Origin of the sequence: Asticcacaulis solisilvae, from assembly GCF_052327315.1 — a bacterium.
Taxonomy (GTDB): domain Bacteria; phylum Pseudomonadota; class Alphaproteobacteria; order Caulobacterales; family Caulobacteraceae; genus Asticcacaulis; species Asticcacaulis solisilvae_B.
Window position 1 is genome coordinate 1,877,869 of the sequence record NZ_CP166196.1, and the last position, 906,142, is coordinate 2,784,010.

886 protein-coding genes, 17 tRNA genes, 1 pseudogene and 1 riboswitch (2 of these 905 running past the window's edge) are annotated in these 906,142 nt (G+C 63.5%); of the genes and pseudogenes, 496 read left to right on the top strand and 408 right to left on the bottom strand.

The window, feature by feature from the left end:
* From AB8717_RS08690 to hutG, 4 genes are all read right to left on the bottom strand, one after another.
* Positions 1-142: the beginning of a CoA transferase subunit A gene (locus AB8717_RS08690; protein ID WP_443750632.1), read on the bottom strand. 593 nt of this gene lie to the left of the window's left edge; only the first 142 of its 735 coding nucleotides appear in the window; the start codon lies at positions 140-142; its stop codon lies off the left edge, out of view.
* A gap of 226 nt (positions 143-368) precedes the next feature.
* The gene (locus tag AB8717_RS08695) at positions 369-1,595 is read right to left on the bottom strand and encodes an NAD(P)/FAD-dependent oxidoreductase (RefSeq protein ID WP_443750633.1); all 1,227 of its coding nucleotides are present in this window, start codon (positions 1,593-1,595) and stop codon (positions 369-371) included.
* On the bottom strand, positions 1,592-2,503 hold the full coding sequence (locus tag AB8717_RS08700) for a bifunctional 5,10-methylenetetrahydrofolate dehydrogenase/5,10-methenyltetrahydrofolate cyclohydrolase (RefSeq protein ID WP_443750634.1): 912 nt from the start codon (positions 2,501-2,503) through the stop codon (positions 1,592-1,594). The genes AB8717_RS08695 and AB8717_RS08700 overlap by 4 nt, the downstream gene beginning before the upstream one ends.
* Positions 2,504-2,515: 12 nt before the next feature.
* Positions 2,516-3,337, bottom strand: coding sequence for an N-formylglutamate deformylase (gene hutG, locus AB8717_RS08705; RefSeq protein ID WP_443750635.1), 822 nt, complete (start codon positions 3,335-3,337; stop codon positions 2,516-2,518).
* Between the two features lie 132 nt (positions 3,338-3,469).
* Here hutG and AB8717_RS08710 point away from each other — a divergent pair, with 132 nt between their 5' ends.
* The 3 genes from AB8717_RS08710 to AB8717_RS08720 are packed head-to-tail and all read left to right on the top strand — an operon-like array spanning position 3,470 to position 7,318.
* A complete protein-coding gene (locus AB8717_RS08710) occupies positions 3,470-5,284 on the top strand; it encodes a monovalent cation:proton antiporter-2 (CPA2) family protein (RefSeq protein ID WP_443750636.1) in 1,815 nt (604 codons plus the stop codon).
* A 55-nt stretch (positions 5,285-5,339) separates the two neighbouring features.
* A complete protein-coding gene (locus tag AB8717_RS08715; protein ID WP_443750637.1) occupies positions 5,340-5,909 on the top strand; it encodes a TetR/AcrR family transcriptional regulator in 570 nt (189 codons plus the stop codon).
* An 8-nt stretch (positions 5,910-5,917) separates the two neighbouring features.
* Complete coding sequence (locus AB8717_RS08720) at positions 5,918-7,318, top strand: nitrilase-related carbon-nitrogen hydrolase (RefSeq protein WP_443750638.1); 1,401 nt, start codon at positions 5,918-5,920, stop codon at positions 7,316-7,318.
* A 14-nt stretch (positions 7,319-7,332) separates the two neighbouring features.
* Here AB8717_RS08720 and AB8717_RS08725 read toward each other — a convergent pair.
* The 3 genes from AB8717_RS08725 to AB8717_RS08735 form a co-directional block, all read right to left on the bottom strand.
* Positions 7,333-7,407, bottom strand: a tRNA-Val gene (locus tag AB8717_RS08725).
* A 115-nt stretch (positions 7,408-7,522) separates the two neighbouring features.
* Positions 7,523-8,038 (bottom strand): hypothetical protein, encoded by a 516-nt coding sequence (locus AB8717_RS08730; protein WP_443750639.1) that lies wholly within the window; start codon positions 8,036-8,038, stop codon positions 7,523-7,525.
* A 45-nt stretch (positions 8,039-8,083) separates the two neighbouring features.
* A complete protein-coding gene (locus tag AB8717_RS08735; protein WP_443750640.1) occupies positions 8,084-8,758 on the bottom strand; it encodes an HAD-IA family hydrolase in 675 nt (224 codons plus the stop codon).
* A gap of 85 nt (positions 8,759-8,843) precedes the next feature.
* On the opposite strand from AB8717_RS08735, the gene glmU reads away from it, so the two are divergent.
* The 5 genes from glmU (at position 8,844) to AB8717_RS08760 (ending at position 15,099) form a co-directional block, all read left to right on the top strand.
* Positions 8,844-10,205, top strand: coding sequence for a bifunctional UDP-N-acetylglucosamine diphosphorylase/glucosamine-1-phosphate N-acetyltransferase GlmU (glmU, locus tag AB8717_RS08740; RefSeq protein WP_443750641.1), 1,362 nt, complete (start codon positions 8,844-8,846; stop codon positions 10,203-10,205).
* Entirely contained in the window at positions 10,205-10,897 is a 693-nt protein-coding gene (gene rpiA / locus AB8717_RS08745) for a ribose-5-phosphate isomerase RpiA (protein WP_443750642.1), read from the top strand. Before glmU ends, rpiA begins: the two co-directional genes overlap by 1 nt.
* Positions 10,898-10,906: 9 nt before the next feature.
* Entirely contained in the window at positions 10,907-12,277 is a 1,371-nt protein-coding gene (gene gorA / locus AB8717_RS08750) for a glutathione-disulfide reductase (RefSeq protein ID WP_443750643.1), read from the top strand.
* Positions 12,274-13,635: an O-antigen ligase family protein gene (locus AB8717_RS08755; RefSeq protein ID WP_443750644.1), complete on the top strand. Its 1,362-nt coding sequence runs from the start codon at positions 12,274-12,276 to the stop codon at positions 13,633-13,635. Before gorA ends, AB8717_RS08755 begins: the two co-directional genes overlap by 4 nt.
* Positions 13,636-13,728: 93 nt before the next feature.
* A complete protein-coding gene (locus AB8717_RS08760; RefSeq protein ID WP_443750645.1) occupies positions 13,729-15,099 on the top strand; it encodes a class II 3-deoxy-7-phosphoheptulonate synthase in 1,371 nt (456 codons plus the stop codon).
* Between the two features lie 84 nt (positions 15,100-15,183).
* Here AB8717_RS08760 and AB8717_RS08765 read toward each other — a convergent pair whose 3' ends face one another.
* Entirely contained in the window at positions 15,184-15,831 is a 648-nt protein-coding gene (locus AB8717_RS08765; RefSeq protein ID WP_443750646.1) for a tetratricopeptide repeat protein, read from the bottom strand.
* A 206-nt stretch (positions 15,832-16,037) separates the two neighbouring features.
* Between AB8717_RS08765 and AB8717_RS08770 the strand changes: the two genes are divergently transcribed.
* Complete coding sequence (locus AB8717_RS08770; RefSeq protein WP_443750647.1) at positions 16,038-17,360, top strand: MATE family efflux transporter; 1,323 nt, start codon at positions 16,038-16,040, stop codon at positions 17,358-17,360.
* On the opposite strand, the gene AB8717_RS08775 is transcribed toward AB8717_RS08770, so the two are convergent.
* Both AB8717_RS08775 and AB8717_RS08780 read right to left on the bottom strand, forming a co-directional pair.
* Positions 17,357-17,974: a hypothetical protein gene (locus AB8717_RS08775; RefSeq protein ID WP_443750648.1), complete on the bottom strand. Its 618-nt coding sequence runs from the start codon at positions 17,972-17,974 to the stop codon at positions 17,357-17,359. The genes AB8717_RS08770 and AB8717_RS08775 overlap by 4 nt on opposite strands.
* Before the next feature lie 58 nt (positions 17,975-18,032).
* Positions 18,033-18,935 (bottom strand): cobalamin biosynthesis protein CbiG, encoded by a 903-nt coding sequence (locus AB8717_RS08780; RefSeq protein WP_443750649.1) that lies wholly within the window; start codon positions 18,933-18,935, stop codon positions 18,033-18,035.
* A 214-nt stretch (positions 18,936-19,149) separates the two neighbouring features.
* On the opposite strand from AB8717_RS08780, the gene AB8717_RS08785 reads away from it, so the two are divergent.
* Positions 19,150-20,124 carry a Gfo/Idh/MocA family protein gene (locus AB8717_RS08785; protein ID WP_443750650.1) on the top strand — a complete coding sequence of 325 codons (975 nt, stop codon included), beginning with the start codon at positions 19,150-19,152 and terminating at the stop codon, positions 20,122-20,124.
* Between the two features lie 208 nt (positions 20,125-20,332).
* On the opposite strand, the gene AB8717_RS08790 is transcribed toward AB8717_RS08785, so the two are convergent.
* The 7 genes from AB8717_RS08790 to AB8717_RS08820 form a co-directional block, all read right to left on the bottom strand.
* Positions 20,333-20,530 (bottom strand): hypothetical protein, encoded by a 198-nt coding sequence (locus AB8717_RS08790; protein ID WP_443750651.1) that lies wholly within the window; start codon positions 20,528-20,530, stop codon positions 20,333-20,335.
* Between the two features lie 112 nt (positions 20,531-20,642).
* A complete protein-coding gene (locus AB8717_RS08795; protein WP_443750652.1) occupies positions 20,643-21,335 on the bottom strand; it encodes an NnrU family protein in 693 nt (230 codons plus the stop codon).
* Between the two features lie 18 nt (positions 21,336-21,353).
* Entirely contained in the window at positions 21,354-22,067 is a 714-nt protein-coding gene (locus tag AB8717_RS08800) for a hypothetical protein (RefSeq protein ID WP_443750653.1), read from the bottom strand.
* Between the two features lie 158 nt (positions 22,068-22,225).
* The gene (locus tag AB8717_RS08805; RefSeq protein ID WP_443750654.1) at positions 22,226-22,912 is read right to left on the bottom strand and encodes a hypothetical protein; all 687 of its coding nucleotides are present in this window, start codon (positions 22,910-22,912) and stop codon (positions 22,226-22,228) included.
* A 203-nt stretch (positions 22,913-23,115) separates the two neighbouring features.
* A complete protein-coding gene (locus tag AB8717_RS08810; protein WP_443750655.1) occupies positions 23,116-23,907 on the bottom strand; it encodes an exodeoxyribonuclease III in 792 nt (263 codons plus the stop codon).
* Positions 23,908-24,009: 102 nt separating this feature from the next.
* Complete coding sequence (locus AB8717_RS08815) at positions 24,010-24,249, bottom strand: hypothetical protein (protein WP_443750656.1); 240 nt, start codon at positions 24,247-24,249, stop codon at positions 24,010-24,012.
* A gap of 104 nt (positions 24,250-24,353) precedes the next feature.
* Positions 24,354-24,683, bottom strand: coding sequence for a HesB/IscA family protein (locus AB8717_RS08820; RefSeq protein ID WP_443750657.1), 330 nt, complete (start codon positions 24,681-24,683; stop codon positions 24,354-24,356).
* Between the two features lie 138 nt (positions 24,684-24,821).
* Between AB8717_RS08820 and AB8717_RS08825 the strand changes: the two genes are divergently transcribed.
* Positions 24,822-25,976, top strand: a complete 1,155-nt coding sequence (locus tag AB8717_RS08825) for a deoxyguanosinetriphosphate triphosphohydrolase (RefSeq protein ID WP_443750658.1) — start codon at positions 24,822-24,824, stop codon at positions 25,974-25,976.
* Positions 25,977-26,194: 218 nt separating this feature from the next.
* Positions 26,195-26,911 carry an SGNH/GDSL hydrolase family protein gene (locus tag AB8717_RS08830; RefSeq protein WP_443750659.1) on the top strand — a complete coding sequence of 239 codons (717 nt, stop codon included), beginning with the start codon at positions 26,195-26,197 and terminating at the stop codon, positions 26,909-26,911.
* On the opposite strand, the gene AB8717_RS08835 is transcribed toward AB8717_RS08830, so the two are convergent.
* Positions 26,908-27,927, bottom strand: a complete 1,020-nt coding sequence (locus AB8717_RS08835) for a glycoside hydrolase family 43 protein (protein WP_443750660.1) — start codon at positions 27,925-27,927, stop codon at positions 26,908-26,910. The two genes, AB8717_RS08830 and AB8717_RS08835, sit on opposite strands and share 4 nt — an antisense overlap.
* 288 nt (positions 27,928-28,215) lie before the next feature.
* Between AB8717_RS08835 and AB8717_RS08840 the strand changes: the two genes are divergently transcribed.
* Both AB8717_RS08840 and AB8717_RS08845 read left to right on the top strand, forming a co-directional pair.
* Complete coding sequence (locus tag AB8717_RS08840) at positions 28,216-28,353, top strand: hypothetical protein (protein ID WP_443750661.1); 138 nt, start codon at positions 28,216-28,218, stop codon at positions 28,351-28,353.
* Positions 28,354-28,482: 129 nt separating this feature from the next.
* A complete protein-coding gene (locus AB8717_RS08845) occupies positions 28,483-28,923 on the top strand; it encodes a response regulator (protein WP_443750662.1) in 441 nt (146 codons plus the stop codon).
* Here AB8717_RS08845 and AB8717_RS08850 read toward each other — a convergent pair.
* The 3 genes from AB8717_RS08850 to AB8717_RS08860 are packed head-to-tail and all read right to left on the bottom strand — an operon-like array spanning position 28,920 to position 31,937.
* Positions 28,920-29,243, bottom strand: a complete 324-nt coding sequence (locus tag AB8717_RS08850) for an Hpt domain-containing protein (RefSeq protein ID WP_443750663.1) — start codon at positions 29,241-29,243, stop codon at positions 28,920-28,922. The two genes, AB8717_RS08845 and AB8717_RS08850, sit on opposite strands and share 4 nt — an antisense overlap.
* Complete coding sequence (locus AB8717_RS08855) at positions 29,227-29,625, bottom strand: response regulator (RefSeq protein WP_443750664.1); 399 nt, start codon at positions 29,623-29,625, stop codon at positions 29,227-29,229. The genes AB8717_RS08850 and AB8717_RS08855 overlap by 17 nt, the downstream gene beginning before the upstream one ends.
* Positions 29,622-31,937, bottom strand: coding sequence for a PAS domain S-box protein (locus AB8717_RS08860; protein ID WP_443750665.1), 2,316 nt, complete (start codon positions 31,935-31,937; stop codon positions 29,622-29,624). Before AB8717_RS08860 ends, AB8717_RS08855 begins: the two co-directional genes overlap by 4 nt.
* Positions 31,938-32,387: 450 nt before the next feature.
* Between AB8717_RS08860 and AB8717_RS08865 the strand changes: the two genes are divergently transcribed.
* Complete coding sequence (locus AB8717_RS08865) at positions 32,388-33,110, top strand: response regulator (protein ID WP_443750666.1); 723 nt, start codon at positions 32,388-32,390, stop codon at positions 33,108-33,110.
* A gap of 4 nt (positions 33,111-33,114) precedes the next feature.
* Here AB8717_RS08865 and AB8717_RS08870 read toward each other — a convergent pair whose 3' ends face one another.
* Positions 33,115-33,504, bottom strand: coding sequence for a VOC family protein (locus tag AB8717_RS08870; RefSeq protein ID WP_443750667.1), 390 nt, complete (start codon positions 33,502-33,504; stop codon positions 33,115-33,117).
* Positions 33,501-34,424: a GGDEF domain-containing protein gene (locus AB8717_RS08875; RefSeq protein ID WP_443750668.1), complete on the bottom strand. Its 924-nt coding sequence runs from the start codon at positions 34,422-34,424 to the stop codon at positions 33,501-33,503. The genes AB8717_RS08870 and AB8717_RS08875 overlap by 4 nt, the downstream gene beginning before the upstream one ends.
* 284 nt (positions 34,425-34,708) lie before the next feature.
* Here AB8717_RS08875 and purE point away from each other — a divergent pair, with 284 nt between their 5' ends.
* The 3 genes from purE to AB8717_RS08890 are packed head-to-tail and all read left to right on the top strand — an operon-like array spanning position 34,709 to position 36,548.
* The gene (purE, locus tag AB8717_RS08880; protein ID WP_443750669.1) at positions 34,709-35,197 is read left to right on the top strand and encodes a 5-(carboxyamino)imidazole ribonucleotide mutase; all 489 of its coding nucleotides are present in this window, start codon (positions 34,709-34,711) and stop codon (positions 35,195-35,197) included.
* Positions 35,197-36,267, top strand: a complete 1,071-nt coding sequence (locus AB8717_RS08885; RefSeq protein ID WP_443750670.1) for a 5-(carboxyamino)imidazole ribonucleotide synthase — start codon at positions 35,197-35,199, stop codon at positions 36,265-36,267. Before purE ends, AB8717_RS08885 begins: the two co-directional genes overlap by 1 nt.
* Entirely contained in the window at positions 36,264-36,548 is a 285-nt protein-coding gene (locus tag AB8717_RS08890; protein ID WP_443750671.1) for a YciI family protein, read from the top strand. The genes AB8717_RS08885 and AB8717_RS08890 overlap by 4 nt, the downstream gene beginning before the upstream one ends.
* A 94-nt stretch (positions 36,549-36,642) precedes the next feature.
* Here the strand turns inward: AB8717_RS08890 and AB8717_RS08895 are convergent, their stop codons facing one another.
* Genes AB8717_RS08895 through AB8717_RS08905 form a run of 3 tightly spaced genes read right to left on the bottom strand, consistent with a single transcriptional unit; the run spans position 36,643 to position 38,818 of the window.
* Complete coding sequence (locus AB8717_RS08895; protein WP_443750672.1) at positions 36,643-37,791, bottom strand: hypothetical protein; 1,149 nt, start codon at positions 37,789-37,791, stop codon at positions 36,643-36,645.
* Positions 37,792-37,826: 35 nt separating this feature from the next.
* Positions 37,827-38,129, bottom strand: coding sequence for a hypothetical protein (locus tag AB8717_RS08900; RefSeq protein ID WP_443750673.1), 303 nt, complete (start codon positions 38,127-38,129; stop codon positions 37,827-37,829).
* On the bottom strand, positions 38,126-38,818 hold the full coding sequence (locus AB8717_RS08905; protein ID WP_443750674.1) for a COQ9 family protein: 693 nt from the start codon (positions 38,816-38,818) through the stop codon (positions 38,126-38,128). The genes AB8717_RS08900 and AB8717_RS08905 overlap by 4 nt, the downstream gene beginning before the upstream one ends.
* Before the next feature lie 252 nt (positions 38,819-39,070).
* On the opposite strand from AB8717_RS08905, the gene rpsU reads away from it, so the two are divergent.
* From rpsU to AB8717_RS08920, 3 genes are all read left to right on the top strand, one after another.
* Positions 39,071-39,301 carry a 30S ribosomal protein S21 gene (rpsU, locus tag AB8717_RS08910; protein WP_443750873.1) on the top strand — a complete coding sequence of 77 codons (231 nt, stop codon included), beginning with the start codon at positions 39,071-39,073 and terminating at the stop codon, positions 39,299-39,301.
* A gap of 103 nt (positions 39,302-39,404) precedes the next feature.
* Complete coding sequence (locus AB8717_RS08915) at positions 39,405-39,800, top strand: acyl-CoA thioesterase (protein WP_443750675.1); 396 nt, start codon at positions 39,405-39,407, stop codon at positions 39,798-39,800.
* Positions 39,801-39,925: 125 nt separating this feature from the next.
* Positions 39,926-40,471: a hypothetical protein gene (locus tag AB8717_RS08920; protein ID WP_443750676.1), complete on the top strand. Its 546-nt coding sequence runs from the start codon at positions 39,926-39,928 to the stop codon at positions 40,469-40,471.
* Between the two features lie 3 nt (positions 40,472-40,474).
* Here AB8717_RS08920 and AB8717_RS08925 read toward each other — a convergent pair whose 3' ends face one another.
* Together AB8717_RS08925 and AB8717_RS08930 are read right to left on the bottom strand one after the other, a co-directional pair.
* Positions 40,475-41,170 carry a hypothetical protein gene (locus AB8717_RS08925; protein WP_443750677.1) on the bottom strand — a complete coding sequence of 232 codons (696 nt, stop codon included), beginning with the start codon at positions 41,168-41,170 and terminating at the stop codon, positions 40,475-40,477.
* Positions 41,171-41,179: 9 nt separating this feature from the next.
* On the bottom strand, positions 41,180-41,899 hold the full coding sequence (locus AB8717_RS08930; RefSeq protein ID WP_443750678.1) for a hypothetical protein: 720 nt from the start codon (positions 41,897-41,899) through the stop codon (positions 41,180-41,182).
* Positions 41,900-42,056: 157 nt separating this feature from the next.
* Here AB8717_RS08930 and AB8717_RS08935 point away from each other — a divergent pair, with 157 nt between their 5' ends.
* The gene (locus AB8717_RS08935) at positions 42,057-42,581 is read left to right on the top strand and encodes a hypothetical protein (RefSeq protein ID WP_443750679.1); all 525 of its coding nucleotides are present in this window, start codon (positions 42,057-42,059) and stop codon (positions 42,579-42,581) included.
* Between the two features lie 101 nt (positions 42,582-42,682).
* Here AB8717_RS08935 and AB8717_RS08940 read toward each other — a convergent pair whose 3' ends face one another.
* The 6 genes from AB8717_RS08940 to AB8717_RS08965 form a co-directional block, all read right to left on the bottom strand.
* Positions 42,683-44,104, bottom strand: coding sequence for an NAD(P)(+) transhydrogenase (Re/Si-specific) subunit beta (locus AB8717_RS08940; RefSeq protein ID WP_443750680.1), 1,422 nt, complete (start codon positions 44,102-44,104; stop codon positions 42,683-42,685).
* A gap of 2 nt (positions 44,105-44,106) precedes the next feature.
* The gene (locus AB8717_RS08945) at positions 44,107-44,442 is read right to left on the bottom strand and encodes a proton-translocating transhydrogenase family protein (protein WP_443750681.1); all 336 of its coding nucleotides are present in this window, start codon (positions 44,440-44,442) and stop codon (positions 44,107-44,109) included.
* 13 nt (positions 44,443-44,455) lie between these two features.
* A complete protein-coding gene (locus tag AB8717_RS08950) occupies positions 44,456-45,592 on the bottom strand; it encodes a Re/Si-specific NAD(P)(+) transhydrogenase subunit alpha (protein ID WP_443750682.1) in 1,137 nt (378 codons plus the stop codon).
* Positions 45,593-45,769: 177 nt separating this feature from the next.
* Positions 45,770-46,339 (bottom strand): DUF5655 domain-containing protein, encoded by a 570-nt coding sequence (locus AB8717_RS08955; protein ID WP_443750683.1) that lies wholly within the window; start codon positions 46,337-46,339, stop codon positions 45,770-45,772.
* Between the two features lie 9 nt (positions 46,340-46,348).
* Entirely contained in the window at positions 46,349-46,594 is a 246-nt protein-coding gene (locus tag AB8717_RS08960) for an aa3-type cytochrome c oxidase subunit IV (RefSeq protein WP_443750684.1), read from the bottom strand.
* A gap of 345 nt (positions 46,595-46,939) precedes the next feature.
* A complete protein-coding gene (locus tag AB8717_RS08965) occupies positions 46,940-48,760 on the bottom strand; it encodes a M3 family oligoendopeptidase (protein WP_443750685.1) in 1,821 nt (606 codons plus the stop codon).
* A 151-nt stretch (positions 48,761-48,911) separates the two neighbouring features.
* On the opposite strand from AB8717_RS08965, the gene AB8717_RS08970 reads away from it, so the two are divergent.
* Complete coding sequence (locus tag AB8717_RS08970; protein WP_443750686.1) at positions 48,912-50,381, top strand: sigma-54-dependent transcriptional regulator; 1,470 nt, start codon at positions 48,912-48,914, stop codon at positions 50,379-50,381.
* Between the two features lie 107 nt (positions 50,382-50,488).
* Here AB8717_RS08970 and AB8717_RS08975 read toward each other — a convergent pair whose 3' ends face one another.
* Complete coding sequence (locus tag AB8717_RS08975) at positions 50,489-51,847, bottom strand: MFS transporter (protein WP_443750687.1); 1,359 nt, start codon at positions 51,845-51,847, stop codon at positions 50,489-50,491.
* A 286-nt stretch (positions 51,848-52,133) separates the two neighbouring features.
* Between AB8717_RS08975 and AB8717_RS08980 the strand changes: the two genes are divergently transcribed.
* Positions 52,134-53,252, top strand: a complete 1,119-nt coding sequence (locus AB8717_RS08980; RefSeq protein WP_443750688.1) for a lactonase family protein — start codon at positions 52,134-52,136, stop codon at positions 53,250-53,252.
* Positions 53,253-53,498: 246 nt separating this feature from the next.
* On the opposite strand, the gene AB8717_RS08985 is transcribed toward AB8717_RS08980, so the two are convergent.
* The 4 genes from AB8717_RS08985 to ykgO all read right to left on the bottom strand — a co-directional run bounded on the left by AB8717_RS08985 (position 53,499) and on the right by ykgO (position 55,204).
* Complete coding sequence (locus AB8717_RS08985) at positions 53,499-53,867, bottom strand: hypothetical protein (RefSeq protein WP_443750689.1); 369 nt, start codon at positions 53,865-53,867, stop codon at positions 53,499-53,501.
* A gap of 117 nt (positions 53,868-53,984) precedes the next feature.
* Positions 53,985-54,257, bottom strand: a complete 273-nt coding sequence (locus AB8717_RS08990; protein ID WP_443750690.1) for a DUF2312 domain-containing protein — start codon at positions 54,255-54,257, stop codon at positions 53,985-53,987.
* Between the two features lie 94 nt (positions 54,258-54,351).
* Positions 54,352-54,960 carry an HAD family hydrolase gene (locus tag AB8717_RS08995; protein WP_443750691.1) on the bottom strand — a complete coding sequence of 203 codons (609 nt, stop codon included), beginning with the start codon at positions 54,958-54,960 and terminating at the stop codon, positions 54,352-54,354.
* A gap of 118 nt (positions 54,961-55,078) precedes the next feature.
* A complete protein-coding gene (ykgO, locus tag AB8717_RS09000; RefSeq protein ID WP_090644072.1) occupies positions 55,079-55,204 on the bottom strand; it encodes a type B 50S ribosomal protein L36 in 126 nt (41 codons plus the stop codon).
* 251 nt (positions 55,205-55,455) lie between these two features.
* On the opposite strand from ykgO, the gene AB8717_RS09005 reads away from it, so the two are divergent.
* On the top strand, positions 55,456-56,838 hold the full coding sequence (locus AB8717_RS09005; RefSeq protein WP_443750692.1) for a lytic murein transglycosylase: 1,383 nt from the start codon (positions 55,456-55,458) through the stop codon (positions 56,836-56,838).
* Here AB8717_RS09005 and AB8717_RS09010 read toward each other — a convergent pair.
* Both AB8717_RS09010 and AB8717_RS09015 read right to left on the bottom strand, forming a co-directional pair.
* Complete coding sequence (locus tag AB8717_RS09010) at positions 56,835-57,140, bottom strand: alpha/beta hydrolase (protein WP_443750693.1); 306 nt, start codon at positions 57,138-57,140, stop codon at positions 56,835-56,837. The genes AB8717_RS09005 and AB8717_RS09010 overlap by 4 nt on opposite strands.
* Before the next feature lie 20 nt (positions 57,141-57,160).
* Positions 57,161-57,796 carry an alpha/beta hydrolase gene (locus AB8717_RS09015; protein ID WP_443750694.1) on the bottom strand — a complete coding sequence of 212 codons (636 nt, stop codon included), beginning with the start codon at positions 57,794-57,796 and terminating at the stop codon, positions 57,161-57,163.
* Between the two features lie 111 nt (positions 57,797-57,907).
* Between AB8717_RS09015 and AB8717_RS09020 the strand changes: the two genes are divergently transcribed.
* From AB8717_RS09020 to AB8717_RS09065, 10 genes are all read left to right on the top strand, one after another.
* Positions 57,908-58,786, top strand: a complete 879-nt coding sequence (locus AB8717_RS09020; protein ID WP_443750695.1) for a LysR substrate-binding domain-containing protein — start codon at positions 57,908-57,910, stop codon at positions 58,784-58,786.
* Positions 58,787-58,837: 51 nt separating this feature from the next.
* Entirely contained in the window at positions 58,838-59,707 is an 870-nt protein-coding gene (motA, locus tag AB8717_RS09025; protein ID WP_443750696.1) for a flagellar motor stator protein MotA, read from the top strand.
* A gap of 313 nt (positions 59,708-60,020) precedes the next feature.
* Positions 60,021-60,239, top strand: a complete 219-nt coding sequence (locus AB8717_RS09030) for a hypothetical protein (RefSeq protein ID WP_443750697.1) — start codon at positions 60,021-60,023, stop codon at positions 60,237-60,239.
* Positions 60,240-60,324: 85 nt separating this feature from the next.
* The gene (locus AB8717_RS09035; RefSeq protein WP_443750698.1) at positions 60,325-60,519 is read left to right on the top strand and encodes a hypothetical protein; all 195 of its coding nucleotides are present in this window, start codon (positions 60,325-60,327) and stop codon (positions 60,517-60,519) included.
* An 87-nt stretch (positions 60,520-60,606) separates the two neighbouring features.
* Complete coding sequence (locus tag AB8717_RS09040; protein ID WP_443750699.1) at positions 60,607-60,888, top strand: hypothetical protein; 282 nt, start codon at positions 60,607-60,609, stop codon at positions 60,886-60,888.
* A 3-nt stretch (positions 60,889-60,891) separates the two neighbouring features.
* Entirely contained in the window at positions 60,892-62,649 is a 1,758-nt protein-coding gene (gene mnmD / locus AB8717_RS09045; protein ID WP_443750700.1) for a tRNA (5-methylaminomethyl-2-thiouridine)(34)-methyltransferase MnmD, read from the top strand.
* 86 nt (positions 62,650-62,735) lie between these two features.
* Positions 62,736-63,203, top strand: coding sequence for a DUF6491 family protein (locus AB8717_RS09050; RefSeq protein WP_443750701.1), 468 nt, complete (start codon positions 62,736-62,738; stop codon positions 63,201-63,203).
* Positions 63,204-63,217: 14 nt separating this feature from the next.
* Positions 63,218-63,679 (top strand): DUF6491 family protein, encoded by a 462-nt coding sequence (locus AB8717_RS09055; protein WP_443750702.1) that lies wholly within the window; start codon positions 63,218-63,220, stop codon positions 63,677-63,679.
* Between the two features lie 12 nt (positions 63,680-63,691).
* A complete protein-coding gene (locus AB8717_RS09060; RefSeq protein ID WP_443750703.1) occupies positions 63,692-64,063 on the top strand; it encodes a hypothetical protein in 372 nt (123 codons plus the stop codon).
* A 71-nt stretch (positions 64,064-64,134) separates the two neighbouring features.
* Positions 64,135-66,000 (top strand): hypothetical protein, encoded by a 1,866-nt coding sequence (locus AB8717_RS09065; RefSeq protein ID WP_443750704.1) that lies wholly within the window; start codon positions 64,135-64,137, stop codon positions 65,998-66,000.
* A 78-nt stretch (positions 66,001-66,078) separates the two neighbouring features.
* Here the strand turns inward: AB8717_RS09065 and lepA are convergent, their stop codons facing one another.
* A complete protein-coding gene (lepA, locus tag AB8717_RS09070; protein WP_443750705.1) occupies positions 66,079-67,884 on the bottom strand; it encodes a translation elongation factor 4 in 1,806 nt (601 codons plus the stop codon).
* Positions 67,885-67,965: 81 nt separating this feature from the next.
* Positions 67,966-69,300, bottom strand: coding sequence for a hypothetical protein (locus AB8717_RS09075; RefSeq protein ID WP_443750706.1), 1,335 nt, complete (start codon positions 69,298-69,300; stop codon positions 67,966-67,968).
* A 182-nt stretch (positions 69,301-69,482) separates the two neighbouring features.
* Here AB8717_RS09075 and AB8717_RS09080 point away from each other — a divergent pair, with 182 nt between their 5' ends.
* Positions 69,483-71,009 (top strand): hypothetical protein, encoded by a 1,527-nt coding sequence (locus AB8717_RS09080; protein WP_443750707.1) that lies wholly within the window; start codon positions 69,483-69,485, stop codon positions 71,007-71,009.
* An 85-nt stretch (positions 71,010-71,094) separates the two neighbouring features.
* Here the strand turns inward: AB8717_RS09080 and AB8717_RS09085 are convergent, their stop codons facing one another.
* Positions 71,095-71,661: a fasciclin domain-containing protein gene (locus AB8717_RS09085; RefSeq protein ID WP_443750708.1), complete on the bottom strand. Its 567-nt coding sequence runs from the start codon at positions 71,659-71,661 to the stop codon at positions 71,095-71,097.
* Positions 71,662-72,138: 477 nt separating this feature from the next.
* Here AB8717_RS09085 and AB8717_RS09090 point away from each other — a divergent pair, with 477 nt between their 5' ends.
* The gene (locus tag AB8717_RS09090) at positions 72,139-73,776 is read left to right on the top strand and encodes a M28 family metallopeptidase (RefSeq protein WP_443750709.1); all 1,638 of its coding nucleotides are present in this window, start codon (positions 72,139-72,141) and stop codon (positions 73,774-73,776) included.
* A gap of 6 nt (positions 73,777-73,782) precedes the next feature.
* Here the strand turns inward: AB8717_RS09090 and AB8717_RS09095 are convergent, their stop codons facing one another.
* The 4 genes from AB8717_RS09095 to AB8717_RS09110 all read right to left on the bottom strand — a co-directional run bounded on the left by AB8717_RS09095 (position 73,783) and on the right by AB8717_RS09110 (position 75,302).
* The gene (locus AB8717_RS09095) at positions 73,783-74,133 is read right to left on the bottom strand and encodes a hypothetical protein (RefSeq protein WP_443750710.1); all 351 of its coding nucleotides are present in this window, start codon (positions 74,131-74,133) and stop codon (positions 73,783-73,785) included.
* Between the two features lie 5 nt (positions 74,134-74,138).
* Entirely contained in the window at positions 74,139-74,618 is a 480-nt protein-coding gene (locus AB8717_RS09100; protein WP_443750711.1) for a hypothetical protein, read from the bottom strand.
* A gap of 88 nt (positions 74,619-74,706) precedes the next feature.
* Positions 74,707-74,916 (bottom strand): helix-turn-helix transcriptional regulator, encoded by a 210-nt coding sequence (locus AB8717_RS09105; protein WP_443750712.1) that lies wholly within the window; start codon positions 74,914-74,916, stop codon positions 74,707-74,709.
* On the bottom strand, positions 74,913-75,302 hold the full coding sequence (locus AB8717_RS09110; RefSeq protein ID WP_443750713.1) for a hypothetical protein: 390 nt from the start codon (positions 75,300-75,302) through the stop codon (positions 74,913-74,915). Before AB8717_RS09110 ends, AB8717_RS09105 begins: the two co-directional genes overlap by 4 nt.
* Before the next feature lie 119 nt (positions 75,303-75,421).
* On the opposite strand from AB8717_RS09110, the gene AB8717_RS09115 reads away from it, so the two are divergent.
* Positions 75,422-76,384: a 3'-5' exonuclease gene (locus AB8717_RS09115; RefSeq protein ID WP_443750714.1), complete on the top strand. Its 963-nt coding sequence runs from the start codon at positions 75,422-75,424 to the stop codon at positions 76,382-76,384.
* A gap of 216 nt (positions 76,385-76,600) precedes the next feature.
* Here AB8717_RS09115 and AB8717_RS09120 read toward each other — a convergent pair whose 3' ends face one another.
* Positions 76,601-77,578 carry a family 43 glycosylhydrolase gene (locus AB8717_RS09120; protein ID WP_443750715.1) on the bottom strand — a complete coding sequence of 326 codons (978 nt, stop codon included), beginning with the start codon at positions 77,576-77,578 and terminating at the stop codon, positions 76,601-76,603.
* A 219-nt stretch (positions 77,579-77,797) separates the two neighbouring features.
* Between AB8717_RS09120 and AB8717_RS09125 the strand changes: the two genes are divergently transcribed.
* On the top strand, positions 77,798-78,133 hold the full coding sequence (locus AB8717_RS09125) for an MmcQ/YjbR family DNA-binding protein (RefSeq protein ID WP_443750716.1): 336 nt from the start codon (positions 77,798-77,800) through the stop codon (positions 78,131-78,133).
* On the opposite strand, the gene AB8717_RS09130 is transcribed toward AB8717_RS09125, so the two are convergent.
* Complete coding sequence (locus AB8717_RS09130) at positions 78,130-78,573, bottom strand: hypothetical protein (RefSeq protein ID WP_443750717.1); 444 nt, start codon at positions 78,571-78,573, stop codon at positions 78,130-78,132. The two genes, AB8717_RS09125 and AB8717_RS09130, sit on opposite strands and share 4 nt — an antisense overlap.
* A 184-nt stretch (positions 78,574-78,757) precedes the next feature.
* Here AB8717_RS09130 and AB8717_RS09135 point away from each other — a divergent pair, with 184 nt between their 5' ends.
* The gene (locus AB8717_RS09135) at positions 78,758-79,381 is read left to right on the top strand and encodes a DUF1134 domain-containing protein (protein WP_443750718.1); all 624 of its coding nucleotides are present in this window, start codon (positions 78,758-78,760) and stop codon (positions 79,379-79,381) included.
* Positions 79,382-79,563: 182 nt separating this feature from the next.
* Here AB8717_RS09135 and AB8717_RS09140 read toward each other — a convergent pair whose 3' ends face one another.
* The 5 genes from AB8717_RS09140 to AB8717_RS09160 form a co-directional block, all read right to left on the bottom strand.
* Positions 79,564-80,595 (bottom strand): oxidoreductase, encoded by a 1,032-nt coding sequence (locus tag AB8717_RS09140; RefSeq protein WP_443750719.1) that lies wholly within the window; start codon positions 80,593-80,595, stop codon positions 79,564-79,566.
* Positions 80,592-81,641 (bottom strand): Gfo/Idh/MocA family oxidoreductase, encoded by a 1,050-nt coding sequence (locus AB8717_RS09145; RefSeq protein ID WP_443750720.1) that lies wholly within the window; start codon positions 81,639-81,641, stop codon positions 80,592-80,594. Before AB8717_RS09145 ends, AB8717_RS09140 begins: the two co-directional genes overlap by 4 nt.
* 247 nt (positions 81,642-81,888) lie before the next feature.
* On the bottom strand, positions 81,889-82,494 hold the full coding sequence (locus tag AB8717_RS09150) for a TIGR02466 family protein (protein WP_443750721.1): 606 nt from the start codon (positions 82,492-82,494) through the stop codon (positions 81,889-81,891).
* A gap of 40 nt (positions 82,495-82,534) precedes the next feature.
* The gene (locus AB8717_RS09155; RefSeq protein ID WP_443750722.1) at positions 82,535-83,005 is read right to left on the bottom strand and encodes a DUF805 domain-containing protein; all 471 of its coding nucleotides are present in this window, start codon (positions 83,003-83,005) and stop codon (positions 82,535-82,537) included.
* Between the two features lie 90 nt (positions 83,006-83,095).
* Positions 83,096-83,920, bottom strand: a complete 825-nt coding sequence (locus AB8717_RS09160; protein ID WP_443750723.1) for a flagellin — start codon at positions 83,918-83,920, stop codon at positions 83,096-83,098.
* Positions 83,921-84,280: 360 nt separating this feature from the next.
* Between AB8717_RS09160 and AB8717_RS09165 the strand changes: the two genes are divergently transcribed.
* On the top strand, positions 84,281-85,156 hold the full coding sequence (locus AB8717_RS09165) for a hypothetical protein (RefSeq protein WP_443750724.1): 876 nt from the start codon (positions 84,281-84,283) through the stop codon (positions 85,154-85,156).
* Here the strand turns inward: AB8717_RS09165 and AB8717_RS09170 are convergent, their stop codons facing one another.
* Positions 85,157-86,062, bottom strand: coding sequence for a LysR family transcriptional regulator (locus AB8717_RS09170; RefSeq protein WP_443750725.1), 906 nt, complete (start codon positions 86,060-86,062; stop codon positions 85,157-85,159).
* A 120-nt stretch (positions 86,063-86,182) separates the two neighbouring features.
* Here AB8717_RS09170 and AB8717_RS09175 point away from each other — a divergent pair, with 120 nt between their 5' ends.
* Positions 86,183-87,031 (top strand): pirin family protein, encoded by an 849-nt coding sequence (locus tag AB8717_RS09175; protein WP_443750726.1) that lies wholly within the window; start codon positions 86,183-86,185, stop codon positions 87,029-87,031.
* 81 nt (positions 87,032-87,112) lie between these two features.
* Positions 87,113-87,727, top strand: a complete 615-nt coding sequence (locus AB8717_RS09180) for an FMN-dependent NADH-azoreductase (protein WP_443750727.1) — start codon at positions 87,113-87,115, stop codon at positions 87,725-87,727.
* 73 nt (positions 87,728-87,800) lie between these two features.
* Here AB8717_RS09180 and AB8717_RS09185 read toward each other — a convergent pair whose 3' ends face one another.
* The 4 genes from AB8717_RS09185 to AB8717_RS09200 all read right to left on the bottom strand — a co-directional run bounded on the left by AB8717_RS09185 (position 87,801) and on the right by AB8717_RS09200 (position 91,400).
* A complete protein-coding gene (locus AB8717_RS09185; protein ID WP_443750728.1) occupies positions 87,801-89,087 on the bottom strand; it encodes an SMI1/KNR4 family protein in 1,287 nt (428 codons plus the stop codon).
* A gap of 79 nt (positions 89,088-89,166) precedes the next feature.
* The gene (locus AB8717_RS09190; protein WP_443750729.1) at positions 89,167-89,673 is read right to left on the bottom strand and encodes a DUF805 domain-containing protein; all 507 of its coding nucleotides are present in this window, start codon (positions 89,671-89,673) and stop codon (positions 89,167-89,169) included.
* Positions 89,674-89,682: 9 nt separating this feature from the next.
* Positions 89,683-90,597, bottom strand: coding sequence for a M23 family metallopeptidase (locus AB8717_RS09195; RefSeq protein ID WP_443750730.1), 915 nt, complete (start codon positions 90,595-90,597; stop codon positions 89,683-89,685).
* A 2-nt stretch (positions 90,598-90,599) separates the two neighbouring features.
* Positions 90,600-91,400 carry a hypothetical protein gene (locus tag AB8717_RS09200; RefSeq protein WP_443750731.1) on the bottom strand — a complete coding sequence of 267 codons (801 nt, stop codon included), beginning with the start codon at positions 91,398-91,400 and terminating at the stop codon, positions 90,600-90,602.
* A 126-nt stretch (positions 91,401-91,526) separates the two neighbouring features.
* On the opposite strand from AB8717_RS09200, the gene AB8717_RS09205 reads away from it, so the two are divergent.
* Positions 91,527-91,925, top strand: a complete 399-nt coding sequence (locus tag AB8717_RS09205; RefSeq protein WP_443750732.1) for a hypothetical protein — start codon at positions 91,527-91,529, stop codon at positions 91,923-91,925.
* Positions 91,926-91,957: 32 nt separating this feature from the next.
* Here the strand turns inward: AB8717_RS09205 and AB8717_RS09210 are convergent, their stop codons facing one another.
* Both AB8717_RS09210 and AB8717_RS09215 read right to left on the bottom strand, forming a co-directional pair.
* On the bottom strand, positions 91,958-92,671 hold the full coding sequence (locus AB8717_RS09210; protein ID WP_443750733.1) for a trypsin-like peptidase domain-containing protein: 714 nt from the start codon (positions 92,669-92,671) through the stop codon (positions 91,958-91,960).
* A gap of 116 nt (positions 92,672-92,787) precedes the next feature.
* Positions 92,788-93,525 (bottom strand): SIMPL domain-containing protein, encoded by a 738-nt coding sequence (locus tag AB8717_RS09215; protein ID WP_443750734.1) that lies wholly within the window; start codon positions 93,523-93,525, stop codon positions 92,788-92,790.
* A 666-nt stretch (positions 93,526-94,191) separates the two neighbouring features.
* Here AB8717_RS09215 and AB8717_RS09220 point away from each other — a divergent pair.
* Both AB8717_RS09220 and AB8717_RS09225 read left to right on the top strand, forming a co-directional pair.
* Positions 94,192-96,783, top strand: coding sequence for a calcium-binding protein (locus AB8717_RS09220; protein ID WP_443750735.1), 2,592 nt, complete (start codon positions 94,192-94,194; stop codon positions 96,781-96,783).
* Between the two features lie 378 nt (positions 96,784-97,161).
* The gene (locus tag AB8717_RS09225) at positions 97,162-99,087 is read left to right on the top strand and encodes a response regulator (RefSeq protein WP_443750736.1); all 1,926 of its coding nucleotides are present in this window, start codon (positions 97,162-97,164) and stop codon (positions 99,085-99,087) included.
* A 23-nt stretch (positions 99,088-99,110) separates the two neighbouring features.
* Here the strand turns inward: AB8717_RS09225 and AB8717_RS09230 are convergent, their stop codons facing one another.
* Positions 99,111-100,010: a LysR family transcriptional regulator gene (locus tag AB8717_RS09230; protein ID WP_443750737.1), complete on the bottom strand. Its 900-nt coding sequence runs from the start codon at positions 100,008-100,010 to the stop codon at positions 99,111-99,113.
* Between the two features lie 162 nt (positions 100,011-100,172).
* On the opposite strand from AB8717_RS09230, the gene AB8717_RS09235 reads away from it, so the two are divergent.
* Positions 100,173-101,009 (top strand): aldo/keto reductase, encoded by an 837-nt coding sequence (locus AB8717_RS09235; RefSeq protein ID WP_443750738.1) that lies wholly within the window; start codon positions 100,173-100,175, stop codon positions 101,007-101,009.
* Here the strand turns inward: AB8717_RS09235 and AB8717_RS09240 are convergent.
* From AB8717_RS09240 to AB8717_RS09265, 6 genes are all read right to left on the bottom strand, one after another.
* Positions 101,006-102,700, bottom strand: a complete 1,695-nt coding sequence (locus tag AB8717_RS09240; RefSeq protein WP_443750739.1) for a methyl-accepting chemotaxis protein — start codon at positions 102,698-102,700, stop codon at positions 101,006-101,008. The genes AB8717_RS09235 and AB8717_RS09240 overlap by 4 nt on opposite strands.
* A 150-nt stretch (positions 102,701-102,850) precedes the next feature.
* Positions 102,851-103,483: a protein phosphatase CheZ gene (locus AB8717_RS09245; protein ID WP_443750740.1), complete on the bottom strand. Its 633-nt coding sequence runs from the start codon at positions 103,481-103,483 to the stop codon at positions 102,851-102,853.
* A gap of 20 nt (positions 103,484-103,503) precedes the next feature.
* Complete coding sequence (locus AB8717_RS09250) at positions 103,504-103,917, bottom strand: response regulator (protein ID WP_443750741.1); 414 nt, start codon at positions 103,915-103,917, stop codon at positions 103,504-103,506.
* A gap of 170 nt (positions 103,918-104,087) precedes the next feature.
* On the bottom strand, positions 104,088-104,636 hold the full coding sequence (locus AB8717_RS09255) for an outer membrane beta-barrel protein (RefSeq protein WP_443750742.1): 549 nt from the start codon (positions 104,634-104,636) through the stop codon (positions 104,088-104,090).
* Positions 104,637-104,809: 173 nt separating this feature from the next.
* Positions 104,810-106,192, bottom strand: coding sequence for an SEL1-like repeat protein (locus tag AB8717_RS09260; protein ID WP_443750743.1), 1,383 nt, complete (start codon positions 106,190-106,192; stop codon positions 104,810-104,812).
* 55 nt (positions 106,193-106,247) lie between these two features.
* Positions 106,248-106,829, bottom strand: a complete 582-nt coding sequence (locus tag AB8717_RS09265) for a TIGR00730 family Rossman fold protein (protein ID WP_443750744.1) — start codon at positions 106,827-106,829, stop codon at positions 106,248-106,250.
* Between the two features lie 138 nt (positions 106,830-106,967).
* On the opposite strand from AB8717_RS09265, the gene pelA reads away from it, so the two are divergent.
* The 4 genes from pelA to galA all read left to right on the top strand — a co-directional run bounded on the left by pelA (position 106,968) and on the right by galA (position 112,845).
* Complete coding sequence (gene pelA, locus AB8717_RS09270; RefSeq protein ID WP_443750745.1) at positions 106,968-108,272, top strand: pectate lyase; 1,305 nt, start codon at positions 106,968-106,970, stop codon at positions 108,270-108,272.
* Positions 108,273-108,366: 94 nt separating this feature from the next.
* Positions 108,367-109,407 (top strand): GAF domain-containing protein, encoded by a 1,041-nt coding sequence (locus tag AB8717_RS09275; RefSeq protein ID WP_443750746.1) that lies wholly within the window; start codon positions 108,367-108,369, stop codon positions 109,405-109,407.
* 129 nt (positions 109,408-109,536) lie between these two features.
* Entirely contained in the window at positions 109,537-109,758 is a 222-nt protein-coding gene (locus AB8717_RS09280) for a hypothetical protein (protein WP_443750747.1), read from the top strand.
* A 210-nt stretch (positions 109,759-109,968) separates the two neighbouring features.
* Positions 109,969-112,845, top strand: a complete 2,877-nt coding sequence (gene galA / locus AB8717_RS09285) for a beta-galactosidase GalA (protein WP_443750748.1) — start codon at positions 109,969-109,971, stop codon at positions 112,843-112,845.
* 138 nt (positions 112,846-112,983) lie between these two features.
* Here galA and AB8717_RS09290 read toward each other — a convergent pair whose 3' ends face one another.
* Complete coding sequence (locus AB8717_RS09290; RefSeq protein ID WP_443750749.1) at positions 112,984-113,397, bottom strand: hypothetical protein; 414 nt, start codon at positions 113,395-113,397, stop codon at positions 112,984-112,986.
* A 118-nt stretch (positions 113,398-113,515) separates the two neighbouring features.
* On the opposite strand from AB8717_RS09290, the gene AB8717_RS09295 reads away from it, so the two are divergent.
* Positions 113,516-114,229 (top strand): hypothetical protein, encoded by a 714-nt coding sequence (locus AB8717_RS09295; RefSeq protein WP_443750750.1) that lies wholly within the window; start codon positions 113,516-113,518, stop codon positions 114,227-114,229.
* A gap of 5 nt (positions 114,230-114,234) precedes the next feature.
* Here the strand turns inward: AB8717_RS09295 and AB8717_RS09300 are convergent, their stop codons facing one another.
* Together AB8717_RS09300 and AB8717_RS09305 are read right to left on the bottom strand one after the other, a co-directional pair.
* Positions 114,235-114,597, bottom strand: a complete 363-nt coding sequence (locus AB8717_RS09300) for a VOC family protein (protein WP_443750751.1) — start codon at positions 114,595-114,597, stop codon at positions 114,235-114,237.
* 97 nt (positions 114,598-114,694) lie between these two features.
* A complete protein-coding gene (locus AB8717_RS09305) occupies positions 114,695-116,527 on the bottom strand; it encodes a DUF6345 domain-containing protein (protein ID WP_443750752.1) in 1,833 nt (610 codons plus the stop codon).
* A 381-nt stretch (positions 116,528-116,908) separates the two neighbouring features.
* Here AB8717_RS09305 and AB8717_RS09310 point away from each other — a divergent pair, with 381 nt between their 5' ends.
* From AB8717_RS09310 to AB8717_RS09340, 7 genes are all read left to right on the top strand, one after another.
* Positions 116,909-118,156 carry a M50 family metallopeptidase gene (locus AB8717_RS09310; protein ID WP_443750753.1) on the top strand — a complete coding sequence of 416 codons (1,248 nt, stop codon included), beginning with the start codon at positions 116,909-116,911 and terminating at the stop codon, positions 118,154-118,156.
* Positions 118,157-118,249: 93 nt separating this feature from the next.
* Positions 118,250-118,399, top strand: a complete 150-nt coding sequence (locus AB8717_RS09315; RefSeq protein WP_443750754.1) for a hypothetical protein — start codon at positions 118,250-118,252, stop codon at positions 118,397-118,399.
* A 164-nt stretch (positions 118,400-118,563) separates the two neighbouring features.
* Complete coding sequence (locus AB8717_RS09320; protein WP_443750755.1) at positions 118,564-119,403, top strand: DUF6597 domain-containing transcriptional factor; 840 nt, start codon at positions 118,564-118,566, stop codon at positions 119,401-119,403.
* A gap of 169 nt (positions 119,404-119,572) precedes the next feature.
* The gene (locus tag AB8717_RS09325; RefSeq protein ID WP_443750756.1) at positions 119,573-120,304 is read left to right on the top strand and encodes a DoxX family membrane protein; all 732 of its coding nucleotides are present in this window, start codon (positions 119,573-119,575) and stop codon (positions 120,302-120,304) included.
* The gene (locus AB8717_RS09330; RefSeq protein ID WP_443750757.1) at positions 120,301-120,720 is read left to right on the top strand and encodes a RidA family protein; all 420 of its coding nucleotides are present in this window, start codon (positions 120,301-120,303) and stop codon (positions 120,718-120,720) included. Before AB8717_RS09325 ends, AB8717_RS09330 begins: the two co-directional genes overlap by 4 nt.
* Positions 120,721-120,834: 114 nt before the next feature.
* Positions 120,835-121,146: an autorepressor SdpR family transcription factor gene (locus tag AB8717_RS09335; protein ID WP_443750758.1), complete on the top strand. Its 312-nt coding sequence runs from the start codon at positions 120,835-120,837 to the stop codon at positions 121,144-121,146.
* Complete coding sequence (locus AB8717_RS09340) at positions 121,143-121,751, top strand: hypothetical protein (protein ID WP_443750759.1); 609 nt, start codon at positions 121,143-121,145, stop codon at positions 121,749-121,751. Before AB8717_RS09335 ends, AB8717_RS09340 begins: the two co-directional genes overlap by 4 nt.
* A 3-nt stretch (positions 121,752-121,754) precedes the next feature.
* Here AB8717_RS09340 and AB8717_RS09345 read toward each other — a convergent pair whose 3' ends face one another.
* Positions 121,755-121,880, bottom strand: coding sequence for a hypothetical protein (locus tag AB8717_RS09345; protein ID WP_443750760.1), 126 nt, complete (start codon positions 121,878-121,880; stop codon positions 121,755-121,757).
* Between the two features lie 354 nt (positions 121,881-122,234).
* Positions 122,235-122,978 carry a GH12 family glycosyl hydrolase domain-containing protein gene (locus AB8717_RS09350; protein WP_443750761.1) on the bottom strand — a complete coding sequence of 248 codons (744 nt, stop codon included), beginning with the start codon at positions 122,976-122,978 and terminating at the stop codon, positions 122,235-122,237.
* A gap of 298 nt (positions 122,979-123,276) precedes the next feature.
* Here AB8717_RS09350 and AB8717_RS09355 point away from each other — a divergent pair, with 298 nt between their 5' ends.
* Both AB8717_RS09355 and AB8717_RS09360 read left to right on the top strand, forming a co-directional pair.
* A complete protein-coding gene (locus tag AB8717_RS09355; RefSeq protein ID WP_443750762.1) occupies positions 123,277-124,149 on the top strand; it encodes a hypothetical protein in 873 nt (290 codons plus the stop codon).
* A 149-nt stretch (positions 124,150-124,298) separates the two neighbouring features.
* Positions 124,299-124,580, top strand: a complete 282-nt coding sequence (locus AB8717_RS09360; RefSeq protein WP_443750763.1) for a hypothetical protein — start codon at positions 124,299-124,301, stop codon at positions 124,578-124,580.
* Between the two features lie 88 nt (positions 124,581-124,668).
* Here AB8717_RS09360 and AB8717_RS09365 read toward each other — a convergent pair whose 3' ends face one another.
* Together AB8717_RS09365 and AB8717_RS09370 are read right to left on the bottom strand one after the other, a co-directional pair.
* Positions 124,669-125,886 (bottom strand): anaerobic sulfatase maturase, encoded by a 1,218-nt coding sequence (locus AB8717_RS09365; protein WP_443750764.1) that lies wholly within the window; start codon positions 125,884-125,886, stop codon positions 124,669-124,671.
* Positions 125,887-125,995: 109 nt separating this feature from the next.
* Positions 125,996-128,401, bottom strand: coding sequence for an arylsulfatase (locus AB8717_RS09370; protein ID WP_443750765.1), 2,406 nt, complete (start codon positions 128,399-128,401; stop codon positions 125,996-125,998).
* 325 nt (positions 128,402-128,726) lie between these two features.
* On the opposite strand from AB8717_RS09370, the gene AB8717_RS09375 reads away from it, so the two are divergent.
* Both AB8717_RS09375 and AB8717_RS09380 read left to right on the top strand, forming a co-directional pair.
* The gene (locus tag AB8717_RS09375) at positions 128,727-129,437 is read left to right on the top strand and encodes a hypothetical protein (protein ID WP_443750766.1); all 711 of its coding nucleotides are present in this window, start codon (positions 128,727-128,729) and stop codon (positions 129,435-129,437) included.
* A gap of 20 nt (positions 129,438-129,457) precedes the next feature.
* Positions 129,458-130,015, top strand: coding sequence for a hypothetical protein (locus tag AB8717_RS09380; protein WP_443750767.1), 558 nt, complete (start codon positions 129,458-129,460; stop codon positions 130,013-130,015).
* A gap of 116 nt (positions 130,016-130,131) precedes the next feature.
* Here the strand turns inward: AB8717_RS09380 and AB8717_RS09385 are convergent, their stop codons facing one another.
* Entirely contained in the window at positions 130,132-130,770 is a 639-nt protein-coding gene (locus AB8717_RS09385) for a TIGR02466 family protein (protein ID WP_443750768.1), read from the bottom strand.
* A 400-nt stretch (positions 130,771-131,170) separates the two neighbouring features.
* Entirely contained in the window at positions 131,171-131,884 is a 714-nt protein-coding gene (locus AB8717_RS09390) for a SapC family protein (protein WP_443750769.1), read from the bottom strand.
* 225 nt (positions 131,885-132,109) lie between these two features.
* Here AB8717_RS09390 and AB8717_RS09395 point away from each other — a divergent pair, with 225 nt between their 5' ends.
* Positions 132,110-134,842 (top strand): PAS domain S-box protein, encoded by a 2,733-nt coding sequence (locus AB8717_RS09395; RefSeq protein ID WP_443750770.1) that lies wholly within the window; start codon positions 132,110-132,112, stop codon positions 134,840-134,842.
* Here AB8717_RS09395 and AB8717_RS09400 read toward each other — a convergent pair.
* Positions 134,825-135,268 carry a type II toxin-antitoxin system VapC family toxin gene (locus AB8717_RS09400; RefSeq protein WP_443750771.1) on the bottom strand — a complete coding sequence of 148 codons (444 nt, stop codon included), beginning with the start codon at positions 135,266-135,268 and terminating at the stop codon, positions 134,825-134,827. The two genes, AB8717_RS09395 and AB8717_RS09400, sit on opposite strands and share 18 nt — an antisense overlap.
* Positions 135,268-135,522: a type II toxin-antitoxin system prevent-host-death family antitoxin gene (locus AB8717_RS09405; RefSeq protein ID WP_443750772.1), complete on the bottom strand. Its 255-nt coding sequence runs from the start codon at positions 135,520-135,522 to the stop codon at positions 135,268-135,270. Before AB8717_RS09405 ends, AB8717_RS09400 begins: the two co-directional genes overlap by 1 nt.
* A gap of 454 nt (positions 135,523-135,976) precedes the next feature.
* Here AB8717_RS09405 and AB8717_RS09410 point away from each other — a divergent pair, with 454 nt between their 5' ends.
* Entirely contained in the window at positions 135,977-137,089 is a 1,113-nt protein-coding gene (locus AB8717_RS09410; protein WP_443750773.1) for an RNA ligase RtcB family protein, read from the top strand.
* On the top strand, positions 137,086-137,712 hold the full coding sequence (gene prfH, locus AB8717_RS09415; protein WP_443750774.1) for a peptide chain release factor H: 627 nt from the start codon (positions 137,086-137,088) through the stop codon (positions 137,710-137,712). Before AB8717_RS09410 ends, prfH begins: the two co-directional genes overlap by 4 nt.
* Before the next feature lie 164 nt (positions 137,713-137,876).
* On the opposite strand, the gene AB8717_RS09420 is transcribed toward prfH, so the two are convergent.
* Positions 137,877-141,011 carry a TonB-dependent receptor gene (locus tag AB8717_RS09420; RefSeq protein WP_443750775.1) on the bottom strand — a complete coding sequence of 1,045 codons (3,135 nt, stop codon included), beginning with the start codon at positions 141,009-141,011 and terminating at the stop codon, positions 137,877-137,879.
* A gap of 782 nt (positions 141,012-141,793) precedes the next feature.
* Between AB8717_RS09420 and AB8717_RS09425 the strand changes: the two genes are divergently transcribed.
* Complete coding sequence (locus AB8717_RS09425) at positions 141,794-142,102, top strand: hypothetical protein (protein WP_443750776.1); 309 nt, start codon at positions 141,794-141,796, stop codon at positions 142,100-142,102.
* A 31-nt stretch (positions 142,103-142,133) separates the two neighbouring features.
* Complete coding sequence (locus AB8717_RS09430) at positions 142,134-142,424, top strand: hypothetical protein (protein WP_443750777.1); 291 nt, start codon at positions 142,134-142,136, stop codon at positions 142,422-142,424.
* Between the two features lies 1 nt (position 142,425).
* On the opposite strand, the gene AB8717_RS09435 is transcribed toward AB8717_RS09430, so the two are convergent.
* From AB8717_RS09435 to AB8717_RS09450, 4 genes are all read right to left on the bottom strand, one after another.
* Positions 142,426-142,974, bottom strand: a complete 549-nt coding sequence (locus AB8717_RS09435; protein ID WP_443750778.1) for a hypothetical protein — start codon at positions 142,972-142,974, stop codon at positions 142,426-142,428.
* Positions 142,975-143,174: 200 nt separating this feature from the next.
* On the bottom strand, positions 143,175-146,054 hold the full coding sequence (locus AB8717_RS09440) for a TonB-dependent receptor (protein WP_443750779.1): 2,880 nt from the start codon (positions 146,052-146,054) through the stop codon (positions 143,175-143,177).
* 391 nt (positions 146,055-146,445) lie between these two features.
* Positions 146,446-147,780 (bottom strand): glycoside hydrolase family 27 protein, encoded by a 1,335-nt coding sequence (locus tag AB8717_RS09445; protein WP_443750780.1) that lies wholly within the window; start codon positions 147,778-147,780, stop codon positions 146,446-146,448.
* A gap of 105 nt (positions 147,781-147,885) precedes the next feature.
* A complete protein-coding gene (locus AB8717_RS09450; protein ID WP_443750781.1) occupies positions 147,886-149,064 on the bottom strand; it encodes a TCR/Tet family MFS transporter in 1,179 nt (392 codons plus the stop codon).
* On the opposite strand from AB8717_RS09450, the gene AB8717_RS09455 reads away from it, so the two are divergent.
* A complete protein-coding gene (locus AB8717_RS09455) occupies positions 149,063-149,740 on the top strand; it encodes a TetR/AcrR family transcriptional regulator C-terminal domain-containing protein (RefSeq protein WP_443750782.1) in 678 nt (225 codons plus the stop codon). The two genes, AB8717_RS09450 and AB8717_RS09455, sit on opposite strands and share 2 nt — an antisense overlap.
* Before the next feature lie 31 nt (positions 149,741-149,771).
* Here AB8717_RS09455 and AB8717_RS09460 read toward each other — a convergent pair whose 3' ends face one another.
* Entirely contained in the window at positions 149,772-150,368 is a 597-nt protein-coding gene (locus AB8717_RS09460) for a murein L,D-transpeptidase catalytic domain family protein (protein WP_443750783.1), read from the bottom strand.
* Between the two features lie 58 nt (positions 150,369-150,426).
* On the bottom strand, positions 150,427-150,813 hold the full coding sequence (locus AB8717_RS09465; RefSeq protein ID WP_443750784.1) for an SRPBCC family protein: 387 nt from the start codon (positions 150,811-150,813) through the stop codon (positions 150,427-150,429).
* A 168-nt stretch (positions 150,814-150,981) separates the two neighbouring features.
* Between AB8717_RS09465 and AB8717_RS09470 the strand changes: the two genes are divergently transcribed.
* From AB8717_RS09470 to AB8717_RS09490, 5 genes are all read left to right on the top strand, one after another.
* Positions 150,982-151,419: a hypothetical protein gene (locus AB8717_RS09470; protein ID WP_443750785.1), complete on the top strand. Its 438-nt coding sequence runs from the start codon at positions 150,982-150,984 to the stop codon at positions 151,417-151,419.
* A 148-nt stretch (positions 151,420-151,567) separates the two neighbouring features.
* Positions 151,568-151,975 carry a hypothetical protein gene (locus AB8717_RS09475; RefSeq protein ID WP_443750786.1) on the top strand — a complete coding sequence of 136 codons (408 nt, stop codon included), beginning with the start codon at positions 151,568-151,570 and terminating at the stop codon, positions 151,973-151,975.
* Entirely contained in the window at positions 151,975-152,376 is a 402-nt protein-coding gene (locus AB8717_RS09480) for a hypothetical protein (protein ID WP_443750787.1), read from the top strand. Before AB8717_RS09475 ends, AB8717_RS09480 begins: the two co-directional genes overlap by 1 nt.
* Before the next feature lie 28 nt (positions 152,377-152,404).
* On the top strand, positions 152,405-153,250 hold the full coding sequence (locus AB8717_RS09485) for a hypothetical protein (protein ID WP_443750788.1): 846 nt from the start codon (positions 152,405-152,407) through the stop codon (positions 153,248-153,250).
* Positions 153,251-153,371: 121 nt separating this feature from the next.
* Positions 153,372-154,070 (top strand): peroxiredoxin, encoded by a 699-nt coding sequence (locus AB8717_RS09490; RefSeq protein ID WP_443750789.1) that lies wholly within the window; start codon positions 153,372-153,374, stop codon positions 154,068-154,070.
* A 152-nt stretch (positions 154,071-154,222) separates the two neighbouring features.
* On the opposite strand, the gene AB8717_RS09495 is transcribed toward AB8717_RS09490, so the two are convergent.
* Entirely contained in the window at positions 154,223-155,224 is a 1,002-nt protein-coding gene (locus tag AB8717_RS09495) for a L,D-transpeptidase family protein (RefSeq protein WP_443750790.1), read from the bottom strand.
* 186 nt (positions 155,225-155,410) lie between these two features.
* On the opposite strand from AB8717_RS09495, the gene AB8717_RS09500 reads away from it, so the two are divergent.
* Together AB8717_RS09500 and AB8717_RS09505 are read left to right on the top strand one after the other, a co-directional pair.
* The gene (locus tag AB8717_RS09500) at positions 155,411-156,496 is read left to right on the top strand and encodes a GDSL-type esterase/lipase family protein (RefSeq protein WP_443750791.1); all 1,086 of its coding nucleotides are present in this window, start codon (positions 155,411-155,413) and stop codon (positions 156,494-156,496) included.
* 165 nt (positions 156,497-156,661) lie between these two features.
* Positions 156,662-158,365 (top strand): PAS domain S-box protein, encoded by a 1,704-nt coding sequence (locus AB8717_RS09505; protein WP_443750792.1) that lies wholly within the window; start codon positions 156,662-156,664, stop codon positions 158,363-158,365.
* A 25-nt stretch (positions 158,366-158,390) separates the two neighbouring features.
* Here AB8717_RS09505 and AB8717_RS09510 read toward each other — a convergent pair whose 3' ends face one another.
* On the bottom strand, positions 158,391-159,401 hold the full coding sequence (locus AB8717_RS09510) for an SRPBCC family protein (RefSeq protein ID WP_443750793.1): 1,011 nt from the start codon (positions 159,399-159,401) through the stop codon (positions 158,391-158,393).
* Between the two features lie 237 nt (positions 159,402-159,638).
* Positions 159,639-160,433 carry an ABC transporter ATP-binding protein gene (locus tag AB8717_RS09515; protein WP_443750794.1) on the bottom strand — a complete coding sequence of 265 codons (795 nt, stop codon included), beginning with the start codon at positions 160,431-160,433 and terminating at the stop codon, positions 159,639-159,641.
* A gap of 115 nt (positions 160,434-160,548) precedes the next feature.
* Here AB8717_RS09515 and AB8717_RS09520 point away from each other — a divergent pair, with 115 nt between their 5' ends.
* Complete coding sequence (locus AB8717_RS09520; RefSeq protein WP_443750795.1) at positions 160,549-161,040, top strand: tetratricopeptide repeat protein; 492 nt, start codon at positions 160,549-160,551, stop codon at positions 161,038-161,040.
* 1 nt (position 161,041) lies between these two features.
* Here the strand turns inward: AB8717_RS09520 and AB8717_RS09525 are convergent, their stop codons facing one another.
* Both AB8717_RS09525 and AB8717_RS09530 read right to left on the bottom strand, forming a co-directional pair.
* Complete coding sequence (locus tag AB8717_RS09525) at positions 161,042-161,290, bottom strand: hypothetical protein (protein ID WP_443750796.1); 249 nt, start codon at positions 161,288-161,290, stop codon at positions 161,042-161,044.
* Between the two features lie 4 nt (positions 161,291-161,294).
* A complete protein-coding gene (locus AB8717_RS09530) occupies positions 161,295-161,714 on the bottom strand; it encodes a hypothetical protein (RefSeq protein ID WP_443750797.1) in 420 nt (139 codons plus the stop codon).
* A 282-nt stretch (positions 161,715-161,996) separates the two neighbouring features.
* Between AB8717_RS09530 and AB8717_RS09535 the strand changes: the two genes are divergently transcribed.
* The 4 genes from AB8717_RS09535 (at position 161,997) to AB8717_RS09550 (ending at position 166,270) form a co-directional block, all read left to right on the top strand.
* A complete protein-coding gene (locus tag AB8717_RS09535; RefSeq protein WP_443750798.1) occupies positions 161,997-164,435 on the top strand; it encodes an ATP-binding protein in 2,439 nt (812 codons plus the stop codon).
* 99 nt (positions 164,436-164,534) lie between these two features.
* Positions 164,535-164,816, top strand: a complete 282-nt coding sequence (locus AB8717_RS09540; protein WP_443750799.1) for a metal/formaldehyde-sensitive transcriptional repressor — start codon at positions 164,535-164,537, stop codon at positions 164,814-164,816.
* A 4-nt stretch (positions 164,817-164,820) separates the two neighbouring features.
* Positions 164,821-165,951 carry a nickel/cobalt efflux transporter gene (locus AB8717_RS09545; RefSeq protein ID WP_443750800.1) on the top strand — a complete coding sequence of 377 codons (1,131 nt, stop codon included), beginning with the start codon at positions 164,821-164,823 and terminating at the stop codon, positions 165,949-165,951.
* Between the two features lie 79 nt (positions 165,952-166,030).
* Positions 166,031-166,270 (top strand): hypothetical protein, encoded by a 240-nt coding sequence (locus AB8717_RS09550; RefSeq protein ID WP_443750801.1) that lies wholly within the window; start codon positions 166,031-166,033, stop codon positions 166,268-166,270.
* Here the strand turns inward: AB8717_RS09550 and AB8717_RS09555 are convergent.
* The 4 genes from AB8717_RS09555 to AB8717_RS09570 form a co-directional block, all read right to left on the bottom strand.
* Positions 166,264-166,647 (bottom strand): hypothetical protein, encoded by a 384-nt coding sequence (locus AB8717_RS09555; protein WP_443750802.1) that lies wholly within the window; start codon positions 166,645-166,647, stop codon positions 166,264-166,266. The genes AB8717_RS09550 and AB8717_RS09555 overlap by 7 nt on opposite strands.
* A gap of 5 nt (positions 166,648-166,652) precedes the next feature.
* Entirely contained in the window at positions 166,653-167,117 is a 465-nt protein-coding gene (locus tag AB8717_RS09560; protein WP_443750803.1) for a hypothetical protein, read from the bottom strand.
* Between the two features lie 654 nt (positions 167,118-167,771).
* Complete coding sequence (locus AB8717_RS09565; RefSeq protein ID WP_443750804.1) at positions 167,772-168,413, bottom strand: P-loop NTPase fold protein; 642 nt, start codon at positions 168,411-168,413, stop codon at positions 167,772-167,774.
* Positions 168,414-168,627: 214 nt separating this feature from the next.
* On the bottom strand, positions 168,628-169,104 hold the full coding sequence (locus tag AB8717_RS09570; RefSeq protein WP_443750805.1) for a pyridoxamine 5'-phosphate oxidase family protein: 477 nt from the start codon (positions 169,102-169,104) through the stop codon (positions 168,628-168,630).
* A 177-nt stretch (positions 169,105-169,281) separates the two neighbouring features.
* Here AB8717_RS09570 and AB8717_RS09575 point away from each other — a divergent pair, with 177 nt between their 5' ends.
* The 3 genes from AB8717_RS09575 to AB8717_RS09585 all read left to right on the top strand — a co-directional run bounded on the left by AB8717_RS09575 (position 169,282) and on the right by AB8717_RS09585 (position 171,771).
* Complete coding sequence (locus AB8717_RS09575; protein WP_443750806.1) at positions 169,282-170,604, top strand: hypothetical protein; 1,323 nt, start codon at positions 169,282-169,284, stop codon at positions 170,602-170,604.
* Positions 170,605-170,731: 127 nt separating this feature from the next.
* Complete coding sequence (locus AB8717_RS09580) at positions 170,732-170,920, top strand: hypothetical protein (protein WP_443750807.1); 189 nt, start codon at positions 170,732-170,734, stop codon at positions 170,918-170,920.
* A complete protein-coding gene (locus AB8717_RS09585) occupies positions 170,917-171,771 on the top strand; it encodes a hypothetical protein (protein ID WP_443750808.1) in 855 nt (284 codons plus the stop codon). The genes AB8717_RS09580 and AB8717_RS09585 overlap by 4 nt, the downstream gene beginning before the upstream one ends.
* Before the next feature lie 43 nt (positions 171,772-171,814).
* Here the strand turns inward: AB8717_RS09585 and AB8717_RS09590 are convergent, their stop codons facing one another.
* A complete protein-coding gene (locus tag AB8717_RS09590) occupies positions 171,815-172,333 on the bottom strand; it encodes a hypothetical protein (protein ID WP_443750809.1) in 519 nt (172 codons plus the stop codon).
* A gap of 194 nt (positions 172,334-172,527) precedes the next feature.
* Here AB8717_RS09590 and AB8717_RS09595 point away from each other — a divergent pair, with 194 nt between their 5' ends.
* Together AB8717_RS09595 and AB8717_RS09600 are read left to right on the top strand one after the other, a co-directional pair.
* A complete protein-coding gene (locus AB8717_RS09595) occupies positions 172,528-174,147 on the top strand; it encodes an inorganic phosphate transporter (protein WP_443750810.1) in 1,620 nt (539 codons plus the stop codon).
* A gap of 21 nt (positions 174,148-174,168) precedes the next feature.
* Entirely contained in the window at positions 174,169-174,606 is a 438-nt protein-coding gene (locus AB8717_RS09600) for an NUDIX hydrolase (RefSeq protein WP_443750811.1), read from the top strand.
* A 56-nt stretch (positions 174,607-174,662) separates the two neighbouring features.
* On the opposite strand, the gene AB8717_RS09605 is transcribed toward AB8717_RS09600, so the two are convergent.
* The 4 genes from AB8717_RS09605 to AB8717_RS09620 all read right to left on the bottom strand — a co-directional run bounded on the left by AB8717_RS09605 (position 174,663) and on the right by AB8717_RS09620 (position 178,169).
* Positions 174,663-175,406: a VOC family protein gene (locus AB8717_RS09605; protein ID WP_443750812.1), complete on the bottom strand. Its 744-nt coding sequence runs from the start codon at positions 175,404-175,406 to the stop codon at positions 174,663-174,665.
* Positions 175,407-175,671: 265 nt separating this feature from the next.
* Positions 175,672-176,799 carry a 2OG-Fe(II) oxygenase gene (locus AB8717_RS09610; RefSeq protein ID WP_443750813.1) on the bottom strand — a complete coding sequence of 376 codons (1,128 nt, stop codon included), beginning with the start codon at positions 176,797-176,799 and terminating at the stop codon, positions 175,672-175,674.
* Between the two features lie 64 nt (positions 176,800-176,863).
* Positions 176,864-177,298: a hypothetical protein gene (locus AB8717_RS09615; protein WP_443750814.1), complete on the bottom strand. Its 435-nt coding sequence runs from the start codon at positions 177,296-177,298 to the stop codon at positions 176,864-176,866.
* A 76-nt stretch (positions 177,299-177,374) separates the two neighbouring features.
* Positions 177,375-178,169: a LexA family transcriptional regulator gene (locus AB8717_RS09620; RefSeq protein ID WP_443750815.1), complete on the bottom strand. Its 795-nt coding sequence runs from the start codon at positions 178,167-178,169 to the stop codon at positions 177,375-177,377.
* A gap of 219 nt (positions 178,170-178,388) precedes the next feature.
* Here AB8717_RS09620 and AB8717_RS09625 point away from each other — a divergent pair, with 219 nt between their 5' ends.
* The 5 genes from AB8717_RS09625 to AB8717_RS09645 all read left to right on the top strand — a co-directional run bounded on the left by AB8717_RS09625 (position 178,389) and on the right by AB8717_RS09645 (position 182,443).
* The gene (locus AB8717_RS09625) at positions 178,389-178,694 is read left to right on the top strand and encodes a LexA family protein (protein ID WP_443750816.1); all 306 of its coding nucleotides are present in this window, start codon (positions 178,389-178,391) and stop codon (positions 178,692-178,694) included.
* Positions 178,694-179,620 (top strand): DUF1376 domain-containing protein, encoded by a 927-nt coding sequence (locus AB8717_RS09630; RefSeq protein WP_443750817.1) that lies wholly within the window; start codon positions 178,694-178,696, stop codon positions 179,618-179,620. The genes AB8717_RS09625 and AB8717_RS09630 overlap by 1 nt, the downstream gene beginning before the upstream one ends.
* Positions 179,617-179,892 carry a hypothetical protein gene (locus tag AB8717_RS09635; RefSeq protein WP_443750818.1) on the top strand — a complete coding sequence of 92 codons (276 nt, stop codon included), beginning with the start codon at positions 179,617-179,619 and terminating at the stop codon, positions 179,890-179,892. Before AB8717_RS09630 ends, AB8717_RS09635 begins: the two co-directional genes overlap by 4 nt.
* 220 nt (positions 179,893-180,112) lie before the next feature.
* Positions 180,113-181,627: a hypothetical protein gene (locus AB8717_RS09640; protein WP_443750819.1), complete on the top strand. Its 1,515-nt coding sequence runs from the start codon at positions 180,113-180,115 to the stop codon at positions 181,625-181,627.
* Positions 181,628-181,663: 36 nt separating this feature from the next.
* Positions 181,664-182,443 (top strand): nucleotidyltransferase domain-containing protein, encoded by a 780-nt coding sequence (locus AB8717_RS09645; protein WP_443750820.1) that lies wholly within the window; start codon positions 181,664-181,666, stop codon positions 182,441-182,443.
* Between the two features lie 2 nt (positions 182,444-182,445).
* Here AB8717_RS09645 and AB8717_RS09650 read toward each other — a convergent pair whose 3' ends face one another.
* A complete protein-coding gene (locus AB8717_RS09650; RefSeq protein ID WP_443750821.1) occupies positions 182,446-183,354 on the bottom strand; it encodes a DMT family transporter in 909 nt (302 codons plus the stop codon).
* A gap of 73 nt (positions 183,355-183,427) precedes the next feature.
* Between AB8717_RS09650 and AB8717_RS09655 the strand changes: the two genes are divergently transcribed.
* Positions 183,428-183,862 (top strand): NADAR family protein, encoded by a 435-nt coding sequence (locus tag AB8717_RS09655; RefSeq protein WP_443750822.1) that lies wholly within the window; start codon positions 183,428-183,430, stop codon positions 183,860-183,862.
* Here the strand turns inward: AB8717_RS09655 and AB8717_RS09660 are convergent, their stop codons facing one another.
* Positions 183,863-184,675 carry a hypothetical protein gene (locus tag AB8717_RS09660; RefSeq protein ID WP_443750823.1) on the bottom strand — a complete coding sequence of 271 codons (813 nt, stop codon included), beginning with the start codon at positions 184,673-184,675 and terminating at the stop codon, positions 183,863-183,865. It lies immediately after the preceding gene.
* Between the two features lie 191 nt (positions 184,676-184,866).
* Positions 184,867-185,604 carry a hypothetical protein gene (locus AB8717_RS09665; protein WP_443750824.1) on the bottom strand — a complete coding sequence of 246 codons (738 nt, stop codon included), beginning with the start codon at positions 185,602-185,604 and terminating at the stop codon, positions 184,867-184,869.
* A gap of 125 nt (positions 185,605-185,729) precedes the next feature.
* Between AB8717_RS09665 and AB8717_RS09670 the strand changes: the two genes are divergently transcribed.
* Together AB8717_RS09670 and AB8717_RS09675 are read left to right on the top strand one after the other, a co-directional pair.
* Complete coding sequence (locus AB8717_RS09670; protein ID WP_443750825.1) at positions 185,730-186,275, top strand: hypothetical protein; 546 nt, start codon at positions 185,730-185,732, stop codon at positions 186,273-186,275.
* Between the two features lie 109 nt (positions 186,276-186,384).
* Entirely contained in the window at positions 186,385-187,257 is an 873-nt protein-coding gene (locus AB8717_RS09675) for a hypothetical protein (RefSeq protein ID WP_443750826.1), read from the top strand.
* A gap of 266 nt (positions 187,258-187,523) precedes the next feature.
* Here AB8717_RS09675 and AB8717_RS09680 read toward each other — a convergent pair whose 3' ends face one another.
* The 4 genes from AB8717_RS09680 to AB8717_RS09695 form a co-directional block, all read right to left on the bottom strand.
* A complete protein-coding gene (locus AB8717_RS09680) occupies positions 187,524-188,045 on the bottom strand; it encodes a hypothetical protein (RefSeq protein WP_443750827.1) in 522 nt (173 codons plus the stop codon).
* Between the two features lie 15 nt (positions 188,046-188,060).
* A complete protein-coding gene (locus AB8717_RS09685; protein WP_443750828.1) occupies positions 188,061-188,912 on the bottom strand; it encodes a hypothetical protein in 852 nt (283 codons plus the stop codon).
* Positions 188,913-189,005: 93 nt separating this feature from the next.
* Entirely contained in the window at positions 189,006-189,557 is a 552-nt protein-coding gene (locus tag AB8717_RS09690) for a DUF3617 domain-containing protein (RefSeq protein ID WP_443750829.1), read from the bottom strand.
* A gap of 247 nt (positions 189,558-189,804) precedes the next feature.
* On the bottom strand, positions 189,805-190,794 hold the full coding sequence (locus AB8717_RS09695) for a hypothetical protein (protein ID WP_443750830.1): 990 nt from the start codon (positions 190,792-190,794) through the stop codon (positions 189,805-189,807).
* 164 nt (positions 190,795-190,958) lie between these two features.
* Between AB8717_RS09695 and AB8717_RS09700 the strand changes: the two genes are divergently transcribed.
* Entirely contained in the window at positions 190,959-191,471 is a 513-nt protein-coding gene (locus tag AB8717_RS09700) for a hypothetical protein (protein WP_443750831.1), read from the top strand.
* A gap of 2 nt (positions 191,472-191,473) precedes the next feature.
* On the top strand, positions 191,474-192,229 hold the full coding sequence (locus AB8717_RS09705) for a hypothetical protein (protein ID WP_443747129.1): 756 nt from the start codon (positions 191,474-191,476) through the stop codon (positions 192,227-192,229).
* Between the two features lie 3 nt (positions 192,230-192,232).
* On the opposite strand, the gene AB8717_RS09710 is transcribed toward AB8717_RS09705, so the two are convergent.
* Positions 192,233-193,660, bottom strand: a complete 1,428-nt coding sequence (locus AB8717_RS09710; RefSeq protein WP_443747130.1) for a DUF6880 family protein — start codon at positions 193,658-193,660, stop codon at positions 192,233-192,235.
* A gap of 94 nt (positions 193,661-193,754) precedes the next feature.
* On the opposite strand from AB8717_RS09710, the gene AB8717_RS09715 reads away from it, so the two are divergent.
* Entirely contained in the window at positions 193,755-194,186 is a 432-nt protein-coding gene (locus AB8717_RS09715; protein WP_443747131.1) for a GNAT family N-acetyltransferase, read from the top strand.
* A gap of 73 nt (positions 194,187-194,259) precedes the next feature.
* Here the strand turns inward: AB8717_RS09715 and AB8717_RS09720 are convergent, their stop codons facing one another.
* On the bottom strand, positions 194,260-195,561 hold the full coding sequence (locus AB8717_RS09720; protein ID WP_443747132.1) for a TadE/TadG family type IV pilus assembly protein: 1,302 nt from the start codon (positions 195,559-195,561) through the stop codon (positions 194,260-194,262).
* A 158-nt stretch (positions 195,562-195,719) separates the two neighbouring features.
* On the bottom strand, positions 195,720-196,178 hold the full coding sequence (locus tag AB8717_RS09725; protein ID WP_443747133.1) for a response regulator: 459 nt from the start codon (positions 196,176-196,178) through the stop codon (positions 195,720-195,722).
* 166 nt (positions 196,179-196,344) lie between these two features.
* Here AB8717_RS09725 and AB8717_RS09730 point away from each other — a divergent pair, with 166 nt between their 5' ends.
* The 6 genes from AB8717_RS09730 to AB8717_RS09755 all read left to right on the top strand — a co-directional run bounded on the left by AB8717_RS09730 (position 196,345) and on the right by AB8717_RS09755 (position 204,069).
* Positions 196,345-199,116: a PAS domain S-box protein gene (locus AB8717_RS09730; protein WP_443747134.1), complete on the top strand. Its 2,772-nt coding sequence runs from the start codon at positions 196,345-196,347 to the stop codon at positions 199,114-199,116.
* A 163-nt stretch (positions 199,117-199,279) separates the two neighbouring features.
* Positions 199,280-201,127: a protein kinase domain-containing protein gene (locus AB8717_RS09735; RefSeq protein ID WP_443747135.1), complete on the top strand. Its 1,848-nt coding sequence runs from the start codon at positions 199,280-199,282 to the stop codon at positions 201,125-201,127.
* A gap of 74 nt (positions 201,128-201,201) precedes the next feature.
* The gene (locus AB8717_RS09740; RefSeq protein WP_443747136.1) at positions 201,202-201,588 is read left to right on the top strand and encodes a hypothetical protein; all 387 of its coding nucleotides are present in this window, start codon (positions 201,202-201,204) and stop codon (positions 201,586-201,588) included.
* An 802-nt stretch (positions 201,589-202,390) separates the two neighbouring features.
* On the top strand, positions 202,391-202,741 hold the full coding sequence (locus AB8717_RS09745) for a hypothetical protein (RefSeq protein WP_443747137.1): 351 nt from the start codon (positions 202,391-202,393) through the stop codon (positions 202,739-202,741).
* A 150-nt stretch (positions 202,742-202,891) separates the two neighbouring features.
* Positions 202,892-203,428 (top strand): hypothetical protein, encoded by a 537-nt coding sequence (locus AB8717_RS09750; protein WP_443747138.1) that lies wholly within the window; start codon positions 202,892-202,894, stop codon positions 203,426-203,428.
* A gap of 224 nt (positions 203,429-203,652) precedes the next feature.
* Positions 203,653-204,069, top strand: coding sequence for a hypothetical protein (locus AB8717_RS09755; RefSeq protein WP_443747139.1), 417 nt, complete (start codon positions 203,653-203,655; stop codon positions 204,067-204,069).
* A 51-nt stretch (positions 204,070-204,120) separates the two neighbouring features.
* Here AB8717_RS09755 and AB8717_RS09760 read toward each other — a convergent pair whose 3' ends face one another.
* The 3 genes from AB8717_RS09760 to AB8717_RS09770 all read right to left on the bottom strand — a co-directional run bounded on the left by AB8717_RS09760 (position 204,121) and on the right by AB8717_RS09770 (position 206,649).
* Positions 204,121-204,345 carry a hypothetical protein gene (locus AB8717_RS09760; RefSeq protein WP_443747140.1) on the bottom strand — a complete coding sequence of 75 codons (225 nt, stop codon included), beginning with the start codon at positions 204,343-204,345 and terminating at the stop codon, positions 204,121-204,123.
* Between the two features lie 106 nt (positions 204,346-204,451).
* Entirely contained in the window at positions 204,452-205,549 is a 1,098-nt protein-coding gene (locus tag AB8717_RS09765; RefSeq protein WP_443747141.1) for a phospholipase effector Tle1 domain-containing protein, read from the bottom strand.
* A complete protein-coding gene (locus AB8717_RS09770; protein ID WP_443747142.1) occupies positions 205,546-206,649 on the bottom strand; it encodes a hypothetical protein in 1,104 nt (367 codons plus the stop codon). The genes AB8717_RS09765 and AB8717_RS09770 overlap by 4 nt, the downstream gene beginning before the upstream one ends.
* A 168-nt stretch (positions 206,650-206,817) precedes the next feature.
* Here AB8717_RS09770 and AB8717_RS09775 point away from each other — a divergent pair, with 168 nt between their 5' ends.
* Positions 206,818-207,195, top strand: coding sequence for a lysozyme inhibitor LprI family protein (locus AB8717_RS09775; protein WP_443747143.1), 378 nt, complete (start codon positions 206,818-206,820; stop codon positions 207,193-207,195).
* A 12-nt stretch (positions 207,196-207,207) separates the two neighbouring features.
* Here AB8717_RS09775 and AB8717_RS09780 read toward each other — a convergent pair whose 3' ends face one another.
* Positions 207,208-207,456 (bottom strand): hypothetical protein, encoded by a 249-nt coding sequence (locus tag AB8717_RS09780; RefSeq protein ID WP_443747144.1) that lies wholly within the window; start codon positions 207,454-207,456, stop codon positions 207,208-207,210.
* Positions 207,457-207,581: 125 nt separating this feature from the next.
* On the opposite strand from AB8717_RS09780, the gene AB8717_RS09785 reads away from it, so the two are divergent.
* Positions 207,582-208,145, top strand: coding sequence for a hypothetical protein (locus tag AB8717_RS09785; protein ID WP_443747145.1), 564 nt, complete (start codon positions 207,582-207,584; stop codon positions 208,143-208,145).
* Here the strand turns inward: AB8717_RS09785 and AB8717_RS09790 are convergent.
* The 3 genes from AB8717_RS09790 to AB8717_RS09800 are packed head-to-tail and all read right to left on the bottom strand — an operon-like array spanning position 208,142 to position 210,028.
* Positions 208,142-208,573, bottom strand: coding sequence for a hypothetical protein (locus AB8717_RS09790; protein ID WP_443747146.1), 432 nt, complete (start codon positions 208,571-208,573; stop codon positions 208,142-208,144). The two genes, AB8717_RS09785 and AB8717_RS09790, sit on opposite strands and share 4 nt — an antisense overlap.
* 24 nt (positions 208,574-208,597) lie before the next feature.
* Positions 208,598-209,599, bottom strand: a complete 1,002-nt coding sequence (locus AB8717_RS09795; protein WP_443747147.1) for a nucleoside hydrolase — start codon at positions 209,597-209,599, stop codon at positions 208,598-208,600.
* Positions 209,600-209,611: 12 nt separating this feature from the next.
* On the bottom strand, positions 209,612-210,028 hold the full coding sequence (locus AB8717_RS09800) for a DUF1801 domain-containing protein (protein WP_443747148.1): 417 nt from the start codon (positions 210,026-210,028) through the stop codon (positions 209,612-209,614).
* A gap of 272 nt (positions 210,029-210,300) precedes the next feature.
* Here AB8717_RS09800 and AB8717_RS09805 point away from each other — a divergent pair, with 272 nt between their 5' ends.
* From AB8717_RS09805 to AB8717_RS09820, 4 genes are all read left to right on the top strand, one after another.
* Entirely contained in the window at positions 210,301-210,624 is a 324-nt protein-coding gene (locus AB8717_RS09805; RefSeq protein ID WP_443747149.1) for an ArsR/SmtB family transcription factor, read from the top strand.
* The gene (locus AB8717_RS09810) at positions 210,621-211,043 is read left to right on the top strand and encodes an SRPBCC family protein (RefSeq protein WP_443747150.1); all 423 of its coding nucleotides are present in this window, start codon (positions 210,621-210,623) and stop codon (positions 211,041-211,043) included. The genes AB8717_RS09805 and AB8717_RS09810 overlap by 4 nt, the downstream gene beginning before the upstream one ends.
* Before the next feature lie 211 nt (positions 211,044-211,254).
* A complete protein-coding gene (locus tag AB8717_RS09815) occupies positions 211,255-211,467 on the top strand; it encodes a hypothetical protein (RefSeq protein WP_443747151.1) in 213 nt (70 codons plus the stop codon).
* Positions 211,467-212,057 (top strand): YdeI/OmpD-associated family protein, encoded by a 591-nt coding sequence (locus AB8717_RS09820; RefSeq protein WP_443747152.1) that lies wholly within the window; start codon positions 211,467-211,469, stop codon positions 212,055-212,057. The genes AB8717_RS09815 and AB8717_RS09820 overlap by 1 nt, the downstream gene beginning before the upstream one ends.
* A gap of 3 nt (positions 212,058-212,060) precedes the next feature.
* On the opposite strand, the gene AB8717_RS09825 is transcribed toward AB8717_RS09820, so the two are convergent.
* Genes AB8717_RS09825 through AB8717_RS09835 form a run of 3 tightly spaced genes read right to left on the bottom strand, consistent with a single transcriptional unit; the run spans position 212,061 to position 215,200 of the window.
* On the bottom strand, positions 212,061-213,260 hold the full coding sequence (locus AB8717_RS09825; RefSeq protein WP_443747153.1) for a hypothetical protein: 1,200 nt from the start codon (positions 213,258-213,260) through the stop codon (positions 212,061-212,063).
* A gap of 19 nt (positions 213,261-213,279) precedes the next feature.
* Positions 213,280-214,446, bottom strand: a complete 1,167-nt coding sequence (locus AB8717_RS09830; RefSeq protein WP_443747154.1) for a hypothetical protein — start codon at positions 214,444-214,446, stop codon at positions 213,280-213,282.
* Positions 214,447-214,501: 55 nt separating this feature from the next.
* Positions 214,502-215,200: a glutathione S-transferase family protein gene (locus AB8717_RS09835; protein ID WP_443747155.1), complete on the bottom strand. Its 699-nt coding sequence runs from the start codon at positions 215,198-215,200 to the stop codon at positions 214,502-214,504.
* Positions 215,201-215,375: 175 nt separating this feature from the next.
* Here AB8717_RS09835 and AB8717_RS09840 point away from each other — a divergent pair, with 175 nt between their 5' ends.
* Positions 215,376-215,519, top strand: a complete 144-nt coding sequence (locus AB8717_RS09840) for a hypothetical protein (RefSeq protein ID WP_443747156.1) — start codon at positions 215,376-215,378, stop codon at positions 215,517-215,519.
* Positions 215,516-216,826 (top strand): NADPH cytochrome P450 oxidoreductase family protein, encoded by a 1,311-nt coding sequence (locus tag AB8717_RS09845; RefSeq protein WP_443747157.1) that lies wholly within the window; start codon positions 215,516-215,518, stop codon positions 216,824-216,826. The genes AB8717_RS09840 and AB8717_RS09845 overlap by 4 nt, the downstream gene beginning before the upstream one ends.
* A 205-nt stretch (positions 216,827-217,031) precedes the next feature.
* Here the strand turns inward: AB8717_RS09845 and katG are convergent, their stop codons facing one another.
* From katG to AB8717_RS09870, 5 genes are all read right to left on the bottom strand, one after another.
* Positions 217,032-219,176 carry a catalase/peroxidase HPI gene (katG, locus tag AB8717_RS09850; protein ID WP_443747158.1) on the bottom strand — a complete coding sequence of 715 codons (2,145 nt, stop codon included), beginning with the start codon at positions 219,174-219,176 and terminating at the stop codon, positions 217,032-217,034.
* Positions 219,177-219,383: 207 nt separating this feature from the next.
* Positions 219,384-219,788 (bottom strand): hypothetical protein, encoded by a 405-nt coding sequence (locus tag AB8717_RS09855; protein WP_443747159.1) that lies wholly within the window; start codon positions 219,786-219,788, stop codon positions 219,384-219,386.
* A gap of 22 nt (positions 219,789-219,810) precedes the next feature.
* Positions 219,811-220,143: an endoribonuclease MazF gene (mazF, locus tag AB8717_RS09860; RefSeq protein WP_443747160.1), complete on the bottom strand. Its 333-nt coding sequence runs from the start codon at positions 220,141-220,143 to the stop codon at positions 219,811-219,813.
* Entirely contained in the window at positions 220,143-220,385 is a 243-nt protein-coding gene (locus tag AB8717_RS09865; protein ID WP_443747161.1) for an AbrB/MazE/SpoVT family DNA-binding domain-containing protein, read from the bottom strand. Before AB8717_RS09865 ends, mazF begins: the two co-directional genes overlap by 1 nt.
* Before the next feature lie 73 nt (positions 220,386-220,458).
* On the bottom strand, positions 220,459-222,144 hold the full coding sequence (locus tag AB8717_RS09870; RefSeq protein WP_443747162.1) for a tannase/feruloyl esterase family alpha/beta hydrolase: 1,686 nt from the start codon (positions 222,142-222,144) through the stop codon (positions 220,459-220,461).
* 154 nt (positions 222,145-222,298) lie between these two features.
* Between AB8717_RS09870 and AB8717_RS09875 the strand changes: the two genes are divergently transcribed.
* From AB8717_RS09875 to AB8717_RS09925, 11 genes are all read left to right on the top strand, one after another.
* Positions 222,299-223,291 (top strand): LacI family DNA-binding transcriptional regulator, encoded by a 993-nt coding sequence (locus AB8717_RS09875; protein ID WP_443747163.1) that lies wholly within the window; start codon positions 222,299-222,301, stop codon positions 223,289-223,291.
* Positions 223,292-223,681: 390 nt separating this feature from the next.
* Positions 223,682-225,055: a sugar porter family MFS transporter gene (locus AB8717_RS09880; protein WP_443747164.1), complete on the top strand. Its 1,374-nt coding sequence runs from the start codon at positions 223,682-223,684 to the stop codon at positions 225,053-225,055.
* Positions 225,056-225,066: 11 nt separating this feature from the next.
* Complete coding sequence (locus tag AB8717_RS09885) at positions 225,067-225,903, top strand: phytanoyl-CoA dioxygenase family protein (RefSeq protein ID WP_443747165.1); 837 nt, start codon at positions 225,067-225,069, stop codon at positions 225,901-225,903.
* 2 nt (positions 225,904-225,905) lie between these two features.
* Complete coding sequence (locus tag AB8717_RS09890; RefSeq protein ID WP_443747166.1) at positions 225,906-226,790, top strand: hypothetical protein; 885 nt, start codon at positions 225,906-225,908, stop codon at positions 226,788-226,790.
* Between the two features lie 22 nt (positions 226,791-226,812).
* Entirely contained in the window at positions 226,813-229,137 is a 2,325-nt protein-coding gene (locus AB8717_RS09895; protein WP_443747167.1) for a GH36-type glycosyl hydrolase domain-containing protein, read from the top strand.
* Between the two features lie 121 nt (positions 229,138-229,258).
* Entirely contained in the window at positions 229,259-230,746 is a 1,488-nt protein-coding gene (locus AB8717_RS09900; RefSeq protein WP_443747168.1) for a glycosyl hydrolase family 8, read from the top strand.
* 395 nt (positions 230,747-231,141) lie between these two features.
* On the top strand, positions 231,142-233,178 hold the full coding sequence (gene fusA / locus AB8717_RS09905) for an elongation factor G (RefSeq protein WP_443747169.1): 2,037 nt from the start codon (positions 231,142-231,144) through the stop codon (positions 233,176-233,178).
* Positions 233,179-233,387: 209 nt separating this feature from the next.
* Complete coding sequence (locus AB8717_RS09910) at positions 233,388-234,629, top strand: Hsp70 family protein (RefSeq protein WP_443747170.1); 1,242 nt, start codon at positions 233,388-233,390, stop codon at positions 234,627-234,629.
* A gap of 77 nt (positions 234,630-234,706) precedes the next feature.
* The gene (locus AB8717_RS09915) at positions 234,707-235,369 is read left to right on the top strand and encodes a hypothetical protein (protein ID WP_443747171.1); all 663 of its coding nucleotides are present in this window, start codon (positions 234,707-234,709) and stop codon (positions 235,367-235,369) included.
* Positions 235,369-236,928, top strand: a complete 1,560-nt coding sequence (locus tag AB8717_RS09920; protein ID WP_443747172.1) for a hypothetical protein — start codon at positions 235,369-235,371, stop codon at positions 236,926-236,928. The genes AB8717_RS09915 and AB8717_RS09920 overlap by 1 nt, the downstream gene beginning before the upstream one ends.
* A 51-nt stretch (positions 236,929-236,979) precedes the next feature.
* On the top strand, positions 236,980-237,513 hold the full coding sequence (locus AB8717_RS09925; protein WP_443747173.1) for a hypothetical protein: 534 nt from the start codon (positions 236,980-236,982) through the stop codon (positions 237,511-237,513).
* Here AB8717_RS09925 and AB8717_RS09930 read toward each other — a convergent pair.
* On the bottom strand, positions 237,510-238,268 hold the full coding sequence (locus AB8717_RS09930) for a helix-turn-helix domain-containing protein (protein ID WP_443747174.1): 759 nt from the start codon (positions 238,266-238,268) through the stop codon (positions 237,510-237,512). The genes AB8717_RS09925 and AB8717_RS09930 overlap by 4 nt on opposite strands.
* Positions 238,269-238,635: 367 nt before the next feature.
* Between AB8717_RS09930 and AB8717_RS09935 the strand changes: the two genes are divergently transcribed.
* Together AB8717_RS09935 and AB8717_RS09940 are read left to right on the top strand one after the other, a co-directional pair.
* The gene (locus AB8717_RS09935; protein WP_443747175.1) at positions 238,636-239,388 is read left to right on the top strand and encodes a TonB family protein; all 753 of its coding nucleotides are present in this window, start codon (positions 238,636-238,638) and stop codon (positions 239,386-239,388) included.
* Positions 239,389-239,971: 583 nt separating this feature from the next.
* On the top strand, positions 239,972-241,324 hold the full coding sequence (locus tag AB8717_RS09940) for a hypothetical protein (RefSeq protein ID WP_443747176.1): 1,353 nt from the start codon (positions 239,972-239,974) through the stop codon (positions 241,322-241,324).
* Here AB8717_RS09940 and AB8717_RS09945 read toward each other — a convergent pair whose 3' ends face one another.
* A complete protein-coding gene (locus AB8717_RS09945; RefSeq protein ID WP_443747177.1) occupies positions 241,325-242,056 on the bottom strand; it encodes a peptidase in 732 nt (243 codons plus the stop codon).
* 137 nt (positions 242,057-242,193) lie between these two features.
* Here AB8717_RS09945 and AB8717_RS09950 point away from each other — a divergent pair, with 137 nt between their 5' ends.
* A complete protein-coding gene (locus AB8717_RS09950; protein WP_443747178.1) occupies positions 242,194-242,706 on the top strand; it encodes a hypothetical protein in 513 nt (170 codons plus the stop codon).
* A 48-nt stretch (positions 242,707-242,754) separates the two neighbouring features.
* On the opposite strand, the gene AB8717_RS09955 is transcribed toward AB8717_RS09950, so the two are convergent.
* Together AB8717_RS09955 and acpA are read right to left on the bottom strand one after the other, a co-directional pair.
* Positions 242,755-243,915, bottom strand: a complete 1,161-nt coding sequence (locus tag AB8717_RS09955; RefSeq protein ID WP_443747179.1) for a hypothetical protein — start codon at positions 243,913-243,915, stop codon at positions 242,755-242,757.
* A gap of 134 nt (positions 243,916-244,049) precedes the next feature.
* Entirely contained in the window at positions 244,050-245,699 is a 1,650-nt protein-coding gene (gene acpA, locus AB8717_RS09960; RefSeq protein ID WP_443747180.1) for an acid phosphatase, read from the bottom strand.
* A gap of 155 nt (positions 245,700-245,854) precedes the next feature.
* Here acpA and AB8717_RS09965 point away from each other — a divergent pair, with 155 nt between their 5' ends.
* Entirely contained in the window at positions 245,855-246,121 is a 267-nt protein-coding gene (locus AB8717_RS09965; protein WP_443747181.1) for a type II toxin-antitoxin system Phd/YefM family antitoxin, read from the top strand.
* Entirely contained in the window at positions 246,118-246,507 is a 390-nt protein-coding gene (locus AB8717_RS09970; RefSeq protein WP_443747182.1) for a type II toxin-antitoxin system VapC family toxin, read from the top strand. Before AB8717_RS09965 ends, AB8717_RS09970 begins: the two co-directional genes overlap by 4 nt.
* Before the next feature lie 6 nt (positions 246,508-246,513).
* Here AB8717_RS09970 and AB8717_RS09975 read toward each other — a convergent pair whose 3' ends face one another.
* From AB8717_RS09975 to AB8717_RS09995, 5 genes are all read right to left on the bottom strand, one after another.
* Entirely contained in the window at positions 246,514-247,125 is a 612-nt protein-coding gene (locus AB8717_RS09975) for a hypothetical protein (RefSeq protein WP_443747183.1), read from the bottom strand.
* Positions 247,126-247,175: 50 nt separating this feature from the next.
* The gene (locus tag AB8717_RS09980; RefSeq protein ID WP_443747184.1) at positions 247,176-247,502 is read right to left on the bottom strand and encodes a hypothetical protein; all 327 of its coding nucleotides are present in this window, start codon (positions 247,500-247,502) and stop codon (positions 247,176-247,178) included.
* A gap of 57 nt (positions 247,503-247,559) precedes the next feature.
* Positions 247,560-248,162, bottom strand: a complete 603-nt coding sequence (locus AB8717_RS09985) for a DUF4142 domain-containing protein (RefSeq protein WP_443747185.1) — start codon at positions 248,160-248,162, stop codon at positions 247,560-247,562.
* A gap of 93 nt (positions 248,163-248,255) precedes the next feature.
* Positions 248,256-249,827 carry an ABC-F family ATP-binding cassette domain-containing protein gene (locus AB8717_RS09990; RefSeq protein WP_443747186.1) on the bottom strand — a complete coding sequence of 524 codons (1,572 nt, stop codon included), beginning with the start codon at positions 249,825-249,827 and terminating at the stop codon, positions 248,256-248,258.
* Between the two features lie 86 nt (positions 249,828-249,913).
* Positions 249,914-250,369: a hypothetical protein gene (locus tag AB8717_RS09995; RefSeq protein WP_443747187.1), complete on the bottom strand. Its 456-nt coding sequence runs from the start codon at positions 250,367-250,369 to the stop codon at positions 249,914-249,916.
* Positions 250,370-250,510: 141 nt separating this feature from the next.
* Here AB8717_RS09995 and AB8717_RS10000 point away from each other — a divergent pair, with 141 nt between their 5' ends.
* The gene (locus tag AB8717_RS10000; protein ID WP_443747188.1) at positions 250,511-251,176 is read left to right on the top strand and encodes a hypothetical protein; all 666 of its coding nucleotides are present in this window, start codon (positions 250,511-250,513) and stop codon (positions 251,174-251,176) included.
* A gap of 50 nt (positions 251,177-251,226) precedes the next feature.
* On the opposite strand, the gene AB8717_RS10005 is transcribed toward AB8717_RS10000, so the two are convergent.
* Positions 251,227-252,600, bottom strand: coding sequence for a peptide MFS transporter (locus AB8717_RS10005; RefSeq protein WP_443747189.1), 1,374 nt, complete (start codon positions 252,598-252,600; stop codon positions 251,227-251,229).
* Between the two features lie 228 nt (positions 252,601-252,828).
* Here AB8717_RS10005 and AB8717_RS10010 point away from each other — a divergent pair, with 228 nt between their 5' ends.
* Positions 252,829-253,140, top strand: coding sequence for a hypothetical protein (locus AB8717_RS10010; protein ID WP_443747190.1), 312 nt, complete (start codon positions 252,829-252,831; stop codon positions 253,138-253,140).
* The gene (locus AB8717_RS10015; RefSeq protein ID WP_443747191.1) at positions 253,131-253,421 is read left to right on the top strand and encodes a hypothetical protein; all 291 of its coding nucleotides are present in this window, start codon (positions 253,131-253,133) and stop codon (positions 253,419-253,421) included. The genes AB8717_RS10010 and AB8717_RS10015 overlap by 10 nt, the downstream gene beginning before the upstream one ends.
* Positions 253,422-253,510: 89 nt before the next feature.
* On the opposite strand, the gene AB8717_RS10020 is transcribed toward AB8717_RS10015, so the two are convergent.
* Positions 253,511-254,440, bottom strand: coding sequence for an NAD-dependent epimerase/dehydratase family protein (locus AB8717_RS10020; protein ID WP_443747192.1), 930 nt, complete (start codon positions 254,438-254,440; stop codon positions 253,511-253,513).
* A gap of 79 nt (positions 254,441-254,519) precedes the next feature.
* Here AB8717_RS10020 and AB8717_RS10025 point away from each other — a divergent pair, with 79 nt between their 5' ends.
* The 6 genes from AB8717_RS10025 to AB8717_RS10050 all read left to right on the top strand — a co-directional run bounded on the left by AB8717_RS10025 (position 254,520) and on the right by AB8717_RS10050 (position 262,482).
* On the top strand, positions 254,520-255,434 hold the full coding sequence (locus AB8717_RS10025) for a hypothetical protein (protein ID WP_443747193.1): 915 nt from the start codon (positions 254,520-254,522) through the stop codon (positions 255,432-255,434).
* Positions 255,435-255,487: 53 nt separating this feature from the next.
* Positions 255,488-256,534, top strand: coding sequence for a hypothetical protein (locus tag AB8717_RS10030; protein ID WP_443747194.1), 1,047 nt, complete (start codon positions 255,488-255,490; stop codon positions 256,532-256,534).
* A 65-nt stretch (positions 256,535-256,599) separates the two neighbouring features.
* On the top strand, positions 256,600-257,334 hold the full coding sequence (locus AB8717_RS10035; protein ID WP_443747195.1) for a hypothetical protein: 735 nt from the start codon (positions 256,600-256,602) through the stop codon (positions 257,332-257,334).
* Positions 257,335-257,448: 114 nt separating this feature from the next.
* Positions 257,449-257,823, top strand: coding sequence for a response regulator (locus tag AB8717_RS10040; protein ID WP_443747196.1), 375 nt, complete (start codon positions 257,449-257,451; stop codon positions 257,821-257,823).
* Between the two features lie 13 nt (positions 257,824-257,836).
* A complete protein-coding gene (locus tag AB8717_RS10045; protein WP_443747197.1) occupies positions 257,837-262,300 on the top strand; it encodes an ATP-binding protein in 4,464 nt (1,487 codons plus the stop codon).
* A 29-nt stretch (positions 262,301-262,329) separates the two neighbouring features.
* Positions 262,330-262,482: a hypothetical protein gene (locus AB8717_RS10050; protein ID WP_443747198.1), complete on the top strand. Its 153-nt coding sequence runs from the start codon at positions 262,330-262,332 to the stop codon at positions 262,480-262,482.
* A 133-nt stretch (positions 262,483-262,615) separates the two neighbouring features.
* On the opposite strand, the gene AB8717_RS10055 is transcribed toward AB8717_RS10050, so the two are convergent.
* The 7 genes from AB8717_RS10055 to AB8717_RS10085 all read right to left on the bottom strand — a co-directional run bounded on the left by AB8717_RS10055 (position 262,616) and on the right by AB8717_RS10085 (position 269,611).
* The gene (locus AB8717_RS10055) at positions 262,616-263,407 is read right to left on the bottom strand and encodes a hypothetical protein (RefSeq protein ID WP_443747199.1); all 792 of its coding nucleotides are present in this window, start codon (positions 263,405-263,407) and stop codon (positions 262,616-262,618) included.
* A gap of 5 nt (positions 263,408-263,412) precedes the next feature.
* On the bottom strand, positions 263,413-264,798 hold the full coding sequence (locus tag AB8717_RS10060) for a sensor histidine kinase (protein WP_443747200.1): 1,386 nt from the start codon (positions 264,796-264,798) through the stop codon (positions 263,413-263,415).
* Positions 264,799-264,901: 103 nt separating this feature from the next.
* Positions 264,902-265,228, bottom strand: a complete 327-nt coding sequence (locus AB8717_RS10065; RefSeq protein ID WP_443747201.1) for a hypothetical protein — start codon at positions 265,226-265,228, stop codon at positions 264,902-264,904.
* On the bottom strand, positions 265,225-266,895 hold the full coding sequence (locus AB8717_RS10070; RefSeq protein ID WP_443747202.1) for a S41 family peptidase: 1,671 nt from the start codon (positions 266,893-266,895) through the stop codon (positions 265,225-265,227). The genes AB8717_RS10065 and AB8717_RS10070 overlap by 4 nt, the downstream gene beginning before the upstream one ends.
* Positions 266,896-266,987: 92 nt before the next feature.
* Complete coding sequence (locus tag AB8717_RS10075; RefSeq protein WP_443747203.1) at positions 266,988-267,392, bottom strand: hypothetical protein; 405 nt, start codon at positions 267,390-267,392, stop codon at positions 266,988-266,990.
* 159 nt (positions 267,393-267,551) lie between these two features.
* On the bottom strand, positions 267,552-268,676 hold the full coding sequence (locus tag AB8717_RS10080; protein WP_443750874.1) for a cysteine desulfurase family protein: 1,125 nt from the start codon (positions 268,674-268,676) through the stop codon (positions 267,552-267,554).
* Between the two features lie 2 nt (positions 268,677-268,678).
* On the bottom strand, positions 268,679-269,611 hold the full coding sequence (locus tag AB8717_RS10085; RefSeq protein WP_443747204.1) for a hypothetical protein: 933 nt from the start codon (positions 269,609-269,611) through the stop codon (positions 268,679-268,681).
* Between the two features lie 219 nt (positions 269,612-269,830).
* On the opposite strand from AB8717_RS10085, the gene AB8717_RS10090 reads away from it, so the two are divergent.
* From AB8717_RS10090 to AB8717_RS10100, 3 genes are all read left to right on the top strand, one after another.
* Positions 269,831-272,113, top strand: coding sequence for a hypothetical protein (locus AB8717_RS10090; protein WP_443747205.1), 2,283 nt, complete (start codon positions 269,831-269,833; stop codon positions 272,111-272,113).
* 14 nt (positions 272,114-272,127) lie between these two features.
* Positions 272,128-273,564: a hypothetical protein gene (locus AB8717_RS10095; protein ID WP_443747206.1), complete on the top strand. Its 1,437-nt coding sequence runs from the start codon at positions 272,128-272,130 to the stop codon at positions 273,562-273,564.
* Positions 273,565-273,709: 145 nt separating this feature from the next.
* On the top strand, positions 273,710-274,048 hold the full coding sequence (locus AB8717_RS10100) for a hypothetical protein (RefSeq protein WP_443747207.1): 339 nt from the start codon (positions 273,710-273,712) through the stop codon (positions 274,046-274,048).
* 79 nt (positions 274,049-274,127) lie between these two features.
* Here the strand turns inward: AB8717_RS10100 and AB8717_RS10105 are convergent, their stop codons facing one another.
* Positions 274,128-274,502, bottom strand: coding sequence for a hypothetical protein (locus tag AB8717_RS10105; RefSeq protein ID WP_443747208.1), 375 nt, complete (start codon positions 274,500-274,502; stop codon positions 274,128-274,130).
* A gap of 150 nt (positions 274,503-274,652) precedes the next feature.
* Here AB8717_RS10105 and AB8717_RS10110 point away from each other — a divergent pair, with 150 nt between their 5' ends.
* On the top strand, positions 274,653-275,783 hold the full coding sequence (locus AB8717_RS10110) for an acyltransferase family protein (RefSeq protein WP_443747209.1): 1,131 nt from the start codon (positions 274,653-274,655) through the stop codon (positions 275,781-275,783).
* Here AB8717_RS10110 and AB8717_RS10115 read toward each other — a convergent pair.
* Entirely contained in the window at positions 275,776-276,708 is a 933-nt protein-coding gene (locus tag AB8717_RS10115; RefSeq protein WP_443747210.1) for a glycoside hydrolase family 16 protein, read from the bottom strand. The two genes, AB8717_RS10110 and AB8717_RS10115, sit on opposite strands and share 8 nt — an antisense overlap.
* Before the next feature lie 65 nt (positions 276,709-276,773).
* A complete protein-coding gene (locus AB8717_RS10120) occupies positions 276,774-279,530 on the bottom strand; it encodes a TonB-dependent receptor (protein ID WP_443747211.1) in 2,757 nt (918 codons plus the stop codon).
* A gap of 348 nt (positions 279,531-279,878) precedes the next feature.
* On the opposite strand from AB8717_RS10120, the gene AB8717_RS10125 reads away from it, so the two are divergent.
* Both AB8717_RS10125 and AB8717_RS10130 read left to right on the top strand, forming a co-directional pair.
* The gene (locus tag AB8717_RS10125) at positions 279,879-280,916 is read left to right on the top strand and encodes a LacI family DNA-binding transcriptional regulator (RefSeq protein ID WP_443747212.1); all 1,038 of its coding nucleotides are present in this window, start codon (positions 279,879-279,881) and stop codon (positions 280,914-280,916) included.
* Between the two features lie 194 nt (positions 280,917-281,110).
* Positions 281,111-281,671, top strand: a complete 561-nt coding sequence (locus AB8717_RS10130; RefSeq protein ID WP_443747213.1) for a YbhB/YbcL family Raf kinase inhibitor-like protein — start codon at positions 281,111-281,113, stop codon at positions 281,669-281,671.
* A gap of 2 nt (positions 281,672-281,673) precedes the next feature.
* Here the strand turns inward: AB8717_RS10130 and AB8717_RS10135 are convergent, their stop codons facing one another.
* Complete coding sequence (locus AB8717_RS10135) at positions 281,674-282,726, bottom strand: alginate lyase family protein (protein ID WP_443747214.1); 1,053 nt, start codon at positions 282,724-282,726, stop codon at positions 281,674-281,676.
* Between the two features lie 148 nt (positions 282,727-282,874).
* Here AB8717_RS10135 and AB8717_RS10140 point away from each other — a divergent pair, with 148 nt between their 5' ends.
* From AB8717_RS10140 to AB8717_RS10160, 5 genes are all read left to right on the top strand, one after another.
* Positions 282,875-283,597, top strand: a complete 723-nt coding sequence (locus AB8717_RS10140) for a hypothetical protein (protein ID WP_443747215.1) — start codon at positions 282,875-282,877, stop codon at positions 283,595-283,597.
* A gap of 69 nt (positions 283,598-283,666) precedes the next feature.
* Complete coding sequence (locus tag AB8717_RS10145; RefSeq protein WP_443747216.1) at positions 283,667-285,100, top strand: tetratricopeptide repeat protein; 1,434 nt, start codon at positions 283,667-283,669, stop codon at positions 285,098-285,100.
* Between the two features lie 20 nt (positions 285,101-285,120).
* Positions 285,121-286,578, top strand: coding sequence for a hypothetical protein (locus AB8717_RS10150; RefSeq protein ID WP_443747217.1), 1,458 nt, complete (start codon positions 285,121-285,123; stop codon positions 286,576-286,578).
* A 101-nt stretch (positions 286,579-286,679) separates the two neighbouring features.
* The gene (locus AB8717_RS10155; RefSeq protein WP_443747218.1) at positions 286,680-287,435 is read left to right on the top strand and encodes a DUF1961 family protein; all 756 of its coding nucleotides are present in this window, start codon (positions 286,680-286,682) and stop codon (positions 287,433-287,435) included.
* A gap of 195 nt (positions 287,436-287,630) precedes the next feature.
* Positions 287,631-287,855: a type II toxin-antitoxin system ParD family antitoxin gene (locus AB8717_RS10160; RefSeq protein ID WP_443747219.1), complete on the top strand. Its 225-nt coding sequence runs from the start codon at positions 287,631-287,633 to the stop codon at positions 287,853-287,855.
* Position 287,856: 1 nt separating this feature from the next.
* Here the strand turns inward: AB8717_RS10160 and AB8717_RS10165 are convergent, their stop codons facing one another.
* Together AB8717_RS10165 and AB8717_RS10170 are read right to left on the bottom strand one after the other, a co-directional pair.
* Positions 287,857-288,228: a hypothetical protein gene (locus AB8717_RS10165; RefSeq protein ID WP_443747220.1), complete on the bottom strand. Its 372-nt coding sequence runs from the start codon at positions 288,226-288,228 to the stop codon at positions 287,857-287,859.
* A gap of 84 nt (positions 288,229-288,312) precedes the next feature.
* On the bottom strand, positions 288,313-289,494 hold the full coding sequence (locus AB8717_RS10170; RefSeq protein ID WP_443747221.1) for a hypothetical protein: 1,182 nt from the start codon (positions 289,492-289,494) through the stop codon (positions 288,313-288,315).
* Between the two features lie 158 nt (positions 289,495-289,652).
* Between AB8717_RS10170 and AB8717_RS10175 the strand changes: the two genes are divergently transcribed.
* Complete coding sequence (locus AB8717_RS10175) at positions 289,653-289,871, top strand: superinfection immunity protein (protein WP_443747222.1); 219 nt, start codon at positions 289,653-289,655, stop codon at positions 289,869-289,871.
* On the opposite strand, the gene thpR is transcribed toward AB8717_RS10175, so the two are convergent.
* Positions 289,856-290,371 carry an RNA 2',3'-cyclic phosphodiesterase gene (gene thpR / locus AB8717_RS10180; RefSeq protein WP_443747223.1) on the bottom strand — a complete coding sequence of 172 codons (516 nt, stop codon included), beginning with the start codon at positions 290,369-290,371 and terminating at the stop codon, positions 289,856-289,858. The two genes, AB8717_RS10175 and thpR, sit on opposite strands and share 16 nt — an antisense overlap.
* Positions 290,372-290,469: 98 nt before the next feature.
* On the opposite strand from thpR, the gene AB8717_RS10185 reads away from it, so the two are divergent.
* The 10 genes from AB8717_RS10185 to AB8717_RS10230 all read left to right on the top strand — a co-directional run bounded on the left by AB8717_RS10185 (position 290,470) and on the right by AB8717_RS10230 (position 300,852).
* Positions 290,470-291,132, top strand: coding sequence for a hypothetical protein (locus AB8717_RS10185; RefSeq protein WP_443747224.1), 663 nt, complete (start codon positions 290,470-290,472; stop codon positions 291,130-291,132).
* Positions 291,133-291,281: 149 nt separating this feature from the next.
* Positions 291,282-293,015, top strand: coding sequence for a circadian clock protein KaiC (gene kaiC, locus AB8717_RS10190; RefSeq protein WP_443747225.1), 1,734 nt, complete (start codon positions 291,282-291,284; stop codon positions 293,013-293,015).
* A complete protein-coding gene (locus AB8717_RS10195) occupies positions 293,015-293,344 on the top strand; it encodes a circadian clock KaiB family protein (protein ID WP_443747226.1) in 330 nt (109 codons plus the stop codon). Before kaiC ends, AB8717_RS10195 begins: the two co-directional genes overlap by 1 nt.
* Positions 293,345-293,353: 9 nt before the next feature.
* Complete coding sequence (locus AB8717_RS10200; protein WP_443747227.1) at positions 293,354-295,375, top strand: hybrid sensor histidine kinase/response regulator; 2,022 nt, start codon at positions 293,354-293,356, stop codon at positions 295,373-295,375.
* A 60-nt stretch (positions 295,376-295,435) separates the two neighbouring features.
* Entirely contained in the window at positions 295,436-295,897 is a 462-nt protein-coding gene (locus AB8717_RS10205) for a GNAT family N-acetyltransferase (RefSeq protein WP_443747228.1), read from the top strand.
* Positions 295,897-296,196 carry a hypothetical protein gene (locus tag AB8717_RS10210; protein WP_443747229.1) on the top strand — a complete coding sequence of 100 codons (300 nt, stop codon included), beginning with the start codon at positions 295,897-295,899 and terminating at the stop codon, positions 296,194-296,196. Before AB8717_RS10205 ends, AB8717_RS10210 begins: the two co-directional genes overlap by 1 nt.
* A gap of 1 nt (position 296,197) precedes the next feature.
* Positions 296,198-297,904 carry a portal protein gene (locus tag AB8717_RS10215; protein ID WP_443747230.1) on the top strand — a complete coding sequence of 569 codons (1,707 nt, stop codon included), beginning with the start codon at positions 296,198-296,200 and terminating at the stop codon, positions 297,902-297,904.
* A gap of 13 nt (positions 297,905-297,917) precedes the next feature.
* A complete protein-coding gene (locus tag AB8717_RS10220) occupies positions 297,918-298,187 on the top strand; it encodes a spike base protein, RCAP_Rcc01079 family (protein WP_443747231.1) in 270 nt (89 codons plus the stop codon).
* A gap of 77 nt (positions 298,188-298,264) precedes the next feature.
* Positions 298,265-299,704, top strand: a complete 1,440-nt coding sequence (locus tag AB8717_RS10225; protein ID WP_443747232.1) for a hypothetical protein — start codon at positions 298,265-298,267, stop codon at positions 299,702-299,704.
* 53 nt (positions 299,705-299,757) lie between these two features.
* Positions 299,758-300,852, top strand: coding sequence for an acyltransferase family protein (locus AB8717_RS10230; protein ID WP_443747233.1), 1,095 nt, complete (start codon positions 299,758-299,760; stop codon positions 300,850-300,852).
* 312 nt (positions 300,853-301,164) lie between these two features.
* On the opposite strand, the gene AB8717_RS10235 is transcribed toward AB8717_RS10230, so the two are convergent.
* Positions 301,165-302,334, bottom strand: coding sequence for an acyltransferase family protein (locus tag AB8717_RS10235; RefSeq protein ID WP_443747234.1), 1,170 nt, complete (start codon positions 302,332-302,334; stop codon positions 301,165-301,167).
* A gap of 110 nt (positions 302,335-302,444) precedes the next feature.
* Positions 302,445-303,104: an HD domain-containing protein gene (locus AB8717_RS10240; RefSeq protein WP_443747235.1), complete on the bottom strand. Its 660-nt coding sequence runs from the start codon at positions 303,102-303,104 to the stop codon at positions 302,445-302,447.
* A gap of 112 nt (positions 303,105-303,216) precedes the next feature.
* Between AB8717_RS10240 and AB8717_RS10245 the strand changes: the two genes are divergently transcribed.
* The 9 genes from AB8717_RS10245 (at position 303,217) to AB8717_RS10285 (ending at position 311,415) form a co-directional block, all read left to right on the top strand.
* Complete coding sequence (locus tag AB8717_RS10245) at positions 303,217-303,528, top strand: Bbp19 family protein (protein WP_443747236.1); 312 nt, start codon at positions 303,217-303,219, stop codon at positions 303,526-303,528.
* Positions 303,521-304,108 (top strand): hypothetical protein, encoded by a 588-nt coding sequence (locus AB8717_RS10250; protein WP_443747237.1) that lies wholly within the window; start codon positions 303,521-303,523, stop codon positions 304,106-304,108. Before AB8717_RS10245 ends, AB8717_RS10250 begins: the two co-directional genes overlap by 8 nt.
* Before the next feature lie 139 nt (positions 304,109-304,247).
* The gene (locus tag AB8717_RS10255) at positions 304,248-305,255 is read left to right on the top strand and encodes a major capsid protein (protein WP_443747238.1); all 1,008 of its coding nucleotides are present in this window, start codon (positions 304,248-304,250) and stop codon (positions 305,253-305,255) included.
* A 12-nt stretch (positions 305,256-305,267) separates the two neighbouring features.
* Complete coding sequence (locus AB8717_RS10260) at positions 305,268-305,735, top strand: Bbp16 family capsid cement protein (protein WP_443747239.1); 468 nt, start codon at positions 305,268-305,270, stop codon at positions 305,733-305,735.
* 211 nt (positions 305,736-305,946) lie between these two features.
* Positions 305,947-306,114: a hypothetical protein gene (locus AB8717_RS10265; protein ID WP_443747240.1), complete on the top strand. Its 168-nt coding sequence runs from the start codon at positions 305,947-305,949 to the stop codon at positions 306,112-306,114.
* Between the two features lie 2 nt (positions 306,115-306,116).
* Entirely contained in the window at positions 306,117-306,764 is a 648-nt protein-coding gene (locus AB8717_RS10270) for a hypothetical protein (protein ID WP_443747241.1), read from the top strand.
* Complete coding sequence (locus tag AB8717_RS10275) at positions 306,757-309,201, top strand: hypothetical protein (RefSeq protein ID WP_443747242.1); 2,445 nt, start codon at positions 306,757-306,759, stop codon at positions 309,199-309,201. Before AB8717_RS10270 ends, AB8717_RS10275 begins: the two co-directional genes overlap by 8 nt.
* 23 nt (positions 309,202-309,224) lie before the next feature.
* On the top strand, positions 309,225-309,824 hold the full coding sequence (locus tag AB8717_RS10280; protein ID WP_443747243.1) for a hypothetical protein: 600 nt from the start codon (positions 309,225-309,227) through the stop codon (positions 309,822-309,824).
* A 1-nt stretch (position 309,825) separates the two neighbouring features.
* Positions 309,826-311,415 (top strand): hypothetical protein, encoded by a 1,590-nt coding sequence (locus AB8717_RS10285; RefSeq protein WP_443747244.1) that lies wholly within the window; start codon positions 309,826-309,828, stop codon positions 311,413-311,415.
* 217 nt (positions 311,416-311,632) lie between these two features.
* Here the strand turns inward: AB8717_RS10285 and AB8717_RS10290 are convergent, their stop codons facing one another.
* A complete protein-coding gene (locus AB8717_RS10290) occupies positions 311,633-312,658 on the bottom strand; it encodes an IS110 family transposase (protein ID WP_443747245.1) in 1,026 nt (341 codons plus the stop codon).
* Positions 312,659-312,885: 227 nt separating this feature from the next.
* On the opposite strand from AB8717_RS10290, the gene AB8717_RS10295 reads away from it, so the two are divergent.
* The 9 genes from AB8717_RS10295 (at position 312,886) to AB8717_RS10335 (ending at position 319,804) form a co-directional block, all read left to right on the top strand.
* Positions 312,886-313,854 carry a hypothetical protein gene (locus AB8717_RS10295; RefSeq protein WP_443747246.1) on the top strand — a complete coding sequence of 323 codons (969 nt, stop codon included), beginning with the start codon at positions 312,886-312,888 and terminating at the stop codon, positions 313,852-313,854.
* Positions 313,854-314,237, top strand: coding sequence for a hypothetical protein (locus tag AB8717_RS10300; RefSeq protein ID WP_443747247.1), 384 nt, complete (start codon positions 313,854-313,856; stop codon positions 314,235-314,237). Before AB8717_RS10295 ends, AB8717_RS10300 begins: the two co-directional genes overlap by 1 nt.
* 44 nt (positions 314,238-314,281) lie before the next feature.
* Complete coding sequence (locus tag AB8717_RS10305; RefSeq protein WP_443747248.1) at positions 314,282-314,743, top strand: hypothetical protein; 462 nt, start codon at positions 314,282-314,284, stop codon at positions 314,741-314,743.
* Complete coding sequence (locus AB8717_RS10310) at positions 314,740-315,363, top strand: hypothetical protein (RefSeq protein ID WP_443747249.1); 624 nt, start codon at positions 314,740-314,742, stop codon at positions 315,361-315,363. Before AB8717_RS10305 ends, AB8717_RS10310 begins: the two co-directional genes overlap by 4 nt.
* A 66-nt stretch (positions 315,364-315,429) precedes the next feature.
* The gene (locus AB8717_RS10315) at positions 315,430-318,267 is read left to right on the top strand and encodes a family 16 glycosylhydrolase (protein WP_443747250.1); all 2,838 of its coding nucleotides are present in this window, start codon (positions 315,430-315,432) and stop codon (positions 318,265-318,267) included.
* Between the two features lie 5 nt (positions 318,268-318,272).
* Positions 318,273-318,548, top strand: coding sequence for a DUF7940 domain-containing protein (locus AB8717_RS10320; RefSeq protein ID WP_443747251.1), 276 nt, complete (start codon positions 318,273-318,275; stop codon positions 318,546-318,548).
* Positions 318,541-319,029, top strand: coding sequence for a lysozyme (locus AB8717_RS10325; protein WP_443747252.1), 489 nt, complete (start codon positions 318,541-318,543; stop codon positions 319,027-319,029). Before AB8717_RS10320 ends, AB8717_RS10325 begins: the two co-directional genes overlap by 8 nt.
* Positions 319,026-319,538: a hypothetical protein gene (locus tag AB8717_RS10330; RefSeq protein WP_443747253.1), complete on the top strand. Its 513-nt coding sequence runs from the start codon at positions 319,026-319,028 to the stop codon at positions 319,536-319,538. Before AB8717_RS10325 ends, AB8717_RS10330 begins: the two co-directional genes overlap by 4 nt.
* Positions 319,535-319,804, top strand: a complete 270-nt coding sequence (locus tag AB8717_RS10335) for a hypothetical protein (RefSeq protein ID WP_443747254.1) — start codon at positions 319,535-319,537, stop codon at positions 319,802-319,804. The genes AB8717_RS10330 and AB8717_RS10335 overlap by 4 nt, the downstream gene beginning before the upstream one ends.
* Here AB8717_RS10335 and AB8717_RS10340 read toward each other — a convergent pair.
* On the bottom strand, positions 319,801-320,853 hold the full coding sequence (locus tag AB8717_RS10340; protein ID WP_443747255.1) for an acyltransferase family protein: 1,053 nt from the start codon (positions 320,851-320,853) through the stop codon (positions 319,801-319,803). The two genes, AB8717_RS10335 and AB8717_RS10340, sit on opposite strands and share 4 nt — an antisense overlap.
* A 154-nt stretch (positions 320,854-321,007) precedes the next feature.
* Here AB8717_RS10340 and AB8717_RS10345 point away from each other — a divergent pair, with 154 nt between their 5' ends.
* Positions 321,008-326,704 (top strand): hypothetical protein, encoded by a 5,697-nt coding sequence (locus AB8717_RS10345; RefSeq protein WP_443747256.1) that lies wholly within the window; start codon positions 321,008-321,010, stop codon positions 326,702-326,704.
* A gap of 61 nt (positions 326,705-326,765) precedes the next feature.
* On the opposite strand, the gene AB8717_RS10350 is transcribed toward AB8717_RS10345, so the two are convergent.
* From AB8717_RS10350 to AB8717_RS10360, 3 genes are all read right to left on the bottom strand, one after another.
* Complete coding sequence (locus AB8717_RS10350; protein ID WP_443747257.1) at positions 326,766-326,918, bottom strand: hypothetical protein; 153 nt, start codon at positions 326,916-326,918, stop codon at positions 326,766-326,768.
* An 86-nt stretch (positions 326,919-327,004) separates the two neighbouring features.
* Positions 327,005-327,080, bottom strand: a tRNA-Ile gene (locus tag AB8717_RS10355).
* Positions 327,081-327,159: 79 nt separating this feature from the next.
* The gene (locus AB8717_RS10360) at positions 327,160-328,440 is read right to left on the bottom strand and encodes an MFS transporter (protein WP_443747258.1); all 1,281 of its coding nucleotides are present in this window, start codon (positions 328,438-328,440) and stop codon (positions 327,160-327,162) included.
* 269 nt (positions 328,441-328,709) lie between these two features.
* Between AB8717_RS10360 and AB8717_RS10365 the strand changes: the two genes are divergently transcribed.
* The 10 genes from AB8717_RS10365 to AB8717_RS10410 all read left to right on the top strand — a co-directional run bounded on the left by AB8717_RS10365 (position 328,710) and on the right by AB8717_RS10410 (position 337,559).
* Positions 328,710-329,624: an SPOR domain-containing protein gene (locus tag AB8717_RS10365; RefSeq protein WP_443747259.1), complete on the top strand. Its 915-nt coding sequence runs from the start codon at positions 328,710-328,712 to the stop codon at positions 329,622-329,624.
* Positions 329,625-329,636: 12 nt separating this feature from the next.
* Positions 329,637-330,692, top strand: a complete 1,056-nt coding sequence (gene nagZ / locus AB8717_RS10370) for a beta-N-acetylhexosaminidase (protein ID WP_443747260.1) — start codon at positions 329,637-329,639, stop codon at positions 330,690-330,692.
* A 221-nt stretch (positions 330,693-330,913) separates the two neighbouring features.
* Positions 330,914-331,777, top strand: coding sequence for a segregation and condensation protein A (locus tag AB8717_RS10375; protein ID WP_443747261.1), 864 nt, complete (start codon positions 330,914-330,916; stop codon positions 331,775-331,777).
* Entirely contained in the window at positions 331,774-332,424 is a 651-nt protein-coding gene (gene scpB, locus AB8717_RS10380) for an SMC-Scp complex subunit ScpB (RefSeq protein ID WP_443747262.1), read from the top strand. Before AB8717_RS10375 ends, scpB begins: the two co-directional genes overlap by 4 nt.
* A 146-nt stretch (positions 332,425-332,570) precedes the next feature.
* Positions 332,571-332,762: a twin-arginine translocase TatA/TatE family subunit gene (locus AB8717_RS10385; RefSeq protein WP_443747263.1), complete on the top strand. Its 192-nt coding sequence runs from the start codon at positions 332,571-332,573 to the stop codon at positions 332,760-332,762.
* An 87-nt stretch (positions 332,763-332,849) separates the two neighbouring features.
* Complete coding sequence (gene tatB, locus AB8717_RS10390) at positions 332,850-333,419, top strand: Sec-independent protein translocase protein TatB (RefSeq protein WP_443747264.1); 570 nt, start codon at positions 332,850-332,852, stop codon at positions 333,417-333,419.
* The gene (gene tatC, locus AB8717_RS10395) at positions 333,416-334,345 is read left to right on the top strand and encodes a twin-arginine translocase subunit TatC (RefSeq protein WP_443747265.1); all 930 of its coding nucleotides are present in this window, start codon (positions 333,416-333,418) and stop codon (positions 334,343-334,345) included. The genes tatB and tatC overlap by 4 nt, the downstream gene beginning before the upstream one ends.
* Before the next feature lie 101 nt (positions 334,346-334,446).
* A complete protein-coding gene (serS, locus tag AB8717_RS10400; RefSeq protein WP_443747266.1) occupies positions 334,447-335,730 on the top strand; it encodes a serine--tRNA ligase in 1,284 nt (427 codons plus the stop codon).
* A gap of 372 nt (positions 335,731-336,102) precedes the next feature.
* Positions 336,103-336,903, top strand: a complete 801-nt coding sequence (surE, locus tag AB8717_RS10405; protein ID WP_443747267.1) for a 5'/3'-nucleotidase SurE — start codon at positions 336,103-336,105, stop codon at positions 336,901-336,903.
* The gene (locus AB8717_RS10410) at positions 336,900-337,559 is read left to right on the top strand and encodes a protein-L-isoaspartate(D-aspartate) O-methyltransferase (protein WP_443747268.1); all 660 of its coding nucleotides are present in this window, start codon (positions 336,900-336,902) and stop codon (positions 337,557-337,559) included. The genes surE and AB8717_RS10410 overlap by 4 nt, the downstream gene beginning before the upstream one ends.
* Positions 337,560-337,696: 137 nt before the next feature.
* Here the strand turns inward: AB8717_RS10410 and AB8717_RS10415 are convergent, their stop codons facing one another.
* Genes AB8717_RS10415 through AB8717_RS10430 form a run of 4 tightly spaced genes read right to left on the bottom strand, consistent with a single transcriptional unit; the run spans position 337,697 to position 339,235 of the window.
* Entirely contained in the window at positions 337,697-338,032 is a 336-nt protein-coding gene (locus tag AB8717_RS10415) for a hypothetical protein (RefSeq protein ID WP_443747269.1), read from the bottom strand.
* Positions 338,029-338,565, bottom strand: a complete 537-nt coding sequence (locus tag AB8717_RS10420) for an RNA polymerase sigma factor (protein ID WP_443747270.1) — start codon at positions 338,563-338,565, stop codon at positions 338,029-338,031. Before AB8717_RS10420 ends, AB8717_RS10415 begins: the two co-directional genes overlap by 4 nt.
* A gap of 18 nt (positions 338,566-338,583) precedes the next feature.
* Positions 338,584-339,051: a hypothetical protein gene (locus tag AB8717_RS10425; RefSeq protein ID WP_443747271.1), complete on the bottom strand. Its 468-nt coding sequence runs from the start codon at positions 339,049-339,051 to the stop codon at positions 338,584-338,586.
* Between the two features lie 7 nt (positions 339,052-339,058).
* Complete coding sequence (locus AB8717_RS10430) at positions 339,059-339,235, bottom strand: hypothetical protein (RefSeq protein WP_443747272.1); 177 nt, start codon at positions 339,233-339,235, stop codon at positions 339,059-339,061.
* A gap of 277 nt (positions 339,236-339,512) precedes the next feature.
* Between AB8717_RS10430 and AB8717_RS10435 the strand changes: the two genes are divergently transcribed.
* The 6 genes from AB8717_RS10435 to AB8717_RS10460 all read left to right on the top strand — a co-directional run bounded on the left by AB8717_RS10435 (position 339,513) and on the right by AB8717_RS10460 (position 345,190).
* Complete coding sequence (locus tag AB8717_RS10435) at positions 339,513-340,685, top strand: peptidoglycan DD-metalloendopeptidase family protein (RefSeq protein WP_443747273.1); 1,173 nt, start codon at positions 339,513-339,515, stop codon at positions 340,683-340,685.
* A 266-nt stretch (positions 340,686-340,951) separates the two neighbouring features.
* A complete protein-coding gene (gene yajC / locus AB8717_RS10440) occupies positions 340,952-341,296 on the top strand; it encodes a preprotein translocase subunit YajC (RefSeq protein WP_443747274.1) in 345 nt (114 codons plus the stop codon).
* A gap of 69 nt (positions 341,297-341,365) precedes the next feature.
* On the top strand, positions 341,366-342,964 hold the full coding sequence (gene secD, locus AB8717_RS10445) for a protein translocase subunit SecD (RefSeq protein ID WP_443747275.1): 1,599 nt from the start codon (positions 341,366-341,368) through the stop codon (positions 342,962-342,964).
* 12 nt (positions 342,965-342,976) lie between these two features.
* On the top strand, positions 342,977-343,957 hold the full coding sequence (gene secF, locus AB8717_RS10450; protein WP_443747276.1) for a protein translocase subunit SecF: 981 nt from the start codon (positions 342,977-342,979) through the stop codon (positions 343,955-343,957).
* The gene (locus AB8717_RS10455) at positions 343,957-344,643 is read left to right on the top strand and encodes a squalene/phytoene synthase family protein (protein WP_443747277.1); all 687 of its coding nucleotides are present in this window, start codon (positions 343,957-343,959) and stop codon (positions 344,641-344,643) included. The genes secF and AB8717_RS10455 overlap by 1 nt, the downstream gene beginning before the upstream one ends.
* Before the next feature lie 73 nt (positions 344,644-344,716).
* Complete coding sequence (locus AB8717_RS10460; RefSeq protein ID WP_443747278.1) at positions 344,717-345,190, top strand: nuclear transport factor 2 family protein; 474 nt, start codon at positions 344,717-344,719, stop codon at positions 345,188-345,190.
* 3 nt (positions 345,191-345,193) lie between these two features.
* Here AB8717_RS10460 and AB8717_RS10465 read toward each other — a convergent pair whose 3' ends face one another.
* Positions 345,194-345,916, bottom strand: a complete 723-nt coding sequence (locus AB8717_RS10465; protein ID WP_443747279.1) for a DUF1353 domain-containing protein — start codon at positions 345,914-345,916, stop codon at positions 345,194-345,196.
* 16 nt (positions 345,917-345,932) lie between these two features.
* On the bottom strand, positions 345,933-347,333 hold the full coding sequence (gene trmFO, locus AB8717_RS10470; protein ID WP_443747280.1) for a methylenetetrahydrofolate--tRNA-(uracil(54)-C(5))-methyltransferase (FADH(2)-oxidizing) TrmFO: 1,401 nt from the start codon (positions 347,331-347,333) through the stop codon (positions 345,933-345,935).
* A gap of 241 nt (positions 347,334-347,574) precedes the next feature.
* Here trmFO and AB8717_RS10475 point away from each other — a divergent pair, with 241 nt between their 5' ends.
* The 3 genes from AB8717_RS10475 to AB8717_RS10485 all read left to right on the top strand — a co-directional run bounded on the left by AB8717_RS10475 (position 347,575) and on the right by AB8717_RS10485 (position 350,263).
* Positions 347,575-348,390 carry a hypothetical protein gene (locus tag AB8717_RS10475; protein WP_443747281.1) on the top strand — a complete coding sequence of 272 codons (816 nt, stop codon included), beginning with the start codon at positions 347,575-347,577 and terminating at the stop codon, positions 348,388-348,390.
* Between the two features lie 14 nt (positions 348,391-348,404).
* Complete coding sequence (locus AB8717_RS10480) at positions 348,405-349,331, top strand: hypothetical protein (protein WP_443747282.1); 927 nt, start codon at positions 348,405-348,407, stop codon at positions 349,329-349,331.
* A gap of 65 nt (positions 349,332-349,396) precedes the next feature.
* On the top strand, positions 349,397-350,263 hold the full coding sequence (locus AB8717_RS10485) for a hypothetical protein (RefSeq protein ID WP_443747283.1): 867 nt from the start codon (positions 349,397-349,399) through the stop codon (positions 350,261-350,263).
* A 51-nt stretch (positions 350,264-350,314) separates the two neighbouring features.
* On the opposite strand, the gene AB8717_RS10490 is transcribed toward AB8717_RS10485, so the two are convergent.
* The 5 genes from AB8717_RS10490 to uvrA all read right to left on the bottom strand — a co-directional run bounded on the left by AB8717_RS10490 (position 350,315) and on the right by uvrA (position 356,718).
* Entirely contained in the window at positions 350,315-351,013 is a 699-nt protein-coding gene (locus AB8717_RS10490; RefSeq protein WP_443747284.1) for an alternative oxidase, read from the bottom strand.
* Between the two features lie 153 nt (positions 351,014-351,166).
* On the bottom strand, positions 351,167-351,889 hold the full coding sequence (locus AB8717_RS10495) for a cyclic nucleotide-binding domain-containing protein (RefSeq protein ID WP_443747285.1): 723 nt from the start codon (positions 351,887-351,889) through the stop codon (positions 351,167-351,169).
* 230 nt (positions 351,890-352,119) lie between these two features.
* Complete coding sequence (locus tag AB8717_RS10500) at positions 352,120-352,731, bottom strand: hypothetical protein (protein ID WP_443747286.1); 612 nt, start codon at positions 352,729-352,731, stop codon at positions 352,120-352,122.
* 57 nt (positions 352,732-352,788) lie between these two features.
* Positions 352,789-353,568 carry a carbonic anhydrase gene (locus tag AB8717_RS10505; protein ID WP_443747287.1) on the bottom strand — a complete coding sequence of 260 codons (780 nt, stop codon included), beginning with the start codon at positions 353,566-353,568 and terminating at the stop codon, positions 352,789-352,791.
* Between the two features lie 240 nt (positions 353,569-353,808).
* On the bottom strand, positions 353,809-356,718 hold the full coding sequence (gene uvrA / locus AB8717_RS10510; RefSeq protein ID WP_443747288.1) for an excinuclease ABC subunit UvrA: 2,910 nt from the start codon (positions 356,716-356,718) through the stop codon (positions 353,809-353,811).
* A 270-nt stretch (positions 356,719-356,988) separates the two neighbouring features.
* Here uvrA and AB8717_RS10515 point away from each other — a divergent pair, with 270 nt between their 5' ends.
* Positions 356,989-358,122, top strand: coding sequence for a hypothetical protein (locus AB8717_RS10515; RefSeq protein WP_443747289.1), 1,134 nt, complete (start codon positions 356,989-356,991; stop codon positions 358,120-358,122).
* Positions 358,123-358,127: 5 nt separating this feature from the next.
* Here AB8717_RS10515 and AB8717_RS10520 read toward each other — a convergent pair whose 3' ends face one another.
* The 4 genes from AB8717_RS10520 to AB8717_RS10535 form a co-directional block, all read right to left on the bottom strand.
* Positions 358,128-359,348, bottom strand: a complete 1,221-nt coding sequence (locus AB8717_RS10520) for a Tad domain-containing protein (RefSeq protein WP_443747290.1) — start codon at positions 359,346-359,348, stop codon at positions 358,128-358,130.
* 59 nt (positions 359,349-359,407) lie between these two features.
* Positions 359,408-359,848 (bottom strand): flagellar basal-body protein FlbY, encoded by a 441-nt coding sequence (locus AB8717_RS10525; RefSeq protein WP_443747291.1) that lies wholly within the window; start codon positions 359,846-359,848, stop codon positions 359,408-359,410.
* 160 nt (positions 359,849-360,008) lie between these two features.
* Positions 360,009-360,353 carry a rod-binding protein gene (locus AB8717_RS10530; RefSeq protein ID WP_443747292.1) on the bottom strand — a complete coding sequence of 115 codons (345 nt, stop codon included), beginning with the start codon at positions 360,351-360,353 and terminating at the stop codon, positions 360,009-360,011.
* A complete protein-coding gene (locus AB8717_RS10535) occupies positions 360,353-361,489 on the bottom strand; it encodes a flagellar basal body P-ring protein FlgI (RefSeq protein ID WP_443747293.1) in 1,137 nt (378 codons plus the stop codon). The genes AB8717_RS10530 and AB8717_RS10535 overlap by 1 nt, the downstream gene beginning before the upstream one ends.
* 300 nt (positions 361,490-361,789) lie before the next feature.
* On the opposite strand from AB8717_RS10535, the gene AB8717_RS10540 reads away from it, so the two are divergent.
* From AB8717_RS10540 to AB8717_RS10575, 8 genes are all read left to right on the top strand, one after another.
* Positions 361,790-362,215 carry a flagellar assembly protein FliX gene (locus tag AB8717_RS10540; protein ID WP_443747294.1) on the top strand — a complete coding sequence of 142 codons (426 nt, stop codon included), beginning with the start codon at positions 361,790-361,792 and terminating at the stop codon, positions 362,213-362,215.
* A 255-nt stretch (positions 362,216-362,470) separates the two neighbouring features.
* Positions 362,471-362,899, top strand: coding sequence for an RNA polymerase-binding protein DksA (gene dksA / locus AB8717_RS10545; protein WP_443747295.1), 429 nt, complete (start codon positions 362,471-362,473; stop codon positions 362,897-362,899).
* Positions 362,900-363,027: 128 nt separating this feature from the next.
* Positions 363,028-363,216 carry a hypothetical protein gene (locus tag AB8717_RS10550; RefSeq protein WP_443747296.1) on the top strand — a complete coding sequence of 63 codons (189 nt, stop codon included), beginning with the start codon at positions 363,028-363,030 and terminating at the stop codon, positions 363,214-363,216.
* Entirely contained in the window at positions 363,213-363,422 is a 210-nt protein-coding gene (locus tag AB8717_RS10555) for a nucleotidyl transferase AbiEii/AbiGii toxin family protein (RefSeq protein ID WP_443747297.1), read from the top strand. Before AB8717_RS10550 ends, AB8717_RS10555 begins: the two co-directional genes overlap by 4 nt.
* Before the next feature lie 160 nt (positions 363,423-363,582).
* Positions 363,583-364,923 carry a glutamate--tRNA ligase gene (gltX, locus tag AB8717_RS10560; RefSeq protein WP_443747298.1) on the top strand — a complete coding sequence of 447 codons (1,341 nt, stop codon included), beginning with the start codon at positions 363,583-363,585 and terminating at the stop codon, positions 364,921-364,923.
* Positions 364,924-364,988: 65 nt separating this feature from the next.
* A complete protein-coding gene (locus AB8717_RS10565; protein ID WP_443747299.1) occupies positions 364,989-365,321 on the top strand; it encodes an ArsR/SmtB family transcription factor in 333 nt (110 codons plus the stop codon).
* A complete protein-coding gene (locus AB8717_RS10570; RefSeq protein ID WP_443747300.1) occupies positions 365,315-366,001 on the top strand; it encodes an MIP/aquaporin family protein in 687 nt (228 codons plus the stop codon). The genes AB8717_RS10565 and AB8717_RS10570 overlap by 7 nt, the downstream gene beginning before the upstream one ends.
* A complete protein-coding gene (locus AB8717_RS10575) occupies positions 365,998-366,399 on the top strand; it encodes an arsenate reductase family protein (RefSeq protein ID WP_443747301.1) in 402 nt (133 codons plus the stop codon). Before AB8717_RS10570 ends, AB8717_RS10575 begins: the two co-directional genes overlap by 4 nt.
* On the opposite strand, the gene AB8717_RS10580 is transcribed toward AB8717_RS10575, so the two are convergent.
* Positions 366,396-366,992, bottom strand: a complete 597-nt coding sequence (locus AB8717_RS10580) for a TIGR00730 family Rossman fold protein (protein WP_443747302.1) — start codon at positions 366,990-366,992, stop codon at positions 366,396-366,398. The two genes, AB8717_RS10575 and AB8717_RS10580, sit on opposite strands and share 4 nt — an antisense overlap.
* 84 nt (positions 366,993-367,076) lie before the next feature.
* Between AB8717_RS10580 and AB8717_RS10585 the strand changes: the two genes are divergently transcribed.
* Positions 367,077-367,859 (top strand): hypothetical protein, encoded by a 783-nt coding sequence (locus tag AB8717_RS10585; RefSeq protein ID WP_443747303.1) that lies wholly within the window; start codon positions 367,077-367,079, stop codon positions 367,857-367,859.
* Between the two features lie 77 nt (positions 367,860-367,936).
* On the opposite strand, the gene AB8717_RS10590 is transcribed toward AB8717_RS10585, so the two are convergent.
* Entirely contained in the window at positions 367,937-368,575 is a 639-nt protein-coding gene (locus tag AB8717_RS10590; protein WP_443747304.1) for a 2OG-Fe(II) oxygenase, read from the bottom strand.
* Between the two features lie 70 nt (positions 368,576-368,645).
* Positions 368,646-369,359 carry an aspartate/glutamate racemase family protein gene (locus AB8717_RS10595; RefSeq protein ID WP_443747305.1) on the bottom strand — a complete coding sequence of 238 codons (714 nt, stop codon included), beginning with the start codon at positions 369,357-369,359 and terminating at the stop codon, positions 368,646-368,648.
* 145 nt (positions 369,360-369,504) lie between these two features.
* Here AB8717_RS10595 and AB8717_RS10600 point away from each other — a divergent pair, with 145 nt between their 5' ends.
* A complete protein-coding gene (locus tag AB8717_RS10600; protein WP_443747306.1) occupies positions 369,505-369,966 on the top strand; it encodes an Lrp/AsnC family transcriptional regulator in 462 nt (153 codons plus the stop codon).
* 6 nt (positions 369,967-369,972) lie between these two features.
* Here AB8717_RS10600 and AB8717_RS10605 read toward each other — a convergent pair whose 3' ends face one another.
* From AB8717_RS10605 to AB8717_RS10620, 4 genes are all read right to left on the bottom strand, one after another.
* Positions 369,973-370,206: a hypothetical protein gene (locus tag AB8717_RS10605; protein WP_443747307.1), complete on the bottom strand. Its 234-nt coding sequence runs from the start codon at positions 370,204-370,206 to the stop codon at positions 369,973-369,975.
* 2 nt (positions 370,207-370,208) lie between these two features.
* Complete coding sequence (locus tag AB8717_RS10610) at positions 370,209-370,364, bottom strand: DUF3309 family protein (RefSeq protein WP_443747308.1); 156 nt, start codon at positions 370,362-370,364, stop codon at positions 370,209-370,211.
* Between the two features lie 163 nt (positions 370,365-370,527).
* Positions 370,528-370,603, bottom strand: a tRNA-Asn gene (locus AB8717_RS10615).
* A 336-nt stretch (positions 370,604-370,939) separates the two neighbouring features.
* Positions 370,940-371,013 (bottom strand) — tRNA-Cys (locus AB8717_RS10620).
* 228 nt (positions 371,014-371,241) lie between these two features.
* Between AB8717_RS10620 and AB8717_RS10625 the strand changes: the two genes are divergently transcribed.
* The 5 genes from AB8717_RS10625 (at position 371,242) to AB8717_RS10645 (ending at position 378,094) form a co-directional block, all read left to right on the top strand.
* Positions 371,242-371,871, top strand: a complete 630-nt coding sequence (locus AB8717_RS10625; RefSeq protein WP_443747309.1) for a protein-L-isoaspartate O-methyltransferase family protein — start codon at positions 371,242-371,244, stop codon at positions 371,869-371,871.
* 264 nt (positions 371,872-372,135) lie between these two features.
* Positions 372,136-373,542 (top strand): TolC family outer membrane protein, encoded by a 1,407-nt coding sequence (locus AB8717_RS10630; protein WP_443747310.1) that lies wholly within the window; start codon positions 372,136-372,138, stop codon positions 373,540-373,542.
* Between the two features lie 207 nt (positions 373,543-373,749).
* A complete protein-coding gene (locus tag AB8717_RS10635) occupies positions 373,750-374,286 on the top strand; it encodes a DUF2497 domain-containing protein (RefSeq protein ID WP_443747311.1) in 537 nt (178 codons plus the stop codon).
* Positions 374,287-374,395: 109 nt separating this feature from the next.
* Positions 374,396-377,089, top strand: coding sequence for a valine--tRNA ligase (locus tag AB8717_RS10640; RefSeq protein ID WP_443747312.1), 2,694 nt, complete (start codon positions 374,396-374,398; stop codon positions 377,087-377,089).
* A gap of 261 nt (positions 377,090-377,350) precedes the next feature.
* Positions 377,351-378,094 carry a hypothetical protein gene (locus AB8717_RS10645; protein ID WP_443747313.1) on the top strand — a complete coding sequence of 248 codons (744 nt, stop codon included), beginning with the start codon at positions 377,351-377,353 and terminating at the stop codon, positions 378,092-378,094.
* Here the strand turns inward: AB8717_RS10645 and AB8717_RS10650 are convergent.
* Together AB8717_RS10650 and AB8717_RS10655 are read right to left on the bottom strand one after the other, a co-directional pair.
* Positions 378,048-379,268 carry a hypothetical protein gene (locus AB8717_RS10650; RefSeq protein WP_443747314.1) on the bottom strand — a complete coding sequence of 407 codons (1,221 nt, stop codon included), beginning with the start codon at positions 379,266-379,268 and terminating at the stop codon, positions 378,048-378,050. The genes AB8717_RS10645 and AB8717_RS10650 overlap by 47 nt on opposite strands.
* Positions 379,265-380,494, bottom strand: coding sequence for a hypothetical protein (locus tag AB8717_RS10655; RefSeq protein ID WP_443747315.1), 1,230 nt, complete (start codon positions 380,492-380,494; stop codon positions 379,265-379,267). Before AB8717_RS10655 ends, AB8717_RS10650 begins: the two co-directional genes overlap by 4 nt.
* A gap of 157 nt (positions 380,495-380,651) precedes the next feature.
* Between AB8717_RS10655 and AB8717_RS10660 the strand changes: the two genes are divergently transcribed.
* On the top strand, positions 380,652-381,800 hold the full coding sequence (locus AB8717_RS10660) for a glycosyltransferase (protein ID WP_443747316.1): 1,149 nt from the start codon (positions 380,652-380,654) through the stop codon (positions 381,798-381,800).
* A gap of 75 nt (positions 381,801-381,875) precedes the next feature.
* On the opposite strand, the gene AB8717_RS10665 is transcribed toward AB8717_RS10660, so the two are convergent.
* From AB8717_RS10665 to AB8717_RS10685, 5 genes are all read right to left on the bottom strand, one after another.
* The gene (locus tag AB8717_RS10665) at positions 381,876-382,274 is read right to left on the bottom strand and encodes a glycine zipper 2TM domain-containing protein (protein ID WP_443747317.1); all 399 of its coding nucleotides are present in this window, start codon (positions 382,272-382,274) and stop codon (positions 381,876-381,878) included.
* A 207-nt stretch (positions 382,275-382,481) separates the two neighbouring features.
* Positions 382,482-382,964: a glycine zipper 2TM domain-containing protein gene (locus AB8717_RS10670; RefSeq protein WP_443747318.1), complete on the bottom strand. Its 483-nt coding sequence runs from the start codon at positions 382,962-382,964 to the stop codon at positions 382,482-382,484.
* Positions 382,965-383,147: 183 nt separating this feature from the next.
* Entirely contained in the window at positions 383,148-383,552 is a 405-nt protein-coding gene (locus AB8717_RS10675; RefSeq protein WP_443747319.1) for a hypothetical protein, read from the bottom strand.
* A 161-nt stretch (positions 383,553-383,713) separates the two neighbouring features.
* Positions 383,714-384,085 (bottom strand): hypothetical protein, encoded by a 372-nt coding sequence (locus AB8717_RS10680; RefSeq protein WP_443747320.1) that lies wholly within the window; start codon positions 384,083-384,085, stop codon positions 383,714-383,716.
* 147 nt (positions 384,086-384,232) lie between these two features.
* Positions 384,233-384,574 (bottom strand): glycine zipper 2TM domain-containing protein, encoded by a 342-nt coding sequence (locus tag AB8717_RS10685; RefSeq protein WP_443747321.1) that lies wholly within the window; start codon positions 384,572-384,574, stop codon positions 384,233-384,235.
* Positions 384,575-384,720: 146 nt separating this feature from the next.
* On the opposite strand from AB8717_RS10685, the gene AB8717_RS10690 reads away from it, so the two are divergent.
* Positions 384,721-385,992: a class I SAM-dependent RNA methyltransferase gene (locus AB8717_RS10690; RefSeq protein WP_443747322.1), complete on the top strand. Its 1,272-nt coding sequence runs from the start codon at positions 384,721-384,723 to the stop codon at positions 385,990-385,992.
* Between the two features lie 84 nt (positions 385,993-386,076).
* Positions 386,077-386,751, top strand: a complete 675-nt coding sequence (locus AB8717_RS10695) for a glycosyltransferase (RefSeq protein WP_443747323.1) — start codon at positions 386,077-386,079, stop codon at positions 386,749-386,751.
* A gap of 31 nt (positions 386,752-386,782) precedes the next feature.
* Here the strand turns inward: AB8717_RS10695 and AB8717_RS10700 are convergent, their stop codons facing one another.
* Positions 386,783-389,431: a transglycosylase SLT domain-containing protein gene (locus AB8717_RS10700; protein WP_443747324.1), complete on the bottom strand. Its 2,649-nt coding sequence runs from the start codon at positions 389,429-389,431 to the stop codon at positions 386,783-386,785.
* A gap of 181 nt (positions 389,432-389,612) precedes the next feature.
* A complete protein-coding gene (locus AB8717_RS10705) occupies positions 389,613-390,293 on the bottom strand; it encodes a uracil-DNA glycosylase (RefSeq protein WP_443747325.1) in 681 nt (226 codons plus the stop codon).
* Between the two features lie 311 nt (positions 390,294-390,604).
* Here AB8717_RS10705 and AB8717_RS10710 point away from each other — a divergent pair, with 311 nt between their 5' ends.
* The 3 genes from AB8717_RS10710 to AB8717_RS10720 all read left to right on the top strand — a co-directional run bounded on the left by AB8717_RS10710 (position 390,605) and on the right by AB8717_RS10720 (position 395,016).
* The gene (locus AB8717_RS10710; protein WP_443747326.1) at positions 390,605-392,290 is read left to right on the top strand and encodes an FAD-dependent oxidoreductase; all 1,686 of its coding nucleotides are present in this window, start codon (positions 390,605-390,607) and stop codon (positions 392,288-392,290) included.
* A gap of 69 nt (positions 392,291-392,359) precedes the next feature.
* Entirely contained in the window at positions 392,360-394,159 is a 1,800-nt protein-coding gene (locus tag AB8717_RS10715; protein WP_443747327.1) for a tetratricopeptide repeat protein, read from the top strand.
* Positions 394,156-395,016: a 4-(cytidine 5'-diphospho)-2-C-methyl-D-erythritol kinase gene (locus AB8717_RS10720; protein WP_443747328.1), complete on the top strand. Its 861-nt coding sequence runs from the start codon at positions 394,156-394,158 to the stop codon at positions 395,014-395,016. The genes AB8717_RS10715 and AB8717_RS10720 overlap by 4 nt, the downstream gene beginning before the upstream one ends.
* Here the strand turns inward: AB8717_RS10720 and AB8717_RS10725 are convergent.
* Complete coding sequence (locus AB8717_RS10725; protein ID WP_443747329.1) at positions 394,954-395,415, bottom strand: DUF6157 family protein; 462 nt, start codon at positions 395,413-395,415, stop codon at positions 394,954-394,956. The genes AB8717_RS10720 and AB8717_RS10725 overlap by 63 nt on opposite strands.
* 151 nt (positions 395,416-395,566) lie before the next feature.
* Positions 395,567-395,643: riboswitch (Fluoride riboswitch) on the top strand.
* 22 nt (positions 395,644-395,665) lie between these two features.
* On the opposite strand from AB8717_RS10725, the gene AB8717_RS10730 reads away from it, so the two are divergent.
* Positions 395,666-396,970: a voltage-gated chloride channel family protein gene (locus tag AB8717_RS10730; protein ID WP_443747330.1), complete on the top strand. Its 1,305-nt coding sequence runs from the start codon at positions 395,666-395,668 to the stop codon at positions 396,968-396,970.
* Here the strand turns inward: AB8717_RS10730 and AB8717_RS10735 are convergent.
* Positions 396,936-398,267, bottom strand: coding sequence for an AmpG family muropeptide MFS transporter (locus AB8717_RS10735; protein WP_443747331.1), 1,332 nt, complete (start codon positions 398,265-398,267; stop codon positions 396,936-396,938). The genes AB8717_RS10730 and AB8717_RS10735 overlap by 35 nt on opposite strands.
* Positions 398,268-398,485: 218 nt before the next feature.
* Here AB8717_RS10735 and AB8717_RS10740 point away from each other — a divergent pair, with 218 nt between their 5' ends.
* From AB8717_RS10740 to ppdK, 3 genes are all read left to right on the top strand, one after another.
* Positions 398,486-399,385: a glycine--tRNA ligase subunit alpha gene (locus AB8717_RS10740; protein WP_443747332.1), complete on the top strand. Its 900-nt coding sequence runs from the start codon at positions 398,486-398,488 to the stop codon at positions 399,383-399,385.
* Positions 399,386-399,396: 11 nt separating this feature from the next.
* Complete coding sequence (gene glyS, locus AB8717_RS10745) at positions 399,397-401,472, top strand: glycine--tRNA ligase subunit beta (protein ID WP_443747333.1); 2,076 nt, start codon at positions 399,397-399,399, stop codon at positions 401,470-401,472.
* Between the two features lie 97 nt (positions 401,473-401,569).
* The gene (gene ppdK, locus AB8717_RS10750) at positions 401,570-404,236 is read left to right on the top strand and encodes a pyruvate, phosphate dikinase (RefSeq protein ID WP_443747334.1); all 2,667 of its coding nucleotides are present in this window, start codon (positions 401,570-401,572) and stop codon (positions 404,234-404,236) included.
* A gap of 272 nt (positions 404,237-404,508) precedes the next feature.
* Here the strand turns inward: ppdK and AB8717_RS10755 are convergent, their stop codons facing one another.
* Positions 404,509-405,945, bottom strand: a complete 1,437-nt coding sequence (locus AB8717_RS10755) for an FAD-binding oxidoreductase (protein WP_443747335.1) — start codon at positions 405,943-405,945, stop codon at positions 404,509-404,511.
* Positions 405,946-406,007: 62 nt separating this feature from the next.
* Here AB8717_RS10755 and AB8717_RS10760 point away from each other — a divergent pair, with 62 nt between their 5' ends.
* From AB8717_RS10760 to AB8717_RS10785, 6 genes are all read left to right on the top strand, one after another.
* Entirely contained in the window at positions 406,008-406,430 is a 423-nt protein-coding gene (locus AB8717_RS10760) for an NUDIX hydrolase (RefSeq protein WP_443747336.1), read from the top strand.
* 283 nt (positions 406,431-406,713) lie between these two features.
* Positions 406,714-406,920, top strand: a complete 207-nt coding sequence (locus AB8717_RS10765) for a hypothetical protein (protein WP_443747337.1) — start codon at positions 406,714-406,716, stop codon at positions 406,918-406,920.
* 141 nt (positions 406,921-407,061) lie between these two features.
* Positions 407,062-409,587 carry an ATP-binding protein gene (locus AB8717_RS10770; protein ID WP_443747338.1) on the top strand — a complete coding sequence of 842 codons (2,526 nt, stop codon included), beginning with the start codon at positions 407,062-407,064 and terminating at the stop codon, positions 409,585-409,587.
* A 77-nt stretch (positions 409,588-409,664) separates the two neighbouring features.
* On the top strand, positions 409,665-410,633 hold the full coding sequence (locus AB8717_RS10775; protein WP_443747339.1) for an SPFH domain-containing protein: 969 nt from the start codon (positions 409,665-409,667) through the stop codon (positions 410,631-410,633).
* 12 nt (positions 410,634-410,645) lie between these two features.
* Positions 410,646-411,134: an NfeD family protein gene (locus AB8717_RS10780; protein ID WP_443747340.1), complete on the top strand. Its 489-nt coding sequence runs from the start codon at positions 410,646-410,648 to the stop codon at positions 411,132-411,134.
* An 83-nt stretch (positions 411,135-411,217) separates the two neighbouring features.
* The gene (locus tag AB8717_RS10785; RefSeq protein ID WP_443747341.1) at positions 411,218-412,027 is read left to right on the top strand and encodes a class II aldolase/adducin family protein; all 810 of its coding nucleotides are present in this window, start codon (positions 411,218-411,220) and stop codon (positions 412,025-412,027) included.
* A 116-nt stretch (positions 412,028-412,143) separates the two neighbouring features.
* Here the strand turns inward: AB8717_RS10785 and AB8717_RS10790 are convergent, their stop codons facing one another.
* The 3 genes from AB8717_RS10790 to AB8717_RS10800 are packed head-to-tail and all read right to left on the bottom strand — an operon-like array spanning position 412,144 to position 414,268.
* Positions 412,144-412,674 carry a c-type cytochrome gene (locus AB8717_RS10790; protein WP_443747342.1) on the bottom strand — a complete coding sequence of 177 codons (531 nt, stop codon included), beginning with the start codon at positions 412,672-412,674 and terminating at the stop codon, positions 412,144-412,146.
* A gap of 47 nt (positions 412,675-412,721) precedes the next feature.
* Positions 412,722-413,219 (bottom strand): methylated-DNA--[protein]-cysteine S-methyltransferase, encoded by a 498-nt coding sequence (locus tag AB8717_RS10795; RefSeq protein WP_443747343.1) that lies wholly within the window; start codon positions 413,217-413,219, stop codon positions 412,722-412,724.
* 53 nt (positions 413,220-413,272) lie between these two features.
* Positions 413,273-414,268: a magnesium transporter CorA family protein gene (locus AB8717_RS10800; protein WP_443747344.1), complete on the bottom strand. Its 996-nt coding sequence runs from the start codon at positions 414,266-414,268 to the stop codon at positions 413,273-413,275.
* Between the two features lie 139 nt (positions 414,269-414,407).
* Here AB8717_RS10800 and AB8717_RS10805 point away from each other — a divergent pair, with 139 nt between their 5' ends.
* From AB8717_RS10805 to AB8717_RS10815, 3 genes are all read left to right on the top strand, one after another.
* On the top strand, positions 414,408-415,664 hold the full coding sequence (locus tag AB8717_RS10805; protein WP_443747345.1) for a sensor histidine kinase: 1,257 nt from the start codon (positions 414,408-414,410) through the stop codon (positions 415,662-415,664).
* 91 nt (positions 415,665-415,755) lie between these two features.
* The gene (locus AB8717_RS10810) at positions 415,756-417,063 is read left to right on the top strand and encodes a PQQ-dependent sugar dehydrogenase (RefSeq protein ID WP_443747346.1); all 1,308 of its coding nucleotides are present in this window, start codon (positions 415,756-415,758) and stop codon (positions 417,061-417,063) included.
* A 122-nt stretch (positions 417,064-417,185) separates the two neighbouring features.
* The gene (locus AB8717_RS10815; RefSeq protein WP_443747347.1) at positions 417,186-417,863 is read left to right on the top strand and encodes a class I SAM-dependent DNA methyltransferase; all 678 of its coding nucleotides are present in this window, start codon (positions 417,186-417,188) and stop codon (positions 417,861-417,863) included.
* 3 nt (positions 417,864-417,866) lie between these two features.
* Here the strand turns inward: AB8717_RS10815 and AB8717_RS10820 are convergent, their stop codons facing one another.
* The 5 genes from AB8717_RS10820 to AB8717_RS10840 form a co-directional block, all read right to left on the bottom strand.
* The gene (locus AB8717_RS10820) at positions 417,867-418,847 is read right to left on the bottom strand and encodes a magnesium transporter CorA family protein (RefSeq protein WP_443747348.1); all 981 of its coding nucleotides are present in this window, start codon (positions 418,845-418,847) and stop codon (positions 417,867-417,869) included.
* Positions 418,848-418,923: 76 nt separating this feature from the next.
* The gene (locus AB8717_RS10825; protein ID WP_443747349.1) at positions 418,924-419,190 is read right to left on the bottom strand and encodes a hypothetical protein; all 267 of its coding nucleotides are present in this window, start codon (positions 419,188-419,190) and stop codon (positions 418,924-418,926) included.
* Between the two features lie 57 nt (positions 419,191-419,247).
* The gene (locus AB8717_RS10830; RefSeq protein ID WP_443747350.1) at positions 419,248-420,279 is read right to left on the bottom strand and encodes a hypothetical protein; all 1,032 of its coding nucleotides are present in this window, start codon (positions 420,277-420,279) and stop codon (positions 419,248-419,250) included.
* A gap of 56 nt (positions 420,280-420,335) precedes the next feature.
* Entirely contained in the window at positions 420,336-421,418 is a 1,083-nt protein-coding gene (locus AB8717_RS10835) for a hypothetical protein (protein ID WP_443747351.1), read from the bottom strand.
* Positions 421,419-421,551: 133 nt separating this feature from the next.
* Positions 421,552-421,627, bottom strand: a tRNA-Thr gene (locus AB8717_RS10840).
* 145 nt (positions 421,628-421,772) lie between these two features.
* Between AB8717_RS10840 and metG the strand changes: the two genes are divergently transcribed.
* From metG to AB8717_RS10870, 6 genes are all read left to right on the top strand, one after another.
* The gene (metG, locus tag AB8717_RS10845; RefSeq protein ID WP_443747352.1) at positions 421,773-423,488 is read left to right on the top strand and encodes a methionine--tRNA ligase; all 1,716 of its coding nucleotides are present in this window, start codon (positions 421,773-421,775) and stop codon (positions 423,486-423,488) included.
* Positions 423,488-423,886 (top strand): DUF805 domain-containing protein, encoded by a 399-nt coding sequence (locus tag AB8717_RS10850; RefSeq protein ID WP_443747353.1) that lies wholly within the window; start codon positions 423,488-423,490, stop codon positions 423,884-423,886. Before metG ends, AB8717_RS10850 begins: the two co-directional genes overlap by 1 nt.
* 94 nt (positions 423,887-423,980) lie before the next feature.
* Positions 423,981-424,400: a DUF805 domain-containing protein gene (locus AB8717_RS10855; RefSeq protein WP_443747354.1), complete on the top strand. Its 420-nt coding sequence runs from the start codon at positions 423,981-423,983 to the stop codon at positions 424,398-424,400.
* A gap of 17 nt (positions 424,401-424,417) precedes the next feature.
* A complete protein-coding gene (locus tag AB8717_RS10860) occupies positions 424,418-424,930 on the top strand; it encodes a DUF805 domain-containing protein (RefSeq protein ID WP_443747355.1) in 513 nt (170 codons plus the stop codon).
* A 91-nt stretch (positions 424,931-425,021) separates the two neighbouring features.
* On the top strand, positions 425,022-425,555 hold the full coding sequence (locus AB8717_RS10865) for a DUF805 domain-containing protein (RefSeq protein WP_443747356.1): 534 nt from the start codon (positions 425,022-425,024) through the stop codon (positions 425,553-425,555).
* An 81-nt stretch (positions 425,556-425,636) separates the two neighbouring features.
* Positions 425,637-426,080 carry a DUF805 domain-containing protein gene (locus AB8717_RS10870; protein ID WP_443747357.1) on the top strand — a complete coding sequence of 148 codons (444 nt, stop codon included), beginning with the start codon at positions 425,637-425,639 and terminating at the stop codon, positions 426,078-426,080.
* Between the two features lie 32 nt (positions 426,081-426,112).
* Here AB8717_RS10870 and AB8717_RS10875 read toward each other — a convergent pair whose 3' ends face one another.
* The 4 genes from AB8717_RS10875 to rlmB form a co-directional block, all read right to left on the bottom strand.
* The gene (locus AB8717_RS10875; RefSeq protein ID WP_443747358.1) at positions 426,113-426,433 is read right to left on the bottom strand and encodes a YidB family protein; all 321 of its coding nucleotides are present in this window, start codon (positions 426,431-426,433) and stop codon (positions 426,113-426,115) included.
* Between the two features lie 13 nt (positions 426,434-426,446).
* Positions 426,447-427,136 (bottom strand): YjbE family putative metal transport protein, encoded by a 690-nt coding sequence (locus tag AB8717_RS10880; RefSeq protein WP_443750875.1) that lies wholly within the window; start codon positions 427,134-427,136, stop codon positions 426,447-426,449.
* A 186-nt stretch (positions 427,137-427,322) separates the two neighbouring features.
* Positions 427,323-427,763, bottom strand: a complete 441-nt coding sequence (locus tag AB8717_RS10885) for a DMP19 family protein (RefSeq protein WP_443747359.1) — start codon at positions 427,761-427,763, stop codon at positions 427,323-427,325.
* 84 nt (positions 427,764-427,847) lie between these two features.
* Positions 427,848-428,525, bottom strand: a complete 678-nt coding sequence (gene rlmB / locus AB8717_RS10890) for a 23S rRNA (guanosine(2251)-2'-O)-methyltransferase RlmB (RefSeq protein ID WP_443747360.1) — start codon at positions 428,523-428,525, stop codon at positions 427,848-427,850.
* A 389-nt stretch (positions 428,526-428,914) separates the two neighbouring features.
* Here rlmB and AB8717_RS10895 point away from each other — a divergent pair.
* The 4 genes from AB8717_RS10895 to AB8717_RS10910 all read left to right on the top strand — a co-directional run bounded on the left by AB8717_RS10895 (position 428,915) and on the right by AB8717_RS10910 (position 431,414).
* A tRNA-Tyr gene (locus tag AB8717_RS10895) sits at positions 428,915-428,998 on the top strand.
* A gap of 74 nt (positions 428,999-429,072) precedes the next feature.
* Positions 429,073-429,146, top strand: a tRNA-Gly gene (locus AB8717_RS10900).
* Between the two features lie 82 nt (positions 429,147-429,228).
* The gene (gene tuf / locus AB8717_RS10905) at positions 429,229-430,419 is read left to right on the top strand and encodes an elongation factor Tu (protein ID WP_443747361.1); all 1,191 of its coding nucleotides are present in this window, start codon (positions 429,229-429,231) and stop codon (positions 430,417-430,419) included.
* 461 nt (positions 430,420-430,880) lie between these two features.
* Positions 430,881-431,414 (top strand): MarR family winged helix-turn-helix transcriptional regulator, encoded by a 534-nt coding sequence (locus AB8717_RS10910; RefSeq protein ID WP_443747362.1) that lies wholly within the window; start codon positions 430,881-430,883, stop codon positions 431,412-431,414.
* Here AB8717_RS10910 and AB8717_RS10915 read toward each other — a convergent pair.
* On the bottom strand, positions 431,411-432,127 hold the full coding sequence (locus AB8717_RS10915) for a DUF6445 family protein (protein ID WP_443747363.1): 717 nt from the start codon (positions 432,125-432,127) through the stop codon (positions 431,411-431,413). The genes AB8717_RS10910 and AB8717_RS10915 overlap by 4 nt on opposite strands.
* A gap of 94 nt (positions 432,128-432,221) precedes the next feature.
* Here AB8717_RS10915 and AB8717_RS10920 point away from each other — a divergent pair, with 94 nt between their 5' ends.
* The 7 genes from AB8717_RS10920 (at position 432,222) to AB8717_RS10950 (ending at position 440,190) form a co-directional block, all read left to right on the top strand.
* Positions 432,222-433,328 (top strand): acyltransferase family protein, encoded by a 1,107-nt coding sequence (locus AB8717_RS10920; protein WP_443747364.1) that lies wholly within the window; start codon positions 432,222-432,224, stop codon positions 433,326-433,328.
* Positions 433,329-433,604: 276 nt separating this feature from the next.
* On the top strand, positions 433,605-434,123 hold the full coding sequence (locus tag AB8717_RS10925; RefSeq protein WP_443747365.1) for a DUF3015 family protein: 519 nt from the start codon (positions 433,605-433,607) through the stop codon (positions 434,121-434,123).
* Positions 434,124-434,183: 60 nt separating this feature from the next.
* The gene (locus tag AB8717_RS10930; protein ID WP_443747366.1) at positions 434,184-436,049 is read left to right on the top strand and encodes an Lnb N-terminal periplasmic domain-containing protein; all 1,866 of its coding nucleotides are present in this window, start codon (positions 434,184-434,186) and stop codon (positions 436,047-436,049) included.
* Positions 436,050-436,188: 139 nt separating this feature from the next.
* Positions 436,189-436,740 carry a carboxymuconolactone decarboxylase family protein gene (locus AB8717_RS10935; protein ID WP_443747367.1) on the top strand — a complete coding sequence of 184 codons (552 nt, stop codon included), beginning with the start codon at positions 436,189-436,191 and terminating at the stop codon, positions 436,738-436,740.
* Between the two features lie 51 nt (positions 436,741-436,791).
* Complete coding sequence (locus AB8717_RS10940) at positions 436,792-437,595, top strand: helix-turn-helix domain-containing protein (protein WP_443747368.1); 804 nt, start codon at positions 436,792-436,794, stop codon at positions 437,593-437,595.
* A 39-nt stretch (positions 437,596-437,634) separates the two neighbouring features.
* A complete protein-coding gene (locus AB8717_RS10945) occupies positions 437,635-437,856 on the top strand; it encodes a putative signal transducing protein (RefSeq protein WP_443747369.1) in 222 nt (73 codons plus the stop codon).
* 123 nt (positions 437,857-437,979) lie between these two features.
* The gene (locus AB8717_RS10950; RefSeq protein ID WP_443747370.1) at positions 437,980-440,190 is read left to right on the top strand and encodes a DPP IV N-terminal domain-containing protein; all 2,211 of its coding nucleotides are present in this window, start codon (positions 437,980-437,982) and stop codon (positions 440,188-440,190) included.
* Here the strand turns inward: AB8717_RS10950 and AB8717_RS10955 are convergent, their stop codons facing one another.
* Entirely contained in the window at positions 440,191-441,750 is a 1,560-nt protein-coding gene (locus tag AB8717_RS10955; RefSeq protein ID WP_443747371.1) for a hypothetical protein, read from the bottom strand. It abuts the gene before it with no gap.
* 150 nt (positions 441,751-441,900) lie between these two features.
* Here AB8717_RS10955 and AB8717_RS10960 point away from each other — a divergent pair, with 150 nt between their 5' ends.
* The 9 genes from AB8717_RS10960 to nusG all read left to right on the top strand — a co-directional run bounded on the left by AB8717_RS10960 (position 441,901) and on the right by nusG (position 450,165).
* Positions 441,901-442,860, top strand: a complete 960-nt coding sequence (locus AB8717_RS10960) for a glucokinase (RefSeq protein WP_443747372.1) — start codon at positions 441,901-441,903, stop codon at positions 442,858-442,860.
* 106 nt (positions 442,861-442,966) lie between these two features.
* Positions 442,967-443,797, top strand: a complete 831-nt coding sequence (locus AB8717_RS10965; RefSeq protein WP_443747373.1) for a GIN domain-containing protein — start codon at positions 442,967-442,969, stop codon at positions 443,795-443,797.
* An 89-nt stretch (positions 443,798-443,886) separates the two neighbouring features.
* Positions 443,887-444,363: a hypothetical protein gene (locus tag AB8717_RS10970; RefSeq protein ID WP_443747374.1), complete on the top strand. Its 477-nt coding sequence runs from the start codon at positions 443,887-443,889 to the stop codon at positions 444,361-444,363.
* A 112-nt stretch (positions 444,364-444,475) separates the two neighbouring features.
* Positions 444,476-446,482 (top strand): DUF3857 domain-containing transglutaminase family protein, encoded by a 2,007-nt coding sequence (locus tag AB8717_RS10975; RefSeq protein ID WP_443747375.1) that lies wholly within the window; start codon positions 444,476-444,478, stop codon positions 446,480-446,482.
* Between the two features lie 44 nt (positions 446,483-446,526).
* Positions 446,527-447,624, top strand: a complete 1,098-nt coding sequence (locus AB8717_RS10980) for an endo-1,4-beta-xylanase (RefSeq protein WP_443747376.1) — start codon at positions 446,527-446,529, stop codon at positions 447,622-447,624.
* Positions 447,625-447,729: 105 nt separating this feature from the next.
* Positions 447,730-448,965, top strand: a complete 1,236-nt coding sequence (locus AB8717_RS10985) for an endo-1,4-beta-xylanase (protein WP_443747377.1) — start codon at positions 447,730-447,732, stop codon at positions 448,963-448,965.
* 120 nt (positions 448,966-449,085) lie between these two features.
* A tRNA-Trp gene (locus AB8717_RS10990) sits at positions 449,086-449,161 on the top strand.
* A 102-nt stretch (positions 449,162-449,263) separates the two neighbouring features.
* Complete coding sequence (gene secE, locus AB8717_RS10995; RefSeq protein WP_443747378.1) at positions 449,264-449,578, top strand: preprotein translocase subunit SecE; 315 nt, start codon at positions 449,264-449,266, stop codon at positions 449,576-449,578.
* Positions 449,579-449,589: 11 nt separating this feature from the next.
* On the top strand, positions 449,590-450,165 hold the full coding sequence (nusG, locus tag AB8717_RS11000) for a transcription termination/antitermination protein NusG (RefSeq protein WP_443747379.1): 576 nt from the start codon (positions 449,590-449,592) through the stop codon (positions 450,163-450,165).
* A gap of 51 nt (positions 450,166-450,216) precedes the next feature.
* On the opposite strand, the gene AB8717_RS11005 is transcribed toward nusG, so the two are convergent.
* The gene (locus AB8717_RS11005) at positions 450,217-452,103 is read right to left on the bottom strand and encodes a glycoside hydrolase (RefSeq protein ID WP_443747380.1); all 1,887 of its coding nucleotides are present in this window, start codon (positions 452,101-452,103) and stop codon (positions 450,217-450,219) included.
* An 11-nt stretch (positions 452,104-452,114) separates the two neighbouring features.
* A complete protein-coding gene (locus tag AB8717_RS11010) occupies positions 452,115-453,260 on the bottom strand; it encodes an acyltransferase family protein (protein ID WP_443747381.1) in 1,146 nt (381 codons plus the stop codon).
* Positions 453,261-453,627: 367 nt separating this feature from the next.
* Here AB8717_RS11010 and rplK point away from each other — a divergent pair, with 367 nt between their 5' ends.
* Entirely contained in the window at positions 453,628-454,056 is a 429-nt protein-coding gene (rplK, locus tag AB8717_RS11015; protein ID WP_443747382.1) for a 50S ribosomal protein L11, read from the top strand.
* Complete coding sequence (gene rplA / locus AB8717_RS11020; RefSeq protein WP_443747383.1) at positions 454,056-454,745, top strand: 50S ribosomal protein L1; 690 nt, start codon at positions 454,056-454,058, stop codon at positions 454,743-454,745. Before rplK ends, rplA begins: the two co-directional genes overlap by 1 nt.
* A 103-nt stretch (positions 454,746-454,848) precedes the next feature.
* Here rplA and AB8717_RS11025 read toward each other — a convergent pair whose 3' ends face one another.
* From AB8717_RS11025 to ftrA, 6 genes are all read right to left on the bottom strand, one after another.
* Positions 454,849-455,112, bottom strand: coding sequence for a hypothetical protein (locus AB8717_RS11025; RefSeq protein ID WP_443747384.1), 264 nt, complete (start codon positions 455,110-455,112; stop codon positions 454,849-454,851).
* Positions 455,113-455,143: 31 nt separating this feature from the next.
* On the bottom strand, positions 455,144-455,488 hold the full coding sequence (gene cdiI / locus AB8717_RS11030) for a ribonuclease toxin immunity protein CdiI (RefSeq protein ID WP_443747385.1): 345 nt from the start codon (positions 455,486-455,488) through the stop codon (positions 455,144-455,146).
* Between the two features lies 1 nt (position 455,489).
* Positions 455,490-457,985: an EndoU domain-containing protein gene (locus AB8717_RS11035; protein ID WP_443747386.1), complete on the bottom strand. Its 2,496-nt coding sequence runs from the start codon at positions 457,983-457,985 to the stop codon at positions 455,490-455,492.
* Positions 457,986-458,076: 91 nt separating this feature from the next.
* The gene (locus AB8717_RS11040; RefSeq protein ID WP_443747387.1) at positions 458,077-458,643 is read right to left on the bottom strand and encodes a YdeI/OmpD-associated family protein; all 567 of its coding nucleotides are present in this window, start codon (positions 458,641-458,643) and stop codon (positions 458,077-458,079) included.
* A gap of 76 nt (positions 458,644-458,719) precedes the next feature.
* The gene (locus tag AB8717_RS11045) at positions 458,720-459,319 is read right to left on the bottom strand and encodes a tRNA-(ms[2]io[6]A)-hydroxylase (protein WP_443747388.1); all 600 of its coding nucleotides are present in this window, start codon (positions 459,317-459,319) and stop codon (positions 458,720-458,722) included.
* Between the two features lie 455 nt (positions 459,320-459,774).
* Positions 459,775-460,761 carry a transcriptional regulator FtrA gene (gene ftrA / locus AB8717_RS11050; RefSeq protein ID WP_443747389.1) on the bottom strand — a complete coding sequence of 329 codons (987 nt, stop codon included), beginning with the start codon at positions 460,759-460,761 and terminating at the stop codon, positions 459,775-459,777.
* An 87-nt stretch (positions 460,762-460,848) separates the two neighbouring features.
* Between ftrA and AB8717_RS11055 the strand changes: the two genes are divergently transcribed.
* The 7 genes from AB8717_RS11055 to AB8717_RS11085 all read left to right on the top strand — a co-directional run bounded on the left by AB8717_RS11055 (position 460,849) and on the right by AB8717_RS11085 (position 465,374).
* Positions 460,849-461,256 carry a rhodanese-like domain-containing protein gene (locus AB8717_RS11055; RefSeq protein WP_443747390.1) on the top strand — a complete coding sequence of 136 codons (408 nt, stop codon included), beginning with the start codon at positions 460,849-460,851 and terminating at the stop codon, positions 461,254-461,256.
* A 155-nt stretch (positions 461,257-461,411) separates the two neighbouring features.
* On the top strand, positions 461,412-461,660 hold the full coding sequence (locus AB8717_RS11060; protein ID WP_443747391.1) for a DUF1272 domain-containing protein: 249 nt from the start codon (positions 461,412-461,414) through the stop codon (positions 461,658-461,660).
* Positions 461,661-461,967: 307 nt separating this feature from the next.
* A complete protein-coding gene (gene rplJ / locus AB8717_RS11065) occupies positions 461,968-462,480 on the top strand; it encodes a 50S ribosomal protein L10 (RefSeq protein ID WP_443747392.1) in 513 nt (170 codons plus the stop codon).
* 46 nt (positions 462,481-462,526) lie between these two features.
* A complete protein-coding gene (gene rplL / locus AB8717_RS11070) occupies positions 462,527-462,913 on the top strand; it encodes a 50S ribosomal protein L7/L12 (RefSeq protein WP_443747393.1) in 387 nt (128 codons plus the stop codon).
* Between the two features lie 208 nt (positions 462,914-463,121).
* A complete protein-coding gene (locus tag AB8717_RS11075) occupies positions 463,122-464,180 on the top strand; it encodes a hypothetical protein (RefSeq protein WP_443747394.1) in 1,059 nt (352 codons plus the stop codon).
* 41 nt (positions 464,181-464,221) lie between these two features.
* Complete coding sequence (locus tag AB8717_RS11080; RefSeq protein ID WP_443747395.1) at positions 464,222-464,686, top strand: hypothetical protein; 465 nt, start codon at positions 464,222-464,224, stop codon at positions 464,684-464,686.
* A gap of 82 nt (positions 464,687-464,768) precedes the next feature.
* Positions 464,769-465,374: a hypothetical protein gene (locus AB8717_RS11085; RefSeq protein ID WP_443747396.1), complete on the top strand. Its 606-nt coding sequence runs from the start codon at positions 464,769-464,771 to the stop codon at positions 465,372-465,374.
* Positions 465,375-465,394: 20 nt separating this feature from the next.
* Here the strand turns inward: AB8717_RS11085 and AB8717_RS11090 are convergent, their stop codons facing one another.
* The gene (locus tag AB8717_RS11090) at positions 465,395-466,162 is read right to left on the bottom strand and encodes a sulfotransferase domain-containing protein (RefSeq protein ID WP_443747397.1); all 768 of its coding nucleotides are present in this window, start codon (positions 466,160-466,162) and stop codon (positions 465,395-465,397) included.
* A gap of 450 nt (positions 466,163-466,612) precedes the next feature.
* Between AB8717_RS11090 and rpoB the strand changes: the two genes are divergently transcribed.
* From rpoB to AB8717_RS11130, 8 genes are all read left to right on the top strand, one after another.
* The gene (rpoB, locus tag AB8717_RS11095) at positions 466,613-470,689 is read left to right on the top strand and encodes a DNA-directed RNA polymerase subunit beta (protein WP_443747398.1); all 4,077 of its coding nucleotides are present in this window, start codon (positions 466,613-466,615) and stop codon (positions 470,687-470,689) included.
* Between the two features lie 80 nt (positions 470,690-470,769).
* Positions 470,770-474,957, top strand: coding sequence for a DNA-directed RNA polymerase subunit beta' (gene rpoC / locus AB8717_RS11100; RefSeq protein ID WP_443747399.1), 4,188 nt, complete (start codon positions 470,770-470,772; stop codon positions 474,955-474,957).
* A gap of 314 nt (positions 474,958-475,271) precedes the next feature.
* Positions 475,272-478,538: a calcium-binding protein gene (locus tag AB8717_RS11105; RefSeq protein WP_443747400.1), complete on the top strand. Its 3,267-nt coding sequence runs from the start codon at positions 475,272-475,274 to the stop codon at positions 478,536-478,538.
* Between the two features lie 248 nt (positions 478,539-478,786).
* Complete coding sequence (locus AB8717_RS11110) at positions 478,787-479,914, top strand: catalase family protein (protein WP_443747401.1); 1,128 nt, start codon at positions 478,787-478,789, stop codon at positions 479,912-479,914.
* Between the two features lie 227 nt (positions 479,915-480,141).
* Positions 480,142-483,696, top strand: coding sequence for a beta strand repeat-containing protein (locus tag AB8717_RS11115; RefSeq protein WP_443747402.1), 3,555 nt, complete (start codon positions 480,142-480,144; stop codon positions 483,694-483,696).
* A 116-nt stretch (positions 483,697-483,812) separates the two neighbouring features.
* Complete coding sequence (locus tag AB8717_RS11120) at positions 483,813-484,259, top strand: hypothetical protein (protein WP_443747403.1); 447 nt, start codon at positions 483,813-483,815, stop codon at positions 484,257-484,259.
* A 2-nt stretch (positions 484,260-484,261) separates the two neighbouring features.
* Positions 484,262-484,465 carry a helix-turn-helix transcriptional regulator gene (locus AB8717_RS11125; protein ID WP_443747404.1) on the top strand — a complete coding sequence of 68 codons (204 nt, stop codon included), beginning with the start codon at positions 484,262-484,264 and terminating at the stop codon, positions 484,463-484,465.
* 1 nt (position 484,466) lies between these two features.
* Complete coding sequence (locus AB8717_RS11130; RefSeq protein WP_443747405.1) at positions 484,467-484,613, top strand: hypothetical protein; 147 nt, start codon at positions 484,467-484,469, stop codon at positions 484,611-484,613.
* Here the strand turns inward: AB8717_RS11130 and AB8717_RS11135 are convergent.
* The gene (locus AB8717_RS11135; RefSeq protein WP_443747406.1) at positions 484,610-485,794 is read right to left on the bottom strand and encodes an NAD(P)/FAD-dependent oxidoreductase; all 1,185 of its coding nucleotides are present in this window, start codon (positions 485,792-485,794) and stop codon (positions 484,610-484,612) included. The genes AB8717_RS11130 and AB8717_RS11135 overlap by 4 nt on opposite strands.
* Before the next feature lie 92 nt (positions 485,795-485,886).
* Here AB8717_RS11135 and AB8717_RS11140 point away from each other — a divergent pair, with 92 nt between their 5' ends.
* Complete coding sequence (locus tag AB8717_RS11140) at positions 485,887-486,192, top strand: SCP2 sterol-binding domain-containing protein (protein WP_443747407.1); 306 nt, start codon at positions 485,887-485,889, stop codon at positions 486,190-486,192.
* An 89-nt stretch (positions 486,193-486,281) separates the two neighbouring features.
* Here the strand turns inward: AB8717_RS11140 and AB8717_RS11145 are convergent, their stop codons facing one another.
* Positions 486,282-486,944: an MBL fold metallo-hydrolase gene (locus AB8717_RS11145; RefSeq protein WP_443750876.1), complete on the bottom strand. Its 663-nt coding sequence runs from the start codon at positions 486,942-486,944 to the stop codon at positions 486,282-486,284.
* Positions 486,945-487,145: 201 nt separating this feature from the next.
* On the opposite strand from AB8717_RS11145, the gene AB8717_RS11150 reads away from it, so the two are divergent.
* Genes AB8717_RS11150 through AB8717_RS11160 form a run of 3 tightly spaced genes read left to right on the top strand, consistent with a single transcriptional unit; the run spans position 487,146 to position 491,968 of the window.
* Entirely contained in the window at positions 487,146-488,726 is a 1,581-nt protein-coding gene (locus AB8717_RS11150; RefSeq protein WP_443747408.1) for an amino acid permease, read from the top strand.
* 60 nt (positions 488,727-488,786) lie between these two features.
* On the top strand, positions 488,787-491,249 hold the full coding sequence (gene hrpB, locus AB8717_RS11155; RefSeq protein ID WP_443747409.1) for an ATP-dependent helicase HrpB: 2,463 nt from the start codon (positions 488,787-488,789) through the stop codon (positions 491,247-491,249).
* 56 nt (positions 491,250-491,305) lie between these two features.
* Complete coding sequence (locus tag AB8717_RS11160; RefSeq protein ID WP_443747410.1) at positions 491,306-491,968, top strand: glutathione S-transferase; 663 nt, start codon at positions 491,306-491,308, stop codon at positions 491,966-491,968.
* 303 nt (positions 491,969-492,271) lie between these two features.
* On the opposite strand, the gene AB8717_RS11165 is transcribed toward AB8717_RS11160, so the two are convergent.
* From AB8717_RS11165 to AB8717_RS11180, 4 genes are all read right to left on the bottom strand, one after another.
* Entirely contained in the window at positions 492,272-492,445 is a 174-nt protein-coding gene (locus AB8717_RS11165; protein ID WP_443747411.1) for a hypothetical protein, read from the bottom strand.
* 80 nt (positions 492,446-492,525) lie between these two features.
* Positions 492,526-493,497 carry a bile acid:sodium symporter family protein gene (locus AB8717_RS11170; protein ID WP_443747412.1) on the bottom strand — a complete coding sequence of 324 codons (972 nt, stop codon included), beginning with the start codon at positions 493,495-493,497 and terminating at the stop codon, positions 492,526-492,528.
* Positions 493,494-494,288 carry a TrmH family RNA methyltransferase gene (locus AB8717_RS11175; protein ID WP_443747413.1) on the bottom strand — a complete coding sequence of 265 codons (795 nt, stop codon included), beginning with the start codon at positions 494,286-494,288 and terminating at the stop codon, positions 493,494-493,496. Before AB8717_RS11175 ends, AB8717_RS11170 begins: the two co-directional genes overlap by 4 nt.
* Complete coding sequence (locus AB8717_RS11180; protein ID WP_443747414.1) at positions 494,285-495,202, bottom strand: class I SAM-dependent methyltransferase; 918 nt, start codon at positions 495,200-495,202, stop codon at positions 494,285-494,287. The genes AB8717_RS11175 and AB8717_RS11180 overlap by 4 nt, the downstream gene beginning before the upstream one ends.
* 126 nt (positions 495,203-495,328) lie before the next feature.
* Here AB8717_RS11180 and AB8717_RS11185 point away from each other — a divergent pair, with 126 nt between their 5' ends.
* From AB8717_RS11185 to AB8717_RS11195, 3 genes are read left to right on the top strand one after another with little or no spacing between them, the layout of a single operon-like run.
* Positions 495,329-496,138 carry an ABC transporter substrate-binding protein gene (locus tag AB8717_RS11185; RefSeq protein WP_443750877.1) on the top strand — a complete coding sequence of 270 codons (810 nt, stop codon included), beginning with the start codon at positions 495,329-495,331 and terminating at the stop codon, positions 496,136-496,138.
* Entirely contained in the window at positions 496,138-497,133 is a 996-nt protein-coding gene (locus AB8717_RS11190) for a FecCD family ABC transporter permease (protein ID WP_443747415.1), read from the top strand. Before AB8717_RS11185 ends, AB8717_RS11190 begins: the two co-directional genes overlap by 1 nt.
* Before the next feature lie 4 nt (positions 497,134-497,137).
* On the top strand, positions 497,138-497,893 hold the full coding sequence (locus tag AB8717_RS11195; RefSeq protein WP_443747416.1) for an ABC transporter ATP-binding protein: 756 nt from the start codon (positions 497,138-497,140) through the stop codon (positions 497,891-497,893).
* Between the two features lie 36 nt (positions 497,894-497,929).
* Here AB8717_RS11195 and AB8717_RS11200 read toward each other — a convergent pair whose 3' ends face one another.
* Entirely contained in the window at positions 497,930-500,380 is a 2,451-nt protein-coding gene (locus AB8717_RS11200; protein WP_443747417.1) for a transglycosylase SLT domain-containing protein, read from the bottom strand.
* A gap of 208 nt (positions 500,381-500,588) precedes the next feature.
* Between AB8717_RS11200 and dapA the strand changes: the two genes are divergently transcribed.
* Genes dapA through AB8717_RS11215 form a run of 3 tightly spaced genes read left to right on the top strand, consistent with a single transcriptional unit; the run spans position 500,589 to position 502,557 of the window.
* A complete protein-coding gene (gene dapA / locus AB8717_RS11205) occupies positions 500,589-501,497 on the top strand; it encodes a 4-hydroxy-tetrahydrodipicolinate synthase (protein ID WP_443747418.1) in 909 nt (302 codons plus the stop codon).
* A gap of 1 nt (position 501,498) precedes the next feature.
* Positions 501,499-501,972, top strand: coding sequence for an SsrA-binding protein SmpB (gene smpB, locus AB8717_RS11210; RefSeq protein WP_443747419.1), 474 nt, complete (start codon positions 501,499-501,501; stop codon positions 501,970-501,972).
* Positions 501,973-502,032: 60 nt separating this feature from the next.
* Entirely contained in the window at positions 502,033-502,557 is a 525-nt protein-coding gene (locus AB8717_RS11215) for a cupin domain-containing protein (RefSeq protein ID WP_443747420.1), read from the top strand.
* Here AB8717_RS11215 and AB8717_RS11220 read toward each other — a convergent pair.
* The 4 genes from AB8717_RS11220 to AB8717_RS11235 form a co-directional block, all read right to left on the bottom strand.
* Positions 502,539-503,090: a tetratricopeptide repeat protein gene (locus AB8717_RS11220; RefSeq protein ID WP_443747421.1), complete on the bottom strand. Its 552-nt coding sequence runs from the start codon at positions 503,088-503,090 to the stop codon at positions 502,539-502,541. The genes AB8717_RS11215 and AB8717_RS11220 overlap by 19 nt on opposite strands.
* Before the next feature lie 87 nt (positions 503,091-503,177).
* Positions 503,178-503,813, bottom strand: coding sequence for a uracil-DNA glycosylase (locus AB8717_RS11225; RefSeq protein WP_443747422.1), 636 nt, complete (start codon positions 503,811-503,813; stop codon positions 503,178-503,180).
* Positions 503,803-504,186 carry a VOC family protein gene (locus AB8717_RS11230; RefSeq protein WP_443747423.1) on the bottom strand — a complete coding sequence of 128 codons (384 nt, stop codon included), beginning with the start codon at positions 504,184-504,186 and terminating at the stop codon, positions 503,803-503,805. Before AB8717_RS11230 ends, AB8717_RS11225 begins: the two co-directional genes overlap by 11 nt.
* Before the next feature lie 7 nt (positions 504,187-504,193).
* The gene (locus AB8717_RS11235) at positions 504,194-504,802 is read right to left on the bottom strand and encodes a LabA-like NYN domain-containing protein (RefSeq protein ID WP_443747424.1); all 609 of its coding nucleotides are present in this window, start codon (positions 504,800-504,802) and stop codon (positions 504,194-504,196) included.
* Here AB8717_RS11235 and folK point away from each other — a divergent pair, their 5' ends adjacent.
* The gene (folK, locus tag AB8717_RS11240; RefSeq protein WP_443747425.1) at positions 504,803-505,396 is read left to right on the top strand and encodes a 2-amino-4-hydroxy-6-hydroxymethyldihydropteridine diphosphokinase; all 594 of its coding nucleotides are present in this window, start codon (positions 504,803-504,805) and stop codon (positions 505,394-505,396) included. It abuts the gene before it with no gap.
* On the opposite strand, the gene AB8717_RS11245 is transcribed toward folK, so the two are convergent.
* Positions 505,369-506,364, bottom strand: a complete 996-nt coding sequence (locus AB8717_RS11245; protein WP_443747426.1) for a DMT family transporter — start codon at positions 506,362-506,364, stop codon at positions 505,369-505,371. The genes folK and AB8717_RS11245 overlap by 28 nt on opposite strands.
* A 282-nt stretch (positions 506,365-506,646) precedes the next feature.
* Between AB8717_RS11245 and AB8717_RS11250 the strand changes: the two genes are divergently transcribed.
* Both AB8717_RS11250 and AB8717_RS11255 read left to right on the top strand, forming a co-directional pair.
* Positions 506,647-507,099 carry a thermonuclease family protein gene (locus AB8717_RS11250; protein WP_443747427.1) on the top strand — a complete coding sequence of 151 codons (453 nt, stop codon included), beginning with the start codon at positions 506,647-506,649 and terminating at the stop codon, positions 507,097-507,099.
* Positions 507,096-507,431 carry a PH domain-containing protein gene (locus AB8717_RS11255; RefSeq protein WP_443747428.1) on the top strand — a complete coding sequence of 112 codons (336 nt, stop codon included), beginning with the start codon at positions 507,096-507,098 and terminating at the stop codon, positions 507,429-507,431. The genes AB8717_RS11250 and AB8717_RS11255 overlap by 4 nt, the downstream gene beginning before the upstream one ends.
* A gap of 218 nt (positions 507,432-507,649) precedes the next feature.
* Here the strand turns inward: AB8717_RS11255 and AB8717_RS11260 are convergent, their stop codons facing one another.
* Together AB8717_RS11260 and leuA are read right to left on the bottom strand one after the other, a co-directional pair.
* Positions 507,650-508,135, bottom strand: a complete 486-nt coding sequence (locus AB8717_RS11260) for a hypothetical protein (RefSeq protein WP_443747429.1) — start codon at positions 508,133-508,135, stop codon at positions 507,650-507,652.
* 53 nt (positions 508,136-508,188) lie between these two features.
* Positions 508,189-509,862, bottom strand: coding sequence for a 2-isopropylmalate synthase (gene leuA, locus AB8717_RS11265; RefSeq protein WP_443747430.1), 1,674 nt, complete (start codon positions 509,860-509,862; stop codon positions 508,189-508,191).
* Between the two features lie 217 nt (positions 509,863-510,079).
* Here leuA and rpoZ point away from each other — a divergent pair, with 217 nt between their 5' ends.
* From rpoZ to AB8717_RS11330, 13 genes are all read left to right on the top strand, one after another.
* Positions 510,080-510,439, top strand: coding sequence for a DNA-directed RNA polymerase subunit omega (gene rpoZ / locus AB8717_RS11270; RefSeq protein ID WP_443747431.1), 360 nt, complete (start codon positions 510,080-510,082; stop codon positions 510,437-510,439).
* Between the two features lie 121 nt (positions 510,440-510,560).
* Positions 510,561-512,846, top strand: a complete 2,286-nt coding sequence (locus AB8717_RS11275) for a RelA/SpoT family protein (protein ID WP_443747432.1) — start codon at positions 510,561-510,563, stop codon at positions 512,844-512,846.
* A 67-nt stretch (positions 512,847-512,913) separates the two neighbouring features.
* Complete coding sequence (pyrE, locus tag AB8717_RS11280; RefSeq protein WP_443747433.1) at positions 512,914-513,513, top strand: orotate phosphoribosyltransferase; 600 nt, start codon at positions 512,914-512,916, stop codon at positions 513,511-513,513.
* The gene (locus AB8717_RS11285; RefSeq protein WP_443747434.1) at positions 513,510-514,259 is read left to right on the top strand and encodes a pyridoxine 5'-phosphate synthase; all 750 of its coding nucleotides are present in this window, start codon (positions 513,510-513,512) and stop codon (positions 514,257-514,259) included. The genes pyrE and AB8717_RS11285 overlap by 4 nt, the downstream gene beginning before the upstream one ends.
* Positions 514,256-514,645: a holo-ACP synthase gene (acpS, locus tag AB8717_RS11290; RefSeq protein WP_443747435.1), complete on the top strand. Its 390-nt coding sequence runs from the start codon at positions 514,256-514,258 to the stop codon at positions 514,643-514,645. The genes AB8717_RS11285 and acpS overlap by 4 nt, the downstream gene beginning before the upstream one ends.
* A 235-nt stretch (positions 514,646-514,880) precedes the next feature.
* Positions 514,881-515,744, top strand: a complete 864-nt coding sequence (gene lepB / locus AB8717_RS11295; protein WP_443747436.1) for a signal peptidase I — start codon at positions 514,881-514,883, stop codon at positions 515,742-515,744.
* Between the two features lie 76 nt (positions 515,745-515,820).
* Positions 515,821-516,531 carry a ribonuclease III gene (rnc, locus tag AB8717_RS11300; protein WP_443747437.1) on the top strand — a complete coding sequence of 237 codons (711 nt, stop codon included), beginning with the start codon at positions 515,821-515,823 and terminating at the stop codon, positions 516,529-516,531.
* Positions 516,528-517,490 carry a GTPase Era gene (gene era / locus AB8717_RS11305; protein ID WP_443747438.1) on the top strand — a complete coding sequence of 321 codons (963 nt, stop codon included), beginning with the start codon at positions 516,528-516,530 and terminating at the stop codon, positions 517,488-517,490. Before rnc ends, era begins: the two co-directional genes overlap by 4 nt.
* Positions 517,491-517,546: 56 nt before the next feature.
* Entirely contained in the window at positions 517,547-517,924 is a 378-nt protein-coding gene (locus AB8717_RS11310) for a GxxExxY protein (protein WP_443747439.1), read from the top strand.
* A 43-nt stretch (positions 517,925-517,967) separates the two neighbouring features.
* Positions 517,968-518,696: a DNA repair protein RecO gene (recO, locus tag AB8717_RS11315; protein WP_443747440.1), complete on the top strand. Its 729-nt coding sequence runs from the start codon at positions 517,968-517,970 to the stop codon at positions 518,694-518,696.
* 81 nt (positions 518,697-518,777) lie between these two features.
* Positions 518,778-519,236 (top strand): hypothetical protein, encoded by a 459-nt coding sequence (locus AB8717_RS11320; protein ID WP_443747441.1) that lies wholly within the window; start codon positions 518,778-518,780, stop codon positions 519,234-519,236.
* Between the two features lie 76 nt (positions 519,237-519,312).
* On the top strand, positions 519,313-521,541 hold the full coding sequence (gene parC, locus AB8717_RS11325; RefSeq protein ID WP_443747442.1) for a DNA topoisomerase IV subunit A: 2,229 nt from the start codon (positions 519,313-519,315) through the stop codon (positions 521,539-521,541).
* A 46-nt stretch (positions 521,542-521,587) separates the two neighbouring features.
* Complete coding sequence (locus tag AB8717_RS11330) at positions 521,588-522,772, top strand: hypothetical protein (protein ID WP_443747443.1); 1,185 nt, start codon at positions 521,588-521,590, stop codon at positions 522,770-522,772.
* A gap of 32 nt (positions 522,773-522,804) precedes the next feature.
* Here the strand turns inward: AB8717_RS11330 and AB8717_RS11335 are convergent, their stop codons facing one another.
* From AB8717_RS11335 to AB8717_RS11345, 3 genes are all read right to left on the bottom strand, one after another.
* Complete coding sequence (locus AB8717_RS11335) at positions 522,805-525,306, bottom strand: TonB-dependent receptor (RefSeq protein WP_443747444.1); 2,502 nt, start codon at positions 525,304-525,306, stop codon at positions 522,805-522,807.
* A 163-nt stretch (positions 525,307-525,469) separates the two neighbouring features.
* Positions 525,470-526,201: an arginyltransferase gene (locus AB8717_RS11340; protein WP_443747445.1), complete on the bottom strand. Its 732-nt coding sequence runs from the start codon at positions 526,199-526,201 to the stop codon at positions 525,470-525,472.
* Between the two features lie 142 nt (positions 526,202-526,343).
* The gene (locus tag AB8717_RS11345; RefSeq protein ID WP_443747446.1) at positions 526,344-527,243 is read right to left on the bottom strand and encodes a flagellar motor protein MotB; all 900 of its coding nucleotides are present in this window, start codon (positions 527,241-527,243) and stop codon (positions 526,344-526,346) included.
* A gap of 134 nt (positions 527,244-527,377) precedes the next feature.
* Here AB8717_RS11345 and AB8717_RS11350 point away from each other — a divergent pair, with 134 nt between their 5' ends.
* Positions 527,378-527,863, top strand: a complete 486-nt coding sequence (locus AB8717_RS11350; protein WP_443747447.1) for a flavin reductase family protein — start codon at positions 527,378-527,380, stop codon at positions 527,861-527,863.
* On the top strand, positions 527,860-528,726 hold the full coding sequence (locus tag AB8717_RS11355) for an NAD(P)-dependent oxidoreductase (protein ID WP_443747448.1): 867 nt from the start codon (positions 527,860-527,862) through the stop codon (positions 528,724-528,726). The genes AB8717_RS11350 and AB8717_RS11355 overlap by 4 nt, the downstream gene beginning before the upstream one ends.
* Here the strand turns inward: AB8717_RS11355 and AB8717_RS11360 are convergent.
* The 6 genes from AB8717_RS11360 to AB8717_RS11385 form a co-directional block, all read right to left on the bottom strand.
* Positions 528,723-530,264 carry a hypothetical protein gene (locus AB8717_RS11360; RefSeq protein ID WP_443747449.1) on the bottom strand — a complete coding sequence of 514 codons (1,542 nt, stop codon included), beginning with the start codon at positions 530,262-530,264 and terminating at the stop codon, positions 528,723-528,725. The two genes, AB8717_RS11355 and AB8717_RS11360, sit on opposite strands and share 4 nt — an antisense overlap.
* A gap of 59 nt (positions 530,265-530,323) precedes the next feature.
* Positions 530,324-530,683: a hypothetical protein gene (locus tag AB8717_RS11365; protein WP_443747450.1), complete on the bottom strand. Its 360-nt coding sequence runs from the start codon at positions 530,681-530,683 to the stop codon at positions 530,324-530,326.
* A gap of 79 nt (positions 530,684-530,762) precedes the next feature.
* A complete protein-coding gene (locus AB8717_RS11370; protein ID WP_443747451.1) occupies positions 530,763-531,293 on the bottom strand; it encodes a hypothetical protein in 531 nt (176 codons plus the stop codon).
* A complete protein-coding gene (gene hemB, locus AB8717_RS11375; RefSeq protein WP_443747452.1) occupies positions 531,290-532,297 on the bottom strand; it encodes a porphobilinogen synthase in 1,008 nt (335 codons plus the stop codon). Before hemB ends, AB8717_RS11370 begins: the two co-directional genes overlap by 4 nt.
* Before the next feature lie 136 nt (positions 532,298-532,433).
* Positions 532,434-533,315: a tetratricopeptide repeat protein gene (locus AB8717_RS11380; RefSeq protein WP_443747453.1), complete on the bottom strand. Its 882-nt coding sequence runs from the start codon at positions 533,313-533,315 to the stop codon at positions 532,434-532,436.
* Positions 533,316-533,375: 60 nt separating this feature from the next.
* The gene (locus AB8717_RS11385; RefSeq protein WP_443747454.1) at positions 533,376-533,918 is read right to left on the bottom strand and encodes a DUF1697 domain-containing protein; all 543 of its coding nucleotides are present in this window, start codon (positions 533,916-533,918) and stop codon (positions 533,376-533,378) included.
* A 240-nt stretch (positions 533,919-534,158) separates the two neighbouring features.
* Here AB8717_RS11385 and hemA point away from each other — a divergent pair, with 240 nt between their 5' ends.
* The 16 genes from hemA (at position 534,159) to AB8717_RS11465 (ending at position 547,990) form a co-directional block, all read left to right on the top strand.
* Positions 534,159-535,382, top strand: coding sequence for a 5-aminolevulinate synthase (gene hemA, locus AB8717_RS11390; RefSeq protein ID WP_443747455.1), 1,224 nt, complete (start codon positions 534,159-534,161; stop codon positions 535,380-535,382).
* A gap of 14 nt (positions 535,383-535,396) precedes the next feature.
* Positions 535,397-535,726 carry a VOC family protein gene (locus tag AB8717_RS11395; protein WP_443747456.1) on the top strand — a complete coding sequence of 110 codons (330 nt, stop codon included), beginning with the start codon at positions 535,397-535,399 and terminating at the stop codon, positions 535,724-535,726.
* A 201-nt stretch (positions 535,727-535,927) separates the two neighbouring features.
* A complete protein-coding gene (locus AB8717_RS11400; protein ID WP_443747457.1) occupies positions 535,928-536,134 on the top strand; it encodes a DUF6898 family protein in 207 nt (68 codons plus the stop codon).
* A 63-nt stretch (positions 536,135-536,197) separates the two neighbouring features.
* The gene (locus tag AB8717_RS11405; protein ID WP_443747458.1) at positions 536,198-536,662 is read left to right on the top strand and encodes a hypothetical protein; all 465 of its coding nucleotides are present in this window, start codon (positions 536,198-536,200) and stop codon (positions 536,660-536,662) included.
* 86 nt (positions 536,663-536,748) lie between these two features.
* Positions 536,749-538,053, top strand: coding sequence for a serine hydroxymethyltransferase (gene glyA / locus AB8717_RS11410; protein ID WP_443747459.1), 1,305 nt, complete (start codon positions 536,749-536,751; stop codon positions 538,051-538,053).
* A gap of 382 nt (positions 538,054-538,435) precedes the next feature.
* Positions 538,436-538,903 (top strand): transcriptional regulator NrdR, encoded by a 468-nt coding sequence (gene nrdR / locus AB8717_RS11415; protein WP_443747460.1) that lies wholly within the window; start codon positions 538,436-538,438, stop codon positions 538,901-538,903.
* Between the two features lie 2 nt (positions 538,904-538,905).
* On the top strand, positions 538,906-539,556 hold the full coding sequence (locus tag AB8717_RS11420) for a RibD family protein (RefSeq protein ID WP_443747461.1): 651 nt from the start codon (positions 538,906-538,908) through the stop codon (positions 539,554-539,556).
* 38 nt (positions 539,557-539,594) lie between these two features.
* A complete protein-coding gene (locus AB8717_RS11425) occupies positions 539,595-540,212 on the top strand; it encodes a riboflavin synthase (RefSeq protein ID WP_443747462.1) in 618 nt (205 codons plus the stop codon).
* A 3-nt stretch (positions 540,213-540,215) separates the two neighbouring features.
* The gene (ribB, locus tag AB8717_RS11430; protein WP_443747463.1) at positions 540,216-541,358 is read left to right on the top strand and encodes a 3,4-dihydroxy-2-butanone-4-phosphate synthase; all 1,143 of its coding nucleotides are present in this window, start codon (positions 540,216-540,218) and stop codon (positions 541,356-541,358) included.
* Positions 541,359-541,436: 78 nt separating this feature from the next.
* Complete coding sequence (locus AB8717_RS11435; protein WP_443747464.1) at positions 541,437-541,907, top strand: 6,7-dimethyl-8-ribityllumazine synthase; 471 nt, start codon at positions 541,437-541,439, stop codon at positions 541,905-541,907.
* Positions 541,900-542,433, top strand: a complete 534-nt coding sequence (gene nusB / locus AB8717_RS11440) for a transcription antitermination factor NusB (protein ID WP_443747465.1) — start codon at positions 541,900-541,902, stop codon at positions 542,431-542,433. Before AB8717_RS11435 ends, nusB begins: the two co-directional genes overlap by 8 nt.
* Before the next feature lie 263 nt (positions 542,434-542,696).
* Positions 542,697-543,671, top strand: coding sequence for a thiamine-phosphate kinase (thiL, locus tag AB8717_RS11445; protein ID WP_443747466.1), 975 nt, complete (start codon positions 542,697-542,699; stop codon positions 543,669-543,671).
* Between the two features lie 144 nt (positions 543,672-543,815).
* Entirely contained in the window at positions 543,816-544,370 is a 555-nt protein-coding gene (locus AB8717_RS11450) for a glycine zipper 2TM domain-containing protein (RefSeq protein WP_443747467.1), read from the top strand.
* 206 nt (positions 544,371-544,576) lie between these two features.
* Positions 544,577-545,020, top strand: coding sequence for a hypothetical protein (locus AB8717_RS11455; protein WP_443747468.1), 444 nt, complete (start codon positions 544,577-544,579; stop codon positions 545,018-545,020).
* A 74-nt stretch (positions 545,021-545,094) separates the two neighbouring features.
* Complete coding sequence (locus AB8717_RS11460; RefSeq protein WP_443747469.1) at positions 545,095-545,496, top strand: hypothetical protein; 402 nt, start codon at positions 545,095-545,097, stop codon at positions 545,494-545,496.
* Positions 545,497-545,842: 346 nt separating this feature from the next.
* Positions 545,843-547,990 (top strand): sodium-translocating pyrophosphatase, encoded by a 2,148-nt coding sequence (locus AB8717_RS11465; protein ID WP_443747470.1) that lies wholly within the window; start codon positions 545,843-545,845, stop codon positions 547,988-547,990.
* A gap of 240 nt (positions 547,991-548,230) precedes the next feature.
* Here the strand turns inward: AB8717_RS11465 and bamE are convergent, their stop codons facing one another.
* Positions 548,231-548,728, bottom strand: a complete 498-nt coding sequence (gene bamE / locus AB8717_RS11470; RefSeq protein WP_443747471.1) for an outer membrane protein assembly factor BamE domain-containing protein — start codon at positions 548,726-548,728, stop codon at positions 548,231-548,233.
* A gap of 103 nt (positions 548,729-548,831) precedes the next feature.
* Between bamE and AB8717_RS11475 the strand changes: the two genes are divergently transcribed.
* From AB8717_RS11475 to AB8717_RS11505, 7 genes are all read left to right on the top strand, one after another.
* Positions 548,832-549,464, top strand: coding sequence for a ubiquinol-cytochrome C chaperone family protein (locus tag AB8717_RS11475; RefSeq protein ID WP_443747472.1), 633 nt, complete (start codon positions 548,832-548,834; stop codon positions 549,462-549,464).
* Positions 549,465-549,476: 12 nt separating this feature from the next.
* Positions 549,477-550,013: a YceD family protein gene (locus AB8717_RS11480; protein ID WP_443747473.1), complete on the top strand. Its 537-nt coding sequence runs from the start codon at positions 549,477-549,479 to the stop codon at positions 550,011-550,013.
* Between the two features lie 172 nt (positions 550,014-550,185).
* Positions 550,186-551,259: a phosphate acyltransferase PlsX gene (gene plsX / locus AB8717_RS11485; RefSeq protein WP_443750878.1), complete on the top strand. Its 1,074-nt coding sequence runs from the start codon at positions 550,186-550,188 to the stop codon at positions 551,257-551,259.
* Positions 551,259-552,239 (top strand): beta-ketoacyl-ACP synthase III, encoded by a 981-nt coding sequence (locus tag AB8717_RS11490; protein WP_443747474.1) that lies wholly within the window; start codon positions 551,259-551,261, stop codon positions 552,237-552,239. The genes plsX and AB8717_RS11490 overlap by 1 nt, the downstream gene beginning before the upstream one ends.
* Positions 552,240-552,447: 208 nt before the next feature.
* A complete protein-coding gene (locus tag AB8717_RS11495) occupies positions 552,448-552,750 on the top strand; it encodes an integration host factor subunit alpha (protein ID WP_443747475.1) in 303 nt (100 codons plus the stop codon).
* Between the two features lie 47 nt (positions 552,751-552,797).
* Positions 552,798-553,289, top strand: coding sequence for a MerR family transcriptional regulator (locus AB8717_RS11500; RefSeq protein WP_443747476.1), 492 nt, complete (start codon positions 552,798-552,800; stop codon positions 553,287-553,289).
* A 575-nt stretch (positions 553,290-553,864) separates the two neighbouring features.
* Positions 553,865-553,941 (top strand) — tRNA-Pro (locus AB8717_RS11505).
* A gap of 120 nt (positions 553,942-554,061) precedes the next feature.
* On the opposite strand, the gene AB8717_RS11510 is transcribed toward AB8717_RS11505, so the two are convergent.
* A complete protein-coding gene (locus tag AB8717_RS11510; protein ID WP_443747477.1) occupies positions 554,062-555,033 on the bottom strand; it encodes a hypothetical protein in 972 nt (323 codons plus the stop codon).
* A 180-nt stretch (positions 555,034-555,213) separates the two neighbouring features.
* On the opposite strand from AB8717_RS11510, the gene AB8717_RS11515 reads away from it, so the two are divergent.
* From AB8717_RS11515 to AB8717_RS11530, 4 genes are all read left to right on the top strand, one after another.
* Positions 555,214-556,542, top strand: coding sequence for a hypothetical protein (locus tag AB8717_RS11515; RefSeq protein WP_443747478.1), 1,329 nt, complete (start codon positions 555,214-555,216; stop codon positions 556,540-556,542).
* A gap of 82 nt (positions 556,543-556,624) precedes the next feature.
* Positions 556,625-557,227, top strand: coding sequence for a hypothetical protein (locus tag AB8717_RS11520; RefSeq protein ID WP_443747479.1), 603 nt, complete (start codon positions 556,625-556,627; stop codon positions 557,225-557,227).
* Between the two features lie 14 nt (positions 557,228-557,241).
* Positions 557,242-557,379 carry a hypothetical protein gene (locus AB8717_RS11525; RefSeq protein ID WP_443747480.1) on the top strand — a complete coding sequence of 46 codons (138 nt, stop codon included), beginning with the start codon at positions 557,242-557,244 and terminating at the stop codon, positions 557,377-557,379.
* Positions 557,380-557,439: 60 nt separating this feature from the next.
* On the top strand, positions 557,440-558,633 hold the full coding sequence (locus AB8717_RS11530) for a DUF418 domain-containing protein (protein ID WP_443747481.1): 1,194 nt from the start codon (positions 557,440-557,442) through the stop codon (positions 558,631-558,633).
* Positions 558,634-558,636: 3 nt separating this feature from the next.
* On the opposite strand, the gene AB8717_RS11535 is transcribed toward AB8717_RS11530, so the two are convergent.
* The 3 genes from AB8717_RS11535 to AB8717_RS11545 are packed head-to-tail and all read right to left on the bottom strand — an operon-like array spanning position 558,637 to position 559,724.
* Positions 558,637-559,239, bottom strand: coding sequence for a TMEM175 family protein (locus AB8717_RS11535; protein WP_443747482.1), 603 nt, complete (start codon positions 559,237-559,239; stop codon positions 558,637-558,639).
* The gene (locus AB8717_RS11540) at positions 559,236-559,463 is read right to left on the bottom strand and encodes a DUF2842 domain-containing protein (protein ID WP_443747483.1); all 228 of its coding nucleotides are present in this window, start codon (positions 559,461-559,463) and stop codon (positions 559,236-559,238) included. The genes AB8717_RS11535 and AB8717_RS11540 overlap by 4 nt, the downstream gene beginning before the upstream one ends.
* A gap of 3 nt (positions 559,464-559,466) precedes the next feature.
* A complete protein-coding gene (locus tag AB8717_RS11545; protein WP_443747484.1) occupies positions 559,467-559,724 on the bottom strand; it encodes a GlsB/YeaQ/YmgE family stress response membrane protein in 258 nt (85 codons plus the stop codon).
* 158 nt (positions 559,725-559,882) lie between these two features.
* Here AB8717_RS11545 and AB8717_RS11550 point away from each other — a divergent pair, with 158 nt between their 5' ends.
* The 25 genes from AB8717_RS11550 (at position 559,883) to AB8717_RS11670 (ending at position 587,784) form a co-directional block, all read left to right on the top strand.
* The gene (locus AB8717_RS11550) at positions 559,883-561,001 is read left to right on the top strand and encodes a COX15/CtaA family protein (RefSeq protein WP_443747485.1); all 1,119 of its coding nucleotides are present in this window, start codon (positions 559,883-559,885) and stop codon (positions 560,999-561,001) included.
* A gap of 158 nt (positions 561,002-561,159) precedes the next feature.
* On the top strand, positions 561,160-561,636 hold the full coding sequence (gene rplM, locus AB8717_RS11555) for a 50S ribosomal protein L13 (protein ID WP_443747486.1): 477 nt from the start codon (positions 561,160-561,162) through the stop codon (positions 561,634-561,636).
* A 2-nt stretch (positions 561,637-561,638) separates the two neighbouring features.
* Entirely contained in the window at positions 561,639-562,136 is a 498-nt protein-coding gene (gene rpsI, locus AB8717_RS11560) for a 30S ribosomal protein S9 (RefSeq protein WP_443747487.1), read from the top strand.
* A 150-nt stretch (positions 562,137-562,286) separates the two neighbouring features.
* On the top strand, positions 562,287-563,219 hold the full coding sequence (gene argC, locus AB8717_RS11565; protein WP_443747488.1) for an N-acetyl-gamma-glutamyl-phosphate reductase: 933 nt from the start codon (positions 562,287-562,289) through the stop codon (positions 563,217-563,219).
* Positions 563,220-563,323: 104 nt separating this feature from the next.
* Entirely contained in the window at positions 563,324-563,587 is a 264-nt protein-coding gene (locus AB8717_RS11570) for a DUF1467 family protein (protein WP_443747489.1), read from the top strand.
* Between the two features lie 106 nt (positions 563,588-563,693).
* A complete protein-coding gene (gene proS, locus AB8717_RS11575) occupies positions 563,694-565,010 on the top strand; it encodes a proline--tRNA ligase (protein ID WP_443747490.1) in 1,317 nt (438 codons plus the stop codon).
* Between the two features lies 1 nt (position 565,011).
* On the top strand, positions 565,012-566,304 hold the full coding sequence (locus tag AB8717_RS11580; RefSeq protein WP_443747491.1) for a lipoprotein-releasing ABC transporter permease subunit: 1,293 nt from the start codon (positions 565,012-565,014) through the stop codon (positions 566,302-566,304).
* Complete coding sequence (locus tag AB8717_RS11585) at positions 566,297-566,998, top strand: ABC transporter ATP-binding protein (protein ID WP_443747492.1); 702 nt, start codon at positions 566,297-566,299, stop codon at positions 566,996-566,998. The genes AB8717_RS11580 and AB8717_RS11585 overlap by 8 nt, the downstream gene beginning before the upstream one ends.
* A 327-nt stretch (positions 566,999-567,325) precedes the next feature.
* Positions 567,326-570,757, top strand: a complete 3,432-nt coding sequence (gene dnaE, locus AB8717_RS11590; RefSeq protein ID WP_443747493.1) for a DNA polymerase III subunit alpha — start codon at positions 567,326-567,328, stop codon at positions 570,755-570,757.
* Positions 570,758-571,010: 253 nt separating this feature from the next.
* The gene (gene rpsB, locus AB8717_RS11595; protein WP_443747494.1) at positions 571,011-571,784 is read left to right on the top strand and encodes a 30S ribosomal protein S2; all 774 of its coding nucleotides are present in this window, start codon (positions 571,011-571,013) and stop codon (positions 571,782-571,784) included.
* Between the two features lie 138 nt (positions 571,785-571,922).
* Complete coding sequence (gene tsf, locus AB8717_RS11600; RefSeq protein ID WP_443747495.1) at positions 571,923-572,837, top strand: translation elongation factor Ts; 915 nt, start codon at positions 571,923-571,925, stop codon at positions 572,835-572,837.
* A 152-nt stretch (positions 572,838-572,989) separates the two neighbouring features.
* On the top strand, positions 572,990-573,715 hold the full coding sequence (gene pyrH / locus AB8717_RS11605; protein ID WP_443747496.1) for a UMP kinase: 726 nt from the start codon (positions 572,990-572,992) through the stop codon (positions 573,713-573,715).
* A 22-nt stretch (positions 573,716-573,737) separates the two neighbouring features.
* Entirely contained in the window at positions 573,738-574,292 is a 555-nt protein-coding gene (frr, locus tag AB8717_RS11610) for a ribosome recycling factor (RefSeq protein WP_443747497.1), read from the top strand.
* Positions 574,293-574,481: 189 nt separating this feature from the next.
* On the top strand, positions 574,482-575,177 hold the full coding sequence (uppS, locus tag AB8717_RS11615) for a polyprenyl diphosphate synthase (protein ID WP_443750879.1): 696 nt from the start codon (positions 574,482-574,484) through the stop codon (positions 575,175-575,177).
* The gene (locus tag AB8717_RS11620; RefSeq protein ID WP_443747498.1) at positions 575,158-576,069 is read left to right on the top strand and encodes a phosphatidate cytidylyltransferase; all 912 of its coding nucleotides are present in this window, start codon (positions 575,158-575,160) and stop codon (positions 576,067-576,069) included. The genes uppS and AB8717_RS11620 overlap by 20 nt, the downstream gene beginning before the upstream one ends.
* Positions 576,066-577,277 carry a 1-deoxy-D-xylulose-5-phosphate reductoisomerase gene (dxr, locus tag AB8717_RS11625; RefSeq protein WP_443747499.1) on the top strand — a complete coding sequence of 404 codons (1,212 nt, stop codon included), beginning with the start codon at positions 576,066-576,068 and terminating at the stop codon, positions 577,275-577,277. Before AB8717_RS11620 ends, dxr begins: the two co-directional genes overlap by 4 nt.
* Positions 577,278-577,314: 37 nt before the next feature.
* Positions 577,315-578,496 carry a M50 family metallopeptidase gene (locus AB8717_RS11630; RefSeq protein WP_443747500.1) on the top strand — a complete coding sequence of 394 codons (1,182 nt, stop codon included), beginning with the start codon at positions 577,315-577,317 and terminating at the stop codon, positions 578,494-578,496.
* Between the two features lie 98 nt (positions 578,497-578,594).
* Entirely contained in the window at positions 578,595-581,021 is a 2,427-nt protein-coding gene (bamA, locus tag AB8717_RS11635; protein WP_443747501.1) for an outer membrane protein assembly factor BamA, read from the top strand.
* Between the two features lie 54 nt (positions 581,022-581,075).
* Complete coding sequence (locus tag AB8717_RS11640) at positions 581,076-581,786, top strand: OmpH family outer membrane protein (protein WP_443747502.1); 711 nt, start codon at positions 581,076-581,078, stop codon at positions 581,784-581,786.
* 14 nt (positions 581,787-581,800) lie between these two features.
* Positions 581,801-582,862, top strand: a complete 1,062-nt coding sequence (gene lpxD, locus AB8717_RS11645) for a UDP-3-O-(3-hydroxymyristoyl)glucosamine N-acyltransferase (RefSeq protein ID WP_443747503.1) — start codon at positions 581,801-581,803, stop codon at positions 582,860-582,862.
* A gap of 45 nt (positions 582,863-582,907) precedes the next feature.
* Positions 582,908-583,414 (top strand): 3-hydroxyacyl-ACP dehydratase FabZ, encoded by a 507-nt coding sequence (fabZ, locus tag AB8717_RS11650; RefSeq protein WP_443750880.1) that lies wholly within the window; start codon positions 582,908-582,910, stop codon positions 583,412-583,414.
* Between the two features lie 12 nt (positions 583,415-583,426).
* Positions 583,427-584,221 (top strand): acyl-ACP--UDP-N-acetylglucosamine O-acyltransferase, encoded by a 795-nt coding sequence (lpxA, locus tag AB8717_RS11655; RefSeq protein ID WP_443747504.1) that lies wholly within the window; start codon positions 583,427-583,429, stop codon positions 584,219-584,221.
* 4 nt (positions 584,222-584,225) lie between these two features.
* The gene (locus AB8717_RS11660) at positions 584,226-585,068 is read left to right on the top strand and encodes an LpxI family protein (RefSeq protein ID WP_443747505.1); all 843 of its coding nucleotides are present in this window, start codon (positions 584,226-584,228) and stop codon (positions 585,066-585,068) included.
* The gene (lpxB, locus tag AB8717_RS11665) at positions 585,049-586,239 is read left to right on the top strand and encodes a lipid-A-disaccharide synthase (protein ID WP_443747506.1); all 1,191 of its coding nucleotides are present in this window, start codon (positions 585,049-585,051) and stop codon (positions 586,237-586,239) included. Before AB8717_RS11660 ends, lpxB begins: the two co-directional genes overlap by 20 nt.
* A 51-nt stretch (positions 586,240-586,290) precedes the next feature.
* Positions 586,291-587,784: a glycosyl hydrolase family 18 protein gene (locus AB8717_RS11670; protein WP_443747507.1), complete on the top strand. Its 1,494-nt coding sequence runs from the start codon at positions 586,291-586,293 to the stop codon at positions 587,782-587,784.
* 128 nt (positions 587,785-587,912) lie between these two features.
* Here the strand turns inward: AB8717_RS11670 and gltA are convergent, their stop codons facing one another.
* Positions 587,913-589,205, bottom strand: coding sequence for a citrate synthase (gene gltA, locus AB8717_RS11675; RefSeq protein ID WP_443747508.1), 1,293 nt, complete (start codon positions 589,203-589,205; stop codon positions 587,913-587,915).
* Positions 589,206-589,299: 94 nt separating this feature from the next.
* Positions 589,300-590,715: a glutamate--tRNA ligase gene (gene gltX, locus AB8717_RS11680; RefSeq protein ID WP_443747509.1), complete on the bottom strand. Its 1,416-nt coding sequence runs from the start codon at positions 590,713-590,715 to the stop codon at positions 589,300-589,302.
* A 287-nt stretch (positions 590,716-591,002) separates the two neighbouring features.
* Between gltX (AB8717_RS11680) and AB8717_RS11685 the strand changes: the two genes are divergently transcribed.
* Positions 591,003-592,952, top strand: a complete 1,950-nt coding sequence (locus tag AB8717_RS11685; protein WP_443750881.1) for a ComEC/Rec2 family competence protein — start codon at positions 591,003-591,005, stop codon at positions 592,950-592,952.
* Here the strand turns inward: AB8717_RS11685 and lexA are convergent.
* From lexA to AB8717_RS11705, 4 genes are all read right to left on the bottom strand, one after another.
* Positions 592,946-593,641, bottom strand: coding sequence for a transcriptional repressor LexA (lexA, locus tag AB8717_RS11690; RefSeq protein ID WP_443747510.1), 696 nt, complete (start codon positions 593,639-593,641; stop codon positions 592,946-592,948). The two genes, AB8717_RS11685 and lexA, sit on opposite strands and share 7 nt — an antisense overlap.
* Before the next feature lie 164 nt (positions 593,642-593,805).
* The gene (trpC, locus tag AB8717_RS11695; protein WP_443747511.1) at positions 593,806-594,597 is read right to left on the bottom strand and encodes an indole-3-glycerol phosphate synthase TrpC; all 792 of its coding nucleotides are present in this window, start codon (positions 594,595-594,597) and stop codon (positions 593,806-593,808) included.
* A 197-nt stretch (positions 594,598-594,794) separates the two neighbouring features.
* Complete coding sequence (gene trpD / locus AB8717_RS11700) at positions 594,795-595,808, bottom strand: anthranilate phosphoribosyltransferase (protein ID WP_443747512.1); 1,014 nt, start codon at positions 595,806-595,808, stop codon at positions 594,795-594,797.
* Entirely contained in the window at positions 595,801-596,394 is a 594-nt protein-coding gene (locus tag AB8717_RS11705; RefSeq protein ID WP_443747513.1) for an anthranilate synthase component II, read from the bottom strand. Before AB8717_RS11705 ends, trpD begins: the two co-directional genes overlap by 8 nt.
* Before the next feature lie 136 nt (positions 596,395-596,530).
* Here AB8717_RS11705 and AB8717_RS11710 point away from each other — a divergent pair, with 136 nt between their 5' ends.
* Complete coding sequence (locus AB8717_RS11710; protein ID WP_443747514.1) at positions 596,531-596,836, top strand: hypothetical protein; 306 nt, start codon at positions 596,531-596,533, stop codon at positions 596,834-596,836.
* On the opposite strand, the gene trpE is transcribed toward AB8717_RS11710, so the two are convergent.
* Together trpE and AB8717_RS11720 are read right to left on the bottom strand one after the other, a co-directional pair.
* A complete protein-coding gene (trpE, locus tag AB8717_RS11715; RefSeq protein ID WP_443747515.1) occupies positions 596,837-598,366 on the bottom strand; it encodes an anthranilate synthase component I in 1,530 nt (509 codons plus the stop codon).
* Positions 598,363-600,306, bottom strand: a complete 1,944-nt coding sequence (locus AB8717_RS11720; protein ID WP_443747516.1) for a peptidyl-prolyl cis-trans isomerase — start codon at positions 600,304-600,306, stop codon at positions 598,363-598,365. The genes trpE and AB8717_RS11720 overlap by 4 nt, the downstream gene beginning before the upstream one ends.
* Positions 600,307-600,592: 286 nt before the next feature.
* Here AB8717_RS11720 and tpiA point away from each other — a divergent pair, with 286 nt between their 5' ends.
* The 17 genes from tpiA (at position 600,593) to lpdA (ending at position 616,851) form a co-directional block, all read left to right on the top strand.
* Complete coding sequence (gene tpiA / locus AB8717_RS11725) at positions 600,593-601,345, top strand: triose-phosphate isomerase (protein WP_443747517.1); 753 nt, start codon at positions 600,593-600,595, stop codon at positions 601,343-601,345.
* Positions 601,346-601,529: 184 nt separating this feature from the next.
* A complete protein-coding gene (gene secG / locus AB8717_RS11730; RefSeq protein WP_443747518.1) occupies positions 601,530-602,216 on the top strand; it encodes a preprotein translocase subunit SecG in 687 nt (228 codons plus the stop codon).
* Between the two features lie 120 nt (positions 602,217-602,336).
* Positions 602,337-603,971, top strand: coding sequence for a CTP synthase (locus AB8717_RS11735; RefSeq protein ID WP_443747519.1), 1,635 nt, complete (start codon positions 602,337-602,339; stop codon positions 603,969-603,971).
* 25 nt (positions 603,972-603,996) lie between these two features.
* Entirely contained in the window at positions 603,997-604,371 is a 375-nt protein-coding gene (locus tag AB8717_RS11740) for a RidA family protein (protein WP_443747520.1), read from the top strand.
* A 368-nt stretch (positions 604,372-604,739) separates the two neighbouring features.
* Positions 604,740-605,225, top strand: coding sequence for a hypothetical protein (locus tag AB8717_RS11745; protein WP_443747521.1), 486 nt, complete (start codon positions 604,740-604,742; stop codon positions 605,223-605,225).
* A 143-nt stretch (positions 605,226-605,368) separates the two neighbouring features.
* The gene (rpmF, locus tag AB8717_RS11750; protein ID WP_443747522.1) at positions 605,369-605,551 is read left to right on the top strand and encodes a 50S ribosomal protein L32; all 183 of its coding nucleotides are present in this window, start codon (positions 605,369-605,371) and stop codon (positions 605,549-605,551) included.
* Positions 605,552-605,622: 71 nt separating this feature from the next.
* On the top strand, positions 605,623-606,249 hold the full coding sequence (locus AB8717_RS11755; RefSeq protein WP_443747523.1) for an HAD hydrolase-like protein: 627 nt from the start codon (positions 605,623-605,625) through the stop codon (positions 606,247-606,249).
* Between the two features lie 51 nt (positions 606,250-606,300).
* Complete coding sequence (locus AB8717_RS11760; RefSeq protein WP_443747524.1) at positions 606,301-606,672, top strand: BlaI/MecI/CopY family transcriptional regulator; 372 nt, start codon at positions 606,301-606,303, stop codon at positions 606,670-606,672.
* A 1-nt stretch (position 606,673) separates the two neighbouring features.
* Positions 606,674-608,098, top strand: coding sequence for a M23/M56 family metallopeptidase (locus tag AB8717_RS11765; protein WP_443747525.1), 1,425 nt, complete (start codon positions 606,674-606,676; stop codon positions 608,096-608,098).
* Between the two features lie 162 nt (positions 608,099-608,260).
* Positions 608,261-608,767 (top strand): hypothetical protein, encoded by a 507-nt coding sequence (locus AB8717_RS11770; protein WP_443747526.1) that lies wholly within the window; start codon positions 608,261-608,263, stop codon positions 608,765-608,767.
* 84 nt (positions 608,768-608,851) lie between these two features.
* Positions 608,852-610,129: a phosphopyruvate hydratase gene (gene eno, locus AB8717_RS11775; RefSeq protein ID WP_443747527.1), complete on the top strand. Its 1,278-nt coding sequence runs from the start codon at positions 608,852-608,854 to the stop codon at positions 610,127-610,129.
* Positions 610,130-610,205: 76 nt separating this feature from the next.
* Positions 610,206-610,703 carry a hypothetical protein gene (locus AB8717_RS11780; RefSeq protein ID WP_443747528.1) on the top strand — a complete coding sequence of 166 codons (498 nt, stop codon included), beginning with the start codon at positions 610,206-610,208 and terminating at the stop codon, positions 610,701-610,703.
* A gap of 570 nt (positions 610,704-611,273) precedes the next feature.
* A complete protein-coding gene (locus AB8717_RS11785; RefSeq protein ID WP_443747529.1) occupies positions 611,274-611,588 on the top strand; it encodes an FtsB family cell division protein in 315 nt (104 codons plus the stop codon).
* Positions 611,589-611,763: 175 nt separating this feature from the next.
* Positions 611,764-612,786, top strand: coding sequence for a pyruvate dehydrogenase (acetyl-transferring) E1 component subunit alpha (pdhA, locus tag AB8717_RS11790; protein WP_443747530.1), 1,023 nt, complete (start codon positions 611,764-611,766; stop codon positions 612,784-612,786).
* A gap of 6 nt (positions 612,787-612,792) precedes the next feature.
* Entirely contained in the window at positions 612,793-614,145 is a 1,353-nt protein-coding gene (locus AB8717_RS11795) for a pyruvate dehydrogenase complex E1 component subunit beta (RefSeq protein WP_443747531.1), read from the top strand.
* A gap of 22 nt (positions 614,146-614,167) precedes the next feature.
* Entirely contained in the window at positions 614,168-615,436 is a 1,269-nt protein-coding gene (locus AB8717_RS11800) for a pyruvate dehydrogenase complex dihydrolipoamide acetyltransferase (RefSeq protein WP_443747532.1), read from the top strand.
* Positions 615,437-615,450: 14 nt separating this feature from the next.
* Positions 615,451-616,851 carry a dihydrolipoyl dehydrogenase gene (lpdA, locus tag AB8717_RS11805; RefSeq protein WP_443747533.1) on the top strand — a complete coding sequence of 467 codons (1,401 nt, stop codon included), beginning with the start codon at positions 615,451-615,453 and terminating at the stop codon, positions 616,849-616,851.
* Between the two features lie 362 nt (positions 616,852-617,213).
* Here lpdA and AB8717_RS11810 read toward each other — a convergent pair whose 3' ends face one another.
* From AB8717_RS11810 to AB8717_RS11830, 5 genes are all read right to left on the bottom strand, one after another.
* Positions 617,214-619,397, bottom strand: a complete 2,184-nt coding sequence (locus tag AB8717_RS11810; protein ID WP_443747534.1) for a TonB-dependent receptor — start codon at positions 619,395-619,397, stop codon at positions 617,214-617,216.
* A 54-nt stretch (positions 619,398-619,451) separates the two neighbouring features.
* A complete protein-coding gene (locus tag AB8717_RS11815; protein WP_443747535.1) occupies positions 619,452-619,826 on the bottom strand; it encodes a hypothetical protein in 375 nt (124 codons plus the stop codon).
* Between the two features lie 103 nt (positions 619,827-619,929).
* The gene (locus AB8717_RS11820) at positions 619,930-621,504 is read right to left on the bottom strand and encodes an AMP-binding protein (RefSeq protein WP_443747536.1); all 1,575 of its coding nucleotides are present in this window, start codon (positions 621,502-621,504) and stop codon (positions 619,930-619,932) included.
* 192 nt (positions 621,505-621,696) lie between these two features.
* Entirely contained in the window at positions 621,697-623,007 is a 1,311-nt protein-coding gene (locus tag AB8717_RS11825; RefSeq protein ID WP_443747537.1) for a TadE/TadG family type IV pilus assembly protein, read from the bottom strand.
* Between the two features lie 64 nt (positions 623,008-623,071).
* Positions 623,072-623,983 (bottom strand): serine aminopeptidase domain-containing protein, encoded by a 912-nt coding sequence (locus tag AB8717_RS11830; RefSeq protein ID WP_443747538.1) that lies wholly within the window; start codon positions 623,981-623,983, stop codon positions 623,072-623,074.
* Between the two features lie 225 nt (positions 623,984-624,208).
* Between AB8717_RS11830 and lipA the strand changes: the two genes are divergently transcribed.
* From lipA to AB8717_RS11845, 3 genes are read left to right on the top strand one after another with little or no spacing between them, the layout of a single operon-like run.
* Positions 624,209-625,168, top strand: a complete 960-nt coding sequence (gene lipA, locus AB8717_RS11835) for a lipoyl synthase (protein WP_443747539.1) — start codon at positions 624,209-624,211, stop codon at positions 625,166-625,168.
* A gap of 2 nt (positions 625,169-625,170) precedes the next feature.
* On the top strand, positions 625,171-625,641 hold the full coding sequence (locus AB8717_RS11840; RefSeq protein WP_443747540.1) for a type II toxin-antitoxin system RatA family toxin: 471 nt from the start codon (positions 625,171-625,173) through the stop codon (positions 625,639-625,641).
* Positions 625,642-625,659: 18 nt separating this feature from the next.
* Positions 625,660-626,049: a hypothetical protein gene (locus tag AB8717_RS11845; RefSeq protein ID WP_443747541.1), complete on the top strand. Its 390-nt coding sequence runs from the start codon at positions 625,660-625,662 to the stop codon at positions 626,047-626,049.
* On the opposite strand, the gene AB8717_RS11850 is transcribed toward AB8717_RS11845, so the two are convergent.
* The 3 genes from AB8717_RS11850 to AB8717_RS11860 are packed head-to-tail and all read right to left on the bottom strand — an operon-like array spanning position 626,015 to position 627,450.
* Complete coding sequence (locus tag AB8717_RS11850; RefSeq protein ID WP_443747542.1) at positions 626,015-626,509, bottom strand: CinA family protein; 495 nt, start codon at positions 626,507-626,509, stop codon at positions 626,015-626,017. The genes AB8717_RS11845 and AB8717_RS11850 overlap by 35 nt on opposite strands.
* A 50-nt stretch (positions 626,510-626,559) precedes the next feature.
* Positions 626,560-627,171 (bottom strand): superoxide dismutase, encoded by a 612-nt coding sequence (locus tag AB8717_RS11855; protein ID WP_443747543.1) that lies wholly within the window; start codon positions 627,169-627,171, stop codon positions 626,560-626,562.
* A 24-nt stretch (positions 627,172-627,195) separates the two neighbouring features.
* Positions 627,196-627,450: a hypothetical protein gene (locus AB8717_RS11860; protein ID WP_443747544.1), complete on the bottom strand. Its 255-nt coding sequence runs from the start codon at positions 627,448-627,450 to the stop codon at positions 627,196-627,198.
* On the opposite strand from AB8717_RS11860, the gene AB8717_RS11865 reads away from it, so the two are divergent.
* A complete protein-coding gene (locus AB8717_RS11865; protein WP_443747545.1) occupies positions 627,431-629,581 on the top strand; it encodes a prolyl oligopeptidase family serine peptidase in 2,151 nt (716 codons plus the stop codon). The genes AB8717_RS11860 and AB8717_RS11865 overlap by 20 nt on opposite strands.
* Here AB8717_RS11865 and AB8717_RS11870 read toward each other — a convergent pair.
* The gene (locus AB8717_RS11870; protein ID WP_443747546.1) at positions 629,567-630,715 is read right to left on the bottom strand and encodes a bifunctional 2-C-methyl-D-erythritol 4-phosphate cytidylyltransferase/2-C-methyl-D-erythritol 2,4-cyclodiphosphate synthase; all 1,149 of its coding nucleotides are present in this window, start codon (positions 630,713-630,715) and stop codon (positions 629,567-629,569) included. The two genes, AB8717_RS11865 and AB8717_RS11870, sit on opposite strands and share 15 nt — an antisense overlap.
* 278 nt (positions 630,716-630,993) lie before the next feature.
* On the opposite strand from AB8717_RS11870, the gene dusB reads away from it, so the two are divergent.
* The 9 genes from dusB to AB8717_RS11915 all read left to right on the top strand — a co-directional run bounded on the left by dusB (position 630,994) and on the right by AB8717_RS11915 (position 641,318).
* Positions 630,994-631,983: a tRNA dihydrouridine synthase DusB gene (dusB, locus tag AB8717_RS11875; RefSeq protein ID WP_443747547.1), complete on the top strand. Its 990-nt coding sequence runs from the start codon at positions 630,994-630,996 to the stop codon at positions 631,981-631,983.
* A 152-nt stretch (positions 631,984-632,135) separates the two neighbouring features.
* Positions 632,136-634,382, top strand: a complete 2,247-nt coding sequence (locus tag AB8717_RS11880) for an ATP-binding protein (protein WP_443747548.1) — start codon at positions 632,136-632,138, stop codon at positions 634,380-634,382.
* Entirely contained in the window at positions 634,382-635,782 is a 1,401-nt protein-coding gene (gene ntrX / locus AB8717_RS11885; RefSeq protein ID WP_443747549.1) for a nitrogen assimilation response regulator NtrX, read from the top strand. Before AB8717_RS11880 ends, ntrX begins: the two co-directional genes overlap by 1 nt.
* 273 nt (positions 635,783-636,055) lie before the next feature.
* The gene (locus AB8717_RS11890) at positions 636,056-636,919 is read left to right on the top strand and encodes a D-amino-acid transaminase (protein WP_443747550.1); all 864 of its coding nucleotides are present in this window, start codon (positions 636,056-636,058) and stop codon (positions 636,917-636,919) included.
* A gap of 179 nt (positions 636,920-637,098) precedes the next feature.
* Positions 637,099-637,347 (top strand): RNA chaperone Hfq, encoded by a 249-nt coding sequence (gene hfq, locus AB8717_RS11895; RefSeq protein ID WP_443747551.1) that lies wholly within the window; start codon positions 637,099-637,101, stop codon positions 637,345-637,347.
* Between the two features lie 23 nt (positions 637,348-637,370).
* The gene (hflX, locus tag AB8717_RS11900) at positions 637,371-638,687 is read left to right on the top strand and encodes a GTPase HflX (protein WP_443747552.1); all 1,317 of its coding nucleotides are present in this window, start codon (positions 637,371-637,373) and stop codon (positions 638,685-638,687) included.
* A 72-nt stretch (positions 638,688-638,759) separates the two neighbouring features.
* A complete protein-coding gene (locus tag AB8717_RS11905; protein ID WP_443747553.1) occupies positions 638,760-639,191 on the top strand; it encodes a MarR family winged helix-turn-helix transcriptional regulator in 432 nt (143 codons plus the stop codon).
* Entirely contained in the window at positions 639,188-640,723 is a 1,536-nt protein-coding gene (locus tag AB8717_RS11910) for an MDR family MFS transporter (RefSeq protein WP_443747554.1), read from the top strand. The genes AB8717_RS11905 and AB8717_RS11910 overlap by 4 nt, the downstream gene beginning before the upstream one ends.
* Positions 640,724-640,760: 37 nt before the next feature.
* Positions 640,761-641,318: a sugar O-acetyltransferase gene (locus AB8717_RS11915; RefSeq protein ID WP_443747555.1), complete on the top strand. Its 558-nt coding sequence runs from the start codon at positions 640,761-640,763 to the stop codon at positions 641,316-641,318.
* On the opposite strand, the gene AB8717_RS11920 is transcribed toward AB8717_RS11915, so the two are convergent.
* From AB8717_RS11920 to chrA, 5 genes are all read right to left on the bottom strand, one after another.
* A complete protein-coding gene (locus AB8717_RS11920) occupies positions 641,319-641,897 on the bottom strand; it encodes a winged helix-turn-helix transcriptional regulator (RefSeq protein ID WP_443747556.1) in 579 nt (192 codons plus the stop codon).
* A gap of 135 nt (positions 641,898-642,032) precedes the next feature.
* On the bottom strand, positions 642,033-642,473 hold the full coding sequence (locus AB8717_RS11925; protein ID WP_443747557.1) for a hypothetical protein: 441 nt from the start codon (positions 642,471-642,473) through the stop codon (positions 642,033-642,035).
* The gene (mazG, locus tag AB8717_RS11930) at positions 642,473-643,231 is read right to left on the bottom strand and encodes a nucleoside triphosphate pyrophosphohydrolase (RefSeq protein WP_443750882.1); all 759 of its coding nucleotides are present in this window, start codon (positions 643,229-643,231) and stop codon (positions 642,473-642,475) included. The genes AB8717_RS11925 and mazG overlap by 1 nt, the downstream gene beginning before the upstream one ends.
* 29 nt (positions 643,232-643,260) lie before the next feature.
* Entirely contained in the window at positions 643,261-644,601 is a 1,341-nt protein-coding gene (locus AB8717_RS11935; RefSeq protein WP_443747558.1) for an MFS transporter, read from the bottom strand.
* Between the two features lie 62 nt (positions 644,602-644,663).
* Complete coding sequence (chrA, locus tag AB8717_RS11940; RefSeq protein ID WP_443747559.1) at positions 644,664-646,001, bottom strand: chromate efflux transporter; 1,338 nt, start codon at positions 645,999-646,001, stop codon at positions 644,664-644,666.
* 210 nt (positions 646,002-646,211) lie between these two features.
* On the opposite strand from chrA, the pseudogene AB8717_RS11945 reads away from it, so the two are divergent.
* Positions 646,212-646,585: pseudogene (locus AB8717_RS11945) on the top strand (DUF1203 domain-containing protein).
* On the opposite strand, the gene AB8717_RS11950 reads toward AB8717_RS11945, so the two are convergent.
* The gene (locus AB8717_RS11950) at positions 646,582-647,493 is read right to left on the bottom strand and encodes a LysR family transcriptional regulator (protein WP_443747560.1); all 912 of its coding nucleotides are present in this window, start codon (positions 647,491-647,493) and stop codon (positions 646,582-646,584) included. The pseudogene AB8717_RS11945 and the gene AB8717_RS11950 overlap by 4 nt on opposite strands.
* Positions 647,494-647,692: 199 nt before the next feature.
* On the opposite strand from AB8717_RS11950, the gene AB8717_RS11955 reads away from it, so the two are divergent.
* Positions 647,693-649,375 (top strand): methyl-accepting chemotaxis protein, encoded by a 1,683-nt coding sequence (locus AB8717_RS11955; RefSeq protein ID WP_443747561.1) that lies wholly within the window; start codon positions 647,693-647,695, stop codon positions 649,373-649,375.
* A gap of 130 nt (positions 649,376-649,505) precedes the next feature.
* Positions 649,506-649,901 carry a hypothetical protein gene (locus AB8717_RS11960; protein WP_443747562.1) on the top strand — a complete coding sequence of 132 codons (396 nt, stop codon included), beginning with the start codon at positions 649,506-649,508 and terminating at the stop codon, positions 649,899-649,901.
* A gap of 106 nt (positions 649,902-650,007) precedes the next feature.
* Here the strand turns inward: AB8717_RS11960 and tuf (AB8717_RS11965) are convergent, their stop codons facing one another.
* From tuf (AB8717_RS11965) to AB8717_RS11975, 3 genes are all read right to left on the bottom strand, one after another.
* Positions 650,008-651,192, bottom strand: a complete 1,185-nt coding sequence (gene tuf, locus AB8717_RS11965; RefSeq protein ID WP_443747563.1) for an elongation factor Tu — start codon at positions 651,190-651,192, stop codon at positions 650,008-650,010.
* A gap of 598 nt (positions 651,193-651,790) precedes the next feature.
* Positions 651,791-653,809 (bottom strand): alpha-L-arabinofuranosidase C-terminal domain-containing protein, encoded by a 2,019-nt coding sequence (locus AB8717_RS11970; RefSeq protein ID WP_443747564.1) that lies wholly within the window; start codon positions 653,807-653,809, stop codon positions 651,791-651,793.
* 84 nt (positions 653,810-653,893) lie between these two features.
* Positions 653,894-654,898 (bottom strand): YeiH family protein, encoded by a 1,005-nt coding sequence (locus AB8717_RS11975; RefSeq protein ID WP_443747565.1) that lies wholly within the window; start codon positions 654,896-654,898, stop codon positions 653,894-653,896.
* Positions 654,899-654,994: 96 nt separating this feature from the next.
* Here AB8717_RS11975 and AB8717_RS11980 point away from each other — a divergent pair, with 96 nt between their 5' ends.
* Positions 654,995-655,897, top strand: a complete 903-nt coding sequence (locus AB8717_RS11980; protein WP_443747566.1) for a LysR family transcriptional regulator — start codon at positions 654,995-654,997, stop codon at positions 655,895-655,897.
* A 231-nt stretch (positions 655,898-656,128) separates the two neighbouring features.
* Complete coding sequence (locus tag AB8717_RS11985) at positions 656,129-656,392, top strand: hypothetical protein (protein WP_443747567.1); 264 nt, start codon at positions 656,129-656,131, stop codon at positions 656,390-656,392.
* A gap of 138 nt (positions 656,393-656,530) precedes the next feature.
* Here the strand turns inward: AB8717_RS11985 and AB8717_RS11990 are convergent, their stop codons facing one another.
* The 10 genes from AB8717_RS11990 to AB8717_RS12035 form a co-directional block, all read right to left on the bottom strand.
* Entirely contained in the window at positions 656,531-657,343 is an 813-nt protein-coding gene (locus AB8717_RS11990; protein ID WP_443747568.1) for an MBL fold metallo-hydrolase, read from the bottom strand.
* On the bottom strand, positions 657,340-658,146 hold the full coding sequence (locus AB8717_RS11995) for a TatD family hydrolase (protein ID WP_443747569.1): 807 nt from the start codon (positions 658,144-658,146) through the stop codon (positions 657,340-657,342). The genes AB8717_RS11990 and AB8717_RS11995 overlap by 4 nt, the downstream gene beginning before the upstream one ends.
* An 18-nt stretch (positions 658,147-658,164) precedes the next feature.
* Complete coding sequence (locus AB8717_RS12000) at positions 658,165-659,163, bottom strand: DNA polymerase III subunit delta' (RefSeq protein WP_443747570.1); 999 nt, start codon at positions 659,161-659,163, stop codon at positions 658,165-658,167.
* A complete protein-coding gene (gene tmk, locus AB8717_RS12005; RefSeq protein WP_443747571.1) occupies positions 659,153-659,815 on the bottom strand; it encodes a dTMP kinase in 663 nt (220 codons plus the stop codon). Before tmk ends, AB8717_RS12000 begins: the two co-directional genes overlap by 11 nt.
* A gap of 38 nt (positions 659,816-659,853) precedes the next feature.
* Positions 659,854-660,603, bottom strand: coding sequence for a septal ring lytic transglycosylase RlpA family protein (locus AB8717_RS12010; protein WP_443750883.1), 750 nt, complete (start codon positions 660,601-660,603; stop codon positions 659,854-659,856).
* Between the two features lie 169 nt (positions 660,604-660,772).
* Positions 660,773-661,447, bottom strand: a complete 675-nt coding sequence (locus AB8717_RS12015; RefSeq protein WP_443747572.1) for a hypothetical protein — start codon at positions 661,445-661,447, stop codon at positions 660,773-660,775.
* A gap of 95 nt (positions 661,448-661,542) precedes the next feature.
* Positions 661,543-661,632, bottom strand: a tRNA-Ser gene (locus tag AB8717_RS12020).
* 459 nt (positions 661,633-662,091) lie between these two features.
* Positions 662,092-662,685: a 3'-5' exonuclease gene (locus AB8717_RS12025; RefSeq protein ID WP_443747573.1), complete on the bottom strand. Its 594-nt coding sequence runs from the start codon at positions 662,683-662,685 to the stop codon at positions 662,092-662,094.
* A gap of 27 nt (positions 662,686-662,712) precedes the next feature.
* Positions 662,713-663,114 (bottom strand): SMI1/KNR4 family protein, encoded by a 402-nt coding sequence (locus tag AB8717_RS12030; protein ID WP_443747574.1) that lies wholly within the window; start codon positions 663,112-663,114, stop codon positions 662,713-662,715.
* The gene (locus tag AB8717_RS12035) at positions 663,115-664,218 is read right to left on the bottom strand and encodes a GDSL-type esterase/lipase family protein (RefSeq protein WP_443747575.1); all 1,104 of its coding nucleotides are present in this window, start codon (positions 664,216-664,218) and stop codon (positions 663,115-663,117) included.
* A 147-nt stretch (positions 664,219-664,365) separates the two neighbouring features.
* Here AB8717_RS12035 and AB8717_RS12040 point away from each other — a divergent pair, with 147 nt between their 5' ends.
* The 10 genes from AB8717_RS12040 (at position 664,366) to AB8717_RS12085 (ending at position 675,214) form a co-directional block, all read left to right on the top strand.
* Positions 664,366-665,937: a GH39 family glycosyl hydrolase gene (locus AB8717_RS12040; protein ID WP_443747576.1), complete on the top strand. Its 1,572-nt coding sequence runs from the start codon at positions 664,366-664,368 to the stop codon at positions 665,935-665,937.
* 79 nt (positions 665,938-666,016) lie between these two features.
* On the top strand, positions 666,017-667,618 hold the full coding sequence (locus AB8717_RS12045) for a cation:proton antiporter (protein WP_443747577.1): 1,602 nt from the start codon (positions 666,017-666,019) through the stop codon (positions 667,616-667,618).
* Between the two features lie 131 nt (positions 667,619-667,749).
* The gene (locus tag AB8717_RS12050) at positions 667,750-668,892 is read left to right on the top strand and encodes a hypothetical protein (RefSeq protein ID WP_443747578.1); all 1,143 of its coding nucleotides are present in this window, start codon (positions 667,750-667,752) and stop codon (positions 668,890-668,892) included.
* Between the two features lie 103 nt (positions 668,893-668,995).
* Positions 668,996-670,069: an NAD(P)H-dependent flavin oxidoreductase gene (locus AB8717_RS12055; protein WP_443747579.1), complete on the top strand. Its 1,074-nt coding sequence runs from the start codon at positions 668,996-668,998 to the stop codon at positions 670,067-670,069.
* Positions 670,070-670,104: 35 nt separating this feature from the next.
* Positions 670,105-670,992: a class I SAM-dependent methyltransferase gene (locus AB8717_RS12060; protein WP_443747580.1), complete on the top strand. Its 888-nt coding sequence runs from the start codon at positions 670,105-670,107 to the stop codon at positions 670,990-670,992.
* Between the two features lie 55 nt (positions 670,993-671,047).
* On the top strand, positions 671,048-671,389 hold the full coding sequence (locus tag AB8717_RS12065) for a TfoX/Sxy family protein (protein ID WP_443747581.1): 342 nt from the start codon (positions 671,048-671,050) through the stop codon (positions 671,387-671,389).
* A gap of 17 nt (positions 671,390-671,406) precedes the next feature.
* The gene (locus tag AB8717_RS12070; RefSeq protein WP_443747582.1) at positions 671,407-671,661 is read left to right on the top strand and encodes a TfoX/Sxy family DNA transformation protein; all 255 of its coding nucleotides are present in this window, start codon (positions 671,407-671,409) and stop codon (positions 671,659-671,661) included.
* A 178-nt stretch (positions 671,662-671,839) separates the two neighbouring features.
* On the top strand, positions 671,840-673,225 hold the full coding sequence (locus AB8717_RS12075; RefSeq protein ID WP_443747583.1) for a glycoside hydrolase 5 family protein: 1,386 nt from the start codon (positions 671,840-671,842) through the stop codon (positions 673,223-673,225).
* 303 nt (positions 673,226-673,528) lie between these two features.
* Positions 673,529-673,756 (top strand): sulfurtransferase TusA family protein, encoded by a 228-nt coding sequence (locus AB8717_RS12080; protein ID WP_443747584.1) that lies wholly within the window; start codon positions 673,529-673,531, stop codon positions 673,754-673,756.
* Between the two features lie 129 nt (positions 673,757-673,885).
* Entirely contained in the window at positions 673,886-675,214 is a 1,329-nt protein-coding gene (locus tag AB8717_RS12085) for a GGDEF domain-containing protein (protein WP_443747585.1), read from the top strand.
* Positions 675,215-675,314: 100 nt separating this feature from the next.
* Here AB8717_RS12085 and AB8717_RS12090 read toward each other — a convergent pair whose 3' ends face one another.
* The 3 genes from AB8717_RS12090 to AB8717_RS12100 all read right to left on the bottom strand — a co-directional run bounded on the left by AB8717_RS12090 (position 675,315) and on the right by AB8717_RS12100 (position 679,511).
* Positions 675,315-675,647 carry a putative quinol monooxygenase gene (locus AB8717_RS12090; RefSeq protein ID WP_443747586.1) on the bottom strand — a complete coding sequence of 111 codons (333 nt, stop codon included), beginning with the start codon at positions 675,645-675,647 and terminating at the stop codon, positions 675,315-675,317.
* A gap of 95 nt (positions 675,648-675,742) precedes the next feature.
* On the bottom strand, positions 675,743-679,225 hold the full coding sequence (mfd, locus tag AB8717_RS12095) for a transcription-repair coupling factor (RefSeq protein WP_443747587.1): 3,483 nt from the start codon (positions 679,223-679,225) through the stop codon (positions 675,743-675,745).
* A 1-nt stretch (position 679,226) separates the two neighbouring features.
* The gene (locus AB8717_RS12100; RefSeq protein WP_443747588.1) at positions 679,227-679,511 is read right to left on the bottom strand and encodes an FAD assembly factor SdhE; all 285 of its coding nucleotides are present in this window, start codon (positions 679,509-679,511) and stop codon (positions 679,227-679,229) included.
* A 66-nt stretch (positions 679,512-679,577) separates the two neighbouring features.
* On the opposite strand from AB8717_RS12100, the gene recG reads away from it, so the two are divergent.
* Entirely contained in the window at positions 679,578-681,644 is a 2,067-nt protein-coding gene (recG, locus tag AB8717_RS12105) for an ATP-dependent DNA helicase RecG (RefSeq protein WP_443747589.1), read from the top strand.
* On the opposite strand, the gene AB8717_RS12110 is transcribed toward recG, so the two are convergent.
* The 3 genes from AB8717_RS12110 to AB8717_RS12120 all read right to left on the bottom strand — a co-directional run bounded on the left by AB8717_RS12110 (position 681,641) and on the right by AB8717_RS12120 (position 684,564).
* A complete protein-coding gene (locus AB8717_RS12110) occupies positions 681,641-682,765 on the bottom strand; it encodes a DUF3089 domain-containing protein (RefSeq protein ID WP_443747590.1) in 1,125 nt (374 codons plus the stop codon). The two genes, recG and AB8717_RS12110, sit on opposite strands and share 4 nt — an antisense overlap.
* 105 nt (positions 682,766-682,870) lie before the next feature.
* Positions 682,871-683,779, bottom strand: coding sequence for a lysophospholipid acyltransferase family protein (locus AB8717_RS12115; protein WP_443747591.1), 909 nt, complete (start codon positions 683,777-683,779; stop codon positions 682,871-682,873).
* Complete coding sequence (locus AB8717_RS12120) at positions 683,779-684,564, bottom strand: glycosyltransferase family 2 protein (protein WP_443747592.1); 786 nt, start codon at positions 684,562-684,564, stop codon at positions 683,779-683,781. Before AB8717_RS12120 ends, AB8717_RS12115 begins: the two co-directional genes overlap by 1 nt.
* A gap of 111 nt (positions 684,565-684,675) precedes the next feature.
* Between AB8717_RS12120 and AB8717_RS12125 the strand changes: the two genes are divergently transcribed.
* Together AB8717_RS12125 and AB8717_RS12130 are read left to right on the top strand one after the other, a co-directional pair.
* A complete protein-coding gene (locus AB8717_RS12125) occupies positions 684,676-686,085 on the top strand; it encodes a cryptochrome/photolyase family protein (RefSeq protein ID WP_443747593.1) in 1,410 nt (469 codons plus the stop codon).
* Entirely contained in the window at positions 686,069-686,890 is an 822-nt protein-coding gene (locus AB8717_RS12130) for a sulfurtransferase (RefSeq protein WP_443747594.1), read from the top strand. The genes AB8717_RS12125 and AB8717_RS12130 overlap by 17 nt, the downstream gene beginning before the upstream one ends.
* Positions 686,891-686,919: 29 nt before the next feature.
* On the opposite strand, the gene AB8717_RS12135 is transcribed toward AB8717_RS12130, so the two are convergent.
* From AB8717_RS12135 to AB8717_RS12180, 10 genes are all read right to left on the bottom strand, one after another.
* Positions 686,920-686,996, bottom strand: a tRNA-Arg gene (locus AB8717_RS12135).
* 7 nt (positions 686,997-687,003) lie between these two features.
* A complete protein-coding gene (locus AB8717_RS12140; RefSeq protein WP_443747595.1) occupies positions 687,004-687,309 on the bottom strand; it encodes an ETC complex I subunit in 306 nt (101 codons plus the stop codon).
* A 269-nt stretch (positions 687,310-687,578) separates the two neighbouring features.
* Positions 687,579-687,655 (bottom strand) — tRNA-Pro (locus tag AB8717_RS12145).
* A gap of 28 nt (positions 687,656-687,683) precedes the next feature.
* Positions 687,684-687,760 (bottom strand) — tRNA-Pro (locus tag AB8717_RS12150).
* 101 nt (positions 687,761-687,861) lie between these two features.
* Positions 687,862-688,395 carry a DUF192 domain-containing protein gene (locus AB8717_RS12155; RefSeq protein ID WP_443747596.1) on the bottom strand — a complete coding sequence of 178 codons (534 nt, stop codon included), beginning with the start codon at positions 688,393-688,395 and terminating at the stop codon, positions 687,862-687,864.
* A 112-nt stretch (positions 688,396-688,507) separates the two neighbouring features.
* Positions 688,508-689,074, bottom strand: coding sequence for a cold-shock protein (locus tag AB8717_RS12160; RefSeq protein ID WP_443747597.1), 567 nt, complete (start codon positions 689,072-689,074; stop codon positions 688,508-688,510).
* 256 nt (positions 689,075-689,330) lie between these two features.
* Positions 689,331-689,405, bottom strand: a tRNA-Glu gene (locus AB8717_RS12165).
* Positions 689,406-689,506: 101 nt separating this feature from the next.
* Positions 689,507-691,357, bottom strand: a complete 1,851-nt coding sequence (gene recJ, locus AB8717_RS12170; RefSeq protein WP_443747598.1) for a single-stranded-DNA-specific exonuclease RecJ — start codon at positions 691,355-691,357, stop codon at positions 689,507-689,509.
* A gap of 6 nt (positions 691,358-691,363) precedes the next feature.
* Positions 691,364-692,356: a class II fructose-bisphosphatase gene (gene glpX, locus AB8717_RS12175; RefSeq protein ID WP_443747599.1), complete on the bottom strand. Its 993-nt coding sequence runs from the start codon at positions 692,354-692,356 to the stop codon at positions 691,364-691,366.
* A gap of 180 nt (positions 692,357-692,536) precedes the next feature.
* Positions 692,537-692,974 carry a hypothetical protein gene (locus AB8717_RS12180; protein WP_443747600.1) on the bottom strand — a complete coding sequence of 146 codons (438 nt, stop codon included), beginning with the start codon at positions 692,972-692,974 and terminating at the stop codon, positions 692,537-692,539.
* 134 nt (positions 692,975-693,108) lie between these two features.
* Between AB8717_RS12180 and phaC the strand changes: the two genes are divergently transcribed.
* Complete coding sequence (gene phaC / locus AB8717_RS12185) at positions 693,109-695,178, top strand: class I poly(R)-hydroxyalkanoic acid synthase (protein ID WP_443747601.1); 2,070 nt, start codon at positions 693,109-693,111, stop codon at positions 695,176-695,178.
* A gap of 284 nt (positions 695,179-695,462) precedes the next feature.
* On the opposite strand, the gene AB8717_RS12190 is transcribed toward phaC, so the two are convergent.
* From AB8717_RS12190 to AB8717_RS12290, 21 genes are all read right to left on the bottom strand, one after another.
* Entirely contained in the window at positions 695,463-697,124 is a 1,662-nt protein-coding gene (locus AB8717_RS12190; RefSeq protein ID WP_443747602.1) for a ribonuclease J, read from the bottom strand.
* Positions 697,125-697,265: 141 nt separating this feature from the next.
* Positions 697,266-698,039 carry a type III pantothenate kinase gene (locus AB8717_RS12195; RefSeq protein ID WP_443747603.1) on the bottom strand — a complete coding sequence of 258 codons (774 nt, stop codon included), beginning with the start codon at positions 698,037-698,039 and terminating at the stop codon, positions 697,266-697,268.
* A 162-nt stretch (positions 698,040-698,201) separates the two neighbouring features.
* Complete coding sequence (locus tag AB8717_RS12200) at positions 698,202-698,954, bottom strand: biotin--[acetyl-CoA-carboxylase] ligase (protein ID WP_443747604.1); 753 nt, start codon at positions 698,952-698,954, stop codon at positions 698,202-698,204.
* Positions 698,955-698,960: 6 nt separating this feature from the next.
* Positions 698,961-700,388, bottom strand: a complete 1,428-nt coding sequence (gene nuoN, locus AB8717_RS12205; protein WP_443747605.1) for an NADH-quinone oxidoreductase subunit NuoN — start codon at positions 700,386-700,388, stop codon at positions 698,961-698,963.
* 9 nt (positions 700,389-700,397) lie between these two features.
* Positions 700,398-701,900: an NADH-quinone oxidoreductase subunit M gene (locus AB8717_RS12210; protein ID WP_443747606.1), complete on the bottom strand. Its 1,503-nt coding sequence runs from the start codon at positions 701,898-701,900 to the stop codon at positions 700,398-700,400.
* A gap of 18 nt (positions 701,901-701,918) precedes the next feature.
* The gene (nuoL, locus tag AB8717_RS12215; RefSeq protein ID WP_443747607.1) at positions 701,919-703,994 is read right to left on the bottom strand and encodes an NADH-quinone oxidoreductase subunit L; all 2,076 of its coding nucleotides are present in this window, start codon (positions 703,992-703,994) and stop codon (positions 701,919-701,921) included.
* Positions 703,995-704,012: 18 nt separating this feature from the next.
* Positions 704,013-704,321: an NADH-quinone oxidoreductase subunit NuoK gene (gene nuoK / locus AB8717_RS12220; protein WP_443747608.1), complete on the bottom strand. Its 309-nt coding sequence runs from the start codon at positions 704,319-704,321 to the stop codon at positions 704,013-704,015.
* A complete protein-coding gene (locus AB8717_RS12225) occupies positions 704,318-704,932 on the bottom strand; it encodes an NADH-quinone oxidoreductase subunit J (RefSeq protein WP_443747609.1) in 615 nt (204 codons plus the stop codon). The genes nuoK and AB8717_RS12225 overlap by 4 nt, the downstream gene beginning before the upstream one ends.
* 11 nt (positions 704,933-704,943) lie before the next feature.
* Entirely contained in the window at positions 704,944-705,435 is a 492-nt protein-coding gene (gene nuoI / locus AB8717_RS12230; protein WP_443747610.1) for an NADH-quinone oxidoreductase subunit NuoI, read from the bottom strand.
* The gene (gene nuoH / locus AB8717_RS12235) at positions 705,432-706,490 is read right to left on the bottom strand and encodes an NADH-quinone oxidoreductase subunit NuoH (protein ID WP_443747611.1); all 1,059 of its coding nucleotides are present in this window, start codon (positions 706,488-706,490) and stop codon (positions 705,432-705,434) included. The genes nuoI and nuoH overlap by 4 nt, the downstream gene beginning before the upstream one ends.
* A 12-nt stretch (positions 706,491-706,502) precedes the next feature.
* On the bottom strand, positions 706,503-708,563 hold the full coding sequence (gene nuoG / locus AB8717_RS12240) for an NADH-quinone oxidoreductase subunit NuoG (RefSeq protein ID WP_443747612.1): 2,061 nt from the start codon (positions 708,561-708,563) through the stop codon (positions 706,503-706,505).
* A gap of 63 nt (positions 708,564-708,626) precedes the next feature.
* The gene (locus tag AB8717_RS12245; RefSeq protein ID WP_443747613.1) at positions 708,627-709,061 is read right to left on the bottom strand and encodes a TM2 domain-containing protein; all 435 of its coding nucleotides are present in this window, start codon (positions 709,059-709,061) and stop codon (positions 708,627-708,629) included.
* A 9-nt stretch (positions 709,062-709,070) separates the two neighbouring features.
* A complete protein-coding gene (nuoF, locus tag AB8717_RS12250) occupies positions 709,071-710,384 on the bottom strand; it encodes an NADH-quinone oxidoreductase subunit NuoF (protein WP_443747614.1) in 1,314 nt (437 codons plus the stop codon).
* Complete coding sequence (gene nuoE, locus AB8717_RS12255) at positions 710,384-711,049, bottom strand: NADH-quinone oxidoreductase subunit NuoE (protein WP_443747615.1); 666 nt, start codon at positions 711,047-711,049, stop codon at positions 710,384-710,386. The genes nuoF and nuoE overlap by 1 nt, the downstream gene beginning before the upstream one ends.
* Positions 711,050-711,161: 112 nt before the next feature.
* Entirely contained in the window at positions 711,162-711,599 is a 438-nt protein-coding gene (locus AB8717_RS12260; protein WP_443747616.1) for a hypothetical protein, read from the bottom strand.
* Positions 711,599-712,813 (bottom strand): NADH-quinone oxidoreductase subunit D, encoded by a 1,215-nt coding sequence (locus AB8717_RS12265; protein WP_443747617.1) that lies wholly within the window; start codon positions 712,811-712,813, stop codon positions 711,599-711,601. The genes AB8717_RS12260 and AB8717_RS12265 overlap by 1 nt, the downstream gene beginning before the upstream one ends.
* A gap of 53 nt (positions 712,814-712,866) precedes the next feature.
* On the bottom strand, positions 712,867-713,217 hold the full coding sequence (locus AB8717_RS12270; RefSeq protein WP_443747618.1) for a hypothetical protein: 351 nt from the start codon (positions 713,215-713,217) through the stop codon (positions 712,867-712,869).
* A 71-nt stretch (positions 713,218-713,288) separates the two neighbouring features.
* Positions 713,289-713,918, bottom strand: coding sequence for an NADH-quinone oxidoreductase subunit C (locus tag AB8717_RS12275; RefSeq protein ID WP_443747619.1), 630 nt, complete (start codon positions 713,916-713,918; stop codon positions 713,289-713,291).
* A 15-nt stretch (positions 713,919-713,933) separates the two neighbouring features.
* The gene (locus tag AB8717_RS12280; protein WP_443747620.1) at positions 713,934-714,530 is read right to left on the bottom strand and encodes a NuoB/complex I 20 kDa subunit family protein; all 597 of its coding nucleotides are present in this window, start codon (positions 714,528-714,530) and stop codon (positions 713,934-713,936) included.
* Positions 714,500-714,877 carry an NADH-quinone oxidoreductase subunit A gene (gene ndhC, locus AB8717_RS12285; RefSeq protein WP_443750884.1) on the bottom strand — a complete coding sequence of 126 codons (378 nt, stop codon included), beginning with the start codon at positions 714,875-714,877 and terminating at the stop codon, positions 714,500-714,502. Before ndhC ends, AB8717_RS12280 begins: the two co-directional genes overlap by 31 nt.
* A gap of 80 nt (positions 714,878-714,957) precedes the next feature.
* Positions 714,958-715,101 carry a hypothetical protein gene (locus AB8717_RS12290; protein WP_443747621.1) on the bottom strand — a complete coding sequence of 48 codons (144 nt, stop codon included), beginning with the start codon at positions 715,099-715,101 and terminating at the stop codon, positions 714,958-714,960.
* A gap of 279 nt (positions 715,102-715,380) precedes the next feature.
* Here AB8717_RS12290 and AB8717_RS12295 point away from each other — a divergent pair.
* The 5 genes from AB8717_RS12295 to AB8717_RS12315 all read left to right on the top strand — a co-directional run bounded on the left by AB8717_RS12295 (position 715,381) and on the right by AB8717_RS12315 (position 720,472).
* Positions 715,381-715,457, top strand: a tRNA-Asp gene (locus tag AB8717_RS12295).
* Positions 715,458-715,791: 334 nt separating this feature from the next.
* Positions 715,792-719,010 carry an autotransporter domain-containing protein gene (locus tag AB8717_RS12300; protein WP_443747622.1) on the top strand — a complete coding sequence of 1,073 codons (3,219 nt, stop codon included), beginning with the start codon at positions 715,792-715,794 and terminating at the stop codon, positions 719,008-719,010.
* A gap of 169 nt (positions 719,011-719,179) precedes the next feature.
* On the top strand, positions 719,180-719,935 hold the full coding sequence (locus AB8717_RS12305) for an endonuclease/exonuclease/phosphatase family protein (protein ID WP_443747623.1): 756 nt from the start codon (positions 719,180-719,182) through the stop codon (positions 719,933-719,935).
* A complete protein-coding gene (locus AB8717_RS12310; protein ID WP_443747624.1) occupies positions 719,889-720,080 on the top strand; it encodes a hypothetical protein in 192 nt (63 codons plus the stop codon). The genes AB8717_RS12305 and AB8717_RS12310 overlap by 47 nt, the downstream gene beginning before the upstream one ends.
* Positions 720,077-720,472: a DUF1801 domain-containing protein gene (locus AB8717_RS12315; protein WP_443747625.1), complete on the top strand. Its 396-nt coding sequence runs from the start codon at positions 720,077-720,079 to the stop codon at positions 720,470-720,472. The genes AB8717_RS12310 and AB8717_RS12315 overlap by 4 nt, the downstream gene beginning before the upstream one ends.
* An 82-nt stretch (positions 720,473-720,554) precedes the next feature.
* On the opposite strand, the gene AB8717_RS12320 is transcribed toward AB8717_RS12315, so the two are convergent.
* From AB8717_RS12320 to clpX, 4 genes are all read right to left on the bottom strand, one after another.
* A tRNA-Val gene (locus AB8717_RS12320) sits at positions 720,555-720,630 on the bottom strand.
* A gap of 109 nt (positions 720,631-720,739) precedes the next feature.
* Positions 720,740-721,012: an HU family DNA-binding protein gene (locus tag AB8717_RS12325; RefSeq protein ID WP_443747626.1), complete on the bottom strand. Its 273-nt coding sequence runs from the start codon at positions 721,010-721,012 to the stop codon at positions 720,740-720,742.
* A gap of 378 nt (positions 721,013-721,390) precedes the next feature.
* Positions 721,391-723,796 carry an endopeptidase La gene (lon, locus tag AB8717_RS12330; protein ID WP_443747627.1) on the bottom strand — a complete coding sequence of 802 codons (2,406 nt, stop codon included), beginning with the start codon at positions 723,794-723,796 and terminating at the stop codon, positions 721,391-721,393.
* Between the two features lie 291 nt (positions 723,797-724,087).
* Entirely contained in the window at positions 724,088-725,347 is a 1,260-nt protein-coding gene (gene clpX / locus AB8717_RS12335; protein WP_443747628.1) for an ATP-dependent Clp protease ATP-binding subunit ClpX, read from the bottom strand.
* Positions 725,348-725,561: 214 nt separating this feature from the next.
* Between clpX and AB8717_RS12340 the strand changes: the two genes are divergently transcribed.
* The gene (locus tag AB8717_RS12340) at positions 725,562-726,224 is read left to right on the top strand and encodes an HAD-IB family hydrolase (RefSeq protein ID WP_443747629.1); all 663 of its coding nucleotides are present in this window, start codon (positions 725,562-725,564) and stop codon (positions 726,222-726,224) included.
* A 480-nt stretch (positions 726,225-726,704) separates the two neighbouring features.
* On the opposite strand, the gene AB8717_RS12345 is transcribed toward AB8717_RS12340, so the two are convergent.
* Both AB8717_RS12345 and AB8717_RS12350 read right to left on the bottom strand, forming a co-directional pair.
* Positions 726,705-727,154 (bottom strand): hypothetical protein, encoded by a 450-nt coding sequence (locus tag AB8717_RS12345; protein WP_443747630.1) that lies wholly within the window; start codon positions 727,152-727,154, stop codon positions 726,705-726,707.
* 84 nt (positions 727,155-727,238) lie between these two features.
* Positions 727,239-727,868: an ATP-dependent Clp protease proteolytic subunit gene (locus tag AB8717_RS12350; protein WP_443747631.1), complete on the bottom strand. Its 630-nt coding sequence runs from the start codon at positions 727,866-727,868 to the stop codon at positions 727,239-727,241.
* A 222-nt stretch (positions 727,869-728,090) separates the two neighbouring features.
* Between AB8717_RS12350 and AB8717_RS12355 the strand changes: the two genes are divergently transcribed.
* From AB8717_RS12355 to AB8717_RS12370, 4 genes are read left to right on the top strand one after another with little or no spacing between them, the layout of a single operon-like run.
* Entirely contained in the window at positions 728,091-728,441 is a 351-nt protein-coding gene (locus tag AB8717_RS12355; RefSeq protein ID WP_443747632.1) for an ArsR/SmtB family transcription factor, read from the top strand.
* An 11-nt stretch (positions 728,442-728,452) separates the two neighbouring features.
* A complete protein-coding gene (locus AB8717_RS12360) occupies positions 728,453-728,932 on the top strand; it encodes an SRPBCC family protein (protein WP_443747633.1) in 480 nt (159 codons plus the stop codon).
* Positions 728,929-729,393, top strand: a complete 465-nt coding sequence (locus tag AB8717_RS12365; RefSeq protein ID WP_443747634.1) for a GyrI-like domain-containing protein — start codon at positions 728,929-728,931, stop codon at positions 729,391-729,393. The genes AB8717_RS12360 and AB8717_RS12365 overlap by 4 nt, the downstream gene beginning before the upstream one ends.
* An 11-nt stretch (positions 729,394-729,404) precedes the next feature.
* Complete coding sequence (locus AB8717_RS12370; RefSeq protein ID WP_443747635.1) at positions 729,405-729,905, top strand: SRPBCC domain-containing protein; 501 nt, start codon at positions 729,405-729,407, stop codon at positions 729,903-729,905.
* A 462-nt stretch (positions 729,906-730,367) separates the two neighbouring features.
* Here AB8717_RS12370 and tig read toward each other — a convergent pair whose 3' ends face one another.
* Positions 730,368-731,711 (bottom strand): trigger factor, encoded by a 1,344-nt coding sequence (tig, locus tag AB8717_RS12375; protein ID WP_443747636.1) that lies wholly within the window; start codon positions 731,709-731,711, stop codon positions 730,368-730,370.
* A 234-nt stretch (positions 731,712-731,945) separates the two neighbouring features.
* On the opposite strand from tig, the gene AB8717_RS12380 reads away from it, so the two are divergent.
* The gene (locus tag AB8717_RS12380) at positions 731,946-732,737 is read left to right on the top strand and encodes a hypothetical protein (RefSeq protein WP_443747637.1); all 792 of its coding nucleotides are present in this window, start codon (positions 731,946-731,948) and stop codon (positions 732,735-732,737) included.
* 47 nt (positions 732,738-732,784) lie between these two features.
* On the top strand, positions 732,785-733,258 hold the full coding sequence (locus tag AB8717_RS12385) for a hypothetical protein (protein WP_443747638.1): 474 nt from the start codon (positions 732,785-732,787) through the stop codon (positions 733,256-733,258).
* On the opposite strand, the gene AB8717_RS12390 is transcribed toward AB8717_RS12385, so the two are convergent.
* The 8 genes from AB8717_RS12390 to AB8717_RS12425 all read right to left on the bottom strand — a co-directional run bounded on the left by AB8717_RS12390 (position 733,259) and on the right by AB8717_RS12425 (position 741,402).
* Positions 733,259-734,488: a dicarboxylate/amino acid:cation symporter gene (locus AB8717_RS12390; protein WP_443747639.1), complete on the bottom strand. Its 1,230-nt coding sequence runs from the start codon at positions 734,486-734,488 to the stop codon at positions 733,259-733,261.
* A 248-nt stretch (positions 734,489-734,736) separates the two neighbouring features.
* Positions 734,737-735,339: a hypothetical protein gene (locus tag AB8717_RS12395; RefSeq protein ID WP_443747640.1), complete on the bottom strand. Its 603-nt coding sequence runs from the start codon at positions 735,337-735,339 to the stop codon at positions 734,737-734,739.
* A 137-nt stretch (positions 735,340-735,476) separates the two neighbouring features.
* On the bottom strand, positions 735,477-736,115 hold the full coding sequence (locus tag AB8717_RS12400; protein WP_443747641.1) for a YMGG-like glycine zipper-containing protein: 639 nt from the start codon (positions 736,113-736,115) through the stop codon (positions 735,477-735,479).
* A 931-nt stretch (positions 736,116-737,046) separates the two neighbouring features.
* Positions 737,047-738,765 (bottom strand): ATP-binding protein, encoded by a 1,719-nt coding sequence (locus AB8717_RS12405; protein WP_443747642.1) that lies wholly within the window; start codon positions 738,763-738,765, stop codon positions 737,047-737,049.
* 2 nt (positions 738,766-738,767) lie between these two features.
* Positions 738,768-739,757: a SpoIIE family protein phosphatase gene (locus tag AB8717_RS12410; RefSeq protein ID WP_443747643.1), complete on the bottom strand. Its 990-nt coding sequence runs from the start codon at positions 739,755-739,757 to the stop codon at positions 738,768-738,770.
* Positions 739,748-740,152 (bottom strand): anti-sigma regulatory factor, encoded by a 405-nt coding sequence (locus AB8717_RS12415; RefSeq protein WP_443747644.1) that lies wholly within the window; start codon positions 740,150-740,152, stop codon positions 739,748-739,750. Before AB8717_RS12415 ends, AB8717_RS12410 begins: the two co-directional genes overlap by 10 nt.
* Positions 740,133-740,528 (bottom strand): STAS domain-containing protein, encoded by a 396-nt coding sequence (locus tag AB8717_RS12420; protein ID WP_443747645.1) that lies wholly within the window; start codon positions 740,526-740,528, stop codon positions 740,133-740,135. Before AB8717_RS12420 ends, AB8717_RS12415 begins: the two co-directional genes overlap by 20 nt.
* Before the next feature lie 4 nt (positions 740,529-740,532).
* Complete coding sequence (locus AB8717_RS12425) at positions 740,533-741,402, bottom strand: STAS domain-containing protein (protein WP_443747646.1); 870 nt, start codon at positions 741,400-741,402, stop codon at positions 740,533-740,535.
* Between the two features lie 680 nt (positions 741,403-742,082).
* On the opposite strand from AB8717_RS12425, the gene AB8717_RS12430 reads away from it, so the two are divergent.
* From AB8717_RS12430 to AB8717_RS12480, 11 genes are all read left to right on the top strand, one after another.
* Positions 742,083-742,167, top strand: a tRNA-Leu gene (locus AB8717_RS12430).
* Positions 742,168-742,510: 343 nt separating this feature from the next.
* Positions 742,511-742,849, top strand: a complete 339-nt coding sequence (locus AB8717_RS12435) for a P-II family nitrogen regulator (protein ID WP_006274230.1) — start codon at positions 742,511-742,513, stop codon at positions 742,847-742,849.
* A gap of 54 nt (positions 742,850-742,903) precedes the next feature.
* On the top strand, positions 742,904-744,310 hold the full coding sequence (gene glnA, locus AB8717_RS12440) for a type I glutamate--ammonia ligase (protein WP_443747647.1): 1,407 nt from the start codon (positions 742,904-742,906) through the stop codon (positions 744,308-744,310).
* A gap of 414 nt (positions 744,311-744,724) precedes the next feature.
* Positions 744,725-746,146 (top strand): ammonium transporter, encoded by a 1,422-nt coding sequence (locus AB8717_RS12445; protein WP_443747648.1) that lies wholly within the window; start codon positions 744,725-744,727, stop codon positions 746,144-746,146.
* Positions 746,147-746,361: 215 nt separating this feature from the next.
* Positions 746,362-747,006, top strand: coding sequence for a TorF family putative porin (locus tag AB8717_RS12450; RefSeq protein ID WP_443747649.1), 645 nt, complete (start codon positions 746,362-746,364; stop codon positions 747,004-747,006).
* Between the two features lie 335 nt (positions 747,007-747,341).
* The gene (locus tag AB8717_RS12455; RefSeq protein WP_443747650.1) at positions 747,342-747,992 is read left to right on the top strand and encodes a TorF family putative porin; all 651 of its coding nucleotides are present in this window, start codon (positions 747,342-747,344) and stop codon (positions 747,990-747,992) included.
* Between the two features lie 145 nt (positions 747,993-748,137).
* On the top strand, positions 748,138-750,204 hold the full coding sequence (gene parE / locus AB8717_RS12460) for a DNA topoisomerase IV subunit B (RefSeq protein WP_443747651.1): 2,067 nt from the start codon (positions 748,138-748,140) through the stop codon (positions 750,202-750,204).
* Positions 750,205-750,392: 188 nt separating this feature from the next.
* A complete protein-coding gene (locus tag AB8717_RS12465) occupies positions 750,393-751,862 on the top strand; it encodes a DEAD/DEAH box helicase (RefSeq protein WP_443747652.1) in 1,470 nt (489 codons plus the stop codon).
* A gap of 96 nt (positions 751,863-751,958) precedes the next feature.
* Positions 751,959-753,020 carry a GGDEF domain-containing protein gene (locus AB8717_RS12470; RefSeq protein WP_443747653.1) on the top strand — a complete coding sequence of 354 codons (1,062 nt, stop codon included), beginning with the start codon at positions 751,959-751,961 and terminating at the stop codon, positions 753,018-753,020.
* A 119-nt stretch (positions 753,021-753,139) separates the two neighbouring features.
* Positions 753,140-753,883 (top strand): lysophospholipid acyltransferase family protein, encoded by a 744-nt coding sequence (locus tag AB8717_RS12475; RefSeq protein ID WP_443747654.1) that lies wholly within the window; start codon positions 753,140-753,142, stop codon positions 753,881-753,883.
* A gap of 60 nt (positions 753,884-753,943) precedes the next feature.
* Positions 753,944-754,345, top strand: a complete 402-nt coding sequence (locus AB8717_RS12480) for a hypothetical protein (protein WP_443747655.1) — start codon at positions 753,944-753,946, stop codon at positions 754,343-754,345.
* Here the strand turns inward: AB8717_RS12480 and AB8717_RS12485 are convergent.
* The 8 genes from AB8717_RS12485 to AB8717_RS12520 all read right to left on the bottom strand — a co-directional run bounded on the left by AB8717_RS12485 (position 754,326) and on the right by AB8717_RS12520 (position 761,367).
* Positions 754,326-754,715 (bottom strand): HesB/IscA family protein, encoded by a 390-nt coding sequence (locus AB8717_RS12485; protein WP_443747656.1) that lies wholly within the window; start codon positions 754,713-754,715, stop codon positions 754,326-754,328. The genes AB8717_RS12480 and AB8717_RS12485 overlap by 20 nt on opposite strands.
* 3 nt (positions 754,716-754,718) lie before the next feature.
* A complete protein-coding gene (locus AB8717_RS12490) occupies positions 754,719-755,063 on the bottom strand; it encodes an SUF system Fe-S cluster assembly protein (RefSeq protein WP_443750885.1) in 345 nt (114 codons plus the stop codon).
* 82 nt (positions 755,064-755,145) lie between these two features.
* Complete coding sequence (locus tag AB8717_RS12495) at positions 755,146-756,360, bottom strand: aminotransferase class V-fold PLP-dependent enzyme (RefSeq protein WP_443747657.1); 1,215 nt, start codon at positions 756,358-756,360, stop codon at positions 755,146-755,148.
* Entirely contained in the window at positions 756,350-757,312 is a 963-nt protein-coding gene (gene sufD / locus AB8717_RS12500) for a Fe-S cluster assembly protein SufD (protein WP_443747658.1), read from the bottom strand. Before sufD ends, AB8717_RS12495 begins: the two co-directional genes overlap by 11 nt.
* Positions 757,309-758,058 carry a Fe-S cluster assembly ATPase SufC gene (gene sufC, locus AB8717_RS12505; RefSeq protein ID WP_443747659.1) on the bottom strand — a complete coding sequence of 250 codons (750 nt, stop codon included), beginning with the start codon at positions 758,056-758,058 and terminating at the stop codon, positions 757,309-757,311. The genes sufD and sufC overlap by 4 nt, the downstream gene beginning before the upstream one ends.
* Positions 758,059-758,245: 187 nt before the next feature.
* Positions 758,246-759,712, bottom strand: coding sequence for a Fe-S cluster assembly protein SufB (gene sufB / locus AB8717_RS12510; RefSeq protein ID WP_443747660.1), 1,467 nt, complete (start codon positions 759,710-759,712; stop codon positions 758,246-758,248).
* On the bottom strand, positions 759,712-760,842 hold the full coding sequence (locus tag AB8717_RS12515; protein WP_443747661.1) for a cysteine desulfurase family protein: 1,131 nt from the start codon (positions 760,840-760,842) through the stop codon (positions 759,712-759,714). The genes sufB and AB8717_RS12515 overlap by 1 nt, the downstream gene beginning before the upstream one ends.
* Positions 760,843-761,367, bottom strand: coding sequence for an Rrf2 family transcriptional regulator (locus tag AB8717_RS12520; protein WP_443747662.1), 525 nt, complete (start codon positions 761,365-761,367; stop codon positions 760,843-760,845). It abuts the gene before it with no gap.
* 190 nt (positions 761,368-761,557) lie between these two features.
* Here AB8717_RS12520 and AB8717_RS12525 point away from each other — a divergent pair, with 190 nt between their 5' ends.
* Positions 761,558-762,208, top strand: coding sequence for an alpha/beta hydrolase (locus tag AB8717_RS12525; RefSeq protein ID WP_443747663.1), 651 nt, complete (start codon positions 761,558-761,560; stop codon positions 762,206-762,208).
* 7 nt (positions 762,209-762,215) lie between these two features.
* The gene (locus AB8717_RS12530; RefSeq protein ID WP_443747664.1) at positions 762,216-762,815 is read left to right on the top strand and encodes an alpha/beta fold hydrolase; all 600 of its coding nucleotides are present in this window, start codon (positions 762,216-762,218) and stop codon (positions 762,813-762,815) included.
* Here the strand turns inward: AB8717_RS12530 and AB8717_RS12535 are convergent.
* Positions 762,807-763,958 (bottom strand): anhydro-N-acetylmuramic acid kinase, encoded by a 1,152-nt coding sequence (locus AB8717_RS12535; RefSeq protein ID WP_443747665.1) that lies wholly within the window; start codon positions 763,956-763,958, stop codon positions 762,807-762,809. The genes AB8717_RS12530 and AB8717_RS12535 overlap by 9 nt on opposite strands.
* Positions 763,959-764,039: 81 nt before the next feature.
* Between AB8717_RS12535 and tyrS the strand changes: the two genes are divergently transcribed.
* Positions 764,040-765,311, top strand: coding sequence for a tyrosine--tRNA ligase (tyrS, locus tag AB8717_RS12540; RefSeq protein WP_443747666.1), 1,272 nt, complete (start codon positions 764,040-764,042; stop codon positions 765,309-765,311).
* Between the two features lie 167 nt (positions 765,312-765,478).
* On the opposite strand, the gene AB8717_RS12545 is transcribed toward tyrS, so the two are convergent.
* Together AB8717_RS12545 and AB8717_RS12550 are read right to left on the bottom strand one after the other, a co-directional pair.
* Positions 765,479-765,931 (bottom strand): hypothetical protein, encoded by a 453-nt coding sequence (locus tag AB8717_RS12545; protein WP_443747667.1) that lies wholly within the window; start codon positions 765,929-765,931, stop codon positions 765,479-765,481.
* 57 nt (positions 765,932-765,988) lie between these two features.
* Positions 765,989-770,098: a hypothetical protein gene (locus tag AB8717_RS12550; protein ID WP_443747668.1), complete on the bottom strand. Its 4,110-nt coding sequence runs from the start codon at positions 770,096-770,098 to the stop codon at positions 765,989-765,991.
* Between the two features lie 327 nt (positions 770,099-770,425).
* Here AB8717_RS12550 and AB8717_RS12555 point away from each other — a divergent pair, with 327 nt between their 5' ends.
* From AB8717_RS12555 to AB8717_RS12570, 4 genes are all read left to right on the top strand, one after another.
* On the top strand, positions 770,426-770,914 hold the full coding sequence (locus AB8717_RS12555) for a peroxiredoxin (protein ID WP_443747669.1): 489 nt from the start codon (positions 770,426-770,428) through the stop codon (positions 770,912-770,914).
* A gap of 276 nt (positions 770,915-771,190) precedes the next feature.
* A complete protein-coding gene (locus AB8717_RS12560; RefSeq protein WP_443747670.1) occupies positions 771,191-772,330 on the top strand; it encodes a peptidoglycan DD-metalloendopeptidase family protein in 1,140 nt (379 codons plus the stop codon).
* Positions 772,314-772,877 (top strand): bactofilin family protein, encoded by a 564-nt coding sequence (locus AB8717_RS12565; protein ID WP_443747671.1) that lies wholly within the window; start codon positions 772,314-772,316, stop codon positions 772,875-772,877. Before AB8717_RS12560 ends, AB8717_RS12565 begins: the two co-directional genes overlap by 17 nt.
* 117 nt (positions 772,878-772,994) lie before the next feature.
* A complete protein-coding gene (locus tag AB8717_RS12570; RefSeq protein WP_443747672.1) occupies positions 772,995-773,972 on the top strand; it encodes a YihY/virulence factor BrkB family protein in 978 nt (325 codons plus the stop codon).
* A 158-nt stretch (positions 773,973-774,130) separates the two neighbouring features.
* Here AB8717_RS12570 and prfB read toward each other — a convergent pair.
* Both prfB and AB8717_RS12580 read right to left on the bottom strand, forming a co-directional pair.
* A protein-coding gene (gene prfB / locus AB8717_RS12575) for a peptide chain release factor 2 (protein WP_443747673.1) occupies positions 774,131-775,253 on the bottom strand; the annotation gives its coding sequence in 2 pieces (ribosomal slippage) (positions 774,131-775,183 and positions 775,185-775,253; 1,122 coding nt in all).
* A 48-nt stretch (positions 775,254-775,301) separates the two neighbouring features.
* Positions 775,302-776,774 (bottom strand): leucyl aminopeptidase, encoded by a 1,473-nt coding sequence (locus AB8717_RS12580; RefSeq protein ID WP_443747674.1) that lies wholly within the window; start codon positions 776,772-776,774, stop codon positions 775,302-775,304.
* A gap of 250 nt (positions 776,775-777,024) precedes the next feature.
* Between AB8717_RS12580 and AB8717_RS12585 the strand changes: the two genes are divergently transcribed.
* The 6 genes from AB8717_RS12585 (at position 777,025) to rsmA (ending at position 785,331) form a co-directional block, all read left to right on the top strand.
* On the top strand, positions 777,025-778,170 hold the full coding sequence (locus AB8717_RS12585) for an LptF/LptG family permease (protein WP_443747675.1): 1,146 nt from the start codon (positions 777,025-777,027) through the stop codon (positions 778,168-778,170).
* A gap of 11 nt (positions 778,171-778,181) precedes the next feature.
* Positions 778,182-779,309: an LptF/LptG family permease gene (locus AB8717_RS12590; protein ID WP_443747676.1), complete on the top strand. Its 1,128-nt coding sequence runs from the start codon at positions 778,182-778,184 to the stop codon at positions 779,307-779,309.
* A gap of 72 nt (positions 779,310-779,381) precedes the next feature.
* Positions 779,382-781,970 (top strand): LPS-assembly protein LptD, encoded by a 2,589-nt coding sequence (locus AB8717_RS12595; protein ID WP_443747677.1) that lies wholly within the window; start codon positions 779,382-779,384, stop codon positions 781,968-781,970.
* A 169-nt stretch (positions 781,971-782,139) separates the two neighbouring features.
* A complete protein-coding gene (locus AB8717_RS12600; protein ID WP_443747678.1) occupies positions 782,140-783,402 on the top strand; it encodes a foldase protein PrsA in 1,263 nt (420 codons plus the stop codon).
* 61 nt (positions 783,403-783,463) lie between these two features.
* Positions 783,464-784,480: a 4-hydroxythreonine-4-phosphate dehydrogenase PdxA gene (gene pdxA, locus AB8717_RS12605; protein WP_443747679.1), complete on the top strand. Its 1,017-nt coding sequence runs from the start codon at positions 783,464-783,466 to the stop codon at positions 784,478-784,480.
* Complete coding sequence (gene rsmA / locus AB8717_RS12610; RefSeq protein ID WP_443747680.1) at positions 784,477-785,331, top strand: 16S rRNA (adenine(1518)-N(6)/adenine(1519)-N(6))-dimethyltransferase RsmA; 855 nt, start codon at positions 784,477-784,479, stop codon at positions 785,329-785,331. The genes pdxA and rsmA overlap by 4 nt, the downstream gene beginning before the upstream one ends.
* On the opposite strand, the gene AB8717_RS12615 is transcribed toward rsmA, so the two are convergent.
* The 8 genes from AB8717_RS12615 to fabD form a co-directional block, all read right to left on the bottom strand.
* A complete protein-coding gene (locus tag AB8717_RS12615) occupies positions 785,324-786,124 on the bottom strand; it encodes a lipid II flippase Amj family protein (protein WP_443747681.1) in 801 nt (266 codons plus the stop codon). The genes rsmA and AB8717_RS12615 overlap by 8 nt on opposite strands.
* 1 nt (position 786,125) lies before the next feature.
* The gene (gene gmk / locus AB8717_RS12620; protein WP_443747682.1) at positions 786,126-786,785 is read right to left on the bottom strand and encodes a guanylate kinase; all 660 of its coding nucleotides are present in this window, start codon (positions 786,783-786,785) and stop codon (positions 786,126-786,128) included.
* Between the two features lie 3 nt (positions 786,786-786,788).
* Positions 786,789-787,676, bottom strand: a complete 888-nt coding sequence (locus AB8717_RS12625) for a YicC/YloC family endoribonuclease (RefSeq protein WP_443747683.1) — start codon at positions 787,674-787,676, stop codon at positions 786,789-786,791.
* A gap of 25 nt (positions 787,677-787,701) precedes the next feature.
* The gene (gene mltG, locus AB8717_RS12630) at positions 787,702-788,820 is read right to left on the bottom strand and encodes an endolytic transglycosylase MltG (RefSeq protein WP_443747684.1); all 1,119 of its coding nucleotides are present in this window, start codon (positions 788,818-788,820) and stop codon (positions 787,702-787,704) included.
* Between the two features lie 4 nt (positions 788,821-788,824).
* Positions 788,825-790,111 (bottom strand): beta-ketoacyl-ACP synthase II, encoded by a 1,287-nt coding sequence (gene fabF, locus AB8717_RS12635; protein WP_443747685.1) that lies wholly within the window; start codon positions 790,109-790,111, stop codon positions 788,825-788,827.
* Between the two features lie 150 nt (positions 790,112-790,261).
* Positions 790,262-790,501 carry an acyl carrier protein gene (locus tag AB8717_RS12640; protein ID WP_443747686.1) on the bottom strand — a complete coding sequence of 80 codons (240 nt, stop codon included), beginning with the start codon at positions 790,499-790,501 and terminating at the stop codon, positions 790,262-790,264.
* Positions 790,502-790,767: 266 nt separating this feature from the next.
* Positions 790,768-791,508 (bottom strand): 3-oxoacyl-[acyl-carrier-protein] reductase, encoded by a 741-nt coding sequence (fabG, locus tag AB8717_RS12645; RefSeq protein ID WP_443747687.1) that lies wholly within the window; start codon positions 791,506-791,508, stop codon positions 790,768-790,770.
* An 81-nt stretch (positions 791,509-791,589) separates the two neighbouring features.
* Entirely contained in the window at positions 791,590-792,534 is a 945-nt protein-coding gene (fabD, locus tag AB8717_RS12650) for an ACP S-malonyltransferase (RefSeq protein WP_443747688.1), read from the bottom strand.
* 225 nt (positions 792,535-792,759) lie between these two features.
* On the opposite strand from fabD, the gene AB8717_RS12655 reads away from it, so the two are divergent.
* The 14 genes from AB8717_RS12655 to AB8717_RS12720 all read left to right on the top strand — a co-directional run bounded on the left by AB8717_RS12655 (position 792,760) and on the right by AB8717_RS12720 (position 808,543).
* Positions 792,760-794,640, top strand: a complete 1,881-nt coding sequence (locus AB8717_RS12655; protein ID WP_443747689.1) for an alpha/beta hydrolase family protein — start codon at positions 792,760-792,762, stop codon at positions 794,638-794,640.
* A gap of 73 nt (positions 794,641-794,713) precedes the next feature.
* Entirely contained in the window at positions 794,714-795,235 is a 522-nt protein-coding gene (locus AB8717_RS12660) for a peroxiredoxin (RefSeq protein WP_443747690.1), read from the top strand.
* A gap of 264 nt (positions 795,236-795,499) precedes the next feature.
* Positions 795,500-795,883 carry a 30S ribosomal protein S6 gene (rpsF, locus tag AB8717_RS12665; RefSeq protein WP_443747691.1) on the top strand — a complete coding sequence of 128 codons (384 nt, stop codon included), beginning with the start codon at positions 795,500-795,502 and terminating at the stop codon, positions 795,881-795,883.
* Between the two features lie 11 nt (positions 795,884-795,894).
* Positions 795,895-796,173, top strand: coding sequence for a 30S ribosomal protein S18 (rpsR, locus tag AB8717_RS12670; protein WP_443747692.1), 279 nt, complete (start codon positions 795,895-795,897; stop codon positions 796,171-796,173).
* 12 nt (positions 796,174-796,185) lie between these two features.
* Positions 796,186-796,773, top strand: a complete 588-nt coding sequence (gene rplI / locus AB8717_RS12675) for a 50S ribosomal protein L9 (RefSeq protein ID WP_443747693.1) — start codon at positions 796,186-796,188, stop codon at positions 796,771-796,773.
* A 396-nt stretch (positions 796,774-797,169) separates the two neighbouring features.
* Positions 797,170-799,590, top strand: coding sequence for a TonB-dependent receptor plug domain-containing protein (locus AB8717_RS12680; RefSeq protein WP_443747694.1), 2,421 nt, complete (start codon positions 797,170-797,172; stop codon positions 799,588-799,590).
* A gap of 179 nt (positions 799,591-799,769) precedes the next feature.
* Positions 799,770-801,275, top strand: a complete 1,506-nt coding sequence (locus AB8717_RS12685; RefSeq protein WP_443747695.1) for a replicative DNA helicase — start codon at positions 799,770-799,772, stop codon at positions 801,273-801,275.
* Complete coding sequence (locus AB8717_RS12690; protein ID WP_443747696.1) at positions 801,275-801,595, top strand: hypothetical protein; 321 nt, start codon at positions 801,275-801,277, stop codon at positions 801,593-801,595. Before AB8717_RS12685 ends, AB8717_RS12690 begins: the two co-directional genes overlap by 1 nt.
* A gap of 66 nt (positions 801,596-801,661) precedes the next feature.
* A complete protein-coding gene (gene alr, locus AB8717_RS12695; protein ID WP_443747697.1) occupies positions 801,662-802,729 on the top strand; it encodes an alanine racemase in 1,068 nt (355 codons plus the stop codon).
* A 60-nt stretch (positions 802,730-802,789) separates the two neighbouring features.
* Entirely contained in the window at positions 802,790-804,160 is a 1,371-nt protein-coding gene (gene radA, locus AB8717_RS12700) for a DNA repair protein RadA (protein WP_443747698.1), read from the top strand.
* Between the two features lie 82 nt (positions 804,161-804,242).
* Positions 804,243-804,740, top strand: a complete 498-nt coding sequence (locus AB8717_RS12705) for a CvpA family protein (RefSeq protein ID WP_443747699.1) — start codon at positions 804,243-804,245, stop codon at positions 804,738-804,740.
* A 62-nt stretch (positions 804,741-804,802) separates the two neighbouring features.
* Positions 804,803-806,314: an amidophosphoribosyltransferase gene (purF, locus tag AB8717_RS12710; RefSeq protein WP_443747700.1), complete on the top strand. Its 1,512-nt coding sequence runs from the start codon at positions 804,803-804,805 to the stop codon at positions 806,312-806,314.
* A gap of 88 nt (positions 806,315-806,402) precedes the next feature.
* Entirely contained in the window at positions 806,403-807,158 is a 756-nt protein-coding gene (locus tag AB8717_RS12715; protein WP_443747701.1) for an SDR family NAD(P)-dependent oxidoreductase, read from the top strand.
* Between the two features lie 62 nt (positions 807,159-807,220).
* Positions 807,221-808,543, top strand: a complete 1,323-nt coding sequence (locus tag AB8717_RS12720) for an aminotransferase class III-fold pyridoxal phosphate-dependent enzyme (RefSeq protein WP_443747702.1) — start codon at positions 807,221-807,223, stop codon at positions 808,541-808,543.
* Here AB8717_RS12720 and AB8717_RS12725 read toward each other — a convergent pair.
* From AB8717_RS12725 to AB8717_RS12745, 5 genes are all read right to left on the bottom strand, one after another.
* Entirely contained in the window at positions 808,540-809,016 is a 477-nt protein-coding gene (locus AB8717_RS12725; RefSeq protein WP_443747703.1) for a GNAT family N-acetyltransferase, read from the bottom strand. The two genes, AB8717_RS12720 and AB8717_RS12725, sit on opposite strands and share 4 nt — an antisense overlap.
* Positions 809,009-809,491, bottom strand: a complete 483-nt coding sequence (locus AB8717_RS12730; RefSeq protein WP_443747704.1) for a hypothetical protein — start codon at positions 809,489-809,491, stop codon at positions 809,009-809,011. The genes AB8717_RS12725 and AB8717_RS12730 overlap by 8 nt, the downstream gene beginning before the upstream one ends.
* 36 nt (positions 809,492-809,527) lie before the next feature.
* Positions 809,528-811,144 (bottom strand): ribosome biogenesis GTPase Der, encoded by a 1,617-nt coding sequence (der, locus tag AB8717_RS12735; protein WP_443747705.1) that lies wholly within the window; start codon positions 811,142-811,144, stop codon positions 809,528-809,530.
* Positions 811,145-811,185: 41 nt separating this feature from the next.
* Positions 811,186-813,564: a penicillin-binding protein 1A gene (locus AB8717_RS12740; protein WP_443750886.1), complete on the bottom strand. Its 2,379-nt coding sequence runs from the start codon at positions 813,562-813,564 to the stop codon at positions 811,186-811,188.
* Between the two features lie 394 nt (positions 813,565-813,958).
* Complete coding sequence (locus AB8717_RS12745; RefSeq protein ID WP_443747706.1) at positions 813,959-815,173, bottom strand: N-acetylmuramoyl-L-alanine amidase family protein; 1,215 nt, start codon at positions 815,171-815,173, stop codon at positions 813,959-813,961.
* Between the two features lie 927 nt (positions 815,174-816,100).
* On the opposite strand from AB8717_RS12745, the gene AB8717_RS12750 reads away from it, so the two are divergent.
* The 12 genes from AB8717_RS12750 (at position 816,101) to AB8717_RS12805 (ending at position 827,935) form a co-directional block, all read left to right on the top strand.
* The gene (locus AB8717_RS12750; RefSeq protein WP_443747707.1) at positions 816,101-818,797 is read left to right on the top strand and encodes an Rne/Rng family ribonuclease; all 2,697 of its coding nucleotides are present in this window, start codon (positions 816,101-816,103) and stop codon (positions 818,795-818,797) included.
* Between the two features lie 218 nt (positions 818,798-819,015).
* The gene (locus tag AB8717_RS12755; RefSeq protein WP_443747708.1) at positions 819,016-820,431 is read left to right on the top strand and encodes a M48 family metalloprotease; all 1,416 of its coding nucleotides are present in this window, start codon (positions 819,016-819,018) and stop codon (positions 820,429-820,431) included.
* A gap of 21 nt (positions 820,432-820,452) precedes the next feature.
* A complete protein-coding gene (locus AB8717_RS12760) occupies positions 820,453-821,223 on the top strand; it encodes a DsbA family protein (protein ID WP_443747709.1) in 771 nt (256 codons plus the stop codon).
* A gap of 115 nt (positions 821,224-821,338) precedes the next feature.
* Positions 821,339-823,597 (top strand): alpha/beta hydrolase family protein, encoded by a 2,259-nt coding sequence (locus AB8717_RS12765; RefSeq protein WP_443747710.1) that lies wholly within the window; start codon positions 821,339-821,341, stop codon positions 823,595-823,597.
* 273 nt (positions 823,598-823,870) lie between these two features.
* Positions 823,871-824,236, top strand: coding sequence for a hypothetical protein (locus tag AB8717_RS12770; protein ID WP_443747711.1), 366 nt, complete (start codon positions 823,871-823,873; stop codon positions 824,234-824,236).
* 108 nt (positions 824,237-824,344) lie between these two features.
* Positions 824,345-824,770 carry a hypothetical protein gene (locus tag AB8717_RS12775; RefSeq protein WP_443747712.1) on the top strand — a complete coding sequence of 142 codons (426 nt, stop codon included), beginning with the start codon at positions 824,345-824,347 and terminating at the stop codon, positions 824,768-824,770.
* A gap of 246 nt (positions 824,771-825,016) precedes the next feature.
* Entirely contained in the window at positions 825,017-825,502 is a 486-nt protein-coding gene (locus AB8717_RS12780) for a hypothetical protein (RefSeq protein WP_443747713.1), read from the top strand.
* Positions 825,499-825,963: a hypothetical protein gene (locus AB8717_RS12785; RefSeq protein ID WP_443747714.1), complete on the top strand. Its 465-nt coding sequence runs from the start codon at positions 825,499-825,501 to the stop codon at positions 825,961-825,963. The genes AB8717_RS12780 and AB8717_RS12785 overlap by 4 nt, the downstream gene beginning before the upstream one ends.
* A gap of 1 nt (position 825,964) precedes the next feature.
* Positions 825,965-826,453 (top strand): hypothetical protein, encoded by a 489-nt coding sequence (locus tag AB8717_RS12790; protein ID WP_443747715.1) that lies wholly within the window; start codon positions 825,965-825,967, stop codon positions 826,451-826,453.
* 6 nt (positions 826,454-826,459) lie between these two features.
* On the top strand, positions 826,460-826,930 hold the full coding sequence (locus AB8717_RS12795) for a hypothetical protein (protein WP_443747716.1): 471 nt from the start codon (positions 826,460-826,462) through the stop codon (positions 826,928-826,930).
* Between the two features lie 23 nt (positions 826,931-826,953).
* Entirely contained in the window at positions 826,954-827,424 is a 471-nt protein-coding gene (locus AB8717_RS12800; RefSeq protein WP_443747717.1) for a hypothetical protein, read from the top strand.
* 25 nt (positions 827,425-827,449) lie between these two features.
* On the top strand, positions 827,450-827,935 hold the full coding sequence (locus AB8717_RS12805; protein ID WP_443747718.1) for a hypothetical protein: 486 nt from the start codon (positions 827,450-827,452) through the stop codon (positions 827,933-827,935).
* Here the strand turns inward: AB8717_RS12805 and AB8717_RS12810 are convergent.
* Both AB8717_RS12810 and thiS read right to left on the bottom strand, forming a co-directional pair.
* On the bottom strand, positions 827,896-828,696 hold the full coding sequence (locus AB8717_RS12810) for a thiazole synthase (RefSeq protein WP_443750887.1): 801 nt from the start codon (positions 828,694-828,696) through the stop codon (positions 827,896-827,898). The two genes, AB8717_RS12805 and AB8717_RS12810, sit on opposite strands and share 40 nt — an antisense overlap.
* Positions 828,697-828,754: 58 nt before the next feature.
* A complete protein-coding gene (thiS, locus tag AB8717_RS12815) occupies positions 828,755-828,955 on the bottom strand; it encodes a sulfur carrier protein ThiS (RefSeq protein WP_443747719.1) in 201 nt (66 codons plus the stop codon).
* A gap of 108 nt (positions 828,956-829,063) precedes the next feature.
* On the opposite strand from thiS, the gene aroQ reads away from it, so the two are divergent.
* From aroQ to accC, 3 genes are read left to right on the top strand one after another with little or no spacing between them, the layout of a single operon-like run.
* Positions 829,064-829,507, top strand: a complete 444-nt coding sequence (gene aroQ / locus AB8717_RS12820) for a type II 3-dehydroquinate dehydratase (protein ID WP_443750888.1) — start codon at positions 829,064-829,066, stop codon at positions 829,505-829,507.
* A gap of 43 nt (positions 829,508-829,550) precedes the next feature.
* On the top strand, positions 829,551-830,051 hold the full coding sequence (gene accB, locus AB8717_RS12825; RefSeq protein ID WP_443747720.1) for an acetyl-CoA carboxylase biotin carboxyl carrier protein: 501 nt from the start codon (positions 829,551-829,553) through the stop codon (positions 830,049-830,051).
* A 9-nt stretch (positions 830,052-830,060) separates the two neighbouring features.
* Positions 830,061-831,419 (top strand): acetyl-CoA carboxylase biotin carboxylase subunit, encoded by a 1,359-nt coding sequence (gene accC / locus AB8717_RS12830; RefSeq protein ID WP_443747721.1) that lies wholly within the window; start codon positions 830,061-830,063, stop codon positions 831,417-831,419.
* Positions 831,420-831,600: 181 nt separating this feature from the next.
* On the opposite strand, the gene AB8717_RS12835 is transcribed toward accC, so the two are convergent.
* A complete protein-coding gene (locus tag AB8717_RS12835; RefSeq protein WP_443747722.1) occupies positions 831,601-832,251 on the bottom strand; it encodes a glutathione S-transferase family protein in 651 nt (216 codons plus the stop codon).
* 108 nt (positions 832,252-832,359) lie between these two features.
* Here AB8717_RS12835 and AB8717_RS12840 point away from each other — a divergent pair, with 108 nt between their 5' ends.
* Both AB8717_RS12840 and aat read left to right on the top strand, forming a co-directional pair.
* Positions 832,360-832,944, top strand: a complete 585-nt coding sequence (locus AB8717_RS12840; protein ID WP_443747723.1) for a TetR/AcrR family transcriptional regulator — start codon at positions 832,360-832,362, stop codon at positions 832,942-832,944.
* Positions 832,945-833,055: 111 nt separating this feature from the next.
* The gene (gene aat / locus AB8717_RS12845; RefSeq protein WP_443750889.1) at positions 833,056-833,646 is read left to right on the top strand and encodes a leucyl/phenylalanyl-tRNA--protein transferase; all 591 of its coding nucleotides are present in this window, start codon (positions 833,056-833,058) and stop codon (positions 833,644-833,646) included.
* On the opposite strand, the gene AB8717_RS12850 is transcribed toward aat, so the two are convergent.
* Together AB8717_RS12850 and AB8717_RS12855 are read right to left on the bottom strand one after the other, a co-directional pair.
* Positions 833,643-834,446 carry a DUF2155 domain-containing protein gene (locus AB8717_RS12850; RefSeq protein ID WP_443747724.1) on the bottom strand — a complete coding sequence of 268 codons (804 nt, stop codon included), beginning with the start codon at positions 834,444-834,446 and terminating at the stop codon, positions 833,643-833,645. The genes aat and AB8717_RS12850 overlap by 4 nt on opposite strands.
* A 25-nt stretch (positions 834,447-834,471) precedes the next feature.
* Entirely contained in the window at positions 834,472-834,876 is a 405-nt protein-coding gene (locus tag AB8717_RS12855; protein WP_443747725.1) for an NADH:ubiquinone oxidoreductase subunit NDUFA12, read from the bottom strand.
* A 238-nt stretch (positions 834,877-835,114) separates the two neighbouring features.
* Here AB8717_RS12855 and AB8717_RS12860 point away from each other — a divergent pair, with 238 nt between their 5' ends.
* Together AB8717_RS12860 and AB8717_RS12865 are read left to right on the top strand one after the other, a co-directional pair.
* The gene (locus AB8717_RS12860) at positions 835,115-837,874 is read left to right on the top strand and encodes a TSCPD domain-containing protein (protein WP_443747726.1); all 2,760 of its coding nucleotides are present in this window, start codon (positions 835,115-835,117) and stop codon (positions 837,872-837,874) included.
* Positions 837,875-838,125: 251 nt separating this feature from the next.
* Positions 838,126-838,620 (top strand): pentapeptide repeat-containing protein, encoded by a 495-nt coding sequence (locus AB8717_RS12865; RefSeq protein WP_443747727.1) that lies wholly within the window; start codon positions 838,126-838,128, stop codon positions 838,618-838,620.
* Positions 838,621-838,813: 193 nt separating this feature from the next.
* Here AB8717_RS12865 and AB8717_RS12870 read toward each other — a convergent pair whose 3' ends face one another.
* Both AB8717_RS12870 and aspS read right to left on the bottom strand, forming a co-directional pair.
* The gene (locus AB8717_RS12870) at positions 838,814-840,367 is read right to left on the bottom strand and encodes a family 43 glycosylhydrolase (RefSeq protein ID WP_443747728.1); all 1,554 of its coding nucleotides are present in this window, start codon (positions 840,365-840,367) and stop codon (positions 838,814-838,816) included.
* A 190-nt stretch (positions 840,368-840,557) separates the two neighbouring features.
* Complete coding sequence (aspS, locus tag AB8717_RS12875; RefSeq protein WP_443747729.1) at positions 840,558-842,336, bottom strand: aspartate--tRNA ligase; 1,779 nt, start codon at positions 842,334-842,336, stop codon at positions 840,558-840,560.
* A 183-nt stretch (positions 842,337-842,519) separates the two neighbouring features.
* Between aspS and AB8717_RS12880 the strand changes: the two genes are divergently transcribed.
* The 3 genes from AB8717_RS12880 (at position 842,520) to AB8717_RS12890 (ending at position 847,202) form a co-directional block, all read left to right on the top strand.
* Entirely contained in the window at positions 842,520-843,197 is a 678-nt protein-coding gene (locus AB8717_RS12880; protein ID WP_443747730.1) for a chromosomal replication initiator DnaA, read from the top strand.
* Between the two features lie 103 nt (positions 843,198-843,300).
* Entirely contained in the window at positions 843,301-845,571 is a 2,271-nt protein-coding gene (locus tag AB8717_RS12885; RefSeq protein ID WP_443747731.1) for an RNA degradosome polyphosphate kinase, read from the top strand.
* Positions 845,572-845,657: 86 nt separating this feature from the next.
* Positions 845,658-847,202 (top strand): Ppx/GppA phosphatase family protein, encoded by a 1,545-nt coding sequence (locus AB8717_RS12890; RefSeq protein WP_443747732.1) that lies wholly within the window; start codon positions 845,658-845,660, stop codon positions 847,200-847,202.
* Here the strand turns inward: AB8717_RS12890 and AB8717_RS12895 are convergent.
* Complete coding sequence (locus AB8717_RS12895) at positions 847,199-847,708, bottom strand: hypothetical protein (protein ID WP_443747733.1); 510 nt, start codon at positions 847,706-847,708, stop codon at positions 847,199-847,201. The genes AB8717_RS12890 and AB8717_RS12895 overlap by 4 nt on opposite strands.
* A gap of 69 nt (positions 847,709-847,777) precedes the next feature.
* Entirely contained in the window at positions 847,778-848,926 is a 1,149-nt protein-coding gene (gene rnd, locus AB8717_RS12900) for a ribonuclease D (protein WP_443747734.1), read from the bottom strand.
* A gap of 71 nt (positions 848,927-848,997) precedes the next feature.
* On the opposite strand from rnd, the gene purM reads away from it, so the two are divergent.
* On the top strand, positions 848,998-850,023 hold the full coding sequence (gene purM / locus AB8717_RS12905) for a phosphoribosylformylglycinamidine cyclo-ligase (RefSeq protein ID WP_443747735.1): 1,026 nt from the start codon (positions 848,998-849,000) through the stop codon (positions 850,021-850,023).
* 1 nt (position 850,024) lies between these two features.
* Entirely contained in the window at positions 850,025-850,627 is a 603-nt protein-coding gene (purN, locus tag AB8717_RS12910) for a phosphoribosylglycinamide formyltransferase (RefSeq protein ID WP_443747736.1), read from the top strand.
* On the opposite strand, the gene AB8717_RS12915 is transcribed toward purN, so the two are convergent.
* The 9 genes from AB8717_RS12915 to AB8717_RS12955 all read right to left on the bottom strand — a co-directional run bounded on the left by AB8717_RS12915 (position 850,597) and on the right by AB8717_RS12955 (position 857,314).
* A complete protein-coding gene (locus tag AB8717_RS12915) occupies positions 850,597-850,896 on the bottom strand; it encodes a type II toxin-antitoxin system RelE/ParE family toxin (RefSeq protein ID WP_443747737.1) in 300 nt (99 codons plus the stop codon). The two genes, purN and AB8717_RS12915, sit on opposite strands and share 31 nt — an antisense overlap.
* Complete coding sequence (locus tag AB8717_RS12920) at positions 850,893-851,159, bottom strand: type II toxin-antitoxin system ParD family antitoxin (RefSeq protein WP_443747738.1); 267 nt, start codon at positions 851,157-851,159, stop codon at positions 850,893-850,895. The genes AB8717_RS12915 and AB8717_RS12920 overlap by 4 nt, the downstream gene beginning before the upstream one ends.
* Positions 851,160-851,257: 98 nt before the next feature.
* Complete coding sequence (locus tag AB8717_RS12925) at positions 851,258-852,262, bottom strand: aspartate-semialdehyde dehydrogenase (RefSeq protein ID WP_443747739.1); 1,005 nt, start codon at positions 852,260-852,262, stop codon at positions 851,258-851,260.
* A 349-nt stretch (positions 852,263-852,611) separates the two neighbouring features.
* A complete protein-coding gene (locus AB8717_RS12930; protein ID WP_443747740.1) occupies positions 852,612-854,036 on the bottom strand; it encodes an outer membrane protein assembly factor BamB family protein in 1,425 nt (474 codons plus the stop codon).
* A gap of 31 nt (positions 854,037-854,067) precedes the next feature.
* Positions 854,068-854,802, bottom strand: coding sequence for a tetratricopeptide repeat protein (locus tag AB8717_RS12935; RefSeq protein WP_443747741.1), 735 nt, complete (start codon positions 854,800-854,802; stop codon positions 854,068-854,070).
* A 146-nt stretch (positions 854,803-854,948) separates the two neighbouring features.
* Entirely contained in the window at positions 854,949-855,767 is an 819-nt protein-coding gene (gene panB / locus AB8717_RS12940; RefSeq protein ID WP_443747742.1) for a 3-methyl-2-oxobutanoate hydroxymethyltransferase, read from the bottom strand.
* 62 nt (positions 855,768-855,829) lie between these two features.
* The gene (locus AB8717_RS12945; protein ID WP_443747743.1) at positions 855,830-856,288 is read right to left on the bottom strand and encodes a hypothetical protein; all 459 of its coding nucleotides are present in this window, start codon (positions 856,286-856,288) and stop codon (positions 855,830-855,832) included.
* Entirely contained in the window at positions 856,285-856,893 is a 609-nt protein-coding gene (locus AB8717_RS12950) for an RNA polymerase sigma factor (protein ID WP_443747744.1), read from the bottom strand. Before AB8717_RS12950 ends, AB8717_RS12945 begins: the two co-directional genes overlap by 4 nt.
* 31 nt (positions 856,894-856,924) lie before the next feature.
* On the bottom strand, positions 856,925-857,314 hold the full coding sequence (locus AB8717_RS12955) for a DUF6249 domain-containing protein (RefSeq protein ID WP_443747745.1): 390 nt from the start codon (positions 857,312-857,314) through the stop codon (positions 856,925-856,927).
* 231 nt (positions 857,315-857,545) lie between these two features.
* Here AB8717_RS12955 and AB8717_RS12960 point away from each other — a divergent pair, with 231 nt between their 5' ends.
* Both AB8717_RS12960 and AB8717_RS12965 read left to right on the top strand, forming a co-directional pair.
* Positions 857,546-858,157, top strand: coding sequence for a PadR family transcriptional regulator (locus AB8717_RS12960; protein ID WP_443747746.1), 612 nt, complete (start codon positions 857,546-857,548; stop codon positions 858,155-858,157).
* Between the two features lies 1 nt (position 858,158).
* Positions 858,159-858,509, top strand: coding sequence for a siderophore-interacting protein (locus AB8717_RS12965; RefSeq protein ID WP_443747747.1), 351 nt, complete (start codon positions 858,159-858,161; stop codon positions 858,507-858,509).
* Between the two features lie 3 nt (positions 858,510-858,512).
* Here AB8717_RS12965 and AB8717_RS12970 read toward each other — a convergent pair whose 3' ends face one another.
* The gene (locus AB8717_RS12970; RefSeq protein ID WP_443747748.1) at positions 858,513-858,881 is read right to left on the bottom strand and encodes an arsenate reductase; all 369 of its coding nucleotides are present in this window, start codon (positions 858,879-858,881) and stop codon (positions 858,513-858,515) included.
* Positions 858,882-858,990: 109 nt separating this feature from the next.
* On the opposite strand from AB8717_RS12970, the gene AB8717_RS12975 reads away from it, so the two are divergent.
* Together AB8717_RS12975 and AB8717_RS12980 are read left to right on the top strand one after the other, a co-directional pair.
* A complete protein-coding gene (locus AB8717_RS12975) occupies positions 858,991-859,608 on the top strand; it encodes a DNA-3-methyladenine glycosylase I (protein ID WP_443747749.1) in 618 nt (205 codons plus the stop codon).
* Between the two features lie 19 nt (positions 859,609-859,627).
* On the top strand, positions 859,628-860,038 hold the full coding sequence (locus tag AB8717_RS12980) for a DUF1801 domain-containing protein (RefSeq protein WP_443747750.1): 411 nt from the start codon (positions 859,628-859,630) through the stop codon (positions 860,036-860,038).
* 8 nt (positions 860,039-860,046) lie between these two features.
* On the opposite strand, the gene AB8717_RS12985 is transcribed toward AB8717_RS12980, so the two are convergent.
* Together AB8717_RS12985 and AB8717_RS12990 are read right to left on the bottom strand one after the other, a co-directional pair.
* Positions 860,047-860,271: a toxin-antitoxin system HicB family antitoxin gene (locus AB8717_RS12985; protein WP_443747751.1), complete on the bottom strand. Its 225-nt coding sequence runs from the start codon at positions 860,269-860,271 to the stop codon at positions 860,047-860,049.
* The gene (locus AB8717_RS12990; RefSeq protein WP_443747752.1) at positions 860,272-860,697 is read right to left on the bottom strand and encodes a putative toxin-antitoxin system toxin component, PIN family; all 426 of its coding nucleotides are present in this window, start codon (positions 860,695-860,697) and stop codon (positions 860,272-860,274) included.
* 180 nt (positions 860,698-860,877) lie between these two features.
* On the opposite strand from AB8717_RS12990, the gene AB8717_RS12995 reads away from it, so the two are divergent.
* Positions 860,878-861,411, top strand: coding sequence for a hypothetical protein (locus AB8717_RS12995; protein WP_443747753.1), 534 nt, complete (start codon positions 860,878-860,880; stop codon positions 861,409-861,411).
* A gap of 236 nt (positions 861,412-861,647) precedes the next feature.
* On the opposite strand, the gene AB8717_RS13000 is transcribed toward AB8717_RS12995, so the two are convergent.
* The 7 genes from AB8717_RS13000 to AB8717_RS13030 form a co-directional block, all read right to left on the bottom strand.
* Positions 861,648-863,276 carry an ABC-F family ATP-binding cassette domain-containing protein gene (locus AB8717_RS13000; RefSeq protein WP_443747754.1) on the bottom strand — a complete coding sequence of 543 codons (1,629 nt, stop codon included), beginning with the start codon at positions 863,274-863,276 and terminating at the stop codon, positions 861,648-861,650.
* Positions 863,277-863,351: 75 nt separating this feature from the next.
* Positions 863,352-864,893 carry a glutamine-hydrolyzing GMP synthase gene (guaA, locus tag AB8717_RS13005; RefSeq protein ID WP_443747755.1) on the bottom strand — a complete coding sequence of 514 codons (1,542 nt, stop codon included), beginning with the start codon at positions 864,891-864,893 and terminating at the stop codon, positions 863,352-863,354.
* 12 nt (positions 864,894-864,905) lie between these two features.
* On the bottom strand, positions 864,906-866,213 hold the full coding sequence (locus tag AB8717_RS13010; RefSeq protein WP_443747756.1) for an RsmB/NOP family class I SAM-dependent RNA methyltransferase: 1,308 nt from the start codon (positions 866,211-866,213) through the stop codon (positions 864,906-864,908).
* A 10-nt stretch (positions 866,214-866,223) separates the two neighbouring features.
* Positions 866,224-866,616 (bottom strand): MAPEG family protein, encoded by a 393-nt coding sequence (locus AB8717_RS13015; RefSeq protein ID WP_443747757.1) that lies wholly within the window; start codon positions 866,614-866,616, stop codon positions 866,224-866,226.
* 8 nt (positions 866,617-866,624) lie between these two features.
* Positions 866,625-868,082 (bottom strand): IMP dehydrogenase, encoded by a 1,458-nt coding sequence (guaB, locus tag AB8717_RS13020; protein WP_443747758.1) that lies wholly within the window; start codon positions 868,080-868,082, stop codon positions 866,625-866,627.
* Between the two features lie 115 nt (positions 868,083-868,197).
* Positions 868,198-868,518, bottom strand: coding sequence for a DMT family transporter (locus AB8717_RS13025; RefSeq protein ID WP_443750890.1), 321 nt, complete (start codon positions 868,516-868,518; stop codon positions 868,198-868,200).
* Positions 868,519-868,522: 4 nt separating this feature from the next.
* Positions 868,523-869,239, bottom strand: a complete 717-nt coding sequence (locus AB8717_RS13030) for an RlmE family RNA methyltransferase (protein WP_443747759.1) — start codon at positions 869,237-869,239, stop codon at positions 868,523-868,525.
* 83 nt (positions 869,240-869,322) lie between these two features.
* Here AB8717_RS13030 and AB8717_RS13035 point away from each other — a divergent pair, with 83 nt between their 5' ends.
* The 5 genes from AB8717_RS13035 (at position 869,323) to tgt (ending at position 873,282) form a co-directional block, all read left to right on the top strand.
* Complete coding sequence (locus tag AB8717_RS13035) at positions 869,323-869,718, top strand: hypothetical protein (RefSeq protein WP_443747760.1); 396 nt, start codon at positions 869,323-869,325, stop codon at positions 869,716-869,718.
* Between the two features lie 72 nt (positions 869,719-869,790).
* Positions 869,791-870,261: a peptidylprolyl isomerase gene (locus tag AB8717_RS13040; RefSeq protein WP_443747761.1), complete on the top strand. Its 471-nt coding sequence runs from the start codon at positions 869,791-869,793 to the stop codon at positions 870,259-870,261.
* Positions 870,262-870,365: 104 nt separating this feature from the next.
* Entirely contained in the window at positions 870,366-870,770 is a 405-nt protein-coding gene (locus AB8717_RS13045; protein ID WP_443747762.1) for a hypothetical protein, read from the top strand.
* 60 nt (positions 870,771-870,830) lie between these two features.
* Positions 870,831-871,901 (top strand): tRNA preQ1(34) S-adenosylmethionine ribosyltransferase-isomerase QueA, encoded by a 1,071-nt coding sequence (gene queA / locus AB8717_RS13050; protein WP_443747763.1) that lies wholly within the window; start codon positions 870,831-870,833, stop codon positions 871,899-871,901.
* A 265-nt stretch (positions 871,902-872,166) separates the two neighbouring features.
* Positions 872,167-873,282 (top strand): tRNA guanosine(34) transglycosylase Tgt, encoded by a 1,116-nt coding sequence (gene tgt / locus AB8717_RS13055; protein WP_443747764.1) that lies wholly within the window; start codon positions 872,167-872,169, stop codon positions 873,280-873,282.
* On the opposite strand, the gene AB8717_RS13060 is transcribed toward tgt, so the two are convergent.
* Positions 873,260-874,546: a dicarboxylate/amino acid:cation symporter gene (locus AB8717_RS13060; RefSeq protein ID WP_443747765.1), complete on the bottom strand. Its 1,287-nt coding sequence runs from the start codon at positions 874,544-874,546 to the stop codon at positions 873,260-873,262. The genes tgt and AB8717_RS13060 overlap by 23 nt on opposite strands.
* Before the next feature lie 137 nt (positions 874,547-874,683).
* Here AB8717_RS13060 and AB8717_RS13065 point away from each other — a divergent pair, with 137 nt between their 5' ends.
* Complete coding sequence (locus AB8717_RS13065) at positions 874,684-875,673, top strand: glycoside hydrolase family 43 (RefSeq protein WP_443747766.1); 990 nt, start codon at positions 874,684-874,686, stop codon at positions 875,671-875,673.
* Positions 875,674-876,048: 375 nt separating this feature from the next.
* Positions 876,049-877,152 carry a chorismate synthase gene (gene aroC / locus AB8717_RS13070; protein ID WP_443747767.1) on the top strand — a complete coding sequence of 368 codons (1,104 nt, stop codon included), beginning with the start codon at positions 876,049-876,051 and terminating at the stop codon, positions 877,150-877,152.
* A 7-nt stretch (positions 877,153-877,159) separates the two neighbouring features.
* Here aroC and AB8717_RS13075 read toward each other — a convergent pair whose 3' ends face one another.
* Together AB8717_RS13075 and AB8717_RS13080 are read right to left on the bottom strand one after the other, a co-directional pair.
* Complete coding sequence (locus AB8717_RS13075) at positions 877,160-877,846, bottom strand: hypothetical protein (RefSeq protein ID WP_443747768.1); 687 nt, start codon at positions 877,844-877,846, stop codon at positions 877,160-877,162.
* Between the two features lie 200 nt (positions 877,847-878,046).
* Positions 878,047-878,445: a hypothetical protein gene (locus AB8717_RS13080; RefSeq protein ID WP_443747769.1), complete on the bottom strand. Its 399-nt coding sequence runs from the start codon at positions 878,443-878,445 to the stop codon at positions 878,047-878,049.
* A gap of 138 nt (positions 878,446-878,583) precedes the next feature.
* On the opposite strand from AB8717_RS13080, the gene AB8717_RS13085 reads away from it, so the two are divergent.
* Positions 878,584-879,261, top strand: a complete 678-nt coding sequence (locus AB8717_RS13085; protein ID WP_443747770.1) for a hypothetical protein — start codon at positions 878,584-878,586, stop codon at positions 879,259-879,261.
* Between the two features lie 83 nt (positions 879,262-879,344).
* Entirely contained in the window at positions 879,345-880,058 is a 714-nt protein-coding gene (locus tag AB8717_RS13090; RefSeq protein ID WP_443747771.1) for a pirin family protein, read from the top strand.
* A 27-nt stretch (positions 880,059-880,085) separates the two neighbouring features.
* Here the strand turns inward: AB8717_RS13090 and AB8717_RS13095 are convergent, their stop codons facing one another.
* The 16 genes from AB8717_RS13095 to flbT all read right to left on the bottom strand — a co-directional run bounded on the left by AB8717_RS13095 (position 880,086) and on the right by flbT (position 898,939).
* Positions 880,086-880,937: a polysaccharide deacetylase family protein gene (locus AB8717_RS13095; protein WP_443747772.1), complete on the bottom strand. Its 852-nt coding sequence runs from the start codon at positions 880,935-880,937 to the stop codon at positions 880,086-880,088.
* A gap of 121 nt (positions 880,938-881,058) precedes the next feature.
* Positions 881,059-881,514: a YaiI/YqxD family protein gene (locus AB8717_RS13100; RefSeq protein ID WP_443747773.1), complete on the bottom strand. Its 456-nt coding sequence runs from the start codon at positions 881,512-881,514 to the stop codon at positions 881,059-881,061.
* 100 nt (positions 881,515-881,614) lie between these two features.
* Positions 881,615-882,262, bottom strand: coding sequence for a 7-carboxy-7-deazaguanine synthase (queE, locus tag AB8717_RS13105; protein ID WP_443750891.1), 648 nt, complete (start codon positions 882,260-882,262; stop codon positions 881,615-881,617).
* Positions 882,263-882,336: 74 nt separating this feature from the next.
* Positions 882,337-885,093, bottom strand: a complete 2,757-nt coding sequence (gene gyrA, locus AB8717_RS13110; RefSeq protein WP_443750892.1) for a DNA gyrase subunit A — start codon at positions 885,091-885,093, stop codon at positions 882,337-882,339.
* Between the two features lie 60 nt (positions 885,094-885,153).
* Positions 885,154-885,348, bottom strand: a complete 195-nt coding sequence (locus AB8717_RS13115) for a hypothetical protein (RefSeq protein WP_443747774.1) — start codon at positions 885,346-885,348, stop codon at positions 885,154-885,156.
* Positions 885,349-885,528: 180 nt separating this feature from the next.
* Positions 885,529-888,693 (bottom strand): TonB-dependent receptor, encoded by a 3,165-nt coding sequence (locus AB8717_RS13120; RefSeq protein ID WP_443747775.1) that lies wholly within the window; start codon positions 888,691-888,693, stop codon positions 885,529-885,531.
* A 278-nt stretch (positions 888,694-888,971) separates the two neighbouring features.
* A complete protein-coding gene (ssb, locus tag AB8717_RS13125) occupies positions 888,972-889,475 on the bottom strand; it encodes a single-stranded DNA-binding protein (protein WP_443747776.1) in 504 nt (167 codons plus the stop codon).
* 247 nt (positions 889,476-889,722) lie between these two features.
* The gene (locus AB8717_RS13130; protein ID WP_443747777.1) at positions 889,723-890,205 is read right to left on the bottom strand and encodes a hypothetical protein; all 483 of its coding nucleotides are present in this window, start codon (positions 890,203-890,205) and stop codon (positions 889,723-889,725) included.
* A 66-nt stretch (positions 890,206-890,271) separates the two neighbouring features.
* Positions 890,272-890,946 (bottom strand): hypothetical protein, encoded by a 675-nt coding sequence (locus AB8717_RS13135; protein ID WP_443747778.1) that lies wholly within the window; start codon positions 890,944-890,946, stop codon positions 890,272-890,274.
* Positions 890,947-891,079: 133 nt separating this feature from the next.
* Positions 891,080-894,115 (bottom strand): transcriptional regulator, encoded by a 3,036-nt coding sequence (locus tag AB8717_RS13140; protein ID WP_443747779.1) that lies wholly within the window; start codon positions 894,113-894,115, stop codon positions 891,080-891,082.
* A 157-nt stretch (positions 894,116-894,272) separates the two neighbouring features.
* Positions 894,273-895,103 carry a flagellin gene (locus tag AB8717_RS13145; RefSeq protein WP_443747780.1) on the bottom strand — a complete coding sequence of 277 codons (831 nt, stop codon included), beginning with the start codon at positions 895,101-895,103 and terminating at the stop codon, positions 894,273-894,275.
* 142 nt (positions 895,104-895,245) lie between these two features.
* Entirely contained in the window at positions 895,246-895,596 is a 351-nt protein-coding gene (locus tag AB8717_RS13150) for a flagellar protein FlaG (protein ID WP_443747781.1), read from the bottom strand.
* A 96-nt stretch (positions 895,597-895,692) separates the two neighbouring features.
* Positions 895,693-896,520: a flagellin gene (locus tag AB8717_RS13155; RefSeq protein ID WP_443747782.1), complete on the bottom strand. Its 828-nt coding sequence runs from the start codon at positions 896,518-896,520 to the stop codon at positions 895,693-895,695.
* A 422-nt stretch (positions 896,521-896,942) separates the two neighbouring features.
* A complete protein-coding gene (locus AB8717_RS13160) occupies positions 896,943-897,773 on the bottom strand; it encodes a flagellin (RefSeq protein WP_443747783.1) in 831 nt (276 codons plus the stop codon).
* 357 nt (positions 897,774-898,130) lie between these two features.
* The gene (gene flaF / locus AB8717_RS13165; protein WP_443747784.1) at positions 898,131-898,538 is read right to left on the bottom strand and encodes a flagellar biosynthesis regulator FlaF; all 408 of its coding nucleotides are present in this window, start codon (positions 898,536-898,538) and stop codon (positions 898,131-898,133) included.
* Positions 898,539-898,540: 2 nt separating this feature from the next.
* The gene (gene flbT, locus AB8717_RS13170; RefSeq protein ID WP_443747785.1) at positions 898,541-898,939 is read right to left on the bottom strand and encodes a flagellar biosynthesis repressor FlbT; all 399 of its coding nucleotides are present in this window, start codon (positions 898,937-898,939) and stop codon (positions 898,541-898,543) included.
* Positions 898,940-899,184: 245 nt separating this feature from the next.
* On the opposite strand from flbT, the gene AB8717_RS13175 reads away from it, so the two are divergent.
* Positions 899,185-900,843: a tetratricopeptide repeat protein gene (locus tag AB8717_RS13175; RefSeq protein ID WP_443747786.1), complete on the top strand. Its 1,659-nt coding sequence runs from the start codon at positions 899,185-899,187 to the stop codon at positions 900,841-900,843.
* A 176-nt stretch (positions 900,844-901,019) separates the two neighbouring features.
* On the opposite strand, the gene AB8717_RS13180 is transcribed toward AB8717_RS13175, so the two are convergent.
* Positions 901,020-901,841, bottom strand: coding sequence for a universal stress protein (locus AB8717_RS13180; protein ID WP_443747787.1), 822 nt, complete (start codon positions 901,839-901,841; stop codon positions 901,020-901,022).
* Between the two features lie 211 nt (positions 901,842-902,052).
* On the opposite strand from AB8717_RS13180, the gene AB8717_RS13185 reads away from it, so the two are divergent.
* Both AB8717_RS13185 and AB8717_RS13190 read left to right on the top strand, forming a co-directional pair.
* Positions 902,053-902,616: a YfbR-like 5'-deoxynucleotidase gene (locus AB8717_RS13185; protein ID WP_443747788.1), complete on the top strand. Its 564-nt coding sequence runs from the start codon at positions 902,053-902,055 to the stop codon at positions 902,614-902,616.
* Positions 902,617-902,618: 2 nt separating this feature from the next.
* Positions 902,619-903,551: an NUDIX hydrolase gene (locus tag AB8717_RS13190; protein WP_443747789.1), complete on the top strand. Its 933-nt coding sequence runs from the start codon at positions 902,619-902,621 to the stop codon at positions 903,549-903,551.
* 2 nt (positions 903,552-903,553) lie between these two features.
* Here AB8717_RS13190 and AB8717_RS13195 read toward each other — a convergent pair whose 3' ends face one another.
* From AB8717_RS13195 to AB8717_RS13205, 3 genes are all read right to left on the bottom strand, one after another.
* On the bottom strand, positions 903,554-904,243 hold the full coding sequence (locus AB8717_RS13195; RefSeq protein ID WP_443747790.1) for a hypothetical protein: 690 nt from the start codon (positions 904,241-904,243) through the stop codon (positions 903,554-903,556).
* Between the two features lie 113 nt (positions 904,244-904,356).
* On the bottom strand, positions 904,357-905,214 hold the full coding sequence (locus tag AB8717_RS13200) for an OmpA family protein (protein ID WP_443747791.1): 858 nt from the start codon (positions 905,212-905,214) through the stop codon (positions 904,357-904,359).
* A gap of 215 nt (positions 905,215-905,429) precedes the next feature.
* A protein-coding gene (locus tag AB8717_RS13205) for a response regulator (protein WP_443747792.1) crosses the window boundary here: on the bottom strand, positions 905,430-906,142 show its 3' portion. 88 nt of this gene lie beyond the right edge of the window; 713 of the gene's 801 nt are visible here — the last part of the coding sequence; its start codon lies beyond the right edge, outside the window; its stop codon occupies positions 905,430-905,432.

Sequence of the window (906,142 nt, forward strand, 5' to 3'; positions counted from 1 at the left end):
GGGCGGCGATCAGGTTTTCGGGGATGCCGCACAGGCCGAAGCCGCCGGACATGACGACCATATTGTCGAAGAGCAGGCCGTCGAGGGCCGTTTTGATATCGGGCCAGACCTTGGAACCGGGCTTGGAATCGCCTGCGGGCATGGTGTCCTCCAGTAGGTAATTTGTTGGCACCTAAGCCCAATTGGTTACGCCTGTCACGCGATAATTGTGCGTTGCAAACGAGATGTGAAGAAGAAGGGAAGGGCCCCCTCCACCGCTTCGCGGTCCCCCTCCCCATCTGCGATGGGGCGGAGCGTTCGAGCCGATTTCTCCTCCCTACGCGAAGCGTGGGGAGGGGGACCGCGAAGCGGTGGAGGGGTATCTTTCTTTACGCCAGCAGCGGCTTCAACGGTGCGTCCGCATCCGCCAACACAGCCACGTCGAGACCCTTCTTACCCCTGGCGATCAAGAGCTTGCCGGCCATGAAATCAGCCGGGCGGCTGACGCACTCGGCAGCACGGATCCGGCCTTCTCCGTCAACGTGGAAGACGCTGAAAGCGCCGCTGTCGGGATCGCCGCGCACGATCGGCGTCGTGCCGGCGCATAACAGCCCCGCGATCTGGAGCTTGTGATCGTACTGATCCGACCAGAACCACGGTGTTTCAATCACCGGGGGCTTGAAACCGGTGATGGCGGCGGCGGCCTGCTTGGCCTGTTCCAGCGCATTCGGCACGCTCTCAAGCCGGAAGCGGCCGTCGTAAAAGGGCAGGGTGCGCGAGGTTACGTCACCGATGGCGAAGACGGCGGGATCGCTGGTGCGGGCGTGTTCATCGACCACGATGCCGTTGCCCGTTTCAAGGCCTGCCGCGGCCGCCAGGTCGTCGGCCGGGAGCGCGCCGATGCCGACCAGCAGCAGATCGAAATCGTGAATACTGCTGTCGCTTAAGTGCACACGCTTTACGTCGCCGTCGCCCAGGGACAGCTCGGTGACACCGGCATTGACGGCGATCCTGACGCCATGCGCCGTATGCGTCGCCGTGAAAAAATCCGACAGGGCGTGGGACGCCACGCGCGCGAGAATCCGGCTTTCGCGCTCGAACACCGTGACCTCGCAACCGAGGTGGCGCGCCGAGGCCGCGACTTCCAACCCGACATAGCCTGCGCCGATCAGGCCAATACGATGGCCGGGGGCAATGGCGCCCTTCAGCCGTTCGGCGTCATCGATTGAGCGCAGCACATGGTGCGGCAAGCGGTCGGCGCCCTTGACCGGGAATGGCCGCGCCTTCGATCCTGTGGCGATGATCAGGTGCTCATAGGCGACCGTGCCGCCGTCCGACAGCGTCACCGTCCTGCCGTCGCGATTTATGGCGCCAACCCGCGTATTCAGATGCGTTGTGACGTTCTGATCGTCGTAGAAGGTGTCGCCACGCAGGTACAGGTCATCAAGCGACGCTTCGCCCTTCAGCCACGCCTTGGACAGAGGCGGACGCTGATAGGGCAGGTAGGGCTCTTCGCCGATCAGGGTGATGTCGCCCTTAAAGCCGTACTGGCGCAGGAACCCCGCCGCCGAGCCGCCGGCGTGACCGGCGCCGATGATGACGACGCCTGTCATCAAACGCCGTCCGGAACCGGCAGGCTATTCTGCAGGCAGAAGGCCTTGAGCGTATTGTTGAGCAGGCAGGCGATGGTCATCGGGCCGACGCCTTTCGGCACCGGCGTGATGGCGCGGGCGTGATCTTTCGCCGCGTCGAAATCGACGTCGCCGACGACCTTCGACTTGGGGCCTTCCGGCGTATCGATCTGGATGCGGTTGATGCCGACGTCGATGACGTAGGCGCCGTCCTTGACCCAATCGCCTTGCACGAAGCGCGGGCGGCCGACGGCGGCCACAAGAATGTCGGCTTCGCGGCACACCTCGGCCAGGTTCCTGGTTTTCGAATGGGCGATGGTGACGGTGCAGTCCTGGTTGAGCAGCAGTTGCGCCATCGGCTTGCCGACGATGTTCGACCGCCCGACGATGACGGCGTGCTTGCCGGCCAGGGTGTCGTTGTTTTTCGCCACGGCGTCCTTCAGCAGCATCAGCGAGCCCAGCGGCGTGCATGGCACGATGCCTTCCAGGCCCACGGCCAGGCGCCCGGCATTGACGACGTGGAAGCCGTCGACGTCCTTGTCGGCGCTGATGGCGTCGATGACCTTGAGCGACGACATGTGCTTGGGCAGCGGCAATTGCACCAGGATGCCGTTGACGGCCGTGTCGCGGTTCAGTTCGTCGACCAGGTGCAGCAATTCAGCTTCGGAGGTCGTGTCCGGCAGGCGGATGGTGCGCGATTCCATGCCGATGGCGCGGGTCTGTTCGCCCTTGCTCTTGACGTAGATCTGGCTGGCCGGGTCCTCGCCGACGATGACGACCACCAGGCAGGGCACCAGGCCGTGGGCGGCGGTCAGGTCCGAGACGTGCTGCGCCAGGCGCTGGCGTAACTGTTCGGCATAGGCTGCGCCGTCGATGATTTGGCCGTTGGACATGTGCACTCTCCGCTAGATACGCGGCAATGCTTCGACCAGGGCCTCAATAAGCGTGGAGAGACGATGAGAGAGCGGCGCCGCCAGGGCTGCGTCATACAGGTGCGGGGCCGTCATATTCAAGTAGCAATCCTGCACCACCTCGATCTGGATGGCGTGGATGCCCTTTTCCGGCTGGCCGTAGTGGCGGGTCGTATAGCCGCCCTTGAAGCGCCCGTCGATGACGGTGGTGTTTTCGGATTGCGCCGCCGACCACTCAGCAATGATGTCTTTAAGCACGGGCGACGCCGAACGGCCGTCATTAAGCCCGAAATTCAGGTCGGGCAGGCGGCCTTCGAACAGGTCGGGGATGGCGGGACGGATCGAATGGGCGTCGATCAAAAGGGCGTAGCCGTGGCGCGCCCTGGCGGCATCCAGCAGGGCGCGCAACCGGTCGTGATAGGGCTTCCAGTAGACGAGGCGGCGCAGTTCGGTCTCGGCTGCGTCCGGACCTTCACCGTCATAGATGGCGTGACGGTCGAAATCGCTCAGCGGGCACATCGGCGTCTCGAAGCGTCCGGGATAGAGGTGGCTGCCCGCCGGATCGCGGTTGAGATCGACGACGTAGCGCGAATGGGTGGCAAAAAGCGTCGAGGCGCCGAGGCCGCGCGCAAAATCGTACAGCCGGTGGACGTGGAAGTCGGTCTCGCCCACCGCTCGGCCGGTGGCGTTGAGCTTCGCGGAAATATCGAACGGCAGGTGCGTGCCGACATGGGGCGCCGCGACCACCAGCGGGCCGGTCCCTTCGACGGCGTCGTAGAGCGGAATTTCGTCCGTAAGCTGAAGGTTGGGCTGCATCGCAATATTGAGCCCCGGCGCGTGACCGAAGTCAAGCAAGGCAAGGCAATTTGATAAGGGAGGTCATCGGCGCTTGCCATGACGGGCATGGTGGTTATGGTCCGGGTATTCCCTTCGAATCATAAGACCGCCATGGATTTCAAGCTTCTCATCGTCGTCCTGATGTTTCTGCTGGCTGCCTGCGCCGTGGTGCCGCTGGCGCAGCGCTTCAAGCTGGGCTCGGTGCTGGGTTACCTGCTGGCCGGGATCGCCATCGCGCCGGTCGCCAAGATGCTGTTGGGCCGTACCGAAGGCGTCATGGCGTTCGCCGAATACGGCGTCGTCATGATGATGTTCCTGATCGGCATGGAGCTGGAACCGGCCATCCTGTGGCGGCTCAGGCGCTCTATCGTCGGGCTTGGCGGCTTGCAGGTGACGGTGACCTCGCTTGTGCTGATGGGATTGGGAATCGTTCTCGGTCATGGCTGGCAGGCGTCTCTGGCCGTCGGCATGGCGCTGGCCATGTCGTCGACCGCGCTCGTCCTTCAGATGCTGGGCGAACGCAACCTGACGCATACCCTGGTCGGTGAAACCGCCTTTTCGGTCCTGCTGTTCCAGGACATGGCGGTCATCCCCGTGCTGATCATCATCCCCTTGCTGGCGACCAGCGGGGTCGAGGTGAACCTGGCCGAACACAGCCTGATTGCGTCGTGGCCGACCTGGACCCAGCCGCTGGCGGTCGTGGCCGTCATTGCCGGCGTCATTGCGGCGGGACGGCTTTTGTCGCGCCACGTCTTCATCATCATCGCGCGCACCAATCTGCGTGAGGTCTTTACAGCGACTTCGCTGGCCGTCGTCATCGGTGTCACCGTGCTGATGGAGCTGGTCGGCATGTCGCCGGCGCTGGGCGCCTTTATCGCGGGCGTCGTTCTGGCCAATTCGGAATACCGCCGCACGATCGAGACCGATATAGAGCCGTTCAAGGGGCTGCTGCTGGGACTGTTCTTCATGTCGGTCGGCATGGGCATGGATTTCGGCGTGCTGCTGGCGCATCCGCTGGGCATGCTCGCCGCCGTGGTTGGGCTGATCGCGGTGAAGGGCCTGATCCTGTATCTGCTGGCCAATCGTTTCGGCGTCACGGGCGCGCAAGGCCTGGGCCTGGCGGTCGGCCTGGCGCAGGGTGGCGAATTCGCCTTCGTGCTGCTGCAACTGATCGGCGGGCTGCACATTATCGACGCCGACACGCAGAAATTCCTCGTCTTCCTGGTGGCGCTGTCGATCGCGGCGACGCCGCCTTTGACGACGCTCTATGGCCGCTTCATCGTGCCGCGCTTCATGAGCACCCTGCCGGAACGCGAATACGACACGATCAACGAACAGAACCCGGTGATCATTGCGGGTTTCGGCCGCGTCGGCCAGATCGTCGGCCGGTTTTTAAGCGGGCAGGGCGTGGCGATCACCATCCTGGAAAAGAACCCGGACCAGGTCGAGCTGGTGCGCAAGTTCGGTCAGAAGAGCTATTTCGGCGACGCCACGCGGCTGGACCTGCTGCGCAGCGCGGGCGCGGAAACGGCGCGTATGCTGGTGGTGGCGGTGGATGACGCCGAGGCGGCAGTCGACATCGTGCGGCTGTCGAAACAGCATTTCCCGAAGCTCAAGATCTTCGCTCGGGCGCGTAACCGCCGCCATGCCTACGATCTGCACAAGGCGGGCGTCGACTATTATCACCGCGAAACGCTCGACAGCTCCCTGGCCATTGCGCGCGAAGCGATGGTGGCGCTCGGCCGCGACCGCAAGGACGTGGAAGACAAGGCGCAGCGCTTCCTGGCGCACGATATCCGGACGCTCAAGGCCTCGTTCGCCTTCTTCGAGAACGAGCCCGAGATGCTCAACTTCTCAAAGTTGAGTCGCGAAGAACTGGAAGGCATCCTGCGCGAAGACCGCCAGGACGGCGAAGCGGCGGAATAGGCGGCGGCTCAAAATTTATGTATACAGCGTACACATATGTGTGTACGCTGTATACATGACACGTGACCGTATTATCGATGCCGCCCGGCTGATCCTTGAAACCGAAGGCCTTGACGGCCTGACCATCCGAAAGGTGGCGACGCGCTGCGGGCTGTCGCCCATGGCCATCTATCGCCACTTCGCCGACAAGGATGCCTTGATCAACGCCCTGACCGCCGACGGCTTCGTCGCGTGGGAAGCGCGCGTCCGCGCCATTACCGAGGCCGATCCCATGGCCTGGCTGCGCGCGCTGACCGACGCCTTCCTTGACTTCGCCCTGGCCGAGCCGCATCGCTTTGACGCGGCCTTTTTCCTGCCGGCGTCGCAGGCGCGGCAATATCCCGACGATTTTGTCGCGGGCCGGTCGCCCGCCGTGGCTTTGATCATGGTCCGCATCGATGAGGCGCGCGCGCTCGGCCGTCTCGACGCCACCTCATCGCTCGATATCACCCTGTCGCTGACCGCGACGGCGCAGGGCCTGGTGTCGATGCACCGCGCCCGCCGCTTTTCCAGCGACGCCCAATTCGCAGACCTGTTCCGCGCGACCATGGCCCGGGGCCTGGCCGCCTTCACCTTGAAAGCTTGAGGACCGCCATGATCACCGTCATCGCCGCGCTGCTGAGCGCCATCCTGTTCTACCTGTCGCACGGCCTGGACGATGTCTGGCTGACCGCCTGGATCGCGCCGGCGCCCATCCTGTGGCTGGCCTATGGCAGGACACCGCTGTGGCAGGTCATCGCTGCCGCCGTCTTCGCCTTCCTGTGCGGCCAGATCTACGCCGTGCAATGCTATGGCGACCTGCCGCCCATGCTGATCCTGTCGGTCCTGGCGCCGATAACGGTCATGTTCGCGGCGGCGATCGCCTTCGCGCGCTGGGTCAGCCGCGCGACCGGCCCCTGGGCGACGTGGCTGGCCTTTCCGGTGGCGTGGACGGCCATGGAGTTCCTGTACGAGTCCTCGGCGCCGAACGGCACGTTCGGCGCCATGGCCTACAGCCAGATGTCGGCGCCGCTGCTGATCCAGAGCGCGTCGCTGTTCGGCCTGTCGGCCATAACCTTCCTGCTGTGCCTGTTCGCCAATACCATGGCTATGGCGGGCCGGCGTGAACTGCGCAATCCCGCTGTCCTGGCCGCCGGCGTGGCGATCGCCGTGGCCAATGCCGGTTTCGGCTGGGCGCGGCTGGCGGCCCCGGCGGGCGAAAGCGTCACCGTCGCCGCGCTCGATGACGAAGACAAGGCGCACCTGGCCTTCACGCCCGGCGCGGTCCCGGCCTCTGTCGCGGTGGCGGAAACCTATGCCGAGGCCGCCCGCGCGGCGGCGGGGAAGGGCGCGCGTCTCATCGTCACGTCCGAAGCCAGTATCGGCACGGCACGCGCCGACCGGGCCGTCGTCCTCAAGCCGCTGCTGGCCGTGGCGCACGATACCGGGGCTGATATCGTCGTCGGTATCTACGACCCGGTTCAGCCCGGCGACCTGGCCCTGCTGCTGCGCCCCGACGGCAGCGTCACACAGTACGACAAGCGCCATCTGGTGCCCTTCCTGGAAGACGCCTTTACGCCTGGGCGCGGGTCGGGCTGGACCGGCAACGGGCGCGCCATGGAGATCTGCAAGGACATGGACTTCCCGGCGACTATTCGCGCCGACGCGGCGCGCGGTGTGCGCCTGGCCGCCGTACCCGCCGGAGATTTCGGCGCCGATGCCTGGCTGCACGCCCGCATGGCGGTGCTGCGCGGGGTGGAAAACGGCTTTGCCATGGTGCGTGCGGCGCATCGCGGCCTGCTGACGGTCAACGACGCCCAAGGGCGCTTGATCGCGCGGCGCACCGTATCGCCCTCGGGCATGAGCATGGTGGTTGCCACCGTGCCGCTGGGGTCCGGACCGACCCTCTATACACGGATCGGCGACGTCTTCGCTTACCTGACGGTGGTCGTGGCCCTGGCCATCGGAGGCCTGGCGGCGCTTCGCCGCAAACCCAAGACTGTACAAGAGTCTTGATTGGGAGAGGCTGGTGGTGGACGCGACAGGGATTGAACCTGTGACCCTTCGCGTGTGAAGCGAATGCTCTCCCGCTGAGCTACGCGTCCGTTACCAGAAGTGCGAGGAGCGCGCGTCTTAGCTTGCCGTGTTCGATGTGGCAAGGGGCAAAACGCAGCAAGTTGGGGATGGGTTAGAAACGAAAAGTCAATCACCTGCTCGCTCTTAGTCGAGATGGCTCAATATCCGATGCAGAACCTCGATCACGGGCTTTTGCAGCCGATTGAGTTCGGAAGATGCGCCCGCCTTGATCTCGGCACGGCGGAGCAATTCAATGATCGTAGAGTGCACTTTCGATAGCCGTACCCGGCAATTTTTCAAGTCGTGGTGAAGCTCCGAAATATGTAAGTCCAGTTGCTTTACCCGCTTAGCATAATCTTCGAGATCGTAAGGCTGCCACTTCACGCGCGATTGCGCGGAGGGGAGATCAAGGGTTTGACCGGCGAATACATCATGAATTCGGGCCGTCTCGGAAAGTCGCGAAAATTCTACCTCCTGATCCAGAAAGGGCTCGACGTCTCCACGGCCAAATGAGGGGCTATCAAAGGTAACCTCGTACACAGGTGCGTTATTGCTATCACCATCAAATACGAACCCATGGAACTGCAAAACGGCACGGTCTTCTTCGAAGCGTGCTCGTACAAGAACGCCATAGTATTCGTCTGGTGGGGAGGCTGTCATAGGGCATTGATCTCATCATGCAGCAAGCATTTCAAGCCGGGTGCGTTACCTCGCGACCTTATCGACCGCCGCGATAAAGTCGTCGTAGTGGTCGATCAGGACGTCGCAGTCGAGTTCCTGGATCGGGCGTTCCGAATAGCCGAAGCTGACCAGGATGCAGGGCACGCCGGCGTTTTTCGCCGTCATGAAGTCGGTTTCCGAATCGCCGACCATGATCGTCTTGCTCAAATCCCCGCCCATGTCGTCGACGCAGGCGATAAGATGCCCCGAATCCGGCTTCTTGTTGGGCACCGAGTCAGCGCCACGGATCGTGCCGAAGCGGTCGAACAGCTTCAGTTTCTTCAACAGCTCGACCGACAGATAGGTGTGTTTGTTGGTGCAAACCGCGAAGCGCGCACCGCGCCGTTCCAGCGCGTCGAGCGCCGGGATCAGCCCGTCGAAGATCGTCGAGAACGCGTCGATATGTGCCTCGTAGTGCTTCAAAAGCCGGTCGAGCAGCGGCTGTTCCTGTTCGGGCGCCAGCGGATGACCCGCCAGGTCAAAGCCGCGACGCAGCAACTCCATGGCCCCGCGCCCGATCAGTGGCCGGGCTTCGTCGAGGTGATACGGCTTGATGCCTTCTTCGCGCAGCACCTGGTTCAGGGCGCCAATAATGTCCGGCGCGGTGTCGACCAGGGTTCCGTCGAGGTCGAAGGCGAGGATGTAGCCGCTCAGGTCCATGAATTTCTCTCCGCAACGCGATTGTCGTTTCACCGGCGGTCCGTTTGGGCTAAATCCACCAGAATCTCAATCGAAGAGTGCGGATATGAGTGAAAATACGGCGCGCGCCGCGGTGATCCTGGCGGCAGGGCAAGGCACCCGGATGAAGTCCCCCTTGCCGAAGGTATTGCACAAGGTCGGCGGACGCTCGATGCTCGACCGCGCCATCGACGCGGCCTTCGAGCTCGGCTGCGACCGCGTCGTGGTCGTGGTCGGCAATCACAGCCCGGAAGTGCGCCGCGCGGCCGCCGAACGCGTGGGCGAAGACAATATCGCCATCCAGGACCCGCCGATGGGCACCGGCCACGCCGTCAACGCCGCGCGCGAGGTGCTGAAGGATTTCGACGGCAGCGTCATCGTTTCCTATGCCGACTGCCCGCTCTTGTCGGCGCGCGTGTTGGGCCCTGTCTTCGACCTGGCCGCCGAAGCGGATGTCGCCGTGCTGGGCTTCGAAGCCGCCGATCCCGCCGCCTATGGCCGCCTGATCCTCGACGGCGACAAGCTCGACGCCATCGTCGAGGCGCGCGAGGCGACGCCGGAACAACTCCTCGTCACCGCTTGCAATTCGGGCGTGCTGGCCTGCGACCGGGAACGCCTGTTCTCGCTGCTCAGCGACGTCAAGAACGAGAATTCCAAGGGCGAATACTATCTGACCGACATCGTCGGCCTGGCCAGGGGCAGGGGGCTTCAGCCCCGCGTCGTCATGGCGCGCGAGGACGATACGCTCGGCGCCAACAGCCAGGCCGAGCTGGCCGTGGCCGAGCGCGTCTGGCAGGACGGCGTGCGCAAGGGTTTCATGGACAACGGCGTCCACATGCCGGCGCCGGAAACCGTCTTCTTCTGCTACGATACCGAGGTCGAGCCGGGTGTTGTGATCGAGCCCAATGTCGTCTTCGGTGAGGGCGTCAGCATCTCGTCGGGCGCCGTCATCCGCGCCTTTTCGCACCTGGAAGGCGCGCGTGTCGGTCCGGGCGCGCTGATCGGCCCCTATGCCCGCCTGCGCCCCGGCGCCGACATCGGCAAGGACGTGCACATCGGCAACTTCGTCGAGGTCAAGAACGTCACGATCGGCGAGGGCGCCAAGGCCAACCACCTGTCCTACCTGGGCGACGGCAGTGTTGGCGCGGGCTCGAACATCGGCGCCGGCACCATCTTCTGTAACTATGACGGCTTCTTCAAATATCGCACGGTCATCGGCGAACGCGCCTTTATCGGCTCCAACTCGTCGCTGGTGGCGCCGGTGACGGTCGGCGACGGCGCCATGACGGGATCGGGTTCGGTCATCACGCAGGACGTGCCGGCCGACGCCCTGGCCTTCGAACGCAACACCCAGACCGAAAAGCCTGGCTGGGCGAAAGCCTTCCGCACGCGCAAGGCGGCCGAAAAGGCGGAGGCGAAGAAGAAGTGATGACGGCCGACGAACAGAAGCAGGCGGTTGGTGAAGCGGCCCTGCAATACGTCAAGGACGGGATGAAGGTGGGCCTCGGCACCGGCTCGACGGCGGCGTGGTTCGTGCACGCGATCGCGCGCGAAGTCAAGGCCGGCAAGCGGTTGACGCTGGTTTCAACATCCGTGCAAACGACGCAACTGGCGGAAAGCCTGGGCCTGACGATCCGCGACATCAACGATATCGGCCAGCTTGACCTGTGCGTCGACGGCGCCGACGAGATCGGCGAAGGCCTGGCCCTGATCAAGGGCGGCGGCGGGGCGCTGTTGCGTGAAAAGCTGATCTGGGAGCAGGCGAAGACGTGTGTCGTCATCGCCGATGCCGGTAAGCACGTAGCGACGCTGGGCAAGTTCCCATTGCCGATCGAGGTCGAGCCCTTCGCGTTCAAGGGCACGGTCAACCGCATCTGCGACGTTCTGCTCGAATACGATATCGAAAAGGTGCCCGTGCAGCGCAAGCGCGACGGCCAGCCCTTCATTACCGACGGCGGCAATCTTATCTTCGACGTCGCCTGCGGTGCGATCCACGACCCGGCGGGGCTGGCCCATGAGCTGAAGTCGCTGACCGGCGTCGTTGACCATGGCCTGTTCCTCGACCTGGCCGAAGTCGCGCTGCTGGGCACCGATACGGGTGTCCGCACCGTTTACCCTTAAGGGATTTGCATGTCCGAATTCGATTTCGATCTGTTTGTCATCGGCGCCGGTTCCGGCGGCGTGCGCGCTGCCCGTCTGGCGGCCAATCTGGGGCTCAAGGTCGGCGTCGCCGAGGAGGACCGCCCGGGCGGCACCTGCGTCCTGCGCGGCTGCGTGCCGAAAAAGTTCATGGTCTTCGCCTCGGAAGTCCCCGAACAGATCGATGCCGCCAGGGGCTTCGGCTGGGACGTCAGCCTGGGCAAGTTCGACTGGCACCACTTCAAGGCCAAGCAGGACGCGGAACTGACGCGCCTGTCGGGTATCTACGGCTCCAACCTGGCGCGTGCCGGCGCCGAGGTCATTGCCGCGCACGCCGCCTTCAAGGACGAACACACGCTGGTCCTGACCTCTCAGGGCAGCACGCGTGAGGTGACGGCCAAAACGATCCTGGTCGCCACCGGCGGCTGGCCCTTCCTGCCGCAGCACTGCCCGGGCGTGCTGGAACACGCGCTGACGTCCAACGACATGTTCAAGCTGGAAAAGCTCCCCAGCCGCATGGTCATCGTCGGCGGCGGTTATATCGCCGTCGAATTCGCCGGCGTCATGAAGGGCCTCGGTGTCGATGTCACGCTGATGTACCGCGGCGAAAAGATCCTGCGCGGTTTCGATACCGAGGTGCGCGACCACCTGAACGCGGAAATGAAGCTGCGTGGTATCCACATCATGACCGGTGTCGATCCGGTCAAGCTGCACAAGGAAGGCGACATCGTCACCCTGCACCTTAACGACGGCACGACGTTCGACACCGACGCGGTCCTCTATGCGTCGGGCCGCAAGCCCAAGACCGAAGGGTTGGGGCTGGACGCCATCGGCATCACGCCCGACATGCACGGCGCCATCCCGGTCGACCAATATTCGCGCACGTCGCACCCGCACATCTACGCCATCGGCGACGTCACCAACCGGCTGAACCTGACGCCGGTGGCGATCCGCGAGGCCGTGGCCTTCGTCGAGACCGCCTTCAAGAACAATCCGACCGCCTATGACTACGAAAACGTGCCGACGGCCGTATTCTCGCAGCCGCAGATCGGCACAGTGGGGCTGAGCGAAGACGAAGCGACCGCCAAGGGCATCAAGGTCGACATTTATTCGACAAAATTCCGCATGATGAAGGCGGCTTTCAACGGGTTTGAAAGCCGGATTTTCATGAAGCTGGTGGTCGACGCGGCAAGCGATGTCGTGCTGGGGGCGCACATTGTCGGCGGTGACGCCGGCGAAGTCATCCAGCTGGCGGGCATCGCCGTGAAGGCCAGGCTCACCAAGGCGCAGTGGGATGCGACCTGCGCCGTCCATCCGACCGCCGCCGAGGAAATCGTCACCATCAAGGACAAGCGCCCATGATCATCAAAGGGGGGGCGCCGGCCATCCTGACGCGTATCCGCGAGCACTATGGCGAAGGCGTCATGATGCTCTTCTTCGCGACACTGCTGGCCACCGTTTATTTCGGCGCGACGACCATCCTGCCGCCTGTCATGTTCCTGGGCGGGCTTTTGCTGCTGGGTTACCTCGATCCGCGCAAGGGCCGGCCGATCCGCCATTTCCTGCCGGCCGTGGCCTTGAGCGGGGGCATATTGCTGCTGGCCTTCTTCCGGTCTGACTTTGTCGAGATGATCGCGCTCGGCATGCCGGTCGGCAAGGCCTACGCCGCCTCAACGCGGTATTTCCAGGCGCCGATCTTCATGTGGTTCACGACGTGGGCCATGGTGTGCGCCGCCTGGGGGCTGAAGGAAGACAACAGCCGCCGGGTCATCATCCTGGTCAGCTGGGGGCTGATCGCGCTGACCTGCGTGATGCTGGCCGACGCGGTCAGCACCGACGGCATGCGCAACGCCATGAACCGCGCCTATTTCGGCGGCCACCGGCCGGAAATGGTCGTGGTCGACGCGTCCAACCTCAACGGTGTTTTGCTGATGCTGTTCTGGCCGCTCAGCTTCTGGCTGGTCTACAAACGCTGGTTCGCTGCTGTCGGCCTGCTGGCGGTGACGATCCTTTGGACCTCGGTGACGGTCGACACCAACGCCCATATGCTGTGCCTGATCGCTGGCGGCGTGGTCTTCGCCATTGCGCGTTACTGGCCGAACGGCTGGACGCGGCGCGGATTTTTGCCTGAGCACGAACTGGCCGGACTGGCCGTTCTGTGGATACTGGCCTTTCCCATCATCATTCTCATCCTGATGCGGGCGGGGGAAGCTGTACCGCTGGCCAGGGAACTGCCGCCGTCGTGGGGCGCGCGCATCGATATCTGGAGCACCGCCGTCGGCCATAGTCTGGAAAAGCCGTTCTGGGGCTGGGGCTATGAGGCGTCGCGCCGCTTTGCGCCGGCTATTCCGCTGCACACGCACGACATGTCGCTGCAGGCCTGGCTGGAGCTTGGCATTCCAGGCCTGCTGCTGCTGGCGGGCTTCTGGTTCTGCGTCTTCTGGTTCATAGCGCCCAGGGATTCGCGCTACCACGCGCGGCGGGCGGATAACGAAATGGTCGAGATCGGGCAGGCGGTGGAAGTCCTGCCTGAACTGCCTGTCGAACAGCTGGCGCGGCCCTACATGCTGGCCGGCGCGGCCTGCTATTTCCTGCTCAACGCGCTCAGCTACGGTATGTGGCGCGCCTGGCTGTACTGCCTGGGCGGGCTGATGGTTGTTGTCGCCGTGATGGCGGTCAAAGCTGTCAAGGCTGACAAGAAGTTGCAGATATTACAATAAAACGTGGTTTTTACGACGCTTTTACCATGAAACGCGCGGTATTCTGTTGAAAACCCCGTTGAGTTTGGCAGGTCAAACGATTACATACGGTCCATGAACAAGTCATGGTCCCCCAAAGACTGGCGCGCACTGCCAGCCCTGCACATCCCGAACGACTATCCGGATGTCCAGGCCCTCAACGCTGTTGAAGCCGAACTGTCCCACCTGCCGCCGCTGGTGTTTGCCGGCGAAGCCCGCCGCCTGACCTCGGCGCTCGGCGAAGTCGCCAAGGGCAATGCGTTTCTGCTGCAGGGCGGGGATTGCGCCGAAAGCTTCAAGGAGTTCTCGGCCGACAATATCCGCGACACCTTCCGTCTGATTTTGCAGATGGCGGTCATACTGACTTTTGCCGGCGGCCGTCCGGTGGTCAAGGTCGGCCGCATCGCCGGCCAGTTCGGCAAGCCGCGCTCGTCCGCCGTCGAAACCATCGGCGACGTGACCCTGCCCAGCTATCGCGGCGACAATATCAACGGCATGGAATTCACGCCCGAAGCGCGCATTCCGGACCCGCAGCGCCTCCTCAAGGCCTACCATCAGTCGTCGGCGACGCTGAACCTGCTGCGCGCGTTTGCGAACGGCGGCTATGCCGACCTGTACAACATCCACAAGTGGACCCTGGGCTTCGTATCGTCGCCGCAGGGCGAGCGTTACCGCGCCCTGGCCGAAAAGATCTCCGAGACGCTCAGCTTCATGTCGGCGATTGGCGTGACGCCGGAAAGCCACCCGCAGATCCGCCAGGTCGACGTCTTCACCAGCCACGAAGCGCTGCTGCTCAACTTCGAACAGGCCATGACGCGCGTCGATTCGACGTCGGGCGACTGGTACGACACGTCGGCGCACATGCTGTGGATCGGCGAGCGCACGCGTCAGCTCGACGGCGCCCACGTCAACTACATGAAGGGCATCAAGAACCCGATCGGCGTCAAGTGCGGCCCGACGCTTGAGCCCGACGACCTGCTGCGCCTGATCGACACCCTGAATCCGGAAGCCATTCCGGGCCGCCTGACCCTGATCGGCCGCTTCGGCTCGGACAAGGTGGCGGAACGCCTGCCGCGACTGATGGCCGCCACGCGCAAGCACGGCGTGCCGGTGGTGTGGTCGATCGATCCTATGCACGGCAATGTCGTCAAGGCGTCGAACGGCTACAAGACGCGTCCGTTCGACCGCATCCTGTCGGAAGTCCGTTCGTTCGTCGATATCGCCGCCAGCGAAAACGTCCATCCGGGCGGCATGCACCTGGAAATGACCGGCCAGAACGTCACCGAATGCACCGGCGGCGCCTTCGCCCTGTCGGACGAGGACCTGCAGGACCGCTACCACACGCACTGCGACCCGCGCCTCAATGCCGACCAGGCGCTGGAACTGAGCTTCCTGGTGGCCGAGCGCCTGCATACGCTTAAGGACAAGGCGCAACAGGCGGCGTGAGCCTGCTGCTATTGTTGTTGAAATGAGAATGCGCCGGGCTGCGAGTCCGGCGCATTTTTTTGGTTTTGGATCTGGACCGTAGGCTTAGTGCGGATATCGCTTATCTTCCGCCTGCTGGACGGCGCTTCGAGGTTCGGCGTGCCATGCCTCCGCCTGCGTGCGGGCCTTGGCGATCTGAGCGGGCGTCATTTTTGCGGAGATTTCATCTTCCCGACGGGCAAGGTAGTTTCCGTTGTACGTCGCCATGTTTGTCTTAGCCGCCAAAAGTGTCCATTTGTAAGCCTGAACCAGGTCGCGGCGCACTCCGGTTCCGTCTTCGTACATCTGTCCCAGGGCGGCCTGGGCTTCACCATCTCCGTAATCCGCGGCTTTTTGTAACCAGCTGACTGCCGTGACGTCGTCCGGAGCGCCCCCTTCGCCGAGATAGTTCATATTGGCGAGGTTTTCCATGGCAGCCAAATATCCCTGGTCGGCAGCCTTGCCGTACCAGAGGCGCGCCTTGGCGTAGTCTTTGGGAAGGCCATTGCCGTAGTGATAGATGTCACCAAGTTCCGTCTGATCTCTGGCCGAGCCGGTTTCCGCCCTTCGGGCGACGACGGCGGCTTGATCTGCATCCAGGACGGCAAGGGGTGGCGGAATGATCAAAGCTTCACGCGTCTCGGCCAAGGCCGGCGTTGTCGCCAGAAGGCCCAGGGCAAAAAGCCCGGATATCAGTCTCGATGGTTGCCGCATGATTTCCCCCAGTCGTTCAGGTCCAGACAGTGGATGGAACGATCGCCGGAAAATTACCCGGAAATCTGCAGGGATGGCAAACAAATTTGGCGGCAGACGGTCCAACCCGTTCCGCGTTGCGGGTTGGAAATGATCTTGCGTAAATTTCACTTACGCTTTGGCGCGGTTCGGAGTACCTACCGCGCATGTTGCAATTGAGATCACAATTGACACCCGATGTGAGGGCGGCGTTTGCCGCCCTTTACCGTCTGTCGTGGCCGGTTGCGGCTTCGCGCGTCGGCGTCATGCTGATGGCGTTTCTCGATACGGTGATCGTCGGGCGTTATTCCTCGGCCGAACTCAGCTTTCTCATGTTGTCGCAGGCCCTGTTCTGGGTGCCGGCCGTGGCCAGCATGGGTCTGCTGATGGGTATCCAGGTCAAGACGGCGCATTTCCTTGGGGCAGGGGACCTGCACCGCATCGGCGCGGTCTTCCAGCGCGGCATGATCTACGCCGTGGTGATGGGTTTCGGGCTTATGGTGTTGCTGCTCGTGGCGGGGATTGGCTTCCTTAGCCTGATCGTCAGGCCCGAACTGGCCGCCGGGGCGCGGATGCCGCTGATCGTGTTCGCGGCGTCGATGCCGATGTTCCTGGTGCTGACCGGGTGTTCGCAGTTCCTCGAGGCGCTCAGCCGGACCCGCGATGTCATGATCACAACCCTGATCGCCAATGCCCTTAATGTCGTGCTGCTGCTGGTATTGGTACCGGGACACGTGGCGGGCATCCATGGCGCCATGGGCGCGGCCGTGGCGACGCTGGTTGCACGCTCGCTTCAAGCCGTCGCCCTGTTCGTCCATATCCTGCGGCTGAAGGAAACGAAGCCGTACGACCTTCTCGGCCATCAGGCGCCCGACCACGAGGCTGCCGTCGAGCAGCGCCATATCGGTTACGCGGCGGGAGCGTCCTACTTCATCGAGGCGGCGGCGTTTGCCGGCATGACGATGTTCGCCGGCCGCATCAGCGAGGAGGCGGTGGCGGCGTGGTCGATCATCCTCAACTTCGCCAGCATTGTCTTCATGGTGCCGATGGGCCTGTCGGCGGGGTGTTCGGTGCTGGTCGGCAAGGCCTATGGTGCGCATGACCGCGAAGGGCTGAAGCTGATGGGGCGCGTCAGCTTCGTTTCGGCGGCTGCGTTCATGACATCGGTCGTGGTGCTGATGCTGGTCTTCGCCGGGCCGTTGACGCATTTGTACACGACCGATCCAGACTTGCAGCCGCTGGTGCACCAGGGGCTTTTGCTGTCGTGCCTGTTCTATATCCCCGACGGCCTGCAGGTCGTGGCGGCCCAGGCCCTGCGCGCGCGCAAGGACGTGCTGGCGCCGACCGTCATCCATTACCTGTCTTACGGAGCGATCATGTTGCCGCTGGGGTTTGTGTTCGCGCTGACGCTCGGCTGGGGCACGGCGGGGCTGGTCGGCGCGGTCGTGGTGGCGTCGGCGGTATCGGGAACCTTTCAGACCGGCCGGTTCCTGTGGCTGGACAAAGCCTAGAACAGCACCGGCGCGCAATGGCTTGACTTGGGATCGGCGTCGGATGCCGTCTTCATGTCAGGGGCATTGGCATAAAACGTATCGCGCTCGATCTTCCAGCGTTGCCAGGGAATGCCGCTCAGGTCGAAGCGATAGGTTTGTACGTCCTTGCCGTCGGCTTCGACGATCAGATCCACGGGGACGGCCGTAAGCCGGTCGGCCAGTTCGGTGGCCAGGTCGGCGACCATAACGCTGTCGGTTGCCGTGGGCGGGATAATGCGAAAACGGCCAAGATCGGCGCCGTCCGGGGTCCGGACCTTCAGGAAAAGGGTCTGCGCCGAGCGATCAGGCAATTGCGACGTGCTGAACACGATATGCTCGCTTGTGCTTCCCGGCGTCAGGACCAACCTGGCGTCTTTCGCCGGACCGCTTATCGCTGCGGCTACGAGCGTGACTGTCGCCGAGCCCGGGGTCGCCACCAGCCGATCGCCGACAATATCGAAGATGGCGTGGTAATGCATTTGATAGGCAGGCGTGGTCGTCCACGCAGCACATTCAGCCTGTTTGGCGTGCGCCGACGCCGCTGACAGGCCGACAATTGCTGCGGTCACGATCGCAAGGCAGGCAGGTTTCATCGCAATATCCCCCGTAATGTACCAACGCCTAACATATGGGGCGGAATGAGGACAGGGTTTAGACGCCCAGCATCCAGCCTTCTTCGCCCGCCGCTATCGCCAGGTCCGCCTCGCTCACGCCCTTGGGGGCAGCGAACAGGGCGCCGAGTTCACCACGGTCGTCCATCTCGGCGAAGGCTGTGGCGGTCAGGCGCACGCCCGCAGCATCCTTGACCTCGCCGGCTTCGGCCGGGCCGTCGAACAGGGGCGGGAAGACCTCGGCGATCACCGTGTTGACCTCGCCGAAGCCGTCGGCCTCAAGCGCGCCGAAGCCCGTTTGCAGCGGCCAGACCTTCGCCTTGCCGGCCATCGAGTCCACCAGCGTCTTGATCGCGACGATGCCCAGCATGGCCTGGCCGCCGACCACGCCGGCGCCGTGCATCTGCCACAGGCTCTTGGGAGCCTGGGTTTTCTTGACGCGGTCGCGCGCCGCGTCCTCGGTCAGGCGATATTCCGGAAAGCCGCCGAAGGTCTCGGGTTTCAGCGTCGACAGCCACTTCTGCGCGGCGCTTTTCGGCCCGCCCCAGAACGGCCAGGCCTCGTCCGTGGTCAGGCGGTTGATCTTTGCGGCGACCTGGAAACGGTTGTTCGTGTTGTCCGGCTTGTCGACGACGTTCTTGTTGAGAAACTCCCACATGGCGCTCCAGTCGGCGAGGCCAAGTTTCGCGTTCAGGCCGCGCGGAAAGCCCAGCGCGAAGTTGACACCGATCAGGACGCGGTCGCCGCGCTTGTGCAGGTCGGCCAGGACAGAGCGCAGTTGCGTCATGGCGGCGGCGCGCGTCGCAGGGTTGTACGCTTCATAACTCAGGCGGAAGCGGACATCGCGCTTCATGACGCCGATCCATACGGACGACTCGCCGGTCTTCTTGCCTTCGGCGGCGCTGAAATCGACGATCACATAGGCCCCGAATAGACGGTTCACGGCGGTCTCCCTGACATCAAAATGGGGTCGCTTGTAACGCGCCTGCCGCGCCTGCGAAAGGGGGATGTGGGATCATCACGCCCCTGTGCACATGTTTCCGGCCTTGCCTGCGTCCATACAAACGCAAAGTGGTAACCTTATCCATTTTGTAATTTCCGTTTTGTGGGAAAACTGCTTAACTCGCGCCGATTCCGGGTTGGAGCATAGAACGGTCATGACGAAGACTTTGCGTGTGGGGGTTGCGGGGGCAGGCGTTTTTGGCGGCTATCACGCCAACAAATACAGGCAGGCGCCCGAAGCCGGGATCGCCATCGACTTTGTCGGCATCTACGACCTCGACCGTTCCCGCGCCCAGGCGCTTGCGGCGCAGCACGGCGTCAAGGCGTTCGCCGGCGACGAACTGGGAGAATTCCTGGCGCAGCTCGACGCCGTGACGATCGCCACGCCGGCCTTCGCGCACGCTGAGGTCGCATTGAAGGCCCTGAAAGCCGGTGTTCACGTCTATAGCGAAAAGCCCCTGGCGACCAGCGACGACGATGGCGACGCCATGGTCGACCTGGCCGAGGCCAAGAGCCTGGTGCTGGCGGTCGGCCACCAGGAGCGCGCCGTTTTCGAAGCCATCGGCCTGTACGATGTCACTGAGCGGCCGACGCGGCTGGAAGCCGTGCGCAACGGCACCGCATCGGCGCGCAATCTCGATGTCTCGGTGGTGCTGGACCTGATGATCCACGACCTCGACCTGGCCCTGACCCTGGCGGGTGGTGAGGCCGGCGGGCTGGAAGCCAATGCGCGCCGCCGCATGGACGAGGGCTATCATGCCGTCGGCGCCGATGAGGTGTCGGCCGACGTCACCTTCGAGACCGGCATGATGGCATCGTTCAAGGCGTCGCGCATGGCGGCGGCGCGTGAGCGCACCATGCGCATCATCTATCCGTCGGGCGAGGTCGAGATCGACTTCCTGGCGCGCACCTTCCGCAATACGACGCCGTTTCCGCTGAATCCCGATTTCGCGGATGCGGCAATCGCCAAGGATCCGCTGGGCACCAGCGTGTTCCGTTTCCTTGAGACCGTGCGTGGCCGGCTTGACCGGCCCCTGTGCATGGGCGTCGAAGCCCTGGCGGCTTTGGGCCTGGCACTGGCGATCGACGAAGCGGTGGCCGAAGCCGAGGTCGAGGCCCATCCGTCCTAAGGGCGGGGCTATCCACAGATTACACAGATTTCACAGATTATTCCGTGTCTTAAACGACGGACAGCGCGAGGGCATGCCTGTATAGCGCTTCGCGCGAAGCGCAATTATCCAGCCGGGCAACAAGCGCGGGACTGCGCTATCGCACGGAATAATCTGTGAAATCTGTGTAATCTGTGGATCACTTCCTGCTTAAGGAAGCCGTCACGCCCTAATGCGACTGGCCTTTGAACACGATCCCCAGGACCATGACGCCATACCCGCCCAGGGCAAGCCAGTAGCGGTATTCCGTTAAATAGGGAACATCGCGGAAGTAGCCGAGCACGCTGGCCATGACCAGGGCGGCGGACACAAAAAAGAGCAATAAGCCAAAAGCCGACAACTTCATGACGGACGAAAACCCACCCACCTGACTATCCGTTATTGTATTATAAGGCCGCTACGCGAATTTTTTTATGGCACTGCACACGAATATCACCGGCAGTTTTGCCGCCGTCAAGGCTTGGTTGGCAATATCTTAATTAAAGCGCGCGGGTGGCGAAAAGCAGCTCGTGCAATACCGCCAGAACGGAGAAAACCGAGGCCGCCAGGAACATGCGCGCATAGCCCAGTTCATCGGGGATGAAGGCCGTGCGGCCTTCGATGATGGCAACGAACGGAATGATCGAGGTCCGCTTCTTGATCGAGCCGTACAGTTCGCCCATGCGCGCCATGCGTTTGCGGTCGATATTGTTGGCGCCGATGGCGCACACGGCCAGCAGCGAGCCGAAGAACATCCAGCTGGCCAGGTTGCCGTTGCAGATCAGGTGGATCAGCGCCCACAGGCCGATGCCCGCCAGGACGGGATGGCGCGAAATGCGGATGATGCCGTAGACGGTCTTGTCGGGCGGGCGGCGCAGGGACAGGAGATTGGTCGGCGACGGCGTCAGCAATCCCAGCACGACCAGCAGGATGGCGATGAAGTTGCCGACCAGGGCGATGATGCGCAGGAACAGCGGCGCGGACCAGAAGGCGTGGTACAGGCCGTCCTGGTTACTGGTGGCGATGAAGAAGGCGACACCCATCCACACCAGGCCGACGATCGAAAACAGGCCGAACAGGATGTAGTAGGCTGTCGCGCCGATGCCGCCGATGATCTGCTCCTTGAGCGTCGTACCGGGCACCATCAGATGGATGCAGAGAAAGAAGGCGCAGGCCAGCGCTAAGGTCCACATTAAATCGGGTCCGCGGCGTTATATGTATGGGATGAGGGGGGCGTTGAGCACGTCACCCTCGGATTTTTTTGGCGGTGCCGCCGGCGTGTGGGCCGGCGCGGGCAGGGCCGCATCGGGCGCCGGCAAAGGCGCGGGGGCCGCGACCTTGGTTGGCTCGGGCACGGGCGTGATCGGCGGCGGCGCCTTGATGTCGCGCATCGGGGGCCGGCGGATGATCGCTTCGACGTGGTAGAACCAGCGCCGGGCCGTTTCCAGCGCCGCGCGCGGACCTTCGGCGCGGGCGGTCAGGGCATCGTTCGGATCCCACAAGACCAGTTCATAGTCGGGATGCGCCGGATCGTCGAAGATCAGGCGGATGGTGACGCGCGTCACGGCCGGGGCGATGTCGTCCAGCATCTTGTGCGGGCCGTTGCGGATGACGCGGGCCACCAGCTTGTTGTCGACGAAGACCTCGATGCCGATCAGGTCGGCAATGCCGTACATGCGGCGCGGCTTCTTGCCGAAGTCGCGCACGATGACGATCTTGTTGACATTGTAGGCGATGGCGACGGCGGCCTTGCGCACGGGCTCGATCGAGGCGACGTCGGGTTTCACGCCACCCAGCGCCTCGCTGATCTCGTCTTCCAGTTTCTTCGGTTCCTCGACACGCGTTTCGTAGATCCTGTACAGAATGAACAGGATCGCCAGCCCCGCGGCGGACAGGATAACGAGCATGGGCAGGAAGGTCGGCAAGGTCGGACTCAGGCTGCGGTGGTCAAATCGAACCGGATATTAACCACGAAACAAGCCAGAGGGTAAGGGGGCGTCGCCGCAAAAGCGCACCGATCGCGCGCGTCAGGCGAAAAACATCAGTTTTGACATGACCTTGTGGCCTGTTTGTCGCAGCTTGCCTATTCGGCGACGTAGACTTCCTGTTCGGCCATGGCGTCGATTTCCCACGGCGGCAGGACCTCGTCTTCAGGTTCGGCGGGACGGGGAGAGCCGTGCTGGACGGCCGGCGCCGCAAAGGCTTCGCCGGCATAGGGCGCGGCCTGCGGCACGGCAGGGTTCTGCGGCATGCGCTTGATGACCGCATCGACATGGCTCAACCACTTACGGCCGAGGCGGACGGCTTCGGCGGGGCTCTTGGCCTGGACCTGAGCCTGGCCGATATCGCCGAACAGGCTGAGCTCGAACTCGGGCATCTCGACATCGTCGAACATCAGGCGCAGCACGACGCGCGAGGCGTTGGAATGGGTTTCGTTGAGCAGCCGGCGCGGTTCGCCCTTCTGCGCGCGGGCGACGACGCGTTCGTCGACGATCAGTTCGGCCCCTTCGATCTCGTCGAACGCGAAGACCAGGCCATGGGAACCGGTGTCCCACAGAATCGCCAGGTCACCGGCGGTGAAGTCGAGCCCGGCGGCCTTCTTGCCGCTGAGGTCGAAGACCATGGCGTCGGCGGCCTTGCCGAGCGCTGAATGGAGCGCGCGCGCAAGGCGGCGCGAGGCTTCGAACCACCACATCAGCCCGGAGGCAATGAGGGTCAGTCCGATCCCGGCGAACAGGAAGTAGAGGAGGATTCGAGCGATGTGGGCCATGGTCGTCTGCGAGCCGTTCTGCGCACATATGGCTAATAAAGTCTTTAGGATCGCAAACGAGCGTTAAAATAGGCTTTACGCGGCTCAATCGCCGCATGGCTCGCCGCGGCGAAGCGTGGTCCTAACGCTTCGTTCTTTGAGGACAAGCGCGGCAGCGCGCAGTCGCGCTTGCCGGCTTCTCGCGAAGCCGGAGGACCGCAGCGTTAGTCCGCCAACTCGACAACCACCGGTACGTGGTCGGACGGTTTGGCTTCGTCGTGCGTGCGGCCGCGCGCATCCTTATGGATGGTCAGCCCGACCAGCCGGTCGGCGGCTTGCGGCGACAGCAGGTGATGGTCGATGCGGATGCCTTCGTTCTTCTGCCAGGCGCCGGCCTGGTAGTCCCAGAAGGTGTAGCGGTTGCCTTCGGGCGTGGCGGCCTCGAAGGCGTCGGTATAGCCAAGATTCTTCAGGCCCTGATAGGCCTGGCGGACGGCGGGTTGATAAAGCGCGTCGTCCAGCCAGACGCTTTCCTTCCACAGGTCGTCCTTTGTCGGGATGATATTGTAGTCCCCGGTGACGACCGTGATGTCCTCGAACTCGAGCACCTCGGCCATGCGTGCATGCAGGCGTTCCAGCCAGCGCAGCTTGTAGGCATACTTATCGGTGCCGAGCGGGTTGCCGTTGGGCAGATAGATGCCGATGAAGCGGACCGGGCGAGGGGCCTCGATCAGGGCTTCGATATAGCGCGATTGCTCGTCGGCCTCGTCGCCGCCCAAGCCGCGGGTGATGTCGCTCAGCGGATGCTTCGAAACGATGGCGACACCGTTATAGGTCTTCTGGCCGTGGACCGCGCAGTTATAGCCCAGCGATTCAAAGGCTTCGTAGGGGAATTTCTCGTCGATGCACTTGATTTCCTGTAGCGCGCAGACGTCCGGCTGCGCTTCCGCGAACCATTCGAGGACCAGCGGCAGGCGGGCATTGACGGAATTGACGTTCCAGGTCGCGAGTTTCATGCCCGAGGTTTTAGGCCGTGGGGCGGATTCGAGCAAGCGGGAAGGGGAGTCTAAAAGATCGCGCAGATCGAAAGCGAAGTCGTGAAATGCAGCGGGCTGCCTCTATCGTTTCCTCGCTTGGGAAAGGGATTGGTAGTTGTCGAAAATCTCTACTTGCGCCAACGCTTTTCCTTCGTTCCAGATTGAAATCCAGTTGTCCGGGTGGATATCAATCGAATGCGGCTTACCGTCTTCCAATGTGATGACCGCCTCTCCGCCAAACGCCACCTCGTATTGATCGCAGTGAGGTTCAATAAAAATGGTCAGTGGTGTCGAAAGACGATTTCGAAACGGCAGCTTCATATCTTCCCCTTTTCAGGTATCGTTCGTGGAATGTGAGTTATGCGCGGCGATGAGATGGATTTGTCTGACGGATCCATCTTTAGTACGCGACCGGTCCACCTTGCCTACAACGAGAAGCTGACCCCGCAGCCACAGGAAGACACCGCCAGCGGGTTCAGGATTTTGAACTGCGAGCCCACCAGTTCCTCGACATAGTCGATCATCGCGCCGGCCATCAGGGGCGCGGAGATCTCATCGACCAGAGCCGTGGCGCCGTCGAGCGTGATCTCGCTCTCGTCGGGCAGCCGGTCCTCGACCAGGTCGAGCTTGTACTGGAAGCCTGAACACCCGCCGCCTTCGACCGTGACGCGCAGCAGGACGGGATGGCCGGCATCCTGGCTCAGGCGGTTGATATGGCGCGCGGCGGCGGCGGTCAGCGAGATATTATGGCTCATGGACGCTATATGGAGGCAATACCGGTTAAAATCAGCCCCAAACCGCTGATTTCCATTGGAAAGACAGCGATTTTTTAGGTGATCGTTACAGAATATAGTATAGACCCGCAGCCGAGACCACTGCGAGACGGTAAAAGCATGACCCTGGCCCCTTACGCTGAAGACGTGACCAAGAGCCTGGGGCGCCTGCATCCGGAATCGGACAGCGCCACGCGCACCGCATTCGCCCGCGACCGTGACCGCATCATCCATTCGACCGCCTTCCGCCGCCTCAAGGGCAAGACCCAGGTTTTTGTGGCCAACGAAGGCGACTATTTCCGCACGCGCCTGACGCACAGCCTGGAAGTGTCGCAGATTGCACGCTCGCTGGCGCACTCGATGAATCTCGACGTCGACCTGGCCGAAACCATCGCCTTGTCGCACGACCTGGGCCACCCGCCGTTCGGCCATGCCGGCGAGGACGAACTGCACAAGTGCATGGAGCCGTGGGGCGGCTTCGACCACAACGTCCAGACCTTCCGCGTCATCGTCAAGCTGGAAGAGCGCTATCCGGCGTGGGACGGGCTGAACCTGACCTGGGAAACCCTGGAAGGCATCATCAAGCACAACGGTCCCGTCACGCATCACATGGCCGAACCGTCGTGGAAGTCGATCAACGATTTCAACGCGCAATGGGACCTGCGTCCCGATACTTTCGCTTCGATGGAAGCGCAGGTGGCGGCGATTTCGGACGACATCGCCTATAACAATCACGATGTCGACGACGGTCTGCGCGCCGGGCTGTTCACCATCGCCGACCTGCTCGACGTGCCGATGATCGGCCCGGTGCTGCAAGGGGTACAGAAGGACTGGCCGGCGCTCAATGACCGCATGGTCCGGCTGGAAGCCGTGCGCCGCATGATCGGCATCATGATCGCCGACGTCCAGGCCGAGACCGAAAAGCGTCTGAAGGAAGACGGGATCGAGACGCCCGAGGACGTGCGCATGGCCAAGCGCCAGATGGTGCAGTTTTCCAAGCCTGTCTATGACGACCTGTCGCGGCTGCGCGGCTTCCTGTTCCAGCGCATGTACAAGCATTACAGGCTGAACCGGACGCGGTCCTACGCCAAGCGGACGCTGAACGAGATGTTCCACCTGTTCCTGGCCGAGCCCGATACGCTGCCGACCGACTGGTTTGAGCTGGTGTGCGCCAAGGATACCGAAACGGCGCGGGCGCGGGTCATCTGCGACTATATCGCGGGCATGACGGACGCCTATGCCATCGAAGAGCATAAGCGCTTGTTTTCGTTCTAAGCGGAAATCCTGCTACTTGCGGGCGCTGACGGAATGCCCCTTCCGTCATGTTCGCTTCGCTCCATGTGGCTGGATCGGCGTCAAGCCGAGCCAGACGGAAGGGGCAACCTGGTCAGATGATCAAGCACGCCAAGTCCGGGTTGACGGCGGCCGAAACGCATCGCATTTTCATTCGCAGAAAATATTTCACGACGGGCAGAGGCCCGCTGGAGGCAGGGATGAAGACGGTGTGGATGCTGGCGGCCGTTGCGGCGCTGGTGGCGGGATCGGCCGAGGCGCGTGTCAGCGAAAAGCTGGCGGTGCTGAAACCCGGCGCGGTCGTGCTGATGCAGGGCGACTCGATTACCGACGGCGGGCGCTGGCCTGGCGACGACTTCAACCACATCATGGGCCAGGACTATGCCTACATATTGGCGGGCGAAATCGGGCTGACCTATCCGGAACGCAACCTGGCCTTCATCAACCGAGGCGTCAGCGGCAATACGGCGACCGATTTGGCGGCGCGCTGGCAGGCCGATACGATCGCGCTCCATCCGGATGTGTTGAGTATCATGGTCGGCGTCAATGACACCTTTTACGGCAAGGGCGAGACGCTGGAAGCCTATGAGGCCACCTACGACAAGCTGCTGGCCGACACGATCCAGGCCTTCCCGAACATCAAAATCGTGCTGGGCGAGCCCTTCCTGATGCCGGTCAAAAGCTATGCCGAAGACTATCCGGCCAAGCGTGCCGAACTGGAAAAGCGCCAGGCGGTGGTGAAGAAACTCGGCGCCAAGTATCATTTGCCGGTCGTGCTGTACCAGGAGGCGTTCGACGCGGCCTTGTCGCGCGGACCGGCCAATACCTGGTCGTGGGACGGTGTGCACCCGACCTATGCCGGCCATGCCCTGATGGCCGAGACCTGGCTGAAGACGGTGGACGCTTTCTGGCGTTAAACCAGCGGCCCGATCTTCACCGGCACGCCGAAATCGGGCGTGCCGTCCTTGCGGTAGTGGATGTACTGCAAACGCGTGTGGCGGTTGGGATCGTAGAGCGGGTCGCCGACGATCTCCTTGTAGTCGCGGGCGTGATAGACCAGCAGGTCGCGGCCCTTTTCGTCGACCGTGAAGCCGTTGTGGCCCGGGCCCCAGATATTATTCTCGGGCGAACTCTGGAAGACGGGCTCGGGCGACTTGGTCCACGCCGCCGGGTCCATGAGGTCGGCGTCGTCGGACGCGGTCAGCATGCCCATGCAGTAGTGGTAGTCGGTGGCGCTGGCCGAATAGGTCAGGAAAATCTTGCCGTTGCGCGCCAGGATCGCCGGGCCTTCATTGACCTTGAAGCCGATGATTTCCCACGGCAGGGTCGGCACGGTCAGGCGCGTGGGCTTGGCCGCAAGCGTCGTCGACGTGGCCAGGGGCGCGATATAGAGATTGCTGTTGGTGTCGATGCCCGGCTCGTGCTGGGCCCACAACAGGTAGCGCTGGCCCTTGTGCACGAACGAGGTGGCGTCGAGATTGAAGGTGTCCCACGGCATCTCGACCTGGCCCGTAACGGTCCAGGTCCCGGTCATCGGGTTTTCATCCGGACATGACAGAACGTAGGTGCGGACGTGAAACACCTCGCCGTGGTCGCCGGCGCCGAAATACATGTGCCATTGGCCATCGAAGCGATGGATTTCCGGCGCCCAGATATGGCCGCCCATCTTGCCCGTTTCGGGGCGGCGCCAGACGACGACTTCCTCGGCGGTCGCCAAGCCGGCAAGCGTCTTCGAACGGCGCAGCACCAGCCGGTCGTATTCGGGCACCGAGCCCGTAAAATAGTACCAGCCCCCGTCCTGATAGATCTGGCCGTCGGCGCGGTTCCTGATGAACGGGTTCTCGATGGTCATGCGATGGCGGCTTCCGGCTTGAGCGAAGGCGGGCAGGGCCAGTCCCGCGCCGGCTGAGGCGATCAGATGGCGGCGGGACATGGCGGGGTAGGGGTGTGGCATTATGAAGGACTGGCCTTGTGTCGGATCTGTTTATTATGTCTGACAAATAGTCTTTAGGGGGATGCCGCCGATTTGTCAAACGGCTGAACCCTGTTCCATGCGGATTTCGCGGACTGACGCTTTTTATGGCTTCCTTATGGGTGGCCGCCATTCAGCAGCGACAAGTTTATTTTCCGCCGCCCATTGTCGCGCGGCGGGCGAGGCCGGATTCACCGGTTGCGCGGCGCAAAGCGAAGCTGTCTTCCCCACCCCACAAAGGAGCCTGATATGCGTAAGCGTGTGATTGCCGCCATCGCCGGCCTTATGACCCTTGCTGTTTCCATGTCCGCCTGTTCGAGCTGGATGCACCACGACAAGATGTCGGGGAGCGCGGCGTCCTCGTCGTCGAGCAGTTCGTCGATGTAATACCTTGAGCCGGCGCGCTGGCAGCCCTGTCCGGCGCGCCGCTTTTGCAAAACAACTATATTTATTATTTCTTAGTGCGAACGATTGCATACTAACCTGAGATTGAACTGAACCGCCGGAGAAACGGCCGTGTCACGTACGCTCAGTGTCAACAAGCTCGACAAGGTCATCATGCTGGTCGACGACGATCCGCATGTCACCGCTATCGTCGAAATTTATCTCGGCCGGCTTGGGTATAAGTCCTGCACCTACCATTCCGGCATGATCGCCATGGCCAAGGCCTGCAAGGCGCAGCCCTCGTGTATCCTGCTCGATCTGGCCATGCCGGAGTTCGATGGTTTCACCTTCCTGCGGCTGCGCCAGAAGATGCAGGAGATCCGCGACATTCCGATCGTCGTGCTGTCGGCCAACCAGGACCGCGAGGACGTCAAGAGGGCTATCGACCTGGGCGCGGCGGGCTATGTCACCAAGCCCGTCGAGTTCGACAAGCTGGCCGGGCGGCTGGAGCGGATCGTCCCCAGTCCGTATTTCCAGAAGGCGGACACCAGCGAAGTGTCCTGGCGGGGCTAACCCAGCGCCTCGTCGATCGCCGAAAGAAGCTCCGCCGCCGCGCGGCCGATGGCGTCCGTCACACCCGTCTGCGTCCGCAGAAGGGAATCGAGCGCCTTGCCGGTTTCGCTGAGCCGCGCAAAGCCATACGACGCCCCCGATCCGCCCAGCTTGTGCGCATGATGTCTCAGCGTGGCATAGTCGTCGCTGTCGGCGGTGCGCGCCGCCGCCCGGGCGATCGCGGGCGCGATCTGCGCGCGCGTTTCGGCAAGGTGGCCACGATAGGTCCTTTGCAGGCGGTCGAGCAGGTCGGGCGGCAAGTGGTCAGTGGCGGCCGGCATGGAATGTCTCCCATATGGTGCGGATTTCCGACGGCAGGGTCATGGGGTCGAAAGGCTTTGAAATGACGCCGTCGGCGCCCATGTCGAGATAGTCGCGCACTTCCTGTTCCTGGATACGCGCCGTCATGAAGGCGACCGGCACGGCGGCCAGGCCCGGCTGGGCGCGCAGGGCCTTCAAGACGCCGGGACCGTCCATCCCGGGCATCATCACATCGATCAGGATGAAGTCTGGACTGAGCCCCGCGGCGCTTTCGACGGCGGCTTCGCCATTGCTCATGCAGGTGACCTGCAACTGTCCGACATCCTCGAGCGCCATCTGGGCGATTTCCAGGATATCGCTGTCGTCGTCGATGCACAGGACGTGATGCAGGCCGGCCGTCATGTCGCCACGCGCCGGGCCTGTGCGCCGTCGAGCACGGTGCAGATGGTCTCGATCATCCGGGCCTCGGGATCGCGCGACTTGATCAGCGTGGCTTCGACCGGGCTTTTGAGATCGCGCGGCAGGTCGCGCCCCGACAGGACCACGACCGGCGGCAGTTTGACGCCGGCCCTGGCCAGCGTGTCGAGCCACTTCAGTCCGTTGCCGTCCGGCATGGAGACATCGAGCAGGATCATGTCGAAGGCGCCGGTGCCGGCCAGGGTCCGCGCGGCCTTCAGCGTCGCCGCCGGCGTGACCGTGGCGCGGCCGCTGAGCGCGCTGGCGATGAACTGCGACAGGTGGCCGTCGTCCTCGACGTGCAGGATGTGGGGCAGGGTGCCCGGCGCCGGCATGGAGAACGGCGCGCCCGCGTCGCCACTGTCGCTGTCGCGTCGCTGGACCGCGCCGGCGCGCGGGAAGGTGACCCAGAAGACCGTGCCGACGCCCAGGGTCGATTCGAAACCGATCTGGCCGCCCATGTGCTCGACGATCTGCTGGCTGATGTGCAGGCCCAGCCCGGTGCCGGCGGCCTGGCGCGTGGCCGAGGAATCGGCCTGCGAGAACTTGCCGAAGACGCGCGCGCGGAATTCTTCCGGGATGCCGGCGCCGCGGTCGACGACCGACAGGGTCACGTCCGCGCCGATCGACGAAACGGCCAGTGTAACGGTCTCGCCCGGCGGCGAGAACTTGATGGCATTGGAGATCAGGTTGTTGAGAACCTGGTGGAAGCGCGCCGCGTCCACCGTCAGACGCAGGTGCGGCGGCACCGGCGCGGAGACCAGGAAGACGTTGAACTTGGCGGCATAGGGCTGGTTGGCTTCGACGGCGTTGCGCACCAGCAGGCTCAGATCCTGTTCCTGCATGTCGAAGCGCATGTGGCCCGAGCTGATCTTGTCGATGTCGAGGATGTCGTTGATCAGCAGGATCAGGCGGTCGCTATTGTCGTAGGCCAGTTGCACCAGCCTGCGCGCCTTGTCCGTCAGGGCGTCGGCATGGGCGCCGTTGAGCAGGCCCAGCGAACCCCGGATCGAGGTCAGGGGCGTGCGCAGCTCATGGCTGACGACCGAGATGAATTCGGTCTTCATGCGCTCGACCTCGCGGCGCTCCGTCACGTCCTCGAACTGGGCGACGACGAAGTTCGGCCGGCCGTCGGGGTGGCGCACCAGCGACAGGCTGACATGGGCCCAGATGACGCGGCAATCCCAGCGGTGATAGCGGTTCTCGCTCTGCACGCTTTCGGTCTCGCCGCCGGCGACCCTTGCCCACAGGGCCATGACAGTGTCGCGGTCTTCCGGGTGCAGGATCGACGGAAAGTCGTTGGCCAGCATGACGATCTCGGAATAGCCGAACAGGCGGCAAAGCGCCGGGTTGACGCGCAGCCAGCGGCCGGTGGCCGAGATGATGCCCATGCCGATGGTGGCGTATTCCATCACGGCGCGGAAGGTCTCCTCGCTGACCTTGAGCGCGGCTTCGTGCGCCTTGATGTCGCTGATGTCGCGGATGATGGTGGCCAGGCCGCACGGCGCGCCCTTGTCGTCGCGCTGCAGGGTCAGTACCTGCGAGACCGCGATCTCCTCCCCGTCGCCCCGGATGAAGGTGCCTTCACCTTTCCACTGCCCGCGGGCGCGCAGCGTAGGCAGGGCCTCGGTCGTGATGCGCCGCGCCACCGTCCCCTGGAACAGGCCCGACAGGGTGGTGTCGAGCGCGTCGTCCGGACCGATGCCCAGCATTTCGCGCGCGCTGGCATTGACGTGGATCAGCCGGCCCTTGAGGTCGGCCATGGCGATGAAGTCGGGCGACTGTTCGATGACGGCGCTCAGCCGGTCGCGGTCGCGGCGCATGGCTTCGCCGTCGCGGCGGATGCGGCAGTGTTCGACGGCGGCCTGGATATGCCGGCGCAGGATGTCGCCGGTCAGCTGCGACTTGACCAGATAGTCCTGGGCTCCGTCCTTGATCGCCTGCACGGCGATGGTTTCGTTGCCGTTGTCGGTCATCATGACGATCGGCAGGAAGGGATAGCGGTTGAGCAGGCTGCGCAGCACGTCGAGCCCGTTCAGGCCCGGCATGGCATAGTCGAGCAGCACGCAGTCCGGTTCACGCGCCGCGATCGCCGTCAGCGCCGTTTCGAAACCGGAGGCATGGGTGCAGGCGGCCGTGGCGTTCAGCAGGCGGGTTACATGCTCGCGATCGTCGGGACAGTCGTCGACGACGAGAACCAGGGGCAGGGGCGTTTCCGCGACCGCGCGCGTCTCCGCCAGTTGGGTCTGACCGTGCATCGGCCGCTCCGTACGTCGCGCAAGGCATCACGGCCTTGTGCTCAAAACACCCCCCCCGAGGGATGTTCCGGCGGCGCCCGAACGCGGCTGCCACCGATAGGTACAAAATATATATTGCAGGCCAGGGTTGCGCCTCGGAACGGAGCCCACCGTTCCGGAAAAGCTTTATATTACCGCTGCTCCCGCTTTTATGGCTTTCGAAAATCCGGATCTGGCCGGTGGTTTCGAGCGATATCGGGATGCGAACGTTTCCTGCCCTACGCGAACTCTACGCTCACTTACACACGTTATACGATAATATCCAGCGAAATACTTAAATTCCAATTTACGAAATGGTGAACACGATCTTTTTGAAAAACTATATCGTGTTCATACCTTTAAGAGATGATTTAGCGTGTCCGTATAGTGTAACGGGCACGATGGCCTGAGGGGGCCTTCGCCGGGGTTGCCATGAAAGACCTGCGCGCGCGCTACGTCGACACATTGAAGCAGTCGCGCGACGACCTGCACCACGCGCACGAAATGGCGCTGCTGTGGAGCTGCGACAAGACCTATGGCCTGATCCACCTGGCGTTGAACCGGCTGATGGGCTCGGCGGGAAGCCACGGCTTTACCCGCATTTCGAAGATTTCCCGAGAACTGCACGACCTGATGGGCGACGCCGGCCGCGACAGCCTGTGGAAGGTCGACGCCCTGGTGGGGCACCTGATCCGGGCGTGCGACGAGGCGATCGCCGACACGGGGCCGCAGGTTTCCGGCGGCTTCGGCAAGCGGAAAAGCGAAGCGCCGCCGTCGGCGTCCGTGGAGCGCGACACGCGGCCGCTGATGCTGGTGGCCGATGACGACGTCACCATCCGCGACCTGTTTTCGGAACTGTTCGCCGAGGACGCGCGCGTCATCACCGCGGTCGATGCCGCCGAGGCGCATGGCATGATCGAGCGGCACAGCCCCGACCTGGTGCTGCTCGACGACATCATGCCGGGGTCGATCACCGGCCTGACCCTGTTGGAACGGCTGAAAGCGTCGGCCCGCGTCATCATGATCACCGCCAGCGACGGCGAGGCCGACCGGGCCAGGGGCTATGCGGCGGGGGCCCTGGACTACATCACCAAGCCGTTCGACATCGGGGATGTCTACGGCCGGGTGCTCAGGCATCTTGCGGTCGGAGTCTGAGGCCTCACGTCGGCTGCAGCAAATCCCACAGATTGCCGAAGCGGTCGCGGAAGACGCAGACCGTGCCATAGGGCTCCTCGCGCGGGGCTTCGATAAAGACCGCGCCCGCCGCCGAAAAGCGGGCATGATCGCGCGCGAAGTCGTCCGTATGCAGGATCAGGAACACCCGGCCGCCGGTCTGGTCGCCGATGCGCGCAACCTGTTCGGGCTTCGAAGCCTTGCCCAGCAGCAGGCGCGTTCCGGACGCGCCCGGCGGCGCGATCAGCACCCAGCGCTTGCCATTGCCGAGGTCGCTATCCTCGACCAGATCGAAGCCCAGGCCATTGCAATAATGGGCGATGGCCTCGTCATAGTCCGGCACGACCAGCGTGACGGCGGCGATATGCGAGGTCACCGGGCGGCCTTCTTGACCAGGAACATGGCGGCGTCGGCTTCGGCCAGCCACAGCTCGGCGGTCGGCTGGTCGGCATAGACGCGGACGCCGAAGCTGCCGCCGGTCTTGAGATACAGGCCCTTGTATTCGAAGGTGCCGAGCGCCAGTTCGGCCTCGAGCTTCATGGCCTTGACGCGGGTCGAATTGATGTCGGCGTGGCGCAGCAGGATGGCGAATTCGTCGCCGCCGATGCGGCCGACGCTGTCGCCTTCGCGCACGCTGGCCTTCAGCGTTTCGGCGACATAGACCAGGGCGGCGTCGCCCGCCGCGTGGCCATAGGAATCATTGATCGCCTTGAAGCCGTCCATGTCGAGATAGATCAGGCAGGCGTGTTCGCCGTAGCGGCGGCAATCGGCCATGGCGCGCTGCATTTCGCGCAAGAAGGCGCGGCGGTTCAGCGTCGGCGTCAGCACGTCGCTGTCGGCCTGGGCCTCGGCGATGCGGCGGGCGTCGTGCTCGGCCTTGAGTTCGTGGCGCAGGCGCTCGTTTTCGGCGACCAGCGTGTCGATCATCGCCTTGGCGGATACGGCCCAGCCGTCGTCCGGCACCATCGGCGCGATATCGTTGGCGACGTGAGGCGTCGACGGCACGGGCGGCATCGGGGCAGGGGGCGTGGGCTCAGGCGCCGGAGGCGTCGGCGCGGGCACGTCGGCGCGCGGCGTCGGAATGCGCGCGCTGGGCGCCAGGGCTTCGAGTTGCGGCAGGATGGCTTCGAGCTGTTCCGTCAACGTCAGGGCAGGGGCGGCCTCGGGCGCCGGGGCCGGAGCGGCTTGCGGTTGCGGCGCCTGCATGCGGATGGCGACGGCGGCCGCTTCGTCCGGCTCCATTTCGAAATATTGCGCCAGCAGGCTCTGCATCGAGGCGGTCGTCGCCGGACGCACGGCTTCGGGGCCGCCGTGTGGCTCTGGCTGAATGGCAAGCGAGTGTAATGTCTTGTCAGGACCCATTGTCACGAAAAAGCTGGAAAGGAGTGGGGCCCCCGGCCCTTGATCCCGCCATGAAAGCACAGCCGCCGTTCTTGCGCAATGTGCTGAGAGGCGCGTTAACCTTCAATATTGGTGAGAACTGATGGTTAAATGACTGCTTGCAGTTGCGGGGCCTGTGCTGTACTTCGCGCAGCTTGATTTTTCACGCCCGCGCGCGCGGGTATCAAGGGGAAAACGGCATGTCAGCGCCCAAGGTAGCGATCATCATGGGGTCGCGGTCGGACTGGCCGGTCATGAAGGCGGCAGCCGCCATGCTGGAGCAACTGGGTGTGGCCTATGAGGCCAGGGTCGTGTCGGCTCACCGTACGCCCGACCGCATGTACGACTTCGCCAAGGGCGCCAGGGCCGCAGGCATCCAGGTCATCATCGCCGGCGCCGGCGGCGCCGCGCATCTGCCAGGCATGACCGCGTCGATGACGACCCTGCCGGTGCTGGGCGTGCCCGTGCCTGTCAAGGGCGGGCTGAAGGGCCTCGATTCGCTGTTGTCGATCGTGCAGATGCCGGGCGGCATCCCCGTCGGCACCCTGGCGGTCGGCGAAGCCGGCGCCAAGAATGCCGGGCTTCTGGCGGCGCAGATCGTGGCGCTGAACGATCCCGAACTGGCCGACCGCGTCGCGGCCTTGCGCCAGGCGCAGACGGACAGCGTCCCCGAAACGGTGGAAGACTGATGGGGCCGCTTCCGCTCGGCGCGACGATCGGCATCCTGGGCGATGGCCAGCTGGGCCGCATGCTGAGCCAGGCCGCGTCGCGGCTGGGGTTCCGTGTGGCGATCTTCGGTCCCGAAGCGGAGTCGCCGGCGGCGGCGGTTTCGGCCGTATCGGTTGTGGGCGGCTATCGCGACGAGGCAGCGCTGAAGGCCTTTGCCGGCCAATGCGACGTCATCACGCTGGAATTCGAGAACATTCCGGTCGAGACGGTCGATTTCCTGACGGGCCTTGGCAAGGTCGTGGCGCCGTCGTCGCGCGCGCTGGGCATCACCCAGGATCGCGTCAACGAAAAGACCTTCGCCCGTTCGAACGGCGTCGATACGGTCGATTTCGCGACGATCGATGCTGAAACCGATATCGCGCCGGCCCTGGAGCGTCTGGGCGCGCCGGCCCTGTTGAAAACGCGCCGCGAAGGCTATGACGGCAAGGGCCAGGTCTGGGTGAAAAGCGCCGATGAGGCGGCTTCGGCCTGGGCCGCGATCGGTGGCAAGCCGGCCATCCTGGAAGCCCGCGCCGATTTCGTGCGTGAGATTTCGGTGGTGGCGGCGCGCGGTCATGACGGCGCGGTCAAGGCGTTTCCGATCGGCGAAAACCACCATGTCGGCGGGATTTTATCGACCACGACGGCGCCGGCCGATGTGCCCGACGCGTTGCATGCCGAGGCGCATGACATCGCGCGCAAGGTGCTGAACGGGCTCGACTATGTCGGCGTGCTGGCGGTCGAGCTGTTCGTGCTCAAATCGGGCGGCCTGCTGCTCAACGAGATCGCGCCGCGGGTGCATAATTCCGGCCATTGGACGCAGGAAGGCTGTGTCTGCGACCAGTTCGAGCAGCACATGCGCGCGGTGGCCGGCTGGCCGCTGGGCGATGTCACGGCGCGTTGCCGCATCGAGATGACCAACCTGCTGGGCGACGACATTCTGAGCTGGCCGGCGCTGGCCGCTGAGCCCAATGCGCGCCTGCACGTCTACGGCAAGGCCGAGCCGCGTCCCGGCCGCAAGATGGGCCACATCAACCGGATACTGTCATGATCATCGTGCTTTTGAACTATACCGCGCCGCTCGAAGCGCTCGACGCCCAACTTGTGGCGCACCGCGACTGGCTGAAGGCCGCCGCCGACAACGGCGTGCTGATGGCGGCCGGCCGCAAGGTGCCGCGCACCGGTGGCATGTTCATGGCGCGCGGGACGCTTGAGTCCGTGAAAGCGTGGGCGGCAACCGATCCGTTCGCCGTGCATGGCCTGTCGGATTATGAGTTCGTCGAAGTCGACGTGACCATGGCGGCGGAAGGTTTTGAGGGCCTGAAGGGGTAGAAGGAAGATACCCCCCTCCACCCCTTCAGGGTGAGCGCAGCCGACGTGTAGCGTCGGCAAGCGCAAGGAAGGGGTGGAGGGGTCACCTCCGGCGTTACATCTTCATCCGGTGAAACTTCAGCGTCACGAACGCCACCGTGCCGTCGGGATGCCTGCCATAGGCCGGTTTCAGCGCGTCGGGCACCGTGTTGAACTGCCGTATCAGGCCGAGATTGACGCTGGTCATGTCGTCGATCGCGAACGTGCGGTAGCCCCCGATCTCGGTCTTGGCCACCCAATAGGGCGTCGCCGCCAGCTCGTCGTTGTAGACGCGCTCATACCGCCCCAATGCCGACCATTTATCCGTAACGTGCCAGCGCGCCTCGGCCAGCCATGCGTCGGCGGGCTTTTCCGTGCCGTGTTCAGCCTGTTTGCACGCCCAGGCGATCGTCGCATTGACCGGGCCGTGGCCGTATTCGACGCTCAGCGATTGCTTGCGCAGGTTCACATCGGGCTCGAGCTGTTCCGGGCTGACCTGCCGCGCCCATGAGGCCTGGGCCTTCAGGTCCGGCGTCACCTGCCACCACAGCCGCACCGCCGTCGAATCGAGCCTGACCGGATCGAGATCGAAGCGGTTCTGGTCGGGTTCGCGGCCGGTGAACTGCGCCACTTCCAGCGTCACAGGGCCTTTGGAAAAGCCGCCTGTGACGACGCCCATGGTGATATGGCCGCTGTCGAGCCAGTGGTGCGAGATCGGCGCGGTCGGAAAGTCCTCGCCCGAGGCGCGATGCATGAAGGCGGTCGGACCGAACGGCGTTTCGCCCGGATAGCCGACGCTGCCGAAGACGCTCGATCCGTCTTCGAAGCGATGCGTCAGCCTGGCCGAAAGCCCCATGATCAGGTCGTGCGGGTGCTGGCGGTCGACGAGGTGCGTCGTGCCGTCGGCGGTTTCGCCCGTCTGTAAAAGCAGGGGATAGCCGGCCCTGCCCATGAAGGGATCGGGCGACAGCATGGCCTGAAGCTCAAGGCGGTTATTGCCGAAATCGCGATTGGCCATGGCCATGATCATGCCGGCGAAGAAGGTCTTGTCGCCGCCGCGCGGGCCGGACTGGCCATCGGCGATAAGGCTTAAGCTGCCATGGACGTGCCATTGCCATGGCGATTGCGACGGCATGTCCATGCCGGGCATGCTGGATTGCGCGAAGGCGGGGACGGCGGTGCATGCCGTCATCACCGCCAGCGCGGACGCTGTACGGAAAAGCATTGGGAGCTCCTTGAAAAGATTGACGGGAAGAGGCGTCAACCGTTCTGCGGAGGCCGGGGATCCTGCGGGGTAAAGATGCCGGTCAGGGTCGCGATCGCTCGCGGTTCATGGCGCAGCGGCGACACGCTGAGGGCGGGAAGGATGAAAGCCAAAGCGGGCAGGGCGGCCGGCTGGCTGCAACACGGCATCAGGCTTGCGTCGGGCTGGGGGGCGGGCGTCTTGCCGTTATGATGCATGGCCATATGGCAAGACGGTTCGCCTTGCGGCACGGCATGCGCCGTCGCCGTCAGCCCGAACAAAAGCCACACGACCGCCAGCAGGGCCGAGATCGCCTTCACGAGGCCTGGTCCGTATCCATGCGGCCAAAACGCAGCTTGCCGAGGCTGGCGGCCAGGCTTTCCAGTGCCGATTCGGGGCGGAAGGGGATCTTCGCCTTGAACTTCTCGTATTCCATAACGCCGTCGATATTGCGGCGGACCTGTTCGGCCTGGGCCTCAGGCCCGCGTGCAAGGCGGGTCAGCATGGCGGCCGCCAGGATGGCCGAGACGATGGTGCGCTTGGAATAGTGGTTTTCGTCCAGCGCCTTGTCGCCGGTCAGCCGCCAGATCAGATCGGCCGAGTCCCACATCAGCCGGCGGTGCAGGTCGAGATTGGGCGGCAGCATCAGGAAGCCTTCGACGCGGTGCGCCAGCTTTTCGTCGCGCGCGAAGGCATCGATCCTGAGATTGAGCAGGTAGCCGATGCGCTCGCGGATCTTCATGCCGGGCAGGGAAGCGACGACATCGGACCGTTGCAGTTCAGCGTCATGGCCGCGCCACAGGATGGCGGCGATATCGGCGGCGCCGTTCGGAGCGATCAGGTCGCGTTCGCCGTCAGACAGGCCCGCGGCCTTGGCGCCGGCCTGGAAACTCATGCGGTTCAGCCCCAGCTCGGGCACGAATCCGGCGACAGCCTTGGCCAGCCGGGCTTCGGCGGCCTTGAGGTCGGACATGGGGGCGGACTGGCTCATAAGATCGAGTCTAGTCATTTGCAGCCGCGAATCCAAGGCCCGCAAGCGTCACAAAGTGTCGCGGGAATACGAAAAAAGCGTGTTCCGCTTCGCTTTTCACAGGTTCCGTGGCTGGACAGATGCGCGCGTCTGATGTAATCAGGCGCCCGATCGTCCCGCAGACAGTCGTTTGCGGGACAACTTGTTTTCATCATTGGCGGAGAGAGAACCGGCTTAGGCTCGGGCGGTCTCCGGTTACAACCGCCATAAGCACCGAATGGAGAGAGACCTCTGGTACAGATTTTCGTCCGTGACAACAACGTCGACCAGGCCCTCAAGGCCCTGAAGAAGAAGATGCAACGTGAAGGTTCGTTCCGCGAAATGAAGCGTCACGTGCATTACGAAAAGCCCTCCGAAAAGCGCGCTCGCCAGCAGGCTGAAGCCGTGCGTCGCGCCCGCAAGCTGGCCCGCAAGCGCATCCAGCGCGAAGGCGGCGTGACCGGCGGCCGTTCGAAGAGCTAAGTCACGGTTCGAATACTGACAGAGTTTTTGTTGCGTCGCAGCAGAGACGGTCTATAAAACGCCGGAGCCGATGCTCCGGCGTTTTTCTTTTTAAGGTGAACAGATGGCCAGTGGAGCCACACCCGACCTGCCCGACCCGCATGACCTGGCGGTCCTGACGACCGCCATGCCGGCCGACACCAACCCGTCGGGCGATATTTTCGGCGGCTGGCTGATGTCGCAGATGGACCTTGCCGCGGGCAATATCGCGGCGCGCGTATCGCGCGGCCGCGTGGCGACGATCGCTGTCGACGGCATGCTGTTCCTGACACCGGTCCAGGTCGGCGACGAGGTCAGCGTCTACGCCAAGCTGATGTCGGTCGGGCGCACATCGATGAAGATCAAGGTCGATGCCTACCGCCGGCCGCGCGAAAGCCTTGAAAAGACAAGGGTTACCGAAGGCACCTTTACCTTCGTCGCCATCGACCTGAACGGCCGGCCGCGCGCGGTGTACGCGTAAGGCCCCTGAGGGCGGTTAACCCTTAAGCGCTTCCTTCTTATTAAAATTATGTTAAGAATGGGGCGTGGTGCGAGTCAGGTTACCCGCCAGTGCGCCATCCGGGAAAAACAAAAAAGGGCCGACCGATGCGTAATTCGTCTTTTATGGGCCGTTTTCAGGACTGGCTCAGCGACTGGAGTGAAGGCAAGACCCGCATTTCGCTGGTGCTTGTGCTCGCGGTGCTGATGGGCCTGCTGCTCGGCATGGTCGGCTATACGATTATCAAGCAGATCTTCTACGACCTGTTCCCGCGCCCGCCGATCATCGACTATCACGATCCGGTCCAGGCGGCTGAGCTGCTCAAGACCGACCCGGTCGGCGCCTACTGGGTGATCGCCGTGTCGTGGTTCCTGGGCACGATCGCCGGCGCCTATGTCGCGGCGCGTGTCGCCAAGATGGGGCAGTTCGCGGGCTGGCTTGCCGGCGTGCTGCTGGCGGCTTTCTACCTGTGCGACCTGTTCTTCCAGCCCAATACGCTGCTGATCTTCGTGCTGTGCCCGGTCCTGGTCGGCCTGGCGGCATGGGCCGGCAGCTGGCTCGGCATGTACGTCAATGTGCGCAAGCAGATTCGCGCAGAGCAACGGTCGGCGCCGGTCATCGTGCCGGAAGTCAGCGACACCGTCGTCGAGTAAACGTCAGCTTTTCGGTTTCGGCTGGATGTAGATCACGCGCGGCGCGCGATCGAGTGCGATCGTGCGCGCGTCGGGCAGGGCCGACGGGGTGAAGCACGGCGTGCCGGCGGGAACATCGCCGGCTTGTTTAATGCCGGGCAGGGCCACCGTTTTTCCGTTGGCCAGGGTTGCTGTCCCCGACAGTGTCCCGGCAAAGCATACCGTCTGGAAGTCCGGCACGGCCACGGCCAGGAGGCCGGCGGCCTTTTTCGCGCCGGACCGCGCCTGTTCGATGCTGGCCTTCAGCGGCGTGGCGTCATAGGTCTTCGCCATCTCGATCGTCGCGGCGACGCGTAAGGACATGCCGAAGCGCGAACCGTCCGGCGCCTGGATCGTCACGGGCGTCTTGTCCTTTAGGTCGGCCAGGGTCGGCAGGGGCAGGATTTCACCGTCCGGCGCGATCGACAGCGCCACATCGCCCGACGGGCGGTTGAGCGTCATGTGAAAGTCCGATTTCTGGCCGCCCTGGGTGCCGACGACATAGCTGAGGTGATAGCGGTCGCGCGTATTGGCTGGCAGGTTCAGATAGGTGTCCAGATACGGAAAAAGCGAAGGCGAGGGGATCGCCTTCGACTTTTCGGCGCCCGCCGCGCCGGTGGCCAATGCAAGAAGACTGGCACCCAAAAGACAGGGAAGCGCGGCGGCAAGAGCAAAACGCATGCGGGGCCTTTATTTCGGCGGATTGTCGAAGAGCGCGATCGACGGCGCAGTGCTGAGCGTGATCTTTGTCGCGCCCGGGAAGGCCGAGGGCTGGAAGTAGGGCGTGCCGGCCGGGTATTCGCCGGTCGCGTCGGTACGCGGCAGCGGACGCTCCTGGCCGTCGACCAGGACCGTGCCAGAGCCGCCGCCGACGAAGTAGACGCGGTCGAGCTTTTTCAGTAGCAGCGACAGGGCGCCGGCGATCTTGCCCATGGCGGCATTGCCCTGGCGGACGCCGGTGGCCAGGCCGGCAGCGTCATAGGTGCGGCCGGCGCTTTGCGTCGAATAGACGTGGATGCGCATGGCGTAGGTGCCGGTCGCCGGACCGCTGATGGTGACGCGGGCGCCGTTGTTCAGCTGGTCGCGCGTCGGCAGGGGCGTGATGCGGCCGTCGCGGGCCACGCTCAGGTCCTGGCTGCGGCCGCCGTCGGTAAGGGTGATGCGCACCTTCGACGGATCGGCATTCTTGATGCGCGCCGTGTAATAGACGTTGATCTGCGACCGGTCGGCGGCCGACAGGTTCAGGAAGCCCTTGAGCCCCGGAAAGGCGTCGGCAGCCGTGGCGGATTGGGTCGACACGCCGTTTTCGGTCGTGACCGGCGGCAGCTTCTGTCCTGCCATGGCTGGAGCGACAGAGGCCATCAGGCCGAGGACAAGCATGCCCGCGGCAAAATTATGCTTCGTTTTCATCGGTTGTCTCACCTTCGCTCATCGCCCCCTTTAGCGAAGCGATGCCTATCATATGTATGTCATGGTGCCAAATTATGGCTGAACCCGGCATGAATAAGACGTGTGTAAGTAGCGTCAGGAATAGGGTAGGTTTGCGCAGGCGCGGGGGGAGGGGACAGTGGCGTTCACGTTCACACATGACGAAGACAGTGTCACGGTGATTGAAACCGAGGCATGGTATGGAGCGGCATTGCTGCTGCTCCTGCATGTTGCATTCGGCTTGTTCTTTATTCCCGGCCACATCGATACGGCACTGGCCGAATTGCAGGAGAACCGGGATATAGTAGATAGTGTATCGACGCTTTTCCTCGCGGCGTGGGCGGTGGCGGGAACGCTTTACGGTCTTTTCGGTGTGATCGCCACTCACCGCAAATCCTGGATATTCACCTCAGGACGCATCGAATACATCGTCACGGGCGCCTTGGGCGACCGCCGCCGCGTCTGGAACGAGCGTGCGGTGAAGGCGATTGTCTTCCGGCACTATGACGACGAAGGGACTCTTTTCTTTAGTCTGAACGTACGCCTAAGCGGCGGAAAGGTTTTGAAGCTGCCTCAGACCCGCGACCGCGACGAGCGCAATGACGTGGCGAAGCTGCTGGAGGCGATGTTCCCCGACGCGAAGATCAACTGGTTCAAGGCGTAGGGGGGCGTCTTCTTTCTTTAGCTTCGCCCCCTCCACCGCTTCGCGGTCCGGCACGGGCCGCCCCGCCCTCCCCATCGAAGATGGGGAGGAGCTAAGCGCGCCTACAGTCCCTTGACGATGCCTTCGACCATCTTCTTGGCGTCGGCGAACAGCATCATCGTATTGTCCTTGAAGAACAGCTCGTTTTCGACGCCGGCATAGCCGGCCGCCATGCCGCGCTTGACGAACAGCACGGTGCGCGCCTTTTCGACGTCGAGGATCGGCATGCCGAAGATCGGCGACTGCGGATCGGTCTTGGCGGCCGGGTTAGTGACGTCGTTGGCGCCGATGACGAAGGCGACGTCCGCTGTGGCGAATTCGCTGTTGATGTCTTCAAGCTCGAAGACCTCGTCGTAGGGCACATTGGCTTCAGCCAGCAGGACGTTCATGTGGCCCGGCATCCGGCCCGCGACGGGGTGGATGGCGTACTTCACCTCGACGCCTTCTTCCTTCAGCTTGTCGGCCATTTCGCGCAGGGCATGCTGGGCCTGGGCGACGGCCATGCCGTAGCCCGGAACGATGATCACCTTGGACGCGTTCTTCATGATGAACGCGGCGTCGTCGGCCGAGCCCTGTTTGACGGGGCGCGTCTCGACGCGGCCACCGCCGGCCGCAGCCGCCGTATCGCCGCCGAAGCCGCCGAGGATGACCGAGATAAAGCTGCGGTTCATCGCCTTGCACATGATGTAGCTGAGGATGGCGCCCGAAGAGCCGACCAGGGCGCCGGTAATGATCAGCGCGATGTTTTCCAGCGTGAAGCCCAGCGCCGCGGCCGCCCAGCCCGAATACGAGTTCAGCATCGACACGACGACCGGCATGTCGGCGCCGCCGATCGGGATGATCAGGGTGATGCCGAGTACCAGCGACAGGCCGAAGATCAGCCAGAAGGCCCACTTGGCGTCGCCATGCGTGGCGATCAGCACACCGATCAGAGCAACGATCGCCACACCCAGCGCGATGTTGAGCAGGTGACGCGCCGGCAGGATGATCGGCGCGCCCGACATATTGCCGTTGAGCTTGGCAAAGGCGATGACCGAGCCGGTAAAGGTGATGGCGCCGATGGCGCAGCCCAAGCTGAGTTCGATCAGCGACTGGGTGCGGATAGCGCCCGCGCCATCGTCGATATGGAAGGCCATGGGCGAGAACAGGGCGCCCAGCGCCACCATGCAGGCGGCCATGCCGACGAGGCTGTGGAAGGCGGCGACCAGTTGCGGCATCTGCGTCATGGCGACCTTCTGCGCGATCAGCGTACCGGCGATGCCGCCGACGGCGATGCCGCACAGGATGATGACGATGGTCACCGGATCGAGCGCGCCCTTGGTCAGCAGGTTCAACAGCGTGATGCCGACGGCGATCGCCATGCCGACCATGCCGTAGAGATTGCCTTGACGCGAGGTTTCGGGTGACGACAGGCCACGCAGGGCCAGGATGAACAGGACGCCCGAGACGAGATAGGCGAGAGCAGAGATATTCGCGATGCCCATGGTTATGCGCCTTCCTTCTTCACGGCCGGCTTCTCTTTCTTTTTATACATGGCCAGCATCCGGCGGGTGACCATGAAGCCGCCGAAGATGTTGACGGCGGCCAGCGCCGAGGCGATGCCGCCCGCGCCCTTGGACAGCCAGGCCGAGACATCGGTGCCTTGGGCGGTCGCGGCGGCGGCGATCAGCGCGCCGACGATGATGACCGACGAAATGGCGTTGGTGACGGCCATCAACGGCGTGTGCAGGGCCGGTGTGACGCTCCACACGACGTAGTAGCCGACGAAGATGGCCAGCACGAAGATGGCCAGGCGGAAAATGGTCGGATCGACGAGTTCCATGGATGCGTCCTTTTTACTTGGGCTGCAGCGCGGGGTGGACGACGGCGCCGCCGTGCGTCACCAAGGCTGCCTTGAGGATCTCGTCCTCGTTATCGGGGTTCAACACGCCGTCCTTGTCGACCAGCAGGCCGACGAAAGCCAGCAGGTTCTTGGCGTAGAGCGCCGAGGCGTCGGACGCGATGCGCGTGACGATGTTCGAGAAGCCGATGATGCGGACGCCATTCGAATCGACGATCTCGTCGGCCTTGCAGCCTTCGACATTGCCGCCTTGCGGGGCCGCCAGGTCGATCAGGACCGAGCCGGGTTTCATGCTGGCGACCTGGTCGCGCGTCACCAGGATCGGTGCGGCGCGGCCGGGGATCAGCGCCGTGGTGATGACGATGTCCTGCTTGGCGATGTGCGCGGTGACCAGAGCGGCCTGCTTGGCCTTGTATTCGGCCGACATTTCCTTGGCGTAGCCGCCGGACGTCTCGGCCTGCTTGAATTCCTCGTCCTCGACGGCGACGAACTTGGCGCCGAGGCTTTCGACCTGTTCCTTGGTCGCCGGGCGGACGTCGGTGGCGGTGACGACCGCGCCCAGACGCCGGGCCGTGGCGATGGCCTGGAGGCCGGCGACGCCGACGCCCATGATGAAGACCTTGGCGGGCGCGACCGTGCCGGCGGCGGTCATCATCATCGGGAAGGCCTTGCCATAGGCCGAAGCCGCTTCGATGACGGCGCGGTAGCCGGCCAGGTTCGCCTGCGACGACAGAGCGTCCATGACCTGGGCGCGCGTGATGCGGGGGACGAATTCCATGGCGTAGGCGGTGGCGCCCTTGGCGGCCAGTGCCTGGACAGTGTCCTTTTCGCGGTGGGCGTCGAGCAGGGCGACGACGATGGCGCCCGTTTTCAGCGCGGCGATCTCGTCAGCCGACGGACCGCGCACCTTGAGCACGATATCGGCATTCGACAGCGCCGAAGCGGCATTCGGCGCGATCGTGGCGCCGGCGGCGAGATACGCGTCGTCGGTGATGGCTGCGGCTATACCCGCGCCTGTTTCGATCGCCACTGTCAGGCCTGCGCCTGTCCATTTCTTCACGGTTTCCGTAGATGCCGCGACACGGGCTTCGCCCGGCCAGGTTTCCTTGAGAATGGCGATAGAGACGGCCAAGTTCATACCCTTTGACTAAAACGTGACACCGGTTACCCGGGTATCAGGTTTGTTTGCGCCAAGCCATGATAATTGCGCGTGCAACCAGATATCACGGCGTTATGCGTTTGGCGTCCTGTATGGGGAAATGCGCCCAAAGTCAAAGCGGTATTAACGATTTCAAGTGGACGAAAGCCTTCAGGCCTTGTCCCACGCCAAGCGCACAAGGGCGACAAGGCTGTCATCGATATCGGCGGGAGCGCAGAGGGGTAAGACCGATTTCAGCCGTTCGGACCATGACTCGTTTTTCGGAGGCGTGAGGCGCGAATCGGAGTCGGGCGGCACGGCGATGCCGAGGCGCACGGTGCCGCCCTTGATGGGTTTGAGCGCCGCGAACTGCACATTGCGCGACCAGGCGGTGTAGCTTTTGCGCTGGGTCATGAGCACGTCGGGGATGCCGGCGATCCTGGCTTCAAAGGTTTCGAGCAAGGCTTTGGATTGCGGATCGGTCCACAGCAGCGCACGCGCCTGGACGGGGTCTTCCCACGGATCGATTTCGGGCCAGGCGGCGTTGACGATCTGGCCGGCGCGGATCATCGACATGCCGAAGGTATCTTTTAGCCACGCCTCGCGCTTGCGCCGCTCGGTTTCGGGGCAATCGCGCATGACGATCTGCACCCATTCATCGAGCGGCTTGCCGGTATCACGTTCCAGACTGGCCTTGACCGAGGCGAACCACTTCTCCTGACGGGGCGTGAGGTTCACCATCGGTTTGTCTCAGTGCGCGTCCGGCTTCTTCTTGAGCAGCAGCCAGCCGACGACGGCGACGACGATCGCCACGATCAGGGCGGTCAGGAAGCCCGCCTTGGTGCAGGTCAGCAGGATAACGAAGGTCAGGACCACGGCCAGATGGTAGCTGCACCACTTGGTGAGCGTCACGAACAGCTCGAAGCTGTGGCGGTGCTGGTTGATATCCATTTCGCCGTGAACGTAGTCGCTGTGCGAAGAATGGTGATCGGCCATGGGATGCGTTTCCTGAAAACTGTGTTCTTGCGTTCGGTCTTACAAAGCCGCGGTGATTTGGTCAATCCTGCGCGAGATACGAAGATTTCGCAGATTTTCGTTGTGGCGGCGTTAAGACGTGAGCGGAAACATCGGGGCTGTGGATACCGGGATTGAAGGGGTCCACAGATTACACAGATTTCACAGATTATTCCGAGTGTTGGGCGGCTTCCGGAGCGCAATGAACCTCTATGATTGCGCTTCGCGCGAAGCGCCTTGAAAGGCCAAGGCACGCGACTGGTCAGATAAGGCGCGGAATAATCTGTGAAATCTGTGTAATCTGTGGACCCACTTCCTCTCCTGAAGTCAGACCAGCGCTTCGAACTGGTCGATCAGGCTCTCAAGCCTGTGGCAGCCCAAAGCCCAGAACTGCTTTTCGCGCGGATTGAGGCCGAAGGGCTGCAGCGCCTCGACATAGGTCTTCGTGCCACCCGCCGCCAGCATGCCGCGATAGACCGGCGTAAAGGCTGCCGGGTCCTGGCGGCGCTTTTCCATCAAAGCCGACACCAGCAGGTCGCCGAAGGCATAGGCGTAGACGTAGAAGGGCGCGTGGACGAAGTGGCCGACATAGGCCCACCACACTTCGTAGCCGTCGTTCAGGGTAATCGCGGGCCCAAGCGACTCGCCCATGACCTCCAGCCAGATGGCGTTGATCTGGTCGAGTGCGACTTCGCCCGACTGCCGCGCCGCGTGGAACTTTTCCTCGAAACGGTGGAAGGCGATCTGACGGATGACCGAATTCAGACCGTCCTCGATCTTGCCGGCCAGCAGCGCCTTCTTGTCTTCCTTGGACGCATCGGCGACCAGATGCTCGAACACCAGCCCCTCGGCGAAGATCGACGCGGTTTCGGCGAGCGTCAACGGCGTGTCGGCCAGGATCGAGCCCAGCGGCTGGCACAGCGTCTGGTGGACGGCGTGCCCGAGCTCGTGCGCCAGGGTCAGGACTTCGCGGCGATCGCCGGTGAAGTTCAGCATGACATAGGGGTGGCGCGGCGCGGTGACCGGGTGGGCATAGGCGCCCGAGGACTTGCCCGGACGGGGGGCAGCGTCGATCCACGGCTTGTCGAAGAAGGTGCGGGCGCGTTCCTCGAACTCAGGGCCCATCTGGGCGAAGCTGTCGAGCACGATCTTTTTGGCGTCTTCCCAGGAATAGTGCTTCTGCGGCGCTTCGCTGAGCGGCGCGTTGCGGTCCCAGAAGTCGAGCTTCGACTTGCCCATGATGCGCGCCTTGAGCGCGTAATAGCGGTGCGACAGGGCGGAATAGGATTCGCGCACGGCCTCGGCCATGGCGTCGACGGCGTCCTTGTCGACCTCGTTGGCCAGGTGGCGCGAGGCCGCCGGGTCTTCGTACTTGCGCCAGCGGTCCTCGACCTGCTTCTCAAAGGCCAGGGTGTTCAGCGCCAGCGCCAGCACGGGCGCGTTTTCGCGCAGGGCCTCGGTCAGGGCCTGCGCGGACTCTTTACGAACCTTGCCTTCGGGAGCGGACAGGCGGGTGAGGGCATCGTTGAGCGTCAGTTCCTCCTTGCCGGCATGCGCGCGCAGGCGGGCCAGGGTCTCGTCGAACAGGCGCGTCCACTGGCTGACAGCCGGGGCGCGCTCCAGCATCAGGCGCTCAAGTTCCGCCGACAGTTCATGCGGACGCGAGGCGCGGATGCGGCGCAGCCAGGGACGCCAGCGCTGCGCCTTGTCGGTCATCTTCAGGGCCTGCTCGATTTCCCAGTCCTCGAGCTTGTTGAGCTCAAGGCTTAGGAACAGGCTGTCGGCCGAGATCATGGCGGCCTGCGTGCGCAGGTCGCTTTCCAGCTTGCCGATATGGGTGTTGTCGCGGTCGATCGTCGAGGCCAGGGTGGCATAGGCCAGCGCGCCACCCATGTCGTCCATCGCCTTTTCGTAGAGCGATGCCGCCTGGTCGATCAGCAGGCCCAGCCGTTCCGGATTGGCACGCGCCGACAAGAATTGCCCCTGAAGCTTTGCCAGTTCCTTGATGTGATTGGCGCCGGACTGGAAGTCGGCGGCGATGCGCGGGTCTTCCGGGCCCGAATAGAGATCGGAAAGGTCCCAGATCGGCAAACCGGTGCCGGAATGGAGCGGAATCGCGGCTGAGGCGAGTGTCGTCGTGTCGGTCATGGGGCCGACATAAGCACGAGTCCCGAAAAAATCGAGACACAATCCCGGTTGTAAACCGGTTTTTCACCCCGTTCGCGTAGGGTCTGTCCCAAAATAAGCCGAACCGCAAAAACGCAGGTCCGGTAATCGTGATGATGAATGGGTGTAGAAGATGGCCAAAACGATCCTGATTTGTGACGACGATCCGACGCAGCGCCGGCTGATCCAGGCCGTGCTCGAGCGCGAAGGCTTCGCCGTCCTGCACGCCGAAAACGGCGCCCAGGCGATCGACCGCCTCACCACGACGACGGGTATCGACGCGCTGATCCTGGACCTGGTGATGCCGGGGCAGTCGGGGATCGACACGCTGAAGGAGATCCGCGCCGCCGGTATCCGCACGCCGGCCATCGTGCTGACGGCGTCGGGCGGGATCGACACGGTCGTCAAGGCCATGCAGGCCGGCGCCCAGGACTTCTTCATCAAGCCGGCCTCGCCCGAACGTATACTGGTCAGCGTGCGTAACGCTCTCCAGATGGGCGATTTGTCGGCCGAGGTCGCGCGTCTGAAGAAACACGCCACCAACCGCACCAGCTTCGACGACCTGATCGGCGCGTCGCCCGCCATGCAGATGGTCAAGCGCCTGGGCGAACGGGCGGCCAAGTCGTCCATCCCCGTGCTGATCCTCGGTGAAAGCGGCGTGGGTAAGGAACTCATCGCGCGCGCTATCCAGGGCTCCTCGGAGCGGGCCGGCAAGCCGTTCGTCGCGGTCAACTGCGGCGCCCTGCCGGAAAATCTGGTGGAATCGATCCTGTTCGGCCACGAAAAGGGCTCGTTCACCGGCGCGTCCGACAAGCATCTCGGCAAGTTTCAGGAAGCCAACGGCGGCACCTTGTTCCTCGACGAGGTCGGGGAACTGCCGCTCGACATGCAGGTCAAGCTGCTGCGCGCCCTGCAGGAGGGCGAAATCGACCCCGTGGGCTCGAAACGTCCGGTCAAGGTCGATGTCCGCATCATTTCGGCGACCAACCGCAATCTCGCCGACCAGGTCAAGGCCGGCGCCTTCCGCGAAGACCTGTTCTATCGACTGAACGTCTTCCCGGTCGAAGCGCCGAGCTTGCGCGAACGCCGCGAGGACATCCCGGCCCTGGTCGAGCATTTCGTCCGCCGCTTCAATGTCGAGGAAGGCAAGCGCGTCACCGGCGTGTCGGCCGAGGCCATGCAGTTGCTGGCCGGCTACGAGTGGCCGGGCAATGTGCGCCAGCTCGAAAACACCGTCTATCGCGCCATCGTCCTGGCCGACAGCCCGTACCTTCAGCCCTTCGACTTCCCGGCTATCAGCGGCCAGGCCATGCCGCTGCCTGTGGCCGCCCAGGCGCTGCCTGTGCCGTCCGCCGGCGCCCGCGCGGTCCAGGAGCATATCGAGGCCATGAGCGCCATGCCTGACGCCCCGGTGCGCATCCTCGACGAGGCTGGCCACCTGCGCAAGCTGGAAGACATCGAACGCGACCTGATCGAGCACGCCATCAGCGTCTATGCCGGCCATATGTCGGAAGTGGCGCGCCGCCTTGGCATCGGCCGCTCGACCCTGTACCGAAAGGTCCGCGACTGCGGCCTTGAAGGCCTGGTCAAGGAAGTCGGCTAAGCTACCTGATCAAGTGTTGATTTCAACGCCCGCCGGAGTTCCCGGCGGGCGTTTTTATTTAAGGGATGTGATCACCAGGAAGCTCCACCTGCGAAGCCAGCCGCTTTTTACAACGACCCGACCTGTTCGCGGGCCAGGGTCTCGGCATTCAAGCCATAGAACTGCGCCACAAGGGCGCCGGCAACGGCCAGCACCGCGGGCGCCAGGCCGATCATCAGCCGGACATTGGTCAACAGTTGAGGGGAGGCCTCGGCGCCGGCCGTTCCGTGCGTGGCGAACGCCCAGGCGACGACCAGCGCCACCAGCGCCATCGCGATCTTCTTGCCGACATTGATCATCGAATAGGTCATCGCCGTTGCGCGGTGGCCGTTGCGCCAGGCATTGTGGTCGGCCGTATCGGCGGTCATGGCGAAGGTGATGGTCGATACGACGCCAAGCACCGTGCCGGTCATGACCTGGAGGGCGAAGGCCAGTTGCACCTGGTTGTCCGGCAGGGCGTAGAAGCCCAGGCTGGTCAGGGCGAATACACCCAGCATGACCGAGATCAGCAGGCGGCGTTCGACGTGCCGGGTCAGGGTGGAGGTGAGGGCGGACCCTGCCGCCAGCCCCAGGATGAAGACCATGGACAGCGGCATGCCGACGTCTGGACGGCCCAGCACGTAGCGGGCGAAGAAAGGCACCGACGCCGTGTGCAGGGTGAAGCCGGTCATCACGATGACGCCGAGGACGAACAGCACAAGCCAGGGGGGACATTCGAACAGGTCGGCGATGTCGCGCAGCGGGTTCTTGCGCGGATCGGCCGACAGCGAAAAGCGTTCGCGCGTATTCAGGAACAGGTTGATGAAGATGCCGATGGCGATGACGCCGAAGATGGTCATGGCGAACTGCCACCCCAATGCTACCTCGTTGGGGCCGGTGAAGGCCACCAGTTTCGGCGTCAGCCAGGTGATAAGCACGGCGGTCAGGAAGGCGATGCCGTAGCGCGCCGACAGCAGCACCTCTCGCTGGCGCGAGTCGAAGGTGATGACGCCCGACAGGGCGTTATAGGGCACGTTGATCGCCGTATAGACCAGGTTCATCAGGATCAGGCCGACATAGGCGGCGGCCAGGTGCACCTCATGCGGGGCATTGGCGGTCGAAAAGAGCAGCAAGCCGGACGCCGCCAGCGGAATGGCCAGCCACAGGAACCACGGGCGATAACGGCCGTAATCGGTGCGCGTGCGGTCGGCCAGCGCCGCGAACAGCGGCTCGGCAAAGGCGCTGACCGTGCGCATCACGGCCAGCAGCGTGCCGGCTTCGACGACGCTCAGGCCCACCACGTCGGTCAGGTAGCTCATCAAAAAGACGGCCAGCGGCGCCCAGTAGAGGTTCACGCCGACATCGCCCAGGCTGTAGCTGATGACCTCGCGCAGGCGCAGGGGCTCGTAAGCCTGCAGGGCTTTCGTCCTGTCCGGTGCCTGTTCCATCTGCCCTCCGCGCCGTGCCGTACGGTTCGCTCTCGGCGGGAATTCTGGACTACAGGAGGTTATGAAACGGTAAAGTTGCGGATTTGGTTAAAATGTCTGCGTTATAACAAAAATATACCATTTAAATTCAAAATCTTATTTCGTTAAAACGGATGTATCACTATGGGGTATGGGGATGCGGTGTATCCGTTTTCATATTCGCAAAAGGCTCTGGTCAGGGCGCTTTGGATTGGGTAGGTTGAGGCCGCTTCGAAACGCAGATTGCATACAAGAAGGGGATACCTCCATGTCAGGGACTTCCAAGGGCGTCGATCGCCGCCTATTCCTCGCCGCCGGTGCGGCTACCTTGGCCATGCCGATGGCCGCGCGCGCCGCGCTGGGCGACCTCGTCTACTATGTCGGCACCATGGGCGCGACCGGCGTCGCCGCCCTCAGCTATTCGCCGGCCTACGACAAGTGGACGCTCGGCAAGGCCGATCCGTCGGTGCCCAACGCGTCGTTCGGCGTCTATAGCCCCAGGTTGAAGCGCCACTACATCCTGAACGAAAACGATGCCGGCACGGTCGGCGTCTACCAGGCCAATAGCAGCGGCAAGTTCTCGAAGAAGGGCGAAGCCTCCACGCAGGGCAAGGGCCCGTGCTATGTATCGCTCGACGCAACGGAATCGTACCTGGCCGTCGCCAACTACGGTTCGGGCAATATCGCCGTCTATCCGCTCGACAAGTCGGGCATGCCCGGCACCCCGGTCGTCAAGCAGAATTCCGGCACCGGCAAGGATCCGGAGCGCCAGGAAGGTCCGCACGCCCACTGCGTCAAGTGGTCGGCCGACGGCAAGTTCATCTACAGCGTCGACCTCGGCACGGATGAAGTCATCGCCTGGCCGTTCGATGCCGCCACCGGCGCGGTCGGCGACAAGGTCGTGGCCTTCAAGTGCGAAGCCGGCTTCGGTCCGCGCCACCTGGTGCTGCACCCGTCCGGGCAGGTCGCCTACCTGGTCGGCGAACTGGCCAATGCGGTCGTGACGCTGCGTCCGAACGCCGACGGCACCTTCATGGGCACGCAATGGACCTCGACCCTGCCGGATGGCTACACCGACCACAGCCAGGCCGCCCATATCGCGCTGAACCGCGAAGGCAACCTGCTGTACGTGTCGAATCGCGGCCATAACAGCATCGCCACCTTCTATCTCGACGGCACGGGCCGCCTGGGCGCTTCGCAGATCACGCCGTGCGGCGGCGACTGGCCGCGCTTCTTCGCCGTTATCCCCGGTTTCGACCGCATCATCATCGGCAACCAGAAGAGCGGCGACGTGACCATCATGAAGCTGCACAGCGACGGTACGCTGAGCAGCACGGTCACCAGCCTCAAGATCGACCAGCCGGTCTTTATCGGCGCCACGGCCTGATCCTCATCGTCGAGACGGTGTTTTTCGACAAGCCCCGGGACGAACGTCTCCGGGGCTTTTTGATGCCGGCCGCACAGCTTATTATCAATCATTGATTTCAATGTTCGAGCCACAGGTTTGATAATTTTTTATAGAATAATCAATGCGTTGAACTTTTCCAGAGATGGCCGTCTGACGACGGTTGGAAAGGTCTGATCCCGGGAAAATTAACCAAATCAATTGTTGATTAATGTTGAAGCGGCGATCTCAGTTCGTTTCGCCGTCCCCGGGTTCCGATGGCTGAGCAGTCCTGGCTTTCTTGCGAATTTCCTTCAGCTTGACGCCCTGGCGAAGGCTGAGCGTGCCGCCGGACGCGCCCTTGTCGGGATCGGCAAAGGCCCGGCCATAGGTCTTCACGCGCTGCGATACGCTGTCGAGGAATTCGCTCTCCCATTCGGACAGGTCGACGCCGTGCTCCGCGGCTTCGCGCCGCGCTTTTTCGAGCAGGCGCAGGGTCGATGCCTGCAGCGCCTTCTTTTGGGCGGCGCGCTGTTCGGCCGGCGAGGGCGGCTTGGCGGGCGCCGGGTTCGTGTCCCGCATCGGTGCGCGTGTCTTCAGCCCGGTCCTGCGCGTCATCCCCTTGCCGGGGGCTTTCGACTTAAATGCCATGGGAAGAGGACGCATATGAAAAAGCCCGCCCCGGCATGCATCCATGCCGAAACGGGCCGTAAAAGATCAATGGCGCGAAGCGGCTCAGCCTTCGAGCGCCGACATGTAGAGGTCGATCATCGCCTCTTCTTCCGACATCTTGGCCTTGTCCTGCTTGCGGATGCGGACGACCTTGCGCAGGATCTTGACGTCGAAGCCTTCGCCCTTGGCCTCGGCATAGACTTCCTTGAGGTCGTTGCTGACCACGGCCTTATCTTCTTCAAGTCTTTCAATGCGTTCGATAAAAGACTTGAGGCGGCCTTGCGCGGCGCCGGTGATCACGTCATCGGAGGAAAAGGACGGGGCGTCGTCGGCCATGGCGAATGTATCCTGAAAGCTGAAAAACTGTTTGGCGGACACAATAGACAAGTGATTCGCCTGTCTCAACTCGGCACACAAGATTGCTTGTGGATTATTTCAACACGCCGGCGGCGACCAGGGCCGGCCGCAGGGTTTCCGGGCGGTCGAACAGGTGGGTGACGAAGCCCAGAGCGTTCGCCGCCTCGATATTGGCGGCGCTGTCATCGGTGAAGAAGACCTCGGGCGCTGTCAGGCTCATGCGTCGAAGCGCCAGGCGATAGATGGCGGGATCGGGCTTGATCAGCTTTTCGACGCCGGAAACGACGACGTCCTTCATATGGCGGAAGGCCGGGATGTGGTCGAAGACCATCTGCGCCTTTTCGGCCGGCATGTTGGTCAGGGCGTATTGCGGCACGCCCTGCGCCTGCAATTCCTCGATGACCGCCATGGTTTCGGGGATGGGCTGGCCCAGCATTTCGTCGAAGCGGGTATCGAAGGCCAGGATCTCGTCGCTGTATTCCGGAAAGCGCTCAACGCGGCTTATGCGGTTGTCGGCGAAGGAGACGCCGGCATCGTGATGGACGTGCCAGTCCATGGGCACGACGGTCTCCAGGAAGAAGGCACGGCGGCCGGGATCGGTTATCACCTTGCGGAACAGGTTTTCCGGATGCCAGGTGATCATGACGTTGCCGATATCGAACAGGACGGCTTTGATAGTCATGATCTCTTCCTTCATTCAGACACGAAAAAACGCCTAAAGCGCAACCGCTTTAAGCGTTTTCCTGTGACAGTATCAAGACCGGCCATCCTGCATCAGGCATGGGCCGGTCACGACGGTGTTAGCCTTGCTTCGCCTTGAAGCGCGGGTCGGTCTTGTTGATGACGTAGACGATGCCCTTGCGACGCACGATCTTGCAATCGCGGTGACGGCCCTTGAGCGACTTGAGCGAGCTACGGACTTTCATTTGGTTTTCACCTGGTCTTTAAGAGTAGGGTGTTGATAACGAAACCGAGGCGCATCGCCAGCCGTCCGGGCCGCGCTGCACCTCGATGGAGCCGCGGTTTCTATGGCGTGAGTCCCGATTTGTCAACGCGTTTTGATGAACGGGCCGGCGTTTTTCCCGCAACAGAACGCATCAGTGTCGTATTTGCGCTCTAAACTGTTGGAATTGCCAATAGAAACAGCCTAAGATTCGGGGCTGGAGGGACCCCTGTCATGCGTTTTCGCTATCTGAGCCTGTTCGTTGTCTTGACTGCCTGCGCCAGCACCGGCCAGCACGGGAGCGAAGTCGCGACGGCGCCCAAGGCCAGCATGCCGGTTCCGCAACAGACGCCGGCCCAGCCGGAAACCCCGCCCGCAGCCCCCGCCGCCACGCCGGCGCCCCAGGCCGCCAATCCGGTGCCGATCACCGCCTACGCGACCTTCGACGACTGGAAGCAGGCCTTCATTCAAAAAGCCGTGGCGCGCGGTTTCGATCCGGTCTTCGTCGCGCAGGTCTTCGACGGCGTGCAGCCGCTGCCCAGCGTCACCGCGTCCGATTCGCAGCAGCCCGAATTCTCCAAGCCCGCCAGTTCCTACATGCGCCAGGCCGTGTCGGCGGCGCGTTCGGCGGCAGCCGCCGCCAAGCTTGCCGCCAATCCCAATGTCTCCGAGATCGAGCAGACCTTCCGGGTGCCGAAGTGCATCGCCGGCGGCATCTGGAGCATGGAAAGCGATTTGGGCCGCGTCCAGGGCAATACCGACGTCATCGCCGCCCTGTCGACGCTTGCCTATAACGGCCGCCGCCGTACCTGGGCCGAGGACGAGCTGGTGGCTGCCCTGACCATCCTGCGCGACCACGGCATCGCCCGCACGACACTCAAAGGCTCGTGGGCCGGCGCCATGGGCCAGACCCAGTTCGAGCCCGACAGCTACCTGTCGCTGGGCGTCGACGGCGACCATGACGGCCGCGTCGATATCTGGAATTCCGATTCGGATGCCCTGGCCTCGACGGCCAACCTGCTGGCCAAGGCCGGCTGGAAGCCGGATGAGGAATGGGCGGTGGAGGTCATCCTGCCCGCCGGCTTCGACTACTATCTGGCGGAAACCGCCAGGAAGAAGCCTGCCGACTGGCAGGCGCTCGGCGTCAAGCGGGCCGATGGCGGCTATTATACCCCGGCCGAGGTCGATGAAGACGCGACCCTGCTTCTGCCGTCCGGCGCGAAGGGCCCGGCCTTCCTGGCCCTGCCGAACCACTACATCATCCGCAAGTACAACAATTCGACCAACTATGCGCTGGCGGTGGGGTTGCTGGCCGACGGCATCTGCGGCAAGCCCGCGCTTACCGCCGCATGGCCGGTCGAGCCGCCGCTGAGCCTCGACCAGCGCATGAAGTCGCAGCAGGCGCTGAAGGCCGCCGGTTTCGATCCCGGCTCGCTCGACGGCGTCATCGGGCCGGCGACGCGCATGGCGATCCGCAACTGGCAGCGCGCCAACAACCTGCCGGCGGACGGTTATCTCAGCTTCGAACTGGCCAACCGCTTCGTCGGCATGATGGGCGTTGCGCCCGCCACGCCGCCGTCGTCGCTGACCGGCACGCCGATCCCGGCCGGGTCCTAATTTCCGTCCGGCAGGATGCGGATAGTGTGCAGCCAGGTTTCGACCAGGTTCGGCCACTTGACGATCGGATTGGGCGAGGGCCTCAGCCCGAAGGCATGGCCGCCACGGGCGTAGATGTGCATCTCCGTCGGCACCTTGGCCTCGCGCAGGGCCATGAAGTAGGTCAGCGAATGGCGCACATCGTCGACGGGGTCGTCTTCGGCCTGGACGATGAAGGTCGGCGGCGTGTCCTTGGCCACCTTGATATCGGATGACAGGGTCAGGCCGGGCTCGTTCCACAGGTGCCCCGGATAAAGCGCCACGACGAAGTCGGGGATACTGCTCAGCCGGTCGGCGGCGTCGATTGGGGTATAGGCGCGCTGGGTATGCGTGCTGACCGAGGCGACCAGGTGCCGCCGGCGGAAAAGCCGAGCACGCCGATCCTGTCCGGATCGATATGGTATTGCTTCGCGTGCTGGCGCAGCAGGCCGATGGTGCGCTGCGCGTCCTGCAGCGCCAGGTTCACCGGCGGCATGACGGCGCAGTTGCAGGCCTTGTCCCAGTGCGGACCGGAATCGGGCACGCGGTATTTCAGCACGACGCAGGTAATGCCCTTTTGCGTCGCCCAGTCGCACACATCCGTGCCTTCCAGGTCGATCGCCAGGATCTGGTAGCCGCCGCCCGGGAAGACAACGATGGTCGCGCCGGTATTCTTTCCCTTGGGCGGATAAATGCTCATGGTCGGGCGCGTCACATTCTGAACGGCGGTGACCTTGCCCAGTTTCGGGGAGGTGCTGACGCTGACGGTTTCCGGGCCGGTGGCGTCGGGCGTCTTTATATCGGTGCCCGCTGGCCATATTTCGATTTGCTTGTATCCGGCGGGCGCGGCCCACGGCTCGGCCATGGCCGGTGCGGTGAGGGCAGGGGCGAACAGGCACAGGCTGGCCATGACTGCGCGGGCAGTCCTTTGATACGGCATAAGAATTTCCTAGGATGTAAGGGCGGGGCCATTTTGGATACCGCGCCTTCCGCCAACCCGCAAACGATGATAAGTCGGACCAGCTATTAGAAAAATTTGGGTTGTTAACACATGCCGCGCCCCAGTCTTCCGCTCAATGCGCTCAGGGCCTTCGAGGCGTCGGCCCGGCACTTAAGCTTCACCCGCGCCGCCATCGAGCTGTGCGTCACCCAGGCCGCCGTCAGCCACCAGGTCAAGTCGCTGGAAGAGCGGCTTGAGGTGACCTTGTTCCGCCGCCTGCCGCGTGGTCTCGGCCTGACAGCGGAAGGCGAGGCCCTGCTGCCCGTGGTCAGCGAATCGTTCGACCGGATGAGCGACCTGCTGGAACGCTTCGGCGACGGCCGGGTTCGTGAGGTGCTGACGCTCGGGGCGGTCGGCACCTTTGCGGTCGGCTGGCTGTTGCCGCGTTTGCCGGGCTTAAGGGAAGCGCATCCGCATCTCGATGTGCGGCTGTCGACCAACAACAATCGCGTCGATATCGCCGCCGAAGGGCTGGACTATGCGATTCGCTTCGGCAACGGCGCCTGGCACGACACCCACGCCGTGCAACTGTTCGAGGCGCCGTTGACGGCGCTATGTCTGCCCGAGATCGCCGCGCAGCTGCGCACGCCCGACGACCTGCGCGGCCAGGTGCTGCTGCGCTCGTACCGCAGCGACGAATGGGACGGCTGGTTCCGCGCGGCCGCCGTGGAAAAAAGCCCGGTGCCCACCGGCATGGTGTTCGATTCGTCGCTGGCCATGGTCGAGGCCGCCTTGCAGGGGGCCGGGGTGGCGCTGGCCCCGCCTTTGATGTTCGAGCGCCTGCTGCGGTCGGGACAGATCGCGCAGCCTTTCGAAACCTATGTTTCCCGCGGCAGCTACTGGCTGACGCGGTTGAATTCGCGGGCGCCGACCGACGCCATGATCCGCTTCCGCGACTGGATTGTGAGCGCCGTGGAAACCGCCTCTTAATGATTAACGGCGATAGTGCACCCGAAGTTTATACCCGGGTGTACTGCCTCCATGTTTCAAATCATCGGTCTCGTCCTGCTGTTCGGCCTCGTCTTCGGCAGCTACCTCATGTCGGGCGGCAATATGGCGCCGATCATCGAGGCGGCCCCGCACGAACTGATGTGTATCGGCGGAGCGGCCGTGGCGCAGACCCTGATCGGCAACAGCATGACCACGCTGAAGGGCATGGGCGGCGGCATGGGCAAGGTGTTTTCGGGCGCCAAGTGGAAGGCCAGCGACTACAAGGACCTGCTGGCCCTGTTGTTCCTGCTCACCAAGACGATGAAGTCCAAGGGCGTCATCGCCCTGGAAAGCCACATCGAAAAGCCGCACGATTCGACGATCTTCAACCGCTTCCCCAAGATCATGAAGGACCACTTCGCCATCGACTTCATCTGCGACACCCTGCGCATGATGACGATGAACCTCGAAGACCCGCACCAGGTCGAGGACGCGATGGAAAAGCAGCTGGAAAAGCACCACCACGAGGCCCACGCGCCAGCCCACGCCCTGCAGAACATGGCCGACGCCCTGCCGGCGCTGGGCATCGTCGCCGCCGTTCTGGGCGTTATCAAGACCATGGGCTCGATCACCGAGCCGCCGGAAATCCTGGGCGCCATGATCGGCGGCGCGCTCGTCGGCACCTTCATGGGCGTGTTCCTGGCCTACGGCATGGTCGCGCCGTTCGCGGTCCGCATGGGCGGGATCGTCGACGAGGAGGGCGCCTTCTACAAGATCATCCAGGCCGTCCTGGTCGCCCACCTGCACGGTAACGCCGCCCAGATATCGGTCGAAATCGGCCGCGGCAATATTCCGTCCGAATCACAGCCCAGCTTCCTGCAGATGGAAGAGGCGCTGAACAATATTCCGGAAGCCGCCTGACCGGGCGGCACCGCCTTATGGTTTGGTTGTTTTAAGCTACGCGTGTCGGGCGAACCGTGTTATGTTTCGCCTCCTGCCTGTGTCCGAATCGCTTTACAGGTTCGGCTTTTCGCGGGTGCGGCGGCATGCCGGAGCCTTATCCGGCCTTAATTCCCCCTTTATGATGAAAAAAGTCTGTGTGCAGCGCACACGCGATCACAGTTTTGTGAAATATCCCCTTGCGAGACTCGCCCGAAACCGGTATGAGTGTGGTCGTGGGCCAAGGTTTTACAGCTCCTTGCCCTCTAACCTGAGAAACAAGGATCTGGATCCAATGACCTCCAAAATCGTTCGTTCGGCCCTGGTTGCCGCCGTTGCTGTTGCTGCTCTTTCGGTCGCCGCTTGCCACAAGCCCGCCGCTACCGAAGAGACCGCTGCCTCGGAAGCCGCTCCGGCCGAAATGGCCCCGGCTGACGCTTCGGCTTCGGCCATGGCTCCCGCCGCTGAAACCTCGGCCTCTCCGGCTGCCGCTACGGCTGCTTCGGCCGGCTAAGGCTTATCCGGCCGGTACGGTTTTCCGCATCGGCCACGCTTCTCAACCTTCAACCCACGCATACATATATAAAAGGAACTGGATCATGACCTCCAAGATCGTTCGTTCGGCCCTCATCGTTGCCGCCGCCGCCGCCGCCCTGTCGGTTGCCGCTTGCCAAAAGCCCGCTTCGTCGGACGCCGCTGCTTCGTCGGAAGCCGCTCCGGCTGACACCTCGGCTGACGCTTCGGCCATGGCTCCGGCTGAATCGGCTTCGGCCTCGGCTGCCTCGATCGGCTAAGCCATTCGCCCTTTCGGGTGAAATCGAAGGGCTGCGCGGTATCGCGCAGCCCTTTTTGCATGCGCCGGAATCGGCTATGACGGGGTCATGAAGCCGATCCGCATCTGTCTTGCCGCCGTGGCGATCCTCAGCCTGTCCGCCTGTTCCAAGCCGGCGGCCGATGCCGGCGACGCCAGTTCCGAATCCGCCGCGCCGGGCGACATTCCCGATGGCGGCGACGCTACCGCCAGCGCCGATGCCGCCGCCGCGGTCGCCGCCGCCATGGCCGCGTCGCCCACGGCCACTGACATGCCGTCGGGCAGCGCGTCGTCGCAGGCCGCGTCGCAATCCGGGTCTGCCAGCGTACCGCCGCCCGTGACATCTCACTGAGGCATGCCCGGCGATCCCGAGCTTTATTTCGCCGAGGACGGCGCGCCACGGTCCGCCCGGTTCGGCGACATCTACTATTCCTTGCAGGACGGTCTGGCCGAGTCGCGCGCGGTCTTTCTCGACGGTTGCCGCCTGCCTGGGGCCTGGACCGGAGGCGGCGTCTTCTCGGTGCTGGAACTCGGCTTCGGCACCGGCCTGAACATCGTCGCCCTGATGGAGCGCTGGGCCGCCAACCGTCCCGCCGGCGGTTATCTCCATGTCTTCACTATCGAAGGCTTCCTGATGACGCGCGCCGCCGCCGCGCAGGCCCTGGACGCCTGGCCGGAACTGGCGGTGTTTTCCGGGGCGCTGCTGGCGCAATGGCCCGGGGCGCGCACGGGCTTTCACTATATGGACTTCCCCGAATGGGGCGTCAGCGTGACCCTGGCTCTGACGGACGTCCGCAGCGCGCTCGACCTGTGGCAGGGCAGGGCGGACGCCATCTTCCTCGACGGCTTTTCGCCGGCGCTGAACCCCGACATGTGGGCCGAAGACGTGCTTATGCGCGTGGCTGCCCACGCGGCGCCGGGAGCGGTTGCGGCCACCTTCACCGTGGCGGGCTTCGTGCGGCGGGGATTGCAGGCGGCGGGCTTTGCCGTCGACAAGCGCCCGGGATTCGGCCGCAAGCGCGAGCGGCTGGAGGCGATCTTCCCGGGGGGCCGTGCTGAGCCGCCACGCAAACGGCGGGTGGCCGTCGTCGGCGCCGGAATCGCCGGGGCAGCGCTTTGCCACCATGCACGGCTTTTCAATATTGACGCCGACCTGTTCGACGCAAACGGGCCGGCTTCCGGAACCTCGGGCAATGCGGCGGGGCTGGTGACGCCCCGCCTCGACGCCGGTAACGACGCCGTAACGGGCCTGTTCGCCGATGCCCTCTACTATGCCCACGCGCTTTACGCCGCCGTCGCGCCCGACGCCATCCTGCACGAAGGCACGTATTTGTGCGAGGGGCCGCGCGATGCCCAGCGCTTCGACCGGCTGGCGACTGTGCCGCAGCATGCCGAGGGTGACATTGTGCGCGTCTCCGAGGTGCCGGATGTTGCCGGGCGTGGCGGGCTGCATTTCAAGGCGGCGCTGGCCGTGCGTCCGCCCGATCTTGTCGCGGCGCTGATCGGCAACCAGGCGGTACGGCGCGAATCCATCATTGATTGGCGACGTGAGGCCGATGGAACCGTCACGCTGAAGACGGATGCGGGTGAGGCGAGGGGCTATGACGCCGTCGTCCTGGCCTGTGGCGCAGGTATCTTCCCCTTCGCACCGGGTCTCTCGTTGCAGGCGGTGCGCGGCCAGATCGAACAAATGAAAAGCGACGACCGTCCGTCCGCGCCGGTCAGCTGGGGCGGTTATATCGTGCCGCTCAATGATGGATTTGTCTTCGGGGCCACGCACGACCGTGACGATGCGGGGACCGAAGTGCGCGACGAAGACCGGGTGCGAAACCTGGGTCTGCTGGGAAAGGCCATGCCCGGTTTGGCCGAGGCCGTGGCCGGTCTGCCGTCGCGTTCGCGCGCCGGCGTCCGCGTGGCCAGCCGCGATCACCTGCCCAGGATCGGTGAAATCGCACCCGGCGTCCATGTCCTGACGGGACTTGGCGGCCGGGGCCTGAGCCTGGCGCCGCTGATGGCGCGGGCGGTCATGGCGGACATTGCCGGCCTGCCGCCGCAGCTGCCGGCGGCGGCGAAAAATTTATTATGTCCCGACCAGCCACAGGACGCCGTATAATCGTATAAACAGTGTGCCGAGAGAGTTAATGTTCATCCGCCGTTCATGTCGAACGGCGTAGCCGAGTCCATCATCGAGGTGTGCACATGAAAAAGGCGCTTCTGGTTTCGCTTCTTATTGCCGGTATCGGGTTAGGGAGCCTCGGTGTGGCGTCAGCCATGTCGGGCCGTCCGTCCACGGGTGTAAAACCCGGGCATGATCCCCACGCCTGCTTCGATCCCACCTTTGTCGACGGCTTCCAGACACCCGACGATCACACCATGATCGTCACCCAGGGCCATGAGGCCTACAAGCTGTCGCTGACCGGCGTCTGCATCGGGCTCGACACCAGCTTCGTGGTCGGCATCCGTTCGCGCTATCCCATGGCCGATGTCTGCGGTCCGTTCGACGCCGAAATCCTTTACCGCGACGGCGACCGCCGCCAGAGCTGCCAGATCACCGAGGTCAGGCATTTGTCGCCGGAAGAGGCGGCGGAATATACCGGGCGCAAGCCGGCCGCCGGCCAGTCCGCGGTTTCGGGTTCGTCGTCCGCCTCGTCAAAGTCCAACTGGTAAACACGGAGGTCTCAATGAACAGCGTGCAGAAAAAGATCGCGGCCGTCGCCGCCACGGTGCTGGCCGGAGGCGCGATCGTCGCCGGCGCGGCCCTGCTGACCTCCGCCCAGGCGCGCCCCGCCGAAGGCAACGACTGGGGCAAGCCCGCCGCGCAGGGCGTCTCCCAGGCCAGCAGCGATCACAAGGCGCCGGCCTGCCTCGACATCCGCGAAACCGGCCGCTTCCATGTCGTCAACGACCATACGCTGCTGGTCTACAACACCTGGCAGGATCCGTACCTGCTCGATGTCGGCGGACCGTGTCGCAGCATGGACGACCTGTCGCATTTCGGTTTCGAGGTCAACGGCACCACCGAGCTGTGCCGTGCGCACGACGCCTTCCTGCTGTTCTCGCACGACACCGAACGTCCCGTGCGCTGTATCATCAACGGCGTCAAGGTGATCAGCCGGGCGGAAGCCGCCAAGCTCGACGAATAGCGGGAGGGTGTCATGCTGAAAACCCTTGCCGTCGTGGCAGCAGTAGCCGGCGCCGGTATCGTCGTGACGGCCTGTGCCTCCATGGGCCCGCAGGCCGACGGGACGCCGCGCCGGCAGTGCCTGTCGTCGCCGCTCGACACCACCAGGGTGATCGATGAAAAGACCCTGTTCATCCAGGACCGCATGGGCAATGCGGCGGTGCTGCACATGAGCAACCAGTGCCTGTCGAACTTCGACCCGACCATGTTCAAGTTCCGCGGCACCAGCGAAATCTGCGGCAAGAACGATGCCGAGATTTCCGGGCTGGACGGCCATATCCCGACGCCGTGCTTCGTCGACAGTATCCAGTGGCTGAACAAGGACGAGGCCGCGAAATACCGCTGAAAAACGCTTCCCGCCATGTCCGGCTCGCGATACAGATAGCGTTGTATCCGGCGGACAAGGGGGGAAGGCGTATGCGGCGGACATGGAAGGCCCTGGGCGTGGCCATCGTAGCGGCGGCCTGCGGGCTCGGCACGGCGGCGCAAGCCCAGCAGGCCAATCTCATTCTCGACAGTCACTGGACGCCGCCGCCGGGCGCCGATCAGGCGACGGTTTCCGCGCGCAAGCCCTGGATCGAGGCGACCGCAAGGGGACTGGTGCTCCATATCGACCTTCCCGTCGCGCCCGGCCAGTCCTATACGCCGCAGCAGTGGGGGGAGGTCGTCAACGCTACCGAGCAGTTGCTCTACCTTCCGGAATATGAGACCGCCAGTCTGGACAACCTGGCGCACGATGTCGGCGCGGTCGTGCCGAACGCGCAGGTGGCCGGCGAGTTGACGCTGAAGCGCGACCATATCGCGCCCGGCGACACCATTGTCAGCGTGCCGTTGCAGTTCAAGACGGTCCGGCGCCTCGACCAGGACCTCAAGCTCAATATCGGCGGCTTTCATACCCTGCCGGCGGGGACGATGTTCGCCGCGTTCGAATTCAAGGCGTCGGGGCGCGACGTGTCCGACAAGCTCAGCCTGTGGTGCGCCGAAACGCGCGAGAGCGAAATCCTGGGTATTTCCTATCCCGCGGTCGTGTGCCTGGGCGGTGACGATGCCGCCGGCTATTCGGTGTTTTCCGGCGGGACCTATACCAACGAAAGCGGCATTCCGTACCTGACCAACGGCGTGTTCCAGCAGAAGACCGACGCGAAGCCCGTCTGGCACGACGCCGACCCGAAGGACCTGGCCTTTACCTACAGCCTGACCTATGAGAGCGCGGACGACAAGGGCGTGGTCTTTCACACCCATCTCAGCCGCGTCGCCGACGGCAAGACCCTGGTCAACAACAATATCGACGACCAGGTCTATCCCAACGGCAAGTACCACGACAAGCCGCACGCCCAGCGCGGCGACGGGCTCTATCTCTTCGCCTATCCGTCGGCGCGCCTCTATTTCCGCCGCGACCCCGCGGCCAATACGCTCGACCTGGCGGTGCTGAAGAACCACGACGTCCGGCCGGAATACAGGGACGCCCTCTATCATCAGCAGGCCGAGGCGCCGGCGCAGGCCGTAAAGACCAATCCCTGGCGCATGGGCGTGCTCCAACTGACGCCCGGCACTCTGACGCGCGAAGGCGCCGACGCGGGCCACGTGACGTTTTCGGTCAAGGGGCGGCTGGCCGAGGCGGTCGAACTGACGGAAGGGCGGGAGGAGGCCGAGCCGTTCGGCCAGCACATGCCGGCCTTCATCAAGGGCGCGGTCTTTTATCGGTCCGAGGAAACGGTCGTCGAGCCCAGCGGCGTCCGCGCGCACCTTAAGGGCTGGTGCGGCCCCATCCAGACCGACGCCAAAACGCCGCCGACGGTCGTCACCACCTGTTTCCGAGACGGCCAGATGTACGGCAACGCGGCCGATTATTCCGGCGCCTGGGAGACCCTGTCGCTGATGGTCCCGCAGGACAGCAATCTCGGCAAGAGCATCACGCCGAAACTGCCGGCAAGCCAGCCTCACGCCCTGGGCAACGCCGCCGACCACACGGTCTATATCACCGTCCTGCACGACGATACCCTGCCGGGCTGGGTCAAGGCGCCGGCCAGGACTTACGCCATGGTCAGCCACCGCGATTTCCGCGCCGGTTGGGTGGAGACGATGAAGGCGGTCAAGGCCGAGGAGGGCCGGGTGGCGCTCGATAGCTATTTCGGCCGCGTCTATCCGCTGAATCCGGACGCGAACGGCCGCGCGGTCCTGAACCTGTGGGACAAGCGCCTGGTCGTGACGGTGAAGCCGGACGCGATCGACGGCGTAGTCGAAGAGGGCGGCGACGGTTACGGCATCCACCCCGCGCAGTAGTCGGAGAAAGCGCCTCGGTCAGGGCGCCTGTCAATTCGCAGGGCTTGTCCGCAAAGCGTGGGGAGGCGCGTTCGCGCGTCAGTCGTTGTCCATCTTAAGCGCGGCGATGAAGGCCTCCTGCGGGATTTCGACCTTGCCGAACTGCCGCATCTTCTTCTTGCCTTCCTTCTGCTTTTCCAGAAGCTTCTTCTTGCGCGTGGCGTCGCCGCCGTAGCACTTGGCCGTCACGTCCTTGCGTAGCGCCCGCACGGTTTCGCGCGCGATGATGCGCCCGCCGATCGCGGCCTGGATCGGAATGACGAACAGGTGCTGCGGGATCAGGTCCTTCATCTTCTCGCACATGCCGCGGCCGCGCATTTCGGCGCGGTCGCGGTGGACCAGCATCGACAGGGCGTCGACCGGCTCGGCATTGACCAGGATCGACATTTTGACCAGGTCGCCTTCGCGGTAGTTCTCGATCGTGTAGTCGAAGCTGGCATAGCCCTTGGATACCGACTTCAGCCGGTCATAGAAGTCGAAGACGACTTCGTTGAGCGGCAAGGCGTAGACGACCATGGCGCGGGTGCCGACATAGCTAAGGTCCAGCTGTTCGCCGCGGCGGTCCTGGCACAGCTTGATGATGGCGCCGAGATAGTCGTCGGGGCAGAAGATGGTGGCCTTGATCCACGGCTCTTCGATATGGTCGATCTTCACCGGGTCGGGCATGTCGGCCGGATTGTGCAGGTCGATCACGTCGCCATTGTTCATGTAGATCTTGTAGACGACCGACGGCGCCGTCGCGATCAGGTCCAGGTTGAACTCGCGCGACAGCCGCTCCTGGATGATTTCCAGATGCAGCAGGCCGAGGAAGCCGCAGCGGAAGCCGAAGCCCAGCGCGGCGGAGGTTTCCATTTCGAAGGTGAAGCTGGCGTCGTTCAGGCGCAGGCGGCCCATGGCGGCGCGCAGGTCTTCGAAGTCGGCGGCGTCGACCGGGAAGATGCCGCAGAACACGACCGGCTGGACTTCCTTAAAGCCCGTCAGGGCGCTAGCGGTCGGCTTACGTTCGTCGGTAATGGTGTCGCCGACGGCGGCGTCGGAGACTTCCTTGATCTGGGCGGTCAGGAAGCCGACTTCGCCCGGCCCGAGTTCGTCGACATCGGTGGCCTTGGGCATGAAGACGCCCAGCTTGTCGACCTTGTAGGTCGCCCCGGCGTTCATCAGCTTGACCTGCTGGCCGGGCTTCAGCACGCCGTCGAAGACGCGGACCAGAACGACGACGCCGAGATAGGGGTCGTACCAGGCGTCGACCAGCAGCGCCTTCAGCGGCGCCGAACGGTCGCCCTTGGGGGCGGGCAGGCGGGTGACGACGGCTTCCAGCACGTCCTCGATGCCGAGGCCGGACTTGGCCGAGGCCAGGACCGCGTCGGACGCGTCGATACCGATGACGTCTTCGATCTGGGCGCGCACGCGGTCGGGCTCGGCCGCCGGCAGGTCGATCTTGTTGAGGACGGGGACGATTTCGTGGTTGTTGTCGATGGCCTGGTAGACATTGGCCAGGGTCTGGGCCTCGACGCCCTGGCTCGCATCGACCACCAGGATCGAGCCTTCGCAGGCGGCAAGCGACCGCGACACTTCGTAGGCAAAGTCGACGTGGCCGGGCGTGTCCATCAGGTTCAGGACGTAAGTCTTGCCGTCGTGAGCCTTGTAGTTGAGGCGGACGGTCTGGGCCTTGATGGTGATGCCGCGTTCGCGCTCGATGTCCATATTGTCGAGCACCTGCTCCTTCATTTCACGCGCGGTCAGGCCGCCGGTGAACTGGATAAGGCGGTCGGACAGGGTGCTCTTGCCGTGGTCGATGTGGGCGACGATGGAGAAGTTGCGGATCAGGGACAAATCGGTGCTCATGCGCCGGGCGATAGCATGATGCGCCGTAATAAGCAAAGGGTTGGAGGGAAGGGCTTTGAGTTACGGTCACTGCGGGCTGCGCTAGTCATCCAGCGCGGCTTTGCCCAGCTTCTTTAGTCCGCCCTTATTAAGTTCAAATTCCGGGCCCTGAGGACCAAATTTTGCGTTGGCTGAGAAGTTGAACAGAGATGCAAGAATTTCCATCGCCTTATCACCTTCTTGCTTTTCTTCGCTTTTTGCGAAAAGTCCGTGCGTAACGCCAGATATCCATTCAGACGGAATTTCGGCTTGCTTTCCATCTTCGCTTTCTTTGGATCGTGCTTCCAGCACTGTTTCAATAATCCAACTCGAACGGTCCACGTCGTAGAGGTATCTCTCCAAGTCGCGTTCTGTCCGCAGATCGTCGTTGTGGGTCTGCCGAAGCCAGCCCAAAAAATAAAAACCCATTCCTGCAAAGGCAAAGAATGACAATGCAAGTCTTATTGATACAGTAATAATTACGTTAGTATTTTGAGATCCAATAGATGTTACGTTGTAAAATTCGATTGCCGAAACGACAAATGAAGCAAAAAAAACTGCTATCATTATTAAGCAGGTAGTCGAAAATTTGTTTCTGTGTGACTTTATTTCCTCTGAAACGCTTGGTTTTTGCAATCTTAACCGCAATTCCGAAGTGATATTGTTTCTCATATCGCGCCTTGCATGCATATGAGATCTGTTGTCGAGGGATTTTTGTAATTCTGAAAGTCTTCTATCTTCTGCCTTATTTTTATTTTTCTCTGTTTCCAGTTCAGATAACATCTTCCTTTTTTGCTTTTCTATGTCGGATTCCAATTCCGCTCTGCGGAGAGAAATGGCTTTTTCATTCGAAATGCGAAGCTCGTCAGTTTCCCTCAGCATTTTCTTTTGCAGATCTGAAAGTGATCTTATTTGCTCCGCAAAAAGTTTTGATAAGGTTGCTTCCGTGGTCGTTCTGGGTAGTAGAGAAGTCGCATTTTCTCGAAATTTTTCGACTCTGTGTACTAATTCTATTATTATGTTGATATTTTCTTGAATGTGGTTGTTTGAATAAATGTATATTTCATTTTGAAATCCAGATAGATCGTATGTAATTCCGTTTTTTCCAAATATTGTTGCTCTTCGATAAAAATTTATTATTACGGATCCGATCTCCATAGATAAGCCAAAAATAATTTTCGATGTTGATAGGTCGATACTATTTGCTTTTTTTACCTGCTCTATAGACGTAAAATGTCCGATGGTAACGCCACCTATGACGACGTTAAAAGGTGCGGAACTATAATTTTTACTTATGCTGGCGAAAAAGCGAACAATTTCTTCATCGCTCGGTGCAGGCAGCCGGTATGTATTTTCTTGAGATTGCGACATTTTTTGCCCCCGCAAAAAATCTATCATGCATGGATTCTTGTTGCAGGTATAGGTGGTAATTTGGCTTTGTGGCGCGAATACGCTATTAGGGAGGGGATGTAAGGCTTGGTGAGCACAACTGCCGCAAGTAGCGTATTAATACGCGTCAAACCGTGCCATAATTCCCCTGTGGGCTGGCATAAGTCCGCCCGCATCACGGGAGGCTGACCATGTATTCCAACAAGGCTAAGCTGTTGCTTTCTGTTGCGTTTTCGGTTGTGTGTTTCGCGCCCAATGTCTCGATCGCCCAGGTCCGCGTCTTGCCGAAGACCGCTGAAGTCCTGCGCATGAACACCAACGCCGCCGGGCCCCAGCGCCAGGGCGGCTTTTTCGTCTACAGCGACGGCACCCAGGTGCGCGCCAGCGATCCGTCGGGCCATGACGGAAAGGTCAATCCCGACCACTCGATTTCGTTCAGCGACGGCACCCGCGTCAGCCACGATACCAAAACCGGCGTCACCATCGTCGACCATCCCGACGGCACGCGCACCGTCACCGATCCCAATACGCCCAAGGCGACGCCGGACGGCAATATCACCTGGTCCGACGGCTACCGCGTGCGCGGCAGCGACCCCAACGGCAATGCCGGCCACGTCAATGGCGACGGCTCGGTCTCCTATGCCGACGGCACGCGCGTCAGCCACGACGTCAATTCCGGCGAGACCAAGATCGTCGGCGCCGACGGCACGGTCACCGTCACCGACAAGACCTCGCCGGCGCTGGGCGGGGGCGCCTATACCTACAGCGACGGTTATCGCGTGCCGAGCAGCGACCCGAACGGCGAGGCGGGGCATCTCAATCGCGACAACTCGATCACCTATGCCGACGGCACACGCGTCAGCCACGACCCGGTATCGACCGACACCAAGATCTTCCATCCGGACGGTACGGTGACCGTGTTGCCGGGCGGAACGGGCGGCGGCCACACCAGCGGCGCCACCGGCGTCGATGGTGACGGCAATCTGATGTGGAGCGACGGTTTCGGCGTACCCGCGCACGATCCCAATGGCGGCGCGGGCCACGAAATCGGCAACGGCTGGATCGGCTATCCCGACGGCACCATGGTCAGCCATGACACCAACAGCGGCGACACCAAGATCGTCCATCCCGACGGCAGCGTCACCTTCAACAATGCCCGCACCGGCGAGCATTCGGAAACCAGCGCCGGCCAGAACGGCAAGCCCGCCGCCAATAATAACAACAACGCCAACACCAATACGAACAACAATAATAACAATAACAACGGCGGCAACACCGACAAGACCAAGGACAAGCCGGCTTCGGATTCCGACAAACCCGACAAAGGTGAAAAGCCGGACAAGGGCGACAAGCCCGACAAGGGCGGCAAGGGGCTGGTCGTCAACGACGACGGCCCCGGCGGCAACGGCGGCACGGCGTCTTCGACGGGCCTGTACAATCCCTGGGGCGGAAGGGCAGGCGGGTCTGCCGGGCATGTCACCAAGCCCGGCGGGCTGGACGACAGCCCGACCAAGGGCAGCCAGCCGACGTCTCCGCCGAAACAGATCGCAAGGGGCGCGGGGCCCGGCGGGCGGCCATTCAATCAGAGCAATGCCCGGCAAGGGAACGGGCCGCGCGTGCAGATCAATCCGGGCAGCCTGGTCATCAATCCCGATCCCAACGCCCTGGCGGGCGGAGGCGGGGCCAGGGTGATCGATCCCTACGGCGGCCGGCGCTGATCGCTACCCCTGGAGTGCCGATCCGATTGCATCGGGTCGGCACTCCAGGTTTCGCTTCTTCGCGTTCTAAAGACGCGCCGCACTTTTAGGAATGGGCTCTCGGCGTAAACACCGTATCGACCTTGTAGATCATGGCGTTGCCACGGCGGACGTGGCCGTGGGTAAGCGTCGAAGACACGCCGTTCTGGTCGGTCAGCGTCACTACATTATGCACCTGGGTCGCCGTCAGCACGCAGCCGCCCTGCGTCGTGATCGGCAGGGAGCCGCCGTTCTGCTTGATGACGCCCGACAGGGTGCCCGGCGACAGGTCCGCCGGCAGGACGTGGCAACCGACCAGCTGGGCCAGTTGTGCCCGGTCGTTCATGACATTGCTGGTATTGGCCAGCCTTTGCAGCGCGGCATTGGTGGGGGCGAACACGGTCACCGGTCCGTCACCCTGCAGTTCGCCCGACACGCCCGAGGCCTGGGCCGCGCCGGCGAAGCGGCTGACCGACTTGTCGGACGCCAGGGTCACGGCGACCGGGGCGTGCTGGGGCCACAGACGGACCGACGTCGTGATATTGCTGGCCTGCGGTTTTGTCGCTCCGGACGCGCAGGCAGACAGCAGAATGGCCGCAAGGGCCGGGGTCGTGAAGCGAAGCAGGGTCCGCATGACCGATCCTCCTTTTCGCACGAACAGCCACCGACAAGTGTAGCCGCGCGCACCGGCAGGGGGAATTCGCAAGTGCATGCGCAGGGCTAAGGATCCTGTTAGCGCGCAAAAAAAGGACCCCGGCGTCTGGGCTAGGAGACGGCCGGGGTCAAGTTAACCGATGAGCTTGGAGCCATAGGCCAGAAGTCGCATAGATGAGAGGGCACAGCGGCTTCTGTAATAAGAAATATGGTTTGGAGAATTAACTAATCAAGACTTTGGGAAATAAAATTTTTCGACTTGATTTCAACACGCACACGTCATGTTTTCGCGGCACTGCTGACATGTTTTTGACATTATATAACTTTGAAAAATGCCAGGATTCGCCTGACGACAACTTAAGTTCGGTCGATGGTATAATCAAGGGGGCGGGGTGTCAGGACCGCTTGACAGACGGGCAGGCGCCCTTAGTGTCCGGTGAAACCTCCGGAGATCCCCATGCTGAAACGCGCCCTTATCGCCTCCGCCGCCATGGTGCTTTTGGCTTCACCCGGGCTGGCCGCGCCGGCAAGGCCGGTGATCAGCGCGGCGCGGATTTCCCAGGACGTGAAAGTGATTTCGGGCGACGACTATGAAGGCCGCGGTATCGCCACGCCGGCTGAGCCCAAGGTCATCGACTATATGTCTAAGGGCTTTGCGGCGGCGGGTTTGCAGCCGGGCGGCGAGGACGGCGGCTGGACCCAGGCCGTGCATCTGCGCCGCTTCAGCGTGTCGGGCGCCCGGTTGTCGCTGGAAACTCCGGCGGGACCGATGGCCCTGCGCCAGGGCGACGACATCGTGACCTCGACGCGCGGCGCCACGGGAGACGTTGCCTTCGACCATGCGCCCCTGGTCTTCGTCGGCTATGGCGTCGTTGCGCCCGAGCGGAACTGGGACGACTTCAAGGGCATGGACGTGAAGGGCAAGATCCTGGTCGAACTGGTCAACGACCCGGACTTCGCCGAGCCGCAGTTGATGACCTTCAACGGCAAGGCCATGACCTATTATGGCCGCTGGACGTACAAGTACGAGGAGGCGGCGCGCCACGGCGCGGCGGGCGTGCTGATTATCCACGACGCCGACGCCGCCTCATATGGCTGGGACACGGTCAGGAATTCGTGGACAGGCGACCAGTTCGATATCGTCCGTCCCGATCCGTCCGCCGTCAGTCCCAGGCTGGAGAGCTGGATCACCCACGAGACCGCCAACAAGCTGTTCAAGGCGGCGGGGCTGGACCTCGGCGAACTGCGAAAGAAGGCGCGGTCGCGCGACTTCCAGCCGGTGGCGATGAATGTGAGCTTAAGCGGCGGGTACAAGGTCGAGTCGTCCGAGATCGTGACGCACAACATCATCGGCCGGCTGCCGGGCACGGGCCATCCCGACGAGACCATCCTCTACACGGCGCACTGGGATCATCTGGGCATTTGCGCACCCGAGGCGAAGGACAGGATCTGCAACGGTGCCGTCGACAACGGCACGGGCGTCGGCACCCTGATGGAGCTGGCGCGGGCGTTCGGGAAAACGCATAATGACCGCTCGGTGGTGTTCATCGCCTTTACCGCCGAGGAAAGCGGGCTGCTGGGCTCGGAATATTATGCGTCCAACCCGCTCTATCCGCTGGCCAGGACGGTCGCGGGCATCAATATGGACGCGCTGAACGTCAACGGCGCCACGCGCGACATCGAGGTCATCGGCTCCGGGCAGTCGTCGCTGGAAGACCTGCTGGCCAAATACGCCAAAAAGCAGGGCAGGGTGCTCGAGCCCGACCAGATGCCCGAGGCCGGCAGCTTCTTCCGGTCCGATCACTTCACCCTGGTCAAGCGCGGCGTACCGATGCTGAACGCCGGCTCGGGCCAGGACCTTGTCAAGGGCGGCTTGCGCGCCGGCAGGGCGGCGGCGGACGATTATATCCGCAACCGTTACCACCAGCCGGGCGACGAATGGTCGGCAAAATGGGACTTGTCGGGCCTGGTGCAGGATGCGACGCTCTATTACGAGATCGGCCGCGACCTGGCCAATTCACGCCAATGGCCGGCCTGGCGGGATACCTCGGAATTCAAGGCCGCGCGCGACGCGACGGCGGCGGATCGCAAGTAAGGCCGATCAGAACGGCTTGCCGTGATAGCTCAGGCGGCGGGTGGCGGTGATGCGCACGTGCTGCATGTGGCCGGGACGGCTCTTTTCCAGGGCACAGACCTGGAAGTCGCCGTAGAGGCCGTCGCCACCCCAGGCATTCACCGTTTCATAGCGGCGTATCGTCTCCGGGCGCACCTCGTCGTCATCGTACTGATGGACGACGCGATGCGTGCCGATGATCCAGATGCGCCGGATGCCTGAGCCGTTGGCGACGACATAACGCCCATGCACCCAGGCGCAGTCGCCGGTATGGGCGGGCGGCGACTGCAACGCGGCGAAGGTGGGGGCGGCGGCGGCCAGGACGGCCAGCGGCAGCACGGGGCCTACTTCTTTCCGGGCGCGGGCAGCATGGCCTGAACGATCTTGTTCATGTCGACATACTTGATGAAGTTCTGGGCGGTCGCCATGACGGCCGGATCGTCCGTCAGCTTGCTGAACGCCTTTTCGAACAGGACGCCGAACGCATCCGGAATGGCTTCGTTATTGGTGTCCTCGGCCATGGCGGCGCGGGTTTCCTCGGCGCAGTCCTTGGCCAGGAGGCGTTCGAAGACCGCGCCCATCTGGCGGTCGACCTGGTCCTGCTTTTCGGGTGACACCGTGCCCAGGTCGGCGACGCCCGGATGCTTGCCGATCATGACGAAGACCCAGCGCACCAGGACGATGTCGTCCGCCGGCGTGGTCGACTTGGACATGCACTGGCCCAGCGCCTGCGAGGCGGAACCGGCGGCCAGCGACGGCATGGCCATGGTGAGGCCGGACGCCAGGACGGCGGCAGCGGCGAGCGATTTTACGGACAGTTTCATGGAAATTCCCCCGGCATGGATTGCGACATCGTATCGGCGACCCGCCGGTCGGTCAACGCAGGCCTTTGCGAAAAAACGCATGCCGAGACTATGCCTCTGCCTTGAGGTAAGGGTTCACGAAAACCGCGTCGACGGGCACGCCGAACCGGGCGGCGATGCGGAAGGCGAGGTCGAGCGACGGATCGTGGCGGCCGGTTTCGAGCGCATTGATCGCATAGCGCGACACGCCGATCGCGGCCGCCAGATCTTCCTGCGTCATGTCGCGTTCGGCGCGCAGGACCTTCAGGCGGCTCTTCACGGGCGCGAATCCCGGATAACCGGCGTCACCATGCCGAACAGGCCCCAGAAGACGGGATAGACCAGCCACAGGGGAAAGGCGGGCAGGCCGGCATAGGCCTGGGTCACGCTTGCCGCCACCACCAGCGCGATGGCCAGGCCCGAGGCCGCCAGGATGCGCTTGGCGGTCAGGGCGCGGGTGAATTCGTCCTGGCGGGCGATCAGGCGGTAAGCCAGCAGGAACTGCACGATGACGATCAGCGCCGGCACAAGGCTCAGGGCGATGATGGCGGGCTGGGACCAGCCATGCGACCTTGCGCCTTCCAGCGCATAGATGCAGGCCAGGAAGCCGGCCCACATCAACAGGGCGGTGGTTGTATAGGTCGCGCTCTTCGGCCACGTAAACATGTATGTTTCTCCCCACAAAATGTTGTGTATGCCTAACATTAAGTTGGGTGTACGTCAAGCGCGCGCCCGTTCACGCAAACCTTGCTTTGCGCAGGGCCCGGCCCGGCATATCATCGGGCATGATCTCGCAACTCGACATGTTCGATTCGCCTCCTCCGGCAGGGCCGGTCGTGAAGGCGCGCCCCAAGGCCCCCAAAAGCCTGGGCAAGTCCGGCGCTTCCAATGAGGAAATGGCGGCCAGGCTGACCGCCACGGGCGACTATCGCATTCTGCGCCGGCTGCCGGTGCGCGACGTCGTGGCCAATCCGCGCCCGGGTTTTCCGCGCATCGGAATGCTGGTCGATACCGAAACCACGGGCCTGGACCATCGGGTGGCCGAGGTCATCGAAATCGGGATGGTGGCTTTTACCTATAATGACGATGGCGTGTTCGGCGACGTCATCGGCATCTTCGGCGGCATGCAGCAGCCGTCGAAGCCGATCCCGCCCGAGATCACCGAACTGACGGGCATTACCGACGACATGGTGGCCGGGCAGGCGATCGACATCCGTCGGATGGAAGAGATGCTTCAGCCGGCCGACCTGGTGATCGCGCACAATGCCGGCTTCGACCGGACCTTCTGCGAAAAGCTGTCGGATGTGTTCCGCGCCAAGGCCTGGGCGTGTTCGCACGCCGAGGTCGACTGGAAGAACCGGGGGTTCGAGGGCTCGAAGCTGGGATATCTGCTCGGGCAGTGCGGCTATTTTCACGACGGCCACCGGGCGGTCGACGACTGCCTGGCCTTGCTTGAGGTCCTGTTGTACGGGCCGGATGCCGCCTTGCCGGGACTGATCCGGTCGAGCCAGCGCACCATGGCGCGCATCTGGGCGGAATATGCGCCGTTCGACCAGAAGGACCGGCTGAAGGGCAGGGGCTATCGCTGGGCGGACGGGACGAACGGTACGACCAAGGCCTGGTGGGCCGAGGTCGCCGCCGACGATCTTGAGGCCGAGCTCACCTGGTTGCGGACGCAGGTCTATCTGCGGGCCGAGGCCGACCCGCCGGTGCAGATGATCTCGGCCGTGGACCGGTACCGGAAGTAAGGGCTATCCACAGATTACACAGATTTCACAGATTTTTCAGTGCCTTAACGAAGCAGAGCTGTGTGTGCAAACCCACGTGAATAGCGCTTCGCGCGAAGCGCATTCGCGACTGCGTTGTCGTTTTCCGTAATGCACTGAAAAATCTGTGAAATCTGTGTAATCTGTGGATCTCTTAAACAAGCGTCCGGCGCACATAGGCGCCGGACGCCTGAGTGACTACCACAAGGCCGCCGGCCAGCCGTCGGAGCCCCAGCTCAGATTGTTTATGAACAGGATCGGGTTCAGGCTGGCCTGGTTGTCGAGCGCGTACCACGCCATGATGGTGTCGCTGATCGCCGACTCGCCGCCCGGGGCGATGAAGCGCGAGCCCGACGAAGCGATCGTCGTGCCCGAGCCGTTGTTCATCATCGACGTGCCGTTCTTGTCGTAATACGGCCCGGTGATCGAGGTCGAGCGCCCGACCACGATATGGTAGGTGCTGGACGATCCGTTGCAGCACGAGCCTTTCGACGCGAACAGGTAGTAGTAGGTCGTGCCGCTGTAGGTATGCTTGAGGATGAACGAGTTCTCGACACCGGCCGAGGTGTCCTTGGCGATATTGGTCCACGACCCGGTCGGCTTGAACGTGCTCTTGTCGACCTTGGTGATGTAGATGCCGTTCCAGAACGAGCCGAACGACAGGTACAAATTGCCCGACGCGTCGGTCACCGGCTGCGGGTCGATGGCATTATAGGTGTTGCCCGATGCCGAGGTGATGACGGCGCCGTTGTCGACCCATTTTCCGGCCGCGATGCCGCCGGCCGAGGTCGTCAGACCGATCGCCGACTTCTGCGAACCGAAGGACGACACCGCGTAATAGCAGGCGGCCGTTGAGCTGATCTCGATGCAGCCCGGCGCCCAGACCTGGGCGGGCGTGCTCGACGGATTGTACGTCTTCCACCACGACAGGCCGCTGCCGAAGATGGCGACGCCCTGCGTCCAGGCGTGGCCGTCGCCGGAATATTTGACACCGATGCCGGCATTGCCGGTGGTCTCGAAGATCCAGTAGGTCGAACCCGACTTGACGATGTCCGGATCGTGGGTGAGCAGCGAGCCCGACAGCGACCACGGCGCAGCGTGGGCCGAGCCCGTAACCAGGGCAAGGGCGAGCGCGCAGGCCGAAACGGCCCGCTTGAGGGGGGATATATGGGGCATGATTTCCTCTGCTGGCGCCCATGATTACTCAGACAAGGGCGCTGATTTTGTCAGGGTTATTGTTGGTAAAAACCGGAATTTTCCCGGTAAACAGCAGTTTTGCGACTCGAAGCGGCACGCAACAGGGAGGAACGCTGTTATATTGTATGAGTATATTGTCGGTGTCAACCGCTTTGCGCGGCGGCGCGATTTGCGGTAGCCTCGGCCCGGAGGCCTGACATGCTGACAGCGGAACGTTTGCAGGATATCGCCCTGGAATTGCCGGGGACCGAGCGCGGCACGGCGTGGGGCCAGCCCGTGGTCAAGGTCGGCAAGACGTCGCTCTATTTCTGGAACCCGAAATGGGGTCCGGTCTTCGGCATGGACTTCGACACGCGCGACTTCTGGATCGAGGCCGACCCGGAAACCTTCTTTACCACCGACCACCATCGCAACTATCCATGCGTGCTGGCCCGGCCCGAGCGCGTTGCGGAGGACTGGGTGCGTCAGCGCCTGCGCGACAACTGGCTCAGGCTGGCGCCGAAAAAGCTGTTGAAGGCGGTGAGGGGGATTTAGGGCTGACGCCTGACCTCGTAGTGATTGACTGCATGAACCCGGATGCTCTGGCCGGGATCGCCGAGATAAATCGGCTTTGACTTTGTCAGCGAGCGACTGCCGTCGAGGACGACCGTCATGTAGACCAGCCCGTCAGGGCTATGTTTGCTCTGCTCAAGGCCGTTAAATAGCGCGTCGCAGGCTCCCGGAGCGCAGTCAAGACTGTAGGCTTCACCTTCGCCCCAGTCCGCGCAGGCCGTATCCGAAGACTTACATACGAAAAAGACGAGGTTTTCCCAGTTTGAAAAAAGCACGCCCGACAGATGTTCCTGTGGCCCGAAGCCTGGCGCATCGGCGTCCTGCGCACGGCTGGTTTGCGCGGAGATCATGAACAGCGCTGCCAGTCCGGTCAGGCCGATAGCCATCCAATTGCGCGTCCGGCCGATCTTCATTGAAATCATGGCGTCCTTCCCCGTTCACCCTCATGTAACCAATAAGGCGAAATGGGGCCAAAATCAGCCTCATTCGCGACACAGGCGCACTGCACGGTGAAAGTGACGCGGGGAGGCTGCAACGGGTTCGTTCAGGTCCTGTTAACCACACCCTCCCTAAAACGAACGCATTGTGCCACAAGGAGTTGCCCCTATGGAGCGCCGGACCTTCATTCTGTCGAGCCTTGCCACCACCGCCGCGGTGGCGGTTCCCGGACTTGCCTCCGCCCGGCAATCGGGCGGGTCGGGGGCTTCCGCCTCTACTTCGGCGTCCGCCGCGCCCGGCCGCAACTACTACGACCGTGACGAGGTCATCGCCGCCGGCTCGAACTTCCTGGGCGTGACGGTCGAGGCCCTGGGCGGTGCCCTGGAAAAGATCTTCGCCGACTATGGCGACCATCCGACCGCCTACATCGCCGGCGAGGAAGCGTCGGGCGCGGTCGGCGTCGGCGTGCGCTACGGCAAGGGCAACCTGTTCATGAAGACGGAAGCCGAACCCACCCACATCTTCTGGCAAGGGCCGTCGATCGGTTTCGACACCGGCGCCAATGCATCGCGTATCTTCAGCCTGGTCTATAACCTTAAGGAACCCGACCTTATCTACCGCCGCTATCCCGGCGTCGAAGGCTCGGCCTACTTCGTCGGCGGCCTGGGCGTGACCTATCAGCGCGCCGAAGGCATCGTGCTGACGCCGGTGCGCGCAGGTGTCGGCCTGCGCCTGGGCGCCAATGTCGGCTATATGAACATCTCGAAGAAGCGTCGGATTTTGCCGCTTTAATGAACTCTCCTCCCCATTGAAAATGGGGAGGGCGGGGCGGCCCGTGCCGGACAGCGAAGCGGTGGAGGGGGCGAAGCTAAAGAAAGCAAGAAACCCCTCCACCCCTTCCTTGCGCTTGCCGAAACTATACTTCGGCTACGCTCACCCTCCCCACGCTTTGCGTGGGGAGGAGATAAGCGCTTCTACATCCGGCAGGGCAACCGATGGCCTTTCATGGCGCTTTCGAAGCCGAGCGCCAGGATACGCATGACCTTCAATGCATCCTCGGCCGGCACGGGGTTCTCGCCGCCGTCGGCGATGGCGCGGGCCAGCTGCTCGTAATAGCCGAGGTAGTTGCCGGGCGTGGCCGTGACCTGTTCGATCGCGCCCACCGTGTCGCCATCGGTCGGGGTAAAGGTCGCCGCGACAGGGTCGGCGCCCCAGCCATCCGAACCGGGCACGATCAGCGCCTTCAGCTGGTCTTCCTGCGGATCTATGCCGTATTTGACGAAGCTGCCGGTTGTGCCTTGCGCCTCGATGCAGGCGCCGGGCTGCGACGTCATCATCGACGAGTGCAGGATGACGCGCAACGGCCCGTAGCCCAGCACGACGTGGAAATAGTCGTCGGTCTGCGCGCCCGGACGCTGGCCGGCGATATCGGCGCTGATCCAGTCGGGCCAGCCGAACTGCGACAGGGACTGGTCGACCAGATGCGAGCCGAGATCGAACCAGATGCCGGAGCCGGGGCCCTTGCGCTCGCGCCAGCGGTCGCGCACGGTCGGCCGCCAGCGGTCGTAGCGTAGTCCTACCTGATAAAGCGTGCCCAGGCGCGGCCGCAGCGCCGACAGGGTCAGGTTGTTGCTGTCCCAGCGCCGCGAATGGAAGACCGACAGCAGGCGGTCGTTGCGTTTGGCATGGCGGATCAGGTCTTCAGCCTCAGGCACATTGAGCGCGAACGGCTTGTCGATGACGACATGCTTTCCCGCCTCCAGCGCCGCATGGGCCTGGGGGGCGTGCAGGTCGTTGGGCGTGGCGATGACGACGGCGTCGATGCTTGCGTCCTCCAGCACCGCGTCGAAGTCCGTCACCTTGACCGTGGGGATGTCGGCATGGACGTCCTGCGGGCGGCTCGACACGATGGCCGCAAGCTCGAGGCCTTCGGCGGCGCGGATCAGCGGGGCGTGGATAACGCGGCCGGCATAGCCGTAGCCGATAAGGGCGGTTTTAACGGTCATGGGTTCAGGTCCAGGCGGCGGCCGGTGGCGGCGCTTTCGATAGCGAGGTCGAGAAGCTTCATGACGGTGAGCGTTTCGTCAAGCGGCACGGGCGGCGGCGCGCCTGTCGCGATGGCGGCGGCCAGGCCTGAATAGAAGGCCGGATAGTCGCCGGGGACGCTGTCGGCCGTTTGGGGCGTGCCGCGCGTTTCGCCGTCCGCCGGGGTGAAGATGCCGGGGTTGGTATCGGCGCCCCAGCCTGGGCCGCCGGGCACGGCGCGGACCTTCAGGCCGTCCTCCTGGCTGTCCTCGCCCCATTTGACGAAAGCGCCCGCCGGCCCCTGGATTTCGATGACGGGGCCGGGCGCCGGGCTGATGACGCAGGAATGCAGGACGACGCGGAAACGGCCGTAGCCCAGGATGACGTTGAAATAGTCGATCGTCTTCGCGCCCGGACGCTGGGCCTGGAAGTCGGCATAGACGGTCCGGGGCGTCCCGAACAGGTGGACGGCCTGGTCCGCAACGTGCGAGCCAAGGTTGAACCAAAGGCCGGAACCGGGACGATCCTCGTCACTCCAGCGGCCCGGCACGATGGCGCGCAAGCGGTCGTAGCGCAGCGTCACGTCCGAGATGTCGCCGAAGCTTTTCTTTTGCAAGAGATGGCGCGCCGTCAGGATATGCGTGTCCCAGCGCCGGTTTTGAAACGCCTGGACAAGGCGGTTATTGGCCCTGGCGGCATCGGCAATGGCGATGGCTTGCGAAAACGAAGTGGCGAACGGCTTGTCGATGACGACATGCTTGCCGGCGTTCAGCGCGGCGATCGCCTGGCCGCCGTGGTGCTCGTTGGGCGTGGCGATGACGACGGCGTCGATCGTCGGGTCCTCGAGCGTCGTGTCGATATCGGGGATGACCGTCATGCCGGGCCAGTCGGCGTGCACGGCGTCAGGCCGCGTCGAGACGATACCGGCCAGTTCGAGATCGGGGCAGGCCTGGATCAGGGGCGCATGGATGATCCGCCCGGCCATGCCGTAACCGATTACAACGATGCGGGGTTTAGAAGAGGGCATGGGAGTCCTTGTTTTTGTATTTGCTTCTTCTTGCATCTCCCCGTGCGAAGCATGGGGAGGGGGACCGCACGACTGAGCCGCAGGCGAAGGAGATGTGGTGGTGGGGTTTCTTGCTTGCTTTTCAGCCAAGGCGTTTCCAGAGCAAGCAAGAAACCCCACCACCATCCCACTACGCTAAAGCTTCGCGGGACGGTCCCCCTCCCCATTCGTTCCGAACGGGGAGGTACAAGACGGGGAGGTACAAGCGTTACGCGTAATTGAAACTGACCGAAATACGCACGTCCTCCGCAAGGTTGATCGGCACCTCGTGCCTGAGCCAGCTTTCCCACAGCAGCAGCGTGCCGGCGGCCGGCGCGACGGAGGCGAAACTCTGGTGATCGGCGCGCGCATTGGGCTTGCGGCCCGGCGCATTCATCATCAGCCCCAGCCTTGGATCTTCGAACCGCAGGGCGCTGGCGCCGTCGGGCACCGAAACGTAGAAGGTGCCGGAAATGACGCTGTGCGGATGGATATGGCCGGAATGCGTGCCGAGGTTTTCCAGCACGTTGATCCACATATTGTCGAGCTTGGGCTTATGGTCGTAATCGAGCGCGTTGGTGAAGGCCGACACGTGGCCGTCGATAAAGCTTTTGAGATCGGCGAAGACCGGCGCGCGTTGCGGCAGGTCGTTCAACGACGCATAGGAAGTGTAGCCGAGATAGGCCTTCTGTTGCGACCAGTTTTGCCCGGCCTCGTCCTCATCGGCGATGGCGCGGCAGGTATCGTCGAGCTCCTCCAGGAAACTGTCGGCGTCCGGCATTTCGGCGCGGTAGATTTCGGTGACGAAGAGGGGAGTGATCTGGCCGGTTTTCATGCCGCCTGATTAAGCTGTGCCGCCGTGCGCGGCAAGCGGTTTAGAAGACGTCGGCCGCTGGCGTCTGCGGTCCGCGCGGCGGCGCGCCGTACCGGTTGTCGTCCTTGCCGCCCGGGATCACGCACAGGGCGATGGATGTGATGGCAATCGACAGGTTGGCGACGGAATAGCCGAAATGCGGCAGGACGTCGTATCCGAGGTGATTGGATATCCGTAACGTGACTTCGGTGACGACATGCCAGGCGTAAATCAACGCCGGCCACATGGGCAGATTGATATCGTGGCAGCGCCGGGCGGCGGCGCAGACCAGCGGCCATGCCAAAAGGGCGAGCCCCAGATTGGCAGTCTCGAATTGCCAGGCGAAAACGGTGACGCCGCGCGCCAGCAGATGCGTGACGACAAGTTCGGGAACTTGCCACAGTACATATATGCCGAGCAGGACCGGCAGGAAACCAAGCCGCGAAGCGCGTCCCTTAGGTAGCAAAAAATGCCGGAATGAAAGTTTCGCCATGGACTTCCCCTCGATCGCCACCATAGGCAAACGAAAGCGGGGCGGCAATCGCTTGCCGCCCCTTGGGGAGTGTTTCGATTTGCCCCGCGGTTAGCGGAACAGGCTGAGCACAGTGCCCGTCGACTGGTTGGCGATGGACAGAGCCTGGACACCGAGCTGCTGCTTGGTTTGCAGAGCCTGGAGCTTGGCGCTTTCCTTGGCCATGTCGGCGTCGACCAGGTTGCCGATACCGGCCGTGATCGAGTCCTGGAGCTTGCCCACGAACGAAGCGTGGTTGTCCAGGGCCTTCGAGGAAGTACCCAGGCTGGCGAGCGACGACGACACGTTGTTGATGGACGTATCGATCGTGGTCAGCAGGTTCGCCGCCGAAGTGGCCGTCGAGAAGCTGGCAGTAGCCGCCAGGGTCACGACCGAGCCGCCCAGGGACATGTCCTGGCCCGCGACGGTGATCTTGCCCGTGCCATCGGCATTGGCCAGCGCCGTAATATTGGCGTTGGTGCCGTTGACCAGGTTGATGCCGTTGAAGGTGGCGTTCGACAGGGTCTTGGTGATCTGGTCGCGGATCGAGGTGAAGTCGTTGTTCAACGCGGTACGCGACGTGGTGTCGAGCGACGTGTCCGAAGCGGCGAGAGCCTTTTCCTTCAGCTGCGTCAGCATGTCGGAGACCGAAGAGCCGGCCGACATGGCAACATCGACCACCGACGAACCGCGCGAGAGCGAGTCCTTGACGGCGTCGAGCGACGAAACGGTCGCACGTTGCGTTTGAGCGATAGCGTAGGCAGCACCGTCGTCCTTGGCGCTGGCGACCTTCAGGCCCGTGGAAATACGGGTTTGGGTCGACATCAATTCAGACGAGGTAGCGTTCAGGTTCTGCAGCGCGACCATGGCGCCGACATTGGTGTTAACGGAAGACATTCTTCTTCATCCTTCATTTTGAAGTTAGCTTCCGGCATTTTGCTGGAAGCACAAAAACCACATTACAGACCCGGTTTGCTCATTGTGAGCGGTGGGAAACTGTATTGCTGTCCACCAGATTGGCAAAGGTCGCTAAATAAAATTCAAATAATAGTGGATAATGAAAATGGTAAACGTATTTTTACTATAAATTGTACCGGTATTGCGGAATTTTATTGAAAAATTTCAACGATGTGTCGATCGCGTAAGAATCTGGAATTTTTGAAATGAAGCGCGAATCTTCACGGTACGCCGGATGTGGATGGACTTTCGCGGTAGCCGGGTGCACCCTGCCGGCCAAACCCGTTCCGGACCCTCGCCATGTTTGCCTCGCCGGCCTGCCGTCTTTTCGTCATCATGGCGCGCCAGGGCCGCGTCGCCGCCATTTTCCGTCATGACGTCAAAAACCTTACCCGCATGATCCGCTGGGACCTTGAGTCCGACAGCTTTCAGCCCGGGCAATGGTTCAAAGGCACGGTTTTCGACCGGTTCGCCGACCTTTCGCCCCAGGGCGACTATCTGATCTATTATGCCGCAAAGCCGGGGCGGGAGCTGACGCCGCCGGCATGGACCGCCGTCAGCCGCCCACCGTATTTCACGGCGCTGGCCATGTGGCCGCAAACGCGGGTCGGTGCCGGCGGTGGACTGTTCGACGCGGACCGTGCGATCCGATTGAATCATCGTGCGGATGAGATGGACCTGGCGAAGGGGTTTAGGTTGCGGAACGGAATGACTGTCTTGCGGCGGGCCTGGGACGGTTCGGCCGGGCAGGACATGTATCACGAACGCCTGCTGCGCGACGGATGGGGCCTGTCAGATCCGGCGGCGCGCTACAACGCCAATGACAAGATGTCGCCGCTGTACGAAAAGCGGTCGATGGCCGGTGCGGCCTTGCTGATGCAGACGACCCGCGAGGCCGGTCCTCCCGGAAACCGCGACCGGGCGGATTACGAGGTCCTGTCGGCTGATGGTTCGGTCTGGCTGCGGCTGGACAGGACCGACTGGGCCGACTGGGATCAAAACGGCGATCTGCTGGTGTCGCAGAACGGCTGCCTGTTCCGTGCGGCGGCCGCCGACGTGGGGGCGCCGCAGGGGGCCGCGGTGATGCGCTGCGTCGCCGATTTCCGCGACATGGTGTTCGAACCGGTCAAGCCGCCGCCCGCCGCGAAGCATTGGCACTACGAGCAGGCTCCGTGACTACAGCACCTCGGCCCGGAACTTCAGCGTCAGGAAATCGACAAGCGCCCGGATGCGCGCCGTCGCCGACAGGGCCGGGGGCATGACGGCATGGATTTCCGACTGGCCGACCTCGTAATCGGTCAGCACGGCCTCGACCAGACCGGCCTGGACGGCCTCGGCCGCGATGAAGGTCGGCAGGCGCGCCACGCCCAGGCCCGCGATCGCCGCTTTCAGCAGCATGTCGCCATTGTCGGCGCGCAAACGCTGCGGCACCCGGATCGACTTTTCCCGGCCATCGACGACATAGCTCCATACGGCTGTCGGGTTGGCGTTGGCGTAGTAGAGGCCATGATGGTGCGCCAGATCGTCGGGCGTCTTCGGCCGGCCCATTTGTTCGAGATAGGCCGTGGAGGCGACCGTGATGGCGTGGACGCGGCCGAGCCTGCGCGCGATCAGCGCCGAATCCTGAAGCTTGCCGATGCGTATCGCCACATCGAAGCCTTCACGCACCAGGTCGATGCGCTTGTCGGAAAAGCTGATGTCGAAATCGATCTTCGGATGGCTGGCCGCGAATTCCGACAAGGCGCCGGCCAGGTGGCTGACGCCGAAACTCAACGGACCCGTCAGCCGGATCGGTCCGGCGATGTCGGAGACCGAGGCCGCCACCGCTTCGCCGGCGGCTTCCAGATCGGACATGGCGGCCTTGGCGCGCTGATAATAGAGATGGCCGGCGTCGGTCAGTTGCGCGCCGCGCACGTTGCGCGTCAGCAGCCGGGCATTCAAAGCCTCTTCCAGCCGCGACACTTGGCGGCTGACCTTGGATTTGGAGATGCCGAGCCGCTCGGCGGCACGCACGACACTGCCCGTGTCGGCCACGAGAAAGAAGGCCTGGACGTCGGAGAAGTCTACGGCGGGGCGATCCATGGGTAAGCCTATCGTTTCAATTTCTGCAACATAAATGCTCATATTCCGTGGCTTTTTGCAACGATTGGCCTGAGCTATATACAGGTCATCCCGGGGCCACCCCGGCAAGGAGACATCGTCATGACGACGCAAACCGCAACGAAAACCCGCACTGTTGCCCGCCTTGTGCGCGGCCTGCCGACTTCGGACGGCGCGGGCGTCAGGCTCAACCGCGTCATCGGCACCCAGGCGCTGCCGGACGTCGATCCCTTCCTGATGCTCGACGAATTTCGCTCGGACGACCCCAATTCCTATATTGCGGGGTTTCCCGAGCATCCGCACCGCGGCTTCGAGACCATCACCTATATGTTGGCGGGCCGCATGCGCCACAAAGACACGCGCGGCAATGAAGGCCTGCTTGGCCCCGGCGCCGTGCAGTGGATGACGACGGCGCGCGGCCTGCAGCATTCGGAAATGCCCGAGCAGCAAGACGGCCTGATGCAGGGCTTCCAGCTGTGGCTGAACCTGCCGGCAAAGGAAAAGATGCTGGACCCGGTCTATAAGGATATTCCGGCAGCCACCATTCCGGTGATCGCCGGGGCCGGCCACACGATCAAGCTGATCGCCGGCGGGCAATCCGGCATCACCGGTCCGATCGCCTCGCCGACGACGAAGCCCTATATCGCCGACGTGGTTCTGCAGCCGGGCGCCGAGGTCACGCTCGATATCCCCGACAGCCACGCTGGTTTCGCCTACGTCTATGACGGCGCGGCCGATATTGCCGGGACACACGTCGAGAAGACCCAGGCCGCCGTGCTGGCGGGCGAGGGGACCTTGACGCTGACAGCCCAGGCCGCCGAGGCCCGGGTGCTGGTAGTGGCCGGTGCTCCGATCAAGGAACCCATCGTCCGCCACGGCCCGTTCGTCATGAACACCGTCGCCGAAATCCACGAAGCCATCCGCGACTACCAGCGCGGTCTCTTCGACTAGTTTCTTGCGGCTTAATCGCCGCGCACGTCAACGTTTTCATACTGCCAGAATGCCCGCAGCAAACGGGCAAAGGAGACTGTCATGTCTAAAGTCCTGATCATCAAGTCGTCGGCCGCCGGTAACGGCTCGGTTTCCAACCAGCTGATCGACCAGTTCCGCAACTCCTACGCCGCCGGCCACCTCGACGCGACCTTTACCGAGCACGACCTTGGCCGCCATCCGCTGCCGGCCCTGTCGGCCCTGAACCTGGCAGGCTTTGCCGGTACGGCGGCCGAAAGCGCCGATGAGGTGGCCCTGGCCGAGACCTCGGAAAAGCTGGTTTCGGAACTCGAAGCCGCCGACCTGGTCGTCATCGGCGCGCCCATGTACAATTTCGGTGTGACGGCGCTGCTCAAGACCTGGTTCGACTATGTGCTGCGCGCCGGGCGGACCTTCCGCTATACGGAAAACGGCCCGGTAGGGTTGCTCAAGGGCAAGAAGGCCATCGTCATCGAGTCGCGTGGCGGCCTCTATTCCGAAGGCCCGGCCGCCGTCATGGACAGCCAGGAGCCGCACATCCGCACAATGCTGGGCTTCGCAGGCATCACCGACGTGACCTTCGTCCGCGCTGAAAAGCTGGCCTTCGGGGCCGACGCGCGCGACGCGGCGATCCTGGCGGCGGGCAATGACCTGGGCCAACTGGCCGCAGCGGCGTAAGTCTTATACACGTCCTCGTTCAAAGCGCATTCCGGTCGTCCGATCGGGATGCGCTTTTTGCTTTTTGACAGACCTACTTGCCGAATATCTTGCCCAATATCCCGGAGAGCCATTGTGCGGAGCGACCCGGTGACGTGTTGGACGGTGCCTCGGATTCGGGGGTCTGATGACTCTCGGTCGCCGTGCCTTCGTCGTATTCCCAGGCCTCCTCGTCTTCGAGGTCTTGTCCGTACCATTTCTCCACGAACGCACGCAGGCTGTCAGCATAGGGCAGGCGTTCGTCGGTCTCATGATCCCAGATATAGACCGCGTCACTTACAATCCGCCCCTCCGGTGAGATCGGGAAGAAGGCAAGGTCGCCACCCCCCAACTCGCCGAAGATTATCATGGCATCGAAAGACGCATACAGATCGGCGAAACCTTCTGTGCCGCGCATTTCCTGATTGATTGTTCTTATCCGGTCCACCGGACGGATGCCGTCATGGTAGGCGTCCCCGATACCGTCGCTTTCTCGCAGCAGCGACCACAACTCCGCTGGAATGGTGATCCCGAACTCGGCTTCCAGAGCTGCGATCGACGCCTCCGTTGCGCCGTCGGCGAACTTGCAGTCGGGACATACACTTTCGACCAGGTCTCGCCACGAGATAGGCTGAGCATCATCGGGAGCGGCGGAGGACAAGACCTTCAGCGACGAGATATGACCGCCGGGTGTCCGGAGCAACTGTTCGACGAGCTTGTCGCGGGCCTCAAGTCCGCCGGAAACCAGCGACGCCGTCTGCTCGGGCGTCAGAAGCTTGACACAATAGATGTCGAGGCGGCCGAAGGGCATGCCTTCGACGCGCGCAGGGCGTCCTGCCACCGGCGCATTGATCAGGCAGCCGATCGTTCCATCCGGGGTCGCCCATTCAGGGGGAAGCGCGTCTTCAAGAGGCAGTTCCATCGACAGGATACCGTAGCGATCGATACGGGCGGAAAGACCGCCGGCATTGGCGACGTTTTGCGCCAGCATTTCGATCAGCTCAAAGGCCCAGCTCTCGCGTAGGGTGTCGAAGTCCGCGCCGGCCAGTTCGGGCGCTTCGATATAGACCTCGCAGCCGAAACCCTGCTGGTCGGTGATGTCCGTGCCGACGAACGGATCGGACAAGCCGTCCGACGCGATGATCAGGCTGCCTTCCGGGCGCACCACGCGATAGGCTTGCCGCGTGTTCGGCCATTCGGGGGCGCCCATGAACTGCGGGTTGACCAGGTAGGTAATGACGTCGCTGTCGCTGGGACCGATGGCGTCCCAGTAGCCCCTAAGCGTCGCATATCCTGCTTCGATACGCGGATCGTCTTCCGCAATGATCCCGTCGTCGGCCATGTGTATTCCCCCTGCAAATTATTGTTTCCGGCAGTCCGGCATGGATAAGGCCCCCGCCGGGCAGGCGGGGTTGCTTTGATCAGAAAAGGTCGGCGGGTTTCGGCGGCTTCGCCCCCGGCGGCGGGCCGAAGCGGTTCGGTCCCTTGTTGCCAGGGATGATCATCAGGGCAAGCTCTTCCAGCAGCACGACGGCCAGGATGATCAGAATCCCGAATACCCCGTTCGTCATGCCATGATAGGCGATGGGCGAGGGCTGGTTGAAGATGGCGGGCGGATCGAGATTGAGAAACGAGGCGGTGTTCCCGACGATCCCGGCGCCCAGGACCAGGGCCACGGGCGCGGCCAGGTATGCGGTCACGCCGATATCGTGCAGCCGCCGGGTGGCCCAGTGCAGGCGCAGGGCGAACAGGAACATGAAAAGGGTCCGCAGCAGGGTGTCCAGCCAGTCCGGAGGTGTTTCCGGCTCCAGCCGGAAATCCAGGAACAGGTAGATATTCACCAGCATGACGAACAGGAGATACAGCCGCCGCGACATGCGGCGCGGCGATATCAGCAGGCTGAGAAACGCGTTGACACTCTCGGGCACGGTGACGGCTTACTCCACCACCTTGCAGTCTTCGCCGTTGAGGTGCCGCGAATAGGCGTCGACCAGCGCCGTATACGGCGGCACGAAGCTCGACGCCGCCAGAACCGTACCGTCGGAGAGGGTTTCCGACTGGGCGACGCGGATTTCGAAATGCAGATGGATGGTCGTGTGCTGCGGCACGCCGTTCGATGTGCCGAAATTGTCCGAGACCAGCCCAATCTTCTGGCCGCGCACCACGTGATCGCCGACCTTGACCTTCAGCGTGCCGGCATCGAGGTGCAGGTAGCGGAAGATGCGGTGCGGCGTGTCGGTGCCGGTCAGGGCGACCGTGTACGACCCGACCTGGGTGATGGTGCCGTCTTCGACCGCGATCGCCCAATAGGTCTTGGCCTTGCAGGTCTGCGGACGGATGTCCTGGCCCTGGTGGCCCTGGCCGGACTTGCACATGACGTTCGACCACGAGCGCGCCTCGCAGAAATTGTCGTGCCACGGATACGAATAGTTCTTGCTGTCGCACTGGCTGCCGGAGGCGTGGCCGTACGACGGATAGTGGTCGCCGCCGGGGCTGTAGACCTGGCTGTTGGCATAGGCGGCCGTGGCGGCGATCGGGAAGCAGATGCCCGGCGCCCAGTTCGACGTGTCCGTATAGCCCTGGCCGGAACCCGAAACGAGTTGCGTCGCCGGATCATGCGGGAAGTCGATCGCCGCGACGGAGGATGAGGATTCCGCCGACGAGGACGTTTCCGCCGAGGCGGAGGCGCTGTCCGAAACGCTTTCGGACGCGGTCTCCGATGCGGCCTCCGACGCCGGGGCGGCCACGCTGCTGGTGTCATTGCCGGACGGCGGCATCAACTGGTCGCAACCGGAAAGCGCCGCCAGAAGGGGGGCGAGGGCGAAGAGGGGGATAAGGACCGGTTTGCGCATGATCAGCCTCCCTTTTTCGCCGAGAAGGTCTTGCCGAGCTGGTCGAACAGGCTTGGGGAAACCTGGACCTTGGCGGGCGCCTTGGCCTCGGTCTGCGCCTGGGCGCCGACCGAGACGTCCGTGAACTCGGCGATGGCCTTGCGCAGGTATGTGTCCGACGTGCAGTCGGCGCTGGCTGTGTCGTCGCACGACAGGTCGATGCTGTAGACGACGCCGTAGCGCGTGAAGGTCGCCGTCCAGCCGTCCTCGGTCTGCGAAATGCGGATGTCTTCGGGCACGCCGGCCAGCCGGACGACGGGGCGCGACGAGATGGCGCCCTTGTCGGCCTGGACGAAGGAGCGGTTGCCGTACATGGTCAGCTGCGTGCCCTTGGGTTGCGGCATGTTGAGCGCATAGGCGTCGCCGAAGCTCAGGAGTTTGGCCTTGGCGGTGTTGATCAGGCCGGAGCGCGGCAGGACGACCGGCAGGCGGATCTGGTCGAGCTGCGCCTTGGGCAGTTTCAGCGCCAGGCTGTCGGGGCGGCGGATCTGGGCATTGCGCGCCTGGCTTTGCAGGGCGGCCTGCCATTGCACAGGCGCGGGCGGCAGGGCGCGGCGCAGCAGGATGGGCGCCGGTTTCGCGGCTGCCGCCTGCGAGGGTGCCGTCGAGGCCGCGATCGGCCGGGCGCCGGTGGCGGCTGTATTTGCCGTCTGGCTCTGGCCATGGCTTTTTTGCGCGGACACAACCGCGATAACGGCTGCGAGCGCACAGGCGACGACGGCGAACTGCGCCAGCCGGTCCGGCTTCTTTCGGTGCTGCGTCATGCCGCCCCCCTTTGATCCCGGCGCGACATTAACCTATGATAACCATGTTCGCAACGCGGGACGGGGTGACTGTTTTGACATTTTGGGCCCCTGGACTTAGGTTCCGGTGTGGAAAATGGGGGCAAGATGAAAAGAGGGATAGGCCTGTTTCTGGCTATTGCCGTTTTGGCGGCAATAGGCGGCTTTGCAGCCTTACGGCTGGCGCCGCAGAAGGCGCAGCCCGCGGCGGATAAGACTTTGAAGCTGGAATATATGGAATATGTTTCGGCCCGAAAGGTCATCCTCGGCTACGGCTGGAAACCTGTATCCGGCCCGTGCATGCAGGTGGATGACAAGACCTGCGCGGCTTTCCCGGAAATCGGGTCATGTGCGGCGGTCGATCCGGGCGAGTGCGGCATGGTGTTTGTCAGACAGGACCGGTGCCTGTACCTGACGACGACCGGAGGGCAGCCCGATCCCAGCGGACCGGGTGACACGCAGGTCGAAGACGTAAGTTTCCGCTCGGGACCGTGCTCTAAGACCTGACGGTTCGAGTGCGACCGATAGGACCACTCCGGCTAGTTCAGGATGTCCTTGTCGAACCCGGCCAGGCTATACAAGACATAGTCGCCCTTGTACGTGCCTTCGCCGATCGCGCCGCGGCCGAGCGCGACCGCCTGGCCTTCGGCATCGACGACCGGCGCGCCTGAAAAGCCCGAAAAATCGGCAATCACATCGATCGGCTTGACGACCATATAGCCGTTGTCGCTGCCGAGATAGGTGACGCGATAGGTCGTCTGGTGGCAGGCCTCGTCGGAATAGAGGCAGCCCATGATGAAGAGCGTATCGCCGACCTTCGGCGCGCTGTCGGCCAGCTTAAGGACCGATATGCCGGGCGACATTGTTCCGGCCTCGAGTGAGAGCGCGACGCGGTCTATATCGAGATTGTCGTTCGGCGTCACAAGCTGGCGGGCGCGGGCCACGACCGAGCGCGTGCCGGGGACGAAGAACAGCCATTCCTTGAGCTGGGTATTGACCGCGCTCGGCTTGACAGGCGGCACAACGCCCATGTCTTCGCCCAGCATGTGCTTGACGGTCACGGCATAGGTCCGGCCCCGGACGTCAAGCATGAAGGCCGAAGCGCCGGCGGCTTCCTGGCCGGTCCTGAAGCGAATGATGTTGCGCAGCAGGACCTGGGTCCGGGTGACGGTGGGGGCGGGGGGCGTCACGGCGACGGCCGGTGATGCGGACATCAAAAGCAGGGCCGCGGCCGTCAGGCTTTTCAGCTTCATCGATCGGCTCCCCGGAAATCGCCTCCTCCGCCTATAGCCGGTTTCCGGAGGCGCGCATAGGATTGATGCGTGTGCATAGGTCTCCTCCCCATTTTAATGGGGAGGAGACTCTGGCCTTATTGCAGTTCGAACGTCGCCGAGACGGTCACGCTTTCCTGCAGGTCGCCTGTAGCGACGGGGGTCGATTCATCCGCCGCCTTGAAGCGCGCGGCCATCATCGGCATCGGCGGACGCACGACGTTCGGGCTGCCTTCCTCGATATTGAGGATGCGCTTGACCTTCAGGCCGGCCGCCGCCGCGTAAAGTTGCGCCCGCTGCTGCAAGGTCGCCACGGCTTGCTGGCGCGCCTGGTCGAGCACGGCGTCGTCGTTCTTCAGGCCGAAATTGATCTGGTCGATCTGGTTGATGCCGGCCTTGATGACGGCGTCGATCACCGGGCCGGTCTGGTTAAGGTCGTTGACGCGCACCGTAATCTGGTCGCGCGCCTCATAGCCCGTCAACTGCGGCGGCTGGTTGTTGTTGTAGACGTACTGCGGATTGAGGTTGAGGCTGGACGTCCGGATATCCTTGGCGGCAATGCCGGCGGTCTTCAGAGCGGCCAGCACGGCATTCATGCGGGCATTGTTGGCCTTCATGGCGTCGGACGCCGTCTTGCCCTGCGTCACCACGGCAAAACCGATGGTCGCCATGTCGGGCGTGGCGCTGACCTGGCCGGTGGCGCTGAGACTGAGCGTCGTCGGCATCATCATCGGCGGCGAGGGCAGGGTGTCGGCGGCGAACGCCATCGGTGCGGCGAACAGGGACGCGGCGACAGCCAGGGCGGTGGTGGCTTTCAGCAGGCGCGGGGTCGTCATGATAATCTCTCTCCGTATGTCGGCGCGGTTCCGGTTTCGGAACCGTCGCGATCTGCCACCCTTAATGGCGCTTCGCGGCTGAACGGCGGCTGAATGGCGGTATTGGCGTCCCGTTTATAAAATTCAGGGGGTGGCCACATGGCTTTTTTATACGCCGGACGGTGAATTGGTGGTCCCATACTTTTCAAGAGACCGTCCTTCCTCCGGCGGTCTCTTTTTTTGTGCCCGGCCGGGCGGGAGGAGAGCGCGGCCTGGGGATAAATCAGGTCCGGGACTGCGAACCACATCGCCTTTTTATTTCTCGCCGGGCTAACCTGTGCTTGCGTCGGTCACCGGCGCAAAGATGCCCGGGCGCCATTCATCGCCCCCCCCTAGCCTTGGCGTCCGGGCTTCTTTCCTCCTGCTGCAATCCGGCCGAAAGGCCGGTTTTTTTATGCCTTTGCGGCGATTTCAGTGGGTCGGCTGTTACCAAGTGTTATCGGGGGTGCGATTGACAGATGTCAGCCGTGAAATATGCTTTGGCGCACCAATAGGTGTAGTGCGTTCCCGGCGGGCACCCCGGCGTCTATCGCAATATCGACAAGCGTTCGCGGGCTGCGAAGCCGCACAGGACCGTCGGCCTGCAAATTCCGTTTACAACGATAATCAGCACACTGGGGTGAGGACATGGCAGTCAATTATACAGGGACCAACGGCCAGGCCGGCCAGAATGGCGCGAACGGCGCCGACGCCGCCTCAGCGACGCTTGCGGCCGGAACAGGCCAGCCCGGCGGCGCCGGCGGAAACGGTCAGGATATCGATCATGCCCTGACGCCGGGCGACCTGACCGGATCGAATATCGCCATCACGGCACACGGCGGCTCGGGCGGTTCCGGCGGCAAGGCCGGGGCGGCCGGCAACGAAGTCAGCGAATCCACCACGACCCTGGTCGATCCGCCGGTCGATGGCGGCGACAAGCCGGAATATACCACCACGACTGTGTGGAGCCCGGCGGCCGACGGCCAGCCCGGCGGCGTGGGCGGCATGGGCGGCGATGGGCAGCTCAGCCTCGACGGCCTGCACGCCACGGCTTCGTACCTGACGCTGAGCGCGGTCAGCGGCAACGGCGGCAATGGCGGCAGTGGCGGTACGGGATCGCCCGGCCACCCCAGTTCCTTCTATTATGACTCGGCCGTCGGCACCGGCGCGCCGGACTACAATCCGCGTATCATCGACGACCAGGGCGGATATGGCGGCAATGGCGGCGCTGGCGGCAACGGCGCGGCCGCGGGCCTGGCCGAAGTCGCGATCGATGGCGCGAACCTGACGGTCGGCACGGTCACACTGACCGCGACGGGCGGTAACGGCGGCAATGGCGGAAACGGCCGCGACGGCGCAAACGGTGGCGCGGGCCACAATGGCGACGGCGCTGGCGATGGCGGAGCCGGCGGCAACGGCGGGGCAGGCGGCGACGCCACGGTCAGCGTGACCGACACGGCCTTCAGCCATATCGGCAATTTCCACGTCCAGGCGACGTCCGGCAATGGCGGCGACGGCGCATCGGGCGGCGGCAGCGGCTACGGGGTCGACTACGTGACCCTCAGCTATCCCGACAAGTTCGCCGACCCCACCTTTGTCAATCTCGGCACGGCGGGCGCGGCCGGCAATGGCGGCGCGGCCGGTAATGTCGACATCGATATTTCCAACGATACCTTCACGGGTGCGGCCGGTGACAACACCGCCTTCCATTTCGGCGTTTCGGTCCAGGCCGGCAGCGGCGGCACGGGCGGGGAGGGCGGATTCCAGTATACGGACTGGGATTTCGACGGCGACGGCAACCCGATCCTTTCCGGCCACGACCTGGCCGACGGGGCGCAAGGGGCTGACGGCGCGGTCCATATCGTCATCGCGGGCAATACCTTCGACGGTGGCGCGGGTGTGGGCAACACCTTCGTCGTCGACGGCGGCCTGGCGGCGACGGTCGACCTGGGGGCGCATACGCTCAGCTTCGGCTACGGCGACAACACCATCACCGGCTTCGAGAACGTCACCGGCGGCGACGCGGCTGACCACATCACCGGTGACGGCGGCGCCAATGTGCTCGTTGGCGGGGCGGGCGCGGACCTGATTTCCGGCGGCGCGGGCAATGATACGCTCGACGGCGGCACGGGCAGCGACACGATGTATGGCGGGGCGGGCAACGACTTCTACTATGTCGACTCCGCCAGCGACGTGGCGTCCGAAGAATCGACCGGCGCGGGTGTCGATGATGGCGGCGGGGTCGACCGCGTGCTGTCGAGCGTCAGCTATACGCTGGGCAATTTCATCGAGAACCTGAACCTGCTGGGCGTCGGCTATCTCGACGGCACCGGCAACGGCATCAACAATTCGCTGAACGGCAATGCCGGCAACAACCACCTGTGGGGCATGGCCGGCACCGACCTGCTGAACGGTAATGCGGGCGATGACAGCCTCTATGGCGGCGACGGCGACGACACGCTGAACGGCGGCGCGGACACCGACCGGCTCAGCGGCGACGCCGGGGCCGATTCGCTGAACGGCGGCGACGGTTCGGATACGCTTTACGGTGGCCAGGGCTACGACACGCTCGACGGCGGCACGGGCGCGGATACGATGTATGGCGGGGCCGGCAACGACACCTACTATGTCGACAATATCGGCGACGTGGTGTCGGAAGAATCGACCGGGGCCGGCATCAATGACGGCGGCGGCGACCGGGTCATGTCGACCATCAGCTATACACTGGGCAACTTCATCGAGAACCTGAACCTGCTGGGCAGCGCCGATATCAACGGCACGGGCAATAACAGCATCGGCAACGGGCTGAACGGCAACAGCGGCAACAATGTGCTGTCGGGCCTGGGCGGGAATGATACGCTCAATGGCGCAGACAGCAACGATACGCTGATCGGCGGGCAGGGCAATGATGTGCTCAACGGCGGCAATGGCGCCGACACCTTCGTCTTCGCCGCGGCCAACTTCGCCAACGGCCTCGATACCGTCCAGGACTTCGTCCACGGCACCGATGTCCTGCGGTTCACCGGCGACGACTACGGCTTCACGGCGGGCCATGTCCTGAGCGCATCCGAATTCACCGCCGGCAGCGCCGCCGTCGGCACCTCGGCCCAGTTCATCTGGGATGCGGTGACCCACACGCTTTACTGGGACGACGACGGCACGGGCGTCGATGCTGCTGTTGCCATCGCCACCTTCAATACCGGAGCGACGGTGACCGCGAGCGACCTGACCTTCGTCTAGCCGCTTGGTGCGCGGCGCATCTATGCAATGCCCCTTCCGTCATCTTCGGCCGCGAGCGGCCTTGATGCCACCTTCCCCGCTTCGCAGGGAAGGAACTATATGATATTATTTGCTTAATTCCTTCCCCGTTTACGGGGAAGGTGGCTGCGAAGCGTAGCGAAGCAGACGGAAGGGGGAAGCCGAATGAAGCAAAAGGCCTTTATGCTTCCACCATATTTCATCCCGATCTGGATACTTCCTTCCCCGTTTACGGGGTGGCTGCAAAGCAGACGGAAGGGGGAGCGAACGACGAACACTCGTGCTTCAGCGATATGTCATGTCGCTTACGATGATCGAAGTCGCGTTTACGGCGACTGATTTTCGCCGTACAACGGCGTCATGAATGCTGGCCGCCAACTGCTGACCTTGCGACGCCATCCGGCGTTTCCTTACGGGCTGGCTGCGGGTCTGGCCCTGCTGGCCCTGGCCGTGCGGATACCGTTCGGCCAGGCCCTGCTGCCGTTTCCGTTCCTGACCTTCTATCCGGCGGTCCTGCTGGCCGCGGTTCTCAACGGACGCAGGGCAGGCGTAGCCTGTGCCGTGCTGTCGGGCATCCTGGCCTGGCTGTTCGTCCTGCCGCCCGAGCAACAGCATTTCCGCGCCCTGTTCCCCACGGGCGGGGTCGGTTTCACCGGCTTTGCCGTGACGACGGGGCTCAGCATCTGGCTGCTGGGGCGGTTGCGCTCGCGCGAAGGGCTGCTCAAGGAAACCGCCTCGGGCCTCGACGCCCTGATCGAGAACGCCCCCATCGGCTTTGCCTTTATCGGCCGCGACGGCCGTTATGTCCGCGTCAACATGGTCATGGCGCGGGTGGCGGGCCTGTCCATGGCCGAGCACATCGGCCGGACGCCGGAAGAAGCCGCGCCCGACATGGCTGCCCCGATTCGCGCGGCGGTCGACCGCGTGCTGACGAGCGGCGAGGCCGAAGCGGGTATCGAGCTTGAGGGGCGCAGCGCGGCCTTCGGTGGCGAGACGCGCACCTGGCTGGCCAGCGTCTTCCCGGTGCGCGGGGCCGAAGGGCAGGTCGCCATGGCCGGCATCAGCGCCATCGACATCACCGACCGCAAGCGCGGCGAGACCGCCGTGCGCCAGACCAACGCCGCGCTGGAGGGCGCCATCCGCGACGCCCAGGCGGCCCTGACCCAGGCGCAGAAGATGGAGGCGGTCGGCCAGCTGACCGGCGGCATCGCCCACGATTTCAACAATCTGCTGGGTACGATGGTCGGCAGTTTCGACCTGATCCGGCGCAAGTCCGATAACCCGGCCATGGTCACGCGCTTTGCCGACATGGGCCTGCAGGCGGCCGAGCGCGGCACGCGGCTGACGGCGCAGTTGCTGGCCTTTTCGCGCGTGCAGAAGCTTGAGGTCCGGCCCGTGGCGGTGTCGTCTGTCCTGCGCGACGCCCAGGCCCTGCTGGAACGGACCCTGGGGCCGATGATCCGGCTTCAGATGGACATCGATCCGGAAGAGCTGCGGGTCCTGTCGGACGCCACCCAGCTCGAGATGGCCGTGCTCAACCTGGCGATCAACGCCCGTGACGCCATGCCGGACGGCGGCGGGCTGACTCTGTCAGCGCGGCGGCTGAAGATCGGACACGATGCCGAGCTGGCGCCCGGCGATTACGCTGAAATCACGGTGGCCGACACGGGCGAGGGCATGTCCGAGGCGGTGGCCAGCCGCGCCTTCGACCCCTTCTTCACCACCAAGGCGGTCGGCAAGGGCACGGGCCTGGGGCTTAGCCAGGTCTACGGCATCGCGCGCCAGGGCGGCGGCACGGCGCGTATCGAGTCGGCGCCCGGCCAGGGTACGAAGGTGCGGCTGTTGCTGCCGCTGGTGGCGCCTGAAGCGGTTGTTCCGGGCGCGGGGGATGCGGGCGCGGGCGAGGACACGGGCGCCCGGCGCGCGGCCAGGGTGCTGGTTATCGACGACGACGCCCTGATGCGCGAAACCCTGGCCGAGGCCTTGCAGACGCTGGGGCACGAGGTGACCGTGGCGTCGGAGGGCGAGGAGGGGCTGAACTGGCTGAAGCGCGAGGCGCCGGACGTCATCATTCTCGACTTCGCCATGCCGGGCATGAACGGCGCCGAGGTGGCCAGCGCGGCGGCCGGGATTTGCCCCGGCGTGCCGATCGTCTTTTCGACCGGCTATTCCAATACGACGGCGATCGAGGCGGCGGCGGGGCGGGATGCGATCGTCCTGCGCAAGCCGTTCATGATCGAGACGCTCGACCGCACGATCGGGGCCGTGCTGGGGATGAGGGCGTAGGGACGTTCGGACGGCGCCGTCCCTCATGCAACACGATAGCGAAGGGCTGTGACGAGGGCTGAAAAGGCCGGCGACGGGTTGCGCCGGCTTGGATAATAGAGGTGGTAGCCGGGGAATGGCTCACACCAGTCTTCCAACACGCGACATAGCCGACCGGCCTTTACATGCGTAAGCACCTGATCTTCGGGCATGTATGCGAGCCCAAGACCAGCCAAAGCCGAGTTCACCCTGAGCGCCAGATTGTTATAGACGAGCTGGCCGCCGACACGAACATTCACTTCGCGCCCGTCTTTTTCGAACTCCCAGGGGAACAGGCCGCCATAGGTGGGCAGGCGCATATTGATGCAGTTGTGCGCAGTGAGGTCGTGTGGCGTGGTTGGTTTCGGATGCCGTTGGAAATAGCCGGGCGAACCGACGACGGCCATCCGCATGTCGGGACCGATCCTGACAGCCACCATGTCCTTTGCGACCTGCTCGCCCAGGCGGACGCCGGCATCGAAACGCTCGGCGACGATATCCGTCAGGCCATAGTCTACGATGATCTCAACCGTAATATCCGGATAGTGATTGAGGAAGCTGTTCATGGAAGGCTCGAGCACCGAGACGGCTGCGTGCTCGCCTGCCGTTATACGGATCGTTCCCGCCGGACGGTCGCGAAGTGCCGTCAGGGCCGCAAGTTCGCTTTCGATGTCCTCGAACCGGGGCGCCAGCGTCTGGAGCAGGCGCTCCCCGGCCTCGGTTGGGGATACGCTGCGCGTTGTCCGGGTTAAAAGCCGCAACCCCAGCCGTTCTTCCAGCGCGCGGACCGTCTGGCTGAGCGCCGATTGCGACACGCCCAGCCTGGCTGCCGCGCGCGTGAAGCTCCTCGCCTTGGCGACATGGACGAAGGCGGAGAGGTCGTCGAAACTCGGGCGCGTATTCATAAGCAGACCTTATAACGGCATGGCGATTATAGCGCCTAATCGCGGTCATGCGCACGGATTAAACTTCCGGCATCGAATTGTTTTCCGACGGTCAAAACGGCCCTTCCCGCAAGGCAGCCGTGACCACCTTCCGATGTGGAGCATCCCATGCAAAATGTGACTTTGAACAACGGCCTGTCGATGCCGGCCCTTGGATTTGGCGTCTTTCAAATTCCCGACGCAAAGGAATGCGAGCGCTGCGTCATCGATGCGATCGACACCGGGTACCGGCTTATCGACACGGCGGCGTCGTACATGAATGAAGCGGCCGTCGGCGCCGGCATCAAAAACAGCGGCCTTGCCCGGAGCGACCTGTTCGTCACCACGAAGCTGTGGGTGCAGGACACCGGATATGAAAAGACGACACGCGCCATCGACGGCTCGTTGCAGCGCCTGAATCTCGACTACCTCGACCTGTACCTCATCCATCAACCCTTCGGCGATGTGCATGGATCGTGGCGCGCCATGGAGGCGGCTTACAAGACGGGCAAGCTTCGGGCCATCGGCGTCAGCAACTTCCAGCCCGATCGGTTGATGGATATCAAGGCGTTCAACGAGATAACGCCTGCCGTCAACCAGGTCGAAGTGAACCCTTTTCAGCAGCAGGCGCAAGGCGCGGAATTCATGAAGAGCATCGGCGTTCAGGCGGAGGCGTGGGCGCCGTTCGCCGAGGGCCGCAACGGGCTCTTCCAAAATGCGCTACTCGTGAACATCGCGGAAAAGTACGGCAAGTCCGTCGGTCAGGTCGTGCTGCGCTGGTTGGTCCAACGCGGCATCGTTGCGCTGGCGAAATCCGTCCGAAAGGACCGGATGGCGGAAAATCTGGCGGTCTTCGACTTTCAACTCAGCGACGACGACATGGCGCGCATTGCCACGCTGGATACGGACACCAGCAGCTTCTTTTCTCACCGCGATCCTGAAATCGTCAAATGGATGAGCGAGCGCAGGCTCGACCTCTAGGCCGCCCTTAGCCGTGATACGAAGGCGGTGACTTCGGTCTGGAGCTGGTCGGCCTGGTGCGACAGGTCGCCGGCCAGGGACATCAGCTGGGTCGAGGCCGCCCCTGTCATCTCAGCGGCGCGGCCGACGCCGAAGATGTTCTGCGTCACCTCGTGCGTGCCTTGCGACGCCCGGGCCGTGTTGGCGGCGATTTCCTGTGTCGCCGCGCCCTGTTGCTCGACCGCCGAGGCGATCGTCGCCGAGATCGAGCGGATATCGCCGATGGTCGACACGATCTTGCCGATCGAAGACACGCTGCGTGTCGTCGCCGCCTGGATCTCCTCGATCTTGTCCGAGATGTCCTTCGTGGCGCGCGAGGTCTGGGTCGCCAGTTGCTTGACCTCGGACGCCACGACCGCGAAGCCCTTGCCGGCTTCGCCCGCGCGGGCGGCTTCGATGGTCGCGTTGAGCGCCAGGAGATTGGTCTGTGAGGCGATATCGCTGATCAGCTGGACGACCTCGCCGATGCCCGAGGCGGCCAGGGTCAGCGACTGGATTTCGCCTTCGGTGCCCGCGACGTCGTGCACGGCGGCCTTAGCGATGTCGGCGGCATGGTGGACCTGGGTGTTGATCTCGTGGACCGAGGCCGTCATTTCCTCGGTGGCCGCCGCCGCCGTCGAGACATTGACGGCAGCGTCTTCGGCGGCGCCGGTGACGATCTGGGCCTGGCGCGAGGTTTCCTCAGCCGTGGCGGCCAGGCTCTGGGCGGCGTCCGACACCTCGCCCGACGAGCGCACGAAGCTGGAGGCCAGCTTGCCCATGCTGGCCTCGAAGGCGTCGGCAATGGCCAGGCGTTCGTCGCGGATGCGGATATTGGTCAGACGTTCCTGCTCGGCGGCCTGCTGCCTGAGGGCTTCGGCTTCCTGGAGACCCAGGCGGAAGCGCTCGACCGTGCGCGCCATGCCGCCGAGTTCGTCGCGGCGGTCCTGGCCCGGCACGGTCGCGTCGAGGCGGCCGTTGGAGATATCGGCCATGGTGCCGTCCAGCCGGCGCATCGGCAGGGAAAGCCCCGAGCGCGTCAGCCAGAAGGCCAGCCCGGACACCAGGATCAGGCCGCCGATGACGGCGACCAGCGTGTCGGTGCGCGCCGTCGCGGCCTTTTGCGTCAACTGTTCCGCCAGGTGGTCGTTGGCCTCGACATTGGCGTCGATATGCTTGTTCATCGTGTCGCTGACGGCCAGCAATGCCGGGCTGCAACTGGTGTTCATTTCATGAATGGCGGCATCGCGCTGGCCCGCCTTGCCGAGGCGCACGGCTTCGGCGCAGGCCTGGGACATGGCCGTGCGATAGGCGCCGCGCACGTCTTCCAGCCTGTCCTTCTGCTCGGGCATGGCGTCGATGGCCGAGGCCAGCTCGGCCTCGAAGATCTGGCCGCTCTTTTCGATCTCGTCGGTGGCGGTTGCGATGTCCGCCGGCCCTTCGGCGATGATCAGGCGGAAGATCGAGCGCGCCGTCCAGCCCGTATGGGCCGTGGCGCGGGCCAGCGCCGTGGTGCCGCTGGCCGAGCCCATCATGGCGTCGTCATAGTCATGGCTGATGCGCGTCATCTGGCTGGTGGCGAAGATGACGGCGAAGATCGATACGGCGCCCAGCGCGCTCAAAAGGATCAGGACCTTGGATACGACAGGCAGGTGTTTGTACGACAGGCGCACGGCGGTTTCCCCGGAGACTATGCAACAATGGCGTTAACCATCGGATGCGCCGGTTAATAACCGCATAAGATTTGTTATAAAACGCAACGCGGGGATGAGCGTTTCGATACAATTACCCCTCCCTGCGCCTTGCATGGGGAGGGGCGAAATCTAGTCGAACAGGGCGTCGATAGCGGCCTGGTTGGTTTCCGGGCCGCCGACGGCCGGGCCGTTGAGCAGCAGGTCGCGGCGGCGCTGTTCTTCCGCCGACACAGGCTCATGATCCTCGCCGTCGTGGACGCCGAGCGTGTCGACCAGCTTGGTGATGCGGCCTTCGATCTGCGACAGCAGACCGACGATCTTGCTGACGCGCTGGCCGGTCAGGTCCTGGAATGTGCAGGCCTCGAAGATCTTCATGATCTCGTCGTCGACGGCGGCCTTGGTGGCGGCGTCGGTCGAGGACAGGCCCATGATGGTCTCGGCCGAGGCCAGGATGGTATGGGTGGCCAGTTCGGTGTCGACCGTGATCGCGTCCATCTCGGAGGTCGCCGTGGGCAGGCGGTGCGTCGCCATTTCCAGCGGGCGGATCGAGCGGATTTCGGCCTTGGCTTCGCCGATGGCGTCGTAGATGCTGCGGAACTGGGTGATCCAGCGCGCGTCGATGCGGCGGAACACGTCCGACATGGTGTCGACCAGGGCTTCGGACTGCTTCGCCAGCACGAACAGGCGCGGATCGATGCCCGCTTCCTTGAACACGTCCTGCCAGCCGTCATCGGCGGCGGAAGCACCGTTTGAATTCGTCATGAAAATCGTCTCGGGCTGGATTACGAGGCGAGGGCCGTGTCTTCGCGGCGGGCCCAGTAGCCGCCGACGTCTTCGCAGATCTGCTTGACGTCGTCGAAATAGAAGGGCTTGGGCAGCAGGAACATGACGCGCTGGCGGCGCGCCTTGTTGAGCGCGTCTGCGCCCGACTCCGGATTGGCCATGTGGCCGGCCGTCATGATGGCGATGGGCACGCCCGCCGCCAGCTCACGGTACAGGGCCAGGTCGTCCAGCGTATTGTGACCATCGACGAAGACGTCCAGCACCAGCAGGTGGAAGGTGTGCGATTTGAGAAGGGCGAGGGCTTCTTCCTCGGTCGGGACGCAGGTGGCGGCAAAGCCGGCCTTCTCGAACATCTTGGAAATAATCGTCGCCTGGGTCTTACTGTCTTCCAGGATCAGGACGCTGTGGGCCATGGTTCACTCTGGCAAAATGGACACTTCCCGCCAGCATAACCAAAATGGATTGAGATAAGATTACGCAATTGTGGCAGGCCGCCGGTGCGCCCCGCGCCGGCTTGCCCGTATTAAAACGAAAGCCCCCGGAGCGGACTCCGGGGGCGGAAAGCCTCTGCTTACACAGATGTTTAGAAGCGGCGGATGTACGAGACCTGGTACAGGTCGCCGTTCAGGCCGTTGCTCAGGTCGAAGTGCGTGATGTCGGCGCGGACGCCGGCATTGCCGCCGTTCGGGAAGTAGCGGAGGCCGATGCCGTAGGCCGGACCGGTTTCCGAATCCGTGGCCGCCGCGCCGCCGCTGGAGGCCTTGACCTGGGCGGTCATGTAGCCGACGCGGCCGATCAGGTCGACGTTCGCCGACACGGGCAGGGTGCCGACGGCGTAGCCGGCCAGGGCATGGTCGACCTTAAGCTTCACGGTGTAGCCGCCGTAGGTGTAGCTCTTGCTGGTGACGCCGACCTGGGTTTCCAGTTCCACGGCGAACGAACGGTTGATCGTCTTGCCGATGGTGAAGTTGGCGGTTCCGAAGTTTTCACCGCTGACGCGGGCCGCGGCGCCGCCGACTTCGATATAGGCGTCGGTCGACTTGGCGGCCGGCTTGGCGGTTTCGGCGTTGGCCGAAACGGCGAAAGCGAGAGCCGAAACGGCAATGGCGGAAAGAATCAAAGACTTAGGCATGTAAACCCCCTCTTGTGCTAATGGAGCGGGCGATTGACCAGCATTCGGGACCGGTGTCAACGCACCGCTATCATCTTATTATGCGTACACCACAAGGTGTGATATTTTTGCAAAGCTGCAATAATCGGACAATCACGCCCGCGCTTGCCGGCCCGGCGACCCGGGCGCGGCCGTCACATGCATCCCTGGACCACGGGAAGCGGCATCATTTCATTTGGGCCGGGCGGGAGGTGCTCGCGTTTCAGTTCGTTGCGGACAGCCAGGCGCTGCGACTTCGTCAGCCGCGCATAGAGCGCGGTCTGGTCCGCCTCCATTTCCGGCAGGCGCCTGCTGCGGTCCGCCTCGGCATCGCCGGGGCTGCACGACGGCACCACCCGCATCCGGATCGCCGCGATGGCGCGGGTCATCAGGATATAGGCGCGGATGGGGTCGTGCGCGATCGTGCGGCTGTCGCGATAGATCAGGCTCATTTCGTAGAGGGCATCGGGTTCGTAGATCGTATTGCGCGCCCGGTTCAGCATGATCATGGCGCGATTGTCGTCGCGCGGTACGCCCTGGCCGCGATGGAGCATCTGGCCGAGATAGAACGCCGTTTCCGGATGTCCGGGCCGGGCGCTGCCGTAGCAGGCATAAGCCGCCGCGTAATCCGGCCGGCTGTCGACCGCGATCATCGAGACCGGATCGGCATTGGCGTCGACTCCTGTCGTCATCAGGCGCAGCCTGCCCGTAAAGTCGAGTACGCACGCCGTCAGCGGCAGGCTAGGCTGAGCCGCCAGGGCGCGATGCAGCCACAGGCCGGCCTTCGTCACGTCCTGCGTCGGGCCCCTGGCGGCGTAGGCGATGCCGAGATTGTACTGCGCCTGGACGTCGCCGGCGCCCGCGGCCTTGCCCAGCCAAAGGATGGCGTTCGGCATGTCGTGCTCGGGCGTTTCGTCGTCGAAGCCGATGGGTTCGCCGCCATAGGCGCGGTCCGTGGCGCTGTACGGGTAGGGCTCGTACTGACGCGTCGCGGCGACCTCGTCATGGGCGTTGCTCTGGCGCACATAGGCGGCGCGGAAATAGAGCGTGCCGATCCTGAGTTGCGCGCCTGTGTGGCCCGCTTCGGCGGCCTTTAGCATCCAGTGCGGCATGGGGGCGTCACCGTCCAGTCCCGTGGCGCCGTGCGGAAGATGCAGGGCAAAGGCGTAGAGGTGCTGGCCGTCGCCGTCCTGCGCCTGGCCGTACAGCCTTTTGTGCTCGGCGATGAAGGCTTCGAGACGGGCGATCTGGGCCCTGGCGCCATCGTGCAGGGACGATTTTTCCCCGATCATGCGGTACCATTTGATCGCCTCGGCATAGTCGGGGGCCTGGCCGTACCAGTCGGAATAGAGCAGGCCCATATCCATCTGGGCGTCGGGGTCGCCGGCTTCGGCCCGGGCGCGCAACTGTGCCTTTGCCTCGGCGGACATGGGTACCTGGTTGCGCAGCGCCGGCACGACGGCCGAAGCCGGTCCGGCGCTCAAGCCGGCAATGACAATCAGCGCGGCCGCCGCGCTTGTCAGTATATTGGATCGCATGAATTCCCCCCTCGATCGTCCGGCGAGGATGCGCCCGGGCGCGCGAAAGTCAAGCTCAGCGCTCCGAGGCCGTGATCCATTTGGACTGGGCCGGCGGCCGGTAGGCGCAGAGGCGGTCGAGCAGGGCGGGGGCCTGGTCTGCGACGATCAGCATGTCGCGGTGAAGCGGCTTCATGAAACCCTTGTCCACCACGCTGTCGAGAAAAGCCGTCAGCCCGTCGTAAAAGCCGGCGACATTATAAAGCGCGCACGGCTTCAGGATGTCGCCGAGCTGGGCCCAGGTCCAGACCTCGAAAAGCTCCTCGAAGGTGCCGATGCCGCCCGGCAGGGCGACAAAACCGTCTGCGAGATCGGCCATCAGCGCCTTGCGTTCGTGCATCGAGCCGACGATGCGCAGATCCTTCAGCCCGTGGTGCGCCACCTCCTTGTCGACCAAGGCCTGGGGGATGACGCCGGTGACGTCGCCGCCCTTCGCCATGACCGCGTCGGCGACGGCGCCCATCAGCCCGACCGAGGCGCCGCCATAGACCAGGCCGATGCCGTTCCGGGCCAGAGCTTCGCCGAACGCCGTGGCGGCGGCCATGAAGCGCGGATCGTAGCCGGGGCTGGAGCCGCAAAAGACGCAAATGCGTTGCATGGTGATCTCCGTTACCGTGTGTCGTAGCGCTTTTCGGCGTCCGTGCAAAGTCTTTGCTACCGGTGTCATTTTTCATTGCCTGCGGCGGCGGCTCGTGGCATGGTCCGGCAAAAATAAAGCCCAACCCCAGGAAGCGTCATGAAGTTCAGGTCTTTTGCGTCCACCGCCGCCATCGCGATGCTGTTGTTGTCCGCCTCGGCGGAGGCCGCTGTCGTCGGGCAGAACGTGCCGGTTGAAAAGCTGTCGCCGGAACGCATCCAGCACTATGCCGGCGCGCAGGCCGGGGCCTGGGCCGACTATATCAAGGCGTCCGAGGCCACAAAGGCGGCGGACCATGCCGCGCTCGATGCCGAACGCCAGGGCCTGGGCGTCGTTCCGGCGCCGGTGCCGGAAGGCAATGCCGGGCGCTCCATGCCGCTCGACCGCGACGCCGCCTGGTACGCCACACCCGAAGCGCGCCATGTCGCCGACGTCATCGTCAGCTTCCAGACGCCGGCCGGCGGCTGGGGCAAGAACGCGCCGCGCGACGGGCAGGTCCGCCAGAAGGGCCAGGCCTATGTGGCCCAGACCTCGGCGGCGCATGGAGGACCGTCGGATTTCGATTTCGCCGACATGAGCTGGCACTATGTCGGCACCTTCGACAACGACGCCACGATTACCGAGCTGCGCTTTCTGGCGCGCGTCCAGGCGGCTGTTCCCGGCCCGGAAGGTGACGTGTACCGCCAGAGCCTGCTGCGCGGCATCCGCTATACGCTGGCGGCGCAGTTTCCGAACGGCGGCTGGCCTCAGGTCTATCCGCTGGAAGGCGGCTATCACGACGCCATCACCTATAATGACGATGCGCTCGACAATATCGTCTCCTTCCTGAAGGACGTGGCCAGGGGCGAGGGCGATTACGCCTTCGCGCCGGACGGTGTGCGCACGGCGGCGGCGAAGGCTGACGCGAAGGCCCTGGATGTCGTACTGAAGACCCAGGTGCGTATCGGCGGCAAGCTGACCGTCTGGGGGCAGCAGCACGACGCCCTGACGCTGGAGCCCGTGTCGGCGCGCAATTTCGAGCCGCCGTCGCTGTCCGCCGCCGAAAGCGCCACCCTGCTGGTTTACCTGATGCGCATCGACAGCCCGTCGCCCGAGGTGAAGGCCTCGATCCGCGCCGGCGTGCAATGGCTGAAGGACAATGCGCTGCACGATGTGGCGCTGGTGCGCGACGCGTCCGGCCGCCATCTCCAGGCCCAGCCCGGCGCGCCGCTTCTGTGGTCGCGCTATTACGATCTCAAGACCGGCAAGCCGATCTTCGGCGACCGCGACAAGTCGATCCACGACGACATGATGGAGATCAGCGCCGAACGCCGTAACGGCTATTCCTGGTACAACACCACGCCGCAAAAGGCGCTGAACGCCTATGCGAAGTGGGAAAAGGCCTTTCCGGGCGACGGCGGCTGAAGCTTGTTTCCGTCGCACAAGGGTTAATTTTCAACTGGCGCGCGTAATTATTAAAGGTTAATGTCGTCACAAAAGCGTCAATCAGGGGGCGGCTTTGCAGAACGACAACCCATCGAGCGCGGGCCAGGGCGACCCGGGTAACGATATAGCCATGAAGAAACTAAGCGACCGCATCGTGACGTCGATGCGGGAGTACGGACGGGCTTTGGCTTTTGCCAGCAAGTTTACAAAAGGGTTGCTGGTCGTCGTAGGCGCCGGTCTGGCCGGCGGAGGGCAGTTCATCCAGTACGGCGCCTTGGGCCCTATTGTCGGCTGGATCGGCGTCGGCCTGGCGCTGGTCGGCGGCTTCTGGGCGCTTGCGGTCGATGATTCCGCACCCGACATGCTGGTTGAGGCTCACGAAGCGGTCGAACGCGCCCGTACGGCCTACGCCAACTCAATTGCCAAGGACCAGTTCATAGAAGACTTACGGGCACGACTGGTAACTACGGCCGACGTGTATATCTGCAGCCAGCAATTGCGGGAGTTCGTCGAGACGCAGATCGCGGCCGGAAGATCTGACGTCGAGCGTTCGGTCCGGGACATGATCTCGCTGATATCCCGGCAATTGCGTGCGCTTATGAAGGTGATCAGCGGCGAATACTGGACGCTGTCCGTCTATCGCCACGTCGAAGCGGCCAATGGCCAGTCGGAGGGGCTGGTCTATATCGCCGGCGACCGTACCGAACGGCAGGGCGAAGCCGCAAATCATCGGGTCTGGGGGATGGGAGAAGGCGTTGCGGGCCATTGCCTGCGCATCGGCAGGGAGCTGATCGTGGAAAATGCCAACGATCCCGACCAGGTGAGTTGGCTGCATATTCCCGAAGCCTTGCATCGCGATCATGATCCGAACAAGTACAGGTCTTTTGCCGCTTTGCCGATCGTCATATCGGGGCGCCCGGTCCCCTGGGGCGTTATCGTGGCCACCAGCGACCGCGCCAATTGCTTCGCGACCGATGGAACCGGACGCGGCAGTGTCGAAATAGAACCCTTGCGCATGTTCCGCGGAGCGGTAGCCTTGCTGGCAGTCCTGTCGCATCTCACAGATCGTTTGCCTCCCGAGGGCGGCGGTGATATATCTGGCAGTGCAACATGACCTGCCGGTTCCCGTGTACGTGTATTTTGCCGCTGCTTTGCGGAAAAATTAGTGGCGTCGGGATAAACGTATTCTAAATCTTATGGACTCATTGTTAGGATGCTGACGTTGGCAGTAGTAGAGTGTAATATGAGCAAGGACATGGCCCCAGAGTCCAAGGCTTCGGAACTCGACCGGAAGACCGAGGCACTTGTCTCGAACTTCGCGCAGTCTCCCAGCATCAAGACAGCAGACCAGCTTTACTATATCGCGCGCGAACGCGCCGACCTGGTCAGCGGTGGCGCACGGTTCTCGGGTCAGATGAGAAAAAGCAAGAAGAGCGTTTCGTTCTTTGGCTTTGGAAATTCCTGATCTTCCAGGCTTTTTTGCGTAGGGTCCACCGCCTGGCTCTCCGCCGGCGATAACAGGCTGTTGGGGGCGTAACGTCGTCTCCGGCGACGCATACCTTGCGCCGCCGACAGTGCCATCCCGCTTCGCCTGAATTATATTATAAACGATTGCCTTTTACGGGAATCGGTCGCTCTAATTCCCCAAAATGAAATCATAAATGGGGAGAGCGCCATGGACAGGCGTCAGGTATTGAGGCTGGGGGCCGCGACCGGCGCGGCGACGCTGTTGCCGGCATGGATCGGGGCCCGTGCCGCCGAAACCGGGCCCAGCGTTCGCGCCCGCATCAATATCGACAAGGGCTGGCGCTTTGCCTACGGCCACGCCACCGACCCCGATAAGGATTTCGGCTATGGCTTGCGGCCCTTCTTCTTCGCCAAGGCGGGCTACGGCGACGGCCCGGCCAATCCCGATTTCAACGACGCGCCGTGGCGCAAGGTCGACCTGCCGCACGATTGGGCGGTGGAATTGCCCTTCGACGCGCGCGGCAATACCAATCATGGCTCGAAGGCGATCGGTCACGGCTTCCCGGAAAACAGTGTCGGATGGTACCGCCGCGCGCTCGACGTGCCCGCGGACTGGCAGGGCCGGCGCGTCGTCCTCAGCTTCGACGGCGTCTATCGCGACAGCGTCGTCTGGGTGAACGGCCACTATATCGGCACCGAGCCCAGCGGCTATTCCGGCTTCGCCTACGATATCAGCGACTATCTCAGCTATGGCGGGCACAACACCGTCGCCGTCCGCGCCGACGCCACGGTCGAGGAAGGCTGGTTCTACGAAGGCGCCGGCATCTATCGCCATGTCTGGCTGAACGTTACAGACCCGCTGCACGTCGGGCAGTGGGGGACCTTCGTGCGCACGACGGTCGACAGGGAGACGGCGCGCGTCGATATCGACGCCACGATCGACAATGACGGCGACGCCGATGCGGCCTTTACGCTCAGGCACGAGATCTTCGGGCCGGACGGCGGCAGGGTGGCGTCGGGCGAGGTCCAGGGTGCGACACAGGCCGCCGCCAACGCCACGGTCACCGCCGCGTTGAGCGTGGATAAGCCGCATCTCTGGTCGATCGACGACCCGGCGCTCTACCGGTTGCGCACAACCGTACTGCGCGGCGGTAAGGCGGCCGATCATTACGACACCCCCTTCGGCATCCGCACCGTCGTTTTCGACAAGGACAAGGGCTTCCTGCTCAACGGCCACAATCTCAAGCTGAAGGGCACCGACAATCACCAGGACCATGCCGGGGTCGGCGTCGCCTTGCCGGACGGATTGCAGACCTGGCGGCTGAAGCAATTGAAATCGTTCGGTGTCAATGCCTATCGCTGCTCGCACCATCCGCCGACGCCGGAACTGCTCGACGCCGCCGACCGGCTGGGGATCGTGGTGATCGATGAGCATCGCATGATGGGCACCAGCCCTGAGATACGCGGCCAGCTTGAGCGCATGGTCAGGCGCGACCGCAACCATCCCAGCGTGGTCCTGTGGTCGGTCGGCAATGAGGAATGGTCGTTGGAATGGACCGATCTTGGCACGCACCTCGCGACCGAGATGCAGACCGTCGTGCATCGCCTCGACCCGACGCGGCGCACCACGGTGGCGACCAGCGGATCCGGGCGCGGCGTGTCGCTGGCAGCCGATGTCATCGGCTTCAACTACGCGGCGCAGCACGATGTCGACGGCTTCCACCGCGACCATCCGGAAAAGCCCGCCGTCATGACGGAGGAAGGGTCGACCACCACGACGCGCGGCGTCTATGTCGACGACCGGGCGGCGTGCCATCTCAGCGCCTATGACCGCGAGGCGCGCCCCGGCAATTCGCTGAGCATCGAGGAAGGCTGGAAGCACGTCCAGGCAAGGCCGTGGATGGCCGGCATGTGCGTATGGACGGGCTTCGACTATCGCGGCGAGACGACGCCCTTCGGCTGGCCGGCCATCTCGTCGCAGTTCGGCATGCTGGATACGACCGGCGTGTTCAAGGACAGCGCCTGGTACCTGAAATCCGTGTGGACCGACGCCCCCATGGTCCATCTCTTGCCGCACTGGACGTGGCCCGGCCGCGAAGGCCAGCCGATCGACGTGCGGGCCTACAGCAATGCGGGGGCGGTCGAGCTGTTCCTCGATGGCAAGTCGCTGGGACGGCGCACGATCGAAAAGGACGGCCACGCGCAGTGGTCGGTGCCCTATAAACCGGGACGGCTGGTGGCAAAGGCCATGACCGGCGGCAAGGTCGTCGCCACCGCGACGGCCGAAACCACCGGCGCGGCGGCCAAGGTCAGCCTGTCGGGCGACGTGTCGCGCCTCAAGGCCGACGGCTGCGACATCGCCATGGTCTGGGTCAATGTCATGGACGCTCAGGGCCGGATCGCGCCGACATCGGGCAATGCGGTCCGTTTCGAAACCACCGGGCCGATCCGCATCATCGGCGTCGGCAACGGCGATCCGGCCTCGCACGAAGCCGACCGGCCGGCCGACCGTCACGACTTCCAGGGCGTGACGGGGTGGCGCAGCCTGGCGGTCGACGGCACGGGCGACCGGCCGGAAACCGGGGCGGGGGTCGATACATCGGCCTGGCGCGATCCGTCGCAATGGCTGCCGCCCGAAAAGCAGCCGGCGGTGACCCGGGGCCTGGTGCTGCGCGGAGGCTTCGCGCGCCCGGCCATGGCGGCGGGCGACAAGGTGACGCTGTTCGTCGGCGCGCTGGGCGATAGCCAGACCGTCTATGTCAACGGCACGCGCGTCACGCCCAGGACGCAGGACGGCGCCATGGTCGTCGAACTCGATCCGGCGGTTTTGGCCGAGCAGAACAGCCTGACCTATGTCTTCGAGACGCCGAAGGGCGGGGTGCAGGGCCTGTTCGACCGCTCGGTCAATGGCAGCCTGTGGGGCACGGTGCGCGTGACGCATCCGGCGCAGCCGTGGGCGCGCAGCGTGTTCAACGGCTGGGCGCAGGTCATCGTGCAGTCGGACGGCAGCGGGACCGGCAAGGCAATGCTTAAAGCCACGGCCGACGGGCTCGCGCCGGCGTCGCTTGGTTTCGATGTGGCCTGAAATCCGTGTTTGACGGCGGCAAATCAGCTTCGCATCAGCTTGGGCATTTAATCAGGTGGTGTTCGCGCAAGTGGACACCCCTGGGCGGGGTCGCCTTAATATTAACCCGGCAGTGGGCGGCCCCGTTCAGAGGCATAATTATTGCCGCGTCTGGCCTTCGGTCGCGATCAGGGTCAGGACGTGCTGCAGGTCGCGCACCATGTCGCGCGCCGTTTCCGGTTCCATGACATAGGCCATCTGAACGCCGGGCGCGCTTTCCAGGGTCAGCACGGGCAGGCCGGTATCGGACACGGCCATGCCGTAGCCACCGACACGGACGGCGGGCACGCTGACATTGTCGGGGTTTTGCAGGACGCGGGCGCGGGTTTCGCTGGTCATCAGGGCCTGGGCCACGGTCAGGGCGGATTCGCGGGGCAGGGCGAAGAAGGCCTGTTCGCCGCCGATAAACAGCTTAAGCACGATATGCTCGCCGTTTTCCGCCGCTACGGCGCCTTCGAAGCTGTCGATGGTTTCGGCCTTGATGGCCCGGCGTGAAGGGCTGGTCTCGTCCATGGCGTATCCGTCCGCTTGCGGCTGCAAAACCAAGCGGATAGCGTGACGGGATGATGCGAAACTGATTGGTGGATTATTTCACTTTTCTTATGACTGTTTATTTCATCAAGGTGAGTTCATGGAACCGGAACAGGAATGGCGAGTAAATATTGAAGAGGCTTACAAGGTCTTTGCCCATTACACCTGTCCGGAGACCATGAAGGCGGCGCCCAAACACAATGTGCCGGAGGTCTTGATGCAGCTTCGCGCCTCTTCGTTGAAAACCTTGTCTGCTGACAATCTGGGCGCCTATGCGGGGTCGGCGATTTATACCATCGGCACAGTCGATGATTACAAGCATTTTCTGCCCCGCATTCTGGAGTTGGGCCGGGGCGAACATCCATGGCTCGGATTGTCGCCCGAAGTGATCGCGGGCAAGTTAGTTTATTCTGAATGGACGCAATGGCCGAAAGTTGAACAGGCAGTCGTCCGAGATGTTTTCGCATCTGCCTTGCGAATGTCACGCGGTGCGGATCCGGACGTTCTCGACGCGTCTCACCTCTTGTGCGCCAACGCCATTTTAGGCACCGATCTCAACAGCTTGTTGTCGGACTGGCTGCCCCCCCAAAACGGCGCTGTCGTCGTCCAGTTGGCCAGAATCGTACAGGCGGCGATGCGCGATGGCGAGGACGCAGCCTACTGGGAGAGCGTGTCGGCTGAAGATCGTAGATGGCTTAGGGAATGGTCGCAACAGAAGGCGGTGTGGGACGCGTTCAATGCGCCTTTTGACCTGCCGGACGATAGCCATGCGTGGGACGTCAAGCAGGCCCGCAAAACGGTCATGCGCCACTGACGGCGTCACGCCTTGCGAAACGCCCGGCTGGAGACGCTGACGGTGTTGCCGTTCGGGTCCCTGGCATTGGCGAATTGATAGCCGGGGACTTCGTGGATCGGGCCGAAATCGAGGCCCCTTGCGGCGCAGTCGCGGCAGAAGCCCGCGACATCCTCGACATCGAAAACCAGCTTGACGGCGGTCTGTCCGCCTTTCTGGGATTTGGCGGCCTGGTGGAGCGCGATCAGCACGCCGTTGCCGGGCGGGATCAGCTCGACCAGGCGATCGCCGGGCTCCTGCGTGGCGCGGTAACCGAAGTGCGTTTCGTAGAAGGCGGCGGTTGCCGCCATGTCGCGCACGTAGAGCAGGATACGGTTGAGTTCGGGCATGGAGGGTCCTGAATCTTGCACCTCGCCATTTTTTACGGAAAACGAGGGAAGCGCAAGGAAGAGAGCAGGGCGGCCGATTGACCGCCTCGCCGTCAGCCTAGTTCCCCATCCAGAAGCTCCACAGGGTCGACGACGCGCTCTGCGCCGTGACGTGGAAGATCGAGTGGCCCAGGTCGCGGCCGTCGATCATGGTCGAGGCGCGGTCGTAATGGACCTGCGGGGCGCCGGCCAGGTGCTGGCTGGCATAGGTGCCGACGCCGCCTTCATGCGCCGCCACTTCCTGGAACCAGGCCGTGTTGATGTCGGCGCCGGTTGCCGCGTGCTGGCCGAAGCCGTAGTTCAGCGCGTCGTCCGGATAGAACATGATGGTGCGGAAGCCGATGACGTTGTGCAGGCCCTGGAAGACCGGCCACCAGGCGTCGAAGGCCGTATAGCCGTTGCCCGAACCGCCGGCTTCGTGCAGGCGGTCATAGTAGCTGGGGATGACTTCGCACGACATGATGACCCACGTCGCCAGCACGCCGCCGGCCGCGTGGCCGAAGCCCGGATTGCCGCCGGTGCCGATGTTGGGCACATACCAGTCCTCGCAGCAGTTGCGGTCGGTCGAGTTGATCAGCCAGTCGCCGTGCGGCACCGTGTAGGCGACGTTGACCGCGTTCATGTAGTATTTCGACGACGGGCCGACGACTTCCCAGTTATGGGCGACGTACCACTGCGTGCGGTTGACCTGGCTGGTCTTGTCCTTCAGGCCGTTGAGGAAGGCGTACGACATGTCGACATAGCCGCTGTCGTTCTGCCAGTCCTGGTTGGCGTATTCGCCCAGCGTAAAGTCGTCGGGCGTGCCGGCGCCGCCGATTTCGGCGCGCAGCTTGGCTTCGTCGGAGGCGCTGATCGAGGCCAGACCGGCGGCCTTGGGCTGCTTGGCTTCGCCGGGACCGTCGCCTGCCGGCGGACCGGCCAGATCCGGGACCGTGTCGCCCGCCTTGACGACCGGCACGAAGCCTTCCAGGCGGATCGGCGAGTGCTTGCCGTCGCGCGGGGTGATGACGGCCTCGAAGCGGATGGCCGGCGTCAGGGCATTTTCATTGCGGTCGTAGTAGCTGAGCTCGGCCTTGTCGACCACGGCGGAGGAGCCTTCCGGCACCTTGCCCTTGAGCTGGCGCAGGATGTCGGCCTTGACCTGTTCGGCGCTCAGTTCGGTCTTGACGCTTGCGCCGCCGTCGGCCGTGCGCCAGCGGCGCAGGACCCCGGCCACGGTGCCGTCGCCGGCCACGGTGACGACGGCGGCTGAGCCGCGGCCATAGACCGGCAGGCCGGCGGCGAAGCGCTGCGCCGGGACCAGCACCATGATGGTGCGCGGTTCGGTGGTGCGGATCAGCCGTGTGGCGCCGGGCGCCAGCTTGGTGGTGGCTGCAAGCTTGGCCGTGGTGGCGGTCAGGCGCGGATTGGTCGCCACGGGCCGGGTGGTCGAGCCGCCCGACACGACGATCGGCGCGATGATCTTCAGCTGGGTGCCGTCCTTCGGGATGAAGGCTTCATTGTCGAAGGTCTTGCGCGCCGCCACCAGGGCGGTGTCTTCGGTCAGGCCGCGCCCGGTCTGCGCCACCAGGTCGGCCGTCGACGGCGTGATATAGGTGTCGCCGCTCTGGGTATCAACATAGGCGCGCACCAGGTCCGGGTCGTCCTTGACGCGGGCGTCCTTCGACACCAGCGCCTTGTTGCCCTGGGTCAGGGCCGGCAGTTTGGACAGGCGCAGGGTCTCGTTGACGAAGGCGACCGGCGGCTTGCTGGCCGTCAGTTTGAAGACCTTGATCTCGGCAGGGACTTGCGGGATGTCGGTCTTGAAGTCGATGTTTTGCGCCAGCGCGGGGCCGGCGATCGCCCCGGTGGCAATCAGCGCCACGAAGGACAGGTTCCTAACGAAAGGCATGAGTGTTTTCTCCCAGCTATAAACTTTTGGGTGCATAGATAAACACACGCGCGCGGCCGAATATGCGGTATCGGCGCGTGAATAGGATTTAATTGGAATGCTGACGGATACGGTTCTTAAGCAACTACGGTAAGCAGGTAAGTAACCATACGCTTATATAGGGTGCACGCACCGGACTCATGGTCTTCGCGCCCGGTGAAAAACCGGGGACGTGCACGGAAGATGTGCAAATATATCAAAAAATATTGAAATATCGCCCTTCCTGATTTCGACATTACACGGATGTAATGCTTTTGGCAAACCGTTTCCGCTGGGGAATGCCACCTTAGCGGGTTTTGACTTTGGGAATGCCCGGGCTATGAAGGACGGGTAGCCGGGGGAATGGTATTGCGCTGTAGCGAGTGTGGTTTCAAAAGCGGTTTCGCGGCGTTTTTCCGCCGCGAGCGCGGCGGATTGTTCGGCCGGAACAAGACGGTGTGCGAAGCGTGTTTGCCGTATAACCCGACGCCGTTCGAGCAGAAGACTACGCTGCATATGCTGATGTCGCCGCTGAGCTTCCTGTTCGCGATTCCGCTTGTCGCATTGCATGAACCTGTGCATGCGGGCTTCATTTGTATCATGGCGGTGACGGCGCTGCTCAGCTTGCCGCTTCGCGTGTTCGTTCACGAGGCCGGGCACGCCTATGCGGCGCGGCTTTGCGGTCATGTCGTATGGACGGCCCATGTTGGCAGCGGCCCGATCCGGCGCAGGCTGCGACTGCCCGGCGTGAACTTCGATATCCTGCGCTATCCCTGGGTCGGCGGATTGGTCTTGCATATCGATCCCAAGGGCTCTGCCGGCAGGGTGCGCAATGCCTTCATCGCCGCAGCAGGGCCGGGCGCGAACTTTCTGGCGGCGGCAGTGGCCTTTGTCGGCAGCCGGCTTGTGGCAGATGCCGGCGTCCTGTCGGCGATCCTTGGCGGCTTTGGCCTTTTCAATCTCGTAATGGGCGTCTTCAATCTGATCCCGCGGAAGACGGGCGATCATGCGGGCACGGTCTCCGACGGGCAGCACATAGTGAATGCATTCGGGACCAGGAAGACGCCCGTATCGGCGGCGGTCGTCGATGTGTATCGGGTGCAGGCCCATCAGCACCAAGGCCAGTTCGAGATGGCCGTGGCGGTGGCTTCCGAAGCCTGGGAAAACTCTCCCTACAGGATGTTCCTGGCCAACAGCATAATGCACAACCTGTCGCGGGCGCGCGGCGACCGCGCCGTCATAGACTTCTATCAAGAGCATCGGGAGATGATGCGCCCCGAGACCGAAGGCGCGAGCGAACACCTTCCTTGGATCCAGGCCAATGTGGCGTGGAGCGCTATCAAGCTGGGCGATCCGGACTTCATGGCGCTGGCCGGGGAGACCGCAAGGGCAGCTCTTCAGGCCTTACCTGGCAGGCCTGAAATGCAGGGCACATGGGGCGCCTGGCTAGTTGTTACCGGCAGGGCGGAGGAGGGCATTCCGTTTCTGACCCGCGCCGCGCGCGCAATCGTCGACCCGCATGACAAGGCCGACTTCTGCCGGTTCCTCAGTGACGGCTGGAGGCAGCGTGGCGATTTTGCCCGCGCGGAAGCCTTCGATACCTTGCGGTGACCGCAAAACGCGTTCGTGATCGAACGGCGGGCTTGCGCATAACGCCGCTCTTTCCATATGCGGAGGGCATGGGTGGGCCAGTAGGCGTAGAGTATGGCTTTATTGGTATGCGTGTTGGCGGCTGTCGTCGTGACGGCCGGATTTGCCTTTGTGGGCATGATGTGGATCTCGGTGGCGCTCAGGCAGTTGCTGCGGGATGGCGGCCGTAAGCGGGAAAGAGAAGCCGTCGAGCCGGCGGAATAGGCAAGCGTCCGGTCCAGGGCGGCGGCAATCCGGGTTTCAGCCGATCAAAACATGCGTGAGCGGATACGGTAACGCTATCCACTGTCACATTTTGGAAAAAACCGGGTTATGGTACCGCAAGGATAAGGCCGGACATAAGGTCCGCGCCATCCGGAAGACGCCTGATGAGTTTCCTGGTTCATTACCCGGCGCCGCCTTTGTCGGCCTTCGTCGAATACTTCTACAGCCCGGCCGGGCCGATGCCGTATGCGATCGAAAAGGTCATGCCCATGCCGTGCGCCGACCTGAAGATCAATTTCGGCGACCCTTTCCATGCCCGGCGCGCCGGTGAGGGCGCCGCCACCGAAGCCCTGCGCGACAGCTGGTGCATGGGGCTGTGGGACGAATACCATACGGTGACCTGGCCCACGAACCCCGACTATATCGGCGTGCGCTTCCGCCCCGGCGGCGGCTTCGCCGTGCTGGGCGTCGAGGCCGACGAACTGGCGAACCAGGTGGTGGCGCTCGACGCCGTGCTCGGGCGCTTTGCCGGCGAGGTGCGCGAGCGCCTTTACGAGGCAGGCGGCGCGCAGGCGCGGTTCCAGGTCCTTGAGACCCTGCTGACCCGGGCGATCCGGCGCTGGCCCGACAGCGGCCGCATCGCGCCGGCCCTGACCGCGCTGGCGGAAAGTCACGGCCACGTCCAGGTCGGCGACCTCGCGCAATCGGCCGGGGTCAGCCAGAAGCACCTGATCACCCTGTTCAACCGTATTATCGGTGTGCCGCCCAAGACCCTGGCGCGCCTGTATCGCCTGCAATACCTGCTCGACACGGTCGATATCGCCCGGCCGGTGGTGTGGACCGAGGTCGCCCAGGACCATCTCTATTTCGACCAGGCGCATTTCAACAAGGACTTCAAGCGCTTCACCGGCCATACGCCCGGCGAGTACCTGGCGCTGCGCCGCCGCGTCGCCGCCGAGACACCGGACCATGCCGGCCACACCCGGCTTTTGCGCGCAGGTTAAATTTTTACAAGCGCGGGGGCGCGCCCGGCCCTAGGACTGAACGGCTGCTTCCCTGGCAGCGTTAATCGTAAGGGGACGGGAAATGCACGCGAGTCATGCTGATCGGTATCTGTTTGCGGCCGGGCTTCTTTTGTTCGGTGTCCTGAACATCGCGTTCGGCGCATTCAGCATGCCATGGCAGCCGATCGTGGGTATCCCCTTGCAGCCCGAACTGGCGCGGGGGGCGGGAGCGCTATTGTCCGTATGCGCCCTGATCCTTTTTGTCCCGCGCACGGCGGCATGGGCGGCGGTGTTGGCAACCGCCGCCTTCATGCTGCTCTTCTGGATTCCGCAGGTCGTGTTCCTCGGTCAACTGGCCCTCAGTCACAAGGGCTTAAGCGTCGGGGCATGCCTGCCGCTGTCCGAGGATACGGCCATGCTGTGCGGAGCCGTCACCCTCACGGCCTTGACGGCGAGGGGGACCGCGCTCGAGCGGTCCTGGCTGGGTTCCCCGGGTCTGGTCATGACGGCGCGCATCGGCTTTGGCCTGGCCTGCGTGGTTTTCGGATTGTCGCACTTCGTCTATGCCGATTTCACGGCGCAGATGATCCCGGGCTTCCTGCCCTTCCGTCTGGCACTGGCCTATATCACGGGCGCCGGGCACCTGCTGGCCGGGCTGGCCATCCTGTCGGGCGTCATGGCCCGGCTGGCGGCCGTGCTCGAAGCCGTGATGATGAGCAGCTTCGTCGTGCTGGTGCACATTCCCATGCTTGTCGCCGGGCCGAAGCCCGAGGCGATGCAGATCGACTGGACCATGCTGGCAGCGGCCATGACCCTGTCGGGCTCGGCCTGGATCGTCGCGCGCTCGCTGGCCGACAAGCCGTGGGCGTTCAAGGCCCCGGCGGTGTGGCAATCGGCGTGAATGTTTTGAGTGTTGCCGCCATGTATATGGACATAGAGAAGATCAATCCCGCCAGCGTGCATTACAATCCGGCCTCGGCGCACGGCGTGCTGGTGACGGGGGCAGGGCGGCTGCTGTTCCTGGGCGGGCAAAACGGCGTCGATATCGCCGGCAATGTCGTGGTCGGCCTGCGGGCGCAGACCGACCAGGCGCTGCGGAACCTGCTGTCGGTGCTGGGCGCCGGCGGCGGTACGCCCGAAAACGTCGTCAAGATGACCGTATACCTGGTCGAGGGCTCGGACCCCGAGGAGGCGTTTGCCGCGGCGTCCCGGGTCTGGGGGCGGCGCCCGACGGCCATGACGGTGGTCATGGTGTCGGGGCTGGCCAATCCGGATTTCATGATCGAGATCGACGCCATCGCCGCCATGCCGGCGTAGGGCTAAGGACGCGCTCAAATCAGAACCGCCTCCTGAAATCGGGGGAGGTTTTGTTTTGTTTTGTGGCCACCACCTCGCTTGACTCTATTTCGATGTTTAGCTAAATACAAATTCATGAGCCTGATCTTCAAAGCCCTGTCCGATCCGACCCGCCGCCGCGTGCTGGAACTGCTGCGCCAGCGCCCCATGTCGGCGGGCGAGCTGGCCGACCAGTTCACCGTGTCCAAGCCCACCATGTCGGCGCATTTCGCCGTCCTGCGCGAAGCCGGCCTGATCGTGCCGGAAAAGCAGGCGCAGACCGTGACCTACCATCTTCAGCTGTCCGTTCTCGAAGAAGCGATGCTGGGTTTCGCCCAGGCCTTCGGCTGGGAGTTGCGCAGCGCCGAAACATCGAAATCCGCAGCCAAAACGGAGACTTCCGAATGACATCGTCCCCCCGATCCCCGGCGCTGCCGGCGCTTTATGTGGCCGTCGGCGGCCTGCTTGTCCTGGCCGCCGGCCTGGGCGTCGCGACCCTGACCGGCCGCTTCGATCCCGCCGCCGCCATCCGCTACTTCGGCATATTGATGGGGCTTCTGATGCTGGTGTCCGGCAATGCCCTGCCCAAGCTGGTGCAGCCCCGGGCCGCCGGCGCCAGGGCGGCGCGCGTGGCGGGCTGGCTTCTGGTGCTGGGTGGTCTGGGTATCGTCGGGCTATGGATATGGACGCCGCAGGCCAGCCGAATCCTGGTCACCTCCGTTACCGGCCTTGTTGTTTTCGTCCTGGTGCTGGTGATCGCGCTGATCATGACGGCCGGCATGGGACGTGCGGATAAGGACGCCGCCGGTTCGCCCGAAATGCGCCGGGCCGCGGTCCACCGCAGCCTTCTGTTTCACATCCTGCACGGCGTCATGTGGGCTTTCGCCTTCCTGCTGGCGGGCGCGCTGGGCTACGGGCGCGACGTGCCCTGGCTTGTCGCCATCTTCACCGCGTCGATGGGTGTGCTGGACCTGTGCGTTGCCACGCGCCGGCGCAAGGCGCGCACCGCGTAGGGGCTACATCAGCCCGTGCAGGCCGCCGACCACGCCTATGGCAAGCATGAAGCCTGCGGCGATACAGGCCACGAAGGTGACCATCAGGGGAACCGGCTTTTGCGGCTCGGGGCGGGGGTCGTAATTCATGTGACACACCTGAAGAGCAATTCTCGCTCAGGGCGTAATTATTACATCTTCGTTAACGTAACACGAGAGGGCTGTGATTCGCACGTGTGGATAAATCGCGTGCGGCCGGGGATGATTTCCGGCCCCTCCGCTCAGACCGTCGAGCGCGACATCGGCCATCAGGGGGCGTCGCTTGCAGCACACCGATGGCGTTTTCGGCCCGCGCGGACAGCATATGCCGGCGATGAAGCGCGATCGTCATGGAAATCCCCCTCCGTGTTTCGTCATCACGACCATGTCGCCGGGCGGGCGCGGAAACGAAAAACGGCCTCCCGGAGGCGTCCGGGAGGCCGTTCCTGGTAATGGCGGCGCCTTTTACTTGGAGGTCACCGTGTAGTTGCTCATCGTCCAGGTGCTGCTGGCGCTGTTGGTCGAGGTGACCTCGACGCCGTATTGCAGCTGGCCGACCGTGATATTGCCGAAATAGCCGATGCCCTTGATCCAGTTCAGGATCGCCTTGATATCGGTCGTGGCGTTGTTGGTCTTGGTGGTGCGCAGGAACGAAATGACGTTGTTCGAGCCGTTCGAACCTTCATAGACGTTCCAGGTGGATCCGCCGACGCTGACATTGGTATAGACCGGGACGGCATTGCCGGCGCTCGACCAGTTGTACGAGATCGGCTTGACGTTGCCGCCGCCCGTGGACGTGCCGGTATAGTTCATCCAGATCATGATTTCGTACTTGTTGGTGCTGTCCCACACATCGTAGGCCGCGTCCCAGGCGCCGCCCGACGGCGTCGATTCCGACAGGGTCGAGCTGAGGGTGGTCAGGCTCGACAGCGACTTGCCGACATAATAGCTGGCATTGCCGTAAGCCTTGATGCCGCTGGTATTGGGCTGGTTGGAGGTGATCGACCAGTTGCTGGCCGAATTGGCGCAGATGGTCTGGGTGTTGGCGCCCGAACCCCACATGTCGTTGTAGAAGGTGAAGCTGCCGACGGTGAAGCTGCCGTACTGCGCCGAAGTGCAGGTGGCGGCGTCGGCCGAAGCCGCGCCAAATACGGCGCCCGAAAGCGCGCAGGTAATCGCGAGCGGCGCGAGCCACTTTGAGGTCTTCATGTGTTGCATTCCCTGTTTAAAAGCTGGTCTTTGTACTTGTTGCGTACTTATTTTCGCCTGACCGGTCTGGCCAGCGTTGTCATACAATTGATAATTTGCTTAAGGAGTCAATACGATTTTTTACAAGTCAATGAAATTTCAGATGTAAATTGCCGTAAGGTGAGTTTTTTCAAATGTGAATATTTGCCGCGCCGTGTATGCGGTAGCCGAATACATAGCCGGCGCGTGGCCTGGATTTGCAATCGGGGCGGGTGCATGCTATCGGAAAAGCGGCTGCAAGGGCTTTGCGGGGGGAACAATGAAGAGCGCGATCACGGTGGCCGGCCTGATGGCCGCAACGCTTCTGACGGCACAGGTTTCGCTGGCGGCGGACGCCATGGCGTCCGATCCCGAGATGAAGCAGATCTATGACGCCGACCAGGCCGACCGGCAGGGCGACGTTCTGGACTGGTCGAAGCTGACTGTGCGCGACACCGGGCGGCGCGATCGTACGGGCCAGCTGTTGGCCGCCGGCCGCCTGCATACCGGCGCGGACTATGTCGAGGCCGCCTATATCTTCCAGCACGGCGCCACGCCCGGCGATTTCCTGATGGCGCACACCCTGGCGGTCATCGCGGTAAAAAAGGGCGATTCCGGCGGGCCGTGGATCGCGGCGGCGTCGCTGGACCGTTATCTGCAAAGCGTCGGCCAGAAGCAGATCTACGGTACCCAGTCGCACGCTTCCGCCGGCGGCAAGAGCCGCGAGCCCTTCGACCGCGACCTGGTCAGCGACGCCCTGCGCCGCGAACTGAAGGTGGCGGACCTGGCGACCCAGGACGCGCAGTTCCCGTCCGCCCAGGCGGGCGCGGCGCAGGCCGGTGCGGCTTCGGCGTCGCCCGCCCCGTTCACGGGTCACATCCAGTGCGACGCCGGACCGGTGGACAAGGTTTTCCTCAAGGGGACCTGGCACGTCTATGCCTGCGACAACGGCGCCCTGGTCGCGTGGAATGACGCAGCCTCCAAGGGGATCATCATGGTCTCGGTTCTTGGAAACAAGGTCGCGGCGGCGGTCGTGCAGGCCGGTGACGACGCGGCCGAAGACAGCGCCGCAAAGGCGGCCTTCGAAGCGATGACTCCGGCGCAGGTCGCGGACCTGGTCGCGCAGGCCCGGGCGGTCAAGCCGAAATCGTAAGGCCGATACCACCGGGCGTGATGCTGCGTAAATCTTAAAGTATAGTAGGACTTATAACAGTTTATTTACTGTATTTTAGAAAAAAATATCCCACGAAATCAAATCGTAACCAGTGTTCTGTATTCTGGCCTTCAGAGAAGGAGGCTAGGATGCAATTATCTGCCTGTTTGGTTATTTCCGCCTACTCAACGTTTTTGTCCATGGGGCTGTGCTTCATCGGCTGGCTGTTCGTCCGTTACGATATGCTGGCGGCGAAGATACCGGCGTCCGAGATCGAGGCTTCGGCGCGTGAGGCCATGTCGCTTTACGGAGCCACGGCGCTGCACAAGGTGCAGGACCGCGAGTTCCAGGCGTTCCGCGATCGCGATTTCGGCGCGCAAAGCCGCTGGAAGCGTATTGAGCAGGTTATCGCCCGCGCCATGCGCAAATAGGGTACGCGGCGGGCGGCTACGCCTGACGTTGACGGCCGCGCGACACCTTGCCCCCCAGGTGTCACGCGGCCTTTCTTTTGCGCGGCAGTCAGTTGCCCGGCCCTAGCCGGCGCACAAGCCGGGGATAGTCCGACGTCGCCTTGCCGTAGAAGGTCTTCAGTCCGCCGCACAGGTAGTTGAGTCCGGCTTCGCCGTCCGCCGTGGCGATGAAGCGGTTCTTGGGGCATTCCCCCCAGCACAGTTCCAGAAAGCGGCACGATCGGCAGGCCTGTGGCAGGGCGTCGAGCTTGGCATTGCCGAACGCCGTCTGGGCCGCGCTTGCCGCCAGCACGCCTTCGTCGCTGTCCGAGATATTGCCGAGCCTGTGCTGAGGATAGACGAAGTGGTCGCAGCTGTAGAGGTCGCCGTTGAACTCGATGGCCAGGCCACGGCCGCACCTTGGCGCGGTGACGCACATCTGCGAGCCCTTGCGCAGCATCATCGAGACGACATTCTCGAACTGGTCGACGAAGACGTCGCCGAAATCCCGGGTGAACCATTCGTCCCACACCGCCGACAGGAAACGGCCCCAGTCGTCGCCATCGACCGACCACGGCTCGACCACCGCGTCCGGCTGGTCCGGGCGGGTGCGGGCATCACCCTGGCGCGGGCGGTCGGACAGCGAATAGCCGGAATCGGACGGGCCGTGGCCGGGTTTAGGCACGACGCCGGGGATGAACTGGATGACGCGCGGGCGGACCTCGTCGCGCAGGAAGCGGTAGGTTTCCAGCGGCTGGCGGGCATTGGCGTTGTTGACCACGCACAGGACGTTGAACGGAATCTGCCAGTCGCGCAGCAACTTCGCCGCCGCCATGACGCGGTCGAAGGTCGGCTGGCCGCCCTTGGCGCGGCGGTAGAGGTCGTGCAGGGCGCGGGGGCCGTCGATCGACAGCCCGACCAGGAAGTTGTTGGCTTTCAGGAATTCCGCCCAGCGCGCGTCGAGCAGAACGCCGTTGGTCTGCAGGTCGTTGTCGACGCGTTGACCGGGTTGTTTGTAGCGGGCTTGCAGGGCGACGGCGCGCTGGAAGAAGTCCAGCCCCATCAGGGTCGGCTCGCCGCCCTGCCAGGTGAAGACGACGTCCTGGCCGGGCTGGCTTTCGATATATTGCCGGATATGGGCCTCCAGCACGTCGTCGGGCATGCGCGGCGCCCTGGGCTGCGACAGCAGGCCTTCCTTGCTGAGATAGAAGCAGTAGGTGCAGTCGAGATTGCACTGGGCGCCCGACGGCTTGATGATGGTGTGGTACGACTGGGTGGTGGCTGTCATACGGGCCTTCTAAAAATGAAACCTTCCCCGCGCTGACGCTGACGTCCCCTTCCGTCTGGATTAGCTTGACGGAAGGGGCGATACGGCGGCGCGGAAACCTCGGTTCCGGTTAGTTGAGATCGATGTTGACCTTGTCGACCGTGCCCTTGAAGGGATTGGGACCGTCATAGTCGTGGCTGACCGCCGAGCCCGTATCCTTGCCGAGATCGAAGGTCTCGGTGATCGAGCTGGCGAAGCCGCCAAACGCCTGGAACCGGCCTTCGCCGACCTTCCTGTCGCCGATATAGATCTCGGCGGTGCCGGGCGCGGGTGCGCCGCCGGTCAGGCGGGCCAGGAAGCTTTTGGGCGCTTCGGCGGGCGCCGCCGTGAACACGGTGCGGACGCTGACCTGGCCCTCGGGCAGGGTGTCGGACGACACGACCTTTTCGTGAAGCTGCCCGAGCGCATTCTCTTCGTAGACGACGTGGCCGTCCTTGACGTAGATCGAGAAGCCGCCGTAGCGGCCGCCGTCGGCCAGGATGACGCCGTCGGCGCCGCCCTTCGGCACGGTCAGCTCCGCCGTGATGGTGTGCGAGCGTCCGCCCAGCACAGGGACATTGGCCTGGGTCAGGCGCTCGACGCCCGACAGGTAGGTGTAGTGAGTCTTGCCTTTCGGCACTGTGGTCGGCGCGCCCTGGGGCAGGGGCACCAGCGGGTAGACGCCGTTGCGCACGGCCTCCTTGTCGAACTCGGCCTTGAGTTCCGCCAGCTTGGCGGGGTCCTTGTCGGCCAGGTCGTGGGCTTCGGAATAGTCCTCGGACACGTGGTAGAGTTCCCACTTGTCGTTTTCGAAATCGCCGCCGAACACCTTGGCCGGATTGGTGAACAGCTCCCACGGCGCATAGCGCCGCGTGCCGGCGACCCAGCCGTCCTTGTAGATGGCGCGGTTGCCGAAGATTTCGAAATATTGCTCGGTGTGCGTTTCCGGCGCCTTCGGGTCGGTAAAGGTCTGGACCAGGCTCTTGCCTTCCAGCGGCAGCTGTCTGGCGCCGTTGACCGTGTCGGGGAAGGTGATGCCGGCGGCTTCGTAGATGGTCGGGGCGATGTCGTTGACGTGGCCGAACTGGCAGCGGACGATTTCGGGGTGCGCCGTGTGGTTGGCCCACGACACCACCAGCCCGTTGCGCGTGCCGCCGAAGTGCGACGCCACCTGCTTCATCCACTGGAAGGGCGTGGTGGTGGCCCACGACCAGCCCGAGGCATAGTGGTTGTCGTAGAGCGGGCTGCCCAGGTCGCTGTAATGGGCCAGCTGTTCGTTCTGGTCGTTGTTGGCGCCCAGCATCAGGCCGAAGTTCGAGTCCGAGCCGGCCAGCCCGCCTTCCGCGCTGGCGCCGTTGTCGCCGACGACATAGATGATCAGGGTATTGTCGGCCAGGCCGTCGTCATTGACCGACTTCAGCAGCCGGCCGATTTCGGCGTCGGTCTGCGACAGATAGGCGGCGTAGACCTCCATCTGGTGAGCATAGAGCTTCTTCTGGTCGGGCGTCAGGCTGTCCCAGGCGGGAAGCTCCTTCGGGCGCGGGGTCAGCTCGGCATTGGCCGGGATGATGCCGGCGGCCTTTTGCCGGGCGAAGGTTTCCTCGCGAAGCTTGTCCCAGCCCTGGTCAAACTTGCCCTTGTACTTGTCGATCCAGTCCTGCGGCACGTGGACCGGGGCGTGGGTCGCGCCGGTGGCCAGATAGAGGAAGAAGGGTTTGTCCGACGCCACGGCCTCATGCTGGTGGATCCACTTGATCGACTCGTTCACCAGGTCGGTGGTGAGGTGGTAGCCGTCTTTCGGTTTTGCGGGTGCGTCGACGGGCGACGTATTGCGGTAGAGCTGGGGCTCCCACTCGCTGCTTTCGCCGAACATGAAGCCGTAGAAGTATTCGAAGCCGAGGCCGGTCGGCCAGTGGTTGAAGGGGCCCGCGGGTGTGATTTCCCAGTTCGGCGTGTTGTGCCACTTGCCGATGGCGGCGGTGGAATAGCCGTTGTCTTTCAAAATCTCGGCGACCGAAGCCGTATTGGGCGACCAGACGCCGTCATAGGCCGGAAAGCCGGTCGAAACGTCGGTCAGGTTGCCGAAGCCGACCTGATGGTGGTTGCGGCCCGTCAGCAGGGCGGCGCGGGTCGGCGACGAAATGGCGGTGGTGTTGAAGTCGTTATAGCGCACGCCGTGGCTGGCCAGGGCCTGCAGGTTGGGTGTGGCCGCCGGACCGCCGAAGGTCGATGAAGCGCCGAAACCCACGTCATCCAGCAGGATTAGAATGACGTTGGGCGCGCCCTTCGGGGCCTTGGGCTGTTCGGGCCAGGCCTGGACCGAGTCCTCGCGCGTGCGGGCGATCTTGCCGGCGAACGGCTTGTCGGGTTTCGGCAGGACGGTGTCCTGGGCGCAGGCGGCGCCGGCCAGCAGGGCCAGGGCAGCCGCCGCGCCAAACAAGGAAAGGCGCTGGCGCTTGCGCCGCGACCGGGTAGGCTCCGGGATCGGAGTATTCATGATAAACCTTTTGATGGAACGCAGTCGGTCGCGCATGCGGTGCCGATGCCCCCGCGGCCGCGGGCTGCGAATGTGCCGATGTCATGGAATGGCGAAGGATCCGGAAGTGCGTTCCAGGTACGGCTTCAGCGCTAAATCCAGATAAATTCGGTCGGGTTTAAGATCAATCGATGAAATCTAACCGGTCGCGCCAGAGGCGCTAACCGGCGGCAAAATCAACGTTTCGGGGTGGGTGGATTGCAAACGTCACAAACTGCGGTTATCAATTGCACAACAATGCCGGGTGGCTTCCACCCCGAGGCATAAGGGCGGGGACAATTTAATCATGCGAAACCTGGTGTGTGCCGGTGCAGCCGTGGCTGTGCTGTGCCTTGTGAGTTCGGCCGTTCAGGCCCAGGACGCGGCTCAGGCGTCATCTTCTTCTTCTTCGTCATCGTCATTGGCGGCGGCCCCCGAGGCCCAGCCCGCGACGCCTCCGGCCGCCCCGGCGCCCGCGCCCGCCGCCGCTGTGGTGCCGAACGGCACGCCGATCGTCGTCGAAATCACGCAGGCGATCTCCAGCCAGACCGCCAAGCGTGACGATATGTTCGACCTGAAGCTTGCCGAGCCGGTCAAGCTGGGCGACGCGGTCGTCATCCCCGAAGGCACGCCCGGCAAGGGCCAGGTGATCGACGCGATGCGCCCGGGCATGGGCGGCAAGCCCGGCAAGCTGGTCCTGGCGGCGCGCTATCTGCTGGTCGACGGCAAGCAGGTGCCTATCCGCGGCCTGAAGCTGGGCCTGACGGCGGACGACAATTCCACCCAGTCCGCCATGCTGGGCGCCGTTGGCGGCCTTGTCGGCCTGGCGGTCGAAGGCGGCGACATGATCGTCAAGCCGGGCACCAAGGCGCGCGCCAAGCTGGGCGCCGATTTCGCGCCGGGCGCCGTGCCGCCGGCAGCGCCCGCCGCCGATCCGGCGCCCAAGCCGCAGGATGCGCCGCCGGTGACCCAGACATCGGCCACCCAGACCACCACTCCGCAGACGACCAACCCGTAAGACCTACAAGGGGGAACCTCATGAACCGCACTCTCGCAACATCCGCAGCCGCGCTCAGCCTGACGCTGGCCCTCACGGCCCTGGGCGCGCACGCCCAGACCGCGCCCGCCGACGGTGCTCAGGCCTCCAGCTCGGCCGCCGCACTGGCCGCCGCGGCTTCGTCGTCCTCCGCTGCGGCGGCTTCCCCGGTCGCGCCGGCCGCCGCCAAGCTCAACGACGTTCCGCCGCCGCCCGCCGGCAAGGGCCAGATCGTCTTCTTTCGTCCGGAAAAGTACGTCGGCTGGGCGCTCAGCTTCTCGGTGCACGAAGGCGACAAGGGCGTGATCAAGCTGACCAACGGCTCCTATGGCGTTCTGGTCGCCGACCCGGGCGTGCACGAATACAGCATGTCGTGGGAAACCAAGGACACGCTGCGTCTGGAAGTCGAAGAGGGCGAAACCTATTACGTCGTCCAGTCGATCGCCATGGGCATCATCGGCGCCCGTCCGAACATCACGCCGTCGACGGAAGACGCCTTCCAGGCCAAGAAGCTGAACCTGACCAAGGCGGTGGCGACGGACGTGCGTCCGTCGAACTGACCGATTTCTGGCTATTCATGACAGGCCATGGACCCTGCGGTCCATGGCCTGTTTTGTTTTGAAAAAGAACCGAACCTCCGCTGATTGATTCCGTTCGAGCGCGATGTGAGGCCCGTTCAACCCTGCGCGTAGTTGAAGCTGATCGAGATGCGCGGTTCACCCGACAGGTTCACCGGCACTTCGTGGCGCAGCCAGCTTTCCCACAGCAGCAACGTGCCGGGGGCGGGCACGACCGAGGCGGAATTCTGCCGGTCGAAACGCGCCCCGTCCTTGCGCGACGGCGCGTTCATCATGAAGGGCAGGCGCGGGTCTTCGAACAGCAGTCCGCCGGCATTGGGCGGCATGGTGACGTAGAAGGTGCCGGAAATGACGCTGTGCGGGTGCATGTGTCCCGAATGGCCGCCCAGATGGTCGAGGATGTTGACCCAGAAGCCGTTCGGCTTCAATCCCCGCCCGCCGAGGTTCAGTTCGACCTGCTGGGCATATTGCGCGACGTGGAAGTCCAGCATGGCCTTCAGGTCTGCGAAGGGCGTGGCCGTGGCGGCCAGGTCCTTGACCGAGCCGTAGGAGGTGTAGCCCAGATAACGGTTCCGCGCCGACCAGTCGCGCCCGGCGGCGTCGCGCCCGGCCAGGGCGCGGCATTCCGTTTCCAGCGCTTTGATAAGGGCGTCTCCGGTCGGCGAACCGGCGATATTGACGGCGTAGACCTCGGTGACGAAGAGGCGTTGCAGTGTGCTGGGGAGGGGGGGGGCCATGAGTACTCAGAAAACGAAAAGCCTGTTTGCCGGCCCCGGCCGCCGGCGTTCGAGGTTGAACGGCTAATATCTTACCGTCCGTCGCTGGCGGACGATCCGGTGTGGTATTTATTCCGAGGTGATTGCAATGATAGCGGGCGGAACTGTGGCGGGTTGGTTGCGGAACTGACAGGCGTGCCGGTAAAGGTCAGCGGCAGGGGAAAATGCGGGCAAGACGATTCTTGATAATGGCAGGGTCGATGGCGGCCTGTTGGGCGGCGTCGGAAATCTTTCGCGACGGACGTATTGCCTTCGCAGGGCCATTTGTCGGCGGTTTGCTGATTTTACTGTTTGGCTTCAGTGGGAGCCGACGCAAATAAGGGGCAGTCCCTATTGTGGAAGACGGTGGACGCCGCAGGCCTTACGCCCCCGCCTTCGCGTTCTTCATGTCGATAAGGCGGCGCAGATTGCCGAGCGAATTGACCGCCATGAAGGCCAGCGACAGGAAGCCTGCGTCGTTCAGCCGCTTCAGCGCCGCGCCGTCGAGCCTGGCCAGGGCCTGGCCGCTGACGGCGAAGACATCGCTGATGCGGTAGCCGCCGACGCCGTCCGAGGTGATGTTGATGTCGGCCGGCGCGATCAGGCCTTCGGTCGCGAAGGCGTTGAAGACGCGCGGGCTGAGGTCCGCGCCTTGCTGGATGGTGCGGAGCGTCCCGGCGATGCGGTCGAGCACGGGTGCGTTGCCGCCGTGCGGCCTGAACAGGGGCTGGCCGCCGTCGCGGCCGATGCGGGCGTCGTCCAGGTCCACGTGGATCATGGCGTCGGGCCCGTCCGGGCCTTGCGACAGGCCGATCGAGAACGGGCCGCGCGCCTGCATGGCCGGGACGTAGTCGGCCGCCCAGCGCTCGCCGTCGAGATAGAGGTTTTCCCCGCGGTCGAAGCCGAGGATGGCGACGGCATAGAAGCTGCCGTCGTCGCGGCGGCGCAGCAGGATGGGATATTCGCGCTGCACCTCCGCGAACTCGGTGGGCAGGACCAGGGTCTGGTTGACCGCGTCGCCGAAGGCCGCGCCGTGGCGGATAGCGTATTTCAAGTCGTGGTGGTCGATATTGTCGAGGCGTACGGCGTTGGGCATGAAGCGGTTATAACACCCCGTCCGGGGCTTGGAAGGCCATTGCGCGCCGTTTCGCGATTTCCTGCCCGGGCGGCGGCCTGCCCGGGATAAAATTCCTGTAAAGGACGAGGCCGCCGTGCCATGTTAGCAAGGACGGGCATCCGACCTCACCGGGTTGGCGCACCAGGCTGGGCGCGACTTCAGGCATGGCAGGGTGGAAACCGTTCACCCTCTGCGTAAACAAGAATGAACCCCGATCCATCGCACGTCTCGCCCGCCGAACGGCTGGCCGCCATTATCGAATCCTCGGACGACGCCATTGTCGGCAAGACGCTGGACGGGACGATCACGTCCTGGAACCGCTCGGCCGAGCGCATCTTCGGTTTCACGGCCGATGAGGCCGTCGGCCAGAGCATCCTGCTGATTATCCCGCCGGAGCGGCATCACGAAGAGGCCGAGATCATCCGCAAGATCATGGCGGGCGAACGCATCGAACACTTCGAGACCGTGCGCCGGCACAAGTCCGGGCGGCCGTTGGATATATCCGTCACCATATCGCCCATCCGCGACCAGGACGGGGTAGTGGTCGGGGCATCGAAGATCGCCCGCGACGTGACGGACCAGAAGCGCCTCGAAGCGCTGCTGCGCCTGGCCGGCGACGCAGCGGAAATCGGCCTGTGGGACGTCGATCTCGTCAACGACACCCTGTTCTGGGATGCGCGCTGCAAGGCGATGTTCGGCATTTCCCCCGACGTGCCGGTGTCCATGCAGGACTTTTACGACGGCGTGCACCCCGACGACCGTGACGCCACTGTGCAGGCCTATCTGGCTGCCCAGGATTCCGAGCGGCGGCCATCCTACGACGTCGAATACCGCACGATCGGCAAGGAGGACGGCGTCGTGCGCTGGGTGGCGGCGAAGGGGCGCGGCATATTCGACCATGCCGGCCGCTGCGTGCGCATCCTCGGCACGACCCTCGACATCACGACGCGCAAGGAACACGAAGCCGCGCTGGCGGCCAGCGAGGCCCAGTTCCGCACCCTGGCCCAGGCCGTGCCGAACCACGTCTGGGCGGCCGATGCGTCCGGGGCCTCCTATTGGTATAACGACAGCGCCTATGCCTATACGGGCGCGGAGGCGGGGACCTTGTCGGGTGCCATCTGGCGGGGGCTTGTCCATCCGGACGACTGGATAAATGTCCGTGAAGCCTGGATGGCGGCGGTAACGGCGCGTGGCCTTTACGAAGCCGAGATGCGCATCCGCCGCGCCGACGGCGTCTGGCGCTGGCACCTGGTCCGGGCCATTCCCGTGCGCGGTGCGGACGGTGGCATCGAGCGCTGGATCGGCACCAATACGGATATTCATGACCAGAGGGCGGCGCTTGAGGCCTTTGCCGAACTCAACGCCAATCTGGAGCAGCGCGTGGCCGAGGCGCTGGCTGAACGCAAGCTGCTGGCGGACATCGTCGAAAGCACCGATGCCTTCGTTCAGATTTCCGACCTCGACTACAACTGGCTCGGCATCAACAAGGCCAGCGCCGACGAGTTCGAGCGGATATTCGGCATCCGGCCTTCGGTCGGTGACAATATGCTGGACGTGATGAAGCACATACCGGAGCACCAGGCTGAGGTGAAGGCCGTATGGAGCCGGGCATTGGCCGGAGAGGAATTCACCGCCATCGATGGATTCGGCGACCCCAGTCTTGACCGCCGCTATTACGAAATGAAGTTCAATTCCTTGCGCGACGGTGACGGAAAGCTGATCGGCGCCTATCAGTTCGTGTACGACGTCACAGACCGGCTGCGCGACCAGGCGCGGCTGAAGCAGGCGGAAGAACAGCTGAGGCAATCGCAGAAGATGGAAGCCGTCGGTCAGCTGACGGGCGGAATCGCGCATGATTTCAATAATATGCTGGCTGTCGTTATGGGTTCTCTTGAGCTTTTGAATCGCCGGGCCAGCGACGATGCCCGGTCGCGGCACTATATCACCGCGGCGCTGGAGGCGTCGAAGCGCGCCGCCATGCTGACCCAGCGCCTGCTGGCGTTTTCGCGTCAACAGCCGCTCAGACCCGAGCCGGTCAACGCCAACCGCCTGGTCGCCGGCATGTCGGAACTGCTGGCCCATGCGCTGGGTGGGGCGATCCGCGTCGAAACCGTGCTGGCGGCGGGGCTGTGGACGATCAATGTCGACCAGAACCAGCTGGAAAACGTCATCGTCAACCTGTGCGTCAACGCCCGCGACGCCATGCCGGACGGCGGCAAGGTGACGGTCGAGTGCCAGAATACGGTGCTGGACACGCGTTATGTCTTGTCGGAGCTGGGCGTGCCGGCCGGTCAGTACGTCATGATCGCGGTGACCGACACCGGCACCGGCATGCCGCCGGACGTTGTGGCGAAGGCCTTCGATCCCTTCTTCACCACCAAGGCGGTCGGCAAGGGCACCGGTCTGGGGCTCAGCCAGGTCTACGGCTTCGTCAAGCAGTCCGGCGGCCATATCAAGATCTATTCCGAGACGGGCCAGGGTACGACCGTGAAGATCTACCTGCCGCGCCACTACACCGAAGCGGCCGCCGAAGCCGAAAAGACCGGCGACGGCCTGGTCTTGCGCGGCGACGACCAGGAACTTGTCCTGATCGTCGACGACGAGCCGGTCGTGCGCCAGTTCAGCGTCGATGCCGTAGCCGAGCTGGGCTATCGCGTGCTGGCGGCCGGAAATGCCGAGGCGGCGTTGAAACTGATTGACGAAAATCCAGATATTTCATTGCTTTTTACGGATATCGTCATGCCGGATGTCAACGGCCGCAAGCTGGGTTTGGAGGCGCAGCGCCGCCGGCCCGGGCTGAGGGTCCTGTACACCACCGGCTATACGCGCAACGCCATCGTGCATAACGGCATCGTCGATCCGGGCGTCGAGATGATCGGCAAGCCCTTCACGCTGGAAGAGCTGGCGGCGAGGCTGCGGTCATTGCTGGACGGGTAGAGGGGCGGACGAGTCCCAGGGATTGAGCAGTTTGACTCCGGTCCGCTGAAAGTCGGCAATATTGCGTGTAACGACGGTAAGTCCGTGCTGAAGCGCGGTCGCGGCGATCCAGGCGTCCCTGTCGCTGGCCGGATCAGGCACATGCAGGGCGGCGCACCGCCGGGCCACTTCCACATCAGGGTCCAGGATGCGCCCGGCGAAGCCCGGAAGGATGACGGCTTCCAGCCAGCGACGCAATGCCGCGCCTTGGGCTGCGTCCTGGCGTTCTTTCAGGCGGATGCCCAGTTCGAGCTCGAAAACCGTGAACACCGAAATAAAGGTCCGGACCGGTGACGTCGATTGCAGCCAGCGGGTCACATTCGCGTCGGCCTTTCCGGAATGGAGTTTGCGGCTCTCGGAAATGACGTTGGTGTCGAGAAGGAACATCAGTCGAGATCGGCGGCCTTGAAGCCGGGCATGGCCCTTGCCGCATCGAATTCGAAATCGAGGTCTTCCGGCGCCGTCAGCACATCGGCCAGCGAGCGGTTTTGTCCAGCCAGCTTTTCATAGTCCTCGATGCTCAAAACGACGAGAGACGGCTTGCTGCGTTCGGTGACGAAGACAGGGCCGTTCTTCGCCGCGCGCTTCGCGCGGGCGGGATCGCGATTGAAATCGCGGGAGGAAAGAAAGGACGTCGTCATCAATGATCCCATTTGTCGGTACGATACGACATAGCATGGTTCCAGCGAAATGTCACGCGGCGCCTTAAGGCAGGTTCGTTCGCAAACCGGTTGATTTGTGCGGTTCAATCCGGTATCAACTGAAACCGCCAGTCCCGGCATGTCCCTGAAGCAGGAAAGGAGAACATCATGCGAGCCATTGTCCAACGTCTCGAAACCGATTTCCCGATCCAAACTCTTCAGGACCAGATTGCATGGGCAATTTCCTGTCAGGCGCAAACGCACGCCTGATCCTTGATGGCAGCGCGATGGCCGCTGCCTGTTTCTTCACTTCCGGCGTCCAGCCTGTGAACCCCGATGCCGCTCCCCTGGGGCGCATGCGGCCGGTCATGCCTGCCGCCGGACACCCCTTATCCCGATCCACAAGGACCAACGGCTACACGACAAACCGAACAGACGTCACGGGAGGGCCGGCATGAGCAGATGTTGCTGTGAACTCACCCTGATCGGGCGCGAGCCCTCGCGCTTCGATCCGGTGGCGCTCGACCAACTCGACGCCACGGGCCGCCTCGAAGGCATGGGCCGGGTCGTCGGCCTGCCCGACCTCCATGCGGGCAACGGCATCGCGGTCGGCGCGGCCTTCTGGTCGCCCGACCGCATCTGGCCGCACCTTGTCGGCAGCGATATCGGCTGCGGCATGGCCCTGTGGCAAACCAGCCTGGCGGTGCGCAAGTTCCGGGTCGGCCAGGTCGACCGCAGGCTGCAAGGCCTCGATGAGCCATGGGATGGACCGGCCGCGGACGCGCTGGCCGAGGCCGGCCTGCCGGCGAGTCTTGCCAGCCCGTCGCTCGGCACGATCGGCGGCGGCAACCATTTCGTCGAGTTTCAGAAAGTCGAGGAAATCGTTGATCCCGTTCGATTTTCGGCGCTGAACCTCACGGAGGACCGCGTCTGGATGATGGTGCACAGCGGCTCGCGCGGGCTGGGCCAGGTCATCCTCCACGACCAGACGGCGCTGACCGGCAAGGCGGGGCTTCTGGCCGGCAGCCCGGAGGCCAGGGCCTATCTGTCGCGTCACGACCAGGCCGTGGCGTGGGCCGTCGTCAACCGCCGGGTCATCGCCCGGCGGTTCCTCGACGCGGCCGGTGTTTCCGGAACGTGCGTGCTCGATATCGTGCACAACAGCGTCACGGGACATGACGGAGGCTGGCTGCACCGCAAGGGCGCGGCGCCCGCCGATCGCGGCCCGGTCGTCATTCCGGGATCGCGGGGGGATTTCAGCTATCTGGCTGAGCCCGTCCCGGACCGGGCGGACGAGGCGCTGTGGTCCCTGGCCCACGGCGCCGGGCGCAAATGGAGCCGCAACGACGCCCATGCGCGCCTGTCGCGGCGCTACCGTGTTGCCGATTTGCAGAGGACGAAGCTGTCCAGCCACGTCATTTGCGAGGACCGCCGCCTGATCTACGAGGAAGCGCCCGAGGCTTACAAGGATATCGGCGCTGTCATCGCCGATCTCGAGGCCGCCGGTCTTATCCGCGTGATCGCGCGGCTGCGTCCCCTGCTGAGCTACAAGACGAGGGCGTCATGACCGGGGTCGTCCTGCATCTGACAGCCGGCAAGGGGCCGGACGAATGCCGCTGGGTGGTGGCGCAACTGGCGCGGGCCTTCGTAAAGGAAGGCGCGCGGCTGGGCGTGACCTGCGACGTGCTGGACGGGGAGGAGGTGCTTCCGGCGTCGCTCCTGCTTCAGGTCAGCGGCGAGGGGGCCGAGGCGTTTGCCCGTGAACGGACCGGCTCCGTCCTCTGGGTCGGCGACAGCCCGTTCCGGCCCGGGCACAGGCGGCGCAACTGGTTCGTCGGGGTGGGGCCGGCGCCGTCCCCCGACAGCGTGCCGGACCTCCGCGACGAGGATATCGACTTCCAGGCCATGCGCGCCAGCGGGCCGGGCGGGCAACACGTCAACAAGACCGACAGCGCGGTCAGGGCGACCCACCGGCCGACCGGGCTGGTCACGACGGCGCAGGCGCAGCGCTCCCAGCATGCCAATCGCCGGCTGGCCAGGCTGAAACTGGCGGTCATGCTGGAGGCGCGCCGTTCGGGAGCGGAGGAGGCGTCGCGCCGCGAGGCCTGGTTCGCCCACCAGGCCCTGGAGCGCGGCAATCCGGTGCGGACCTATACGGGGCCGTCGTTCACGCTGAAGGCGGGGACGTAGGCCTGTCGAAAAAGCCCTGCCGGGAAGCGCCGCTTAATAATCGGGAGCCCCCCGTAAAAAACCCCGCCCTGTCGCCAGGGCGGGGTTCTTGATTTGAGAAGGGCCGCGATTTCCGCGCGGCCCTTCCACTTCGACGCAGCAATGCGGGTGTTGGGAAACCCGTATCAGAACTTGTAGCGCAGGCCCAGTTGGTACCGCGTGTCCAGTTCCTGGTCGAAGAAGACTTCGATATTGGTCCGGCCGTATTGGCGCAGGTGCTCCTTGTTCAGGTTGGAGCCTTCGAAGCTCAGCGTCAGGGCCGGGGTGATCGAATAGTCGATCGCCAGGTCGAGCTGCCCGAACGGCGCGACATAGGTCGGGTTGCGGTAGCCATCGCCACGGTTCACGCTGGCGAGGTACTTGTCACGCCAGTTGTAGGTCAGGCGGCCGGACCAGCCGTATTTGTCGTAGATCGCCGTCACATTGTAGGTGTTCGACAGGCCGACCAGGGCGAACTGGTCCTGCGACGGATCGGCGCCGTTGTCGAAGCCGACATTGCCGTTGACCGTCGTCAGCGAGTAGGCCGCGCCGAAGCCGGTGTCGCCGAAGAAGTGCTGGCCCGAGAACTCGAAGCCATAGATCTCGGCCTGACGGTTGTTGATCGGCTGCGTGATCGTGAAGTTGAACAGCGGATCGTCCGAATTGCCCGTCAGGTCGTAGGCGTTTTCAACCGAGACGTAGTAGTTGTTGTCCAGGTCGCCGCCCACCAGGTGCGCCGAGAAGTCGTTCTTGGCCGACTGGATGGCCGCGGCTTCCGCCTGGCCCGACTGCTCGTAGTGGTCGATCAGGGCGGTCATGGCGAACAGGTTCGAGTCCGACATGGTCGCGCCCAGCGCCGTTACCGCCGCCTTGGCGTCGCCCGAGCGGGTGCCCGCCTGGCCCGACGACGGGTCGCGCAGGCCGAACAGCGAGCCGTTCGTCTGGCCGACGCCGATGAAGTTGTTGACCGTCTTGTGGTAGAAACCGCCGGCAATGTAGCTGTTCTTGCCGTAGTACCATTCCACCGTCAGGTCGGCGTTCTGCGAGGTCAGGGGCAGCAGGCCGGCATTGCCGGTCGAGCCCGTGGCGATGGCGCCGAGCGCGGTCGGGTCGTTCGGCGTGTTGTACGACGTCGCCGACAGCAGGTTGCCCAGGCTGGGGCGGGCGATCGTCGTCGAGAACGAGGCGCGCGCGATCAGTTCGTCCGAGAAGTGGACGGCGAGGTCCAGGTTCGGAAGGACGTTGTCGTACTTGCCCTTGGCGGCGACCGAAGCCAGCGTCGAGCCGGTCAGGATCTTCCAGTCGTTATTGCCCTGCCAGACGAAGTCCGTCGGCACGGCCTGGAGGGTCCGCGAGTCGACCTTGGTCGATTCGAAGCGCAGGCCGGCGTTCAGGTCGGCCGGATAGCTCATGAATTCGAACTTGGTCGAGTACTGGATGAAGGCCGAGGCCACGTCTTCCTGCACGGTGTTGACCGAGGCGGAGCCGGCGGTCGCGGGGGCGCCGGCGGCCGTGTAGTGGGCCGACAGGGCGTTGTACAGGTCGATGGCGTTGCCGCGGAAGGCGATGTCCGCATTGTTGCCGACGTCGAAGGTCTTGAACAGGCAGCCCAGGCAGTATTCGTGGACGACGCCCGGCGCATATTGCTCGATGTCGCCGACATTGGTCAGGCCCCAGTCGCCCAGCGCCTGGTAGGTCGAGCTGTTGGCCTGGCCCATCAGGTTGCGGCGGTAGCCGACGCCGAAGTCGAAGTGGCTGCCGTTGTCCATGTGCCAGCTGCCGTAGAAGCGGGCTTCGTCGATCTTGTCGGACTGGTTGACCGTCGTGGTACGGCCGGGTTGCGAACCCAGGTCGCCGAGGTCGAGCACGCCGTCATTATTGCCCAGCGTCGAGTCGTTGATGGTCGCGGTCTGGACAGGAACGCCGCTGGTCCAGTCGACGCCGTGCGAGGTGGCGACGGGGGCGCCGAACGACACCTGGGTCGAGGACGTGCCGTTGGGGTTGTCCGGCAGGCTTTCGGCCTTCGACGAGTGGGCGTCGAAGTTCAGGGTCAGCTTGTCGTTGACGTTCCACTTGGCATTGAAGCCGATCGAGGTCAGCTTGTCCTCGGTGGCGCGCTGCTGTTGTTCCCAGTCGAAGTCGTGCGGCGCGGTTTCGGTTTCGTGCATGGCGGCGACCGTGTCGATCACCGAATTGCCGTCGAAGGTGACGCTGTCCAGCGGCTTGTTGAACCACAGGGTCTGGTCGGAACGGGCTTCGGACGAATGGTTGTCGACGTAGAGGCCGTCGAGCGTCAGGGTCCAGTTCTCGGCCGGCTTCCATTGCACCGTGCCGGCCAGGTTGGTGCGCTCACGATGGTCTTCGGCATAGTGCAGGCGGCTGTCGTTCGGCACGGCGATCAGCTGGCTGCCGTTGGACGGAGCGTTGTTGATCTGGGTGGTGCCGGTGACATAGCCGCTGCCCGACGCGATGAAGGTGTCGTACGACATGATCTTCCAGTCGTTCGACGTCACCGAGCGGTTGGCCGTGTCTTCCTCGGAGTGCGAACCGAAGATCGCCACGCCGAAGTTGTTGGAGTCGTTGGTCCATTGCCAGGCGCCCGAGATTTCCGGGGTAACCTTCTTGCCTTCATGGACGCCGTCGTCGGCCAGGCCCTTGACGCTGAACGAGCCGCGCGAGCCGCTCTTGCCCAGCGGACGCAGGGTCTGGATGTTCAGCGTGGCGCCGATGCCGCCCGACTGCATGGCGGCGTTGCCGGTCTTGTAGACCTCGAAGCCGCTGATGCCGTCCGACGCGATGTTCGAGAAGTCGAACGAACGGCCGTCGGACTGGTTGCCGTCGGTGTTGTCGTCGCCCGACACGACCTGGGTCTTGGCGGTCGGCATGACGCGGCCGTTCAGCGTCGTCAGGTTGAAGCCCGGGCCGAAGCCGCGGACGGTGACCATCGAGCCTTCGCCGTTGACGCGGCTGATCGACACGCCCGGAATGCGCTGGATCGACTCGGCCAGGTTGGTGTCCGGATACTTGCCGATGTCTTCGGCCGAGATGGCGTCGACGACGCCGGTGCCGTTCTTCTTGATGTTCATCGCGCGCTGCAGCGAGCCGCGGATGCCGGTGACGACGACGACGTCGGTGTCGGACTTGGCGGCCGGGGCAGGGGCGTCCTGGGCGAAGGCGACCGTGGTCATGGCGCACAGGGCGAGTGTTGAAGCGCTTCCAATAAAGGCGGCCTTCAGCAGCCGGCTTTTGGCTGCGGTCTTCGTGTTCCGTGTTGTGATCATTACGATCCTCCCAACATTAGTTGAAATAAGCATACTGTTGGCATTGACGCCGGCTTATGCGCGCGGTCGTTATGGCAATACTGGTCCATCACCCCGGCCGTCAGTGCCGGAGTCCTGGTATCTCTGGTTTTGCTTTGGTTGGACTTGTCCCCTTCACTGTCCGACGGCAGGCGCTGACGCCCGACGGCAGGTGGGGATGCGTTTCCCGGACAGGCATCCCGCTTATGATTGTGAACCGGCCGGCCCATTGGGGCTGGACGGCACGCTGTACTCAAGATGCGGCTGTCTTCGCCGCAGTGAAATATAAGCACAACGCGAAATCAGGTGGAATAGGGGGTTTTGTATCGGTATTGAAACAGTTGTCTGGCGCTGTCATTGCCAGATTGTGGCGGTTTCTTGATTGTATTTCTAATTTGAAATATAATTAAGTTTCATCTTTGAAAAGATAAACACTTGCCGATGCGCGCCATTATAGACGATTACATGTGTGATGCAATGTTTAAGCTTTGAAACATAACGCGCGTTATATCGTGATCGGAATGTCGGAATAATTATACAAATGAGGGGCGAAATTTGCGTCGGGAAAATTGCAGCTGTCGCAACAGTGCGACATGTTTGCATCAGAAATCGGGCGGTTTTGGCGTCGAATCGCGGCCGTAAGCGGGGGAAGTCCCGATTGTGTCCAACTTTGGGCGCGGGTTTTCCGCCCGGTAACGGTTGTCTGGCGGCCCTTGCATGTCGGCGGCAATGCGGCCATCCTGCGGGGCAGCCGGGAGGGGATGATGGATTTCGAAACCTTGAGCGCATGGTGGCGCGGCCTGACAGCCGTGCAATGTCTTGAGCTTTATCTGGGCGTGGCGGGCGTATTCGCCTTTGCCAGCTTCGTGTCCCGGCTAAGGCGGGGCAAGGGGTTCTGGAACGCGCTGTTCTGGGGAATCTGCCTGGGCGCAACCCTGTTCCTGCCGCCGTTCAATCTTGTCGGCGGCATCGTCAGGAGCCTGATGATGGGCGCCAGGGACCAGGAAGACCGCGAGGACGCGCTGAAGGCGCGCGCCAACCGCCGTCCGGGCAGCCTTACGGACGAGTTTTGAAGATCGCGGTGTGTCGCTGAAAGGAGACTGGATGTTTCAGCAGGATAAAAACATAAGGAACATTCGCGGTTACGCGCTGGCGGCGACGCCGTTTATCGCCTTTTTCGCTTACCAGGTCCTGGTCGCGCTGCCGCGCCGGCCGGAAGTGGCCGACCCCGTGCACGGTTTCACCGTCCCGTTGGGTTTGGATGACGGGCGCATGACGCGCTACATTTCGACGCTCGACTGCGTCCTGACCTTCGGGCCTTTCCTGATCGCGTTTGTTATCGTGGCGATCGGGCTGTGGCGTTCGGGGGCCTTTACGCCGAAAAACACCCGGTAATCTACCGGTCCGGGGCGCGGCTGCCGGCGCTGCCGGAAGGGCTGCCGGAGGCGCCGGCGCTGCTACCGGGCAGGGGGCAGGCGGGCTGGGTCGCGGTCGCGCCGGTGCGGGGCGCGCAATAGGGATCGGGATAGGGCTGGCCGGGCGTTACCGGATTGGTCATCGGGTCCGGTTGTTCGGGAAACATCCTGCCGCCGCCCGTGCCGTTGGCGTCGCGGCTGTAGAAGTCGGCCGGACGCAGGGTCGGCGGGATCGTCACCTTGGGGTAGTGTGTCGTGGATGCGGCCGAGGCATCGGTCATCGATGAACTGGTGCTGGCGGATGAACTTGCGGATTGCTCTTCGCCGTTGGCGCGCCAGCCGGCGGGCCTTTGTCCGGACCGCATCCTGATTTGGCTCTTGCGATGCGTTTTGGACGCGCTGCTCTGGCTGGACGTATACTCGCCGGTGCGGTTGTTCGAGCCGGTCGACTGGGCCTGCGACAGGACCGGCGCGACGGCCAGGGCGGTCACCACCGCCGCCACGGACGCCATGGACAGGATGGGCTTCATTGTCGTGCTCCTGCGGGATTGCACAGAGTCGCCGATCATACGCGCCCGGGCATAAGTTTCGACGGCTGCAATCCGGGAGCAAGATAAGAGGTCTGCAAAGAGGCGGCTCATGACGGCCCCCATGAAAAACGCCTGCCGGACGGACCGGCAGGCGCAAAGTTGGGAGAACGCTTGTACTGAACTTCCAGCCCGGGAAAGAGCTAGAACTTGTAACCGATCGAGGCGGTGTAGGTGGCGCCGTACTTTTCGTACTTGATCACGCGCGACGGATCGGACTTGGTGTCGTAGAGCACGAAGGGCTCGTTGGTCAGGTTGCTGCCCGAGATGTTGACGCTCATGCCCTTCAGCGCGCCTTCGCGGAACTCATAGCCGACCTGCGCGTCGACCAGGTTTTCCGACTTGACGTAGTGGGCGCCGAGCGAACTGTCGAAGTTCGGCACTTCGCCCAGCCAGGTGCCGCGGTAGCGGTTGCTGACCCGGGCTGAGAAGCCGTGCTTTTCATAGTAGAGCGTCGTGTTGACGACGTTGGGCGACAGGCCGGGCAGGGGGATTTTCGTGCCCTGCGGGCTGACTTCCGAGTCGTTGTGCGCGGCACTGAAGATCACGCCGAAGCCGTCGAGCGCCGGGGTGACGATGTCGCCGGGGACCGAAACCGAGAATTCCACGCCTTCGACATGGCCGCCGTGGCCATTGGCCTGGACGGTCAGCACGCCGACGGTGTTGGCGCGGGCCTTGACGTAGCACGAATTGGTGCAGCCTGCCGGATCGACCGGCGCCGAGTAGTTCGACAGGGTTGAGAAGTCGAACAGGGTCTCGTTGTTGTAGATGTAGCTGACGAGGTCCTTGTAGTAGACCGCGACCGACACGTAGCCCTTGCGGCCGAAGTACTTCTCCAGCGACAGGTCGACCGCGTTGGCCTTCCACGGATGCAGGTCCGGATTGCCGCCGCCGCCCGACCAGTAGCGCTGCGTGCCCGAGCTGGTGTCCGGATTGGAGTCGGTGCGCGCCGAGAAGGTCACGCCGCCGGCCATGTCGTCGAGGCGCGGGCGCGCTTCGGTGACCGCCGCCGCGACGCGCAGATTGGTGTCGTCCGCCAGCTGGAAGTTGAAGTTCATGCTGGGCAGCAGGTCGCCATACGTCGTGCCGAGGTGCTGGATCGACACGGGCAGGCTCTGCTGGGCGGTCAGGCCGGCCGTGTGGTCGACGCCCGGCGAATAGCCCTGGGTCACCTGCTGATCGGCGCCTTGCCATTGCAGGCCGATATTGCCGGTAACGGGCAGGCCGCCGAAATTGCTGTCGATATCGGCCTTGACGTAGGCGGTGGTCAGCTTTTCGCGCACCGTCCACGACTGGGTGATGTCGAACAGGCGGTCGCCGTCGCCGGCATTGGTGTCCAGGCGCGAGTCGACCGTGGTCCAGAAGCCGCTGCGGTAGAGGCCCAACGCATCATAGCTGATGATGCCGTTGGCGTTGTTGAAGAAGCTGCTGTCGGTCAGGCCGGTGCGGTAGGCGGCCGGCACCACCGCCGCCGACGTGCCGGCGGGCAGGTACAGGATGCTTTGCCATTGCAGCTTGGACTTGGTGCGTTCGGCATAGTTCACGCCGAAGACGACGTCGCTGAAGGCGCCGCCGTTCAGCTTGCGCGTCGCTGCCAGGCGGATGGCCTTGATCTCGTCGTCGACCGTCGGATTGCCGACGAAGCCCGAACGGCGCGAGCCGCCGCCCCACCCGCCCGGATCGGTCAGGAAGACCTTGGAGAAGTCGCCGTAATTGCCGGCGGTCGAGTTCAGCGTCACGCCGTCCGAATTGGTGGTGAACTTGACCGTATCGGTGACCACCGCGCCGGACGGACCGGTGCCGCCGGTCGATTCCAGGCGCAGGTCGGTGCGGTGGACCTTGGACCAGCTGATGTCGCTGTTCAGGTCCCACGAATCGCCTATGCGATAGTCGGTGTTCCAGCCGAACGAGTCGACCTTGGCGTCGCGCTGATTGTTGTAGTTTTCGACGATGACCGTTGCGCCTGTGTAGGTGCCGCTGACGACGCGGCCGTTATCGACCGTATAGCTGCCGGGAACCAGCGCGCCCGAGCCCCACTGCGTGCCGAATTCGAGGCGGCGGATGGTCTGCAGTTCCTTGAAGTCCGAATGGTAGCCATCGAACACCATGTGCAGGCTGTCGTTCGGCTTGTATTCGACGACGCCGAGATAGCCGGTACGCTCATAGTAGGACGCCTGGACGCCGTCCTTTTCGCCGCCGTTGACGATGGTGCCCGCGGCGATGCCGGGGTAGGAGGCGCCGGTCGGCGCATCGGCATAGCCCCAGGATTCGCGGGTCTGGGCCTGGTACGGCGTCTTGTTGTGCGCCACGCCGAAGGCGACGCCGAGCGTCTTGTTGGCGAACTGGTTGATGTAGGTGAAGGAATAGCGGTCGCCGGCGGTGTCGAAACCGGGGACGGGCGACTTTTCGCTGTTTTCCTCGTGGCGGAAGTTGAGCGCGATGGCGCGCTTGCCGTAGGCCAGCGGATGGACGGTTTCGATGTCGGCGGTGCCGGCAATGCCCTGGTAGGACATGGACGCGTCCGGCGTCTTGTAGATCTTGACCTGGCTGACCAGTTCGGACGGGTACTGGTCGTATTCGACGGTGCGGTTGTCGTTGGTCGATGCCTGTTCGCGGCCGTTGAAGGTGGTGACCGTGTAGTCGGGGCCGAGGCCGCGGATCGACAGGGTCTGGGCGCGGCCGTTGGTGCGCTGGGCCGCGACGCCCGGCAGGCGGGCGATCGATTCCGCGATCGAATTGTCGGGCAGCTTGCCGATGTCCTCGGCCGATACGGCCTCGATGATCGACGACGACTTCTTCTTGGCGGTGATGGCGTCCTGGATGCCGCGGCGGATGCCGGTCACCACGACTTCGGTGGTGTCGGCCTTGGCCGCCGCCGGGGCGGTGGGGGCGGGGGTGTCCTGCGCCAGGGCCGGGGCGGTGAGGCCTGCGGCGGTGGTCAGGGCGAAAGCGGTGGTACAGGTCAGCAGAACCGTCTTGAAACGGCGCGCGGAAACAGGCTGCGGGTTGGCTCGCAGAGACATGCGCATTCCTCCAGATTGCGTTTTTTCATGTCTGCCCGGCTTCCCGATGCCTCAGGTTCGTTTTTGTCATTACCAGTGGACGAGCGACGGGGCGGACACTGATCACGTCCGGAAAAATTTGCAATACGATGAAAAGAAAGAGTCGAGTAATACCGCAATTTGAGTCCGGAACGTTGCAATTTCATCACGAGAATCACGGATTCACGTTATTTTTGTAACGAAATTAATGTGTTATCGCTAACATTTGTAATGGGTTACATTAAAGAACGCGTTTTGCAATTTTTGCAAAAATATGTAAAATGTTGCAAAAAACTGAAAGCGGGATGGACGCGGCCGAACGCGGGCGCTGCCGGTCGGACAGCGCCGGAGGTCGCTTCGGTGGCTGAGGCGGTTACTGCGTCTTGCCGACGCGCAGCAGCTTGGTTTCGTGCGCGGCCAGCGACACCGTGATGCCGTCATAGACCGGCGTCGCGTCCGAATGCGCCCAGACGTCGCGTACGGTGACGGCGCCGTCGAAGCCCAGTTGCTTGAGCGTGACCGAGGCGGTGACCGCGCCGGATCCACGGTTGATCAGCGCCACGGCGCGCGACCCGTCGGCCAGCGGCTTGGCTACGACCTCTGTGTCACCGGCCCTGGACACGATCTTTCCGGGATGGCCGGCGGGATCCTGGTCGATGGCGATGACTTCGCGGTTGCCGGCGATGTCGATCAGGCTTTGCGGCCATTTCGTCACGTCCGAACCCAGCAGCAGCGGCGCGGCGATAACGGCCCACATCGACATATGGGCGCGGGCCTCGGTCAGATGATCGGCGTCGAAGTCGCCATTGCCGATTTCCAGCATGTCGGGATCGTTCCAGTGTCCCGGCCCGACCGTTTCCGGATGGCCGGCGGCGCTGTCGAAATTATCAAGCATGGATTTCCAGTGGGCGTTGATGTCCTCGCTGGTCCGCCACAGATTGCCGCGCTTGTAGCCCCAGGCCTGCACCCCGGCTTCGCCCCACGAACAGATCGAGAAGACATAGTCCCGCCTGGGCCGTACGGCGGCGATGGCGGCGTCGAGGCTGGCATAGAGGTTTTCGATACGGGCGTTGTCCCTTGCGTTCGGCTTGCCGCGCACGATCCAGGGACCGAGCGCGCGATAGGTGCCGTCCTTCACGAAAGCCTTGGCCGGCTGGAAGTCCGCCGGGCCGCAGGCATCGACCTTGATATAGTCGAACCGCCACTCGCCGAAGATCAGCTTCATGTCCTGGGCCTGGTGGCCGTAAGATCCGATCTCGCGTTCCGCCGTGCTGCCTTCCGGCAGGTTGGCGGCCGTCTTGCCACCCCAGGCTTGTGAACAGGCGTTGCGGCCGATATCCGTATAGAGGCCGGCCTTCAGGCCCATGGCGTGCAGGTGATCGGTGAACGGCCTGAGGCTGGTATTGCCGTCAGGCGTCGCGGCGCTGGGGAAGATGCTGGTGCGCACGACGATGCGGCCGTCCGCCCGGCGCTTGAGCCACCAGCCGTCGTCCATATTGACATAACGGTAGCCGGCGTCGGCCAGGCCGCTCTTTTTCAACGTGTCGGCCACCGCCAGGATGCGCTCTTCCGTGACGCCGGTGCCGAAGGCGTTCCAGGGGTTCCAACCCATGGGGGGAACAGGGGCCGTGCCCGCTGCCAGGACCGGCGAGGCGAACATGAGCGCAAGGGCCGCAGCGCCCAGGGACAAGGTGACCTTTTTCAGCATGACGTCCTGCCTGTTGTTATTTGTAAGACAGTTGGCACAGGCCGCCGTTGCGGTACAGGGTTTTATGCGTGGGCCGAGTGAATTCGGCCCGGGAAGGCGGGCGGGTCAGTCGGCGTAGGCCGAACGCCTCAGCAGCACGAACAGGCACGGCAGGTAGAGCCCGGCGCCCAGCAGCCAGACCAGGCCCGGCATGAAGCCGCGCGTGGCGAAGTAGAGCATCAGGAAGACGCTGGGGCCGACGATGGCGGCCAGGCTGGCCAGCGACGCGGCGACGCCCTGCAACTGGCCCTGGCGGTCTTCGGAGACGCGGCGGCTGGTCAGGCCGGCCAGCACGGACGGCCCCATGCCGCCAAGGCACAGAAACGGCGTAAGCGCGAAGATCATCCAGCCGTACGGCACCACCGCCAGCAGGCAATAACTTAAGGCGTCGCACGCCATGGCCAGCAGCAACGTGCCGCGTTCGCCTAATCTTTTGGTTGCGGGACCGACGATAAAGGCCTGAACCAATGCGTGAAACAGGCCGAAGCAGGCGAGGCTGAGGCCTACGCTCATACCCTGCCAGTGGAACCGGTCGTGGACGTAGAAGACCCAGACACTGCCGCCGACCTCGCCGATAAGGGCGAACAGGGTTCCGCACATCAACAGGCCCGACAAATGTTTAAAGGCGCCGATCTCACGCAGGCCCTTAAAAGGATCGGGCGCTTCGTCGTGGACCTCGCCCGGCCGGGTTTCGGGAAGGACGAAGACGCAGAGCAGCAGGTTCAGGCCCGCCGCCAGGCCGGCCACGATGAACGGCCAGGCCAGCCCGAAGTCGCGCAGCAGGCCCCCGGCTGCCGGCCCCAGGATAAAGCCGACGCCCATGGCCGCCGACAGCTGGCCGAAGCGCGCGGCGCGGGCTTCGGGCTCGGAAATGTCGGCCAGGTAAGCCATGGCGACCGACATGTTGGCGCCGGTCATGCCGGCGATGGCGCGCGCCACGAACAGCACCCACAGCGGCGGCAGGCACGCCATGGCGGCGTAGTTCAGCGTCGTGCCGACCAGCGACACGGTCAGCACCGGCTTGCGGCCGATGCGGTCGCTCAAAGATCCCAGGATCGGGGCGCACAGGAACTGCATGAGCGCATAGAGCGACAGGAACAGGCCGTAGGCCGTGCCGTCGGCGGCATGCCCCGACCGCGCGAACAGGTCGGGCATGACCGGCAGCACGAGGCCGATGCCGGCCGCGTCGAGGATCACGGTCGCGAAGATGGCGGCAAGGGCGAGGCGGCTGGACGGTCTGGACATGAAATTTATCATCGATAAAGGATTTATCGGTGATAAGGATGTTGGACAAAGGAGTCAAGGCTTGAAGCTCGACCGGGATGTCATCATCGATGCGGCGTTGACGCTGCTCAACGAAGTGGGCATCGACGCGCTGTCGACCCGCGCCCTGGCGCAGCGGCTGGGGGTGCAGCAGCCCGCGCTCTACTGGCATTTCAAGAACAAGCGGGCCTTGCTCGACGCCATGAATACGGCGCTGCTCAGGCGTTATGACAGCTGCGACGCGCCCTTGCCCGGCGAGACGTGGCAGGCCTTTTTCCGGCGCAACACCTGTGAATTCCGCAAGGCGCTGTTGAGCGTGCGCGACGGGGCGAGGCTTCATGCCGGCACAGAGGCCGAGCCGGAAGACGTGGAAAAGATCGCGGTCATGATGGACTTCATGACGGGACAGGGGCTGAGGCCTGCCGACATCATGACGTTGGGCATGGCCGCCAGCCGTTATACGATCGGCTGCGTGATGGAGGAACAGGCCGAGGCGCCGGACACCGGACGGGTGGAGGCGCTGGATTCACACGCGCAAGCCTATCCGGCGATCGCCGAGGCCATCGCCCACTATCGCCTGACCGCGGCGGAGGTGCATTTTCTCGCCGGGCTGGATTTGCTGATCGCGGGGTTTGCGGCGAAGCACACCCGGCCCTGAACCTCCGCTGATACAGGGCGGGTTCTGATGATCAGCTCTTGATCGCCAGCAGCAGCCGGTCGGGACCCAGGAGGTTCAGCACCGTGTCATGATCGGCCTGCGACACGGCGAAACAGCCCTGGCTGCGGCCGAGCGTGCCGGACCGCGCGATGGCGTCGCTGACATAAGCCGCGCTGTGGACGACGATGCCGCGCGGCAGGGCGTTGCAGTTGCCGGCGTCGAGCCCGATCAGTCGGCGCGACACGCCGTGCTTGCCGTTATAGACGTCGGCGGTGAGATAGGCGCCTTCGGACGTCGCCTCGGAGCCTTCGTCGTTGGAGAAGCTTTTCAACCAGCCCGTATGCGCCGGATCGGAACCCTTGCCGTGGGCGACCAGGAAGCTTTGGACCTTGCCCGATTGCAGGTCGTAGACGTGCAGACGCGGCTTCGACGAATGGGCGCTGAAGTCGGCTATACCTATGCGGTCGAGATTGCGGATCCTGTCCTTATGCCGGCTGAGCGCGGCCCGGGCCGAGGCCAGGAGGGACGGGGAAACGGCGAGTGAAGAGGCGGGGGCATCGGCAAGGGCCGGGACGGCCGTGGCGGCAAGGATCGCGCTGGCAGCGCCGATCAGCTGGCGTCGGTTCACTATGGGGTACTCCTGATACTGAATGCCCTTATGGTTTATAAAAATGGCATCAGGATGGCTATGCCTCACACGCGCTTTTGAACGCGGCGGCGCCCTTTGTCATCAGACCGGCCACGCGCTCGATCGCCGCGTCGGGCAGGACGTCGCTGACCCATTGAAAGCGGCACTGGCCGGGATTGACCGGGATAATCTCCATGATTGACGCGTGGTGCTCGAAGCGATCGAGCACGCCATAGGCCAGGCGCATGGCGGCGGCGTCCACGGTGACGATGCGTTCCCTGATCACCGTCCCGTCGGCGAAGGTCACGGTGCGGACATTGCCGTCGAACGCGCAGGCCGTCAGCACGCCCGGAAAGGCAAGGTGGCTGTTGCCGAGGTCGCCGAGACGCGCCCAGGCGGCGGGGGCGGGACGATCAATAATGGATTCAATACGGAATGTCGCCATGGCCGGCTCCTTCGGTGCGCTCCGCCGGTACCATGGCGCGGGCCGGCGCGGGCGTCTTGTAAAAATCTTACGCGGCGATCGCGAAAATATTTCGCGGGCGCACATCCAGCGGGCAGGGCGGCAGACATACAGGAGCAGGACCACTCCTGACCCTTTTGAGGTTTCATCATGACGCCCGCCGAACACCAAGCCGCCTCCCTTGCCTGGCAGCATTCCCATCCGCTGATGATGGTCATGTTCTCGACCATCGGCACCATCGTCGTCATCAGCCTGATCGTGCTGGTCCGCTGGCTGATGAGCGCATCGGCCTGGCGCTATCACCCCGGCGGGGCCGGCGGCTTCTTCAAGGATGAGGCGGCGCGCTGGGGCGCGATCCTGGTGCCGTACCTGGCCCTGTCGATCGGCTTCAAGCTCTTCATCTACGACGTGCATCCCGAACTGAGCAACAAGCCCGAAATCTGGATACCGTTCATCATCGCCGCCATCGCCTTCCGTTTCGCGCTGCGCCGGCTGCCGTTCATCAAAGCCATGGGACGCCACATCGACGCCGCCCGCGCCGAAGCGAAGGCGGCGAGAAAAGGGAGGGCGGGACGCATCACAGCGTAGTGGCGTGAAGCGGCGGCGCGGGGCAGGGCTCCGCGCCGCTTCGCTGTGCGCTCAAATATTTCAATCCTGCAAATATATGTAAGGTCTGATTTACATTTCGTCCCGGCATGTGGTACGTCGGGAAAAACGACCCGCCGGGAGGGGAACCATGTTTACCGCTATTCTTATGGCCGCCGCGCTGTCGGCGGCTGAGCCGTCCGCGCCCGTGACATCGGCCGCTCCGGTCGGTGTCGATATCGCCGCGATGAAGGCGGGACAGCTGCCGGCGGCAGGCACGCGCGAGGAAGCGGATTCCTGCGCCGCCGAAACCACCTTCATGCTGATCGTCATGGTCCAGTCGGGCAAGCTGAAGAGCGGCGATGTCGCTAAACTGGCCGATCCGATGGACAAGTGGGCGGCGCGCGCCGCCGCTTTTCGCCCCATGGACCCCAAGGCCTATTCCGGCGACAAGGCGGTCGCCGACGCGGCCATGGCGCTGGTCAATATCGACCTTGGCACCAATGCCGCGCTCGAGACGGCCTGCGTGCAGCGCCTTGCCAAACCTGATGCGAAATAATGATGATGATCAAAGGTTTATTTTCAGGACTTGCCGCCGTTGTTGCGGCGGGCGCGGCGACGGGGGCGGGTGACAATCCGATGCTCGGGCGCTGGGACTGGAATCCGGTCAAGGGCCAGTGCCATGAGGTTCATACCTATTCGGCCGACGGCACCGCCAGGAGCGAGAGCGGTACGGAAGTGCTGATCCAAAGCTATGTGGTAACGAAAATGCCGGGCGGCTGGATCCGTGTCGACACCACGGTTGTGTCCGGCAATGGCGGCAAGGATTGCACGGGCTCGCCGACACCGGTCGGTGCGAAGTCGACCGTCTATGTCATGTTCCAGAACTATGGCGGCTACCTGACCTGCGGGGCTCAGGACGGCATGTCCTGCTACGGCAGTGCCGCGCCGAAAAAATAACAAAAACAATATCTACCGGGAGATTTCCATGACCAGACCTTTACACCGCGCCACCGCGTGTTTCGCCGGGCTCGCCATCCTTGCCGGTGGCCATGCCATGGCCGCGCCGCGCACGATCCAGCTTCTGCCCGATGCGCCGCCGCCGGAGACGGCGCGGATCGTCGAGCGCCCGATCAAGGACAACGACGTCTTCTACATGGGCACGCTGGTCGACGGCACCCATACCACGGTTGCCGGCGGGCGCGGGTCGCTGGCCGTGGGCCTGATGTTCGGGCCGCTGGGCGTGGCGGCCAATGCGGCCCATGCCCACGAGGTCAATGTCGAGCGCAGCAAGACGATCGACGGCCTGGTGCATAACGATACGATCGCCGCCTTCAAGGCGATCCGCCAGGCGTCGCAGCCCGCGCCCGCGGATACGCGCGCCTATGAGCTGGTGCCGATCGTGCAGGTCATGTTCGAGGACGACAAGACGTTCCGCATGGGCTGCATGGTTACGGTCACGCTGGCCAATCCGGGCAAGCGCGACTGGCGCGCCCGCTATTCGGTGCAGTTGCCGGGCCGTTACGACAATTCGTCCTCGGCCTCGCTGGACGCCGCCGCCCAGACCGTCGCGCCGTGCCTGGCCGAAGCCAACCGCCTGTTCGAAGTCCAGGCCCGGGGCGGGCTGGTGCTGGGGACCCGGACGCAGCCGGTCGAGATAAACGGCAAGACGGTGCAGATGCTGGTGGCCGACGCCGAATATCCGGCGCACGCCGTCATTCCGGATATGCTGGGCGCCGCGGAATGGCCCCTGCCTGTCGTCGACAAGCCTGTGCCGCCCTGTGCCTGCAATGGAGCGCCTAAGCCGGAAACGGGGGCGGCCGCCGGAGGATGATATGAGGGGGGCGGCGCCCGATATGGGTTCCGCCTTGACCGCTTACCCGCGAAGGTGCAGAGGACTCCCCGAAAACCCCGCGTGGCTGGGGTTGGCCGACGCCATGACGCAGGCCGCGTAAATGTCCCGTACAGTCCATCCATTCCAGGCCGCAGGTACCATCATGCCCTTGCAAATCAACGACGTCGCCCCGAATTTCACCGCCGAGACCACCGAAGGCACCATCGATTTTTACGACTGGGCGGGCGATTCCTGGGTCGTGCTGTTCTCGCACCCCAAGGACTTCACGCCGGTCTGCACGACCGAACTGGGCGCCGTGGCGCGCCTGAAGCCGGAATTCGACAAGCGCGGCGTCAAGGTCATCGGCCTCAGCGTCGATCCGGTCGACAACCATGCCAAATGGGCTCAGGACATTGCCGAAACCCAAGGCACCGCGCCCAACTATCCGATGATCGGCGACACCGAGCTGAAGGTGGCCAAGCTGTACGGCATGCTGCCGGCCGACACGGCGGGCACGTCGGAAGGCCGCACGCCCGCCAACAACGCCACCGTGCGCAACGTCTTCATCATCGGCCCGGACAAGCTGATCAAGCTGTTGATCGTCTATCCGATGACCACCGGCCGCAACTTCCAGGAAATCCTGCGCGTGATCGATTCCATGCAGTTGACCGCCAGGCACAAGGTGGCGACGCCGTCCGACTGGAAGCAGGGCGAGGACGTCATCATCACCGGCGCCGTGTCGAACGAGGAAGCCGATACCCTGTTCCCCGGCTACAAGACGCACAAGCCCTATCTGCGCACCACGAAACAACCGGCGTAGGACGGGCGCACAAAGGTGCGTTAATACAGATATTTGTGAAATATAGCTGAGACGGCGGATCGGGTTTCCCGGTCCGCCGTTTTTGTTTGCCGATGGCCCATATTATCCTGTTATAAAGAGGCCATTATAGGGGTATATGACTGCCGGGGCCCTCAATTGCCGCCAAGCATGGTCCAGGCGTCGTGCGCCATGTCCGAAGCCTGGTCCAGCCAGCTTTTCGGCTGCGCTTGCGGCTGGGGCGCGGCCTGGGCAGTCTGGGCGACCGGCATCTTGCCGATGGCCACGGGAATGCCGTCGTGACGCGAAATGGCGGCATCGACCGCGTTTTCATCGACCTGCGCGCCTTGGGCGGTCAACTGGTCGAGACGCTGTTTCAACGCCTGGACCGCCGGATCGGCCTCGGTGAGGGCGGGCGCCTGGGCGAAGCTGACGATCTGCGTCGCCTGCTGGCGCGTCGGCGTGACCTGGATATAGAGGGCGCCGTTCTGCTGGCCGAGCGTGATCGGCGAATCCACCACGGTCACGGTTTCGCCGACGGGCGTGGCGGCGAACAGGGCGGCGATGTCCTCAGGATAAAGGCGGATACAGCCGTGGCTGGACGGCTTGCCGACGCTGGCAGGGTTGTTGGTGCCGTGGATCAGGTAGCCCGGCCAGCCGAGATTCATCGCATATTTGCCGAGCGGGTTTTCCGGTCCGGGCTGCATCTTGTCGGGCAGCTTCGGGTTTTCGGCGCGGATCGAGGCGGGGACGGTCCAGACCGGATTTGCGCGCTTCTGGACGACCCTGGTCGTGCCGGCGGGCGTGTCCCAGCCTTCGCGGCCGACGCTGATCGGAGCGCTGAAGACGCGGCCGTCGCCCATGAAGCGATAGAGGCGCAGTTCGGCCAGGTTGACCACGATGCCCGTGCGCGTACCCATGGGCAGCATATGGCGGCCGGGAATGGTCAGAGTGATGCCGGGATGGATGGTGGCGGAGGTGACGCTGGGGTTGGCGGCCAGAAGCTCGGTCAGGCCGACCTGGGTCTTGCGCGCGATGGCCGACAGGTTGTCGCCGGCGGCCACCGTATAGGTGGTTTCGGTCCCGAGAAGATCGCCGTCGGGACGCGACTGGGCCAGGGCCGGCGGAGCGAAGGCAAGAAGGAAGGTCGTTGCCATAAGAAACTGAAAACGCGGAGACATTTTTGAAAACCCAATCATACTGCCGATGATCCGAGGGTAGGCAGATGAGCGGTGCGGCGCGACGGGGATAGGCACGCCGGAAAGTCAAAATACGATGCGACAGAGGTCATTGACGCGGCGGCCGCGCAGAGGCACCTTGGGCGAAGATACCGGGAGGGGACCATGCCGATATTTGCCGCCGCCGCCATGATGGCGATGCTGGCTTCGCAGCCGAAGGCCGCCGAATACGGCTACCGGACGGTCGGCCGCGTGCAGCGGTACGAAGAGGTCGAAACCGAAAACGCTATCGTCATACCGCATGAGCGGCACCAGTGGCCGGGCATCTACTGGGAAGCCGGGTTCAGCGGCCGCACGCTCTGGATCGATTTCTACGACACTTACAACCGCTTCCGGCTGATCGTCGACGGGAAGCCTTTTGCCATTATCGACAAGCCGGCCGGGCCTTACAGGATTTCCCTCAACACGGCCGGCAAGCATACGGTCCGGCTGGAAAAGATGACCGAAAGCCAGGACTATGCCGGCACGTTCAGCGGGTTTGCGGCGCCGCGCGCCAAGGTGTGGCCGACGCCCGCCCGGGCGCGCCAGATCGAGTTCGTCGGCGATTCCGGCGTAGTCGGTTATGGCGACATGTCGGAGACGCGCGATTGCACGGACGAGGAGCACCGCGTGCGCACCGACGTCCACGCCGCCTGGGGCCCCTTGACGGCGAAGCATTTCAACGCCGATTACGAGGTCAACGCCTTTTCCGGCTTCGGCGTGGTGCGCGCCTATGGCGGCAATTTCCCCAAGGCGCCGCCGCTGCCGGAGCTTTACAAGTACGCCCTGTTCGAAGGCGATCCGCGCCCGCCGGTCGACGATTCCCAGTGGCACCCGCAAATCATCGTCATCGAACTGGGCGGCAACGACTTTTCCGCGCCGGTCAAGCCGGGCGAGAGATGGGCGACGGACGATGCGCTGAAGGCCGATTTCGAGGCATCCTATGTCGCCTTCGTCAAGCGCCTGCAAGCCGCCGATCCCGGCGTCTTCGTCCTGCTGGCCGAGGTCCAGGGGCCGAAGGTGCGCGAGGAGGTCGAAAAGGTCGCGGGCCTGCTCAGGGCTGAAGGCAATACGCGCGTCGATACCTTCCACGTGCAGGATTTCGAGCTCAAGGGCTGCGACTGGCATTTCGATGCCGCCGATCACCAGCGGATTTCACAGGCCCTGATCGGCTATATCGATGCTCATCCGGAACTGTGGCAGGGACGATAACGGCGGCTCACATAGGTTGCATGTTACGCGGTTGTATACAACCATTGATACATTTTTAACCACACGGAAAGACAATGGCTGCGGTTCCAAAAAGGGACCATAGACATGTAGCAAGTTGCGTATAGGACCTGACGGGGGCCGCTGTACGCCATCGCGGAGGTTCCGATGGCTCTTTCATTTCCATTTCTTTCGCAGTCCAACGGCGCCGAGGCCAATGAGGCCCGCGCCATCGCAAGCGCGATGAACACCACCCAGGCGGTCATCAGCTTCGACCTGAAGGGCACTATCCTCCACGCCAACGAGAACTTCCTCAAGGCGACCGGTTATGCCCTGGACGAAATCGTCGGTAAGCCGCACAGCATCTTCCTCAACCCGCGTTGCCTGTCGACGGCGACCTATCGTGAATTCTGGGAAGACCTGCGCGCCGGCACGCCGCGCACCGGCCAGTTCCGCCGCAGGAACAAGCAGGGCCAGGACATCTATATCGAGGCCGCCTACACGCCCGTGCTCGACAACCAGGGCCGCGTCGTCAAGATCATGAAGTTCGCCTACGACATCACCGAGCGCAAGCTGCGCGAACTGGACACACGCGGCAAGATAAACGCCCTGTCGCGCGCCCAGGCGGTCATCGAGTTCGACCTCAAGGGCAATATCCTGACGGCAAACGACAACTTTCTCGGCGCCATGGGTTACGGCCTGGACGAGATCGTCGGCCGCCACCACAGCCTGTTCGTCGATCCGGCGGAGAAGGACAGCGCCGGCTATCGCGACTTCTGGAAGCGCCTCAACGACGGTGAATTCTTTTCGGCGCAGTTCAAGCGCATCGCCAAGGGCGGGCGCGAGATATTCATCCAGGCGACCTACAACCCCATCCTCGACAATGACGGCAATCCGCTGAAGATCGTCAAGTTCGCCACCGACGTCACCGAGCGTGCGCTGAGGGACGCCGACTATTCCGGCCAGATCCAGGCCATTTCCAAGGCGCAGGCGGTCATCGAATTCGACCTGGACGGCCGCGTGCTGCGCGCCAACGACAACTTCCTCGGCGTCATGGGCTATAACGAAGCCGATATCGTCGGCCGCCACCATTCGATGTTCCTGCGCGCCGAAGACCGCGACAGCCCGGCCTATGCCGAATTCTGGGAGCGTCTGCGCAGCGGCGACTATGTGGCCGGCGAATTCCGCCGCGTGGCCAGAAACGGCGGCGACGTCTTTATCCAGGCGTCGTACAACGCCATCCTCGGCCTCAACGGCAAGCCGTACAAGGTCGTGAAATACGCCAGCGACGTGACGGCGCGCCGCAATGCGCTGAACCGCACCACCGAACTGTCGCATTCGCTGCAGGAACTGTCGGCGGCGGTCGAGGAGATGGCGGTGACCGGCCGTTCGATCGCCGACACCGTGTCGCAGACCAAGGGCTCGATTACCGAAGCCACGATGGGCCTGGCGCGCGCCAACACCAATGCCCGCGACCTGGCCAACGCCACCGTGGCGATGAACGGCATCGTCGACATGATCACCAACATCACCGGCCAGATCAATCTGCTGGCGCTCAACGCCACGATCGAGTCGGCGCGGGCGGGCGAGGCAGGCCGTGGCTTCGCCGTCGTCGCCACAGAGGTCAAGAACCTGGCCAACCAGGCGCGCAAGGCGACCGAACAGATCGCCGCCGAGATCAGCGCCGTGCGCTCCAGCTCGGAAAACGTCGTGTCGGCGCTGGACGCCATCGGCCAGACGGTCGAAAGCGTCGAACACCAGATCGTCTTCGCCGCCTCGGCCGTCGAGCAGCAGAGCGCCACGTCGCAGGACATGGCCAGGAACATGCAGGTGGCGTCGAGCGAGGCCGAGACCATCGTGCGAGCGGCGTAAGCGTCCGCAACAAAGGGGCGGGGCGTCAGGACGCCTTGCCCTTCGCGGCCCTGTAATCGCGTTCGGCCAGGGTCTTCATGTAGCCGAGCACCCGGACGTGGATGCGGCGGGTGACGTCTTCGGCCCACAGGTTGAAATAGCCGGCCGGGCGGACATGCAGCCTGTACCAGCTGGTGGCGACGATGGTGGTCGTGCCGTCGGCATTGGGCAGCAGGTCGATTTCCCCGCGATCCACGGTCATATGACCAATGATTTCAGGATTTTGCGGCTGTTTCGTGATGTCGAAGACGAGGCGCTTGCCGGGCTCGAGCACGGCGATGCGTTCCTCGAAGGCCTGGCCGCCCGAGAACTTGCAGTCGCGGCGGGCCCCGACCGCCTGCACCGGCGCCACCGAATGGGTGGGATAGGGCAGGCCGATCGACCAAAGCCAGTATTTCGGCGGCGTGGGATTGTCGGGATAGTCGACGACATAGCGCCAGACATAGTCCCGCGGCGCGGCCACCACCACGCTGTCGGAAACGGCGTAGGCCGCGTTGGGGGCGGGTCCGGACGCTTCGGCGAAGGCCGCCAGGGCCAGCAGCGGCATCAGGCTGACCGAGGCCTTGCCCGCGCCGGCGATGCGCACGATCACCCGGCCGATGACATAGCCCACGGCCAGGATGGCCCACAGCAGGGGCGCGGCCATGATCACGCACAGGACGCCTTCGCGCAGGATGATGGCCGCGGCCAGGACGTCGAGCACCCACAGGAAGAAGACGGCGGTGATGCCGTCGATCCAGGATCGCTTTGCCGCACCGTATTTCAGCGCGCTGACAAAGGCCTGCACCGCCGGCATCAGCAGGATCAGGCCGACCGTATAGCTCCATACAGGGTTTCCGTAGGTCAGGACGCTCAGGTCGCCACGGTGCAGGGCCAGGGCGGCCAGGTACGGGATGAAGATCAGCAGCCAGCCGCTGACCGCGCCCCACAGGATGGGCCTGCCGGCGAAGATGCGCCATTTGCGTGGCGGCGTTTGCGGCTGTTCGGACTCGGTCATGCTGTTCCCCCGGATTGCCCGTCCCCGTTTTCGCGAAAAATGGGGAGGGGACCGCCCGGAGCGATAGCGAAGGGTGGTGATGGGGTTTCTTGTGTTCTTTGCCTCGCCGGTGCTTCGAAAAGGAAGCAAGAAACCCCACCACCACATCTCACCGTATTCGCGGCTCGTGCGGTCCCCCTCTCCATGCTTCGCATGGGGAGGTGCGGGAGTATCGATGCAAATCGATGAGTCCGCAACCTATCGCCGTGTCATCGTCCGGATTCCGCCTTCGGAAATCCGCATGGTCACGGGGACGTCGAACAGGGCCGTCAGGGTTTGGTCGGTGAGCAGGGTGTCCGCCTCGCCGAAAGCGAAGATGCGGCCGTCCTTGATCATGGCCATCGTGTTCATGCCCGGCAGGATTTCCTCGAGGTGATGCGTCACCATGACCACGGTCGCCGTCTTCATCACATGCGTCAGATAGTCGAGGAATTCGCCCTGGGCGGCGATGTCAAGGCCCAGCGACGGCTCATCGAGCAGGATCAGCGCCGGTTTCAGCACCATGGCGCGGGCGATCAGAACCTTGCGCATCTGGCCGGTCGACAGGCGCTGCAACGGTTGATCGGCGACGGCGTCGAGGTGCATCAGCGCCAGCGCATGACCGGTCGCGTCGCGCTGTTCGTTCGTCATGCCGTCGCGCGGAAAGAAGCCGTAGGTGCCGAAGACGCTCGACGCCACCGCGTCGAACGCGGTCAGGGTGCCGACATCGAGCAGGTGTTCGGCGAACTTCATCGAGACCAGCGAGATCGCCTGGCGCAGCTCGGTCTGCGTCCAGCTGTCGCGCCCCATGAAGCGGTTGACCGGCGCTTCGCCCTGGCCGCGCGACGGGTAGAGTTCGCGCATCAGGAGCCGGATCAGGGTCGACTTTCCCGAACCGTTGGGGCCGATGATCGCCGTGTGCTGGAACGGCGCGATCTTCAGCGTCACCCGGTCGAGGATGGTGCGGTTGCGGAAGACGCTGCAGTTTTCGAGGTCGATCAGCCAGTCTGTCATGGGGTAGCGCCATGCCGGGCGCGGACGGCGCCGTCAAGGCTGAATCGGGCCTGGCACGGCGCTTGCTTCGGAGAGGACAAGGTTAAGCCATCGTCTCCAAACTGGATTAACGGCCATGCACCACGATCGTCTGCTTGTTCGCCTGTCGAAGCTCATGCCCGCGGCGTCCGCCGCCGCGCCGGAGGCTGACGGCGCGCCGTCGCTGTACGACCAGCTTCGCGCCGAAGCCGATGCCGGCAGCATCGACGCCTGCGTGCGCCTGGGCCGCATTCACGAAGGCGGCTGGCTGGGGCGGCGCGCCGAACCGGCCACCGCCTATCGCTACTATTTAAGGGCGGCGCTGACCGAACACGCCGAGGCGCAGTACCGGCTGGGCGTCATGGCCTGGCACGGCCTGGTCGAGCTGCCCGATCCCGTGGGCGCCTGGATGTGGCTGGACCTGGCGGCGCGCAACGGCAGCGCCGAGGCGGGGGCTGCCCGCGACACCGCCGCGGCGGGCTTTTCGCAGCGCGACTGGCGGACCGCCGAGGCCCTGATCGCGCATTGGCCGCGCATCAAGGCTTCGGACGGCCGGCTGCTGCACTTCTATCGCGGCCTTTTGCAATAGTTCAGGCCGCGCGCAACGGACCGATGATGTCGGTCGGGCTGCGGCTGTCGTCGTGATACCAGTGGCGGCCGGTTTCGGCGTCCCATTCCATCGCGCCCAGTATGGCGCCGTCGCGGCCCGAATGGGTGCAGCCGACGGCGATGTCGCGGCCTTCGTAATTGGTGCGGATGGCCAGGACTTCGGCGCGGGCGCCTTCGCGGGTCATGTAGAAGCCGGGTTGCAGCGGCTGGCGGGGGTGATGGTGGGCCATGTGTCTATCTTTCAACAGGTAAGCGGTAGGCGGAGATCAGGGTTTCGCGGAAGGCCGGCGTCAGCCACATCTCGGCGGCGGCGCGGCATCGGCGGACGGTGAACATCCGCGCGCGGGGATCGTCGATGCCGTCGCCTTCGGTCAGGACGGCCATCAGCCAGTGGTCGCGGTCCATCAGGACCAGCAGGTCGCCCGGGACGGCGGCTTCAAGCCCGATGGCGACGAAGGGCAGGCGGCCGCCGTGCCGTACCCAGTCCGCCGGGATGTCCTGGCCGGTCAGGGCGGTGACCAGGGTGACGCAGTCGAAGCAGGCCGCGCGGTCGGGCGACGAGATGAAAGGGTGTCCGGCAAAGGCCCTGGCGGCGTCTACGATACGGAGGCCGGGCGGGACGGGGGTTCTGAAACGGAATGTAAGGGCGTTCATGGCTACGGGTCTCCATGAACAAAACGGGTACATTATGTGTCGAACTTAGTCAATGCAAAATGTACCCATTTGGGTGGGTACGGAGAATGCGGCATTATTCTCCGCGGAATGTGCGGAGAATGGCCGCGCCGTCCCCGGCGTCGCTTGACAGCCCGTGCACAATCATAATCAAATCTTTATACGGGTTGGGCCTATGGCTTGTGTCATCCATATGCAGCCGCTCGCAGACTTTCCGGGGACCTGCGCCAATCATGACCTTCAAGGCTTCGACAAGGCGTTACCGTGCCGTACTCTGACCCGTCGCCGGCCGCCGGCCCGTTTGCCGCCGCCATAGCGCAGTCGGGCGGAGACTGCGGACGGTTGATTGCCGCGCGCGACTGGTCCGGCACGCCGATGGGCGACCTGGCCGCCTGGCCGCAGAGCCTCAAGACCATATTGAGCTTCCTGCTGTCGTCGCACGTGCCCATGGTGGTGCTGTGGGGCGAGGCCGGTTTCCTGCTGTACAACGACGGCTATGCCGCCATCGCGGACGCGCGCCATCCCGAAATCCTGGGCATGCCGGTGCGCGAGGCCTGGCCCGAGGTCGCCGAATTCAACAGCCATGTGCTGAAGACCGGGCTCGACGGCGGCCGGCTGACCTACAAGGACCAGCCGCTGTCGCTGAACCGCACCGGGCAGCTCGAGGCCCTGTGGTTCGACATCGACTATTCGCCGGTATGGACCGACGACGGGCGCCCGGGCGGCGTGCTGGCCATCGTCACCGAAACGACGCTGCGCATGCGCGCCGAGCGGCGGGCGGAGGCGGAACGCGGGCGGCTCCAGGCCATGCTGCACCAGATGCCGGGCTTTGTCGCCATGCTGGACGGGCCGAACCACGTCTTCATCTATGCCAACCAGGCCTATGAAACGCTGGCCGGCGACCGGCCGCTGATGGGCCTGAGCGTGCGCGAGGCTTTTCCGGACCTGGTCGGGCAGGGTTTCTACGAGCTGCTCGACCAGGTCTATGCCTCGGGCGAGCCCTATGTGGCCTATGGCGTGCCGGTCGAGCTGGCGGCGGGTCTGCGCCATATCGACCTGCTGTACGCACCCATCCGCGACGCCGCCGGCGCGGTCACCGGTATTTTTGTCGGCGGCTACGACGTCACCGAGCGCAAGCAGGCCGAGGTCGAGTTGCGCTACGCCAAGGAACAGCTGGAACTGGCGCAGACGGCCGGCGGCATCGGCATGTTCTCGATCGCGCCCGGCAGCAACGACATCATGGTGACGGATGAGTTCTGCCGCATCTTCGGCGTTGCCCCCCGGCCGGTCTGGTCGGCCGACGACATCGCGCCGCTGATCCTGGCCGAAGACCGCCATATCCACGCCGATCGCGGCCGCCGCGCCACCGGCGATACGCCACGCGACGTCGTCTACCGCGTCCGCCGGGCCAGCGACGGCGCCGTGCGCTGGATCGCGCGCCGGGCGCAGTTCGTGCCGGACGGCAGGAGCAAGGGGCCCGGCCAGATGATCGGCATCGTGCAGGACGTGACCGAGCGCCGCCACGCCGAGATCGACCTGACCGCCGCCCGCGACGCCGCCGAGGTCGCCAACGTCGCCAAGAGTGAGTTCCTGGCCAATATGAGCCACGAAATCCGCACGCCGATGAACGCCATTGTCGGTCTGTCGGCGCTGCTGGCGCAAAGCGAGCTGAACCCGAAGCAGCGCCAGTTCGTCGCCACCCTGCAATCCAGCGCCGACGCCATGCTGTCCCTGATCAACGACCTGCTGGATATCTCCAAGATCGAGGCGCGCTCGGTCGAGCTGGAGCGCATCCCGTTCAACCTGGCGGCCCTGGTGCGCGAGGTCGCCGAGATGACGGCGGTGCGGGTGCGTGAAAAGGGCCTGAGCTTCACGGGGGAGGGCGACGGCGTCGAGTTCCGGACCTTTGTCGGCGACCCGTCGCGCATCCGCCAGATCGTGCTCAACCTGTGCACCAATGCGGTCAAGTTCACCGAAACCGGCGGGGTGCATATCTCGATCGCCTCGGGCCCCGGCGACAGGGTGCGGATGTCCGTGACCGATACCGGTATCGGTATTCCGGCAGCCAAGCTCGACACCATCTTCCATAAGTTCACCCAGGCCGATTCCAGCGTGAACCGCCGCTTCGGCGGCACCGGGCTGGGCCTGGCGATTTCGAAGACCCTGGCCGAGCTGATGGGCGGGACGATCACCGTGGTCAGCCGCGAGGGCCGGGGCTCGACCTTCACGCTCAGCCTGCCGCTCACCGCCGCGCCGCCGGGCCTGGCCCTGGCGCCCGCCGGGGCGGTCGATGCCGTCATCGCCGGCGCGGTCGGCCGCCGGAAAGCCCAGGCCGTGCTGCTGGTCGAGGACCATGAGCCCAATGTGCTGGTGGCGAAGTCATTCCTGGAAAGCTTCGGCTACACGGTCGACAGCGCCGCCGATGGACGCGAGGCGCTTGAGCGGATCCGGGCGGGCGCCTATGCCGCCGTGCTGATGGACGTGCAGATGCCGGGCATCAACGGGCTTGAGGCGACGCGCCTGGTGCGGGCGCTGGAGCGCGAAACCGGCCGCCGCCGGCTGCCCATAGTCGGCATGACGGCGCATGCCATGACCGGCGACCGGGAACGCTGCCTGGCGGCCGGCATGGACGACTATATCGCCAAGCCGTTCAATCCCGAACAACTGGAAACCGTGCTGCGCCGGCTGCTCAGCGACGCGTGACCATGGCGCCGGAAGGCTGGCGCCGGAAAACTGGCGCCGGAAAACTGGTGATCGCATTGCGCATTGACATAGGGTAGGGGGGTATCCTATTTTCGGGCCATGTCACACGCCGAATCCGAAAAACAGAAGATGCTGGCGCGCGTCCGGCGCATCAGGGGCCAGGTCGACGCCATAGAGCGCGCCTTCGAGGCCGAGGCCGACAGCGAAAAGATCATGCACCTGATCGCCGGGGCGCGCGGCGCCATTTCCGGCCTGATGGGCGAAGTGGTCGAACACCACATCCGCCATCATCTGGTCGATCACCTCAAGCATCCGGGCGCGCTCGACGCCGACGCCCAGGAAGCCCTGATCGACGTCATCCATACCTATGTGAAGAAATAAGCCGATGAACGACTTCGCGCACCTCCTTCAACAGGGCGCCGGCAACGCCTGGCTGTTCATTCCGTCGGCGATCCTGCTTGGGGCGCTGCACGGGCTGGAACCCGGCCACTCCAAGACCATGATGGCGGCCTTCATCGTCGCCGTGCGCGGCACGATATGGCAGGCGGTGCTGCTGGGCTTGTCGGCGACCGTGTCGCATACGGCCATCGTCTGGCTGATCGCGCTGGGCGGGCTCTATATGGGGCAGACCTGGAACAGCGAGGCCATCGAGCCCTATTTCCAGGTGGTGTCGGCCGTGATCATGCTGGGCGTGGCGCTGTGGATGATGTGGCGGACCTGGTCGTACGCCCGCGGCGGCCACGGGCATCATCATCACGGGCACGATCATGGCCACGATCACGGTCATGATCATGGCCACGACGAAACCCGCCGCATCGACACCGGCCACGGCTGGGTGCGTCTTGAGATTTTCGAGGACGGTCAACCTCCGCACTTCCGGCTGTATCGCGAAAGCGGTGCGGACTGGGCGTCGAACGACGTGACCGTGGAAACCGTCCGCGAGGGCGGCAAGCGCCAGGTCTTCCATTTCGTGCAGAAGGACGGCTTCCTCGAGTCGGGTCTTCCGATCCCCGAACCGCATGACTTCAAGGCGACCCTGGTCCTTGGCCACGGCAATCACAGCCACAGCTATGCGCTGACCTATGCCGAACACCATCATCACCACGAACCCGAGGCGGGCTTTGCCGGTGCCGAGCCCTATGCCGACGCCCACGAACGCGCCCATGCCGAGGATATCGAGCGCCGTTTCGCCGGACGGGCGGTGACCACGCCGCAGATCGTCATGTTCGGCCTGACCGGCGGGCTGATCCCGTGTCCGGCCTCGATCACCGTGCTGCTGTTGTGTTTGCAGCTCAAGCGCATCGCGCTGGGAGCGACGCTGGTCCTGTGCTTCAGCATCGGCCTGGCCCTGACCATGGTGGCGTCGGGCGTGCTGGCGGCGGTCAGCGTCCGTCATATGTCTAAGCGCTTCAAGGGTTTCGGGCAACTGGCCAACCGCGCGCCCTATCTGTCGGGCGGCCTGATCGCCCTGGTCGCCCTCTATGTCGGATGGACGGGGCTCAAGGCCTTGCTGTGACGGCGGGCCAGGATACGGCCTTCCGCCGCTTGACTCTCTTTTGCGACGAGAACAAAATAAGAACAAAGAGAGGTGTCGCATGGACAGAATGTGCCTGAACACGCCGGCGGAAATTCCGGCGCGCAAATCCGAGACCCGGCTGAGCGACCTTGAGCCCGACCGGCCGATCGTCATCGAACTGGACGGCGCCGCGCCGCTGTTCACCACGCCGCGCGAACTGATGCGCGTCGGGCGGCTGCCGGGGCATCTCTATCTCGACGAGGTCGAAGGCATCTTCGCGTCCATCGACTATGAACGCAACGGCCGCCGCTGTCAGTGAGGCGGACCTTCAGGATCGGTCCTGAGATGGCGCGCCGACCGGATGATCGCATAATGCAGCCAGGGTTTGAACGGTACGGTCTCGCGCAGGCGGCAGACGGTAAAGGTTCCGCGCACCCAGGCTTCCAGCGAGCCTGTATCCGCCTGGGCCTTGTCCATGGCGCGATAGACGTTGCCGGGCCAGTCGCCGTAGGTCGCGACCGAGATGTCATGGCCGGCGCGAAAGATGAAGCCGGCATCGGCCGAAAGGTTGAGCACGCCGTCGGCCGTATAGCAGCGCTCGATGTGGACGGCATAATGCGGGCGGGCCAGGGCAGGGCCGGCCGAAACCGCCACGGCGGCGACAAAGCCCATGATATGCAGGCTGTGCCGGTGCATGACGTCTATGCCCTGGCGCGCCAGGTTTCGATCTGTTCGGCGATTTCGTCGCTGCGGCCCTGGCGCTTGTAGGCCGGCAGCTTCAGGCGCTTGCCGGAAGCCAGTTTCAGCTCGACGCGATAGGTCTCGGCCCATTCGTCCTTCTCGATCCTGCGGATGCGGACGCGGACAACCTCGGCCATGGGCCACGACAGGGTGCGCTTGCCGAAGACCGTGCCGCGCCAGACCGCGATCGTGTCTTCGTCGATGGTCCATTGCAGGTCGGGGTGGAAGGCGGCGTGCCAGAGCACGATCAGGGCGATGAAGCCGCAGGCCGGGCACAGGCTGCCCATGATCCCCATCAGGGTCGGGTCGCCGATCTGGCCGATGGCGAAGACGCCGCAGAACATCATGGCGAGCAGGCCGGCGCCCGCCAGCCAGGTCAGCCGGTCACGGGTGGTGACCCTGCGGCGCAATACGATCGGTGTCATGGTGAAGCCCCCCGGAATGGCCGCAATCTATCGCGGTTGCGGCCGGGGAGCAATGGCCGGATGCGCCTCGCAATCACAGGCTGCCCATGATTCTCGTCAGGGTCGGGGCGCCGATCTGGACGATGGCGAAGATGCCGCAGAACATCATGGCGAGCAGGCTGGCGTCCGCCAACCAGGTCAGTCGGTCACGGGGGGGGACCCTGCAGCGCAATACGATCGGCGTCATGATGAAGCCACCCGGAACCAGCTATAAGACCGGCATCTGGATACCAGATAAGGACATCTTATGAAAAGCGACCGACGGATTCTAAGACGCCGTGATAATCTGAAAGGCGCAGAATTTCGGCATCTCTATAATCTACGCGCCGGTAAAGTTGAGACAGCAACTGAAAATGTCCGTCACCATTAGGCGAGTTTCTAGCAGCTTCATCCGATCCCCAAGTTGATATCCCACGTAAAGCACTTGCAAGAGTGATATGGTCTGTAGGTCCTGACGGCTTCGGGAAATAATATGAGATATTAGGAGGTAGAGTGTTTATCCGCCCTTTCGGAAGTTTGAAGTCCCAAGATGAATGACCAGAGACCTTTTGCATAAGCGTTGGGAAAAGGTATGGTACAATAAAAAATTGCGAACTCGATATTGCCATGAATGTTCTAAGAGTATCGACGACCAATGGGGCGTCCCTCGACAGCAGCCTTTCCGGACTGAAATTTTTCAATCCGTTCGGCCATTAGCGCTCCTCCTCGCGCGAGATTCAAGGCCTCTATGGCTCCGTCAGGCGCGTCTTTGCCAAGGTCTTCCAGGGAATCTTCAAGTGACTCCTTAATGGTCTCGGACGCGATGAGTTCCTCATGGATTAAATCCGCGGCCATTGCGCCGATGAACATGCCGACTCCGCGCTTAACGGCGCCAACAGCGGCGATTTTGGCTAAATGCCCCGCCGTATTGAGGAATTTCTGCCATTTCTTTTCAACGTTGGCGTTGTTTAGATAGGGCTTGAGTGCAGTTTTCAGTGTTGCTGCAAGCGCGGTGAGCGGTTCATCGAGCAGATCGTCGGCCCAGGCGTCAACGAATGCGGTCGGATGATTAAGCTCTAGTTGCTTGGCGAGGCATTTGAGGAAAAAGGTTTTTCCAACGCCGTAAGGCGCGTCGATGGCAATGACGTACGCGCGGCCATTAACGCGTGTCATTTCCTGTTGGGCGATGCTTTCAATATAGGCCTCGAGTTGCGCAGCTTCTTGTCGGCGCCCGAATAGGTCCTCGCTCCAAATTCGCTCAATGTGGCTGTCGCCCATAATCTACCCCAAGAGTGGTAAAGCGGGCATATTAGACGCATGCGGCTATGGAGCAAGATATGCGACCAAAACCAAAAGTTAGCCGTAAACCCACCAAGCTAAAGAAAAGACCGGAGATGCCTTGCGATTCGCAAAACATGTCCGGCCTGATATCAAGGTGCAAGTTGCAAGCGGTTTTGAATTGCGTATCGCAATTAAAATGGGCGCTTTCGATTCACAAGTGAACCTCTGCGACCTTGTCCTTGTAATCCTTCTTGGGATCGGCCCCGAGCAGGATCTTGACGCCCGCCAGGAGACTCGACGCGTCGGCCCAGATCTTGGCGTCTTCGACATCGAAGCGCAGCAGGGCCAGTTCCGGGTCTTCCTTGCCGCCCTTGTACCAGGCGGCGACGAACGGGTTCCACAGGCGGTCGATGACGGCGCGGTCATTGTCCTCGCAGATACGGCCCAGCAGGCTGGCGAACAGCTCGTGGCCCTTCGAGGCGAAGGTCAGCGCGCCCGGCTGGCCGGGGCTGAGCTGGCGGACCAGGTCGGTCTCCTTGGACGTGAAGATCCACAGCGGGCTCTTGTCCTGGTCGGTCAGCACGGTCATGGGCTGTGCGCCCTGAACGCCGTCGAGGCTCAGCATCGCCGTGCGGTCGGACTTCAGCGCCTTCCAGAACTTCTTTTCGATATCTTGGGTGTCGGTCATGACAGGACTCCTTGTTGCCTCCCGGCGACTGCGCGAAGGGTCTGCGATCCTGCGTCAATATTCCATGCGGCTATGGCGCGCGGCGCATTGGAAAAGAGGAGGGGCGCCGGTGTCCGGTTGCAGTCTCCCCGTGGTCGTGGTAGCCAAAAGTCGGAGTTTATGCCTTGGGGGGACATCATGCGTGCGTTGAAGACCGGACGAATACTGACCGTGGCGGCCGCGGCCGCGGCCACGGTGCTTTCGAGCTGCGGCGGCGGCGGTGGGGGAGGCGCGCCGGGTGGTTCGTCGTCCTCCTCTTCGTCCTCGTCGTCATCGACGGCGGCCGCCTCCTATTCGGCGCAGGCCACGATCGGGTTGTCCAGCCTGTCGACATCGGAATCGGCCCCGACCATATCGGCGCCGGTCGTGCTTGCCGACGGCACCCTGATGGTTCCCACCATGGTCAAGAGCGGTGCCCAGTGGAACCTGCAGGTCCAGGCCTATGACGACCACAGTGCACCGGTAGGGACGCCCATATCCTTGCAGACGGCGAACACCTCGACCTTCTACATGGGGACGCGCACCCTTGTTCCGCTGTCCGGCGGCGGGCTGGTCGCGGTCCAGAGCTCGATGTCGTCCGCCTATCTCGTTTTCCGCACGGTGCCCTATGGCGGCAGCGCCGGCAGCACCGATTTCAATATCGCGATCCAGGGCGGCAGGCAGACCTTCGCCACCCTGCGCAACAACACCTTCCTGACTGTTTTCAACGACGCCCTGTCGCCGTCCGGATCGCACTTTTCGCCTTACGGCCAGGTCTTCAATACGCTGACCGGCGCCGGCGGCAGCTATTTCGCCATTCCCGCCACCTCGACGACCGATCATACGGACGGGTCTGCCGCGCCCCTGGCCAATGGCGGCTTTGTCGTGTCGTGGTGCGACCAGTGCTACAGCTCCTCGTCGACCGCACCCTTCACCCTGTACGTCCAGACCTATGACGAAACCGGTGTGGCGCGCATCGCTCCCGTTTCGGTGGCCACCGGCTCGCAAGCCAATCCCATGAGCGACGGCCAGGTCTTCGGCCTGCCGGGCGGCGGGTTCGGGGTGATCTGGAACGAAAACACCACCACGTCGGGTACGAACATGTCGACCAAGGTCCGGCTGCGCCTTTACGCCGCCGACGGGACGCCTTCGACGTCGCTGCTGACGCTGGGCGGAGCCTCGGAAACGCGCCAGTTCAGGAGCGTGGCCGTGCTGACGTCCGGCCGTATCGCCGTGCTGTGGTCGACGGTGACGGTGTCGCCGCTGGGCCGGCAGCTGCCGGATTACCGGATCGATGTGCTGGACGCCTCCGGCAATCCGGTCGGCGCCAGCATCGGCGTGGCGGCGCCTACCGATACCTCGGTGTCGGAAGGCAGCCTGGTCGCCCGGGCCAATGGCGGCATGGCGGTCATGTGGAGCGAAACCGTGCTGGGCTTCTGCTTGCCGTGCCGGCAGAATCTGAGGCTCGTCGATCCGCGCTAGGGCAGGGTAGGGCAACCCTGTTTCCGCGCCAGGGCTGGACACCATAGCGGGAACGCAAAGACCCTGCGGGCCGTCCACCTTGCTTTTTACGGGAGTCTGCCTTACCTTTCGGGACAGGAGTACCGTCATGAAGGTCAATACCGCCGAGTCGATCCGGACCGCGAACAATGTCTACAGCCACTACGGTAGCTGGGAAGCGGTGCGTCAGTCCTCGGTGCTCACCGACGGAAAATATGTCATCCAGCCCAAGGCGGACGACGCCGCCGCGCATGAGGCGCCCAAGGCTGCCGGACGCAAAGTCCGCAAGGCGGGATGAATTTCAGCTATACGCTTTTCCTGGTCCTGTTGCTGATTTCACCAGGACTGGCGGTTTGGGCCGGATTCCGCATCGGAGAAAAGAACGATCTCCTGGCCCAGGCGCCCGAGAAGCCGCAATCCACCCTCAGCCTGATCGTCATCGTGTTCGGCGCCCTGGCGGGGCACATACTGATGGCCGGCCTCTATGTCGCGCAGGCCTGGTTTTGCGCGATCTCCAGGATGTGCTGGACGCCCGGTTTCGACCCGGACGTCTACCGCGTGATCCTGGTCGGCAAGGCGCCCGCCGGGATAAGCGACTTTGCGATCGGCTCGTGGCTGGTGGTCCTGCTTCTGCCGCCCGTATTGATGTTCGTGATTTCGCTGGGCGTAAGCCAGTTGAAGCGGGTCCGGAATTTCCGGGAAGCCTCGACCTTCGGCTGGCTCAAGGCGGTCGTTGACAGGCGACAGGGCAAGGAAGGCTTCATCCTGGCCTATGTCGTCACCTCCATGGAAAAGGACGGCGCTTTCGTCGCGTTCGAGGGCATCCTGGAAAACTTCGCCTTCGACGACAACAAGGCCATCGCCATGGTGGTCCTGAGCCAGTGCGAGCGGTTCGTCGTCAGGATCGAGGATGGCCGCTTTTACCGGACGGCGCCCAGCCAGGACCAGAACAAGATACAGCTCATCCAGATCGAAGCGAAGAATTTCAAGAATATAGCGCTTGAGGTTTTCGACGCGGGCCTGCTGCCGCAGGACGTCACGGAGGTTCAGGCGCCGCCCGCCTCCGTGGCGGCAATCCCGGCCGGCCCTGCGCCCAGGCCCGCGCGCCGGTCCCGCAAGACCGCGCCGGCCGCGGACAACCCGATTTAAAAGACACCCTGCGGCCGGCGACACCTTCCGGGGCGCTTGCAGGCTATTGTCCGCCTGGCGCCGGACAGCCTGCCGGATCGAGGGCATAGACGCGGAAATAGGCGGTGCCCTTGCCGTGTCCGGTCGAATAATTGTCGGCGGTGCAGTAGGTGTAGCCGTGCGACGCCATGTAGCGGTCGATCGCCTTGCCGCCGAAGGCGATGTCCAGGACAAAGGCGCCGCCCATGATGACCAGGGCGATAAACAGCCCGCCCACGCGCGTATCCATGTTCACCCTGAGCGCCCAGCCCGCCACGCATCCGATCAAGCCGGTCAGGCATACGAGCGGGAACAGCAGGCTCATCTCGTCGACGTCCACGCGCGGCGTCCTGGAGCCGGCCGCGCCGACAGCGTGAACCATCGAGAACAGCCCGCCGTGGTTTATCGAACGGAGCGGACCTTCGATGATCAACATGACCGCGAGGATGCCGGCATACATGAATATCCAGGCCCGCGCGCTCGAAGCCCGGGCTTTTTCGCCTGCCGCCATGATGCCCCCTGTCAGGTTCGCGCGCTTGTGCATGGGCGGCGCGCGACGTTCCCCAAAAGCCGGCCTGCAGAAGGCCAGAGGACGGCGTCACGGTCAAGTTCGGGCCTGGGCGCGCCGCCGCACCTTCATAAAAGTGTCACAAACGGATCGACTCTTGCCGCCGGACCTGTCAAAGAGGCGCACCTTTCGCCCCTCGTCGCGTATTATGCGATCTCGATGAGACTGCCATGTTTGACGCCTCCGCGGAACATACGACCTCGCGTGCGGTCGGTCCGTCCCCGAAACCCGTAAAGTCCCGTGGCTGGGTGCCGGCCGTGCTGTTCGGCGCGCCCATCCTCATGGGGCTGTTCTATGTCGGGTTCAACGTCCATCGCGACGCGCTGGCGGCGGGTGAGCCGATCGCGGCGGGAGCCTTCCTGTTCCTCGGCCTGGCCTTGCTGATCGCCTTCGGGTTCGAGTTCGTCAACGGCTTTCACGACACGGCCAATGCGGTGGCGACCGTCATCTACACCCACTCCATGAAACCGCTGACGGCGGTGGTGTGGTCGGGCCTGTTCAACTTCCTGGGCGTCATGGCCTCGACCGGGGCGGTCGCCTACGGTCTGGTGATGCTGCTGCCGGTCGAGCTGATCCTGGCGGTCGGCACGGCGGCGGGATACGCCATGATCTTCGCGCTTTTGATCTCGGCCATCATCTGGAACCTCGGCACCTGGGCGCTGGGCATTCCCAACTCGTCGTCGCACGCCCTGATCGGCTCGATCATGGGCGTCGGCATCGCCAACCAGCTGATGAGCTCTGTCGTCAACGCCACCTCGGGCATCGACTGGAGCCAGGCGGCCAAGATCGGCCAGGCCCTGGTGTTTTCGCCGCTGCTCGGTTTCGTGGCGGCGGGCCTGCTGCTGCTGGCCATGAAGGGGCTGGTCCGCAATCCGAAACTGTACGAAGCGCCGGCGGGCGCCGCGCCGCCGCCCTTGCTGATCCGCGCCACCCTGATCGCCGCCTGCACGGGCGTGTCGTTCGCCCACGGCGGCAATGACGGCCAGAAGGGGATGGGGCTGATCATGATCATCCTGATCGGCGTCGCGCCGGCGACCTACGCCCTGAACCGCACGCTGCCCGATAGCCGCCAGGCCGCCTATGCCGCGACGCTCGACGCCGGCCAGGCGGCTTTTGCCGCCCACGCCCGGGGCGTCACGGTTGCGGACGCCGATGCCGCCCGCGCCACGGTCAACGCCGCCGTGCGCGCCCGCCGCATCGATACGCCGCAACAATTCGCCAGCCTGGCCGCCATGACCGGCGGGATCAAGGCCGACCTGCGCGAACACGGCTCGCTCGGACGCGTCCCGGCCGCCGGCATGCCGCGCCTGCGCAACGACATGTACCTGGTCGACACGGCCCTGGGCATCCTCAAGCCCGCAAAGGGCTACTCCGCCGCCGAGATCAAGGCGCTGGGCGGCCTGCAAGGGACCCTCAACGACATGACGCGCTACATTCCCGACTGGGTCAAGGTCGCCACGGCGCTGGCGCTGGGCCTGGGGACTATGGTCGGCTGGCGGCGCATCGTCGTGACGGTCGGCGAAAAGATCGGCAATTCCAGGATGACCTACGACCAGGGCGCCGCCGCCGGCATCGTGTCCGCCGTGACCATCTTCGCCGCCGAGCGCCTGGGCCTGCCGGTGTCGACCACGCATATCCTGTCGGGCAGCATAGCGGGCACCATGACGGCCAATCGCGCCGGCCTGCAATGGGGAACGATTCGTGGTATAGCCCTGGCATGGGTGCTGACCCTGCCCGCGACCGTCGTCATCTCCGGGACACTGTACTTCGTGTTCCGGCACCTGTTCTGACCCGTCGCCCGGATCGAAGACGTGGAACCTGGAGCGGATACCTCATATGTGCAGGTCGGCGCCTTGCCGTACCGCCTGTCGCGCGCCGGCGAGCCGGAAGTGTTGCTGGTCACCTCGCGCGGCACCCGGCAGTGGATCATCCCCAAGGGCTGGCCGATCGAGGGCAAGACCAACGCCGAATCCGCGGCGCGCGAAGCCTATGAGGAGGCCGGGCTGCTGGGCGAGGTCGGCGAGACCCTGGCCGGCCATTTCACCTACGAGAAGGCGCGCAAGGGCGAGGAGACGCTGTCGCCGTTTTCGGTCGAGGTCTACTGGCTGCGCGTCGAACGGCAGCTGACCCTGTGGCCCGAAGCCAGCCAGCGCGACCTGGTCTGGGTGTCGCCCGCCCAGGCCGTATCGATGATCACCAATAAAAGCCTGGCGGACCTTATCGCGACGATAAAATTTCCGGTGCGATAAGACGGCGTGCTGGTCCTGCTGATCCTGGCCGGACCAAGCTCCCGGCGGTGAAAAATCTAGGCCCGCGTCCCCAGCAGCCCGAACATGGCGCCCTGCGGATCGCGCGCCACCAGCGCCCAGCGGCCGCCGGGAACCTGCATGGGCGGCAGCTGGATGACGCCGCCGTTGCCGGTGATGCGGTCCGACGCCTGGTCGATGTCGGTGGTGTTGAAGTAGAACAGCCAGGCGGGCTGCGGGAGGGGATTGTTCATCATGCCGCCGGTCTGGACGCCGTCGGCGGTGAAGACCTGATAGGTGCCCATGGGGCCCATATCCATGGCCACGTCCTTTTCCCACCCCAGGCGCCCGGCATAGAAGGCGAAGGCCGCTTCCCAGTCGCGGGCGTGATATTCGTTCCAGCCGCAATGGCCCCCGGCATTGCTGAAGGCGTCGCTTTGGCCTCCCATGGCGGGCGTCATGACGTAGATGAGCGCGCCCTGCGGATCGGCGACCATGGCCATGCGGCCGACGCCCTCCAGCGTGTTGGCCGGCCAGCAGACCTTGCCGCCGGCGGCTTCGAAGGCGGCGACCTCGGCGTCCGTGTCGGCGACATTGACATAGCCGGTCCAGGCCGAAGGCATGCCCGCATCCGGCGCGGCCATCATGCCGCCGACGGCGGTCTCGCCCGCATGGATCATGCGATAGTCCATGCCGGGATTGTCGCCCCGCCGGACGTCCCAGCCGACGACGTGGCTGTAGAAGGCGATGGCGGCGTCGAGGTCGCCGGTCATCAGTTCGTACCAGATGAAGTGGCTGGCCATGGTGGTCTCCCTTGCGGTTTCGGGCAGCCTATCCCGGAAACGAGACAGGCGTAATACGGACAAATGCGTAAAGCGGGGCCTGTCCGGGGCCGGACTTTACGGGACTATACGCTGAGCAGTGTCAGCAGAGTGGCCTAGATTGGCGATGTCAAAAAGGAGATCGCCATGTCCAGCGTTGCTTATCGCGTTCCGTTCATCGCCGGCCTCGGTCTGGCCGTCCTGGTCATGCTGTCGGCCGTGGCCGCGCACGTCTAGGCTTGCCGCGTCATCGCAGGTCTAGCGGTTCGTCGCGCGACAGCTTGCCCAGATTGGCTTCGCGCAGGGCCGCCGCCTTGTCGTCGTAGAGGAACGGCAGGAAGGCGAAGCGCCGTCCGCGCGTGACAGGCGAGACGGCGTGCAGCAGCGAGCACGAAAACACGACCGCGCCGCCGGGGGGCGGCTTGAACTGGCGCGGGCCGTATTCCGGAAAATACAGGGTGCCGCCGTCGAAGTCGTCATTGAGATTGATCGTCACGGCAAAGCGCCGGTGCGCCGTCGCCGAGGTCGTGTTGTCGCGGTGCGGGCGGAAATGTCCGCCGTCGTCCGCCGTATAGCAGCCGACCAGGTAGCGCTCCATGCGCGTCACTTCGAACTGGTGGACCTTGAGGATTTCCGGGATGATCCGGCGTACGACGGCCGCCTGGGTGCGGCGGATCAGGTCGTCCTCGCTCAGCATGTAGTCGAAGCGGCTCTTCATCGACGGGTCGCGCACGCCGACCGTCATGCCGTCGCGTTCGCGCATGAAGCCGCTGAATTCGCCGCCATTGCGTTCGTAGGTGGCGATCAGATCCTGGCACAGGGCGGGCTCGAAGACATTGGAGAGATAGAGGACGGGGGCCTGGAGCTCGACACCGGCGTGCAGCTCCGGCGCGGGCAGGCCGGCCAGCCAGTCGAGCGCCACGGCCGACGGGGCGGCGGCATCGAGCGGCGCGACGGCCAGGACGCGCATCGTCGGGTCGAGTACGACCCACTGGCTGCGCAGGCGCGGTCCGGCGCGCACGTCGCGGGGCAGGGCGCCGTAAAGCCGGCCGATCTTGCCGTCGGCGTCCCAGAAATACCGGATGCCGGGCAGGGCGTCGCGCAGGCGGGCTTCGTCGGCGGGGTCGTTGGTGACGCCGAAGACGCAGGCCCTGCGGTCGTCGAACTGGGCGCGGTGGGCGCGGATCTGGGCAGCCATGGCGCGGCCGTCCTCGGCCTCGGACGAACTGAAGAAGGCCAGGACGACATAGCGCCCGGCGACGGTGTCGAAGACGAAGTTCGGGTTGGTCGAGGCGCGTTGCACGAAGCGTGGCGCCGGATCGCCCGGCAGCAGGTTGGCGTAGATCAGGCTTTTCGCCGCTTTTGTCCCGGTCATGCCGTCCTCTTTCGTGGCGGCACTATGCATGGCGGGGCGGCATTGGGCAATGGGGACGGCAGGCTCACTTCACGCGGTCGAGGTCGAGGCCGGCATAGCTGAAACGATAGACCTGGCGCGTCGTGTCGCCCATGAAATCGACCTGAATCGCACCGGACTTCCGGAAACCGTCCAGGATCGGCTGGGTCATGACCGGCGCGGCGACATAGGCGGTGGCGCCGTCGCCGCCGGCGGTTTCGTCGAGCGCGACCAGCGTGACGCTGTCGGCGCTCCAGCGTATCCGTGCGAAACATTGCGGATGACAGAAGGTCAGCGGCGTGGCCGACACAAGGGCAACCGTACGGCTTTCGCCACCCGAAATCCTGAGGGTCAGCGGCGCCTGTCCCTCTTTCGGCGCGGAGGTCTGAACGGCGGACGCGCCTTGCGGCGCGGTCCCGTCCGAATAGGTCCACGGTGAAACGGCAGCGGCCAGCATGGCGGCGATGACGATGGATTGCATTATGTCCCCCCTTGTATTGCCAGCGACATTGATCCCGAACCGGCAGCGCCGCAACAGGTTTCTGTTCGTGCCGTCCCTACATCGCCCGCGTCACCGACTTGATGCGGCCGATGATCTTGATCTCGTCGATCAGCACCTCGTACGGCGGGTAGACCGCGTTTTCCGATACAAGCAGCACCTTGTTCGTACCGTGGATGCGCTGGACGTGCTTGACCACCAGGCCGAAACCGTCCCACAGGGCGAAGATGCCCGGCGGCGTCGGATTGGTGTCGGAGTGGTCGACCGCGATGCGGTCGCCGGGCAGAAGCTTGGGCTCCATGCTGTCGCCGATGACCTCGACAATGCTCAGCCCCCGGGCATGGGCGCGCAGCTCACGCGCCACATAGTCGTTGGGGAAGCGCCAGGTGCCCCGGCGCCGGTCGCCTTCGACCAGGGCGCCGCCGCCGGCCGACAGGCGCACATCGTATTCCGGGATTTCGACCCAGCCGTCGACCGTCTCGCTGGTCGGCAGGTCGAAATCCTCGGGCCGGAGGTCGTGCCGCACCAGGCGGAGATGGCTTGTCTTCACGGTTTCACTCGCTTCTGCGGTTGCGTCCGGGCCAGGGACAGGAGAGGGCGGTTTCGCACCGGGACGGTCGACCATGGCCAGCCAGTCGGCCGGCACCTGGAAGGCGCGGGCATATTTTCTCAGCACGTCGAGCTTCAGCCCGGCATTGCCGCGGATACCGCCTTCGTGGCTCTTGTAGGTATTCTCGTTCCAGCCGTGCTGGCGCGCCGCCTCGCGCGGGGACTTGAAAAAGCGTTCGCGCGCCCATTTCAGCCGGTCGGCCTGGGTCGGAAGCGGGGGCGGGGCGGAATCGTCTGTGTTCATGGTCCGATATGTACCCACATTTATGGGTACGTTTGGTGTTGACATTAATGGGTACTTCGTGTACCCATTATTAACGGCCCGAGTCAATCTCCCTGACCGGCCGTTTTCCTGAAAAGGCAGGCAGGGCCGCGATTTCGCGCGGGTCTTCCAGGCCTTTCTTTTTTGACTTCAAAGAGAACAAAACGTGAATATTTGTGAGTCGTCAAGGGGAATCCGCCGATGACCCCCGTCGAACGCCGGTGCCTGGATGCCGTGCTGGATCTCAGCCGCGGCGACATCGCCCCCAGCTATGCCGAGATCGCCGCCGCCATGGGCGTGGGCAAGACCTCGATCCACCGGGCGGTGCACGCCCTGGTGCGGCTGGGCTTTATCGAGAGGGTGCCGGGCAAGGCGCGGTCGGTGCGCGTGGTGCGATCGACCGGCATCGGCCAGCACGTTCAGGCCCTGATCCGGCAATATGGCGGCCTGGCCGTCGTGGCCGAGATCGCCCGCCAGACGGCTCCCCAAACGACGGGAGCCGCCTGATGGCCAAGGGGGCGATCCGCGTCGACTGGTTTCCCACCGACGCGCTGAACGGCATGAAGTTCCTGACCGTGGCGGAGGAGCTGGCCTACCGCCGCATCATCGACCTTCTGTACATCAGCGGCGGCGAGCTGCCCGACGACGACGACGCGATGGCCGAGCAGACGCGGACCTTCGCGGACTGGCCGGCGGTCAGGGCCGGACTGGCGCGCAAGGGCAAGATCAGGATTGAAAACGGGGCGATCACCAATGCCCGCTGTACGGAAATCCTGACGGCCATTGCCGGGAAGAGCGACAAGGCGCGGGCGTCGGGGCTGGCCTCGGCGCGGCGGCGTCAACTGTTGCCGCAACGAACGCTCAACGATCGTTCGACGGACGTTGTAGCGAATGGGGCAACGAACGGCGAACTGAGTCAGGTAGTCAAAGAGTCAGTTCGGGAGACTGACGTCTCCCTCACGGCGCGCGAGGGCTTCGCGGCATTCGTCAAGGCCTATCCCAAGTCCGACGGCGTCATGGCGGCGCGGCCGGTGTGGGACCGCGCTGTCGCGTCCGGGGCCGATCCCGGCGTCATCCTGGCCGGGCTCGAGCGCTGGAAGGCGCATTGGCGGGCGCGTGTCCGCGACCCCGCCGACAGCTTCAAGCCCAGGCATGTCCGCAACGCCGCGCGCTGGCTGGAAGAGGCCGGCTGGCTGGATCCCGACCCCGGCGGCGCCGTGCCCGTGGCGCTGAAAGCCTGGACGGGACCGCCGGACCTGCGCCGCGCCGTCGTCGCCGAAGCGGGCGAGGACTTTGCCCGGTCCTATCTCGACCCCGCCCGGTGGGACGGCGGCGGCCTTGTCGCCGCCACGGCCTATGCCGCCGGCAAGCTGACGCCGCTGAAGGCGCTTGCATCCATTTCCATCCGAACAGCCAGGGAGGCCCGGCCATGACGACCGAAAAGCCGAAACAGAGACTTCGCCGCGAATACGTGTTCTTCCGCATCGAGGGCAAGGACGGCAAGACTTACAGGAAGCGGTGCGGCGAGGACCACGTCGTGTCGGGCGCGTGTACGCGGCCGTCGCTGGCCAACGACCTGGTGGAAGAGATCCGCCGCGCCTATGAGGACGGCGAGGGCGGCTACCGCAAGCTGGCGCGGCGCTTCAACCTGCATCCGACGACCGTGCGCGACATCGTCACCTTCCGGCGCCGATTAAGAGGATAGGTATAAATACAGGCATGTTAATTGGTTAATGCCAGAAGCTGAGATTACGAATGAGGCGTGCCCCGCCGCTCCGGGCCGTTTTGCGATGACAGCGTTATTCGACGGCTTGACTCCACTCGCAAACATGGCACTTTCGCGTTGAAATCAATCTTCAGTAGCAGGTGTTCAACCGGATTTTCGGGGCGAGACCGCCGTGTGGCGGGCAAAAGGGGCGATACAAATGGGGTTTTCCAACATCCTGGACGTGGCGATCGGGCTCGTCTTCATCTACGTCGTGCTCAGCCTTCTGGCGACCACGGTTTCCGAGGTCATCGAAGGGCAGCTGAAATCGCGGGGCCGCTATTGTCTCAAGGCCTTGCAGGAAATGTTCGGGGCTGTGCTTGCTGACAAGATGGCCGACCCGCAGGACCAGACGAAGCAACTATCGAACCGGCAGATGGACAGCGCGGGCAAGGCCGTGCTTCCGGCCGCGCTGAAGCCGGCGCCAGCGCAAGGTGCCGCCGCCGCGCCCCAGTCCCCGAAGTCCGCCGCTACCTTGCTATACGCCTTTTTCGATCATCCGTTCGTTTACGCCCTGTATCGCGGAAACAATCCCGTGCCGGTTTCGGCGGACGGGCAAAGCCTCGTCCGCAAGGCCAGGAACTACATCACCATGGTGTTCGATCTTTTAAGCGGGGAAAAAACCGACGATCTGAAATTCCTCCGGGGCCAAAAGGCAAGCTTGCCGTCCTATATTCCAGCCTCCACCTTCGCGCAGACCATAGTCGTTATGTTGCGGGAGCTGGTGAAGGGAAACGCCACGGCCACGATCGACGACATGGTTTCCGGCGTGGAAGCGAATTGGCCCAACGGCAAATTCAGGGACGCCGTCGTCGCCTGCCTGAGGCAGGCACAGGCGGACACGAAGGCTGCCGAGGCCGATATCCAGAAAGTCCAGGCCTTGCTTGAAGACTGGTACAACGCCGTCATGGACCGCGCCACGGGCTGGTACAAGCGTCACAAGCAGGGGATCCTGTTCTGGTGCGGGCTTGCCGCCTGCGCGGTGTTCAACGTCAATTCGGTCCACATCGCGCAGACGCTATATAACGACGCCACCCTGCGGGCGGTGGTCGTTTCTGAAGCCGAGAGCGCCGCGAAAAGCGATATCGGCAAGCTCAAGACCGGGTGCGCGAGCGACAATGGTGCGGGCGCGAAGTCCGATACGAAGACGGACGTCAAGCCCGTGCCAAAGGATGGGCAGAAGCCACAGGACAAACCCACGCCCGGTGACGGCGCCACGGCGGATTCGGCATCGGCCCAGTCCGGCGACGATAGTGGCGTGGCGAAGGACGTCGCCAACATCCAGTGTTACAACGCAAAGCTGGTCGACATGAAGTTGCCGATCGGCTGGACGCGTGAGGGCGTCGAGCCGCGGGTGGCGAATATCCTTCTGCCCGTATGGGACAAGATCAAGGCGGTTCCCGGGAGAATTTCTGACTTTTTCACAAATAAAAAGACCGCGGCTGAACCGAACACGGTGAAGCCGTCGATCCATCCCAGCAAGACCAAGGCTGGCATCGCCTTCATCTCGATGTTCGCCGGCTGGCTGATCACCGCTTATGCGATTACGCTGGGCGCGCCGTTCTGGTTCGATCTGTTGAACCAGCTCGTCAACATCCGCGCCACCTTCAAGCCCGAAGAGGTCAAGGCGGCTGCCGGACAGTCGTCGAAGAAAGTTGCCGCCGCACCACGGTAGCCGTAAAGTTCGGGCTCCGATCCGGAGCCTCACGCCATGACCGCCGTCCTGCCCGCATACCATCAGGCCTTTGTCGACCGCCTGTGCGCCGCCATACCGGCGGACGGGCGGATCGACGCCCTGCTGGCCGGCGGCAGCCTGGTTCACGGCGGCGTCGACGAACAGTCCGACATCGATATCGTCGTGGTCGTACGCGACGACGCCTATGCCGGCCTGATGGAGGCGCGCGAGGCCTTCGCCGCGAAGCATGGGGTTTTGCTGTCGGCCTTTACGGGCGAACATGTGGGCGAGCCGCGCCTGCTGATCTGCCTGTACGGCCCGCCGCTGCTCCACGTCGATTTCAAGTTCGTCGTGGCCGGCGACCTGGCGTCAATGGTTGAACGGCCCCTGGTCCTGTGGGCGCGCGATGAGACCGCCATCACGGCGCGGCTGGACGCGGCGCGGATTGCATGGCCGGACCGTGACGCCGACTGGTTCGAGGCGCGCGCGTGGGTGTGGCTGCATTACGGTGCGGCGAAAGTGCTGCGCGGCGAGTTGCATGAGGCGCTGTCCCTCCTGAGCTTTTTCCAGATGCAGGTCCTGGGGCCGATGCTGCACCGGCGGGCCGGGCGCTCGCAGCGGGGGACGCGGCGGATCGAAGCCTATGGGCTCGATCCGGAGGGGCTGCTGCAATCAACCATTGCCGGGCATGATGCGCGGGCGATCCGGGCGGCGCTGCTGGCCTCGGCGGACGTCTATCTCTTACTCAGGGCCGACGCCCCGCCGTCGCGGTCGGTGGCGTCGATGCCTGAGGCTTTGCGGGCTTATCTGGCGTAGCGTCAGTTCGCCGGACGGGTGAACGCCCTGACCGCGTAGGGATACAACTCTACCAGCAGCAGGGCGGCGAAGATCAGCCCGCAACCCAGCCAGTTGATCGCGCCCAGCCGCTCATGCAGCAGGACGGCGCCCGACAGGGCTGCGAACAGGGCCTCGCCCGACATGATGATGGCGGCGTCGGCCGACGGCGTGTGCTGCTGCGCGAAGGCCTGGAGCGCGAAGCCGATGCCGCCCGACACGATGCCGGCGTAGAGGATCGGGACAAGGCTGGACTGGATGCCGGCCACGGTGATGTGCTCGTGCAGGCCCGCGAGCGCCAGCGCCGCCACGGCGGTGACGGCGTTCTGCGCCACGCAGATGGTGAAGGGGCGGGCGGACTGCCGCACCACGATGCCCATCAGATTGATCTGGAGCCCGAAGGCGGCGGCGCAGCCGATGACGAGGGCGTCGCCCATCGACAGGTGGTCGAGCCGCCCGCCATTGAGCAGCCACACCCCGGCGATCGCAATGGCGCAGGCCGGCCAGACAATGATTGACTGGCGGTGGCGGAAGACGAACAGTCCGATGACGGGCACGAAGACGACATAGAGGGCGGTGAGGAAGCCGGCATTGGTGACGCTGGCCGTGACCATGCCGGCCTGCTGCAGATAGGCGCCGGCGAAGAAGGCCAGGGACAGCAGGCCCATCAGGCCCCAGTCCTTTGGCGTCATGGCGGGGAGGCCGGCGCGGCCCTTCCATTCGCGCCAGGCCAGCGGCAGGACGACAATCGTTGACAGCAGGAAGCGCGCGCCGACGAAGCCGAACGGTCCCATGCCGTCGAGGCCCGATTTCTGGGCGACGAAGGCGAGGCCCCAGATGGCGGCGGTCAGAAGCAGGAGAAGGTCGGCCTGAAGGCGGGAAACGGTACGCATGGGATGCCGATACCGTGTCGGGCGGCGGCTGGCAACCGCTTGCCGGCCTGTGTTCAATCAGGCAAAAGACGCCATGACCGTCTACTTCTATTCGCAGACCGACGCCTTTGCCGAGTTTTCCAATTTCGCGCCCTTCGGCATCGAGATGGACGGCGTGTGGTGGAAGACAGTCGAGCACTATTTCCAGGCGCAGAAGTTCGACGACGCGGCGTGGCGCGAGCGGATCCGTAAAGCGTCGACGCCAAAGGACGCCAAAGCCCTGGGCCGGACGCGGGACGTGCCGATCCGCGCGGGTTGGGACGATATCCGCAATGATGTCATGCTGGCCGCAGTGCGGAAAAAATTCAGCACGCACAAGGTCTTGGCGGAGTTGTTGCTTGGAACGGGTGAGGAAGACCTGGCCGAGGCCGCGCCCGGCGACTATTATTGGGGCATCGGCGCTGACGGCAGCGGTGAAAACCGGCTGGGACGGATGCTCGAGCAGGTGCGGGCAGAATTGAAGGCCTGATCAGCCTGCCTTTACCGGCGCCTTGCCCTTGCCGGTCGCCCAGAACAGGATCGCGCCCAGGGGCAGGCTGAGATAGACGGTGGCGGGCTCGAACAGGGCCTGGTAGACGCCGCCCGCGCCCCAATGGATGTAGATTGGCGTAAAAACATAGGCTTGCGTCATCCAGTTGAAGCGAAGGCTGCAGACGCCCGCCATGATGAAGATGAACCACAACCATTTGAAGCGTATGCCCGGCAGGCTGAGGCAGCGATAAAGCGTAACCAGCGTAAAGGCGATCAGGGCAAGGGCGGCGGCCAGCAACCCGGCCTGCGCCGCGTTGGCGTGCAGCGGATCGAAGCGCAGGGCGTGCACGTCGGCGGGCGACAGCGAGCGGAACTGGAAGCCTTCGATCCTGTTGTTCACCAGGTTGAAGACAACGGTGGTGAAGACGACTCCGCCGTTCGGATAGACGTGGTTGATCGTCAGCACGGCCGTGCGTCGGCCGTCCGAGGCGGCGGTGACATTGTACTGGATGGCGCCGGTCGATACCGGACGAACCGCCGGCAGGTAGGCGGCGATCTTTGGTACGGAGGCGTAGAAGTCGGCGTTCAGGACGGCGGGGTCGCTCATCGCCTTCAGTGTCGCAAGGTCCTGGCGCTGCATGGCGGCGACATAGGCTTCGGCGCGGTCGTGCTGGTCTTTCGGCACGAAGTGGCCGACAAGGGCGTAGATGGGCTGGCGGGTGTCGTAATTGTCGCCCAGCCCGGCGAAACCCGCCAGGGCCATGATGGCTGCGATGAAGACGGCGATGGCCGCCCAGGTCTTGCGTGTCATGGTTCCCCCCGATGATCGCGTGACTGTACTGCGGCGATGGCCTTCTGTCGACCCGGTGGACTGCGGGCACGGAAAAGGGAGACGCGGGGCGCCGTACAAAAAACCCGGCACGGCGGTTTAGCCCGCCAGCGGCGCGCCGAGGCTTACGGCTACCGCCATGGGCACCGTCAGTTTTCGCGCACGTCCCGGGATCATGACGACGGACGCGATTTGCGCTGGTGCAACTGCGGAACCCAGCATGAGGCTGGCTGGCGAATGCAGCTGTCGTCGGCGCCTTTCAACTCCTGACCGATCGACGAACCAAACAGTCGCTTGGTCGTAAGCTGATCGTAGCTTCGGACGACCTTCATGCGATCGAGGTCGACGATATAGGCCCTGAACGTCCCCATGTTGTCGCAGTTGCTGTGCGGCGGGATTTCGGCTGCGACCAGCACGCGGCGCGGGCCAAGCCAGCGGATGCCGCCAACATTGGGATCTTCCGGGCTGAAGCAGCGTACGGGGTGACCGAAGGCTTTGCGGACCAGCGGCGACAGGTCGGTTTCGGTCAGACGGCCGTTGCGCCGGCGGATGACATGGAGGTTGAATTGTCCGACGGCGCCGCCTTCGCTGCCGGTGAAGAAGGCGCCGGAGCTGTCGGGCGCCCACACCAGTTCGGCGTCGACGAAGTCGGCCGTGGCGATATCCAGCCGCCCAAGCCGGCCCCTGACGCGGACATTCACCGCGTCCGTGTCGGCGCCGCTGAGGGCTACGGTCCAGGTCTTGTCGGGACTGGTAAAGGTGGCCGTTCGGTTCGTGCCGGCGACGGAGGACCACATGTCAACGGCGCCATGGCTGAAGGTGCCGTAATGGCGCTCGGCGGCATGGAGCGGGCCGGCCACGGCGGCCAGCATCGCAAGGATCAAGGCGGTACGAAAGATGGCGGATGTCATGAAGGCCCCCCGGCGTGGTCCGGCGATGGTACCTGCGGAGGCGTGGGGGCGCAATGCCCACAAGACCGTTGCGGCGGCCGTCCGATCGGCGCTATGAATGGCCAGTGTCTACGGGGGACTTTTTCATGAAACGCCTGCTTGCAGCCTTCGTGCTGTGCCTTTTGCCGCAGGTCGCCTTCGCGGGCGACGGCGCGAAAACCTTGAGTGACGCGGACGCGAAGGCCTTTGCCGAAGCGTCGCGGCAGAAGCAGTTCGACGAACAGGCGGTGGTCGCGGCTATGTCCGACGCCGATGTCCGCGCGGCCCTGACCGCCAACGTGGCCGACAAGACCAAGATCTTCTACCAGGCGGGATACGGCGTCTTCGTCGAATATTCGGCGGCCGACGGCAGCGACCGCATGTGGTTCCCCAAGAACCACGCCGTGGTCAAGGGCATATGGGGCATCCGCGTCATGGACGGCAAGACCAAGGCCTGCTTCCACTATTTCAACGCCCGCAACACCGTGACCGGCGAGTTCGAGGGGACGGAGTGCATAAGCCCGGCGCAGACCCTGTCCGGCGCCGACGTGCTGGAGATGCGCAGCGGCGACGTGTTCGGGTTGATGAAGGACAAACTGCCCTATGTGAAGTCCGCCATGGATGTGCCGCTGTGGCCGGGGGACGGCAAATAAAACAACCCGCGGTGACATTGACCGGGCGAATTTCGACCGCGATACAGCCTTAAATCGGTCTTGTTCCCGTTCGTATAACGCTGTGCTTCCAGCGAACAGGGGACTTATCATGAAATTCATCACGGCGATTTCGGCGCTTGCGCTGGCGTTTGCGACACCGGTGGCAGCGGCCGACCCGTCCGGTGCCTGGGTGCTCAAATCCGGCGAGGGCACGCCCATCTACCGCTTCGTCATCGGCAGGACGGCGAAGGGGTGGGAGGCCATCTGGGTGCGCCCTGAAACCCTGCGCACGGATGGCGCCAACTTTTTCAAGATGAAGGATGCCGTCGTCCGACGGCCAGCCATGACGGTCGTCGAAAAGGGCGGCGGGCTTGAACTGACCTTCGACGACCCTGAGCCGCATTCCCGCCCCGACGTCTTCGACATCACGCCCGTCGATGCCGGCCACGCCACGGAAAGCTATGTCAATTTCAATGTCGGCGCGGTGACGCTGGTGCGCGAAGCGGAAGGCACGGCGGCCGACCACTGGGACCCGGCCAAGACCTATGCGGCGCAGACCATCCGGTCGGACAATGCCGAGATGTCGGCCATCTTCAAGGCCGACCAGGACGCGCGCAAGAACGGCATGGCGGGCGACTGGGCGAAGATCGGCGCCGACGACGCCCAGCGCCGGCAGCAGACCGCCGAACTGTTGAAGGCCGGGGCGCTGCAAAGCGGCGACGACTTCCTGCACGCTGCCTTTGTCTTCCAGCATGGGAGCACCCCCGAAGACTACATGCTGGCCCACGTGCTGGCGACGGTGGCGGTGGCGCGGGGGCAGGGTGAGGCGACGTGGATCGCGGCGGCGACGCTCGACCGCTACCTGATGGCGGAAAAGCAGCCGCAGATTTTCGGCACCCAATTCGGCAAGCAGAACGGCCAGGACTGGACCCAGGAGCCGTACAACCGGACGCCCTGCGCCAGGACCTGGGCGTTCCGGTGATGGACAAGCAGGCGCAGCGGCTGAAGGACATGCAGGATAAGGACAAGACCGACGCCAAGGCCAAGGCGGCGGCGACTCCGGACAAGCCGAAGCCGTGAGTTGCTAGGCCCGGCATTCGGGCTAAGCGCCGAAATCTTCAATCCTTTCGGCGTGTTGAACCCTGTTCGCGTATATACAATGCGTTATTGCAAATAATAAGGCCCTCGAACATGTGTCGAGGGCCTTATTGCTTTTCACTAACCGATAGCGGTTACGATCGTGGAGACTTAGGCCGCGCGTGAGCGCATTTCTTCGCCGACAGGCGACAGGACTTCATCTTTTCGCCCTGGCCTGGCTGCAAACGGATAGACCGGCGCCGAGAGTGTCGGCTTTAAAGTCAGCTTCAGCTCAGACAAATATTCGGTCAGATGCAAGAACGTGTTGTGCGGGTCAAAGCTCGACACGTCGACAGAAGCCCGTTCCCGCGTGAAATGCATGGCACTGTAGGCGGGATATGATTCCGCTATGACGTCGGTGCCGAGTTCGGTTTTTTCTCCGGCCTGCCAACACTGATCGAACAGCCGGCGCATGAAAACCTCGGGCTCTTTAAGTTCCGGCCATGTATCGTAATTGATACAATCGGTCTCCAGCGGGTATAAATCCCGTCTGAAGGCCAGTCCCAGCCACCGCGCCTCGTGCGCGGGCCAGGCTGCCTCATAAAGCACACCGAGAGAAATAAGCGGCGAGTCTGCCAATCTCATGTCGGCGCGATATTCTATCCGCCATTGCGTACCGAAAAAATTCATCATCGTCGCATCTCCGGCCTATGCCGCCCATGCCGGCAGTAATTCTAGCCTGCCTTCAAGTATTCCCATAATACGTATTTGCGCCTCGGGGGTTAAGATAGTATCAAGCCTGTGAACAACCAGGTCCGCATACCGCATTCCGGCGTCCAAAATAAGTTTGGCTGCGCAGGCTCGTGCTTCAGCTGCCCCTTCCAGTTCGGCGGTGGCGTACCCCATGCACATCCCCACACGATCCGGATTATACTGGTCGCAGCTATGACACATAGAGCGAGCATGGTCTATAGCAATCACCCTACACGTGCTTCCGGTCCGTTCGTAAAGAAGATTGCCGCGATTACCGTTGTGATCGACATCTCCGATCCACGACCAGAATATTCTGAGTCTTTCCAAATCCGCCACGGCCATTTTTGCCAAATCAGCATCGTCGGGATTCCACGGCCTCGGCGACTGAAGGCACGACAGGGACAGCGCCATGGGGTGATTCCACCGGTCGCCGGTCGGCATGCGTATAACGACAGGCGCAACAGGAAACCCAAGAGCATGCGCGAGATCGGCGGCAATTTTTTCCCGCGCTACGAGTAGATTTCGCGAATCTCCCGATTGCGTATTGGGCTTTATGTAACCGATATTGTTTTCGCCAAACGACACCCGGCACGAACCCGTGGCGGTATTCGAAAATAATCCGATTGTCGTAAAACCAAATTTCTGCAGAGGGTTGTCAAACCAATCTTGAGCTAAGGTTTTGATGCGCGAATGAAAATTATCGGCTGACACAATTTTAAGGCCCCAAGGAAACGCGGAACCTGCAATAATTTTTCCGTTGATGCAAGCATGAGTGTTTTGGTGAATATTTCTGCGGGAACGCTGCACGTCACGCCCGCGCGGGACATCCTGAAGTTGCCATTGTGCGGGGTTACGGAAACGGCCGGCCCGGGGTCGCAACAGCCCGGGCCGGCGTTGCGTCTATTGGCCGCTCAGCATGTCGGCGTCGACGCCGGGCGGAAGCTGGGAGCAGTCCGAACCGATGAACTTGCTGACGGTCGTCGCCTTGTAGGTCATGGGCGCGCCGCTGATCGTCCCCGTCATGTTCAGCACGTAGGTGACCTGGGCGCTGCCGATGCCGGAGACCTCGACCGTGCCGGTGCCGGTGGTCGGGCCCGACGCGCACGTCACCTTGCCGGTGATGCGGCTGCCGGAGTTGGAGGTGACTTCCGGCGTGCAGCCCTCGGCCTTCATCTGGCCGAGGATGGTTTGCAGGTCGATCCTGGTCGCGGTCTCACAGGTCAGCGACGGGTTCCAGCCGGCGGGCAGGCCGGCTTGCGCCATGGCCTGGCGCAACTGGGTTTTCTTCGCTTCGGGAACACCGTGGATGTCGAAAATGGTCGGCAGGGTCTTGCCGTTGAGCACGGCCTGGCTGGCCGAGGCCCACAGGCCGGGTTTGGCTGGCACCGTCTGGGCGTGGGCCAGGACCGGCGCCAGGACGATAGCAAGGCAGGCGAGGGCGGGGAAGGTCATGCGGCGTCGCATTTCGAATCCTTTAGAAATAAATATGAAAATCATACGCTTGGGAAAAACTTTTAAAGCCCGGCGTAAGGCTTTGACCCGGGCGGAATACGCGCCCGCGCCATCATGGCCCACAATCGTGTCAGCGGGTTGACGGTTACCGTTGACCACGGTTCGGCGGCGGTTTCAAGGCGGTAATATGCGGCTGCGGCGCGGCCGGATGTGCAAAAGGACGATATCGTCGCGACCGTCTTCCGGCCTAGATAGCGGTATCGGGATGTTCGAACAGCAGCCGGCGCAGGCGCGCCTCGCGGGCTGGCGGCGCCTGGTTGAGCAGGTCCCTGACGCAGGCCCGGCCGGCCGGATCGAGATCCGGCAGGCTGATGCGGTTGACCGGCACATGGTGGGCGCGCAGCCAGCTGTCCACCGGCATCAGGCGGTCCAGCACGGCGTCGGGGGTCGTCAGGTGGTTGACCACGTCGTGCTGCACCATCAGGTCGATCGGCCCCTTGCCGATATAGAGGTTGTAGTTGATATGCGGCGTGCCGTTGCCGAATTCCGCGTCGCGGGCGTAGGTGCAGGCGACATTGACCCGGGTGGCCTGTGAGAGGTCGTAGACCGAGGGCGTGCCCAGGCTCATCATCGTGAGGCGCGTACCGTCGAGCGACCAGTAGTCATAGCGCGCCAGGCCCAGCAGGAGCAGGGTGACAGGGATGCCGATATCGGCCCATCGCACGACGGCGCGCCCCCTGGACGGCGGAATCAGGGCGTCGAGATAGGCCTCGGCGCTTTCCGCGCCGCCACGGGCCGCGATGCGCGGCCGGGTCATGCGCGGATGGCCGGGCATGCCGTCCGCCAGCAGCATCTCGGCGACGAAGGCGCGGCGCGAGCGGGCTTCGGCGGCCCTGGGCGTAAGCGCGGCCACGAGGCGGCCCGCCAGCAGCGGGAGGAAGATGACGGTAAGGACCAGGCTCCACATCGCCATGGGGAAGACAAGGGCTGTGCCGAACAGGGTGCTTTTGTCCACCAAACCCCGGTAGAGGCGGGCATAGACAAAGTCGCAGCTGCCGAAGAGCGACAGGAAGCCGATCGTCAGGGCCGCCACGTAATACAGCACGCCGAAGAGCAGGCTGCCGACGGGCAGGGGCTCCAGCCGCCAATGAGCCAGCGCCTCGACAAAGGCTTCGGGCACGCCTTTTTCGCGCAGGCGCCGTCGCCTCAGATCCAGTATCGCCGCCTTGTCCTTCAATCCTGCCCCCGGGGAAAATGGCCGCGTCAGTGTGTCAGGCTTTCGTGACGGTCTTGTAACGCGCGGGCACGGCGGCGGCTATCGGATACAGTCGGTGCGTGTCCAAAGCGTTGATTGCAAACCGGGACAAGGATATGCTGCGGCCCGAACGGGGGGCGACAGTCATGGTCCGCAGCTTATGGATTGCATGCGCCGCCGCTTACGGCCTTGCCGCCGGACCGGGCCTTGCCGCCGCGCCCCCGCGGCATCCGACCCTGTATCTGGCGTCGATTACCGGGCTGACGATCGGAAAAAACGAATTCGTCGACGGGTTTTCGATCGATACCTGGGGCGTGCGCATGGTGGCGGTCTGCCACTTTCCGCCGGGCTGGTCGATCGATGCCGGCAGCAGCGCCGATCCCAGCGGCCTTATCAAGGGCGAAGGAAGCCTGGGCGTCACCTGGCTTGACCGCACGCGGCTGGATGAACTCGACGGGCTGGTCCTGCTCGACACCGAAGGCGGCATCCGGCGCGCGGACGAGGGCCATGAGGGCGCCAGCGTCTATGTGCCAGCCACCTTCAAAGGCAAGGTCAGCATTGGAACCTATGGTACGGACAAGGTTCGGAAAATGAAAATCGGCTGGCGCAATATCCGGCTGACGCCCGCTGTCCGGTGTCCGCCCCCGAAACAGGAGTGACCATGATCGCGATCGTTCTTATGGCCGCGCTGACGGCGGCGGCGCAGGTTTCGTCCCTCGACCTGTCGGGGCCGTTTCATACCCGTTCGCCCTGGACGCTGACGGCGTCGCAGGGGCCCGAGGTCGCCGATCCCGCCGGGCTGGACGAAAAGGTGCCGGGTACGGTGACCCTCTGCCTCAGCCGCGACCGGGGCCGGCACTGCGATCCGGACGTGACGGGCAGGTTCCGCGACACGACGGCCGACGATATCTACGCCCAGGCGCATTTCGCGGCCTCGGCCATCCAGCACCTGCCGGGCGCCACGGCGCGGCCGGTCCTGCAGGTGCGGACGGCCACGACCTACAGCATCGACGGCAACCAGGGCATCCGGTTCCAGTTCCTGCTGTACGATGCGGCCAGGGACGCCTTCGTCACGGCCTACGACCACGTCACCGGCCACAACAACAACGAGGACATCCGGTTCGTGGCCTCGGGGCCGCTTCAGGGCGACATCATCGTGGCCGAGCCCACGCAGGACAAGCCCTACGCCTTCTGGGTGGTGGTCAACCGGCTGTCCGGCGCGGGCGTCTATGCGCCGGTCCTGCGCTATCGCAGCGCCACGGCCTATGGCGACGGCAACCCTTTGGCAGTCATCGATTCCGAAATGCCCAACATCCAGAAGCGTCTGGGGATGTGGAAGCCCGGCCAGTCCCTGCCGCTGCCGGAAAAGACGTGCCTCCGGCCGCATCTGGTGCGCACCGAACTGTGGTGCCAATAGGGTTCAGGCCGCCGCCGCTTCCCAGAAGTCGATCTTGCGCGGGTGGGCGGCGCGTAAGGCGCCTTCGTATTCGGCGTGGTCCGGGAAGCCCTGCCAGTCGGTGACGAAGGCGGACAGGCGGCGGCATTCCGACAGGGCCTGGGCCGCCTGCTCGTAAGCCACCGAGCGCGAATTGATGAGCGTCGCGTCGATCAGCTTGCGCAGGAGCAGGGTGGCGGCCAGCGGATACTTGGCCAGCAGCTTTTCGGCGGCCTCGGGCAGCAGGTCCTCGTCATTGCCGTCCAGGCTGTTGATGCGCGTCGTGACGAGCCGCGCGGCGCGGTCGAGCGACGGCCAGGACACCAGGAAATCCAGGGCCTTATGCGCATCTGTGAAGGTGACGGCGTAATCGAGCGCGGCGTCTTCGGCCTCGATGTCGTCGAAGTCGGGCAGGCGCTTCAGATAGGCGCGCAAGGGCTCGGGGTCGAGCGTGTCGTGGAAGGCCTTGAGCCGGAAGGCCTGCGCGTCGCCGCCGCGCCCCAGGGCTTCGAGCGTGCGGATGTGCGCCGCTTGCCAGTTTTCCGGGCGCAGCTCGCGCGCCGAGGGACGGACGCGGTCGAGCAGGGCCAGGGCCTCTTCGGCGCGGTTGGCGGCGACCAGGCGATCCGCCGCGCCGGCGGCGACATCGGGGTGGCGCAGGTCCGATTGCAGCGCCATCCAGGCGTCGGGGTCGTTAAGGGCGTCGGCGATCTCCATCAGGGCGGCCGAGATGGTTTCGGCGCGCGACCGCCTCCGCGCGACGGCGCGTTCGAGCTTGCGTTTCCGCCAGCGCGAGACACGGCGGGTCGCGGGTGCGGCCGTGCGTTCGGGCGTCTTGCCGGACAGCAGGGCGTCCTGGAGCTGCATCAGGCCAGACGGCCCAAGGCGCGGAGCCAGCGCCGTGATCAGGCCGTCGTTCTGGCCGTAGCCGTTGAACGACACGGCGTCGAGCACGCGTCTGGTGACGGCCTCGGGCGCGGGATTGGCGGCTTCGGCGATGGCGGCCATGTCGAGCGCGGCGCGGTGAAAGACCGCGATCAGCTCACCCGACATGTCGGTGGCGCGGGCAAGGGTCGCGTCGCCCATGGCGGCCAGTTGCGCGATCAGCTCCCACGCCTCGGCCGGGGCGGCGGGGGCGACGCGGGTGGCGATCAGGCTGCGCTGCGTTTCTAGGTCGGCGATGAAGGCCTTGAGCGTGCGCCAGCCTATGCCGGTCGAGGCATTGTTGATGGACGTCAGGCGCTTCTGGATCTCGACGACCAGCTTGTCGGGGCTTTCCGCCGCCGCCAGCTCCATGCGCAGGCGGCGTTTGGCATTGGCATTGCCGGTCGAGATGTCGATCAGCAGTTCCGCCAGCCGTTCGGCGCCCAGCGCTTCGAGGTTCTTGTGATTCAGGGTGGTCTTGGACGCCATGGCGAAAACCTGAACGATTTCCGGTAAGAAGGAAATATATTTCTGATGTAACCGGACCGGTTTCGCGGGCGTAGTGCCTGGAAAAGAGGCATCCATGACCGACATCACGATAGCATACGAGCCGTTCGCCGACGCGGACACGCGACGCTTTATCACCGAAGGCGTCGACATGTTCAACGTCGCGGCGACGGGGCTTGGGGACTACGCGCCGGTGAATGTCGTCCTGCGGAGCGCGCATGGCGATATCCACGGTGGCGCCCTCGGGTTCGTATGGGGACGCTGGTTGCAGGTCACCGCGCTGTGGGTGTCGTCTTCGCTGCGGGGGCAGGGACATGGTCGCGGGCTTGTGGCGGCTATCGAAGCGCATGCGCTGCGGCACGGCGCGGTGGGTGTGGCCCTCGAGACCTACAGCTTCCAGGCGCGGGACTTCTATGAAAAGCAGGGCTATGGCGTCTGCGGGCAGATCGAAGACTATCCGCCCGGCCACATAAAGTATTTTCTGAAGAAGCCGCTGGCGGCGGGGTAAGGCCTCCGGGCCGTGGGGAGACGACACCCGCCGCCGGGCGAGGAAGTATAAGAAAATTTATAAAGACAATCGCTTACGCGTTAATCCTCACAACCGACACGATGCGCTTGAACAGGGCGGTCATGGCGGTCGAGATGCCCTGGCTGGGGCTGACCTCGAAGTAGAGGCCGGGGCTGGCGCACGACTGCATCTGCGAGGCGATCTGCGAGCTGGGCGAGACGTACTTGGCGACCCAGGAATTGTAGAAGCTGTTGGTCGGCAGGGGCAGGTAGGTGGTGTAGAGCACGGCGATGCGTACGCCGCGCGCCTTCAGCGCCGTGCAGGTCGTAATGTCGATCGGCGTGATGCGGCGGCACGAATTGCCGTTGGTGTAGCCGCAGTCATAGCCGTCATTGGTGCCGTCCGACACGAAGAAGAGGACCTTTTGCGGGTTGGCCGACGACGCGCCGTCGCCCGAGGCCGAGATATTGGTGTTCATGCTGCTGAGCATGGAGATGAAATTCGACTGCCGGTCGGAATTGTAGTTCTGGTACGGGATGGTCATCAGGTCGATGGTCCCGGCGTCGCTCGACGACTGGCTGAGATTGGCGGTCAGGCTGGACACCTTGTAGGCCGTGGGCGCGGTCTGGTTGATGGCGTCCGCCGCCGCGCCGAAGTCGTAGATCGCCATGCGGTACTGGTTCGACAGGGTTTCCGTCGAGGTGGCGGTGGTCATCAGGTCCTGCGTCGCCTTGCGCACCACGTCGATGCGCGTCGTCACGCCCAGGGACTTGGCCTTGGCGTAGTAGTCGGTGCCCGGCTTGTCGCCTTCGTGGCAGGCAAAGGCGCACTGGTCGGGCGTGTTGGAGACCATGGTGTTGATGTCGGCCGTGGTGGCGCCCACGCCCATGGACGGCGTGTTGTCGAGCAGAAGGTAGAAGTCGATATAGGGCGGCACGGTCGCGGTTGAGGTCGAAGTCACGGTGATCGGCACGGTGTCGATGCCGATCAGGCCCAGTATGTAGGTCTTGTAGGTCGCCTTGATCGTCATGTTCGCGGTCATGACGGTTCCGGTCTTGGTGACCGTCGCCGTCGTGGTCACGTTCGAGACGTCGCCCGGCGGCGTATAGCCGGCGGTGAAGCCCGTCACGGCCTTGGTCGATCCGCCCGATATGGTCCCGTCGGCGTTCATGCTGACGCCGGCCTTGTAGGCGGCGGAATTGACCGCGATCGTGGACAGGGTGGCGTCGTCCGCCGCGTCCTGGATCTGGTCGTGGAGCTGGACGACACGGCCGAAGTCTATGGCCCCGCCGGTGGCGGTCACCGCGCCGGGAAGAGACAGCGCCGAGATAACGGCAACGCCCGCGCGCTGGCTGCGGAAGAAGTTCCTGAACATGGCCCACCCGCTAAGTCTTAACAGTGCGTAGGGTTTACAGGAACGTGTTTAAGGATTCGTTCATACGTGTAAATTTTCTCCGGACCGGCGAATCCGCTCACGGCGGGGCATCCGCTGATTCGCGGGAAGGACCGGATTCCGAGCGGATCCGGAGCCGGTTACCCCGCCGGCGGGGCCACCACGATGCCGCGATAGTCGTCGGCGTCGTCCAGGATGTCGCCGTTCCACGTGTTGATCAGGAAACGCACCAGGCGGTCGTAGCCCTGGGGATCGAACGGCTTGACCAGGTAGCCGTCGGCGCCGCTGGCATAGCCCGTCTTCACGTCGAAAGGCGCCTCCGACGTGGTCAGCAGCAGCATGGGCGTGTTGGAAAGCCACGACTCGGACTTCAGCCGCCGCAAAAGCTCGATGCCGCTCATGCGCGGAAGGTTGATGTCGAGCAGCAGCAGGCCGAACGTGCCGTGCGGGGCTTCGGCCAGTTCGTGGACGGCGGCTTCGGCATCGCGGGCGACCGTGATTTCCGCGTCCGGCGCGATACGGCGAAACGAACGCTGGAGCGACATGACGTCGCCCGGATTGTCTTCCACCAGCAAAATGCGCAGAACGTCGTCAGCCAAGGCGAACTCCTGAAATCATAGCGGTTACCCTAAGGGCAGGGTGTTGAAGAATGCTTGCCCTTGTTCGCGGCGTGACGCATTGTTTTCTTATAATTTTGACAGGAAAAAACGTTCCGTCCGGATCATGGCAGCATTCATCAAAAAAATTCTTGGGGCAATGGTTTAAATGCGTGCCGCGCCTTCCGGGCCCGCGTCTGCGGCAAGCCTTGCCGCCATCGTCGAGTCGTCGGACGACGCCATCGTCGGCAAGACGCTGGACGGCATCATCACGTCGTGGAACGCCGCCGCCGAGCGCATCTTCGGCTATACGGCCGACGAAGCCATCGGCAAGCACATCACCCTGATCATCCCTGACGACCGCCTCCACGAGGAGACGGAGATTATCAGCCGCATCCGCTCAGGCCTGCGCGTCGAGCATTTCGAGACCGTCCGCCGCCACAAGTCGGGCCGGCCCTTGCAGATATCGGTGACCGTGTCGCCGATCCACGACACCGACGGCACCATCGTCGGCGCCTCCAAGATCGCCCGCGACATTACCGAACAGCGCCGTAACGAGGAGCACCTGCGGCTGGCGCGCGACGTTGCCGATATCGGCCTTTGGGATGTCGACCTGATCAGTGGCGCGGTGCATTGCGACCCGCGCTGCCTGGCCATGTTCGGGGTAACGCCGGGCGCGCCCCTGGCCATGGACGGGTTCTTCGACGGGCTGCATCCCGACGACCGCGATGCGACCGCGGCTGCCTGGGCCGCGGCGGCCGACCCGGCCGTGCGCGCGCCTTATGATGTCCAATATCGTGTCTTAGGGTACGAAGACGGCGTCATGCGCTGGATCAAGGCGAGGGGCCGCGGCATTTTCGACGCTACCGGCCGTTGCGTGCGCATGCTGGGCAACACCATGGACGTCACCGAGCGCAAGACGACCGAGGCGCGCCAGGCCATGATGCTTGAGCTGTCGGACCTGATGCGGGGGGCGGACACCCATACGGCCCTGCACGAGGCGTGCGCCCTGATGGGCCGCTATTTCGGCGTGTCGCGTGTCGGCTACGGGCTGCTCGATCCGGTCGAGGACTTTTTCCGCTACGACGTGTGCTGGACCGACGGCCAGGTGCCGCCGCTGATCGGGGAATACCCGGCCCATGTCTTCGGCGAGAAGATCGTCGCGATGCTGAGCGCCGGCCAGACCGTGGTGGTCGGCGACCTGTTCGCGGACGCCGTGTCGGACGAGGCGCGCACCCGCCAGACCGCCTCCGAGGTCGACACCCGCGCCATCCTGGTCGTGCCCTTCCTGCGCGGCGGGCGCCTGCGCACCATCGTCTACCTCAATGCGCGCGAGGCGCGGCACTGGCAGCCGGATGAGGTCAGGTTCATGCAGGACGTGGCCGAGCGCACGCGCCAGCTGATCGACCGCGCCGAGACCGAAGCGGCCCTGGCCCAGCGCGAAGCCGAATTCCGCAGCATGGCCGATTCCATCGACCAGTTGCTTTGGGTTTCGCGCGGCAGCGGCGGGCTGGAATACTGCAATCGGCGCTGGTACGAGTTCACGGGGCTGAAGCCCGGCCATACGGGCGCCGACGTATGGAACGCCATCATCCATCCCGATGACCGCGAGCGCGCCAGGACGCGCTGGGATTCGGCGCGCGAAACCGGCGATCCGTTCGAGATCCAGTACCGGCTTAAGCGCGCGGACGGCGTGTACCGCTGGACGCTCGGGCGGGCGACCGCTGTCCGGGAGCGCGGGCGCATCGTGCGCTGGTACGGCACCTGCACGGACATCCAGGACCTGGTCGACGCCCGCCAGAAGGCCGAGGAAGCCAATATCGCCAAGAGCGAATTCCTGGCCAATATGAGCCATGAAATCCGCACGCCGATGAACGCCATCGTCGGCATCGCCAACCTCATGGCGCTGTCGAAGCCGCTGACGCCGCGCCAGGAGGATTTCGTGCGCACGCTGAATGTCAGCGCGAAGAGCCTGCTCGAGCTGATCAACGACCTGCTCGACGTGGCGCGCATCGAGGCGCAGACGATCGAGTTCGAGGCTGTGCCGTTCAATCTCGATGCCCTGATCCGCGAAGTTTCCAGCATGATGAATGTGCGCGTGCGCGAAAAGGGGCTCGATTTCCGTGTCGAGGACGACTGCGCCCAGGGGCGGCAGTTCGTCGGCGACCCGACGCGCATCCGCCAGATCGTCCTGAACCTGTGCTCCAACGCGGTGAAGTTCACCGAAAAGGGCCACGTGGCGATCATCGTCGGGTGCGAGGCCGGCGACGAAGCCGATGTAGAGCGGGTGTCCTTGCGCGTCGAGGATACGGGGATCGGCATCGCGGCGGACAAGCTTTCTTCGATTTTCGACAAGTTCGTCCAGGCGGACAGCTCGATCACCCGGCGTTATGGCGGCACGGGGCTTGGACTGGCGATTACGCAGACCCTCGCCGAGGCTTTGGGTGGCGAGATCCGCGTCGAAAGCGTCGAAGGCCAGGGGTCTGCCTTTACGGTGGTCCTGCCGCTGCGCGTGGCCGAGGCGCCGGTGGCCGTGGCCGCCGAGCCCCTGGCCGTACGGACGCCGGGCGGCGTGCGCCGCGCGGCCTTGCTGGTCGAGGATCATGATCCGAATGTGCTGGTGGCGACCAGTTTCCTCGATGCGTTCGGGTTCGACACTGACGTGGCCGGCAACGGCTTGCAGGCGTACGAGATGGCGAAGGCGCGGGCCTATGACGTCGTGCTGATGGACGTGCAGATGCCGGGGATGAACGGTTTCGACGCCACGCAACTGATCCGCCAGTACGAGCGGCAGAGGGGCCGGGCAAGGATGCGTATCATCGGCATGACGGCGCACGCCATGGCAGGGGACCGGGAACGCTGCCTGGCGGCGGGCATGGACGACTATATCGCCAAGCCGTTCGATCCGAAGACGCTGGAGGCGTTGCTGGCGGGGGAATGATAGGATTGTACCTCCCCATCCCCCTTCGCTAAAGCTACGGGGCACGGGGAGGTGCAAGAATGGGAGGTTCGGGTTTGGAGTCTGCGTTGCAAAGCGGCAACGCAGGCGCGCAAAGGTTAACCGCGTTATGGACGTACGCGCATTCCTCAGGCAATCCTGAAGAATGACTCCGCCGCACGCCAATATGCGCCTCAATATCGCCACCGGCTTTGCCAGCGATATCGGCCGCCGCGACGAGAACCAGGACTTCGCCGCCCTGTGTCTCGACGAGGCGCGCGGCCATCATGGCGCGGTCGCCGCCATCGCCGACGGCGTCGGCGGCATGAAGGGCGGACGCGTCGCCGCCGAGCTGGCCGTGCGCACCTTCATCGACGACTATCTGGGGCAGTCCGACCTGCTGTCGCCGCGCAAGACGGCGGCCCGCGCGCTGGAATCGATCAACCACTGGCTCTATCGCGAAGGCACGAAGAACGAAGCGCTCAAGGGGATGAGCTGCGCCTTTACCGGCATCGTGGTCAAGGGCCGCAGGCTGCACGTCTTCCATATCGGCGATACGCGGCTATGGCGCTTACGCGACGGCGTGCTGAGCCAACTGACGCGCGACCACAAGCCCGAGGGCGCCGAGCAGACCAACTTCATCACCCGCGCCGTCGGGCGCGAGGAAGCGGTGCGCATCGACTACCAGGTCTTCGATGTCGCCCCGCACGACCGGCTTCTGCTGACGACCGACGGCGTGCACCAGCACCTGGCGCCGGCGCAGATCGGCGCCGTGCTGGAGCAGCGCGCCTCGCCGCAGGAGACGGCGCAGCGGCTGGTGTCCGGCGCCTTGGCCAACCATGCCGACGACAATACGACCGCGCTGCTGATCGACATTATCGACCTGGCGCCGGCGACCGTCGACGACCTGACGGCGGCGATCGCCGAGCTGCCTTTGATCGTGCCGCCCAAGGTGGGCGACATTGTCGACGGCTTCCGCATGGAACGCATGCTGGCCGATGGCCTCTATTCGCGCGTCTTCCGCGCCCGGGATATCCGGGAAAACCGGCCGGGGCTGCAAAGCGTCCTGCTGAAATTCCCCAAGCCCGACACGATCGGGGCCGAGGCGGCGGCGCGCTCGGCCTTCATGCGCGAGGCCTGGGTGGCGCAGCGCGTGGCGCACGTCTGGATCGGCTCGGTGCTGACCCTGGCGCCCGGGCGGCAGACCTGCCTGTACGTCGCCCAGCCCTTCTATGTCGGCGAGACGCTGGAGCGCCGGCTGAAGCGCGCGCCGAAGATCGGCCTGGAGGAGGGCGTGTCGATCGCGACGCGGCTGGCCAAGGCGATCGGGTCGCTGCATCGCGCCGGCATCATCCACCGCGATATCAAGCCGGAAAATATCATCCTGTTGTCCGACGACGGGCTGAAGCTGGTCGACCTGGGCGTGGCGCGTATTCCGGGGATGCAGAAGGACGCTGTCTTCGTGCCCGGTACGCCGTCCTACAAGGCGCCGGAGCTGTTCGAAGGGCGCAACCGTTCAGCCGCGCCGGGCGACGAGCGGTCCGACATCTTCGCGTTGGGCGTCACGCTGTACCGCATGTTCACCGGCGGGGCCTATCCTTACGGCGAGGTCGAGCCCGGCCAGACGCCCCGGTTCAACCGCCCGGAACGCCTGCTGTCGCGCAGGCGGGATTTGCCGGCATGGCTGGAAAGCCTGATCCTGCAAGCCATCGCGCCCGAGCCCGCCGACCGTTTCCATGACGGTTTCGAGATGGCGTTCAAGCTGGAAACCGGCGCGTTCGGCGCGGAGCCGGATTTCGCGCGCAAGCATTCCTTTGTCGGCCGCAACCAGACCGGCATCTGGCGCGGCGTGTCGGCGGCGCTGTTCGTGATCGCGGCAGGGGTGCTGGCGGCGGAAGCCTGCGGCTATCCGGTGTGGCCGGTGATCAGGGCGTGGGGCGGAGCGGTCGCGGCGTCCGCGGCCCGTGTGACGACGCCCGCCAAGGCTCCGCCGAGGCGGCTGCCGCAGGGGTAGGGCGGCGGCGGGCTTGACACCTCGGCCAAATCGGTTCGGCCTGAGGTTTATTTTCCGCACGATCGGAGACGGTAATGCTCACCATTCTTGGTCTTCTGGCGTCCGGCGTGGTCGTCGCCCCGGGCCCGCACTACGTGGTCGAGCTGACCGCATCGCAGGACAACCGCTTGCTGGCCGTCAGCCACATGATGGCGCAGCCCGGCCAGACCAGCCAGCTTATCCAGGAAGACAGCGGCCAGCGCCTGAGTGTCAAGGTGACGCCGAAGCTCGGTGACGGCGATGCGGTCAAGCTGGACCTTGCCATCGAGATGTCGGCCGAAGGCGGGACGGTCACGCGAAAGACGGCGATGGACGTGTCCCTGGACGGTAATCACCATTTCTCGGTGGACGTGCCGCAAGAGAGCGACCAGCCCGCCGCGCACTTCGAATTCACCGTGGAAGAAGAGGCCCCGGGCGTCTAGTTAGCGGATTTTTATAGCTTTATCATGTGGTCTCGGGCGTGATGGCGGAGGCCGCAATAGATTTGTGGAAACGTTTTCCAAGTTGTTAGCACGTTAGTTCGCGCTGGTAAGATTTTGGTTTTGTTGAATTTGCCTTTTCATCTGGCCGAGAAGGATGGCGCTCCAATTTTGGCAGGCGCTGCTATACCGATTCGCTAAATAATGAGCCATCACAATTGTGTTATGCGTTGTATTTTTAGAGTCATTTTCGGGGACCGTCGTGGTCGGCGCAAAGGGGTTAATAATTGGTTAACGGGCCATTTAGTGGGCGGTTCATGAAGTATTTTTGCAAATATGTGCGGTGAGTTGCTTTTTTTCTTTTGATATCGTGGATTCAATATTTGAAATTCTGCGCCCAAAAATTAAAATTTTTAGTAACGGGCGAGCGGTTCTCATTTTTCTTAAGCAATAATTATTCATGTGCGAACGACCAGCAGTATTGATTTTCCGGCAAAAGCACGTCGGGAATTGAGGGAGCAAGTCTCGCTTCGCGGGCGATTATGCGAAGAAAGCTAATATAACATATTGAATTTGAATGAAATTCTCTCGCCGACGGCGTGCTCGACGCCTGTCTTGACTATTGTCTTGGGAGCGTATGTCGTGATGGCGCGGCCTTTGCCGCAAAGTAGACATCCCCACGAGGTGGTGCTCGTGAGGATGTCTGAGACGCATCGACAAGGACTTGCCAAGCGGCCCATGCAACTGGAAGATTCTAGGAATGTTCCATCGCCTGTCAAGTCCGCATCCAGAACAGGACGGGACAATGACTTCGCTTTCGCTTCAACTCACGGCTCTGGTGGTGCTGGCGACGGCACATGCGGGCATTTCGCCGGCTTCGGCCGTCGAAACCGGACTTGCGGCCGGTTTTAGCCAACCTCACGACCTCGTTTTTACGCTGAGCCTTCATCTGTTGGCGTTCTATATGGCCGCCGCTACCATCCTGGTTGTCGGTACGGCCTATATTCTCTTCTTCGTCGTGTGGGCGTGGCACATGGTCGCGCCTTCCGGTATTATCTGGCTTACTGAGAAGCGATTGAAGGACCTCCACGACCTGCTTTCAGGCAAGGCGGTGGCTGACGTCGTCGGGCGCCTGCTCCGCAAGCTTGTGGGCTGACGCCGGCGCAATGCGCCGAAAAGAAAAGGCTCCGGACTCCGGCCGGATAAGCGGGCGCGGAGTCCGGAGCTTTTTGTCGTTTGACAATGAGCGGCGTGCGGCCGAAAATTCCGGGACCGGGTCTCGATCGGTGGACAGGCAGGGGGTGTCGTGAGCGTTCGGAAAATCATTGCGGGTATGGCTGCCGTCCTGAGCCTTGCGGCGCCCGCGGCGATGGCCGGGCAATACGAATTCGACGACCAGATCCCTATCGCCAGGTTCGCGAAGGGCTTGAAATTCAGCGACTACCCCGTGGCCGTCTACAAGGGCCCGCGAAAGCTGCCCCGGTTTTCCGGCGACCAGAGGCAATATGCCTTCTTCGAGACGCGCATCCGCAACTCGGTGAAGGAAGGGCCGGCCTTTGCCGGCGACATGGGCGTGGCCTATTTCGGCTGCGGCACGGACTGCACCATGGGCTACATAACCAATGTCAGGACCGGACGCATTTATGAGCTGCCGGGCGGCGGAGACGACAATCCGGACTTCCGCATCGACTTCAGGGCCGGCAGCCGCTTGATGAAGACCTTGTGGCGCAAGGGATATTCCGACAACCCGACCTGCGTGCAGGAATTCTATGAATGGACGGGAGCGCGATTCCGGCGACTACGCACGCGCCAGGCCAGGGGCCGGTGTCCGGACATGGACTGAAGCCGCGCGGCCCGGGGCTTGTGTCCGCCGCCTCTGTGTGGCGCCGGCGCGCCTCGGGACACCGAACCGGGCCTGCGCTTCGAACGGCAGGGGCCCTGGCGCCACTTCATGTGGTCGCCGGGCCTGTTCATCCACTTTGGCAGCGGCCTCCTGTCGCATGGATAACGCCGTTGTCGCGGCTTTTCGGCGGTGGTATTTGATACAGGCCGATTGGGGAAGTTCAGATGTATCGTCGCGTCCTCGTTATTGCTGTGTCTCTTGCCTTTGCCGGAGCCGCCATAGCGGCGCCCCGTGACAAGCCACCCGTGCCGGTTAAGCTGTCGCCCGGCGGCTGCTGGAAGTACAGCGGTACGGCCGACGCCTTCGCACTCACGGCCAGGGCGGGCGACCGCCTGGTGATTACGGCGGCCGGCGAAGCGGATTTCATGGGCGGCGGCGTAAGCTGGGCGACCGTTCAGGCGCGTGACATCACCGTTGCCCGAAAAGATAAGCCGGATGTGGTGGTGCTGCCGGAATACGGCGACGGTGCCTATCAATTCCACAAGGGCGGCGACTACAGCATCACCCTGTGGCCGCACGCCATCCACGGGCTGCCCGGCATGGTTATCGTCTGCCGCGCCGGACCGAATACGGCGAAATAGCTTTCAACTGGCAAGCTGAAAGGCGCCGGTCGTCCCGGCGCCTTCATGACCTCAGTTGCCCGTCGTGCTGGTCGAGGTGCTCGACGACACGGCGGTGGTGCCGTCGGGGGCGACGGAACTGGACGTAGTGGTGGTCGACTGGCCGGTGACGACGCCGTTAGTGGCCGTCGTCGTCGTCGTGGTCGTGCTGGTCGACTGGCCCATGTCGGAGCAGGCGGCAAGCGAAGCGGCCACGGCGCAGGCGGCAGCGGCCAGGGGGAGGATACGCGAACCCATTCTCGGACTCCTTGGTCGGTGGATACACGACGCGAAGTATGGCGCGGGTCGGCGTAAACTTGCCCGCCGGATACGGGGGCTCATTCATAAAAACGATGTTCTGCGATCAGACCAGGGGAACGCCGCCGGCATAGGTGCCGGCCGGCTTGTACGGTCCGGGCAGCGCGGGGGTGATCCTGTTGACCTTGTTCAGGCGCTCCTTCAGAGCCTGGTGCGGCCGGGCGTCCGCCGGGAAGGCCCGGCCCCGGCAGAAGACGCCGAAGAAGGGCGGCCGGCGGCCGTCGTCCTGGATCAGGCCCAGCGCGTTCGGGTCGATCCCTTCGGTGATAAGGCCGCGGTCGAGCGCTATGCCTATGCCGCCCAGGCTATCCAGCATCCAGGTGAGCGCCACGTCCGACAGCTGCTTGTCCGGAAAGCCGCCGCCGACATTGGAGTGGCAGCCGGGGAAGACCAGCTGGGTGACCTTGTCGCGCGGCGCCCAGAAGGTCGGGCTGAAGATGTCGCGCATCTCGTCGGCCGAAAGGGCGTGGAAGCCGTACTCGACCTTGTCGCTGAGGGTGGTGTTGCAGATCGAGAAGTCGAAGCGCACCGTGCCGTTGTGGAAGTTGGGCAGGCCCAGGGAGCTGACCGTATCGAAGACGGCCACCGCCTTGACGCCCGCCGGCGGCTGGAAGGCGGCATCGGTCAATTTGGGCAGCGGCTTGCCCAGCATCATCTTCATGACGCCGAGCCGCGCCTGGTCGGCCAGCGAGGCGTCGGCGCTGCGGTAGAGATACCAGGCCGCGACGGCGCGCCGGTAGGCGGCTTCCTTGTCGGTCGCGTCGTAGGCCGCCTGGTCGAGCAGGCCGCGCCCGGTGATCAGTCCGGCCAGGGCGCGCGCCGCCGTGGCCCCGCGGCTGAAGCCGGTCAGCACGATCTCGTCGCCGGGCTGCCATTGCCGCGACAGGTAGGTGTAGCCGCGCACGATCAGTTCCGCGATGCCGTCGCCGAACAGGCCGCCCAGCGCCTTGAGGACGTCCGAGCCCTGGGTGCCGACGCCCGGCAGGTATTTGCCGGAAATACCGCCGTGGCTGCATTCGAACGAGCCATAGTCGGCGTCGGCCGCCTGGCCGCCGATGCTGTCGAATATCTTGGCGATATTGGTCGGGTACTTCTGGGTCTTTTCCTGGTCGGTTCCGTCGAGGCACACTACGTGAATGGTCATGGCGATGTCCGTGTATGGGGAGAAGAGGCGGGCGGCGTGCAGCTGAACAGGCTGACATACCAGTCGCTGGGTTTCTGGTCGGGCGGATTGGGGGTCAGCGCGAAGGTGCGGGGGGGCGCGACGGCTTTTGCCGCGTCGGCGGCGACGGCCGCCAGTCCGGTGGCGAATTTGAGTTCGGACGGGTCGTAGACCAGCGCGTTGGACCGGATGCCCTTGTCGGTGATGGCGCGCAGGCGGATCAGCCCGAGGGTTTCGCCGGCTCTTTTTGTCTTGCTGTCGGCGGCGGCGGCCAGTTGCGTCGCGACAGCCCGGGCGGCCTGGTAGTCCGGGCCGGCGTCAGTGTCGGGGCCGCAATAATAGACATCGACCTGCCAGCCCTTGGCGATGTTGGGCGCCTTCTGGTTCACCATACCGCGGATGTCGTTGGACGTAAGGCCTTCAGCGAGCGCGTCGATACGGGCCTGTTCGGATGCCGGCATGGAAGGTTGCGGGGGCTGGCCGGCGGGCGTTTGCGCCTGAGTCTGACCCTGAGCCTGAGCCTGAGCGGGCGCCGCCGCCGCCGCGTCGCGGAACTGGTCCTGGGCCTTCTGGTCGCGGGCCTTCGTAATGGCCGGACATTGCTGGGTGAACAGGGCGATCGGCGACCGCACGGCGACCTGCGCTTCGGCTTCGATGTCCTGAAGCGCCTTTTGCTGGGCGTCGTCCGAAATGGAATAGTAGATGGACACTGCCGTCTGGCGCGCGATGCACACACGGCTCAGCCCGTCCTCGGTCGTATCGGGGAAGAAGGTCTGGTCGTATTTCGGCAGGGGGCGTGCGATCATCGCCCGGTAGGATTGTTCGACCACCCGCGCGCCGGCGCCGACGGGGCCGGGCGCCGACGCAGCCTTGACGGCGCGGTCCGCCGCGTTCTGATAGAACTGCTCTTCGCTGCTGATCTGGTCGCGCAGGTCCTTTTTGGCGGCGGACACGCTGTCGATGACCGCCTTGCTGATCGTCGACGCCGCCAGGATTCCGCTGATGACGACGCCTATGATCTGGAAGCGCTGCAAGGTTTCCAGAAGGGTCGTCGCCGTGGCGGCCGACTTGGCTTTCAGCATGACGAAGCCCCCCGATGGCCCGTATATCGGTGTTACGTTAACCGTTCGGCGTCTATCGGTCAAGTTGTATGAAAATGCTTTCTGGTAGATTTGGGGCCGGTGAATTTTTCGGGCAGGCGAGGGCCGCGATTTTTGCTACGCTTGGGGGCGGACACTTCGGAGGGCGGCATGACAAGGATCGGTTTCAAGGAAATAGCGTGCGTGGCGTTTGTGCTGGCCGTGCCGGCGGCGGCGCTGGCGGCGGGACCGGGCTTCAACTGCGCGAAGGCGAGGGCCGCCGACGAAAAGGCGGTGTGCAAGAGCGCGGCTTTGAGCCGTCTCGACCGCCAGATGCAGTCCATGTACCGCGAGATCCAGGGCTGTGCGCTGATGGGGGCGCGCGGCGCCAATTACGACGACCAGACGGACTGGCTTGCCAAACGCAAGCAGTGCGGCGCGAACACCCGCTGCATCAAGGCGCTGTACGACAAGCGGCTGGCCGAGCTGAAGCCGGATGTCAAATGGGCGCGGTCAGAGCGCAAGGCCGGGCGCTGCCCGGACCAGTAAAGGGGGCGGCCGTCACCGCGGAACGTCGGTGACGGGCCTGACGCGCATGCGAAGGCATATCAAGCCCGCGCAGATCAGGACAAGACCCGCGCCCAGAAAGCCCTGCGTCAGGGCCAGGCTGCGCAGATAGTCGGCGCGGCCGGCAAGAGCGGCAGCCTGGGTCGCAGCCGAAGTGGCGGCGCCGTAGGCCGTCAGCAGGGCGTTGATCGCCAGCAGGCCGCTGATCAGTATGCCGACGGCCAGATAGACGCGTTTGAACATGACTTTTTCCCCTCCGACGTCCGGCGGACGGTCTCACGGTTCGGACGGGCTGTCCATCCAGGCAAGGCATTGCAATTGCGGGAGGTTGTGGCAGACTGGTTAACGGGCAGGCACAGGGGGATATCATGAAATACTGGCGATGGATGCTGGCGTTCGGCCTGGCGGTAGCGGCCGGTGCCGGCGGCGCGCAGGCCGAGATCGAGAAGACCGGCACGCTCGATTGCGGCGCCAACAAGATCTGCTTCCACTGGTGGCCAAAGGTGACGCCGCCCGCCGGATGGCGGCAGGACCTGCCGACCAGCAACCACGCCAATATCAATTTCATGGTGCCGGAAGCGGCGCGGACCTCGGCGGTGTTCATATACGCCACCGCCATCGACGCCCGCGGCCAGGCCGACACGCTGGCGGGCTTCATCGCCGATGACCGCAAGACCTTCCTGACGCATAATCCGGGGTTGTCGATCACCGATCTTCCGGACGCGACGACGGCGGACGGCCAGGTGCTGAAGGTGCTGCGCTTCGATCCGAAGGGCGGCAGCGGGCGCTGGGAAATCACCGCCTATGGCGAGGAAAGCGATGAGCAGGGCAACCACTACTACCTGACCTTCGTGCTGAGCGCGGTCAGTGAAAAGCTGCGCGACGACAACCTGGATGTCTACAAGGCCGTGCTGGCAGGATACCGGACCTAATCGGCCGGATTGATCGTCAGGATGCGATAGCGGCCGTGTCGGTCGGCATCGAACCAGATTTCGCCGTTCCCGATCATCACGCCTTGGTCATTGGCGAACATGCAGTGGTCGGGTTGTGTGTAGACGACCTGTTTGAAGCGTTCGGTGAAAATGGCGTGGTAGTGCCTGATAAACTTAGTGCGCGTGGTGATCTTTACTGTGTGGCCTCGCTCGCTGGCCGAGATGGGGTAGCGGACAAGGGCTGCTACGCCCGGCGCGTCGTCGGCCCGCAGGCGTGTTCGCAAAAGATTGAGGAAAGCGATTGCATGGACCTCGTCCGACTTGCCGCGCTGGTCAAAGACTGTGGTGTCGTCGCAGGTGGCGGCCTGGGCGGTGGGCGCGGCGAGGGCGAGGGTGAGAAGGCAAGCGGCTGATTTAACCCAGGGCATCGTCGTGGTCTTTCGTATGGCGAGTCAGGCCGAGGCCGCCGCGAACTTGGCGAACATGTCGTCGAAGGTCAGGCGCGTGTCGATCGTCGTATAGACTCGCATGGGGCGGCCGGACGGATTGTTCTGGTAGCGGCCGTCGGCATCGAGGCGCGGCGTCGGGCGCTCGACGTAGGCCGAGCTGGCGCTGTCGGGCTCGAAAGGCGTCTGCAGCGCGGTCAGGGTCACCAGCGGGCTGTCGCCCAGGATATAGGTTTCGCCGAGCGTCGGGAGCAATGATTTGACGCGCGAGACCTGGGCCAGCAGGAAGTCGCCCAGCGCCCCGGTCGGTTTCAGCCGGGTCTTCAGCTCGGCGTCGCTGACGATCATCTGGCGGTAGACATTGCGCGGGACCTGCCAGATGGGGACGCGGGCGTCGTTGAACACGGTCTGCGCGGCGGCCAAATCGATGGTCAGGTTGTATTCGCGGTCATGGCGTTCGGGTACGCCGGACAGGAGGTCGCGGTATTCCATGCCACCGATCCAGGCGAGGGTCAGGCGGTCGGAGATGCGCGGCTCGAGCCGAAGCGCCTGGGCCAGCTCGGTCAGGCCGGCGCCCGCGCAATAGAACAGCGGTAATTTGGTGTCGTCGCGCATGGCTTCGGCGACGATACGGCGGGCTGCGGGTGTCGCTTCGGGTGCTGTGCCCGGTTCCGGTGCGGAATTGCGTCCGGCGATGACGTCGGGGCGGCGGGTGCCGGGCAGGGTCGCCATCAGCGCCTGCACGCGCTCGACCGCATTGTCGGCCTGGGTCGTCGAGCCGTCGAGGAAGTCGTGGACGTGGATGTGCGAGCCGACGATGAACGGTATTTCGACCGACGGCGACAGCAGGTGGTGCGCGAGCTGGAACAGGCCGTCGGGATCACCGGAAAAGTCGTTGTCGAGGATGACGCGCTGGCGCGGACGGGTTTCGCCGCGGGCCGTCCCGGCCAGCAGCAGGGCGGCCAGGCTGCCGGCAAGTGCCGAACGGCGGGAGGGCAGGGTGCGCATGATGTCTTCCTTCTACACCTTGCCCCAGCCGGGCAGGAAGCTGGCCTGGACGATCCAGTCCGCCAGCTGGTCTTCATCGAACAGGTCCTGTTCGCGCGTGTCCAGCGCCTGATTGGGCTTTTTCGCCATCTCGACCGGCGGCGGGGGATCGAGGTGCACGCCGTCGAAGAAGTTCAGCTTGATGTGCGCCTTGAAGGGCGCCATCGCCATGATCCAGCCGCCGCCAGACTTGCCGTAGAAGGCGACGTGCCATTTGATCGCCTTTTGCACCTCGGGGAAGGTCTCGGTGACGATACGGTCGACAAGGCGCGCGCGGTCCTGTTTCCAGCCGGCGGGCAGGAGATCGATCCACGCCTGGACGGCGGCATCGCCGTCGGATTTCGGCACGGCATAGTGGGCGGGCCTGGGTGTCTTGCCGGGGGCTTTCATGCGGATCTCCTTGCGCCTCCCTGTCGCCAGGCGATGGAGAGGGCGATCGCGAGCGAAGCGCGTGGTGGTGGGGTTCCTGCTCGCTTTAAAACACAGGTGCGGGAAAGTAAGCAAGAAACCCCACCACCACATCTCACCGCTTCGCGGCTCGTGCGGTCCCCCTTGCTTCGCACGGGGAGGTGCAAGACGGAAGTGGTGATGGAAATTCGCGCTTGCCAATCCATAGTCGTTAAGCTATACGTTAATTCATAGCCAAATGGGTATGAATTGCGATGCCTGAAACACACGATGCCATTTTCCGCTCGCTGGCCGATCCGACGCGAAGGGCGATTTTCGAACGCCTGTGCCGTGACGGCGAGACGACCGTGGGCGTCCTCACCGCCGGGGCAGGGGTGTCGCAGCCCGTCGTGTCCAAGCACCTGTCCGTGCTGAAACAGGCGGGGCTGGTGGCGGACAGGCACGAAGGCCGCAACACGCACTATTCCGCCCGGCCGGCGGCGCTGACGCCGCTGACCGAATGGGCGAAGACCATGACGGGCTTCTGGGAAGCGCGTTTCGACGACCTGGGTAACTTGCTGAACAGGATGGACCAATGACCGATACCGTATCCGTGGTGGTGGAGCGCGAATTCCCGCATCCGCCGGAAAAGCTGTGGCGCGCGCTGACCCAGCCGCACCTGATGGCCGAATGGCTGATGAAGAACGACTTCGCGCCCAAGGTCGGGCACAAATTCCACCTCAGTGGCGACTGGGGCGGGGTGCTGGACTGCGAGGTCCTTGAGGTCGATCCGGTCGAGACCCTGGCCTACAGCTGGGATTTTCCCAATGACGACCCGCAGTTCAACCTGAAGAGCGTCGTAACCTTTACGCTGACGCCGACGGGGGCGGGCACGCATCTGCGCATGGAGCAGGCGGGCTTCCGGCCCGAACAAGGCCGGGCGTCGGGCGGGGCGCGGTTCGGCTGGCAGCAGATGCTGGGCAAGCTGGACGAGGTTTTGAACCGGGAAGCGGTTTGAGTTTCATGGGGCTGATGACGGGGCGTGTTGAGACTGTGGTTTGCCCCTTCCGTCTCCCCTTCGCTCACGCTTCGGGGCGCCACCTTCCCCGTAAACAGGGAAGGAATTAGGTACTTAAACTCCCTTTCTTCCCGCGAGAACGGGCAGGTGGCCGGGTCGGCGTCAAGCCGATCCAGGCGGAAGGGGCAAACACAATCAGAGGAGACATCTTATGAACAAAGGCATTCGCACCTTTCACCGCTGGGCGGGGTTCGTCCTCAGCGTGGCGGTCATTATCAATATCGTGGCGCTGGTCATGAAGGTGCAGTCGTTCGCGATCGGGCTGCTAGCGCTGATCCCGCTGCTGGCCATGATGGGCACGGGGCTGTACATGTTCGCCGAGCCCTATATCATCAAGGGCAAACGGACGGAGGCCGCCGAGTAATGGATTGCAAGCCCCACCCCTCGGTCGATGCGTTCCTGGAAGAGCAGGACCGCTGGCGGCCGGAATTCGAAGCCCTGCGTGAGATCATCCTGCCGTCCGGCCTGGACGAGGACGTGAAGTGGGGCAAGCCGACCTATTCGCTGGACGGGCAGAACGTCGTGCTGATGCACGGTTTCAAGGACTATGCAGCGCTTCTGTTCATGAAGGGCGCGCTGATGAAGGACGAGGAAAAGGTCCTGATCCAGCAGACCGAAAACGTGCAGTCGGCGCGCCAGATCCGCTTCACCAGCGTCGACGAGATCAGGCGCATGGACAACATGCTCAAGGCCTATGTCGACGAGGCCATCCAGATCGAAAAGTCCGGCGCCAAGGTCGTCAAGAAGACGACGGCCGACTTCGCCGTGGCCGAGGAGTTCCAGGCGCGGCTGGACGGCGACGCCGCTTTGAAGGCAGCGTTCGAAAAGCTGACGCCCGGCCGGCAGCGCGGTTATCTGCTGTTCTTTTCCGGGGCCAAGCAGGCCAAGACGCGCGAGGCCCGCATCGACAAGTGCGCGCCGCAGATCATGGCCGGCAAGGGGCTGGACGACTAGGGTCTATTTGCGGGCCTTGATCTCGGCTTCGAGGGCGGCGACCAGCGCCTTGCCATTGTCCGTCAGATAGGGTGCAAAGTCATCGAACGGAATGACCGCGTCGTTTTCGGTGCAAGGATCATAGAGGCTGGATGTGGCGGGCATGGTGAACGCCATGCCTTTGGGCGTAAGGCGTACATCCCAGGCGGTGTCGTCCATTTCGTCCACGGCCTTCGGGCAGTCGTCGCCCGTTTTCGGATAGGCGGCCAGGACGACCGCCCTTAGCCGCGGCGTAAAGGTCACGGCGGTGTACTCGGTTTTGGCGCCCTTGTCGCTGACGGTCCGGATTACGGCGGCCTGGTTGAAGTCGTCGTAGAGGTCTATGGCCGTGCCCGTGCGCAAATCCCAGGTCTGGTGGGTCACGCCGTAATTGGGGTGGATGCCGCCGCAGGCGTCTCCTTCGGTAATGACTTCGACCATGAAGCTTTTCGTCAGCATCTCGGGGCGCGATTCCGAACCCTGGCCGCCGTCCCAGTGTCCCTGGGCCATTTCGGTCATGGAGCACTGAAAATAGTCGGCATGCTGCGGATCCGTCGGGACGACCTTGTAAAGCTCGGCATTGACGCGGCGGATGGCGGGTGTGTCGCCGGCCAGCTGGAAGGTCTCAATGGTCCAGTCCGGGAATTGCTTGCCGATATCGACGGTCATCCTGGTATAGGCGATGCCGTCGAGCGTGGCCGGTCCGGTTTTCACCACGGGTTTGGTGAAGCGTGGCAGGCTGAAAGCGAGGGAACCGCAGGGTTCGCCGTCGCTGTCCTTTTCAACGGGCACCGCGGTCAAGGCGATGGGGAGGGACTTGCCCTTGTCCGTCCAGACGCCATCCAGATGCCCGTTTTTGATCGCGGTGATGTGCCAGACGGGCCCCTTCGCGGACGGGTTCGCATCGTCGGTGCGCTCGGTCCAGGTGATCATGTCCTTGCCGGCGGCATGGGCGGGTGGATCGAGGCTGATGACCTGCAGGTGGCGCAGGTAATAATAGCCGCCGAAACTGTCGTCGTCGCCGTGCTGGAGACAGACCTGGACGGCGGAGTTTCCCACCGTTCCGCGCCACACGCCCTGCCAGGGCAGCGCGCCCGGATCGGCGGCGGCGGTCTTGGCCATCTGGCAGCCGAGCAAGGGTAAGGCGAGGGCGAGGATCGCCCTGAGGTTTGCGCGCATGGTCATTCCCCCCTTTGCCGCGACTCTATTTCCGCCCCTTGATCTCGGCCGCGAAGGCCGCGACCAGGGTCTTGCCGGCTGGTGTCAGGTAGGGCTGAAGTTTCGCGAACGGAATGACGGCGTCGTCGGTACAGGCCATCGCCACATGCGGCAGGAGGGGCGTGAACGCCATGCCGGCCTTTGTCAGGCGCATCGACCAGAAGTCGGCCGAATCCAGCGCCTCCTTGCAATCCGGGTCGGGCGTCGGAAAGTCGTGAAGGATCATGGCTTTGAAGGGCGCGGTATAGGCCGTTTCGACGTACTGGTTCTTTGTGCCCTTGCCGTGGACCGTCCGCGTCAGCGCCGCCGGGGTCAGCATCGTGTCGAGATCGATCCTGGTTCCCTTGCTCAGGTCCCAGGTGGAATAGGTTGTGCCGCTGTCCGGATGCGCGCCGCCGCAGTACTCGTCTTCCGAATAGGATTCGACCATGAAGCCGGGCGTCAGGGTTTCCGGGGTGATGGTCGTGGACAGGTTGCCATCCATGCCGTTCTGGGCAAGCGCGCCCTGGACGCATGCAAAATAGCCGGCGTGCCCGGCGTCCGTCGGAACGTCCTTGTAGAGTTCGGCATTGATGCGCCGGATGGCCGGGGTTGTGCCGGCCAGCTGGAAGGTCTCGAAGCCGGAATCGGGGAACTGCTTGCCGATATCGACCAGGATGCGCGAATAGGCGATGCCGTCGACCCTGGCGGGCTTGATCGTCACGACGGGCTTGGTGAAGCGCGGCAGGGTAAAGGCGTCGGAGCCGCACGGCTGGCCTGCGTCGTCGTCCTTTTTCAACGGCACGGCCGTCAACGCGATGGGCAGGGACTTGCCCTTCTCCGTCCAGGTTCCGGTGAGGTGCCCGCCCTGGACCGATGCGATGTGCCACAGCGGGCCGTCGGCGGCCTTGTCCGAATTGGCGGCTTCGCTCATGACAAGGCCCGGGCCGGTCTTGCCGTCAAGCGTGCCGAGCGTGATGATCGTCAGGTGACGCATATAGTAATAGGCGCCGAAGTCCTCGTAGTCGGTGTGCTGGAAGCAGGCCTGGACGGGAATGTCGCCGATCGTGCCGCGCCAGACGCCGTGGGCGGCCTTGATGTCGGGTGTGGCGGCATGGGCCGCCGTGCCGCCGAACGCCGTAAGCGTCAGGGCCAGGAAAACAGGTGCGCGCATAAGGAAAAATCCCCCGGTCGGAAGCAGGCGCACATCGCATCCGATGCGTCCCGCGTTAGAGCCCCTGCGCGGACACTAGCCCCGCCGTCGGGCGCGGGCAAGGGGGCGAATCCGCCGGACGGGTATTGACCGCCAGTTGCGCGGCAAAGGCGCGCTGGTAGGCGGGGCGGGCTTCGCCGCGCGCCACATAGGCGGCCAGTTTCGGGAGGGTGGCGAGGAAGCCTGACGGCTTCAGCCTGAGCAGGACCGACACCATGATCAGGTCGCCGGCGCTGAAGGCGCCGTCCAGCCATTCGGCGTCGCCGAGCCGGGCGGTCAGCTGGTCGAGACGGTTGCGGATGCGTGCCTCGACCAGGGGCAGGCGGTCGTCGCGCCACGGCTTGTCGCCCTCGACGATCTTGGTGGTCACCAGCTCGAGGATCGGCGGCTCCACGGTGCTGAGGGCGGCGAAGATCCAGGTGATGGCGCGGGCGCGCGCATCGGCGTCGGCCGGCAGCAGGCCGGGATGGCGTTCGGCGATATGGAAGACGATCGAGCCGGTTTCGAACAGGGTGAGGCCGTCCTCCTCATAGGTCGGGATCTGGCCGAAGGGATTGCGCGCCAGGTGTTCGGGCTGCTTCATCTCGGCCCACGGCACCAGGCGGACCTCGTAGGGCTGGCCGACCTCTTCAAGCGCCCACCGGACGCGCGTATCGCGCGCAAGGCCCTTGCCGCCGTCGGGCGAACGGTCGAAGGCGGTAATGGTGACGGTCATGAGAGGCTCCTGGCGAAATCGGGTGCGGGGAACTCATGCCCCGGTGGTGGACCCGATTCAGGCAGTAGTGCTGGTAAGATGGCAATCACATTTTTTGACCGGCGGAGGCGTGATTATATATTGCGAATGGTTCGCAATTGGACTATCCAGTCCCCGAATACGGAGCCCGAAAGCCGTGAAGGGACGCGAATTGACCTTGGAAGAGATGCTGGCCGATCCGATCGTGGCGCAACTGATGGCGCGCGACGGCGTTGCGCCCGACGTGGTGCGCGACCTGATGCGCCGGGTCTGGCGGCGCCGCGGTGGAGGCGCGGCATGAACGGGCTTGCTGATACGGTGCTGGGCGCCGGTGTCGAGCGCCTGTGGCAAGCGGCCGGTGTGGCGGCGGCCTTTGTCGCCGTGTGTGTGGCCTCGGCGCTTTCGGGCCGTCCGAAGACGCAGGAGGGCGCCGCCGTGCTGGTGCTGTTCGCGTCGCAGACCGGTCAGGCCGAGGAGATCGCGAAGAACGCCCATGCCCGGCTGGTGGCCGGCGGGCTGGCGGCGCGGGTGGCGGCGCTCGGCACGGTCACCCCCGAACAGTTGCGGGTGGCCGAGCGTATCCTGTGCGTCGTATCGACGACCGGCGACGGCGAAGCGCCTGACAACGGGGCGCGCTTCGAAGCGGTGATGGACGGAACGCTCGACCTGGCCGGCAAGAGCTTTGCCGTGCTGGCCCTGGGCGACCGGAACTATGAACGGTTCTGCGGTTTCGGGCGGCGGGTGTTCGACTGGTTCCGGCGCTGCGGCGCGGTGGCGCTGACGCCTTGTCTTGAGGCCGACGATCTCGATGCGGCGGTGCTGGCGCAATGGCAGGCCGGCTTGACGCAGTGGGGCGCGGGGGCTGTCGCGGCGTCGGCGGCGTTTCCGAAATGGAAGCTTGTCGAACGCAAGCGATTGAATCCGCGCGGCAGCGGGGCGATCTGGCGCATCGGCTTCGTTCCGGACGGCGATAGGCTGATGTGGCGCGCCGGGGACCTGGCCGAGATCGAGACGCTGGATGGCCATCGCCGCGACTACTCGATCGCCTCCCTGCCGTCCGAAGGGCAACTGAACCTGCTGGTGCGCGAAGTGCGCACGGCCGATGGCGCGTATGGCAAGGGTTCGGGGCTGTTGATCCGTGGGCTGGAGCCCGGCGGGACGATCGGGCTTAGGGTGAAGACGCACGACGGTTTCCATGCGGCGGAAGGCAAGGGGCCGGTATTGCTGGTGGGGGCGGGGTCCGGGCTGGCGGGGTTGCGGCCGCATATCCTTGAGGCGCTGGCCGCCGGGCGAAGCGTCCGGGTGGTCTATGGCGAGCGCCATCCGGTGAATGACGCGGGCTTGTGCGAAGAGCTTGTCCGCTGGCGGGACGAGGGCAGGATCGCGCTCGACCTGGCGTTTTCGCGGCCGGACGACGGGCAGGGGCGCTATGTCCAGGCTGTGGTCGGGGCGGATGTGGCGGCGTGGCTGGGGGATGATGGCGCGGTGATGGTGTGCGGCGGGCTGGACATGGGCAAGGGCGTTGAAGCGGCCTTGCGGTCTGTTTGTGGTGGGGCGTGGGTGGATCAGGCGTTCGCCGACGGGCGGTACAGGCGGGATTTGTATTAGATTGCACCTCCCCGTCGCGCAGCGATGGGGAGGGGGACCGCACGAGCGAACCCTTGTGAAACAAGGGTGAGAGAGATGTGGTGGTGGGGTTTCTTGCTTTCTTTGAAAGGCCGCTGCCCGAAAAAGTAAGCAAGAATCCCCTCCACCATCCTTCGCTAGCGCTACGGGCGGTCCCCCTCCCCATGCTTCGCACGGGGAGATGCAGCTATTTCAAATCGTACCGGTCGAGCTCCATCACCTTGGTCCAGGCTTTGGCGAAGTCGTTGGCGAATTTCTGGCCGGAATCCGACTGGGCGTAGACCTCGGCGATGGCGCGCAACTGGGCGTGCGAACCGAAGATCAGGTCGACACGCGTGGCGGTCCATTTCGGCGCTTTGGTTTTGCGGTCATGGCCTCCATAGGCGTTGTCGCCGGTCGCCTTCCATTCGGTGCCCATGTCGAGCAGGTTGACGAAGAAGTCGGTGGTCAACACGCCGGGCCTTGAGGTGAAGGCTCCGTCACCCGGTGCGCCGAGCACGCGCAGGCCGCCCACCAGCACCGTCATTTCCGGCGCCGTCAGGCGCAGCAGTTGCGCCTTGTCGATCAACGCTTCTTCGGGCTTGAAGACGGAGCGCCCGGAGTAATAGTTGCGGAAGCCGTCGGCGCGGGGTTCGAGCGGCGCGAAGGAATGTGCGTCGGTCTGGGCGTCCGTCGCGTCGGTGCGGCCGGGGGTAAAGCCGACGGTGACTGCGAAGCCAGCGTCCCTGGCGGCCTTTTCAACGGCTGCCGTCCCGCCCAGCACGATCAGGTCGGCCAGGGAGACCGGTTTTCCGAAGGCTTTGCGGACCTCTTCAAGTTTCGACAGCACGGTTTGCAGCTCAGCAGGCTGGTTGACCGCCCAGTCCTTTTGAGGGCTGAGGCGGATGCGCGCACCGTTGGCGCCGCCGCGCTTGTCCGAGCCGCGGAAGGTAGAGGCCGACGCCCAGGCGGTCGCGACCAGTTGCGATACCGTCAGGCCTGAATCGAGGACGGCGGCTTTCAGCGCCGCGATGTCGCCTGCGTCGATCGTGGCGACGGCGGCTGGCAAGCGGTCTTGCCAGATCAGCTCTTCTTTCGGCACCAGCGGTCCGAGGTAGCGCTGGATCGGGCCCATGTCGCGGTGCGTCAGCTTGAACCAGGCGAGGGCAAAGGCGTCGGCGAACTGATCGGGGTTTTCCAGGAAGCGGCGCGATATCTTTTCGTATTCGGGGTCGAAGCGCAGGGCCAGGTCCGAAGTCAGCATGGTCGGCAGCTTCTTTTTCGAAGCGTCGAACGCGTCGGGGATATCTGCCGTGGCATTCTTGGCCTGCCATTGCTGGGCGCCGGCCGGGCTTTTGGTCAGCTCCCATTCGAAACCGAACAGGTTCTCGAAGAAATGGTTCGACCATCTTGTAGGTGTCTGGCTCCAAGTGACTTCCGGGCCGCCGGTGATGGCGTCCGCGCCGAAACCGGTGCCGTGCGTGCTTTTCCAGCCCAGGCCCTGGTCCTCGATGGCGCTGGCTTCGGGTTCGGCGCCGACGAAGGACGGGTCGCCCGCGCCGTGCGTCTTGCCGAAGGTGTGGCCGCCGGCGATCAGGGCAACGGTTTCCTCGTCGTTCATCGCCATGCGGGCGAAGGTGTCGCGGATGTCGCGCGCCGACAGCTTCGGATCGGGGACGCCGTTCGGGCCTTCCGGATTGACGTAGATCAGGCCCATCTGGACGGCGCCCAGGGTCTCATGCAACTGGCGTTCGCCGCTGTAGCGTTCGTCGCCCAGCCACGAGCCTTCCGGGCCCCAGTAGAGTTCTTCCGGCTCCCAGGTGTCGGCGCGGCCGCCGGCGAAACCGAACGTCTTGAAGCCCATGGATTCGAGCGCGACATTGCCCGACAGAACGTAGAGGTCGGCCCAGGACAGGGCGTTGCCGTATTTCTGCTTGATCGGCCACAGCAGGCGGCGGGCCTTGTCGAGATTGGCGTTGTCGGGCCAGGAGTTGAGCGGAGCGAAGCGCTGCTGGCCGCCGCCCGCGCCGCCGCGTCCGTCAGAAATGCGGTACGTGCCGGCGCTGTGCCAGGCCAGGCGGATGAACAGACCGCCATAGTGGCCGAAGTCGGCCGGCCACCAGTCCTGGCTGTCGGTCATCAGGGCGGTCAGGTCTTTGATCACCGCGTCGAGATCGAGGGTTTTGAAGGCCCTGGCGTAGTTGAAATCCGCGCCCAGCGGATCGGACAGTTTCGAATTGGCGTGGAGCCGGGAAATGTCGAGCTGGTCGGGCCACCAGTCACGGTTCGCCGGGCCGCGCGCGGCGCCGTGCGGGAAGGGGCATTTGCCGGCTTTGGGGGTGTTGTCGTCCATGGCTTCGGTCCTCGTGAATCTGGGAGTACGCGGGCAATATCGGCGCGGACGGCACATAAGGGAAATCGATTTGTCTTTTAAATTTCGAAAGAGAAATTTATGCGGCGCCGCCGCGCAGGGATTGTTTAATCGTGTCGCAAACGGACGGGAATGCGAAAGTCGCGCGCTCCCGAAAAGGTGTGGGGAGCGTGATGGAATCCCGCGGCCCTAGCTCAAAAACCGTAGTCTCTCGATTTCGACCGCACTTTCGACGACCGCCCATATGCGGGTCGTGATCTGCCGCAGTACCGCAAGGTCTTCTTGTTCCGCTTGATCATCGGGGACGAATTCGTCCAAAACCGCCGTCAAGCGACAGTACCATTCACGAAGCCTGACGCGTAATTGGTCGGGATTTTCCACGTCGTGGAAATACACGTCGTCGCGCGAATATACATAGGCGCAGTTACCATACTTAACGATGTTGTAGACTGGCCCGGCCAGTGCGTCTTTCCATATTTGCAGGTCGATCCAGTAGTCCCGGCCACGTTCGCTTTTCCAACGACGGGTCGTATGAGGAAAAACAAAGGCCGCGTCGAAGTCTGCCTTGAGTGTGCCTGATATATTGGCGCTCATTCCAGGGTACCGATTTCGCCACTTAAATTTGCAGCAGTGCCTTGAGCTTTGCCTGGACGTCCGCCAGGACATCGGGTGTGACCTTGCCTTTGTGAGTGGCCGAGCGTGCCCGCCAGTCGAGGTTCTTGATCTGGTCGGCGAGCACGGCGCTTGGCGGATTATCGGAGACGACGACTTCGAACGCGTACCCCTTGATCCGCGAGGTCATGGGGCAGCACAGCATCATGCCGCGCAACCCATTGTATTTTGCTGGGGACAGCACTAGCGCAGGGCGATGGCCGGCCTGTTCGTGCCCGGCCTGAGGGTCGAATTGCAGCCAGACGATATCGCCGGTGTCGGGAATCCAGGCGGCCACTACCAGGCCTCGCGGCCGACAGGCGGGCCGAAATCGACATCGTCCGGGAATGTATCGGGCGTCATGTTCGCGAGTAGATCGTCCAGGTCGTACGAAGGTGCGGTGACCGGTTCGATAATTATCCGTCCGCCTTCTTCGCGAACCTCGACGGATTGGTCGAGTTGTACTGACGCCGCCGCCATGACAGAGGCCGGAATTCTGACCGAGGCGCTATTGCCCCATTTCTTGATCTGGACGCGCATGACGTGACCTCCGTAGTGGCAGCAAGTCTACGCCTATCTCATTGTGTGTCAACATATGTATCGACATTGGGCTTCACGTCTTGCAGGTGAAGCTTTCGGCCCGCTCGATATCGCCCGAGCCGTTATAACGCGCGACCAGCGGGTAGGGGCAGAGCGGCCGGGTGCGGCCGGGCCACGGCGTGTTCGCAGGAGCCGTCGCGAGGATAGTGTCCGGCGCGCTGTCGTGCTCTACCCAGGCGACGAGGGCAGAAAACGCGTCGTATTGGCTGGTGGCGAGGCCACCGCCGCAATGGCACATGCCGGGAACCGGGAAGAGGCGGACGAAGGTGGAGGCATCCGTGAAGCGTTTGGTGACATCGTCGTACCAGGCTTCGGTGTCCTTCAGCGAAAAGACCGGGTCGGATTCGCCGTGGACGACGATCATCTTCGCGCCGTGGGCGTGAAGGGCGGCGAGATCGGAAGACCGGGCCGATATGTCTTCCCACGACGAGTGGGTGAAGGGCGCTGCTGTTGTGTAGATCCGCGGGGCGTCGCGGTCGAAGTCGAAAGCCAACTGGTAGTCGAGCAGGGATTGCGGGTCTCCGCCGAGCACTACGGGCGGCGTCATGAAGACGGACGCCAGGGCCGGGCCTCCGAGGAAGACGTTGAGCGCCGGGACGCGGCCGTCGGGCGTGCCGGTCTTCCACATGGCCCAGTCGGGCGCGGCGATACCTGAGGGCCACGCCCAGTCGGAATACAATACCTTGCCTTTGCTGTCGCGCGGGCCGTGGACGACGCGGGTCAGCGCCGTGACCTGCGTGGCCGACAGGCAGGTGTCGGTCTTGTCGCCCGCGCAGGTTTTCGCCGTCAGTTGCGGCAGGACGCGGGCGTCGGTGCAGCGCGCGGCGTCGGCGGCAATGCCGTCCTTCAGGCCATCAAGATCGTCACAGGCGTCGAGGATGGCGGTGCGCGTCAGCGCGAAATCGGCCGCGCTGAACACTTTTGAAAGGCCAGTGAATGGCGCCTGTCCGGTGTCGGTCCGGGCCAGGGCGGCGAAGCTTTGCGTGTCCCAGGCTTCGGCGATCGCGGCGCGCGGCAGGGAGAAGCCGGGCGCGGTGACCAGAATGCCGTCGAATGTGTCGGGGTAGCGCTGGGCGAAGGCCATGCCTTCCTGTCCGCCTTTCGAGCAGCCGACATAGTAGCTGCGCGTCGGCCCCTTGCCGTAATAGGTGCGGATGATGGTTTTCGCCGCGTCGGCGGTGATCTTGAGCGCGGCGTGGCCGTAGTTTTCTCGCGCGACCGGATCGAAGCCGAAGGCGGCCGGGCCGTTGTGCGCCGGATCGGAATTGGTCGCGTTGCTGTGGCCGGAATCGCCGCTGACGACGGCAAAACCTTGGGCCACGGCGCTCAGGCCGGCGGCATTGACCGGGCCGGTCGCATTGCCGACGTCGCCGTCGAGACCGCCGCCGCCTTCGAAGACGAAGCGGGCGGCCCAGGCGTCCGGCAGACGCAGGTGGAAGCGGATGGCGTAGTGCTGGCCGTTCAGGCCGTCGCGTTCCTGCGCTACGCCGACGATCTCGCAATGGGCGGGCAGGGCGTCCGTTGCGGGGTGGTAATCCGCCGAGGCAATGCGGGTGGACGGTCCCGGGAAGGCGATGGCGGCGTGGGCCAGGGCTTCGCAGGCGGTTTGCCCTGGCGTGGCTGCGTGGGCCAGCGATGCGGAGAAGAGGCAGAGCAAGGCGCCCGAGGCTGCGTATCCTGCCGCTGTTGATCGCTTCATGACTCTCTCCCCCGAAGTCTTCGTTACCACTCGTAAAACGCGCCGTCGCACGAAACCCTTACCTCTTTGCCATAGCATGTTTCGCGCGGGCCTGTGGTCAAGTGCGTCACATCGCGTATAATGATGGATGTGATGTAATTGATGATGGTTTGTGATGGTCACCATATCCGATATCGCCAAGGCGACGCGGCATTCGACGGCGACGGTGGATCGCGTGTTAAACAACCGCCCCGGTGTGCGTGAAGATACGCGGGCGGTCATCCTCAAGGCCGCTGCCGATCTGAAATATGCGCGCGCGCCGGCGGGGGGAAGCCTGGACTTCATCCTGCCGCGGGCGGGCGGTTTCATGCGCGTTCTGGCCGGGCATATCGAGGCGATGGCGGCGCAGGGCGAGCCGCGGCGGCCGGTCAATGTCCACTTCGTCGACTATGACGCGCCCGACCGCATCGCGGCCCTGCTGGAATCGTTGCGCGACCGGTCGGCGGGCGTGGGGCTGGTGGCCCTGGACCACGTTCTTATCCGCGAGGCGCTGAAGGGGCTGATCCGGCGGAACCTGCCGGTCGTGACCCTGCTGACCGACATATCGAGCCTGCCGCACCAGGGCTATATCGGCATCGACAACCGCCTGGCCGGGCGGCTGGCGGGGCATCTGACCGGCCGCTTTTTGGCGGTGGCGCCGGCCCGCGTCGCGCTGTTTACCGGTTCGCGCGCCTATCGCGGCCACGAGGAGCGCGAGATGGGCTTCCGCAGCATCGTGCGCGAGGCCTTTCCGCACCTCCAGATCCCGGAGGCCCTCGAGATATCCGAGAACGAGCAGGCGGGCTTTGAGGCCGCCCGGGCGCTGCTGGCCGAGGCTCCGGACGTGGCGGCCATCTATAATGTCGGTGCGGGCACCGCCGGAATCGCCCGGGCGCTGGAGGCCGTTCCGCCCGCGCGCAAGCCGGTCTTCGTGGCGCACGACCTCAGCCACGATACGCGTCCTCACCTGTTGTCGGGGACGCTGGACGTTGTCATCGACCAGAATGCGGAACTGACGGTCGAACGGGCCCTGGCTCGCCTGCGCAGCGCCATCGGCCAGCAGATGCTGGGCGTCTGTCCCGTGATGGATGCGCGAATAATTTTCCGCGACAATATCCCCGGCAGCTAAGGCCTTTCATTGTCGTATTTGATGCGATTGTTCGCAAAATGATGGCCTGTCTGATGGATCGGTCAGAAGTGAGGCTTGTCAATTTTTCGGCCTGATCTAGCCTTTGGGTGTCCCCGCTTGTTCGGCGCGGTCCATGCGCGCAAAGGCCACTGACCCCTTCCGCGCATCGCGCCCGAGGACTCCCGACTTGAAGCGGGACGGGCCGGTAAACGCCCGGCCTGTCCCGCTTCCATTTTCTGTTGGGTGTGAGGACAATTCCAACCGCAGTCACATTGGAGGTGACAGCGGTTGGCAAGGGCGACCGCCCGCCGCCGCTGATGCGGCGAGCCATGCGGCGTTTGAGCTACATTAAAGACCGGGGCGTGACCCCGGCGGGATCACAGGGGCATCATGCCGAGCGACGCCATAAGAACAGCGGCCACCGCCGCGCCCCGGATCAATCTGGGCTATATCGTACTTGTTGCTGTCGCGGCCGCCCTGGGCGGGCTGATGTTCGGCTTCGACGTGGCCATCATCACGGGCGCGGGGCCCTTCATCGAGGCGCGGTTCGGCCTCGATGCGCTGGGCCTGGGCGTGGCCTTCAGCGCGCTTCTGTTCGGTTGCGGGCTTGGGGCGGCGGCGTCCGGCCTGCTGGTCGACCGGATCGGCCGCAAGGCGCTGATGATCGCCGTTGCCGTGGCGTTCGGCGTTACCACCGTGCTGACCGGACTGGCGCCTGGTTTTGCCGCCTTCGTTGCCGCGCGCTTCCTGGGCGGGCTGGCGGTGGGTGCGGTATCGCTGGTCGCGCCGATGTACGTGTCGGAAATCACGCCGGCGCGTTTGCGCGGCCGGATGGGGGCGCTGTACCAGATGGCCATCGTCACCGGCATCCTGGTGTCGTACCTGATCAATTACGCCCTTCGCGACTTCGGGCCGGACGCGTGGCGCTACATGTTCTTCACCGGCGCGGTGCCGGCCCTGCTGTACCTGCTGCTGGTCATGACGGTGCCGGAAAGCCCGCGTTTCCTTGTACAGAAGGGCCGCGACACCGAGGCGGCGTTTATCCTGGACCGCATCGGCGGGGCGGACGGCGCGTCGGCGGTCACCGAAATCCGGGCTTCCCTTGCACAGGGCAAGGGATCGTGGCTGGACCTGTTCCACCGCGATGTGCGCGCGCCGCTGGCCATCGGCTTCGTGCTGGCCATCCTGATCCACCTGAGTGGAATCAACACCGTGATCGACTATGCGCCGACCATTTTCAAATCGGCCGGGTTCACGCTGGATGCGGCGCTGTTTTCGACCTTCATCGTCGGGGGCGCCAATTTCGTCTTCACCCTGCTGTCGTTCTGGATCATCGACCGCGTCGGGCGGCGGGGCCTTTACATCTGGGGATCGCTGGGCATGGCGGCGGCGCTGCTGGGTCTGGTGGCGGCGGTTCTGACCGGGCACTTCTACGGTGTGACTGTGCTGGGGCTGATCGTCCTGTACCTGCTGTTCTTCGCCGCCTGTATCGGGCCGGTCTTCTGGACGCTGCTGCCGGAAATCTTTCCCAACGGCGTGCGCGGCCGGGCGATGACCGTGCCGGTGCTGACGCAGTGGGTGGCCAATGCCGTCGTCGTGCTGCTGTTCCCCGGCGTCTTTCATGCCGTAGGCCAGGCGGCGACCTTCGGACTGCTGGCGGCGGCGTGCCTGGCCCAGGCCGTCTTCGCGCTGGTCTTCGTGCCGGAGACGCGCAACCGCTCGCTTGAAGAGATTGCCGCCCGCTGGGCCGGCCCCCGTCAATAAGGAATACGACCATGTCCGTTACCCGCCTTCACCCCGAACAGATCGACGCCTATCGCGAAGACGGTTTCCTGCTGCTGCCGGGCTTTTTCGACGCGGAGCTGATCGAAGCCCTGCGCGCCATGGCGACCGCCGACCGCGTGCTGGACCAGGCGGCGTTCGGCCGGGCGGACGGCGAGGGCGGCACGGTGCGGCTGTCGCTGTGGAACCATCCGACCGATACGCTGTACGGCGCGATCGCGCGCAGCGCCTCGATGGTCGGGATCATCGAACAGCTGCTGGGTGACGAGGCCTATCACTACCATTCGAAGATGGTGATGAAGGACGCCCTGACCGGCGGGGCGTGGGCGTGGCACCAGGACTACGGCTACTGGTACCAGAACGGCGTGCTCAGGCCCGACCTGTGCAGCGCCTTTATCGCCATCGACCCGTGCACGCGCGAAAACGGCTGTCTGCAGGTGATCAAGGGGTCGCATCAGCTGGGGCGGCTGGACCACCAGGTCACGGGCGCGCAGGCCGGGATCGACCCGGAACGGCTGGCGGCGATCGAGGCGCGGCTGGAGACGGTCCACGTCGTCATGGCGCCGGGTGACCTGCTGCTGTTCCATCCCAATACGCTGCACCGTTCGGACCAGAACCGGTCTGAGCATCCGCGCTGGTCGCTGATCTGCTGCTACAACGCGGCGGCGAACAGCCCGTACAAGGAGAGCCATCATCCGGCCTATACCAAGCTCGGCAAGATCGACGATGCCGACATCATGAGCTTTGCCGGCAAGCGCTTTTCCGAGGCGGACCGCGGGGCGCTGATGGACGGCGGCGACGATCGCTCCGTGCAGGCGCTGGAGGTTTAGGCGTGGCGGACGGCGTATCGCGGCTGCGGCTGGTGCTCAATACCTGGACGATTTGCAATCTGCCGGATTTTTCGGCTGGGCCGCTTGGGCTGGATGGCGACGCGACGGTCGAGGCCGTGCGGGCGGCGGGGTACGAAGGCCTTCAGATGGAGGCGGACGATCCTCTGCTGAAGCCCGGTCTCAGGGCGGGCCTGCACATGTCGGCAACCGGGCGGGTGCTGGCGCCGGTCGATGCGCGGGCCATCTGTGCGCACCACGCCGACCTGGGCTTTGCGATGACGACGCTGCATGTGGGAACGGGGTTCGAAGATCAAGTGTCCGGCATGCGGTTGATGGCTGCTGTGGTCGAGGCCTCGGCGAAAACGGGCTATCCGCTGATCGTCGAGACGCACCGCGCCACGTTGACGCAGGACCCGCGCCGGACGCTCGATTTCGTCGCGGCCCTGCCGGGGCTGCGGCTCAATGCCGATTTTTCGCATTGGTACTGCGGTGTCGAGATGCCGTACGGCGATTTCGACGCCAAGCTGGATTGGCTTTCGCCGGTCTTCGGGCGCACGGCCTATGTGCACGGCCGCATGGCGGATTCGAGTTGCATGCAGGTGCCGGTGGCTGGGCCCGATGCGACGAATACAAGGCATTTCCATGAGATGTGGCGGCGGGCCTTTCGCGGGTTTCTGGACGCTGCCGGACCTAATGAGCGCCTGTGTTTCGCGCCGGAGCTGCTGCCCAATGCCGCGGTGTTGAAGGGGCAGCGCGTCGAAATCAATTATGCGCGGATGAAGGCCGGGCCGAACGGCTGTATCGAGGACAGCGACCGGTGGCTGGAGGGCTTGGCCCTGTGCCGGCTGGCGCAGGACGCGTTCGCGGCGGCAGAAACCGAAAACTAAAAAAGGGAGACGGGCTATGGGTATGAACGGGATTTCGCGGCGGTCGCTGATGGCTGCAATGGGCGCTATGGCGGTGGCGGGGCCGGCCCTGGCGGCGAAGGGCGACGGCGGGCTGGCGTCTGCGTCGGCGCTGGGCGGGTGGATCGAGGACGGCCGGGGATTGCCGGCCTATCGTTTCACGGCGGGCCTGCCGGTGAAGACGCTCGACGCAGGCGGACAGCCTTACCCGCTCGATCCCGATCCGTTTTTCATCCTGGGCAATTACCGGCTGACCGTCTTTCCGAAGGCCAGCGGGCTTTACCGGCTGGTCAGCGGCGAGCGCGGCTGGACGCGGCTGAACGAGCCGTTTGGTGAGGCGGCGCAGAACGCCGCGCGGCTTGAGATCACGCGCGGCGGGCAGACGCGGTCGCACGACCTTGTCGGGCTCGACGGCGTGTGCGCCGACGCCATACGCGCGCGGCGCGACTTCGGCTGCGGCTATGCGCGCTACGCCCTTACGCCCGAAGACGGCATTGCCGTAGTGCGCACGCTTAGCGTCAAGCCGTCGGGCGACTCAGGGATGGGCGATACCGAGATGGGCGATCCGGCGATGGCGATCGTGGTCACCGTGACCAATACCGGGCGGTCGGCGTGTGATTTTCGCTATACCGAAAGCGTCCTGTCGCACGTGGCGCTGGGGATCGAACTGGGGCAGCCGGAAGGCGCGCGGACGGTGCGGTTCGTCAACCGCATAGACAGCGACGCGGCGCGTGGTCTTGTCGTTTCGCACGCCACGGCGCAATCGGACGAGCCGGGTGTCCTGCGCGGGCGCGGCGACGCCAATCGCTACAACCTTTTTCCGGCGTCGCTGGCCCTGATCGGGCGCGGGGCGGTGCCGGGCAGCCGGGCGCTGTCGCCGGGCGCGGCGTGGCTGGACACCACGGTGACGGGGCGGCTGAAGGCGGGCGAAAGCCGGACGATGACATTCGTGGTGGGCCTGTGTCCCGACCAGGATACGGCGGCGTTGCAGGCCTTTTCCGCCGGGTTGGGCGCGGGGGAGGACGGCGTTCATTTCGGTGGCGAGTGGCAGGCGGCGCTGGTTAAGTTCCGCACGCTGGCCGATCCCGTCCTCCGCCGCGAGCTGACCTGGAACAGCCATGCCCTGCTGGCCATGGCGACCTATAACAGCTTCTACGGCGAGACCTTTATTCCGCAGGGCATGACCTACGATTATCAGATGGACCTGACGGCGGCGCCGCGCGACCATCTGCAGCACGCCATGGCGGCGGCGTGCTTCCGGCCAGCGCTGGCCAAGTCGACCATCCGCTATGTGTTGAGCAAGATGACGGTCGATGGCGAGATCAAGTACACGGATTTCGGTTTCGGCATGACGTCTAACAGCGCGTGGAACACGTCTGACCAGCAATTGTACCTGTTCCAGGGCGTCGGCGAATATCTGCGGCTGACGGGTGACCACGCGTTTCTCGACGAGGCGACGCATTACCTGCCGCATCAGGCGGGGCTGAAGGGCACGGTGCTGGAGAAGCTGGAGCGCGCCATGACGTACCTACGCGAGGAGGTCTCGACGGGGCCGCACGGCCTGGTGCGGCTGATGAATTCCGACTGGAGCGACATGGTGTTCGCCGACCGTTCGGTGCTCCGGTACTTCTGGACGGCGGAATCGCACATGAACAGCGCCATGGTGCTGGCGGTCGTGCCAGAGCTGAAGCGGCAGGTCGCGGCCTATGGCGGGGCGCAGGCGGAAACAGCAAAGCGGCTGGGGAGCAGCCTTCAGCGCTATCACGACCGCATCGAAAAAGCGTTTTATGCCGACCTGGGGACGCGGACCTTTTCGCGGCGTCTCTATTTCGACGGCGCGACGCCGTTCGGCGACGACAATATGCATATCGAGCCGCAATCCCTGCTGCTGCAGGCGGCGTCGTTTCCGGTCGAGCGTAAGCGCGTCCTGTGGGCTGAGGTCCAGGCGCGGATACTCAAGGGCGAAGTGGTCGGGCCGCGCCAGCGCCAGACGCCGGTTACCGGCGGGCTGGTCGATCCCTTTGTCAGCGAAAACGGCGGGTTCTGGTTCTCGCTGGCCGGCCAGATGATTTCGGGGCTTTCGACCTTCGACCGCGACGCGGGGCTGGCCATGCTGCGCATGATGACCTTCGATAATTTCGCGAAGCATTATCCGGGCTACTGGACGGGACTGTGGTCGGGACCGGATACGATCAATGCCGTGCCGTCGGGCGCGATCGCGGGATTGCCGCGGCCGGACAATGGCGGCACGTGGACGACGTTTGCGTCGTACTGCGCGCACGCCCATGCCTGGCCGATCTATGCCTGGACGCGGCTGAGCGAAGGGTAGGCGGGAGGGCCCTTTTCCTGATACCGATTACATGGCATGAACGGCGCACGGGAGTCGTTCCGGCGCCGCGACAGAGGGATAAGTCTCCGGCCGCGCCAGTATCAGGAAAAGGGAATACGTCATGTCGAAGCGTTTTTTGCCGTCGCTATGTGTTAGCGCTATCATGCTGGCGGGCGGGGCGCAGGCCGAGGTTCCCAAGGCATCGACCGTGCCGCCGGCCACCACAGGCGAAGGCCATGCCGACGCGCCGCTGTGGGCCGTGACCCCGCATCCCGGCAACGGCAAGGGCGCCTTTGCGACCGGGCATTACCGCAACCTGTTCGCAGAGCGGCTGGGTCACAGCTCAGCCGAGGTCCACGCCAAGGTCGAGGCGGCCTTCCAGCAGTTGTTCCACGGCGACGGCCAGGAGCAGCGCGTTTATTTCGAGACCGGCGCCAACGCCAATGGCGAACTGGGCTACGTCACCGACTGGGCCAATAACGACGTGCGCACCGAAGGCATGAGCTACGGCATGATGATCGCCGTGCAGCTTGGCAAGAAACGCGAGTTCGACGCCCTGTGGAACTGGTCGAAGACCTATATGCAGACGACCGACCCGAAGAGCCCGGAATACGGCTATTTCGCCTGGTCGATGAATACGGACGGCACGCCACGCGCCACGGGGGCCGCGCCCGACGGCGAGGAATATTACGTCATGGCGCTGATGTTCGCGGCGCACCGCTGGGGCAACGGCAAGGGGATCTATAACTACCAGGCCGAGGCCGACAAGATCCTGAAGGGCATGCGCCATCGCGCCGTGATGACGGCTACGACGCCGTTGCGTATCCATCCGGGCGATGCGCCGTTTGTCTACCCCGACACGCCTTGGCCGAGCCCGAACAGCCGGGCCCAGGAGGCCGCTGCAAAGGCGGCCGGCAAGCCGTGGCCGCCCTATCATTTCGACAATAAGCCGCGGTCTGTGACGGTCGGTCCGATGGTCGACGACGCGCATTACATGATCCGCTTCGTGCCGGAAACCGAGGTGCCGGGGACGGACGCGTCGTATCATCTGCCGGGCTTTTACGAGCTGTGGGCGCGCTGGGGCCCCCGCGAGGACCGGGCCTTCTGGGCCAGGGCCGCCGATGTCAGCCGCGACTTTTTCCCGAAGGTGGTGGGGCCGAAGACCGGCCTGTCGCCCGACCGCAGCCATTTCGACGCCTCGACCATGATGACGCGCGACGGTCAGCCCGACCCGTTCGGCTATGACAGCTGGCGCACGGTGTCGAACTGGTCTGTCGATTTCAACTGGTGGGGCAAGGACCCGCGTGAGACCGAGCTGGCCGATCGGGTGCAGGGTTTCCTGTACGGGCAGGGGATCGATACATTCGCCGATCGCTATACGCTGGATGGGCAGCCGCTTTCGGACCGGCATTCGGCGGGCATGGTGGCCGCGGCCGCGGTCGGCAGCCTGGCCGCGACGCCCGGGCCGGTGTCGGACGCCTTCGTCAAGGCGCTGTGGGACATGCCGGTGCCGTCGGGCGAGCAGCGCTATTTCGACGGCATGCTGTACCTGTTCAGCCTGATGCATGTCAGCGGCGAGTACCGGGTGATCGAGGCGAAGAGGAAGTAGGTTTTCCGATCTTGCTTGTTTATCGCAAGTTTATGTGGCCCGTGGGCAATGTGCCACTTTGGCGGTGAGCCTGCGCGCCCGGGTTGACGGGAGAACGCGGTTCTGCCTATAAGCCGCGTTCCACCATTTGGTTGAGGTTGTAACATGACGGACGATAGCCAGTTTCGGGAGCGCTGCTAGCTTCGCGTCCGCATAGACGCGGGGTTCACGCGTCTCCCTCATCAGCGCGGTGTCGCCGGACCGTTCCGGAGACCGCGTCCTTTTTCCTTAAAACCGGTCGATAGCCACGCCCATCGCCGCGTTTCCGCGCGTTCGGTGGGTGTTTAAGCCTGCGCAGTGCTGCGTCAGGCTGCGCTGTCGGCTGCCCGAAAACTCCCGAATAGAGCGAGGCCCATATGACCCGCAAACTCAGAAACATAGGCATCATCGCCCACGTCGACGCCGGCAAGACCACCTTGACCGAACGTATCCTGTTCAACACCGGCCGGATTCACCGCGTGGGCGACGTCCATGACGGCAATACCGAGACCGACCACCACGCTTTGGAGAAGAAGCACGGCATCACCATTTCGTCGGCGGCGGTGTCTTGCGAATGGCAAGGGATCGAGATCACCATCATCGATACGCCGGGCCACGTCGATTTCACCATCGAGGTCGAGCGGTCTTTGCGCGTACTCGACGGTGCGGTCGCGGCTTTTTCCGCCGTGGCGGGCGTCGAGCCGCAATCCGAAACCGTATGGCGCCAGGCGGACCGTTTCCACGTGCCGCGCATCGCGTTCATCAACAAGATGGACCAGATGGGCGCCGACTTCGGACGCACGGTGGCGATGATCGGCGAACGGCTGGGCGCCAGGCCGCTGGTGCTCCAGCTGCCGCTGGGCGCCGAGGGAGCGTTCCAAGGCGTGGTCGATCTGGTCGCCATGCAGGCGCTTGTGTGGGACGGCCCGGTACCGGTCGTCTCGGCCGTGCCCGAGGCGATGCTGGACGAAGCCGTCATGGCGCGGGCGCGGCTGGTCGAGGCGCTTGCCGAGGACGACGAGGCGGTGCTTGAGGCCTGGGCCGGCGGGGGCGAGGTGGAGGCGGCGCTTTTACGCGCCGCCATCCGCCGCGGCTGCGTGGCCGGGCGTTTCACGCCCGTGCTGTGCGGCTCGGCCTACCGCAATGCTGGCGTCCAGCCGCTGCTCGACGCAATCTGCGCCTATGCGCCCGCCCCGGAAGACCGGCCGGCGGTCGAAGGCACCGATCCGGGGAGCGGCGCGTCTCAGACGCGGCAGCCGTCGGCCGATGCGCCGTTTTCGGCCCTGGTGTCGAAGGTGGTGGCGTCGCGCTACGGCGCGCTGGCGATCGTCCGCGTCTATTCGGGGCGGATCGCGCCGGGCGACGCGGTCTGCCTGTCCGATACTGGGCGGAGCGAGCGCGTCGGCCGGGCCTTACGCGTCCAGGCCGGGTCGGAAACCGAGGTGGCCGAAGCGGTGGCGGGCGATGTCGTTGCCCTGGTGGGCCTGAAGTCCGCCCGGGCAGGCATGACGCTGAGCGACCCGAGGCATCCGATCGTGCTCAGCGGCTTTGTCGTGCCGGATCCCGTGATCTCGGTGGCGATCGAGCCGAAGGCACGCGGCGATCAGGACCGCTTCCGCCGGGCGCTCGACACCCTGGCGCGCAGCGATCCGTCTCTGCGCGTCTCGACCGAGGCGGAGACGGGGCGCACCGTCGTCGCCGGCATGGGTGAACTGCACCTGCAGATCTGCGTCGAGACGCTGAAGGAGGATTTCGGCGTCGAGGCGGTGATCGGGGCGCCGCAGGTCGCCTATCGCGCGGTGGCGTCGCGGCGGGCGGAGGTCGACCATACCCTGCGCAAGCAGAATGGCGGCACCGGCCTGTTCGCCCGGGTGAAGCTGGCGGTCGCACCGCGGGCCGGTGACGAGGCGGGGCTTTTGTTCCGCGATGCCACGGTCGGCGGCGCCGTGCCGAAGGACTTCGTGCCTTCGGTGGAGCGCGGTATCGCCGCGGCGATGACGGACGGCGGGCCTTATGGCTGGCCGGTTCTCGGTTTGGAAGCCACGCTGCTCGACGGCGCCTTCCACGCCAAGGACAGCTCTGGCCCGGCCTTCGAGATGGCGGCGCGCGAGGCTTTCCGCATCGCTTTTGCGGATAGCGAGCCCGTGCTGCTGGAGCCGCTGATGCGCGTCACCGTGACGGTGCCCGCCGACTATCTGGGCGCGGTCATCGGCGATCTGCAAAGGCGGCGCGGCCTGGTGGCCGAGACAGTGGCCGGGGCTGCGGCGCATGAGGTCGTGGCCATGGTGCCGCTCGGTGAGCTGTTCGGCTATGTCGGCGCCTTGCGGTCGATGTCGCAGGGGCGGGGCAGTTTCCATATGGTTTTCGAGCGGTATGCGCCGTTGCCGAAGGCCCTGTGGGACCGGGCGGGTTAAACCCGTGAGAGGGGCGGGAGGTCGAAAGGCTTTCCGTCCTTCTTTTTGAGTTTGCGGCTTCGACGGAAAGAGCCCCGCCCACCGCCTGACGGCGGTCCTCCATCCCCGCAAGCAGGGAGGGCGAAGGCAATGCAAATGAGGTAGACTGACCTTGAAACGCGCAACAAGGAAGGCTAAACACCGCGCCCCTCTCCAGACACGCGGTTCCCATGTCCCAGGCCTATTGCGGTATCGATTTCGGCACGTCCAATTCGGCGGTGTGCGCAGGCCTGGGCGACGAGGTGCGGCTGGTGCCGGTCGAAGGCCAGGCGGTGACGATGCCGTCAGCCATCTTCTTCAACGAGGAAACGCATGGCGTCGCGTTCGGGCGGCAGGCGATCGCCGAATATCTCGACCATTATGATGGCCGCCTGATGCGCGCGCTGAAGTCGATCCTGGGGTCGAGCCTGATCGGCGAAACGACGCAGGTCGGATCGAAGCGCAAGGATTTCCGCGCCATCATCGGCATCTATATCGCCGAGCTGAAGCGCCGGGCCGAAGGCTTCATGGGGCAAAAGGTAGAGCGCGTGGTGCTGGGGCGGCCGGTGCGCTTCGTCGACGGCGACGACGTGGCCGATGCGCGCGCCGAAAACGAACTGCGCGCCATCGCCGAAGCGCAAGGCTTCCGCGAGATCGCTTTCGAATACGAACCGTTGGCGGCGGCGCGCGACTACCGCGCCGGGCTGAATACGGCCGAGACCGTGCTGGTCGTCGATATCGGCGGCGGTACGTCCGACTTTTCGGTCGTGGAGTTGCGGCCGGGCCAGGACGACAGGATTCTGGGCAATGGCGGCTGCCATATCGGAGGGACCGACTTCGATACGCGGCTGAGCCTGGCCACGGTCATGCGCGATTTGGGTTTCCGCAGCCGATACAAGAGCGGGCTGGAAATGCCGGGGCTCTATTATCATCAGCTGTCGACCTGGCACCTGATCAACTTCCTTTATACGCAAAAGACGATCATCGGTGTGCGTCAGATGCACCATATGGCCGAGGACCGCAGCCTGACGGAGCGGCTTTTGACGGTGATCGAGACGAGGGCCGGGCACCAGATCGCCGCCGCCGTCGAAGGCGCCAAGATCGCCCTGTCGGATGCTGAAACGGCGCGCATCGACCTGACCGGCGTCGAGGCCGGCTGGGTGCACGAGGTCGCGCGCCCGACCCTGATCGAGGCTGTGGCGGCCGATGTGCAGCGCGTGGCCGATACGGCGCTTGACACGGTACAAAGGGCGGGGCTTGAGCCGGATGCCGTGGGGACGCTGTTCCTGACGGGCGGATCGACCGCGCTGCCGGGCTTCGAGGCGGCCATACGGGCGGTCTTCCCCAAGGCGCGGGTGCATTACGGTGATCGGTTTTCCTCGGTGGCCAGCGGTTTGGGCATCGCGGCGAAGGCGGCGTACGGCGCCACCTAAATCGCAAGCGCTCTTGCGCATCTCCAAAATTGCCGTAAAGGTTGAGAGGGCGATTTTGTTGCACGGGCGCAGGGAATATGCTGGGGCCAAGACCTAGGCACAGACTTTTCGGTATCCGCACCGAAAAGCTTTTCGAATGGTTCGTTATCCTGGCCGTCGTCGCGGGGATCGTGTTTACCGGCGTGTCGGCGCTGCGGCTGGTCACCACGCGGCTGACCTCGGTCGACGACTCGGTGCAACTGCTGCGGGCGCGCGGGCCGTGCCAGTACCCGCAGACGGACCACGGTCCCGCCGATCGCGCGGAGGCCCTGGTCTGCCTTGAGCAGGAAACGGTCTATCGCCGCTATGTCGGCCTGGAGTTGGCGATCCAGAGCCGGCTGTGGACGCGCTACTATGCCTGCGTCGCGGGCTTCATGCTCATATCCGTGGGCGCTGTCTTCATTATCATGAAGGTCCGCGAAAAGCCGTTCAACGTCTCGGCGGGGGGGCAGGTGGCTTCGGTGTCCCTACAGAGCGCGTCGCCGGGGCTGGGCTTGAGCCTGTTGGGGACGCTCCTGCTGGTGGTGTCGGTGTCGATACCAGGAGAGGCCGCGACGTCGGACGAGCCCGCATATCTTTCCGAGAAGTTCCAGGCGCCCGACGCCGACGGCGCCGCGCGCAGCAGCATGGCCGCCTCCGTCGCGGCACTTACCGGGGATCTCCCGCCTTTGAAGCCGCACGCGAAGAAAGAACACCATTGATGAAGCCCGCCATATTTTTCACGACGGTTTCGCTGTTGGCGGTGTTGGGGCTGGTTTCGCCCGTGCACGCCGGGACCCCGTTCGATCGCGCGCGCGCCGAATGGGAGAACGGGCGTTTCGACGCCGCCTACACGCAGTTCCGCGACATCCGCAATAGCAGGAGCGCCTTCGCCCTGACGCTGGATACCGGCTATTATCTTCTGACCTCGGGCTGCCATACTTCGGACCCCGCGGTCGTGCAAAACACGCAGCAGCGTATCGCCATCGTCGCCAGGGATGAGCAGAGCAAGACACCGGGCGCGGTGATGTGGACGCAGGCCTTCGAGCGCGAGCTGGCCAACTGCGTCGCTGGCAGAAGACCCGGCCCGCCGCCCCCGGACATAGTCCTGTCCGGCGGGGCGCACGTCCGCCCCAGCTATACCGGACCGGGCCTGATGGCGATCTACAAGTCTCCGGGCGGCGAGCCGCTGGACTACGGCATGCCGGGACTGGGCACGGCGCCGCAGGAGATAGGGGCTGGCCTGCCGGACGAGGTGCTGAAGCTGAAGCGATCGGACCGCACGCTGGCGCAGCAGACTCTGGACCGCGTTTTCCCCGGCAAAACCCGGATCGGAAAGCACGTGGTCCTGATCCGCGCCTCCGATACGGTCAGCGACTACGACCTGGACGGCGCGGGGCAGGAGATCGACCGCTTCACCGCCCAGCTGGTGTCGAGTTTCGGCCTGCCGGAGCCGGACACCTACTTCTTCGTCATCGTCTATCCCGCTGCCAATTACGAGACGCCGGACCCCGACGGGCCCCTGCCGGGCTTCCCCGCGAGCGACCGGGTGCTGGGCGTGTCCGATACCCGGACCGGCACCGCCTTCGTGCTGGAAAGAGGCAAGCTGACGGGAACGGCCTTTCATGAGGTCACCCACCTTTTCCTCGACGCCGCCATGGGACCGGAGATTCCGGAGTGGCTGTCCGAAGGGGTCGCCAGCCTGTACGAGCAAACGCGGTTGGTGGACGGGCAGTATCGTGGCGATCCCAATTATCGCGGCATCTGGCTCAAGTGCCGGCCGGCCAGGGCCGACAGCGTCCGGACCCTGGTGACGGCTGGATGGTATCTCGACGGCGCCCTGGCGGACGGCGAGGCCGGTGGCGTGCAGGCCGAGGCCGAGGCGGCGGGCATCCGCAATGCCGGCGAGCGCTACCTGGCGCGCTATCTGCAGGAACGTGGTTTGCTGGAGCAGGTCGTCCGCTACTATGTGAACCTGCGCGAAGCTCCGGACGGGACGTGGCCACTGGACACGGCGGCGGGCCGCATCAAGGCGTTCGAAGCGGCGAGCGGGCGCAGCATGGCCGACCTCGACACCGACTACCTGGCGTGGTGGCAGGCCGACGTCAAAAAGGGGACCGGGACGCTGCCCGCCCTTTTCAAAACGGGCTTTGCGCCGAAGTATGGCTGCCTGGCGCCGTTCGATCCCTACTTCCACCCGGACATCAAAAAGTCTGGCAAGGCTGCCAGGAGCGGCGGCAGTCACCGGCGGTCCGCGCGGAATAGGCGGCACGCGCATTGACGAAGGCGGCCGGCCAGCGCAGTGTTACCCGAAACAAGGGAGCAGGGCGTCATGCCGGGTGGAATTTTCGGCCTTTTGCGAATGGGCATTCTGGGCTTTGGCGCATTGATGGCGGTCATCATGGCGGGCGCCGGTGTGGTGCAATATCCGAAGGCTGCCAGCGAGTTGTCGGAATTCCGTAAGGACCCCGGCTGCGCGGCGGGTTTTGCGGCCACCGTCGCCGGGCGATGCCGGGTCGTCGATGCCGTGGCGCTGACGGTCACGCCGGCGATCAATTCGAGCAAGAGCGCCGGGCAGTCGCGCGCCAATGTGCGGTTCCCCGACCAGCATAACGAAATCGTCTACCTTGACGGGCCGTCGGCCGACGACTTCGCGCACGCCGTCTATCCCGGCGATCCCGTCAAGGTCCAGATGTTCGGCGGGCAGGCGGTGGCGATCGAGGGCCGCGATATCGTCGCCGGCACCACCTTGTCGCCCTCGGTCCGGGAGGCTTCGGCGCGCACGATGCCGATCGTCGGCGCCGTCATGCTGGTGGTCATCGGCGTGGTTTGGTGGGTTTTCGGCCGGCGGCGCTTCATCCGCTAGGGCATAGGGAACTTGGCGAAGCCGCGTTCGGTGATGCGGCCCAGGTGCGCGCGATAGGCGTCGTAGGCGCCGTCGCCCGGCAGGATGCGGCCGAAGACGCCGGGCGTGCTGGCCACCGGGATCAGGGCGATGGGCACCGACACCGGCATCAGCTGCGTGCCCATGCCTGCGTGCAGCGTGGCCAGAAGCCCGTACATTTCCCCGCCGATCAAAGGCCGGCCGAGGATGGCCAGGCGCAACTGACCGTCCGTATTGGTGTGCAGGTAGACGTGGCCCGACTTGTTGGGCACCGACACGACGCCGCGCTGCGAGAAGGGCGCGTCCTGGCGTTCGGCCTCGCGGAAGGCCAGGCAGCCTTGCGGGCCGTCCCAGGTGATCAGGGTGCGGTAGGCGAAAATGGCGTCGGCGATCTCGAACGACGGGCGCAGCGTCAGGTAGTCGCCTTCCAGCCATTTGACGGCTTCGGACGTGTAGGCGCCGAGGCTGACCGCCAGCGACGGCGCAGGTGCGGCGGGGTGCGCATCGGCATCGTCGCCGCGCAGGCGCTGATCCAGCGCCGATTCCAGGCGGACGACGGTGGCCAGCGTAAAGGGACGGCTGCCGTTCAGCGCCTTTTCCAGGGTCGACAGGCTGATGCGGGCAAGGTCGGCCAGGCCCTGGCGCGACAGGCGGCGGCGCGCCAGTTCTTCGCGTACGCGCACGGCGATGGCGGCGCTTACCTCGGGCGAAAGATCCGCTGATTTCAGGTCCGTCATATCCCCTCGCATACCGGTGCGTACATTTGCGCACATTACCCGGTTGCGGCCGGACAATAAAGACCGATCCATACGCTAACGCCCGGAATCTGCGAAAGATATCCTTGGACCTGTCGGACGTTCCGGGGGGAACGGCCGGCTTGCATCCCAAGTGCAAAAACCCGATTGGGGAGCGCGGTCCGGGGTGGGTCATAGACAGGATTTGGACGTTTCGAAAGCCCCGGGCGTCCTTACCCTTATGTCCTTGAGGACCGCGCTTACTTTTTGCCTTGGTGGATGGCCATTGCCGCTGGTATCGTGAAATCGTCGCCCATGCACCCGATGTCATAATCGGGTGGTAAGCTCAGGCCGCGGCGAGGGGGATTTCATGCGCGCTTTTACATATCTTTGCGGTCTGGCGGCCGGTCTTGCCATGGCTTTTCCGGTGATGGCACAGGATGCATCCAAGCCTGAACCGGATGTGGCGCATACGCCCCAGGCCGTGATCGCCAGCAACGGCCTTGCCGGCAACGAACGCCTTGATTTCGGAATCTCCGTCGGCGACGCCCTGAGTCTGGGCGCCTATTACCCGCGTCCGGCGCTGCTGGCGCGGCATGGCGGCACGGTTCGGCTGACGTGCGACTGGGACGACAAGGGCGCCGTCACCGCATGCAAAATTAAGGAAGAGACGCCGGCGGGCGAGGGTTTCGGCGATGCAGCCCTGGCCCTGGCCAGGGCAAAGGCTCATGTGTATGCGCGCAAGGTCATGGCGGCGGGGAGCGGCATTCGCCTGACATTGAATTTCCAGGCGGCGCCGTCGCCGTGCGACTATGCCGACGCGCTGATCAAGGATGCTCCGGTCAAATGCGCCAGTTTCGTGACGCTTTGGGCAATGCAGTCCTTCTATCCGGCGCGGGCGCAGGAAAATGAAGTCGAAGGCAGCGGTGTCGTCGACTGCACCGTCACGGGTGAAGACGGCCATGTCGCTTGCGTGGCCGCCAGCGAAACGCCCGTCGGCTATGGCTTCGGCGAGATGTCGGCCAAGACGATGACGCGTTATTTGCGTGTCACGGCGCGCCAGCCGGGGACGGCCATTGCCGGAACGACGCTGCGCCTGACCGTGACGTACCGGCTGAGCTAGGCGCTGCCCGCACGGGCTCCGGACAAATGCGCACGCGTCTGGCCGTGACGGACAGATTTGACCGATCTGTACGCTAACGCATGGAAAATATTAAATATATTCATTGTGTGCCGGCCGCTGAGGGGCGGCCGGCTTGCACATAGAGTGCAAAGCGGTCCGGGGAAGCCGCAACGATGACGCAAGTGTCCGAGGCCCCGGACATCGTCGCCGGTGCGGTGGGGATCGTCAGTACCTTTCCTGCGTAGCCGTCATACTGCGTACGATTTTCAGCACTTGGGATTTTGAAAGACTTTTAAGGGCGGCTGGGGTCCGTTTCGCCAAGGCGGAACGGGCCCCATGTTATTTTCAGATGTCATTTCAGAGCTTTTGCGCGGGCGCTGGATCCGAGGCGGCTTCGTCGAGCAGGTTGTGCCCGGCCCGGCGGGGAATTCCACGGCCAGGTGTCCCGCCGGTTGTCACGTCAATCCTACATTTCCATGACATCCTGAGGCGTGTGCCGTTAGCGCGTGTAAGCACAAATCTGGAGAAATTTGCGACCCTGGGTGATCGATAATATCCAGGGTACAACAAAGGGGCGACAGAAATGGCTGGGAATTCAAAGGGCTCTTCGGGAGGACGCCTGTCTCTGATCGGGGGCATAATCGCCTTCATAGGCACGGTGATCAGCAACCGGCTGAACGGGATCTATTACGAGACCTTCCTGAAACGGAGCACGTTCGAGGCGGAATACAAGAAGCTTGTCGAACACAAGTATCACCACTTCATCGAGATCCGCAGCCAGCAGCCGACGACGCGCAACATCAAGCAGTACGTCGACCTGCTGAAGGACGAGGACAAGTGGCGCGAGTTCGAGACCGCCAAGATGAACAAGTATTTCGAGGACAAGATCGAGCTGTTTCCGTTCGGCGGCGGAACCGGCGACGCGGTCGGCCTGGACAAGCCCGAGGACTTCTTCCTGATCCAGATGGAGATGGTGCGGCGCCGCTTTCCGGGCGGGGATGTCGAAGGCGATATCGGGGACAACGATATCCGCAAGCTGATCAGCTGCCTGCGCTACGTTTTCCGGCACAACTATTTCGCATTGATCTGGGCACGCCGCGGCTGGGCGCTGTCGGGGGTCGCCGGCGCCGTGGTGTTGTCCGCGGCGTTGCTGGGTTTCATGATCTGGTTGCGGAGCCAGCCGGCGGCCAGTGTCGGTGAGCCGGTCCTGACCGGGTTCTGCGTCGTCCTTGGGGGATTGGGCCTGTGCTTTGGTTTCCTGACCTATACGATCGCCCGCAAGTTCAAGGAGCTTACGGACGAATATACGGAGACGGTACGGCACTCGTGCAACGTGCTGGCGCGGGCGCTGGAGATGCGCATCCAGAATATCGCGGCGACCATTCCGCTGATCTTCAACGAAATCGACAAGGCGCGCTTCGACTACGACAACAAGGAGGTGCGCGATCTGTGGCCGGAAGAGGTCAAGAAGTGGTCGAAACTGGCTTTCTGGATGGCGGCGCGCGTCGAGCATATCGAGCTGTTCCTGCAGGCGCAGATGTGGCGCATCCGGCGCATCCACTATGGCGCCAAGTCGGTCGCCGTCCTGGTGTCGTGGTTGCTGCTGCTGTTGTCGGCGCCGGCGCTTGTGCTCATTTTTGCAGCGATGGTCTGGTCGATGCCGATGCCGGATGTCCATGCCCTTGGCCGGGTGGACATTATCGGGCTGCTGTCGGCGGCGAGCGTGGCGATCCTGACCCTGGCCTCGGTGCTTTTGTCCATCCAGTCGTACAAGGCGCGGACGCCGGATATCGACCTGATCGAAAAGACCATCCAGACCAACAAGATGCCGCGCAATCACGATGTTAAGCTGTACGACGAGGTCGCGCGTTTCCTTTATCGCGAGAAGAAGGCGCTGCTCAACGAAGAGGACAAGCTGAGCGGCAAGAAGCCGTAGTCAGAAATTGAAGTCGGGCAGGAGCGAGAGGGCCTCGTTAAGTGCCTTGCTCCATTCGCGCGAGACACGGTTGAAATAGGGATCGTCGCGTTCGAAGCGGCGCTTTTCGCTGATGCGGTGTTCGTTGGCCGGGATGACGCGCAGGTCGATCGGCAGGTCGACGCCGGCATTGGCGCGGATGGTCGAGTCGAACGAGACGCACAGAAGCTTTACGGCGGCTTCGAACGTCATGGCGCGGTCGAGCGCGCGCACCAGCATGGGGCGGCCGTACTTGGTCTCGCCAGACTGGAAGAAGGGGTTGTCGTCGCCGGCCTCGATGAAGTTGCCTTCGGGGTAGATGAGGAAGAGGCGGGGGGCCTCGGTCCCGACCTGGCCGCCGAGAATGAAGGTGGCGCCGAAAGGCGAGGCTGAGGGCGGGATAAGCGGCGAGATGCTGGTGACGACTTCCCGCAGCGTATTGCCGACGACGGTGGCGGCCTGGAACATCGAGTGGGCGGTCAGGATCGAGGGTGACAGCGGATCGGCGGCGTGGGCGCGTTCGTCGAGCAGGCTTGCGACCGTCTGCGTGGTGGCGAGGTTGCCGGCGGACAGGAGCACGATGGCGCGGTCGCCGGGAACTTCCCAGGAATTGACCTTGAGCACCTGGGAGATGTCGTCGACCCCGGCGTTCGATCGTGTGTCCGACATGAAGACGAGGCCGCGGTCGAGTTTCAGCGCTACGCAGTAGGTCATGGGAGGTCCTTGCCGTATGGATTCGCAACCTACCGCGCAAAGGTTGGCAATTCATGACGCGGTTGCGGTAAATGCCATGCTGGACCGCGGGCGGGAAGACGGCTATCGTAGGCCGAAGACGCCAGTGCGAGGTTGCCATGCCGGTCGAGAACGAGCGCAAGTACGTGCTGTCCCCTGGTTTCGATGCCGGCCGGTTGAAGGGCTGGCAGGCCCTGGAAATCCGCCAGTGCTACATGGACGACGGCCCGCGCATCCGTCAGATCGGCGCCGACTTCATCTTCACCTACAAGAAATGGGCGCCGCACGCCGGCGAGCTGGTCGAGATCGAGACGCCGATTTCGCGCGATGATTTCGAGCTGTTGTGGCCGCTGCGCGTCCAGTCGGTGCAGAAGACCCGCCACGTCAAGGTGATCGGCGACGAGGAATGGGTGGTCGATTTCCTGCGCGACGATGCGGGTGACGTCTATTTCGTGCTGGCCGAGGTCGAGCTGCCGCGCTTCCAGGCCCAGCCCGAGGCGGTGCCGGACGAGATCGCGGCCTATGTGCTGCACGCGGTCGCCGCCGACGACAATCGTTTCACCAACAAGAAGCTGTCGGATCGTGAGTATGCGCTGCGGCTGCTGGCCAGCGTGCCGGCGGCGGTGGGGTAGTTTTTGTATCTCCCCATGCTTTGCACGGGGAGGTGCAAGGCGCAGAGCTTAGAGGTTCAGGAAAAGGCCTTCCTGTGACTCTTCCGGGATTTCGACGATCGACAGGCTTTCCTCGAAGTCGGTCAGCAGGTCGGCGAATTCCTCGGCCGTCATGGCGTTCATGCGGTTGACCTGGCCCATGCGGTAGCGCCAGAACGAGCCGATGTGGCTGAGGATGCCCAGGTTTTCACCGAGCTCGAAGAAGTGCGCCGGGCCCGCCAGCAGGAAGTTGCGGAACGGCACCGGATTGCGGTCCATGACCAGGGCGTTGTAGGCCGTGTCGTAGATCGACAGGCAGGCCGTCAGGTTCGAAATGGCGGCGAAGATCCGTTTGACCAGGCGCGGGCGCAATTCGGCCAGGTACTTCTGGATATCCTTGTCGAGCGTGAAGGCCGTGCGGTATTTCATGATACCGTCCATGACCGCGCTCAGTTCGTCCTGGAGCTCGAGGTGGCGCCACTTGAAATACAGGAAGCCGCGCCACGAAAAGATGCCGTCGGAAAACTCGGTTTCCGACAGGCGAAGCACCATGCGCAGGGGATCGAGTTCGGCGTCGAGTTCGTCCGACAGGATCTTGCCGGTCAGCTTCATCGCGCCGTGCTTCACGGCGGTGCCGAAGGCCGTGGCCACAAGGCTTTCGATCTCGGTATTGGCAAACCCGATCATCCGGGCGATGTCGGCGGGTGTGATGTGCAGGTAGCAGGCCGCCGGCTTATGGCCCCGGCGCGCCAGGTGTTCGCGCACCAGGAAGGGATCGAGCGAAGGCAGTTCGTCGAGCGCTTCCAGCACCTCGATATCCGTATGCGACGACAGGTTGTCGGAATTGTAGAGGTGGCGCAGGAAGGTCCGGTACCCGGTCTGGCCGATCATGATCGACTGGCCGCCCAGCTTGAGGTCGGACGGGTCGAAGGGCAGGATGATCTTGGTGACGGTGCGGCGCGCCCGGGTGAACAGCATCCGTTCGTTGGCGCGCACGGTGTGCTTCAGGATGATGGCCTTGTTCATCTGCCGGTTCTGGAAGAACGGCTTGGAATTGTACTCGGCTTCGTGGCCGCTGGTCCGGTAGACATGGCCCAGGTTAAGGACGCGCGAGGTCGCGGCGCTGTCGCTCAGGTTGGCCAGGCTTCGCACCTCTTTCGGTGATGGCGCCCTTTCGTTTCCGGTTTGCATTTTGCCCCTTCCCCAAGCAGCACGTTCTGCGTGTATGAGGAATAGGCAATCCCGATTAAAAACGCATTAACGCTGTTACGCGAAGACGCATGATCTGCGGTTTTATGACACCGTATCCACAGAAACCATGTGGATTAGCCGAAGGTCAGCGTTTCCGTCAGGTCGCCGGGTTTGAAGCCCATGGCCCTTTGCATGGCGTCTTCGCGCTCGGTGAGGCCCGGCAGGGTCTCGAGATCGAAGCGGCGGCGCAGGAAGCGCGCGATCGAGCCGGTGTCGTAGACCGTGTGTTCGACGTGGTTCTTTTTGGCGAAAGGCGACACGACGATGGCCGGCACGCGCGTGCCCGGGCCCCAGCGGTCGCCCCTGGGCGGCGCGACGTGGTCCCACCACCCGCCGTTTTCGTCGAAGGTGACGATGACCACCATATTGTCCCACTGCGGGCCGGCCTTCAGGGCTTCGATCACCGTGGCGATATGGCGGTCGCCCGAGTCGATGTCGGAATAGCCGGCGTGCATGTTGAGATTGCCCTGCGGCTTGTAATAGCTGACGGCGGGCAGCTTGCCGGCGGCGATATCGGCCATGAAGCGGTTGGTGCGCGGCGTTTCGTCCGTTCCGGCGTCGCGCAGATGCATTTCGCGGTCCTCCGTGCCCGGGGCGAAGCGCTTGAAATAGTTGAGCGGCTGATGGTGGTCCTGGAAGTTGGGGCGCGCAGGGAACTGGTCGGATGAGGCCGGCGGCGAAAGCGCAAGGTCCCAGCCGCCGGCATACCAGGCCCAGTCGATGCCCTTGTCGCTCAGGCGATCGACGATGGTGGCGTGGGTCTGCGGCGGCAGGGTGCCGGCGTTGTTGCGGTCGCCGTAAAGCGGATTGGCGGCGTCGCGTGTCGAGGTCGGCGCATAGGGCGGGCGCATGGTGTTGACGGCGCGGAAATCGGGCGACAGGGCCGAGGCGCCGAAGCGCGCGGGGCCGTCCATGGCGCTGGGCTTCATGTCGGCCACAGGGTTCAGGCGATAGCCTTTGGGGTCGCCGTCGAGGTCGGCGATCAGGCTTCTGGCCGGGCTCTTGTCCGCGTCGGGATAGGTCGGCGGGGTGCAGGCGACGAGGTATTGGTGGTTGAGGAACGAGCCGCCGAACGCGCCCATGAAGAAGTTGTCGCACAGCGTATAGTCGCGGGCGATCCGCCACAGGCGAAGATTGACATTGTTGTCGCCGTAATGGCCCATGACCATGGCGCCGGTATCGCCCCAGGCGACGAAACCGTCGTTTTTCCCGCCATTGATCTGCATCTGGTTCTGGTAGAAGGCGTGGACCAGGTCGCGGGTGACGACGCCCTGGGGCAGGGGATCGCCTTCAGGCGTTTTCAGGGCGAACGGCGCGTTGGGCAGGCCGGTGACGGCGTCTTCGGCGACATGATAGGTCTGGTGGTTGACGACCTGCTCGTCCTTGACCAGTCCGCCCCAGATCTTCGGCAGGGTGTCGAGGATGCGGCCGTCGCGATCGCGTTGCCGGAAGCGGTCCGCCGGGACTTTGTCGAGCGGCTGCTGAAGCCCCGGGAAGCCCGCGAACAGGTTGTTGAAGCTGCGGTTCTCGGCGAAGATGACGACGACGGTTTTGACGTGCTGGCGCAGGGCCGCGTCGAAGGCGGGCGCTTGCGGTCGGTGAAGGCGCGGTTTCGCTTCGGAGGCCGTGGGCACGGCGGCGAACAGGCCGGCCAGGCCGAGGCCTTCCAGCAGTTCGCGGCGGCTGGCGGAGGCTTTCGGGGTCTCTTCGGAATCGTCGGTCATGCGGCTTCAGGAAGGCTGGAGAGGGCCACCCCTTAAAGCGCGTTTGGTATCAAATGTGAAGGTTTTTTGACAATCCTGAGAACGAGTGTGCGTCGGTTCGCTTGCCGTCGGGTGAAAAATTGTGTACACATTGGTGATCATTCTGGGAGGATGTCATGGCGGACGGAAATCGAAATTCCAGCGCGCCGGATCGTGTTGGGATTCGGGAATTTCGCGGCAATCTCAACGCGTTTTTGCAGGAAGTGCAGGCCGGAAAGTCCTTCGTCCTGACTTCGCACGACCGCCCCATTGCCGAGATACATCCGGTCAAGGCGGCGAATTCGGATCGAAAGCCGGGGGCCCTGCGTGGACGAATCAAGATGGCTGACGACTTCGACGCCCTGCCGGATGACGATCTGAAAGCCATGGAGGCGGGCGATTGAGGCTGCTGCTCGACACGCACGCGCTGTTGTGGTGGTTGAACGACGATCCGAAACTGAGCGACGACATTCGAAACCTGATTGGCGACCCGGCCAACGCTGTGCTGTTCAGTGTGGTTTCGCTGTGGGAGGTTGCCGTAAAGGTTCGCATCGGCAAGCTTGATATCGATATGGATGCTTTCCTCGCCGTTTTACCCGAGCAAGGGTTTGAACGGATAGGAGTCGAGGACAGTCATCTCGAGGCGCTGGTCGGACTCCCGTCGCATCATCGCGATCCGTTCGATCATCTTTTGATGGCGCAGGCCATGGTGGAACAGGCGGTCTTCGTCTCCCAGGATGCCAATGTGCCGCTGTATGGCGTCCCGTTTTTGTCTTGCGCGGGTGGCTGACCTTGGTCAGCCGCGGCGTTGCTGGCGCATGATCAGGTCTTCGGCCCAGGCCTGTTCGGCGCGGGCGATGACGAACATCAGGACCTGCGACGCGTCCGCCTTGTCGGCCGGGGCCGCAAGATCGAGTCCGAAGCGCTTCGGGAACCAGACCATGACATGCAGGTCGTCGCACTGCGCCTTCTGGCCGGTATAGACCACCAGGGCGCGGGTCAGGGCGCAGCGGCGGGCGTCGTCGGGCGCGTCCTTCCAGGCCTGGTCGAGCTGTTCGCGCGTAATGTGGCGCGATGCCGCCAGTTCACCGGCGGCGCCGAACTGGATGGCTTCGGCCGCGATCAGGCCGTCGCGCAGGGTTTCGGAAATGCCGGCCGTGGGATTGCAGGCGAAGAAGGCCTTTTGCAGGACGGCGTCGTGCGATTGCAGATACTGCATCGGCGCCTTCATGTCCGTCGCGGTGGGCGAGGCGGTGTAGACGGCTTTGAATCCGTCCTTTTCCGTCTGGCCGACGTTCTGCCAGACGCAGGTGCCGAGATTTTCGTAAGTGTGCGTTTCCGCCCGGGCGCCCGTGGCGGCCAGGATCGCGAAAGCCGCAAGGGCGGCTGGGACGGACTGCCGGATCATCGATTTTCTCCCCTTCGATGCCCCGGGTCTATACTGGTTTTGAACGTTGTTCAAGATTTATTTGCGCTGTCCACGATGCGGTAATGGGCGACGTGTTCGGGGCGCTCCAGGAGAAAGCGATCGTCTTCGGGATAGTAGCGGGCGATCGAGATGTCATTGCCCGCGAAGGCGCGGATGGCGTCGAGCGACACCCACAGGCTTTCGGTCACCACCTCGGTCGTTCCGTCGTCCAGGGCGCGCATCAGCATGCGGTAGCCGAGATTGCCCGGCGTGCCGGTATAGTCCGATCCGCCGGTGCCGGCGATATAGTCGCGATAGGCGTCGGCATCGGTTGTGCGGATACGGCCCGCCCAGCGGCGCAGGATTGTCTCAGGCATGGAAAAGCCTCCGGTTTCCCGGAGGCTTTAAAGTGCGGACGCGTCCGAACCTGTCAGTTACATCTTGTCGATCATGTCCTTGTGCGACTGAAGCGTCGGCAGGGTATCGGCGGCGAAGGCCTTGAGCGTCTCGTCCGTGCCGTTCTTGGCGTAGTTGCCGAACAGCGAGACGGCGTCCGAATGGGCGTCCTTCTGCAGGCTGATATAGGCCTTGTCGAAGTCGTCGCCCGTCTTGGTCTTCAGGTCGTCGACCTTTTTCTGGTCGGCGTCGTCGAGCGCGGCAGGGGCGGTCACGTCCTTGACCTTGGCCACGGCGGTCTTGAAGGCGGTGCCGGCCTTGGTGTGGTCGGCCACCATCTTCTTGGCGAAGGCCAGGACGTCCTTGTTCTTCGACGTCTTGAGCGCCAGCTTGCTCGACTCGATTTCGAGGGCATTGGCGTTGGCAGCCTTGGTGACGAAGTCCTGCGGGGTATCCGGGTTGACGGCGTCGGACACCGCCGAACCCGCCTGGGACATGGCGCTGCCGGCATCGGCGGCCAGGCTTTGCGTGGTATCGCTGGCTTCCGTCTGCTGTGTCTTGTTGCAGGCGGAAAGCCCGCCCAGCAGCAGGACGCTGAGAACCGAAGCGGCGGCGAACTGAGTTTTGCCCATCTTGACCATGACGTTTTCCTGAGAGAGTTGTGAAGTGCCGTGATGCTAGGGGCGTCGTCATAAATATGCGCGGCGGGCCCGGCGGAGATTTGCAAAAAACCGCTAGTTTGCGAGATCGAGCCTCCGTGTCAGGTGAAGCGCATCGAGAAAACGTTCGTCGTGGCTGACCACGATCAGGGCGCCGTCATAGGCTTTCAGGCCGGCTTCGACGACCTCGATGGACTCGATATCGAGGTGGTTGGTCGGCTCGTCCAGGATCAGCAGTTGCGGCGGGTTGGGGCCGCCCAGCGTGCAGGCCAGGCCGGCGCGCAGGCGCTGGCCGCCGCTTAAGCGGCCGACGGTCTGCAGGGCAGCATCGGCGCGGAAAGCGAAACGGGCCAAGGCGGCGCGGGTGGTGTTTTCGTCCGCGTCGCCATGCAGGCGGCGGTAGTTGTCGCGGATGCTGAGCGCGGGGTCGAGCAGGCTGACGGACTGATCCAGCCGGGCAAAGGGCACGCGAATGTCCGCCGTGCCGGACCATGGTTTCAGCGTGCCGTCGATCACGGCCAGCAGGGTCGATTTGCCGGACCCGTTTGCGCCAAGGATGGCTAGCCGCTCGGGACCTGTCAGGGCCAGGGACAGGCCGCGGATGACGGGCAGGCCGGGATCATAGCCGGCGGTTACGGCGTCGAGCACCAGCACCGTCTTGCCGGCGGCCAGGCGCGAGGGCGGCAGCGCCGTCGACATGGGGGTGACGATTTCGATGCGGTCGCGGGCGGTATCGAGCGCGGCTTCGGCATCGCTGCGCTGGCGTTCGGCCAGGCGGGCGGCGGCGCCCGACGTGTTTTCGCTGCGGTTCTTCATCATGCCCAGGATGATTTTCGGCGCGTCGCCCTTGGCGGCCTTCTTGCGGCCGCCGCTGTCCTTGCGCGCCTTGCGCTCGATGGCGGTCTGGGCGTCGTGGCTCGTTTGGTTGAGGCGCTTTTCGGCGTCGGCCAGGGTGGCTTCGGCGGCGGCGGTGTCTTCCGCTTTACGCTGGCGGTAGTGCGTCCAGTTGCCGCCGTAGCGCGTGGCGCCTTTCGGCGTCAGTTCGACGATGCTGTCCATGGTGTCGAGCAGTTCGCGGTCGTGGCTGACGACGATGGCGCCGCCCTTCCAGCCGGCCAGCAGGTCGTGCACCGCCTGGCGGCCGTCGCGGTCGAGATGGTTGGTGGGTTCATCGAGCAGCAGCCAGTCGGGCTCGGCGAAGACCAGCGCCGCCAGGGCCGCACGGGTGCGTTGTCCGCCGGACAACTGCGTAAGTGGCGTATCGGGGGCTGCATCGAGGCGGAGGCTGCTTAGCGCGGTGTCGAAGCGTGACGGCAGCAGCCAGTCGGCGTCCGCCAGGTCGGCTTCGGACGCCTGGCCGGCTTCGGCGCGGTCGAGAATGGCCAGGGCGGCGCGGATGCCGAACAGGTCTGCCAGGGTTTCGGCATCGGGCGTTTGATCGAGCACGCCGACCGTGCCGGCGATGGCGATGCTGCCTTCGCGCGGCGTGAGGTCTCCTGCGATCAGGCGCAACAGGGTTGTCTTGCCGGCGCCGTTGCGGCCGACGAGGCCGGTGCGTTCGGGGCCGAAGGTGAGGTCGAGATTGGGGAACAGGTCACGGCCGTCGGGCGTCTGCCACGACAGGCCGCTGAGCGTAATAGCGGGCATGGGATGTGTTTTCCGGTTGAGACGGGATGGTCAGGCGGTCTCGGAAACAGGAAATCACATGGGGCGTGCTGGCTCTCTTGCCGTGGTTATGCCGCCGACATAAGCGCCATGGCCGGTATTTGCAAGGCCGGGTCGCTGTCGGATGTATCGGTGCGCGGCGGGCGGGCACGGCGGATGCGGGCTGAACGCGGGTTGGCGCGGAAGGGCGCGGTGGCTACGCGGATCGTCTTGTGCGCCAGGACGCGGGCGCGTTTAAGACCGACCTGGGCGGCCGCGACCGACAGGGCCAGGGTCAGGTCGACAAGCAGTTGCACGTCAAGACCGGCGGCGATCATGGTGAGTTCCGGCGCTGCGACGACGACAAGCGCGAGGACGGTTACGGCGATGGCGCAGGGAATGGCGTGCGACAGGCGCGGGCGGGCCAGCCACTGCGCCGGACCTTCGACAAGAGCCTTGAGGATGCTGCGGCTCAGCGGCGCATCGGGACAGAATTTCGCGACGATGGTCAGCGCCAGCAGCGCGATAAGGATGATTGGTAACATGGTGCCCTCCTGGCGCAGGAGGTGGGGAGACGGGCTCGTGGCGTCAAGGCGGCGGCTGGTTATGGCTGAACGGTAACGAAATCAAATTGACGGGCAGGAGGGACGGCGGCACATTTGGGCCGGATTGGGGAAGCCGATAAGATGCGTGAGGACCAGATCGTTGTCTTTTGGAGGTTCGTGCGCGGCGACATGCCCGCCGACCGGTTCGAAACCTGGCTGTACGCGCAGGATAATCTGGAAGCCGCCTTCGGTGCCGACCTTTGGCTCGACCTGATATCGGCGGATTATCGCAACCCGGCGGCTGTTTTCGACATGGCGGAAAGGCTGAAGGCGATCCTGCCGCGGACGCAGTCGTGCGAATGCGTGATCTTGCCTGACCTGGCTGTCGTCCCCATGGGCGGAGACGGTTTGGATCAGCGGTTCTTCGCGACCATGAAGACCTTCGCCAGGCACGGACCGGACCTTTGGTGGCTTTATGCGGACCGGTGCAAGGCTTGCGGCCAGGCGTGGATGGTCGCCCAGGAAGAGCGGATTTACGACGACTATTTCATCCGGCGCCTGACCGACGAAGAGGTCGTTTCGATCGCCAAGCGTGTGTGGCCTGTTGACTTCCTGACCTATGAGAAGATTCTGGTTGTGGGGCGGAGGCTTAGCAAGGCGTGCAGGTTTGTCGACCCCCTGTCATATTCGTTGGTGGACACGGCCCGCAGACTTCTGGCGGACCGGCCGGACATGACGGTCGCGGACCTTGCGGGGTTGCTGGGCGTGAGCGAAGATCACGCGCACGCTGTCGTGGCCGTGATCTGAGGGCAAACAGCGCTGCCGCTGGTTATCTTTTGAAGCCGGTCGGTTCGGCCTTATGCCTTCGCCGTGCCGAGAAGCCTGCCGAAGACGCGCCAGAAGACGAAGAGCAGGACGGCCGCGCCGCCGACAATCGCGAAATGGAGCCACCAGAAGTTGGTGGCGCCCAGAACCTGCATGAACGGCCCAATGACGCTGCCGGCCACCAGGTCGGCAAGGAACAGCGATCCCATGAAGACGCCGACCATGGTGCCGTTGACCTGGGCCGGGGCGACACGCGCGAACAGGGCCAGGCCGACCGGCAGGAGATTGGCAAAGCCGATCGAGTTCACCAGCTCGAAGCCGACGCCCCACCACAGGGATGCCTTGTGCGTCGGCGTCACGGTCATGGACGCCGCCACCAGCATCAGCGGGGCGAGCGCGGCGACGGCGGCCGAGAAAGCCATCTTGGTCAGTTCGTCCGGTTCCTTCCATTTCATCGCCCACAGCTTCCACAGGACGATCGAGGCCGCGAGGAAGGTCATCGACACCGTGGCGTCGAGCGAGACCAGCCAGGTCGAGGGCACGTCATAGCCGAGGATATGCAGGTTGTAAGCGTCGTTGCCCCAGGTGATGTAGTTGATGAAGACCTGTTCGTTCATCACCAGGGCGCCGCCGAGAATGGGCAGGAGAAGCAGCAGGGCGCCTGTTTTCCGCCAGTCGGCCTTCGTCATTTTCGGCGTCTCGACATGGGCCGCCTTCACGCGCTCCGGCTCGAGCGGCAGCCATTTGCGGCCGCTGAGATAGACCGCCAGGCCGAACGCCATGCTGATGCCGGCGGCGGCGAAGCCCCAGTGCCAGGCGACTTTCTGCCCCAGCGTGCCGCAGACGATGGGGGCGACGATGACGGCGATGTTGAAGACCAGGTAGAAGATCTGGAAGGCGGCGCCCGCGCGCACGTCGTCGGGACCGTAGAGCTTTCCGACCTGGCTCGAGATATTGCCCTTGAAGCAGCCGACGCCGGCCAGGATCAGCACCAGCGCGACCAGGAAGGTCTGTTCGAAGGCCGTGAGAAAATGGCCGAAGACCATGACGACGGCGCCCAGCGTCACCGTGTTGCGGCGGCCGAGCCACCGGTCGGCGATCAGTCCGCCCAGCATCGGGGTCAGGTAGGTGAAGCCGTAGAGGCTGGGGATGATCGAGGCCAGGGCCAGCGGCTGCAGCGGGCCGTAGATGTGTTCGAGGAAGGCCTTGAACGGTCCGAAGCCCAGGATGTTTTCGACATGACCGGGCTGGAGCAGCCAGAGCGACAGGTAAAGCGGCAAGAGCGCCTTCATGCCGTAGTAGGAGAAACGCTCGAACGCCTCGGCGAACACCAGGTAGATCAGGCCGAAGGGATGGCCGAGAAAGCTCTTTTCACCCTTTGGCGGGTGGGCGTCGTCGATGGTCATGTGCGTTCCCTGTTTCAGATGAAACTGAAGCGTGGGGCGCGGCTTGTCAATCGGGGCGGTATGCCGAACCGAGGTGCGTTGGAAAACAGTGGCGGGACATTTGGCGTCCGCTAGATGCCTGTTGTTCCCGGTACTCAGAACTATTGGTCATGCCGTCAGTGTCGTCCTGCGTAATTTGTGATATTGGCCGTCGGTATGAGTATTTGAATCGTAATTCAGGGGGAATTCGTGACAAGGACATTATTTTTCGCCGTCATCGCCATTGGATGGATGGGGGCCTGCTCATGCGTGGCGCAGGAAGACTTTTTTCAGGAAGCAAAGAAAAGATGTCTGGATAGTGGTGGAAGCGTGGATCAGATCAACGCCTCTGCTAAGGCCGATGGTTGGAAAAATCAGTTTACAGACGAAGAACTAGAGATGCTTTCGGAAATGGACATGCATCCTACGGTCGATTCTTTCGTTAAAAATTTCGGTAAAAAAACTATAACCCTTGTCACTCGCCAAAAGAGCAATCAAACCTCAGGGGTCAGATGGCTATGACCAGCTGTGAATTGGTGAGTGAGGCTTTTGATATTTTACCGGCTGTAAATTCTGCAAAGGAATACTTTGGCGTTTCGCCATTGAAGGATTCTTCGGAAGACGTTGAGTGGATTTACCAAATGGATGGCGGGAAGATGGTTTTGTTACCTGACGTAAGTCCAGAAACTTCGGTGAAATACATGGCTAATGGTCCTGTATATATTTTTGGAATTGTTTCGACGGGTGGATATAGCGGGATCGTATATAGAAAATTGACGCTAAGTGGCGAGCAAAGCCATTAGTATTTTGCATTTGACCGGTCGCCCGTCGCGCGCCGGTATGAAGTACCGGGAACTTTGACAGCAGGCGTTGACGTGACGGGCAATCGGGCTCAGGCCTTCACGTATTTGCGCCAGTCGTGGTCTTCCCTGAAGCCCAGCAGGTCACGGATCTTGCGGTTGCTGATCGGGGCGTCGAAGCCGTCGATCTGGCCGGTGATCGGGGTGTCGGGCGCCCAGCGCGCCAGGAAGTCACGCGTGGGCTCGGTCGCCGTAATGGTGTCGTTGACGGCGTTGAACACCTGGAAGCCCAGGCCGTCTTTTGCCACGCAAAGATCGACGATCTGGCCGAGGTCGCGGGCGTCGATATAGCTCCAGGCATTGCGTTTGCGCGACGGCGGCTCGGCCAGGTAGCCGGGGAAGTTGGCATAGTCTTCCGGTGACACGACATTGCCGATCCTGAGCGCATAGACGTCGATGCCGAAGCGCATGGCGAAGGCGCGCGCCGTCTTTTCGTTGACGACCTTGGACAGGCCGTAGCTGTCCATCGGGTCGATGTCGTAGTCTTCGGTCAGCGGGAATTCGTGATAGTCCTGGTCGCCTTCCGCGAAGCAGACGCCGTACGTCGTCTCGGACGAGGCGATGACCACCTTCCTGATGCCGAGCTTGGCGGCGGCTTCGATGACATTGTAGGTCGAGACCGCGTTGGCGGCGAAGGTGACATTGTCCGGGCGAATGAGAATACGCGCCGTCGCCGCGAAGTGCACCACCGCGTCGACCGGGGCGGGGCCCTTGCCGGTGTCGAGGCCTTCGAAGCCGAAGTGCTGGGACAGGGCGTTGAACACCTGGCCCGAGTCGGTCAGGTCGGTCAGCAGGGTGTTGACGCCGTCGCCGAACGGCGTGAGGTCGAGGTTGACGACCGCATGGCCTTTATCGAGCAGGTAGGGGATGACATGGCGTCCCGCCTTGCCGCTGCCGCCGGTAAAAACGATGCGCTTGCCCATGGTCGTGTCCCTGTATTCGATTTCAATGGTATCGGTCACATAGCGGGGACGGGCACGGGAGGCAAGATTGCCCGTTTCTTGTGTATCGGATATGATCGGGGATCAGCGGGGGCGCGAAATGAAAACAATCCTTATGGCAATGGCGCTGGCCGCCGGACTGGCTTCGCCGGTCATGGCGCAGGACGCGCCGCGACTGTGCGGCGGTTCGGACTATAACCTGCCGGTTCCCGATGACGAGCCGGCGGATCACCGGCAATTCACCGTTCAGCCGCTGGTCTATGTCGAAGGCCATAAGACGCCCGGTGTCTACGGCATCGATATTGACCTGGTCGTAGACGAAAGCGGGCAGGTGGTGTGCGCCAGCCCGAAGACGCTCGACGGCACCGATACGGCGCAGCGGCGGACGCTGTACCGGCAGGTCGCCGGCTGGCGGTACACGCCGTTCCTGATCGACGGCCGGGCCGCGCGCGTCATGGTGATGGAGCGGACCGAGGAAGAGGTGCGGCCGGCGCGGCATGTCGCCATGCCGACGGCGGCGCTGTCACGCATCTCCGTCCGCCTGTCTTTTCCCGGGAACACGGCGGTCATTCGCGGCGACGGTACGGCGGAATTTGCAGCGATCGACATCACGACGGGCAAGACGATCCGGAACCGCTATGCGATCGATCCGGGCGAATTCGCCGCGTTCGTGGAACGCCTGCGCGGGGCCGACGCCTGGTCGCTGGCGCCGAACTACGTCCGGAGCCTGCCGGATGACATGGGAATGAATGAAATCAGGATCGATATCGGCGGGCAGGTCAAGACGATCGTCTGGCGGCATGCGGACCTGGCCGGCATGCCCGGGGCCATGATTACCGCGATCGAGGAGGGACGCCGGGTGGCGCGTTTCGACGACTGGCAGCGGTCGATTATCCCGATGCCGTCCATCCCGGTGCCACCGCAGATCGAGCCAACCGTCCCGGTACGGCAGAGCGACCCGCCCATTCCCGCGCCGCAGCCGTCACCGGCGCCGGCAAGGACGCCGGGGCGCTGACACATGTCCGTCGCGCGCGGTGTGTAATGCAGGATCGGATCAGGGAGGGGACGATGTTGAGACTCATGATGGCGGCCCTGGCCGCGTGGGCGATCGCGGGAACGGCGCAGGCCGGCGATGCGCTGACGTCTGAAAAGACCTACACCACGCACTGTTTTCCGTGGGACAGCTCGTACCGGCTCGACGATCACTATCTCTATCGAAGCTCGGGGGACGGCGCACCCTTCCTGTGGCGCCTGGACCTGCTGAGCGGGCAGTGCGACCACCTGGTCAGGCTGCCGACCAATACCTTCACGCCGGTGGCCGTATCCGGGACATATGTCGTCGCCAATGACGGCATCTATAACCGTCTGTCCGTCTATACCAAGGCCGACTGGCAGCGACACGGTTCGCTGCGGCTGGCGGAGGCGGCGGGGCCGGGCGTCATTCGTGGCGACAGGCTCTATCTCTTCCAGGACAAGATCGTGTCTCCGAGCCGCGACCACAGGCTGGTGCTGACCGTTTTCAGCCTGCCCGACCTCAAGCGGATCGAGACGCGGGACTATCCGGACCTGCTCGAGGATGTGGGCCTGACGGCCGACGGCTTCACCACCTGGCATGGCGGCAAGCTGACCTATCGCCGCTTCGACGGCGGACCCGAGCGCACGCTCGACCTGCCCTATATCCAGGGCGAGGGCGTGTCGATAGACGAGGAGGGGCGGGAATTCACCGACCCGGGCTGCCCGGTGGGGTCGCAGGTGCTGAACGACGACGTCGCCCTGGTGACGCGGTCGTGCACCAGCTATTACGTCGTCGACCTGAAGGCGATGGCCGTGCGCAGCCAGGTCAATCTGCCGAAGCACGTGCTGTACGGCGAAGGCGTGGCCGAGGGATCGCGTCTCTACCTGATCGAAAAGATTCCGGGGCAGCCGCCCTATTACAAGGCGCGGCAGAAGATGCAGGTCCAGGTGTTCAACCTGGCCGACGGCAGCGAGGCGGGATCCGGCCCGGTGCTGGAATGGAGCAACAGCTATGGCCGCTACCATGTCGGCCACCGGCTGGTCTGGGTCGACGAAGATATCGGCAAGACGAATGTGACGATCTACGGGTTTCAGCCATAGGACGGCTTGCGCGGAAAAGGTTAACAGGGCATCGTGCGGTCAGCACGTATTCAGGGGAGGGTATCATGCGTACATTCACCACTATTGTGGCCGTTTCGGCATTGGTCGCGCCGCTGGCGTTCGCGACGGGCGCGTTCGCCGACGACACCGGGCTGTCCCAGGGGCTCCAGGCCGCCGGCCAGACCCTTGCGGGGCAGAGCGCCTCGGCCCTGTCCGGCAAGGCGCGCGACAGCGACGGCGTCGTGTCCGGCCTGAGCAGCAACGCGCCGGCGGCCGCCGCGTCGAAGGACGCCGCCGCCGCCGTGGGCGGATATGGCGACGACGCCGAGCGCACCCAGGTCCTCAGCCAGATCTTCGACGCCCTGCCGATCGAACGCCTGTTCGAGATCGGCGCGGAAAAGGGGCTGATGAACAATGATAGCGTCAAGGCGCTGGCGCCGTCCGAGCAGCAGCGGCTGATCGGCATCGCCCGCGAAGAGGTCAGGCTGCGCCAGGACGTCTATACGCACGACCTGGCGGTCAGCAACGGCCTAGACCTGACGCTGGATCAGCTGAAGGAAATCCTGACGGTGGCGCGCGTGCCGCTGGTCGGCCAGGCCATGCTGGCCGGCGCGACGGGCGATACCGGCAAGATCGGCATGCCGTCGGCCGCCGACCAGGCGGTGCTGGCGCGCGCGAACGGCGAGCCCTATGTCATGACTTTCATCAAGACCATCAATGTCAATGTTGCGGGCTACGACCTGCGCGCCTCGTCGCAAGTCGCCTTCTCGCGCTTCACCGGGAACATGGCCGGCCAGTAGCGGCAAGGGCGCGGGACAACCCCGCGCCACATTGTGTTTTTATTTTTAAGTTGCGAATTCAGGTCACTTTCAGCGGCTCCCGGACATCGGGGCGGCGTTTGAACAGAGAGTGAGATGGGGCCTGTAACCGAACCGAAGCGTGTCCTGCTGGTCGAAGACGACACTCTTGTCGCCATGCTGGTCGAGGACATGCTGGATGAGATCGGCTATGCCCTGCACAGCAATCCGGCGACGGTCCCGGCTGCGTTGAAGGCCGTGGCCGATGGCGGGTTCGACATCGCCATACTGGACGTCAACCTGGCGGGCCAGCCGGTCTTTCCGGTCGCCGAGGCGCTGGATGCCGCGGGCATTCCCTTCGTCTTCGCCAGCGGTTACGGCGCCGGTGGCGTACCCGCCGCCTGGGCGGCGCACCCGATAGCGGCCAAACCGTTCCGCATCGACGACCTGGACGCCATCCTGGCCGCCGCCGGCGCGCGCCAGTCTTTGTAGGCAGGGGCGCCGAATGACGTCGCAGGATCCTTCCGCCCATCCCCTGTTTGTCGGCAATGGCGAAATGGCCGCCGAAATGCGCAAGGTCGACTGGACGCGGACGCCGCTGGGCGATCCGGACGGCTGGTCGATGAGCCTGCGCTCGACGGTCCGGACGCTTCTGACCTCACGCTACGCCATGTGGATGGGGTGGGGGCCGGACCTGACCTTCTTCTATAACGATGCCTATGCGCCGACCCTGGGCGTCAAGCATCCGTGGGCGCTGACCCAGCCGGCGCACGAGGTGTGGAAGGAAATCTGGGGCAGTATCGGGCCTATGGCCGGCCAGGTCATGACGACCGGCGAGGCCGTGTTCAACAACGGCCTGCTCTTGTTTCTCGAACGTAGCGGCTTTCCGGAAGAAACCTATCATACCTTTTCGTACAGCCCCCTGTTCGACGATGCCGGCCGGGTCGCGGGCATGCTGTGCGTCGTGGTCGAGGAGACCGACCGGGTGCTTAACGAGCGCCGGCTGGGAACCTTGCGCGAATCCGCCACGACGGCCGCGGCGGCATCGTCCGAGGAGGCCCTGTTCCGGGCGGTCGACGAGACGCTGGGGCACAATCTCAAGGACCTGCCGTTTACCCTGACCTACCTGGCCGATGACGACGGCGCGGCCCGCCGGGTGGCCCGCACCGGCATCGCGGCGGATCACGAGGCCGCGCCGGAAACGGTCAGGCCTGGCGACGGACGCTGGCCGTTCGATGCTGTCGCGGGCGGGCAGCCGTTCGTTGTCGAGGACGTGGAGGCGCGGTTTGGCGCCGTGCCGTCGGGCGACTGGGACAAGCCGCCATCGCGCGCCGTCATCGTGCCCATATCTCAGGGGCAGGACAAGACGGCGGGCTGGTTCGTCGTCGGGCTAAATCCCTACCGGCGCGACGACGAGAACCTGGAGGGTTTCATCACGCTTCTGGCCAGCCAGGTCGCGTCTGCCCTGTCGGGCGTGCGAGCCTATGAGGAGGAGCGCAAGCGCGCCCAGGCCCTGGCCGAGATCGACCGCGCCAAGACCACCTTCTTTTCCAATGTCAGCCATGAATTCCGCACGCCGCTTACCCTGATGCTGGGGCCGCTGGAAGAGGTGCTGGCCAATCCCGCCGGCGCGGAGACCGAAACCCAGGTCGGGCTGGCCCACCGCAACGGCATGCGGTTGCTGCGCCTGGTCAACAGCCTGCTCGATTTCTCACGCATCGAGGCCGGGCGCATGCAGGCGGCCTATGAACCGACGGACCTTGCGGCCTTTACGCGCGACATCGCTTCGACCTTCCGCTCGGCCATCGAAAAGGCCGAGCTGAAGCTGGTCATCGAGACCGGGCCCCTGGCCGGGCCGGTATGGGTCGACCGGGAAATGTGGGAAAAGATCCTGCTGAACCTGCTGTCGAACGCCTTCAAGTTCACTTTCGACGGCGAAATCGCCGTGCGCGTGCGCAGCGACGACGGCCAGGCCGTGGTCGAGGTGGCCGACAGCGGCATCGGCGTGGCGGAGGCCGAGCTGCCGCGCCTGTTCGACCGTTTCCACCGTGTCGAGGGCGCGCAGGGACGCAGTTTCGAGGGCACGGGCATCGGCCTGGCGCTCGTGCAGGAGCTGGTGCGGCTGCACGGCGGCGAGATTTCGGTCGCAAGCCAGGCGGGCAAAGGCACGACCTTCTCGGTCCGTCTGCCGCTGGGCCGGGCGCACCTGCCGCAGGACCGCGTGCGCGAGGACGCAAAGGCGCAGGCGGTGACGCGCGCCAATCCCTATATCGAAGAGGCGATGCGCTGGATCCGCGAGACGCCTGGTGAGCGCGGCCATGCCGAGGCCGGGCTGGGCGGCGATACGCTGTCGAGCGTCGACGCCGGCCTGGGCGAGGGGCGGACGGTGATCCTGGCCGACGACAATGCTGACATGCGCGACTATGTCGGCCGGCTGCTGGAGGCGCGCAGCTATCGCGTAATGGCCTTCGACAATGGCGAGGACGCCGTGACGGCGGCGCGCAAGGTGCGGCCGGACCTGATCCTGTCGGATGTGATGATGCCCAGGCTGGACGGTTTCGGGGTGCTGGCGGCGATCCGCGGCGACCCGCAACTGGCCGACGTGCCGGTCATTCTGCTGTCGGCGCGGGCCGGTGAGGAGGCCAAGGTCGAGGGGCTGGACGCCGGGGCCGACGATTATCTGACCAAACCGTTCGCGGCGCGGGAGCTGCTGGCCCGCGTCAACGCCAACATCCAGATGGCGGCGGTGCGCCGCGACGCCGAACGCCGCATCATCGCCAGCGAGCGCCGGGCTGTCATGTCGCAGGAACGGCTGTCGATGGCGCTGTCGACCGGGCGCGTGTCGGTCTTCCAGTGGGATGCCGGCACGGATCGCGCTGTCGTGCAGGGACCGCTGGTCGCGCTTTATGGTGTCGATGCAAGGGACGCCGAGCGCGGCCTGCCGTTGACGGCCTTCTTCGAGGGTATCGAGCCGGAGGACCACGCACGGGTACGGGCCGCGCTGGACGCATCGGTAGCGACGGGCGCGCCCTTTGAAGCGGAATACCGCACGCACGGCGTTGGAGAGGTCCACACGGTGCTGGCGCGCGGCCAGATCGATCAGGCCAGGCGCATGTCGGGCGTCATTATCGACCTGACCGAGGAAAAGGCCGCGGAGGCGACCCTGCGCAAGCAGCAGGCCGAGCTGGAAGAGCGGTCGCGTGCGCTGGGCATCCTCAATGACGCGTCCGGCGCCATCAACGGCAACCTGGATGTCGAGACCGTGGTCCAGGCCATTACCGACGCAGGTGTGGCCCTGTCGGGCGCTGAGTTCGGGGCCTTCTTCTACAACGTCATGGACGACCAGGGGGAATGGTACACCCTCTATACCCTGTCCGGCGCGCCGCGCTCGGCGTTCGAAAAGTTCCCGATGCCGCGCAATACGCAGGTATTCGCGCCGACCTTCAATGGCGACGGCATCGTGCGGTCGGACGACATCACCAAGGACCCACGCTACGGACACAATGCGCCGCGCAAGGGCATGCCGGAAGGACATCTTCCGGTCTGTTCCTATCTGGCGGTGCCGGTCAAGGCGCGGTCGGGGACGGTGCTGGGCGGGCTGTTCTTCGGGCATTCGAAGCCCGCTGTGTTCGGTGACAGTGTCGAGGCGCAGGTCGAGACCCTGGCCAACCAGGCGGCCGTCGCCATCGATAATGCCCAGCTGTTCCAGGCGGCGCAGCGCGAGATTGCCCAGCGCCGCAAGGCGGAGGACGAATTGCAAGCGTTGAACGCCGGCCTCGAGGAACGCGTGGCCGTCGAGGTCGAGGAGCGTACCCAGGTCGAGGAGGCCTTGCGCCAGGCGCAGAAGATGGAAGCGGTCGGGCAGCTGACCGGCGGCGTGGCGCACGATTTCAACAATCTGCTCACCGTAATCATCGGCGGGCTCGACACCATCAAGCGCGCCCGGCCCGAGGATACGGCGCGCATTTCGCGGGCGACCGACATGGCCCTGCAAGGGGCGCAGCGCGCCGCCAGCCTGACCGGGCGGCTGCTGGCCTTTTCGCGGCGGCAGCCGCTGGCGCCGAAGCCTCTGGACCTGAACCTGCTGGTCCGCGACATGACCGAGCTGTTGCACCGGACGCTGGGCGAAACGATCGAGCTGGAGGGGATACTCGCGCCGCGCCTGTGGACGGTCGAGGCCGACCAGAACCAGCTGGAAAGCGCGGTCATAAACCTGGCGGTCAATGCGCGCGACGCCATGCCGGACGGCGGCAAGCTGACCATCGAGACCGCCAATACGGCTTTGGACGAAGCCTATGCCGCCGTCGACAGCGAGGTCATTCCCGGACAGTACGTGGTCATCGCCGTCAGCGATACCGGCCACGGCATGGACAAGGATACGGTGAAGCGCGTCTTCGAGCCCTTCTTCACCACCAAGGAGGTCGGGCGCGGCACGGGGCTGGGGCTTTCCCAGGTCTACGGCTTCGTCAAGCAGTCCGGCGGCCACGTCACCATCTACAGCGAGTCCGGGCAAGGCACGACGGTCAAGATGTACTTCCCGCGCTATCGCGGCGGCACTGAGGACGTGGCCGAGGAAACCCACGCCGTGCCGGCGGGCAGCGCGGGCGAGGTCGTGCTGCTGGTCGAGGATAATGAGGAGGTGCGCGCCTATAGCGCCATGATCCTGAACGAGCTGGGCTATGAGGTGCTGGAGGCGGCGGACGCCGACGCGGCGCTGGCCATCGTCCGGAGCGCGGCGCGGATCGACCTTCTGTTCACCGACGTCGTGCTGCCGGGCAAGAGCGGGCGGGTGCTGGCCGACATGGCGGCCGAGGTCCGGCCGGGACTGAAGGTTCTGTTCACCACCGGCTATTCGCGCAACGCCATCGTGCACCATGGTCGGCTGGACCCGGGGGTGCAGTTGATCACCAAGCCGTTCACCTTCGAACAGCTGGCGACGCGGATTCGGGACATTCTGGATCAGGGCTGAACGGCGGCCTTGTCGAAATCGGCGTAGATGTGATCCGGATCGGCGGGATCGATGCGCAGTTTAAGGATGCCGTCACCCAGGTCGAGGCGCAGGACGTTGTCATCGTCCGCCGCAAGGACGTTTTCCGCGATGATATAGTCGGCGGCGAGCGTTACCGGCTTGTTGCAGGCGAACGGAATTGACGCGATCAGCGCCTGTTTGTCGATCCTGCCGGTATTGACGGTGTCCGGCTCCGGCAGACGATGGATGATGGGGGCCCAGGCCGGATTGATGACGCTAACATCGCCCCACGGAACAATCCAAAAGGGCGGGGCGTCATGACGAAGGGCCGATGGCTGTAAAAAGGGACTCGATATGGCCGTTTCCCTGGAAGCATTTCGGCTGGTCGTGCAGACCGCGATCGGCGACCGAATAGAGGACGGCGCGGGCCACCACTTCCTCGGGGCCCCGGCGGATTTCCTCGACACGTTCGCCGACCCCTTCGCCGAGCGACCGCGTGTAGTGATAGGCGATGAACTGGCCGGCCGGAATCGCGGCGAGGTCGAACGGGCCGGCATAGCGGTAGGCCGTGCAGGTCTTTGGCGTAAATGCCGGGTCCAGATGATTGGCGGCGCGGAACATGCGTTTCCAGTAGCGCTTGTATTGGGCGCAATCCGGCACATCGGCTGGCAGGACGGTATAGCGGTAGACGCCCAGGGGCGCGCCGGTGACCGGCCAGAATGTGCGGTCCGGATCGTCCGGAACGCCCGGCTCGAGCATGTCCACCACCATGTCGACCGTCGTGACGCCCGGCCGGGCAAACCACAGGGACGCGTCGCCGGACGCCGCATAGCCGTCGGTGTGGCCGGCGGGGACAAGCCTTCCGCCGGTCGTGGCGGGGTCTGCGACGGTGCGGAGGTCGAGCAGGCCGGAAATGCGCAGGCCCGGTTTGAGCCATTGCGGATGGCCGTCGATTTCGCACTGTGTTTCCGCGGCGGCCAGCGCCTTATCGTCCACCGTCACGACACGGTAGGTGCTCTCATCCGATATGCAGGACGACAGCAAGGCCGCCGAAGCGGCGGCCAGCACCCCGTACAAAAGGCGTTTTGCCTGTCCCCCCTTTGGCATGTGCGTCACGCCGCTTCGGTCTTCGGCGTGGCCAGCAGCGGCGGGTGCGGCAGGGTGAAGTGGACGCGCGTGCCGGGGCCGGGTTTGGGCTCGACCCAGATGCGGCCGCCGTGGCGTTCGGCGATCTTGCGGCAGATGCTGAGGCCCAGGCCCGTGCCGGGATATTCCTCCCACGAATGCAGGCGGCGGAAGGGCTCGAAAACCTTCTCGGTGAATTCGGGATCGATGCCGATGCCGTTGTCCTCGACCGTGATGTCCCAGCGGTCGCCGGCCTCGACGGCCGAGACGTGGATGACCGCCGTCTGGCCGGGCGGCTGGTACTTGATGCCGTTGCCGATCAGGTTTTCCAGCAGGCGCTGGATCTGTACCGGATTGCCGCCGGCCAGGGGCAGCATGCCGGCTTCGATGCGCGCGCCGGTCTCGTCGAGCAGGCGGGCCAGGTTGCCGCGCGCCTGGCGCACGGCGTCGCCCAGGTCGACGGCGCTGAATTCCTCATGGTCGTTGCGCATGCGCGAATAGGCCAGCAGGTCGAGGATCATGGCCTGCATCCGCGTCGCCGCCGCCGATATGGTGCGCAGGTATTTGCGGCCGCGTTCGTCGACCGCGTCCTGATAGTCTTCGAGCACCATCTGGCTGTAGATGTTGACCATGCGCACCGGCTCCTGCATGTCGTGCGAAGCGACATAGGCGAAGCGTTCCAGTTCGGTGTTGGATTGCGTCAGTTCCTTGAGCAGCTTTTCGCGGGCCTCGGCTTCGCGGCGCGCCGTGTCGATTTCGCGCGTGATGAAGTGCGAGACCAGCCATAGCGCCAGGCCCGCCGTCACGGCGATCCAGACCAGGGTCACGACGGCGAAGCTGATGCCGCGTTCGCGCCGGTAGGTGTCGGCATGGGCCCGGGTCTTGAGCATCTCGGTGCGGGTGTCGGCGACGACGCGCTCGATATCGGCCTGGAAGGTCATGCGCGACTGGCGCGTGCGGTCGCCGATGGCGATGGCGTCCTTGATCGATCCGGCGCGGGCCACTTTGGACAGGTCGCGGCGGACGGCGACGAAATCCCGGGTCTTGGCTTCGAGGGCGGTCAGGTCGGCCATGCTCTCGCCGTGCCACTGCGGGATTTCGGCTTCGATGCGGTCGAGGTCGCGGTCGAGACGGCCGGCATAGGTGTCGGTTTCGGTCGGATTGCGCGAGGCGTAGATGCCGCGCGACTCCATGACCGCGCTGCTGATCAGGTAGTTGAGGCGTTCGCCGCGATAGGCGTTTTCGGCCGCGCGGTCGTATTCCGCCATCATGCCGTTGTAGTCGGAGATGGTGGACAGGCCGAACAGCATGACGACCAGCGTCATGGCTACGAAACCCCCGACAAGGGTCAGGATGCGCGCGCGCAGGGACATGAATGTGAGTGCCAGATTCCCGGAAAAAGCGAGCGCATGATGCCTGTGCGGGAAGCGCGGGGCAAGCGCAAATCGCGGACGAAGCCCGTGGCGTACCTTCGGCTCAGCAGCTCACGCCCGGCAGGGCATAGGCCTTGCCGGTATCGTGGCGGACGGCGACGCATTCGCCGCCGCGCCGCTGGATATCGAAGCGGATCGGCATGGCGGGCGAATTGCCCTCATAGGGTCCGGGCGGCTGGGGCAGGACCGTGACCACCGTGCCGTCGCTGGGTCCAAGCTCGACATGGGCGCGGCCTGTGGCCTGGGCCAGGGCTTCGGAGACCTGGGCGCGGGTGCGGGCGTCGCTCATGTCGATGGCGGCCCGCCCGTCGGCCGCCATGGTCTGGCACGCCGACAGGCCGAGCGCCGCGAGGAGGAGGGCGCGTTTCATCGCCCGCGCTGCCTTACGTCCATATTGCTGTCCATGATCGAGCGCTGGGGCTTGATCAGGGCCGGGCCGGTGGGCGTCGTGGACCGCGCCGCGCTGATGCGGGCCGATACCGCCGAAACGGCCGGACATGTGCCCGCCGTGGCGTAGGACAGGGCGCTCTTCAGCAGGGCTTCGTTGCCGTCGCCCAGGTCGTGGCTGAAGTCATCATTGACCGCGCAGCCAGCGATCTTCACGCCCGTGGTGTCGCTGGAATTGGTTGGCGTGAAGCCGTCGGCATAGTCGCCGAAGCCGGCGTCGTTGGTGCCCTGGAACTGGATCGAGTAGTAGGTCGTGCCGCAATTGTCCTGCGGGTAGAAGCCGTAGGGCTTACCGCAGGTCTTGCCGCCGACCTGGATGACGTTGACGCCGATGCCGCGCAGGCCGTTGATCACGCTTTCCGAAGCCGAGCAGGTCTCGTCCGTCGTCAGCACGAAGACGCGGTTGAGGTTGAGCGCGGGCAGGGCGGTGCCGCTGGTCACCGAGAAACCCAGCGCGGTGTTGTAGAAGGGGATCGGATTGTTGACCGCGCCGGTGACGGGATCGTTGTTGCCGGCGGCGGCGTTGAAGCGCAGCTTGTCGAACGTCTTGCCCGTGCTGGCGCTGCCCGAGACCATGTAGCTGAGTTCCGAGGCCACGGCCAGCAGGCCGCCGCCGTTGTAGCGCAGGTCGAGCACGAGGTCCTTCACGCCCTGGGTCTGCATCGAGGTCATGGCGTTGACGATATCGCTTTCGCTCGAATAGGGGCTGAAGGTGTTGAACAGGATATAGCCGACCTTGTTGCCGTTGCTGTCGTTGAGGACGCGCGTGCGGTTGACCGGCTTGGGCGAGATGTTCTGCGAGGTCAGGCTGATCGAGCGCGTGGTCGAGGCGCCCGGGTCCTGGACGACGAGGTTGACGGTGACGCCCGCCGATGACGGGAAGACGGCGGCGTTGAGCGCGTCGACCTGCGCCTGGGTGTTGGCGCCGTTGACGGCGTCGACGCCGTTGACCGTCAGGATCTTGGTGCCGCGGACGAGCGCGGGGACGCCGTTCTGCAGGGCTGCCGCGGGCGAGCCGGGTTCGGTATACATGACGCGGACGTCGCGCGGCGGCGTGGCCTGGATGACGATGAATTCGGCGCCGTAGCTGCCCGACGCGGCCGATGTCAGGCGCGACAGGTAGTCGGCGGTCGACTCGCTGAAGTGGAACTGGTCCTTGGCGATGCCCGACGCGGTGACGGCCGTGGTCTTGAGCACGTTGAAATAACTGACCGGCGTGGAGTAGCCGGCGGGATCGGCATCGGCGACCTCGGTGTTCCACAGGTAGGTTTCGTGGGTCCACGAGCGCAGCCACATCTTTTCGTCCTGCGACGTGCCGGCCCGGTCGGGATAGGTGTTGCCCTGGATGTCGGTGCCGGTGCGGACGGTGGCGCACTTGTCCTTGAAGGTGCTGGCGGCGGCGAACACGCCCGAGACCCAGGCATTGGCCGCGGTGCTGCTGCTGCTGGAACTGCTGCTGCTCGAACTGCTGCTGGATGACGAGCCGCCCGACGGGCTGCTGAAAGAACTTCCGCCGCCGCCTCCGCCGCCGCAGGCGGACAGGCAGGCCATGGCCGTGATGGCGATACAGAGATGCTGGATTCTGAACATGTTTTCCCCTCGTCAGGCCTATAGCCGTACACCTTTAACGCGCTTCCGCAAAGAGGCTGTCGCAAACGTGAATTCGACGCGGGGAAGAGGGGTTACTGGGCCCTGCGATTGAAGAGCTTCGCCAGCTCGTCGTCGCTGAGGCGCGACACGTCGAGGACCTCGCCCAGTTCGAGCTTGCGCGGGAACTGGCCGGCCCACAGCGCCTTGACCAGGTCGATGCCGAAGACCTCCTGGAAGAGGGCCGGATCGACGCGGACGGCGTCGCTGCCGGGATGGCCGCAGAGCCAGGCGGCTTCGTACTGGCCGGGGGATTCGCTTATCGTATCGATGCAGGCCAGGAAGGTCTGGCGGATCTCGTTGTCGGTAATGGGCAGGATCAGACCGGTGCCGAGCGCATGGACGATGTTGGGCAGGGCCTCGAGGCCGGTGCGAAAGGCGTCGAAATCACGGACGAAGGCCGGCCGGACGATTTCGGGCGAGGAAAGCGTTGTGGTCACGTCGACGATCCCGTTTCTTTAACCTATGGGCACTTAGCGCCGAAAGGATTTACTCAGAGTTAAAGCGGGGAAGCGTTTACCCTGTTATTGTGACAACTATTTGTAATAACGGCATTTTACAAATATTGCGACGCGGTGACAATGCCTGGTCGGACGGCGTCAGGTCAGGTCGGCGACCACGGTGCGGACGATATCCGCCGCCGTTTCGATTTCGTCGGCCGTCGTGTCCCGGCTCAGGCTGAAGCGAACCGATCCCGAGACCGTTTCGGGCGGGAGGCTGAGGGCGCGCAGGGCGCGGGCGAAGCCTTCGGTGGCCGACGAGCAGGCGCTGCCGGCCGAGGCGCAGATGCCGTGGCGGTCCAGCATGGCCAGCAGTTCGGTATTGGCCAGGCCGGGCCAGGCCAGCATGGCTGTGTTGGCGGCGCGCGGCGCCTGCTCGCCGATGACGACGCAGCCGGTTTCGGCCTTGAGCCGGGCTTCGAAGCGGTCGCGCAGCGCGCGCATCGGAGCGATGAAATCGTGGCCGGGGCGGGTCAGCGCCATGGCCGCGGCGGCAAAGCCGACGATCGCCGGCACGTTCTCGGTACCGCCCCGGCGCCGGCCTTCCTGGGTGCCGCCGGTCCACAGCGGTTCCAGTCCGGCGCCGTCGCGCACCATCAGAAGGCCGGTGCCCTTGGGACCGTGGATCTTGTGCGACGAATAGGTCGCGTAGTCGGCCCTGAACCGGATCAGGTCGGGGGCGGTCCGTCCCGGGGCCTGGGACGCATCGACATGGACGGCGGCGCCCCGGTTCCGCGCCATGGCGATGACGGCTTCGACATCGTTGACGATCCCGGTTTCCCCGCCCATCAGCGCCACCGAGATCAGGTCGTCCGGCCCGGGATCGAGCGCCTCGAAATTGTCGGCGGTGACGGCGCCGTTTTCCCGGGGCGCCGCAAAGGCGATGGCGCCCTGGCCGGCGGCCTGCACGGCGGCGGCGATGACCGAGACGTGTTCTGTCCGCGCGATCAGGATGCGGCGGGGCGGCTGCCCGTTCAGGCGCGCGCCGCGCATGACCAGGGCGTTGGCCTCGGTGGCGCCGCTGGTGAAGACGATCTCGTCCGGCCGGCAATGGAGGGTCTCGGCCAGGCTTTCGCGCGCGCCTTCGACGGCGCGGCGGGCCTGGCGGCCGGGCTGGTGGCGGATGCTCGACGGATTGGCCCAGTTGTCGCGCAGCCAGGGGAGCATGGCCTCGAAGGCCTCGTCGCAAAGCCGCGTGGACGCATTGTTGTCCAGGTAGATCATCGTCAACGGCCGCTTTTCACGTCGGACAGGGGCAGGATGAGCGACTCGCCGGTGAGCCAGTCCGGATCGAAGGCCGCCATCCGCCGCCGGGTCTCGCGGTAGAGGTCGGCCGCGCTGCTGAGCCGCCCGGGCGCCGCTATGGCCGCCAGGTCGAAGCGCTCCTCGGGCAGCGGATGGCCGTCGCTGTACAGGCGCAGGACGACAGTCATCGGCACGCCCGGCACGGCCAGCGCGGCCAGCACCACGGCTTCGAACAGCTTGCGGTGGATCTGGGCGTCGTCGGCGATGTCGTAGAAGAAGTCGTAATGGCCGAAGCCGCGGACCGCCGCGTCGGCCATGCTGCCGGCAAGGGTCGTCGCGCAGGTCGGCTGGCCGTTTTCATGCGTAACGCGGATTGCCGCGCCATAACGGCCGAGATGGCCGAGCAGGGGATCGGCCGCGATGAACAGGCCATGGCCTTCGCCTCCGGTGTCGCGCAGCAGGCACAGGCCCGCCTGGCCGTAGAGTTCGGCCTCGTCCGGCGCCTGGGCGAGCATGCGCTTGAGGGCCTTGGCGATGCGCTTGGTCCCGGCGGTACGGTAGCGCGACTGGCCGACGACTTCGACATTGCGGATGCCGAAGGTGTCGAGGCTTTGACGGTAGGTGTCGGGGACCGTGTCGGGACCGTAGTCGCGGTCATTGGGCTGCAGGCGCAGGTCGCCGACCGGAATGCGCAGGGTCGCCTCACGGCCGCTTTTGCCGAGATCGGCGACGGTGCGGGCGGCGGCGGCCAGGGTCGAGATTTCGGTGTCGGACGGACGGAGCGCCCGAATGGCGTCGGACGTGGCGCCGCTGCGGGCGACGACGCCGGGCGACAGGGTGAAGTGCCCGCCCTCGACCAGCGATTTCACCGTGGGCGCCGGAGCGGTACCATGTTGCGGAGATATCTGGCTCACCGTGAGCTGTCCCCCAGAAAATACAAAGGGCCGGATATGCAAATCCGGCCAGATGCAACGACGCTAACATACGGGTGTTCGAAGCGGACTTACATCGGCTTACAAGGTGCCGGCTTACACGCGCTGACATGGGATTCTGCCGCCGGTTGCAATTGTCCGTATGCGATGCAATGAATGGGGGAAGGCCTGTTGTTTTTGACCACGAACCGGGGGTTGGGCGTGTTGATTTCCACGAATATGGGCGCTGCCGGCGCCAAGCGGTCAGGCGTGCCGACGTCCCTCTGTACCGGCAATACAAAGCAGTCGGCGTGTCATTGCTTCACCCAGGCCGAGATGGACAAGTTCTCGGCGCGCAACGACATCTTTTCGCGGATTCGCGGAGCTTTCGCGCTCTCTACGGAACAAGACGGATCGGCCTTCCATTTCGTGGTCATCGACGGCCGTCATTCCTGTATCACCAGCCTGGGCTTCCAGCCCGAACGCGCCGGCGCGCCGGAAGCACAGGAGCATCGCAAGCCCGTCATGCCGCTGTCCGAGCGAAAGGCCGCGGAAGGTGACGTTATCGGCATCCTGGAAGATTGCCTGGAAGCCAATCCGGACCTCGACAAGGTGGCGGCCTGGGCGCGCTATTACCTGGCCAATCGTGAACAACCCCTGTCGGCCAGTCCGTCGCGTCTCGAGCAGGCCCTGGCCGTGACCATGGCGCGCCGCGGCAACGTGATCACCCTGACCAGGGATGACCGGGACTACGCCAGGGAAAAAGGCCTGATCGTTCTCGACAACTACCTGTCCGACCTGCCGCGGTGGGGCGCCCTGTGGCGGCGGGCGATCAGTGTGCTGGGCGGCGTGCCCGACGACGTGGCCCGCAACAGCGCCGCGCCGGTCGATGCGGAGACCCTGCCTTTCCTGCTGGCCGAGTTCATGCAGTTCAGGCGTCCGGGCGAGCCGCGCAAGGACTTCATGGCCCGCATGCGGACATCGCCGCCCGGCATCGCCTTCCTGCCGATCCGCATACTGGGGCAGTACCGCGCCGCCGCCGCCTGGTTCTACTGCGGCGCTTACAATGACAACAAGGAGCTTTCGGAGCATGTCGGCCACCACCTGGCCTACGGCGGCGACGGCCGGATGGACTGGCTGGCGGAAACGGTGGAAAGCGCCGTCCTGGACAATGCGACCTTCGATCTGCTGGCGGCGGTCCATTATTTCGAGGCGCCCGCCGGCTGCACGATGAAAAGCTGCCGCAATCTCTGGGAGGCGCTGAAGGGATTCTGGTGCAGCCGGTCGATCGCCCTTGAAAACGGCCGGCAGACGACGAACTCCGCCGAGACTGAATTGCCCGGCCTGCTTTCGCGGCTGCCGACGGAGGTTGTGACCATCGACCTGCATCACGAGCCGGACGTGGTCGATCTGCTGGGTTTCGAACGCATGCATTTCCGGTGTCCTCTGATGGACCCGCACTATGTGGCGGAGGCGAAGCGCGACGTCGAGGGGATGATCCGCGCCGTAATCCATCCGGCGGCCAAGCGTCTGGCCATGACCATTCGCGTCCGGGCGGAGCGCGACCGGCGGGAGGCGGAACAGGACCGGCAGGAGGCCGAGGGCCGCCTGGTGAAGGAGGCGGCGGCGCGCAAGCAGGCCAGCGAGGCGGCGGCGCGCGAGACCCTGACCAAGATCGGGGTGACCGGCCACGACTTCGCCAATTCGCTCAAGGACCTGATGGCGCTGTCTTCGATCGACGATGTCGATCCGGAGGCGGCCTATGTGCGGCTGGTCATGGTCAACAATCGCGCCCGGCAGCTCGAATGCCATGCCTCGCTCCTGCGCAGCATCGTGCGCGACGAGGGCAAGGCGGTGGACGCCAACTGGTCCGACCCCGACACGCATCCCGTCGAGGAAGACCGCCTGTTCTGGCGCGACTACGTGCATTCCGTCACCCTGTGCACTGTCTTCGCCGAGCGCTGGATTCTGCTCGGGTCGCGGCGGAACGAGGCGCGCTCGATCGCACTGAACTACAGCCTGCGCTTCGAAGGGCCGGGCGGCGAGACGCTGGAGCATCGGCCCGGGACCACGATGATAACGGCCGATTCCGCCGTCCTGGCGTCCTTTCCCGAACTGACGACCCGCGACGTGCCGCCGTGGCCCATCCGGCGCCTTATCCGCGGCGAGCGCGACCGGCTGAGCGAGAACGGCAAGCTGATGACCCTGATGTGGGGACCGTTCGAGCTTTTGCGCAATGCCGGCCGGGCGTCGGCGGCGCTCCTGTGCGACCTGGAGCAGACGACCCGTGACATCGACATGCACTTTTCCATCGGCCGTGAGGGCGGACGCTGGTGTTTCCGGGCGGCGGTCGACAACGACATCCAGGACTGGGCGTCGGCCGGGGAGCCGCATGATATCGCGTCCCTGCGCCGCGTGATGGACTGCGTGCCGGACTCGATCTTCCGCCGGGAAGTCGTGAGCCGGCGCCGGGTCCGCTATTCCTATCAAGGCTTTCTTTCCTGACCGGAGGACCTGGCATGCGTATCCGTAATCTTGCGATGTTTTTTCCGGACGACACGCCCATATCGGAGCGGGCCCACTTCATCGACGTGAACGACACGCCCATGCGCTGGGAAGGCCACTGCCGCGAGATATTCCGCCAGAACCTGCTGGAGTTCGACTTCCTGTCCAGCGACATCAATTTCCGCGAGGACAAGTCCGACCCCTGCGCCGGCAACACGCTGGAACAGAATTCCGCCGGGCTGGTCCACGCCCTGGCCGGACTGGCCCGGCGCCAGGCCCTGGACGGGCACGGCAACCAGTTGCCCCTGGCCTGGGAGATGCGGTCCATGACGCCGCACTTCTTCAGGAAGGAACCCGACGCCATCCGGGTTTACGGACTGCTCAGGTCCCTGGCGGCGCGGCCCCGGAAAGACGAGACGCTGGAAGACTGCATCTGGCGGGAATACGAGGAGATGCATGACGACTTCCTGCCGCATGACCGCGAAGACTGGAAGGACCAGCCGCTGAGCGTGATCATGGCGGGAGACCTGGCGGCCCAGAAGCAGCGCACCAGCAATCTGTCCCATGCGGTTGGCCGCCTGTTGCCGCGCTGGCGCGTCATGTTGCTCGACAGCATCGTCCATGGGCAGTGCGTCGTTCATCATTCGACGGCGCTGCAGCAGGTGCGGCGCCTGGCCGATGCCTGCAAGGGCGGCGCCCAGTCCATACCGCGCCAGGACCCGCCCATCTTCCTGCCGATAGGGGACAGGTTCGGCAATGCCTGCTACGGAATCGACCTGTTTTCGATATTTTCCGACCGGGTGACCTATGACCCGATGCAGCGCACCTGGTCGTTGAATGTCGCCGAGCGGCCGACATCGAACCCCCGCCTGCGCGGGCCGGGTGACTGGCGCGAGACCAGTACGGTGCTGGACTGGTTCACGATCGTCACCGAACTGGCCGGCAGCACGAAACTGCCGCCGCGCAAGGTGCTGGCCAAGACGTGTGATGAGGTCATCCGGATGCTGGACGCCAGGGATCCGGACGACCGGGCGCGCGGCGGCGAGGACGCGCTGAGCTGTTTCGTCAGGGACAGCGACGGGGAAGTCCGGGCCATGGTCTACTGTTTCATGGTGGCCCACAGCATTATCGTGCACGACAACTGCAATTTCGGTCAAAAGCACCTGGACAGCCTGTACAAGCTCGACTTTACCAATCCCCAGACCTGGGGGCGTAACGGCCTGAAGCAGAACCCCAAGCTCTTCCCGTCCAATCCCGCCACCAGGCTGACGATCACCCCGGAGAAGTTCGGCAAGATGCTGTACGGCGCCATGAAGGGGAACGGGCACGACCTGCTGGGCAAGCACTGGGACTGGATGCGCGAAGGCCTGGTCGACTGGCTGGAACGGCCGGCCAATGCCGCGCTGCTGGGCCGGGCAAGGAAGCGCGCGCCGGGCCTGTTCGAGGTCTGACCCGGGCGCCTGGCACCCTCGCAGGGAGAGGTAAGCAGACGTTACTCCCTCATCGCGTGTTTACGGCATATTAGCCTTGTCCAAGGGAGCGATGACCGCTCCCGCGGCATGGTCCGGTAAGCATCCGATACAGGAGGGAACAAACATGCATATCTTGTCCATTCTCGCCGATCATGGCCTTCTGGTCGCCCTCGAGTTCATCGTCGGGACCCTCGTCGCCGCCGTCACCTTCGCTATACGGCGCAGCAGCGGGTTCCGGACCTGGGCAGGGCAGGCCGTCACGGCGGCGGTTACCCAGTGGTTCGCCAACATCGCCAGCGGCGGTCACCTGCCGTTTCCCATCCAGCCCGACGTGTCGGCGATAAGCTTTCCGGCGGTCGTGGCCGCCGGGGTGATCGGCTTCTTCGTCGGCCTGTTGGTCCAGATGCTTATCGGGCGGCCGCTCCTGGCCCGAAAACCCGGCCGGACGGTCGAAGACGACTGAGACCGGAGGGCTCCTCGACATCGAGGAGCCCTTTTTCGTCATGCGGGCGGGGCGTCGTCGACGGGCTAATACCAGGGTTTCAGTGCGGGGCCACACCGTCGCAGGTGGTGTCGAGCCGCCACATTTCGCTGGACGTGCCGCCGGAATAGTAGCCCAGGTGCTGGACGCTGCGGCGGTCGCCGCCGGTACAGACCAGGGTGAAGTCGCCGTCCCCGCCGGTGTGCAGGAAGACATAGATGTCTTCGCCGGCCCAGAGGTGGAGGCCGCTTGTCGTGGGGCAGCCGTATCGGCTGTCGTCACCGTCCGGCACGACGGTGCTTTTCTGAAGGCAGACCGTCGAATAACCGGCGGCGATATCGGCCCTGTTGAAGTGGATGACGGTGACGCCGACCAGACCAACATAGGCGGCGGCGATCGCGGCAGCGGCCAGTCCCAGCCAGATTTTCCAACGCATGATCGTCCCTCCCTGGGTTCAGGATAACAGTCGGGTGTGACAGGCTCAATGCGGCGGGCATTCGTATTCCCGGCTTTGCGAATACGTATTCTGATTGCGGTCGGTGCCGGTATCCCCGTAACTCGGGGAAAAATCCGGGAACAGGGGCAAATGGCTGGAAAATATATCGGATCGCTGACCGCCATGCGCGGGGTGGCGGCGCTTTGGGTCATGCTGTTTCACATCGATGTCAGCCTGTTCTATCGCGACATGGGGGCGCTCATTTCACGCGACGCCACGGGGATTTTGTCGAAAGGCTATCTGTGGGTCGACTTCTTCTTCATCCTCAGCGGCTTCATCATCGCGCACGTCTATGCCGAGGGCATGACGCGGGCAGGCAAGGGCCGGGCGGTCGCCGACTATCTGTGGGCGCGGGTGGCCAGGGTCTATCCGCTGCATCTTTTTTGTCTGGGGCTGGTGGTCTTGATCGCGCTGACATATCCGCTGTTTCTGCCCGGCGTGCAGGACGGGTCGTGGAAGACCTTCATGGCGTGGAAGGCCATTCCGTCGAACCTGTTGATGACGCACGCCATGAACCAGCACGTCTATCTGTCCTGGGACATCGTGTCGTGGTCGATCGGCGCGGAATGGTGGACCTATGTCGCGACCCTGCCGTTGTTATTGTTTTGGGTGCGGATGCCGGGCTGGAGTGCGGGATTGACGGTGGTCGTCACGTTCGCCTGTCTGGCCGGGCTGGTGGCGGCGCTGCCGGACAAGAACCTCGATATCACCTTTAACTGGGGCTTCTTCCGCTGTCTGTCCGGCTTCGTTATCGGCATGGCGGTGTGGAAGACGTGGAAGGCCGGGGCGCTGAAGTGGGCCGGGCACGATCTGGTGCTGGTTGTCCTGCTGGCGGGCCTGGCGGCGGCCTTTCACTTCAAGACCTTCGGGCCGTATGGCGATCTGATGGTGGTGCCGGCGTTCGCGCTGCTGGTCGTCGGGCTGGCGCACAACAGCGGAGCGGTGCAGGCCGTACTGAATACGAAGCCTCTGCAGTACCTCGGGCGGATTTCCTATTCGCTGTACCTGGTGCACGGCGTGGCGTTCAGCGCCTTCTGGTTCCTGATGCCGTGGGCGAAGGCGCATCTTGGCGTGCCGACCGAGGCCGGGCGCTGGCTGTATGCGGCAGGGTTTATCGCGATCGTCGTGGTGGTGTCGCACCTGACCTATGCTTTCGTCGAGCGGCCGGCGCGGCTGTTCCTGCTGGGCTTGCGGCGCGAACGCCCACACGGGGCTATTTGACGCAGGCCCGCGCCGTCGCGTCGCCGTCGCAGCTATAGACGTGGACCCAGTCGACCTGCATCGACTTGGGGAAGCCGCCGAGCGTCACGCCGCCTTCGTCGTGGCTTTCCGGCCAGAGCCCGCCGACCGCCAGGTCGAGGATCAGGTAGAAGGGCTTGTCGAACGGCGGCAGGCCGGGGCCCGAAGGTTTGGCGTGCGCCCAGTTGGCCAGTTTGGCCGAGCCGTAGGGCTTGTCGTCGAGCAGCCAGGTGATGCGGTCGGCGGACCACTCGACCGAATAGGTGTGCCAGTCGCCGAGCGCCGCGGCGGGCAGGCGGGCGATGGCCTGGGACTGTTCCCAGGGCTGGTCGTAATGGAGGGTGCCGTAGAGGTCGTTTTCCACCGGGCCGACGCAAGACGAGCATTTGGCGCCGAGATTGACCGCTTCCAGGATGTCGAGCTCGCCGGACTTCGGCCACGGACCGTAGGTGTCGGTCTCAGGCAGCATCCAGATGGCTGGCCACACGCCCTGGCCCTGGGGCAGGCGAGCGCGGACATCGACGCGGCCGTAGGTGAAGCTGAAGGCGCCGCGCGTCATGATCTTGCCCGAAGAAAAGGGCTTGGTGGCGCGGGCGATCTCTTTCGCCGGATCGCGCTGGTCGGCGGGCAGGGCGGGGCCGGTCACCTCTTCGAGGCGCGCGGTCAGTTCCAGCATGCCGTCGTGGACGGCGACGTTTTCAGGGCGGCGCGTGTAGCACTGGCGTTCCTGGTTGCCGCCGCCCCAGCAATCCTGGGCCGGGGTCCAGTGTGTGGCATCCAGCGTCGTGCCGTCGAATTCGTCGGCGAAGACCAGATGCCACTGAGAGGGCTGGGCGGTTTGGGCGGCGGCGCCGTGCGCGCCGAGCAGGCACAGGGCCGACAGGAGGGCGAGGGCGGCAGTCCGCATGGGGGCTCCATGAAAGGAAAAAGGGCCGGAGGCGGGGGCTACCGTCTCCGGCCAGGGTCAGCAGCCTAGTAGCTTAAACGCAGGCGCATGCCGTAGGTGGCCGGCCGTGTGAAGAAGCGGGTATTGTTGAACTGGGTGATCAGGATACCCGCCGTGTGCACGCCGTTGGTGACGTTGTTGCCGTAGGCTTCGACGCGCACCTTGCCCGACGGCGAGGTCCAGCCGGCGCCCAGGTCGACGGTCCAGTAGGCCGGAAGCGTGTCGTCGAGGCGCATGCGGTAGGTCGTCGTGTTGGGGGCGACCGGAACGCCGTAGGGATGGGCGTTGTCGATCGTCGAGCCCGCCACCAGGGTGCCGGCCTTGTAGGCTTCGTAGACATAGTCTTCACCGTTGAAGATGGTGAAATAGCTCTTCGAACGGTAGCCCGGCGCGATGATCCAGTCGGCCTGGCCGCCCCAGAGGCTGAACTTCTGGGTGAAGCTGGCGTTGAACTGGAGCTCGGCGGTGCGCGGCAGACGCTTGCCCTTGATGTCGCGCATGCCGGCGCCGACGCTGTCGACGTCCGACTGGAAGCGGAAGTCCTCGATCATCTGCGAATGCATGACCTTGGCGATCGGCAGCCACAGCAGGTTGAAATTGGCCGTCATGCGGTGTTCGGGGAACTGCAGGCCGCCTTCGATCTGGGTGCCGCCGATGGCCGAGTTGGCGGCGTTGTAATTGTAGTTGACCACGATGGCGCCGGCGGCGAAGCCGGTCGGCGGCACGATGGTGTGGCCCTGGGCCGTGTTGAAGGCCGCCACCGCATTGAGGCTGAGCAGCGAGCTTAACACCTGGTCCTTGTAGTCCTCATAGAAGACCGTGGCGTTCAGCTTGGCCGGCAGGCCCGCGAAGGTAAAGCGGTTCTTGGAGCCCAGCTCATAGTTGGTCAGGTGTTCCGGGCGGTAGGTCGGCGCGATGCCGCCGGTGCCGATATTGTCGTTGAAGCCGCCCGACTTGTTGCCCGTGGCGACCAGGGCATAGGCCAGGTTGTCGGGCGTCAGGTCGGTTTCATAGCGCAGGCGCCAGTCGACGAAGTGCTGCTTCATCGAGGCGTCTTCGTTCCAGAACTCGCCGGCGTCGATCGTCTCGTAGCGGTAGAGGCCGTCGGCGGCGCAGACCAGGTAGGGCGTGGCCGGGTTGGGCACGCACGGGCCGGTGCGGCCCGTCGGGATCTGGCCGTTCGGGAAGATCGACGGCACGGTGTCGTTGATGCCGAACGACTTGATGCCGCCGAGGTAGAAGTTGAGACCGACCTGGGCAGCGTTGGGATCGGTCGGGTTGGGAATGGTCCAGACCTTGCGGTCGATGCCCATGAATTCGAAACCGGGCGTGCCGATGACCGGGCCCATGCAGCAGTTGTAGTCGTCGGCGCCGAGCGCCATCAGGTAGCGGGCGGCGACACCCACGCGTTCCTTGGCGTCCTCGGTATAGCGCACGCCGAAGGTAAAGCGGTTGCGGTCGTTCATATGCCAGGTGTTGTCGGTGTACAGCGCCCAGGATTTGCCGTCGACGTGCGGCATGTTGAACTCGATGCCCTGGTAGTAGGCGTTCTGGTCGGACACGCCTTCCAGGAAGGCCTTCTGCTTCTCAAGGAAGTTGAAGGCGCCGACCGTCCAGTCGAAGGCCGCGCCCTTGGGGGCGGTGAAACGCAGTTCCTGGGTCTGCGAGTTCGACATGGTCTGGGTTTCGAAGTGCGTCCAGTCGGTCGCAAGGCTGCCGGTGGAATCGCCGGCATTGAGGCTGGCGAGCGTGCCGGTACCCCAGTCAGGGTGGCCCGGCGGCGTGCCGTTCCATTGGCTGAACAGGTGGCGGGAGCTGAGGATCAGCTCGGCGTTGAAGGCGTCGCCGTGGTAGTTCAGGTCGCCCTTCAGGCCGTTGTGCACCGTGTCGACGTGCGGCGAATAGGCGTAGGTATAGACCTTGCGCGGATCCTTGATGGTGTCGGGATCGACGCCCGCGCCGAGGACGCCGGCATAGTTGGTGCCGGTAACGCCCGTGCCGCGTTCATGGATGCCGTCGGCCGAGACCAGCAGGTCCCAGTGGTCGTTCGGCTTGAACAGGAGCTGGGCGCGGCCGGCCGTGTTGTCCTCGATTTCAGGCAGCTTGGCGTTGGTCGCCCCGCCGATGCTTTTCGTGTAGGAGCCGTGGCCCGACTGCATGCCGGACAGGCGCACGGCGACCTTGTCGCCGAACGGGATGTTGATCATGGCTTCGGCGTTTTCCTGGCCGTAATTGCCGGCGCCGACTTCCAGGCTGCCCTGGTAGATGTTGAGGCCCGGGTGCCAGGGGATGATGTTGACCGTCCCGGCGGTGGCGTTGCGGCCGCGCAGCGTGCCCTGGGGCCCTATGTTCACTTCGACGCGGTCGATGTCGAAGAAGGCCGAGCCGAAGCCGGCGGGGCGCGGGATATAGACGCCGTCGAGGTGGGTGCCGGCGGCGGGGTCGCCCAGTTCGGTGTTGTTGGACGAGCCGACGCCGCGAATCCACACTTCGATATTGTTGCTGTTGGGCAGGATCTGCACGCCCGGAATCTTGCCTTCCAGGTCGGTGATGTTCTGGACGCCGGTTTCCTTGAGCGTCTTGCCGTCGATGCTGACCGCGGTGCCGCCGTACTTTTGCAGGCTTTGCGTCTTGCGTTCGACGGTGACGATGACGGCGTCGTCATCCTTGGCGGACGTCTTGTCCTTGGTCTGGGTCTGGGTCTGGGTTTGGGCCTGCGCCGCACCGGCCAGCAGGCCGGCGAGCATGGCGATGGACGCCCCGGCCATCAGGGTCGCTTTCATTCTTCGGTTCCTCCGGACTCTTGTGTCTTGTTCCCCCACCCGGGCCGGCTTTGGCCGGAAAATCCGCAGCGGTAGGGTGTTGGTAGGGTCCGTGTGGCCGTTTTGTAAATCTTTTCTGACAACGTTATCTTAATCATTTCATATTGTGGAATTCCAATAATTATTTGTAATTAAATGAAAATGCAAAAATGACACACCAAAAAAACTTTAATGATCGTTTCAGTTGTGTCCTATCTGTCCGGAGTGGACAAGACATTGTCTGTCCGTTATGCCATAAGGCAGACAGACAGTTTTAGCCCGTAGCCGGAACCCTGCCGGGTTCTGCGGGCCAGTGGCATAAAGGCGGGCATGGACCGGAAACCCACCATCATCGACGTGGCGCAGGCCGCGGGCGTATCCATCAAGACCGTATCGAGGGTCATCAACAACGAGCGTTACGTTTCGGACGACACGCGCGTCCGTGTCCGCCAGGCGATCGCGGAGCTGGGGTTCGAGGCGAACGTGGCGGCGCGCGACATGCGCGGCCAGGTGCAGCGCACGCATCTGATCGCGCAGCTGTATGGCGATCCGGGCGGCGTCTATACCAGCGACATCCAGGTCGGATTGCTCGAGCGCTGCCGGTATTTCGGCTACCACCTGCTGGTCGAGGAGCTGGACTACCAGAGCCCGGACGTCGAGCGGCGGCTAAGCAACCTCTTGCGGCGCTACCGCTTCGACGGGGCGGTGCTGACGGCGCCGCTGACCGACAACGCGGCCGTGCTGGCGGCGCTCGACGCGGCGGGCATTCCGTTCGTCTGCGTGACGCCGGTGCACGCGCGGGCCGATACGCCGTCGGTCAGCACGGACGAGCGCAAGGCCGCCTATCAGCTGACGCAGCATCTCCTGTCCTATGGCCACCGCCGCATAGGTTTCCTGCGCGGGCTGCCCAACCACGCGGCGACGCAACTGCGCATGGCCGGGTTCGCCCAGGCCATGGCCGAGGCGGGCGCCCCGGTCGATCCCGGGCTGATCGAGGACGGCAATTTCCGTTATTTCACGGCGCTGCCGTGTGCTCAGCGTCTGCTGTCGCGGCCGGACCGGCCGACGGCGATCTTCGCCAGCAATGACGAGATGGCCGCGGCGGTACTGAAGGTCGCGCACGAGATGGAGTTCAGCTTGCCGGGCGACCTGTCCGTCGTGGGCTTCGACGATGTGCCGGCGTCCGAAATGCTGTGGCCGCCCCTGACCACCGTGCGTCAGCCCGTCCAGAAGCTGGGCGCGGCGGCGGCGGACCTTTTGTTCGCGCGTCTTTCGCCGCTGGGAACGGGCACGTGGCCAAGTCCCGTGCCACGTCTGATCCTGCAGCACGATGTAGTGTTGCGCGGATCGACGGCTGCGGCGCGCTGAGGCGAGGATAAGACGAAGGATACAACGAACGGTTTTAACCCTATCCTTATGGGGTTAACGCGGTCGGTCCTCGATTTTTTAGACGTTACGGCGGCATATGGGACCAATAATGCCGGCAATGCCGGCGGAGACCGCTTCCCGGCGTTCGATATCACATCCCTGGAGGCGGGACTCTTTTGCCCCAGGGAGGCACCATGACACTCGCACTTTCCGTTTCCGGCATCGGTGATGGCCGGTTGATCCCGGAGCGCCACGCCCTGTGCGCGCCGCATGGCCGGCCCGCCGGCAATGTCAGTCCGGCCTTGAGCTGGGCGCACGCGCCGGAAGGCACGCGGTCCTTCGCGCTGGTCGTCGTCGATCATGACGCGGCGATCGAGCGGTCCAATGTCAACAAGCTGGGCCGCACCGTGGCCGAGGACATGCCGCGGCGCGATTTCCACCACTGGCTGCTGATCGATATTCCAGCGGACCTGACAGGGCTGGAAGAGGGCGAAAGCGGCGGCGGCGTGCGCGGCCGCAACGATTTCGGCCCGAAGAGCCATTCGGTCAACGGCTATGACGGGCCGTGCCCGCCGTGGAACGACGAACGCGCCCACCGCTATGAGTTCATCCTGCACGCGGTCGACACGCCGTCGCTGCGTCTGGAAGAGGGCTTTACCTGGGAGGACCTTCGGCCGCTGCTCGACAAGCACAGCCTGGGCAGCACGTCCGTTATGGGAACCTATTCGACAAACCGGATGCTGGTGCCGGGTTAGGATCAGTTGCCGCACATGGCGATGAACAGGGGCGCTTCGGGTTTCAGCCTTTGCGCCAGCGGCAGGTACGACGGCTCAAAGGCCGATGCGAACCAGAAGACATTGCCGGCGCGGGCGGGCTCGAACGCGCCGGAATATTCCTTTTCACCGGCCGCTGCGCGCTGTGCGTCGAAGGCGACCTTCGAGTGCTTGAATTCCTCATGCGGCGTGTCGCCGTTGGCGTAGGGGTAGAGCCAGGCGAAGCCCTTGGCCACCGAACTGCCGGTCGGCGAGGTGTAGTGGAACCAGTCTTCGCCGCGCATGCGCGCCGCCAGGGCTGCCTGGGTGAAGGGTTCCAGATCGTAGATCACATAGTGCAGGGCGTCGCGCTCGGCGAAGTCGATCACTTCGCCGTCCGGTTTGATATTGGCGGCGACCTGGGCCTGGAAGAGGCGGCGGGCGTCGTTGAACAGGGCGTCGTCCCCCGTGGCGGCCGCAATCATGGTGATGATCTTTACGCGGTGGCTCTGCCAGTTGTTGTCCCAGGTGTGGGCCTGGGGGCTTTGGCTTACGACGTTGTGGGCGTCGACCGAGGCGACGATGTCACGGCCCCACTTGCGGAGGAAGGCGTCGGCTTTCGTCCGGTCGGCGGGGTCGAGCCGCGGGGCGATGACGGCGTAGGTGTCGAAAAAGGCGTCGAAATTGGTTTCGTCGATCGGGTTGAGATTGGGCTGGTAGACGGCGGCCCAGGCGTTGAAATACCGGATTGACAATGTCAGGTAGGCGTCGCCTGCGCCGGCGCGCCAGGCGTAAGCGGCATCGCGCATGATCGGGAGTTGCTTGCGCGCCTCTATGCTTTGGTCGCGGATGCCCTGGTGCGGCAGGGTGCCTTCGGTATGCATGACCGCCATGGGCCTGGGCTGGCTGTCGAGCAGGGGCTGAAGGCGTTTGGTCACGGCTGGAAGGGACTGTGCGGCTTCGGCCGGGGATACGGAACACCAGTCGCCGGCGTGCGCGGACCGGGCGGCCGCCAGGGGCAGGGCGAGGGCCATCACGGCCAGAAGGGCTGAGCGCATGTTTCCACTCCGTTATTATTGGTCAGGTGACTTGACCTCTTTTGTCGGCGACCATAGGCGGGTTCGACTGGAAGCGCAACCCGTTCCGGTCGCCTTGCATCCTGCCGAAAACGGCGACATGGTGCCAGATATATTCGGGGGGAATACCATGTGGCCTTTCAAGCGGCAGCCGTTGCTGGACGAAGACACGGCGCAGTGGCACATCGACAATGCCTGCTGGTTCCTGCGGCATTTCGGGCGGACGCCCATGGTGGCCGATGCGCGGCTGGTCCTGCCGGGGCGGGGCTATTTCCGGCTTCGCGGCGATCTTGCGGGCATCGATCTGGCGCGCGAAATCCTGAAGCAGATGAAGGCCTTTATCGGCCGGTCCGACTGGTCCCTGGATGTCGCCGAAGAGGGCGAGGCCGACGAAAACACGATCATCGTGTCCTGGGAAACCGGTGACGATCCCTACAGGCTGGTCTGTCTGCTGGGCTATGAGATGGCGTGGCGGGTGCTGGCCTCCGTGGAGGAAGATCCGCCGTGCGACGAGGACAACTGGCCGGAACTGGCCAATGCCGCGAGCTGTTTCATGGGCTTCGGCGTCATTATCGCCGACCAGGTAATGGCGCCCGACCCGCAGGCGATCGAACGATTCCGGAAGACGAAGGTCTGGGACGCGGCGCCCGCGCGGTGGACCTGGCTGCCGGAGGCCGAGATCGTGTTCGACCTGGCGATTTTCCTGACCTTCAAGGACCTGGACGCCGGCAGGGCGATTGACTTTTTGAAACCGTTGGTCGGTGAGACGCTGAAAGCGGCCATGGCCGATGTTGCCCCGTACCGGAAGCTGTTGCTGGATGCGAGGGACGGGTTCTGGAGCCCGGCTTCGTAGGACCCCGGGGGGCGGGTTGTACGCCGCCGGATTCAGGTCTATTCTGATGCGATAAAATGGGGGGATATCATGGGCTTGCGGCCGGACCTGGGCCACGCCTTGGGGGCGGGGTTGGTTTTCATCCTGGCGGGTGCGGCGTGCCTGCCGGCTCGTGCCCAGCCTCTGGTTTTTCCCGTCTATCGGTCCGAACCCGTGCGGTGCGGTGACCGGCAGTCCGCGAAGCCGGCCTATGCGCTGGCCCTGGGGACGTGGAATAGCGGGCGTCCGGCGTCCGGCGATGAAGAAAACATGGTCATTTGCGCCGTGAGCGCCGCGCTGGCCGGATATGCTCCGGCCGAAACGCTGCTGGGCCGTATTCTCAGCCATTCGCGCGAAACCGGCTGGGGCGCCATCATACCGGCGCAGCTTGTCGATTTCGAGGACGCGCTCTACTGGTACGGGCAAGGCGCCGACGGGGGCGACGGGCAGGGGGCGGCCGAAGCCGGGCGGATGTACGAGCAGGGTGCCGGAACGACGCAAAGCGACGAGAAGGCTTTGGCGCTCTATCGCCGGGCCGTGGCGTTGGGCTACAGGCCGGCGGCGGGCATGCTGGCCAGCCTGGAGCAGCGGCCGGCGCGGGTGGCGGCGTTCGAGGCGAAGGTGCTGGTAAAGGCGCAGGCTGGGGACGCGGTCGCCATGCGGGATGTCGCCAGAGCCTATATCGATGGAGACCCGTATCCTTTCGACATGGTGAAGGGGTTCGAATGGATGCGTCGGGCGGCTGAGGCCGGCAATACCGAAGCCATGGTCGTGCTGGCGCGAATGTACCGCGCGGGATCGGGCACGGAGCGCGACGACAACGCCGCCGCCGACTGGCTGATGAAGGCCTGGACGGCCGGAGCGCGCGGTTTTGCCGGTGATATCAACATGGTCTATTTCACCGGCAAGCTGGATGAGGCGCACAAGCGCCGCATGGAGGCGTTCAGCGCTGAATTCCACAAGAGCAAAAAAGGCGCGGCTACGGCTGCGCCCGGGGCGCCGGAAGCCGACGCGGCCAAGGCGGATATTCCGGCCCTTGAAAAGGCGGCCAGGGGCGGGGCTCCGGACGCCGTGTTCGACCTGGCCGTGGCATTGCTGGACGGCCGGTCGGGAACAGCCGATCCGTCGCGCGCACGGGACCTGCTCCTGCGTATTGCCGACCGGCTTCCGGCGGCGGACATGAACCTCGGCGACCTTTATTATACGGGCAAGCTGGGCAAGCCCGACATGGCCGAGGCGGCAAAATGGTACGCTGCTGCCGGGGCGATGGGAGACGGCCTGGGCGCGAAGAACGCGGCCCTGATATATCGCGACGGCGCCGAGGGCGTGCCGGCCGACAAGGTCATGGCCTATGCGCTGGCCTTGTTGATATTCGACGACGAAACCGGGATGCGCGCCGGACTGCGCGGGCAGCTGACACCACAGCAGCGGGCTGCCGCGGTGGCGCAGGCCTGCCGGCTGAAGCTGGAGCACTATCCGACATGAGGCGACGCAGAGACTGCAAAATGTTGAAACACCTGTCCTGTCTTGGTCTGCTGGCCTGCCTGGGAGGGCTGCCCGCGCACGCACAGGTCATGGCGGGGGCGTCCTTTCCGGTAAAGCCCTGGTACGTTACGATGAAGCCCGCCTGTGCGAAGTCCGGCGAGACGGCGGAACAGCAGTTTCGCGAAGCCGACCGCCTGTGGGAGCGGATGCCGGAACTGGGCGACACAGAGGCGCTTTATGTCTGCACGCTGGAGGCCGCTCTGGGCGGTTATGCGGCCGCGGAGACGCGGCTCGGCGAACTTTACGTCTATGATCGTGAGATGGCCATCGGCCACATTCCGCCGGTTCACAGGGATGAAGACGCCGCGCTCCACTGGTTCCGCAAGGCGGCGGACGACGGCGATGCACGCGGGGCGTTCATGGCTGGTCAGCTCTATGCCATAGGCGAGGGCGCGCCGCAGGACGACACCCAGGCGGCGGTCTATTATGCCCGGGCCATTGCCGGGGGCTATAAGCCCGCGTCGGCGGCGCTGGAAAAACTGAAGACGCGTGACGCACGTATCGCGGCGTTCGAGGCACGCTATGCGGCGAAAGCGGCGGGCGGGGATGCCACGGCGATGATGGCCTATGCCAATGCCTGCCTGGCCGGAGAGCCCCTGCGCTATGATCCCGCCAGGGGCGCGGACTGGGCGCGCAAGGCGGCGGAGACGGGCTCGGCCGATGCGCAGTCGCTCATGGGCGAGTTGTCCGTGCGGGGGCTGGGCGTATCCCATGACCTCGACGCAGCGGTGGCGTGGCTGATCAAGGCCGCGGACGGCAATGTCCACCGGCGGGACTACTACCTCACCTGGCTGCATGACGAGGCGGACGTCAGCGCCGGAAGCCGGGCGGCGATCGAGGCCGCCAGTGCGCGCGGCGTCCTGCGTGAGCTGATGAGGCCGTCCGAGAGGTTGAAGATCGTGGCGGCAACCGCGCCGGACGCCAGTGGCCGCGTAACGGTCGACATGTCCGGCCTGAGCGTTGCCGACGTGACGCGGCTGGCCGACAGCGGTGTGGTGGATGCCGATGTCAACCTGGGCCTGCGGTATCTGGACGGCAATGGCGTGCCGGCGGATCGGGCGGCGGCAAAACGGTGGTTCGAGCGCGCGGCTTTCCAGAACGCCGACGCCGACATGAACCTGGGGGACATGGCCTATACAGATACGCCGCCGGATGTACGCGGGGCGGCCGAAGCCTACGCGGTCGCCGGTTTGATGGGGGATGCGGTGGGCGCGCGCAACGCCGTAAAGCTGTATCGTCAGCTCGGGGAGCAGGTGAAGGCGTATGCGGCGGCGTTATCGGTCGACCAGCTGGACATGCTGCCGGCGACGGCTGACGTGAAGGCGCTGGACGCGGTCATGTCGTTCGAGGACCGGGCGCGGGGACTGCTTTATCTCAACGAGCAGAAGCGGATACACTACAAGTCCTTCAAATATTAGGGCGGCCGGGGTGTGATCGGACTTGCGCAAACGCGCATAATCGATCAACGGTTTGGCGGAGCGGACGCGTGTAAAGCGTCCGACCGCCAGAGGAGAGGCCCATGGACCGCCGTCAGTTAATCGCTTCGGGCGCCGCTTTCGCTGCCCTGGCCGGCGGCGCGTCCGCGCAGCCGGTGCAGGCGCCGGCCGCGCCGAAGCTGGAGCGCATCTATTACAACCCGCTGAAGTCGGCGGGGGATGTGAAGGACTGGGTCATGGAAGGCCAGGTCGGGCTCGATTTCGATACCGGCGCCATGCGAATGCATAACCTGGCTTCGGCAGACAAGGGGCAGGAGGCCAATTTCGTCTTCTGGTGTCCCGAGGTGTTCCCGGACGATATCGAGATCCGCTGGAATTTCACCGCGCTGGAAGAGCCGGGATTGTGCATCCTGTTCTTCGCGGCTCGGGGGATATTGCCGGGTGGCGGGGATTGCCACGTGCTGGACAAGCGTCTGAAGCCACGCGCCGGCGTGTACGACCAATATACCAAGTCGGATGTGTCGGCCTTGCAGATCGCCTATTTCCGTCGGCGCTGGCCCGAGGAGCGGGCGTTTCACCTGAGCAATCTGAGGCGGGCGCCCGGGTTTGAACTGCTGGCGCAGGGGGCCGATCCGCTGCCGGACGTCAAGGATGCGACGCCGCCGTACCGCATTCGTATGCGCAAGAGCCGGGCGGGGGTTCAGTTCTTCATAAATGACCTGAAGGTGGTCGAATGGGCGGCTTCGGGAGCGAATGTGCCGGGGCAGGGAAGCATCGGGTTCCGGCAGATGGCGCCGCTGGTGGCGAAGTATTCGGAGTTTGAGGTGTTTAAGCTGTAGATTTTCCTTCGCCTCGCTCACCCCACAAATGGGGAGGGCGAAGAAGATTTCTCCGTCCGGAACGGGCGTTAGGGTTACTTTTCTATGAATAAGCGGTGCGGGTTTGTGACGGTTCGTGTCACAATATAATCGCTTTGCGTGTGTTTCGGTCCGTACGCTATTACCGCTTCCGGGGGCGCATCTTCGGGGGAAGCCGTGAGACCGCTAAATCTTGGAATACACTACGAGAGCTTCATCCGCGACCAGCTGGCCGCGGGGCATTTCGACACGGTGTCGCAACTGATGTGCGAAGCCTTGCGTTTGCTGGAAGAGCGCCAGACCGGCGCGCCGACCCTGGCCGTGCCCGAGATGCGGTACGACGATGTAGAGACGCGGTCGGTGTTCGACCGCGTCCGTAGTCAGTTAAGGCTTCAGCCTTAGGTCAGGCCGAGCGGGCGCACCGGTCCTGGAGTTCGGTCTGGATATCGCTGCGGCGGTCGACGATGCTTTGCAGGCGCGACTGCATGACGACGACGGTCTCGTGGCGTTCGAGGGGTTCGCCGTACTGGTTGGCGCGCTCGATCATATGGATGCTGATGTCGATGCTCCTGTCGAGCTCATGGGCGGCGCCGAGCAAGGCTTTGCAGCCCTGGCGGGTGTCGCCGGCCTGGAAGGCGGTGTCGGCCGTTGCCACCTTGGCGTCGGCGGCCGCGACGCGGTCTTCGACAGCGCGAGAATCGTCCGGACGGATTTCAGCCGTGGCTGTGGACGCGGCGAAAACAGCGGCCGCGGACAGGAAAAGAATCGCTTTCATGGGTACCTCCCTCTTGTTGCCCCGAGGAGACGATAACCCTGTTCTGTCAATAAGGACAGGTGCATTTTTCGCGTAATGCGGAAATCAGGCGAGCAGCGGCGCGTCTTCCTCGGCGCAGATGGACGACAGGCTTTCGTCGAAATCCGCCAGAAGTTCTGCGTATTCGACGCCGTCGAGGCGGGGGGCCGATTTGCCTGCCGCCATGCGGTAGTTCCAGAACGAGCTGATGTGGTCGAGCACGGCCAGGCCTTCGCCCAGCTCGAAGAAGAGGGCGGGGCCGTCGAGCAGGAACTGGCGGAACAGCGAGGCGTCCTCGCAGCGCACCAGGGCGTCGTAGGCGTCGTCGTAGACGCGCAGGGTCTTGCCGAGGTCGGTGACGGCGCGGAAGATCTTGTCGATCATGCGCAGGCGGATATTGGTCAGGTATTCCGCCAGGGCCGGTTCGACGAAGCCGTGCGGGCGGAAGTCCATCAGGCCGCGCGTGACGCTGATCAGGTCCTTGTGGAGCTGGAGGTGGCGCCATTTGAAATATAGGAAGCCGCGCCACGAGAAGATGCCGTCGGAAAATTCGGCGTCCGACAGCTTGAGCGTCATCTTCAGCGGGTCGAGTTCGCGGTCGAGGTCGTGCGACAGGATTTTCGAGGCCAGCTTGACAGAGGCGTCGTTGACCTCCGCGCCGAAGGCCATCTTGACCAGCTTGGCGATTTCCTCGTTGGCGAAGGCGACCATGCGTTCGACGTCGGCGGGCGCGATCTTGAGGTAGCAGGGCGCGGGCTTGAAGCCCTGGCGGCCGATATATTCGCGCAGCAGGAAGGGGTCGAGCGACGGGATTTCGTCGAGCTGGTTGAGCAGGCGGATGTCGGCGTCCGAGCCTTCCGAGCCGCTGGAGAAGAATTCCCGGCAGAATTCGCGAAAGCCGCGCTGGCCGATGAAGATGGTGCTGCCGCCGAGCCTGAGGTCGTTGGCGTCGAAGGGCAGGATGATCTTGGTCGCTGTGCGGCGCTCGCGGTCGAACAGGTCGTTTTCGTTCGAGCGCAGGGTGTGCTTGACGATGATCGCCTTGTTGAGCTGCGGATTACGAAAGAAGGGCTGTTCGTTATAGCCGTCCTCGCCGCTGGACACGGCGGCGACGCGGGCCAGGTTGAGGATGCGGCTGGTCGAGGCCGTCTCGCCGAGATTGGCCAGGTTCCGGAATTCGCGCGGGACCTTGTTGCGCCCCTTGCTGGAGGCGTGAGGGTTGCGCGCGGCGGCAGCGACACGGGACATATACAGGCAATCCGTAGGCAGTAACGACAGCGCCGCGGGGCCGGAACCGGCTGTACGGCATAAGGCTACAGTACACCTGCGGTGGTTAAGTCTGATCTAAGGGATTGCGACCCCCGTGAAAAAAACTTACCGTCGGCCCGTCAAACGGGAGGGACGCCATGGGCGGGTTTTCGATTTTCCATTTGCTGTTCATATCGCCGATCCTTCTGGCGATGTATTTCGTGCCATCGATCGTGGCGCTGGCCCGCCGGCACAGGTCTACGGGTCTGGTGATCGTGCTGAACCTGTTGCTCGGCTGGTCGGGGATCGGCTGGATCGGCACCTTGATCTGGGCGATCGTGGGACAGACGAAAAGCGCCCGTCAATATAACGGGTAGCCCCCGATAATCGTGTAGACGCTGCCGTCTGGCGTCAGCTGGCTGTCGTAGAGGCAAAATTCGGTCACGGCGAAAGGCGGGCAGGCGAGGTCGCGTGTCCGATCGAGGAAGGTCTGGCAGTCGGCGCCACGGTTGAGGCGCGCCAGGGTGATATGTGGAATGTAGGCACGGGCCTCGGGGGCGAGGCCGGCCATGACCATGGCCGCCTCGATCTTGGCCTGCAGGCCCGAGAGGGCAGGGTTGGGCGCGAGCGCGGCCCACAGGGCGTTTTCGAAGGCGCCGCTGCCGGAGACGGTCAAGTCAAAGCGCGGATGGTCAATGGCCGCCAGGGCCTGGGCGATCCGGCCCGCCGTCTCGTCGCTGATATCGCCGATGAAACGCAGGGTCAGGTGCAGTTGCGCGGCCGTCTGCCAGCGCGCACCGGCAACGCCGTCCATGGCAGCGATGAGGCGCGTCTTGATGTCGGCGGGCGGATCGATGGCGACGAAGAGGCGGGGCATGCCGTCATCTATGCGTTTTCGTATGGCTGTAGTCCAGTCCCGGCGGATTTCCCCAAGGCAGCCAGCCCGATAGCCTGTCAAAAAGCAGGGAGGCTATCATGTTCGTAGGACATTACGGGGTTTCGTTTGCGGCCAAGCCCGCAACGGGGCAGGTGCCGTTGTGGGTGCTGTTCATCGCCGTGCAGTGGCTGGATTTCTGGTGGTCGGTCTTTATTCTCACCGGGGTCGAGCACGCACGAATCACGCCAGGCTTCACCGAGGCCAGTCCGCTCGATCTTTACGATATGCCGTGGTCGCACGGGCTGTTGGGATCGGTCCTGTTGTCGGTGTTGCTGGGCGCGATCGCGGCGATGGCGTTCAAGGGGCAGAGGTGGCGGACCTTCGTGGTCGTGGCGTTGGCGGCGTTTTCGCACTGGGTGCTCGACTTCGTGTCGCATCCGCCCGATCTGCCGCTGATCGGAGAGCATATGAAGGTCGGGCTGGGCTTGCGCGAGCATCGGTTGCTCAACCTCGGCGTGGAGATCGCGGTCCTGGTGGCGGGGGGAGTCGTCTGGACGCTCGGGGTGCGGCTGAGCGCCTGGCGTAAGGCGGCGATGTGGGGACTTATTGCCGGCCTGTCCGCGCTGGAGGTGGCGGGTGAGTTCGGTGTGTCGCCGGCAACCGCGCGTGACGAAGCCGTCGTGGCCCTGATTTCCTATATGGTCATTGCCGTCCTGGTGCGGCTGGTCGAGGGTAAAAGCAGACCGCAAGTATCCAATTGAAACTTATGGGGGATTTTTTAGGCTCCGACAAACATATGGTTTTTTTATTACGACAAACCCTAGCTAAGCCATTGGGGGCGCGATGCGCCAAACCCTGGCGGCGAGTCTCTGTCAGGGTGTGACGGTAAGGCTGGGTTTGAAAGGGTTACATGGCTGACAGTTCTCGGGATTTGACCGCTCGCAGGACGCTTCCCAAAGCGCCGACGGGTATCGACGGCCTTGACGAGATTACCGAGGGCGGTTTTCCACGCGGGCGGCCGACCCTGATCTGCGGCAGCGCGGGCTGCGGCAAGACCCTTTTGTCCATGGAATTCCTGGTGCTGGGCGCGACGCGCTACGACGAGCCGGGCGTCTTTTTCGCCTTCGAGGAAAGCAGCGAAGAGCTGAAGCAGAACGTGGCGTCTCTGGGTTTCGATCTGGAAGCGCTGGAGGCGGAGGGCAAGCTGGTCGTCGACCACGTCCATGTCGACCCGCAGGAGATCGAGGAAACGGGCGAATACGACCTGGAAGGGTTGTTCATCCGGCTGGGCTACCTGATCGATTCGATCGGCGCCAAGCGCGTGGTGCTCGACACGCTGGAGACGCTGTTCGGCGGCTTGCAGAACGAGGCCATCCTGCGCGCGGAATTGCGCCGCCTGTTCCGCTGGCTGAAGGACAAGGGCGTGACGGCCGTCATCACCGCCGAGCGCGGCGACGGCACGCTGACGCGGCAAGGGCTTGAGGAATATGTTTCGGACTGCGTGATCCTGCTGGATCACCGCGTCATCGAGCAGACTTCGACGCGGCGTCTGCGCATCGTCAAATATCGCGGCACGTCGCACGGCACCAACGAATATCCGTTCCTGATCGACGAGGACGGCTTCTCGGTCCTGCCGGTGACGTCGCTGGGCCTGGTTCACCAGGTGTCGGACGAGCGCGTGTCGACGGGCGTCGAACGGCTGGATACGATGCTGGACGGCGGCATCTATCGCGGATCGTCGGTGCTGATTTCGGGGACGGCGGGGTCGGGGAAGTCGAGCCTGTCGGCGCATTTCGCGCACGCGACCTGTGCGCGTAACGAGCGATGCCTGTACCTGGCGTTCGAAGAGGCGCCGGCCCAGATCAAACGCAATATGCGGTCGATCGGGCTGGACATGCAGCCGTGGGAGGACAAGGGTTTGTTGCGGTTCGTGGCGACGCGGCCGAGCTTCCATGGGCTGGAACTGCACCTGACCGAGATTCACAAGCAGGTGAAGGCGTTCAAGCCTTCGACGGTGATCGTCGATCCGATCAGCAACTTCGTAGCGGCGGGCAGCGAGAAGGAAGCGGCGTCGATGCTGCTGCGGCTGGTCGATTTCCTGAAGATGCAGGGCATCACGGCGGTTTTCGTCAATCTGACGAGTGGCAACGGTACGGTCAGCGCGGCGGCCGCGGCCGCCGAAGCGACCGACATGGGGATTTCGTCGCTGATCGACACGTGGATCCTGCTGCGCGACATCGAACTGGGCGGGGAGCGCAACCGCGGCATGTATGTGCTGAAGTCGCGCGGGACCAAGCACTCCAACCAGATCCGCGAGTTCGTCATTTCGGAACACGGCATCGACCTGAGGGATGTCTATGTCGGCCCCGAAGGCGTGCTGACCGGATCGGCGCGTATCCAGCAGGAAGCCCGGGAAATGGCGCAGCGGCGGACGCGTGAGCTGGAAAGCGAAAGCCGCGGCCGGACGCTGGAACGCAAGCGCAAGGCGTTGCAGGCGCAGATCCTGGCGCTGCAGGCGGCGTTCGAAGCCGATGCCGAGGAGGCTGCGCGGCTTGACGACGAGTTCCAGGAAAGCGAGCGCATTTTCGAGGCGCAGCGTGATGACATGGCGGCCCGGCGGGGCACGGACAAGGAGACTATCTGATGACCGACCTTTCCCGTCCCTTCGAAGACACCCTGCACATGGAAGGCGATGCCAACGAGCATTTCCAGCTCAGGCTCTACGTCGCCGGGCAGACGCCGAAGTCGGTGCGCGCCTATGAGAACCTGAAGAAGATTTGTGAAGAGCACCTGGCAGGGCGCTACACGATCGAGATCATAGACCTGATGAAGAACCCGCAACTGGCCAAGGGGGACGAGATCGTCGCGATCCCGACCCTGGTGCGCCAGCTGCCCCACCCCATCCGCAAGATCATCGGCGATCTCAGCAATACCGAGCGCGCCCTGGTGGGATTGCAGATCAAGCCCGCGTAAGAGTCTGCGATGCCAGATACCCGTGCGCCCTCCGACATGGAGGCGCTTACAGTCGAGATCGGCCGGCTTCGCCAGGAGCTGGAGGAGAGCCGGGAGACGCTGCGCGCCATCCGCAGCGGCGAGATCGACGCGGTCGTCGTCGAGGGCGACGACCAGACGACGATCCTGACGCTGGGGCCGGCCGAGCAGACCTATCAGTTGATCGTCGACCAGGTGCGGCACCCCACGGCGCTGTTGACGCGCGACGGGACCATTTTGCAGAGCAATGCCCAGTTTGCCGAGCTGGTGCAGCGTCCGGACAATTCGCTGACAGGCCAGCCGGTTCAGGACATGGTGGCGCCGGCCAGCCTGCATGCGATGGAAGTCCTGCTGCGTGACGGCCAGATGCGCGAGATCGAACGCGACCTGATCGTGCGCACGGCCGACGGGCGGAATGTCGCCGCTTCGTTTTCGGTCCGGCCGCTGAAGGACAATCCGACCGGACTGTGCCTGATGCTGACCGACCGGACAGCCGAGCGCGAGCGCGAGCGCCTGGTATCCGAGGAAATTCTGGCGCAATCGATCCTGGAGCAGGTCGGCGACGCCGTTGTCGTCTGCGACCGGGAAGGCCGCGTGGCGCGCTTTTCCCGGGCCGCGGCCCGGCTGGCCGGAGCGGACCTGAGCAACCGCACCGTCGATGACGGCCTGCCGTTGCGGGCACCGGTGGACGGGGAGCTGAGGCCGCTGACCTTCGCGATGATCGTCGCGGCGCCGGAGACCAAGAGCTGGGAAGTCGTGCATACGGGCGTGGACGGGCGCGACAATCACCTGATCCTGTCGGCCGGTTTTCTGTTCGCCAAGGGCGGAGCGGTGCGCGGCGTCGTGCTGACCTTTACCGACATTACGGCGCGCAAGAAGGCCGAGCGGGCGCTGGAAGTCGCCGACCGGCGCAAGACGGAGTTCCTGGCGATCCTGGCGCACGAGCTGCGCAATCCGCTGGCGCCGATCAGCAACGGCATCCGGCTGCTGGCGGCCGAGGGGGTCAGCGTCGAGGTGCAGGACAAGGCCTTGGCGCTGATGGACCGGCAGGTGCGCAACATGGTGCGGCTGGTGGACGACCTGATGGACGTGTCGCGCATCACGCGCGGGACGATCGAGCTGAAGCGCGAGCGTGTGCGGCTGGCCGACGTGCTGCGGGTGGCGGCGGAGACGTCGGAGCCGCTGGTCGCGCAGTTCGGCCATACGTTGCGACGGGATCCGGTCGATGAAAATATCTGGCTGGAAGGCGATTTTACGCGGTTGACGCAGATTTTCTCCAATCTGCTCAACAATGCCTGCAAATACAGCGAGCGCAATCGCACTATCGAGATCCTGGTGGCGCGTGAAGCCGGACGGGTTGCGGTGCGCATTACCGACCAGGGTATTGGCATCCGGCCGGATATGCTGGAACGCATTTTCGACATGTTCACCCAGGTCGACGACTCGCTGGAGCGGGCCCACGGGGGGCTGGGCGTTGGCCTGACCCTGGTGCGCAACCTGGTCGACATGCATGGCGGCACGGTTTCAGCCGAAAGCGCGGGATCGGGGAAGGGAAGCATTTTCACGGTTTCCCTGCCGGTCGCGGACGGAGCCGCGACGGATGCGTCGATTGAGGGAGAGGGCGCCCGCGAAGCCGGCAGTCTTCGCATTCTGATCGTCGAGGACAATCCGGCGCTGGCGCAGACCTCGGGCTGGCTGGTCGAAACCATGGGGCACGATTACCGGCTGGCGCATAACGGCGGCGATGCCGTGACCCTGGCGGCCGAATACCGGCCGGACGTGGTGCTGCTGGATATCGGGCTGCCGGGGATGAACGGGTACGATATCTGCCGGCTGATGCGGCAAAAGCCGGAATTGCAGGACACGCTGTTCGTCGCCCAGACAGGCTGGGGGCAGTCCGAGCACCGCCAGATGGCATCGGATGCGGGGTTCCATCACCACATGGTCAAGCCGGTCGACTACGACAAGTTGCAGGCCGTTCTGGACGGGTTCGTGAAGGACCGGCAGGCGTAGGGCGCAGCGGCCGGCCGGGGGGTATGCGGAACTGGTGCAGGCGGGCCGATAACCGGCGTCATGACACACGCCGTTCTCAAAATCCGGTCCATCAAGGCCTCCGAGTGGATCGACAAGGCCTGGACGCTGCTCCAGGCGCACCGCCGCGAATTGGCGACCAATCCCGACATCATGGAGTTGAAACCGCGCCGCGACCGCTATGACGCGCTGGAAGCGGCCGGCATGATGGTGTCGCTGGGGCTTTTCGACGGTGACAGCCTGATCGGTTATTCCGTCAATATTGTCGACGCCAATATGCATTACGGCGATCTGGTCGTCGGGCAGAACGATCTTCTGTTCGTTCACCCGCGCTATCGCAGGACCCAGGACGGATTGGCGCTGATCCATGCCACGGAAGACGCGGTGCGGGCGCGTGGCGCGCGCATGATGCTGTGGCACGCCAAGGACGGTACCGCGCTGCAGGCCATGATGCCGCAGCTTGGCTATCGCATTCAGGACATCATTTTCTCAAAGGTGCTGTGATGGGTATCGCCCCCACTCTGTCCGCCATCATCGGCGGCGCGACGGCCGTCGGCCAGACCGTAAACGCTTTCCAGCAGGCCGGACACATGAAGCGCGCGGCCGCCAGCGCCGCCAAGGCGGCGCAGGACCAGGCAGCCGAACAGCAGCGCGCCGTCAACAAGGCCAATGCCCGCAAGCCCGATATCGCCAACATCATGTTCGGCAACCAGCAGGGTGTTTCCAATACCAACCTGACCGGTTCGGCCGGTGCTCCGGTCGGTGCATCGAGCATCGGCAGCAACACGCTTTTGGGGCAATGAGATGAGCGAAACTTCCGACACGGGATGCCGGGACGGGTTGAGCGGCAAGGCGCGGATCGTGCGCCGGCTGAACCTGCTGAAGTCCGAGCGGGCAGGGTGGCTGCCCATGTACCAGGATCTCAGCGACTACATCCAGCCCTATGCGGGCCGGTTCTATGTGGGTGACCGCAACCGGGGCGAACTGCACCAGTTCAACAACATCATCGACGACTGCGCCACCGAGGCGCTGGATATCCTGGCGGCGGGTTTGATGGGTGGGCTGACCAGTCCGGCACGGCCCTGGTTCCGGCTGGGCGTCGGCGACCCGAAACTGCGCGATGACCACGACGTAAAGGTGTGGCTTGCGGAATGTCAGCGGCTGCTTTTGGATATTTTCGCCAAGTCGAATACCTATCTGGCGCTGCATAATGTCTATTATGAGCTGGGTCTGTTCGGGACGGCGTGTTCGGTCGTCATGGACGATTTCGATACGGTAATCCACCATTACACGTCGCCGGTCGGCGAGTTCTGCCTGGCATCGGATTTCCGGGGGCGGGTCAATACGCTGTACCGCGAATTCCAGAAGACGGTCGGCGAGGTGGTGCGCGAGTTCGGCTACGATAACTGTTCGCCGGCGACGCGGGCCTTGTACGATCGCAATTCGCTGGATGCCTGGGTAACGGTCTGTCATGCGGTGGAACCGCGCGAGGATCGCGATCCGGATCGCAAGGATGCGCGTCACAAGGCCTGGCGGTCGACCTATTTCGAGATGCGCGGCGACGACAAGACGCTGCTGCGCGACAGCGGGTTCGAGAGCTTGCGCGTTCTGGCGCCGCGCTGGCACAAGACGGGCGGGGATATTTACGGGCGGTCGCCGGGTATGCGGGCCCTGGGCGCGGTCAAGCAGTTGCAGCACGAGCAGTTGCGCAAGGCGCAGGGCATCGACCAGCTGACGCGGCCGGCGCTGCAGGTGCCGATGGCGCTGAAGGGGGGCGAGGTCGATATGCTGCCCGGCGGCGTGACCTATGTCGATGCGGGCGGTCCACAGGCCGCCGTGCGTAACCTGATGGAGGTCAGCATCGACCTCAACCACCTGTTGGCCGACATCGAGGACACGCGCCGGCGCATCCGGGCGGCGTTTTACAGCGACCTGTTCCTGATGATTTCGGGCGCTTCGGATGTCCAGAAGACGGCGGCCGAGATCGCAGAGCGGCATGAAGAAAAGATGCTGGTGCTGGGGCCGGTGCTGGAGCGGCTGGAGTCGGAGCTGTTGCGGCCGCTGATCGACATCACGTTCGAGCGCTGCGCCAAGGCCGGGATTCTACCGGAGCCGCCTGAGGTGCTGCACGGCCTGCCGCTGGAGATTGAGTACATTTCGGTGCTGGCTCAGGCGCAGCGCATGATTGCGACCAATGGGATCGATCGCTGGGTCGGCGGGCTGGGATCGGTGGCGCAGTTCAAGCCGGAAGTGCTGGACAAGTTCAATGCCGATCGCTGGGCGGATGAGTACGGCGATCTGCTGGGTGTGCCGCCGGACCTGATCAACAGCGACGACGATGTTGCGCAGGCACGGCAACAGCGCGCCCAAGCCCAGGCGCAACAAACCCAGATGCAGCATGCCGGCATGATGGTCGATGCGGCTTCGAAGCTCGGCAAGGTGCCGACGACCGGCGGCAATGTCGCGTCGGATGTGATGAACCAACTGACGGGCTACGGCTCGAATTCTTAGATGGAGACTTGATATGCCTCTTTCCCTAGCTGTTGAAAAACTCGATGCGGGAATGACCCAGCCGATTACGGGTGCGGCGCCTGTAACACCTAGTGATAATACTGATCTGGCGAATGGCCCTTGTCGCGCAATCTGGGTCGAGGGTGCTGGCGTAGTCAAAATGACATTGGCTGCTGGTGACGTCGTAACTTTAACGCTCGGCGCTGGCTTTGCTCATCCGTTCGTTGCCACTCGTATTTGGTCGACTGGTACCACTGCCACTGGCGTTGTGGTGCTTTACTGATGCCTGGGATCGGTGTGGGAATAGGAATTTCCAGTAACCCGAGGCGGTGGACGCCACGCTGGTTAGGGGCATCTACTTTGGTTGCCGATTGGGACGCATTGACACCTTCCAGTCTTGGCCAATCATCAAACGCCGTATCAATCTGGCGGGATTTAAGTGGAAACGTTCGCGACCTTAGTCAGGCAACTTCCAATAAACAGCCTACGTTCGTGGCGCAGTCAAAATCTGGAGGAAGTGCTGGCTATGCACGAATTACGTGCCCAGATCTCCCTTATTCCGTAAGTGGAAAGGGTTTTACCTGTACAGGACTGGCACGCGGCCGCGACGGAACATGGTGGGTGGGAAATGGCGGGCGAAACCTGGATACCGATACAACGTATTATTCTGGGGTGGTGCAGTTGAGCGCCGATTTCAGCACCGTACTGAGGACGGTTTATATGTCGTCGTTCAGCCCTTCTACATTAACGGACATACAGGGGGTGGCCGTTGATTCCGTTGGTCGCGTCGCGATGGCCCACAGAGGCGACAATACGATCTATATAGTTGACCCGGTGAGCGGTTCACTATTGGAAAAATTTACGCCAGCGCCGGCAATGAATATCAATGGACTAGCATATGATCCGACACAAAATGCTTGGGTTATAATTGTTGAAGACGACGGCGGAGCGTCTCCACAGAATATCCGATGGTACAAGGTTTCGGATCAATCCCTAATATCTAGCAAAAACATTGCCGTTCCTGGCTCATATTCGGACCATCTGTTTGTAGACATTTATGGAAACGTATATGTCTCTTCCGGCCCAAATCTTTCCAAAGGTTTGATCACGAAATTTGATCAGAACGCCAACAACTTCTTGAATCAGTGGGTAACTGACGCGGACTGCATTGAAGGAATATATACAGATGATGGGCGGACTTTTTGGATATGCAATGATGCCTATCGGCATGGTGGCGTGCACGGTCTGAATGAATTTATGAAGGCTGACTTGGTCGTCGTGCCAGGTATTCGATCGAATGTTGCCGCAGACACCAATATGACGTTCAATATGTGGGCTGCTGGAGTAAACGCGATGTTTACCTCAGCGAGTACGACTGTTGGTACAAATCATATCGGAGCGACCGGCACAACCAGATCATCAGGTGCCGTATATGATCTCACGGTTCCGACATTAGTAGGCTATCTCTGGACATCAACTGGTTATACTTTTTACAGTAACGGAGTTCCGGTCGCGAATGGATCGGGGACAATGCTAAGCAGCGGAGCTATCTTCGCCATGATTTGCGCTACGAGTTCGGGTGAAAACGGAGGCGGACGGCTGTTCGACAACGGTGTTCTCCTTAACAATGCCGCCCTAAACCGAGCGGTAGACCTTGATCTAAGCAGCTTGCAGGTACTTACGGGAACCGTCTCGGCGGATTTGAGGCAGCGTATGGAGGGATATGTAGCGCATAGGTACAATCATAATATGACTCTGCCTGATGGGCATCCATATAAACTGACGCCACCAATGCTCTGAGGCCTACCGCAGTTGCACAATATGTGCTTATGTGCGGTGGGACGGAGTGGGATATGTCAAAACAGGTCAATGTGCCCTTACAGGGTTTGCGTGGTATCGCGGCGCTTCTGGTTGTGATTGACCATTCTATCCTTCGCTTTTGCGATCACGCGCCGGCTTATAAGTGGCTGGTCCCATTCGCCGGAGACATGGGCGCTTTCGGCGTCCAGGTCTTTTTCGCAATATCCGGCTACATCATGGTCGCAACGACCTGGGAGCGATTTGCTCAACCAAGATCGCCAGGCAAGTTCGCCGAAGCACGCATAAAGCGCATTGTGCCAACTTATTACATTGCCACGTTAATTGCGCTTCCCGTTCTTATATTTTTGGCCGGGCAAAGCTTTACCCCGGCAAATTTTGTCCGAACATTTCTCTTCCTGCCCGATCCCTCCTCGAAGGGCGGAGATAGCATGAACCCGATTTTGCAAGTCGGCTGGTCCCTTAATTGCGAAATGTTCTTCTACGTAATTTTTACCATCGGCCTCTTTTTCCGCCGCTGGCTAGGGCTGACAATCACCTTTGGAGGAGTCTTAGCAGTTTTTTTGGCAGGTATGGTGTGTGAAAAGGTCATGGGCGAGCGAGCGCCACAAGAACTACTTTTTTATGCTCAACGAGTAATGCTCATGTTCCCTCTGGGGATGGCCTTGGCCGTTGCGGAAAGAAAGAAGTGGCTTCCCGAAGCTGCACAACACGTTCCTTCTGAAGTCGTCATGATCTTGGGATTACTGCTCGTCGTTATATTTAACGTCATTATGCCGAACAAGTATCCGATTTGGCGAGCAGGCATCTCCTTTCTCGTAAGCGCAGGAGCTGTCTTGTCATGTATCAATGCTAAACGTCCCGCTTGGCTGATGAAATGGGAGCTTTTTCTTGATGGCGTAGGAGACAGATCGTATTCGATTTACTTATTCCATCTTATCGCCCTTACCGTAGCCGTGTCAGCTTTCAGAGGTGTGTTCGGCGATGGTAGCTTGTGGCAAATCCCTGTAACGGGACTTATCGCAGGCGTTATAGGCTACTGGTCTTATTCCCTATTTGAAGCTCCCATTCGCAAGGTATTAGCATCGAAACCGGTGAAATCGAAGCCACTTAAAGCGGTTGCGGAATAGCACCATCCATGTCAGCGAACAGGTATTTGGGGGCTTGGAACTACCGTGTTCAAGAGTAATCCTTTGAGTATAATTTCTTCCGGTAAGTTTGCTCGGTTGTGGGTCAAATTACTGTAGTTGTATTCTCTTCCCGCCGACGGCAATGCAATTTTTACGCATACCACTACTTAGGTATCAGTGTGCTAAAGTAGATCAGAGTCGTCCGGTAACTATGCTATCTGATCGATTTAGTATGCCTTTTGGCAAATCGACATTTAAGCGGGCGGAACAGTTTGCCTAACAGGCGCCCAACTGCAGCATGACTTCGGTAGGTCACTCAATGTGAGTTGCGGGCCTTCGATGCCCACCTTTATCCCACAATTTTTTGACATCGAATTTGTAGAAATTTTTTCGTGCCGATTCTTCAATCACACGATAGGTCACGCCGCTCAGCAGGATCACGATAGCGACGAAGATCAAGGCCACACCGTCCATCAGCAGTCGAGGGCCGAACCAGATCACTGTCGTGTCACCGGCGAGTTTGAATATAGGCACGTGAAATTTGCCTGAAATCACCCGCAGCCCGCTCATAACAAATTCTATCAGCACGAAGTGCAGCAGATAGATCGAGTACGAGGTCTTTCCGAGGTATTGCGGAAATCGCATCATGGCCATTTTCGAGATCGCGCCGGATTGTCGCGAAAAGACAAGGATCACGATAGCGAAAGCCAGCGGAGCAACAACTGCCTGCAGCGGGATGGACAGAAAGAACATCGAAAAAAGCATCGTTACAGCCAACACCTCGGCAGTCGTGTTGGACCGCGCGACAAGGCCTTTGCGAAAAGCCAGAAAAGCGAGGGAACCAACCATGAAATCGAAGATGCAACTGATAAAACCATAGCCTTCGATAATCCGGAGCTTGTGCGGAGGCAGGCCGAACCAGACCATGGCCGCGCCCGAAGCGGCAACAACAGCGATGGCCACCCAGGCGTAGATCTTGTCGCGGGCGGCACAGAAATAGAAGATCAGGTACGTGTAGAACTCCGCGCTGATCGACCAGCTGGGAATGTTCCATGTGAAGTCTTTGAAAAAGCCCACACCGTTCAGCATAAAGACACCGGCAATGAGCGACGGTATGTCATTGGCTCCTGAGAAAGGGGGCTGGCCGCTGTTAAGATGGGCAAACCTGAGCGTCAAAAGCTTGGCAAACTCAAGACCCACTAACAAAGCGAGCATTACGATATGGAGCGGCCATATGCGCCCGAAGCGCCGGACAACGAATTCTGGAAAATCAGGATTTTGCCGCACCTTGTCCAGGTAGGCGCTGGTGATCACAAAGCCGGAAAGCACAAAAAAGAAGTCGACTCCGTAGCTCGCATTTCTGACCAGGGGCAGATCGTAAAAATAGCCGTAGGTTGAAAAATGATAGAGAACGATGACGACGGCGAAAAAGCCGCGAAAAGCGTCAAGGGCTTCGAATCGGTGCTTTGTCGCCGATGCCATGGACCGTACCCTTTGCTGAGATATGCTGGTACGGTATTGCCGGAAATATTGCGTTGCAATATTTTCTTGCGCGTCTGACGTTAATGTTACTGCGCCGCAACACGGCGCGGCTATACGAACAGATTGCCTGCCCTCCATAGGCTAAGCTCTAGGTCAAGGTTTTCTCGCGCCGCGCTTTCCAGGCGGGCAAACGCCTGGGTCAGGAATATCCGGTCCTTCGCCAGCGTCGGTTCCAGGAAGAGTTTGGCGCGGCCGGCAGCGTAGGCCTCGGCGCCGTAGATGGGTTCGTATTCGGCGCGTACGCCCTGCGCGTACGCCAGGTAGTCCGGCCATGGCGCGCCCAGAACCGACATGTCGATATCGAGCAACAGGTTTGCATCCAGATCCTCGGTGGCGTTGTGGTGTCTGGTCGCCTCAATATGCCCAGCAGCGCGAGCGAGGCGCGCTTCCGGCAAATATCCTGAAAGACGGTCGAGCAGCCGTGCGGCGCTTTGGGTTTCGTTGTCCTGGCGCGCCGGGTCGTAGACCAGGTCGTGGTAGACCAGCGCCAGTTCAGCAACCTGGGCATCGTCGAACTGGCCGCGATGGCTGTCGAGCGCCGAGAGGACGGCCTCGATATGCGTCAGCGTGTGATAGTGGCGGTGTGGTTCGCTGTAGGCTGTTTCGAGTTCCGACCACGCGGCGCTCATGACCGCAGCCGGTAGCTGCAGGTCGTTTGCCAGATGCATCCAGCGGGTTTTGACGGCTTCAGCGGGCGAGGGCGAGGGCATGAATGCCGTTTTAGGCCGAATCTCAGCGGCTAGAAAGAGCGCCTCTGCATCAGGATGGGCAGGCGGGTAGGGTGGTATGCGGAGCTGAATTGCGCGCCAGTAGGTTGGCCGCATGGATCACAAGAACACCATTGACATACGGGCCCAGGAACGGGCCGCCAGGGAAAAGGCCGAGCGGGATCGCACCGCGAGCCTCAATGAACGTGAAGACTGGCGATGGCTGCTCAGCGATGCCCGCGGGCGCAGGATCGTCCGCCGGCTTCTCGATACGTGCGGGGTCTACCGCACCAGCTTCACCGGCAATTCCCACACCTTCTTCAACGAGGGCCAGCGCAATGTCGGCCTTGTCCTGATCGACAAGGTCCATCGCCATGCGCCCGAGCAATACACGGTCATGATGCAGGAGAGCACCGAGAATGACTGATACCGAGACCACCCCTGGCGCCCAGGACGACACCCAAGGCGCAGGGGCTGAAGGCGCCGCCGAAATTCTGATCGGCGGCGAGCATGCAACCGGGACCGGCGCGCCCGACGGCGCGCCGGAAACCTATGCCGATTTCGCCTTGCCGGATGGCATCGCGATCGATCCGGCCGTGGCCGGCGACCTCAAGGACCTGGCGCGGGCGCTCAATCTTCCGCAGGACCAGGCGCAGAAGATCGCCGACCTCGGCGCCCGGCAGGCACAGCGGTGGGCCGACGCTCAAGCCAAGGCGCTCAATGACGCATCGGAGGCATGGGTTCATGCCACGAAATCCGATGCGGAGCTGGGCGGCGACAAGCTGAACGAAGCGCTTGCCGCGGGAAGCCGGGCCATGGATGCCTTCGGAACGCCGCAGCTGAAAAGCCTGCTGAACGAAACCCGTCTCGGCAATCACCCCGAGCTGGTCCGGTTTATCGCCCGGGTCGGCAAGGCGATTTCCGACGACACCTTCGTTTCGGGCGACCGGAGCGCGGGCACGCGCGGCGCCGATATGGCGTCGCGGCTTTATCCCGGGGCGGGGTGACGCAGGGGCCTGGTGCCCATGACTCGCCCCTTCCGTCTGGATCGGCTTGGCGCCGACCCAGCCACCTTCCCCGTAAACGGGGAAGGAGAAAGCAAATTCAACCCCTTAGATCTTTTCTTATCCATGAAGGAGCCACTGCATGGCTACTCTTTCCACCGGTCAACTGACTCTCGCCGACTGGGCCAAGCGCCAGGATCCCGGCGGCCGCATCCCGGCCGTCGCCGAGCTTCTGTCGCAGTCCAATGAAATCCTCGAAGACGCCGTGTTCAAGGAAGGCAATCTGCCGACCGGGCACCGCGTCATCATCCGTACGGGCCTGCCGACCGTCTACTGGCGCTCGATCAACCAGGGCATTCCGCCGTCGAAGTCCACCACGGCGCAGGTCGACGAGACCTGCGGCATGCTGGAGGCGCGCAGCCATATCGACGTCAAGCTGGCCGAGCTGAACGGCAATACCGCCGGCTTCCGCCTGTCGGAAGACACCGCCTTCCTGGAGGCGATGAACCAGACCCAGGCCTCGACCCTGTTCTACGGCAACCCGGCCAACGATCCGCACCAGTATCTGGGCCTCGCGCCCCGCTACGGTACGATTTCGGGCGCCGGCAATGCGCAGAACATCATCGACGCCGGCGGCAGCTCGACCAACAACACCTCGATCTGGCTGGTGGTGTGGGGCGAGGAGACGGTCTTCTGTCCCTTCCCCAAGGGCTCGAAAGCCGGCCTGAACCACCAGGACCTGGGCGAGGGCGACGTGCAGGATTCCAGCGGCAACTACTTCCGCGCCCTGCGTTCGCTCTACAACTGGGACAACGGCCTGGTGGTCAAGGACTGGCGCTATGTCGTCCGCGTCTGCAACATCAATACGGCCAACCTGGTGGCCGACGCAGGCGCCCAGGCCGACCTGATCAAGCTGATGACCAAGGCGGTCGCCCGCATCCCAAACCTGCGCATGGGCCGCGCGGCCTTCTACATGAACCGCACCGTCTACGAGATGCTGCGCATCCAGGCGCTGAACAAATCGAACGCCGCCCTGTCCGTGCAGCAGGCGCTGGACCAGTTCGGCAACCAGATGAACTGGACGACGTTCGACGGCATTCCGCTGCGCAAGTGCGACCTGATCCTCAATACCGAAGCCCGCGTGGTTTAAGGAGTCTGGCTTATGATCATCGACAACAATCTTATCGTTTCGGGCACGTCCGCCGCCAATGTCATCACCGGCCAGACCGTTACCGGGTCGTCCGCCGTCCTGTCGGCGAATACGATTGACCTGGGGCAGAACCGCGACATCGGCCAGGGCAACGACCTGCTGAAAGGCAGGGTAGAGGTCGTCACGGCCTTTGCCGGCCTGACCGCCCTGACGGTCGAGGCCATTCAGGCCGACGACGCCGCCCTGTCGTCCAATGTCACCGTCATCGGTTCGTCTGGCGCCATTCCGGTGGCGTCGCTGACCGCTGGCGCGCGGTTCGTCATCGAACTCAATCCGCGCATCGGTAGCGTCGGCCAGCGGTATCTGGGGCTGCGGTATACGCCGACGGGGACGGGGACGGCGGGTGCTGTCTTTGGTGACTTCGGCGCCGAGTACCAGGGTGGGCAGAAGACCTATCCGGGTGGGTTCAGTGTTCTGTAGCGGGTAGCGGCTTCTGTCGCGTCCGGGGCTGACAACCCCTCAGGCTCGCCGCCCCGCGCCTAACCCTCTCCCCTTAAGGGGAGAGGGGATTGCCCCGCCCACCGCCTGACGGCGGTCCCTTCGCGGGCGAAAGCTATACTTTTGCCTCGCTCACCCCAAAAATGGGGAGGGCGAAGAAACGATGCCAATCGGATCGTTGAGGAGGCCTTTCATGCCGAAATTTATTGTTACGCAACGCAGTTTTATCAATAACGCGCTTCAGGAGCCGGGCGCCGAGGTCGAGTATGATCCGGGCAAGGGCTGCGAAGTCGCCGACAATCTTGAACCCGTGAAATCGTCCTCCAAGGCTGCCGATACCGGCGCCGGCAAGGAGGACTGACCGTGGCCACCGTCGTCGATATCTGTAATCTGGCGCTGTCACATCTGGGCGACAAGGCGACGGTGGCCAGTATCGAGCCCCCGGAGGGCTCGCCCCAGGCCTCGCATTGCTCGCGCTTTTACCCCGTGGCGCGGGACTTCATGCTCGAAGCCTACGACTGGGGCTTCAACACCGCGCGCGCCGTGCTGGCCGACCAGTCGGTTGCCACGCCGCCGGCGTCGCCCTGGGCCTATACCTATGCCTTGCCGGCCAATTGTCTGCGGTTGCTGGCGGTCCTGCCGCCGGACGCCGACAGCGAAGAACTGCAGCAGGCCTTCGTCCGCGAAACGGCGGGCGGCGCTGACATCATCTACTGCAACCAGCAGAACGCGGTGGCACGCTACACTTGGCGGGTGCTGGACCCTACGCGGTTTTCGCCCCTGTTCGTCGACGCCGTGGCGCGGTTGCTGGCCTCGTACCTGGCCGGGCCGATAATGAAGGGCGACGAAGGCGCGCGCATGGCCGACGCCCAGTTCAAGGCGGCGTTGAGCGTCGTCGAACGGGCCAAGCTGTCGGACAGCCGCCAGGCGCGCAGCGACATCTGGCGCGACGATACGCGCGGCCGTCCGCCCTGGCTCAAGGACCGGCTGATCGGGGTGCGCCATGACTAAGGTCCGCACCAATGCCCGCAGCTTCGCCGGCGGCGAGGTGTCGGGCGAGTTCTATGGCCGTGTCGACCAGGTGAAGTACGCCACCGGTCTGGCGGCGTGCCGCAACTTCATCCCGCTGCCGCACGGTCCGGTAATGAACCGGCCGGGCACGCGCTATGTCAATGCGTGCCGGTATGCCGACAAGGCGGCGCGGCTGATCCCCTTCACCTATTCCGACAGCCAGACCATGGCGATCGAGCTGGGCGCCGGCTATGCGCGCTTTCATACCCAGGGGGGCACGCTGCTGGCCGGGGCTGCGCCCTGGTCGGCGGCGACATCCTATACGGTCGGCGATGCGGTGACGCAGTCGGGCGTCACCTATTACTGCAAGACCGACAATACGAACCATAATCCAGCGACCAGCGCTTTTTGGGTAGCGATGGGCGGGCCGTGGTACGAGCTGCCGCTGCCCTATACCGAGGCCGATCTGTTCGACATCCGTTATGTGCAGTCAGCCGATGTGCTGACCCTGACGCATGAGAACTACCCGCCGGCTGAAGTCCGCCGCTACGGGCCGGCGAAATGGGTCTATTCGGTCATCAGTTTCGGGGCGACGGTCGCTGCGCCCGCGGGCGTCAGGGCGGATGCCACACCGGCGACGACCGATCCGGGCGCGCCGCTGACCCAGAGCTATGTCGTCACGGCCCTGGGGGCGGACGGCGCGGAGTCGCTGGCATCGGCGCCTGCACAGGGCGCCAGCTATACCTTCGCGGACGTCACCTGGAGCGAAGGCAAGATCCTGCTTGCCGGCGACAAGCGGCCGAACTGGTCTGTCGGCGATCCGGCGCGTCTGTCGGGCTCCGATCACGACGGTGACTATGTCGTGGATTCCGTGACCCACGACACGATCTTCGGACTGGAGCTGACGACGATCACCTTGCGTGTATCCGGCGGCGATGTGGCCAGTTTTTCGAGCGGCGGTACGAGCGGCAGCATCATCCAGATGGGCGTGCGTAACAATCTGTTCGACACAGGCGCCTACAATATCGTGCGCTGGTCGCCCGTGGCAGGCGCCACTCGATATTATGTCTACAAGGAGTCGAACGGGCTTTACGGACTGATCGGCCAGACGAAGGAGACGTTGTTTCAGGACGACGACATCACGGCCGATATTTCGCGCACGCCGCCCAGCAACGCGAACCCGTTTTCCGGGGCCGGCAACTATCCGCGCGCCGTCAGCTATTACGAGCAGCGCCGGTCGTTCGCCGGCACGGTCAACAAGCCGCAGAACTTCTGGCTGACCAAGTCGGCGACCGAGTCGAACCTCAACCAGTCGATCCCGACGCGCGACGACGACGCCATCGCCTACCGGCTGGCGGCGCAGAAGATCAACACCATCCAGCACCTGGTGCCGCTGCAGGCCCTGGTGCTGCTGACCAGTTCGGCGGTGTGGCGGATCACCTCGGTCAATACCGACGCGCTGACGCCGGCTTCGACCAGCGTCAAGCAGCAGTCCAATGTCGGCGCGTCGAATGTGCAGCCGGTGCTGGCCAGCGAGAACATGATCTACGTGGCCTCGCGCGGCGGGCACCTGCGCGAGGTCAGCTATTCCTGGCAATCGTCGGGCTATGTCTCGGCGGATTTGTCGCGCTTCAATCCGGACCTGTTCGACGGCAAGGATGTGGTCGACATGGCCTTTGCGCAAGCGCCATACCCCATCGTGTGGTGTGTGTCTTCCGACGGCCGGTTGTTGAGCCTGACCTATGTGCCGGAGGAGCAGGTCACCGGTATGGCGCGGCACGATACGGACGGCGCCTTTGAAAGCGTCACCGTGGTGCCTGAGGACAGCGTGGACGCAGTCTATGTCGTCGTCCGCCGCGTGGTGGCCGGGCAGACCGTGCGCTATGTCGAGCGGTTCGAAAGCCGCCAGACCGAGGACCCGGCCCAGGCCTACATCGTCGATTGCGGGGCGCGCTATGACGGCGCGCCGGTGACGGCCGTCACGTCGGGGCTTTCACATCTGGAAGGCAAGACGGTGTCCATCCTGGCCGATGGCGCGGTCCATCCGCCCCGCATCGTTACGGACGGCGCCGTGACGCTGGACCACGAAGCTTCGGTTATCGCTATCGGGCTGCCGATCGAGGCGGACCTAAAGACCCTGCCCGTCGTGCTGGAAATCGACGGCATGGGGCAGGGGCGCGCCAAGAGCGTCAACAAGGTGTGGCTGCGGGTCAGCGAGGCATCGGGCGTCTTCGCCGGGCCCGGTTTCGACGACCTGACCCAGTACAAGCAGCGAATGGATGAACCATACGGCACGCCGCCGGCGCCTTTGACGGGTGAGCTGGAGATCACGCTCGACGGCGGCTGGTCGGACGGCGGGCAGATATGCATCCGCCAGTCCGACCCCTTGCCGGTGACCGTCGTGTCGCTGACCGCGGAAGTGCAGATCGGCGGCTAGGCCGCCATTTAAAGAGGAAAGTCATGGGTTTAACATCGGCAATCGCCACGACGGCCGGGGCCGCCAGCAATGCCATTGGGGCATGGTCTCAGGCTCAGGGCCAAAGGACGCAACTGGGGCTGGATGCGACGCTGGCCGATCTCAATGGGCAGATGAAAGAGCAACAGGCGCGGGGCGCGGTCATGGCCGGTCAGCGTCAGAGCCAGGGGATTATGCTGCAGACGGCGCGGACCAAAAGCAGCCAGCGCGCGGCCATGGCGGCCAATGGCGTGGCGCTGGATTCTGACAGCGCGGTGAACCAGCTGTCTTCGACCGACTATATGGGGCAGGTGGACAGCAATGCGGTCGAAGGCGATGCGGCGCGCCAGGCCATGGGCCTGCGCATGGACGCCGTCACCTACCGCAATCAGGCGCTGATGGACCGGGCAACGCGCAAGAGCATTTCACCGACCATGTCGGCGGTGACCAGCCTTATCGGCAGTTCCAGCCAGGTGGCGAACAGTTGGTCCAACCCGGCGGCCCAGAAGGGATGGCAGTCGTTCCAGATGAGTCTCGGCAAGCTGTGGAGCGGCGGCAAGAAGGACGCTCTGGCGGAAGCCGCAAAGACGCAAATGTGGACCTGACATGCCTACCGTTCCAACCAGACAAAACGCTTCGACTTCACCGTCCCTCGGCCTTGGCGGCAATCCTCCGAGCGATAGTCCCGCCGATACCTATGCCCAAGGGGTAAGGGACCGGGCTGAAACGACGGTGGCGCTCGATGCGACGAACCAGTTGCAGGGCCTGCGGTTTGGATTGTCCAACCCCGATACAGGGTACAGGTCGCTGCTCGGCGGCGATGCGGTCAAGGGCATCGGCGGCCAGGCGTTGACAGGCTACTACCTGTCCCTGTTCGACCAGGGCTGGAAGGATATCTCTTCGAAGCTGATGCCGGGGCCGCAAGGCATGTTCGATGCCGCCGCGCTCAACATGCGCGACGATTTCGCCCGTGACCTGGTCAAGCACGAAGCGGAACAGGGCCGGGTGTGGCGTTCGCAGGTGCTGAACCAGACGGTCAGCAATGCCACGGGCGCCCTGATCGCGGGAACGGACGGCAAGGACGATGGTTATACCGCCAAGGCGAGGGCAGCGCTTGTCGCCGATGGCCTGGGACAGGGCCTGTCGGGCGAGGACCTCGACAAACAGACCAACTTCGCCTTCGGTCGGCAGGTGGTTGAGCCGGTAGTGACTGCGCGCTTAAGCCAGGGCGACGTGGAGGGAGCGAAAGCCTTTTTCGACGTTCATCGCGACGGCATGGCGGCAGACGATGCCGATATCCTTGACAAGCGGCTGGCTGAAGCCGGAAAGGCCTGGGACGCAAAGACAGCGATCGATGGCCTATGGAACCGGTTGGGCCCGAAGTCCTTCAACGATCCGATCGACCTAGACGCCATCGAGAACGATCTGGTCGATCGTCATGGCGGCGACGCGCAGGCTTTGATGCGGGAGCGCGACGAAGTCCTGCATCGCATTCTGGGCTTCACCCAGGCCCGTGACGACGCCCATGCCGGCTACGCCAATTTCCTCATCAACCAGGTCAAGGACGGCGCTTCGCCATCCCAAGTCGTGGCCCTGCCGCAGTTCCTGGCCCTGCCCAAGGACCAGCAACAGCAGCTCAGCGACTGGCACCGCGAGCAACTGGCCGACAAGCTGACGGGCCTGACACCAGATCAAAAGCTTGACCGTCAGCTTGGACAGTTCGCCGCCTATCACGACCTGTCCAGCGATGATGCGCTGTCCAACCTGTCGGTCCCGCAGGTCCAGGCGACGGTCCCCGTGGTTGGCGACGATCTCAACACGCAATTGCAGGCGCAGAAACAGGCGGCGGATGCCGGCCAGCCGCCGCGTCTCGACGACACCACCTTCCGGGGTATCGCCGCAGGCCTCGGCCTCGACCCCAATCCCGGTCCGTTCGATGTCGAAGGCAAGGCGAGATTGGGTGTGCTCCGGTCCAGGGCGGAAGCGGCCATCGCCGCAGCCGAAGCCGGCGGCAAGGTGCTGACGCCCGACGAACGCCGGCAGGTCGCCATAGGCGAAGGCGCGGCGCTCGTACGCGACCATCCGTTCTTCGATATGCCGCAGGATGTGCAGGATGTGCTGGAGACGAAGCCAGTCGACTCGGTTGATGCACCAGACCTTCCATCCGAGCGCGCTTCAAACGTAACCGTTGTCTAATTGATTTGCTCATTTGCCGTTAGCTATGGTTGTCTACGGGGTCACAAACAAGCGTCGGAGCTTTAAGTGATGTTCGTGCCGGCAAGGTCGCGGTCAGGCGGTTGAGCAAATGGCTCGGAAGACTGGGTGTCCCTATGTCACCGACGAGGTTTTTGTCCTCTCAGGTTACGTCGGGATCACCCTTTTGGCGTCGGGCGTTTTGACTGGGTGTGTGCGCTCAGGCAGCTTCCCAGTCGAAACGCTCACCCGACAGCCAAAGCTTGTGCAGAAGGGCGGCGAGTTTTCGGGCGACAGCGACGCGGGCGCGTTTTCCGCCCTTGGCTAGCGCCAGCGCCTTGCCCCAGGTTTGAAGCGCGAACGGCCTTTTGACGCGGCACAGCAGGTTGTTTGCAGCTTCGTACAGGGCATGGCGCAAGGTCCGGTCTCCGGCTTTTGAGATATGGCCTTTGGTATCGCGCTCCCCCGACTGGAATCGTCGCGGCGCCAGACCTGCATAGGCGCCGGCGTCGCAACCATGCGCGAACCGTTTCGGATCTTCGATGCTACAGATGTAGGTCATAGCAGTGATCGGCCCGACGCCGGGGACCGTCATCAGGCGCTCACACACCGCATCGGATTGGGCTCGCCGTTTGATGGTCGCGGAGATCGCCTTGATCTGGGCTTCGAGCGCCGTCAGGCTGGTTATCATGGGTGCGAAGATGTCCCGCAGCTCGGGCTTCTGGCGGAACAGGAAGTCAAGACGCTTGTTACGCATGCCGGGCGTGGTCGATCCGCCCAGCCGCAAGCCAAAGAGTTTCAGCAAGCCGCGCATCTGGTTGACCATGGTGTTGTGAGCCCGGACCATTTGCTCGCGCATCTTGAGCCGCGCCCGATCGAGGTGGGTCTGGCTATCCTTCATATGCACGGCCTTGAACCAGCCGGTCCGCGCCATCTGCGCCAGGCCCTCGGCGTCATGGACATCGCTCTTGTTCACCTGGACCGACAGGACGCCCTTGGCATGGCGGGCGCAGATGCAGACGACCGGAAGACCGCGCTCCAGAAGGCCGTGATAAAGGAACGACGACAAGGTGCCGGTCTCAAGAACGACGCGGACGAGGTCAGGGCAACGCGCGTTCAACTGCGTCGCGATGATCTCGGGATCAGTAACGCATACCCCCCGCCAAGCCACTTTACCGTCAGTGTCGACAGCGCAGATATGGGTTGTCTTGTCGGAAACATCCAAACCGGCATAAAACTCGGTCATGACCATTCTCCTTCATCAGGCGGCGTCAAAAACGACGTCACCTCAAAAATGGCACGATAAAGCAATTACGCCATGTCACCGCAGTCGCCAGTCCGGTTGATCCGAAAATACCGATCGACCCGACCGACCTCGACCGCGTTGGAGATTTAGGACTCGGACAATATCTGGCTGTCGAAGGCGACCGGGTCGGGGACGTAGTGAAGCCGACGGACAGAAAGACAGGCACGTTGGTGACCATCGTCTCGGCAAATCCTGATGGCCTGGTCCATCAAGCCTTTGTCGACAAGAACGGGCATTCGATCACCCGATACTTGGATGCCAAAACAGGTCAGCCCCTCGGCGATGTCGACCTGACCACCGGCGGAAGCTGGCGTCTGAACGACGGCGCAACCCGCATCCGTGTGGATATTCTGCCTGCCGGTACCAATCCCAGCGGCGTACAGATCATGACCGGCGCAGATGTGCTGGCTTACCTTTCAGATAAGGAGTCCTACGATTGGGGCAAGACCCTACATAACGGTAAAGCTTTGGACCGCGTTGCAGCCAGGTCTGACTTCATGCAACTAAACCAATGGGTCGACTACTTGAGCGGCATTCCCGATCAGCCTGGCTATGATTTTGCCGCCAGACAGCGGGTGACTGGGACTGGCGGGAGACTTTATCAAAACGCCGTCGGCGCAGGACTTATCGGGCCTGACAGGATGACGCAATCATTCGTTGATTTCGGCGTTGGTGCCCAGCAGTACGACAGTGGCGGTCATCCAATCATGGGCCGTACGTCCATGGGATTCGGTCCCTTGCCTGAAACACCGATCCCCGTATCTCGGCCTTCTTACCTTCGAGGACCGTACTTGTTTGCCAATCAGTCGCCCGGCGACCTACCTCGCTCACCGGAGATAATTCCCACCAATCGTTTGACGGCAATGGAAGGACGTAAATTGATATATGTTATCAAGAAGGACGGAACTTTACTTGTAGCCAGAAACAGGGGGGCAACGGGCCACATCGATTTGGCTGATGGCAAGCCCGTTTTGTCCGCCGGACAATTTCGGATGCGACGTGGCGACATAGAGTATATCGATAATGATTCAGGTCACTATCGCCCCTACGGACCTTCCGCCGGAGACATCGCTGAAGCCGCTTTCAGGAAGCTTGGATACGATGCTGAAGGCAAGTACATTGAAAGGAAATTTTGATGTCTGATAAGTCGACGATTATTGAGAAGTTCCTCGCTTTGGCCCGGGAAGCGGAGCGTATAGATATGGAGGAGTTTGAACAGCCATTAGATCCTTCGTTCGATGCTGTTCTCAATTTCGTCTTGGCTCATCCTGAGGATAAGTCCCTGAATACGGTTTATACTAAGCTCGTTGCCAAACTGGAGCCCGAGCGGCTTGAAGCGCTTCGGAAATCGGAACGGCTAAACGGGCAAAAGTCTGCGATTATTTTGATTTTGATAACCTGTCCTCAAAAGCCCTTTACGAGGTCTGTGCCCAGACAGAGCACAAGAAGAAACCATAGAAAAGACACATTTTTGCCGCTTTTTGATCGCGTATTGTTCCTAAGTTGCGGGGCGGCATGATTTCCGATCGACATATGCGAATATTCACGAAGAGGGCGCTGGCCTTGGCCGGCGTCCTGACTTTGTTTGGGCTGACGGGGTGCAATGCGCACACGCCGCATGACAGCGATATTGTCGGCACCTGGACATATGATGGCCGCAGCGACGGCAAGGCCGATCCGAAAGAAGCGTCGGCAGGGACCATCACATTCTTTTCCGACGGAAGTTTCGAGGCCCGGCATGTCTCGGACGTGGTGCTGCAGATTGATAAGGAAGGCGTCTATGACGGCTCGGGCACGTGGTTTGTCAACCGGAGCAATTATCTCTTATCCAGACTTCTGGATCCCCCGTCGTTGACCCTTGTCGAGGACGAATCCTTCACGCATTACGACGTGCTTTACTCGGTCAGGAAGGGGCACGGCATTCTGAAGTTTGTCCGGTATGGAGAAACCTGGCATTGGGTCAAGTACAGGAAGAAGACGGGGGCGTCCGCCGACAGACAGGCGGACTCCAGGGGAGCAGGATGAGTCTATACACAAAAGCGACGATTGCGGTTTTTGCCATGGCGGCGATGGGGCTGGGCGGATGCCAGAAGCCCAAGCCCCAGGCCCTGTCGGATCAATACGCGCAGGAAATTGCCATTCCAGTTCAGGCGATTGCCGCACCCGAGGGCGAAAGTTTCGAGGACTGGGCGCAAAACACGGCCGCCGAGGTTTTTCCGCGCTCCGGCTACACGCTGTGCGTCACGCAAGACTATGTTTACCTGATGTACGCAACGCCGAAGGGCGCGGAGGCCATCGGCCATGCCCTTGGCGCCGATGGCCGCTATTCGGTACGGATGGTATCGCGCAGTGACTTCGTCGCGCAGTGCCAGAAGGCCCGCGAGACCTATGCCGGGGATGTACGGACAATCGAAATTGCCCCCGACGTAAAGCTCGACGACAATTTCTTCGAGAAATATCTGCTGCGGCATTTCCATCTGTCTTTGTCGGAAACCTATGGCACCAGCCGTGACGGCAACACGACAATTCTCATCAACTATCCCTGGGCATACAAGGAAAAGGATCGGGATTTCGCTTCGGTACTGGCGGCCATGAAAGCGCAATACGGCGCGAATTGCTGCAAGGTCCTGTCCCGCCCGAAATAGAAGCCAGGCGGTATGCGGAACTGAAGTCTGAAAGGAAATAGTGGCGGCGAATAAGGAGCGCACGCCTTGGCTATTTCATCCTCGATCCGCAAGTCCGGCCCCTATGCCGGCAACGGCCAGACCACCAGCTTTCCCTTCGGCTTCAAGATCTTCGACACCGGCGATGTTCATGTCGTGCGGACGGGCAGCGACGGAAGCGAAAGCGCCCTGGTGCCGGGCACCGACTTCACCGTCACCGTCAACGGCGACCAGGATTCGGCGCCGGGCGGCAGCATCGTCCTCAGCGCTCCGCTGGCTTCGGGAAGCCTTCTGACGCTGACCAGCAATCTCGATGAACTTCAGCCGACCGTGCTGACCAATTCCGGCGGCTTCTATCCCGATGTGCTCAACGACAGCCTCGACCGGCTGACCATCCTGACGCAGCAACTGCGTGAAAAGGTCGACCGCGCGGTCGTGGCGCCGATCACCGAAAGCGGCGGCAGCACCATTCCGACGGCGGCGGCGCGGGCGGGCAAGATCGCCTGGTTCGATACCGACGGGCAGTTGTCCGGCTGGACGGACGCCGCCACGCTGGGGTCGAGCTTCGACGCCGTGCTTCAAGGTACCCAGCCGTTGCGCGACCTGATCGGGGACCTCGGTTCCGAAACCCTGGCCCAGGCCATGGCCGATATCGGCGCCAATGCAGACCTCTACAATTTCGGCCGCTTCGGCGTCGACCTGGCCTTTACGGTCACGGCGGGCGGGCCGCTTTACCGCATGGCCGGCGACCAGCGCGCCGTCGTCACCGACCTGGCCGCCTATCAGTTCGCCCGCACCACGACCGCCTATGCGTTGAACGCCGACGGATCGGTCGCAACGTTTTCGGCATCCGTGCCGCGGCTGACGGCAGCGGGGCAGGTCCTGGGCTTCGGCGGCCGAAACAAGGTGCGCGTGTACGGTGACACGCCCATCGGCCTGGTGGGACTGGACCAGAGCGGCGACAATGCCGCCGTGGTGTCGCTGGTCGACGACAGCGCGGCCCTGGCGGCCGCCAAGCTGCAGGGTCTCGTGCCGTCCGGCAAGGTCGTCATGATCGACAATACACACGGCACCGGTTCGGCAACCATCGCTTTCAGCCTGGCCTCGCCGCTAACGGCGGGCGACACGGTCTATCGCGCCTATGTGCGGGCGCAGGCCGGCACCATGACGGCACGGGTCGGCATCGAAAACCTGCCGGGCAATGCCAGCGCCGAGGGCAGCACGGCCTCCACCAGCTATGTCGTGGTCGGCAGCAATGTCACCATCACCAACACGACCAGCCGCGTCTACGTCAAGGCGTCGGCGGGCTCCGTCATCTATGCCTGTCTGCCGTTCATCGGCAGCGGCGTCATTCCGCCGACCGTGCCCGTAACGCCGGTGAATCCCGGCACCTTTACCGGCGTGTCGGGCGACAGCCTGGCGCAGACGGTCCTCGATCCGGTCGCGACAACACATCTGACCAAGACCGGAGACGCCGCCGCGGTGCTGTCCTTGCTGGACGACGCGGCGGCCCCTTCGATCCAGTCCATCCTTCCGTCGAAGACGACGGCAAAGGTCTATCAGCTCGACAACAGCGCCGGCACAGGGAATGCCGTGGCGACGGCCGATTGCGGCGCCACGGCCGCATCCATTGCCTATCAGGTCTACACCTTCATGCGGGTCGTCGGCGCGGGCACGGCCTATGTGCAGTTTGAAGGCGTGGATATCGCCTCGTGGTCGGACGGCTTCTGGAACCTGATCGGCGCCACGGCGACCGCCGGGACCACGGCCGGCAAGATCGGCGTGCGCGCGCCGGCAGGCGTCGTCGTGCAGTTCGTCGATCTGCTGGTCGTGCCGGGCTCCAGCCTGCCGGCTGTGCTGGCGCCGTGGGCGCTGTCCGACACCCCGGCCAATAATGACGACAATCTGAGCCTGGCGCTGCCGTCCGCCTACAACGACCTGGTGGTCACCTGGGGCGGCGGCTTCCAGACGCGCGTGCCGGCGTCGGCGGGCTATGCCGACATGGGCGCGACGGGCCGCCGGCCGTGGATGGGCTATCCCATCGACACCATCCGTTCGATCCGCAAGTCGGAAAGCCTGAACGTCTATACGCCGCCGGAGGCCCTGCCGTCGTGGAGCTATACGCGGCGCTACAGCGGCACAGCCTACGATCCGTCGGATTTTCCGACGCTGGCCTTCAGCGACGATTTCACCAGCTACAGCCTGGCCGACAGCGATACGGGGCTGCCGGGCGGATCGGCGAAATGGTTCGGCACCGGACACACGACCTTCGGCTTCGCCACCTTCGTCAAGCCCTCGGACGCGCCGCATGACACCTATACAGTGGATGCCGGCAAACTTCGCATCCGCATGCAGTTGCAGGACGGCGCCTGGACCAGCGGCTGCCTGTCGTCGATCAACGCGGCGGGGGACGGTTTCACCTTCACCAAGGCCTATGTCGAATACAGGATGCTGGTGCCGATGGCGGCAGGCACCTGGGCCGGCGCATGGGCGACCAACGAAATGCCGGGCCTGGCGCAACCCCACGCCGAAATCGACTTCGTGGAGCTTTACGGCACCAATCCGGGCAATTTCCACGCCACGCTTCATATCTGGCCGATGTCCTGGCCGAACCCGAAGGGGCCGTCGGGCCACGTCCAGATCGGGCGGACGCCGACCGTCACCGTGCTCGACGGCAACTATCACACCTATGGCTGCGCCATCCACGACGACTGGATCATCCACTATCTCGACCGGGTAGAGGTCTGCCGCGCGCCCTTCTTCGGCGAAGTCAGGCTGGCGCCCATGCACCTCCTGCTGAACTTGGCGGGGCTGCCGGACGAGGTGGATGCCGCCGTGTCGCCGATCGACATGTATGTCGATTACGTCAAGGTCTGGACGGAGTAGGGACCATGTTCGATTTCAAAACCCCGCTGCGCCACTGGTCGCTGTGGCTGTCGGGCGCGGGCACGGCGGCGCTGGGCCTGGGTCTGCTGCTGCCGGAGACGGCCTTGCAGCTGTGGAACCTGTGGGTTCCGGCCGAGCTGAAAGCGCTGTTGCCGCCCGAAGCCGGACTGGACATCAGCTTCGGCCTGCTGGTGGCGTCCATCGCCGCCAAATTCGTGCGCCAGAAGGCCGTGATCGATGCCGTCCACGCCTGGCTGTTGAAAGGATGCGGCCATGACTGAGTCCGTGAAACCAGGCCGTGGCGCCCTGGCCGTCGCCGTCGGTGCGCCGGCCGCCGCCTTGCTGCTCAGCATCGTTCCGGCGTTCGAGGGCATGCGCAACGACCCCTATCTCGATATCGTCCGCGTGAAGACGGTTTGTTTCGGCCATACCGGCGCAGATATCCAGAATCGCCACTACAGCGATGCCGAATGCCGGGCCATGCTGGAAAAGGACCTGGCCCGCCATGCCGCACCCGTGCTGGCCTGCACGCCGCAGCTGAAAGGCAGGCCGTACCAGACCGCGGCGGTCGTATCTTTTGCCTACAATGCCGGTACGACGGCCTTTTGCCGGTCGGGCATGGCGCGCGACTTCCGCCGGGGCCATGACCGCGAAGCCTGCGCCGGGCTGTCCAGGTGGATCTACGCCGGCGGGCGCCGCGTCGAAGGCCTGGTCCGCCGCCGCGCCGCCGAACGCGCCCTGTGCGAACGGGGGCTGACATGAGCGATGAACTGAAGGTCGGCGGCGTCTGTCTGCTGACCGGGCTGGTGGCGGGCATGATGCTGACGGTCATGATCACGCCGCATCCTCGCGAGCAGGCGCTCAAAATCGACCTCAAGGCCTCCGAACAGGCGCGCGCCGTCGAGGCCGAGGGGGCCGCCATTACCGCGGCGTCCGGCCAAAAGGCCGAGGCGCGCGCTGTCCATATCCGCACCGTAACCCGGGAGATTGTCCGCCGTGTTCCCCAGATCCTTCCGCCCGATGTGGCCGCTCGTTATCCTCTGCCTGCCGGCTTTGTCCGCCTGCACGACGCCGCCGCGCGCGGCGACCTGCCCGCGACTGGCGGCCCCGCCGCCCAACCTGATGACGCGCCCTCAGCCGTTACAGCCGCTGACGCCGCCGCCGTCATCACCGGCAACTACGGAAGCTGCAGCGAAACCGCCGCGCGGTTGAGCGCGTTGCAGGACTGGGTGCGCGCCCAGCAGGCGCTGATGAACGGAGATACCCGATGACGGAAGAGCCCGATAGTGGCGGCTACTATCTGAGCAACGCCAAGCTGATCAGCCTGCTGATCGCCATGGTCGGCGCCGGTATAATGGCGTTCTGCGCGGTGATCTATGGCGACGAGCAGAAGACGGCGGCGGCGCTGAACCAGCATATCGTCGACGCCGCCACCAAGGCCCAGGCCTATGTGCGCAAGGACGACCTGGACGAAATCAACCAGCGGCTCCAGCGCATCGAGGACAAGCTGGACAGCAAGGTGGACAAGGTGCGCTAACCCGCAAACCGTTTCGTCAGCCAGCGCCGCACCGGAATATCGAAGCCGAAGGTCAGGACATGCGCCGCCGCCACGGCCAGCGGCAGGGTGATCAGGACGGCCGGAAAGGGCAGGGGGTTGTGCCCCCCTGCCACCGGCACGCCAAGATAATACGACAGGCCGTCGCTGTCGCCGAGCAGGCCCAGCAGCAGAAGATGCAGGGGCACGTGGATGACATAGAGGGCGTAGGAAATGGCGCCCAGCCAGGTCATGACAGGCTCGAACTTTCCAGGGCGGCTGCCGGCGCCGGCCCAGATCAGCAGGGGTTGTACGAGGACGACGAGCAGGGCGTCATAATGTGCGGCCTTATGTGGCCTGGCGGCATATATGACGACCATGGCGGCAAAGAGCAGTCCCCACGGCACATTCCACGGCAGACGCTTTCCCGCTGACCACAGGCGGTACGCCACGACGCCCGCGAAGAAAGAGAACAGGACGCGCGCGAAACCGCCGGGAAATTCTTCCAGTGTCGATCCGCCGCCGCCTTCCCAGTGCTTGATCGCCAGCACGACCAGGGGCAGGGACAGGGCGGTGATGGCGGCGGTCAGGCGCGGCCGCGATCCGGTAAAGGCAAAGACGAAATTGCCGACGGCTTCGAAGAAGAGCGACCAGGCCGGCCCGTCGAGCGGGAAGATACCCAGCGCGACATTGCTGAGGACCGGCAGGAACAGCGGCGCCAGGGCGACGGCGGTGCCGTAAAGCGGCCATGTCCAGCCGGTGAGCCGGCCGACCATGAGGCCCGCCGAAACGAGCCCGATTAATGTGCCCACGGCGTAGAGCGGATAGAGCCGGATGACGCGCTTCAACAGGAAGGCCAGGCCGTTGCCGCCGCTGCTCAGCTCTTCGCCATGACGATGCGCCAGAACAAATCCGCTCAGCACGAAGAACAGGTCGACCGCGGCATAGCCCATCGGAAAGACGTGCGAAGTACCATGGTAAATGACGACGACCATGGCCGCCAGGCCACGCATGGCGTCGAGAACAACGAAACGGTCTGTACTACGCGGCACGGTCTATCCGAAGACAAGGAAACCCTATTTGTGACAGGAAAATGTCAGCAGGACAATCACTGTCGTCAAGGTAAATGACAACCGTGAAATTCCATGCCATAAGGGTTAACGGCTGCGGGGGCAGGACAGAAACACTCTGTGAGAGGGGGATGTGATGGCTGACTATCCAGGGACTCCGGATAACGACACGCTGATCGGTGGCGCGGGTGACGACACGATCCATGGCGGCGATGGCAACGACACCATCACCGATCAGGTCAATCTCGATCAGCTGAATGACGACGAACACATCCTGCCCAGCACCGGCGGCGGCTACAACACGGTCTTCGGCGACGGCGGAGACGATGTGATCAACATCGTCGGCGTGGCGCATGGCGGCGACGGCAACGACACCATCACACTCCAGTCCATTCTGGAACTCGATCTGTTGAGCGCTCCCGACGACGCGGCCTATGGCGATGCGGGCGACGATTCGATCATCGCCCTGGCTGCGGCCAACCATACGCTCGACGGCGGCGCCGGCGACGACACCATTCTGAGCGGTGCCGGCGATGATTTCATCACCGGCGGCGCGGGTTACGACAGCATTTCAGCCGGAGCCGGCATCGACACGGTCTCGTTCAGCGGGCCGCGGAGCCACTACGTCATTACCCAGTCGAACGGCACGTGGGTATTCCAGGACACCGTGGGCGGTGACGGCGCCGACACGCTGACCGGTGTCGAATATGCCGCGTTTTCCGACCAGACCATGGAGCTGCACAACACCATCATCCTTGGAATGGGGGCCGACACCTACCAGGCATCGACGTTCGGCGAGACCGTCTTCGGCATGGGCGGTGACGACAGCATCCGGGGCAATACCAGCGGCCGCATGGCCGACAGCCTCGATGGCGGCGACGGCAACGACTACATTTTTGAGGAATACGGGCCCAACACCATACAGGGTGGCGCGGGCAACGATACCATCTACGACTGGGACGATCCATCAACCGTTTATGGCGGTGCGGACGACGACTATATCATGGCCGGCGGCTATATCGACGGTGGCGCAGGAAACGACAGCATCATCGGCGCTCTGGTCTCACTTGATCAGACGACATTTTTGCCCGGAACGGTCTTGGGCGGCGACGGAAATGATACGATCGACATGTCGCTCGATCCGGCCAGCAGCGCCCTGCTTAGTGGCGTCGGCGTCATCGACGGCGGCGCGGGCGACGATTCCCTGACCGGGTCCGTGGTGGCCGACAGCATCACCGGCGGTGACGGCAACGATACCGTCCACGGCGGCGACGGCAACGATACCCTCCAGGCGGGCCTCGGCGACGACAAGCTCTACGGCGAAGGCGGCGACGACCACATCTCCATGTTCTGGGGCAATGACTCGGCCTATGGCGGACTGGGCAACGATTCCGTCGACGCCTCGATGCTCAGCAGCGGCTATGTCGACCTGGGCGACGGCAACGATACCTTCCGCTATAGCGGCGACATCACCGATCCGGGCGCGGCGGCGCTGACCATCCTCGGCGGCGTGGGCAACGACTACATTTTCGACAGCTATCACGGCGACTCGTTGACTGGCGATGCCGGCGCCGACACTATTTTCGGCAATGACGGCAACGACACCATCTCAGGCGGCGACGATAACGACACCCTGTCGGGCGGCACCGGAAACGACAGCATCGACGCCGGCGCCGGCAATGACAGCGTCGACGGCGGCACAGGCAACGACACCATTCTGGGCGGCGCCGGCGACGACAGCATCACCAGCGGCGACGGCAGCGACAGTGTCGACGGCGGCGCTGGCAATGACATCGCATATTTCGCCTATAACCGTTCCAACTATTCGATCTCGATCTCAGGCTCGACTTTTGTCGTTGTCGATCACCATTCCAGCGTCGTTACGACAGACACCCTGTCGGGCATCGAGATCCTGCATTTCGCGGACGGCAACTTTGTCCCGACACCCGACAATACCGATGTCGTCCTGACGGGTACCTCCGGTCCCGACACGCTGACCGGCGGTGCGCACAACGACTATATCGACGGCAAGGCCGGTGACGACAGCCTGTCGGGCCTGGGCGGCAACGACACCATCGTGGGCGGTGGCGGCAACGACGCCATCGACGGCGGCGACGGCAACGACTCCCTGAGCGGCACCGGCACGATCCATGGCGGCGCGGGCAATGACACGATTTCCGGCGGCGGCGCCTTGTTCGGCGACGCAGGCGGTGACAGCATCACCGGCGGCAGCGGCGCCGACACCATTTCCGGCGGGGACGACGCCGACTTCGTCTACGGCGGCTCCGGCAATGACAGCATCGACGGCGGAGGCGGTGACGATACCCTTAATGGCGACGCCAACCTCTTTTTCGACAGCGGTTCTACCGGTTCGGATACGCTGAACGGCGGCGACGGTAACGACAGTCTGGACGGCGGCAACGGCAATGACAGCCTGACGGGCGGCCTCGGCACCGACCGGCTGGCGGACACCCGGGGCTACAATACCCTGGACGGCGGCGACGGCAACGATACGCTGGACGGCACCGGCGTGCTCGACGGCGGCCTCGGCGACGATGTGCTCAGCGACGCGCGCAGCAGTGACTACGACAAGGCCTATTACGACTATGCGTCCAGCCACTATCGCGCCGGGAGTTTAAGCGGCGGCGACGGCAACGACACGATCACGGCGTCCGGCCCCAGTGCCAGCTTCGACGGTGCGGCGACAACGCTCGACGGCGGCATCGGGAACGACTCGCTCAAGGCCACGGGCGGCGCAGTGGTCATGCTGGGCGGCGACGGAACCGACACCATTGTCGGCGCCAACGGCAACGATACGATCGACGGCGGCGCGGGCGACGACTGGATCCGCGGCTATTACGGCAACGACAGCATCGACGGCGGCCTGGGCCAGGACACGGCCTATTACAGCGGCAACCGCAGCAACTATACGATCGCCTTCAACGGCACGACCCTGGTGGTCACCGACCATCGCCATTACGATCCGCTCACCGACCAGGGCGATCCGACCGACGGCAGCGATACGCTGACCGGCATCGAAGTGCTGCATTTCGCCGACGGCGACTTCATACCGACGTCCAGCAACACGGCCTTCCTGATCGACGGCACCGGCAGCAATGAAACGCTGACCGGCGGCGCGCTCGGCGATGTCATCAACGGCCATGGCGGCGACGACAGCATCAGCGGCCTTGCCGGCAATGACAGCCTGACGGGCGAGGATGGCAACGACACCGTACTGGGCGGAGACGGCGCCGATACGATCTCCGGCGGCGACGGCGCGGACAGCCTGTCGGGCGGCAACGACAATGACAGCATCGACGGCGGAGCGGGCGACGATACGATCGACGGCGGCGCAGGGGCCGACTACATCACCGACGACACGGGTACCAGCAGCATCACCGGCGGAGACGGCGACGACACCATCTATGCCTATGATTTCGTCACCAGCAGCTACATCGACGCCGGAGATGGCGCCGATGTCGTCGTGGCTCACGGCACGGTGCTCGGCGGTACCGGCGACGACCAGTTGGAGGGTTATGGCGGCCATGACAGCATCGATGGCGGAGACGGCAATGACACGCTCAACGCCGACGCCTTCGATACGCTGACGGGCGGAGCCGGCAACGATTATCTGCAAGGGGCGAGCGCCGGAACCGACACGCTGGACGGCGGTACCGGCGACGACTCCATTGTGGGCGGGGATGCGTCCGGCCTGGTCTTCGGCGGCGACGGCAACGATACGATTACCGGCGGCCGCGGCAACGAGTCTATCCATGGCGGTGCCGGCAACGACTCCATCGATGGTGGCTACGGCACCGACCTTGCCTATTACACCGGCAATCGCGCCGACTATACGGTCCTGGCCGACAGTTCGGGCGCCTACATCATTACCGATACCCGCTCGGGCTCACCCGACGGCACCGACACGGTCACGGGCGTCGAAAGCTTCGTCTTCGCCGACCTGACGGTTTCGGCCGCGGATCTTCCCGGCAATGTGGTCGGCGGCACCCCGGGAAGCGACACGCTCAACGGCACCTTCAGCAACGATACCCTCTATGGCAACGACGGCAACGACACCATCCATGGCCAGGGCGGCAATGACAAGCTCGACGGCGGCAGCGGGGCGGACTCGCTCGACGGCGGGGACGGCAGCGACACCTTGTACGGCGGAACCGGCGACGATGTCCTCGACGGCAATTCGGGCGCGGATACGCTGTACGGCGGGGCCGGCAACGACTGGTACTATGTCGACAATGCCGGCGACGTGGCCTCCGAAGAGTCGACGGGCGCGGGTATCGACGACGGTGGCGGGGTCGACCGCGTCTATGCCGATGTCAGCTATACGCTCGGTAATTTCATCGAGAACCTGAACCTGACGGGCAGCTTCGATCTCAACGGTACCGGCAACGGTCTCAACAACGGGATGAACGGCAATTCGGGCAACAACCACCTGTGGGGGCTGGGCGGCAACGACGTGATGAACGGCGGAGCCGGGGCCGATACGATGTACGGCGGCTCGGGCGACGACCTCTATATCGTCGACAATACCGGCGACGTGGCGTCCGAAGAGTCGGCGGGCGCTGGCCTCGACGACAGCGGCAACGACACCGTCCAGGCGTCGGTCACCTACACGATCGGCAACTTCATCGAAACCCTGATCCTGACGGGCACCGGCAATATCGACGGCACCGGCAACGGACTTGCCAATCTCATCAACGGTAATGCCGGCAACAACCACCTGTGGGGCGGAGACGGCAGCGACCGCCTGAACGGCAACGGCGGCAGCGATACGCTGTACGGCGGGGCCGGAAATGATACGCTGACCGGCGGAGACGGCATCGACACCCTCTATGGCGGGGCCAACAACGATACCTACTACATCGACAATAGCGGCGATGTGGCGTCCGAACAGTCCACGCCGGGCATCGACGACGGCGGCACCGAAGATCGTGTCTATGCCAGCGTCAGCTATACGATCGGCGCCTATATCGAACAGCTGACCCTGACCGGCACGGCCAATCTCAGCGGCGGAGGCAATGACGGCGACAACACGATCACCGGCAATGCGGGCAACAACCTGCTGTCGGGCCTGGGCGGCGCCGATTGGGTCCTCGGCGGCGACGGTTCGGACACGCTTTACGGTGGCCAGGGCTACGACACGCTCGACGGCGGCACGGGCGCGGATACGATGTATGGCGGGGCCGGCAACGACACCTACTATGTCGACAATATCGGCGACGTGGTGTCGGAAGAATCGACCGGGGCCGGCATCAATGACGGCGGCGGCGACCGGGTCATGTCGACCATCAGCTATACGCTGGGCAACTTCATCGAAAACCTGAACCTGCTGGGCAGCGCCGACATCAACGGCACGGGCAATAACAGCATCGGCAACGGGCTGAACGGCAACAGCGGCAACAATGTGCTGTCGGGCCTGGGCGGGAATGACACGCTCAATGGCGCCGACGGCAACGATACGCTGATCGGCGGGCAGGGCAACGACGTGCTCAACGGCGGCAATGGCGCCGACACCTTTGTCTTCGCCGCGGCCAATTTCGCCAACGGCCTCGATACCGTCCAGGACTTCGTCCACGGCACCGATGTCCTGCGGTTCACCGGGGACGACTACGGCTTCACGGCGGGCCATGTCCTGAGCGCATCCGAATTCACCGCCGGCAGCGCCGCCGTCGGCACCTCGGCCCAGTTCATCTGGGATGCGGCCACGCACACGCTTTACTGGGACGACGACGGCACGGGCAGCGATGCCGCTGTTGTCATCGCCACCTTCAACGGCGGCGCGACGGTCACCGCTTCAGACCTGCACTTCGGATAAAAAAACAGGGCCTTCGGAGACGATCCGGAGGCCCTTCTTTCATTCAGCGATCGGTCAAAACCTAGCCCAGCAGGACATCCTTGGCGTGGCCGGCGAACTTGTGCATCTGGTGCGCCGCGTGCATGGCCAGATGGATGACGTGCGGATGCGCCACGGCGACCGGCGTCAGAATCGCGCACCACATCACCGCGGCGGGGAGGGCCGCGAACGCCATGCCTCTGTAGAGGGCGAGGGGAACAGGAAGCCGTTTCATTTCGTCACCATGCGCTGCAATTGTGATGGCATTAGGGCAGGCAAGATTGGTAGGCCCGGAGGGACTCGAACCCCCAACCAGACCGTTATGAGCGGTCGGCTCTAACCATTGAGCTACAGGCCCCCAAAACGCGGAACGCGACAAGAGGTGGCGGCGTGGGTACCACGCGACTCCACGAATTTAAAGCCTTGATTTGCCTTTATCAACCGGCGGCGGCAGCCGGAACCGCCTGGGCGCGCGGACGGATGATCAGCAGCACGGCGAAGGCCGCGATCAGGCACAGGCTGCCGCCGATCAGGAAAGCCGGAATGTAGCTGCCGGTCGTGGTCCGGATCAGCCCCGCCGTATAGGCGATGCCGGCCGCGCCCAACTGGTGGCCGCAGAAGATCCAGCCGAACACGACGCTGGCGCGCTCGCGACCGAACTTTTCGGCGGTCAGCTTGATCGTCGGCGGAACGGTGGCGATCCAGTCGAGGCCGTAGAATACCGCGAACGGCGACAGGCCGAACACCGTGAAGGTCAGGTGCGGCAGGTACAGCAGGGACAGGCCGCGCAGGCCGTAATACCAGAACAGAAGCCAGCGCGCGTCGAAGCGGTCCGACAGCCAGCCCGAGCCGATCGTGCCGACGAAGTCGAACAGGCCCATCATGGCCAGCACGCTGGCCGCGGCCACCGCCGCCAGGCCGAAGTCGCCGCACATCGACACGAAATGCGTCTGGATCAGTCCATTGGTCGAGGCGCCGCAAATGAAGAAGGTGCCGAACAGGATCCAGAAGGTCCGTGTCTTCGCCGCATCGCGCAGGATTTCAACGGGGCGCGCCATGGCGGGCGGGGCCGCGACCATGCCTTCGCGCTCGCCAAACGGCAGCAATCCGAGATCGGCCGGCCGCTCGCGCACCAAAAGCAGAACCAGCGTCAGGGCCACGGCCAACAGGCCGCACACCATGACCAGGGCCGTCCGCCAACCCGCGCTTTCCGACAGCTGGGCGATAATCGGCAGGAAGGCCAGTTGGCCGGTGGCGTTGCTGGCCGTCAGGATGCCGATGACCAGGCCGCGCTTTTCCGTGAACCAGCGGTTGGCGACCGTCGCGCCCAGGACGATGGCGGTCATGCCGGCGCCGCAGCCGACCATGATCCCCCAGAACAGCACGAGCTGCCACACCTGCCCGACAAACAGGGACGCGATCAGGCCTGAAGCGATAAAGGCCAGGGCCAGGGACACGACGCGGCGAATGCCGTAGCGGATCATCAGCGAAGCGGCGAAGGGCGCGATCACCCCGAACAGCAGCAGTCGGATGGCCAGGGCGCCCGAAATCTCGGCCGCCGTCCAGTGGAACTCCTTTTCCAGCGCCGGCATCAGCACGCCAGGGGCGCCCAACGCACATGCCGTCGTCAGCATGGTGAAGAAGGTGACGCCCAGCATCACCCAGCCATAATGGATGTTGTTTCGGGCGAGGCGGGCGGAGATTGCATTTGAAAACATACCGGCAAAATGCCCGGCGCAGAGAGATTCCACAAGAAAACGGACTGCCAAAGACGTGCGGGTCTTCCGCCATTCGGTTATTGCAGCCATATTGTCGTCACCGGCAGGCGGTATGAAATGCCACAGGGGTGTGGCATTCACGACTTTTTGGCCACAGGGCTGTCAAAATCGCTTGCCAACCTTTATTGTCTCAGGCGCCTGAACGGGAATCAGGCGCTTAACTGCTTTTGGGGTCGTCCCGGCCCACGGTTAATACCAGGATCAAAGTCATGACGGACAGGGATCGCGGCACATATTCGCCGCCGACCGAGGACAATCTGAGCTATGAGGCGCGCCGCCCGGCCGGCCGCGACCAGGCTCCCATCACGCTGATCATCAGCGGCATCTTCCTGGTGCTGCTGCTTCTGGCCGTCGTGATGTTCTACAATTCCGGCCTCAACAGCCATGGCCACGCAGCGCCGGAAGTCGGCGACGCCGTCGGCGACATCAAGGACGCCCAGGTCCAGGACGCCAAGCCGATGACGGACCAGGACCTGAATACGACGCAGGGCGAAGACCAGGCCAGCGCCCATTTCGCGCCGGGCACCGAAGCGCCGCTGCGCGACAGCTCGGCCTCGCAGGCCGCCGTTACTAACGAGGCGCCGCCGCCGGCCAAGCCGATCACCGGTCCGCTGCCGTCGCAGAGCGATAACGCCGCCATCACGGGCCAGGCCAGCCCGGCCGCCACGCCGGCCCCGTTGAAGCCCGCCGTACAGACCGTGACGCCGGCGGCATCCGGCACCACGGCCTCGAAAGCCCCGGCCGCTGAAAAGCCGGCCGAAAAGCCCGTCGCCAAGGCGGATACCTCTAAGGCGGATGCGTCGAAGAGCGCTGTCGCCAAGGCCGACACGGCCCAGAAAACCGAAAAGACCAAGACCGCCGACGCCACGACCGCCCCGACAAAGGGCGGCGTCATGGTCCAGATCGGCGCCTTCGATTCCACTGAGACCGCCAACAAGCAGTATGCCAGCGTCGCCTCGTCCTACGGCTTGTTCCTGTCGGGCACGTCGAAGCACATCGAAAAGGTCGAAACCCCCAAGGGCACCTTCTACCGCACGGCTTTCGCCGGCTTTTCGTCAGCCGACAAGGCGAAGTCCTTCTGTTCGGCGCTGAAGGCGGCCGGCCACGACTGCATCGTGAAATAAGGACGTTCGGACTTGGCCACACGCGCCTGCATCTTCGGCCTTTCCGGCCTTGAATTGACGACCGAGGAAAAGGATTTCTTCGCCGACGCCCAACCGGCGGGCTTCATCCTCTTCCGCCGCAATGTCGAAACCCCCGAACAGGTCAAGGCGCTGACGGACGCATTGCGCGTCACGGTGAAGCACGAGCCGATGATCCTGATCGACCAGGAAGGCGGGCGTGTGCGCCGCCTGCGGCCGCCGCACTGGCCCGACTATCCGCCTGCCGCCCAGTTCGCCGCCGTCGCCAATGATCGCGACGAAGAACGTTCGCTGGTCCGCATGGGTGCGCGCCTGATGGCCAACGACCTGTTCGCCCTGGGCATCAATGTCGACTGTGCGCCGGTGCTCGACGTGCCGCAACCCGGCGCCCACGACATCATCGGCGACCGCGCCTATGGCCTGACGCCTGAAGACGTCGCCGTCATGGGCCGCGCCGCCTGCGAAGGCCTGCTGGCCGGCGGCGTCCTGCCGGTCATCAAGCACATTCCCGGCCATGGCCGCGCCGGCGCGGACAGCCATGCCGCGCTGCCCATCGTCGAAACGCCGCTGGAAGAGCTGGTCAAGGTCGATTTCCTGCCGTTCCAGGCCAATGCCGACATGCCCCTGGCGATGACCGCGCACGTGCTTTACACGGCCATCGACAAGAAGCATCCGGCGACGACCTCGAAGAAGTGTATCCGCGTCATCCGCGACACGATCGGCTTCGACGGCCTGATCATGTGCGACGACCTGTCGATGAACGCCCTGTCGGGTGAGTTGAAGACACGCGCAAAGGCCTCGATCAAGGCCGGTTGCGACATGCTGCTCCACTGCAACGGCGAACTCGACCAGATGCGCGAAGTGCTGGACGAGACGCCCAAGCTCAAGGGCAGGGCGCACGACCGGTTCATTGCCGCCATGAAGCGCCTGCTGCGCACGCCGGAGCCGCTTGACGTGGCCGAGGCCCGCAAGCGTTTCGACGCCGCGCTCAGCCGCGCCGGCAAAACCGAGAGCCGCGCCGACCCGACCGAGTTCCAGGCGGCGACGTAAGATGGTATGCGGGTCGCATGCGCTCTTTTTTGCACCTCCCCGTGCGAAGCATGGGGAGGGGGACCGCACGACTGAGCCCTTGCGAAGGAAATGTGGTGGTGGGGTTTCTTACGTCCTTCCCCACGGCGTCGACCTAAAAGTAAGCAAGAAGCCCCACCACCACTTCGCTTTGCTCGCGGTCCCGCTTCCCATTTTCTGCGAAAACGGGGAGGTGCGGAACCATGGCCTCTAACCGCCAGATCACCGGTCTTGAACACGACGTCCAGCAGCGCCGGCTCGATTTCGACGGCGCGGCGCCCTCGACGCCTGAGGAAATCGCCCCCGACGACCTGCTGGTCCTCGATCTTGACGGTTACGAAGGCCCGTTGCACGTCCTGCTGGCCCTGGCGCGGTCGCAAAAGGTCGACCTGCTCAAGATTTCGATCACCCGCCTGGCCGAACAATACCTGGCCTTCATCCAGGAAGCCCGCCGCCTGCGCTTCTCGCTGGCCGCCGACTATCTCGTCATGGCGTCGTGGCTGGCCTACCTGAAATCCCGCCTGCTGCTGCCGCGCACCGAGCGCAAGGCCGGTGACGAGCCCGCCCCGGAAGAGCTGGCCCTGGCGCTGGCCTATCGCCTGAAGAAACTCGAAGCCATGCGCAAGGCGGTCGAGGCTCTGACCTCGCGGCCCCAGCTCAAGCGCGACGTCTTCGCGCGCGGCGACCCCGAAGCCCGCCTGATCATCCCGTCGGCCAAGATCGACGCCAATGTCTTCGACCTGATGAGCGCCTACGTCACCCAGCGCCGCCGCGAGGCCGAGCGCCATTACGATCCGACCCGCCGCATCGAGGCCTATTCGCTGGAAGACGCCCGCGACAACCTGCGCGCCCAGCTGCCGAAACTCAGCAACTGGACGGCGCTCGAAGACGTGGCGCCGGAACCGGTAGGCGAGGGCGGCCCCAAGCGCATTTCGTATCTCGCCTCGACCCTGTCGGCGTCGCTCGAACTGTGCAAGGAAGGCCAGTTGCAACTTCAACAACTGGCGACCTTCGACACCCTCTACATGCGTAAACGTCCCAAGCTGATCGGGGAGGCGCAGTCGTGACGCCCGAAGACGCCGAACGCGCCGTCGAGGCGCTGCTTTTTGCCGCCGCCGGGCCCCTGTCGGCCGCCGAACTGGCCTATCGCCTGCCGGAAGGCATCGATATCGGCAAGGCGCTGGCCGGGCTGAAAGGCCGCTATGCCGGGCGCGGCGTGGTGCTTGAGGTCATCAACGACCGCTGGCAGTTCCGCACGGCGCCCGACCTGGGCTACCTGATGGTCGAGGAGCGCGAGGAGCCGCGCCGGCTCTCCAAGGCCGCGCTCGAAACCCTGGCCATCATCGCCTATCACCAGCCGGTGACGCGCGCCGAAATCGAAGTCATCCGCGGCGTCGGCCTGTCGCGCGGCACGCTGGACGTGCTGCACGAAATGAACCTGATCAAGCTGCGCGGCCGCAGAAAGACGCCTGGACGCCCCGTGACCTACGGCACGACCGAATCGTTCCTCGAACAATTTTCGCTGCCCAGCCTGGCCGACCTGCCGGGTGTCGCGGAAATGCGGGCTGCCGGCCTGCTCGACATCAACGTCCCGGCCGATTTCATGGTCCCCGACCCGTCTTCGGCGCAGGCCGGGGAAGAGGAGGCGCCGCTCGACGATCTCGACGCGGTCGAATTCGCCCAGGACTTCCTGGAAGAACCGTCGGATACGTAATCTATAATTAAGCTTACGCGGATTTGTATAAAAGCGCTTTGAAGTCGCCGCAATTCGCGACTATATGAAGTGGAACGGCCATATCGGGCCATGGTTTTGTATCGGGCGCGCCGCGTATTCTGGTTTACGCCCCTGAGGAGACGATTATGGGTGCTTTAAGTATCTGGCACATTCTGGGCATCGCGATCGTTGCCCTGTTGCTGTTCGGCGGCGGCGGAAAGCTTTCCGGGATCATGGGCGATGCCGCCAAGGGCATCAAGGCGTTCAAGGACGGCCTGAAGGATGAGCCCGAAGACACGAAGAAGGCCAAGAAGGTCGAGGAAGAGCCGAAGGCGTAAGCCTTCGCCATAAGCGATATTTAAAGCGGCGCGCTGGGCGGTCCCGGCGCGCTGTCCTTTATTACCCAAGAGAGAAAGCGTCAGCGCATGTTGCCCGGTATCGGGGGCGGTGAAATCGTCGTAATCGCGGTGGTCGCCCTTGTCGTGGTCGGCCCCAAGGACCTGCCCAAGCTGCTGCGCCAGCTCGGCCGTTTTGTCGGCCGCATGCGCGCCATGGCGGATGATTTCCGCACTTCTTTCGAAGATATGGCGCGGCAAAGCGAGCTTGATGACCTGCGCAAGGAGGTCGAGGCCCTGCGCAATTCGCAAAGCCTGCCCGGCATTGCCGATATGAAGACCGAAATGACGTCGATCGAAAGCGACATCCATCAGTCGCTGAACGCCGTGCCGGTGCAGCCGGTCTCGGTCGAGCCGCTGGAGGCGCCGGTCGAGACCGCACACACCGATTCTAAGGTGGCCGATCCTCAACTTGAAGGCCTGCCGCCGCGCCGCGCGCTCGATGAAGGCGCCAAGACGCCACTGAAAAAACCGCAGCCGCCGCGCGCCAAAAAGGCGCCGGCCATTACCTCGGCCTCATCCGACGAAACGGCGCCGGTAAAACCGAAGCGGACCCGCGCGCCCAAGGCCAAGGCTGAAACCACGGACAGCGCATCATGAGCGAGGACATTGGCGGGCTTCCGCAAACTGTCGAAGACCCGACGAAGCGCGGCCTCGTGACTCAGGCCGACGCCGACCAGGCGGAAATCGAAGCCTCGCGCGCCCCCCTTATGGAGCACCTGATCGAGCTGCGCATGCGCCTGATCTGGATGGTCGCCGCCTTTGTCGTCTCCGTCATCGGCTGCTACTGCTTCCACGCCCATATCATGGGCTTCCTGGTGCACCCGCTGGCGGTCGCCTCGTCGCTGTACCAGGAGCAACAGAACCACGGCAAGGCCGGCCCGTTCGATCTGGCCTTCATCCTGCTCGGCATGAAGGCGATTTCCAACGTCAAGGACATCCCGCTGATCGCCACGGCGCCCATGGAGGTGTTTTTCACCAACCTGCGCATCGCCATGTTCGGCGGCATTATCGTCAGCTTTCCCGTCCTGGCCTTCCAGCTCTATCGCTTTATCGCGCCGGGTCTGTACCGTCGCGAACGCAACGCCTTCCTGCCCTTCCTGTTCGCCGCGCCCGTCCTGTTCCTCATGGGTATGGCGCTGGTGTACTACGCCATCATGCCGATGGTGCTGTGGTTCTCGCTGAACCAGCAGATCATCGGCGCCAACGGCGTCACCGTGCAATTCATGCCCAAAGTGTCGGAATACCTGCAGCTGGTCGAAACCCTGATGATCGCTTTTGGCTGTTGCTTCCAGCTGCCGATCGTCATCACGCTGCTGGGCCTGGCGGGGATTGTCAATTCCAAGATGCTGGGGCAGTTCCGCCGCTACGCCATCCTGGCGATCGTCGTCGTCGCGGCCATCGTGACGCCGCCGGATCCGATCTCGCAGTGCCTGCTGTCGGTCCCGATCATCCTGCTCTACGAAATCTCGATCCTGTGCGTGCGCATGATCGAATTCCGCCGGCCCAAGGCCACGGTTTCCTGACAGAATCGCTTTGACCTTACGGGCCCCAGCCCGTAAACGATGCGCTCTATCCCGGGCACGGACACGTCTTGTCTGCGCCATCTGAAACCGGAGCCGTCATCATGCACGATATCAAGGCCTTACGCGAAAATCCTGACATCTTCGTTCGGGGCTGGTCGTCGCGTGGCCGCGAATCGGCCCAGAAGGACGTGCATCTCCTGCAAAGCCTCGACGGCGAACTGCGCGCCGCCCAGACCGCCTTCCAGTCGGCCCAGTCGGAGCGCAACGACCTGTCGAAGCAGATCGGCCAGGCCAAGGCGCAGAAGGACGAAGCCCGCGCTGCCACGCTCATGGCCGCCGTCGAAGGCCTGAAGGGCAAGATCAACGAGGAAACCGAAAAGGAACGCGTCAAGGGCGAAGAACTGCGCGACCTGCTGGCCTCGCTCCCCAACCTGCCTTTCGATGATGTGCCCATCGGCACGGACGAACACGGTAATGTCGAGCAGCGCCGCTGGGGCACGCCCGTAGCGCTTTCCTTCCAGCCCAAGGACCATGCGGACCTCGGTGAAGCGCTCGGCCTTATGGACTTCGAAGCCGCCGCGAAAATCGCGGGGGCGCGTTTCGTCGTACTCAAGGGCCAGCTCGCGCGCCTTGAACGCGCCATCGGCCAGTTCATGCTCGACCTGCAAACCAGCGAGCACGGCTATACCGAGGTCAATCCGCCCGTCCTGGTGCGCGGCAATGCGCTTTTCGGCACCAACCAGTTGCCGAAGTTCGAGGAAGACCTTTTCAAGACGACCGACGACCGCTACCTGATCCCGACCGCCGAGGTCTCGCTGACCAACCTGGTGCGCGAAGCCATCACAGCCGAGGAAGAACTGCCCCTGCGCCTGACCGCGCTGACGGCGTGCTTCCGCGCCGAAGCGGGCTCGGCCGGGCGCGATACGCGCGGCATGATCCGCCAGCACCAGTTCCACAAGGTCGAGCTGGTGTCGATCACCACGCCGGAAACCTCGGGCGACGAACACGACCGCATGACGGACTGCGCTGAAACGGTGCTCAAGAAACTCGACCTGCCGTTCCGCACCATGCTGCTGTGCACGGGCGACATGGGCTTTGGCGCGCGCAAGACCTACGATCTCGAAGTCTGGCTGCCGTCGCAGGACACCTATCGTGAAATCTCGTCGTGCTCGAACTGCGGCGACTTCCAGGCCCGCCGCATGGACGCCCGCTGCCGCAAGGCGGGCGAAAAAGGCACGCGCTTCGTCCATACGCTGAACGGCTCGGGCCTGGCCGTCGGCCGCACGCTGGTCGCCATCATGGAAAACTACCAGGACGAGGGTGGCCGCATCAACATTCCGGCCGTGCTCCAGCCCTATATGGGCGGCCTGACGCATATCGGGTAAGAAAGGGTTTTGCCACGGATAAGCGGGGCGAAGCGCACCTTCTGTATTCCGGAGGCGCGGTCTACGCTCGTGGCTCGGACCATCCGTGGCCAAGTCTTACCGTCCGTAGCTTCGAACTGCGAACGTGAAAGTGATCCACAGATTACACAGATTTCACAGATTATTCCGAGACTTACGACGGCCCCCTGCGCGCACACGGTCGAAGATTGCGCTTCGCGCGTTTCAACGGGTAAAATCTAATCTGTGAAATCTGTGTAATCTGTGGATCACTTCCTTTTCCAACCTGCAGTCAGCTCCATAATTTTCCCGTGAGCCCGCTTGCGCGTGTTCACCAAATGGTCCTAAAACCGGCCTTCGTTAACGAAGGTTCCGATGCGTATTCTGCTTACCAATGACGATGGTTTCGAAGCCTACGGGCTCTCGCTTCTCCACGACATCGCGACAAGTCTGTCCGACGACGTCTGGGTCTGCGCGCCCATCGTCGAACAGTCGGGCAAGGGCAGGGGTGTCACGCTGCACGATCCGCTCCGCGTCAAACGCATCGACGCCAAGCGCTTCGCCGTTTCCGGCACGCCGACCGACTGCGTGCAGATCGCCGTCAACGACCTTCTGCCGTCGCCGCCGGACCTGGTGCTCAGCGGCATCAATCGTGGATTCAATCTCGCCCAGGACGTGACCCTGTCCGGCACGGTGGCCGGCGCCTTCCAGGGCATGACGCTGGGCATTCCGTCGATCGCCCTGTCGCAGTGCCTCGATTTCGATCACAACAGCGAAGACCAGTGGGACTCAGCCACGGGCCATGGCGCCGGCGTGCTGTCGGCGCTTATCGAACGTGGCTGGCCGACGGACGTCGTGCTCAATATCAACTTCCCGGACTGTCCGGCCGACGCCGTCACGGGCATCGAGGTCACGAAACAGGGTCTGCGCGACCTGCACGAAATGCACGCCGTCAAGCGTTGCGACCCGCGCGGCCGCCACTATTACTGGATGGACTTCCACAACTATCAGCAGACTCTGGTCGACGGTACCGACCTCAAGGCCGTCGCCGAGAACCGCATCTCGGTGACGCCGCTGCACCTGGACCTTACGCATTACGCGACGATGCACGAGCTGAAAAAGACGCTGGGCGGAACGGTCCCCAAGGCCGTTCGCCAGCCGGAGGCCGCGAAATGAGCGACGTGGAAATTCCCCCGGAAGAGACCCGGCTGCACCGGCTGCTGCGCGCGCTCAAGGACCAGGGCATCGAGGACCGCAAGCTGCTCCACGCCATGGAATATACGCCGCGCGACCTGTTCGTGCCTGAGCTGTTCCTCGACCGGTCGTGGGAAGATTCCGCCATCCCGATCAACTGTGGACAGACCATCTCCCAGCCCTTCATCGTCGGCCTGATGACCCAGGCGCTGAAGATCGAGGGCCGCCACCGCGTGCTCGAAATCGGCACGGGCTCTGGTTACCAGACGGCGATCCTGGCCCGGCTGGCGCGCTATGTGTACACCATTGAGCGTTACCGGTCGCTGATGCTGGAGGCCGAGATCCGCCATAAGCGGCTGATGTTGGAAAATATCATCTACCGTTTCGGCGACGGCTGGATCGGCTGGCCGGAACAGGCGCCTTTCGACCGCATCCTGGTCACGGCCGCCCTGCCGGAAGAACCGGTGGAACTGCTGGCCCAGCTCAAGCCCCGCGGCGGCATCATGGTCGGTCCGCAAGGCAAGGGCTCGACCCAGCGCCTTCTGCGTTACACGCGCACCGGCGACACCTACGAGACCGAGGACCTGGGCGAAGTCCGCTTCGTCCCCTTGATCGCGGGCGTGGCGAAGGAAAATTGAAAATTTTCGTATCTCCCTGTCGCGAAGCGACGGAGAGGGGCGGCCCGTGCCGACCGCACGACTGAGCGTTGCGAAGCACGGCGAAGGAGATGCGGTGGTGGGGTTTCTTACTTAAGCCGCAGGCTCCGGCAGAACCGCTAAACCGGCAGCCCCATCATCCTCAGACCCGGGCGCATCCATTGCACGGCGATCGCCATGGCGCCCAGCGCCGACAGGACCAGCACGGCCGGGATCAGCGCCTGGCCGGCATCGACGATCAGCGGCGTGACATAAGGCATGACGATGGCCAGGATGGCCGACACGGCCACGAACAGCACGCCGATCAACACCAGGTTTTCACGCAACTGTTGACGCTCGATGCGCGCCATGACTTCGACGGTGAAGGCGAGGTCGCGCTGGGGCAAGATGACCGAGGTTTCCTCGTCGGCCAACAGCAGGGCTTTCAAGGGATCTGGCAACGAATCCGCAGTCATGACTCTACTCCAAGCAACCGGTTGAGCGCCTCGCGCCCTTTCTGAATATGCGTCTTCACGGTGCCGAGCGGAAGCCCCAAAATCTCGGCGGCCTCGCTGTGGCTGTAATCGCCCGCCACACACAGCGACACGGCAGCGCGCACATCCAATGGCAAAACCTGCAGCGCCGCCTGGACCGACAGCTTCGTATCAACGGTTGACGATGCCGTCTGCGGCGTCAGGTCGTGCCATTGCGTGTCGCGCGCCGCCGCGCGGTTGAACCGCCGGCGGTCATTGCGCGCCTTGGCGAAGACGATGCCGCAGACGAAGGTGCGGAAACTGGCGTCCGGCCGCAGATGGTCGATCTTCTTCCACGCGGTCACGAAAGCCTCCTGCGCCAGGTCGTCGGCATCAGCCGGATTGGCCGCCAGCCGCCGCGCGAAGGCGCGCACGGCCGCCTGGTTTTCCGACACCAGCCTTGAGAAGGCGGTGTCGGATCCCCGGCGCGCGCGCTCGACAAGCGCGGCGTGGCTGCTGTCCCCCGGCTGTTCCATCTCGCGGCCAACCGGTCCTTAGTCCCGATACTCGTCGCGGTCGCGGTCTTTGGGATCGAGCCGCGGCGCGGTCAGGGCCTGGATCAGGCCGATGACGCCCAGCGCCAGCGCCGCGACACCGAACGCCATGGCCAGCGCGCTGAACACGGCCGGCCCGCCGCCATACTGGCCGAAATAACCGAAACCGGCCGCCAGCGAAGCGAAGACCACGACCTGCCACCACCAGCCATGGCGGCGGCGCCGCCAGCGGCGGCCGTAATGACGCCCTTCATAATCATATGCGCGCTGTTCGTCCGACTTGAGCGCGTCGAGCAGGGCGGCCGGCGGCTCCTGGCCCTTTTCCGCGTAGGTCTTGATCAGGTTCAGCATGTCGCTCTTGTGGCGATAGTGGAACAGGCTGCCGAAGACGCCCGCAACCATCCAGCCGAGCGGAAAGATGAGCCACCAGTAGCTGGTGAAGAGATGCACGAAGGTGTTCTGGTCCATAATAGCCTCACAGGTCGCGATAGAGGGCCGGGGGCACGTCCTTGCCCTTGTCGATATAGGCCTTCAGTACGTCGAGTCGTTTCCGTTCATATGCGCTGTAAAGGAACATGTGAACGATTCGGGACAGCAGGAAGCCGATCGGGAAAATCAGCCACCAGTACATCCAGACGATATGCACGGTCATAATCCAAAGCTCCGTTCGGCAGCGTCAATCGCCGCCTTTGATCCTGTATGTCCGCGGAGGCCGTGATCGGATGTGGCGCGGCGAAATTTTTTCAAAATAATTTCATCCCCGGCAAATTTTCCCGGCGATCCGCCATTTTGCCAGAATCGTGCGCAATTTGACGAAGTTGCTAACGAATCGTTATCCTTAATTTCGTCATAACGAACGGGCGCCGACGCCCGCAAGAATGACGGGCAGGGCGCGCATGCCGCCATATCCGTTCGAGGGAGCCAGGACGATGACCTCCGATGACCGCCGCAATCGCCTGAAGGGTGTAATCCGACTGTGCGCCATGGGCGCGCTGGGTGTGGGCATGCTGATGCTCCAGGCCTGTTCGACGGCCATGCCCGAGCCGAAATATCCCATCTATATGCAGGACAAGCCGGCCGAGGCGACCCAGACGCCCGCCCAGGCCGGCGACGACAAGCCGACCGTCCCGGCCATAACGGCCCAGGGCTCCAAGGGCGGCATCTCGTCCAGCGATCTTCCGCCGCCACCACCTCCGCCCCCGCCGCCGTCCGATACGGCGTCGTCCTCATCTTCCTCGTCGTCGCAGACCTCGGCGCCGGTCAAGGACACGCGCGCGGCCTTCGTCTATATCCTTCAGGCGCACGACACGCTCTACGGCGTTTCGCGCCGCTTCGGCGTGCCGGTGAAGGTGCTGTACGACCTGAACGGCCTCGAGCCGAATTCAGGCCTGCGCATCGGCCAGAAGATCCTGCTGCCCGCCAATGCCGTCGACAAGGGCTCGGAAGAGCACGCCGGCGGCCCGACCATGGTCAGGTTGCAAGCCGCGCTGGCCAAGCCTTCGGCACCGGCGCCGGCGCCGGCGTCCACGCCTGCAAAGCCGGTGGTGGCCGCCAGGCCGGCCACGCCCGCGCCGAAGGAAGCCGCAACCAAGGACGTGCCGGCGCCTGCCGCGACCAAGCCCGCCGTCACGCCGCCGTCGAAGCCGGTCGCGGTGACCCAGCCGCCCGCGCCCAACGGCTTCCCCAGCAATGCGCAACTGGCGCAGATGGGCAAGGGCCTGTTCGTCTGGCCGGTCCGCGGCAAGATCCTGGTGCCGTTCGGCCAGCTGGCGCCGAACGTGCGCAATGACGGAATCAATATTGCCGCCGACGAAGGCACCGACGTCCATGCCGCGTCCGACGGCGTCGTCGTCTACGAGGGCGACCAGGTCAAGGAACTGGGCAACACGGTCTACATCAAGCACCCGAACGGCTGGTACACTGGCTATTCGCACCTGTCGTCCATGACCGTGAAGAACAACCAGAAGATCACTAAAGGCGAGGTCATCGGCCATGTCGGCCAGTCGGGCGTCATCGACCGTCCGCAATTGCATTTCGAAGTGCGCTATACCCCGTCAACCGACATCGCCCGCCCGATCGACCCGACGCTGGTGCTGCCGTAAACAAAAAGAATCTCCTCCCTATGCGAAGCATTGGGAGGGGTATCTTCCTTTAGCTTCGCCCCCTCCGTCTCCCCCTTCGCCAAGGCTTCGGGTGACCCACCTCCCCATCTTGCGATGGGGAGGAGTAATAATAGCGGCTCCGCCGTCTCTATAAACAAAGTTGACCTTCTTTTTTTTGTGCCTATGTATGGCACACGTTTTTTGAGGGCAGGGGTGCCGGGAACATTGCGTCCTTACCTGTCCGGACCTTTTCGGGAGACTCGTTCGTGTTCGCTACCCCCGCCTTCGCCCAGACAGCCGGCGCCGCCGCCCCCGGTGGTGACTTCCTCAACATGCTGCCGCTGCTGATCGGCTTCGTCGCCATCATGTACTTCTTCATGATCCGGCCGCAGCAGGCCCAGGCCAAGAAGCACAAGGCCATGCTGGCCGCCATCAAGCGCAACGACACGGTGGTGCTGACCTCGGGCATGATGGGCAAGGTGACGCGCGTCGAAGAGACTGAAGTCATGGTTGAAATCGCCACCGGCGTGAACGTCCGCGTGGTCAAGGCAATGATCACCGATGTCCGCGCCAAGGGCGAACCCGCCCCGGCCAACGACAAGGTGGCATAAACAAGAGTATTCCGGCCCGGTGTCGTGGACGACGCCGGGCCGTTTCCTATCCGTATCGGGCTGATTGACATGATAAACTTGTCCCGCTGGAAGGTTGGGGTGGTCGCCGCCGCCGCACTTCTCGGCATTCTTTTCTCCGCCGCCAACTTCATGCCTCCGGCCATGCGGGACAGCATCAAGGGCTTCTTCCCGACGCAGACGCTGAACCTCGGCCTTGACCTGCAGGGCGGTTCTTACCTCCTGCTCGAAGTCGACACCGACGGGCTGATGCGCGACAAGGCGGCCAAGCTGCTCGATGACGTCAGCGCGCGCCTGAAGGATGAGAATATCCTGTTCAGCAACCTGGCCGTCCAGGGCACGACCGTCAGCGTCCGCATCAACGACGCAGGAAATGTCGACAAGGCCTTTGGCATCCTGTCCAAGCTGGCCACGCCGCTGCCGCGCAATCCGGGCACCAAGGACCTGAACGTGTCGCGCGGGTCGGACCAGACAATCACCCTGGCCCAGAACCCCGACGCCCAGAAGGAAACGGCCGCCAGCGCCGTCGACACCTCGATCGAAGTCATCCGCAAGCGCGTCGACTCGCTCGGCACCAAGGAACCGTCGATCGTCCGCCAGGGTGCCAACCGTATCGTCGTCGAAGCGCCGGGCGAAAGCGACCCCGAGCAGCTGAAGCGCGTCATCGGCCGTACCGCCAAGCTGACCTTCCAGATGGTCGATTCGACCGTCACGCCGGCCGACATCGCCGCCGGCCGCATCCCGCCGGGTTCCGAACTGCTCCCCGATTCCGAGCAGGGTCCGGGCGGCAAGCTGGCCGTGCGTTCGCGCGTCCTCGTCACCGGCGGCAACCTGACCAATGCCAGCATGGGTACCGACCAGTACCAGCGCCCGGCCATCGAATTCCGCTTCGACGGCCCCGGCACCAAGGCCTTCGGTGACGCCACGACCCGCTATACCGGCCAGCGCTTCGCCATCATCCTCGACGGCGTCGTCATGTCCGCTCCGAACATCCAGGAGCCGATCGTCACCGGCAGCGGCCAGATCACCGGCCACTTCAGCCCGCAGGAGGCGTCGGAACTGGTCAACGTGCTGAAGAGCGGCGCGCTGCCCGCCCAGCTCAACATCGTCCAGCAACGCACGGTCGGCGCCGAACTCGGCAAGGACGCCGTGCAGGCCGGCATCAATTCGACCATCATCGGCTTCCTGGTCATCGTCGCCTTCATGGTGCTTGCCTATGGCTTCATCTTCGGCGGCGCCGCCGTCGTGGCCCTGGTGGTCAACCTGTTGCTGATCATGGCCGCCATGACGGTCTTCCAGGCCACCCTGACGCTGCCTGGCGTCGCGGGCCTGATCCTCAGCCTGGCCGTGGCCGTCGACGCCAACGTTCTGATCTACGAACGGATCCGCGACGAAGAACGCCTGGGCCACAAGGTCGTCGCCGCCATGGACATGGGCTTCAACCGCGCCATCGTGTCCATCCTCGACGCCAACATCACCTCGCTGATCTCGGCGCTGATCATGTTCGCCTTCGGTGCCGGCCCGGTCAAGGGCTTCGCCTGGACGCTGGCCATCGGCGTGTTCACCTCGGTCTTCACGGCCATCCTGGTCAGCCAGGTCCTGCTCGGCTGGTGGTACAAGGCCACCAAGCCGAAGACCCTTCCGATTTAAGAGTACACGCCCATGCAATGGCCTCTCATTAAAAACCTGCCGACCGAGTTCCACTTCCGCTTCACCAAGTACGCACCGGTGGCAGCGATTGTTTCCGGCCTGGCCGTGCTCGGCACCGTCATCGTGCTCTTCACCATGGGCCTGAACCTCGGAACCGATTTCGCGGGCGGCAACGTCCTCGAAGTCCAGACGCCGGGCCCGATGCCGACCGCGCAGCTGCGCGCCAGCATGAAGACCTTCGGCGCCGAGGACGCCACCGTCCAGCCCTTCGGCAGCGACCGCGACGCGGTCGTCAAGTTCAAGCTCCCCGAAGTCAAAGGCGACAACGACAACGAGCGCGTCGAAGGCATCAAGGCCAAGCTCGGCCAGACCTTCCCGGGCATGACCTTCAAGCGCACCGAAGTCGTCGGCCCCAAGGTGTCGGGCGAACTGATGCGTTCGGGCCTGTTCGCGCTCGGCGGCGCGCTCGCGCTCATGCTGCTCTACATCTGGTTCCGCTTCCCGTCGGGCCTGCAATTCGGCGCCGGCGCCGTCATCGCCGTGCTGCACGACGTGGTGCTGACCATCGGCATCATGGGCCTGTTGCAGATCGAATTCTCCATGACCTCGATCGCCGCGCTGCTGACCGTCATCGGTTATTCGATGAACGAAAAGGTCATCACCTTCGACCGGCTTCGTGAAAACCTGCGCAAGTTCAAGAAGACGCCGCTGGCCGACATCATCAACCTGTCGGAAAACGAACGGTTGTCGCGGACGATCATCACCGGTTCGACCGCCATCCTGGCCCTGGCCGGCATGCTGTTCCTCGGTGGTCCGGCCCTGTTCCCGCTGGTTTTCGCCATGGTCTTCGGTATCTTCGTCGGCACCTATTCGTCGATCTACGTCGCCCTGCCGATCATCCTGATCTGGGGTGTCAACCGTAACGACGAAGACGCCGAGATTATCGACATGGGCGGCTTCAAGGGCAGCAAGAAGCAAAAGCCGCTGCCGTAATGACGTCTGACGCGACAAATGAATGCGAGCCGCGGTCGGAAGACCTGCGGCTCGCTTCCGTTTTTATCGGCGATGCGCAAAAGCGCGCCGACGTGCTGGCCCTGTATGCCCTGCTCGAAACCCTGCAGGATATTCCCGGCCGCGTCAGCGAGCCCATGCTGGGCGAGATCCGCATGCGTTGGTGGTATGAGGCCGTCGAGGAAATCCGCGATCGCCGGACGCCACGCTATCATCCCCTGAGCGAAGCCCTGCAGCGCATCGTCGGCCAGTATGCTTTGCCGGCCGAAGACCTGCTGACCCTGATCGAAGGCCAGTTGCCGCTGCTCGACGCCGGTCCGCTCGACATGCGTGCCGCGCTCGTCATCGTCGACAAGGGGGAGGGGATGGCGGCGAAGCTGGCCGCCCGCATTCTTGATCCGTCGGCTGATGCCTCGGCCCTGGCTGATCCGGCGCGTTTTGCCGGAATGGCGCGGCTTAAACGCGCCGGCCGTGTGCCCGAGGCGGGCGAAGCCGAGGCCGCACACCTGTACCGCGATGCCGCCAAGGCCGCCAAGACCCTGCCGGCCAGCCTGATGCCCCTGGCCCTGCCGGCGGCGCTGGCGGGCGATACATGGACCGGACGGGCGCGGGGACCTTTGTCGAAACGCCTGAAACTGTTTTGGGCCTTTGTGGCGGGAAATATCTGAAATTCGGCAGCCCGGCCCGTTGCTGCCAGGTGCGGAACGGCCTACCTCAGGCGCCACAGCCTGAGGAGCCGCCATGAGCCGTCCGCCCTTTCCGCCCTTCGATCCGCAAACCGCCGCGCAGAAGATCCGCATGGCCGAAGACGCGTGGAACAGCCGCGATCCGGCGCGTGTGGCCCAGGCCTACACGCCCGACAGCCAGTGGCGCAACCGCGACCGGTTCATCACCGGCCGCGCCGAAATCGAAGCCTTCCTGACAGCCAAGTGGCAAAAGGAAAACGACTATCGCCTGATCAAGGAGCTGTGGGCCTTCACCGGCGACCGTATCGCCGTGCGCTTCGCCTACGAATATCACGACGCCGCCGGCCAGTGGTTCCGCGCCTATGGCAATGAGAACTGGGAATTCGATGGCGAAGGCCTGATGCGCCGCCGTCTGGCCAGCATCAACGACCTGGCCATCGCCGAAGCCGACCGTCTGTTCCACTGGGAGCGCGGCGACGCGGGGCGGCGGCCGGACACCCACCCGGGCCTGAGCGACCTCGGGCTCTGACCGTTACTTCTTCTTCCAGGGAAACTTCTTCACCAGGTCATCATACGGCATCTTGGTCGTCGTCACCGGCGGCGGGGCGGCGGGCAGCACCACCTTGTCCGGATAGGCCTTCCAGCCGCTCAGGATAAGCTCCCTGAACCCGCGGCAGCCCGGCATGACCCGCACCGCGCCCGAGATCGGCTTGACGAAGGGGGCGGGCTGGCTGACGTCCGGGCGGGCCGGATCGATGAACAGCCAGTCGCCCTTCAACCCATAGCCGCCTTCGCCGCCGGCGCGCACGGCGTTATAGGCGATGCCCGTATGGAACTGGTCGACGCCGAAGGCGATCATGGCGCGATAGAAGATGTCGTCGGCCTGCAACCGCATGTTCGGCTGGCCGATCGTATAGAGCCAGTCGTGGATGATGGCGGCGCGCGCCGTCGGCCCCTGCGGATCGATCACGCCCTGGCCGTACCACGGCACCGAGGCAAAGTCCGTCACATACCACTTCGGCACCACGATGACGTAGCCCGTCACCGGATCGCAGTAGGGGAATTCCTCGTTGAGCGTGAAGAGCTTGCGCCCTTCCTTGGAGCGGTTGAACAGGATCACCGGCTGCGGCGTCAGCGAGCTTGGCACCACCTTGGGCGCTACCGGCACATAGACCGTCGTCGTCTTTTCCGCGCAGCCCGCCAGGGCCATCATCGCCCCGGCCAAAACAAGAGCCGCCCCCCGGCGCCAAGTCATCGCACGCATCCTTCGTCTATTCCGCTGGAATCACATTCGACTGAGGCTCTAGCCACGAATTAAGGTCATTTAATGCCCTCAGGCTCATCAGCCGCTTCTTGGCGCGGCCGCGTTCCTTCAACGGAATTTTCACGCCGTCATCATCCTTTTTCGGTGCTTCCATCGGCGGCAGCAGACCATAATTGATGTTCATCGGCTGGAAGGCGCCGCCCTCGAGGTGGCCGACCGTGATGTGGTTGATCAAGGCCCCCAAAGCCGTCGTCTCCGGCGGTTCGGACAACACAACGCCCTTTGCTTCGGCGGCGGCGAACCGCCCGGCCAGCAGGCCGATGGCGGCGCTTTCGACATAGCCTTCGACGCCGGTGATCTGCCCGGCGAAACGGATTGATTTGTCGGGATAAGCCGCCTTCATCCTCAGCTGGCGGTCGAGCAGCTTGGGCGACTGGATAAAGGTATTGCGATGCAGGCCGCCCAGCCGCGCGAACTGGGCGTTTTCCAGCCCCGGGATCATGCGGAAGACATCCGCCTGGGCGCCGTGCTTCAGCTTGGTCTGGAAGCCGACCATGTTGTAGAGCGTGCCCAGCGCATTGTCCTGGCGCAGCTGGATGATGGCGTGCGCCTTGACGGTCGGATTGTGCGGGTTGGTCAGGCCGACCGGCTTCATCGGGCCGTAGCGCAGGGTCTCGCGCCCGCGCTCGGCCATGACCTCGATCGGCAGGCAGCCGTCGAAATAGGGGACGTGCTCCCAGTCCTTGAACTCGGCCTTGGGGCCGTCGAGCAGGGCGTCGATGAAGGCCTCGTACTGCTCACGGTCCATCGGGCAGTTGATATAGGCGGCAGCATCCCCGCCCGGGCCTTCCTTGTCATAGCGCGACTGTTTCCACGCCTTCGACATGTCGATCGATTCGGCGTGGATGATCGGCGCGATGGCGTCGAAGAAGGAGAGGTGGCCTTCGCCGCCCAGCTCCAGCACGACCTTCGACAGCGCTTCCGACGTCAGCGGCCCGGTGGCGCAAACGATATTGGACCACGGCTTGTCCATGAGCGAGGTCACTTCCTCACGCACGATGGTGACCAGCGGATGGGCCTCAAGCGCGGCGGTTACGGCCTGCGAAAATCCCTCGCGGTCGACGGCCAGGGCGCCGCCCGCCGGCACCTGGTGCTTGTCGGCGCAGGCCAGGATCAGCGAACCCGACCGGCGCATCTCTTCGTGCAGCAGGCCCACGGCATTGAACTGCCAGTCGTCCGAACGGAACGAATTCGAGCATACCAGCTCGGCCAGTCCGTCGGTCTGGTGCGCGTCGGTGCCTTTGACACCGCGCATTTCGTGCATCACGACGGGCACGCCCGCCTGGGCCAGCTGCCACGCAGCTTCCGAACCGGCCAATCCGCCGCCGATGACATGTACGGGTGTCACGAAACCGTCTCTCCAGATGTGTACGCCAATCATTTACACCCGGCGGTGAGCGTTTCGCCGCCGGACTGTGGCCCTATAGCAAGAGCCGGGTGCAAATGTGAAGGGTGCGACAAAATAAGCGTTTAAAGGGAAAGAAATTGTTTCTAAAAGGTGAATGGCCCGAAATGTGTGTGATCGGGCAGACAGATTGGGTGGGCATTTTTCAATGAGTTCGAAGCCGTCTTTCTCCCTCGGACGTGCCGTGCCGGCTGCGTTTGCCTTCCTGCCCGCGGGCGTGGGCGGGGCGTTCGCGCCGCTGCTGGTGCTGTGGGGCTTGCTCAGCTTCGGCCACGCGATCCTCTTTCACCTTGTCCATGCCGGCGGTTTCCTTATTGGCGGCAACTGCAACCCGCTGGTCTGTCTCGGTTTCGTCCTGCTCATCGTCGCCTTCAAGCTCATGGCCCACGGCGCGCTTTACCGCTCCGCCACCTTCGGAAAAGACGCGCGCAAGGAAGGCCTCGGTCCGCTCGGCCTGCAATTCGGCGCGCCGGAACTGCGCCTTCTGGCCACCAGCATTCTGGTCGGCCTGTTCTATCTGGTCATCGCCGGCGCCATCTTCATCGTCTTCGCCGTGATCTTCAACCTGTCCGGCCTGGCGGGCGACGAGCGCAATACGCTGAAAGCGCTGCAAACGGTCTTCTGCCGTCACCAGGGCGCCGACTGGATCTTCATCGCCTACGCCGTCGCGGCCCATGTCTTCCTGTTCTTCCTTGTCGTCCGTTTCTCGCTGGCCCATGTCGCCACGGTGGCGCAAAAGAAGATCGTCGCGCTGAATGCGCTGGGGCTCAGCTCGGGCAACGTCTTCAAGCTGTTCTGCGGCCTGGTCCTGTTTTCGGCGCCGCTGGTCCTGGTGATGATCGCGGTCGTCCACCACCTGATGCCGTCCCTGCCGCACGGCGCGCCGCGCCTGATGGCCCATGCCGGCCTTCTGGCCTTCACGATCTTCATTATTTTCCCGCTGATCGCAGGATTTCTGTCGTCGGCCTATAGGCAAATCGTCGATCTACGGGCAAAATAGACGGAGAAACCGTCATGACCATGCCTTCACCCGATCGCCCCGCCAAACTGCCGCTCGATTTCGCATTCGAAGGCTTCCGCATCATCCGACAATCGCCGGCCGTCATCCCGTTCTGGGGTGTCGTGTCGCTTGCCGGCTACCTGGCCAACAAGGCCATCATGCAGGCCATGGCCGGCAACGCCATGCAGGAGCTGCAGGCCGCTTCGCACGGCCGTGACATGGCGGTGATGATGGCGGCGGTGGCTAAGCTGCTGCCGGCCCTGGGCGTCCTTATTCCCCTCGGTATCGTGCTGAACGCCTTCCTGACCTGCGCCGTGTTCCGGGCGATCGGCGGCAAGGCCGGCGCTTTCGGCGGCCTGCGCCTCGGCCTCGACGAGGTCCGCCAGTTCGGCGTCGCGATTCTCTTCTTCCTGATCATGTTCGCCCTCTATGTGGTGGTGATCATCGCGGGCTCGATCGTCGGCGGCATCCTGTCCCTCGGCCTGGGCGCCTTCGGCATGGTCCTGTCCATCATCGCCGCCATCGCCGTCTTCTTCTGGTTCGGCGCGCGCCTCAGCCTGGCGCCCGCCCAAAGCTTCGCCGAAGGCCGCATCGTCATGTTCGGCTCGTGGAAGCTGACCGAAGGCAACAGCCTGGCCCTGGTGGCCGGCTATGTCATCGCCCTGGTCATGGCGGCCCTGGTCGGCTTCCTGTGCTTCGGCATCTTCCTGGCCGGCCTGGCCATCCTCAAAAGCGGCAACGCCCTGGCGGTCGGCAGCGTGATGAACGCCGTGCAGGACGCCGATATCGCCGCCATGGTCCGCGATCCGGCCGTGCTGGTCTATGTCCTGCTGTGGAACATCATCGTCGCGCCCTTGCTGATGGCCATCACCTTCGGCGCTCCGGCGGCCGCCTACCGCTTGCTGTCGGGCCGCTCCGTCAGCGCCGAGTCGGTCTTCTGATATAAAGTCCGTTGCCCGCTGTGGCGTTCCGGCCTAAGCTCCGGGACTCGCACAGGGTGCCGCCTATGGGTCTTCAACTCGACTTTGCCTTCGAAGGGTTCCGCCTGATACGGGCGCGTCCGAAGCGGGTCGTGTTGTGGGGCATCGTCACGCTTTTCGGCTACGGCCTGGCCGCCCTGGTGCTGGTGGCTATCGCCGGCCCAGTCCTGCCGCTGCTCTCCACCGCGGGGCTGCGTGGCCCGGATTCGATCACCGAGGCGGTGGCCCAACAGGGCCTGACGGGCATGATGTCGGCCGCGCCGATCTGGCTCATGACCCAGGCCGTCATTGCCTGCGCGATCTGCCGGGCCGGGCTGGACGGCGGCGACGACCCGTTCGGCCACCTCCGCTTCGGCATCCGGGAAATGCAGGTCCTGGCCGTCATGGCCGTAACCTCGCTTTTGACCCTGGTGGTGATGGTCTCCGTAATCAGCGCCCTGGAAATGCTGCGGCTGGGCGCGGCCTTTTCCGGCGTGGCCTTCGTCCTGAGTTCACTGACCGGCTACCTGATCCAGGTCCGCATGTCGCTCAATGTGCCGCAAAGCTTCGTCCTGCGCCGCATCGACCTGTTCGGCAGCGTGTCCCTGACGCGCGGTTATTTCTGGCCGCTGGCCGGCGGTTACCTCATGGCGTTCGCCCTGGCCTGCATCGTCGACTATCTCGGCGACCAGGTCATCCGCGCCGTCGTCGCCGTCTTTTTCGGCGAAAACGCGCCCGGCACCATTCCCGATGTCTCCAGCCTGGCCGCCTTCCTGACGCCTGCCCGCACCCTGCAGATGGCTATCCTGTTCGGGCTGATCATGCCGCAGACCTCGGCCATAATGCTGGCCGCGCCCCTCGGCGCCTGGAAGACGCTCAGCCCCGCCCCACGTCCCGCCGTGGCGGCCCAATAAAAATCACGGGCGGCAGGTGCCACCCGTGATCCTTCCGGCCTGTTGTTTCGCTTACGCCGCGTGGTTACGGATACAGACGCTTTCGTCATGCACGGGGTAGGGAGCCAGGGCCTCCGCATCGACCGCCACGCCCTGCAACTCGTTCGAAAAGGCGTGATTGACGTCGCGGTGGTGGGCTTCGTCCGCCCGCACGACAAGCACGACATCGCGCAGGGTCGCGGTCGCCGGCAGCTTCCAGTAGCGCAGGGCAATGGCCGGGGCCGGGACGTTGGCGCTGCGGCCTTCATCGATCTCGGCCAGGTAATGGGTATAGCTGATGACCGCCTCTTCCTCGAAATAACCGACGACGCGGTGCGCGGTCTTGGGCGAGATCAGGTACAGCACGAAAAAGCCGATGTAGAAGACCCACTGCACGGCGATGATGACGAAGCGCTCGAACGCCGTCGGCTTGGCGATCTCGATGAAGGTCATCAGGTGCATGCGCTCGTTTTCGGCCTCCTCCATCAGGGTGCGGATCCAGCCACGATCGTCCTTCATGCGGCGCAGGCACTTCAAATGGTTCAACGTGGCGCCGACCATGCCCGGCACGGCGGCGACCGTTTCCAGCACGATGGCGCGGTGGCCGTAGCGCTTGGCGAAGAAGGTGTCGGCGCAGAAACGCAACAGCTTGGTGAAGCCGAAGGCGAAGCGGTCCGAAAACGAAGTCGGCTTATGGTGGACGGTAAGGTCGATGGCGGGTTCGATAAACATTGTCTGAGCCTTTGTACGCGACGCCCGGGGCGACCCCGGTGTGCACCTCTTATAGGCTCGCCCAGGCCCGTCCGCCTTAAAGCCGGGTAACCGGACCATTGATCGATCTGAAGGCTTGAATTGACTTTTGATAAGGCTGTGGAGCCGGCGTTCCTAGTCGGCCTCGGAGCTGCAACTGCGTTCCAGGGGCCAAAGCTCCTTGTCCGCCTTGCCCGACGCCGTGTTCCTCGGCGGCTTGTGGTTGTCAATCAGCGGACTGGGCCGCGCCAGCCGCCGCAATCCTGACGCATTGCCGATCGTCACGGCCCCGCCATGAACCTCGACACCATACTTGCCAAGCCCCGCGAAGGCCCGCGACAGACTTTCCGGCGTCAAGCCCAGCAACGACGCCAGGATGCGCTTTTCGTGCGGGAGCTCGACCGTGTCGCCGCCCCCCTGGCGAATCTGTTGTGTAAGCAGATAGTTCGCCAGCCGTTCGGTGCCCGAACGCAGCTTCTGGCTCTTGATCGTCCGGACCAGTCCGCGATAGCAGCCCGACAACTCCTGGGCGACCGCAAACGAGACACCGGCATCGGTCTTCATGGTGTCCCGCAAGGCATCGGCCGGCACCATGATGATCTCCGAGCGTTCCAGGGTCCGCGCCGACATCAGCACGGGTGCGTCCAGCACCACGGCCGCCAGGATAAAGGTCGAAATCGGCCGTAGCACCGCCATGGTGCTTTCCTTGTCGTGCCAGGTGCCTTGCAGTTCGACCACGCCGTCGAGCAGGATGTGGAGGAAATCCGCCCGGTCGCCTTCGTACAGCAGCGTTGTCGCGGCCGGAAATTTTTGCAACAGGGCGCCCCGCGTCGCCGTCGCGAATGTGTCGGAAGACATGCCTGCGAACAGCTGAAGCGCGCGGATTCGGTTTAGGTCGCTGTCTCTCATGCCCCAAGTCTGCGCCGGGCCACCGGCCGATGCAAGGGGCATCGCATCTCCTGCGACACAAGGTTACAAGCGACAAAAGGCAGAAGGGTGACGGACTACGGCCGTCCCACAAAATATCCGACTGGCCGCGGCAACGTCCAGGCTTCCAGACCTACGGTCCCGGCTCCGCCTGATGGTCCTTACGGTTGGTCGGGAATAACCTGGACCGTCTTCTGGGCCATGACGTCCGCCGAGACCGTGCCGCCGCGCGTATTGGCCAGGGTCACGGTGACGTCGTACTGGCCCGGTTGCAGCACCTGCGTCACGGACTGGAAAGTGCCGGCGGTCGCGAATCCCGATGTGGGCGTCAGCTTTCCGTCTTCGTCGTCCGGACGTACGCTTTTGAACACCTGGCTCAACTCTCCGCCGACCGAACCGGGGTTGTCGGCGAAGACGTCGTCAGGACGGCCGGCGTGCTTGACGGCCAGGTGGGGCGATATCCAGATGCCATGGCCGCACGCCGTCGGCGTGGCGCACAGCTTCACCTCGGCGGCCACGGTCGTCAGGATCAGCAGGCGCGACGGCACCGATACGGTTACGGTCAACGGCCGGGGATCATTCGAATAGATGGCCGGGCTGTTCGCCGAAGCCGCCGGCACGGTGACCCCTGTCCGTTCCGCGGTGTAGAGTCTTACAGCCGTCGATGGCGCGGTGAAGGCCGCCGGGGCCGGCCGGAGATCGGGCTTGACCGGCAGTTTGTCAGGCAGAACCGGCGTCATCTGAAGCGCCAGCATCATGGCAGCCGTAAGCATCGCACCCTCCATTTCCTGTTGGAACGGGGGCGACCTTAGTCCTGAATAACGACGATATCAACTTCCGGCGATATGCAGGAAATCGCGGTCATGGCGGGGCTGCATCGGACGGGCATTGGGGCCCACGAGGCGCTCGAAGGCGTCGGCCTGCTCGGCGCTGATGCTGAGCGGCGAGGAATAGACCAGCCAGGTGACGCCCTCGGTGCAGGGCGGCGTGGTCAGCGAGCCGGAATAGGCATAGAAGTCCTCGGTCGGCGGCTGAAGATCCTGGGCGTTGATCAGAAGGTCGGGCAAGGCGACCGGCTTGCCGGGATCGGTCGGCAGGTAGGTCCACAGCGACCCCAGCATCGGATCGGCCACGCCGACATCGTACAGCACCGACACGATAACCGTTTCGCCCTTGGCGTTCTCGTGCACGAACTGGCTTTCCAGCGTCGCGCGGTGGCCGTTGATGGCGTGCTCGCTGGGGCTATGGAAATCAATATATTGCAGGGTGTACTTCACGTCGTCCAGCACCAGGTCGCCGGCGCCCTGCGGCGTGATGCGGATGGTCTTGCCGGTATTCTGGATCGTCGCCGGCACCGAATTATAGCTCAACAGGATCTTCGAGGTCTGGGGCTTCGTTACGCCATTGATGTCTATCGGCGACTGGCGTGTGCCCGTGCCGCAGGCCACTGCCTTGCCGCCCAGTTGCGCCCAGTGATCCGGGCCGGTGTCGCTGGCATAGGTCCATTTTGTGATGACCGGGCCGCTGACGGCCGCCTGCTCGTGTTCGCCATGCTTGGGCGAACACGCGGCCATCAAAACCAGAAAGGGCAGGGCGAAGGCGATTCTCATGCCCTCACACTGCCCCGGAATGGTTAAGGTTTGTTAAGCGTGTTTTGGCTTGGAAAGCCAATGCAAGCTTCTTCTCCTCTCCCCGCTTGAGGGGAGAGGAAAGGCGCGAAGCGCCAAGGTGAGGGGTAACGCCTCAGTGGATACGCGCGCAGATTCTACCGATTTATCTCTCAGGCTCGCCGCCCTCTGCGCTTCATCCAGGGAGAAGAAAAAGACAATCGATATCCGCGGACTCTTTGCCTACTGCGCCGGCTCCAGATGCCGCTTTTTATGCCGCGCCAGCATCGGTTTCAGATACTTGCCCGTCCACGACTTGCTGTTTTCCGCCACATCCTCCGGCGTGCCGAAGGCCACGATCTCGCCGCCGCCGTCGCCGCCTTCCGGCCCGAAGTCGAGCAGCCAGTCCGCCGTCTTGATGACGTCGAGATTGTGCTCGATGACGATCACCGTATTGCCGCTGTCGGTCAGTTCATGCAGCACTTCAAGCAGCTTGCGCGTATCCTCGAAGTGCAGGCCGGTCGTCGGTTCGTCGAGGATATAGAGGGTCTTGCCGGTGGCGCGCTTCGACAACTCCTTCGACAGCTTGACGCGCTGCGCCTCGCCGCCGGAAAGCGTCGTCGCCTGCTGGCCGATCTTGATATAGCCCAGGCCCACGCGCTTGAGCGTATTGAGCTTGTCGCGGATCGTCGGCACGGCCTTGAAGACCTCGGCGCCTTCTTCCACACTCATGTCCAGCACGTCGGCGATCGAATAGCCCTTGAACGAGATATCGAGCGTCTCGCGGTTATACCGCTTGCCCTTGCACACGTCACACGTGACGTAGACGTCCGGCAGGAAGTGCATCTCGATCTTGATGACGCCGTCGCCCTGGCACGCCTCGCAGCGCCCGCCCTTGACGTTGAACGAGAAACGCCCCGGGCCATAACCGCGCGCCTTGGCTTCCGGCAGGCCGGCGAACCAGTCGCGGATCGGGCCGAAGGCCCCTGTATAGGTCGCGGGGTTCGAGCGCGGCGTGCGGCCGATCGGCGACTGGTCGATCTCGACGATCTTGTCGAAATATTCCAGCCCTTCGATCTTGTCGTGCGGCGCCGGATGTTCCGACGCGTTGTTCAGTCGCCGCGCCGCCGCCTTGTACAGCGTCTCCAGGGTAAAGGTCGACTTGCCGCCGCCCGACACGCCGGTGATGCAGGTCATGACGCCGACCGGGATTTCAGCCGTGACGTTCTTCAAATTGTTGCCGCGTGCCCCGATGACCTTCAGCATCTTCTTCTTGTTGATCGGGCGGCGCTCGTTGTCGGTGTCCTGCGAATAGAAGAGGGGGATTTCGCGCTTGCCGGTCAGGTACTGGCCGGTGATCGACTTCGGATTAGCCCGGATAGCCTCGGGCACGCCCTGCGCGATGATCTCTCCGCCATGGATGCCGGCAGCTGGCCCCATGTCGATGACGTAGTCGGCATTGAGGATAGCGTCCTCGTCGTGCTCGACCACCAGGACCGAATTGCCGAGGTCGCGCAGGCCCTTGAGACTGACCAGCAGACGGTCGTTGTCACGCTGGTGCAGGCCGATCGACGGCTCATCCAGCACGTAGAGCACACCCGTCAGGCCCGACCCGATCTGCGACGCCAGCCGGATGCGCTGGCTTTCGCCGCCCGACAGGGTGCCGGAATTGCGCGACAGGTTGAGATAGTTCAAACCCACATCATTAAGAAAGCGCAGCCGGTCTTTGATTTCCTTAAGAATTCGACGCGCGATATCGAGCTGCTTTTCACTCAGCTTCGACTCGATATTGCTGAACCACAGGTGCGCCTGTTCGATCGACAGGCGCGATATTTCCGAGATGTTCTTCGCGTCGATCTTGACGGCCAGGGCTTCGGGTTTCAACCGCGCACCGTTGCACGCTTCGCACGGCGTTTCCGACTGATAGCGCGCCAGGTCTTCGCGCACCCACGACGAATCGGTCTCGCGCCAGCGCCGGTCCATATTGGGCACGACGCCCTCGAACGGCTTGGTAACGTCGTAGCGGCGCGATCCGTCCTGGTAGGTGAACTTGATCTTTTCGGCGCCGGAGCCCTGCAGGATGATTTCTTGGATTTCGGGCTTCAGCTTGTCCCACCTGGTGTCGAGCTTGAATCCATAATGGATTCCCAGCGACTGCAGGGTCTGGGCATAGAGCGGCGACGGCCCCTTCGACCACGGCAGCACCGCGCCGTCCTCCAGCGTCTTCTTGGCGTCGATGATCAGGTTGCGGTCGAAGGCCAGCTTGACGCCCAGCCCGTCGCACACCGGACAGGCACCGAACGGATTGTTGAACGAAAACAGGCGCGGTTCGATCTCGGCGATGGTGAAGCCCGACACGGGGCAGGCGAACTTTTCCGAAAACAGGATGCGGCGCGGTTCGGTTTCGCCTTCGGCCACGTCGGCGAACTCGGCCACCGCCAGCCCGTCGGCGAGGCGCAGCGCCGTCTCCAGCGAATCCGCCAGGCGCGCCATGATTCCGTCCTTGACGATGACGCGGTCGACCACGACGTCGATATCGTGCTTGAAGTTCTTTTCCAGCTTCGGCGCGTCCTCGATGGCATAGTACTGGCCGTCGATCTTCAGGCGTTGGAAGCCCTGGCGCTGCAGGTCGGCGATTTCCTTCTTGTACTCGCCCTTGCGCCCGCGAATGTAGGGCGCCAGCAGCAACAGGCGCGTGCCTTCGGGCAGGGTGACGATCTTGTCGACCATTTGCGAGATGGTCTGGCTTTCGATCGGCAGGCCGGTGGCGGGGGAATAGGGGACGCCGACGCGCGCCCACAACAGGCGCATATAGTCATGGATTTCGGTGACCGTTCCGACGGTCGAGCGCGGATTTTTCGATGTCGTCTTCTGCTCGATCGAAATGGCCGGCGACAGGCCTTCGATCAGGTCGACGTCGGGCTTGGACATCAGCTCCAGGAACTGGCGCGCATAGGCCGACAGCGATTCGACATAACGGCGCTGCCCTTCGGCATAGATGGTATCGAAGGCCAGCGACGACTTGCCCGAGCCCGAAAGGCCGGTCAGCACGACCAGCTGGCCGCGCGGAATGTCGACATCCACGCCCTTGAGATTGTGTTCCCTGGCGCCCCGAACCTTGATGAAGTCCTGATCGTGGTGGGAACTGGCCATGCGCCGCATATCCTTTAAAGCTACAAACCCGTCATATAGGGACCTATGCCGCGATTGCCAGCAAGGTTCAAGAACATTTTGGCAACATCGGTATAATTCCAGCAGCGACCGCTTGGTCGCCGCTGGCAAGGGCGACCGCCCGCCGGGCACGTTTGCCCGAGCCATGCGGCGATTGAGCGAAAGAATCTACAGCAGCATTTGCCAAATCGAACAATGCACGACACAGTGGAGCCTGAATTATGGGGCAGGGTCGGGGCAGGAGGGGCAACCATGCAGGTTACACTCGGCCACAGGGTGATCAGGGTTACCGTCGCAGGCCGCCAGTTCGACATCGGCGAACGCGGCCGGCTGACCGGCGCCACCACGGCTGCGCTGCTGATGCATCTGCTGGTCCTGTGGGTCCTGATCGCCAACGCGCCGCACCCCATGGACCTGCCCGCGCCGGACGCCATCAATGCCGAGCTGTACCGCGTCGAGCCGCTTCCGGAGCCGCAACCCGACCAGCCGCAACCGCAGCCCAGCGAGCGCGTGACACCGCGCCAGACGCCGCCCGAACCCGTGCCGCAGCCCGCGCAGCAGGCCCAGGTCCAGACACCTCAGCCGCAGACGGCGGCATCCCCGCAGCCGGTACCCGCGCCGCAACCGGCCCCCGTGCCCGACAAATCCCTGCAAACCGCGCCGCGCGACACCGAGGCCTTCCAGGCGGTAAAGCCTACCACACTAAGCAACCGCACCGATCGCGCCCTGCAGAACAATGACCGCTCCATGCCGACGGTCGCGGCCGATGAACCTCAGCGCAATCCCGACGCCACCAAAAAGAAGAAGCGCGAGGAAGAAGTCCTGGACGCCAATCCGAAACTCGCCCAGCAACACGATGTCAGCGATCTCAAGGTCCACGAAACGCCGCTGCCCAGCGTCGACGCCGCCCCGCCGGCGCCTTCGGGTCTCAGCCCCGACGCCTCACGCCAGGCCTCCGCGCCACCCGCCGGCGGCCAGTCGGGTGCGGCCGGGGCGAGGGGGTCAGCCGGCGCGGCGGCGCTGGGGCAACTGAAAGGCGGACGCAACGGCGTAACCCAGGCCCTGCAAAACCACGAGTCCTGCGTCGATATCCAGAAGAAGGGCAAGACGCCGCCGAAGGACTGCGACATGCTGGCCCTGGGACAGATGAACGGCCTCGGCCTCAAGCCCGACGCCCACCTTCAGGCCGCGGCGGCCGCGCGTGACGCAGACCTGCGTTACAAGACGCAGCCTGGCAATACGGACTACTGGAAGCGCGTCAATGACGGCCCGCAATCGCGTTATCAGCCCGACGATACGGTAAAGCCCGGCCAGTATTCCAACGACAAGGACGACCGCACCCGCAACGGCACGAACAACGATCCCAAGGCCAGGGTGTCGTACTAAATTGTCTACTTGATCAACCGGATATTGGTGACACTTCCACCACTGCTTCCGGTCATCTGCGTCAGGTTCCAGGTCGTGTTGTTCAGGATCAGCTGCCACACAACCATGGTCAGGCTGTCGCTCTGGATGCCCGACTTGGCGTTGAGGGTCAGCTGGCGCGAGGGCAGCCAGATCAGCCCGCTCAGCTGGTTGCTGACCGAATCGTTGAGCACGAACTGGGTCTTGGACAGGCCCGCCGCCTCATACATCAGGATGTTCTTGTAGGTGCCCGAAGTCGGCGCTGACAGGTTGGCTGAAATGCCGCTGTTGAACTGGATCTTGGACGTGTCGGCGTAATAGATGGTGACGCCGCTGCCCGTCCAGGTGCCGCCGTTGACGTTCCAGCCGCCGCCCTTGATGACATAGACGCCCGGCGCCATGGTCACCGTCGCCGAGGAATTGTTGAAGTTGAACCAGCCGCAATAGACGCCAGGCTGCAAGGCCACGGTCGCGCCGTTATAGTTCAGGTTCGAATAGGTGCAGCTCGATGACGACGGGGTGGGCAGGGTCCCGGCGTAAGGGTCATCCTGGGCGGCGCAGCTGAGCGACAGGTTCGGCACGGTCACCGAATTGCGGATGACATTGGCGCCGGCGATACAGATTTTCTTGAAGTTCAGCGAGCTGCCGGAATTGAAGATCGCCGCCGGATTGCCCGTCGACTTGACGTGGATTTCACAATTGGGCGCCGTCACGCTGGCGCCGCTGTTGACCAGCAGCGACTGGGTGCTCGACGGATCCAGCACATAGATGCACGGATTGGACGAGGCCTTGTCGGCGACCGCGGTGGCGCTGGCCGACAGCGAGAAGGCATTGATCCCGACCAGGCCCAGCATGAAGGTCGGCTTCTGCACGGTCGCCAGTCCGGTCATGGTGACCTGGTTGACCGTACCCGAGGAATTCGAGGACGACGACGTGCCGCTGGAATAGCTCTGGCTGGCCGACGCGGCGATCGAGGATGCGACATTGGCGCTGAAGGCCGAACTGGCGCTGGCGGCATTGTTGGACGAGGCGCGCACGCCGGTCAGTACGGCGGCGTCGACCGCGTCCTGCAACTGGGCATGGCCCGAGACGGCGCTGTTGAAGTCGATACCGCCGCCGACGACGACCACCAGAGCCGTCAGGGAGAGGGCGAACACCATCGTAGCGTTACCGCCGACCTGCGAAAACCACTTGAACCAGGACTTCATACGCTCAGTCTTCCCAAATACTTTTCGGGATAGTCTATAATACGAACCTGAAGCAGGGGTTAAGCGACGCGGCCGCTGCCCAGGGACTGCGGGCCGGTCGGCCGGGTATGGCCGCGCGCCCCGTAGGTCATGGTCCCGGCGCGGCGGGTATTCATGTCGTCGGCAATGGCCGAGACGATGCCTTCGGTGACCGTCTTGGCGGCATTGACCGCGCGCTCATAATGGGCCAGCGTGTCGTTGAAGGTTTCCGTCGCCTTGACCAGGGCCTGTTTCTCCTGGGCGGTAATGCCCTTGAGCAGGCCGGGGTCGGCCTTCACGCGCATCGATTCGATGCGGTACAGATTCGACAGGTTGCGCGTTTCCTCGATGCCCTCGAACAGGTCCTGCGGACGATGGGCTTCCAGCTTGCCGATTTCGTCGGTCAGCCGGCCGGTCAAGCGCTCGGTCAGCGCCAGCAATTGCCGGGCCCGGTCGGACGAATTTTGTGCGGATAAGGGCATGGCCGGGGTCCGTATTCGGTTAGGGTTTTAGGCGTGACGCCAGTGGATTTGTTTTCCGGCCAGAAGAAAAGGCCGAAGTGGTGCCTTACACCATGAGGGCTTTTCGACGCCGCCGGGGAGCAAATCCGCGGCGCCCCGAAGGGGGTATCACGTCAAAACCCTAGCTGGATGCGGGCACCGATTGTGCTCCCTGTAGCTTAAGGAGTTCTTTCTGCATCATGGCGGAAATGCCGACGCCGCCGTGCTTCGTCATCTCCTTGCCGATGGCGTCGATATAGAAGGACTTCATCGCTTCCTCACCTTCGCCGCCGCCGAAAGGACCGTCGCTCGACAGTCCCTCGAACATGGGCGAGATCATCTGCGACAGGACCATCGACTCGAAATCCGCGCCCAGCTTCTTGGGATCCCGGGCCTTGTCCGACAAGGCCGACGTCACTGAGCTCTGCGCGCCGATGCCCGCGCTGGTCTGGGCCGATTGCAGGGTGAGGAGGGAGGAACTGTCCATTACATCACCTGGATTTCGGCTTGCAGGGCGCCCGCGGCCTTGATGGCCTGGAGGATCGAGATCATGTCGCGCGGCGTGACCTTCAGCGCGTTGAGGCCGGCCACCAGGTCCGACAACGAAGCGCCGCCGCCGAGTTGCAGCAACTGCTTGCCCTTTTCCTCGTCGACCTTGACATTGCTGTTGGGGACGGTGGCCGTCTGGCCCTGGCTGAACGGCAGGGGCTGGCTGACATCGGGCGTTTCGTCGACCCGGATGGTCAGGTTGCCCTGGGCGATGGCGACGCGCGACAGCCGGACATTCTCGCCCATGACGATGACGCCGTTGACCTCGTCGATAACCACCTTGGCGGGCTCGTCGACATCGACCGGCAGGACTTCGACCTGGGTGATGAAGTCGCTCATGCGCATGCCGGCCGGCGGTTTGATCGCCACGACCGTGGGGTTCATCGCCACGGCCGTGCCGGCAAAGGTGGCATTGATCGAATTGGCGATGCGCTTGGATGTCGTGAAATCGGGATTACGCAGCGACAGCCGCAGCACCTCCATGCTGTTGATGTCGAATTCGCGGTCGTGTTCTATCGTGCCGCCGGACGAGATGCGGCCCGAGGTCGGCACGCCCTTGGTGACCGACGACCCCGACGCGCCGCCGGCCGAAACCGAACCGGTCTGCACCGTGCCCTGGCCAACCGCATAGGCCTCGCCGTCGGCGCCGAGCAGGGGCGTGACCATCAGCGTCCCGCCCAGCAGGCTCTTGGAATCGCACATGGCCGACACCGACACATCGACCTTGGCGCCGGGGGCGGCGAACGGCGGCAGCTCGGCCGTGACCATGACGGCGGCGGCGTTCTTGGAATTGAGGTTGCCGTCGCGGATATTGACCTGCAAGCGCTCCATCATGCTTTCCATCGACTGCATCAGCATGGGGCAGTTGCGGACCGTGTCGCCGGTCCCGTTCAGGCCGACCACGATGCCGTAGCCGACCAGCTGGTTCGAGCGCACGCCTTCGATATCGACAATGTCCTTGATGCGCGAGGCAGCGTGCGCTTCGCCCGACAGCAGGGCGCAGACAAGCGCGCCCGCGGCGATTGCGGCCGTGCCGAAAAGCGGCGTAAGATAGGTCAGTTTGCGAGCACGCATCGGTCACATCGTCCGTTAACCATAACTGACCTTGCGAATGCGAGTTTCGTGCCAGCCCGCCTTGGAAAATTTCCATAATGAAATCAATTGGATGATTTTCAGGCCTATAGGAGAAGACGGGCAGGGGCAAATTATGCCGGGCCGTTAAGGCTTCACTTACCCTGACCCGGCAATATTGACCGATCGACGCGCACGGCCAGGATGGCCTCAGACGATGAAATCGCATGCGCCGACCTTTCACTGTGATGTGGCCGCTGGACGAGTGCACCCGAAGGCGGCCGGGAAACGTGGGTTGCTTTCATGACGATGAAGATCAATTCGACGAGTGGCGTGGGAATGACATCGGCTGCCGGCGGCGTTCGTCGTGCCGGCGGAGATTTCAGTCTCGGCAAATCCGGCGACTCGCAAAAGTCGGCCGCACCGGCGCAGGCCTCGGCGGCCTTCGGCGCGCTCGGCATCGATGCGTTGCTGGCGGTTCAGGCTCCGGAAGACGCCCTGACCGGCCGCCGCCGCCGCCAGATCAAGCGGTCCAACGACATTCTCGACGCGCTTGACGACATCAAGGTCGGCGTCCTGTCGGGCGATATCGACGACGAAGCCCTGCTGCGCCTGCAGGGGCTGATAGCCCAGCATCGTGAAGATACTGAGGACCAGCGCCTGCAGGGCGTGCTCAACGAGATCGAGACCCGCGCCTATGTCGAGCTGGCCAAGCGCCGGCTGATGTAGACAAAGCCTGGCCTGACATATCTAATTCCAAAGGCCGTCCGCGCGGCGGCGTTTGTGCTGAAGATGTAACCTTCACAATTATTCCCTTCCCACCGGTCATCAGCCGATTTATAAGCCGCCAATTCGTGCAGACGGGGCGTTCAGGGTCTGTGCGGCGTGGTACCGATCTTGCTGGCAACGCTTTCAGGCGTGCCGCCACGGGACCGGTACGGCAAGTAGAAAAGTCGGCGTCATGATCAGGGGTATAGAGACCTAATGTCACTCGCAAATGCGCCCGAAATGCCGGGCGGGTACCGTCCCTCCGAGGACGAGGAATACATGAACTCCAGCCAGCTGGCCTATTTCCGGGCCAAGCTGAACGCGTGGAAGGACGAGATCCTCCGCGGCGCCAAGGAAACCGTCAACATCATGCAGAAGGAGACGGAGAACCACCCCGACCTGGTGGACCGCGCCTCCTCCGAAAGCGATCGTGCGCTGGAACTGCGTACCCGCGACCGCCAGCGCAAGCTGATCTCCAAGATCGACGAAGCCATTTCGCGAATCGACGACGGTTCGTACGGCTTCTGTGAAGAAACCGGTGAGCCCATCGGCCTCGGCCGCCTCGAAGCCCGTCCGACCGCGACGCTGAGCATCGAAGCCCAGGAACGCCACGAGCGTTCCGAACGCGTCCACCGCGACGATTGATCCCTTACCATACAGGCGTATAAGAGCAGACATGGATGATCTGCTCTTGTCGCCCGCGGCCAAGTACATCTGGTGGAAGACACCGGAAGACGCCTTGCGTCACCCCCGGGCACGTCATCGCTCAGGTCATGAATATCGGCGACTATGACGACGTCCGTAAAATGATGCGGTCACTGGGCGAAGCGCCTCTTCGTGACGCTCTGCAAAACGCCGATTCCGGGCAGTTCAGCCCGCGATCCTGGCATTACTGGCACTACAAGCTGGACCTTGCCGAGCTGGATCAGGTGCCGCCTCTGCCCCAGCGAAAACTGGCATGACGACCTTTGCACCGCGAACGGATATCCTTCCGGAAGCCCAGCGCCAACTGCGGCCATATCTGGCGGAAGTTACCCGTCAAGGGTTTGTTCTATACGGCGGAACCGCCATCGCGCTTCGGCTCGGCCATCGTGTGTCCGTGGACTTCGACTTTTTCCACCATCTTCCCCTCGATCGCAACCGCCTTTACAAAGCCTGCAGACCTTGACCCAGGCGGCCCGCACCGTCGGCGATCTGCCCGAAGTGGCTATCATCGATCGCCACCTCTCATCGGAAGCCTGGTAGGACCGGCCACATTTAGCCTTTGAAAAAAGGCGCATGGCGGCGTATGGGGTGTGTCCTTTTAAGCCGCCAGAGTCTTCATAGCCATGACCGTCAAGGTTCGTTTCGCCCCGTCGCCCACCGGCCGCATCCACGCCGGCAATGTCCGCGCCGCGCTTGTCAACTGGCTGTTCGCGAAGAAGAACCAGGGCAAGTTCGTGCTGCGCATCGACGACACCGACCTGGAACGCTCGACCAAGGAAAACGAGGCCCTGATCGAGACCGACCTGACCTGGCTTGGCCTCACCTGGGACGAACGCTACAACCAGTCCCTGCGCTTCGATCTCTATCAGAAGGCCGCCGATTATCTCAAGGAAATCGGCCGCTTGTACCCGGCATATGAGACGGCGGAAGAGCTGGTGCGCCGCCGCAAGGTCCAGCTGTCGCGCGATCTGCCGCCGGTCTACGACCGCGCCGCACTTAACCTGACGGATGAAGAGCGTACAGCCCTCGAAGCCGAGGGCCGCAAACCGCACTGGCGCTTCAAGCTCGACGGCAAGCGTGTCGCCTGGGAAGACCTGGTGCGCGGCCATTGCGAAGTCGACACGACCTCGATGTCCGACCCGGTCCTGATCCGCGAGGACGGTGCCTTCCTCTATACGCTGCCGTCGGTGGTCGACGATCTCGACATGGCCATCAGCCACGTCATCCGCGGCGAGGACCACGTCGCCAACACCGGCACGCAGCTCGAAATCTTCGAAGCCCTGTCGCCCATGTTCGCCGATGCCGACCTGCCGACCTTCGCCCACATGCCGCTGCTGGTCGGCGCCGACGGCGAAGGCCTGTCCAAGCGGCTGGGCTCCATGTCGATCAGCCAGATGCGCGAAGACGGCATCGAGCCGCTGGCCATCACCTCGCACTTGGCGAAGATCGGCACGTCCGATCCGCTCGAAGCCGCGCCCTCGCTCGATTCGCTGGCCGAACTTCAGGACTTCGACAAGATGGGCCGCGCCCCGGCGCGCTACGATTTCGATGACCTGATGCGCCTCAACGCGCAAATCCTGCAAGGCACACCCTATGCCGATATCAAGCCGCGCCTCGAGGCCGCCGGCGCCGATCTCGGCGAACTCTTCTGGGACACGGTTCGCATGAACCTGCACAAGTTCGCCGAGGTCACGGATTGGGCGGCCATTGTGTCGGGCGACATCACACCGCGCGTCGACGACAAGGCCTTCGCCTTGAAGGCGCTGGAACTGCTGCCGGCCGAATACGACCGCGACAGCTGGAAGGCGTGGACCGAAGCGATCAAGACGGAGACCGGCGCCAAGGGCAAGGCGCTGTTCATGCCGTTGCGCCAGGCCTTGACCGGCCTCGACCACGGCCCGGACATGGGTGCGCTGTCCTTCCTGATCGGCCGCGACCGCATCGCACAGCGCCTCGGCGCCTAAGCCTCAAATACCATCCTGCGCGGAACGGTGTTGACGGCCGTTATTATATCGATTAATCGCGATGTATGGATAAGAATGACGCCCTGACCTGTTTCGACGCGCTCAGCCAGGAAACCCGGCTGGATGTCGTACGGCTGCTTATACGGTCGGCGCCCGAGGGCTTGCCCGCCGGTGAAATCGGCGAGCGCCTCGGCATTCGCCAGAACACGATGTCGAGCCACCTGAAGGTGCTTGCGCAGGCCCGGCTAATCACCGCCGTCCGCGAAGGCCGTATCATTCGCTATCATGCGGATTTTTCCGCGGTCCGCGGACTGATCGTGTTCCTGATGGAAGATTGCTGTGGCGGAAATCCCGAGCTTTGTCAGCCTGTCCTGGACAAGGTGAAATGCGGGTGTTGAGGTCCAGCGCACGGCCGCTTTTTGCCGAATTCCTGGGCACCGCCCTTCTGTTGGCCATCGTCATCGGTTCCGGCATCATGGGACGGGCCCTGGCCGGCGGAAACATCGCCATCGCCCTGCTTGGCAACACGCTGGCAACGGGAGCGGGGCTTGTCGTGCTGATCACGGTCTTCGGTCCGATCTCGGGCGCGCACTTCAATCCCGCCGTTACATTGGTCTTCGCCGCGCGGCGCGACGTGCCCGCGGGCCGCGCCGTGGCCTACATCGCCGCCCAGATTGCAGGCGCGGTATCCGGCGTCTGGATAGCCCACGCCATGTTCGGTGAACCGCTTATCCAGGTCTCCGCCAGGCTCAGGGACGGCCCTGGTCTGGCTTTTTCGGAAGGCGTCGCGACCTTCGGCCTTATCGCCACCATCTTGGGCAGCTCACGCTTTCGGCCGGACTTCACGCCCATGGCTGTCGGCCTCTACATCACCTCGGCCTACTGGTTCACCGCTTCGACGTCGTTCGCCAATCCAGCCGTAACCCTGGCGCGCAGCCTGTCCGACACGTTCGCCGGCATCGCGCCATCCTCCGTTCCGGCCTTTGTCGCGGCGCAGCTTATCGGCGCGGCCGCGGCCGTCATTGTTTTCAACTGGCTGCTCAGGACGCAGCCCGCAGCAGAGGTTTTCCGCCCATGACCGCCGTCATCTATCACAATCCCGACTGCGGCACGTCGCGCAATGTGCTGGCGGCGTTGCAAGCGTGCGGCCTTGAACCGGTGGTGATCGACTATCTGAGCGAAGGCTGGACGCGCGCGCAGCTGCTGGGCCTGTTCGCCGCGGCCGATGTCACGCCGCGCGGCGCCTTACGCGAAACGAAATCGCCGGCGGCCGAGCTAGGTCTCCTGGAAAACGGTGTGTCCGACGATGCGCTGCTGGAGGCCATGACAAGACACCCCGTCCTGGTCAACCGGCCTTTCGTGTGTACGCCGAAGGGTGTCCGCCTGTGCCGGCCGTCGGAAGTCCTGCTCGACCTCATCGACGTGCCGCAAGGTGTTGTTCTGGCGAAGGAAGACGGGTCGCCGATAATCCGTTAGACGACGCGGCGTGTATCGATCTGGCGCTCGACCGAGGCCATTTCGGCGATGGCCGGCAGGACCTGCTCGACGCGGTCGACGCTGACATAGGTGTACTTGAACGCCGGCGGGGTGAACTGCGCCTTCAGCGTATAGTCGATCAGGTCGAAGAAGGGCTGCCAGAAATTATTGATATTCAGGAAGACAACCGGCTTGTTATGCAGGTCGAGGCGCCGCCACGACAGCAGTTCGATGACCTCTTCCAGCGTGCCGACGCCGCCCGGCAGGACCACGAAGGCGTCCGATTCCTCGAACATCATCATCTTGCGTTCGTGCATCGAGGTGACGACGCGCGTTTCGACATCGTCGAACAGGATTTCACGGCCGCGCAGGAACTGCGGCATGATCCCGAGCACCTTGCCGCCGGCCTCATAGGCCGAGCGCGCGGTTTCGCCCATCAGCCCGACGCCGCCGCCGCCATAGACAAGACGCAGGGCTGCACCGGCGAGAATCTGGCCCAGGTCGGCCGCCGCCGTCTTGAAGGCTTCGTCGTTTCCGAAGGAGGAGCCGCAGTAGACACACACAGACTTAATTTCAGTCTTGGACAAAGGCATAGGATGGAATCCGAAACGCGTTGTTTTTGGAAGTGAAGTGTAAGCCTCTATTCGTAAGGGTGAAAAGTGGATATTGCTTTACGAGTGAAAAAGATTGCTCTGAAAACCCTGCCGCTGCTGTGTTTGACGCTGGCCGCCCTGAGCGCCTGCGACAAGCCGAAGGTGGCGCCGCGCCCCGACCACGCCGCCGAACTGCGCGCCGCCGGCTATACCGGCGCGCCGGTGATCACCGCTGTTTCGCAGCCGTCGCCCGGCACGGTGGTCGTCACGGGCAAGGCCTTGCCGGACGGCCGCGTACGCTTTCTGTACGGCCAGGATCGCGCGGTCGGCGTGACGGCCGACAGCCAGGGGCGTTTCTCCGCCGAATTGCCGATTTCCGGCGCAGGCGGGCTTTACGACCTGTCTATGGAAGATTCCGGCGCGCTTCTGCATGCCGAAGGCCGGCTGTTCGTTCCGGCCGGCCAACCGGCCAAGGCCGTCCTGCTGCGCCCGGGTTCGCCGGCTGCGCCGCTCACGCCGCCCGGCCTCGGCATCGTCGTGGTCGATTATGATTCGGCGGGCGCCCTCGGCGTGGTCGGCCGCGTCGCACCGCGCGCCGGCATCAATCTCGTGGTCGACTCGGAGGTCCGCGCCCAGCCGATCAGCGATCCGAACGGCATGTATTCGGCGGTGACCCAGATCGCGCCGCCCACCGACAATAAGGCAATGGTCACCGTATCGGCCGAAGCCGCCGGCGCGGAATGGAAACGAGCCGTACCCGTATCGAAGCCCGCCGCCGACCAGGACGCCGTCACGGCCATCGATGGCGGGTGGCGCGTCGACTGGCGCATGCCGGGCGGCGGCGTGCAGACGACGCTGGTGTTCTAAACCTCCGTGCCACCCGGCGCTTCAGCGTAGGGCGATTTGGCGGGGTGTCCTGCCTGAGTCCAGACTCCCCGACGCACCTACATCATCTCGTCCTGCTTCTGCTTGGTCGACGAGAACAGCTTCTTCAGGAATTCGGTGATGCCGTGACGCTTGGCCTTGCGGGCGACGGCGTCTTCGCTGACCAGCCAGGCGATCTGGATGACGCGGCGCTCGCCCTCGAACGGCGAATGGCCGTGCCAGGAATTGTCGAGACGCGGAAAGGCGATGAAGTGGCCATAGCCCGGATTGACCTCGTCGGTACCGGGACCGGCCTGGTCCGGGCCTTCCAGGAAGCGCAGATTGCCGCCGCTGGAGCCCTCGCGGTTGAGATAGATCAGAGCCGAGGCCAGCTTGTCGGCGCCGTCCGTATGCGGACGGCCGTCCTTCAACGCCGACCACTTGCGCACCGTCACCCAGGTCGGCTTGCCCGTCAGCTGGACGCCCAGCTTGTCGCCGATCGCCCTGGCAAATTCAGGGCTGCGCACTTCGTCCAGCAGGGTGCGGAACGCCGGGCCCATGGCAAAGTCCTCGGGACGCATGAAGCCGGTCTTGTCGATCTGCGGGAAGTCGCGCTCGATGGCGTCCTGCTGCTCGGGCGGCATGACGCCTTCGCCGATCAGGTTGCGGAACGGATAGTCCGAGGCAGGGGTGGCGGCAATGGCTTCGTAGCGGAGCATGGCGGTCTCAGAACGGAATACAGAACAGTCTTTTCTATATAGCACGCATGCACGCCGCCGCTACCCCACCTTATGACGCCAATTGCCGCAGATCCTCGGTAAGGGCGAAATCGACAGCCGCTTCGGCATGGATGACGGTCGAGTCGAAGCCGGGCAGGGGCAGGGCGTCCGGCGCGATCGACAGCCCCAGTTCCGTACAGCCGAGGATCACGCTGTCGGCGCCGCGCTCGCGGCCTCGCAAAGCCATGTCGTACAGGGCCTGGCGGCTGCGTGGCGTGACAATGCCCTGGCACAGTTCGTCGAAGATGACGCCATGACAGACAGCGCGGTCGGCGGCGTCGGGTACATGGACCTCGATGCCGTGACGGCGCATACGCTCGGCATAAAAGCCGTGCTCCATCGTATAGCGCGTCGCCAGCAGCAGCGGCCTGCGGCGGGAGGCGCTCCGGATCACTTGCGCCGTGGCATCGATGATATCGATCAGTGGCAGATCGCAAGCCGTTACGACATGCGGCGCGACGATATGCATGGTGTTGGTGCAGATCAGCAAGCAATCCGATCCGGACGATTTCAGATCGCAAGCCGTATCGGACAGAAGTTTTCCGGCATCGGCCCACCGGTCGGCCTTTTGCAAGGCCACGACATCGCGGAAGTCGAGCGACCGCAGGGCGATATCAGCCGAGGCCAGGCCGCCCAGGCGCGCCCGCACACCCTCATTGATCAGCTTGTAATAGACCGCCGTGCTTTCCCAGCTCATGCCGCCGATAAGGCCGATTCTGCGCATTGCCGCTCTCCTGCAAAGAGGGCCAGTTTACGGCGGATCGGGCGCAAATGGCGCGCGATCTTACCTGCACAGCGATCATGACGTGCATGTGAGTTGCGTAATATAAAATATATGCGCAAGTCTTCGCCAAAAAAGGAGACCGCCCGTGCTCGATGACCGCGACCGCCGAATCCTCGCCTGGCTGCAACGCGACGCCAATATGCCGCTGGCGGACCTCGCGGAACGCGTCAATCTGTCGGCGTCCGCCTGTTCCAGACGCGTCACCCGGCTGAAGGAGGAGGGCTATATCCAGCGCAGCGTGGCTGTACTCGACCGCCACAGGATGCGCGTAGCGGCGACCGTTTTCGTGATGGTCAAGACGGCGCATCACACGGCGGACTGGCTGGACCGCTTTCGCGACGCATTGTCCGACATCGCCGAGATCGTCGAAGCCCACCGGCTGGCGGGCAATGTCGACTATATCCTGAAAGTGGTGGTGCACGACATCGCGCACTATGACGCCATCTACAAGCGCCTGGTCGGCCGCGTCGACCTGTTCGACGTCTCCGCCTATATCTCGATGGAGACGCTCAAGGACGATCCCGCCATCCCGACGGGGCTCGCCTGAAAGCCTCTAATTGCCGGCGTCGCGGACGACATGGGCATCGACCACGGGCGCGTCCGCCGGCGGACTTGCCGTATAGTCGCCGTCGACATTGGCGTCCGGATCATAGGTCGCGGCCGCGGACCGTTCCGGCGGCATGTTAAGGAAGAGTGCCGCGCAGACCGCCAGCAGGACCAGGCCCATGAAGGCGAAGAAACTGTGGCGGGCCAGCGGCCGGGCATAGGTGGAAACGGCTGCGCTCATCGTCACACCCGTCCGATCAGCATCAGGATGATCAGGACCAGCAGGATGGCGCCAAGGCCGCCCGACGGCGCATAGCCCCAGTTGTTGCTGTAGCGCCAGTTGGGCAGGGCGCCGACGACGGCAATGACAAGAACGACCAGAAGGATGGTACCGAGCATGACAAAGTCCTCCATGTGATGGGGAAAGCATGCCTCCGCGCCCGGTAAGAACGATATGTCCGCCCGAAGCGCGATTTATAAAAACGGCGCAGTCGCTTCGACAGACGGCGGAATGGAGTGGGAAGGGGCGGCGAAATACTCAAGCCGCTCAACTTCGCAACGGTGGCTCCCCGGACAGGACTCGAACCTGTGACCATTCGATTAACAGTCGAACGCTCTACCAACTGAGCTACCGAGGAACAGCAGCACCGTGCGAAGGCGCGCCCTATAGCAAGGCTTTCGGGAGGAGCGCAAGCCAAAAGGCGCGGATTGTACACAGGAAAGACGATTTTTCTGGAGTTGCGCGCAATGCCCGTGCCCAAAACGAAAAAAAGCCCGAAAGAAAACCTTTCGGGCTTTGAGAAGTTTGGTGATGGTGGGTGTCTTCAAAAAAGCAAAGACATATTGTTAATGAATGATTTGCCTTAACGAGGGGTTAATTTCACAAAACGTCGATATTTCCCTGTGCATGAAAACGCACATGGCCGGGGCAGGGCAGGCCAACCCGTTGAAAGTCTTGATTTTCGGGAAGCTGCTGGAGGCCTGACCCGGAGTCGAACCGGGCTACACGGATTTGCAATCCGCTGCGTAACCGCTCCGCCATCAGGCCTCACTGGAGCAAGGTGCGTTGAGCTATCAGATCGAAAGCGGCACGGCAATTGGTCTTAGACGGATTTTTTTAAAATCCTGTCAATAGGTGCGATTTACCCTACAAAACGATACGGGTGCGGAAAAAAGCAAGGGGGCGCTTGCCTTGGACCGGCCTAGACTTTTATTATGCACTGCAAACCCGCCTGTGTTCGACTCGCGGGACAGTTTCAGGTTTCGGGGTTCCTTCATGGATTTTCACGCCGCGCGGCAGAACATGGTCGAGTCGCAGGTTCGCACCAACGATGTCACCGACATGGCGCTTCAGCTGGCCATGCGCCATGTGGCGCGCGAGCGGCTGTGCGCGCCGTCGCAGGCCTTCGCCGCCTATGGCGAGATCGAGGCCCAGATCGCACCGGGGCGCGTATTGATGCGCCCGCGCGACATCTCCAAGCTTTTGCAGACGATCGAGCCCGCGGCCGGTGAAAAGATCCTGGCTATCGCCGCACCCTACGCCGCCGCCGTCCTGGCCAAGGCCGGGGCGACCGTGACCTTGCAGGAAGGCGATCCGCGCACCATGGCGGTCGTCGAGCCCTATCTCAAGGAACTGGGCGTCGCCACTGCCGTCGCGGACCTGAGGGTCCCGGTGGGCGCCGCCTATGACGCCATCATCGTCGAAGGCGCCGTCGCCGAACTGCCGGCGGCGTGGCTGAAGGCGTTGAAGCCGGGCGGACGTCTGGGCGTGGTGCTCAAGGACGGTCCGGTCGGCCGCGCCCGTCTATATATCCGCCTCGAAAACGGTTTCTCGGAACGCGACGCCTTCGATTCGGCGCCGTCGACCCTGCCGGGCTTCGAGCGCAGCCCGAGTTTCGAGTTCTAATTGCGCTGATTGGTATTTGCCCCGCCGGCTGTTGCCGCTTTCTGGCAGCAGGTGCATTACTCTACCGGCGCAACATGAAAAAAGCTTAACGTGCCAGCGGTTACGGCCTCTGGCATGTTGTCGCAAGTTTAACGAATTCCGTTTTACGGATCTATGCGCGTTGAGTTTAGGGGCGGCCGCGGCATCCGGCGATTCAGTCGGGTTAGGCGCACATGGGGTGCGTTGCGGGGGTTGCGTCGGGCAGCGGCTATCTAGGGGTATGACATGACCAAAGGAATTTCGCGTTTCGCTCTGGTGGCCGGCATAGGCATCGCCGCCCTGGGATTCGCGGCTGAGGCCGGAGCCGAATCGCTGTCGGACGCCATCGCCATGGCTTACAACCAGAACCCGGGCCTGGGCCGGGCGAGGGCGCAACAGCGCGCCACCGACGAAACCTACGTCCAGACGCGCGCCAATATGGGCCCCAGCCTGTCGCTCGGCGCCACGCAATCCTACGCCGACCGCGGCCAGGACCTGGCCGGCGACCGCTCCTTCCAGTCGGTGTCGCTGTCGGCCAGCCAGACCCTGTTCGCCTCGGGCGGCCTCAGCGCCCAGCTCGATGCCTCGAAAGCGACCGTAAAGTCGGGCCAGCAAACCCTGCGCTCGACCGAATCGACCCTGCTGCTCAATGTCATCAGCGTCTACACGGCGGTGCGCCGCGACCAGGAAGCGCTGAAGATCAGCCAGGACAACTACGACATCCTCAAGGCCCAGCTCGACCAGACCCAGGCGCAGTTCGAAGCCGGCCAGCTGACGCGCACCGACGTGGCGCAGAGCCAGGCGCGCCTCTCGGCTTCGGCCGCCGCCCTGGCTTCGGCCCAGGCCCAGCTCGACAGCGACCGCGCCTCCTATACCGCCATCGTCGGACAGGCGCCCGTCGCGCTCGATCCGGTGCCCGACCTGCCGGGCCTGCCCGCCGACTTCAACACCGCCCTGTCGACCGCCGAAAGCAACAACCCGGACCTGGCCGCCGCCAAGTACGCCGATGATGCCGCCGCGGCGCGCGTCAAGGCCGAGCGCTCGGCCTTCGGCCCGGCTGTCGGCCTGTCGGTCAGCTCGGGCAAGACCGGCGTCGCCGGCCAGCTCGGCAGCACCCAGGAAGACACGTCGGCGACGCTGCGCGTTTCCGTGCCGCTGTTCAGCTCGGGCCTCAACGGCTCGCGCGTCCGCCAGGCGCTCGAAACCGAAACCGCCAGCCGCCTGGCCGTCGAGGAAACCCGCCGCACCGTCGATTCGACCGTGTCGCAGTCGTGGTCGAACATGATCGCCGCTCGCTCGGCCGTCACCTCGAACCAGGAACAGGTCAAGGCTGCCCAGATCGCCGCCGAGGGCGTGAAGACCGAGCAGCAGGTCGGCCTGCGCACCAATATCGAAGTGCTGAACGCCGAGCAGGAACTGAAGAGCGCACAGCTCGACCTGATCAATGCCCAGCGCAGCCAGTATGTCGCCGCAGCCCAGCTGCTCAGCGTCACCGGCAACCTGACGGCCCAGGCCTTCGTGCCCAATCTGCAGGCCTACGATCCGCAGAAGAACTTCAACAAGGTTCAGGCCAAGGGCTGGACGCCGATCGTGCCGGTCGTCCATGCGGTCGACGGCGCCGCCGAAGGCCTGCTCGGCAACGGCCGCAAGTAATTCCGCATTGCGGATTTATTCCGCTTCCGGCAATTCGCGCGGAGTCTGAAAAGACTCCGCGTAAAGTCGTGTACCCACAGAAAAATTAGCGTCCGCGACGAATTTTCCAAGGCCGTTTCGGCTGACGGGAGTTGCCAAAAGGGGCGAATACGTGTCCACTGCGGCAAGCTTCTTTTTCCGCATCCGATTCGCAGCAGTTACAAAACAATGGCAGAACAGTCCGCACACGAACCGACAATGGAGGAAATCCTCGCCTCGATTCGCCGCATCATCTCGGAAGATGACGCGCCGGAAGACGGCGGGGCGCAGGCTGCACCGGAACCGGCCGCCGCTGCCGCACCGGCGCCTGCACCCGAACCCGAAATGGAAGACGAGGACGGCGAAGACGTCCTCGAACTGACCGAAACCTGGGAAGCCCCCAAGTCGGACGTGGTCGGCGATATCGAAGCCTATGAACCGGAGCCAGAGCCGGAACCCGAACCGGCCCCTGCGCCGCGTCCGGCACCCGTGGCGGCCGCCCCGTCGGCCGGTCTGGTCAGCGAGCGCACCGCCGCTTCGGCGTCGTCGGCCTTCGGCGCGCTCACCGGCGCGATCCGCGTCCCGAAAAGCGACCGTACGCTGGAAGACGTCACCAGCGACCTGCTGCGCCCGCTTCTGCAAGCCTGGCTCGACGAGAACCTGCCGCGCATCGTCGAGGAGCAGGTCCGCATCGAGGTCGAGCGCCTGTCGCGCCAGGGTCGGTAAGAAGGCGGAGACGGCTGTCTCCGCTATGGATTTCCTAGCCTGCAACGGCTAAAGAGCGGCTGCTTCCATGCACCGCTCTTTTTTCTTTTTGTCATTCGTCGTCAGAACCATGCTTGAAAAGACTTTCGATCCATCCGTCGTTGAACCGCGTCTTTACGCCATGTGGGAAAAGTCGGGGGCCTTCGCGCCGACCGGTGACGGCGAGGGCTTCTCGATCGTCATCCCCCCGCCCAACGTCACGGGCAGCCTGCATATGGGCCACGCGCTCAACAACACGCTTCAGGACGTGCTGGCGCGGTTCGAGCGCATGCGCGGCAAGGCGGTCCTGTGGCTGCCCGGCACCGACCACGCCGGCATCGCCACCCAGATGGTGGTGGAGCGCCAGCTGGCCGCCGCCGGCAATGTCGGCCGCCGCGACATGGGCCGCGAAAAGTTCATTGAAAAGGTCTGGGCCTGGAAGGCGGAATCGGGTGGCACCATTGTCGGCCAGCTGCGCCGCATGGGCGCGTCGTGCGACTGGTCGCGCGAACGCTTTACGCTCGACGAAGGCCTGTCCGACGCCGTGCGCAAGGTCTTCGTGACGCTGCACAAGCAAGGCCTGATGTACCGCGACAAGCGCTTGGTCAACTGGGACCCGCACTTCCAGACGGCGATCTCGGACCTCGAGGTCGAGCAGAAGGAAGTCGACGGCGCCTATTACCACTTCGCCTATCCGCTGGCCGACGGTATTACCTATCAGCATCCAGTCAAGGACGAGGAGGGCAACGAGACCTTCGAGACTCGCGACTATATCGTCGTGGCGACGACGCGCCCCGAAACCATGCTGGGCGACACCGGCGTCGCCGTCCATCCCGACGACGAACGCTACAAGGGCCTGGTCGGGAAATTCGTGACGCTGCCGATCGTCGGCCGCCGCATCCCCATCGTCGCCGACGAATACGCCGATCCCGAAAAGGGCTCGGGCGCGGTCAAGATCACTCCGGCCCACGATTTCAACGACTTCCAGGTCGGCAAGCGCCAGAACCTGGAAGCCATCAACATCATGGACGTTTACGGCGCGCTCAACGACGTCGTGCCCGAAGCCTATCGCGGCCAGGACCGTTTCGCCGCGCGCAAGGCGATCATCGCCGAAATGGAAGGCCTCGGCCTGCTCAAGCAGATCGAAAAGACCAAGCACATGGTGCCGCACGGCGACCGTTCCGGCGTCGTCATCGAACCGTATCTGACCGACCAGTGGTACGTGAACGCCGGTGAACTGGCGAAAGAAGCGATCAAGGCCGTCGAGGACGGCCGCACCGTCTTCGAGCCGCGCAACTGGGAAAAGACCTATTTCGAGTGGATGCGCAATATCGAGCCGTGGTGTGTGTCGCGCCAGCTGTGGTGGGGTCACCGCATTCCGGCATGGTACGCCGAGGACGGCAAGGTCTTCGTCGCCGACAACGAAGCCGAAGCGCTGGCGGAAGCCGAAACGCACTATGGCAAACGCGTCGCCCTGCGCCAGGACGAAGACGTGCTCGACACCTGGTTCTCGTCGGCGCTCTGGCCGTTCTCGACCATGGGCTGGCCGGAGGACTCCGACGATCTGCGCCGCTTCTACCCGACGCATACGCTCGTCACTGGCTTCGACATCATCTTCTTCTGGGTCGCCCGGATGATGATGATGGGCCTGCACTTCACGGGCAAGGCGCCGTTCCAGCGCGTCTTCATCAACGCCCTGGTCCGCGACGAGAAGGGCCAGAAGATGTCGAAGTCTAAGGGCAATGTCATCGACCCGCTGACCATCGTCGATGAATTCGGCGCCGACGCCCTGCGCTTTACGCTGACCGCCATGTCGGGGCAGGGACGCGACATCAAGTTGGCGAAACAACGCATTGAAGGTTATCGCAATTTCGGCACCAAGCTGTGGAATGCCACGCGCTTCTGCGGCATGAACGAATGCCAGCGCGTCGCCGGCTTCGATCCGGCCAGCGTCAAGCTGACCCTCTCGCGCTGGATTCGCGGCGAGGTGCAGAAGGTCAACGCGGCCGTGACGCAAGCCATCGAGGCCTGCGCCTTCGACGTGGCAGCCAACGCGCTTTACAAGTTCATCTGGAACGTCTTCTGCGACTGGTACCTGGAACTGGCCAAGCCGATCCTCAACGGGTCGGACGAAGCCGCCAAGACCGAGATCCGCGCCATGACGGCCTGGGTGCTCGACCAGGCGATGATCCTGCTCCATCCGGTCATGCCCTTCATCACCGAAGAGCTGTGGCAACAGACGGGCGGGGAGGGCATGTTGATGTCGGCGCAATGGCCGCGCTTCGATGCATCGGCCATCGACGCCGAGGCCGATGAAGAGATCAACTGGCTGATCGACCTGGTCGGCGAAATCCGTTCGATCCGTTCCGAAATGAACGTGCCGGGCTCGGCGCGCGTGCCGCTGACCCTGACCGGTGCGGGCGACGTGTCGTCGGCGCGCCTGACGCGCCACAACGACCTGATCACCTTCCTCGGCCGCGTGTCCGAGGTGAAGGCAGGCGAGACGGCTCCGGCTGGCGCGGTGCCGTTCGTGGCCGGCGAAGCGACCGCGCACCTGGCGATCGCCGAATTCATCGACATCAAGGCCGAAGAGGCGCGCCTGCGCAAGGAGCTGACCGTGTTCGACAAGGACATCGACGCCGTGCGCAAGAAGCTCGACAACCCGGCCTTCGTGTCACGCGCCCCGGAAGAGGTCATCGAGGAAAACCGCGAACGCCTCCGCGACGCCGAAGCCGGCAAAGCCAAGCTTTCGGCGGCGCTCAATCGACTTACGGCAGCGATGTAGTTGCACCTCCCCGTCGCGTAGCGATGGGGAGGGGGACCGCCCGGAGCGTTAGCGCAGGGTGGTGGTGGGGTTTCTTGCTTTCTTACCGTCGTTGTCAAAAGGGAAAGCAAGAAACCCCACCACCCCTCGCTTCGCTCGCGGTCCGGCACGGGCCGCCCCGCTCTCCCCATTTTCTTCGAAAACGGGGAGGTGCAAGATCGCTTGAGCCCCCGCCATCCACCGTGCTAACCACATAACGAACCCCTTCGGAGACAGCGCAAGATGGCGGCAAAGCCCATTCCGGACTCGGTCACGGTCACCATCACGTCGTGCGGACGGCTCGACCTGCTCGACCAGACGCTGAAGGCCTTCCAGAGCTTCAACAGCGGCGGCCGCTACCTGATCAACGAAGATTCCGGTGATGAAGCCGTCATTGAGGCCGTCAGAAAGCGCATGCCCGAAGCGACCATCCTGACGGGAGAGGGCCGCACCGGCCTGATGGCCTCGCTCGACCGCCTCTATAGCGCCGTCGAAACCCCCTACATCTTCCACCTCGAAGACGACTGGGTGACCGACGCGCCCGTCGACTGGGACACCGCCATGAAGGCGCTGGAAGAGCCAGGCGTCGCCCAGGTCTGCGTCCGCGCCTTCGATGAAATTCGCGGCAAGTGGCGCCGCCATTCCGACCCGATGACCGTCAACGGCCACGACCTGGCGCACATGCGCGCCAACGCCCATGTCGAATTCTTCGGCTGGTCGCCCAATCCCGGCCTGTTCAAGACCGAGCTGTATCACCGCTTCAAGCCGTTCGCCCGCGTCATGCCCGACCAGATGTCGGCCATCATCAAGAAGGACAGCGGGCAGACCATGGCCTTCCTGCTGCCGGGGATCGCCCGTCACATCGGCGGCGGCCGCAACGTCACCGACCCGACCATGCCGGCACGCCCCAAGGCCCGCCTGGCCAAGTGGTCGCGCCGCATCAAGAAGCAGCTCTACTACTGGGGCTTAAGGAAACAGCCTTACTGACAAAGGCCTGGATCGTGGCGCGGTGCCGACGCAACGTCAGCAACGCCAAAGCCACCGTCATGCCGCAATAGACGAAGACCGTGACCGGCGCGCGGTGCAGCAGCGGCAACTCGACGATATTGGTCGCGACGCAGCCGATCAGCGTTCCGGCAAAGACCCAGCTCATCCAGCTATAGGCGCGGGATCCATGGTCCTTCGCCAGCATGACCAGCAGGGCGACGAACGGCGCCAGGGTCAACATGTCGTAGTCCATCAGGCGCGGATTGAGCAGTTGCGCCATGCCGATGCCGAGTACGATGCGCTCATCCCGCGACAGGCCGGCGCCTTCGGCCAGGACGAGGCCGCTTAGGGCCAGCACACCCATGAACAGGGCCAGCAGGACCAGGGTCAGCGGTGAACCGGGATCGAGCCCGATCAGGTTCGAGTACGAGAAGAAGGCGACCCCCGGCTGTTCGTGCAGGATCGTGCCCAGGAGCGCATGCCATTGCGGCGTCAACGGTCCGGCGGTCGTCATCATCCAGCCGACGATCGCCAGCCCCGCCACGGCGGCCACGGCGGTCGCGGCAATCCGCGACAGCCAGCGCCGATCGTCGACCATCAGCACGAACAGCCATGTCAGCATGGCGGGCTTTATCATAGCGGCCAAAAGCACAGCAATGATAAAGGGATATTGCGATCTTTTCAGATTCAACGCGCACAACACGATCAGGCCGTTGAGCACGAATCCGGCATTGCCGCAGGTGACCATCGACCCGGCGATCGCCGCCAGCGACATCAGCCGCAATGCGTACGGCGCGCGCGGCATGGCCTTGAACAGGGCATACCATATAAGTACGCCCATCATCGGAACCAGCGGAATCAGCCACACCAGGCGCGATCCCTCAAGCCCGAACGCCTCGATAAAGGGCCGGAAAGCCAGCCCGACCTGCGGCGCGTAGACATAGGCCGCCGGATCGAGGCCCGGGCACACCGGATGGCGGGCATAGGGCGAAAGCCCGCGGGCCAGCGACCACGCGCCACAGGCCAGCGCGTCGTAATCGTTGAGCAGATGGCGGTGCTTGCCCAGCCGGCTGAGGACCGCACCGAGGATCGGAAACAGGAAGATCAGGTGAAAGACCAACTGGCCCTTCCAGGTCCGCGTCCGGTTCCCGATAAAGCTGAGGGCGTCCTTCATTCCGCCGCCTCCGTAAGCTTCGCGGGGACAAGCTGTGGCAGGACCGCCGCCGCCCATTGCCGCGCGGCGACCTGGCCGGCGAACAGCAGGTAAAGGCTGAAACCCAGCAGGGCCAACGGCACGGCGACATCGCCCAGGCCCGTCAGGCCGCCGAGCAGCGCGATCCCGCACAGGCCATGCAGGATGCCGGAACCGCTCCGCAGGACCCGCGCCTCAAAGGCCGTCGAAGCGGGCAACAGACGCCGGGCATTGCGCGCCACCGCCAGCAGGCCGGGGCCGACCAGGAAGACGTCCTCGGCCATGATGCGCGGAACGAGCAGGGTGGCGACGGCCAGGCCCAGCCAGATGCGCTCGGCCGAGGTCAACCGCAACGCCCTGGGCAACAACAGCCCGCAGGCCAGCAGGGCCGCGGCGAATACCACCCACGCGCCTTGCGCGAGCGGCGAACGGCCGTTGATCCCCGCCCATTGCAGCCACCCGAGCAGCCCCTTGCCGGGCGTCACGTCGCACACGAAATAGCTCAGCAGGTCCAGCCACTGCCGGGCCAGTCCGCCGCCGGTGGCGGCGAACACAGCGGTCGGCAAAAGCCCCAGGACCGCGCCCGCGCCGATCATCATGATCTTCCGGCGCCACGGCATATCCATGATCAGGGGAATCACCAGGGCCGTCAGGAAGACCGGCTTGATCCATGCGGCCAGGACGACCGCGCCGATCAGCAGCCACGGCGCCGTTTCGAAGAGCAGCGCGGCCATCAGGATGGCGCCATGGAGGATGACCGCGATATTGCCGACCAGGACGGCGCCGCCGGCCACCAGGGCCCCGAAAGGCAGGCGATCCTGCCAACGGCCGGGCACCAGGGCCGAGAACAGCGGCACGCTGATCAGGGCCGCCACGCTCAGAATGGTCAGGCACAGATAGACGAGCAGGAAACCCGGCTCCCCGATCGCCGCGATGATGCGGCCGGCGATGCGGGCAATATCGGGCAGGTAGACGAAGGAGGGGACATGTTCGCCCGCGCAGGTCAGGGTGCGGCTGTAGAAACCATCCCCGGCATTGGCGTGAATCCCGGCGCAGGCGACCGTGCGATATTCGCTGAACAGGCCGTCCGGATGTTTGAGCTTGGCCAGGACGCCGAAGGCCAGGGGTAAGAGGCAGGCAAAACGCGCCTGTCCGCTGGCCCACCAACCCCGGGTGATGGGCCATGATGAGCGGCTTTCGACCCCCATCAGTTTCTCCATTGTAAAGTCGAAGCGTACAGATTATGGAGCAGGATTGTTGTCCCGATCCGCCGTGAGAAGCCTTTTCGGGGTAGAAGGGCCGGTAGGCCTTAGTTTGTCCCGCGTGTTACAGGATTGAATTAGGAGTTCTTTTTTGAACGATCCCGTGTCTGATCAACCCAAAGGTGGCGTACGGACAACACCCGATCTCAGCCTCATCGTCTGCACCCTTAACGAAGGCGCGGCCATCCGCAGCGTCATCGACGAGATCTGTACGACCCTGGCCGACATCAACCACGAGATCGTCGTGGTCGACGACAATTCCCAGGACAACACCCAGGCCGAAGTGCTCGACTTGGCGAAGACCCGGCCGAATGTGCGCCTTCATGTGCGCTATGACGAACGCGGCCTGTCGTCTGCCGCGATCAAGGGCTGGGACATCGCCCAGGGCCGCTACCTCGGCGTCATGGACGGCGACGGCCAGCACGATCCCCAGGCCATCCGCGCCCTGGCGCTGATGATCATGAAGGGCGACAAGGACCTGGTCTGCGCGTCGCGTTACATCGGTGAGGTCAACACCGGCCTGTCGTGGTTCCGCGACCTTGGGTCCAAGGCCGCCACCGCCGCGACCGGCCTGGTGCTGAAGGTGCCGCTGACCGATCCCCTGTCGGGCTGCTTCATGATGACGCGCGAATATTACGAATCGGCGCGGCCGCGCCTGGCCGGCGTGGGCTTCAAGATCCTGGTGGATGTCGCGGCTTCCGCGAAAACCAAGCCGCGATTCGGTGAGGTGAAGGCGTCCCTGCGCCAGCGCCAGGGTGGCGAATCGAAACTCGATATCCGCGTCGTGCTCGACCTCGGTGCCCTGCTGGTCGAAAAGGCCACGGGCGGCCTGCTGCCGGCACGTTTCGTCCTGTTCGCCGGCGTCGGCGTTACGGGCGTCTTCGTCTATCTGGCGGTGCTGATTGCCGGCCACCACATCTTCCGCGGACAAGCCTCGCCGTTGTACCGCTATCGCTGGCTGCCGGACGACGCGCTCAGCTACGGCCTGGCGATCTGGATTTCGATGACGACGAACTTCTTCGTCAACAACTTCATTACCTTCCGCGACAAGCGCCTGAAGGGCCTGGCGGTGCTGGGCGGCCTGCTGGCCTTCTATGTCGCCTGTTCGCTGGGCGCGGTTATCAGCTTCTTCCTGGCCCTGTTCCTCAAGCAGTACCTGGACTATCGCGTGGCCGGCGTCATCGCCGTCCTGGCCAGCAGCGTATGGAACTACTACGCCTCTACGGTCCTGGCCTGGCGAAAAAAGAAATAGGCGGACCCTTATCGCAAAAAAGCAAAACGCCCGGAGATATCTCCGGGCGTTTTTTCATGTAACGGATGAAGCGGCTTACCAGTTATGGTCGCGGTCGTAACGGTCATCATGGCGATCGTCCCGGCGGTCCCAGCGATCATCGCGGCGGTCGTCGCGGCGATCCCAGCGATCGTCGTGGCGATCGTACCGGTCATCATAGCGATCATAGTCGTAATGGCACTTGGTGCCGTTCTTGCCGACAGAGGCACCGACCGCCGCGCCGACGACGGCGCCCAGCACGGTGCCCGTGCCCTTGCTATGGCGGCCCGACGTGGCATTGCCGATGGCGCCGCCGGCGACCGCGCCGACCACGGCGCCCGTCGCCTGGTTGTCCTTCTTGCGGTCATAGCAGCTTTCGGCATTGGCGATGGCCGGCAGCAGCATTGCCATGGTCAGCCCGGCCACGGCGGCGATCTTGAACGTCATCTTGGGCATTGTCAGTCCTCTCATCCTGTTCCCGGCCGGGCATGTCGTCCTGCCTTTGATGAGTCCACGTATAGATAATCGAACATGAACGGAGTTTGATAACTTCGTTCATCTTCGTTCATCTGGGGAAACCGCGTTCTCCCAACGGGCGAAAAAAAAGAGCACCCTCTGGAAGAGAGGGTGCCCAGTTAGCTTCCCAGGAGGGGGATTTCAGGTCTACCAGTGACGGTAGTGACGATAGTGGTAATAGCGGGGCTCGACATAGACCCGGCGCGAATAGCCGTAGGACGGGTAGGGCTCGACATAGACGCGCTCACGATAGACCGGGCGCGGCGCCACGTAGACGTCTTCGCCGTAGGAATAGCCCGGATCGTCGTAATAGCTGTCGTTGTTGTAGCTGTAGCGGTCGTCGTAGCGGCGGCCGTCGTCGTAATAGCCGTAGTCGCAGTGCGTGTTGCCGCGGGCGATCGACGAGCCGACGGCGGCACCGAGCAGGGCGCCGGCTACGGTGCCGGTGCCGCGGGAATGGCGGCCGGACGTGCCGTTACCGATGGCCGCGCCGGCCAGGGCGCCGACGACAGCACCGTTTGCGCCGGCATCGCTGCGGCGGACGCAGTCGGCCGAGGCTACGGCAGGAATGGCCACGGCGGCAGCGCCGGCGGCCAGCAGGGACAGGGTGAGGACTTTGTACTTCATCATGACGGGTCTCCTAAATCCAGGAGCGGCCGGACGGGGCCGCTATCTTGAAAACAATGGTAACCCCCGCAACATGAACGGCATTTGAGCGTTCCATTCATGTTCATTCATATGTCCGATCCTAGGCCCGCCGGCGCAAGAATGACATCCGCATGGCCTTCCCAGCCGTAAGGCAGGGATAAGCCGTCACCAGTCGCGATGCGGCCAGCGGTATTCGTATTGGGTGCGATGATCGAGTTCGACGCGGTTGAACGTCCGCTCGCCATAGTCATAGAGCGGCGGCCGGTCATACCAGCGCCCGTGCCAGTAGCCTCTGGAGCCGCAGCCGCAACGGCTCCACCATCCGCGCGGCGGCGTGTGCAGCGTGCCCTCGCGCCAACCTTCCTGTTCCCCGACGCGCGGGTCCCGGGGCGGCGTGCCTTCGTAGTCGTAGTAATAGTTGCGCAGATAGTCGTGCGAAATGTCTGCGCCGGCCAGGGGCGGGCGGTAATTGTCGTCATCGTCGTCATAGATGCCTTGCGCCAGGACGGGCGAGGCGGCCATCAGAACGGCCGCAGCCAGGCCGGCCATAACGGAAATACGTGCGGACATGGTCGTCTCCGGAAAATGGCCGCTTTCGGCAGGCGGCCCGGCAGGTGGAAACGCAAAACTGTGGTTAACGCAGCGACATTCCGGTTATTCGCGAGGGCGCGAAATGTCGAAGGCCCCGGGCAGCGCCAAAATTTTCATAAAGGACGCTGCCCGCTAAGACCTCAATAGGGGCCGTCGTCATGCCAGTCATAATGCCGCCAGTGATGACGGTAGCCGTAGTAATCATGACGGACATAGTCGTGGCCGTAGCGCGTATAGACGACGGGCGCGGCGCGGACATAGGTCACGGGACGGTAGATGGGCCGCGGATGCGTGCGATAGACCACCACGGTGCGCACGGGCGGAGCAACGTACCGGACGACGGTGCGGGTGCGGACGGTCCTGACGGGACGGACGGCGACCCGGTGTACGGCCTTGACCTTGTGGACGGTCCTGGCAGGCGCGCAGGTCCCGTTGGCGAGCGCCGCCACGGGTACGGCGGCAGCGAGAAGGGCGGTCGCGGCCAGGGCGGGCTTTAGAATGGACGGACTCATGACTGTTCCTCCGATCCAGGGCACGGCCCGATGCCGCGCCTTCCATATCGCGAGGCTAGGACTTGGTTAATGAACCGGACATGAAAACGCCGCCCCGGCGATGCGGAGCGGCGTAAGGAAGCGATAGGGTTTTTTATTTAACCCAAATCAGCACTTCACCTTGTCCTTGCCCATCTTGGCGCCGACAACGCCGCCGACGACCGCGCCGGCGATGGTACCCATGCCCTTGCTCTTCTTGCCGGAAATGACGTTGCCGCCGACCGCGCCGGCCACGGCGCCGATGACGGCGCCCTTGTTCTTGCTGTCCTTCTTTTCCTGCTCGCAGGCGGCCTTGGCCTCTTCCTCGCGACGCAGGCGGGCGTCCTTTTCGGCCTGGATCTGGGCGGCGGTCTTGTGCTTGGCCAGCGCCACCGACGGCACGGAGCCTGCGACCAGGCTGGTCACGGCAATGGCGGCCACAACGGCACTCAGAACGGTTTTCTTGGACATATGATATCTCCCTAGCTCTCTCCGGCGTAGCCGACCCGGCTCCGAATCGTACGCCCCACGGTTACGCTTATAAAGCCATTGCGGCGAAAATGGGTTGATTTTCGCGGGACTTGGCGTAAGCGAACCGCTCCTTATACCACGGAAAAATGCGCGTGACCGAATTCGAAGCCGATATCGACAAGGTAGGATTCCAAGGCGACGGCCTGACAGCGGACGGCCGCGTCGTGCCCCTGGCCCTGCCGGGCGAACGCGTCCGCGCCGCAACCACCCGCGACAAGGACGGCAAGGAGCGCGTCGAGGTCCTTGAGGTCCTCCGACAGAGCCCCGAGCGCGTCACCCCGCCGTGCCGCCACTTTTCGACATGCGGCGGCTGCGCGCTCCAGCACTGGGACATGGATGCCTATGGCGCGTGGAAGCGTGAAGTCGTCGAGGTCCAGCTGAAGCGCGCCGGTATCGAGACGGACGTCGCTCCGATTCTGACGACGCCCCCTGCCTCACGCCGCCGCGTCGGCCTGCACGCGCGCAAGGTGAGCGCCAAAAAGGATGCCGCCGTTGAGATCGGTTACAAGATGCGCCGCTCATGGTCGCTGGTGCCGATCGTCGAATGTCCGATCGCCGACCCCGCCATCGTCCGCGCCCTGCCGCAGCTGAAGGAAATGGCGCGCGGCCTGTTCGAGCATCCGAAGTCCGCGCCGATCCTGCACGTCACCGCCTCGCAGACCGGGCTCGATATCGACATTTCCGGCGTCGAACGTTTGAAAAGCGGAGGCCTGTCGGCCGACGCCTGCATGCAGATCGCCATGATCGCCGGTGAGGCCGACTTCGCCCGGGTCACCATGGGCGACGACATCCTTTATGAAGTGCGCAAGCCCCGCGTCACCTTCGGCCGCGCCCAGGTCGCCCTGCCGCCGGGCTCGTTCCTCCAGGCCTCGGCCAAATCCGAAGCCGACATGGTCCGGCTTGTGGTCGAGGCGGTGAGGGGAGCAAGGTCGGTCGCCGATCTGTTCTGCGGCGCAGGCACCTTTACCTTTCCCCTTGCCGAGGTCGCTTCGGTCAAGGCGGCGGACGGCGCTGCCGGGGCCGTCGGTGCTTTGAAATCCGCCATCGCCACGGCGCCGGGCCTGAAAGCGATCGTACCCGAAGTCCGCGACCTGTTCCGCCGCCCCTTGCTGGCCCCGGAAATGAAGGGCCTGGACGCGGTGGTATTCGACCCGCCGCGCGCCGGTGCCGAAGCCCAGGCCACGGAAATCGCCCAGTCCGGCGTGTCGCGCGTGGTCGGCGTCAGCTGCAATCCGACAACCTTCATCCGTGACGCAAAAATCCTGACCGCCGCCGGATTTTCGCTGGACAGGGTCACCCCGATCGATCAGTTCTTGTGGTCCTCCCACGTCGAACTGGTGGCGATTTTTTCGCGGTAGATTCCCGTGTCCGGGGACTCGTGTTATAGCGGGAACCAGAGGCCAAAAGGCCGAGCTTCAAGAATTGAAAAGAAAGTAGCGTCCGTGATTTCCGTCGTCATCCCGACCCTCAATGCCGAAGACCATCTGGTCCGTACCCTGACCGCCCTGATGCCGGGCGTTGTCGAAGGGCTGATCAAGGAGGTGGTGATCGTCGACGGCGGATCGACCGATGCAACCCTCGAAATCGCCGAATCCACCGGCTGCCGCGTCGTCCAGGCGGACGCGGCGCGCGGCCTGCAACTCTGGCAGGGCTGCCGCGAAGCGCGCGGCGAATGGCTGATGATCCTGCATTCGGATTCGCAGCTCGGCGACGGCTGGCTCGATCCTGTCGACAGCCATGTGCGCAACTTCCCTGCCCAGGCCGGCTATTTCCATATCCGTTTCGAAGAGCCGTCGCTTCTGGCCAAGCTGTGGGGCGAATTCGTCGCGCTGCGCGCCCGTTTCCTGGCCCTGCCCAGCGGCGACCACGGCATGCTGATCTCGCGCGCCCTGTACGACTGCGTCGGCGGCTATAAGGACCAGACGGCGTTTGAGGAGGTCGCGCTCTCGATGAGCCTCGGCCGCGCGCGCCTGCGGCCCATTCCGGTGTCGCTCGGCACCTCGGCCACGCGCTTCAAGGCGCGCGGCTGGGCGATCGGCACGGCCGGCCGCGCCCTGCAATTCGGCCTGTACCTGCTGGGCATCCCCCCAAAGCCGCCGGTCAAGCGGCTGGCTTAGGACTTCCCTCTAAAGCTTTGATCATCAAGACCTATTGGTCGTCCGTGTCGGCCATCGCCACGTCGCGCGGATCGGCGTCGACGGTCGGATCGATGATCCTGGCGTCGCCGGCCGCCTGGTTCAGGCTGGGCGTCTCCTTGCCCATCAGCTGACGATAGATCCAGTAGTTGGCGGCGACTTCCTCGACATATTGCCGGGTTTCGGCCACAGGGATCGATTCCATGACCAGCAGGGCGTCGGCATCGGGACCCAGCGAATTGACCGCGTCTTTCACGACACCCGGGCCGCCGTTATAGGCGGCGATGGTGCGCAGCAGGTCGCCACCGACCGGCTTCGAATCCATCAGGCGCTGGATGTACTTCTGGCCGACGCGCAGGTTGGTCGCGGGCTTGAGCAGCTTCGACGGCTTCGAATTGAAGCTCGGATCGTTCTCGACCAGGGCCGCCGTCGACGGCATCAGCTGCAGCAGGCCATAGGCACCGGCATAGCTGCGGGCATTGGCGTTGAACTTCGATTCCTTGCGGGCGAAGGCATAGACCAGGGCGCTGTCGACGCCGCCGTCATCACGCAGCTTGTAGGCCGGGATGGGGTAGAGCGAGGCGTTGAACAGGCGGTCCGAGCTGGTCAGCTGGCTGACGGGGATATTGTTGTAGGCGGCCAGCGCCATCCAGTGGTCGCGCGCCGTATCGTCGCTGGCCTTCTGCATGGCGGTCTGCAACTCGACCTGGGCGTCGCCGGTACGGCCTATCTGGACAAGGGCATTGAGACGGCGAGCCTGCGTATTATCCTTGGCCCAGGCGAAGTCGTCGTCCAGGCTGGCGGTCAGGGCGTCGCGGGCCGTGCCCTGGAAGGTCGGCGGCAGGCCCTTCTTGGCCAGGGCCACAGCCGGCGTCACGCCCAGGCGCGCCTCGGCCAGCAGGCCGTAGAAGGTGAAGGGGAAGCTGGCGGCGATCTTGAAATAGGTGTCGGCGCCGGCGCTGTCGTTCAGCTTGAGCGCGCAGCGGCCCGCCCAATAGGCGCCGCTCGACTGGCTCCAGGCATTGCGGCTGGGGTCGGTGGCGACGAACTTGAACTCGGCCATGGCCTGGTCGTAGCGCTTCAGGCGCCAGTCGGCGAGGCCGGCCACCCAGTGGTCGCCGATCTTGCGCGCCAGCGTGACCGCCTGTTCCATCTGGCCGTTATTATAGGCGGACCGCGCCGACTTCGGCGTCAGGTCGGAATCGGCAGTGTCGAGCTGCGGCGCACCGGGATTGTAGTCCGCCTTCATCGAAGGCGTCAGGCTGCCCGTGCCGGACAGTTGCACGGCCGCCGGTGCGATAACATTGGCGGCGGCCACGGCCTGGTTGCCGACAAGCGACGGGAAGGCGGGATCGGGGGCACCGGCCGGCTTCTTGCGCTTGGCCAGGGTCCACACCTTCATGGCGACGGGCTGGTCGCCGTACTGCGAAAGCCAGGCCGTCAGTTCTTCGTAGGTGGCGGAATAACCGCCGCTGAACAGCTTGTGATATTCGGCATAACCGACCAGCGAGCGATCGTTGACCTGGGCCAGGGTCGCCTCGGCGCCGTCATAGTCGCTGCCGTCGATCTGGGCGAAGGCCGCCTGGTACAGCTGCGCGTCGGTCTGAGTCAGAACACCGGTCGTGTTGACATTCTGGGTGCGGATACGCGCATAAGGCACGGGCGCAGTGTTCATTTTTACCGGCACAGGCGCGACGGCGACCGTCTGCTGGCCGGGCTGGTTGAACAGGGATTGCGGCAGGCGCTGCAACGAGGTCGCCAGCGACGCCAGCGAAATCGGGAAGGTCGAGGCCTTCTGCGCCGGCACGGTCCTGACCGCGACCTTCACCACGGCCGCCTTGACCGGGGCAGGGGCGGCAGGCGCAGCCTTGGCTTTCGGCGCGTCGTCGTCATCCGACGCGACTTCGGTCTTCTTAGACCCCTTCTTTGCCGGCCTGGCGTCGTCATCGGCAAGCTCGGTAGTCTTGCCGTGCTTTCCTTTTTCGGCCGCCTCGGCCTTTTTCGAGCCCTTCTTTACGGGCGCGTCGTCATCGTCGGACGCCAGCTCGGTCTTGCCGTGCTTGCCCTTTACGGTCTTCTGAGCCTTTGCTTCCAGCTCGGCGGCCTTTGAACCCTTTTTGGCGGGACGGGCATCGTCGTCCGAGGCAATCTCGGTTGTCTTGCCACGCTTGCCCTTAGCCTTGGGGGCGTCGTCGTCATCGGACGCGACGTCGCTCGACTTGCCGTGCTTGCCTTTGGCCTTGGGGGAATCTTCGTCGGCCAGGTCAGTCTTCGACTTGCCCTTCTTCGACGATTTGGCGGCTTCGGCCTCGGCCAGCTTGCCGCCCTTCTTGCCCTTGCCGCTGTCCTCTTCGTCCGCAGCCTTTGCCGTTCCGGACTTGCGGGTCTTTTTCGAAGTGTCGTCGTCATCGGACGCGGCCAGCTTCGTCGTCTTCTTGCCCGAGGCTTTAGACGACTTTTCCTCGCCGGCGTCGGCGGTCTTCGTGCTTTTGTGCGTCTTGCTCGCGGCCTTTTCGGCCTCGGCCTTGTGCGTTTCCTTCGCGCAGACTGGCGAAGCCGCAAGGGCGAGGGCGAAAAGGCTGGCGCCGAACAGCGACGCTACGCCGATACGTCCCTGTCGGACGCCGGGTGAGCCGGAAAGCAGGCGGTGGGCTACAGTCAAAACAGTACCTCAGGGCCGTGGAAAACCGAAACCTAACACAAGGACTTTATCAAAGATTAACGCCGAGGCAATGCCGCAAGGATTGCATTACCATCCGTCCTTATCGGAAATTTATGTGTGCATTGCATCACAGGCAACTCAAAATGCCCTGACGGTTGTATCACAAGCGCTTGAGGACAGCCTAAAGCTCAGCCAGTTCAAGGACTTGCAGCAGGTCGCGCCACAGATGCGCCTTGCATCCCGGCTGCCGCAACACGAAGGCCGGGGAATAGGTTGCGACCGTGGGCAGCGAATTTCCACCCTCGGTATAGCTAACGGGGCGGCCACGCAGCTTCGACAGGCTTTGGTCCAGGTTGAGCACGCTGATCACGGCCGAGGCGCCGAGCAGCAGAATGGCCTGCGGCGCCGCCAGCCGGATAAAGGCATGCAGGAAGGGCGCGTTGAGACTGGTGTCTTCCGATGTCAGCGGCCGGCCGCCGGCCGGCCGCCAGAAGACGCATGGCGCCAGCATCGTCACGTCGAACACGCCCGCCGCCGTCAGCGCCCGGTCGATCAGCGCGCCGGGCTTGCCGGCAAAGGCGACACCGGTCGCGTCCTCGTCCGCATCGGGAATTTCGCCCACGACCAGCAGCTTCGGCGCGTCGGCCCCGCGGAAACGCACCAGCGATCTGGCACCCTCATGCCGCATCGGCATGGCCTGGAAGGCGTCGACTTCGGTATAAAGCTCGTCGAACGAGCGCACATGGGCGACGCGTTGCTTCGCCTCGTGAATCGCTGCCCCGAGGTCAAGATTGGCAAGGCTTTGCGGCCTCAGGCCGTTGAGCGGCACAACGGTCTGCGGCGCCGCGGCCACACCTGTCACAGGGATTTGCGATCCTGCCGCCACGGCACGCGGGAAATGCGGTTTATTTTCCGCGAGAGTCCGATTAAGAGGCTCAGCTTCGTAAACCTCATCCAGGTCATGGTCGGCCAGGAAGGCGAGGTAGCTTTCAAGCTCTCGGATCGCGTCGCTTGAAGCTGTTTCGTCGGTCGGGACCATGGGCGGGACGGGGTGACTCACAATATTCGGTGCCGGGATGTCATAGGCATTCCGGCGGCAAAGTTCAAAACAAAAGAGGCCAGGGGCCTCGCCATAACAAGAAGCCGGGCGCGCCCGGTCAGGAGAATGACCCTATGGCGGATACGGGTGCTGAGACACGCGAGTCGATGGAATACGACGTTGTCATCGTCGGCGGCGGCCCGGCCGGGCTGTCGACCGCCATCCGGCTGAAGCAGCAGGCCGCGAAGGCCGGCGCCGAGATCACGGTGGCGGTGCTGGAAAAAGGCTCCGAAATCGGCGCGCACATCCTGTCGGGCGCCGTCATCGATCCGTCCGGCCTGTCGAAGCTGTTCCCGGACTGGAAAGAACGCGGCGCGCCCCTCGATACGCCCGTCACCGCCGACCGGTTCATCTATCTCGGGCCGCAAGGGTCGATGGACATCTCGTGGCTGCCCAAGCCCGGCTATATGGACAACCACGGCTGCTATGTCGGCAGCCTCGGCAACCTCGCCCGCTGGCTGGCCGAGCAGGCCGAAGGACTGGGCGTCGAAATCTATCCCGGCATGGCGTGCTCGGAAGTGCTCTACGACGCCGACGGGGCGGTCAAGGGCGTGGTCGCCGGTGTCTTCGGCGTCTCGAAGGACGGTCACCACAAGCCCGACTACCAGCCCGGGCTGGAACTGCACGCCAGATACACCTTCTTCGCCGAGGGCGCGCGCGGCTCCCTGTCCGGCGAAGTCATCCGCAAGTTCAACCTTGACGCCGACTGCGACGTGCAGAAATACGGCCTCGGCATCAAGGAGCTGTGGAAGGTCGCGCCCGGCAAGTTCAAGCCGGGCCTGGTCCAGCACACGCTCGGCTGGCCGCTCGACGACAAGACCGGCGGCGGATCGTTCCTCTATCACTTCGGCGACCACTATGTGACGATCGGCTTTGTCGTTCACCTGAACTACCAGAACCCGTACCTGTCGCCTTACGACGAGTTCCAGCGCTTCAAGCTGCACCCCATGATCCGCGACACGCTCGAAGGCGGCCAGCGCGTCGCCTATGGCGCGCGCGCCATCAACGAAGGCGGCTATCAGTCCGTGCCCAAACTGGCCTTCCCGGGCGGGGTATTGATCGGCTGCTCGGCCGGCTTCGTCAACGTGCCGCGCATCAAGGGCAGCCACAACGCGATCAAGAGCGGCATCCTGGCCGCCGACGCCGCTTTCAAGGCGATTCATTCCGGGAATGCGCCGCGCGTGCTCGAAGGCTACCAGACCGCCTACGACCATTCGGACATAAAGAAGGAGCTCAAGCTCGTCCGCAACGTCAAGCCGATCCTGTCGAAGTTCGGCACCACGCTGGGCACGCTGATCGGCGGCGTCGAAATGACCTTCACCAACCTGCTCGGCGGCTTCAGCCTTCTGACGGGGCAGGGGTCGCTGAAGCACGGCAAGAGCGACGCCCATTCGATCCGTCCGGCGGCCGAATGCAAGCCCATCGCCTATCCGAAATATGACGGCGTGCTGACCTTCGACAAGCTGTCCTCGGTCTTCATCTCCTCGACCAACCACGAGGAAGACCAGCCGGTTCATTTGAAATTGAAAGATCCGCGCATCCCGATCGACATCAATCTCGCCAAATACGCCGAGCCCGCGCAACGCTACTGCCCGGCGGGGGTGTACGAGATCGTCGGCCTGGAAACGCGTGAACCGCGCCTGCAGATCAACGCCCAGAACTGCGTCCACTGCAAGACCTGCGACATCAAGGATCCGACCAACAACATCGTGTGGACGACACCCGAAGGCGGCGGCGGTCCCAACTATCCAAACATGTAAAGATGGGTTAAGACTTTTGCTGTTGGGTGGTGCTTACCTCTTTTTGAAGGCAGGTCTTTCACTGTGAAAATGCGTTTGGTAAGTCTGGCGGCCCTGGCCGTCGCCCTCGGCCTGGCCGTCCAGCCCGCCGCCGCTTCGACCTCGACCGCCCGTGCCGCCCCGGTGCTGCATGTCGCCGCGCGCCCCGTCAGCCCCTATGCGCAATTCCTGGTCGGCCGGTTCGCCATGAACATGGGCGATGTCAAGACGGCCTCGCAGTCGCTGACGGCAGCTTCCGACGCCGATCCGGACGATTCCGACCTGCGTGAAAAGGCTTTCCTGGTCGCCATCCTCAACGGCGACATCGACACGGCCCAGCGCCTGATACCGAAAGGCCCGGCGGCTGCATCGGTCAGCCCCACCGGCAAGCTGATGACGACGCTGGTCACCGTGACGACCGCGGTGCGCGACGACCATGCACCGGCCGCCATGGCCGCCCTCGACACCTACATCAAGGCCGGCGGCGACGAACGCACCGCCGCCCTGATGCGGCCCTACGTCCAAGCCATGGCCGGCAAGTGGACCGAAGCGCTCGATTCGTCGGGCGACGCCACCCTGGCCGCCTCGGAACGCGGAGCGCTCCTCGTCTTTCTGCTGAAGGCCGAACGCGCGCGCATCTATGAAATCCGCAAGCAGCCTGACGAAGCCGACGCGCTATACAAGGCCCTGTATCAACCCGGTGCCGCCAGCCTCGTCTTCGGCCCCGACTATGCCGGATTCCTGGAACGCCAGGGCCGCAAGGACGACGCCCGCGCCGTCTGGAAGACCCTGGTCGACACCTCCGGCGATCCGCTGGCGCGTGCGGCGCTCGCCCGCCTCGACGGCCCCGGCTACAAGCCCGTGCCGCTGCCGGACCTGAAGACCAGCATCGCCCAGGCGCTGCTGATGTCCGCGACGCTCTATTCCGGCGACCGCGACACCGAGATGGCGCTGGCCGACCTGCGCCTGACGCTTTACCTCGATCCGTCAAACGACCGGGCCCGCCTGTTCCTCGGCCAGACCGAGCAGGACATGAAGGCGCCCGAACTGGCCGAAGCCGCCTGGGCCGAAGTTCCCGCCAGTTCGCCGTATGGCCCCGAAGCGGGCCTGCGCCGTATCTGGTCGCTGCGCGCTCGCGGCGAGAACGACACGGCGCTGACCCTGATCGAAGATGGCCTTACGGCCAACCCCGCCGACCTGACCCTGACCGTCGAAAAGGCCGACGTGCTGCACGACCAGGGCAAGGACCAGGACGCGCTCAAGGTGATCAACGACCGCATCGCCGCGAAAGGCGAGGCCGACATGACCTGGCAGGCCTGGTTTATAACGGCCATCGCCTACGACGCCACCGACAACTGGGACAAGGCCGAGGCCGCGATCCAGAAGGCCAGGACGCTCAATCCGCAGCGCCCGGAAATCCTGAACTTCCTGGGCTACGGCTGGATCGACCGCGGCCTGCACGTCAAGGAAGGCATGGACCTGGTGCGCCAGGCCATGTCGCTCAGCCCGCGTTCGGGCGCCATCGTCGATTCGCTCGGCTGGGGCTACTATAAGCTCGGCGACTATGAACAGGCGCTGGGCTATGTCGAACAGGCCGCGCAGCTCGAGCCCGCCGACCCTGAAGTGAACGAGCACCTGGGCGATGTCTACAAGGCCTTGGGCCGCACCGCCGAGGCGCGTTACGAATGGCAGCGCGTCCTGTCGCTGCAAAACGTCACGCCCAAGACGCTGGCGGCCGTAAAGGCCAAGCTCGACGCCTCGGCCGCCGTCGCCAAGGCGGCGGAAGCCCCGAAGCCCGAAACGACCGCCTATAACGACAAGGCGCCGGCCAAGGCGAAACCGAGCGAGTGATCGCCCCGGCGAAGGTCAACCTTTACCTCCATGTCGCTGCACCGGATGACAAGGGCTATCATCCGTTGCAGAGCCTCGTCGTCTTCGCCGATATCGGTGACGAAATCGCTTTGGAACCAAAGCCTTCGGGCCATGAGCTTAAGGTTCACATCGACGGATCGTTTGCCCCGGGGCTTGACGCCGGCGAAAGCAATCTGGTCGTCAAGGCCATCCGCCGCTTCGAGCAGGCGACGGGCTTGACGGTGTCCGCCGATATCCGTCTGACCAAGGTTCTGCCGGTGGCTTCCGGCATCGGCGGCGGCAGCGCCGACGCCGGCGCCATCCTGCTTTTGCTTCGCCAGGCCTATGCGCCCGATATGCCGGATAGCGATCTTGAAGCCTTGGCCGCCGCCGTCGGCGCCGACGGCGTCATGTGTCTTTGGGCCAGGGCGTCGATAGCCGAAGGCTATGGCGAGCGTCTGACCTCCGTGTCTGTTCCCGCGATGCCCGCCGTACTGGTCAATCCCGGCATCGAATGCCCGACCCCTGCCGTTTTCCGCCAATACGACGCGCAAGGCATCTTCGAAAACATCGAAGCAAAACAGCTATTTTCTTCTATATCCTCCACCAATGCCTTGATCGCGGCGCTTGAAAATACGCGCAACGATCTCGAAGCCCCGGCGATCGCGCTCAGGCCAGAAATCAACGACGTGCTGTCGATGCTGAAAGCCCAACCGGAAACCGCGTTCGCCCGCATGTCGGGCTCCGGAGCGACGTGCTTTGCGCTCTGCCACAGCGACGAAGACGCGGAAACCCTAAGCCGCCGGCTTGACGAACTGATGCCCGGTGCCTGGGTCCGCGCCTGCCGTCTGGGCTGAGGCGCGCCTGGACCGCATCGCCGGTTCTTTCCGGACGTTGGCATCGCTCAGGAACCTGGCATAGGCCCTTGAATCGACCGGATAAATGGCGATACGGCCCGCGCCGTCATAGTGCGCCCCGAAGCCATAGGTCTTGGTGAGCGGCGAGGCGCGCATGCACGGATGGCCTTTAGCGAAGAATTCGGCACGGTGGGCGTCACGGTGCTGGGGGGCGATATGGTTTTTCAGGCAGTAGACCTCGAAATTGAAGCTATCGAGATCGAATTCATAAGGGTGATCGCTCAAAAGATCGTAGTGCAGACGGGCGATCGTGCGCTCTGCATCGCGCGCCGGCGGCACCCGGCCCATGACGGCGCCCGAGTCGTCGGCGACAGTTATGAAAGTATCGGTAATCTTCACCGGAGTTTCCCCAGCAATACAGGCACTTGTTTTCAGGACGGTAAAGCGGCGCGGCGTAAAAATACGATAGGAGAATACGCCGTTTCAACACGCTCGCAACGGCCCCAAGCCTTCAAAATCACTTGACCGCAAAGCCCACCTTTGGCAGGTATTGCCTTAAGGTAATGGATTTCTGCCTGGCGTCATGCCGAACCGCCCACGGGATGGGCTGATGATTCCTACTCGAATGCTATTTGCAGGGAGCAGGAACGTGCGCGCCAATTTTTCACTTGTCACCGAACGTTTTCGTCACGCCGTCATCGTCGTGCGCTGGGCGGCCATCATCGCGCCCATGGCGGCGGTGGTCGGCGCCGCCTGCGCGCTCTTCCTGTGGGCGCTCGACGAAGCCACGGCCTTGCGTTTCCAATATCCATGGCTGCTCTTCCTTTTGCCCATCGGCGGTTTGCTGATCGGCCTCGTCTATCTTTGGAAGGGCGGCCCGACCGAAGCAGGCAACAACCTCCTTATCGACCAGATACATACGCCCGGCGGCGGCGTGCCGTTCCGCATGGCGCCGCTGATCCTCGTCTCGACCGTGCTGACCCACCTCTTCGGCGGTTCGGCCGGCCGCGAAGGCACCGCCGTGCAGATGGGCGGCAGCCTGGCCAGCGCGTTCGGCAAGCTGTGGCGGCTCGACGCCGACGGCACGCCGGTCATCCTCATGGCGGGCGTTGCCGCCGGCTTCGGCGCGGTCTTCGGCACACCGGTCGCCGGCGCGATCTTCGCCATGGAGGTGCTGGCCGTCGGCCGCGTGCAGTACCGCGCCATGATCCCGTGCCTCGGCGCGGCGCTGCTGGCCGACTGGACCTGCCAGAGCCTGGGCATCCACCACACGGAATACCACGTGGCGGGCCCCGCCACCCACTTGCTGGTCGATCCGCTCCTTCTGCTGAAGGTGACCGCAGCAGCCGTGCTGTTCGGCCTGGCCAGCCTGGTCTTTTCCGAAGCCAATCACCGCCTCGGCGCGTGGGTGAAAAAGACGATCGCCTATGCGCCGCTCCGGCCACTGATCGGCGGACTGATCGTGATCGCGCTCGTCTATCTAACCGGCACGCGCGACTATCTCGGCCTCGGCGTCTGGTCGGCCGACCCGCACGCCGTGACCATTCCGGGCCTGTTCGGGCCTGACATCCACGACTGGAGCTGGGCCCTGAAGATCCTGTTCACCGTGGTGACCTTAAGCTTCGGGTTCAAGGGCGGAGAGGTGACGCCGCTCTTCTTCATCGGCGCAGCCATCGGCAATGCGCTCAGTCCCTGGCTGGGCGTGCCCCCCGACCTTCTGGCGGCGCTTGGCTTCGTTGCCGTCTTCGCGGGCGCCGCCAATACGCCGCTGGCCTGCACCGTCATGGGCATCGAGTTGTTCGGTTCGACCTGGGGCATCTATATCGCCGCTGCCTGCTTCGTCGCCTATCTGTGCAGCGGCCATTCCGGCATCTATCTGTCGCAGCGCATCGCCGTTCCCAAGCGCGAGACCGCCGACCTTACGCCGGACTCGACCCTGCGGGATTTGCGCTGAACACGCCCTTTTTCCGCGCCAGCCAGATCAGCAGCAAGGCGGGGACACCGATGGCCGCCGATCCGACAAAAAACAGCTGATACGCGCCGAAAAGGCCATGTCCCGGCGTCAGGCCGTCGACGATCTGTCCCGCGAACAGCTTCAAAAACTTGCCGGTGAACGCCATGACGCTGTAGGTGAGGGCATAGTGGGTCAGGGTGTGGTCGCGCCCGGCCAGCGAGGTCATGAAAGCGATCATCGCCGTTTCGGCAATGCCGTTCGACAGGTCGTCGGCGATCAGCACCCCGGTAAACACGCCGATATCGCCGTGCGCCACCGACATCCAGGCGAAGCCCAGCTTGGTCAGCGGGCAGGTGATCGCCCCCAGCCACAGGGCGCGCTCGAGGCCGAGCGTCAGCACGCAGCCGCCGCCCACGATGACACCGATATAGGAGGCCGTCAGCCCGATCGTGCCCCGGATGGCGGCAATCGTCGTCGCGCTCAAGCCCGTGTCCTGGTACATGGTGCCGACCACGGGCCCAATGACGTAGTCGGGCAGGCGGTAGAGCGCCAGCAACAACAGAACGATGCCCGCTGCCCTGCCATGCTGGCGAACGAAGCTGATAAACGGCTCTACGATCAGGTCCTTGGCCGATCTGGCCTCGTTCGTATGGCGCAGCTCGTTGGCGGTGCGTGGCGCAAGCAAGGTCGATACCACCCCGACGCCCAAGGTCGCGGCAATCACCAGATACGAATTCGCCCAACCGATCCGGTCCGACAGGGCCAGCACGATCGAATTGGTAACGAGCGACCCCGTTCTGTAACCAAAACTGTAAAAGCTTGGATTAAGCGCCTGATCGGACCGAGAATTGGTCTCTTCCACCCGCCACGCATCAATGGCGATTTCCTGCGACGCGGCGGCAAAGGCAACGACCGTCGCCGCGATCATGAAGCCGATCAGGTGTGCCTTCGGCCCCAGCACCGCCATGGCCGCCAGCCCCGCCGCCAGCACCACCTGGGTCAGCAGCATGTAGGACCGCCGCTGCCCCAGCCAGCGATAGAGCAGGGGCAGGTGCACCCGGTCCATCCACGGCGCCCACAGCACCTTGAGCCCATACATCAGGCTGATCCCGGTCAGATAGCTGATCAGCGTGAGGGTGATTCCCTCGCTGCGCATCCAGAAGCCGAGCGTCTGGCCGACCAGCAAGAACGGCAATGACGCCGAGAAGCCGAGCCCCAGCAAAAGCCATGACACCGGGCGCTTCAATGCAGCCGCAACCCCATTGATTTTGCTCTTGAGATTTTGCGTCTCGATCATGTTGCAAAGGCAACCGCGATTCTATCGCAAACCCCAGCTTTCTTTTGATTTTCAAGTCTTTTGGCTTGCGGTGCACAACGCCCCTAAGTATGTTCCGGCCCAACTTCGTTGGGCCTTTTCAGCTCAATCGCCGCATGGCTCCTCGCATTAGCTCGGGCGCGCAGTCGCGCTTGCCAAAGTGCTTTGAGCTGTGCTCACGCACTTTGGAATAACGTTCTATGGCTGCCGAACCGCTTTCGTTTCAGGACCTGATCCTGACGCTCCACCATTACTGGTCGCAACAGGGCTGCGTCATCCTCCAGCCCTATGACGTCGAGGTGGGCGCGGGTACCCTGCATCCGGCAACCGTCCTGCGCGCGCTCGGCCGTAAGCCGTGGAAGTGCGCCTACGTCCAGCCGTCGCGCCGGCCGGTCGACGGCCGCTATGGCGAGAACCCCAACCGTCTCCAGCACTACTACCAGTACCAGGTCATCCTGAAGCCCAATCCCGAAAACCTCCAGGACCTGTACCTCGGCTCGCTCAAGGCGATCGGGCTCGACACCAGCCTGCATGATATCCGCTTCGTCGAGGACGACTGGGAAAACCCGACGGTCGGCGCCTGGGGCCTCGGCTGGGAAGTGTGGTGCGACGGCATGGAAGTGACGCAATACACCTACTTCCAGGGCGTCGGCGGCATCGAGGTCGACGTCGTGTCGGGCGAACTGACCTATGGCCTGGAACGCCTCTGCATGTACCTGCAGAACGTCGACAACGTCTACGACCTGAAATTCAACAATGACGGCGTCAAGTACGGCGACGTCTTCAAGGAACAGGAACGCCAGTTCTCGGCCTTCAACTTCGAAGCCTCGGACGTCGCCACGCTCAAGCGCCAGTTCGAAGACATGGAAGCCAACGTCACGCGCATCCTGAACACCGAAAACTCGCTGGGCTACAAGCTGGTCCTGCCGGCCTACGACCACGTGCTCAAGGCCTCGCACCTGTTCAACCTGATGGACGCCCGGGGCGCCATCGCCGTGGCCGAACGCCAAAGCTACATCGGCCGTATCCGCGACCTCTGCAAGGCCTGCGCCCAGGAATGGGCGCGCCAAGAGGAAACGCGTGACGGGCAGACGGCGTAAGGGGAATAAAAATGGCTGAATTGCTGATCGAACTCTTCTCGGAAGAAATCCCCGCGCGCATGCAACTGGGCGCCGCCCGCGACTTCGAACGCCTGATGGGCGGAAAGCTCGCCGCCGCCGGCCTGGAACCCGCCTCCATCAAGGCCTATGTCAGCCCGCGCCGTCTGGCCCTGGTGGTTGACGGCCTGCCGGTCGACCAGCCCGCCACCAGCGAAGAGGTCAAGGGGCCCAAGGACGGCGCGCCCGAACAGGCCATGGCCGGCTTCCTGCGCAAGGTCGGTCTGACGCAGGATCAACTGACGCTGGAAAACGGCGTCTGGATGGCGCGCATCGAAAAGCCGGGCCGAAAGACCGTCGATGTGCTGGCGCTGATGCTCAACGACGTGATCCTCGGCTTCCCGTGGCCGAAGTCGATGCGGTCGGGCACCTCGACCTTCCGCTGGGTGCGCCCGTTGAAGCGCATCCTCTTCCTGTTCGACGGCAATGTCGTGCCGTTCGAACTCGAAGGCCTGACAGCATCCAACTGCACAGAGGGCCACCGTTTCCTGGGTTCGGGCAAGCCGTTCCAGGTCAAGGACTTCGCCGGCTATAAGCAGGGTCTGCTGGAAAACTCGGTCATCCTCGATCACTCGGATCGTCAAGCTGTCATCCTTGAAAAGGCGAGGGCGGCCTGCGCCGCCGCCGGCTGCGAGCTGATGGACGACCAGGGCCTGCTGGAAGAGGTCGCCGGCCTTAACGAATGGCCGGTACCCGTGCTGGGCGACATGGATCCGCAGTTCCTCACGCTTCCGCCCGAAGTCATCAAGACCTCGATGCGCACGCACCAGAAGTACTTCGCCGTGCGCGACGCAAAATCGGGCAAGATGGCCCCGCACTTCGTCATCGTCGCCAACATGGTCGCGACCGACGGCGGCACCGAAATCAAGCGCGGCAACGCTAAGGTCCTGTCGGCGCGCCTGTCCGACGGCATCTTCTTCTGGACCGAGGACAACAAGCCCGGAAAAGGCTTGGACAACTTCGACAACTGGCTGAAGCGCCTGGAAGGCACGACCTTTCACATCAAGCTCGGCACCATGGCGCAGCGCGTCGAACGCATCGTAGCGCTCAGCCGTCATATCGCCCCCTTCGTCAATGCGCCGGCTGAGGTCGCCGCCGAGGCCGCGCGCCTGGCCAAGGCCGACCTGGCGTCGAAGATGGTCGGCGAATTCCCGGAACTGCAAGGCATCATGGGCGGCTATTATGCCGACGCGGCCGGGCTTGATCCGGTCGTCGCCAACGCCGTCCGCGAGCATTACAAGCCGCAGGGCCCGTCCGATTCGGTCCCGGAAAGCCCGGTCAGCGCCGCTGTCGCCCTGGCCGACAAGATCGATACCCTCGTCGGCTTCTTCGCCATCGACGAAAAGCCGACAGGCTCCAAGGACCCGTATGCTCTGCGCCGCGCCGCGCTCGGAACCTTACGCATCCTTCGCGAGCACAATGCGCGCGTCTCGATCGGCGAACTGGTCCAGGCCTGGTACGCCCATCTCGGTGGCGTGCCCGAACACTTCAAGCCGTACGAGACCGTGCGCACGGAAATCCTCGACTTCTTCGTCGACCGCATCAAGGTCCAGTTGAAGGATGAAGGCCAACGCTTTGATATCATTGATGCTGTCCTGGCCAATTCGGACGACGACGTGGTGCGTGTCACGCTGAAATGCGCCGCCCTGGACACCGCGCTTCTGCTCAATCCGGAAGGCGAAGACATGATGGCGGGCTATAAGCGCGCCTCGAACATCCTTGCCGCCGAAGCGAAAAAGGGCGCCCTGCCGTCAGGCGAGCCGGTGGCGCAACCCGACGCTCCGGGCGTCGAAAGCGACCTGATCGCCGAGTTGCGTGTCCAGAAGGCTGCGGCCAATGCGGCACTGGCGCAGGAAAATTATCTTGAGGCCTTGAAATGTCTTGCTGCATTGCGGCAAAATGTAGATGCCTTCCTCGATGGGGTGCTGGTCAATGCGGAGGACCCGGATGTGCGGGCCAACCGTTTGCGCATTCTCGCCGAGGTAGCTGCCCTGGCCGCGCCCGTCGCGGATCTGGGTAAAGTCGTCTGATGCCACAGGCGGCAGTAATCGAAAACTTATAATCATAGAAGCTAGTTTTCGACCGCGTACCGATAACAATAACGGCTTGAATGAAGAGGGAAAGTTCATGAGCAAGCATTGGGTTTACGCGTTCCGTGCCGGACAGGCCGACGGCGACGCGACCATGAAGGAACTGCTGGGCGGCAAGGGCGCGAACCTCGCCGAAATGTCGTCGCTCAACCTTCCGGTGCCCCCGGGCTTCACGATTACGACGGAAGCCTGCGTCCACTATTACAAGAACAATTCCGAATTGCCGGAAGGCCTGGTCGCCGAGGTCGAGCGCGCGCTCGCCGAGCTCGAAAGCACGACGGCCAAGGGTTTCGGCAATGTCGACAATCCGCTGCTGGTCAGCGTCCGCTCCGGCGCCCGCGCCTCGATGCCGGGCATGATGGACACGGTTCTGAACCTCGGCCTCAACGATGCGACCGTCGACGGCCTGGCCAAGCTGACCGGCGACGAACGCTTCGCGCTCGACTGCTACCGCCGCTTCATCACCATGTACTCGAACGTCGTGCTGGGCGTCAGCCACCACAGCTTCGAAGACATTCTCGACGACCACAAGGACCGCCTGGGGGTCAGCGTCGACACCGACATCACGGCGAAAGACTGGCGCCGGGTCGTCAGCGACTACAAGGACATGGTCAAGTCGGAACTGGGCCACGACTTCCCGCAGGATCCCAAGGACCAGCTGTGGGGCGCCGTCAAGGCCGTCTTCGGTTCGTGGATGAACGACCGCGCCAAGTTCTATCGCAAGATGCACGACATCCCCGAGGACTGGGGCACGGCCGTCAATGTCCAGTCGATGGTCTTCGGCAATATGGGTGAAACCTCGGCCACCGGCGTTGCGTTCACGCGCAACCCGTCGACGGGCGAGGGCGTGCTCTACGGTGAATTCCTGCTCAACGCCCAGGGCGAAGACGTGGTCGCCGGCATCCGCACGCCGCAAGCCCTGACGCGCCGCGCCCGTGAGGAGATGGGCGAAAAGTCGCCGTCGATGGAAGAATCGCTGCCCGACGTCTTCGCGCAGTTCAAGTCGACCGTCGATATCCTGGAGCGCCACTACCGCGACGTTCAGGACGTCGAGTTCACGGTCGAGCAGGGCAAGCTGTTCATGCTGCAGACGCGCAACGCCAAGCGCACGTCCAAGGCCGCCCTCAAGATCGCCGTCGATATGGCCAAGGAAGGCCTGATTACGTCTCAGGAAGCCCTGATGCGCGTCGATCCGGGCAGCCTGGACCAGCTTCTTCACCCGATGCTTGATCCGAAGGCAGAAAAAGTTATCATCGCCAAGGGCTTGCCGGCGTCACCGGGCGCCGCCTCGGGCAAGATCGTCTTCACCGCCGACGACGCCGTCCGCCTGTCGGCCGCCGGCGAAGACGTCATCCTGGTGCGCGACGAAACCAGCCCGGAAGACATCCACGGCATGCATGCCGCCAAGGCCATCGTCACGGCGCGCGGCGGCATGACCAGCCACGCGGCGGTCGTCGCCCGCGGCATGGGTCGTCCGTGTGTCTCCGGCGCGGGCGAGATGCAGATCTATTCCGACCGCGGCGAGTTCGTCGCGCGCGGCCAAACCTTCCGCCACGGCGAAGTGATCACGCTCGACGGCTCGACCGGCGAAATCATCAAGGGCGCCGTCCGCATGATCGAGCCGGACTTCTCCGAGGACTTCCACCAGATCATGGCCTGGGCGGACGAATTCAAGCGCCTTGAGGTCCGTACCAACGCCGAAACGCCGGCCGATGCGCGCACCGCGCTGGGCTTCGGCGCCAAGGGTATCGGGCTTTGCCGCACAGAGCACATGTTCTTCGACGACGAACGCATCGCCGCCGTCCGCGAAATGATCCTGGCCGACGACGAAGCCGGCCGCCGCAAGGCGCTGGCCAAGATTCAGCCCATGCAGCAGAACGACTTCGCCGAGCTGTTCCGCATCATGGACGGCCTGCCGGTGACCGTGCGCCTGCTCGACCCGCCGTTGCACGAATTCCTGCCGCATACCGAGGAAGACGTGCGAATCGTGGCGGAGGCTTCAGGCGTCGGCGCCGAGAAGTTGTACAAGCGCACCAAGGAGCTGTCGGAAACCAACCCGATGCTCGGCTGGCGCGGATGCCGCCTGGGGATCACCTTCCCGGAAATCTACGAATCGCAGCTGCGCGCCATCTTCCACGCGGCGGTCGAGGTGCAGAAGGCCGGCGGTACGCCCGTTCCGGAAATCATGCACCCGCTGGTCGCCACCTCGCAGGAAATGGTCAACCTGACCGACATGACGCACCGCATCGCCGCGGAAGTCTTCACGGAAACGGGCACCAAGGTCGCCTACAAGACCGGCACTATGATCGAGCTGCCGCGCGCCGCGCTTCTGGCCGACAAGCTGGCGCAGTCGGCCGAATTCTTCTCGTTCGGCACCAACGACCTGACCCAGACGACCTACGGCATCAGCCGCGACGACTCGGGCCGGTTCCTGAACCCCTATATCGAAAAGGGTATCTTCGATAAGGACCCGTTCGTCAGCCTCGACCAGGAAGGCGTCGGCGCCCTGATCTCGATCGCCTCGCAAAAGGGCAAGACGACGCGCCCCGACATCAAGATGGGCATCTGCGGCGAACATGGCGGCGATCCCGCCTCGATCGCCTTCTGCCACGCCATTGGCCTGGCCTACGTCTCGTGCTCCCCTTACCGCGTCCCCGTGGCACGCCTGGCCGCCGCGCAAGCCGCCATCGGCTCCGCCAAGTAGGGCAGGGCGACACCGCAAAAACAAAACGCGGCCGGATCCCTCCGGCCGCGTTTTTTGTTACCTTGCACCTCCCCGTCGCGAAGCGATGGGGAGGGGGACCGCACGACGGAACCGTTGCGAAGCAAGGGTGAAGGAGATGTGGTGGTGGGGTTTCTTGCTTACTTTTCCAAACGCCGGTGTTCCCAAAGAAAGCAAGAAACCCCACCACCACCCTTCGCTAACGCTCCGGGCGGTCCCCCTCCCCATGCTTCGCACGGGGAGGTGCAAGATGATCAAAATAACACGTGCGGATTCATGATCCGCTTGGGGTCCAGCGACGCACGCACCGCCTGCATCGCCGCCACGGCCGTCGGGTCTTTGTACAACAAAGCCTCCGCCGTCTTCATGCGGCCCAGGCCGTGCTCGGCCGAGATCGAGCCCTCGTACTTGTGCACCAGGTCGTGGACGACCTTCGATCCAGCATCGCGCAGGGCGTTGAACTCGCCTGCATCCATGCCTTCCGGCAGGATGACGTTGAAGTGGACATTACCATCGCCGACGTGACCGAACGCCACCAGGCGCGCGCCCGGCAGGAAGTCCTGCACGGCCTTGTCGCCCTCGACGATGTACTCGGCCATGCGCGACAGCGGCACCGAGATATCGTGCTTCCAAGCCGCCCCCTCGGCCTTTTCCGCCGCCGAGTGATCTTCGCGCAGCCGCCAGAACTCCGCCGCCTGCGTCTCGTTCTGCGCGATCGTCGCATCGACGATCAGCTCTTCCTCGAACGCCGCTTCCAGCAGGCGCTCCATGCTCGACGCCGCGCCCTCAGGATCGCCCGACGCGATCTCGATCAGGGCGTACCACGGATATTCGCCGGCCAGCGGCTCACGCGTGTCGGGGATGTGCTTCAGCACCAGCGACAGGCCGTAACGGCCCATCAGCTCGAAGGCCTCGACCTGGCCGCCGGTCTCCTGCTTGGCGCGAACCAGCAGATCGATGGCCTTCTGCGCCGTCTCGAAACCGACGATGGCGGTCGAGCGCGAATTCATGATCGGGAACAGCTTCAGCGACGCCGCCGTGATGATGCCCAGCGTGCCTTCGGCGCCGATGAACAGCTGCTTCAGGTCATAGCCGGTATTGTCCTTGCGCAGCCGCTTCAGGCCATGGAAGATCTCGCCGTTGGGCAGCACGACCTCAAGGCCCGACACCAGGTCGCGGGTAACGCCGTAGCGCAGCACGGCGGTGCCCCCGGCGTTGGTGCTGATAACACCGCCGACCGTTGCCGTGCCTTCGGCCGCCAGCGACAACGGGAAATAACGCCCGGCCTTTTCGGCGATCTGCTGAGCATCCAGCAGCGACAAACCCGCTTCCAGCACCATCGTGTCGTCGGTCGGCGCCACGTCGCGGATCTGCTTCATGCGTTCCAGCGAGATCAGGATTTCGCCGAACGGGATCTGGCCGCCCACCAGGCCCGTATTGCCGCCCTGCGGCGTGATCGCGACGCCGGCTTCGTTACAGATACGCACGACGGCGGCGACTTCTTCCGTCGTCTTCGGCAGGACGAGGAGGGGGGTGTTGCCCTTCCACTTGCCGCGCCATTCGGTCAGCTTGGCGTCCAGGCGCCCGGCGTCCTCGCTCCAGCCGGCGTCGCCGACGACGGCCTTGATGCGGGCGATGACTTCCGGAGCGACGACAGGCGTGTCAGTGAGGGCGAGGGTGGCGGTGGACATCGTCTTGGCCTTGAGTAAAGTTCGGCGGGATTCGCCGATGCGTTAAGCGAGAGCCCCCGTCATTGCAAGCCACAAAACCTAATGCTTCAAAACAGTATCCCGTCCCGGCTGTCGGCGTCTGCTGCTGGCGCGGCGACGAAATCCTGCTGATCAGGCGGGGCAGGGAGCCGCGCAAGGGCGAATGGTCGATCCCCGGCGGCAAGGTCGACCGTGGAGAAAGCCTTCTCGACGCCTGCGCGCGCGAACTCCTGGAAGAGACCGGGGTCACCGCGGACATCGGGAACCTGATCGCCGTCTACGAGATCATAGTACCGGATTTTCACTACGTCTTGATCGACTATAAAGCGAAATGGCTGTCCGGACAGCCCGTGGCTGCCGACGACGCCGACGAGGCGAGATTCGTTAACGCCGAAGAGGCTTTGCGCCTCGTTTCCCGTGACGATCTGCGCGACGTCATAAAAAAATCATACAGCATGATACCTTGACGATTTCCCTTGCACAGCAAGGACTCAATCGATTCCACAACCGACGCACGGCATAAACCCCCAATTATTTCGCCTTGTGGTAGGCATAAAAATATGGTTAATTTTTCCCTAACGAGTGAGTGTTGGTGCAGCATAGATTTTACCATGCTTTCTCGTTGTGGCCTCGAGCGGCGACAACGAAGACAACTCCTTGGGTTGTGAGGGGGGGAGTACGCTTCTTGAGGCTTCAATCCGGCAAAAAGCCGGAGAAACAAAGTGTTGTGGTCTTCAAGGAGTACTGAGTATGAAAAAGTTGCTTATCGTTGCCGCCGCCCTGGCTGCGGTCGCGGGTCAAGCCTATGCAAAGCCGCCAATCGATGCGGTTACGTCCGCCAAGCCGCCGATTGACGCGGTGACGGCTGCGAAACCTCCGATCGATGCCGTGGTTTCCGCCAAGCCGCCGATCGACGCGGTGGTTTCGGCCAAGCCGCCCATCGACGCCGTGCGTTAAACTAAAAAAGGCGGGCGGGTTTTTCTCGCCCGCTAGCTGTCTTTCAGGGGCGCTGTTTAAAGAATAATAATAGGTTTGTGATTTAACGGTCCCACGGTCTTGGGAGACGGCATGGGTCGTTGGATTTCGATAGGAACGCATATGGCAAGAGCCATTGCGCTTGTCGCCTTGCTCCTTTTTGCGGCTTCCCCCGCTATTGCGGACAGCCAGTCCGAACTGATCCGCCACCGTAAGCTGGCAGATGTCTATCAGACGATATCCTCTACATCCCTTGTCTACAGCCGCGACGAAGTCGACAGCTTCGGTGAAAAAGCGCTGGCCCTCTCAGGTGACGATCGCATCTACGCGCTGTGGCGGGTGCTGTACGCCTACAAGATCGACCAGAACGACGCCAAATTGGCGGCGTGGAGCGCAAAGATCAAGGCGGTTGCCCACAGCCAGCGTGACAGCAATCTGGATATGCTGGCCCGCTTCATGCCTCAGGCCTACGACAACGAGGCGAACGTCTACAAGAATATGAGTGCCGACGACTGGGCCGGTTACCTGGCCGTTTCAGACAAGGCTATTCATAATATCGTCCTGTTGGAACGCCAGCGTCAGGTTCAGTTCCGGAAGGAGTGGGCCCAGGCGATCGACATAGGCGAAGACCTCATCGTCAGACTTCAGACCGAAGGCCCGGCTGCGCAGGGGCTGCTCGCCATCGCCCATCAGACCATGGCCTATAACATGCTTCGGGTGGGCGATCTGAACAGCTACGCGGACCGCATGCAGGCCGCAGCCAGCGTGTCCAAGGGGAACGCCTTCTTCCTGCAGACGATGGATATGGTCTACGACCTGTCTTATTTCGCTGCAGAAAATCACGATGTTTCGCTCGCCCGTGAATTCCAGCAATTGCATTCAAAATATGTCCGCCAATATGGGGTCGAGTCGCTCAAATCCTGGGATCAGGAGCTTTGCGCCTTCGTAGCCTACAAGGCAGAAGCCTATGAGGAAGTTGTCCGCTGCCTCGATGACTCCCCTGTTGCCGCCGGCATAATCAAGAACGGCCATGACGCCTACAAACTGCGTTTCCTGACCCTGGCTTACGCACGGCTCAATAATGTTGGCAAGGCCAGATACTACCTGAATCTGCTCGACAACACGCCCGACACCCTGATCCCGCCCAGTCCACTGATCCACGATGAGGCCGAGGCCTATATCGCTGCGGGACAGGGCAAGCATGTCGAAGCGTTTCAAAGGTTCGGCGACCTGGTTACGGAAACCAAGCGGATCGACGACGACAAACGCATTGGTGCGATCCAGGATATGTACAAGACCCTGCGCACGGAGCTTGACCGCAAGACCGCCGAAGCCAAGTTGCTGAACCAGCAGGTCCAGCTGCGCAACTGGCTGCTGGGGACGGCCGTTGCCATCGTCCTGCTGCTGGTCGCGATCGCTGCCGGCGCTGCCCTGTGGGTCCTGCGCATGCGGCGCATGCAGTGGCGCCTGAAGGAAGTCAGCGATCACGCCGAAGCCGCCAATGCCGCCAAGTCGCGCTTCCTGGCGGTGATGAGCCACGAACTGCGCACGCCGCTCAACGGCGTGCTCGGCATGGCGCACGCCCTGCAACGGGAAAAGCTGACCGACGACCAGCGCTCCAAGGTGGAGATGCTGGCCGAGTCGGGAGAAACCTTGCTGATGCTGCTCAATGACGTGCTCGACATGTCGCGAATCGAGGCCGGCAAGGTCGAACTGTCGCCGACGCCGTCGTCGATGAAGGACACGATCGAACGCGTCTTCAATACCTTCGCGCCGACCATCAGCGACAAGCCGGTGGCCTTGCGTTATGATCTGGACCCCAGCGCCGCCGGCACGATGTCGTTCGACGTGTTGCGGGTCTATCAGTGCCTGTCGAACCTGGTGTCGAATGCGGTCAAGTTCACCAATGAAGGCGTCATCCGCGTCGTCGCCTCGGCGGAAAAGCATCTCGACCGGCCGGGCTATACGGTCCGCATCGAGGTCCGCGACACCGGCATCGGCATTTCAAAACTATCCTTGAGCAAGCTGTTCGAGGCCTATAGCCAGGCCGATGCATCGACAGCGAGAAAATACGGCGGGTCCGGCCTGGGTCTTTCCATTACCCGGCGCCTGACCGAGCTGATGGGAGGTAGCGTGAGCGTAACGAGTGAAGAAGGCGCCGGGTCGGTCTTTGTCATGACCTTCGAAGCCGGCGAAGTCGCCCCGGCGGCAGCCGATGCCGCCGAAGACACCGCGCCAGAGGATCTTCTGCCGCATGGCATCCGGATCCTGCTGGTCGACGACCATCCGGTCAACCGCAAGGTCGCCCGCCTGTTCCTGGAACCGTTCGGCTTCGACATCACCGAAGCCGTCGACGGCCAGGAGGCATTGGACGCCGGCATGGAAGACTACGACCTGGTGCTGATGGACGTGAACATGCCCCGGCTCGGCGGCATCGACGCTACCCGCCAGTTCCGCTCGGCCGAGGAGCCCGGCAAGCATGTCTCGATCATCGCCCTGACCGCCGACGCCCTGCCCGAACAGATCGAAGCGTGCCTGGCCGCAGGCATGGACGCCCACGTTTCCAAGCCGATCGTCATGGACAAGCTGATCGACACGGTCGTGTCGCTGCTGGGCGAGGACGTGATCCAGGCCGCCCAAAGCGCCTAGGACCTGTGACAATGCCGTGATAGCCCTTTGGCGCACGACAATTCCGGCATATAATCCCGCCAACACAGGGGGTTAGCATGCCGACTATATTCGGGACTTTCACGATCGCCGTCTTCGCGCTGGCGATCTTTATCGTCTTTTCCATCGTCAAGATCGTGCCGCAGGGCTACGAATTCACGGTCGAGCGCTTCGGCCGCTACATGCGCACGCTCAAGCCCGGCATCAGCTTCCTGACGCCGTTCGTCGAATCGGTCGGCCGCCGCGTCAACATGATGGAGCGCGTCTTCGACGTGCCGCAGCAGGACGTGATCACCAAGGACAATGTCAATGTCCGCGTCGACGGCATTGTTTTCACTCAGGTCATGGACGCCGCCCAGGCTGCCTACCGCGTCGATAATCTCGACAACGCCATCACCCAGCTGGCCATGACCAACCTGCGCACCGTCGTGGGCTCGATGGAGCTCGACGAGGTGCTGTCGCAGCGCGATTCGATCAATTCGAGGCTGCTGAACGTCATCGACCACGCGACCTCGCCCTGGGGCATCAAGGTCAACCGCATCGAAATCAAGGACCTGAAGCCGCCGGCGGACATTACCGATTCAATGGCCCGCCAGATGAAGGCCGAACGCGAACGCCGCGCCCTGATCATCGAGGCCGACGGCGAAAAGCAGGCCGCCATCGCCCGCGCCGAAGGCCAGAAGCAAGCCACCGTGCTCGAGGCCGAAGGCCGCCGCGAAGCCGCCTATCGCGACGCCGAAGCGCGCGAACGCTCGGCCGAGGCCGAAGCCAAGGCAACCGACATGGTGTCGCAGGCCATCGCCAAGGGCGACGTGCAGGCCATCAACTACTTCGTGGCGCAGAAATATGTCGAAGCCTTCGGCCGCTTCGCCGAGTCGAACAACACCAAGACACTGATCGTCCCGGCCGACCTGGCCTCGATCGGGGGCGCCATCGGCGGCATCGCCGAACTTATCCGTTCCGCCCAGGGCGACGCCCCGACGCCGCCACGTACACCGGCCAAAAAGACAACCGGATCAAACGGGTAGGGGAGACGGCTGATGTTCGACATCGACTCGGTCATCCTTGTCGGCCCGATGGGGGCGCAGGCCTTCTGGATCTGGCTGACCCTGGGCATCCTGATCCTCGGCGCCGAAATCTTCCTCGGCACGCAATGGCTTTTGTGGTCCGCCGCCGCCGCCGGCCTGGTCGCGGTCATCTGCCTGACCGGCCTGCCGTTCGGCTTCGTGCTGCAGGTCACGACCTTCGCGGTCCTCAGCCTGGTCATGGCGCTGCTGACCCGGCGCCTGCTCAAGGTCCCGAAAGCCCTCACCGACATCAACGAACCGCACACACGACTCCTGGGCAAGCAGGCCCAGGTGCTGAGCGGCTTCGATGTCGTCACGGGCGGCGAACGCACGGGCCGCGTCATGTTCGACGGGGTCGAATGGCCGGCCGTGCTGACGGCCGGTGACGCGCAGGTGGCAGCGTCCGACCGCGTGGTCATCGAAGCCGTCACCGAAGGACGGCTTTACGTGACACCCGCCTGATTTCCCTTACGGCAATAGGGAAATTTGCGATTGCCAGGCCCCGGAAACCGCGCGCATAGTCGTGGAAAATCACGGAGGACACCATGGCCCATGACGATCCGGGAGCTGTGCGCGCCCATATCAGCGATGCCGAATGGGCAATCCGGCGCGACCTGGCGGCGCTGTACCGCGCGGTTGCGCTGTACGGCTGGGACGACCTGATCTTCACCCACATTTCGGCGCGGGTGCCGGCAAGGGATTCGCTGGTCAAACAGGCCGACGGATCCTATGCCCCCTCCGGCCACGACCACTTCCTGATCAACCCCTATGGCGTCTTCTTTCCGGAGATGACGGCATCGGCCCTGGTCAAGATCGACATCGACGGCAATACGGTGGGTCCGAACACGTCCATGGTCAATCCGGCGGGCTTCACCATTCACAGCGCCATCCATGGATCGATCCCCGACGCACACTTCGTCATCCACCTGCACACGGACGCCATGACCGGCGTGTCGGCGCAGACCGAGGGCCTGCTGCCCCTGACGCAGAACGCACTGCTGATTCGGCCGCAACTGGCCTATCACGACTATGAAGGCGTGGCGCTGGAGCTCGATGAACGCGAACGCCTGATCCGCGACATCGGCACAAAACGCTTCCTGATGCTGAGAAACCACGGCGCGCTGACCTGGGGCACGACGGCAGGCGAGGCCTTCACCGAGATCTATTTCCTGGAACAGGCCTGCCGCCAGCAGATCGCGGCCCTGTCTGCCGGCCGCGCGGGCGTGCTTGAGGTCGATCAATCGGTGCAGGACAAGGTCGCGCCCCTGTCGGGCGGCGTGGGCTTCGTCGGCATCCTGGTGTGGCCGGGCGTGATACGCCGCCTGGACCGTGAAATGCCGGGGTACGACTCCTAAGCAGAACCTCCCCCTGGACTCAGGGGAGGAGACCGCACGACTGGGCAAAGCGAAGGCGATGTGGCGGGAGGTCTAACCACAAGCTCGGTCGCTGCAGCCGAACCGCGCGCTCCGACCTACTTCGACGGCGCCGAAGCGCTTTCGCTCGCCGCCTCATGTGCCTGCGTCTCCAGGGCCAGATAGGCGATCAGATTGCGCCGGTCTGCATCGTTGGGAATGCCCATAAAGCCCATCTTGGTGCCTCTGACGACTTCCTGCGGTGCTTTTAGATAAACGTCCAACGTGTTGAAATCCCACGTGACATTATGCTTCATCATGGCGTCCGAATAGGTGTAGTCCTTCGCCGTCGCCGAATGCCGCCCGAAGACACCGTAGAGATGCGGGCCCGTCATGTTCATGCCATCGGGCGTGATGGTGTGACAGGCCCGGCATTTGTTGAACTGCTTCTCGCCGGCCGCCAGGTCCGCCGTGTTGAACGGCGCCGGGAAGGTCGCCTGGATCGCCGTCTTTTCCGCCGCCGTATAGTCCCTCGGCTCGGCCATTACCATGTCCTGGCCGTCCTGGGCCTTACTGTCACTGTGATTGCAGCCCCACAGCCCGCCGGCGACGGCGAGTACGACAAGAGCGGAAACGGCGAACCTGGTCATGGTGAACCCCTGAAATTGAACGCCCCGTTTTTAGGGCGGGAAATCCGTCAAAGCAATCGCGGCGTCTCGAAGTCGAGCAGGGCGCGCTTGAGGGGCAGCCCGCCGCCATATCCGGTCAGCGAACCGTCCTTGCCGATGACGCGATGACACGGAATGATCAGCCAGATCGGGTTGGCACCATTGGCCGTGCCGACGGCGCGCACCGCCTTGATATCGCCGATCGAAACAGCCAGCTGCTGATAGGAAATCGTCCGGCCGAACGGAATGTCGCACAAGGCGCGCCATACCTTCTGCTGAAACGGCGTGCCGCGCGGCCTGAGCGCCAGGTCGAAAGTCTCGCGCTTGCGGGCAAAGAACTCGTCGCTCTGCCGCCGGACGATGTCGAGCCGCCCCGGGGCGTGCTCGGCCACCTCGGGCCGCGCCAGCTTCGGCGGCGACTTATATCCGCCCATGAAGTGGAATTCGACCAGCGCGCCGTCGGGATCGACCGCGGCGGTCACATCGCCCAGGGGCGTCGAGACGATATCGTAGAAAACGGCATCCATGGCGCCTTATGCCACGAGTCGCCGCCCCGAAACCGTCAGCATCGGCGTGGCGCCTAGAGCCACTTCTTGTAGCGGAAATACACCCAGGGCAGGATGGCGAAGACCAGCATGACGATGATGGCGAACAGGTAGCCGTATTTCCAGTGCAGTTCCGGCATGTCGGCGAAGTTCATGCCGTAAAAGCCCACGACCAGCGACGGCGGCAGGAAGATCAGCGCCACGATCGACAGGATCTTGGCGATCAGGTTCTGTTCGACATTGATCATGCCCAGCGCGCTTTCCAGGTGGAAGTTGAACTTCTCGTTGAGGAAGGCCGACTGGTCGGTCAGGCTGCGCGCATCCTTGATCAGCCGTTCGGCATCGCGGCCGATGACGGCGTTGTCCGGGTCGTGGTCATCCTTGAAATAGGTCAACAGCCGCAACAGGCTGTGCGTGCTTTCGTGAATCTTGGAATTAAGGTCGGCTGTAAAGCCAAGGTCCTTGAGCACCCCGCGCATGACCAGCGACGGATTGCCCTTCTGGCTGTCGAAGGCCTTGTCGGCGAAGATGCGGCGGGACAGGTCGTCCAGCCCCTTGATCACCCGGTCGTGGTCGCCGGCGACGCGGGTGATGACCTCCTCCATCAGCCCCTCCATCACATCGGCGCTGGTCGGATAGCGCCTGGGCCTGAGCAGCAGGTCCTCCTGAAATTTCAGGAAAGGTTTCGGGTCTATGTCACGGATCGTAATCAGGAAATCCGGCGTCAGGATAAAGGTGACCGGGCTGGTCTGCGGGACGCAGCCGTCCACCACATCGTCCAGCACCGACGCCGTCATGTACGAGGTTCCGTCACGCGTATACATGCGGTTGAGCGCATGGTTGCGCCAGATTTCCTCGCGGCTGGGCAGGGCCAGGTTGAGCGTCTGCGGCAACAGCCGCAGTTCGTCGGGCGTCGGCTGGTAAAGATCGATCCAGACGGGTTCGTCCGGCACATTATGCGTGGGGTCGAGCTGGATTTCGGCGATCTTCTGCGCGCCGGGCGTCCCCGTGAGGTAAAATACGCTGATCATGGCGGCTCCCGTCTCGATTCTCGACGAAGATTATGCAGCGGCCATAACCAAAGGTTTAAACTTTCCGGCTGTTTTCTACATTTGCAATTGCACAAATAGGTGTAGGCTCGCGTCTCAGACCCAAAAACCGGCCTTTTTCATGTCCGTTCCGCCATCGACCTCGCCCGCTGAAGGGGAAGCGCCGCGAAGCGCCTGGTACGCAGCCGCCATGGAACAGCTGGTGCCGGTGGTCGAAGTCCTGTCCCATGCCCGCACCATCGACGCCGTGGCCGGCGTCGTCACGGATTTCGCGCGCAGGATCGCCGAATCGGACGGCGCCACCTTCATCCTGCGCGAAGACGGCGACATGGGGCATTGCGTGGCCGAAAGCGCCGAGACGCCGCAGTTCACCGGCCGGCGCTTTCCGCTCGAAAGCGGCATGACGGGCCGGGTCATCCTTAGTGGTGAACCCGTCATCATCGGCGACATCAACAACCATCCCTGGGTCAAGCCCGGGACCTACGATCCCGAAGTGCTGACCAGCCTGGCCATCGTGCCGATCCGGCGTACGGCGCCGATCGGCGCCGTGTGCATCTACTGGCGCGGACGGTCGCATGTGCCCACCACTGAGGCGTTGGGCGTCCTTCAGGCCCTTGCCGACGTCACGTCGGTCGCGTGGGAAAATGTCCGGCTGGTCGGCGACCTGGAAGACAAGATCCGGCGGCTCGAAAGCCAGCAGGCGCACATCAACGAGCAGCGCGAGACCCTTGAGGTCTTCACGCACGCCCTGGCGCACGACCTGCGCGAGCCGGTCCGGACGGTACGAGCCTTTACCGACATGATCGTCGAGGACGGCGGCCTTCCGGAAAGCGCCGTGACCTATTTCGACTTCGTCCGCCGCGGCGCCGTCCGCATGGGCATGATGATCGACACGGTTTATGCCTACACCCAGCTGCACGACCCCAGCCGCGTCCGGAAAGAGGCCTGCGCCATGGACACGGCCCTGTCGGCGGCGCGGGAAAACCTCCATCGCCTGATCGAGGAAAGCGGCGCGACGATCAAATGCGACGCCCTTCCGGCGGTCGAGGCCAATCCCGGCCAGATGATGCAACTGTTCCAGAACCTGCTCGGCAACGCGATCCGGCACTGCCGGCGCCCGGTCACCGTCACGGTCAACGCCCTGGACCAGGACGGGCAGTGGCTGTTCCGCGTCTGCGACGACGGCGACGGCATATCCGAACATGACATCGGCCGCATCTTCCAGCCGTTCAAGCGCCTGAATCTCAACGAAGAGGGCACCGGCCTGGGACTGGCCATCTGCACCAAGATAATCGGCATCCATGGCGGCCGCATCTGGTGCGAGTCGAAGGAAGGCGAGGGCGCCTGCTTCTGTTTTACCTTGCCCAGGGCTGCCTGATTTTACGGGATATTTGTCCCGCCCCGGCACTTCCACAGCGCAATTTTCGCATCTCCGGCGCCTGACTGACCGCAAAGAGAGGACGCCCGACATGAAGACGCACGCCTTCGCCGCCCTGGCCGCGATACTGACCCTGAGCGCCTGCGGGGAAACCGCGCAGCTCAAGCCCGAGGACGGCATGGGCCCGGCGCCCAAGCTGCCGCCCCCGCACCAGACCCTGTTCCCGACTGTCAAGGTTTCGAAAGCGGAGGGCTGGCCGATCGACAAAGCCCCCTTGCCGGCGCCGGGATTCGCCGTTCACCCCTTTGCCCGTAACCTCGAACATCCGCGCTGGCTCTATGTGCTGCCGAACGGCGACGTCCTCGTGGCCGAGACCGACGCCCCGCCCAAGCCCGACGATGCCAAGGGCATCAAGGGCTTCTTCATGAAAATGATCATGAAGGACGTGGGCTCCGGCAAGGGCAGCCCGAACCGCATCGTGCTGCTGCGCGACACCAATGCCGATGGCGCCGCTGATCAGGAAATTCCGTTCATCACAGGGCTGAACTCGCCGTTCGGCATGGCGCTGGTCGGCAACGACCTCTATGTCGCCGATACCGACGCCTTGTTGAAATTTCCCTACCACGAAGGCGATACGGCGATCACCGCCAGGCCCGTCAAGGTCGCGGGCCTGCCGGCCGGCCCGATCAACCACCACTGGACCAAGAACGTCATTGCCACGCCTGACGGCAAGCTGCTCTATGTGACGGTCGGCTCCAATTCCAATGCCGGCGAAAACGGCCTGGCGGTCGAAGACGGCCGGGCGCGGATTATCGAGATCGACCCCTTCACCGGCACCAGGCGCGACTTTGCCACGGGCCTGCGCAACCCTAACGGCATGGCGTGGCAGCCCCAGTCCGGCCAGCTATGGACCGTGGTCAACGAGCGCGACGAACTGGGCAGCGACCTTGTTCCCGACTACCTGACCTCGGTGAAGCAGGGCGCCTTCTACGGCTGGCCCTTCAGCTATTACGGCCAGCACGTCGACGCGCGAGTCAAACCGCAGGACCCGCAGAAGGTGGCCTCGGCCATCGCCCCCGACTATGCGCTCGGACCGCACGTGGCGGCGCTGGGCCTGGCCTTCTATACCGGCAACCTGTTGCAGCCGCAGTATCACAACGGGGCCTTCATCGGCATGCACGGTTCCTGGAACCGCAATCCGCAAAGCGGTTACAAGGTCGCCTTCGTGCCCTTCACCAACGGTATGCCGTCCGGCCCGGCCCAGGATATCCTGACCGGCTTCCTCAGCCCGGACGGCAAGGCCTATGGCCGCCCTGTCGGCATCGCGGTCGACAACCTGGGCGCCGTGCTGGTGGCAGACGACGTCGGCGGGATGGTTTGGCGCGTGACGCCGGAGTAGACATGATCGCCGCATGGCGGTAAAAGCCCCGCGTGCAGTGGCGCTGCGGCCGGGCTTTCCGGTACAAAATCTACGCTCCTTACCCGCGGAAAGGCTGTTCCGCGCCATGGGAGCCTGTCGCCATGACGATACCCGACCCCTCGAATGAAAACCGCGCCGGCTACGACCGCTGGGCCGCCATCTACGACTCTTACGCCAACTCGACCGTCGCCATCGACGACATGACCTTTCCGGCGCTCTATGCCCACCTGAAAGACAAACGCGTGCTGGAAATCGGCTGCGGTACCGGCCGGCACACGATCCGGCTGGCCCGCGACAACGACGTGACCGGTATCGACCTTTCACCCGGCATGCTCGATGTCGCCCGTCAAAAACTTTCGGGTTGCAAGGCGCAACTGATTGAGGCCGACATCATGGCGGGCCCGCTGAACCTCGGGCTTTTCGATGCCGTCGTGACCGCCCTGGTGCTGGAGCATATCGGCGATCTTGCCACCTTCTTCCGGCGCGCCGGCGAAGCCTTGGCCGATAGCAGTGAGCTGTTGCTGTCGGAAATCCACCCGGACCGCATCGCCAAAGGCACCCAGGCCAATTTTACCGACCCCGGGACTGGCGAAACCGTCCGGCTGAAAAGCTTTGCGCACAGCGAGGCCGATATCCAGTCGGCCGCGCGTGACGCCGACCTGCGGCTATTGTCGCATATGGACGTATTCGGCGGTAACGCCCTGGTCCGGCGCAATTCGGCCTGGGAGAAACATCTGGGCAAGCCTTTGATCCGCATCTGGACTTTCGAAAAAGCCTAAGACCTAAAGCCAGCCCTTATTCCTGAAGCCGACAAAGGTTCCGGCCGCCGCCAGGACCATCAGCGTCAGGGCCAGCGGATAGCCGAAAAACCAGTGCAGTTCCGGCATGTGCTCGAAATTCATGCCGTAGATGCTGGAGATCAGGGTCGGCGGCAGGAAGAAGACGGCTGCGATGGTGAAGATCTTGCTGATCAGGTTTTGCTCGACGCTGATCATGCCCAGCGACACGTCGAGCTGGAAGCTGATCTGGCTCGACAGGAAGTTCGACTGGTCGGCCAGGGTCTGGGTCTCATGCAGCAGCACGACCAGCCGCCGGCGCACGTCCGGATGGCGGCCCCCCAGCTCGTCGCGGTGAAAGGTCTGGAGCCTGAGCAGCGAATTCAGGCTTTCGAAGATCTTGGCGTTGAGCTGGTTCAGGTTACCGAGCTTCTGCAGGAGCTGGCGCAGGATAATCGACGGGTTGCCCTGCTTGTTCTCAAACGTGTGGTTGTCGAATATCCGATAGGCCAGGTCGCTGAGGCCTTCGTCCAGCAGGTCGGCGTGGTAGGCGACGCGCGCCACCATCTCTTCCAGCAGCCCGGTCAGCACATGGTCGGGTGTTGGACAGGCGCCGGGATTGGCGGTCAGCCGGCGCTGGAAGTGCTCGAAGGACGTGGGATAGATGTAGCGGATGGTCACCAGGCAGGACCTGGCCACGATAAAGGTGATGGCGCTGGTCCTGGGATGGCTTGAATCGGTCTTGTGGATGACGGCGGCGTTCATATAGGCCACGCCGCCCTGGGCATACATGTGGTTGGTGACGTGGTTGCGCCAGATTTCCTCGCGGTTCGGAATGGCGATGCCCAGCAGGGCCTTCACCCGCTTTTCCTCGTCGAAGGACGGATTGTTCAGGTCGATCCAGACGGGATTTTCGGGGACGGCGTTCTGCGGCCGCACGAAGACCTGCTCGATCCGCTCGTCGACGCGGTGAAACACGGTCATCATGGCGGCGCGCATCCTTGTTGAGCCGCCGAACCATAGGAAGGTTACTTGACGCTTTTACGACAGGCCGATGTTCGCCCTAGCTCCGGCGGTAGTTCTCGTCCGTAAGGTCGCCGCTGACGACCTCCTCGACGGCGTCGATATAGACGCTGACCTCGATCGTGCCGTCGGCGCCTTCGGACTCCTCGACGCGGTCGACGATAGCCGGCCCGCCGTAGCGCGCCATTATTTCAGGGTCGTGGATACGATGTTCGGGAACGGGCGGCGCGGCGAAGGCAAAGCCGTCGGAGGGATAGACCTCCTCGCCCGTATTGTTGTCGACGAGACGGTAGGTATAGCGCGGCATGGGCATCTCCCTTGGATCGGGACATCCATGCCGCGCCAGGCCGTAAGAAGTCGATGCCTAGTTGACGACCACGCTGTCGACGACGACATGGCCGCTTTGCGTCATCGTGATGACCTGAAGCTTCTGCGCCAGTTCCGGCTTGGCCTTCAGGTCGTCTTCGGTGAACATCTTGCGCAAGTCCATGGTCATGTCCGAACGCGTCGTGCAGTCACCGTGGCTGTTGGCCGTATCGACCAGGTCGACATCGACATCGCAGGTCGAGGTCATGTGCACCTTCATGCCATCCAGCATGCGGTCCATCATGTCCTTGACCTTGGCGTCCTGGCCGGCCGCCATCTGGTTGACGACATTTTTCACGATGGCGACGACGAAATTATGCATGTCCTCGTCGGTCGGCGCGATCGAGTAGGTGAGGCGGGCGGACTTGCCCTCGGTCCACGACACCAGCTTCGCCGTGCCAGTCATACGGAAAGTCGCGCCCATCATGGTCATGGGATCGCCGGTCACCGGCGTGTCGACGCCCACGACCAGCGGCCGGTTGAACACCATGCTGGACTGCTTCATCTGCTTCAGGAACTGCGCCGCGGATTCCGGTGTCAGGTTGGCGAACATCATGTTGTAGACGGCTTCGCCCGCGGCCTTCTTCTGGGGATCCGTATCGGCGGTCATCAAGGCTTTGACCTTGGTCTTGATGTCGTCGAGGTTGTCGATACGAACCGGCATCATGTCCTTGTCGTAGGTTGCCTCGACGTGGCCGACGGTGGTCAGCAGCGACGACATCTTGGCCGCCATAGCCGCCTGCGGCGTTCCGTCGGCGCCGTCCATCTTGCTGTCCGCCGACTCGACGGTCAGCGTCGCATGATAGCCGTCCGCCGTCTTGCGCATATCGGTCAGCATGACGATCTTCGAATGCGTGGCGACCGGCTTGCCCTGCATGGTCTGGTCGTTGTCGCTGACGATGGTCGTCCGCGTCTTGAAATTGTCGGGAAAGTGCGGAACCAGCGTATGCGTTTCCTGCGCCTGGACACCGGATGCCGCCGCCAGGATTGCAGCCATCGAGCCGGCCGCCAGAACGTGTTTCAAAGCCATGATAATCTCTCCTGCCTGCAAAAAAGAAGCTGCCGTGCGGCAGCTTCCGGAAATACTCAGTTCACCAGGACCGCGTCCGACACCGCATGACCGGCTATCCTGAAGGTCATGACCTTCAGACTTGCGGCGGCATTGGGGTTGGCCTTGAGCTGCTCGTCCGTCAACAGCTTGCGCATATCGATCGTGACGTCGACATTATTGGTGCAGTCGCGGTGCTGCAGCGCCGTGTCGGTCAGGTCCACGTCCACCTTGCAGGTCGCCACGATCTTCATCGACATGTTGTCGACGATGCGGGTGATCATCGCCTTGGCCTGGTCCATCTGGGGCTGCTCCTTGGCCGTTCCCATCGATGCGAACGCCTTGCTGAGGAACGTGTTGACGGCGACGCCAACGAAGCGGCGCATGTCGGCTTCGTCGGGCTGCACAACATAGGTCAGGTGCGCGGCCTTGCCATCTTCCCAACCGGTCAAGGTGGCCGTCCCGCCCATATTCAGCGTCGCCCCGAAGAGTTGCAGGCTGGAATCGTCGAGCGGCACCGCGGTATTGAGCGGCAGCGGCGTGTCGTAGGGCGTACGCGCCTGCGTCGACTGGCGGAGCAGGGCAGCGGCCGACTGCGGCGTGATGTCCGCGAACAACATATCGAAGACCATAGTCATCTTCGATGCGTCCTGCGTGGGCGCGCTCAGGCTCAGCAGGTTCTTGAAGTTGCCGCGCATGGTGTCGAGATTGTCGACGCTGACGGCCCGCATGCGGCTGTCATAGGTTACTTCCGCATTGCCCAGCAGCTTGAACAACGCCGTCATCTTCTGCTGCATGTCGGCCGGACTCATGCCGCCCGGCGTCGCGGGCGCCGCGCCGGCCGCAGCGTCCGGGGCGCTGCTTTCCATCGACTCGACAGCGACCGTGCCGTGATAGCCGCCGGCGGTCTTATGCGCGTCGGTCGTCCAGACCATGGTCGAATGCGAGGCCGTATGCTTGTCCTCCATGACCATGTCGCCGTCGCTGACCGTGGTGGTGCGGACTTTGAAGGTATCCGGAAACCGCGGCGTCAGGGTGTGAACCTCCTGCGCGCGCACGGCGAACGGAAGCGTCATGGCCGCAGCGAAAGCCACGACCGGTACGAAAGTTCTGAAATGCATGATATCCCCCAATGGCGCCGGAACACCGCCATCCTCAATATAACCGATGATTGTGGGGCTTGCAAAGCCTCCTGGCAACCGTGCAACGGCGCGGGGCTCATGATTCACAGGTTTTAAGGCGAGAACGTTCCGCTGGTGCCGGCTACAGGATTCGAACCCGTGACCTGATGTTTACAAAACAACTGCTCTACCAACTGAGCTAAGCCGGCATCCAAACGGGCTGCCCTTATGCCGACGCCGAAACGCCTTGTCCATACGGCGCCGGTCTTTTTTCCACGATGGCGCAATCCCATCTGTATTTTCCGAACGAAATCGGTTTAAACCGGCGGCTTCTCATCATCAGAGAGCATTTTCATGTCCCGCATCCTCATCACGTCCGCGCTCCCTTACATCAACGGCATCAAGCACCTGGGCAACCTGGCCGGCTCGATGCTGCCGGCCGATGTCTATGCGCGGTTCATGCGGGCACAGGGCCATGAGGTGCTCTACATCTGCGCCACCGACGAGCACGGCACGCCAGCCGAACTGGCCGCCGCCAAGGCCGGCCAGGACGTGCGCACCTATTGCGACGAACAGCACGACATCCAGCGCCGCGCCGGCGAGCAGTTCGGCTTAAGCTACGACTGGTTCGGGCGGTCTTCGTCGCGGCAGAACCGCGAGCTGACGCAGGCCTTCTGCGAGGCCCTCGACCAAAACGGCCTCATCGAGGAACGCACCGACAAGATGGTCTATTCCATCGACGACGGCCGCTTCCTGCCTGACCGCTATGTGGAAGGCACGTGCCCGCACTGCGGCTACGACAAGGCGCGCGGCGACCAATGCGACAATTGCGGCCGGCTGCTCGACCCGACCGACCTGATCAACCCATATTCGGCCGTCTCGGGTTCACGTAATCTCGAAGTTCGCGACACCAAGCATCTATATTTATTGCAAACCAAGGTCGAGCCGCAGCTGCGCGAATGGATCGCCAGCCACGACAACTGGCCGCATCTGGCCAAGTCGATCGCCAACAAACACCTGGAAGAGGGCCTGATCGACCGCGGCATTACCCGCGACCTTGCGTGGGGCGTGCCGGTGACGAAGGACGGCCAGCCACGCCCGGGCTTTGAAAACAAGGTCTTCTACGTCTGGTTCGACGCGCCGATCGAATATATCGGCGCCACGCGCGAAATGTTCGATGCGAAAGGCGATGCGGACGGCTGGAAAAAGTGGTGGCGTCTCGACCAGGGCGCCGACGACGTCACCTATGTCGAATTCATGGGCAAGGACAATGTCGCCTTCCACACGGTCAGCTTCCCGGCAACCATCCTCGGCTCGGGCGAGCCGTGGAAGATGGTCGACACGCTCAAGGCCTTCAACTGGCTGAACTGGTACGGCGGCAAGTTCTCGACTTCGATGAGCCGCGGCGTCTTCATGGACCAGGCGCTTGACCTTTTGCCCGCCGACTACTGGCGCTGGTACCTGATCGCCAATTCGCCCGAAAGCTCGGACAGCTCGTTTACCTGGGAGCAGTTCCAGGCAACGATCAACAAGGACCTGGCCGATGTGCTGGGCAATTTCGTCAACCGCATCGTCAAGTTCACCGAGTCGAAGTTCGAGGCGAAAGTCCCCGAAGGCGGCGAGGCCGGACCGCTGGAAGAGAAGCTCTATGCCGACCTTTCAACATTGATCGCCGAAGCCACCCAGGCCTTCGACGAAATGGAGATGCGCAAGGCCGCCCAGGCCATCCGCCGTATCTGGGTGCTGGGCAACGAGTACCTTCAGGAAGCCGCGCCGTGGACGGCCTTCAAGACCGACACCACGCGCGCCGCCGTCATCGTCCGCCATGGCCTGAACCTTGTCCGCCTCTATGCATCGCTGGCGCAACCGTTGATTCCGTCAACGGCCGAAAAGATCGCGGCAAGCGTCGGTGAGACCCTGCCTATGGCGTGGCCGGCCGACGACGCCCGGGCCGAACTGTCGCACCTGCCGGCAGGGCAGGGCGTGGCGGCGGCCGAGGTCCTGTTCAGGAAGATCGAGGACACGCAGATCGCCGAGTGGGCCGAGCGGTTCGGCGGCAGCGAGGGCTGATGCCGCTGTTTCAGATGCTGTTCGGGCTGAACGGGCGGATCCGGCGGCGGGACTTCTGGCTTTATTCGGGCCTTAACGGTCTCGTCGCCCTTATCGTCGTCGTTGTCTGTTTGGGTATCACGGTCGCGCGGACGATCGGCAATGACAACCTTCAGGCGGTCAGTCAGACCGTCATGATTCTGCCCTGGCTTATGGTTCCGTTCGTCTGGATCGCCGTCGCTCTCAATATCAAGCGGCTGCACGACCTGGGGCGGTCCTACCGCTGGTGGCGCATGAACCTGATTCCGGTCGCCGGCTGGATATGGACCTTTGTCGAATGCGGCCTGCGCGACGGCATGCCCGGCCCAAATCCCTATGGGCCGTCTCCCAAACCCGTGCGCAGCGAAGACGTTTTCTGAACCTTTCCAAAGATTCACAAAGTTACGAGGAATTCAGTAGGACGGCGGCGGCATGCGCCTATAATCCGGTTATCGCAAACCCGGAGACTCGCTCATGTCGATTGTCCAGTTCCTTTTCAGCTTCGAAGGCCGCATCCGCCGCCTGCATTTCTGGCTGTTCTTCCTGGTGCTCGGCTTCGTCTACGGCGGCCTGTTCTGGCAGCTCGGCCACTGGCATGTCGACCACGGCATGCGCTACAGCGGCCCGTTCGGCCCGGCAGACGCCTGGGGCATCACCGGCTACGTCACCAATCCGATCTTCGATGTCTTCGCGATCGTCGCCATCTGGATGAAGCTGGCGGTCCTGGTCAAACGCTGGCACGATCGCGACAAGTCGGGCTGGTTCGTCCTGGTCGTCCTTATTCCGTTCATCGGATGGCTGTGGCAGTTCATCGAATGCGGCTTCGTCGACGGCACGCCGGGATCCAACCGTTACGGCCCGTCGCCGAAGCAGAACCTGGCGGCGGCATTCTAGGCAGGTTCGGAGGGGGCATGTCGTTTTTTCAAATTCTGTTCAGCCCGGCGGGGCGTATCCGCCGCCGGGACTACTGGGTTTATTCGATCGGTCTTTGGGTCACCCTGATGGCTGCGCAAATGATTGTTCACGGGGTGATACTAGGGCGTCCCGGAAAGTCGTTCTTCAGCGATGGAGCGTGGTACCAGGGCAAGACGACGCCTTACGCCCTTTTCGCAGCGGCAATCTACTTCGCCCGCCAATGGCCGCACTTTTGTATCGCCGCAAAGCGCTGGCACGACCGCGGGCGTCCGGCGTGGATCGCCGCCGCCTATATCGCCGCATCCGTGACCTCCATATGGGCGCAGGCGACATTCGGTATCCAGGCTGCGCACATAAACCTGCTGCTGCAATATCTGATATCAGCACCGCTGATCGGTCTCATGCTTTGGCAGTTCATCGAATGCGGTTGCCTTGACGGCACGCCCGGCCCCAACCGCTACGGCCGGTCACCGAAGGGCAGGGGCGCCGACCCTTCCGCCGTGTTCTGACGGTCCCATGACGGCCTGACCCAGTGTTTCTTATCGCGATTTTACCCGCCTTCGTGTCAACGCTGGATGGTTAATCGCGGAGTTGGGTGCCATGGGTTCGCTATCCGAAATGCTGTTCAGCGCCGAAGGCCGCATCGGCCGGCGCGACTACTGGACCTGGTCGATCCTGGTCAATCTGCTGACCCTCCTGCTTCAGCACTATGTCTTCGGACACTGGAGCGCCGTGCCGGCCTTTCTCGACGCGCTGTTCTATGACGATCCATGGCGGCCCGACGAAACCACGGTCATCTATGGCGTCTGCGTCGCCCTGACCCTCTGGCCGATCGTCTGCCTCAACGCCAAGCGCTGGCACGACCGCGGCAAGTCCGGCTTCATCGCCGGCATCGTCATGGCGCTGGGCCTGGCCTGCTATGCCCTGCGTTGGTTGTACGGAGATGTAAGTTTTTACGGCGATCCGTACAGCTACGGCAGTGACGTCTCCGTGCTGATGCGCGTCGTGCCGACCCTCTATACGATCTTCCTGGTCTGGACCTTTGTCGAATGCGGCCTGATGGCGGGGCAACCGCGCGCCAACCGCTACGGCCCGCCGTGCGACGGCTATCGCTACTACGAGAGCGAAGCGTGATCGCAACAATGTGAGCGCCGTTATGTTTAACGGATGATACCCTTTGTCATCGGCCGCGAGAGTCGAACAGGGGAGATATCCATGCGCTTCACCGATGCCTTGCTCAATCCCAATGGCCGCCTGAGCCGTGGCGGCTTCTGGATGGGCAGCCTGACCCTGGCCGCCATGACCGGCCTTGCCGTCTTCGGCCTTCAGTCGCTCGGCGAGCGATTGACACCCCAGATTACCGCCTACGGCCCGTCCTTAAGCGATACCGGCGCGCGCCCAGTGTTGATCGGCCTGCTCCTGGCCATTCCGGTGGCCTGGATGAGCTTCTGCCTGCTGGTCAAGCGCTGGCACGACCGCGGCCGTTCGGGCTGGTGGGTCGTCATCGGCCTGGTGCCGGTGATCGGAAATCTGTGGGCCCTGGTCGAATGCGCCCTGCTGCCCGGCAGCATCAGCGGCAACAAGTACGGCCCGGCGCCCCTGAAAGGCCCGGCCATCCGTCATTGGGACGGCGACGAAATACCGGAAGACATGGCGTAAGCAAAAAGGCCGGGGATGCCCGGCCTTCAATCTTAATGCCCGAAGTGAGACTTGGCAGCGCCCGGCAGGTGGTCACTGAGATATTTCAGCGTGTCGTCGACCGACAGGCCCGTGCGGCTGGCGATCGCCTGGATCTTGTCCTGGCCCAGGATATCGCCCAGCGCCGAGGCGTCGATGCTGTGATGCTGCCCCTCCTGCCACTTGTCGACGACGTCCTTCATGCCGTTCGACACCAGATGGGCCAGCAGGGCGCTGACCCCGCCGATCAGCGCGCCCTCGATCATCATGTGGATGATGCCGTGGCTGTGGTGATGGTCGCCGGACTGCGCCAGCTTGTTATGAAGTTCGGACATAAATTCCCCAGTCCTATGCGTGAGAATATTGTGAAACCAGCTGCGCCAACCCTTTGACCCAGCTTACGAAACGCGACCCCAGTTCGGGCAGGCACTTCAGCGTCGTGTCGCAGTGACCGACCTCCCAGACCTCGCTGCCGCCTTCCCAGATCATCTTGCAGGCCACGCCCAGCACGACCAGCACGCCGATATAGCCGATCCAGTGATAGCGGTGCAGCACATTGGCGATGACGTGGGCCGCCGCGCCCATGGCGGCGATCGAGAACAGCAGCCCGAAGGCCAGCACCCAGACATGGTTTTCAGCCGCGCCCGTCACTGCCAGCACATTGTCGAGCGACATGGAAACGTCCGCGACCAGAATGGAGACCACGGCCGAGGCCAGGCTGCGGCGCCGACCCGTCCGATTGACGGCATCGGGATGATCCGGTTCGACGGGCTTGCGCATATCGCGCCACATCTTCCAGCACACCCAGAGCAGCAACAGGCCGCCGGCCAGCAACAGGCCGACGACTTTCAGCAGTTGCACGGTGATCAGCACGAAGCCGATGCGCGTGATGACCGCGCCGATCAGGCCGTACATGATGGCCTTCTTACGCCGGTCGGCGGGCAGGCCGGCGGCCGCGATGCCGACGGCGACAGCATTGTCGCCGGCCATGACGATGTCGATGAAAACCACCTGCAGGAAGGCGAGGGCAGGGCCCAGTACGTCGTGGTGAGCCTTATAGAACGGAAGCCATGCGTTCAGAAACGACAGGTCGAAATGCACGTCATGGCTCCCTTGGTCTCGGCCGTCCCGTTAAGCAATTAAGGATGACGGCGCGCTTGTCAACGGACCATTTCCAGATCAAACGGGCGCCATTGGAACAGGAGGAATGCCGTGACGCAAGCTTCAGCCTTCCGCAAAACGGTCGGCCGCAGCAACGAAGCCGCCATTTTCACGATCCGCCACTTCATAATAGAGATCGTCCAGCGCGGCGAACGGATCCCAATCCTCCCTTTGCGCATCGGGAATACGCAGCTCGATCGCCGCTCGATGCGAAGTCAGTTTTTCAATCCTGACTTCCCGGACCGGAAGCTCTTCTTGCGAAAACCAAAGCAATGCCTTCTCGATCAAAGCCGCTGTCTCGGGCATTCCCAATACGATAAAGGCCTGCTGACCTGACTTGGCAAATATGCCCGTGCTGTTGAAGAAGAGCTGATAAAATCCACCATTGCATATTTCTGCGTCGCAGAAATGCGCAGGCACCAAGACCTGTGCCGCGGGCGCAAGGTTGCCGAACGACGCCCAAAAGGCCGGAGAGTTATCCCAACTCATGTCGAGTGTTTGCAAGGCCTCGTCTACAACCGGCCAATATCTCTTCCCCGCACCTGCCATCTCGCTTGTCGTCCTCAATCCGCTTCGAAATAAAAGCGCTTAGCGCCTTCCCAGCGCCTCATACAGCGATATGGACGCCGCGTGGCTGACGTTCAGGCTCTCGAAGCCGCCCGGCATGGGGATGCGCGCCAGGTGATCGCAGTGTTCGGCCACCAGCCGGCGGATGCCTTCGCCTTCGGCGCCCAGGACCAGCACCAGTTTGCGTAAGCTGTCGCCCCAGCCCTGGGCGCCCAGCAGCTCATGCAGGTTGCTTTCGCCTTCGCCGGCCAGCCCGACGCTGACATAGCCGTTTTCCGCCAGGGTCTCGAGCGCGCGCGACAGGTTGGTCACACGGGCGAAGGGCACCATGTCGGCCGCGCCGACCGCCGTCTTGGCCAGCACGCCCTGGATCGGCGGCGAATGACGGTCCTGCATGACCATGCCGGTGACACCGAACGCCGCCGCCGAACGGAAGATCGCGCCGATATTCTGCGGATCGGTTACCTGGTCGAGCATCAGTATGACATCGCGCTCACGGCCCGCACCGGCTTCCATCAAGTCGTCCAGCGATTCGCCTTCCATAGCGGGGCCGTGCACGGCCATACCCTGATGCACCGCGCCCTGCGGCAGGAATCGCCCGATCTCGGCCATCGGCTGCACGGTAACGCGGATATCCGAGCGTTTATAGGCGCCCGGATTGAAGCTTTTCGCCCGATCCTCGCTTAAAATCAGCTTCAAAGGCCCATTCCGGCGTGGATTTTTCAGCGCCGCCTCGACCGCGTGCGCCCCCCACAGCCAGCCGTCGTCATTGACCTTAGATCTTTGAATATTTTGTGGTTTCCGCGCACCGTCGTCACTGCCGCGCGCCTGTTGCGCACCCGGTTTCTGGGGCTTCGCGAAATTTTGTGCACGGTTTTTCGATTTCTGCCGCTTGGGGTCGTTGCGTTCGTGAAAAGACGACACTATAAGACGCGCTCCGATTTGAGGCCTCGGTGAGGACTTTTGCCTTCAAGGGCTGCGTCTTACGACTAAACCTTGGGCCAGCAAAAGTTTTTTTCGTTTTCGGACTTGAGCTTTTTTTAAAGGTCAAGTTTAAGGCGTCCGGTTGAATGTGACCACGTGCGTTTGGGGGAATGTCCCGAGCGGCAAAGGGGGCGGACTGTAAATCCGCTGCGTAAGCTTCGCAGGTTCGAGTCCTGCTTCCCCCACCATCGCACGTCACATCCCGGCAGGCCTCCGATCAATCTGAATAAGAAGCGGCGCTCACGTCCGTGGCGGCTCTTCGGCGGGTATAGCACAACGGTAGTGCAGCAGCCTTCCAAGCTGAGGATGCCGGTTCGATTCCGACTACCCGCTCCAATTATATCCGCCTGACGCACAAGCAAACGTGCTTGTCCGTCCGTTTAACCCTTAGCCCTGATGGGCACACGGAGCCTGACCTATGGCCAAGGAAAAATTCAACCGTAATAAGCCTCACTGCAACATCGGCACGATCGGCCACGTTGACCACGGCAAGACGACGCTGACGGCGGCGATCACGATGGTCCTGGCGAAGACCGGCGGCGCGACGGCGAAGAAGTACGACGAAATCGACGCGGCTCCGGAAGAAAAGGCCCGCGGCATCACGATCAACACGGCGCACGTCGAATATGAGACGCAGAACCGTCACTACGCGCACGTCGACTGCCCGGGTCACGCGGACTACGTGAAGAACATGATCACCGGCGCCGCCCAGATGGACGGCGGTATCCTGGTGGTTTCGGCCGCTGACGGCCCGATGCCGCAAACGCGCGAACACATCCTGCTGGCCCGCCAGGTCGGCGTTCCGGCGCTCGTCGTGTTCATGAACAAGGTCGACATGGTCGACGACGAAGAACTGCTCGAACTCGTCGAGATGGAAGTCCGTGAACTCCTGTCGTCGTACCAGTTCCCGGGCGACGATATCCCCATCGTCAAGGGCTCGGCCCTGGCCGCCGTCGAAGGCCGCGACGCCGCCATCGGCGAAGACCGTATCCTCGAGCTGATGACCCAGGTCGACGCCTACATCCCGCAACCGCAGCGTCCGATCGACCTGCCGTTCCTGATGCCGGTCGAAGACGTGTTCTCGATCTCGGGCCGCGGCACCGTCGTGACCGGCCGTGTCGAACGCGGCGTGGTCAAGGTGGGTGAAGAAGTCGAAATCGTCGGCATCCGCCCGGTCCAGAAGACGACCTGCACGGGCGTCGAAATGTTCCGCAAGCTGCTCGACCAGGGTGAAGCCGGCGACAACGTGGGCGTGCTGCTGCGCGGCACCAAGCGTGAAGACGTCGAGCGCGGCCAGGTCCTCTGCAAGCCCGGCTCGATCACCCCGCACACCAAGTTCGTGGCCGAAGCCTACATCCTGACCAAGGAAGAAGGCGGCCGTCACACCCCGTTCTTCACCAACTACCGTCCGCAGTTCTACTTCCGTACGACCGACGTGACGGGCATCATCCGTCTGCGCGAAGGCGTGGAAATGATCATGCCGGGCGATAACGCCGAGCTGGACGTCGAACTGATCACCCCGATCGCCATGGAAGAAAAGCTCCGCTTCGCTATCCGTGAAGGCGGCCGCACCGTCGGCGCCGGCGTCGTCGCCAAGATCGTCGAGTAACCAGGGGCACGGCCCCTGGACCCGGACGTTCGACACGTTGCGAGCTCAGACCGGACATAGGGTGCCTGACGCATCTGACTAAGACTACCAGAGCCCTTCCGGTCCGCCGGGAGGGCTTTTTGTTTTGCTCCTCCCCATGCTTCGCATGGGGAGGGGGACCCCGAAGGGGTGGAGGGGGCGTAGCCGGCCAAAGCCGGCGAAGCTAAAGGAAGAGGCCACAATTTACGCCGACCCACAAAGCCCGACTGCCTGGCAAGCAAGATACCCCTCCACCCCTTCTACACTTGCCGAGGCTATACCTCGGCCACGCTCACCGTCCCCACGCTGCGCGTAGGGAGGAGCGTTCGCGCTCGTTTCTTCTCCCTGCGCGAAGCGGTGAGGGCGGAGCTAAAGGACAGGGGTCATAGGGCCCCCACACCATCCCTTGCCATCCCCACCAAACTATGTCATAATTTACGTAAATGATTACATATCCAGCACCGGATTTCATTGCCGCCTTGGGCCAGCCCTTCCTGGCAAGACGCTTTCAGCGCCTTGTAGAAACCTTTGTCGACGATATCGAAAAATTCCTGCTGGATTCCGGCCTGACGGCGCCGGCGCGCAGCCTCTCGACCCTGCTGCTCATCGACGATATGCCGGGCCTGGCCATCATGCAGGTTGCCAAGCAGGTGCAGATGTCGCACCCCCTGATGATCAACCTGCTGTCCCAGCTCGAACAGCTGAAACTCGTCCACTTCACGCCGGACGAAAACGACAAGCGCCGCCGCCTGATCTTCCTCACCCAGGACGGCCAGACGGCTGTCGCCCGCCTGCGGACATTGCTGCCGGTGATCAACGCCGCCTATGCGGAGCTGGCCCGTGAAATCAACATTGATTTAACCATGGTCGTCAACCGCATCGATGAAGCCCTGGCGCGCCGCGGCTTCCGCCAACGTCTCGACAGTATCGCCGAGATCCGCGCCGACCTCACGCCACAACCCGGCCAGGAACCCTAGCCGAAAGCATAGAAGGTGTTGGCCGTCAGCCGGCCCGTCCGCGGATCGTCGCTTAAAACCGCCCCGTCGAACAAGGCGCAGTGCAGGATATTGCTCTGATACAGAACGATACGATTGAAGCGCATTTCGACACGATCCACCATCTCATAGTTCGGCGTGTCAGGCCCGGCAAAGTTAATCAATAGTTGATTATCGCGCTCGATCTCGTCGGCCACCGTCAGCATATAGCCCTCGCGCCGAACGGCATCGATCGACTCGTAGCCTGTCGCGTGATGGCGGAAGAAGGCCGTCCCGCCGCCCTGGCCTTTGCAGAGATAATGCACCATGGCAAGGCTCTTCGGGTTCGGCTGGTCGTAATGCGGAATGCGTTGCAACGGCCCGAAGCGTTCCAGCCCCCAGGTCGCCAGGGCGAAGAAGCCGTAGGCGTTCAGCCGGGCATCGACAGGCAGCCCGAAACCCCGCGCGAAGGTCGGCCGCAACACCGGCGCCAGGGTCTGAAGATAGGCGGGGGGAAGGGCGGCATTGACACCCGGATAATAGGTCGTCTCCGGTGGCGCCCAATCGGCCGCGGCGGCATGGTCCGCCAGCGCCTCGGCGTCGCTGTCGACGAACACGTCGTCGATGACGATCACCGGGTTCAATTCCCTGCCGATCCGCCTCAGATTGACGCGCGCGGCCGGATTAAGTCTCAAGTCCAGGGTTCCCGTTTCCATGCGCAACCCTAACACGGCGACCGCAAAATAAAATTGGTCTTCTTGCTCTTGCCCTCGATGTGTCGGAAGCTTCCCTAAAACAGGGAGTGGCATAATGGACCGCGTACGTTTTACCTCGCTCGACGTCTTTCGCGGACTGGCGATCTGCCTGATGATCGTCGTCAATACGCAAGGGGCGGGCGCAAAGCCCTATCCGCTGCTCGAACACGCCGACTGGTTCGGTTTTACCGCCGCCGACATCGTCTTTCCGTCCTTCCTGTTCGCCACCGGCAACGCCATGGCCTTCGGCGGCAGGCTTTCCGAAAGCGGCTTCTGGATAAAGACCCTGCGCCGTACGGCCATCATCTTCGCGCTGGGCGTCTTCCTCTACTGGTTCCCCTTCGTTCAGCATACCGACGCCGGTTGGGTCCTGAAGCCGTTCTCCGACACGCGCCTGATGGGCGTCCTGCAACGCATCGCGCTCTGTTACGGCCTGACGGCGATCGCCGCCCGCTATCTCGGCGTACGCGGGCTTATCGTCCTGTCGCTGGTCCTGCTCTTCGGCTACTGGGGCATCCTGATGTACGCCGGACCGGCGGGGGAGCAACTCTCGAAGGCCCAAAATATAGGCAATGTCATCGACCTGGCCGTCCTCGGCAAGGCGCACCTTTATAAGTGGGACGACGGCTTCGAGCCCGAAGGCCTGCTGGGCACCTTGCCCGCCTGTGTCAACGTCATCTGGGGTTATCTGGCCGGTCTCTATATTCGCAAACATACCCCCAGCCGTTATGTCGCCATGCGCTTCCTGACAGCCGGCATCATACTGATCGTCCTGGCGCTCGGCTGGAACACGGTCCTTCCGGTCGGCAAGAAACTGTGGACCTCGAGCTTCGTTCTTCTGACCGTGGGCATCGACCTGGTCGTGCTGACCGTCCTGATCTCGCTGCTCGACCTGGCGGGCAGGGGAAGGGCCGTGGCCCGGTTCTTCGAGATTTTCGGCCGCAATCCGCTGATCATCTACCTGTTTTCGGAGCTTCTGGTCGTCGTCCTGTGGATGATTCCCATAGGCAAGGACGATTCCTGGACCTGGATCGGCAAATCGGTGTTCCAGGCCATCGCCCCCGGCGCGCTTGGCGCGCTCCTGTGCGCCATGGCCTACGCCCTGGTCTGCTGGCTGGTGGCGTGGATATTGGACACGCGCAGAATCATCATCAAGGTCTAAGGTTCGTATTGTATACGGACCCGGAAGCCACACATCCGCAGATTTTGCAGCGCCGCGCCAATTCCATCGGTGTCATAATGTAATATGATGGAAAATTCTTTATATAATCAGTAACTTGAATATTTCAAATTTGAAACAAATATCGCAACGCAACATGAAATGACCGTTGTCATCTCACACATGCGTGTTATGGTTGCTCGTTCCTGGGGGAAGACGGGGGGCAAAGCCCGGATTTTTTTGGGAATGTTTCGTCAACGGAAACATCAAGGGGTTCCAATGAAATTCAAGTCGATCATCGGTGCTTGCGCCGCTGTTGCGCTCGCTTCGGCCGCTCTGTCCACGACGGCTCACGCCGAAGACGCCAAGCCGCAACCGAACGCCTATACCGAGTGCGGTATCGGCGCCGCCATCTTCAACAACAACCACGTCGCGGCCGCGATCTCGAACGTGATCTGGGACTGGGGCACGACCGCCCTGTCGTCGGCCGTTTCGTCGCCGGATCAGTGCTCGGGCACCCATGCCAAGACCGCCATGCTGGTCGGCAGCTCGTACGCCGCCCTTGAAACCGACATCGCCGTCGGCCAAGGCAAGTACCTGACGGCTCTGGCCGATGTCATGAACTGCCAGCAAAGCGCCCGCACCGCGCTGTACAACGACATCCGCGTCAGCTTCGCCGACGTCGCCACCAAGCCGGAATTCGTCAACATGACGAAGGACCAGAAGGCCGCCGCCCTGTACAACGTCGTCGACACGACCGTCGCGACCAAGTATTCGGCCACCTGCGCCGCCGTCTAAATATCAGTTTGCGTTCAGCGGGGGTCCGGCATCGGGCCCCCGTTTCAGTTCGGGGGCGTTGTGCTGAAATCCCTTATCCTGGCCGCCACGGTCTCGGGGCTTATGGTCTCGGGCACGGCTCATGCTACCGGCAGTGCCAGCCTGGCGTCGGATCCGACCTGGCGCGGCCTCCTCGGTTATCACGGCAAGGACACGCACAGCGACGTCATCTCGGAAGGCTTCTTCCTGTCTCCGCAAGGCGCGCACGATCCGCAGGCAGAACTTGACGCCACGCTCGTCGCCATGGCCGCACCGGCTGGCGACAATCCAGACCAACATGCCCAATGCCGGTTCCGCGGCCGTTATGTCTGGCTGCAATCGCGCCACGCCCTGCCTGCGGACATCCCGGCGGTGCATTGCGAAGTATTCGAAAAATGGCGCGGGCCCAAACCCGTCACCGGCGCCAGCATCATCTTCGCCTCCGGCGACCTCAGCAACCCGGCGACCTTCTACGGCCATATGCTGCTGCGCCTGACGACCGACAGCGCCAGTCCCGGCGACGCCCTGCTGGAAAACACCATCAGCAACGGCGCCTATTTTCCCCCGAGCGAAAACGGCTTCGTCTACGTCGTGCGGGGCCTCAGCGGCCAGTACCGCGCCACCTATTCCAACATGACCTTCTTCATGCACCTGCATCGCTACAACGAAAAGCAGATGCGCGACGTATGGGAATACAAGCTGTCGCTGACCCAAGATCAGGCCGACCTCCTGGCCGCCCACGCCTTCGAGCTGCAGGGCGTCTATAACCGCTACTATTTCCTGCGTCAGAACTGCGCCTACCGCATCGTCGACCTGATCGATGTCGCCACCGGGCAGGACCTGATGCCGGACAAGCCCTGGATCATGCCGGTCGACACGCTGGACGGCCTGTCCAGGGCGCGGAACGGCGACCGCCCGCTGGTCGCCAGCGTCGAGCGCCTGGATTCGCGCAAGACGCGGCTCAAGACCAAGTACGTCGCCCTGACCTCGGCCGAAAAGGGGAGGGTGACCGCCTATCTGCGCACGCCCAAGGCCGGCGCCGAAGCCGATGTCGCGGGACTGGACACCCGCTCCCAGGGGCGGGTTATCGAAACCCTGCTCGACTACTATTCGGCCGAAAGCTTCGAGGCCAACACCATTCAGCCGGCCGACGAGGCCGCGCGCCGCGACCTACTGGTCGCCCGCCTGCGCCGGCCTGCCGGCGGCGCCGATTTCGGCAATCCGGCTCCGCCGCTGAAACCCCATGAGGGCCAGAAGTCGAGCATGACCCAGTTCGGCCTGATGGGAAATTCGGCGCTGGGCACCGGCATGGATGCCCGCATCCGCTTCGCCTATGACGATTTCCTGTCGATTACGCCGGGGGCGCTGCCGTATTCGGAACTTTCCTTCGGCGACATCCGGCTGGAAAGCGACGGACGCAAGGTGACCCTGCGCGCGCTCGATGCCGTGCGCATCACCACGCTCAACCTGTCGCAGACCGGCCTGCCGGGGCAGGGCGGCTTCGCCTGGCGCCTGCGCCTGGCCGCCGACCAGGAGCGTCTGTCGTGCAACGACTGCCTTGCCGGCGTCGCCGAAGCCAATGTCGGTAAAAGCGCCTGGCTCGGCCGTTCTCTGGTCGGCTACGCCATGGTCGGCGGGCGGCTGGTCGGGCCCAATGCGAAATACGGCGCGGTGCAGACCGGCGTGACCCTGGGCCTGGTCCACAACGCCACCCAGCCCTGGCGCACCATGGCCGAGTTCGCCGCCTGGCAAGACCTGTCGCAGGCCGGTCATCCGCTGGTCCAGGCCAGGGTCGAGACGCGCTATGCCGTCGCTCAGGATGTCGACGTCTACGGCGAACTGCGCGCCGAATACGACGGCCACCGCACCGACCGGCAGTGGCGCACGGGACTGGCGCTTTACTGGTGACCTGAAAGCGATATGCAATACCCGGTTTCGGGCTGCAAGCGGGTGTCTATTACCTGCCATGTAATTGCGGCCATACCGGCTTTCTCCGACCATGGACCGGCGCATCGGCTGCGCGAACCCAGCCCCCGGAGACACGACCATGACCGATTTTCCCGTCCACACGCTTGAAACCGCCCCGCAAGCCGCCCGGCCGGCCCTCAGCGGCCTGAAGGCCGCCTTCGGCTTTATCCCGAACATCGCCGGCGCCATGTCGACCTCGCCCGTGCTGGTCAGCAGCCTGGCCGCGCTGTTCCAGAACGTCCACGGCGGCAGCTTTTCCGAACGCCAGATCCAGGTTTTGCTGCTGACCAATGCGGTGACAAATGCCTCCGAATGGCCGGTCGCCTTCCATTCCTACCTGGCCTTGCAACAGGGCCTTTCGCAGGCCGATGTCGACGCCGTCCGCGATGGCCGCCTGCCGTCCGAGCCCGGATTGGCGGCCCTGTCGCACCTGGCGCGGACGCTGATCGAGACGCGCGGCCGGCTGGCCCAGGCGGATATCGACGGCTTCCTCGGCGCGGGCTTCAGCCGCGAACATCTGCTCGAAGTCATCGCCGTCACGGCGGCTTCGACGATCACCAACTATACGGGCAGCGTCACGCGGCCCCCGCTCGAGGCGCCCTTCGACGCCTATGCCTGGTCCAGACCTTGATCCTTTATGGGCCCGGCCGATAAGGTCGGGCCTATCTTTGCGCGGTGCCCCATGCCTCTTTCCAATCCCACGACCGCCGGCCAGTTGCTCCGCCAATGGCGCGATCTGCGCGGCAAGTCGCAGCTCGACCTGGCGCTCGACACCGGCATTTCGCAAAAGCACGTCAGCTTCGTCGAAACCGGCCGCTCGACGCCCAGCCGGCAGATGATCGTCGACCTCAGCGACGCCCTCGACGTGCCCTTGCGGGAGCGCAACATCATCATGACCGCGGCAGGCCATGCGCCTGTCTACGGTGATGAGCCGCTGACCGCGCCGGCCATGCAGGCCATTGCCGGCGCGGTCCGGCGGATGCTGAAACACCAGGACCCGTTTCCCGCCGTCGTCATGGACCGCTATTGGAACGTCATCGACAGCAACGACGCCGCGCCGGCCTTTTTCGGCCGCTTCATCGACCTGGGCAGCCGGCCGAAACCGCGCAACCTGCTGCATCTGATGTTCGATCCGGCAGGCCTGCGGCCCTGTCTCACCGGTTTCGAAGATACGGCGCGCAGCCTGTTGTCGCGCATCCGCCGCGAAGCAACCGGCGGCGTGCCCGATGCAAAGACCCATGCCCTGATCGCGGATCTGATGAGCTATCCCGATGTGCCGCAAGAGATCGAGCCTGCGCCACAGGACATCATGCCGATGATTCCGCTCGGCTTCCGGACCGGAGAGGGCGTCATAAACCTCTTTTCCATGATCACCACCGTCGGCACGCCCCAGACCATAACCGCCCAGGAAATCCGCATCGAAACGATGTTTCCGGCGGACGACGATGCCGAGCGCGCCTATTTGCACTTCATGCGCGATGCCTGACGCTTCACAAGCGGAGAATTGCGCTCTACATCTTGAGGCATGAAAGAGTTGATGCGCATCACCGATCCCGTCCTCATCAGTTACGTGGAGTCTCTGCTGAAAAGCATGAATATCCGCTACTTCGTCGCCGACCAGGCGATCGGCGCCGCCGAGGGCTCCATCGGCGCCTTTCCGCGGCGCATCCAGATCGCACCCGAGCATTTCGAAAAGGCCAAGGCCCTTATGGTCGATGCCGGGCTTGAAAACGAGTTGCGCCCGTAACTTCGTTACCAATGCAACAGGCTTGACTTCGCCGCACCACCGTTTAGCGTTCCGACATAACCCGTGGGGACCGCGCCTTCCATGAAAACCAGATTGTCTCTGATCCTGTTGGGATCCGTTCTTATGGCCACAACCAGCCTGACCTCGCCAAGCCTGGCCGCGCCCGCAGCCGCCGCAAACGCCCTGCCGCTGACGCCCGAACGCATCTTTGCCGACCCCGACCTGTCGGGCCCCAAGGCGGTCGGCGTCAAGCTGTCACCCGACGGCGAGCTTCTGACCTATCTCCAGCCGAAAAAGACGAACGCCCAGGTCCAGGACCTGTGGGCCGTACCGGTCAAGGGCGGCGATCCCTTCATCCTGATCGACGCCGATACGCTGTCCGACAGCGGCAAGGCCCTGTCCGAGGCGGAAAAATCGCGGCGCGAGCGCATGCGCGTCTCGGCGCGCGGCGTCGTCGATTACGACTGGTCCGAAGATTCCAAATCGATCCTGGTCCCCCTCGACGGCGACGTCTACATGGTCGACCGCGCCACGAAGGCGATCAGGCGTCTGACCAACACGCCGGGCGACGAGATCGACGCCCACCTTTCGCCCGACAACACGTCGGTATCCTATGTGCGCGACCAGACCCTGTTCGTCCGCGACCTGAAGACCGATGGTGAAACACAAGTGACGCCAAAGGGCGAGGGCACGACCACCTACGCCACCGCCGAATTCATCGCCCAGGAAGAGCTCGACCGCCACAGCGGATACTGGTGGTCCCCCACGGCGAAGCAGATCGCCTACCAGAAGACGGATGAGGCGGGCGTCAAGATCGCCGAGCGCGTCGAGATCGGCGGCGAGGGCGTCAATATCGTCCAGCAGCGCTATCCCTTCGCCGGCACGCCGAACGCCGTCGTCGAGCTTTACGTCAAGATTCTGGGCGGGTCCGAAGTCAAGGTCGATCTCGGTTCGAACCCGGACGTCTATCTGGCGCGCGTCAACTGGTCGGCGGACGGCAAGACGCTCTACGTCCAGCGTCTGTCGCGCGACCAGAAGACGCTCGACCTGCTGGCGGTCGACCCCAATACTGGCAAGTCGCAAGTCACCCTGTCCGAAACGTCGGACAGCTGGGTCGAGCTCAATGACGACTTCAAGCTTTTAAAGTCCGGCGGTTTCCTGTGGGCGTCCGAACGCGACGGTAACAAGCACATCTATCTCTACGATACATCGGGCAAGCTCGTGCGCCAGGTGACGCACGGCGACTGGCCGGTCGATCACATCAGCGACGTCAACGAAAAGACCGGCGAGGTCTTCTTCGAGGCGTCGAAGGACACGCCGATCGAGCACCGCCTGTACAAGGTCAGCTACAAGAAACCGACCGAGCCCGTCGCCCTGACGCCGGCCGGCGGCTGGTGGACCGCCACCGTCAGCGGCGGCGGCGCAGCCTTTATCGGCGGCTATTCCGATCCTGAGACCCCGCCGCAGTCGGCACTTTACGACGGCACGGGCAAGCGCCTGCGCTGGATCGAGGAAAACAGGCTCGACGCCTCGCATCCGTACGCGCCCTATAAGGACGAATATGCGCCGCCGGAATTCGGCACGCTGAACGCTGCGGACGGCCAGACGCTGCACTGGTCGATGCTTAAGCCCAAGGGGTTCGATCCGGCGAAGAAATATCCCGTCATCGTCTCGATCTACGGTGGCCCGGCCTCGGCCCTTGTGAAAAAGACCTGGGTGGCGCCGTCGGCACGCCTGTTCCAGGAGGCGGGTTTCATCGTCTTCACGCTCGACAACCGCGGCACCCCCGGCCGCAGCGTGAAATTCGGCCGCGCCATCTACAAACAGTTCGGCGGTCCCGATATCGATGACCAGATCGCGGGTGCGCACTGGCTTCAGACCCAACCCTATGTCGACGGCAAGCATATCGGCATCATGGGCTGGTCGCAGGGCGGCTTTGTCACCCTGATGGCGATGACGGCGAAGGACACGCCGTTTGCCGCCGGCGCGGCCGGCGCGCCGCCGACGCAATGGGCGCTGTACGATACGGCCTATACCGAGCGCTACATGTCGACGCCGGCCGCCAATCCGGACGGTTACAGGAATTCCGATGTGCTGAACCGGCTCGACAACCTGAAGCCGGGTTCGCTGCTGCTTATGCAGGGCATGGCCGACGACAATGTCCAGTTCTCGAACTCGACGCGCGTCATGCTGGCCCTGCAACAGAAGGGCGTGCCGTTCGAACTGATGCTGTATCCCGGCGAACGTCACGGCGTGCATGGCAATCCCAAGAACCTGCAGCGCTATCGGCTCTATCTCGACTTCTTCACGCGCAAGCTGAAGCCCGAAAGCTGATTACTGGCGACTTGCAATCAAGGCCGATGCCTTGATCGTGGCGTGGCTGGCGCCGGCCAGCCTGGCAACCGCCATCTGGTGCAGGTTGTCCAGTCCCTGGATCAGGCACGCTCCGGTCGCCGCCCGCGCGGCCGTGATCAGCCCCGCCAGATATGTCGTCAGCGCAGCGTCGTCCCGGCGCGCCCCGTCGGAATCGATGCTGACGCCCGACAGGCCGCAGCCCTTAAGCGCCGCGATGGCGCGCACATCGGCGGGCGCGTGCCCCATGGTGGTCATGCAATACGGTCTCAGCAAAGCCGCGACTTCCGACACCCGGCCGGGCGGCACGCCTTGCAGATGACGGATTTCGAACAGCACCTTCAGGCCCATCTCCTGCGCGGCCTGGGCGACCATGGGCGCCAGGCGCGACCGCGCCTTGGCCGAGGCGAAGGTCGAAAAGGCCGCCGGCACGAACATCACCATCCTGCGGTTTTCCGGCGCGCGCATCTGCAAAAGCCGAATGCCCTGCTCGACATTGGCGATGTCGATCATTTCGCGGTCGGCCCAGTCGAGCGCCGCCAGCGCCTTGCCGTCGACCGGAAACCCGGTCCCCGCCTCGGTCACCACCGGATCGAAGCGGTGGCCGATCATGGCCAGCTTCTTCATTTCGAACAGGGGCTGCATGGCGCAGGCCACGCGCAGCTGCCGGCTGCCGGCGGTCAGCACCGCCGCCGACCCGGCGGCGCGCTGGATCGGACGCAGGGTATTGGCTTCTCCCGGGCCGCTACTGGTCATGGCGGTCATGGCCGGGGCAGGGGCAGGAGCCGGCGCCTCGATGGTGCGCATGACGCCGGGCGCCAATCCGGCGCCGCTTCCATGGATGGCGTGCGACGCCCCCGCGTTCAGTCCGGCGCCGCTGCCTTGCAGGGCCTGCGCCGTGCCCGCCGCGCCCGTGCCCGATCCGGTAAGCGCATGCGCGACCCCCGGCGCGCCGGTGCCCGCCCCCTGGATCTGGTGCATGACGCCTACAGGCGCGGCGCGGCGTTGCGCTTCACCGCTACCGGCCGGCACGGCGGCGCTCGCTTCACGAAAAGGCCGGGCGTCGGCGCGGTCGAAATATTTGGCCAGGTCGATCGGCACAATACGCATCACGTCGACATCGTGCGCGATTGCTTCGTAAAGCGGCGGCGCCAGCCCCGACACGTCGCCGATAAAGAAGTGCGCCGTCGTGTACCACAGCTCCGCGACGCTCAGGGCACCCTTGTATTCGCCCAGGGTCAGGATGACCACCAGGAAGCAGTCGTCATTGATGCGGATGCACCAGTCGGGTTCCTGGAACTTGCGCTCGAAGCCGGCCTTGAGGTGCTCGAAAACAAGCTCGCGCTTCTGATCCCACTTGCCGCCCAATCGCTCCACCAGGAACTCGAGGCGCAACAGGTAGGCGCGGCCCAGCGCATCCGCGTGGGTTTCCCTCAGCCTCTCGATGACTTCGGCAGCGTCGTCCTGTTCAAGCGTCAGGAAAAGCCGCCCGGACGCGTCCTCGACGATTGTGGAAACGCGGCCTTCGCTGGTCTCGGGCATGGTCGGCACTCTACCTTTAGTTCAGGCTGCGCCTTCTTGGTTGAAAATGACTTAACCGTCTGTTTTGAGGACGAAGACATATCGCGGCAATACTCTTTTAACCTCCACGGCGGACTCTTCGGACAAGCGAAGGCAAAACGGGGTAAGCGCATGTCCGGCAAGGTCCTGCTCGGCGAACTCAGCAGCGGATCGTACGTCCAGTTGGCGCTGGCGGATGCCGGTCAAAGGCCCGACGTCGTCCAGACCTATGCCTGCGCCAGTCTCGACGATTTCGAAGGCGCCATAGGCGACTTCCTGGCCGAACAAGGCCAGCCGCAGTTGATGGCCGGCGCCTTTTCGACCTCGGGCTGGGACATGGACGGTCAGATCGACCTGGTGCATTTCGGCTTTACGCTGAAACGGTCGCGTCTGACGCAACTGCTGAACGTGGCGGGCGTCAAGCTGGTCAACAACTTCGTCGCCGAAGCCCTGGCCCTGCCCATCCTGGAGGCGCACGAGCGCCAGCATATCTGCGGAGAAGAAGGCCCGCCGGGCCACGTCGTCGCCGTCATCGGGCCGATGACGGGTCTGGGCGGCGCCTTCCTGTCGCCAAACGGCCACGGCGGCTGGGTCGCCAGCCATTGCGAAGGCGGCCACGCCGACTTCGCCCCGCGCACCGAACTGGAAATCGAGATCCTGCGCGTGCTGATGCGCAAATACGGCCACGTGTCGCGCGAGCACGCCGTATCGGCCAAGGGCCTAAGGGAATTGTGGTCATGCCTGGCCGCGATCGAAGGCGACGCGACCGAGACGCCGTCCATCGAGGAAATCCTGGCCCTGGCCTGCGTCAGCGACGCCCGCGCGGCCCAGGCCGTTCGCTTGCAAACCGAAATCTATGCCGGAACCGCCAGCGACTTCGCGCTGATGACCGGGGCCAGGGGCGGGGTCTATCTCAGCGGCAGCTTCCTCGAAGAGCTGGGCCCTCTGTTCGATCCGGCCGTTTTCGCCGCGCGCTTCTACGACAAGGGCCGGGTATCGAGCTACGTACGCGACATTCCGGTCTACCGCATCACCGTGCCCGACAGCGAAATTCTCGGTATCAGCACCCTGTTCGACGCGGCCGGCGCGTAATTTATTACAACCGTTTCATGACAAGCTTTTAAGTTGTCGCGCGTGCAACGAAAGTCCATTGTCCCGCCATCGCCCGCCAAAGGGCATCAGCAGGGACCTGTTCGCAATGAAGACATTCGTTCTGGCTTCGGCCGTTTCCATCCTGGCTTTGGGCGTGGCCGGGGCTGCCATGGCCTCGACCGAGGTCGAACTGAAGGACGTGGCGGCGCGCGTCGTCGTGACCCCGGAAAACCGCGCCGATGTCGATCTCAAGGTCGCCTACGGCAAGTCGCAACTGCCTCAGATCATGCTCCACACGGTCGGCAACAAGCTGGTGGCCGACGGCAAGCTCAAGGGCAAGCACCTGCAATGCAAGGGCAACAATGCCGTGTCGGTGGACGGACAGGGCACGCTCGCTTCCACCGACCTGCCGACCATCTATATCAAGGTGCCGCTGAACGCGTCGGTGGCCGCCGGCGGCGCCACCTTCGGCCAGCTGGGGCCGTCGCAGTCGCTGGAATTCAGCCAGGGCGGCTGCGGCAACTGGACCGTCGGCGACGTGGCGGGCAAGGCCGAGATCAATATCGGCGGTTCGGGCGACGTGACCGCCGGAAGCACGAAGGACCTGGAAATCAATATCGGTGGCTCGGGCAATTTCCGCGGCGCCAATGTCCAGGCGATGGAAGCCAATATCGGCGGCAACGGCGACATCGCGGTGACGCGCATCAACGGTACGGCCGAGGTCAATATCGGCGGCTCGGGCAATGTCATCGTCACCGACGGCGCGATGCCGAGGCTCGAAGTCAATATCGCCGGTTCGGGCGACGTGCGCTTCGGCGGCGAGGTCAAGGATGTCGAGGTCAATATCGTCGGCTCCGGCGACGTCCGCCTGAAGCGCGTCACCGGCAATGTCTCGAAATCCATCATGGGCTCGGGCAATGTAGTGATCGGGCAGTAACCTGCCGTCGCTACGACCTTCGAAGGCGGCGCTCGACAGGGCGCCGCTTCTTTGTTTCAGAGTACTCGATCAACTGATGGAGGAGCCTGATGGACGATAAGGCGGCGCTTTCGGCGCTTTTCGCAAAATTGGGAGCGCCAAACCCTGAAAATTGGGCCAACTCACAGATTCAGGAAGACATTCCGCAGTTGCACCGTTTTCTGTTTCTGCGCCAGGCGTGGAAAAATATCGTGCATAATGGCGACACTGCATGGATGTCACGCGCGTTGACCACGCCTCCGCACGGCCCGGGCGGTGCGATCGCCCCGGCATTGCGGCGCCTGCTCGATCTCGGGTGCGATGCGGGCGACCTGACGACTGTCGTCCGCACCTTGCAATGGCAGCTTCTTTTCAGGCTATGCTATCTGCTGGACGACCCGGACCTGGAGGGCGAAGACAAATCTGTCGATGATCTGGCCTGGGGCTTGTTCGAGGTCGATGCCGATGGGCGCCCCGGCCGAGCGGTAAATGGCCTGCACGAATCCGTTCTCGAGACTGATCCCGAAGGCAAAGAGATGTGCGGGTGACAGGCTGGCTAACTCTGTCGGTTCCACTCAACCTGTTGCGGTTTAGCCCTTTTTCGCCGCACGGCCCTGTGTTAACGATTATCACAAGGGTTGACGAAAAAGAGGGTGGGACGTGTTCGAGGAAGATGTCAGGCGGCGCATTCAGTTCGCTCCAGCGCCTTCGTGGGTCAAGGAACTCGATTTCAAGCGCCCGGCAAAACTCGACCAGGGCAAGGCGCCGTGGGGCATGTACACCTGGCTCGTCGACGACCAGAGCCGCCTCGACGTCCGCCCGCAACGCTACAACCGCACCATCGAGGAAGTCGTCAACCTGTCGTCGCTGGATTACCTGGCCAACGTCATGTTGCCGTTCAATCCCTATTACGACGACCTGACCATACACCATATCCGCATCCTGCGCGGCGACGAGATCATCCCGGTCGATGTCGAAAAGCGCTACTTCGTCATGCGCCGCGAACGCAGTTTCGAGCGCCTTGTGCTCGACGGCCGCTGGACCATGGCGATCAACCTGCCGGACGTCCGCGTGGGCGACATCATCGACACGGCCATGACCCTGGCCGGCGACCCGGCCTGCTTCCAGGGCGAAATCTCCATGCCCGTGCCGCTGCAAAGCGGCATGTACTGGGAGCGCCGCCACGTCCGCATGATCGTGCCGCCGACGCGCAAGCTGATCCTGAAACCGTTCGCCGCCGGCTGGTTCGAGCCCAAGAAGGCCGCCATGCCCGACGGCTCGACCGAGCTGACCTGGGACGACGAACAGGTCCCGCCCTGCGACTACGAGCAGGACATGCCGGGCTGGGTCATCCCGTCGCGCGGCTTCTTCACCACCAGCATCGACAGCTGGGAACGCGTCGCCGACCTGATGCGCGCGGGCTTCGAAGGCGACACGGACTATCCCGCTGGCCTTTTGCAAGTGATTGCGGACATAGAGACGGCGCACAAGGATCCCAAGGACCGCATCGTCGCCGCCGTACGCTGGGTGCAGGAAAACATCCGCTACTTCGCCTTCTCGTTCGGCGAAGGCGGCTTCGTGCCGCGCACCCTGCAACAGATCTACCAGGACCGGATCGGCGACTGCAAGGACGTGTCCAAGACGATCGCCGCTATGCTGACGCGCATGGGCATCGAATCCTACCCGGCGCTGGTCGACACCCGCCGCGGCCACGACCTGAAGAACCAGCCGCCACGCCTGGGCGCCTTCAACCACTGCATTTCCATGTGCTACCATGAAGGCAGGACCTACTGGTTCGAAGGCACGTCCGACGTGCCGCAGGGCGGCGACCTCGACCACCTGGCGCAGAACGATCTGGGCCACGCTCTGATCCTCAAGCCCGGCGCCGACCTGATCCGCATGATGGATAAGCGCCCCAGCCTCGATTACGAGGTGCGCGAGACCATCCATCTGCCGAAGCTTGCAAATGGCAAGGATCATCGCGAGACGATGATCGAGATCGACTACATCTATCGCGGCGCCCGCGCCGACGGCGTCCGCCGCGCGCTGCAATACCAGAGTCTGAGCAGTTATATCGAGGACCGCTGCGCCCTGTTCAGCTACATCTACGGCATGAACATGTGCGCCATTCCGCAGATGGTCGACGACCGCAAGACCAACGAGATCACCATCAATACGCTGGTGACGACGCCGAACCCGTGGCACCGCACGGGCGCCCAGTTCGAGCGCATCTTCTTCAGCCCCGAATCCGGCTTCGACTATGTGGCCGAGGAGCCAGGCGGCCGCCGCTACTATCCGTTCGACATGGGCGACGTGCGCGAAGGCCGCATCACGACCATCATCAAGACCGATTACGACCTAGATCTGCCGCTGAAAGGCAAGACCTGGGATTTCGGCGGCGTGACCCTCAGCTTCGCGCCCCGCAAGACGGCCGAGGGCTATGAGGCCGTGCGCGACTACGCGGTCAACCGGCCGTGGCTGACGCCGCAGGAAAAGACCGCGCTCGACCAGGCCTATCACGAGCTGACCAGCTTCGACCGCCTGGCCGTCCGCGTGCAGGAGAACCGTGTCGTCACCTGGCTGCCGGGCTTCCTGATGCGCGCCGCCATCTGGGCCGCTATCCCGGCGATCGCCGTGGCTGCGCTGGCAGCCTTCGGAAAGTTGTGATCGCACCCCGTCGAGGCTTAAGCCGGCGCGCGGCGCTGACGACGTTGGCCGCCGCCTTTCTGGCACCGGCGGTGGCGCGCGCCGGCACAAGCGATATCCCCGCGCTGAAGGACGTCTTCAGGGATCATTTCAAAATCGGCATGGCGGTCGATCCCTGGGTGGCCGTGGAACCTCCGGCGCGCGACATCCTGATCAAACACGCCAGCAGCATCACCGCCTGCGAAGTGATGAAGCCCGATCCGATGGGCGTCGCCGCCGATATCTACAGTTTCGGCGATGCCGACGCCCTGGTCGATTTCGCCCGCAGCCACGGCATTGCCGTGCGCGGCCATACCCTGTGCTGGCACAAACGAGCGTCGGACTGGTTCTTTGCCGGCGATCCCGCCGACGCCGCGTACGCGTCGCGCGTCCAGGCCCGGCTCGAAACCTACGTCGTCAATGTCGTGTCGCATTTCCGCGGCAAGGTCTATGCCTGGGATGTCGTCAACGAAGCGGCCGCCGACTCTGGCGCCGACGTGGGCGGGGGCGCCTACCGGGACTCGCGCTGGCACCAGGTCCTCGGCCCTGACTATATAGACATCGCCTTCCGCGCCGCCCGGGCCGCCGACCCGGCGGTGCAGCTTTTCCTGAACGACTACGGCCTGGAAAAGCCCGACAAGCGTCAGCGCTTCATGACCATACTCGACGAAAAGCTGAAGCGCGGCGTGCCTGTAGATGGTGTCGGCCACCAGCTTCATCTCAGCATCGGCTCTACGACCGCCGCCGACATCGAACCGGCCCTGGCCGCCGTGGAGGCGAGGGGGCTGGTCAGCCACGTCACCGAGCTCGACATCTCGGTCTACGGCGATCCCGCCTCGTGCTGGGATACGCCGCCGGCAGGCTGCCAGCCGGAGATCCTGCCCGGCAGCGCGGCCTACGACGCCGCCCTCAAGGCCCAGGCCGACATGTACCGCTCCCTGTTCGACCTGTTCACGGCCCACAAGAGCGTGACCTCGGTGACCACCTGGGGTGTGGCTGACGACCAGACCTGGCTCGATGCCTATCCGATAATGCGCAAAAACTACCCTCTGCTGTTCGACGCCCAGGGTAAGCCCAAACCGGCCTTCCGGGCCGTGGCCGATACGACGCACCCCGCCGAATAGCGCGTGGAAGCGCTGCCACGGCAGCTTGACGGCGAAAGGCCCGCCGCGCTAAGCTTTTGCCACATAAAGATAATTATACAAATACTACGGAACAGGGAGCGAGTTATGACCAAGGCAGCCAGCCGGCGTGCCGTGCTTTTCGGTGCGGGTGCAGCGTCCATTCTTTCAGCCTGCGGCGGCGGTGGCGGAGGCGGCGGTTTTTCCAGCGGCGGCGGTTCGTCGTCGAGCTCAAGCTCCAGTTCGTCTTCCTCGTCGTCGTCTTCATCGTCCTCGTCGTCCGCGACCGGCGGGCTGCCCGATCCCGCGACCGCGCCGGCATTGAAGACGACCTTCGCCTCGAACTTCAAGATCGGCATGGCGGTCGATCCGGGCCTGACCTCGCAGACCATCACCAATGCCGTCCTGGTCAAGCACGCTTCCAGCATTACCGCCGAAAGCGTCATGAAGGCCAGTCCGATCGGGGTATCGGCCGGTGTCTACGACTACAGCCAGGCCGATTTGCTGATCGCCTACGCCCAGGCCAACGGCATCGCCGTGCGCGGCCACAACCTTGTCTGGCACCAGACATCCCCGTCCTGGTTCTTTGCGGGCGATCCGACCGACGCCGGCTACAAGGCGCTGGTGCGTTCGCGGCTTGAAACCTACATCACCGACGTGGTCACGCACTTCAAGGGCAAGGTCTATTGCTGGGACGTGGTCAACGAGGTCACCAGCGACGACGGCTCGAGCACCTACCGCAATTCGCAATGGTACCAGATCTTCGGCGACGCCTATATCGAATACGCCTTCCGCGCCGCCCGCGCCGCCGATCCGACCGTCCAGCTGTTCATCAACGAATATTCGACGGAGGATTCGGCCAAGCTCGGCCGGCTGATGACCATCGTCGACACCATGCTGGGGCGCGGCGTGCCGATCGACGGCGTCGGCCACCAGCTCCATATCAACACCAGCTATCCGCCGGTTGCCAATGTCGGGGCGGCCCTGACGGCGGTCGAGAACCGCAGCCTGATCAACCACATCACCGAGCTCGACATCTCGCTCTACAATGATCCGGGCAGTTGCTATTCGTCACCGGCTTCGGGCTGCCAGGCGCAGATCACGGCGGGAACGGCGGCCTATACGACGGCCATGCACGACCAGGCGGTCCAGTACCGCGCCATGTTCAACCTGTTCACCAGCCATTCCAGCGTCAAGTCGGTGACCATGTGGGGCGTGGCCGACAACCACACCTGGCTGAGTTCGTTCCCGATCGTGCGCAACAACTATCCGCTGCTGTTCGACACGTCCGGCAATCCCAAGGCGGCCTTCTGGGCGGTCAGCGATCCGACGTTTACGCCATAGGCCGTAGGCCGTGCCCGCAACAGATGTGCAAAATCGCAACAAGCCTGTTGCCCTTTGGCGCGAGCGCTGATACATCGCTGCCCTCCTGCTTCGCACCGGCTTCGATGCGAGGCTGACAATAGGGGTATAGCTCAGCTGGTAGAGCGCCGGTCTCCAAAACCGGAAGTCGTGGGTTCGAGTCCCTCTGCCCCTGCCACTCTTCGAATTGACGAGGCTTGAAAAACCGTTTTCGAGCCTCATTTCTGTTGTTTGAAAGCCGCGCCAGTCGCGGCGGGTCGAACAGGATAGGCGTTAGACGGTGAAGAAACCAACTGCCAAGCCGCAAGGCAACAAGGTGCAGGTCGCCCCGCAAGGCGGCACGGCGATCGGCAAGATCGAACCGGTGAAGGCCGCGGCGGTCGCCGCCGAGCCCAAGAAGCCGTTCAATCCGGGCCGCTTCATCGCCGAAGTCCGTCAGGAAGCGCGCAAGATCACCTGGACCTCGCGCAAGGAAACCTGGATCACGACGGTCATGGTGCTTATCATGGTCGTGGTCGCGGGCCTGTTCTTCTTCGTCGTCGATGGCGCCCTCGGCTTCCTTACGACGCTTCTCACCAAAATCGGCCAAGGCTAAAGGCAAAAGACATGGCTTCTCCTGCTGTCGACGTAACGGCTCCGGTCTCGAATCCGAACCACAAGTGGTACATCGTCCACGCCTATTCCAACTTCGAAAAGAAGGTGGCGGAATCGTTGCGCGAACAGGCCAAGTCGCAAGGCCTGGAAGACAAGTTCTCGGAAATCCTGGTTCCGACCGAAGAGGTCGTGGAAATCCGCCGCGGCCGCAAGTTCAACTCGGAACGCAAGTTCTTCCCGGGCTACGTCCTGGTGAAGATGGAACTGTCGGACGAGGCCTATCACCTGGTCAAGAACACGCCCAAGGTCACGGGCTTCCTCGGTTCGGGCTCCAAGCCCATGCCGGTCAGTGAAAAGGAAGTCCAGGCGATCCTGGGCAACCAGACCGCCGCGGTCGAGCGTCCCAAGCCCGCCATGTCGTTCGAGATCGGCGAAAAGGTCAAGATCGTCGGCGGCCACTTTGCTTCGTTCGACGGCGTCGTCGAAAGCGTCGACCAGGAACATGCCCGTCTGCGCGTCTCGGTGTCGATCTTCGGCCGCGCCACGCCGGTCGACCTGGAATACGGCCAGGTCGAGAAAACGGCTTAATCACACCTCATATGGAATTCGAAAAGCGCTCCGGGCAACCGGGGCGCTTTTTCATTTGAACGGCGGCAGATCTGCCGGCGGACAAAGGTCCGTGCTCTTGCCGCGCCTGACGACGCGTACGCAATCCGGTCCAAGTCCCTGCCAGGCGACGGCGCCGAAATTGGCGGTCAGGACGTGGCCATCGGCATAGCGTATTTCCTGGACCTGGCGGTCGTCACTCAGCCAGCGGAACCCGGTCAGGGCCACGGGTGTGCCGTCGCCATGCGCGATGCGGAAATCGTCGCGCGCCGCCTTCAGCCACGGCGCGACGCGGGCCAATTCCTTGCGGTCAAGGTTCCACATTGTCGGCGTGCCATAGAGCAGGGCACGGGCGAAACGCAGCCGCTCGACGCCCGCCACCTTGGCCATTCCGAATTCCCAGCGGTCGGCCGCTACGACAGAATCGTGGAAGGCGGCTTCGAACAGCGGCAAACGGTCGGCCGAGCCGAACAGGCTGCGCGCCTCATCCGGCGTCGGCGTGAATGGCTTGAAGAACCGGCCGGGACGCTCGGGCGGCCAGTAGCCGCCGAAGCGCTTGTCGTTCGACAAGGGCCAGATGGCGCTGGCGTGGGTCTGGGCCGTGCCGTGGGAATAGTGAGCGACGCCGCTGCTCCATGCCGTCACATTCTCCGAGCCCAGAACCAGCTTATATTTGCGGATCGCAAGTCCCAGCCGCGCCAGCCGGTTGGCGCGATCTCGATCCAGCGTCATGGGATGGTCGGGACTGAAGTCTTCCTTGAAGTCGCCGAAGGCGTCCACATCGACAAAGAGCTGGCTGGCGCCGTCGGCGACATGGCGGGCATAACGCGACCCCGGACTGGGCGCGCCCGGGTGCCTGGCGATGGCCTCGCTGGACATCTCGCAGCCCCGGTTGGCGAACCCGGTCATCACCTGGCCGTCGGCCTTGATGATGCAGCCCGACGGATAGAGGTCGTACCACATGGCTGACGGCATATCGGCCGTGCCCAGGGGCTGGCCGTTGTCGAAGGATTCGTACGGCCCGGCCAGGTAGCCCATCGCCTTCGCCCTGACCAGGTAGGCGTTACCGACCAGAGCCTTGCTCGAACCCGGGTCCTGGTCGTAGCTGATGGTAATGCGATCGATGCCCAGCGCCTTCAGGTCGTCGAGGAAGCCCAGGTCGCGGCCGTCGCCCCAGACATAGGCCTGGGGTGCGCCGAACAGGCGCGGCAGGCCCGGCACGGCCTTCGCCTTGAACGGCACGAATTGTCCGTGCGCCTTCATGTATTGCCGATAGAAGAGGGCCGGCGCCAGCGGATCGGGCGCGCCGACGTCGACCATCAAATCGACCGTCTCGGCGCCGCGCGTGAAGCTGTGTGACAGGCGTCCCTGCAAGCCGTCCTGGTCATGCAGGCACAGCCTGGACTCCAAACCGTCCGCCAAGGCATAGGTGACGGCCTGTCCGTCATTGAGATGGCTCCAGGCCGGCATGGAGAGCGAGGCGGTCGCACCCATGCAATGCTCGTGCGCGTACTGCGTGCGCCAGAAGGTGTCGCCGACCGCATAGGCCATACCTTCGCCGTCCGGCACCAACCAGGTCCCTTCGGTTGCCTGGGGCAGGGGCCAGCTGAGATCGGCGCCCGGCACGGCGGTGATCGTCAGGCGCAGGGCAGGGCCGTCCGTTCCCAGAGTCAGCGTCCGCCCCTCGGCATCGCTCCACCGCCAGCCGGCGCCGTTACGCGTCACCGCTGCGGCTTCGGCCGCATGCAGGGCCGGCATGATAGCGACCGCCGCCCCCTTGTCCGGCACGGCGTCGATTTTCAGTGTCTCCGGATCGACCGTGTATGTCACCGCGCCCGCGCGGACGGTGAGGGGAGACGCCTGAACCGCCGGCGCCGCCAGGCCCGACAGGAGGATGATAAGGAGGGGCAATCTGGGCATGGGAATATCCATCATAAGACCTGGCCTTGACGCATGACCTTCGACGCGCCGACGCCATTTCGCGTGACCATCGGCAATACGCGCTTACGCATCATCAGGAACGGCCTTTCCACCGCCAGCCACAGCAGGGTGGCGACCGCGATGACGCTGAGATAAAAGACCGCGACCGCGCTCCAGCCTTGCACCCAACCCGCCGGCAGCCAGCGGATATCCGCCGCATAGACCAGTTTCTGACAGAGATAGAGGCTGTAGGAAATCCCGGCGATAAAGCCGATGCCCGTCCAGCGCACGGGCTGCAAACGAACTTCAAGTTCGATCAGCGCTGCAAGAAGCAGCATGACGCCGAACGAAAACAGCGGATAGACAAGCACGCTGCTGGCCGCATCGAGGATCTGGCCCGTCGCGAATGTCATCGTCACCGCCGTGCCGATGCAGGCCAGTGACACGGGCAGCAGCCACAGCGGCCGGGCCAGGCGCGCCCACAGGCCGCCATGGAACAGGCGCAAGGCCGCCAGGGCGACGCCCGCCGTCAGGCCATCGAGGCGGCACCAGCTGGGATAATAGACCAGGCGCAGGAAATCGACCGGATGCCCGCCGGCCGACTGCGCGGCGTGCCAGGACACGTAACGCACGACCATACCGCCGATAACCAGGCCAGCGACGGTGGCCAGGGGCAGCCACCTGATCTTCAGCTTGTGAAACAAAAGGATCAGCCAAGGCAGGACGAGATAGAAATGCTCCTCCACGCACAGCGACCAGGCGTGCGAAAAGGATCGCGCCACATTGATATCCAGGCCGAAATTGACGGTGAAGGTCGCGAAACGCCAGGCGGACGCCATGGTCGGGCCTTCGCGCAGGGACGGGAAGAGGACATAGACCGCCAATACGAGCCAGAAGACCGGCAGGATGCGGAAGACCCGCTTGGTATAGAAGACCAGCAGGTTGGGCGTATCCCCCGCCTGGACCGGCCGCAACAGCTCGCTGCCGATCAGGTATCCCGAAAGGACAAAGAAGATATCGACGCCGTACCAGCCATTACGGCTTACCCAGGTCGAGAACGATTCCGGCAAGTGGCCATAGGGCATGTGCGCCGTGGCGACCAGCAGGACGGCCAGCCCCCGCAGGATATCGGGCCCGATCGAACGACGGCTTTCCATTGTAATCCCCCTGAATTACGCAACGTTTCCACCCCACGGAAACCGGTCCCGGCTGGTTGGCCATCGCTGCCGCCCTCATCGAAACGCGATGAGCGGCACGCAGCAGAGGTCGCCAAAAGGCTGTCTGTTTTATGGGAGCGCAGCGATCATGATCCGCTATTTTACCGTGCGCAAGGGGCTGAAAAACAAATATTTCGGGATGAACCCACACCATGCCGGCAAAGGCCTTGCCATGGCGGATCATACAGGCTATAGCCCCCGCTCTTCGTTCGGGGGCGACCCCGCGCGAGGTTAAATCCGTGGGAGAAGCACCACTTCGCACCACGGCTCACAATGTTCCAGTCTTTCGGAACTCTAGGAGATATAAATGGCTAAGAAAATCCTGGGCTATATCAAGCTCCAGGTGAAGGCGGGCTCTGCCACGCCTTCGCCCCCCATCGGCCCGGCCCTGGGTCAACGCGGCGTCAACATCATGGGTTTCTGTAAGGAATTCAACGCCCGTACGGAAAACGTCGAAAAGGGCACCCCGCTGCCCACGATCATCACTGTCTATCAGGACAAGTCGTTCACCTTTGTCACGAAGACGCCGCCGGCGACCTTCTTCATCAAGCAGGCCCTGGGCCTGAAGTCGGGCTCCAAACTGCCCGGCCGCGACGTCGTCGGTCAGATCACGCGCCAGCAACTGCGCGACATCGCCGAAAAGAAGATGAAGGATTTGAGCGCCATTGATATCGAAGCCGCCGCCAAGATCATCGAAGGCTCGGCGCGCTCGATGGGCCTGAGGATTGTCGACTAATGACCAAGATCGCAAAACGTATCAAGGCGTGGAACACCGACGCCGCCAAGCTCTATCCGCTGACGGAAGCCCTGACCGTGGTCAAGGCGAACGCCAAGGCGAAGTTCGATGAAAGCATCGAAATCGCCGTGAACCTGGGCGTCGACCCGCGTCACGCCGACCAACAGGTCCGTGGCGTCGTCAACCTGCCGTCGGGCACGGGTAAGGACGTCCGCGTCGCCGTGTTCGCCAAGGACAAGAAGGCCGAAGAAGCCCTCGCCGCCGGCGCCGAAGTCGTCGGTGCCGAAGACCTGGTCGAAAAGATCCAGGGCGGCTTCATGGACTTCGACCGCGTCATCGCGTCTCCGGACATGATGGCCCTGGTCGGCCGTCTCGGTAAGGTGCTGGGCCCGCGCGGCCTGATGCCGAACCCGAAGGTCGGCACCGTGACCCCGAACGTCGCCCAGGCCGTCAAGGACGCCAAGGGCGGTGCGGTCGAGTTCCGCGTCGAAAAGGCCGGCATCGTCCACGTCGGCGTCGGCAAGGCCTCGTTCACGACCGAAGCGCTTGAAATCAACGTCAAGGCTTTGGTCGACGCGCTGGTCAAGGCCCGTCCGTCGGGCGCCAAGGGTCTGTACGTCAAGAAGATCTCGCTGTCTTCGACGATGGGCCCGGGCGTGAAGGTCGACACGGCCACCACGAACCTCTAAAACGTCGGTTCGCTTTCGAACCAAAAGCGAAAAGCCGCTCCGGAAAGGAGCGGCTTTTTTGTTATCGAATAGTAGTGTCAAAGGCCGATCTCACGGAGAGCATCTACACAGGACTCCCCCTAAGCCGCCCGGGCTTCAGCATCAGGTTATCGTCGTTGAGCCTGGCCCGGCATTTTTCAACGATTTTCCGCAAGTCTTCGACGTTTCCGGGACAGTTCCGATAATCCGCGTCATCGATTTTATAATACTCCTCGTATTCGACATACGGGTTGGCCACGGGTATCGAAATGTAATGCCGTCCGGGAAACGTCTCGGTTCCGATGAAAAACCGGTCCTCGCGGAAGACAAATTCATCGACAAATTTCATCGGTGTTTCCTACGGATAATATCCGTCCCCGTCAGCTCCATATCCGCGCAGCTTTTTGTAACAGGCTCGTCCCCCGCTCTTTGTCCTGCGGGTGGGTCGCCAGATACGCTTCAACGGCGGCATCGAAATGCTTCAGAACCCGTTCATCAGGAAGCCATTTTTCCTCGCTGCCCACATAGAACAGAATGCCGTTCTCCGGTGCAGACTCGTCATCTTCCCCGGGTAGCACGCAACCGACTCCGTTGTAGTCTATGCCGATGCCATCCAGCATGCCGTCCAATAGATGCAAAAATCTATCGTCCGGAAGGGCGTTGAAAAAAGCCTGAACGGGAAGAAGGTCGTCTGCCAAGACGACGCGAAATTGAAGATGATTCATGTCAAAAATCCGGGAAGTAGGTGCGAACGGCACCTGTTGAATCGAGATAACCGCGGAAAACCAGCCCGTTCGGAGCTTTGCCTACCCATTCACGGTTCAGGTTTCCGGCAGCCTGAGCCTCTGCTGCCGCCTGTCTGCCCCATGCGAGAATATCGGTATCGGATACGAGCGATGGATCATATACGGTCTTGACGTGTCGACGTTGCTGAAGCGTGCCGGTCTGGTTACCGGCGGCGTCCTTTGCATAAAGCTGATACTCAATCTTGCTTACCCCGGGCATGTCAGCGTGCGGCATGGATGAAACCACTTCAAACTCTTTCGCGTGCCTCATAAACTCCTGAAAGTTGTGTGCCCCGCCGATCCCGTTGCGCCTAGGTACAGCCACGTCCCGATATATTATATGTGGCTCAACGTCGTTGGAGAATCTTAAAAAGTGAGGACCTGCGACTTCAGGAAACTGAGGACCAGCGAGAATGCCTGTTTCGACAGGGTCGGGTTCAGCGCCTGACGCGTTTGATACGTCTGGTGATTGGGATGCATTCATTTCAGGCCAATGCGGAACCTGGCTGTTTCGCGCGGTAGAAACCGTCAGTTCACCGGCTGTCGCCTTCGCCTCCCCGTCTCGGAGAGATTGAGTCGCGCCACCCTTTTCAGATGGCTCCATACTTTGTACCATCTGGTCCGGCCTGACCGCGGCCAAAGGAGGGCTTTCGACACTAACCTGCTGCGCTGGAGCTTCGACATCCGGAGGCGGAACGGGCGTTTGCCGATATAAGTTCTCCGGCGCCTTGCCTTCGCGAGACGCCTGCACGGCGTAGATCTGCCCAGCCAGATCCGCCCTTGCGGCATTGTCCCCGCCCGCGAACGGATTGGCGGCATCGAGCTGCCCGCGCACCGCATCCGCGACCGCCTGCGTTGAGCGGGCGAAGTCCTCCGGATCGCCTGCAGCCGCCTGCGCATTCGCATATTCCGTCCCGACCGCCTCGGCCGAGGTCCGGGCGTCGTCGTGCACCTCGGCCAGGCTCATATGGTCGGGCGACAGCGTGAGGTGATCCGCCAGACCGTCCCACGCGTCGCTCGGCGCGATATGCGTCGCCAGATCCTCGACGGGGATGGCGATATGACTGTCGCTGGCCAGCGCCTCACGCGTCTTGTCCGCCAGCTCGGGCATGGCCGCCAGAACACTGTCGCCCTTCGGCGTCTGCATGGCTTCGACGAAAGGCTTCGGGCGGACATAGACGGTTTTCGCCGGCCCATTCCCGGCCGCCACCTGAACGACGCGCTTGAACACCTCCGGCGCGCGCGTCCGCAGGGCCGATGCACGGGCGTTCTCCGCGACCGTGCCCAGGCGGGCCCGCGTGCCGGCCGCCACTTTCGCGACCGGCGCGGCTGACCCGTGCGCGAGATGCGCCAGCAGAGCCAGGAAGGCCATGGTGCCGGCATTGTCGCCTTCACCTTCAAGCAGGTCCTGCTTCGGATCGATCATCGTCTTGACCAGGCCGTTCTGGCCCGTCGTCATCGCGGTGGCCTGCGCCGTCGCCAACCCGGTCTTGACGGCGCCTGCCGCCAGCCATTGCTTGATCGGACCGCCCATCGCCGGGATCAACGGGCCCGCGAGGCGTTCGAGGGGAAGCGCCGACAATCCCGCCTGGAACACCGCATTGGCGCCCATCGCCGTGTCGGCCCCAGGCGTGCCATAGGTCCCGGCCTGACGCGCCTTGTCGGCGACCGCATGCGCGCCTTGGCCGGCGAAATAGGCGGCGGCGACCGGCTGGCCGCCCGGTACCAGCGCCACCACCCCCGGCGCAGCAGTGCCTGCCACGCCGCTGGCCTGGGTGACCACGGTCGGCTTCGACACCTTCCCATCCAGGGCGTCGCCACGCGCGATCAACGCATCGGCCAAAGGCGACACCAAGCGCCTGAGGCCGTTCGGGTCGTACAGACGCGCGCTGTCGGGCGAAACGAACGGCACTTTTCCGGCGGCGATGTCCGCACGCTTGCGCCGCGTATCGGCGTCGGCCAGTTCGGCCAGCCCGTAAATGGAATTGCCGAAGCCTCTGGCCAGCGACGCCGAATAGCTGTTCTGGGCGTCGCCCGGCCGGTTGCCCGCCAGATGTTGCACCCCGCCAACCAGGCCGTTGATTACGTTGAGATGGCCGGCCTTGTTCCACCAGGTGTCGTCGTCATAGGCGGGAAAGGCCAGGCTGACCGCTTTCTCGATGCCGGTCAGCGGTTTGACATCGTCATGCGCCACCTTGGCGAAGTTGGGATCGGCCATGGCGCGGCGGACCACCGGATGGTCGCGCGTCGCCGTCTCGATCGCGGCGGCCCGCTCCCACTTCGGGCCGCCGGGATGCGGCAAGCCGACGGACGGCACCGACGGACCGGCAACGGGAAAAGGCAGCTGGGCGATATTCGCCCTGATTTTCGCCGTCAGCAGGCTTTCCAGCGACCGCGCGGCATCGGTGATGACATTTTGACCGAGGGATACAGGCAAGACAGGCGCTCCTAGTGCGCTGTCACTGTTTCCCGGCCGCCTTCAGTTCCGCATACCGGGCGTCACACCCAGGCCCCAGGCAGGACTTGCCCTATATCTTCTCCCGTCGTCCCAACTTGCCAAGAATGTCGTCCATGCGCTTCTGCCGTGTCTCGGGACGCTTGGCCGTCTGTAGACGGTGGTAGATCGAAAACAGGCTCGTCCGGCCCAGCGTGTCGTAGAATGCCTGTGCACCCGCGTCCTTCGCCAGTTCAGCCAGAAAGTCCTGTGGAATGACCATGGTCGACGATGCGGCATAAGCATTCTCCCACCGGCCATCGGCCCTTGCCGCCTCGACATGCGCCAGCCCGGCAGGCTGCATCAGCCCTTCGGCGATCAGGCGTTCGGCATGCTCGCAATTCTTCTTCGACCAGTTCGATCCCGACCGGCGCGGCGTAAGGCGCTGAAGGGATGACACGTCGTCAAGCGCCTGTTTCTGACTGTCTATCCATCCCCAGGCCAGCGCCGCCACGACGCAGTCCTCCCAGGTCACCGAAGGCGTGCCCGACGCCTTCTTGTACATCCGCACCCATAGCTCGCGCTCCGTTGCATGGTGCGTCCGCAGCCACGACGACAGGTCGTCCGGGGTTGCAAAGGCCTGGTAGTCGGTGGGCATCATGCTTCAAGCCTTCAAAAACGAATTGTCTTCCCGACCATACTGCCGGCCTGATGACAAAACACGGCAGCTTGTTTTCCTACTGCGGCGGCCCGGAGTGAAACCGGAAATCCGTGTCCGGATCCGAAACCAGCGCCTGTTCGACGGGCCGGATCGCCTCGATACGTTCGGCAATATCGTCGGCATCGCCGTAGAGATGCGCCAGCTTCAGATAGCCTTGAAAATGCCGCGCCTCGCTGGCCAATAGCCCCGAATAGAATTTCGACAGCTCGGCATCGAGGCGAGGGGCCACGGCGCCGAAACGCTCGCACGACCGCGCCTCGATAAAGGCGCTGATCACCAGGATATCCGTCATCATGCCGCGCTCGTCGCGCCGGACCAGGGTGCGCAGGCTTGCCGCGTAACGCGACGCCGAGATCGGCCTAAGTTCGATGCCGCGTGCCTTGATGATCTTCAGCACCTGTTCGTAGTGCACCAGTTCCTCACGCGCCAGGCGCGACATGGCGTTGATCAGCTCGATCCGCTCCTGGTACTTGGCCATCAGGTTGATGGCGTTGCTGGCCGCCTTGTATTCGCAATTCTTGTGGTCGAGCAGCAGAAGATCGATGTTTTCACAGGCAGCATCGACCCAGGCGGCGGGTGTTTCGCTGCCCAGAAAAGCGTGGATGTCAGTCAGCATAAGGCACTCCGTAACGCCCACCGCAGTGCCAAGGATCGGGCCCGAAATCAAGCGGAAAGACGACAGCTTTTCGCGCTCCGGATGCACCTGAAATCCGTTTCACACACCACAAAATTACTTTGTTTCGACTGTTATCGTCGCACCAAGAAACCGCTTTTACTGAATTTGCAGCGTTTTGCAAAATGAACCTGTCCGAACATTACTTATTATTCATTCGACAGGGCCCGGGAAATGCGTAAATGTTGACGTAACGGGAGTCTCCGGTTCAGACCCCAGCGCAATCGAGATTATCTGAGTAAACTTCCTTCTCCGGGTTGCCGCAGCTCGGGTAATAAAGAGGGAGGATGTAGGCGCATCCTCCCTCGCGTTCCTTGCAAACCGATTGCGCCAAAAACCGTATCACGGTCAAATTTTTGCCGTGTCGCACCGTAAGGGCGCGCACCTTCACCGTAAATCTAGGCCGTCGCGCGCGAAAAGGTCGCCCGGTAGGCGGTTGGCGTGGTGTTCAGATGCTCACGAAAGTGGTGGCGCAGATTGGTCGTGGTGCCGAACCCCGTGCGCGCCGCCACCTCTTCGACGCTGAGGTCGCTGGCCTCGAGGTGGTCGCGCGCCTGGCCAAGCCGGGCCATCAAAAGCCAGCGCGCCGGCGTGGTGCCGGTGGCTTCCGAGAACCGGCGCAGGAAGGTGCGTTCGCTCATGCCGGCGCGGCGCGCCAGGTCGCCGATACGGTGTTCATGATCGAGATGCGCGCGCATATAGTCGAGCAGGGGCCCCAGCCGGCTGCTTTCATAGACGATCGGCACGGCGCGCTCGATATATTGCGCCTGGCCGCCGTCGCGGTGCGGCGGCACGACCAGGCGCCGCGCCACCACATTGGCGGCTTCGGGCCCATAATCGCGGCGCACCAGATGCAGGCACAAATCGATGCCGGCGGCGCTGCCGGCCGAGGTCAGTATCTGGCCTTCGTCGACATAGAGGACGTCCGGCACGAGTTCGACCTCAGGATAGGTCGTGCGCATATAGTCGGTATATTTCCAGTGGGTCGTCGCGCGCTTGCCCTTCAACAATCCGGCAGCCGCCAGGACGAAGGCGCCCGAGCAGATGGTGACGATGCGCGCGCCGCGCAGGCAGGCGCGCCTGAGGATGTCGATCAGGATCTGCGGAACCGGAATGGAGGGGGGCCAGCCCGGAATGACGATGGTGCCGGCGTCGTCCAGCTCTTCCAGCCCGCCGTCGGCCGTCACGGTCAGGCCCGCCGTCGTGCGCGCCGGATGGCCATCCAGGCTGACCACTTTGAACGTGTACCAGTCCGGCCCCATTTCCGGCCGGTCGAGCCCGAAAAACTCGACGGCGATGCTGAATTCGAACAGGGGCATGCGGTCGTACGCCAGGGCGCAGACCTTGCGGTTAAGAGGCGGGGAGGGCAATGACGCGTTTGGCATGATATTTATTATATGTGTCAATACCGCCAGCTACAAGGGGTAACGCGGTTCTGGCAGGATGAAAACCGTCAGAAGGGGACCATCGTCATGCAAACCACCGCCTCGTATGTCACTGCCTATCCGTGCGCCGCGCCGGAAGATGTCATCAGCGTCTATTCCGCCAAACTTTCGATGGAGACGGACTGCGCCGACGTCCACGCCGTGCTGGCCGACGGCGATCCCGATTTCGTCCTGCTGCACGCGGTGGGATCGCCCGAAGCCTTTGCCCGGCGCCACATCCCGTTCGCCGTACACCTGCCGCACCGCCAGATTTCGGAAGGAACCATGAGCCGCTGGCCGCGCGACACGATCTTCGTCGTCTACTGCGCCGGGCCGCACTGCAACGGCGCCGACCAGGCCGCGCTGAAGCTGGCGCGCCTGGGGCGGAAGGTGAAGGTGCTGATCGGCGGCATGACGGGCTGGGCCGACGAAGGTTTTGCCTTCGCCGAAGGCTGATGCGCGTTTGTTCGGTTAAGGCTTTCCTCTCCGGGTTGCCGCGCACCGAACGAAACCGGGGGCGGTGTTGGCGCACTGCCCCCAACTATTGCAAGGCAAATCTCCGTCTCCCCATTTATGGGGAGGGCGAAAACCGGCCCGCTGGAATCAAAGCCATGCTCCAACTGCGCCCCAATTGCGAATGCTGCGACACTGACCTGCCGCCGCAGGCCGAGGCGCGGATCTGCAGCTTCGAATGCACCTTCTGCCCCGCTTGCGCTTCGCAACTGAATTCCATATGCCCGAACTGCGCGGGCGAACTGGTCAAACGGCCGGTCCGCCCGGCGGCCAAACTGGCCGCCAATCCGGCGTCCGGCAAACGCACGCACCGCGCCAGCCCATGTTTTTCCAACAGCGGGGCTTGATTTCGAAGGCCTTTGCGTATAGAGACCGCGCTCCGGCGTGAAGACCGCATGGTTTTCACCCGTTCTGTCCGAGACCTTCGGGGATCAGGGGCCACCTGATCCATAATCTGCGGGAGCCCCCGCAGGCCGAATTGAGACGGGACGCGAAACGCCTCCGCAATCTCATGTTTCCTTAAACGCGGAAACGTGGCCGCGTGGTGATCAGCATCTCATCTGGACAGTTCCCCCCTTGGTTCCGGTTCGCCGGAAGCAGAGGGAATTCCGTTGTTTCGGGTTCGCCCGGAACGTCACCCCATGGAGGCCACTTATGGACCGCGCAAAAAAGGCCGAGTCGATCGAAGAGCTGAAGAGCGTCTTCGCCAACTCCGGCACCGTGGTTGTCACCCAATATACGGGTATGACCTTTGTGGAAATGTCTGAACTTCGCAACCGCCTCCGCAAGGAAGGCGCCGTTGTGAGGGTGTTCAAGAACCGTCTGGCTCAAAAGGCCCTGGACGGCAAGGTCGGCGAAAAGGGCGATGCCCTTTTCAAGGGTCCTGTCGCCCTGGTCTATTCGGCCGATCCGGTTACCGCTGCGAAGATTTCCGTCCAGTACGCCAAAGAGAATGACAAGCTCAAGATCATTGGCGGCATCATGGACACGGACGTCCTCAGCGAAGCCGGCGTCAAGTCCCTGGCTACGCTGCCGTCGCTCGACGAACTGCGCGGCAAGCTCATCGGCCTTCTGCAAGCCCCGGCGACCAAGATCGCTGGCGTCCTGCAGGCCCCGGCCGGTCAACTGGCTCGGGTCGTTCAGGCCTATGCCGACAAGAACGCCTAATCTCAGACCCTTTCACTCAACACTTTTATCGTTTTAAGGAAATCACATGTCCAAGCTGGAACAACTGGTCGCTGACCTGTCCGCTCTCTCGGTTCTCGAAGCCGCTGAACTCTCGAAGCTCCTCGAAGAAAAGTGGGGCGTCTCGGCTGCCGCTCCGGTCGCCGTTGCCGCCGTTGCTGGCGGTGGCGCTGCTGCCCCGGCCGAAGCCGTCGAAGAGCAAACCGAATTCAACGTCATCCTGACGGACGGCGGCGACAAGAAGATCAACGTGATCAAGGAAATCCGCGCCATCCGTACGGACCTCGGCCTGAAGGAAGCCAAGGACCTGGTCGAAGGCGCTCCGCAGACCGTCAAGGAAAACGTGTCGAAGCAAGAAGCCGCCGACATCAAGAAGAAGCTGGAAGACGCCGGCGCCAAGGTCGACGTTAAGTAAGCCTTGCGTTAAGCAATCTACTTCGACGGGCCGGGAGCAATCCCGGCCCGTTTTGATTCCGGATGCGGTTTGACAGTGCCCCGGCCGTTGCGATACCGTCGTTATGTTCGCGTATCGTAAAGCGTGCCGCCAGGGCGTATCGCGATCCGTATGTCCTCGCGCCGCCGTTGCGGTCCCCATGAAACAACAGGGAACGAGGAACAACACCATGAAAAGACTGGTTATTGCCGCGATACTGGCCGCCCTTGCCGGGTCCGCCGCCGCCCAGACGCCCAGGATCCGGAATCCCGGCGTCATCCACCTGCCGTCGCAGCCGCTCGACCTCGGCCCCAAGCCGTTCACCCCGCTGGTCGCCGGCGCCAGCTCCATGACCAATTCAGGCACGCCCGCGCCATCGGCGCCGTTTTCCGATCACGCCATCCTCAGCTCGTTCGAATTCGGCTTCAACAACGGCGACCACAAGCTGCGCGAGATCGCCGTCCTGCAAAGTAATGGCGCGCCCACTTTCACCTTCCAGGACGCCGACGGCAACGACCCCTTCCAGGCGCGCGCCGAATGGCTGGTCTCGCCGTCGGTGACGCCCGGCCAGATCGCCAAGGTCGGCGGCGGCGACTTCGACATCGACATCCCCGCCGGTCCGGCCAACACGACCCTGGTGCTGCGCGGCTTCGGCTTCGAACGCGTGCCGGGCACCGACGCCAATGTACGCATCATCGGCATCACGCTCGACGGCGCCAATCACCGCATCCGCGTGGCGCTGCTCGACGACCAGGGCCCGGACTACAGCCAGGTCGCCAAGGACGTCGCGACCCACGCCTTCTTCGGCAATATCCCGCTCGGCGAATTCATCGGCGGCGGCCAGAGCCTGGTCGACGTCAACAACCAACTCAAAACCAATGCCGGCTCGATCATCCGTGGCGGCTTCCGCCACTATGCCATCCAGGTTCAATATGCCTGGGTGCCCAACGCCCTGATCCGCGGGCAGGGGACGGTCTCAAGCTCAAGCCGTGTCATCGAATCCGGCAGGCGCCCATCCGGCAAGTTCGCCCTGACCGGCTTCCGCTTCGCCTACGGTAATTCGGACCACTACCTGCTGGGCCTGGGCGTCGAACTGGCCAATGCCGTCCCGGGCGGCTATGCCGACTATCGCACGGCCACCGGCCACGATGTCTTCGCGCCCATGCCGGCGGGCGAGGTCGTGGTCTTTCAGGACACCAACCGCGACGATCCGATCACCTGGGACGCCAGCTATGTCGAGGTGAAATAGCGCGTGACTTGAGCGGCCCGGAGCCTTATCTCCGGGCCATCATGACGCTTTCAGATGACTTGCAATCGGCAATCGACTTCGTTTCGGCCGTGATGCCCGCGGAGTCCGAGTGGTGGATCATCGGCAGCACGGCCGTTGCGCTGCTGGGGATCGATGTCGCGGTCGCCGATGTCGATATCGTGGCGTCGCCCGACATCATTGCCGACGTGCTGGCCCGGATCGGCCTCGCCCCCCTGCCGCCCAAGGCCGACAGCCGCTTCCGCTCGGCGCCGTTCGCGCGCCTGGACCGGCCGGGCATGCTGCCGGTCGAGCTCATGGGCGGGCTGCATGTCAACGGTGCCGATGGCTGGCAGCCGCTGGTCGTCACGACGCGCCAGGCGGTGAGGGCAGGGGGCGCCACAGTCTTCATCCCGTCGCCTGCCGAGCAGATCGAAATCTTCCACAGGTTCGGCCGTCCCAAGGACCTGGTCCGCGCCGGCCTGGTATCACGGTTTACGAGCGGTTAAGGAGATTTGACCGAAATAAGGCCCCGTGATACCTTTCGTCTTCGGCCGCGGGAAAGGCCGGAGCTGTTCGAGACTTATATCAATGGCCCAAGCGAAACTGCGCCACGACAGCGCGTCCGGGAAGCTAAGAGAATACTGGCCCTGGGCCATTGTGCTCATGCTTTACCTTGGCCTGAGCCTCCTGCCGCGCAGCCTCGGCGAAACCGTCATCGTGCAGAATCTCCGTTTCATCGGCGCCGACCGCGCCTGGCTGCTCGGCGTCTTCTACGCCGCCATGCCGGCTTCGGGCCACGCCTGTTCGTTCCGCGAAGTCATGGCCAATCTCGGCCGCCTTGCCTTCGGCGTCGCCCTGATCGTCACGGGTGTGACACTGTTCCCGGCGCTCATTCCGACCTTCTACCTCGTCCCAGCCCTGGCCATCGCCGGGGCCGGTGCGTTTTTGGGCGCCGTTTCCGGTCCGCGCGGCCTGAACAAGGCTGTCCATCACGCGCTGGATCCGCAGGTGTCGGACGCCCGCCGCCTGTTCCGCTGCGTCGTGCTGGCTACGGCTGGCCTGCTGACCGGCATCCTGGTCCTGGCCTGGGGCTGGCTGGTCTTCGCCCACCGCGACTGGACGGCGCTGGCCTATGGCCTGTGCGGCCTGTGGGGAATCCTGATCGCCCGCCCGGCCTTCTGCCAGAAGGGCTGACAAGCCTCGAAAAGTTTCGGCTAAGCGGTAATCTCGCGGTCGTCGCAATAGCCCATGGCTTCCAGCGTGTCGCGATAGCCCGCGCGAAAACGGGCGATCTGTTGTGCGCTCAGCAAGGTCCGATGCGTATAGGCGGTCTTTTGAAGGCTGAGAAACTGCGAACTCTGTGCCTCGGCCCCGCGTCTTATCAGGCCCGCGTCGCAATCGCCGCCTCCCGTGACGAACCTGTACAGGTCCAGTATCTTCCCGTCAGGCGCCGCGAACATGTCTTCATACACGATCTCGAACGCGGTACGGGTTTCGCAAAACTGCTTCAGGTCACGATGATAGCCCGAATAGGTCCCGCAGCCCCTGGAGAATTGCGAAATGCCGTCTTCGGCACAGAACTTGTCGATATAGTAGTCGATGTCCCCGGCCGCCAGAATATCGTTCACCGACATGCAGATCCCGTCGCGGAAGAAGGCCGCCTGGCCGCGGGCATTCAGAAAATTCAGCGCAGACAACAGCACATCGAGCGGATGCCGGTGAACGGTTATGACGGCGGCGGCGTCTATGCTTTGGGAAATCTCCTCCGTCCGGCCATGGGTCTTGTAGACAGGGCAGGGCCGGCCGCGAAACTCGACCGTTTCGCCGGGCGTCGTATCGCCGAGATTGCGGATGGACAAAAAGCCTTCGTCCCCCCCGAAAAAGGCGTGCCCCATGATTGCCCGTATCCAGTTGGACCCGCTGCGCGGATAGGAGGCCAGGACAAGGCCGCGGGGCAGGTTGCTGTCGTGGTCGACCGGCATTGAACACCTTGAATCGCATGTCACGCTTACCGGCGGCGATGGCCGGAAACGCCCCCGTCCCAACATATAACAAATTCCGTCGCCCCGTGTGTCAACGACGCGTTATCGGCCGAATATCGCCGCCGCCAAACGCGCCTCTTGACAAAAGCGAAATTCTTTCCATTTACCCCCTTTACGAACCCCCGGAAGTGCGCTAATGCGCGCAGTTCAATTGTCCGGGGAACTTTTGTTCCATTGGAAAATTGACCCGCAGGCCGATCTTATGCTCTTTCCATCGGCGAGGGCGAGCTTGAATAAAGCTCACAAAAACAGCGTCTTTGGCGGCAACGTCATAAAAGAGCAGGCGCGCGAAACCTTCAGGTCCCGGAGGGACCAAAGACCTTTAGCGCGCAGAATTTTCTGCATTCCTACATAGCCTTTTCGCGTCACCAAAAAACGCAAGGATAAACGATGCCCCTGTCGTTCACCCAGAAGAAGCGGATCCGCAAGTCGTTCGGCCGCATTCCCGAAGCCATCCGCATGCCCAACCTCATCGAGGTGCAGCGCTCGTCGTACGAGCAGTTCCTGCAACGCGATGTGCGCCCCAGCCAGCGCGCCGATGACGGCCTGGAAGCGGTCTTCAAATCGGTCTTCCCGATCAAGGACTTCAACGAACGCGCCACGCTGGAATACGTCTCGTACGAGTTCGAAGAGCCCAAGTACGACGTCGAGGAATGCATCCAGCGCGACATCACCTATGCCGCGCCGCTTAAGGTGAAACTCCGCCTCATCGTGTTCGAAAGCGACGAGGAAACGGGCGCCCGCTCCGTCAAGGACATCAAGGAGCAGGACGTCTATATGGGCGACATCCCGCTGATGACCGACAAGGGGACCTTCGTCGTCAACGGCACCGAGCGCGTCATCGTCAGCCAGATGCACCGTTCGCCGGGCGTCTTCTTCGACCACGACAAGGGCAAGACCCACTCGTCGGGCAAGCTGCTTTTCGGCGCGCGCATCATCCCGTACCGCGGTTCGTGGCTCGACTTCGAATTCGACGCCAAGGACATCGTCTATGTCCGTATCGACCGCCGCCGCAAGCTGCCGGCGACCTCGTTCCTGTTCGCGCTGGGCATGGACGGCGAAGAAATCCTGACGACCTTCTACGACGTTGTCCCTTATGAAAAGCGCGAAAGCGGCTGGGTCACGCCTTACAAGCCCGAGCGCTGGCGCGGCGTGAAGCCGGAATTCGACCTGGTCGACGCCGACACGGGCGAAGTCGTGGCGCAAGCGGGCACCAAGATCTCGGCGCGTACCGCCAAGAAGCTGGGCGACACCGTGAAGGCGCTGCTGCTGTCGCCGGACGCCCTGATCGGCCGTTACCTGGCGCGCGACGAAGTCAACTTCCAGACCGGTGAAATCTACGCCGAAGCCGGCGACGAGCTCGACGGTCCGGCCGTGAAGCTGCTGGAAGACAACGGCTTCACCAAGGTCGACGTCCTCGACATCGACCACGTCACCGTCGGCCCGTACATGCGCTCGACCCTGCGCATCGACAAAAATTCGAGCCGCGAAGACGCCCTGTTCGACATCTACCGCGTCATGCGTCCGGGCGAGCCGCCCACGATCGAAGCGGCCGAAGCCATGTTCAACTCGCTGTTCTTCGAGCTGGAGCGCTACGACCTGTCGAGCGTCGGCCGCGTCAAGATGAACATGCGTCTGGAACAGGACGTCGCCGATACCGAGCGCACCCTGCGCAAGGACGACATTCTGAAGATCCTCAAGATCCTGGTCGGCCTGCGCGACGGCCGCGGCGAAATCGACGACATCGACAACCTGGGCAACCGCCGGGTCCGCTCGGTCGGCGAACTGCTGGAAAACCAGTACCGCGTCGGTCTGCTGCGCATGGAACGCGCCATCAAGGAACGCATGTCGTCGGTCGATATCGACACGGTCATGCCGCACGACCTGATCAACGCCAAGCCGGCGGCTGCCGCCGTGCGTGAATTCTTCGGCTCGTCGCAGCTGTCGCAGTTCATGGACCAGACGAACCCGCTGTCGGAAATCACCCACAAGCGCCGCCTGTCGGCCCTTGGACCGGGCGGTCTGACGCGCGAACGCGCGGGCTTCGAAGTCCGCGACGTGCACCCGACGCACTACGGCCGTATCTGCCCCATTGAGACGCCGGAAGGCCCGAACATCGGCCTTATCAACTCGCTCGCCACCCACGCCCGCGTCAACAAGTACGGCTTTATTGAGAGCCCGTACCGCAAGGTCATCGACGGCCAGGCGCAGGAAGAGGTCGTCTATATGTCGGCCATGGAAGAGTCGAAGCACGTGATCGCCCAGGCGAACATCGCGCTCGACAATGGCAAGATCGTCGAAGACCTGGTCCAGGGCCGCGTCAACGGCGAACCGGGCCTGCAGCAATCGACGACCGTCGACTATATGGACGTGTCGCCCAAGCAGGTCGTTTCGGTCGCCGCCGCGCTGATCCCCTTCCTTGAAAACGACGACGCCAACCGCGCCCTCATGGGCTCGAACATGCAGCGTCAGGCCGTTCCGCTGGTCAAGGCCGATGCGCCGCTGGTCGGCACCGGCATGGAAGAAGTCGTCGCCCGCGATTCCGGCGCCACGGTCGCCGCCCGCCGCACCGGCGTGGTGGAACAGATCGACGGCACCCGTATCGTCGTGCGCGCCACGGAAGAAAACGACCCCACCAAGCCGGGCGTCGACATCTACCGCCTGTCGAAGTTCCAGCGTTCCAACCAGAACACCTGCATCAACCAGCGTCCGCTGGTCCGCGTGGGCGACAAGGTTGCGGCCGGCGACATCATCGCCGACGGCCCGTCGACCGACCTGGGCGATCTGGCACTCGGCCGCAACGTGCTGGTCGCCTTCATGCCGTGGAACGGTTACAACTTCGAAGACTCGATCCTGATCTCGGAACGCATCGTGCGCGACGACATCTTCACCTCGATCCACATCGAGGAGTTCGAAGTCATGGCCCGCGACACCAAGCTTGGCCCCGAAGAAATCACCCGCGACATCCCGAACGTCGGTGAAGAAGCCCTGCGCAACCTCGACGAGGCCGGCATCGTGGCCATCGGCGCCGAAGTCCAGCCGGGTGACATCCTGGTCGGCAAGGTGACGCCGAAGGGTGAAAGCCCGATGACACCGGAAGAAAAGCTGCTGCGCGCCATCTTCGGCGAAAAGGCGTCGGACGTGCGCGACACGTCGCTGCGCCTGCCGCCCGGCGTCGCCGGCACGGTCGTCGAAGTCCGCGTCTTCAACCGTCACGGCGTCGAAAAGGACGAACGCGCTCAGGCTATCGAGCGCGCCGAAATCGAACGCCTGGGTAAGGACCGCGACGACGAACTGTCGATCCTGGAACGCAACATCTACGGCCGCCTCAAGGAAATCCTGGTCGGCAAGGTCGCCGTCTCGGGTCCGAAGGGCCTGGGCCGCGGCGAGATCACCGAAGACAAGCTGGGCGAAATCTCGCGCGGCCTGTGGTGGCAGATCGCGCTCGAAGACGAAAAGATCATGGGCGAGCTCGAGGCCATGAACCGTCAGTTCCAGGACGCCCGCAAACGTCTGGACCGCCGTTTCGAGGACAAGGTCGAGAAGCTGCAACGCGGCGACGAACTGCCGCCGGGCGTCATGAAGATGGTCAAGGTCTTCGTCGCGGTGAAGCGCAAGCTGCAGCCGGGCGACAAGATGGCCGGCCGTCACGGCAACAAGGGGGTTATCTCCAAGATCCTCCCGGTCGAGGACATGCCCTTCCTGGCCGACGGCACGCACGTCGACATCGTTCTGAACCCGCTGGGCGTGCCTTCGCGCATGAACGTCGGTCAGATCTTCGAGACCCACCTGGGCTGGGCCTGTGCCGGCATCGGCCGCCAGATCGCCAACATGCTGGAAGACTGGCAGTACGGCGGCGGTCAGCGTCAAGCGCTGGTCGACCACCTGCAAAAGGTCTACGGCCCGGATCAGGAACTGCCGGACTCGGACGCGGACCTGATCGAACTGGCGCAGAACCTGTCCAAGGGCGTGCCCATCGCGACTCCGGTCTTCGACGGCGCCCACATCAACGACATCGAAGACATGCTGGAATCGGCCGGTCTCGACCGTTCGGGCCAGTCGATCCTGTACGATGGCCTCACCGGTGAACAGTTCAAGCGTCCGGTCACGGTCGGCTACATCTACATGCTGAAGCTGCACCACCTGGTCGACGACAAGATCCACGCCCGCTCGATCGGACCTTACTCGCTCGTTACCCAGCAGCCGCTGGGCGGCAAGGCGCAGTTCGGCGGACAGCGCTTCGGGGAAATGGAGGTCTGGGCCCTCGAAGCCTACGGCGCCGCCTACACCCTCCAGGAAATGCTTACCGTCAAGTCGGACGACGTGGCGGGCCGCACCAAGGTCTACGAAGCGATCGTCCGCGGCGACGACAGCTTCGAAGCCGGTATCCCGGAAAGCTTCAACGTTCTGATCAAGGAAATGCGTTCCCTGGGTCTCAACGTCGAGCTCGAGAACGGCCAGGGCTGATAGCCCTACCTTTTGAAAAAGCGTGCGGAGGGCAGGCGCCTTCCGCACATCCTAAAGTTTTTTGACGACTGGAAGACCCCATGAACCAGGAAGTCCTGAATATCTTCAATCCGGTCCAGGTTGCTCCGACCTTCGACCAGATCCGTATCACCCTTGCTTCACCCGAAAAGATCCTGTCGTGGTCGTTCGGCGAGATCAAGAAGCCCGAGACCATCAACTACCGGACCTTCAAGCCGGAACGCGATGGCCTGTTCTGCGCCCGTATCTTCGGTCCGACGAAGGACTACGAATGCCTGTGCGGCAAGTACAAGCGCATGAAGTACAAGGGCATCATCTGCGAAAAGTGCGGCGTCGAAGTGACGCTGTCGCGCGTGCGCCGCGAGCGCATGGGCCATATCGAGCTGGCCAGCCCCGTCGCCCACATCTGGTTCCTGAAGTCGCTGCCGTCGCGGATCGCCATGATCCTCGACATGGCGCTGAAGGACGTGGAGCGCGTGCTCTACTTCGAAAACTACATCGTCACCGAGCCCGGCCTGACGCCGCTGAAGCTGAACCAGCTTCTGTCGGAAGACGAGTACTACCGTTACCAGGAAGAATTCGGCGACGACAGCTTCACCGCTGAAATCGGCGCCGAAGCCGTGCGCAACATGCTGATGAGCATGGAGCTGGCCGAAATCGCCGACAAGCTGCGTTCGGAACTGGTCGACAACACGTCGGAAATGAAGGGCAAGAAGCTTTCGAAGCGTCTGAAGCTCATCGAATCCTTCATGGAGTCGGGCAACCGTCCCGAATGGATGATCCTGACCGTCGTGCCGGTCATTCCGCCGGAACTGCGCCCGCTGGTCCCGCTCGACGGCGGCCGCTTTGCCACGTCGGACCTGAACGACCTGTACCGCCGCGTCATCAACCGTAACAACCGCCTGAAGCGCCTGATGGAACTGCGCGCGCCGGACATCATCATCCGCAACGAAAAGCGGATGCTGCAGGAATCGGTCGACGCCCTGTTCGACAACGGCCGCCGCGGCCGCGTCATCACCGGCGCCAACAAGCGCCCGCTGAAGTCGCTGGCCGACATGCTGAAGGGCAAGCAGGGCCGCTTCCGCCAGAACCTGCTCGGCAAGCGCGTCGACTATTCGGGCCGTTCGGTCATCACCGTCGGTCCGGACCTGAAGCTGCACGAGTGCGGCATCCCGAAGAAGATGGCGCTGGAACTGTTCAAGCCGTTCATCTACGCGCGCCTCGACGCCAAGGGCCTGTCGGGCACCGTCAAGCAATCGAAGCGCATGGTCGAGCGTGAACAGCCGCAAGTTTGGGATATCCTCGAAGAGGTCATCCGCGAACACCCGGTCATGCTGAACCGCGCGCCGACGCTTCACCGTCTGGGCATCCAGGCGTTCGAGCCCAAGCTGATCGAAGGCAAGGCCATCCAGCTCCACCCGCTGGTCTGCTCGGCCTTCAACGCCGACTTCGACGGCGACCAGATGGCCGTTCACGTGCCGCTCTCGCTCGAAGCCCAGCTCGAAGCCCGCGTCCTGATGATGTCGACGAACAACATCCTGTCGCCGGCCAACGGCCGCCCGATCATCGTGCCGTCGCAGGACATCGTGCTCGGCCTCTACTACCTGTCGCTGGTCAAGGACAACGAACCCGGCCAGGGCATGATCTTCGGTGACCTCAACGAAATTCAGCAGGCGCTGGATTCCGGCGCCGTCACCATGCACGCCAAGATCAAGTGCCGCTTCACGCAAAAGGACAGCGACGGTGTCGTTCGTACCCGCGTCGTCGACACGACGCCGGGCCGCATGAAGATCGCCGCCGTCCTGCCGCAGAACGAAAACATCGGCCTCAAGGTCCTGGAAAAGACCCTGACCAAGAAGGAAATCGGCAACCTGATCGACATCGTCTACCGCCACTGCGGCCAGAAGGCGACGGTGATCTTTGCCGACCAGATGATGGCTCTGGGCTTCAAGGAAGCCGCGCGCGCCGGTATCTCGTTCGGCAAGGACGACATCGTGATCCCCGACACCAAGAAGGGCATCATCGAGGAAACCCGCCACCTGGCCGAAGAGTACGAGCAACAGTACGCCGACGGCCTGATCACCAAGGGCGAGAAGTACAACAAGGTCATCGACGCCTGGTCGAAGGCCACGGACCGCGTCTCCGACGAAATGATGAAGGAGATCTCGCGCAAGCACATGACCGCAGACGGCCGCGAAAAGGAGATCAACTCGATCTACATGATGGCCAACTCCGGCGCCCGTGGTTCGCAGGCGCAGATGAAGCAGCTCGGCGGCATGCGCGGCCTGATGGCCAAGCCCGACGGCTCGATCATCGAAACGCCGATTATCTCGAACTTCAAGGAAGGCCTGTCGGTTCTCGAATACTTCAACTCGACCCACGGCGCCCGTAAGGGTCTGGCCGACACCGCGCTGAAGACCGCCAACTCCGGTTACCTGACCCGCCGTCTCGTCGACGTGGCGCAGGACTGTATCATCATGGAAGAAGACTGCGGCACGACCAAGGGCATCACGCTCCGCGCCGTCGTCGAAGGCGGTGACGTCCTCGTCTCGCTGGGTCTCCGTGTTCTGGGCCGCACCACGGCCGAGGACATCAAGGACACGGCGTCGGGCGAAGTCGTTGTCGAAGCCGACACCTATATCGACGAAAACGTCGTGGAGCAGATCGAGGCTTCGGGCGTCCAGTCGGTCAAGGTCCGTTCGGTCCTGACCTGCGAAGCCGATCTCGGCACCTGCGCCGCCTGCTACGGCCGTGACCTGGCTCGCGGCACCCGTGTCAACATGGGTGAAGCGGTCGGCGTCATCGCCGCCCAGTCGATCGGCGAGCCGGGCACCCAGCTGACCATGCGGACCTTCCACATCGGCGGTACCGCCACGGTCGCCGAGCAGTCCTTCTACGAAACGATCTCGGACGGCGTGGTCAAGATCTCGGGCGGCAACACCGTCCGCGGCACCCACGGCGACCTGATCTCCATGTCGCGTAACCTGATCATCACCATCAACCACGACGGCAAGGACCGCGAGACCTACAAGGTCGGCTACGGTTCGCGCCTGCGCGTGGAAGAAGGCACCCAGGTCAAAAAGGGCCAGCGCCTGGCCGAGTGGGACCCGTACACCACGCCGATCATCACCGAAGTCGGCGGCAAGGTGCGCTACGAAGACCTGACCGACGGCCAGTCCGTCCGCGAAGAAACCGACGAAGCCACCGGCATCACCAACCGCGTGGTCGTCGACTGGCGCGGCTCGTCCAAGTCGGCGGACGTCCGTCCGGCCATGGGCATCACCGACGACGCCGGCGCGTACCGCAAGCTGACCAACGGCGGCGACAGCCGCTACATGCTGCCGGTCGGGGCCATTCTGTCGGTGGGCAACGGCGATGAAGTCCGTCCGGGCGACATCCTGGCTCGTATCCCGACCGAAGGCGCCAAGACCCGCGACATCACCGGCGGTCTGCCGCGCGTCGCCGAACTGTTCGAAGCCCGCCGTCCGAAGGACTGCGCCGTCATCGCCGAAATGGATGGCCGCGTCGAATTCGGCCGCGACTACAAGAACAAGCGCCGCATCAAGATCACGCCGGAAGACGGTTCGGATCCGGTCGAGTTCCTGATCCCGAAGGGCAAGCATATCTCCGTCCACGACGGCGATATCATCCAGAAGGGCGACTACATCATCGACGGCAACCCGGATCCGCACGATATCCTGCGCATCCAGGGCGTCGAGGCGCTGGCCGAATACCTGGTCAACGAGATCCAGGAAGTCTACCGCCTGCAAGGCGTGCCGATCAACGACAAGCATATCGAAGTGATCGTGCGCCAGATGCTGCAGAAGGTGGAAATCCTCGAGCCGGGCGACACCGGTCTGATCAAGGGCGACCACCTCGACCGCACCGAAGTCGAAGCCGAGAACGTCAAGGCGGAAAAGCGCGGCGGCCGCACGGCCATCATGCAGGCCGTCCTGCTGGGCATCACCAAGGCGTCGCTGCAAACGCGCAGCTTCATCTCGGCCGCCTCGTTCCAGGAAACGACGCGCGTCCTGACGGAAGCCTCGGTCCAGGGCAAGATCGACACGCTCGACGGCCTGAAGGAAAACGTCATCGTCGGCCGTCTGATCCCGGCCGGTACCGGCGCCTACCTGCGCTCGCTGCAACGCATCGCGCTCAAGCGCGACGAACAGCTGACGCACCAGCGCGAAGAGACGATGGAGCCGCTGCCGGCGGAAATCCTGCTCGAAGGCCCTGTTGCCGGCGAATAAGGCGTCCGGAAGCAAGTTCCCTTTCAAACGACAAGACACCCCGGATGATCCTTTCATCCGGGGTTTTTGCTTGCGCGTCCCATGCCTTTTGTATCGCAAGGGACAGACCGAAGGGGGCAGGGGGACATTGGCTAATATTTAACGATAATACCGTATTATCCCTCTCAACAGCTTCCCACGATTGCGGAGCCAGGAGGATTTGAGCCTCCGGTAACCGGTGCACGCCAAGCTGCGTCATGTGACGCGGCCTCGGCGCGGCCGCGACCGGAAAGGCTTGTCCGCCCCGGCGTCCAGCCCTTTGAGTCAAGAGTATCATGCCGAATATCTACAACGGAACCGACGCCGCGGACGACATCCTGAACTCCGGGACCAATCTGATTATCTACGGGATGGGCGGGGACGACACCATTCAGGCGTCGCAGTCGAACAACACGATTTTCGGCGGTGACGGGAACGACTTCATCGCCGACTATGCCAGCACGGGCTACCTTCATGGCGACGCCGGCAACGACACCATCTTCGGCACGGCGGACGGCGCCTTCCTGATAGACGGCGGCGACGGCGACGATAACATTGTCGCCTTCCTGCAATCCGATTCCGCGGCCATGACGATCACGGGCGGCGCCGGCGACGACCGTTTCGACATCTACGACTTCGGGCAGGGCAACGCGCAGGTCACCGGCGGCGCCGGCCACGATACCTACCTGACCGAGTCCCGCGGCACGGCGGACACCCATGTCACGGTGACCGACTTCACCGCCGGAAACGGCGGCGACATCGTCGATTTGTCCCAGGACATCACCAACAACTTCGTCGGCTATACCGGCAGCACGCCCTTCGCCTCGGGCAATGTCCGCCTGGTCCAGAGCGGCACCGACACCCTGGTGCAGACCGACCTCGACGGCAGCGCCGGCAGCGCTTACGGCTACACCACGGTGCTTGTCCTCAAGAACACAACCGCCACCAGCCTGACGGCCTATAATTTCGGCGGTTACACGCCGGCCGTCTCCAATTTCCACGCCGGCGACGGCGGCGACATTTTCAACCTGGCCAGCCTGCTTTCCGGCCTCAGCGGCTACACCACCGGCCACAATCCGTTCGCGGAAGGTTATCTGCGCGTGACGCAGTCCGGAAGCGACACGCTGATCCAGATCGACGCCGACGGGGCCGCCAACGGCGCCAGCTTCACGACCTGCCTGATCCTGCAGAATGTGACGGCGTCCAGCCTGACGGCCTACAATTTCTCGGGCTTCGCGCCGGACGGTTCCGGGGCTTACTCCCTGCGCCTGGAAGGCGGAGCCGGTAACGACACCCTGGTCGGCGACAACGGCAAGGACCTGATCCTGGGCGGGGCCGGTTCCGACGTCCTGGTGGGCGGCACGGGCGACGACACCCTGTATGGCCAGGACGGCAACGATACCCTGATCGGCGCCGCCGGCCACGACGTGATCTTCGGCGGTACGGGCGACGATATTCTGTACGGCCAGGACGGCAACGATACCCTGTACGGCGATGACGGCAATGACGTCCTTCTCGGCGGCGCGGGCCAGGACAGCCTGACGGGCGGCATCGGCAACGACACCCTGTATGGCGACGACGGCAACGATACCCTGGTCGGCGAAGACGGCAACGACCTGCTCCAGGGCGGTACCGGCGCCGACGTCCTCATGGGCGGAACAGGCGACGATGTCCTCCACGGCCAGGACGACAACGACACCCTGATCGGCGATACCGGCAATGACCTGGCGTCCGGCGGGGCAGGTGACGACGTGCTTTACGGCCAGGACGGCAACGATACCCTGTACGGCGACGACGGCAATGACGTCCTTCTCGGCGGCGCGGGCCAGGACAGCCTGATGGGCGGAACCGGCAACGACACCCTGTATGGCGACGACGGCGATGACACCCTTTCGGGCGATGACGGCAACGACCTGTTGCAGGGCGGTGCGGGTCAGGACAGCCTGACCGGCGGCACCGGCAACGACACCCTGTACGGCGACGACGGCAACGATACCCTGTCCGGCGACGACGGCAACGACAAGCTGATCGGCGGGACCGGCGCGGACGTCCTGCTGGGCGGAACAGGCGACGATGCGCTTTACGGCCAGGACGACAATGACACCCTGATCGGCGAAGCCGGCAACGACTTCGTGTCGGGCGGGGCGGGCAACGACGTGCTCTATGGCCAGGACGGCGACGATACCCTGTCCGGCGATGACGGCAATGACATCATCCTGGGGGGCGCCGGCCAGGACAGCCTGACGGGCGGTACCGGCGACGACACCCTGTACGGCGACGACGGCAACGATACCCTGTCGGGCGATGACGGCAACGACCTGTTGCAGGGCGGGACCGGCGCCGATGTCCTGCTGGGCGGTCTGGGCAATGATGTGCTCTACGGCCAGGACGACAACGATACCCTGATCGGCGACGCCGGCAATGACCTGATCTTCGGCGGCCTGGGCAACGACGTGCTCTACGGCCAGGACGACAACGATACCCTGTACGGCGAGGACGGCAACGATGCGCTTCTCGGCGGGGCCGGCTTCGACCTCCTGTCGGGCGGTACGGGCGACGATACCCTGTATGGCGACGACGGCAACGATACCCTGTCGGGCGACGACGGCAACGACCTGCTCTTCGGGGGCGCGGGCCTCGACAGCCTGATGGGCGGTACCGGCAATGACACCCTGTACGGCGACGACGGCAACGATACCCTGTACGGCAATGACGGCAACGACCTGTTGTTCGGCGGAACGGGTGACGATGTCCTGATGGGTGGGATCGGCGACGATGTGCTCTACGGCCAGGACGGCAACGACACGCTGATCGGCGAAGACGGCCACGATGTCATCTTCGGCGGGCTGGGCGACGATGTGCTCTATGGCCAGGACGGCAACGACACCCTCTACGGCGACGACGGCAATGACGTTCTTCTCGGCGGCACCGGCCTCGATGTGCTGAATGGCGGCGCCGGCAATGACACCCTTTACGGCGACGACGGCAACGATACCCTGTACGGCAACGACGGCAACGACCTGCTGCAAGGCGGCATCGGCGACGACGTCCTGATGGGCGGCACGGGCGACGACGCCCTGTACGGCCAGGACGGCAACGACACCCTGATCGGCGAAGCCGGCAATGACGTCCTGTTCGGTGGCGCGGGCAATGATGCCCTGTACGGCCAGGACGGCGACGACACCTTGTCCGGCGACGACGGCAACGATGTGCTGATCGGCGGCGCGGGCAATGACGTGCTGACCGGTGGGGCAGGGGCCGACATCTTCGTTTTCAATGCGGCGGCCACAAACGGTCTCGACACCATCCAGGACTTCGTCCACGGCGTCGACCAGCTCTTTTTCAAGGGCGTGGACTACGGCTTCACGGCCGGGCACGTCCTGACCGGAGCCGAATTCACCGCCGGATCGGCGGCCGTCGGCACCTCGGCGCAATTCGTCTGGGACGCGTCCACCCATACGCTTTACTGGGACCACGACGGCGCCGGCGGCGACGCGGCCGTTGCGATCGCCACCTTTACAGGCAATGTGACCGTAACCGCGTCCGACCTGCACTTCTCCTAGAGCGCGATCCAAAAAGTGTGACGCACTTTTTGGACACATTGCGCGACAAAACAAAAACCTGGAGCATGGATTTGAGCGAAGCTAAAATCATCATGCCCTGGTATACCGGCAAGGACAGTCCCCGATGCGCGGCATCGGGGATTTTCCCTTGCCGCTTATGCTTTCCGCCTCGATACGCATGGAGCCCTTACGGGCGGAGCCTTAAGCCATGGCAGCGCCGGATCCGGCGACTATGTCGAGGTATCATCATGCTGAAGGCCCCCGTTCCCTATACGTCTTCGGTCGAGGAGATCGAGGATGACGAAGCGCAACTGGCCGCCGACCTGGCGAAAACCATGCTGGCGATCAGCCGCAAGACCTATGAGGACACGCACGAGGGCCTGCGCAGCGTTCACGCCAAGAGCCACGCGCTGCTGACCGGTCGCCTGAGCGTTAAACCCGATCTGCCGCCGGACCTGGCGCAAGGCCTGTTCGCCGCGCCCGGCGACTATCCGGTCATCATGCGCTTCTCGACCACGCCCGGCGACATCCTGCCCGACGCGGTCTCCACGCCCCGTGGCCTCGCGCTCAAGGTCATCGGCGTCAAGGGGCCGCGGCTGCCGGGCACGCAGGACGCCACCACCCAGGACTTCGTCATGGTCAACGGCCCCGCCTTCCAGGCACCGAACGCCAGGGCCTTCCTGGCCAATCTCAAACTGCTGGCCATGACCACCGACAGGGGCGGGAGCGCCAAGGTCGCCCTGTCGAAGGTACTGCGCGCCACCGAAGGCGCCATCGAGAGCATGGGCGGCAAGAGCACGACGCTGCGGGCGCTCGGCGGTCATCCGGCGACCCATCCCTTGAGCGAGACCTACTATTCCGCGACACCCTATCTCCATGGTCCCTATATCGCCAAGTTCAGTGTCGCGCCGGTCTCGGAGGACCTGACCGTCCACGGCCACGACCACCTCGACATCGATGAAAACCCAACCGCCATCCGCGAAGCCATGCAGGACCACTTCGCCATCATGGGCGGGGAATGGGAACTGCGGGTGCAATTGTGCACCGACCTTGAGGCCATGCCGGTCGAGAACGCCGCCAGGGTCTGGCCGGAAAACGAAAGCCCCTATGTCGCCGTCGCCACTGTGAAGGTCGAACCGCAGACCGCGTGGAGCGAAGCGCGTTCGGCCGCCATCGATGACGGCATGTCGTTCAGCCCCTGGCACGGCCTGGAGGCGCACCGGCCGCTGGGGTCGGTCAACCGCTTGCGCAAGTCGGTGTACGAAGCCTCCGCCCGGGCGCGCGGTGAGCGCGAGCACAAGGCGATGACCGAACCCACCGATACCCGGAACCTGTTCACCGACGAGCCGGAAGAGGCGCAGGTCTACTACCCCTGACACTGCTTTTGCATTGCAAGCTGCAATCCAGCCCATCGCTGCGTTTCGGCAGGCAATTTTACGCCTGGCGATTGCGAAATCTTGTCTCTCATATTACAGTCTTGAAATAGAGGTTCGGGGGAGCCTCCGGGGGAAACATGCAGCCTTACATTTTTGCCGCCACATAGCTTCGGCAGAGTTTTGCCAGGCCTTTTCCATTTGCCTATCCGGTCCCTAGGGGGGATTTCATGGTCAGCGTCACAAGCAGCATCAACATCATCAACGGCACCGGCGACGCCGACTATATTCCGGATACGTCGGCCAACGACAGCATCAGCGGCCTGGGCGGCGACGATACCATTCAGGGCTTCGGCGGCGGCGGCGACACGATTGATGGTGGCGACGGTAACGACAGCATCTGGGATACCGTCGGCAACAACAGTATTTCCGGCGGCGAAGGCAACGATACGATCGTCTCGTACGGCGGCGCCGAAACGCTTTCGGGCGGGGCGGGCGACGACTCGATCGCGTCGTCCGCCTACGGTGAGGCCCGGAGCACGACCATTGATGGCGGCGAAGGCAACGACATCCTTTCGATCTACAGCCAGGACGGCGCGCCGCTGCTGGCCACCGGCGGCCACGGAAGCGACGTCTATGTGATCGAGACACCGTACACCGCCGACGGCAATGCGACGGTGACGGATTTTACCGCCGGAGCGGGCGGCGACGTCATCGACCTTTCATCGGTCGTCACCAACCTGTCGAACTATGATGGCGGCGACCCGCTGGCCTCAGGCCATGTCCGCATCGTCCAGAGCGGCAGCGATACCCTTATCCAGGTGGATGCCGACGCCAGCGGCGTTATCTACAATTTCCACACCGCCCTGGTCCTGCAGAACGTCAATGCGGCCTCGCTGACGGCCGACAATTTCCGCGGCTATACCTTCGATGGCTCTGCCCTGGCCGGCAGCCTCTTCACGGGCACAGGGGATGCGGAAACCCTCAACGGAAGCCATGGCGACGACACGCTGCTTGGCCTTGCCGGTGACGACAGCCTGTTCGGCGACGGCGGAAACGACAGCCTCAACGGAGGCGACGGCAACGACACGCTGGATGGGTATCTCGGCTCGGACAGAATCGACGGCGGCGCCGGCGACGACGTCATTTCCGACCACTATGGCCAGAACACTATCCACGGCGGCGACGGCAACGACCTGATCTGGCTTGGCGGCCAGGGGACAAGCTATCTCTACGGGGATGCCGGTAACGACACCTTCCAGGGCTCCTTCTCCACCGCGTTCATGTCTTCGTCCGCGAACATCCTGACCGGTGGTGACGGTTCGGACACCTATTACCTCTCTCCCGGCAACACACCCGTTACGATCACGGACTTCGCCCCCGGCGCAGGCGGAGACATTTTCGATCTCACGCCGACCCTGTTGAACGCCTTCCATTACACCACCGGCGCCAATCCGTTTGCCGACGGCCACGTCAAGCTGGTGCAGTCGGGCGCCGACGTCCTGATCCAGTTCGATCCGGACGGATCGGCAAACCCGGGGTGGGACTATCGCACAATCGCGATCCTGAAAAATGTCGACGCGGCAACCCTGACGTCCGAGAATTTCGGGGGATTCTCCCCGGCCGATACACCCCACAACGAAACCATCACTGGTACCGCCGGCAATGACGGGCTCACCGGACACGGTGGCGACGATATCCTCTGGGGCCTGGCCGGCAACGATACGCTGAATGGCGGTCCCGGCGCCGATACGTTGCACGGCGGAGCCGGAAACGATACCTATATCGTCGACAATGCCGACGATGTCGTTTCGGAAACCGAGGCCGGCGGCGCGGATTCCGGCGGCATTGATACCGTCCTGTCGTCGACCTGGACCTATACGCTGACCGACCACGTCGAAAACCTCATCCTGGCCGACGGCACCGGCTTTGGTTTCGGTAATGCGCTGAATAACGTCATAACCGGCAATGCGGCGAACAACTTCCTCGAGGGCTACGACGGCAATGACACGCTCAACGGCAATGACGGCGACGATACCCTGTTCGGAGATGGCGGCGCGAACCTGCTGAACGGAGGCGCCGGTAATGACTATCTGTATGGCTCGACCGGAAACGAAACCCTCGACGGTGGCGCGGGCGATGACTCCATGTACGGCGGCGAAGGCAACGACATCTATTATGTCGACAGCGCGGGAGATCAGGTTTTCGAATTCGCATCGTCGGGTGGCGCGGACCGGGTCTATGCGTCGATCGACTATACGTTGGGCGATTATGTCGAAAATCTCAACCTGACAGGCAGCGCCGGCCTCAGCGGCACCGGCAACAGCCTCAACAACGGCATGAACGGCAATTCGGGCAACAATCACCTGTGGGGGCTGGGCGGCAACGACGTGATGAACGGCGGGGCCGGAGCGGATACGATGTATGGCGGGTCAGGCGACGATACCTACATCGTCGACAATACCGGCGACATCGCGTCCGAAGAATCGGCCGGCGCCGGCACCAATGACGGCGGCACCGACCTTGTGCAGGCCTCGGTGAGCTTCACACTGGGCAACTTCATCGAAAACCTGACCCTGACCGGCGCCGGAAATATCGCTGGCACAGGCAACGGCCTTGCCAATCTGATCAATGGCAACGCGGGCAACAACACCCTGTATGGCTTCGACGGCAACGACAAGCTCTATGGCAACGACGGCAATGACATGCTCTATGGCGGCGCCGGCAACGATACGCTCGACGGCGGCGCGGGCTTCGATATCATGCAGGGCGGCGCGGGAAGCGACGTCTACTATGTCAGCGACGCCGGTGACTTCGTGTCCGAAAACGCAGGCGACGTCGGTACAGACCTTGTCGTCAGCACGGTATCGTACAGCCTTGGCAACTTCATCGAGAACCTGAACCTTGCCGGCACTGCCGACATCTTCGGCAACGGCAACGCTCTTGACAATGTCATCAATGGCAATGCCGGCGCCAACGCGCTGTTGGGACTGGACGGAAACGACCAGTTGAACGGCAATGCCGGCGCCGACACCATCAACGGTGGCGACGGCAATGACACTGTCAACGGCGGCGCGGACAACGACCTGCTTTATGGCAATGCCGGATACGACACGCTCGACGGCGGCACCGGTGCGGACACCATGTATGGCGGGGCTGGCAACGATATCTACTATGTCGACAATATCGGCGATGTCGTGTTGGAAGAATCGACCGGCGCCGGCGTCAACGACGGTGGCGGCGACCGGGTCATGTCGACAATCAGCTATACGCTGGGCAACTTCATCGAAAACCTGAACCTGCTTGGCACGGCCGATCTCAATGGCACGGGCAACAGCCTGGCCAACGGGCTGAACGGCAACACCGGCAACAACGTGCTGTCGGGGCTGGGCGGGAATGACACCCTCAATGGCAGCGACGGCGCAGACACGTTGATCGGCGGGCAGGGCAACGACGTGCTCAACGGCGGCAATGGAGCCGACACCTTCGTCTTCGCCGCCGCCGGGACCGCCAACGGCCTCGATACCGTCCAGGACTTCGTCCACGGCGCCGATGTCCTGCGGTTCACCGGTGCTGACTACGGCTTCAGCAGCGGCCACCTATTGACCGCATCCGAATTCACCGCCGGCAGCGCCGCCGTCGGCGCCTCGGCCCAGTTCATCTGGAACGCCGCCACCCACACGCTCTACTGGGACCATGACGGGGCCGGCGGAGATGCAGCCGTCGCCATCGCCACGTTCAACGGCGGTGCGACGGTAACAGCCTCCGATTTCCACTTCGGGTAAAAAAAGGGCCTTCGGAAATTTCCGGAGGCCCTTTTCGTTACGCCGCCGGCGCGCCGCTTGACTCTTTGTCACCTACAGGTTACATGTAACCCATAGGTGACTTTGAGGAGGCTACCATGAGCGATACCGAAAAACTGCTGAAGCGTGCGGAAGGCATGGCCGGACTGCGCCGCGGCCTGATGGTCGTAAACGCCCTGACCTATGTCATGTGGATCGGCTCGACCGGCCTGCAGCACGTCGACACCGGCCTGGCGCCGCAAACCCTGAACCTGATCGGCTTGGCGGCATGGCCGGTCTGGCTGGCAAGCCTGCTCGGCATCCTGTGGACCATGAGGCATCTCGCGAAACACCGCGATATCGCCGGCCTGGTCGACGACGAACGCACGGTGGGCCTGACAAAACGGTCCTTCCAGGCCGGGTATTGGGTACTGCTGCTGGCGGTGGCCGGGCTCTATACCGCAAGTTTCTTCGTGCCGATCGACGTCCGCATGGCCGCCCCCATCCTGCTGGCGCTTGGCGTCGCGGCGCCGTCGCTGACCTACGCCTTGCTTTACCGGAGCTGAGTTTGGAGTCGCTTAAGAACCGCCTGAAGGATTATCGGACCGCGCGCGGCCTGACCCAGGCCGACCTGGCCGTCCAGGCCCAGGTGTCGCGCAAGACCATCAATACGATCGAAAACGCGGTCTTCGTGCCATCGACCACCCTGGCGCTGAAACTGGCGCGCGTTTTGGAAACCCGCGTGGAAGACCTCTTTTATCTCGAGGACTAGGATGTATCGCTATCGTCCGTACATGAAACCCGGCCAGGCGGAAAAGCAGAAGACCGCTTTCAAACTGGCCGTGCAGGTCGCCCTGTGGGGTGGCGTGCCCGGCGTGTCGGTAATGCTGGCGGCCTTGGCGGTCACCAGCCTCCATTAGACGGCCTGTCCGGCCGCCCAGCCCGACGCCCAGGCCCATTGGAAGTTATAGCCGCCCAGCCACCCCGTAACATCGACGCATTCGCCGATGAAATAGAGGCCGGGGCAGAAACGGCTCTCCATCGTCTGCGACGACAGGCCGGTGGTGTCGATGCCGCCGGCCGTGACCTCGGCCGTGCGGTAGCCTTCGGTGCCCATGGGTGTCAGGCTCCAGCGGTTGATCGCCGCAGCCATCTTCACCAAGGCGGCATTCGGCAAATCCGCTACATGAGCATCTGCCGGCAAGCCATTGATTTCGATCCAGCGCTCGGCGAATCGTCGCGGCAAGAGCTCGGAGATGGCCGTCACCAGGGCTTGCTTGCCGCGGCTCTGCTTGCGGTCCAGCAGCCATTTCTCCGCGGCGACCGTCGGGCATAGATCGATGGTCACAGCCTCGCCAGGCCGCCAATAGCTGGAAATTTGCAGGACCGACGGTCCCGACAGCCCCCTGTGTGTCACCAGGAAACCGTCGCTGAACGCCGTCTTGCCCGCGCTGACCCTGGCTTCGACCGAAAGGCCTGACAGGCCCTGGAGGTTTTCCTGCCAGTCCGGCCCCAGGGTGAAGGGCACGAGGGCAGGGCGCGTCTCGACGATGTCGTGGCCGAACTGCCGCGCCAGCTCGTAGGCAAAGCCCGTCGCGCCCATCTTGGGGATCGACAGGCCTCCGGTCGCCACCACCAGCTTTTCGCAAACGATCGGGCCGCCCGACGTATTCAGTTGAAAGCCGTCGTAGGTCTGTTCGACCGCACCGACCGAAGTCCTGAGGCGCAGCTGCCCTCCGGCGGCCTTGAGGTCGTCGAGCAGCATCCTGATGATATCCATGGCCGAGTCTTCGCAGAACAGCTGGCCTTCGCTCTTCTCAAAGTAGGGAATGCCGCGTTTGACGACGCGATCGAGGAAGTCCCACGGCGTGAAGCGCTTCAGCGCCGAGATGCAGAAATGCGGGTTGGCCGAGATATAGTTTTTCGGCGTCGCCTTCAGGTGCGTGAAGTTGCACTTGCCGCCGCCCGAGATGCGAATCTTCTCGGCGGGCTTGTCGGCATGGTCGATCACCAGCACCGAGCGGCCGCGCCTGGCGGCTTCGATGGCGCACATCAGGCCGGCGGCGCCGGCGCCCAGGACCACACAATCCAGTCTTTGCACGAAATCTCCAAAGCTTGACCTTACGACCATCTTGCCTGCGGCAGAATCTGGGCTAAGGTCCGCGTCACCTAACACATCTGGAGGAAACGGCCATGTCCGATCTGGAAACCCTGACACAAAAGATCACCGCGGCTGTCGGTGAAAATTCGGGCCTGGGCAAGGTCATCAAGTTCGACTTCGGCGACGCCGGCAAGATCCTGATCGACGCCGCCACTGTACCAAACGTCGTCAGCAACGAAGACAAGCCCGCCGACACCACCATCCAGATCTCGATCGACGACCTGGTCGCCATGGGCAAGGGCACGCTCGATCCGATGATGGCCTTCATGATGGGCAAGATGAAGATCCAGGGCGACATGGGCGTGGCGCAAAAGCTGGCCCCGCTGCTCAAGGGCTGAGTGCAAGCGAATCCTATTCGACTTTCTTCGCCCTCCCCATTTATGGAGGAGGGCGAAATCGTTATTTTTCCTTATTATACACCCGAGTCCTAACCCGGCCCGGAAACATTGGGCCGGGACTGTCCGACGACGCGGTCGGCGACGTACGGGTTGCTTCGGCGCTCGATCGCGAAGCTCGACATCTGGCCGTGGCCTGGAACGAAGCGCACATCGCCCAGCGGCCAAAGCCGCGTGGTGATGGCGTTGATCAGGTCGGCGTGGTTGCCACGCGGAAAGTCGGTGCGTCCGATCGAACCCTGGAACAGCACGTCACCGACCTGGGCGAACTGCGCCTCAGGCTGATAGAAGACGACGTGGCCCGGCGTGTGGCCCGGGCAGTGGATAACCTGCCAGACGGTCTCTCCCAGCGTCACGGTATCGCCATTCTCCAGCCAGCGGTCCGGAACGAAACTCTGGGCGTCATAGATGCCCCACCGTTTCGCGTCCTCGGGGATACGTTCGATCCAGAATTCGTCATCCACGTGTGGCCCTTCGACCGGCGCCCCGGTCAGTTCCCGCAGCCTTTGTGTTCCGCCGGCATGATCGGCATGTCCATGAGTAACCCAAATCTTTTCGATAGTTAGGCCACGCCGTTGAAGTTCCATGACAATGGGCTCGACATCGCCGCCGGGATCGATGATCGCCGCCTTGCTGGTCTTCGTGCACCAGACAACCGTACAATTCTGCTGCAACGGCGTGACGGGCGCGATCATGACGCCGATGGGGGACTGTTCGGGCACGGCAAACTCCGGGAATCGGGAAAATCAAACGCATATGAGCACGCACGGGCCGCGGTTCAATGGCGTAACAAAGGGTATTTGCAGATTTTACTATTCCATTATAGGCTCGAACCAACGGCCTGCGGGGACCAACAAAAATCCCGCGCCTGACACCTTTGCGAAAAAGAGAAAACCATGAGTTTTTGGCGGATCAAGCCACTCGACGCTATCCTTGCGACAGCGGAAAAAAAATCGCTCCACCGCTCGCTGGGCCCGGTCCAGTTGACCCTTCTGGGCATCGGCGCCGTCATCGGCACCGGCATCTTCGTCCTCACCGCCGCCGCCGCCCAAAAGGCCGGCCCGGGCATGGTGGTCTCCTTCATCATCGCCGGCGCGGTCTGCGCCGTGGCAGCCCTTTGCTACTCGGAACTGGCCTCGATGGTGCCGGTCGCCGGCTCGGCCTACACCTATTCCTACGCCGTCATGGGCGAACTGATGGCATGGCTCGTCGGCTGGGCGCTGATCCTGGAATATGCGCTCGGCGCGTCCGCCGTGGCAGTCGGCTGGTCCGGCCATATCGTCGGCTTCCTCGACAATGTGGGGATACATCTGCCACACGCGCTAACCGTCGGCCCGCCGATCAACCTCGGCTTCATCCACGGCGGTGAAGTCGGCGGCATCATCAACCTGCCGGCCGTGCTGATCACCGTCTTCGTCACCACGCTGCTGATCATCGGCACCAAGGAAAGCGCGACCTTCAACGCCGTCCTGGTCGCCATCAAGATCGCAGCGCTGACGCTGTTCATCATCATCACCCTGCCGCTGGCGACCGGCCATCTGCACAACTTCAATCCGTTTACGCCGCGCGGCTGGGGCAATCCGCTCGACGGCTCCGGCGTCGGCGTACTCGGCGCGGCGGCCTCGATCTTCTTCGCCTATGTCGGCTTCGACGCCGTGTCGACCGCCGCGGAGGAAACGAAGGACCCGCAACGCAACGTGCCGATCGGCCTGATCGCCTCGCTGCTCATCTGCACCGTCTTCTACCTGCTGGTGGCCAGCGGCGTCATCGGGTCGTTCGGCGCCCAGCCGCTCACCGATCCGGCGACGGGCAAGTTCTTCGCCGACGGTTCGACCGCCCTTTACGGCAGCGCCGCCTGTTCGGCCGAGCATCATCCGCTCGTCTGCTCGAAGGAAGCGCTGGCCTATGTCGCACGCGAAGTGGGCTCCAACCCGCTCTTCGGCAACCTGATCGGCCTGGCGGCCACGTTCGCCCTGCCGTCGGTCGTGCTGCTGATGATGTACGGCCAGACCCGCGTCTTCTTCGTTATGGCGCGCGACGGCCTGCTGCCCAAAGGCCTCAGCGCCGTTCACTCCAAGTTCAGGACACCGTGGGTTATCACGCTTGTCACCGGCGCGTTCGTCGCCGTCGCGGCGGCCTTCCTGCCCGTGGGCTCGCTGGCCGATTACTCCAACGCCGGCACGCTGTTCGCCTTTGCCGCAGCGTCGGCGGGCGTCATGATCCTGCGCTTCACCGACAAGAGCCGCCCGCGTCCGTTCAAGACGCCGCTGCTTTTCATCGTCGCGCCGCTGTCCATCTTCGGCTGCCTGCTGCTGTTCTTCAGCCTCGACAAGACGTCGTGGATGGTCTTCTTCACGTGGGCCGTCATCGGCCTGGTCTTCTACTTCGCCTATGGCTTCTGGAATTCCAACGTCCGCAAGGGCATCGTCGATTCCCACGAGGACGAGTTGCCGCCGCCTCCGGGCAGCACGAACTAACGGAAAAGGCGCTCGCAAGGGCGCCTTTTTTATTTGAGCGGGCTCTGCTAAGCCGGGACGATGCTTCCCGTCGAAGAGATTTTCCCCGAGCTCAGGGCCTGGCTGGCCGAAAACACCACGGCGCTGATCATCGCGCCGCCGGGCGCTGGCAAGACGACCGGCGTCCCGCTGGCCCTGTTGGACGCACCGTGGCTCGAACGCCAGTCGATCGTGCTGCTCGAACCGCGCAGGCTGGCGGCGCGCGCCGCCGCCGCGCGCATGGCCGAGACCTTGAGCGAAGCCGTCGGCCAGACCGTGGGCTTTCGGGTGCGCGGCGAAAGCAAGGTATCAGGCAAGACGCGGATCACGGTCGTCACCGAAGGCATCTTTTCACGCATGATCCTCGACGATCCGTCGCTTGACGGCATCGGCTGCGTTATCTTCGACGAATTCCACGAACGCAGCCTCGATGCCGACCTGGGTTTGGCGTTTGCGCGCGACGTCCAAACCGTTTTGCGCGACGACCTGCGGCTGCTCGTCATGTCGGCGACGCTCGACGCGGAAGGCGTGCTGGCACTGCTGCCCGACGCGAAGGGTTTCACGTCGCTTGGCCGGACCTTCCCGATCACCACGCACTACCTTGGCCGCAACCAGACCCTGCCGATGGAAACCGACGTCGCGCGCCACACGGCGCGGCTGTCGGCGAAACTGAAGCCGGAGGCCGCCGAAACCATGCTGGTCTTCCTGCCCGGCCAGGGCGAGATCCACCGCACGGCGCAACGTATCGAAGAGGCGGGCATCGGCGCGCATATCGAGTTGCATAAACTCTACGGCGCCATGGATTTCCGCGACCAGGCGCGCGTGCTGGCGAAGAATGCCCCGGGTCACCCCAAGATCGTGCTGGCCACGGCCATCGCCGAAACCTCGCTGACGCTCGACAAGGTGGCGATGGTGCTCGACTGCGGCCTGTCGCGGCTCGGCCGCTTCGATCCGGCGCGCGGCGTCACCCAGTTCGTCACCGAGCGTGTGTCGCGCGCCTCTGCAGACCAGCGCCGCGGCCGGGCCGGCCGGACGCAGGCGGGCGACGCCTACCGCCTGTGGGACGCCGAACAGGACCGCTCGCTGATCCCGTTCGCCAAGCCGGAAATTCTCGAGACCGACCTGTCGCAACTGGCCCTGTCCCTCCGTCTTTGGGGCGCAAAATCGACCGAAGGCCTGGCGCTGCTCGACCACCCGCCGAAGGCCGCCATGGACGAGGCCGTGAAGCTTTTGAAGGCCTTGGGCGCGCTCGACACGCACGGCGACCTGACACCGCACGGTAAGCTGATGGCGCAACTGCCGATGTCGCCGCGCCTGGCGCATATGCTGTTGAAGGCCGCGGAACTGGGTGCGGCGGGGCAGGGAGCACAACTGGCCGTCCTGTTGTCGGAAAACGGCATCGGCGGCAAGGCGACCGACCTCGACCTGCGCCTGGAAGCCTTAAGCCGCGACCGTTCGCCCAAGGTCACTCAGGCGCGGCAACTGGCCGACACCTGGGCGCGCCAGGCCGAAGCTTTGGTCAAGGGCGGCAAGACGGCGGGCGGACACGTGCTGTCGCATCATCTGCTGGCCGAATGTTTCCCCGAACGCGTGGCACGCGCACGCGGCAAGCCCGGCGAATTCGTCATGGCCAATGGCCGCGGCGTCTATGTTGACGAACACGACGCCCTGGCCCGCGCCGATTTCGTGGCGGTCGGCGACCTCGGCGGCGGCGCGAACCGCGACCGCATCCTTTTGGGCGCGGCCCTGACCGAGGCGGAGATCACCGCGCTGTTCAGCGATCGCCTCGAACGCGGCCCGGTCCTGGAAAAGCAGAATGGCCGTTTCCGCGCCTTCGAACAGATACGATTGGGCGCGCTGGTCCTGTCATCGAAGCCGATGGCGCAGATTCCGCCCGAACTGCTTCTTCATGCCGAAGCTCAGGAAATTCAGCAAAAGGGTTTGAAAGCGCTCAAGACTTCCGACGCATTCGGCAGCTTACGCGCCCGCGTGACCTTCCTGCGCGGCCAGGACGAAGCGTGGCCGGACCTGAGCGACGACGCACTTCTGGGCACGCTCGAAACCTGGCTTGGCCCCTACGCCGCCGGCAAGTCCCTGCTGTCGCTCAATATCCAGGATACCTACAACGCCTTGCGCGACATCCTGACCTACGACCAGCAACGCGAACTCGACAAGCTGGCGCCCGAGACACTGAAAATGCCGACGGGTTCGAACGTGCGTATCGATTACGAGGCCGAAGGCGGCCCGCGCGTCGATGTCCGCGTGCAGGAACTTTACGGCACCACGGTCCATCCTACCTTGGGGCCGAAGCGCATTCCCGTGGTGCTGGCCCTGACCTCGCCGGCGCACCGCCCGATCCAGATCACGCGCGACCTGCCGGCCTTCTGGGACGGATCGTGGGCCGAAGTGCGCAGCGAAATGAAAGGCCGCTATCCGCGCCACGTCTGGCCGGAGAACCCGCGCGAAGCCGATCCGACGACGCGCGCCAAGCCGCGCGGAACATAATTGCATCCATATGGAACGGTACGCGTATAAGGAACAGTTCGTGAGAGAGGCGCCCTATGATCACCGTCCACCATCTGGAAAACTCCCGTTCGCAACGCGTCTTGTGGCTGCTTGAAGAGCTGCGCGTTCCGTATGACATCAAGGTCTACAAGCGCGACGCCAACCTTTTGGCGCCCGCGGAGCTGAAAAAAATTCACCCGCTCGGCAAGGCGCCGATCCTCGTCACCGAGGACGGCCAGGCGATCGCCGAAACCGGCGCCATCATGGATTATGTCATCAATGCGTATGAAGGGCTGGGGCTGGTGCCAAATCCCAAGACCCGGGCCAAGACCCAGTTCACCTATTGGATGTTCTATGCTGAAGGCTCAGCCATGACGCCTTTGCTGCTGAAACTTGTTTCGGACCGCATTCGCGCCAAGGCGCCGTGGTTCGCCAGTCCGGTGGCAAGCAAGATCGCCGACACGCTTGAGTCGACCCTCGTTCGGCCCAACCTGACGGCCAATATCGATTTCTGGGAACAATCGCTGGCTCAGACCGGCTGGTTCGCGGGCGACCACTTCACCGCCGCCGATATCATGATGAGCTTTCCGGTCGAAACGGCGGCGCACCGCGCGGGCGCGGGCGAAAAGCCGCATATCCGGCAGTGGCTCGACCGCATCCACGCCCGCCCGGCCTATCAAAGGGCCCTGGAGCGGGGTGGACCGTATATTTACGCGTAATCAGATGGTTATGCAGCCGGCAAAGGCGGTGGCGATCAGACCCATGACGGCAACGGTAATCAGGCGTTTCATGTGACGCTCCTCGGAAGTTTGCCCCATGAGCATGAAACAGCAACCGCTAAAGGCACAATGCGGACGGCTGCCCTCTGCCATCAGGTTTCAGGCAGCCGTGCGGCCCGTCAACGGTACTGGCTGGAATGGCTTTCGCCGCTGCGGTCGATGATGATGCAGCCCGACAGGGCCGAGGCGGCGAGGGCGACGATGATCAGGCGGGTAACGAGCGTCTTCATTGGATTTCCCCTTTTATGCTGGTGTTTTTTCAGTGGTCGGCGCTGGCTTTTCATCGCTTGCCGGCCCGTCCTTGGTGTGATGGATGTAAAAATGGTCGTGCTTGTCGGGCGACACATAGATGATACAGCCGGACAGGGACGACGCCAGGACGGCGGCGACGCAGAGTTTCAGAACGATGGATTTCATAAGCCCCTCCAGAGGTTACCCTGGCAGCCTAGGGGTCGCTAAATGAACGCAGTATGAACCGCGTCCAACCTTAATTCTTTTTAATTTTCAGCCGCTTTCGCCCAGCGATTGGCCAGCGGCGTACAGATGAGAAGCTGCAGCGGGTGGTATACCATTATAGGCAGCAGGATCAGGCCAAGGGCAGGGTTACCGGCAAAGATCAGGTGCGCCATGGGCACGCCGGTCGCCAAACTCTTCTTGGTGCCGCAGAAGACGACGGCCGCGCGGAATTCCGGCGCGATACCGAAGCGGTCGCACACCGTCCACAACAACCTCAGCACCAGGAAGAAGAGCCCGAGCGTGGCGGCGACGGTCAGGACCAGGGTCGCGGGCGCATTGCCAGTCCAGATGTGCCTGGCGAAGCTGTCGCAGAAGGACGTATAGACCAGCAGCAATATGGTGCCACGGTCGGCGATCTGGGTCAGTCTCTTGTGCTTGTGGATCCAGCCGCCGATGACCGGCCGCATCGCCTGGCCGATCACAAGCGGCAGGACCAGCCACAGGCAAAGATCGATAAAGACCTTCGCAATATCCATATGTTGCCCTGATGTGTTGAGGATCAGACTCATCCACAGAGGCGTTATGACGACCCCGATTAGCGACGACAGGGTGGCGTTAAACACGGCGACCGGCACGTTGCCGCGCGCCGCACTCGTCATGGCCACCGACGACGACACGGTCGATGGCATGGCGCACAGATAGAACAGTCCCATGCGCAGATCGGGCGAAATCCAATGCCCGGCCATCAGCAGGAACAGCCCGCCGATCAGCGGGAACAACAGGAAGGTCGAACCCTGGATCAGCAGGTGCAGCCGCCAGCGAAAGATACCGTCTTTCAAGGCCTTGAACGACAATCCTGCACCATTGAGGAAGAAGAGCAGCGCCACGCCCGCCTTGGTCAGCAGTTCTGGATGCATCCATCCGCCTTCGGCGCCGGGGGCCGGGAAGGCAGCCGCCAGCAGGATGGCCAGGACCATGCCGGTCAGGAACCAGTCCGGGACAAATTTTTTCACAGGCCGCTGGCCGCGTAGATCATGATGCCGGTGGCGACCGACAGGTTCAGGCTGTCGGCCCGGCCGCGCATGGGGATCTTGACATTGAGGTCGCAGGCGCCGGCGATCTCCGGCGTCAGGCCCGACTGTTCCGTGCCCATGACGATCAGGGTCGGGCGGCTGTAAGGCGCCGTGCGGTGGTTATGCGTCGCGGTCAGGAGCGTGCCGACGACCGAGCCGGTCCAGCGCCCGCGATCGGCCAGGAATTCGTCGTGCGTACAGCGCACCACGGCCACGGCGAAGACCGACCCCATAGTGGCGCGCACGGTTTCGACCGAAAAGGGATCGACGCAGTCGCCGATCAGGATGACGCCGCCGGCGCCCGCCGCATCCGCCGTACGGATGATGGTGCCAAGATTGCCGGGGTCGCGGACCTGTTCCAGCGCAACCCATACCTCGTGTGTATTCGGGTCGATCTCGCCCAGCCGCTTGACGCGTTGGGCGAAGACCGCCACCACCATCTGCGGATTGTCCTTTCGCGAAATCTTTTCAAGAATTTCGCGGGTTACTTCCAGAACTTCACCCTGCGCGGAAAGGGTGGCGTCGATGGCGCGCTTGAGCAGCGGATGGTGGTCGGCGTCCTTGCCGTAGACCAGGATGACAGGCGCGATGCCCTGGTCGAGCGCGTCGATGATGATTTTGAGGCCCTCGGCCAGGAACTGGCCCGTGGCCTCGCGTTCCTTGCGCATGTGCAGCGCCCGGATGTCCTTGACCGTCTGGTTGGTCAGCGAGGTGATCTGCTTGACCGTCATGCCTGCCATCTCGCGAAGAAGGACAGGCCGATCTCGCGCGGCTGGACCTCGGACGCCTTCTGGCCCTTGGGCGGCTTGCGGTCCTCGATCAGGGTCAGCTCACCATGGTCGACCGTGCCGCCGCGGCCTACGCCAACCGCCTCGCCGACCAGGTGCGCCAGGGCCGGGCCCGAGACGCGCGCCGCATAGGCATTAAGCAGCAGGAAGGCAGCATCGTCCGACAGCAGTTGGGCACACAGGCCGATCATTTCCGGCAGGTCCTCGAACAGGCGCCAGATTTCGCCCGTCGGGCCGCGGCCGTATTTCGGCGGGTCGAGAATGATGCCTTCGTATTTCGAGCCGCGCTTGACCTCGCGCTGAACGTATTTCTTCGCGTCCTCGCAGATCCAGCGCACCGGCGCCTCGGCCAGGCCCGACAGCACCGCATTGTCGCGCGCCCAGCCGATGGCCTTTTTCGACGCATCGACGTGGGTGACACGCGCACCGGCAGCCGCGGCCACCAGGCTGGCCACGCCCGTGTAGCCGAACAGGTTCAGCACGCGCATACCGGGACGCTTTTGCACCACGGCCTTTTGCCATTCCCAGTTGGCGGCCTGTTCGGGGAAGAAGGCGAGGTGGCGGAAGCTGGTGAAGCGCCCGTAGAACTGCACATCGCCCCACGACAGCGGCCATTGCTCGGGGGGTTTACGCGAAAACGTCCAGCGGCCTTCGTCCTCGTCGCCGGCCGGATCGAAGACAGCGTCGGCCTTGTCCCACAGGGCGGGGTACTTGGGCTGCCACCAGCACTGCGGTTCGGGGCGGATGACGAGATAGTCGCCATAGCGCTCCAGCTTCTTGCCGTTGCCCGAATCGACCAGGGCATAGTCGGCCCAGGGCCTGGTGCGCAGGGTGGTGGCGGAATCCGTGATAATCATGGGTCTGGCAATAATCCCCGCCCGCGCCCCCGTAAAGCGCTTTGTGAAACCGCGCGAGTCGCATAACCTCGCGCCAGGCCATGGCTCGGGAGGCCGGCCCCAAGAGGGCGGAACAGTATAGTGCGTATGAGACCAACGGCGGTTGCGGGGCTGACAGCCCTGATCCTCCTGCTGTCCGGATTATGTCCGGTCACGGCCGCGCCACGTATTGTCTCGCTCGATGAATGCGCCGACCAGTACGTGCTGGGCCTGGTGCCGCGCCAGCAGATCGCCGCCGTCTCCAACAAGGCCGCCTTGCCCGACTCCTATTACCGCGATCGCGTCAAGGGCCTCACCCAGGTGCGGCCCAATGCCGAAAGCGTGCTGGCCCTGAAGCCCGACATGGTGGTGCGGACCTGGGGCGGCGACGCGCGCCTGCTCCAGATGCTGGCCAGGAACGGCATCCAGGTGGTGACGATCAACGATGTCAGCACCTTCGACCAGGCCCGGACGGAGCTCCACCGCGCCGGCGACGCCATGGGCGTCGATGCCGCGGCGCAGGCCGAAGCCGAACGCTTCCAGGCCGCGCTCGATGATGTCCGCCCGATCGGGCTGAACCGCACCGTGCTCTACTACACGCCCGGCGGCTACAGCGCCGGCCCCGACACCATGGTCGGCGAGATGCTGCGCAAGCTCGGCTTCCGGCTGGAGAGCCAGGACAAGGGCTTCTTCGCCCTGTCGCCCGAGGTGATCCTGAGCCTCCATCCCGACGTTTTCGCGCTCGGCTTCTACGACGATGTCTATGAGATGCGCCGCTCGCCCGGCCGCAACCCGCTGGTGCAGCGGCTGATCGCCGCCACGCCGCACTTCACATTGCCGCGCCGCGCCGTGTCGTGCGGCGGCTGGTATTCCGTCTACGACCTGCGGGTCCTGTCGCATTCGACCGAGGTCAAGTAATGTATCTGTCGAGCCTAACCCTGAATATCTGCCTCGGGATCGTTACCCTGGCCCTGGTGATCGTGTTGATGCTGTTCGGCGACGTCGCCATGAGCGGGACCATGTGGCTCGACGCCGTTCTCCATCCGCAGGGCATTGCCGGCCAGATCGCCTGGGGCATCCGCTTGCCGCGCGACATCGTCGCCGCCGGTGTCGGCGCCATGCTGGGCCTGGCCGGCGCGGTCATGCAAGGCCTGCTGCGCAACCCGCTGGCCGATCCGGGCCTGCTGGGCGTATCGGCGGGGGCGGGGCTCGGCGCCTCGATCGCCATCGTGCTGGGCATCGGCCTGATCCCGTTTGCTGTCGAAGGCTTCGCCCTGGCGGGCGCCCTGGCCGTCGCGCTTATCCTGCTCGTCTTCGTCTCGCGCTTCCCGCAACGGCAATCATTGATCCTGCTGGGCGTCGCCATCAGCGCCCTGTGCGGCGCGCTTATGGCGCTGGTCTTCAACCTGGCGCCGTCACCGGTGACCCTGTCGGAAATCATCGGCTGGACCATGGGCTCGGTCGAGAACCGGACCTGGTCGGACGCGGGTTTCTGCGTCGGCGGCCTCGCTCTCGGCGGCCTTCTGGTGTGGCAGGCCGGGAAAGGCCTGCGCCTTCTTACGCTGGGCGAGGAAACCGCCCGGTCCATGGGCGTGGACATGGTGCGCCTGACCCAGGCGCTGGTCGTGGCCTCGAGCCTGCTGGCCGGGCTGGCGGTCGCCGTGTCGGGCATTATCGGCTTTGTCGGGCTGGCGGCGCCGCACTTCGTCCGCGCCATGGGCATCAAGGATCCGTACCGCCTGATCCTGCCGTCAACCTTGACAGGCGCGGTCATGGTGCTGGCGGCGGACGGCCTGTTGCGCGTTCTGCCGGGCACCGGCGACCTGAAACTCGGCGTCCTGACATCGCTGGTCGGTGCGCCTCTGTTCGCCATACTGGCCTTCCGCAGCGCACGCTCATGGATGCAGGATTGACGCCATGGTGACCCTCGATACCGTCAGCATTTCCTTGGGCGGCCGCACCGTGGTCGATGCCGTCGCCGCCGAGTTGAAACCCGGCCGGCTGCATGTCGTCGCCGGGCCCAACGGCGCCGGCAAATCAACATTGCTTAAAGCAACGGCGGGACTGCTGCCGGTGGCCAAGGGCCATATCCGGCTCGACGACGCCGACGTCGGGCGCCTGAACGCCCGTCAGCGCGCCGACCGCCTGGCCTATCTCCCGCAGGACCGCACCGTCGCCTGGGACCTGCCGGCGGTCGATGTCGCGGCGCTTGGCGCCCAGCACCTGGCGCCGGAGGCAGCGCGGCAGAAGGCTTTCGCGGAACTGGAAGCCCTGGGCCTGAAGGAAGAGGCGACGCGCGGGGTCTTCCGGCTATCGGGCGGTCAAAGGGCGCGGGTCCTGCTGGCGCGCGTGCTGTTGAGTCCGGTGCGTATCTTCGTGCTCGACGAACCCCTGACGGCGCTCGATCCGGCCTGGCAGCGCCATGTCCTGACGCGCCTGAAGCAGAAGGCTGAGGAGGGGCACACAGTCGTCATCAGCCTGCACGACCTGCATCTCACGGCGCAGTTCGCCGACGAGGTCCTGCTGATGCAGGCCGGCAAGCTGGTCACGGCGGGCCCGCCGGAAAAAGCTTTTACGTCCTATAACTTGCGGGAAGTTTTTAAACTGAAGGGCGATCTGGTCCGCGACGAAGGCACGCGGATGCTGCGGATCGACCCGGCGCCGTTGCTGTAGAAGCGGTTCGGCCCTCCGGTGAGGGAGGGCCGATGTTCAGCGCCTGTGCTTCTTGCCGTGTGCGGCGGCGTGGCTCTTGCCGCCCGAGGATTTCGACGACTTAGTGCTCTTCTTGCCCCGGCTGGCCTTGGTCGTCTTGCCGGCCTTGCCGTGGGCTGTCGATTTTGGGCGGACGGGTTCCTTCACCGTCGCCTGGGAGAGGCTGTTGGCCAGGGCCGCGTTCTGGGCTTCGGCCTTCTGGTATTCCAGATAGTTGATCGCCGTGTCGGGCGTATCGGCCGAGCCATCGCCCGAGTCGTCGAGGTCGGTATTGCTGCCGATCGGCGCGGGGATGCCGCGCTGCACGTCGGCCATGGCGGTCAGCGGCGCCGTGCCGCCGGCCAGGCGGGCGCGATAGATGCGCATGTTTTCGGTGACGCGCATCATGTAGTCGCGCGTTTCCCGCAAGGGCATGCATTCGATGAAGCTGAGCGGGTCGGCATTGGGGCCGCGCGGATCGCCGCAGTCGCCGACCCAGGTGCTCATCCGGCTCGGCCCCGCATTATAGCCGGCCGCCGCCATGATGTACGAGCCGTCGAAGCGCGTCACCAGCTCGCCCAGGTGATAGGCGCCCAGGGACATGTTGAAGTCCGGCTCATAAAGCCTTGATTCCGAATAGGAAGCTCCAAGGCGCCGCGCCACGACGCGGGCGGTCGACGGGATCAGCTGCATCATACCGCGCGCATTGGCGCGTGACCGCACCATCGGATCGAAACCCGATTCCTGGCGCGTGATGGCCAGCACGAAGGCCTTTTCCGGCGCCGGCACGTCGGGCACGGCGCGCATCGGATAGGCGCGTTCGGGAAGGTAGAAGCCGCGCTGCATCGACATGCGGGCCACCTTCATGGCGATGACCTGGCTGTCGTAGCGCTGCGTCAGGTCGACCAGCAACGCCTCTTCCTCGGCGTTCGGCAGGACCGTGTCGAGATTCAGCACGATGGCGCGGAACAGGTCGATTTCGTTCATCGACCCCAGGATGCGCGCCGCCTTGACAAGGTCGCGATTGTCGAAGCGCACGCGGTCGGCGTCGGACGGGACGGGGTCGTGACCCAGGGTGATCGTGGTGACCCCGGCCTTTTCCGCCGCCATCTGGCCGTAGAAGGCGTAGATGTACTGGCTGCCCTTGACGTAATAGTCGTGCGCGGACTGGACGTCGTTCTGGGCCGTATCGTTGCGCGCCTCATAGGCGCGGCCGAGCCAGTAGTTGGCGCGGCCCTGGGTGATCGGCGAGGTGCCGGCCGACGACAGGGCCTGGAAGTGCTGGATGGCCGCCGCATTGTCCTTCAGCTTGACCATGGCGACCCAGCCGGCGAAGAACTCGGCCTCGGCCTTGGCTTCGCCGTTGTCGAAGCCGCCATTGTTCATGGCCTGGTAGGCGGCATGATAGTCGTGCGCCTTGAGCGCCGCGCGGAAATAGCCGAGCCGCAGCGTGTAGAGCTGGCTGGCGGCCTCCGGCGACAGGGTGGCCGGCGGCAGGTCGGCGAGCAGGGGGAAACCGAGCGGCTCAAGCCCCTTGCCCGACAGGTAACGCGCACGGGCGAAAGCCAGGGCCGGATTGTGCGGATCACCCGCCACCGCCTGGGTGTACAGAGCGTCGCCCGAGGCCGAATTCGAACGCATGGCCAGCACGGCATTGGCGACGTCGCGGTGATGGTCGTCGACATAGGCGTTGAGGTCGCGCACCGCCTGCGCGGACCCGTCCTGGACGTTGATCATCAGGCAGGTCTGCCGCGCCGCGCTGTCTTCCGGCGTCAGGTAGCGGCTGAAGGCCGAATAGAAGTTCGCCTGGGCGATCGAATCGAAGACGCGCGTGCGCCACCAGGTCTTGGCCAGTTGCGAGGCGGCGTCGATCTGGTTGAGGCTCTGATAAGCGCTGATCAGTGCGGTGGCGCCTTCGACCGTCTGCGGCGGCGAGCCGTTGAACCAATCGACGACCTGCTGGGGCGCCATGCCCGACATGCCGATCAGCTTTTCGGCCGAAATCTGGCGCCTGGTCTCACGCGGCCAGCCCCACAGGTCGCGGCGCGCGGCATCGAGGCCGGCGAAGCCATAGATGTCGCCGCCGTCGGCATTGAGGATCGCCCAGGTCACGATCTTGCGCGCCACGGGATCGGAAAGGCTCTGCTTGTACGAATCGGCGGCGGCATAGCTGCGTGACTTCACGGCCTGCAGGGCTGCAGCCAGGGTCTGCTGGTCCGATGACGACAGGATGGACGACTGATAGGGCTGGGCGGTCGCCGCGGGCTGCACGCCCTGGACCGACTGATAGGGCACGGGCGCCGACGGCAGGCCGGCAGTCTGGTCATCCTGCGCCAAAGCCCCAAGCCCGACCAGGGCCGCACCGCTGACGGTCACGGCCAGCAGGGCCTTGCGCCAGTGACGGCGCCACACGGGCACGGGTTTGCCATCGGCCTGCGAATGCGAGCGGTCGGAGCGAGAGAACGGCATGGTACGCTAAAATCCCTTCAGCCTTGTCCTTGCGACTATAGGCCATAGTTTCTTTTTATAAAGACATTGCAGCCTAAGCGCGGCGGGCTTAAGGCTAGTTTTGATATTATGGCTGGTCAGAGATGACCATAAAGACACACCTTTCGCCTGGCCGTTCACGTTTCGGTTGGCGGCCTGAGGCGAAGTGTGTGCGCAGGACTGGTTAAGGATGAGTAACGCAGATACCACACCGGCTTTCCGTGGCGTCATTACGGCCCTGGTTACGCCCTTCCGCAATGGCGAGGTTGACTTCGCCGCCCTGGAACGCCTGATCGAATACCAGATCGCCGGCGGCGTCCACGGCATCGTGCCGGTGGGCACGACGGGTGAAACCTCGACCCTGTCCGTCGAGGAACACAAGGAAGTGGTCCGTTTCTGCGTGGAAAAAGTCGCCGGGCGTATCAAGGTGATCGCCGGCGCGGGCTCGAACAACACCGCCGAAGCCGTTGAGCTGTCAGAACACGCCAAGGCCGTCGGCGCGGACGCCGTCCTGGTTGTCGCGCCCTATTACAACAAGCCGTCTCAAGAAGGTTTGTATCAGCATTTCAAGGCGATAAACGATTCCGTTGAGATTCCGGTGATGCTGTACAACGTCCCCGGCCGCACGGTCGTGGACCTGTCGAACGACACCATCGTGCGCCTGTCCAAGCTGCCGAACATCGTCGGCATCAAGGACGCCACGGGCGACCTGGAGCGCATGAGCCAGTTGCGCATCGCGGTCCAGAAGCCGTTCGCCTTTATCTCGGGCGACGATCCGACCTTCCTTGGCTACATGGCCCATGGCGGCTATGGCGTCATTTCGGTCAGTTCGAATATCGCGCCGGCCGCCTGCGTTGCCTTGTACAATGCGGCCGCCCAGGGCGCCTTCGACACGGCGTTGCAGTGGCAGGACAAGCTGATCACGCTCGACAAGGTGCTGTTCGCCGATTCGTCGCCGTCGCCGACCAAGTACGGCCTCAGCCGCCTGGGTCTGTGCACCGATGAGGTGCGCCTGCCGATCACGCCCTGTTCGCAGGCCGTCCGCCCGCTGGTCGACGCCGCCATGGCGCTGGCCGGGCTGGAGATGGAGCCCGCCTGACGTGGCCGAACAACCGTCCAATTTCAAGGTGATCGCCGACAACCGGCGGGCACGCTTCGACTATTTCCTCGAAAATCCCATCGAGGCCGGCATCATGCTGACCGGGACCGAGGTCAAGTCGCTGCGCGCCGGCCGCGCCAATATCGCCGAATCCTACGTATCGATCGAGAACGGCGACGAACTGGCCCTGGTCAATGCCGACATCCCGATCTACGGTCAGGGCAACCGCTTCAATCACGAGCCGCGCCGTGTCCGCAAGCTGCTGCTGCATCGCCGCGAGATCGACCGCATGATGGTGTCCGTTCAGCGCGAAGGCCTTACCATCATTGCGACCAAGATGTACTTCAATGACAAGGGCACGGTGAAGCTCGAGATCGCGCTGGCCAAGGGCAAGAAGATCCACGACAAGCGCGAGACCGAGGCCAAGCGCGACTGGCAGCGTGACAAGGCCCGCCTGCTGCGCGACCGCGGATAACTACTGACATTTTATGCCTGATCAGGGTCCATGCTCTCCGCTAAAACAGCGGAGGCGCCCATGGACCGGCCGAAAAACATCGTCAATATTCACGATCTCGAACTCCAGCCGCGCCCGCCGCAGTTCGCACCGACCGGGCCGGCCGCCGACCGCTACGAAGCCCGCGCGGCGCTGGTCTCGCGCACCATGGGGGCCAAGAAACTCGGTTTCAACGTTACGGCCATCCCGCCCGGCAAGCGCGCCTTTCCCATGCATAACCACCAGACGACCGAAGAGATGTTCTTCATCCTGGAAGGCGAGGGCCAGCTTCGCCTCGGCCATGAGACATATGCCGTTCGCGCCGGCGATCTTGTGTCATGTCCACCGGGCGGTAAGGACACCGCGCACCAGTTCGTCAACACCGGCACGGCGGAGCTGAAATTCCTGGCGGTCAGCACGCGCGAACCGGTCGACCTGTGCGACTACCCCGATACGGGCAAGTTCGCCGTGCTGGCGGAAATGGCGCCGGAAAACGGCCAACCGCGCATGTTGTCCTTTGTCGGTCGCGAAGGCGAGGGCGGCGTCGGTTACTGGGACGGCGAATGAGGCGCCGCCAGCGCGGTCAGGTGCGTGCCGCACTCCTGCACGCCCGCATCGATGCCGGCGGCGTCGTACAGGTCGAAAGCCTCGCGCCATAACGGCAGGGCGATACCATTCGAGCCCTGTGCTTCATGCAGCAAGGCCATGGGCCGGAGTGCACTGGCCAGCGCAAGGGCCGGCGGATCGTCGACCGCGCGATAGATGGCCAGGGCTTCGTCGTAACACGGCATGGCCTCGTCGAAATCGCCGCGTTCCGAATGCGTGTCGCCAAGATGACGCACCGCGCACGCCAGGACCAGGGGGTCGTCCAACTGGCGATACAGGCGCACGGCTTCTTCGTAGAGCGGCACGGCGGAATTGGGTCGGCCACGGTCGCGCTCGACCCGGGCCTGGTGCATCAGGGCCTTGGCCAGAACGGCTCCATCTCCGGCCGTCCGGCTCATGATGATGGCCTTGTCGAGATCGGCATGGGCAGTATCCAAATGCCGGTCCCGGCGGGCTCGCCACGCCTTTTCGAGCAGATGCTCGGCCTTGTCCATCGCCTGCCTCCGTCATCGCCCCTCGGGGGAGCACCAGACACCTTGGAGGCGAAAAGGTAAACGCACGAATGCGTGACGAAAGCGCTGTCAAAACGAAGTTGTTTTCAGGAGTGCTCTCACGCGAATGAATATGTCCGACAACATGTCACGCGTGACACGTCCAGTATTCATGTTCAGCCGCGAGCAATGGTAGGCGTTTATTAACCGGTAACCTGGCGCGGATGCTTCCGAACCGTGCCCGGCGGACATGAAGGCTGGCGATAACCCAAGGGCTTTCAGGACATTGTGCCGGGCGACGTCGCCCAGGGTCACGATGACTTCGAGGTGCGGCATGGCACCGATCGTGGCCTTGAGAAAGGGCCGGCACGCTGCCTGTTCCTCCGGCAGGGGCCGGTTGCCCGGCGGCGCGCACAGGACGGCGTTGGAAATCCGGCAATCGGCGAGACGCAGATCGTCCTGTCCGTCGTCGCTGTAATGGCCCGACGCCCAGCCTGTAGCCAGCAGAACATCGAACAGGATGCGGCCCGACGCGTCGCCGGTAAAGACGCGCCCGGTGCGGTTGGCGCCCGCCCGTCCCGGCGCCAGGCCGACGATCAGCAGGCGCGCCTTATCCGGCCCGAACGCCAGAGCCGGGGCATTGTGCCAGCCGGGCTCGGCCTCACGATTTGCGATACGGTAGGCGGCAAGCCGCGGACATAGCCCGCAGTCGTGCTCAGGTCCCATGCTGCGACAACGACAGCAGATTACCGTCGGGATCGCGGAACCAGGCGACCCGGGCCCCGCCGGGCGACGACCAGATGCCGTCCGGCCCCTGCGCGTCACCGAAGAAGGGATAGCGCTCGAACGCGACGCCTGCGGCGGCCAACGCCGCCACATCGCCCCCGATATCCGCAACTTGCCAGCCGAAGACGGTATGGTCGGCCGCCTTGAAAGCTTCGACCGTCGTCAGGCGAACATGGATCGGCCCCGTGCACAGCACCAGGGCAAAATCGTCCTCGTCGACGAAGCCCAAGCCCAGAAGGCCTTCATAAAAAGCGCGTGCCCGCGCCCGGTCGGTAACCAGCAGAAAGCCCATCGGGGTGGCGGAAGACAGCATGTTTGCCTCACACGGCGTCGTCGAAATCGTCCTTGTTCGGGAACTTGGCCGCCTGGGCGTTCTGGTTCTGGCCCTGACCCTGGCCTTGACGCGGGCGGCCGATGACCGAGGCCAGATCGGCCAGGTCGACGAAGGTATCGGCCTGGCGGCGCAGTTCGTCGGACGTCATGGGCGGCGACGACTTGACGGTCGACACAACGGTCACGCGCGAGCCCTTGCGCTGCACGGATTCGAGGAGGCGGCGGAAGTCGCCATCGCCCGAGAACAGCACCAGATGGTCGGCGTGCTCGGCCATTTCCATCATGTCGCAGGCGATTTCGATATCCATATCGCCGCGCCAGCGCTTGCGGCCCTGGCTGTCGACATATTCGCGGGCGGTCTTGGTGATCAGGGCGAAGCCGTTATAGTCGAGCCAGTCGACCAGCGGACGGATCGGGGAATAGTCGTCGCCCTCGACCAGGGCGGTATAGTAGTAGGCCCGGATCAGGATGCCGCGCTTGCGGAATTCGTCGAGCAGCTTGCGGTAATCGATGTCGAAATTGAGAGCCTTGGCGGCGGAATAGAGATTGGCGCCATCGATAAAAAGCGCGATACGGTCCGTCGGGTAAAAGCTCATTTGAAATATCTCTTTCTAAAAATGCATCTCAAAAATAAAATTGTCCGGTCGAAGGCGGAAGACCTGAACCTCGACGCGATCCTGATCGCGTACGGCTCCAACCTGCCAGCTTCGTTCCCGTCCGAACAACTGTCTGCATCGCAAGCTTTCGCCACGGTTGTCAAGGGTTTGCGCGGCCGCGGGCTGCTCGTTACGAAAATTTCACGTCTGTGGTGCTCGAAAGCCTGGCCGGACCCGACCGATCCGCCTTACGTCAACGCTGTCATTGCCGTTGCGACCGATTTGCAACCTATTGAACTTATGAAAGCTTTGCATGATTCCGAGCGCGAGGCCGGGCGAATTCGCGACGGCCGCGCCAACGCGCCACGCGTGCTGGACCTCGACCTTATCGCCTACGGCCGCCAGGTCACCAGTGGCGAAAACGGCCTTATTTTACCGCATCCGCGCGCTGTGGACAGGGCCTTCGTCATGGGTCCGATCTGCGATATCTTACCGCAGTGGCTCCATCCCGTGCGCAACGAAACAGCCGAAGGTCTTTATAGGCAATGCACCGTCGGCACGGACGCCTACCCCTTGGACGGGGAAGACGCCTGAACCGGGGCGGGCGCGGGACCGCCGCGTTTGTCGAGCCAGGTGTAGAGGCCGACGCCGGTAATCACCAGCCCGGTGCCGATGATATCCGCCACGCTGATCGCCTGGCGCAGCACGACCGCGCTGAGGATCAGGGTGAAGATGGGGTTGATGAAGCTGATGATGGCGTTGGCCTGCGACGAAATGCGGCCGAGCGCGAAATTGGTCAGGTAGCTCGGCAGGACGGTGGCGCCGATGGCTAGCCCGACACAGAGGACCAGCAGGTCCTTCGACATATGGATGTCGCTGAGGCGGTGGACGCAAAAGAAATGGACGCCCATGGCAATGGCCGCGCCGGTCATGGCCCACGAGGTGAAGAGCGATGCACCCAGCCGTGCGATCATCGGCTTGGCCAGCAGGAGATAGCTGGCAAAGGCGACAGACGACACCGTGCACCACAGGGCGCCCACGGCGATGGCCGAGCCATGCGCCTTCAGGTCGGTCAGAAAGACGAAGCCCAGGCCGACATAGGCGATCAGAAACGCCCACAATGCCGTCGGCCGCATGGCCTGCTGGAAGAAGACAGCGCCCAGCAGGATAACGAATAGCGGATAGGTGAACAGGATCAGGCGCTCGAACTGCGGAGACAGGGTCTCCAGGCTGGCGAAATCGGTATAGGCGGCCAGCCAGTAGCCGAGGATGCCGACGCCCAGCGCCTTGAGATACAGGCCGGGCCGATCGACAAGGCGCGGCAGGTCATCGCGGCCGGTGCGGCGGCGATGCCACCAGGTCAGAAGGCCAAAAACGATAAAGAAGGGCGTCGCCAGGGTCAGGCGCACCGCCATCAAGGCCGCGGCATCGATATGGTAGTTGTAGGCCAGCTTTATCCAGATGCCCTTGCTGGCGAACAGGAAGGCGCCGCCCATGGCCAGCAGATAGCCGCTCCACGCGGACACAAACGTCAGGAATGATGGACGGGCAGGGGCGGACATGTCAGGGCCTGGAGATAACGGGCGCCTGAACGGTCGCATGCGCCCCTTTTAAGGAAGGGCGCGGGTCATCGGTGAAACGATTATCGGCCCTGTTTGGTGCGGATTGTCACGCGCACCGGCTTGCGCATCCGGTTCTTGTTGAACAGGATGGCGAGTTGCGTCAGACCGAGGGTGAGGGCGATTGAGATCAACATGAATAAGGTTTTAGCAAATTTGTTGCGTCGCGGCAATATCGAGGCCTGGAAGGCGTGGTCACTTCAGGTTTCGATCTGTGTAACTTTTATGGCAATGGCCGCGAGCGCCGGCGCCACGACATTGTCCGGCAAGGCCGAGGCGATCGACGGGGATTCCCTGGTCATCAACGGGCATCAGATCCGTTTGTTCGGTGCCGACGCCTTCGAATACCACCAGACCTGCGGCCACATGAAGTGCGGTGCGATCGCCGCCGATACGATGCGGCAACTGGTCGAGGGCCGGACGGTCACATGCGAAAAGCAGGACACCGACCGTTACGGCCGCACGGTCGCGATCTGCAAGACGAAGTGCAGCCCGACGCTTACCTGCGACCTGGCGCAGGAAATGGTGCGGCGTGGGCTGGCGGTGGCCTTCCGCCACTATTCGATGGTCTATGTGCCGGATGAAACGGCGGCGAAGCGCGCTCACGCCGGCGCCTGGGCGCATGGTTTCGACGCGCCGCAGACCTGGCGGCAACAGCATCCGAGGACGACGTCATGACGACAGAAGTTCGGATTCAGGCCGGCGGCTTTATCCTGCGCGAAGGATGGTGGCGCCACAAGACCGTGAAATGGTCGTCCGTGGTGGCGATCCACGCCCGGCGGGTGGACCGGGTTACCTATGACGAGATATTTCTGATGCTGGAACTGGCGGACGGCAGAAGCGTAAGCATCGGCGAACTCGACAAAGGTTTTGCCGCGTTCCGCGAGGCGCTGCCCGACACTTTCCCAAATATGGAAACGAACTGGTATTCACTGGCCGAAAGGCATGACGGGAAACCCGTTCGGGTATGGCATGCCGATCAACATAACCCGCCCATACCTCGAGCTTGATGTCACTAGCTCCCCCCTTTCCGTCTGGCTCGGCTTGACGCCGCACCAGCCATCTTCCCCGGCCTTGACGGTAGCAAAAACGGGAAAGAAGAGAGTTTAATTGTCTAATTCCTTCCCTGCGAAGCGGGGAAGGTGGCTCCCCGGAGCCTTGGCGAAGGGGAGACGGAAGGGGCATTGCAACCTTTTCAGCATGAGCTAAACCTGACGCCCTCGCGCAGCTATTTCAGCTTGCGGACCGCCGCGCGCCAGATGTGGCCCGGCACCGCCGGCGTGGTTTCGCCGAGGCGCAGCAGTTCGTCGAGAATGCCGTTAAGCTCCGGCGCGCTGCCCGGCAGGTTCAACCGCAGGATTTCCAGCTTCCGCCTGAGCGACGAATAGGCATTGGCGGCACTGAGGTGGTTTTGCGACCGCTCGCCCCAGCGCTGGACGGCCTGCAGGATCGACACCACCGACACGAAGCCGCCGAGCACGAACAGGCTGGCATTCACGACCGTCGCATGGGGCGCGTAAAGCGTCTGGTACATGACCGGCAGGGCGGCCAGCAGCGACACGGCAAAGCCGCCGACCAGATTGGCGATCGTGGCGAAATCGTTGATGGCGTCCATGCGGTTGGTCGCGGCCCAGTGCGCATGAGCGGAATGACGCACGCGCGTCTCCGTTTCCGCGAGAATACGCAGGAAATCTTCGGAAACTTCGCCTGTCATGAGAACCCCTCCCGCCATTAACCTTTTACGTCAGGCGGAAGGGTTGGGCAAGCTTACAACGCGTTGGCGGCGGACAGGACCGCCTTGACGCTGGCCGTGGCGATATCGTCGTCGATGCCGATGCCGAAGACATTACGGCCTTCAGCCGTACGGCATTCGATATAGGCGACCGCCTGGCTGAGCGCGCCCTTGGTCAGGGCGTGCTGGCCGTAATCGAGGACTTCCAGCGCCAGGCCGTACTGATCGTTGAGCGCTTCGATGGCGCTCGATATCAGGCCGTTGCCGTGGCCGATGACCGAGGCTTCGACGCCGTCCTTGACGATCCGTCCGGCAAAGGTGCGCTGCGTGCCGGAATGGACGGCGGCGGCCTGTTCGTAGGCGACCAGGCCGTAGCGGCCGCCGCCCAGGTGATAGGCGTCCTGGAAGGTCTTCCAGATTTCGTCGGACGACAACTCACGCGCGCTGGCGTCGGTGATTTCCTGCACGCGGCGCGAAAAATCGATCTGCAGCTGGCGCGGCAGCTTAAGCCCCTGCGTCTGCTCCAGGATCCAGGCGATGCCGCCCTTGCCCGACTGCGAATTGACGCGGATCACCGCCTCATAGCTTTCGCCGACATCGGCCGGGTCGATCGGCAGGTAGGGCATTTCCCAGATGCCGTCGTTGCGCTTTTCGTGCGCCGCGAAGCCCTTCTTGATGGCGTCCTGGTGCGAGCCCGAAAACGCCGTGAAGACCAGTTCGCCGGCATAGGGATGGCGCGGATGGACGGGGATATTGTTGCAGTGCTCGACCGTGCTGACGACTTCTTTCATGTTCGAGAAGTCGAGCTTCGGCGACACGCCCTGGGTGTAGAGGTTGAGACCCAGGGTCACCAGGTCGACATTGCCCGTGCGCTCGCCATTGCCGAACAGGCAGCCTTCGATGCGGTCGGCGCCGGCCAGCAGGCCCAGCTCGGCGGCGGCGATGCCAGAGCCGCGATCGTTATGCGGATGGAGCGAGATGCAGACGCTGTCACGGCGCGACACGTGGCGGCCGAACCATTCGATCTGGTCGGCATAAGTGTGCGGGCCGGCCACTTCGACCGTCGCCGGCAGGTTCAGGATCAGCGGGTTTTCCGGCGTGGGCTGGATGACGTTGATCACGGCCTCGCAGACTTCCAGCGCGAATTCCGGCTCGGTCGCGGTGAAGGTCTCGGGACTGTATTCGAAACCCCAGTGCGTGTCGGGCTGCTTCAGCGCTTCGTCGCGCAGCAGGGTCGCGCCCTTGACGGCCAGGGCCAGCACATCGGCCTTTTCCATGCCGAACACGACGCGGCGGAACAGCGGCGAGGTGGCATTATAAAGGTGCACGATGGCGCGCTTGGCCCCGCGCAGAGATTCGAACGAGCGCTTGATCAGGTCTTCGCGCGACTGTGTCAGCACCTGGATGGTGACGTCGTCGGGAATCAGGTTTTCCTCGATCAGCTTGCGCACGAAGTCGAATTCGGTCTGCGACGCCGACGGGAAGCCCACCTCGATCTCTTTCAGGCCGACCTTAAGGAGCAGGTTGAAGAAGATCATCTTCTTCTCGACGTCCATGGGGTCGGCAAGCGCCTGGTTGCCGTCGCGCAGATCGGTCGACAGCCACCTGGGGGCCTTGGTCACGACTTTCGACGGCCACGTCCGGTCGGACATGTCGACGCCGAGCGAAAACGGCACGTATTTGGTTTCGGGGTTGGGCAGCATAGGCATGATGGCGATGGCATTAGGGGCACCTTGCCCGCAAGTCAATCGGTTGGGACGGGGAGACGGCGATACGTGAACGCCCAAGGGGCGGGCAGGGCTGCTTTTATCTTGTATTTGGCGAGCCGAAGGTCTAGATAGGCGCCAACATATTGCTTTGCGCCGGAACTGCGGATTACGAATCGCGCGGTTGCGGCGTATTTTACGTTCAAGCGAAGAGGTGCCTATGGCTCGCGTCACCGTCGAGGATTGCGTCGAGAAGATCGACAACCGTTTCAACCTGGTGCTGCTGGCGGCTCATCGTGCCCGCGCCATCAGCTCGGGCTCGCAGATCCTGGTCGACCGCGACAACGACAAGAACCCGGTCGTGGCCCTGCGCGAAATCGCCGACGGCGCGGTGCAGCCGAACTCGCTGACCGAGAACCTGATCGCCTCGCTGCAACGCGTCGATGAACACACCGAAGCCGAGGAAGAAGCCGAAACCCTGGCCCTGCTGGCCGATCCCCAGCACCAGCAGATGTCGGAAGGCGACCTCATCCGCGCCCTGCAATCCGACCGCGACGGCGGCCAGGAAGAACGCTACTAAGACGACCGGCTCCGGCCACCCGTATAAAAAAGACCCGGACAGCGCTGTCCGGGTCTTTTTCTTTTTGCCTTGGCGGACAAGGCATGAGACACTTTTCATTCAGTAGGTGAAAGAGGATTGGATGTCGTCAGAAGGCGAGCACGTCAAGGTCAGAACCGAGGTTCAGAATGAAACGCCCCCGGTCATACCTGCCGCTGCGCCCGAAACCGCCCAGACCGCCAAGGTCATGGCCTCGAACCGGCCGAAATTCCTCCGCCAGGTCGAACTGATCGAGCGCGTCGCCGCCTACGATCCGACCGTCGACGAAGCCCTTCTCAACCGCGCCTATGTCTACGCCATGCGCATGCACGGCGCCCAGCTTCGTGCATCCGGAGATCCGTATTTCGCCCACCCGATCGAGGTGGCCGGCATCCTTACCGACTACAAGCTCGATGCCGCGGCCATCGCCACGGCCCTGCTGCACGATACGATCGAGGACACACCGGCGACGCGCGAGGAGATCGCCCACCTGTTCGGCGACGACATCGCGGGCCTGGTCGAGGGCGTCACCAAGCTGACACGGCTTGAGCTGCAATCGGAATACACCAAGCAGTCTGAGAACCTGCGCAAGTTCATCCTGGCGGTGTCCAAGGATATCCGCGTCCTGCTGGTCAAGCTGGCCGACCGCCTGCACAATATGCGCACCCTGCAATACGTGGCGCCGGAAAAGCGTGAGCGCATCTCCAGAGAAACGCTGGAAGTCTATGCCCCGCTGGCGCGTTCGATCGGCTGCAACCGCTTCGCCACCGAGCTCGAGGACCTAGCGTTTTCGCACATCAATCCGTTGGCCCACCAGGCGATCATCCTGCGCCTCAAGGAACTGCGCGAGGAAAAGGGCGACGCCATCCGCGACATCGCGCGCGACATCGCCGGCAAGCTGGAAAAGGGCGGCATCTTCGCCCGGGTGTCCGGCCGTGAAAAGTCGCCCTATTCGATCTGGAAGAAGCTGCAACGCAAGTCGGTCGGCTTCAACCAGCTGTCCGACATCTACGCCTTCCGCGTCGTCGTGAACTCGGTCGAGGAATGCTACCGCGCACTGGGCATCAGCCACCGCGCCTGGCCGTGCGTACAAGAGCGCTTCAAGGACTTCATCTCGACGCCCAAGAGCAACAATTACAAGTCCCTGCACACGACCGTGGTCGGCCACAAGGGCACGCGCATCGAGATGCAGATCCGCACCGAGGAGATGGACCGCGTCGCCGAAGAAGGCGTCGCCGCGCACTGGGGCTATAAAAATCAGGCCTACGGCTTCGACGAAGAAGCGGCGATGGCGGACGGCGGCCGCAACCCGCTCAATTCGCTGCGCAACATCATCTCGATTGCCGAAAGCGGCGGCGACTCGGAAGACTGGGTCGAACACGCCAAGATGGAGATGTACCTCGACCAGGTCTTCGTCTTCTCGCCCAAGGGCCGCCTGATCTCGCTGCCGCGCGGCGCCATGCCGCTCGACTTCGCCTTCGCCGTCCACACGGTCGTCGGCGAAAACGCCATCGGCTGCCTGATCAACGGCGAACACCGCCCGCTGCGCACCGTGCTGCAGAACGGCGACCAGGTCGAAATCCTGACCGGGCTCGAATCGAGGGTGAACCAGGACTGGTTTTCGCTGACCGTGACCGGCAAGGCGCGGTCGGCCATCCGCCGCCATATCCGCCAGCGCGAGCGCGAGGACTTTATCACCGTCGGCCGCACGGCGCTCGACCGCGCCGCCGCCCAGGTCGAAAAGAAGCTTACCGACATCAGCTGGCGCCCGGCGCTCGACCGCTTCCACGTCCACAGCGACGACGAGTTGTTCGAACTGGTCGGCCGCAACAAGATCCTGCCCGCGAAAGTCCTTGAGGCCATCTTCCCCGGTCTCAAGATGCCGATGCGTCTGGATACGACGACGCTGACGCGCATCCGCGACGGCGAGGGCGGCCAGGCCTTCGTGCGCGGCTCGGCCCTGCACGCCGACCACCGCCTGATCTTCTCGCGCTGCTGCTGGCCGGTGCCGGGCGACCGCATCGTCGGCATCGTCGAAGGCGACGGCGTCCACGTCCATTCGATCGAGTGCGAGACGCTGGAGGCGCTCGACGAGGAAAAGGACCGCTGGATCGACCTGCAATGGACGCTCAACGCCGAGAAGAACACGCTCAGCGTGGCGCGCATCCGGGTGACCATGGTCAACAAGCCGGGCGTGCTTGGCCAGGCCTGTACCCTGATCGGCGAAGCGCGCGGCAATATAATCGACATCCATATCGCGCCCAAGCAACTCGACTATCTCGAGATCGACTTCGATATCGAGGTCATGGACGCCCGCCACATCAACAATATCTCGGCGGGCCTGCGGACGTCGCCGCTCATCGAAAGCGTCGAGCGGGTTCGCGGCTGAGCCAAATTTCCGGTTTCCCTGCCTGCCGGCTTGTTTTAGACAGACCGGCAGACAAAGGACTCACCCCATGACCAATGACGACGTCATCGACGAATTCCGTGCCGCCAACGCGCTGCGCACGGGCCATTTCGTGCTTTCCAGCGGCCTGCATTCGCCCATGTTCCTGCAAAAGAACCTGGTGTTCATGAATGCCGAGCGCTGCGAGCGCCTGTGCAAGGCGCTGGCCGAAAAGATCACGGCGGCGGTCGGACAGGTCGATGTAGTAATTTCGCCGGCCGTCGGCGGCATCATCCCCGGCTATGAAACCGCGCGCCACCTGAAGGTGCCGTCGATGTATGTCGAGCGCGAAGGCGGCCAGTTCAAGCTGCGCCGCGGCTTCCATGTCGAGCCCGGTCAGCGCGTCGTCATGGTCGAGGACATCGTCACCACGGGCCTGTCGTCGCGCGAATGCATCGAATCGATCCGCCAGGCCGGCGGCGACGTCGTGGCTGCGGCCTGCATCGTCGACCGTTCGGGCGGCAAGGCCGATGTCGGCGTGCAACTGATCGCGCTCGCCAGCCTCGAAGTCCCCGCCTATCCCGCCGACAACCTGCCGCCGGAACTGGCGGCCATCCCGGTCGAGGATCCCGGCAGCCGCAGACTGGCCCAAAGTCAAGGCAAGTCATGACGCGCATCCGCCTCGGTCTCAATATCGATCACGTCGCCACCGTGCGCAATGCGCGCGGCGGCGCGGCTCCCGATCCGGTGCGCGCGGCCAGCATGGCCCTGGCGGCTGGCGTCGACGGCATCACGGCGCATCTGCGCGAAGACCGCCGGCATATCATCGACAAGGACATCACGGCGCTGAAGGCGGTATGCGACGCAGGCGACAAGCCGCTCAATTTCGAAATGGCGGTGACGGCCGAGATGGTCGCCATCGCGCTCAAGCTCAAGCCCCACGCCGCCTGCCTGGTGCCGGAACGCCGCCAGGAGCGTACGACCGAAGGCGGGCTTGAGGTCGCCGGCCAGGCCGACACGGTGGGTGAAGCGGTGCGTCTGCTGACGCGCGCCGGCATCCGCGCCTCCTTGTTCATCGCCACCGATCCTAAGCAGATCGAGGCCGCCGCCAGGATGAAGGCGCCCGTCGTCGAATTCCACACCGGCGCCCTGTGCGACGCCTGGCGCGAGCAGGACCGCGGGCTGTTCGATGCCGAACTGCACAAGTTGCGCGTCGCCGCCGAACTGGCCGACGAGCTCGGCATCGAGGTCCATGCCGGTCACGGCATCGACTACGACACCGTGCCCTTCATCGCGAAGCTGCCGCAGATCAAGGAACTGAATATCGGTCACTTCCTGATCGGCGAAGCCATCTTCGCCGGTCTCGACACCGCCATTCATCGCATGCGCGCGCTGATGGACGAAGCCCGCAAATGATCATCGGCATCGGCACCGATCTGTGCGACGCGCGGCGCATCAAGGCCTCGCACGACCGCTTCGGCGCCCGTTTCCTCGATCGCATCTATACGACCGACGAGCAGGCCCATGCGTTGGGCGCCGCCGTGCCGCACCTGAGCCTCGCCAAGCGCTTCGCCGCCAAGGAGGCCGTCGCCAAGGCAATGGGTACGGGGGTGAGGGGCTTTCAATTCATCGATATCGAAGTGGTGTCGGGGCTTTTGGGCAAGCCGCACATCATCCTCCACGGCGCCGCCGCCGAGACGCTGAGGCGCGTCGTCCCCGACGGCATGACCGGCTTCATCCATTTGTCGATGAGCGACGAAGATCCTTATGCAACAGCTTACGCGGTAATCGAAGCGCTGTAGTCTTTAGAGCTCAGGCGCCGCGTGGCTCCTCGCAACAGTTCGGGCGGGCTGTCGCCCCTTCCGACGGCGAGGACCGCCGTTAGAAAAGCTAAACAAAAAGCAATCCACCAAGGCGGCAAGTGTCAAAAATCCGACTTGCCCTTGCCATAATGTGGCTTTACGTGCTGAATGGAGCCTTAAAGGGGGTGCCCCACAGGCACGCGTTATAACAGTCAAAACGGGGCTTGAACTTAATATGACGATACCGAGCAACGAAACGAACGACGCCATCGCGTCCGCCGCCCGCGCGGAAGCCGCGCCTTCGGTCGATACCGTCGCCAGCGAAGAGACGGTTGAAACGCCGGTCGACGCCCGCCAGGCCGCCGTCAACGAAGCCAAGGAAATCATCGGCGTCGTCGCCATCGCCCTGGCTCTGGTCCTGATCCTGCGCACAGTCCTGTTCCAGCCCTTCACGATCCCGTCGGCCTCGATGGAGCCCAACTTCTACCAGGGCGACTACATCATCGTGTCGAAGTGGAACTACGGCATCTCCAAGTACTCGCTGCCGATCGCCATGCCGATCATCAAGGGCCGCCTGTTCAACCATCAGGCCACGCGCGGCGACGTCGTCGTCTTCAAGCTGCCGTCGAACCCGAAGGTCGACTATATCAAGCGCGTCATCGGCCTGCCGGGCGACCGCATCCAGGTCCGCCACGACCAGCTTTATGTCAACGACCAGGCCGTGCCGTTCACCGTCATGGGCAACGTCGCGGCCGAGGACGGCCCGGGCGGCCAGGCGACCCTGCAACGCGAGTTCCTGCCGGACGGCCGCGCCCACCTGATGCAGGACATGGTCCAGGACGGCCAGGCCGACGACACCCAGGAATTCACCGTTCCCATGGGCAACTATTTCGTCATGGGCGACAACCGCGACAATTCGCTCGACAGCCGCTTCTCGCCGGATGATCCCCGCGATCCGGGCGTCGGCTTCGTGCCGGAAGAAAACCTGGAAGGCCGCGCCGTCTTCATCCTGATGTCGTGGAAGGAAGGCTCCTCGATCTGGAAGCCCTGGACCTGGCTGAACTTCAAGTGGGACCGCTTCTTCAAGGGCGTCCAATAGGCACCTCCATCCGCGAACGGACGGTCGCAACACAATTGCCCTTTTCGTTACGGGGTACGTGCTGTAAACGCACGCCATGACGATCCGTGTCACGAATCCCCGGCAAAAGGCGATCGAAGCGCTCGAAACGCGCCTCGGCTACCGCTTCAAGGACCCTGCGCTGCTCGAACTGGCCCTGACCCACGCCAGTGTCGCCGAAGGTGCGCGCCGCATGGCCGACAACGAACGCCTTGAATTCCTGGGCGACCGCGTGCTGGGCCTGATGGTGGCCGAAGCGCTGATGGAGGCGTTTCCCGACGCGGAGGAGGGCGAGCTGTCGCGCCGTTTCCACGGCATGGTCAGCCGCGACGCCTGCGCCAAGATAGCCACCGATATCGGCCTGGGGCCCGCGCTCAGGCTGGCCGCCGGCGAAACCAAGAGCGGCGGCCGTAACAACCCGACCATCCTCGGCGACGCCATGGAGGCCCTGATGGCCGCAGTCTACAAGGACGGCGGCTATGCGACGGTGCTGGCCTGCTTCCAGCCCCTGTGGCAGGATGCCATGAAAAATTCCGGCGACGCCCTGCACACCAACCCCAAGTCCTTCCTGCAGGAATGGGCAGCGGCCAACGGCAAGAGCGCGCCCTGCTATACCATTATCAATCGCCAGGGGCCCGATCACGCCCCGATATTCACCATCGAAGCGCGCGTAGGCCAGCTTGCGCCCGAGACGGCCACGGGCCGCTCGCGCCAGGAAGCCGAAAAGGCCGCCGCGCTCCGCCTCATCGAACGGGAAAACCTCAAGTGACAGACAGCGTACCCCACACCCGTTGCGGCTTCGTCGCCATCATCGGCGCGCCGAACGCCGGCAAATCGACCCTGGTCAACCGCCTGGTCGGCACCAAGGTGTCGATCGTCACGCAGAAGGTGCAGACGACGCGCTTTCCGGTGCGCGGCATCGCCATGGACGGCGACTGCCAGATGGTGCTGGTCGACACGCCGGGCATATTCAAGCCGCGCCGGCGCCTCGACCGCGCCATGGTCGCCTCTGCCTGGGGCGGCGCCCACGATGCCGACTGCATCGTGCTGCTGATCGACGCAGCCGCCCAGCTGGCGGTGCGCCATCCGGGCACGGACGTGAAGGCCACGGCCGCCGACCACAAGGCGGTCGAAGACGTCGAGATGATTATCGAAGGCCTCAAGGCCAACGACACCAAGGCCATTCTCGCGCTCAACAAGATCGACCTGATGAAGCGCGATAACCTGCTGGCGGTCACCGACGAACTGTTCAAGACCGGCGTGTTCGAAGACGTGTTGATGATCTCGGCCGAAAAAGGCTCTGGTGTCGCCGATCTCAAGACCCTTCTGGGCAAGCGCATGCCGGAAGGTCCGTGGCTCTATCCGGAAGACCAGGCGGCCGACGCGCCGGTGCGCATCCTGGCCGCCGAAATCACCCGCGAAAAGCTGTTCCTGCGCGTGCATGAGGAACTGCCGTACGCGGCCGCCGTCGTGACGACCGAGTTCAAGGACCTGCCGGACGGCTCGGCGCGCATCGAACAGACGATCTTCGTCGAACGCGACGGTCAGCGCGCCATCGTGCTGGGCAAGAGCGGCCAGACGCTGAAGTGGATCGGCCAGAAGTCGCGCGAGGACCTGGCCAAGCTGCTCGACCGTCCCGTCCACCTGTTCCTGCACGTCCAGGTCTCGGAAAAATGGAGCGACGACCGCTCGCTCTATACGCAGTTCGGTCTGGAATACGACAGCTGAGTTTCGTGGAATCTGATGTAAGAGGGGATCCACAGATTACACAGATTTCACAGATTATGAGCTCAGACACGCGCGATCCGGAGACCTACGCCGTCATTGGTGCGGCGATCGAAGTACATAAGGAACTGGGCTGCGGCTTTCTCGAACCTGTATATCACGAAGCCCTGGCAATCGAGCTTGAGGCACGCAACATCCGACACCGCCGCGAAGCGGCCTTGCCTGTCTTCTACAAAGGCAATCAGCTTGCCTGTGGCTATCGCGTAGACTTCATCTGCTTCGATACCATTTTGATTGAATTGAAAGCCATTGCGGCCCTAACAGGCCGCGAAGAGGCCCAGACAATCAACTATCTGAAAGCCGCTCAGGGCCTCAAGAAAGCGCTGCTGATCAACTTCGGCGCACCGAGCCTGCAATGCAAACGCCTGGCCCTGTAACGCATAATCTGTGAAATCTGTGTAATCTGTGGATAGCCTTTAAATGTCAGAGTTCGAAGACGAAGCGATCGTTCTTGGCGCGCGATTACACGGCGAGACCGGCGCGATCGTCCATGTCCTGACCGAACAGCACGGCGTCTATGCCGCCCATATCGCGGGTGGGGCGTCCAGGCGCCTGAAGGCCATGCTGCAGCCCGGCTCGCCCGTTGTCTTTACCTACCGCGCGCGCAATACCGACCAACTCGGTTCGGCTAGACTGGAAGCGAGCGGGCAGGGGCCCGACCTGCTCGACGATCCCACAGGCCTGCTCGGCCTGCAATGCGCCGCCGCCATGACGCGCGAAGTCCTGCCCGAGCGCGAGCGCCACGACGGCGCCTTCCATGCGCTCAATGCCCTGCTGCGGGCCTTCGCCATTCCGGACATCTGGCCGGCCATCTATGTGCGCTACGAAACCGGCCTGCTCGAAGCGGTAGGCTACGGCCTCGACCTCAGCAGCTGCGCGGTGACGGGCAGCCACGACGACCTGGTCTATGTCAGCCCGAAGTCGGCCCGTGCCGTCAGCCGCGCAAGCGGCGAGCCGTACCACGACAAGTTACTGCGCCTGCCGCAGTTCCTTTTGTCGTCTCAGGGGGGCTTAAGTGCCGGCGATATCGAAGACGGCCTGAAACTGACGGGCTTTTTTCTTGAAAGACATGTCTTTCATCCGCATAACCGGCCACTGCCCGAGATTCGCCAGCGGTTGTCCGAGGCGCTCGCCGACCGTCCCGCATAGTGGAACGTTACCGCGATGCGAGAATCGAGTTATTTATCATTTAAGCATTTGGCCTTACTCTGAGGGGAGGAAGCGAGTCCAATGGTGTACAGCGAACAGGAATTACTGGCGGCCAACGTCAATCCCGTGACGGGTCTGGCGACCGACTACCTGAACCTGTTCAACGAAGCGATCATGCTGTTCGAAATGGGCCTCGACATGCCGGACATGGCCGAGGAACTGGCCGACTGGAAGCCGCGCGACTATGTCGAGCACTTCGACAAGTCGGGCTTCGAAATGCGCGACATCGTCATTTCCGCCTACCATCACGCCCCGGCCGATACGCGCTGCGCCTTCGACGAAACCTGCGAAACCGCGCTCGCGGCCTTCGACTCGTCGATCAATATTCTTCTCAGCTCGAATCTCGAAGACCCCGAAGCCCTGGCCGACCTGCGCAACCGCCTGGAAGAGATGAAGGGCCTGGTCATCGAGATGGACTCGCACATCCACGGCCGCATCGAAAGCAACGACCTGCAGGATCAGGTCGACGCGCTGTTCTAGCGCGCTCCAAAATTTCCACTGAAACCTGGCCCCCGCGGCGCTTGTTTTCCTTACGTTCTCATTCTACAGAGGGCGTATGAGTGATGTCTTGATTCCCCCCGGCGGTGCCGACGATTCCGGCGGACGCCTGATCGACGAACCGATGAGCGACGCGCTGTCGCGCCGCTACCTTGCCTACGCCCTGTCGACCATCATGCACCGCGCGCTGCCCGATGTGCGCGACGGCCTGAAGCCCGTGCACCGCCGCGTCATGTACGCCATGAGCAATATGCGCCTGACGCCCGAAGCGGCGGCGCGCAAGTGCGCCAAGGTGGTCGGCGAGGTCATGGGTAATTTCCACCCGCACGGCGACGCCGCCATCTACGACGCCCTGGTGCGCATGGCGCAGGACTTCGCGCAGCGTTATCCGCTGGTCGAAGGCCAGGGTAATTTCGGCAATATCGACGGCGATAACGCCGCCGCCATGCGGTACACCGAATGCAAGCTGACGATCGCCGCGACGCTTTTGCTGGACGGCATCAACGAAGACGCCGTCGATTTCCGGCCGACCTATGACGACCAGGACGAGGAACCCGTCATTCTGCCGGCGGCCTTCCCGAACCTGCTGGCCAACGGCGCCGTCGGCATCGCCGTCGGCATGGCGACCTCGATCCCGCCGCACAATGCCGCCGAACTGATCGACGCCTGCCGCAAGCTGCTGACCAAACCCGAAACGACGACCGCCGAACTGATGGAATTCATCCCGGGTCCGGACTTTCCGACCGGCGGCATCTGCGTCGAGACCCGCGCCTCCATCCAGGACGCCTATGAGACCGGCCGCGGCGGCGTGCGCGTGCGTGCGCGCTACGAGGTCGAGGACCTCGGCCGCGGGCAGTGGCGCATCGTCGTGCGCGAAATCCCGTACCAGGTCCAGAAGTCACGCCTGATCGAACAGCTGGCCGACCTGATCGAGGCCAAGAAGGCGCCGTTGCTGGGCGACGTGCGCGACGAGTCGGACGAGGAAATCCGCCTGGTCCTCGAGCCGAAGACGCGCAATATCGAACCCGAAGTCCTGATGGAAAGCCTGTTCAAGATCTCGGATCTCGAAACGCGCTTCCCGATCAACATGAACGTGCTCGACGCCACGGGCACGCCGCGCGTGCTGGGTCTGCGCGCCTGCCTGATCGCCTTCCTCGATCACCGCCGCGTCGTGCTGATCCGCATGTCGAACTGGCGGCTGGAGCGCATCGAAAAGCGCCTGCACCTGCTGGACGGCCTGCGTATCGCCTTCCTCAACCTCGACGAGGTCATCCGCATCATCCGCGAGGAGGCAAAGCCGCGCGACGTGTTGATGGAACGCTTCAAGCTGACCGAGCTCCAGGCCGACTACATCCTCGACACCCGCCTGCGCCAGCTGGCGCGGCTCGAGGAAATGACGATCGACGAAGAGCACAAGAAGCTGACCGAGGAACGCGACGGCCTGAACGCGCTCCTGGGCTCCGAAAAGCTGCAGTGGAAGCGCATCGACCAGCAACTGGTCGAGGTGCGCAAGAAGCTGATGTCGGCGCGCCGGACGACCTTTGCCGAGGCGCCCGCCAACCTGGAAGTCGCCGCGCTCGAAAGCTACCTGCCCAAGGAACCGGTCACGGTCATCCTGTCGAAGCGCGGCTGGATCCGCGCCGCCAAGGGCCGCGTCGAGGATCCGTCCGAACTGAAGTTCAAGGAAGGCGACGAACTCGGTTACCTGGTGCCGTGCATGACGACCGACAAGCTGGTCATCCTGACGTCGGACGGCCGTTTCCTGACGGTGGCGTGTGACAAACTGCCGTCGGCGCGCGGCCACGGCGAACCGCTGCGCCTGATGGTCGATTTCGAGGACACGGCCAAGATCATCACGGTCTTCGCGGCCACGACCGGCCAGAAGCGCGTCATGGTGTCGAAGAACGGCTACGGCTTCGTCATGAACGAAGAAGACGCCATCGCCAACAAGCGCGCCGGCAAGCAGACGCTCAATGTCGACGGCACCGAGGCCCTGGCCGCCCTTCCGGTGGTGGGTGACCAGGTCATGGTGCTGGGCGAGAACAACAAGCTGCTGATCTTCCCGGTGGCCGAACTGCCGGAAATGGCGCGCGGCAAGGGCGTCAAGCTCCAGGCCTATAAGGACGGCGGCGTCCGCGACATCACCGTGTTCGACTCGAACACCGTGCCGCAGTGGTACGACGGCTCGAACAAGGCGCGCGACTTCAAGGATTTCAAGGACTTCGTGGGCAAGCGCGCCGCCGCCGGCAAGATGGCGCCGCGCGGCCTGCGCAAACTGAGGGTTTAACGGTGGGGCCGGCCGCTCCATCGCAGACAGGCGAAAGGGGCGGACGGTGGGGATAGACACAAGGCGGCTAAGGATCGTTTCGGCGCTGGGCCTGGGGCAGTTGATCGCCTTCGGCACCTCGCTCTATCTCCTGACCTCGCTGGCCCGGCCGATCGCGCGCGATACGCACTGGGACCTGGCCTGGATCGTCGGCGGCTATTCCATCGGCACGCTGGTGTCGGCCACGGTCTCGGCCCAGTCCGGACGCTTTGTCGGGGCCGGGCAGGGGCGGTTGGTCCTGTGCCTCAGTGCCCTGCTGTTCGCCGCCGGGCTCGGCCTGGTTGCAATCTCTCCAAATCTTCCGATCTATTGCCTGGCCTGGGCCGTCATCGGCACAGCCATGGGCACGGGCCTTTACGACGTCGCCTTCGGCACCGCCGGGCGTCTGTTCGGCGCGACGGCACGCGCCGCCATCATCCAGATTGCCCTGTGGGGCGGCTTCGCCAGCACGGTCTTCTGGCCGCTGTCCCACGCACTGGAAGGCGTCATCGGCTGGCGCGCCACCTGTCTGGTTTTCGCGGCCCTGCACCTGGCCGTCTGCCTGCCGCTCTACGCTTTTGCCGTGTCGGTTCCGCCTGATGCGGCTCCAGTCAGAGGCGCGCCCCTGCCCAGGGCGCAGGTCGCTGTCGGCGAAGGCTGGCTCTATGCGGTGATGGGCGGCGTGGTGACACTGGAAATGGCCATTGTCGCCGTCATGTCCGTGCACATGCAGGCGCTGCTGACCGGGCGCGGCCTGACCCTGGCCACTGCCGTATCCCTCAGCGCCCTGGTCGGCCCCAGCCAGGTCGGCGCACGCCTGCTTGAACTGACGGTCGGGCGGCGCTGGCCGGCCTATCTGTCGCTGGTATCGGGCGTCGTCGCCGTCACCGCTGGCATCGTGCTGATCAGCCTGGTGCCGGCCATGGCCCTTCCGGCGCTGATGCTCTACGGCGCGGGCCTCGGCGTCGTCTCGATCACGTCGGGGACGGTACCGCTGCTGGTCTTCGGCCCTGAGCGCTATCCGCCGTTGATGGGGCGCATCCGCCGCATCGGCTCGGTCGTCCAGGCCTTCGCGCCGTTCCTGGCGGCGGCCCTGCTGACGCGTTTCGGCGTGCCGGCGCTGCTTGGCATATTGCTGGCCATGGCCGCCATCTGCCTTGCCGCCAGTCTCATCCTGGCGCGCCTGTGCCGCAAACGCCTGTCGCAGGTATGAAAAAGGCGGCCTCCGCAAAGGCCGCCTTTTGATCAGAAGCTGCCGCCCGGAGGACCACCGGCACCGCCGCCACCAGGTCCGCCGTAGCCGCCCGGACCGCCCTGGCCACCGCGTCCGCCGCCCTGGCCGCCACGCCAGTTGCCGCGGTCGCCGTTATTGCCGTTGCGCACCTGGCCGAACGTGTAGCGCAGGCTGGCCATGAAGCTGGCGCCCGAGTTGAACGTATAACCGACGTCGCGCACCGTGCTGCTGTTGGTGTAGCGCTTTGAGGTCGGGCCAACCAGGAAGTTGCTGGCATTGACGGTCAGGACGAATTTGTTCGGGATGAACTGGTGTGAATAGGACAGGTTCAGGCGCGCCACGCCGGTGGTGTAGCTCTGCAACTGGGTCTGTTTGCCGCTATAGTTCCCGCCCACCGTGATCGTGTCGACCGTCGTCGGCCTGTAGGTCAGGCGTCCCTGGACCAGCGAATACGGCCCCTTGGTGTGAATAGGCAAACCAGTCGCCAGATCGATGCCGTTGGAGACGGTGTAATTGTACGACGTGTTGAGGTTATAGCGGAACTTCTTGTCCTGCGTCTGGCCGTTGATGCCGAAATCGGCCCCGGTCTGCTGGCGCGAGCCCGAGTTCTGATAAGTGGTCAACAGCACGTCCGGCGAACTGGTCAGGAAGGTCGTGACCTGGTTGATCGATCCGGTCGTCGCATTGTAATAGACCGACGCGTTGAAATTGATGCCCGCGCGGTTGTCGCGGTTATAGCGCAGCTCGTACTTGTCGGTTTGCTCGGGTTTGAGGTTGGCATTACCCGAGCGCGCAGTCAGGCCGTCGTCGCTGACGATGACCAGCGGATTGAGCTGGTTGCCGCTGGGACGTTGCAGCTTGCGGCTATAGCTGAAATTCAGGCGCTGCTGTTCGGTGATGTCATAGGTGACGATGAAGTTCGGTGCGTAAAACAGGTTGTCGTAGGTCGCGGTTGCCGCGGCCGTGCCCGTCAGCGGCGTGGCCGACATCAGCTTTTGATGCATGTCCTCGACGCGCAGGCCCACCTGGAAGCCTATCTTGCCCGTCTTCTGCTCGTAGATGAAATAGGCGGCGCTCAGGATCTGGTCGACATCGAACTGGGTGACGGCCGACGCCCGGGGCGATTCCGGCGACTGCACCGGAGTGGGCAGGGTCAGCGAGCGATAATTATACTGGTCGCTGACTGTCTTTTGCAGGTCCCAGCCCATCTTGATCTGATGGGACGACTTGTCGGTTTCGCCGAAGGGATGGACCCAGTCGCCCGAAAATTCGTCAACGAAGTCCTTGAACTTGCCCGCCTGCGCGCTGTAGGTGTCCCCCGTCGCCGGATAATGGTTGACATTGTGCGTGTCCGAGCCGGTGTCGCGCAGGGCCTGGCTATGCGTGACCTGCATCTTGAAGTCTTCGGCCGAGCCGATCTGGCCGCGATGGTCGAAGCCCAGGGCGAGCGATAGGTTCTCGCCGTTATTGTACGAGTCACGCAAGGAGGCGCGGTCGCCGATCAGCGTGCCGCTGCCGTCGTAACTGACGATCTCGCTGGCGTTGTGGCCCAGGCGCTGGTTGCGCGAATAGTCGAAATTGCCTTCGAGCTGGTCGCTGTCCGACAGGTTGTAGATGCCGTTGACATTACCCGACAAGTTCGAATTGTCGCTCTTGCTTACCGAGTTCGTCTTGTCTTCACGCAGCACTGCGCCCGTTAACGGATCGAGGCGGACGCGGTCGTCATAGCCCTTGCTCTTGGGTCCGAAGCCGCCGCCGCGGCCCATACGTCCGCCGCCGCCGCTACCATCGCCACCATTGCCATGGTTGACGGTCAGGCGCGTATTGAGCGTCAGCTTGGAGCCGAACTGCTTGCCGGTGTTGAACGACACCATGCCACGGCCCTGATCGCCAACCACGGCGTTGATCGAGGTCTGCGGCTTGATGGCGCGGCCGCGTTTCAGCACGATATTGATGATCCCCCCGGCCGAGTCGGCGCCGAATTCCGCCGTCGGATTGGTGATGACCTCGACGCTGTCGATATCGTCGCCGCTCATGCTTTGCAACGTAAAGCCGCGGTTGTCGCCCGACATCTGCGGCGACTTCTTGCCGTTGACATAGACCTGGACGTTGCTGTTGCCGCGCAGTCCGACCGTACCGTCGGGATCGACGGTGACCGACGGCACGTTGTTCAGCACGTCGGCGGCGCTGCCGGTCGACGAAGTCGGGTCCTGCTTGACATCATAGACGTCGCGATCGGCCTTGTGCGTGACCTCGGGCTTGTCGGCCGTAATGGTGACGACGTCGGGATTGGCCTGGGCCTCGCCTTGCGCCCCGCCGGTGGTCTTGGCTGGTGCTTGGGCCGGCGCCTGAGTTGCCGGAGCCTGAGTTGCCGGAGCCTGGGCGCTTTGCGAAGCCTGGGCGTCCTGGGCACGGGCGGCGCCGGTGGTGGCGCACAGGGCCATGGCGATCAGGCTTGCGCCGGCAAGGCGGGCTTTTCCCTTGAGGACGGCTCGGGGCGAGGGGAGGGACATGGAGGTCGATCTGCCTTGGGTCGTTATTATGAATGTCCGGGATGATACGCGCCTGCCACGGTCTCCCGTCGAAGGCGAGGCAAAAAATTGTCAGACAAACTTGAAATACAACAGCTTAGCCCCGAAAATTCCCGTATGGTGGGATTTCGGGAACAGGCGACACTCAGGCGGTCGGCTTGGGATGGATATCCTGCCAGCCGAAGTCGGTCAGGCCTTCCAGCGGCTGGTAGCGCGCCTTGTAGTCCATCTTGGGACTGTCCTTCACCCAATAGCCGAGATAGACGTAGTCGTAGCCGGCACGCAGGGCCTGGTCGATATGGTCGAGAATGATGTAGCGGCCGAGGCTGCGCGGCATCAGGTCCGGATCGTAGAAGCTGTAGACCAGCGACAGGCCGTCATTCAGGGCGTCGACCAGCACGCAGGCGACCAGCTTGCCATCCTGGCGGTATTCGATCAGGTGCGTGCGTACCAGGGTGTCCTCGATCATGGCCACCAGGTCGGGCCACGTCATGTCCATCATGCCGCCGTCGGGATGGCGCGCCTTGAGGTAGCGCTGCAACAGCTCGAACTGCTCGCGGCTGGCCTCGGCGTCGACAAAGGCCTTGGTCAGGTCGCCATTGGCCTTCATGACGCGCTTGTCGGACTTGGACAGGACGTAGCGCTTGACGGGGATGCGCACCGACTGGCAGGCACGGCAATTCTGGCAGGCGGGGCGATAGGCGATGTTCTGCGAGCGGCGGAAACCGATGGCCGAAAGCTGGTCGTTGACGCTGATCGCTTCGAGCGGCGGCAGGTGCACGAAGACCTTCCGTTCCTCCTGGCCCGGCAAGTACGGGCAGGGGCCGGGGATGGTCAGGTAATAGCGTAATTTCCTGCCAGGAAAATGCTCACTCATTCAAGCCAGCTCACTCAAAATCCGGACTCGCCGCATAGCCTTAGTTTGGCGGTGCGAATGCCAGGCCGTCAAGTGTCTCAGGCCCTGTATCCGCATAAGCAGACAATAAACGCAGACGCGCGGATTTCAAAGCCCGCGTTTGTCAAACCGCTGGATTCGACGGCAGGACCGGCGCTTCGCGCAACAGCACGATGGCAATACGGCGGTTGCCGGCCAGGGACGGGTCATCCGGATAGAGCGGTTCCTTGGCGGCCTTGCCCGAAACCTGCGCGATGCGGTCCTCGTCGACGCCCGACGATTGCAATACGGCGCGCGCCGCGTCGGCGCGGTTGGACGACAGGGCCCAGTCCTTGGGGTTCTGGCCCGACTGGCCGGCGACGCCCGAGGTGTGGCCGGTGATCGAGATGCGGTTCGGCAACTGGTTGACGACCTTGGCGACAGCCCGCAGCAACAGCTTGCAGCGGTCGTTGGGCTGGGCCGAGTTCGAGTCGAACATCGAGCGGCCTTCCTGGTCGATCAGCTGAATGCGCAAGCCTTCCGGCGTCTGGTCGACCAGGATGTTCTTGGACAGCTCGGCCAGTTCCGGCATGTCCTGCAGAGCCTGGCGCAGGCTTTCCGCCGCGCTCTGGAAGGCCTGCTGTTCCTTTTTCTGGGCATCGGTCTCGTCGGTGGCGGTAGCCCCCTTCAGCGCTGCGTCGGTCGACTTGCCGTCGCGGTCCTGGGTGTCGGGGGGCTTGGGCGCCATCTGCTCGATGAAGGACATGGTGCCTTCATTCTTGTTGCCGTCCTCGCCGAGGGCATTGCCACCGAGAATCCCGCCTGAGCCCGAGGTCGACTGCGATACGTTGGCCGGCGCGAAATAGTCGGCGACACCGCGCTTCTGTTCGGGGGAGGTGGTGTTGATCAGCCACATCAGCAGGAAGAAGGCCATCATGGCCGTCACGAAGTCGGCATAGGCGACCTTCCAGGCGCCACCGTGGTGACCGCCGCCGCCGCCCTTCTTGATCTTCTTGATGATGACGGGGGCGTCGCGGCCTGCCATGCTTCTGCAACCTGAAACGAGGAAATCTCCCCGTTTTCGCCCATTAACATTAACAGGGCATTGAAACCCCGCGCGGCTTCGGTTTTTTTGTGCAGGCCATTGCAATTCCGGGCAAAACCGACGAAATCGGGGACATGGATTCAAAAGCGCTGAGACACACCCTGGGCAGTTTCGCCACCGGCGTCTGCGTCATCACCGTGCCCGATCCCGACCATGTCAACGGCCACGTGCTGGGCATGACCGCCAACTCCTTCAGCTCGATCTCGCTCGATCCGCCGCTGGTGCAGTGGTGCGTCGACAACCGCGCCCATCGCTACGCCGTCTATGCCGAAGCGAAGACCTTCGGCATCAACATCCTGAGCGGCCGCCAGCGCGAGCTGTCGAAGCGCTTTGCCCGCTACAACGCCCATATCACGCCCGAAGAAGGTCTGCTGACCGCCGGCAATACGTTGCGCCTGGCGGATGTGGCGGGCTTCCTGGCGTGCGAAACCTATGAGACGCGCACGCTCGGCGACCATCTTGCCATCGTCGGCCGCGTCACCCACTTCGAAAACGTCACGGACAAGACGGGCCTGACCTTCTTCCGCGGCCGCTACGGCCACATCGGGAAAAAGACATGAAACTCGCATTCGCAGGGCTGGGCGTCATGGGCGGCCCGATGGCCGGACACCTTATCCGCGCCGGCCACGTCGTCACCGGTTTCAACCGCACGCATGCCAAGGCCGTCGAATGGGCCGCTGGCAACAACGGGACGGCCGCTGCGTCGATCACCGAGGCGGTGGCGGACGTCGACGCGCTGCTGCTGTGCGTCGGGCGCGACGCCGACGTGCACGACGCCGTCATGGCCGCGCTGCCGAATCTTAAGCCCGGCGCGCTGATCATCGACCACACGACGATTTCAGCGAAACTGACGCGTGAACTGGCAGCCATAACCCACGACAAGGGCTTCGATTTTTACGATGCCCCGGTATCGGGCGGGCAGGCGGGGGCCGTCAACGGCCAGCTGGCCATCATGGTCGGCGGCGAACAGGACCGGTTCGCCGAGGTCGCCGAAATCGTCAAGCCCTACACAAAATCAATCACCCATATCGGCCCGGCCGGCGCAGGCCAGACCGCCAAGATGGCCAACCAGATCGCCATCGCCGGCGTCGTCCAGGGTGTCGCCGAGGCGCTGCATTTCACCAAATGCGCCGGTCTCGATCCGGCCCTGGTCCTGGCCGCCATTTCCGGGGGCGCTGCCGGTTCGTGGCAGATGAACAACCGCTGGCCGACCATGGACGAAGGCAAGTACGATTTCGGGTTCGCCGTCGACTGGATGCGCAAGGACCTGGGCATCGCGCTCGACGAAGCCCGCGACAACGGCGCGCACCTGGCCCTGACCGCCCTGGTCGACCAGTTCTATTCCGAGGTCCAGGCCATGGGCGGGAGCCGCTGGGACACGTCCAGCCTGCACGCCCGCCTCGAGGCCCGCCGCAAGACTTAGTCGCTGGTGAACACCGGATAGCTGCGGATAAAGCCGTACTTTTCGATCGCCGCCCTGACGTCCGGGCGCTTCAGCATGGCCGCGTAACGATCGGACATCGTCTTTTCCCAGTCCGTCATATGCTCGGGGACAAGATAGGTCTGGGCGTCCACCAGCGCCTGGTTGCGCTGGTCCGGATCGTCAAGCCGGACGATCATGTGGCTGGCCAGCCCGTCGAGATCGCCGGCGCACTGCATGGCGCTTTCCAGGGGCCCCTGGCCGTCGTCGGCGTGGGCCTTCAGATAGTCCATGTCGTCCTTGAGATGCGCCGCATCGCCGACCTGGGCGTAGGCGCACGCCCGGACGCCTATTCCCGCCATGACGCCGTACGGGCTGGCATGCGTGGGATCGAAGTCCTTGATGGTCTCCAGCGCCTCCTTGCCCCGCCCGGCGTTGTTCAGCGCTTCGGTCATGTTGATCTTCTGGCTGACATCGTCCCTGCCGGCCGCTTCGGCCGTTTTCTGAGCCGTTTTCAGAACGGCCAGCGAGTCATCGAAGCGTCCCATCTTCGCCAGCACGCGGGCGCGGGTGTCGTAGAGCCAGTTGAGATGCTCATCGAGATCGTCGAACGCCGGCTTGTCCTTCGGCGCCGCGTCGACCTTCGCCAGGGCGGCGTCGAGCAACTGCAAGGCTTCGGGCAGCCGGTTCATCGACATCAGCTCAAAGGCCAGCATCTGCACGCCCTCCGCCTTCTCCGGATGGGCATCGGCCAGGGCCTTCAGACGCGCGATCTCCTTTTGCTGGGCCGCGACGTAGACGGCGTCTCCCGACGCGACAAAGCGGCTGTAGCGTTTATCGACCTGCGCACTCTCGATCATGGCCGGATCGGTCAGAAGCGCCGCCATCTTCCTGGCCTGCGCCTCATCGCCCTTTTCGACATAGATTTCCATCAGGTCGAATTGCAGCCATTCCCCCTTCCAGAAGATGTTGGACGGCTTGTAATGAGCGTCGCGCAGGGTTTCCAGCAGGGCCTGCAGGCGCGCACGGCCGTCCTTGAGGTCACGGACCTTTTTTACGACCTGGCGGACATAGGAGTCGTCGATATCCTTGAGCGTGCCGGGATAGTCCGTCACGACGCGAACGAAGGCGTCCGCCAGCGCTTCCGGTTTGTCAGCCTTCATCGTCACGTCGCACAGGGTGAGCCAATAATCCTCGTCCCGCTCGTCCGGCGCCACCGTGCCGGCGTCGATCATGTGCTGATAGGCCTTGTCCGCGTCGCCGCTGTGCATTTCGGCGACGGCGGTCATAAGGTACACGTGGTATTTGAGGCCTTCCGGCAGGCGGTCGAAGACAGGATGGTCAATCGCCGCCTCGAAGCTTTCCTTCGCGCCCTGCCACTTGCCGGCCTTCATCTGGTCGAAGCCTTGCGTCAGGATGGCCTGGAAGCCGGCGGCCTCGCTGCCGGTGATTTCCGGCTTGCCGCCGGCCTGGACGGATGCCGCCATCGGCGCGGCCGACAGGAAAACAGCCGCGACCGCGGCCATGGTGATAAACTTCATGAATGCCCTCCCTCGAATATCCCGAGGATATTGGAGGGAGGTAATATTGTCACGCCGATTTACGAGGCGGAGCGCGGCCAGGCCACGACACGGTCATTGCCGGCGTGCGCGCCGGCCAGTTGCGCCAGGCGGTCGCGTTCGGCATCGACGCGCCATTCGCCGACCGTATGGCACTCGACGTGCTTGGCCTCGACCGGAATATGGAACTGGGCGTGGATCGCGGCCGAAAAGTCGCCGAGATAGGCGTTCGGATCGCTGTTTCCGCCAGCGCTGGCGAAGACCTTCGAGCTGTACTGGACCTCGTGGTTGAAGTCGTAATAGGTGCAGGCGAAATGCTGGGACGCCGGTTGCGCCATGGCGGGCCCGACAGTCAAAAGCCCGGCCGCCATAAGGCCAAGGGCAGATTTCAACACGATCATATCATCCTCCAGTGCCAGACACGGAAAAGCATCCCGTTATCCGTGGAAGACCCGCAAAATATCAATGCGGCTGGGACGGTCAGTTCGTAACCGGAGCGCGCTCCACATAGCGCTGCAGCACGCGGCTGTAATTGTCGTCGAACTCGACCATGGTGATCTCTTCGAACGCACACTCGACAACGTCCTCGATCCAGTTGCCGCCGGGATCGACGACTTTCAGATCGACACTGTCGCTATTGACCGCGTAGACCTGTCCGACCTCAGCCTCGTCGCCGAAGGACAGCACGGCGAACCGGCCCTTCGGCGTCAGCGAGCGGAACAGTTCGGCCCAACTGTTGAGACGCACCCAGCCATAGCTCTTCGTGCGCTTGACGCTGTTGAACTGAAGAATCTTCATCTGGTCGTCGGCAAGATCCGGGACTTCACAGCTTTCGACAGCGGCGATCGGCACGACCAGCGCGCCGGCATTGTGCCAGTCGTGGACGGCCTGCAGCAGGACCAGTTCCGGCCCCACGGCAATGACAAACCCCTGGCGGCTTTCGTCACCGAAGTGGAGTTGAATCACCGTTTCCTGCGTCAGGGCGGCCTTCAATTGCTCGGTAATGTTCATCGTCCGCCTTCCAGCAGGGTTTCGGCCACATGGCGCGCGAAATAGGTAAGGATGCCGGTGGCGCCGGCGCGCTTGAAGGCCAGCAGCGTCTCCATGACGGCGCGGTCGTGATCGACCCAGCCGCGTTCGGCCGCCGCCTTGATCATCGCGTATTCGCCGCTGATCTGGTAGACGAAGGTCGGCACCTGGAAAGTCTCGGACACGCGCTGCACGATGTCGAGATAGGGCAGGCCGGGCTTGACCATGACCATGTCGGCGCCTTCCTGGATGTCCATGGCGACTTCGCGCAGGGCCTCGTCGCTGTTCGACGAATCCATCTGGTAGGTCTTCTTGTCGCCCTTCAAAGCCTTGACGCCGATGGCGTCGCGATAGGGGCCGTAAAAGGCGGACGCGTACTTGGCGGCGTACGACATGATCAGGGTGTCGTGGTGGCCGTTGGCCTCCAGCGCCTGGCGGATGCGCAGGATTCGGCCGTCCATCATGTCCGACGGCGCGACGATATCGGCGCCGGCCTCGACCTGGACTCGCGCCTGTTCGACCAGCATCTCGACGGTCGCGTCGTTGACGATTCGGCCTTCGCGCAGCAGGCCGTCGTGCCCGTGGTCGGTATAGGGGTCGAGGGCCACGTCAACCAGCAGGCCGATGTCGGGCGCCTCGGCCTTGATGGCGCGGCAGACCGTGGGGATCAGGCCATTGGGGTCAATGGCGGCAGTGGCATCGGCGTTACGAATGTCTTCGCGGAGGTGAGGAAACAGCGCCAGAACCTTGATTCCAAGATTCTTTGCCAGCTTGGCTTCCTTGACGGCCTCAGCAACGCTCAGGCGATCGACGCCAACCAGCGAACCGATCGGTTCGCGCGCCACGTCGCGGTCGTGGATAAAGATCGGCCAGATCAGGTCGGAGACGTGCAGACGGTTTTCGGCGACCAGTTCACGCACCCAGGGCGACTGGCGCAAGCGGCGCGGACGGGCAAGGGGAAAAGGCGCGGGCAGGGGCGAGGACATCGGCAGTCACCATGGTCAAACATTCGACAAAGGGCTGTGCGCGAACTCTCGTCAAATTGCAAGACTCAGGGCAGGGGCGGTCACGCCGACGGTTCGACGCCTTTGACGCGCGTGGACGCCCCGTCCGCCGCTAAATCTACCTCGGGCATCCCGTGGTCAGCGGCGTTGCCGGAGGCGGAAGCACGTCTGCTTTGGGGAACTTCGTGTCAGCGACCCGTTTCTTCACCTCGGCAAGCTGGGCGGGCGTCAACTTGGCCGCCATCCGGTTGCGAACGGCAGCCGGGGCCTTGACCAGACTGTACCAGTAGTAGGCCTCGGTGAAACCCTGCTGCTTTTCGTAATATTCGGCGACCTTGAACTGGGCGTTGGTAAGGCCGCCGTTCGCTGCCTTCAGGTACCAGTAGATCGCCTTCTCTTCGTTTGGAGGAACATCTTTTCCGTCACTGTAGATATTGCCCAAGTCGTAGGCCAGAAAGATAGAGACGGGCCGCGGATGCGCCGCCGCTTTTTCAAGCCAGTAGATCGCCTTGACGTGGTCCCGTGGGACGCCCTCTCCATTCCAATATTTCTGGGACAGGATTACCTGCGACGCGGCGTCGTCCAACTCGGCTGCTTTCTGGTACCATGCCACAGCCTTGTCGGGATCGTGCCGGGGACTGTTGTAAGAGTCGTAAACCTCGCCGAGGCTGCGATAGGCGTCTATGGAACCCTGGTCCGCAGCTCGGGTCAGCCACTCCACGGCTCTGGCATCATCTCGGCAAACGCCGGAACTGCCCTGGTGGTACATGTTGCCAAGATGTACTTGGGCATCCGGCACGCCTTGTTCCGCCAGTTGCACCCATAGGGGAATCGACTGGTCGAAACGAAGGGCGTCTTCGGCAGCCTGGGCGGCCGCGATCCGCGCCGTAATATCCGGGGCCGGTGCCACGGCGGGTGCAGACTCCTGAGCGCGCGCCGGAACACCGGCCAACATCCCCCACGCAAGAGCGCCCGAAATCACTACCAAGTTGATACGCATGGATTTCCCCCTCCAGAATGACGATCAACCTATCTCATGGCCGGTGCGGCGATGCAATCGCTAGCCTTCCTTCGCCATATCCCTCAGCGTCTCGACCGTGTTGAGATTGCGCGCCGTCATATCGGCCTTGAGGTATTTTCCCATCTTCTCGACCAGCTTGGAGCGCCCGACGCCTTCGGGGGCATAAAGGAAAAACGCTTCGTCGGTCAGGGTGAAATCCTCGCCATTGTCCTTCAGCGCCGCCAGTCCGTCGAGGTCGGCCAGTTTCACAGGTCCCTTGATGAAAAAGATGTGCTGGCCTTTGCCCTGCGCCTCCCGGTCGCGGTAGGGATTCGTTGCCAGCAGCTTTTCAAGGTGGTCGTATGTCACCAGGAACAGCGATGGCCGGAAGCCGAACTTTCCTTCGACCGCATCGCCGATTTTTTTGTCGAGCGCCTCAATCCCAAGCGCCGAGCGGAACAGGATATTGCCGCTGGCGATATAGGTGCGGACGTCCTCCAAACCTTCGGCTGTGAGGAGCGCGGCCAGTTCCTTCATCGGCAGCTTGTTGTTACCACCGACATTGATGCCGCGGAACAGGCCGACCCACAGAGGCTTTGACATGAATTCCCTTTCGAATTTGATCTGGCGCAAAGCCTTCTGGTTCGGTCCAAAGCAGTATCACGACGCTCGCATTTCGGGGTGCGTCAAATGGCGCGGACCGAATATGCAAAAGACACTGGAAATTAAGCCTCAGATAGCACAAATTGGGCAGGTGCGGGGCCGCATCCGGGTTGTGTCGTACGCGATACCGGAGTATTTGCCCACCATGCCGAAAGATCGGCCGGAGTTATAAGAGCTACCATGGACTACAACGCCGCGTTCGAGGCCGCCATCTCCCAAGTCCGCGAAGAGGGCCGGTATCGGGTCTTCGCCAATCTCAAGCGCCATCGCGGCCAGTTCCCGTGCGCCACCTGGATCAAGGACGACGGCTCGGAACAGGACGTCACCGTCTGGTGCTCGAACGACTATCTCGGCCAGGGCCAGAATCCGGTTGTGCTCGACGCCATGCACGAAGCCATCGACGCTGTCGGTTCCGGCTCGGGCGGCACGCGCAATATCTCGGGCACGACCTGGTACCACAATGCACTTGAGGCCGAACTGGCCGACCTGCACGGCAAGGAAGCGGCGCTGGTCTTCACCTCGGGCTACGTCGCCAACGAAGCGACCCTGACCACGCTCTACAAGATCCTGCCCGGCCTGATCATCTTTTCGGACGAGCTGAACCACGCCTCAATGATCGCCGGCATCCGCAACGGCCGCGGCGATCGCCACGTCTATCGTCACAACGACCTCGACCACCTCGAATCGCTGCTGCGCGCAGCGCCGGCCAATGCGCCGAAGCTGATCGCGTTTGAGTCGGTCTATTCGATGGACGGCGACATCGCCGATATCCGCGCCACGGTCGCCCTGGCGAAGAAATACAATGCCCTGACCTATATCGACGAAGTCCACGCCGTCGGCATGTACGGCGCGCGCGGCGCCGGTGTCGCCGAACGCGACGGCATCATGGGTGACATCGACATCGTCGAAGGCACGCTGGGCAAGGCGTTCGGCATGATGGGCGGCTATATCGCCGGCAATGCCAACATCATCGACGCCGTGCGCCTGTGGGCGTCGGGCTTCATTTTCACGACCTCGCTGCCGCCGGCGGTGATGGCCGGCGCTGCGGCGTCCGTCCGCTGGTTGAAGGACCACAATGAAAAGCGCGACAAGCACCAGGAACGCGCCAAGACCCTGATGGCCCGTTTCAAGGCGGTAGGCATTCCCGTCCTGCCGTCGGTGTCGCACATCGTGCCCGTGCTGGTCGGCAATGCGAAACACTGCAAGATGATCTCGGACATCCTGCTCAACGACTACGGCGTCTACGTCCAGCCGATCAACTATCCGACCGTGCCCAAGGGCACCGAGCGCCTGCGCTTCACGCCGTCGCCCGACCACACGGACGAGATGATGGACCACCTGGTCGAGGCCATGGACAAGCTGTGGACGCACTGTAACGTCGCGCGCCTGCCGGGCGTGGCGTAAGGACGGCGCGCCATATGGACCTGGCGCGCATCATCTATTTCACCGATGCCGTCGACGAGATGGTCGCGTTCTACCGCGACGTGATGGGCTGTGTGCTGATCACTGACGAGCCCGGCTGGAAGGAATTGCAAGCCGGACAGGGCATCATCGCCATCCACGGCGGGCAAAAAGGCACGCCCAATGCGTATTCGCCCAAGATCGCCTTTAAATGTGACGACGTCCGCGCCATGCGCGCCGATCTGATCGCCAAAGGCATTGCGATGGGGCCGCTTTGGGAAGGCGAGATTTCCTTCTGCGACGGCGTCGATCCCGGCGGCTACGCCTTTTCGATTTCAAACCGGTAGAGCAGACGTCTCCCCCCTTCCGTCCGCTTCGCGGCCACCTTCCCCGTAAACGGGGAAGGAAGTAAGCAACATAATTCATTCCTTTTTCCTTCCCTGCGAAGCGGGGAAAGTGGCTGGATCGGCGTCAAGCCGAGGCAGACGGAAGGGGCGAGGCCTCACGCTCCGCATTGCATTTCGAAGCGAATTTGGCAAAATCCGGCCATGTCCGAAATCTTTCTCGAACTCCAGCGCAACGGCAACTTCCTGAAATGCACCGCTGTCGACGCCGACACAGGCGAAGAAGCCGTCGCCATCGGGCCGTATAACGACCCCGCCAGCGTCAAGCGCCTGGCCGTGCAAAAGCTGCGCCTGAAACTCGAAGGCAAAAAGCCCGGCGATCCGCCGAGGAAACCGGGTATCTCCGTTTAGGCGATACGCTCTTCTGTCCGTCGCGGTTCTTGGTTATGCTCGCCCAAAAGCCGGGCAGGGGACATGTCGGAAAACTTCCATATCGCCGAGTACAATTCGCTGAAGGCCGAGATCTTGCTTAAGATGAAGCAGATCGACGATTCGTTCCGCTTCATGCTGATCGCGGTGGCGGCATCGATGTCGTGGACGCTGAGCAACTACCGGAACTTTTCGGATGGCGTCTATGTGCTGCTGTTCTTCATCCCGCTCTTCATCTCGATCTCCTTCACCATCTATGTGGTGCGGCTGAACAAGTCGATGCTGTGGCGCACCGACTATATCCGCGAGGTCGAGCGCCGTTATGCCGACGAGGGCGCCGGCTGGGAAAACAGCCCGTTGCACAAGGCGATGGTGAAGAAGCGGACCAGCTTCGCGACGGCGCTGAGCCTGATCATCGCGGTCGACCTGATCACCGCGGCCTTCGCGGCCTACATGACGTTTGAAAACACCAGCGCGTTCCAGGCAGTACAGGGCCTCGTTCATATTTGACCGGGCTTAACCTTGCGCAAAAAGGGGAAGGGGCGTAAAGCCTGCGGCATTCTTCGTCCCCTCCCACTGTACAAGGACCGCCAGACGTGAACGCACCCGCGAACGCTTCTTCCTTCCGTCCCGAAGGCTTCTTCAACAACGATCTCGCCACCGCCGACACCGAGGTGCTGAAGGCCATCACCGGCGAACTGCACCGCCAGCAGGAGCAGATCGAGCTGATCGCTTCGGAAAACATCGTGTCGAAGGCCGTGCTGGAAGCGCAAGGCTCGGTCCTGACCAACAAGTACGCCGAAGGTTACCCCGGCCGCCGCTACTATGGCGGTTGCGAATATGTCGACGAGGCCGAGAAGCTGGCCATCGAGCGCGCCAAGCAACTGTTCAACTGCGCCTTCGCCAACGTCCAGCCGCACTCGGGCGCCCAGGCCAACCAGGCGGTCTTCTTCTCGTTGCTGCAACCCGGCGACACCTATATGGGCATGGACCTCGCCTGCGGCGGTCACCTGACGCACGGCTCGCCCGCCAACCAGTCGGGCAAGTGGTTCAAGGTCGTGCCGTACGGTGTCACCGAAGGCGACAACCTGATCGACTACGACCAGGTCGCCAAGCTGGCCGAGCAGAACAAGCCCAAGCTGATCATCGCCGGCGCCTCCAACTATCCGCGCCACATCGATTTCAAGCGCTTCCGTGAAATCGCCGACAGCGTCGGCGCCTACCTGTTCGTCGACATGGCCCACTATGCCGGCCTGGTCGCGGCGGGCGTCTATCCCGACCCGCTGCCGCACGCTCACGTCGTCACCACGACGACGCACAAGACGCTGCGCGGCCCGCGCGGCGGCATGATCCTGTCGAACGACGTCGATCTGGGCAAGAAGATCAACTCGGCCGTCTTCCCGGGCCTGCAGGGCGGACCGCTGATGCACGTCATCGCCGCCAAGGCCGTCGCCTTCGGTGAAGCGCTGCAACCGTCGTTCAAGGCCTATGGCAAGCAGGTCGTCCTGAACGCGCAAGCGCTGGCCGATACGCTGATCGAACGCGGCCTGGCCATCGTCACCGGCGGCACCGACAGCCACGTCATGTCGGTCGACCTGCGCTCCAAGGGCCAGACCGGCAAGGCGACCGAGGCTGCCCTGGAAGCCGCCTTCATCACCTGCAACAAGAACGGCATCCCGTTCGACCCGCAGCCCTTCACCATCACGTCGGGCGTGCGTCTCGGCACGCCGGCCGGCACGACGCGCGGCTTCACCGAGGCTGAATTCCGCATCATCGGCAACCTGATCGCGGATGTGGTCGACGGCATGGCTTCGAACAGCGGCGAGCCGGATCTTGAAGTTCAGGAAAAGGTCCGCCAACAAGTGCGCGAACTGACCGCGCGCTTCCCGATTTATGGGTAAAATCGAAGGCTCGCCCTCCCCATTTATGGGGAGGGGGGACCACGCGAAGCGTGGTGGGCGGGGCTCTTTCTTGGCGCCCGTCTCCAACCTTTCCAAATAAGGCAATAAAAACAGCCGATTGAGATCGGCACTGTAAGTTAGCGCTCGTCGCTTCTGCAGCAAGAGCCCCGCCCACCGCCTTCGGCGGTCCCCCCTCCCCATAAATGGGGAGGGCGAAAGCTTCATCTTCTCCTTGGCCATCACAATCTCTTGCAAACCTTCGTTCTCCTCCCGGAGAGCGGGGGTTTTGCTTGTCCTTGCGCCAAACTGTTGCTAGGTATGCCGCCCCGGATATGGTGTCTCGCAAGCCTTCGACCACAAGATGTCCGGGCCAAGGACAAAGATGCGCTGCCCGTTCTGCGGAAACCTCGAAACCCAGGTCAAAGACTCCCGTCCCAGCGAAGATGGCGCCGCCATCCGGCGCCGGCGGTCGTGCCAGGAATGCAACGGCCGTTTCACGACGTTCGAGCGCGTGCAACTGCGTGAACTGATGATCGTCAAGCGCTCGGGCCGCCGTACGCCGTTCGATCGTACGAAGCTCGAACGCTCGATCGCCATTGCCACGCGCAAGCGCCCCGTCGACCAGGAACAGGTCGACCGCATGGTCTCCGGCATCGTGCGCGAACTGGAAAGCATGGGCGAGACCGACATCCAGTCAGAGGTCGTCGGCGAACTGGTCATGAAGGCCTTGCGCAGCCTCGATGTCGTGGCCTATGTGCGCTACGCCTCGGTCTATCGCGACTTCCGCGAAACCTCCGACTTCGCCAAGTTCCTCGGCGACGAAGGCCTGAGCGACAACGAAGACACCTGAAGGTGGCCCGCCCGTCCATCACCCTGAAACTGGCCACCACGCTCGACGGCCGCATCGCCACGGCCGGCGGCGTCAGCCGCTGGATCACGTGCGAGGAGTCGCGCCGCGTCGTCCACGAACTCCGCGGCATGCACGACGCGGTCCTGGTCGGCATCGAAACCGCGCTGAAGGACGATCCCGAGTTGACCGTGCGCCTGCCGGATTACGAGGGCGGCCAACCGCGCCGCATCGTGCTCGATTCGCGCGCCCGCCTGCCGTTGTCGTCGAAACTGGTGCAGACGGCACGCGTCATCCCGACCTGGGTCGTGACCACCACCGACCTGCCGCAGGAAATGCTGGCGGCACAGGTTCGGCAGATCAAGGTGCCGTCCAAGCATCAGCGTGTCGATCTCGACGCCGCGCTCGACGCGCTGGCCACGGCCGGCATAGATTCGCTATTCGTCGAAGGCGGCGGGGTTATCGCAACCGCCTTCCTGCGCGCCGGCTATGTCGACCGCCTTGAATGGTTCCGCGCGCCTACCATCTTGGGCGGGGACGCGCGTCCGGTCATCGGCCATCTCAATATCGAGGACCTGTCGCAGATGTTCCGCTTCACGCGCCTGGCCGTCCAGGCCGTGGGCGACGATCTATGGGAAAGCTACGAACTGAGTTAGGGGCTATAATTCAAGTGTTTACCGGCATTATTTCAAGCATGGCGACAATTGCCGAACTCGACCGTTCGAATGCGGGCGTGCACCTGACCATGCGCGCCGCCTTCGACCTTTCGGACGTCGATCTCGGCGCCTCGATCTGCCACGCCGGAGTCTGCCTGACCGTCGTTTCCAAGGACGGCGATACCTATCGCCTGGATGTGTCGAACGAGACGCTGGATGTCACCACGCTCGGCGCCTGGCAAAAGGGCGACCGCGTCAATATCGAGCGCGCGCTGAAGATCGGCGACGAACTGGGCGGTCATATCGTGTCGGGTCATGTCGACGGAGTCGCAAAGCTTTTGAGCGTCACGCCGGACGGGGACTCCTTCCGCCTGAAGTTCGAGACGCCCGCGCCGCTGCATCGCTTCATCGCCCCCAAAGGTTCGATCGCCATCGACGGCATTTCGCTGACGATCAACGAGGTCGAGGGCCAGACCTTCGGCGTCAACATCATCCCCCACACCTGGACGCACACCACCCTGTCCCAGGTGCCCGTCGGCGGTCTTGTTAATCTTGAAGTCGACCGCCTCGCGCGCTATGCCGCGCGCTGGTATGAGACCGCGCCCTCAAGCAGCGAAGCGGTAGGGCAAGCAAAAAGCCCGGCAATCCAAGGCTAAGTCATGAGCGCAATTCCCATCGACAACTCTCTCCCCAATAATTTTGGCGAGTCGCCGATCTCCGCGATCGAGGACATCCTGGAAGACGCGCGCAACGGCCGTCCCTACATCCTGGTTGACGCCGAGGACCGCGAGAACGAGGGCGACGTCGTCATCCCGGCCCAGATGGCCACGCCCGACGTCATCAACTTCATGGCCAAGCACGCGCGCGGCCTGATCTGCCTGTCGATCACCAGCGACCGCGCCAAGACCCTGCGCCTGCCGCCGATGGTTCACGACAACGGCGCACGCAACGGCACGGCCTTCACCGTGTCGATCGAAGCGCGGGACGGCATATCGACCGGTATTTCGCCCAAGGACCGCGCCCATACCATCGCGGTCGCCATCGATCCGACCAAGGATTCGCGCGACATCGTCTCACCGGGCCACGTCTTTCCGCTGGTGGCTCGCGAAGGCGGCGTGCTGGTCCGCGCCGGCCACACAGAAGCCGCTGTCGATATCTCGCGCATGGCCGGCCTCTATCCCGCCGGCGTCATCTGCGAAATCATCAATGATGACGGCACCATGGCGCGGCTGCCCGACCTGGTCGTCTTCGCCCAGCGCCACGGCATGAAGATCGGCACCATCGCCGACCTGATCGCCTATCGCCGCCGCACCGAACGTTTCGTCGAACGCGTGCTCGACCGCCCGTTCGACAGTAAATGGGGCGGCACCTTCCGTCTCCATGTCTACCGCAACACGCTCGACGACAGCGAACACCTGGCCCTGGTCAAGCAATCGCCACAGCCGAACCGGCCGACCCTGGTGCGCATGCATCAGCTCGACATCGCGTCGGACGTGCTGGCGGGCGAGGGCGGAGCCCTGCGTTCGGGCCTGGTCGAAAAGGCGATGACGGCGCTGGCCGAACACGACGGCCCCGCGGTCATGGTGCTGCTGCGCGACCCCAGTCCCAAGGTGCTGTCGACGCGCTTCGGCGACGACGAAGCCGCCGCCAGCCCGGCGCGCGGCTTGCGCGACTACGGCGTCGGCGCCCAGATCCTGCTCGATCTCGGCGTCCGCGACATGATTGCCTTGTCGAGCACGCGGCCCAAGCCCGCTGCGCTCGAAGGTTATGGTTTATCAATCATTGACTGGAAGAGTCTGTAAGGCTCTTGCCAGATTTGTCTTTTGTCCGCCTGTATAAGGCGCTATTGAGCCAGCCTTTATAGCTTAAGGAGACTCACCTTGTCCCAGGAAGCCCCGCTGCGCATCCTCATCGTCGAAAGCCGTTTCTACGACGACATTTCCGACGAACTTCTGGCAGGCGCCAAGGATGCGCTCGAGGCCCACGGCGTCGATTTCGATGTCGTCACCGTCCCGGGCGCCTTTGAGCTGCCGGCCGCCATCTCCATGGCCGAATACGCCTCGCAGCACGGCGGACGGTCGTATGACGGCTACGTCGCGCTGGGCTGCGTCATCCGCGGCGAGACGACGCACTACGACTATGTGTGCATCGAATCGGCGCGCGGCCTGATGGACCTGTCGTTCAAGGATCGCCTGGCCATCGGCTACGGCGTGCTCACGGTCGAGGACGAAGAGCAGGCCTGGGCGCGCGCGCGCCGTTCGGAAGGCGACAAGGGCGGCACGGTCGCCAAGGTGGCGCTGAGCATGATTGCCCTGCGCAAGTCGCTGCTGGAAGGGTCCGTCAATGATTGATTCACCAAAGCCCACCAGCCTCAAGGCCGTCATGGAGACGCTGAACGCCCAGGAGGCGGCCAAGCCGTCGTCGGGCCTGACCTCCAAGGAAAAGCGCGCCCGCACCGTGGCGCGGCTTGTCCTGGTCCAGGCGCTCTACCAGATGGAGCTGACCGGCACCGGCGTCGAAACCGTTATCCGTGAGTTTTCCGACCATCGTTTCGAAGGCGATCTCGAAGGCGAAAAGCTTGCCGATGCCGATGAAGCCTTCTTCGGCGAAGGCGCACGCGCCATCGTCAAGGAACAGGCAACCATTGACCGCCTGATCACCGATCGCCTGGCGGCCGGCTGGCGCATCGAGCGTCTCGATACCACCGTCCGTGCCATCCTGCGTTCGGGCGCCTGGGAACTCAAATTCCGCCCCGACGTCGCGGTTGAAGTCGTGATCAACGAATATGTCGAGATCGCGCGCGCCTTCTACGGCGAAACCGAAGCGCGGTTCGTCAACGGCGCGCTTGATGGGATTGCCAAGGATACGCGGGGATAGGGTTTCCCCCTTCCGTCTGGCTCGGCTTGACGCCGACCCAGCCCCTCCCTCGCGAAAGCTATACTTCCGCTTCGCTCGATCCGCCGTAAACGGGGAGGAAGGGAGCCTAATCACCTAATTCCTTCCCCGTTTACGGGGAAGGTGGCGCGAGCGTAGCGAGTGACGGAAGGGGCGAGTCACACGCTCCGTCAGAAACAGCTTAAACAACCGTTGATTTTTCGCGCGTTTGGCGAAATAAGCTCCCAAACAAAGAGGGACAGCCAATGGCCGAGCACGATGAATTCTCCATTCTCGATGCGCTGTTCAAGCCGCTGGCCGGCCTGACCAAAGAATCGCGCGGGCTGATGGACGACGTTGCCGTCATTCCCGCGCAGGCCGACTACGACCTGGTCGTCACCACCGACGCCCTGGTCGCCGGCGTGCACTTCTTCGAACACGATCCGCTGGATCTCGTGGCGCGCAAGCTGATGCGTGTCAACCTGTCGGACATCGTCGCCAAGGGCGCGACACCCTATGGCTATCAGCTGGTGACGGCGTGGCCGCGCGGCACGACCTTCGCCGAGAAGCAGGACTTCGTACGCGGCCTCAAGACCGAACAGGACCGGTTCCATGTCGAGCTGTTCGGCGGTGACACGGTCTCGACCTTCGGGCCGCTGCACGTGTCGATGACCATGTTCGGCAAGGGCCAGCCGGGCAGGGTGCTGTCGCGTCTCGGCGCGCGCCCAGGCGACCGTATCCTGGTCAGCGGCTATATCGGCCAGGCTTATCTGGGCCTGAAGGCGTTGCAGGGTCAGCTCCAGGGCGTCCACCCTGGCGACGTCAACGAACTGGTCGGCGCCTATCACCTGCCGGAAATCCGTTGCGACCTGGCGAAATGCGTCCGCGACCACGCCCGCGCCTCGATGGACATTTCCGACGGCCTGCTGGCCGACGCCGACCATATGGCGCGCGCCAACGGGTTGATGATCCGCATCGACCTGAACCGTGTGCCGACCTCCCTGGCCGCGCGCGCCGCTATCGCCGCCGGGTTGAGCCCGGTAGAGCTGGTGACCGGCGGCGACGACTACCAAGTCCTGTGCGCAGCCGACGACGCCGGCGCAAAGGCCCTTGTCATGTCTGGCTTCCACGATATCGGCGAATGCATTGGGGCGTCGGGCGACACGCCCGCGGGCGCCGGACTGTGGGCTGACGGGCGGCATATTCCGGTTAAGCGCAAGGGCTTCAGCCACCCGTTATAACGTAATGAGTTTGTTGATTTTTTACAAAAACGCGCCTAGTCTCCACGCGTGATCCGATTGCTGTTGCGTAAAGCGTACCTAGTCTGCCGGGAACGATATTACGGGCCTTCGAAACAAGGCCGTCAAACAGAGAGGCAAGAACACATGACACCGACAATGAAATGGTTGACGGGCTTGGGCCTCGTCGCCAGCCTGACCCTTCCGGGCCTCGCCATGGCCCAGGACGTCCGCAGCTACGACGGCTATTGCTACGTCAAGCAAAAGGACGCCAAGCGCAACGGCCTGATCATCGGCGCCGTTGCCGGCGGTCTGCTGGGCAGCCAGGTCTCCAAGCACGAACGCGGCCTCGGCGCCGTGATCGGCGCAGTCGCTGGCGGCGCCATCGGCCAGAATATCGGCAAGAGCAGCGTCAAGTGCTACAACGGCGAGTACTACGCCTATCAGGGCCACTATTACGATCCGCCCTCGGGCCCGTCGGGCTATGTGCCGGTCTTCTACCAGCAGCGTCCGTCGTCGGGCATGTATTCCAACGTCTATTACGATCGCGACCACCATCAGGGACCGCCGCCGTACAGCTATAACGACTATCGCGACCGTCAGAACAACGGCTGGCGCGACCGTCACGGCGACTGGCACGAGGGCAAGCCGCCGCGCGGCTGGCGCCAGGACCGCGACGGGAACTGGTATCACGGCCGGTAAACCGGGCACCCATCCGAAAATAAGAAACCCTCCGGTCTCCCGGAGGGTTTTTTGTTTGAGTTCTGTAAGCGTGGAAGTTTGCGTCGTTCTTACGGTTCCGCATTCCAATCCATCCGTTAACGAAATTGCCGGAAACACGGAAAATCCTCACAATCGCGTCATTAGGCACCAGCCGGGGGATGTCTTTTGTGTAGGAGATTGTTCAAATGTCTGCGCGTATTTCCACCCTTCTCAAATCCGTAGCCGCCGCGGCCGTCCTGGGCGCTGTCCTGCTGCCCGTCGCCGCCTCGGCGCATGATTACGATGACGATGACGACGGCTATGTCGTCGTCCACGACCGCCATCACTACAACGACCGCTGCTCGGGCAATACCGCTGGCGGCGTCGTCAGCGGCGCTATCATCGGCGGCGCGGCCGGCGCCGTTCCGGGTGCCGTGGTCGGCGCCATGATCGGCGGCGCCATCGGGTCGGACACCAATGCCTGCCGCTACGACCGCCACTATGCCTATGACGACGACTACGAATACCAGAGCCGCGGCTACGACGAAAATGCCTACGACCGCAGCTATCACAGGCGCGACGACTATTCGCGCGGCAGCTACGGCTATCGCGACCCGTACTACGGCCGCCGCTACCGCAACGACTGGTAAGATCTGAAGGGCCCCTGGAAACCGGGGCCCTCTTATTTCAGGCGTTGGTAAGGAATATCAGGCACAGTCCGGGCATGAAAAAGCTGTCCGCCCTGATCTTCGCCGGCCTGATGGCCATGTCCGTGCCTGCCTTCGCCGAAGAGAAGAAGGCCGATGCCGCCGATCCTTCGGTCAAGCTGGCCTCGGTCGGCATTCCTGTCTTCCACGGCATGACGGTCACCAACTATCTGTTCCTCAGCATCAAGATCAACCTGACGCCCAAGGCGGACGAAACCAAGCTGCGCGACATGGAACCGTACTTCCGTGATGCCCTTGTCCGCGCCGCGCACAAGACCTCGTTTGCCCAGCCCGACCATGACGACCGACTCGATATTCCGCGGTTCCAGAGCGTCATGGTGGGCGAATTTACCAAGATCGCCGGACCGGGAACCATTCAATCGGTCGAAATCGTCTCGCAAAGCCCCAAGAAGCACTGACGGTCCGCGCTTTTTCCGCTGCATTGCAGTATTCGGCAAGCCTCTGCTTTAATTGAAGACTGAGACCTTTGAAATCGCAGCGCAGCACGGCGTTTGCGGTAAGTCTTCACTATGTTCGTGAACGCCGCACATCTCGCCTTGAACTTGGTTACGAGTTTTGGCACTCTCGCAGCAGTCAAAAATAAGGACCTGTTTTTCAAGCGTGATTTGCGTATGCGGACCGATCTTGAAGTGGTCTGGCGGCATTTGACGTTTTCCGGTCCCCGGTTTTTGATCCCGAAACAATAAATGCAGGGCAGGCCGCGACAGCGACCTTTCCCATCGCTGTAAATGCAGGGGTTGCCAAATGAACTATGCTTTGATGCTGGCTATCGTGGCCGGCATAGTGGGGTTGTTGTACGGCGTGGTCCAGGCCATGTCGCTCATGAAGGAAAACGCCGGAAACGAGCGGATGCGCGAAATCGCCGCCGCCATCCAGGAAGGGGCCAGCGCCTATCTCAAGCGCCAGTATACGACGATCGGCATCGTCGGCGTCGTCATCTTCGTCGCCGCCTTCGTCTTCCTCGGCCAGTGGTCGGCGATCGGCTTCGCCATCGGCGCCATCCTGTCGGGGGCTGCCGGTTTTGCCGGCATGCTGATCTCGGTCCGCGCCAATGTCCGCACGGCCCAGGCCGCTTCGGAAAGCCTGGCCAAGGGGCTTAAGCTGGCCTTCGGCGCCGGCGCCGTCACCGGCCTCTTCGTCGCCGGCGGCGCGCTTCTGGGCGTTTCGGGCTACTACGCCGTCCTGACCCAGGTCCTGGGCATGGATCCCGCCAGCCGCGACGTCGTCAACGCCCTGGTGGCCCTCGGCTTCGGCGCCTCGCTGATCTCGATCTTCGCCCGTCTCGGCGGCGGCATCTTCACCAAGGGTGCGGACGTCGGCGGCGACATGGTCGGCAAGGTCGAAGCCGGCATCCCCGAAGACGACCCCCGCAACCCCGCCACCATCGCCGACAACGTCGGCGACAATGTCGGCGATTGCGCCGGCATGGCCGCCGACCTGTTCGAAACCTATGCGGTGACCACGGTCGCCACCATGGTGCTGGCCACCATCTTCTTCGGCGGCAGCCCCTTGCTGCAACCGATGATGCTGCTGCCGCTGGCCATCGGGGGCGTCTGCGTCTTCACCTCGATCATCGGCACCTTCTTCGTCAGCCTCGGCAAGAGCCAGGACATCATGGGCGCCCTCTACAAGGGCCTGATCGCCACCGGCGTCCTGTCGATCATCGCGCTGGCCGCCGTCATCTATGGCTTCGTCGGCTTCGACACGACCATCAACTACGACGGCGCGCCCCATGCCTTCACCGGTATGACGCTGTTCTACTGCGGCCTGGTCGGCCTGGCCGTCACCGCGGCCTTCGTCGTCGTCACCGAGTACTATACCGGCACCGGCAAGCGTCCGGTGGTGTCGATCGCCCAGGCTTCGGTCACCGGCCACGGCACCAACGTCATCCAGGGCCTGGCCGTCTCGATGGAATCGACCGCGATCCCGGCGCTGATCATCGTCGCCGGCATCATCGGCTGCTACCTGCTGGCCGGCCTGTTCGGCATCGCCATCGCCACCACCACCATGCTGGCCCTGGCCGGCATGATCGTCGCGCTCGACGCCTTCGGGCCGGTCACGGACAATGCCGGCGGCATCGCCGAAATGGCGGGCCTGCCCAGCGAAGTGCGCCACACCACCGACGCGCTCGACGCCGTTGGCAACACGACCAAGGCCGTCACCAAGGGCTATGCCATCGGTTCGGCCGGCCTCGGCGCGCTGGTGCTGTTCGCGGCCTATACCTCGGACCTGAAGTACTTCGCGTCCACGGCCACCTCGGGCATCTTCGAAGGCCTGGGCAACCTGACCTTCTCGTTGTCCTCGCCGTGGGTCGTCATCGGTCTGCTGATCGGCGGCCTCTTGCCCTACCTGTTCGGCGGCATGGGCATGACCGCCGTCGGCCGCGCCGCCCAGGCTGTCGTCGAGGAGGTGCGCAAGCAGTTCCGCGAAGACAAGGGCATCATGGCCGGCACGTCAAAGCCGAACTATGGCCGCGCCGTCGACATGCTGACCAAGGCAGCCATCCGGGAAATGATCATCCCGTCGCTGCTGCCTGTCCTGTCGCCGATCGTACTGTTCACCATCGTCTACTTTATCGGCGGGAAGGTCCCGGCCTTCGAATCGGTCGGCGCCATGCTGCTGGGCGTGATCGTCACCGGCCTGTTCGTCGCCATCTCGATGACGTCGGGCGGCGGCGCCTGGGACAACGCCAAGAAGTCGTTCGAAGACGGCTTCGTCGACAAGGACGGCGTCAAGCACCTTAAGGGCTCGGACGCGCACAAGGCTTCGGTCACGGGCGACACGGTCGGCGATCCCTACAAGGATACGGCGGGGCCGGCCGTCAATCCGATGATCAAGATCACCAACATCGTGGCCCTGCTGCTGCTGGCCGTTCTGGCGGCGCACCACTAAACCAATGGCGACAGCGTCGCCGTTGGCAAGCGCGACTGCGCGCCCGAGCTTGTGCGAGGAGCCATGCGGCGTTTGAGCTGAAAAAATGCGAGTACCAACGGTCATTCTTCATGACCGTTGGTGCGAAGCAAAGGGCAGGGGACACAGTCCCCTGCACCCCGAAACCGGGCGCTCAACGTCCAAAATAAAAAAGCCGGGCCCAGATGGGTCCGGCTTTTTTGTTATGAAAGTAGGTCGACGTCAGTCTCTGCGGTGCTGGTTGCCCGGATCCTGATCCTTGCTGTTGTCGATGCGCTGGCGGCCGACCGTACCCAGCATCTGCTCCAGCGCCGTCAGCGAACGGCCGCGGGTCGGCGTCGTGTTCGGATTCGGCTTCAGGTCGCGGCCGTCGGCCAGGCTGAGCGTGCGCACGGTCTTGACCGTATCCGTGCCCTTGTCGAAATCGACCACGGTGACGCTGCGCGACGTCACGCGCGGCATCTTGTAGGTCATCTTCATCGACACCTGGTCGATATAGTACCACTCGGTCGGATCGTAGACCGAGGTCTGCGACGGCTGGCCCAGGCGATCCAGCACGCTTTCCTTGGTATCGCCGACCTTGATATCGGTCTGCGGCTTGGCTTCGTACGCCAGGTAGCCGTGGTGCGACAGCGTCGGCGCACAGGCCGACAGCGAAAGCGCGAGGGCGGCGCCGCAGAGGGCAAGTCCAACCGGAGTGAAGTGCGGGCGCGTGGTCATGGATATCCTGTGCGAAACGCGAAACGTGTTTGACGTACAATGAAATAGGGCTTACGGCAAGCATAAGGCCGAAACAAGGCCTAACGCACCGGTCAATAATGCGATGCCGTCACCCCTTGAAAAACTCAAGCGCCTGTTCCAGCCGCGCCCCATCCGGTACACGGGCCACGCCCTGTATTCGTCTTGCGTCGAACAGAGCCGCCAACCCATATTCTACAAGGATTACGGCATCGAAGACGCTATCGGCGCGCGCTTCGAGCTGCTGACCTTTCATGTCGGTCTTGTCATCCACGCGCTGAAGGCCCTGCCGGCCGGAGACGCCCGCCGCGCCCAGGCCCAGGAGACCGCCCAGGTCCTGTTCGACACCTTCATCGATGCCCTCGACCACACCCTGCGCGAACAGGGCACCGGCGACCTGACCGTGCCCAAGAAGATGAAAAAACTCGGCGAAGTCATCTATACGCGCATGAAGCGCTGGGATGATCTGTGGGCGACGGGTACCGACACCGACCGTGCCGACTACGCCGCGCGTACGATCTTTGCCGGCTCGGCTTTCGACGGCGACGCCGAACAGGGCGGTGACGCACCGCAATCCGTACCATTGAATACCGCCCAACCGTTCGCCACATATGCCGATGAGGCCCGCAAGGCCCTTGATGTCGACGCCATCTTGAACGGACGGCTCGACTGGTGTGCAATACCGGACCTCGACGCCGAATCTGCCGGCGCCGCGTAACGGGAGTAGAGTATGACCGAATCCGATGAAAGCCTGTGGACGCACCGCGTCCGTTTCGATTCCGCCCGCCAGGGCCTGACCCTCGACCTGGTGGCCGACGAAGACCGGCGGAAGATCATCGCCGAAGGCTTCGGCATGGTCTCGCTCGATGCGCTCATCGCCCATATCGTCACCCGCGACACCAAGGGCGTGAAACCGCTGGTCCACCTTCACATCGCGCTGCGCGGCGAGGTCACCCAGGAATGCGGCGTCAGCCTTGAGCCCTTTACCCATGCCATTTCGGCCGACCTCGATCTCGACCTGATCGAATCACGCGACGTGACCGACGAAATCGCGGCTGTCGGCGAAAACGAACTGGGCCTCGACGACCTCGACGAACCCGATGTCGTCCAGAACGGCCAGATCGATCTCGGCCAATATATCATCGAGGCCCTGGGCGAGGCCTACGACCCCTTCGCCCGCAAGCCGGGCGTCGTCTTCGAGGAACCCGAGCCCGAGCGCGAGCCGTCGCCGTTCGCCGTGCTGGCCAAACTAAAACGTGACGAGTGACGCAACGTCACCCGCCCCGGGCTGAAACGATAAGACTTGCGCCTTGCCAAAGTCGCGCTATTTTCCGCTTTCGGCGTGCCTGTCACGGCGAGTGTACTTAAGTTCTGGAGCCAGACCGGCCTTGACGATACAAGCGAACTCTCCGGACCGTCTGGTCATCGCCATCGACGCCATGGGCGGCGACCATGGCCCGGCCGTGACGGTAGCGGGTGCCGCACGCGCGCTTTCCCTGCGCGATAACCTCTTCTTCCAGCTCCATGGCGATGGCCCCGGGATCGAGGCCGAGCTGGCAAAATATCCGGCGCTGAAAGCCCGCGCCACCGTCCATCATACCGATCAGTTCATCACCATGGACGAAAAGCCGGCCAGCGCCATCCGCCGGCGCAACACCAGCCTGGCCAACGCCATCAACGCCGTAAAGGCGGGTGAGGCGAGGGCCGTCGTGTCGGCCGGCAATACCGGCGCGCTGATGGCGCTGTCGAAGATGATCCTGAAGATGCTGACCGACGACCTGGAACGCCCGGCCATCGGTTGTTCCTGGCCCAATCCCAACGGTTTCGCCACCGTGCTCGACGTCGGCGCCAACGTGACGTCCGACGCCCGCCAGCTGATCGAATTCGCCCTGATGGGCGCGGCCTTCCATAAGGCGATCTGGGGCAAGGACCGCCCGTCGATCGGCCTGCTCAATGTCGGCTCCGAGGACGTGAAGGGCCATGACGAGGTCAAGGAAGCGCACCGCCTGTTCAAGGAAACGGTATTGGGCCTCAACTATTACGGCTTTGTCGAAGGCACCGACCTGTGCGAAGGCACGACCGACGTCGTGGTCACCGACGGCTTCACCGGTAACATCGCACTGAAGACCGCCGAAGGCGCCGCGCGTTTCATGCAGACCATGCTCAAGCGGGGCTTCATGTCGTCCCTGCCGGCGATGATCGGCGCCTGGCTGTCGAAAGGTGCGCTGAAAAAGACGCTGCGCCCGCTCGATCCGGCCGAATCCAACGGCGGGCCCTTGCTTGGCCTCAAAGGCATCGTTATCAAGAGCCATGGCGGCGCCGACGCCCGCAGTTTCGCCAACGCCATCAAGGTCGGTGTCTCGCTGGCGGCCAGCGGCTATGAACGGGAACTGGCGGCTTCGCTGGCCCAGATGACGCACAGCCTGGCGGAATCGCAAGCAGCCCTTGCGCCGGACGCTGTTCAGACAGATATGAAGGACCTGGCCGTCGCGTCAGGCAGCAAGGCAAATTAATGCGTGTGTTACGATCCGCCGTCACGGGCGTCGGCGGTTACCTTCCCCAAAACGTCATGACCAATGACGACCTGGCGAAAATGGTCGACACGTCCGACGAATGGATCGTCGAGCGCACGGGCATCCGTCAGCGTCACGTCATCGCCAAGGACCAGAAGACCTCGGACCTGGCCGCCGAAGCCGCGCGTATCGCGCTGGAACGCGCGGGCAAGACCGCGGCGGATGTCGACCTGATCATCGTCGCCACCACCACGCCCGACATGCCGTTTCCGGCCACGGCGTCGATCGTGCAGCGCAAGCTGGGCATCGCGCCCGGACCGGCCTTCGACGTCCAGGCCGTCTGCTCGGGCTTCGTCTATGCCTTAAGCGTCGCCGACGGCTTCGTAGCGCGCGGCATGGCGAAATGCGCGCTGATCATCGGCGCCGAAGCCATGACGCAACTGCTCGACTATACCGACCGCGGCACCTGCATCCTGTTCGGCGACGGCGCCGGCGCCGTGGTGCTCGAGCCTGTCGAAGGGCAGGGCGACAATAGCGACACCGGCATACTGGGCTTCGACCTGCAGTGCGACGGCACCAAGACCGAGCTGCTTTACGTCGACGGCGGAACGTTCGGTGAGGGCAACCGCATCGGCAAGGTCCGCATGCAGGGCAACCAGGTCTTCAAGCACGCCGTGCACAAGATTTCTCAAGCCATTGAATCGGCAGTTGAAAAGGCCGACCTGACGATCGGCGACATCGACTGGTTCATTCCGCACCAGGCCAACCAGCGCATCCTCAACGGCGTAGCCGAGCGCCTGGGCCTGGAAGAGCACAAGGTCGTCTCGACCGTGGCCTTCCACGCCAATACGTCGGCGGCCTCCATCCCGCTTGCCTGGTTCACGGCTGTCGAGGACGGCCGCATCAAGCCGGGCGACGTGGTGCTGATCGAGGCGCTTGGCGGCGGCCTGACCTGGGGCGCGGCCGCCATACGGCTCTAAACGGTTACAGTTGGGCCTAACCTTCTGAATTAAGAACGGTTTCGGTGAATACGGGGAACAGCCTTCCCCCGTACGATGTTTTTTGTGACCTGTTGCCGATAAGCCTTTGACGATTGGCGGAATTTGCGCCATGCTCGTTTTCAGGGGCGCAATCCGACTCAGGGTTTCGCGCCCGCATGCCAATCTTAAAACAGGATCGGGCTGACCCATGAAATCGCAGACCTTGACGCGAGCCGAACTTTTCGAAGACGTGCACAATGAGCTGGGTTTGCCCCGGCAGGAATGCGCCGCCATCGTCGAACGCACCCTCGACCTGGTGGTCGAAGCGCTGGAACGGGGTGAAATGGTCAAGCTGTCCGGCTTCGGCGTCTTCCAGGTCCGCGACAAGAACGCCCGGGTCGGCCGCAATCCCAAGACCGGAAAACCCGCCGCCATCGATCCCCGCAAGGTCATCAGCTTCCGCGCCTCGCAGATCATGAAGGCCCGCGTCGACGCCGGCAAGCACGACTGACCTTATAACCCGCTCTTTGAGTAAAACGCTCACCGAAGGAAAGTCCCATGAACAAGGGGCCCTTAGCCTTACGGACCATCTCCGAAACCGCCGAAATGCTGGGCGTGCAACAGCACGTCCTGCGGTTCTGGGAGACCAAGTTCCCGTTTATCCGCCCGACCAAGCGCGCCGGCGGCCGTCGTTTCTATCGCCCGCAGGACATCGACATGCTGATGGGGGTGAAAACCCTGCTGTACGATCGCGGCTATACGATCCGCGGCGTGCAGAAGCTGTTCAAGGACGAGGGCCAGAAGGCCATCCTCAAGGTCAATGGTGAGAAGCTGATCGCCACCGAGGGCGGCCTGATCGAGGCCGACGACGTGCCGGACGCCGTCGCCGAAGCCGGTTCGCTCGACACGGAGTTCGACCTCGCCGCCGCCCAGCGCCTGTCGCAGGCGACGCGGGAGAAGTTCCTGGATATCGCCCGGTCGCTGGAAGAAGCCCAGGCGACGCTGGGGCGTCAGCTGGGACGCAATACCGGGTCGGGGAAGTACGGGTAAGCCGGTAAACGTCCAACAACGGTGGAAAATTGTCTCCACGGGAATTGCGGCTGTCGTTTTTCGTCTCTATAAGCCGCGTCTCTCCTTACGGAGACAATGACGGAGCGTGGCGCAGCCTGGTAGCGCACTTGACTGGGGGTCAAGGGGTCGCAGGTTCGAAACGAGCAGATTGCCATGGCAATCCGCGAGTTCGGCGGAGCGAAGCGCAGCCAATCTTGTCGCGGTCAGCGGCGCTCATCCAACACAGTGGAAAAATTGGCGGAATTGCAGCCACGGGGATTGCGGCTGTCGTTTTTCGTCTCTATAAGCCGCGTCTCTCCTCACGGAGACAATGACGGAGCGTGGCGCAGCCTGGTAGCGCACTTGACTGGGGGTCAAGGGGTCGCAGGTTCGAAACGAGCAGATTGCCATGGCAATCCGCGAGTTCGGCGGAGCGGAGCGAAGCGCAGCCAATCCTGTCGCGGTCAGCGGCGCTCATCCAACACAGTGGAAAAATTGGCGGAATTGCAGCCACAGGGATTGCGGCTGTCGTTTTTCGTCTCTATAAGCCGCGTCTCTCCTCACGGAGACAATGACGGAGCGTGGCGCAGCCTGGTAGCGCACTTGACTGGGGGTCAAGGGGTCGCAGGTTCGAATCCTGTCGCTCCGACCATTAAAAAAGACGGACGGTCCTTCAGGGCCGTCCGTCTTTTTTATGTCTGACGTCATGCATTCGAACCTGCATGCGAGTTCGAGGAGCGACGCGACCCAATCCTGTCGCGGTCAGCTAACCCTACTTCTTCGCCGCTGCCGCCTTCATCTGGTCGAGTTGGTCCAGCAGCTTGGCGACCTCGTCCGTGTAATGATACTTCTGCGCGACGCCCAGCGAATCGATCGCCGGATCGAGCGCGCCCATCATCAGCAGGGCGACGCCGCGGCCTTCGAACATCTTGGCGCGCTCTTCATCAGTGAGATCGTAGGTCGTCCCCAATACGCCGTCGATGAAGCTCAGCGCCTGCGCCCCCTGGTGAAGCTGGAATAGCGCCGCCACATATTCCTGTTGCAGCATGTGCTGGTGCGGAAACATGGCCAGGCCCTTGCCATAGGCCGCAGCCGCACCGTCGAAGTCGCCCAGTTCGTACTTCGTCCAGCCGACGGCATAGGCCAGGGCCTGCTGATTGAGGTCCGGCTGCTTGACGATCGGCAGGTTGGCGGGGAAGCCTCCACCCGCATTGTACTGCCGCGCCAGGTTCAGTTCGAAGAACTGGTAGCTGGTGTAGGCGTTGATATGGTTGCCGTCGCAGACTTCGGCCTTCATTTCATAGGGCAGGATGTCGTCCAGCTGCTTTTGCATGGTCGGCAGCAGCACCTGCAGCGACGCCTTGTCGCCCGCGGCCATGCCCTTGAACGCCGCCGCCAGCGAAGCCGTCAGCGACTGCGACTGCGCGAAATAGGCCTCGCAGACGCCGGCGGTGGTCGCCACCACGTCCTGCCCCTTGTCCTCGGCGGCCCGATGGGCGCCGTCGACCGGGAAATCCATGGCCGTTGCGTCGGATGCCGAGGCCAGGCCGTCGATCGCCTTCAGCGGCGCCGCGACGGCGCCATGGCCGCCCAGGGCGTCCTCGAAAGCGGGCACGAAGCTGTGCGGCTGGGCCGTGACCGGCACGGGCCCGGCGTTGGCGACGACATCCTGCGCCGCGAAAGCCGGAACGGCCGCCAGCAGGCCGATGACCGCGACAATAGCGGCGGAAGAAACGGACGACATGATATTCCCCCAGATGAATCTCGTTAACCTTTGCACTCAACCACGGATCGGGCAGGGCGGCAACCTCGGGACGCTCAGTGACGGCGGACATGTGCCCAAAAGGTCTCAGGCAGAAATACCGGTTCAATAATGCCACGCCACATGCTACGCCTCAGCCCAGGGCTATTTCGGGGGAAATCCATGCACGTTTTTAAATCGCGTCTGTCCGTCCACGTCATGTGCGCGGCCGCTGCCGTCATGACGCTTGCCGCGCCGGCCATGTCCCAGGCTGCCGACGTGATTGGCATGGGCAACATGACCAAGGGCTATACATATTACAATCTGCCGGGTACGAGCGCCACCGACCATACGGACGCGGTCAAGGCCTGCGCGGCCGAGGCTTATAAGGTCCGCTCCCGCGATGCGGAAATTCAGTATGGCCAGACCTACATCTACACGTACGTCGACCCCAAAGGCTTTACCATGCGGGGCGAGACAGCGAATATTGTCGGCGGCGTGATCGGCAATATCATCGTCGCCCAAATGGTCGCCGGCTGGAGCCGTGGCGTCTACGCGGCGGCCTTCGAAAACTGCATGGTCGTCCGCGGCTGGCGTGTTGTTCGACTGCCGCAAGACGAGGGCCTGAGCCTGGCGCAATTGGCCCCTGCAGACCTGGCGGTTCACCTTGCGCCGTGGACAGGGGCCGACCAGCCGCATGGCGAAATCGTCCGCACTTTCAAGAACGACGCGGCTTCGGCAAGCACCCGTTACCTCTACTTCCGCCCTGCGCACAATAATGATGGTCTGTTAAGCCTGACGGCCGTCACCGGCACCTCACTCGACAAGGTCGATATGTCGCTGGAAGCGCGACCGACCGCCATCCAGATCGACAAGAAGTGGCCCCAAAAAGGCCTGACGCCCGATCAGATCGCCACGACCCTGCCCGAGGCCGGCGTCATTGTCATGCGGGTCACGGGCACCAGCAACAATAACGGCGTCCGTCTGACCCTGGCGCGCATGGGAACGGACCCGAACGTCCGGCCGGCGCTCGATGACCACATGCCCGACCTCATAACCGTCGGCCAGCTCAAGGATGCGGGCAGGGACGGGTCGTTCGCCGCTTTTGCCGTGCCCCCCGGCCGCTGGCGCATCGCCGCGGTCGCCGGCATGGTGGCCGATATCGGCTTCTGCATGGGCTCGCCGTCCTTCCCTGTAGAGGCCGGCCAGGTCGTGTATGCCGGCAGCTTCGACCTGTCGGCCGCCGATCTCGGCCCCGACCTGTCGCTGGAGGCGCCGAAAGCATGGCTGGCGGGCAAGTCGGCAGCCGACACCATCCGCCCGGCCGTCTATATGAACGGCAGCCAGGCCGCATGCGGCTATAACGGCATCTACGCCCTTGAATTGAAGGGCGTGCCCAATGATCCGGACTACCATTGGGGCAGCGCCGCCGCTGTTGCCCACCCGGCGGCGCCTGAAGCGGTACCTGCGACAAACACCCCGACCTCGGCTACGGATGCGCCGAAGCCGTAGACTGCGCACGATGCCAGCTTATAAAACTGCGCATGGCACAGACGGCTGTGCTATGATTGCCGGACGAGTGGGAGGGATGGACATGCGCGCGATTCTGACGGCCTTGGGACTTATGGCTTTTGCCGGAAGCGCGCTGGCGGCCGGACCGCGCTTTTCGCCGCCGTCGCCGCTGATCGATGCGGACGCAGCCAAGCCCGGCCAGACCGCCTTCGCCAGAACCTTCAGTATCGGCACCTGGTCCGGTCAGTTCGAGCAGACGCGCCTGACGGATGTCCAGAAGCGCTTCGGCGGCCAGATCGAGCGCGAAGGCGATGCCGGCAGCGCGATGCAGTGGCTGTGCTACGACCTACCGGCGCAACATCAGCGCGTCTGGCTGAGCTCCTATGAGATCAATGGCGGCGCGGTGGCCGACGTCACCATGTGGGGCGTGGCCGCGCCCGCCAATTCCCCGTCGTGCGCGCCGCTCAAGGATACCGTGTCCGTCGACGGTTTCATGGCCCTCGGCGCAGCCCAGACCGACATTACCGGGCGCCTGGGCGCGCCCGGCCTGCAAGCGGCCAACTGGTCCGCCTGGCGCCGCGAAGCCAAACTCAGCGGCAACTGCACCGAAGAAGACACGCTCACGGTGCGGACCGACAAGGGCAAGGTCGTGTATATAAGCGCCTACAGAACCAGCTCTTGCTGAGCGGCGCAAACGCTATGACGATCTTCTGGTCCATCGCCTTGGTCTTCGTCATCGGCGGCGCCATCGCCTGCTTCGTTTCGATCTTCATAACCGGCTATAAATCGCCACCGGACGATCCGCCGCCGGACCTCCCCAGCGACTACACCCCGTAATTGACAGCCTTGTCATTTGCCCTTAGCGTGAAAGTAATCACACTAAAGCGAGGCAGGGGAATGACACAGCCGGCAGTGCGCTTCACGGAGCGTATGGAAGTCGTCGACGTCCTGCGCGGCTATGCCATCATGGGGCTGTTCATGGCCCATGCCGTCGAGTTTTTCGGGCTGTACTGGTCGCACCCGACGCCCAGCGTGGTCCACGACGTCGTGTTCGGCCTGTTCGAAGGCAAGTCGTTCTCGTTGCTGGCCCTGTGTTTCGGCCTCAGCTTCTTCATCATCATGGACCGCGCCAGCCGGCGCGGCATCGACTTTTCAGCGCGCTTCGTCTGGCGGCTGTTCATCCTGTTCGCCTTCGGCTGGCTTTACGGTCTGATCTATAACGGCGAAGTCCTGCAACTGCTGGCGCCGCTGGGCCTGATCCTCGTTCCGCTCGATCGCATCAGGAACAACACCATCCTCGCCGTGTGCGGCGTCGTCTGCCTGTTACAGCCGCAGATGCTGTGGCGAAGCTTCCAGGCGTCGCAGGGCGCCGAGTGGGCCAACCGGCCGCCGCACTATTACACCGCCGGCCACAACGATGTGTACATCCACGGCACCTTCCTTGAGATGATCCGGCTCAACATGTTCGAGGGCCAGAAGGTCAAGTGGTGGTACTACATCGAGTCCGGCCGCATGATGCAGATCGTCGGGCTGTACATGGTCGGCCTCGTCCTCGGCCGCATCGGCTTCTTTGCCCGCCCCGAAGCCTTCACGACCGCGCGCCGTATCACCCTGGCCATAGCGGCGATCGTCGGGCTGACGCTGCACTTCGCCCATCCGGCGCTGACCGGCCTTATCCCGCACCAGCCCAACCAGTACGCGGCGCCTGGCGTCTTCGGCGATGTCCTCGACAGCCTGGTCAACCTGTCGCAGATGGTCTTCGCCGTCATGCTGATGGTCGAGCTTTATCTCGGCATCGGCCGGCCGGTCCTGCGTCTGCTGGCGCCCGCCGGACGCATGACGCTGACCCTCTACATCATGCAGGGCGTGGTCTTCGTACCGCTCTATTACGGCTTCGGGCTGGGCTGGCACGCCAAACTCACCCAGATCCAGGCCCTGGGCCTGGGCATTGCCTTTTTCGCCGTTCAGCTCGTCTTCGCGCACCTGTGGTTCCGCGTCTTCGTCTACGGGCCGCTGGAATGGATCTGGCGGGCGGCGACCTACCTGACGGTGAAGGTGCCGTTCCTCAGGCGCGCAGAAACCCCGGCCTGACGTTCAGGTCCGCTCTATGCGCCGGTCCGGCACCAGCCAGACCAGGGCCACCGTGACATAACAGGCCAGCCCCGCCAGCGGCTGCCAGAAGGAGAGGGCGATCCCCAGGGCATAGATGACCAGGGAGACAATCCCCTTGACGTCGCCGCCGATCGCCCGGCCCAGTTCGCTGTCGCGGCCGTTGACCGCGATCAGCCGCCGCACCAGGATGGTATAGGCGATCGCCGGCATGAACAGCGACGCGCCGTAGACAGCCACCGGCCAGGTGGCGAAATGGCTTTCCCCCATCCAGCGCGTGGTGAAGGGCACCAGGGACAGCCAGAACAGCAGGTGCAAATTGGCCCACATCACGCCGCCGCTGACTCGGTGGGCGGCGTGCAGCATGTGGTGATGGTTGTTCCAGTAGATGCCGACATAGACAAAGCTCAGGACATACATCGAGAATGTCGGCCAAAGCGTTGAAAGCGCTTGCAGATCGAAGCCTTCGGGCGTCTTCAGTTCCAGCACCATGATGGTGATGATAATGGCGATGACGCCGTCGCTGAAGGCCTCGATGCGGCCCTTGCCCAGCGGCTTCGGCGTGGTATCGGGGCTGCGGTCGCTCATTTCCTGCGCCGGTAGGCTTCGGACCACGAGATCAGCGGGATGACCGGCACGCCCCACAGCGTCCCCGCCAGGGCGTAGAACAGAAGCTGGATCAGCGGATTGCCAGGCAGGTGACGGCCGATGTCGCTGGCCACCATGATGTAGACGATGACGAAGACCAGGATGCCGGCGCAGGCGATGGCGCGGCGGACGGGCAGACTCAGGCCTTTACGCGGGGCGTCCATGACTCAGCGGCGCTCGAATCGGCGCGTCAGGTGGAAGAGCAGCAAAAGCACGCTCGAACCGGCCAGCGACACCCACAGCACCGAGAAAAAGCGGTTGTCGATCTTCTCGGCCGAGCGCAGGAAAAAGTTCAGCAGAATGGCGCCGAAGATGCCGACGAACAGGTTGATAGGAAAGCTGAAACGGCTTTTGGACATCAGGTTGGCGATCCAGCCGGCGATCAGGCCGGCCACGATGGCCAGGATGTAGTTTTCCGCAGTCATTCTGCTTTGCCTCGTCTTTTTGTTCGTGCCGGCTTGAAATCGCCAGGGCTGTATGGGCAACATCGCCCCGGTCGCGCACCGCCGTTTTCATCAAACCTATCGTTTCCCGGCGAAGACGGCAAGCCGCAGACAGGGCTTTCGTATCAAGAGGCGTCATAGTGCGGTCCCCCTTCAAGTCATCCAACTCCGCCATCGCCCAGGCCGGGCGCAAGCACCGCCGCACCGCGCGGCTGCCGCTGCGCTCGCCGACCGTCGCCGCCTGGCTGTTCGCCGCGGTCTTCACCATCCTGGTCCTGCTGGTCGTCGGCGGCGCCACGCGCCTGACGACGTCCGGCCTGTCGATCACCGAATGGAAGCCCATCTCGGGCATCATCCCGCCGGGCTCCGACGCCGCCTGGGCCATGGAATTCGCCAACTACAAGAAGATCCCGCAATACACCCAGCTCAATCCGCATATGACGGTCGCGCAGTTCAAGAGCATCTACTGGTGGGAATGGTCGCACCGGCTGATCGCGCGCCTGCTGGGCGTCGTCTACCTGCTGCCCTTCGTCTTTTTCTGGCTGATGTCGGAAATCCCGGCGCGCATCTTCTGGCGCAGCTGGGTGGCCATCGGCCTTGTCGCCTTCCAGGGCCTGGTCGGCTGGCTGATGGTGGCGTCCGGCCTGTCCAAGCGCGTCTTCGTGGCGCCGGAAATGCTGATGTTCCACCTCGGCATGGCCTTCCTGCTACTCGGCTGGACCCTGTGGACGGGCCTCGAGGCGGGCGAGGGCGAGGCGAGGCACCGCGGCGCTCCGTTCAAATGGCGCCTGGCGGCCGGCATCATCGCCGGTCTTGTCTACCTGCAATGCCTGCTGGGCGCGCTGGTCGCCGGCAACCAGGCGGGCCTGGTCTATAACGACTGGCCGATGATGAACGGCAGCTTCGTGCCCTATACCGACTGGGGCCAAGGTATCGGCATGGTGCTGTTCCACGATCAGGGCGTCGTGCAGTTCATGCACCGCATGAACGCTTACCTCCTGTGGACGCTGGCCGTCTTCTTTGCCTTCCTGGTGTCGCGCCGCGCCCAGGACAGCGGCCTGCAACTGCTGGCCTGGGCCGTGGCGGGCACGGCGACGCTTCAAGCCACGCTGGGTATCGCGACCCTGTATACGCAGGTGAACTTCTGGCTGGCCCTGGCGCACCAGTTGACGGCGGGGTTGCTGCTGACGCTCAGCCTGATCCTGGCCTGGAGCATATTCCGTGCCGAACGCGCCTTCCGCCGCAGCGGATTTTCATAAGGTAATTTAATACCTATTAAAAATTCTCGAACAAAATCAGATAGATTTAGGGAATTTTGCGAAAAATAATGCGTTGACAGGAAAAGGGTGTTCCCGTATACGACGCGCCTCTTCGCCGCACAGGCTTTGTGTCCGTGCGACCCAAAAGGATTTTTCTTATGTTGACGTCCACAACCGCGGCCCGCAAGCCCGCCGATGTCGAGAAGAAGTGGATCGTGATCGACGCCGAGGACGCCGTTGTCGGCCGTCTCGCCGCTTTCATCGCCATGCGTCTTCGCGGCAAGCACAAGCCCGACTATACGCCGAACGTAGACACCGGCGAAAATGTCATCATCATCAATGCCGACAAGGTGCACTTCACCGGCAAGAAGCTGACGGACAAGGTGTTCCACTGGCACACCGGCCACCCCGGCGGCGTCAAGACCCGCACCATGGGCCAACTGCTCGGCGGCCGTTACCCCGAGCGCGTGCTGACCAAGGCGGTCGAGCGCATGCTGCCCAAGGAAAGCCCGCTGGCCCGCAAGCAGATGACGCAACTGCGCATCTATGCCGGCGCCACCCATCCCCACGAAGCCCAGAACCCGGAAGTCGTCGACTTCAAGGCCCTGAGCCGCAAGAACGTCCGGAGCGTCTGATAATGGCCGAAGTTCAAGAACAAACCGCCCCGGCCCAAGGCCTCGACGCCCTGGCTGCCCTGTCGTCCAACCCGGTCGCCGCTCCGGTCGAGCGCGTCCAGCAACTGGACAAGTACGGCCGCGCCTATGCCACCGGCAAGCGCAAGAACGCCGTCGCCCGCGTCTGGATCAAGCCGGGCTCCGGCAAGTGGATCATCAACGGCCGCGAACAGGAAGTCTACTTCGCCCGTCCGGTCCTGCGCATGATGATCGCCCAGCCGCTGAACCTGACCGACCGCGCGTCGCAATTCGACGTCATCGTTTCGGTCCACGGTTCGGGTCTGTCGGGCCAGGCCGGCGCCATCCGCCACGGCCTGTCGAAGGCCCTGACCTATTTCGAACCGGGCCTGCGCCCGACGCTGAAGGCCGCCGGCTTCCTGACCCGCGACTCGCGCGTCGTCGAGCGTAAGAAGTACGGCCGCGCCAAGGCTCGCCGTTCGTTCCAGTTCTCGAAGCGTTAATCGCAGCGCAATTCGTTGCATTAAAAGGCGCTTCGGTTTCCGAAGCGCCTTTTTTATTGGCTTCTCCTCCCTATGCGAAGCATGGGGAGGGGGACCGCGAAGCGGTGGAGGGGTCTTCACCGTAGAAATTCTTGCCCGCAGGAGCCCACCATGCCCCACAAAATCTTCATCGACGGCGAAGCCGGCACGACGGGCCTGCAAATCCGCGAGCGCCTGCAAAAGCGCGACGACATCCAGCTGATCCAGTTGTCCGACGCCAACCGCAAGGACACGAACGCCCGCAAGGATGCGATCAATTCGGCGGACGCTGTCATCCTGTGCCTGCCGGACGACGCCGCGCGCGAAGCCGCCGCCCTGTGCGAAAATCCCGACACCTGCATCATCGATGCCTCGACCGCGTTCCGCGTGGCCGAAGGCTGGACCTACGGCTTCCCGGAAATGACGGACGGCCAGCGCGAAGCCATTGCCGCATCGAAACGCATTACCAATCCCGGCTGTCACGCCACGGGCTTCATCGCGCTTGTCCGGCCGCTGGCCGAACTCGGCATCATCCCACCGTTTTTCCCGATCACCGCGACCTCGCTGTCGGGCTATACCGGCGGCGGCAAGTCGATGATCGCCGAGTTTGAAAGCGGGCAGGGCCATGAGCGCGTCTACGCAACCGCGCTGGCGCACAAGCACCTGCCGGAAATGCAGCTCTATTCGGGCCTTGAAAACCCGCCGATCTTCTCGCCGACCGTGGCGAAGTTCCCACAAGGCCTGATCGTCGAAGTGCCGCTGCACCTGTGGGCGCTGCCGGACGAGCCGGACGTGGAGGCGATCCGTAGCCTGCTCCAGGCCCACTATGCCGATGAACGCTTCGTGCGCGTCGCCACGGCCGAGGAATCGGCTGCCGCCAAGGCGGTCGATGCCGACCAGTTCCGCGACACCAACCAGCTTCTGATCCACGTTTTCGGCGACGACGACATGCAGACGGCCAACCTGGTCGCGGTCTTCGACAACCTGGGCAAGGGCGCGTCGGGCGCGGCTGTACAAAACCTCAATCTGGTATTAGGGGTGGATGAAAGCCTCGGCCTGATCTGAGGCTGTTTTTCAGCTCAAGCGCCGCATGGCTCCTCACACAAGCTCGGGCGCGCAGTCGCGCTTGCCAACGGCGATAGAGCGCCGTTGGAAAGGGAACCGTCACGATGTTCACCAAAATCATCTCCTGGCTTGCCATCTACCTGATGATCTGGTGGGTCACCTTCTTCGCCGTGTTGCCGATCGGCGGCAATGTCAGCCAGCACGAGGCCGGGATCACGCCTGGAAAGGGTGAAGATCCCGGAGCGCCGGCCGTGCATAATCTCGGCAAGAAGGTCAGGCTGAATACGCTGGTGGCGCTGGTCATATGGCTGATCGCGGTGATCGTGATCAACGTCGTTCACATTCCGTTGCCGCAAATTCCGGTCTGAACCGGAACCGGCTGACATTTCGCCCTATTTTTGTCGCTTCGGCGCTTCACACCGGCGGTCCGCCTTATTAGGCTGCGCCGACTTTTCTAATTGACGGATTCTCCCCATGCGCCTGTCGCGCTACTTCCTGCCGCTGCTCAAAGAAAACCCTTCCGAAGCCCAGATCGTTTCGCACCGCCTGATGCTCCGCTGCGGCATGATCCGCCAGGAGGCCGCCGGCATCTATGCCTGGCTGCCGCTGGGCCTGCGCGTCCTGCGCAAGGTCGAGCGCATCGTCGAGGAAGAAATGCTGAAGGCCGGCGCCGTCCAGCTGCTTATGCCGACCCTGCAACTGGCCGACCTGTGGCGCGAAAGCGGCCGATACGACGACTACGGCCAGGAGATGCTGCGCATCAAGGACCGCCACGAGCGCGACCTGCTGTACGGGCCCACGGCCGAGGAAATGGTCACCGACATCTTCCGCGCCAGCGTCCGCTCATACAAGGACCTGCCGCTCAACCTCTACCAGATCTCGTGGAAGTTCCGCGACGAGCAGCGCCCGCGCTTCGGCGTCATGCGCGGCCGCGAATTCCTGATGAAGGACGCCTACAGCTTCGATATCGACGAACCGTCGGCACGCCAGGCCTATAACCGCATGTTCGTGGCCTATCTCAACACCTTCTCGCGCATGGGCCTGAAGGCCGTGCCGATGCGCGCCGACACCGGCCCGATCGGCGGCGACCTGTCGCACGAATTCATCATCCTGGCCGATACGGGCGAAAGCGCTGTCTTCTGCCACAAGGACCTGGTCGACATGCCGGCGCCCGGCGACGACGTCGACTGGGACAACCTGCAAGGCCATGTCGACCAGCGCACCGCGCTCTACGCCGCCACCGAGGAAATGCACGACGAAGCCGCGTTCAACGCCGTGCCGTCGGACAAGCAATTGTCCGCGCGGGGCATCGAGGTCGGCCATATCTTCTATTTCGGCGAAAAATATTCCAAGCCGATGAAGGCTGCCGTGTCCGGCCCCGACGGCAAGGACATCAACGTCCACATGGGCAGCTACGGCATCGGCGTGTCGCGCCTGCTGGGCGCCATCATCGAAGCCAGCCACGACGACAACGGCATCATCTGGCCGGAAAGCGTCGCGCCGTTCGATGTCGCCGTGATCAGCCTCCGCGCCGGCGACGAAGCCGTCGACGCGGCGTGCGAACAGGCCTACAAGGCCCTGCAAAAGGCCGGTGTCGATGTGCTTTATAACGACAGCGACGACCGTCCGGGCGCCAAGTTCGCCTCCATGGACCTGATCGGCATCCCGAAACAGCTGATCATCGGCCCCAAGGGCCTGGCCGAAGGCAATGTCGAACTGAAAGACCGCGCCACCGGCGAACGCCAGGTCCTGCCGCTCGAAGCCGCGCTGGCGCAACTGACGAAAGCATAAGATGGACTGGCTGCGCACGCTGTTCGGGTTCAAGGGCTGGGAAGTCAGCCTGGCCATGCGCTACCTGCGCACGCGGCGCAAGGATGGCGGCATCGCCGTCATCGCCATCATTTCCTATGTCGGCATCACGCTCGCGGTCACCGCGCTGATCTCGACCCTGTCGATCATGAACGGCTTCCAGACCGAGATGGTGACGCGGCTGCTGGCCTTCGGCGGCGACGCGGTCATCTACGGCCGGCCGCTCAACGATTTCGCGCACCGCGACCAGATGCTTGACCGCGTCCGCGCGGTGCCGGGCGTCACCCAGGTCACGCCCTACCTGACCGCCGCCGCGCTTATCCAGAGCGGCACCGGCGACATCGACGGCGCCTATGTGCGCGGCGTCTCTCCGGACTCGCTTCGCAACACCCCGATCATCGCGAAAACGATCGAAAAGGGTGGTTCCCTCGACAGCTTCGGCCAGGGCGATTACGGCGGCGACGGCATTGCGGTCGGCGACGGCCTGGCGACGCGCCTGGGGCTCAATGCCGGTGACAGCGTGACCCTGGTGTCGTCCGGCGGCTCGACAGCCTTCGGCTCGACACCACGCCGCAAGAGCTACACCATCATCGGCATCTTCCATTCGGGCGTCAGCGATTTCGACAAGGCGACCATCTACATGCCGATTCAACAGGCCCAGCTCTTCTTCGACCGCGAGGACGAATGGGACATGGTCGAGGTCAAGGTAAAGCCCGAACTGGCCTACGACATCGCGCAGATGCGCCAGCCCATCGTTCATGCCGCAGGGGAGGGCGCCATGTACCAGGACTGGACCGAGCAGTTCTCGTCACTGTGGGGCGCGCTCAAGGTCGAACGCGTCGCCATGCGCTTCATCCTGTTCTTCATCGTGATCATCGCCGCGCTCAACATCATCTCGGGCGTCGTCATGCTGGTGAAGAACAAGACCCGCGACATCGCCATCCTCAGGACCATGGGCGCCGACCGCTCGTCAGTGTCGCGCATCTTCTTCCTGACGGGCAGCTCGATCGGCGCGGCGGGAACCTTGTCGGGGCTGGTGCTGGGCGCGCTGTTCTGCACCTATATCAAGCAGATCCAGCAAGTTCTGGAATGGGTCTTCCATACCAAGCTGTTCCCGCCCGATATCTATTATCTCGACCACGTGCCGGCCCGGATGGAGCCGGGCGAGGTCGCCTTCGTGGTCATCGGCTCACTGCTGGCCGCCTGCATCTCGACGCTCTTCCCGTCGCTGTGGGCCGCCAAGCTCGAGCCCGTGGAGGCGCTTCGATATGAATAAGCCGGTCCTCAGTTTACGTGACCTGCATCGCGATTACGCGCTGGGCGACGGTAAGTCGCTGGCCGTGTTGAAAGGTGCCAACCTTGATATCGGCTCGGGTGAATTCGTCGGTCTTGTCGGGCCGTCGGGCTCGGGCAAGTCGTCGCTGCTCCATGCCGTGGGCTTGCTCGAAGCAGCGCCCAATGCAGGCCTCGTCATCGACGGTGAGGACTTCGCCCGTGCCGACGAACGCCGCCGCACCCGCGCGCGCCTGGAAAAGATCGGTTTCGTCTACCAGTTCCACCATCTGCTGCCGGAATATACGGCGCTGGGCAATGTCGCCCTGCCGATGCGCATTCTTGGCCGGTCGCAAAAAGACGCGGAGGCGAGGGCGCGCGACCTGTTGACGGAACTGGGCCTGGCCGAACGTCTCGACCACCAGCCGGCCCAACTGTCGGGCGGCGAACAGCAGCGCGTGGCCATCGCCCGGGCTCTGGCCAACAGGCCGCGCCTGCTCCTGGCCGACGAACCGACCGGCAATCTCGATCCGGCGACCTCCAGGGCCGTGTTCGATGCCTTGAAAGCGACCGTGAAGGCCGAAGGCGTAGGGGCGCTGATCGCCACGCACAACCTGGACCTGGCCCGGCATATGGACCGTGTGGTCAAACTGGAGAACGGAGTGCTTGTACCGTTCGTTCCTGAAGCAGCCCAATAAGTCGCTGATTCAAAATACATTTCTCATTTTGTTCTCATAGTTCACAGAATCCCCTTGCGGTGAGAACAAACAGCGAATATAGAACATAACGTGAATTGCTCACAGGCGAACAGAACGCTTCGCCAATGACGCTGCAAAATCAGGAGTGTGGAAAAATGGTCGCGACCCTGCATCACGTGTTGTCTTTCACCGCGGTTGCCGCTTTTGTCTTCGTTGTGTGTCACGCGGTGTCGATGGTCTGATTCCATCACGCTTATTTTTGTCGCGCAATTTGTCCGAAAAGTGCGTCACACTTTGTCGGATTGCGCTTAAGGTCGGAGGGCTGTCATGAGTGGAGACTTTATCCATCTCAGGGTCCGTTCGGCCTATTCGCTGCTCGAAGGCGCCATCAAGGCGTCGGACGCAGCCAAGCTGGCGGCCAAGAACGGCATGCCGGCCGTCGCCATCACCGACCGCTGTAACTTCTACGGCGCCCTCGAATTTTCGCAGTACTGCAAGGACGCCGGCGTCCAGCCCCTCATTGCCTGCGCCCTCCCGGTCAAGGGGATCGGCGGAACCCCGCCGGAACGCTGGGCGCGCATCCCGACCATTGTCGTCTATGTGCAGAACGAGCAGGGCTATCTCAACGCCACCAAGCTGTCCTCGATCGCCTTCGTCGATAATGACGGCTTCACCGAACCGCACGTCACCTGGGAGCAGGTGTGCGCACACAGCGAGGGCCTGATCCTGCTGTCGGGCGGTTTCGACGGTCCCGTGGACGTCTCCTTCCGCCAGAACAAGCCCGATGAGGCCAATGCGGCGCTGAAGATGATGCAGGACGCCTTCGCAGACCGCTTCTATATCGAACTGCAACGCCACGACGGCAGCCCGAACGGCGGCATCAAGGGCAGCGCGACCGAAGCCGGTCTTGTCGCATACGCCTACGCCAACGACGTGCCTCTGGTCGCCACCAACGACGCCTTCTTCGCCACGCCGGATCTCTACAAGGCGCACGAGGCGCTGCTCTGCATTTCGGACAGCACCTTCCTGGGCGTCGAGGACCGGCGCCGCGTCACGCCCGAACACTGGTTCAAGCCGGCGGACAAGATGCGCGCGCTGTTCGCCGACCTGCCGGAAGCGTGCGACAACACGATCGAAATCGCCAAACGCTGCGCCTTCCTGGTCGCCAAACGCGATCCCATCTTGCCGCGCTTCGATACGGGGCAGGGCCGCAACGAAGACGAGGAACTGGCCTTCCAGGCGCGCGAGGGCCTGAAGGAACGCCTGAAGCAGGTCAAGCTGGCCGTGCCGGAGGAAGACTACTGGGCGCGTCTCGACCGCGAGGTCGGCGTCATCCAGAAGATGGGTTTCCCGGGTTACTTCCTGATCGTTGCGGACTTCATCAAGTGGGGCAAGTCGCACGGCGTGCCTGTCGGGCCGGGCCGGGGGTCCGGCGCCGGCTCGCTGGTCGCCTGGGCGCTGACCATCACCGACCTCGACCCCTTGCGCTTCGGTCTGCTGTTCGAACGCTTTCTCAATCCCGAGCGGGTTTCGATGCCCGACTTCGACGTCGACTTCTGCCAGGAGCGCCGCGAAGAGGTCATCACCTACGTCCAGGACAAGTACGGCCGCGACCGCGTGGCACAGATCATCACCTTCGGTACCCTGCAGGCGCGCGCCGTGTTGCGCGACACCGGCCGGGTGATGCAACTGCCGCTGGGCCAGGTCGACCGCCTGTGCAAGATGGTGCCGAACAACCCGGCCAATCCGACGACGCTGGCCCAGGCGATCGAGATCGAGCCACGCCTCAAGCAGGCGCGCGACGAGGAAGACACCGTCCGCAACCTTCTCGATACGGCGCTGCGCCTCGAAGGCCTGTTCCGCAACGCCTCGACCCACGCCGCCGGCATTGTTATCGGCGACCGGCCGTTGACCGAACTGGTGCCGCTGTACCGCGATCCACGCTCCGACATCCCTGCCACCCAGTTCAACATGAAGTGGGTCGAAAGCGCCGGCCTGGTCAAGTTCGACTTCCTGGGCCTCAAGACCCTGACCGTGCTCGACCGCGCGCAGAAATACCTGAAGAAGCGCGGCATCGACATCAACTATTCGACGCTGGCGCTCGACGACAAGGCAACCTACGAGCTCCTGGCGTCGGGCCAGTCGATCGGCGTGTTCCAGCTTGAAAGCCAGGGCATGCGCGACACCCTGCGCAAGATGCGCTGCGGCTCGCTGGAAGAGATCACCGCCCTGATCTCGCTCTACCGTCCGGGCCCCATGGACAATATCGACACCTATGTCGACCGCAAGTTCGGCCGCATAGAGATCGACATGCTGCACCCGACGCTCGAGCCGGTGCTGAAGGAAACCTACGGCGTTATCATCTACCAGGAACAGGTGATGCAGATCGCCCAGGTCCTGTCGGGCTACAGCCTCGGCGAAGCCGACCTGCTGCGCCGCGCCATGGGCAAGAAGAAGAAAGAGGAAATGGACCTGCAGAAGGTCCGCTTCATCTCGGGCGCCAAGGAGAAGGGCGTCGATGAAAAGCAGGCCGACGAAATCTTCGAACTGGTGAACAAGTTCGCCGGCTACGGTTTCAACAAGTCGCACGCCGCCGCCTACGCCTTCATTTCGTACCAGACGGGCTATCTCAAGGCCAACCATCCGGTCGAGTTCTTCGCCGCGACCATGAGCCTCGATATCACCAATACCGACAAGCTGGCGGTCTTCTACCAGGACGCCCGCCGCTTCGGCATCACCATCGTCCCGCCCGATATCAACCGCTCCATGGCCGATTTCGACGTCGAAAACGGCGAAATCCTCTATGCGCTGGGCGCCATCCGCAATGTCGGCTTCGAAGCCATGCTCAGCGTCGTCCAGACGCGTGAGGAGGGCGGCCGTTTCACCGATATCTTCGACTTCCTTGAGCGCATCGATCCCAAGGCGGTCAACAAACGCGCCATCGAAAACCTGGCCAAGGCCGGCGCCTTCGATTCGATCCATCCCAACCGCGCCCAGATCGTCAAATGCGCCGACCAGTACATCGCCTATGCCCAGAGCATGGCGGCCGAGCGCGCCTCGTCGCAGGTCAGCCTGTTCGGCTCCAGCCAGGCGTCGCGGCCGCGCATCGTCAATGTCCAGGCGACGTCCGGGCCTGAGCGCCTCGACGAGGAACTGGCGGCGATCGGCTTTTACCTGTCGGGCCACCCGCTCCAGGATATGCTCGACGTCTTCAAGCGCCGCAACGTCACACTTTACGCCGAAGCGCTGGCCCTGGCGCAGGAAGGCCGCGAAGCCTTCCGTATGGCCGGCGTGGTGCGTCGCCGCCAGGAACGCGCCGCGGCGGGTTCCGGTGAAAAGTTCGCTTTCGTCACCCTGTCGGACCCGACCGGCGAATACGAGGTTCTGTTCCCGCCCGAATCGCTGCGCAAGAACCGCGACCATCTCGAGCCTGGCGGCTCTATCGTGCTCAAGGTGCGCTCGAAGGGCAGGGACGGCGAGGTGCGCTTCTTCGGCGACGACGCCATGCCCATGGCCAATTCGCTCAATACGTCCGACATGGGCCTGCGCGTGCACCTGGGCCAGGTCGTCGACCTGGCCCAGCTTCGCACCTATCTCGAAGAGTCGAAGTCGCCGCAGGGCGGTGAGATCAGCCTGTTCGGCGAGGTCGGCGCAGAGGGCGAGATCGAGCTCAAGCTGCCGCAGCGTTACCGTCTCGACGCACAACTGCGCGGGCGGCTGAAAAGCATGCCGGGCGTCCTGTACTTCGAGGATGTCTGATAGCATTTTTCAGCTCAACGCCGCGTGGTTCCCATCGCCACCGCGCTTCAAATCGTTTCAATCCCTCCATTTTTTGTACTGTTGAGGGTTGCTTTTTCCCAGATTTGTGACTAGGTGCGCGTCATCTCACACGCAGACGTACGCCGCTCCTTGCCTTGCCAATCCCGGCAGCCCGGGAGGGACGTTCCGAGGCGGTACAGTTCGTATCGCTTTTTAGTCTGCGGAGGATTATCGGAAGAAGGAAGATCTATCCATGGCTATGCCTGACGTCTCTATGCGCCTCCTGCTCGAAGCCGGCGCTCACTTCGGTCACCAGACGCACCGCTGGAACCCGAAAATGGAACGCTACCTGTTCGGTTCGCGCTCCAACATCCACATCATCGACCTGTCGCAGTCGCTGCCGCTGTTCCACCAGGCCCTGCTGAAGGCGCGCGAAGTCGCCGCCGCCGGTGGCCGCGTCCTGTTCGTCGGCACCAAGCGCCAGGCCCAGGCCCCGATCGCAACGGCCGCCAAGCGTTCGGCCCAGTACTATGTCAACCACCGCTGGCTCGGCGGCACGCTGACCAACTGGCGCACCATTTCGGGTTCGATCGCGCGTCTGCGTGAACTGGAGCAGGTGCTCGACACCAACCCGGCCGGCCGCTCCAAGAAGGAACTGCTGACCCTGACGCGCGAGCGTGAAAAGCTGGAACTGAGCCTCGGCGGCATCAAGGACATGGGCGGCGTGCCCGACCTGATGTTCGTGATCGACACCAACAAGGAATCGATCGCCATCCAGGAAGCCCGCAAGCTGAACATCCCGGTCATCGGCATCCTCGACTCGAACTCGGATCCCGACGGCATCACCTATCCGGTCCCGGGTAACGACGACGCGGCCCGCGCGCTGCAACTGTACTGCGACCTGCTGGCCGACGCGATCCTCGACGGTCTGGCCGCCGGCCAGGTCGCCTCGGGCGTCGACCTCGGCGCCGCCGTCGCTCCGGTCGAGCCGGCCCTGGCCGCCGAAGACCCTTCGGCCGAAGGCTAACCTTATCGGTGGCCTTGGTTTTCAAGGCACCACAAACCATTTAACAGCTTAAAGCCGGAAGGCTTTAAGCTGTTGCTGAATTGACATGGACTCCCGCTACGACGCGGGTATCCGAAATTTCCGATCCAGGAGGATTTTATGGCTGAGATCACTGCCGCCCTCGTCAAGGACCTGCGCGAAAAGTCCGGCGTGGGCATGATGGACTGCAAGAAGGCCCTGACCGAAAACAACGGCGACATCGACGCCGCCATGGACTGGCTGCGCACCAAGGGCCTGTCCAAGGCCGCCAAGAAGGCCGACCGTATCGCCGCCGAAGGCCTGGTGGTCGTCGCGACCCGCGTCGATGGCGCGGGCATGACCGCCGCTGCCGTCGAAGTGAACGCCGAAACCGACTTCGTCGCCCGTAACGACCTGTTCCAGGCCCTGGCCCGCAACGCCGGCCAGGCCGCCCTGTCGAACGAAACGGTCGAAGGCGTCACCGCCGCCGTCCAGGACGAGCTGACCAACCTGGTCGCCACCATCGGTGAAAACATGGTCGTGCGCCGCATGGCCCGTCACTCGGTGTCGCAAGGCGTCGTCGCCACCTACATCCACAACGCGGTTGCGCCCGACCTCGGCCGCATCGCCGTGCTGGTCGCCATCGAATCGGCCGGCGATCCGGACGCGCTGAAGGACGTGGGCCGCAAGGTCGCCATGCACGTGGCCGCCACCCAGCCGCTGTCGCTGTCGACCGACGATCTCGACCCGGCCGCGGTCGAGCGCGAAAAGGCGATCTTCACCGAACAGGCCCTGGAATCGGGCAAGCCCGCCCAGGTCGTCGAAAAGATGGTCGAAGGCCGTATCCGCAAGTTCTTCGAAGAAGTCGTGCTGCTTAAGCAAGCCTTCGTCATGAACCCCGACCAGACGATCGAACAACTGATCGCCGACACCGCCAAGACGCTCGGCACCCCCGTCGCGATCAAGGCTTTCACCCGCCTGGCGCTGGGTGAAGGCGTCGAAAAGAAGCAGGACGACTTCGCCGCCGAAGTCGCCTCGATGACCGGCGCGGTTTAAGCACACCGTTACCTCGGAATTGGAGAGCGCGGTCCGCATGGGCCGCGCTCTTTTCATATCCAACGGGCAATTCGCGCGAACCCCTTGCTTATAACGAACACCCGAACTATTCAGGGCGCGACTTTTCATCATTTATATTTCCGGAGATTCTCATGACCTCGACGTCCGAGCTGAAATACAAACGTATCCTGCTCAAGGTGTCGGGCGAGGTCCTGATGGGAGACCAGGGCTTCGGCATCGACATGAAGACCGTCCAGGCGGTCGCCGAGGAAATCGCCGAAGTCGCGCGCACGGGCGTCGAGCTGTGCCTGGTCATCGGCGGCGGCAACATCTTCCGCGGCCTGTCCAAGGCCGCTGCCGGCATGGAACGGTCCTCCGCCGACTATATGGGCATGCTGGCGACCGTCATGAACGCCCTGGCCATGCAAAACGCCCTTGAGCAACTCGGCATCGACACCCGCGTGCAGTCGGCCATCCAGATGAACGCGGTCTGCGAGCCCTTCATCCGCCGCCGCGCCATCCGCCACCTCGAAAAGGGCCGCGTCGTGATCTTCGCCGCCGGCACCGGCGCGCCGTACTTCACGACGGACACCGCCGCCGCCCTGCGCGCCGCCGAAATGGACTGCGACGCCCTGTTCAAGGGCACGTCGGTCGACGGCGTCTATTCCGCCGACCCCAAGAAGGACAAGTCGGCCCAGCGCTACGACAGCCTGAACTACATGGATGTTCTGTCGCGCGACCTCAAGGTCATGGACGCTTCGGCCGTGTCGCTGATGCGCGAGAACGACATCCCGATCGTCGTCTTCTCGATCCGCACCGAGGGTGAACTGGACAAGGTCATCCACGGCGGCGGCACCCACACCGTCATCTCCAACTAAAGAACAGAAGCGAGAAACAGCCATGAAGCCCGATCTCAATCGCTACAAGGACCGCATGGACAAGGCCGTATCGGCCCTGAAAGAGGAATTCGGCAGCCTGCGCACCGGCCGCGCCTCGGCGTCGTTGCTCGACCAGGTCGTGGTCGACGCCTACGGCTCGTCGATGCAACTGACGGCCTGCGCCGCCGTCTCGGTGCCAGAGCCGCGCATGATCAGCGTCAGCGTGTGGGACAAGGGCCTGGTGGTCTCGGTCGAAAAGGCCATCCGCAACGCCGGCCTCGGTCTCAATCCGATCACCGACGGCCAGACCCTGCGCATCCCGATCCCGCCGCTGACCGAAGAGCGCCGCAAGGAACTGGCCAAGATCGCCGGCAAGTATGCCGAAACCCAGCGCATCGCCGTGCGCAACGTCCGCCGCGACGCCAATGACGACCTTAAAAAGGCCGAAAAGGCGTCCGACATCAGCCAGGACGAGGAAAAGAAGGGGCAGACCGAAATCCAGAATTTCACCGACGCGGCGATCAAGCGCATCGACGAAATGCTGAAAACCAAGGAAGTCGAAATCATGCAGGTGTAAACCTGCCCTTGATTTTTTCCACCCATCTATAGGGCAGGGCCGCAACCTGATCTAGGATGGCCCCCGTCCTTCAGTTGTGTTCGACCCGAAAGCCCGCTCATGCCCCTTGGCACGCCGCCCGCAACCCCGCCAAAGCCCGAACCCGGGCAACCGTGTGCGGACGGCAAGCCCCTGCATGTCGCCATCATCATGGATGGCAACGGCCGTTGGGCCAAAGGAAAAGGGCAGGTCCGGACGCTGGGCCACCGCGCCGGCGTCGAGGCGCTGAAACGCACCATTACCGCCGCCGTCGACCTCGGCGTCACGCACATGACGGTGTTTGCGTTCTCGACCGAGAACTGGCGCCGTCCGGCCCAGGAGGTCAGCGACCTGATGGGCCTCCTGCGCGCCTTCATCAAGGCCGACCTCGAGCGCCTGCGCCGTGAAGGCGTCTGCGTACGCATCATCGGCCAGCGCGAAGGCCTGCCGCCCGACATCGTCACCATGGTCGACGACGCCCGCGCCCGGACGAAAGACAATTCGCGTTTCTTCCTGCAGGTCGCGCTCAACTACGGCGCCCAGGCTGACATCGTCGAGGCGGCGAAGCGCCTGGCGGAAGAGGCGAGGGCGGGCACGCTCGATCCGGCCGCCATCACGCCCGACCTGCTCGAATCGCGCCTGTCGACCCACGACCTGCCACCGCTCGACCTGCTTATCCGCACCAGCGGCGAGCACCGCCTGTCGAACTTCCTGCTGTGGGAAGCGGCCTATGCCGAATTCGTCTTCCAGGACATCCTGTGGCCCGACTACGGCCGCGACGCGCTGAAGGCCGCGCTCGACATCTTTGCCCGCCGCAGCCGGCGCTATGGTGGACTGGAGGCGGACCATGCCGTCCAATCCGCGTAAGACGCGGACGGCCGAGGCCCGGACTGAAACGTCTCAGCCGGCGGCAGCCGCCCGGCCCAAAGGCAATGCCAGGCTCCAGGAACTGTTGATCCGCATCGCGTCGGCCATCGTGCTGATTCCGGTCGTGCTTATCGTCATCGCCATGCCGCTCGACTGGATGCCGTTCTCGCGGCCCTGGCCGTTCCTGGTCATGCTCAGCATCGGCGTGGCGCTCCTGTGCATCGAATGGGGCCTGATGTCGGCGCCGGCGACGTCGGGGCGCATGGCCATCGCTGTCGGGGCCGCAACGCTCAGCGGCGTCTTCGTCGCCTATATGAGCCATCCCGTCCTGGCCTTCCTGATCCTGATCTTCGGTGCCCTGTGCGCCGGCCTCTATGCCTACCGCCTGAAAAGCAACTGGCTCGATGCCGCCTACGGTGCCCTCTATATCGGCGTGCCGGCCATCGTGCTGATCTGGCTGCGCGACACCCACAACGGCCGCGACTGGGTCTTCTTCGCCTTCCTGATTGCCTGGGCCTCGGACAGCGCCGCCTATATCGTCGGCAAACTGGTCGGCGGGCCCAAGCTGTGGCGGCGCTATTCGCCCAACAAGACTTGGTCGGGCTTCGCCGGCGGCATGATCGCCGGCATGCTGACGGCCGCAACGCTTGCCGACGTAACGCATTTGCTTTCCCACGATACCTCTGCCATCGTGGTCGGGTTGATCGTGGCCCTGTCGACCATGGCCGGCGACCTGTGGGAATCGGCGTTGAAACGGCGCTTCGGCGTCAAGGATTCCGGCTCGCTCATCCCCGGCCACGGCGGCCTGATGGACCGCGTCGACGGGCTGATGTTCGCCATCCTGGCGCTGGGCATCGTCCGGATGCTTATCTTCCTGGGGACGGAAATATGAGACGTATCTCCATTCTCGGATCGACAGGCTCGATCGGGGTATCCACGCTCAGACTGCTCGAAGAGACCGGCCGGCCAGGCGAAGACTACGTTATCGAAGCCCTGGTCGGCGGCCGCAATGTCGAGTTGCTGGCCGAACAGGCGCTGAAATTCCGCCCAGCCATGACCGTGCTGGCCGACGTCACCCAGTGGCAGGCCTTCCGCGACCTGACCGGCAATTCGGGTCTTGCCATCGCCTGCGGCGACGAAGCGGTGATCGCGGCCGCCGCGCGCCCCGCCGACTGGGTGATGGCGGCCATCGTCGGGATTGCGGGCCTGAAACCCGTCTGGGCGGCGGCAGGGACGGGGGCGACGGTCGCCCTGGCCAACAAGGAAAGCCTGGTCTGCTGCGGCCGCGCCCTGATCGACCGGGCGGTGGAGAGCGGCGGGCGAATCCTGCCGGTCGATTCCGAGCACAATGCCATTTTCCAGGTCCTGGACGCCCGCCAGGCCGACAAGGTTTCAAAGCTGACACTGACGGCGTCGGGCGGTCCTTTCCATGGGCGCACGCGCGACGCGTTGAAGGGCGTGACGGTCGAACAGGCGCTGAAGCATCCCAACTGGGCCATGGGCGCCAAGATCACCATCGATTCCGCGACCCTGGCCAACAAGGGCCTGGAACTGATCGAAGCCAGCTATCTGTTTGATATGCCTTCGGAAAAAATCGACGTTGTGGTCCACCCGCAGTCGGTGATCCACTCCCTGGTCGAATATGCCGACGGCTCCAGCCTGGCGCAGTTGGGCACGCCCGACATGCGCGTGCCGATATCCTATTGCCTAGGTTTTCCCGATCGCGTGGCGTGGAATGCGCCCAGGCTCGACCTTGTCGCCAAGGGCAGCATGACCTTTCACGCGCCGGACCTGGAAGCCTTTCCGATGCTCAGGCTGGCCAGGCAGGCGCTGGAGGCGGGCAACGGCCTGCCGATCGTCTTCAACGCCGCCAACGAGGTCTGCGTCCAGGCTTTCCTGGATCGCCGCATCGGCTTTTTACAAATCGCCGAATATGTAGAAACTGCCATGATGCGGGCTCAATTACCGTCTAAGCCTTCCCCGCTTCACGCAAGTCGTGATAGTAGGGAAGACCTGCATATGGTTCTGGCGCTCGAAACCGATTCTGCCGTCCGGACCCTGATGCAAGACCTTTTCACCACGACCCGCGTCGGTGCATAAGGGAACCATAAGGACTTAGGGAAAGGGAGACCGGCTTTTGCTGCATTTTCTGGCGGGCGTTTTACCGATCCTGCTGATCATCTCGGTGATCGTGACCTTCCATGAGTATGGTCACTACAGTGTCGCACGCCTGTTTAAAACGCGCATCGAGCGGTTTTCCGTCGGCTTCGGCAAGCCGCTGCTGTCGGTACGGGACAAGCGCGGCGTCGAATGGTGCCTCAGCGCGCTTCCCCTGGGCGGCTACGTCAAGTTCGCCGGCGACGAAAACATCGCCTCCATGTCGCCCTCGGCCGAAGAACTGGACGCTGCCCGTGAATCGATCACGGCGCGCGAAGGGGCTGCGGCCGTCAAGGACTATTTCCATTTCAAGCCCCTGTGGCAGCGTTTCCTGATTATCCTGGCCGGGCCGATGTTCAACTTCGTGCTGGCCATTCTGATCTACACCGTCATGGGCATGGCCGTGGGCGAAGCCTACGCGCCAGCCGACATCGCCAAGGTTCAGGCCGGCGGCCCCGCAGCCACCGCGGGCTTTCAGCCGGGCGACCATATCGTCAGCGTCGACGGGCATTCGGTGCACAGCTTCGACGACGTCGCCGAACTGGTCATGCTGCGCGCCGATACACGCACCCCGTTCGTCATCGAGCGCAAGGGCCAGCGCCTGACGCTGTACGCCACGCCGGTGCGCAGGATCATGGTTTCGCAGGACGGCTCCAAGGTCGAGGTCGGCCAGATCGGCCTGCAGCGCACCGACCGGATCATCACGCGTTCGCTCAATCCGCTCGAAGCCCTGCAACAGGGCGTGCACAAGACCTGGCAGACGCTCGACGGCAGCGTGACCTATATTTCGCGTATCTTTACCGGCAAGGAAAATGGTTCGCAGATTTCCAGCATCGTCGGCATGACCAAGGTGACGGGCGACCTCACCGTGGCGGTTGCCACGGCCAAGGCGACGCCGATGCAGCAGGCGCGCGCCTATTTCTTCCTCTATCTCGAAATGACGGCCGTCATTTCCATCGGCGTCGGCTTCCTGAACCTGCTGCCGGTGCCGATCCTCGACGGCGGCCACCTGGCCTTCTACCTCTACCAGGGTGTGACCAAAAAGCCCGTTTCGGCAGGATTCCAGAATGTAGCCTTCCGCGTCGCCGTCGTCCTGATATTAGGATTGATGTTGTTCGCCTTCTGGAATGATATTAACAACCACTTCGGTTTGGGCCGGTGATCCGCTCCGTCCGCACCACGGCAAAAGGTAATTCCATGTCAGGCCTGAACAAGACCGGCGCAAACCATACCCAGACTGAGACCCCGACAAGAGGCCGCATGACCCGTTCCCGAAGCCTGTCCTTCAGCGTCAGCCTGTTCGCCATCGTGGCGGCCGGCGCATCCGGCGCCGAAGCCCGCACCTGGATTCTCCAGGATGTGCCGCCGCCGCCTCCGGCCCCCGATGCCGCCGCCCAGGGCCAGGCGCCCGCCGACGCGCAGGCCCAGGCTCCCGCGCCCCAGGCGCCGCAAACGGCCGTGGTCACGCACATCACCGTCTCGGGCAACGAGCGCATCGACAACCAGACCATCATCTCGTACCTGCCGTTCCAGACGGGTGCGACGGTCGACGACCAGATGATCGATTTGGCCGTCAAGACGCTGTACCGTACCGACCTGTTCTCCGACGTGCAGATCGTGATGAACGGCAACGAAATGGTCATCACGGTGGTCGAAAGCCCGATCATCAACCAGGTCGTGTTCGAAGGTAACCACGCCCAGACCAAGGACAAGCTGCGCGACGAAGTGCAGATCCGTCCGCGCGGCGTGTTCACCAAGGCCAAGGTCCAGGAAGACGTCCAGCGCATCATCGAACTGTACCGCAAGTCGGGCCGGATCGCCGCGACCGTGACGCCGAAGATCGTCGAACTGCCGCAAAAGCGCGTCGACCTGATCTTCGAAATCAACGAAGGCCCCAAGACGGGCGTATCGTCGGTCAACTTCATCGGCAACAAGGCTTTCGCCGACAGCGAACTGGCCAGCACGGTCGTGACGCGCAAGTCGTACTGGTGGAAGTTCTTCGCCTCGCAGGACAACTACGATCCCGACCGGATGGATTATGACCGCGAGCAGCTGCGCAAGTTCTATACGAACCGCGGCTATTACGACTTCCGCGTCATCTCGGCCGTGGCCGAACTGACGCCCGACCGCAAGAACTTCGCGATCTCGTATACCCTGGACGAGGGCCAGAAGTACAATTTCGGCCGCATCACCATCAAGACGGACAACGACAAGCTCAAGTCCGAAGACCTGCTGCGCGCCATCTCGATCAAGCCGGGCCAGCTCTATGAAAGCGACCGCGTGCAGAAGGCGGTCGACGACCTGACCTTCGCCGCCGGCGCCAACGGCTTCGCCTTCGTTGACATCCGCCCGGACGAAGAGCCCGATCCCAACAATCACAAGGTCGACCTGGTCTTCAACGTCCATGAAGGCGCGCGCGTCTACATCGACAAGATCAACATCGTCGGCAACACCCAGACGCTGGACCGCGTCATCCGCCGCCAGATGCTGGTGTCGGAAGGCGACGCCTACAACAAGGCGCTGCTCGAACGCTCCAAGATCTATATTGCCGGCCTTGGCTTCTTCAAGAACGCCGAAGACGGCGTGAAGATCACCGAAAAGCCGTCAACCAGCCCCGGCAAGACCAATCTGGAAGTAGCCGTCCAGGAACAGCCGACCGGCGAACTCAGCTTCGGCGCCGGTTTCTCGTCGATCCAGAAGTTCATCCTGGACATCGGCATCAGCCAGTCGAACTTCCGCGGCACCGGCCAGGACGTCCGCGCGCGCATCCAGACCGGCTCGATCCAGAAGGACATCGATTTCTCCTTCACCGAGCCGCACTTCATGAACCGCGACGTGTCGGCCGGCTTCGACCTGTTCGAGAGCTCGTACAACTATTCGGGCGTCGACTATTCGTCGGACTCGACCGGTATCGGCCTGCGCCTCGGCTATAACCTGAACGGCTGGGCCGTCTTCCGTCCGCGCTACAACCTGCGCCGCGACAAGATTTCGTACACCAGCGCCTCGGCCTGTGACGGCCTGCTGTACAACTGCGGCACCGGCATCACCTCGTCCGTCGGCTATACCCTTCAGTTCGACCTGCGCAACGACTTCATCAACCCGACGCGCGGCTGGAACGCCATCCTGCGCCAGGACTTCGCCGGCCTCGGCGGCGACGTGAAGTACGTCCGCTCGGAACTGGAAGGCAACTGGTTCCATGGCTTCAAGAAGGACATGGTGCTGCGCCTGACCGGCGACGCCGGCTCCATCATTCCGTGGAACGGCGACGCCGTCCGCATCAACGACCGCTACTTCAAGGGCGGCGATACGATGCGCGGCTTCCAGTACGCCGGTATCGGTCCCCGCGACACCTCGACCGGTTACGCGCTGGGCGGCCAGACCTATGCCATCGGCACCGTGGAGCTGGGCATCCCCAACCACCTGCCGGACCAATACGGCCTTAAAACGGCTTTATTTATGGATGTAGGTACGCTCGGGGGCATCGATAAGCGCCTGAAGATCAACACGTCGACGGGGGTAAAACTGGACAACATCGTCGATGACTTGTCCTTGCGCGCATCCGCGGGTATCACTATCCGCTGGAAGTCGCCCATGGGCCCGATCCAGTTCGACTTGAGCCAGGTCCTGGCCAAGTCCAAGTATGACAAGGTTGAAACCTTCCGCTTCTCGCAGTCCACCCAGTTCTAAGACAAACCCTTCTCAATCAAGACAAAAGTGCCCGGAAACATGAAACACACGAAGATGCTTCTTCTCGTTGGCGTCGCCGCTCTCGTAGCCGGCGCCGCCCATGCGCAAACCGCCGCGACCCCGCCGGCGCCGCCGACCTTCGGTGCGCCGATCCAGGGCCAGTGCGTGATCGACGTCCAGCAAGCCATGGTCGATTCCACCATGGGCAAGGCTGCCCAAGACCGTCTCGGCCAGCTGAAGGCCGTCGTTGACAGCGAACTGCAGCAACAGGCTCAGGCGCTGGAAACCGAAATGAAGTCGCTGCAGGCGCAGCAAAAGACCGTCACGCCGGCGACCAAGGCCGCCCTGGAGTCCAAGGCCCAGGCCTGGGGCCAGAAGCGCGACGCCTTCCAGGCGAAGGTCCAGCAGCGCCAGCAGGAAATGCAGTACACGCAACAGGAAGCCATGGCCGTCCTGTTCCAGAAGATGGTTCCGCACATCAACTCGGTCGTCACGGCCAAGGGCTGCGCCACCGTCGTTCAGGCCGACAGCCTGTTGCATTACGACGCCCCGGGCGCTAACAATGGCCCTTCGTCGACCTTCGTCTACGCAAACCCGGCCATGAACATCACGGCCGCGGTTGTCCAGAAGATGGATGCGTCGGGCGAAACGCTGCCGCAAATCGACCGCGTCAGCCTCGACCAACAACAAGGTCAAGCCGGTGCCGCCGCTCCGGCCGCCCCGCGCGCCGCGGCTCCCGCCGCCGGGACCGCGCCCAAGAAGTAAGAGCTACAAGGCCGATGCCTGATCTGCGTTTTTTTGAAGTCGGTTCAAAAATCGACGTGGATCAGGCGACGGTACTGACGTCCGCACGGCTGGCCGTGCCGGAAAAGAAGGGGAGCGGCTTCATCGAGGCCTGCGCCCCTTTGTCGTTTTCGGGGTCCGGCGGAGATTTGTCGGGAAGGGACGGACGCGGTGTCGCGGCCTTCTTCTCGGACCGCCGTTATCTGGCGCAATTGAAATCGACGCGCGCCGAATTCGTCTTCGTGACGCAGGCCTTTGCCGACCAGGTCCCTGAGACCAGTGTGGCGCTGGTGTGCGCGTCGCCCCAGGCCGCGTGGTCGCGGCTGGCCTCCATCCTCTATACCCCGCGCGCGCATGACGGTTCATCGGCCGTCCATCCGACCGCCAGGCTGGAAGACGGCGTGATCCTCGGAGTCGGCGCCGTCGTGGGCCAGGACGCGGAGATCGGCGCCGGCACGCGTATCGATGCGTATGCCATTATCGGCCCGGGCTGCCGCATCGGCCGTAATGCCCGCATCGGCGCCCACTCCACCGTCTATTGCGCACTCCTCGGCGACCGGGTGAAGCTGGCGTCGGGCGTACATGTCGGCGAAGCGGGCTTCGGCGTCGCCGGTGACGCAAAGGGCCTGGTCGACGTGCCGCAACTCGGTCGTGTCATCCTTCAGGACGACGTATCCATCGGGGCTGGAACCTGCGTGGACCGCGGCGCTTTCGAGGATACGATCGTCGGAGAGGCGACAAAGATCGACAATCTCGTTCAGATTGCCCATAACGTTAGAATCGGTCGTAACTGTATTGTTGCGGCGCACGCAGGCCTTTCCGGGTCGGTGCGGGTCGGCGACGGCGCCATGTTCGGGGGCCGAGCGGGAATCGTCGACCATATCGAGATCGGTGACGGCGCCAAGATCGGCGCCGGATCGGCGGTCTTCAAGGATGTGGCCGGCGGCCAGATGGTCTCTGGCTATCCGGCGCGGCCGTCGCGTCAGTTTCTGCGTGAGACGGTGTGGCTGGAGAAAAATGCCGCGGGTGCGGCATCGAGCCGGGATAAAGAGGGCTGAAGAAGCCCGGCAAGCATTATAAGGACGTGAATTTTCATGGGTGATATGGGTCAAGACATTCAGCCGGCCGAAGCGGTCGATACCCCGACTGACGTTACGGAAACCGCTGTTTCGGTCGATTACGCCGAAATCCTGAAGCGGATTCCCCACCGCTATCCCTTCCTGCTGATCGATCGCGGTGAAAACTGGGTCAAGAACAAGTCGATGGTCGGCATCAAGAATGTCACCTTCAACGAACCCTTCTTCAACGGCCACTTCCCGGAAAACCCGGTCATGCCGGGCGTGCTGCTGATCGAAGCCATGGGGCAGACCGGCGCCGTTCTGATGTCGAAATCTTTGGACGTAGAAGTTGAAGGCAAGACCATCTTCTTTATGTCCGTCGATGGTGTACGCTTCCGCAGTCCTGTACGTCCCGGCGACGTCGTTCGCATGCCGGTCGAAGTCGTCCGTCATCGCGGCGACGTCTTCAAGTTCCGCGGCGAAGCCTATGTGGGCGACAGGATCGTGTGTGAAGCCGAATTCGCGGCCATGGTCGTCGAAAGCCCTAAATAGAAAAGCTGCCAAATGCCTGTCACCATTCATCCGACCGCGATCATCCATGACGGCGCGGTCCTGGGCGAGGACGTGTCCATCGGACCGTATTCGATCGTCGGCCGCCACGCGACCATCGGTGACAGGGTCAATCTGGTGTCGCACGTCGTCGTCGACGGTGTCACCGAGATCGGCGAAGACAGCGTCGTCCATCCCTTTACCTGCCTCGGCGGTCCGCCGCAGCACCTGGCGCACAAGGGTGAGCCGACGCGCCTGACGGTCGGCAAGCGCAACCAGATCCGCGAACACGTGATCATGCATACCGGCACCGAAAAAGGCGGCGGGGTCACGCGTGTCGGCGACGACTGCATGTTCATGGCCGGATCGGGCGTGGCGCACGACTGCATCCTGGGCAACAATGTCATCATGGCCAACCAGGCGTCGATCGGCGGTCATGTCCAGGTCGGCGACTTCGTGTTCCTGGGCGGGTCCTGCGCCGTGCACCAGTTCGCGCGACTTGGCCGCTACTGTTTCATCGGCGGCGGCGCTGTCGTCACCAAGGACGTCATCCCTTACGGTTCGGTGTGGGGCAACCATGCGCGCCTCGAAGGCCTGAACCTGGTCGGGTTGAAGCGCCGCGGCTTCTCGCGTGAGCTGATCCTGTCGCTGCGTACGGCTTACCGCATGATGTTCGCCGAGGAAGGCACCTTCCAGGAGCGCCTCGACGACGTGCTGGAAAACTTCTCCGACGTCGACCAAGTGGTCGAGATCATCCGCTTCATCCGCGAGGATTCGACGCGGCCGATCTGCCTGCCATCGGACGTCTGATCCCATGACGGCTGACACCAAGATCGCGCTGATCTCGGGCGGCGGCGCGCTGCCCGTGGAAGTGGCGGCGTATCTTCGCCGGAGTGCGCGGCCCTATACGGTCGTGCGCATCGCCGGGCTTTCGGACGTCGCATTGGACGATCATCCCGGTCATACACTGGGCCTCGGCGATTTCGCGAAGCTGTTCGAAATCCTGGCGGGTGAAGGCTGCAAGGCCGTCACCATGTGCGGCTATGTCCATCGCCCCGACTTCGACACGATGAAACGTGATGCCGGCGGCGCCGCGGTCCTGCCGACCATCCAGGCGGCGGGGCGGGGCGGGGACGACTCGCTGCTGCGCCAGGTCGCCATGGTCATCACCGCCCAGGGCTATCACATCGAAGGCGCGCACGAAGCGAACCCCGAACTGCTGATCGGCCCCGGGCTTCAGGCCGGGCCCGATCCGTCACCCGCCGCCATGGAGGACGCGCAAGAAGCGTTGCGCGTCGCTGCCGCCATCGGCAATCTCGACATCGGCCAGGCCGTCGTCGTCGCCGGCCGCATCACACTGGCGGTCGAAGCGCAGGAGGGCACGCAGGCCATGCTTCGCCGCATTCCGCAGCTGGCGCCCAATGTCCGGGGATCGGTTGCAAACCGCAAGGGCGTTCTGGCCAAGCTTGCAAAGCCGATCCAGGACCTGCGCCTCGACATGCCGACCATCGGCGTGTCGACCGTCGAAGACGCCGCGGCAGTCGGCCTGTGCGGTATCGTCGCGCGCGCCCATCACCTCTTGATCGTCGACAAGCCGGCGGTATTCTCCCGCGCCCATGAGCTTGGACTTTTCATCTATGGCCATGAGCCCGCCTGACGCCCCACTTGTGAAACGCAAGCTGATGCTTGTCGCCGCCGAAGCCTCCGGCGATGCCCTGGGCGCCGGCCTGATGGCGCAGTTGCGCGTGCAGGCGCCCGACATCGACTGGAGCTTTGTCGGCATCGGCGGGGCCCGCATGAGCGAGCAAGGGGTCAAGAGCCCCTTCGACATCGCGCAGCTGTCGATCCTGGGCCTGGTCGAGGGGCTTAAGGCCCTGCCGCGCGTCAAGGCGCGCGTGCGCGACACTGTCGCCCTGACGGTAAGCGAAAAGCCCGACGCTGTCGTGCTGATCGACTCGTGGGGCTTCACGTTGCGGGCGGCCGTCGCCATCCGCAAGGCGCTGCCCGGCGTGCCCTTGATCAAATATGTCGGCCCGCAGGTCTGGGCGGCGCGCCCGGGGCGGGCAAAGACCCTGGCCGGCGCGGTCGACTTCCTCATCGCGCTCCACCCCATGGACCCTCCGTTCTTCGAGGCGCAGGGCCTGAAGACGATCGTTGTCGGCAATCCGGCCCTGCATACGAATTTCGGCGACGCCGACCCGCTTGCCTTCCGCAAGTCGATCGGTCTCAGCGCCGACGCCCCCATGCTGCTGGTTTTGCCAGGCAGCCGGCCGGCGGAGATCAAGCACATGATGCCGGTCTTCGCCGAAGTCCTGGCGCGGCTGCACCGCGAGCGCCCGGACCTCACCTTCGTCATGCCCGTCGCCGACACGGTGCGCGCCCGCGTCGAAGCGGCCGTCAAGGCGATCCCCGTGCCGATCCGGCTGGTGGAAAACGAGGCCGGCAAGTTTTCAGCCATGCGCGCGGCAACGCTTGCACTCGCCTGTTCCGGGACGGTATCGACCGAACTGGCCCTGGCCGGCTGCCCCATGGTCATCGCCTATAAGCTCGAGCCACTGACCTACTGGATCTACAAGCGCATCTCGACGCTGAAGCACGCCACCATGTTCAACATCATGGCGGACAGGCGCATCGCGCCGGAATTCCTGCAAAACGAGTGTACCGCCGATAACTTGCTGAACGCCATCGATCAGCGCCTGGACGACAAGGCCTTGCGCGAAGAGCAGGTGAGGGAGCAGTTCGAGGCTCTGGATATCATGGGCCGAGGGTCGGCTCCGACCGCCGAACGCGCGGCCCGTGCGGTGCTGGACTTCCTCGATCTGAGATAGCCGTGCCCGCCGAAGCGGTATAGACATATCCACGCCCGAAAGGATGCCGATATGATGATTGCCCGCACCGCCTTGATCAGCCTTCTTTTGGGCACCGCTTTCGGGGCGCAGGCCGCCCAGGCGCCAAGACCGGTCGCCCAGGCCTATGTCCTCACGCTGCGCGGCGCGAACGACACGCTGAAGGCCGCCGACCTTACGCCTTACACGGACATCGTCCTGTCCTTTGCCCATCCCGATGCGAACGGCCAGCTGGTGAGCGGCGACACCTTGACCTGCATGGCCGGTCCGAACCACACCATGGTCACGACAGCCGACTTGCAAAGCGCCATCGATCTCATTCACGCCGGTGGCCGGCGCGCCATCGTCTCGCTGGGCGGCGCCTTGATTCCGGCCTGTGCCGGCGACTGGGCCGACCTGGTCGGCCCGGCCAGGCGGGACGCGACAGTACAGGCCTTGAGCGAGTTTGCCGACCGCTTCAAGATCGACGGACTGGATGTCGATCTCGAAAGCGACCTCCTGACCAAGACGGTAGACGCCGGCAACTACACGCCCTTCGTCAAGGTCCTGTCGGCGGTGCTGCACGCTCGTGGCAAGACGCTGAGCGTGGCGACAGCCTCCTATGCCGGCGGCATGATCCCGATCGATTCCATCCCGGCTTTCGACCGCGTCGGCGTCATGGCCTACGACAACAACGCGCCGGGCGAAGAGCATGCGTCACCGGCCGACTTCAAGAACGAGATGTACCAGTGGCTGGGGCGCGGCGTGGCGCCGGACAGGCTGGTCGTCGGCCTGCCTTTCTATGGCCACGGCTATGGCGATTACGCCGTGCCGCAGCCCTATCGCGACATCGTCACGGCCCATACGCCGGGACCGCAGGCGGACGTCGTCGGCCAGCTGTGCGTAGGCTGCAGCTACATCACTTTCAATTCACCATCGACCATTACCGCAAAGACATCGCTTGCGGTCCGCAAGGTAAGCGGCGTGATGGTCTGGGAGCTTTGGCAGGACACACCGGATCATGGTCTGACACAGGCCCTGGCAGCCGGTGAAAAGGCCGTCGTGCCCTATCCCAAATTGCCGGCCACGCCCGCTGTCCAGGGCACGGCACTGACCCGCTTCAAGGTTTCCCAATGGGATGTTCAGGGCGCCGCGCCGGTCGCAGCGACGGACAAGGCCGTGCCCGGCGGGCGGACCGTCCGGATCGTCGCGCCGATTACCGAAAACCCCTGGGACGTCAGCGCCGGCTTGCCGATCGCAAGCCACCTGAAAAAAGGCCAGCGGATCGCAATCGAGTTATGGGTGCGGGTGAAGGCGGACGATCCCGATACGCAGTTCGAAGTGCCTGTGACCATCGAGGGCGCCGCCGAGCCCTATCCGACGCTGTTGACCGGCAAGGTGACCGTGACAACGGCGTGGCGCAAGGTGGTCGTCACGGGTGTTTTGTCGGCTGATGTGACGCCGGGAAGCGCCAATGTCGAGGTCCTGCTGGGTGCAGCGGCGAAGACGGTGGAGATTGGACCTGTGACGCTGGTCCAGCCTCGGTAAACGAATGGGGTGTGGGGTCCGTGACCCCACAAAACCTATCCTGCAATAAAGAAGCCCCCTGCCTTAAAGACGGGGGGCTTCTTCATTGTAAGGAAGTCTTGGGGCCACGGGCCCCAAACCCCATTTGCTTAACCGCGGTTGGCCATCGCCACGAAGTCCCGCTGCGTCGCGCCCGTGTACAGCTGACGCGGACGGCCGATCTTCTGCGACGGATCCTCGATCATTTCCTTCCATTGCGCGATCCAGCCCACGGTGCGCGCCAGGGCGAACAGCACGGTGAACATGGTCGTTGGGAAGCCCATCGCCGACAGCGTGATACCCGAATAGAAGTCGACGTTCGGGAACAGCTTGCGCTCGATGAAATACTCGTCGTTCAGCGCGATGTGCTCCAGTTCCTTGGCGACCTGGAACAACGGATCGTTCGGATCCCCAACCGCCGCCAGGACCTCGTCGGCCGATTGCTTCATCACGGTCGCGCGCGGATCGTAGTTCTTGTACACCCGGTGGCCGAAGCCCATCAGGCGGTACTTCTTGGACTTCACGCCCTCGACATATTCCTTGATGTTCTCGGGCTTGCCGATTTCCTTCAGCATGTTCAGCGCTTCTTCATTCGCGCCGCCATGGCTCGGGCCCCACAGGCAGGCGATGCCGGCCGCGATACAGGCAAACGGGTTGGCGCCCGACGAACCGGCCAGACGGACAGTCGAGGTCGACGCGTTCTGCTCGTGGTCGGCGTGCAGGATGAAGATGCGGTCCATGGCGCGCGCCAGGGCCGGATTGACGACATAGTCCTCGGCCGGAACGGCGAAGCACATGCGCAGGAAGTTTTCCGAGTAGGACAACGAATTGCGCGGATGCACGAACGGCTGGCCGACGCTGTACTTGAAGGCGCGGGCGGCAATCGTCGGCATCTTGGCGATCAGGCGGTGCGCCGAAATCTCGCGCTGCTTAAGGTCCTGGATGTCCAGGCTGTCGTGATAGAAGGCCGACAGGGCGCCGACCGCGCCGGTCATGACCGCCATCGGGTGCGCGTCGCGGCGGAACCCGTCGAAGAAGCGGTCGAACTGCGCGTGCAGCATGGTGTGACGCGTGATGTTGGTCTCGAACTCTTCGAACTCGGCGGCCTTCGGCAGCTCGCCGTGCAGCAGCAGATAGCAGACTTCGAGGAAGCTCGAATTTTCGGCCAGTTGACCGATCGGATAGCCGCGATGCAGCAGAACGCCCTTGTCGCCGTCGATAAAGGTGATCTTGCTCTCGCACGAGGCGGTCGAGGTAAAGCCCGGATCGTAGGTGAAGGCGTCAGTCTCGCCGTACAGCTTGCGGATATCGACGACGTCGGGACCAAGCGTGCCCTTCAGCACGGGCATTTCGACGGTCTTGTCGCCAATCGTCAGCTTGGCGGAGTTTGTGGTCTGGGTCATCTACGCTCACCCTTCGTTGTTTGTGTGCGACGCACCTTAAAATGTTGCGCTGCCCTGCTATATAAACTCCTGAACCTTCACGCAACTGGTACCCTTAAAGGAAAACCGCGGTATCCAGACGCGCCAGCGTCTCGGCCTGGCCCAGGCTGGTGAAAACCTTGGAAATATCAGGGGCCGGATGACCGCCGGACAGGATTCCGCGCAACACGGGGCCAACCTTCCCCATGCCAATCCCTTCATTTTCAAGGAAATTTTTCAGAACCATATCAGAGCCTTCCATGCTCCAGTCCCCCCAGGCCGAAAGCGTTTCATGCAGGCGCTTCAACCGCGCCACCGTCTCCTCGGTCATCAGCCCCTTCGTCTTTTCATCGAGTCCGAAAGGCCGTTCGATCAAGGCGAATTGAACGAGATCAGCCAGTTGCACCAGGGTCTGGGCCCGTTCCTTGACAAGGGGCAGGGTGCGGCGCAGCACTTCCTGGGTCTCAGGCGCATCGACATGTGTCTGGCCACGATGGCGCAGGGCACCCGTTACCAGACCCAGCAGGCGCTCCGACTCGCATTCGCGAATCCAGTGCGCATTCACCGACCCCAGCTTGGCGAAGTCCAGCCGCGACGGCGCGCGATTGATGTCGGCGACGTCGAACCAGCCGATGGCCTGTTCGTCGCTGAAGATTTCGTCGTCGCCGTGCGACCAGCCCAGCCGCGCCAGGTAGTTGCGCATGGCTTCGGGCAGATAGCCCAGCTCGGCATAGTCGCCGACCGCCTGGGCGCCATGGCGCTTCGACAGCTTGGCGCCGTCCGGACCGTGAATCAGCGGGATATGGGCGAACTTCGGCACGTCCCAGCCCAGCGCCGTATAGATAAGGCTCTGGCGCGCGGCGTTGTTGAGGTGATCGTCGCCCCGGATGATGTGGGTGACGCCCATGTCGTGGTCATCGACGACCACGGCCAGGTTATATGTGGGTGTGCCGTCCGAGCGCAGCAGGACCAGGTCGTCGAGATCCTTGGTATTGAACCGGACCTCACCCTGGACGGCGTCGCCGATCAGCAGCGGCTCATCGAGCGGCCCCTTGAAACGGACGACGTGCGGCTGCTGCAGTTGTTCGGCGGTCGGCGTGCGATCGCGCCACGAAGACCGCAGGGCGTGGCCGGCGGCGCGGGCTTCTTCGCGCGCGGCGTCGGTTTCTTCGGCCGTCATGAAACAGGCATAGGCCCGGCCGGCTTTCAGCAGGGCGGTGACCGCGTCCTTGTGGTTCTGCTCACGGCTGTGCTGGAAAACCACCTCGCCGTCACCCTTGAGCCCAAGCCAGTCCAGGCCTTCGAAAATGGCGTCGACAGCCGCAGGCGTGGAGCGTTCGCGGTCGGTATCCTCGATCCGGATCAGGAATTTGCCACCGGTGTGACGGGCATACAGCCAGTTGAACAGCGCCGTGCGCGCCCCGCCGATATGCAGATAGCCGGTGGGCGAGGGGGCAAAACGGGTAACGACTTGCGTGGTCTTGTCGGTCATGATCAGGTATCGAATATTCAGGAAGCGATTTTGGCGCTCCTTATAGCCGTCTTTGCCGGCAACCCAAGTTAAATCAGTCAGCGCGGGGGATGGTGGCGGCAATTCCGGTTCTGGATACGGTCAGGCGACGGCTTTCGGATGCGATCGAAGCGCAGACCGGTCGCGCCTTCCTGTGGCTGCCCGTCGCCTTCGGCGCCGGCGCCGCCACGTGGCTCTACCTGCCATTCGAGCCTGCATCATGGACAGTGCTCCTGCCGGCACTCGCCCTCGCCGGGGCATGCCTTCTCATGCGACGCTTTCATATTTTCTCGTATTCTATTATTTTTCTGAATATTTTATGTGCATTCTCGGTCGGCATGAGCGTCTGCGCCCTGCGATCCGACCACGTTCGCGCGCCGGTCCTGTCGTCCGATCGCACGACCTACAGTCTCGACGCCTTCGTCATCGACGACCTGTCGTCATCGTCCGACCACCCGCGGCTGTTGCTGGCGCCGATTCGCATGGATGGCGTGGCGGCGGACAAGACGCCGCTCCGCATACGGGTCAGCCTGAGGCCAGGAAGCAATGCCGATATCCGGCCGGGCGACGCCGTGTCGCTGTTCGCGATTCTCAACCCGCCGCCATCGCCGCTCATTCCCGGCGGCTACGACTCGGCGCGCACCGCCTGGTTCCAGGGGATAGGCGGGGTCGGTTTCGTGCCCGGTGAAATTCGAAAAATCGACGAAAAACCAGTATCATGGAGATTAAAGCTCGTCCTCGGCATAAACCAGCTGCGGGGACACCTGACCGGCATCATTCATGACGCCATCGCGCCGGTATTCCTGGACGGGGACACGCTCGGCGGATTCGCCGCGGCCCTGGTAACCGGGCAGCAGCGCTATATCCCCGACGTCTTCGTTGGCACCATGCGCGATTCGGGCCTGGCCCATATCCTGTCGATTTCCGGCGTGCACATGGCGATTGTCGGCGGCGCCGTCTTCTTTGCCCTGCGTTACGTCATGGCGCTATGGCCCTGGCTGGCCTTACGCGTGTCGATCAAGAAGCTGGCGGCGGCCTTGAGTATCGTCGCCATCCTCATCTATCTTGCCCTGTCGGGCGCACCGGCGCCCGCCGTACGCTCGGCCGTGGTCGCCATCGTCGCATTCCTGGCCATCCTGTGCGACCGCAAGGCCCTCAGCCTTCATTCACTGGCCATCGCGGCCCTCGTGGTCATGCTGCTGACCCCCGAAGCTGTCATCCAGCCGGGCTTCCAGATGTCGTTCGCGGCTACCGCCGCCTTGCTGGCCCTGGCCGAGGTCCATCACGCGCCGATCCGCGAAATCCACGTGCCCTGGTGGGTCAGGACCGTCCAGTCATCGATTGAAGGACTGTGGCTGTCGCTAAAGGTCAGTATTGTCGCCACGGCAGCGACGACGCCGTTCGCCATCGCTTATTTCAACCGCTTTTCGGTTTACGGGCTTGTGTCGAACCTGTTCGAAGCCCCGATCACCGCCGTCGTCATGCCGGCCCTGGCCATCGGTACCATCCTGTCGGCTACGCCCGTCGGCGTTTTTGCCTTGCGCATCGCCGCGTGCGGATTGTGGCTGATCGGCAAGGTCGCCGCCATCGTCTCAGGCATTCCCGGCGCGGTTCTCAACTGGCCGGCGGCGCCCGATTACGTCCTGGCTATTTCGTTCCTGGGCGTGGTGTGGGCCTGCCTTGTCCGCGGGCGAATGCGATGGCTGGGCCTGGTTCCGGCGCTGAGCATCCTGTGGTGGCCGCGCCTGCCGGCAACGGACGTCTGGATCGATCCCACCGGCGGCAATGCCGCCATTCGCACCGGCGCACAGGCCTATGTGCTGCGGCCCAAGGTCAAGCGCTACGGCTTTGAACAATGGTCGCAGCGCTATGGCCTGAAGCCGGCCGATATCGCGGCGCGCGACTATGACTGTTCGGGGTATGCCTGCACGCCGTTGCCGGACGCGAAACTGCGCATCGGCTTCTGGTTTTCCAACAGGCCGCCATCGGCGATTGCCCTGGATACCCTTTGCCTCAACAGCGACCTCGTGGTGTTGCGAAGCCCGCTGGCCGACTGGCCGGACACATGCCATGGCGTGAACCACATTTCGTCGGGCGATTTCCGCCGGCTGGGCGCGATGGAACTGACACGCGCCGGTGCGTCATGGACGATAAAGGCCGCGCAGCCCCTGCGCGGCCATAGACCCTGGTCAGAACCTTCCGAAGCCGAAGATCAGTGATAGCGGCGCATCAGGCCGACCAGACGGCCCTGAACGCTGACCTCGTCGGCATTGTAGATACGCGTTTTGTAAGCCGGGTTGGCGGCCTCCAACGCGATCGACGCACCCTTCTTGCGCAGGCGCTTGAGCGTCGCCGTGTCGCCGTCGACCAGGGCCACGACGATCTCGCCCGACTGGGCGGTATCGGTCTTCTTGATGATGACGAAGTCACCGTCGAGAATGCCGGCATTGATCATCGAATCGCCTTCGATCTCGAGCAGATAGTGCTCACCGGCCCCCAGCATGACTTCGGGAACCTTCAGACGATCGCGTTCCTGGCCCATGGCCTCGATCGGCACGCCAGCGGCGATCTTGCCAAGCAGCGGCAGTTCGCGCGTATCGTCGTTGACCGGGCGGACAGCGTCCGGGCGCTTGCCTTCGACGACCTGCGGCACAAAGGCCTGGCGGCCGCGCGGCGGCGCCGAGGTCGTCGCCTGGTCGGGCAGCTTGATGACCTCCAGCGCGCGAGCGCGGTGGGCGAGGCGGCGGATGAAGCCGCGTTCCTCAAGGGCGGTGATCAGCCGGTGGATGCCCGACTTCGACGCCAGATCCAGCGCCTCCTTCATTTCGTCGAAGGACGGCGACACGCCGCTCTCCTTGATGCGCTCGTGAATGAACATCAGGAGTTCGCGTTGTTTGGTCGTCAGCATGATGGACACCTGTCTTGATCTTGCCTGTTCTTACCGCATACCGGTGAACAAGCCATGAACATATGGCAAGTGTTCTGTGTGTGTTCTAATCGATTGTCAAGGGGGCAAATGGTTAACGCCCGCGCTGAAGGCGCGAAGCGTTAGCGCAAGCCAAAAGCTACAGTTCAGCCGCCCAGCAACGCCTTCGTTGCCGCTGTAACGTCGCCTTGACGCATAAGGCTTTCACCGACCAGCATCGCCGTGGCGCCTGTGTTGGAGAGGCGCTTGACGTCGTCATGCGTGAAGATACCGCTTTCGGCGACCAGGACGTGGTCCTTGGTGACCATGCCGGCCAGGTCTTCGGTGACCTTCAGGTCGACGTGGAAATCCCTGAGATTGCGGTTATTTATGCCGATCAGCTTGGACTCGAGCTTAAGCGCGCGCTCCATTTCGGCGGCGTCGTGAACCTCGACCAGGGCGTCCATGCCGTAGTGCTTCGCAGCCGCGATCAGGTCTTCGGCCAGTTCGTCGTCGATCATCGCCATGATGACCAGGATCGCATCGGCACCGATGGCGCGCGATTCGGTCACCTGCCAGGTATCGACCAGGAATTCCTTGCGGATGCAGGGCAGGGATACGGCCTGGCGCGCCGACTGGAAGTGGCTTTCATGCCCCATGAAGCTGGGATTGTCGGTCAGGATCGACAGGCACGACGCGCCGCCCTTTTCATAGGCCTGCGCCAGGAAGGGCGGATCGAAGTCCTCGCGAATCAGACCCTTGGACGGCGATGCCTTCTTGATCTCGGCGATCAGCGACAGGCCATTGTCAGGTTTGTTGCGCACCAGGGCCTTCATGAAGCCGCGCGTCGGGCCGATATGCTCGATCTGCGATTCGAGGTCGTCGAGCGTCGTCGACGTCCGGCGATTGGCCACGTCTTCGCGCTTGTAGGTCGCGATTTTTTCCAGGATATCCAGCATTGCGCCCTCCAAGCCGTGCTGTGCGATCACGGTCGCGACGCTAACACGCTTCACAAATTACACTACTCACACTTTCCGTTATGGCGAACGGCGGCGTGAGCGTTACCATTTTCATCTTTTGAAATCAAATCAGGGACTTTTATGGCATCTCTGATGATTGACTTTACGGGTAGCGCTTCACTTTTCTCGCAGCCGCGTCACGCGGTCACGGCAATCAGCGTGTCCAGAGCCTTGCGGGCGCGCCCGTCGTCGATCACGGCCGCTGCCAGTTCGATTCCGTCCTTCAGGGTTTCAACCTTGTCGCCGACTAAAAAGGCGGCGGCCGAATTGAGCAGCACGATATCGCGATAGGCGTCCTTTTGGCCGTCGAGCAAGGCGGCCAGGCGCTCGGCATTATGAGCCGGCGCACCGCCGGTGATGTCGGCCAGCGCCGCACGCGGCAGGCCCACGGCTTCCGGCGTAATGTGAAACAGGCGGACATGCCCGTCGCGCCATTCGGCGATCTCGGTCTCGCCCGTCGTCGTCAGCTCATCGAGGCCCGAACCGTGCACCGACCAGGCGCGCGTGGCGCCAAGCGCGCCCAGCGCCTGGGCGATCGGCTCTACGAAGCGCACAGACGGCACGCCGACGACCTGGCGTCTGGCGCCGGCCGGGTTGCTGAGCGGGCCCAGCAGGTTGAAGATCGTGCGGAACCCCAGTTGCTGGCGGATCGGCGAAACGTGCCGCATGGCGCCGTGGTGCGCCTGGGCGAACAGGAAACAGATGCCGGCCTCGTCGAGCGCGCGGCGCTGCTGCGTCAATGTCGCCTCGATATTGACGCCCAGCGCCGCCAGCACGTCGGCCGTGCCGGACTTGGACGTAATGGCGCGGTTGCCGTGCTTGGCGACCTTGAGGCCGCCGCCGGCCGCCACAAAGCCCACGGCCGTCGAGATATTGAGCGTATGCAGGCCGTCGCCGCCCGTGCCGCAGACGTCGACCACGTCGTAGGGATGATCGAGCTGGATGGCGGCCTTGCGCATGGCGCGCGCGCAGGCGGCGATTTCGCCGACCGTTTCGCCGCGCAGACGGATGGCTGTCACGGCCGCGGCGACCTGGGCCGGGGTCGGTTCGCCGCGCAAACAGGCCGAGAAGAAGGTTTCGGCATCCTCTTCGGACAGGGTGGCGCCGTCGGCGAGGCGCGACAAGAGCGGCTTGAATTCGGCGTCAGACATAGAGGGTATGGCTTCCGATTCCGGCCAGTTCGAGGAAGTTGCTGAGCAGCTGGTGGCCGCCTTCGGTGGCGATCGACTCGGGATGGAACTGCACGCCGTGGATCGGGCGGACTTTATGCTGCACGCCCATGATCTCGCCGTCCTCGGTCCAGGCCGTGACCTCAAGGTCCTCGGGCAGGGTCTCACGCTTCACCGCCAGCGAATGGTAGCGCGTGGCGGTGAAAGGGTTCGGCAGGCCGCGGAAGATGCCCTTGTCGGCGTGGTGGATCTGGCTGGTCTTGCCGTGCATCAACGTCTTGGCGCGGATGACATCCCCGCCGTACGCCTGTCCGATCGCCTGGTGGCCGAGGCAGACGCCCAGGACCGGCATGTCGTCGGGGGCAGCGCGCAGCAGCGGCAGACAGATGCCGGCCTGGTCGGGGGCGCACGGGCCGGGCGACAGCAGGATGGCCTTGGGGCCAAGCGCCAGGGCGTCCTGAACGCTCAGCGCGTCGTTGCGATAGACCTTCGTTTCCGCCCCAAGCTCGGCCAGGTAATGGACGAGGTTGTAGGTGAAGCTGTCGTAATTATCGATAACGAGGATCATTTGGGCGTGCCCCTGAAAACTTATGCGTATGTAAGCAAACCGCCAATCTTTTCCAAGTGATAAGATCGCCGTTAACCATATGTAAGGCAGCGCGCACCACGATGACGCCGCAAACTGCCTTTATAGAAGTCCCGATATGCCGATTGTGAACGATACCGCCACCTCGGACCGCCGCCTGGACAAGGCGCGCGACCTGCTGGACGGCCAGCATCATCGCGCACGCAATGGCATCGTGTCCCTGCTGGCCCTGGTGGCGGCCGGCGTGTCGGCGACCCTGCTGTTCACCCTGGTCTTCGGCGCCGAAGAGGCGCCCGCCCACGCCGAGGTCAAGGCCCAGGCCGTCGCGTCGCCCGCGGCCTTCGAGCTGTCGTCCAGCAGCGCATCCGCGCCCGAGGCTGCCCCGAAGCCGGCGCAGCCCGTGCTGGTCGGAACCGAAAAATAATCAGTTCTGCTGATAAACGTAACGCCAGGCGTCCTGGGCGGCCTTGATCAGCGCGCCGGCCTTGTGGCAGGTCTCGTCGTATTCGCTTTGCGGCACACTGTCGGCCACCACACCCGCGCCCGCCTGGACATAGATGTTGCGGTCCTTGAACAGGGCCGTACGCAGGACGATACAGACATCGACCGCGCCCGACGACGAGATATAGCCCGCGCCGCCGCCGTAGCCGACGCCGCGCTTGACGTCTTCCAGCTCGTCGATGATCTCCATGGCGCGCACCTTGGGCGCGCCCGAAAGCGTGCCGGCGGGCAGGGCGGCCAGAAGCGCATCGATCGGGTCGAGGTCGGCCGGCGCATCGCCCTCGACGTTCGACACGATGTGCATGACGTGGCTGTAGCGCTCGATGATGAACTTCTCGGTGACGCGCACGCTGGCAGGCTTGGCGACCCGGCCGACATCGTTGCGGCCGAGGTCGAGCAGCATCAGGTGTTCCGACAGCTCCTTCGGATCGGCCAGCAGTTCGGTTTCCAACGCCTTGTCGGCGTCGGGCGTCTTGCCGCGCGGCCGCGTGCCGGCGATCGGGCGGATGGTCAGTTTGCCGTCGCGGATACGCACCAGGATTTCCGGGCTGGACCCGGCAAGCTGGAAATCGCCGAAGTTCAGGTAATAGAGGTAGGGCGACGGGTTGTGACGGCGCAGCGACCGGTAGAAGGCGAACGGATCGAGCGGGTAGGGCGCTTCGAAGCGGTGGCTCAGCACGACCTGGAAGATGTCGCCGGCAGCGATATATTCCTTGGCCTTGCCCACCATCTCCTTGTAGTCGATCGGCGAGGTCGGCGAGGCCAGCGGCTCCTGGCTGTACTGCCGTGGCGCGGGCTGGGCGCTGAGCGGCACGCGCAGGTCGGCCTCGACCGCGTCCAGACGGTCGCAGGCGGCGCTATAGGCGTCCTGCGCCGATTGTGCCTTGTCCGGCCACACGGGCGAGGCCAGCAGGATTTCGTGCGCGACGTTGTCGAAGACGCAGATGACGCTGGGGCGGACCAGAACGGCGTCCGGCAGCGACAGCGGATCGGGATTGGCCTCGCCCAGCGGCTCGAACAGGCGGATCATGTCGTAGCCGAAGACGCCGAAGATACCCGATACCATGGGCGGCAGCCCTTCGGGGATCTCCATGCGGTTGGCGGCGACGAAGGCGCGAAGGCTGTCGAGCGTCGGCAGGCTTTCGGCGGTGTACGTGCCCGCGGCGATATCCGCGCCGCAGGCCAGTTCGGCACGTTCGCCGAAACAGCGCCACACCTGATCGGGTTCCAGGGACAGGATCGAATAGCGGCCCGACAGGGCGCCGCCTTCGACCGACTCGAACAGGAAGCTGAACGGCCGCTGGCGGCCCAGCTTGAGGTAGGCCGAAACCGGCGTCTCGACATCGTCTATCAGCGTGCGCCAGATCACATAGGGCAGGCCCGCATTGTACTGCTTTTCAAAGGCGCTCTGCGTGGATTGCGAACTTAACTTCTGGGACGCGGCTGCGGTCACGGCTTCTTCGGCGTATCGCCGTCCTTGGTGTCATCGGTGGAGCTGACGCCCAGCGCCTGAAGCGCCAGTTTCGGATAGACCTTCGGCTTGATGGTGCTGCGCGCCGTCGCCTGGGTCAGGCTGAACAGGTCGCCGGCGAAGGAGCGGGCCATCTGCGGACGGATCATGGCCGCCTGGGTGTTGATGGTGGCGGCGTCCGGCTGGTGCGTGGCGTCGACGCGGCCGACCAGGTAGGCGGCTTGCCCCACCTGCATCTGGAAGGCTTCACCGGGCTTGGCGTAGAAGATGCGGCCGGCCAGCTGGCCCATGGCCTGCTGGGCCTTCTGGCGGTCGAGGCCGGCTTCCGTCTTGACGGGCAGGAGCTTCATGTCGGCGGCCACCTTGGCCAGCGGCTCGCCCTTGTTGACGCGGTCGGCGGCCTTCTGGGCGAGATCGCCCAGCGACGCCTGCAATTTCTCGACCTGCCATTGCTGGACCAGCACGTCGTGCAGGGTGGCGATCGGCGGGGCGGCGGCCGGCTTCACGCTGACCAGCTTGAGGGCGAAGTACTGGCCCTGGCCGAATTCCTCGACCTCGGACACGGCGCCGGGCTGCAGGGCGTAAATCGCCTTGACGACCTGCGGGAAGCGTTCCTGATAGCTGCTGTCCCACCCCTGGCGGCCGTTCTGCACGGCGATGAAGCGGCCGTCCTGGGTCAGGTCGGGCAGCGGATTGATCTTCAGGCCCAGCTTCTGCGCCGTGGCCTCGAAGTCCTGGCCGGCGTTGAGGGCGTCGGCCAGCTGGTGCGAGACCTTGTTGAGCTGGTCCTTGGCGCGGTCGGTGCGGAGATCGGCCGTAAGCTTCGGCTTGACGCTTTCGAAGGACGGCGTCGAGCCGATATTGATGTTGCCCATGCGGACGACGGCGATGCCGAGGTCGCCCTGGATCGGTCCCGATACCTGGCCGGACTGCAGCTTGAAGATGGCGTCGGCCAGCTTGCCGTCGGACACGGCCGACTGCGGCTTGTTGTCATAGGTGATGACGGTGCCCTTGTTCGCCTTGGCGACGACGTCCGGCGACTGGCCTGCCTTCAGGGCCGTGGAAATGGCGTTGGCCGAAGCCATGTCGGGTGCGGTGATTTCGACGAAGGTACGCGTTTCGGCGACGCGCAAGGTCGGCAGTTGCGCCTCATAGGCCTTGTGCAGTTCGTCGTCGCTGACCGGAATGGCGGCGGCGAACTGTTCCGGCGACAGCACGATCATTTCGGCCTTGCGGGTTTCCGGTACGGTCAGGATATCAAGGTGTGCCTTGTAAAAAGCCGCGATGTCGGCCTCGGTCGGCTGGGGCAGGGCGTTCCTGTCGGGCTGGACGATGGTGTAGCTGAAGTCGCGCGTCTGCGCGCCCAGGGCGGCTTCGGCCAGGGCGTAGATACGCGGAGATTTCAGGCCGGCGACGGCGGCGTGGCCGAACTGCTGCGTCACGATCTCGTCGGCGATCTGCCCCTCGACCATTTTCGAATCGAGCTGCCGCTCCATCAGGACCTGATGGTAGGTGTTCTTGTCGAAACGGCCCGTGGCCGGATTGACGAAGGCCTGGATCTGGCTCAGCTGGTCGACGACCAGCTTGGCGGAAGCAATGACGCCCTGCTTGTCGAACCAGGCGGCCAGCGATTCCTGCCCGGCCAGCTGGTCCAGCATCTGGAGGTGCTGCTTCTGGGCGACGAACTCCTCGTTGGAGAGAGCCTGGCCGTTGTGTTCCTGCGGGTATTGCTGCTTGTAGCGGTCGAACATGGTCTTGAATTCGGCCGTCGAGATGCCGCGGCTGCCGGCCGTCACGACATTGTTGTCGCCGACGCCGTTGAACACATCGCGCAGCCCGAAGACCGCGAACGAAGCGATCAAGAGGCCCATCAGGAGGGTGAACACCTTCGATTTGGTGAACTCGCGGAAGATGCTGATCATGCGCTCAGGTCCAGGTCCTTGCAAGGCGGCAGGCTTTTACGCCCGCTCGATTTCACATTATGGCATAATGCCGAATTCAGAGTAGCGTCTCTTACGGCACGATCGTCATCGTTTCAAAGAGAATTTGTAGCGGAAGACCGAAATCTATTCTCGTCATTAAGGTTTTTTCTTGGCCCCGAGACCATTCCCGGTCTATGTTTTGCAGTGCGGCATGACGGACACTGACGGGCCGAGCCACCGGCCGTCCGGGCATGCGCACTCAAAAACACAAAACAACACGAGCCCAATGCCACATCGACACCTGATCGCGGCCAACTGGAAAATGAATGGTCTCAAAGACCACATTCCGGTCGCCCGCGCCATTGCGGAAGGGAGCCGCGACTTTCACGCGCGCGTCGCCCTCTTTCCGCCCGCGACCCTTTTGCCCCGCCTTGCCGACGCCCTTGCCGGCACCCAGGTCATCCTGGGTGGCCAGGACTGCCACCATGCCGATTCCGGTCCTTTTACGGGCGACATCTCGGCCGCCATGCTGAAGGACGCCGGCGCCAGCATGATCCTGCTTGGCCACAGCGAACGCCGCCACGGCCACCTCGAGCCCTGCGCCCTGGTGGCGAAAAAGGCCGTCGCCGCGCTGAAGGCGGGGCTGGAGCCCATCATCTGCATCGGCGAGACCCTCGACCAGCGCCAGCAGGGCCTGACGCGCCAGGTGCTGACGCGGCAATTGACCGACAGCCTGCCCGACGATCTCAACGGCGCGCGCTTCCACGTCAGTTACGAACCCGTCTGGGCCATCGGAACCGGCCTGATCGCAACGGATGCACAAATCCTTGAAGCCTTTGCGTTAATTCGCGAGTTCCTCAACCGTCGCTTCAGGATCCAGCACGAGCCGCAGCTGTTGTACGGCGGCTCGGTCAATGGAAGCAACGCCGCCACGCTCCTGGCGCTGGAAGGCGTGTCGGGCGCACTGGTCGGCGGGGCTTCGCTGAAGGCGGAAACCTTTCTGCCGATCATCGCCGCGGCGCATACGGCGCCCGTTTAAAATACGGCGGGGCCTTGCAATCGGCCCCGCCGTTACAAATCTGTTGTCAATGCGGAAATCCGCTCTGGCCATTTGTCACCGGCGGTGCTAAGGCCCAGCGGAATTTCGTTGCCGGCGGTCCGATGGATTCGGAGCGCACGGTATTCTTTTGGTTTCGCCCCAAGCGCGCTGTAGAAGAGGCCCGATGTTATTTTACATCCTGCTGACCATCCAAATCCTGATCTGCCTCTCGCTTGCCGGGCTGGTTTTGATCCAGCGCTCCGAAGGCGGCGCCCTCGGCATGGGCGGCGGTCCGTCGGGCTTCATGTCGGCGCGCGGCGCGGGTAACCTGCTGACGCGGCTGACGGCCATCTTCGGCATCCTGTTCTTCGCCAACTCGATCGGGCTGACCATCGTCGGCAACCTGACCAGCAAGCAGACCTCGGCTGCCGATCAGGTCGACGCGTCCAAGCTGCCGGTCAATCCGCTGGCGCCGCAAAGCGCCCAGCCTCCCGCCGCCACCGCCCCGGCAGCGCCGGCTTCGGCCGCTCCGTCGCTGAACAACCTGCCGCTGGCGGGCGCTGAGGCGCCTTCGTCTTCGTCGTCCGCCGCAACCAAGTCCGTCGCCCCGGCCATGAAGTCTAATCTGGCTCCGGCGGGTTCGCTCGGCCCGTCGCTCAACCTGTCGATGCCCAAGCAGACGACAACCGATGCCGTCAATCTTTCGAAGACCTCGTCTTCGTCGGCTTCGGACACGCCCAAGCCGGCAGCGCCCAAGCCCGCCCACAAGGCGTCGGCGTCCAGCGCGTCTTCGGTCCACAGTACTTCGGCGGCGCCGTCTTCCTCGGCGTCGACCACACCGGCGGCCACGTCGCCCGCCTCGTCGCAGTAAGCAGCGACTACACGATGTCCCAGCGGCTCCCAGGATTTCGGGGGCCGCTTTCTTATGATAGTTATGCGCGAACCCGGTACTGCCGATTCGCGCGACATTGAATTCAGGATTCTGCCGGCCATGGCCCGTTATGTATTCATCACCGGTGGGGTGGTCTCTTCGCTTGGCAAGGGGCTCGCCTCGGCGGCCCTCGGTGCATTGCTCCAGGCGCGCGGCTTCAAGGTCCGCCTGCGCAAGCTCGACCCCTATCTCAACGTCGACCCGGGCACGATGAGCCCGTATCAGCACGGCGAAGTCTTCGTCACCGACGACGGCGCCGAAACCGATCTCGACCTCGGTCACTACGAACGCTTCACCGGTGTTTCCGCCACCAAGATGGACAACATCACGACGGGGCGCATCTATTCGAACATCATCGAAAAGGAGCGCCGCGGCGACTATCTCGGCGCCACCGTCCAGGTCGTCCCGCACGTCACCGACCAGATCAAGCAGTTCGTCCTGGCCGATGCCGGCGACGCCGACTTCGTGCTGGTCGAAATCGGCGGCACGGTCGGCGACATCGAGGGCCTGCCGTTCTTCGAAGCCATCCGCCAGCTCGGCCAGGAACTGCCGCGCCGCATGACCTGCTTCGTCCACCTGACGCTGTTGCCCTTCGTCAAGACGGCCGGCGAGATGAAGACCAAGCCGACCCAGCACTCGGTCAAGGAACTGCGCGGCATCGGCATCCAGCCCGACATCCTGCTGTGCCGCTGCGAGCAGGAAATCCCGGTGGAAGAGCGCCGCAAGATCGGCCTGTTCTGTAACGTGCGCCCGTCGGCCGTCATCCAGGCGATGGATTCGCCCAATATCTACGCCGTGCCGATCGACTATCACCGCCAGGGCCTGGATACCGAAGTGCTCGACGTCTTCGGCGTCGAAGAACGCGGCGAGATCGACCTGAAGCTTTGGGAAAACCTGTCGAACCTGTACCAGCACCCGGACGGTGAAGTGCAGATCGCCGTCGTCGGCAAGTACACCGTGCTTAAGGACGCCTACAAGTCGCTGATCGAAGCCATCTATCACGGCGGCATGGCCAACAATGTCCGCGTCTCGATCGACTGGGTCGAGGCCTCGGAATTCGAAGGCGATCCGCACGTCGTGCGCCAGCGCCTGGAAAACACCCACGCCATCCTGGTGCCGGGCGGCTTCGGCGAACGCGGCGCCATGGGCAAGATCGCGGCGGCGAAATTCGCGCGCGAAAACGACATTCCGTATTTCGGCATCTGTTTCGGCATGCAGATGGCGGTGCTGGAAACGGCGCGCCACCTGGCGGGCATCGGCAAGGCATCGTCGACCGAGTTCGGCCAGACGGAAGAACCCGTCGTCGGCCTGATGACGGAATGGCTGAACGGCAATGAGCTGGAAACGCGCCGCAACGGCGGCAACCTGGGCGGCACCATGCGCCTGGGCGCCTTCGACGCGGCCCTGTCGGAAGGCTCGAAGGTCGCCGAAATCTACGGCGGCAAGCACATCTCGGAACGCCACCGTCACCGCTACGAAGTCAACCGCGACTACATCCCCAGGCTCGAGGCCTGCGGGCTGAAATTCTCGGGCATGTCGCCGGACGGCCTGCTGCCGGAAATCGTCGAGCGCGACGACCATCCGTGGTTCATCGGCGTCCAGTATCACCCCGAGCTCAAGTCGCGGCCCTTCCAGCCGCATCCGCTGTTCAAGAGCTTCATCGCCGCCGCCGTCGACCGCAGCCGGCTGGTATAATCCGCCCCAAATCCAAGAGGACATTATGCGTCAACTGATCTCCTCCGGCTCGCCTTTCGAAGGCGAGATCGGCTTTTCCCGCGCCGTGCGTCACGGCGACCGTATCGAAGTGTCGGGCACGGCGCCGATCAAGGACGGCAAGGTCGCGGGCAGCGATGCCTACACCCAAACGAAAGCCGCGCTGGAAATCATCATCAAGGCGGTCGAGGACGCCGGCGGCACGGCCGCCAGCATCATCCGCACGCGTATCTTCCTGACCGACATGTCGACCTGGAAGGACGCTGCCCGCGCCCACGGCGAACTGTTCGGCGACATCCGTCCGGCGTGCAGCTTCATCGGCACCTCGGCCCTGATCAATCCGGAGTGGCTGGTCGAGATCGAGGCTTCGGCGCAACTGTAAAGTATGAGAGCTAAAGCGGAATCGCCAGCACTTGCTGAATGCGGCCGCTTCCCCCTTCCGTCTGGATCGGCTTGACGCCGACCCAGCCACCTTCCCCTTAAAAGGGGAAGGAAGGGCGTTTTAACGGCTTAATTCCTTCCCTGCGGAGCGGGGAAGGTGGCAGACGCCGCTGTCCAAGCGGCGGATGACGGAAGGGGCAACCTGTCGCTGCACAAGGCGCCGCGGCTTCAATCCGAACAAGGAGCTGTTTCCCAAGCGCAACGGTTCATAACCATTTGCACGGCCCGGTCTGGTCAGACCGGGCCGTCGCTTTTATCATCCTGTCACACTGTGTCCGGTTCGACACCCGAATCAAAAGGGGTAACGGCATGAAACTGAAGGATGACCTGGGCGCCACCGTACGGACGCTCTATTTCCTGGTAGGGGTGGTCCTGGCGGCAGCGACGATCGCCAGCGCCTGGAGCGAATGGCCGGGCGTATCGTCGGGCAAGGAATCACCGCTCGGCTTCGGGCTTCTGATGATCGTCGCCATGCCCCTGTCGCTGTTCGTCATCGTCTGGGCCTGCGTCGGCCGGCACCGCGAATGGAAGATCGGCGACGACGGCGTGCGTATCCGGCTGCTCAGCCTGACCTCGTGGCAGAAGGACCTGCGCGTCCGGGCCGGCGAGATCGAGACCTTGACGCGCGAGCAGTACAATTATGACGACAATGGCGGCCGCGTCGCCTATGGCGTCACCATGACCCTGCTCGACGGCAAGACCTATCGCAGTCCGCGGACCTTTGACGCAGGGCAGGCGGAACAGGCCTGGCAACGGCTGGAACGCCTTAAAGCCGCGACGCCGGTCCAGGCCTGAAAAAGCCAATAAAGGCCTTGATCCCAAGCCCGACTTGGGGCATAAGGCGCGCCTTCCGGCCCGACGATTTGGGCCGACCCATATTTGTGTGCCTTGATGCTCCGGTCGAGCGTTGGGCCTTCGACCAGAAAAGAGAGACGGACATGGCCGTACCCAAGCGCAAAACCTCGCCCTCGCGTCGCAACATGCGCCGCTCGCATGACGCCCTGGGCGCCAATGCCTACACCGAAGACAAGGACACCGGCGAACTGCGCCGTCCGCACCACATCGACCTGAAGACCGGCATGTACAAGGGCCGCCAGGTCCTGACGCCGAAGAACGACTGATCTCTTCGGCATCCGATACGTATAAGGACGCGGGCCCGCAAAGGCCCGCGTTTTTCGTTTCAGGGGCAGGCATGGCGATAAGGTTGGTCATCTTCGATTTCGACGGGACGCTGGCCGATTCCTTCCCGTGGTTTCTCGACGTCTTCGACGCAGTGGCCGAACGTTTCGATTTCCGAAAGCTCGACCGCTCGAATATCGAGGCCCTGCGTCATCTCGACGCGCGCGAGCTGATGCGCCGCCATGGCGTGCCGTTGTGGAAGGTGCCGATGATCGCCGCCCATGCGCGGACGCTGCAGGGCAAGGACCTTCACCGCATAAAGCTGTTCGACGGCATGGCCGCGGTGCTGGACCATCTGGCGGGGCAGGGCGTGGAGATCGCCGTCGTTACCTCCAACGCACGCACCAATGTCGAAGCCGTTCTGGGGCCGAGCGCACAGCGTGTCGGCCACCTTGCCTGCGGTTCTTCCTTGTTCGGCAAGGTGGCGAAGTTCCGGACGGTGATGAAGGCCGCCGGGGTAAGGCCGGAAGAAACCCTGGCGATCGGAGACGAGGTCCGCGACATCGATGCGGCGGGCGCCTGCGGGATTGTCGCCGGCGCCGTAACCTGGGGCTACGCCGCGCCGGCCCGTCTGGCCACCGAGCGACCCGACCACCTGTTCAGGACACCGGCGGAGATCAGCGCGCTTTTCGGCGATTGACTCCCCGTCGCACGTATGCGACACATGTCGCACAGACACCAGGGGAATAGAATGATCCGACCCAGCGACTATGAGCTGAAGCTGCTGCATCATCTGTGGCGCGAGGGCCGGATGAGCGCCCGGGAGCTTCAGGACGCCAGCGAAGCCGAAACCGGCTGGTCCTATTCCGCCACGCGCAAGACGCTGGACCGCATGCAGGAAAAGGGCCTGGTGCGCGTCGAGGCGGTCCACGGCCTCAAGACCTATGTGGCGGGGCAGGGCAAGCTCGAAACCCTCGCCGCGCTCAGCACGGCCTTTGCCCGCGACGTGCTGGGCATGGACGCGCCGCTGCCGGCCGCGGCCTTCGCCGGCAGCAAGCTGATCTCACCCGAGGAGATCGACGAACTCGAAGACCTGCTGAAGCGCCTGCAAGAGGGGGAATGAGATGTATACGGGGGTTCTCGTCATCCTGGTCGTGCCGTTCCTGTGGTCGGCCGCCGTGGCTGTGCTCAAGCGTATTCCGGCCCTGAGGAACGGCCCGCAATATCTTGATGACAAAACAGAAAAGCGCCACCTGGCCTTGATGCTCCTGCCGGTTTTCGTCGGCCTGGCGATGGCCGTGGCGGCACGCTTCATATCCTTCAGCCTGCCCGTGCAGGCCCTGCCCATCACAAAGATCGGCGAAGCCGTGGTCGCGCCCATTGCGCCGGTCGCCGTAACCGGTGTGGTGAAGCCGCACATCGACTGGATGCCGTGGGCCGTCATGGCCGGCCTGACACTCTACGGCGCGGGACTGGCGCTCCACGCCGCGCGCCTGGCCCTGGGCCTGGTCCGGCTGGGCCGCCTGGCGTCGAAATCGCGCCCGGCCGCCGACTGGGGCAAGGGCGTGCGGCTGACGCCCGTCAAGACGACTCCGCTGGCCTTCGGCCGCGCCACCATCCTCATGCCCGAGAGCCTGATCGATTGCCTGTCGCACGCGCAGGTGCAGATGATCCTGCGCCACGAACGCGAACACCTGAAGCGCGGGGACGCGCGCTGGTTCGTGACGCTGGCGGCCATCGACGCGGTCTTCTGGTTCAATCCCTTCGTTCGCCGCCAGACGCAGACCTGCCGCCTGGCCGCCGAACTCGCCTGCGACGCCGCGGTCGTCGCAACCGCGCCCGAAATGCGCAGGACCTATGCCGAAGCCTTGGTCAGGGTCCTGAAGCATGCCGCCGGAGACGTACGGCAATACGCTCCGACGGCCTTCTCACCCGAAAAATCTGGAGATTACCGCATGAGAATTAGTGAAATTATGCAACCGCCCGGCAAAACGCGCAAGCCGCGTCTGCTCGTGGCCGCGGTGGCGGCCGCCCTGGTCTTGCCGCTCGGCCTGGCGCAGTTCGCCTGGTCGCAGGTGCAGGAACCAGCCGCGGCGCCCGTGGCCGCGCCCACGGCAAGCGCCGCACCGGCCAAACCGGCGCCGGTCGTCGGCAAGCTGACCGCCCGGCCGATCGACTTGCCCATGACCAATGCCTTTGGTCCGCGCAAGGATCCGTTCACCGGCAAACCCGGCTACCACAACGGCGTCGACTTCAAGGCACCGGTCGGCACCGCCGTCAAAGCCGCCGGCGACGGCATTGTCAGCGCCGTCTACGACCACGAACACTACGGCAAGGTGGTGGAAATCGACCACGGCAACACACTGATGACGCGCTACGCCCACCTCGACACCCAGACCGTGAAAGTCGGTGACACCGTCGTTGCCGGCCAGCCGATCGCGACATCCGGCAATACCGGCACATCGACAGGCCCGCACCTCCATGTCGAGGTCTGGAAAAACCACAAGCCCGTCAATCCGGCAACGGAATTGGCCGAACTGGCGCATTGATTAAGGGAAGGGCGCGGGCTCCGGTCCGCGTCCTTTTTCATTCCGGCCATCGTGTCGCCACAAGATGATCGTCACTAAGCGCATCCCGAAACGTGTGACGCACTTTTCGGGATGCGCGACAAAGCGAAAAAGCGCAAAACCTGAACACACGCGGAGACGACGATGATTCTGCTTGCCCTGGCCGCCGCAAGCGCCGCCTATGCCTCGCCCCTGACCCCGGCCGCCAGCGGCCAGATCCAGTGCTATGCGCCCGACACGGCGCGAAAAGTCTGTGCATCCGTGGCGTACTATGTGGCGCGCGACGACGGCGGCTTCGACAACAAGGCCGTGGTTCTGATCAACAAGGTGCCGGCGGTGACGCTGGAGACGACCACGCGCGTCACCATCAAGGACAATGCGGTGTGTGGCGCGATCCGTGCCGAGGACATCGCCGCCGGCAAGGTGACGGTCGGCGACCACGTCATGACACCGGACGAGGCCGGCCCCGTGCTCAATTCGATCACCCAGGCGCTGACACCGGTCATCGGCCATGAAATCTGCACGGTCTACACCCCCGACGCTTCGGGCAAGCTGACGGCCCAGGCCAGCATGGACGGCAAGCGCCAGCCCGAACAGGACCAGCCCGTGATCTGGGTTTCGCCGTCGGACGGCTATACTGTCGCCCCTTAGGGTTGCCCCAAGGGTTGCTTAGGGGGGCCAGCCTTGCTAAGGGGGCGCGGATATTCCCGACTCTCATATAGCAGGACGCCCTACATGCCCGAAATCATCGATATCGCCGCCCGTGAAATCCTCGACTCGCGTGGCAATCCCACGGTCGAAGTCGATGTGACGCTCGATGACGGCAGCTTCGGCCGCGCTGCCGTGCCGTCGGGCGCCTCGACGGGCGCGCACGAAGCCGTGGAAAAGCGCGACAACGATCCCAAGCGCTACGGCGGCAAGGGCGTGCGCCAGGCAGTCGACGCGGTCAACGGTGAAATCCTCGATGCCCTGTCGGGCTTCGAAGCGCTGGATCAGCGCCGCCTCGACCAAACCCTGATCAATCTCGACGGCACGCCGAACAAGGCGCGCCTGGGCGCCAACGCCATCCTGGGCGTCTCGCTGGCCACGGCGCGCGCCGCCGCCCTGTCGAGCGGCCTGCCGCTGTACAAGTATGTCGGCGGCCTGTCGGCCCGCGTTCTGCCCGTGCCGCTGATGAACATCATCAACGGCGGCGCCCACGCCGACAACCCCATCGACATCCAGGAATTCATGATCGTCCCGGCGGGCGCCGAGTCGTTCTCCGAAGCACTGCGCATGGGCGCCGAAATCTTCCACTCGCTGAAGAAGGGCCTGAAGCAAGCCGGCCACAACACCAATGTCGGCGACGAAGGCGGCTTCGCCCCGAACCTGGCCTCGGCCGAAGAAGCCCTGACCTTCATCATGAAGGCGGGCGAGCAGGCGGGCTACAAGGCCGGCTCCGACTTCTGGCTGGCCATGGACGTCGCCTCGACCGAGTTCTTCAAGGACGGCAAGTACAACATGACGGGCGAGGGCAAGATCCTCGACCAGGCCGGCATGGTCGACTACCTGGTCAAGCTGGCCGACGGCTTCCCGATCTGCTCGATCGAAGACGGCTGCGCCGAAGACGACTATGAAGGCTGGAAGCTGCTGACCGAGCACCTCGGCGACCGCATCCAGCTGGTCGGCGACGATCTGTTCGTCACCAATCCGGACCGCCTGGAAACCGGCATCGTCGAAGGCATGGCCAACTCGATCCTGGTCAAGGTCAACCAGATCGGCACCCTGTCGGAAACCATGGACGCCGTCGATATGGCGCACCGCGCCGGCTACACCAGCGTGATGTCGCACCGTTCGGGCGAGACCGAGGATTCGACGATCGCCGACCTGGCGGTCGCCATGAACTGCGGTCAGATCAAGACCGGCTCGCTGGCCCGTTCGGACCGGCTGGCCAAGTACAACCAGCTCCTGCGCATCGAATCGATGCTCGACGACGAAGCCGTCTATGCCGGCGTCGGCGTCATCCGCTGCTAAGCGGGCGACGGGACGATATGATGATGGAGGGCGTGAAGTTCCGGCTTCACGCCCTCGTTTTATTTGGGGGAACGCTATGCCGCACATGATCAACGGAATCATCGGGACTGTAGAGGTCGTTCAGGAAATCGCGACCCTCACATGGGAGGCGCCGCTCATACAGCTCCATCACGGAATGGCGATCATCGGTGTCGCCGAGCCTGAAACCCTGCGGCGGGCCCGCGACTACCTTGCTCTTCCCGATGTCAGAGAAGGCTTCCTGTACATAAGGCCCGAACTTGAAGGTATCTTCGCGGAACTGGGCCGGCGGCTGGCCTTCGCCTACATCGAGACGCTTTACCACGGCGGCACGGGCGTCCAGACGGCGGCCATCTACATACCGGGCCACGAACCGGTCTTCATGGCGGAGCCTGAATTCGCCGAAGAGGTCGGGCACTGCAGCCCGATTAATACGGCGATCCGTGCGTTGGGCATCACGGCCGATCCGGGACTCGACGAATTCGATACCCTGGGCCTGTCGCACATCCGCAGTCTAGGTGGTCTTGGGTTGCTTGAAGTCGACGACGACGATTAGATCGGCGTCATATACGTTGGAAGCGCAAGCGCTTCTTGCCACGCCAGCATCCCCCCTTCCGTCACTCGCTCCGCTCGCGCCACCTTCCCCGTAAACGGGGAAGGAGAAGTTATTCAAGCTCCCTCCTGCCCCGTTTACGGGGAAGGTGGCTGGATCGGCGTCAAGCCGAGCCAGACGGAAGGGGGGACCGTCGTTGCAGCGGGAAATCCTGCATCAAGCAAAGGTCATGGCGATTTTAACCGCAAAGGTGAGGGCGCTAAACTTGCGCTATACCTCGAACGCTACCGAATAAGCCTATCGGATACGTTTATTGGAATCGGGGCTTTACACATTAGTTTTCAGTTAACCTTTGAATCGGCCCATATTCCGGGACGAAAGCCGCAGTTGTGGGCCGCCTCGAGTCGCTATTTGACAGTTTTGATAAAAACGCCGTGATGAATCCGTGGGCGCAACTCTCGGATTTCGATAAATTTTTCTCATTTCTCCGACATGTTTCGCAACAGTTTGTTAACCAGAAAGGCGGAAAAAGGTTTCATCCGTCGCCTACCTGTGTCCAGAAGGACGTAAGTCATGCTGTTCAGATTGCGCCCATATTTGCCGACTATAGCTATTGCGCTGGTCCTCATCTATGTATGCTCGCAATATCTGACGGGCGAGAAGGGTTTCTTTTCTCAGGAATCGCGCGACAAAGACCTGGTCGTGAAGGAAAAGCAGCTGGCTCAACTTAAAGTCCAGCGTGCCGACCTGGAGGCCCGTGCCAAATACTTACGTTCGGACAATCTTTCCAAGGATTTGCTGGAAGAACGTGCGCGCCTGCTGCTCGGCCTGACCGAGCCGAATGCCTACGTCATTCGTTACGACACGACCAGCAACGTCGCGTCCTGATCTTTTAATACCACTTTACGCCGGGGCACGGTTCTCCTAAAGGGAGGTGCCCGAGAGACGACGACGCGAATAAGGCGTGGCTTTCCGGCCCCTTCGCGCGGCATTTTCACGCGCTGAGATGACTTCTGGAGGCCGAGCGTTCTTTCCGGCCAGTTCATATATTGAGGAGGTGTCCATGGCGCGTGCCGCCCAGACCAGCACCAAAGGCAACGACGGCGCAAGCCCGGCCTTGCGTAACACGTCGAAGGACGAACTGCTGAAATTCTACCGGGAAATGGTCCTGATCCGCCGCTTCGAAGAGCGCGCAGGCCAGCTCTACGGGATGGGTCTGATCGGGGGCTTCTGCCACCTCTATATCGGCCAGGAAGCCGTCGCGGTCGGCATGTACGCCGCGGCCAACAAGGGCGACCAGGTCATCACGGGCTATCGCGACCACGGCCACATGCTGGCCGCCGGCATGGACCCCAAGGCCGTCATGGCCGAACTGACCGGCCGTTCGGGCGGGACGTCCAAGGGCAAGGGCGGGTCGATGCACATGTTCGACATCGAAGCCGGCTTCTTCGGCGGCCACGGCATCGTCGGCGCCCAGGTCAGCCTGGGTACGGGTCTGGCCTTCGCCGACTGGTACAAGAACAACGGCAATGTCTCGTTCACCTACTTCGGTGACGGCGCCGCCAACCAGGGCCAGGTGTATGAGAGCTTCAACATGGCCCAGCTGTGGAAGCTGCCGGTCGTGTACGTCATCGAAAACAACGAATACGCCATGGGCACCTCGCTTGCCCGCGCCTCGGCCACCGTCAACCTGTCGCAACGCGGCGCCAGCTTCGGCATCCCGGGTGAGACGGTCGACGGCATGGATGTCTTCGCCGTCCGCGAAGCCGCCCAGCGCGCTGCCGAGCACGCCCGTTCGGGCAAGGGCCCGTACATCCTGGAAATGAAGACCTACCGTTACCGCGGCCACTCGATGTCCGACCCGGCCAAGTACCGTTCCAAGGAAGAGGTCGATACCGTCAAGTCGACGCGCGACCCGATCGACCACATCAAGCAGATGCTGGAACAGCAGGGCGTTGCCGAGGACGAACTGAAGGCCATCGACGGCGAAGTGAAGGCGATCGTGATGGAAGCGGTCGAATTCGCCCAGACCTCGCCCGAACCCGACCCGTCCGAAATTTATACCGAAGTTTATCTCGAGGCATAATTCTCCATGACTGACATTCTTATGCCCGCCCTGTCTCCGACGATGGAGGAGGGCACGCTCGCCAAGTGGCTGATCAAGGCTGGCGACGAAATCACGGCCGGTCAGGTGATCGCCGAAATCGAAACCGACAAGGCGACGATGGAAGTCGAAGCCGTCGACGAAGGCAAGGTCGAGGCCATCCTGGTCGAGGCCGGCACCGAAGGCGTCAAGGTCAATACGCCGATCGCCCGCCTGGAAGGCGGCGCCTCGGCCAGCCCCGCGCCCGCTACTGCCGCCCCGGCCGCTGAGGCCCCGAAGGCTGAAGAGGCCGCGCCGGCCGCTACCCCGGTTGCCCCCAAGGCCGAAGCCCGCGATCCGGAAATCCCGGAAGGCACGCCGATGGTCAAGATCACCGTCCGCGACGCGCTCCGCGACGCCATGGCCGAGGAAATGCGCCGCGACGAAGCGGTCTTCCTGATGGGCGAGGAAGTCGCCCAGTACCAGGGCGCCTACAAGGTCTCGCGCGACCTCCTGCAGGAGTTCGGCGAGCGCCGCGTCATCGACACCCCGATCACCGAAATGGGCTTTGCCGGTATCGGTTCGGGCGCCGCCATGGCGGGCCTGAAGCCGATCGTCGAGTTCATGACGTTCAACTTCGCCATGCAGGCCATCGACCACATCATCAACTCGTCCGCCAAGACGCTGTATATGTCCGGCGGCCAGATCAAGTCGTCGATCGTCTTCCGCGGCCCGAACGGCGCCGCCGCCCGCGTGGCCGCCCAGCACAGCCAGGACTATTCGGCCTGGTACGCCAACGTGCCCGGCCTGAAGGTCGTCGCGCCGTATGATGCGGCCGACGCCAAGGGTCTGCTCAAGGCCGCCATCCGCGATCCGAACCCGATCGTCTTCCTCGAACACGAGATGATGTACGGCAACGAGTTCGAAATCCCGCAGATGGACGACTTCGTCCTGCCGATCGGCAAGGCCAAGATCCAGCGCGAAGGCAAGGACGTCACGATCACCGCGCACTCGCGCATGGTCGGTTTCGCGCTCAAGGCCGCCGAACAACTGGCCGCCGAAGGCATCGACGTCGAAGTCGTCAACCTGCGCACCCTGCGTCCGCTCGACACCGAAACCATCCTGACGTCGGTCCGCAAGACCAACCGTCTGGTCACGGTCGAAGAAGGCTGGGGCCCGTGCGGTATCGGCGCCGAAGTCGCCGCCCGCGTCGTCGAACACGCTTTCGACGATCTCGATGCGCCGCCGCTGCGCGTGCACCAGGAAGACGTGCCCATGCCTTACGCCGCCAACCTCGAAGCGCTTGTCGTGCCGTCGGTCGAAAAGATCGTCAAGGCCGTCAAGGCCGTGTGTTACCGTTAAGTCTTACAGGGAATAATTTGAAATGACTGACATTTTGATGCCAGCCCTGTCGCCGACTATGGAAGAGGGCATCCTCGCCAAGTGGCACGTCAAGGTGGGCGACACGATCAATGCCGGCGACGTCATCGCCGAAATCGAGACCGACAAGGCGACCATGGAGGTCGAAGCCGTCGATGAGGGCGTGGTCGAGGAAATCCTCGTCGCCGCCGGCACCGAAGGCGTGAAGGTCAACACCCCGATCGCCCGTCTGAAGGGCGAGGGCGGGGCCGCTCCGGCACCGAAGGCTGCGCCTGCCGCGGCCCCGGCTGTTGCGGAAGCCCCGAAAACGGCTGCCGCGCCTGCTGCTGCTCCGGCCGCGGCGTCGGCACCCGCCGCCGCTTCGGGCACCAGAGTCGCGGCGTCGCCTTTGGCCCGCCGCCTGGCGCAGATGGCCAATCTCGACCTCAAGGCCATCAAGGGCACGGGCCCGCGCGGCCGCATCATCAAGCGCGACGTCGAGGAAGCGCAACGCACCGGTGGCGGCAAGGCGGCTCCGGCTGCTGCCGCGTCCGGCGCCGAACCGCGCAAGGTCCAGTCGCTCGAGCAGATGGGCATCCCCGCCGGCTCCTACGACCTGCTTCCGCTCGACGGCATGCGCAAGGTCATCGCCCGCCGCATGACCGAGTCGTTCCGCGACATCCCGCACTTCCCGCTGACCGTCGATATCGAGCTCGACAGCCTGCTGGCCGCGCGCGCCAAGATCAACACGGCGCTGGAATCGCGCGGCGTCAAGGTCTCGGTCAACGACATGATCATCAAGGCCGTGGCCCTGGCGCTGAAGCAGGTGCCGGAAGCCAATGCGTCCTACACGCCCGAAGGCATCGCGCTGCACCACAATGCGGACATCGCGGTGGCCGTGGCGATCGACGGCGGCCTGATCACCCCGATCGTGCGCAAGGCGGAAACGAAGAGCCTGGCCGAAATCTCGACCGAGATGAAGGACCTGGCCCAGCGCGCCCGCGACCGCAAGCTGAAGCCGGAAGAATTCCAGGGCGGCACCTTCTCGGTGTCCAACCTGGGCATGTTCGGCATCAAGACCTTCACCTCGATCCTGAACGAGCCGCAGGGCTGCATCATGTCGGTCGGCGCCGGCGAACAACGCGCCGTCGTCAAGAACGGTCAACTGGCCGTGGCGACCGTCATGTCGGTGACGCTCACCTGCGACCACCGCGTCGTCGACGGTTCGATCGGCGCGAAATTCATCAGCGCCTTCAAGCCGCTGATCGAAGATCCCATCAAGATGCTGGCGTAAGGGGCTGAAGAACCATGACTTATGATCTCGTAGTGATCGGTTCGGGCCCCGGCGGTTACGAAGGCGCCATCCGCGCCTCGCAAAACGGCCTCAAGGTCGCCATCGTCGAGCGCGAATTGCTGGGCGGCATCTGCCTCAACTGGGGCTGCATCCCGACCAAGGCGCTGCTCAAGTCGGCCGAAGTCTTTGACAAGATCAACCATCTGTCGGACTACGGCCTGACCGGCGAAAAGCCGGGCTTCGACTTCGAAAAGGTCGTCGGACGCTCGCGTGCGGTCGCCAAGCAGCTCAACGGCGGCGTCGGCTACCTGATGAAGAAGAACAAGATCGATGTGATCGAAGGCTTCGCCACGCTGGAACCCGGCAAGGACGCCCCCAAGGTCGTCGTCAAGCTCAATGCTGGCGGCACGCAGACGGTCGAAGCCAAGAACGTCATGCTGGCGGTCGGCGCCCGCGCCCGGGAAATCCCTGCCATCGGCGCCGTTTCGGACGGCGATCGCATCTGGACGTATCGTAACGCTTTGACGCCCAAGAGCATGCCGAAGTCGCTGGTCGTCATCGGCTCGGGCGCCATCGGCATCGAGTTCGCCAGCTTCTACCGTTCGCTCGGCGCCGACGTCACGGTGATCGAGGCGCTCGACCGCATCCTGCCGGTCGAGGACAAGGAAGTGTCCGCCGAAGCCCACAAGGCGTTCGAAAAGCGCGGCATCAAGTTCCGCGTCGGCGCCAAGGTGACCAAGGTCGAAAAGACCAAGGACGCCGTCGCCGTAACCGTCGAAGTCGCCGGCAAGTCCGAAGTCCTGAACGCCGAAGGCTGCATCGTCGCGGTCGGCATCGTCGCCAATACCGACGGTATCGGCCTCGACAAGCTGGGCGTCGAGATGGACCGCGGCCACGTCAAGAACGACAGCCACGGCAAGACCAACGTCAAGGGCCTGTTCGCCATCGGCGACTGCGCGGGCCCGCCCTGGCTGGCGCACAAGGCCAGCCACGAAGCGGTCCACGCCGCCGACTACATGGCCGGCAAGAAGCTGTCGAACCTCAACCCGCCGATCCCGGGCTGCACCTACGCGACCCCGGAAGTGGCCAGCGTCGGCCTGACCGAGCAGGGCGCCAAGGAGAAGGGCATCGACGTCAAGATCGGCCGCTTCCCGTTCAAGGCCAACGGCAAGGCGATCGCGGCCGGTGAACCCGGCGGCTTCGTCAAGGTGCTGTTCGACAAGAAGACCGGCGCGCTTCTGGGCGCGCACCTGATCGGCGCCAACGTCACCGAAATGATCCAGGGCTTCTGCCTGGCGATCACCATGGAAGCGACCGAAGAGGATCTGCAAGGCACCGTCTTCCCGCACCCGACCATGTCGGAAGCGATCCTCGAAGCCTCGCTCGACGCCGACGGCCGGATGATCAACCTTTAAGCCTGCTGACAGGCTGAAATGATAAACCCGCTCCGGGACACCGGAGCGGGTTTTTCGCTTTTGTACCTCCCCGTGCGCAGCATGGGGAGGGCGGGGTGGCCCGTGCCAGACCGCCCGTAGCGTTAGCGAAGGGTGGTGGTGGGGAATCTTGCTTTCTTCGGAAACGCCGGCGCTTAGAAAGTAAGCAAGAAACCCCACCACCACATCTCTCTCACCCTTGTTTCACAAGGGTTCGCTCGTGCGGTCCCCCTCCCCATTTTCTGCGAAAACGGGGAGGTACAAGAAAGGAAGGATTGCTTGCAATTTGCAAATCAAACAAATTCGCAAGCTTCATAAACATTAGCTTTCAAAACACAACCAAATCAGAAGCTGTACTTCAGCCCAACCACCACAGTCCGCTGCGGAAACGGATGAAACAGGAAATAGCTGCGGTTGTTGAGGTTCGTCACGCCGCCGTCGAGCGTCCAGTGGCGATCGATTTTATACCGCACGTGGGCATCCATCACGAAGTAGCCGCTGAAGCCCTGGTACGTGTTGGCATAGACATCGACATTGTCGATGGTCGCGAAACTACGGTCACTGTAACGCGCCGCCAGGCTGAGATCGAGCCTGGGCGTCGCCCGCCACGTCGCGACCACTGCGCCCCGCAGGCGCGGGATTTGCGGCAGGCGCTTGCCCTCGGCGGCCGGGTAGGCTGCATCGCGATCGGTGCGCGCATCGACGTATGTCACCCAACCCGACAGGTCGAAGCCCGGCAGGACGTCCTGGCGATCCGCGACCAGCTCGATGCCCGAGGCGCGTGTACGGTCGATATTCTGCACGAAGCTGACAGCAGAGCCGTTCAACGTCCCCGTCTGCGACAGCAGGGTATGGGCGATATGCTCGTCGAACAGCGAGACACGCACACTGGCCTTGGGCCAGGTGCGTTCGGCCGACAGCTCGGTCGACACGGCGCGTTCCGGCTGCAGGCTGGGATCTGGCGTCGACAATTGCACGCCGGTCGTCACCGCCTGATAGAGCTCGGTCACCGTCGGGAAGCGATAGGCGACGCCGGCCGAGGCCTTGAACGTCCAGGCGTCGCTAGGCGCCCAGGCCACTACCGCCTTGGGCGACACGGCGGTGGCGTGGCGTTCGGGCTGGGCCTTATCGAGTGCCGGCGTAAGCGAATAGTTCCGCCCATGGCTGGCGCGCCAGTCGTCGAAGCGCAGCCCCAAAGTCGCCTTGACCTGCGGCGTCAGGCGCCAGGCATCCTGCACCCAGGCGCCGAGCGTTTGCGTCTGCCCCTGGCTGAGCGTCTGGAGCGCGCCGTCGTCGCCGGTCTGCCAGTTGGCCAGGGCGTATTTCGGATTGTCGAGGACAAAGCGATCGCCGTGCACGCCGAAACTCACCACATGCGCGCCGCTCACGCCTTGCGGCCGCCAAATGCCCTTGGCGTCGAGCGTCGTCCAGCCCGTGCCGTCGAGTTCGACGGCGGAGCCCGCACCGCCGTCCTGCCAGCCGGCGACGAAGGCCGTCGGCGTGCGCTGGCGGCTTTTCAGCGTGTCGAAGTCCGTCACCACCAGCTCATAATCGAAAACGCCGCTGGTATGCGAGGCCAGGGACAGCGCTTGCGCCAGTTGCGTTTCCTCAAGGCGATAGACACCGCTGAGGAAGCCCGACGTGTAGGTGCCGTCGTGCAGGTAGGTGTTGGCGCGGGCGCTGTCACGGTTTGCGAACAGGCCAAAGGTATAGGCTGCCGTTGTGGCGTTGCCGAGATCGTAGGTCAAACGGCCGGACAGGGTATCCTGGATCTGATGCTCAAGCCCGGACGAACCCAGAACCTTAATCGCCTGCCCCAAACGATTGAAATCACTGAAACTCCCAGCGCTTCCGGACGACGCCACAACATAGGACAGGGGCTGTGACTGGCTGTCGAGGTGGTTGAGGCTCAGGCGCCAGGCGAAGCGGCCGATACGGTCGCCGATCGACCCGGCAAGGTGGGTGGTGCCGTAAGAGTCGTCGTCGCCGTATTTCTTGAAGTTTTGCGACGCGCCTTCGACCTCAAGACTGCCTTCAAGGGTTTCGGGCATGCGCGTCGTCACCTCGATGACGGCGCCCATGGAATTGCCGGGATAGGCGGCAGAAAACGGGCCGTACATGACGTCGACGCGCGATATGGCTTCCGGCGCGATCATCCCCCATTTCGGCGAGGCGCTGCCGTTATTGTTGCCGATCAGCGCCGAGATCAGGATGCCGTCGACATAGATCAGGCTGCGCGCGGATGCGCCGACGCCGGACGTCCGCGTCGTCACGGGCGATTGCGTATCGCCGAGGTGGCGCTGGCGCACCGTCAGGTTCGGCAGGTAACGCAGCGTGTCTTCGGGCGTGACGAGGTTGGTGGTGCGCGACAAGGTCTCGGCCGTCGTGCCTTCGGTCGTCGTGGGCGGTTTTTCGGGCCGGACGCCGGTGACGACGATTTCGGTGGCGTCGCTTTCGGCGTGGGCGACGGAAGACAGGGCCGTGGTGGCCAAAAGCGCCGTCATGAGGCGCAGGGAGAGCTTTTTCAAAGGAAGGAACCGTTCGGAGAGCTTGGTGTACGGGCGCGCGAACGCGCCGGCGGATCAGGCTGCGACGGTTTCGGGAGGTCCACAGGAGAAGGGCCGCGGCGGTGCGCGAGCGCGAACGGGAGACGCCGGCTTTGCAGCCTGGAAGGCGATGCGTTCCGACGTATAGGCAATGGGCGTCGAGACCGGCGCGGGAACGGGCAGGGCGGTGATCGAGGCCAGGACGCAATTGGCGCACTTCAGCCCCATGAAGCCGGGCTTGGCCTTACCGAACAGCTTCTGCGACACCGTATCCGCGGCAGGCGCACCGCCTTCGGTACAGAGCACGAAGCTTGTGTTCCCGGACAGGGCCATGGCCTGCATCGGGAACAGTGCCTGGGACAGCAGGGCGAAGACCACGGCGAAGCAAGCCCAGAACCGAAGTTCGGGCACCGGCTTCACCGATGTCTTTTGCCTTGCCATGCTCGCGCCTTAGAATGCGGGCCGTGACGTGTCAATACGGCGTTATGCCGATGTGGTTCTATGCCGCAGGCCTTTAGGCCGCCCGGGCTTCCACTTCGGCCAGCTTCTGCAGGGTGACGTAATCCGTCTTGCCCGACCCCAGCACCGGCACCGCATCCACTTTCAGGATTTTCTTCGGGATGGCCAGGGCGGGCGTGCCGTTTTCCTTGGCCCAGTTGGTCAGGCGCGCGATATCGGCGTCGCCGCGATCGGTGATCAGCACCAGGCGCTCGCCCTTCTTGTCGTCGGACACGGCGACCACGGCGTGGCGGTTGTCGGGCCAGACCTCTTCGGCGATGCGCTCGACCGCGGTCAGCGAGACCATTTCGCCCGCGATCTTGGCGAAGCGTTTGGCACGGCCCAGAATCTTGATGAAGCCGTCGGCGTCGAAGGTAACGATGTCGCCCGTATCGTGCCAGCCGTCCTTAGGGGCATCGACAACCTCCGGAGATTCCGGATTAAGATACCCGGCCATCACGTTGGGACCTTTGACATAAAGGCGTCCGCCTTCCTTGATGCCGTCAACGGCGTCGAGGCGCGTCTCCATGCCCGGCAGCGGCTTTCCGACCGTGCCATAGTGGTTGTTGTCAGGGAAGTTGACGGCCACCACCGGCGAGCATTCCGTGACGCCGTAGCCTTCCAGGATCGGCAGGCCGCCGAACTGCGTCTTGAACAGGGTATGCGTCTCCTCGCGCACTTTTTCGGCGCCGCAGACGACGAATTGCAGCGTCTTGAAGTCTTCAGGCTCGCCCTGACGCGCATACTGGTTGACGAAGGTGTCGGTCGAAAACAGCAGCGAGGCATGGCTGTCGCGCAGCAGACCCGGGATCTGCTTGACGTGCAGCGGGGACGGATACTGGAAGCTGCGCAAGCCGGCCAGCAGCGGCAGGATAATCCCGCCCGTCAAGCCCAGCGAATGGAAGATCGGCATGGGGTTGAAGGCGACCCAGTCCGGATCGAGCGCGATATGCGCCTGGATCTGGCGCGTATTGGCCACCAGGTTGCGCTGGCTGAGCACGACACCACGCGGCGTGCCGAAGCTGCCGGAGGTGAACAGAATCACGCCCATGTCGTCGGCCGTGGTCTTCCTGGCGAACATCAGCGGCAGCTTCGACGCGACGAAGGCCCAGGCCTTGTCAGCGACGGTCAGTTCCTTGCGGATATCATCGAGATAGATGAAGCGCACATAGGCCGACATAGCCTCGACCAGGTCTTCCAGCTTGGCGCTGGCGACAAAGCGGCGGGCGGTGACCACCGTTTTGATCTGCGACACGCCCGCGGCCGCGCGGATATTGGCCTGGCCGGCCGTGAAGTTGATCATGACCGGCACGCGGCCCAGGCTGTGCAGCCCCCAGAAACAGAGCGCGCCGCCCAGCGAGGTCGGCAGCATCAGGCCGATGCGCTGTTCGTCGCCGATATGCCGTTTCAAAAGCCGCGAAATGGCGAAGGTTCCGGCCAGGAACATGTCGTAGGACAAGGGCTTGCGCTCCTGATCCTCGATAATGATCTTTTTGCCGCCCCAGGCCGATCTGGCTTCGACCAGCGCCTCGAATAGCGACTGGTTCAGGTCCTTCTCGGTGAAGTCCCGCTTGGTCCCGCTGCGCGTCATGCGCCTTATGCTCCCCTCCGGCACAGGGCCGCCAGCCATCACCGGCGATCATCCGTGCAGATGAACACGGCCGTCCCTCAGGCCCGGCCGCAACAATCCCTCATCATAGCCGCGACGAAGGGAGAAGGGAACCGACATTACATCGATGGCTCGCCGCGCACGTTTGCTCAAGCCACGCGGAATTTGAGCGGATCAGGAGTTGATCCGCACCACCGACACGACCCGCTGGAACAGCGCGGTCATGGCCGAGGAGATGCCCTGGCTTGGGCTGACCTCGAAATAGAGGCCGTCGCTGGCGCAGGCCTGCATCTGCGACGCCAGTTGCGAAGGCGCCGACACATATTTGGCGACCCACGAGGTATAGAAGCTGTTGGTCGGCAAGGGCAGGTAGGTGGTGTACAGCACCGCGATACGCACCCCGCGCGCCTTCAGCGCCGTGCAGGTCGTGGTGTCGAGCGGGGTGATGCGCCGACACCCGCTGCCGTTGGAATAGGCGCAGTCATAGCCGTCATTGGTGCCATCCGAGACAAAGAACAAGACCTTCTGCGGATTGGCCGACGATACGCCGTCACCCGAAGCCGGAATGATGGTGCCCATATTGGCAAGCACCGAAACCAGATTGGTCGCGCGGTCGGAATTGTAGTTCTGGTAGGGAACGGTCATCAGGTCGATGACAGCAGCGTCGCTGGCCGACTTGCCGAGGTCCGACGTCAGGCTGGACACCTTGTAGGCGCCCGGCGCCTGGGCGTCGATCGAATTGGACGACAGGCCGAAATCATAGATGGCGACGCGATATTGGTTGGCTATGGTTTCCGTCGACCTGGCCGTGGTCATCAGGTTCTGCGTCGCCTGGCGGACGACGTCGATGCGGGTCGTCACCCCCAGCGTCTTGGCCTTGGCGTAATAATCGGCGCCGGGCTTGTCGTCTTCGTGACAGGCGAAGGCGCACTTGTCCGAGGTATTGGCGACCATGGTGGCGATATCGGCCGTGGTGGCGCCGACGCCCATGGACGGACTGTTGTCGAGCAGCAGATAGAAGTCGATATAAGGCGGGACGGTCGCGGTCGAGGTCGAATTGACCACGATCGGAATTTCGCCGGCGCCGATAAGCCCCAGGATATAGGACTTGTAGTTCGCACTGACCGACACCTTGGCGGTCATGACCGAATTGCTCTTGGTGACGAGCGCGGATGGGCTGACGCCCACCAGTTCCGGCGAAGTGCGATAATTGCTGTTGAAGATGCTGAGCGCCTGTTCCGCACCGCCGGTCAGGGTGCCGTTGCCGTTCATCGACACGCCCAGCTTATAGGCGACCGAATTGACGGCGATGGCCCCGACGCTGGCGACGTCGGCGGCGTCCTGAAGGTTCGAACGCAACTGTACGGCACGGCCGAAATCGATGGCGCCGCCCACGGCGGAAATGATAACGACCAGACTGATGGCGACGACCATGACGGTGGCGCCCTGTGTATTCCGCGCGAAGCGTTGAAGAATTTGCCGCAAGCCTGTCCCCATTTCTTTGGGAAACTATGGCATGGCCAGCTTAAAAGCCGGTTTACAGGTGTGCCTAATGCACGCCCTCAAGATGTGTCCGCACAAAGCCCGCAACGGTTTCGCCGAGGGTTTGCGGGCCGCTGGTCACGTCGGTCTTGCAGGCCGACAGCCGGTTGCACAGGGTCTTCGCCGCGTCCGCCGCGCCGTTCGCATCGCGCGGCTCGACGATCAGCACGGGCGGGGCCTTGGCCGTCAGGGACACGACGGGCAGGTGCAGGCTGTTGAACTCGGTAAAGGCCTTCTTCGTCTGGTCACGCCAGGTGTCGCTCTTGACGCGGGTCCGAAGGTCCGGATTGGCCATCTGCCACGACTGGGCGATGCCGCCCCAGTAGGTCGCCACCGCGTCGTCACGATGCCAGACCGTGCCGCGCGCGATATCGCCGCCGGAATAGGGCTGGTAGGCAATGAAGCCCGCGATGGCGCCGTCGCGCGTATTGGCCGCCAACGAAAGCGCGGACAGGGCGCTGTAGCCGGTGCCGACGATGAACAGGGGCTTGTCCTTCGTCGGATGGACGATATCGTGGATAAAGGAGAGGGCGGACAGTTGTCCGTCATGATAGCTTCGTGTGAAAACACTCTGATTTTGCAGCAGATAATGCCCGGCGCCGCCCTGGCCCGGCACTTCGAACAGCCAGACGCCGTAACCCTGATCGAGAAGCTGGTTGGTCAGCTCGAAATAGGCCTCGGCCGGATAATCGGCATCGGCCAGGATCATGACCTGGGCGCGCGGATTGATCGGCGGTGACGCGACGCCGTAGCGTGCTTCGGGCAGGCCCTTGGCGCGGTAACCGCCCCACACGAAACCCTGCGGCGGGAAATACTGCGGCGACAGGCCGGGCGGGATCTGGCTGTCGAGAAAGGCCTTGCCCGGCTGCATGTCCTTGGCGGCCTGCTCGACCTTCGAGCACGCGCCGAATGACAGCATGGCGGCCAGCGGCAGACAACAGGCAAGACGGGTGAGGGCGGATCGCATGGGCGCGATAATAAACCATATTCGGCCGCCTTGCCACGACCGCCGTGTGACTTGGTAAAATTTCAATATGGCTCACGGAAACCGTAACGGTTGCTTGACCGATTTGACTTGATATTCAAGGCCAACGGGGCCAATTAGAGGCAACGCACGTACGCTTGTAAGCCCGAAGTAGAGCACATGGTCACCGTCATCAATCGAGTCGAACCCGCCACTGCCCGCGAACTGCGTCACCCCGAAAAACAAAACCGCCCCGATTCGCCGATCCTTAAGAAGCCCGACTGGCTGCGCGTGCGCGCGCCCGGTTCGGCGCAGTATATGGAAACGCAGAAGATCGTGCGCGAAGCCAAGCTGCACACGGTCTGCGAAGAAGCGGCCTGTCCGAACATGGGGGAATGCTGGTCGAAGAACCACGCCACCATCATGATCATGGGCGACACCTGCACGCGCGCTTGCGCCTTCTGCAACGTCAAGACCGGCCTGCCGCAGCCGCTCGATACCGACGAACCGCGCCGCGTCGGCGAAACCGTCGCCCTGATGAAGCTGTCGCACGTCGTCATCACCTCGGTCGACCGCGACGACCTGGCCGATGGCGGCGCCCGCCACTTTGCCGAGGTCGTGCATCAGATCCGCGCGCAATCGCCCGGCACCACGATCGAAATCCTGACGCCCGACTTCCTGCGCAAGGACGGCGCGGCCGAAATCGTCATCGACGCCAGGCCCGACGTGTTCAACCACAATCTCGAAACCGTCCCGCGCAACTATCTGAAGATCCGTCCGGGCGCGCGCTACTATCACAGCCTTCGCCTGCTGGAGCGCGTCAAGGAACGCGATCCGCAGCAGTTCACCAAGTCGGGCATCATGGTCGGCCTGGGTGAGACGCGCGAAGAGGTCATGCAGGTCATGGACGACATGCGTTCGGCCGGCATCGACTTCATCACCATCGGCCAGTACCTGCAGCCGACACGCAAGCACGCCGCCATCGACTGCTTCGTCACGCCGGACGAATTCAAGGCCTATGAGTCGATCGCGCGCGCCAAGGGCTTCCTGATGGTGTCGTCGTCGCCACTGACCCGGTCGTCGCACCACGCCGGTGAGGATTTCGAACGCCTGCGCGCCGCCCGCGCGGCGAAAGGCTGAAAATGACGAAGGTCAATTTCGAGCGCGTCCTTCCGTTCGAGGCCACCAAACTGTTCGAAATGGTCGGCGACGTCGAAAAATACCCGGACTACATCCCGTGGATCACGTCTATGCGGGTGTTCAACCGCGGCGAAGTGGCCGATGGCGTGACGCGTTTCGACGCCGAGGCCGGTGTAGGCTTCAAATTCCTGTCGGAACGCTTTTCGACCCGTGTCACGCGCAATGCGGCGGCACGCACCATCGACATCCATCTGTTAAAAGGTCCATTCAAGACCCTGATCTGTCAGTGGAAATTTGAAGACGCCGACTGGCTGGGCAAGCCGGGCGGCTGCCGCGCCATCCTGGTTATGGATTTCGAATTCAAGAACCCGTTCCTCACGGGTTTCCTCAAGGCGAATTTCGACAAGGCCGTCGCCAAGCTGATGGCGTGCTTCGAAGGCCGCGCCGCGACGCTGTATCCCAAGACGGTCTGACGGGAGGCCGGAAAACACATGCTGACCTATCTTGCCATTGCCTTGCTCGCGGCCACGCCTCACGTCTCCGATACGGCGACCTTTTCCAAAGCCCTGGCGGACGCGACGAAAGAAATCGGAACCGCCAACGAAGCGCAGAAAGCAAGCACGGCGGCCTTCGGCTCCGGGGATAAGGAAAAGGGCTGCGCGACCGGTCAGGTTGCCTATGACCATTACACCGCGGCTCGCGTTGTTTTCGAAAAGACGCTCGACCACTACCAGCACAAGGTCGCCAACAGCGAAGAGATCCAGGGTTGGCTGAAGGAAGACCTGGAACACACGAAACACATGCGCCTGCCTTCAGAACTGTTCCTGACGACCTATTGCGGCGGCATCAAAACGCCTGAGCTGTCTCCAGCGCCCAACTGAGCGCAAACTCCACGGCCGCCGCGCGGACCTCGTCACGGCCGATGGCGCCGAACTGCCGGACCCGCGTTTCGGTGACGACGCGGTTGCGATTGGAAAAACTCAAACCGAAACAAACCATTCCTACGGGCTTTTCAGCCGATCCACCCGTGGGACCAGCGATGCCTGTAATGCTGAGCGCGATATCGGCGCCGGCCTTGATGCGCCCGCCTTCGGCCATGGCGCGCGCCACGGGCTCACTGACCGCGCCGTGCGCCGTCAGAATATCCTGATGCACCCCGACCATAGCGCTCTTGGCGGCGTTGGAATAGGTGACGAAGCCGTAGTCGAACACCGCCGAAGAGCCCGACACCGAGGTGATGGCCCCGGCCACCAGGCCGCCGGTACAGCTTTCGACCGTGGTGATGCGCTTGCCCGCGGCAAGGAGCTTCGAAACCAGTTGTTCGGCCAGCGGATGCGGCATGACGCCTCAAAAGAAAAGGCCCTCTTTTGCAAGAGGGCCGGTGTTTGGTCTTAGACGCCCGGATGAAGCGGGGCTGCGAGGTTCTGGTTTGCGAAGTCCCAGTTGACGAGGTTGTTCAGGTAGACCTCGATGAACTTGGGACGCAGGTTCTGGTAGTCCAGATAATAGGCGTGTTCCCAGACGTCGATCGTGACCAGCGGCTTGTCGCCCTTGGTGAACGGCGTTTCGGCGTTGCCGGTCTTGACGACCTTCAGCTTGCCGTCCGAACCGAGGACCAGCCAGGCCCAGCCCGAGCCGAACTGCGTGGCGCCGGCCGTCTTGAAGGCTTCGGCGAAGGCGTCGTACGAGCCGAAATCGGCATTGATGCGCTGGGCGATTTCACCGGTCGGGGCACCGCCGCCGTTCGGCTTCATCGAATTCCAGAAGAAGGTGTGGTTCCACACCTGGGCGGCGTTGTTGAACACGCCCGGGTTCTTGCCTTCCGACGCCTTGACGATCTCGACCAGGCTCTGGCCTTCGAACTCCGTGCCGGCGATCAGTTTGTTCAGGTTGTCGACATAGGCCTTGTGGTGCTTGGCGTGGTGGTAACTGAAGGTGTTGGCCGACATGTGCGGCTCGAGAGCGTCCGAAGGATACGGCAGGGCGGGGAGTTCAAAGGGCATGACAGACCTCTCATCTGTTATGTTTTACGGGAAACGCTTAACCTCAAAGCATATATTCGGGCGAATCCCCCATTTCAAGCGGCAAACCACTGAGAATGCTTCGCAATAAACCATAGATATTACAGGGTTTTCCGCATACGGATGTCCTGGCGCATCTTCGGTATTGACCCTTTTGAAAACGCAGGCGAAGGTCGGCGAAATGGCTGAAATAAAGGGGTTTGCGATGAAGCGGATGGCATGGGGACTGGCAAGCGCGGCGATGCTGGCTTCAGCAGGCATGACGGCTGCCGGCGTCCAGGCGGCGGCGCCCGTGGCAAAACGTGTTCCCGTAACCGATACGGTCTACGGCACGACGATTTCCGACCCGTATCGCTGGATGGAAGGCCCGAACAACGCGGCTTTCGCGGCTTGGCTGAAGGCGCAGGGACAGGAAGGCCGGGCGCGACTCAATGCGTCGCCGTCGCTCAATCAATGGCAACAGAGGCTCAATGGCGCCTCCAGCGCCTCGGTCACCAACCGTCTGCAGCACCGCATCAACGGCCGCATCTTCTTCCTGCGCCTGGATGCCGGCAAGCAGGGCGCGCTGATGGTGCGCATGACCGACGGCAAGGAAAAGGTGTTGTTCGATCCCAACACGGTCGGTGGCGCCCACGCCTCGATCACCAACTATGGCGTCTCGCCTGACGGCAGGACCGTGGCGGTCAATGTCGACCGCGGCGGCAACGAAATCACCACGGTGGAATTCTACAATGTCGACACCGGCCAGAAACTGCCGGACGAATTGACCGACATCTGGGGTGAGTTCGTGGTAGCTTGGCAGGGCAATGACGGCGTCTTCTATACGCAAATGGCGCCCGACGACGGCAAGACCGACCGTATGCTCAATATGCGGACCCGCTATCACAAGCTGGGCCAGTCGGCGGGGCAGGACCCCACCGTCATACCGGCCGGCGGCGCTTCGGGCTTTGCGCTGGCGCCCGAGGAATTCCCGTTTATCGCGACCGACGCGTCTTCACCCTACGCCATGGTCGTCGCCTCCGGCGCCCGCGCCGAGGCACGCATCTGTGTCGCCAGGGCCGCCGACCTGACGGCGCCCGGCGCCAAAATCCAGTGTCCGATTGCCTATGACGACGAGGTCCAGGCCGGCGCACTGGTCGGATCGACACTCTATCTGCAATCCGCGAAGAACGCGCCCAACGGCCAGGTTCTGGCGATGAACCTCGACGCGCCGACGCTGAAACTGTCCGACGCAAAGGTCGTGGTGGCCGAAGACCGCGAAGCCGTGGTCACCAATTTCGCGCCGGCACATGACGCGCTCTACGTCAAGCGCATGCGGCTGGGCATCGACAGCTTCGTGCGCCTGCCATATTCGGGCAAGGCGGAATTCATCAGCGCGCCCTATGACGGCCAGGCCGCACTGATCGACGCCACCACCGATGCCGATGGCCTCATATTCACCCTGCAAGGCTGGACCAAGCCGCGAGCACTCTATTCTTACGACCCCGCACGCCGCGCCCTGACCGACCTGAAGCTCGGCGCCACTTCCTTGCGCGACTATAGCGGCCTGGTCGACAGCGAGACCGCCCAGGCCCGCAGCCTGGACGGCACCATGGTGCCCGTTACTATCCTGAAACCCAAGGGCTACAAGCCGAATGGCCACGCCAAGGCGATCGTCTTCGCCTATGGCGCCTACGGCGCGACCACGACCCAGCCGGCCTTCGACGTGATGAGCCTGGAATGGGTGGCCGACGGCAATCTCTACGTCCTGGCCGGCATCCGTGGCGGCGGCGAGAAGGGCGACGCCTGGCGGCTGGCCGGCAAGGGCGCGAACAAGGCGCGTGGCGTCGAGGACATCGTCGCTGCCGCCGACCTGCTGCGCCAGCGCGGCTACAGCGACAAGAAGCATATCGTCCTGTACAGCGCCAGCGCCGGCGGCATCATCGTCGGCAACGCCGTAGACCGCTTCCCCGACCATTTCGGCGCGGCCATCATCCATGCCGGCATGCTCAATCCGACGCGCCTGGCCGCCGACAGCAACGGCGCCAACCAGTATTCCGAATTCGGTGATCCCAATGTGCCGCAAGGCTTCAAAGACCTGAAGGCCATGGACGCCTACCTGAACCTGAAGCCGGGCCAGCGCTATCCCGACGTCATGCTCGATGTCGGGCTGAACGACAATCGCGTGGCCCCCTGGAACAGCGGCAAGTACGGCGCGCAGTTAAAGTATTACGCGAAGGGACAAAGCCTGGTGCTGTTCCGCACCGACGCCGACGCCGGCCATTTCGGCACCTCGCTCAGCCAGGCTGCTGCCGAAGCCGCCGACCATTACGCCTTTGTCGACATGGTGACGGCGGCGCCCGCGGCCAAGGCGCCCGCGGTCAAGCGGCACAGGCGATCAAAGCGGCATTGAGACGGCGCAGACGGCCTGGGCAGCCAGGCCTTCTTCACGGCCCGTAAAGCCCATCTTTTCGGTGGTCGTCGCCTTGACGGACACACGGTCAAGGTCGATGCCGAGGATATCGGCGACGCGGGCGCGCATGGCTTCGCGGTGCGGCTTCACCTTCGGGCGCTCGCAGATCAGCGTCACGTCGACATTGACGATCTCGCCGCCCTTTTCCGCGATCAGCTCCACGGCATGGCGCAGGAAACGATCCGATGAGGCGCCTTTCCACTGCGGATCGGTCGGCGGGAAGTGATCGCCGATATCGCCCAGCCCCACCGCGCCCAGCAGGGCGTCGGTCAGGGCGTGCAGCCCGGCATCGGCGTCGGAATGACCGATCAGCGTCTTGTCGTGGGCGATTTCGACGCCGCACAGCCACACGCTCTGGCCGTCGCCCCAGCGATGGGCGTCGAAGCCCTGGCCGATGCGGATCTGGGTCATGGACTTTTCCTGTGCGATGAAGGCTTCGAGAAGGGCGAAGTCGTCGGGATAGGTCAGCTTGTGAAGGCGCATGTCGCCTTCGGCCAGGGCGACCTCGATGCCGGCGGCCGCAGCCGCCGTCGCCTCGTCGGTGGGGGCAGGGCCGTCCCAGGTCGAATAGGCCTCGGCGATGTCGCCCAGCCGGAAGGCCTGCGGCGTCTGGGCGCGCCACAGACCCTCGCGCGACGGGGCATCGACGATACGGCCATCCTCGCCGCGCTTCAGCGAATCCGTCAGCGGCAAGGCCAGGACGGCTGCCCGCGACACTTCAAGTACGGCATTCAACGTTTTGATATGATGCGGTTTTAACAGAGGGCGAGCTGCGTCATGGATCATCACCACGTCGTCGAGCGCCGCCATGGTCATCAGGGCGTCGATGCCGTTGCCGACAGAGGCCGCGCGGTCGGCTCCGCCTGTCACGACTCGCGCCATGGTGCTGTAACGTGCCCGCGCGCGGTCGAGATCGTCTTCCGGCACGACGACGACGATATGCGCAGCCCCGGCTTCGGCAAAGGCCTCGACCGACCAGTCGAGCACGGGCTTGCCGCCCAGCGGCATCCACTGCTTGCGGCCGCCGGTGCGGGTGCCGGACCCGCCGGCGACGATGATGGCGTGAAAGGTCATGTCCGGTGTTTAGCGAGAATTGGCGGCGGCGCAAGAGCGCGTGGGCCTTACCGGCACGGAAGGGGGCCGCAGATTACACAGATTTCACGGATTATCTGCGCGCACCGCGCCTTCCTTCGCTTGGAAGAGTGTGAAGGTATCGGCCTAAGGCACTGATAATCCGTGAAATCTGTGTAATCTGCGGATAGCCCTGCATAGCACTTCGCGCGCACAAACGAGGCGGGTAATGCGGCAAACCTGTCCTTTCTAAATCTCGCCTTTTCCTGTATCAGCACCCGATGTCCAGTAAGCTCAGCATCGGTGGTATCGAAATTCCCGGCCGCGTCCTGATCGCGCCGATGACCGGCGTGTCCGACCTGCCGTTTCGCGCGATGGCCCACGCCCTGGGCGCGACCTACGCCGCGACCGAGATGGTGGCCTGCGCCGAGTTCGAGACCGGGCGGCCCGACGTCGTACGCAAGGCGCAACTGGGCGACCATTCGGGTCTCAAGATCGTGCAACTGGTGGGGCGCGACCCCGCCCATATCGCGCGCGGCGCCGAACTGGCGGAACAGTCCGGCGCCGATATCGTCGACCTGAACTTCGGCTGCCCGGCCAAGGAGGTCACGGGCGTGTTGTGCGGTTCGGCGCTGATGCGTGACCTCGACCATGCCGAACGCATCATTTCCGCCGCGCGCACAGCGACGTCGCGTCCCGTCACCGTCAAGATGCGCCTGGGGTGGGATGACTCCCAGCGCAATGCGCCCGAACTGGCGAAACGCGCCCAGTCCCTCGGCGTCGCCGCGCTTACCGTGCATGGCCGGACGCGCCAGCAGTTCTACAAGGGCGAGGCCGACTGGCGCGCCGTTGCCGCCGTCAAGGCCGCCGTGTCGATCCCGGTCATCGTCAACGGCGATATTACCGGGGTCGAGACAGCGCGTACGGCGCTGGATCAATCCGGTGCCGACGCGGTGATGATCGGCCGGGGCATCTACGGCCGCCCGTGGCTGGCCCGAGACCTCGACCGCGCACTCAACGACAATGCGCCGATGGCCGAAATCGCGCTCGGACAAAGGGCCGAAATCCTGATCGAGCACATGGCCGCATCCCTTCGCTTTTATGGGGAATCGCTGGGGCTACGCATGTTCAAAAAACACCTGGCAGCGTATATCGAACATTCGACACACGACGACGACGCCATCGTCCGCCGCCAGGACCGCGCACGCCTGTGCCGCATGGAGGACGCCCGCGAGATCGAAATGGCCGTGCGCGAGCTTATGTCCGCGTAGCTCTTGCCGGGTGTGTCTTGAAAAATTGACGCACCGCCGCAACATTTCTGTTGATATTCGGCCACACTAGTGCGCAAATGCAACGGCTTTTCCAATAGGTCGTTTGCGTCTTGAAGGACACAGTTTCCCGACGCCACTCGTGGCAAGCGCTGATGCGCAGCCTGCGTAATGTCCGGTCGACGGGCACGCAGCGACTGCTGCTGGGCACGGGTTATGGCGCGTCTCTGCTGACCACGGCCTTTATTATCTGGCTGATAGTGGCGACGCCCGGCACGGCGCCGATCGGGCAGGCCAGCCAATACCTGCTGATCCTCGTCGCGCTCAACCTGGTCCTGCTATTGGGCCTGATCTGGTTCGTCATCCGGCGCGTCATCGCCATCGCCCGCAGCCGGGGCGCCGACGCCGGCGCCCGGCTGCACTTGCGTTTCGTATTCCTGTTCTCGATCGCCGCCGTGCTGCCGGCCATCGTTGTCGCCCTGGCCTTCATGTTCCTCAATCGCGGCCTCGACACCTGGTTCTCGGACCGGGTGCGCGGCTCGGTCGAAAACGGCGCCGAGATCGCCAAGATCGTGCTCAACGATAACAGCGAAGCCGGCGGCGCGACCATGACCTACATTCATTCGGCCCTGGGCAGCGAACGCGCCAAGGCCCTGTTCCCCGACCGCCTGGCCTTTGCCATCGCACTCAAGAACACGCTGGAAAGCAAGCCCAACCTGTCGGCCGTCTATATCATCGACAAGACCGGCCAGATTCTGGTCCGAGCCGAAGAGCCGGGCTCTCCGCCCTTCGCCGTGCCGCCGCCGTCGGCACTCGACGACGTGACCAATGGTGGACTGAAGGGCTGGATACCGTCGTCGGACGCCATGCGCTTCCTGCAGCCGCTGGAAAACTACAACGGCACCAACGGCGCCTTCCTTTATGGGATCCGTCCCCTGCCGGAGGGCCTGTACGAGCGGATGAAACAGGCCAACGACGCCATCAACGCCTATCGCGACTCCGCCAACCGTAAGGCCCGCGTCCAGGGCGTCTTCTTCATGGCCTATCTCGAAGCCGTCCTGCTGGTGCTGATCGGCGCCATCTGGGGTGGGACCTCGGCCGCCGAAAGCATCGCCGTGCCCGTGGCCCGACTTGTGCAGGCGGCCGACAAGGTGGCATCCGGGGACCTAAACGCACGCGTCATGACCCACAAGCAGTCTGAAGACATTGCCGTGCTGTCGCGCGCCTTCAACCGCATGACCTCGGACCTGCAGAGCCAGCAGCTGGCGCTGAAGTCCGCAGGCGAGGAGGCCGAGAGCCGCCGCCGCTTCATCGAAACCGTCCTGTCCGAAATCAGCGCCGGCATCGTCGGCATCGACGTGCTGGAGCATGTTTCGGCGATCAACCGCCACGCCGCCAGCTTCCTCGGTATCTCGGCGGAAGACGCGATCGGCGGCAAGATTCGCGACCTTGCCCCTGAAATCGTTGACCTTTTGAATAATGTTTCGGTGCAGCGCGTCGAGGAGCAGGAAGTCGACCTGGTGCGCAAGGGCGAGACCCGCCGCGTGCGCGTCCGGATCTCGGGCCTGGAAACAGGCGGCGCCGTCCTGACCTTCGACGACATCACCCGCCTGATTGCCGCGCAACGCAATGCGGCCTGGAAGGACGTGGCGCGCCGTATCGCCCACGAGATCAAGAACCCGCTGACGCCGATCCAGCTGTCGGCCGAGCGCCTGCGCAAGAAGTACCGGGGTCAAATCGAGACGGACGGCGAAACCTTCGACCGCCTGACCGATACCATTGTGAGACAGGTCGGTGATATCGGCCGCATGGTCGACGAGTTTTCGTCCTTCGCCCGCATGCCCGCGCCCAATTTCGCCGAGGAAGAGGCCGCTGAGCTTGTCCGTTCCTCGGTCTTCGCCCAGCGCGTGGCGCGTCCCGACATAGTCATCGAGATCGCCGAGCCACTGCCAGAGCTGAAGGTCGTGTGCGACGGCCGCATGCTGGGCCAGGCGCTGGGCAATGTGCTGAAGAACGGCGGCGAAGCCATCTCGTCGCGCCTGCTGCGCGACCAGGGCCAGGAAACCGGTACCGGCGAAGGTCCGATCGGACACCTGCGCGTCGAAATGGCCTATGACGACGATTTCGTTACCATCGCGGTCGAGGACGACGGCATCGGCCTGCCGGAAAAGGATCGCGACCGGCTGACCGAACCCTATGTGACGACGCGGGAAAAGGGCACGGGCCTGGGCCTGGCCATCGTTAAACGCATTCTGGAAGATCATGGTGGCGACTTCGCGCTCAGCGACGCCGTCCATTTAAGCGGTGCGCGCGCGACCTTGCGCCTGCCGCGGCTACAAGCGGGACGCGGCAGCGCGCCCCAGGATGGCGCCGTTCTGGGCGCCAAGCTGATGAGGGTATGATGAAAGTATCGTCTGGCGTTGATATCCTGGTCGTTGACGACGAAGCGGATATCCGGGAACTGATCGCCGGCATCCTCGAGGATGAAGGCTATGCCGTCCGTACGGCCGCCGACGCAAATACGGCGCTCAGGGCCATCAAGGCGCGCAAGCCCAGCCTGTGCGTCCTCGATATCTGGATGCAGGGCGGCGGCATGGACGGCCTTGAGCTGCTGGGCGTGATCCAGGAGCTGGATCCCGACATTCCCTGCATCATGATTTCGGGCCACGGCACGATCGAAACGGCGGTTTCGGCAATCAAGAAGGGCGCCTTCGATTTCATCGAAAAGCCCTTTAAAACCGAGCGCTTGATTATGGTTGTTCAGCGTGCGCTTGAAATTACCAGTCTGCGCCGCGAAAACCGCCGCCTGCGCAACCAGGCGGTCGTGCCGGACGGGCTGATCGGCAATTCGCCGGCGGCGCAGCTGCTGCGCTCCACCATCGCCAAGGTGGCGCCGGCCAATTCGCGCATCATGATCTCGGGCCCCGCCGGTTCCGGCAAGGAACTGGTGGCGCGTATGATCCACGAAGCCAGTCCCCGCACGCGCTGCGAATTCGTGCCGATCTCGGCCGCCGGCATGACGCCGGAACGCCTTGATGTCGAGCTGTTCGGCGAGGAAGGCGAGGGCGGCAAGCCGCGCAAGATCGGCGTGTTCGAACGCGCCCACGGCGGCACCCTGTTCCTCGACGAAGTGGCCGACATGCCACCGGAAAGCCAGAGCCGCATCCTGCGTGTGCTGGTCGAACAGCGCTTCCAGCGCGTCGGCGGCAACCAGGACGTCCAGGTCGATGTCCGCGTCATCTCGTCAACCTCCAAGGACCTGCAGTCCGAAATCGCCGCCGGCCGTTTCCGGGAGGACCTGTTCCATCGCCTCAACGTCGTGCCGGTGCGCGTACCGGGCCTGTCGGAGCGCCGCGGCGATATCGCGGAACTGGTCACCTACTTCATCGAACGCATCAGTGCTGCCCAGGGCCTGCCGCGCCGCATCCTGTCGGAAGACGCCATGGCGACGCTGCAAGTCCACGAATGGCCGGGCAATGTCCGCCAGTTGCGCAACAATATCGAGCGCCTGCTGATCCTGGCGTCGGGCAACCCGTCGGAACCGATCACGGCGCACATGCTGCCGTCGGAAGTGGTGGAATCGGCGGTCGCCGGCGCCATCCGTCCGGAGCGCATCATCGCCCTGCCGCTGCGCGACGCCCGCGAGGTCTTCGAGCGCGAATACCTGTCGTCGCAGATCGTCCGCTTCGGCGGCAATATCTCGCGCACGGCCAACTTCATCGGCATGGAACGTTCGGCCCTGCACCGCAAGCTGAAGTCGCTCGGCCTGGCGCATATCCGTTCCGAGGAAGAGGACGCCTAAACGCAAGAAATCCGCAGATTACACAGATTATTCAGGCGTTTCCGGCGGTTAGCCGGGAACGCCTTTTTCTTAAATTTCCACACTTCGCGAAGTCAGACGGCATCCGCGCCAAGCGCCGTCTTCAACCGAAATTCGCACGAAGATAGCAGCCCAATCCTCTGATTAATCTGTGAAATCTGTGGATAGCCTTCAGGTATAGCCTCTCACGCACGCCACCCTTGCCAAAGCGGGTACCCGCATGCGATTGGAGCACACAGCCTAAAGGACAAACCCATGCCCCGCACAGCCTATGTCAACGGCGCTTACGTGCCGCTTCGCGACGCTGCCGTCTCGATCGAGGACCGCGGGCTTTTGTTCGCGGATGCGGTCTATGAGGTCTGGTCGGTATTCGGCGGGCAACTGGCCGATCTCGACGGCCACCTCAACCGGCTTGAGCGATCCTTGCGCGAACTGAAAATGGCCATGCCGATGCCGCGCGCCTCGCTGCTGACCGTCCTCAACGAAGTCGTTCGCCGCAACCGTATCCTCGAAGGCATGGTCTATCTGCAGGTCAGCCGCGGCGCCGCCCCCCGCGACCACGTCTTCCCGGTGGACGTGAAACCCGGCGTCATCATCACCGCACGTCCTGTCGACCGTGAAGCCGCTGCGCTTAAGGCCGAACATGGCATCAAGGCCATGAGCGCCCCCGATATCCGATGGGGCCGTTGCGATATCAAGACCACGGGCCTGTTGCCCAACGTCCTGGCCAAACAGGCGGCGAAAGAGCAGGGCGCGGGCGAAGTCATCTTCGTCGATGCGGACGGTTTCGTCACCGAAGGCGGATCGACCAATGTCTACATGGTCGGCGACGACGGCGTCATTCGTACACGCAGCCTCAACGCCAACATCCTGGCGGGGGTCACGCGGCTCAACCTGCTGTCAGTCATCGCCGAATCGGGCCTCGACATCCGCGAAGAGGCCTTCACGCTCGAAGACGCGAAAAAGGCCCGCGAAGTCTTCATTTCCGCGGCCACCAGCCTGGTCATGCCGATCGTGGCGATCGACGGCCAGCCGATCGGTAACGGAGCGCCGGGCCTTGTCGCGACAGCGTTACGCGAAGCCTATATCGACCGGGCACACCGTACCGCGGGCGTCTGAACGCCACCCCATCGCTTTTTTTCGCGGGCGCGGTTGATAAACCGCGAAAGTTTCGCCTAATATGACTTTGCGCACCTTAGGGTGAGCATACACTTTCACGACCGGCAAAGACCGGCGTGTACCTGATGTCTGTGTCGGGGGCGCGGTGCCCCCAATTCTAGAAACGAGAAGGGCCACCAATGTCCCACGATAAAAAGCAAAACCTGCAGGATACGTTCCTCAACAGTGTCCGCAAAACCAAAACCCCGCTCACCATTTTCCTGATCAACGGCGTCAAGCTGCAGGGCATTGTCAGCTGGTTCGACAACTTCTGCGTGTTGCTGCGCCGCGACGGTCAGTCGCAGCTGGTGTATAAGCACGCGATCTCGACCATCATGCCTGCTGCCCCCGTCCAGCTCTACGAGCAGGAAGAAGACTCCGATGATTAAGTCCCTGAAAGGGGCTGCTTTCATTGTCTGACCGTTATCATGACCACGCTCCCCCGGTGGAGCGTGCTGTCGTGGTCGACCCGGATCTGGGCCACCATGCCACCGGCACTGAACGCCGGTACGAAGAGTCGCGTCTGGAAGAAGCCTGCGGGCTGGCCCTGGCGCTCGACCTCGAGATCGTCGGCGAGACCACAGCGCGTGTCCGCAAGATCAATCCCGCCACCCTGTTCGGTCAGGGGAAGGTCGAGGAAATCAAGGCTTTGAGCGATTCCGTTGATGCGACCCTGGTCGTCGTCAACGGCGTGCTGACGCCGATCCAGCAGCGCAATCTCGAAAAGGACCTTGGCCGCAAGGTCGTCGACCGCACAGGCCTGATCCTCGAAATCTTCGGCCGGCGCGCCCGCACGCGCGAAGGCAAGCTGCAGGTCGAGCTGGCGCGTCTGGAATACGAGCGCTCACGCCTGGTGCGCACCTGGACCCACCTTGAGCGCCAGCGCGCCTCCGGCACCACCGGCGGCCCCGGCGAAACCCAGATCGAACTCGACCGGCGCATGATCGCCGACCGCATCAAGCTTCTCAAAGAGGAGCTTGACGAGGTCCGGCGCACGCGGGCGCTGCACCGTTCGGCGCGCAAAAAGGTGCCGTATCCGATCGTCGCCCTGGTCGGCTACACCAATGCCGGCAAGTCGACCCTGTTCAACCGCCTGACGCGCGCCGAGGTCTTCGCCAAGGACCTTTTGTTCGCCACGCTCGACACGACCCTGCGCACGCTGAAACTGCCCAATGGCCGCTCAGCCATCCTGTCGGACACGGTGGGCTTCATCTCGGACCTGCCGCACGAACTGGTCGCTGCCTTCCGCGCCACGCTGGAAGAGGTGGTCGAGGCCGACCTGATCCTGCACGTACGCGACGTCGCCAACCCCGAGACCGAGGCCCAGAAGGCCGACGTCGAAGAGGTGCTGAAGACCATCCTGCCCGAACTCGACCAGGGCCGGATGATCGAGGTGTGGAACAAGATCGACCTGATGGACGAAGAGGCGAAGGACGTTCTCTACGCCCGCGCCACCACCGCCCGCGAAGCCAACCGGCCATTGCCGGTGTCGGCAGTGAGCGGCGAGGGGCTGGACGCGCTGCTGAGCCAGGTGGCGCAACTGGTCGACGCCGCCGGCGAGGAGATGGACATCGTGCTGGATCCGCACCGCGGCGACGTGCTGGCGTTTTTGTATCAGAACGGTCGGGTGCTCGACCGCCACGACGACGAGACCGGCCGCGTCCATCTGCGCGTCAAACTGTCCGACCAGGCGTATGGGCGCTACGAGAAGCTGGTTTCGCATAGCTGAAATACGAAGTGTCTTGCCTTGTCGATGAGTCAGGCGTAAATAGTTAGATATCTAATTATTAGCCGGCGAACCATGACACCCGAAGAACGCTTTTCCCGCGCCCTGCACAGCACCGCCCGCCAGTGGCGCGTCGCCCTCGATGCGCGCCTGAAAGACCTTGGCGTTTCCCAGGCCGGCTGGATGACCATCGCCATGGTCGCAAAGGCCGACAAGCCGCCGTCGCAGGGCGAACTGGCAACGCAGTTGTCGGTCGAGCCGGCCACCATGGTCGCGATGATCGACCGGCTGGTGAAGGCCGGCTTGGTCGAACGCGTCGCCTGCACCACCGACCGCCGCATCAAACATATCCACCTGACCGCCGCAGGCGAGGCGATTTCCGACGAAGTCCATACCACCGCCGAAACTTTCCGTATGGATATCCTGCACGGGATCAGTCCAGACAAGCTGGATCAGTTTTCCGAATTACTGGAGCAAATCCAGAAGCGTATCGAGACATCTTCATGAGCGACGCCAATTCCGCATCCCCGCCGATCAACCGGACCATGATCACGATATCGATCATGCTGGCGACGATCATCGTCGCCATCGACGGCACCATCGCCAATGTCGCCCTGCCGCACATGCAGGGCTCGCTGAATGCGTCTTCGGACCAGATCACCTGGGTCCTGACCTCGTTCATCGTCGCGACCGCCATCGCCACGCCGCTGACCGGCTGGGTGTCGGACCGCATCGGCACCAAGATGCTGTTCCTGGTGTCGATCGCCGGCTTTACCCTGGCCTCGATCTTCTGCGGCGTTGCCGGATCGTTGACCGAAATGGTCGTTGCGCGCCTGTTGCAGGGTGTGTTCGGCGCCGCCCTGGTGCCGCTGTCGCAATCGACCCTGCTCGATATCAACCCGCGCGAAAAGCACGGTTCGGCCATGGCCGTCTGGGGCATGGGCGTCATGGTCGGCCCGATCCTGGGACCGACCCTGGGCGGCTGGCTGACCGACACCTATGACTGGCGCTGGTGCTTCTTCATCAACGTGCCGATCGGCGCGGCGGCCCTGTTCGGCATCTGGAACTTCATTCCCGACAACGGCGTGCGCAAGCCGACGAAGTTCGACATCTTCGGCTTTGCGATGCTGAGCCTGTTCATCGGCTCGCTGCAGATGCTGCTTGACCGCGGCCAGCAAAACGACTGGTTCTCGTCGTTCGAAACCTGGATAGAAGGCGTCCTGGCTTTCGTGTCGCTGGGCTTCTTCATCATCCATACGGCGACCAAGCCGGCGGGCCAGACCTTTTTCAACTACCGCCTGCTGATGAACCGCAACTTCACGACGGGCCTGCTGTTCATCTTCATCGTCGGCCTGGTCCTGTTCGCCACGCGGGCGCTGATGCCGTCGATGCTGCAAGGCCTGATGGGCTATACGCCCTACTATGCCGGCATCATTACGGCGCCCGGCGGCCTCGGCACCATGCTGGCCATGATGATCGTCGGCCGCATGGTGGGCAAGGTCGACCTGCGGCTGATCCTGGGCGTCGGCTTCTTCCTGACGGGCCTAACCCTGTGGATGATGACCAAGTACACGGTCGAGACCTCGCAGATGGCGATCATCATTCCGGGCGTCATCCAGGGCTTCGGCCTGGGCCTGGTCTTCGTGCCCCTGTCGGCGGCGACGTTTGCGACCCTGTCGGGCGACCTGCGTCCCGACGGCACCTCGATCTACAGCCTGGTGCGCAATATCGGCTCGTCGATCGGCATCGCCACCGTCCAGGCCCTGCTGGTCGGCAACACCCAGACCATCCACGAAAGCCTGGTGGCCAATGTCACGGCCCAGCACCCCGAGATGCTGGCCGACGCGCATACGGCCCTGTCGCTCAATGGCGAAATCACGCGCCAGGCCAGCATGGTCGCCTATATCGACGACTTCTGGCTGATGATGATCATGTGCTTCCTGGCCATGCCGCTGCTGCTGCTGATCAAGCAGCCCAAGCGCGCCGCCAAGCCGACCCGGGAAGAAGAAGAACATATCGAACTGGCGGCGCTGGAATAGGAATCGCGATAGGCATGGACGTTCCTAAGGAGCGCCCATGCCGAACGACGATCGCAGCACCCTTATCGCCCGCCGGACGCCGGAGTCGGCCGCCATGGTCGCCGCAGTCCAGCGCGCCATGGCGATCACGCCGGTCCTCAACCGCCTCACCATGGCCGAAGCCGGGCAAGTCCGCGCGGTATTCAGCGATCTGATCGGCGCCGAGGTCGATGAGGGCTTTTCGCTGATCCCGCCGTTTTACACCACCGGCGGCGAAAATATCCGCCTGGGCCGGCGTGTCTTCATCAACCAGAATTGCACGATGTATGACCTGGGCGGGATCGACATCGGCGACGACGTCATGATCGGGCCGAATGTCAGCCTCATCACCTCCGGCCATCCGGTTGCGCCGTCAAAGCGCCGCGACGGCGTGACCGCCAGTCCGATCGTCATCGGGAAAAACGTCTGGATCGCCGCCAATGTGACCATCATCGGCGGCGTGACGATAGGCGACAATTCGGTGGTGGCGGCAGGTTCGGTCGTCACCAGGGATGTGCCGCCGGACACCCTGGCCGCCGGCAATCCGGCGCGCGTCTTGCGGTCTATAGCCGAATAGTCAGAACAGGCTCAGCGTCTCGTCGGCCGGATCGACCTCGGCCTCGCGCACCGATTTCGCCTTGGTTCTCGGCGTAAAGTTGCGCACCAGCTTGCCGGCAAAGCCCTGCTTGTTCTTCTGCATTTCCGCCACGATCTCCTTCGGCATGTCGATGCGCTGCTCGTGCTTGAGGCTGAACAGGGTCATTTCGACAAGGAGAGGGGCCAGGTCAGCGCCCTTGGACGTCAGGGCGTAGATATATTTGCGCGCGTCGGCCGGGTCGGCCGCCTTGCTGATCAGGCCGTTCTGCTCAAGCTTCTGCAGGCGGTCGGCCAGGATATTGGTGGCGATGCGCTCATCCGACCGCAGGAAGGCCTGATAGCTGGTATGGCCGCGCAGCATCAGGTCGCGCACGATCAGCATCGACCAGCTGTCCCCGACGGCTTCCAGCACCAGGTTGATCGGGCACAGGGACCGGTTCTTCTGCGCGCGCGGCGGCAGCGGCTTTACCGCCTTGGCCTTGGGGGCGTCGCCGCGGATCAGGCGCGAACGCGGCGGCGGCGGAGCAGGGGGCGTGGTCGATTTCTTCTGACGCGGCATGACAAAACTCAGTGGCGATTTACAAGTCTTAACGTCAGGACCCCACGATTCGCAATCCACCACGGCGACTTACTTGTGGAGCGAAAGCGAAAAGAGAAGACAGCTTGCGCACAAGCATAGAAGGCAAACTGCAAGCTATTTCAAAGCCTGCCGGATGACACCCAAAGGCCTTGTGACAACAGGGGATCTGTCGCCGCAGGCGTAACGGATCGAGACCTTGCGATGGTCCTGCGTCAGGCCCAGCAGACAGACATCGGCGGCGCCGTTCGTCCGCCATTTGGCGACGTCTTGGTCGAGAAAATGCACGCTGCGAAAGGTGATCAGAATATTGCGCAGGGCGTAGGCCGAGACGGTGCGCTGCGTCTTGTGGCCGGCCTCCGTGATCTCCGTCCGGCCATCGGCGGCAATGACGACGCGCTCTATCGCGCAGGCTCCGCCGCAGCCCGATTTCGCGAAGACGATTTCGGTATCGGACGGCACCGGGCTGGACGACACCGTGACATAATAGGCGCCGATCAGGCCGGCGCACAGGCCGAGGCTGATCAGGGTATTGCGCAGGCCCTTCGGGAGCGCCATCAGCCCGCCTGATGCTCCGCCTGCTTGATGCGGTTCCAGATGGCGTCCATCTCTTCCAGCGTCGCTTCGTCGGGCGTACGGCCCTGCGCCTTCAGCTCGGCCTCGATAGCCGAGAAGCGGCGGACGAATTTGCGATTGGTGCCGCGCAGGGCGTCCTCGGGCTCGACATCGAGCTTGCGTGCCAGGTTGGCCATGACGAACAGCAGGTCACCCAGTTCCTCGCGCGCCTTGGGCAGGTCGCCGGCCGCGATCTCGGCCTTGAGCTCGAGCGTCTCCTCGTCGAGCTTGTCGACCACCTCATTGAGCGTCGGCCAGTCGAAGCCGACCCGCGCCGCACGCTTGGTCAGTTTGGCGGCGCGCGTCAGGGCCGGCAGCCCCACGGGCACGTCGTCCAAAATACCGCCCTTGTCCTTGGCCTTGCGCTCCTCGGCCTTGACGACCTCCCAGGCAACAGTCTGCTCTTCCGCCGTGCGGTGGCTGACATCGCCGAAGACGTGCGGATGACGGCGGATCAGCTTTTCCGCCATGCCGTGGGCCACGTCGTTGAAATCGAACAGGCCCTGCTCCTCGGCCATGCGCGCGTGAAAAACGACCTGGAACAACAGGTCGCCCAGTTCTTCCTTGAGGTCGCGCATGTCGTTGCGCTCGATAGCGTCGGAGACCTCGTACGATTCCTCGATCGTATAGGGGGCGATGGAGGCGAAGGTCTGCTCGCGGTCCCAGGGGCAGCCGGTTTCCGGGTCGCGCAGCCGGCGCATGACCTCAAGCAGCGCTTCGATAGGATGGGTCACGTCAGGTCCTTGGCTTTCAGGCGCGCCATGATGTCGGCATGGCGCTTTGCGGAAAGATCATAGTCTTTCATGGCCAGCGCGCCAAGCAGCAGGAACAGCACAGGCAAACCAATGAACAGGATTTGCAGCCAGACCAGGGCTTCGGGCGGGCTCGCCGCCGGCGCCTTGACGTTGAAGTGCAGCCAGCCGACCACCGTGATGGTAAAGGCCGACAGGGCATAGCCGATCTTGGTGGTGGCCGACAGGATGGCCATCAGCGTGCCCTTGTGGTCATGGCCGGTGTCCAGCCTGACCTCGTCGCCGATATCGGCCATGCAGGCGCGCGTCAGCAGCAGCGACGCGGCATAAGGGATGCCGTTGAGGAAGGTCATCAGGGCACAGACCGGAAAGTTGCCCTTGGGCGCAAAATACATGGCGGCGTATAGCGCGGCGAAGATGATGCTGGAAACGATCAGGGTTGCGTGCTTGCCGATCGCCTTCGACACCAGCACCCAGATCGGCGCCCCGACGATCCCCGCCAGGAAATAGAGCAGCATGGCGATGCTGGTCTGCATCCGGTCCAGCCCCTTGGTCTCTTCGAAGAAGTAGAAGAAGAGCGCGCCCATAACGCCCGGCGCCAGCCCCATGAACAGGTCGCACCACAGAATGGCGCGGACATTGCGGTACTTCCACATATCGAAATAGTGGCTAAGCTTGATGTCGTGCGTTGCCGCGTCCGATACCTTTTCCGGCACGATCCACAAGGCGACGCCGATAGTGATGGGCAGACTGATCATGATGAACAGGCCCATGGCCTGCACGCCTTGGATATAGGTGTAGTGCAGCGACTGCGCGATCACCGGGATCAGCGCCACACACAGGATGCCGAAGATGTTGCCGACCTGCCACCAGGCGAAGATGCGCGAGCGCTCATTATAGTCCGACGACAGGACGGTGCCCCAGCTGGCCTGACTGAGCGCCGCGATCGAGAAGCCGACATAGAGTACGAACAGCCAGATCCCGAGATAGGGCGCGCCAACGCCCTTGTGCGCCAGGAAGATAAAGCCCGTCGACACGAACAGGATCGGCAGGCAGATCAGCATCCACAGCTTGAATCGGCCGAGTTTCGTGCGGGTACGGTCCATCCAGAAACCGAGCGGCGGATCGACGAGGATGTCGAAACAGCGCACGATCAGGAAGACCAGGCCGACAATGCCGCCGACCTGAAGCTGCGTGCCATAATATTCCGGCAGGGTCACCGCCAACGGCAAACCCAGGGCGGCAAAGGGAATGCAGGGGCCGATAAAGGCCAGCAGGTGGCCCAGAGATACCTTGTCCGATGATGCGGTGCCCGACATGATTCCCCCGTTTGCTGCAGTCTTCAAGAATTACGCGAGGTAACCGCCTTTGCCAACCGGCATCACAGGAAATGGATGGCCAGGCCGGCGACGGCGCACAGGGCGATGACCAGCATGACATTGGCCTTGAAGCGGATCAGGGCCGCCGCCGCCACAACGGCGATGGCTGCTGATATCCAGTCGAAGGCGCCGCCGAAGCCTTGCGGCCACAGGACGTGGTAGCCGAAGAAGAGGGCCAGGTTCAGGATGACGCCGACAACCGCGGCCGTGACGGCGGTCAGCGGCGCCGTGAACTTCACATTACCATGCGTCGTTTCGATCAGCGGCCCGCCGGCGAAGATGAAGAGGAAGGACGGCACAAAGGTCACCCAGGTCACGACCAGCGCTGCCGCCGCGCCCGCCGCGAACTGCGCCTCAGGCCCCAGGAAGGCCTTGGTCCAGCCGCCGACAAAGGCGACAAAGGTCACGACCATGATCAGCGGGCCGGGCGTGGTTTCACCCAATGCCAGGCCATCTATCATCTGCGTGCCGGTCAGCCAGCCATACTGCGTCACGGCGCCCTGGTAGACATAGGGCAGGACGGCATAGGCGCCGCCGAAGGTCAGAAGGGCCGCCTTGGAAAAGAAGACGCCCATTTGGGTCAGCGGATGGGCCCGGCCGAGCAGCAGTCCGATAGCCACTACCGGCAACACCCATAATACCGCGCCGACGACAACAACGCATGTCAGCCGCGCCCAGCTGAACCGGGCATGGGCGGGCGTCGGCGTATCGTCATCAACCAACGCCGCGCCATAGGATTTGTCCGCCCCGCCATGACCACCGCCAACGCTGAAGGTCGCGGGTGACGCCTTGCCGCCGACGGCGCCGACCAGTCCGGCCACCAGCACGATCAAAGGGAAGGGTGCGTGGAAGGCAAATATGGCGACAAAGGCTGTGGCGGCGATCGCCCACAGCACCGGGTTCTTCAGCACCCGGCCACCAATGCGGTAAACGGCCTGCACGACGATGGCGGTTACCGCCGGCTTGATGCCGTAGAACAGCGCCATCACCACCGGCACATGGCCGAAGGTGACATAGACAAACGACAGTCCCGTAAGGATGAAGAGCGACGGCAGGACGAACAAGCCACCGGCAACGATCCCGCCCTTCGTGCGATGCATGAGCCAGCCCATGTATGTCGCCAGCTGCTGGGCTTCCGGTCCCGGCAGCATCATGCAGTAGTTGAGGGCGTGGAGAAACCTGCGCTCCGATATCCAGCGCTTCTGCTCGACCAGTTCCTGGTGCATGACGGCAATCTGCCCGGCGGGCCCGCCGAACGAAATAAAGCCGAGCTTGAGCCAGAACAAGAAAGCCTGGGCGAAGCTCACCGGCTCAGGCGGCTTTGATGTGTCGTCCGTCATGGGGCCTCCGACGCCGGTCATCGCCGACATTACGCAGACTGAATTCCACGGCAAGAAGCGAAGCGAAGGGCGCGCCGGCTTTATTCATAGTGGCCGGGTCGTCTACAGGAGTTTTCCATGTCCTTCCGCATTACCGGCCTCGATCCGCAGCCCTTTAGCCATCTCTACGGCCTGGGCGACGCCGCCCTGTTCGCGCGCGGCGTCCGCCGCATGGTGGCCGACAAAAGTCCGGGCTTTCCCGACCGCATTGAACTGCGTGATCTGGAAATCGGTGAAAAGGTTTTACTTTTGAATTACATGCACCAACCAGCTGATTCGCCGTATCGCTCAAGCCACGCCGTCTTCGTGCGCGAAGGCGCCGACCGTCCCCTTGATGTAAGGGATGAAGTTCCTGATGTCATCCGCCGGCGTCTGATATCGCTGCGGGCCTTCGACTGGGACGGCAACATGCTTGATGCAGATGTTATGGATGGAATGGAAATAGAAAATACTATCAAACTCTTTTCCAAAATCCTGACGTATCGTATCTGCACGCCCACTATGCCAAACGCGGCTGTTATGCCGCGCGCATCACGCGCGACTAAACCGTCCGCGAATTGAAACGCAGAACCAGGAAGTCCAGCAGGGTGCGAACCCGGCGGACCGAATTGCGCCCCGGCGGAGTCAGCAAGGTGATGGGGGAAACGCCCCAGTTGACCTCAGGCAGCACTTCGACGGCCTGGCCACCGGCAACGGCCGTATGCGTCACATAGGATGGCAGGACGGTCAGTCCCTGTCCCGCCGTCACCGCCGCCATCAGGGTCGTGGCGCTGTTCGAGCGTAGCTGCGGCGTAACGCGCAGGGGGACGATTTCGTCCCCGGCATGGTACCGCCACAGCTCCTGTGGATAGAGGCTGCTGTAGTGCAGGATACGGTGGTTGCAGAGATCTTCCGGTCGCTCGATACGGGAACTGCGTTCCAGATAGGCGGGGCTGGCCACCAGGGTCCGGCGCGAGTGGCAGAGCAGGCGGCCGATCAGCGCGGAATCGCCGAGATGGCCTGTCCGGACCGCGATATCGAAACCTTCGCGCACGACATCGACCTTGTCGTCCGAGATGTTGATGTCGAGTTCGACGCTGGGATGCATCTCCATGAACTCGGCGAACAGCGAAGCCAGATAGTTGACGCCGAAATAGATCGGGATAGTGACGCGTATCCGCCCGGAAACGTCCTGCAACGCCCCACCGACCGACTCCGCCGCGCTGTCGAGTTGCCCCATGGCCGCACGCGCCAGCTCGTAATAGACTTGGCCTTCCTCGGTCAGCAGGGCGCCGGACGAGGTTCGCTGCAGCAATGCGACCGACAGGGCCTGTTCCAGGCGCGCCACCCGGCGCGACACGATCGACTTCGCCGCCTCCAGCCGGTGCGCCGCGCGTGTGAAGCTCCCGGTCTCGGCCACCACGAAAAACGCCCGCAGATCGGCGAATTCCAGCGCGTTCAGGTCGCTGCGCATGCCCGTCTTCCCCAGTCGGCCGGCATTCGCGCCGGTCTTGTGCCCTGTAACCCTGTTACGCCGATTCGCGGCCGCAAGGCGGAAAGTGTTCCGGTTTGGCGAACACCGCGTTCCGCATGAAGACTGTCTGCCTTAAGATAATCGAAAGCCAGGATTAACGATAAGGACGATCAGTTTTTGCTTTCGGTAGAGGGTTCCCGTGTTCAGGCATTTCACCATTCGCGCGCGCGTCATTGCGGCATTCGTCATCGTTCTGTTGGCCACCCTGGGCCTGGGCCTGTTCGCCGAACAGCGCCTGTCGGCGGTCAATGCCGCGGCCGACGACGTCGCCTCAAACTGGCTGCCGGCTTCGAACACGCTCGGAGACCTGGCGCAGAGCTTCGAGCTCTACCGGTCGCTGCAAGGCCAGGTGCTGCTGCTGTCGGGCGCCGACCGGGACGCCAAGCTGACCAAGATGCGCAAAACCCGCCAGGCGATGGAAGCCGCCTACAAGGCCTATCTACCGACGGTGAACACGCCCGAGGAACAGGTCATGTCCGACGCCATCGGCCAGGCCATGACCGCCTACCTGGCCGCCGAGGCCGACTACATGACCGCCGTTGAAAGCGGCGACACGGCCAAGGCGACACAGGAATTTTCCTTCACCATGCAGCCGCTGGTCGACGCCATGCGCTCGGCCGTGGTCAAGGATCGCGCCTACCAGTTGACCGAGGGCCGCAAGGCCGCCGCCGCCGGCATCAAGCTGGGCGAAAGCGCGCGCGTTCTGATCATGGTCGCCCTGACCCTCACGGCCGGGTTCTGCGTGCTGATCGGCTTCGTCATGATCCGCACCATCTCGATGCCGATCTCGCGCATGGCCGCCGTCATGGGCGTGCTGTCGAAGGGCGATACCTCGGTCTCAATTCCGAATGTTGGAGAACGCAATGAAATCGGGGACATGGCCAAGGCAGTTGATGTCTTCCGCGAAGGCATGATCCGCAATCTCGCGCTGGAAGCCGAGGCCGCCGAAGCGCGCGAAATGGCCGAGACCGAGCGCAAGCAGACCATGGTCAGCCTGGCCGACCAGTTCGAAGGCGCTGTCGGCGGCATTGTCGGCATGGTGTCGTCGGCCGCCACCGAAATGCAGGCCACGGCCTCGCAGCTGACGGCCTCGGCCCAGGAATCCGCTGCCCAGGCGACGTCGGTTTCGGCCGCCGCCGAACAGGCCGGCACCAATGTCACCTCGGTCGCCGGCGCCGCCGAAGAGCTGGGCGCCTCGGTCGACGAAATCGCGCGCCAGGTCGAACATTCGCTGCAAAAGGCGCGCGAAGCCGTGACCGAAGCCGACGCCACCGCCGGGATCGTCGAACAGCTGAGTGAAGCCGCGGGCCGCATCAGCGGCATTGTCGAGATGATTTCAGGCATAGCCTCGCAGACCAACCTTTTGGCGCTCAATGCCACCATCGAGTCGGCCCGCGCCGGCGAAGCGGGCAAGGGCTTCGCCGTCGTGGCGTCCGAGGTCAAGGCGCTGGCCACCCAGACCTCGCGCGCCACCGCCGACATCAACGCCCAGGTCGAAGGCATCCAGACCACGACCCGCCAGGCTGTCGTCGCCATCCGCGCCATTACCGGCACCATCCGGGACATCAACGACAGCTCGGCCACCATCGCCGCCGCCGTCGAACAGCAGGGCGCCGCCACGCGCGAAATCGTCCAGGCTGTCAACCAGGCCTCGATCGGCACCACCGAAGTCACATCGAACATCACCGGTGTCGCCCGCATGGCGGAAGAGACCGGAGCCGGAGCTTCGCAGGTCCTGTCGGCATCCGCCGAACTGGCGGGCCAGGCCGAGCACCTGCGCGCTCAGGTCGACGCCTTCCTCAACCAGGTCCGCGCGGCCTGATACTGCCGGGTCCGTCGCTTAAGACAATCGAAAGGCGGACGTAGCAGACTGGGGACAATTATATGTTGCGGGAGAGTACTATGTTCAGCCAGTTCATTATCGGCGGACGCCGGATCGGGGCGGCCTGAACATGCGGTCACGTCTTGTTTTTCAAGTCCTGCCGGATGAACGTATCGCCATCGCCCGCTATATCGGCGACATCGGCGGCGACCGCATCGTTCCGGAATTGCAGGCTCACCTCGAGACATTGGACCAACCCTGGACGTGGGACATGATCATCGACCTGCGTCGCCACGAAGGCATAGTCGGCGTAGCGGATTACGAAGCCATGGCGGCCCATTGGAAGGGCCTCGCCAAGGGGCTGGATATCGGCCGGCGCTCGGCCGCCATTTCGTCCGACCCGCTGGTCGGCGCCCGCCTGACCGTGATGGACGCCCTGTTTCCAGGACGGATCATGGGCGCGTTCATGACCATGGAAGACGCGCGCGACTGGCTGCGTCAAGGCCGGGCTTCTGCCGCAGCATAGGCTGAGATTTCCTGCGGCCGGACCTTATGATCCGGCGATAAGATACGGTCATATATAAAAAAACGCCCGGCGCCGGGATAAACCCGGCGCCGGGCGTTTTGGCTTTTCAGGCCAGGACTTCGGTCACCAGGCCCGCGCCGACGGTCTTGCCGCCTTCGCGAATGGCGAACCGCATGCCCTTTTCGATGCCGACCGGCTTGCGCAGGTCGAAGCTGATCTCCGCTTGGTCGCCGGGCGACACGGCACCGTCGTCGGCGACATGGATCACGCCGGTGACGTCGGTGACGCCGAAGAAGAACTGCGGCTGGTAACCACCGCCGAACGCCGTGTGGCGGCCGCCTTCTTCCTTCGTCAGGACGAAGATCTGCGCCTTGCCACGGGTATGGGCCTTGATGGCGCCCGGCGCGGACAGGACCTGCCCGCGTTCGACGCCGTCACGCTTGAGACCGCGCAGCAACAGACCGACATTCATCCCGGCCCGGGCCTCCGGAATGTCCTTCCGGAAGGCCTGGGTGCCGGTGACCACGACTTCCTTGCCGTCGTTGTCGAGACCGACGATCTCGACCTTGTCGCCGACGCGGATCACGCCGCGTTCGACACGGCCGGAGACCACGGTGCCGCGGCCTTCGATCGTGTGCACGCCTTCGATCGGCATCAGGAACGGGCTGTCGAAGTCCCGCACCGGATCGGGGATCGCGCTGTCGAGCGCCGCCACCAGGTCGACGATGCCCTGGACGTCGGGATCGTTGAGATCGCCACGCGCCACGGCTTCGAGCGCCTTGAGCGCGCTGCCGAAGACGAAGGGCGTATTCTCATACCCCTGCGTGTCCAGAAGCGCCGCGGTCTCCAGCTGGATCAGCGCCATCATGTCTTCGCGCTCGTCTTCGGCCAGGGCGTCCAGCTTGTTGACGAACACGATCATGTGGCGAACCCCGACCTGCCTGGCCAGCAGGATGTGCTCGATCGTCTGCCTGGCGGCGCCCTTGGTGGCATCGACCAGCAGGATCGCGCCATCCATCTGCGAGGCGCCGGTGATCATGTTCTTGACGTAGTCGGCGTGACCCGGGCAGTCGATATGCGCGTAATGGCGCATCTCGGACTCGTACTCGACGTGGGCCGTGTTGATGGTGATGCCGCGGGCCTTTTCTTCCGGCGCGCGGTCGATTTCATCGAACAGGAGGCCCTTGCCGCCCAGGCGCGCCGCCTGCACCTGCGTGACCGCAGCCGTCAGGGTGGTCTTGCCGTGGTCGACGTGGCCGATGGTACCGACATTGACATGGATCTTGCTCATGTCTTCACACTTACATCCTTTGTTTGAACACCGCCAAACCCGGGTGATCAGTCCGGACCCAGCGGCCATTGGTATTTGGCGCGCCAAATTGGGGGAGGGCCGGCCTTGCGGGCGGCCCGAAAACGAAAAACCCGCCGGGCGGACCCGGCGGGTTGATAAGGATCAAACCCGGAGTCCGTCAGCGGCTCCGGGGCAGGGAAACGGAGCCTAGGTTGCGATTGCCCATGCGGCGTCGGCCGCGCGCAGTGCCTCTGCGCGTGCGGTTTCCGAGACGCCGGTGACCGTCGTGCTGGTCAGCATGGTTCAACCCTTTTGTGCGGGCGCAGCCTGACGACCGCGCATGAAAAAACCCTGGGAGGAGAAGCCTGCCAGGGTCCGAAACGAACGCGTGAGAGGCTTCGCCTCTCGTTCAACGAGAGACGCTATGAGGTGTAATAATACGATTCACAAGCTGTCTTTGTCATGGGGCGGCAGATATCACCGGGTTATCGGGAATTCAAGCCCATCCGCGAAAATAGTTCACATCGCAACGAAATTCGGCCCGGACGCGATACACGCATCCGGGCCAAATTCTATGAGAAATTTGAAATAGCAGGCTCTATTTCAAGGGAATTTCCAGAACTGTGATCGACAGCGGCGGGAAGTCATGGGTGAAGTCGTTGCTCAGGCCCGACACCGCTTCCTCGACCGGTACAACCTTGCGCGGATCGGCAATCGAGTTGGTGTCGTCCGCGCTGCTGGCCTTCAGCACCACCGCCTTGCCGGTGGCGGCGACCGTAGCCGCGCCCTGCAGCACGATGTGCACCGGCTGCGGCGTCGCGTTGCGGTTCACGACCTTGACGATCAGCGTCTTCGATACGCTGTCCCGCGTCACGTCGTAGAACAGCGACGGCACCTGCTGCGCCGGCTTGGCCGGTTCCGTAACGCCGTTGCGCGTACGCGCCTCGGGCTGCCAGGTCCATGTCGGGATGTCCTTGTCCTCGGCTGCCAGGATTTCATCGCCGTGATGCGCGCTGAACATGGCTTGCGCGTAGTAGGACGGCGAGCCGTAGCTCGACTGCGCGTCATAGCCGATCAGGTCTGACGGCCATTGCATCGAGGTGTTCGGATCCCGGCCGCCCTTCGGATTGCTGACATTGGTGAACAGGGGCGCATAGGACTGCATGACGACGATGTCGGCGTTGCGTTCCATGCCGGTCATGTAGGCGGCGTCGGCCAGGGCCGCAGCCATGTTTGTCGTCGGGCTGCCTATGCGCGTTGCCCATTCGCCGACGAAAATCTTCGGCCCAGTACGGGGCAGAGCGTCGAATTCGTGGGCGCGCGCCTCCATTTCGCCTTCGGAGCGCGGATAGAGGTGCTGGTCGACGACGTCGGGCGTGCGGCTGTGGACGTGCTTCTCGGCCGGCTGCTCGGGCGAGATCGTCGAAATCAGCTGGAGCTGCGGGTATTTGGCCTTGATGGCGTCGTAAAACTGCGTGAAACGCGCGTCGTAGGTGCTTTCCTTGTCGAACCAGTCCTCGTTGCCGATCTCGACATAGCGCAGCGGGAAGGGGGCGGGGTGGCCGTCCTGCGCGCGCTTCCTGCCCCATTCGGTCGTTTTGGCGTCGCCGGTCACGTATTCGATTTCGTCGAGCGCATCCTGGACGTAGGGCTTCATCGGCTCGCCGGCGGCGACGCGGTCCTGGTGCAGAGAATAGCCGGCATAGATGGCCAGGACCGGCTCCATCTTCAGGTCCTCGCACCATTGCAGATATTCGATCAGGCCGAAGCCGTCGGTCGACCAGTACTTCCACGGCGACATATGGCCCGGGCGTTTGGCGGTGTCGCCGAGCGTCTTTTTCCAGTCGAAACGCTCCGGGATGGTGTCGCCTTCGAGATAGTTGCCGCCCGGCATGCGCAGGAAGCTCGGCTTCATATCGGCCATCAACTGCATGATATCCGAACGGTTGCCGTTGGCGTGGCCCTTATAGGTCGGCGGGAAAAGCGACACCTGCTGCAGCCACACCGTGCCGGGCTGCGTCGTGGTGATAACGAAGCGATTGTCCTTGGACGGCTTGATCGCGCCGGTGGTCAGCGTCGCCTCGTACTGTTTCCACTGGCCGCCGGCCGCCTTCACGGTGGCTTGCGCCAGCGTCGTGGCGCCATCCGCGCTCTGCAGGGCAAGCGTCAGCGGACCTTTGAGCCCCTTGGCGTAGAAGGAGGCGCGATAGGTCGTGTTGGGCGTGACATTGATACCCCAGTAGCCTGGATTGGCGATACCCGCCGGCGCGGAGGCCGAAGCCGTCGTCGCGTCGAGCTTCAGGCTGGTGTTCAGCGCGTCGTTGAGCGGCGTTGCGGGATCGAGCGTCAGCTTGGCGGCGCCGACCGGCGACCACCAGGCGGGCGCCTTGGCATCGGCCTTGAAGCTGCGGTTGCGGATCAGTTCGCCGTAAAGCCCGCCTTCGTAGGAGAAGTTGATCTCTTCGGTCATCAGGCCATAGAGGGTCGGACTGACCTTGGCGGCGACCGTGTCCGTCTTGATGGTGATGGTCGGAACCGGCGCGGTCTGCGCCAGGGCGGGCGCGGAAAGGGCAGCAAGGCATAGGGGGGCGAGCGTCAGAAGACGGCGAATAGACATAGAATCCTCCACGTGTGGCGTGTCCGTTACCCGGGCTTTGCAAATATGTCTGACAATTTAACCCGGACTTGTCCAGCGGATTCGTCACCGCGCAAGCAGGCTCACCAGGAGAAGGCTCAGACCCGCCAAGACCATAAGCGACAAGGCGCCCGCAGCCAGGGTCCGGCCACCACGGCGGCCGAGGTCCTGCAGATCGACACTGAGACCTAACCCGGCCATGGCGACCAGCGTCAGGGCATGGGCAAGGCCGCCCAGGACCTGGCCGGCAGCCGGCGCGATCAGGCCCAGCGAACGCAATCCGACCATGACGGCGAAGCCCGCGATAAACCACGGAAAGGCCGGGAGAGCGCCACGTTCGGCGTGCCTTTCCCCGAACAGCGGCGCCACCGCCGCCGTCACCGGCCCGAGCATCAGGATACGCACAAGCTTGACCAGGGTGCCGATGTGGACGCTTTGCGCCGAATAGGGCAGGGTCGCCGCCAGAACCTGCGGCACGGCATAGACGGTCAGACCCGACAGGATGCCGTAGGCCTGGGGCGTCAGGTTGAGGGCATGGCCGAGCAGGGGCAGGGCCAGGACTTCGGCGATACCGAGCAGGGCGGTGAAGGCGATCGAGGCCGAGACATCGCCGGCCTTGGCGCCGATGACGGGCGCGACCGCGCTGATCGCCGAATTGCCGCAGATCGAATTGCCGCAGGCCACCAGCAGGGCGCGGTGGTTGCTGAGCTTGAGCAAGCGGCCGATCAGGTAGGACAGGGCGATGCTTGCGGCAACGATGCCGGCAATGCCCACCAGCAACCACGGGCTCAGGACCTTCAATGCCTGGAGGCTGAGACCGGCGCCAAGGCAAACGACCGCGAGCTCGAGCAGCGCCTTGGTGGAAAGCGAAATACCCGGAAGGCAGTTGGATTTCAGCGGCCGAAACAGCGACCACGCGCTGCCCAGCACGATCGACAGGACGATGGCATCAACATAGGCATGGCCGAAGCTGATGCGTTGCATCAGGTCGATGCCATAGGCGGCAAGGGCGACGGCGCTGCTCAAGCCCAATCCGGGCCAATAGTCCTTGAGACGATGAAGCAGCGGCATAACGGATATCCTTGTAGAGCTGATCTCCGTATGCGCCTTGATTTTGTGAAATAATATCACATAATATCATATGTTTTATTCGAGAAAATCGAACATATGACGTTTGAGCAGCTTCAGATTTTCATCGCCGTGGCCGAGCGCGAGCACCTGACGCAGGCTGCTGAAGCCGTGCGCCTGACGCCGTCGGCGGTCAGCTCGTCGATCCGCGGCCTGGAAGGGTTTTACGGCGTCGAGCTGTTTCATCGTGTCGGCCGGCGGATCGAACTGACCCAGGCGGGACGGCTGTTCCTGCCGGAAGCGAAAGCGGTGGTGGCGCGGGCCCATGCCGCGGCGGGAATGCTCAACGATATCGGTCACTTGCGCCGAGGTTCTCTCGATATCCATGCCAGCCAGACCGTCGCCAGCTACTGGCTGCCGCCATATCTGGCGCAGTTCCGCGCGGCATATCCGGGTGTCGACCTGGAAATGGTCACAGCCAATACGCAGGCCGTGGCCGACGCCGTGCTCGATGGCCGGGCGGACCTGGGGCTGGTCGAGGGCCGCATCGACCATGGCGCGCTTGAGATGACGTCCGTAGCGCGCGACACGCTGGTGATCGTGGCCGCGCCATCGCACGATCTGGCCGATGGGCGCGCGTTAACGAATGCGGATCTGGCGGGACTGTCGTGGATTTTGCGCGAACGGGGATCGGGCACGCGATCGGAATTCGAAGCGGCGCTCAAGGCAACGGGCCTGGCGCCGGACGCATTGACCGTGGCGCTGACCTTGCCGTCGAACGAGGCGGTGCTGAGCGCCGTGCGCCACGGCAATGCGGTGACCGTGGTGTCTGCGATCGCGGCCGAGCCGCTGCTGAGCCTGAGGGCAGTGGTCCGGCTGAACTACGATCTGCCGCAGCGTCATTTCTATCTGCTGCGCCACAAGGAACGCCATCGCACGCGCACCGCCGCGGCGTTCTGCGATCTGTTGGCCAGGGATACACGAGAGGCGCAAAAGGGCTGATTTCAGGCCCCATAGGTTTATCGCATAATAAACATTATGGGAAATAAAATGCCCATTCTGGCGCATATCCGGCGCCGAACCGTATCCGTGGCCGATTTGCGACACCAGACGCCGCTTATGGCTTCTTTAGCGCGCCAGGATTTTTGCCGCACATATCTCTTATCGGCGTTTGGATTAGCGTTTGTCTCAGGCGGAATTTTCCGCAGCGTAATTTCGTCAAGGACGCTCTCCATGGCCACGCCCGCGCAGTTCAAACCCTATACCGACAATTTCGGCAGCCTGACGCTGCACGCCACGATCCTCGGCGACGGCGCCGTCATGACGCCCGAAGATCATCGCAAGCACATCAACATGCTGGTCGTGATTGCCGCGATCCTGAGCCTGATCGTTGCCGTGGTCGCCGCGTATGGCCTCGACAAAATGGTGTTCGCCGGTCACGACCGCACGGGTCAGCCGGCCTTAGCCTATAACGGCATGGCAGTCGATACGGATTGAGCCCAGGTCAAAATGCTGCGCCGTTAACGAATAGGGGGCTGGCTGAGATTTCATCACCAGCCCCGTTAACTTTTGCGCGTTAACACATTGGCGCCGTTAACGAATCCGCCCTGTTAACCTTTGGGTGCGTTTCGTTCTCTAAAGTGGCACTTCAACCGACATCAGGTCATAAGCAGGCTCGACATTAGCCGGCAATTGCGACTTCAGCGTCTCGTAATCCATATCCTGGTGCAGATTGGTCAGGATCGCGCGTTCGGGACGGATGCGTTCGATCCACGATAGCGTCTTTTCCAGGTGCGAATGCGTCGGATGCGGCTTATAGCGCAGGCAATCGACCACCCAGAGCTTCAGCCCCTCAAGCGCCGCGAAACTGTCCTCCGGAATATCCGACACATCACTCGAATAGGCGATGTCGCCGATACGATAGCCGACGCTATGGATCGGGCCGTGCACCTGGTCGAAGGTCGAAACGGCGACCCCTCCCCCCTCCCCGGTTATCATCCAGGCCTCGCCGTGCGGCGGGATCAGGTGATCCTTGTAAACCGGCGGATAGCCGAGATTGCCCCGGAAAACATAGCCGAAACGGTCGATCAGCGTCCTGTGCGTCGGCTCATCCATCCAGGCGTCGATCGGCGCTTCGCGGTGGAAGATAAAGGCGCGCAGATCGTCGATGCCGTGCGTCTGATCGGCGTGATCGTGCGTCCATAGAACCGCATCGACGTGCGGAATGCCAGCCGCAATCACCTGCTGGTGCAGGTCGGGCGACGTGTCGATGATCAGGCTGGTCTGCTGCTCAGGGGTGTCGTTATGCCAGGCCGACACCCAGGCGCAGCAACGCCGGCGCCGGTTTTTCGGGTTTTCAGGATCGCACGCCCCCCAATAACCATCGACACGCGGCACGCCGGTCGAACAGCCTGTTCCCAGAAGCACGATACGCAGCGTTTTCGTCATGCGGCCAAACTCCCGGCGCGCGGAATACGGTCGAACAGCGCGAAGAAGGCGTCGTGCGTCCGTGCGCGCGTCTCATCGAGGTCCCAACCGCGGATCTCAGCCAATTTCCCATAAACATGCGGCACGAAGGCGGGTTCGTTGCGCCGCCCGCGCATCGGGATCGGCGCCAGGTACGGGCAATCGGTCTCTATGATGATGCGGTCGGCCGGCATGTCGCGGATCAGGCCGCGCACATCCTCGGCCGCCTTGAAGGTGGCAATGCCCGACACCGAGAAGTACGCCCCCAGTTCGGCCCCGACCTTGGCCAGTTCGGGGCCGCTGGTATAGCAGTGCAGGAGGAAGCGGAAAGCCCCCTTCCCCATCTCGTCCTTCAGGATGTCGGCCATGACGTCGTCGGCTTCGCGCGTATGGACGACCAGCGGCAGGCCGCTTTCGCGCGCCGCGGCGACGTGGGTGCGGAAAACTTGCGCCTGCACGTCGCGCGGGCTCCAGTCGTAATGAAAATCGAGCCCGCATTCGCCGATACCCACCACCCGCTTGCGTTCGGCCAGGGCCAGCAGGTCCCGGACAGTCAAATCCGGGTTTTCCTTGGCCTCGTGCGGGTGCGTGCCCACCGTCGCCCAGATGTCGGGGTTCTGGTCGGCGATGGCGTAGACGGCATCGAAGTTCGAGACGCGATCGCAGATATTGATCATCAGGCCGACGCCAGCTTCACGTGCGCGGACAATGACCGCGTCACGGTCTTCGTCGAACTGCGGCGCATGCAGGTTGACGTGGGAATCAATATAAGCGCAATCAACCATCGGAAATAACGTTCTGCTTTATTTTAATTGATTTAAGTCATTGAAGATCGACCAGAAATAGTCTCCGCGATCAAGATTGACAGCCTCGACCTCGCTCACACTCTGACTTAGGCGCGACCACAGTAACGCAAGCGATTGACCGATTTGCGGCGTTTCCGCGCTTAAGGACCGTTCGTGGACGCGGTCGCTGAGGCAGGCCACGAAGGTCGCGAACTTGCGCGCCCCGTCATTCTTGGCCGAGGACGATTTGAACTGCGTGGCCATGGCCTGGAGTTGCGAACGCGGCGGCTTTTCGACCGAAAGGAGCTGGCCGGCAAAGGCATCTAGCTCCAGCGCGCCTTCGTCCGCCAGCGCCAGCGCCTTGCCCGGCGCCCCATGGGCCAGGCGCACCAGACGGCTCAATGGCTCTTCGTCGACATCGAGCCGGCTTGTGACGAATTCGCGCACCTCCGCGTCGGTCCACGGCGGGAAGTTCAGCCTGCGGCAGCGCGAACGGATCGTCGCCAGCAGCCGGCCGGGATTGTGCGAGATCAGGAACAGGATGCCCTTGTGCGGCGGCTCCTCCAGGACCTTCAGCAAGGCGTTGGCCGAGTTGATGTTCAGGTCGTCGACACTGTCGATGATGCAGACGCGGTAGGGCGAGCGCGACGGCGCCTTGGAAAAGAACTCGCCGATATCGCGCACGGCGTCGACAGCGATGTTCTTCTTCAGCTTGGTGTCGCCCATTTCGCGTTCCAGCACCAAAAGGTCCGGATGCGATTGTGCCGAGATCAGGCGCACATCGGCGTCGTCGGGCGACATGCCGAGCGCGCCGTACTGGCTGTCGCGCTGATGCCCCAGCAGGAAGCGCGCACAGCGAAAGGCGAAGCTGGCCTTGCCCAGCCCCTGAGGCCCCGTCAGCAGCCAGGCGTGGTGCAGGCGGTTGCGGTCATAGGCCGTAATGAAGGCGCGGTCCATCTCTTCGCCATGCTCGAAGGCAAAGCTGTCGCGGGGATGGACAAGGCCTTCATCCGCCATGGCTGAGCTCCGGGAACGCCTCGGCCAGGGCCGTCCAGATGTCGGCAGCGATGGCTTCTATCGTCCGGTCGGCATCGATGACACGATAGCGCCCGGGCACGGCGGCGGCGCGCCTCAGAAAGCCGTCGCGCAGGCGCTCATGAAAGGCCGCACCCTTGGATTCAAAACGGTTTTCGGTGTCCCCGCGCGAGGCGGCGCGCTTCAGGCCCGCTTCGACCGGCATGTCCATGACGACGACCAAATCGGGCTGGGTATCGGCGACGACGGCCGCGTCGACCGCCTCGATGAAATACGGTCCGACGCCGCCGCCGGCGCCCTGATAGGCGCGCGACGAGTCGGCGAAGCGGTCGCAGACCACCCAGGCGCCACGGTCCAGCGCGGGACGGATAATTTTTTCAAGATGGTCGCTACGCGCCGCGTACATCATCAGCAGTTCCGACATGGGCGACCAGCGCCCGGCGTCACCGGTCACCAGCAGGTTGCGCAGCGCCTCGGCGCCCGGCGACCCGCCAGGCTCGCGCGTCTGGACGACTTCGAGGCCACGGTCGCGCAGGCGCGAGACGATCGTCCGCACCTGAGTCGACTTGCCGGCGCCTTCACCGCCTTCGAAGGCGATAAAGCGGCCGCGGGAATGATGGAATGACGTGCTCACCCGTCCGAGATAGACGGGCAAAGGCTTGCGCTCAAGGCCTAATTTTCGCGCTTCAGGATCGCATCGCGGAAGCCGGCGGTGATGGCGTCCTGGCGGTGGCTTTCAGCCGCTCCGGCCCCCTCATAAGGGCCGAGATAGACGAGGTACAGGCCGTTGCGCTGGCGTATCTTGGCGCCGTCCACCCGGTCGCGCGCCGCCTGGGCATTATCGGACTGCGAAAAGGCCCCGATCTGCACGATATAGCTCAAGGCGTCGTCGGACGGCTGGGCGGGTGTGGGCGGCGGGTCGTCGCGGCGGGCATATTGAACGCCCGGGTCGACGGCTTCGGCTGGCCCCAGGAAGGTTACGCGCACGCGGGCGGTGCCGGCATTGTAGACGCCCAGCGCCTGGGCCGAGGCGCGCGACAGGTCGATGATGCGGCCGTCGACGAATGGCCCGCGGTCGTTGACGCGGATGCGCGCGGTCTTGCCGTTATCGAGGTTCTCGACCTCGACGATGCACGGCAAAGGCAGGGTCTTGTGCGCGGCGGTCAGCTGGTCGGTGTCGAAGGGCTCGCCATTGGCCGTGGTGCGGTTGGGCGATTCATAGGCGTACCACGAGGCCAGCCCCGTCTGCGACCAGCCCGCATCGGGAATGGCCGGGTAATAGGTCTGGCCGTGAACGTCGTAGGGCCGGAGCGTGCTCGAACGATAATGGCTGTCGGACGCGACGCGCGGGCTCGACGGCGCCCGCGTCATGTCCTGCGACGAATAGCGCGGCTGAACCGAGCCGCAAGCGCTCAAAACCACAGGCAAAACAATGCCCAAGGCTGCAGCATTTAAAGTGCGGAATACGCGCGACTTCATCGCCTTTACTTACCCCTGTTTATGGGATTTTTATCACGAGACAGCGAAGCCGTCAGTATGGCGGCAGACCACAAACACATGGTTAAGGGACAAGAAAGCGTGATGGGCGACGCTATTCGGTGGTCCAGCGTTGCTTGCTCCAGGTCGACCAGGTCACATAATCGATGTCGCCGCCGCGAATTTCGCCCGACGTCATCACTTCCAGAATTCGCCCATCAGGAGCCCGCCAGAACATTTCGCAGACTGCGATGTCCGATGCACATATGCCTTCGCGAATTACAAGCGTGCGGTTGCATTCCTCATTCGCGCAAGTACGCCCAGGGCTTCCCACCGCCCGAATGGGCATGTATCCCAGCTTCCGCAATTTTTGGCGAGCCGCGCCATATGACCCTCGAAGCTTTGGCACGTCCGGCGGCTCCGGAGGAGGAATCGCCTCGTGGCCCTCCCCTCGCCACGCAAAATGAATATCGTTGACCTTTCCGCTGCGCACGTCCACCGGCACCAGGACATAGAAACGCCAACCATCTTCTTCTTTGTGTAAAAACAGCGCCTGACAGTCTGTCGATCCTGGCGGGTCGCAATCCAGTTCGCGATTGTGCGGATCGGGGTGCACTGGTTTGTCCGGCGCCAGCTTCAACCCCTGGCGAAGCAAACTGGCCTTTGCCTGAGCATAGGGCGTGCCGTTGGGCGGAAAATCCGGCTCCTTGGCGAAAACCGCCGTTGCCACAATACCGCAAAGCACCCCGGCGCTGATAAGCCAACCGCACCCCTTCCGAACGCCCCACATTCCCCACCTCCGCCTATCGGCCGGACACGAGCGTAATCGCGGCGAGGAGGCTCCGCAAGGAACCGGGCTTCGTCTAACGATTCAATTTGAAGTGATGGCGGACAAGGTGGGATTCGAACCCACGGTAGGCTTCCACCTACGGCGGTTTTCAAGACCGCTGCCTTAAACCACTCGGCCACCTGTCCGTGCTCTGAGGGAAGGCGCTTGTAGCCCGATGCTATCGCCGTGCCAAGCGGGAAGGAAGAAAATTTCGACGGAGGTCTACGGCGGTTTTGACGCGCCGCGCTTTACGCGGCTTGCCCTTCGGGCGCCTTCGGCGTCGCTCGCCCTTTCGGGTCTCGCCAAGACCGCTGCCTTAAACCACTCGGCCACCTGTCCGTGCTCTGAGGGAAGGCGCTTGTAGCCCGATGCTATCGCCGTGCCAAGCGGGAAGGAAGAAAATTTCGACGGAGGTCTACGGCGGCTTTGACGCGCCGCGCTTTACGCGGCTTGCCCTTCGGGCGCCTTCGGCGTCGCTCGCCCTTTCGGGTCTCGCCAAGACCGCTGCCTTAAACCACTCGGCCACCTGTCCGTGCTCTGAGGGAAGGCGCTTGTAGCCCGATGCTATCGCCGTGCCAAGCCGTCTAGTAGGAAATTTCCTACTATTACTCCGGCAGCTTCACGCCGTGGAGGTCAGCTATGTGTAGAAGGGCTTCGACATTGCCTCGGGCGTCATCGACCGGATCATGTGTGTGATGCGTACGGCGGAATTTTTTCCATTCACTGGCCGCGCCGAACTTTTTCTCCAGCCCGGCATAAAAGTCACCCAGCCGACGGCCGGAATGGCCGAACGGATTGCGCCCGACAAAACGATGGAAATAGTAGTTGGTAAACGACCAGTCGAAGGCCAGATTGTCGGATATGAAAACCGGACGGCCTTTCGAATTCCCATCGAGGAAAGCCGCGAACGCCGCCATGCCCTCGGCCGGATCGGGATAGGCCTCGTGCGTGGCCCGGTCGATATTCGATATCGCCAGGGCATCGGGATTGAAGCGGTCGGAAACAGGCGCGAAAATCGCCTTGAAGGTGGTGGTCATCTGCCGGTCGACACGAACGCAACCCAGCGAGACCATGGAGAAGAGACCGGGCGCCGGGCCGTCGGTCTCGACATCAACCATAAACAAAGTCATGCGCGGCTTAACGCCTGACCAGACGCCGGATGTCAATTCAACGCTCGCGTTTCCGGCGAATTTTCGCAACGGAGTCACATTTTTAGCGCTGGATTTTCAGAAAACATCTGATGGATTTACGGTATATAATTGCAGGAAATCACGGAAGGAACCAGCGACAAACCGATCTGCACTTCCGTCGATAATCGCAATCTTCCCTCGATGCTCGTCGTCTCCACAATTTATCGCCCAAGCCCAGCACCAGACCATATAATCCGCAAAAACGAGATACTTGTCGACGGCCAGCCGAGCCAGTTCCCCCGCCGCCGCGTACGGATGTGCGTCAGGCAGCGAACCAATCTGATCCAGTCCCCACCAGGTCGTGTTCTCTGCATCGTGGCGTTCTTGTTCCGGGCAATCGCCGCCCAGATAGCTACGGAAATCCTCTGGCAAGGTTACCGCGTATCGCGCCTCAATCGCCGCGATACGGGCCTCGCGCCCAGCTACTGCCGCCGTCACCTACTTCCCCTGCCACAGGTCCGGATGCGCGTCGATAAAGCCGACCAACGCCTTGGAAATCGTCTGATCGTCGCCGGCCGACGGATGCCAGTGACAGCCCGTCATCTGCAAACCGCTGAACGGAATGAAGGTGATGCGATTGTCGTTTGACGCCTTGAACTGGTCGGCAACCTTCTTTTCCTCGGCCGCGATTTCTCCGTCCGCCATGTCGGTCGCCCACAGGATGAAGAAAGCCTTGGGGTTGCGGGCGCGCAGGTCCTTCAGGAACTGGCCGTACGTTGCCTCATAGTCGGCATGGAGTTCATCGCGCGTCTTCCATTTTTCGCCGGCATTGAGCGGGGTCGAAAAGTCGTTGGTGCCCAGCGCGATGACGATGATCTGCGGCTGCCAGGCGGCGTCCTGGTACTGCGTATCGTGGCTCAGCAGGACGTAGGGATAGGCCACCGGCACGGGATCGCCGGCAAAGCCGTTGTAGTTGCGCACGATGCCGTGGCCGGAAATGGCGTTGATCTGATAGTCGGCGTCGTAATGGCGCGCCGTCACCGGTCCGAAGGCGACCGAATTGTCGGTCGTCTTCCACACATCGTCGGTCGTGCAGTCACGCGTCGTCGAGATGTTGCCGTAGCCGACCGTATGCGAGTCGCCGATGAATTCGATCTGGCGGGCGCGGGCCTTCAACGCCACCGGTTTTGCATCGGCGGCCACCGAGAAGCCGCCGAAAGTATCGGGCGCCGCCTGGCTTTCGGTCACCACTTCGATGCGCACCGTGTGCTTGCCCTTGGACAGGCCTTCGACGCCGTACAGGCCAGGCGCGGGCTTGACCATCGGCGCGGACGCCTGGCCATCGACGGTGACATGGAGGATTTCGTCGCCCTTGCCGACCTTGAAATAGACCGCCTGGCCCTCGAAAGCCGTATCGAAATAGGTGCCCGGCCATTGGTAGGTGTAATCGCCGTCCTTCTGCTGGACACGCCCGCCGATCGTCATCGCCAGCGGCTTCAGGCCAGCCGGTGCGGTTGCTATGGGCGCCACCACGGGCGCGGCCGCCATTGCGGAACCGGCGGCAAGCGCCACGGCCAGGGCGGCAATCGATACGAGCTTCATAAATGTCTCTCCCCAGGATTGTTATGGTTGGCGGCTTGCGCCGGGTGACGGCCGCAATGCTTGCCTTCATACCGCAGCCCCGGTATTCAATAAATTAATTTATTAAATAGCCGGACAAAACGGCGGTATGCGGGAAGGAGAACACTCATGAAATCTCGTAAAACATGGCTTTTAAGCTTTGTTTCCCTTGGCCTTTTGGCTGCGTCCCAGGCCTTGGCCGCACCCGCTGCGCGCCGGATCGACATCGACGTCGCCAAGGCCACGCAGCCGGTCGACCGATTCTACGACCTGTCGGTCGGTTCCGACTATCCCGGCACACTGATCCGCGACGACAGCCAAGCGCAGTTGAAGACCGCGACCGATGAACTCGGCTTCCGCTATATCCGCTTCCACGCCATTTTCCACGACGTGCTGGGCACGGTCAAAACCGGCGCCGACGGCCAGGTCACCTATGACTGGACGAAGATCGACCAGCTCTACGACGACCTGCTGGCGCGTCACATCAAGCCTTTCGTCGAACTGGGCTTCACGCCGCAGGCGCTGAAAACGTCGGACAACAAGATCTTCTACTGGCAGGGCAATACGTCGCATCCCAAGCCCGACGGCTGGAAGGCCCTGGTCGACGCGTTCGTGCGCCATATCGAGGCGCGCTACGGCAAGGACGAGGTCCGCAGCTGGTTCTTCGAGGTGTGGAACGAGCCCAATCTCGACGGCTTCTGGGAAAAGGCCGACCAGGCCGCCTATTTCGACCTGTTCGACCTGACCTCCAACACCATCAAGGCGATCGATCCCGATCTTCGCGTCGGCGGACCGTCGACGGCGGGCGCCGGCTGGGTGCCGGAATTCCTCGACCATGTCAGCAAGAGCGGCGCCAAGGTCGATTTCGTCTCGACGCACACCTATGGCGTCAACGGCGGCTTCCTCGATGAAAACGGCCAGGGCGACACCAAGCTCGATCCCTCACCCGAAGCCATTGTCGGCGATGTCAAGCGCGTGCGCCAGCAGATCTCGGCGTCGAAATTCCCCAACCTGCCGCTCTATTTCACCGAATGGAGCACCAGCTACACGCCGCGCGACCTGGTGCACGACTCCTATGTTTCGGCGCCCTACATCCTGACCAAGCTGAAAACGGTCAAGGGTATCGCCCAGGGCATGAGCTACTGGACCTATAGCGACCTGTTCGAGGAGCCCGGCCCGCAGGGCAAGCCGTTCGAGGGCGGCTTCGGCCTGATGAACCCGCAGGGCATCCGCAAGCCGGCCTGGTTTGCCTACAAATACCTGCACGCTCTCAAGGGCAACGACTTGCCCGTGGCCGACGCGCAAACCTGGGCCTCGGCGGACGGGTCTTCGGTTTCCGCCGTGGTGTGGGACTTCGAACAGCCGGCGCAGACGGTCAGCAACCGGCCGTTCTATAAGCGACTGGTGCCGAACACGGACGCGCCCGCCGCCGATGTCGGCGTCAGCCACCTCAAGCCCGGCAAATACACGGTGACAATCCACCGCACCGGCTATCGTCACAACGACGCCTATTCGGCCTATATCGACCTGGGCGCGCCGGCCAGCCTGACGCCCGCCCAGCTCGACCAGATGCAGGCCCTGACCCGCGATGCCGCCGAAAGCGAAAAGACCGTCACGGTCGGCAAGAGCGGCAAGGCGTCGGTCAGCATCCCCATGCACAGCAACGATGTCGTGCTGCTGACCCTGACACCCGCAAAATAGACCGCTTACAAGCGCTTTGCAGCCTAACGCCCTGAACGCCATGCGAAAAATTCCGCATGGCGTCTAGGCTCCGTTTCGCATGGAAATCTGGCAGATCCTGGCCGTCATGATCGCCGCCATCGGGCTGACGATCGTGGCCGACAAGCGCAATATTCCGGCGCCGGTGCTGCTGGCTGCCGTCGGCATGGCCGCGTCCTTCCTGCCCGGCGCGCCGCGCAGCCAGATTCCGCCTGAGACCCTGCTGGGCATCGTGCTGCCGCCCCTGCTCTATTCGGCCGCGGCGGACTTTTCGGTCGTCAGCTTCCTGCGGCATATCCGCTCGATCCTCAATCTCGGCGTGGCCATGGTCCTGGCGGGCGCCTTTGCGGTTGCCCTGCTCATTCACATGCTGATCCCCGGCGTGCCGTTCGCCGTGGCCCTGATGCTCGGGGCCGTCGTGGCGCCGCCGGATGCGGTCAGTGCGGTCGCCATCGGTACCCGGCTGGGTCTTCCGCAGCGGGTGATGACCATCCTCAAGGGCGAAAGCCTGATCAACGACGCGGCGGCCCTGACCCTGTTCAGCGTCGCGGCCGCGTGGGCGGCGCAGACCCACACCTTTATCGACAACGGCTTTCTGTACTTTCTCTACGCTGCGGGCATCGGCCTGGGGGTCGGGATCGGTCTCGGCCTGACCGTCCATTTGATCCGCCGCAAGCTCAGCCAGTCGGCGCTGACGACCGCACTGGCCTTTATCACGCCGTTTGCCGCCTATAGCCTGGCCGACACAGCCCATGGGTCGGGCGTCATCGCCGTGGTCTTTGCCGGCTTTACCCTGGGCCACAAGGCTGGCGAGATCGACTTTTCCGGCCGTATCCAGGAACGCGAGGTCTGGCGCGCCGCCGATACCCTGCTCGAAGCCTTCGTCTTCGCCTATATCGGCCTGCGCTTCCGTATCGTGGTCGAAGACGCCTTCCACAGCGGCTTCCACGCCGGCGTATTGCTGGCGGCGGGCCTTGCGGTGATCGGCCTGCTGATCGCCGTGCGCTTCGCCTGGATCTTCCTCAGCGGCGCGCTGGCCGGACACACCGCGCGCCTGACCCTGCGCAAGGACGACGACCGCCGCGTGCTGAACGCCAAGGAGAACATGGTGCTGTCCTGGGCCGGCATGCGCGGCGTGCTGACCCTGGCGGCCGCGGCCGGCGCGCCCATGCTGACGGCGGCAGGCGATGCGGTACCGGGCCGCAGCGTGCTGGTGCCGATCGCCTTCGGGGTCGCGTTGGGCACGCTCCTGCTGCACGGCGTCACCATGCCATGGCTGGTCCGCCGGCTCGATCTCGACACGGGCGACGAAACACGCGCACGGCGGGACGAGATCGTTCGCGCCCGCCGCATCATCCAGGAAACGACAGCCCGCGCCATCGAGGACCTGCGTGGCGACGTCATCGACGATATCGAGGCCAAACGCGTCGCCAAATGGCTGAAGGCCGTCCAGAAGCAGACCGACCCGCATATCGACGATCCCGAACAGCTGGGCCGGCTGGTCGAAGCCGCCAACAAGGTCGTCGCCGCCCAGCGCGAAGCCCTGATCGAGCAGCGCGACGCCGAGGCGCTTAACGACGAGGTCCTACGTGAAGTCCTGGAGGATCTCGACGCCGAACAGGCGGTAATCACGGCGCGAGACGAGAAAGGCAATGAGCCTTGATCGCGTCCTTATACGCGGGCCGCACCTATGCCATGCCAACCTTATGGGCCGGATCTTAGACTTGGGATCACGCGGGCGCAGGCTGGGATTTCCGCACAGTGTCGGCCCGTCCGCTTTCGAAAGGATTCCCCATGGCCCAGACCAAACAGCCCGAAACCGAAACGCCGCAAAGCGACACCGCTCAGGCCACAGGCAATGTCCAGGACGCTGATGCGGCTGGCGGCAACAACACCGCGCCGGCCAAACCGCCCGCGCCGACACCCGGCGAAACCGCCGATGTGCAGGCCAGGGCCGGCGAAAAGCCCCGGCAAAAAGCCGCTGCCGGCAGGGCCGAAGACGAAACCATCGACAGATCGCGCAAGCGCAACGGCAGCGCCGCGACGAACGGCAACGGCCATCACGACGATTACGAGCCCGTCCGCCGCGACCGCCAGATCGCGCAGGGCCGTCACCAGGACGACGATCCGGGCTATGGCCGCCAGGTCCGCGGCACGGACGACGATTATCGCCGGCGCGACACTGAGCAACGCAGCCTGTTTGGCGAACCCGACGATACCTATTACGACCGCCGGCCACACCGCCAAGACCGCGACGCCGGCTACGATCGCGGCCGTCAGGCGTCCCAGGGCCATGGCCACACATCGGCGCGCGGCGAGGACGAACGGCTGAGCCGCGAATACGGCAACGATTACCGCCGCTATTCCGATGCCGGCTATGACGACCGCAATCCATACCGCAGCGGCCAGCGGGCCTTTGACCAGAGCCCCTACGGCGACCGCGACCGCTATTACAGCGAAGGCGGACAATATCGCCCGCGCCCGCAGAGCTATCGTCCCAACGACAATGGCCGCGATTTCGAACGCGAAGCCCGCGAACAGCCCCGCAACCGCTGGCGGGAAGCGACGGCCGATCCGCGCTATGACGACGCCTACGATCAGCATCGCAATCAAGAAAGTGGCAATCGCGCCTGGTCGTCGCAGGGCAGCCAGGATCGTCATCGCGACTGGGACCGCGACAACCAGGGCCGCTACAGCAACGAACGCCATCGCGACGAGGACCGGTATCGCGGCCAGGACCGTGGCTACGACCAGCCGTCCGATCGCTTTGACAGCCGCGGCTACGGCGATCGCTCCGACCGTCCCGTCGCCCGCGAAGACGATCGCGGCAATCCGGACCGGCGGCAGGACGACCACCGCAACTATCGCCAAAGTCACCCCGACGACCGATACGAATATGACCGTGGCGGTTGGCAGGGGCCCGGGCGCCGACGGTAATCCAGGCTGAAGCCAGAAAAAGCTCCCGTCGTCCTGGCGGGAGCTTTTGTTTTGCCGGCAATGGGCCCATGTTGGGTCTCGGGGAAAGCAGAACGAGGCCGACATGGCGTGGACCGGTAACCGCATTTGCCAAAGGCTGGGCATCCGGCTTCCGATCGTCCAGGCGCCGATGGCCGGATCGGATTCTCCCGACATGACGGTGGCGGTATCCGAGGCCGGCGGGCTGGGATCGCTGGCCTGCGGCATGCTTTCGCCCGACCGCGTGCTCGAGGCCGCAGCATTCATCCGCAGCAAAACAAAAAAAACCATAAATCTCAACTTCTACTGCCACAAAGCTCCAACTCTGGATGCTGAACGCGACCGGCGCTGGCGCGAGGAAATCTCAGCCTATTTTGCGGAATTCGGCGTCGCGAACGACGCGGAAGCCGCCTTCGTCTATCGCACGCCTTTCAACGACGCCCTGTGCGCTGTAGCCGAAGACGTCAGGCCCGAGGTCATCAGCTTCCATTTCGGCCTGCCGGAAAAAAGCCTGTTCGACCGCGCCAAGGCGACGGGCGCGGTGATCATGTCGTCGGCGACCACCGTGGCGGAAGCCGTATGGCTTGAGAAAAACGGCTGCGACATCGTGATCGCGCAAGGCGTGGAAGCCGGTGGCCATAACGGCATGTTCCTCGATCGCGACGTGGCGACGCGGTCGGGCACCCTGGCGCTCGTGCCGCAAATCGTCGACGCGGTCGGCGTGCCGGTCATCGCCGCCGGCGGCATCGGCGATGCGCGCGGCATCGCCGCCGCCTTCATGTTGGGCGCCGACGGCGTGCAGTTGGGCACGGCCTACCTGAAATGCCCGGAAGCCAGGCTCAACCCGCTGCACGCCCGCGCCCTGGCGTCCGCGCGCGACGATAATACGGCGCTGACCAATGTCTTCAGCGGCCGACCCGCGCGCGGTATCGTCAACCGGCTGGTGCGCGACCTGGGCCCGATGTCTGCGACAGCGCCCGACTTCCCGATGGCCGGCAAAGCCCTTGCGGCGCTGAGAGCCAGGGCCGAAAGCGAAGGCCACGACGACTTTACAAACTTGTGGGCCGGACAGTCCGCGCACCTGTCACCGGCGCTTCCCGCGGCGGATCTGACCGAGATGCTGATGGCGCAGGCCTGGGCGCGGTTGAAAAGCTTTTAGGCGACAGCGCCCGTTTGGTGTAACAGTGTCACCTTATGAGCGAGTCCATCGAACATGTGTCGGATACGGCCTTCTGGGTCGCCTATTATCGCTGGCTTGAAACCAAGCGGAAGGACGCTCTGTTTCACGACCCGCTGGCCAAGGTGCTGGTGGGCGACCGCGGCGCGAAATTGGCCCGCCACATGGGCATTGTCCGCGCCATGCAGTGGTCGATGTCGATCCGCACCTGGATCATCGACCGCTATATCGCCGAAGCCATCGCCGACGGCGTCGACACCATCGTCAATCTCGGCGCGGGGCTGGACACCCGCCCCTATCGCCTCGACCTGCCGCACAGTCTGCAATGGGTCGAGGTCGATTTCGAGCACGTCATCGACTACAAGACCGAAAAGCTGAAGGAACACGCCCCGGTCTGCCACCTGTTGCGCATCGCCTGCAACCTGGCGGACGAGGACGAACGGCGCGCCCTGCTCGATCGCCTGAACGGATCGAGCGGCCGCATCCTGGTCCTGACCGAGGGCGTCATCCCCTACCTGTCGAACGCCGCCGTCGCCTCGCTGGCCGACGCCCTGGCGGCCGAACCAAACTTCGTCTACTGGCTGACCGACTATTTTTCACCGTTTTTCAAGACGGTCAGCGGACGCGGCAAGATCCAGAAGCGCCTGGCGAAAAACGCCCCCTTTATCTTCGACCCAGGCAACGATCCGCTCGACTGGCCGCGCTTCTTCGCGCACAACGGCTGGGAGGTCGCAGAGATGCGCTATACCGGCGAGGAAGGCATAAAGATCGGACGCGACCTGCCGGCGCCGGCCATCGTCCGGGTCCTGATGCGCTGGACGCCCGAAGCGCGCCTGCGCCCCTATCGCCGCATGAATGGCTATGCCTTGCTGCGTAAGGGAAATGCCGTCGTCGACATCGCCTGAATTTACCATTCGTTAAGACTTTCAACCGACGCTTTGACTCCGTTCAGGAATCGTCATGGCGTCCGCACCTCACCACTATCTGGCCGACTGCCTCGCCCCGTGGGGTGAAATCCGCCTGAAGCGGATGTTCGGCGGCATGGGCGTTTACCGCGACGGCCTGTTCTTTGCGCTGATCGACAACGGCGTCGTCTATTTCAAGGTCGACGATACGACCCGGCCCGATTTCGAGGCCGCGAGTTCCGAGCCTTTCAGCTACCCCCACAAGGACGGCCAGATCGTGGCCATGAACGGCTCTGGCGGCTGCCGGACGAGATCATCGAGGATCGCGACGCCCTGTTCGCCTGGGCCGACAAAGCCCTCGGCGTTGCGCGGCGCAGCGCCAAGACCAAACCGGTAAAACAAACGTCAGACCTATTGCCCGGGCTAGGCCCGCAGTCCAGAAAATGGCTTAAAGATATCGGCATAACCACCCGGAAAGACTTGGAAAAAACGGGCGCAGTCGATGCGTATGCACGCCTGAAGCACCTATATCCGGACAGAGTAAGCCTGAACCTGTTGTGGGGCCTGTACGCTGCCCTCAACGGCATGGAGGCCAAGGCCGTGACGCCTGACATCAAGCATCACCTGCAAACGCTCCTGGCCGGCCATACCACCGGCACTACCCGGTAGTACCGGCTTTTTGCTTTGGTGCGCTCTTATGCGAACACCGTCCGGCGCAGCCAAAAAACCGCCGGCACTTTTTCGCATAGCCCTCCGGATCACGAGATTTAGTATTTCATCTTTCATTATCCTTCGGTACATCAAGGACAAGACTCGCATCCAAGCGGGAAAGAAACGGGAGACGAACATGAAGCCGAATTCCAAAGCCCCCCTGTCACGCCGCGGCGTCCTCGGCGGCGCCCTCGCCAGCACCATGACCGCCCTGGCCCTGACGGCCGCCGGCGCCGATGCCAAAAGCAAACACAAGGGTAAGACGGGCTCGGGCTTCGTCACCCGCGACGGCACCCATTTCAAGCTCAACGGCGACACCTATCGCTATGTCGGCGCCAATATCTGGTACGGCGCCTACCTCGGCGCACCGGCCGCCTTCGGCAACCGCGCCCGTCTGGTCAGGGAGCTCGACGATCTGAAGGCGCTGGGCGTGACCAATCTGCGCGTCCTGGGCTCGGGCGAACTGTCGCCGCTCAAGAATTCGCTCGATCCCGCCATCACGATCAAGCCCGGCACCTACAACAAGGACCTGCTGGCCGGCCTCGACTTCCTGCTCGCCGAAATGAAGAAGCGCGACATGAAGGCGGTCCTGTACCTGACCAACTTCTGGGAATGGTCGGGCGGCATGGTGACGCTGCAGTACTATACCAACGGCGGCAACTACATCAACATGAACGACCCGGCGCATCCGTGGCCGGAATTCGCCGATTTCTCGGCGCAGTTCTACGGCAACGCGCCTGCCAAGGCCGTCTATTACGACTACGTGAAAATGCTGGTGACCCGCACCAACAGCATCACAAAGACCAGCTACCGCAACGATCCGACCATCATGGCGTGGCAGCTGTCGAACGAGCCGCGCCCGGGCGGCAGCGACGCCGCCATCGCGAAGAACGCCGACGCCTATTGCGGCTGGATCGCCGACACGTGCAGCCTGATCCGCTCGCTCGACAAGAACCACCTGATCTCGCTCGGCCACGAAGGCCTGATGGGCGCCAACAACAACCGCGACCTGGTCATGCGCGCGCACGAGCATATCGACTACCTGACGGCGCATATCTGGCCGCTGAACTGGAGCTGGGTCAGCGACAAGGATCTGGCCGGCACGTTCGACGCCGGCGCGGCCAAGGTCCAGGCCTATATCGACGCCCACATCCAGATGGCCAAGGAGCTCAACAAGCCGCTGGTCTTCGAGGAATTCGGCTTCCCGCGCGACGGCGGCAAGTACGCCCCCGACGTGCCGACGACCTACAAGGACAAGTTCTACGGCCTGATCTATGCGGCGGTCGAGGACGCGATCCGCAGCGATACGCCGGTCGCCGGTTCGAACTTCTGGGCCTGGGGCGGCGCCGGCCGCGCGCTGCACACCGACACCTATCACATGTTGCGTGGGGAAACCGCCTATGTCGGAGATCCGCCGCACGAGCCGCAAGGCTGGTACAGCGTGTTCAACACCGACACGTCGACCCAGGCGCTGATCAAGGCGCACGCCGGCCGACTGAAAACGCTGAAGACCGCGGCTTAAGATACTGATGAAGGGGCGAAATCCAGTTTTGCCCCTTTTTCTTTTTTTGGAGCCTCGTGGCATTACCTGAAGCGCTATTGCGCGATGAATCTATGCAATGCCCCTTCCGTCTCCCCTTCGCCCAGGCTTCGGGGAGCCACCTTCCCCGCTTCGCAAGGAAGGAATTAGACGTATGGAACTCCCTTCCTTCCCCTTTTAAGGGGAAGGTGGCTGGGTCGGCGTCAAGCCGATTCAGACGGAAGGGGGAACCGCACGAAGCAACAACCTCCCACGCTTCCATTATATATCGTACCGCCTTAGACTATGCCGATGAGCCTGTTGATCGATGCCCGCGGCCACCGCTGCCCTGTTCCGACGCTGAAACTGCGCCGCGCGCTGGAAACGCAAGGCCACGTTACGCTTCTGGCCGACGATCCCATGGCGCAGATCGACGTTCCGCATTTCTGCAATCAGAACAATCACGTGCTGGAACGCGCCGAGGCGGACGGCGCCCATTGGATTTTCGAGGTGCGGACCGGACGGTCCGCATGACTCTGTTTACTGTTACCCTGTAAGACTGATATCCAGTGAGTCGGGCCAGAGCATTTCCAGGCCAAGTGGCCGCCGCTTGGCCGCAGGAAATGCGACAAAGATTGAAGCGTTAGTACGGAGCCGAAAAGAGTGGCCATAAATGCGCGCCTGTTGCTGCTCGGCCGTGACGATGGCTGCATGCCGGGTCTGAGCGAAGCGCTGGACCGTCTGGGCATGCGGACCATAACCGCCCATTCGCCCGACGCCGCCTATGCCGCCATTTCGGACCTCGGCATCGAAGCCGTGCTGGTCGACGAGAGCTCCCAGGCCGACTGGCCGCATCTCAATGAAAAGCTTCGCGCCTCGGCCTGGCCGCGCCGCATCCCCGTCATCCTGTCGCGCGACGATGCGCGCTTTTCCGTGCCCGAAGGCTGGGACCTGGTCTTCACGCGCGACGCCCATCCGCAGCAGATCGCCCTGTGCGTCGAGCATATGATCCGCGCCTGCGTGGCCGAAGAAGAATACGATATCCGCTGCCAGACCTTCGACATCCCGCTCGACCAGGCCGACCATCTGACCAACGACCCGACACCTTTGTCGCTGCTGTCGATCGGCCAGCCGGATCCGGAATACCTGGCCCTGACCCATTCCCTGCGCGACCAGGGCGTCGATATCGTGGCGGCCCTGTCGAGCTACAGCGCTTTCGACTATCTCCACGACCGCAGCTTTGATGCCGTGCTGCTGTGGGGCGGCGAACAGCCGTCCGAAGCGCTGGCCGTCGCCTCGGGCATGCGCCGCAATACGCGGCTCTATCACACGCCCGTCCTGCTGCGGCTGAACAGCACGATGGAGCTCGACCTGGGCGACGCCTATATGCGCGGTGTCAACGACGTCGCCAATCCCAAGGCATCCGTCGCCGAGATCAGCGACCGCCTGCTGCGCCTGGCAAAGCTCCACCGCCGCCAGCAGACCATCCGCAAGACGCTGGAAAGCATGCGGCGTAACCCCGAAATGGACAAGGGCACCGGCCTGTTCGGCCGCGACCTGTTCGCCGCACACCTGGCGCGCCTGTCGAAGGCGGCCGAACAACGCAACCGCCCCCTGAGCATCTGCGTGCTTAAGATCGCCGAAACGCCCGATGTCGCCCGCGCGCGCCAGAAGAAGATGCTCGACCGCGCCGTGCCGCAGGTCGGCTCGATGATCGCGCGCCTGGTCCGCGCCGAGGATTCGGGCGGGCGGCTGTCGAACGAAGTCTTTGCCCTGGCCCTGCCCGCCACGCCGCGCGCCGCCGCGCTCAACGTCGCCGAACGCATCGCCGCCGTGATCGGATGCACCGCTTTCGACGCCGGCAGCGGTAAGGCGCCCTACGTCGTCGAATTCGAAGTGGGCGCGGCGCAGATCCAGCGCGGCGAAGCGCCGGCCCACGCCCTGATGCGGGCCGCCGAAGCCGCCGGCAACCGCGACCGGCAGGCCGGCTAGATGAGATCCAAAAAGTGTGACGCACTTTTTGGACAAATTGCTCGAAAAAACAAAAGCCTAAAGCCTGGATTTGAGCGAAGCTAAAATCACATGGCCCAGGCTATTTGGACGCGAGAACCTCGCACTTATGGATCTGCGGCGCGTGCGTCAGCAGGTCCGGCGCTTTTTGCATCAGCATTTTCGCCACCTGGCCGCCCAGATGCACTTCACGGTCGCTTTCATTGGCGAAGGTGTCGAAGATGGCGAAACGGCTGTCGCCGATACGCAGGGCGTACCAACCGAGCGTGCCGGTTTCCGACCTGACCAGGCTCTCCGCGCTTTTCAGGAACGCAGCGACCTCGTCGATCTTGTCCTGGCGGGCGTCGAGCTCGACATAAAGCCCAAGTTTCTCGTCGGTGCGCGAAGGCGTGTCGATATCTGCGGTGGTGGCCATGACTTAGCTCCTGTGGGATCGAGCCACATGGTCATGCCCGGCGCGGTGAAAGCAATCAGCCGCCGCCCGCCGAAAGACAAAAAGCCGTAAACCTCTTATTCTCCGGCGATCCGCGCCAGTTCCTTGACGATTTTCTCGGCGGCATTCAACCGCCCTGCGGCATCCGGCCATTCGCCCTTGACCAGCAGCTTCTGGTCGGGACGCAGCTTCCAGTCGGGACGCGTCGGCAGGAATTTCACCAGGCCCAGGGGGTTGGCGAAGCTGTCATTGCGGAAGGTCACGACCGCCCCCTTCGGCCCGACGTCGATCTTGGCGACATTGGACTGCCGGCACAGGCCCTTGATACCCACGACCTTGAGCAGTTGTTCGGCCTCTTCAGGGATCGGGCCGAAGCGGTCGATCAGTTCCGACGCCAGGGCCTCGCGGTCCTCGAGCTTTTCGGCCTCCGACACCCGGCGATAGAGGGCCAGGCGGATGTTGAGGTCAGGGATATAGGTTTCCGGGATCATGACGGCGGCGCCGGCATTGATCTGCGGCGACCACGACCGATGGTCGGTCAGGCTTTCGTCCGACCTGGAACGCAGTTCGGCGACGGCGTCTTCCAGCATCTGCTGATAAAGCTCGACGCCGATTTCGCGGATATGGCCCGACTGCTCGTGGCCCAGCAGGTTGCCGCCGCCGCGAATGTCGAGGTCGTGGCTGGCCAGCTGGAAGCCCGCGCCGAGATTATCCAGCGATTGCAAGACCTTGAGCCGCTTTTCTGAAGCGAGACTCAGCGTCTTGTGCGCCGGAGTGGTCAGGTAGGCATAGGCGCGCTGCTTCGACCGGCCGACGCGGCCGCGGATCTGGTAGAGCTGCGCCAGGCCGAACATGTCGGCGCGGTGGACGATCAGCGTATTGGCCGTCGGCACGTCGAGGCCGGATTCGACGATCGTCGTCGACAGCAGCACATCGTACTGCCCGTCGTAGAAGGCCGTCATCACGTCTTCCAGCTGGGTCGGCGATAACTGGCCGTGGCCTATGATGAACTTGATCTCGGGCACCTGGGCGCGCAGGAAGTCGGCGACATCCGGCAGGTCGCTGAGGCGCGGCACGACGTAATAGGCCTGGCCGCCGCGATACTTTTCCCGCAGCAGCGCCTCGCGCAGGGCCACGGGGTCGTAGGGCAGCACATAGGTGCGCACGGCGATGCGGTCGACCGGCGGCGTGGCGATGATCGACATGTCGCGGATGCCCGACAGCGCCATCTGCAGGGTGCGCGGGATCGGCGTGGCGGAAAGCGCCAGCATGTGGACGTCGGCGCGGAAGGTCTTGAGCTTTTCCTTGTGCTTGACGCCGAAATGCTGCTCCTCGTCGACGATGACTAGGCCCAGGTCCTTGAACCCGACCTGTTCCGACAGCAGGGCGTGGGTGCCGATAACGACCTCGATCTCGCCGTTCTTCAGGCCCAGGCGCGTCTCGTCCGCCTCCTTGCGACCGACCAGGCGCGACAGCTGACGCACGTGGATCGGCCAGCCCTGAAAGCGCTGGCTGAACGTCTTGAAATGCTGGCGCGCCAGCAGCGTCGTCGGGCAGACGATGGCGACCTGCTGACCGGACATGGCGACCACGAAGGCGGCGCGCAGCGCCACCTCGGTCTTGCCGAAGCCGACGTCGCCGCAGATCAGGCGGTCCATCGGCTGGCCCTTGGCCAGGTCTTCCAGCACGTCCGAAATGGCGTTCAACTGGTCGTCGGTTTCCTCATACGGGAACTGGGCGCAGAACTCGTCGTACAGTCCCTGTGGCGGATCGATCTGCGCGCCTTCGCGAAGCGCACGCGCCGCCGCCAGCTGGATAAGCCCGTCGGCCATGACACGCAGGCGTTCCTTCGCCTTGGCCTTGCGCGCCTGCCAGCTGGCTGAACCCAGGCGGTCGAGTTGGGCGTCGTCGGCCTCGGCGCCGTAGCGCGTCAGCAGGTCGATGTTTTCGACCGGCAGGTACAGCTTGGCGTCATTGGCGTATTGCAGGTCCAGGCAGTCGTGCGGCGCGCCGGCCACATCCAGCGTCTTCAGCCCTTCATAACGGCCGATGCCGTGTTCGATATGGACGACCAGGTCGCCGGGCGTCAGGGCCGAGGCTTCAGCCAGGAAGTTCTGCGCCCGGCGGCGCTTGCGCGGCCGCGCCAGGCGGTCGCCCAGGATGTCGGTTTCCGAAATGACCGCCATGGATTCGGTTTCGAACCCGTGGTCGAGCGGCAGGACGGCGCGCTGCACCGGCTTGGCCTTGGTGCCTTCGACGCCGAAGCTCTGGGCATCCGCCCATGAACCGGCCAGCCTCAGCTTGCCCATGCCGTGGTCGTCGAGCATCTGGCCCAGGCGATCGGAAGACCCCTCGGTCCACGAGGCGAACAGCACGCGCTTGCCCTGTTTCGACAGGGCCTTGGCGTGGTCGGCAACGGAGGTGAAGAGGTTGGTGGCGTCGAGCAGGCGCTCCTGCGAGAAGTTGCGCCCAGGACGTCCGCCCAGATCGACGACGTCGCTGCCCTCCTTTTCGAACGGTTCGAAACGGCGGATACGATGGTTCGACAATGCCGCCTTCCATGCGGCGGCATCGAGATACAAACGTTCAGGCGGCAGGGCGCGATAACCGCCACCGCCCTTTTCCTTGGCGGCCTCCGCGCGCAGTTCGTAGGCGTCCCGGATCGTTTCGGCGCGCTCGGCAAAGGCGTTTTCGGCGAGCGCATCGAGCATGATCAGGGTACGCTCGTCGAACACGGCGAAGGCGCTGTCGAGGCGATCGTAGAACAGCGGCAGCAGGTGCTCGATCCCCTGGCGGCGGATGCCGGCCGATAGCGCGCTATAGAGCGGATCGTCGCCCGCCGCACCGAAGGTTTCGAGATACTGCTGGCGGAACCGGCTGATCGAGCCCTCATCCATGCGGATTTCCGACACGGACGTGAAGTCGATGGCCTGGACCTGCTTCAGCGAGCGCTGCGTTTCCGGGTCGAAGGTGCGGATCGATTCCAGGCTGTCACCGAAGAAGTCGAGGCGCACCGGCTCTTCCGACGACGGCGGGAAGACGTCGAGCAGGCCGCCGCGCACGGCGAATTCGCCGCGTTCGGCCACGGTCGACACGCGCGCATAGCCCTGGTGCTGGAAATAGGCCTCCAGCTTGTCGATATCCTGGCTCTGTCCCGGCTTCAGGCTCAGGCGCCCTTCAGAGACCACGGCGCGCGGCGGAATCTTCTGCGCCATGGCGTTGACCGTTGTCATCAGCAGCAGGGGCTTTTCCGGCTTCTTGCCTTGCAGCGCGGTCAGCCGCGACAGGGCGTACATGCGCTGCGCCACGATGCCGGGCGTGGGGCTCATGCGGTCGTACGGCAGGCAGTCCCAGGCGGGGAACTGCAGGATCTCAAGGTCGGGCGCGAAGAAGCCGAGCGCGCTGATCACCGCGTTCATGCGGGCATAGTCGCGGGCGATGAAGACGCTTAAGGACTCGCGGCGCGCCAGGTCGGACGCCACCAGCGCGTCGAAGCCTTCCGGGCAGCCGCTGAGCGTCAGGTCCGACGACGACGATGAGATATGCGAAAAAACGGTCATCTCAGAGGTGTTTGTAAGCTGTCTTGTAGAAGATGTTGAGGCGACGCATGATTTCCGATTGGAATTCCGCAGGCGTCGGATCGCGCTCGATTATCCAGCCATATAGGTCCTGGTCCGGAACTTCCAAGAGCACTTCGAAGATGTCGAGTTCGGCATCGCTCATCGTCGGCAGGGCTTCGTCGGAAAAATGCCCAAGGATGATATCGGCTTCCTTGAAACCGCGGCGCCAGGCCCGGAAAGACAGCTTGCGGATGCGCGCATTCCGCGCCTCGGTATCGTCGTCCATGACCAGACTCGTGGAAGGCTTGTGAAACTGGCTTCTCATAAACCATTTTTGGTGCTTGATAAGCCCATGCGCCCGGAAATTTTATTCCCTTATTTTGCCGGTGTGACGTCCGTGAAGGGCGTCGGGCCCAAGATCGCTCCGATCCTGGAAAACCATGTCGGCAGCCATGTCCGCGACCTCGTCTTTTCCTTGCCGGCCGGCATAATCCGCAGGCCCCTGACCAATCTCGGCAACCCGCGCATCGGTGAAGTCCAGACGATCGAGGTGACGATCGCCGGTTACCCGCCGTCGCCGCCCAAGGGGCCGCACCGTATCGACGTCTTTGATTCGGCCGGACGGATGTCGCTCGTCTATTTCCACCGTATCCGCGGCATGGAAGACCAGCATCCGGTCGGCGCAAAGCGGCTGGTCAGCGGCAAGGTCGAACGATTCGGCCACAATCTTCAGATGACGCACCCCGACTATCTTGTCGATGTTTCGCGAAGTGATGAAATCCCGGTCTGCGAACCCGTTTATCCGGCGACCTACGATCTGTCGTCGCGCGTGTTGCGCAAGCTGATCCAGACGGCCTTATCGACCTTGCCCGAGCTGCCTGAGTGGCAGGATATCACCATACGAAACAAAAACTTGTGGCCGACCTTTCATCAGGCTTTGGAGGCAAGCCATACCCCGCAATCCGACCTCGACCTGTCGCCCGACGCGCTCCCCAGGCAACGTCTGGCCTATGACGAGGCCCTGGCGCACCAACTGGCGCTGAAGGCCCGCAAATCGCACCGTCAGGCCCAGCCCGCCCGCGTCATCGCCCGCCACGAATGGGCCGATGAGGCGACGGCTGCCCTGCCCTTCGCGCTCACCGGAGCCCAGGTGCGGGCGCTCGACGACATTCGCGGCGACCTGCGCTCGGGCCACCGCATGAACCGCCTGATCCAGGGCGATGTCGGCGCCGGCAAGACGCTGGTCGCGTTGATGGCCATGATCGACCTGGCCGAGGCCGGCTTCCAGAGCGTGATGATGGCGCCGACCGAAATCCTGGCGCGCCAGCACTATGAGAAATCACTGCCGATCCTCGACGCCCTGTCGATCCCGTCGCTGATCATGACGGGCCGCGACAAGGGCAAGGAACGCGAGGCCAAGCGCGCCGCCGTCGCGTCGGGCGAGGCGCGGATCATATTCGGCACCCATGCCGTCTTCCAGGAAGGCGTCAATTTCGACGCCCTGCAACTGGCCGTCATCGACGAACAGCACCGTTTCGGTGTCGGCCAGCGCCAGCGGCTGTTTTCCAAGGGCGACGCCGTCCATTATCTGTCGATGTCGGCGACGCCGATCCCGCGCACCCTGGCGCTGACGCAGTACGGCGAAGCCGACCTGTCGATCCTCGATGAGAAGCCCGCCGGCCGCCAGCCGATCCAGACCGCCGTCGTGCCCCGCGCCCGCATCGCCGACGTCATGATGCGACTGCGTACCGCGCTCGACGCCGGCCATCAGGCCTACTGGATCTGTCCGCTGGTCGAGGAAAGCGAAGAATCGGACCTGATCGCCGTCCAGGCGCGCCACCGCGACCTGACCGAACACCTGGGCACCGAGATCGGCCTGGTCCACGGCAAGATGCCGTCGGAAGACAAGGATGCCGTCGTCAGCCGCTTCGCCGCCGGCAAGGTCAGCGTCCTGTGCGCCACGACGGTGGTCGAGGTCGGCATCGACGTGCCGCAGGCCTCGATCATCATCATCGAACAGGCCGAGCGCTTCGGCCTGGCGCAGCTTCATCAGTTGCGCGGCCGCGTCGGGCGCGGCGCCGACAAGAGTTCGTGCATCCTGCTCTACGATACGCCGTTGTCGAACAACGCCCGTGCCCGGCTGGAACTGCTGCGCGATACCGAAGACGGCTTTAGAATTGCCGAAATGGACTGGAAGCTGCGCGGCGAAGGCGACATCCTGGGGGCGCGCCAGTCGGGCTTCCCCGACTATCGCTTCGTCGATCCGGTAGCGCATTCGGACCTGATCGCCACGGCGGCGCGCGAAGCGACCTATATCCTGGAGTACGGCGACGCGGTACCCGAACCCCGGCGCAAGGCCATCGAGGTCCTCAAACAACTGTTCGACTGGAGGCCGGACGTGGCCGACAAGCAGGATTAGTTATCCTGGAAGGCCTGCCAGCGTGACTGCAGGTCAGCCTGAAGATCACCGTAGAACAGATTGTAAGGGTTGACCTTTCTTTGATCAACCCAGGCCGGCCCGTCGCGGAAGGTCGGGGAATCCGGCTTGTCGACGATCAAAAGCCCGCTCAGGCACCTGGCCGCGACCTTGTGCAGGATCAGCGCCGGTTCGGTACCCCATTCAAGGCCGGTGGCGTTCGTCGCGCCTTGCGAGCGATGCGCATCGACCTCTTCATTCGTCGCCGCACCGGTCAGCGGATTGACACAGACCGCCTTGTCCGACCCCAGAGTGACCAGTTCGTTATTACCTTCCCAGGCGACGGCGCGTTTCAGCACCTGCAAGGCCTGGTCCGGCCGGCCGGCATCGACGCTGAGATAGGCCACCACGCAGCCGGTGCCGTCGCGGCGCTGGCAGACCGGAATACTGCCCGGGCTCATGAACAGGGCCTGGGGCGCCAGGGTCTCGAGCAGATAAGCCGCGACCAGTTGGCCGCGCAGTTCCGGATTGGGCGCGACTTCGTCGCGTAAGATGCGTTCGGCCAGAAGCCCGCCCTGCTCGACCCCGACAATGACGAAGCCCCGGCCACCCTTGCGCTGCTTCAGGAAGGCGCGGAAAGCCGCCTCAGCGTCGGTATAGGCGAAGCGCCGGGCTTCACGCGCATCATCACGGCCGGTCAGCTGCGTGTAGAGACTGGCTTGCCGGTATTTGGGCGCATAGACATTGCCCATGACCGAGAACGGCCCGGCATAGTTCGGGACCTGGATGCGTGTGACATCGTTCGTCGCTTGAGGATTGTCGACGCCCCCCACCCAATCCTTGCCGCCGTCGAAAGTGGTGCCGTGCAGGAAGAAGACGTCGACCTTGCGCGGATCGGCGTAATAGCGGGCCAGGGCCGGATTGAGATACCAGTCCGCCGCCTTGCGATAATCCGGCGTCCGGGGCATGCGCGTCGTCTGGTAGATCTGGAACGGAACCTTGGGGTCCAGCACATTGCGGTGCCAGTCGTTCTGCAGGTAGAAACCGGCCATGGCAAGGATGGTGCCGCCAGCGGCGCCGACCAGGATTGCTTTCCACCGCTTACGAAAAACCTGCGCCCACATCACCGGCCAAATCACCCCCGAAAACCGGAGCTTAGCGGGCAGTTGGTAAACAGATCAAGCAATCCCGCCGTCACTTTTTGTGACCCTATCTATCAAGACGCGCGCTTACGCACTTTTGTAGAGCGCGTTCGGCCAGCGCTTGTGCGTCCAGAAATATTCTTCCGGATTGGCGCGGACGGCCTCCTCGATAAAGGCCGTGATTCGGTTGACCGTGGTGTCTATGTCCTGGCCCTTGTGGCCCGTATCGTCGACATGAATCGGATCGTGCACCGTGACGTGGAAGCGCGCCTTATGCCTGCGGCGGATGGTCAGGGGTTGCAGCACCGTGCCATAGCGCTGCGCAAGGCGTGTCGGCGCCGGCGCCGTCTCACAGATATGGCCGAAGAAGGGCGTCGGCACGCCGCGATTGAACTTCTGGTCGTTCATCAGGCCGACCGACTGGCCGGCATTGAGCGCCACCAGCAGTTCCTTGGCGCCGTCGCTGCCCTTGGGCGCAAAGCTGCGCACGCCGTAGGCATAGCGCCATTCCTTCAGCCGCTCGTTGACATAGGGGTTGTTGAGCGAGCGATAGGTGATCATGTACGGCACGCCCGACCACAGGATGGCGATATTCATCACCTCCCAGTTCGAAATATGGCCCGAGATGAAGATGACGGGCTTGCCCGAGTCGCGGATGGCATGAAGCTTTTCCATGCCCTCGATCTCGATGCGGTCGGGTTCGCGGATCATCTTGCCCATGACCGGCACTTCGAAAAAGGACCGGCCGGTGTTTTCCCAGTGGACGTCGGACAGGCGCTTGCGGTCGGCGTCGCTCATGTCCGGAAATGCCAGCTGCAAGTTCCGCCACACCGTTTTTTGAACGGGTGTCAGCGGCCCGAACGTCCGCGCCATCCAGGCGCCGAGGTCCGAAACCGTATCGACCGGCAGGGCGCGCATCGACGCGACGAATATATCGACGCACAAAGCTTCGAAGCGCCACATGACCTCCTGCCAGAACGGCGAGCGTTTCGCCATCAGCCGCGCCCTCCGGTCTTCTGCATCTTCTTGGCTTCGAGAAATTTGAACAGACGTTTGATACGCGCTTCGGCCGCGAGATGGCTGCTGTAGAGGCCGTCCCAGCCGCCGGTGAAGTGACGGCGCACGATGAAGTAGCGGATGAAGACCAGCGGATATTCGAACGGCACGCGCGCCCACAGCGTCCACGAGGGCTTTTTCAGCACCTTGGCCTGCAAGTCGGTATAGGAGTCGAGCTTGGCGCGGATATGGGCATAGGACCGCGCCGAATAGTGCGCCACCGCGCCATTCAGTTGCCCGACGCGCTCGCTTTTGGTGTCGACCGTATCGTGCACCTTGCTTTCGCGGAAACGCACCTTGGTACGATCGTACAGGCGGACATAGTTGTGATAGTCCGCCCACAGGCGCGGCTTGTCCTGGCCCGGATAGACGTTACGGATGCGCATGCGGTAACAGTCGAGCTCCGGGCGCGACGCCATCAGCGCCTTGATCTCTTCGTAAAGTTCCGGCAGGACCAGTTCGTCGGCATCGAGATTGAGGATCCAGTCGTTCTTCGCCATGTCTTCGGCGTAGCGCTTCTGGGGCCCATAGCCCGGCCAGTCGTGATAGATAACGCGCGCGCCCAGGCTTTCGGCGATTTTTACCGTATCGTCTGTCGAACCGCTATCGATGACGACGACCTCGTCGACCAGTCCCTGAACAGCGCGGATGCAGTCGCCGATACGGTCGACTTCGTTCTTGGTGATGATGGTGCAGCTGATCGGCACGGGAGCGTTGGCGGTCATGGCGCTTCTTGTGCCCAAGGCCGCGTTTTCAGGCAAGGTCCACAGGCAACAAATTTTCGTATAAGGGCGGCTGCGGGGGCCGTTTGTGCCGATTTTTTCGAAAGCAGGATCATGCCAGGAGCTTATGTTGATTCCGATGCCCCGCTCGTTTTGTGGTTCCGCACCGACCTGCGCCTGCGGGACCATCCCGGGGTCACGGACGCCATTGCATCGGGCCGGCCGATCATCCCCCTCTTCATCTGGGACCAGGCCTTGTATTCTAGGCCTTTGGGCGCCGCATCGCGCTGGTGGCTGCATCGCTCACTTAAGGCACTGGGTGAGGATTTGCACAGGCATGGATCAAGATTGATAATTCAATCGGGCGGCAGCCGGGATATCCTGGACCACTTTACCAAGCATAATGACGTAAAAACAGTTGTTTACAGTAACACATTTGATCCAAAAACAGAGCAATTCGATACGACGCTCGACCTCGGCACATATGTTGATTTTCAGCGCGGGAACAGCGCGCTGATCGTGCCCCCCGGAACGGTCAAGACCAAAGGCGGCACGCCGTTTCGCGTCTTCACACCATTTTACCGGGCCGCGGTCGATTCCGGGCTGTTCCATCCCCATGATCCCGGCGGATTACCGCGTGGAAAATGGCGCGCTCCCGCACACTGGCCGGAAAGTCTGACACTAGACGATCTTGGACTGGACGACACAAAGACGAAATCAGGCAAGGACTGGGCCTCAGGCTTCGATCGCTTCACGCCCGGCGAGGGCGGCGCCCGCGAGGCGCTGGACGCCTTCATCGAAGATCATTTGACGGGATATGCGAATGATCGCGATCGCCCGGATCTCGACGCCACCTCGCACCTTTCACCGCACCTGCGTTTCGGCGAGATCAGCCCGCACCGCATCCTTTATGAGCTCGACCAGGCCGTCCGTCACAAACGCGCTCTCGTCTCGCCGGCCGAAAAGTTCCGTTCCGAGCTGGCCTGGCGCGAATTTTCCTACGGTCTGCTCGACCAGGTGCCCGATCTCTACAAGACCAATGTCCGCCGCGAGTTCGACGCCTTTCCATGGCTCGACGACGACAAGGGCTTTCGCGCCTGGTGCCGTGGCGAAACCGGTTACGACCTCGTTGACGCCGGCATGCAGGAGCTTTGGCAGACCGGCTATATGCACAACCGCGTCCGCATGATCTGCGCTTCGTTCCTGACCAAGCACCTGCTCATAGACTGGCGGCGCGGAGAGCAATGGTTCTGGGACTGCCTGGTCGATGCCGATCCGGCCAACAACCCCGCCTCATGGCAATGGGTCGCCGGCTGCGGCGCCGACGCCGCGCCGTACTTCCGGATATTCAATCCCATCACCCAGGCGGAAAAGTTCGATCCCGCCGGACGTTACCGCGCACGATGGCTTGATGTGCGCAATCGTCCGAAACCCATTATCGATCATGGCCATGCCCGCATTCGCGCGCTACAAGCGTATTCCACGATACGCAGTAAGGACACCCGCCATGACGACTCAGATTGAACCCCGCGATCTTAACCGGCTGATCGAAGCCGGCGCGGTCAAGGTCGTCGACGGCAGCTGGGCGCTCGACGGTACCGATATGCGCGCCCTCCATGCCAAGGAGCATATTCCCGGCGCCGTCTTCTTCGATATCGACGCGATCAGCGACAAGTCGGTGCCGCTGCCGCATATGGCGCCGTCGCCGGACGCCTTTGCCGACGCCGTCGGCAAGATGGGCATCTCGCGGACCGACCCTGTGGTGATCTATGACCGTCAGGGCCTGTTTTCGGCCGCGCGCGTCTGGTGGACCTTCCGCCTGATGGGGCATGACAAGGTCCAGGTGCTGAAGGGTGGCCTGCCCGCCTGGAAGGACGCGGGCCTGCCCGTGACCGATGCGCTTCCTACAGTCGTTGGCACAACCTATGCGCCTCAGTTTCACAGCGATATGGTCATGGATTTGAACGGCTTAAAGGCCGGACTTCAATCGGCTGTCGTCCTCGATGCCCGTCCCGCGGCGCGGTTTTATGGCCAGACGCCTGAGCCGCGCGCCGGCCTGCGTTCGGGTCACATGCCGGGCGCGCAAAGCCTGCCGGCGGCAGCGCTGATCCGCGATGGTGCATTGAAACCGGCATCCGAATTGCGCGAAATTTTCGATGGGCGTGGCGTCGGCGCGGGCAATCTGGTCGTGACCACCTGCGGTTCGGGTGTGACGGCGGCGATCATCAGCATGGCCCTGGAAGAGACCGGCCATACAAGAACGAAACTCTATGACGGATCGTGGGCCGAATGGGGTCAGGCGGCGTTGGATACGCCGGTTGTTGCCTAAAGGGGCTTTGTCACCGCCACACGGAGGCGTGGCGACTCCGACAGGGCTCGAACCTGTAACCGTCCGCTTAGAAGGCGGATGCTCTATCCAGTTGAGCTACGGAGCCTAGGGGATCAGTGCGTCCAGGGCTGCTTGCGGCCGAACGCGAAATTGTCGGCATAGGCCTTGATGATCTTCGGCGCGGCTTCGGGCTCGACCAGACGGAACGGAATGCCGTGATGTTCGGCGAACGCCATGGCCTGGTCCTTGGTCTCGAAGGTCAGGCGCACCTGCGCGTCGGTGTCCGCCGATGAGATCCAGCCCATCAGAGGATCGGGTGTGCGCGCCGACTTCGGCTCGAATTCCAGGGTCCAGTTGGCGGTCTTGGCACGGCCGGACTGCATGGCGGTTTTCGAAGGCTTGTAGATGCGCGCGAACATATGGGTCTCCTGTGGACACGGCGGACTCAAAGCCGCGTCCCGACACTTTGTCTGTTACTATAAAGGTATGCGTTGGCAAAGGGAAAGATGGAGGATTTTATATGGTCCGCCGCAGGCGGCGGGCTTTATAAGTGGGGGCGAGAGGATTGGCTGCGCTTCGCTCCGCCGAACTCGCGATTGCCGAAGGCAATCACTCGTTACGAACCTATAGGTTCGAACCTCGAGCCGGGACCATTAAAAAAGCGGCCCGAAGAGGGCCGCTTTTTTAATGGTCGGGGCGAGAGGATTCGAACCTCCGGCCTTCTGCTCCCGAAGCAGACGCGCTACCAGGCTGCGCTACGCCCCGACTTTAAAATTTGCTCTTGTCTCCGGACTGGTCGGGGCGAGAGGATTCGAACCTCCGACCTGCTGCACCCAAAACAGCTGCGCTACCAGGCTGCGCTACACCCCGTCGCCCAGCTACCGAAAGCTAAGAGGCGCGCTTATTGCCATTTTCGATCCGGCATAGCAAGCCCAAAGCAACGGAATTTTGCCGATTTTTACGCGGATGCGTTATGGCTTGTGGAAAAACGGATGGTCGACCATATCGCCGGGCGCCAGGCCCAGTTTGTCGCTCAGACCGGCGTTGATTTCCAATACACCGCTGGCATCGCCGTATGACGGCAGGGGCGTCCGGTCCAGCGGCTTGGCATATTTCTGGATCGAAACGATGCGGCCGTCGGGCGCGATATAGATAATGTCGAGCGCCGACAGGGTGTTTTCCATCCAGAAGGTACGCTCAGCCGAATCTCCGAATTCGAACAACATGCCGTAGTCGTCCGACAGCCCGGTACGGCACATCAGCCCCTGCTCGCGCTGGCTGGCCGTCCTGGCAATTTCGACCTTGAAATGCAACGTCTTCGCATCGCCCTTGATGTCGAGCGGCTGCCGCACCGAATACGGTTTCAGGTTCATGCTCAGACAGTCGGCCGGCATGTCGCTGGCCGACGGCGACAGGTTGGCCTGCATGGCAAAGGCCGCACCGCCCGCGATCGCAATCGCGGCAACGCCGGCAATGATCAGTCCCCGCTTGCCCGAAATCTTCATGGCCATCTCCCAAACGCGATGCGGCCACTCTTATCGGGCGCGGCGGCGTTTTCAAGGCAAAAAAAGAGCCGGCGACCTTACGGTGCCGGCGCCTTTTCAACGAGCGATGAGTTTACGCCATCGCCCGGGGTTGAACCTCGGTGACCACCAGCCCCTTGGGGCCTTCACCGAAACGCACCATGATCGTATCACCCTGCTGCACATCCTCGAGGCCGTAGCGGCGAAGGGTTTCGATGTGAATGAAGATGTCGGTCGGATCCGAACCGCGCACCACGAAGCCGTAGCCCTTGGTGCGGTTGAACCACTTGATCGTCGCGGCTTCCAGGTCGCCGACCCGCACATCGCTGTGCAGATTGCGGCTGGCGCGCGAACTGTGCTCGCTGCGGTCGTGACGCACGGGCGCCTCCGCAGCACTGTCCAGGTGCTCGATTTCGATAACCTGCCACCCCTTGGCACGCTTCGCGATCTTACACGTAATGCGTGCACCCTCATGCGCACTGTCACGCCCCATATCCCGCAGGCTGGAGATGTGGAGGAGAACGTCGCGCATACTGGTAAGCGTGGCATCCTGCGGCACGATGAACCCGTAACCCTTGGCGGCATCGAACCATTTTACGTGGCCGGACATGGACACCAGGTCGTCGGCCTCTGCTTTATTATTATAATCAAACAAACTCATATATCCTCACCATGTCGCAAAAAAATCTGTGACACCACGCATCATAACACGGATATCTCAATTTGGGAGAGCAAAATAGAGACAGTTTCGCATTTGTCGCGAATTTTATGGCAAAAAGCCGCCCAAGGCGAGCAAAATCATCCACAGGCTTAATGTGAGATCGATAACACTGGGGAAAAAGTGTGGATGATACCTGAACTTGGCGGCGTGTAACCGTTCCCAGGCTTGTCATCACGATTTCGGGAGGAAGTCTCGCTGGCAGTCCCTAGGGGAGTCGAACCCCTCTCTTCAGGTTGAAAACCTGACGTCCTAACCGATAGACGAAGGGACCGCGGCGAAGAGGTGCGCTTGATAGCGGCATCGGTTTTGCGGCGCAAGACAAATTTCAAAAAAATTCACAGGTAAGGTGATTTCCAGCACCAAGGCCAGGAATTACAAGGCTTGCGCGATGTCTTCGATCTCGAATTGCACCCCGTTGCGGCCCATGTAGTCATCCGCCTTCAGACGGCCGATCACATGCACGCGCCCCGCCGGCCGCAACAAGGCATCGCCCAGGCTGGTGCCTTCGGCGCGCCAGATAATGCCTTTCAGCTTGTGACCAGACGAATCGGCCAGTTCACAGCGAATGTGTCCGCCCTTCATGACCTGGGCATAGGCGACCGCCACGTCGGCGAAGGCGAGCAGCGGTTCGGGGTTTCCCTGCCCGTACGGCGCCAGCAGGTCAAATCGGTCGAAGAGCGCGCGCGACGCCGCCTTCAGCGACAGGATGGCATCGATCTCGACCGTCTCGACCTGTTCCTCTTCGGAGACCCGGGCGCGGACGTGGTCGTTGAGAAAGCGGCGCAGCTCGCCGATACGATCGCACTCGACGCTCAGGCCCGCCGCCATGGCGTGGCCGCCGCCGGACAGCAGGACACCCGCCTCATAGGCGGCGCCCACGGCCTCCCCCAGATTGATACCGGTCTGCGAGCGACCTGATCCCTTGCCCATGCCGCTGACCGGATCGATGCCGATGACCACGACCGGCTTGTGCCAACGTTCGCGCAGGCGTCCGGCCACGATGCCGATGACGCCCGGATGCCAATCGTCGCGGGCAACCACGATGACGGGATCGTCGGAGGGATAAAGGCCTTGCGCCTCGGCGACCGCGATCGCCTCATCCAGCACCTGGGTTTCTATGTCGCGGCGGGTGCGGTTAAGCTCGTCCAGTTCCTGGGCCAGCAGCGACGCCTCGTCGGCGTCGTCTGTGGCCAGAAGGCGTACGCCCAGGTCCGAACGCCCGACCCGGCCGCCGGCATTGATGCGCGGACCGATGACAAAGCCGGAATGGAAGGTTTTCATCACGCTGTCGGTATCGCCGCCCGCCACCGTCATCAGGGCCTTGATGCCCGGGTTCTGGCGCTTCGACATGACCTTGAGGCCCTGCGCCGCCAGCGCCCGGTTGAAGCCGGTCAGCGCGGTGACGTCGCAAATGGCGCCCAGGGCCGAAAGATCGAGCCACTGCATCAGGTCGGGTTTCAGGCGGTCCTTGAACAGGCCACGGCGTTCGGCTTCACGATTGAGCGCGACCAGCGCCACGAAGACGACGCCCGCCGCCGCCAGGTTGCCCTGGTCGGACGAGCAGCCCGGCCGGTTGGGATTGACGACAGCACGGGCGCGCGGCGGATCCTCGCGCATCAGGTGGTGATCGATGACCACGACATCGAGGCCGATCGAGGCAGCGTGATCGAGCGCATGGTGGGCCATGGCGCCGCAATCGACCGTGATCACCAGCTCGAAGCCCTTGGCCTTCAGGGAATCGAAAGCGGCCTTCGACGGGCCGTAGCCTTCGGTGATGCGGTCGGGAACGTAGACGGCCAGGTCGTGGCCCATGGCGCGGAACCAGCGCACCAGTTGCGCGGCACTGGTGGCGCCGTCGACATCATAGTCGGCAAAGACGCAGATCTTCGATTTGGCTTCCAGGGCATCGAGCATGGCGTCGACCGCCTTGTCCATGTCGAGAAAACAGCTGGGGTCGGGAAACAGCCCCTTCAGGGTCGGGCGCATGAAACTGTCGAGGGTATCGGGTAAGACACCTCGGCCGGCGACGAAGCGCGCCAAGGGTTCGACGAACTCGGGCTCGACAACCTGCATCAGGCCCATGCGGTGCAGGATTTCGCGCAAAGTTTCAGGGCCGACGCCGCGTACGGCCAGCCTTTCCTTCCATACGCGTCCGGTCAGGGACCGCGCCACCCCCAGATAGGGGGGCGCGGCAACCAGCGAGGCCTCGAGACCGGCGGACATTCTTCCCTAGACGCGGACGGGGCGGCGCATCGACAGCTTGCGCACCGTATGGGTCTTGGAGATCATGACCAGGCTTTCGGTCGTCATGAAGGTGGCGCCCGAATTGGTCGTCTCCTTCTGCACGCCGCGCAGCAGCGCACCATGCGTCACGCCGGTGGCGATGAAGACGGCGTCGCTGGAGACCAGGTCGTTGAGATCGTACTTGCGGTCGAAATCGGTCAGGCCGAGACGCTCGGCGCGGGCGCGTTCGTCGTCGTTGCGGAACACAAGACGGCCCTGGAACTGACCGCCGACGCACTTCAGCGCGGCGCAGGCCAGCACGCCTTCCGGCGCCCCGCCCTGCCCGATATAGATGTCGATGCCGGTTTCCGGCTGGGCGGTGTGGATCACGCCGGCGACGTCGCCGTCCGTGATCAGGTGGACGCGGGCGCCGGCCTTGCGCAGCGACTGGATGATCTTGTCATGGCGCGGACGGTCGAGCACGCAGGCGACGATTTCCGATACGGCTACGCCCTTCGCCTTGGCGAGAGAGCGCACATTCTCTTCCGGCGTGGCGTCGAGATCGATGACGCCCGGCGCATAGCCCGGACCGATGGCGATCTTGTCCATATAGGTGTCGGGCGCGTGCAGCATGCCGCCGCGCGGCGCGAACGCGATGACGGCCAGCGAATTGGCCATGGCCTTGGCCGCGAGGGTCGTGCCTTCCAGCGGATCGAGCGCGATATCGATGGCCGGCCCTTTCCCGGTGCCGACCTTTTCGCCGATATACAGCATGGGCGCTTCGTCGCGCTCGCCTTCGCCGATAACGATACGGCCGTCCATATCGATGGTGTTGAGCGCGGTACGCATGGCGTCGACGGCGGCCTGGTCGGCGGCCTTCTCATCGCCGCCGCCGATCTGCGCGTAACAGGCGATCGCGGCCTCTTCGGCGACGCGGACGATATCCAGGCTCAGGTCGAAATCGCGAGCTGCGCCTGCGGTACGTGTTTCGTGTGTCATATCAATTGTTTCTGGCATTATCTTCAACTTCTGGCTTTTCGGACTCAAGTTGGGCGCCCGCCGTTTTTATAAACGCTTCGGCTTTGGCGCGTACCCGCAACCGGGCACACCTATGGTGTTAGCAGACTATAACTGCGGTGGATACCGCCGCCGTCGAAAAACCTTGCGGAAAAAGCCGGTTTACTGGGCGACCGGTGGCGGCGTGGCCTTGGCGCGCAACGACGCCGCGAAGGCGTCGATCTGTTGCGGCGTCATCGGCGCATCGACCGGCTGAAGATAGGCCGGGTCGAGATGCCCCCTGGCCTCGGCAGCGATGGCGTCGGGCTCGTGCTTGTCCCAGACCAGGGCCGCGACCGCGGTATCGAGTTCCTGGCGCTTGGCCAGTTGCGCGTTGACGCGAAGACGGATTTCAGCGGGCGTGGGAACCGCTTCGGGCGGGCCGGGAAATTCTGCCCAGCGCGGCATGGTGTCCAGCGGAGCGGACGGCGCGGGCGTATCGGATGCCTGGACATCGGCCGTCTTGACATCGGCCGTCTTGACATCGGCCATCTGGGCCCGCGCCGGGAGGGCGGCGAAAGCCAGAAGGACAGCGATGCTGACAGGCCGTAACGAAGCCATGAACGTCTCCCGAAAACGCCGGCACCCTACTCCCGCAGCACGAAGAAAAACAAGAAAAATATCGATCCGGTTGATTTTCCTGATATGAGGGCGCATCCCCGTTCCGCTGCCTCCCAAGGGTTCAAGACACCGCGATGACCAAGCCGCCCGTACCGACTGCCCGCAAGAAAACCGCCACGACCAAAACAGCTGAAACCAAGGCGGCATCCGCCAAGGCTGAACCGGTGACGGCCAAGACGCCCGCAAAGCCCGCTGCCAAGGTCTCCGTGACGAAAGCGGCAGCCAAGCCGGTGGCAAAGGCCACGGCGAAACCGGCGGCAAAGCCGGCCGCCCCGAAATCCATGCCGCATCCGGAAAAGCCCGCCCAGCCAGCACAGCCCCAGGCCGAAGCGCCCAGGCCGCGCACGGCCGCCCCCGAAGCCGAGGCCGGCTTCGATGCCGAGGCCATGCGCAAGCTCGAAACCCTGTCGATCAACCTGGCCAAGGCGGCCATGACGGCGCAAAGCGCCCTGGCCAAGACCGTGTTGAAACAGCCCGAAGGCGGTGGCGTGTCCATGGATCCGTTCCAGGTAGGCCCGGCCATGACCGAGGTCATGGGCTCGCTGGCGCAGAAGCCCGACAAGCTGATCGAGGCGCAAAGCGACCTGATGAACGGCTATCTCAAGCTGTGGGCCGACGTCTCGCGCCGCACGCTCGGCGCCGAGCCGGCGCAGGCCGGGGGCAAGCCGGCCGACAAGCGCTTCGCCGATCCGCGCTGGGAACAGAACCTGGTGTTCGACGTCATGAAGCAGTCCTACCTGCTGTCGTCCAACTGGATCAACAACCTTATATCATCGGCGGAAGGCATTGATCCTAAAGTCAAAAGACGGGCCGAATTTTTCACCAAGCTGATGACCGACGCCATGTCGCCGTCGAACTTCCTGCTGTCGAACCCGGCCGCACTCGAGACGCTGGTGCAGACCAGCGGCGAAAGCCTGGTCAAGGGCATGGAGCGCTTTGCCGAAGATATCGAACGCGGCGATGGCAAGCTGATGATCACCCAGGCCGACTACAGCCATTTCAAGGTCGGCGAAAGCGTCGCCACGACGCCGGGCAAGGTCGTCTATCGCGGCCCCTATTTCGAGCTGCTGCAATATGCGCCGACGACCGAACAGGTGCGTGAGATCCCGCTGCTCATCTTCCCGCCGTGGATCAACAAATTCTACATCCTGGACCTGCAGGCCAAGAATTCGCTGATCCGCTGGCTGACCGACCAGGGCTTTACCGTCTTCCTGACGTCGTGGGTCAATCCGGACGTGTCGATGAAGGACACGACCTTCGAAGACTATATGTTCGGCGGCGTGCTGGATGCAGTCGAACAGGTCAAGACGCAGGCGGGCGTGTCGTCGGTCAATACGGTCGGCTATTGCATCGGCGGCACGCTGCTGGGCTGCGCCCTCGCCTACCTGGCCGAAAAGAGAGACAAATCAATCGCTTCGGCGACCTTCTTTACGGCCCAGCACGACTTTACCGATGCCGGCGACCTGCTGCTGTTCACCAGCGAATCGTGGCTGAAGGAACTGGAGCGTCAGATGGATGCCGCCGGCGGCGTGCTGCCCGGGTCGGCCATGGCCGACACGTTCAACAGCTTGCGCGCCAACGACCTGATCTGGTCCTTCTTCGTCAACAACTACCTGATGGGCAAGGAGCCGACGCCGTTCGACCTGCTGTGCTGGAATTCCGACCAGACGCGGATGCCGAAGGCGCTGCACATGTTCTATCTGCGCAAGTTCTACGGCGAAAACGCCCTGTCGAGCGGCAAGCTGACCCTGGCCGGCGTCAATATCGACCTCAAGAAAGTGACCATTCCCATCTACGAACAGGCTGGCCGCGAAGACCATATCGCGCCCGCCACCTCGGTCTACAAGGGCTCGAAACTGTTCGGCGGTCCGGTCACCTACGTGCTGGCGGGGTCCGGCCATATCGCGGGCGTCGTCAATCCACCCGCCGCCCGCAAATACATGCACTGGCTGAACGATGCGCACCCCGACACCTTTGAGCAATGGTTCGCCGGCGCCGAAGAGCACGCCGGCTCCTGGTGGCCGCACTGGGCCGGTTGGCTGGGCGACCGCTCGGGCAAGATGGTTCCGGCACGCGATCCGGCCAAGGGCAAGCTGAAGCCCATCATGGACGCGCCCGGCGCGTACGTACTGGTCAAGAGTTAGAAAAATTCATCAAATTCAATGAATTCATGCGCTGCCTTCGGGCAGCGCATTCTTTTTGGGGTAATGGATCCTTTTCGATCAATATTGACGCACGGCCTGTGGATAATCAAAAAGCCTTGAATTTCAAATTAATAACACATTAACGATACTCAACCCATGAGCCGGCCGCCACAACCGGAATACATGAAATTCAATATTGATTCATATCGCCTTTATTCAAGCGCACAAACGCAGGCAGGCGAGTCCGCTGGACTCGCCTGCATAGGGCAAAAACGCCAGGAAAATCAGGTGCGCAGGATGATGGTCTCGACGATGGGGCGGCGATCCCATATCGACTGGGCGGCCTTCTTGACGACGCGCGCCACGGCGGCTTCGACGATCTCGTCCTCGTCGCGCTGCTCGGACGACAGGTTCTGCACAGTCTTCTCGACCATGTTGCACATGGCTTCGAGCTGGTCCGAAATCGTGTCCTCGTTCTCGAAGGCCAGGCCGAGCCCGCGCACATCGACGATCGAGGCCAGGCGATTGCGGCTGTCGAGAGCGAAGGCAACGAAGATCATGCCGTTGTGGGCGGCGTGGCGGCGTTCGCGCAGGGCGTCGGACGCTTCCGGCACCAGCATGCCGCCATCGACGAACAGGCGTCCCGACGGCACTTCGTCGGTAATTTCCGGCAGGCCCGGCGCCAGGCGGACCAGTTCGCCGTTATGCGGTGTGACCTGGTAGCGGATGCCGATTTCGTCGGCCAGGGCAGCGTGCTTCAGCAAGTGGCGGCGCTCGCCATGCGTGGGGACGGCGATCGTCGGCCGCACCCAGGCATACATCTGCTTGAGTTCATCGCGGCACGGGTGGCCGGACACATGGATGCCGGGATGATCGCGCTCGGTGTGGATCTCTACCCCTAAGTCCGACAGGCGGTTCTGCAGGCTGCGGATAGGAATTTCGTTGCCGGGAATGACGCGGGACGAGAAGACGCAGGCATCGCCCGCGGCCAGCTTGACCTGCGGATGGTTGCCGTCGGCGATGCGCGACAGGGCCGCGCGCGGCTCGCCCTGCGATCCGGTACACAGATAGAGGACCTGGTTCGGCTTGAGTCCGGCCGCCTCGCCTTCGCTGATCGGATCGGGGATGCCGTCGAGCAGGCCGACGTGGCGGGCAGCGGCGGTGATGCGGTGCATCGAGCGCCCGACCAGGCATACCTGCCGGCCGCAGGCGGCGGCGGCGCGCATGACCGAATCGACACGCGCCACGTTCGACGCGAAGCACGCCACGGCGACGCGGCGCTTCAGCGTAGCGATCAGCTTGGTCAGTTCGTCGCGCACCATGGCTTCAGAACCGGCCGAGCCTTCGACAAAGACATTGGTCGAATCGCAGACCATGGCCAGGACGCCCTTGTCGCCCAGCGCCGTGATGCGGTCGACATCGGTCGGTGCGCCGGTAATGGGGTCTTCGTCGATCTTCCAGTCGCCGGTGTGGAAGACGGTGCCGAGCGGCGTGGTGATGAACAGGCCGTTGGGCTCGGCGATCGAGTGCGTCAGCGTGACATATTCGATATCGAACGGCCCGAGCTTGACGTGGCCGCCAAGCGGAACTTCGGTCAGGTCACAATCGTCGACCCCGGCTTCGCGCAGCTTTTCGCGCACCAGGAAAGCGGTAAACGGCGTGGCGTAGACGGGCGCCTTGATGCGGTCCCACAACCAGCCTATGGCGCCGATATGGTCTTCGTGGGCGTGCGTCAGAATGATGCCCAGGATGGTCTCGCCCTTGAGGAACTCAGGGTCGGGAACGATGACCTCGATACCCGGCGTCGTCAGGTCGCCGAAGGTCACGCCGACATCGGCGATGATCCATTGGCGGTCGTCCGCCGGGCCGAACCCGTACAGGTTCAGGTTCATGCCGATTTCGTTGGAGCCGCCGAGCGGCAAAAACACGAGTTCGTTGGTGCTCATCTTGTCTTTCGTTCGCGCGCTGGTTTTTGCGCCGCGTTATTCATCCGCGGTATTGAAGCATCGCCATAAAAGCGCAAGCGGAAAGTCGGCTGAAGCCGTTTTTCCGGCGCTGAAAAACAATTGCCGATAAAGAGGCGTGACCTAATTGCGACTGAGGGTGCGGCGATAGATTTCGAGCAGGCCGCGCAGGGTCAGGTCGTGGTCGAAATGATCGATGCGATCGGTGGCGCCTTCAAACAAAGACGCGACGCCGCCGGTGGCGACAACAGTCATGTCGTGGCCGTATTCGGCCTTGATCTGCGCGATCAGGTACTCGATCAGCCCGACATAGCCCCAGAAGATGCCGGACTGCATCGCCGTCACCGTGTCCTTGCCGATGATGCGCGCCGGCTTTTCGATCGCCACGCGCGGCAGCTTAGCCGCGGCCTGGTGCAGGGCCTGCATGGACAGGTTGATGCCGGGGGCAATGGCGCCCCCTTCCCAGCCGCCGTCGGCCGCCACGACGTCGAAGGTCGTCGCTGTGCCGGAATCGATGATGATCAGTGGACCCTTATAGGCCATATGACCGCCGACCGCATTGACCAGGCGGTCCGCGCCGGCTTCCGACGGCTTTTCGATACGGACCTCGATGCCGAGAAACGTATTGTCACCAACGACATAGGGCGTTTTCTGAAAGTAACGCTGCGCCAGCTTACGCAGGTTGAACAGCGATTGCGGCACGACCGACGAAATGATGCAGTCGTCGATCGCCTTGAAATCGAAGCCGTGCATGGTCAGCAGCTGATAGAGCCACACAGCGTATTCATCGGCCGTTCGCGTCGTCTCGGTCGCCGTGCGCCACTGCGCCACCCAGTCCTTGCCGTCATGAATGGCGAAAAGCGTATTGGTATTGCCCTGTTCAATGGCCAGAAGCATGGATGCCAGTCCCTACGTAGTTATCCTGCTGCGAATATATTCGCAGTGAGCAAGGGCGCCATTTTTCCGTTACAGGCCCGCCCGAGCTGATGCGAGGAGCCATGCGGCGCTTGAGCTGAAAAAAGGTCTGATACCAATGGCCATTCTTCACGGCCGTTGGTATCAGACCGGAATCTTGTCGCCGTAGATCACGTCGCCGCCGGTGATCGTATAGAGCTTGCCGTCGTCGCCGGTGATCTGCAGCGCACCGAAATCGTCGAGGCCCTTGAGACGGCCGGAAATGGTGACGCCGTCATTCTCGACCGACAGGGTGCGGTCGCGGCCGTAGGCGCGCTTCAGCCACGCCGCCGCCATGTCGCTCCACGCCTTTTCGCGCCACAGGTTGAGCACGCCGTCAAGATGGCCGTTCAGCTTGTGCAGCATGGCCTCGGCGTTCAGCCCCTTGGCCTGGGCGCTGATGTCGCGCAACGAACAGGTCAGGTAGTCGTCGAAGATCGGCGCGGCCGCCATGTTCAGGCCGATGCCGATGACGACGCCGAGCTTTTCCGGATCCGGCAGGGTTTCGGTCTGGACCAGGATGCCACACAGCTTGCGGCCGCGATGCAGGATATCGTTCGGCCACTTGATGCGCATGAACTGGTCCGTGTCGGGAACCAGCGGCCGCAGCATCTCGTAGACGGCCAGGGCCGTTACGAAGCTCAACTGCGGAACGCTGCGCACATCGACAGCCATGACCTCATAGCGCGAGGCCATGAAATTGCCCTTGGTGCCGATCCAGGTCTTGCCGTGGCGGCCGATCCCCTTGGTCTGCTCGCGGGCCATGATCCAGCCCGCCTCCGACGGCCCCAGCCGCACCCGGGCAAGCGCCAGGGACTGGGTCGAAGGCAGGGTGTCGAAGATCTCGATCTTCGCCACGGCGGTTTAGCCGCCGAAACCGATGGCCGCCGCCTGGGCCAGCGGATAGGCCAGCCACAGGAAGACGATGATGCCCGGGAAGGCGAAGGCTGCCGCCAGGTAGGTAATCCACTTGGCTTCGGCCGGCGAAGCATCGAGATCGGCCGGCGGGGCGTCGAACCACATCAGCTTGAGGATGCGCAGATAGTAGAAGGCGGCGATGACCGAAGCGACGAGGCCGGCGGCGGCGAAACCCCACAGGCCGGCATGGATGGCTGCCCCGAAGACAAAGAACTTGGACCAGAAGCCGGCGAAAGGCGGCATGCCCAGGACCGACAGGGCCAGCATGGTGATGGCGATGGTCAGCGGCATGTTGAGCTTGGCCAGGCCCGCCAGCTGGTCGATCTGGGTGATCGGCTGGCCGTTGCGCTTGAGCGCCATCTGGCCGGAGAACAGGCCCAGCGTGTCGACCATATACATGACGAAGAACATGAGCAGCGCCGAGACGCCCGTGCCGCCGGCGGCGATGGCCAGCAGGGCATAGCCCATATTGGCGATCGACGAATAGGCCAGCAGGCGCTTGAAGTCCTTCTGCATCAGGCCGCCGAGGCCGCCGATGACGAAGGACAGGACCGACAGCACCAGGATGACCTGCTGCCATTGGAAGGTTTCATGACCGAAGCCGGTTTGCAGGACGCGGGCCAGCAGGACCATGGCGGCGAACTTGGGGGCGCCGGCGGCAAACGCCACGACCGGGGTCGGCGCGCCTTCGTAGACGTCTGGCGTCCACATATGGAAGGGCGCGGCCGAGACCTTGAACGCCATGCCCGAGATCAGGAAGACCAGGCCGAAGATCAGGCCCGTGTTCGGGTTCTTCACGGTGGCGGCGGCGATGTCGTGGAAGTTCATCGAGCCGGCGAAGCCGTAGACCAGCGAAGCGCCGTAGAGCAGCAGGCCCGAGGCCAGGGCACCCAGCACGAAGTACTTGAGGCCGGCTTCCGACGACTTGGCGTCGTCGCGGCGGAAGGCCGCCAGGACGTACATGGCAAGCGACTGCAGTTCGAGGCCGATATAGAGCGCGATCAGGTCGCCTGCCGACACCATGACGCTCATGCCGAGCGTCGCCAGCAGGATCAGGATCGGGAATTCGAAGCGGCGATTGCCCAGGCGGTCGAAATAGCCCTGCCCCAGGACGATGATGAACAGGGCGGCGATATAGATGGCGACCTTCACGAACAGGCCGACGCGGTCGATGACGAACGAGCCGCTGTAGGCGACGCCGTAGTCCGAGGTGGCAGCGGCAAACGCCGCCGCCAGCAGGCACAGGCCCGACAGGGCGCTGACCGAGGTCATGCCCTTGTCTCCGCGGAAGGCGCCGAAGACGAGGATGACGATGGCGCCGATGCCGAGGATCAGCTCCGGTGTCGACAAATGGAGTGCGAAGTTCAAATCCATCTCAGGTCCTCATCCGCCGAAGGCGGCGCGATAACCGGCAACGACGGCGTCGATGCTGGTGGTCGTAAAGTCGAAAACAAACGCCGGATAGATACCCAGCAGCAGGGTCCCGGCGATCAGCGGGGCGAAGATCACGATCTCGCGCACGGTGAGGTCGGGGTACTTTTTCAGTTCGTCATTGGTCACCACGCCGAACATCACGCGCTTGTAGAGGTTGAGCGCGTAGACAGCCGAGAAGATGACGCCCGAGGCCGCGACGAAGGCGACCCACGTGCCCCACTGGTAGGCGCCGGTCATGGTGGTGATTTCACCGATGAAGCCCGACGTGCCCGGCAGGCCGACATTGGCCATGGTGAACAGCAGGAAGACGAAGGCGTAATGCGGCAGAAGCTTGGTCAGACCGCCGTAGAAGGCGATCTCACGCGTGTGCCAGCGGTCGTAGACGACGCCGACGCAGAGGAAGAGCGCGCCCGAGATCACGCCGTGGCTGATCATCTGGTAGACGGCGCCCTGGATACCCAGCGCGTTGCCGGCGAAGATGCCCATGGTGACGAAGCCCATGTGCGCCACCGACGAATAGGCGATCAGCTTCTTGATATCGGTCTGGCGGAAGGCGACCAGCGACGTATAGACAACGGCGATGACCGACAGCCCCATGACCAGCGGCGCGAACATGTGCGACGCATAAGGGAACATGGGCAGGTTGAAACGAATGAAACCGTAGCCGCCGAGCTTCAGCAGGATACCGGCCAGCATGACCGAACCCGCCGTCGGCGCCTCGACGTGCGCGTCGGGCAGCCAGGTGTGGACCGGCCACATCGGCATCTTGACGGCGAAGGAGGCGAAGAAGGCGAACCACAGCCAGGGCTGGGCCTCACGCGCGAAGGCGAACTTCGACAGGGTCGGGATGTCGGCGGTGCCGGCGACATTGACCATGTACAGCATGGCGGCCAGCATCAGCACGGAGCCGAGCAGCGTGTACAGGAAGAACTTGTAGGCCGCATAGGTCCGGTTCTTGCCGCCCCAGATGCCGATGATCAGGAACATCGGAACCAGGCCGCCTTCGAAGAAGATGTAGAACAGGAACAGGTCGAGCGAGGTGAAGACGCCGATGACCAGAGTTTCCAGCAGCAGGAAGGCGATCATGTACTCGGTGATGCGGGTCTTGATCGAGTCCCACGACGCCGCGATACACAGCGGCATCAGGAAGGCCGTCAGCAGGACGAACAGGATCGAGATGCCGTCGACGCCCATATGGTACGAGATCGGGCCGAACCATTCGAAGCGCTCTTCGAACTGGTAGCCGGGCTTGGCATGGTCGAACTGCAGGACCAGGACGACGCTGACAAGCAGGGTGAGCAGCGTGGTCCACAGGGCGACCCACTTGGCATTGCCTGCGATGACGGCGCTGTCGTCCTTGCGCGCCATGGCGCGCATGACGAGGATCACCAGCGCGCCGAACAGCGGCAGGAAGGTGACGACGCTCAGAATATTGGGGATAGCCGGTAGCATAGGTAAATTGGTCTCCCCTTAGTGCGCCATTCCGAACACGACCCAGGTCAGGAGACCCGCGACGCCAAGGAACATGAAGAATGCGTAGTGGTAAACATAGCCGGTCTGGGTCTTGACCAGGCGCTTGGCCGAGGCCAGCGCGGTCCAGGCCGCCCCGTTGGGGCCGAGACCGTCGATGATCTTGATGTCGCCGATCTTCCAGAAGACGTCACCGAGGATCTTGGTGAGCTTGACGAAGGTGGCCTGATAGATCTCGTCGAAGAACCACTTGTTGTACAGGAAGGTGTAGATGGGGCCCTTGTTGGCCGCCATCGCCTTCGGAAGCTTGGGATTGGCGACGTAGAAGTACCACGCCAGCGCCATGCCCAGCAGCGTCACGATCAGCGGCGCGAAGTGCACCCAGGTTTCGGTGATATGCTCGGCCTTTTCCATGACCTCGTTGGTCGGCGCCAGGAAGATGGCGTGGCCCCAGAAGGCTTCGTGGTGCTCGCCGATGAAGTACGGCGCGAACGCGAAGCCGGCGAAGACCGCGCCGAAGGCCAGCACGACCAGCGGCGTCAGCATGACCCACGGGCTTTCGTGCGGCTTATGATCGTGGCCGTGGCCGTGATCGTCGTGGCCATGCGCATGGTCATCGTGATGATGATCGTCGTGCGCATGGGCGTGATCGTCATGACCGTGGGCGTGCGCGTCGTCGTGGCCATGTTCCCAGTGCTTCTTGCCGTGGAAGGTCATGAAGACCAGGCGCCACGAGTAGAACGAGGTCAGCAGCGCGGCCGAAATGCCCATGACGAACGCGAACATGCCCTGCGGGGTGCCGTGCGCCGCCCAGGCGGCTTCGATGATGGCGTCCTTCGAGAAGAAGCCCGCGAAACCGAACTTGGTGAAGGGGATGCCGAGGCCGGTGATGGCGATCGTGCCGATCGTCATGACGGCGTAGGTGACCGGCAGGTACTTCCACAGGCCGCCCATCTTCCGCATGTCCTGTTCGTGGTGCATGCCGTGGATCACCGAACCGGCGCCCAGGAACAGCAGGGCCTTGAAGAAGGCGTGCGTGAACAGGTGGAACATGGCCATCGGATAGGCGCCGACGCCCGCCGCGAAGAACATGTAGCCGAGCTGCGAACAGGTCGAATAGGCGATGACGCGCTTGATGTCGTTCTGCGTGAAGCCGATCGAGGCGGCGAAGATGGCCGTGATGGCGCCGACATAGGCGACGATTTCCTTGGCCACCGGCGCGTATTCGAACAGCGGCGACAAAAGGCAGACCATGTAGACGCCGGCGGTGACCATGGTGGCGGCGTGGATCAGCGCCGAAACGGGTGTCGGGCCTTCCATGGCGTCGGGCAGCCAGGTGTGCAGGAAGAACTGCGCGGACTTGCCCATGGCGCCGATGAACAGCAGGAAGGCTGCGATGTCGAGCGCGGAGAAGTGAAGGCCCACGAATTCCCAGCCCTTGCCCTGCCACGCCGCGATGACGCCGGGCTGGAACAGCTCGTGGAAATTGATGGTGTGGAACTGCCAGAAGATCGTCATGATGCCGAGCGCGAAGCCGAAGTCGCCGACGCGGTTGACGACGAAGGCCTTGATGGCGGCCGATGAGGCGCTGTCCTTGTAGTACCAGAAGCCGATCAGCAGGTACGAGGCCAGGCCCACCCCTTCCCAGCCGAAGAACAGCTGCATGAAGTCGGCGGCGGTCACCAGCATCAGCATGGCGAAGGTGAAGAGCGACAGGTAGGCGAAGAAGCGCGGACGGCTGTCGTCCTCGGCCATATAGCCCCAGGAGTACAGGTGGACCAGCGACGACACCGAGGTGACGACGATCAGCATGGTCGACGACAGGCCGTCGATACGCACCGACCAGGCCGAGTGGAAGTCGCCGATATTGATGAACGGCAGCAATTGCACCGTGAAGTCGGCCATGCCGCCCCAGGTGTGCTGGATGAAGGTGAACCAGCTCAGTGCACAGGAAAGGAACAGGAGGCCGGTGGTAACCGCCTGCGACGGTATATTGCCGATGCGGCGGCCGAACAGGCCGGCGATGAAGGCGCCGACGATGGGCGCCATAACCGCAACGGTGACAACCGAAGACATATCAGAGAGCACGACGATCTAGCCTTTCATCATGCTGGCGTCATCGACCTTGATGTCGCCACGGTTACGGAAGAAGGTCACCAGGATCGCCAGGCCGACCGCGGCCTCGGCGGCCGCGACCGTCAGGACGAACATGGCCATGATCTGTCCCTGGACGTTGTGCAGGTAGGACGAGAAGGCCACGAAGTTGATATTGACCGCCAGAAGGATCAGTTCGATCGACATCAGGATGATGATGACGTTCCTGCGGTTCACGAAGATGCCGAAGACGCCGATGGTGAACAGGATCGCCGAAACGATAAGGAAGTGGGCAAGCGAAAGGGTCATTCCTTGATTCCTTCTCCGGTCGGGGCCTTGACGATGGCCACGGCGTCCTTGCGGCGGCGGGTTACCTGGCTGAAAATGTCCTGGCGCTTGACGTAGGCGCGGTGGCGCAGGGTCAGGACGATGGCGCCGATCATGGCGACCAGCAGGACGAAGCCCGCCATTTCGAACAGGTAGGTATATTGCGTGTAAAGGACGTGGCCGATCGCCTTGATATTGGTCTCCTGGCCGGTGAAGGCCTGGGGTTGGTTACCGGCCGCGGCGCCCTTGTTGGCGACGGCGATATTGACGAAGATCAGCTCGAACAGGATCAGCAGGGCCAGCGCGCCGCCGATCGGCAGGTAGTTGGCGAAGCCCTGGCGCAGCTTGAGGAAATCGACGTCGAGCATCATGACGACGAACAGGAACAGCACCGCCACGGCGCCGACATAGACGACGATCAGCAGCATGGCCAGGAATTCGGCGCCCACCAGGACGAACAGGCCCGAAGCCGAGAAGAAGGCCAGGATCAGGAACAGCACGGCGTGTACCGGGTTCTTGACGGTGACGACCATCAGACCTGCCCCGCAGGTGATGATCGCCATGATGTAAAAGGCAATTGCCATCAGGGTCATGGGTTGCTCCTTTACCGGTACGCTGCGTCGAGTTCGAGGCTGCGGGCGATTTCGCGCTCCCAGCGGTCGCCGTTGGCCAGCAGCCGCGACTTGTCGTACAGCAGCTCTTCACGCGTATCGGTCGAAAATTCGAAGTTCGGCCCCTCGACGATGGCGTCGACCGGGCAGGCCTCCTGGCAGAAACCGCAATAGATGCACTTCACCATGTCGATGTCGTAGCGCGTCGTGCGGCGCGATCCGTCGACGCGCGGTTCGGCCTCGATGGTGATGGCCTGGGCCGGGCAAATGGCTTCGCACAGCTTGCAGGCGATGCAGCGCTCTTCGCCGTTGGGATAGCGGCGCAGCGCGTGCTCACCACGGAAACGAGGGCTGATCGGTCCCTTCTCGAAGGGATAGTTGATCGTGGCCTTGTGCTTGAACATGTATTTCGTGGCGAGCAGCGTCGCCTTGACGAAATCCATCAGGAACAGGCTTTTGATGCCGAGGACAATACGGGAAATCATTGGGCGCCTCCAAAGACGCGGAACGCGGCGACGATGAAGACAGCCACCAGCGACAGGGGCAGGAAGACCTTCCAGCCCAGGCGCATCAACTGGTCGTAGCGGTAGCGCGGGACGATGGCCTTGGCCATGGCGAACATGACGAACCAGAAGACGACCTTGACGATAAAGGTGAACAGGCCGATCAGGACGAACCAGATGCTGTCGTGCGGGATCGGCAGCGGCACCGGGAAATCCCAGCCGCCGAAGAACAGGATCGAGATCATGGCGCACATCAGCACGATGTTGGCGTATTCACCGATCATGAACAACAGGTAGGGCGTGGAGCTGTATTCGACCTGATAGCCGGCCACCAGTTCCGATTCTGCGTCCGGCAGGTCGAACGGCGGACGGTTGGTTTCGGCCAGGGCCGAGATGTAGAACATGACCATCACGAACGGCATGATCAGCAACAGCTGCCAATGCCCGCCGCCGACGACGTTCCAGTTCCAGACGCCGCCCTGCTGATGCGTGACGATGTCCGAGAGGTTCATCGAGCCGGTCAGCAGGATGACCGTGACCAGGATGAAGCCGATCGAGACTTCATAGGACACCATCTGCGCGGCCGAGCGCAGGCCGCCGAGGAAGGGATATTTCGAGTTCGACGCCCAGCCGCCCATGATGATGCCGTAGACACCGAGGGACGAAATGCCGAGCAGGTACAGGATGCCGACATTGCTGTTGGACACGACCCAGCCAGGGGCGAACGGAATGACCGCCCAGGCGACGAAGGCCAGGACGAAGCTGATCAGCGGCGCCAGCAGGAAGACGGGCTTGTCGGCGCCGGCGGGGATGATGACTTCCTTCAGCACGAACTTGAAGAAGTCGGCGAAGGACTGCATCAGGCCGAAGGGCCCGACGACGTTGGGCCCCTTGCGCATCTGCACGCCGGCCCAGACCTTGCGGTCGCCCCACAGCAGGAAGGCCAGCGAGACCATGACGCCGACGATGACGGCGAGCGTTTCACCGACACAGATCAGCAGCCACAGCCACCAGGGGGATGACGAAAAGCTATCCATTCTCGCTTACCTCTATTCCGCCGCCGCGGGGACATTGCCCCGGCGCGACGCCGAACATTCCGCCATGGCGACGGAGGCCCGGGCAATCGGGTTGGTCATGTAGAAATCGACGATCGGCGACGTGAAGACGCGGTCACGGACCTCGCCCTTCTGGCCCACGCTGCGCAGATCGAAGGCCTTGGGCGCCGGACGTACGTCGATTCGGCCGAAGACCGGATGGTCGGTGATCAGTTTCTCACGCAATTGCGACAGGCTGTCGTACGGCAGGGTCTTGTCGACCAGCGCCGACAGGGCGCGCAGGATCGCCCAGTCTTCCTTGGCCTGGCCCTTGGGGAACACGCAGCGCTCGGCGATCTGCACCCGGCCTTCCAGGTTGGTGTAGATGCCCGACTTTTCCGTGTAGGCGGCGCCCGGCAGGATGATGTCGGCGGCGGACGCGCCGGCGTCGCCGTGGCTGCCGATATAGACGACGAAGGTCTTGCCGAGATCCTTGGGGTTGAACTCGTCGGCACCCAGCAGGAACAACAGGTCGACCCCGCCCTTGATCATCTGGCTGGCGTCGAGCGCCTCGCCCACCGGCACGAAGCCAAGATCGAGACCCGCGACGCGCGAGGCGGCGGTGTGAACGATGTTGAAGCCGTTCCAGCCGTCCTTGAGGACGCCGTAGGTATCGGCGATGTCGGCGATGTCGCGCAGCACGGCCGCGCCGTCTTCACCGTTGATCGCTGAGGAACCGACCAGCACGGCCGGGCGCTTGGCGGTCTTGAGCACGTCGCGGAAGGCGTGCTTCTTGAAATCCTTGACGGCCTTGGGGCCGGCGCCGATGTGCGTATAGTCGTAGGTCAGGTCGACGGGTTCGCCGATCAGGCCGACCTGCACGCCGCCCTTCAGCCAGGCCTTGCGGATGCGCGCATTGATCAGCGACGCTTCGTGGCGCAGGTCCGTGCCGACCAGCAGGATGGCGTCGGCGTCCTCGATGCCGGCGATGCCGCTGTTGAACAACCAGGATTCACGCGGCGTCGACTGGGTCACCGGACCGACGGCGGCGCCGTCCTGGCGGCAGTCGAGATTCGTCACGCCCAGGCTGTAGAACAGGTCGCGCGCGGCCTTCATGGTCTCGGCGTCGGTCAGGTCGCCGGCGATGACGCCCATCTTCGAGGCGTGCGTGCCCTTGACCTTGCCGGCGACGGCGGCCAGCGCCTCGTCCCAGGTCGCCGGTTGCAGCTTGCCCGCCTTGCGGACATAGGGCTGGTCGATGCGGCGGCGCGACAGGCCGTCGACGGCGTAGCGCGACTTGTCGGTCAGCCACTCCTCGTTGATGTCTTCCTTGGTGCGCGGCAGACAGCGCATCACGGCCGGGCCGCGGCTGTCGATGCGGATGTGCGCGCCGAGCGCGTCGTGGACGTCGATGGTCTCGGTCTTCGACAGTTCCCACGGACGGTAGTTGAAGGTCCACGGCTTGTGCGTCAGCGCACCGACCGGGCACAGGTCGTTGACATTGCCCGACAGTTCGGACGTCACGGCCTGTTCGAGATAGCTGGTGATCTCGACGCTTTCGCCGCGCGAGATCAGGCCCATTTCGGTGACGCCGGCGACTTCGGTCGAGAAACGGACGCAGCGCGTGCACTGGATACAGCGCGTCATCGCCGTCTTGATCGTCGGCCCAAGGTACTTTTCTTCGACGGCGCGCTTGTTTTCCTCGTAGCGCGAACCGCCGCGGCCGTAGCCGACCGACTGGTCCTGCAGGTCGCATTCGCCGCCCTGGTCGCAGATCGGGCAATCGAGCGGGTGGTTGATGAGCAGGAACTCCATCACCCCTTCGCGCGCCTTCTTGACCATCGGCGTGTTGGTGAAGATTTCCTGGCCCTCGGCGGCCGGCAGGGCGCACGAGGCCTGCGGCTTCGGCGGTCCCGGCTTCACCTCGACAAGGCACATGCGGCAGTTGCCGGCGATCGACAGGCGCTCATGGTAGCAGAAGCGCGGGATTTCCTCCCCCGCCAGCTCAGCCACCTGGAGCACCGTCATGCCGGGGTCGAACTCGACCTCCACACCATTGACTTTAGCCTTGGCCATTTAACTTATACCTCAACGTGTTCGCACAATCGCCTGAAACTTATCCCGATTTCGATCGCTAGATCAGAACCAGGATTTATTTCCTGCGATGTAGTCCTCGTAGAAACTCTGGTCGGACTTGACCAGATAAATGATGGTCTCGATGAACGAGATGCAGTAGCAGGCCAATCCCGGAAGGACCAGGAGCCACCCGGCTGTTCCCGAGATAAGCATGATGATCCCCGCAGTCGTCTTGCCGAGATAGAATTTGTGAATGCCCAGACAGCCGGTAAAAAAGGCCAGCAGGGCCGCCACGTACTTGTTCTTGTCACCCATCGCCATCGAGATGACGTAGATGCTGGTCGCCACCGAACCTTCCGGCTCGAAATCGACCGTCGTGCCTTGCGGCACGTAAGCGCTGTCGCCCTGGAGGTCGCTGGCGGAAAAAGTGTATCGTACGCCGTCGTCCCCGCTGATGAGGCCGGTCGAACCGTTGAACGATAATACCTTGCCGCGCATCCGCCCTCCCTACTCCGCCGCCACAGAGTGGCCGGCGAAATTCCCCTTGGAAGAGCGGTACTGAGCGATACGGTCCTCGATCTCGTGACGGAAGTGACGGATCAGGCCCTGGATCGGCCAGGCCGCCGCGTCGCCGAGCGCGCAGATGGTGTGGCCTTCGACCTGGGTCGTGACTTCCAGCAGGGTGTCGATTTCCGACGGATCGGCGTCACCCTTGACCATGCGTTCCATGACGCGCCACATCCAGCCGGTGCCTTCGCGGCACGGCGTGCACTGGCCGCAGCTCTCGTGCTTGTAGAAGTAGCTGAGGCGCGCGATGGCGCGGACCAGGTCGGTCGACTTGTCCATGACGATAACCGCCGCCGTGCCCAGGCCCGACTTGAGGTTACGCAGGGTGTCGAAATCCATGGCCAGGTTTTCGCATTGTTCGGCCGGAATCATCGGCACGGACGACCCGCCGGGGATGACGGCCTTCAGGTTGCCCCAGCCGCCGCGGATACCGCCGCAGTGATCCTCGATCAGCTGGCGGAACGGGATCGACATGGCTTCTTCGACATTGCACGGACGCTCGACATGGCCCGAAACGCAGAACAGCTTGGTGCCGGCGTTGTTGGGCGCGCCGAAACCGGCGAACCAGGACGCGCCGCGGCGCAGGATGGTGCCGACGACGGCGATCGATTCGACGTTGTTGACCGTGGTCGGGCAGCCGTAGAGGCCCGAACCCGCCGGGAACGGCGGCTTCAGGCGCGGCTGGCCCTTCTTGCCTTCCAGCGATTCCAGCAGGGCGGTCTCTTCCCCGCAGATATAGGCGCCGGCGCCGTGGTGGACGTAGACGTCGAAATCCCAGCCGTGGATGTTGTTCTTGCCGATCAGCCTGGCCTCATAGGCCTGCTTGACCGCCGCCTCCAGGCGCTCGCGCTCCTGGATGTATTCGCCGCGCAGATAGATGTAGCAGGCGTGGGCCTGCATCGAGAACGAGGCGATCAGGCAGCCTTCGATCAGCAGGTGCGGATCGTGGCGCATGATTTCCCGGTCCTTGCAGGTGCCGGGTTCGGATTCGTCGGCGTTGACCACCAGGTAATGCGGACGGTCCTTGACCTCCTTGGGCATGAAGGACCACTTCATGCCGGTCGAGAAGCCGGCGCCGCCACGGCCGCGCAGACCGGAATTCTTGACGTTGGTGATGATCCAGTCGCGGCCGCAGGAAAGAATGTCCTTCGTGCCGTTCCACGCGCCGCGCTGCTTCGCACCGTCCAGGCCCCAGTCGTGGAAGCCGTAGAGGTTGGTGAAGATGCGGTCCTTGTCTTCGAGAATACCGACCATCAGGCTTGCACCTCCGTGCCGGGCGCGTTGGGGATCTTGATCGGCTTGGCGGCCGAACCGTCATAGAGCGAAGCATCGGTCAGGGACGTGGCGCCGCCCTGCGGCTCCGACGTGTGGCGACCGTTATACGGGCCGGGCTTCGGCGACTTGCCCGCGGCGAAGTCGTCGATGATCTGCGCCAGGTTTTCCGGCGTCAGGTCTTCATAATAGTAGTCGTTGATCTGCGCCATCGGGGCGTTGCAGCACGCGCCCAGGCATTCCACTTCCTGCCAGGTGAACAGGCCGTCCTTGGACAGCTTGTCCTTCGGGCCGATCTTGTCCTTGCACACCTGGATCAGGCCATCGGATCCGCGCAGCATGCACGGCGTCGTGCCGCACACCTGGATCAGGGCTGCCGAACCGACCGGCTCGAGCATGAACATGGTGTAGAAGGTCGCGACCTCGTAGACGCGAATCTGCGCCATGCCCAACAGCTTGGCGATGGCGGTGATGGCGGGCTCGCTGACCCAGCCTTCCTGCTTCTGAACCAGCCACAGGACCGGGATGACCGCGCTTTGCCGGCGCGATTCCGGGTATTTGGCGATCCACCAGTTCACCTTCTCCATCGTTTCGGGAGAAAAGGCGAAGCTGGCCGGTTGTTCCTTGGCGAGACGACGAACGCTCATCGGGCCTCTCTACTTACATGTCTGCCAGAACTGGCAAAGTCAGGCCGGGCTTTACACCGAACGGCCGCGAAAAACAGTCGAAAAGATCGGGGCTTCACAGATTTCCGTACCATCAGCCCCTCCCCTCCGCTTTTGCCGCCCGGGCCTCGGCCTTGGCAGCGTCGATATGGCGGGCGACCGCCTTGACGTACGGCATGCGGCGCACGACGATCCGGATGGCGATCATGCATACCCCGTAGATCATCCAGGTGTTCGGCGTATCGAGGTCCTGGCGGTACAGGTAGATGTACGCCTTGAGGAACATGCCGATCAGCAGGATCGGCCCGATCGCGACGCCCCAGCGCGCGAACTCGTCCTTCAGGAACCCCATCGCCTTGCCGGGATGGTATTTCCACGCCGACATGCTGACAAGCCAGCGCACGGCGACGAAAAGCGAGATGATCAGCAGCGAAATAACGGTCGAGATCGCCAGGAGCGTCAGCGGATGCGCACGTTTCCAGGCCGCGGCGGCGGCCTGTTGCGCGGCTGAGTCGGCGATCAGTGCGATCATCACCGGTCGATCTCCCCGAACACGATGTCGAGCGAGCCCAGGATGGCGGACACGTCGGCCAGCAGGTGGCCGCGGTTCATCCAGTCCATGGCCTGCAGGTGCGGGAAGCCCGGCGCGCGAATCTTGCAGCGGTACGGCTTGTTGGTGCCGTCGGACACCAGGTAGACGCCGAACTCACCCTTGGGCGCCTCGACGCAGGCATAGACCTCGCCTTCCGGCGTCTTGAAACCTTCGGTGTAGAGCTTGAAGTGATGGATGAGGGCTTCCATCGAATTCTTCATCTCGGCGCGGCGCGGCGGCGCCACCTTGTTGTCGGTCGACAGAACCGGGCCCGGCGTCGTCTTCAGCCTGGCCAGACACTGTTCCATGATCTTCACCGACTGGCGCATCTCCTCGACGCGGCAGAGATAACGGTCCCAGCAGTCGCCGTTCTTGCCCAGCACGATGTCGAAGTCGAGCTCGGCATAACATTCATAGGGCTGGGCCTTGCGCAGGTCCCACGGAATGTTCGAGCCGCGAATCATGACGCCGGTGAAGCCCCAGTCGTAAGCCTGGTCCTTCGACACGACGCCGATATCGACGTTGCGCTGCTTGAAGATGCGGTTCTCGGTGACCAGGGTCTCGATGTCGGCCAGCTTCTTCGGATATTCGCGGCACCATTCGATCAGGTCGTCGATCAGTTCCGGCGTCAGGTCCTGGTGGACGCCACCCGGGCGGAAATAGTTGGCGTGCAGGCGCGCCCCCGAGGCGCGCTCATAGAACACCATCAGCTTTTCGCGCTCTTCAAAGCCCCACAGCGGCGGCGTCAGGGCGCCGACGTCCATGGCCTGGGTCGTGACGTTGAGGATGTGCGACAGGATGCGGCCGATTTCCGAGAAGATGACGCGGATATATTGCGCGCGCTTGGGCACTTCGATGCCCAGCAGCTTCTCGATCGCCAGGCAGTAGGCGTGCTCCTGGTTCATCGGCGCCACATAGTCGAGGCGGTCGAAATAGGGCACGTTCTGCAGGTAGGTGCGGTACTCCATCAGCTTTTCGGTGCCGCGATGAAGCAGGCCGATATGCGGATCGACGCGCTCGACGATCTCGCCGTCGAGGTCGAGCACAAGGCGCAGAACGCCGTGCGCGGCCGGGTGTTGCGGACCGAAGTTGATCGTGAACTTACGATCGTCGTCGCCCTTGTGCCCGGCTTCAATCTTCACATCATCAGCCATGGATAAAACCCTTATCCGTCAGTCACTTTACAGAGCCACCGAGGTGGCCAAATTCATTCGTCGGCGTTCGACTCGGCTTTTCGCACCAGGGCGATCAGCAGGCCGAAGCCCAGCGTCAGGAAACCGAAGGCCGAGACCACCACCGTGGAAAAGGTCCAGGTGTTGCTCAGCACGGCGGTCGCCACCGGGGTTGCCAGAAGCACGGCGGCAGCGCCCAGAAGCGCCGACTGCATCTCCGCGGCCGTCAGGCGCCGGATGCCCGCCCCGACAATCAGCACGGCCACGCCGATGATGATCGACAGGCCGACCGATTGCAGGCCTTCCGGCGGTACCTCGGGAGCCCGGGTAAACCCGCCGGTCAGCCTTACCCCGATCGTGAAGAGGTAGGCGGTAGAAAAAGTCATCAGGAAAAACGCTATCGCCGAACGTACCGCTTTAATGTCCTTTTTCATCGCCTACCCCCAGGTCTGGATGATCAGGTCTTGGGCGCTGCGGGCGCCGGAGCCTGAACCGCTTTTTCGTCCCCGGGGAGGACGTATTCAGCCCCCTCCCACGGCGACAGGAAATCGAACCGCCGGAATTCCTGCGTCAGCTTGACCGGCTCGTAGACGACCCGCTTCTGCTCTTCGTCGTAACGGACCTCGACATGGCCCGTCATCGGGAAGTCCTTGCGCAGCGGATAGCCTTCGAAACCGTAGTCCGTCAGCAGACGGCGCAGGTCCGGATGGTTGGAAAACAGGATGCCGTACATGTCGAACGCTTCGCGCTCATACCAGTCGGCATTGGGATAGACGGTCCGGATCGACGGCACCGGCACGACCTCGTCGGTCTGGACCTTGACGCGCAGACGGATGTTCTGGGTCAGGGACAGCAGGTGATAGACGACGTCGAAACGGCGCGCGCGCTTCGGGTAATCGGCGCCGCAAACGTCGATCAACTGGTGGAACCGGTACGGTTCCTGGCGAAGCTTCGCCATGATCTCGACGATGCGCTCGCGCTCGACCGTCAGGGTCAGTTCGCCGAATTCCAGTTTGGTCTCAAGGATGCCTTCCTTGAAGTCGCCCTTCGCGCGTTCGGCCAGGGCCTGGAGCTTTTCGATAGACATGTGCCCGCCCTCCCCTTAGCGCCGGATGCCGCCGGTACGGCGGATCTTCTTCTGGAGTTGCAGCAGGCCGTAGAGCAAGGCCTCGGCCGACGGCGGGCAGCCCGGAACGTAGACGTCGACGGGAACCACGCGGTCGCAGCCGCGCACGACACTATAGCTATAGTGATAATAGCCGCCGCCGTTGGCGCACGAGCCCATCGACAGGACGTAGCGCGGATCCGGCATCTGGTCGTAGACCTTGCGCAGGGCCGGCGCCATCTTGTTCGTCAGCGTGCCCGCGACGATCATCAGGTCCGACTGGCGCGGGCTGGCGCGCGGGGCCATGCCGAAGCGCTCCATGTCGTAGCGCGGCATCGAGGCCTGCATCATTTCGACGGCGCAGCACGCCAGGCCGAAGGTCATCCACATCAGAGAGCCGGTACGGGCCCAGGTGATGACGTCGTCGACCGACGACACCAGGAAGCCTTTTTCGTCGAGCTCGGCCGAGACGGCCTCGAAGAACTTGTCATGGACGTCGGGGTTGTAGCCTTCGACGGTGCTACGGCCGGCGAGGCCGTAAGCCTTGGATTCGGGCGGCATGATCACTCCCATTCCAGGGCTCCCTTCTTCCACACATATACATAGCCAAGTCCCAGTTCGACCAGGAAGATGACCATCGACCAGAAGGCCTGATACATGGCCGACTTGGGCAGGTCGAACATCGAGACCGCCCACGGGAACAGGAACGAGGCTTCCAGGTCGAAGACGATGAACAGGATCGACACCAGATAGAAGCGCACGTCGAACTTCTGGCGGGCGCTGTCGAACGCGTTGAAGCCGCATTCGTAGGCCGACAGCTTTTCGGTATCCGGCGCCTTGGGCGCCAGCACCAGCGCGGCGATCATGAAGCCAAGCCCCAGCACGGTGGCGATGGCGATAAAGATGATGACCGGCAGGTAGGTGAGCAGCAACCGGGTCAGGTCGGCATTCATTGAGACATCCTCGAACGCAGAGGCGGCCAGGCACATTAACCCTGTCCGCGGACTTGAGGACTCAGCTTCTAGACCAGTCCGACGCGCGCTTCAAACATTTGCAGTGCAAAAAAATGAAGTTTTTTTCCAGAATGTTGGATTTTCGGGCGCCCGGCGGCGGCATAACGCAATGCTATATTGAGTATGCAAATCGTTCGCAGATCGATGGCCATGGAATGACCCTCGATCTGCTTTTTTCGAGCTCAAGTGCCACCGGGTGGCCGGCCCCGACGGTTCCTCGCATAAGCTCAGGCGCGCGAAGACCGCAAAGATCGGCGTGCCTGGCAACGGCGATCACCTCTTAAGTCCGGGATCGCCATTGAAATCCCTCAAAATCCCGCAATTGCAAAATTACTCACAGGTTTCGGCACATGGCGCTTGACACCCGGCGCGCCCCGCATTACTCAGCGCACCTCTCGACGACGGCGCCGCCGCCGAAGAGACAAGGGAATGCGGGTGTAGCTCAGTTGGTTAGAGTGTCGGCCTGTCACGCCGAAGGTCGCGGGTTCGAGCCCCGTCACTCGCGCCACCCCTGCCGGAAACGGCTTTCGGGTGGCCTCGCATTTCCCTCCTCCTTTTCTTCGACATTGTTATGACACGGAAAAGCGCGCAAGCCCTTGAGGGCTATGCGCTTAATGTCGTTTTTGGCTTCATGCCGACATAATTACGCCCTCTTTGTTTTCGAGTTTGGCGCCCGACGCCACAAATGCCTGTTTGTGACGTGCGCTCTTTCGCACGCCAGCAAATGCGGTTAAGAGGTGGCAGACCTGACATAATACCGCGGACGCCGGACGGGACCGGTGCGTCCGATTTTCAAGCGTCGCGTACCGAAAATTCCGCAAGACACGGGGAAACCGAACAGCATGCGTAAACACCACCTCCTGACCGCCACCGCCGTCGGCCTGGCCCTGTCGGCCTTTGCCGGAACGGCATCCGCGGCCACGACCATCTCGACGGCGACGACGAGCGCGGTGTCCACGTCAACGACCGGCGACCTGAACGTCGATACCGGCGGTTCCATCACCCTGACCAGCGGCAACGCGATCACGGTCGATTCGGATAATACCGTGGTGGTCAACGGCAGCATCAACATGTCGGCGTCGTCCGACAATTCGACGGCCATCCTGATCAATGGCGGCCACACGTCAGGCCTGGCGACGGCGGGCAGCATCATCGTCACCGACAACTATACCGCCAGCGACACCGTCAACACCGACGCGGTGGCCGACGGACCGTTCGCCCAGGGCACCGGCCGCTACGGCATCCATTCCACGGGCGCGACGCCCTTCATCGGCAATGTCAGCCTCAATACGGGCACGACCATCCAGGTCGAGGGCAACCAGTCCTACGGCGTGGTCTTCGACAACAGCATTACCGGCAATTTCACCACCAAGGCCGCCATTACGCAGCAGGGCGACGATACGGTCGGCATCTGGCTGAAGAACGGCGTCACCGGCAACACCTATCTCAGCGGCTCTATCGCCGGGCACGGCAGCAATGCCCGCGCCGTGGTGCTGAACGGCGCCTATACCGGCCTCGTCAATATCGACGGCAGCTATTCGACGTCCGGCTACGCCACGACGTCGCCCACCGGCCTGACCGCCGACCAGGTCACGGCGATTCTGGCGACGCCGGCCGACATGTATCAGTCGGGCGCCACCGTGACCCTGGCCGGCACGTTTGCGCAGGGCGTGCGGTTCAGCACGTCGGTGACCGACAGCGACACGACCAATACCGATGAAGATGGCAACGGCATTGTCGATACCGACCAGCAGTCGTCCTCGATCGCGGCATACGGCACGGCGCCGGGCCTGCTGATCGGTTCGTCGACCACCGCGACGACGCTCAGCCCCCTCACCTACACCACGACCGGCATCCAGGCCCCGACCGTAAAGTACGGCCTGTTGCTCCAGGGTTCGATCACGGCTGCCGGGGTCTATTCGGGCTTCACGTCGAAGGCCCTCCAGGTCGGCGATCTCGGCCAGGCGGTGACCATTTCGAACGGCATGGGCATTACGGGCACGGTGTCGTCCTCGTCGTCGGCAGCCGACACGATCTCGGTATCGATCGGTAACCAGGCGACCGTTCCGGCGATCGACATCCTGGGCGGATCGATCACGGCAAGCACCGGGTCGGTCACCACGTCGACCACCACCAACAGCGTGACGACCTACGCGACGGTCGGCCAGGGCGCGAAGGCCACGGCGATCGACATCGGGGCCGGCGCCACGGTCAACGCCATCAACATCACCAAGTCGTCGGGCGGCGTCTACGCCAACGCCACCGGATCGACGACCAAGGCGGTCGCCATCGCCGACCATTCGGGCACGCTGAACACCATCGTCAACGACAACGTCATCAGCGCGGTGATCACGGCCAGCGACGACAACGGCGACGGTGTTGCCGACACGCTGGTGAACCGCCCTGTCGCCATCGACGTCAGCGCCAACACCAGCGGCGTCAGCATCACACAGAACGACCTGGCGCCGACCGACGACACGATCGCCGCTCCGCTGATCTACGGTGACATCCTGCTGGGATCCGGCAACGATTCGATCACCGTCAACGGCGGCTCGGTCACGGGCAATATCGACTTCGGCGCGGGCGCGAACAGCTTCACCATGACCGGCAGTTCGGCCTATATAGGCAAGATGACCGGTACGGGCACGGTGGCCCTCGATATCGGCACGGGCACCGCGGCGCTGTTGGCGGGCAGCAAGCTGAACCTGACGACGCTCCATGTCGGCAGCACCGGCACGCTGGGCATCGTGCTCGACACGACCAATCCGACCCAACCGGTCTTTACAGGCACCGGCCCCGCCACCTTCGACAATGGCGCAACCTTCAAGCTGGCGCTCAACGACATCGTCCTGACGCCGCAGACCTATACGGTCCTGACCGCATCGAGCATCAATCTCGGCAACATCTCCACCTCGCTGGAAGGCGAAGTGCCGTATCTTTATGCCGCGACGCTCAGCACCGGCAGCGGCAATACGGTGCTGTCGGCCAGCTTCCGGCTGAAGACCCAGGCCGAAGGCAAGTTCTCGAACAACGAATACGCCGCACTGCTTCCCGTGCTGACGGCCGCGCGCCAGGATGCCGGCGCCACCACCTCCCTGATGGCGGCGACCGACAAGCCGACCTTCGACGGCGTCTACAACCAGTACCTGCCCAACTATTCGGGTGAAAGCCTGCTGACCCTGTCGCGCGGCACCGAAGCCCTGACCCAGGAGCTGGGCGCGCTGACCCTGGTGCCGGACAACAATGGCGGCCAGTACTGGCTGCAGGAATACGGCTTCAAGACCACGCGCAAGTACGGTGAAACCGCCGGCTTCGATGCGACCGGCTTCGCCTTCTCCGGCGGCCGCGAAACGGCCATGGGCCCGCACAACATGCTGGGCGTCTATATCTCCTATACCACGGCGTCGCCGGCGGATTCCTTCGCCATAGCCCGCGAACAGCTGGTCAATTCCGACCTGACGATCGGCGGCTACTGGCGGATGAATACCGGCGCCTTCAAGGGCTGGGCCCACGCGGGCGCGGGTTACGCCCAGTTCGATTCGACGCGGGAACTGCTGACGGCATATGTCAGCCACGTCGCGACGGCCAAGTGGAACGGCTTCTCGTATAGCGCCGGTGCCGGCGCCTCCTACGACTACAAGGCCGGCGCCTTCGCCATGACGCCGCAGATCTCGGCCAGCCTCTACGGCCTGAAGGAACAGAAGTACGCCGAAGCCGGCGGCACCGACTATTTCGACCTGAACGTCGCCGACCGCGATTCCAATATCGCAACGGCTTCGGCGCTGCTGAACTTCAGCTACCGCCGCTGGTTCGTCATTCCGGAAGTGTGGGTCGGCTACAAGCAGAACGTCTCGGCCAAGATCGCCGACACGGTCGCCAACTTCGCCGGCGGCACGGCGTTTACGCTCAACGGCGGCGACGTGACGGGCGGCGGCCCGACCGCCGGCTTCCGCATTTCCAGCGACAACCAGTACAGCTACTTCGCACTGGAAGGCGACTATGCCAAGCTGAACGGCTATACCGACTATTCGGTCAGCCTGCGTACGCGGTTCCAGTTCTAGAGCGCAATCCAAAAAGTGTGACGCACTTTTTGGGCATATTGCGCGACAAACAAAAATTTGGAGCATGGATTTGAGCAAAGCTAAAATCATCATGCTCCAAGGCATGAAAAGCGTATAAGCTCTTGAACCGCCAGCCTTAACCGGCTGGCGGTTTTGTTTTGAGGGGAAGATGGCCTTTTTCCGTGTCCTGGCCGCCACCGGCCTGGTGATATCCCTCGCCGCAGGGCTTGCCAGCTGCTTCAGCGGCTGGCCGGGCGACATGATCACACCGTTCCGCGTCCAGTTGCTGGTTGCCGGCGTCGCCGGGCTCGGGGTGGCCGCCGTCGTGCGGCAGCGGTGGATCCTGATGCTGGCCGCGGCGGCACTGGCCGTCAATGCCCTCCCGATGGCCGTGCGCGGACTCGATCGCCCTGTCCTGCCCGCCACGGCGTCCCACAGCCATGCCGTCAGCCTCGTCTTCTCCAAAGTGCTGTGCGACAACCGCGATTTCGACCGGGTGACGGCAATGGCCGCGGCCCAGGACGCCGACATCTTCGCCGCCGCCGAGACGACGCCGGAATGGACGCGCCATCTCGAGGTGTTGAAGGCCCGCTATCCCTACAGCTTTACCCCCAGCATGGGCATCTTCGGCGTGTCGCTTTATGCCAAGCGTCCCTTCACGCCGGCGCTATATCGCCTGGGCCGGCATCGCATGCCGCTGATCCGGGCCGATTTCGGCGACATGGTGGTCTATGTGGCGCACCCGATGCCGCCGGCTAATGCGCGGCTGACCTTTGACAATGAAGACTATATCCGCGACCTGGCGGGCCTTGTCGGCCACGAGACGCGGCCGGTGATCGTGGCGGGCGATCTCATGGTCGCACAGCCTGGCGCCGCTGATGAAACAGAAGATGCAGTGGCCGCAAGGCTCAGGCATGGCCTATAGCTGGCCTGTGGCGAAGCCCTGGCTGCGCATCCAGATCGACCACATACTGACAAAAGGCGCCATGGCGGGTCGCTCCAGGACGCTTGGGGATGTCGGTTCCGACCACTATCCTGTGCGTGCCGATCTTATGCTGGTGAAACCATGAACGACCTGATGCTGTTTCCAGGCGCTATGGCGTACGATCCGTCGATCGATGCCTGGTTCACGGGCGCTCCGCTGCGGCTGATGATGCAGCCGTGGTACGAGCGGATACGGGCCTGCGGTAGAGATGTCCGCGAATTGATGCACGACGTCTGCCCCACGGCCTGCGTCGGTGAAGCCGCGTTCGCCTACGTCAACGCCTTCAGCAAACATGCCAGCATCGGCTTTTACCAGGGCGCGTCGCTTCCCGATCCGTCGGGCCTTCTTGAGGGTACGGGCAAGCGGATGCGCCATATCAAGCTGCACTGGGGGCAGCCCGTCGACGAGGCTGCTGTCACGGCCCTGATCTTCGCCGCCTATAACGATATGCAGGCGCGCTTGCGATCCACGCCATAATCCATCGATTGTCACGAAATATAAACGCCGGCTGACGCCTCACGCCCCGTAGCGTATCCGGGTCCAGGGGCCGTGCCCCTGGTGGTGGGCGATGACGGGATCGAACCGCCGACCTACTCGGTGTAAACGAGCCGCTCTGCCAGCTGAGCTAATCGCCCCTGATCCAGGGTGTTCAAGGAGGCCGAGGCTTTGCCCATCCGGCCCGTAAAAGTCAAGAGGCGTTTCCGGCCGGACCGGAAACGCCCCTTGATCAGTATCAGGCAAACCTTAGTTCAGGGCGCCCTTGAGGCCTTCGCCGACGCGGAAACGCGCCGTGACGCTGGCCGGACGCTGCACCGTTTCGCCGGTGCGCGGATTGCGGGCGGTGCCGGCTTCGCGCTTCACAGCCAGGAAGGTGCCGAAGCCAACGAGACGGACGTCGTCACCCTTTTTCAGGGCAGCCACGACGCTGTCGGTGAAAGCGTCGAGCGCCTTCTTGGCTTGATCCTTGGTCAGTCCGGCCGAGTCCGCCATGGCGGCGACGAGTTCAGCTTTGGTCATATCTGTCTCTCTCCCTTACCCGGTACCCGGGCGGTTGCTAAGCGACCTGTTTTCTGGACTCCGCCTGGCCCGGTTCCGGGCCCGCCGAGTCGCCGACAGGTGAAGCCGATAGAGACAACAAAAATTAATTCAGGTCAAAACAGAAATGGCAATTGCTGCACCGCAAACCGTGTTTTTTTAAGGGTTTGCGGGGTTTTTACCCTGTTTTTGCAACTTTATAACACTTGCGGGAGCCGAATTGACACCTCCGTCGCCTTTCAGGCGCAAACCGTTGCCGCGCAAGGAAGTGATTCGATTCGGCTTGATCCGGGTGCGGAAGACACGAAAAAGCCCGCCGCCGGGACCGGCAGCGGGCTGATTTATCGGTGCACAGACCGTTTAGTGAGCGGTCGCGCCGTCGCCTTCGTCGACATCGACCGCCGGGCTGACGGCAGCGCCCGCGGTGATGATCGGCTCGATCCATTCGATCGGCGTCAGCGGCTTGACCAGGGCGTGACGAAGGACTTCGTCGGCCTGGCTGACGGGGATGATCTCAAGGCCCGACTTCACGTTGGCCGGGATATCGACCAGGTCCTTTTCGTTCTCCTTGGGGATCAGCACGGTCTTGATGCCGGAGCGCAGGGCCGCCAGCAGCTTCTCCTTGAGCCCGCCGATCGGCAGGACACGGCCGCGCAGGGTGATTTCGCCGGTCATGGCGATATCCTTGCGCACCGGAATGCCGGTCAGGACCGACACCATGGCGGTGACCATGGCGACGCCGGCCGACGGACCGTCCTTGGGCGTGGCGCCTTCGGGGACGTGGACGTGGACGTCGGTCTTGTCGAAGACCGGCGGCAGGATGCCGAACTTGGGCGCCAGGGCCTTGACGTAGGAATTGGCGGCGGACACCGACTCCTTCATCACTTCCTTGAGGTTGCCGGTGACCTTCATTCCGCCCTTGCCGGGCATCTTGATGGCTTCGATCGTCAGGATGTCGCCGCCGAATTCGGTCCACGCCAGGCCGGTGACGATACCGACCTGGTCGGTTTCGTCGGTGGCGCCGTAGTGGTACTTCTTGACGCCGGCGTACTTGGCCAGGCGCGCCTCGTCGATCTCGATCGACTTGACGTTCTCGCGCACCAGGTCGCGGATCGTCTTGCGCGCCAGGTTGCCCAGTTCGCGTTCCAGCGACCGCACGCCCGCCTCACGGGTATAGTAGCGGATGATGTCGCGGATGGCCGCTTCCGGCACCACGAATTCGTCCGCCGTCAGGCCGTGTTCCTTCATCAGGTTCGGCAGGACGTGGCGCTTGGCGATCTCGACCTTTTCGTCCTCGGTGTAGCCGGGGATGCGGATGATCTCCATGCGGTCGAGCAGAGGCTGCGGCATGTTGAGCGAATTGGCCGTCGTGACGAACATGATCTTCGACAGGTCGTAGTCGACCTCAAGGTAATGGTCGCCGAAGGTCGAGTTCTGCGCCGGGTCGAGCACTTCGAGCAGGGCAGACGCGGGATCGCCGCGCCAGTCCGAGCCCATCTTGTCGATTTCGTCGAGCAGGAAGAAGGCGTTGGTCGACTTCACCTTCTTCATCGACTGGATGATCTTGCCGGGCATGGAGCCGATATAGGTGCGGCGGTGGCCGCGGATTTCCGATTCGTCGCGCACGCCGCCCAGGCTGATGCGGATGAATTCACGGCCTGTCGCCTTGGCGATCGACTTGCCGAGGCTGGTCTTGCCGACGCCCGGAGGACCGACCAGGCACAGGATCGGGCCTTTCAGGCTGCCGGTGCGCGCCTGCACGGCCAGGTGCTCGAGGATGCGCTCCTTGACCTTGTCGAGGCCGTAGTGGTCGGCTTCGAGGATGTTTTCGGCCTTGTTGAGATCGATCGGCTTGGGCTTGACGGCGCCCCAGGGGATCGACAGCAGCCAGTCGAGATAGTTGCGCACGACGGTGCTTTCGGCCGACATGGGCGACATGTGGCGCAGCTTGTTGAGCTCGGCCATCGCCTTGGTGCGGGCCTCCTTCGACAGCTTGGTGCCCTTGATCTTCTTTTCGAGCTCGGCCAGTTCGTCCTTGCCGTCGTCGTGCTCACCCAGCTCGCGCTGGATCGCCTTCATCTGCTCGTTGAGGTAATATTCGCGCTGGGTCTTTTCCATCTGGCGCTTGACGCGCGAGCGGATCTTCTTTTCGACCTGGAGGACGGAAATCTCACCCTCCATCAGGGCGTAGATCTTCTCCAGCCGCTTGGTGACCGACAGCTGTTCCAGCAGGGCCTGCTTGTCGGAAATCTTGACGACCAGGTGCGCGGCGATCGAGTCGGCCAGCACGTCGGGATCGGAGATTTCCGCGATGGCGTTGAGGCTTTCCGGCGGAATCTTCTTGTTGAGCTTGATGTAGTTTTCGAACTGCTCGGAGACGGCGCGGACCAGCGCTTCGGTGTCCGGGCCTTCGGCCTGGCCGGCGTCGAGCACATAGGCTTCGGCTTCGTAATAGCGTTCGGTCGCCACAAAGCGCTTGATGCGCGCGCGCGACTTGCCTTCGACCAGGACCTTGACGGTGCCGTCGGGCAGTTTCAGCAGTTGCAGGACGTTGGCCAGGACGCCGATCTCATAGATGGCGTCGGCGGCGGGATCGTCGTCGGACGAATTCTTCTGGGTGGCCAGCAGAATCTGTTTGTCGCCCTTCATCACCTCGTCGAGCGCCTGTACCGACTTTTCACGGCCGACAAACAGCGGCACGACCATGTGCGGAAAGACCACAATGTCGCGCAAGGGCAGGACGGGGATGGTAACGAGGTCTAACATGGATACTCCTATGCGGTTTCCCGCGTCACGGACTCTGCCTTCGCCCTCTGTTCAGTAAAGTGTGAGCCGGAGGTCTGAAGCGAGTCTTAATACGAATAGCACGCGGCGACGGGTCAATGACATCACGAATCCATCGCCTTGCCTTCACTTCGAAATGTGGGGAAATTTCATCGTACTTCAAGATGGAGCGGTAAACCCTGGCCATGTGACTGGGGACAACCGTGTTCGGAAATACAAAACGCGGCCCGGAAAGACCGGACCGCGCTTGATTTTTCGCTTCAATGAAAAGGCTTAAGCCGCGCCACCTGAACGCTTTTCCGAGTAGATCATCAGCGGCGTACCGCGCTCTTCGACGACTTCGCCATTGATCACCACTTCCTCGACACCCTGCATGTTGGGCAGTTCGTACATGGTGTCGAGCAGGATGGCTTCCAGGATCGAGCGCAGGCCGCGCGCGCCGGTCTTGCGGACGATGGCCTTGCGGGCGACCGCCAGCAGGGCTTCGTCGGTGAAGGTCAGCGATACGTTTTCCATCTCGAACAGGCGCTGATACTGCTTGATCAGGGCGTTCTTCGGCTCGGTCAGGATCTTGACCAGGGTCAGTTCATCGAGGTCTTCCAGCGTCGCCAGGACCGGCAGACGGCCGATGAATTCCGGGATCAGGCCGAACTTCATCAGGTCGTCGGGCTCGACTTCGCGCAGGACTTCGCCGGTGCGGCGGTCTTCCGGGTCCTTGACCACGGCGCCGAAGCCGATCGAGGTGCCCTTGCCGCGGCCCGAAATGATCTTTTCGAGGCCGGCGAAGGCGCCGCCGCAGATGAACAGGATGTTCGTCGTATCGACTTGCAGGAATTCCTGCTGCGGGTGCTTGCGGCCGCCCTGGGGCGGAACGCTGGCGACCGTGCCTTCCATGATCTTGAGCAGGGCCTGCTGCACGCCCTCGCCCGACACGTCGCGGGTGATCGAGGGGTTGTCGGACTTGCGCGAGATCTTGTCGACTTCGTCGATATAGACGATGCCGCGCTGGGCGCGTTCGACATTATAGTCGGCGGCCTGGAGCAGCTTGAGAATGATGTTTTCGACGTCTTCACCGACGTAACCGGCTTCGGTCAGGGTCGTGGCGTCGGCCATGGTGAAGGGCACGTCGATGATGCGGGCCAGGGTCTGGGCCAGCAGGGTCTTACCCGAACCGGTCGGACCGATCAGCAGGATGTTCGACTTGGCCAGTTCGACGTCATTGCCTTTTTGCGCATGGTTCAGGCGCTTGTAGTGGTTGTGCACGGCCACCGACAGGACCTTCTTGGCCTGGGACTGACCGATCACGTAGTCGTCGAGGACCTCACGGATTTCCTTCGGGGTCGGCACGCCGTCCTTCGACTTGACGAAGGCGATCTTGTGCTCCTCGCGGATGATGTCCATGCAAAGCTCGACACATTCATCGCAGATGAAAACGGTCGGCCCGGCGATGAGTTTGCGCACTTCGTGCTGGCTCTTTCCGCAGAAGGAGCAGTAGAGGGTGCTTTTGCTGTCGCCTGTCGCGGCTTTGGTCATTTCTGTCTTTCACCTTCACGTGCGGGCCAGGGAACGCGTTTTCGATCGCGACCCTATCCGCTCACCAATCGGCAGGATAGCCCGGCAAGCCTTAACAAAGCCTGATTCCGGCGCCGATTACGATTTACAATGCGCCCACCAGCGCGCATTTATGCACAGTTTCGGGGCCGTCTCAACCCGCCCCAGTCGCTTAATATGGGATAAAAAACGCGGAATGAAAGTCACAAATCCGCTTCGCCACGGCCGGTCACCGAAAACGACGCCGGCGGCCGAGCCAGAGGCCCCACGCAAGGTCGTGGCCTTCGATTTCGACGGTACGCTGACCGATCGCGACAGCTTTCTCGCCTTCCTCGATTTCGCCAAGGGCAGGGCCGGAATGGCGCGGGCCTTCCTGACACAACCGTCACTGCTGGCGCATTATCTTGCGACCAAGGATCGAGGAGCTTTAAAATCGCGCCTTTTATACAAGCTCTTGGGACCGATTTCTCAGGAAGATCTTGAAATCCTGATCAAGGCCTTTTCGACGACGACCGCCATGGACCTGTTTCGCATGGACGCGCTCGACGCCTGGGATCGACATAATCTGCCCGACCGCACGCGCGTCATCGTCACTGCTTCGCCGCAGCTCCTGGTGGCGCCGTTCGGCCGCATGATTGGCGCCGACCGCGTGATCGGCACCAAGCTGGGCTTCGACGCGCAAGGACGGTTGACACCGGAGCTAGATGGCAAGAACTGCCGGGGCGAGGAAAAGATGTGCCGCCTGCGCGAAATCTTCGGCGACGCGCTCGATCTCGAAGCCGCCTACGGCGACACCGCCGGCGACCGCGAGATGCTGGCGGCGGCCAGGCATGGCCACTATCGCGTCTTCAAAGGCTGAAAAGGGTTTTGCCACGGATGACACGGATACGCGCTTCGCGGCGACACGGGTAAGGCGCGAGCGCCTGTCTTTCGCGGTGTCGTCGCGGTAGCGGCGCCTCACCATAGCCCGTCACAATCACGGACAAAAATCTGTGGATCCCTTCCATTCCCTTTGCACTGCGTCATCGGGCACCGGCATCTTCCGTTGCACACCGGACAACGAACCAGCGTTGCAGTGCCTTAAGAGGAAGAATTAAGTGATCCACAGATTACACAGATTTCACAGATTATTTTCGAGCATGCTTTAGTGCCTTGTGAAGCACCGCTACCGCGGCGCGCCCCAGCACTGGCGCTTACGTGACCGGTGGGCGCGCTTCGCGCAGTGCCTGCCTCCGACGGCGTCCGTCAACTCAGGCCATCCGTATCGCCGCGAAGCGGCATATCCGTACCATTCGTGGCAAAAATCCTTTGAAGGCGGGGCCCGCAGACCGAAGACGCTCTACAAATCGCTCAAGCCGAAACGGCCGTCGCGCCGCCCAGTCCACGATTTGATATCTATGATATCCGGCGAATATGGGTCCGTCAGATAGTCGGCAAGCGCGTCGGGCTCAGTCAGGTCCATCCACCGGCCATGGCCGGGGTGTTCGCCGCCAACGTCATAGACCACTACCCATTCGTCGGCGAATATCTTGCAAAGCCCGGCAACAATCTCGGCGTATCCCTGGGTATCCGCCGCCTCATGGCAATGGGACGGCCCGAACGCGAGGCTGGGGCTGGGATACTCATCCACCCAGACCCCAAGCCGCAGGGCTTTGTCACCTGTCAGCGGCAAGAGGTCCAGGATGGTATAATCCGCCTCGCCCCCTTGCGACAGGCCGGGGAAAGCCTCCGCCACAGCCGCGGACAGCGCAGCAAAAATCTCGTTCCGGTCTCTGATGCCCTGCTCCATGCACCACCCTATCACACCCGCACACAAACAAAAACGCGGCCCGGAGAACCGGGCCGCGTTCATGTCTTGCTTTGGGAAAAGCGCTTACGCCGCGACTTCGGCGTCGGCGCGCTTTTCATAAACGTGGTCGATCAGGCCGAAATCCTTGGCTTCGTCCGCCGTCATGTAACGGTCGCGGTCAAGCGTCTTTTCGATGACTTCGTAAGGCTGGCCGGTGTGCTTGACATAGATCTCGTTGAGCAGGCGCTTGGTCTTGCGCATGTCCTCGACCTGGATTTCCATGTCGGACGCCATGCCGCGCGCGCCGCCGGACGGCTGGTGCACCATGATCTTGGAGTTCGGCAGCGAAATGCGCTGGCCCTTTTCACCGGCCTGCAGGATCAGCGAGCCGGCCGAAGCCGCCATGCCCATGCACACGGTCGAAACCGGCGAACGGATGTATTGCATGGTGTCGTAGATCGCCAGCGCCGAGGTCACCTGACCGCCGGGGCTGTTGATGTACATCGCGATTTCCTTCTTCGGGTTTTCCGATTCCAGGAACAGCAGCTGGGCGCAGATCGACGTCGCCATGCTGTCCTCGAACGGACCGGTCAGGAAGATGATGCGCTCCTTGAGCATACGCGAATAGATGTCGTATGCCCGCTCACCGCGGCTGGTCTGCTCGATGACCGTGGGGATGAGGTAGCTGGTCAGGGTGTCAACGGGGTCGCGCATTCACGAATCCTCTTTGTGTGTCGAACGTCGGGCGTCAGCTGCATCTAAGGCAAAAAAAGCTTAACCTTAAGTGAGTGGATGCGCCCCTCGTCCGCAACTTGGCAATTTGCGCACATCTTTTCAAGGCCCCCGGATATTTCACCGGTTGCGCGTGTCCGTGGCGTCGCGCTTGACATCGCCGATTTCATAACTTATGAGTTATATAACTTTAAGGTTATGCAAATGAACGCCACCGAAATCGACCACACCCTGATCGCCCTGGCCGACCCGACGCGCCGCGCCATCCTGTCGCGCCTGGCGCGTGGCGACGCCTCGGTCATGGAACTGGCCGCCCCGTTCGAGATCAGCCAGCCGGCGATCTCCAAGCACCTGAACGTGCTGGAAAAGGCCGGCCTGATCAGCCGGGGCCGCGACGGCACGCGCCGCCCCTGCCGGCTGGAGCCGGAACCGCTGAAACAGGCGGTCGGCTGGCTGGAAACCTATCGCCAGACGCTGGAGACCAATTTCCGGCGCCTCGACGCCCTGTTGGCCGAATTGCAGGCGCCGCCGGGCGACGACGACAACATCAATTGAGGAGGACCGCCATGAACGCCGAATTGAAGGCCAGCACGCCTTCGGACACCGAGATCCGCCTGGAGCGTTTCTTCAACGCCCCGCGCCCCCTGGTCTATGACGCCTTTACCCAGCCGCATCTGCTGAAGCGGTGGTTCGGGCCGCAAGGCTGGACGCTGACGACCTGCGAGATCGACCTGCGCGTCGGTGGGGCCTGGCGTTTTATCCTGACTGGCCCGGACGGCGCCACCATGGGCATGTCGGGTACGTGGCAGGCGCTGAACCCACCGTTCGGCTCGACGCATATCGAGCGCTTCGACGACTATCCCGGCGAGTCGGTCGTCACCTCGGTCCTGACCGATGTCGATGGCGGCACGCTGATGACAGCGACCATTCAATACCCGTCGCAGATGGTCCGCGACATCGTGCTGCAATCCGGCATGACCAAAGGCGCCGGCGAAAGCTACGACCGCCTGCAACAGACACTTTCCACCGAGGACACCCGAGCATGATCTCCCCCATCGAAATCGTCACCCTGCCCGCACAGCCGACCGCCACCGTCGCCTTGCAGATCCCGGCGTCGGACATCCGCACCGCCATGGGCGCGGGCCTCAATGAACTGCACGCGGCGCTGAAGGCGCAGCGCATCGCGCAGACCGGACCGTGGTTCACCCACCACCTGCGCGCACCCGGCGCGACATTCGACTTCGAAATTCACTTGCCAATCGCAAGCTCAGTCGCCGAAGCCGGCCGCGTTCGCCCTGGCCAGCGCCCCGGACTCAAGGTCGCGCGCGCCGTCTACAGCGGCGGGTACGAGACCCTGGGCAACGCCTGGGGGCAGTTTCTGGAGGCGCTTTCCGCACAAGGGATCAAGACGACTGAAGACCTTTGGGAAGTCTACGCCGTCGGCCCTGAATCCGGGCCGGACGCATCGGCCTACCGGACCGAGCTGATCAAGCCGATTGCAGAGTGAAAGGAAATCCCATGCTGAGCGAAACCCGCCGCGTAGGCGCACTTGAACTCACCACGCCGTCGCCGACCGAAATCCGCTTTGTCCGCGCCTTCAAGGCCCCTGTCCAGCTGGTGTTCGACGCCTACACGATCCCGGCCATGATCCGGCGCTGGTTGCTGGGTCCCGAAGGCTGGACCATGCCGGTATGCGAGGTCGACCTGCGCCCCGGCGGCCGCTTCCGCTACGTGTGGAAGCAGGCCGCCAGCGGCATGGAGATGGCCATGGGCGGCACCTATGCCGATATCGACGCGCCACGCCTGATCACGCATACCGAGCGGTTCGACGAGGACTGGACGGGCGGGGAAACCGAGGTCCGCCAGGACTTCAGCGAAACGGACGGCGTCACCACCGTCACCCAGGTCGTGCGCTACGCCTCCGAAGCCGCCCGTGACGGCGCCCTGAGGACGCCGATGGCCGAAGGCATGGAGGCGGGCTTCGCACGGCTGGAAGCATTACTTGCAAATCAGAAGTGATGAAATTTGCAAGCAACCCGCACATTCAATTGCCAAACACAACCAGGCCCTCAGCTCCGCTGCACGAAGACCTGTCGCCAGGGCAATGAAGGCATCTCGGCCTTCCCTGTTTACGGAGAGGGCAATGGGCGCCGATGTGCTGACGCGCAATAACTCCACCCGTCACGCGGCGACTGGCAGCTCAGATTGTCGGGAAATAAGGGAAGATGACGCCGACTGCCGGGATTAGCCGGCGTCATCTTCTTGACCTGGCCGAGGCCAGATCGACTCGGGGCCTCGCGAGGTTCGCGAAGCACGCGCCCTCAATGCCACGGATGCGCGGACGTGAAAATAGTTAGATGTCTAAATAATAGCGTTATGGCATCACAATAAATTGTAATCGATACCGCACACATAAACGACGGAAAAAGAAAAAGGGCCCCGGAACACCGGAGCCCTTTAATTCTTTAGGAAAACCGAAGCTTAGGCCTCGTCTTCTTCCTTCAGCAGCTCGTCCTTGCTGACGGCCTGGTCGGTAACCTTGGCCTGGGTGAAGATCAGGTCGCAGACCTTTTCTTCGTAGATCGGCGCGCGGATCTGCGCGGCGGCCGCCGGGTTGTTGCGATAGAAGTCGAACACCTGGCGCTCCTGGCCCGGATAGTTGCGGGCTTCCTGCAGGATGGCCTGGGTCACTTCCTGGTCGGTGACCTGGACGTTCTGGCGGGTGCCGATTTCGGCGAGCACCAGACCCAGGCGCACGCGGCGCTCGGCGATCTTCATGTACTCGTCCTTCAGCTCCTGCTCGGACTTGTTCTTGTCTTCGTCGGCCAGCTGGCCGGCGGCGCGGTCCTGTTCGACCTGCTGCCAGATGCCCTGGAATTCTGCGTCGAGCATGCGTTTGGGCAGTTCGAAATCGTGCTTCTCATCCAGGATGTCGAGCAGCTGACGCTTCATCTTGAAGCGCGAGGCCTGGCCGTACTGCTGGGCGACCTGGCTCTTGATGATGCCCTTCAGGGCTTCCAGGCTTTCCAGGCCGAGGCTCTTAGCCAGCTCGTCGTCGGCTTCGCCTTCCTTGGGCGACAGGACGTCCTGGACGGTCGTCTCGAAGGTCGCGGCCTTGCCGGCCAGTTCCTTGGCGCCGTAGTCTTCCGGGAAGGTGACTTCAAGCGTCTTGACGTCGCCCTTCTTGGCGCCGATCAGCTGCTCTTCGAAGCCCGGGATGAACATGCCCGAACCGATGACCAGTTCGGCGCCTTCCGCGGTACCGCCAGCAAAGGCTTCGTCGCCGATCTTGCCGACGAAGTCGATGATCAGCTTGTCGCCGTCGGCGGCCTTGGGCGACTTGCCCTTCTTGGCTTCGTATTGCTTGTTGCCGGCGACGATCTGCTTCAGCTGCTCGTCGATGTCTTCTTCCGACGGCTCGTAGACCGGGCGGGTCAGCTCGACGCTGCCCGGCTCGATCGGCGTGAACACCGGCATCATTTCGACGGCGATCTGGTAGGCCAGGTCGGCATCACCCGTCATGACCTTTTCGAAGTCGCCGACCGGCGTCAGTTCCGGCTGGCTGGCCGGACGGATCGAGGCCTGTTCCATGGCCTTCTGCGTCGTGTCGTTGAGGGTTTCCTGAATGATCTCGCCCATCAGGTCCTTGCCGTACATCTTGCGGACGTGGGCCTGCGGCACCTTGCCCGGACGGAAGCCCTTGATGTTCATCTTGGGGGCGATTTCCGCGATCTTGGCATCCAGCTTTTGCGTCAACTGGTCGCGCGTCACGGTCACTTCCAGGACGCGGCTGAGGCCTTCATTCACTTTTTCAACGACTTGCATCGGATAGTTATCCTTGTCGATGCGATGTCCGGTCCCTGACCGGGCGCGCATCGGCGGCTATGAAACGAAAGTAAGCGCGTCCCGCTTAAGGGCAGGCGCGCCAAAGAGGCGCCCCTTATGGCACGATTGCGCGGCAGGTCAACGGCAAACGCGCCTTTGCCGGTAAAAAGACGCGCATCGCTTTTTTACGGTGCCCTGCCCTATCCCAATCGCGGGAATGTTCAGGATCGAGGCATGCGTTTCACCCCCCTGCTTTTGACCGTCGCGCTGGTCGCAACGGCTTACGCCTGTACCAAGCCGAAGGATCCGGCGCCGCCGGTCGCCCACAGCGACATCACGCCCAACAGCTTTATCGGCACGCCCCGCGAAGCCGCCGCCAAGCTCAACGAAAGCCTGGTGCTGCGCGACCATCCCGAGCTGGCGGCGCGCCACGGCGACGCCATCGTCATCCGCTACGCCGGCCAGGACGTCGTCACCTATACCGACGATCCGAAGGGCTGCATGCGCTATGTCATCGAACGCGCGGTCATGGTCTATGATCCCAAGACCGGCCGGCGCGAACCGATCGCCCTGGTGGCCTGCCATTTCGGCGTCACCACCAACCGTTACCTGGTCATGCCCGACAGCGGCAAGTACGCCGTGACCGACGATGTCGCCGCCTCACCCGACGGCCGCTTCCTGGCCACCAGCGATTCGACCGTCACACCGTCGCGCGGCGCCTTCATCATCATCGACTGGCCGACGGTAGAGACCCGGGCGGAATTCCCGGCCGGCTGCACGCACCTGACATGGCAGGACGACCGCAACCTGACGGCGGACTGCTGGCACGCCGACACGCCCAATCCGCTCAATCCCAATGAAAGCGAAGCGCGCTTCTTCCACGCGAAGGTATGGCGCGACGGCGGGGTGTGGCGGATGCAGGCGCTGCAATGGGTCCATCCCGAAACCTTCGCGCCGCGGGCCTCGGCCGAGCCCCTGCCGAAATTCACCGCGGTCAACAAGACGGGCGTCGACGCGCCGGTCTGACTTGTTCGGCAGGTGGAACGCGGGTAGGGTTCCGTGGCGAGGGGACCATGCTCATAAAATATATCGTTCCACTGGACAGATACGCCGTGAACAGCGCGCTGTCCGCCGACGTGGTGCGGCAGCGGCTTCAGGCGGCGAGCCAGGCCGATATGCCGCTGGTTTCGATGCCCGAAGATGCCGCGCCTTGGCAGGGCGAGGTTACAGGAAGCACCTTCAAGCTTCGCAATGCCATCAGAACGACATCGCGCGGCCGCACCTATTCCGCCATCGTCAGCCTCGGACGGATACAGTCCAAAGGGAACGGCAGCCGGATCGTCGCCTGGCAAAGGTTTTCGCTGGTTCATATGGCGATGATGTTCGTCGCTTTCGGATTCGCGCTTGCCCTTACCGGCCTGGATTTCAGCAGCCCCGTGACCTTCCTGCCCGCGGCCGTTCTGTGGCTGCTGTTCGTCGTTGCTTTTCAAATAAGTTCCGCCCGGCAAAGGCGCGCGCTGATCGCCCTGGCGACCGCTGCCGGCTAATCAGGCCTCCGGCTCGTCCAGCTTGCCTTCCCAGCGCGCCACCACGGCCGAGGCGACCGAGTTGCCGACGACATTGGTCGCCGACCGGCCCATGTCGAGCAGGTGGTCGACGCCCAGCACCAGGGCGATCCACGAATCCGGCAGGCCGAAATAGGTCAGGGTGGCCATGATGACGACCAGCGAGGCGCGCGGCACGCCGGCTATGCCCTTGGACGTAATCACCAGCAGGAACAGCATCATCACCTTCTGTGCCACGGTAAAGTGCACGCCGTAGGCCTGGGCGATGAACAGGGTCGCGAAGGTGCAATAGATCATCGAGCCGTCGAGGTTGAACGAATAGCCCAGCGGCAGGACGAAGCTGACGATCTTGCGCGGAATGCCGACCGTCGGCAGCCCGGCCAGCAGCTTGGGATAGGCGGCCTCGGAGCTGGCGGTCGAAAAGGCCAGCAGCGCCGGTTCGCGGATCACGCCCAGCAGCTTCAGCATCCGCCCGCCCAGGAACAGGAAGCCCAGGCCGATCAGCAGCCCCCACAAAATCCCCATGGCGGCATAGAATTCGCCCATGAACTTCGCGTAGGTGACGAGGATCGGCAGGCCCTGCTTGGCGACGGTCGAGGCCAGCGCGCCGAAGATGGCGAACGGCGCGAAGGTCATGACGATCGAGGTGACCTTCAGCATGATGGCCGCCCCCTCCTCCGCCAGCTCCATGACGCGCGGCGACTTCTTTTCCAGCATGGCGATGGCCGTGCCGACAAAGACGGCGAAGACGACGATCTGCAGAATCTCGTTGTCGGCCATGGCCTTGATGATCGAGGTCGGGATGACATGGGCGACGAAACTGTCGAGCGTGAAGCCCTCGGTCGACGGTACGGTCGAGGCGTCACCCGCCACGTGGAGATTCATGCCGACGCCCGGCTGCAGCCATTCGACCATCACCATGCCGATCAGCAGCGACGCCACCGACATCAGCAGGAACCAGCCCAGCGCCTTCAACCCGACCCGCCCGACGGAGGCCGCGTCTTCCATGTGGCCGATCCCGGCGATCAGGGTGAACAGCACCAGAGGCGCGATGATCATCTTGATCAGCATGATGAATATCTTGGTCAGCAGGCTGAAGATGGTGACCGCCAGGCCCAGATTGGCCGCATCGAGATATTGGTGGCTGGCCCATCCGGCGGCGACGCCGGCGATCATGGCGAAGATGATAAAGAGCGCGAAGCGGCCTTTCATGCAGGTCCCCTGATTTTGTTCCAGCCGTGACTATCGGCTGGCGGGCGGCCGGACGCAACGGATATCTTGTATATGCCCCGGTTCCGCATAACGGGGGGCCTTGAAGACATATATAGTCTTAAATTGAGGGTTAAGTGGGGGTTCTGCTGTCCGGTTTGGCGCACATTGTCTGCCGGTTTGGCGCACATAGGCCTGTGCGTTTAACGCACAGATGTGTGCGTTTCGGTCACATGGCGGCTTGGCGGCCTTCAGCCGTGGCGTTTTTCGACGACTTCTTTTGATTCAATCAATTTTTCAAGGAACTCCCTCGCGCTATTCAGCGCGAGACCCCATTCAATTACTGGGACCAATCCCCTGTACCGGCTCCGGCGCAGTGCATCGAGCAAGGGTTCTTTGATCTTGTCGATTGCCTTTTCCGTCAGAACATATGAGCCCCAAATCCTGGCCAATTCATATATCTTGTCCAAATCTTCGTCGATTTGCCGGTTTTCTGCGTTCGCGTGTTCCTTCGCATCGATAAGGACGCGTGTTACCTTCTGCCCTTCCTGGGTTTGCGGCAGGCGCGGCAAAGGCGCCGTGACGACCCGGCTATTGGCTTCTCTCAATCGGCGGAGATAGTCCTGGACGTCAGCAAGGCATGCCTGAGCCCGATCATCCGCGCCGGTCAATTGCGCCACACGGCTTTCCAACCTATCCTCGGTGGCCTGGAGTTCGGCCGTGCGCACTCGCGTTTCAGCGATGTCTTGCTCCAGCTCGGATACCTGAGCTTCCAGTTCCCGATGCCTTTCGGCTTCGGCGCGATAATCGTCTTCGGCAGACTCACGCCGTCTCTCTAAATCGGCCTGGCGCACCCCATACTGGCTCTGGCAGGGAAAGAAGTCCGAGACGCCCCCTGTATGCGGGTCGCATTCCTCCGGTGACCGGGACGCGCATCCCGTCGCCGCAATAGAAACGGACCCCAGAAGAAATAACCGGCGGTACATCGGCGCTACACCTGCATCGACAGAATGGTTTCCAGGTTCTGCCTCGCCTTCAAAAGCTCGGCTCTCTTGTCGTTGAGCGCGTTATACCTGGGAACGTAGTCGGACGCGTTCCTGTCAAGTTGCGCTATCCGCTGCGCTACATTGTCCAGGGATTTATCGACCTCAACCAGCTCGTTCCTTGCATTCTGCTGCGCGGAGGCCACTTCGTCACGCGCCTTGGCCATCCTCTCGGCCTCTGCGGCTTGATCCCGGCGCGCCTGATCCAGCTCCGCGTTAAGGTCCGCGATCTTGCGTTCCAGATCTGCGTTTTCGGCGCGAATTTCGGCCGTGTTTTGCTGAATGTCCGCGATATCGGCGTTCAGGGCATCTTCACGGGATGCGGCGATGGCTTCCTGGTGCGCCGTCCAGCACCCCGTTGCGGCGCCTATGGCGCCCCCGATCACGGCGCCCGCCACGGCGTTACGCCCCTTGTGGTGCGAACGGGATGAACCGCCAACCAGCGCGCCGATCATCGCGCCAACGACGGCGCCCTTTGCGGTGCTCTTTCCGCCGCGGCCGGACGTGCAGCTGTCGGCTTGCGCCTGGCCGGCCAAGGCCAGCACCGCCAGACTCAGGGCGATAACGCCCACATTCATTTTTTTCATTGTCGCCCCACCCTTTGAACGGCGGCCAGCCCGTGAACGCCAAGGCCCCCAGGGCCGGCAAAAAACGGGAGACCTCACCCCTTCGTTAAGGATAGGTTACTTTCCGGAAGGGCTCAATCGCGACGGCCAAGGGTGAAGTCGCTTTCTCTCCATCCGTGGCTTTTAAGCACTGATTGCATATGCCTGATTTAGCATCCCTTGACGACCAGCCCCCTCGTCGCTGGCATTTGGCGCCGAATGCAGAGCGGACAGACTTCGGTCCTGGAGAGGAAAGAGTCTGAGAGTTAATACTGGGGTTATGCTGTAACTCTGAGTTTCACTGGATTTGCACGCATAGTTGCGTAGCCAGGAGTTACAAAGGCTCAAGAGATCCGACACCCGCTTTCACGCCTTGGGTCACTCATCGCCGAACTCCTGAAATCCACTGACCGGCAGCAAAGCGATAACGGCGCATTACTCATCGCAACGAAGGCCGCGCCATGACATCGGGATTCCGGGACGCGATATCAAATGCACAATTGTTTCCACCGGCTCCCCTTCCTGCATACCCCTTGACCCCGCGCCGCAATTCGGCCAAACACCGCCCCGGACCTTGCGGATGTGGCGGAACTGGTAGACGCACTGGGTTTAGGTTCCAGCGCCGCAGTTAAAAAATATCATAAAATCAACTATTTGCAAGAAATCTTTTCAAGGCCGTGTCCAAAACCGTGTCTAAAAATCGTGGCCAGGGCATAACTTTCGCAAGTCGGTCCGAGCCGGTCGGCTTCCTGCTGCGTCTCAAGCGCAGCGGTAGGGGGATCACCCGGCCTGCACAAGCGAAGCGCGGAAGGCTGGGGATACGGCCGGCGGGCGTTCATCGAAGCCCTTGCGGGCGCGAGGGGCGACTGCCCCTTAGACTGACCGCCGACATCAATCGGCGATCTCACGGAACCTATACGAAAACGGCGTTCCAGGCTGCTTCCAGGTCGGCGATCGTCAAGGGCTTATTCAGGGCACCGTTCATACCGGCTTCAAGATAAACCGAGTCATTCTGTGGTGACCGTTGCGCCGTAAGGGCAATCACGGGAATAGCGGAACGCCCGGTTTCCCGCTCGATAAGCCGTAACCGCCGGGTGGTATCGAAGCCGTCCACATCTTCCATGTGGATGTCCATCAGGACGAGATCGAATTGATCATTCTCAAACAGCGCGATTGCTTCGACGCCGCTACCGGCACACACGACCTGATGGCCCAATTCTCCAAGCAACGTGGATGCGATCATGCGTGCGGAAAGATGGTCATCGACTACGAGGATACGCAGATTGCCGGGCATGGCTGGATGCGTTAGCCCTTTGGCATGATTGCTTTCCTTCACGACTCCCATCGGCACGGCGACGGAAAACGTCGATCCCTGACCGACATTGCTCATGACGGTTAGACGCCCGCCCATCAGTTCCGTCAGATTCTTGGCGATCGCCAGCCCAAGTCCGCTGCCGCCGAACCGGCGGGTGGTCGAGGCATCCGCCTGGACGAACTTGTCGAACACCTGGGCAAGCTTATCTTCGGCAATGCCGATCCCCGTATCCCTGACATGCAGGTGCAGCATCACCGTGTCGGCGGCATAGGGTTCCTCATCGACCATCACGGTCACACTGCCTTCGCTGGTGAACTTCACCGCGTTGCTGACCAGATTTAGGAGAACCTGGTGCAAGCGCTGCGGATCGCCGATATATCGATCCGCCAACACCGGAGCATAGGCGGCTTTTAGTTCGACGCCTTTCTTACCGATGGCGACGGCGCTCATTTCTACGACGCGATCGACAGCCTCGGTCACGCTGAACGGGATATCCTCCAGAACGATCTTGCCGTCTTCGATCTTGCTGATATCCAGCAGGTCGTTGACGAGCACGGTCATCGACTCCGAACTTTGCTGGAGCGTGGACAAGAATTGGCGTTGCTGGTCAGTCAATTGTGTTTTCGAGAGCAATGTCGAGAGGCCAGAGATGGCCGTCATCGGCGTTCGGATTTCATGACTGATATTGGCGAGGAATTCGGTCTTGGCGCGGTTGGCGGCATCGGCCTGCTTAGCGACAATATCCAACGCCGCGTTCAATTGCTCAAGCTCGTGGCGTTGTCGCTCCACCTCGGTCAAGGCGGTGATGAGTTCCTGGTTCTGACCCTGCATTTCCTCGAAAGCGCTTTGGGGCGCCTCCTTGGCGAGCGCGTCGATCATTTTGGTGACTTGCGCTCCGGAAATCGCCGGAGCCTTTCCCGGCAAGTATTTTACCAGCTCGATACGGGTACCGTCATTGGCGTTCGAAGTGATGGAGAATTCATCGACCAGGCTTTTGGCGCCACGCAGTCCTAAGCCCATGCCCGTGTCCGAACGATAACCTCCCCCAAGAATTTGGTCGAGCTTCTGAATGCCCGGGCCGCGATCCGACACCGTGATGATGAAACGATCGGGCGTACCGGAAGCCGCCGCATACACGATACGGCCGGAACCAGCATATTCAAAGACATTGCGTGCCAGCTCCGACACGGCCGTGGCGATACGTATCTGATCCTGGTTGTCGAATTGCAGCAGCCTGGCCAATTGAAGCGCGCGGCGGCGGGCCAAAACAACATCCTGTTCGAACCGAATTTCGACGGTGAGAAGGCTGAAAGGCATGATCAGCTCCTTCGGAAAGCAACAATGGTGGCGTCGTCCTTCGGCCGACGGAAATCACGAAAAAGGGTGCCGGCAATCACTTCGGGAGCGCGGTAGGCCAGGCCGGGATAGTCTTCGATCTTCCATCGCCCGTTCAGGCCGTCGGAATACAGGATCAGCATGTCGCCCGGCCGATAGTCGTAATCGAAGGTCTTCACCTTTGGCATCTGATGGCCGACGATCCCGTTCATCGACGCCAGGCCCTGCGACCTAACACCCGACAGAAGATAGGCGCCGATATTGCCAATACCGGCATAGGTCAGCTTAGTCGGTGTGATTTCGGCAATGGCGATCGCCGCCCCACGGCTTTGTTTCATAGCGCTATGAAGCAGGTGAACCAGTTCCGCCGGCGCTTGCATGGTGGCGTTGCGTAAAGTTGCGATGGCGGTATCTGTAGCCTGCGCAGCCAGGGGACCGTGCCCAAGGCCGTCGCACAACATAACAATGTCGGTGCCGGGTCGCGAGAGGATTGCCCAGCCGTCGCCGCACAGCGTTTCCCCCTCAACCGGCAGGCAAAGAGCCCCGACAGCGGGCTCGGTCGCGGCATTACGATCGGGCCAGACGGACGCGACCAGGACGCTACCCTTCTGCGGCAGCGAGTAGACGCTGAACCGCGTTGCCAACCGACCGATGGCGCCGAGCCCCGTTCCCGGACTACCCGAAGTCGAAAAGCCGTCGCGCGCCGCCATGTCCATATCGAAACCGGGCCCACTATCGACCGACATCAACTCAAGTCCGCCGCCGGTCAGTCCGCGCATATAGACATGCCCGCCGCCGGCATGTTTGACCAGGTTGGTGGCAAATTCGGTGGCGATCAGCGCGACCTTGCTACTGAGGCTTTCATCAAAACCAACACGGACGGCGAGCGTCACGGCATGGCGGCGGCAGTTGCCGACATCATGCGTGTGCTTGACCGCAAAGCACCAAGTCTGGCGAAAAGGATCTATTTCCATCGCGCCACCGTGACCTTGGTGCCGGCGCCAGGCGCGGTAACGATGTCGAACTCATTGCACAAGCGCCGCGCGCCGGTTAGCCCAAGCCCCATGCCGCCGCCGGACGTATAGCCATCGGTAAGCGCCAGATCGAGGTCGGCGATGCCGGGGCCATGGTCTTCAAAAATCAAGCGCAGTCCTTTTCGGGGAGGAACGTCCAACGCCTCCATGATCATCGTACCGCCACCGCCATAGACGATGGTGTTGCGTGCCAGTTCACTGCACGCCGTCACCAGCTTGGTCTGATCGACGAGGCCGAAACCAAGTTGCGCCGCCCAGATCTTGGCTTCGCGGCGCACCACGACGATGTCGGCTTCGGTAACGAGCGGATAGGTCTCAGTACGACTCACTGTCATCGGCGTCACCTTCCTCAGCAGAGGGGACTAGGTGCGCAAGCAGGGCCATACCTTTCTCCACATCGAGCGCGGTAAGAACGCCGGGTAAGGTCAGGCCCAATTCGACAAGGGTGATGGCGACAGCCGGCTGCATACCTACGATGACGGTATGCGCGTCCAGGACGCGCGACATGCTCGAAATATTCGAGATCATGCGGCCGATGAAAGAATCGACAATCTCCAATGCGGAGATGTCAATGAGGACGCCTTTCGCCTCGGTTTTGGCAATCCGGGTGGTCAGATCGTCCTGTAATGTCATCGCGAGACGGTCGTGCATATCGACCTGGATCGTCACAAGCAGGTACGCGCCCATACGAAGAATTGGAATGCGTTCCATGGCCTTACGTCTTCGGCTTCACGCGCGTGATTGCCATGTTCAGCCGGTCGAGGGCCAGTGCGAATGCCGAAGCCAGAGTGGCCTTGGTCGCGACGTTGCCGAGTTCGACACCGAGATGAACGATTGTCTGGGCGATTTGCGGCCGGATGCCGGAAATGATGCAATCGGCGCCCATCAGGCGTGCCGCCGTCACTGTCTTTAGGAGATGCTGCGCCACCAGCGTGTCAACGGTTGGCACGCCAGTGATATCGATGATGGCCATGGTCGAGCCGGTGGCAACGATCCGCTCCAGCAGCGATTCCATCACGACTTGCGTGCGGGCGCTGTCGAGCGTGCCGATCAACGGCAACGCCAGAATTCCATCGGCCAGGCTGACGACCGGCGTCGAAAGTTCTAGCATATCTTCCTGCTGACGCAGGATGATGGCCTCGCGGGTCTTGATGTAGACTTCGACCGTGTAAAGCCCCAGTTTGTCGAGCAGGACCGTTGCATCCCAGACGGCGGCGGCGAGATCGGCCGCATTCCCTTCGTTCGCCTTGGCCAGCGCAGCGAACAAGGGCTTCTTGAAGGAGAGGACAAACGTCGCCGTGTCGCTCGGCGTCATGCCCAGTTCGCTACGCGACTTGGAAACGTCTTCCAGAACCTTGTAGACCGACTGCCATTCCGGCGTCGCCAGATCGGCTAGGTTGCCGTCCCGGCTTGCCGCGATGAAGTGCTGAAGGAAGAGATTGCACTGATCGGTGAGCGTCTTTTCGTTGAGCGAACCATGGCCGCTCAAAGCGCCCTTCTGTTCTTGTACCCATTCGCTCAGGATACGAGCACGATCCGTCTCAATGGTCTGGTAAAGGGATTGGGAATTTTGATTGGTGTCCATGCCGCCGCTTGGTGACTGTTCGCATTGTAAATTCGCAAGGAGTGTCCAAGCCGAAGCAAGCGGGCCGCAGGAGGGAGACCGAGTGAGAACTCGTAAATGTCGAAGCTTAATTGTTAACGGGAAACAGATGCTCGCCTTTTGGAAGAAACGTCAATACTGATTCCCCGCGGCGGAGCCGTTATTTGCGCTGAAGAAGAGATGTGGATTGCGTTATAAAACTCAACTTCTACAGAAAAATTAGTTTCGATAGGCAACTCTATACCCAGCAGTTTCGCCTTAAATTAAGCAGCGATGCAGCGACAAGTCGTCGCCATGTCGCTCTTAATGAAAAGACAGCTAGGCGGTACGCGCCAAGATCGATGTCTGGTTAGATGTCTTGCGATGGTGGCGGAATATCCATCCCGCTTTTCACCGCCGGTTGGCCCATTCGGAAAACCTTCGCATTTTGGGGCAGGCCGACCTGTCCTATGTCCCTCGACGCGGAATTTCGGTGACGCCATCCCAAATCCCTCCTGGTTTCGCCCTCACCTGGCCTCCAACACTTCCCTCAGCACCAAACATCCCTCGCGGCCCGGGATTCCGGGACGCGATATCAAATGCACAATTGTTTCCACCGGCTCCCCTCCCTGCATGCCCCTTGACCCCGCGCCGCAATTCCGCCAAACACCGCCTCGGACCTTGCGGATGTGGCGGAACTGGTAGACGCACTGGGTTTAGGTTCCAGCGCCGCGAGGCGTGGAGGTTCGAGTCCTCTCATCCGCACCACTCCCCCGGCACACCCCAAAATGTTGACGCGGCGCACAAGGCCGTGCCCCGGCGCGACCGCACCTGCGAAATAAGTTGCGCGCGAAACGGGATCGCGGCTCCACGGCCACAGACGCCTGCCGAATCGGGTTAATTTTTCCTTTATGCACGCCGAATCTGCGCTACAACGCATTTTCCCTTTGTAATACGCACCCCTTTGAGTCTAAACGCAGCCCCAGTCGACCTTCACGCATCGTAAGCGATTTTTACAGCCATGTGAGCCGCGCACTTTCGAAACGACTTGCATTTGTGCGCAATGCAAACATTTTACGACGCTGAACGGTCTAAGTTTTATGGATTGCTCATGAAAAAAATTGAAGCCGTCATCAAACCCTTCAAGCTCGACGAAGTGAAGGAAGCCCTTCAGGAAATCGGGGTTCAAGGCATGACCGTGCTGGAGGCCAAGGGCTACGGCCGCCAAAAAGGACATTCCGAGCTGTACCGCGGCGCGGAATACGTTGTTGATTTTCTCCCGAAAATCAAAATCGAGCTGGTCGTGGCCGACGATCTCGCGCCCGCTGCCCTGGAAGCCATCCAGACGGCCGCGCGCACGGGCAAGATCGGTGACGGCAAGATCTTCGTGAGCGATGTCCAGGACGTCGTTCGCATCCGAACCGGTGAGTCGGGGCCGCAGGCCGTCTAAGGCCAAAAGCTCCCTCCCCCAACATTAATATAATCGGCTCATGGGGCGTCTTAAATGACTGCAAACGATATTCTCAAACTCATCAAGGAAAAGGACGTCAAGTATGTCGACGTCCGTTTCTCGGACGTGCGCGGCAAGCTGCAGCACGTGACCTTCGACATCGACCTGGTCGACGACGAATTCCTGAACGACGGCACGATGTTCGACGGTTCGTCGATCGCCGGCTGGAAGGCGATCAACGAGTCGGACATGAAGCTGCGTCCCGACCTGAAGACGGCCTATATCGACCCGTTCTATCAGCAAACGACCCTGTTCCTGTTCTGCGACGTCATCAATCCGGACACGAACGAGCCCTATAACCGCGACCCGCGCTCGATCTCGAAGAAGGCCCTGGCCTATCTGCAATCGGCCGGCGTCGGCGACATCGCCTATTTCGGCCCGGAAGCCGAATTCTTCATCTTCGACGACGTCCGCTGGTCGATCTCGCCGGACAACACCGGCTACGCCTTCGACTCGACCGAACTGCCGCACAACTCGGCCAAGGTCTATCCGGAAGGCAATATGGGTCACCGTCCGGGTCCGAAGGGCGGCTACTTCCCCGTCAACCCGATTGATTCGTGCCAGGACCTGCGCGGCGAAATGCTGGCCGTCATGGGCGAACTGGGCATGGAACCGGAAAAGCACCACCACGAAGTGGCGCCGGCCCAACACGAACTGGGCCTGAAGTTCTCGGACCTGCTGACCATGGCCGACCGCCTGCAGCTCTACAAGTACGTCGTCCAGAACGTCGCCCACGCCTACGGCAAGACGGCCACCTTCATGGCCAAGCCGATGTTCGGCGACAACGGCTCGGGCATGCACGTGCACCAGTCGATCTGGAAGAACGGCAAGCCGCTGTTCGCCGGCGACAAGTACGCCGGCCTGTCGGACCTGTGCCTGTGGTACATCGGCGGCATCATCAAGCACGCCAAGGCCATCAACGCCTTCGCCAACTCGACGACCAACAGCTACAAGCGCCTGGTCCCGGGCTACGAAGCCCCGGTGAAGCTGGCCTACTCGGCCCGCAACCGTTCGGCCTCGATCCGTATTCCGTGGGTGTCGTCGCCGAAGGCCAAGCGCCTGGAAGCCCGCTTCCCGGATCCGATGGGCAACCCGTACCTGACCTTCACCGCCCTGCTGATGGCCGGCCTCGACGGTATCGAGAACCGCATCGATCCGGGCGCGCCCGCCGACAAGAACCTCTACGACCTGCCGCCGCAAGAGCAGAAGCTGGTCCCGGAAGTCTGCGGCTCGCTTCGTGAAGCCCTCGACAACCTCGACAAGGACCGCGCCTTCCTCAAGAAGGGCGGCGTCATGGACGACGATTTCATCGATGCCTATATCGAGCTGAAGATGGAAGAAGTCATGAACCTGGAACTGCGTCCGCACCCGGTCGAGTTCGAAATGTACTACAAGTGCTAATTCAACCGTGAGACGCCCCGAAATCGGGTCGTTTCAGGCTGAACGACATACGGGCCGCCCTTTGCAGGGCGGCCCGTTTTGCGTTGTGCGCCGCCACATCACGCCACTGCGGCGCAATATATCCATTACGATCAATACCTTAGGTATATTGAAATTAGTTTCAAAAGACACAAATATGGTTTCATTGGAAACCGACGAAAAAGCCCAAGGTTTCCGGTAATTTAGTCCGTTTTTGACACATAAATGACGCAAGGCGCCCTCGCCACCCCCTGCACAAGCCCCCCGGGTCATTATTAGGTTGCGCCGATTTTCAGTCACGGCACTGTGAGCAAGTGCAACATCCGCTCCCAAAGGGGGATTACTTTGAAAACGTGGATAAAACTCTCCAGAGTCGTGGCTGCGGCCGCCGCTCTTATGCTGACGGCCCCCGCCGCCAGCCTTGCTGTCGCCCAGGAGGCCGCGCCCGCGTCCGCCTCGGCGGAAGCTCCGGCGTCCGTCGCGGCGTCGGATCAGGCTTCGGCCTCCGAAGCCGCCCCTGCGGCGGCTCCGGCCGAAGCCCATGTGCTGGCCTCCCAAAAGGAATTGACGGACGCGAACGTCAATAACGCCAACACCACCTACCTGATCTTCTGCACCGCCATGGTGCTGATGATGACCCTTCCGGGCCTGGCGCTGTTCTACGGCGGCATGGTGCGCAAGAAGAACCTGGTCGCCACCGTCACCCAGTCGGTTGCCGTGACCTGCGTCGTGGCGGTCGTCTGGTGGGCCATCTCCTACTCGATGGCCTTCGGTACGGCGGCTTCGCCCTTCCTCGGCCTGGCTGCCGACAAGGTCAACCTGTTCATGGGCGGGTTCGACAATATCTTCCTGAAGGCCGTGACGCCGTCGACCGCCTATTCGGCGACGCCGACGATCCCGGAATACACCTGGATCTCGTACCAGCTGACCTTCGCTATCATCACGCCCGCCCTGATCACCGGCGCCTTCGCCGAACGCGTCAAGTTCTCGGGCCTGCTGCTGTTCATGGTCCTGTGGTCGATCCTGGTCTACGCGCCGATCTGTCACATGGTCTGGGGCGGCGGTTACCTGGCCCAGAAGGGCGTGCTCGACTTCGCCGGCGGCGCCGTCGTTCACTGCAACTCCGGTGTCGCGGGTCTCGTCTCGGCTCTGTTCCTCGGCCGCCGCAAGGGTTACGGCACCGAAGCCATGGCGCCTAACAACGTGATCTTCATCATGATCGGCGCCTCGCTGCTGTTCGTCGGCTGGATCGGCTTCAACGCCGGTTCGGAATGGGCGGGCGACAAGATCGCTTCGGCGGCCCTGCTCAACACCATGCTCTGCACCTGCCTGGCCGGTGTTTCGTGGAAGGTCGTCGAGTGGGTGTTCCGCGGCAAGCCGTCGCTGGTCGGCATCCTGTCCGGCATGGTCGCCGGCCTGGTCGTCATCACCCCGGCCTGCGGCTTCGTGAACCCCATGGGCGCCATGATCTGCGGTCTGCTGGCCGGTCCGGTGTGCTACATCTCGGCCACCTGGGTCAAAAAGCTCCTGGGCTACGACGACTCGCTGGACGCCTTCGGCATCCACGGCGCCGGCGGCTTCCTGGGCGCGGTTCTCACCGGCTTCCTGGCGGACCCCGCGGTCAACTCGCTCGGCCACGCCGGCATGGACCAGGTCATGAAGCAGCTGCTGGGCCTGGGCGTCACCATCGTGTGGTCGGCCATCGGCACCCTGATCATCCTCGTCATCTGCAAGTTCACGACCGGTCTGCGCGTGTCGGAAGCCGATGAAGAAGCGGGTCTCGACGCCTCGCAGCACGACGAAGTCATGGACCACTAAGTCCACGGCATCATTGAAAACAAAGGCGCGGCGCTTCCAACAGGAGGCGCCGCGTTTCTTTTGCGTGCATAAATACAACACACAGTGTTATTAATCCCTCACCCCCTTTTACCCCCGTCATAAAACTGTAACGTACGAATCGGGCGGTCTCGGCAACGACTGAGGCGCCCGGGGAAACGCCCTGGAAAGTTTCAATCTTTTTCCAGGGGATACACATGAAAAAGCTTCTTATCGCCGCTGCTGCCGTTGCGGCCCTCACCGCAGGCGCCGCCCATGCCGGTGACTTCACCTACAATCTCGACGTGACGTCGGACTACGTCTTCCGCGGCGTCAGCCAGACCAACGCCAAGCCGGCCGTCCAGGGCGGTATCGACTATGCCAAGGGCCTGTTCTACGCTGGCACCTGGGCGTCGACCGTAGACTTCGCCAACGGCTATGAGCTCGACCTCTATGCCGGCGTGCGGCCGGTGGTCGGCAAGACCAGCTTCGACTTCGGCGTCCTGACCTATCAATACGGTGAAAGCGGCGTCAACACGACCGAACTGAAGGCCGCCGTCTCGCATCCGCTCGGCAAGGGCACGATCGGCGCCGCCTACTTCCACAATGTCGACTACGGCTCGACCTTCTATTACGAAGTCAATGCCTCGTACCCGATCACCGAAAAGCTGAGCGTCTCGGGCGCCGCCGGGGAACAGGACCTGTCGGGCATCAAGTACTCGACCGGCAATATCGGCCTGACCTACGCCATCTCGCCCACGTGGTCGCTCGACGCGCGCTATTCCGACACCAACCTGCCGGAAATCGCCCTGCTCAAGACCGCCAAGCCGCGCGTATCGGTCACGCTGAAGACCACTTTCTGATTACGAATCGCAAAGTGCCTCCGCCGGTCCGGCCTCCCGCGCCGGCCGGCGGAGATTTTGCGTCGCAAATAAGCATCACTGGCCGACACTTGTTTTGGCCACCGGTGGCAGCTACGCGAAGAGATTGCGGGAAGCCACTGAAGCTTAATATATTTTTTACGTTTAATCAGGACCGTCACAAACGTGGTAAATTTGCATCAAGGGCCCCGCAAACGTCTCCGGGGGCCTTTGCTACCGCAAAAAAATTGATACATTTGCGTCGGGTTTTGAGAACCACACCATCAACAACGGCCGCACATCGAGACGGCCAGTCACCTCCAACTGGGATACCGACCATGAAAAAGTCTCTTCTTGTCGCTGCCGTCGCCCTTAGCGCGCTCTTCGCCGGCTCGGCCGCCATGGCGCAAGACAAGGGTTCGCTCAGCTACAACCTCGAACTGACCAACAACTACGTCTGGCGCGGCGTTTCGCAAACCAACGGCAACGCGGCCCTGCAAGGCGGTATCGACTACAAGAAGGGCATGTTCTACGCCGGCACCTGGCTGTCGAACGTCGACTTCGTCGCGCCGAAGGGCGAAAACGCCAACACCGAAGCCGACCTGTACCTCGGCATCACGCCGACCGTCGGCAACTGGAGCTACGACTTCGGCGTCATCTACTACACCTATCCGTCGGCCGACAGCGCCACGACCGGTGAACTGAAGGCCGCCGTGTCGCACCCGATGGGCAAGGGCTCGATCGGCGTCGCCATGTACCTGCCGACCGAAACCCTCGAAAAGCCGTACTACGAAGTCAACGCTTCGTACCCGCTGTCGAGCAAGTGGTCGGTTTCGGGCGCCATCGCCAACTATGAATCGGCTCGCTACACCACCTGGAACGCCGGCGTGACCTACGCGCTGACCGACCACCTGGCTCTGGACCTGCGCTACAGCGAAGCCGAAAAGATGCCGAACAACCTGTACGCCACCCTGAAGGCGTCGTTCTAAAAATCTTGAACCTGACCAAGGTTTGAAGTGCTGGCCGCAAGCCCATCGGGCTTGCGGCCTTTTTTATACGCAAACTTTGGATATGTTCTCGTTTTCTTCACGTAGGCTTTGCGTTGCGGCCCGCGAATCGCTACATGTTCGAGTCATGAGTTCCAAACCCGCGCAACAAGATTTATCCCAGAATTTGTTCGGTGAGCAGCCTGCCGCCGCCCCCGAGCCTGCCGCGAAGCCGGCCAGGGCCAAGGTGGAAAAGCTGCCCGATCCCGAGCCCGTGCATAACGATACCTCTTACGGCGCCTCCAGCATCGAAGTGCTGGAAGGGCTTGAGCCGGTGCGCAAGCGCCCGGGCATGTATATCGGCGGCACCGACGAAAAGGCGCTGCACCACCTGTTCGCCGAAGTGCTCGACAACGCCATGGACGAAGCCGTGGCCAACCATGCCAAGGCGATCTGGGTAGAGCTCGACGCCGACGGCTATGTCTCGGTGCGCGACGACGGCCGCGGCATGCCGGTCGACGAACATCCGAAATATCCCGGCAAGTCGGCGCTGGAAGTCATCATGACCGTCCTGCACTCGGGCGGCAAGTTCTCGGGCAAGGCCTACGCCACCTCGGGCGGCCTGCACGGCGTCGGCGCGTCGGTCGTCAACGCCCTGTCGGAACGTCAGGAAGTCACCGTGTGGCGCGACGGCTATGAGTGGCAGCAGAACTTCTCGCGCGGCCATGTGCTCGGCCCGATCGAGCAGGTCCAGCCCTCCAAGAAGCGCGGCACCCGCATCCGCTTCCTGCCCGACCATGAAATCTTCGGCACCGGCGCCCATTTCAAGCCGGCGCGCCTGTACCGCATGGCCAAGGCCAAGGCGTATCTTTTCCGGGGCGTGCAGATCTTCTGGAAGTGCGCGGCCTCGCAGATCCACGACCAGACGCCGGCCGAGGACAAGTTCTTCTTCCCGAACGGCCTGGCCGACTACCTGGCCGAGCGCATCAAGGATACGGAAAGCCTGACCGAAATCTTCGCCGGCCGCGTCGAGCGCAAGGGCGAAGCCGGCGCCGTCGAATGGGCCGTGGTCTGGTCGGCCGCCGGCTTCGACGAGCACGACAGCTTCGTCCAGTCCTATTGCAACACCATCCCGACGCCCGATGGCGGCACGCATGAGGCCGGCCTGCGCGCGGCGCTTACGCGCTCGCTCAAGGGTTACGCCGAAATGATCGGCGACAAGCGCGGCGCCCTGATCACCGCCGAAGACGTCGCGGCCTATGCCGGCATCATCATCTCGGTCTTCATCCGCAATCCGGAATTCCAGGGCCAGACCAAGGATCGCCTGTCGTCGCCCGACGCGCAGAAGCTGGTCGAAGTCGCCCTGCGCGATCCGTTCGACCACTGGCTGACCGACAAGCCGAAGCAGGCCGAAAAGCTGCTGCAGTTCGTCGTCGAAAAGGCCGAGGAACGCCTGAAGAAGCGCAAGGACAAGGAAGTCCAGCGTGCGTCCGCCACGCGCAAGCTGCGCCTGCCGGGCAAGCTGGCGGACTGCGCGCGCCAGGACGCGGTCGGCACCGAACTGTTCATCGTCGAAGGCGACTCGGCCGGCGGCTCGGCCAAACAGGGGCGTAATCGCAATACCCAGGCCATCCTGCCCCTGCGCGGCAAGATCCTGAACGTCGCGTCGGCGACGGTCGACAAGCTGAAGCAGAATGCCGAACTGTCGGACCTGGGCCTGGCGCTCGGCGTCCAGCCCGGCGCCAAGTTCCGCGAAGAAGACCTGCGCTATGAGCGCATCATCATCATGACCGACGCCGACGTCGACGGCGCGCACATCGCTTCGCTGCTCATCACCTTCTTCTACCGGACCATGCCGGCCATGGTGCGCAACGGCAACCTGTTCCTGGCCATGCCGCCGCTGTACCGCATCAGCCATGGCAACAAGACGGTCTACGCCCGGGACGATGCCCACCGCGCCCAGATCCTGGCCACCGAATTCAAGGGCAAGAAGCCCGAAATCGGCCGCTTCAAGGGCCTGGGTGAGATGATGCCGGCGCAGCTCAAGGAAACGACCATGGATCCGAAGACGCGGACCCTGGCGCGCGTGACCCTGCCGCACGACGAAGAAGACATCGAAAACCTGGTCGAAACGCTGATGGGCCGCAAGCCGGAACTGCGTTACCGCTTCATCCAGGACCACGCCGAATTCGTCGCCGACGAACTGGACGTATAACGGCCTACCGGTTTTTGATAGTCGGGCAAACTTTCCCTAGTGGAAAGCAATCGGTGACGCGTTGAAATGGGCCAAATCGTCAATAATCGCCTCGCAATACGGCGCAAAAGCAACAAATCGTATCTGCGGACGCGACGAATCAGAGCTTTTGCTTTACTTGCGCGACGTGACGTAGCACATGGACGCCCATGACAAAGTTTACCGATCTGGGTTTAGGCGCCGAAGTGTTGAAAGCGGTCGCGGAAACCGGTTACGACACCCCTACCCCCATCCAGGAACAGGCCATTCCCGTGGCCCTGACCGGCCTCGACGTGCTGGGCATCGCCCAGACCGGCACCGGCAAGACCGCCGCCTTCACCCTGCCGATGATCGAGCGCCTGGCCGCCGGCCGCTCACGCGCCCGCATGCCGCGCGCCATCGTTCTGGCGCCGACGCGCGAACTGGCCGACCAGGTTGCCGAAGCCTTCGAGAAATACGCCAAGTATCATAAGCTGAACTGGGCCCTGCTCATCGGCGGCGTGTCGATGGCCGACCAGGTCGCCAAGCTTGACAAGGGCGTCGACGTGCTGATCTGCACGCCGGGCCGCCTGCTCGACCTGTTCGAACGCTCCAAGGTGCTGCTGACCGGCGTCCAGATCATGGTGGTCGACGAAGCCGACCGCATGCTCGACATGGGCTTCATCCCCGATATCGAGCGCATCTTCAAGCTGACCCCGGCGACGCGCCAGACCCTGTTCTTCTCGGCGACCATGCCGCCGGAAATCACGCGCCTGACGCAACAGTTCCTCAAGAACCCGGTGCGTATCGAAGCCTCGCGCCCGGCGACGACCAACGAGAACATCACGCAATACGTCCTCAAGGTGCCGCACCGCGACGCGCGCGCCAAGCGTATCGCCCTGCGCACCCTGCTGCGCTCGCTCGACATCAAAAACGGCATCGTCTTCTGTAACCGCAAGTCGGACGTCGATATCGTCGCCAAATCGCTGGCGGTCCATGGCTTCAATGCCGCGCCGATCCATGGCGACCTCGACCAGTCCCTGCGCATGAAGACGCTGGAATCGTTCCGCAACGGCAGCCTCACCCTGCTGGTGGCGTCCGACGTCGCGGCGCGAGGCCTGGATATTCCGGCCGTCGGCCACGTCTTCAATTTCGACGCCCCCATCCACGCCGACGACTACGTCCACCGCATCGGTCGCACCGGCCGCGCCGGCCGCACGGGCGAAGCCTATCTGCTGCTGTCGCCGGGCGATGAAAAGAACTACGACAAGGTCGTCAAGCTGATCAAACAGGAACCGGCGACGGTCGAACTCGACGTCGACTATTCCGACCTCGGCGACGCTCCCGCCCGCCCCCGCCGCGGCGACGACCGCAAGGGCAAGAGTGGCCGTGGTGACAAAAAGCCCGCCGATCGCGCGCCGCGCGGCCGTAAACGTGAAGACACCCCGGCGCCCGTGCCCGCCTCCGAACCGGTTGCTGCCCAGGAAGCCGCGCCTGAACCCGCCGCCAAGGCTGAAGCGCCCGTCCGCGAAAAACCGTCGCGCGGTCGCGACCGCAACGATAAAAAGCCCGAAAAATCAAGGGCTGAGCCGCGTCCCACGACGCCCTTCGGCGATCATACCCCGGCCTTCATCCTGCGCCCCACCGAGATAAAGGCCTGATCATCCGTCTTTTTTGAGCCCGTTAACCGGCTGTCAGAGAAGTTTGGTTAGAGTGCGCCTGTTGCCGTAGAAAAAGGCAGCAAGCCAGAGGACCGGATGAACAACGACATCGAGATCAGCGTCAGAAGCCCGAACGCCTACGCATTGGCGCAAGAGGCTCTCCGGTTGATGCAGGAACACGGGGTATGGCCTACCCCGCTGAACTACGAACTGTGGCTGTATGTCGCCGGCGATCCCGAATGTCCGCTGGCCCAGGAAATTCAACGCCTTATCAAGGCCGGCGAACAGATTACCGAAGATATTTCGGAAAGCCTGGCCGCCAAATTCATTTCGCGCCTCAAGCTCAACGACGAAGTCCGCGACGCGGGCCTGAAGCTGACGCGCGAACTGGCCTCGATCACCGAAATCATCGCCGACGCCCGCCAGACGCAAAAGCACTATTCCGAAACGCTGGAAGGCGCCCAGAAGTCGATGTCGGCCGTGGACGCCGACGCCCTGCGCGGCCTGGTCAAGAACCTGGCCGAGGCTACCGTTCAGGTGCTCAATCACCACGTCGAACTGGAAGGCCGCCTGACGGAATCGTCGCGCGAAGTCAACCGCCTGCGCAAGCACCTCGACCAGGTGCGCATGGAGGCCATGACCGACGCGCTGACCAACCTGGCCAACCGCAAGTCCTTCGACGAAGCCCTTGATAATCATTGCGAAACGCTCGACGCGTCGAAGCCCCTGACCTTGGCGGTCATCGATATCGACCACTTCAAGCGCTTTAACGACACGTGGGGCCACCAGACCGGCGACCAGGTCCTGCGCTATGTGGCAAGCGTGCTTGCCCGCATCGGCCGCCAGCCGCGCATGGCCGCCCGCTACGGCGGCGAAGAATTCGGCCTGCTCTTCCCCGGCGAAACCGCGGGAACGGTCGAACGCATCCTCAACGAAGCCCGCCAGGAAATCGCCTCGCGCGTCCTGAAGCGCCGCTCGACCAACGAAGACCTGGGCACCGTCACCATTTCGGCCGGCATTGCCGAACGCGACTTCGGCGAAGACGCCTTCGACCTGCTCGACCGCGCCGACAAGGCCCTGTACCAGTCCAAGAACAACGGCCGCAACCGTGTCACCGTGGCCAGCCTGACGTCGATGCGCGGCTCCTCAGCAGCGTAAGCCCATTGAAACGCTTCAATAAACGCCCGGTCGGACCTCGTCCACCGGGCTTTTATTTTGGGTCTTGACTATTTTTGAACATTGTTCAAAAATAGACATGTCATTTAAGGGAAAAGCCCATGAACAGCTTTCTGTTCGCCGTCGCCTACTGGTTCCTGTCGGTATTCTACAGCGTGGCCGCGCTGCTGCTGTCCTTCCTGCCGGGACGCAAGCCCGTCGCCTGGGTCATCGCGCGCTATACGAAACGCATGGTGTGGGCCATGCGCACCTTCGCCGGCATCAGGCTTGAGGTGCGCGGCCGCGAGCACCTGATCGACCGCCCGGTCATCTACGCCTGCAAGCACCACAGCTGGGGCGACGGCTTCTGCATCTATTCGACCATCCCCGACCTGGCCTTCGTCACCGGCGACCATCTCGAAAAATATCCCTTCATGGCAACGCTGCTGAAGAAGCTGGGCGCCATCGTCGTCAATAATTGCGGCGGCATGGAAGCCCGCCGCAACCTGGCCTCGCGCTCGGCCGACGCGGCCAAGGACGGCCGCTCGATCCTGATCTATCCGGAAGGTCATCTGAACGCCCCCGGCACCTATCGCCGCTACCGCTCGGGCGTCTGGCACATGATGAACAATTTCGACATGCCTGTGGTGCCGGTGGCGACCAATCTCGGCCTGTTCTGGCAGGAAGAGCATTACAAGAAGACACCGGGCACGGCGGTGATCGAGTTCCTTGACCCCATCATGCCAGGCATGGCCAAGGACGAATTCCTGGACCTGCTTCGCGACCGCATCGAGGCCCGCTCTCAACAGTTGATCGCCGAAGCCACCAACACGCCGGTCGTGCCGTCGGTCCTGGTCACCGCATAAATAATATTAATGGTCCGGTGCTAGTTTGTCCGACAGAAGGTAGTCGGAGTATCGGATCAGATGGCTGCACTATTCAAAGCCACGTCCCGGATCGACGAGGACAGGAAACGCATCGTTTTCAAAATTGCCGGCCATATCGACAGCAATGCGCTGATCGATAGCTGGATAGAGGTCTATGCCGCATTGGCCGAACCCTGGGCCTACGACCGCCTGTTCGATTACCGCCGTGCCGAAGGCCTGGTCGATTTCGACGCCATCATCCGGCTGGCCGACTGGTGGCATGAACGCCTCGACGGGCGCACCTACACGTCCAACGTGGCGGTCGTCGTCAACAATTCGCTGGATGAAGTCCGCGTCAACACGGTCGCCAAGCTGTTCCCCTACGACCGGCGTGAGGCCTTCGTAACGATCCACGACGCCGAACGCTGGCTGGAGCAATCCGTCACTCGGAAACGGGCTTGATCGTCACGCTTTCGCCGCAGCCGCAGGCGTCGGTTTCGTTGGGATTGTTGAAGACGAATTTCGACGCCAGCTTGGTGGTCTCATAGTCGATGACCGTGCCGACCAGGTACAGGACGGCCTTGGGCTCGATCAGGATGGTGACGCCCTTGTCGGTGATGACCTCGTCGATCGGACCGGCCTCATCGGCATAGGACAGCACGTATTCCTGGCCGGCGCAGCCGCCTTGCTTGACGCCGACGCGCAAGCCCACATAGGGCTTGTCGGCGCGCGCCATGATGGCCTTGACCTGTTCGGCGGCAGCCTCGGTCAGGCTGACCACGGCGGGGCGCGGACGGCGGACGCGGGGTGTGATGTTGGGCTGGGTTTCCATGGCTTAGAACATATTCAGGGCCAGCTTGGCCTCGTCCGACATTTTCGACGAATCCCAAGGCGGATCGAAGATCAGGTTGACGTCGCATGACTTGATGCCTTCGACCTTCATGACGGCGTCCTGAACCCAGGACGGCATTTCACCGGCCACCGGGCAACCGGGCGCGGTCAGGGTCATGTCGACCACGACGTCGCGGTCGTCGGACACGTCGACGCGGTAGATCAGCCCCAGTTCATAGATATCGACCGGGATTTCCGGGTCGAACACCGTCTTGAAGGCAGTGATCAGCTCATCGGTCAACCGGTCGAGCTCGGCCTGCTCCAGCGCCTGAGGCTGGTTGGCGCCCATGTCGTCCAGGCTGAACAGCGACGTTTCCGCTGTGGTGTCGGGGGTGGCTTCGCTCATCTCATTACTCATGACAGGGAAGACATTAGGCAAAGAACGACTGGGCCTTAGCCACAGCCTCCGCCAGCACGTCAATCTCCTCTTCGGTGTTATATAGGGCGATGGAGGCGCGCACGGTAGAGGTGACGCCCAGACGGGTCATCAGCGGCTCGGCGCAGTGTGTACCGGCGCGGACGGCGACATTGTAGCGGTCGAGGATCTGCGCCACGTCGTGGGCGTGGGCGCTCCCCAGGCTAAAGGTCAGAATCGAGCCCTTGCCCGGCGCCGTGCCGTGAACGCGCAGGCTGTTGATTTGCGTCAGGGCGTCGTAGGCGCGGTTATACAGCGCATGCTCATGCGCCAGGATCTCGGCGCGGTCGAACTGCGACAGCCAGTCGATCGCGGCTTTCAGCCCGATGACTTCCAGGATGGCCGGCGTGCCCGCCTCGAAGCGGTGCGGCGGTTCGTTCCAGGTAATCTTGTCCTTGGTGACGTGGGCGATCATCTCGCCCCCACCCTGATACGGCGGCATGGCTTCGAGCAGCTCGGCGCGGGCGTAGAGGACGCCGAGGCCGGTCGGGCCATAGAGCTTGTGCGCCGAAAAAGCGTAGAAGTCGGCGCCCAGCGCCTTCACGTCCACGGCCAAATGGACGACGCCCTGGCAGCCATCGACCATCAGCTTTGCGCCGATGGCATGGACCTTTTCAGCGATCGCCGGGATATCGTTGATCGTCCCCAGCACATTCGACATGTGGGTGATGGCGACCAGCTTGACGTCCGGCGTCAACAGTTGATCGAAGGCCTCCATATCGAGGCTGCCGTCGTCGCGGATCGGCACGTATTTCAGGATGACGCCTGAACGCTCGGCCAGCATGTACCACGGCACGATATTGGCGTGGTGCTCCATCTCGGTCGTGAGGATGACATCGCCAGCCTTAAGCAACTGCCCGTACGAGAAGGCCACCAGGTTGACGGCTTCGGTCGCCGACTTGGTGAAGACGATTTCGTTGACGTCGGCATTGATGAAGCGCGCCACGGTCTCGCGGCCCGCCTCATAGGCGTCGGTCGTCTCATTGGCCAGGCGGTGCAGGCCGCGGTGGACGTTGGCGTAGGAATGGCGCATGGCGTGGCCCATGGCGTCGATGACGGCCGTGGGCTTTTGCGCGCTGGCGCCGCTGTCGAGATAGATCAACGGTTTATTGTTGATGATCCGCGACAGGATCGGGAAGTCGGCGCGGGCCTTTTCGACGTCAAACGGCATCGAAGCCTCCTGCCTTCTGTTCCAGGAATTCGAGCACCGTCGTGCGCAGGGCTTCATCCGGGATCATGTCGGCGACCGGCAGGACGAAGGCGTGGGTCAAAAGCGCCCGCGCCTGGGTTTCGTTCATGCCGCGCGACATGCAGAAGAACAAAGCCTCTTCGTCGAGCGCGCCGATCGTATTGCCGTGGGCGCACTGGACGTCGTCGGCATAGATCTCCAGCTCGGGCTTGGCGCGGACGTGAGCGCCGTCATTCAGCATCAACGCTTGATGCCGCATGCGGGCGTCGGTGCCGTCGGCGCCACGCTCTACCAGGATACGGCCCTGGAAGACGGCGGTGGCGCTGTCCTTGACCAGGCCCTTGATCAACTGGCTGGTGACGCCGTCGACCTGGCCGTGGCGCACGCGCGTCGTCAGGTCGAAATGGCGTTTATCCGACAGCAGGTAGGCGCCGTTCATCTCTACTTCGGCACCGTGGCCGGCGTGGTCAACATGCGTCTCGAAGCGCTGGAACTTGGCACCGGTCGAAAAGACGTACTGGCGAAAGACGCTGCCGGGCGCCGTATCAACCGTTGAGCGGCGGATCGACACGGCCTCCTCGGGTTCATCGAGCAGGACAACGCGGATCAGGGTCGCGCCCTCGCCCACGGTGAATTTGCGCGTGTCGTTGGCGGCGTACTGGCCGTGGCCCGTATAGGTCTCGAACAGGGTCAGGGTCTCACCGGCGGCGACCGCGATCTCGTCGGTGCTTTCGCTTCCGGCAATCGACAGCTTGCGGCCCTGCGTCACCGTGTTCAGCGTCAGGCGGCCCTCGCCTTCGATGCGTTCGACCGACGCCTCGCTCGGTTCCGGCGTGGCGCGCAACGACCGGCCGAGGTCGGAATATTTCCAATCCTCGTCACGCCGCGTCGGGTAGGTCAGCGGATCGTAGATGTCGATGGCTTCAAGGCTCACGCCGCCACTCCCAGATATTCGTCGTAGCCGCGCGCTTCGAGTTCCAGCGCCAGTTCGGGCCCGCCCGACTTGACGATGCGGCCGGCGACCAGGACGTGGACGCGGTCGGGCTTGATGTGATCGAGCAACCGTTGATAGTGGGTGATGACCAGCATGCCGCGGTCGGGCGCGCGCAAGGCGTTGACGCCGTCCGACACGACCTTGAGCGCGTCGATGTCGAGCCCGCTGTCGGTTTCGTCGAGGATCAGGAACTTCGGCTGCAGCATGGCCATCTGCAGGACTTCCATGCGCTTCTTTTCGCCGCCCGAGAAACCGACGTTGAGCGGACGCTTCAGCATGTCCATGTCGATCTTCAACGACTTGGCGACCTCACGCACCTTCTTCAGGAATTCGGGCGCGGTGACCTCGTCCTCGCCGCGCAGCTTGCGCTGGCTGTTCAAAGCCGTGCGCAGAAAGGTCAGGGCCGGCACGCCCGGAATTTCGAGCGGATACTGGAAGGACAGGTAGAGGCCCGCCGCGGCGCGCTCATGCACTTCCTTGTCCAGCAGGTCCTCGCCGTTGAAGGCGACGCTTCCGCCGGTCACTTCGTAGTTCGGCCGCCCCGCCAGGGCGTAGCCCAGCGTCGATTTACCGGCGCCGTTCGGCCCCATGATGGCGTGGACTTCGCCCGCCGGCACGTCGAGCGTCAGCCCCTTGAGGATGGTCTTGGCGTCCACGGAGACGGAGAGATTTTCGATATTCAGCATGGACGTTGGTCTCGATTAAAACGGGCGGCAGTAACGGATGGCTCCTCCCCATCGCAGATGGGGAGGTGGATCACCCGTAGCGTTAGCGAAGGGTGAGACGGAGGGGGCGAAGCTAAAGGAAGAAGACCCCTCCACCACTTCGTGGTTCCCCTCCCCATCTGCGATGGGGCGGAGAAAGAAGACAGCATTATCCCACGCTCCCCTCAAGACTAATCGCCACAAGCTTCTGGGCCTCGACGGCGAATTCCATCGGCAGTTCCTGGAGCACGTCACGAACGAAGCCGTTGACCAGCAAGGCTACGGCCTCTTCCTGCGATAACCCGCGCTGCATGGCGTAGAAGAGCTGGTCTTCCGACAGGCGCGTCGTCGTCGCCTCGTGCTCGAACTGCGCCTTCGCGGTATCGCTTTCGACATAGGGCACGGTGTGGGCGGCGCACGTCTTGCCGATCAGCAAGCTGTCGCACTGGGTGAAGTTGCGCGCGCCCGACGCTTTCGCATGCGCCGAGACCAGGCCGCGATAGGTGTTGGTCGACTTGCCGGCCGACACGCCCTTGCTGATGATGCGCGAGCGCGTGTTCTTGCCGAGATGGATCATCTTGGTGCCGGTGTCGGCCTGTTGCGCGCCGTTGGTCACCGCGATCGAATAGAATTCGCCCACGCTGTCGTCGCCGCGCAGGATGCACGACGGGTATTTCCACGTGACGTTCGAACCGGTTTCGACCTGGGTCCACGACACTTTCGACCGCGCGCCGCGGCAATCGGCGCGCTTGGTGACGAAGTTGTAGATGCCGCCCTTGCCCTCGGCGTCGCCGGGATACCAGTTCTGCACGGTCGAATATTTGATATTGGCGTCGTCGAGCGCGACCAGTTCGACCACCGCCGCATGCAGCTGGTTTTCGTCGCGTTGCGGCGCCGTGCACCCTTCCAGGTACGACACGTGGGCGCCCTTGTCGGCGATGATGAGCGTCCGTTCGAACTGGCCGGTGTTTTCGGCATTGATGCGGAAATAGGTCGACAGCTCCATCGGGCAGCGCACGCCCGGCGGGACATAGACGAACGATCCGTCCGAAAAGACCGCCGAATTCAGCGCGGCGAAATAGTTGTCCGACACCGGCACGACCGAACCGAGATATTGACGCACCAGGTCAGGATATTCGCGCAAGGCCTCTGAAATCGAACAGAAAATGACACCAGCCTTTTTCAGCTCGTCCTTGAAGGTCGTGATGACCGACACGGAATCGAAGACCGCGTCGACAGCGTATTTCGGCGCGCCTTCGACGCCGGCCAGCACCATCTGTTCCTTCAGCGGAATGCCCAGCTTCTCATAGGTCTTGAGGATTTCCGGGTCGATTTCGTCGAGCGACTTCGGCCCTTCCTTCTTCTTCGGCGCGGCGTAGTAGTAGAGGTCCTGGTAATCGACGGGCTCGTATTTCACCTTGGCCCAGGTCGGCTCGTCCATCGACTGCCAGCGCTCGAACGCCTTCAGGCGCCAGTCGAGCATCCATTCCGGCTCGCCCTTCTTCTCCGAGATAAAGCGCACGATGTCGGCGTTCAGCCCCTTGGGGGCGTATTCCGTTTCGATATCGGTGACAAAGCCGTGCTCGTAGGTTTCGAGCCTAGCCACCGTATCAATCGTCTCTTTAACCGCAGCCATCAGGCCTGTTCCTTTACCGGCGCCTTACCATGACGCTCCAAATACGTTTCGTAACCTTTTGACCAGACAGCGTAAAAACGCTCCCAGTCATCCGCAGTCGTCGTCCAGCCGGACGACACGCGCAAAACCTTGTCCGCCATATCCGCCAGGCCCATCGCAGCCACGACGCGGCTGGCCTTGACCTTGCCCGACGAACAGGCCGAGCCCGAGCTGACGCAAATCCCCGCCATATCCATCTGGATCAGTTGCAGGTTGGACGCCCAGTGCGGCTGAACGATCGCCAGTATGCCCGGCACGCGCGGCGCGTCCGCCCCCAATATGGTGACGCCCAGCCCCGCAAGCGAGGCCTCTACCGCGCTTTGCGCGCGGCTTACGGCCTCATCGACGCCTTGGCAAGCCTGAACCGCCGCGGCGAAGGCTGCGATCCCCGGGACATTTTCGGTGCCGGCGCGCAGGCCCAGTTCCTGGCCGCCGCCGACCAGGCCTGGCTTGATGACGCGGTCGCGCTCATAGACCAAAGCGCCCACGCCCTGCCCGCCGCCGACCTTGTGCGCCGACAGGCTTAAGGATTGGGCGCCCAGGCTGGAGACATCGATATCGATCTTGCCGAGCGCTTGCACCGCATCGACGTGCAACCAGCCTTGGTGCTTCGCGACGATCGCGGCAGCCCGGGCGATATCCGAGACGACGCCCGTCTCGTTATTGGCCAGCATCAGGGCGACAAACGGCCGGCCTTCAGTGCCGGCCAGAATATCCGCCAAGGCTTCGAGATCGGCCTGCCCGTCCGCCGTCAGCGCTACGGTCTCGACCGGCCGGCCGAGAACGCCGACGCCCGTAAAGACGCTGTCGTGCTCACCCTTCGACACCACTACGTAATCGAAGTCGCGCGCCTGATGGAGCGCCAGGGCATTGGCCTCGGTGCCGCCCGAGGTAAAGACCAACCCGGCCTGCCCGGTCGCGTTCAGCGCGCCAAGCATACCGGCGCGGGCGTCTTCGACCGCGATCTTAGCCTTGCGCCCGACGCCGTGCACCGACGACGCATTGCCGCCCGCCTCGGCCACGCGCAGGAACGCCTCGCGCGCCTCGGGGCGCAGCGGCGATGTCGCGGCATGGTCGAGATAGACGGTCAATCAGGCCTCCAGCAGGGTATGGGTAGCCACGGGTTCGGGCGTCGAAATCCGCACGGTCTTGCGCGTGCGCTTGCGGATCACGTCCTCCAGGGACACCTGGCTCAGATAGTCGTGGATGGCCACGCCCAGATCTTCCCACAAATTGTGCGTCAGGCAACGCTGGCCGCCCGGCATGCAGCCGATCTCGCGCGCCGCCGCCTCCTTGCCCAGACGCTTGTTGGCGCCCAGCTTGTTCGAGGTCAGCTCGCAGCGCGTCGCCTTGATCGGTTCGTCGACCGCCACCACGATTTCGGAGACGTAGAGCGTGTCCGCACCGCGCGACAGCGTATAGCCGCCGCCGGGGCCGCGTGCGCTTTTGACCAGCCCGGCCTTGCGCAGGCGGGCGAACAGCTGTTCGAGGTAAGACAGCGAAATCTGCTGACGCTCTGAGATTTCCGACAACGAGATCGGCCGCCCGCTCTGGCCGTTAAGGGCCAGGTCGGTCATGGCCATGACGGCATAACGTCCCTTTGTGGAAAGGCGCATGAAATTCCGATCCCGGAGTGATGGCAAAATGCGGACCGGTTGCAAAAACCTGCGCAAAGCCAAATCTTTGTGCTAAGAGGCGCGATCCGACGCCTGCTTGAGGGTTCGGTTGGAACTCTACTAATTCCGACTAAAACAATCAAGTATTTGGCGCGTGCACTGCAAAATTTTTGAAATTCAAGGTGATTGAATGCCTGAAGTCATTATGGCCGGAGCCGCCGGACGCATCGAAGCCCGTTACAGCCAGGGCAAGAGCGAGAATGCGCCGATCGCGCTGATCCTGCACCCGCACCCCAAGGCGGGCGGCCATATGAACAATCCCGTCACGGTCCAGCTGTTCCACCTGTTCATGACGCGCGGCTTTTCGGTCCTGCGCTTCAACTTCCGCGGTGTACAGAAAAGCCAGGGCGAATTCGATTCGGGCGTGGGCGAACTGGCCGATGCGGCGACCGCACTCGACTGGTTGCAGTCCAAGAACCCGACGGCGTCGCAGTTCTGGGTCGCCGGCTACGATTTCGGCGCCTATATCGGCATGCAATTGCTGATGCGCCGTCCGGAAACCGACGGCTTCATCTCGGTGTCGCCGCCGACCAACGCCTACGATTTCAGCTTCCTGGCACCCTGCCCGGCCTCCGGCATGTTCCTGCACGGCGCCGCCGACACCATCGTGCCGACGGCCGAAGTCGACCGCGTCGTCGCCAAGCTGCGCACCCAGAAGGGCATCACGATCGACCACGAAGTCGTCGACGACGCCAACCACTTCTGGACCGACCGCCTGCCGGAAGTCGAGCAGCGCGTCGGCGCCTATATCGACCGCCGCATGGCCGGTTCGAAGGAATAACCGTCCCATGAGCCCGCGGGTCTTCTTCCTGCCCGGCGTGGGCGGAGACCCGCGTTTCTGGCAGCCTGTCGGCGATCTGTTGCCTGAATTCGGTCAGGTCCATTTCGGCTGGCCGGGGCTGGGCGCCAATCCAGCCGATCCTGGCATCAATTCGTACGAAGACCTTGTTGGCCTGGTCGTGGCGCGCTTCGACGGCCAGCCGGTCGATCTTGTCGCACAATCGATGGGCGGTGCCCTGGCCATGACGATCGCCCTGCGCTATCCCGACATCGTCCGCCGCCTTGTGCTGACGGTCACCGCCGGCGGCATGGATATCGCGAAGCTGGGCGCAACCGACTGGCGGCCGGAATACCGCCGCGAATTCCCGGCTGTGGCGGACTGGGTCATCGACCAGCGCCCCGACGTTTCGGACCGCTTTGCGGATATCCGCCAGCCATCGCTGTTGCTGTGGGGCGATGACGATCCGATCAGTCCCGTCGCAGTCGGTGAATATCTGCAATCACAGCTTCCGGACGCCCATCTGCATGTCGTCAAGGACGGCCAGCACGACCTGGCACGGACGCACGCGGCCGAAATCGCGCCGATGATCGCCGCCCACCTAGGCTGACGCCGACAGCTTCCGCGCACGCGGACGGAACAGGTTGCCGCCGGTCAGCGGCGCCTTGACACCCGTCGTACCGGGGAAGGAGATCGGCAGGCCCTTCAGCGAGCGCGCCGCCATATAGGCAAAGGCTTCGGCCTCGATCGCCCCGCCGCGCCAACCGAGGTCTTCCGCCGCGATAACGCGGGCGGGCGCGAGACGTTTGGCGATCTGCGACACCAGGAAGGTGTTCTGCCGCCCGCCGCCCGCCAGGATCACGGTCTTCGGCTTCGCGCCGACCAGACCGATCCCCGCCATCAGGCTTTCGACCGTAAAGGCCGACAGGGTCGCCATGCCGTCTTCGACGCTCAGGCCCTGAACGCCTTCCAGCGTGAAGTCGTAGCGGTCGAGCGACTTCGGCGCCTTGGCCCCGAAATAGGCATGGCTCATGTATTGCTTTAGGATATCGGCGGAAACCGTTCCGGATGCAGCGATCTGGCCTTCGTGATCGTAGTCGCCACGGCTATGCAGCCGCATCCACTGGTCCATCAGCCCGTTGGCCGGACCGGTATCGAGCGCGGTCAGGTTCAGATCGGCGTCGATCAGGGTGATATTGGCGACGCCGCCGAGATTGACCACCACGACCGGCAGTTCAAGCCCCGCTTTTTGCGCCAGTGCCCGGTGATAGACGGGGGCCAGCGGCGCGGCCTCGCCGCCGGCCTGAATGTCGGCCTGACGAAAGTCGCAGACGACGTCGACGCCGGTCAGGTCGGCCAGGGCCTGGCCGTCGAACAGTTGCACGGTCCGGCCCGGCACGCCGGCCTTGGGGCGTTCGTGCAGGACGGTCTGGCCGTGCACGCCCATTACGTTCAGATCGCCATAAGCCAGGCCGTTGGCTTTCAGAAACGCGTGCGACGATTCCGCGTGCCATTCCACCATGGCTTTGCGCGCCTCAGTAAAGATAGCGGGTTCTTCAGCGCCGCGCGGCCACTTCAACGCCGCCTTGACCGTGTCCTCCAGCAGCGAACGCACCGCCGCGGGCACGGGCTTTTCCGCCCACGGTCCGAAGTCGAGCTTCGCCTCGCCGTCGGTGTCGATGACCGCCATGTCGATGCCGTCGAGCGACGTACCGGTCATGAAACCCAGGACTTTCAATGTGGCATTCGTCATTTTCGCGTCGCGCTCTTGACTATGGGGGGCATAAGAGGCCAGAGACCTAGCCCTCTTTTGAACCGATACTGCACCCAAATCATGACCGAGCAAAGCTTCAAATCCGACTTTCTGCGCACCCTGCAAGAGCGCGGCTTCATCCATCAGTGCACCGACGCCGAGGCGTTGGACGCCCTGGCGAAGGCGGGCATGATCACGGCCTATATCGGCTTCGACGCCACGGCGTCGTCGCTGCACGCCGGCAGCCTGGTTCAGATCATGATGCTGCGCTGGCTGCAGAAGACCGGCCACAAGCCGATCGTCCTCATGGGCGGCGGCACGACCAAGGTCGGCGACCCCTCGGGCAAGGACACGCAGCGCCAGCTTCTGGACGACGCCAAGATCGCCGAAAACCTCAACGGCATCAAACAGGTCTTCACGAAATTTCTGACCTTCGGTGAAACCGGCAACGACGCCGTCATGGTCAATAATGACGACTGGCTGTCGCAATACGGCTATATCGAATTCCTGCGCACCTTCGGCCCGCACTTCACCATCAACCGCATGATGACCTTCGATTCGGTCAAGCTGCGGCTGGAACGCGAACAGCCCCTGACCTTCCTCGAATTCAACTACATGCTGATGCAGGCGGTCGACTTCCGCGAACTGAACCTGCGCCGCGACTGCATCCTGCAGATGGGCGGTTCGGACCAGTGGGGCAATATCATCAACGGCGTCGAGCTGACGCGCCGCATGGGCGAAGGCAAGGAAGGCTCGACGGCCTTCGGCCTGACGACGCCGCTGCTCACCACCGCCTCGGGCGCCAAGATGGGCAAGACGGCGTCGGGCGCCGTGTGGCTCAATGCCGATCTGCTCAGCCCGTACGACTACTGGCAGTACTGGCGCAATGCCGAGGACAAGGACGTCGGCCGCTTCCTGCGCCTGTTCACCGAACTGCCGCTCGACGAGATCGCCCGCCTAGAAGCGCTGGAAGGCGCCGAGATCAACGACGCCAAGAAGGTGCTGGCCGACGAAGCCACGCGCCTGCTGCACGGCGGCGAAGCCGCGAAGAGCGCGCGGGATACCGCCCAGAAGGCCTTCGAGCAAGGCGTCCTGTCGGCCGACCTGCCGACCGTCGAGATCGAGCGTGCGGCGCTCGACGAAGGCATCATGCTGGCGGCGCTCGCCACCCGCATCGGCCTGACCGCTTCGAACGGCGAAGCCCGCCGCCTGGCGCAAGGCGGCGGCCTTCGCGTCAACGACGTGGCGATCACCGACGGCAATCAGCTGGTGACGGCGGCCGACCTCAACGGCGACGGCGTCATCAAGGTCTCGCAGGGCAAGAAGAAGATCCTGCTGGTGAAACCGGTCTAACTTGGGAGGCTTGTGACGTCGACAAGTCCCCCCTTCCGTCACTCGCTCCGCTCGCACCACCTTCCCCGTAAACGGGGAAGGTGGCTCGCCTGAAGCGTAGCGAAAGGCGAGACGGAAGGGGGGACCGCAGAACCCCCAAGCGCGCGCCTCAATCCTTCACAATGATCTTAAAGCCCGCCGTCTCCGGCGGGACCGATCTTGCGATAGTGGACGGGCGCCGGAAACGCGCCCGTCGCGTCGTAGCTGTCGGTGTTGAGATGCCAGTGCACCTCCTGCGTCGTGCCGTTCGGCATGACGACCGTACCCGTAAGATCGTCGCCGCTGCGGCTCATCGTGCCCGGCATCAGATTGCCCAGCGAATTATAGTAGCCGAAGGTGACCTTGCCGGCGTCGGCGCGATAAACGGTGACGCCCTCGTAGACGACGGCCTTCTGGCCATCGCGCACCTTGTGCACGTCGAGCACCAGCCCGCCGCCCGAAGACATTGAAAAACAATGGGTGTCGGCATTGTTGCTGCCCATTTCGGCCTGCCAGCACGATCCGACGAATCCGGCCATGACGTCACCTGGTGTCGCAGGCGTTTGCGCCGCCGCAGCGGCCAGGATCAGGAATGCCAGCATGATCGTCTCCCATATTTCAGGGAAAGACTACACCCGGCGGGCGATAAGACAACCGCGTTATTGCTTGAGCGCTTCGGCCGTCTTCTGGCGCAGGCCGTTCATGATGTCCTTGGGTTCGGCCAGGTCGAGCGGCGCGATCGCGTCCTTGCGCTGGTCGTTTTCCCATACCTTCATGAAGCCCGGCATCATGATCGACAATGGATTGACGCCCACCACCGGCAGCTTGAAGCCGCCCTTGACGTCGTACTTGATGCCGACCAGGCCCAGGCCGTTGGTCTTCACGTCGCCGAACAAGGCGTTGATGCGGTAGGCCGGGATAATCGTGCCGTTGAGGTCATAGGTCCGGTGGTCCAGGTCCGTCGTGCCCCACACGTTCAGCCCCAGCGCCTTGCCCTTGGCCCAGCCGTTGCGCACGAAGACGACATTGTCGCGATAGCGCACCGGGAAGTCGAAGTCGGTAAAGGCGATGCCCTCGCCGGTCAGCGTATCGTTCAGCCCGGTCAGCGACGCCACGGTCAGCAACTGCGCCAGCACGGGTATCTGCTTGGCGCGGGTGTTCTGGCCGCGCACACCGGCATCGATCTGGCCGTCGCGATAGGTGCCTTCGGCCACCGCCGTGCCGCCATAGACATTGGTCACGCCGCTGAAGGTGCGCAGCACGTCGCCGAAGTCGCCCGTGCGGATGTTGAACAGGGTATATTCCGGCTCCTTACCCTTTACCGGCACGCCCTGGAAGGCCACCGCCACCGGACTGCCGTCCATGGTCAGAGCCGACCCCTGCCCTGTCAGCTGGCTGTGGCCGTCCCACGCCACGTCGAGCTTCAGTTTCGAGAAGGCGCCCAGCGGTGCGGTCTGCAACCGGCCGAGATCGAGCACGAAGTGGGTCGGCGTCACGGTCGCCTGCGCCTTTTCGACCACGGCCGGCAGGGTACTGGCCGGCGCCGGCGCTTCGGGTGCGGTCTCGTTCTGCAACCAGGGCCGCAGGTCGAGCTGGGCGCCGCTGATCGCCATCACATTGGTGTTCTGGCCCGGCAGCACATAGTACTTGAAGGTGACGTCGATGAAGTCCTTCAGGTACAGGCTTGAAAAATCAGCGAATTCGAGGTCGCCATTGTCCGAGAACGAGGCCCGGCCGTCGATGCGGATGCGGTCGCCTTCACCCACGATCCGCGACAGGTTGACGCCGCCCTGATCACCACGGTCGTCGAACGAGACGGCGAAATCGGCCTTTTCACCGGCCGGCTTCGTCCAGTCGGTGGCGCGCACGCCCAGTTGCGCCTCGCTGGCGTCGACATTGAGCACGGCGGCCGGCAGGCCCGGCGTGTCGTACAGGCTGAAGACCACGCCCAGCACGCCCATGATATGCACGGGCGTCTGCGTATAGCCCAGAGCCGCCATGACCCTGTCGTCCATGACGCCGCGCACGCGCAGGTCGGGCTTGGGCTGGCCGGCAGGCGCGGCACCGCGGGCTTCGCGCGTCGGCATTTCGAAATCGATATCCTGGCCCAGCAAGGTGACGGTGCCTTTCAGCGCCTCGGCATCTTGCCGCCACAACGCCGTCAGCGCCACCGGCTTCGACGGGTGGAAGAACAGGGTCGGCAGGCCCATGGTTACCCAGTCGGCCGGCTGCACGGTCATGGTCAGGCGGCGAAGCACGTCGTCACTGCCCTTCACTTCCGACCAGCCGAGCACGGCATTCATGTCGTCGAGCTTGAGCAGGGCTTCCTTCGATTGCGCGTCCAGCGCCACATTGACGGTCAGGTGGCGCGGCACCTTGAAGACCGGAAGCGCGCCGTAGCCCAGTTCCTTGGCTTCCGCCGGCGTGATGATGGACTTGTAGACCAGGCGCGGGCTGTTGCCCTGGACATAGGCCAGGTCTCCCGACAGGGCTTCGGCGTCGATCGTGCCGGACCAGATCTCGCCTGAGCGCAGCAGCGAAATCCTGGTCGGCAGCTCCTGCGGCAGATGGTCGAACATCGGCAGGCCCTGCGCCATCATGCCCGACGCCAGGGTCGCCCCCTGCACGACGACCTGCGACGGGCGCTCTGGGTCATCCGAGCCTTCATTGCTCCACGTCACGTCGCCACGGAAGATGTCGGCCTGGACCTTGCCCTGCCCCTTGCCGCCGCTGATATTGAACTGGCCGGTAATGGCCACCGGCACCTTGGGACTGCCGCCGAACTGCGCGGCGTTGAAATGGCCGTCGATGGTGACGCGCTGGGTTTTCGGCGTGAACTGGGTATCATACGTCACCAGGCCGTTGTACGGCCCGACCTGAGCCGGCCCCCGGGCGCTCAGCGTATTGGCCAGCAGGTCGCCCTTGACCTCCAGTTCCGCGCCCGACATGTCCCAGCCCAGCGCCGCTTCCTTCAGCCCGCCATCATGGATATGGGCGTCGAAGGTCAGGCCGAAGGTGTGTTCGTTGATCTCGTGGAAGGTTGGGAAGGTGATGTCGACGCGCGTCTCGGCCGTACCGGCCATGCGCGTCTTGTTCAGTCCGTGCTTGCCCAGGTCGCCGCTGGTGATCGGATCGACGGCCTCGATGACCTTGACGGCGTCACCCTGGCTTTCCAGCCAGATATGCGTCCTGGTGTCGTGCTCATGGAAGCTCGGCACCAGCAGCCCGCCGTGCGTCAGCCCGACCTCGACCAGCCGGCCTTCGGTGACGTCCATGGCGAAGCTGTCGCCCAGCAGGATGCCGTGGCCCTTCAGGCCGGTGATATTGGCCAGGCGGTGCTCGGCCGCGATCTCGGCATTGCTGAAATCGAAGTCGAGCCTGAGATTCTGGTTGTTGAGGTCTTCGCCCGGCTTGATGCGGAAGACGAAGTTGGCGTTGGCGAAGTCACCGCCCTTGATGCGCTCGATCAGGTCGCCGCGCAGGATATGCGACAGGTCTTCCGGCCAGAAGGCAAAGACCTCGTCCTTGGTGAAACGGCCGTTGATGCGCGCCTTTAGATCCGTGCCCAGCCGCCCCTGCTCGTCCGTATAGACCATGCCCTCGGAATCGAAGGGCGCGCCATTGAGCTTGCCCGTGCCGGTCTCGATCTTCAGTTGGCGCACTTTCGGAATGAAGGCGCCCTTGAAGTGCACGTCGGTCAAGGTCTGCAACGAGAAGTCGTCGGCCAGGCGCCCGGTGACGCGCGGGCCCGAAAAATCGAAAGCGATGGCAAAATCCGTTTTGGTTTTCGCATCTTCCGGCGTCAGCTTCACCTTGCCGTGCAGGTCGGCGTCGATCAGATGCGCCTGCAGGCGGAAGGTCTTGAAGATCGCCGTACGCGTCGCGGATTCATAGGTCGCCGACACCTGGGCGCCGTCGAAATTCTGATGGACATCGCCCAGGCGCAGATAGCCCTTGCCGGCCGACAGGTCGCCCGACGCGTACTCAAAACCCTTTTTCACGCTGTACTGCACGGTGGCGCGGCCATTCAGCGGCGCATCGATCAGCGACAGGTAGTGCGTGACGCCGGCCGCCGGAAAGACGTGCGCCGGGACCAGCCTGGCGATGTCGGCGGTAATCGCCGACTGGGTCAGTCCCACCGTGCCGTCGGCGGAGGCGTTCAGGGTCGCGACAGGGCCACCGCCCTCGCCGGCAATGGCCAGGTTGGCATGGGCGCGCAACCGGCCCTTGCGCTTGCTGAAATCGATGGTGTCGACCCGCGCGGTCCAGTCGAGGGCCGTATTCTCTTCGATCAGCCGAAACTGGCCGTCCTTGAGCGCCATCTGGCGTGCGAAGCTGAACGGATGCCCCAGGCGCTCGGGGCCCGTCAGGTCGTTGATTATCTGTTCCAGCCCGCCCACGGCCTCGGGCGCGCCGTGCGCCTCATAGCCCAGCTCGTACTTGCCCAGCTTCGACACCGAGGTCACGGCGAAGAAATCGCTGGCGGTCAGGCGCGCCGGATCGAAATGAAGCAGCAGAAGGCTGTCGGCCGCGAGCGCCGTTTCCAGCTTGCCGGCGCGCAGGATGATACGGTTCTTGCCGTCGAGGATGATCAGGTCGTCGAAGCGAAAGCCCAGCGCCGTCTCGTCACCGAACCAGACCAGGTCCAGGTGCTTGATAGCGACATGGCTGCCGGGCATCTTGTCCTTGATGCGATCGGCGATGACCGGACGGATGAAATCGACATTCATCGGCCCCTGGTGCAGACGCACGCCCAGCAGGACAAGCATAAGCACCACCCAGCCCGCTATGAACAAGCGGAGGCGGCGTCTTATGGTCTCAAGCAGGGTGCGGCTGGCGGCAGTGGGCGAAATGTCGGTCTACTCTGGTCTTGCAGTCTTATCTGCGGTCCTTCGGGGCGCAAATTTTCGGTTTCGACGTCCCGGCGGTATGGTACGCAACACCCGATCCAAATCCGTCTCGACGACGTTTTCGGCCTATCGATGTCATCCAATGCGGCGGACGTTTCGCCAGCATAGACGAAAGCCGACAAAACAGGGTTAAGACGACTCCGCAACCGTTATTTTCGCTCTCTAACCGACAAGCAAGGCAGGCCTATGGCAAAAAACGATCCGGCACCCGATTTCAAGCCCTATTCCGTTCCGCACTTCTCGCTGCCGTCCAGCGATGGCACAACCGTGTCGGACGCCAGCCTCAAAGGCCACTGGAGCGTGATCTTCTTCTATCCGGCCGACAATACACCGACCTGCACCAAGGAAGCCTGCGAATTTTCCGCCGCCGCGGCGGACTTCAAGCGTCTGGGCGTGAACCTTTACGGCCTGTCCAAGGACCCGCTGAAGCATCACGACAAGTTCATCGCCAGATACGGCCTGAAAATGCCGTTATTATCTGATGAAACGACGGAGACGATCGCGGCGTTCGGCGCCTGGATCGAAAAGAGCCTGTACGGCCGCAACTACATGGGAACCGACCGGTCGACCTACATCATCGATCCCGACGGCCAGGTTCGTCAGGAATGGCGCAAGGTCCGTACCAACGGCCATGTCGACAAGGTGCTGGAGGCGCTGAAAACGCTGATGGCCTAGGCAGCGTTTCAACCCGTGGGATGGTAACGAATGTGTAACCGCCTTGTTAACGGCATCGATCTTGAAAAGGTTGGCGGGAGACTTTCATATTGGCACAGAGGTGGGACCGACATTTTCGTACCGGCGTAAATCCGGATCTTCATGAGGATGTCACACTCCCGTTTCTATTGACAAATATGGGATTTTCGAGCCCGACCGAATCAGGCCGCAACATACGCCTTGCGCACGTGCTGTCTGAAAGGCATACTTAATAAAAGGTTTAGGGTCTTGGCGGCGATGCGTAAAACAAGCTTTGCGAGCTTGAGCGACTGGATTGGTGATATCTTTCCGGAGCGCTACCTCTATATCCGCTCCGGCGGGGAGACGCGCGGCTATGTCCTGAGCCCGGCCAAGCAGTTCATCTTCGCCATTTTCGCCTCCGCCGCCATGACCTGGCTGGTGGTGTCGACTGGCTTCACCCTGTTCTTCGCCGCCGCGCAAGGGTCAGCCGCCGAAGCCCAGATGAAGATGATGAAGGCGCAGTCCGAGCGCTGGATCGCCGACCGCCAGGCACGCCTGGACCTGGCTACGCAACAGGCCAACGCCAATTCCGGCTCGCTGGAAGACCTGGCGCAGACGGTTGAGAAGCGACATGCGGCGCTGGCCACTATCCTGAAAGATTTCAAAGGCATTCCGGGCGCGGCTGCAGCGCTGTCTCCGGCGCCGGTCGATGACAGCCTGCCACCGGTCGAACGCATCTATTCGGTGCGCGCCGAGCAGGAACGCATGGTCACCCGTGCGGAGGTCTTCGCCAAGTCGCGCGCCGAAAAGCTGCGTCTCGCCTTCCGCCTGGCCGGCCTTAATCCGCAGGCCTTCGCGGGCTCGGGCGACGGTACCCCGCTGGCGCACAAGGACGTAAAGACGCTGGCCACCATGCTGGGCGTCGACGAGGACTTCGCCGAGCGCATTTCCAATGCCGCCACCGACCTGTCGGACATGCGCGGCCTGGAAAACAGCTCCGAGCACATTCCGTTCGGCCGGCCGACCGTCGGTACGCGCGAAACCAGCGGCTTCGGTGTCCGCTTCGACCCGTTCAACCATGCCCCGCGCTTCCACGAAGGCCAGGACTTCGCCGGCGCCTACCTGACGCCGATCTATGCGACCGCGCCGGGCGTCGTGTCCTATGTCGGCATCCGCACGGGTTACGGCAACGTCGTGGAAATCGACCACGGCAACGGCTTCAAGACCCGCTACGCCCACCTGGCGTCGTACAGCGTTCATGCCGGCCAGCGCGTGGCGCTTGACCAGCGCATCGCCTCGATGGGCAACACAGGACGTTCGACCGGCACGCACCTCCACTATGAGGTCTGGATCGCCGGCCGCCCGCAAAACCCCGCACGCTTTTTGAAGGCAGGAGACTATGTTCAGCAAAACTAACAAACCGGCCCGCGCCGACGCCAAGCCGACTGCGCCCGCCAATACCGCGCCGCCGCTCGACGCGCCGGCCGTGAATCTCAACAAGAGCCCCGCCGCTGCCAGCCAGCGTCCGCAAGGCGGCGCGAAGCCCTTCTCCAGCGTCGGTTCCGGCCTGGTCATCGACGGCAGCGTTACCGGTTCGGGCGACCTGCACCTCGACGGCACCGTCAAGGGCGATGTCCGCGTCAACCACCTGACGGTCGGTGAATCGGGCAGCATCGAAGGCAAGGTCGAGGCTGAAACCATCGAAGTCCGCGGCCGCATCGTCGGCTCGATCCAGGGCAAGCAGGTCAAGCTGCAGGCCACGGCCTATGTCGAAGGCGACATCACCCACGAACAACTGGCGATCGACGTCGGCGCCTACTTCCAGGGCCGCTGCCTGCAACGCCGTCCGGAAGCCTTCCAGGCCAATACCGGCATCGCCGCGCCGGCCGAATCCGCCGTTGCCGCCCCGGCTCCCGGCGGGATGAATTCCTACGACATGAGCGTGCTGTCCGATCTCGCCTAAGCAGATCGATATTGCTTTTTTAGCGGCACGACCCAGAACATAGTCATTATTCCTTTACCCGGGGCGGAGACATCCTCCCCGGGTTTGTTTTTTTCGATTCATTTTTCAGGACCGCGCATGACGCCCGGCAACGGCACCCGCCCGCCGCTTACTGTCAACACCATGCTGTTCATTCTGCGCGAGACGGTTCGCGAGTGGAATGACGACAAGGTGCCGCGTCTCGGCGCCGCCCTGGCCTTTTACTCCATGCTGTCGATCGGTCCGCTGCTGCTTATCGCCATAGCGATCGCCAGCGCCGTCTTCGGCCACGACGCCAACGGCTATATCCTGGCCGAGATCCGCCGGCTGATCGGTTTTCAGGGCGCCGAAGCCGTCGGCGCCATCCTGGCCGACGCGCATTCCAAGACGACCAGCACGGTGGTGACCCTGATCGGTACCGGCATCCTCCTGGTATCGGCGACGGGTTTCTTCGCCCAGATGCAGGATGCGCTCAACACGATCTGGAATGTCGACAACACACGGTCGGACATCGCCTGGTTCTTCAAGAAGCGCGTCCTGTCCTTCGCCATGATCCTGGGGATCGGCTTCCTGCTGCTGGCGGCCCTGGTCCTGTCGACGGCCCTGTCGGTCGTATCGACCTATTTCCCCGGCGCGACGCCGGGCTTCCTGTTCCACGCGGCCAACCTGGTCGTGTCCTTCCTGGTGATCACCGTGCTGTTCGGCGTGATCTTCAAGGTTCTGCCGGATGTGCACATCAAATGGCGCGACGTCTGGGTCGGCGCCGGGCTGACCGCGCTGATGTTCTCGGTCGGCAAGTACCTGATCGGGCTTTACCTGGCGCGCTCCGCCTTTTCGTCGGCCTATGGCGCGGCCGGATCGGTCATCGTCGTCCTGGCGTGGATCTATTATTCGGCGCAGATATTCTTCATCGGCGCGGAGTTCACCCAGGTTTACACCCGCTACATGGGCCGCCAGATCGTCATCAAGAAGGGCCGCCCGCAGCCGATCAATGTCGCAAAGGAAGATGCGTCGCACAGGGGCGCGAAGCCGGCGGCGGACGTGCTGGTCGCGGAGAGTGCCAAGCAGGCGGAGTAAGTCGCAGGGGGCGCAGCCCCCTGCACCCCGTCATTCGGCAGAGGTTCAGTGTCTTCAATAACAAAAAGCCGGGCCCCAAAGGGTCCGGCTTTTTGTTATTCAGGGCATTAAACACCGTCGCGGAACGGGGTCCAGGGGCCCGTGACCCCTGGCCTTCCTCACGCCTCCTGCGCATCCCGTGTCGCGCCGACCCGCTGCGCCAGCGACGCCGCCATGAAGTCGTCGAGGTCGCCGTCGAGCACGCCTTGCGTGTCGGAGGTTTCGACATTGGTGCGCAGGTCCTTGACCATCTGGTAGGGCTGCAGGACATAGGACCGGATCTGGTGGCCCCAGCCGATATCCGTCTTCTGGTCTTCCAGCGCCGCCTTCGCCGCTTCGCGCTTCTGCAGTTCCATCTCGTACAGGCGCGCGCGCAGCATCTTCCACGCTTCGTCGCGGTTGGCGTGCTGCGAACGGCCGGCCTGACAGGCCACCGCGATCCCGGTCGGAATGTGCGTCAGGCGCACCGCCGAGTCGGTCTTGTTGATGTGCTGGCCGCCGGCGCCCGAGGCACGATAGGTGTCGGTACGCACGTCCGCCGGGTTGATGTCGATGACGATCGTATCGTCGACCACCGGATAGACCCACACCGAAGCAAACGACGTATGCCGCTTGGCGTTGGAATCGAACGGCGAGATACGCACCAGGCGGTGCACGCCCGCCTCGGTCTTCAGCCAGCCGTAAGCGTTTTCGCCCGAAATCTTCAGCGTCACCGACTTGATACCGGCCTGTTCGCCGCCGGTTTCTTCTTCGACCGCCACCGTCATCTTGTGCGCGGTCGCCCAGCGCGTATACATGCGCAAAAGGATGCCCGCCCAGTCGTTCGACTCGGTCCCGCCGGCGCCGGAATTGATTTCCATATAGGCGTCGTTGCCATCGGCTTCGCCCGACAGCAGGGCTTCGAGTTCGGCCCGCGCGGCACGCACCTTGACGCCCTTCAGCATCTCGCGGGCTTCCTCGATCAGGCTCTCGTCGCCTTCAAGATCGCCCAGCTCGGCGAATTCGATGGCGTCCTTCAGGTCCTTTTCGAGCGACTTGACCGCGTCGATCGACGAGGCCAGTTTGGACCGCTCGCGGTTGATGGCCTGGGCCTGTTCCGGATTGTCCCACAGCGTCGGGTCCTCGACGCGGGCATTAAGTTCATCGAGACGCCTTAGAGCGACATCCCAGTCAAAGTCTCCTCCTGAGCAGTCCGACGGACTGCTCGATTTCGGAAGCGGAGCTTTCGATATCCAAACGCATTAGAGTTTCCTTTATTTGCAGGCGGTTTATCCCCCGCCCGCGCTAATTTCAACCTTCGTAGAATTTCGCCACGAGGGCATCCAGCGTACGCACGCCGAAGCCCGTGGCGCCTTCCGGCACGGTCGGGATGCGCTGCTCGTTGGTCCAGGCGGTCGGCGCGATGTCCAGGTGCGCCCACGGCACATTGTTGACGAAGCGCTGCAGAAACAGCGCCGCGGTGATCGAGCCCGCCGGACGGCCGCCGATATTGCGGATGTCGGCGATCTTGGAATCGATCTGCTTTTCGTACTGCGGCGGCAAGGGCATGCGCCAGATATTCTCCGACACCGTCTTCGACGCGTCGGTGATCCGGCCGGCCAGCTCGTCATTGTTCGAGAACACACCGGCATAGTCCATGCCGAGCGCAATGATCATGGCGCCGGTCAGCGTCGCCAGGTCGATCATGAACTGCGGCTTGAAGCGGTCCTGACAATACCAGAGCGCGTCGGCCAGCACCAGGCGGCCCTCCGCGTCGGTATTGATGACCTCGATCGTCGTGCCCGACATGGCCTTGACCACGTCGCCGGGACGCTGCGCATTGCCGTCCGGCATGTTTTCGACCAGGCCGATGATGCCGACGGCGTTGACACGGGCCTTGCGGCCGGCCAGGGCGATCATGGTGCCGACCACGGCGGCCGAACCGCCCATGTCCCACTTCATGTCCTCCATGCCTTCGGCCGGCTTGATCGAGATGCCGCCGGTGTCGAAGGTCACGCCCTTTCCGACGAAAGCCACCGGCGCGCTGTCGTTGCCGGCGCCGTTCCATTGCATGATCACCAGCTTCGATTCCCGCGTCGACCCCTGGCCGACGCCGAGCAGCGAATGCATGCCCAGCGCGGTCATTTCGGGCACCCCCAGGACCTCGACCTTCAGGCCCGAGCCTTCCAGTTCCTTGACGCGGTCGGCATAGGATTGCGGGTAAAGCACATTGGCCGGTTCCGACACCAGGTCGCGGGCGAACAGCACGCCGTCGCGGATGGCCGACAACGGCCTGAAGGCCGCTTCGGCGGCGGCGACGTCGTCGCAGACCACGGTGACGGTCTTCAGCGTCGGCGCCTTTTCCTGCTTGGCCGGACCGAAATACTTGTCGAAGCGGTAGGACGCCAGGTGGAAGGCCAGCAGCGCCCGCGCGGCCAATGCCGGCGAAAGGCCGGTGACATCGAGCGCCAGGCCGGCGATGCCGGCGGCCTTGGTGGCGTGATAAAGCGTGGCGGCGGCATGCTCCATGCCGGCTTCATCCAAAGCCGAAAGATCGCCCACGCCGACGAAGGCCAGGGCCGCGCCGGCAAAGCCCGCCGGGGCGTTGACGACCTGCGTCTTGCCCTTGGCGGCCTTGTAGCCGGTCACGCCCAGCGTCGTCTTAACGTAGTCGACGACGCCTGCGTCGAGCGACGAGAAGCCCGGAGCGGCCGCATCGCCCTCCCCCAGGATAAAGGCGCGGATAGCGTCGGCGGGCGCGGTCGTGGCAAGCTGGATTTGCATGGGGAACACTCCGATCGGACTCAAAGGGTCATTTGGGGCGTCTATGCGTCATTTTAACGGTTCGATGAAGCTTTTTTTCGGTAAATTCGCCCCCTTTCGCAGTTGCGGATTATTCGCCCGCAACGGCGCTTAGTTACTTGTAATTAACCGCATATGCGGTCAAAAGGAGCAGTCTGTATCGGGCCGCCGGCGCCCGAAAGCGTACCCTGCCCGGTGAAGTTTCAGGAAAATCAGGCTTAAAGCCGACCGCATGCGCACGCTCGACCGCTACATCTTCCGCCAGTTGCTCGTGCCGGTGTGCGGCGCCGTGGCGGCCCTGACAGCGATTGCGCTGCTCAGCCAGTCGCTCAGCCAGTTCGACCTGGTCGTCGAACGCGGCCAGAGCGGGTGGACCTTCGCCAAGGTAACGCTCCTGTCCCTGCCGCAACTGGCGGGCCTGATTCTGCCGATCGCGCTGTTCGTCGGCACGCTGGTGGCGCTGACGCGCCTGCAGGGTGAAAACGAAATCACGGCCGCCCGCGCCGCCGGTGAACCCCTGACCCGCCTGGCATCCCCCATCATCCGCATCGCCGTCTGGTTCACCCTGATCAGCCTGGCGTCGAACCTGTTCCTGCAGCCGTGGACGGCGCGCGCCATGCGCGAGGAACTGTTCCGCATCAAGAACGACCTGGTCTCGACGCTCGTCAAGGAAGGCGACTTCTCGACCTCGCCGTCGGGCCTGACCATCTACGTCCAGCGCATCGACCAGAACGGCCTGCTGCGCCAGATCTTCATCCGTACGCCTTCGGTCAAGGGCCACGACCGTACCTATGCCGCCAAGGAAGGCCGCATCAAGACGGTCGATGGGGAATCGATCCTGATCATGCGCCGCGGCTCGACCCAGGCCCTGTCCGACAAGCGCGTGCTGGACCACGGCACCTTCGACGAATACAGCTTCGACATCACGCCCTACTTCAGCAATGACGACTTCCTGCAATACAAGGAAGGCGACAAGTACATGCATGAACTGGTCACGCCGAACCCGGCCCTGCCGGCCATGGGCTGGACGTGGGAGCGCGACAACGCGAAGAAGCGCTGGGCCGAATTCCATGCCCGAATCTCGGGTCCGCTCTACAACCTGACTTTCGTGCTGCTGGCCATCGTCGCCGTTCTCGGCGGACGCTACAGCCGCCGCGGCTACGGCGGCCGTATCGCGGCCGTGGCCGGCATCGCCGCCCTGGTCCGCATCTTCGGCGTCATCGTCGAAACCGCCTGCAACGACGTCATGGTCCTGAACCTGTTGCAGTACCTGGTGCCCGCCGTTCCCGTGATCATCTGCCTGCGCCTGCTCATCAAGCACGACAGCCTGCGCCAGGCGCGCACGGCGCCGCTTGACCGGTTGCAGCCGGTGGTATGAGCGAGGTCGCGATGAACTGGCAAGAAACGCTGTCCTATCTCAATCCGTGGCGCAAGCATCGGCTCGAGACCTATATTCTCCAGTCGTGCGTTTCCATGTTCGGCGCGGCCCTCATGGTCGTGGCCGGCCTGATCTTCCTGGTCGACTATATCGGCATCTCCAAGGCGGTCAGCGCGCGGACCGACCTGAGCGGCGTCGATATCATCGGCCTGATCCTGGAAAAGTCGCCGGCCTCCATCCTGGCGCTGCTGCCGTTCGCCTTCCTGTTCGGATCTATCTTCGCCTTCGTCAGCCTCAACCGGCGCAGCGAGCTGATCGCCATGCGCGCCGCCGGCGTGTCGGCGTGGCGCTTCATCACGCCGGCGGCGGTCCTCGCCTTCGCGTTCGGCGTGCTGACCATCACCGTGCTCAGCCCCATCGCTTCGGTTCTTCAGGACCGCTACGACGCCGTGGCCAATGCCGACGGCGACACGCCCGTTGCCCAGAATACGGGCTTCTACATGCGCCAGGGCGACAACCAGAAGCAAACCGTCATCCGGGCCGACAAGGCCGACGCCAACAATGCGCGCCTGAAGAATGCGACCTTCTGGATCTACGCCATCGACCCCAAGGGCGTGCCGGTATTCCTGAGCCGCGTCGATGCCGAGGACGCCGTGCTGCGTCCGGGCACCTGGCAACTGCACAACGCCTGGGAAGCCAATCCCGGCCACCCGGCGCTCTATTACGACAATCTCAGCATCTCCTCGACGCTCGATCCCCAGCACGCTTTCCGCAAGTACGTGTCGAGCCAGTCGGTGCCGTTCTGGCAGCTTCCCGGACTTATCCACCGCAATTCCATCGCCGGCTCGGCGACGACCAGCTATCGCCTGAAGCTGCACCAGCTTCTGTCGACGCCGCTGATGTTCGCGGCCATGTCGATGCTGGGCGCGGTATTTTCCCTGCGGCTGATGCGGCTTGGCGGCCTGACCCGGCTGGTCGTGTCCGGCGTCAGCCTCGGTTTTGTCGTTTTCTTCGTCAATCAACTGTTTTCCAGCATGGGCAAGGCAGACCTGATTCCCGTGTCGCTGGCCGGCTGGTCGCCGCCGGTCCTGGCCATACTGACGGCGATGACCCTGCTGGTTTACACCGAGGACGGCTAACCTCCGCGTCTCGGGGATTCACCCCGTGTTTTTTTGTGCTATAGCTCCGTGGCATTCATTATAAGGGCCGTAATGACGCGCTATTCTTTCAAGGTGGGGGTCGGTCTCGTTTCCGTGGCGCTGGGCGCCGGAACGAACGGATCAGCGCTGGCGCAAAGCCGGACCGAATTCGCCTTCGCGCTGGCCATGGCCCAGTACCAGGCCGACAATCCCGCCTCCATGCCGGTCACCGCGTCCGCCACCGCCAAGCCCGCGGCTGCCGTGGCGGCGACGGCGAACGGCCGCCAGCAGGCGGACCTGCCAGGTCCCGACGGCTTGGTCCCGGGCTCGGCCTATGTCGAGGCCGACCAGATCGTGCAACCCGACACGACGCAGTTCGTCGCGACCGGCCATGTCCAGATGCGGTACAAGGACAAGATCATCCGCGCGGACAAGATCACCTACAATTCGCAGACCGATATCACGGTCGCCGAAGGTCATACGCAGACGATCAATGATGACGGTTCGATCCAGTATTCGGACCGCATCACCTACAGCGGCACGGAAGAATCGGGCTCAAGCGAGAACTTCGCCGCCATCGACAAGGACAATGCCAAGGTCTTTGCCCGCCGGGTGGATCGCGTCAACGACTACACGACGCGCCTGACCAACATCATCTACACGCCCTGCGAGCTCTGCCGAAAACACGGCACGACGACGGAACCGTCCTGGTCGATCCAGGCGTCGCAGATCACGCAGCGCAAAGACAAGAAGATGGTGTTCTACAACAACGCCATCATCAAGCTGCAGGGCGTGCCGGTCCTGTACACGCCGTACATGTGGACGCCGGACCCGGAACTGGCCCGCGCCTCGGGCTTCCTGACTCCGAAACTGCTATTCTCGCGCAAGCGCGGCGGCTTCTCCTACGAACAGCCCTATCTGTGGTCGATCTCGCCCTACAGCGCGCTGATCATCAGCCCGCAGTTCAATGCCGGCATCAATCCGCTGCTTAATATGGAATTCGACCGCCACTTCTATTCCGGCGAATTCCGCGCCCGCTTCGGCTTTACCAACGAGACCATGTTCGGCAGCGACGGCAAGCGCACGGGCACCGCGGATTCGCGCGACTACCTGCTGGCCGACGGCGCCTTCAAGATCAACGAGGACTGGCGCTGGAGTTTCACGGCACAGCACGTCAAGGACCGCTCGGGCTTTATCGACCGGCTGACCGGAAGACCTTACAACTACGCCAACTTCTTCGAGCGCTACAGCATCGACAATGCGTTCGACCAGGTCGGAGAATGGACCGCCGACTCCCGTGAACTGATCAATCAGTTCCATCTGACGCGCCAGACCCCGACCTCCTACGTTTCGCTGTCGATGGCGAACTTCCAGAGCCTGGCCGTCGCGGGCTTCCTCGATCCGGTGACCGGCCTGCCGTTCAGCGGAACGACGACGCGGACCGATGTGCCGTTCGCACTCAGCTCCGGCCTCTATCCGGTCATGGCGCCGATGATCGAGGCCTACTGGTCGCCGGACCATCGCTTCCTGGGCGGCCAAGCGACCTTGTCGCTGGACGGGCTGATCCTCAAGCACAAGATCTACCTGCCGTCGTCCGGCGCGCCGCCGCTGGCGGACACCAACCAGTCGCCCTACGACACGGCGCGCCTCAGCGTCGGCGCGTCGTGGTACGGCCATATGACGACGGGCGGCGGCCTGGTCTGGGGTCCGTTCGTCGACCTGCGCCACGACGAGTACCATGAGACCAATCTCGACACGACGGGCCAAGCCTACAACGTCTCGCGCGATCTCAGCACGGTCGGCCTCGACCTGAGCTACCCCCTGGTCCGTCGAATGAAGGCCGCGACGATGGTGCTGGAACCCATCGCGCAACTGGCCATTTCGCCCGACGCGCAAACCAGCCCGTACCTGCCGACCGAAGACAGCCAGTCGCTGGAATTCGATACGACGACGCTGTTCCGCGCCAACAAGTCGCCCGGCTTCGACATCTACGAAGGCGGGCGGCGCCTCAATCTGGGCCTGCATTCCCAGCTCAAGTTCGATTCGGGCCTGCAACTCGACGGCCTGATCGGCCGCACCCTGCGCGACAAGCCGGAAGCCCAGTTCCTGCGCAATGTCGTGCTGAACGGCACGACCTACAGCTACGATCCGTCCGGTCTCGGCCGGCAGAACTCCGACTGGGTGGCCGACGCCAGCTTCGACACGGGCAAGGGGCTTTACGGCTACACCCGCCTCCGCATGGACAGCGACACCTTCCGCCTGGCCCAGGGGGAATGGGGCCTGAGCGTGGTCCGCAAGAACACCGAGGCCACGGCGCGCTATATCTTCAACGATATTCTCGCGGTGCCGACCCTTACCGCCAACGGCAAGCTGCAACGCTTCGGCGACAACTACCGCGACTTCCAGCTGTACGGCCGGCACTTCTTCACCAAGAACTGGGGGATCGCGGCCCGCCTCGACCGTGACCTGGTGGCCGATACGTGGCGCCGTTCGACCGTCAGCGCCATTTACCGCAACGACTGCATCTGGTACGAACTGGTCTACCAGCGCAACCAAAGCAACCTCTACGCCCATAACGGCAAGCCGACTTCCACGATATTCTTCCGCCTTAATTTCCCCACATTGACCAAGTCAAACTCCGACTTCACCGACGTCCGCTGACGCAATTCCTCAAGGTTTTCAACCGACCATGCCGATCCTGCCGAACCTTCCCCGAGCGCTTGCCCGCCTGCCCCGTTATACGACGCGGGCCAGCCTGATCGCGCTTGCGGCGGGTGCGCTCGCCTGTGCCCCGGCCCTTGCCCAACAATCCGGCCTGCCGGATCTTTCCATGTCCCCGACGCCGGACACCGGCGCCGCCGCCCAGGCTTCCCAGCCTGCCCTGGGACAGAACACCGAAAAGCCGCAACTGCCGGCGCTGGGCGAAGGCATGCTGGTCGGTGTCAACGACGACATGATCACCTCGTACGACCTCAAGCAGCGCATGCTGCTGCTGATCGTGACGTCGGGCGTGCAGGTGACCAACGACAACTATGCCGCCTTCCAGCAGCAGGCGCTCAACAGCCTGATCGACGAACGCCTGCAAAAGCAGGAAATGGACCACTGGAAGGTCAAGGTGACCGACAAGGAAATCGACGACGAGATTTCCCGCATGGCGCGCCAGAGCAACATGACGGGCCCGCAATTGCTGGGCGAACTCAAGAAGGTCGGCATCGAGCCCCAGACCCTCCGCGACCAGATTTCGGCGCAGAGCGGCTGGAGCGAACTGGTCGGCGGCCGCTATCACTCCAACGCCGCGGTCGGCAAGGCGCAGGTCGATGCGACGATGGACAAGATCATCGCCGACGGCCAGAAGCCGCAATATCTCGTCTCGGAAATCTTCCTCGATCCCGCCCAGGCCGGCGGCATCGACAACGCCCAGAAGGGCGCCCAACAGCTCTACGAACAGATGCAGGCCAAGGCCGCACCGTTCCAGGCCGTGGCGCACCAGTTCTCCAACGCCCCGTCGGCCGCCCAGGGCGGCGATGAGGGCTGGCAGGTATCCGGCAATATCGATCCGCAGATCGAAAACGTGCTCAAGACGCTGACGGCCGGTCAGATGAGCCAGCCCGTCACCACCAAGGACGGCGTCTACATCTTCCTGCTCCGTCAGAAGTCGGACGGCAATTCGGACATGATCTTCAATGTCCGCCAGGCCGCCGTGCCGCTGCCGGCCAACGCCTCGCCGGCCCAAGTCCAGGCCGCCGAAGCCCAGCTGGAAGGTTTCCGCAGCCGCGTGAAGACCTGCGACGCGGTCGAGACCGCCCACGTTCAGGGCATCCAGACGGCGAACCTCGGCGACGCCCAGCTGAGCCTGCTGAAGACGGACTACGCCCAGGCGTTGCGTCCGCTCAAGGAAAACCAATCGACGACGCCGATGCGCAATGCGCAGAACGTCAACGTCCTCTATGTCTGCGACCGCCAGCTGGCCGGCGACAATGCCGTCGGCCGCGAACAGGTCGAAGGCAATCTGGTCAACGAACGCCTGGCCATGCTGGGCAAGCGTTACCTGCGCGAGCTGCGCGGCGCCGCGACCATCGAGAACAAGCAGTAGGCTTGCCGAAATACTTGCCCAAATACTTGCAACGACACGCCCGGGCTCGTAAACCCGGGCGATGAACCCTATCCCTCCCCTGTGCGTCAGTCTTGGCGATCCCTGTGGCATAGGCCCCGAGATCGTGGCCGCCGCCTGGCGCGCCGTCCATGACGATGCCAAGCTGGCCTTCTGCGTCATCGGCGATGCATCGATCCTCTCAACGCAAGGCATCCCGGTCACGGTGATCGCGGGCCCCGGCGATACCGGCGCCGGCTTTGCCGACGCCCTTCCCGTCATCGACCGGCCGCTGTCGCAGCCGGCCGTGACGGGCCGGCCCGACGCGGCTCATGCCCCGCACATCATCGACTGGATCGAGCACGGCGTGGCCTTGTGCCTGTCGGGCGAAGCGCGCGCCCTGATCACCGCCCCGATCGCCAAGTCGGTGCTCTACGGCGCCGGCTTCCGCTTTCCCGGCCATACGGAATTCCTGGCCGAGTTGTGCCGTCCCCATGGCGCCGAGATCGCGCCCACGCCGGTCATGATGCTGGCCGCGAAGGACTTGCGCGTCGTCCTGGCGACCATCCATACGCCGCTGAAAGACGTGGCCGCCAGCCTGTCGGGCGCGGACCTGTCGTACCTGATCCGTATCACCCACGACGCCCTGGTCCGCGACTTCGGTATCGCCGCGCCGCGCCTGGCGGTCTGCGGGCTGAACCCGCACGCCGGCGAAGACGGCACGATAGGGACCGAGGAAATCGACATCATCCGCCCGGCCATAACCAGCTTGCAAAACGAAAGTCTTTCCGTTTCCGGCCCGTTCCCCGCCGACACCCTGTTCCACGACGAGGCGCGCGCGGGCTATGACGCAGCCGTGTGCATGTATCACGACCAGGGTCTCATTCCGCTGAAGACGCTCGACTTCTGGGGCGGAGTCAACATCACCCTGGGCCTGCCCATCGTGCGCACCTCTCCCGACCACGGCACGGGCTTCGGCATCGCCGGTAAAGGCCAGGCGCGCGCCGACAGCTTTATAAACGCGCTGCGCCAGGCATCGGCCATCGCCGCCAACCGTTCGCTGACGGGAGCCGCCGCATGACGCCCGACGCCTTGCCTACGCTTCGCGAAAGCCTGGAACAGCACGGCCTGATGGCGAAGAAAGCGTTCGGCCAGCACTTCCTGCTCGACCTCAACATCACGCGCAAGATCGTGCGCCTGGGCGGTCCGTTCGACGGCGATATCGTCATCGAGGTCGGCCCCGGGCCCGGCGGCCTGACGCGCGCCCTGCTGGAGACCGGCGCGGCCAGGATACTTGCGGTCGAAAAGGATTCCCGGTTCATCGAACTGCTGGGCGAGCTGAAAGGCGTCTACGGCGATCGCTTCGACGTCATCGAAGGCGATGCGCTCAAGGTCGACGAATTGCAATTGCTTGCCGATAGCCAGCAACCATCCCCCGATGCGACCGCTTGCAAGTCGCACGTCGTTTCAAACCTGCCGTACAATGTCGGCACGCCCTTGCTGGTCAAGTGGCTGACGGGGCCGTGGCGCCCGGCCTCGATGACGCTGATGTTCCAGCTCGAAGTCGCCCTGCGCATCGTGGCGCCCGTCGGCGGCGACGACTACGGCCGGCTTAGCGTCCTGGCGCAGTGCCTGTGCGACTGTGAGAAGATCATGGACCTGCCGGCGCGCGCCTTCACGCCGCCGCCCAAGGTCGACAGCGCCGTGGTCAAGCTGACGCCGAAAGCCGTCCAGCCCGAAGACCGCATCGTGCGCGCCCTGGAAAAGCTCACCGCCGCCGCCTTCGGCCAGCGCCGCAAGATGCTGCGCTCGTCGCTGAAAAGCGTCGGCGGCGAAGCCCTGCTCGACAAGGCCGGCATCGATCCGACGGCGCGCGCCGAAACCGTCGCTCCCGAAGCCTTCCTCAAAATGGCGGAAATCAGCCTCAGATAGCTCGCGCCACGGTCACGATCAGCAGCGCCGCCGGCAGCAGAAGGACCTGCGCCAACACCGTCCCCGCCAGACGGCTGCCGACCAGCCACACCACGGCCTTGCGGAACTGCGGTTCCGACACACGCCCGTCGATGACGTCATCGGTCATGCCCGACATGTGCGGATCGATGAACAACGCCATCACGATGGTCGCGGCGCCGTTGATGATGCCCGACAGGCCGCTGGAGGTCAGCCGCACGGCTGGATCGAGCGCCCCGGCATAGTAGGCCGCGAACACGCCTGTCGTCAGCAGCGCCACGGCGCCTACGTTCAGCACTGTGATGCCAGGAGAAATCCCGTGCCCGCGTACAGCGACGACATTGGCCGCGGCCGGAACACACGCCGCGTCGCGGACATAGCCGACCCCGCCCTTGAAGACGGCGTGCATCATCAGCTTCGGGATCGAGCGATGCGCCTGGAAGTGCAGGACCGCACGCGAGAACAGGCGCTGAAAGGTCGGGATCAGCAGCCCGCCGGCGATCGTCGCCAGCGTCGCGGACAGGAGCAGCCACTGGAAGTCGGCGAACAGCGAGCCCGTGCCGCCGGGTACCAGATGCTGCTCGACGCGCTTGCCGAGATAGGGACTGAGGAAGACGTTGGACATGCGCGACAACAGGGCCAGCATGCTGAACAGGGCCAGCGAAACCGCAATGCGCCGCGTGCGCACGCCGGCGATGCGTACCGAATAGGCCAGCGTGCCGATCAGGTGAATGACGAAGGTCAGCCCACACAGGATCAGCAACTGCGCGTCCATGTCAGATCTTCTCGACCATCAGTTCGTCGACGAAGGGCGATATCCACAGGCCGCGCGACCGCCGCGAGATTTCGGCATGATAGATATGGACCAGCTCGGCATAGGAGCGGTCGAAATCGTCGTTGAGGATGACGTAGTCGTATTCCGCCCAGTGCGAGATCTCGCTCTTGGCGCGCGAGATGCGGCGCTGGATGACGTCATCGTCGTCCTGGGCACGCGCCACCAGCCGGCGGTTCAGTTCAGCCATCGACGGCGGCAGGATGAAGACGCGCACCACGTCGGACGGCGCCTTGGCCGAGATGCGCTGCGCCCCCTGCCAGTCGATATCGAACAGCACGTTCTTGCCGTGGCTGAGCGCACGCTCGACCGGCTCTCTCGGCGAACCGTAGCGCGCGTCATGGACAGAGGCGTACTCCAGGAAGGCATGATCCTTGATCAGGCGGTCCATTTCGGCATTGTCGATGAAATGGTATTCGCGGCCGTCCTTTTCGCCCGGACGCGGCCCGCGCGTCGTCACCGAGACCGACAGGTCGAGGTCGGAATGGTCGGCCACCAGGCGGCGGCACAGGGACGTCTTACCGGCGCCCGACGGCGCGGCGACGATGAGCATCAGCCCGCGCCGGATCTTCTGAAAGCCGTGTCCTTCGGGGTTGACGGTCATGGCTTACTCCACATTCTGAATCTGTTCGCGAAACTGGTCGATCACGGCCTTAAGCTCCAGACCGGTTTGCGTCAATTCTATGAAGGCCGATTTCGAACACAGAGTGTTGGCTTCGCGCATGAATTCCTGCGCCAGGAAGTCGAGCTTGCGTCCGGGTGCGCTTTCCGCGTCGATCAGGGTGTGCGCCTGTTCGAGGTGCGAGGTCAGGCGGTCCAGTTCCTCGCGTACATCGGCCTTGCCGGCCAGCATGGCGGCTTCCTGCACGATGCGGTCCTCGACGGTCTCCTTCATCTCGACCGGCAGGATGTCGTCGAGACGGCGGGTGAAGCGTTCGCGGATGACGTCGACCTGTTGGTCCGCCAGGACTTTGGCGCGCTCGACGGCGGCGGCCATGGTGACCAGATGGCCCTTGAGCACGATCTCCAGCGCCCGGCCTTCGCCGTCGCGCGCCGCCTTCAGGCGGTCGAACAGGACGGCGAGATCGCCCGCCAATGCGGCTTCGCCGGCCTCGTCGAGCTCGGTGCGGTCCTCACCCGAGGTCTCGATGACCCCACGCAAGCCCAAAAGACCGTCAGCCGACGGGGTCGTCGCCTTGCCTTCCTCGACCAGGGCCTGGCTGGCCGCCAGATAGACTTCGAGGACGTCACGGTTCAGGCTGACACCGGTCTGCGCGGCGGCAGACGAGACCGACAGGTTGAGATTCATCTGGCCGCGGGTAAAGCGCGCCTTCGACAGTTCGCGCCCAAGCCGCTCGGCAGCCTCGAAGCCCGGCGGCGTGCGGTACTTGATATCGAGGTTGCGGCCATTGACGCTCTTGACCTCAAGCGTCCAGGCGATCCCGCCGTACGTACCGTCGCAACGGGCAAAGCCGGTCATGCTGGAAATGGCCATGGACTTACCTCCCGGGCGGATAGAGTCAGGATTTGGCGCGCAGGCGCACCGCCGGCGCGGCCGGCGTCGACGGCTTGATCTCGGCCATGGTTCCGGCGGCTGAAACCTGCGCCTGGGCGGAAGACGCATCGTAGGCCGGCGTCGAATAGTGGTTCACCTGGCCTTCGATCTGGCGCCAGTGGGCGACATTGGCCAGGTGCTGTTCATAGGTGGCCGCGAAAACGTGGCCGCCCGTGCCGTCGGCGACGAAGTACAGGTCTTCGGTCTTGGCGGGATTGAGCACGGCGGCAATCGAGGCGCGGCCCGGATTGCCGATCGGCGTCACCGGCAGGCCGCTGTTGGTATAGGTGTTCCACGGCGTCGGGGTTTCGATCTCGGACTTGAGCAGCCCGCGGCCCAGCGGTTCGCCATGCGACACGCCATAGATGACGGTCGGATCGGATTCGAGGCGCATGCCCTTCTTCAGGCGGTTGACGAACACGGCGGCGACGCGCGGACGCTCGGCCGGCAGGCCGGTTTCGCGTTCGACCACCGACGCCATGATCAGGGCCTGTTCCTTGGTAGAGAACGGCAGTCCCTTGGCCCGCGTCGCCCACAGTTCGTCAAGCGTCTTGCGCCCGGCCTGCAGCATGCGGTCCAGCACCGCCTGGCGCGTCTCGCCGCGCTGGTAAAGATAGCTTTCCGGCAGGATAGAGCCTTCCGGCGGCACGTCGACGTCGCCGGTCAGCCCCTGCGTCGCCATCAGCACGCGCACGGCCTGGGCCGAGGTGCGGCCTTCGGGGATGGTCACATAGGTCTGCTCGACGCGCGCGTCTTCGATCTGCTTGAGGACAGCCATCATCGAGGCGCCCTTGGGGAAGAGGTAGGTGCCGGCGTGCAGGCCCTTGGACCGGCCGCCCATCTTGGCGGCGACACGGAACACCAGGGCCGAATGAATGACGCCCTGCTTTTCGAGTTGCTGCCCCATGCCAGCGACGCTCATGCCGCGCGGGAAGGTGACTTCGGTATCGGCGCGCGGCCCGGGGCTGAACAGCAGCGAATAGCTGAACAGGATCAGGGCCAGGGTCAGCAGGACGACGCCCCCCGCAAGACCGGCCAGCGGCGCCAGAAGGCTGCGTTTCGAAGGTTCCCCGCCCCGCGCCACGACCTTAACCCTCGACCTGGCCGAGGATCAGCGCGGCATTGGTGCCGCCGAAACCGAACGAATTCGACATGACCTTGCGGATCGTCATCTTTTTCGCCTTGTGCGGAACCAGGTCGATGGCGGTTTCGACATCAGGATTGTCGAGATTGAGCGTCGGCGGCACGATCTGGTCGCGCAGCGCCAGGGTGCAGAAGATGGCTTCGACGGCGCCGGCGCCGCCCAGCAGGTGGCCAACCGCCGACTTGGTCGACGAAACCGTCCCTGTCTTGGCGCGTTCGCCCCAGAAGCGCTCGATGGCCCTGAGCTCGATACCGTCGGCCATGGTGGAAGTGCCGTGCGAATTGACGTAGTCGATTTCCGACGGATCGACGCCGGCGTCCTTGGCCGCGGCGACCATGGCGCGGTAGCCGCCGTCGCCGTCTTCCGACGGGGCGGTGATGTGGTAGGCGTCGCCCGACAGGGCATAGCCCAGGACTTCGGCGTAGATCTTCGCGCCGCGCGCCTTGGCGTGTTCGTATTCTTCCAGCACGACGATGCCGGCGCCTTCGCCCATGACGAAGCCGTCACGGTCCTTGTCGTAGGGGCGCGACGCCTTGGTCGGTTCGTCGTTGAAGGCCGTGCACAGGGCGCGGCAGGCGATGAAGCCCGCGATGCCGATCGGCACGATCGCCGATTCCGCGCCGCCGGCCACCATGACGTCGGCGTCGCCGTGGGCGATCAGACGCGCGGCGTCGCCGATGGCGTGGGCGCCCGTGGCGCAGGCCGTGACAACCGAGTGGTTCGGGCCCTTGAGGCCGTGGCGGATCGACACCTGGCCCGACGCCAGGTTGATCAGCGAGGACGGGATGAAGAAGGGCGAAATGCGCTTCGGCCCCTTGTCGCGCAGTTCCAGCGCGGTTTCGGCGATGATGCCGAGGCCGCCGATGCCCGAACCGATCATCACGCCGGTACGGACCTGGTCTTCCTGCGCTTCAGGGTGCCAATTGGCGTCGTTCAGCGCCTCATCCGAGGCCGCGATGGCGTACAGGATGAAGTCGTCGATCTTGCGCCGTTCCTTGTTGGACAGCACCTTGGACGGGTCGAAGGAGCCTTCGATGTCGGGCCCGCCGCCGCCGCGGCCTTCCACGGTCGGCACTTCACAGGCGACCTGGCAGGCATAGTCGGTGGTATCGAAGGCGGTGATCTTGCCTGCACCGGACTGGCCGTCAAGCAGGCGCTTCCAGGTGATGTCGACGCCTGCGCCCAGAGGCGAGATCAGGCCCAGACCGGTAATGACGACGCGACGAACCATGTAGTTTCCACCCTTTGCGGCCGTCCCTGACTTCCCGGGAGGACGGCTGCGTCCCTATATATCTTACGCTCAAAACGAACAGAGCGCGGCCAAACCCCGTGAAATTCAAGGGCCTGTGAACCGCGCTCCGTGAAAAGCCATGGTCAGGCCTTAGGCAGCCAGCTTTTCCTGGATGTAGTTGACGGCGTCGCCGACCGTCAGGATGTGCTCGGCCGAGTCATCGGGGATTTCGATATCGAATTCCTCTTCGAAAGCCATGACCAGTTCGACGATGTCGAGGCTGTCGGCTTCCAGATCGTCGATGAAGCTCGCCTTTTCCGTGACCTTGTCCGGATCAGCATCCAGGTGGTCGATCACAATCTTGCGAACACGTTCAAGAACATCAGACATTTATAGTCCCTTCAGAGGTTTAGACTTTTCAGATCCCTCGTCCGGGGTGGCCAATGCCTAGACCCGCCGGGGCAATCAGAATCCGGTTTCGACTTGTATTCACACATACGGCGCGATTCAAGCCATTTCGCGCCTTCTTACCCCAAACGCTCAAGGGGTTGCAACATATGAAGCCTTTACCGGCCTCAGATCATCGAAGCGATGATCTGATTTTCGCTTGTCGCGCATCTTTGTCCGAAAAGTGCGTCACACTTTTCGGGATGCGCTTAGATCATCGCCATACCGCCGTTGACGTGAAGCGTCTGGCCGGTGACGTAGCCCGCCTCGGCGCTGGCCAGGTACACGGCCGCCGCGGCGATATCCGTGCCGGCGCCAAGCGCGCCCGCCGGTATCCGTCCCAAGATGGTGGCGCGCTGGGCGTCATTCAACTCGTCTGTCATCGGCGAGGCGATAAAACCGGGCGCGATGCAGTTGACGGTGATGTTGCGCGAGGCGACTTCCTGGGCCAGGGCCTTGGAGAAACCGATCATGCCGGCCTTGGACGCCGCGTAGTTGGTCTGGCCGGGATTGCCGGTGACGCCGACGACCGAGGTGATGCCGATGATACGGCCGAAGCGGCGCTTCATCATGCCCTTGGTGGCGGCGCGCGCCAGGCGGAAATAGGCTTCCAGGTTGACCTTGATGACCGTTTCCCAGTCCTCGTCCTTCATGCGCAGGATCAGGCCGTCGCGCGTGATGCCGGCATTGGCGATCAGGATGTCGAGGCCTGCGCCCGCGGCCTCTTCGGCCTTGGCGACCAGGCCGTCGACCTGGGCGGCGTCCGACAGGTTGGCGGCGGCGACCACGGCACGGTCGCCCAGTTCGGCGGCCAGGTCGTTCAGCACGGCTTCGCGCGTGCCGGACAGCACGACCTTGGCGCCCTGGGCATGGAGCGCGCGGGCGATCTCGGCGCCCAGGCCTCCGGTGGCGCCCGTTACCAGGGCAGTCTTGCCGGTCAGTTCGAACATGCGATTCCTCTCGCGTTTTGGATTTGCGCGCCTTTAGGCCAATGTCTTCCGAAGGGCAAGGCCGAAGGTTAACGCAAGGTCTTATTTAAGCGACTGGGCGAAGGCCTCGAAATCGGCGGCCGAATTGAGCGCCACGGCGGAAACTTCGGGAGCGATACGCTTGATCATGCCGGTCAGCACCTTGCCGGCGCCCAGTTCGGCGACACGGGTCGCCCCGCCTTCGCCGCCCAGCCATTCGACGGACTCGCGCCAGCGTACGCGGCCGGTGACCTGCCGGACCAGAAGGGCCGCGATCTCGGACGCATCGCCGACCGGGCGCGCCGTGACATTGGCGACCAGGGTCGAGACCGGCGCATTGATCGTCACTTTCGAAAGCGCCTCGCGCATCTCGTCGGCGGCCGGCTGCATCAACGGACAATGGAACGGCGCCGAGACATTAAGCATGGCGGCCTTGGCGCCCAGTTCCTTGGCCTTTTCGACCGCCAGGTCGACGGCGGCCCTTTCGCCCGAGATGACGATCTGGCCGGCATTGTTGTCATTGGCGACGACCACGACGCCCACCGCCTGGCCGGCCTCGCAGGCGGCTTCGGCCAGGGCCAGGTCGGCCTTGCCGATCAGGGCCGCCATGGCGCCGACGCCCACGGGCACGGCGCGCTGCATAGCCTGGCCGCGCAGCTTCAGGAGCCGGGCGGTGTCGGCCAGGGAAAAGGTGCCGGAGGCCGCATGCGCCGAATATTCACCCAGGGAATGGCCGGCGACATATTTCGCGGCGGAACAGGCCACGCCGAAATCGCCTTCCAGTACGCGCGCCACGGCCAGCGACACCGCCATGATGGCCGGCTGGGCGTTCTCGGTCAGGGTCAACTGGTCTTCGGGCCCCTCGCGCATCAGGGCGAACAGATTCTGGCCCAGCGCCTCGTCGACGGCGTCGAACACCTCGCGGGCGCGCGGGAAGTTATCATAGAGGTCGGCGCCCATGCCGACGCTCTGCGAGCCCTGACCGGGGAAAACAAAGGCCAAAGTCATACATCACCTATCAGGCTTCAAAAAACGGCACTGGTTAGGACAATCCGCCGGGAAGAGCAAGATTTTCAACGCGATTCGGCGAACTGCACGAAATCGAGGCTTGCGGAACCCGTTACATTTGCATTTATTATGGAGTCTCTTCAGGATGATGTGCGCGTAAGGGGGTACCAGGCGATGCGTTTTTATGCTTCGACCGCTCTATCGGTCTTTTCTCTCGGGTTGGCCTTGACCGCACAAGCGCAGACGCCTGCGCCACAGAGTCCGCCGCCACCATTGTCGGCTTTCGGCAAGCTGCCGGCCGTCGACCAGGTCGCCTTGTCGCCGGACGGCAACCACATCGCCATGATACTGCAGAAGGCGACAGGCCCCGTCATCGTCGATTTCGACGTGAAAGCGGGCACACCCAAGGTCCAGCCGCTGGGGGACGTCAAGATCCGCGACCTCATGTGGGCGGACAACGAACACCTTGTCGTGGAAACCTCACTGACGACCGAGATCGAGTACTATACCAACACCCGGTCGGAGCTTTTCACGGCCTTCATATATACGCCGCGGACGGGCAAGAGCGTGTCGCTGTACAATGCCTGGCCCGACTATTTCCCGGTGATCAGCGGCGGTGTGTCGCTCATAACACGTCAGGGAAAGGCCTATGTGGTGGCTCCCGGCGTCATCCGCGCCCACTACTTCCTCAATCTGAACGCTTTCGATGCCTCGAACGGGCAGGCGATGCCGTTGGACCAGGGCGACGACAATACCGACGGTTGGATCTTCGACAATCAGGGCAAGATGGTTGCCCGCAGCGAGTACCAGCAGGACAAAAATCTCTGGTCGCTCCAACTGCCGTCCCCCTCATGGAAAACAGCCTTTTCCCTTACCAACAGCATCGATACGCCCAGCCTTGAGGGGCTTGGCCGCACAGCCAACACGGCCCTCCTCTACTACCCGGTCGGCGAAAAGGCACAACGCTATTTCGAGGTCGCGCCCGACGGCTCGCAAACCGAGCTGAAGTTCGATCCCGAAGACCGGATGTCCACGCTGCACAACCCGCAGACTCATACGTTGGCCGGCTTCAGCTATTCGGACGACTGGATCCACTACGACTATTTCGACCCTGAGCTGAAGCCCCTGCCCGGCCTTGTCGAACACGCCTTTCCCGGATACCGGACGCGTATCAGCGCGATCGCGCGGGATGATCTGAAAAAGACCGTGGTCTACAGCGAAGGTTCGGACGATTCCGGAACCTATACCTATATCGACTTCGGTAGCGGCCAGACGCTTCAGGTCGGCCAGGCCTATCCCGACGTTCCACCGGAATGGATCACCGAAAAGAAGCCCATCGAATACAAGGCCGCCGACGGCACCGTCATCCATGGCTATCTGACCCTGCCCCCCGGAAAGGCCGCCAAGAACCTGCCGCTGATCGTCCTGCCGCACGGCGGGCCCGAAGCGCGGGACGACCTGGGCTATCAGTGGGACGTCAATGCCTACGCGTCGCGCGGCTATGCCGTCCTGCAACCGAACTTCCGGGGCTCGTCCGGATATGGCCGTGCCTTCGTCACCGCCGGCTACGGCCAATGGGGCAAGACAATGGAAACCGACCTCAGCGACGGCGTCCGCTTCCTCGCGTCACAGGGAACGATCGACTCCAAGCGCGTCTGCATCGTCGGCTATTCATATGGCGGCTACGCGGCGTTGGCGGGGCCGACTCTCGATCCCGGTGTTTACCGGTGCGCCGTATCCTATGCCGGCATATCCGACATCGCCGACATGGTCAGCGCCGTGGGCCAGAAAGGCGCCAGTCAGGAAAACCAGACTGTGCTTTACTGGAAACGCTATCTGGGCGATCCGGCGAACTGGGCCGATGCCTCTCCGATCCGTCATATCGATCGCGTCACCGTGCCTATCCTGCTTATTCACGGCAAGGATGACACGACAGTGCCCTATCAGCAGAGCAAATCAATGGCGGACGCCCTGAAGGCCGCCGGGAAGCCGGTCGAATTCGTCACCCTGAAGGGCGAAGATCATTGGCTGTCAACCGGCGAAACCCGCCTTCAAATGCTGACCGCAACCATGGACTTCCTGCTTAAAAACAATCCGCCGGACTGACGGCGCCCGTTGCCTCTTGCTGTGCGAACCCAACGGGTTTAGTCATGTCATCGTTTACAAGAGGAGACGTCTGATGAAACGCTTTGTCCTTACGTTCGCCGCCATGTCCCTGGTGGCTGCCTCGCCGGCCCTGGCCGCGCTCAAGGTCGGCGACACCGCTCCTGTCTTCAAGCGCAACGCCGCCACAGACGGCAAGGTCGACAGCTTCTCGCTGGCCGACGCGCTCAAGTCCGGCCCCGTCGTGGTCTACTTCTATCCCAAGGCTTTCACCGGCGGCTGCTCGCTGGAAGCGCACCAGTTTTCCGAAGCCGTCGACAAGTTCAAAACGAAGCACGTCACCGTGGTCGGCGTCTCGACCGACGACATGGGCACCCTGCAACGGTTCTCGGCCCAGACGTGCCAGGGCAAGTTCACGGTCGTCTCTGACCTCAATGGCGACGTGACCAAGTCCTACGACGCCCAGATGGCCGGCATGAACATGGCCAACCGCATCTCATACGTCGTCGGCCAGGACGGCAAGATCGCCTTTGTCCACGCCGACGGCGACGCTTCGACCCACGTCCCGGCCCTGCTCAAGGCCGTCGGCGCCGACTAAGGAAGCGATACCTGTTCTGAACGTCCAGCGGCGAAGGCGCCGCTGGCAAGGGCGCCAATCTTTTCGGTCTTTGGCCGCCGCGCACGTTTGTGCGAGCCCCTGCGGCGCTTGAGCCGGTTAAACCCTTGCGTTTCGGGAGCGTCTCGTCTATGAGGGCGCTCCCCTGAAGGGTGGTCAGCCGCATTCGCGGATCCACTGAACCATCGTGCCTCAAGAGACTTCCGCTCAGAGGCATGCCACCCTTCTCATCGGAAGAGGATACAAATGCCGTATTACGAACATGTCGTGATCGCACGACAAGACGTTTCGCCGCAACAGGCCGAAGCGCTCAACGACCAGCTCAAGCACCTCATCGAAGAAAATGGCGGCCACATCGCCAAGATTGAATACTGGGGTCTGCGCAACCTGACCTACCGCGTCAAGAAGAACCGCAAGGGCCACTATTCGCTCCTCGCCATCGACGCCCCGGCTGCCGCCGTCAAGGAAATGGAACGCCAGCTGTCGATCAACGAAGACGTCATCCGTTACATGACCGTCCGCGTCGAAGAGCTCGACCTCGAACTGTCGCCGATCCTGGCCCGCCGCGACCGTCCGGAACGCCCCGAGCGTTCGGACCGTGGCCCCTCCGAAACCACCTTTGCTGAGTAAGGACATCGACAATGGCTGAAGATACCGCTCCCGCCGCCGTCGGTTCGCCCGTCGGCAATAGCCCCGCCCGCCGTCCGTTCTTCCGTCGCCGCAAGGTGTGCCCGTTCTCGGGCGCCAACGCGCCGAAGATCGACTACAAGGACGTCAAGCTCCTGCAGCGCTACATTTCCGAGCGCGGCAAGATCGTGCCGTCGCGCATCACGGCTGTCAGCCAGAAGAAGCAACGCGAACTGGCCAAGGCCATCAAGCGCGCCCGCTTCCTCGCGCTCCTGCCTTACGTCGTGAAGTAAGGAGAGACGCATATGAAAGTTGTTCTGCTTGAACGCGTGGAAAACCTCGGCACCATCGGCGACGTCGTCGGTGTCAAGGACGGTTTTGCCCGCAACTACCTCCTGCCCCGCCACAAGGCCCTGCGCGCCACGGCTGCCAACCTGAAGGTCTTCGAGGCCCAGAAGGAACAGATCGTCGCCCGTAACGCCGCCGCCAAGTCGGCTGCCGAAAAGTCGGCCGAGGCGCTGGACGGTTCGACCTACGTGATCATCCGCCAGGCCGGCGACACCGGCCAGCTCTACGGTTCGGTCAACGCCCGTGACGTCGCGGACGCCATCGCCGAAGCCGGCAGCAAGGTCGAGCGCAACCAGATCGTTCTGGATACGCCGATCAAGACCCTGGGCGTCCACAGCCTGAAGGTCCGCCTGCACGCCGAAGTCGCGATCACCCTCTCGGTGAACGTGGCCCGCAGCCAGGACGAAGCCGATCGCCAGGCCGCCGGTGAAAACGTCATCGCGTCGCAATTCGAGGAAGACCGCCTGGCTGACGAAGCCGCCGCGGCCGACATGCTCGAAGGCGGCGCCGGCGCTGCCATGGCCGACGCGCCCTACGAAGCCTAAGCCTCACCGGCTTATCCGGCCTGAAAAGCCAAAGCCCCGCGAGTCGCACTCGCGGGGCTTTTTCTTGGTCAAAATCCGGCCAGATGCGCCCCGTGTTCGTGTTCGGCGAACGCCCTTTTTCATTTACCGCAACATTCCTACGAATATGCGCGCCTTGCGGGAGGCAAGCTCGCGCCAATGGGGAAGACATGAAAACCCTGCAATAACAAGGACTTTCACGTCACGGATTTGGTCTCAATTGCGACGGTTAGAATTTCTAAGGTCTTATTTTAATTTTTTTCTGATCAAACGGCCCTTTAAACCACGGCGCTATGGGTCCAAATATGGCGCAATTAAAACCGAACATGTCGGAAATAAGACGCACATACCCCGTAGAGCAATAAGGACCTCCCCCCTATGCGTACCTCAGCCATCCTCACCACAACGGCGCTCAGCCTGACCCTGGCCCTGTCGTTCGGCGCGCAAGCCGCGTTCGCCCAAACGGCCGCCCCGCAAAACACCTCGGGCGCCGAAGCCGCCCAGACCGGCGACGTCGTCGTCACCGGCAGCCGCGCCCAGCACCGTTCGCGCCTGTCGAGCGTCGTGCCTGTCGACGTCGTGACCAGCCAGAGCCTGCAGAACCAGGGCTCGACCGAACTGGCGCAAGGCCTGTCGCGCGTCGCCCCCAGCCTGAACTTCCCCCGTCCCTCCGGCACGGATGCTACCGACAGCGTCCGCCCGGCGACGCTCCGCGGCCTGTCGCCCGACCAGACCCTGGTGCTGGTGGACGGCAAGCGCCGCCACACCTCGGCCCTGGTCAACATCAACGGTTCGGCCGGCCGGGGTTCGGCCGCCACCGACCTCAACGCCATTCCGGAAGTCGCGCTCGACCGCATCGAAGTGCTGCGTGACGGCGCCTCGGCGCAATACGGTTCGGACGCCATCGCCGGCGTCGTCAACCTGCACCTGCGCGAAGCCAATCACGGCGGCGGCGTCAATGTTTCGTACGGCGAATACGATACCGACGTGAAGCCGGCCAATTCGTCGCGCACCGCCCACGACGGCGCCACCACCGACGTCAGCGGCTGGGTCGGCCTGCCGCTCGGTTCGGACGGCTTCGTCACCCTGTCGGCAGATCTGAAAAAGCGTGAAGCCACCAGCCGCGGCGATGTCGATCCGCTGGTCTCGCCGGCCACCGTTACCACGCGCTACGGCGATCCGGACCAGAAGTCGGGCGCTATCTTCGCCAATTTCGGCAAGCCGATCAACGATGCCTGGAAGATCTACGGCAATGCCGGCTTTGCCTCGAACGACAGCAAGAGCGCGGCCTTCTTCCGCCATGCCACGGCCTCGGGCAATGTCGCGTCCATCTATCCCAACGGCTTCCAGCCGATCATCAATCTGAAGTCGCGCGACGCCTCGGCCACCGTCGGCCTGCACGGCCAGACCGGTGACTGGACGCAGGACTACAGCCTGACCGCCGGCGGCAACGAACTCAACTTCTACACCCGCAACAGCGTCAACGCGTCCTACGGCGCCGCCTCGCAGACCAGCTTCTATGACGGCCAGCTGCGCTATAACCAGCTGGTATTCAACGCCGACATCAGCCGTCCGTTCAATGTCGGCCTGTCGAGCCCGCTGACCCTGGCCTTCGGTCTCGAAGCGCGCAAGGAAGGCTATCGCATCGAAGCCGGCGAGCTGGAATCCTATGCGCTTGGCCCGCTGACCACCAAGTCGGCCGGCGCGCAAGGCTTCCCGGGCTTCCTGCCGAGCAACGAAATCAACCAGCACCGGTCCAACATCGGCGTCTATGTCGATGCTGCCGGCAACTTCACCGACAAGTTCAGCTACGACGCCGCCCTGCGCTTCGAAAACTATTCGGATTTCGGCAGCAACACGTCGGGCAAGCTGGCCTTGCGCTACGACCTGACCGATGCCTTCGCCGTCCGCGGCTCGGTGTCGACCGGCTTCCGCGCGCCGTCGCTGCAACAGCAGTACTTCACCTCGACCGCCTCCGTCCTGGATACGAGCGGCCCCAGCGCGATCATCGTCCAGACCGGGACCTTCCCGGCGACCAGCAACGTCGCCGAGACCCTGGGCGGCAAGGCGCTGGAACCTGAAAAATCGACCAGCACGACGCTCGGCTTCGTTTTCCACAAGGGCCCGTTCGAAGTGACGGTCGACGGCTATCATATCGACCTGAACAACCGCATCGTCCTGTCGGAAAACCTGAGCGGCGCTGATATCACCACGCTCCTGGCGCCTTACGGTGTCACCGCGGCGCGCTTCTTCATCAACGGCGTCGATACGACGACCGACGGCGTCGACCTGGTGGCGAACTATCGCTTCCCGGCGACCGATATCGGCCGCTTCAACCTGTCCTTCGCCTATAACACCACCAACACCACGATCGACGCCCTGCCGACGTCGTCGCTCACCACGCCCCACGTCCTGTTCGCCCGCGTCCGCCAGTACATCCTGACCAATTCGTCGCCGGAAAACAAAGGCACGCTGGGTCTCGACTGGTCGCGCAGCGGCTGGTCAGCCACGGCCCGCGCCACCTATTACGGCGACGTCATCGACCCGAACGCCGACTACACGAAGGATATCCATACAGGCAAGAAGACCCTGGTCGACGTTTCGGCCAGCTATCGCTTCAAGACCAATACAACGCTGACCTTCGGCGCGGACAACCTGTTCGACGTCTATCCGGACAAGACCCTGGCCGCGCTCAATGTCACCAGCGGCAATGGCGCCGGCGCGCTCGCCTTCACGCGCTTCTCGCCATTCGGCTTCAACGGCCGCTACCTCTACGGCAAGCTGAGCCAAACTTTCTAAGCCTTTGGCACTGCTGAACAAAAGCCCTTCCGGTCCACCGGGAGGGCTTTTTTGTGATTGGTGTCCTGCCCTCGATTGCCCATAATATCCCCGTAATCCACAGATTGTGGACAGGCGATGTGTGGGCAACTGCCCGACCATACGCGACTCATGCCACACTTCCTGCTTTAAGCTTTATCATGCCGACCATGCTGGATAGTCCCTTCCCCCTCACCGCTTCAGGCGGCTCAGACGGCACCTTGCCGCCCACCCTGCCGCACAATCTGGAAGCGGAGCAGGCGCTCATCGGCTGCCTGATGTTCGACAACGGCGCCTATGAACGCCTGTACGACGGCCTGCAGGCCCAGCACTTCTACGAGCCCTTCCACCAGCGCCTGTTCTCGATGATCGAGGAGCAGATCCGCGTCGGCCACCTGGCCGAGCCGATCACCATGCTCGACAAGTTCAAGAACGACCAGGCCTTCCAGGACCTGGGCGGCATCCGCTACTTCGCCGACCTGGTCGACCGCGCCCCGCCGGCGGCCAATGCCAACGACTATGCCCGCGTCATCTACGACCTGGCCATCCGCCGCAACCTGATCCGCCTGGGCGGCGAGATCGCCAAATCGGCCGCTACCGACAATGCCGCCGCGCGCGAACAGATCGAAGTCGCCGAAGCGCAACTGTTCGCCATGGCGGAAAAGGGCGCGTCCTCGACCGGCTTCGTCCCCTTTTCCGAGGCCGTTTCGACCGCGCTTCAGGTCGCCGAAGAAGCCTTCCACCGCGACGGCGGCCTGGCGGGTACCGCCACGCGCCTGGCCGACCTCGACAAGCAGATCGGCGGCCTGCACAAGTCCGACCTGATTATCCTGGCCGGCCGTCCCTCGATGGGGAAGACGGCGCTCGCCACCAACATCGCCATGAACGTGGCGCGCAACTATCGTTACGAGCCGCAGCCGGACGGCACGCGCAAGACCGCCGACGGCGGCGTCGTCGCCTTCTACTCGCTCGAAATGTCGGCCGACCAATTGGCGACGCGTCTGCTGGCCGATGCGTCGGGCGTGTCGGGCGACCGCCTGCGCAAGGGCGAGATCGACATGAGCGAGTTCGCGCGCCTGAAGGAAGCCGCCATGGAGATCGGCGCCTCGCCGCTCTATATCGACGATACCGGCGGTATCTCGCTGGCCAAGCTGACGGCGCGCGCTCGCCGTCTGAAACGCACGGTCGGCCTCGACTGCATCATCGTCGACTACCTTCAGCTCGTCACGGTCGGCGAGGCCGGCGGCGCCATGAACCGCGTGCAGGAAGTCTCGACCATCACCATGGGGCTGAAATCGCTGGCCAAGGAACTGGCCGTGCCGGTCATCGCCCTGTCGCAGCTGTCGCGTCAGGTCGAACAGCGCGACGACAAGCGCCCGCAGCTCAGCGACCTTCGCGAATCGGGCTCGATCGAACAGGACGCCGATATCGTCATGTTCGTGTACCGCGAAAGCTATTATCTCGGCCGCGCCGAGCCGCGCGAAGGCACCGAAGAGCACCTGAAGTGGCAGGAGGACATGGACCGCGTGCGCGGCACCGCCGAGGTCATCATCGGCAAGCAGCGTCACGGCCCCATCGGCACGGTCCGTCTGTCGTTCGACGAGAATGTGACGCGCTTCGGCAATCTGGCGAATCCCGAACGGTATGCCTCCTATTCGAATGAATAATGTCAGGCGGCGGTATTCCGTATATATTGAACAAAATCGCCGCTTGGATAGCCCTCGCCGCGGTGGTCCTGCTGGTAATTTCCTTCCTGCTGCCTTACGTCGTCTCGCATCAGGGCGAACGACCGATGATTGATGCGCCGGGGGTTCTTATCAATGGCGAATGCTGCACGGAAGCGCCTTGGCATTACATTCAGCGCGTCCTTTGGCTTCCAGTCGTCCCCCTGCTTACGCTCGTCAGCCTGGCTATCTGGGCCGTGGCCGTGATCGTCGGCCTGTATCGCCGAATTCGTATAAAACCGACCGGCTCCGGCCGCCCATAGAGCACATTCTCGTAAAGCACTGAGATAGCGCTTTTCCCTTTTGCGGTGCCGTGTTACGCGCCGGATATGCTGACCCGACCTTCAGACGCCACGGCTACGGCCCGCCTGGACATCGACCTTTCCGCGCTGCTGCACAATTACCAGACGCTGCGGCAACGCGCCGGCACGGCCGAGGTCGCGCCGGTCGTCAAGGCCGACGGTTACGGCCTTGGCGCCGGTCCGATCGCCGGGCACCTGGCCCGCAACGGCGCCAGGACCTTTTTCGTGGCGCGCCTGTCGGAAGGCGTCGACCTGCGCAAGGCGCTGGGCGCCGGCCCCGTCATCTATGTCCTCGACGGACTGAGCGATCCCTCCGTCTTCTCGGCCCACGACCTGAGACCGGTCATCAACACGGCCGAACAGTATCAACGATGGATTTCGGCGCCGGACACACTCGCCGCCGCGCTCCATATCGATACCGGCATGAACCGGCTGGGTGTGCGCGCAGGCGATCTCGACGCCCTGCCCGCTCGCGGCCGCCGGCCGCTGACGCTGGTCATGAGCCATCTGGTCTGCGGCGACGAACCCAACAGCCCCATTAATCCTCAACAGTTGACGGCGTTCAGGCAGATCATCGAACGCTTCCCCGGCGTCCCACGCTCGCTCGCCAACAGCGGCGGCCATTTCCTTGGCCCCGACTACGCTTTCGACCTGACGCGCCCGGGCATCAGCCTCTATGGCGGCGGACCGTTCGGCAAGACCGTGCCCGATATCCGCCAGGTCGCCACCCTGAAAGCCCAGGTGCTGCAGGTCGGCCCTATCGACGCCGGCGAAACCGTCGGCTACGGCGCCTCTTTCAAGGCGCGGAATCCCATGTGGATCGCCACGCTCGGCATCGGCTATGCCGATGGTCTGATGCGCAGCTTCGGCGCCTACGGCTTCGCCACTGTCAACGGTGAACGACGGCACCTGGCAGGCCGTATCTCGATGGACCTGTGCTGCCTCGACGTCACCGACCTCGATGTCGCAGTCGGCGATCTCGTCGAAATCCTCGGTCCCGCCCAGCCGGTCGACGAGGTCGCGCACGCCTCTTCCACCATCAGCTACGAGATCCTGACGCGCATCGCGCCGCGCGTTGAACGGCACTACATCTAAACCCTTGACACCCGCGCCAAACGGGAACATATGCGGAACATTACGTATTGAAGGTGTTCCATGGCCCGTGATTCCGCTGTCTATGTCTGCCAGGCCTGTGGCAGCGTCCATAACAAGTGGGCCGGCCAGTGTTCGTCCTGCCAGGCGTGGAACACGCTTGTACAGGAAGCCTTCTCGACTCCGCCCGGCGGCCTGAAGCCCGAAGCCGGCAAGATTTCCCGCCTGAACAAACTTCAGTTCGAGACGCTCGACAGCATAGACGAAGCGCCGGAACGGATGATCACCGGCATCGAGGAATTCGACCGCGTGTGCGGCGGCGGCATCGTGCCGGGCTCGGCCATCCTGATCGCCGGCGACCCGGGCGTCGGCAAGTCGACCCTGCTGTTGCAGGTCACCGCCCAGGCGGCGTCGAAGGGCCTGCGCGTCGCCTATATCTCGGGCGAAGAAGCGGTGGAACAGATTCGCGGGCGCGCGGCGCGCATGGGGCTGTCCAAGGCGCCGGTCGAGCTGGCGACCGAGACGGGGCTGCGCGCCATCCTCGAGGCCCTGAAGCGCGAGCCCTTCGACCTCGTCATCATCGATTCGATCCAGACCCTGTGGAGCGACGCCGTGGAGGCGGCGCAGGGCTCGGTGTCGCAGGTCCGCGCCTGCGCCGGCGAACTGGTGCGCCTGGCCAAGAAGAAGCGCACTTCGGTCATCCTGGTCGGCCACGTCACCAAGGAAGGCCAGATCGCCGGGCCGCGCGTCGTCGAGCACATGGTCGATGCCGTGCTGTCCTTTGAGGGCGAGCGCGGCTATCCGTTCCGGATCCTGCGCGGCACCAAGAACCGCTTCGGCGCCACCGACGAAATCGGTGTCTTCGAAATGGGTGATTCCGGCCTGCGCGAAGTGCCCAATCCTTCCGCCCTTTTCCTCGGCGACCGGCACGAGCGGGCCTCGGGTTCCGCGGTCTTCGCCGGCATCGAAGGCTCACGGCCTGTCCTCGTCGAGGTCCAGGCCCTGGTGGCGCCATCGGCCTACGGCACGCCGCGCCGCGCCGTCGTCGGCTGGGATTCGGGGCGCCTGGCCATGATCCTGGCGGTGCTGGAGGCGCGCTGCGGCGTGTCCTTCGCCCAGAAGGACGTCTATCTCAACGTCGCCGGCGGCCTGCGCGTCTCGGAACCCGCCGCCGACCTGTGCGCCGCCATGGCGCTGGTCTCGGCCCTGACCGATACGGCCCTGCCGCACGACTGCGTCGTCTTCGGCGAAATCAGCCTGTCGGGCGAGGTCCGTACCGTCAGCCGCACCGAAGCGCGCCTCAAGGAGGCCCTGAAGCTCGGTTTCGCCAGCGCGATATCGGCACAGAACGCCATGGATAATCCGCCGCTGAAACTGCGCGGATTCAATACCTTGAGCGATGCCATCAGCCAGCTGGTGCCGGCGGATGCATGACGGACCGTTGTTAACCAAACCGATTGATGTTATCCAATAGGCCGGGCGATGTGCCGTTACGCGTAAACCTCCGGGGGCTTGAATGACGCTGTACGACCTTATTTTCCTGGCCATGCTGGCAGTCTTCTGCTTCTACGGCTTCTCGACCGGGGCCCTGCGCCAGGTCGTCAACCTGCTCTCCTTCTTCATCGCCATCACCCTGTCGGCGATTTCGCGCAACTTCATGGCGCGGGCCTTCCACCTCGACACCATCACGGCCTATGTCGCCGCCTTTATCGTCTTCGTCGCCCTGTTCATCGGCATCCGCTATCTCGGTCATGCCCTGTCGGACAAGCTCCACAAGCAGAAGGCTGCCGGCTATGTCGACCGCGGCCTGGGCGTTGCGGTCGGAGTGCTCTGGACCCTGACGATTTTGGGCGTATTCCATTTGATTTTCTCGTACGTAACGCCTATTGAGCGCCAACCGCGATGGTTCGTCGACGCCAAGATCCATCCGCTTAGCGTCCAATGCGCCAAGACCATCCAGGCCGTCCTGCCGAAAGGCACCGGAATGGCCGACAAGGTGGCGCCGGAAGTGTAAAATCAAGATTCTGTCCCTATATTGCGGGTTCAGTGTCTTTCGCGTTTTTGAAAAGAGCAGTCATGTCGTTTGAGCCCGCCGGCCTGTCCGATCTTACCGATACCCAGAGTGTTTCCCGTGACAGGGATGACGACCGGCCCCGCCTCGAGTGCGGGGTTTTCGGTATCCATGGCATGGCGGACGCCAGCGCCGTCGCCGTCCTCGGGCTGCACGCCCTGCAACACCGCGGCCAGGAAGCCTGCGGCGTCGCCTCGTGCGACGGCCGCCGTTTCTATACCGAGCGCCAGCACGGACTGGTCGGCGACGTCTTCACCAGCCACGACCTGACGACCAAGCTGCCCGGCAATGCAGCCATCGGCCACACACGCTATTCGACGGCGGGCGGTTCGTTCATCCGCAACGTCCAGCCGATGTTCGCCGACCTCGATTCCGGCGGCATCGCCATTGCCCACAACGGCAATCTCACCAATTTCATGCACCTGCGGACCAAGCTGGTCGCCGAGGGCTCCATCTTCCAGTCGACCTCCGATTCGGAGGTCATTTTGCATCTGATCGCCCGTTCGCGGCAGTTGAAGATCATCGACCGTTTCCTGGAAGCCCTGGCCCACCTCGAGGGCGGCTTCGCCCTGGTGGCCCTGACCCGCAAGATGCTGATCGGCGCGCGCGACCCGCTGGGCATCCGCCCGCTGGTCATCGGCAAGCTGGCCGGCTCCTACGTTCTCGCCTCGGAAACCTGCGCGCTCGACATGATCGGCGCGACTTTCGTGCGCGATGTCGAGCACGGCGAAGTCGTACAGATCGACGAGCATGGCCTGAAGTCGTTCAAGCCGTTCGACGCCCGCAGCGCCCGCCCCTGCCTGTTCGAATATGTCTACTTCGCCCGTCCCGACTCGGTGGTGAACGGCAAGTCGGTCTATGAGGTCCGCAAGGCCATGGGCCGCCAGCTGGCGCTGGAACATCCGGCCGACGCCGACATCGTCGTCCCCGTCCCCGATTCGGGCGTGCCGGCCTCGCTCGGCTTCTCGGAACAGTCGGGCCTGCCGTTCGAGCTTGGCATCATCCGCAACCACTATGTCGGCCGTACCTTTATCCAGCCGACCCAGAACATCCGCGACCTGGGCGTGCGCAAGAAGCACTCGCCCAACCGCGTCGTGCTGGAAGGCAAGCGCGTCATCCTGATCGACGACTCGATCGTGCGCGGCACGACCTCGGTCAAGATCGTGCGCATGGTGCGCGAAGCCGGCGCCAAGGAAGTCCACCTGCGCTCGGCCTCACCGCCCATCATGTTCCCGGACTTCTACGGCATCGATATGCCCGACCGCGACAAGCTGATGGCCGCCAACCACAGCCTGGAAGAGATGCGCCAGATGCTGGAATGCGATTCACTTGGCTTCCTGTCGGTCGACGGCCTCTACAAGGCCATGGGGCATAACCGCCGCGATCCGGAAAGCCCGCAGTTCACCGACCATTATTTTACCGGCGACTATCCGACGCGTCTCACCGACCGCGAAAATGCGCTGGATGAGGCGGACTCGCCCGGTCACCAGCTGTCGCTGCTGGCCAGCGCCAACTAATACCCGCCGCGAAGTCCCACTTCGCGGCATTCTTTTGTAAACAGGCGCCGCGAAGGTCTTAGCGGCCTTTCCTTTAAAGAGCCCGGACATGTCTCTTCTCTCGCCCACGCAAACAGGACGCATCGCCCTTGTGACCGGCGCCTCGCGCGGGATCGGCCGCGCCTGCGCCCTCGGTCTGGCCCGCGCCGGCGCCCAGGTCATCGCCTGCGCGCGCTCGAAGGCCGGCCTGGAAGAGCTGGATGACGAAATCTTCGCAGCCACGGGCCAGCACGCCACGCTGATCCCGTTCGACATCACCGACGGTGACGCCTGCGACCGCCTGTCGGCCGCCCTGCTCGACCGCTTCGGCCGCGTCGACACCTTCGTACACTGCGCGGCGATCCTGGGCCAGCTCAGCCCTGTCACGCACCACGAACCCAAGGACTTCGACAAGATCGTGGCTGTCAACCTGACGGCCACCTGGCGGCTGCTCCGCGCGCTGGAGCCGTTGCTGCGCCAGTCGCAAACCGGCCGCGCCGTCTTCCTGACGACCGGCGCCACCGCCACGCGCGGCCGCGCCTTCTGGGGGCCTTACGGCGCCACCAAAGCCGCCATGGAAAGCCTGGTCCGGTCGTGGGCCGACGAAATCGAGATCACGCCGATCCGCGCCGCCATCGTGTCGCCGGGCGCCATGCGCACCCGCATGCGCGCCTCGGCCTTCCCCGGCGAAGACCCTATGTCGCTGCCGCATCCCGACGCCTTCGTGCCGCTGATGCTCGAACTGGCCGATCCGACGCGCGAACCGCCACTCGACACGGTCGACTTCCGCGACTGGCAAGCGGCGCACTCGCAACAGATTGCCTAATTATTTTTACAATCTGTTCGATTTAACTTTCAATTTGTAAATTTTGACGTTCATATAGACTTATGAACGCCAATTCCCGTATGCGCAGCGCCAACATGCTGGCCGAACTGTCCAACTATGTCATCGCCGAACCCTACCCGTTCTGCGTCGATCTCGAACGGTCGCGCGGCATGACGCTGGCCACGGTCGACGGCGATATGATCTTCGACTGGTGCGGCCTCTATGGTTCGAAGCTGATCGGCTACAACCATCCGCGCCTGTTCGAGCCGGACTATGTCAGGCAACTGGTCCTGGCCGCCAATACCAAGATGGCCAATCCCGACTTCCTGACGCCGCAGTGCCTGGATTATTATCGGCTGCTGCATCGCCTTGCGCCGAAATGCATGGCCCGCAACGGGCGCGTCGAGGTCTACGCCGTCAATTCCGGCGCCGAAGCCGTGGAGAACATGATGAAATACCTCATCAATCTCCACCATCACAAACAGCGCGCGCGCGGGCATAATACGCTCAATCACCGCTTCATCTATTTCGACCAGGCCTTCCACGGCCGCACCGTCTACACGCTCAACATCACCAAGCTGAGCAACGATCCCATCGCCACGCGCGACTTCCACGGCCTGATCCAGGGCAATCTGCAAATGCCCTTCCCGGAGTTCGACGCGCGCCGGTCGGATGCCGAAAACGACCACGAAGTCGATGTCGTGCTGAACAACCTCGAACTCGTCATGCGCCACCACGGCGATGAGATCAGCGGCGTCATCCTGGAGCCCCTGCAAGGCGCCGGCGGCCATCGCCTGGCCCTGCCGCGCTTTTATCGCGGCCTTTCGGAGCTTTGCCACCGCTACGACATCGGCTGGGGGCTCGACGAGGTCCAGACCTCGGGCGGACAGACCGGCGACGTCTTCGCCATCGACCTGTTCGACGTCCCCTACCCGCCGCAGGCCGTGGCCGTCGCCAAGAAGTTCGGCAACGGCGCGGTCTACATGCTCAATCCCATGGAGGATATAGGCGTGCTCGACTCGACCTGGGGCGGGGCGTTGACCGACATGGTGCGCTTCGTCGCGGAGTGGAAGATCGTCGAGGACGAGGGCCTGCTCGAAGCCGTGCCGGAAAAGACCGCGCATCTGGTTGCCGGACTTCAGGCCCTGGTGGCACGCTTCCCGGGAAAGATAAGCAATGTTCGAGGCCTCGGCCTCTATCAGGGGTTTACGGTCATGGGCGCCGGCAACAAGGGCCGGCTTGTCGATCTGGCGCTGGAGACAGAAAGCCTGCTGTTGCTCGGCGCGGGTTCCGACAGCATCCGTTTCCGTCCGCCGCTCGACGTCACATTGGCCGATATCGACGAACTGATGATCCGCCTCGGCCGTGTGCTGGAACGGCTTTAAAGCCTGCATTCGAAATAGCGTACGCTCTTGCCGCTGTCGAAGGCCTGCTCACCTATAGCGGCGAAGCCCAGACGCTCATGGAAGGCCAGCGACGTAGGGTTAGGCGGGACGGCATTGACCTCGGCGACGACGCGCTCGAAGCCGGAAGCCTTGGCGTCTTTGAACATGCGCTCGTATAGCGCGCGCCCCAGCCCTTGCCCGTGCGCCGAGGCGGCAATCACAATACGATCGACATAGGCGAAACGATCGAAGCGCGCCTTGAACCACAGGAAGTTCGGGCTTTGGTAGTCGGCGCCCTGGTCCATGCCGATCAGAAAACCAGCCGCCGGCGGCACCGCATAGCCGAAACGCGCCTGGCCAATGAGCCGCGTCCAGTCGTCTTCCGACTGGTACGAGGTCTCAGCGGCGAAGGCGTTATTCAGGGTTCGCAGGTCGTCTTGCGAGGCAGATTGGAGGGCGACGATTTCAGCCATGCTCAGGTCGGATAGATTTCAATGCCCTTGAGGCTCGCCATTGCAAATTGTCTTCGGCGCTTCCGGAGGCCGCCTCGTCGCCGCTATAACCTTCCGCGAGATGTTCCAATGCCGCGATGAATTCCGGGCGATTCATCGCCAGAACCTCAATCCCCCACGCGGCGTCGTATTGCACCCAAGGCTCAGCATCGTTCAGGCCTCGTAACAGCAAAGCCGCCATTGCATCCGCATCGTAAGCCGTCTTCCCCATGAACTTAATCATGAGGAAGAACACCCGACGCACGTGAAGGCTTTCATGCCCCGGCAGTACCCGCGCGGTCACGGCGATTGTATTTTCTCTGTCCTTAAGATCAGAAAGCGAACTGGCTAGGCGGAGAATTTCAACCGGCATGATGACCGTCCGCGTGCTCAGCGCAACGGTCATCTCGATCAAATGCTCAATCTTGCTTTTGAACAGCTTCCGAAACAGATTCATTCCGCCCTCAAAACGAGATCTTGACCACTTAGCGATCTATCGCCGTCCGCCCGGCTTGCCGCTACGCCCGCCAGGACCGGCGGCGCCGGGCTTGGTGCTGGGGCCGGAAGGCTTCGCGCGGAAGCTCTTGACCTTGGCGGCTTCGGAGCGCGGCTTGGCCTTGACCGTCGCCTTCGGCTTAGCCGCAGGGGCCGTGCCCTTCGGCTTTTGCCGCACGCGGCCGGGGTGCGCCGGCTTTTCTCCGGGTTTGGCTTTGGACCGGCTGCGCACCCGTGTCGGGCCGACATAGCCGCCGTCTTCCGCCGCCAGCGGATTGGCATTGGCCTTGACCGTCAAACGGATCGGCACACCCGGCAGGTCGAACGACTCGCGTAAAGAATTGATCAGATAGCGGCGATAATGGTCCGGCATGGCGTAGGCACGCGACGCGAACAGCACGAAGGTCGGCGGCCGCCCCTTGGTCTGCGCCATGTATTTCGGCTTGATACGCTTGCCATCGACCGCGGGGGGCGGATGGCGCTGCACGGCCAGGGCCAGCCAGTCGTTGAGGTCGCGCGTCTTTACCTTGGCCGACCAGTTCTTGTAGGTCTTGAGCACCGCCGGCATCAGCCGGTCGACGCCGCGGCCGGTAGCGCCCGACAGGGTCACCAGCGGCGTGCCGCGCAGCTGAGGCAGCATACGCTCGGACGTCTCGAGGATTTCGGCCAGGCGCGCCTGCGGCTCGTCGACCAGGTCCCATTTGGAAATGACATAGATCAGGGCGCGGCCTTCGCGCTCGACCAGGTCGGCGATCTGCAGGTCCTGGGTCTCGAAGGCGTTGGCCTCGTCCATGACCAGAACCACGACTTCGGCGAAGGTAATGGCGCGGATGGTGTCGGCGGTGGACAGCTTCTCCAGCTTTTCCTGCACGCGCGCCTTACGGCGCAGGCCGGCCGTATCGACCAGGCGAATCTGGCGGCCCTCATACTCCCACTCGACGCTGATCGAGTCGCGCGTGATCCCGGCCTCGGGCCCGGTCAGCAGGCGGTCTTCGCCGAGGATGCGGTTGATCAGGGTCGACTTGCCGGCATTGGGACGGCCGATGATGGCAATGCGGATCGGCTTGGTGTCGTCGTCCTCGTCGCCCTCTTCTTCGGCGCCGATATAGTCGCCTTCGATAAGCTGGCGATAGCGCTCCGTCGCCTCGTAGAGCTCGGAAATACCCTCGCCGTGCTCGGCCGACAGGTGGATCGGCTCACCGAAGCCGAGCACGCGCGCTTCTTCGGCAGTGGCGGCGGCCTGATGGCCTTCGGCCTTGTTGGCGATCATGATGACCGGCCGGTCTCGCTTGCGCAGGATGTCGGCAAAGATGCGATCGAGCGGCGTCACGCCTTCGCGCGCATCGACGACGAAGAAGGCGACGTCGCATTCCTCGATCGCCTTTTCGGTCTGCTGGCGCATACGCGCCTCGAGGCTCTCGTCGGTCAGGTCTTCGAAACCGGCCGTGTCGATCAGCTCCAGCGGGATGTCGCCCAGCTGGCCGGTGGCATAGCGGCGGTCGCGCGTGACGCCTGGCCGGTCATCGACGATGGCCAGCTTCTTGCCGACAAGGCGGTTAAACAGGGTCGATTTGCCGACATTGGGCCGGCCGACGATAGCAACTTTCAAAGGCATTCCGGCCTTATAGCCGAAATGCCTGTAATCGCCACCTTATTCTAATAGAGGTCATCCGGTGACTTCTTGTTGCCCGTCGACGGCGGGGTTTCGTCCCCGGCCGGCGGCGCCTCGTCGTTGCCGCCCTTCCAGGTGTCGAGATAGGGCTTGGGCCCGTCCTCGTCCGGCGAAGAGGTGTAATGCGGCTCGGTCCCCGGCTTGAACGCTTCCTGGATACCGCGGACATAGGCGAAGGTCGCGTCGCGCGGCACGTTGAAGTCGCGCGGCGGCTTCTTGGCATAGGCCTGCTTCATGAAGTCGATCCAGATCGGCAGGGCCGCGACCGCGCCGGTTTCGTGTTCGCCCAGCGAGCGGTTGTCGTCGAAGCCGACATAGACGCCGACGACCAGGTCCGACGTGAAGCCCATGAACCAGGCGGAGCGGAACTCGTTGGTCGTGCCGGTCTTGCCACCGATGGGGAAGCCGAGGGAATGCGCCGCCGCCGCCGTGCCGCGAATGGTCACGCCCTGCAGGAAGGTGTTCATCTGATAGGCGGTGATCGGGTCCATGACCTGAACGCCCTGTTGCAGCAGACGCGGGCTTTCGAGACCGTCGAAGGCGTCGGTGCACGCGGCAGGACACTGGCGCTCGTCGGCGCGGTAGATGACCTTGCCGTCGCGGTCCTGAACCTCGTCGATCAGGTGGGGTTTCACGCGCTTGCCGCCGTTGACGAACATCGAATAGGCGGTGGCCAAGCGATAGGGCTGGACTTCGCCTGCGCCCAGCACCATCGACATTTCCGCCGGCATACTGTCGAGCACGCCATAGTCGTTGACGATCTTCTGGGTGATCGGCTTGATGCCGACCTTCTGCGCCAGGTGCACGGTCATCAGGTTGCGCGACAGCTCGATACCACGGCGGATCGGCTGGGGTCCCATGAAGTCGTGCTCGTAATTCTCGGGCTGCCACAGCTTGCCGTCGCCGCCCATCATCGAAACGGGCGAGTCCTCGACGATCGACGCCGGGGTGAAGTCCTTTTCCAGCGCCACGGCGTAGACGAAGGGCTTGATCGACGAGCCCGGCTGGCGCTGGGCCTGGGTGGCGCGGTTGAACTTGGACAGCGAGAACGAATAGCCGCCGACCATGGCCTCGATACGGCCGGAATAGGGATCGACCGCGACCAGGGCGCCGTTGACGATCGGCACCTGGCGCAGGCGGTAGACGCCCTTTTCCACTTGTTCCACGAAGACGAGGTCGCCGGTCTTCAGGCCGCGTCCGGCCTGCGCCCAGGCCAGGTCGTCGCTGCGGATCGTTCCGGAACCGCCGTCGATCGCACGCACCGAACCGCCCTTGCTGATCAGGCCGACCTGCCAGTTCGGACGTTCGGCCGGGATGCGGGCGTTCTGCGGCAGGCCGTCGAAGGCCGACTCGGCGTCCTTTTCCCAGTTGTCGCTGACGGTGATATTGCCCCATGCGCCGCGCCAGCCATGGCGGCGGTCGTACATTTCAAGGCCGTTCATCAGGGCCTGCAAGGCCGTGGTCTGCAGGCGCGGATCCAGCGTCGTCTTGACGTAATAGCCCTTGGTGTAGATGGCGTCGTGGTCGGCGAACAGGGACTTGGCGCGGCGCTCCACTTCCGACACGAAGAAGTCGGCGTCGTGGTACTTGGCGCGCTCGGGCTTGGCCTGGATGACCAGGTCTTCCTGCATGGCGGTCTGGGCTTCGGCCTTGGGTACCCAGCCGGCGCGGACCATTTCGCCCAACACCCAGTTGCGGCGGGCGATGGCCTGTTCCTTGTGGTTCGAGGGGCGGTAATTCTCCGGCCCCTTAGGCAGGGCGCCGAGATAGCCGATTTCGGCCAGGCTCAGTTCGTCGACCGACTTGCCGAAATAGTTGAACGCCGCGGCGCCGACGCCGTACGAGCGATAGCCGAGATAGATGTCGTTGAGGTACAGTTCGAGGATCTGTTCCTTGGACAGCGAGTTTTCCAGACGCCGCGCCAGGATGACTTCCTTGAGCTTGCGGCCGAGCGTGCGCTCGTTGCCGAGCAGCAGGTTCTTGGCGACCTGCTGGGTGATGGTCGAACCGCCTTCGAAGCGGCGCCCGCGCGCCAGGTTGAAGATGTTCTTGCCCATGGCGCGCGACACGCCGCCGACATCGACGCCGTTGTGCTTGAAGAAGTCACGGTCTTCGGCGGCCATGAAGGCTTCGGCAAGGCGCGGCGGAATGCGGTTGTACGGGATATAGATGCGGCGTTCCTGGCCGTACTCGCCGATCAGCGTGCCGTCCCACGCGAAGACGCGCGCCGAGGTCACCGGGTGGAAATCGGCCAGTTGCGAGCCATCCGGCATGTCGTGGAACAGCCAGGCGGCATAGATGGCAACGGCGAAGCCGGCAAGACCGACGACGGACATCACCACGGCGCCGATCATGGCGAACATACGCTCGGACGACTTTACCAAACGACCTCCAACGGGCGGATATTTCCGGGAGGATAGGAAGCCATCATGCCCCCGTTCCCGTCTCCGTTCCCATTTACCAAATGCCGCCGCGAACGCAAAGCCATTCCGCGAAATTTCGCGGAGTGTTCAGCTGTGTGGCGAAATGGCCCAGGTCCGAGTCCGTCCGACGGTACGATTTAAAGTCTTCCTCGAAAGTGTCGAGGCGACGATCAATCTCTGCCAGTTGGTCCGCTGTCAGGCCGGAAACATCCTTGCGGGACATCGTTTTCATGGAGCGGATTGCAGCTCGCTCAAGCCCTCACGAACACGCCAAAGCAAAACGGCCCCTGTGTTTCCACAGAAGCCGTTTGATTTCATAAGATTGTTGCGTGTCTTAGCGAAAGCCGACCAGCGAGGCGTAGCGCACGTCGTTCTCGAAATACTGGTCGATCGCCTTGGCCACCTGCCCCATCATGACCTGGCGATGGTGCCCGTCATTGAGCATGTCTTCATCGTGGGCGTTGGTGATATAGCCCATTTCCAGCAACACGGCCGGCACGTCTGGCGCCAGCAGGACGACGAATCCGGCCTGGCGCAGATTGCTCTTCAGTAGCGGCGTCGAGTCGCCGATATGGTCCATGACCAGCTGGGCGAAGGTCGCCGAGCGGTTCTTGGTGGCGCGCTGCGTCAGGTCGATCAGGATGCGGTTGACGATCTGGTCGGACGAAGAGCTTTCGGCCAGGGACCAGTCGCCCTTGGTCAGCGCCTTGCGCGCGGCGCGCTCGGTGCCCGAATCGGAAAGCGTATAGATGGACGCGCCCGTGGTTTCGCTGCTGGTGCCGGAATCGGAGTGCAGCGAAATGAACAGGTCGGCATTGGCAGAGCGGGCGATGCGGACACGGGCAGCCAGGTCGACGAAGCTGTCGGTGTCGCGCGTCATGATGACCTTGTAGCGGCCGGTCTTTTCCAGCGCGTCGCGCAACGCCTTGGCGGCCGCGAGATTCGCGTCCTTTTCCCAGGAATAGCTGCCCTTGGCGCCGGGATCCTTGCCGCCGTGGCCGGCATCGATGACGATGATCTTCTTGGCCGACCTGGCCGGCGCCTGGGCCAGGATGGCGTCGACCTGCTGGGTCGGCGTCGTGACGACCGGCGTCGGCGCCGGCGCGGCGTCAGTCTGTACATCGTTCGGCACCACGTCGATGACATAGCGATAGGTGCTGATGCCGTCGGCCGGCGGCAGCAGGAAGCGGCGATAGATGCGCGCGCCCGTCTTGTAGGTGAGCTTGAGCTTGACGGCGCCCAGCTGGCTTTCCAGCTTCCAGTCGGCAATGGCACCCTGCCCGGGGCCGCCCATCGACTGGTCGAGCTGCACGTCGGGCAGCGTGATGACGGTCTTCTTCGCATCGTCGGCATCGCTGCTGAGCTGCGCCGCGACGCTTTTGTCCAGTTCGATGACGATACGGGTGGTCGACCCGCTGCCGCCCAGACGCACCTTCACCACATCGCCGGACGGCGCCTTGGCGAAGGCCGGCGCGGCACAAGCGAGGGTGATGCCGCACACGGCGGAAATCAGGGTTTTGAACGAATGACGGATCGTCCGGTCAGGCATAAGTCAGTCCACGCACCACTGTCGTTTTTGTTGTCTTGCGGCAGGCGCACGCCGCGCCGCTTGGGGCCATCATGCCCTAACGGCGTAGAAATACGATTAAGAGCTATGGTTTACCCGAATCTAACAAATGTGGTTGCCAAACCGTTAAGGCGGCGCACTAAATGCGCAACTTAACGAAGTTTTTCGGGATTGGCCGAAGGCCCCGCGTTCCCAAGATCCGGCAGCCGCATCAGATCTTGGACATCCGCATACTCCGGATCGATACGCTTATCCCTGAAATAAACGATCGATAAAAAGCGGTCAAATATCGCCGGGACCTATTTACTTTAAATTTTCCGTGATCGGCTATCCTTGCCGCGTCCGCTGCAAAGTCAGCGCCTGCAAGGGCCTGCGCGCCGCGGACAGCGATACGGCACAACATAATTTCATTGACGCCAGTGGAATAGTTGCGCCATGTTGCAAATCGGTACCGCCCGCATCTTCGTCCGGCAAAAGCGCTGACTGGCGCATGGACCTTGAAGCACTGGCGGACCTTGTGAAGACGGCAGGGCGGCCTTATCTCGTACCCGTCGTCCGGCATGATGGCCGCGACATGGCATCATGCGGGATACGGAGCGCATTTTGCCGCTGTTGCCATCGTCACGACCCTATACGGGGACGCGCAATCCGAACTGGTCGTCAATGTCCAGGCGGATCAATTGCCCGCCCCACCCCGCGCGGCCGTCACCGGTCCTGCGCGATCTGAGTTGGAACACGTAATCATGGGCTGCGCCTCACCCGTCCGTTCCGGACCCCTTGCGATACCGAGCGTCGTTACCGACGCCGCGGTCGCCAGCGCGCGCCTCACTAACCCATATGAGCGCCACACCTTCCGCCGCGGGCTTCGTACCCGCAGGCCCGCTGTGCCGCGCTCCGGAGATACTTTTAATGGCAAAAACCATGTTAATCGATGCGACGCACACGGAAGAGACCCGTGTCGTCGTGATCAACGGCCAACAAAACGGCCAGGCCAAGGTTGAAGAATTTGATTTTGAATCGCTAAGCCGGAAACAACTGCGCGGGAACATCTATCTCGCAAAAGTCACCCGGGTGGAGCCCTCGCTCCAGGCGGCCTTCGTCGAATATGGCGGCAATCGCCACGGCTTCCTTGCGTTCAACGAAATCCATCCCGACTACTACCAGATCCCGGTCGCCGACCGCGAGAAGCTGATGGCCGAACTGGCCCAGCAGGCCGCGCACAATAACGGCCACGACGACGACGGTTCAGACGACGAGCACGAGGATGACGGCGACGATCTTCCCGACGAAGAACGCCGCCTGCGCCAGCACCTGATCCGCCGCTACAAGATCCAGGAAGTCATCAAGCGCCGCCAGATCCTGCTGGTCCAGGTCGTCAAGGAAGAGCGCGGCAACAAGGGCGCGGCCCTGACCACCTACCTGTCCCTGGCCGGCCGCTACTGCGTGCTGATGCCGAACACGGCGCGTGGCGGCGGAATTTCGCGTAAAATCACCAATGCGGCCGACCGCAAGCGCCTGAAGTCGATGGTGCAGAGCCTCGACGTGCCGCACGGCATGGGCCTGATCGTCCGCACCGCCGGCGCCAAGCGCACCAAGCAGGAAATCAAGCGCGACTACGACTACCTGCTGCGTGTCTGGGAAAACATCCGCGAAACGACCCTGCGTTCCAACGCGCCGGCCCTCATCTATGAGGAAGAGGACCTGGTCAAGCGCGCCATCCGCGACCTGTTCGACAAGGATTTCGACGGCGTGCTGGTCGAAGGCGAAGACGGCTACAGGTCCGCCAAGGACTTCATGCGCATGATCATGCCGTCCCAGGCCAAGAAGATCCAGCTCTACAAGGCGAACTCGCCCCTGTTCGCGCGCTTCGGCGTCGAGGACATGATCTCGAAGATCTATTCGCCTGTCGTGTCGCTGAAATCGGGCGGCTACCTGGTCATCAACCAGACCGAAGCCCTGGTCGCCATCGACGTCAACTCGGGCAAGTCGACCAAGGAACGCAATATCGAGGCGACGGCCCTCAAGACCAATATGGAAGCCGCCGAGGAAGCGGCACGCCAGATGCGCCTGCGGGATCTCGCCGGCCTGGTCGTCATCGACTTCATCGACATGGATGAACCGAAGAACAACCGGTCCGTCGAAAAGAAGCTCAAGGACGCGCTGGCCGAAGACCGCGCCCGCATCCAGATGGGCAAGATTTCGGGCTTCGGCCTGATGGAAATCAGCCGCCAGCGCCGCCGCACCGGCTTCCTGGAAGGCACGACTGTCCCCTGCCCGCACTGCGAAGGCCAGGGCCGCATCCGCTCGGTGGATTCGGCCGCCCTGTCGGCCATGCGCCGGATCGACACCGAAGCCATGCAGAACGGCGCCGGCGCCGTTACCGTCAAGCTGCCGATGGACGTCGCCCTCTATATCCTCAACGAAAAGCAGGGCCACCTGGCCAAGCTGCGCACCGAATGGGGCCTGAAGGTCAATATCGAGATCGATACCGACCTTGGCCACACCGACCTGCAGGTCGTGCGCACCGTCAATGCCGACGAGGTCGAGTTCACGCCGCCGGTCCGTCCCGAACCCGTCTTCGACTTCGGCCCGGACATCGCCGATGAGGACGAGGCCGACGAGGACGAGGACGCCATCGAGCGCGAGGACACGGACGACGACGAGGCTTCGGCGCGCTCGGAACAGTCCGAGGATCGCGACGATCGCCGGGGCGGCCGTGGCCGCCGCCGCCGCCGCCGTGGCGGACGCGACCGCGAACGCCCGGAAGCCGATGCCGAACAGGCCCAGGCCGCCGGCGACGACGAAGGTGAAGGCGACGAAGGCGATGACGACGACGACGGTCAGCGCAATGGCCGTGGCCGCCGCCGCCGTGGCCGTCGTGGCGGCCGCCGCACCGGTTTCGACAGCCGTCCGCGCGAGCCCTATGCCTGGGTGCGCGCCCGCACGCCGTCGCTGGAAGCGCCCTATGTCTGGATCGATCCGTTCGAGGAGCAGCAGCGCCGCTTCGTCGACGGCGGCCGTCCGGCCCGCGCCGAGACCTCGGTCGCAGCCCTTGAATCCGCGCCCGCCGTGTTCGATCCGTCGCAGGCCGTCGAAGGCGCCGCCGCCCTCGCCGCGGCAAAGGTGACCGCCGCCGACGCTGCCCTTGGCGCGGCCTCGACCCAGCCGACCTCGCTGGTGCCCGACGACCTGCGCGACCAGCCGGCGCCCAAGCGCCCGCGTCCGCAGCGCAAGCGCCGCAACGCCGTCAGCGAAGTCGAAGAGACCTCGCCTGCCGCGGAAGTTACCGCGCCCATGCCGCAGACCGCGGATGTCGACGCCGACCCAGCGGTGGCTGAAGCGCCTGAAACCGAACTGCCGCCGGTCGAAGTGACGCCCGCTCCCAAGAAGCGCGCCACGCGCTCGCGCAAGAAGGCCGACACCGCGCCGCTGGCCGCCGCCATCGAACCGGAAAAGACCGAGTTCGAGACGCTGCAGCCCGTGATCGTCGCCCCGGAACCGGTGCTGAGCGTCGCAAAGACGCTGGAGCCGATCGTCGCCGAGCCCGATCCCAACGAGATCGTCGCCCCGCCCGAAAAGCCGAAAAAGGGCTGGTGGCGCCGCTAGCGTGCAATCCGGCAAGGTGGACACCACTTTGCGGATAAATTGCACGACCGCGCAAAGACTGAACAAAAGGCGTCTGCTCCGGCAGACGCCTTTTTTCTGGCCTTAGATTTGTCATCCTTGCTTTCTAAACCTCGTTCGGGCGGCCGCCGTAAACCGCGCTGATAAATCGGTTTTCCGTTCCGGCGGCATGCTGTAGGGTCTGGTTCATGGGTCATCCGATGTCCGTCACGTTTTCACCCGGCCTGCGCCGCGCCGCGGCATCGCTGCTGTGCCTGCTGGCCGTGGCGTCCGCCGCGCCCGTGGCAACCCCGGCCCATGCCCAGGACGATCCCGCCCAGAGCGTTATTCGCGATACCGAGGTCGAACAGTATCTCAAGGACCAGACCCGCCCGGTGCTCAACGCCGCCGGCCTTGATCCCGACAAGGTGCACTACCTGCTGATCGCCAGTGAGGACCTCAACGCCTTTTCGACCTTCCACCTGGTCATCGGCCTCAATACAGGCCTGATCATGGAGGCCGACACGCCCAACCAGCTGTTCGGCGTCATCGCCCACGAAACGGGCCACCTGTCCGGCGGCCACATGATGCGCACCGACGAAGTCGAACGCGCCGCGCGCGTGCCCATGGTCGTGGCGCTGGGTCTCGGTATCGTGGCCATGGCGGCGCGCGCGCCGGACGCCGGCGCGGTGCTGATGGGCAGCTCGACCACCTTCGGCACGCTCAACGCCCTGCACTACATGCAGACCGAGGAATCGGCCGCCGACGTCGCCGGGGCCAAGGCCATGGAAAAGGCCGGCATGTCGGGCAAGGGCCTGGTCGACTTCTTCTACAAGTTCCGCAACGTCGAAACCTTCAGCCACGCCGAGCGCTACGAATTCTTCCGCACCCACCCGCTGTCGCGCGACCGGATTTCGGCGCTCAACGACTTCGTGCGCAAGCAGCCGCACTACGGCGTCACCGACAGCCCCGAAAGCATGGCGAAGTTCGCCGTCATCAAGGCCAAGCTGGCGGGCTTCATGGACGATCCGATCAAGACCTTCAACCTCTACCCCGAAAGCGACACCTCCTACCCCGCCCGCTATGCCCGCGTCATCGCGACCTACAAGCAGGGCAACTGGGACAAGGCGCTGGCGCAGCTCGACGGCCTGCTGAAGGAACAGCCCGACAATCCCTACCTGTGGGAGCTGAAGGGCCAGATCTATTTCGAAACGGCGCGCCCGGCCCTGGCCAAGCCCGCCCATGAACGCTCGGTCGCGCTCATGCCGACGGCGGCGCTGCTGCAGCTCAATCTCGGCCAGACCCTGATCGCGCTCGGCGACAAGGACAGCCTCAACGAGGCCGTCCAGCACCTGCAGGAATCGGTCAAGTACGAGGAAGACGACTCGTTTGCCTGGTCGCAACTGGCCCAGGCCTACGACGCCCTGAAACAGCCGGGGCTGGCACGCCTGGCGACCGCCGAGGCGCAGTTCTACGACGGCGACTACATGTCGGCGCGCAGCTCGGCCGTCTGGTCGCAAAAATACCTGACCGCCAACTCGCCGGAATACCGGCGCGCCCGCGACATCGTCATGGCGACCTCGTCCGAACTAGGCATCGCCCCGGTCGACGGCGAAACGCGGCGCAAGCACAACTAACCCCTACCCGAAAGCCTTATTGTGTCCGACACCGAAACGCCTGCCCAAAAGCCCGAAAAATCCGCCCCCCTGTTCAGCCAGGCCAATATCACCACCGGCCTGGCGGTGCTGGCGGTTATTCTGGCGGCCGCGCCTTACGTCGTGCCGCAGGTCCAGACCCAGCTGGTGCGCAACGGCCTGATGGCGAAGCCCGCCGTGCTCGAGGACGCCATGCAGAAGCTGTCGGCCGATCGCGAGGCCGAGGCCAACCAGTCGACTCAGGCGGCGATCGCCGCACACCACGACTCGATCTTCAACGACAAGGGCGATCCGACGCTCGGCACCGGCCCGATCAAGGTCGTCGAATTCCTCGACTACAATTGCGCCTACTGCCGGCGCGGCGAGCCGGTCATCAAGGCCTTCCTGGCGGAGAACCCGGACGTCACCCTGGTGGTCAAGGAATATCCGGTCGTCCATCCGCCGGAATCGATCGTCCTGGCCAAGTATGCCTTGGCGGCCTACCAGAACGGCAAATACGCCGATATCCACGACGTGTTGCTGACCGATGACCAGAACCTGTCGGATCTCAAGGCGATCTCGGCCAGGGCCGGGCTGGACCTCGCCAAGGTCAGCGCCGACGCGGGCTCGCCGGCCACGGCCGAGCAGATCAAGAAGACCGTGACGCTGGGAACCAATCTCGGCATTTCCGGCACGCCGACCTTCATCGTCGGCGATACCGTCGTGGCGGGGGCCGATCCCGAGAAGCTGCGCGCCGCCGTGGACGCTGAGCGCAAGCGCCTTAAGAAGGGCTGACGCCGCTCAACCCCTCCAAAAAATACCGCCCCATTGAATGGCCGCGAGGTTTGCGATAGCGTTACCATGACGAGCCCGCGGCCATGCAGCCGCCAGCCATCATGGGGAGACCATCATGCGCACCCTGCGACAGGCCTTGCTGGCCGTAACCGCCACTGCCGCCCTCGTATCGGCCGCCCAGGTCCATGCCGAAGCGGTCGTCGTCCACGGCCTCAAGCGCACGCGGCCGGTAGATGTGCCGCCCCCGCTCGAACTCTATGCCAAGATGCCGCATATCGAGCAGATCGCCCTGTCGCCGGACGGGTCCCGCGTGGCCTTCACGACGCGCGAAGACGACCTGCGCATGCTGGCCTATTACCGCTTTTCCGATCGCTCCCGGGGCGCGATCAAGCTGACCGACGGCGATGTGACGGCGCTGGCCTGGGCTGACAACGACCACGTTCTGGCATCGGATTCGCGCATCGCCACGCGCGGTACCTGCGAAGCGGCCGGCCCCCGCACCACGGGCCGCACGGACGCGCGCAGCGCCGTCCAGTCCGTCATCGACACCGCCGCGGCCTCCGGCAAGACTCCGCCCGGAAGTCCCGAGGCCGCTGCCGAACAGGCCGCCGCATTGAGCGCGCTCGATGCCATCCAGTCTCCGCAGTGCGCCTTCTTCGGCATCCGCGGCGAGAACGTCATCACCTCGGTCAATGTCGTCACCGGCACCGGCATGTCGGTCGGCGCCCATATCGGCGACGCGCGCAGCGTGTCCCTGGGTATTCCCACACGGCTTTCGTCCGACGGCCCCACGCAGCTGATGGGGCCGTTCATCGAGCTGCGCAGCCAGTCGGTCGGCAACCAGCCGGCGCAGCGCGTCTATCTGTGGAAGGTCGATCCGGAAACGGGTTCCGGCCGCCTGGTCGACGACGGCGGCGGCGACCTGGACCGCGAAAACCACTATGTCGACGACTGGCTGTTCAACCGCGATGGATCCCTGGTGGCGCGCACCGTCTACGATTTCCGCGACAGCGTCTATCATGTCGAGATGAAGAGCGGCGGGAAGTGGAAATCCGTCCTGAGCCGTGAGATCGTCGCCAACGACCACACCTTCGCGCCGTCCCTGATCGGCGTGACCGAGGACGGCCAGGCGATCGTCATCCTGGACAGCGAAACGCATGGCAGGGATGCGAAGGGCGCCGAACGCCGCTTCCACTATTATCGCCTTGACGCCTCCGGAACCCTGTCGGACAAGCTGGAAGCCGGCGACGCCAGCCAGGATCGCCCCGTCTTCGATCCGCGCTCGGGACGGCTGGCGGGCTTCGCCCACGACGCCGAGGAGCCGCAGTACACCATCAGCGATCCGGACCTCGCCGCCATCTATCGCAAGGCCGGAATTTCCGCGCCGGGCCAGACGGTCGACATCGTGTCGATAACGGACGACCTGCAAAAGGCGCTGATCCGCACCACCGGCGGCGAAGACACCGGCTCGTTCTTCCTGCTCGATTTCGCGAGCGGCAAGGGCACGGCGATCGGCGAGGATTTCCCGCAGGTCCCGACCGACTGGATCGCCGTACAGGAACCCATGACCTACAAGGCGGCGGACGGCCTCGAGATCAACGCCATCGTGACCCTGCCGCCGAAGCCGGCCGCCAAGACCCTGCCCCTGATCGTTCTTCCGCATGACGGGCCGCAGGACCACGACAGCTTCGGTTTCGGCTGGCTGGCCGAGGCCCTGGCGTCACGGGGCTACCTTGTGCTCCAGGCCAATTACCGCGGTTCGGACGGACACGGCGCGGCCTTCGTCGCCGCCGGTTACGGGCAATGGGGCGGCAAGATGCTGTCGGACCTCAAGGACGGCGTCGACGAACTGGTCCGCCAGGGCCTGGCCGATCCCAACCGGGTCTGCGTGATCGGCATCGGCTACGGCGGCTATGCGGCGCTGAGCGCGGCGGAAACGGGCGATGTCCGCTGCGCCGGGGCGATCGGCGGCATTTCCGATGTCGGCAAGTATGTCGCCTGGCGCAACACCATGGCGCCCGTACCCGATCCGGACGCGTTTGCCGGCCTGTCCCCACACCCGCAGTGGCCGCGCGCCTTCCGCGCCGATCCGGCGTCTCCGCGCAGCCTCAACCTCTTCGTGGGCGCGGGCGCGCCGTCGATCTCGGCCGCCGCCGTGAAGGCCCCTGTCCTGCTGATCCACCAGTCCGGCGACAGCGTGGTTCCCGCGGAGCAAAGCCGCACCTTGCATGATGCCCTCACCGCCGCCGGAAAGCGGGTCGATTATGTCGAACTCAAGAGCGGCGGCCATGCGCCCGACACCCAGGCCACACGGCTGGCGACATTGCAGGCCGTCATGAACTTCCTGGCGGTCAATAATCCGGCGAGCAACTAATACCAGCGAATAGCCGTTGGTATTCGTTTGTTTTTTTTCAGCTCAAACACCGCAGGGCTCCTCGCACGCGCCCGGGCGGGCCGCCGCCCCTGCCAACAGCGATCTTGTCAATCGCCGTTGAAGTGTTTACCGCTTGATCACACGTCTTAAAAATTCGTGCTTAACGGCAATTTAAGCGTGTATTTTTACGGATCGCTCGCCTCCTTGCCATAGCGTGGTCCTTGCGGACCAGCGTTTTCCGGCCGCTCCCCGAGTAGAGCCACAGGAATACCCATGCGCAAAGAGAGAACCCTCAACGTCGCCAAGGCCCTGACCGTGCAGTTGCACGCCACCGAAGAAGCCATCGACACCGCGCTCAGCGAGGCGGCACATCTCATCGAGGCCTATGTCACGTCACGGCGCGCCATTCATATGTCGGCGACCGTGCCCGGCCAGGTCCATGAAAACACGTTGAAGGCCATGATGGCGCTCAATACGGCGCAGCAATACATGACCGCGGCCCACGAGGGTCTGGACACGATCCAGAAGCAACTGGGTATCGAAGCCATAGTCGATCCGTACTACACCAAGCCTGACAAGGGCGGCGGCCAGGGTAGCGGAGTGACAAATTCCGAGAGACAGCTTCCACAGTCAGCCTGATCGAAAACCCCGGCCCCGGCCGGGGTTTTTGTTTAGGGACTTGCCTAAACCGCGTCCGGTCTGGTTTAACGGGGCTGGCGTTATCCGCCGGCTGGGGGCAAACCGGACATGTTTCAATCAGTCGTAGCCAAGGCAGGGGCGGTGGCCGTCGTGCTCGTCTGCACGTACGCCCTGATCGCCGGCTCGTGGCGCGAGCGTTTCGCCGGATTCATCTACCTCACCAGCTATCTGATCGTCCTCGGTTTCCAGGTTTCGTCGCCCCTGTACATGCTGACGGCCGACGCACTCTGTATTCCGGCCTTCTTCATCGCCAACTGGAAGTCGCGCCATCCCTGGCCACGATGGGCGCTTGCCGGCCAAATCTTCAGCGTGTCGTTCGATATTGCCGCACTGTTCGTAAACCAGATCAACCGCTGGACGTTCAGCGCAGTCGAATCCGCCGTCGGCTGGGGCGTCCTGCTGGCCATTCTGATCGGCACCATTGCTTACCGCGGCGAACGCCGGACGATGAAGGCCGAGCGGCAGGCCTCATAGAACAGCCGGAACCATGGAAGCGAGCTTTCTGCGGGCACACGTAACCCAGTTCGGCGCCTGCGCGGTTTCGACCATCTGCCTGTACGACGCATCAAGCTTGAAAAAGCAGCCTCTCCGGGCAGGTTTGACACTAAATAAGACGGCGATGCCGCTGTTGACGAAAGATAAGCCGGCCGCCGCACTCTTCGCTTGCACCGCCTGCCCTTTCCCTGCTTTGATCGATGAGAAATTGGAAACAGCCGGGAAATGCTGCATTCGATCGTAACGCAAAGCGGGGCATGCGCCGTGCTGGCCGCGTGCCTGTATGCCCTTGTCGCCGGTTCATGGCGTGAGCGCCTGTGCGGCGGCATGTATCTTATCGGTTATATTGCGCAAGTCTGCTTCATGGCCGTGGCCGACCGCCCGGCCGTGGACATGTTCATCGTCGATATCCTGTGCCTGCCGCCCTTTCTGATCGCAAGCCGGCAATCGCCCCATCCCTGGCTCTGGCTGGCCGTCGTCGGACAGGCGGCAAGCCTCGTCGCCGATCTCACGGCACTAGGGTTCACCGGCCTCAGTCGCTGGACCTATCTGACAATAGAAATAGTCGCCAGCTACAGCGTCCTGCTGGCCCTGACGGGGGCAACCGTCTCGGCCCAACTCCGGCGGCGCCGGGAAAAGGCGGCCGCCGGCCTCGCGTCAGACCCGATCGAAGCCAAGACCATGCAGGCGCCAAAGGGGAGACGATCTTGATCGACGACATTGTCCGGTTCCTGATGCATCGCTTCTGGGCCGAGGTCGGCGAAATCGCCGTGTTTCTGGTTTGCGGCTACGCCCTCATTGCAGGGACCTGGCGGGAACGCTTCGGCGGCGCTATCTATCTCGTGGCCTATGTAATCCCCTGGGTCTTCGCGGCAATATCGATCCGCAGCGTCGGCCTGTATTTTCTGGCCGCGGACGTTCTGCTTCTGCCCGGTTTCTTCACCATCAACCGGAATTCGCCGCAGCCCTGGACCCGATGGGCGCTCGGCAGCCAGGTGCTGAGCGTCGCCCTGGATATTGCCCGGCTGATCTATGACAGCGGCCGATTTGATCCCTTCTACATCATCGTGCAGGCCATCCTCGGATATGTCGTGCTGATTGCGCTGCTGACCGGCACCATTGCCGCACACAGGCTCAACCACCGGAAAAATGTAACGACAGGCGGCACCTGACGTGTTCCACGAGATCATCACCGTCCTGATGCAGCCGTTCTGGATTCCGCTCACGCGGGTGGCCGTATTTGCCGTATGCGGTTATGCCATTCTTTCCGGAAGCTGGCGCGAGCGCTTCGGAGGCCTGACGTACATGGCCTCCTTTGTTCTTCCGTGGTTGTTCTGGCTCGCCTATTCCAGCCGTATCGCGGTCGTGCTGATGCTCATCGCGGATGTTCTGTGTCTTCCGGGCTTCCTGATCATCAACCACAAATCACCGCATGCCTGGACACGGTGGGCCCTGCTGTTTCAGGGACTCAGCATCGTCGGGGATATGGCCGACATGCTGATATACGGTGACAGGCGTCCTCCGGTGTACATTCTGTGGGAAGGCATACTCAGCTATGCCGTCCTGGCCGCGCTACTGGCGGGCACGATATCCGCGCAGGCCGGCCGGCGCAGGGAACGAAAGGCCTCCGTGGACAGTACGGCGGCAGAGTCGGAAGGGTGACCGCGAATGCTACACGACATTACGAGCTTTCTGATGCAGCCCTTTTGGCCGAGTCTCAACCAAGTCGTAACCTTCGTCGTCTGCAGCTATGCAATCCTGGCCGGGCCTTGGCGTGAGCGCTTCCTGGGCTCCGTCTATCTGGCCGCTTACCTTGCAACCGCCGCACTGGCGTTTGCCTCGAGCTGGCATTCCGTGTCGCTGACATTCCTCGCGGACATGCTTTGCCTGCCTGGGTTTCTATGGGCCGACCATAAATCGCCACGGGCCTGGACGCGATGGGCACTGGTTTGCCAGGGCCTCAGCATCGCGGCCGACATAGTGGTCCTGGTCGGTGGACGAGCATATTTCACCGCCTGCATCATAGCGCTGGGTATTTTCAGTTACGGCATCTTGACCGCACTGCTGACCGGTACGATCTCGGCCCAGGTCCGTAAACACCGCGAACGGACGGAAGATCAAGCGTCAGCGCGGAACTGACGATGGCGGAAGGGGGGGCACGCATGTTTCACGAAATCTATATCTTCCTGCTGCAGCCATTCTGGCCGACCGTAAATCAGGCTGCAACCCTCATCGTGTGCAGCTACGCCATCCTTGTCGGATCGTGGCGCGAGCGCTTCGTGGCCTTCGCCTACCTCGTCGCCTATCTCGCCGTGATAGGTTTCGAACTCGTCATGCGCGGGTATGCTACCCCACTTTCATTCCTCGCGGATGTCCTGTGCCTGCCAGCCTTTCTTTGGGCCAATCATAAATCGCTGTATATCTGGACACGGTGGGCGCTTGCTTTTCAGGGCCTCAGTCTCGTGGCCGACATAATCCCACTGCTTGGTGGCCCAGGCTATTTTGCGGCCTGCGTTATCGCACTCGGTGTCCTCAGTTATGGCGTACTGGCCGCACTGCTGACCGGTACGATCTCGGCCCAGGTCCGTAAGCACCGCGAACGGACGGAAGATCAAGCGTCAGCGCGGAACTGACGATAGCAGAAAGGGGGGGACACGCATGTTTCACGAAATCTATATCTTCCTGCTGCAGCCATTCTGGCCGACCATAAACAAGGTCGCGACCGTCCTCATATGCAGTTATGCGATCCTTGCCGGATCCTGGCGCGAGCGCACCGTCGGCTCCGTCTATCTGATTGCGTACCTGTTTTTGGAGTCTTTCGCGGTCGTCTCGCACCGGCTCCCGATATTTCTGGCTTTCCTGGCGGACGTCCTGTGCCTTCCCGGCTTTCTGACAGCGAACCGGACATCGCCCTATCCCTGGACGCGGTGGGCGTTGGCCTGCCAACTCCTCAGCGTCGTCGTCGACATCCTCAACCTGTTGGACGCAAAATATTCTCCACCCTGCCTGATTGCGCTGGGTGTCCTCAGCTATGGCGTCCTGGCCTCTATACTAGCCGGCACGATCTCGGCCCACGCACGCAAACGCCGGGAGCGCCGGTCCGGTCAGATCAACCCGGCCAGCGGCGAGGACGGATCGGCATAGAGCTTGCGCGGCATGCGCCCGGCCAGATAGGCTTGACGGCCGGCAATGACGGCGTGCTTCATCGCCACGGCCATGCGCACCGGCTCCCTGGCCTCGGCGATCGCCGTGTTCATCAGCACCGCGTCGCAGCCCAGCTCCATCGCTTCGGCCGCTTCCGACGCCGTGCCGACGCCGGCGTCGACCAGGACGGGCACCTTGGCGTTCTCGATGATGATGCGCAGGGTCACCGGGTTCTGGATGCCCAGGCCCGAGCCGATCGGCGCGGCCAGCGGCATGATGGCGGCAGCCCCCGCCTCTTCCAGCTTGCGCGCATAGACGGGATCGTCCGAGCAGTAGACCATGACCTGAAAGCCGTCCTTGACCAGCAATTTCAGCGACCGCAGCGTTTCTTCCATGTCGGGATACAGCGTCTTGGGGTCGGACAGGACCTCGAGCTTGACCAGGTCCCAGCCGCCGGCCTCGCGCGCCAGGCGCAGGGTGCGCACCGCGTCTTCACCGGTAAAGCAGCCGGCGGTGTTGGGCAGGTAGGTGAAGCGATCCGGACGGACGAAGTCCATCAGCATGGGCTGGTTGGGATCGGTCAGGTTGACGCGGCGCACGGCGACCGTGACGATCTCGGCGCCCGAGGCCTCGGCGGCGGCGGCGTTCTGGGCATAGTCCTTGTACTTGCCCGTGCCGACGATGAGGCGCGACGAAAAGGTCCGCCCCGCCACCGTCCAGGTGTCCGCGCCGAGCGTGTCTGTCGAAATGTCGCTTGCCATCGTGTCAGCCATAAGTGTCGTCCTTAAATTCCAAAGTTTTCGCGCCGTCGTCGAGGTATCAACCGCCGCCGACGAAGTGCACGATCTCAAAGCGGTCGCCGTCGTCCAACGCCGTCGCCAGGTACTGCGAACGCGGCACGATCTCCAGGTTGCGTTCGACCGCCACCTTGCGGCCGTCCAGCCCGATCTCGTCGATCAGCGCCGTCACCGTGGTGGCTGCGACCTCACGATCCTCGCCGTTCAGCACGATTTTTACCATTTGCGAACCAATTTCTTCCCAAAGACCGGCATTGCTGCACGCTGCCGCTTGTGACCGGGCGCTTGCATTGATACAAGAGCCGTCCCTTAAACGACGTTCGTGAGCTTCATGCCGAAAGCCATATATGTCCTCAATGGCCCCAACCTCAACCTCCTTGGGGTGCGGGAACCTGAAATTTATGGCTATACGACGCTCGCCGACATCGAGGCGAACTGCGCGAAGCGGCTGGAAGGCACCGGGCACGCCCTGGTCTTCCGTCAGAGCAATCACGAGGGCGAGCTGATCGACTGGATTCACGAGGCACGCGAACACGGTTGCGCGCTGATCATCAATCCGGCTGGCTATGGCCACACCTCGGTGGCTCTGCTTGACGCGCTGAAAGCGTTGAGCATCCCGGTCATCGAATGCCACCTGTCCAATCCTCAGACCCGCGAGGCCTTCCGTCATCACTCTTATGTGTCACTGGCGGCCAAGGGCATTATTGCAGGATTTGGCGCAACTGGCTATGAACTGGCGATTCAGGCCGCCCTGTCACTGACCGACAACGCTTAAAATCAAAGTCTTTTCGGGAAAAGACGACTTACAAGGTTATTACATGACGACTTCCAAATCTCCGGCTGAGCCGATCGATCCGAAGCTGGTGCGCAAGCTCGCCGACATCCTCAAGGAAACCGAGCTGACGGAAATCGAGGTAGAGCAAGGCGATCTGAAGATTCGCGTCGCCCGCCAGCTGACCGCTGCACCGGCCGTCGCCTATACCGCCGCCCCTGTCGCGGCGGCACCGGTCGCCGCCGCGCCGGCCGCTGTCGCAGCGCCGGCTGCCGAAGCCGCGCCGACGACCGATTCGGCCGCCAAGAGCCGCAAGGACGCGATCAAGTCGCCCATGGTCGGCACCTGCTATCTGTCGCCCCAGCCGGGCGCCGCCCCCTTCATCAAGGTCGGCGACCGCGTCAAGCAGGGCCAGACCCTGCTGATCATCGAGGCCATGAAGACCATGAACCCGATCCCGTCGCCGCGCGAAGGCGTGGTCGCCGAGATTCTCGTCAACGACGCCCAGCCGGTCGAGTTCGGCGAAGCGCTGGTCGTGTTCGAGTAAGCCCGTCCGATGGTAAAGACCTTCGACAAGATCCTGATCGCCAACCGCGGCGAGATCGCCCTGCGCGTCATCCGCGCCGCCAAGGAAATGGGCATCGCCACCGTCGCGGTCCATTCCGAAGCCGACGCTTCGGCCATGCACGTGCACCTGGCCGATGAAAGCGTCTGCATCGGGCCGGCGCCGGCGTCCAAGTCCTATCTCAACATCCCCTCGATCATCGCGGCGGCCGAAATCACCGGCGCCCAGGCGATCCATCCGGGTTACGGCTTCCTGTCGGAAAACGCCCGCTTCGCCGAAATCGTCGGTGCGCACGGCCTGACCTTCATCGGTCCCAAGCCCGAGCATATCCGCATCATGGGCGACAAGATCACGGCCAAGCAGACCGCCAAGGATTCGGGCATTCCGGTCGTTCCGGGCTCGGACGGCGGTGTCGCCACGGTCGAGGAAGCCATGGCGGCGGCCGAAACCATCGGCTTCCCCGTGCTGATCAAGGCTGCCTCCGGCGGCGGCGGACGCGGCATGAAGGTGGCCAAGGACCGCGATGCCCTGGCTGAAGCCGTCATGTCGGCGCAGTCCGAAGCGGCCGCGGCCTTCGGTGACGGCACCGTCTATATGGAGCGCTATCTCCAGAAGCCGCGCCACATCGAAATCCAGGTCATCGCCGATGCTCACGGCAATGTCTGCCACCTCGGCGAACGCGACTGCTCGCTGCAGCGCCGCCACCAGAAGGTGCTGGAAGAAGCCCCCTCGCCCGTCATCGACAAGGCGGCGCGCGACAAGATCGGCATGATCGTCGTCGATGCCATCAAGAAGATCGGCTATCTCGGCGTCGGCACGATCGAGTTCCTCTATGAGGACGGCGAGTTCTTCTTCATCGAGATGAACACCCGCCTTCAGGTCGAACACCCGGTCACCGAATACGTCACCGATATCGACCTGGTGCGCGAACAGATCCGTATCGCCGAAGGCTATCCGCTGTCGTTCAAGCAGTCGGATATCGACATCAAGACCCACGCGATCGAAGTCCGCATCAACGCCGAAAACGCGCGTACCTTCGTGCCGTCGCCCGGCACGGTCACTGACTTCCATGCCCCTGGCGGCCTGGGCGTGCGCCTGGATTCGGCGATCTACAACGGCTATTCCATCCCGCCCTATTACGACAGCCTGGTCGGCAAGCTGATCGTGCACGGCCGCGACCGCCCCGAAGCCCTGGCCCGCCTCAAGCGCGCGCTCGGTGAAACCGTGGTCACCGGCATCGACACGACGATTCCGCTGTTCCTCGACCTGCTCAACGAGAAGGACATCCAGTCGGGTGACTACAACATCCACTGGCTGGAAAACTGGATCAAGTCGCAGGAAGCGCACTAAGCGCGTCCCCACCGTTTGACAAATCTAAAAAGCCTTGCCGCGTGCAAGGCTTTTTTATTGTCCCTACGGGCCCGCAAAGACGTACCGAAAGGAAGACCATATCCGCAACGCGGTACCGACAGATGTGGAAAGCACCGCACACGCAGCCGTGCACGGCACTTTTCACCGTAAGAAATTTCGGTCAGGCTTCGACCGCGGCGCGCTTGAGGAACGCGTCCTCCTGCTCCGGCCACGGGGCCGCCCACGCCGGGAGGTCCATCAGCCCATCCAACCAGCGCACGATATTGGGATAGGCTTCGAGCGGCATTTCCGCCGTCCGCCAATAGGTCGCCTGCGACGCCAGCTGGAAATCGGCAATGGTCAGCCGGTCGAGCGCAACATGGCTTTTGCCTTGCAACCAGCCATCGAGCACGGCGGCGTGCTTGCGCAAAGGCGCCTCGGCCCCGACCAGGGCGTCGCGGTCGGGTTCGCCGATGCCGAAGGTCGGCTTGACGACGTGCTCGAAATAATACGGCCCCGTGGCGCGGTTCCAGTGCTGGTCGGCCCAGGACAACCAGCGCAGAACCTGCACCTGCCCGGCCGGGTCGTTCGCCGGCCACATGTCCGAGCCCACCTTGGTGCACAGATAGGCATTGATCGCCGACGATTCCCAAAGCACGAAGTCGCCGTCGACCAGGGTCGGCGCGGTCATGTTGGGATTGAGCGCACCATAGTCCGGCGTCTTCAGGCGGCTGATCGGCGTCATCTCGATCAGTTCGGCTTCGATGCCGAGATGCTTGACCAGCGCCATGACGCGGCGCGGGGCCTGGGCCTTGATCCAATAAATTTTCATGGGTTCGTCTCCTGCAATCGGGTTTGCGCGCACACCATGAAGCCGATCTATTTATGTTCAAGAACATAATAAGGAGACTGCTATAGTGCCCGCGCAAGGAGACGGGACATGCCCTATACCGCCGAACACAAGGCCCATACACGCGACCGCATCGTGTCCGCCGCGCGCCGCCTGTTCAACCAGGGTGGCTTTTCACAGGTAACCATCGAGCAGATCATGACCGAAGCCGAACTGACGCGCGGCGGCTTCTATCACCACTTCGGCAGCAAGGAGCAGTTGTTCACCGAGGTCGTCGCCAACTACATCACCTGCAACCCGCTGGCGGTCGAGGCACGCAGGGGCGGTCCGGAATTCGGCAATGCGCATTTTGTGGCGCGACGACTGATCGACCTCTATCTCAGCGACGACGTGTTCGACGATGTCGCCCAGCACTGCCCGCTTTACGCCCTGCCCTCGGACGCCCGCGCGCTGGGGGAAGCCTCACGCGAAGCCTATACCGACCTTCTTCGCGGCATGACGCAGGTCTTTCAACTGGCGCTGAAGGGTCGTGAGGACGGCGACAGCCGCGCCCAGGCCATCATCGCCATGTGCGTCGGCGGTATGGTGCTGTCGCGGACGACACACGATGTAAGTCTACGCACATCACTGAGGGCGTCGGCCCATGCCCAAGCCGTGCGGATGCTTGAAGAATAGGCTTGTGCAAACGGGGCCAGGCGCTATTCAGAAGGCGCTGCTCCGGAAATCCAAGTGCCAGACTTTACGCTCGACGACCTGATTACCTGTTATCGCAACGGCGTCTTTCCGATGTCCGATGCGCGCGACGACGAGTACCTGTTCCTGGTCGATCCGCCGATGCGCGGCGTCCTGCCGCTGGAGGATTTCCACGTTTCGTCGCGCCTGGCGCGCACGGTCCGTCGCGACGACTATGCCGTCCGCGTCGACACCAGTTTCCGGCAGGTCATCGAACTGTGCGCCGAAGCGGCGTCCGACCGGCCGACGACCTGGATATCGCATTCCATCCAGGCGCTTTACCAGGCCCTGTTCGCCCGCGGCCTGGCCCACAGCGTCGAGGTATGGCGCGAGGACCGTCTGATCGGCGGGCTCTACGGCGTCTCGATCGGCGGCGCATTCTTCGGTGAAAGCATGGTGTCGCGCGAGACCGATGCCTCGAAGATCGCCCTGGTCCACCTGGTGGCGCGGCTGAAGGTGGGCGGCTATCATCTGCTCGACTGCCAGTTCCAGACCGAGCACCTGAAGCAGTTCGGCGTCATCGAAATGCCGAAGGCGCGCTATCTCGACCTCCTGGCCGACGCCGTCGACCTCAAGGCGGACTTCTACGCCCTGTCCCGCAAGACGTCGGGCCACGAAGCTTTGAAAGCGATTGCCGAACGTTAGGACGACGTGCCCGGCAGCGGCTTGCGGCAGCCGATCACCCAGGCGTCGTAGATCGGGTGTTGCAACGGGTTCAAGCCCGGCGACGAGGCGTAGGTCCAGCCGTGGAAGATTTCCTTGGACTTGGTCAGCGTGCCGTTGCTGGCCGTAACCGAGCTGGTGCGCACCTGCATCCAGGCCATGGTATCGGACATGGCTTCGTCGTCGGCGGCAGTTTCGCACGCCTTGACCAGGTAGATCAGGCCCTTGTAGCGCACGGGCTGGCCTATCGGCGCCTCGAAGCGGACGCTTTCCGACGAGATCTTGTCGAGCGCCTCGATAATGGCCACGGCGTAACGCGGACGCTTCTTCGGCACGTAGGGCGTTTGCGACGAGCTTGACGACGCAGCCGCCTGCTGGGTCGCGGCCACCGCGGCTTCCGAAGACCGCGCCGCCGATGACGACGAAGCGGCGGCACTGCTGCGCGCCGAGGCCGAGGATGGCGAGAACGGGTGCAGCTCGGTTTCTGGCTGCGGCGCCGGCGTCACGTAGTCCGGCGTGTCGGACGCCTGCTGCTGCGGCTTCGGCGTCTTGACCGTGTCGGCCGCGGCCTTGGCCTTCTTCTTGTTGTCGGCGGCGTACGGCTTGTACTCGACGCCATCGACATAATAGGGCTGGCGGTCGTAGTCGGCGTTGTCGACATAGTGCGGCACCTTGCCGCCTCCGTCGTCATGGCGCGAAGGCGGCGGCACCTGGGCCACGGCCGGCACGATCAGGCACAGGGCCAGGCCCGCTGCGGCAAGGCCGGCGGGACGAAGGCGCATATTATGCCGGAACGGTTTCATGGTGTTACGGGTTCCAGGCCTCGTAGTCGCCGGTCGAAGGCTGGCGCTGCGACGAATCGGTGTTGTTCAGCGAGCCCTGAGGATAGGTGGCGAACGGCGTGCCCGACATGTTGGGCATGTGCGGCTTTTCCCAGGCCTTCTTCGGCAGGGGCTCCTGCGACGGCGGGGTGTCGTAGATATAGTGCATCCAGCCGTGCCAGTCGGGCGGAATCTTCGACGCGTCGGCATAGCCCTTGTACTGCACCCAACGGCGCTTGCGGCCCTTGTCATAGGCGTTCTTGGCGGTACGGTCTTCGTAATAGCGGTTGCCGAACTCGTCGGTCCCGACCTGGCGGCCACGCGTCCAGGTCGTCCAGATCGTACCGATCGTGCCGCTACCGGCCCACCAGGTGAATAAATTTGCCAGCAAGGTCTCAAATCCCAAACTACACGGCGGGCCGACGCCCGCCCGGATATCGCGGCGACTATAAAGACGCGCGCAAACGAGGTAAAGCGCCGCCCCGCAACGCCCGTCAAATATTTTCGCGTGCACGAAAGCCCACCGATCCAACATATTGTGGATGGCTTATGCACAGCCCACCAGATTTATTGAAAGTTCGCGCGACGCACGATAGCCTTACGCGAGTCCTCCTGATTCCGGAAGCGCCATGGTGTATCTTACCCCCAGCCTCAGCCGTCTGATCACCACGGGCGACCTCGAATCGCGCGTCATCGAGCGCGCCGGGACGTTTACCGAGGTGATCTGCCCGCGCAGCCTGACCTCGACCCAGGCCGAAGCCTGGCTCGACTGGGCCGATGCGCGCGCGGCCGACCTGCCGTCCGGCACCTGGGCGCGCAATGGCGACGCCGATACGGACGCCTTCGGCGGCGCCACGGCAGACTATGCGCACCGGCTGTCGCAATGGGGTCTGCGCCTCGGCCATTTCAACGATCCCGAAGACGCGCAGGCCTTCGCCGAAGCGATCGAAGCCACCCTGCTGTCGGGGCTCGCCGCCCCCGCCGCCGGGCTGGCGTCCGGCCACCGCGTCCATCCGACCGCCGGCGACGTGGTGTCGAAGCCCGCGGAAACCGCGCCGATCCATCTCGACGATCACGCCGGCCGGCTGGCGCTGAACCGAATCCTGCGCGACGCCCGGGCCCAAGCCCTGCAGGCCGCTACCCAGGTCAAGCTGGCCGAGGCGCTCGACGCGATCGCATCCGCCGTGCAGCGCGCCGAGGGCGACCACCGCGCCAGCCCGCGTCACAATCCCCTTCTGGCCCGCGCCTGCGCCAGCGCGCGCAAGCTCGGCGCCAGTGACGGCCTGATCGCCCGCCAGATACAACTGGGCCAGGGCGGCGCCGACAGCCCGTGGGGCAGGAGCCAGGGCGCGGCGCCCGCCCCTGTGCGCCACCGTGCCGTGATTGCCGAGCGCGACCTGGTCGGCGCCGGCGATCCGTCGACCGTCATGCTGGCGGAAGCCGCCATGGAGGCCGCCGGGCTGCACCTCGTCTTCTCGCCGCTCGATGCCGAGGCCGTGGAGGCCCAGAACGTCGCAGCCCGCGCCGCCGTCTGCCTGGAACGCTTTGTCGGCGAGGATGGCCTGTTCAATGTCGAAGCCCTCATCGACTGCATTAGCCTGTGGGTGCAAGCTCTTGATATCGAAGCCTCGATTGCCTATTCGGCTGAAGCATCGGATGCGCATGCCCGCCACGCCACGCGGCCGCTCGGCCTGACCGTCGCCGGCCTGGCCGAAGCCGCCATGGCGCACGGCCTGTCGCTGCGCGATCCTTCGGGTCTCGACTTCGCCGCCCACGTCACCGCCCTGTTCGAGGCCGCGGCCGTCCACGCTTCCGCCCGCCTGGCCGCGCGCCTCGGCGCGCACGACGGCTATGCCGCCATCCGGTCGGAGGAACTCGATCGCCTCAGCCGCAATCTCTATGAGACGACGGCGCTGACCGGGGTGTCCGAGTTGAAGAGCCACGCGCTCGAACTGGCGCAGACGGCGCTGAAGCTCGCCAAGGCCACCGGCCTGCGCAACGGCCACGTCACGGCGTTGTACAACGATGCGGAGCTGTCGCTGCGCCTGGGCGTCGGCCTGGGCGACGCCGGACTGGACGATATCCTGACCGTGATGGAAAGCGACGACGGCGTGCTGCTGCCGACGCTCAAGGTCTGCGTCATCCGCGGCCTGCGCGCCTCGGGCGCCGACTGGCGCGCCGTGCGCGACGCGCGCCTCGGTCACCGCACCCTGATCGAAGCGCCTGGCGTCAATGTCGGCACGCTGAAGACCAAGGGCCTGAGCGACTTCGAAATCGGCCGGCTGCAAGACGCTGCGGGCACCGCCAACAGCCTACGGGAAACCGTGGGCGTGCTCGATCCCAACCTGGTCCGCGACCTGTGGGGCATAGACGAAAGCGATCTGTCCGATCCCGCTTTCAACCTCTTGGAAGCGCTCGGTTTTTCGCGCGAGGATATCGCCGCCGCAGACGCCTTCATCTTCGGCAGCCGCGACCTCGACGCCGTACGCGTCAACGATCCGGTCGCCTGGTCTCTGGTCGCCCCGCTCAACGTCAAGGGCCGGCTGATCGTCCGCCAGCGCCTGGAAACCTTCCTGGACACGCCGTCGACCGCGCCCGTCGCCATCGCCTGGGACCAGGGCGCCACCGAGGCCATGCACCTCTATTCGCTGGCCGCCAATATGGGCCTGCGCGCCCTGTCGGTCATGCGTCCCGAGGCGCCGGCCGGCTTCGCGCTCGATATCCCCGAGGTCGAGGACGTCCCGCGCCGCGCCGCGCCGGCGCCCGCAACCGAGCGCGAACCGCAGGGCCCGCGCGTCGTCGAAAAGGTCGTGGAACGCGACCGCTCGCGCCAGAAGCTGCCCGACCGCCGCAAGGGCTATATCCAGAAAGCGGCTGTCGGCGGCCACAAGGTCTATATCCACACCGGCGAATACGGCGACGGCGCGCTCGGCGAAATTTTCATCGACATGCACAAGGAAGGCGCCGCCTTCCGTTCATTGATGAACAACTTCGCCATCGCCGTCTCTATCGGCCTGCAATACGGCGTGCCGCTCGACGAATTCGTCGACGCCTTCGTCTTCACGCGCTTCGAACCGGCGGGCCCTGTCACGGGCAATGACCGCGTGCGCTCGGCGACCTCGATCCTCGACTATATCTTCCGCGAACTGGCGATCTCGTACCTCGACCGCGACGACCTGGCCAATGCCGACCGCGACGCGCTCAATGCCGACGGCCTGGGTCAGGGCGAAAGCAGCGTACCGGACGACGCCCTGCCCGCTTCACGCCTGATCTCGAAAGGCTTTGCGCGCGGCACAACCGACAACCTGGTCGTGGTGCCGTTCGGCCGCCCGCGTGAACAATCGCCCGAAAACCTCAAGGCCATCGAAGAAGACGCCGAGAACGGGTAGACTCAACGGCTCGGAATGAGTCGAAGATATCCACAGATTTCACAGATTATTCAGAATGTTAACGGCTTTTTCGTCTGAGGCCGAAACGATAAAGCGCTTCGCGCGTAGCGCCATCCCGTTTTCATCCCATCTGCGGTGTTACCGACAAGGCACCGAAAATCTGTGAAATCTGTGAAATCTGTGGATCTCTTCCTTCAAAAAGGGCACCGCATTTGCAACGGTCCCGCCAAATTCAGCGAAGGTGTCCCCTTATGAAACGTCTTCTTCCGATCGTCGCCGCCCTGGCGCTCCTGTCGACGCCGGCGTTCGCCCAGAACGCCGCCCAGGTCGACCGCGCGCAGAACGGCGCCTCTTGCCCGCGCTGCAACCTGTTCCAGGCCGACTTCAACAACCGCGAACTCAAGGGCAAGAACTTTGCCGGTGCGCGCCTGCGCCAGTCGGACATGGGCCTCGGCATCTTCAACGGCACGACCTTTGCCGGCGGCGACCTGCGCGACATCAACGGCTCGGGCGCCCTGTTCGGCCACGTCAGCTTCGCAGGAACGAACCTGACCAATGCGAACTTCGTCGGCGCCTATCTGGAGCACGCCAACTTCCGCGGCGCCATCCTCGACGGTGTCAACTTCTCGGGCGCCGAAATGGCGACGGCCACGGGCCTGACGCAGCGCCAGCTCGACCGCACCTGCGGCGACGAAACCACCGAACTGCCGCGCGGTCTGCGCATTCCGCGCTGCCAATCGCGCTAATACCTACGGTATTAGCTCTTTTTCAGCTCAACGCCGCCGGAAAACCTTACAATATAAAAGACCCGCCCCTTCCGGAGCGGGTCTTTTTTACGCGGTACTCAAAACCAAAGCCCTGTCCTTGCGACGGGGAGCAGAGCCTCAGGTGTCCCGGCCGGGCATTGGGGGCGTAGACCCTGTGCCCGGCCGAAAGCGGTTACTGCACGTACGGCCAGCCGGCGGCGTCGAAATAGAGCTTGTTCAGGCCCAGCTTGGGCGCGCCGTTATTGTTGCCGTCGTAGTAGTGGTAGACCAGGTAGGCCTGGCCGCCGACATCGATCACGCTCTCACCGCCCGGTCCGTAGACATAGGAGTGGTTGCTGATGAGGATGGTGCCGCCGCCGCTCGACAGGTCGAGCCCGCCGCGGTCGAGGAATGGCCCGGTCGGAGAGGTCGAACGGCCGGTGATGACGCGGTAGCGGCTGCTGGTGCCGGCGCAGCACACATTGATCGATGCGAAGTAGTAATAGTACTGCGTGCCGCCGACGACGCGCGGGAAGATGAAGGCGCCTTCCTCGCCGGCGCTGCGCGCCGCGACGTTGGAGATGGTCGTGTTCGACGACAGGCGCAGGCCCGTGGCCGGATCGAGCTGGATGACGTGCGTGCCGTCTTCCCACGATCCGAAGACCATCCACCACTTGCCGGACGCGTCGATGAACGGCGCCGGGTCGATGGCGTTGAAGGTCGTCGTACAGCCCGTCTTCTTGCCGCACGATTCGATGATCTTGCCCTTGTCGACCCAGGGCCCGTTGGGCGAGCTTGACGTCGCAAGCGCGATCGCGGCTTCGGCGCCATTATTGGTGCCGGCGACCGACGGCGTGTCGTAGATGGGGATCGAGTAATACTGATAATAGGTGCCGTTGGCGTACATCACGCTGGGCGCCCACAGGTCGGTGCGGCCGCCGGTGCCCGTCGTGTTCAGCGCCGCCCACCAGCTGAAGTCCGACGAGAAAATGCCGGACGACACCGACGTCCAGGTCGTAAGATCGGTCGAGCTGGCCAGGGTATTGTGCGTGCCGTACAGCCAGAACTTGCCCGACGGATCCTGGATCAGGTTCGGGTCGTGCACGGCCGTGCCGCCGCCCGACACCGTCAGTGGCATCGGATAAGCGTCAACATTTGTAGGAGTTATAGTCCATTCCTGCGCCGTACCCGACGTGGCGCGCGCGCCCTGGGTCACGTTGCCGGAGCCGTCGACCTGAAGATAGAGGCCGCTGTTGTAGTTGCGGATCAGGTAGTTGCCGTCGGTCAGCTTGTAGAAGGACCACAGGTGGTCGTTGGTGCCGTTGTCGGCCCACTGCACGGCGGCCGTGCCATCGGTTTTCGACGCGCTGGAAATGCCCGCCACCTGGTGGGTCAGCAGGTTTTCGAAATTGTACTGGCTGGAGCCCATGTCCATGACGTGCCACAGCGTATCGGTATTGCTCGTGTCCGAACCCGTTACGATTGCAGCACCTGCAACCTGGCTTTGGCCGGAAATGGTCAGGTACTGGCCGTTGGAGGCATTCTTGACCTTGAGCTGATAGGTACCGTCCACGGCCGAAACCGTCCCGAGGTCAGGCCCGGAACTGGACGAAGAAGACGAAGAAACGGAACCGCCGGTTCCACCGCCACCGCCGCCCCCACCGCAGCCGGCGAACAGCACGGCCATGAGGGCAAACGAACAGGTGACAGCCATGGCGGACAGAGGCCGCGAGAACGCCCTGCGCATAAAGATACTCCCTGGTAACCGGGCTTTGATCGCCCTTTATATGTCAGACAAATTGACGCTAGACGCCGTAAAAGGCGCTGTCAAGTCGGACAATTGAACCCGCGGTCATATTTTGCAGGGTGATGCACGGATGCAAAAAACCCCCGCCGACGGCCGGCGGGGGTTTTTAAAGATCAGAAAGAAGGTGCGCCTAGACCTTGATCGGCAGGGCTGTGCGGATGTGCAGTTCCTTCAGTTGCTTGTCGAGCGCTTCGGACGGCGCGCTCATCATGACGTCCTGGCCCTGCTGGTTCAGCGGGAAGGCGATGACCTCGCGAATGGCCGTCTGGCCGGCCAGCAGCATGACGATGCGGTCGATGCCGGGCGCCAGTCCGCCGTGCGGCGGCGCGCCGTACTTGAAGGCGTTGAGCATGCCGCCGAACTGGCTTTCGACGACGTCGTGGCCGTAGCCCGCGATCTCGAACGCCTTCAGCATGATCTCCTGCTTGTGGTTCCGGATCGCGCCCGAGCACAGCTCATAACCGTTGCACACGATGTCGTACTGATAGGCCAGGATGTCGAGCGGATCCTTGTTGAGGAGCGCGTCCATCTCGCCCTGCGGCATGGAGAACGGGTTGTGCGAGAAGTCGACCTTCTTTTCGTCCTCGTTCCACTCGAACATCGGAAAGTCGACGATCCAGCAGAAGCGGAACTGGTCTTCGTCGACCAGGTTGAGGTCGGTGCCGACCTTGGTGCGCGCGGAACCGGCGAACTTGTAGAAGACCTTCGGGTCGCCGGCCACGAAGAAGGCGGCGTCGCCCTGTCCCAGGCCGAGCGACGTCATCAGGGCGGCCGTCGGTTCGGCGCCCAGGTTTTTGGCGATCGGGCCGCCCCAGCCGCCCTGGTCGTCCGACCAGAAGATGTAGCCCAGGCCCGGCTGGCCTTCGCCCTGCGCCCACGAATTCATGCGGTCGCAGAAGGCGCGGCTGCCGCCCTTGGGCGCCGGCACGGCCCACACGGCGTTCGACGGTGTTTCGAGGATGCGCGCGAACAGGCCGAAACCGCCGCCGCGGAAGTTGTCGGATACGTCCTGCATCTCGATCGGGTTGCGCAGGTCGGGCTTGTCCGAGCCGTACTTGGCGATCGATTCCTTGTAGGGGATGCGCTGGAACGGATAGGCCGACACGCGCTTGCCTTCGCCGAACTTTTCGAAGACGCCGTGCATGACGGGCTCGATGGCGGCGAAGACGTCTTCCTGCGTGACGAAGCTCATCTCGACGTCGAGCTGATAGAATTCGAGGCTGCGGTCGGCGCGCAGGTCCTCGTCGCGGAAGCAGGGCGCGATCTGAAAGTAGCGGTCGAAGCCTGACACCATCAGAAGCTGCTTGAACTGCTGCGGCGCCTGCGGCAGCGCGTAGAACTTGCCGGCGTGCAGACGCGACGGCACCAGGAAGTCGCGCGCGCCTTCCGGCGACGACGCGGTCAGGATCGGCGTCTGGTATTCCAGGAAACCCTGGTCGATCATGCGCTGGCGGATATCGGCGATGATCTGCGAGCGCAGGACGATGTTGCGGTGAAGCGTTTCGCGGCGCAGGTCGAGGAAGCGGTTCTTGAGGCGGATTTCTTCCGGATAGTCCGGCTCGCCGAACACCGGCAGCGGCAGCTCGGCGGCTTCCGACAGCACCTCGACATTTTCGACGACGACTTCGATCTCGCCGGTCGGCAGGTTCGGATTGACGACGTCGGCATCGCGCGCCACCACCTTGCCGTCGACGCGGATCACGCTTTCGGCCCGCAGGCGCTCGACCTTGGCGAAGCCCGGCGACGACGGATTGAACACCAGCTGCGTCAGGCCGTAATGGTCGCGCAGGTCGATGAAAAGGAGGCCGCCGTGGTCGCGTTTGCGGTGGATCCAGCCCGACAGGCGCACCGACTGCCCGGCGTCGGACAGGCGCAGGGCGCCGCAGGTATGGGAGCGATAGAGATGCATTGGGAAAACCCGGAATCTGATCTTTGAAAGGATGAAACTTTTTGGGGCGGAAGGGCACATGTTGCGCCCCCGATGTCAAGACGAAAACACGGGTTCCGTGTCCACAGAAGCCCGTCAGGCGTCCACAGGCTTGGTACCGGCTGGACGATTGTCATTTGCGCGCGCTTTGCCTAGATTCCTCACATGTCACATCAACTGCCCCTCGATCTGAAAGCGCCTGACCGTTTCAGCCGGGACCGACTGGTCACGGACAGCGCGTTGTCGGCCGTGCTCGACGTGCTTTTGACGCCGCAAGCCTGGATTTCGCCGCACCTGATGCTGCTGGGGCCTTCGGGCAGCGGCAAGACGCATCTGGGCCATGTTTTTGCGGCGGAGACAGGCGCGGCCTTTCTCGACGCCGGCGACACCCTCGGCCTGGACGTGGCCGGCATCCGGACCGGCGTGGTGGTCGACGACGCCGACACCGCTTCCGAAGAGGCGCTGTTCCACCTCTACAACCACCTCCAGATAACTTCGCAACCGCTTGTCCTACTGACAAAAAAACATCCGCGCGAATGGCGCGTAACCGTTGCCGACCTGGCCTCGCGCCTGACCGCCATGCGGATGCTGAGCGTGCCGGAGCCCGGAGAAGACCTGCTGGAAGCCATCCTCAACAAGCTGTTCGCCGAGCGCGCCATCTCGCCCTCCCCCGACGCCGTGGCCTATATTGCCAGCCGCATGGACCGTTCCGTCAGCGCCGCACAAAAAATTGTCATGGAACTGGAGCATTATGCCAACGGACGTGCGTTCAACCGCAGCCTCGTCCGCGACTTCTTCGACGACAGCATGCGGTTCAGTTTCGGCGACGACGACGCTGTTTAAAGCGCGGCAAACCCGGAAATTTTAACCATTCTCTCCGGGAACCGCGTTATAGTGCCGGTTCCGCTCCTCCCCGATTGCCCCAGAACGTTCGCCAATACACACCATGACCGAAACCACTGCCGCCCGCCCCGTCGAGACCGCCGATTCGGCCGAACACGCCCTGGCCGAGGCCCACGCCGGCCTGAGCGAAGCCGTCCCCGAGGTCACACAGGTCGATCTGGCGGCGCTGGAGCGCCTGGGCGGCGCCTTTTATATCAACCGCGAACTGTCGTGGCTGGCCTTTAACAAGCGCGTCATCGAGGAAGCCGAAAACCCGCGCCATCCCCTGCTCGAGCGCTTGCGCTTCCTGTCGATCTCGGCCAACAACCTCGACGAATTCTACATGGTGCGCGTCGCCGGCCTGCAGGGTCAGGTGCGCGAAGGCGTGCGCGTCCTGTCGGAAGACGGCCATACGCCGACGGAACAGCTCGAATCGGTCAACCGCGTCGCCAGCCAGTTGATGGCCAAGCAGCAGGCCATCTGGCTGCAGCTGCGCGAGCAACTGAGCAACGAAGGCCTGATCGTCCTCGACCCCAAGGACGTCAACAAGACGGACAAGGCCTGGCTGGAACGCCAGTTCGAAACCCAGCTCTTCCCGGTGCTGACGCCGCTGGCCATCGATCCCGCCCATCCCTTCCCCTTCATTCCGAACCTCGGCTTCTCGATCGTCCTGAAACTGACGCGCCGTTTCGACAGCAAGGCCATGTACGCCCTGGTGCCGATCCCCACGGGCGTGAAGCGCTTCTGGGAAATCGAGCCGTCTTCGCGCCGCCCGGCCGACGGCGGACCGGTCCGCCGCAAGTTCATCAGCCTGGAAAACTTCGTCTCGTTGTTTCTCAACCAGCTTTTCCCGGGTTTCGACATCACGGCGCGCGGCCTGTTCCGCATCCTGCGCGATTCCGATATCGAGCTGGAAGAAGAAGCCGAAGACCTGGTGCGTGAGTTCGAGGCCCTGATCAAGCAGCGCCGCCTCGGTTCGGTCGTGCGCGTCGAGATCGATTCCGGCATGCCCGACGACCTGCGCAGCTTCATCATGGAACAGCTGCATGTCGCCCCGCAGGACGAGATCCAGATCAACGGCATCCTCGGCATGGCCCAGTTGTCGGCACTCATTCCGTCCGACCGCAACGACCTGAAGTTCAAGCCGTTCGAGCCGCGCTTCCCCGAGCGTATCCGCGACAATGGCGGCGACATGTTCAACGCCATCCGCGAAAAGGACATCCTGGTCCACCACCCGTTCGAAAGCTTCGACGCGGTCGTGCAGTTCCTGCGCCAGGCGGCGCGCGACCCCAACGTCATCGCCATCAAGCAGACGCTCTACCGCACCTCCAAGGACTCGCCGATCGTCGCCGCGCTGATCGAAGCCGCCGAGCAGGGCAAGAACGTCACCGCCCTGATCGAAATCAAGGCGCGCTTCGACGAGGAAGCCAACCTGCGCTGGGCGCGCGCCATGGAGCGCGCCGGCGTCCACGTCGTCTACGGCTTCGTCGAGTACAAGACCCACGCCAAGCTGTCGGTCGTTGTCCGCCGCGAGGGCGAGTCCTTGCGGACCTATTGCCACTTCGGCACCGGCAACTACCACCCGATCACCGCCAAGATCTATACCGACCTGTCGCTGTTCACCACCAATGCCGAGATGGGCCGCGACGCGATGCGCGTCTTCAACTTCATCACCGGCTATGCCCGTCCCGAGGTCATGGAGAAGCTCTACTTCTCACCCGTCACCTTGAAACTTGGCCTTATGCACCTGATCGATCAGGAGATTATGAACGCCAAGGCCGGCAAGCCGGCGCAGATCTGGGCCAAGCTCAACGCGCTGGTCGATCCGCCGATCATCCGCAAGCTCTACCAGGCTTCGCAGGCCGGCGTGCAGATCGACCTGGTCATCCGCGGCATATGCTGCCTGCGTCCGGGCGTCCCCGGCATTTCCGAGAACATTCGCGTCAAGTCTATCGTCGGGCGGTTCCTGGAACACACCCGCGTCGTCTGCTTCGCCAACGGTCACGCCCTGCCGTCGGACCAGGCGCGCGTCTTCATGTCGTCGGCCGACTGGATGGGCCGCAATCTCGACCGCCGCGTCGAGGTGCTGATTCCGGTCGAAAATCCGACCGTTCACCGCCAGGTGCTGGACCAGATCATGGTCGCCAACCTCAATGACGAGGTGCAGAGCTGGACGCTGGGCACGGACGGCACCTATTCACGTGTCGACACAAGCCACCTCGACAAACCTTTCTCGGCACACGATTATTTCATGACCAACCCGTCGCTTTCGGGCCGCGGCCGGGGCGCCAAGGTCCTGCCCCAGGCCTTCGACCACGTGGGTGTGCGCAAATAGCGCTTGCTTTTTTAAGGCGCAGGAGCGCAAACCCATTTGAAGAACGGGCCGGGTGACCTGCCCGCGCCCGACCGATCGAGTAAGGCATGCACGATACCGCCCGTACCGCGTCAGAAGATCTTGCAGCGTCTGAAGCCGTGACCGCGCCGCGCGGCCTGGCTCACAATACCGCCGTCATCGATATCGGCTCAAACTCGGTCCGCCTTGTCATCTATCGCGTCGAAGGCCGCTCGATCTGGCCTATCTTCAATGAAAAGGTCCTGGCGGGCCTGGGCCGTGATATGCGCACGACCCGCCGCCTGCACCCCGACGGCGTGCGCGAAAGCCTGATTGCCCTTCGCCGCTTCAAGGCCATACTCGAATCCTACGACCTGGCCGAAATCCACGCCACGGCTACCGCCGCCGTGCGCGAGGCCGCCGACGGCCCGGCCTTCACCGCCAAGGTGCTGGAAGAGACCGGCTTCAGCGTCCGCGTCCTGTCCGGCGCCGAAGAGGCGCACTATTCCGCCCAAGGGGTGCACTGCGGCCACCTCGACGCCAAGGGCGTGGTCGGCGACCTCGGCGGCTCAAGCCTGGAACTGATCCATCTCGAAGGCGAGGCCGGCAATAACGGCATTACCCTGCCGCTGGGCCCGTTCGCGCTGGGCGCCCCCGCTCCCATCGACATGGACAAGACCTACCGCACCGTCATGGCGCAGCTCGAGCCCCTGACGACACGGTTCTCGGGCGGGGAGTTCCACGCCGTCGGCGGCGCGTGGCGGAACCTGGCCCTGATCTGGATGCAAAAGCAGAACTATCCGCTGCATGTCATTCAACAATTTGAACTTCCGGCGCGCGAAGCCATCTCGATCGCCCGCCTGATCGCCAGCCAGTCTGCGTCGTCGCTGGAAAAGGTGCCGGGTGTCACCAAGCGCCGCCTCGACAATATCTCGTACGCCGCCCTGGTCCTGCAGTGCCTGATCGAATCCTTCCGCTTCGATTCGCTGTGTTTCTCCGCCTTCGGGCTGCGCGAAGGCCTCCTGTTCGATTCGCTGCCGGCGGAGCTGAAACTCGACGATCCGCTGATCGCCGGCTGCGCGGCGCTGGGCAACCGTCTCGGGATCAACGACAATCTCGGGCCGGCGCTGGCCGACTGGGCGATCGCCTTCTATGCCGGTGCCGAGGGCCTGTTCGACCGCCCGCCGGAAAAGCTGATCCGCGCCGCCGCGAAGCTGTCGGATATCGGCGCCCGCCTGCACCCCGACCATCGCGCCGACCTGGCGTCAGATCAGGTCCTGCGCGCGCCCATTCCCGGCCAGAGCCACCAGGAGCGCGTCTTCCTGGCCTGCACCCTCTATACGCGCTATAGCGGCGATCCCTACGGCCGCGAACCGGTGCTGATCAGCCGCATCCTCGGCGATGACATGCTGCAGACCGCCACGCAACTGGGCCTGCTGCTGCGGCTGGGCTGCGACCTGTCGGCCAAGTCGGCCAAGCTGTTGTCGCTGGCGCGGCTGCGCCAGCACGACCGGCACCTGACGCTGATGGCGGAAAAGGGGTGGGAAGACCTGCTGCTCGGCGAACAGACGCGCCGGCGCGCCCGGGCGCTGGCCCAGGCGCTAAAGCTGAACCTGACGATCGTAAAAGATTAGAGCGGGCTCTTGAACAGCTTGGCGATATTGAAGCCGAGCCCCATGAAGAACATCACCCACAGCAGCACGATCGCCTCGCCGATCGCCAACCCGACCATGTTGACGTCATAGCCCAGCCGGTGCTGAACGCCCGAGAAGATGATCGCCAGCGCCGCGTCGCCGATGCAGAAGAACAGCGCCGCCAGCCAGCCCGTCGCGTCCTGGCGCGCCGTGTCGACGCGCGAATAGACCCACCAGCCGAACAGGGGCGCCAGCACCACGAGGATCGACATGGTGAAGGGAAACATGGCGATTCCGAAGATGTGGTTCAGCGTCGTTTCGAGGTCCGACAGCTGCGCCGTCTGCAAAAGCGCTCGCAGATGCGGCCGCGCCACCGCCCCCCACCAGGCGCCGAAGACAAAACCGCCGATGCGCACCAGTACAAACAACATTGCCGACATCTTGAGGGCGGTCGCTGCCGCTGAGCCCGTGCCTGCCGCCTTTACACCCGCTACCTGTTCCGCCATCGAAGCCCCCTGTCTGAGTTTGGGATAACAGGGTTAACAGAGCGGTGGGCGACGGCAAGCCTTAATTCGTCAGTCGAGCTCGACGACCTCGACCCTGGTGCCGTTAAGCACCAGCGCCAGCTCGCCGCGCTTCAGGCGCAGCGCGTCCTCGCCGAACACCTTGCGGCGCCAGCCGTGCAGCGCCGGCACGTCGGCATCGTCGTCGAGCGCGATCTTTTCGAGGTCCGAAACCGTGGCCAGCAGCTTGGGCGCCACCCCCTCCTCCTCACAACGGATGCGCAGAAGCACCTTGAGCAGTTCGACCACCGAGGCCGGGACCTGAACCGGCGGCGCGGTCTTTTCGACCTTGGGGGCGTAGGCGTCGGGATTTTTCAGCGTGGCGCGGATGATGTCGGCCAGTTCCTGTCCAAACTTGGACGCGCCGAAGCCTTTCGACGTCGAACGCAGGTGATCGAAGGCGGCGGAATCGGTCGGCGTCTGGGTCGCGATCTCGTCGACGCCCTCGTCCTTCAGGATGCGGCCGCGCGGCATGTCGCGTTCCTGCGCCGTACGCTCGCGCCAGGCGGCGACCTGGGCGAAGACCGCCATGTACTTGACGGAATTCTTGCGCGGCTTGAGGCGCTTCCAGGCGTCTTCGGGGCTGGTCGAATAGAGCGAAGGATGGCTGAGCGCCTTCATTTCCTCGGACACCCAGTCGAGACGGCCCTCGCGCGCCAGTCGGTCGCGCAGGCGGATATAGACCTTGGCCAGGTGCGTCACGTCGCCCAGCGCGTACTGCAACTGCTGCTCGGACAGCGGCCGGCGCGTCCAGTCGGTGAAACGCGAGCCCTTGTCGATATCGATCTTCAGCTTCTGGCGAACCAGCGAATCATAGGCGACCTGGTCGCCGTATCCGGCGGCCATGGCGGCGACCTGGGTGTCGAAGACCGGCGCCGGCGTCACGCCCAGATTGAAGAAGATTTCCATGTCCTGACGGCAGGCATGGAAGACCTTGAGGATCTTTTCATCGGCCAGGATATCCAGAAAAGGCTTTAAATCCAGATCCCTGGCCAGCGGATCGATAATGCCCGCATGATCGGAACTGGCGGCCTGGATCAGGCACAGCTTGGGCCAGTAGGTCGTCTCGCGCATGAACTCGGTATCGACCGTGATGAACGGGGCCGTTTTCAGGAGGTCGCAGAACGCGATCAGGTCATTCGTGTTTGTAATTGGACTCATTTTATAGCTATAGCAAAGCCGAACGGGGCTCCATACCCCAAAAATTCAAGACGTACCGCCAGGAATACCCTATGCCCGAGTCGAAAAACGGCCTCACCTATGCCCAGTCGGGCGTCGATATCGACGCCGGCGAAGCCCTGGTCGACGCCATCAAGCCGCTGGCCAAAGCCACCCGCCGCCCCGGCGCCGAAGCCTCGCTGGGCGGATTTGGCGCCCTGTTCGACCTCAAGGCCGCCGGCTACAACGATCCGCTGATCGTCACGACGACCGACGGCGTCGGCACCAAGCTGCGTATCGCCATCGAGACACACCGCCACGACACGGTCGGCATCGACCTGGTCGCCATGTGCGTCAACGACCTGCTGGCCCAGGGCGCGGAACCGCTGATGTTCCTCGACTATTACGCGACGTCCAAGCTCGACGTCGATACGGCGCGCCGCGTCGTCGCCGGCATTGCCGAAGGCTGCAAGCGAGCGGGCTGCGCGCTGGTCGGCGGCGAAACCGCCGAAATGCCCGGCATGTACGAAGGCGACGACTACGACCTGGCCGGCTTCAGCGTCGGCGCCGTCGACCGCGACAAGGTGCTGCCGCGCCTCGATGACCAGCGCGAAGGCGACGTCATCATCGGCCTGGCCTCGTCCGGCCCGCACTCCAACGGCTATTCGCTGATCCGCAAGGTGGTCGAGGTCTCCGGGCTCGGCTGGTCGGCCGATGCGCCGTTCGCCAAGGACCTGTCGCTGGCCCAGGCGCTGCTTGAGCCGACCAGGATCTACATCAAGCCGGTCCTGCCGCTGATGAAGGCCGGCCTGATCAAGGGCGCTGCGCATATCACCGGCGGCGGCCTGATCGAAAACCCGGACCGCGCCGTGCGCGACGGCCTGACGGCGCAGTTCGACTTCGACGCCTGGGAACTGCCGCCGGTCTTCAAGTGGCTGGGCGAAACCGGCAATATCGAGCGCCGCGAACTGCAACGCACCTTCAACTGCGGCGTCGGCTTCGTGCTCTATGTGTCGCCACGCAATGTCGACACCGTTCTGGCGGCCCTGCTCGATGCCGGCGAGGACGCCTTCGTTTGCGGTCAACTGGCGGCGAAGTAGAATGACGAAGACAAAGGCCGCCATCTTCATCTCCGGCCGGGGCTCGAACATGATGGCCCTGGTCGAAGCGGCCAAGGTGCCCGACTTTCCGGCGGACTTCGTCGTCGTCGTGTCGAACGACCCCGCGGCCAAGGGGCTGGAGTGGGCGCAGTCGCAAGGTATCGAGGCCCTGGCCGTCGATCATAAGGCGTATGGCAAGGACCGGGAGGCGCACGAACGCGCTATCGATGCGGCTTTGCGTGAGCGTGGCGTCGAATTCATCTGTCTCGCCGGCTATATGCGCATTTTGACGCCGTGGCTGGTCGAGCAGTGGCAAGGCCGGATGATCAACATCCACCCTGCCCTGCTGCCCGACTTCAAGGGCCTGCACACGCACGAGCGTGCGCTTGAGGCCGAGGTCAAGGAGCACGGCGCCACCGTTCACTGGGTGACGCCGGGTGTCGATGAAGGCGAGATCATCGCCCAGGCGCGCGTTCCGGTCTTCGCCGATGACAGCGCCGAAAAGCTGGCGGCGCGGGTGCTGATCGAAGAGCATCGCCTGTACCCGGCCGCCGTGCGCAAGGTGCTGGCTAACTATTCTTCCGGGAATAAAAGCGCTTCATAATCCTGTGCGGCGTTCAGAATTCGCTGGACGACGATGCTGTCGTGCCGGACGGCGTAGAGGATAAGGTAATTTCCGTACGGTCGACGACGAATGCCCCGGCCTTCGTACCTGGGAACAAACGGATAGGCTGTTGGGTAGTCCCCAAGCCCGAGAGCAGCCTTCAAAAGCTCACGCACGAACGTTACGGCCCGCCTCGGACTGTCCAGCGCGATGAAATCCGCAATCGCAACGAGGTCTGCTTCCGCAGTGCCAGTGATGACGACTTTCACGCGTCCCCGCGCTCATCGGCCAGCCGGCCATATTTGGCGATAAGCCGATCGGCGACCTCCTCAATCGGCTTAACCCGGCCAGCGGCTTCATCGGCCAGCCCGCTTTCCAGTGCACGATCAAGCGCATTCATACGACGCTCGCGGGCCTCAACCATACGAAGCCCGTCACGCACCACTTCGCTGGCATTGTTATAACGCCCACTCTCCAGCAAGCGCTTGACGAGGCCTTCAAAGTGATCGCCCAGACTTACGCTTGTGCCCATAACAACCTCATTTGTGTTATTAGATAGTACTCCATTTGCTTAAGCACGCAAGGCGTTCCTGCCGCCAACCGCAGGACCGTTGGCGGCAGGATCGTGTGTTACAGCAGCTCTGCAATCTGCACCGCGTTAAGCGCCGCGCCCTTCAACAGCTGATCGGCGGCGACGAACATCGATATCGAACGCCCCGACGCGTCCGACAGGTCACGGCGAATACGGCCGGCCAGGACGTTGTCCTGGCCCGAAGCGTCGCGCGGCATGGGGAAATAGTTGTTTTCCCAGTCGTCGACCAGGCGCACGCCCGGCGCGTTCGCCAGGATTTCGCGCACCTCCTGCGGTGAAATCGGCCGTTCGCATTCGAAGGTGATCGACACGGAATGCGCGCGCAGGACCGGCACGCGCACGCAGGTGGCGCTGACGGCGATCGAAGGATCGTCGAAAATCTTCTTCGTCTCCTTCATCACCTTGGTCTCTTCGTCGTTATAGCCGGTGTCGGGATCGATCGCCGTATTGTGGCTGAAGACATTGAAGGCATAGGGATACTTGACGACCTTGGGCGCATAGTCGCGGCCGTCGAGATAGGCGCGGGTCGACTCTTCCAATTCTTCCATCAAGGCCGCCCCGCCGCCCGACGCCGCCTGATAGGTCGAGATGATCAGGCGCTTCACCGGGTTGATCTGGTGCACCGGCCACAGCGGCACCAGGGCCGTAATCGCCGAACAGTTGGGATTGGCGATGACCCCCTTGTGATCCTGGATGCGCCCGGCGTTGATTTCGGGGATGACCAGCGGAATTTCCGGATCGGCGCGGAAGGCCGAGGAGTTGTCGACCACGACGGCGCCCGCCTTGACGGCAATCGGCGCATATTCTTTCGAAATGCCGCTGCCGGCCGAGAACAGCGCGATATCGACGCCTTCGAAGGCTTCCGGCGTCGTTTCCTCGACCACCAGCTGTCCCCCGCGAAAGTCGTAGGCCTTGCCCGCCGAACGCGCGCTGGCCAGCAGCTTCAGCGACTTCAGCGGAATACCGCGGCGTTCGATGCAGCCGATGAATTCGCGGCCCACGGCGCCGGTGGCGCCAACGATGGCGACGGTCTTGTTACGCATGATAAAGGTCCCCTTCAGGCAATAAAAAAGCCCCGGCCGATCGGACGGGGCGTGTTCGGAAGATGTGCTTGGCGTGACAGTTTTACGCGCGCGCGACGGCTCCCGGCCCCTGGGCCATGGTTTTCGTCGTTGTCGTTGTGCGCACGATAAAGGTCATCGGCGACGCTTTACGCGAGAGAGGCTCCCCGCGTCAAGGCGTCGCCGGATGTAAACTTATTCCAACGGCGATCGACTTTGGCTCGATCGCCGTTGGCAAGGGCGACCGCCCGCCGCCGCTCGTGCGGCGAGCCATGCGGCGCTTGAGCTGAAAAAAGCTAATATCAACGGTCATTCTTTATGACCGTTGATATTAGCTGATCGCGACCAGCTTGCCGTCTGACGTGACGACGAACAGCTTGTCGCCGACGGCGATCGGCGCGATGAAGGCCGCGCCGCCAAGGTTGAGAGTGGCAGTCTGCGCGCCCGTCTTGGGGTCGAGCGTCACGGCCTGGCCCAGCGAATTGACGACCACCAGGCGGTTCGAGGCCATGAAAGGCCCGGTCCACTGCGGCAGAACTTTCTTCTTGCCACCGCCCATGCCCAGGAAGCCCTTGGACACCTTCTCCGCCTGCGGCAATGCGGCGTTCAGGTCCTTGATCCAGTAGACCTGGCCGCTTTCGCGGCTGACGCAGACCAGTTCGCCCTGCAGGTCGATGAGGTAGACGACGTCTCCGGCAACCCACGGGGAGTTGAGGCTTTCGGCCTGCACGGTCCACACCGGCTCACCGGTCTTGGCGTTCATGGCCTGGAAGACGCCGGCGTGCGATGCCGCGAAGACCGTGCCGTTATACAAGGTCGGACGGCCGGCGATGTCGCGGATTTCCGACAGGGCGTTGGTGCGGGTCGACTGCGCCAGCACCTGATCCCAGACAGCGGCCCCGGTGTCCGCATTGAGCGCAACCAGTTCGCCCGACGAGAACGGCGCATAAACCGTGCCGTCCGCCACGATCGGCGTTGCGGTCTTCAGGATACGCGCCGGTTCGGCGATGGCCTGGTAGGTCCAGTTCATCTCGCCGTCAGCGGTACCGAAGGCGAATATCTGGTTGTCGACGTCGGTGACATAGACATACTTGTCGCCGACGACCGGCGCCGAGTGCAATTGCGTGTCGACCGCCTTCTTCCACAACGTCTTGCCCGTCGCCGGATCGAGCGCGGCAATGAAGCGATATCCCGAGGCGACGTAAAGCTTGCCGTCGCCGGACAGCGCCAGACCGCCGCCGAAGCCGACCTTGTCGCGCTTGACGTGCGGGTTGAAGTCGACCGTCCATACCTGGTTGCCGCTATTGACGTCGAACGCCGTCACTCGCGCCTGGCCGTCCAGCGTATAGATCAGGCGGCCGTCGGACACGGGCTGGGCCAGGACTTCGGTTTCGTCCTTGGTGCCGGCGCCGATGGGCTTGCTCCAGGCGACGCGGAAGGCCTTGGCGGCGTCGGCGTTCTGGACCAGCGCGTCCTGCGGACCACCGGCGACGGGCCACGAGGCGACGGGCTGCACCGGCGGCAGGTAGTAGCCGACGCCCTTGAGCGTCTTGGAAGGCTCGAGCTTCTGCTGGAAGGCCAGGATCGACAGCCGTTGGCCCTGCGAAGCGACGGCGCGATCTTCGGCGTCGGGCTTCTTGAAGGCGTGTTTAACGGTCGAACAGCCGCCAAGGGCCAGGGCGCAGCTGAGGCCGAGCATCGCAAGGCTTGCAGCCGTCTTCTGTCCTCTGAAGGCGGGGATCCGGTTGGCGGTCATTCGAGCTGTTCCCTAGTAAATAAAGGCGTTGTTATTGAGCGGCGGGCGCCATGCCCTGCATTTGCGGCATGATCGGCGCCTTGGCCTCGGGCAGGGCCAGCGCGGCCTTGGCCGACGCGAAGGCGCCCGAATCGATGACCTGGATGAGATCGCCGGCGCGCTGCTTGACGCCGTCCGGCGTGCCCAGCGTCAGCGTCAGTATCTGCAGGTCGGCGCGCGCGCCCTTGACGTCGCCCGATTGCAGCTTGGCGATGGCCAATGCTTCCTTGGCCATCGGCGCGAACGGGCGCTTGTCGCCGGTCAGCGGGGTCAGGCGGGCCTTGATGTCGTCGAACTTGGCGGTGTCGATCTGCAGCATGGCCGACTTCAGCACGGCCATGTCCTTGAGCGCGGGCGTCGGCGCGGCACTGGCGGCCTGGTCGAAGTCCTTGATGGCCTCGGCATTGTTGTTGTCGGTGATCGCCATGCCGCCCAGTTCCATCAGCGCCATCGACTTGTAGGCGGCGTTACCCGACTTGGCGACGTCCTGGAACTTGGTCTTGGCGCCGGCGACGTCGCCCTTGTTGCCGGCATCGAGCGCGGCCTGGAAGGTTTCCGACGACCTGGCCGATACGCCGGCTTCATATTTCTGCCAGCCCCAGACGCCCAGGGCCAGGACGAGCGCGCCGCCGAGGGCGACACCGACGATGGGAAGCGCCGTCTTGACGATGGCGACCCACTTATCGGCACGCAGGTTTTCCTCGGTTTCGTCGAAAATATCGCTCACGGCGGTTCCTTAAACTTCAATTTCGGTTTTTCGGGGGAAAGGCTTGCACCTTTTCGAGGCGGCGAACCTAGCCGTTGCGCAGCTTTTGCGCAACCGGATACGCACGCTCACGCGTCCTCCCCCGGCCGAAACCGATGGGCGTAAGTTTATTTCGCAAAATATGTCTCTTCTTGGGCGGGGAAGCTTCGGTCCCGGACATCTTTGGCATAAGACGCGACCGCATCGCCGATTTCGGTGCGCAGTTCGGCATAATGGCGCACGAATTTCGGCGTCCAGTCGAACAGGCCCAGCATGTCGTCGCTGACCAGTATCTGGCCGTCGCAGGCGTTGGATGCGCCGATACCGATGGTCGGCGCCGAGACGCGCCGGGTGATTTCCTCGGCCAGGTCGGCGGCCACGCCCTCGACGACGATGGCAAACGCCCCGGCCTCGTCGGTCGAGACGGCTTCCAGGATGACCTTTTCGCGCTCGGCGTCGTTGCGGCCCTTGGCCTTGAAGCCGCCGTCGACATTGATCGCCTGGGGCCGCAGGCCGACATGGCCCATGACCGGAATGCCGCGCTGGACGAGATAGCGGATGGTGTCGGCGACCGTCGGCCCCGATTCCAGCTTCACCGCCTGGGCGCCCGTCTCTTTAAGAATGCGCACGGCGTTTTCGAACGCCTGTTCCGGCCCGGCCTCGTAAGAGCCGAACGGCATGTCGACGACGACCAGGGCCTGGGTAGCGCCGCGCATCACCGCCTGGCCGTGCAGAATCATCATGTCCAACGTCACGCCGATGGTATTGGGCAGGCCGTGCACCACCATGCCGACGCTGTCGCCGACCAGCAGCACGTCACAGTGCGGGTCCATGATGCGGGCGGTCGGCGCGCTGTAGCAGGTCAGGCAGACCAGCGGCGTCTTCCCCTTGCGGTTGCGGATATCGGGAACGGTCAGGCGCTTTACGCCCTGGGTCTGGCTGCTCACGCGGGCCTCATACTGTTGCGAGGCCCTTTAGATGGAGATCGAACCGGCGAATCGCCAGCGCGTCACAGGGCCTCTTCCTGCGAATAGGCGTAATACAGCCCCACGAACATCAGACATAGCGAAAAACTGACCCAGAAGAAGGCCGGGGTCTGCATCATGCCGAGATAGTGCCCCCACTGGTCGGTGAAGTTCGACATGGTCTTGCCGGCGACGTCCATGGCCTGGATGCCGGCATTGAGGGTATGATCGGTGCGGACGGCGGCACTGTGCAGCGACTGTGCGCTCAGGTCCGGCACGCGCACGATCTGCGCCAGGGCGTAGATACCGCCGACAAAGCCGGCCAGCACGACCAGCCAGTGGCGCATCCACAGGCGCATGGACAGGCCGCGCACAACCTTGGCTTCGAAGCGCGGGGCGTCCTCAAACGTCAGGGGCTGGGCAAACAGTTCGGCCAGATCGCTGTCTTTGAGCGCATCGCCAACGGGGTCGCCAATATGGTCCTTCGCACGCTCGCGGGTCATGATCCAGTATCCAATGCAATCGAATTGACGGTTGGCGGAGTTACGGTTGGGACGGCTAACGCGGACTTCAACTGATCCAGAGCGCGCCGAATATGGCTTTTTACAGTGCCGAGCGGGATTTTGAGCTCGTCGGCGATATCCTGATGCGACAGGTCTCCGCTGAAATTCAGCGTGACGCACAACTGTTCGACGGGTTTCAATCTTTGCAGGGCAGCATCGAGATTGTGCGCCTTCAGGCCAGGATCGGCCTGCGCCTCGGGCTCATAGGCACTCATATCGTCGCTGAGCACATAGCGGGCATCCTTGCGCACCTTCTTGAGGTAGCGCCGGGAGGCGATCCGCTTCAGCCAGGCCGAGAACGGCCCGTCGAAACGGTATTCGGCCAGATGCTCATACGCCGCGATAAAGGCCTCCTGGGCCATATCGTCGGCGTCGGCGCCCTGCGCCCCCATCCGCCGCAGATGCGTGCGCAGGACGGGACCATGACGCCTTACCAGTTCGGCAAAGGCACGCCGGTCGCCGGCCTGGCATAGGCGTACCAGGTCGACATCGCCATTACGCGTCAAGTCTGGGCGTGTCAGGTCTGTGGTGGCGGAAGAGGCCATGGAGAGCAGGTCCGGATTGCCGCAGCTTGGCTCAGTTCGGCTTACGCGTATTCAGGCCGACAATGCCAAGGATCAGCAGCGCCAGGCCGATAAAGCCCGGAATCGCCGCGACGCCCGCCAGATGGCCGAAGATGAAGTCGTGGCTCATATAGTCCATGACAGCCAGTCCGGCGGCAACGGCCAGCAGAACAAGGCCCGCCCGCACATCGTTCATCGGATTCTTGGCCTTGGGCACCGACCGCTGGATGCTCTCGACGAATTCGGGCGGCAGGGGCTGCCCCTTCTCGATCGACATGCGCAGGGTCTTTTGCAGCTCGGCGTTATTACGCGCCTTGTTCATCTGGACGATGAAGACAATGGCAATCGGCATGCCGAACACCATGACGACGGAAATAATCGGAACGAGGATGCCTATATCCATAGGTGAACTCCTTTGTCTTTTTTGCCGCGTGGCTGCGGCTACTGGAGACAAGAGCCTCCAGCCCCACGTTTCGGATGCAAGGATTCGCATTAAGTTTTCGTAATGCGAAGCCCCCTTGCATTCGATACGATTTAGATATATCTAATTAGCATCGAAACCGATCGAGATTGCAGTTGCATCGGAAATCGAATTTCGATATATCTAGTTATAGTACGATACAGGAGACAAGCCATGAAGGGCTTTTTTCATCACCGCCATCACCATGATCCCCGCCATATGGGACACCGCGACGGCTTCGGACGCGGCCCGTTCGGCCGTTTCGGCAATCTTTTTGAAGGCGCGTCCTTCGAAGGCAACCCGTTCGAGCGCGGACGCGGCGGCCGGGGCCGCGACGGACGCGGCTTCGGTCACGGCGGCCTGCGCCTGGTCATTCTCAAGCTGCTCGCCGAAAAGACGAGCCACGGCTATGAGCTGATCAAGGAAATCGAGGAGCGTTTCAATGGCGCCTACACCCCCTCGCCCGGCGTCATCTATCCGACCCTGAGCTGGCTGGAAGACGAAGGCTACATCACCGTCCTGCGCGGCGACGACGGCCGCAAGCAGGCCGAGATCACCGACGCCGGCCGCGCCCACCTGACCGAAAAGGCCGAAGAGGTCGAACGCCTGTTCAGCATGATGAGCCAGGAACGCGCCGAACACGGCGACTATGCGCCTCTGTTCCGCGCCATGCACAACCTCAAGGCCGCGCTGCGCTCGCGGGGCATGCGCCCCCTGGGCAAAACCGAAATCGAAGCCATTGTCGACATGATCGACGACCTGGCCAAGAAGATCGAAAGGTCGTGACATGCACGGGGGGACTGACATCCAGGGCGGCAATCATCTGCTGATCGGCGATACCGCCGCCCTCCCCGCCCTGATGCGGAAACTGGACGGTCTGCCAGCGGGCGCCCGCGCCATCGCCGTCATCAAGGCGGAATACGACGAACGCCCGCAGGTCGGAACCGGGGCCGACCTGTCGGTCCACTGGGCCGACGAATACCGTGGGCTCAACGATGTGGTGCGCGGGCTGTTCCTGCCGCAGGACCAGTTGAATGCCTGGGTCGCCTGCGAGGCCACGGAAGCCCGCCTGATCTGCACGCAGCTGGTCGAAGACCACGGCGTCGATCCCAGCCGGCTTTATACCCTTATCTGGTAGCCGTTATCGCTTGAGGGCGGCCGCCTCGAGGGCAGCACGCTCGGGGCTGCCCGGCTTGAAACCGGCGAAGACCTTGCCGTCCGCCTCGACCACCGGCCGGCGGATCAGTGAAGGATTGGCCGCCATAAGCTTCAAAGCTTTCGCTTCGCTCAGGTCGGCCTTGTCGGCTTCGGCCAAGGCGCGAAAGGTCGTTCCGGTCCTGTTGACCAGCTTTTCCCAGCCGATCGCCTTCACCCACGATTTCAGTGTCGCGGTATCGATGCCGTCTGTCTTGTAGTTATGGAAGTCGTAGGCGACGCCGTTGTCCGACAGCCAGTCGAACGCCTTCTTCATGGTGTCGCAGTTCTTGATGCCATAGATCTTGACGGTCATGGAGGGCTCCGGGGCGCGCAAAACGATTGTCTCCGTGCCTGAAAGATTCGCTCCGGCCAGGCAAGCCGATTATACCCTGAAGGACGTTTCGATTCAGGGGATATCGATCATGGAAAAGACGCTTCCCGGTCCAGACGGCCGCCCTCGCTGCCGCTGGTGCGTGGGGACACCGGACTACCTGGCCTATCACGACACCGAATGGGGTTTTCCGGTCGCCGACGACCATCGCCTGTTCGAAAAGCTGTGCCTGGAAGGCTTCCAGTCCGGCTTAAGCTGGCGCACCATCCTGACCAAGCGCGAGAACTTCCGCAAAGCCTTTGCCGGCTTCGATTTCAACACGGTCGCCGCCTTCGACCAAACCGATGTCGAGCGACTGATGCAGGATGCCGGCATCGTCCGCCATCGCGGCAAGATCGAAGCCGTCATCAACAATGCCCGCCGCGCCCAGGACCTGGTAAAGACCGAAGGGTCGCTCGCCGCCTATGCCTGGCGCTTCGAGCCGCACCCGGAAACGCTGGGCACGCCGCAATCGGCCTCGACCTCGGCGGCATCGGTCGCCATGTCGAAGGACCTGAAGAAGCGCGGCTGGGGCTTTGTCGGCCCGACGACGGTCTACGCGTTCATGCAGGCCATGGGGTTATTCAACGACCACGCCGAGGGCTGCGTCGTCCGCGACGAAGTGAAGGCGGCGCGCGAGGCGTTCACACCGCCGGTCGCAAAGCGATAAACAGGGCGGGCACGGCAGCATGAACACGCCCTTGATACCGGCTAACGTCGCCGCCGTCCTGGAAGGCTTCCCCGATCCCGTGCGTCTGCGTCTGCTCGACACCCGGGCGCTGATCTTCCGCACGGCGGCCCGGATCGACGGTGTCGGCCCGCTGGAAGAAACGCTGAAATGGGGTGAGCCTGCCTACCTGACCGCCGTCTCGAAAAGCGGCACGACGATCAGGCTCGGCTGGCCCAAGGCCTCGCCGCGGCATTGCGCCGTCTATTTCAATTGCCAGACCTCGCTGGTCGATGAGTTCCGGACCCAGTTCGGCGACACCTTTACCTTCGAAGGCAACCGCGCCCTGTGGCTAGATCCGGTGGCGCCACTGCCGGAAGCACCGCTCAGCCTTTGCCTTGCGGCGGCGCTGACCTATCACCGGCGCAAGTGAACCGCCGATCACTTTGATCCGTAGTGCCTATCCAGCTTATCCAGGATATCCAGCCCCAACGTCTTATCACCACGCGCGGCGCGCAACTTGAAGCGGGTTTCGGCGTCGAACTCGGCCAAGGCTTTCGTGGAAAACGCTTCGAACAGCTTGTTGAGGCTGATGCCCTGCGACTCTGCCAGCGCCTTCAGGCGTTCGTGCTGATCGTCAGGCAAACGAATGGTCAATGTGCTCATCTATTGCCTCCATCTGGCAAGAAAGTCTCCGGCGTTGCAAACTTCCAATTGCGGAAACAACAACGACGAATTTTTAAAATCCCGGACATTGGCCGTGACAATCGCTCGCGCTCCGCCGGCAATTGCTAGCTCCACCAAATGATTGTCGCCTTCGTCACGCAGATTGGGGCGCCAAAGATAATAAATCGGCGTCCAAACGCACACACTCAAGAAAGCATCTAGCAGATCGTCGCGCTCCGTTTTCGACAGGATCGCCTCATCGAACAAAGCCTTACGCGAGCACACATCCTCAAATTCCGCGAACAATGCATTGCCCATCAGAGGCCTCACATGTCCCTGAAGACATAATCGAATGACCTGCCTTGGCGCGGTCGAAGCATTCATGATCGCAGAAACAAAGACGTTGGTATCAACGACGATTCTCATAAAAAATTCTGATAGCATATATGCCATCACGATGCAATTCACCTTGAACTGGCAACGGCGCTTGCGCCATCTAAAATGGAAAAAGTCGGCACACGACAGTCACTAAAGTGTCCCTAAAACGAGCCATTAAATCTCCTTCCAATTGAATTTTTCGTTGGATTTTCAACAAAAGGAAGAAAAATGGCTTACGATCAAAGGCTTTTGGACGCTATTACAGGTAGCGACATCCGGATTTGGAAACATGGCGAATTTCCAATGCCGGATTGGGTTACGCCCCTTATGGCCAGCGGCATAGAGGCTAACGGCACTTTTGCGATGGATACGGATTTAGGCCGCGCTAGGGTTCATATTGGGCATGTAATTATTGAAAAGGCGGGAAAAGCGTGGGTATGCCAGACCGATGAGGTCGTTTTGTTCGTCGAGCATCTGAGATCAGCTATTGACGCGCCAATAACTAATATCGGCCCCGGAAAAGTGCATCAATTCGGAAGCACAAAGAAAGAGAAGACTAAACCTAAACAAATAGGTGGCAGCAGTCGCCCTCCTTCTTTTCCCAAAATTTCAGGCACCATGCCGACAATTGAATGGATCCATGTTCAAGACCTTTCAGTTGACGCGTCTTATCAAAGATCCACCGACAACGTTTCCTCAAGGCGATTGATCTCCAGCATCGCCAACCGATTTGACTGGCGGCTACGCTGTCGGCCTAAATAGAGGACACGCGCGGGCCAATGCGCTTCACGACGCTATTATCGCGGCATATGGAAGCTTCGGCGCCTCTTCAGAAAATGACGGCCAACAATAAAAAAGCGCTCCGGACGATTCCGGAGCGCACATAAATTACTCCGGCTTAATCATCGGCAACGTTCAAGAAACCAAATAACGATCCGTTGGTGCAATAGCCTCATCAATACGAGCCTTATGCGAAGTGTCAGCGGCGTTATTGCCTCCTACCCCTCCGGATGTAACCCCGGCGCTTCCTGGCCGGTGCGGGCGACGTATTCCGTATAACCGCCGCCGTACTGGTGGATGCCTTCGGGCGTCAGTTCCAGCACACGGTTCGACAGGGCCGCCAGGAAATGACGGTCGTGCGACACGAACAGCATGGTGCCTTCGAAGTCCTTCAGCGCCTCAACCAGCATCTCCTTGGTGACCATGTCGAGGTGGTTGGTCGGTTCGTCGAGCACCAGGAGGTTGGGCGGATCGAACAGCATCTTGGCCATGACCAGGCGCGCCTTTTCGCCGCCCGACAGCACGCGGCACGGCTTTTCGACGTCGTCGCCCGAGAAGCCGAAACAGCCCGCGAGCGTGCGCAATGCCCCCTGCCCCGCCTGCGGGAACGAACCGTCGAGTGATTCAAAGATCGTCTCTTCGCCGTCGAGCAGGTCCATGGAGTGCTGGGCGAAATACCCCATCTTGACCGAGGCGCCGACCGTCACCGTGCCCTGGTCGGGCTGGGTGGCGCCGGCCACCAGCTTCAGCAGGGTCGACTTGCCCGCCCCGTTGGCGCCGAGCACGCACCAGCGCTCCTTGCGGCGGACCAGGAAGTCGAGGCCCGAATAGATGGGTTGCGTGCCATAGCCCTTATGGACGTTCTTCAGGTTCAGCACGTCGTCACCCGAACGCGGCGGGCTGCGGAATTCGAACTGGACCGATTGTCGGCGGCGCGGTGCCTCGACGCGTTCGATCTTGTCGAGCTTCTTCACCCGGCTCTGCACCTGCGCCGCGTGGCTGGCGCGCGCCTTGAAGCGTTCGATGAACTTGATTTCCTTGGCCAGCATGGCCTGCTGGCGCTCGTACTGCGCCTGGCGTTGCGCTTCGGTCAGCGCGCGCTGCTGGTCATAGAAGTCGAGATCACCCGAATAGGTGATGAGCGAACCGGCGTCGATTTCGACGACCTTGCCGATGATGCGGTTCATGAAGGCGCGGTCGTGCGACGTCATCAGCAGCGCGCCGTCATAGTCCTTGAGGAAGGCTTCGAGCCAGATCAGGCTTTCGAGGTCCAGGTGGTTGGACGGTTCGTCGAGCAGCATGCCGTCGGGCCGCATCAGCAGGATGCGGGCCAGGGCCACGCGCATCTTCCAGCCGCCGGACAAGAGGCCGACATCGCCATCCATGCGTTCCTGGGTGAAGCTCAAGCCCGCCAGGACTTCGCGCGCCCGGGCGTCGAGCGAATAGCCGTCGAGCTCCTCGAAGCGCCCCTGCACCTCGCCATAGCGTTCGATGATGGCGTCGAGCTGGTCGGCCTGGTCGGGATCGACCATGGCGGCTTCGAGCTCAGCCATCTCGGTCGCCAGCGCGCTGACCGGACCGACGCCGTCCATCACCGCGGCGACGGCGCTCTGGCCCGACATCTCGCCGACCTCCTGGCTGAAATAGCCGATCGTCATGCCGGCATCGATCGCCACCTGGCCGTCGTCGGGCTGCTCCTTGCCGGTGATCATGCGGAAAAGCGTCGTCTTGCCGGCGCCGTTCGGCCCGACCAGCCCCACCTTCTCGCCCTTCATGATGCCCATCGAGGCGTCGATAAACAGGATCTGGTGGCCGTTCTGCTTGCTGATATTGTCGAGGCGGATCATGGGGTCTTCACTGGCAAAAAAGGACGCGGTCCGAGCAGGACCGCGCCGATACTAAACGATTAAAATGACGGGAATTTATTCCCACTCGATCGTGCCGGGAGGCTTGGACGTCACGTCGTAGACGACACGGTTGACGCCCCGGACTTCGTTGACGATACGCGTGGCGCAGCGTCCCAGCACCGGCCAGGGGAATTCGAAGAAGTCGGCCGTCATGCCGTCGGACGAGGTCACGGCGCGCAGGGCCAGTACGTCTTCGTAGGTGCGGGCGTCGCCCATCACCCCCACCGTCTTGACCGGCAACAGCACGGCGAAGGCCTGCCAGATCTGGTCGTAGAGGCCCGCCTTACGGATTTCTTCCAGGTAGATGGCGTCGGCGTCCTGTAGCGTCTTGACCTTTTCCGGCGTCACTTCGCCCGGAATGCGGATGGCGAGGCCGGGTCCCGGGAAGGGATGGCGGCCGACGAAGGCGTCCGACAGCCCCAATTCCTTGCCGAGCGCGCGGACCTCGTCCTTGAACAGTTCGCGCAGGGGCTCGACCAGTTTCAGCTTCATATAGTCGGGCAGGCCGCCGACATTGTGGTGCGACTTGATGACCGCCGACGGACCGCCCGACGGCGACACGCTTTCGACCACGTCCGGGTAAAGCGTGCCCTGGGCCAGGAATTCGGCGCCTTCAATCTTGGCGGCTTCCGCGTCGAAGACGTCGATGAACAGCTTGCCGATCGTCTTGCGCTTGGTCTCGGGGTCCGACACGCCCTTGAGTTCGCCCAGGAAAAGCTCTTGCGCTTCAACATGGATCAGCGGGATGTTGTAGTGATCGCGGAAGAGCGACACGACTTGCGCGCCCTCGTCCTTGCGCAGCAGGCCGGTATCGACGAAGACGCAGGTCAGCTGTTCGCCGATCGCTTCGTGGATCAGCACGGCCGCGACCGACGAATCGACCCCGCCCGACAGGCCGCAAATAACCTTGCCCTTGCCGACCTGCTTGCGGATCTTGTCGATCGCTTCGTCGCGGAAGGCGGCCATCGACCAGTCGCCGGTAAAGCCCGCGATTTCGAACAGGAAGTTGCGGATCATGTCGGTGCCGCGTTTCGTATGCACCACCTCCGGGTGGAATTGCACGGCGTAGAATTTGCGGCTTTCGTCGGCGATGGCGGCGAACGGCGCGCCTTCCGACGTGGCAATCACTTCGAAGCCTTCGGGGATCGCGGTGACGCGGTCACCGTGGCTCATCCAGACGGTCTCTTTCGGGTCCAGGCCCTTGAAGATCGGTGACGGTTTCAGCACGTCGATCTCGGCGCGGCCGAATTCGCGGTGATGGCCGCCTTCGACCTTGCCGCCCAGCAACTCACACATCAGCTGTTCGCCGTAACATATTCCGAAGACAGGAATATTCATCTCGAACAGGGTCGCGTCGATGCGCGGTCCCTGATCGATGACGCTGTGCGGCGACCCCGACAGGATGACGGCCTTGGGCTTCAGGGCCTCGATGGCGGCACCGGCCTTGGTAAAGGGATGGATTTCGCAATAGACGCCGCATTCGCGGACGCGGCGGGCGATAAGCTGGGTGACCTGCGATCCGAAATCGACGATCAGCAGTTTTTCATGGTGCGACATGTTTGCTTCCGTTTACGCCTTGCGGCGGTAGAGCGAGACGAAGAAACCATCCGTGTGGCTGGTTCCCGGGCTTAAGCGCAGGCGGTGGCCCTGCGCCAGGGTTTCGAGGGTTTTTGCCCCCTCAGGCGTAATGGCGGGTGTGTCGAGCGCCTCAGAGATGGCGCGCGGTGCAAATTCGGGGTGGGAACCTTCAAACGCGTCGGCGGTGGCCTCGTTCTCATCCGGCAGGATCGAACAGGTGGCGTAGGCCAGCAGACCACCGGGCTTCACCAGCTTGGCCGCGCGGCCGAGAATAGCCGATTGCAAAGCGTGCAGGCGCGCGACTTCGGCCTCTTCCAGGCGATGCGCGGTTTCCGGCCGGCGACGCCACACGCCCGAGCCCGAGCACGGGGCGTCGACCAGCACCAGATCGGCCTGGCCTTCCAGGTCCTCCATGCCTTCGCCCTCCGGCCCCAGTTGCCGCAGGTCGGCTTCGAGCCCGGCGCGCGCCAGGCGCGGCTTGATATTGTTGAGGCGTGTGCGTTCCACGTCCGAAGCGATCAGCCGCCCCTGCCCGTCCATGGCTTGCAGCAGGGCCAGCGTCTTGCCGCCACCACCGGCGCAATAGTCGACGACCGTCATGCCGGGTTTGGCGCCGGCCAGGAAGCCCGCCAGTTGCGAGCCCTCGTCCTGGATCTCGATCTGGCCCTGGCGGAAGGCCGGCAGGGCGCGGACATTGGGTGGCGGTTCGGCCGGCAACCGAATCCCAAAGGCGGAAAACGGTGTCGCTTCAGGGCGATAGCCCAGCATCTCAAGACCCGAGATGAGCGGCGCGCGGTCGCCGTTGACGCGCAGGTCGATCGGCGCGCGCGGCAGCATCAGCGCCTCGGCCTCGTTCAGCCAGCGATCGCCGTAGACAGCTTTCAGGCGTTCGGCGGCAAAGGCCGGCATGCCCGTATCGATCCAGCCCGGAGCTTCGCCCTCACCCGCCGACGACAAACGCGCACGTTCTTCGCCCGTCAGGGGCTTGGGCCCATAGCCCGTGCCGCTGAACAGGTCTTCGATATCGGAAAGCGGCAGGCCGTCGATCAGCGACAGCGACGCCAGCACCATGGCTCTACCGCCGTCCTTGGCTTTCTCGTCCTTGCCCATGGCCCACAACAGACGGGCCTTGGCGCGAAGGCAGGCATAGACGCGGTCGGCAATGGCACGGCGATCCTTGGAACCGGCGTAGCGGTTGTTCTGGCCCCAGGTTTTCAAGACAAGTTCAGCGCTCGCACGCGTGCCGCTCATCTGGTCGAGAATGTCGGCGGTGGCCTGGAGACGGGCGGCGGGGGTCAATGCAAATCCTTTAAAACAACAAACTGCAGGCGGTCATCAGAATGCCGGCAAGCGACACGATCCAGACCAGCGAGCGGACGTAGGTGACGGCGAAGGCGTAAAGCGGGACATAGACGATGCGGGCGATCAGATAGGTCCAGGCGCCCGCCAGCGACAGGGCGTCGGACTTATGCATGAAAGCCAGGGCAACGACGATAACCGCAAAGAAAACATAGGTTTCCATGAAGTTCGCGAAGGCCCGCTTGAGCCGGCCCGCTTTTGCGCCGGTCTCGAACGGTTTATCGCGCGGTCCGGCGTTCCACTTCATGTAGCCCGGCGTGAACAGCGGCCACTCCGCGGCCAGCAGCAACTGGAAAATCCCCAATCCCGCCGCGTAAACCGCGATGCGTAGTTCCTCTGTCATCCAGACTCCTATTGCCGGTAATTCGGCGCCTCACGCGTGATCATGACATCGTGGACGTGACTTTCGCGCAGGCCCGCACCGGTGATGCGGACGAAGCGCGCGCGTTCCTGGAAGGCATCCACGGTTGGGGCGCCGACATAACCCATGGCGGCGCGAAGGCCGCCCACCAGCTGGTGGATAACCGGGGCGATCGGGCCCTTGTAAGGCACCTGGCCTTCGATGCCTTCCGGCACCAGCTTCATCGAGTCGCGGACCTCCTTCTGGAAGTAGCGGTCGGCGGAGCCCGACGTCATGGCACCGACGCTGCCCATGCCGCGGTACGATTTGTACGAACGGCCCTGGTACAGGATGACCTCGCCCGGCGCCTCTTCGGTGCCGGCAAACATCGACCCCAACATGGCGGTCGAGGCCCCGGCGGCGATGGCCTTGGCCAGGTCGCCCGACAGCTTGATGCCGCCGTCGGCGATGATGGGCACGCCCGCGTCGCGCGCCGCGCGGACGCTGTCGATGATGGCGGTCAGCTGCGGCACGCCGACACCGGCGACCATGCGCGTGGTGCAGATCGAGCCCGGGCCGATGCCGACCTTGACGGCGTCGGCGCCGGCGTCGATCAGGGCGCGCGTGGCGTCGAAGGTGGCGACATTGCCGGCGACGATCTGGACGTGGTTGTATTCGCGCTTGATGCGGCGAACGGCTTCGCTGACCAGGCTGGAGTGGCCGTGGGCGGTGTCGATGACGACGACGTCGGCGCCGGCGTCGATCAGGGCCTGCGAACGCTCATAGCCGGCATCGCCGACGGTCGAGGCGCCCCCCACCAGCAGGCGCCCGGCGGCGTCCTTGGCGGCGTTGGGATAGGCCTGCGACTTTTCCATGTCCTTGACGGTGATCAGCCCGACCGCGCGATAGGCTTCGTCGACGACGATGATGCGCTCGATACGGTGCAGGGCCATCAGGCCCCGCGCCTTTTCCTGGTCGACGCCTTCGGTGACGGTGATCAGGCCGTCGCGCGTCATCAGGTCGGCCGCGGTCTTGGAGCCGTCGCCCTCAAACCGGATGTCGCGATTGGTCAGTATGCCGACCAGCTTTTTCGTCTCGCGCTCGATCACCGGGAAGCCCGAGATATGTCGGCGCGCGATGATGTCGCGGATTTCGGCGACCTTGGTATCGGGATGGATGGTGATCGGGTTGATGACCATGCCCGACTCGAAGCGCTTCACGGCGCGGATCTCGTCGGCCTGCTCCTCGTTGGTCAGGTTGCGGTGGACGATGCCCATGCCGCCGGCCTGGGCCATGGCGACCGCCAGGCGCGCCTCGGTGACCGTATCCATGGCGGACGAGACGAGCGGGATGTTCAGCGTGATGTCGCGGGTGAACTTCGTACGTGTGTCAACCTGGGTCGGCATCACGTCGGACGGACCCGGTTCGAGCAAAACGTCGTCGAAGGTTAGGCCTTCGCGTATATCCATAAGGACTCTCCATTTTGCGGGCTGTGCATAGGTCAAACCGCCGGAGAGGTAAAGAGGCTCAGGTCAAAAAGTTTCAGATCGCGATGACATGTCATTTCGGCCTGAAATGTTTCGTTTATGCCGAAGCCGTCGCCTTGAGGCCGACGATCGCGCCCAGCAGCATGACCATGAAAAAGACCCTGAGCGGCGTCACCGGCTCATGGAACAGGACGATGCCCAGCACCGCCGCCCCGAAAGCGCCGATGCCGACCCAGACGGCGTAGGCCGTGCCGATCGGCAGGCTGTCGGCCGCCCTGGCCAGCAGGACCATGGAAAGGATCAGCGTCACGGCGGTAAAGATCGTCGGGACGGGCCTGGTGAAACCCTGGCTGTATTTCAGCCCGATCGCCCAGCAGGTCTCAAGCAGCCCCGCGATCCCGAGATATATCCAAGGCAGCACGTCATTGCCCCTTGTAGCCCAGGGCGACGATATAGATTTCCGAGCTGTCGGCACGGCTGGACTTGGGCTTGAAGTGCTTGACCGTGTCGAAGCTGAGCTTGAGCTTGAGCAGAAGGTGCTCGGTCTCGCCACCCTGGAAGGCCTTGGCGACGAAGGCGCCGCCGGGCTTCAGGTTATCGAGCGCGAAGTCCGACGCCATTTCCAGCAGCCCCATGATCTTCAGGTGGTCGGTCTGCTTGTGGCCCACCGTATTGTGCGCCAGGTCCGACAGGATGACGTCGGGCGCGCCGTGCATCAGATCCATCAGTTGCCGGCTGACCGCCGGGTCGGTGAAGTCGGCCTGCAGCAGCTCGGCACCCGGGATCGGATCGACGGGCAGAAGATCGACACCGGCGACGAAGGCCGCTCCGCGCTTAAGCGCCACCTGCACCCAGCCGCCCGGCGCGCAGCCGAGGTCGACGATACGGTTGCCACGCTTCAGTACATGGAAGCGATCGTCGATTTCCATCAGCTTGAAGGCGGCGCGCGACCGCCAGCCCTCGGCCTTGGCCTGGGCGACATACGGGTCGTTCAGCTGCCGTTCCAGCCACTTCTGCGACGAGGTCGTGCGGTCCTTGGCGGTCTTCAGCTTGGTGTGGCCGATGCCGCGCCCGGCCGCCTTTCCGCTGGTCGGCGGCTTGACCATCCGCCGGCGCTCATTATCTGGAGTATCATTCATGCGCGCCGCTATACCCGCATTTGCCCTGACGGGGAAACGCTTTTGCTGTACGGTGCGCCCGTTGACCATCGCCGGAGGCCGGTATGCGTCCAGTGCGTTTGAGCGCCCTTCTCCTGTTGTGCCTGATCGTGCCCGCGTGCAAGCCGAGCCCCAAGCCCGTCGTCGCCCAGTCGCCCACCCAGACCGCGCCCCAGGCGCCCGGCCTGCCCAACGGCACATTGACCGGACCGGCCGGCGCGCCACCACCGGCAGTCACCGCGCCTTCGGCCACCTCGGCTTCGGCGGACAAGGATTCCCTGCGTTGCGACCAGCAGATCGGCAAGGCGGCGGCCAAACGCCTGACCGAGCGCTGCCTGATGGTCAGCCCGGCCAGTCATCCACCGTGCAATGTCGCCAATGCGTGCGGGATGATCCGCGACGAGATCACGCGGTCATGCGCCCTGTTCGGCGCCGACAAGCCGAAAGAATGCGCGGGCTGATCCTCATTCGACTTTTATTTGAAATGCCTGCGATGTTGGCCTATGTCGGCCGTACCAATCAAGGAGCCCCACATGGCCGAAGACCTCGAAAACACTCTGATCCTCACGCTCGACACCGGCCCGGTGACGATCCGCCTGCGTCCTGACCTGGCGCCGAACCACGTCGCGCGCATCAAGGAGCTGGCGCGCGAAGGCTTCTATGACGGCATCGTCTTCCACCGCGTCATCCCGGGCTTCATGGCTCAGGGCGGCGATCCCCAGGGCCAGGGCTTCGGCGGTTCGGGCAAGAAGCTGAAGGCGGAATTCAACGACGAACCGCACGTGCGCGGCACCTGCTCGATGGCGCGTTCGCAGAACCCCGACTCGGCCGACAGCCAGTTCTTCATCTGCTTCGCCGACGCCCGCTTCCTCGACCGCCAGTACACGGTGTGGGGCGAAGTCACCGACGGCATGGACAATGTCGACGCCCTGCCGAAGGGCGAGCCGCCGCGCACGCCCGGCAAGATCGTCACCATGCGCGTCGCCGCCGACGTCGAGGCGTAACGCCTGCGTAACCCCGGGTCATAACCATGGGTTAAGCCGTTTATGATAACAACGAACCGGAGCGTGCCCGCGCTCCGGTTTTTTGTTTTTCGTATTTCCGCGCCATGACCCGATCCCGCCTGACCCTGTCGGTCGACAATTCGAACCGCATCATCCTGTTCCGCTATATCGGCGGCATAGACGGCGCGGACATCAATGTCAGCATGATCGACCAACTCAGCCAGGTCGATCAGCCGTGGAAGTACGACAACATCGTCGATCTGCGTCGCCACGAAGGCCTGGTCACCGCCGACGAAATCGAAGAGCTCGGGCGGCGCTGGCAGATGCTGGCGCAGGGGCGCGATGCCGGCACCTGCATCGGTATCGTGACCGACGATCCCCTGGTTCACGCCCGCCTGCCGATCACGCGCGGCGCCTTCCCTGGACGCACCGTCGAAGGCTTTGCCCTGGTCGAGGAAGCCATGTGCTGGATCGAAGACCAGCGGCGCCAACGCCGCGCCATCGCATAACAAACTTGACCTGACGGGTTTTTGCGCGCTTTGACACGGACCGATTTTCAAGGTCCGCCCATGCTTGTTTCCGATTTCGATTTCGACCTCCCTCCCGACAGCATCGCCCTGCGTCCCGCCGAGCCGCGCGAAAGCGCGCGCCTGCTTCGCGTCGACGGCGCGACGCTTACCGACGCCCATGTCGGCGATATCGGCGATTTCCTGAAGGCCGGCGACCTTCTGGTCGTCAACGATACGCGCGTCCTGCCGGTGCAGCTTCATGGCGTCCGCCGCCGCGACGGCGCCGAGACGCCCATCGAGGCGACGCTGATCAAGTCGCTGGAACCGACGCGCTGGCAGGCCTTCGTCAAGCCAGGACGCCGCGTGCGCCCTGGCGATACATTGCATTTTACAAGTCCAGAGAATTCGACCTTCAGCTTGCAAGCCGAAACCGAATCCAAAGGCGAGGACGGCGCCTACGTTTTAAGCTTCGATTGCGAACCGCAAGACATGATTGGGAACTTGCAGACGGTTGGCGCCATGCCCCTGCCGCCTTATATTCGCTCGAAGCGCCGCGAGGACGAGCAGGACAAAAGCGACTACCAGACCATCTTTGCCAACGAGGCCGGCTCGGTCGCCGCGCCGACAGCCGGCTTGCACTTCACCCCCAGCCTGCTCGACCAGTTGCAAAAGAAAAGCGTGCAGGTCGAACGCGTGACGCTGCACGTCGGCGCGGGCACCTTCCTGCCGGTCAAGGTCGAGGACACGAAGGACCACGTCATGCACGCCGAATTCGGCGTGGTGACGCCTGAGACCGCGGATCGTATCAACGCCGCGCGCCGGAACGGCGGCCGCATCGTCTGCGTCGGCACGACGTCCTTACGCCTGATCGAAAGCGCGTGCGACGACAATGGTGCCATCCATCCGTTCGCCGCCGAGACTGCCATCTTCATTACGCCGGGCGTACGCGTGCGGTCGTGCGATCTTCTGCTCACCAACTTCCACCTGCCGAAATCGACCCTGTTCATGCTGGTGTGCGCGCTGGCCGGCACCGACAATATGCGCGCGGCCTATGACCACGCCATCGCCTCGGGCTATCGCTTCTTCAGCTATGGCGACGCGTGTTTGCTGACCAACACGTCCAGGAAGTAAGTGAAATCCACAGATTACACAGATTTCACAGATTAGATTTTACCACGGATGACACGGATAGGCGCTGCGCGCCAACACGGATAAGAAGCGCGAAGCGCATTCAACTCAGCAACGGGCACGCCAATCGACCTTTAGTATGAAATCCGTGTCGCCGCGAAGCGGCGTATCCGTGTCATCCGTGGTCAATCTTACGACCGCGGCCTCAACCTCGGAATAATCTGTGTAATCTGTGGACCTCTTATAACTTCGCCGCTATGACGCCGCGATGAGTGCTTTTCCGTTCGAAATCCACGCCCACGACGGCCAGGCCCGCACGGGCGTTTTGAAAACGCCGCGCGGCGATATCCCAACCCCCATCTTCATGCCCGTCGGCACGGCCGCCACGGTCAAGGCGCTGACGCTCGACATGGTGCGGCAGGCCCACGCCAGGATCATCCTCGGCAACACCTATCACCTGATGCTTCGCCCGGGGCCCGAGCGCGTCAAACGCCTGGGCGGCTTGCATAAGTTCATGGGCTGGGACGGCCCGATCCTGACCGACAGCGGCGGCTTCCAGGTGATGAGCCTGTCGAACATTTCCAAGGTCAAGGAAGACGCCGTCACCTTCGCCTCGCATATCGATGGCTCGAAGCACGTCCTGTCGCCGGAACGCTCGATCGAAATCCAGGCCGACCTTCTCGGCTCCGATATCGTCATGCAGCTCGACGAATGCGTTGCTTACCCCGCCGAGGAAAAGCGCGCGCAACAGGCGCTGCAATTGTCGGCACGCTGGGGCCTGCGGTCGAAACAGGCCTTCGGCACGCGCGATACTCAGGCCCTGTTCGGCATCCAGCAGGGCTCGACCTTCGAACACCTGCGCCGGGAATCGACCGAACGCCTGCTCGATATCGGCTTCGACGGCTACGCCATCGGCGGCCTGGCGGTTGGCGAAGGCCACCAGGCCATGTGCGACACGCTCGATTTCTGCACCCCGCTGCTGCCGTGGGACCGGCCACGCTACCTGATGGGCGTGGGCAAGCCGATCGACCTGCTGGAAGGCGTCGCCCGCGGCGTCGACATGTTCGACTGCGTGCTGCCGACGCGTTCGGGCCGCCACGGCCAGGTGTGGACGTGGGACGGGCCGATCAACATGAAGAATGCCCGCTTCGCCGAGGACGACACACCGCTCGATGCGGCCTCGGACTGCCCGGCCAGCCGCGACTATTCCAAGGCCTATCTGCACCACTTGGTGCGGGCCGAGGAAATTCTCGGCCAGGTGCTTTTGTCGTGGCACAACATCGCCTTCTTCCAGGCGCTGATGATCCGCATGCGTGCCGCCATCGCTGACGGCACGTTCCAGGTTTTGCGCCGCGACCTGCTCAGCCGCTGGTCGAAGGACTGAGCTTTTTCGGGCTGTTGAGCAGAGGCGAACCGGTCTCGATCAGGCCGTTTTCACGGGCCACCAGGGTGGCGACCAGGATCTGGCTGGTCACATTGGTCGCCGTGCGCATCATGTCGAGGATACGGTCGATCGCCGCCAGGATGGCCAGCCCTTCCAGCGGCAGGCCCGCCGCCGACAGGGTCACGGTCAGCATGACGGTCGCCACGCCGGGCACGCCGGCGGTGGCCAGCGACCCCAGGATCGAGCTCAACGCGATAATGACATAGTGGGTCGGCGTCAGGTGGATACCGAAATAGTTGGCGATGAAGATCGACGAGATCGCCGGATAGATGGCGCCGCAGCCGTCCATCTTCATATTGGCGCCCAGCGGCAGGGCGAAGCCGGCAAACGACTTGGGCAGCTTCAGGTTATCGACCGCGACCTGCAGCGACACCGGCAGGGTGCCGATCGACGAGCAGGTAAAGAAGGCCGTCTGCTGGGCGGTGAAGATGCCCTTGTAGAAGCCCCTGACTCGCAGGCCGTGGATCTTCAAAAGTGTCGGATAGACGATGAAGATTTCGATCAGGCAGCCGAGATAGATCAGGCCGATATAGGGGATCAGCGGCTTCAACGCCTCAAGCCCGTACGACGCCACCACCGAACCGATCAGGCCGAAGACGCCGATCGGCGTCAGTTGGATGATCCAGCGCGTCAGCTTGAACATGACCTGCGAACCCTGGTCGATCAGGGTCGACAGTTCGCGCGTCTTCTGGCCGAGCGCGCCCAGCGCCGCGCCGACCAGGATGGCGAAGACGACGATGCTGAGGACTTTTCCCTCGGCAAAGCTCTGGAAGATGTTCGACGGTACAATGCCGGTCAGAACCTCGACGGGGCCCGGCACGGCCTTGATAGGCGACGGATCGACCGGCAGCACGCCGACGCCATGGCCCGGCTGGAAGTAGATGCCGATCGCCAGGCCCACCGACACGGCAATGGCAGACGTGATCATGAACCAGCCGATCGTATAGGCGCCCAGACGCAACGCCCGGCCGCCTGAGCCGTTTTCGTGATCGCCCTCGCCGTGACCCAGCCGCGCGATCGACGCCGCGATGGTGAAGAAGACCAGCGGCGCCACCAGCATCTTGATGGCGCGGATATAGGTGTTGCCGATGGGATCGAAGACGGCGACCGCGTCCTTGCCCCAGCACAGCGCGACAGCGACACCGGCGGCGAAGGCGACCAGGGTCTTCATCCAGAACGGAATTTTGCCCAACAGTTTCAGCATGGAGCCTCCGGCCGCGACCGCAAAAGTTTCACACGCAAACATATGGCGCGGGGACGGGAATTTGCGAACGAAAAAAATTGTCGCGACGGATAAATGGATTTAAACCGTGAAATTGTCCTACAATAGAGGAAAATGCTATGCGCGCGATCGCCCTGACAGGTTTGCTGCTTTTGACCACCGCACCCGCCCTGGCGGCAACCGCGCCCAAGCCGCTCTATCGCGATCCGGTCTATGATGGCGCCGCCGACGTATCGACCGTCTATGACAGCGCACACAAGCGCTGGGCCATGTTCTACACCAACCGCCGCGCGACGCTGAAACTGCCGGACCCTAAGGACGTGTCCTGGGTGCACGGCACGCCTATCGGCATCGCCACATCGAAGGATGGCATGAAGTGGACGTATGGCGGTATGGCGAAAATCCCGGAAAGCTGTACGGGCGCCACGCTGTGGGCGCCGGAAATCTATTACGAATCCGGCACCTATCATATGTGGCTGACCGTCGTGCCGGGCGTTTTCAAAACCTGGAACGGCGATCGAAAGATCGTGCACCTGACCAGTCCGGACCTCGAACACTGGGCGTGCGGCGATACGCTGGATGTGGGATCGGACCGCATCATCGACGCCAGCGTCGTCAAGCTGGATAGCGGCACGTACCGCATCTGGTTCAAGGACGAGCGCAAGAGCAGCCGCATCTTCGCGGCCGACTCGACCGACCTTGTCCACTGGACGCGGCAGGCGGCGCCGGTCGTCGATATGTCCGCCGAAGGTCCCAAGGTGTTCCGCTTCAAGGGATTCTACTGGATGGTCGCCGACGCCTGGAAGGGCCTGATCGTATTGCGATCCGACGACGCCCAGACCTGGACCCTGCAGGACAGCCGATTGCTGGAAGCGCCCGGCCACGCCGCGACCGACACCGCCAAAGGCCAGCACGCCGACGTCGTGGTCAACGGCGACCGCGCCTTCATCTACTATTTCGTTCATCAGGAGGCCGAGCCCGAAGCGAAGACCGATCCGTACTGGCACCAGCGTACGGTCATCCAGGTCGCCGAGCTGAAATACGCCGACGGCAAGCTCAGCGTCGACCGCGACACGCCGGTGGACGCGACGTTGAAGGCATCGCGATAGATTTTTTTTAGCGGGTCGAATTCGGCCCTCCCCGTTTATGGGGTGAGCGCGGCGAAAGTATAGCTTTCGCAAGCGAAGGGACCGCCGTCAGGCGGTGGGCGGGGCTCTTGCGACGGACGCAACAAGCGCAGCCTCATCAATTCCATATAATATATTGTTTTATAAAGAAAATTAAAACCCAACGTTAAAGCAAAGCAAGAGCCCCGCCCACCACCCTTCGGGTGGTCCCCCCTCCCCATAAATGGGGCGGGCGAAATTCGATGGCGCTTTCCGTTCATACAGGCCCTGCAAAACGCCCGAACGGTGAAATGCCCTAGATTGCCTACACCATCATAATCCGCTAAGCGAACGCCAGTTTCCGCAGGCGAATTCCTCATGTCCCACAATACCTTCGGCCATCTTTTCCGTGTCACCACCTGGGGCGAAAGCCACGGACCGGCGCTGGGCTGCGTCATCGACGGCTGCCCGCCGGGCGTGCCCCTGTCGGAAGACGATATCCAATGGGCCATGGACCGCCGCAAGCCCGGCGGCTCGCGCTTCGTCACCCAGCGCAAGGAAGAAGACCTGGCCCGGATCATGAGCGGCGTCTTCGAAGGCGTCACCACCGGCACGCCGATCTCGATCCTGATCGAAAACACCGACCAGCGCTCGAAGGACTATGGCGAGATCGCCAGACAGTTCCGTCCCGGCCACGCCGACTACACCTATTTCGCCAAGTACGGCGTGCGCGACTATCGCGGCGGCGGCCGCTCATCCGCGCGCGAAACCGCGGCGCGTGTCGCCGCCGGCGCCGTGGCGCTCAAGGTCCTGCAAACCCTCGTCGGCGGTCTGACCGTCCGTGGCGCCCTAGTACAGTTGGGCGTCCACAAGGTCGAACGCGGCAACTGGGACTGGGAGGCGATCGGCCAGAACCCATTCTTCTGCCCCGATCCGTCGGCGGTTGCCGGCTGGGAAGACTATCTCGACGGCATCCGCAAGGCGGGATCGTCGATCGGCGCCGTCGTCGAGGTCCAGGCCGAAGGCGTGCCCGCCGGCTGGGGCACGCCGCTCTACGGCAAGCTCGACTCGGAACTCGCCTCGGCGCTGATGAGCATCAATGCCGTCAAGGGCGTCGAGATCGGCGAAGGCTTCGGCTCGGCCATGTTGTCGGGCGAGGAAAACGCCGACGAAATGCGCATGGGTGAAAACGGCCCGGAATTCCGCTCGAACCACGCCGGCGGCATCCTGGGCGGCATTTCGACCGGCCAGACCGTCGTGGCGCGCATGGCGCTGAAGCCGACCTCATCCATCCTGACGACACGCGAAAGCATCGATGTCGAGGGCCATGAAGTCGAGCTGCGCACCAAGGGCCGCCACGATCCGTGTGTCGGTATCCGCGCCGTGCCGGTAGCCGAAGCCATGATGTCGTGCGTGCTGCTCGACGCCTATCTGCGTCACCGCGGTCAGACGGGGGGCAAGGTGTTTACGCCGGGCGCTTAGCTAATGATTAAGTGCCCTTTTGCATGGGAATACTAAGCCCCTGCTTGAGCGCTAGCGCATTGATATCATTTTTAAATTTTATATAATCCGCCTTCTTATGTATGCTCATATACTCAGCATATAACCTATTATATGAAGCGTCATCTAATGCTGACCGAACAATTGCTAAACTAATTTCTGCTTTATTTTCAATTCCCGATATAAATTCATACCTTGCACTAACAAGTGAAATCATAAAAAGGCCAAAAGAAAACAAAGAAATCAAAGCAAATCGTATCATTTTTATTCTAAATTTTAGCCTCTTCGCCCTGGCATGTAGACAACCGTCAGAGCCATATTCATCAAAATTCTCAGCTTTTGAATCTTCAGATGCCTTTTTCAATAACCTGAATATTGATCCGGCTCGCCTTTCAACATCCAATACTTCTTTATCCATAAATAGAAATATAAGAAATCCAATAAAAAGCGTATCTCCCAACGGAGCTCCCAACAAATCTCCATAAGTCACGCGATACGGTATCCTGCTATACAAGCTATTTTCATAAGACACATTCAATGTAGAAAAAACATAAACAAATAAAGAACCAAAATACTTAAACAAAGGAGAGAACACAACTTCCCAAAGGCCACTCCCAATAGCACCAACCACAACAGCGCCAACAACACCCAATAAAATTTTAACGTACCGATTCATCGTCCACCCTATTTTCCCCCAAAGGTGGTATCGTCAATTTTCAATTTGGTCAATTGTACCAATCTGAGCAAAAAAATAAGTCACATCTTTAAGCCGCCACGACCCGTGCCGGTAGCCGAAGCCATGATGTCGTGAGTGCTGCTCGACGCCTATCTGCGCCATCGTGGTCAGACCGGCGGCAAGGTCTTTACGCCGGGCGCTTAATCCCCAAGCGTTACCTGACCCAACAACTGATCGGGCTCGGTCGGCCCGCGATAGACCACCGAATAGGTGCCCGTCTTGATCTTTCCGAGCTTCGCCGCCGGGCAGCTCGCCTGCGCCTGCCCCATGGCGACGCTGGTGACGGCAGTCACATAGATGGTGGTCTGGCTATGCGACGTCTTGATCGCCGTACAGACGATACCGGAATTCATCCCGGTGACGCCGGGTTTTCCGGCCATATTGATCCCTGTCGGCAGGTACCATTGGCCGGCGTCGATATAGGCCTTGCCCAGATCCGCACCGCCGACCGCCCTGACCGAAGACCAGGACGCGTCGTTGACCGGCGCCAGCGATGACAGTCCGCCGGCAAGGGCGGCAATTGCCAGGATAGACATCATGATCGGCTCCTCCAGCTTTAGGTGGACGCTACAAGCCAACTGTGGCGAAAGATGGATAACGCGGTTCCGCAGATATAATCCTGTTTGCCGCCGCTGGCCAGCCGCAGTAGGCTGATCGCATGCACAAGGGGGGCTTTCATGCGTACATTGATTTCGACTTTTGCCGTGGCCGCCATGCTGGCCGGTGCGCCGGCGTTCGCGCAGACTGCCGCTGAGCCGCAGCCGGCGGATGCCTGTCAGGCAACGGCCTGCCGGACGGGTGGTTTCGACGCCGTCGTACTCGTCGACAAGGACCATTACCGGACCGTTCCCATCACCCACTCGCCCTACGTCCTGCCGGACGGCTCGATCCTGATTTTCCCGGGCGAGACGATCGCCATCCAGTTCAGGCGCGATGGCGACACCCTGTCGGCACCAACCTTTTACCGCCGGTTTGCCCCCGCCCTGCCAGCCCGGATCGAAACCGGCGATAAGGTCGGCGACGATCCGGCCAATGCCGGCCTGCCGGTGATCAAGGGCGATGTGTCCAAGGACAAGGTGGCCGGCCTGCCGCCCGACACGCTTCTGCTGTCCTACGGGCAAGCCAATGGCCAGCCCGGCATGATGCTCTTCGTCGACCACACCTTCGCCAGGACGCTGAAGCTTGACGCCACCATGTCCCTTATCGGCAAGGGGCGCTACGAGCAGCGCCCGACCTCGACCTGTCCCATCCTGCCAGGCGTGTCCAGTTTCGAAAGCTGGCCCAACCCGCTCGGACCGATGATCTTAAAGGGCTTCAGGCTGCTGCCGGCCAGCGACAAGATCGTGTGTCAGTAAGACTCGCCTATTGTAACTTATACAATTACACTTATATACGGCCTCAGGATCGCATATCGAATTTTGCGACAGGAGATAGACCGATGATCGACAAGAGACCCTTTTCAGGCCTCGGCGGCGCCGACCATGGCTGGCTGAACGCCCACCACCACTTCTCGTTCGCCAGCTATTACGACCCGAACAAGATGGGCTGGGGCTCGATCCGCGTATGGAACGACGACGTCATCCAGCCGCAGACCGGCTTCCCGCCCCACCCGCATGACAATATGGAAATCATCACCTACGTGCGTAAGGGCGCCATCACCCACCAGGATTCCTTGGGCAACAAAGGCCGCACCGAGGCCGGCGACGTCCAGGTGATGTCGGCCGGCACCGGCATCCGCCATTCCGAGTACAATCTCGAAAACGAGGCGACCGAGATTTTCCAGATCTGGGTGCTGCCGTCCGAACGCGGCCACGCGCCGGCCTGGGGCGCCAAGCCCTTCCCCAAGGCCGATAACTCGGGGCAGTTCGTGACGCTGGCCTCGGGTTTCGAAAGCGACGCCGACGCGCTGAAGATCCGCACACCGGCGCGGCTGCTGGGCGCGACCCTGCTCAAGGACCAGTCGCAGAGCTATCGCCCGCTGGCGACGAACCCGCACACCGACCGCCACCTCTACATCGTGGTCGCCAAGGGCCGCGTCAGCGTCAACGGCGTCGAACTCGACGCCCGCGACGGCGCAGCCATCAAGGACGAGGCGGAGCTGACCATCACCGCGCTCGACGACGCCGAGGTCGTTCTGCTCGACGCGGCCTGAATCAAAGGGCGGTCATCCGGCCGCCCTTCATTTTCGCGCGTAGTCGCGGATCCAGGAAGGCGGCTCCTGCTCCAGGGAGCCGTCGATGTGCACGCCCTTTTCCTTCGCCCAGCGGTACGGCCACATCGGGCCGAAGCGCGTGGCGTAGGTCGTCGGTATCGCATAGGCAGGATCGGCCTGCGCCGCTTCGAGCGTCACGAAACCAAAACCTCGCCGGACGTAGAGATCGAGGACACGACCAAGCGTATCGGCGTTGATCCGGTTGAGGTGAAGCAGGGCAATCTGCGGCGGTTCATAGCCCAGGACCTTTTGGCTCAGCGCAATGTAATAGTCGATCTCGGTTTCCGAATAAGCCACATAGGCGTCGGCAATTCGCCCGGCCGCGTTGCCGTCGCCTGCCTGCAACGCCTTGGCATAGGCTGCCTCGAACGCGTAGTCAGACGTATCGATGGTCGAGGCCGCGGGTACGTATCCGCGACGGCGCAGCATGGCTTCGATCGCCAGACTCTTGTCGAGCGGATCGCCCGTATGGTTCATCGCGAACCTGACGAAGCGCAAAGGCTTTCCAGCGGCGTCCATGAGCGGCCGGATACTGGCCTCGCCATCGGCGACTTCGCGCTCGATCCCGGCCAGGTCGAGATTATTGGTATCGGCGTGCGAATAGGTATGGTTGCCGAGACTGAAGCCGCCTTCGGTCCACGCATTCAGGATGCCGCGGGCTGCGTCGCGCCCGTAGTGTTCGACCGTCTTCTCGATGACAAAACCGGTTGCCGGCGCGTTGAACCGCCGCAGCGTATCGAGAACCTTGCGGTTGCGGACGGAAACCTCTTCCAGCGACGCGTCGCCGGCAAACGGCAGGTCGTCGAAAGTGATAGCCACGGTCCTTCTGGAGCTGGCCTCCGCGCGGCGCGCCAGGGCAGAGAGACTGAGGGTGGCAGCAAGACCACCCAACATGCAGCGTCGATCGAAATTTGACGGCAAAACAACCTCCCTCGTCCTGTTAACGCGGCCGTCGCTTTTCTTTGGTGACGACCTGATCGAGCGTTTGCAGAAACTTCGACCGGTCGGACTGCGAGAACGGCGGCGGCCCGCCGGTGATCTCTCCCGTAGAGCGGATATGCTCCATCAGGGCACGCTGGGCCAGGGCCGCACCGATCGAGTCAGGCGTAAAGGCCCGGCCGTTCGGCGCGATGGCGTGGGCGTCCTTCGCCAGGACGCGCCCGGCCAAAGGAATATCGTTTGTGATGACGATGTCGCCGGTTACAGCCTGTTCCGCGATCCAGTCGTCGGCGATATCCGGCCCGGCATCTACGATCATGCGTTCGATGATCGGCGACTTCGGTATCTGGATAAAACTGTTGGAGACCACGAAGGTTTTGAGGCCGTAGCGGGCAGCGACCTTATAGGTCTCGTCCTTGACCGGACAGGCGTCGGCGTCGATGAAGATGGTGATCATATCACCTCTCCTATCCGGCCCACGCCGGTCCGTCCACCTATTGCGCGGGCGATGCCCCGATCGAGCTTTGCGCCTGCATCATCGCCAGGCATGGCAAAACCTACTTCAGCCCCACCAGCTTGTGCGTCTGGACGCTCATCCGCCATTGCGGGTGCTTGAGGCAATAATCGATGACCATCTGCGTATGGCCCGGAGCGTCAGACTTGTCGAGCCCCAGCGGGTCTTTCGGTTGCAGGTAGAAGCGCTCGAAGTCGAGGCCGGCGAACTCCGCCGGATCGATCCCCGCCTGCGGCCAGACCAGTTTCAGCTCCTGGCCGCGCGTCTGTTTCAGCCGGTTCTGGCCCTTGGGGCTGACGCAGATCCAGTCGATGCCATCGGGCGCCGCGATCGTCCCGTTGCTTTCGACCGCGATGAAATAGCCCGCCGCCTTGACGGCAGTGATCAGATCGGGATCCAGTTGCAGCAGGGGCTCGCCGCCGGTGAACACCACGGCCTTGTCGGCAGCGTCGATCGCGCCCCAGGTGGTGTCCAGAGCCGCCACGACCTCGGCCGGTGTCGCGAACTTGCCGCCGCCCTCACCGTCCGTGCCGACGAAATCGGTATCGCAAAAATCGCAGGCGGCCGTGGCGCGGTCCTGTTCGCGGCCGCTCCACAGATTGCAGCCGGCAAAGCGCGCAAAGACATTGACCCGGCCGGCCTGGCCGCCTTCGCCCTGAAGCGTCAGGAAGATTTCCTTGAAACTGTACATGGCCATGCCTCTAAAACATTTCAGGCCAGGCGGAAACCGCCTGGCCTGTAAAATGTAGGTAATGCCGCTGCCGGCTATTCCTGTCCGGCGGCCTCAGGCGCTTCCGGGGCGTCCGGCGTTTCGGCCACCGCACCCTCGTCCTCGGCACTTTCGGCCAGGCGCTCCACCGACACGACGCGCTCGCCGCTGGTGCGGAAGATGGTCACGCCCTGGGTGTTGCGGCCGGCGATGCGGACCTGGGCCACCGGCGTGCGGATCAGCTGACCGCCGTCGGTGACCAGCAGAATGCCGTCGGTCGCCTCGATCGGGAAGGACGCCGCCAGCTTGCCGCCGCGCTTCGACAGGTCGATGGCGACGATGCCCTGGCCGCCCCGGCCGGTGCGGCGGTATTCGTAGGACGAAGTCCGCTTGCCAAAGCCGGTGTCGGCGACCGTCAGGATGAATTCTTCGGCCGTCTGGAGTTCGGTGATGCGTTCCGGCGTCAGTTGCGCCTCGTCGCCGCCCTCTTCGGCGTCGTCCTCGACAGTCGTGGTTTCCTCGGCTTCACCCGAAGCCGCCGCACGCTGCTGCGACGCCCATTTCAGGTAGGCGGCGCGTTCGGCCGGGCTGGCCTCGATACCGTGCAGGATGGCCATGGAGATGACGGTATCATCGCCGTTCAGGCGCACGCCGCGCACGCCGGTCGAGTCGCGGCCCTTGAAGACGCGGACCTCATCGACGGCGAAGCGGATCGAGCGGCCCGACGTCGTCGACAGCAGCACGTCCTGGGCGTCGGTGCAGACCGCCACGCCGATAATGCCGTCGCCGTCTTCCAGCTTCATGGCGATCTTGCCGGCGCGGTTGACGTTGACGAAGTCCGACAGCTTGTTGCGGCGGACGTCGCCCGAGCGCGTGGCGAACATGACATCGAGGCGATCCCAGGCGGCTTCCTCTTCCGGAAGCGCCAGGATGTTGGTGATGGTTTCACCGGCGTCGAGCGGCAGCAGGTTGACGAAGGCCTTGCCCTTGGACTGCGGATTGCCGAGCGGCAGGCGCCAGACCTTGAGCTTGTAGACCTTGCCGACCGACGAGAAGAACAGCATGGGCTGGTGCGTCGTCGCCGAATAGACGCCGGTGATCGCATCCTCGTCCTTCATCGCCATGCCAGAGCGGCCCTTGCCGCCACGGTGCTGCGAGCGGTAGGCCGCCAGCGGCGTACGCTTGACGTAGCCCGAATGCGTCACGGTGACGACCATGTCGTCGCGCGGAATCAGGTCTTCGTCCTCGATATCGCCTTCGCCGTCAAGAATGGCCGTGCGGCGCGGGATGGCGAACTGGGTGCGGACCTCGATCAGTTCTTCGCGCACGATCCCAAGGATGCGCTCGCGCGACGACAGGATGGCCAGGTATTCGGCGATCGCCTCGGCCAGGGCCTTGACCTCGTCGCCGATTTCATCGCGGCCGAGGCCGGTCAGGCGCGACAGGGTCAGGGCCAGGATGGCGCGGGCCTGTTCGTCGGTCAGGCGAACGCTGAGGTCCTCCAGCACGATCGAGCGCGGATCGGCGATCAGCTCGATCAGCGGCGCCATATCGCCGGACGGCCAGGTGCGGGCGCACAGGCGTTCGCGGGCCTGAGCCGGATCGGCCGAAGACCGGATGATATGGATGACTTCGTCGATATTGGCGACGGCGATCGACAGGCCGACCAGCACGTGGCCACGGTCGCGCGCCTTGTTGAGCTCGAAGCGCGTCCGGCGCACGACGACCTCTTCCCGGAACTCCAGGAAGATTTCGAGCAGCTTCTTCAGGCCCATCTGCTGCGGGCGGCCATGGTTCAGCGCCAGCATGTTGACGCCGAAGCTCGATTGCAGCGCCGTGTAGCGATAGAGCTGGTTGAGAATGACGTCGCCCGAGGCGTCGCGCTTCAGCTCGACGACGATGCGCATGCCCTGGCGGTCGGATTCGTCGCGGATATCGGCAATGCCTTCGATGCGCTTGTCGCGCACCAGTTCGGCGACGTGCTCGATCAGCGCGGCCTTGTTGACCTGGTACGGAATCTCGGTGACGACGATGGCTTCGCGGTCCTTGCGGATCGTTTCGACCGACGCCTTGCCGCGCGTCACGACCGAGCCGCGGCCCGTCATAAGGGCCTGGCGCGCGCCCGAGCGGCCGAGGATTTCACCGCCCGTCGGATAGTCGGGGCCCGGCACGATGTCGAGCAGCTCTTCCAGCGAAATGCCGGGATTGTCGAGCATGGCGACGCAGGCGTCGACGACTTCGCCCAGATTGTGCGGCGGAATATTGGTCGCCATGCCGACGGCGATGCCGCCGGCGCCGTTGATCAGCAGGTTCGGAATGCGCGACGGCAGGACGGTCGGCTCTTCTTCCTTGCCGTCGTAGTTCGGCTGGAAATCGACCGTGTCCTTGTCGATGTCGGCCAGAAGCGGCATGGCCGGCTTTGCCAGGCGGCATTCGGTGTAACGCATGGCGGCCGGCATATCGCCATCGACCGAACCGAAATTGCCCTGGCCGTCGATCAGCACCAGGCCCATCGAGAAGGGCTGCGCCATGCGCACCAGGGCCATGTAGATGGCGGCGTCGCCGTGCGGGTGCAGCCGGCCCATGACGTCGCCCACGGGACGGGCGCACTTCACATAGGAGCGCTCGGGCGTATAGCCCGAAGCCTGCATCATGTAGAGGATGCGGCGGTGAACGGGTTTCAGGCCGTCGCGCGCGTCCGGCAAGGCGCGCGAAACGATGACGCTCATGGCGTAGTCGAGATAGGAGCGCTTGAGCTCGTCTTCGATCGAAACGTGGCCGATGCCCTGGGGCGGTGTGCCCGTAGGAATCATTCCACCGTTACCGATATCACCGCCGTTTTCCGTTTCGCTCATGAATTCTGATTCTTATTTCTAAAACTTGCCATACTGGTTGCGATGTTGCAGCGCCTGAAATACCGGAAGTCGTACATCAACAAACAGCGCCATATGTTTGAAAATCCGCCGCTTTCGGATCACATTCAGATCCAGGGCCATGGCATTGTAAGCGCTACGATTTTCGGCTTGAAGCAGCCCGTTCGCACGTCGCACGATTTCGCGGAATCGCACACTTAACTTCTAGAGGATCGGCGCGTCGCAATCAAAGCATTTCGGCAGCGAAAGCCGGTGTTTAGCGTTGGAAGCCCAGGGCCGTGGCCAGGACGGCGAAGCCGCCCGTGCGGTCAGGCACGGACGGCTTTTGTCATTTGGCAATCGGTTGAAGAAAACGCTCTTCCCCGGATTTCAGCCTCAGTAGCTGAGATCGAAGCCCAGGCGCACATAGCGCGGCTTGTTGTAGTTTGTCGGATAGCCGTAAGCCGTGTTCAGCTTGCCGATGCCGGTGGTTTCATAGGTGACGCGGCGAGTCAGTATGCTATGGGTATCGAACAGGTTGAAGATATCGGCGCGCAGGATCAGCTTGCCGCCCAGGGCGTAGTGTTGCGGGACGGCATAGCGCAGCGACAGGTCGACAGTCCGGGTCCAGTCGGACTTCAGCCCCTTGCCTTCCGGCGCCGGCTGGCCGTTGCAGTAGTGCGAGTAAGGGCCGACGGCAAAGGCCGCTGCATCGACCGGATTCAAGCCATAGCACGAGAAGTGCGCCGGCGATATGACCTGGATATTGGTCCCGACGGTGACATCCGGCGTGACGGCATAGGATCCCCACATCTTGAACTGATGCGTGCGATCGTTCGACAGCAGGCCAGTGGCATAGGTTTCGAAGCTCGGCATATCGTAGTCGAGCGTGCCGCCCGCATCGGCCTGGACGGCGTTGCCGACATCCGAACGCACCGTGCCTTCATAATTCCCGTACGACCGCGACCATGTGTAGGAGCCTTGCAGTCCCCACTTGCCGTCGAAGGCGCGCCTGAAATCGAAGGTCAGTGCGCTGTAATCGCGCTTCGCATCGGGGAAGTGGCCCAGTTGCGCCGCCGTCAGGGTGATGACGCGCTGTCCGGTTTCATTCGGCAGCGGATCCTTCAGGCGGATGGTTACGTCATGATCGCCGACATTCCAGATATAGAAGCTGGTGGCGATGGCGCCGGTCGTATATTGCGAGGCGTCGAGCCCGTTGGCCTGGAGATAGCTGATGATGGCCTTCTGGAAGTCCGAATCCTCGGAAACGCGCTTCAGCGTCCGGTTGGTATAGGTCACGCCGAAGGTCCACAGGTCGTTTGCCTTCCAGCTGGTCCCAAGGATGAATTCGTCTTCTTCGGTCGCCTTCAGCCCCAGCGCCGTCTTGGAATTGGCGCCTTCCTGCGTGCCGTTGCCGGCGACATAGCAGACATTCTGCCCGGCCACCACCGAGGACAACCCCGGAGCCGAAGACAGGTTCGAAGCCGGGCACGGCGACGTGAAACCGTCGTCGGCGGCCAGAACAGCCGCCGCGCCGACGCTGGCCGGCAGGCCGGTCGTGGGGTCGGTGACCCAGCCGCCGGCAGGCGCATGGAAATATTCCTGGAAGTACATGTCCTTGCCGCGATAACCCATGTTCATCGCCGGCGGAATGAAGTTGGCGCCGTAGGAGCCGAAGATCTTCCAGTCCCCCTGCCCGCCCGGCAGCCAGGCAAAGCCCAGGCGCGGCGCGACATTGCCCTTGAGGTCCAGATAACGCTGACCGGACAGGTTGTTTTGCGCGAAGGCATCGTCGCGCACGCCGACCTGGACGTTCAGGGCTTCGGTGATATCCCACGAATCCTGGATATAGGCGGCGCTGTTGCTGGCGCTGACCTTGCCGCCGAACACCTGATAGGTGACCAGCAGCAACTCATCCGGATTGTCATCGTCCGCCGAATCCGGATCGGGCGCGAACTGGTAATTTACGGGCACGGTCCCTGTCAGCGTGCTGACGTGGTGCATGGAATTGTCTTCGCGGTCATAGCCAAAGCGCACATGGTGGCGCCCGGCCGCTTCGAAGCGCACGTCGCCGTCAAGCCGCCAGAACCTGCGCTCGACGCTGTCGGCGGAAATCGTCGGGCTGGGCTGATTGGTCGAGGTCGTGGCCAGGACCCCGCAATATCCGGTCGTTACCGTCGCGTCGACGCACGACGGCGAATAGTAGCTCTGGACATAGTAGCTGGCCGTATCGGCCGGTATGACGTCGTTGCGGCCCTTCATATCGCCATAGGCGGCCGACACCGAAAACGCATCCGTGACCTTGCCCGAGTAGTTGAGCACCCAGCTCTTGCCGCCAAGCGTATTGTCCTGGCCGCTGGTCAGGCCGCCGATCGTCTGCGTATCTCCGACCGGATTGAGCGCCTTGGACAAATCCGTGAAGCTGTAATATTGCGACCGGTTCTCCACGGTCGTATCGAACCAGGTCAGCGAAATATGCTGGGTCGGCGTGATAAAGCCGTCGATCTTCGCGCCCATGAAGGGCGAGGTATTTTTCACGATCGCATAGACGCCGGTCCGGTAGGCCGCGTTGCGCGATTCGGTGTCGTTGGCCTGATAGAGGCCGTAGGCGAACAGGTGGTCCCTGATGATCGGGCCGCCCAGCTCAACCGACAGCGAATTGTTCTGCGTCTTCGCATAGGCGCCGCGGCTGGCATAGGTGTTCAACTGGTCGTTCTGCAGCTGCATCGGCTGATAGTTGCCGTGAACCGCCATCGTGAAGGTGTTGGTGCCCGACTTGGTCGTGGCGTTGACGACACCGCCCGTCGCGCGGCCGAATTCCGCCTGGTAGCCGCCGGTCTTGACTTCGATCGTCTTGTAGAAGTCGAACGGTACATTGACCGCGCCGACATAGTTGTCGGGGTTGGTGATGTTGAGGCCGTCAATATAATAGGCGTTTTCGGCGACCGAACCGCCGCCGAACGACGCGACGGCATAATCGTCGCTGCCGACCGTAAATCCGGGATTGCCCGCGACAACGCCCGGCGCCAGCAGGGTCACCCCCGACAGGGTGCGCGCGATCGGCTGGCGCGCGGCCAGGGTATCGACATCGACCGTCAACCCGGTCGTCGTCCGGGTGAAGTCCTGGCGCGCCCTGCCCTTGACGACGACCGTCGGCTGAGAGCCCGTGGCGGTCAGGGGAACGGAAAGCCGCGCTTCCTCGGAGATGACGATTGTCAGGCCCGTCTTGTAGTCGTCGTAACCAGGCGCCCGGACAGTAACGTCGTAGTCGCCGGGCTCCAGCCCGGTGCCCGAAAACCGGCCTGAAGCGCTCGATGTCAGGGTCAGCGCCAGTCTGCGGGCCCGGGAGGTCAACACCAGGGTCGCACCGTTTACAGGTTTGCCGGACGCATCGGTGACACGGCCGGAAACGGCGCCTGACGTATAGTCCTGGGCGCTCGCCACCGTCGGCCCGAGGCTTGAAAGCATGACCAACGGCAGGGCCAGCCCGGTCAGCATGCCGCCGCACAAGGTCGTAACCGTCAACGCCTTGCGCGCCGATGTCGTTTTCGCAAATTTCATAAATGTCCCACCGGCGTGACCGGCAGCTCCACAAGAGGCTCAAACCCGCCGGGGACAATAGTAACAATCGCCACCACTTTCCTCCAGGCCAGAGGAAAGCGTTACATAAAATGGTGAATCTTCCGCAAATTTCAGAAAAACGGCGCGATCAAGAGATTAAACGAGAAATAATTACTGTATAGTATTTTAAGATACTACATCCTCAGCCGGGTTGCACCAAAACAAAGGCCCGGCAGTCACGAACTACCGGGCCCGCTCAGCAATGATAAACGCCGGGTCTAGAACGGAATTTCGTCGTCGAGATCGAAGCTCTGGGCCGGCTGCTTGGAGGTCTGCTTCGGACCGGCCGAGGCCGGGGCGCCGCCACCGTAGGAATCTTCATAGTCGTTGTAGCCGCCGCCGGACGAGGCGCCACCACCGCCCTGGTCACCGCGGCCACCGAGCAGCGTCAGGTTGCCATTGAAGCGTTGCAGGACGATTTCGGTCGTGTACTTTTCCTGGCCCTGCTGGTCGGTCCACTTGCGCGTTTGCAGGCTGCCCTCCAGATAGACGGTCGAGCCCTTGCGCAAGTATTGCTCGGCGATCTTAGCCAGGTTGTCGTTGAAAATGACGACGCGGTGCCATTCGGTCTTTTCCTTGCGCTCGCCGGTCGCCTTGTCGCGCCACTGTTCCGACGTAGCGACCGTCAGGTTGGCGACGCGCTCGCCCGAGTTCAGGGTGCGGATTTCCGGATCCTTGCCCAGATTGCCGATGATGATGACCTTGTTGACGCTTCCCGCCATTTGACTTGCCTTTCCGAACTGCCGCACCAGGCTTTTTGCCCGCCACGACACACATGCGGTGAAAATCCGCGAATCTGACCGAGACTAGAACCTTCCGGAGCGAATTCCAACGCATCGCCCGTGGATGAATTAACTTTCCTGTTAATCATTTGTTCCCTATTTGTACCACACCGCGATGAAGGCCGCCAGCAAAAAAGAAAGCGCCTCCCGAAAGGGAGGCGCTCTGTCAGCACAAAATAGGGTGCGTCTACTTGGCCGGCGCCGCGTCCGGCGCCTTGGGAAGATCCTTGGGCACAACGATGGTTTCCGGTTTACCGCCATCGGTCTGGGTGTCGTCGACATGGGCGGCGCTGGGCGAAACCAGCTGGTTGCCGGCGACGACCAGGAACGGGAACTGCGGCCCGTCATACTTGGTCGCCATGCGCACTTCGCCATTGGCTGCGAACAGGAAGGTGCCCTGATAGACGCCTTCGGTCACCGGGCCCGCCGTGCCCGTCGTCATGAAGCCGCGGCGGACATTGTAGATTTCGACGGCGCAGTGCTCCAGATCCGGCACATTGCGCCTGACCTCGTTGAACTTGAGCTTGTCGTGGCCGTTCTTGTCCTTGCCGACATGGCCGATGAAGTAGCAGACGCCTTCGTCGCGCGGCGGCTTGACCTCGTCGCAGGCCGAAAGCGTCACAAGTCCCATGCCCATAAGGCTGAAAAGCACGACTGATGAAATGCGCATGGGGGTCCCCGTGAATCTTGTAATCCGTACCGGTACTTAATCACGCCCCGGGAGGAAAGTCAGCCCCTACTTCACCATGGGGACGGCACAGCCCTGCCCCTGGTCGACCAGGGTGCGGAAGGTCGCATTGTCGTCCGAAACCTCGACGCGGTGCGGCACCAGGCGCAGGGTCTTTTCGCCCCAGCGGCCGTATTGGGCCGAGCCCGGCGACACGCAGCGGCCGTCGTAAAGCAGGCGCGCGCACTGGCCGAGCGTCAGCGAATCCGACAGGCGGTTCCATTCGTTGCCGCTGTAGCGCAGGCAGGCAGCCGTCGGTCCTTGCGCGGCTTGGGTATCCGGCACCACTTCGGCCGCATCGCCCGGCGCCGCCGGATTGGCGGTGGCCGAGGTCGGCGCGCCCGGAACCGGCGTCAGCGAGCCCGTGGGCGCCGCCACGACATTGCCGTTGTCATCCAGGCCGACATCAAGCGCCTGGGCCGCGACGCCGTTCTTCTTGGCGCAATCGGCCAGGGTCAGGTCACCGACATAGGCGCCGTTGACGTAGCAACGCAGCGGCTTCTTGGAATCGAGCGTGGCCGGCGTATCGGCGACGGTGAAGGTCAGCCCGGGGGGCTGATCGTTCATCTTCTTGTCGTCCTTGTGGCCCTTGGACAAACCGAGCGCCAGAAAGACCGCGATCGCGATCGCGACCGCCGCACCGACGGAAATGCCGATCCAGCGTTTCTGATTCATGCCTGCCATAAGTTCCCCCTTCGACGACGTTTCTGCCCGGGCCATTTCGCGCACTCTACGCGAGGCCGCAGGGCCGCTCAAGCACCATGAGCAAGCGATCGTCTAATTCCGCTGTGCGGCTTTTTTATGATAGGCGTACGCGTCAACCGCCCAGCAGCAGGCTGGCCGTGCTGGTCGGCTGGCCGCCGGACAGGCGCGCCAGGGCCGCCTGGTAGTTCGATATCTGGCTGGTCAGGTAGGCCGGCGCGACACCGCTGCCGTTGCCCTTGGTCTTGCTGTCGCTTTCCTGCGGGTCGCCGTACTTCAGGTAGGTATAGACCCGCTGGACGCCCTTGATCGAGGCCGCCAGCTTGTCGAGGGCGTTGGAGATCGCGCTGTCCGAATTGAGGGTCAGCGACGTATCGAAGTCCAGGCCCATATTCTTCTGCGACTTGAGATAATCGACCGCCTTCGAATCCATCAGGCTGCCGGCCGTCGAGCTGACGATACCCGGCTCGAGGCCGAGGCCTGCCAGGGCGTCACGGCCGGTCGGACCGGCGACGAACTCCATCTTGCTCGACCCGTTGGCCGGCTTGATGTCGAGCTGGTTCTGCTGCTTGCCCAGCACCTTGGAGACGCTGACGTCGAGCTTGTAGCCCGAGGCGCGCACGATCTTCTTGGCCAGGGTGTCCAGCGTCTCGTTGGCGTCGATGGTTATGGTCTTCTTCACGCCGGAATCGGGATCGACCATGTAGAACTGGTCGCCGGTGCGCACGCTGGTGCCGGCGGTGATCTGGTTGGAATCCGTATAGAGCAGCTTGCCCTGCGGCAGGCCCAGGCGGTCGAGCACGCTGGAAGCGCCGGGCGCAACAGCGATGGCGTTCGGCGTGACCTTGCCGTCGGTGCCGGTGAAGCGCGCCACGACCGTGCCGGTCCCCGTCGCGATGTCGAGCTTGGCCAGGTATCCGTCCTGCGCCTTGGTCGCCGTCGACAGCATGGTGGTGCCGTTAAGCTCCCCCGTCGTCGAGCCGGCAATCCATGCCGTGCCGTTGTTGAACTGGACCTTGGCGTCCTTTTCGACGCCCGTGCCGCCGAAATAGGCGATGGTGTCCGTGCCGGTATTGGCAAGATTGGAGTCGATCGACAGGGCATAGGCGTCATAACCGCCGGAGTAGCCGTGGGTGACAGTGCCGCTGGCCAGCAGCTTGTCCGAACCGGCCGAGCCGCCGAGATAGATCTTGCCGTTATACAGCGACATGCCGCTGATATTGCCGCCGCCGATGCCGCCGAGGTCACGCGAAGACGCCAAGGTCGCGGTCGTCTTGGTCGTCGACACGCCATTGGCGTCCGTGCTGGTCGCGGAACCGATCGTGTAGGACTTGACGACCGCGTCGCCGTTTTCGACGCCCGACGTATAGACCGTATTGCCGTTGACCACGATGTTGGCCACCGTATCGCTGCCCGTCGTTCCGCCCTGGGTGGTAAAGGCCGGCTTGCCGTCGCCCGAGAAGCCCATCAGGTACGAATCCCAACTGCCGACCTGGCCGCCGGAAGCGCCCGGCATGGTCGACTTGGTGCGGCCGCCGACATAGACCGAGCCGTCGGCGCCGAAGGCCACGGCTGTCGCTTCGTCCTCGGCCGAGGCGCCGCGGCGCTGCGTCCATTGTTCGACGCCCGACGAGTCGAGCACGGTGACGAAACTGTCCGAGGTCGTCGGGCTGGCGCCCGTGGTGCTGACATTGCTGGTCGAGGTGGACGACACCGCCGTGCTGCCCGTCCCGTAGGTCCGCGTCGTCGTCTGCGAAATATCGAGTGCGCCCGTCACCGAGCCGGTGATCGCCACCTTGCCGTCCGACGACACCGCCATATTATAACCGGTCGCCGTTTCGGACGCGCCGAGCGTCCGCGTATAGACGAGGTTTCCGGCGGAATCGTACTTCATCAGGGCGACGTCCTGCGTGCCCTTGATATCCTGGCTCGACACCGTGCCGTTGACGTCGGCCAGCACATAGACCGAGCCGTCGGCGCCCGCCACCGACTGGCGGACATTGGCCACCGTGTCGGGCAGCGCCGTCTGTTCGGATTCGCCCTGCACCCAGTACTTGTCGCCGACCTTGGAGATCGGATCGGCCAGGGCCGTGCCCTGCGCGCCATCGGTCGTCTGGAACTTCATCAGTGACGAGGTCACGTCGGTCGACTTCGTCTTGTCGGTCGACGACGTGGTGGTCGAACTGGTCGTAGAGTCGGTCGATGTCTTGCTGGTCGATGTGATCTTCTTGGTCGGATCGCCCGTCGTCTGCATGACATAGACGGCGTCGGACGTGTCCGGCGCGCTGAAGGTCACCTGTTCGTACGACACGCCCTTGATCTGCAGGCCATAGCTGTCCTGGCCGGAGGCGATCGTCACCGATTTGCCGTTGACCGTCTGGGTCGTCGGCTGCGCCGGCGTGCGGTTGACGGCGAACTTGGTCGACAGCCCCTGCTCTTTCAGCTTGTCGTTGATGAAGCTGACGACATTCGACATCGACCGCGTCTGCCCCGTGGGCATCTTGCTGAGATCGATATTGACCTCGAACGGCGTCGCCGTACCGGTCTTCTTGATCGTCATCTTGAACTGGACGTCGCCCTCGAAAGCCTTGACCGACGACGAGGCCGAGCCGGTCGAGATCGCGTCGGCCGTATAGGTCGTATTGGTCTTGGCGACGCCGACCGTGTTCTTCAGTTCCTTGGTCAGCGTGCCTTCGGTCAGGTTGACGTGGTCGAACTTGGTGTCCGAAATATAGGCGTCGACTTCCTTCATGCCGGCCGTGAAACGGCGCTGCACCTGGGCCAGCGCATTGTCCGACAGCTTGCCGTCCTTGGCCTTCTGCGCCAGTCCCTGCAGGGCGCTCATGCCCTGGTAAAGGCTGAAAAGCTTGTTGTAGTCGGGGGAAGCGCCTTCGATGCTCGACTGCGACGAGCTGTCGATGAACTTGTGGCCCGACAGGATCCTGGTGACCAGGCTATTCTCGTCGGCATCCGCGGTGCTGGAATTCCACGGCGCGCGCGGCGCCGTATCCGAACCGGTGGGCGAGTTGGTTTTATCCGAGGACGAGGTGCTGGATGAAGACGCGCCGGAAGAGGACGCCGAGGCCCCTGCTACACCGGCCTTGGCGTTGTAGTAGGACGTCAGGAGGCTCGAATCAAACGAGATCGTCACGACAGGTTACCTTACAACACGCCCTGTCAGTATCTTTTAACAGCCTTTAAGAGTCGTAAATTTTAGACAATTCTTTTCGGCAATTCTTTGAAAAACAAAGGCCTGCGCCGTATCAAAACGGCACAGGCCCATGCGAAATCATAGTAAAGGGGGCTGTTTACTTGAACAGCGCCAGGATTTGCTGCGGCGACTGGTTGGCGATCGACAGCGATTGCGTGCCCAGTTGCTGCTGAACCTGCAAGGCCTGCAGCTTCGAGCTTTCCACGGCCATGTCGGCGTCGACCAGGTTGCCGATACCGCCGGTGATGGCGTCGGTCAGCTTGTCGACGAAGCCCAGGTGGCCTTCGATCTGCTTGGCCTGCGAACCCAGGGCGCCGAGATTGGCGTTGAGGTTCAGGATCGAGGTGTCGACCTGGCTCAGGATCTGCGAGGCGATGGTCGGCGTCGACAGCGCCGACTGCGACGTCACCGTCAGGATCGGACCGCCCAGCGACATGGTGCGGACGCTCAGCGTAATGACCGAATTGGCGTCGGCATTGGCGATGAACTGGATATTGGTCGACAGCGATCCGTTAAGGATGTTCGAGCCGTTGAAGGTGGCGTTTTCGACGATGTGCTGGATCTGCCCCAGGATCGACTGGAAGTCGCCGTTCAGGGCATTGCGCGATGTGGTGTCGATCGACGTATCCATTGCGCCGACGACCTTTTCGCGCAACTGGTTCATCAGGTCGGACACGGACTCGCCGGCCGCCATGGACACGTCCGCGATGGAGGACGCCCGGTGCAGACTGTCCTTGACGGCGTTGAGACCGCCGAGATCCGCCCTCTGCCCCTGAGCGATGGCGTAGACCGAAGCGTTGTCCTTGGCAGTCGAAACGGCGAGACCGGTGGAAATTTTTTGTTGTACGTCTTCGAGCTGCTTGTTCGACGCATTCAAATTCTGAAGCGCGATCATAGCGGACGTATTGGTGTGAATGCTTACGGACATTGCCCGTATAACCTCCATTTTGGACGACTCACTCGAGTCTTAACCAATATGGTAAGCAAAAGGTTAACGGACGCAAACGGGTTTTGCCGCGCATTAACCATACGCGGTGGACAATTTTACAGGCAGATTTTCAGGGAGAACCCTAAACGTCTGTTTTAATTACAGATCCCGCCTTGTAATCGCTGGAATTTCTCATATCGAGAAGTTCCTGCCGCGGCAACTGTTTAACCACTTCACCCGTAGCGCGGTCGATGGCCTTGTAGATCCACTCGCCCGACTTGGGGTCCTTGTCGACGGTCAGACGCAGTTGATAATCGGGAATCGATTCCTTTGCGCTGCTGTTGCCGCCGCCGCCGAGATCGCTTTGATCGCCGGCATCCTTGGATTTACCACTACCTTCCGCAGCCGTAACCGCCTTGGGCGCATCCGTCTTTTCGGGACGAACGTACGCCGGATCGGGGGTCTGCGGGAAATTCACGACATTATTGATCATCTCCGTATTGCGTCCGGCCTTGGGGAGAAACCGAAACGCCCTCTGCTAGAAAGGCGGGAGGGACAGCGCCGGAATGGCGCCGCCCCTCTTCGCCGGTTAACGGAACAGGCTGAGCACCGTTCCCGTCGATTGGTTCGCGATCGACAACGCCTGGACGCCCAGTTGCTGCTTGGTTTGCAGCGACTGCAGCTTGGCGCTTTCCTTGGCCATGTCGGCGTCGACCAGGTTACCGATACCGGCCTGGATGGAGTCCTGGAGCTTGCCGACGAACGACAGGTGGTTATCCAGGGCCTTCGAGGAGGTACCGAGGCTGGCCAGCGCGGACGAAACGTTGCTGATCGAGGTGTCGATAGTGGTCAGAAGCGCCGCGGCCGAGGTCGCGGTCGTGAAGCCGGCCGCAGCCGACAGACTGACGATGGAGCCGCCCAGCGACATATCCTGGCCCGACACCGTGATCTTGCCGGAGCCGTCGGCATTGGCGAGCGCGGTGATGTTGGCCTTGGAGCCGTCGACCAGGTTGATGCCGTTGAACGTGGCGTTCGACAGCGTCTTGGTGATCTGGTCGCGGATCGAGGTAAAGTCGGAGTTCAGGGCCGCGCGCGACGTGGTGTCGAGCGACGTGTCCGAGGCGGCAAGAGCCTTTTCCTTCAGCTGGGTCAGCATGTCCGAGACCGAGGAACCGGCCGACATGGCGACGTCAACCACCGAAGTGCCGCGCGACAGCGAGTCCTTGACGGCGTCAAGCGACGAAACGGTAGCGCGTTGGGTCTGGGCGATGGCGTAAGCGGCACCGTCATCCTTGGCGTTGGCGACTTTCAGGCCCGTCGAAATGCGGGTCTGGGTGGCCATCAGGTCGGAAGAGGTGGCATTGAGGTTTTGCAGGGCAACCATGGCCCCGACATTGGTATTAACCGAAGAAGACATTTCGTCTCTATCCTTCATTCTTGAAAATCCGGTGACATTTTGTCGACCGGCGGCATTTTGCCTGCGCACGTAACTGCAAACCCGGGGCCAGACCGGCCACCGGTGACAGCGCACCGCAAAGTTTTGATTAAATTGATTTTAACCCGCCATTAACCCCGCCTTAAGTCGGCAAAATTTGCCGGGCGCGGGCGCCATTTCGGCAATATTTGCCGAGGCGGGCAGAATTTGCCGCGCAAAACGGGCGGAAAACGCCGCTTTTTATCGAATTCCGGATGCAAAAAACCGCCCCGTGCCAAAGGCATGGGAGCGGCGCCAAAAGAATGGGCGGCCGGGTTCGGGACGACGTCCCTCCCCCGGCCTGTCTGGTCGCGTTTCTCGCGTTCGCTTACCCGGCCGCGACGTTTTCACGCCGCTCCAGGTGCTTACTTGAACAGGCTCAACGTCATCTGCGGCGCCTGGTTGGCGATCGAGAGGGCCTGGACACCCAGCTGCTGCTTCGTCTGCAGCGCCTGGAGCTTGGCACTTTCCTTCGCCATGTCGGCGTCGACCAGATTGCCGATACCGGCCGTGATCGAGTCCTGCAGCTTGCCGATGAAGTTCATGTGCGCCGCCAACGACTTCGACGAGGTGCCGAACTGGGCGAGCGAGCTGGAGACGTTGGTGATCGAGCTGTCGATCGTCGTCAGCAGTGCGCTGGCCGAAGTGGCGGTCGTGAAGCCGGCCGCAGCCGACAGGGTGACAACCGAACCGCCGAGGCTCAGGTCCTGGGCGTTGACGGTCAGGTTTTGCGACCCCTGGGCATTGGCCAGGACAGTCAGCACGGTCAGCGAGCCATTGATCAGATTGATACCGTTGAACGTCGCATTGCTGATCGTCTTGGTGATCTGATCGCGCAGGGCCTGAAAATCGACATTCAGGGCCGAGCGGCTGGTCGTGTCCAGCGAAGTGTCCGAAGCGGCGAGAGCCTTCTCCTTCATCTGCGTAAGCATGTCCGAAATGCTCTCCCCCGCAGACATGGCGACGTCGACGGAAGAGGTACCCCGGTTGAGCGAATCCTTAACGGCATCCAGCGACGAAACCGTGGCGCGTTGGGTCTGCGCAATTGCGTAGGCCGCACCGTCATCCTTGGCGCTGGCCACCTTCAACCCGGTAGAGATCCGGTTCTGGGTGTCCTGCAGCATCGTGCTGGTGGCATTCAGGTTTTGAAGCGCGACCATCGCGCCCACGTTGGTGTTAACCGAAACGTTCGACATTCGGTGGTTCCTTTCCATTCTGGACGGGGATTTGAACGGCTTTTGCCGCAAGGCCATTTTGGCCTGCCCATGCAGGAGCAAGGCCGGGGCCACCCGGGCCATCCGTCAGAAAAAATTTACCACGTTGATTAACCTTGATTTTTTACGCTTGCCGCAAGGAGAATCGGCACAAGCATTTGATCCGGCACGGAAAAAGAACCGGCAATTTGTGCCCGGCGGGCAATTTTGGCAGTCTTTGCGCGGCCCGGACGCCGAATGGCGCGCGTATTATCATGCCCTGTTTGAGAGCAGTGCGCGGCGGACGGCAAAAAGCCCGGGCGCTTCCACCCGGGCTTTTCGATATTTCTGCGGTTCGTATCAGACCGCCGAAGGACGGAAGTTGGCGGTCCCGGAGGCCACCGGATCGTCCTGAGCGCCCTGCGGCGCCAGGCCCTGCATGATGATGCGGTTGATCTCGATCAGCGGCCCGATCTCTTCCTGGCTGCGCATGACCAGGGAGGTATGCTTGTTGACCCAGATCGACAGCGAGATGATGTTGGCGCGGACCTGGACGGGAAGGCCATTGCCTTCGACCGAGCAGTCAGCCGCCAGGACCGACCACATGCGGCGGTTCCAGTCGAGCGCCTCCATGCGTTCGGCAATCTTCGACTTGTCCATCTTTTCCGCGTCGAGCAGGGCCCGGGTCACCTGACCGAACAGGCGATACTCGGTCTGGCGCGGGTTTTCGGCGCGGGCCGCTGTATTTTGATACGCCTTGAGCGACATGGTTACTCCGGTTTCCTTCCGAGTCGTTCGTCTTCGTAGTCGATGAGCTTGCGGCAGCCCATCAGCGCCTTGTAGTATTCCTTGACCATGATGCCCTTGGAGACGACGACGCACTCGGCAAGGACGTTCGGGTTCGAGATCGCGCTCATGAACTCGGTCATGCGGCGCAGGAATTCATCGTAGTATTTGTCGGCCCCGGCTTCATCCAGGTACATCATCATCACGGGGAAATAGACGTGACGCGCCGGGGAATCGACTTCCTCGGACTGCATGATGTCCTTTTCACGCAGGACCGACGCCTTGTTCTGCAGCACCAGTGAACAGCGGCGATCGCCATTCTGAACCACGGCCCCGTTGAGGACAAACCTCTCTCCGGGCTTGAGCGACAGTTTTAAAGGCATTGGTTTTCCTTCATGTTTCCGGCCGCATTCAGTCTCTTGCGAGGGCACGCAGGACGGAAACCGTTCCGGCCTGTATAACCCCCCGCAAGTTAACATCAGGTTTTCGACACCGCGAATTCCCCTGGACGCCCCATTCACGCGGACCGCAAAAGGTTAATCCACGTATTTCGATTAAGGGAGTCTTAAGCGGCGCGATTGTTAACAAAAAGAGTTGAAATCCTGCCCGGCGCGCCCCTAATCCCACGATGAGCTCCGACGCCGACGCCCCCTCGCCCGCCGCCCCCCAGACCGAGGCCCTCGCCGAAGCCCTGGCGGCTTTGCGCACCAGCGACTGGGCTGGCGCGTCGGATGCCGCTATGCGCGCCCTGCATTTCGACGACCGGCTGGCCCCCGCCTGGCACGCCCTGGCCGTGGCCCGCGAACGTCAGGGCGATCTCGATACGGCCTTCACCTGCTATCAGTCGGCGCTGCGGCTGGCGCCGGACGACGCCATCGTCGCCACTGATCTCGGCCGGCTGGCTTACCGCACCGGCCATCTCGAACTGGCTGAAAAATTCTTCGTCCACGTCCTGACCCTGCGGCCGGGCGACGCCGACAGCGCCGCCGCCCTGGCCAGTGTCCTGCGCGACCAGGGCCGGTTCGACGAAGCCGGACGGATGCTGACGCAGATCATCGAAACACGGGGCGGCAGCGCGCCGCTGTGGAACGGGCTGGGCACTATCCTCGACGCGCGCGGCGACGCCGATGCGGCCAGCGTCGCCTATGCCGAGGCCCTGCGCCTTTTTCCGGGCCACGCCCACGCGCTGAACAACCTCGGCCACAACCTGATTTTTCGCGGTCACGTCGCCCAGGGCCGCGACTGCCTGGTCCAGGCCCTGCCGGGGCTGGGCGGACCCGACAATATCCGCACCTGTTCGATGGGCATCGCCCATGCCGGTTTCAGCCTGGGCGATCTCGAAAGCGGCTGGCAATGGTACCGGGCGCGCGAAACGCCCGGCACGATCGAAAGCCTGGATTACGATATCGCCTGCCCGCGCCTGGGCGAGGAGCCGGTCGCCGGAAAGCGCCTGTTCGTGTCGGCGGAACAGGGCCTGGGCGACGAGATCATGTTCGCCGGCATCCTGCCCGACCTGCTCGAAGAGGTCGGCCCGGAAGGACACGTCACCATCGGCGTCGAACCGAGGCTGGTATCGTTGTTTCGGCGGTCTTTTCCAAAGTGTTCAGTGACGCACCATCACACGACACGGCTGAAGACGGGGCCCGCGCGTCTTTTCCCGGAAATCGAGGACTGGTCGCAATACCACGCCTGGGCGATCATGGGGCAGTTCCTGCCGCGCTATCGGCCTGCCGTCGCCGATTTCGAAAAGCCGGCCTTCCTGAAGGCCGATCCCGGGCGAGTCGGCTATTGGAAGGCACAGCTAGCCGGCCTGAACGACCTGCCCAAGGTCGGCCTGCTGTGGAAGTCGCGGGTCCGGCATTCGCGCCGCGACCGTTACTACGCGCCATTTGCCGAATGGCTGGACGTCCTGGCAGTGCCCGGCGTGCAGTTCGTCAATCTGCAATACGGCGATACGGCAGAAGAGATGGAACAGGCCCTGGCCACGGGCCGCGATATCTGGACGCCGCCGGGCATAGATTTGATGCACGATCTCGATGACCTGGCTGCGCTAATGTCGGCGCTGGACTGCGTGCTGGGCCCGGCCAACGCGGCCAGCAATATCGCGGGCGCCGTGGGCACCGAAATCTGGATCGTCTCTCCGGCCAATGCCTGGACGAGCCTCGGCACCGATCGCTTCCCCTGGTATCCCAAGTCAAAGGTCTTCTTCTCGTCGTCGATGACCGACTGGACGGAAGTCATGGCAGAGGTCAAGGCGGCAGTCATGAAGCGGTTTGCGCCAGAATAAGTAAGTGAAATCCACAGATTACACAGATTTCACAGATTGGGTCGCTGCCACGGACGACACGGATAACAAAGGCGCGAAGCGCACTCTATTCAATTTCCACAGACAGGGTGCCCAGCTCGGACATCCGTGGCTAAACCCTTAAAAAATCTGTGTAATCCGTGGATCCCCTTTACCGATCAGTGCGCCATATACAGGTTCAGGCCGGTATTCTGCAGCAGGTACCGCGTTGTGCCTCCGAACGCGAATTCGCGGATGCGCGACCGGCCATAGGCGCCGGCGACCATATAGTCGGCGCCGTGGCGTTCCGCGGCCTCGACCAGGGTCGTATGGATCTCGCCCTTTTGCAGCACGTCGACTTCAGCGGCGATGCCGTGGGCGGCGTAATAGGCTGCCAGCCGGTCGAGCTTCGGCGGATTGTCGCCAGACGGCGCGCCGATCACCACGACCCTGGACGCCTTTTTCAGGATGGCGACGGCCCGGCGGGCGGCGCGCGACGACGGCTCCTTGCCGTCCCAGGCGACCACCGCCGTGCCGGTGATTTCAAACGGCTGACGCGCCACGAAGACCGCCGCGCGCTCTTCCATCAACACCTGCTGGAAGGCTTCGGCCAGCATGCCCTGGCCCTTGGCGCTGTTTTCGCCGAACACGACGAGGTCCGACAGCCGCGTCTCGGCCGCCAGATCCTGCCACACGGGCGATTCCAGGGCGGCAAAGGTCTTTTCGCCATAAGCGACAGCGGAAAAATGCGAGCGCGCCATCAGTTCGGATTCTTCGGTGGCGGCCTTCAGGCTGTCGAGCGTCGACATCTGCACCGTGCCCATGAAGCCTTCGCCCAGCCAGGGCGATAGTTCGGCCGGATCGGGCGGCGCGAACAGGACGTTGAGCTCGGCTTCGAACGATTCGGCGATGCCGGCGGCGATCTGCAGCGTCTTGACCTCGGTGGCTGCGCCGCTCACCGGAATGGTAATCCGCGACCACGCCTGTCCCTTGTTGGCCATCTTCGCCTCCGTCTTTTTCTTGCGCCTACGGCTTATTGTGCACAGTTTGTGATTCGCGTAAGCCTTGGCCTTTGCCGCTTATGGATTATACCGCCGCATCGATAAAATCCCGATGTGACATTTCGCCTGTATTCGTATCATGCCCACAGCCCGATCCATCGCCAAATCTTCAGCGAAAACAAAGGACCAGCCACCGCGTGCCTGGCAGCGCATGCTGTCCGGCCGCAGGCTGGACCTGCTCGATCCGCACGCCATCGATATCGAGATCGACGATATCGCGCTGGGCCTGTCGCGCGTGGCGCGCTGGAACGGCCAGACGGTCGGCGAACACGGCTTCAGCGTCGCCCAGCACTGCCTGGTCGTCGAGGACATCTGCGCCCATATCAAACCCGGCATGACGCCGGCCGAACGGCTGATGGCCGTCATGCACGACGCGCCGGAATACGTGATCGGCGACATGATCTCACCGTTCAAGGCGGCGCTGGGCTTCGACTACAAGCGCTTCGAAGCGCATCTCGAACAGGCTATTCACATCCGCTTCGGCCTGCCGCCGCTGATGCCCCAGGCCCTGAAAGTGCTGATCAAGCGCGCCGACCACGCCTGCGCCTATTTCGAGGCGACGCAACTGGTCGGCTTCAGCGAGAGCGAGGCGCGGCAATTCTTCGGCGAGCCGCCCGACGGCTATGACCTGACGATCGTGCCCCTGCCGCCGCGCGAAGCCCAGATCGCTTTCGTCGCGCGCGTCGAGGCCCTGCTCAAGCAGATGGGAAAATAGGCATGGCGCTGGCGATCGAACTGTCCGTGGTGGTCGTGGCGGTCCAGGACAACGAGGCCGTCGTCCTGTGCCGCAACCTGCCGCGCGACGGCGCAGGCCCCGCCTACGCCCTGCCCTCCGGCCCGTTCGTGCCGAAGAGCCACCGCACCTTCGACCTGGCGCTCAAGGCCTTCGTGCGCGAGCAGACGGGGTTCGACATCGGCTATGCCGAGCAGCTCTACAGTTTCGGCGATGTCGGTCGAGAAACCGTGCTCGACGGCGCCAATGCCGGCGACCATATCATATCGGTCGGCTACCTGGGCCTGACCAACAATCGCGCCTTCCAGGCGGGCTTCGACGCCGCCTGGGTGCCGTTCAACCGCTTCTTCCCGTGGGAAGACTGGCGCGGCGGCGGTAACGTACCGCTTGAGCGCCTGCGCCCGGCGCTCGACGCCTGGGTGGCGGCCGACGAAACCGGCGTACGGGACCTGCGTGTCGAGACCCTGTTTCCCCGCGACTTCGACCTGTGGAACGAAGAGCGCGTGCTCGACCGTTATGAATTGCTGTATGACGCCGGCCTGACGCGCGAGGCGCGCCGCGCGCAGGGCTTGAGCGACGGCGACGGTTTAAGCGGCGAGCCGATGGCGTCCGACCACCGCCGTATCGCCGCCACGGGGCTGTCGCGCCTGCGCGGCAAGCTGAAATACCGTCCGGTGATTTTCGAACTGATGCCCGAGCGCTTTACCCTGCTGGAGTTGCAACGCTCGCTCGAAGCCCTGTCGGGGATCGGCCTTCACAAGCAGAACTTCCGCCGGGCTTTGGAGAGAACAGGCTTTGTCACGCCGCTCGGCGCCATGCGGGAAGACACGGGTGGCCGCCCCGCCGAACTGCACAGCTATAACCGCGAACAGTTCCGCTTCAGTCCCTCACTGGGCCTGAGCCTGCCGAGAGCGTAAGCCTACTGAAGGCGCGCCAGGCGCGCGGCCTGCGACATCCAGTTTTCGCGCACGATACGCTTGGGGAAGCGGACGCGGTTCGACACCCAGGCAACGTTTTCGGGCGTCCAGCCGGCGATCTGCCAGTAGTGATAGACGCCGAGCGCGTTCAGTTCCTGCTGGTTGCCGGGCCCGATGCCCGAAATAACCGTCAGGTCGTCGACCGGGCCGCGCGGGCTGTCGAGACGCATGGGCTCAAGGCCGCTGCCGGCCTGCTGCACGGCGGCCTCGACACTGTCGGGCGTCATGCTGGCCAGGCTCGACACGCGGCCACGCAGATTGGGATCGAGGCGCGCGGGCTGAGCCGCCGGCGACGGCGTAAAGCGCGAGGCCGCCATGTCGAAGGCATAGGCCGGACGGTCTTCGCGGCCGGGCTGCGGTTGCGGCGCCGGCGTTTCGGCCTTGGGCTCGGGCGCGACGGGCATCTTGAACGGCACGACGACGCCCGAGGTAAACTGCTCGGCAGCCCTGGCGACATCGTACTGATAGACTTCCGGCTCGGCGGCCGGGACGGCGTCTTCGATCGCAGGCTCGTCAAATACGCTGACGCGCTTGACGGCCTTGCGCTTGCCGGCCATGAGCCAGCCGATCGCGGCGAACATTGCAAAAGCCGCGACGAGCAGCGCGGCCGATTCTGCAGCCATGGTCAGCATGACAATCCCCTACCCTAACTTCCGCGCGACGAAACCGGTGATCAGGCCAAGCCCGGCAGCCGCCAGGAGCAGCCAGCGCAGTTCTATGATCAGATGCAGCACGTCCGCCCCCTTTAGTCGTTTGAAACCAGGATGACGACGCGGCGGTTTTCCGCGCGGCCTTCCGCTGTCGAATTATCGGCGATCGGCGCCGCCGCGCCGTAACCGGCGGCCGCGACACGCTCAGCCGGCAAGCCGCGCTTGACCAGGGCGTCGGCCGCGGCCTGGGCGCGCGCCTTGGAAATCAGCTGGTTGGCGACGGCGTCGCCGGCATTGTCGGTATAACCCGCCACCGTGACCTTGAGCGTCGACGGGCAGGTCGCCAGGACCTTGTAAACGTCGTCGAGCACGGGCTGGCTGTCGGTCGTCAGGTCGTAGCCGCCGAAGACATAGCTGAGCTTGCGCGTGCCCATGGCCTTGTAGACGCGCTCTTCGCAGCCCTGGGCCGCATTGTTGCTGATCGGCATGGGCTCGCTGCCGGCCACGGCCGGATGGTCGCTCGACAGGCTGTCGATGCTGGTGGCCTTTTCGCCGGAAATCGCCACGGGCGCGTCGGCGCCGCCGGCCGCCAGCGGCGCATCGGCAGCGGCCATCATGGCCTTGGGCGCGGTGTTCGGGGCGGATTCGATGACCGGGCCGACATCGATGCGCGACACGACCTTGACCCAGGAACTGCCGTTGTCGATCGACGCGATGGCGGCCTTGGCCTCATTGAGCTTGGCCTTGGACTGGGGGTCGTTGTCCATGGCGGTCAGCGTCACGGTCTGGCCGTCGACACGGGCGCGGACATCGTCCAGCCCCTTGTCGGCCAGGGTGCGCGTTACCTTCGAGCGTACGCCTTGTTCGACCTCGGGCAGGGTCTTGTAGAGACCGACAGCCCCCAGCAGGGCCAGGCCCGACAGCCCCAATACCCATACCGCCTTACCACGCATGGAACACCCCTCAACTGATGCCTGAAGGGTTTGTATCGTGTTTACCAACAGTTAACAACCGGACTCGCGCGGACCGGCCGGACAAATTTGCGCGGATGTGCGCAAAGCGCCGCCGGTGTGGCGCAGGTCACGCAGTTCCCGTTTGTGCTTTTCGCGCAATGCGGGCGCCCCGCCCCTTACACCATGATACGCGTGCGCCTATCCGGGTATAAAACCTACCCGGCCCTGACCGCGTCTTCGGGCTCCACCTTGCCCAGCGTCTTGGCGACAAGGTGGATCAGGTCGGACATGTGGAACGGCTTGGCCAGGTGCTCGACCGCGCCGACATGCCGCGACGCCGCCAGCACCTTGTTGGCGTCCATCTTCTCGTCCTTGCCGGCCGACATGGCCAGGATGTGAATGTGCGGCCAGCCCTGGCGGATCTTCATGATGCCTTCGATCCCGCCCATGCCGGGCATGAAGATGTCGTTGACCACCAGGTCGACCATGTCGAGATCGACGCGGGCGAAGGCTTCTTCCATGTTTTCCGCCAGCGAGATCTGATAGCCCATCTCGCCCAGGACTTTGCCGATCATGGTGCGCAGGTTGGCGTTGTCCTCGACGACCAGCAGATGCTTGGTCGAGCGGCGTTCGCGATGGAAGCGCGTCGTGTCCTTGAGCAGGCCCTTGAGGCGCTCGACGGAAAACGGCTTCTGCAGGATGAATTCGGCGCCCGCGGACTTGGCCTGGTCCATGGTGATGTCGACGGCATGGCGGCCGTAGACATTGTCGGTCATGATGGTCAGAGGCGTCGCCGGCGCGCGTTCGCGGATTTCGGGGATCATGGCCAGCATGCTGGCCTGGCCGACATAGGCGTCAACCATCAGGAGGTGAAAACGCGTGGCGCGCATCATGGACAGCGCCATCTTCTGGTCGAACGCCAGGATGG

Excerpts from the sequence above, each read along its gene's own strand:
- glpX (WP_443747599.1), bottom strand. The coding sequence starts at position 692,356 with ATGACACACGAAACACGTACCGCAGGCGCAGCTCGCGATTTCGACCTG.
- surE (WP_443747267.1), top strand. The coding sequence starts at position 336,103 with ATGCGTATTCTGCTTACCAATGACGATGGTTTCGAAGCCTACGGGCTC.
- AB8717_RS08775 (WP_443750648.1), bottom strand. The coding sequence starts at position 17,974 with ATGAAACCTGCCTGCCTTGCGATCGTGACCGCAGCAATTGTCGGCCTG.
- AB8717_RS11890 (WP_443747550.1), top strand. The coding sequence starts at position 636,056 with ATGCCCCGCACAGCCTATGTCAACGGCGCTTACGTGCCGCTTCGCGAC.
- AB8717_RS12445 (WP_443747648.1), top strand. The coding sequence starts at position 744,725 with ATGCTGACGGCCCCCGCCGCCAGCCTTGCTGTCGCCCAGGAGGCCGCG.
- nuoL (WP_443747607.1), bottom strand. The coding sequence starts at position 703,994 with ATGTCTTCGGTTGTCACCGTTGCGGTTATGGCGCCCATCGTCGGCGCC.
- AB8717_RS12490 (WP_443750885.1), bottom strand. The coding sequence starts at position 755,063 with ATGGGCGCCAACCAGCCTCAGGCGCTGGAGCAGGCCGAGCTCGACCGG.
- AB8717_RS09065 (WP_443750704.1), top strand. The coding sequence starts at position 64,135 with ATGCGGCGGACATGGAAGGCCCTGGGCGTGGCCATCGTAGCGGCGGCC.
- recJ (WP_443747598.1), bottom strand. The coding sequence starts at position 691,357 with ATGTCCGCCGGTCTCGAGGCCTCGCTGGTTGCCGCGCCCCCCTATCTG.
- AB8717_RS10825 (WP_443747349.1), bottom strand. The coding sequence starts at position 419,190 with ATGCCGCGCTATACCTACCGTCTCGTCGACAACAATACGGGCGAGGAG.
- AB8717_RS11920 (WP_443747556.1), bottom strand. The coding sequence starts at position 641,897 with ATGCCGCGTCAGAAGAAATCGACCACGCCCCCTGCTCCGCCGCCGCCG.
- rplI (WP_443747693.1), top strand. The coding sequence starts at position 796,186 with ATGAAAGTTGTTCTGCTTGAACGCGTGGAAAACCTCGGCACCATCGGC.
- AB8717_RS09055 (WP_443750702.1), top strand. The coding sequence starts at position 63,218 with ATGAACAGCGTGCAGAAAAAGATCGCGGCCGTCGCCGCCACGGTGCTG.
- rpoZ (WP_443747431.1), top strand. The coding sequence starts at position 510,080 with ATGGCTCGCGTCACCGTCGAGGATTGCGTCGAGAAGATCGACAACCGT.
- AB8717_RS10950 (WP_443747370.1), top strand. The coding sequence starts at position 437,980 with ATGGCCACAACCAGCCTGACCTCGCCAAGCCTGGCCGCGCCCGCAGCC.
- AB8717_RS12410 (WP_443747643.1), bottom strand. The coding sequence starts at position 739,757 with ATGGAAATAGATCCTTTTCGCCAGACTTGGTGCTTTGCGGTCAAGCAC.
- AB8717_RS09445 (WP_443750780.1), bottom strand. The coding sequence starts at position 147,780 with ATGCTGAAAAAGGTCACCTTGTCCCTGGGCGCTGCGGCCCTTGCGCTC.
- AB8717_RS12590 (WP_443747676.1), top strand. The coding sequence starts at position 778,182 with ATGAACTGGCAAGAAACGCTGTCCTATCTCAATCCGTGGCGCAAGCAT.
- AB8717_RS08820 (WP_443750657.1), bottom strand. The coding sequence starts at position 24,683 with ATGAGCCATAATATCTCGCTGACCGCCGCCGCCGCGCGCCATATCAAC.
- AB8717_RS09250 (WP_443750741.1), bottom strand. The coding sequence starts at position 103,917 with ATGGCCCACAGCGTCCTGATCCTGGAAGACAGTAAGACCCAGGCGACG.
- AB8717_RS12625 (WP_443747683.1), bottom strand. The coding sequence starts at position 787,676 with ATGGCCATTTCCAGCATGACCGGCTTTGCCCGTTGCGACGGTACGTAC.
- AB8717_RS11320 (WP_443747441.1), top strand. The coding sequence starts at position 518,778 with ATGGTGTACAGCGAACAGGAATTACTGGCGGCCAACGTCAATCCCGTG.
- aroC (WP_443747767.1), top strand. The coding sequence starts at position 876,049 with ATGTCCCACAATACCTTCGGCCATCTTTTCCGTGTCACCACCTGGGGC.
- AB8717_RS11935 (WP_443747558.1), bottom strand. The coding sequence starts at position 644,601 with ATGTCGGGCACCGCATCATCGGACAAGGTATCTCTGGGCCACCTGCTG.
- AB8717_RS10280 (WP_443747243.1), top strand. The coding sequence starts at position 309,225 with ATGGGTTTAACATCGGCAATCGCCACGACGGCCGGGGCCGCCAGCAAT.
- AB8717_RS12055 (WP_443747579.1), top strand. The coding sequence starts at position 668,996 with ATGGCGTGGACCGGTAACCGCATTTGCCAAAGGCTGGGCATCCGGCTT.
- AB8717_RS13160 (WP_443747783.1), bottom strand. The coding sequence starts at position 897,773 with ATGTCGAACGTTTCGGTTAACACCAACGTGGGCGCGATGGTCGCGCTT.
- cdiI (WP_443747385.1), bottom strand. The coding sequence starts at position 455,488 with ATGAATCATCTTCAATTTCGCGTCGTCTTGGCAGACGACCTTCTTCCC.
- AB8717_RS13180 (WP_443747787.1), bottom strand. The coding sequence starts at position 901,841 with ATGGCCAACAAGGGACAGGCGTGGTCGCGGATTACCATTCCGGTGAGC.
- AB8717_RS12475 (WP_443747654.1), top strand. The coding sequence starts at position 753,140 with ATGAACAGCTTTCTGTTCGCCGTCGCCTACTGGTTCCTGTCGGTATTC.
- AB8717_RS11425 (WP_443747462.1), top strand. The coding sequence starts at position 539,595 with ATGGCGACAATTGCCGAACTCGACCGTTCGAATGCGGGCGTGCACCTG.
- AB8717_RS09785 (WP_443747145.1), top strand. The coding sequence starts at position 207,582 with ATGAAATACTGGCGATGGATGCTGGCGTTCGGCCTGGCGGTAGCGGCC.
- AB8717_RS11970 (WP_443747564.1), bottom strand. The coding sequence starts at position 653,809 with ATGTCTATTCGCCGTCTTCTGACGCTCGCCCCCCTATGCCTTGCTGCC.
- AB8717_RS09305 (WP_443750752.1), bottom strand. The coding sequence starts at position 116,527 with ATGCCTTTCGTTAGGAACCTGTCCTTCGTGGCGCTGATTGCCACCGGG.
- AB8717_RS08955 (WP_443750683.1), bottom strand. The coding sequence starts at position 46,339 with ATGGTGAACCTCACGCCCCGTCAGGAGAAGTGGTTCGCCTCGGTCAAG.
- AB8717_RS08940 (WP_443750680.1), bottom strand. The coding sequence starts at position 44,104 with ATGGGCATCGCGAATATCTCTGCTCTCGCCTATCTCGTCTCGGGCGTC.
- ftrA (WP_443747389.1), bottom strand. The coding sequence starts at position 460,761 with ATGCCAAACGCGTCATTGCCCTCCCCGCCTCTTAACCGCAAGGTCTGC.
- metG (WP_443747352.1), top strand. The coding sequence starts at position 421,773 with ATGTCCCGCATCCTCATCACGTCCGCGCTCCCTTACATCAACGGCATC.
- AB8717_RS11735 (WP_443747519.1), top strand. The coding sequence starts at position 602,337 with ATGGCCCGTTATGTATTCATCACCGGTGGGGTGGTCTCTTCGCTTGGC.
- AB8717_RS09405 (WP_443750772.1), bottom strand. The coding sequence starts at position 135,522 with ATGACGACGTCCTTTCTTTCCTCCCGCGATTTCAATCGCGATCCCGCC.
- AB8717_RS12885 (WP_443747731.1), top strand. The coding sequence starts at position 843,301 with ATGACCGAAACCACTGCCGCCCGCCCCGTCGAGACCGCCGATTCGGCC.
- AB8717_RS11370 (WP_443747451.1), bottom strand. The coding sequence starts at position 531,293 with ATGAACATTACCGAGCAATTGAAGGCCGCCCTGACGCAGGAAACGGTG.
- hemB (WP_443747452.1), bottom strand. The coding sequence starts at position 532,297 with ATGTCCTCGCCCCTGCCCGCGCCTTTTCCCCTTGCCCGTCCGCGCCGC.
- AB8717_RS08970 (WP_443750686.1), top strand. The coding sequence starts at position 48,912 with ATGGCCAAAACGATCCTGATTTGTGACGACGATCCGACGCAGCGCCGG.
- AB8717_RS12970 (WP_443747748.1), bottom strand. The coding sequence starts at position 858,881 with ATGACCGTCAAGATCTATGGCATCAAGAACTGCGACACCATGAAGAAG.
- AB8717_RS12520 (WP_443747662.1), bottom strand. The coding sequence starts at position 761,367 with ATGCGCCTTTCCACAAAGGGACGTTATGCCGTCATGGCCATGACCGAC.
- rpiA (WP_443750642.1), top strand. The coding sequence starts at position 10,205 with ATGACGGCCGACGAACAGAAGCAGGCGGTTGGTGAAGCGGCCCTGCAA.
- AB8717_RS11830 (WP_443747538.1), bottom strand. The coding sequence starts at position 623,983 with ATGCTGTCATTCGGCGCGTGCTCGAAGGTCGAGCAGGCCGCCAAGGAC.
- AB8717_RS10685 (WP_443747321.1), bottom strand. The coding sequence starts at position 384,574 with ATGTCCAAGAAAACCGTTCTGAGTGCCGTTGTGGCCGCCATTGCCGTG.
- AB8717_RS09710 (WP_443747130.1), bottom strand. The coding sequence starts at position 193,660 with ATGGCGTCCAAGACCACCCTGAATCACAAGAACCTCGAAGCGCTGGGC.
- AB8717_RS12455 (WP_443747650.1), top strand. The coding sequence starts at position 747,342 with ATGAAAAAGTCTCTTCTTGTCGCTGCCGTCGCCCTTAGCGCGCTCTTC.
- AB8717_RS09365 (WP_443750764.1), bottom strand. The coding sequence starts at position 125,886 with ATGACAGCCACCACCCAGTCGTACCACACCATCATCAAGCCGTCGGGC.
- AB8717_RS11685 (WP_443750881.1), top strand. The coding sequence starts at position 591,003 with ATGCGACGCTTTCATATTTTCTCGTATTCTATTATTTTTCTGAATATT.
- motA (WP_443750696.1), top strand. The coding sequence starts at position 58,838 with ATGTTTCAAATCATCGGTCTCGTCCTGCTGTTCGGCCTCGTCTTCGGC.
- rpsR (WP_443747692.1), top strand. The coding sequence starts at position 795,895 with ATGGCTGAAGATACCGCTCCCGCCGCCGTCGGTTCGCCCGTCGGCAAT.
- AB8717_RS09625 (WP_443750816.1), top strand. The coding sequence starts at position 178,389 with ATGACCCCCGTCGAACGCCGGTGCCTGGATGCCGTGCTGGATCTCAGC.
- AB8717_RS12325 (WP_443747626.1), bottom strand. The coding sequence starts at position 721,012 with ATGACCAAAGCTGAACTCGTCGCCGCCATGGCGGACTCGGCCGGACTG.
- gltA (WP_443747508.1), bottom strand. The coding sequence starts at position 589,205 with ATGACCCAGACCACAAACTCCGCCAAGCTGACGATTGGCGACAAGACC.
- AB8717_RS10260 (WP_443747239.1), top strand. The coding sequence starts at position 305,268 with ATGATCATCGACAACAATCTTATCGTTTCGGGCACGTCCGCCGCCAAT.
- AB8717_RS09490 (WP_443750789.1), top strand. The coding sequence starts at position 153,372 with ATGTCCCGTACAGTCCATCCATTCCAGGCCGCAGGTACCATCATGCCC.
- AB8717_RS09665 (WP_443750824.1), bottom strand. The coding sequence starts at position 185,604 with ATGACATCCGCCATCTTTCGTACCGCCTTGATCCTTGCGATGCTGGCC.
- AB8717_RS12485 (WP_443747656.1), bottom strand. The coding sequence starts at position 754,715 with ATGGAAACCCAGCCCAACATCACACCCCGCGTCCGCCGTCCGCGCCCC.
- AB8717_RS12980 (WP_443747750.1), top strand. The coding sequence starts at position 859,628 with ATGAACACGCCCTTGATACCGGCTAACGTCGCCGCCGTCCTGGAAGGC.
- serS (WP_443747266.1), top strand. The coding sequence starts at position 334,447 with ATGCACGATATCAAGGCCTTACGCGAAAATCCTGACATCTTCGTTCGG.
- AB8717_RS12385 (WP_443747638.1), top strand. The coding sequence starts at position 732,785 with ATGCTCATAAAATATATCGTTCCACTGGACAGATACGCCGTGAACAGC.
- AB8717_RS10910 (WP_443747362.1), top strand. The coding sequence starts at position 430,881 with ATGATTACATATCCAGCACCGGATTTCATTGCCGCCTTGGGCCAGCCC.
- sufC (WP_443747659.1), bottom strand. The coding sequence starts at position 758,058 with ATGCTGAATATCGAAAATCTCTCCGTCTCCGTGGACGCCAAGACCATC.
- rpoB (WP_443747398.1), top strand. The coding sequence starts at position 466,613 with ATGCCCCTGTCGTTCACCCAGAAGAAGCGGATCCGCAAGTCGTTCGGC.
- AB8717_RS11005 (WP_443747380.1), bottom strand. The coding sequence starts at position 452,103 with ATGCCCAGATTGCCCCTCCTTATCATCCTCCTGTCGGGCCTGGCGGCG.
- AB8717_RS11340 (WP_443747445.1), bottom strand. The coding sequence starts at position 526,201 with ATGAGTGAGCATTTTCCTGGCAGGAAATTACGCTATTACCTGACCATC.
- AB8717_RS11530 (WP_443747481.1), top strand. The coding sequence starts at position 557,440 with ATGACACAGCCGGCAGTGCGCTTCACGGAGCGTATGGAAGTCGTCGAC.
- AB8717_RS12585 (WP_443747675.1), top strand. The coding sequence starts at position 777,025 with ATGCGCACGCTCGACCGCTACATCTTCCGCCAGTTGCTCGTGCCGGTG.
- AB8717_RS11785 (WP_443747529.1), top strand. The coding sequence starts at position 611,274 with ATGCTGTTCAGATTGCGCCCATATTTGCCGACTATAGCTATTGCGCTG.
- AB8717_RS12950 (WP_443747744.1), bottom strand. The coding sequence starts at position 856,893 with ATGGCCTCTTCCGCCACCACAGACCTGACACGCCCAGACTTGACGCGT.
- AB8717_RS09080 (WP_443750707.1), top strand. The coding sequence starts at position 69,483 with ATGTATTCCAACAAGGCTAAGCTGTTGCTTTCTGTTGCGTTTTCGGTT.
- tatC (WP_443747265.1), top strand. The coding sequence starts at position 333,416 with ATGAGCGAGGACATTGGCGGGCTTCCGCAAACTGTCGAAGACCCGACG.
- AB8717_RS11795 (WP_443747531.1), top strand. The coding sequence starts at position 612,793 with ATGACTGACATTCTTATGCCCGCCCTGTCTCCGACGATGGAGGAGGGC.
- AB8717_RS12615 (WP_443747681.1), bottom strand. The coding sequence starts at position 786,124 with ATGGACGCGCAGTTGCTGATCCTGTGTGGGCTGACCTTCGTCATTCAC.
- AB8717_RS09790 (WP_443747146.1), bottom strand. The coding sequence starts at position 208,573 with ATGCCCTGGGTTAAATCAGCCGCTTGCCTTCTCACCCTCGCCCTCGCC.
- AB8717_RS11980 (WP_443747566.1), top strand. The coding sequence starts at position 654,995 with ATGACGTTTGAGCAGCTTCAGATTTTCATCGCCGTGGCCGAGCGCGAG.
- AB8717_RS09465 (WP_443750784.1), bottom strand. The coding sequence starts at position 150,813 with ATGGCGACATTCCGTATTGAATCCATTATTGATCGTCCCGCCCCCGCC.
- AB8717_RS12545 (WP_443747667.1), bottom strand. The coding sequence starts at position 765,931 with ATGCTGGCATTCCTGATCCTGGCCGCTGCGGCGGCGCAAACGCCTGCG.
- AB8717_RS12985 (WP_443747751.1), bottom strand. The coding sequence starts at position 860,271 with ATGAGCACATTGACCATTCGTTTGCCTGACGATCAGCACGAACGCCTG.
- uvrA (WP_443747288.1), bottom strand. The coding sequence starts at position 356,718 with ATGGCCAGTTCCCACCACGATCAGGACTTCATCAAGGTTCGGGGCGCC.
- AB8717_RS09350 (WP_443750761.1), bottom strand. The coding sequence starts at position 122,978 with ATGAAGACCTCAAAGTGGCTCGCGCCGCTCGCGATTACCTGCGCGCTT.
- tuf (WP_443747563.1), bottom strand. The coding sequence starts at position 651,192 with ATGAGCAAGATCCATGTCAATGTCGGTACCATCGGCCACGTCGACCAC.
- ssb (WP_443747776.1), bottom strand. The coding sequence starts at position 889,475 with ATGGCGGGAAGCGTCAACAAGGTCATCATCATCGGCAATCTGGGCAAG.
- AB8717_RS12715 (WP_443747701.1), top strand. The coding sequence starts at position 806,403 with ATGTCTCTTCTCTCGCCCACGCAAACAGGACGCATCGCCCTTGTGACC.
- accC (WP_443747721.1), top strand. The coding sequence starts at position 830,061 with ATGGTAAAGACCTTCGACAAGATCCTGATCGCCAACCGCGGCGAGATC.
- AB8717_RS10515 (WP_443747289.1), top strand. The coding sequence starts at position 356,989 with ATGCAGGTTACACTCGGCCACAGGGTGATCAGGGTTACCGTCGCAGGC.
- AB8717_RS10960 (WP_443747372.1), top strand. The coding sequence starts at position 441,901 with ATGTCCGGCAAGGTCCTGCTCGGCGAACTCAGCAGCGGATCGTACGTC.
- AB8717_RS10465 (WP_443747279.1), bottom strand. The coding sequence starts at position 345,916 with ATGACTTGGCGCCGGGGGGCGGCTCTTGTTTTGGCCGGGGCGATGATG.
- AB8717_RS10655 (WP_443747315.1), bottom strand. The coding sequence starts at position 380,494 with ATGGGGGTCGAAAGCCGCTCATCATGGCCCATCACCCGGGGTTGGTGG.
- proS (WP_443747490.1), top strand. The coding sequence starts at position 563,694 with ATGCGCCTGTCGCGCTACTTCCTGCCGCTGCTCAAAGAAAACCCTTCC.
- AB8717_RS12495 (WP_443747657.1), bottom strand. The coding sequence starts at position 756,360 with ATGCCGTTTGACGTCGAAAAGGCCCGCGCCGACTTCCCGATCCTGTCG.
- AB8717_RS09570 (WP_443750805.1), bottom strand. The coding sequence starts at position 169,104 with ATGACCGACACCCAAGATATCGAAAAGAAGTTCTGGAAGGCGCTGAAG.
- AB8717_RS08930 (WP_443750678.1), bottom strand. The coding sequence starts at position 41,899 with ATGAAAACGAAGCATAATTTTGCCGCGGGCATGCTTGTCCTCGGCCTG.
- AB8717_RS10170 (WP_443747221.1), bottom strand. The coding sequence starts at position 289,494 with ATGTCCCGTGTCGCTGCCGCCGCGCGCAACCCTCACGCCTCCAGCAAG.
- AB8717_RS09955 (WP_443747179.1), bottom strand. The coding sequence starts at position 243,915 with ATGCAAACCGGAAACGAAAGGGCGCCATCACCGAAAGAGGTGCGAAGC.
- AB8717_RS12920 (WP_443747738.1), bottom strand. The coding sequence starts at position 851,159 with ATGGGCACAAGCGTAAGTCTGGGCGATCACTTTGAAGGCCTCGTCAAG.
- AB8717_RS12345 (WP_443747630.1), bottom strand. The coding sequence starts at position 727,154 with ATGGAGCAGGGCATCAGAGACCGGAACGAGATTTTTGCTGCGCTGTCC.
- AB8717_RS10215 (WP_443747230.1), top strand. The coding sequence starts at position 296,198 with ATGAGCGAAACTTCCGACACGGGATGCCGGGACGGGTTGAGCGGCAAG.
- AB8717_RS09220 (WP_443750735.1), top strand. The coding sequence starts at position 94,192 with ATGGCAGTCAATTATACAGGGACCAACGGCCAGGCCGGCCAGAATGGC.
- AB8717_RS11985 (WP_443747567.1), top strand. The coding sequence starts at position 656,129 with ATGGCCACGCCCGCGCAGTTCAAACCCTATACCGACAATTTCGGCAGC.
- AB8717_RS10320 (WP_443747251.1), top strand. The coding sequence starts at position 318,273 with ATGTTCGATTTCAAAACCCCGCTGCGCCACTGGTCGCTGTGGCTGTCG.
- AB8717_RS10590 (WP_443747304.1), bottom strand. The coding sequence starts at position 368,575 with ATGCTCCGCTACGAAGCCATTGCCGCCACCCCTGCCTCGGACTATCCG.
- rnd (WP_443747734.1), bottom strand. The coding sequence starts at position 848,926 with ATGAGTCCAATTACAAACACGAATGACCTGATCGCGTTCTGCGACCTC.
- AB8717_RS11345 (WP_443747446.1), bottom strand. The coding sequence starts at position 527,243 with ATGGCAGGCCGCGACGCCCCCGTCATCATCAAGAAGATCAAGAAGGGC.
- AB8717_RS09475 (WP_443750786.1), top strand. The coding sequence starts at position 151,568 with ATGTTTACCGCTATTCTTATGGCCGCCGCGCTGTCGGCGGCTGAGCCG.
- AB8717_RS11120 (WP_443747403.1), top strand. The coding sequence starts at position 483,813 with ATGAGCGATACCGAAAAACTGCTGAAGCGTGCGGAAGGCATGGCCGGA.
- leuA (WP_443747430.1), bottom strand. The coding sequence starts at position 509,862 with ATGCCTATGCTGCCCAACCCCGAAACCAAATACGTGCCGTTTTCGCTC.
- AB8717_RS11990 (WP_443747568.1), bottom strand. The coding sequence starts at position 657,343 with ATGACGAAAACGCTGCGTATCGTGCTTCTGGGAACAGGCTGTTCGACC.
- AB8717_RS12530 (WP_443747664.1), top strand. The coding sequence starts at position 762,216 with ATGAGCCCGCGGGTCTTCTTCCTGCCCGGCGTGGGCGGAGACCCGCGT.
- AB8717_RS10505 (WP_443747287.1), bottom strand. The coding sequence starts at position 353,568 with ATGAGAATCGCCTTCGCCCTGCCCTTTCTGGTTTTGATGGCCGCGTGT.
- AB8717_RS09620 (WP_443750815.1), bottom strand. The coding sequence starts at position 178,169 with ATGAACACAGACGATTCCGCCCCGCCCCCGCTTCCGACCCAGGCCGAC.
- AB8717_RS08730 (WP_443750639.1), bottom strand. The coding sequence starts at position 8,038 with ATGACAGCCTCCCCACCAGACGAATACTATGGCGTTCTTGTACGAGCA.
- pdhA (WP_443747530.1), top strand. The coding sequence starts at position 611,764 with ATGGCGCGTGCCGCCCAGACCAGCACCAAAGGCAACGACGGCGCAAGC.
- AB8717_RS12960 (WP_443747746.1), top strand. The coding sequence starts at position 857,546 with ATGAAGGGCTTTTTTCATCACCGCCATCACCATGATCCCCGCCATATG.
- AB8717_RS08835 (WP_443750660.1), bottom strand. The coding sequence starts at position 27,927 with ATGTCCCGCCGCCATCTGATCGCCTCAGCCGGCGCGGGACTGGCCCTG.
- AB8717_RS09225 (WP_443750736.1), top strand. The coding sequence starts at position 97,162 with ATGAATGCTGGCCGCCAACTGCTGACCTTGCGACGCCATCCGGCGTTT.
- AB8717_RS12465 (WP_443747652.1), top strand. The coding sequence starts at position 750,393 with ATGACAAAGTTTACCGATCTGGGTTTAGGCGCCGAAGTGTTGAAAGCG.
- pelA (WP_443750745.1), top strand. The coding sequence starts at position 106,968 with ATGAAGTTCAGGTCTTTTGCGTCCACCGCCGCCATCGCGATGCTGTTG.
- glmU (WP_443750641.1), top strand. The coding sequence starts at position 8,844 with ATGAGTGAAAATACGGCGCGCGCCGCGGTGATCCTGGCGGCAGGGCAA.
- AB8717_RS09635 (WP_443750818.1), top strand. The coding sequence starts at position 179,617 with ATGACGACCGAAAAGCCGAAACAGAGACTTCGCCGCGAATACGTGTTC.
- AB8717_RS13015 (WP_443747757.1), bottom strand. The coding sequence starts at position 866,616 with ATGACAGAGGAACTACGCATCGCGGTTTACGCGGCGGGATTGGGGATT.
- AB8717_RS08760 (WP_443750645.1), top strand. The coding sequence starts at position 13,729 with ATGAACAAGTCATGGTCCCCCAAAGACTGGCGCGCACTGCCAGCCCTG.
- AB8717_RS12065 (WP_443747581.1), top strand. The coding sequence starts at position 671,048 with ATGGCGTCCGCACCTCACCACTATCTGGCCGACTGCCTCGCCCCGTGG.
- AB8717_RS10210 (WP_443747229.1), top strand. The coding sequence starts at position 295,897 with ATGGGTATCGCCCCCACTCTGTCCGCCATCATCGGCGGCGCGACGGCC.
- AB8717_RS09100 (WP_443750711.1), bottom strand. The coding sequence starts at position 74,618 with ATGAAACTGTCCGTAAAATCGCTCGCCGCTGCCGCCGTCCTGGCGTCC.
- AB8717_RS12000 (WP_443747570.1), bottom strand. The coding sequence starts at position 659,163 with ATGGCGGATGAAGGCCTTGTCCATCCCCGCGACAGCTTTGCCTTCGAG.
- AB8717_RS09195 (WP_443750730.1), bottom strand. The coding sequence starts at position 90,597 with ATGCGCAAACCGGTCCTTATCCCCCTCTTCGCCCTCGCCCCCCTTCTG.
- mazG (WP_443750882.1), bottom strand. The coding sequence starts at position 643,231 with ATGCGCCGGCTGCGCGACCCGGAAACCGGCTGCCCCTGGGACCGCGAG.
- AB8717_RS09980 (WP_443747184.1), bottom strand. The coding sequence starts at position 247,502 with ATGCCTGAGACAATCCTGCGCCGCTGGGCGGGCCGTATCCGCACAACC.
- AB8717_RS08985 (WP_443750689.1), bottom strand. The coding sequence starts at position 53,867 with ATGACGCGCAGGACCGGGCTGAAGACACGCGCACCGATGCGGGACACG.
- AB8717_RS09480 (WP_443750787.1), top strand. The coding sequence starts at position 151,975 with ATGATGATGATCAAAGGTTTATTTTCAGGACTTGCCGCCGTTGTTGCG.
- AB8717_RS11060 (WP_443747391.1), top strand. The coding sequence starts at position 461,412 with ATGCTCCAACTGCGCCCCAATTGCGAATGCTGCGACACTGACCTGCCG.
- AB8717_RS13155 (WP_443747782.1), bottom strand. The coding sequence starts at position 896,520 with ATGTCTTCTTCGGTTAATACCAATGTCGGGGCCATGGTTGCCCTGCAA.
- AB8717_RS10205 (WP_443747228.1), top strand. The coding sequence starts at position 295,436 with ATGACACACGCCGTTCTCAAAATCCGGTCCATCAAGGCCTCCGAGTGG.
- AB8717_RS12565 (WP_443747671.1), top strand. The coding sequence starts at position 772,314 with ATGTTCAGCAAAACTAACAAACCGGCCCGCGCCGACGCCAAGCCGACT.
- AB8717_RS11850 (WP_443747542.1), bottom strand. The coding sequence starts at position 626,509 with ATGCCGCATCCGCTGGCCGAACAACTGGTTTCGAAGCTCCTTGCCGCG.
- AB8717_RS11130 (WP_443747405.1), top strand. The coding sequence starts at position 484,467 with ATGTATCGCTATCGTCCGTACATGAAACCCGGCCAGGCGGAAAAGCAG.
- AB8717_RS11260 (WP_443747429.1), bottom strand. The coding sequence starts at position 508,135 with ATGACAGGCGAAGTTTCCGAAGATTTCCTGCGTATTCTCGCGGAAACG.
- pyrE (WP_443747433.1), top strand. The coding sequence starts at position 512,914 with ATGACCAATGACGACGTCATCGACGAATTCCGTGCCGCCAACGCGCTG.
- prfH (WP_443750774.1), top strand. The coding sequence starts at position 137,086 with ATGACCGGGGTCGTCCTGCATCTGACAGCCGGCAAGGGGCCGGACGAA.
- AB8717_RS09995 (WP_443747187.1), bottom strand. The coding sequence starts at position 250,369 with ATGTTACCAATCATCCTTATCGCGCTGCTGGCGCTGACCATCGTCGCG.
- AB8717_RS10665 (WP_443747317.1), bottom strand. The coding sequence starts at position 382,274 with ATGCCCAAGATGACGTTCAAGATCGCCGCCGTGGCCGGGCTGACCATG.
- AB8717_RS11335 (WP_443747444.1), bottom strand. The coding sequence starts at position 525,306 with ATGTCCCTCCCCTCGCCCCGAGCCGTCCTCAAGGGAAAAGCCCGCCTT.
- AB8717_RS09590 (WP_443750809.1), bottom strand. The coding sequence starts at position 172,333 with ATGCACAAGCGCGCGAACCTGACAGGGGGCATCATGGCGGCAGGCGAA.
- AB8717_RS11880 (WP_443747548.1), top strand. The coding sequence starts at position 632,136 with ATGCGCAGCCTGCGTAATGTCCGGTCGACGGGCACGCAGCGACTGCTG.
- AB8717_RS11670 (WP_443747507.1), top strand. The coding sequence starts at position 586,291 with ATGATGATTGCCCGCACCGCCTTGATCAGCCTTCTTTTGGGCACCGCT.
- fabD (WP_443747688.1), bottom strand. The coding sequence starts at position 792,534 with ATGACTTTGGCCTTTGTTTTCCCCGGTCAGGGCTCGCAGAGCGTCGGC.
- AB8717_RS13120 (WP_443747775.1), bottom strand. The coding sequence starts at position 888,693 with ATGAAATTTGCGAAAACGACATCGGCGCGCAAGGCGTTGACGGTTACG.
- AB8717_RS09765 (WP_443747141.1), bottom strand. The coding sequence starts at position 205,549 with ATGACCATTCACGTAGTGTGCCTCGACGGAACCGACCAGGAAAAGACC.
- AB8717_RS09870 (WP_443747162.1), bottom strand. The coding sequence starts at position 222,144 with ATGAAGCGATCAACAGCGGCAGGATACGCAGCCTCGGGCGCCTTGCTC.
- AB8717_RS09150 (WP_443750721.1), bottom strand. The coding sequence starts at position 82,494 with ATGAAAACCGGCCAGATCACTCCCCTCTTCGTCACCGAAATCTACCGC.
- dksA (WP_443747295.1), top strand. The coding sequence starts at position 362,471 with ATGTCACTCGCAAATGCGCCCGAAATGCCGGGCGGGTACCGTCCCTCC.
- AB8717_RS10065 (WP_443747201.1), bottom strand. The coding sequence starts at position 265,228 with ATGAAACGCGCCCTCCTCCTCGCGGCGCTCGGCCTGTCGGCGTGCCAG.
- AB8717_RS10345 (WP_443747256.1), top strand. The coding sequence starts at position 321,008 with ATGGCTGACTATCCAGGGACTCCGGATAACGACACGCTGATCGGTGGC.
- AB8717_RS08885 (WP_443750670.1), top strand. The coding sequence starts at position 35,197 with ATGGGGCCGCTTCCGCTCGGCGCGACGATCGGCATCCTGGGCGATGGC.
- AB8717_RS09005 (WP_443750692.1), top strand. The coding sequence starts at position 55,456 with ATGCGTTTTCGCTATCTGAGCCTGTTCGTTGTCTTGACTGCCTGCGCC.
- AB8717_RS11455 (WP_443747468.1), top strand. The coding sequence starts at position 544,577 with ATGTCTGCGCGTATTTCCACCCTTCTCAAATCCGTAGCCGCCGCGGCC.
- AB8717_RS10175 (WP_443747222.1), top strand. The coding sequence starts at position 289,653 with ATGGGCGGGTTTTCGATTTTCCATTTGCTGTTCATATCGCCGATCCTT.
- AB8717_RS10785 (WP_443747341.1), top strand. The coding sequence starts at position 411,218 with ATGGCCCATGACGATCCGGGAGCTGTGCGCGCCCATATCAGCGATGCC.
- AB8717_RS11225 (WP_443747422.1), bottom strand. The coding sequence starts at position 503,813 with ATGGGACCTGAGCACGACTGCGGGCTATGTCCGCGGCTTGCCGCCTAC.
- thiL (WP_443747466.1), top strand. The coding sequence starts at position 542,697 with ATGGCCGAGCACGATGAATTCTCCATTCTCGATGCGCTGTTCAAGCCG.
- AB8717_RS09940 (WP_443747176.1), top strand. The coding sequence starts at position 239,972 with ATGGCTGGGAATTCAAAGGGCTCTTCGGGAGGACGCCTGTCTCTGATC.
- AB8717_RS12160 (WP_443747597.1), bottom strand. The coding sequence starts at position 689,074 with ATGAGTTTGTTTGATTATAATAATAAAGCAGAGGCCGACGACCTGGTG.
- AB8717_RS12045 (WP_443747577.1), top strand. The coding sequence starts at position 666,017 with ATGGAAATCTGGCAGATCCTGGCCGTCATGATCGCCGCCATCGGGCTG.
- AB8717_RS10650 (WP_443747314.1), bottom strand. The coding sequence starts at position 379,268 with ATGAAGGACGCCCTCAGCTTTATCGGGAACCGGACGCGGACCTGGAAG.
- AB8717_RS12195 (WP_443747603.1), bottom strand. The coding sequence starts at position 698,039 with ATGCTTCTGGCCATTGAACAGGGCAATACCAATACGCTTTTCGCCATT.
- aspS (WP_443747729.1), bottom strand. The coding sequence starts at position 842,336 with ATGCATCTCTATCGCTCCCATACCTGCGGCGCCCTGCGCCTGTCCGAC.
- AB8717_RS11660 (WP_443747505.1), top strand. The coding sequence starts at position 584,226 with ATGACGGCTGACACCAAGATCGCGCTGATCTCGGGCGGCGGCGCGCTG.
- AB8717_RS09435 (WP_443750778.1), bottom strand. The coding sequence starts at position 142,974 with ATGAAGCCCATCCTGTCCATGGCGTCCGTGGCGGCGGTGGTGACCGCC.
- tyrS (WP_443747666.1), top strand. The coding sequence starts at position 764,040 with ATGACCGAGCAAAGCTTCAAATCCGACTTTCTGCGCACCCTGCAAGAG.
- AB8717_RS10610 (WP_443747308.1), bottom strand. The coding sequence starts at position 370,364 with ATGCTCGGTACCATCCTTCTGGTCGTTCTTGTCATTGCCGTCGTCGGC.
- AB8717_RS10790 (WP_443747342.1), bottom strand. The coding sequence starts at position 412,674 with ATGACCAGGTTCGCCGTTTCCGCTCTTGTCGTACTCGCCGTCGCCGGC.
- AB8717_RS08755 (WP_443750644.1), top strand. The coding sequence starts at position 12,274 with ATGATCATCAAAGGGGGGGCGCCGGCCATCCTGACGCGTATCCGCGAG.
- AB8717_RS09400 (WP_443750771.1), bottom strand. The coding sequence starts at position 135,268 with ATGTTCCTTCTCGACACCAACGTCATTTCCGAGAGCCGCAAACTCCAT.
- AB8717_RS10815 (WP_443747347.1), top strand. The coding sequence starts at position 417,186 with ATGACGATACCCGACCCCTCGAATGAAAACCGCGCCGGCTACGACCGC.
- AB8717_RS13030 (WP_443747759.1), bottom strand. The coding sequence starts at position 869,239 with ATGAATGATACTCCAGATAATGAGCGCCGGCGGATGGTCAAGCCGCCG.
- AB8717_RS09810 (WP_443747150.1), top strand. The coding sequence starts at position 210,621 with ATGACCGATACCGTATCCGTGGTGGTGGAGCGCGAATTCCCGCATCCG.
- phaC (WP_443747601.1), top strand. The coding sequence starts at position 693,109 with ATGACCAAGCCGCCCGTACCGACTGCCCGCAAGAAAACCGCCACGACC.
- AB8717_RS12705 (WP_443747699.1), top strand. The coding sequence starts at position 804,243 with ATGACGCTGTACGACCTTATTTTCCTGGCCATGCTGGCAGTCTTCTGC.
- AB8717_RS10105 (WP_443747208.1), bottom strand. The coding sequence starts at position 274,502 with ATGCGTTGGAAAATCTGGCTGGGACTGGCCGCTGCCGCGATCGCCGCC.
- AB8717_RS09340 (WP_443750759.1), top strand. The coding sequence starts at position 121,143 with ATGACATCGTCCCCCCGATCCCCGGCGCTGCCGGCGCTTTATGTGGCC.
- AB8717_RS12955 (WP_443747745.1), bottom strand. The coding sequence starts at position 857,314 with ATGGATATAGGCATCCTCGTTCCGATTATTTCCGTCGTCATGGTGTTC.
- AB8717_RS09325 (WP_443750756.1), top strand. The coding sequence starts at position 119,573 with ATGCCATGGCAGCCGATCGTGGGTATCCCCTTGCAGCCCGAACTGGCG.
- AB8717_RS10435 (WP_443747273.1), top strand. The coding sequence starts at position 339,513 with ATGACCTCCGATGACCGCCGCAATCGCCTGAAGGGTGTAATCCGACTG.
- AB8717_RS09520 (WP_443750795.1), top strand. The coding sequence starts at position 160,549 with ATGCACCACGATCGTCTGCTTGTTCGCCTGTCGAAGCTCATGCCCGCG.
- AB8717_RS09245 (WP_443750740.1), bottom strand. The coding sequence starts at position 103,483 with ATGACGAATTCAAACGGTGCTTCCGCCGCCGATGACGGCTGGCAGGAC.
- AB8717_RS11740 (WP_443747520.1), top strand. The coding sequence starts at position 603,997 with ATGCGTCAACTGATCTCCTCCGGCTCGCCTTTCGAAGGCGAGATCGGC.
- AB8717_RS10985 (WP_443747377.1), top strand. The coding sequence starts at position 447,730 with ATGACCAAGGCAGCCAGCCGGCGTGCCGTGCTTTTCGGTGCGGGTGCA.
- AB8717_RS12390 (WP_443747639.1), bottom strand. The coding sequence starts at position 734,488 with ATGAAAGGCCGCTTCGCGCTCTTTATCATCTTCGCCATGATCGCCGGC.
- AB8717_RS09230 (WP_443750737.1), bottom strand. The coding sequence starts at position 100,010 with ATGAATACGCGCCCGAGTTTCGACGACCTCTCCGCCTTCGTCCATGTC.
- purM (WP_443747735.1), top strand. The coding sequence starts at position 848,998 with ATGCCCGAGTCGAAAAACGGCCTCACCTATGCCCAGTCGGGCGTCGAT.
- AB8717_RS11860 (WP_443747544.1), bottom strand. The coding sequence starts at position 627,450 with ATGCCTGCTGAAGCCAGCATCGCCGCGCTTGCCAGTCCCCATGCCATC.
- gmk (WP_443747682.1), bottom strand. The coding sequence starts at position 786,785 with ATGACCGTCAACCCCGAAGGACACGGCTTTCAGAAGATCCGGCGCGGG.
- AB8717_RS12555 (WP_443747669.1), top strand. The coding sequence starts at position 770,426 with ATGGCAAAAAACGATCCGGCACCCGATTTCAAGCCCTATTCCGTTCCG.
- kaiC (WP_443747225.1), top strand. The coding sequence starts at position 291,282 with ATGGCTGACAGTTCTCGGGATTTGACCGCTCGCAGGACGCTTCCCAAA.
- lexA (WP_443747510.1), bottom strand. The coding sequence starts at position 593,641 with ATGCTGACGACCAAACAACGCGAACTCCTGATGTTCATTCACGAGCGC.
- AB8717_RS12180 (WP_443747600.1), bottom strand. The coding sequence starts at position 692,974 with ATGGCTTCGTTACGGCCTGTCAGCATCGCTGTCCTTCTGGCTTTCGCC.
- AB8717_RS12780 (WP_443747713.1), top strand. The coding sequence starts at position 825,017 with ATGCTGCATTCGATCGTAACGCAAAGCGGGGCATGCGCCGTGCTGGCC.
- AB8717_RS11165 (WP_443747411.1), bottom strand. The coding sequence starts at position 492,445 with ATGAAATCCATCGTTCTGAAACTCTGCGTCGCCGCCGTCCTGGCGTCG.
- AB8717_RS09345 (WP_443750760.1), bottom strand. The coding sequence starts at position 121,880 with ATGAATTACGACCCCCGCCCCGAGCCGCAAAAGCCGGTTCCCCTGATG.
- AB8717_RS11185 (WP_443750877.1), top strand. The coding sequence starts at position 495,329 with ATGAGACCAACGGCGGTTGCGGGGCTGACAGCCCTGATCCTCCTGCTG.
- AB8717_RS12190 (WP_443747602.1), bottom strand. The coding sequence starts at position 697,124 with ATGAGCACCAACGAACTCGTGTTTTTGCCGCTCGGCGGCTCCAACGAA.
- AB8717_RS09965 (WP_443747181.1), top strand. The coding sequence starts at position 245,855 with ATGGCGGACGGAAATCGAAATTCCAGCGCGCCGGATCGTGTTGGGATT.
- AB8717_RS09910 (WP_443747170.1), top strand. The coding sequence starts at position 233,388 with ATGTCCCAGGCCTATTGCGGTATCGATTTCGGCACGTCCAATTCGGCG.
- AB8717_RS10080 (WP_443750874.1), bottom strand. The coding sequence starts at position 268,676 with ATGATCTACCTGGACAACAATGCGTCCACGCGGCTTTGCGACGAGGCC.
- ntrX (WP_443747549.1), top strand. The coding sequence starts at position 634,382 with ATGAAAGTATCGTCTGGCGTTGATATCCTGGTCGTTGACGACGAAGCG.
- AB8717_RS12725 (WP_443747703.1), bottom strand. The coding sequence starts at position 809,016 with ATGGCTGAAATCGTCGCCCTCCAATCTGCCTCGCAAGACGACCTGCGA.
- trpD (WP_443747512.1), bottom strand. The coding sequence starts at position 595,808 with ATGTCTGACGCCGAATTCAAGCCGCTCTTGTCGCGCCTCGCCGACGGC.
- AB8717_RS10830 (WP_443747350.1), bottom strand. The coding sequence starts at position 420,279 with ATGGCTTTGAAACACGTTCTGGCGGCCGGCTCGATGGCTGCAATCCTG.
- fabG (WP_443747687.1), bottom strand. The coding sequence starts at position 791,508 with ATGTTCGAACTGACCGGCAAGACTGCCCTGGTAACGGGCGCCACCGGA.
- purF (WP_443747700.1), top strand. The coding sequence starts at position 804,803 with ATGTCGTTTGAGCCCGCCGGCCTGTCCGATCTTACCGATACCCAGAGT.
- AB8717_RS08895 (WP_443750672.1), bottom strand. The coding sequence starts at position 37,791 with ATGCTTTTCCGTACAGCGTCCGCGCTGGCGGTGATGACGGCATGCACC.
- lpxD (WP_443747503.1), top strand. The coding sequence starts at position 581,801 with ATGCCTGATCTGCGTTTTTTTGAAGTCGGTTCAAAAATCGACGTGGAT.
- AB8717_RS08920 (WP_443750676.1), top strand. The coding sequence starts at position 39,926 with ATGCGTAATTCGTCTTTTATGGGCCGTTTTCAGGACTGGCTCAGCGAC.
- AB8717_RS10630 (WP_443747310.1), top strand. The coding sequence starts at position 372,136 with ATGACCAAAGGAATTTCGCGTTTCGCTCTGGTGGCCGGCATAGGCATC.
- AB8717_RS12075 (WP_443747583.1), top strand. The coding sequence starts at position 671,840 with ATGAAGCCGAATTCCAAAGCCCCCCTGTCACGCCGCGGCGTCCTCGGC.
- AB8717_RS09560 (WP_443750803.1), bottom strand. The coding sequence starts at position 167,117 with ATGACACCGATCGTATTGCGCCGCAGGGTCACCACCCGTGACCGGCTG.
- AB8717_RS11500 (WP_443747476.1), top strand. The coding sequence starts at position 552,798 with ATGAACAAGGGGCCCTTAGCCTTACGGACCATCTCCGAAACCGCCGAA.
- hrpB (WP_443747409.1), top strand. The coding sequence starts at position 488,787 with ATGCTTCCCGTCGAAGAGATTTTCCCCGAGCTCAGGGCCTGGCTGGCC.
- AB8717_RS12245 (WP_443747613.1), bottom strand. The coding sequence starts at position 709,061 with ATGCGCGGCAAGGTATTATCGTTCAACGGTTCGACCGGCCTCATCAGC.
- AB8717_RS11215 (WP_443747420.1), top strand. The coding sequence starts at position 502,033 with ATGGACCGGCCGAAAAACATCGTCAATATTCACGATCTCGAACTCCAG.
- AB8717_RS09935 (WP_443747175.1), top strand. The coding sequence starts at position 238,636 with ATGCGCGCTTTTACATATCTTTGCGGTCTGGCGGCCGGTCTTGCCATG.
- rsmA (WP_443747680.1), top strand. The coding sequence starts at position 784,477 with ATGACGCCCGACGCCTTGCCTACGCTTCGCGAAAGCCTGGAACAGCAC.
- AB8717_RS09525 (WP_443750796.1), bottom strand. The coding sequence starts at position 161,290 with ATGGCCCACCATCACCCCCGCCAGCCGCTGCAACCCGGCTTCTACATG.
- AB8717_RS10640 (WP_443747312.1), top strand. The coding sequence starts at position 374,396 with ATGCTTGAAAAGACTTTCGATCCATCCGTCGTTGAACCGCGTCTTTAC.
- AB8717_RS10070 (WP_443747202.1), bottom strand. The coding sequence starts at position 266,895 with ATGTTCAGAATCCAGCATCTCTGTATCGCCATCACGGCCATGGCCTGC.
- AB8717_RS10555 (WP_443747297.1), top strand. The coding sequence starts at position 363,213 with ATGACGACCTTTGCACCGCGAACGGATATCCTTCCGGAAGCCCAGCGC.
- AB8717_RS09610 (WP_443750813.1), bottom strand. The coding sequence starts at position 176,799 with ATGACCGGGACAAAAGCGGCGAAAAGCCTGATCTACGCCAACCTGCTG.
- AB8717_RS09865 (WP_443747161.1), bottom strand. The coding sequence starts at position 220,385 with ATGCGCGTCCAGATCAAGAAATGGGGCAATAGCGCCTCGGTCAGAATT.
- AB8717_RS09260 (WP_443750743.1), bottom strand. The coding sequence starts at position 106,192 with ATGCGATCCAATATACTGACAAGCGCGGCGGCCGCGCTGATTGTCATT.
- AB8717_RS12060 (WP_443747580.1), top strand. The coding sequence starts at position 670,105 with ATGAGCGAGTCCATCGAACATGTGTCGGATACGGCCTTCTGGGTCGCC.
- clpX (WP_443747628.1), bottom strand. The coding sequence starts at position 725,347 with ATGACCAAAGCCGCGACAGGCGACAGCAAAAGCACCCTCTACTGCTCC.
- AB8717_RS10690 (WP_443747322.1), top strand. The coding sequence starts at position 384,721 with ATGCGCGTGACCGAATTCGAAGCCGATATCGACAAGGTAGGATTCCAA.
- AB8717_RS09210 (WP_443750733.1), bottom strand. The coding sequence starts at position 92,671 with ATGAAGCTGAAAAGCCTGACGGCCGCGGCCCTGCTTTTGATGTCCGCA.
- AB8717_RS10540 (WP_443747294.1), top strand. The coding sequence starts at position 361,790 with ATGACGATGAAGATCAATTCGACGAGTGGCGTGGGAATGACATCGGCT.
- recG (WP_443747589.1), top strand. The coding sequence starts at position 679,578 with ATGCGCCCGGAAATTTTATTCCCTTATTTTGCCGGTGTGACGTCCGTG.
- AB8717_RS09175 (WP_443750726.1), top strand. The coding sequence starts at position 86,183 with ATGACGACGCAAACCGCAACGAAAACCCGCACTGTTGCCCGCCTTGTG.
- AB8717_RS09885 (WP_443747165.1), top strand. The coding sequence starts at position 225,067 with ATGTCCGTTACCCGCCTTCACCCCGAACAGATCGACGCCTATCGCGAA.
- AB8717_RS10970 (WP_443747374.1), top strand. The coding sequence starts at position 443,887 with ATGGACGATAAGGCGGCGCTTTCGGCGCTTTTCGCAAAATTGGGAGCG.
- AB8717_RS09485 (WP_443750788.1), top strand. The coding sequence starts at position 152,405 with ATGACCAGACCTTTACACCGCGCCACCGCGTGTTTCGCCGGGCTCGCC.
- AB8717_RS12350 (WP_443747631.1), bottom strand. The coding sequence starts at position 727,868 with ATGCGCGACCCCGTTGACACCCTGACCAGCTACCTCATCCCCACGGTC.
- AB8717_RS10000 (WP_443747188.1), top strand. The coding sequence starts at position 250,511 with ATGCGTGAGGACCAGATCGTTGTCTTTTGGAGGTTCGTGCGCGGCGAC.
- hemA (WP_443747455.1), top strand. The coding sequence starts at position 534,159 with ATGGACTACAACGCCGCGTTCGAGGCCGCCATCTCCCAAGTCCGCGAA.
- AB8717_RS13045 (WP_443747762.1), top strand. The coding sequence starts at position 870,366 with ATGACCCGATCCCGCCTGACCCTGTCGGTCGACAATTCGAACCGCATC.
- AB8717_RS12755 (WP_443747708.1), top strand. The coding sequence starts at position 819,016 with ATGTCCGTCACGTTTTCACCCGGCCTGCGCCGCGCCGCGGCATCGCTG.
- dnaE (WP_443747493.1), top strand. The coding sequence starts at position 567,326 with ATGAGTGGAGACTTTATCCATCTCAGGGTCCGTTCGGCCTATTCGCTG.
- AB8717_RS09700 (WP_443750831.1), top strand. The coding sequence starts at position 190,959 with ATGGTCCGCAGCTTATGGATTGCATGCGCCGCCGCTTACGGCCTTGCC.
- AB8717_RS09390 (WP_443750769.1), bottom strand. The coding sequence starts at position 131,884 with ATGCCCAACGCCGTACGCCTCGACAATATCGACCACCACGACTTGAAA.
- AB8717_RS11025 (WP_443747384.1), bottom strand. The coding sequence starts at position 455,112 with ATGAAATTTGTCGATGAATTTGTCTTCCGCGAGGACCGGTTTTTCATC.
- AB8717_RS11865 (WP_443747545.1), top strand. The coding sequence starts at position 627,431 with ATGCTGGCTTCAGCAGGCATGACGGCTGCCGGCGTCCAGGCGGCGGCG.
- AB8717_RS10765 (WP_443747337.1), top strand. The coding sequence starts at position 406,714 with ATGAAAAAGTTGCTTATCGTTGCCGCCGCCCTGGCTGCGGTCGCGGGT.
- AB8717_RS09675 (WP_443750826.1), top strand. The coding sequence starts at position 186,385 with ATGAAATTCATCACGGCGATTTCGGCGCTTGCGCTGGCGTTTGCGACA.
- AB8717_RS09760 (WP_443747140.1), bottom strand. The coding sequence starts at position 204,345 with ATGGGTTCGCGTATCCTCCCCCTGGCCGCTGCCGCCTGCGCCGTGGCC.
- AB8717_RS10335 (WP_443747254.1), top strand. The coding sequence starts at position 319,535 with ATGACGGAAGAGCCCGATAGTGGCGGCTACTATCTGAGCAACGCCAAG.
- AB8717_RS12365 (WP_443747634.1), top strand. The coding sequence starts at position 728,929 with ATGATCTCCCCCATCGAAATCGTCACCCTGCCCGCACAGCCGACCGCC.
- AB8717_RS09295 (WP_443750750.1), top strand. The coding sequence starts at position 113,516 with ATGGAACCGGAACAGGAATGGCGAGTAAATATTGAAGAGGCTTACAAG.
- AB8717_RS09855 (WP_443747159.1), bottom strand. The coding sequence starts at position 219,788 with ATGAGCGCCAATATATCAGGCACACTCAAGGCAGACTTCGACGCGGCC.
- nuoF (WP_443747614.1), bottom strand. The coding sequence starts at position 710,384 with ATGGTCGGTATTCTCGAAGACAAGGACCGCATCTTCACCAACCTCTAC.
- AB8717_RS11040 (WP_443747387.1), bottom strand. The coding sequence starts at position 458,643 with ATGATGCCCACCGACTACCAGGCCTTTGCAACCCCGGACGACCTGTCG.
- AB8717_RS11745 (WP_443747521.1), top strand. The coding sequence starts at position 604,740 with ATGAAACTGAAGGATGACCTGGGCGCCACCGTACGGACGCTCTATTTC.
- AB8717_RS12800 (WP_443747717.1), top strand. The coding sequence starts at position 826,954 with ATGTTTCACGAAATCTATATCTTCCTGCTGCAGCCATTCTGGCCGACC.
- AB8717_RS11710 (WP_443747514.1), top strand. The coding sequence starts at position 596,531 with ATGCCGATTGTGAACGATACCGCCACCTCGGACCGCCGCCTGGACAAG.
- AB8717_RS09595 (WP_443750810.1), top strand. The coding sequence starts at position 172,528 with ATGTTTGACGCCTCCGCGGAACATACGACCTCGCGTGCGGTCGGTCCG.
- AB8717_RS12120 (WP_443747592.1), bottom strand. The coding sequence starts at position 684,564 with ATGACCGCCAACGCTCCCGTGCCGATCAGCTGCACCATCATCACCAAG.
- AB8717_RS09115 (WP_443750714.1), top strand. The coding sequence starts at position 75,422 with ATGATCTCGCAACTCGACATGTTCGATTCGCCTCCTCCGGCAGGGCCG.
- AB8717_RS08995 (WP_443750691.1), bottom strand. The coding sequence starts at position 54,960 with ATGACTATCAAAGCCGTCCTGTTCGATATCGGCAACGTCATGATCACC.
- AB8717_RS11245 (WP_443747426.1), bottom strand. The coding sequence starts at position 506,364 with ATGTCCGCCCCTGCCCGTCCATCATTCCTGACGTTTGTGTCCGCGTGG.
- AB8717_RS11495 (WP_443747475.1), top strand. The coding sequence starts at position 552,448 with ATGAAATCGCAGACCTTGACGCGAGCCGAACTTTTCGAAGACGTGCAC.
- AB8717_RS12275 (WP_443747619.1), bottom strand. The coding sequence starts at position 713,918 with ATGTCTATCGAAAAGCTCCAGGCCCTGGCCGAACGCGCGAAGGGCGAC.
- rplK (WP_443747382.1), top strand. The coding sequence starts at position 453,628 with ATGGCTAAGAAAATCCTGGGCTATATCAAGCTCCAGGTGAAGGCGGGC.
- AB8717_RS11150 (WP_443747408.1), top strand. The coding sequence starts at position 487,146 with ATGAGTTTTTGGCGGATCAAGCCACTCGACGCTATCCTTGCGACAGCG.
- AB8717_RS11055 (WP_443747390.1), top strand. The coding sequence starts at position 460,849 with ATGCAAACCACCGCCTCGTATGTCACTGCCTATCCGTGCGCCGCGCCG.
- AB8717_RS11840 (WP_443747540.1), top strand. The coding sequence starts at position 625,171 with ATGACGAAGGTCAATTTCGAGCGCGTCCTTCCGTTCGAGGCCACCAAA.
- AB8717_RS09655 (WP_443750822.1), top strand. The coding sequence starts at position 183,428 with ATGACCGTCTACTTCTATTCGCAGACCGACGCCTTTGCCGAGTTTTCC.
- AB8717_RS10300 (WP_443747247.1), top strand. The coding sequence starts at position 313,854 with ATGTCTGATAAGTCGACGATTATTGAGAAGTTCCTCGCTTTGGCCCGG.
- AB8717_RS12880 (WP_443747730.1), top strand. The coding sequence starts at position 842,520 with ATGTCACATCAACTGCCCCTCGATCTGAAAGCGCCTGACCGTTTCAGC.
- lipA (WP_443747539.1), top strand. The coding sequence starts at position 624,209 with ATGGTCACCGTCATCAATCGAGTCGAACCCGCCACTGCCCGCGAACTG.
- AB8717_RS11540 (WP_443747483.1), bottom strand. The coding sequence starts at position 559,463 with ATGGACGCCCCGCGTAAAGGCCTGAGTCTGCCCGTCCGCCGCGCCATC.
- AB8717_RS09035 (WP_443750698.1), top strand. The coding sequence starts at position 60,325 with ATGACCTCCAAGATCGTTCGTTCGGCCCTCATCGTTGCCGCCGCCGCC.
- AB8717_RS13185 (WP_443747788.1), top strand. The coding sequence starts at position 902,053 with ATGCTGTCCGGCCGCAGGCTGGACCTGCTCGATCCGCACGCCATCGAT.
- AB8717_RS12720 (WP_443747702.1), top strand. The coding sequence starts at position 807,221 with ATGAACGCCAATTCCCGTATGCGCAGCGCCAACATGCTGGCCGAACTG.
- AB8717_RS11360 (WP_443747449.1), bottom strand. The coding sequence starts at position 530,264 with ATGAAGTTTATCACCATGGCCGCGGTCGCGGCTGTTTTCCTGTCGGCC.
- AB8717_RS09630 (WP_443750817.1), top strand. The coding sequence starts at position 178,694 with ATGGCCAAGGGGGCGATCCGCGTCGACTGGTTTCCCACCGACGCGCTG.
- AB8717_RS13080 (WP_443747769.1), bottom strand. The coding sequence starts at position 878,445 with ATGATGTCTATCCTGGCAATTGCCGCCCTTGCCGGCGGACTGTCATCG.
- AB8717_RS09075 (WP_443750706.1), bottom strand. The coding sequence starts at position 69,300 with ATGATAGATTTTTTGCGGGGGCAAAAAATGTCGCAATCTCAAGAAAAT.
- AB8717_RS09200 (WP_443750731.1), bottom strand. The coding sequence starts at position 91,400 with ATGACGCAGCACCGAAAGAAGCCGGACCGGCTGGCGCAGTTCGCCGTC.
- AB8717_RS10680 (WP_443747320.1), bottom strand. The coding sequence starts at position 384,085 with ATGAGTCCGTCCATTCTAAAGCCCGCCCTGGCCGCGACCGCCCTTCTC.
- AB8717_RS09370 (WP_443750765.1), bottom strand. The coding sequence starts at position 128,401 with ATGAATACTCCGATCCCGGAGCCTACCCGGTCGCGGCGCAAGCGCCAG.
- AB8717_RS12690 (WP_443747696.1), top strand. The coding sequence starts at position 801,275 with ATGTCAGGCGGCGGTATTCCGTATATATTGAACAAAATCGCCGCTTGG.
- flaF (WP_443747784.1), bottom strand. The coding sequence starts at position 898,538 with ATGTCGCTCAAGGCGTATCAAAATACAGCGGCCCGCGCCGAAAACCCG.
- AB8717_RS10275 (WP_443747242.1), top strand. The coding sequence starts at position 306,757 with ATGACTAAGGTCCGCACCAATGCCCGCAGCTTCGCCGGCGGCGAGGTG.
- AB8717_RS09205 (WP_443750732.1), top strand. The coding sequence starts at position 91,527 with ATGAAAAGAGGGATAGGCCTGTTTCTGGCTATTGCCGTTTTGGCGGCA.
- AB8717_RS08785 (WP_443750650.1), top strand. The coding sequence starts at position 19,150 with ATGACGAAGACTTTGCGTGTGGGGGTTGCGGGGGCAGGCGTTTTTGGC.
- AB8717_RS11525 (WP_443747480.1), top strand. The coding sequence starts at position 557,242 with ATGACGATCTTCTGGTCCATCGCCTTGGTCTTCGTCATCGGCGGCGCC.
- lpdA (WP_443747533.1), top strand. The coding sequence starts at position 615,451 with ATGACTTATGATCTCGTAGTGATCGGTTCGGGCCCCGGCGGTTACGAA.
- AB8717_RS11285 (WP_443747434.1), top strand. The coding sequence starts at position 513,510 with ATGACGCGCATCCGCCTCGGTCTCAATATCGATCACGTCGCCACCGTG.
- hutG (WP_443750635.1), bottom strand. The coding sequence starts at position 3,337 with ATGCAGCCCAACCTTCAGCTTACGGACGAAATTCCGCTCTACGACGCC.
- AB8717_RS09335 (WP_443750758.1), top strand. The coding sequence starts at position 120,835 with ATGAGCCTGATCTTCAAAGCCCTGTCCGATCCGACCCGCCGCCGCGTG.
- alr (WP_443747697.1), top strand. The coding sequence starts at position 801,662 with ATGCTGACCCGACCTTCAGACGCCACGGCTACGGCCCGCCTGGACATC.
- AB8717_RS09950 (WP_443747178.1), top strand. The coding sequence starts at position 242,194 with ATGCCGGTCGAGAACGAGCGCAAGTACGTGCTGTCCCCTGGTTTCGAT.
- AB8717_RS13135 (WP_443747778.1), bottom strand. The coding sequence starts at position 890,946 with ATGGCAGGCATGAATCAGAAACGCTGGATCGGCATTTCCGTCGGTGCG.
- AB8717_RS12745 (WP_443747706.1), bottom strand. The coding sequence starts at position 815,173 with ATGCCTGACCGGACGATCCGTCATTCGTTCAAAACCCTGATTTCCGCC.
- AB8717_RS09290 (WP_443750749.1), bottom strand. The coding sequence starts at position 113,397 with ATGGACGAGACCAGCCCTTCACGCCGGGCCATCAAGGCCGAAACCATC.
- AB8717_RS12580 (WP_443747674.1), bottom strand. The coding sequence starts at position 776,774 with ATGCAAATCCAGCTTGCCACGACCGCGCCCGCCGACGCTATCCGCGCC.
- AB8717_RS13075 (WP_443747768.1), bottom strand. The coding sequence starts at position 877,846 with ATGAATCGGTACGTTAAAATTTTATTGGGTGTTGTTGGCGCTGTTGTG.
- rpmF (WP_443747522.1), top strand. The coding sequence starts at position 605,369 with ATGGCCGTACCCAAGCGCAAAACCTCGCCCTCGCGTCGCAACATGCGC.
- AB8717_RS09165 (WP_443750724.1), top strand. The coding sequence starts at position 84,281 with ATGTTTGCCTCGCCGGCCTGCCGTCTTTTCGTCATCATGGCGCGCCAG.
- AB8717_RS09715 (WP_443747131.1), top strand. The coding sequence starts at position 193,755 with ATGACCGACATCACGATAGCATACGAGCCGTTCGCCGACGCGGACACG.
- AB8717_RS10135 (WP_443747214.1), bottom strand. The coding sequence starts at position 282,726 with ATGCGCTCAGCCCTTCTGGCCGTGATGGCCCTCGCCCTGCCCCTGGCG.
- AB8717_RS09215 (WP_443750734.1), bottom strand. The coding sequence starts at position 93,525 with ATGACGACCCCGCGCCTGCTGAAAGCCACCACCGCCCTGGCTGTCGCC.
- AB8717_RS11175 (WP_443747413.1), bottom strand. The coding sequence starts at position 494,288 with ATGACGGTCAAGCAGATCACCTCGCTGACCAACCAGACGGTCAAGGAC.
- AB8717_RS10485 (WP_443747283.1), top strand. The coding sequence starts at position 349,397 with ATGGGTCTTCAACTCGACTTTGCCTTCGAAGGGTTCCGCCTGATACGG.
- tpiA (WP_443747517.1), top strand. The coding sequence starts at position 600,593 with ATGCCACATCGACACCTGATCGCGGCCAACTGGAAAATGAATGGTCTC.
- parC (WP_443747442.1), top strand. The coding sequence starts at position 519,313 with ATGAGTGATGTCTTGATTCCCCCCGGCGGTGCCGACGATTCCGGCGGA.
- chrA (WP_443747559.1), bottom strand. The coding sequence starts at position 646,001 with ATGACGGACGACACATCAAAGCCGCCTGAGCCGGTGAGCTTCGCCCAG.
- AB8717_RS12770 (WP_443747711.1), top strand. The coding sequence starts at position 823,871 with ATGCGCAAAGAGAGAACCCTCAACGTCGCCAAGGCCCTGACCGTGCAG.
- AB8717_RS10835 (WP_443747351.1), bottom strand. The coding sequence starts at position 421,418 with ATGCATTTCAGAACTTTCGTACCGGTCGTGGCTTTCGCTGCGGCCATG.
- AB8717_RS10550 (WP_443747296.1), top strand. The coding sequence starts at position 363,028 with ATGAATATCGGCGACTATGACGACGTCCGTAAAATGATGCGGTCACTG.
- AB8717_RS13190 (WP_443747789.1), top strand. The coding sequence starts at position 902,619 with ATGGCGCTGGCGATCGAACTGTCCGTGGTGGTCGTGGCGGTCCAGGAC.
- purE (WP_443750669.1), top strand. The coding sequence starts at position 34,709 with ATGTCAGCGCCCAAGGTAGCGATCATCATGGGGTCGCGGTCGGACTGG.
- AB8717_RS12965 (WP_443747747.1), top strand. The coding sequence starts at position 858,159 with ATGCACGGGGGGACTGACATCCAGGGCGGCAATCATCTGCTGATCGGC.
- AB8717_RS12125 (WP_443747593.1), top strand. The coding sequence starts at position 684,676 with ATGCCAGGAGCTTATGTTGATTCCGATGCCCCGCTCGTTTTGTGGTTC.
- AB8717_RS09395 (WP_443750770.1), top strand. The coding sequence starts at position 132,110 with ATGAACCCCGATCCATCGCACGTCTCGCCCGCCGAACGGCTGGCCGCC.
- AB8717_RS09640 (WP_443750819.1), top strand. The coding sequence starts at position 180,113 with ATGGGGTTTTCCAACATCCTGGACGTGGCGATCGGGCTCGTCTTCATC.
- AB8717_RS09495 (WP_443750790.1), bottom strand. The coding sequence starts at position 155,224 with ATGGCAACGACCTTCCTTCTTGCCTTCGCTCCGCCGGCCCTGGCCCAG.
- AB8717_RS09755 (WP_443747139.1), top strand. The coding sequence starts at position 203,653 with ATGTATCGTCGCGTCCTCGTTATTGCTGTGTCTCTTGCCTTTGCCGGA.
- AB8717_RS09310 (WP_443750753.1), top strand. The coding sequence starts at position 116,909 with ATGGTATTGCGCTGTAGCGAGTGTGGTTTCAAAAGCGGTTTCGCGGCG.
- parE (WP_443747651.1), top strand. The coding sequence starts at position 748,138 with ATGAGTTCCAAACCCGCGCAACAAGATTTATCCCAGAATTTGTTCGGT.
- AB8717_RS08720 (WP_443750638.1), top strand. The coding sequence starts at position 5,918 with ATGATCACCGTCATCGCCGCGCTGCTGAGCGCCATCCTGTTCTACCTG.
- AB8717_RS12415 (WP_443747644.1), bottom strand. The coding sequence starts at position 740,152 with ATGACAGTGAGTCGTACTGAGACCTATCCGCTCGTTACCGAAGCCGAC.
- AB8717_RS11905 (WP_443747553.1), top strand. The coding sequence starts at position 638,760 with ATGACACCCGAAGAACGCTTTTCCCGCGCCCTGCACAGCACCGCCCGC.
- AB8717_RS09320 (WP_443750755.1), top strand. The coding sequence starts at position 118,564 with ATGAGTTTCCTGGTTCATTACCCGGCGCCGCCTTTGTCGGCCTTCGTC.
- AB8717_RS10195 (WP_443747226.1), top strand. The coding sequence starts at position 293,015 with ATGACCGACCTTTCCCGTCCCTTCGAAGACACCCTGCACATGGAAGGC.
- AB8717_RS10875 (WP_443747358.1), bottom strand. The coding sequence starts at position 426,433 with ATGTCCGAACTTCATAACAAGCTGGCGCAGTCCGGCGACCATCACCAC.
- AB8717_RS11450 (WP_443747467.1), top strand. The coding sequence starts at position 543,816 with ATGACACCGACAATGAAATGGTTGACGGGCTTGGGCCTCGTCGCCAGC.
- AB8717_RS09440 (WP_443750779.1), bottom strand. The coding sequence starts at position 146,054 with ATGTCTCTGCGAGCCAACCCGCAGCCTGTTTCCGCGCGCCGTTTCAAG.
- AB8717_RS13040 (WP_443747761.1), top strand. The coding sequence starts at position 869,791 with ATGGCCGAAGACCTCGAAAACACTCTGATCCTCACGCTCGACACCGGC.
- AB8717_RS10425 (WP_443747271.1), bottom strand. The coding sequence starts at position 339,051 with ATGGACCAGAACACCTTCGTGCATCTCTTCACCAGCTACTGGTGGCTC.
- AB8717_RS09845 (WP_443747157.1), top strand. The coding sequence starts at position 215,516 with ATGAACGGGCTTGCTGATACGGTGCTGGGCGCCGGTGTCGAGCGCCTG.
- AB8717_RS09770 (WP_443747142.1), bottom strand. The coding sequence starts at position 206,649 with ATGCTGAAAGCCAAGTCGGCCGCCACGGCGACGACCCTTCTGGAAACC.
- AB8717_RS12890 (WP_443747732.1), top strand. The coding sequence starts at position 845,658 with ATGCACGATACCGCCCGTACCGCGTCAGAAGATCTTGCAGCGTCTGAA.
- AB8717_RS08925 (WP_443750677.1), bottom strand. The coding sequence starts at position 41,170 with ATGCGTTTTGCTCTTGCCGCCGCGCTTCCCTGTCTTTTGGGTGCCAGT.
- AB8717_RS10595 (WP_443747305.1), bottom strand. The coding sequence starts at position 369,359 with ATGCGCAGAATCGGCCTTATCGGCGGCATGAGCTGGGAAAGCACGGCG.
- AB8717_RS08915 (WP_443750675.1), top strand. The coding sequence starts at position 39,405 with ATGGCCAGTGGAGCCACACCCGACCTGCCCGACCCGCATGACCTGGCG.
- AB8717_RS08805 (WP_443750654.1), bottom strand. The coding sequence starts at position 22,912 with ATGGCCCACATCGCTCGAATCCTCCTCTACTTCCTGTTCGCCGGGATC.
- AB8717_RS10265 (WP_443747240.1), top strand. The coding sequence starts at position 305,947 with ATGCCGAAATTTATTGTTACGCAACGCAGTTTTATCAATAACGCGCTT.
- AB8717_RS09555 (WP_443750802.1), bottom strand. The coding sequence starts at position 166,647 with ATGCACCGGCACAGCCTGCATATCATGGGCTTTGTCGCCGCCGTGGCG.
- AB8717_RS10855 (WP_443747354.1), top strand. The coding sequence starts at position 423,981 with ATGTCGATTGTCCAGTTCCTTTTCAGCTTCGAAGGCCGCATCCGCCGC.
- AB8717_RS12305 (WP_443747623.1), top strand. The coding sequence starts at position 719,180 with ATGGCCTTTTTCCGTGTCCTGGCCGCCACCGGCCTGGTGATATCCCTC.
- AB8717_RS10575 (WP_443747301.1), top strand. The coding sequence starts at position 365,998 with ATGACCGCCGTCATCTATCACAATCCCGACTGCGGCACGTCGCGCAAT.
- AB8717_RS09835 (WP_443747155.1), bottom strand. The coding sequence starts at position 215,200 with ATGACCGTCACCATTACCGCCTTCGACCGTTCGCCCGACGGCGGCAAG.
- AB8717_RS11220 (WP_443747421.1), bottom strand. The coding sequence starts at position 503,090 with ATGGACAAGGCCGAGCATCTGCTCGAAAAGGCGTGGCGAGCCCGCCGG.
- AB8717_RS11195 (WP_443747416.1), top strand. The coding sequence starts at position 497,138 with ATGGTGACCCTCGATACCGTCAGCATTTCCTTGGGCGGCCGCACCGTG.
- AB8717_RS12360 (WP_443747633.1), top strand. The coding sequence starts at position 728,453 with ATGAACGCCGAATTGAAGGCCAGCACGCCTTCGGACACCGAGATCCGC.
- AB8717_RS11585 (WP_443747492.1), top strand. The coding sequence starts at position 566,297 with ATGAATAAGCCGGTCCTCAGTTTACGTGACCTGCATCGCGATTACGCG.
- AB8717_RS09735 (WP_443747135.1), top strand. The coding sequence starts at position 199,280 with ATGACTCCGCCGCACGCCAATATGCGCCTCAATATCGCCACCGGCTTT.
- ppdK (WP_443747334.1), top strand. The coding sequence starts at position 401,570 with ATGAGCAAGCATTGGGTTTACGCGTTCCGTGCCGGACAGGCCGACGGC.
- AB8717_RS13130 (WP_443747777.1), bottom strand. The coding sequence starts at position 890,205 with ATGCGCATTTCATCAGTCGTGCTTTTCAGCCTTATGGGCATGGGACTT.
- rpsI (WP_443747487.1), top strand. The coding sequence starts at position 561,639 with ATGGCCGAAGTTCAAGAACAAACCGCCCCGGCCCAAGGCCTCGACGCC.
- gyrA (WP_443750892.1), bottom strand. The coding sequence starts at position 885,093 with ATGATTCCTACGGGCACACCGCCCCAGGGCATCGGCCACGTTTCGATC.
- AB8717_RS11405 (WP_443747458.1), top strand. The coding sequence starts at position 536,198 with ATGTCGGAAAACTTCCATATCGCCGAGTACAATTCGCTGAAGGCCGAG.
- AB8717_RS09060 (WP_443750703.1), top strand. The coding sequence starts at position 63,692 with ATGCTGAAAACCCTTGCCGTCGTGGCAGCAGTAGCCGGCGCCGGTATC.
- AB8717_RS10290 (WP_443747245.1), bottom strand. The coding sequence starts at position 312,658 with ATGACCGAGTTTTATGCCGGTTTGGATGTTTCCGACAAGACAACCCAT.
- AB8717_RS12470 (WP_443747653.1), top strand. The coding sequence starts at position 751,959 with ATGAACAACGACATCGAGATCAGCGTCAGAAGCCCGAACGCCTACGCA.
- AB8717_RS12110 (WP_443747590.1), bottom strand. The coding sequence starts at position 682,765 with ATGTGGGCGCAGGTTTTTCGTAAGCGGTGGAAAGCAATCCTGGTCGGC.
- AB8717_RS08960 (WP_443750684.1), bottom strand. The coding sequence starts at position 46,594 with ATGGCCGATCACCATTCTTCGCACAGCGACTACGTTCACGGCGAAATG.
- AB8717_RS09565 (WP_443750804.1), bottom strand. The coding sequence starts at position 168,413 with ATGGGCGACAGCCACATTGAGCGAATTTGGAGCGAGGACCTATTCGGG.
- AB8717_RS10115 (WP_443747210.1), bottom strand. The coding sequence starts at position 276,708 with ATGCGGACTGCCGCCCTCGCCCTCCTGTCGGCCCTGTGCCTGCTCGGC.
- rplJ (WP_443747392.1), top strand. The coding sequence starts at position 461,968 with ATGGACCGCGCAAAAAAGGCCGAGTCGATCGAAGAGCTGAAGAGCGTC.
- AB8717_RS09895 (WP_443747167.1), top strand. The coding sequence starts at position 226,813 with ATGAACGGGATTTCGCGGCGGTCGCTGATGGCTGCAATGGGCGCTATG.
- AB8717_RS12480 (WP_443747655.1), top strand. The coding sequence starts at position 753,944 with ATGGCTGCACTATTCAAAGCCACGTCCCGGATCGACGAGGACAGGAAA.
- AB8717_RS08765 (WP_443750646.1), bottom strand. The coding sequence starts at position 15,831 with ATGCGGCAACCATCGAGACTGATATCCGGGCTTTTTGCCCTGGGCCTT.
- AB8717_RS10310 (WP_443747249.1), top strand. The coding sequence starts at position 314,740 with ATGAGTCTATACACAAAAGCGACGATTGCGGTTTTTGCCATGGCGGCG.
- AB8717_RS09380 (WP_443750767.1), top strand. The coding sequence starts at position 129,458 with ATGAACCGCACTCTCGCAACATCCGCAGCCGCGCTCAGCCTGACGCTG.
- AB8717_RS09450 (WP_443750781.1), bottom strand. The coding sequence starts at position 149,064 with ATGTCCAGACCGTCCAGCCGCCTCGCCCTTGCCGCCATCTTCGCGACC.
- AB8717_RS10125 (WP_443747212.1), top strand. The coding sequence starts at position 279,879 with ATGGACCGGAAACCCACCATCATCGACGTGGCGCAGGCCGCGGGCGTA.
- AB8717_RS13060 (WP_443747765.1), bottom strand. The coding sequence starts at position 874,546 with ATGCTGAAACTGTTGGGCAAAATTCCGTTCTGGATGAAGACCCTGGTC.
- AB8717_RS09900 (WP_443747168.1), top strand. The coding sequence starts at position 229,259 with ATGTCGAAGCGTTTTTTGCCGTCGCTATGTGTTAGCGCTATCATGCTG.
- AB8717_RS09155 (WP_443750722.1), bottom strand. The coding sequence starts at position 83,005 with ATGGCGAAACTTTCATTCCGGCATTTTTTGCTACCTAAGGGACGCGCT.
- AB8717_RS11255 (WP_443747428.1), top strand. The coding sequence starts at position 507,096 with ATGACGACAGAAGTTCGGATTCAGGCCGGCGGCTTTATCCTGCGCGAA.
- AB8717_RS11915 (WP_443747555.1), top strand. The coding sequence starts at position 640,761 with ATGCCGAACGACGATCGCAGCACCCTTATCGCCCGCCGGACGCCGGAG.
- AB8717_RS12355 (WP_443747632.1), top strand. The coding sequence starts at position 728,091 with ATGAACGCCACCGAAATCGACCACACCCTGATCGCCCTGGCCGACCCG.
- AB8717_RS09530 (WP_443750797.1), bottom strand. The coding sequence starts at position 161,714 with ATGAACGCCCTTACATTCCGTTTCAGAACCCCCGTCCCGCCCGGCCTC.
- AB8717_RS12300 (WP_443747622.1), top strand. The coding sequence starts at position 715,792 with ATGCGTAAACACCACCTCCTGACCGCCACCGCCGTCGGCCTGGCCCTG.
- nuoN (WP_443747605.1), bottom strand. The coding sequence starts at position 700,388 with ATGGATTTGAACTTCGCACTCCATTTGTCGACACCGGAGCTGATCCTC.
- AB8717_RS11975 (WP_443747565.1), bottom strand. The coding sequence starts at position 654,898 with ATGCCGCTGCTTCATCGTCTCAAGGACTATTGGCCCGGATTGGGCTTG.
- AB8717_RS10740 (WP_443747332.1), top strand. The coding sequence starts at position 398,486 with ATGGCTGCCGAACCGCTTTCGTTTCAGGACCTGATCCTGACGCTCCAC.
- AB8717_RS10095 (WP_443747206.1), top strand. The coding sequence starts at position 272,128 with ATGCGTATCCGTAATCTTGCGATGTTTTTTCCGGACGACACGCCCATA.
- AB8717_RS10415 (WP_443747269.1), bottom strand. The coding sequence starts at position 338,032 with ATGACTGCGGATTCGTTGCCAGATCCCTTGAAAGCCCTGCTGTTGGCC.
- recO (WP_443747440.1), top strand. The coding sequence starts at position 517,968 with ATGTCAGAGTTCGAAGACGAAGCGATCGTTCTTGGCGCGCGATTACAC.
- AB8717_RS08905 (WP_443750674.1), bottom strand. The coding sequence starts at position 38,818 with ATGACTAGACTCGATCTTATGAGCCAGTCCGCCCCCATGTCCGACCTC.
- accB (WP_443747720.1), top strand. The coding sequence starts at position 829,551 with ATGACGACTTCCAAATCTCCGGCTGAGCCGATCGATCCGAAGCTGGTG.
- AB8717_RS10645 (WP_443747313.1), top strand. The coding sequence starts at position 377,351 with ATGGCGGCAAAGCCCATTCCGGACTCGGTCACGGTCACCATCACGTCG.
- AB8717_RS12870 (WP_443747728.1), bottom strand. The coding sequence starts at position 840,367 with ATGCGCAGGGCGTTCTCGCGGCCTCTGTCCGCCATGGCTGTCACCTGT.
- tig (WP_443747636.1), bottom strand. The coding sequence starts at position 731,711 with ATGCAAGTCGTTGAAAAAGTGAATGAAGGCCTCAGCCGCGTCCTGGAA.
- AB8717_RS09975 (WP_443747183.1), bottom strand. The coding sequence starts at position 247,125 with ATGATCCGGCAGTCCGTCCCAGCCGCCCTTGCGGCTTTCGCGATCCTG.
- AB8717_RS10330 (WP_443747253.1), top strand. The coding sequence starts at position 319,026 with ATGAGCGATGAACTGAAGGTCGGCGGCGTCTGTCTGCTGACCGGGCTG.
- AB8717_RS09430 (WP_443750777.1), top strand. The coding sequence starts at position 142,134 with ATGTTTCAGCAGGATAAAAACATAAGGAACATTCGCGGTTACGCGCTG.
- AB8717_RS09985 (WP_443747185.1), bottom strand. The coding sequence starts at position 248,162 with ATGGTCAAGATGGGCAAAACTCAGTTCGCCGCCGCTTCGGTTCTCAGC.
- hfq (WP_443747551.1), top strand. The coding sequence starts at position 637,099 with ATGTCCCACGATAAAAAGCAAAACCTGCAGGATACGTTCCTCAACAGT.
- AB8717_RS12525 (WP_443747663.1), top strand. The coding sequence starts at position 761,558 with ATGCCTGAAGTCATTATGGCCGGAGCCGCCGGACGCATCGAAGCCCGT.
- AB8717_RS09085 (WP_443750708.1), bottom strand. The coding sequence starts at position 71,661 with ATGCGGACCCTGCTTCGCTTCACGACCCCGGCCCTTGCGGCCATTCTG.
- AB8717_RS11950 (WP_443747560.1), bottom strand. The coding sequence starts at position 647,493 with ATGCGCAGCGACCTGAACGCGCTGGAATTCGCCGATCTGCGGGCGTTT.
- AB8717_RS10015 (WP_443747191.1), top strand. The coding sequence starts at position 253,131 with ATGGCTATGACCAGCTGTGAATTGGTGAGTGAGGCTTTTGATATTTTA.
- AB8717_RS11235 (WP_443747424.1), bottom strand. The coding sequence starts at position 504,802 with ATGAGCTTTTACCCGACGGACCGTATCGCGCTTTTTATCGATGGCGCC.
- AB8717_RS11380 (WP_443747453.1), bottom strand. The coding sequence starts at position 533,315 with ATGCGTATCAACTTGGTAGTGATTTCGGGCGCTCTTGCGTGGGGGATG.
- AB8717_RS11350 (WP_443747447.1), top strand. The coding sequence starts at position 527,378 with ATGGATTCAAAAGCGCTGAGACACACCCTGGGCAGTTTCGCCACCGGC.
- AB8717_RS11365 (WP_443747450.1), bottom strand. The coding sequence starts at position 530,683 with ATGATCGTGTTGAAATCTGCCCTTGGCCTTATGGCGGCCGGGCTTTTG.
- AB8717_RS12570 (WP_443747672.1), top strand. The coding sequence starts at position 772,995 with ATGACGCCCGGCAACGGCACCCGCCCGCCGCTTACTGTCAACACCATG.
- AB8717_RS11180 (WP_443747414.1), bottom strand. The coding sequence starts at position 495,202 with ATGATTATCACGGATTCCGCCACCACCCTGCGCACCAGGCCCTGGGCC.
- AB8717_RS10495 (WP_443747285.1), bottom strand. The coding sequence starts at position 351,889 with ATGTCTTCCGACACATTCGCGACGGCGACGCGGGGCGCCCTGTTGCAA.
- mfd (WP_443747587.1), bottom strand. The coding sequence starts at position 679,225 with ATGACCGTTTTTTCGCATATCTCATCGTCGTCGTCGGACCTGACGCTC.
- AB8717_RS10165 (WP_443747220.1), bottom strand. The coding sequence starts at position 288,228 with ATGAAAGCGATTCTTTTCCTGTCCGCGGCCGCTGTTTTCGCCGCGTCC.
- AB8717_RS13085 (WP_443747770.1), top strand. The coding sequence starts at position 878,584 with ATGCGTACATTGATTTCGACTTTTGCCGTGGCCGCCATGCTGGCCGGT.
- AB8717_RS09020 (WP_443750695.1), top strand. The coding sequence starts at position 57,908 with ATGCCGCGCCCCAGTCTTCCGCTCAATGCGCTCAGGGCCTTCGAGGCG.
- AB8717_RS09410 (WP_443750773.1), top strand. The coding sequence starts at position 135,977 with ATGAGCAGATGTTGCTGTGAACTCACCCTGATCGGGCGCGAGCCCTCG.
- AB8717_RS12850 (WP_443747724.1), bottom strand. The coding sequence starts at position 834,446 with ATGCGCCTTCGTCCCGCCGGCCTTGCCGCAGCGGGCCTGGCCCTGTGC.
- AB8717_RS09265 (WP_443750744.1), bottom strand. The coding sequence starts at position 106,829 with ATGCAACGCATTTGCGTCTTTTGCGGCTCCAGCCCCGGCTACGATCCG.
- AB8717_RS08860 (WP_443750665.1), bottom strand. The coding sequence starts at position 31,937 with ATGCACGGTCAGACCCAACTGGCGGAGACGCGCGCGGTCGCGGAAACG.
- AB8717_RS11720 (WP_443747516.1), bottom strand. The coding sequence starts at position 600,306 with ATGATCAGCATCTTCCGCGAGTTCACCAAATCGAAGGTGTTCACCCTC.
- rplA (WP_443747383.1), top strand. The coding sequence starts at position 454,056 with ATGACCAAGATCGCAAAACGTATCAAGGCGTGGAACACCGACGCCGCC.
- AB8717_RS09915 (WP_443747171.1), top strand. The coding sequence starts at position 234,707 with ATGCTGGGGCCAAGACCTAGGCACAGACTTTTCGGTATCCGCACCGAA.
- AB8717_RS12795 (WP_443747716.1), top strand. The coding sequence starts at position 826,460 with ATGCTACACGACATTACGAGCTTTCTGATGCAGCCCTTTTGGCCGAGT.
- AB8717_RS11230 (WP_443747423.1), bottom strand. The coding sequence starts at position 504,186 with ATGCTGTCTTCCGCCACCCCGATGGGCTTTCTGCTGGTTACCGACCGG.
- AB8717_RS12835 (WP_443747722.1), bottom strand. The coding sequence starts at position 832,251 with ATGAAAATTTATTGGATCAAGGCCCAGGCCCCGCGCCGCGTCATGGCG.
- AB8717_RS10805 (WP_443747345.1), top strand. The coding sequence starts at position 414,408 with ATGTCCGTTCCGCCATCGACCTCGCCCGCTGAAGGGGAAGCGCCGCGA.
- AB8717_RS12810 (WP_443750887.1), bottom strand. The coding sequence starts at position 828,696 with ATGGCAAGCGACATTTCGACAGACACGCTCGGCGCGGACACCTGGACG.
- AB8717_RS12225 (WP_443747609.1), bottom strand. The coding sequence starts at position 704,932 with ATGACCCTGATGGCAATTGCCTTTTACATCATGGCGATCATCACCTGC.
- AB8717_RS12315 (WP_443747625.1), top strand. The coding sequence starts at position 720,077 with ATGAACGACCTGATGCTGTTTCCAGGCGCTATGGCGTACGATCCGTCG.
- AB8717_RS08965 (WP_443750685.1), bottom strand. The coding sequence starts at position 48,760 with ATGACCGACACGACGACACTCGCCTCAGCCGCGATTCCGCTCCATTCC.
- tuf (WP_443747361.1), top strand. The coding sequence starts at position 429,229 with ATGGCCAAGGAAAAATTCAACCGTAATAAGCCTCACTGCAACATCGGC.
- AB8717_RS10100 (WP_443747207.1), top strand. The coding sequence starts at position 273,710 with ATGCATATCTTGTCCATTCTCGCCGATCATGGCCTTCTGGTCGCCCTC.
- tgt (WP_443747764.1), top strand. The coding sequence starts at position 872,167 with ATGAGTGCTTTTCCGTTCGAAATCCACGCCCACGACGGCCAGGCCCGC.
- AB8717_RS11110 (WP_443747401.1), top strand. The coding sequence starts at position 478,787 with ATGCTGAAGGCCCCCGTTCCCTATACGTCTTCGGTCGAGGAGATCGAG.
- rplM (WP_443747486.1), top strand. The coding sequence starts at position 561,160 with ATGTTGACGTCCACAACCGCGGCCCGCAAGCCCGCCGATGTCGAGAAG.
- AB8717_RS09605 (WP_443750812.1), bottom strand. The coding sequence starts at position 175,406 with ATGGCCAGCCACTTCATCTGGTACGAACTGATGACCGGCGACCTCGAC.
- AB8717_RS12945 (WP_443747743.1), bottom strand. The coding sequence starts at position 856,288 with ATGACCCGCGAGCGTGCGAAGGACCATATTGGCGACCCCGTTGGCGAT.
- nuoK (WP_443747608.1), bottom strand. The coding sequence starts at position 704,321 with ATGACCCTTTCGCTTGCCCACTTCCTTATCGTTTCGGCGATCCTGTTC.
- nusG (WP_443747379.1), top strand. The coding sequence starts at position 449,590 with ATGGCTTCTCCTGCTGTCGACGTAACGGCTCCGGTCTCGAATCCGAAC.
- AB8717_RS10820 (WP_443747348.1), bottom strand. The coding sequence starts at position 418,847 with ATGATGACCGTGTTTCACCGCGTCGACGAGCGGATCGAGCAGGTCTTC.
- AB8717_RS09650 (WP_443750821.1), bottom strand. The coding sequence starts at position 183,354 with ATGCGTACCGTTTCCCGCCTTCAGGCCGACCTTCTCCTGCTTCTGACC.
- AB8717_RS12550 (WP_443747668.1), bottom strand. The coding sequence starts at position 770,098 with ATGCTTGTCCTGCTGGGCGTGCGTCTGCACCAGGGGCCGATGAATGTC.
- AB8717_RS10360 (WP_443747258.1), bottom strand. The coding sequence starts at position 328,440 with ATGTTTTCAAATGCAATCTCCGCCCGCCTCGCCCGAAACAACATCCAT.
- AB8717_RS12805 (WP_443747718.1), top strand. The coding sequence starts at position 827,450 with ATGTTTCACGAAATCTATATCTTCCTGCTGCAGCCATTCTGGCCGACC.
- AB8717_RS10420 (WP_443747270.1), bottom strand. The coding sequence starts at position 338,565 with ATGGAACAGCCGGGGGACAGCAGCCACGCCGCGCTTGTCGAGCGCGCG.
- AB8717_RS11250 (WP_443747427.1), top strand. The coding sequence starts at position 506,647 with ATGGCAATGGCCGCGAGCGCCGGCGCCACGACATTGTCCGGCAAGGCC.
- AB8717_RS11355 (WP_443747448.1), top strand. The coding sequence starts at position 527,860 with ATGAAACTCGCATTCGCAGGGCTGGGCGTCATGGGCGGCCCGATGGCC.
- AB8717_RS10490 (WP_443747284.1), bottom strand. The coding sequence starts at position 351,013 with ATGTTTATCGAACCCGCCATCGACCTTACCGTCCACCATAAGCCGACT.
- AB8717_RS08890 (WP_443750671.1), top strand. The coding sequence starts at position 36,264 with ATGATCATCGTGCTTTTGAACTATACCGCGCCGCTCGAAGCGCTCGAC.
- AB8717_RS10035 (WP_443747195.1), top strand. The coding sequence starts at position 256,600 with ATGCGTACATTCACCACTATTGTGGCCGTTTCGGCATTGGTCGCGCCG.
- AB8717_RS12450 (WP_443747649.1), top strand. The coding sequence starts at position 746,362 with ATGAAAAAGCTTCTTATCGCCGCTGCTGCCGTTGCGGCCCTCACCGCA.
- AB8717_RS10250 (WP_443747237.1), top strand. The coding sequence starts at position 303,521 with ATGACTGATACCGAGACCACCCCTGGCGCCCAGGACGACACCCAAGGC.
- AB8717_RS08735 (WP_443750640.1), bottom strand. The coding sequence starts at position 8,758 with ATGGACCTGAGCGGCTACATCCTCGCCTTCGACCTCGACGGAACCCTG.
- AB8717_RS11200 (WP_443747417.1), bottom strand. The coding sequence starts at position 500,380 with ATGCCGTTCTCTCGCTCCGACCGCTCGCATTCGCAGGCCGATGGCAAA.
- AB8717_RS09660 (WP_443750823.1), bottom strand. The coding sequence starts at position 184,675 with ATGACACGCAAGACCTGGGCGGCCATCGCCGTCTTCATCGCAGCCATC.
- AB8717_RS12765 (WP_443747710.1), top strand. The coding sequence starts at position 821,339 with ATGCGCACCCTGCGACAGGCCTTGCTGGCCGTAACCGCCACTGCCGCC.
- AB8717_RS10040 (WP_443747196.1), top strand. The coding sequence starts at position 257,449 with ATGGGGCCTGTAACCGAACCGAAGCGTGTCCTGCTGGTCGAAGACGAC.
- AB8717_RS10145 (WP_443747216.1), top strand. The coding sequence starts at position 283,667 with ATGGGCTTGCGGCCGGACCTGGGCCACGCCTTGGGGGCGGGGTTGGTT.
- AB8717_RS09455 (WP_443750782.1), top strand. The coding sequence starts at position 149,063 with ATGAAATTTATCATCGATAAAGGATTTATCGGTGATAAGGATGTTGGA.
- secF (WP_443747276.1), top strand. The coding sequence starts at position 342,977 with ATGCAATGGCCTCTCATTAAAAACCTGCCGACCGAGTTCCACTTCCGC.
- AB8717_RS09500 (WP_443750791.1), top strand. The coding sequence starts at position 155,411 with ATGCCGATATTTGCCGCCGCCGCCATGATGGCGATGCTGGCTTCGCAG.
- AB8717_RS09360 (WP_443750763.1), top strand. The coding sequence starts at position 124,299 with ATGCAATTATCTGCCTGTTTGGTTATTTCCGCCTACTCAACGTTTTTG.
- AB8717_RS10865 (WP_443747356.1), top strand. The coding sequence starts at position 425,022 with ATGGGTTCGCTATCCGAAATGCTGTTCAGCGCCGAAGGCCGCATCGGC.
- AB8717_RS11160 (WP_443747410.1), top strand. The coding sequence starts at position 491,306 with ATGATCACCGTCCACCATCTGGAAAACTCCCGTTCGCAACGCGTCTTG.
- AB8717_RS09170 (WP_443750725.1), bottom strand. The coding sequence starts at position 86,062 with ATGGATCGCCCCGCCGTAGACTTCTCCGACGTCCAGGCCTTCTTTCTC.
- AB8717_RS10915 (WP_443747363.1), bottom strand. The coding sequence starts at position 432,127 with ATGGAAACGGGAACCCTGGACTTGAGACTTAATCCGGCCGCGCGCGTC.
- nuoH (WP_443747611.1), bottom strand. The coding sequence starts at position 706,490 with ATGGATAGCTTTTCGTCATCCCCCTGGTGGCTGTGGCTGCTGATCTGT.
- AB8717_RS10850 (WP_443747353.1), top strand. The coding sequence starts at position 423,488 with ATGCCGCTGTTTCAGATGCTGTTCGGGCTGAACGGGCGGATCCGGCGG.
- acpA (WP_443747180.1), bottom strand. The coding sequence starts at position 245,699 with ATGACCGACGATTCCGAAGAGACCCCGAAAGCCTCCGCCAGCCGCCGC.
- AB8717_RS09930 (WP_443747174.1), bottom strand. The coding sequence starts at position 238,268 with ATGACGGACCTGAAATCAGCGGATCTTTCGCCCGAGGTAAGCGCCGCC.
- AB8717_RS10185 (WP_443747224.1), top strand. The coding sequence starts at position 290,470 with ATGTTCGTAGGACATTACGGGGTTTCGTTTGCGGCCAAGCCCGCAACG.
- AB8717_RS12750 (WP_443747707.1), top strand. The coding sequence starts at position 816,101 with ATGGCAAAAACCATGTTAATCGATGCGACGCACACGGAAGAGACCCGT.
- AB8717_RS10530 (WP_443747292.1), bottom strand. The coding sequence starts at position 360,353 with ATGGACAGTTCCTCCCTCCTCACCCTGCAATCGGCCCAGACCAGCGCG.
- AB8717_RS12420 (WP_443747645.1), bottom strand. The coding sequence starts at position 740,528 with ATGGAACGCATTCCAATTCTTCGTATGGGCGCGTACCTGCTTGTGACG.
- AB8717_RS09875 (WP_443747163.1), top strand. The coding sequence starts at position 222,299 with ATGGTCACCATATCCGATATCGCCAAGGCGACGCGGCATTCGACGGCG.
- AB8717_RS10240 (WP_443747235.1), bottom strand. The coding sequence starts at position 303,104 with ATGCCCTCGCCCTCGCCCGCTGAAGCCGTCAAAACCCGCTGGATGCAT.
- gorA (WP_443750643.1), top strand. The coding sequence starts at position 10,907 with ATGTCCGAATTCGATTTCGATCTGTTTGTCATCGGCGCCGGTTCCGGC.
- AB8717_RS09820 (WP_443747152.1), top strand. The coding sequence starts at position 211,467 with ATGGATTGCAAGCCCCACCCCTCGGTCGATGCGTTCCTGGAAGAGCAG.
- rplL (WP_443747393.1), top strand. The coding sequence starts at position 462,527 with ATGTCCAAGCTGGAACAACTGGTCGCTGACCTGTCCGCTCTCTCGGTT.
- AB8717_RS10775 (WP_443747339.1), top strand. The coding sequence starts at position 409,665 with ATGCCGACTATATTCGGGACTTTCACGATCGCCGTCTTCGCGCTGGCG.
- AB8717_RS09540 (WP_443750799.1), top strand. The coding sequence starts at position 164,535 with ATGTCACACGCCGAATCCGAAAAACAGAAGATGCTGGCGCGCGTCCGG.
- AB8717_RS12130 (WP_443747594.1), top strand. The coding sequence starts at position 686,069 with ATGACGACTCAGATTGAACCCCGCGATCTTAACCGGCTGATCGAAGCC.
- AB8717_RS10520 (WP_443747290.1), bottom strand. The coding sequence starts at position 359,348 with ATGAAGTCCTGGTTCAAGTGGTTTTCGCAGGTCGGCGGTAACGCTACG.
- frr (WP_443747497.1), top strand. The coding sequence starts at position 573,738 with ATGAAGCCCGATCTCAATCGCTACAAGGACCGCATGGACAAGGCCGTA.
- AB8717_RS10920 (WP_443747364.1), top strand. The coding sequence starts at position 432,222 with ATGGACCGCGTACGTTTTACCTCGCTCGACGTCTTTCGCGGACTGGCG.
- AB8717_RS09145 (WP_443750720.1), bottom strand. The coding sequence starts at position 81,641 with ATGCCCTCTTCTAAACCCCGCATCGTTGTAATCGGTTACGGCATGGCC.
- AB8717_RS09580 (WP_443750807.1), top strand. The coding sequence starts at position 170,732 with ATGAAGGTCAATACCGCCGAGTCGATCCGGACCGCGAACAATGTCTAC.
- AB8717_RS08945 (WP_443750681.1), bottom strand. The coding sequence starts at position 44,442 with ATGGAACTCGTCGATCCGACCATTTTCCGCCTGGCCATCTTCGTGCTG.
- guaA (WP_443747755.1), bottom strand. The coding sequence starts at position 864,893 with ATGTCGCACCATGAAAAACTGCTGATCGTCGATTTCGGATCGCAGGTC.
- AB8717_RS10770 (WP_443747338.1), top strand. The coding sequence starts at position 407,062 with ATGGCAAGAGCCATTGCGCTTGTCGCCTTGCTCCTTTTTGCGGCTTCC.
- AB8717_RS10565 (WP_443747299.1), top strand. The coding sequence starts at position 364,989 with ATGGATAAGAATGACGCCCTGACCTGTTTCGACGCGCTCAGCCAGGAA.
- AB8717_RS11385 (WP_443747454.1), bottom strand. The coding sequence starts at position 533,918 with ATGTCAAAGCCTCTGTGGGTCGGCCTGTTCCGCGGCATCAATGTCGGT.
- AB8717_RS10670 (WP_443747318.1), bottom strand. The coding sequence starts at position 382,964 with ATGATGAAGTACAAAGTCCTCACCCTGTCCCTGCTGGCCGCCGGCGCT.
- AB8717_RS12730 (WP_443747704.1), bottom strand. The coding sequence starts at position 809,491 with ATGAATCTGTTTCGGAAGCTGTTCAAAAGCAAGATTGAGCATTTGATC.
- AB8717_RS12685 (WP_443747695.1), top strand. The coding sequence starts at position 799,770 with ATGCCGACCATGCTGGATAGTCCCTTCCCCCTCACCGCTTCAGGCGGC.
- AB8717_RS12260 (WP_443747616.1), bottom strand. The coding sequence starts at position 711,599 with ATGATCGCACTGATCGCCGACTCAGCCGCGCAACAGGCCGCCGCCGCG.
- AB8717_RS11960 (WP_443747562.1), top strand. The coding sequence starts at position 649,506 with ATGCGGTCACGTCTTGTTTTTCAAGTCCTGCCGGATGAACGTATCGCC.
- AB8717_RS09795 (WP_443747147.1), bottom strand. The coding sequence starts at position 209,599 with ATGCGCACCCTGCCCTCCCGCCGTTCGGCACTTGCCGGCAGCCTGGCC.
- AB8717_RS12640 (WP_443747686.1), bottom strand. The coding sequence starts at position 790,501 with ATGTCTGATGTTCTTGAACGTGTTCGCAAGATTGTGATCGACCACCTG.
- AB8717_RS11190 (WP_443747415.1), top strand. The coding sequence starts at position 496,138 with ATGTATCTGTCGAGCCTAACCCTGAATATCTGCCTCGGGATCGTTACC.
- AB8717_RS12680 (WP_443747694.1), top strand. The coding sequence starts at position 797,170 with ATGCGTACCTCAGCCATCCTCACCACAACGGCGCTCAGCCTGACCCTG.
- AB8717_RS09745 (WP_443747137.1), top strand. The coding sequence starts at position 202,391 with ATGACTTCGCTTTCGCTTCAACTCACGGCTCTGGTGGTGCTGGCGACG.
- AB8717_RS09510 (WP_443750793.1), bottom strand. The coding sequence starts at position 159,401 with ATGACCGAGTCCGAACAGCCGCAAACGCCGCCACGCAAATGGCGCATC.
- AB8717_RS10055 (WP_443747199.1), bottom strand. The coding sequence starts at position 263,407 with ATGCCAAAGGGGGGACAGGCAAAACGCCTTTTGTACGGGGTGCTGGCC.
- AB8717_RS08975 (WP_443750687.1), bottom strand. The coding sequence starts at position 51,847 with ATGGAACAGGCACCGGACAGGACGAAAGCCCTGCAGGCTTACGAGCCC.
- AB8717_RS11080 (WP_443747395.1), top strand. The coding sequence starts at position 464,222 with ATGACGCTTTCAGATGACTTGCAATCGGCAATCGACTTCGTTTCGGCC.
- AB8717_RS10780 (WP_443747340.1), top strand. The coding sequence starts at position 410,646 with ATGTTCGACATCGACTCGGTCATCCTTGTCGGCCCGATGGGGGCGCAG.
- AB8717_RS10365 (WP_443747259.1), top strand. The coding sequence starts at position 328,710 with ATGACGGACAGGGATCGCGGCACATATTCGCCGCCGACCGAGGACAAT.
- ykgO (WP_090644072.1), bottom strand. The coding sequence starts at position 55,204 with ATGAAAGTCCGTAGCTCGCTCAAGTCGCTCAAGGGCCGTCACCGCGAT.
- AB8717_RS09730 (WP_443747134.1), top strand. The coding sequence starts at position 196,345 with ATGCGTGCCGCGCCTTCCGGGCCCGCGTCTGCGGCAAGCCTTGCCGCC.
- AB8717_RS11045 (WP_443747388.1), bottom strand. The coding sequence starts at position 459,319 with ATGCTGACTGACATCCACGCTTTTCTGGGCAGCGAAACACCCGCCGCC.
- AB8717_RS11140 (WP_443747407.1), top strand. The coding sequence starts at position 485,887 with ATGTCCGATCTGGAAACCCTGACACAAAAGATCACCGCGGCTGTCGGT.
- bamA (WP_443747501.1), top strand. The coding sequence starts at position 578,595 with ATGACCCGTTCCCGAAGCCTGTCCTTCAGCGTCAGCCTGTTCGCCATC.
- rpsF (WP_443747691.1), top strand. The coding sequence starts at position 795,500 with ATGCCGTATTACGAACATGTCGTGATCGCACGACAAGACGTTTCGCCG.
- AB8717_RS09805 (WP_443747149.1), top strand. The coding sequence starts at position 210,301 with ATGCCTGAAACACACGATGCCATTTTCCGCTCGCTGGCCGATCCGACG.
- AB8717_RS11545 (WP_443747484.1), bottom strand. The coding sequence starts at position 559,724 with ATGACTGCGGAAAACTACATCCTGGCCATCGTGGCCGGCCTGATCGCC.
- lepB (WP_443747436.1), top strand. The coding sequence starts at position 514,881 with ATGACGATACCGAGCAACGAAACGAACGACGCCATCGCGTCCGCCGCC.
- AB8717_RS11870 (WP_443747546.1), bottom strand. The coding sequence starts at position 630,715 with ATGACCTTTCACGCCATCATCGTCGCCGGCGGGTCCGGCACCCGCACC.
- AB8717_RS10635 (WP_443747311.1), top strand. The coding sequence starts at position 373,750 with ATGGCAGAACAGTCCGCACACGAACCGACAATGGAGGAAATCCTCGCC.
- AB8717_RS10060 (WP_443747200.1), bottom strand. The coding sequence starts at position 264,798 with ATGTCCCTGCGCGCGCGCATCCTGACCCTTGTCGGGGGTTTCGTAGCC.
- AB8717_RS08815 (WP_443750656.1), bottom strand. The coding sequence starts at position 24,249 with ATGAAGCTGCCGTTTCGAAATCGTCTTTCGACACCACTGACCATTTTT.
- AB8717_RS12660 (WP_443747690.1), top strand. The coding sequence starts at position 794,714 with ATGAAACGCTTTGTCCTTACGTTCGCCGCCATGTCCCTGGTGGCTGCC.
- AB8717_RS10200 (WP_443747227.1), top strand. The coding sequence starts at position 293,354 with ATGCCAGATACCCGTGCGCCCTCCGACATGGAGGCGCTTACAGTCGAG.
- AB8717_RS09615 (WP_443750814.1), bottom strand. The coding sequence starts at position 177,298 with ATGCAATCCATCGTCATCGCCGCCATGCTGGCCGCTGCCGTTTCACCG.
- AB8717_RS10150 (WP_443747217.1), top strand. The coding sequence starts at position 285,121 with ATGTTGAAACACCTGTCCTGTCTTGGTCTGCTGGCCTGCCTGGGAGGG.
- AB8717_RS11520 (WP_443747479.1), top strand. The coding sequence starts at position 556,625 with ATGCGCGCGATTCTGACGGCCTTGGGACTTATGGCTTTTGCCGGAAGC.
- guaB (WP_443747758.1), bottom strand. The coding sequence starts at position 868,082 with ATGGATATACGCGAAGGCCTAACCTTCGACGACGTTTTGCTCGAACCG.
- secD (WP_443747275.1), top strand. The coding sequence starts at position 341,366 with ATGATAAACTTGTCCCGCTGGAAGGTTGGGGTGGTCGCCGCCGCCGCA.
- AB8717_RS11770 (WP_443747526.1), top strand. The coding sequence starts at position 608,261 with ATGATTCTGCTTGCCCTGGCCGCCGCAAGCGCCGCCTATGCCTCGCCC.
- AB8717_RS09280 (WP_443750747.1), top strand. The coding sequence starts at position 109,537 with ATGAGCAAGGACATGGCCCCAGAGTCCAAGGCTTCGGAACTCGACCGG.
- lpxA (WP_443747504.1), top strand. The coding sequence starts at position 583,427 with ATGCCTGTCACCATTCATCCGACCGCGATCATCCATGACGGCGCGGTC.
- AB8717_RS13145 (WP_443747780.1), bottom strand. The coding sequence starts at position 895,103 with ATGTCCGTAAGCATTCACACCAATACGTCCGCTATGATCGCGCTTCAG.
- AB8717_RS10025 (WP_443747193.1), top strand. The coding sequence starts at position 254,520 with ATGAAAACAATCCTTATGGCAATGGCGCTGGCCGCCGGACTGGCTTCG.
- AB8717_RS09585 (WP_443750808.1), top strand. The coding sequence starts at position 170,917 with ATGAATTTCAGCTATACGCTTTTCCTGGTCCTGTTGCTGATTTCACCA.
- AB8717_RS11855 (WP_443747543.1), bottom strand. The coding sequence starts at position 627,171 with ATGCCCTTTGAACTCCCCGCCCTGCCGTATCCTTCGGACGCTCTCGAG.
- AB8717_RS08840 (WP_443750661.1), top strand. The coding sequence starts at position 28,216 with ATGCGTAAGCGTGTGATTGCCGCCATCGCCGGCCTTATGACCCTTGCT.
- pdxA (WP_443747679.1), top strand. The coding sequence starts at position 783,464 with ATGAACCCTATCCCTCCCCTGTGCGTCAGTCTTGGCGATCCCTGTGGC.
- AB8717_RS11490 (WP_443747474.1), top strand. The coding sequence starts at position 551,259 with ATGCGTGTGTTACGATCCGCCGTCACGGGCGTCGGCGGTTACCTTCCC.
- AB8717_RS10525 (WP_443747291.1), bottom strand. The coding sequence starts at position 359,848 with ATGCCCTTATCCGCACAAAATTCGTCCGACCGGGCCCGGCAATTGCTG.
- AB8717_RS12290 (WP_443747621.1), bottom strand. The coding sequence starts at position 715,101 with ATGGCCATCGATCTGCGAACGATTTGCATACTCAATATAGCATTGCGT.
- AB8717_RS10220 (WP_443747231.1), top strand. The coding sequence starts at position 297,918 with ATGCCTCTTTCCCTAGCTGTTGAAAAACTCGATGCGGGAATGACCCAG.
- AB8717_RS08825 (WP_443750658.1), top strand. The coding sequence starts at position 24,822 with ATGACCCTGGCCCCTTACGCTGAAGACGTGACCAAGAGCCTGGGGCGC.
- AB8717_RS10500 (WP_443747286.1), bottom strand. The coding sequence starts at position 352,731 with ATGCTTACGGCTGCCATGATGCTGGCGCTTCAGATGACGCCGGTTCTG.
- queA (WP_443747763.1), top strand. The coding sequence starts at position 870,831 with ATGCTTGTTTCCGATTTCGATTTCGACCTCCCTCCCGACAGCATCGCC.
- AB8717_RS09575 (WP_443750806.1), top strand. The coding sequence starts at position 169,282 with ATGCGTGCGTTGAAGACCGGACGAATACTGACCGTGGCGGCCGCGGCC.
- AB8717_RS11925 (WP_443747557.1), bottom strand. The coding sequence starts at position 642,473 with ATGGCGCTCCCGAAGGGCCTGCGCAATACCCTGATCAGCCTCGGCCTG.
- fabF (WP_443747685.1), bottom strand. The coding sequence starts at position 790,111 with ATGGTTCGTCGCGTCGTCATTACCGGTCTGGGCCTGATCTCGCCTCTG.
- AB8717_RS10045 (WP_443747197.1), top strand. The coding sequence starts at position 257,837 with ATGACGTCGCAGGATCCTTCCGCCCATCCCCTGTTTGTCGGCAATGGC.
- AB8717_RS12090 (WP_443747586.1), bottom strand. The coding sequence starts at position 675,647 with ATGGCCACCACCGCAGATATCGACACGCCTTCGCGCACCGACGAGAAA.
- AB8717_RS09385 (WP_443750768.1), bottom strand. The coding sequence starts at position 130,770 with ATGGCCCCCCCCCTCCCCAGCACACTGCAACGCCTCTTCGTCACCGAG.
- AB8717_RS13195 (WP_443747790.1), bottom strand. The coding sequence starts at position 904,243 with ATGCTGACCATGGCTGCAGAATCGGCCGCGCTGCTCGTCGCGGCTTTT.
- pyrH (WP_443747496.1), top strand. The coding sequence starts at position 572,990 with ATGACCTCGACGTCCGAGCTGAAATACAAACGTATCCTGCTCAAGGTG.
- AB8717_RS12340 (WP_443747629.1), top strand. The coding sequence starts at position 725,562 with ATGAAAGTCACAAATCCGCTTCGCCACGGCCGGTCACCGAAAACGACG.
- AB8717_RS11010 (WP_443747381.1), bottom strand. The coding sequence starts at position 453,260 with ATGGAAAGCCGTCGTTCGATCGGGCCCGATATCCTGCGGGGGCTGGCC.
- AB8717_RS11845 (WP_443747541.1), top strand. The coding sequence starts at position 625,660 with ATGCTGACCTATCTTGCCATTGCCTTGCTCGCGGCCACGCCTCACGTC.
- AB8717_RS10945 (WP_443747369.1), top strand. The coding sequence starts at position 437,635 with ATGAAAGAGTTGATGCGCATCACCGATCCCGTCCTCATCAGTTACGTG.
- rpsB (WP_443747494.1), top strand. The coding sequence starts at position 571,011 with ATGGCTATGCCTGACGTCTCTATGCGCCTCCTGCTCGAAGCCGGCGCT.
- purN (WP_443747736.1), top strand. The coding sequence starts at position 850,025 with ATGACGAAGACAAAGGCCGCCATCTTCATCTCCGGCCGGGGCTCGAAC.
- AB8717_RS12210 (WP_443747606.1), bottom strand. The coding sequence starts at position 701,900 with ATGCTACCGGCTATCCCCAATATTCTGAGCGTCGTCACCTTCCTGCCG.
- AB8717_RS09925 (WP_443747173.1), top strand. The coding sequence starts at position 236,980 with ATGCCGGGTGGAATTTTCGGCCTTTTGCGAATGGGCATTCTGGGCTTT.
- AB8717_RS10755 (WP_443747335.1), bottom strand. The coding sequence starts at position 405,945 with ATGTCCACCGCCACCCTCGCCCTCACTGACACGCCTGTCGTCGCTCCG.
- AB8717_RS10480 (WP_443747282.1), top strand. The coding sequence starts at position 348,405 with ATGACCATGCCTTCACCCGATCGCCCCGCCAAACTGCCGCTCGATTTC.
- AB8717_RS12995 (WP_443747753.1), top strand. The coding sequence starts at position 860,878 with ATGGCTTACGATCAAAGGCTTTTGGACGCTATTACAGGTAGCGACATC.
- rnc (WP_443747437.1), top strand. The coding sequence starts at position 515,821 with ATGACGATCCGTGTCACGAATCCCCGGCAAAAGGCGATCGAAGCGCTC.
- AB8717_RS10325 (WP_443747252.1), top strand. The coding sequence starts at position 318,541 with ATGACTGAGTCCGTGAAACCAGGCCGTGGCGCCCTGGCCGTCGCCGTC.
- AB8717_RS09705 (WP_443747129.1), top strand. The coding sequence starts at position 191,474 with ATGATCGCGATCGTTCTTATGGCCGCGCTGACGGCGGCGGCGCAGGTT.
- AB8717_RS13035 (WP_443747760.1), top strand. The coding sequence starts at position 869,323 with ATGCGTCCAGTGCGTTTGAGCGCCCTTCTCCTGTTGTGCCTGATCGTG.
- AB8717_RS12100 (WP_443747588.1), bottom strand. The coding sequence starts at position 679,511 with ATGGACGACGATACCGAGGCGCGGAATGCGCGCATCCGCAAGCTGTCT.
- AB8717_RS09515 (WP_443750794.1), bottom strand. The coding sequence starts at position 160,433 with ATGACAGACTGGCTGATCGACCTCGAAAACTGCAGCGTCTTCCGCAAC.
- AB8717_RS11085 (WP_443747396.1), top strand. The coding sequence starts at position 464,769 with ATGGCCCAAGCGAAACTGCGCCACGACAGCGCGTCCGGGAAGCTAAGA.
- AB8717_RS08865 (WP_443750666.1), top strand. The coding sequence starts at position 32,388 with ATGAAAGACCTGCGCGCGCGCTACGTCGACACATTGAAGCAGTCGCGC.
- AB8717_RS09470 (WP_443750785.1), top strand. The coding sequence starts at position 150,982 with ATGACGCCCGCCGAACACCAAGCCGCCTCCCTTGCCTGGCAGCATTCC.
- AB8717_RS11760 (WP_443747524.1), top strand. The coding sequence starts at position 606,301 with ATGATCCGACCCAGCGACTATGAGCTGAAGCTGCTGCATCATCTGTGG.
- lon (WP_443747627.1), bottom strand. The coding sequence starts at position 723,796 with ATGTTAGACCTCGTTACCATCCCCGTCCTGCCCTTGCGCGACATTGTG.
- AB8717_RS12040 (WP_443747576.1), top strand. The coding sequence starts at position 664,366 with ATGAAATCTCGTAAAACATGGCTTTTAAGCTTTGTTTCCCTTGGCCTT.
- fabZ (WP_443750880.1), top strand. The coding sequence starts at position 582,908 with ATGGGTCAAGACATTCAGCCGGCCGAAGCGGTCGATACCCCGACTGAC.
- AB8717_RS10460 (WP_443747278.1), top strand. The coding sequence starts at position 344,717 with ATGAGCCGTCCGCCCTTTCCGCCCTTCGATCCGCAAACCGCCGCGCAG.
- AB8717_RS12050 (WP_443747578.1), top strand. The coding sequence starts at position 667,750 with ATGGCCCAGACCAAACAGCCCGAAACCGAAACGCCGCAAAGCGACACC.
- AB8717_RS11820 (WP_443747536.1), bottom strand. The coding sequence starts at position 621,504 with ATGACGCGCAGCGGGACCAAGCGGGACTTCACCGAGAAGGACCTGAAC.
- AB8717_RS12370 (WP_443747635.1), top strand. The coding sequence starts at position 729,405 with ATGCTGAGCGAAACCCGCCGCGTAGGCGCACTTGAACTCACCACGCCG.
- AB8717_RS11480 (WP_443747473.1), top strand. The coding sequence starts at position 549,477 with ATGACCGAATCCGATGAAAGCCTGTGGACGCACCGCGTCCGTTTCGAT.
- AB8717_RS10410 (WP_443747268.1), top strand. The coding sequence starts at position 336,900 with ATGAGCGACGTGGAAATTCCCCCGGAAGAGACCCGGCTGCACCGGCTG.
- aroQ (WP_443750888.1), top strand. The coding sequence starts at position 829,064 with ATGCCGAAAGCCATATATGTCCTCAATGGCCCCAACCTCAACCTCCTT.
- AB8717_RS10935 (WP_443747367.1), top strand. The coding sequence starts at position 436,189 with ATGACCGATTTTCCCGTCCACACGCTTGAAACCGCCCCGCAAGCCGCC.
- nusB (WP_443747465.1), top strand. The coding sequence starts at position 541,900 with ATGATTGATTCACCAAAGCCCACCAGCCTCAAGGCCGTCATGGAGACG.
- AB8717_RS12990 (WP_443747752.1), bottom strand. The coding sequence starts at position 860,697 with ATGAGAATCGTCGTTGATACCAACGTCTTTGTTTCTGCGATCATGAAT.
- AB8717_RS12400 (WP_443747641.1), bottom strand. The coding sequence starts at position 736,115 with ATGAAAAAAATGAATGTGGGCGTTATCGCCCTGAGTCTGGCGGTGCTG.
- AB8717_RS09505 (WP_443750792.1), top strand. The coding sequence starts at position 156,662 with ATGGCTCTTTCATTTCCATTTCTTTCGCAGTCCAACGGCGCCGAGGCC.
- bamE (WP_443747471.1), bottom strand. The coding sequence starts at position 548,728 with ATGACCACGCGCCCGCACTTCACTCCGGTTGGACTTGCCCTCTGCGGC.
- AB8717_RS12840 (WP_443747723.1), top strand. The coding sequence starts at position 832,360 with ATGCCCTATACCGCCGAACACAAGGCCCATACACGCGACCGCATCGTG.
- AB8717_RS10130 (WP_443747213.1), top strand. The coding sequence starts at position 281,111 with ATGACACTCGCACTTTCCGTTTCCGGCATCGGTGATGGCCGGTTGATC.
- AB8717_RS12975 (WP_443747749.1), top strand. The coding sequence starts at position 858,991 with ATGGAAAAGACGCTTCCCGGTCCAGACGGCCGCCCTCGCTGCCGCTGG.
- lepA (WP_443750705.1), bottom strand. The coding sequence starts at position 67,884 with ATGAGCACCGATTTGTCCCTGATCCGCAACTTCTCCATCGTCGCCCAC.
- AB8717_RS10860 (WP_443747355.1), top strand. The coding sequence starts at position 424,418 with ATGTCGTTTTTTCAAATTCTGTTCAGCCCGGCGGGGCGTATCCGCCGC.
- AB8717_RS10030 (WP_443747194.1), top strand. The coding sequence starts at position 255,488 with ATGTTGAGACTCATGATGGCGGCCCTGGCCGCGTGGGCGATCGCGGGA.
- AB8717_RS09375 (WP_443750766.1), top strand. The coding sequence starts at position 128,727 with ATGCGAAACCTGGTGTGTGCCGGTGCAGCCGTGGCTGTGCTGTGCCTT.
- AB8717_RS09140 (WP_443750719.1), bottom strand. The coding sequence starts at position 80,595 with ATGACCGTTAAAACCGCCCTTATCGGCTACGGCTATGCCGGCCGCGTT.
- AB8717_RS11640 (WP_443747502.1), top strand. The coding sequence starts at position 581,076 with ATGCTTCTTCTCGTTGGCGTCGCCGCTCTCGTAGCCGGCGCCGCCCAT.
- AB8717_RS09920 (WP_443747172.1), top strand. The coding sequence starts at position 235,369 with ATGAAGCCCGCCATATTTTTCACGACGGTTTCGCTGTTGGCGGTGTTG.
- AB8717_RS10580 (WP_443747302.1), bottom strand. The coding sequence starts at position 366,992 with ATGCCTTTGTCCAAGACTGAAATTAAGTCTGTGTGTGTCTACTGCGGC.
- AB8717_RS11800 (WP_443747532.1), top strand. The coding sequence starts at position 614,168 with ATGACTGACATTTTGATGCCAGCCCTGTCGCCGACTATGGAAGAGGGC.
- AB8717_RS12270 (WP_443747618.1), bottom strand. The coding sequence starts at position 713,217 with ATGACTTTTTCTACCGCCTACCTCTTCACGATCGGGGTAAGGCTGACC.
- AB8717_RS11910 (WP_443747554.1), top strand. The coding sequence starts at position 639,188 with ATGAGCGACGCCAATTCCGCATCCCCGCCGATCAACCGGACCATGATC.
- AB8717_RS10925 (WP_443747365.1), top strand. The coding sequence starts at position 433,605 with ATGAAATTCAAGTCGATCATCGGTGCTTGCGCCGCTGTTGCGCTCGCT.
- dusB (WP_443747547.1), top strand. The coding sequence starts at position 630,994 with ATGTCCAGTAAGCTCAGCATCGGTGGTATCGAAATTCCCGGCCGCGTC.
- AB8717_RS09720 (WP_443747132.1), bottom strand. The coding sequence starts at position 195,561 with ATGTTCAGGAACTTCTTCCGCAGCCAGCGCGCGGGCGTTGCCGTTATC.
- AB8717_RS12560 (WP_443747670.1), top strand. The coding sequence starts at position 771,191 with ATGCGTAAAACAAGCTTTGCGAGCTTGAGCGACTGGATTGGTGATATC.
- AB8717_RS09990 (WP_443747186.1), bottom strand. The coding sequence starts at position 249,827 with ATGCCCGCTATTACGCTCAGCGGCCTGTCGTGGCAGACGCCCGACGGC.
- AB8717_RS12930 (WP_443747740.1), bottom strand. The coding sequence starts at position 854,036 with ATGACCGCCAACCGGATCCCCGCCTTCAGAGGACAGAAGACGGCTGCA.
- AB8717_RS09830 (WP_443747154.1), bottom strand. The coding sequence starts at position 214,446 with ATGCGCGCACCTGTTTTCCTGGCCCTGACGCTTACGGCGTTCGGCGGC.
- nuoE (WP_443747615.1), bottom strand. The coding sequence starts at position 711,049 with ATGAGCGTTCGTCGTCTCGCCAAGGAACAACCGGCCAGCTTCGCCTTT.
- AB8717_RS10800 (WP_443747344.1), bottom strand. The coding sequence starts at position 414,268 with ATGATCAGCGTATTTTACCTCACGGGGACGCCCGGCGCGCAGAAGATC.
- AB8717_RS10735 (WP_443747331.1), bottom strand. The coding sequence starts at position 398,267 with ATGATCGAGACGCAAAATCTCAAGAGCAAAATCAATGGGGTTGCGGCT.
- AB8717_RS12405 (WP_443747642.1), bottom strand. The coding sequence starts at position 738,765 with ATGCCTTTCAGCCTTCTCACCGTCGAAATTCGGTTCGAACAGGATGTT.
- AB8717_RS12595 (WP_443747677.1), top strand. The coding sequence starts at position 779,382 with ATGACGCGCTATTCTTTCAAGGTGGGGGTCGGTCTCGTTTCCGTGGCG.
- AB8717_RS12435 (WP_006274230.1), top strand. The coding sequence starts at position 742,511 with ATGAAAAAAATTGAAGCCGTCATCAAACCCTTCAAGCTCGACGAAGTG.
- AB8717_RS09255 (WP_443750742.1), bottom strand. The coding sequence starts at position 104,636 with ATGCCTAAGTCTTTGATTCTTTCCGCCATTGCCGTTTCGGCTCTCGCT.
- galA (WP_443750748.1), top strand. The coding sequence starts at position 109,969 with ATGGACAGGCGTCAGGTATTGAGGCTGGGGGCCGCGACCGGCGCGGCG.
- AB8717_RS13065 (WP_443747766.1), top strand. The coding sequence starts at position 874,684 with ATGCGCGCGATCGCCCTGACAGGTTTGCTGCTTTTGACCACCGCACCC.
- AB8717_RS09545 (WP_443750800.1), top strand. The coding sequence starts at position 164,821 with ATGAACGACTTCGCGCACCTCCTTCAACAGGGCGCCGGCAACGCCTGG.
- AB8717_RS08980 (WP_443750688.1), top strand. The coding sequence starts at position 52,134 with ATGTCAGGGACTTCCAAGGGCGTCGATCGCCGCCTATTCCTCGCCGCC.
- AB8717_RS10455 (WP_443747277.1), top strand. The coding sequence starts at position 343,957 with ATGACGTCTGACGCGACAAATGAATGCGAGCCGCGGTCGGAAGACCTG.
- AB8717_RS11395 (WP_443747456.1), top strand. The coding sequence starts at position 535,397 with ATGGACCTGGCGCGCATCATCTATTTCACCGATGCCGTCGACGAGATG.
- AB8717_RS10955 (WP_443747371.1), bottom strand. The coding sequence starts at position 441,750 with ATGCCCGAGACCAGCGAAGGCCGCGTTTCCACAATCGTCGAGGACGCG.
- AB8717_RS11310 (WP_443747439.1), top strand. The coding sequence starts at position 517,547 with ATGAGCTCAGACACGCGCGATCCGGAGACCTACGCCGTCATTGGTGCG.
- der (WP_443747705.1), bottom strand. The coding sequence starts at position 811,144 with ATGCCTTTGAAAGTTGCTATCGTCGGCCGGCCCAATGTCGGCAAATCG.
- AB8717_RS11995 (WP_443747569.1), bottom strand. The coding sequence starts at position 658,146 with ATGGTTGATTGCGCTTATATTGATTCCCACGTCAACCTGCATGCGCCG.
- AB8717_RS10155 (WP_443747218.1), top strand. The coding sequence starts at position 286,680 with ATGGACCGCCGTCAGTTAATCGCTTCGGGCGCCGCTTTCGCTGCCCTG.
- AB8717_RS11465 (WP_443747470.1), top strand. The coding sequence starts at position 545,843 with ATGAACTATGCTTTGATGCTGGCTATCGTGGCCGGCATAGTGGGGTTG.
- AB8717_RS09030 (WP_443750697.1), top strand. The coding sequence starts at position 60,021 with ATGACCTCCAAAATCGTTCGTTCGGCCCTGGTTGCCGCCGTTGCTGTT.
- AB8717_RS08710 (WP_443750636.1), top strand. The coding sequence starts at position 3,470 with ATGGATTTCAAGCTTCTCATCGTCGTCCTGATGTTTCTGCTGGCTGCC.
- AB8717_RS10625 (WP_443747309.1), top strand. The coding sequence starts at position 371,242 with ATGGATTTTCACGCCGCGCGGCAGAACATGGTCGAGTCGCAGGTTCGC.
- AB8717_RS12740 (WP_443750886.1), bottom strand. The coding sequence starts at position 813,564 with ATGTTCGCCATGATCGGCGCCGTGGTGATGTCCGTCGTCGGTCTTGCC.
- AB8717_RS11145 (WP_443750876.1), bottom strand. The coding sequence starts at position 486,944 with ATGATCGCGCCCGTCACGCCGTTGCAGCAGAATTGTACGGTTGTCTGG.
- AB8717_RS11090 (WP_443747397.1), bottom strand. The coding sequence starts at position 466,162 with ATGCCGGTCGACCACGACAGCAACCTGCCCCGCGGCCTTGTCCTGGCC.
- AB8717_RS09315 (WP_443750754.1), top strand. The coding sequence starts at position 118,250 with ATGGCTTTATTGGTATGCGTGTTGGCGGCTGTCGTCGTGACGGCCGGA.
- AB8717_RS08990 (WP_443750690.1), bottom strand. The coding sequence starts at position 54,257 with ATGGCCGACGACGCCCCGTCCTTTTCCTCCGATGACGTGATCACCGGC.
- AB8717_RS12865 (WP_443747727.1), top strand. The coding sequence starts at position 838,126 with ATGAAACGTCTTCTTCCGATCGTCGCCGCCCTGGCGCTCCTGTCGACG.
- AB8717_RS09680 (WP_443750827.1), bottom strand. The coding sequence starts at position 188,045 with ATGATGAATTTTTTCGGTACGCAATGGCGGATAGAATATCGCGCCGAC.
- AB8717_RS13090 (WP_443747771.1), top strand. The coding sequence starts at position 879,345 with ATGATCGACAAGAGACCCTTTTCAGGCCTCGGCGGCGCCGACCATGGC.
- AB8717_RS08810 (WP_443750655.1), bottom strand. The coding sequence starts at position 23,907 with ATGAAACTCGCGACCTGGAACGTCAATTCCGTCAATGCCCGCCTGCCG.
- AB8717_RS11510 (WP_443747477.1), bottom strand. The coding sequence starts at position 555,033 with ATGTCGTCCGTTTCTTCCGCCGCTATTGTCGCGGTCATCGGCCTGCTG.
- argC (WP_443747488.1), top strand. The coding sequence starts at position 562,287 with ATGCCCCACAAAATCTTCATCGACGGCGAAGCCGGCACGACGGGCCTG.
- AB8717_RS09815 (WP_443747151.1), top strand. The coding sequence starts at position 211,255 with ATGAACAAAGGCATTCGCACCTTTCACCGCTGGGCGGGGTTCGTCCTC.
- AB8717_RS08855 (WP_443750664.1), bottom strand. The coding sequence starts at position 29,625 with ATGACGGCCGGCCTGCATCACGTCCTGTGCATCGACGACGACAGCGAT.
- AB8717_RS08830 (WP_443750659.1), top strand. The coding sequence starts at position 26,195 with ATGAAGACGGTGTGGATGCTGGCGGCCGTTGCGGCGCTGGTGGCGGGA.
- AB8717_RS09050 (WP_443750701.1), top strand. The coding sequence starts at position 62,736 with ATGAAAAAGGCGCTTCTGGTTTCGCTTCTTATTGCCGGTATCGGGTTA.
- AB8717_RS11580 (WP_443747491.1), top strand. The coding sequence starts at position 565,012 with ATGGACTGGCTGCGCACGCTGTTCGGGTTCAAGGGCTGGGAAGTCAGC.
- AB8717_RS10350 (WP_443747257.1), bottom strand. The coding sequence starts at position 326,918 with ATGGCGTTCGCGGCCCTCCCCGCCGCGGTGATGTGGTGCGCGATTCTG.
- AB8717_RS13000 (WP_443747754.1), bottom strand. The coding sequence starts at position 863,276 with ATGATCCGCCTCGACAATATCAGCAAGCAGAACGGCCACCAGATCCTG.
- AB8717_RS09300 (WP_443750751.1), bottom strand. The coding sequence starts at position 114,597 with ATGCCCGAACTCAACCGTATCCTGCTCTACGTGCGCGACATGGCGGCA.
- rpoC (WP_443747399.1), top strand. The coding sequence starts at position 470,770 with ATGAACCAGGAAGTCCTGAATATCTTCAATCCGGTCCAGGTTGCTCCG.
- AB8717_RS09780 (WP_443747144.1), bottom strand. The coding sequence starts at position 207,456 with ATGTTCAAACGCGTCTATCTGGCCGTCGGCATACTGATCAGCGGCCTG.
- AB8717_RS09130 (WP_443750717.1), bottom strand. The coding sequence starts at position 78,573 with ATGATTTCAATGAAGATCGGCCGGACGCGCAATTGGATGGCTATCGGC.
- lpxB (WP_443747506.1), top strand. The coding sequence starts at position 585,049 with ATGGCCATGAGCCCGCCTGACGCCCCACTTGTGAAACGCAAGCTGATG.
- AB8717_RS12775 (WP_443747712.1), top strand. The coding sequence starts at position 824,345 with ATGTTTCAATCAGTCGTAGCCAAGGCAGGGGCGGTGGCCGTCGTGCTC.
- radA (WP_443747698.1), top strand. The coding sequence starts at position 802,790 with ATGGCCCGTGATTCCGCTGTCTATGTCTGCCAGGCCTGTGGCAGCGTC.
- AB8717_RS11765 (WP_443747525.1), top strand. The coding sequence starts at position 606,674 with ATGTATACGGGGGTTCTCGTCATCCTGGTCGTGCCGTTCCTGTGGTCG.
- AB8717_RS09800 (WP_443747148.1), bottom strand. The coding sequence starts at position 210,028 with ATGAAAGCCCCCGGCAAGACACCCAGGCCCGCCCACTATGCCGTGCCG.
- AB8717_RS13175 (WP_443747786.1), top strand. The coding sequence starts at position 899,185 with ATGAGCTCCGACGCCGACGCCCCCTCGCCCGCCGCCCCCCAGACCGAG.
- AB8717_RS13100 (WP_443747773.1), bottom strand. The coding sequence starts at position 881,514 with ATGATCACCATCTTCATCGACGCCGACGCCTGTCCGGTCAAGGACGAG.
- nuoG (WP_443747612.1), bottom strand. The coding sequence starts at position 708,563 with ATGGCCAAGGCTAAAGTCAATGGTGTGGAGGTCGAGTTCGACCCCGGC.
- AB8717_RS11105 (WP_443747400.1), top strand. The coding sequence starts at position 475,272 with ATGCCGAATATCTACAACGGAACCGACGCCGCGGACGACATCCTGAAC.
- AB8717_RS12265 (WP_443747617.1), bottom strand. The coding sequence starts at position 712,813 with ATGGCTGATGATGTGAAGATTGAAGCCGGGCACAAGGGCGACGACGAT.
- gltX (WP_443747298.1), top strand. The coding sequence starts at position 363,583 with ATGACCGTCAAGGTTCGTTTCGCCCCGTCGCCCACCGGCCGCATCCAC.
- AB8717_RS10285 (WP_443747244.1), top strand. The coding sequence starts at position 309,826 with ATGCCTACCGTTCCAACCAGACAAAACGCTTCGACTTCACCGTCCCTC.
- AB8717_RS12115 (WP_443747591.1), bottom strand. The coding sequence starts at position 683,779 with ATGGCGAAACGCTCGCCGTTCTGGCAGGAGGTCATGTGGCGCTTCGAA.
- katG (WP_443747158.1), bottom strand. The coding sequence starts at position 219,176 with ATGGACGACAACACCCCCAAAGCCGGCAAATGCCCCTTCCCGCACGGC.
- AB8717_RS12895 (WP_443747733.1), bottom strand. The coding sequence starts at position 847,708 with ATGGCGGAACAGGTAGCGGGTGTAAAGGCGGCAGGCACGGGCTCAGCG.
- AB8717_RS11275 (WP_443747432.1), top strand. The coding sequence starts at position 510,561 with ATGTCGTCAGAAGGCGAGCACGTCAAGGTCAGAACCGAGGTTCAGAAT.
- AB8717_RS10375 (WP_443747261.1), top strand. The coding sequence starts at position 330,914 with ATGGCCTCTAACCGCCAGATCACCGGTCTTGAACACGACGTCCAGCAG.
- aat (WP_443750889.1), top strand. The coding sequence starts at position 833,056 with ATGTCCGATGCGCGCGACGACGAGTACCTGTTCCTGGTCGATCCGCCG.
- AB8717_RS10255 (WP_443747238.1), top strand. The coding sequence starts at position 304,248 with ATGGCTACTCTTTCCACCGGTCAACTGACTCTCGCCGACTGGGCCAAG.
- queE (WP_443750891.1), bottom strand. The coding sequence starts at position 882,262 with ATGTACAGTTTCAAGGAAATCTTCCTGACGCTTCAGGGCGAAGGCGGC.
- AB8717_RS09550 (WP_443750801.1), top strand. The coding sequence starts at position 166,031 with ATGGACAGAATGTGCCTGAACACGCCGGCGGAAATTCCGGCGCGCAAA.
- nrdR (WP_443747460.1), top strand. The coding sequence starts at position 538,436 with ATGCGCTGCCCGTTCTGCGGAAACCTCGAAACCCAGGTCAAAGACTCC.
- AB8717_RS11705 (WP_443747513.1), bottom strand. The coding sequence starts at position 596,394 with ATGATCCTCGTTATCGATAATTACGACAGCTTCACCTACAACCTCGTC.
- AB8717_RS12140 (WP_443747595.1), bottom strand. The coding sequence starts at position 687,309 with ATGTTCGCGCGCATCTACAAGCCTTCGAAAACCGCCATGCAGTCCGGC.
- AB8717_RS10605 (WP_443747307.1), bottom strand. The coding sequence starts at position 370,206 with ATGAGCGCAGCCGTTTCCACCTATGCCCGGCCGCTGGCCCGCCACAGT.
- AB8717_RS10120 (WP_443747211.1), bottom strand. The coding sequence starts at position 279,530 with ATGAAAGCGACCCTGATGGCCGGGGCGTCCATCGCCATGCTCGCCGGC.
- AB8717_RS09670 (WP_443750825.1), top strand. The coding sequence starts at position 185,730 with ATGAAACGCCTGCTTGCAGCCTTCGTGCTGTGCCTTTTGCCGCAGGTC.
- AB8717_RS08700 (WP_443750634.1), bottom strand. The coding sequence starts at position 2,503 with ATGTCCAACGGCCAAATCATCGACGGCGCAGCCTATGCCGAACAGTTA.
- AB8717_RS10810 (WP_443747346.1), top strand. The coding sequence starts at position 415,756 with ATGAAGACGCACGCCTTCGCCGCCCTGGCCGCGATACTGACCCTGAGC.
- sufB (WP_443747660.1), bottom strand. The coding sequence starts at position 759,712 with ATGGCTGCGGTTAAAGAGACGATTGATACGGTGGCTAGGCTCGAAACC.
- AB8717_RS09690 (WP_443750829.1), bottom strand. The coding sequence starts at position 189,557 with ATGACCTTCCCCGCCCTCGCCTGCCTTGCTATCGTCCTGGCGCCGGTC.
- AB8717_RS11115 (WP_443747402.1), top strand. The coding sequence starts at position 480,142 with ATGGTCAGCGTCACAAGCAGCATCAACATCATCAACGGCACCGGCGAC.
- AB8717_RS08715 (WP_443750637.1), top strand. The coding sequence starts at position 5,340 with ATGACACGTGACCGTATTATCGATGCCGCCCGGCTGATCCTTGAAACC.
- AB8717_RS11475 (WP_443747472.1), top strand. The coding sequence starts at position 548,832 with ATGCCGTCACCCCTTGAAAAACTCAAGCGCCTGTTCCAGCCGCGCCCC.
- AB8717_RS10965 (WP_443747373.1), top strand. The coding sequence starts at position 442,967 with ATGAAGACATTCGTTCTGGCTTCGGCCGTTTCCATCCTGGCTTTGGGC.
- AB8717_RS12080 (WP_443747584.1), top strand. The coding sequence starts at position 673,529 with ATGCCGATGAGCCTGTTGATCGATGCCCGCGGCCACCGCTGCCCTGTT.
- AB8717_RS11755 (WP_443747523.1), top strand. The coding sequence starts at position 605,623 with ATGGCGATAAGGTTGGTCATCTTCGATTTCGACGGGACGCTGGCCGAT.
- AB8717_RS13150 (WP_443747781.1), bottom strand. The coding sequence starts at position 895,596 with ATGATCAATAATGTCGTGAATTTCCCGCAGACCCCCGATCCGGCGTAC.
- gltX (WP_443747509.1), bottom strand. The coding sequence starts at position 590,715 with ATGACCGACAAGACCACGCAAGTCGTTACCCGTTTTGCCCCCTCGCCC.
- thiS (WP_443747719.1), bottom strand. The coding sequence starts at position 828,955 with ATGGTAAAAATCGTGCTGAACGGCGAGGATCGTGAGGTCGCAGCCACC.
- AB8717_RS10110 (WP_443747209.1), top strand. The coding sequence starts at position 274,653 with ATGGCTGGAAAATATATCGGATCGCTGACCGCCATGCGCGGGGTGGCG.
- AB8717_RS12015 (WP_443747572.1), bottom strand. The coding sequence starts at position 661,447 with ATGTGGGGCGTTCGGAAGGGGTGCGGTTGGCTTATCAGCGCCGGGGTG.
- AB8717_RS11780 (WP_443747528.1), top strand. The coding sequence starts at position 610,206 with ATGCCGCACATGATCAACGGAATCATCGGGACTGTAGAGGTCGTTCAG.
- AB8717_RS09015 (WP_443750694.1), bottom strand. The coding sequence starts at position 57,796 with ATGCCGTATCAAAGGACTGCCCGCGCAGTCATGGCCAGCCTGTGCCTG.
- AB8717_RS09425 (WP_443750776.1), top strand. The coding sequence starts at position 141,794 with ATGGATTTCGAAACCTTGAGCGCATGGTGGCGCGGCCTGACAGCCGTG.
- AB8717_RS11570 (WP_443747489.1), top strand. The coding sequence starts at position 563,324 with ATGTTCACCAAAATCATCTCCTGGCTTGCCATCTACCTGATGATCTGG.
- AB8717_RS11075 (WP_443747394.1), top strand. The coding sequence starts at position 463,122 with ATGAAAAGACTGGTTATTGCCGCGATACTGGCCGCCCTTGCCGGGTCC.
- AB8717_RS10940 (WP_443747368.1), top strand. The coding sequence starts at position 436,792 with ATGCCTCTTTCCAATCCCACGACCGCCGGCCAGTTGCTCCGCCAATGG.
- AB8717_RS09040 (WP_443750699.1), top strand. The coding sequence starts at position 60,607 with ATGAAGCCGATCCGCATCTGTCTTGCCGCCGTGGCGATCCTCAGCCTG.
- AB8717_RS09420 (WP_443750775.1), bottom strand. The coding sequence starts at position 141,011 with ATGATCACAACACGGAACACGAAGACCGCAGCCAAAAGCCGGCTGCTG.
- AB8717_RS11460 (WP_443747469.1), top strand. The coding sequence starts at position 545,095 with ATGAAAAAGCTGTCCGCCCTGATCTTCGCCGGCCTGATGGCCATGTCC.
- AB8717_RS10230 (WP_443747233.1), top strand. The coding sequence starts at position 299,758 with ATGTCAAAACAGGTCAATGTGCCCTTACAGGGTTTGCGTGGTATCGCG.
- glnA (WP_443747647.1), top strand. The coding sequence starts at position 742,904 with ATGACTGCAAACGATATTCTCAAACTCATCAAGGAAAAGGACGTCAAG.
- AB8717_RS08850 (WP_443750663.1), bottom strand. The coding sequence starts at position 29,243 with ATGCCGGCCGCCACTGACCACTTGCCGCCCGACCTGCTCGACCGCCTG.
- AB8717_RS10870 (WP_443747357.1), top strand. The coding sequence starts at position 425,637 with ATGCGCTTCACCGATGCCTTGCTCAATCCCAATGGCCGCCTGAGCCGT.
- AB8717_RS10385 (WP_443747263.1), top strand. The coding sequence starts at position 332,571 with ATGGGTGCTTTAAGTATCTGGCACATTCTGGGCATCGCGATCGTTGCC.
- mnmD (WP_443750700.1), top strand. The coding sequence starts at position 60,892 with ATGCCCGGCGATCCCGAGCTTTATTTCGCCGAGGACGGCGCGCCACGG.
- AB8717_RS10005 (WP_443747189.1), bottom strand. The coding sequence starts at position 252,600 with ATGACCATCGACGACGCCCACCCGCCAAAGGGTGAAAAGAGCTTTCTC.
- AB8717_RS12860 (WP_443747726.1), top strand. The coding sequence starts at position 835,115 with ATGGTGTATCTTACCCCCAGCCTCAGCCGTCTGATCACCACGGGCGAC.
- flbT (WP_443747785.1), bottom strand. The coding sequence starts at position 898,939 with ATGCCTTTAAAACTGTCGCTCAAGCCCGGAGAGAGGTTTGTCCTCAAC.
- AB8717_RS10140 (WP_443747215.1), top strand. The coding sequence starts at position 282,875 with ATGTGGCCTTTCAAGCGGCAGCCGTTGCTGGACGAAGACACGGCGCAG.
- AB8717_RS09135 (WP_443750718.1), top strand. The coding sequence starts at position 78,758 with ATGGAGCGCCGGACCTTCATTCTGTCGAGCCTTGCCACCACCGCCGCG.
- AB8717_RS12380 (WP_443747637.1), top strand. The coding sequence starts at position 731,946 with ATGCGTTTCACCCCCCTGCTTTTGACCGTCGCGCTGGTCGCAACGGCT.
- AB8717_RS09180 (WP_443750727.1), top strand. The coding sequence starts at position 87,113 with ATGTCTAAAGTCCTGATCATCAAGTCGTCGGCCGCCGGTAACGGCTCG.
- eno (WP_443747527.1), top strand. The coding sequence starts at position 608,852 with ATGCCCGAAATCATCGATATCGCCGCCCGTGAAATCCTCGACTCGCGT.
- AB8717_RS11515 (WP_443747478.1), top strand. The coding sequence starts at position 555,214 with ATGCACGTTTTTAAATCGCGTCTGTCCGTCCACGTCATGTGCGCGGCC.
- AB8717_RS12600 (WP_443747678.1), top strand. The coding sequence starts at position 782,140 with ATGTCCCCGACGCCGGACACCGGCGCCGCCGCCCAGGCTTCCCAGCCT.
- tatB (WP_443747264.1), top strand. The coding sequence starts at position 332,850 with ATGTTGCCCGGTATCGGGGGCGGTGAAATCGTCGTAATCGCGGTGGTC.
- AB8717_RS10710 (WP_443747326.1), top strand. The coding sequence starts at position 390,605 with ATGGCGGATACGGGTGCTGAGACACGCGAGTCGATGGAATACGACGTT.
- AB8717_RS12035 (WP_443747575.1), bottom strand. The coding sequence starts at position 664,218 with ATGAAGCTCGTATCGATTGCCGCCCTGGCCGTGGCGCTTGCCGCCGGT.
- dxr (WP_443747499.1), top strand. The coding sequence starts at position 576,066 with ATGAGACGTATCTCCATTCTCGGATCGACAGGCTCGATCGGGGTATCC.
- dapA (WP_443747418.1), top strand. The coding sequence starts at position 500,589 with ATGAGTAACGCAGATACCACACCGGCTTTCCGTGGCGTCATTACGGCC.
- AB8717_RS09125 (WP_443750716.1), top strand. The coding sequence starts at position 77,798 with ATGCTGACAGCGGAACGTTTGCAGGATATCGCCCTGGAATTGCCGGGG.
- AB8717_RS11535 (WP_443747482.1), bottom strand. The coding sequence starts at position 559,239 with ATGAGCGACCGCAGCCCCGATACCACGCCGAAGCCGCTGGGCAAGGGC.
- AB8717_RS10675 (WP_443747319.1), bottom strand. The coding sequence starts at position 383,552 with ATGTCCGCACGTATTTCCGTTATGGCCGGCCTGGCTGCGGCCGTTCTG.
- thpR (WP_443747223.1), bottom strand. The coding sequence starts at position 290,371 with ATGCCCCGCCTCTTCGTCGCCATCGATCCGCCCGCCGACATCAAGACG.
- AB8717_RS09185 (WP_443750728.1), bottom strand. The coding sequence starts at position 89,087 with ATGGCCGACGACGGGATCATTGCGGAAGACGATCCGCGTATCGAAGCA.
- AB8717_RS09645 (WP_443750820.1), top strand. The coding sequence starts at position 181,664 with ATGACCGCCGTCCTGCCCGCATACCATCAGGCCTTTGTCGACCGCCTG.
- trpC (WP_443747511.1), bottom strand. The coding sequence starts at position 594,597 with ATGCTGGATATCCTGGAAAAAATCGCGACCTACAAGCGCGAAGACGTG.
- AB8717_RS09160 (WP_443750723.1), bottom strand. The coding sequence starts at position 83,920 with ATGTCTTCCGTTAACACCAATGTCGGCGCCATGGTCGCGCTGCAGAAC.
- AB8717_RS09775 (WP_443747143.1), top strand. The coding sequence starts at position 206,818 with ATGACAAGGATCGGTTTCAAGGAAATAGCGTGCGTGGCGTTTGTGCTG.
- AB8717_RS10715 (WP_443747327.1), top strand. The coding sequence starts at position 392,360 with ATGCGTTTGGTAAGTCTGGCGGCCCTGGCCGTCGCCCTCGGCCTGGCC.
- AB8717_RS11620 (WP_443747498.1), top strand. The coding sequence starts at position 575,158 with ATGCCGTCCAATCCGCGTAAGACGCGGACGGCCGAGGCCCGGACTGAA.
- AB8717_RS09110 (WP_443750713.1), bottom strand. The coding sequence starts at position 75,302 with ATGTTTACGTGGCCGAAGAGCGCGACCTATACAACCACCGCCCTGTTG.
- AB8717_RS10245 (WP_443747236.1), top strand. The coding sequence starts at position 303,217 with ATGGATCACAAGAACACCATTGACATACGGGCCCAGGAACGGGCCGCC.
- AB8717_RS12155 (WP_443747596.1), bottom strand. The coding sequence starts at position 688,395 with ATGAAGATTTCGGGCAAGCGGGGACTGATCATTGCCGGCGTTGCCGCG.
- AB8717_RS12425 (WP_443747646.1), bottom strand. The coding sequence starts at position 741,402 with ATGGACACCAATCAAAATTCCCAATCCCTTTACCAGACCATTGAGACG.
- tsf (WP_443747495.1), top strand. The coding sequence starts at position 571,923 with ATGGCTGAGATCACTGCCGCCCTCGTCAAGGACCTGCGCGAAAAGTCC.
- acpS (WP_443747435.1), top strand. The coding sequence starts at position 514,256 with ATGATCATCGGCATCGGCACCGATCTGTGCGACGCGCGGCGCATCAAG.
- AB8717_RS10430 (WP_443747272.1), bottom strand. The coding sequence starts at position 339,235 with ATGACCGTGCATATCGTCTGGATGTACTGGTGGCTGATTTTCCCGATC.
- AB8717_RS12925 (WP_443747739.1), bottom strand. The coding sequence starts at position 852,262 with ATGCGTAACAAGACCGTCGCCATCGTTGGCGCCACCGGCGCCGTGGGC.
- AB8717_RS09120 (WP_443750715.1), bottom strand. The coding sequence starts at position 77,578 with ATGCCCCATATATCCCCCCTCAAGCGGGCCGTTTCGGCCTGCGCGCTC.
- plsX (WP_443750878.1), top strand. The coding sequence starts at position 550,186 with ATGGGCGGCGACCATGGCCCGGCCGTGACGGTAGCGGGTGCCGCACGC.
- ribB (WP_443747463.1), top strand. The coding sequence starts at position 540,216 with ATGAGCGCAATTCCCATCGACAACTCTCTCCCCAATAATTTTGGCGAG.
- AB8717_RS10795 (WP_443747343.1), bottom strand. The coding sequence starts at position 413,219 with ATGGATGCCGTTTTCTACGATATCGTCTCGACGCCCCTGGGCGATGTG.
- AB8717_RS09945 (WP_443747177.1), bottom strand. The coding sequence starts at position 242,056 with ATGACCTACTGCGTAGCGCTGAAACTCGACCGCGGCCTCGTCTTCATG.
- AB8717_RS12535 (WP_443747665.1), bottom strand. The coding sequence starts at position 763,958 with ATGACGAATGCCACATTGAAAGTCCTGGGTTTCATGACCGGTACGTCG.
- glyS (WP_443747333.1), top strand. The coding sequence starts at position 399,397 with ATGGCTGAATTGCTGATCGAACTCTTCTCGGAAGAAATCCCCGCGCGC.
- AB8717_RS09880 (WP_443747164.1), top strand. The coding sequence starts at position 223,682 with ATGCCGAGCGACGCCATAAGAACAGCGGCCACCGCCGCGCCCCGGATC.
- AB8717_RS08795 (WP_443750652.1), bottom strand. The coding sequence starts at position 21,335 with ATGTGGACCTTAGCGCTGGCCTGCGCCTTCTTTCTCTGCATCCATCTG.
- fusA (WP_443747169.1), top strand. The coding sequence starts at position 231,142 with ATGACCCGCAAACTCAGAAACATAGGCATCATCGCCCACGTCGACGCC.
- AB8717_RS09825 (WP_443747153.1), bottom strand. The coding sequence starts at position 213,260 with ATGACCATGCGCGCAAACCTCAGGGCGATCCTCGCCCTCGCCTTACCC.
- uppS (WP_443750879.1), top strand. The coding sequence starts at position 574,482 with ATGGATGGCAACGGCCGTTGGGCCAAAGGAAAAGGGCAGGTCCGGACG.
- AB8717_RS09090 (WP_443750709.1), top strand. The coding sequence starts at position 72,139 with ATGCTGAAACGCGCCCTTATCGCCTCCGCCGCCATGGTGCTTTTGGCT.
- AB8717_RS11400 (WP_443747457.1), top strand. The coding sequence starts at position 535,928 with ATGTCCGAAATCTTTCTCGAACTCCAGCGCAACGGCAACTTCCTGAAA.
- secG (WP_443747518.1), top strand. The coding sequence starts at position 601,530 with ATGTTATTTTACATCCTGCTGACCATCCAAATCCTGATCTGCCTCTCG.
- AB8717_RS09740 (WP_443747136.1), top strand. The coding sequence starts at position 201,202 with ATGCTCACCATTCTTGGTCTTCTGGCGTCCGGCGTGGTCGTCGCCCCG.
- AB8717_RS10235 (WP_443747234.1), bottom strand. The coding sequence starts at position 302,334 with ATGGCATCGGCGACAAAGCACCGATTCGAAGCCCTTGACGCTTTTCGC.
- nuoI (WP_443747610.1), bottom strand. The coding sequence starts at position 705,435 with ATGATTTCCCGTATTGTCCTCGGCATCAAAAGCCTGTTCCTGATGGAT.
- AB8717_RS10535 (WP_443747293.1), bottom strand. The coding sequence starts at position 361,489 with ATGCGTGCTCGCAAACTGACCTATCTTACGCCGCTTTTCGGCACGGCC.
- AB8717_RS13200 (WP_443747791.1), bottom strand. The coding sequence starts at position 905,214 with ATGCGTGGTAAGGCGGTATGGGTATTGGGGCTGTCGGGCCTGGCCCTG.
- AB8717_RS12310 (WP_443747624.1), top strand. The coding sequence starts at position 719,889 with ATGAAACAGAAGATGCAGTGGCCGCAAGGCTCAGGCATGGCCTATAGC.
- AB8717_RS09355 (WP_443750762.1), top strand. The coding sequence starts at position 123,277 with ATGAAGAGCGCGATCACGGTGGCCGGCCTGATGGCCGCAACGCTTCTG.